Annotated in this window: 962 protein-coding genes, 2 tRNA genes, 2 other RNA genes, 9 pseudogenes, 6 riboswitches and 8 other annotated features (1 of these 989 running past the window's edge); of the genes and pseudogenes, 800 read left to right on the top strand and 175 right to left on the bottom strand. The window is 40.6% G+C overall.

Annotated elements, in window-relative coordinates; translation table 11 throughout:
- Positions 1-67: 67 nt before the first annotated feature.
- Entirely contained in the window at positions 68-373 is a 306-nt protein-coding gene (locus AAEM60_RS17490) for a YtpI family protein (protein WP_341356772.1), read from the bottom strand.
- 93 nt (positions 374-466) lie between these two features.
- Here AAEM60_RS17490 and AAEM60_RS17485 point away from each other — a divergent pair, with 93 nt between their 5' ends.
- The 10 genes from AAEM60_RS17485 to AAEM60_RS17440 all read left to right on the top strand — a co-directional run bounded on the left by AAEM60_RS17485 (position 467) and on the right by AAEM60_RS17440 (position 11,303).
- The gene (locus tag AAEM60_RS17485) at positions 467-1,408 is read left to right on the top strand and encodes a bifunctional oligoribonuclease/PAP phosphatase NrnA (RefSeq protein WP_341356771.1); all 942 of its coding nucleotides are present in this window, start codon (positions 467-469) and stop codon (positions 1,406-1,408) included.
- 328 nt (positions 1,409-1,736) lie between these two features.
- Positions 1,737-2,006 carry a heterocycloanthracin/sonorensin family bacteriocin gene (locus AAEM60_RS17480; RefSeq protein ID WP_148970939.1) on the top strand — a complete coding sequence of 90 codons (270 nt, stop codon included), beginning with the start codon at positions 1,737-1,739 and terminating at the stop codon, positions 2,004-2,006.
- 136 nt (positions 2,007-2,142) lie between these two features.
- A complete protein-coding gene (locus AAEM60_RS17475; RefSeq protein WP_341356770.1) occupies positions 2,143-4,044 on the top strand; it encodes a putative thiazole-containing bacteriocin maturation protein in 1,902 nt (633 codons plus the stop codon).
- Positions 4,044-5,990 (top strand): TOMM precursor leader peptide-binding protein, encoded by a 1,947-nt coding sequence (locus AAEM60_RS17470; RefSeq protein WP_341356769.1) that lies wholly within the window; start codon positions 4,044-4,046, stop codon positions 5,988-5,990. The genes AAEM60_RS17475 and AAEM60_RS17470 overlap by 1 nt, the downstream gene beginning before the upstream one ends.
- Positions 5,991-6,010: 20 nt before the next feature.
- Positions 6,011-7,585 (top strand): SagB family peptide dehydrogenase, encoded by a 1,575-nt coding sequence (locus AAEM60_RS17465; RefSeq protein WP_341356768.1) that lies wholly within the window; start codon positions 6,011-6,013, stop codon positions 7,583-7,585.
- Positions 7,586-8,279: 694 nt separating this feature from the next.
- Entirely contained in the window at positions 8,280-9,038 is a 759-nt protein-coding gene (locus AAEM60_RS17460) for a DUF6161 domain-containing protein (protein ID WP_324744913.1), read from the top strand.
- Complete coding sequence (locus AAEM60_RS17455) at positions 8,945-9,340, top strand: DUF6161 domain-containing protein (RefSeq protein ID WP_341356767.1); 396 nt, start codon at positions 8,945-8,947, stop codon at positions 9,338-9,340. The genes AAEM60_RS17460 and AAEM60_RS17455 overlap by 94 nt, the downstream gene beginning before the upstream one ends.
- 107 nt (positions 9,341-9,447) lie before the next feature.
- On the top strand, positions 9,448-10,206 hold the full coding sequence (locus AAEM60_RS17450) for a serine hydrolase (protein WP_341356766.1): 759 nt from the start codon (positions 9,448-9,450) through the stop codon (positions 10,204-10,206).
- Between the two features lie 138 nt (positions 10,207-10,344).
- Positions 10,345-10,851: a GrpB family protein gene (locus tag AAEM60_RS17445; protein WP_341356765.1), complete on the top strand. Its 507-nt coding sequence runs from the start codon at positions 10,345-10,347 to the stop codon at positions 10,849-10,851.
- Between the two features lie 113 nt (positions 10,852-10,964).
- The gene (locus AAEM60_RS17440) at positions 10,965-11,303 is read left to right on the top strand and encodes a hypothetical protein (protein WP_341356764.1); all 339 of its coding nucleotides are present in this window, start codon (positions 10,965-10,967) and stop codon (positions 11,301-11,303) included.
- Between the two features lie 269 nt (positions 11,304-11,572).
- Here AAEM60_RS17440 and AAEM60_RS17435 read toward each other — a convergent pair whose 3' ends face one another.
- Together AAEM60_RS17435 and AAEM60_RS17430 are read right to left on the bottom strand one after the other, a co-directional pair.
- On the bottom strand, positions 11,573-12,844 hold the full coding sequence (locus AAEM60_RS17435) for an FtsW/RodA/SpoVE family cell cycle protein (RefSeq protein WP_341356763.1): 1,272 nt from the start codon (positions 12,842-12,844) through the stop codon (positions 11,573-11,575).
- The gene (locus AAEM60_RS17430; RefSeq protein WP_125479584.1) at positions 12,835-13,179 is read right to left on the bottom strand and encodes a PadR family transcriptional regulator; all 345 of its coding nucleotides are present in this window, start codon (positions 13,177-13,179) and stop codon (positions 12,835-12,837) included. The genes AAEM60_RS17435 and AAEM60_RS17430 overlap by 10 nt, the downstream gene beginning before the upstream one ends.
- 393 nt (positions 13,180-13,572) lie before the next feature.
- Between AAEM60_RS17430 and AAEM60_RS17425 the strand changes: the two genes are divergently transcribed.
- The 8 genes from AAEM60_RS17425 to AAEM60_RS17390 all read left to right on the top strand — a co-directional run bounded on the left by AAEM60_RS17425 (position 13,573) and on the right by AAEM60_RS17390 (position 18,698).
- Positions 13,573-13,857 (top strand): hypothetical protein, encoded by a 285-nt coding sequence (locus AAEM60_RS17425; protein WP_282139144.1) that lies wholly within the window; start codon positions 13,573-13,575, stop codon positions 13,855-13,857.
- 113 nt (positions 13,858-13,970) lie between these two features.
- The gene (locus AAEM60_RS17420) at positions 13,971-14,408 is read left to right on the top strand and encodes an NUDIX domain-containing protein (protein WP_148996006.1); all 438 of its coding nucleotides are present in this window, start codon (positions 13,971-13,973) and stop codon (positions 14,406-14,408) included.
- Positions 14,409-14,601: 193 nt separating this feature from the next.
- A complete protein-coding gene (locus AAEM60_RS17415; RefSeq protein ID WP_282139143.1) occupies positions 14,602-15,294 on the top strand; it encodes an aspartate/glutamate racemase family protein in 693 nt (230 codons plus the stop codon).
- 411 nt (positions 15,295-15,705) lie between these two features.
- A complete protein-coding gene (locus AAEM60_RS17410; protein ID WP_341356762.1) occupies positions 15,706-16,113 on the top strand; it encodes a hypothetical protein in 408 nt (135 codons plus the stop codon).
- A 77-nt stretch (positions 16,114-16,190) separates the two neighbouring features.
- A complete protein-coding gene (locus AAEM60_RS17405; protein ID WP_341356761.1) occupies positions 16,191-16,502 on the top strand; it encodes a hypothetical protein in 312 nt (103 codons plus the stop codon).
- 196 nt (positions 16,503-16,698) lie between these two features.
- The gene (locus AAEM60_RS17400) at positions 16,699-17,283 is read left to right on the top strand and encodes a hypothetical protein (RefSeq protein ID WP_341356760.1); all 585 of its coding nucleotides are present in this window, start codon (positions 16,699-16,701) and stop codon (positions 17,281-17,283) included.
- Positions 17,284-17,526: 243 nt separating this feature from the next.
- Entirely contained in the window at positions 17,527-18,015 is a 489-nt protein-coding gene (locus tag AAEM60_RS17395; protein ID WP_341356759.1) for an RNA polymerase sigma factor, read from the top strand.
- On the top strand, positions 18,012-18,698 hold the full coding sequence (locus AAEM60_RS17390) for a zf-HC2 domain-containing protein (protein WP_341356758.1): 687 nt from the start codon (positions 18,012-18,014) through the stop codon (positions 18,696-18,698). The genes AAEM60_RS17395 and AAEM60_RS17390 overlap by 4 nt, the downstream gene beginning before the upstream one ends.
- A 158-nt stretch (positions 18,699-18,856) precedes the next feature.
- Here AAEM60_RS17390 and AAEM60_RS17385 read toward each other — a convergent pair whose 3' ends face one another.
- Positions 18,857-20,092 carry an IS110 family transposase gene (locus tag AAEM60_RS17385; protein ID WP_341356757.1) on the bottom strand — a complete coding sequence of 412 codons (1,236 nt, stop codon included), beginning with the start codon at positions 20,090-20,092 and terminating at the stop codon, positions 18,857-18,859.
- A gap of 821 nt (positions 20,093-20,913) precedes the next feature.
- Between AAEM60_RS17385 and AAEM60_RS17380 the strand changes: the two genes are divergently transcribed.
- The 23 genes and pseudogenes from AAEM60_RS17380 to AAEM60_RS17270 all read left to right on the top strand — a co-directional run bounded on the left by AAEM60_RS17380 (position 20,914) and on the right by AAEM60_RS17270 (position 44,327).
- A complete protein-coding gene (locus tag AAEM60_RS17380) occupies positions 20,914-21,462 on the top strand; it encodes a GNAT family N-acetyltransferase (RefSeq protein WP_341356756.1) in 549 nt (182 codons plus the stop codon).
- Positions 21,463-21,871: 409 nt separating this feature from the next.
- Positions 21,872-22,360 carry a sigma-70 family RNA polymerase sigma factor gene (locus AAEM60_RS17375; RefSeq protein ID WP_341356755.1) on the top strand — a complete coding sequence of 163 codons (489 nt, stop codon included), beginning with the start codon at positions 21,872-21,874 and terminating at the stop codon, positions 22,358-22,360.
- Entirely contained in the window at positions 22,350-23,225 is an 876-nt protein-coding gene (locus AAEM60_RS17370) for a zf-HC2 domain-containing protein (protein WP_341356754.1), read from the top strand. Before AAEM60_RS17375 ends, AAEM60_RS17370 begins: the two co-directional genes overlap by 11 nt.
- 269 nt (positions 23,226-23,494) lie before the next feature.
- Positions 23,495-24,094 (top strand): metallophosphoesterase family protein, encoded by a 600-nt coding sequence (locus AAEM60_RS17365; RefSeq protein WP_341356753.1) that lies wholly within the window; start codon positions 23,495-23,497, stop codon positions 24,092-24,094.
- A gap of 299 nt (positions 24,095-24,393) precedes the next feature.
- Entirely contained in the window at positions 24,394-30,147 is a 5,754-nt protein-coding gene (locus tag AAEM60_RS17360) for a DNRLRE domain-containing protein (RefSeq protein ID WP_341356752.1), read from the top strand.
- A gap of 27 nt (positions 30,148-30,174) precedes the next feature.
- Positions 30,175-31,020, top strand: coding sequence for a hypothetical protein (locus AAEM60_RS17355; RefSeq protein ID WP_341356751.1), 846 nt, complete (start codon positions 30,175-30,177; stop codon positions 31,018-31,020).
- Positions 31,021-31,521: 501 nt separating this feature from the next.
- Positions 31,522-31,842, top strand: coding sequence for a ribonuclease E inhibitor RraB (locus tag AAEM60_RS17350; RefSeq protein WP_341356750.1), 321 nt, complete (start codon positions 31,522-31,524; stop codon positions 31,840-31,842).
- A gap of 383 nt (positions 31,843-32,225) precedes the next feature.
- On the top strand, positions 32,226-32,378 hold the full coding sequence (locus AAEM60_RS17345; RefSeq protein ID WP_341356749.1) for a histidine phosphatase family protein: 153 nt from the start codon (positions 32,226-32,228) through the stop codon (positions 32,376-32,378).
- On the top strand, positions 32,375-32,494 hold the full coding sequence (locus tag AAEM60_RS17340; protein ID WP_341356748.1) for a hypothetical protein: 120 nt from the start codon (positions 32,375-32,377) through the stop codon (positions 32,492-32,494). Before AAEM60_RS17345 ends, AAEM60_RS17340 begins: the two co-directional genes overlap by 4 nt.
- The gene (locus AAEM60_RS17335) at positions 32,460-32,801 is read left to right on the top strand and encodes a histidine phosphatase family protein (RefSeq protein ID WP_341356747.1); all 342 of its coding nucleotides are present in this window, start codon (positions 32,460-32,462) and stop codon (positions 32,799-32,801) included. Before AAEM60_RS17340 ends, AAEM60_RS17335 begins: the two co-directional genes overlap by 35 nt.
- Before the next feature lie 310 nt (positions 32,802-33,111).
- The gene (locus tag AAEM60_RS17330; RefSeq protein WP_341356746.1) at positions 33,112-33,357 is read left to right on the top strand and encodes a hypothetical protein; all 246 of its coding nucleotides are present in this window, start codon (positions 33,112-33,114) and stop codon (positions 33,355-33,357) included.
- A gap of 225 nt (positions 33,358-33,582) precedes the next feature.
- Positions 33,583-34,521, top strand: coding sequence for a sigma-70 family RNA polymerase sigma factor (locus AAEM60_RS17325; protein ID WP_341356745.1), 939 nt, complete (start codon positions 33,583-33,585; stop codon positions 34,519-34,521).
- A 177-nt stretch (positions 34,522-34,698) separates the two neighbouring features.
- A complete protein-coding gene (locus AAEM60_RS17320; protein ID WP_341356744.1) occupies positions 34,699-35,121 on the top strand; it encodes an NUDIX domain-containing protein in 423 nt (140 codons plus the stop codon).
- 168 nt (positions 35,122-35,289) lie between these two features.
- Entirely contained in the window at positions 35,290-36,132 is an 843-nt protein-coding gene (locus AAEM60_RS17315) for a tyrosine-type recombinase/integrase (protein ID WP_341356743.1), read from the top strand.
- 139 nt (positions 36,133-36,271) lie between these two features.
- Complete coding sequence (locus AAEM60_RS17310) at positions 36,272-37,066, top strand: DUF6414 family protein (protein ID WP_341356742.1); 795 nt, start codon at positions 36,272-36,274, stop codon at positions 37,064-37,066.
- Positions 37,067-38,188 (top strand): AAA family ATPase, encoded by a 1,122-nt coding sequence (locus tag AAEM60_RS17305; protein ID WP_341356741.1) that lies wholly within the window; start codon positions 37,067-37,069, stop codon positions 38,186-38,188.
- A 160-nt stretch (positions 38,189-38,348) separates the two neighbouring features.
- Positions 38,349-38,513 (top strand): hypothetical protein, encoded by a 165-nt coding sequence (locus AAEM60_RS17300; protein ID WP_341356740.1) that lies wholly within the window; start codon positions 38,349-38,351, stop codon positions 38,511-38,513.
- 175 nt (positions 38,514-38,688) lie between these two features.
- Entirely contained in the window at positions 38,689-39,201 is a 513-nt protein-coding gene (locus AAEM60_RS17295) for a DUF4367 domain-containing protein (RefSeq protein ID WP_341356739.1), read from the top strand.
- Positions 39,202-39,670: 469 nt separating this feature from the next.
- Positions 39,671-40,233 (top strand): annotated as a pseudogene (locus AAEM60_RS17290) (GNAT family N-acetyltransferase).
- A gap of 692 nt (positions 40,234-40,925) precedes the next feature.
- A complete protein-coding gene (bioW, locus tag AAEM60_RS17285; RefSeq protein WP_299739082.1) occupies positions 40,926-41,708 on the top strand; it encodes a 6-carboxyhexanoate--CoA ligase in 783 nt (260 codons plus the stop codon).
- Positions 41,689-41,835 (top strand): hypothetical protein, encoded by a 147-nt coding sequence (locus AAEM60_RS17280; RefSeq protein ID WP_341356738.1) that lies wholly within the window; start codon positions 41,689-41,691, stop codon positions 41,833-41,835. Before bioW ends, AAEM60_RS17280 begins: the two co-directional genes overlap by 20 nt.
- The gene (gene bioF, locus AAEM60_RS17275; protein WP_341356737.1) at positions 41,825-42,994 is read left to right on the top strand and encodes an 8-amino-7-oxononanoate synthase; all 1,170 of its coding nucleotides are present in this window, start codon (positions 41,825-41,827) and stop codon (positions 42,992-42,994) included. The genes AAEM60_RS17280 and bioF overlap by 11 nt, the downstream gene beginning before the upstream one ends.
- Positions 42,995-43,121: 127 nt before the next feature.
- Positions 43,122-44,327 carry a cytochrome P450 gene (locus AAEM60_RS17270; protein WP_341356736.1) on the top strand — a complete coding sequence of 402 codons (1,206 nt, stop codon included), beginning with the start codon at positions 43,122-43,124 and terminating at the stop codon, positions 44,325-44,327.
- 526 nt (positions 44,328-44,853) lie between these two features.
- Here the strand turns inward: AAEM60_RS17270 and AAEM60_RS17265 are convergent.
- Entirely contained in the window at positions 44,854-45,216 is a 363-nt protein-coding gene (locus tag AAEM60_RS17265) for a hypothetical protein (protein WP_341356735.1), read from the bottom strand.
- A gap of 602 nt (positions 45,217-45,818) precedes the next feature.
- Between AAEM60_RS17265 and AAEM60_RS17260 the strand changes: the two genes are divergently transcribed.
- From AAEM60_RS17260 to AAEM60_RS17245, 4 genes are all read left to right on the top strand, one after another.
- Positions 45,819-46,283, top strand: coding sequence for a GNAT family N-acetyltransferase (locus AAEM60_RS17260; protein ID WP_341358013.1), 465 nt, complete (start codon positions 45,819-45,821; stop codon positions 46,281-46,283).
- Positions 46,284-46,536: 253 nt separating this feature from the next.
- On the top strand, positions 46,537-47,427 hold the full coding sequence (locus tag AAEM60_RS17255; protein ID WP_341356734.1) for a hypothetical protein: 891 nt from the start codon (positions 46,537-46,539) through the stop codon (positions 47,425-47,427).
- Between the two features lie 83 nt (positions 47,428-47,510).
- Entirely contained in the window at positions 47,511-47,882 is a 372-nt protein-coding gene (locus AAEM60_RS17250; protein WP_341356733.1) for a VOC family protein, read from the top strand.
- Positions 47,883-49,476: 1,594 nt separating this feature from the next.
- The gene (locus AAEM60_RS17245; RefSeq protein WP_341356732.1) at positions 49,477-50,202 is read left to right on the top strand and encodes a class I SAM-dependent methyltransferase; all 726 of its coding nucleotides are present in this window, start codon (positions 49,477-49,479) and stop codon (positions 50,200-50,202) included.
- Positions 50,203-50,602: 400 nt separating this feature from the next.
- Here AAEM60_RS17245 and AAEM60_RS17240 read toward each other — a convergent pair whose 3' ends face one another.
- Together AAEM60_RS17240 and AAEM60_RS17235 are read right to left on the bottom strand one after the other, a co-directional pair.
- Positions 50,603-51,859 carry an FtsW/RodA/SpoVE family cell cycle protein gene (locus AAEM60_RS17240; RefSeq protein WP_341356731.1) on the bottom strand — a complete coding sequence of 419 codons (1,257 nt, stop codon included), beginning with the start codon at positions 51,857-51,859 and terminating at the stop codon, positions 50,603-50,605.
- Positions 51,850-52,194 (bottom strand): PadR family transcriptional regulator, encoded by a 345-nt coding sequence (locus AAEM60_RS17235; protein WP_299739060.1) that lies wholly within the window; start codon positions 52,192-52,194, stop codon positions 51,850-51,852. The genes AAEM60_RS17240 and AAEM60_RS17235 overlap by 10 nt, the downstream gene beginning before the upstream one ends.
- Before the next feature lie 201 nt (positions 52,195-52,395).
- Here AAEM60_RS17235 and AAEM60_RS17230 point away from each other — a divergent pair, with 201 nt between their 5' ends.
- From AAEM60_RS17230 to AAEM60_RS17205, 6 genes are all read left to right on the top strand, one after another.
- Entirely contained in the window at positions 52,396-52,734 is a 339-nt protein-coding gene (locus AAEM60_RS17230) for a PadR family transcriptional regulator (RefSeq protein ID WP_113969650.1), read from the top strand.
- Between the two features lies 1 nt (position 52,735).
- Complete coding sequence (locus AAEM60_RS17225) at positions 52,736-53,080, top strand: DUF1048 domain-containing protein (protein WP_341356730.1); 345 nt, start codon at positions 52,736-52,738, stop codon at positions 53,078-53,080.
- Between the two features lie 161 nt (positions 53,081-53,241).
- Entirely contained in the window at positions 53,242-54,015 is a 774-nt protein-coding gene (locus AAEM60_RS17220; RefSeq protein ID WP_341356729.1) for an ATP-binding cassette domain-containing protein, read from the top strand.
- Entirely contained in the window at positions 54,005-54,754 is a 750-nt protein-coding gene (locus AAEM60_RS17215; RefSeq protein WP_341356728.1) for an ABC transporter permease, read from the top strand. The genes AAEM60_RS17220 and AAEM60_RS17215 overlap by 11 nt, the downstream gene beginning before the upstream one ends.
- A 274-nt stretch (positions 54,755-55,028) precedes the next feature.
- Positions 55,029-55,289: a Gfo/Idh/MocA family oxidoreductase gene (locus AAEM60_RS17210; RefSeq protein WP_341356727.1), complete on the top strand. Its 261-nt coding sequence runs from the start codon at positions 55,029-55,031 to the stop codon at positions 55,287-55,289.
- Between the two features lie 41 nt (positions 55,290-55,330).
- Complete coding sequence (locus tag AAEM60_RS17205; protein WP_341356726.1) at positions 55,331-56,011, top strand: Gfo/Idh/MocA family oxidoreductase; 681 nt, start codon at positions 55,331-55,333, stop codon at positions 56,009-56,011.
- Between the two features lie 472 nt (positions 56,012-56,483).
- Here the strand turns inward: AAEM60_RS17205 and AAEM60_RS17200 are convergent, their stop codons facing one another.
- Positions 56,484-57,665 carry an MFS transporter gene (locus AAEM60_RS17200; RefSeq protein WP_341356725.1) on the bottom strand — a complete coding sequence of 394 codons (1,182 nt, stop codon included), beginning with the start codon at positions 57,663-57,665 and terminating at the stop codon, positions 56,484-56,486.
- Between the two features lie 81 nt (positions 57,666-57,746).
- Here AAEM60_RS17200 and yeiL point away from each other — a divergent pair, with 81 nt between their 5' ends.
- Positions 57,747-58,418 (top strand): transcriptional regulator YeiL, encoded by a 672-nt coding sequence (yeiL, locus tag AAEM60_RS17195; protein WP_148969982.1) that lies wholly within the window; start codon positions 57,747-57,749, stop codon positions 58,416-58,418.
- A 452-nt stretch (positions 58,419-58,870) separates the two neighbouring features.
- On the opposite strand, the gene AAEM60_RS17190 is transcribed toward yeiL, so the two are convergent.
- Both AAEM60_RS17190 and AAEM60_RS17185 read right to left on the bottom strand, forming a co-directional pair.
- Entirely contained in the window at positions 58,871-59,248 is a 378-nt protein-coding gene (locus tag AAEM60_RS17190; protein ID WP_341356724.1) for a VOC family protein, read from the bottom strand.
- A 53-nt stretch (positions 59,249-59,301) separates the two neighbouring features.
- Complete coding sequence (locus AAEM60_RS17185; RefSeq protein WP_341356723.1) at positions 59,302-60,165, bottom strand: AraC family transcriptional regulator; 864 nt, start codon at positions 60,163-60,165, stop codon at positions 59,302-59,304.
- 234 nt (positions 60,166-60,399) lie between these two features.
- On the opposite strand from AAEM60_RS17185, the gene AAEM60_RS17180 reads away from it, so the two are divergent.
- Entirely contained in the window at positions 60,400-61,068 is a 669-nt protein-coding gene (locus AAEM60_RS17180) for a DNA alkylation repair protein (RefSeq protein WP_341356722.1), read from the top strand.
- A gap of 127 nt (positions 61,069-61,195) precedes the next feature.
- Here the strand turns inward: AAEM60_RS17180 and AAEM60_RS17175 are convergent.
- Positions 61,196-61,413: pseudogene (locus tag AAEM60_RS17175) on the bottom strand (IS110 family transposase); the annotation flags it as partial.
- A gap of 643 nt (positions 61,414-62,056) precedes the next feature.
- On the opposite strand from AAEM60_RS17175, the gene AAEM60_RS17170 reads away from it, so the two are divergent.
- From AAEM60_RS17170 to AAEM60_RS17100, 15 genes and pseudogenes are all read left to right on the top strand, one after another.
- Complete coding sequence (locus AAEM60_RS17170) at positions 62,057-66,136, top strand: S8 family serine peptidase (protein WP_341356721.1); 4,080 nt, start codon at positions 62,057-62,059, stop codon at positions 66,134-66,136.
- Between the two features lie 343 nt (positions 66,137-66,479).
- On the top strand, positions 66,480-67,040 hold the full coding sequence (locus tag AAEM60_RS17165; RefSeq protein ID WP_341356720.1) for a GNAT family protein: 561 nt from the start codon (positions 66,480-66,482) through the stop codon (positions 67,038-67,040).
- Positions 67,041-67,671: 631 nt separating this feature from the next.
- Positions 67,672-68,154, top strand: coding sequence for a DUF2975 domain-containing protein (locus tag AAEM60_RS17160; RefSeq protein WP_341356719.1), 483 nt, complete (start codon positions 67,672-67,674; stop codon positions 68,152-68,154).
- Between the two features lie 11 nt (positions 68,155-68,165).
- Entirely contained in the window at positions 68,166-68,381 is a 216-nt protein-coding gene (locus AAEM60_RS17155) for a helix-turn-helix transcriptional regulator (protein WP_341356718.1), read from the top strand.
- A 43-nt stretch (positions 68,382-68,424) separates the two neighbouring features.
- Complete coding sequence (locus AAEM60_RS17150) at positions 68,425-69,672, top strand: DUF4153 domain-containing protein (protein WP_341356717.1); 1,248 nt, start codon at positions 68,425-68,427, stop codon at positions 69,670-69,672.
- Positions 69,673-69,864: 192 nt separating this feature from the next.
- Positions 69,865-70,791 (top strand): GNAT family N-acetyltransferase, encoded by a 927-nt coding sequence (locus AAEM60_RS17145; RefSeq protein ID WP_341356716.1) that lies wholly within the window; start codon positions 69,865-69,867, stop codon positions 70,789-70,791.
- Positions 70,792-70,796: 5 nt separating this feature from the next.
- A complete protein-coding gene (locus tag AAEM60_RS17140) occupies positions 70,797-71,321 on the top strand; it encodes a DinB family protein (protein WP_341356715.1) in 525 nt (174 codons plus the stop codon).
- A gap of 30 nt (positions 71,322-71,351) precedes the next feature.
- A pseudogene (locus AAEM60_RS17135) lies at positions 71,352-71,582 on the top strand (prolyl oligopeptidase family serine peptidase); the annotation flags it as partial.
- 379 nt (positions 71,583-71,961) lie between these two features.
- Positions 71,962-72,804 (top strand): alpha/beta hydrolase, encoded by an 843-nt coding sequence (locus AAEM60_RS17130; protein WP_299739017.1) that lies wholly within the window; start codon positions 71,962-71,964, stop codon positions 72,802-72,804.
- Between the two features lie 716 nt (positions 72,805-73,520).
- Positions 73,521-73,868 carry a VOC family protein gene (locus AAEM60_RS17125; protein WP_341358012.1) on the top strand — a complete coding sequence of 116 codons (348 nt, stop codon included), beginning with the start codon at positions 73,521-73,523 and terminating at the stop codon, positions 73,866-73,868.
- Positions 73,869-74,002: 134 nt separating this feature from the next.
- The gene (locus AAEM60_RS17120; RefSeq protein WP_341356714.1) at positions 74,003-74,665 is read left to right on the top strand and encodes an AraC family transcriptional regulator; all 663 of its coding nucleotides are present in this window, start codon (positions 74,003-74,005) and stop codon (positions 74,663-74,665) included.
- A gap of 92 nt (positions 74,666-74,757) precedes the next feature.
- Entirely contained in the window at positions 74,758-75,639 is an 882-nt protein-coding gene (locus AAEM60_RS17115; RefSeq protein ID WP_341356713.1) for an AraC family transcriptional regulator, read from the top strand.
- A 332-nt stretch (positions 75,640-75,971) separates the two neighbouring features.
- Positions 75,972-76,394, top strand: coding sequence for an SRPBCC family protein (locus AAEM60_RS17110; protein ID WP_299739665.1), 423 nt, complete (start codon positions 75,972-75,974; stop codon positions 76,392-76,394).
- A 156-nt stretch (positions 76,395-76,550) separates the two neighbouring features.
- A complete protein-coding gene (locus tag AAEM60_RS17105) occupies positions 76,551-77,099 on the top strand; it encodes a sigma-70 family RNA polymerase sigma factor (protein WP_299739012.1) in 549 nt (182 codons plus the stop codon).
- Positions 77,086-78,096 carry a hypothetical protein gene (locus AAEM60_RS17100; protein ID WP_341356712.1) on the top strand — a complete coding sequence of 337 codons (1,011 nt, stop codon included), beginning with the start codon at positions 77,086-77,088 and terminating at the stop codon, positions 78,094-78,096. The genes AAEM60_RS17105 and AAEM60_RS17100 overlap by 14 nt, the downstream gene beginning before the upstream one ends.
- A 117-nt stretch (positions 78,097-78,213) precedes the next feature.
- Here AAEM60_RS17100 and AAEM60_RS17095 read toward each other — a convergent pair whose 3' ends face one another.
- Positions 78,214-79,461 carry a hypothetical protein gene (locus AAEM60_RS17095; protein ID WP_299739009.1) on the bottom strand — a complete coding sequence of 416 codons (1,248 nt, stop codon included), beginning with the start codon at positions 79,459-79,461 and terminating at the stop codon, positions 78,214-78,216.
- 190 nt (positions 79,462-79,651) lie between these two features.
- Here AAEM60_RS17095 and AAEM60_RS17090 point away from each other — a divergent pair, with 190 nt between their 5' ends.
- The 9 genes and pseudogenes from AAEM60_RS17090 (at position 79,652) to AAEM60_RS17050 (ending at position 89,361) form a co-directional block, all read left to right on the top strand.
- Positions 79,652-80,122, top strand: a complete 471-nt coding sequence (locus tag AAEM60_RS17090; RefSeq protein ID WP_299739008.1) for a DinB family protein — start codon at positions 79,652-79,654, stop codon at positions 80,120-80,122.
- A 67-nt stretch (positions 80,123-80,189) separates the two neighbouring features.
- Entirely contained in the window at positions 80,190-80,627 is a 438-nt protein-coding gene (locus AAEM60_RS17085; RefSeq protein ID WP_299739007.1) for a GNAT family N-acetyltransferase, read from the top strand.
- A gap of 527 nt (positions 80,628-81,154) precedes the next feature.
- Positions 81,155-81,625, top strand: coding sequence for an NUDIX hydrolase (locus AAEM60_RS17080; protein WP_299739663.1), 471 nt, complete (start codon positions 81,155-81,157; stop codon positions 81,623-81,625).
- A complete protein-coding gene (locus AAEM60_RS17075) occupies positions 81,622-82,383 on the top strand; it encodes a hypothetical protein (protein ID WP_299739006.1) in 762 nt (253 codons plus the stop codon). Before AAEM60_RS17080 ends, AAEM60_RS17075 begins: the two co-directional genes overlap by 4 nt.
- A 14-nt stretch (positions 82,384-82,397) precedes the next feature.
- Positions 82,398-82,936 (top strand): annotated as a pseudogene (locus AAEM60_RS17070) (GNAT family protein).
- A gap of 21 nt (positions 82,937-82,957) precedes the next feature.
- Positions 82,958-83,458, top strand: a complete 501-nt coding sequence (locus tag AAEM60_RS17065) for a phosphoribosylanthranilate isomerase (protein ID WP_341356711.1) — start codon at positions 82,958-82,960, stop codon at positions 83,456-83,458.
- A 26-nt stretch (positions 83,459-83,484) separates the two neighbouring features.
- Positions 83,485-84,153, top strand: a complete 669-nt coding sequence (locus AAEM60_RS17060; RefSeq protein WP_299739004.1) for an HAD family hydrolase — start codon at positions 83,485-83,487, stop codon at positions 84,151-84,153.
- Between the two features lie 262 nt (positions 84,154-84,415).
- Positions 84,416-88,513 (top strand): phosphodiester glycosidase family protein, encoded by a 4,098-nt coding sequence (locus tag AAEM60_RS17055; RefSeq protein ID WP_341356710.1) that lies wholly within the window; start codon positions 84,416-84,418, stop codon positions 88,511-88,513.
- Between the two features lie 395 nt (positions 88,514-88,908).
- On the top strand, positions 88,909-89,361 hold the full coding sequence (locus AAEM60_RS17050) for a GNAT family N-acetyltransferase (protein ID WP_299739002.1): 453 nt from the start codon (positions 88,909-88,911) through the stop codon (positions 89,359-89,361).
- Positions 89,362-89,412: 51 nt separating this feature from the next.
- On the opposite strand, the gene AAEM60_RS17045 is transcribed toward AAEM60_RS17050, so the two are convergent.
- Positions 89,413-90,378, bottom strand: coding sequence for a quinone oxidoreductase (locus tag AAEM60_RS17045; protein ID WP_341358011.1), 966 nt, complete (start codon positions 90,376-90,378; stop codon positions 89,413-89,415).
- Between the two features lie 388 nt (positions 90,379-90,766).
- Between AAEM60_RS17045 and AAEM60_RS17040 the strand changes: the two genes are divergently transcribed.
- The gene (locus tag AAEM60_RS17040) at positions 90,767-91,972 is read left to right on the top strand and encodes an MFS transporter (RefSeq protein WP_299739001.1); all 1,206 of its coding nucleotides are present in this window, start codon (positions 90,767-90,769) and stop codon (positions 91,970-91,972) included.
- 233 nt (positions 91,973-92,205) lie between these two features.
- On the opposite strand, the pseudogene AAEM60_RS17035 reads toward AAEM60_RS17040, so the two are convergent.
- Positions 92,206-92,485, bottom strand: a pseudogene (locus AAEM60_RS17035) (YciI family protein); the annotation flags it as partial.
- A gap of 229 nt (positions 92,486-92,714) precedes the next feature.
- Between AAEM60_RS17035 and AAEM60_RS17030 the strand changes: the two are divergent.
- The 3 genes from AAEM60_RS17030 (at position 92,715) to AAEM60_RS17020 (ending at position 95,572) form a co-directional block, all read left to right on the top strand.
- On the top strand, positions 92,715-93,755 hold the full coding sequence (locus tag AAEM60_RS17030) for a DUF4362 domain-containing protein (RefSeq protein WP_341356709.1): 1,041 nt from the start codon (positions 92,715-92,717) through the stop codon (positions 93,753-93,755).
- Between the two features lie 88 nt (positions 93,756-93,843).
- On the top strand, positions 93,844-94,692 hold the full coding sequence (locus tag AAEM60_RS17025) for an alpha/beta hydrolase (protein WP_341356708.1): 849 nt from the start codon (positions 93,844-93,846) through the stop codon (positions 94,690-94,692).
- Positions 94,693-94,708: 16 nt separating this feature from the next.
- Positions 94,709-95,572 (top strand): phosphotransferase, encoded by an 864-nt coding sequence (locus AAEM60_RS17020; protein WP_299738997.1) that lies wholly within the window; start codon positions 94,709-94,711, stop codon positions 95,570-95,572.
- A 120-nt stretch (positions 95,573-95,692) separates the two neighbouring features.
- On the opposite strand, the gene AAEM60_RS17015 is transcribed toward AAEM60_RS17020, so the two are convergent.
- Positions 95,693-96,709 carry a DUF4179 domain-containing protein gene (locus AAEM60_RS17015; RefSeq protein ID WP_299738996.1) on the bottom strand — a complete coding sequence of 339 codons (1,017 nt, stop codon included), beginning with the start codon at positions 96,707-96,709 and terminating at the stop codon, positions 95,693-95,695.
- Positions 96,706-97,269: a sigma-70 family RNA polymerase sigma factor gene (locus AAEM60_RS17010; protein ID WP_341356707.1), complete on the bottom strand. Its 564-nt coding sequence runs from the start codon at positions 97,267-97,269 to the stop codon at positions 96,706-96,708. Before AAEM60_RS17010 ends, AAEM60_RS17015 begins: the two co-directional genes overlap by 4 nt.
- A 302-nt stretch (positions 97,270-97,571) precedes the next feature.
- On the opposite strand from AAEM60_RS17010, the gene AAEM60_RS17005 reads away from it, so the two are divergent.
- Entirely contained in the window at positions 97,572-98,360 is a 789-nt protein-coding gene (locus AAEM60_RS17005) for a hypothetical protein (RefSeq protein ID WP_299738994.1), read from the top strand.
- A gap of 2 nt (positions 98,361-98,362) precedes the next feature.
- A complete protein-coding gene (locus tag AAEM60_RS17000; protein WP_299739660.1) occupies positions 98,363-98,824 on the top strand; it encodes a hypothetical protein in 462 nt (153 codons plus the stop codon).
- 424 nt (positions 98,825-99,248) lie between these two features.
- On the opposite strand, the gene ytrI is transcribed toward AAEM60_RS17000, so the two are convergent.
- Positions 99,249-99,752, bottom strand: a complete 504-nt coding sequence (gene ytrI / locus AAEM60_RS16995; RefSeq protein ID WP_299738993.1) for a sporulation membrane protein YtrI — start codon at positions 99,750-99,752, stop codon at positions 99,249-99,251.
- Positions 99,749-100,084, bottom strand: a complete 336-nt coding sequence (locus tag AAEM60_RS16990) for a YtrH family sporulation protein (RefSeq protein WP_044339284.1) — start codon at positions 100,082-100,084, stop codon at positions 99,749-99,751. Before AAEM60_RS16990 ends, ytrI begins: the two co-directional genes overlap by 4 nt.
- A 137-nt stretch (positions 100,085-100,221) precedes the next feature.
- Here AAEM60_RS16990 and dnaE point away from each other — a divergent pair, with 137 nt between their 5' ends.
- The 8 genes from dnaE (at position 100,222) to AAEM60_RS16950 (ending at position 111,471) form a co-directional block, all read left to right on the top strand.
- Positions 100,222-103,578, top strand: a complete 3,357-nt coding sequence (gene dnaE / locus AAEM60_RS16985; protein WP_341356706.1) for a DNA polymerase III subunit alpha — start codon at positions 100,222-100,224, stop codon at positions 103,576-103,578.
- 161 nt (positions 103,579-103,739) lie between these two features.
- A complete protein-coding gene (locus tag AAEM60_RS16980; RefSeq protein ID WP_299738991.1) occupies positions 103,740-104,978 on the top strand; it encodes a malic enzyme-like NAD(P)-binding protein in 1,239 nt (412 codons plus the stop codon).
- Positions 104,975-105,634, top strand: a complete 660-nt coding sequence (locus AAEM60_RS16975) for a GntR family transcriptional regulator (protein ID WP_299738990.1) — start codon at positions 104,975-104,977, stop codon at positions 105,632-105,634. The genes AAEM60_RS16980 and AAEM60_RS16975 overlap by 4 nt, the downstream gene beginning before the upstream one ends.
- Positions 105,635-105,799: 165 nt before the next feature.
- Positions 105,800-106,669, top strand: coding sequence for an acetyl-CoA carboxylase, carboxyltransferase subunit beta (gene accD / locus AAEM60_RS16970; RefSeq protein ID WP_113969601.1), 870 nt, complete (start codon positions 105,800-105,802; stop codon positions 106,667-106,669).
- The gene (accA, locus tag AAEM60_RS16965) at positions 106,663-107,643 is read left to right on the top strand and encodes an acetyl-CoA carboxylase carboxyl transferase subunit alpha (RefSeq protein WP_299738989.1); all 981 of its coding nucleotides are present in this window, start codon (positions 106,663-106,665) and stop codon (positions 107,641-107,643) included. Before accD ends, accA begins: the two co-directional genes overlap by 7 nt.
- Before the next feature lie 342 nt (positions 107,644-107,985).
- On the top strand, positions 107,986-108,945 hold the full coding sequence (pfkA, locus tag AAEM60_RS16960) for a 6-phosphofructokinase (RefSeq protein WP_299738988.1): 960 nt from the start codon (positions 107,986-107,988) through the stop codon (positions 108,943-108,945).
- 30 nt (positions 108,946-108,975) lie between these two features.
- Positions 108,976-110,736: a pyruvate kinase gene (gene pyk, locus AAEM60_RS16955; RefSeq protein WP_299738987.1), complete on the top strand. Its 1,761-nt coding sequence runs from the start codon at positions 108,976-108,978 to the stop codon at positions 110,734-110,736.
- A gap of 348 nt (positions 110,737-111,084) precedes the next feature.
- Entirely contained in the window at positions 111,085-111,471 is a 387-nt protein-coding gene (locus AAEM60_RS16950) for an FxsA family protein (RefSeq protein ID WP_044339278.1), read from the top strand.
- Positions 111,472-111,505: 34 nt separating this feature from the next.
- On the opposite strand, the gene ytvI is transcribed toward AAEM60_RS16950, so the two are convergent.
- Positions 111,506-112,612 (bottom strand): sporulation integral membrane protein YtvI, encoded by a 1,107-nt coding sequence (ytvI, locus tag AAEM60_RS16945; RefSeq protein ID WP_299738986.1) that lies wholly within the window; start codon positions 112,610-112,612, stop codon positions 111,506-111,508.
- Between the two features lie 157 nt (positions 112,613-112,769).
- Between ytvI and AAEM60_RS16940 the strand changes: the two genes are divergently transcribed.
- From AAEM60_RS16940 to mdh, 4 genes are all read left to right on the top strand, one after another.
- Positions 112,770-113,228, top strand: a complete 459-nt coding sequence (locus tag AAEM60_RS16940; RefSeq protein WP_299738985.1) for a DUF441 domain-containing protein — start codon at positions 112,770-112,772, stop codon at positions 113,226-113,228.
- 489 nt (positions 113,229-113,717) lie between these two features.
- Complete coding sequence (gene citZ, locus AAEM60_RS16935) at positions 113,718-114,836, top strand: citrate synthase (RefSeq protein WP_299738984.1); 1,119 nt, start codon at positions 113,718-113,720, stop codon at positions 114,834-114,836.
- Between the two features lie 123 nt (positions 114,837-114,959).
- Positions 114,960-116,231, top strand: a complete 1,272-nt coding sequence (icd, locus tag AAEM60_RS16930; RefSeq protein WP_341356705.1) for an NADP-dependent isocitrate dehydrogenase — start codon at positions 114,960-114,962, stop codon at positions 116,229-116,231.
- 80 nt (positions 116,232-116,311) lie between these two features.
- The gene (mdh, locus tag AAEM60_RS16925; RefSeq protein ID WP_044339272.1) at positions 116,312-117,250 is read left to right on the top strand and encodes a malate dehydrogenase; all 939 of its coding nucleotides are present in this window, start codon (positions 116,312-116,314) and stop codon (positions 117,248-117,250) included.
- Positions 117,251-117,806: 556 nt separating this feature from the next.
- On the opposite strand, the gene AAEM60_RS16920 is transcribed toward mdh, so the two are convergent.
- Positions 117,807-118,787 (bottom strand): SDR family oxidoreductase, encoded by a 981-nt coding sequence (locus tag AAEM60_RS16920; protein WP_299738981.1) that lies wholly within the window; start codon positions 118,785-118,787, stop codon positions 117,807-117,809.
- An 883-nt stretch (positions 118,788-119,670) separates the two neighbouring features.
- Here AAEM60_RS16920 and AAEM60_RS16915 point away from each other — a divergent pair.
- From AAEM60_RS16915 to AAEM60_RS16810, 22 genes are all read left to right on the top strand, one after another.
- On the top strand, positions 119,671-120,147 hold the full coding sequence (locus tag AAEM60_RS16915) for a MaoC/PaaZ C-terminal domain-containing protein (protein WP_299738979.1): 477 nt from the start codon (positions 119,671-119,673) through the stop codon (positions 120,145-120,147).
- 252 nt (positions 120,148-120,399) lie between these two features.
- A complete protein-coding gene (locus AAEM60_RS16910) occupies positions 120,400-121,119 on the top strand; it encodes a response regulator transcription factor (RefSeq protein WP_299738977.1) in 720 nt (239 codons plus the stop codon).
- Positions 121,116-122,915 (top strand): ATP-binding protein, encoded by a 1,800-nt coding sequence (locus AAEM60_RS16905; RefSeq protein WP_341356704.1) that lies wholly within the window; start codon positions 121,116-121,118, stop codon positions 122,913-122,915. Before AAEM60_RS16910 ends, AAEM60_RS16905 begins: the two co-directional genes overlap by 4 nt.
- Positions 122,916-123,275: 360 nt before the next feature.
- Entirely contained in the window at positions 123,276-124,238 is a 963-nt protein-coding gene (hflK, locus tag AAEM60_RS16900; protein WP_299738973.1) for an FtsH protease activity modulator HflK, read from the top strand.
- Positions 124,231-125,166, top strand: a complete 936-nt coding sequence (locus AAEM60_RS16895; protein WP_341356703.1) for a protease modulator HflC — start codon at positions 124,231-124,233, stop codon at positions 125,164-125,166. The genes hflK and AAEM60_RS16895 overlap by 8 nt, the downstream gene beginning before the upstream one ends.
- A gap of 226 nt (positions 125,167-125,392) precedes the next feature.
- On the top strand, positions 125,393-128,023 hold the full coding sequence (gene polA, locus AAEM60_RS16890; protein WP_299738969.1) for a DNA polymerase I: 2,631 nt from the start codon (positions 125,393-125,395) through the stop codon (positions 128,021-128,023).
- A gap of 22 nt (positions 128,024-128,045) precedes the next feature.
- The gene (gene mutM / locus AAEM60_RS16885) at positions 128,046-128,870 is read left to right on the top strand and encodes a DNA-formamidopyrimidine glycosylase (RefSeq protein ID WP_341356702.1); all 825 of its coding nucleotides are present in this window, start codon (positions 128,046-128,048) and stop codon (positions 128,868-128,870) included.
- A 68-nt stretch (positions 128,871-128,938) separates the two neighbouring features.
- Positions 128,939-129,571, top strand: a complete 633-nt coding sequence (ytaF, locus tag AAEM60_RS16880) for a sporulation membrane protein YtaF (RefSeq protein ID WP_299738965.1) — start codon at positions 128,939-128,941, stop codon at positions 129,569-129,571.
- Between the two features lie 26 nt (positions 129,572-129,597).
- Positions 129,598-130,203 (top strand): dephospho-CoA kinase, encoded by a 606-nt coding sequence (gene coaE, locus AAEM60_RS16875; protein ID WP_341356701.1) that lies wholly within the window; start codon positions 129,598-129,600, stop codon positions 130,201-130,203.
- 519 nt (positions 130,204-130,722) lie between these two features.
- Positions 130,723-131,751 carry a glyceraldehyde-3-phosphate dehydrogenase gene (locus AAEM60_RS16870; protein WP_341356700.1) on the top strand — a complete coding sequence of 343 codons (1,029 nt, stop codon included), beginning with the start codon at positions 130,723-130,725 and terminating at the stop codon, positions 131,749-131,751.
- Between the two features lie 631 nt (positions 131,752-132,382).
- Positions 132,383-132,763: an adenosylmethionine decarboxylase gene (speD, locus tag AAEM60_RS16865; protein ID WP_034756998.1), complete on the top strand. Its 381-nt coding sequence runs from the start codon at positions 132,383-132,385 to the stop codon at positions 132,761-132,763.
- A gap of 131 nt (positions 132,764-132,894) precedes the next feature.
- Positions 132,895-133,275, top strand: coding sequence for a cytosolic protein (locus AAEM60_RS16860; RefSeq protein ID WP_299738953.1), 381 nt, complete (start codon positions 132,895-132,897; stop codon positions 133,273-133,275).
- An 82-nt stretch (positions 133,276-133,357) separates the two neighbouring features.
- Positions 133,358-133,813, top strand: a complete 456-nt coding sequence (nrdR, locus tag AAEM60_RS16855; protein ID WP_044340490.1) for a transcriptional regulator NrdR — start codon at positions 133,358-133,360, stop codon at positions 133,811-133,813.
- Positions 133,814-133,881: 68 nt separating this feature from the next.
- On the top strand, positions 133,882-135,270 hold the full coding sequence (locus AAEM60_RS16850; RefSeq protein WP_341356699.1) for a replication initiation and membrane attachment family protein: 1,389 nt from the start codon (positions 133,882-133,884) through the stop codon (positions 135,268-135,270).
- A gap of 12 nt (positions 135,271-135,282) precedes the next feature.
- Positions 135,283-136,215: a primosomal protein DnaI gene (gene dnaI, locus AAEM60_RS16845; protein WP_299738949.1), complete on the top strand. Its 933-nt coding sequence runs from the start codon at positions 135,283-135,285 to the stop codon at positions 136,213-136,215.
- A gap of 420 nt (positions 136,216-136,635) precedes the next feature.
- Positions 136,636-137,502, top strand: a complete 867-nt coding sequence (locus AAEM60_RS16840; protein ID WP_299738945.1) for a putative sporulation protein YtxC — start codon at positions 136,636-136,638, stop codon at positions 137,500-137,502.
- Between the two features lie 365 nt (positions 137,503-137,867).
- Positions 137,868-139,799, top strand: coding sequence for a threonine--tRNA ligase (thrS, locus tag AAEM60_RS16835; RefSeq protein WP_299738943.1), 1,932 nt, complete (start codon positions 137,868-137,870; stop codon positions 139,797-139,799).
- A gap of 175 nt (positions 139,800-139,974) precedes the next feature.
- Positions 139,975-140,116, top strand: a sequence feature (ribosomal protein L20 leader region).
- A gap of 92 nt (positions 140,117-140,208) precedes the next feature.
- On the top strand, positions 140,209-140,712 hold the full coding sequence (gene infC / locus AAEM60_RS16830) for a translation initiation factor IF-3 (protein WP_044340447.1): 504 nt from the start codon (positions 140,209-140,211) through the stop codon (positions 140,710-140,712).
- A 23-nt stretch (positions 140,713-140,735) separates the two neighbouring features.
- Positions 140,736-140,936 carry a 50S ribosomal protein L35 gene (rpmI, locus tag AAEM60_RS16825; protein WP_032087387.1) on the top strand — a complete coding sequence of 67 codons (201 nt, stop codon included), beginning with the start codon at positions 140,736-140,738 and terminating at the stop codon, positions 140,934-140,936.
- Between the two features lie 27 nt (positions 140,937-140,963).
- Positions 140,964-141,323: a 50S ribosomal protein L20 gene (gene rplT, locus AAEM60_RS16820; protein WP_034757014.1), complete on the top strand. Its 360-nt coding sequence runs from the start codon at positions 140,964-140,966 to the stop codon at positions 141,321-141,323.
- Positions 141,324-141,411: 88 nt separating this feature from the next.
- The gene (locus tag AAEM60_RS16815; RefSeq protein ID WP_299738932.1) at positions 141,412-141,690 is read left to right on the top strand and encodes a DUF1294 domain-containing protein; all 279 of its coding nucleotides are present in this window, start codon (positions 141,412-141,414) and stop codon (positions 141,688-141,690) included.
- Positions 141,691-141,785: 95 nt separating this feature from the next.
- Positions 141,786-142,355 (top strand): VTT domain-containing protein, encoded by a 570-nt coding sequence (locus tag AAEM60_RS16810; protein ID WP_299738930.1) that lies wholly within the window; start codon positions 141,786-141,788, stop codon positions 142,353-142,355.
- 24 nt (positions 142,356-142,379) lie between these two features.
- Here the strand turns inward: AAEM60_RS16810 and AAEM60_RS16805 are convergent, their stop codons facing one another.
- Positions 142,380-142,766: a sigma-w pathway protein ysdB gene (locus AAEM60_RS16805; RefSeq protein WP_299738929.1), complete on the bottom strand. Its 387-nt coding sequence runs from the start codon at positions 142,764-142,766 to the stop codon at positions 142,380-142,382.
- Between the two features lie 149 nt (positions 142,767-142,915).
- Between AAEM60_RS16805 and AAEM60_RS16800 the strand changes: the two genes are divergently transcribed.
- Positions 142,916-143,404 (top strand): dUTP diphosphatase, encoded by a 489-nt coding sequence (locus AAEM60_RS16800; RefSeq protein WP_341356698.1) that lies wholly within the window; start codon positions 142,916-142,918, stop codon positions 143,402-143,404.
- A gap of 105 nt (positions 143,405-143,509) precedes the next feature.
- Positions 143,510-144,595 carry a M42 family metallopeptidase gene (locus tag AAEM60_RS16795; protein WP_299738924.1) on the top strand — a complete coding sequence of 362 codons (1,086 nt, stop codon included), beginning with the start codon at positions 143,510-143,512 and terminating at the stop codon, positions 144,593-144,595.
- Positions 144,596-144,656: 61 nt separating this feature from the next.
- Here the strand turns inward: AAEM60_RS16795 and AAEM60_RS16790 are convergent, their stop codons facing one another.
- Complete coding sequence (locus AAEM60_RS16790) at positions 144,657-145,199, bottom strand: isochorismatase family cysteine hydrolase (protein WP_299738921.1); 543 nt, start codon at positions 145,197-145,199, stop codon at positions 144,657-144,659.
- 137 nt (positions 145,200-145,336) lie between these two features.
- Positions 145,337-145,558, bottom strand: coding sequence for a small acid-soluble spore protein SspI (gene sspI / locus AAEM60_RS16785; RefSeq protein WP_113969566.1), 222 nt, complete (start codon positions 145,556-145,558; stop codon positions 145,337-145,339).
- Positions 145,559-145,681: 123 nt separating this feature from the next.
- Between sspI and AAEM60_RS16780 the strand changes: the two genes are divergently transcribed.
- From AAEM60_RS16780 to pheT, 3 genes are all read left to right on the top strand, one after another.
- Positions 145,682-146,443, top strand: coding sequence for an RNA methyltransferase (locus AAEM60_RS16780; protein ID WP_299738914.1), 762 nt, complete (start codon positions 145,682-145,684; stop codon positions 146,441-146,443).
- A 408-nt stretch (positions 146,444-146,851) separates the two neighbouring features.
- A complete protein-coding gene (gene pheS / locus AAEM60_RS16775) occupies positions 146,852-147,889 on the top strand; it encodes a phenylalanine--tRNA ligase subunit alpha (protein ID WP_113969564.1) in 1,038 nt (345 codons plus the stop codon).
- Positions 147,890-147,916: 27 nt separating this feature from the next.
- Positions 147,917-150,331, top strand: a complete 2,415-nt coding sequence (pheT, locus tag AAEM60_RS16770; protein WP_341356697.1) for a phenylalanine--tRNA ligase subunit beta — start codon at positions 147,917-147,919, stop codon at positions 150,329-150,331.
- Positions 150,332-150,668: 337 nt separating this feature from the next.
- On the opposite strand, the gene rnhC is transcribed toward pheT, so the two are convergent.
- A complete protein-coding gene (rnhC, locus tag AAEM60_RS16765) occupies positions 150,669-151,592 on the bottom strand; it encodes a ribonuclease HIII (RefSeq protein WP_299738907.1) in 924 nt (307 codons plus the stop codon).
- Positions 151,593-151,724: 132 nt separating this feature from the next.
- Here rnhC and zapA point away from each other — a divergent pair, with 132 nt between their 5' ends.
- The 21 genes from zapA to AAEM60_RS16660 all read left to right on the top strand — a co-directional run bounded on the left by zapA (position 151,725) and on the right by AAEM60_RS16660 (position 176,353).
- Positions 151,725-151,985: a cell division protein ZapA gene (zapA, locus tag AAEM60_RS16760; protein WP_299738905.1), complete on the top strand. Its 261-nt coding sequence runs from the start codon at positions 151,725-151,727 to the stop codon at positions 151,983-151,985.
- A gap of 7 nt (positions 151,986-151,992) precedes the next feature.
- On the top strand, positions 151,993-152,532 hold the full coding sequence (locus tag AAEM60_RS16755) for a CvpA family protein (protein ID WP_299738902.1): 540 nt from the start codon (positions 151,993-151,995) through the stop codon (positions 152,530-152,532).
- A gap of 194 nt (positions 152,533-152,726) precedes the next feature.
- On the top strand, positions 152,727-154,436 hold the full coding sequence (gene polX, locus AAEM60_RS16750; protein ID WP_299738900.1) for a DNA polymerase/3'-5' exonuclease PolX: 1,710 nt from the start codon (positions 152,727-152,729) through the stop codon (positions 154,434-154,436).
- A 19-nt stretch (positions 154,437-154,455) separates the two neighbouring features.
- Positions 154,456-156,813, top strand: coding sequence for an endonuclease MutS2 (locus tag AAEM60_RS16745; RefSeq protein WP_299738897.1), 2,358 nt, complete (start codon positions 154,456-154,458; stop codon positions 156,811-156,813).
- 66 nt (positions 156,814-156,879) lie between these two features.
- Positions 156,880-157,287 (top strand): DUF350 domain-containing protein, encoded by a 408-nt coding sequence (locus tag AAEM60_RS16740; protein WP_341356696.1) that lies wholly within the window; start codon positions 156,880-156,882, stop codon positions 157,285-157,287.
- Between the two features lie 366 nt (positions 157,288-157,653).
- Positions 157,654-159,354, top strand: coding sequence for a long-chain-fatty-acid--CoA ligase (locus AAEM60_RS16735; protein WP_341358010.1), 1,701 nt, complete (start codon positions 157,654-157,656; stop codon positions 159,352-159,354).
- A 135-nt stretch (positions 159,355-159,489) separates the two neighbouring features.
- A complete protein-coding gene (locus tag AAEM60_RS16730; protein WP_341356695.1) occupies positions 159,490-160,077 on the top strand; it encodes a TetR/AcrR family transcriptional regulator in 588 nt (195 codons plus the stop codon).
- 21 nt (positions 160,078-160,098) lie between these two features.
- Positions 160,099-160,869: an enoyl-CoA hydratase gene (locus AAEM60_RS16725; RefSeq protein ID WP_299738891.1), complete on the top strand. Its 771-nt coding sequence runs from the start codon at positions 160,099-160,101 to the stop codon at positions 160,867-160,869.
- Positions 160,870-161,012: 143 nt separating this feature from the next.
- Positions 161,013-161,786: an electron transfer flavoprotein subunit beta/FixA family protein gene (locus AAEM60_RS16720; protein ID WP_299738889.1), complete on the top strand. Its 774-nt coding sequence runs from the start codon at positions 161,013-161,015 to the stop codon at positions 161,784-161,786.
- Between the two features lie 42 nt (positions 161,787-161,828).
- Complete coding sequence (locus AAEM60_RS16715; RefSeq protein ID WP_341356694.1) at positions 161,829-162,809, top strand: electron transfer flavoprotein subunit alpha/FixB family protein; 981 nt, start codon at positions 161,829-161,831, stop codon at positions 162,807-162,809.
- Between the two features lie 200 nt (positions 162,810-163,009).
- Complete coding sequence (gene trxA / locus AAEM60_RS16710; protein ID WP_148969866.1) at positions 163,010-163,324, top strand: thioredoxin; 315 nt, start codon at positions 163,010-163,012, stop codon at positions 163,322-163,324.
- A gap of 475 nt (positions 163,325-163,799) precedes the next feature.
- On the top strand, positions 163,800-164,987 hold the full coding sequence (locus tag AAEM60_RS16705) for a hypothetical protein (RefSeq protein ID WP_299738881.1): 1,188 nt from the start codon (positions 163,800-163,802) through the stop codon (positions 164,985-164,987).
- Between the two features lie 117 nt (positions 164,988-165,104).
- Positions 165,105-166,058: an NAD-dependent epimerase/dehydratase family protein gene (locus AAEM60_RS16700; protein ID WP_341356693.1), complete on the top strand. Its 954-nt coding sequence runs from the start codon at positions 165,105-165,107 to the stop codon at positions 166,056-166,058.
- Positions 166,042-166,968, top strand: a complete 927-nt coding sequence (locus AAEM60_RS16695; RefSeq protein WP_341356692.1) for a lysylphosphatidylglycerol synthase transmembrane domain-containing protein — start codon at positions 166,042-166,044, stop codon at positions 166,966-166,968. Before AAEM60_RS16700 ends, AAEM60_RS16695 begins: the two co-directional genes overlap by 17 nt.
- Position 166,969: 1 nt before the next feature.
- A complete protein-coding gene (locus AAEM60_RS16690) occupies positions 166,970-168,433 on the top strand; it encodes an ectonucleotide pyrophosphatase/phosphodiesterase (RefSeq protein WP_299738875.1) in 1,464 nt (487 codons plus the stop codon).
- Entirely contained in the window at positions 168,426-169,184 is a 759-nt protein-coding gene (locus AAEM60_RS16685; RefSeq protein WP_299738873.1) for a glycosyltransferase family 2 protein, read from the top strand. The genes AAEM60_RS16690 and AAEM60_RS16685 overlap by 8 nt, the downstream gene beginning before the upstream one ends.
- Positions 169,185-169,243: 59 nt before the next feature.
- Positions 169,244-169,993 carry a hypothetical protein gene (locus tag AAEM60_RS16680; protein ID WP_299738870.1) on the top strand — a complete coding sequence of 250 codons (750 nt, stop codon included), beginning with the start codon at positions 169,244-169,246 and terminating at the stop codon, positions 169,991-169,993.
- A 27-nt stretch (positions 169,994-170,020) separates the two neighbouring features.
- Positions 170,021-171,004, top strand: coding sequence for an FTR1 family protein (locus AAEM60_RS16675; RefSeq protein WP_299738868.1), 984 nt, complete (start codon positions 170,021-170,023; stop codon positions 171,002-171,004).
- A gap of 112 nt (positions 171,005-171,116) precedes the next feature.
- On the top strand, positions 171,117-172,595 hold the full coding sequence (locus AAEM60_RS16670) for a nucleoporin-interacting protein (RefSeq protein WP_341356691.1): 1,479 nt from the start codon (positions 171,117-171,119) through the stop codon (positions 172,593-172,595).
- On the top strand, positions 172,592-174,361 hold the full coding sequence (gene uvrC / locus AAEM60_RS16665) for an excinuclease ABC subunit UvrC (protein WP_341356690.1): 1,770 nt from the start codon (positions 172,592-172,594) through the stop codon (positions 174,359-174,361). The genes AAEM60_RS16670 and uvrC overlap by 4 nt, the downstream gene beginning before the upstream one ends.
- A gap of 371 nt (positions 174,362-174,732) precedes the next feature.
- A riboswitch (Lysine riboswitch) is annotated at positions 174,733-174,911 on the top strand.
- A 203-nt stretch (positions 174,912-175,114) separates the two neighbouring features.
- Positions 175,115-176,353 (top strand): aspartate kinase, encoded by a 1,239-nt coding sequence (locus AAEM60_RS16660; protein WP_299738861.1) that lies wholly within the window; start codon positions 175,115-175,117, stop codon positions 176,351-176,353.
- Between the two features lie 94 nt (positions 176,354-176,447).
- Here the strand turns inward: AAEM60_RS16660 and AAEM60_RS16655 are convergent, their stop codons facing one another.
- On the bottom strand, positions 176,448-176,885 hold the full coding sequence (locus AAEM60_RS16655; protein ID WP_341356689.1) for a YslB family protein: 438 nt from the start codon (positions 176,883-176,885) through the stop codon (positions 176,448-176,450).
- Positions 176,886-177,238: 353 nt separating this feature from the next.
- On the opposite strand from AAEM60_RS16655, the gene AAEM60_RS16650 reads away from it, so the two are divergent.
- The 21 genes from AAEM60_RS16650 (at position 177,239) to AAEM60_RS16550 (ending at position 198,653) form a co-directional block, all read left to right on the top strand.
- On the top strand, positions 177,239-177,847 hold the full coding sequence (locus AAEM60_RS16650; RefSeq protein WP_044340478.1) for a succinate dehydrogenase cytochrome b558 subunit: 609 nt from the start codon (positions 177,239-177,241) through the stop codon (positions 177,845-177,847).
- A 71-nt stretch (positions 177,848-177,918) separates the two neighbouring features.
- The gene (sdhA, locus tag AAEM60_RS16645) at positions 177,919-179,682 is read left to right on the top strand and encodes a succinate dehydrogenase flavoprotein subunit (RefSeq protein WP_299738855.1); all 1,764 of its coding nucleotides are present in this window, start codon (positions 177,919-177,921) and stop codon (positions 179,680-179,682) included.
- On the top strand, positions 179,682-180,449 hold the full coding sequence (gene sdhB, locus AAEM60_RS16640; protein WP_299739653.1) for a succinate dehydrogenase iron-sulfur subunit: 768 nt from the start codon (positions 179,682-179,684) through the stop codon (positions 180,447-180,449). Before sdhA ends, sdhB begins: the two co-directional genes overlap by 1 nt.
- 147 nt (positions 180,450-180,596) lie before the next feature.
- A complete protein-coding gene (locus AAEM60_RS16635) occupies positions 180,597-181,079 on the top strand; it encodes a thioesterase family protein (RefSeq protein WP_299738853.1) in 483 nt (160 codons plus the stop codon).
- 133 nt (positions 181,080-181,212) lie between these two features.
- Entirely contained in the window at positions 181,213-181,437 is a 225-nt protein-coding gene (locus AAEM60_RS16630; RefSeq protein WP_032087424.1) for a response regulator transcription factor, read from the top strand.
- A gap of 282 nt (positions 181,438-181,719) precedes the next feature.
- On the top strand, positions 181,720-182,175 hold the full coding sequence (locus AAEM60_RS16625) for a MarR family transcriptional regulator (protein ID WP_299738843.1): 456 nt from the start codon (positions 181,720-181,722) through the stop codon (positions 182,173-182,175).
- A 9-nt stretch (positions 182,176-182,184) separates the two neighbouring features.
- Entirely contained in the window at positions 182,185-182,985 is an 801-nt protein-coding gene (gene racE, locus AAEM60_RS16620; RefSeq protein WP_341356688.1) for a glutamate racemase, read from the top strand.
- A 105-nt stretch (positions 182,986-183,090) separates the two neighbouring features.
- Positions 183,091-184,167, top strand: coding sequence for a GerMN domain-containing protein (locus tag AAEM60_RS16615; RefSeq protein WP_341356687.1), 1,077 nt, complete (start codon positions 183,091-183,093; stop codon positions 184,165-184,167).
- A gap of 120 nt (positions 184,168-184,287) precedes the next feature.
- On the top strand, positions 184,288-185,025 hold the full coding sequence (rph, locus tag AAEM60_RS16610) for a ribonuclease PH (protein WP_299738837.1): 738 nt from the start codon (positions 184,288-184,290) through the stop codon (positions 185,023-185,025).
- A 16-nt stretch (positions 185,026-185,041) separates the two neighbouring features.
- Positions 185,042-185,638 carry an XTP/dITP diphosphatase gene (locus AAEM60_RS16605; protein WP_299738835.1) on the top strand — a complete coding sequence of 199 codons (597 nt, stop codon included), beginning with the start codon at positions 185,042-185,044 and terminating at the stop codon, positions 185,636-185,638.
- 12 nt (positions 185,639-185,650) lie between these two features.
- Positions 185,651-186,160, top strand: a complete 510-nt coding sequence (locus AAEM60_RS16600; protein WP_299738833.1) for a metallophosphoesterase — start codon at positions 185,651-185,653, stop codon at positions 186,158-186,160.
- 154 nt (positions 186,161-186,314) lie between these two features.
- A tRNA-Arg gene (locus AAEM60_RS16595) sits at positions 186,315-186,391 on the top strand.
- A gap of 107 nt (positions 186,392-186,498) precedes the next feature.
- Positions 186,499-187,503 (top strand): tetratricopeptide repeat protein, encoded by a 1,005-nt coding sequence (locus AAEM60_RS16590; RefSeq protein ID WP_299738831.1) that lies wholly within the window; start codon positions 186,499-186,501, stop codon positions 187,501-187,503.
- Positions 187,504-187,663: 160 nt separating this feature from the next.
- Positions 187,664-188,950: a trigger factor gene (tig, locus tag AAEM60_RS16585; protein WP_299738829.1), complete on the top strand. Its 1,287-nt coding sequence runs from the start codon at positions 187,664-187,666 to the stop codon at positions 188,948-188,950.
- 650 nt (positions 188,951-189,600) lie between these two features.
- Positions 189,601-190,872 (top strand): ATP-dependent protease ATP-binding subunit ClpX, encoded by a 1,272-nt coding sequence (gene clpX, locus AAEM60_RS16580; protein ID WP_113969530.1) that lies wholly within the window; start codon positions 189,601-189,603, stop codon positions 190,870-190,872.
- A gap of 428 nt (positions 190,873-191,300) precedes the next feature.
- Positions 191,301-192,959, top strand: a complete 1,659-nt coding sequence (gene lonB / locus AAEM60_RS16575; RefSeq protein ID WP_299738825.1) for an ATP-dependent protease LonB — start codon at positions 191,301-191,303, stop codon at positions 192,957-192,959.
- 171 nt (positions 192,960-193,130) lie between these two features.
- Entirely contained in the window at positions 193,131-195,455 is a 2,325-nt protein-coding gene (lon, locus tag AAEM60_RS16570) for an endopeptidase La (protein WP_299738823.1), read from the top strand.
- Positions 195,452-196,036: a ribosome biogenesis GTP-binding protein YihA/YsxC gene (yihA, locus tag AAEM60_RS16565; protein ID WP_299738821.1), complete on the top strand. Its 585-nt coding sequence runs from the start codon at positions 195,452-195,454 to the stop codon at positions 196,034-196,036. Before lon ends, yihA begins: the two co-directional genes overlap by 4 nt.
- A 330-nt stretch (positions 196,037-196,366) precedes the next feature.
- A complete protein-coding gene (locus tag AAEM60_RS16560) occupies positions 196,367-197,149 on the top strand; it encodes a transporter substrate-binding domain-containing protein (RefSeq protein ID WP_299738819.1) in 783 nt (260 codons plus the stop codon).
- A gap of 99 nt (positions 197,150-197,248) precedes the next feature.
- Positions 197,249-197,896 (top strand): amino acid ABC transporter permease, encoded by a 648-nt coding sequence (locus tag AAEM60_RS16555; protein WP_044339486.1) that lies wholly within the window; start codon positions 197,249-197,251, stop codon positions 197,894-197,896.
- A 16-nt stretch (positions 197,897-197,912) separates the two neighbouring features.
- Entirely contained in the window at positions 197,913-198,653 is a 741-nt protein-coding gene (locus AAEM60_RS16550) for an amino acid ABC transporter ATP-binding protein (protein WP_044339672.1), read from the top strand.
- A gap of 57 nt (positions 198,654-198,710) precedes the next feature.
- On the opposite strand, the gene AAEM60_RS16545 is transcribed toward AAEM60_RS16550, so the two are convergent.
- Positions 198,711-199,202, bottom strand: coding sequence for a DUF5668 domain-containing protein (locus AAEM60_RS16545; RefSeq protein WP_299738816.1), 492 nt, complete (start codon positions 199,200-199,202; stop codon positions 198,711-198,713).
- Between the two features lie 394 nt (positions 199,203-199,596).
- On the opposite strand from AAEM60_RS16545, the gene hemA reads away from it, so the two are divergent.
- The 8 genes from hemA to ysxE all read left to right on the top strand — a co-directional run bounded on the left by hemA (position 199,597) and on the right by ysxE (position 208,408).
- On the top strand, positions 199,597-200,949 hold the full coding sequence (hemA, locus tag AAEM60_RS16540; RefSeq protein ID WP_299739650.1) for a glutamyl-tRNA reductase: 1,353 nt from the start codon (positions 199,597-199,599) through the stop codon (positions 200,947-200,949).
- 15 nt (positions 200,950-200,964) lie between these two features.
- Positions 200,965-201,798, top strand: a complete 834-nt coding sequence (locus AAEM60_RS16535) for a cytochrome c biogenesis protein (protein ID WP_341356686.1) — start codon at positions 200,965-200,967, stop codon at positions 201,796-201,798.
- A gap of 16 nt (positions 201,799-201,814) precedes the next feature.
- The gene (hemC, locus tag AAEM60_RS16530) at positions 201,815-202,747 is read left to right on the top strand and encodes a hydroxymethylbilane synthase (RefSeq protein ID WP_299738812.1); all 933 of its coding nucleotides are present in this window, start codon (positions 201,815-201,817) and stop codon (positions 202,745-202,747) included.
- Positions 202,747-203,538 carry a uroporphyrinogen-III synthase gene (locus tag AAEM60_RS16525; protein ID WP_299738809.1) on the top strand — a complete coding sequence of 264 codons (792 nt, stop codon included), beginning with the start codon at positions 202,747-202,749 and terminating at the stop codon, positions 203,536-203,538. Before hemC ends, AAEM60_RS16525 begins: the two co-directional genes overlap by 1 nt.
- Before the next feature lie 27 nt (positions 203,539-203,565).
- Positions 203,566-204,540, top strand: a complete 975-nt coding sequence (hemB, locus tag AAEM60_RS16520) for a porphobilinogen synthase (protein ID WP_341356685.1) — start codon at positions 203,566-203,568, stop codon at positions 204,538-204,540.
- Between the two features lie 55 nt (positions 204,541-204,595).
- Positions 204,596-205,888 (top strand): glutamate-1-semialdehyde 2,1-aminomutase, encoded by a 1,293-nt coding sequence (gene hemL / locus AAEM60_RS16515; protein ID WP_341356684.1) that lies wholly within the window; start codon positions 204,596-204,598, stop codon positions 205,886-205,888.
- Between the two features lie 135 nt (positions 205,889-206,023).
- Positions 206,024-207,241: a stage VI sporulation protein D gene (gene spoVID, locus AAEM60_RS16510; protein ID WP_299738800.1), complete on the top strand. Its 1,218-nt coding sequence runs from the start codon at positions 206,024-206,026 to the stop codon at positions 207,239-207,241.
- Positions 207,242-207,379: 138 nt separating this feature from the next.
- Positions 207,380-208,408 carry a spore coat protein YsxE gene (ysxE, locus tag AAEM60_RS16505; protein ID WP_299738799.1) on the top strand — a complete coding sequence of 343 codons (1,029 nt, stop codon included), beginning with the start codon at positions 207,380-207,382 and terminating at the stop codon, positions 208,406-208,408.
- Between the two features lie 36 nt (positions 208,409-208,444).
- Here ysxE and AAEM60_RS16500 read toward each other — a convergent pair whose 3' ends face one another.
- The gene (locus AAEM60_RS16500; protein WP_044339496.1) at positions 208,445-208,633 is read right to left on the bottom strand and encodes a hypothetical protein; all 189 of its coding nucleotides are present in this window, start codon (positions 208,631-208,633) and stop codon (positions 208,445-208,447) included.
- Positions 208,634-208,796: 163 nt separating this feature from the next.
- Positions 208,797-209,023 (top strand) — a binding site (T-box leader).
- A gap of 69 nt (positions 209,024-209,092) precedes the next feature.
- On the opposite strand from AAEM60_RS16500, the gene AAEM60_RS16495 reads away from it, so the two are divergent.
- The 15 genes and pseudogenes from AAEM60_RS16495 to AAEM60_RS16425 form a co-directional block, all read left to right on the top strand.
- Positions 209,093-211,744 (top strand): valine--tRNA ligase, encoded by a 2,652-nt coding sequence (locus AAEM60_RS16495; protein ID WP_341356683.1) that lies wholly within the window; start codon positions 209,093-209,095, stop codon positions 211,742-211,744.
- 134 nt (positions 211,745-211,878) lie between these two features.
- Positions 211,879-213,192: a folylpolyglutamate synthase/dihydrofolate synthase family protein gene (locus tag AAEM60_RS16490; protein WP_341356682.1), complete on the top strand. Its 1,314-nt coding sequence runs from the start codon at positions 211,879-211,881 to the stop codon at positions 213,190-213,192.
- A 108-nt stretch (positions 213,193-213,300) separates the two neighbouring features.
- A complete protein-coding gene (locus AAEM60_RS16485; RefSeq protein ID WP_299738792.1) occupies positions 213,301-215,013 on the top strand; it encodes a sensor domain-containing diguanylate cyclase in 1,713 nt (570 codons plus the stop codon).
- Positions 215,014-215,274: 261 nt separating this feature from the next.
- Positions 215,275-216,333, top strand: a complete 1,059-nt coding sequence (locus AAEM60_RS16480; RefSeq protein ID WP_341356681.1) for a hypothetical protein — start codon at positions 215,275-215,277, stop codon at positions 216,331-216,333.
- Between the two features lie 25 nt (positions 216,334-216,358).
- Positions 216,359-218,017 carry an ATPase, T2SS/T4P/T4SS family gene (locus tag AAEM60_RS16475; RefSeq protein WP_341356680.1) on the top strand — a complete coding sequence of 553 codons (1,659 nt, stop codon included), beginning with the start codon at positions 216,359-216,361 and terminating at the stop codon, positions 218,015-218,017.
- Between the two features lie 14 nt (positions 218,018-218,031).
- A complete protein-coding gene (locus tag AAEM60_RS16470) occupies positions 218,032-219,069 on the top strand; it encodes a type IV pilus twitching motility protein PilT (RefSeq protein ID WP_299738786.1) in 1,038 nt (345 codons plus the stop codon).
- 2 nt (positions 219,070-219,071) lie between these two features.
- The gene (locus AAEM60_RS16465; RefSeq protein ID WP_299738784.1) at positions 219,072-220,283 is read left to right on the top strand and encodes a type II secretion system F family protein; all 1,212 of its coding nucleotides are present in this window, start codon (positions 219,072-219,074) and stop codon (positions 220,281-220,283) included.
- Positions 220,284-220,400: 117 nt separating this feature from the next.
- Positions 220,401-220,790 carry a type II secretion system protein gene (locus AAEM60_RS16460; protein ID WP_299738781.1) on the top strand — a complete coding sequence of 130 codons (390 nt, stop codon included), beginning with the start codon at positions 220,401-220,403 and terminating at the stop codon, positions 220,788-220,790.
- A 1-nt stretch (position 220,791) separates the two neighbouring features.
- Positions 220,792-221,538: an A24 family peptidase gene (locus AAEM60_RS16455; protein ID WP_299738779.1), complete on the top strand. Its 747-nt coding sequence runs from the start codon at positions 220,792-220,794 to the stop codon at positions 221,536-221,538.
- Between the two features lie 21 nt (positions 221,539-221,559).
- Entirely contained in the window at positions 221,560-222,531 is a 972-nt protein-coding gene (gene pilM / locus AAEM60_RS16450) for a pilus assembly protein PilM (RefSeq protein WP_341356679.1), read from the top strand.
- On the top strand, positions 222,515-223,132 hold the full coding sequence (locus AAEM60_RS16445) for a hypothetical protein (protein ID WP_341356678.1): 618 nt from the start codon (positions 222,515-222,517) through the stop codon (positions 223,130-223,132). The genes pilM and AAEM60_RS16445 overlap by 17 nt, the downstream gene beginning before the upstream one ends.
- Positions 223,129-223,899, top strand: a complete 771-nt coding sequence (locus AAEM60_RS16440; protein WP_299738775.1) for a hypothetical protein — start codon at positions 223,129-223,131, stop codon at positions 223,897-223,899. The genes AAEM60_RS16445 and AAEM60_RS16440 overlap by 4 nt, the downstream gene beginning before the upstream one ends.
- Before the next feature lie 103 nt (positions 223,900-224,002).
- Positions 224,003-224,980, top strand: a complete 978-nt coding sequence (locus AAEM60_RS16435) for an SPOR domain-containing protein (RefSeq protein WP_299738773.1) — start codon at positions 224,003-224,005, stop codon at positions 224,978-224,980.
- Positions 224,981-225,169: 189 nt separating this feature from the next.
- A complete protein-coding gene (locus tag AAEM60_RS16430; RefSeq protein WP_341356677.1) occupies positions 225,170-225,742 on the top strand; it encodes a Maf family protein in 573 nt (190 codons plus the stop codon).
- Positions 225,743-225,770: 28 nt separating this feature from the next.
- Positions 225,771-226,193: pseudogene (locus tag AAEM60_RS16425) on the top strand (UPF0758 domain-containing protein); the annotation flags it as partial.
- 21 nt (positions 226,194-226,214) lie between these two features.
- Here the strand turns inward: AAEM60_RS16425 and AAEM60_RS16420 are convergent.
- Together AAEM60_RS16420 and AAEM60_RS16415 are read right to left on the bottom strand one after the other, a co-directional pair.
- Entirely contained in the window at positions 226,215-227,636 is a 1,422-nt protein-coding gene (locus AAEM60_RS16420; protein ID WP_341356676.1) for a recombinase family protein, read from the bottom strand.
- 19 nt (positions 227,637-227,655) lie between these two features.
- Positions 227,656-228,312 carry a LexA family transcriptional regulator gene (locus tag AAEM60_RS16415; RefSeq protein WP_341356675.1) on the bottom strand — a complete coding sequence of 219 codons (657 nt, stop codon included), beginning with the start codon at positions 228,310-228,312 and terminating at the stop codon, positions 227,656-227,658.
- Between the two features lie 182 nt (positions 228,313-228,494).
- On the opposite strand from AAEM60_RS16415, the gene AAEM60_RS16410 reads away from it, so the two are divergent.
- The 23 genes from AAEM60_RS16410 (at position 228,495) to AAEM60_RS16300 (ending at position 242,169) form a co-directional block, all read left to right on the top strand.
- Positions 228,495-228,722, top strand: coding sequence for a helix-turn-helix transcriptional regulator (locus AAEM60_RS16410; RefSeq protein WP_341356674.1), 228 nt, complete (start codon positions 228,495-228,497; stop codon positions 228,720-228,722).
- A gap of 13 nt (positions 228,723-228,735) precedes the next feature.
- Positions 228,736-228,864, top strand: a complete 129-nt coding sequence (locus tag AAEM60_RS16405; protein ID WP_341356673.1) for a hypothetical protein — start codon at positions 228,736-228,738, stop codon at positions 228,862-228,864.
- A 119-nt stretch (positions 228,865-228,983) separates the two neighbouring features.
- Positions 228,984-229,136 (top strand): hypothetical protein, encoded by a 153-nt coding sequence (locus AAEM60_RS16400; RefSeq protein ID WP_341356672.1) that lies wholly within the window; start codon positions 228,984-228,986, stop codon positions 229,134-229,136.
- 33 nt (positions 229,137-229,169) lie between these two features.
- Positions 229,170-229,304, top strand: coding sequence for a hypothetical protein (locus tag AAEM60_RS16395; protein ID WP_341356671.1), 135 nt, complete (start codon positions 229,170-229,172; stop codon positions 229,302-229,304).
- A gap of 100 nt (positions 229,305-229,404) precedes the next feature.
- The gene (locus tag AAEM60_RS16390) at positions 229,405-230,925 is read left to right on the top strand and encodes an AAA family ATPase (protein WP_341356670.1); all 1,521 of its coding nucleotides are present in this window, start codon (positions 229,405-229,407) and stop codon (positions 230,923-230,925) included.
- Positions 230,925-231,521, top strand: coding sequence for a hypothetical protein (locus tag AAEM60_RS16385; RefSeq protein ID WP_341356669.1), 597 nt, complete (start codon positions 230,925-230,927; stop codon positions 231,519-231,521). Before AAEM60_RS16390 ends, AAEM60_RS16385 begins: the two co-directional genes overlap by 1 nt.
- Positions 231,522-231,668: 147 nt before the next feature.
- Positions 231,669-232,574, top strand: coding sequence for a RecT family recombinase (locus AAEM60_RS16380; protein WP_341356668.1), 906 nt, complete (start codon positions 231,669-231,671; stop codon positions 232,572-232,574).
- A 211-nt stretch (positions 232,575-232,785) separates the two neighbouring features.
- Positions 232,786-233,508 (top strand): DnaD domain protein, encoded by a 723-nt coding sequence (locus tag AAEM60_RS16375; RefSeq protein WP_341356667.1) that lies wholly within the window; start codon positions 232,786-232,788, stop codon positions 233,506-233,508.
- On the top strand, positions 233,501-233,881 hold the full coding sequence (locus AAEM60_RS16370) for a hypothetical protein (RefSeq protein ID WP_341356666.1): 381 nt from the start codon (positions 233,501-233,503) through the stop codon (positions 233,879-233,881). The genes AAEM60_RS16375 and AAEM60_RS16370 overlap by 8 nt, the downstream gene beginning before the upstream one ends.
- A complete protein-coding gene (dnaB, locus tag AAEM60_RS16365; RefSeq protein ID WP_341356665.1) occupies positions 233,865-235,196 on the top strand; it encodes a replicative DNA helicase in 1,332 nt (443 codons plus the stop codon). Before AAEM60_RS16370 ends, dnaB begins: the two co-directional genes overlap by 17 nt.
- Before the next feature lie 13 nt (positions 235,197-235,209).
- A complete protein-coding gene (locus AAEM60_RS16360) occupies positions 235,210-235,395 on the top strand; it encodes a Fur-regulated basic protein FbpA (RefSeq protein ID WP_341356664.1) in 186 nt (61 codons plus the stop codon).
- The gene (locus tag AAEM60_RS16355; protein ID WP_341356663.1) at positions 235,392-235,961 is read left to right on the top strand and encodes a hypothetical protein; all 570 of its coding nucleotides are present in this window, start codon (positions 235,392-235,394) and stop codon (positions 235,959-235,961) included. Before AAEM60_RS16360 ends, AAEM60_RS16355 begins: the two co-directional genes overlap by 4 nt.
- Entirely contained in the window at positions 235,958-236,125 is a 168-nt protein-coding gene (locus AAEM60_RS16350; RefSeq protein ID WP_341356662.1) for a hypothetical protein, read from the top strand. The genes AAEM60_RS16355 and AAEM60_RS16350 overlap by 4 nt, the downstream gene beginning before the upstream one ends.
- A gap of 13 nt (positions 236,126-236,138) precedes the next feature.
- The gene (locus AAEM60_RS16345) at positions 236,139-236,612 is read left to right on the top strand and encodes a hypothetical protein (RefSeq protein ID WP_341356661.1); all 474 of its coding nucleotides are present in this window, start codon (positions 236,139-236,141) and stop codon (positions 236,610-236,612) included.
- A gap of 74 nt (positions 236,613-236,686) precedes the next feature.
- Entirely contained in the window at positions 236,687-236,893 is a 207-nt protein-coding gene (locus tag AAEM60_RS16340; RefSeq protein WP_341356660.1) for a hypothetical protein, read from the top strand.
- 65 nt (positions 236,894-236,958) lie between these two features.
- Positions 236,959-237,411: an ArpU family phage packaging/lysis transcriptional regulator gene (locus AAEM60_RS16335; RefSeq protein WP_341356659.1), complete on the top strand. Its 453-nt coding sequence runs from the start codon at positions 236,959-236,961 to the stop codon at positions 237,409-237,411.
- Between the two features lie 37 nt (positions 237,412-237,448).
- On the top strand, positions 237,449-238,129 hold the full coding sequence (locus AAEM60_RS16330) for a hypothetical protein (RefSeq protein ID WP_341356658.1): 681 nt from the start codon (positions 237,449-237,451) through the stop codon (positions 238,127-238,129).
- A gap of 187 nt (positions 238,130-238,316) precedes the next feature.
- On the top strand, positions 238,317-238,490 hold the full coding sequence (locus AAEM60_RS16325) for a hypothetical protein (RefSeq protein WP_341356657.1): 174 nt from the start codon (positions 238,317-238,319) through the stop codon (positions 238,488-238,490).
- A gap of 50 nt (positions 238,491-238,540) precedes the next feature.
- A complete protein-coding gene (locus tag AAEM60_RS16320; protein WP_341356656.1) occupies positions 238,541-239,155 on the top strand; it encodes an SLATT domain-containing protein in 615 nt (204 codons plus the stop codon).
- A gap of 65 nt (positions 239,156-239,220) precedes the next feature.
- Positions 239,221-239,526 (top strand): hypothetical protein, encoded by a 306-nt coding sequence (locus tag AAEM60_RS16315; protein ID WP_341356655.1) that lies wholly within the window; start codon positions 239,221-239,223, stop codon positions 239,524-239,526.
- Positions 239,526-239,906, top strand: coding sequence for an HNH endonuclease (locus AAEM60_RS16310; RefSeq protein ID WP_341356654.1), 381 nt, complete (start codon positions 239,526-239,528; stop codon positions 239,904-239,906). The genes AAEM60_RS16315 and AAEM60_RS16310 overlap by 1 nt, the downstream gene beginning before the upstream one ends.
- A gap of 107 nt (positions 239,907-240,013) precedes the next feature.
- Entirely contained in the window at positions 240,014-240,451 is a 438-nt protein-coding gene (locus tag AAEM60_RS16305; RefSeq protein ID WP_138777784.1) for a P27 family phage terminase small subunit, read from the top strand.
- Positions 240,448-242,169, top strand: a complete 1,722-nt coding sequence (locus tag AAEM60_RS16300) for a terminase TerL endonuclease subunit (RefSeq protein WP_341356653.1) — start codon at positions 240,448-240,450, stop codon at positions 242,167-242,169. Before AAEM60_RS16305 ends, AAEM60_RS16300 begins: the two co-directional genes overlap by 4 nt.
- A gap of 46 nt (positions 242,170-242,215) precedes the next feature.
- Here the strand turns inward: AAEM60_RS16300 and AAEM60_RS16295 are convergent, their stop codons facing one another.
- The gene (locus AAEM60_RS16295) at positions 242,216-242,596 is read right to left on the bottom strand and encodes a hypothetical protein (protein ID WP_341356652.1); all 381 of its coding nucleotides are present in this window, start codon (positions 242,594-242,596) and stop codon (positions 242,216-242,218) included.
- 95 nt (positions 242,597-242,691) lie between these two features.
- Between AAEM60_RS16295 and AAEM60_RS16290 the strand changes: the two genes are divergently transcribed.
- The 21 genes from AAEM60_RS16290 to AAEM60_RS16190 all read left to right on the top strand — a co-directional run bounded on the left by AAEM60_RS16290 (position 242,692) and on the right by AAEM60_RS16190 (position 259,062).
- Positions 242,692-243,897 (top strand): phage portal protein, encoded by a 1,206-nt coding sequence (locus AAEM60_RS16290; protein WP_341356651.1) that lies wholly within the window; start codon positions 242,692-242,694, stop codon positions 243,895-243,897.
- Positions 243,866-244,441 (top strand): HK97 family phage prohead protease, encoded by a 576-nt coding sequence (locus tag AAEM60_RS16285; RefSeq protein WP_341356650.1) that lies wholly within the window; start codon positions 243,866-243,868, stop codon positions 244,439-244,441. The genes AAEM60_RS16290 and AAEM60_RS16285 overlap by 32 nt, the downstream gene beginning before the upstream one ends.
- Positions 244,434-245,819, top strand: a complete 1,386-nt coding sequence (locus tag AAEM60_RS16280; protein WP_341356649.1) for a phage major capsid protein — start codon at positions 244,434-244,436, stop codon at positions 245,817-245,819. Before AAEM60_RS16285 ends, AAEM60_RS16280 begins: the two co-directional genes overlap by 8 nt.
- Positions 245,820-245,834: 15 nt before the next feature.
- Positions 245,835-246,104: a head-tail connector protein gene (locus AAEM60_RS16275; protein WP_341356648.1), complete on the top strand. Its 270-nt coding sequence runs from the start codon at positions 245,835-245,837 to the stop codon at positions 246,102-246,104.
- Positions 246,082-246,414, top strand: a complete 333-nt coding sequence (locus AAEM60_RS16270; RefSeq protein WP_341356647.1) for a hypothetical protein — start codon at positions 246,082-246,084, stop codon at positions 246,412-246,414. Before AAEM60_RS16275 ends, AAEM60_RS16270 begins: the two co-directional genes overlap by 23 nt.
- On the top strand, positions 246,404-246,733 hold the full coding sequence (locus AAEM60_RS16265) for a hypothetical protein (protein WP_341356646.1): 330 nt from the start codon (positions 246,404-246,406) through the stop codon (positions 246,731-246,733). Before AAEM60_RS16270 ends, AAEM60_RS16265 begins: the two co-directional genes overlap by 11 nt.
- Complete coding sequence (locus AAEM60_RS16260; RefSeq protein WP_341356645.1) at positions 246,733-247,113, top strand: HK97 gp10 family phage protein; 381 nt, start codon at positions 246,733-246,735, stop codon at positions 247,111-247,113. Before AAEM60_RS16265 ends, AAEM60_RS16260 begins: the two co-directional genes overlap by 1 nt.
- 7 nt (positions 247,114-247,120) lie before the next feature.
- Positions 247,121-247,747, top strand: coding sequence for a major tail protein (locus AAEM60_RS16255; RefSeq protein ID WP_341356644.1), 627 nt, complete (start codon positions 247,121-247,123; stop codon positions 247,745-247,747).
- Between the two features lie 21 nt (positions 247,748-247,768).
- Positions 247,769-248,158: a hypothetical protein gene (locus tag AAEM60_RS16250; protein WP_341356643.1), complete on the top strand. Its 390-nt coding sequence runs from the start codon at positions 247,769-247,771 to the stop codon at positions 248,156-248,158.
- A gap of 86 nt (positions 248,159-248,244) precedes the next feature.
- Positions 248,245-248,382 (top strand): hypothetical protein, encoded by a 138-nt coding sequence (locus AAEM60_RS16245; protein ID WP_341356642.1) that lies wholly within the window; start codon positions 248,245-248,247, stop codon positions 248,380-248,382.
- A gap of 13 nt (positions 248,383-248,395) precedes the next feature.
- Complete coding sequence (locus tag AAEM60_RS16240) at positions 248,396-250,630, top strand: hypothetical protein (protein WP_341356641.1); 2,235 nt, start codon at positions 248,396-248,398, stop codon at positions 250,628-250,630.
- A complete protein-coding gene (locus AAEM60_RS16235; protein ID WP_341356640.1) occupies positions 250,627-251,421 on the top strand; it encodes a hypothetical protein in 795 nt (264 codons plus the stop codon). The genes AAEM60_RS16240 and AAEM60_RS16235 overlap by 4 nt, the downstream gene beginning before the upstream one ends.
- A gap of 15 nt (positions 251,422-251,436) precedes the next feature.
- Complete coding sequence (locus tag AAEM60_RS16230) at positions 251,437-253,680, top strand: GDSL-type esterase/lipase family protein (RefSeq protein ID WP_341356639.1); 2,244 nt, start codon at positions 251,437-251,439, stop codon at positions 253,678-253,680.
- Positions 253,681-253,857: 177 nt separating this feature from the next.
- Positions 253,858-255,051: an O-antigen ligase family protein gene (locus AAEM60_RS16225; protein WP_341356638.1), complete on the top strand. Its 1,194-nt coding sequence runs from the start codon at positions 253,858-253,860 to the stop codon at positions 255,049-255,051.
- Positions 255,052-255,120: 69 nt separating this feature from the next.
- Entirely contained in the window at positions 255,121-257,013 is a 1,893-nt protein-coding gene (locus tag AAEM60_RS16220; protein WP_341358009.1) for a phage tail spike protein, read from the top strand.
- Entirely contained in the window at positions 257,013-257,213 is a 201-nt protein-coding gene (locus AAEM60_RS16215; protein WP_341356637.1) for a hypothetical protein, read from the top strand. Before AAEM60_RS16220 ends, AAEM60_RS16215 begins: the two co-directional genes overlap by 1 nt.
- Positions 257,182-257,361, top strand: coding sequence for a hypothetical protein (locus AAEM60_RS16210; RefSeq protein WP_341356636.1), 180 nt, complete (start codon positions 257,182-257,184; stop codon positions 257,359-257,361). The genes AAEM60_RS16215 and AAEM60_RS16210 overlap by 32 nt, the downstream gene beginning before the upstream one ends.
- A 78-nt stretch (positions 257,362-257,439) precedes the next feature.
- Positions 257,440-257,700, top strand: coding sequence for a hypothetical protein (locus AAEM60_RS16205; RefSeq protein ID WP_341356635.1), 261 nt, complete (start codon positions 257,440-257,442; stop codon positions 257,698-257,700).
- A 78-nt stretch (positions 257,701-257,778) separates the two neighbouring features.
- Positions 257,779-258,006 (top strand): hemolysin XhlA family protein, encoded by a 228-nt coding sequence (locus AAEM60_RS16200; protein WP_341356634.1) that lies wholly within the window; start codon positions 257,779-257,781, stop codon positions 258,004-258,006.
- Between the two features lies 1 nt (position 258,007).
- The gene (locus tag AAEM60_RS16195) at positions 258,008-258,259 is read left to right on the top strand and encodes a hypothetical protein (protein WP_341356633.1); all 252 of its coding nucleotides are present in this window, start codon (positions 258,008-258,010) and stop codon (positions 258,257-258,259) included.
- Positions 258,259-259,062, top strand: coding sequence for a peptidoglycan DD-metalloendopeptidase family protein (locus AAEM60_RS16190; protein WP_341356632.1), 804 nt, complete (start codon positions 258,259-258,261; stop codon positions 259,060-259,062). Before AAEM60_RS16195 ends, AAEM60_RS16190 begins: the two co-directional genes overlap by 1 nt.
- A gap of 13 nt (positions 259,063-259,075) precedes the next feature.
- Here AAEM60_RS16190 and AAEM60_RS16185 read toward each other — a convergent pair whose 3' ends face one another.
- From AAEM60_RS16185 to AAEM60_RS16175, 3 genes are read right to left on the bottom strand one after another with little or no spacing between them, the layout of a single operon-like run.
- Positions 259,076-259,219: a hypothetical protein gene (locus tag AAEM60_RS16185; protein WP_341356631.1), complete on the bottom strand. Its 144-nt coding sequence runs from the start codon at positions 259,217-259,219 to the stop codon at positions 259,076-259,078.
- Positions 259,182-259,424: a hypothetical protein gene (locus AAEM60_RS16180; protein ID WP_341356630.1), complete on the bottom strand. Its 243-nt coding sequence runs from the start codon at positions 259,422-259,424 to the stop codon at positions 259,182-259,184. The genes AAEM60_RS16185 and AAEM60_RS16180 overlap by 38 nt, the downstream gene beginning before the upstream one ends.
- The gene (locus AAEM60_RS16175) at positions 259,421-259,618 is read right to left on the bottom strand and encodes a helix-turn-helix transcriptional regulator (RefSeq protein ID WP_341356629.1); all 198 of its coding nucleotides are present in this window, start codon (positions 259,616-259,618) and stop codon (positions 259,421-259,423) included. Before AAEM60_RS16175 ends, AAEM60_RS16180 begins: the two co-directional genes overlap by 4 nt.
- A gap of 126 nt (positions 259,619-259,744) precedes the next feature.
- Here AAEM60_RS16175 and AAEM60_RS16170 point away from each other — a divergent pair, with 126 nt between their 5' ends.
- From AAEM60_RS16170 to pheA, 19 genes and pseudogenes are all read left to right on the top strand, one after another.
- Positions 259,745-259,936: a hypothetical protein gene (locus AAEM60_RS16170; protein ID WP_341356628.1), complete on the top strand. Its 192-nt coding sequence runs from the start codon at positions 259,745-259,747 to the stop codon at positions 259,934-259,936.
- Between the two features lie 229 nt (positions 259,937-260,165).
- The gene (locus AAEM60_RS16165; protein WP_341356627.1) at positions 260,166-261,326 is read left to right on the top strand and encodes an FtsK/SpoIIIE domain-containing protein; all 1,161 of its coding nucleotides are present in this window, start codon (positions 260,166-260,168) and stop codon (positions 261,324-261,326) included.
- Entirely contained in the window at positions 261,262-261,900 is a 639-nt protein-coding gene (locus tag AAEM60_RS16160) for a hypothetical protein (protein WP_341356626.1), read from the top strand. The genes AAEM60_RS16165 and AAEM60_RS16160 overlap by 65 nt, the downstream gene beginning before the upstream one ends.
- Before the next feature lie 30 nt (positions 261,901-261,930).
- Positions 261,931-262,233: pseudogene (gene radC / locus AAEM60_RS16155) on the top strand (DNA repair protein RadC); the annotation flags it as partial.
- 252 nt (positions 262,234-262,485) lie between these two features.
- Positions 262,486-263,493 carry a rod shape-determining protein gene (locus tag AAEM60_RS16150; RefSeq protein ID WP_299738767.1) on the top strand — a complete coding sequence of 336 codons (1,008 nt, stop codon included), beginning with the start codon at positions 262,486-262,488 and terminating at the stop codon, positions 263,491-263,493.
- A gap of 164 nt (positions 263,494-263,657) precedes the next feature.
- The gene (gene mreC / locus AAEM60_RS16145) at positions 263,658-264,539 is read left to right on the top strand and encodes a rod shape-determining protein MreC (RefSeq protein ID WP_299738764.1); all 882 of its coding nucleotides are present in this window, start codon (positions 263,658-263,660) and stop codon (positions 264,537-264,539) included.
- Positions 264,536-265,057 carry a rod shape-determining protein MreD gene (gene mreD / locus AAEM60_RS16140; protein ID WP_299738762.1) on the top strand — a complete coding sequence of 174 codons (522 nt, stop codon included), beginning with the start codon at positions 264,536-264,538 and terminating at the stop codon, positions 265,055-265,057. Before mreC ends, mreD begins: the two co-directional genes overlap by 4 nt.
- 85 nt (positions 265,058-265,142) lie before the next feature.
- Positions 265,143-265,823 (top strand): septum site-determining protein MinC, encoded by a 681-nt coding sequence (minC, locus tag AAEM60_RS16135; RefSeq protein WP_299738760.1) that lies wholly within the window; start codon positions 265,143-265,145, stop codon positions 265,821-265,823.
- A gap of 1 nt (position 265,824) precedes the next feature.
- Positions 265,825-266,628 (top strand): septum site-determining protein MinD, encoded by an 804-nt coding sequence (gene minD / locus AAEM60_RS16130; protein WP_299738758.1) that lies wholly within the window; start codon positions 265,825-265,827, stop codon positions 266,626-266,628.
- Positions 266,629-266,886: 258 nt separating this feature from the next.
- Positions 266,887-267,654 carry a M23 family metallopeptidase gene (locus tag AAEM60_RS16125; RefSeq protein WP_299738756.1) on the top strand — a complete coding sequence of 256 codons (768 nt, stop codon included), beginning with the start codon at positions 266,887-266,889 and terminating at the stop codon, positions 267,652-267,654.
- Positions 267,647-268,513: a M50 family metallopeptidase gene (locus tag AAEM60_RS16120; RefSeq protein WP_299738755.1), complete on the top strand. Its 867-nt coding sequence runs from the start codon at positions 267,647-267,649 to the stop codon at positions 268,511-268,513. The genes AAEM60_RS16125 and AAEM60_RS16120 overlap by 8 nt, the downstream gene beginning before the upstream one ends.
- A gap of 100 nt (positions 268,514-268,613) precedes the next feature.
- Positions 268,614-270,059: an Rne/Rng family ribonuclease gene (locus AAEM60_RS16115; protein WP_341356625.1), complete on the top strand. Its 1,446-nt coding sequence runs from the start codon at positions 268,614-268,616 to the stop codon at positions 270,057-270,059.
- Between the two features lie 67 nt (positions 270,060-270,126).
- Positions 270,127-270,205 (top strand) — a sequence feature (ribosomal protein L21 leader region).
- A gap of 12 nt (positions 270,206-270,217) precedes the next feature.
- Positions 270,218-270,526 carry a 50S ribosomal protein L21 gene (gene rplU, locus AAEM60_RS16110; RefSeq protein ID WP_034757222.1) on the top strand — a complete coding sequence of 103 codons (309 nt, stop codon included), beginning with the start codon at positions 270,218-270,220 and terminating at the stop codon, positions 270,524-270,526.
- Positions 270,527-270,537: 11 nt separating this feature from the next.
- Positions 270,538-270,873: a ribosomal-processing cysteine protease Prp gene (locus tag AAEM60_RS16105; protein ID WP_299738748.1), complete on the top strand. Its 336-nt coding sequence runs from the start codon at positions 270,538-270,540 to the stop codon at positions 270,871-270,873.
- Between the two features lie 12 nt (positions 270,874-270,885).
- Positions 270,886-271,176 (top strand): 50S ribosomal protein L27, encoded by a 291-nt coding sequence (gene rpmA / locus AAEM60_RS16100; protein WP_044339518.1) that lies wholly within the window; start codon positions 270,886-270,888, stop codon positions 271,174-271,176.
- Positions 271,177-271,892: 716 nt separating this feature from the next.
- Entirely contained in the window at positions 271,893-272,426 is a 534-nt protein-coding gene (locus AAEM60_RS16095) for a Spo0B C-terminal domain-containing protein (protein WP_299738744.1), read from the top strand.
- Positions 272,427-272,482: 56 nt separating this feature from the next.
- Complete coding sequence (obgE, locus tag AAEM60_RS16090) at positions 272,483-273,769, top strand: GTPase ObgE (RefSeq protein WP_044339520.1); 1,287 nt, start codon at positions 272,483-272,485, stop codon at positions 273,767-273,769.
- Between the two features lie 205 nt (positions 273,770-273,974).
- On the top strand, positions 273,975-274,430 hold the full coding sequence (locus tag AAEM60_RS16085; protein WP_113969485.1) for an ACT domain-containing protein: 456 nt from the start codon (positions 273,975-273,977) through the stop codon (positions 274,428-274,430).
- Between the two features lie 50 nt (positions 274,431-274,480).
- Positions 274,481-275,371: a prephenate dehydratase gene (gene pheA / locus AAEM60_RS16080; RefSeq protein ID WP_299738732.1), complete on the top strand. Its 891-nt coding sequence runs from the start codon at positions 274,481-274,483 to the stop codon at positions 275,369-275,371.
- A gap of 60 nt (positions 275,372-275,431) precedes the next feature.
- Here pheA and AAEM60_RS16075 read toward each other — a convergent pair whose 3' ends face one another.
- Both AAEM60_RS16075 and AAEM60_RS16070 read right to left on the bottom strand, forming a co-directional pair.
- Entirely contained in the window at positions 275,432-275,974 is a 543-nt protein-coding gene (locus AAEM60_RS16075; protein ID WP_299738730.1) for a transcription repressor NadR, read from the bottom strand.
- Positions 275,975-276,027: 53 nt separating this feature from the next.
- Entirely contained in the window at positions 276,028-277,173 is a 1,146-nt protein-coding gene (locus AAEM60_RS16070; RefSeq protein ID WP_341356624.1) for an IscS subfamily cysteine desulfurase, read from the bottom strand.
- Between the two features lie 120 nt (positions 277,174-277,293).
- On the opposite strand from AAEM60_RS16070, the gene nadB reads away from it, so the two are divergent.
- From nadB to yajC, 13 genes are all read left to right on the top strand, one after another.
- On the top strand, positions 277,294-278,886 hold the full coding sequence (gene nadB, locus AAEM60_RS16065; protein ID WP_299738726.1) for an L-aspartate oxidase: 1,593 nt from the start codon (positions 277,294-277,296) through the stop codon (positions 278,884-278,886).
- A complete protein-coding gene (gene nadC, locus AAEM60_RS16060; protein WP_299738724.1) occupies positions 278,855-279,700 on the top strand; it encodes a carboxylating nicotinate-nucleotide diphosphorylase in 846 nt (281 codons plus the stop codon). Before nadB ends, nadC begins: the two co-directional genes overlap by 32 nt.
- A 2-nt stretch (positions 279,701-279,702) precedes the next feature.
- Entirely contained in the window at positions 279,703-280,809 is a 1,107-nt protein-coding gene (nadA, locus tag AAEM60_RS16055) for a quinolinate synthase NadA (protein ID WP_299738722.1), read from the top strand.
- A 159-nt stretch (positions 280,810-280,968) separates the two neighbouring features.
- On the top strand, positions 280,969-282,603 hold the full coding sequence (gene safA, locus AAEM60_RS16050) for a SafA/ExsA family spore coat assembly protein (RefSeq protein WP_341356623.1): 1,635 nt from the start codon (positions 280,969-280,971) through the stop codon (positions 282,601-282,603).
- Between the two features lies 1 nt (position 282,604).
- Entirely contained in the window at positions 282,605-283,579 is a 975-nt protein-coding gene (locus AAEM60_RS16045; RefSeq protein ID WP_299738718.1) for a phosphotransferase, read from the top strand.
- Between the two features lie 102 nt (positions 283,580-283,681).
- Positions 283,682-284,419, top strand: coding sequence for a YhcN/YlaJ family sporulation lipoprotein (locus AAEM60_RS16040; protein ID WP_299738716.1), 738 nt, complete (start codon positions 283,682-283,684; stop codon positions 284,417-284,419).
- Positions 284,420-284,609: 190 nt separating this feature from the next.
- Positions 284,610-285,158, top strand: a complete 549-nt coding sequence (locus AAEM60_RS16035) for an intercompartmental signaling factor BofC (protein WP_299738713.1) — start codon at positions 284,610-284,612, stop codon at positions 285,156-285,158.
- A 195-nt stretch (positions 285,159-285,353) separates the two neighbouring features.
- Positions 285,354-285,965 (top strand): Holliday junction branch migration protein RuvA, encoded by a 612-nt coding sequence (gene ruvA / locus AAEM60_RS16030; RefSeq protein ID WP_299738710.1) that lies wholly within the window; start codon positions 285,354-285,356, stop codon positions 285,963-285,965.
- Between the two features lie 28 nt (positions 285,966-285,993).
- A complete protein-coding gene (gene ruvB / locus AAEM60_RS16025) occupies positions 285,994-286,995 on the top strand; it encodes a Holliday junction branch migration DNA helicase RuvB (protein WP_299738708.1) in 1,002 nt (333 codons plus the stop codon).
- Positions 286,992-287,198: a DUF2905 domain-containing protein gene (locus AAEM60_RS16020; RefSeq protein ID WP_299738706.1), complete on the top strand. Its 207-nt coding sequence runs from the start codon at positions 286,992-286,994 to the stop codon at positions 287,196-287,198. Before ruvB ends, AAEM60_RS16020 begins: the two co-directional genes overlap by 4 nt.
- 39 nt (positions 287,199-287,237) lie before the next feature.
- Positions 287,238-288,263, top strand: coding sequence for a tRNA preQ1(34) S-adenosylmethionine ribosyltransferase-isomerase QueA (gene queA, locus AAEM60_RS16015; protein ID WP_299738703.1), 1,026 nt, complete (start codon positions 287,238-287,240; stop codon positions 288,261-288,263).
- A 58-nt stretch (positions 288,264-288,321) separates the two neighbouring features.
- Positions 288,322-289,461 (top strand): tRNA guanosine(34) transglycosylase Tgt, encoded by a 1,140-nt coding sequence (gene tgt / locus AAEM60_RS16010; RefSeq protein ID WP_341356622.1) that lies wholly within the window; start codon positions 288,322-288,324, stop codon positions 289,459-289,461.
- A 42-nt stretch (positions 289,462-289,503) separates the two neighbouring features.
- Positions 289,504-289,776: a preprotein translocase subunit YajC gene (gene yajC, locus AAEM60_RS16005; RefSeq protein WP_149156354.1), complete on the top strand. Its 273-nt coding sequence runs from the start codon at positions 289,504-289,506 to the stop codon at positions 289,774-289,776.
- 68 nt (positions 289,777-289,844) lie between these two features.
- Here yajC and AAEM60_RS16000 read toward each other — a convergent pair whose 3' ends face one another.
- Entirely contained in the window at positions 289,845-290,216 is a 372-nt protein-coding gene (locus AAEM60_RS16000; RefSeq protein ID WP_299738695.1) for a TIGR04086 family membrane protein, read from the bottom strand.
- 162 nt (positions 290,217-290,378) lie between these two features.
- Here AAEM60_RS16000 and AAEM60_RS15995 point away from each other — a divergent pair, with 162 nt between their 5' ends.
- Together AAEM60_RS15995 and AAEM60_RS15990 are read left to right on the top strand one after the other, a co-directional pair.
- The gene (locus AAEM60_RS15995; protein WP_341356621.1) at positions 290,379-291,674 is read left to right on the top strand and encodes an ArsB/NhaD family transporter; all 1,296 of its coding nucleotides are present in this window, start codon (positions 290,379-290,381) and stop codon (positions 291,672-291,674) included.
- 70 nt (positions 291,675-291,744) lie between these two features.
- Positions 291,745-292,395, top strand: a complete 651-nt coding sequence (locus AAEM60_RS15990; protein ID WP_299738691.1) for a DUF421 domain-containing protein — start codon at positions 291,745-291,747, stop codon at positions 292,393-292,395.
- Positions 292,396-292,475: 80 nt separating this feature from the next.
- Here AAEM60_RS15990 and spoVB read toward each other — a convergent pair whose 3' ends face one another.
- Positions 292,476-294,026, bottom strand: a complete 1,551-nt coding sequence (spoVB, locus tag AAEM60_RS15985; RefSeq protein ID WP_299738688.1) for a stage V sporulation protein B — start codon at positions 294,024-294,026, stop codon at positions 292,476-292,478.
- A 124-nt stretch (positions 294,027-294,150) separates the two neighbouring features.
- On the opposite strand from spoVB, the gene AAEM60_RS15980 reads away from it, so the two are divergent.
- The 4 genes from AAEM60_RS15980 (at position 294,151) to AAEM60_RS15965 (ending at position 298,245) form a co-directional block, all read left to right on the top strand.
- Positions 294,151-294,471, top strand: a complete 321-nt coding sequence (locus AAEM60_RS15980) for a post-transcriptional regulator (RefSeq protein WP_299738686.1) — start codon at positions 294,151-294,153, stop codon at positions 294,469-294,471.
- 129 nt (positions 294,472-294,600) lie between these two features.
- Positions 294,601-296,865, top strand: a complete 2,265-nt coding sequence (gene secDF / locus AAEM60_RS15975) for a protein translocase subunit SecDF (protein ID WP_299738683.1) — start codon at positions 294,601-294,603, stop codon at positions 296,863-296,865.
- A 146-nt stretch (positions 296,866-297,011) separates the two neighbouring features.
- Positions 297,012-297,896, top strand: coding sequence for a cation diffusion facilitator family transporter (locus AAEM60_RS15970; RefSeq protein WP_299739648.1), 885 nt, complete (start codon positions 297,012-297,014; stop codon positions 297,894-297,896).
- A gap of 13 nt (positions 297,897-297,909) precedes the next feature.
- Complete coding sequence (locus tag AAEM60_RS15965) at positions 297,910-298,245, top strand: lipopolysaccharide assembly protein LapA domain-containing protein (RefSeq protein ID WP_299738681.1); 336 nt, start codon at positions 297,910-297,912, stop codon at positions 298,243-298,245.
- 103 nt (positions 298,246-298,348) lie between these two features.
- On the opposite strand, the gene AAEM60_RS15960 is transcribed toward AAEM60_RS15965, so the two are convergent.
- A complete protein-coding gene (locus tag AAEM60_RS15960) occupies positions 298,349-298,495 on the bottom strand; it encodes a hypothetical protein (protein ID WP_299738679.1) in 147 nt (48 codons plus the stop codon).
- A gap of 283 nt (positions 298,496-298,778) precedes the next feature.
- Between AAEM60_RS15960 and recJ the strand changes: the two genes are divergently transcribed.
- From recJ to dtd, 4 genes are all read left to right on the top strand, one after another.
- Positions 298,779-301,142, top strand: coding sequence for a single-stranded-DNA-specific exonuclease RecJ (gene recJ, locus AAEM60_RS15955; RefSeq protein ID WP_341356620.1), 2,364 nt, complete (start codon positions 298,779-298,781; stop codon positions 301,140-301,142).
- A complete protein-coding gene (locus tag AAEM60_RS15950; RefSeq protein ID WP_044339542.1) occupies positions 301,133-301,645 on the top strand; it encodes an adenine phosphoribosyltransferase in 513 nt (170 codons plus the stop codon). Before recJ ends, AAEM60_RS15950 begins: the two co-directional genes overlap by 10 nt.
- 288 nt (positions 301,646-301,933) lie before the next feature.
- The gene (locus AAEM60_RS15945) at positions 301,934-304,123 is read left to right on the top strand and encodes a bifunctional (p)ppGpp synthetase/guanosine-3',5'-bis(diphosphate) 3'-pyrophosphohydrolase (RefSeq protein ID WP_299738673.1); all 2,190 of its coding nucleotides are present in this window, start codon (positions 301,934-301,936) and stop codon (positions 304,121-304,123) included.
- A gap of 13 nt (positions 304,124-304,136) precedes the next feature.
- Positions 304,137-304,577, top strand: coding sequence for a D-aminoacyl-tRNA deacylase (dtd, locus tag AAEM60_RS15940; RefSeq protein ID WP_299738671.1), 441 nt, complete (start codon positions 304,137-304,139; stop codon positions 304,575-304,577).
- 73 nt (positions 304,578-304,650) lie between these two features.
- Here the strand turns inward: dtd and AAEM60_RS15935 are convergent, their stop codons facing one another.
- Positions 304,651-306,393, bottom strand: coding sequence for an SH3 domain-containing protein (locus AAEM60_RS15935; RefSeq protein ID WP_341356619.1), 1,743 nt, complete (start codon positions 306,391-306,393; stop codon positions 304,651-304,653).
- 200 nt (positions 306,394-306,593) lie between these two features.
- Here AAEM60_RS15935 and AAEM60_RS15930 point away from each other — a divergent pair, with 200 nt between their 5' ends.
- From AAEM60_RS15930 to AAEM60_RS15885, 10 genes are all read left to right on the top strand, one after another.
- Positions 306,594-306,770, top strand: coding sequence for an RNA polymerase subunit sigma-70 (locus tag AAEM60_RS15930; protein ID WP_113971304.1), 177 nt, complete (start codon positions 306,594-306,596; stop codon positions 306,768-306,770).
- A gap of 70 nt (positions 306,771-306,840) precedes the next feature.
- Positions 306,841-307,070: a binding site (T-box leader), on the top strand.
- A gap of 73 nt (positions 307,071-307,143) precedes the next feature.
- Entirely contained in the window at positions 307,144-308,418 is a 1,275-nt protein-coding gene (gene hisS / locus AAEM60_RS15925; protein ID WP_299738665.1) for a histidine--tRNA ligase, read from the top strand.
- Between the two features lie 30 nt (positions 308,419-308,448).
- Positions 308,449-310,215, top strand: a complete 1,767-nt coding sequence (aspS, locus tag AAEM60_RS15920; protein ID WP_299739646.1) for an aspartate--tRNA ligase — start codon at positions 308,449-308,451, stop codon at positions 310,213-310,215.
- Between the two features lie 70 nt (positions 310,216-310,285).
- Positions 310,286-310,475, top strand: a non-coding RNA gene (gene ssrS / locus AAEM60_RS15915) — 6S RNA.
- A gap of 202 nt (positions 310,476-310,677) precedes the next feature.
- Entirely contained in the window at positions 310,678-311,442 is a 765-nt protein-coding gene (locus tag AAEM60_RS15910) for a tRNA threonylcarbamoyladenosine dehydratase (protein ID WP_299738663.1), read from the top strand.
- Positions 311,443-311,661: 219 nt separating this feature from the next.
- Positions 311,662-312,441: a hypothetical protein gene (locus AAEM60_RS15905; RefSeq protein ID WP_299738661.1), complete on the top strand. Its 780-nt coding sequence runs from the start codon at positions 311,662-311,664 to the stop codon at positions 312,439-312,441.
- Between the two features lie 3 nt (positions 312,442-312,444).
- The gene (locus AAEM60_RS15900; RefSeq protein WP_299738659.1) at positions 312,445-312,819 is read left to right on the top strand and encodes a GntR family transcriptional regulator; all 375 of its coding nucleotides are present in this window, start codon (positions 312,445-312,447) and stop codon (positions 312,817-312,819) included.
- Positions 312,820-312,821: 2 nt separating this feature from the next.
- Positions 312,822-313,532 (top strand): ABC transporter ATP-binding protein, encoded by a 711-nt coding sequence (locus AAEM60_RS15895; protein ID WP_299738656.1) that lies wholly within the window; start codon positions 312,822-312,824, stop codon positions 313,530-313,532.
- Positions 313,532-314,458 (top strand): ABC transporter ATP-binding protein, encoded by a 927-nt coding sequence (locus AAEM60_RS15890; protein WP_299739644.1) that lies wholly within the window; start codon positions 313,532-313,534, stop codon positions 314,456-314,458. The genes AAEM60_RS15895 and AAEM60_RS15890 overlap by 1 nt, the downstream gene beginning before the upstream one ends.
- Positions 314,451-315,401, top strand: coding sequence for an ABC transporter permease (locus AAEM60_RS15885; protein WP_341356618.1), 951 nt, complete (start codon positions 314,451-314,453; stop codon positions 315,399-315,401). The genes AAEM60_RS15890 and AAEM60_RS15885 overlap by 8 nt, the downstream gene beginning before the upstream one ends.
- A 167-nt stretch (positions 315,402-315,568) precedes the next feature.
- Here the strand turns inward: AAEM60_RS15885 and AAEM60_RS15880 are convergent, their stop codons facing one another.
- Positions 315,569-316,288 carry a protein-glutamine gamma-glutamyltransferase gene (locus AAEM60_RS15880; protein ID WP_299738651.1) on the bottom strand — a complete coding sequence of 240 codons (720 nt, stop codon included), beginning with the start codon at positions 316,286-316,288 and terminating at the stop codon, positions 315,569-315,571.
- A 151-nt stretch (positions 316,289-316,439) separates the two neighbouring features.
- On the opposite strand from AAEM60_RS15880, the gene AAEM60_RS15875 reads away from it, so the two are divergent.
- Entirely contained in the window at positions 316,440-316,574 is a 135-nt protein-coding gene (locus AAEM60_RS15875) for a hypothetical protein (protein ID WP_299738648.1), read from the top strand.
- Between the two features lie 113 nt (positions 316,575-316,687).
- Here AAEM60_RS15875 and AAEM60_RS15870 read toward each other — a convergent pair whose 3' ends face one another.
- Positions 316,688-317,962 (bottom strand): replication-associated recombination protein A, encoded by a 1,275-nt coding sequence (locus AAEM60_RS15870; RefSeq protein ID WP_299738645.1) that lies wholly within the window; start codon positions 317,960-317,962, stop codon positions 316,688-316,690.
- A gap of 216 nt (positions 317,963-318,178) precedes the next feature.
- Between AAEM60_RS15870 and AAEM60_RS15865 the strand changes: the two genes are divergently transcribed.
- From AAEM60_RS15865 to AAEM60_RS15760, 22 genes are all read left to right on the top strand, one after another.
- Positions 318,179-318,598 (top strand): Rrf2 family transcriptional regulator, encoded by a 420-nt coding sequence (locus AAEM60_RS15865; RefSeq protein WP_044339554.1) that lies wholly within the window; start codon positions 318,179-318,181, stop codon positions 318,596-318,598.
- A gap of 12 nt (positions 318,599-318,610) precedes the next feature.
- Positions 318,611-319,753, top strand: coding sequence for a cysteine desulfurase family protein (locus AAEM60_RS15860; protein WP_299738641.1), 1,143 nt, complete (start codon positions 318,611-318,613; stop codon positions 319,751-319,753).
- A gap of 47 nt (positions 319,754-319,800) precedes the next feature.
- Positions 319,801-320,916 carry a tRNA 2-thiouridine(34) synthase MnmA gene (gene mnmA, locus AAEM60_RS15855; RefSeq protein ID WP_299738639.1) on the top strand — a complete coding sequence of 372 codons (1,116 nt, stop codon included), beginning with the start codon at positions 319,801-319,803 and terminating at the stop codon, positions 320,914-320,916.
- 173 nt (positions 320,917-321,089) lie between these two features.
- Positions 321,090-321,761 (top strand): tetratricopeptide repeat protein, encoded by a 672-nt coding sequence (locus tag AAEM60_RS15850; RefSeq protein ID WP_341356617.1) that lies wholly within the window; start codon positions 321,090-321,092, stop codon positions 321,759-321,761.
- 17 nt (positions 321,762-321,778) lie between these two features.
- A complete protein-coding gene (locus tag AAEM60_RS15845; RefSeq protein WP_341356616.1) occupies positions 321,779-324,169 on the top strand; it encodes an ATP-dependent RecD-like DNA helicase in 2,391 nt (796 codons plus the stop codon).
- A 174-nt stretch (positions 324,170-324,343) separates the two neighbouring features.
- On the top strand, positions 324,344-324,940 hold the full coding sequence (locus AAEM60_RS15840) for a biotin transporter BioY (protein ID WP_341356615.1): 597 nt from the start codon (positions 324,344-324,346) through the stop codon (positions 324,938-324,940).
- 17 nt (positions 324,941-324,957) lie between these two features.
- A complete protein-coding gene (gene bioB, locus AAEM60_RS15835; RefSeq protein WP_299738631.1) occupies positions 324,958-325,959 on the top strand; it encodes a biotin synthase BioB in 1,002 nt (333 codons plus the stop codon).
- 203 nt (positions 325,960-326,162) lie between these two features.
- Complete coding sequence (locus AAEM60_RS15830; RefSeq protein WP_034757353.1) at positions 326,163-326,348, top strand: hypothetical protein; 186 nt, start codon at positions 326,163-326,165, stop codon at positions 326,346-326,348.
- Positions 326,349-326,354: 6 nt separating this feature from the next.
- Positions 326,355-326,495 (top strand): YrzQ family protein, encoded by a 141-nt coding sequence (locus tag AAEM60_RS15825; protein WP_113971292.1) that lies wholly within the window; start codon positions 326,355-326,357, stop codon positions 326,493-326,495.
- A gap of 309 nt (positions 326,496-326,804) precedes the next feature.
- On the top strand, positions 326,805-327,881 hold the full coding sequence (locus tag AAEM60_RS15820) for an AI-2E family transporter (protein ID WP_341356614.1): 1,077 nt from the start codon (positions 326,805-326,807) through the stop codon (positions 327,879-327,881).
- A gap of 76 nt (positions 327,882-327,957) precedes the next feature.
- Positions 327,958-328,228, top strand: a binding site (T-box leader).
- A gap of 66 nt (positions 328,229-328,294) precedes the next feature.
- The gene (alaS, locus tag AAEM60_RS15815) at positions 328,295-330,928 is read left to right on the top strand and encodes an alanine--tRNA ligase (protein ID WP_299738620.1); all 2,634 of its coding nucleotides are present in this window, start codon (positions 328,295-328,297) and stop codon (positions 330,926-330,928) included.
- Between the two features lie 83 nt (positions 330,929-331,011).
- The gene (locus tag AAEM60_RS15810) at positions 331,012-331,278 is read left to right on the top strand and encodes an IreB family regulatory phosphoprotein (RefSeq protein ID WP_034757362.1); all 267 of its coding nucleotides are present in this window, start codon (positions 331,012-331,014) and stop codon (positions 331,276-331,278) included.
- Between the two features lie 3 nt (positions 331,279-331,281).
- The gene (gene ruvX, locus AAEM60_RS15805) at positions 331,282-331,698 is read left to right on the top strand and encodes a Holliday junction resolvase RuvX (RefSeq protein ID WP_299738615.1); all 417 of its coding nucleotides are present in this window, start codon (positions 331,282-331,284) and stop codon (positions 331,696-331,698) included.
- A 14-nt stretch (positions 331,699-331,712) separates the two neighbouring features.
- Complete coding sequence (locus AAEM60_RS15800) at positions 331,713-332,003, top strand: DUF1292 domain-containing protein (RefSeq protein ID WP_299738614.1); 291 nt, start codon at positions 331,713-331,715, stop codon at positions 332,001-332,003.
- Positions 332,004-332,162: 159 nt separating this feature from the next.
- Positions 332,163-333,302: an endolytic transglycosylase MltG gene (mltG, locus tag AAEM60_RS15795; RefSeq protein ID WP_299739642.1), complete on the top strand. Its 1,140-nt coding sequence runs from the start codon at positions 332,163-332,165 to the stop codon at positions 333,300-333,302.
- A gap of 198 nt (positions 333,303-333,500) precedes the next feature.
- Positions 333,501-334,148, top strand: coding sequence for an O-methyltransferase (locus AAEM60_RS15790; protein WP_299738612.1), 648 nt, complete (start codon positions 333,501-333,503; stop codon positions 334,146-334,148).
- On the top strand, positions 334,145-335,074 hold the full coding sequence (locus AAEM60_RS15785) for a peptidase U32 family protein (RefSeq protein WP_341356613.1): 930 nt from the start codon (positions 334,145-334,147) through the stop codon (positions 335,072-335,074). Before AAEM60_RS15790 ends, AAEM60_RS15785 begins: the two co-directional genes overlap by 4 nt.
- 37 nt (positions 335,075-335,111) lie before the next feature.
- Positions 335,112-336,389, top strand: coding sequence for a U32 family peptidase (locus tag AAEM60_RS15780; protein WP_299738606.1), 1,278 nt, complete (start codon positions 335,112-335,114; stop codon positions 336,387-336,389).
- 5 nt (positions 336,390-336,394) lie between these two features.
- Positions 336,395-337,030, top strand: a complete 636-nt coding sequence (gene udk / locus AAEM60_RS15775) for a uridine kinase (protein WP_341356612.1) — start codon at positions 336,395-336,397, stop codon at positions 337,028-337,030.
- Between the two features lie 179 nt (positions 337,031-337,209).
- On the top strand, positions 337,210-337,686 hold the full coding sequence (gene greA / locus AAEM60_RS15770) for a transcription elongation factor GreA (protein ID WP_299738603.1): 477 nt from the start codon (positions 337,210-337,212) through the stop codon (positions 337,684-337,686).
- A 99-nt stretch (positions 337,687-337,785) separates the two neighbouring features.
- Complete coding sequence (locus tag AAEM60_RS15765; RefSeq protein ID WP_341356611.1) at positions 337,786-339,543, top strand: penicillin-binding transpeptidase domain-containing protein; 1,758 nt, start codon at positions 337,786-337,788, stop codon at positions 339,541-339,543.
- Positions 339,544-339,680: 137 nt separating this feature from the next.
- Positions 339,681-340,388, top strand: a complete 708-nt coding sequence (locus AAEM60_RS15760) for a DUF1510 family protein (RefSeq protein WP_341356610.1) — start codon at positions 339,681-339,683, stop codon at positions 340,386-340,388.
- Positions 340,389-340,436: 48 nt separating this feature from the next.
- Here AAEM60_RS15760 and AAEM60_RS15755 read toward each other — a convergent pair whose 3' ends face one another.
- Complete coding sequence (locus AAEM60_RS15755) at positions 340,437-340,643, bottom strand: DUF2536 family protein (RefSeq protein WP_299738597.1); 207 nt, start codon at positions 340,641-340,643, stop codon at positions 340,437-340,439.
- Positions 340,644-340,827: 184 nt separating this feature from the next.
- On the opposite strand from AAEM60_RS15755, the gene AAEM60_RS15750 reads away from it, so the two are divergent.
- The 7 genes from AAEM60_RS15750 to AAEM60_RS15720 all read left to right on the top strand — a co-directional run bounded on the left by AAEM60_RS15750 (position 340,828) and on the right by AAEM60_RS15720 (position 345,984).
- Positions 340,828-341,466: a class I SAM-dependent methyltransferase gene (locus tag AAEM60_RS15750; RefSeq protein ID WP_341356609.1), complete on the top strand. Its 639-nt coding sequence runs from the start codon at positions 340,828-340,830 to the stop codon at positions 341,464-341,466.
- Between the two features lie 16 nt (positions 341,467-341,482).
- Positions 341,483-342,175 (top strand): 5'-methylthioadenosine/S-adenosylhomocysteine nucleosidase, encoded by a 693-nt coding sequence (gene mtnN / locus AAEM60_RS15745; RefSeq protein ID WP_341356608.1) that lies wholly within the window; start codon positions 341,483-341,485, stop codon positions 342,173-342,175.
- A 145-nt stretch (positions 342,176-342,320) separates the two neighbouring features.
- Positions 342,321-343,244, top strand: coding sequence for a cysteine synthase family protein (locus AAEM60_RS15740; protein ID WP_299738590.1), 924 nt, complete (start codon positions 342,321-342,323; stop codon positions 343,242-343,244).
- 2 nt (positions 343,245-343,246) lie between these two features.
- Positions 343,247-344,383 (top strand): bifunctional cystathionine gamma-lyase/homocysteine desulfhydrase, encoded by a 1,137-nt coding sequence (locus tag AAEM60_RS15735; RefSeq protein ID WP_299738588.1) that lies wholly within the window; start codon positions 343,247-343,249, stop codon positions 344,381-344,383.
- A 102-nt stretch (positions 344,384-344,485) separates the two neighbouring features.
- Positions 344,486-344,725, top strand: a complete 240-nt coding sequence (locus AAEM60_RS15730) for a YrhC family protein (RefSeq protein WP_187443288.1) — start codon at positions 344,486-344,488, stop codon at positions 344,723-344,725.
- 936 nt (positions 344,726-345,661) lie between these two features.
- Positions 345,662-345,802 carry a YrzI family small protein gene (locus tag AAEM60_RS15725; protein ID WP_172655777.1) on the top strand — a complete coding sequence of 47 codons (141 nt, stop codon included), beginning with the start codon at positions 345,662-345,664 and terminating at the stop codon, positions 345,800-345,802.
- A 26-nt stretch (positions 345,803-345,828) separates the two neighbouring features.
- A complete protein-coding gene (locus AAEM60_RS15720) occupies positions 345,829-345,984 on the top strand; it encodes a hypothetical protein (RefSeq protein ID WP_299738577.1) in 156 nt (51 codons plus the stop codon).
- 313 nt (positions 345,985-346,297) lie between these two features.
- Here the strand turns inward: AAEM60_RS15720 and sigK are convergent, their stop codons facing one another.
- Complete coding sequence (sigK, locus tag AAEM60_RS15715; protein ID WP_299738575.1) at positions 346,298-347,014, bottom strand: RNA polymerase sporulation sigma factor SigK; 717 nt, start codon at positions 347,012-347,014, stop codon at positions 346,298-346,300.
- Between the two features lie 198 nt (positions 347,015-347,212).
- On the opposite strand from sigK, the gene AAEM60_RS15710 reads away from it, so the two are divergent.
- On the top strand, positions 347,213-347,350 hold the full coding sequence (locus AAEM60_RS15710; RefSeq protein WP_172655779.1) for a hypothetical protein: 138 nt from the start codon (positions 347,213-347,215) through the stop codon (positions 347,348-347,350).
- A gap of 67 nt (positions 347,351-347,417) precedes the next feature.
- Here AAEM60_RS15710 and pssA read toward each other — a convergent pair whose 3' ends face one another.
- Positions 347,418-347,957: a CDP-diacylglycerol--serine O-phosphatidyltransferase gene (pssA, locus tag AAEM60_RS15705; protein WP_299738568.1), complete on the bottom strand. Its 540-nt coding sequence runs from the start codon at positions 347,955-347,957 to the stop codon at positions 347,418-347,420.
- 221 nt (positions 347,958-348,178) lie between these two features.
- Between pssA and AAEM60_RS15700 the strand changes: the two genes are divergently transcribed.
- On the top strand, positions 348,179-348,961 hold the full coding sequence (locus tag AAEM60_RS15700) for a phosphatidylserine decarboxylase (protein WP_299738566.1): 783 nt from the start codon (positions 348,179-348,181) through the stop codon (positions 348,959-348,961).
- 48 nt (positions 348,962-349,009) lie between these two features.
- On the opposite strand, the gene AAEM60_RS15695 is transcribed toward AAEM60_RS15700, so the two are convergent.
- The gene (locus AAEM60_RS15695; protein WP_044339579.1) at positions 349,010-349,150 is read right to left on the bottom strand and encodes a sporulation histidine kinase inhibitor Sda; all 141 of its coding nucleotides are present in this window, start codon (positions 349,148-349,150) and stop codon (positions 349,010-349,012) included.
- A 434-nt stretch (positions 349,151-349,584) separates the two neighbouring features.
- Between AAEM60_RS15695 and AAEM60_RS15690 the strand changes: the two genes are divergently transcribed.
- Genes AAEM60_RS15690 through AAEM60_RS15655 form a run of 8 tightly spaced genes read left to right on the top strand, consistent with a single transcriptional unit; the run spans position 349,585 to position 354,611 of the window.
- Positions 349,585-350,133 carry a YqeG family HAD IIIA-type phosphatase gene (locus AAEM60_RS15690; RefSeq protein WP_299738562.1) on the top strand — a complete coding sequence of 183 codons (549 nt, stop codon included), beginning with the start codon at positions 349,585-349,587 and terminating at the stop codon, positions 350,131-350,133.
- On the top strand, positions 350,130-351,230 hold the full coding sequence (gene yqeH, locus AAEM60_RS15685; protein ID WP_299738560.1) for a ribosome biogenesis GTPase YqeH: 1,101 nt from the start codon (positions 350,130-350,132) through the stop codon (positions 351,228-351,230). The genes AAEM60_RS15690 and yqeH overlap by 4 nt, the downstream gene beginning before the upstream one ends.
- A gap of 10 nt (positions 351,231-351,240) precedes the next feature.
- Positions 351,241-352,086, top strand: coding sequence for a shikimate dehydrogenase (gene aroE, locus AAEM60_RS15680; RefSeq protein ID WP_299738558.1), 846 nt, complete (start codon positions 351,241-351,243; stop codon positions 352,084-352,086).
- A complete protein-coding gene (gene yhbY, locus AAEM60_RS15675; RefSeq protein WP_299738556.1) occupies positions 352,073-352,363 on the top strand; it encodes a ribosome assembly RNA-binding protein YhbY in 291 nt (96 codons plus the stop codon). The genes aroE and yhbY overlap by 14 nt, the downstream gene beginning before the upstream one ends.
- A gap of 17 nt (positions 352,364-352,380) precedes the next feature.
- Positions 352,381-352,947, top strand: a complete 567-nt coding sequence (locus tag AAEM60_RS15670) for a nicotinate-nucleotide adenylyltransferase (protein ID WP_299739640.1) — start codon at positions 352,381-352,383, stop codon at positions 352,945-352,947.
- The gene (gene yqeK, locus AAEM60_RS15665; RefSeq protein WP_299738554.1) at positions 352,940-353,506 is read left to right on the top strand and encodes a bis(5'-nucleosyl)-tetraphosphatase (symmetrical) YqeK; all 567 of its coding nucleotides are present in this window, start codon (positions 352,940-352,942) and stop codon (positions 353,504-353,506) included. Before AAEM60_RS15670 ends, yqeK begins: the two co-directional genes overlap by 8 nt.
- A gap of 4 nt (positions 353,507-353,510) precedes the next feature.
- Positions 353,511-353,864: a ribosome silencing factor gene (gene rsfS / locus AAEM60_RS15660; RefSeq protein WP_299738552.1), complete on the top strand. Its 354-nt coding sequence runs from the start codon at positions 353,511-353,513 to the stop codon at positions 353,862-353,864.
- Entirely contained in the window at positions 353,865-354,611 is a 747-nt protein-coding gene (locus AAEM60_RS15655; RefSeq protein WP_299738550.1) for a class I SAM-dependent methyltransferase, read from the top strand.
- Between the two features lie 775 nt (positions 354,612-355,386).
- On the opposite strand, the gene comER is transcribed toward AAEM60_RS15655, so the two are convergent.
- Entirely contained in the window at positions 355,387-356,208 is an 822-nt protein-coding gene (gene comER / locus AAEM60_RS15650; protein ID WP_299738548.1) for a late competence protein ComER, read from the bottom strand.
- Positions 356,209-356,288: 80 nt separating this feature from the next.
- Between comER and AAEM60_RS15645 the strand changes: the two genes are divergently transcribed.
- The 3 genes from AAEM60_RS15645 (at position 356,289) to AAEM60_RS15635 (ending at position 359,809) form a co-directional block, all read left to right on the top strand.
- Positions 356,289-356,894, top strand: coding sequence for a helix-hairpin-helix domain-containing protein (locus tag AAEM60_RS15645; protein ID WP_299738546.1), 606 nt, complete (start codon positions 356,289-356,291; stop codon positions 356,892-356,894).
- Between the two features lie 79 nt (positions 356,895-356,973).
- Positions 356,974-357,537 (top strand): ComE operon protein 2, encoded by a 564-nt coding sequence (locus tag AAEM60_RS15640; protein ID WP_299738544.1) that lies wholly within the window; start codon positions 356,974-356,976, stop codon positions 357,535-357,537.
- A 46-nt stretch (positions 357,538-357,583) separates the two neighbouring features.
- On the top strand, positions 357,584-359,809 hold the full coding sequence (locus AAEM60_RS15635) for a DNA internalization-related competence protein ComEC/Rec2 (protein ID WP_299738542.1): 2,226 nt from the start codon (positions 357,584-357,586) through the stop codon (positions 359,807-359,809).
- A gap of 150 nt (positions 359,810-359,959) precedes the next feature.
- On the opposite strand, the gene AAEM60_RS15630 is transcribed toward AAEM60_RS15635, so the two are convergent.
- Positions 359,960-360,094 (bottom strand): YqzM family protein, encoded by a 135-nt coding sequence (locus tag AAEM60_RS15630; protein WP_044339687.1) that lies wholly within the window; start codon positions 360,092-360,094, stop codon positions 359,960-359,962.
- Between the two features lie 294 nt (positions 360,095-360,388).
- Between AAEM60_RS15630 and holA the strand changes: the two genes are divergently transcribed.
- Positions 360,389-361,417: a DNA polymerase III subunit delta gene (gene holA / locus AAEM60_RS15625; protein ID WP_341356607.1), complete on the top strand. Its 1,029-nt coding sequence runs from the start codon at positions 360,389-360,391 to the stop codon at positions 361,415-361,417.
- A 72-nt stretch (positions 361,418-361,489) separates the two neighbouring features.
- Here holA and rpsT read toward each other — a convergent pair whose 3' ends face one another.
- Entirely contained in the window at positions 361,490-361,741 is a 252-nt protein-coding gene (rpsT, locus tag AAEM60_RS15620) for a 30S ribosomal protein S20 (RefSeq protein WP_044339591.1), read from the bottom strand.
- Positions 361,742-361,942: 201 nt separating this feature from the next.
- On the opposite strand from rpsT, the gene gpr reads away from it, so the two are divergent.
- The 14 genes from gpr to deoC all read left to right on the top strand — a co-directional run bounded on the left by gpr (position 361,943) and on the right by deoC (position 380,153).
- Complete coding sequence (gene gpr, locus AAEM60_RS15615) at positions 361,943-363,052, top strand: GPR endopeptidase (RefSeq protein WP_299738538.1); 1,110 nt, start codon at positions 361,943-361,945, stop codon at positions 363,050-363,052.
- 468 nt (positions 363,053-363,520) lie between these two features.
- Complete coding sequence (locus AAEM60_RS15610; protein ID WP_299738536.1) at positions 363,521-364,729, top strand: stage II sporulation protein P; 1,209 nt, start codon at positions 363,521-363,523, stop codon at positions 364,727-364,729.
- Positions 364,730-364,749: 20 nt separating this feature from the next.
- Complete coding sequence (locus tag AAEM60_RS15605) at positions 364,750-365,085, top strand: DUF3679 domain-containing protein (protein WP_341356606.1); 336 nt, start codon at positions 364,750-364,752, stop codon at positions 365,083-365,085.
- Positions 365,086-365,292: 207 nt separating this feature from the next.
- Positions 365,293-367,128, top strand: a complete 1,836-nt coding sequence (gene lepA, locus AAEM60_RS15600; protein ID WP_299739635.1) for a translation elongation factor 4 — start codon at positions 365,293-365,295, stop codon at positions 367,126-367,128.
- Between the two features lie 65 nt (positions 367,129-367,193).
- Complete coding sequence (gene hemW, locus AAEM60_RS15595; protein WP_299738532.1) at positions 367,194-368,351, top strand: radical SAM family heme chaperone HemW; 1,158 nt, start codon at positions 367,194-367,196, stop codon at positions 368,349-368,351.
- A 451-nt stretch (positions 368,352-368,802) separates the two neighbouring features.
- Positions 368,803-369,837 (top strand): heat-inducible transcriptional repressor HrcA, encoded by a 1,035-nt coding sequence (gene hrcA, locus AAEM60_RS15590; RefSeq protein WP_044339688.1) that lies wholly within the window; start codon positions 368,803-368,805, stop codon positions 369,835-369,837.
- Positions 369,838-369,934: 97 nt separating this feature from the next.
- Positions 369,935-370,501, top strand: a complete 567-nt coding sequence (gene grpE / locus AAEM60_RS15585) for a nucleotide exchange factor GrpE (protein WP_341356605.1) — start codon at positions 369,935-369,937, stop codon at positions 370,499-370,501.
- A gap of 39 nt (positions 370,502-370,540) precedes the next feature.
- Positions 370,541-372,370 (top strand): molecular chaperone DnaK, encoded by a 1,830-nt coding sequence (dnaK, locus tag AAEM60_RS15580; protein ID WP_044339598.1) that lies wholly within the window; start codon positions 370,541-370,543, stop codon positions 372,368-372,370.
- 194 nt (positions 372,371-372,564) lie between these two features.
- Positions 372,565-373,692, top strand: a complete 1,128-nt coding sequence (gene dnaJ, locus AAEM60_RS15575; protein WP_299738526.1) for a molecular chaperone DnaJ — start codon at positions 372,565-372,567, stop codon at positions 373,690-373,692.
- A gap of 24 nt (positions 373,693-373,716) precedes the next feature.
- Positions 373,717-374,658 (top strand): 50S ribosomal protein L11 methyltransferase, encoded by a 942-nt coding sequence (prmA, locus tag AAEM60_RS15570; RefSeq protein ID WP_299738524.1) that lies wholly within the window; start codon positions 373,717-373,719, stop codon positions 374,656-374,658.
- A 32-nt stretch (positions 374,659-374,690) separates the two neighbouring features.
- Positions 374,691-375,437, top strand: a complete 747-nt coding sequence (locus tag AAEM60_RS15565; RefSeq protein ID WP_299738522.1) for a 16S rRNA (uracil(1498)-N(3))-methyltransferase — start codon at positions 374,691-374,693, stop codon at positions 375,435-375,437.
- A gap of 5 nt (positions 375,438-375,442) precedes the next feature.
- A complete protein-coding gene (gene mtaB / locus AAEM60_RS15560) occupies positions 375,443-376,777 on the top strand; it encodes a tRNA (N(6)-L-threonylcarbamoyladenosine(37)-C(2))-methylthiotransferase MtaB (protein WP_299738520.1) in 1,335 nt (444 codons plus the stop codon).
- Between the two features lie 236 nt (positions 376,778-377,013).
- Positions 377,014-378,678 (top strand): alpha-glucosidase, encoded by a 1,665-nt coding sequence (locus tag AAEM60_RS15555; RefSeq protein ID WP_299738518.1) that lies wholly within the window; start codon positions 377,014-377,016, stop codon positions 378,676-378,678.
- 803 nt (positions 378,679-379,481) lie between these two features.
- On the top strand, positions 379,482-380,153 hold the full coding sequence (deoC, locus tag AAEM60_RS15550; protein ID WP_044339604.1) for a deoxyribose-phosphate aldolase: 672 nt from the start codon (positions 379,482-379,484) through the stop codon (positions 380,151-380,153).
- Between the two features lie 33 nt (positions 380,154-380,186).
- On the opposite strand, the gene AAEM60_RS15545 is transcribed toward deoC, so the two are convergent.
- Complete coding sequence (locus tag AAEM60_RS15545; protein ID WP_299738516.1) at positions 380,187-381,119, bottom strand: Na/Pi symporter; 933 nt, start codon at positions 381,117-381,119, stop codon at positions 380,187-380,189.
- 337 nt (positions 381,120-381,456) lie between these two features.
- Between AAEM60_RS15545 and rpsU the strand changes: the two genes are divergently transcribed.
- The 15 genes and pseudogenes from rpsU to recO all read left to right on the top strand — a co-directional run bounded on the left by rpsU (position 381,457) and on the right by recO (position 393,613).
- On the top strand, positions 381,457-381,630 hold the full coding sequence (rpsU, locus tag AAEM60_RS15540; protein WP_032087602.1) for a 30S ribosomal protein S21: 174 nt from the start codon (positions 381,457-381,459) through the stop codon (positions 381,628-381,630).
- Positions 381,631-381,644: 14 nt separating this feature from the next.
- Entirely contained in the window at positions 381,645-382,091 is a 447-nt protein-coding gene (locus AAEM60_RS15535) for a GatB/YqeY domain-containing protein (RefSeq protein WP_299738503.1), read from the top strand.
- 385 nt (positions 382,092-382,476) lie between these two features.
- Complete coding sequence (locus AAEM60_RS15530; RefSeq protein WP_299739625.1) at positions 382,477-383,760, top strand: nodulation protein NfeD; 1,284 nt, start codon at positions 382,477-382,479, stop codon at positions 383,758-383,760.
- 27 nt (positions 383,761-383,787) lie between these two features.
- Positions 383,788-384,789 (top strand): flotillin-like protein FloA, encoded by a 1,002-nt coding sequence (gene floA / locus AAEM60_RS15525; RefSeq protein WP_299739623.1) that lies wholly within the window; start codon positions 383,788-383,790, stop codon positions 384,787-384,789.
- Between the two features lie 29 nt (positions 384,790-384,818).
- The gene (locus AAEM60_RS15520) at positions 384,819-385,283 is read left to right on the top strand and encodes a hypothetical protein (protein WP_299738501.1); all 465 of its coding nucleotides are present in this window, start codon (positions 384,819-384,821) and stop codon (positions 385,281-385,283) included.
- A 57-nt stretch (positions 385,284-385,340) separates the two neighbouring features.
- Positions 385,341-385,625, top strand: coding sequence for a sporulation protein YqfC (yqfC, locus tag AAEM60_RS15515; RefSeq protein WP_034757499.1), 285 nt, complete (start codon positions 385,341-385,343; stop codon positions 385,623-385,625).
- A gap of 11 nt (positions 385,626-385,636) precedes the next feature.
- Entirely contained in the window at positions 385,637-386,824 is a 1,188-nt protein-coding gene (gene yqfD, locus AAEM60_RS15510; protein ID WP_299738497.1) for a sporulation protein YqfD, read from the top strand.
- A gap of 3 nt (positions 386,825-386,827) precedes the next feature.
- A complete protein-coding gene (locus tag AAEM60_RS15505) occupies positions 386,828-387,787 on the top strand; it encodes a PhoH family protein (RefSeq protein ID WP_299738496.1) in 960 nt (319 codons plus the stop codon).
- Positions 387,788-387,995: 208 nt separating this feature from the next.
- Positions 387,996-390,155, top strand: a complete 2,160-nt coding sequence (locus AAEM60_RS15500; protein ID WP_299738494.1) for an HD family phosphohydrolase — start codon at positions 387,996-387,998, stop codon at positions 390,153-390,155.
- On the top strand, positions 390,152-390,625 hold the full coding sequence (gene ybeY / locus AAEM60_RS15495) for an rRNA maturation RNase YbeY (RefSeq protein ID WP_341356604.1): 474 nt from the start codon (positions 390,152-390,154) through the stop codon (positions 390,623-390,625). Before AAEM60_RS15500 ends, ybeY begins: the two co-directional genes overlap by 4 nt.
- A complete protein-coding gene (locus tag AAEM60_RS15490; protein WP_299738490.1) occupies positions 390,600-390,998 on the top strand; it encodes a diacylglycerol kinase family protein in 399 nt (132 codons plus the stop codon). Before ybeY ends, AAEM60_RS15490 begins: the two co-directional genes overlap by 26 nt.
- A 238-nt stretch (positions 390,999-391,236) precedes the next feature.
- A pseudogene (locus AAEM60_RS15485) lies at positions 391,237-391,647 on the top strand (cytidine deaminase); the annotation flags it as partial.
- Positions 391,640-392,560, top strand: a complete 921-nt coding sequence (gene era, locus AAEM60_RS15480; RefSeq protein WP_044339614.1) for a GTPase Era — start codon at positions 391,640-391,642, stop codon at positions 392,558-392,560. The pseudogene AAEM60_RS15485 and the gene era, both read left to right, overlap by 8 nt.
- A 111-nt stretch (positions 392,561-392,671) precedes the next feature.
- On the top strand, positions 392,672-392,815 hold the full coding sequence (locus AAEM60_RS15475) for a YqzL family protein (protein WP_341356603.1): 144 nt from the start codon (positions 392,672-392,674) through the stop codon (positions 392,813-392,815).
- A gap of 45 nt (positions 392,816-392,860) precedes the next feature.
- On the top strand, positions 392,861-393,613 hold the full coding sequence (gene recO / locus AAEM60_RS15470; RefSeq protein WP_299738479.1) for a DNA repair protein RecO: 753 nt from the start codon (positions 392,861-392,863) through the stop codon (positions 393,611-393,613).
- 197 nt (positions 393,614-393,810) lie between these two features.
- Here recO and AAEM60_RS15465 read toward each other — a convergent pair whose 3' ends face one another.
- On the bottom strand, positions 393,811-395,184 hold the full coding sequence (locus AAEM60_RS15465) for a glycine--tRNA ligase (protein ID WP_299738477.1): 1,374 nt from the start codon (positions 395,182-395,184) through the stop codon (positions 393,811-393,813).
- Positions 395,185-395,657: 473 nt separating this feature from the next.
- Between AAEM60_RS15465 and AAEM60_RS15460 the strand changes: the two genes are divergently transcribed.
- The 9 genes from AAEM60_RS15460 (at position 395,658) to AAEM60_RS15420 (ending at position 405,404) form a co-directional block, all read left to right on the top strand.
- The gene (locus tag AAEM60_RS15460; protein WP_044339617.1) at positions 395,658-396,284 is read left to right on the top strand and encodes a helix-turn-helix transcriptional regulator; all 627 of its coding nucleotides are present in this window, start codon (positions 395,658-395,660) and stop codon (positions 396,282-396,284) included.
- A gap of 13 nt (positions 396,285-396,297) precedes the next feature.
- Positions 396,298-397,110: a pyruvate, water dikinase regulatory protein gene (locus AAEM60_RS15455; RefSeq protein ID WP_299739618.1), complete on the top strand. Its 813-nt coding sequence runs from the start codon at positions 396,298-396,300 to the stop codon at positions 397,108-397,110.
- A 315-nt stretch (positions 397,111-397,425) separates the two neighbouring features.
- The gene (locus AAEM60_RS15450) at positions 397,426-397,890 is read left to right on the top strand and encodes a YaiI/YqxD family protein (protein WP_299738475.1); all 465 of its coding nucleotides are present in this window, start codon (positions 397,426-397,428) and stop codon (positions 397,888-397,890) included.
- A 47-nt stretch (positions 397,891-397,937) separates the two neighbouring features.
- Positions 397,938-399,749, top strand: a complete 1,812-nt coding sequence (gene dnaG, locus AAEM60_RS15445; protein WP_299738473.1) for a DNA primase — start codon at positions 397,938-397,940, stop codon at positions 399,747-399,749.
- Between the two features lie 36 nt (positions 399,750-399,785).
- Entirely contained in the window at positions 399,786-400,916 is a 1,131-nt protein-coding gene (rpoD, locus tag AAEM60_RS15440; RefSeq protein WP_044339621.1) for an RNA polymerase sigma factor RpoD, read from the top strand.
- Between the two features lie 798 nt (positions 400,917-401,714).
- Positions 401,715-402,857: an acyl-CoA dehydrogenase gene (locus AAEM60_RS15435; RefSeq protein ID WP_299738470.1), complete on the top strand. Its 1,143-nt coding sequence runs from the start codon at positions 401,715-401,717 to the stop codon at positions 402,855-402,857.
- A 230-nt stretch (positions 402,858-403,087) separates the two neighbouring features.
- Complete coding sequence (gene cccA, locus AAEM60_RS15430) at positions 403,088-403,462, top strand: cytochrome c550 (protein WP_044339623.1); 375 nt, start codon at positions 403,088-403,090, stop codon at positions 403,460-403,462.
- Positions 403,463-403,578: 116 nt separating this feature from the next.
- A complete protein-coding gene (locus AAEM60_RS15425) occupies positions 403,579-404,289 on the top strand; it encodes a tRNA (adenine(22)-N(1))-methyltransferase TrmK (protein WP_299739616.1) in 711 nt (236 codons plus the stop codon).
- The gene (locus AAEM60_RS15420; protein ID WP_341356602.1) at positions 404,286-405,404 is read left to right on the top strand and encodes a Nif3-like dinuclear metal center hexameric protein; all 1,119 of its coding nucleotides are present in this window, start codon (positions 404,286-404,288) and stop codon (positions 405,402-405,404) included. Before AAEM60_RS15425 ends, AAEM60_RS15420 begins: the two co-directional genes overlap by 4 nt.
- A gap of 40 nt (positions 405,405-405,444) precedes the next feature.
- On the opposite strand, the gene AAEM60_RS15415 is transcribed toward AAEM60_RS15420, so the two are convergent.
- Complete coding sequence (locus AAEM60_RS15415; protein WP_299738462.1) at positions 405,445-406,401, bottom strand: 4-hydroxy-3-methylbut-2-enyl diphosphate reductase; 957 nt, start codon at positions 406,399-406,401, stop codon at positions 405,445-405,447.
- A 174-nt stretch (positions 406,402-406,575) separates the two neighbouring features.
- On the bottom strand, positions 406,576-407,295 hold the full coding sequence (gene vrrA / locus AAEM60_RS15410; protein ID WP_299738460.1) for a VrrA/YqfQ family protein: 720 nt from the start codon (positions 407,293-407,295) through the stop codon (positions 406,576-406,578).
- A gap of 311 nt (positions 407,296-407,606) precedes the next feature.
- On the opposite strand from vrrA, the gene AAEM60_RS15405 reads away from it, so the two are divergent.
- Together AAEM60_RS15405 and AAEM60_RS15400 are read left to right on the top strand one after the other, a co-directional pair.
- Entirely contained in the window at positions 407,607-408,914 is a 1,308-nt protein-coding gene (locus tag AAEM60_RS15405) for a DEAD/DEAH box helicase (RefSeq protein ID WP_341356601.1), read from the top strand.
- Between the two features lie 69 nt (positions 408,915-408,983).
- Positions 408,984-409,877, top strand: coding sequence for a deoxyribonuclease IV (locus tag AAEM60_RS15400; protein WP_299738455.1), 894 nt, complete (start codon positions 408,984-408,986; stop codon positions 409,875-409,877).
- Positions 409,878-409,932: 55 nt separating this feature from the next.
- On the opposite strand, the gene AAEM60_RS15395 is transcribed toward AAEM60_RS15400, so the two are convergent.
- Complete coding sequence (locus AAEM60_RS15395; RefSeq protein ID WP_299738453.1) at positions 409,933-410,187, bottom strand: DUF2624 domain-containing protein; 255 nt, start codon at positions 410,185-410,187, stop codon at positions 409,933-409,935.
- Positions 410,188-410,284: 97 nt separating this feature from the next.
- On the opposite strand from AAEM60_RS15395, the gene AAEM60_RS15390 reads away from it, so the two are divergent.
- The 5 genes from AAEM60_RS15390 to AAEM60_RS15370 all read left to right on the top strand — a co-directional run bounded on the left by AAEM60_RS15390 (position 410,285) and on the right by AAEM60_RS15370 (position 413,857).
- A complete protein-coding gene (locus tag AAEM60_RS15390; RefSeq protein ID WP_299738452.1) occupies positions 410,285-411,166 on the top strand; it encodes a YitT family protein in 882 nt (293 codons plus the stop codon).
- Between the two features lie 151 nt (positions 411,167-411,317).
- Entirely contained in the window at positions 411,318-412,094 is a 777-nt protein-coding gene (locus AAEM60_RS15385; RefSeq protein ID WP_341356600.1) for a metal ABC transporter ATP-binding protein, read from the top strand.
- Between the two features lie 18 nt (positions 412,095-412,112).
- Positions 412,113-412,970 carry a metal ABC transporter permease gene (locus AAEM60_RS15380; protein WP_299738448.1) on the top strand — a complete coding sequence of 286 codons (858 nt, stop codon included), beginning with the start codon at positions 412,113-412,115 and terminating at the stop codon, positions 412,968-412,970.
- A gap of 3 nt (positions 412,971-412,973) precedes the next feature.
- Positions 412,974-413,390, top strand: coding sequence for a Fur family transcriptional regulator (locus AAEM60_RS15375; protein ID WP_044339634.1), 417 nt, complete (start codon positions 412,974-412,976; stop codon positions 413,388-413,390).
- A 107-nt stretch (positions 413,391-413,497) separates the two neighbouring features.
- Complete coding sequence (locus AAEM60_RS15370) at positions 413,498-413,857, top strand: DUF1499 domain-containing protein (RefSeq protein WP_299738444.1); 360 nt, start codon at positions 413,498-413,500, stop codon at positions 413,855-413,857.
- 31 nt (positions 413,858-413,888) lie between these two features.
- Here the strand turns inward: AAEM60_RS15370 and AAEM60_RS15365 are convergent, their stop codons facing one another.
- Entirely contained in the window at positions 413,889-414,458 is a 570-nt protein-coding gene (locus AAEM60_RS15365; RefSeq protein ID WP_299738443.1) for a hypothetical protein, read from the bottom strand.
- Positions 414,459-415,015: 557 nt separating this feature from the next.
- Between AAEM60_RS15365 and AAEM60_RS15360 the strand changes: the two genes are divergently transcribed.
- The gene (locus AAEM60_RS15360) at positions 415,016-415,396 is read left to right on the top strand and encodes a DUF4190 domain-containing protein (protein ID WP_299738441.1); all 381 of its coding nucleotides are present in this window, start codon (positions 415,016-415,018) and stop codon (positions 415,394-415,396) included.
- Between the two features lie 84 nt (positions 415,397-415,480).
- Here AAEM60_RS15360 and ispG read toward each other — a convergent pair whose 3' ends face one another.
- Positions 415,481-416,593, bottom strand: a complete 1,113-nt coding sequence (gene ispG / locus AAEM60_RS15355; protein ID WP_299739614.1) for a flavodoxin-dependent (E)-4-hydroxy-3-methylbut-2-enyl-diphosphate synthase — start codon at positions 416,591-416,593, stop codon at positions 415,481-415,483.
- A 123-nt stretch (positions 416,594-416,716) separates the two neighbouring features.
- Complete coding sequence (locus tag AAEM60_RS15350; RefSeq protein WP_299738439.1) at positions 416,717-417,082, bottom strand: hypothetical protein; 366 nt, start codon at positions 417,080-417,082, stop codon at positions 416,717-416,719.
- 56 nt (positions 417,083-417,138) lie between these two features.
- Here AAEM60_RS15350 and AAEM60_RS15345 point away from each other — a divergent pair, with 56 nt between their 5' ends.
- A complete protein-coding gene (locus tag AAEM60_RS15345) occupies positions 417,139-418,320 on the top strand; it encodes an MFS transporter (RefSeq protein WP_341356599.1) in 1,182 nt (393 codons plus the stop codon).
- Between the two features lie 80 nt (positions 418,321-418,400).
- The gene (locus AAEM60_RS15340) at positions 418,401-420,140 is read left to right on the top strand and encodes a methyl-accepting chemotaxis protein (RefSeq protein ID WP_299738437.1); all 1,740 of its coding nucleotides are present in this window, start codon (positions 418,401-418,403) and stop codon (positions 420,138-420,140) included.
- Between the two features lie 75 nt (positions 420,141-420,215).
- Here AAEM60_RS15340 and AAEM60_RS15335 read toward each other — a convergent pair whose 3' ends face one another.
- Entirely contained in the window at positions 420,216-420,989 is a 774-nt protein-coding gene (locus tag AAEM60_RS15335; protein ID WP_299738436.1) for a DUF1189 domain-containing protein, read from the bottom strand.
- 245 nt (positions 420,990-421,234) lie between these two features.
- Between AAEM60_RS15335 and AAEM60_RS15330 the strand changes: the two genes are divergently transcribed.
- From AAEM60_RS15330 to phoU (AAEM60_RS15285), 10 genes are all read left to right on the top strand, one after another.
- Entirely contained in the window at positions 421,235-422,863 is a 1,629-nt protein-coding gene (locus AAEM60_RS15330; RefSeq protein ID WP_299738435.1) for a Na/Pi cotransporter family protein, read from the top strand.
- Between the two features lie 72 nt (positions 422,864-422,935).
- Positions 422,936-423,415 (top strand): DUF456 family protein, encoded by a 480-nt coding sequence (locus AAEM60_RS15325; protein ID WP_299738434.1) that lies wholly within the window; start codon positions 422,936-422,938, stop codon positions 423,413-423,415.
- Positions 423,416-423,588: 173 nt separating this feature from the next.
- A complete protein-coding gene (locus tag AAEM60_RS15320) occupies positions 423,589-424,197 on the top strand; it encodes a superoxide dismutase (protein WP_044339644.1) in 609 nt (202 codons plus the stop codon).
- A gap of 105 nt (positions 424,198-424,302) precedes the next feature.
- On the top strand, positions 424,303-425,517 hold the full coding sequence (locus AAEM60_RS15315) for an MFS transporter (RefSeq protein WP_299738433.1): 1,215 nt from the start codon (positions 424,303-424,305) through the stop codon (positions 425,515-425,517).
- Between the two features lie 132 nt (positions 425,518-425,649).
- Positions 425,650-427,824: a penicillin-binding protein 2 gene (locus tag AAEM60_RS15310; protein ID WP_341356598.1), complete on the top strand. Its 2,175-nt coding sequence runs from the start codon at positions 425,650-425,652 to the stop codon at positions 427,822-427,824.
- Between the two features lie 346 nt (positions 427,825-428,170).
- Positions 428,171-429,106 carry a PstS family phosphate ABC transporter substrate-binding protein gene (locus tag AAEM60_RS15305; protein WP_299738432.1) on the top strand — a complete coding sequence of 312 codons (936 nt, stop codon included), beginning with the start codon at positions 428,171-428,173 and terminating at the stop codon, positions 429,104-429,106.
- 92 nt (positions 429,107-429,198) lie between these two features.
- Entirely contained in the window at positions 429,199-430,146 is a 948-nt protein-coding gene (gene pstC, locus AAEM60_RS15300) for a phosphate ABC transporter permease subunit PstC (RefSeq protein WP_341356597.1), read from the top strand.
- A gap of 2 nt (positions 430,147-430,148) precedes the next feature.
- Complete coding sequence (gene pstA / locus AAEM60_RS15295) at positions 430,149-431,027, top strand: phosphate ABC transporter permease PstA (RefSeq protein WP_299738430.1); 879 nt, start codon at positions 430,149-430,151, stop codon at positions 431,025-431,027.
- 46 nt (positions 431,028-431,073) lie between these two features.
- The gene (gene pstB, locus AAEM60_RS15290) at positions 431,074-431,886 is read left to right on the top strand and encodes a phosphate ABC transporter ATP-binding protein PstB (RefSeq protein ID WP_299738429.1); all 813 of its coding nucleotides are present in this window, start codon (positions 431,074-431,076) and stop codon (positions 431,884-431,886) included.
- 87 nt (positions 431,887-431,973) lie between these two features.
- The gene (gene phoU, locus AAEM60_RS15285) at positions 431,974-432,633 is read left to right on the top strand and encodes a phosphate signaling complex protein PhoU (RefSeq protein WP_299738428.1); all 660 of its coding nucleotides are present in this window, start codon (positions 431,974-431,976) and stop codon (positions 432,631-432,633) included.
- A gap of 87 nt (positions 432,634-432,720) precedes the next feature.
- Here phoU (AAEM60_RS15285) and AAEM60_RS15280 read toward each other — a convergent pair whose 3' ends face one another.
- Positions 432,721-433,068, bottom strand: a complete 348-nt coding sequence (locus AAEM60_RS15280; protein ID WP_299738427.1) for a helix-turn-helix domain-containing protein — start codon at positions 433,066-433,068, stop codon at positions 432,721-432,723.
- Between the two features lie 352 nt (positions 433,069-433,420).
- Here AAEM60_RS15280 and AAEM60_RS15275 point away from each other — a divergent pair, with 352 nt between their 5' ends.
- The 9 genes from AAEM60_RS15275 (at position 433,421) to AAEM60_RS15235 (ending at position 441,610) form a co-directional block, all read left to right on the top strand.
- Positions 433,421-434,128: a DUF4912 domain-containing protein gene (locus AAEM60_RS15275; RefSeq protein ID WP_299738426.1), complete on the top strand. Its 708-nt coding sequence runs from the start codon at positions 433,421-433,423 to the stop codon at positions 434,126-434,128.
- Positions 434,125-436,440, top strand: coding sequence for a glycosyltransferase (locus tag AAEM60_RS15270; RefSeq protein WP_299738425.1), 2,316 nt, complete (start codon positions 434,125-434,127; stop codon positions 436,438-436,440). The genes AAEM60_RS15275 and AAEM60_RS15270 overlap by 4 nt, the downstream gene beginning before the upstream one ends.
- Positions 436,437-437,444: a nucleotidyltransferase family protein gene (locus AAEM60_RS15265; protein ID WP_299738424.1), complete on the top strand. Its 1,008-nt coding sequence runs from the start codon at positions 436,437-436,439 to the stop codon at positions 437,442-437,444. Before AAEM60_RS15270 ends, AAEM60_RS15265 begins: the two co-directional genes overlap by 4 nt.
- Before the next feature lie 6 nt (positions 437,445-437,450).
- On the top strand, positions 437,451-438,032 hold the full coding sequence (locus tag AAEM60_RS15260) for a hypothetical protein (protein ID WP_341356594.1): 582 nt from the start codon (positions 437,451-437,453) through the stop codon (positions 438,030-438,032).
- Positions 438,033-438,089: 57 nt separating this feature from the next.
- Complete coding sequence (rpmG, locus tag AAEM60_RS15255; RefSeq protein WP_064091498.1) at positions 438,090-438,239, top strand: 50S ribosomal protein L33; 150 nt, start codon at positions 438,090-438,092, stop codon at positions 438,237-438,239.
- Positions 438,240-438,350: 111 nt separating this feature from the next.
- Positions 438,351-438,917: a 5-formyltetrahydrofolate cyclo-ligase gene (locus AAEM60_RS15250; RefSeq protein ID WP_341356593.1), complete on the top strand. Its 567-nt coding sequence runs from the start codon at positions 438,351-438,353 to the stop codon at positions 438,915-438,917.
- Positions 438,907-439,689 (top strand): DUF92 domain-containing protein, encoded by a 783-nt coding sequence (locus tag AAEM60_RS15245; protein WP_299738414.1) that lies wholly within the window; start codon positions 438,907-438,909, stop codon positions 439,687-439,689. Before AAEM60_RS15250 ends, AAEM60_RS15245 begins: the two co-directional genes overlap by 11 nt.
- Positions 439,690-439,776: 87 nt before the next feature.
- Positions 439,777-439,956, top strand: a complete 180-nt coding sequence (locus AAEM60_RS15240; protein ID WP_299738412.1) for a hypothetical protein — start codon at positions 439,777-439,779, stop codon at positions 439,954-439,956.
- A gap of 28 nt (positions 439,957-439,984) precedes the next feature.
- A complete protein-coding gene (locus tag AAEM60_RS15235; RefSeq protein WP_341358008.1) occupies positions 439,985-441,610 on the top strand; it encodes a rhomboid family intramembrane serine protease in 1,626 nt (541 codons plus the stop codon).
- A 106-nt stretch (positions 441,611-441,716) separates the two neighbouring features.
- Here the strand turns inward: AAEM60_RS15235 and AAEM60_RS15230 are convergent, their stop codons facing one another.
- The gene (locus AAEM60_RS15230; RefSeq protein WP_341356596.1) at positions 441,717-442,280 is read right to left on the bottom strand and encodes a hypothetical protein; all 564 of its coding nucleotides are present in this window, start codon (positions 442,278-442,280) and stop codon (positions 441,717-441,719) included.
- A 97-nt stretch (positions 442,281-442,377) separates the two neighbouring features.
- Here AAEM60_RS15230 and pstB (AAEM60_RS15225) point away from each other — a divergent pair, with 97 nt between their 5' ends.
- Both pstB (AAEM60_RS15225) and phoU (AAEM60_RS15220) read left to right on the top strand, forming a co-directional pair.
- Positions 442,378-443,178 carry a phosphate ABC transporter ATP-binding protein PstB gene (gene pstB / locus AAEM60_RS15225; protein ID WP_341356595.1) on the top strand — a complete coding sequence of 267 codons (801 nt, stop codon included), beginning with the start codon at positions 442,378-442,380 and terminating at the stop codon, positions 443,176-443,178.
- 87 nt (positions 443,179-443,265) lie between these two features.
- A complete protein-coding gene (phoU, locus tag AAEM60_RS15220) occupies positions 443,266-443,925 on the top strand; it encodes a phosphate signaling complex protein PhoU (protein WP_299738428.1) in 660 nt (219 codons plus the stop codon).
- An 87-nt stretch (positions 443,926-444,012) separates the two neighbouring features.
- Here the strand turns inward: phoU (AAEM60_RS15220) and AAEM60_RS15215 are convergent, their stop codons facing one another.
- The gene (locus AAEM60_RS15215) at positions 444,013-444,360 is read right to left on the bottom strand and encodes a helix-turn-helix domain-containing protein (protein WP_299738427.1); all 348 of its coding nucleotides are present in this window, start codon (positions 444,358-444,360) and stop codon (positions 444,013-444,015) included.
- Between the two features lie 352 nt (positions 444,361-444,712).
- Between AAEM60_RS15215 and AAEM60_RS15210 the strand changes: the two genes are divergently transcribed.
- The 9 genes from AAEM60_RS15210 to AAEM60_RS15170 all read left to right on the top strand — a co-directional run bounded on the left by AAEM60_RS15210 (position 444,713) and on the right by AAEM60_RS15170 (position 452,902).
- Positions 444,713-445,420 (top strand): DUF4912 domain-containing protein, encoded by a 708-nt coding sequence (locus AAEM60_RS15210; protein ID WP_299738426.1) that lies wholly within the window; start codon positions 444,713-444,715, stop codon positions 445,418-445,420.
- Complete coding sequence (locus AAEM60_RS15205; RefSeq protein WP_299738425.1) at positions 445,417-447,732, top strand: glycosyltransferase; 2,316 nt, start codon at positions 445,417-445,419, stop codon at positions 447,730-447,732. The genes AAEM60_RS15210 and AAEM60_RS15205 overlap by 4 nt, the downstream gene beginning before the upstream one ends.
- Positions 447,729-448,736, top strand: coding sequence for a nucleotidyltransferase family protein (locus AAEM60_RS15200; RefSeq protein ID WP_299738424.1), 1,008 nt, complete (start codon positions 447,729-447,731; stop codon positions 448,734-448,736). Before AAEM60_RS15205 ends, AAEM60_RS15200 begins: the two co-directional genes overlap by 4 nt.
- 6 nt (positions 448,737-448,742) lie before the next feature.
- Complete coding sequence (locus AAEM60_RS15195) at positions 448,743-449,324, top strand: hypothetical protein (protein ID WP_341356594.1); 582 nt, start codon at positions 448,743-448,745, stop codon at positions 449,322-449,324.
- Between the two features lie 57 nt (positions 449,325-449,381).
- Positions 449,382-449,531: a 50S ribosomal protein L33 gene (gene rpmG / locus AAEM60_RS15190; RefSeq protein WP_064091498.1), complete on the top strand. Its 150-nt coding sequence runs from the start codon at positions 449,382-449,384 to the stop codon at positions 449,529-449,531.
- A gap of 111 nt (positions 449,532-449,642) precedes the next feature.
- Positions 449,643-450,209 carry a 5-formyltetrahydrofolate cyclo-ligase gene (locus AAEM60_RS15185; RefSeq protein ID WP_341356593.1) on the top strand — a complete coding sequence of 189 codons (567 nt, stop codon included), beginning with the start codon at positions 449,643-449,645 and terminating at the stop codon, positions 450,207-450,209.
- Positions 450,199-450,981: a DUF92 domain-containing protein gene (locus AAEM60_RS15180; RefSeq protein WP_299738414.1), complete on the top strand. Its 783-nt coding sequence runs from the start codon at positions 450,199-450,201 to the stop codon at positions 450,979-450,981. Before AAEM60_RS15185 ends, AAEM60_RS15180 begins: the two co-directional genes overlap by 11 nt.
- 87 nt (positions 450,982-451,068) lie before the next feature.
- Complete coding sequence (locus tag AAEM60_RS15175; protein ID WP_299738412.1) at positions 451,069-451,248, top strand: hypothetical protein; 180 nt, start codon at positions 451,069-451,071, stop codon at positions 451,246-451,248.
- Between the two features lie 28 nt (positions 451,249-451,276).
- A complete protein-coding gene (locus AAEM60_RS15170; RefSeq protein WP_341358008.1) occupies positions 451,277-452,902 on the top strand; it encodes a rhomboid family intramembrane serine protease in 1,626 nt (541 codons plus the stop codon).
- On the opposite strand, the gene AAEM60_RS15165 is transcribed toward AAEM60_RS15170, so the two are convergent.
- Positions 452,899-453,777: a hypothetical protein gene (locus AAEM60_RS15165; RefSeq protein ID WP_341356592.1), complete on the bottom strand. Its 879-nt coding sequence runs from the start codon at positions 453,775-453,777 to the stop codon at positions 452,899-452,901. The genes AAEM60_RS15170 and AAEM60_RS15165 overlap by 4 nt on opposite strands.
- Before the next feature lie 141 nt (positions 453,778-453,918).
- Between AAEM60_RS15165 and AAEM60_RS15160 the strand changes: the two genes are divergently transcribed.
- The 7 genes from AAEM60_RS15160 (at position 453,919) to AAEM60_RS15130 (ending at position 462,780) form a co-directional block, all read left to right on the top strand.
- Positions 453,919-455,379, top strand: coding sequence for a spore germination protein (locus AAEM60_RS15160; protein WP_299738409.1), 1,461 nt, complete (start codon positions 453,919-453,921; stop codon positions 455,377-455,379).
- Positions 455,380-456,172: 793 nt separating this feature from the next.
- Complete coding sequence (locus AAEM60_RS15155) at positions 456,173-456,379, top strand: YqgQ family protein (RefSeq protein WP_299738407.1); 207 nt, start codon at positions 456,173-456,175, stop codon at positions 456,377-456,379.
- A 5-nt stretch (positions 456,380-456,384) separates the two neighbouring features.
- Entirely contained in the window at positions 456,385-457,353 is a 969-nt protein-coding gene (locus tag AAEM60_RS15150) for an ROK family glucokinase (protein ID WP_341358007.1), read from the top strand.
- A gap of 359 nt (positions 457,354-457,712) precedes the next feature.
- Positions 457,713-459,581, top strand: a complete 1,869-nt coding sequence (locus tag AAEM60_RS15145; RefSeq protein WP_299738405.1) for an LTA synthase family protein — start codon at positions 457,713-457,715, stop codon at positions 459,579-459,581.
- Between the two features lie 101 nt (positions 459,582-459,682).
- Entirely contained in the window at positions 459,683-460,876 is a 1,194-nt protein-coding gene (locus tag AAEM60_RS15140) for a M14 family metallopeptidase (protein ID WP_299738403.1), read from the top strand.
- A 477-nt stretch (positions 460,877-461,353) separates the two neighbouring features.
- A complete protein-coding gene (locus tag AAEM60_RS15135) occupies positions 461,354-462,466 on the top strand; it encodes a hypothetical protein (protein WP_341356591.1) in 1,113 nt (370 codons plus the stop codon).
- Positions 462,466-462,780, top strand: coding sequence for an MTH1187 family thiamine-binding protein (locus tag AAEM60_RS15130; RefSeq protein WP_044339666.1), 315 nt, complete (start codon positions 462,466-462,468; stop codon positions 462,778-462,780). The genes AAEM60_RS15135 and AAEM60_RS15130 overlap by 1 nt, the downstream gene beginning before the upstream one ends.
- 57 nt (positions 462,781-462,837) lie before the next feature.
- Here the strand turns inward: AAEM60_RS15130 and AAEM60_RS15125 are convergent, their stop codons facing one another.
- Entirely contained in the window at positions 462,838-463,191 is a 354-nt protein-coding gene (locus AAEM60_RS15125; RefSeq protein ID WP_044339667.1) for a helix-turn-helix domain-containing protein, read from the bottom strand.
- A gap of 208 nt (positions 463,192-463,399) precedes the next feature.
- The gene (locus AAEM60_RS15120; protein WP_148969664.1) at positions 463,400-463,573 is read right to left on the bottom strand and encodes a DUF2759 domain-containing protein; all 174 of its coding nucleotides are present in this window, start codon (positions 463,571-463,573) and stop codon (positions 463,400-463,402) included.
- A gap of 205 nt (positions 463,574-463,778) precedes the next feature.
- Between AAEM60_RS15120 and AAEM60_RS15115 the strand changes: the two genes are divergently transcribed.
- Positions 463,779-464,414, top strand: coding sequence for an MBL fold metallo-hydrolase (locus AAEM60_RS15115; protein ID WP_341356590.1), 636 nt, complete (start codon positions 463,779-463,781; stop codon positions 464,412-464,414).
- Positions 464,415-464,460: 46 nt separating this feature from the next.
- Here AAEM60_RS15115 and AAEM60_RS15110 read toward each other — a convergent pair whose 3' ends face one another.
- Positions 464,461-464,706, bottom strand: a complete 246-nt coding sequence (locus AAEM60_RS15110; protein ID WP_113970494.1) for a DUF2626 domain-containing protein — start codon at positions 464,704-464,706, stop codon at positions 464,461-464,463.
- A gap of 81 nt (positions 464,707-464,787) precedes the next feature.
- The gene (locus tag AAEM60_RS15105) at positions 464,788-465,486 is read right to left on the bottom strand and encodes a helix-turn-helix domain-containing protein (RefSeq protein ID WP_341356589.1); all 699 of its coding nucleotides are present in this window, start codon (positions 465,484-465,486) and stop codon (positions 464,788-464,790) included.
- 218 nt (positions 465,487-465,704) lie between these two features.
- Between AAEM60_RS15105 and AAEM60_RS15100 the strand changes: the two genes are divergently transcribed.
- Positions 465,705-466,085, top strand: coding sequence for a Spx/MgsR family RNA polymerase-binding regulatory protein (locus tag AAEM60_RS15100; protein WP_299738382.1), 381 nt, complete (start codon positions 465,705-465,707; stop codon positions 466,083-466,085).
- A 359-nt stretch (positions 466,086-466,444) separates the two neighbouring features.
- Here the strand turns inward: AAEM60_RS15100 and AAEM60_RS15095 are convergent.
- Both AAEM60_RS15095 and AAEM60_RS15090 read right to left on the bottom strand, forming a co-directional pair.
- A tRNA-Gln gene (locus tag AAEM60_RS15095) sits at positions 466,445-466,516 on the bottom strand.
- Between the two features lie 81 nt (positions 466,517-466,597).
- On the bottom strand, positions 466,598-467,236 hold the full coding sequence (locus AAEM60_RS15090) for a cupin domain-containing protein (protein ID WP_299738380.1): 639 nt from the start codon (positions 467,234-467,236) through the stop codon (positions 466,598-466,600).
- A gap of 217 nt (positions 467,237-467,453) precedes the next feature.
- Here AAEM60_RS15090 and AAEM60_RS15085 point away from each other — a divergent pair, with 217 nt between their 5' ends.
- The gene (locus AAEM60_RS15085) at positions 467,454-467,606 is read left to right on the top strand and encodes a hypothetical protein (protein WP_299738378.1); all 153 of its coding nucleotides are present in this window, start codon (positions 467,454-467,456) and stop codon (positions 467,604-467,606) included.
- Positions 467,588-468,184: an ATPase, T2SS/T4P/T4SS family gene (locus AAEM60_RS15080; RefSeq protein ID WP_341358006.1), complete on the top strand. Its 597-nt coding sequence runs from the start codon at positions 467,588-467,590 to the stop codon at positions 468,182-468,184. The genes AAEM60_RS15085 and AAEM60_RS15080 overlap by 19 nt, the downstream gene beginning before the upstream one ends.
- A 128-nt stretch (positions 468,185-468,312) precedes the next feature.
- On the opposite strand, the gene AAEM60_RS15075 is transcribed toward AAEM60_RS15080, so the two are convergent.
- Together AAEM60_RS15075 and AAEM60_RS15070 are read right to left on the bottom strand one after the other, a co-directional pair.
- Complete coding sequence (locus AAEM60_RS15075) at positions 468,313-468,549, bottom strand: WGxxGxxG family protein (protein ID WP_299738374.1); 237 nt, start codon at positions 468,547-468,549, stop codon at positions 468,313-468,315.
- A gap of 128 nt (positions 468,550-468,677) precedes the next feature.
- A complete protein-coding gene (locus tag AAEM60_RS15070) occupies positions 468,678-468,917 on the bottom strand; it encodes a hypothetical protein (RefSeq protein ID WP_341356588.1) in 240 nt (79 codons plus the stop codon).
- Between the two features lie 1,520 nt (positions 468,918-470,437).
- Between AAEM60_RS15070 and comGA the strand changes: the two genes are divergently transcribed.
- The 9 genes from comGA (at position 470,438) to AAEM60_RS15025 (ending at position 475,175) form a co-directional block, all read left to right on the top strand.
- On the top strand, positions 470,438-471,478 hold the full coding sequence (gene comGA / locus AAEM60_RS15065; RefSeq protein WP_299738370.1) for a competence type IV pilus ATPase ComGA: 1,041 nt from the start codon (positions 470,438-470,440) through the stop codon (positions 471,476-471,478).
- Positions 471,462-472,484 (top strand): competence type IV pilus assembly protein ComGB, encoded by a 1,023-nt coding sequence (gene comGB, locus AAEM60_RS15060; RefSeq protein WP_299738368.1) that lies wholly within the window; start codon positions 471,462-471,464, stop codon positions 472,482-472,484. The genes comGA and comGB overlap by 17 nt, the downstream gene beginning before the upstream one ends.
- 115 nt (positions 472,485-472,599) lie before the next feature.
- Positions 472,600-472,905 (top strand): competence type IV pilus major pilin ComGC, encoded by a 306-nt coding sequence (comGC, locus tag AAEM60_RS15055; protein WP_299738365.1) that lies wholly within the window; start codon positions 472,600-472,602, stop codon positions 472,903-472,905.
- A complete protein-coding gene (gene comGD, locus AAEM60_RS15050; RefSeq protein WP_299738363.1) occupies positions 472,905-473,345 on the top strand; it encodes a competence type IV pilus minor pilin ComGD in 441 nt (146 codons plus the stop codon). Before comGC ends, comGD begins: the two co-directional genes overlap by 1 nt.
- On the top strand, positions 473,329-473,655 hold the full coding sequence (locus AAEM60_RS15045) for a hypothetical protein (protein WP_341356587.1): 327 nt from the start codon (positions 473,329-473,331) through the stop codon (positions 473,653-473,655). The genes comGD and AAEM60_RS15045 overlap by 17 nt, the downstream gene beginning before the upstream one ends.
- A complete protein-coding gene (gene comGF / locus AAEM60_RS15040) occupies positions 473,582-474,085 on the top strand; it encodes a competence type IV pilus minor pilin ComGF (protein WP_341356586.1) in 504 nt (167 codons plus the stop codon). The genes AAEM60_RS15045 and comGF overlap by 74 nt, the downstream gene beginning before the upstream one ends.
- A 16-nt stretch (positions 474,086-474,101) precedes the next feature.
- Positions 474,102-474,434: a hypothetical protein gene (locus AAEM60_RS15035; protein WP_341356585.1), complete on the top strand. Its 333-nt coding sequence runs from the start codon at positions 474,102-474,104 to the stop codon at positions 474,432-474,434.
- 3 nt (positions 474,435-474,437) lie between these two features.
- The gene (locus AAEM60_RS15030; protein ID WP_299738356.1) at positions 474,438-474,947 is read left to right on the top strand and encodes a shikimate kinase; all 510 of its coding nucleotides are present in this window, start codon (positions 474,438-474,440) and stop codon (positions 474,945-474,947) included.
- Positions 474,948-474,995: 48 nt separating this feature from the next.
- Positions 474,996-475,175, top strand: a complete 180-nt coding sequence (locus AAEM60_RS15025) for a YqzE family protein (protein WP_044340022.1) — start codon at positions 474,996-474,998, stop codon at positions 475,173-475,175.
- 82 nt (positions 475,176-475,257) lie between these two features.
- Here the strand turns inward: AAEM60_RS15025 and AAEM60_RS15020 are convergent, their stop codons facing one another.
- Both AAEM60_RS15020 and AAEM60_RS15015 read right to left on the bottom strand, forming a co-directional pair.
- On the bottom strand, positions 475,258-476,049 hold the full coding sequence (locus AAEM60_RS15020; protein ID WP_299738352.1) for a YqhG family protein: 792 nt from the start codon (positions 476,047-476,049) through the stop codon (positions 475,258-475,260).
- Complete coding sequence (locus AAEM60_RS15015) at positions 476,018-477,718, bottom strand: SNF2-related protein (RefSeq protein ID WP_341356584.1); 1,701 nt, start codon at positions 477,716-477,718, stop codon at positions 476,018-476,020. Before AAEM60_RS15015 ends, AAEM60_RS15020 begins: the two co-directional genes overlap by 32 nt.
- Before the next feature lie 174 nt (positions 477,719-477,892).
- Positions 477,893-477,984: riboswitch (glycine riboswitch) on the top strand.
- Between the two features lie 179 nt (positions 477,985-478,163).
- Here AAEM60_RS15015 and gcvT point away from each other — a divergent pair.
- The 3 genes from gcvT to gcvPB are packed head-to-tail and all read left to right on the top strand — an operon-like array spanning position 478,164 to position 482,089.
- A complete protein-coding gene (gcvT, locus tag AAEM60_RS15010) occupies positions 478,164-479,270 on the top strand; it encodes a glycine cleavage system aminomethyltransferase GcvT (protein ID WP_299738348.1) in 1,107 nt (368 codons plus the stop codon).
- Between the two features lie 16 nt (positions 479,271-479,286).
- The gene (gene gcvPA / locus AAEM60_RS15005) at positions 479,287-480,633 is read left to right on the top strand and encodes an aminomethyl-transferring glycine dehydrogenase subunit GcvPA (protein WP_341356583.1); all 1,347 of its coding nucleotides are present in this window, start codon (positions 479,287-479,289) and stop codon (positions 480,631-480,633) included.
- Positions 480,626-482,089 carry an aminomethyl-transferring glycine dehydrogenase subunit GcvPB gene (gcvPB, locus tag AAEM60_RS15000; RefSeq protein WP_299738345.1) on the top strand — a complete coding sequence of 488 codons (1,464 nt, stop codon included), beginning with the start codon at positions 480,626-480,628 and terminating at the stop codon, positions 482,087-482,089. The genes gcvPA and gcvPB overlap by 8 nt, the downstream gene beginning before the upstream one ends.
- A gap of 192 nt (positions 482,090-482,281) precedes the next feature.
- Here gcvPB and AAEM60_RS14995 read toward each other — a convergent pair whose 3' ends face one another.
- Both AAEM60_RS14995 and AAEM60_RS14990 read right to left on the bottom strand, forming a co-directional pair.
- Positions 482,282-482,518, bottom strand: a complete 237-nt coding sequence (locus tag AAEM60_RS14995; RefSeq protein WP_299738344.1) for a hypothetical protein — start codon at positions 482,516-482,518, stop codon at positions 482,282-482,284.
- Between the two features lie 64 nt (positions 482,519-482,582).
- Positions 482,583-482,966 (bottom strand): rhodanese-like domain-containing protein, encoded by a 384-nt coding sequence (locus tag AAEM60_RS14990; protein ID WP_044340028.1) that lies wholly within the window; start codon positions 482,964-482,966, stop codon positions 482,583-482,585.
- Between the two features lie 212 nt (positions 482,967-483,178).
- Here AAEM60_RS14990 and AAEM60_RS14985 point away from each other — a divergent pair, with 212 nt between their 5' ends.
- The 3 genes from AAEM60_RS14985 to AAEM60_RS14975 all read left to right on the top strand — a co-directional run bounded on the left by AAEM60_RS14985 (position 483,179) and on the right by AAEM60_RS14975 (position 487,923).
- Complete coding sequence (locus tag AAEM60_RS14985) at positions 483,179-484,015, top strand: biotin/lipoate A/B protein ligase family protein (RefSeq protein WP_299738342.1); 837 nt, start codon at positions 483,179-483,181, stop codon at positions 484,013-484,015.
- Between the two features lie 349 nt (positions 484,016-484,364).
- Positions 484,365-486,935, top strand: a complete 2,571-nt coding sequence (locus tag AAEM60_RS14980; RefSeq protein WP_299738340.1) for a vitamin B12-dependent ribonucleotide reductase — start codon at positions 484,365-484,367, stop codon at positions 486,933-486,935.
- A gap of 106 nt (positions 486,936-487,041) precedes the next feature.
- Positions 487,042-487,923 (top strand): patatin-like phospholipase family protein, encoded by an 882-nt coding sequence (locus AAEM60_RS14975; RefSeq protein ID WP_299738338.1) that lies wholly within the window; start codon positions 487,042-487,044, stop codon positions 487,921-487,923.
- Positions 487,924-487,939: 16 nt separating this feature from the next.
- Here the strand turns inward: AAEM60_RS14975 and AAEM60_RS14970 are convergent, their stop codons facing one another.
- Entirely contained in the window at positions 487,940-488,305 is a 366-nt protein-coding gene (locus AAEM60_RS14970) for an SA1362 family protein (protein WP_299738335.1), read from the bottom strand.
- Between the two features lie 309 nt (positions 488,306-488,614).
- On the opposite strand from AAEM60_RS14970, the gene AAEM60_RS14965 reads away from it, so the two are divergent.
- The 29 genes from AAEM60_RS14965 to AAEM60_RS14825 all read left to right on the top strand — a co-directional run bounded on the left by AAEM60_RS14965 (position 488,615) and on the right by AAEM60_RS14825 (position 515,017).
- On the top strand, positions 488,615-489,184 hold the full coding sequence (locus tag AAEM60_RS14965) for a YqhR family membrane protein (protein ID WP_299738333.1): 570 nt from the start codon (positions 488,615-488,617) through the stop codon (positions 489,182-489,184).
- A gap of 94 nt (positions 489,185-489,278) precedes the next feature.
- Entirely contained in the window at positions 489,279-489,737 is a 459-nt protein-coding gene (aroQ, locus tag AAEM60_RS14960) for a type II 3-dehydroquinate dehydratase (RefSeq protein WP_299738331.1), read from the top strand.
- Positions 489,727-490,791 (top strand): aminopeptidase P family protein, encoded by a 1,065-nt coding sequence (locus AAEM60_RS14955; protein ID WP_299738329.1) that lies wholly within the window; start codon positions 489,727-489,729, stop codon positions 490,789-490,791. Before aroQ ends, AAEM60_RS14955 begins: the two co-directional genes overlap by 11 nt.
- 39 nt (positions 490,792-490,830) lie before the next feature.
- Positions 490,831-491,388, top strand: coding sequence for an elongation factor P (gene efp, locus AAEM60_RS14950; protein ID WP_034757996.1), 558 nt, complete (start codon positions 490,831-490,833; stop codon positions 491,386-491,388).
- A 334-nt stretch (positions 491,389-491,722) separates the two neighbouring features.
- A complete protein-coding gene (spoIIIAA, locus tag AAEM60_RS14945; protein WP_341356582.1) occupies positions 491,723-492,646 on the top strand; it encodes a stage III sporulation protein AA in 924 nt (307 codons plus the stop codon).
- Entirely contained in the window at positions 492,647-493,162 is a 516-nt protein-coding gene (spoIIIAB, locus tag AAEM60_RS14940; RefSeq protein ID WP_299738323.1) for a stage III sporulation protein SpoIIIAB, read from the top strand.
- A gap of 72 nt (positions 493,163-493,234) precedes the next feature.
- Positions 493,235-493,441 (top strand): stage III sporulation protein AC, encoded by a 207-nt coding sequence (gene spoIIIAC / locus AAEM60_RS14935; protein WP_034758004.1) that lies wholly within the window; start codon positions 493,235-493,237, stop codon positions 493,439-493,441.
- Positions 493,442-493,455: 14 nt separating this feature from the next.
- Positions 493,456-493,848 carry a stage III sporulation protein AD gene (gene spoIIIAD / locus AAEM60_RS14930; RefSeq protein ID WP_172655798.1) on the top strand — a complete coding sequence of 131 codons (393 nt, stop codon included), beginning with the start codon at positions 493,456-493,458 and terminating at the stop codon, positions 493,846-493,848.
- A gap of 25 nt (positions 493,849-493,873) precedes the next feature.
- Complete coding sequence (gene spoIIIAE / locus AAEM60_RS14925; RefSeq protein ID WP_299738312.1) at positions 493,874-495,073, top strand: stage III sporulation protein AE; 1,200 nt, start codon at positions 493,874-493,876, stop codon at positions 495,071-495,073.
- 18 nt (positions 495,074-495,091) lie between these two features.
- A complete protein-coding gene (gene spoIIIAF, locus AAEM60_RS14920; RefSeq protein WP_299738310.1) occupies positions 495,092-495,715 on the top strand; it encodes a stage III sporulation protein AF in 624 nt (207 codons plus the stop codon).
- Positions 495,705-496,358, top strand: a complete 654-nt coding sequence (gene spoIIIAG, locus AAEM60_RS14915) for a stage III sporulation protein AG (protein ID WP_299738308.1) — start codon at positions 495,705-495,707, stop codon at positions 496,356-496,358. Before spoIIIAF ends, spoIIIAG begins: the two co-directional genes overlap by 11 nt.
- Positions 496,359-496,372: 14 nt before the next feature.
- Positions 496,373-496,921 carry a SpoIIIAH-like family protein gene (locus AAEM60_RS14910; protein ID WP_299738306.1) on the top strand — a complete coding sequence of 183 codons (549 nt, stop codon included), beginning with the start codon at positions 496,373-496,375 and terminating at the stop codon, positions 496,919-496,921.
- 717 nt (positions 496,922-497,638) lie between these two features.
- Entirely contained in the window at positions 497,639-498,148 is a 510-nt protein-coding gene (accB, locus tag AAEM60_RS14905; RefSeq protein WP_341356581.1) for an acetyl-CoA carboxylase biotin carboxyl carrier protein, read from the top strand.
- A 15-nt stretch (positions 498,149-498,163) separates the two neighbouring features.
- The gene (gene accC / locus AAEM60_RS14900) at positions 498,164-499,516 is read left to right on the top strand and encodes an acetyl-CoA carboxylase biotin carboxylase subunit (protein WP_299738302.1); all 1,353 of its coding nucleotides are present in this window, start codon (positions 498,164-498,166) and stop codon (positions 499,514-499,516) included.
- Between the two features lie 23 nt (positions 499,517-499,539).
- Complete coding sequence (locus AAEM60_RS14895; RefSeq protein ID WP_034758025.1) at positions 499,540-499,950, top strand: Asp23/Gls24 family envelope stress response protein; 411 nt, start codon at positions 499,540-499,542, stop codon at positions 499,948-499,950.
- Positions 499,951-500,402: 452 nt separating this feature from the next.
- On the top strand, positions 500,403-500,789 hold the full coding sequence (nusB, locus tag AAEM60_RS14890) for a transcription antitermination factor NusB (protein ID WP_299738299.1): 387 nt from the start codon (positions 500,403-500,405) through the stop codon (positions 500,787-500,789).
- A gap of 22 nt (positions 500,790-500,811) precedes the next feature.
- Positions 500,812-501,678 (top strand): bifunctional methylenetetrahydrofolate dehydrogenase/methenyltetrahydrofolate cyclohydrolase FolD, encoded by an 867-nt coding sequence (gene folD / locus AAEM60_RS14885; protein WP_299738297.1) that lies wholly within the window; start codon positions 500,812-500,814, stop codon positions 501,676-501,678.
- Positions 501,679-501,796: 118 nt separating this feature from the next.
- Positions 501,797-503,164, top strand: a complete 1,368-nt coding sequence (gene xseA / locus AAEM60_RS14880; RefSeq protein WP_299738295.1) for an exodeoxyribonuclease VII large subunit — start codon at positions 501,797-501,799, stop codon at positions 503,162-503,164.
- Positions 503,151-503,384, top strand: a complete 234-nt coding sequence (gene xseB / locus AAEM60_RS14875) for an exodeoxyribonuclease VII small subunit (protein WP_299738293.1) — start codon at positions 503,151-503,153, stop codon at positions 503,382-503,384. Before xseA ends, xseB begins: the two co-directional genes overlap by 14 nt.
- A 21-nt stretch (positions 503,385-503,405) precedes the next feature.
- A complete protein-coding gene (locus AAEM60_RS14870; RefSeq protein WP_341358005.1) occupies positions 503,406-504,278 on the top strand; it encodes a polyprenyl synthetase family protein in 873 nt (290 codons plus the stop codon).
- A 703-nt stretch (positions 504,279-504,981) separates the two neighbouring features.
- Positions 504,982-505,605: a hypothetical protein gene (locus AAEM60_RS14865; RefSeq protein WP_299738291.1), complete on the top strand. Its 624-nt coding sequence runs from the start codon at positions 504,982-504,984 to the stop codon at positions 505,603-505,605.
- Between the two features lie 21 nt (positions 505,606-505,626).
- Positions 505,627-507,519, top strand: coding sequence for a 1-deoxy-D-xylulose-5-phosphate synthase (gene dxs, locus AAEM60_RS14860; protein WP_341356580.1), 1,893 nt, complete (start codon positions 505,627-505,629; stop codon positions 507,517-507,519).
- Positions 507,520-507,521: 2 nt separating this feature from the next.
- Complete coding sequence (locus AAEM60_RS14855; protein ID WP_341358004.1) at positions 507,522-508,355, top strand: TlyA family RNA methyltransferase; 834 nt, start codon at positions 507,522-507,524, stop codon at positions 508,353-508,355.
- Between the two features lie 534 nt (positions 508,356-508,889).
- Positions 508,890-509,339, top strand: coding sequence for a transcriptional regulator ArgR (gene argR / locus AAEM60_RS14850; RefSeq protein ID WP_044340153.1), 450 nt, complete (start codon positions 508,890-508,892; stop codon positions 509,337-509,339).
- A 124-nt stretch (positions 509,340-509,463) separates the two neighbouring features.
- The gene (recN, locus tag AAEM60_RS14845; protein ID WP_299738286.1) at positions 509,464-511,173 is read left to right on the top strand and encodes a DNA repair protein RecN; all 1,710 of its coding nucleotides are present in this window, start codon (positions 509,464-509,466) and stop codon (positions 511,171-511,173) included.
- 125 nt (positions 511,174-511,298) lie between these two features.
- Positions 511,299-512,588, top strand: coding sequence for a SpoIVB peptidase (gene spoIVB / locus AAEM60_RS14840; protein ID WP_341356579.1), 1,290 nt, complete (start codon positions 511,299-511,301; stop codon positions 512,586-512,588).
- 315 nt (positions 512,589-512,903) lie between these two features.
- Positions 512,904-513,683 carry a sporulation transcription factor Spo0A gene (gene spo0A / locus AAEM60_RS14835; RefSeq protein ID WP_299738282.1) on the top strand — a complete coding sequence of 260 codons (780 nt, stop codon included), beginning with the start codon at positions 512,904-512,906 and terminating at the stop codon, positions 513,681-513,683.
- A gap of 227 nt (positions 513,684-513,910) precedes the next feature.
- Entirely contained in the window at positions 513,911-514,096 is a 186-nt protein-coding gene (locus tag AAEM60_RS14830) for a hypothetical protein (protein WP_299738280.1), read from the top strand.
- Positions 514,097-514,282: 186 nt separating this feature from the next.
- The gene (locus tag AAEM60_RS14825) at positions 514,283-515,017 is read left to right on the top strand and encodes a glycerophosphodiester phosphodiesterase (RefSeq protein ID WP_299738278.1); all 735 of its coding nucleotides are present in this window, start codon (positions 514,283-514,285) and stop codon (positions 515,015-515,017) included.
- A 14-nt stretch (positions 515,018-515,031) separates the two neighbouring features.
- On the opposite strand, the gene AAEM60_RS14820 is transcribed toward AAEM60_RS14825, so the two are convergent.
- Positions 515,032-515,271: a DUF2627 domain-containing protein gene (locus AAEM60_RS14820; protein WP_299738277.1), complete on the bottom strand. Its 240-nt coding sequence runs from the start codon at positions 515,269-515,271 to the stop codon at positions 515,032-515,034.
- A gap of 133 nt (positions 515,272-515,404) precedes the next feature.
- Between AAEM60_RS14820 and AAEM60_RS14815 the strand changes: the two genes are divergently transcribed.
- The 18 genes from AAEM60_RS14815 (at position 515,405) to AAEM60_RS14730 (ending at position 540,961) form a co-directional block, all read left to right on the top strand.
- Entirely contained in the window at positions 515,405-517,474 is a 2,070-nt protein-coding gene (locus AAEM60_RS14815; RefSeq protein WP_299739598.1) for a sigma 54-interacting transcriptional regulator, read from the top strand.
- Between the two features lie 135 nt (positions 517,475-517,609).
- Entirely contained in the window at positions 517,610-518,518 is a 909-nt protein-coding gene (gene yqiS / locus AAEM60_RS14810; protein ID WP_299738275.1) for a phosphate butyryltransferase, read from the top strand.
- Positions 518,519-518,560: 42 nt separating this feature from the next.
- On the top strand, positions 518,561-519,658 hold the full coding sequence (bcd, locus tag AAEM60_RS14805; protein WP_341356578.1) for a branched-chain amino acid dehydrogenase: 1,098 nt from the start codon (positions 518,561-518,563) through the stop codon (positions 519,656-519,658).
- 136 nt (positions 519,659-519,794) lie between these two features.
- Positions 519,795-520,916: a butyrate kinase gene (gene buk / locus AAEM60_RS14800; RefSeq protein WP_341356577.1), complete on the top strand. Its 1,122-nt coding sequence runs from the start codon at positions 519,795-519,797 to the stop codon at positions 520,914-520,916.
- Between the two features lie 19 nt (positions 520,917-520,935).
- The gene (lpdA, locus tag AAEM60_RS14795; RefSeq protein WP_299738269.1) at positions 520,936-522,360 is read left to right on the top strand and encodes a dihydrolipoyl dehydrogenase; all 1,425 of its coding nucleotides are present in this window, start codon (positions 520,936-520,938) and stop codon (positions 522,358-522,360) included.
- Positions 522,361-522,585: 225 nt separating this feature from the next.
- Positions 522,586-523,584 (top strand): thiamine pyrophosphate-dependent dehydrogenase E1 component subunit alpha, encoded by a 999-nt coding sequence (locus AAEM60_RS14790; protein ID WP_299738267.1) that lies wholly within the window; start codon positions 522,586-522,588, stop codon positions 523,582-523,584.
- 14 nt (positions 523,585-523,598) lie between these two features.
- Complete coding sequence (locus AAEM60_RS14785; RefSeq protein ID WP_299738265.1) at positions 523,599-524,582, top strand: alpha-ketoacid dehydrogenase subunit beta; 984 nt, start codon at positions 523,599-523,601, stop codon at positions 524,580-524,582.
- A 43-nt stretch (positions 524,583-524,625) separates the two neighbouring features.
- Entirely contained in the window at positions 524,626-525,936 is a 1,311-nt protein-coding gene (locus AAEM60_RS14780; RefSeq protein ID WP_299738264.1) for a dihydrolipoamide acetyltransferase family protein, read from the top strand.
- Between the two features lie 514 nt (positions 525,937-526,450).
- On the top strand, positions 526,451-530,800 hold the full coding sequence (locus tag AAEM60_RS14775; protein WP_341356576.1) for a S8 family serine peptidase: 4,350 nt from the start codon (positions 526,451-526,453) through the stop codon (positions 530,798-530,800).
- 211 nt (positions 530,801-531,011) lie between these two features.
- Complete coding sequence (locus AAEM60_RS14770) at positions 531,012-532,808, top strand: methylmalonyl-CoA mutase family protein (protein WP_299738260.1); 1,797 nt, start codon at positions 531,012-531,014, stop codon at positions 532,806-532,808.
- Positions 532,809-532,845: 37 nt separating this feature from the next.
- A complete protein-coding gene (scpA, locus tag AAEM60_RS14765; protein WP_299739596.1) occupies positions 532,846-534,945 on the top strand; it encodes a methylmalonyl-CoA mutase in 2,100 nt (699 codons plus the stop codon).
- Positions 534,945-535,982 (top strand): methylmalonyl Co-A mutase-associated GTPase MeaB, encoded by a 1,038-nt coding sequence (gene meaB / locus AAEM60_RS14760; RefSeq protein WP_299738258.1) that lies wholly within the window; start codon positions 534,945-534,947, stop codon positions 535,980-535,982. The genes scpA and meaB overlap by 1 nt, the downstream gene beginning before the upstream one ends.
- Positions 535,983-536,099: 117 nt before the next feature.
- Entirely contained in the window at positions 536,100-536,537 is a 438-nt protein-coding gene (locus tag AAEM60_RS14755; protein WP_341356575.1) for a BrxA/BrxB family bacilliredoxin, read from the top strand.
- A gap of 585 nt (positions 536,538-537,122) precedes the next feature.
- On the top strand, positions 537,123-537,905 hold the full coding sequence (locus AAEM60_RS14750) for a transporter substrate-binding domain-containing protein (protein WP_299738253.1): 783 nt from the start codon (positions 537,123-537,125) through the stop codon (positions 537,903-537,905).
- 69 nt (positions 537,906-537,974) lie between these two features.
- Entirely contained in the window at positions 537,975-538,634 is a 660-nt protein-coding gene (locus tag AAEM60_RS14745; protein WP_341356574.1) for an amino acid ABC transporter permease, read from the top strand.
- Entirely contained in the window at positions 538,627-539,343 is a 717-nt protein-coding gene (locus AAEM60_RS14740) for an amino acid ABC transporter ATP-binding protein (RefSeq protein WP_341356573.1), read from the top strand. The genes AAEM60_RS14745 and AAEM60_RS14740 overlap by 8 nt, the downstream gene beginning before the upstream one ends.
- 107 nt (positions 539,344-539,450) lie before the next feature.
- Entirely contained in the window at positions 539,451-540,437 is a 987-nt protein-coding gene (locus tag AAEM60_RS14735; protein WP_299738247.1) for an aromatic acid exporter family protein, read from the top strand.
- A gap of 20 nt (positions 540,438-540,457) precedes the next feature.
- Positions 540,458-540,961, top strand: a complete 504-nt coding sequence (locus AAEM60_RS14730) for a L,D-transpeptidase (RefSeq protein WP_299738245.1) — start codon at positions 540,458-540,460, stop codon at positions 540,959-540,961.
- 49 nt (positions 540,962-541,010) lie between these two features.
- Here the strand turns inward: AAEM60_RS14730 and prli42 are convergent, their stop codons facing one another.
- The gene (gene prli42 / locus AAEM60_RS14725; RefSeq protein WP_148969555.1) at positions 541,011-541,106 is read right to left on the bottom strand and encodes a stressosome-associated protein Prli42; all 96 of its coding nucleotides are present in this window, start codon (positions 541,104-541,106) and stop codon (positions 541,011-541,013) included.
- Positions 541,107-541,296: 190 nt separating this feature from the next.
- Here prli42 and mce point away from each other — a divergent pair, with 190 nt between their 5' ends.
- The 9 genes from mce (at position 541,297) to AAEM60_RS14680 (ending at position 550,666) form a co-directional block, all read left to right on the top strand.
- Complete coding sequence (mce, locus tag AAEM60_RS14720) at positions 541,297-541,710, top strand: methylmalonyl-CoA epimerase (protein WP_299738240.1); 414 nt, start codon at positions 541,297-541,299, stop codon at positions 541,708-541,710.
- 4 nt (positions 541,711-541,714) lie between these two features.
- On the top strand, positions 541,715-543,262 hold the full coding sequence (locus AAEM60_RS14715) for an acyl-CoA carboxylase subunit beta (protein ID WP_299738239.1): 1,548 nt from the start codon (positions 541,715-541,717) through the stop codon (positions 543,260-543,262).
- Between the two features lie 73 nt (positions 543,263-543,335).
- Positions 543,336-544,460 (top strand): tripeptidase T, encoded by a 1,125-nt coding sequence (locus AAEM60_RS14710; RefSeq protein WP_299738237.1) that lies wholly within the window; start codon positions 543,336-543,338, stop codon positions 544,458-544,460.
- Between the two features lie 389 nt (positions 544,461-544,849).
- On the top strand, positions 544,850-545,320 hold the full coding sequence (locus AAEM60_RS14705) for a chemotaxis protein CheW (protein ID WP_341356572.1): 471 nt from the start codon (positions 544,850-544,852) through the stop codon (positions 545,318-545,320).
- A gap of 21 nt (positions 545,321-545,341) precedes the next feature.
- On the top strand, positions 545,342-546,595 hold the full coding sequence (locus tag AAEM60_RS14700) for a DNA polymerase IV (RefSeq protein ID WP_299738233.1): 1,254 nt from the start codon (positions 545,342-545,344) through the stop codon (positions 546,593-546,595).
- A gap of 199 nt (positions 546,596-546,794) precedes the next feature.
- Positions 546,795-548,201, top strand: coding sequence for an NADP-dependent phosphogluconate dehydrogenase (gene gndA / locus AAEM60_RS14695; RefSeq protein WP_341356571.1), 1,407 nt, complete (start codon positions 546,795-546,797; stop codon positions 548,199-548,201).
- Positions 548,202-548,363: 162 nt separating this feature from the next.
- Positions 548,364-548,927, top strand: a complete 564-nt coding sequence (locus tag AAEM60_RS14690) for a GNAT family N-acetyltransferase (protein WP_299738210.1) — start codon at positions 548,364-548,366, stop codon at positions 548,925-548,927.
- A 52-nt stretch (positions 548,928-548,979) separates the two neighbouring features.
- Positions 548,980-550,008, top strand: coding sequence for a serine hydrolase domain-containing protein (locus tag AAEM60_RS14685; protein WP_299739594.1), 1,029 nt, complete (start codon positions 548,980-548,982; stop codon positions 550,006-550,008).
- 97 nt (positions 550,009-550,105) lie between these two features.
- Positions 550,106-550,666: an ATP-binding protein gene (locus AAEM60_RS14680; RefSeq protein ID WP_299738208.1), complete on the top strand. Its 561-nt coding sequence runs from the start codon at positions 550,106-550,108 to the stop codon at positions 550,664-550,666.
- 124 nt (positions 550,667-550,790) lie between these two features.
- Here AAEM60_RS14680 and AAEM60_RS14675 read toward each other — a convergent pair whose 3' ends face one another.
- Both AAEM60_RS14675 and zwf read right to left on the bottom strand, forming a co-directional pair.
- Positions 550,791-551,411, bottom strand: coding sequence for a cyclase family protein (locus AAEM60_RS14675; protein ID WP_299738206.1), 621 nt, complete (start codon positions 551,409-551,411; stop codon positions 550,791-550,793).
- A 16-nt stretch (positions 551,412-551,427) separates the two neighbouring features.
- Entirely contained in the window at positions 551,428-552,936 is a 1,509-nt protein-coding gene (gene zwf / locus AAEM60_RS14670; protein ID WP_299738204.1) for a glucose-6-phosphate dehydrogenase, read from the bottom strand.
- Between the two features lie 308 nt (positions 552,937-553,244).
- On the opposite strand from zwf, the gene rnz reads away from it, so the two are divergent.
- Genes rnz through AAEM60_RS14655 form a run of 3 tightly spaced genes read left to right on the top strand, consistent with a single transcriptional unit; the run spans position 553,245 to position 555,506 of the window.
- Positions 553,245-554,171, top strand: coding sequence for a ribonuclease Z (rnz, locus tag AAEM60_RS14665; protein ID WP_341356570.1), 927 nt, complete (start codon positions 553,245-553,247; stop codon positions 554,169-554,171).
- A 13-nt stretch (positions 554,172-554,184) separates the two neighbouring features.
- On the top strand, positions 554,185-554,724 hold the full coding sequence (locus AAEM60_RS14660; protein WP_341356569.1) for a histidine phosphatase family protein: 540 nt from the start codon (positions 554,185-554,187) through the stop codon (positions 554,722-554,724).
- Between the two features lie 26 nt (positions 554,725-554,750).
- Positions 554,751-555,506 carry a GNAT family N-acetyltransferase gene (locus tag AAEM60_RS14655; protein WP_341356568.1) on the top strand — a complete coding sequence of 252 codons (756 nt, stop codon included), beginning with the start codon at positions 554,751-554,753 and terminating at the stop codon, positions 555,504-555,506.
- A gap of 60 nt (positions 555,507-555,566) precedes the next feature.
- On the opposite strand, the gene namA is transcribed toward AAEM60_RS14655, so the two are convergent.
- From namA to proC (AAEM60_RS14640), 3 genes are all read right to left on the bottom strand, one after another.
- The gene (namA, locus tag AAEM60_RS14650; protein WP_299738197.1) at positions 555,567-556,583 is read right to left on the bottom strand and encodes an NADPH dehydrogenase NamA; all 1,017 of its coding nucleotides are present in this window, start codon (positions 556,581-556,583) and stop codon (positions 555,567-555,569) included.
- Positions 556,584-556,681: 98 nt separating this feature from the next.
- Positions 556,682-557,836 (bottom strand): glycosyltransferase, encoded by a 1,155-nt coding sequence (locus AAEM60_RS14645; protein ID WP_299738195.1) that lies wholly within the window; start codon positions 557,834-557,836, stop codon positions 556,682-556,684.
- 71 nt (positions 557,837-557,907) lie between these two features.
- Positions 557,908-558,717 (bottom strand): pyrroline-5-carboxylate reductase, encoded by an 810-nt coding sequence (gene proC, locus AAEM60_RS14640; RefSeq protein ID WP_299738193.1) that lies wholly within the window; start codon positions 558,715-558,717, stop codon positions 557,908-557,910.
- Between the two features lie 533 nt (positions 558,718-559,250).
- On the opposite strand from proC (AAEM60_RS14640), the gene AAEM60_RS14635 reads away from it, so the two are divergent.
- The 5 genes from AAEM60_RS14635 to AAEM60_RS14615 all read left to right on the top strand — a co-directional run bounded on the left by AAEM60_RS14635 (position 559,251) and on the right by AAEM60_RS14615 (position 563,580).
- On the top strand, positions 559,251-560,210 hold the full coding sequence (locus AAEM60_RS14635) for an MBL fold metallo-hydrolase (RefSeq protein ID WP_299738191.1): 960 nt from the start codon (positions 559,251-559,253) through the stop codon (positions 560,208-560,210).
- Positions 560,211-560,226: 16 nt separating this feature from the next.
- Positions 560,227-561,021, top strand: a complete 795-nt coding sequence (locus AAEM60_RS14630) for an SDR family oxidoreductase (RefSeq protein WP_341356567.1) — start codon at positions 560,227-560,229, stop codon at positions 561,019-561,021.
- Between the two features lie 49 nt (positions 561,022-561,070).
- Positions 561,071-561,595, top strand: coding sequence for a DUF3221 domain-containing protein (locus AAEM60_RS14625; RefSeq protein WP_341356566.1), 525 nt, complete (start codon positions 561,071-561,073; stop codon positions 561,593-561,595).
- Positions 561,596-561,930: 335 nt separating this feature from the next.
- A complete protein-coding gene (locus tag AAEM60_RS14620) occupies positions 561,931-562,782 on the top strand; it encodes a GRP family sugar transporter (RefSeq protein WP_299739592.1) in 852 nt (283 codons plus the stop codon).
- A 12-nt stretch (positions 562,783-562,794) separates the two neighbouring features.
- A complete protein-coding gene (locus AAEM60_RS14615) occupies positions 562,795-563,580 on the top strand; it encodes a glucose-1-dehydrogenase (RefSeq protein ID WP_299738186.1) in 786 nt (261 codons plus the stop codon).
- Between the two features lie 64 nt (positions 563,581-563,644).
- On the opposite strand, the gene AAEM60_RS14610 is transcribed toward AAEM60_RS14615, so the two are convergent.
- Positions 563,645-563,947, bottom strand: coding sequence for an EthD family reductase (locus AAEM60_RS14610; RefSeq protein ID WP_341356565.1), 303 nt, complete (start codon positions 563,945-563,947; stop codon positions 563,645-563,647).
- 521 nt (positions 563,948-564,468) lie between these two features.
- Here AAEM60_RS14610 and AAEM60_RS14605 point away from each other — a divergent pair.
- Together AAEM60_RS14605 and AAEM60_RS14600 are read left to right on the top strand one after the other, a co-directional pair.
- Entirely contained in the window at positions 564,469-565,731 is a 1,263-nt protein-coding gene (locus AAEM60_RS14605) for a UV damage repair protein UvrX (RefSeq protein ID WP_299738182.1), read from the top strand.
- Between the two features lie 21 nt (positions 565,732-565,752).
- Positions 565,753-566,085 carry a YolD-like family protein gene (locus AAEM60_RS14600; RefSeq protein ID WP_299738181.1) on the top strand — a complete coding sequence of 111 codons (333 nt, stop codon included), beginning with the start codon at positions 565,753-565,755 and terminating at the stop codon, positions 566,083-566,085.
- A gap of 54 nt (positions 566,086-566,139) precedes the next feature.
- On the opposite strand, the gene AAEM60_RS14595 is transcribed toward AAEM60_RS14600, so the two are convergent.
- A complete protein-coding gene (locus AAEM60_RS14595) occupies positions 566,140-566,355 on the bottom strand; it encodes a CDGSH iron-sulfur domain-containing protein (RefSeq protein ID WP_113967576.1) in 216 nt (71 codons plus the stop codon).
- Positions 566,356-566,485: 130 nt separating this feature from the next.
- Between AAEM60_RS14595 and AAEM60_RS14590 the strand changes: the two genes are divergently transcribed.
- Entirely contained in the window at positions 566,486-566,818 is a 333-nt protein-coding gene (locus AAEM60_RS14590; RefSeq protein WP_299738174.1) for an iron-sulfur cluster biosynthesis family protein, read from the top strand.
- Positions 566,819-566,837: 19 nt separating this feature from the next.
- Here the strand turns inward: AAEM60_RS14590 and AAEM60_RS14585 are convergent, their stop codons facing one another.
- The 4 genes from AAEM60_RS14585 to AAEM60_RS14570 all read right to left on the bottom strand — a co-directional run bounded on the left by AAEM60_RS14585 (position 566,838) and on the right by AAEM60_RS14570 (position 569,905).
- Positions 566,838-567,761, bottom strand: coding sequence for an aminoglycoside phosphotransferase family protein (locus AAEM60_RS14585; protein WP_299738171.1), 924 nt, complete (start codon positions 567,759-567,761; stop codon positions 566,838-566,840).
- Positions 567,758-568,684, bottom strand: a complete 927-nt coding sequence (locus AAEM60_RS14580) for an alpha/beta fold hydrolase (RefSeq protein ID WP_299738169.1) — start codon at positions 568,682-568,684, stop codon at positions 567,758-567,760. The genes AAEM60_RS14585 and AAEM60_RS14580 overlap by 4 nt, the downstream gene beginning before the upstream one ends.
- A 128-nt stretch (positions 568,685-568,812) precedes the next feature.
- Positions 568,813-568,944 carry a hypothetical protein gene (locus AAEM60_RS14575; protein ID WP_258549516.1) on the bottom strand — a complete coding sequence of 44 codons (132 nt, stop codon included), beginning with the start codon at positions 568,942-568,944 and terminating at the stop codon, positions 568,813-568,815.
- 58 nt (positions 568,945-569,002) lie between these two features.
- Positions 569,003-569,905, bottom strand: coding sequence for a hydroxymethylglutaryl-CoA lyase (locus AAEM60_RS14570; RefSeq protein WP_299738164.1), 903 nt, complete (start codon positions 569,903-569,905; stop codon positions 569,003-569,005).
- 173 nt (positions 569,906-570,078) lie between these two features.
- On the opposite strand from AAEM60_RS14570, the gene AAEM60_RS14565 reads away from it, so the two are divergent.
- The 5 genes from AAEM60_RS14565 (at position 570,079) to AAEM60_RS14545 (ending at position 573,553) form a co-directional block, all read left to right on the top strand.
- Positions 570,079-571,266, top strand: a complete 1,188-nt coding sequence (locus tag AAEM60_RS14565; protein ID WP_299738162.1) for an acetyl-CoA C-acetyltransferase — start codon at positions 570,079-570,081, stop codon at positions 571,264-571,266.
- 38 nt (positions 571,267-571,304) lie between these two features.
- Positions 571,305-571,997 (top strand): CoA transferase subunit A, encoded by a 693-nt coding sequence (locus AAEM60_RS14560; RefSeq protein WP_299738160.1) that lies wholly within the window; start codon positions 571,305-571,307, stop codon positions 571,995-571,997.
- A gap of 18 nt (positions 571,998-572,015) precedes the next feature.
- The gene (locus AAEM60_RS14555) at positions 572,016-572,678 is read left to right on the top strand and encodes a CoA transferase subunit B (protein WP_299738158.1); all 663 of its coding nucleotides are present in this window, start codon (positions 572,016-572,018) and stop codon (positions 572,676-572,678) included.
- A 117-nt stretch (positions 572,679-572,795) separates the two neighbouring features.
- Positions 572,796-573,026, top strand: coding sequence for a YqkE family protein (locus AAEM60_RS14550; protein WP_149157685.1), 231 nt, complete (start codon positions 572,796-572,798; stop codon positions 573,024-573,026).
- Positions 573,005-573,553 (top strand): GrpB family protein, encoded by a 549-nt coding sequence (locus AAEM60_RS14545; RefSeq protein ID WP_341356564.1) that lies wholly within the window; start codon positions 573,005-573,007, stop codon positions 573,551-573,553. The genes AAEM60_RS14550 and AAEM60_RS14545 overlap by 22 nt, the downstream gene beginning before the upstream one ends.
- Positions 573,554-573,583: 30 nt before the next feature.
- On the opposite strand, the gene AAEM60_RS14540 is transcribed toward AAEM60_RS14545, so the two are convergent.
- The gene (locus AAEM60_RS14540) at positions 573,584-574,507 is read right to left on the bottom strand and encodes an aldo/keto reductase (protein ID WP_299738150.1); all 924 of its coding nucleotides are present in this window, start codon (positions 574,505-574,507) and stop codon (positions 573,584-573,586) included.
- A 79-nt stretch (positions 574,508-574,586) separates the two neighbouring features.
- Positions 574,587-574,712 (bottom strand): Z-ring formation inhibitor MciZ, encoded by a 126-nt coding sequence (gene mciZ, locus AAEM60_RS14535; RefSeq protein WP_341356563.1) that lies wholly within the window; start codon positions 574,710-574,712, stop codon positions 574,587-574,589.
- Between the two features lie 82 nt (positions 574,713-574,794).
- On the opposite strand from mciZ, the gene AAEM60_RS14530 reads away from it, so the two are divergent.
- Positions 574,795-575,340, top strand: coding sequence for an NUDIX hydrolase (locus tag AAEM60_RS14530; RefSeq protein WP_341356562.1), 546 nt, complete (start codon positions 574,795-574,797; stop codon positions 575,338-575,340).
- A 328-nt stretch (positions 575,341-575,668) separates the two neighbouring features.
- Here the strand turns inward: AAEM60_RS14530 and AAEM60_RS14525 are convergent, their stop codons facing one another.
- A complete protein-coding gene (locus AAEM60_RS14525; RefSeq protein WP_341356561.1) occupies positions 575,669-576,244 on the bottom strand; it encodes a GNAT family N-acetyltransferase in 576 nt (191 codons plus the stop codon).
- A gap of 142 nt (positions 576,245-576,386) precedes the next feature.
- Between AAEM60_RS14525 and spoIIM the strand changes: the two genes are divergently transcribed.
- The 17 genes from spoIIM (at position 576,387) to AAEM60_RS14440 (ending at position 591,471) form a co-directional block, all read left to right on the top strand.
- Positions 576,387-577,040 (top strand): stage II sporulation protein M, encoded by a 654-nt coding sequence (spoIIM, locus tag AAEM60_RS14520; protein WP_113967595.1) that lies wholly within the window; start codon positions 576,387-576,389, stop codon positions 577,038-577,040.
- 111 nt (positions 577,041-577,151) lie between these two features.
- Positions 577,152-577,610: a Fur family transcriptional regulator gene (locus AAEM60_RS14515; protein WP_044340109.1), complete on the top strand. Its 459-nt coding sequence runs from the start codon at positions 577,152-577,154 to the stop codon at positions 577,608-577,610.
- Positions 577,611-577,805: 195 nt separating this feature from the next.
- Positions 577,806-578,033: a YqzK family protein gene (locus AAEM60_RS14510; RefSeq protein WP_113967599.1), complete on the top strand. Its 228-nt coding sequence runs from the start codon at positions 577,806-577,808 to the stop codon at positions 578,031-578,033.
- Positions 578,034-578,039: 6 nt separating this feature from the next.
- On the top strand, positions 578,040-578,933 hold the full coding sequence (gene xerD, locus AAEM60_RS14505) for a site-specific tyrosine recombinase XerD (RefSeq protein ID WP_299738133.1): 894 nt from the start codon (positions 578,040-578,042) through the stop codon (positions 578,931-578,933).
- Between the two features lie 207 nt (positions 578,934-579,140).
- The gene (gene deoB / locus AAEM60_RS14500) at positions 579,141-580,325 is read left to right on the top strand and encodes a phosphopentomutase (RefSeq protein WP_341356560.1); all 1,185 of its coding nucleotides are present in this window, start codon (positions 579,141-579,143) and stop codon (positions 580,323-580,325) included.
- A 104-nt stretch (positions 580,326-580,429) separates the two neighbouring features.
- The gene (locus AAEM60_RS14495; protein WP_299738129.1) at positions 580,430-581,245 is read left to right on the top strand and encodes a purine-nucleoside phosphorylase; all 816 of its coding nucleotides are present in this window, start codon (positions 580,430-580,432) and stop codon (positions 581,243-581,245) included.
- A gap of 76 nt (positions 581,246-581,321) precedes the next feature.
- Positions 581,322-582,626, top strand: a complete 1,305-nt coding sequence (locus tag AAEM60_RS14490) for a pyrimidine-nucleoside phosphorylase (RefSeq protein WP_299738127.1) — start codon at positions 581,322-581,324, stop codon at positions 582,624-582,626.
- A 493-nt stretch (positions 582,627-583,119) separates the two neighbouring features.
- Positions 583,120-584,286, top strand: coding sequence for a D-alanyl-D-alanine carboxypeptidase family protein (locus AAEM60_RS14485; RefSeq protein WP_299738125.1), 1,167 nt, complete (start codon positions 583,120-583,122; stop codon positions 584,284-584,286).
- Positions 584,287-584,414: 128 nt separating this feature from the next.
- A complete protein-coding gene (spoIIAA, locus tag AAEM60_RS14480; protein ID WP_044340116.1) occupies positions 584,415-584,765 on the top strand; it encodes an anti-sigma F factor antagonist in 351 nt (116 codons plus the stop codon).
- A gap of 1 nt (position 584,766) precedes the next feature.
- Positions 584,767-585,210 (top strand): anti-sigma F factor, encoded by a 444-nt coding sequence (gene spoIIAB / locus AAEM60_RS14475; protein WP_044340117.1) that lies wholly within the window; start codon positions 584,767-584,769, stop codon positions 585,208-585,210.
- 12 nt (positions 585,211-585,222) lie between these two features.
- Positions 585,223-585,987 carry an RNA polymerase sporulation sigma factor SigF gene (gene sigF, locus AAEM60_RS14470; RefSeq protein ID WP_299738117.1) on the top strand — a complete coding sequence of 255 codons (765 nt, stop codon included), beginning with the start codon at positions 585,223-585,225 and terminating at the stop codon, positions 585,985-585,987.
- A gap of 275 nt (positions 585,988-586,262) precedes the next feature.
- On the top strand, positions 586,263-586,883 hold the full coding sequence (locus AAEM60_RS14465) for a stage V sporulation protein AA (RefSeq protein ID WP_299738115.1): 621 nt from the start codon (positions 586,263-586,265) through the stop codon (positions 586,881-586,883).
- On the top strand, positions 586,873-587,295 hold the full coding sequence (locus AAEM60_RS14460; protein WP_299738113.1) for a stage V sporulation protein AB: 423 nt from the start codon (positions 586,873-586,875) through the stop codon (positions 587,293-587,295). The genes AAEM60_RS14465 and AAEM60_RS14460 overlap by 11 nt, the downstream gene beginning before the upstream one ends.
- A gap of 22 nt (positions 587,296-587,317) precedes the next feature.
- Positions 587,318-587,887, top strand: coding sequence for a stage V sporulation protein AE (locus AAEM60_RS14455; RefSeq protein ID WP_299738110.1), 570 nt, complete (start codon positions 587,318-587,320; stop codon positions 587,885-587,887).
- Positions 587,880-589,358, top strand: coding sequence for a spore germination protein (locus AAEM60_RS14450; RefSeq protein ID WP_299738108.1), 1,479 nt, complete (start codon positions 587,880-587,882; stop codon positions 589,356-589,358). Before AAEM60_RS14455 ends, AAEM60_RS14450 begins: the two co-directional genes overlap by 8 nt.
- Positions 589,359-589,435: 77 nt before the next feature.
- Positions 589,436-590,737: a diaminopimelate decarboxylase gene (lysA, locus tag AAEM60_RS14445; protein ID WP_341358003.1), complete on the top strand. Its 1,302-nt coding sequence runs from the start codon at positions 589,436-589,438 to the stop codon at positions 590,735-590,737.
- Between the two features lie 362 nt (positions 590,738-591,099).
- Positions 591,100-591,471 carry a GNAT family N-acetyltransferase gene (locus AAEM60_RS14440; protein ID WP_299738105.1) on the top strand — a complete coding sequence of 124 codons (372 nt, stop codon included), beginning with the start codon at positions 591,100-591,102 and terminating at the stop codon, positions 591,469-591,471.
- A gap of 29 nt (positions 591,472-591,500) precedes the next feature.
- Here the strand turns inward: AAEM60_RS14440 and AAEM60_RS14435 are convergent, their stop codons facing one another.
- On the bottom strand, positions 591,501-592,022 hold the full coding sequence (locus tag AAEM60_RS14435; protein WP_299738102.1) for a DUF309 domain-containing protein: 522 nt from the start codon (positions 592,020-592,022) through the stop codon (positions 591,501-591,503).
- Between the two features lie 181 nt (positions 592,023-592,203).
- Between AAEM60_RS14435 and AAEM60_RS14430 the strand changes: the two genes are divergently transcribed.
- The 16 genes from AAEM60_RS14430 (at position 592,204) to AAEM60_RS14355 (ending at position 608,309) form a co-directional block, all read left to right on the top strand.
- Positions 592,204-592,962, top strand: a complete 759-nt coding sequence (locus tag AAEM60_RS14430; RefSeq protein ID WP_299738099.1) for a segregation/condensation protein A — start codon at positions 592,204-592,206, stop codon at positions 592,960-592,962.
- Positions 592,955-593,548 (top strand): SMC-Scp complex subunit ScpB, encoded by a 594-nt coding sequence (gene scpB, locus AAEM60_RS14425; RefSeq protein ID WP_299738097.1) that lies wholly within the window; start codon positions 592,955-592,957, stop codon positions 593,546-593,548. The genes AAEM60_RS14430 and scpB overlap by 8 nt, the downstream gene beginning before the upstream one ends.
- Positions 593,549-593,712: 164 nt before the next feature.
- Positions 593,713-594,204, top strand: a complete 492-nt coding sequence (locus tag AAEM60_RS14420) for a DUF3907 family protein (protein ID WP_341356559.1) — start codon at positions 593,713-593,715, stop codon at positions 594,202-594,204.
- Positions 594,205-594,359: 155 nt separating this feature from the next.
- The gene (locus AAEM60_RS14415) at positions 594,360-595,520 is read left to right on the top strand and encodes a D-alanyl-D-alanine carboxypeptidase family protein (protein WP_341356558.1); all 1,161 of its coding nucleotides are present in this window, start codon (positions 594,360-594,362) and stop codon (positions 595,518-595,520) included.
- Positions 595,513-596,106 (top strand): nucleoside recognition domain-containing protein, encoded by a 594-nt coding sequence (locus tag AAEM60_RS14410; protein ID WP_299738090.1) that lies wholly within the window; start codon positions 595,513-595,515, stop codon positions 596,104-596,106. The genes AAEM60_RS14415 and AAEM60_RS14410 overlap by 8 nt, the downstream gene beginning before the upstream one ends.
- Positions 596,107-596,634, top strand: coding sequence for a spore maturation protein (locus AAEM60_RS14405; RefSeq protein ID WP_341356557.1), 528 nt, complete (start codon positions 596,107-596,109; stop codon positions 596,632-596,634).
- Between the two features lie 147 nt (positions 596,635-596,781).
- The gene (locus tag AAEM60_RS14400) at positions 596,782-597,513 is read left to right on the top strand and encodes a pseudouridine synthase (RefSeq protein WP_299738086.1); all 732 of its coding nucleotides are present in this window, start codon (positions 596,782-596,784) and stop codon (positions 597,511-597,513) included.
- 257 nt (positions 597,514-597,770) lie between these two features.
- Positions 597,771-598,301, top strand: a complete 531-nt coding sequence (locus tag AAEM60_RS14395) for a thiol-disulfide oxidoreductase ResA (RefSeq protein ID WP_341356556.1) — start codon at positions 597,771-597,773, stop codon at positions 598,299-598,301.
- 34 nt (positions 598,302-598,335) lie between these two features.
- Positions 598,336-600,003 (top strand): cytochrome c biogenesis protein ResB, encoded by a 1,668-nt coding sequence (locus tag AAEM60_RS14390; RefSeq protein ID WP_299738082.1) that lies wholly within the window; start codon positions 598,336-598,338, stop codon positions 600,001-600,003.
- Positions 599,987-601,162 (top strand): c-type cytochrome biogenesis protein CcsB, encoded by a 1,176-nt coding sequence (ccsB, locus tag AAEM60_RS14385; protein ID WP_299739588.1) that lies wholly within the window; start codon positions 599,987-599,989, stop codon positions 601,160-601,162. Before AAEM60_RS14390 ends, ccsB begins: the two co-directional genes overlap by 17 nt.
- A gap of 117 nt (positions 601,163-601,279) precedes the next feature.
- Positions 601,280-601,996 carry a response regulator transcription factor gene (locus AAEM60_RS14380; protein ID WP_299738080.1) on the top strand — a complete coding sequence of 239 codons (717 nt, stop codon included), beginning with the start codon at positions 601,280-601,282 and terminating at the stop codon, positions 601,994-601,996.
- Positions 601,993-603,759 (top strand): ATP-binding protein, encoded by a 1,767-nt coding sequence (locus tag AAEM60_RS14375; RefSeq protein ID WP_341356555.1) that lies wholly within the window; start codon positions 601,993-601,995, stop codon positions 603,757-603,759. Before AAEM60_RS14380 ends, AAEM60_RS14375 begins: the two co-directional genes overlap by 4 nt.
- Positions 603,760-604,039: 280 nt before the next feature.
- Complete coding sequence (gene sigX, locus AAEM60_RS14370; RefSeq protein ID WP_299738076.1) at positions 604,040-604,594, top strand: RNA polymerase sigma factor SigX; 555 nt, start codon at positions 604,040-604,042, stop codon at positions 604,592-604,594.
- A complete protein-coding gene (locus AAEM60_RS14365) occupies positions 604,566-605,789 on the top strand; it encodes a hypothetical protein (protein WP_299738074.1) in 1,224 nt (407 codons plus the stop codon). The genes sigX and AAEM60_RS14365 overlap by 29 nt, the downstream gene beginning before the upstream one ends.
- Before the next feature lie 634 nt (positions 605,790-606,423).
- On the top strand, positions 606,424-607,338 hold the full coding sequence (locus tag AAEM60_RS14360) for a peptidoglycan DD-metalloendopeptidase family protein (RefSeq protein WP_299738072.1): 915 nt from the start codon (positions 606,424-606,426) through the stop codon (positions 607,336-607,338).
- Positions 607,339-607,450: 112 nt separating this feature from the next.
- Positions 607,451-607,584: riboswitch (FMN riboswitch) on the top strand.
- A gap of 155 nt (positions 607,585-607,739) precedes the next feature.
- The gene (locus tag AAEM60_RS14355; RefSeq protein WP_299738070.1) at positions 607,740-608,309 is read left to right on the top strand and encodes an ECF transporter S component; all 570 of its coding nucleotides are present in this window, start codon (positions 607,740-607,742) and stop codon (positions 608,307-608,309) included.
- A gap of 107 nt (positions 608,310-608,416) precedes the next feature.
- Here the strand turns inward: AAEM60_RS14355 and AAEM60_RS14350 are convergent, their stop codons facing one another.
- On the bottom strand, positions 608,417-608,665 hold the full coding sequence (locus AAEM60_RS14350) for a ferredoxin (protein ID WP_032087848.1): 249 nt from the start codon (positions 608,663-608,665) through the stop codon (positions 608,417-608,419).
- Between the two features lie 223 nt (positions 608,666-608,888).
- On the opposite strand from AAEM60_RS14350, the gene AAEM60_RS14345 reads away from it, so the two are divergent.
- The 7 genes from AAEM60_RS14345 (at position 608,889) to AAEM60_RS14315 (ending at position 615,165) form a co-directional block, all read left to right on the top strand.
- Positions 608,889-609,959, top strand: coding sequence for a helix-turn-helix domain-containing protein (locus tag AAEM60_RS14345; protein WP_341356554.1), 1,071 nt, complete (start codon positions 608,889-608,891; stop codon positions 609,957-609,959).
- Positions 609,937-611,403 carry an ATP-dependent DNA helicase RecQ gene (locus AAEM60_RS14340; RefSeq protein ID WP_341356553.1) on the top strand — a complete coding sequence of 489 codons (1,467 nt, stop codon included), beginning with the start codon at positions 609,937-609,939 and terminating at the stop codon, positions 611,401-611,403. Before AAEM60_RS14345 ends, AAEM60_RS14340 begins: the two co-directional genes overlap by 23 nt.
- Before the next feature lie 9 nt (positions 611,404-611,412).
- The gene (locus tag AAEM60_RS14335) at positions 611,413-612,012 is read left to right on the top strand and encodes a CPBP family intramembrane glutamic endopeptidase (protein ID WP_341356552.1); all 600 of its coding nucleotides are present in this window, start codon (positions 611,413-611,415) and stop codon (positions 612,010-612,012) included.
- Positions 612,005-612,691 carry a LysM peptidoglycan-binding domain-containing protein gene (locus tag AAEM60_RS14330; protein ID WP_341356551.1) on the top strand — a complete coding sequence of 229 codons (687 nt, stop codon included), beginning with the start codon at positions 612,005-612,007 and terminating at the stop codon, positions 612,689-612,691. The genes AAEM60_RS14335 and AAEM60_RS14330 overlap by 8 nt, the downstream gene beginning before the upstream one ends.
- Before the next feature lie 182 nt (positions 612,692-612,873).
- On the top strand, positions 612,874-613,389 hold the full coding sequence (locus AAEM60_RS14325; protein ID WP_299739586.1) for a phosphatase PAP2 family protein: 516 nt from the start codon (positions 612,874-612,876) through the stop codon (positions 613,387-613,389).
- Positions 613,390-613,441: 52 nt separating this feature from the next.
- Complete coding sequence (locus AAEM60_RS14320) at positions 613,442-614,587, top strand: glycosyltransferase family 1 protein (RefSeq protein WP_341356550.1); 1,146 nt, start codon at positions 613,442-613,444, stop codon at positions 614,585-614,587.
- 122 nt (positions 614,588-614,709) lie between these two features.
- Positions 614,710-615,165, top strand: a complete 456-nt coding sequence (locus tag AAEM60_RS14315) for a DUF2663 family protein (protein WP_299738053.1) — start codon at positions 614,710-614,712, stop codon at positions 615,163-615,165.
- Positions 615,166-615,286: 121 nt separating this feature from the next.
- Here AAEM60_RS14315 and AAEM60_RS14310 read toward each other — a convergent pair whose 3' ends face one another.
- Genes AAEM60_RS14310 through AAEM60_RS14300 form a run of 3 tightly spaced genes read right to left on the bottom strand, consistent with a single transcriptional unit; the run spans position 615,287 to position 616,367 of the window.
- On the bottom strand, positions 615,287-615,856 hold the full coding sequence (locus AAEM60_RS14310; protein ID WP_299739584.1) for a manganese catalase family protein: 570 nt from the start codon (positions 615,854-615,856) through the stop codon (positions 615,287-615,289).
- Positions 615,857-615,878: 22 nt separating this feature from the next.
- Positions 615,879-616,139 (bottom strand): spore coat protein CotJB, encoded by a 261-nt coding sequence (locus AAEM60_RS14305; RefSeq protein WP_299738050.1) that lies wholly within the window; start codon positions 616,137-616,139, stop codon positions 615,879-615,881.
- Between the two features lie 6 nt (positions 616,140-616,145).
- Positions 616,146-616,367, bottom strand: a complete 222-nt coding sequence (locus AAEM60_RS14300) for a spore coat associated protein CotJA (protein ID WP_044340146.1) — start codon at positions 616,365-616,367, stop codon at positions 616,146-616,148.
- Positions 616,368-616,518: 151 nt separating this feature from the next.
- Between AAEM60_RS14300 and AAEM60_RS14295 the strand changes: the two genes are divergently transcribed.
- The 7 genes from AAEM60_RS14295 (at position 616,519) to AAEM60_RS14265 (ending at position 624,113) form a co-directional block, all read left to right on the top strand.
- Complete coding sequence (locus tag AAEM60_RS14295; protein WP_299738045.1) at positions 616,519-617,154, top strand: CBS domain-containing protein; 636 nt, start codon at positions 616,519-616,521, stop codon at positions 617,152-617,154.
- Between the two features lie 59 nt (positions 617,155-617,213).
- The gene (locus AAEM60_RS14290) at positions 617,214-617,597 is read left to right on the top strand and encodes a hypothetical protein (RefSeq protein WP_299738042.1); all 384 of its coding nucleotides are present in this window, start codon (positions 617,214-617,216) and stop codon (positions 617,595-617,597) included.
- Positions 617,590-618,354 carry a metallophosphoesterase gene (locus AAEM60_RS14285; RefSeq protein ID WP_299738040.1) on the top strand — a complete coding sequence of 255 codons (765 nt, stop codon included), beginning with the start codon at positions 617,590-617,592 and terminating at the stop codon, positions 618,352-618,354. Before AAEM60_RS14290 ends, AAEM60_RS14285 begins: the two co-directional genes overlap by 8 nt.
- 96 nt (positions 618,355-618,450) lie before the next feature.
- Positions 618,451-619,362 (top strand): MerR family transcriptional regulator, encoded by a 912-nt coding sequence (locus AAEM60_RS14280; RefSeq protein WP_299738038.1) that lies wholly within the window; start codon positions 618,451-618,453, stop codon positions 619,360-619,362.
- Between the two features lie 71 nt (positions 619,363-619,433).
- Positions 619,434-620,018, top strand: coding sequence for an adaptor protein MecA (locus AAEM60_RS14275; protein ID WP_299738036.1), 585 nt, complete (start codon positions 619,434-619,436; stop codon positions 620,016-620,018).
- Positions 620,019-621,089: 1,071 nt separating this feature from the next.
- Positions 621,090-622,367 (top strand): Glu/Leu/Phe/Val dehydrogenase, encoded by a 1,278-nt coding sequence (locus AAEM60_RS14270; RefSeq protein WP_299738034.1) that lies wholly within the window; start codon positions 621,090-621,092, stop codon positions 622,365-622,367.
- 780 nt (positions 622,368-623,147) lie between these two features.
- Positions 623,148-624,113 (top strand): YpdA family putative bacillithiol disulfide reductase, encoded by a 966-nt coding sequence (locus AAEM60_RS14265; protein ID WP_299738031.1) that lies wholly within the window; start codon positions 623,148-623,150, stop codon positions 624,111-624,113.
- Between the two features lie 76 nt (positions 624,114-624,189).
- Here the strand turns inward: AAEM60_RS14265 and AAEM60_RS14260 are convergent, their stop codons facing one another.
- Positions 624,190-625,164: an asparaginase gene (locus AAEM60_RS14260; protein ID WP_299739582.1), complete on the bottom strand. Its 975-nt coding sequence runs from the start codon at positions 625,162-625,164 to the stop codon at positions 624,190-624,192.
- A gap of 90 nt (positions 625,165-625,254) precedes the next feature.
- Here AAEM60_RS14260 and prsW point away from each other — a divergent pair, with 90 nt between their 5' ends.
- Positions 625,255-625,941 (top strand): glutamic-type intramembrane protease PrsW, encoded by a 687-nt coding sequence (gene prsW, locus AAEM60_RS14255; RefSeq protein WP_299738028.1) that lies wholly within the window; start codon positions 625,255-625,257, stop codon positions 625,939-625,941.
- Between the two features lie 110 nt (positions 625,942-626,051).
- On the opposite strand, the gene AAEM60_RS14250 is transcribed toward prsW, so the two are convergent.
- Complete coding sequence (locus AAEM60_RS14250; RefSeq protein ID WP_148970017.1) at positions 626,052-626,396, bottom strand: hypothetical protein; 345 nt, start codon at positions 626,394-626,396, stop codon at positions 626,052-626,054.
- A gap of 274 nt (positions 626,397-626,670) precedes the next feature.
- Between AAEM60_RS14250 and sleB the strand changes: the two genes are divergently transcribed.
- From sleB to fni, 8 genes are all read left to right on the top strand, one after another.
- The gene (sleB, locus tag AAEM60_RS14245; protein WP_299739575.1) at positions 626,671-627,507 is read left to right on the top strand and encodes a spore cortex-lytic enzyme; all 837 of its coding nucleotides are present in this window, start codon (positions 626,671-626,673) and stop codon (positions 627,505-627,507) included.
- A 14-nt stretch (positions 627,508-627,521) separates the two neighbouring features.
- On the top strand, positions 627,522-628,868 hold the full coding sequence (gene ypeB / locus AAEM60_RS14240) for a germination protein YpeB (RefSeq protein ID WP_299738026.1): 1,347 nt from the start codon (positions 627,522-627,524) through the stop codon (positions 628,866-628,868).
- A gap of 139 nt (positions 628,869-629,007) precedes the next feature.
- Positions 629,008-629,655, top strand: a complete 648-nt coding sequence (locus AAEM60_RS14235; protein WP_341356549.1) for a flagellar brake domain-containing protein — start codon at positions 629,008-629,010, stop codon at positions 629,653-629,655.
- Positions 629,656-629,698: 43 nt separating this feature from the next.
- Positions 629,699-629,896, top strand: coding sequence for a YpfB family protein (locus AAEM60_RS14230; RefSeq protein ID WP_341356548.1), 198 nt, complete (start codon positions 629,699-629,701; stop codon positions 629,894-629,896).
- Positions 629,897-629,996: 100 nt separating this feature from the next.
- The gene (gene cmk, locus AAEM60_RS14225) at positions 629,997-630,665 is read left to right on the top strand and encodes a (d)CMP kinase (RefSeq protein WP_341356547.1); all 669 of its coding nucleotides are present in this window, start codon (positions 629,997-629,999) and stop codon (positions 630,663-630,665) included.
- Position 630,666: 1 nt separating this feature from the next.
- Entirely contained in the window at positions 630,667-631,248 is a 582-nt protein-coding gene (locus tag AAEM60_RS14220; protein WP_299738021.1) for a lysophospholipid acyltransferase family protein, read from the top strand.
- 119 nt (positions 631,249-631,367) lie between these two features.
- Positions 631,368-632,501 carry a 30S ribosomal protein S1 gene (gene rpsA / locus AAEM60_RS14215; RefSeq protein WP_299739571.1) on the top strand — a complete coding sequence of 378 codons (1,134 nt, stop codon included), beginning with the start codon at positions 631,368-631,370 and terminating at the stop codon, positions 632,499-632,501.
- A 12-nt stretch (positions 632,502-632,513) separates the two neighbouring features.
- The gene (fni, locus tag AAEM60_RS14210) at positions 632,514-633,572 is read left to right on the top strand and encodes a type 2 isopentenyl-diphosphate Delta-isomerase (protein WP_299738019.1); all 1,059 of its coding nucleotides are present in this window, start codon (positions 632,514-632,516) and stop codon (positions 633,570-633,572) included.
- A gap of 437 nt (positions 633,573-634,009) precedes the next feature.
- Here the strand turns inward: fni and AAEM60_RS14205 are convergent, their stop codons facing one another.
- Entirely contained in the window at positions 634,010-634,141 is a 132-nt protein-coding gene (locus AAEM60_RS14205) for a YpzI family protein (RefSeq protein ID WP_299738017.1), read from the bottom strand.
- A 100-nt stretch (positions 634,142-634,241) separates the two neighbouring features.
- On the opposite strand from AAEM60_RS14205, the gene AAEM60_RS14200 reads away from it, so the two are divergent.
- The 33 genes from AAEM60_RS14200 (at position 634,242) to AAEM60_RS14040 (ending at position 662,317) form a co-directional block, all read left to right on the top strand.
- Positions 634,242-634,859, top strand: coding sequence for a hypothetical protein (locus AAEM60_RS14200; protein WP_341356546.1), 618 nt, complete (start codon positions 634,242-634,244; stop codon positions 634,857-634,859).
- A complete protein-coding gene (locus tag AAEM60_RS14195; RefSeq protein WP_299738013.1) occupies positions 634,856-635,752 on the top strand; it encodes a YIEGIA family protein in 897 nt (298 codons plus the stop codon). The genes AAEM60_RS14200 and AAEM60_RS14195 overlap by 4 nt, the downstream gene beginning before the upstream one ends.
- Entirely contained in the window at positions 635,749-635,940 is a 192-nt protein-coding gene (locus AAEM60_RS14190) for a hypothetical protein (protein WP_299738011.1), read from the top strand. Before AAEM60_RS14195 ends, AAEM60_RS14190 begins: the two co-directional genes overlap by 4 nt.
- 172 nt (positions 635,941-636,112) lie before the next feature.
- Positions 636,113-637,423, top strand: coding sequence for a ribosome biogenesis GTPase Der (gene der / locus AAEM60_RS14185; RefSeq protein ID WP_299738008.1), 1,311 nt, complete (start codon positions 636,113-636,115; stop codon positions 637,421-637,423).
- A 16-nt stretch (positions 637,424-637,439) separates the two neighbouring features.
- Positions 637,440-638,486 carry an NAD(P)H-dependent glycerol-3-phosphate dehydrogenase gene (locus AAEM60_RS14180; RefSeq protein ID WP_299738006.1) on the top strand — a complete coding sequence of 349 codons (1,047 nt, stop codon included), beginning with the start codon at positions 637,440-637,442 and terminating at the stop codon, positions 638,484-638,486.
- Between the two features lie 404 nt (positions 638,487-638,890).
- Positions 638,891-639,079, top strand: coding sequence for a DUF2768 domain-containing protein (locus AAEM60_RS14175; protein ID WP_299739569.1), 189 nt, complete (start codon positions 638,891-638,893; stop codon positions 639,077-639,079).
- Positions 639,080-639,110: 31 nt separating this feature from the next.
- Positions 639,111-639,821, top strand: coding sequence for a hypothetical protein (locus AAEM60_RS14170; RefSeq protein WP_299738004.1), 711 nt, complete (start codon positions 639,111-639,113; stop codon positions 639,819-639,821).
- Positions 639,822-640,073: 252 nt separating this feature from the next.
- On the top strand, positions 640,074-641,552 hold the full coding sequence (spoIVA, locus tag AAEM60_RS14165; protein ID WP_299738002.1) for a stage IV sporulation protein A: 1,479 nt from the start codon (positions 640,074-640,076) through the stop codon (positions 641,550-641,552).
- Between the two features lie 73 nt (positions 641,553-641,625).
- Positions 641,626-641,760 (top strand): hypothetical protein, encoded by a 135-nt coding sequence (locus AAEM60_RS14160; RefSeq protein WP_341356545.1) that lies wholly within the window; start codon positions 641,626-641,628, stop codon positions 641,758-641,760.
- Positions 641,761-642,242: 482 nt separating this feature from the next.
- Positions 642,243-642,515 (top strand): HU family DNA-binding protein, encoded by a 273-nt coding sequence (locus AAEM60_RS14155; RefSeq protein WP_034758336.1) that lies wholly within the window; start codon positions 642,243-642,245, stop codon positions 642,513-642,515.
- Between the two features lie 228 nt (positions 642,516-642,743).
- The gene (gene folE / locus AAEM60_RS14150; protein WP_299737997.1) at positions 642,744-643,310 is read left to right on the top strand and encodes a GTP cyclohydrolase I FolE; all 567 of its coding nucleotides are present in this window, start codon (positions 642,744-642,746) and stop codon (positions 643,308-643,310) included.
- A 10-nt stretch (positions 643,311-643,320) separates the two neighbouring features.
- Positions 643,321-643,545 (top strand): trp RNA-binding attenuation protein MtrB, encoded by a 225-nt coding sequence (mtrB, locus tag AAEM60_RS14145; RefSeq protein WP_044336317.1) that lies wholly within the window; start codon positions 643,321-643,323, stop codon positions 643,543-643,545.
- Positions 643,546-643,741: 196 nt separating this feature from the next.
- Positions 643,742-644,575: a heptaprenyl diphosphate synthase component 1 gene (locus tag AAEM60_RS14140; RefSeq protein WP_299737995.1), complete on the top strand. Its 834-nt coding sequence runs from the start codon at positions 643,742-643,744 to the stop codon at positions 644,573-644,575.
- A gap of 6 nt (positions 644,576-644,581) precedes the next feature.
- A complete protein-coding gene (locus AAEM60_RS14135) occupies positions 644,582-645,283 on the top strand; it encodes a demethylmenaquinone methyltransferase (protein WP_341356544.1) in 702 nt (233 codons plus the stop codon).
- Positions 645,284-645,310: 27 nt separating this feature from the next.
- A complete protein-coding gene (gene hepT / locus AAEM60_RS14130; RefSeq protein WP_299737990.1) occupies positions 645,311-646,273 on the top strand; it encodes a heptaprenyl diphosphate synthase component II in 963 nt (320 codons plus the stop codon).
- 102 nt (positions 646,274-646,375) lie between these two features.
- Entirely contained in the window at positions 646,376-646,822 is a 447-nt protein-coding gene (gene ndk / locus AAEM60_RS14125) for a nucleoside-diphosphate kinase (RefSeq protein WP_299737988.1), read from the top strand.
- A gap of 136 nt (positions 646,823-646,958) precedes the next feature.
- A complete protein-coding gene (locus AAEM60_RS14120; protein WP_299737985.1) occupies positions 646,959-647,732 on the top strand; it encodes a protein-glutamate O-methyltransferase CheR in 774 nt (257 codons plus the stop codon).
- A 213-nt stretch (positions 647,733-647,945) separates the two neighbouring features.
- Positions 647,946-649,118, top strand: coding sequence for a chorismate synthase (aroC, locus tag AAEM60_RS14115; protein ID WP_299737983.1), 1,173 nt, complete (start codon positions 647,946-647,948; stop codon positions 649,116-649,118).
- 3 nt (positions 649,119-649,121) lie between these two features.
- Entirely contained in the window at positions 649,122-650,204 is a 1,083-nt protein-coding gene (gene aroB, locus AAEM60_RS14110; protein ID WP_341356543.1) for a 3-dehydroquinate synthase, read from the top strand.
- Positions 650,205-650,281: 77 nt separating this feature from the next.
- Positions 650,282-650,647 (top strand): chorismate mutase, encoded by a 366-nt coding sequence (gene aroH, locus AAEM60_RS14105; protein ID WP_299737978.1) that lies wholly within the window; start codon positions 650,282-650,284, stop codon positions 650,645-650,647.
- Positions 650,648-650,684: 37 nt separating this feature from the next.
- Positions 650,685-651,785 (top strand): histidinol-phosphate transaminase, encoded by a 1,101-nt coding sequence (gene hisC / locus AAEM60_RS14100; protein WP_299737976.1) that lies wholly within the window; start codon positions 650,685-650,687, stop codon positions 651,783-651,785.
- 78 nt (positions 651,786-651,863) lie between these two features.
- The gene (locus tag AAEM60_RS14095; RefSeq protein ID WP_341356542.1) at positions 651,864-652,967 is read left to right on the top strand and encodes a prephenate dehydrogenase; all 1,104 of its coding nucleotides are present in this window, start codon (positions 651,864-651,866) and stop codon (positions 652,965-652,967) included.
- Between the two features lie 12 nt (positions 652,968-652,979).
- Positions 652,980-654,272, top strand: a complete 1,293-nt coding sequence (gene aroA / locus AAEM60_RS14090) for a 3-phosphoshikimate 1-carboxyvinyltransferase (RefSeq protein ID WP_341356541.1) — start codon at positions 652,980-652,982, stop codon at positions 654,270-654,272.
- Between the two features lie 129 nt (positions 654,273-654,401).
- Entirely contained in the window at positions 654,402-655,298 is an 897-nt protein-coding gene (locus AAEM60_RS14085; RefSeq protein ID WP_299737969.1) for a hypothetical protein, read from the top strand.
- A gap of 35 nt (positions 655,299-655,333) precedes the next feature.
- A complete protein-coding gene (locus tag AAEM60_RS14080; RefSeq protein ID WP_341356540.1) occupies positions 655,334-656,593 on the top strand; it encodes a tetratricopeptide repeat protein in 1,260 nt (419 codons plus the stop codon).
- Positions 656,594-656,722: 129 nt separating this feature from the next.
- Positions 656,723-657,262: a ReoY family proteolytic degradation factor gene (locus AAEM60_RS14075; RefSeq protein WP_149156921.1), complete on the top strand. Its 540-nt coding sequence runs from the start codon at positions 656,723-656,725 to the stop codon at positions 657,260-657,262.
- Between the two features lie 174 nt (positions 657,263-657,436).
- The gene (locus AAEM60_RS14070; protein WP_299737960.1) at positions 657,437-657,901 is read left to right on the top strand and encodes a YpiF family protein; all 465 of its coding nucleotides are present in this window, start codon (positions 657,437-657,439) and stop codon (positions 657,899-657,901) included.
- 140 nt (positions 657,902-658,041) lie between these two features.
- The gene (locus AAEM60_RS14065; protein WP_044336348.1) at positions 658,042-658,551 is read left to right on the top strand and encodes a ubiquinol-cytochrome c reductase iron-sulfur subunit; all 510 of its coding nucleotides are present in this window, start codon (positions 658,042-658,044) and stop codon (positions 658,549-658,551) included.
- 13 nt (positions 658,552-658,564) lie between these two features.
- Positions 658,565-659,239 carry a cytochrome b6 gene (locus AAEM60_RS14060; protein WP_044336350.1) on the top strand — a complete coding sequence of 225 codons (675 nt, stop codon included), beginning with the start codon at positions 658,565-658,567 and terminating at the stop codon, positions 659,237-659,239.
- 48 nt (positions 659,240-659,287) lie between these two features.
- On the top strand, positions 659,288-660,058 hold the full coding sequence (locus tag AAEM60_RS14055; RefSeq protein ID WP_113970697.1) for a menaquinol-cytochrome c reductase cytochrome b/c subunit: 771 nt from the start codon (positions 659,288-659,290) through the stop codon (positions 660,056-660,058).
- 64 nt (positions 660,059-660,122) lie between these two features.
- Positions 660,123-660,719: a DUF1405 domain-containing protein gene (locus tag AAEM60_RS14050; protein WP_299737951.1), complete on the top strand. Its 597-nt coding sequence runs from the start codon at positions 660,123-660,125 to the stop codon at positions 660,717-660,719.
- 66 nt (positions 660,720-660,785) lie between these two features.
- The gene (gene ypjB, locus AAEM60_RS14045; protein WP_299737949.1) at positions 660,786-661,577 is read left to right on the top strand and encodes a sporulation protein YpjB; all 792 of its coding nucleotides are present in this window, start codon (positions 660,786-660,788) and stop codon (positions 661,575-661,577) included.
- A gap of 59 nt (positions 661,578-661,636) precedes the next feature.
- A complete protein-coding gene (locus tag AAEM60_RS14040; RefSeq protein ID WP_299737947.1) occupies positions 661,637-662,317 on the top strand; it encodes a zinc metallopeptidase in 681 nt (226 codons plus the stop codon).
- A gap of 83 nt (positions 662,318-662,400) precedes the next feature.
- On the opposite strand, the gene AAEM60_RS14035 is transcribed toward AAEM60_RS14040, so the two are convergent.
- Positions 662,401-663,270 (bottom strand): YitT family protein, encoded by an 870-nt coding sequence (locus AAEM60_RS14035; protein WP_299737945.1) that lies wholly within the window; start codon positions 663,268-663,270, stop codon positions 662,401-662,403.
- 101 nt (positions 663,271-663,371) lie between these two features.
- Between AAEM60_RS14035 and AAEM60_RS14030 the strand changes: the two genes are divergently transcribed.
- From AAEM60_RS14030 to AAEM60_RS13940, 19 genes are all read left to right on the top strand, one after another.
- Complete coding sequence (locus AAEM60_RS14030) at positions 663,372-663,785, top strand: nucleotide pyrophosphohydrolase (protein ID WP_299737943.1); 414 nt, start codon at positions 663,372-663,374, stop codon at positions 663,783-663,785.
- Positions 663,772-664,542, top strand: coding sequence for a 4-hydroxy-tetrahydrodipicolinate reductase (dapB, locus tag AAEM60_RS14025; protein WP_341356539.1), 771 nt, complete (start codon positions 663,772-663,774; stop codon positions 664,540-664,542). Before AAEM60_RS14030 ends, dapB begins: the two co-directional genes overlap by 14 nt.
- Positions 664,543-664,554: 12 nt before the next feature.
- Positions 664,555-664,962, top strand: a complete 408-nt coding sequence (mgsA, locus tag AAEM60_RS14020) for a methylglyoxal synthase (RefSeq protein ID WP_341356538.1) — start codon at positions 664,555-664,557, stop codon at positions 664,960-664,962.
- Position 664,963: 1 nt separating this feature from the next.
- Entirely contained in the window at positions 664,964-665,665 is a 702-nt protein-coding gene (gene bshB1 / locus AAEM60_RS14015) for a bacillithiol biosynthesis deacetylase BshB1 (RefSeq protein ID WP_299737937.1), read from the top strand.
- A 4-nt stretch (positions 665,666-665,669) separates the two neighbouring features.
- A complete protein-coding gene (gene bshA / locus AAEM60_RS14010; protein WP_299737935.1) occupies positions 665,670-666,791 on the top strand; it encodes an N-acetyl-alpha-D-glucosaminyl L-malate synthase BshA in 1,122 nt (373 codons plus the stop codon).
- 44 nt (positions 666,792-666,835) lie between these two features.
- Positions 666,836-668,032, top strand: coding sequence for a CCA tRNA nucleotidyltransferase (locus AAEM60_RS14005; protein WP_341356537.1), 1,197 nt, complete (start codon positions 666,836-666,838; stop codon positions 668,030-668,032).
- Positions 668,017-669,000: a biotin--[acetyl-CoA-carboxylase] ligase gene (locus AAEM60_RS14000; RefSeq protein ID WP_341356536.1), complete on the top strand. Its 984-nt coding sequence runs from the start codon at positions 668,017-668,019 to the stop codon at positions 668,998-669,000. The genes AAEM60_RS14005 and AAEM60_RS14000 overlap by 16 nt, the downstream gene beginning before the upstream one ends.
- Before the next feature lie 273 nt (positions 669,001-669,273).
- A complete protein-coding gene (gene panB / locus AAEM60_RS13995) occupies positions 669,274-670,113 on the top strand; it encodes a 3-methyl-2-oxobutanoate hydroxymethyltransferase (RefSeq protein WP_299737930.1) in 840 nt (279 codons plus the stop codon).
- Complete coding sequence (panC, locus tag AAEM60_RS13990) at positions 670,110-670,979, top strand: pantoate--beta-alanine ligase (protein WP_299737928.1); 870 nt, start codon at positions 670,110-670,112, stop codon at positions 670,977-670,979. The genes panB and panC overlap by 4 nt, the downstream gene beginning before the upstream one ends.
- Entirely contained in the window at positions 670,972-671,355 is a 384-nt protein-coding gene (gene panD / locus AAEM60_RS13985) for an aspartate 1-decarboxylase (protein WP_299737926.1), read from the top strand. Before panC ends, panD begins: the two co-directional genes overlap by 8 nt.
- A gap of 116 nt (positions 671,356-671,471) precedes the next feature.
- The gene (gene dinG, locus AAEM60_RS13980; RefSeq protein WP_341356535.1) at positions 671,472-674,273 is read left to right on the top strand and encodes an ATP-dependent DNA helicase DinG; all 2,802 of its coding nucleotides are present in this window, start codon (positions 671,472-671,474) and stop codon (positions 674,271-674,273) included.
- A 76-nt stretch (positions 674,274-674,349) separates the two neighbouring features.
- Entirely contained in the window at positions 674,350-675,195 is an 846-nt protein-coding gene (locus tag AAEM60_RS13975; RefSeq protein ID WP_299737922.1) for a hypothetical protein, read from the top strand.
- Positions 675,196-675,415: 220 nt separating this feature from the next.
- A complete protein-coding gene (locus AAEM60_RS13970) occupies positions 675,416-675,586 on the top strand; it encodes a YpmA family protein (protein ID WP_082051082.1) in 171 nt (56 codons plus the stop codon).
- Between the two features lie 12 nt (positions 675,587-675,598).
- A complete protein-coding gene (locus AAEM60_RS13965; RefSeq protein WP_341356534.1) occupies positions 675,599-676,075 on the top strand; it encodes a DUF5590 domain-containing protein in 477 nt (158 codons plus the stop codon).
- Between the two features lie 23 nt (positions 676,076-676,098).
- On the top strand, positions 676,099-677,289 hold the full coding sequence (locus AAEM60_RS13960) for a pyridoxal phosphate-dependent aminotransferase (RefSeq protein WP_341356533.1): 1,191 nt from the start codon (positions 676,099-676,101) through the stop codon (positions 677,287-677,289).
- A 146-nt stretch (positions 677,290-677,435) separates the two neighbouring features.
- Positions 677,436-678,728 carry an asparagine--tRNA ligase gene (asnS, locus tag AAEM60_RS13955; RefSeq protein ID WP_142675601.1) on the top strand — a complete coding sequence of 431 codons (1,293 nt, stop codon included), beginning with the start codon at positions 677,436-677,438 and terminating at the stop codon, positions 678,726-678,728.
- A gap of 142 nt (positions 678,729-678,870) precedes the next feature.
- Entirely contained in the window at positions 678,871-679,581 is a 711-nt protein-coding gene (locus AAEM60_RS13950; protein WP_299737915.1) for a DnaD domain-containing protein, read from the top strand.
- Positions 679,582-679,694: 113 nt separating this feature from the next.
- Positions 679,695-680,351 (top strand): endonuclease III, encoded by a 657-nt coding sequence (nth, locus tag AAEM60_RS13945; RefSeq protein WP_299737913.1) that lies wholly within the window; start codon positions 679,695-679,697, stop codon positions 680,349-680,351.
- A complete protein-coding gene (locus tag AAEM60_RS13940; protein ID WP_299737911.1) occupies positions 680,348-680,863 on the top strand; it encodes a YpoC family protein in 516 nt (171 codons plus the stop codon). Before nth ends, AAEM60_RS13940 begins: the two co-directional genes overlap by 4 nt.
- 36 nt (positions 680,864-680,899) lie before the next feature.
- Here the strand turns inward: AAEM60_RS13940 and AAEM60_RS13935 are convergent, their stop codons facing one another.
- Together AAEM60_RS13935 and recU are read right to left on the bottom strand one after the other, a co-directional pair.
- Positions 680,900-683,623, bottom strand: a complete 2,724-nt coding sequence (locus AAEM60_RS13935; RefSeq protein WP_299737910.1) for a PBP1A family penicillin-binding protein — start codon at positions 683,621-683,623, stop codon at positions 680,900-680,902.
- 103 nt (positions 683,624-683,726) lie between these two features.
- On the bottom strand, positions 683,727-684,335 hold the full coding sequence (gene recU / locus AAEM60_RS13930; protein ID WP_299737908.1) for a Holliday junction resolvase RecU: 609 nt from the start codon (positions 684,333-684,335) through the stop codon (positions 683,727-683,729).
- A gap of 115 nt (positions 684,336-684,450) precedes the next feature.
- Between recU and AAEM60_RS13925 the strand changes: the two genes are divergently transcribed.
- From AAEM60_RS13925 to AAEM60_RS13915, 3 genes are all read left to right on the top strand, one after another.
- Positions 684,451-685,488 carry a DUF2515 family protein gene (locus AAEM60_RS13925; RefSeq protein WP_341356532.1) on the top strand — a complete coding sequence of 346 codons (1,038 nt, stop codon included), beginning with the start codon at positions 684,451-684,453 and terminating at the stop codon, positions 685,486-685,488.
- A gap of 363 nt (positions 685,489-685,851) precedes the next feature.
- Positions 685,852-686,106, top strand: coding sequence for a hypothetical protein (locus AAEM60_RS13920; RefSeq protein WP_299737904.1), 255 nt, complete (start codon positions 685,852-685,854; stop codon positions 686,104-686,106).
- Between the two features lie 69 nt (positions 686,107-686,175).
- Entirely contained in the window at positions 686,176-686,532 is a 357-nt protein-coding gene (locus tag AAEM60_RS13915; RefSeq protein ID WP_341356531.1) for a YppE family protein, read from the top strand.
- Positions 686,533-686,560: 28 nt separating this feature from the next.
- On the opposite strand, the gene yppF is transcribed toward AAEM60_RS13915, so the two are convergent.
- On the bottom strand, positions 686,561-686,743 hold the full coding sequence (gene yppF / locus AAEM60_RS13910; protein ID WP_299737901.1) for a YppF family protein: 183 nt from the start codon (positions 686,741-686,743) through the stop codon (positions 686,561-686,563).
- 201 nt (positions 686,744-686,944) lie between these two features.
- Between yppF and AAEM60_RS13905 the strand changes: the two genes are divergently transcribed.
- A complete protein-coding gene (locus AAEM60_RS13905) occupies positions 686,945-687,436 on the top strand; it encodes a YppG family protein (RefSeq protein WP_299737899.1) in 492 nt (163 codons plus the stop codon).
- Between the two features lie 58 nt (positions 687,437-687,494).
- Here AAEM60_RS13905 and AAEM60_RS13900 read toward each other — a convergent pair whose 3' ends face one another.
- Positions 687,495-687,938: an Hsp20/alpha crystallin family protein gene (locus AAEM60_RS13900; protein WP_299737897.1), complete on the bottom strand. Its 444-nt coding sequence runs from the start codon at positions 687,936-687,938 to the stop codon at positions 687,495-687,497.
- A 237-nt stretch (positions 687,939-688,175) separates the two neighbouring features.
- Here AAEM60_RS13900 and AAEM60_RS13895 point away from each other — a divergent pair, with 237 nt between their 5' ends.
- From AAEM60_RS13895 to AAEM60_RS13845, 11 genes are all read left to right on the top strand, one after another.
- Positions 688,176-690,440, top strand: a complete 2,265-nt coding sequence (locus tag AAEM60_RS13895; RefSeq protein WP_341356530.1) for a DEAD/DEAH box helicase — start codon at positions 688,176-688,178, stop codon at positions 690,438-690,440.
- Positions 690,441-690,457: 17 nt separating this feature from the next.
- Complete coding sequence (locus AAEM60_RS13890) at positions 690,458-691,741, top strand: ribonuclease H-like domain-containing protein (RefSeq protein ID WP_341356529.1); 1,284 nt, start codon at positions 690,458-690,460, stop codon at positions 691,739-691,741.
- 335 nt (positions 691,742-692,076) lie between these two features.
- Complete coding sequence (locus tag AAEM60_RS13885; RefSeq protein WP_341356528.1) at positions 692,077-692,421, top strand: CotD family spore coat protein; 345 nt, start codon at positions 692,077-692,079, stop codon at positions 692,419-692,421.
- A 257-nt stretch (positions 692,422-692,678) separates the two neighbouring features.
- Positions 692,679-693,236, top strand: coding sequence for a DUF1273 domain-containing protein (locus AAEM60_RS13880; protein ID WP_299737889.1), 558 nt, complete (start codon positions 692,679-692,681; stop codon positions 693,234-693,236).
- A gap of 117 nt (positions 693,237-693,353) precedes the next feature.
- Entirely contained in the window at positions 693,354-693,662 is a 309-nt protein-coding gene (gene gpsB, locus AAEM60_RS13875; RefSeq protein WP_299737887.1) for a cell division regulator GpsB, read from the top strand.
- A gap of 60 nt (positions 693,663-693,722) precedes the next feature.
- An RNA gene (gene rnpB / locus AAEM60_RS13870) (RNase P RNA component class B) lies at positions 693,723-694,109 on the top strand.
- A gap of 150 nt (positions 694,110-694,259) precedes the next feature.
- A complete protein-coding gene (locus AAEM60_RS13865; protein ID WP_299737885.1) occupies positions 694,260-695,399 on the top strand; it encodes a class I SAM-dependent RNA methyltransferase in 1,140 nt (379 codons plus the stop codon).
- Between the two features lie 97 nt (positions 695,400-695,496).
- Positions 695,497-695,670, top strand: a complete 174-nt coding sequence (locus tag AAEM60_RS13860; RefSeq protein WP_341356527.1) for a hypothetical protein — start codon at positions 695,497-695,499, stop codon at positions 695,668-695,670.
- Between the two features lie 204 nt (positions 695,671-695,874).
- Positions 695,875-697,800, top strand: coding sequence for an ATP-dependent DNA helicase (locus tag AAEM60_RS13855; protein ID WP_341356526.1), 1,926 nt, complete (start codon positions 695,875-695,877; stop codon positions 697,798-697,800).
- An 87-nt stretch (positions 697,801-697,887) separates the two neighbouring features.
- Complete coding sequence (locus AAEM60_RS13850) at positions 697,888-699,402, top strand: carboxypeptidase M32 (protein WP_341356525.1); 1,515 nt, start codon at positions 697,888-697,890, stop codon at positions 699,400-699,402.
- A gap of 22 nt (positions 699,403-699,424) precedes the next feature.
- On the top strand, positions 699,425-699,892 hold the full coding sequence (locus AAEM60_RS13845) for a GyrI-like domain-containing protein (RefSeq protein ID WP_299737877.1): 468 nt from the start codon (positions 699,425-699,427) through the stop codon (positions 699,890-699,892).
- A gap of 339 nt (positions 699,893-700,231) precedes the next feature.
- On the opposite strand, the gene AAEM60_RS13840 is transcribed toward AAEM60_RS13845, so the two are convergent.
- Together AAEM60_RS13840 and AAEM60_RS13835 are read right to left on the bottom strand one after the other, a co-directional pair.
- Positions 700,232-701,878 (bottom strand): b(o/a)3-type cytochrome-c oxidase subunit 1, encoded by a 1,647-nt coding sequence (locus AAEM60_RS13840; RefSeq protein ID WP_341356524.1) that lies wholly within the window; start codon positions 701,876-701,878, stop codon positions 700,232-700,234.
- A 1-nt stretch (position 701,879) separates the two neighbouring features.
- Positions 701,880-702,356, bottom strand: coding sequence for a cytochrome c oxidase subunit II (locus AAEM60_RS13835; protein WP_341356523.1), 477 nt, complete (start codon positions 702,354-702,356; stop codon positions 701,880-701,882).
- A gap of 594 nt (positions 702,357-702,950) precedes the next feature.
- Between AAEM60_RS13835 and AAEM60_RS13830 the strand changes: the two genes are divergently transcribed.
- The 7 genes from AAEM60_RS13830 (at position 702,951) to AAEM60_RS13800 (ending at position 711,678) form a co-directional block, all read left to right on the top strand.
- Positions 702,951-703,721, top strand: a complete 771-nt coding sequence (locus tag AAEM60_RS13830) for a glucose 1-dehydrogenase (protein WP_341356522.1) — start codon at positions 702,951-702,953, stop codon at positions 703,719-703,721.
- A 208-nt stretch (positions 703,722-703,929) separates the two neighbouring features.
- Positions 703,930-705,000 (top strand): 3-oxoacyl-[acyl-carrier-protein] synthase III C-terminal domain-containing protein, encoded by a 1,071-nt coding sequence (locus tag AAEM60_RS13825; RefSeq protein ID WP_299737858.1) that lies wholly within the window; start codon positions 703,930-703,932, stop codon positions 704,998-705,000.
- Positions 704,997-705,566, top strand: coding sequence for an isoprenylcysteine carboxylmethyltransferase family protein (locus AAEM60_RS13820; RefSeq protein WP_299737856.1), 570 nt, complete (start codon positions 704,997-704,999; stop codon positions 705,564-705,566). The genes AAEM60_RS13825 and AAEM60_RS13820 overlap by 4 nt, the downstream gene beginning before the upstream one ends.
- A 94-nt stretch (positions 705,567-705,660) precedes the next feature.
- Complete coding sequence (locus AAEM60_RS13815) at positions 705,661-705,831, top strand: hypothetical protein (protein ID WP_299737854.1); 171 nt, start codon at positions 705,661-705,663, stop codon at positions 705,829-705,831.
- A gap of 183 nt (positions 705,832-706,014) precedes the next feature.
- Complete coding sequence (locus AAEM60_RS13810; protein WP_341356521.1) at positions 706,015-709,632, top strand: dynamin family protein; 3,618 nt, start codon at positions 706,015-706,017, stop codon at positions 709,630-709,632.
- Between the two features lie 199 nt (positions 709,633-709,831).
- Positions 709,832-710,662 (top strand): sulfurtransferase, encoded by an 831-nt coding sequence (locus tag AAEM60_RS13805; RefSeq protein WP_341356520.1) that lies wholly within the window; start codon positions 709,832-709,834, stop codon positions 710,660-710,662.
- Between the two features lie 116 nt (positions 710,663-710,778).
- Entirely contained in the window at positions 710,779-711,678 is a 900-nt protein-coding gene (locus AAEM60_RS13800; protein ID WP_341356519.1) for a 5'-3' exonuclease, read from the top strand.
- Between the two features lie 59 nt (positions 711,679-711,737).
- Here AAEM60_RS13800 and AAEM60_RS13795 read toward each other — a convergent pair whose 3' ends face one another.
- Entirely contained in the window at positions 711,738-711,875 is a 138-nt protein-coding gene (locus AAEM60_RS13795; RefSeq protein ID WP_299737844.1) for a small, acid-soluble spore protein L, read from the bottom strand.
- 107 nt (positions 711,876-711,982) lie between these two features.
- Between AAEM60_RS13795 and AAEM60_RS13790 the strand changes: the two genes are divergently transcribed.
- Both AAEM60_RS13790 and AAEM60_RS13785 read left to right on the top strand, forming a co-directional pair.
- Entirely contained in the window at positions 711,983-712,471 is a 489-nt protein-coding gene (locus tag AAEM60_RS13790; RefSeq protein ID WP_299737842.1) for a divergent PAP2 family protein, read from the top strand.
- Between the two features lie 34 nt (positions 712,472-712,505).
- Positions 712,506-712,772 (top strand): DUF6123 family protein, encoded by a 267-nt coding sequence (locus AAEM60_RS13785; protein WP_299737841.1) that lies wholly within the window; start codon positions 712,506-712,508, stop codon positions 712,770-712,772.
- 99 nt (positions 712,773-712,871) lie between these two features.
- Here AAEM60_RS13785 and AAEM60_RS13780 read toward each other — a convergent pair whose 3' ends face one another.
- From AAEM60_RS13780 to AAEM60_RS13770, 3 genes are all read right to left on the bottom strand, one after another.
- The gene (locus AAEM60_RS13780; protein WP_299737839.1) at positions 712,872-713,783 is read right to left on the bottom strand and encodes a DMT family transporter; all 912 of its coding nucleotides are present in this window, start codon (positions 713,781-713,783) and stop codon (positions 712,872-712,874) included.
- 12 nt (positions 713,784-713,795) lie between these two features.
- Positions 713,796-714,182 carry a reverse transcriptase-like protein gene (locus AAEM60_RS13775; RefSeq protein WP_299737837.1) on the bottom strand — a complete coding sequence of 129 codons (387 nt, stop codon included), beginning with the start codon at positions 714,180-714,182 and terminating at the stop codon, positions 713,796-713,798.
- 138 nt (positions 714,183-714,320) lie between these two features.
- On the bottom strand, positions 714,321-714,998 hold the full coding sequence (locus tag AAEM60_RS13770) for a queuosine precursor transporter (RefSeq protein ID WP_299737835.1): 678 nt from the start codon (positions 714,996-714,998) through the stop codon (positions 714,321-714,323).
- Between the two features lie 102 nt (positions 714,999-715,100).
- On the opposite strand from AAEM60_RS13770, the gene AAEM60_RS13765 reads away from it, so the two are divergent.
- A complete protein-coding gene (locus AAEM60_RS13765; RefSeq protein ID WP_341356518.1) occupies positions 715,101-715,757 on the top strand; it encodes a reverse transcriptase-like protein in 657 nt (218 codons plus the stop codon).
- 72 nt (positions 715,758-715,829) lie between these two features.
- The gene (locus AAEM60_RS13760) at positions 715,830-716,006 is read left to right on the top strand and encodes a zinc-finger domain-containing protein (protein ID WP_299737831.1); all 177 of its coding nucleotides are present in this window, start codon (positions 715,830-715,832) and stop codon (positions 716,004-716,006) included.
- Between the two features lie 72 nt (positions 716,007-716,078).
- Here the strand turns inward: AAEM60_RS13760 and cspD (AAEM60_RS13755) are convergent, their stop codons facing one another.
- The gene (gene cspD / locus AAEM60_RS13755; protein ID WP_034758543.1) at positions 716,079-716,279 is read right to left on the bottom strand and encodes a cold-shock protein CspD; all 201 of its coding nucleotides are present in this window, start codon (positions 716,277-716,279) and stop codon (positions 716,079-716,081) included.
- 379 nt (positions 716,280-716,658) lie between these two features.
- Here cspD (AAEM60_RS13755) and AAEM60_RS13750 point away from each other — a divergent pair, with 379 nt between their 5' ends.
- The 5 genes from AAEM60_RS13750 (at position 716,659) to mntR (ending at position 721,034) form a co-directional block, all read left to right on the top strand.
- Positions 716,659-717,594 carry a zinc ABC transporter substrate-binding protein gene (locus tag AAEM60_RS13750; protein ID WP_299737825.1) on the top strand — a complete coding sequence of 312 codons (936 nt, stop codon included), beginning with the start codon at positions 716,659-716,661 and terminating at the stop codon, positions 717,592-717,594.
- Positions 717,595-717,612: 18 nt separating this feature from the next.
- Positions 717,613-718,359 carry a metal ABC transporter ATP-binding protein gene (locus AAEM60_RS13745; protein WP_299737824.1) on the top strand — a complete coding sequence of 249 codons (747 nt, stop codon included), beginning with the start codon at positions 717,613-717,615 and terminating at the stop codon, positions 718,357-718,359.
- A 15-nt stretch (positions 718,360-718,374) separates the two neighbouring features.
- The gene (locus tag AAEM60_RS13740) at positions 718,375-719,673 is read left to right on the top strand and encodes a metal ABC transporter permease (RefSeq protein WP_341356517.1); all 1,299 of its coding nucleotides are present in this window, start codon (positions 718,375-718,377) and stop codon (positions 719,671-719,673) included.
- Entirely contained in the window at positions 719,663-720,538 is an 876-nt protein-coding gene (locus tag AAEM60_RS13735) for a metal ABC transporter permease (protein ID WP_299737820.1), read from the top strand. The genes AAEM60_RS13740 and AAEM60_RS13735 overlap by 11 nt, the downstream gene beginning before the upstream one ends.
- 79 nt (positions 720,539-720,617) lie before the next feature.
- Positions 720,618-721,034, top strand: a complete 417-nt coding sequence (gene mntR / locus AAEM60_RS13730; RefSeq protein ID WP_113970769.1) for a transcriptional regulator MntR — start codon at positions 720,618-720,620, stop codon at positions 721,032-721,034.
- Positions 721,035-721,131: 97 nt separating this feature from the next.
- On the opposite strand, the gene AAEM60_RS13725 is transcribed toward mntR, so the two are convergent.
- Positions 721,132-721,350, bottom strand: coding sequence for a DUF3892 domain-containing protein (locus AAEM60_RS13725; RefSeq protein WP_299737814.1), 219 nt, complete (start codon positions 721,348-721,350; stop codon positions 721,132-721,134).
- Positions 721,351-721,548: 198 nt separating this feature from the next.
- Here AAEM60_RS13725 and AAEM60_RS13720 point away from each other — a divergent pair, with 198 nt between their 5' ends.
- A complete protein-coding gene (locus AAEM60_RS13720; protein WP_341356516.1) occupies positions 721,549-722,223 on the top strand; it encodes a class I SAM-dependent methyltransferase in 675 nt (224 codons plus the stop codon).
- Positions 722,224-722,265: 42 nt separating this feature from the next.
- Here AAEM60_RS13720 and AAEM60_RS13715 read toward each other — a convergent pair whose 3' ends face one another.
- Both AAEM60_RS13715 and AAEM60_RS13710 read right to left on the bottom strand, forming a co-directional pair.
- Complete coding sequence (locus tag AAEM60_RS13715; RefSeq protein ID WP_299737810.1) at positions 722,266-723,246, bottom strand: metal-dependent hydrolase; 981 nt, start codon at positions 723,244-723,246, stop codon at positions 722,266-722,268.
- 1 nt (position 723,247) lies between these two features.
- Positions 723,248-724,381: a glycosyltransferase gene (locus AAEM60_RS13710; protein WP_299737808.1), complete on the bottom strand. Its 1,134-nt coding sequence runs from the start codon at positions 724,379-724,381 to the stop codon at positions 723,248-723,250.
- A gap of 179 nt (positions 724,382-724,560) precedes the next feature.
- On the opposite strand from AAEM60_RS13710, the gene AAEM60_RS13705 reads away from it, so the two are divergent.
- The 12 genes from AAEM60_RS13705 (at position 724,561) to AAEM60_RS13650 (ending at position 736,409) form a co-directional block, all read left to right on the top strand.
- Positions 724,561-726,252, top strand: a complete 1,692-nt coding sequence (locus tag AAEM60_RS13705; protein WP_341356515.1) for a formate--tetrahydrofolate ligase — start codon at positions 724,561-724,563, stop codon at positions 726,250-726,252.
- 28 nt (positions 726,253-726,280) lie between these two features.
- Complete coding sequence (locus AAEM60_RS13700; protein WP_299737805.1) at positions 726,281-726,778, top strand: hypothetical protein; 498 nt, start codon at positions 726,281-726,283, stop codon at positions 726,776-726,778.
- A gap of 45 nt (positions 726,779-726,823) precedes the next feature.
- Positions 726,824-727,687: a DegV family protein gene (locus tag AAEM60_RS13695; protein WP_299737803.1), complete on the top strand. Its 864-nt coding sequence runs from the start codon at positions 726,824-726,826 to the stop codon at positions 727,685-727,687.
- A 93-nt stretch (positions 727,688-727,780) separates the two neighbouring features.
- Positions 727,781-728,425: an HD domain-containing protein gene (locus AAEM60_RS13690; protein WP_299737801.1), complete on the top strand. Its 645-nt coding sequence runs from the start codon at positions 727,781-727,783 to the stop codon at positions 728,423-728,425.
- Positions 728,422-730,308: an ABC-F family ATP-binding cassette domain-containing protein gene (locus AAEM60_RS13685; protein ID WP_341356514.1), complete on the top strand. Its 1,887-nt coding sequence runs from the start codon at positions 728,422-728,424 to the stop codon at positions 730,306-730,308. Before AAEM60_RS13690 ends, AAEM60_RS13685 begins: the two co-directional genes overlap by 4 nt.
- A gap of 78 nt (positions 730,309-730,386) precedes the next feature.
- Positions 730,387-731,514 carry a conserved virulence factor C family protein gene (locus AAEM60_RS13680; RefSeq protein ID WP_299737797.1) on the top strand — a complete coding sequence of 376 codons (1,128 nt, stop codon included), beginning with the start codon at positions 730,387-730,389 and terminating at the stop codon, positions 731,512-731,514.
- A 23-nt stretch (positions 731,515-731,537) separates the two neighbouring features.
- Positions 731,538-731,972, top strand: coding sequence for a BrxA/BrxB family bacilliredoxin (locus tag AAEM60_RS13675; protein WP_341356513.1), 435 nt, complete (start codon positions 731,538-731,540; stop codon positions 731,970-731,972).
- A gap of 96 nt (positions 731,973-732,068) precedes the next feature.
- Positions 732,069-732,854, top strand: a complete 786-nt coding sequence (locus AAEM60_RS13670) for a class I SAM-dependent methyltransferase (RefSeq protein WP_341356512.1) — start codon at positions 732,069-732,071, stop codon at positions 732,852-732,854.
- Positions 732,855-733,610: 756 nt separating this feature from the next.
- The gene (locus AAEM60_RS13665; protein ID WP_299737791.1) at positions 733,611-734,201 is read left to right on the top strand and encodes a YpjP family protein; all 591 of its coding nucleotides are present in this window, start codon (positions 733,611-733,613) and stop codon (positions 734,199-734,201) included.
- Positions 734,202-734,420: 219 nt separating this feature from the next.
- Positions 734,421-735,110: a toxin gene (locus AAEM60_RS13660; protein ID WP_299737789.1), complete on the top strand. Its 690-nt coding sequence runs from the start codon at positions 734,421-734,423 to the stop codon at positions 735,108-735,110.
- 22 nt (positions 735,111-735,132) lie between these two features.
- Entirely contained in the window at positions 735,133-735,927 is a 795-nt protein-coding gene (locus AAEM60_RS13655) for a thymidylate synthase (protein WP_299737788.1), read from the top strand.
- Positions 735,924-736,409, top strand: coding sequence for a dihydrofolate reductase (locus AAEM60_RS13650; RefSeq protein WP_299737786.1), 486 nt, complete (start codon positions 735,924-735,926; stop codon positions 736,407-736,409). The genes AAEM60_RS13655 and AAEM60_RS13650 overlap by 4 nt, the downstream gene beginning before the upstream one ends.
- 71 nt (positions 736,410-736,480) lie before the next feature.
- Here AAEM60_RS13650 and AAEM60_RS13645 read toward each other — a convergent pair whose 3' ends face one another.
- Positions 736,481-737,119 (bottom strand): hemolysin III family protein, encoded by a 639-nt coding sequence (locus AAEM60_RS13645; RefSeq protein WP_299737784.1) that lies wholly within the window; start codon positions 737,117-737,119, stop codon positions 736,481-736,483.
- Between the two features lie 192 nt (positions 737,120-737,311).
- Between AAEM60_RS13645 and AAEM60_RS13640 the strand changes: the two genes are divergently transcribed.
- From AAEM60_RS13640 to AAEM60_RS13630, 3 genes are all read left to right on the top strand, one after another.
- Entirely contained in the window at positions 737,312-737,965 is a 654-nt protein-coding gene (locus AAEM60_RS13640; RefSeq protein WP_299737782.1) for an SOS response-associated peptidase, read from the top strand.
- Between the two features lie 85 nt (positions 737,966-738,050).
- On the top strand, positions 738,051-738,323 hold the full coding sequence (locus AAEM60_RS13635) for a DUF2535 family protein (RefSeq protein ID WP_299737780.1): 273 nt from the start codon (positions 738,051-738,053) through the stop codon (positions 738,321-738,323).
- Positions 738,324-738,494: 171 nt separating this feature from the next.
- On the top strand, positions 738,495-739,337 hold the full coding sequence (locus AAEM60_RS13630; RefSeq protein WP_299737778.1) for a DegV family protein: 843 nt from the start codon (positions 738,495-738,497) through the stop codon (positions 739,335-739,337).
- A gap of 89 nt (positions 739,338-739,426) precedes the next feature.
- Here AAEM60_RS13630 and AAEM60_RS13625 read toward each other — a convergent pair whose 3' ends face one another.
- Positions 739,427-739,912 carry a PCYCGC motif-containing (lipo)protein gene (locus tag AAEM60_RS13625; RefSeq protein WP_299737776.1) on the bottom strand — a complete coding sequence of 162 codons (486 nt, stop codon included), beginning with the start codon at positions 739,910-739,912 and terminating at the stop codon, positions 739,427-739,429.
- 225 nt (positions 739,913-740,137) lie between these two features.
- Here AAEM60_RS13625 and AAEM60_RS13620 point away from each other — a divergent pair, with 225 nt between their 5' ends.
- The 3 genes from AAEM60_RS13620 to AAEM60_RS13610 all read left to right on the top strand — a co-directional run bounded on the left by AAEM60_RS13620 (position 740,138) and on the right by AAEM60_RS13610 (position 742,650).
- Positions 740,138-741,136, top strand: a complete 999-nt coding sequence (locus tag AAEM60_RS13620; RefSeq protein WP_341356511.1) for a nucleoside hydrolase — start codon at positions 740,138-740,140, stop codon at positions 741,134-741,136.
- Between the two features lie 99 nt (positions 741,137-741,235).
- Entirely contained in the window at positions 741,236-742,066 is an 831-nt protein-coding gene (locus AAEM60_RS13615; protein ID WP_299737772.1) for an SGNH/GDSL hydrolase family protein, read from the top strand.
- Complete coding sequence (locus AAEM60_RS13610) at positions 742,063-742,650, top strand: YpmS family protein (RefSeq protein ID WP_341356510.1); 588 nt, start codon at positions 742,063-742,065, stop codon at positions 742,648-742,650. Before AAEM60_RS13615 ends, AAEM60_RS13610 begins: the two co-directional genes overlap by 4 nt.
- A gap of 76 nt (positions 742,651-742,726) precedes the next feature.
- On the opposite strand, the gene AAEM60_RS13605 is transcribed toward AAEM60_RS13610, so the two are convergent.
- Complete coding sequence (locus tag AAEM60_RS13605) at positions 742,727-743,467, bottom strand: DUF4397 domain-containing protein (protein WP_299737768.1); 741 nt, start codon at positions 743,465-743,467, stop codon at positions 742,727-742,729.
- A 333-nt stretch (positions 743,468-743,800) separates the two neighbouring features.
- Here AAEM60_RS13605 and rsgA point away from each other — a divergent pair, with 333 nt between their 5' ends.
- From rsgA to AAEM60_RS13585, 4 genes are all read left to right on the top strand, one after another.
- Entirely contained in the window at positions 743,801-744,826 is a 1,026-nt protein-coding gene (rsgA, locus tag AAEM60_RS13600; RefSeq protein WP_299737766.1) for a ribosome small subunit-dependent GTPase A, read from the top strand.
- Positions 744,827-745,089: 263 nt separating this feature from the next.
- Positions 745,090-745,635: a peptide-methionine (S)-S-oxide reductase MsrA gene (msrA, locus tag AAEM60_RS13595; RefSeq protein WP_299737764.1), complete on the top strand. Its 546-nt coding sequence runs from the start codon at positions 745,090-745,092 to the stop codon at positions 745,633-745,635.
- Positions 745,628-746,050: a peptide-methionine (R)-S-oxide reductase MsrB gene (msrB, locus tag AAEM60_RS13590; RefSeq protein ID WP_299737762.1), complete on the top strand. Its 423-nt coding sequence runs from the start codon at positions 745,628-745,630 to the stop codon at positions 746,048-746,050. Before msrA (AAEM60_RS13595) ends, msrB begins: the two co-directional genes overlap by 8 nt.
- Positions 746,051-746,158: 108 nt before the next feature.
- On the top strand, positions 746,159-746,659 hold the full coding sequence (locus tag AAEM60_RS13585; RefSeq protein ID WP_299737760.1) for a PTS glucose transporter subunit IIA: 501 nt from the start codon (positions 746,159-746,161) through the stop codon (positions 746,657-746,659).
- A 92-nt stretch (positions 746,660-746,751) separates the two neighbouring features.
- Here AAEM60_RS13585 and AAEM60_RS13580 read toward each other — a convergent pair whose 3' ends face one another.
- Entirely contained in the window at positions 746,752-747,333 is a 582-nt protein-coding gene (locus AAEM60_RS13580) for a DUF502 domain-containing protein (protein ID WP_299737759.1), read from the bottom strand.
- A 164-nt stretch (positions 747,334-747,497) separates the two neighbouring features.
- Between AAEM60_RS13580 and AAEM60_RS13575 the strand changes: the two genes are divergently transcribed.
- Positions 747,498-747,638 carry a YjcZ family sporulation protein gene (locus AAEM60_RS13575; protein ID WP_082051089.1) on the top strand — a complete coding sequence of 47 codons (141 nt, stop codon included), beginning with the start codon at positions 747,498-747,500 and terminating at the stop codon, positions 747,636-747,638.
- Positions 747,639-747,704: 66 nt separating this feature from the next.
- On the opposite strand, the gene AAEM60_RS13570 is transcribed toward AAEM60_RS13575, so the two are convergent.
- On the bottom strand, positions 747,705-749,489 hold the full coding sequence (locus AAEM60_RS13570; protein WP_299737754.1) for a methyl-accepting chemotaxis protein: 1,785 nt from the start codon (positions 749,487-749,489) through the stop codon (positions 747,705-747,707).
- Positions 749,490-749,830: 341 nt separating this feature from the next.
- On the opposite strand from AAEM60_RS13570, the gene AAEM60_RS13565 reads away from it, so the two are divergent.
- From AAEM60_RS13565 to AAEM60_RS13525, 9 genes are all read left to right on the top strand, one after another.
- Positions 749,831-751,138, top strand: a complete 1,308-nt coding sequence (locus tag AAEM60_RS13565) for an aspartate aminotransferase family protein (protein ID WP_341356509.1) — start codon at positions 749,831-749,833, stop codon at positions 751,136-751,138.
- 2 nt (positions 751,139-751,140) lie between these two features.
- Positions 751,141-751,839: a CoA transferase subunit A gene (locus AAEM60_RS13560; RefSeq protein WP_299737750.1), complete on the top strand. Its 699-nt coding sequence runs from the start codon at positions 751,141-751,143 to the stop codon at positions 751,837-751,839.
- Complete coding sequence (locus AAEM60_RS13555; RefSeq protein WP_299737747.1) at positions 751,818-752,480, top strand: 3-oxoacid CoA-transferase subunit B; 663 nt, start codon at positions 751,818-751,820, stop codon at positions 752,478-752,480. Before AAEM60_RS13560 ends, AAEM60_RS13555 begins: the two co-directional genes overlap by 22 nt.
- Before the next feature lie 14 nt (positions 752,481-752,494).
- Positions 752,495-753,760, top strand: a complete 1,266-nt coding sequence (locus tag AAEM60_RS13550) for a peptidase (RefSeq protein WP_341356508.1) — start codon at positions 752,495-752,497, stop codon at positions 753,758-753,760.
- A gap of 193 nt (positions 753,761-753,953) precedes the next feature.
- A complete protein-coding gene (gene ablB / locus AAEM60_RS13545) occupies positions 753,954-754,787 on the top strand; it encodes a putative beta-lysine N-acetyltransferase (protein ID WP_341356507.1) in 834 nt (277 codons plus the stop codon).
- Positions 754,788-754,878: 91 nt separating this feature from the next.
- Positions 754,879-756,306 carry a lysine 2,3-aminomutase gene (ablA, locus tag AAEM60_RS13540; RefSeq protein ID WP_341356506.1) on the top strand — a complete coding sequence of 476 codons (1,428 nt, stop codon included), beginning with the start codon at positions 754,879-754,881 and terminating at the stop codon, positions 756,304-756,306.
- Positions 756,299-756,589 (top strand): YokU family protein, encoded by a 291-nt coding sequence (locus tag AAEM60_RS13535; RefSeq protein WP_299737739.1) that lies wholly within the window; start codon positions 756,299-756,301, stop codon positions 756,587-756,589. Before ablA ends, AAEM60_RS13535 begins: the two co-directional genes overlap by 8 nt.
- Before the next feature lie 109 nt (positions 756,590-756,698).
- Positions 756,699-756,923 (top strand): YozE family protein, encoded by a 225-nt coding sequence (locus AAEM60_RS13530; protein ID WP_299737737.1) that lies wholly within the window; start codon positions 756,699-756,701, stop codon positions 756,921-756,923.
- Positions 756,924-757,178: 255 nt separating this feature from the next.
- Positions 757,179-757,832 (top strand): hypothetical protein, encoded by a 654-nt coding sequence (locus tag AAEM60_RS13525; RefSeq protein ID WP_299737735.1) that lies wholly within the window; start codon positions 757,179-757,181, stop codon positions 757,830-757,832.
- Here AAEM60_RS13525 and AAEM60_RS13520 read toward each other — a convergent pair.
- Complete coding sequence (locus AAEM60_RS13520) at positions 757,816-757,986, bottom strand: hypothetical protein (protein WP_299737733.1); 171 nt, start codon at positions 757,984-757,986, stop codon at positions 757,816-757,818. The genes AAEM60_RS13525 and AAEM60_RS13520 overlap by 17 nt on opposite strands.
- Positions 757,987-758,110: 124 nt before the next feature.
- On the opposite strand from AAEM60_RS13520, the gene AAEM60_RS13515 reads away from it, so the two are divergent.
- Positions 758,111-758,287, top strand: coding sequence for a YozD family protein (locus AAEM60_RS13515; protein ID WP_148969368.1), 177 nt, complete (start codon positions 758,111-758,113; stop codon positions 758,285-758,287).
- 117 nt (positions 758,288-758,404) lie between these two features.
- Here AAEM60_RS13515 and AAEM60_RS13510 read toward each other — a convergent pair whose 3' ends face one another.
- Positions 758,405-759,493, bottom strand: coding sequence for a DUF2515 family protein (locus AAEM60_RS13510; RefSeq protein WP_299737728.1), 1,089 nt, complete (start codon positions 759,491-759,493; stop codon positions 758,405-758,407).
- Positions 759,494-759,782: 289 nt separating this feature from the next.
- On the opposite strand from AAEM60_RS13510, the gene AAEM60_RS13505 reads away from it, so the two are divergent.
- From AAEM60_RS13505 to AAEM60_RS13495, 3 genes are all read left to right on the top strand, one after another.
- Positions 759,783-760,586 carry a protein kinase gene (locus AAEM60_RS13505; protein ID WP_341356505.1) on the top strand — a complete coding sequence of 268 codons (804 nt, stop codon included), beginning with the start codon at positions 759,783-759,785 and terminating at the stop codon, positions 760,584-760,586.
- Between the two features lie 17 nt (positions 760,587-760,603).
- A complete protein-coding gene (locus AAEM60_RS13500) occupies positions 760,604-761,374 on the top strand; it encodes a sporulation protein (RefSeq protein WP_299737724.1) in 771 nt (256 codons plus the stop codon).
- Positions 761,375-761,471: 97 nt separating this feature from the next.
- Positions 761,472-761,792: a YodL domain-containing protein gene (locus AAEM60_RS13495; RefSeq protein ID WP_299737722.1), complete on the top strand. Its 321-nt coding sequence runs from the start codon at positions 761,472-761,474 to the stop codon at positions 761,790-761,792.
- 75 nt (positions 761,793-761,867) lie between these two features.
- Here the strand turns inward: AAEM60_RS13495 and AAEM60_RS13490 are convergent, their stop codons facing one another.
- Together AAEM60_RS13490 and AAEM60_RS13485 are read right to left on the bottom strand one after the other, a co-directional pair.
- The gene (locus AAEM60_RS13490; protein ID WP_299737719.1) at positions 761,868-762,011 is read right to left on the bottom strand and encodes a hypothetical protein; all 144 of its coding nucleotides are present in this window, start codon (positions 762,009-762,011) and stop codon (positions 761,868-761,870) included.
- A gap of 17 nt (positions 762,012-762,028) precedes the next feature.
- Positions 762,029-762,151: a hypothetical protein gene (locus tag AAEM60_RS13485; protein WP_268876310.1), complete on the bottom strand. Its 123-nt coding sequence runs from the start codon at positions 762,149-762,151 to the stop codon at positions 762,029-762,031.
- Between the two features lie 130 nt (positions 762,152-762,281).
- Here AAEM60_RS13485 and deoD point away from each other — a divergent pair, with 130 nt between their 5' ends.
- From deoD to AAEM60_RS13460, 5 genes are all read left to right on the top strand, one after another.
- A complete protein-coding gene (gene deoD, locus AAEM60_RS13480; protein WP_299737716.1) occupies positions 762,282-762,986 on the top strand; it encodes a purine-nucleoside phosphorylase in 705 nt (234 codons plus the stop codon).
- Between the two features lie 148 nt (positions 762,987-763,134).
- Positions 763,135-763,986 (top strand): M15 family metallopeptidase, encoded by an 852-nt coding sequence (locus tag AAEM60_RS13475; protein ID WP_299737714.1) that lies wholly within the window; start codon positions 763,135-763,137, stop codon positions 763,984-763,986.
- Positions 763,987-764,164: 178 nt separating this feature from the next.
- On the top strand, positions 764,165-764,752 hold the full coding sequence (locus tag AAEM60_RS13470) for a YitT family protein (protein ID WP_299737712.1): 588 nt from the start codon (positions 764,165-764,167) through the stop codon (positions 764,750-764,752).
- A 119-nt stretch (positions 764,753-764,871) separates the two neighbouring features.
- Positions 764,872-766,332: a S41 family peptidase gene (locus tag AAEM60_RS13465; RefSeq protein ID WP_299737710.1), complete on the top strand. Its 1,461-nt coding sequence runs from the start codon at positions 764,872-764,874 to the stop codon at positions 766,330-766,332.
- A 113-nt stretch (positions 766,333-766,445) separates the two neighbouring features.
- A complete protein-coding gene (locus AAEM60_RS13460; RefSeq protein WP_299737708.1) occupies positions 766,446-767,381 on the top strand; it encodes an LCP family protein in 936 nt (311 codons plus the stop codon).
- Position 767,382: 1 nt separating this feature from the next.
- On the opposite strand, the gene AAEM60_RS13455 is transcribed toward AAEM60_RS13460, so the two are convergent.
- Positions 767,383-768,108 carry an ATP-binding protein gene (locus AAEM60_RS13455; RefSeq protein WP_299737706.1) on the bottom strand — a complete coding sequence of 242 codons (726 nt, stop codon included), beginning with the start codon at positions 768,106-768,108 and terminating at the stop codon, positions 767,383-767,385.
- Positions 768,109-768,395: 287 nt separating this feature from the next.
- Between AAEM60_RS13455 and AAEM60_RS13450 the strand changes: the two genes are divergently transcribed.
- The 5 genes from AAEM60_RS13450 to AAEM60_RS13430 all read left to right on the top strand — a co-directional run bounded on the left by AAEM60_RS13450 (position 768,396) and on the right by AAEM60_RS13430 (position 772,259).
- Positions 768,396-769,316: a GTP-binding protein gene (locus AAEM60_RS13450; protein ID WP_341356504.1), complete on the top strand. Its 921-nt coding sequence runs from the start codon at positions 768,396-768,398 to the stop codon at positions 769,314-769,316.
- A 23-nt stretch (positions 769,317-769,339) separates the two neighbouring features.
- A complete protein-coding gene (locus AAEM60_RS13445; protein WP_299737702.1) occupies positions 769,340-769,636 on the top strand; it encodes a hypothetical protein in 297 nt (98 codons plus the stop codon).
- Positions 769,637-769,648: 12 nt separating this feature from the next.
- Complete coding sequence (locus AAEM60_RS13440) at positions 769,649-770,011, top strand: DUF2085 domain-containing protein (RefSeq protein ID WP_299737700.1); 363 nt, start codon at positions 769,649-769,651, stop codon at positions 770,009-770,011.
- A 103-nt stretch (positions 770,012-770,114) separates the two neighbouring features.
- On the top strand, positions 770,115-770,525 hold the full coding sequence (locus tag AAEM60_RS13435) for a MarR family transcriptional regulator (RefSeq protein ID WP_299737698.1): 411 nt from the start codon (positions 770,115-770,117) through the stop codon (positions 770,523-770,525).
- 114 nt (positions 770,526-770,639) lie between these two features.
- The gene (locus AAEM60_RS13430; protein ID WP_341356503.1) at positions 770,640-772,259 is read left to right on the top strand and encodes an MDR family MFS transporter; all 1,620 of its coding nucleotides are present in this window, start codon (positions 770,640-770,642) and stop codon (positions 772,257-772,259) included.
- Between the two features lie 84 nt (positions 772,260-772,343).
- Here AAEM60_RS13430 and AAEM60_RS13425 read toward each other — a convergent pair whose 3' ends face one another.
- Positions 772,344-772,589, bottom strand: a complete 246-nt coding sequence (locus AAEM60_RS13425) for a DNA alkylation repair protein (RefSeq protein ID WP_044336558.1) — start codon at positions 772,587-772,589, stop codon at positions 772,344-772,346.
- 71 nt (positions 772,590-772,660) lie between these two features.
- Between AAEM60_RS13425 and AAEM60_RS13420 the strand changes: the two genes are divergently transcribed.
- From AAEM60_RS13420 to AAEM60_RS13405, 4 genes are all read left to right on the top strand, one after another.
- Positions 772,661-772,945 carry a hypothetical protein gene (locus AAEM60_RS13420; RefSeq protein WP_341356502.1) on the top strand — a complete coding sequence of 95 codons (285 nt, stop codon included), beginning with the start codon at positions 772,661-772,663 and terminating at the stop codon, positions 772,943-772,945.
- A 133-nt stretch (positions 772,946-773,078) separates the two neighbouring features.
- Positions 773,079-773,438, top strand: coding sequence for a hypothetical protein (locus tag AAEM60_RS13415; RefSeq protein WP_341356501.1), 360 nt, complete (start codon positions 773,079-773,081; stop codon positions 773,436-773,438).
- Between the two features lie 273 nt (positions 773,439-773,711).
- Positions 773,712-774,569: a CAP domain-containing protein gene (locus AAEM60_RS13410; RefSeq protein WP_299737691.1), complete on the top strand. Its 858-nt coding sequence runs from the start codon at positions 773,712-773,714 to the stop codon at positions 774,567-774,569.
- Between the two features lie 220 nt (positions 774,570-774,789).
- On the top strand, positions 774,790-775,563 hold the full coding sequence (locus AAEM60_RS13405) for an SDR family oxidoreductase (protein ID WP_299737689.1): 774 nt from the start codon (positions 774,790-774,792) through the stop codon (positions 775,561-775,563).
- 60 nt (positions 775,564-775,623) lie between these two features.
- Here AAEM60_RS13405 and AAEM60_RS13400 read toward each other — a convergent pair whose 3' ends face one another.
- Positions 775,624-776,991 carry an MATE family efflux transporter gene (locus AAEM60_RS13400; RefSeq protein ID WP_341356500.1) on the bottom strand — a complete coding sequence of 456 codons (1,368 nt, stop codon included), beginning with the start codon at positions 776,989-776,991 and terminating at the stop codon, positions 775,624-775,626.
- Positions 776,992-777,147: 156 nt separating this feature from the next.
- Between AAEM60_RS13400 and AAEM60_RS13395 the strand changes: the two genes are divergently transcribed.
- The 6 genes from AAEM60_RS13395 to AAEM60_RS13370 all read left to right on the top strand — a co-directional run bounded on the left by AAEM60_RS13395 (position 777,148) and on the right by AAEM60_RS13370 (position 782,660).
- Positions 777,148-777,915, top strand: a complete 768-nt coding sequence (locus AAEM60_RS13395) for a carotenoid biosynthesis protein (protein WP_341356499.1) — start codon at positions 777,148-777,150, stop codon at positions 777,913-777,915.
- Positions 777,912-778,628, top strand: a complete 717-nt coding sequence (locus AAEM60_RS13390) for a lysophospholipid acyltransferase family protein (RefSeq protein WP_341356498.1) — start codon at positions 777,912-777,914, stop codon at positions 778,626-778,628. The genes AAEM60_RS13395 and AAEM60_RS13390 overlap by 4 nt, the downstream gene beginning before the upstream one ends.
- Positions 778,629-778,641: 13 nt before the next feature.
- On the top strand, positions 778,642-779,736 hold the full coding sequence (locus AAEM60_RS13385; RefSeq protein WP_341356497.1) for a glycosyltransferase family 2 protein: 1,095 nt from the start codon (positions 778,642-778,644) through the stop codon (positions 779,734-779,736).
- Positions 779,733-781,208 carry a phytoene desaturase family protein gene (crtI, locus tag AAEM60_RS13380; protein ID WP_299737678.1) on the top strand — a complete coding sequence of 492 codons (1,476 nt, stop codon included), beginning with the start codon at positions 779,733-779,735 and terminating at the stop codon, positions 781,206-781,208. The genes AAEM60_RS13385 and crtI (AAEM60_RS13380) overlap by 4 nt, the downstream gene beginning before the upstream one ends.
- A gap of 171 nt (positions 781,209-781,379) precedes the next feature.
- A complete protein-coding gene (locus AAEM60_RS13375; protein ID WP_299737676.1) occupies positions 781,380-782,450 on the top strand; it encodes an undecaprenyldiphospho-muramoylpentapeptide beta-N-acetylglucosaminyltransferase in 1,071 nt (356 codons plus the stop codon).
- Positions 782,451-782,510: 60 nt separating this feature from the next.
- On the top strand, positions 782,511-782,660 hold the full coding sequence (locus AAEM60_RS13370) for a DUF2639 domain-containing protein (RefSeq protein ID WP_299737674.1): 150 nt from the start codon (positions 782,511-782,513) through the stop codon (positions 782,658-782,660).
- 83 nt (positions 782,661-782,743) lie between these two features.
- Here the strand turns inward: AAEM60_RS13370 and AAEM60_RS13365 are convergent, their stop codons facing one another.
- The 5 genes from AAEM60_RS13365 to AAEM60_RS13345 all read right to left on the bottom strand — a co-directional run bounded on the left by AAEM60_RS13365 (position 782,744) and on the right by AAEM60_RS13345 (position 786,825).
- Positions 782,744-783,259 carry a hypothetical protein gene (locus AAEM60_RS13365; protein WP_299737672.1) on the bottom strand — a complete coding sequence of 172 codons (516 nt, stop codon included), beginning with the start codon at positions 783,257-783,259 and terminating at the stop codon, positions 782,744-782,746.
- Positions 783,260-783,406: 147 nt separating this feature from the next.
- Complete coding sequence (locus AAEM60_RS13360; RefSeq protein ID WP_299737670.1) at positions 783,407-783,964, bottom strand: GNAT family N-acetyltransferase; 558 nt, start codon at positions 783,962-783,964, stop codon at positions 783,407-783,409.
- Between the two features lie 277 nt (positions 783,965-784,241).
- Positions 784,242-785,372: an amidohydrolase gene (locus AAEM60_RS13355; protein WP_341356496.1), complete on the bottom strand. Its 1,131-nt coding sequence runs from the start codon at positions 785,370-785,372 to the stop codon at positions 784,242-784,244.
- A gap of 63 nt (positions 785,373-785,435) precedes the next feature.
- Positions 785,436-786,035 carry a DedA family protein gene (locus AAEM60_RS13350; protein ID WP_299737666.1) on the bottom strand — a complete coding sequence of 200 codons (600 nt, stop codon included), beginning with the start codon at positions 786,033-786,035 and terminating at the stop codon, positions 785,436-785,438.
- A 10-nt stretch (positions 786,036-786,045) separates the two neighbouring features.
- Positions 786,046-786,825 carry an undecaprenyl-diphosphate phosphatase gene (locus AAEM60_RS13345; RefSeq protein WP_299737664.1) on the bottom strand — a complete coding sequence of 260 codons (780 nt, stop codon included), beginning with the start codon at positions 786,823-786,825 and terminating at the stop codon, positions 786,046-786,048.
- Between the two features lie 244 nt (positions 786,826-787,069).
- Here AAEM60_RS13345 and AAEM60_RS13340 point away from each other — a divergent pair, with 244 nt between their 5' ends.
- The 13 genes from AAEM60_RS13340 (at position 787,070) to ribE (AAEM60_RS13280) (ending at position 798,274) form a co-directional block, all read left to right on the top strand.
- A complete protein-coding gene (locus AAEM60_RS13340) occupies positions 787,070-787,393 on the top strand; it encodes a DUF4870 domain-containing protein (protein ID WP_148969340.1) in 324 nt (107 codons plus the stop codon).
- Between the two features lie 678 nt (positions 787,394-788,071).
- Positions 788,072-789,067, top strand: a complete 996-nt coding sequence (locus AAEM60_RS13335) for a WYL domain-containing protein (protein WP_299737653.1) — start codon at positions 788,072-788,074, stop codon at positions 789,065-789,067.
- Positions 789,068-789,203: 136 nt separating this feature from the next.
- Positions 789,204-789,419 (top strand): PLD nuclease N-terminal domain-containing protein, encoded by a 216-nt coding sequence (locus AAEM60_RS13330; RefSeq protein WP_299737651.1) that lies wholly within the window; start codon positions 789,204-789,206, stop codon positions 789,417-789,419.
- A complete protein-coding gene (locus tag AAEM60_RS13325; protein WP_299737649.1) occupies positions 789,416-790,318 on the top strand; it encodes an ABC transporter ATP-binding protein in 903 nt (300 codons plus the stop codon). The genes AAEM60_RS13330 and AAEM60_RS13325 overlap by 4 nt, the downstream gene beginning before the upstream one ends.
- The gene (locus AAEM60_RS13320) at positions 790,315-791,091 is read left to right on the top strand and encodes an ABC transporter permease subunit (RefSeq protein ID WP_341356495.1); all 777 of its coding nucleotides are present in this window, start codon (positions 790,315-790,317) and stop codon (positions 791,089-791,091) included. Before AAEM60_RS13325 ends, AAEM60_RS13320 begins: the two co-directional genes overlap by 4 nt.
- A 93-nt stretch (positions 791,092-791,184) precedes the next feature.
- Positions 791,185-792,063 carry a GNAT family N-acetyltransferase gene (locus tag AAEM60_RS13315; RefSeq protein ID WP_341356494.1) on the top strand — a complete coding sequence of 293 codons (879 nt, stop codon included), beginning with the start codon at positions 791,185-791,187 and terminating at the stop codon, positions 792,061-792,063.
- Positions 792,064-792,219: 156 nt separating this feature from the next.
- Positions 792,220-793,092, top strand: coding sequence for a patatin family protein (locus AAEM60_RS13310; protein ID WP_341358002.1), 873 nt, complete (start codon positions 792,220-792,222; stop codon positions 793,090-793,092).
- A gap of 141 nt (positions 793,093-793,233) precedes the next feature.
- Positions 793,234-793,929, top strand: a complete 696-nt coding sequence (locus AAEM60_RS13305) for a hypothetical protein (protein WP_299737643.1) — start codon at positions 793,234-793,236, stop codon at positions 793,927-793,929.
- 53 nt (positions 793,930-793,982) lie between these two features.
- Entirely contained in the window at positions 793,983-794,306 is a 324-nt protein-coding gene (locus tag AAEM60_RS13300; RefSeq protein ID WP_341356493.1) for a four-helix bundle copper-binding protein, read from the top strand.
- Positions 794,307-794,495: 189 nt separating this feature from the next.
- Positions 794,496-794,639: riboswitch (FMN riboswitch) on the top strand.
- 174 nt (positions 794,640-794,813) lie between these two features.
- On the top strand, positions 794,814-795,899 hold the full coding sequence (gene ribD, locus AAEM60_RS13295) for a bifunctional diaminohydroxyphosphoribosylaminopyrimidine deaminase/5-amino-6-(5-phosphoribosylamino)uracil reductase RibD (protein ID WP_341356492.1): 1,086 nt from the start codon (positions 794,814-794,816) through the stop codon (positions 795,897-795,899).
- A gap of 25 nt (positions 795,900-795,924) precedes the next feature.
- A complete protein-coding gene (gene ribE, locus AAEM60_RS13290) occupies positions 795,925-796,581 on the top strand; it encodes a riboflavin synthase (protein WP_341356491.1) in 657 nt (218 codons plus the stop codon).
- 16 nt (positions 796,582-796,597) lie between these two features.
- On the top strand, positions 796,598-797,791 hold the full coding sequence (locus AAEM60_RS13285; RefSeq protein WP_299737634.1) for a bifunctional 3,4-dihydroxy-2-butanone-4-phosphate synthase/GTP cyclohydrolase II: 1,194 nt from the start codon (positions 796,598-796,600) through the stop codon (positions 797,789-797,791).
- A gap of 12 nt (positions 797,792-797,803) precedes the next feature.
- Positions 797,804-798,274: a 6,7-dimethyl-8-ribityllumazine synthase gene (gene ribE, locus AAEM60_RS13280; RefSeq protein WP_044336602.1), complete on the top strand. Its 471-nt coding sequence runs from the start codon at positions 797,804-797,806 to the stop codon at positions 798,272-798,274.
- 198 nt (positions 798,275-798,472) lie between these two features.
- Here ribE (AAEM60_RS13280) and AAEM60_RS13275 read toward each other — a convergent pair whose 3' ends face one another.
- Positions 798,473-798,667, bottom strand: coding sequence for a hypothetical protein (locus AAEM60_RS13275; protein ID WP_299737630.1), 195 nt, complete (start codon positions 798,665-798,667; stop codon positions 798,473-798,475).
- A gap of 93 nt (positions 798,668-798,760) precedes the next feature.
- On the opposite strand from AAEM60_RS13275, the gene AAEM60_RS13270 reads away from it, so the two are divergent.
- Complete coding sequence (locus tag AAEM60_RS13270) at positions 798,761-800,050, top strand: NCS2 family permease (protein WP_299737628.1); 1,290 nt, start codon at positions 798,761-798,763, stop codon at positions 800,048-800,050.
- 141 nt (positions 800,051-800,191) lie between these two features.
- Here the strand turns inward: AAEM60_RS13270 and AAEM60_RS13265 are convergent, their stop codons facing one another.
- Positions 800,192-800,488 (bottom strand): hypothetical protein, encoded by a 297-nt coding sequence (locus tag AAEM60_RS13265; protein ID WP_299737626.1) that lies wholly within the window; start codon positions 800,486-800,488, stop codon positions 800,192-800,194.
- Positions 800,489-800,672: 184 nt separating this feature from the next.
- On the opposite strand from AAEM60_RS13265, the gene dapF reads away from it, so the two are divergent.
- Positions 800,673-801,668 (top strand): diaminopimelate epimerase, encoded by a 996-nt coding sequence (gene dapF, locus AAEM60_RS13260; protein ID WP_299737624.1) that lies wholly within the window; start codon positions 800,673-800,675, stop codon positions 801,666-801,668.
- A gap of 50 nt (positions 801,669-801,718) precedes the next feature.
- On the opposite strand, the gene AAEM60_RS13255 is transcribed toward dapF, so the two are convergent.
- Positions 801,719-803,581 (bottom strand): DNA ligase D, encoded by a 1,863-nt coding sequence (locus tag AAEM60_RS13255; protein WP_341356490.1) that lies wholly within the window; start codon positions 803,579-803,581, stop codon positions 801,719-801,721.
- 139 nt (positions 803,582-803,720) lie between these two features.
- On the opposite strand from AAEM60_RS13255, the gene AAEM60_RS13250 reads away from it, so the two are divergent.
- Together AAEM60_RS13250 and AAEM60_RS13245 are read left to right on the top strand one after the other, a co-directional pair.
- Positions 803,721-804,551 (top strand): Ku protein, encoded by an 831-nt coding sequence (locus tag AAEM60_RS13250; RefSeq protein ID WP_299737620.1) that lies wholly within the window; start codon positions 803,721-803,723, stop codon positions 804,549-804,551.
- A 33-nt stretch (positions 804,552-804,584) separates the two neighbouring features.
- Positions 804,585-805,253 carry a phosphatase PAP2 family protein gene (locus AAEM60_RS13245; RefSeq protein ID WP_299737618.1) on the top strand — a complete coding sequence of 223 codons (669 nt, stop codon included), beginning with the start codon at positions 804,585-804,587 and terminating at the stop codon, positions 805,251-805,253.
- Positions 805,254-805,389: 136 nt separating this feature from the next.
- Here AAEM60_RS13245 and AAEM60_RS13240 read toward each other — a convergent pair whose 3' ends face one another.
- Positions 805,390-806,940, bottom strand: coding sequence for a hypothetical protein (locus AAEM60_RS13240; RefSeq protein ID WP_341356489.1), 1,551 nt, complete (start codon positions 806,938-806,940; stop codon positions 805,390-805,392).
- Positions 806,941-807,276: 336 nt separating this feature from the next.
- Here AAEM60_RS13240 and AAEM60_RS13235 point away from each other — a divergent pair, with 336 nt between their 5' ends.
- The 14 genes from AAEM60_RS13235 (at position 807,277) to AAEM60_RS13170 (ending at position 820,402) form a co-directional block, all read left to right on the top strand.
- Complete coding sequence (locus AAEM60_RS13235) at positions 807,277-807,552, top strand: YhdT family protein (RefSeq protein WP_299737613.1); 276 nt, start codon at positions 807,277-807,279, stop codon at positions 807,550-807,552.
- Entirely contained in the window at positions 807,545-808,987 is a 1,443-nt protein-coding gene (panF, locus tag AAEM60_RS13230; RefSeq protein WP_299737610.1) for a sodium/pantothenate symporter, read from the top strand. Before AAEM60_RS13235 ends, panF begins: the two co-directional genes overlap by 8 nt.
- 72 nt (positions 808,988-809,059) lie before the next feature.
- Complete coding sequence (locus AAEM60_RS13225) at positions 809,060-810,556, top strand: FAD-dependent oxidoreductase (RefSeq protein WP_341356488.1); 1,497 nt, start codon at positions 809,060-809,062, stop codon at positions 810,554-810,556.
- A gap of 48 nt (positions 810,557-810,604) precedes the next feature.
- Positions 810,605-811,462 carry a GNAT family N-acetyltransferase gene (locus tag AAEM60_RS13220; RefSeq protein ID WP_299737606.1) on the top strand — a complete coding sequence of 286 codons (858 nt, stop codon included), beginning with the start codon at positions 810,605-810,607 and terminating at the stop codon, positions 811,460-811,462.
- A 91-nt stretch (positions 811,463-811,553) separates the two neighbouring features.
- Positions 811,554-811,799 (top strand) — a binding site (T-box leader).
- Positions 811,800-811,844: 45 nt separating this feature from the next.
- Positions 811,845-812,094: a binding site (T-box leader), on the top strand.
- A gap of 66 nt (positions 812,095-812,160) precedes the next feature.
- The gene (gene trpE, locus AAEM60_RS13215; protein ID WP_341356487.1) at positions 812,161-813,558 is read left to right on the top strand and encodes an anthranilate synthase component I; all 1,398 of its coding nucleotides are present in this window, start codon (positions 812,161-812,163) and stop codon (positions 813,556-813,558) included.
- Positions 813,555-814,166 carry an aminodeoxychorismate/anthranilate synthase component II gene (locus AAEM60_RS13210; RefSeq protein ID WP_299737602.1) on the top strand — a complete coding sequence of 204 codons (612 nt, stop codon included), beginning with the start codon at positions 813,555-813,557 and terminating at the stop codon, positions 814,164-814,166. Before trpE ends, AAEM60_RS13210 begins: the two co-directional genes overlap by 4 nt.
- Complete coding sequence (gene trpD / locus AAEM60_RS13205) at positions 814,138-815,163, top strand: anthranilate phosphoribosyltransferase (RefSeq protein WP_341356486.1); 1,026 nt, start codon at positions 814,138-814,140, stop codon at positions 815,161-815,163. The genes AAEM60_RS13210 and trpD overlap by 29 nt, the downstream gene beginning before the upstream one ends.
- Positions 815,164-815,952, top strand: coding sequence for an indole-3-glycerol phosphate synthase TrpC (gene trpC / locus AAEM60_RS13200; protein ID WP_341356485.1), 789 nt, complete (start codon positions 815,164-815,166; stop codon positions 815,950-815,952).
- The gene (locus AAEM60_RS13195) at positions 815,949-816,554 is read left to right on the top strand and encodes a phosphoribosylanthranilate isomerase (RefSeq protein WP_299737595.1); all 606 of its coding nucleotides are present in this window, start codon (positions 815,949-815,951) and stop codon (positions 816,552-816,554) included. The genes trpC and AAEM60_RS13195 overlap by 4 nt, the downstream gene beginning before the upstream one ends.
- Before the next feature lie 33 nt (positions 816,555-816,587).
- Positions 816,588-817,790 carry a tryptophan synthase subunit beta gene (gene trpB / locus AAEM60_RS13190; protein ID WP_299737593.1) on the top strand — a complete coding sequence of 401 codons (1,203 nt, stop codon included), beginning with the start codon at positions 816,588-816,590 and terminating at the stop codon, positions 817,788-817,790.
- Positions 817,783-818,574 (top strand): tryptophan synthase subunit alpha, encoded by a 792-nt coding sequence (trpA, locus tag AAEM60_RS13185; RefSeq protein WP_299737590.1) that lies wholly within the window; start codon positions 817,783-817,785, stop codon positions 818,572-818,574. The genes trpB and trpA overlap by 8 nt, the downstream gene beginning before the upstream one ends.
- A 150-nt stretch (positions 818,575-818,724) precedes the next feature.
- Positions 818,725-818,886 carry a hypothetical protein gene (locus AAEM60_RS13180; protein ID WP_299737587.1) on the top strand — a complete coding sequence of 54 codons (162 nt, stop codon included), beginning with the start codon at positions 818,725-818,727 and terminating at the stop codon, positions 818,884-818,886.
- Between the two features lie 133 nt (positions 818,887-819,019).
- Entirely contained in the window at positions 819,020-820,024 is a 1,005-nt protein-coding gene (locus AAEM60_RS13175) for a S66 peptidase family protein (RefSeq protein ID WP_341356484.1), read from the top strand.
- A 12-nt stretch (positions 820,025-820,036) separates the two neighbouring features.
- Positions 820,037-820,402, top strand: coding sequence for a VOC family protein (locus AAEM60_RS13170; protein WP_299737583.1), 366 nt, complete (start codon positions 820,037-820,039; stop codon positions 820,400-820,402).
- An 84-nt stretch (positions 820,403-820,486) separates the two neighbouring features.
- Here AAEM60_RS13170 and AAEM60_RS13165 read toward each other — a convergent pair whose 3' ends face one another.
- The gene (locus AAEM60_RS13165; protein ID WP_299737581.1) at positions 820,487-821,083 is read right to left on the bottom strand and encodes a class I SAM-dependent methyltransferase; all 597 of its coding nucleotides are present in this window, start codon (positions 821,081-821,083) and stop codon (positions 820,487-820,489) included.
- A 136-nt stretch (positions 821,084-821,219) separates the two neighbouring features.
- Positions 821,220-821,484: a binding site (T-box leader), on the top strand.
- Between the two features lie 35 nt (positions 821,485-821,519).
- Between AAEM60_RS13165 and metG the strand changes: the two genes are divergently transcribed.
- Together metG and AAEM60_RS13155 are read left to right on the top strand one after the other, a co-directional pair.
- Complete coding sequence (gene metG, locus AAEM60_RS13160) at positions 821,520-823,178, top strand: methionine--tRNA ligase (RefSeq protein ID WP_341358001.1); 1,659 nt, start codon at positions 821,520-821,522, stop codon at positions 823,176-823,178.
- Between the two features lie 18 nt (positions 823,179-823,196).
- Positions 823,197-823,685, top strand: a complete 489-nt coding sequence (locus tag AAEM60_RS13155; protein ID WP_341356483.1) for a metallophosphoesterase family protein — start codon at positions 823,197-823,199, stop codon at positions 823,683-823,685.
- A 53-nt stretch (positions 823,686-823,738) separates the two neighbouring features.
- Here AAEM60_RS13155 and AAEM60_RS13150 read toward each other — a convergent pair whose 3' ends face one another.
- On the bottom strand, positions 823,739-824,563 hold the full coding sequence (locus tag AAEM60_RS13150; RefSeq protein ID WP_341356482.1) for a GNAT family N-acetyltransferase: 825 nt from the start codon (positions 824,561-824,563) through the stop codon (positions 823,739-823,741).
- A 119-nt stretch (positions 824,564-824,682) separates the two neighbouring features.
- The gene (locus tag AAEM60_RS13145) at positions 824,683-825,744 is read right to left on the bottom strand and encodes a DUF3900 domain-containing protein (RefSeq protein ID WP_299737576.1); all 1,062 of its coding nucleotides are present in this window, start codon (positions 825,742-825,744) and stop codon (positions 824,683-824,685) included.
- A 157-nt stretch (positions 825,745-825,901) separates the two neighbouring features.
- On the opposite strand from AAEM60_RS13145, the gene AAEM60_RS13140 reads away from it, so the two are divergent.
- The 3 genes from AAEM60_RS13140 to AAEM60_RS13130 all read left to right on the top strand — a co-directional run bounded on the left by AAEM60_RS13140 (position 825,902) and on the right by AAEM60_RS13130 (position 829,146).
- Positions 825,902-826,885, top strand: a complete 984-nt coding sequence (locus AAEM60_RS13140) for a cation diffusion facilitator family transporter (protein ID WP_299737574.1) — start codon at positions 825,902-825,904, stop codon at positions 826,883-826,885.
- A gap of 225 nt (positions 826,886-827,110) precedes the next feature.
- Complete coding sequence (locus AAEM60_RS13135; protein ID WP_299737572.1) at positions 827,111-827,728, top strand: CoA pyrophosphatase; 618 nt, start codon at positions 827,111-827,113, stop codon at positions 827,726-827,728.
- 968 nt (positions 827,729-828,696) lie between these two features.
- Positions 828,697-829,146 carry a hypothetical protein gene (locus tag AAEM60_RS13130; protein ID WP_341356481.1) on the top strand — a complete coding sequence of 150 codons (450 nt, stop codon included), beginning with the start codon at positions 828,697-828,699 and terminating at the stop codon, positions 829,144-829,146.
- A 33-nt stretch (positions 829,147-829,179) separates the two neighbouring features.
- Here the strand turns inward: AAEM60_RS13130 and AAEM60_RS13125 are convergent, their stop codons facing one another.
- Entirely contained in the window at positions 829,180-829,428 is a 249-nt protein-coding gene (locus AAEM60_RS13125) for a DUF2164 domain-containing protein (protein ID WP_299737568.1), read from the bottom strand.
- A gap of 248 nt (positions 829,429-829,676) precedes the next feature.
- Here AAEM60_RS13125 and mscL point away from each other — a divergent pair, with 248 nt between their 5' ends.
- The 4 genes from mscL to AAEM60_RS13105 all read left to right on the top strand — a co-directional run bounded on the left by mscL (position 829,677) and on the right by AAEM60_RS13105 (position 831,470).
- Positions 829,677-830,060 (top strand): large conductance mechanosensitive channel protein MscL, encoded by a 384-nt coding sequence (gene mscL / locus AAEM60_RS13120; protein WP_341356480.1) that lies wholly within the window; start codon positions 829,677-829,679, stop codon positions 830,058-830,060.
- An 82-nt stretch (positions 830,061-830,142) separates the two neighbouring features.
- A complete protein-coding gene (locus tag AAEM60_RS13115) occupies positions 830,143-830,697 on the top strand; it encodes a DUF664 domain-containing protein (protein WP_341356479.1) in 555 nt (184 codons plus the stop codon).
- A gap of 186 nt (positions 830,698-830,883) precedes the next feature.
- Positions 830,884-831,081, top strand: a complete 198-nt coding sequence (cspD, locus tag AAEM60_RS13110) for a cold-shock protein CspD (protein WP_032088076.1) — start codon at positions 830,884-830,886, stop codon at positions 831,079-831,081.
- Positions 831,082-831,254: 173 nt separating this feature from the next.
- A complete protein-coding gene (locus AAEM60_RS13105; RefSeq protein WP_299737551.1) occupies positions 831,255-831,470 on the top strand; it encodes a hypothetical protein in 216 nt (71 codons plus the stop codon).
- 248 nt (positions 831,471-831,718) lie between these two features.
- Here the strand turns inward: AAEM60_RS13105 and AAEM60_RS13100 are convergent, their stop codons facing one another.
- Entirely contained in the window at positions 831,719-831,847 is a 129-nt protein-coding gene (locus AAEM60_RS13100) for a hypothetical protein (RefSeq protein ID WP_299737548.1), read from the bottom strand.
- A 256-nt stretch (positions 831,848-832,103) separates the two neighbouring features.
- Between AAEM60_RS13100 and AAEM60_RS13095 the strand changes: the two genes are divergently transcribed.
- The 3 genes from AAEM60_RS13095 to AAEM60_RS13085 all read left to right on the top strand — a co-directional run bounded on the left by AAEM60_RS13095 (position 832,104) and on the right by AAEM60_RS13085 (position 834,947).
- Positions 832,104-833,609, top strand: coding sequence for a BCCT family transporter (locus tag AAEM60_RS13095; protein ID WP_341356478.1), 1,506 nt, complete (start codon positions 832,104-832,106; stop codon positions 833,607-833,609).
- 165 nt (positions 833,610-833,774) lie between these two features.
- Positions 833,775-834,476, top strand: a complete 702-nt coding sequence (locus AAEM60_RS13090; protein WP_299737544.1) for a peptidase E — start codon at positions 833,775-833,777, stop codon at positions 834,474-834,476.
- 30 nt (positions 834,477-834,506) lie between these two features.
- Positions 834,507-834,947, top strand: coding sequence for a GNAT family N-acetyltransferase (locus AAEM60_RS13085; protein WP_299737542.1), 441 nt, complete (start codon positions 834,507-834,509; stop codon positions 834,945-834,947).
- Between the two features lie 122 nt (positions 834,948-835,069).
- Here AAEM60_RS13085 and AAEM60_RS13080 read toward each other — a convergent pair whose 3' ends face one another.
- A complete protein-coding gene (locus AAEM60_RS13080; RefSeq protein WP_299737541.1) occupies positions 835,070-836,161 on the bottom strand; it encodes an AI-2E family transporter in 1,092 nt (363 codons plus the stop codon).
- A 97-nt stretch (positions 836,162-836,258) separates the two neighbouring features.
- Here AAEM60_RS13080 and AAEM60_RS13075 point away from each other — a divergent pair, with 97 nt between their 5' ends.
- The 4 genes from AAEM60_RS13075 to AAEM60_RS13060 all read left to right on the top strand — a co-directional run bounded on the left by AAEM60_RS13075 (position 836,259) and on the right by AAEM60_RS13060 (position 840,839).
- Complete coding sequence (locus AAEM60_RS13075; protein ID WP_341356477.1) at positions 836,259-837,041, top strand: nucleotidyltransferase domain-containing protein; 783 nt, start codon at positions 836,259-836,261, stop codon at positions 837,039-837,041.
- Between the two features lie 75 nt (positions 837,042-837,116).
- Positions 837,117-838,640 (top strand): spore germination protein, encoded by a 1,524-nt coding sequence (locus AAEM60_RS13070; protein ID WP_299737536.1) that lies wholly within the window; start codon positions 837,117-837,119, stop codon positions 838,638-838,640.
- Positions 838,624-839,736, top strand: a complete 1,113-nt coding sequence (locus AAEM60_RS13065) for a GerAB/ArcD/ProY family transporter (protein ID WP_299737533.1) — start codon at positions 838,624-838,626, stop codon at positions 839,734-839,736. Before AAEM60_RS13070 ends, AAEM60_RS13065 begins: the two co-directional genes overlap by 17 nt.
- Entirely contained in the window at positions 839,733-840,839 is a 1,107-nt protein-coding gene (locus tag AAEM60_RS13060) for a Ger(x)C family spore germination protein (protein ID WP_341356476.1), read from the top strand. Before AAEM60_RS13065 ends, AAEM60_RS13060 begins: the two co-directional genes overlap by 4 nt.
- Before the next feature lie 77 nt (positions 840,840-840,916).
- On the opposite strand, the gene AAEM60_RS13055 is transcribed toward AAEM60_RS13060, so the two are convergent.
- Genes AAEM60_RS13055 through AAEM60_RS13045 form a run of 3 tightly spaced genes read right to left on the bottom strand, consistent with a single transcriptional unit; the run spans position 840,917 to position 842,176 of the window.
- Positions 840,917-841,231: a multidrug efflux SMR transporter gene (locus AAEM60_RS13055; RefSeq protein ID WP_299737529.1), complete on the bottom strand. Its 315-nt coding sequence runs from the start codon at positions 841,229-841,231 to the stop codon at positions 840,917-840,919.
- Positions 841,231-841,575 carry a multidrug efflux SMR transporter gene (locus AAEM60_RS13050; protein WP_299737528.1) on the bottom strand — a complete coding sequence of 115 codons (345 nt, stop codon included), beginning with the start codon at positions 841,573-841,575 and terminating at the stop codon, positions 841,231-841,233. Before AAEM60_RS13050 ends, AAEM60_RS13055 begins: the two co-directional genes overlap by 1 nt.
- A 4-nt stretch (positions 841,576-841,579) precedes the next feature.
- Positions 841,580-842,176, bottom strand: a complete 597-nt coding sequence (locus AAEM60_RS13045) for a TetR/AcrR family transcriptional regulator (RefSeq protein WP_341356475.1) — start codon at positions 842,174-842,176, stop codon at positions 841,580-841,582.
- Between the two features lie 174 nt (positions 842,177-842,350).
- On the opposite strand from AAEM60_RS13045, the gene AAEM60_RS13040 reads away from it, so the two are divergent.
- From AAEM60_RS13040 to AAEM60_RS13020, 5 genes are all read left to right on the top strand, one after another.
- Positions 842,351-842,680, top strand: coding sequence for a hypothetical protein (locus AAEM60_RS13040; RefSeq protein WP_341356474.1), 330 nt, complete (start codon positions 842,351-842,353; stop codon positions 842,678-842,680).
- Positions 842,681-842,753: 73 nt separating this feature from the next.
- The gene (locus AAEM60_RS13035; protein WP_341356473.1) at positions 842,754-843,119 is read left to right on the top strand and encodes an aminoacyl-tRNA hydrolase; all 366 of its coding nucleotides are present in this window, start codon (positions 842,754-842,756) and stop codon (positions 843,117-843,119) included.
- A 22-nt stretch (positions 843,120-843,141) separates the two neighbouring features.
- A complete protein-coding gene (locus AAEM60_RS13030) occupies positions 843,142-843,486 on the top strand; it encodes a VOC family protein (RefSeq protein WP_341356472.1) in 345 nt (114 codons plus the stop codon).
- Positions 843,487-843,537: 51 nt separating this feature from the next.
- Positions 843,538-844,017 (top strand): NUDIX hydrolase, encoded by a 480-nt coding sequence (locus tag AAEM60_RS13025; RefSeq protein WP_341356471.1) that lies wholly within the window; start codon positions 843,538-843,540, stop codon positions 844,015-844,017.
- A 38-nt stretch (positions 844,018-844,055) separates the two neighbouring features.
- The gene (locus AAEM60_RS13020) at positions 844,056-844,553 is read left to right on the top strand and encodes a DUF402 domain-containing protein (protein WP_299737516.1); all 498 of its coding nucleotides are present in this window, start codon (positions 844,056-844,058) and stop codon (positions 844,551-844,553) included.
- Between the two features lie 373 nt (positions 844,554-844,926).
- Here AAEM60_RS13020 and AAEM60_RS13015 read toward each other — a convergent pair whose 3' ends face one another.
- Together AAEM60_RS13015 and AAEM60_RS13010 are read right to left on the bottom strand one after the other, a co-directional pair.
- Positions 844,927-845,118, bottom strand: coding sequence for a hypothetical protein (locus tag AAEM60_RS13015; protein WP_044336725.1), 192 nt, complete (start codon positions 845,116-845,118; stop codon positions 844,927-844,929).
- A 747-nt stretch (positions 845,119-845,865) separates the two neighbouring features.
- Entirely contained in the window at positions 845,866-846,063 is a 198-nt protein-coding gene (locus AAEM60_RS13010) for a hypothetical protein (protein ID WP_299737512.1), read from the bottom strand.
- 608 nt (positions 846,064-846,671) lie between these two features.
- On the opposite strand from AAEM60_RS13010, the gene AAEM60_RS13005 reads away from it, so the two are divergent.
- Entirely contained in the window at positions 846,672-847,166 is a 495-nt protein-coding gene (locus AAEM60_RS13005) for a hypothetical protein (RefSeq protein ID WP_299737510.1), read from the top strand.
- A gap of 49 nt (positions 847,167-847,215) precedes the next feature.
- On the opposite strand, the gene AAEM60_RS13000 is transcribed toward AAEM60_RS13005, so the two are convergent.
- Complete coding sequence (locus AAEM60_RS13000) at positions 847,216-848,070, bottom strand: STAS domain-containing protein (RefSeq protein WP_299737508.1); 855 nt, start codon at positions 848,068-848,070, stop codon at positions 847,216-847,218.
- 125 nt (positions 848,071-848,195) lie between these two features.
- Between AAEM60_RS13000 and AAEM60_RS12995 the strand changes: the two genes are divergently transcribed.
- Positions 848,196-848,774, top strand: coding sequence for a histidine phosphatase family protein (locus AAEM60_RS12995; protein ID WP_299737506.1), 579 nt, complete (start codon positions 848,196-848,198; stop codon positions 848,772-848,774).
- 84 nt (positions 848,775-848,858) lie between these two features.
- Entirely contained in the window at positions 848,859-849,248 is a 390-nt protein-coding gene (locus AAEM60_RS12990) for a thiol-disulfide oxidoreductase DCC family protein (RefSeq protein ID WP_299737504.1), read from the top strand.
- Between the two features lie 126 nt (positions 849,249-849,374).
- On the opposite strand, the gene AAEM60_RS12985 is transcribed toward AAEM60_RS12990, so the two are convergent.
- The 4 genes from AAEM60_RS12985 to AAEM60_RS12970 form a co-directional block, all read right to left on the bottom strand.
- Entirely contained in the window at positions 849,375-849,782 is a 408-nt protein-coding gene (locus AAEM60_RS12985; protein WP_299737501.1) for a secondary thiamine-phosphate synthase enzyme YjbQ, read from the bottom strand.
- Between the two features lie 55 nt (positions 849,783-849,837).
- On the bottom strand, positions 849,838-850,380 hold the full coding sequence (locus AAEM60_RS12980; RefSeq protein WP_299737499.1) for a 2'-5' RNA ligase family protein: 543 nt from the start codon (positions 850,378-850,380) through the stop codon (positions 849,838-849,840).
- Positions 850,381-850,399: 19 nt separating this feature from the next.
- Positions 850,400-850,690: a hypothetical protein gene (locus tag AAEM60_RS12975; protein WP_299737497.1), complete on the bottom strand. Its 291-nt coding sequence runs from the start codon at positions 850,688-850,690 to the stop codon at positions 850,400-850,402.
- Between the two features lie 75 nt (positions 850,691-850,765).
- Positions 850,766-851,491, bottom strand: coding sequence for a 5-oxoprolinase subunit PxpA (locus AAEM60_RS12970; protein WP_299737494.1), 726 nt, complete (start codon positions 851,489-851,491; stop codon positions 850,766-850,768).
- A 399-nt stretch (positions 851,492-851,890) separates the two neighbouring features.
- On the opposite strand from AAEM60_RS12970, the gene AAEM60_RS12965 reads away from it, so the two are divergent.
- The gene (locus AAEM60_RS12965; protein WP_299737492.1) at positions 851,891-852,355 is read left to right on the top strand and encodes an NUDIX hydrolase; all 465 of its coding nucleotides are present in this window, start codon (positions 851,891-851,893) and stop codon (positions 852,353-852,355) included.
- A gap of 54 nt (positions 852,356-852,409) precedes the next feature.
- On the opposite strand, the gene AAEM60_RS12960 is transcribed toward AAEM60_RS12965, so the two are convergent.
- A complete protein-coding gene (locus tag AAEM60_RS12960) occupies positions 852,410-852,586 on the bottom strand; it encodes a hypothetical protein (protein WP_341356470.1) in 177 nt (58 codons plus the stop codon).
- Between the two features lie 189 nt (positions 852,587-852,775).
- The gene (locus AAEM60_RS12955) at positions 852,776-853,996 is read right to left on the bottom strand and encodes an MFS transporter (RefSeq protein ID WP_299737488.1); all 1,221 of its coding nucleotides are present in this window, start codon (positions 853,994-853,996) and stop codon (positions 852,776-852,778) included.
- Between the two features lie 357 nt (positions 853,997-854,353).
- Here AAEM60_RS12955 and AAEM60_RS12950 point away from each other — a divergent pair, with 357 nt between their 5' ends.
- The gene (locus AAEM60_RS12950; protein WP_299737485.1) at positions 854,354-855,034 is read left to right on the top strand and encodes a response regulator transcription factor; all 681 of its coding nucleotides are present in this window, start codon (positions 854,354-854,356) and stop codon (positions 855,032-855,034) included.
- A complete protein-coding gene (locus AAEM60_RS12945; protein ID WP_299737483.1) occupies positions 855,031-856,440 on the top strand; it encodes a HAMP domain-containing histidine kinase in 1,410 nt (469 codons plus the stop codon). The genes AAEM60_RS12950 and AAEM60_RS12945 overlap by 4 nt, the downstream gene beginning before the upstream one ends.
- A gap of 24 nt (positions 856,441-856,464) precedes the next feature.
- On the opposite strand, the gene AAEM60_RS12940 is transcribed toward AAEM60_RS12945, so the two are convergent.
- A complete protein-coding gene (locus AAEM60_RS12940) occupies positions 856,465-856,977 on the bottom strand; it encodes an Hsp20/alpha crystallin family protein (RefSeq protein ID WP_299737481.1) in 513 nt (170 codons plus the stop codon).
- Positions 856,978-857,550: 573 nt separating this feature from the next.
- On the opposite strand from AAEM60_RS12940, the gene AAEM60_RS12935 reads away from it, so the two are divergent.
- The 3 genes from AAEM60_RS12935 to AAEM60_RS12925 all read left to right on the top strand — a co-directional run bounded on the left by AAEM60_RS12935 (position 857,551) and on the right by AAEM60_RS12925 (position 861,955).
- The gene (locus AAEM60_RS12935) at positions 857,551-860,397 is read left to right on the top strand and encodes a 2-oxoglutarate dehydrogenase E1 component (RefSeq protein WP_299737479.1); all 2,847 of its coding nucleotides are present in this window, start codon (positions 857,551-857,553) and stop codon (positions 860,395-860,397) included.
- A gap of 19 nt (positions 860,398-860,416) precedes the next feature.
- Positions 860,417-861,652, top strand: a complete 1,236-nt coding sequence (gene odhB, locus AAEM60_RS12930; RefSeq protein WP_299737477.1) for a 2-oxoglutarate dehydrogenase complex dihydrolipoyllysine-residue succinyltransferase — start codon at positions 860,417-860,419, stop codon at positions 861,650-861,652.
- Positions 861,653-861,826: 174 nt separating this feature from the next.
- On the top strand, positions 861,827-861,955 hold the full coding sequence (locus AAEM60_RS12925; RefSeq protein ID WP_299737475.1) for a hypothetical protein: 129 nt from the start codon (positions 861,827-861,829) through the stop codon (positions 861,953-861,955).
- Positions 861,956-862,063: 108 nt separating this feature from the next.
- On the opposite strand, the gene sda is transcribed toward AAEM60_RS12925, so the two are convergent.
- Entirely contained in the window at positions 862,064-862,198 is a 135-nt protein-coding gene (sda, locus tag AAEM60_RS12920) for a sporulation histidine kinase inhibitor Sda (RefSeq protein ID WP_044336757.1), read from the bottom strand.
- 403 nt (positions 862,199-862,601) lie between these two features.
- On the opposite strand from sda, the gene AAEM60_RS12915 reads away from it, so the two are divergent.
- The 4 genes from AAEM60_RS12915 (at position 862,602) to AAEM60_RS12900 (ending at position 866,820) form a co-directional block, all read left to right on the top strand.
- Entirely contained in the window at positions 862,602-864,239 is a 1,638-nt protein-coding gene (locus tag AAEM60_RS12915) for an AMP-binding protein (RefSeq protein WP_299739564.1), read from the top strand.
- 187 nt (positions 864,240-864,426) lie between these two features.
- Entirely contained in the window at positions 864,427-865,305 is an 879-nt protein-coding gene (locus AAEM60_RS12910) for a gamma-glutamylcyclotransferase (protein ID WP_341356469.1), read from the top strand.
- A 30-nt stretch (positions 865,306-865,335) separates the two neighbouring features.
- Complete coding sequence (locus tag AAEM60_RS12905; protein ID WP_299737466.1) at positions 865,336-866,166, top strand: GNAT family N-acetyltransferase; 831 nt, start codon at positions 865,336-865,338, stop codon at positions 866,164-866,166.
- Between the two features lie 27 nt (positions 866,167-866,193).
- On the top strand, positions 866,194-866,820 hold the full coding sequence (locus AAEM60_RS12900) for a DedA family protein (protein WP_299737463.1): 627 nt from the start codon (positions 866,194-866,196) through the stop codon (positions 866,818-866,820).
- A 38-nt stretch (positions 866,821-866,858) separates the two neighbouring features.
- On the opposite strand, the gene AAEM60_RS12895 is transcribed toward AAEM60_RS12900, so the two are convergent.
- Positions 866,859-867,194: a hypothetical protein gene (locus tag AAEM60_RS12895; RefSeq protein ID WP_299737460.1), complete on the bottom strand. Its 336-nt coding sequence runs from the start codon at positions 867,192-867,194 to the stop codon at positions 866,859-866,861.
- A 162-nt stretch (positions 867,195-867,356) separates the two neighbouring features.
- On the opposite strand from AAEM60_RS12895, the gene AAEM60_RS12890 reads away from it, so the two are divergent.
- The 5 genes from AAEM60_RS12890 to AAEM60_RS12870 all read left to right on the top strand — a co-directional run bounded on the left by AAEM60_RS12890 (position 867,357) and on the right by AAEM60_RS12870 (position 873,611).
- Positions 867,357-867,560, top strand: a complete 204-nt coding sequence (locus AAEM60_RS12890) for a DUF6501 family protein (protein ID WP_148971115.1) — start codon at positions 867,357-867,359, stop codon at positions 867,558-867,560.
- 89 nt (positions 867,561-867,649) lie between these two features.
- Entirely contained in the window at positions 867,650-868,555 is a 906-nt protein-coding gene (locus tag AAEM60_RS12885) for a GNAT family N-acetyltransferase (protein ID WP_299737453.1), read from the top strand.
- Between the two features lie 170 nt (positions 868,556-868,725).
- Positions 868,726-869,607 carry a MoxR family ATPase gene (locus AAEM60_RS12880; protein WP_341356468.1) on the top strand — a complete coding sequence of 294 codons (882 nt, stop codon included), beginning with the start codon at positions 868,726-868,728 and terminating at the stop codon, positions 869,605-869,607.
- A 10-nt stretch (positions 869,608-869,617) separates the two neighbouring features.
- Positions 869,618-871,537 (top strand): VWA domain-containing protein, encoded by a 1,920-nt coding sequence (locus AAEM60_RS12875; RefSeq protein ID WP_341356467.1) that lies wholly within the window; start codon positions 869,618-869,620, stop codon positions 871,535-871,537.
- 499 nt (positions 871,538-872,036) lie between these two features.
- Positions 872,037-873,611, top strand: coding sequence for a cation:proton antiporter (locus AAEM60_RS12870; RefSeq protein WP_299737447.1), 1,575 nt, complete (start codon positions 872,037-872,039; stop codon positions 873,609-873,611).
- Positions 873,612-873,681: 70 nt separating this feature from the next.
- Here AAEM60_RS12870 and AAEM60_RS12865 read toward each other — a convergent pair whose 3' ends face one another.
- Positions 873,682-874,818, bottom strand: coding sequence for a toxic anion resistance protein (locus AAEM60_RS12865; protein WP_299737445.1), 1,137 nt, complete (start codon positions 874,816-874,818; stop codon positions 873,682-873,684).
- Between the two features lie 14 nt (positions 874,819-874,832).
- Positions 874,833-875,462 (bottom strand): 5-bromo-4-chloroindolyl phosphate hydrolysis family protein, encoded by a 630-nt coding sequence (locus tag AAEM60_RS12860; RefSeq protein WP_341356466.1) that lies wholly within the window; start codon positions 875,460-875,462, stop codon positions 874,833-874,835.
- A 255-nt stretch (positions 875,463-875,717) separates the two neighbouring features.
- Here AAEM60_RS12860 and AAEM60_RS12855 point away from each other — a divergent pair, with 255 nt between their 5' ends.
- Positions 875,718-876,896, top strand: a complete 1,179-nt coding sequence (locus tag AAEM60_RS12855) for a D-alanyl-D-alanine carboxypeptidase family protein (protein WP_341356465.1) — start codon at positions 875,718-875,720, stop codon at positions 876,894-876,896.
- A gap of 52 nt (positions 876,897-876,948) precedes the next feature.
- On the opposite strand, the gene yidC is transcribed toward AAEM60_RS12855, so the two are convergent.
- On the bottom strand, positions 876,949-877,689 hold the full coding sequence (gene yidC, locus AAEM60_RS12850; protein ID WP_341358000.1) for a membrane protein insertase YidC: 741 nt from the start codon (positions 877,687-877,689) through the stop codon (positions 876,949-876,951).
- A 507-nt stretch (positions 877,690-878,196) separates the two neighbouring features.
- On the opposite strand from yidC, the gene AAEM60_RS12845 reads away from it, so the two are divergent.
- Positions 878,197-878,574, top strand: a complete 378-nt coding sequence (locus tag AAEM60_RS12845) for a CrcB family protein (RefSeq protein ID WP_299737439.1) — start codon at positions 878,197-878,199, stop codon at positions 878,572-878,574.
- Entirely contained in the window at positions 878,564-878,923 is a 360-nt protein-coding gene (locus AAEM60_RS12840) for a CrcB family protein (protein ID WP_299737437.1), read from the top strand. Before AAEM60_RS12845 ends, AAEM60_RS12840 begins: the two co-directional genes overlap by 11 nt.
- Before the next feature lie 65 nt (positions 878,924-878,988).
- Here AAEM60_RS12840 and AAEM60_RS12835 read toward each other — a convergent pair whose 3' ends face one another.
- Positions 878,989-879,444 carry a cupredoxin domain-containing protein gene (locus AAEM60_RS12835; RefSeq protein WP_341356464.1) on the bottom strand — a complete coding sequence of 152 codons (456 nt, stop codon included), beginning with the start codon at positions 879,442-879,444 and terminating at the stop codon, positions 878,989-878,991.
- Between the two features lie 171 nt (positions 879,445-879,615).
- On the opposite strand from AAEM60_RS12835, the gene AAEM60_RS12830 reads away from it, so the two are divergent.
- Positions 879,616-879,966, top strand: coding sequence for a DUF1033 family protein (locus AAEM60_RS12830; RefSeq protein WP_299737433.1), 351 nt, complete (start codon positions 879,616-879,618; stop codon positions 879,964-879,966).
- A gap of 37 nt (positions 879,967-880,003) precedes the next feature.
- On the opposite strand, the gene AAEM60_RS12825 is transcribed toward AAEM60_RS12830, so the two are convergent.
- The 3 genes from AAEM60_RS12825 to AAEM60_RS12815 are packed head-to-tail and all read right to left on the bottom strand — an operon-like array spanning position 880,004 to position 883,779.
- Complete coding sequence (locus AAEM60_RS12825; protein ID WP_341356463.1) at positions 880,004-881,143, bottom strand: Ger(x)C family spore germination protein; 1,140 nt, start codon at positions 881,141-881,143, stop codon at positions 880,004-880,006.
- Positions 881,140-882,252, bottom strand: a complete 1,113-nt coding sequence (locus tag AAEM60_RS12820; RefSeq protein WP_299737429.1) for a GerAB/ArcD/ProY family transporter — start codon at positions 882,250-882,252, stop codon at positions 881,140-881,142. Before AAEM60_RS12820 ends, AAEM60_RS12825 begins: the two co-directional genes overlap by 4 nt.
- A gap of 12 nt (positions 882,253-882,264) precedes the next feature.
- Complete coding sequence (locus tag AAEM60_RS12815) at positions 882,265-883,779, bottom strand: spore germination protein (protein WP_299737427.1); 1,515 nt, start codon at positions 883,777-883,779, stop codon at positions 882,265-882,267.
- Between the two features lie 154 nt (positions 883,780-883,933).
- Between AAEM60_RS12815 and AAEM60_RS12810 the strand changes: the two genes are divergently transcribed.
- The 4 genes from AAEM60_RS12810 (at position 883,934) to recQ (ending at position 887,076) form a co-directional block, all read left to right on the top strand.
- Entirely contained in the window at positions 883,934-884,065 is a 132-nt protein-coding gene (locus tag AAEM60_RS12810; RefSeq protein ID WP_299737424.1) for a YuzL family protein, read from the top strand.
- 237 nt (positions 884,066-884,302) lie between these two features.
- Positions 884,303-884,518, top strand: coding sequence for a cold-inducible protein YdjO-related protein (locus tag AAEM60_RS12805; RefSeq protein ID WP_034758928.1), 216 nt, complete (start codon positions 884,303-884,305; stop codon positions 884,516-884,518).
- A gap of 153 nt (positions 884,519-884,671) precedes the next feature.
- Positions 884,672-884,803 carry a hypothetical protein gene (locus AAEM60_RS12800; protein WP_299737417.1) on the top strand — a complete coding sequence of 44 codons (132 nt, stop codon included), beginning with the start codon at positions 884,672-884,674 and terminating at the stop codon, positions 884,801-884,803.
- A gap of 140 nt (positions 884,804-884,943) precedes the next feature.
- A complete protein-coding gene (gene recQ, locus AAEM60_RS12795; protein ID WP_341356462.1) occupies positions 884,944-887,076 on the top strand; it encodes a DNA helicase RecQ in 2,133 nt (710 codons plus the stop codon).
- Positions 887,077-887,137: 61 nt separating this feature from the next.
- Here recQ and AAEM60_RS12790 read toward each other — a convergent pair whose 3' ends face one another.
- On the bottom strand, positions 887,138-888,739 hold the full coding sequence (locus AAEM60_RS12790; RefSeq protein WP_299737413.1) for an ATP-binding cassette domain-containing protein: 1,602 nt from the start codon (positions 888,737-888,739) through the stop codon (positions 887,138-887,140).
- Between the two features lie 374 nt (positions 888,740-889,113).
- Between AAEM60_RS12790 and AAEM60_RS12785 the strand changes: the two genes are divergently transcribed.
- The 4 genes from AAEM60_RS12785 to AAEM60_RS12770 all read left to right on the top strand — a co-directional run bounded on the left by AAEM60_RS12785 (position 889,114) and on the right by AAEM60_RS12770 (position 892,809).
- Complete coding sequence (locus tag AAEM60_RS12785; protein WP_341356461.1) at positions 889,114-889,392, top strand: DUF1232 domain-containing protein; 279 nt, start codon at positions 889,114-889,116, stop codon at positions 889,390-889,392.
- A 67-nt stretch (positions 889,393-889,459) separates the two neighbouring features.
- Positions 889,460-889,903, top strand: coding sequence for a ferritin-like domain-containing protein (locus AAEM60_RS12780; protein ID WP_341356460.1), 444 nt, complete (start codon positions 889,460-889,462; stop codon positions 889,901-889,903).
- 123 nt (positions 889,904-890,026) lie between these two features.
- Positions 890,027-890,449, top strand: a complete 423-nt coding sequence (locus AAEM60_RS12775) for a DUF4395 domain-containing protein (RefSeq protein WP_299737407.1) — start codon at positions 890,027-890,029, stop codon at positions 890,447-890,449.
- A gap of 425 nt (positions 890,450-890,874) precedes the next feature.
- The gene (locus AAEM60_RS12770) at positions 890,875-892,809 is read left to right on the top strand and encodes an endonuclease MutS2 (protein WP_341356459.1); all 1,935 of its coding nucleotides are present in this window, start codon (positions 890,875-890,877) and stop codon (positions 892,807-892,809) included.
- A 71-nt stretch (positions 892,810-892,880) separates the two neighbouring features.
- Here AAEM60_RS12770 and AAEM60_RS12765 read toward each other — a convergent pair whose 3' ends face one another.
- Entirely contained in the window at positions 892,881-893,636 is a 756-nt protein-coding gene (locus AAEM60_RS12765; RefSeq protein ID WP_299737403.1) for a ZIP family metal transporter, read from the bottom strand.
- A 108-nt stretch (positions 893,637-893,744) separates the two neighbouring features.
- Here AAEM60_RS12765 and AAEM60_RS12760 point away from each other — a divergent pair, with 108 nt between their 5' ends.
- Together AAEM60_RS12760 and AAEM60_RS12755 are read left to right on the top strand one after the other, a co-directional pair.
- The gene (locus tag AAEM60_RS12760; protein WP_299737402.1) at positions 893,745-894,278 is read left to right on the top strand and encodes a YhcN/YlaJ family sporulation lipoprotein; all 534 of its coding nucleotides are present in this window, start codon (positions 893,745-893,747) and stop codon (positions 894,276-894,278) included.
- 140 nt (positions 894,279-894,418) lie between these two features.
- Entirely contained in the window at positions 894,419-895,615 is a 1,197-nt protein-coding gene (locus AAEM60_RS12755; protein ID WP_299739560.1) for an MFS transporter, read from the top strand.
- 55 nt (positions 895,616-895,670) lie between these two features.
- Here the strand turns inward: AAEM60_RS12755 and AAEM60_RS12750 are convergent, their stop codons facing one another.
- Positions 895,671-896,963: an NCS2 family permease gene (locus tag AAEM60_RS12750; protein ID WP_299737400.1), complete on the bottom strand. Its 1,293-nt coding sequence runs from the start codon at positions 896,961-896,963 to the stop codon at positions 895,671-895,673.
- Positions 896,964-897,048: 85 nt separating this feature from the next.
- A riboswitch (purine riboswitch) is annotated at positions 897,049-897,149 on the bottom strand.
- A 214-nt stretch (positions 897,150-897,363) separates the two neighbouring features.
- On the opposite strand from AAEM60_RS12750, the gene AAEM60_RS12745 reads away from it, so the two are divergent.
- Positions 897,364-898,224, top strand: a complete 861-nt coding sequence (locus AAEM60_RS12745) for a S1-like domain-containing RNA-binding protein (RefSeq protein ID WP_299737398.1) — start codon at positions 897,364-897,366, stop codon at positions 898,222-898,224.
- A gap of 96 nt (positions 898,225-898,320) precedes the next feature.
- Here AAEM60_RS12745 and AAEM60_RS12740 read toward each other — a convergent pair whose 3' ends face one another.
- The 3 genes and pseudogenes from AAEM60_RS12740 to AAEM60_RS12730 all read right to left on the bottom strand — a co-directional run bounded on the left by AAEM60_RS12740 (position 898,321) and on the right by AAEM60_RS12730 (position 901,505).
- Positions 898,321-899,541 (bottom strand): MFS transporter, encoded by a 1,221-nt coding sequence (locus AAEM60_RS12740; RefSeq protein ID WP_299737396.1) that lies wholly within the window; start codon positions 899,539-899,541, stop codon positions 898,321-898,323.
- A 330-nt stretch (positions 899,542-899,871) separates the two neighbouring features.
- Positions 899,872-900,336, bottom strand: a pseudogene (locus AAEM60_RS12735) (hypothetical protein).
- A 53-nt stretch (positions 900,337-900,389) separates the two neighbouring features.
- Positions 900,390-901,505: a glycosyltransferase gene (locus AAEM60_RS12730; RefSeq protein ID WP_341356458.1), complete on the bottom strand. Its 1,116-nt coding sequence runs from the start codon at positions 901,503-901,505 to the stop codon at positions 900,390-900,392.
- A gap of 211 nt (positions 901,506-901,716) precedes the next feature.
- Here AAEM60_RS12730 and crtI (AAEM60_RS12725) point away from each other — a divergent pair, with 211 nt between their 5' ends.
- Complete coding sequence (crtI, locus tag AAEM60_RS12725; protein WP_299737391.1) at positions 901,717-903,222, top strand: phytoene desaturase family protein; 1,506 nt, start codon at positions 901,717-901,719, stop codon at positions 903,220-903,222.
- Positions 903,223-903,275: 53 nt separating this feature from the next.
- Here the strand turns inward: crtI (AAEM60_RS12725) and AAEM60_RS12720 are convergent, their stop codons facing one another.
- A complete protein-coding gene (locus tag AAEM60_RS12720; protein ID WP_299737389.1) occupies positions 903,276-903,428 on the bottom strand; it encodes a hypothetical protein in 153 nt (50 codons plus the stop codon).
- A gap of 80 nt (positions 903,429-903,508) precedes the next feature.
- Entirely contained in the window at positions 903,509-904,048 is a 540-nt protein-coding gene (gene msrA / locus AAEM60_RS12715; RefSeq protein WP_341356457.1) for a peptide-methionine (S)-S-oxide reductase MsrA, read from the bottom strand.
- A gap of 300 nt (positions 904,049-904,348) precedes the next feature.
- Positions 904,349-904,551, top strand: a riboswitch (cobalamin riboswitch).
- 135 nt (positions 904,552-904,686) lie between these two features.
- On the opposite strand from msrA (AAEM60_RS12715), the gene AAEM60_RS12710 reads away from it, so the two are divergent.
- The 14 genes from AAEM60_RS12710 to AAEM60_RS12645 all read left to right on the top strand — a co-directional run bounded on the left by AAEM60_RS12710 (position 904,687) and on the right by AAEM60_RS12645 (position 917,278).
- Positions 904,687-905,649, top strand: a complete 963-nt coding sequence (locus AAEM60_RS12710) for an ABC transporter substrate-binding protein (protein WP_299737385.1) — start codon at positions 904,687-904,689, stop codon at positions 905,647-905,649.
- Positions 905,612-906,670 carry an iron ABC transporter permease gene (locus AAEM60_RS12705; protein ID WP_341356456.1) on the top strand — a complete coding sequence of 353 codons (1,059 nt, stop codon included), beginning with the start codon at positions 905,612-905,614 and terminating at the stop codon, positions 906,668-906,670. Before AAEM60_RS12710 ends, AAEM60_RS12705 begins: the two co-directional genes overlap by 38 nt.
- Positions 906,667-908,124, top strand: a complete 1,458-nt coding sequence (locus AAEM60_RS12700; RefSeq protein WP_299737381.1) for an adenosylcobinamide amidohydrolase — start codon at positions 906,667-906,669, stop codon at positions 908,122-908,124. The genes AAEM60_RS12705 and AAEM60_RS12700 overlap by 4 nt, the downstream gene beginning before the upstream one ends.
- A 46-nt stretch (positions 908,125-908,170) precedes the next feature.
- Positions 908,171-908,752, top strand: coding sequence for a bifunctional adenosylcobinamide kinase/adenosylcobinamide-phosphate guanylyltransferase (locus tag AAEM60_RS12695; RefSeq protein WP_341356455.1), 582 nt, complete (start codon positions 908,171-908,173; stop codon positions 908,750-908,752).
- Positions 908,739-909,530 (top strand): adenosylcobinamide-GDP ribazoletransferase, encoded by a 792-nt coding sequence (locus AAEM60_RS12690; protein WP_299737377.1) that lies wholly within the window; start codon positions 908,739-908,741, stop codon positions 909,528-909,530. The genes AAEM60_RS12695 and AAEM60_RS12690 overlap by 14 nt, the downstream gene beginning before the upstream one ends.
- A complete protein-coding gene (locus AAEM60_RS12685) occupies positions 909,488-910,117 on the top strand; it encodes a histidine phosphatase family protein (protein ID WP_299737376.1) in 630 nt (209 codons plus the stop codon). The genes AAEM60_RS12690 and AAEM60_RS12685 overlap by 43 nt, the downstream gene beginning before the upstream one ends.
- Positions 910,069-910,506: a bifunctional adenosylcobinamide kinase/adenosylcobinamide-phosphate guanylyltransferase gene (locus tag AAEM60_RS12680; protein ID WP_341356454.1), complete on the top strand. Its 438-nt coding sequence runs from the start codon at positions 910,069-910,071 to the stop codon at positions 910,504-910,506. Before AAEM60_RS12685 ends, AAEM60_RS12680 begins: the two co-directional genes overlap by 49 nt.
- Before the next feature lie 14 nt (positions 910,507-910,520).
- Complete coding sequence (locus AAEM60_RS12675; protein WP_299737372.1) at positions 910,521-911,108, top strand: cob(I)yrinic acid a,c-diamide adenosyltransferase; 588 nt, start codon at positions 910,521-910,523, stop codon at positions 911,106-911,108.
- The gene (locus tag AAEM60_RS12670; protein WP_341356453.1) at positions 911,101-911,586 is read left to right on the top strand and encodes an ECF transporter S component; all 486 of its coding nucleotides are present in this window, start codon (positions 911,101-911,103) and stop codon (positions 911,584-911,586) included. Before AAEM60_RS12675 ends, AAEM60_RS12670 begins: the two co-directional genes overlap by 8 nt.
- Positions 911,583-912,302 carry an ATP-binding protein gene (locus tag AAEM60_RS12665; protein WP_299737368.1) on the top strand — a complete coding sequence of 240 codons (720 nt, stop codon included), beginning with the start codon at positions 911,583-911,585 and terminating at the stop codon, positions 912,300-912,302. The genes AAEM60_RS12670 and AAEM60_RS12665 overlap by 4 nt, the downstream gene beginning before the upstream one ends.
- Before the next feature lie 167 nt (positions 912,303-912,469).
- Positions 912,470-913,423: an LCP family protein gene (locus tag AAEM60_RS12660; RefSeq protein ID WP_341356452.1), complete on the top strand. Its 954-nt coding sequence runs from the start codon at positions 912,470-912,472 to the stop codon at positions 913,421-913,423.
- 438 nt (positions 913,424-913,861) lie between these two features.
- The gene (gene proC, locus AAEM60_RS12655; RefSeq protein ID WP_299737363.1) at positions 913,862-914,707 is read left to right on the top strand and encodes a pyrroline-5-carboxylate reductase; all 846 of its coding nucleotides are present in this window, start codon (positions 913,862-913,864) and stop codon (positions 914,705-914,707) included.
- A gap of 119 nt (positions 914,708-914,826) precedes the next feature.
- Complete coding sequence (proB, locus tag AAEM60_RS12650; protein WP_299737361.1) at positions 914,827-915,942, top strand: glutamate 5-kinase; 1,116 nt, start codon at positions 914,827-914,829, stop codon at positions 915,940-915,942.
- A gap of 73 nt (positions 915,943-916,015) precedes the next feature.
- Complete coding sequence (locus AAEM60_RS12645) at positions 916,016-917,278, top strand: glutamate-5-semialdehyde dehydrogenase (protein WP_299737360.1); 1,263 nt, start codon at positions 916,016-916,018, stop codon at positions 917,276-917,278.
- A 69-nt stretch (positions 917,279-917,347) separates the two neighbouring features.
- Here the strand turns inward: AAEM60_RS12645 and AAEM60_RS12640 are convergent, their stop codons facing one another.
- The 5 genes from AAEM60_RS12640 to AAEM60_RS12620 all read right to left on the bottom strand — a co-directional run.
- Positions 917,348-918,103 (bottom strand): 3'-5' exonuclease, encoded by a 756-nt coding sequence (locus AAEM60_RS12640; RefSeq protein WP_299737359.1) that lies wholly within the window; start codon positions 918,101-918,103, stop codon positions 917,348-917,350.
- Positions 918,103-920,019 (bottom strand): DUF294 nucleotidyltransferase-like domain-containing protein, encoded by a 1,917-nt coding sequence (locus AAEM60_RS12635; RefSeq protein WP_299737358.1) that lies wholly within the window; start codon positions 920,017-920,019, stop codon positions 918,103-918,105. The genes AAEM60_RS12640 and AAEM60_RS12635 overlap by 1 nt, the downstream gene beginning before the upstream one ends.
- A gap of 194 nt (positions 920,020-920,213) precedes the next feature.
- Positions 920,214-920,744, bottom strand: coding sequence for an HAD family hydrolase (locus tag AAEM60_RS12630; RefSeq protein WP_299737356.1), 531 nt, complete (start codon positions 920,742-920,744; stop codon positions 920,214-920,216).
- A 238-nt stretch (positions 920,745-920,982) separates the two neighbouring features.
- The gene (locus AAEM60_RS12625) at positions 920,983-922,176 is read right to left on the bottom strand and encodes a class I SAM-dependent rRNA methyltransferase (protein ID WP_341356451.1); all 1,194 of its coding nucleotides are present in this window, start codon (positions 922,174-922,176) and stop codon (positions 920,983-920,985) included.
- 130 nt (positions 922,177-922,306) lie between these two features.
- Positions 922,307-922,746: the 3' portion of an alpha/beta hydrolase gene (locus AAEM60_RS12620; RefSeq protein ID WP_299737353.1), read on the bottom strand. Its footprint extends 394 nt past the window's final position; 440 of the gene's 834 nt are visible here — the last part of the coding sequence; its start codon lies beyond the right edge, outside the window; its stop codon occupies positions 922,307-922,309.

Here is a 922,746-nt window from a genome sequence, read left to right as displayed (position 1 = left end):
AAAATCAATCCACCGACTAAGAAATCAGAAAAAAAAGACCGGATAAGCATCCAGTCTATTGTCATATTTATTGGTTATCCAGTTCTTTCGCTTCCCTTTGAGCATAAGGAAGCACGTGCTTGTACAGCTTATAGCCGGCCCAGCAGCTTCCAAGTCCAATAAGGATGAAAAGGCCGCCGATAAAATACGTCAGCGTCCCAGGAAATAAGAACAGCTGGTTTATACCGAATAGGGCAACAAATAGCCCGAGGGCAATGCTTGCCTTCGCCGATAACCATTTCTTTTCCATTGGTCGATTCGTTCGGACCTGTCTGATTTTATAAAAGATATAAAACGTGAATGTTACGACAATCAGTAGTGCGAGAAAATACATAGTTTTGTCCTCCATCGTTGACTTCTCTCGCTACTATTTTACAGATATCAGGACAGAATGCCAAATAAAAAATCCACTACAAAGGAGATTCCCATGAAAGAACAAATACTGGAACTCATCAAACAATATGAAACCATCATCGTACATAGACATGTTCGCCCGGATCCTGACGCATACGGCTCCCAGGGAGGACTGGTGGAAATGCTGAAAACATCATTCCCGGCTAAAAAGATATATGCCGTCGGGCAAGAAGATGAAAGTCTTCATTATTTAAAACGCCTGGATGTCATTGAAGACCATGTGTTCGAAGGAGCTTTAATCATCGTTTGCGATACGGCGAATGAAGAACGTATCTGTGACCGTCGTTATAAGTTAGGGGATAAGCTCGTGAAAATCGATCATCACCCTAATGAAGATGCATACGGAGACTATTTATGGATCGATACATCCGCAAGCTCAGTAAGTGAAATGATCTATGAATTCTACTTGTTCGGTAAAGATAAAGGACTCACCCTATCTGATGAGGGCGCAAGACTTTTATTTGCCGGGATTGTGGGGGACACGGGAAGATTCCTTTATCCGAGTACAACCCAGAATACGTTTGATATCGCAGGCGAATTGATCCGCTTTGATTTTGACCGTAATGAACTATTCAATAAAATGTACGAGATCGATGCCAATGTCATCAAGCTGCACGGATATGTCCTTCAAAACTTCGAAATGGATGGGGATGGCTGTGCAAGCATGATCATGACGAAAGAAATTTTGGAAGAGCATCAGGTCATTCCTTCAGAAGCGTCTTTACTGGTCAGTACATTGGGGAACGTAAAAGGCATCAAAGCGTGGGTCTTCTTCATTGAAGAAAGTGATCAAATCAGGGTCCGTCTGCGTTCAAAAGGACCGGTCATCAACACCATCGCCAAAAAATACAACGGCGGCGGGCATCCATTGGCTGCAGGGGCGTCGATTTATTCATGGGAAGAAAAAGAAGAAGTGATGAAGGATTTAAGAGAAGTGTGCAGGAATCATCAATAAGTCTTAAGAGGAGCTGGCAGATGCCGGCTCCTCTATTTAATGTTCTAAAAATCCCCAGCTTCAAATTTTATAGGGGTGTGAGTGGTTCGTACAGTATAAACCTGTTCAAGCTCCGGTCCATTGACTGGAGTGTTTTTTTGTTCTTCCCCTGTAAAATAGGCTTTTGTATCAGTCACAATACCCAGCAAGAAGACATAAATTGTTTGGGAGTGTTCAAATTGTTAATGAATGTACCTAAATGACAGAAATTTTTCTTAGAAAGCTCAATGGTTTTTGTTCCTTAAATGCGAGAGACATTGGGTAATTTTTTGGGGAGGTAATGAAATTGATGAATCATTTTCACAATGAACTTCAAAATCTGAATGTAGGTGATTTCCAGGCAACACAGCCTGTTTCATGGGATCAAAACATGTATGATCCGAATGACGAACGACTCTTTCTTGGATTTGGAGGCTGTTTCGGCGTTGGTTTCTCATGCTTCTTTAGCTGTTTTGGTTGTGGTGGCTGTGGTGGATGCTTCCGTTGCGGCGGGTGCGGAAGATGCGGCGGAGGTGGCCGGTGTGGCGGTTGCGGCAGATGTGGACGCTGCGGCCGTTAATCAGCTTTTAGAATTTCGTTTTCAACATGATCCCTGTACGAGTCAGTGCAGGGGTCTTTTTTTTATACATAAGGGACAAAGTGAGACTCATACGATGATAATGATAGTCACATTAGCGGGTGTAAGGAGGAGCGCTATGGAAAAATTGGACCCTTCTATGCGTTTAAAAGTAATGAGGGATACGTTTTATCTCCCCGAACCAAACAGCGGTGTTTTCTTTAGGAATAACCAATGCTCTTTCCGCATGGAGGGAAGTGGAATTGATCAATGGGTTGAGAAGTTGCTTCCGATGTTCAATGGGGAGTACTCCCTTGAGTATTTGACGAACGGACTGCCTGACCCTTATAAAAACAGGGTCATGGAAATAGCAGAGGTTTTGCATAAAAATGGATTTGTCCGGGACGTGAGCAAGGATCTGCCACACCAGCTGCCCCAGCATGCAGTGGAAAAATTCGCATCACAGATTGAATTTGTCGATAGTTTGGCAGGTTCGGGCGCATCAAGGTTTGAAACCTACCGCGGGGCCAATGTCCTGGCAGTGGGGTCTGGTCCTTTTCTGACTTCACTCGTTTCATCGCTGATTGAATCGGGATTGGCTAAGCTGCAGGTTCTCTTGACCGATGGGGTACCGACGAATAGAGGCCGGCTGCAGGAACTCGTGGAACATGCGCGTAAAACGGATCCGGAGGTAGAGCTCCAGGAAGTCGGATTCAGTGAAGACGGATGGCGGGAGACCCTGAAGCCCTTCGATTCCATTTTATATGGTAGTCAAAACGAAAACCTTGAGGAATTGGAGCTCCTCCATGCCATTTGCCGGACTGATAAGAAGTTGTTGATTCCGGCGATTTGCAACAGGCAGACAGGAATCGCAGGACCCATCATCCACCCTGATTCCGAGGCTGGTTGGAAATCTGCTTGGAGGCGCATTCACACTACAGCCTTACGAAAAGAAGATCAGGTTTCGATCGAATCGGCGATCCCTGGAGCGATGCTTGCGAACATAGTCGTCTTTGAACTATTCAAAGAGATAACGGGAGTGACAAAATCAGATCAGCGAAATCGAATCTTTCTGCTGGATACAGAAACGCTTGAAGGAAGCTGGCATTCCTTTTTACCTCATTCCTTGGAGATTGGATATTCAGGAGCTGAAGGTGTTCAGAATGTGGAAACACGGATAGAACAGGTTTCAGAAAGATCTGACCCTGAAAAAGTGTTGTATCTCTTTACTCTGCTGACGTCTAAAGAGACGGGGATTTTTCATGTGTGGGAAGAAGGAGATACGAAGCAGCTGCCATTGGCTCAATGCCGTGTCCAGCCGGTCGATGTCCTGTCCGAGGGCCCTGCCGAACTGTTGGATGAGGTGATCTGCAGTGGCTTGACCCATGAAAAAGCACGCCGGGAAGCAGGGTTAAGGGGGATAGAGAGATACGCTTCAAGATTGGCCAGTTTGATCGTTCCTCGAGAGACGGGTGAATATATGGCCACCTGCACAGGAGCGACGTTTGCAGAATGCGTCGGCCGCGGTCTTCGGGAGTGTTTGACTGATGGGTTGAGGAAAAGAGAATCGGTTCAAAGCAGCACGATTTTCCGTCTTGAATTGGATAGGGTTGAGGATGAAACATGCCGTTATTATTTACAGGCACTGACCACCATGCAAGGAAGGCCGGAAATCGGATTAGGGGAGGAATTGGCTGGATTTCCTGTCGTCTATGTTCGTGGAAGGAACGGCTGGTATGGGAATACCGATTTCACGATCACCATGGCACTGAGGCACTCTCTTAAGCATGCACTCTTTCAAGCCCAGAACGATAAGGAGGCTTTCGACGCAAAACCGGTTGTTGTTGCGTTAGCGCAAGGAAAGGCAGAGAGGATCACCATTCCAGCCAGTGAAGGCAGTACCCAGCCCCTGAAAGAAGCAATCGAAACCTTGAAAAGGAATCAGAAGCAGGTAGTGGTATATGAACTGAATATTGAGCCCGTTTTTAAACAGGAGCTCGAAGGCGTGTTTGGTGTGCTGCTGCGAGAGGAGGAAACCTGATGAATTCTTTCGTGGTGATTGTGGGGGATGGGCTGCTTGCGGACCTTGTATGTGCGCAAATATCAGCCCGGTATCCCGTTTTCCGGCAAGAAAACGTTGAAAAAAAGTTCCCTGCACAGACAGATTTGGTGCTGACACTTGATGATACATGGAATCCGGCTGTGCATCAAATGGCAGAAGAAGTGATGAGGCAGTCGTCTATCCCATGGCTGAGAGGCTTCGTTTCGTTTGGAGAGGGAATCATCGGCCCACTGGTTCATCCGAACACACCAGGATGCTCACAATGTGCCGATTTGAGACGTCTCCTTGGAGGGAAGGAACGGAATGAGATGCGGGAGGTACAGGAAAAACTCACTGAAGACGGTGGAATCACGAAAGATCCATGGGCTTCGAATACCGGGTTAGTGCATATGACTCATATCATCGCAGCAGAAGTTGGCCGGGTCCTTGAAGGTGCAAAGCCACATTCCAAAGGACAGGTATGTTTAACCGACTTGAAAACATTGAACAGCTCCTGGCATTCCTTCGTTCCCGACTCATTATGCCATAATTGCAGCCCGATACCGGACGATTCGCCGGAGTTAGCTCGTGTTTCCCTCAAGCCTAGCCAGAAAATTCGTGCAGACAGTTTCCGCTGTACCCCTCTGGATGAACTGAAAGATGTCCTGATAAAAGACTATCTGGATAATCGGACCGGACTTTTCAACAGCAAGATGTATGACCTGGTGACGCCATTTGCAGATGCGAGTGTCAATATGCCGATGTTCTCCGGAGATGAAGGGACGGCTGGGCGGACACAAGTCTACTCAGATAGTGAGCTGACAGCCATTCTTGAAGGATTGGAGCGTCACTGCGGCCTGCAGCCCCGGGGCAAACGGACAGTCGTCCATGATAGCTACCGACAGTTGGAGGAGCATGCACTGAATCCGCTGAAGGTCGGCGTCCACACCGAAGAACAGTACGCGATGCCAGGTTTTCCATTTGAAAAGTTTGACCCTGACAGGGCTATTGACTGGGTGTGGGGTTATTCACTCATCGAAGAACGTCCTATTCTCGTCCCTGAGCTCCTTGCCTATTACAGTCTGGGCTGCAGCTCATCCGGTTTTGTTTATGAAACTTCCAATGGCTGTGCACTTGGAGGAAGCAGGGAGGAAGCGATTTTTTACGGAATCATGGAGGTGGTCGAACGGGACTCGTTCCTTTTGACCTGGTATGCCGAGCTCAACCTGCCGCGTCTTGATCCTCTTACATCAAGGGACGAGGAGCTGCAGTTAATGATCGAACGGATGAGGGCGGTCGCAGGGTATGATCTCTATTTATATAACTCTACCATGGAGCACGGAATTCCAAGCGTCTTTGCGATGGCCAAGAACAGGAAGGATAAGGGGTTGAATCTGATCCTCGCGGCAGGTGCCCATCTGGACCCAGTGAGAGCGGCAAAAAGCGCGATTCAGGAGCTCGCCGGGATGATGCTGAATCTGGATGAAAAATTGGAGAAGAACAAGGCGAATTATGAAAAAATGCTCGAAGATGATTCTCTAGTAAGGCAGATGGATGATCACGGCATGCTGTATGGATTGCCCCAGTCCGAGGAACGTTTCACCTTTTTACAGGATGACAGCCGACCTTCGCGAAGTTTCCAGGAGGAATTCAACTGGAGATCTCATCACACAGATCTGACGGATGACCTGAAGGACATTCTTGAAAGATTCCGAACCCGGAACCTTGATGTCATTGTGGTTGATCAAACCGCCCCAGAACTTGAAAAGAACGGACTATACTGTGTGAAAGTGTTGATTCCCGGCATGCTTCCCATGACATTCGGGCATCATCTCACCCGTCTGACAGGATTGGAAAGAGTCCTTAACGTCCCGGCGGAACTGGGATATGCCGACCGGCCATTGATCTATGAGCAGCTTAATCAAAAACCGCATCCGTTTCCTTAAGGTACTAGGAGGTAAGGAGGATGAGTCTGGAAGAATTTTTACACAATCTGCAATGTAATATCAATCGGGCCAATCAGCCAAACTGGGAAGTGGATTGGGAGGATGCCCCTCTCCCTTACAAGCTTTACCGGAGGCTGCGGGTTGTGCCATTGTCTTTGGAAGTACCTGTGTCACTGTTCGAGAGCCAGCCGCCGTCAACACCCAATTTAGAAAGAATCGGGCATTTTCTCTGGTATGTCTATGGCATCACTGGGGTAAGCCAGTCAATGGATCCGGATGATTCTCTGGATCAGGAGTCATACCCCATCCACTCCTATCGGCGGTTTGCTCCATCAGGAGGGGCGCTGTATCCGAATGAACTATATATCTATTTAAAGTTGGATGATTTGCCCGATGGAATCTACCATTATGATGTATCCCATCATCGCCTAGTCCTGCTCCGGGAAGGGAATGTCGATTCATATCTAGAAAGGGCACTTGGCAATCGCTGCGATATCTCGACGTGTTTTGGCACAGCTTTTGTTTCCACCCGATTTTGGAAAAACTTTTTTAAATACAATAACTTTTCCTACCGGCTGCAAGGACTGGATGCCGGTGTCCTTAAGGGGCAGCTGCTGGAAACGGCCAAACGGTTTGGATTCGAGTCAGGGGTGTATGTTCAATTTCTGGACTCAGCGATCAATCATTTACTTGGACTGACCGAGGAAGAGGAAAGTGTCTATTCCGTCATCCCGCTTTCAGTTGCTGCAACGAATTGGGCTGGAAACGGGAAAGGGGTGGAACGGGCATTCACCGCTGAAGAAGTATGCAGGGAGCTACCCGCTATTTCTGTGGAACTCTACGAAAAGTCTGAAAGAATTAGAGAGTTTCCTATGTTACTGGCAGCGAATGAAGCTTCTAAAATCGATTCAACCGGCGATTTTCAGAAACTCGGAAACCAACCGGCTTTTAGAAACGGAGAAAAAGAAATTCATCTGCCGGAGATCGAACCATTCTCCAATGATTTTGTTGAGATATGCAAAAATCGTTATTCCCCCGAAATGGATTTTGTCATGGGGAAGGTCAGTCAGCAGAGGCTTTCGACTATATTGAAAAAAGCCACTCAGTCCTACTCTTTTCGAAGTGACATCGACGAAGTTCCTTACGGAGATGAATCCCGTGTTTCGATCTTTGGCTGTTTCTATAATGTGGAAGGCGTACCCAATGGCGCATACGCATATGACAGTGTCCGTCATTCATTACGGGAAATCAGCACAGGAGATTATCGTCTTCAGCTTCAATCGGGTCTGTCCCTTGATAACGTCAATTTGCTTCAGGTGCCGTTGTGCCTTCATATCATTGGAAACAAAGATTACTATCAAGCCCTGGGATACAGAGGCTACAGGATCATGCAAATGGAAGCAGGAATGCTTGTACAGCGCCTGCTTTTAGCCTCGTCTGCGGTCGGGTTAGGCGGACACCCGCTTCTTGGGTTTGATACGGCATTGACGGATAGAATGTACAAACTAGATTCAAAGGGTCAAACGACCTTGATTCAAATACCGATCGGGCCATTTCGGGAGCGGGCTTGGATGAGGGGGAGTTTGTTGAGTTGAGGAGGGGGTGGCCATGGGGACAGGTCCCTTGGCTTTTAAAAGGAGCCTCGGTTTGATTCTTACAGATAAAGAAAATTCGACATTTTGGCACGATTATCGAATTTCTCGCATGAATGCATCTGAAACTCGCACGATTATTACGGAAGCCGCATGATTTTTCCAAATCCCGCACGTTAATTGTAAATTACGCATGATTTTTCCAAATCCCGCACGTTAATTGTAAATTACGCATGATTTTTCCAAATCCCGCACGTTAATTGTAAATTACGCATGAATCTTCGCTATACCCCTTTTCAAGGGGATAAGATGGTAGGACTGAAAGGTTGGAAAAGACTATTTTGAGGAAAAACTTTCAAAAAAACGTCCCTTGGGCAGGCCATGGGGCGTTTTTTTGATGAAAATGAGGAAGGTCCCCAGGTAACCCTTGTTCAGTTAAAGGGCCATTTAGTTGAACAAGAGTATTGCTCAAAATCATAAAATTTGAAATAATTGGTATTATGAAACATTCAGCTATAAAACTTTAGAGGGTGCATTTATGGAATTTGTTATCACTAATGAACAAGTTAAACAAGAATTGGAAAAGCGTTGGTAGACCGAATTTAAGAAGAGAGAAATAGATATACCTTTTAAAAAAACTACTGTTTCTTTTTCTACCCCCCAAGAGATAATTAATTTTATTAATGAAGAGTTTCCAGTGTGGTCAAAAATACTGGAAGATCAACAACGGTCAAATTTGACAAATAAGATAAAACAATTTGTAAATCATAGTACAAACTCACACCAAGCCACAACTAACGTTAGGGAGTTATATAATCTCCTTGTTAATCTCTCTAATAACAAGGAAATTATATATTCAAAATCACCAGAAGGAAAACTAATAAACAAGCTAGATTCGATAGAAGCTAAAGGATTCCATAAATACATAGCAAATAAGCCATTTAATACGCGTAATGAGGATCTCGATAGTAGGTTAATATATGGGGCATTTTTAGCAATTCTATTCGAAAAAGGGTTTGTAAAAAAGAAAGAAATTCAAGGATTATTAGAATCACCGGAAGATATTTTCAATGATTATCAATCGGATTATGAAAATGAAATCGATTCTTTAAAATTGAAAAAGGAAGAGTTAGAGGAAAAAATTAAAAATCTTCAAAATTTTCTTAGTAACATAGAAGAAAAGACCCTCGGTGATATTAGTACATTAAATAATGAGTGGAAAAAGGAAGTTGCTGAATTAGTAAGTCAGAAGAAGACAGAAATTGAGACTTTAGAGGCGCAATATTCAGAGAAACTAAAGTTAAGTGGACCAACCCAGTATTGGACAGAACTTTCAAAGACTTATAAGACACAGGGCATTATTTGGTCTTCGATTTCTCTAATTATTGGATTAGGATTAGGGTTAATAATTTGGGATTATCATCACATCTTAACCTTTCTGACACAACAAATGTAACTAATACTTTACAAAAATATTTAATTGTGGCCGTAGCCACTTCAATTGGTTTTTACCTTTTAAGTCAAGGAGTCAAGATTACAATGAGTCGGTTTCATCTTTCTACAGATTACGAAGAAAGGGCCCAACTAACTAATGTTTATCTCGCATTAATAAATGCAGAAGAAAATTATCCTACTGAAGAAAAGCAGATTATTTTACAATCTATTTTTAGTAGATCAGAAAGTGGATTGATAAAAGGTGATTCAGGACCTGTAATGCCGAATAATTTTTTGACACAAATACTTAAAAACACAAAGTAGAGGGTTTCCAACTTTAACAGTTTCCATGCAGCCATACTTCATTTTTCCTTTATTCTTTAATGGAAGGTTTGTATCAGGGCTAGAGAAAACTAAGTAGGTGAAGAAAAGTGAGTAAAGTTATAGAAAAAATTGAAGAAATAGATGTAGGAGAAATAGGGATAGCTATATATTCTACAGTAGAAAAGAGAGAAAAATTCTCCTTGAATAGTGAGATTGAAGTCCCTCTTGCATCATCTGAAAAAGTAGCAATAGCATTTTGTGTAGCGAAATGGGTAGATGATGATTTGGTAAATTGGGATGATATTATTGAAGAAGTGTCATTTAATCCAGCTGAAGATAGCAAAGAAGTTTATCCTCATCTACAAAACAGACAAACGCTCCCTTTGAGAGAAGCGGTTGAAGTGATGATTGCTTGCCACGATAGTTATATCGCCAGATGTATTGTTGATTTTTGTGGTGGTTGGGAAAAGTTAAACAAGTTCATCAAGTCTTACTATCCTTCAATAAGTGTTACTGAAAACCCAAGGGATATTGAAAATAAGGCTCAACTAAATGAAATGCTTGATTTGATGATTCATATATATCAGGGGTACCAAACACAACCTCTCTTATGGACACCAATCGTAAATGGTTTGGTTAGACAAAAGGGAGATATTAAAAAAATACCCGCACACCATCTTAACCATATGACAGGTGGATTAGAAAATGTTGTTGTTGATATAGGTGTAATTGGTGACTTTAATCAACAGCCTTATATCTATGCACTAGGGGCGGTTAATTTAACTAATAGATTAAGCAATCAGGTTGCTGACAATAAGATTATTGAAGCTATGGAATTGCTTTATGCTGAATATTTAAAACAGTAATCAGCTTTAATCTTACATACTGGATAAGCAGCCACCCTTTGTTCAAGTAAAGGGCAGGTTAATGGAATAAGAGTGGTTATTTATGGTACGATATTCCAATGTTTAAATATCGCATCCATATTAAAAAGGGGGAATAAGATGTTAGGCTTGCCGAAAGGAGAGGTATTCCTCGTTCCTTGGACAGAGGAATGGAATAAGGAATTTTTACTTGAGAAAGAAAAAATCCAAGATAAAATTGGTGGGTATATAAAGGATATTCACCATATAGGAAGTACTTCAGTAAAACATTTAAGTGCAAAACCAATTATTGATATAGCCATAGAAATCAAAACTTTTACTGATGGGGAGAATACAGCTTCATTTTTAGAGGAGTTGGGATATTCATATAAAGGTACAAATATTTTGCCTGACAGACATTATTTTAGCAAGGGGGAGCCAAGAACTCATCAAATCCATATGTATCAATGTGGAAATGATTATTTACTTGAACAACTAAAGTTCAGAGATTATCTGAGAAATAATGATGCAGTAAGAATTAAATATGAACAGCTCAAACTTGATTTAGCAAGCTTAAATAAAAGTAACAAACATAAATATGCAGAAGAGAAAACAGCCTTTGTTAAAGCAATCTTAGAAAAAATCTAAGAGCTACTTATTCAACAAACGGGGGCGTTTGCTAAACAAGCAGCCGCCTTTTGTTCAAATATTGGGCAGATTAGCTAAAGAGGGATACATACAGAAACTGGAGGTGGATTTATTTGGATTTTACAACGCTTAAATCAGGAATAGTAAGTTTGATTGCTGCAATTTTAATATTCGTCAGTCTGTTTGTTTATGAGCCGAATTTTATAACAAGGGTTGTCGCTTTATTGGTAGCAATTGGAGACGTAATTATTAACCTATATAGAAGACGGATAACAAAAAATGCTTTTTATTGGTTTTCTGGAGTGGTTATTATAAGTATGGGCATTATCGTATTTTGGGAAGAAGGTTCTTATACTAATAGTTATGAAGTGGTTTTACCTCTGTTATTTATTTTCACCATACTCCTAGCTACATACAGAGATATTTTCAAAAAAAGAAACAATGAAGGGTAAGCAATTTATTATAAGTAACCTACTCTTCAATTAAAGGGGGCGTTAATTCAAGAAAGATAAACGCTTTTCATAATGAATTTATTAAAAGATGTAGCAGGTTCGTGGAAGAAGGTAATTAAAGACCGCAACGGAAGAACCGTTTGAGTATAAAGGATTTGGCACTTTTTTATCATTAATAAAGTAGCCCATTAAAAAATCTCAGACTGGCAAATAGTCTGAGATTTTTTAGTAATGGCTTCTTGCAGCATTGAATCCATTATGGATCGCTTCTAATTACTTTGCGGACCGTGAGTCAAGGAAACTGTCTCCTTGGTTCTTCGCCTTCTATATACACTTAGAATCAGTCCTGCGGATATCATCTCCAGCAATAAATGTGAACCTCCATAACTCATGAATGGCACGGAAACACCAGTGAGTGGAGATAAACCGAGATTCGTCAGTAGGCTTAGTATAAACTGAGCTGAAAAGACTGCTGCCAATCCTGTAATAAGCAACTTGCCATAAGGTGAATTCACACTTTTGGCGGTGATCGATATTCTATAAATAAAAAATATAACCAGGGTTACAGCCGTGATTGCGGCTAGCCACCCAAACGAATAGATGATGTAAGCCAAGATAAAATCTGTATGGACCTCAGAAATGAAACTTGGGGTCACCTGAAGGGCACTTCCTATAAAATAAGCCTCACCTATTTTAAGATCTGTATAGAAGCTTACCATGGAGTATATCTGAGAAAGAGACAGCAAATTCCAGATGGGCCATATAGAAGCAGCAAGGGTAAACGCTATAGTTTGCTTAAGGCTGGACCTTGACGTATGCATGATTGCTGCGCAGACAATGATGCTAATGATAGTAGCTGTGAAGGCTCCTGTAGTCGCCAATAAGACGATAGGTGTTGACATAAGACCTACTCCAAACCAAGACTTTCGATTATCATTCCAATCCCAGGAATGAAAGATTCCTGCAAGAGCAATGACCAGTAGGAATGGAGTGATCTCAGTGAAATTAATAGTGGCCAAACCTACATTTAAAAATGGTACATCATCGACTCTAACTCCAATGAGAACGGTCAATAAGAGTATGAGGATTGTTGCCGCATAGAAGTGCTTGGAGTATTTCATCAATCTTCTGTAATCAAGCATAAATAGGCTTAGCATGAGCACGACACCCAACACGTAGAAGCCAAGACTTTTATTGAAAACTTTCAGTTCTTGAAGCTCTGTAAAAGCCGAATGGAATTGCAAATAATACATAACCAGCAGCCCAAATAGAGAAGCTGTCAGCACTGGCAGCAAGGTTTTCACATCCAATGGGGCTTTGTGTGTTTTGTTAAGCTGCTTTCCCAAAACTCCTGAATCTCCCATACGTGCTAATGCTTGATCTATAGCCTCTTCTTCTGAAAGTCCCGTACTCATTGCCTCCTCTTTGAGCGTATGAAGGTGATCGTTAATTTCCAGTTTTATATGGGCATGTACATCCTTATTTTTAATCCGTTTACACAAATCTCTAATATACATTTCAAACTTATTATCTAATCCCATACGATTTTCTCCCCACTTAAAACTTCGTCAACAGCATTCTTGAAAACGGACCACTCTTCTTTTTTTTCTTGAATAAATTCTTTGCCCTGGTTATTAATCTTGTAATATTTCCTCTTTCTCTTTCCGGTCCCTTCGCCCCAGTAAGATACAATTAATTCTTTTTCCTCAAGGCTATGAAGGATGGGATAGATCGTGCCTTCCTTAAAACTAAAAATTCCATTAGACTTCGATTCCAGTTCTTTAATAATTTCATAGCCGTACATTGGTTTAGAATTAAGCAAACTCAAAATAAGAGTAGTGGTACTACCCTTTAGCAATTCTTTGCTTATCTTCATAAACAGTCCACCTTTCTAATGCATAGTAAACCTATGCATAGTTATTATATGTATAATTTATGATATAAATTAATTCTTGTCAATATGTCTATAAAGAAGAACGGCATGTTTTATATAACAAAGACTCATTAAGTAATCGTTAGAGCACATTCTTTTCATAAATTGCTTTTAATAGTTGAATGTGGTGTCAGTAAAAAAAAGGGATAACAGACAATAAGAATTCCTATCATTTATGATTTTTATGTTTATGAAGCAAACATTGATTATTCAACTATCGGGGGCGTTGATCTAAGAAGGATTTACGCTTTTTTTGTTGAAGTTATTGGATTAGCGGACAGGTTAATAGAATACTATGTAAATGTTGTCCTATGGGAAAAAGAGGGAGTGAGTTATATGGATAACGTGATAAAAAGGTTTTTACAATCAGAAATAATGTATCAAGATTTATATGATGAAATAATATATTTCATCTCAAACGTTCATGTAAGAAATGGTGAGTTTGAAGGTAACGAGTTTATTATAAAAAAAATGGACCAAGAGAACTTTATTATATTTCCAGAATATACATTTCATGGTGAAAGCCAAAGAGATATTCCATATAGTACATCTATTTATAGAAAAAACCTACTAAAAGAAATTAACGATTATGCACAAAAACAAGATATAAAAATGAAATAGTTTATTTCGCTAAGGGGGCGATAATCCAAGAAGGGTTATGCCTCTTTTTGTTGAATACAATAAAGGTTGGTTAGATTTTAATTGGTAGCCAATATTTTTAGGAGGGATTTTATATGTTTGTAGTAAATGTCGAAGGTGCTATTCATCGTAATGGTAAGTGGTTGCTAATCCGAAGAAGTAAAAAAGAGGACCATGCTGGTGGTATGCTTTCACTAGTTGGAGGTAAGTGTGAAGTTGAAGGATTTTCAAGTGATATCCTTGAAAGAACGTTAATTAGAGAAGTTTTTGAAGAAGTAGGCATCAAAGTTATTGATCTTAAGTATGTGAACAGTTCCTCTTTTGTAACTCAAGCAGGAATCAATGTAATTGATGTCGTGTTTCTGTGTCGACCAGAATCGGGGGAGCCATACGCTAAAAGTACAGAAGAAGTTGATGATGTTTTATGGATGGCTACTTCTGAAATCCTGAGAAACCAGGAATTGCCTGAGTATTTAAAGAAAAATTTAAAGCTTGCGGAGAATGCTTTAGAAGAAAAATTTTATGTAAAATAAGTACGGTTATTCCGTTATTGGGCGCTATTCTGTAACAAGGATAAGTGTTCATTTTCATTTTAGTACCATATTATTGAATACTACGTAGGGATTATCAATCAGTTTATTGAATTTTTTAAGAAGATGTATTTTTGTTCCATAGGAGCGTTGATTTGAATTAGAATAACAAAAAAGGCTGAGACGGGGTTTTAACATGAAGGTTATTGGTCTTATTGGTGGAATGAGTTGGGAATCCTCTGCTGAATATTATCGGATTATTAACGAAGAAGTGAAAAGAAGATTAGGGGGGTTACATTCTGCAAGATGCCTTTTATACAGCGTTGACTTTGAAGTAATTGAGCGTTATCAGTCAGAGGGTGACTGGAAAAAGGCTGGTGAAACATTGGGTGACGTTGCACACTCTCTTGAAAAAGCTGGCGCAGATTTTATCGTCATATGTACCAATACCATGCATAAGGTTATTGGTGATATACAGGAAAAAATAAATATACCTATTTTGCATATTGCAGATGCAACAGCTCATCAAATTAAAGAGCAAGGAATTAGTTCAGTAGGGTTACTCGGCACAAGGTATACGATGGAGCAAGATTTTTACAAATTACGTTTAGAGTCTAAGGGTATAAAGGTTATCATACCAAATGACAATGAAAGAGAGATTGTAAATAAGGTTATTTATGAAGAGTTATGTTTAGGTAAGGTTCAACAAACATCTAGAGATTATTATAGAAAAGTAATCCAAGGTTTAATCGAAACTGGAGCTAAAGCTATTGTATTAGGTTGTACAGAAATTGGATTATTGATAAAACAGGAGGACTCCGATGTTCCTCTGTTTGACACAACTTATATTCATGCTCTTGAAGCAGCGAATATGTCCATAAAGAAGTAGCGATTTATGCAGCTCTTTTACATTGATTGATATTACACAAACTGGGGGCGTTTGCGTTATATATGGAAATCAGCTAAATGATTTTCATTTAATCCAATATAAAAATGCCATCTAATAGAAGAGAATTATTCAATTAACGGGGCTTATCCGGGGCAGGATAAGCTTCTTTTTTGTTTAAAGTTTTTCTTGAGTAAGATGCCGTTTTTTGAAATAATTGGAATTAAGTTAAAGGGCAGGTTAATTGAAGAAGAATAATTGTAAATGATATTCCCAAAACTAAAAATTAGAGCTTATTAAAAACAAGGAGGTTACTCTTTTGGTTGTTTTGGGAACAAACAATTTTTACAATGATACGACTTGTAATGTAAGAGATGTCTTTTTAGAATTTTTAGTTGTAGGTAAATCACTATTATGAAGAAATATAATTTTGTTTTTCTATTCTTTATTGGATTTTTAATTAGCAGCCCAATGGCTGGAGCAAAGAATTATATCAATCAACGGGTTCCTTTTGGGGAACAATTAACGACGCACTCATTAAAGCATTATGAGATTCAAAACATTAAGATTGAAAATGATTCTGGGCAGCAGCGTGTATTCAGTATTAAGGATGGTTTTCAAGAACGGGTACTCAGAAAAGTGGTACACTGGCTTAATAACTCTAGCCGTGTAAATGGAACAAGCGAGGTATCCTTAGATAACCCATCCAACAAATTGACATTAAAAATGGCAAATGGTGAAGTGATTACCATTGAACCCGCTTATACGTGTGTAACTGTCAATAAACGCAAAACCTGTACGGCTAAAGATGGAAACTTATAGTTTCGCAAAATAGCCAAAAAACACGGTTAAAGTCACAATCTTTTTATGATTGGATCTTAGTAGGGTGGAGAAAAGAGTTGAACGGTCCAACTAAAGAAGAGCTGCTTGAGGAAGCATTATTTACACGTTATTTATATTATTTGGGTCCATCCTATGATGATTTTTTTATGTGTCCAAAAATCATAATTGAACCCATTGATGGGGATCCCAGAAGACATCTTATTTTTGCCAGTGCTTTAAACTATTCAGGACACCACGGTAGCGATTATGATAAACTTACTTTTTTTGTGAGGGATTCTAACCTAACAGGAATACAAGTAAAAAATGTAAAAATAAAGAAACACATTACGCAAGAAGAAAGCCAAAAACAGTGTCAAACTTTCGACTAGATATATATACAAGGGGTGTTTATTTTAGAGAGGTGAACACTTCTTTTTGGGTTCTACAGCAAATAAAAGTTATTATTAGTTTGTGAAGGATTATACTTAAGCTAACGGGGGCGATTGCTGAAAAGCAGCCGCCCTTGTTCAAGTAAAAGGTTGATGGAAGAACGCTAGTGACCTTTTGCGTTTATAGGGGGAGAAAATGAAGAAAAATTTATTTGTTATCTTTATAATTATAGGTATATTTTTAATCGGTAGTTTATCAGGACTGCACTTTAAAGAGATAAATGCTGTACCAGGAGATGTTAAACTGATTAGCTCCAGTGATATTGGCGGTTATGCAAAAGCAGTATTATTTGAAGATAAAACTTCCAATACGTTTGGAGTTGCGGAAATTGAAAAGAAGTTTGGTTTTCTGTATCGATATGATGGTGGTTCATGGGGCGATATGGTAGAGGAAGGTAAACCTTTTCAAGCCACTGGAATTGGCGACGATGATGATTTTTTAGTAGCGATTAAAACTGCAAAAAACTCTAATATTGAGTATATTGTACTAGGAAACCATATGGAAGGTGTAACACCATCGGATAAATACCAATTAACGCTTGATAATGTAAGAGAAAACATTGACGAATATTATTTGAAAGAAGTAGAAGATAACTATGTGTTATTTGTGACTGAGGAATATTCAGAGGATACATGGACTATTAGAGCTTTTGATAAAGAAGGTAACTTAATAGCTGATGAATTATTTGGAGGAGACGCAAGATACATTAATTGGGAATAGAAGCATATTAAATTAACGGGGGCAATAACTGAAGATCGGGCATCTGATCTCCAGCTTTCTTTTTGTTCAATTATAGGGCAGTAATCTAATCTTTTATTAGGAATTTTAAAATCAGAAAGTAGAAAGTTATTCTAATTTGTTATTGTAATTAAAGGCAGACCTAAAATGTGTCTGCCAATTTTTTTGTGATTTTTGTAACGAAATACCTTTAACATAGTCTTACATATGAAGGGAGGTTGAAATGTGGCAGAGTTTGAGAATATATACAATCAATATTTTCGGGATGTTTACTCGTTTTTATTATCGTTAAGCCGTAATGAAAAAGTTGCCGAAGAAATAACACAGGAAACATTCTTTAAGGCCTTAAAAAGTATCGATAAATTTAACGGCAATTGCAAAATCAACGTATGGCTTTGTCAAATAGCTAAAAATACTTACTTTACTTATCTCAGCAAACAAAAACGATACGATAATACAGAAAATGTAGGAGAAAAAATAACTAAGGATAGTATCGAAGCGATGATACTTAGTAAGGAAGAGACTTTTCGAATTCATCAGGTGTTACATTGCTTAGATGAGCCTTATAAAGAGGTGTTCACACTAAGAGTATTTGGAGAACTATCCTTTAAGCAAATAAGTCAGCTCTTTGAGAAAACGGAGAGTTGGGCAAGAGTCACATTTCACCGAGCTAAACAAAAGATACAAAATAAGTTAAAGGAGGGGGCAAAATGAAGAAAATATCATGTGAAATAGTCAAAGATATACTTCCTTTATATTATGACAATGTATGTAGTAGAGAAAGCAAGAAAATGGTTGAAGAACATCTTATCGAGTGTGATGAGTGCAAGAGTGAATTAGCTAGAATAGAAGAGGATATTAAAATTCCGAAAGGAGAAATTGAAAAAAATAATAACGATGGTAATGTTATAAAAAATATCGCTTCCTTTTGGAACCGTTCAAGAGTTAAATCCTTTATGAAAGGTATAGTTATTAGTACATTAGTATTTACTCTTATTTTCTTGGGGTATATCAGTTTGTTTCATTGGGACATCACAGATGTGCCAACTGGTGTGGTGAAGATAAAAGAGGTAAGTGAATTGTCAGATGGGAAAATTGTTTATCATATAGAACTCACTGATGGTTATCAATTAAATACAATTAAATATCACATGGATGAAGAAGGGAACTTTTACTTAACTCCTTTCCGTCCAGTAATTAAGGAACATGCGAAGGCACCATATTCAATGGTAAAAGGTTATGAGATTTTTGACATTGAAGCTCAAGAGGTAAATCGTGACTCGGAGATAAAAGCGTTGTACTATGGAACCCCACAAGATAATATATTAATTTGGAAAAAAGGAATGGATTTACCCAAAGCAAGCGAAGAAGTGGAAAATATGTTTCATTTTGAGTAAATGCAAGTATTGGTATTCAACTAAACCAGCTAATAGTTTGTCAACATTTTTCAATGAAAAGTTCAGAATAAACATGTTACACTAAATTTGGGCATACCAAATAGCCTTCCACTATGCTTGTTATGGAAGGTTTTGTATTAAGTGGACAAGTCTATCTTTTAATCTATATCTTGGAAAGCTTCTTTGCTTGTTAAAATGGCAAAGATCCATCTTAAAAGTTTGTTTACACAGGCTATCACGGCTACTTTGTAAGGTTTCCCTTCGTCTCGCTTTTTATCATAAAAGGCTCTTAATCTTTTGTTTCGAGGGATAACCTCATCGGTGATTTTCTTTTTGCGACAGTCACGAATGGCACACTTCACCGCCATAAATAACGCCTGGCGAAGACGGCTTGAACCTCTTTTGGTTATGCGATTGATCGTGGCTCTGAATTTGCCAGATTCAAAGACACTTGGATCAATTCCTGCGAAGGCTACAAGCTTTTTTGGGTGACTAAACCGTTCAATCTCCCCGATTTCAGAGATAATCGTTGCCGCGATTTTTTCTCCAATTCCAGGGATTGATTTTATAAGTTCATATTCTTCTACTTCTTTTGCGAGAGCGTCTATTTCAGCTGCCAACTTTGATAGATGCTCTTTATACTGTAGAAGCATATGAATATACATATTCATGCTCAAGATATGGCTTTGATAAAGTGTTTTTTGAATTGGATTACGCTCTGCCGCCTCTTTCAATTCAGTAGCTTTTTCTTTTGCCCATGCTCTAGATCGAGACTTACATAATTCAGCTATCTTATCAGAAAGCTCTTTCTCGTCAACCCTTAATATATCCTCAGAAGAAGGGTATTCCTTTAACGTCAGTAGTGATACCACTGAATATAAGCTGCCAAAAACCCCTTTATACTCCGGAAAAACTTGATCAAGTAGGGATTGGAATTGTAATTTAGCCTGTACATGAAGTTCGGTAATGTTCTCATGTTGCCTTGTGAGATTTCGAAGGTTCAAGAGTTGGATTCCTCTTTTTTTGTAGGGCTCTAACTCCTCCTTATAATACAGCTCACATAGGTGATAGGCATCAATCACATCGGTTTTTACCTTCCGTAAATTTGAACTTTTGGCTCTATAGGAGACAAGGGGATTAACAATAATTAATAGATAATCACGCTCCTCTAAATATTGAACGACTGGAATGTGAAAGTGACCTGTAGATTCTAATACGACCGGAGGTCTAATCCCAGTAAAACCCCTTATTTCTTCAAGATACTCTACTAGACAATCAAGACCTTCTATTGTGTGTGGGATACTGAAACTCTTTCGGTGAGGCTTTCCTTTTTCTAAGAATGCTTGAATTTGACTTTCTCCTTTAGAGACATCCAGACCAACGACTGGATTCATTCTAAAATCTCCTCCTTATGAATAAACTTGCCGGTAACCCCTAACTCCATCTTGCAGTGTCATAGCTTCGCTTGTTATACGGGATCCTAGTCCCAACCAGCCTCAATCATGTTTCTACAAGTAGGGGGCGAACAGTTTAATGGACGGGATCAAGTCCCACGGGGGCTTCCGTTCTACCCCGGCTACCGTAATCATATATCGATATAAAAAATGGTCAACCAGAAATATCTTGCTGACCTTATAATACGAACGGGGGCTTTAATGGAATAAAGCCATAAAAAAGGCCAAGAGCAATCTAAAATGCTCTTGGCCTTTTCATATACTTTTCATCAAGTCACAGGTAAGTTGTTTGAGTCACACTTAAGTTGTTTATGTCATAACCGAGTTGTTTATGTCACACTTAAGTTGTCTCTGAACAAAGGGGAGGTTACTCTATAATAATAGATATCTACCAATCTATGCGTGAAATACTAATTAACGCAACCAACTAAAAAATAAAAGAACGCCAGGGAACCTTATTATAAAAGGACTCTTGGCGTTTTTCATTATTCCATACGTTACCCAGTAAATTCCCATTAACGACAAAATAGATATCATTCTAGCTGTGGGAAAGCTTAAGAGGTCAGTTTAAGAACACTTACTTTATTCAAGTGAAAGGGCCAGATTATGGAATAAGAACCTGAAATAAAATTGAAATTTGAAATAATATTATTAGGCCAAAAGCAAGAAAGTTTAACAAGGTTTTATATAAAATAGACATATATTGAAAGGTTATTTGAGTTATTACTAATCGTCACATTAACCTGTTCAAAGGGGGAAATATGAAATTGGATCCAAACATGATTAAGTTTCGAAGGCTTATATTACAAGATTTACCACTTATGTATGACTGGATTAGAAATGACCGCTTTGTTAACCGTTTTTGGGCTTACAACAAAAAAGAACCTTATGAAAAGGTAACCAAAGAGTTTTCTGATTATATCAATAGGGTTGAGCCAACTGATCCGTATCTAATTCTTTATAATGATACTCCTATTGGTTATATACAAACATTCAATTGGAGTGATTATCCAGAATTTGAAAAGTACGTTGATCTTACTAATTCAGCCAGTTTAGACTTATTTATAGGAGAAGAGGAGTATAGAAATAAAGGACTTGGTACTAAAATTCTGTCGCGTTTTCTAAGTCAGTTTGTTTTTTCCAATGAATGTGTAGACAGATGTATTATTAATCCAGAGGTTAACAATAGTATAGCTATACGAGCCTATGAAAAAGTTGGGTTTCAGATTATTAAAATGGTCCCAGATATCCCAGAAGAACCAGGACCTGTTTTTTTTATGAGGTTAGATCGTCAAGATTTCCAAGAATAAAAAAGTTGTAATATCATTAAAAAAAGAAGTAAGCAACCAAGTGATTCTTAATTGATACTTATTGAGCTGGGTGCTTTTCTGTTTTTCTGGCACAGATATTATAGAACGATCTTCCGTTATCGGGCGCTTTTCTGTAATAAGGAAAGCGTCTTTCTTCATGAATGGGCAATTTAATCGAACAAGACTTTTAAATAATTCTGGATATTTATGTTGAAATTAGTGGAGATTGAGAAAGGATGTACTCAAACGGGAAGGATAGTTCAATGGCAGGTTATTTTAATAATTATGTTGAATTTAAATATTTCGCCGCCATTTAGTTCGTCGGTTTTCTAATGTCAATAAAAAAATAGTATATTTTTTGTAACGAAAGTGACTTGAATCGGATATATAAACGGAAGGAGGAAAAGGCTTGGGAGAACTAGATGAAATATATAGCAATTATGCTAAAGAAGTATTCAAATATCTTATGTGTCTTTGTCACAACGCAGATTTATCAGAAGAATTAACACAAGAAACCTTCTATCAAGCTGTAAAATCCATTGATAGATTTAATGGTGAATGTAAAATGTCAGTTTGGCTTTGTCAAATAGCGAAGCACTCCTATTATAAGCATCTTGAACGAAATAAGAAACAACAAAGACATATGTTTCAAGATGACACATTACATACTTCTCCTGAAGCTGAATTTATTTATTCGGAAGACAAAATTGCCCTATACCGAATTATACACTTACTTGAAGAACCATATAAAGAGGTGTTACTTTTGAGGATCTTAGGTGGTCTTAGTTTCAAAGAGATAGGAGAAATTCAATTGAAAAATGAAAACTGGGCGAGAGTTACTTTTTATAGGGCTAAAATGAAATTAAGGGAAAGGGGTAGGGATAACAATGGACAATAAATGCAATATAGTAAGAGATTTACTCCCCTCTTATATCGATCATTTGTGCAGCCAAGATAGTATTCATTTTATTGAGGAACATATGAATTCGTGTAAAAAATGTAGAGAAGTATTAGAAAGTATGAAAAATAATGTTGATTTATCTGATGAGATAGATGAAGTGTATAAAGTGGAAGTAAAGAGACCATTTCAAAAAGTATCCAGGTTCTTCAACGATCAAAAGAAACTGACGAATTATTTACTTGTAGCTACACTTTTCTCCTTGCTGTTTGGATTCATTTTTCTAATTCATTCAAATAAAAAGTTTAGTGAACATAAAGAAGAAGTAACTAATTTAGAAGTAGTTGAACAAGAAAAAGAAGCCATTATGGATGATGTATTTAATATTCTTGGAGCCTCAACAGAAGTGACTGAAAAAGAAGAAAAACAACTTCTTACCATTTTTAAAAAGTATAATGAAAAACTTAATTTGTTAGCTGTTTTTCCAGCAGCAAATATAAAAGATTGGTTACAGGAAAATACTTCTATAAAACAGAAACCTACAACGATCTATCCTATTGAATACAATAAAGCCGCGATTGTCATTGGAAAAGAGGGTATTTTGGGGAAGAATGAAACAATTATTCCTAGTGGTTATGATTTAGGAACCGTAATGATGGCGAATAAACAATGGGTGATTCAATACGAATATAAAAGTTCGTATGAAGAGACTATTGAGAGACATCACCAATTAACCTATTACGGACCAAGCACTTGGAGTATTTTTCAGGCACCTATATTAATGTTTACTATTTTTAGTGTTCTTTTTATAGTTTGGTTATTCTTAAAGAGACAAAATAAACGTCTTAAAGATGTAATGGGATAATATTTTACAGACTAGACTTTAACTAAAAGCGTTGAGGTCTTTAATCTAGAAAATGAACTTAACTATCGGGGCTTATCCAGAACAAGGTAAGCTCTTTTATTATTTATATTTTTCTTGAGTTGGTCGATCGAATTTGAAATTATCGGTATTAAGTTAAAGGAGGGTAATTTATAGGGCTGTTTTCGTAAACTTTGTTGTTTTTTCAATAGTGAAAAGAAACATGGTATTATTTATCATATGAAAATAGTCAAAAGGAGGGTCGACAGATTATGAAAATTGGAGTGATTGCTGATATTCACGGTAATGCTTCTGCTTTAAAAGCAGTTCTTAATGAGTTTGATAAAAGGCAGGACATTGAACATATCTACTGTTTAGGAGATATGATAGGGATTGGACCAGATACAAATGAAGTCTTAAAAATCTTATCTGCCAGAAGAGATGTATCTATGATTACTGGAAATCACGATGAAGCAGTTTTGGCAATTTTAAAAGGGGAAGAACATCCATTTAGCCACTCTCACGCTAAAGAGCATCATCAATGGATAGCAAATAATATGGAAAAAGGTTTCATCTCGAAATTAGAACGGTTACCTCGTACCATCGCTATAACAATTGAAGGAATGTCTATACTATTTATCCATTATCACATCGAGCAAACCAAATTAAATAAACATATAAGTAAAGACCCTTTTAGTAGAATTGTTGAGCCAAGTTTAGATAATTTACTCTCTCTATTTAAAGCAAATGAAGAAAATTTAATATGTTTCGGACATCATCATCCACTTCATTTTTTCGAGGGTAAGGATACTATCTTTTTAAATCCTGGTTCTTTAGGATGCAATTCAAAACCAACAGCCCCATATGACTAGGGTTTTTACCTTATCGTTGTATAACCGCTTTTCCTGACGATACCCCGTTAAGGGTAATCAGGCTTTCCCCTCTATAAGGTAGCTGCTCGTAAGAATTATGAAATTATAGGTACTCGGTTTATTCACGCGAAATGAGAATAGTATATAAAGTAACAATATATGATATAAAATTACAATAAACTTCAACATTTGTACTATTACTATATTCCCCTTAGTTTAACAATGTTGTAATCTATTAAAGTGAGATGGACTATAAATATACCCATTTATCTCAAAAAACATTAAAGGGGATAACATTAATGATTTGGAGCAAACGATTTTCAAAGGCGATTATTCATATGCTGGTATTCGTCCTAATTGTTTCTTCTTTTGATCTTGCTTCCTTCCGAAGTGTAAAGGCGGAAGAGAGCAAGAAAGAAGAAACGACTGATATCGCAGAAAATAAGGAAAGGGAAAATCTCATAGAAATTCCTACTCTGAGGACAGAAACGGCTAAAGTTTTTGCGCATCCTGATGGCACTATGTCATCAGAAGTGATGCTTGAGCCTATCCATTACAAAGACGGCGATGAATGGAAGGAAATAGATAATACGCTTGTTCCATCATCCAAGACGAATCAAGTTGAAAACAAAGAAAATGAATTTACGGTTCGATTTCCTGAAAAGCCAAGTGATGAGGGATATACTCAGTTATTTTCCTATCATTTAAATGGAAAAGATGTTTCGTTTGGTATCAATAATAAAAGTGATGCTAACTCGAAACAGTATTCGGATGTTCAGGAAACCACCCTGGTTTCGAACGAAAATCAGGCAACATATAAAGAGTTATTTAAAGATGTCACATTTGAATATATTGTAGATGGATCTAAAGTCAAAGAAAACATCATACTGAACTCATACCAGGGGAAAAATGCCTTTGAATTTTTTATTAAAGGTTCAGGTATGGATGCCAAAAAACGCAATGATGGTGTTATTGAATTTACTGACGCAGCAACAGGTAAATTCTTATTCATCATTCAAAAGCCATATATGTTCGATTCGAGTGGCAAAAAAGAAACAGAAAGTGATCTATCACACCGCGTTACTCAAAACATTAAAGCGGTCACAGGAGGATTTTCACTGACAGTGACGGCAGATGAAACCTTCCTGAAGGATCCGGAACGAGTATATCCAGTAACGATAGATCCTTGGATCGATGTGTTTGATGCAAAAGATACATATGTATCTGAAAAAGCACCAACATCCAATTTCAGCAATGAATCATTTTTGTATGTTGGTAATGATACTGCGAAAGGAAGAACACGTTCTCTTTTGAAGTGGGATCTGCCGACGATTCCAAATGCTGTTGTTACTGGAGGGAAAATTGGCCTTCGTCAATACAGTTCCTATTCCAATGAAACAGTAAACATCCACAAATTAACCACAGGCTATACACCAACGACAGTTAACTGGAACAATCAACCATCATTTCAAACCACACCGGCTCAATACCGGAGCAGCTTTCACTGGACAGGATATGATTACTTCCATATCGACGACATGATCAAAGAATGGGCAGTGGACCCATCCAAAAACCATGGTGTTATGATAAAGTTTCCAAATGATAAAGAAGCAATTTCGGGACGGAAAATCTTCTATTCACAAGAAAATATTGAACATAACGGCACTGATCCTACTAAGCCCAAACTAGTCGTTTACTTCAGACCAAAAGAAATGCTCGGAATCACCGATTACTGGACATATACGCCAGATTTATTTCAAGGTGAAGGAACTGCAGTTGTTAACGTTATTAACGGAAACATGGTTTACGATATCGGTTTATTATCGCTATCGGGAAAAACAGATGCCTTCAACTTAAAATTGGTGTATAACAGTCGTTCTCTATATCAAGATGCGTATGGTTATGGCTGGACATCCAATGTAGGAAAACGATTGGTGCCTTCTCCAGACAAGAAGATTATTGAATACATCGACGAAGAGGGAACACGCCTTCACTTTGGTAAACAGCAGCATGACACTAACACATCCTATACACCTCCAGAAGGTGTGTTTTTAGAATTAAACAGTACCTCTAACGGTGGTTATACCATTAAACAAACGGACGAAACTGTATTAACGTTTGATTCGCTTGGGCGCAATACAAAAGTAGTTGATGAAAAAGGAAATACTGTTCTGTATATGTTCGATGGGACGTCAAATCGCATCACAAAAATCAGTGAACGATACGGATCAGAAACAACAGGCCGTGATTTGACTCTTAGCTACCAGCCAACAACTGGATTGCTTGAAAAAGTGACGGATTTCAGAGGAACAGAAACCCTTTTAGCCTATCAAGCTCTTAATGGAACAAACCGTCTAGCAAGTATCACGTATGCGGCCAATCGAACGGAAAAGAAAAAAATTACGTTTGGCTACAGCGGTACTCATCAGCTCGTAAGCGTACAGGATGCCAATGGGAACACTGGGAAGATTGCCTACGATGCATCGAACCGCGTTCAAAAGATTGTGGATCCACGTTCAGATTCAATGTTTGCAGAGCTTTCATATCCAAGTGGAACAGAAACGATTTTCACTGATGCCAACGGAAACAAAACACGTTATAAAAACAGTGGAATTGAAAAACCGACCGTCAATATCATTGAACAAACAGAAGATTACGGCGGAGCGAATCAAGCTACCACGTTGTATGAATGGAACAAAAACAATCTGATAAAGGAAACCGAGCCAAATCCAGCGACTGGTACTCCTGATCCAAGTGTTGTTAATACAGCTTCATACGATGCAAAGGGGAACCTGACAAGTTCACAGTCGCCAAACCAACTGACGAGTGAAAACACATTTGACAATAAATCCAACGTGACAAAAGAAGTGGAGAACGGGACATCATATGAGCATGTCTATGATGCGAAGAGTAATCTTATTTCCACGTCAGACCACTACCGAGTTGTGGACTACAATGCATATGACAAATATGGTAATGATATTATGTCCGTATCCGGTACACGAATCACACACAATCGACTTCAAAACTCTAACTTTGAGAGAGCCACATCTTCCGGTGAGGCGGAAACATGGAGCCGCCGTTCGATTGGTACGTATCAATTGGATGGTACTTCTGCGAAACACGGAAAAAAATCTGCTAAAGTAACTCTTTCTGGTACAGATGGAGCAGGTTATTACACGCAGACGGTGCCTGTTCAAAGTGACGAGCCAAGTAAATACTATACGGTGGCAGCAAATATTAAAACCTCTGGTCTAACGGGTACTGGTGCCCAAATTCGTGTTTATCCATTGAATGCATCGAAGCAGACAATGAAGGATGAGACTGGACAGACTATCATTTTCACCACTGCTGCATTAAAAGGGACGAATGATTGGACGCGCCTTTCAGATTTCTTCCAGCTGCCTAAAGATACAGCACACATTCGATTTGACCTCTTGGCAACGGGAACAGGAATAGTTCAATTTGACAGTGCTCAACTGTTATACGGTGCAACACTTGATAACTATTACAGCAACGAGTATGGCAGCATGGAGTGGGAGTATGACAAATCCACCGATTACAGCAAGCTGTTTGCTCTTGGAACAGGGGACGGGCTCACATCTGACCTCTCAAAACGTGGAGACCAAGCATTTATCCTTAACGGTGTCAGCACAGCCAATCGTCACTTTGGACAATACGTTGACGTTCAAGGAAAAGCTGGGGATCCAATCACTCTATCAGGATGGTCCTATGCTTCTGGAAACAATACAACCGGGGATTATAGACTTCGCGTATGGTTTATGTACACGGACGGAACGGAAAATGAGTTTGACCTTCCATTCGATAGGGACATCCAGGATCAATGGCAATTTGTAAAACAAACGTTCCGTGCAGAAAAAGCCTTTAACCGCCTCAAGGTATACGGCGTTTTCAGTAAACAAAACGGTGCTGCCTTCTTTGACAATATTAAAGTTGAAGAAAATGGCTCTACCACAACCGATGTTTATTCAGTGGATGGAAACTTTAAAGAGAAGAGCGTTGATGCTTTAGGGTATTCTGAAATCTCAACTTACGATAAAAATGGAAACAATACATCAACTACAGATGAAATTGGTCTGAAAACTCTATATACTTATGATTATCTCGATCGTTTAAAAGCCACTACACTTGTCAAAGGATCGGATACAGACCCTGAAAATATTATGGTTTCCTATGAACATGATGACCAAGGAAACATTAAATCAAGAACAGAACCTCGCGGTAACAAAACGACGTTTGACTATAATGCTATTAATAAAGTGACGAAAGAAACAGATCCGTTAGGGAAGTTCCTTCGTTATGACTATGATGTGACTGGTAATGTGACGGTGACTGAACGTGGATCTGGAACAACAGTCATTGCTAGAGAAGAATTCTCTTACGATAAAAAGAATCGCATGACGGAGAAACGTGTTGGCGGTAAGACGTACACGTACGAATATGATAAAGCTGATAATCAAACAGCCATAAAGGGATCTGCAGGGACGTACACCTTTAGCTATGATGACAATAAGCGATTGACCAAATCCGTTAATCCGGATAGCTATACGATTACGAATGAGTACGAGAGCAATACTAATTCACCTAACCTCGGAGAACGAAAAAATTTAACGGAAACATACAACGGACAGTCTGAAAGCACGGCATATGAATACGACATCTTAAAACGATTAACGAAGTTAACCGGGCCAAACGGACGATCGACTTCTTATTATTATGATGAAAGCAATCAACCGGTTCGGATGGTCAACGGATCTCTTTCAGTGTTTTATCATTACAATGAGGCTGGACAACTAATCCGTCAGTCGTCTCTTGGCAATAAGCCATTGGCCATTAATCATGTTTACAAACCAGATGGTGACATAAATGAAACCACGATCAATGGTCAAAAGGAGTCATACACCTATGATTTTGCCGGTCGCTTAGCATCATGGACATCAAATGCTAAAACCACTACCTACTCTTACGATAAATCGGGGAACTTGTTAAATCCAAATGGTATGAATCTTTCTTTTAATGGAGCAAATGAAATTGAAGGATTTACGTATGATGCAGCAGGCAATTTGACGAAAGACAACAAATACACCTATGAGTGGGATCAGGAAGGAAACTTGACATCTGTTAAGAACCTTACTGGTACAGTCATTTCTTCTTACACTTATCATCCTAATGGTTTAAGAAAAACTAAAACTTTCGGAAGTGAGACCTCTCACTACCATTATGATGGTACTGATCTTATAAGGGTAACAGACAGCAACAAGAAAACCCTCTGGTCATTTACCTGGGTGAATGGGAAGCCGGTTAGTCTTACAAACAAGAGTGGTTCGACTTTCTACTTTGTGACCAATTATCATGGAGATGTCCTCCAAATTGTTGATTCTAACGGAGTAGAGGCAGCCAGTTATAGATACGATCCATGGGGAAATGTTGTTTCAAACACAGAAAACAGTGAATTGAAAGACCAACCTCTAGGTTATGCTGGCTACTACATGGATAAAGAAACGAAGTTGTATTATCTTCAAGCTCGTTATTACGATTCAGAAACAGCTAGATTTATCTCTAGAGATCCTGATCCTGGTGATGAAGACGATCCAATTACACAAAATGGATATACGTATGCGGATAATAGTCCGGTGATGTTTATTGATCCAGATGGTCACTTTGCTCAATTTGTATTAGTTGGCATTTGGGCATATCGAGGTTATAAAGCTTACAAAACTTACAAAAAAATTAAAGGCCTCTCAAAACTTACTAAGAAATCAGGATCATATGTAGTTCATTATAAAAGCGGATATAAGTATATTGGAAAAGGAAATTTGAAGCGATCAAGAAAGTCAGCTAGAAAGCACGCACGAGATAATAATGACCGAGTTAGAGGTATAATGTGGAGTCCAGCTAAAAATAGTAGAAGCGCCTTTATAAAGGAATATAAATTAATGAAAAAATATAAATTCAAAAGAGGTGGAAAATTATATAATAAGCTTCAAAGTCCTGGAAGAAGATATCATAATCAAGATTACGGAAGGTATTAATTTTAGCATTAAATATTGGAGGAAGTTATGAAAACCTTTAAATTAGGAAATATTCGTATTTTGAAGGATAAAGAAGGAGATACTCTAATAATATCTCAAGAACACTTAGAAGAGTGTTTAGAGTACATTAATCAGCACAAAGTTTTTCAAGTAGAAATTAATGATGATTTTGAACATGAAGATGTGCATTTTTTACATGAGTGTCCTACAATTGAAAAATTATCTATTAGTAATCACTTTATTAAAGATATTTCTGGTATTTATAATTTAAAAAAATTAAAAACTCTTGCCATAAATGATACTAAAACAACCCTGCAACTTAAATTGAATAATTTAACAACGCTAGAAGCTTTATATGGAGAGTTACCTAAAAAAACAACGGGTTTAGAAGAACTTATTAATTTAAAAAAGCTTGAATTATGGAAATATTCACCCAAAAATAGTAATTTTGAAGAACTAAAAGGCCTATTAAAAGTAAAAGATATAAGATTAACTCAGGCAAAAATAACTTCTTTAAAAGGAATCGAAAAATTAAATCAACTAGAAAAATTTGAATTATCTTATAATAACGCTTTGACGGATATTGATGATATTTCTGATTCTATAGTTAATTTGGAAATTCATAGTTGTAAAAAAATTATAAATTTCAATCCAATAAATCGGTTGAAAAAATTAGAGAAGCTAAAATTAACAGAATGTGGAGAAGTTCCTTCTTTATCATTCATTGAGGAATTGGCTAATTTAAAAAGTTTTGTATTCAGTGGTACGACTGTATTAGATGGAAATTTAAGTGCTTGTGAAGGGATAGAATATATTTATTTTACTGAAAAAAAACATTATTCTCATCGGAATAAAGATTTTCAAGCTAATTAATACTAATGATTTATTTCAATTAGTTTTTCTTAGCAGATATTAAAACAGCGTCGCGTTATATAGCGGCACTTATTATCAGAATAGTGAATACTTGTAATAAGAATTTTTATTATTATTTAATTTATTGAGCTTATTACGTCAATTAGAACAATCCATTAAATATAACCAAAGTAATATTACAAGTAATGTTGATCTCTGTTTAACAAGTGTATTTGCTCATTTAAATAGAGCCACCTCGATCACGAAATCTTAAGCCACACAATTTCCAGTTTAAACACGTCTTGATTTGGAGTGAGAGGTATGATGGACTCTATTCATTCAAGATATCCTATATTTTCCAGAATCCAAAGGGTAAGTGGCTCACTTTTTGATGATTGGAGTGGCTCAAAATGCAGTTAGCAAAAATAACAAGTAAACAAAAACCCATTGAAGATGGTAGATCATAGGGGTTTAACTAAAAAAGATAAAAAATATGTTTATAAATGTTTAGGAGGATAAGATTTGAAATTTCCAAATGATGATGATGGACAAGTATTAGAAATGCTTTATAAAGAAGGATTAGACTTTAGTAAAAAACATAGAGTTGATTTTTTTGTATCTATTCCTGATAAAAAGAACGGAGAAGCTTTATTAAATGTTTTATCTAGTAAGGGTTTTAACTGTGAGTTAGAAAAAGATGATGATTCTAATGATTGGACTTGTTATTGTTATGTTAGTATGCTTTTAGAATATGAAGCAATAATTAACATTCAAAACCAACTTCAATCCCTAAGTTTACATTACGAAGGTTACTCAGATGGTTGGGGAGTACTAGCAGACTAAACTTAATCAAATATTTTATTATTTTAAAATATTAATATTCGTGATCGAAACTATAGATTAATTTAACAATTCACAATTTGTAATTATTTGCTAAATAAAAAAGCTCCTATGAGCTTTTTTATTTTTCCGAATTTTAGACTCAAACAGTTTATATTTGAATATAGAGTTGTTTGTTACTAAAACGAACATTATTGTTACAAGTAGGGGGCGAACTGTTTAACGGACGGGATCAAGTCCCAAGGGCTATTACGTTCTACCCCGGCTACCGTAATATATATCGATATAAAAAATGGTCAATCAGAAATATTTTCTTTTCTGATTGACCTTATAATACGAAAGGGCGGGATAGCTGAAGAACAAAATATTAAGAAAATGGTGGGAGAATGGCTACAATTGGACTAATTCTGCACGGTATAACTGAATGGAATTCATTGGGTAAAGCTCAAGGAGTAAGTGATATTCCTTTAAATGAGATTGCAGAAAACAAGCTACAAGCATTGGGGATAGACTATCTCTTGAAGAACAGTGGGATATGATTATTACGAGTGACTTATCTAGGGCAATTGAAACTACCCAAATTACTGGAAGTAAGATAGGCTTACCCATTAGTCAAGTTGATGAGAGTAAGAGAAATAAATTGCGGGGATATTGAAGGTACTACGGAAGAACAAAGAGTCAGGCAGTGGGGTAGTGAGTGGCGTAATTTAGAACTTGGAATGGAAAAATTTGAAGACGTATCTAACAGAGGATTAGAATTTTTAAAAGATATAGTTCGTACATATAAAGGTAAACGAATATTGGTGATCAGTCACGGTGTTTTAATCGGATTAACCTTACAAAAGTTGCTTCCACAGAAATTCCAGCAGGCTTATATTGATAATACCGCTATTACTATTTTGAATTTTAAAGAAGACGAATGGGATTGCCCTTTATATAATTCTACGAGACATTTAAATTGATGTTTTGAGGGGGTTACCGCTTCCTTTCCTTTTAGATCCGTCTAGCATATGATACATTGAATTTGATTAATGAAGTTTAACTGTGAATTATAACGCTTTTTAAAAAAATTTTAGGAAGTGTTCTGATAAAGAATTTATGTCTGAAACCACTTCACATTGGGGGGTGACATTTACAAGATATGAGTGGTTAATCTTCGGCTAACGGGCAGGTTAATTGAATAATTCGAAACCTAAGTGATTATGCTTCCGTCTAATTAAAAGAGGATATACAAAGTAAAGCTCAACAGAATTGTAGAGGGGGAATGAAAAGATGAACAAATACGGTTTATTATCATTATTAATGATGCTAATTAGTGTAACTGTGTTTCTGCTACTAAGAGGACCTAACGCAGATTTGTCGTTAGGGATTACCATTTTGGGGATTCTTTCGGTAATTGGAATCGTTTTTGCTGCTATGTCTAAAAAGTGGTTGTCAGGAATTCTTGGAGTTTTAACGAATGGAGCAGTTCTTATTTTTGTATTTTTCTTATTATTAGCCAAGGGAATAGGCGGTTAATCCATAGAGGAGGTTTCGGTTTAGTTCAGCTAAGTTTGTTATTAATTGAGCTTATTCAACTATAGGGGGCAATAACAGAAGATCTGCAAATTGATCTCAGGTTATTGCCTTCTTTCCACTATTCGGTAGGAAAACACAAGACCCGCTAAATTCTTTAAAATTCCCCCGTATCTTTTTCCCTCCTAACTGTGTTTATAAAGTGAATAGATAAAAGGAGGAAGTATAATGAATAAACTAGAAGATGTATCTAGTGAAATGCGAGATTTGAAAAAGAAGTTTGATAAACTTATTGAACCTCATAGGCCAGCTTTATGGCAGTATTGCAGAATGATTACCAGGTCACCTTGGGATGCTGAGGATTTAGTGCAGGATACACTTCTTAAGGCTTATAGTGCTTTACCGAGAATATTTCAGCCAGTAATTCCGAAAAGTTATCTATTTAGAATCGCTACTAATACCTGGCTTAATCTTCAAAGAAAGCAGCAGCGAATTATATTAGAAGAACAAACTGAAGAGTCATACGAAGACGTGGATCCATTTTCGATTAGGGAAGCTATCGAGAAATTGGTAATATATTTGTCACCAAAGCAACGTGCAGTGATCTTGCTTTTTGACGTTTTTCAATTTCAAGGGAGTGAAGTGGCAGAAATGATTGGTTCAACTGAAGGAAGTGTGAAGGCACTTCTCCATAGAGCTCGAAAAAAATTAAAGGAATTAGGTCAAGAAGAGTTGCCGTTGCCATCGCCATCTAGTCCTAAACAAGAAAGTGTTTCTGCTAATGGTCCAGTAATTCAAGCATATATAGATGCTTTTAATCGGAGAGATCCTGATACGATAGCTGGTTTACTTGATGAAAATGCTATCAATGATATTGTCCATACATCATTTGAGTACGGAAAGGAAACTATTAGAAACCATTCGTTAGAAGGATGGGCAAATGATCCAATGCCAATGAAAGCTGTTTACCAACAGCTGTGGGATAAACCAGCCGTTGTTGTAATGACTAAAAAAGATGGAAAAGATGCAGTTTATAGTTTAATTGAATTAGAACTCGATGCTGGTGTAATTGTTAATAAACGTACTTATTACTTCTGTCCAGACTTGCTAGAAGCAGCAGCTGAAGAATTAAAAGTACCAGTTCATAAAAACGGATATATTTACTGAGGAGAATAGTTGAACTTTAAATACAGTTTCAACAGTTAGTAATACAGTGAAATTTTTTTATAGCTGAAGGTAAGAATACCGCTCTTCAGCTTTTCTTTTGTTCCTTAAACGGTTAATGGAATAATCAATTATTTTTTATTATAGTGAAGAAGGAAATTAACATAGGAGATTGTATTTATGACACCAATAAAAAAAGCTTATGGATACGTCACAAGAGTAAGAGACGAGAAGACACAGGTATTGGTATTTCGGCACAAGAATATCCCTGAGGCAGGTATTCAAGTACCTAAAGGTACAGTTAAAGAGGATGAAGACACGTATAACGCGGTAATTAGAGAAATTAAAGAGGAAACTGGAATCCAATGTTTTGAAGTGAATAAGTTGATATCAGAAGACTATTGGGAAAATGATGATGGTGCTATACATAATAGGTATTTCTATAAGATAATTTGTAAGGAAATTGCTGATGAATGGGAACACAATCCAACAGGTGGAGGAGAAGAAAAAGGACTTACCTTTCAATTTTTTTGGATATCATCTGATGAAGAAGTTGATCTAATAAGAGGTCACGCAGACTATTTAAAGCCAATTTTCAATTAATAATAAGAAATTATGTAACTTTTATTCCATTATAGGGGGCGCTAATTGAAGATCGGTTCCCTTTGGTCGGAGAAATATATTTTAATAACCTTGTATAAATAACCTTCTAATGGGGCACACTTAAACCAAAGTTTACTTGTTTGGCAGCCTCGTAGGAGTTGATAAAATATGAGAATGTCTGAAGCATGGGAGAAATATCAGTTAGATAAGAAAATCGAAGGGTATTCCCCATTAACATTAAAAGCTTACTGTTTCCAATATAGTCTATTGTTAAGACACTTTGGCGACATCAACATAAAAGACATCACAACGGAAAATCTGAAAAGTTACCTTATTAATTCTGGAGAACACTTAAAGCCAACAAGTCTGGGACATCGGGTTAGATGCATCAGATCACTATTTAAATGGATCCATGATGAAGGCTACCTACATTACAATCCTGCTTCAAAATTAAAGGAGCCAAAGATAGGAAAAAGAATTCCTAAGTTTCTAACTGATATAGAAATTGAACACCTCAGAGAAGCTTGTCAAAGTTCATTAGAAAATGCTTTGTTTGAATTCTTCTATTCAACAGGTTGTCGAATTGGAGAAGTTGTAAAACTAAATCAAGATGATATCAATTTCTCAGCGAACTCGGTGATTGTTCATGGAAAAGGTGACAAAGAGAGGGAAGTGTATTTTAATACTCGCTGTTCTTTATGGCTGAAACGGTACCTGGATGAACGAGACGATCTGGATGGTTGTCTATTCATCACAGAAAGGAAGCCCCAAAACAGGATGAGCATTGATATGGTGAGGTACATTATAAAGCGGATATCAAAACGAGCAGGGATAAAGAAGAGCATTCACCCTCACCAACTAAGGCATAGTTATGCCACACATTTAATTAATAACGGTGCCCCACTGGAAGTAATTCAAAGTCTTTTAGGTCATGAAAAAAGTGAGACTACAAAGATTTATGCTCAACTTAGTGGAAAGCTGCGCCAGGATTTCTATTGCAAATATTTTTAATGGTAAAGAGTTTCACCCCATTTGGGTGTGAGGCTCTTTTTTTATCGGGCCATTTTATGGAATAAGGTATTGTTTAATTATGGTCGATTTGAAATAATTGGTATTAGTGAATAAAATACATAATCAATAGAGGTGTACGATGTTAAAAGTAATATATTTCGATGAATCATCTGCTTTAGATAGCTTAGATCAAGCAAATAAGGGAAGGATTCAGGAAATCACAAAGGATATGGTTGATAAAGCCAATGAATTATCAGGAGAAGCTGAGTTTGAAGCAAGAGCTAAGACTAGTCTGTTTACCTTCTTTAAATTAGGAGGCGGTATTGACACTAAAGGACAATTTTCAAGAAAAGGGACCAATATTTTGACCACTACACTAACAAACACTATTTTAACTAGCTTTATAGAGCTATTGGAAACGGATTTTGTTGATAGTGAAAGTTTTAAAACTCTTAAGGAATATAAACTAAAAATAGTACCTGACTCTTTTACCTTCTTAAAGACTATAACTCCTTTCATAAAAGTATACAGCAATCAAGCAGATGTAGTAGTAGTACAATCAGGTAATGAAAATGCAAATGACCCTCAAAACTTTGATTTTTCTTTATTTGATGATGTTTTAGAGAATGCAAAAGGATATTATGAACTGCTTGCCGTAAGAGGAGATGACCGAAAAATAGTTAGATTTAACTTAGATGGTCTTAGAAATAACTATAGATTAACTGACCTTCAAAAAATGGATTTAACAATCCATGGAATTAAGGTAGGGACATGCACAGAGAAGGAATTACATTTTATGAAGGAAATTGGTGAAAGTAATACTGAAGAAACAAGCAGTGGATTTGATGCATTTGAACAAGAAAAAAAAGATAACTTTAAGAATGGTGAAGTCGAATTAGACATTATTGATGTTATTTTAGCGGGAATTAATTAGATGAATATTGTTGAATTATATTCAGGGCCAACTAAAGAATTTGAAAAAATTATAGAACCTTGTGACCAAGTTTTATCACTCCATACTTTGATAACAACAATTGACAAAGAGAACTTTAATGACTGGATAAACGACAATTCAGGTAGAAATTATACACTCGTTTGTTATTCAGAGGATCTTTCATCAGTGAAAGAACATTTTTTGGGTATGCTTCCAAACTTAATTAGACTATTGGTGGAAAAAGAATGCATTATTGAATGTTATATTCATAATCCGCCTTTGTTATTAAAAGAGGGAATAATACGATTATTTGAGAATGATGAGTATATTTTAGTAAAGGAAAACACCTTCGAATTTAATAAAATAACAACACAAGATATTACTAATTTATATGAAGAATTAAACAAAGAAATAATAGGCCAAGAACAACCAATCTTAGAATTAGTATCAACGATTTATCCTTTAACCGCAAAGTATAGTAACCCTGTTGTCTTATTGTTTTATGGACCAGCTGGCGTAGGGAAAACTGAGACCGCTAAATTATTGAGTAAAGTTTTGTACAATGGAAAGTTATTAAGGGAACAAATTTCAATGTATCAAACTGAGGCTTTTGCATCCTATTTATTTGGAGGTAGTATTAATGAAAATTCATTTGCTAAGGGATTAATTGGGCGGGAAACCAATGTAATACTTTTAGATGAATTCGATAAATGTCCTCCGGGTTTTTTTAGTGCTTTTTATCAATTTTTTGATGAAGGGTTATTTGTGGATAGAAACTATAAGGTCAATTTAAAGAATTCTATCATTATCTGCACCACAAACTACGGTTCACTTGAAGAGATTAAAAAGCAATTAGGCAGTCCTATCTTTTCAAGGTTTGATGGATTTATTTCTTTTGGAGATTTATCTCAAGAAGATAAATTAAAGTTAATAAGAATAAAGTATGAAAAAAATCTATCGTTATGGGATGAAGAACAGCAGGCTTTAATAAAAAAGAAAAACGCAATTGATTTTCTTACAGAACATGCAAATAAATTCATTAACGCTAGAAATATTGACAATGGAATTAGATCTTACATGTCTAAATTACTCATTCAAGATGTTTTAAATAGAAACACGTGAGTAGCAAAAGCGAACAAAATTGAGAAAAACCAACAAATACATTAGCTAAGACTCTATGACAGCCATTTTTTAGAGTTAGGATCCCAGCAAAAGTGTGCATTTGCTCCTTAATTCAAGTAAAGGGCAAGATTATGGAATATAGAATTGAAGGAGTGATTATATGGAAATCATTATCGGATATTTATTAGGTGCTTTTGTCTTAGTTTTATTCTTTATTTCATTGTTTAAAATGGTATCCAATCGAATGAAAAACTCCAATAATGAAACAAATGAAAGGATAAATTACATAGAAAAAAAACGTATAGAGGATATAGAAAAAAAGTAAATTATTCTTCAGCTGAACAAGCTGGAAAAGAGATAGTGAGTAATAACTAAAAACAAAAGAAAATACTTACTGTGAAAGCGATTGCTATTATGCAATTCGCTTTTTTGAATTGAATATAGAGTATTGGGGATAATATTGGATTGGATAAACATTTAAAGAGAAACGAGGTATTTTGATGAAAATTTTTTCAAGTTTATTGATAATTTTATATCTCATTACTGTTTCTTCCTCAATAGCCTTCGCTAAAGAAACTAAGTATAACCACAACAGCATCACAATAGCTGAAGTAAAGGAAGAGGTGAATTTTAAAGTGCTCGTCCCAAAGAAAGTTCCTGAAGAGTGGACTTTGGAAATAAAAACTCGGAATAACAAGGAGGGAAATTTAAGCAGCATTAGATTAAATTATATGGATGAAAATGATAAAAGTTTAATGCTAGGAATAGAAGAAAAAAAGGTCTCAAAAAAGGCAATCAGTCAATTGGAAGAAGAGTTTTCAGAGGGAGATAAAATTAAATTAAATGATGTTCCTGCTTATTATCAAGAATGGGCTAACAGTGGAAAAACGCTAAATGGAAAGAAAATAAGCGGTGGGCTTTTAACTTGGATACAAGATGAGACATATGTTCAAATGGACAGTTCTTCTTTATCGAAAGATGGAATGGTTGAGATTGCAAGAACTATCAGGTGAACTGAACCTGCATCTTCCGCTTAAAAAGGTCTCAGAAAATAATGAGTGTTATATCTACAGACACTCCTTTTAAAAGATCTTGGTTACATACATGAAAATCAAGAAAAAGGGAAAAGTAACAAAGAAGATTTAGTATAGATATTATGAAGAAAAAATAAATATTGTCAGCTACACCCTCTCCTAAAATAAAGGGGGTGTGCGTGAAATACAAATTAACGCTTAATTAAAAACGGTTATAGAATGTCTAAACCCTTGGTATACATGGGTGTGGGCATTTTTTTAATTATACCATTATTTGCGTTAAGAAGGATTAACGCTTTTTTTGTTGAAGTTATTGGATTAACCGACAGTTTAATTTAATAGCAAATTTAGCAAATTTATGACTTTGCTCCAGAGGATTAATGTGCTTTTTTATTGAATTACATAAATAGCAATTTCGAAATATTAAGCTTTTAGAGAGGGGAAACATATGAATCCTATTTTAATAGATGTTCCGTTACAATTAGAAACAGACAGACTAATTCTTCGAGCACCACAACAAGCTGGTGACGGGGATGTAGTACATCGAGCGATTAAGGACTCAATTAATGAGCTAAAGCAATGGTTGGCTTTATTCCAGGAAATTCCTACTGTTGAAGAAACAGAAATTCTCCTGAGAAACGCCTATATAGATTTTTTGAGAAGAGAAAGCTTTCGCTATCTTATCTTTCATAAAGGTACTAATGATTTTATTGGAACTGCCAGCCTTCACAGAATTGATTGGAAGATTTCTAAAGGTGAAATTGGATACTGGATTAACTCGCAACATAGTGGCAATGGATATATAACAGAAGCAGTAAGTGGGTTAACGAACCTTGGTTTTCAGCATCTCAAATTTAGAAGGATTGAAATAAGATGTGAATCCTCAAACGATAAAAGTCGTTCAATTCCAGTAAGCTAGGTTTTGAATTAGAAGGAACCTTAAGAAATGATGATTTATCCTCAGATGGCAGCAAGCTAACTGACACTTGTATTTATTCAAAAATAAAGTAAGCTTTGTGATCAAGAAAACTCAAATTCTATAAGACACTTAAGGTAATGCCGGGGTAATAATTAAGGCAGGTAGTTCTAAATAATACTTATTCTTTTAAAGGAAAGCACTCCTGTATATGTAGAGGTTGTATAGTAGGATAGTATGTGAATTATTTCACCTAAACTAAAGGGGGCAATAACTGAAAATCACCTTAATAAACTCTGGCTATTACGTCTTCAATTATTGAGCAGATAATTTTAAGCGGAGGACTATCCTGGAATAGCAGGAATATGATTTCTTGCACTGGGCTCTTTGTTAATAAATTGTAATCGTTAACGAGCCCATAATTTCTTTGTTATTATTAGCTTTAACCAAAATCTTCTGGAAAGTCATTAATTGTTTCATGCCCTCCACTTCCCACCGCCGTTCTACTTTTTTGTTTTAGTTACTCAAAGTGGTATATATTACAGTGGTCATTAAAGCAGCATTCCCTCTCTTCCTCCTCTTTTAATACACACTTAAAGTTTATCCAACAAAAAAATATCCCTTTTAACCTTTTTGTTAACTTATCGGTAATATAAGTTAACATTTTTGGTGATTTATTGTAAACTGATATTTGTATTTGGTTTACAATTAAGGAAACCAAAGACACATTATAACAGCGATTTAAATTACTATTTTTCCAGCTAAACTAAGATTAGGAGAGAGATGTATGGTTCAGAGTAGAATATATAGTGTGAGGATGCGAGCTTCGGAAAAGGAATCACATGAAAATGGAGGGAAGCATATTTCTGGTGGTGAACTTCTCTCTTCTTATCATGATTTACAGATGTCAGTAAATACATTGCTGGAAAAGGCATTAAATCACTCAAGAGGAAAACCCGATTTTCTTCAAATTCAATGTGAAATGGTAAATCAACCTATAAAACGAGTAAATCCTTTGACAGTCCACACTAATGAAGTAACTACAGTTAAAGAAGGACAAGAGCTAGCTAGGTCTCTTCTTGAGAAAACGGGTGTCCCTAAAGACATTATTGAACAAGCTTATAAGCAAATCCCTGAATATGCGGTTAGAGGAGCAATCCTAATTGATATTCAAACGGGGGAGCGGATAGATGGGAGAATAGATAAAGGTGTTCGAGTCTCTAGAATGGATTGGCAGTGGGAGAATTTTGAGAAGTGGGCTAAATCAAAAGCCGTTCTTGCTAGCCCGAGGTTAAAGGAAGCGTTGGCACTTGCGACTAAAGTGTGTAATCACCCATTAACCATTGCAGAATTATGTTGGTCAGATGACCCAAATTACATTACAGGATATGTAGCTGGGAAAAACATAGGTTATCAACGTATAACGCAACTCAAACACTATGGTGATGAGAGAGGATGCCGTATCTTTTTTGTTGATTCGTCATCTACGATCCATACATACGTGTCTTATTTAGAAGAGCAACCAATCATCGTTCAATGGGAGGAAGATCATGATTCAAGAGTTGATTGAAATAGCAATAAATATTTATGGTATGTCCGTGGGTACAGAAATGGAATTAGATGTTGTAAGCAAAATACCAATGCGATTCGAGAAAATCTCCCACTCTCTATTAATGGTTACGTGTAATGAGCATTAATCAATGGTTAAGCCAAAGGATAGAAAAGACCAAACAGGCTGGCTTATATCGAGAATTAAGGACAATGAGTACTGCACCCCAGCCAAAAATGATAGTCAATGGTACACAACAGATTGTTTTTTCATCCAATAACTATTTAGGTATAGCAAATGATCCAATTGTAATGGAAAAGGCATTAAAAACGTTAGAGGAATTCGGAATGGGAAGCAGCGGATCTAGGTTAACCACTGGCAATACGGAATGGCATGAAATGCTGGAGAACAGGATTGCCAGTTTTAAAAGGAAGGAGGCTGCTCTTTTATTCTCAAGTGGCTATTTAGCTAACATTGGTGTTCTTTCATCCTTGCCTGAAAAAGGGGATGTGTTGTTAAGCGACCAACTGAATCATGCAAGTATCATCGATGGCTGCCGACTATCAAAAGCTGAAACGGTCATTTACAAGCATTCTGACATGAGTAATCTAGAGGAGAAATTAATAGAAACACAAACGTATACTCGTAGATTTATTGTCACAGATGGTGTTTTTAGTATGGACGGATCGATTGCTCCATTAGATGACATTATGAAACTATCTGAACGATATGATGCTTATGTCATTGTAGATGATGCGCATGCTACAGGTGTTTTGGGAGAAAGAGGAAGAGGAACAAGTGAGCTTTTTGGAGTTTCTCCGGATGTAGTCATTGGAACTTTGAGTAAAGCAGTAGGAGTTGAAGGTGGTTTTGTAACAGGTTCTAGAGTTTTGATTGATTTCTTGATCAATCATGCCAGAACGTTTATTTTTCAAACGTCTCTTCCTCCGGTAAGCTGTGGAGCTGCCTATGCCGCATTCGATATCATAGAGAAAAGACAGGAATTAAGGGAACGATTACATAGACAGATTAACGTAATAAAAGGCACATTGGAATCAATGGGATTCACAGTATACGGACAGGGTACACCTATTATTCCGGTGATTATCGGGGATACAGAAAAGTCGGTTAGGTTTTCTAAAAAGCTCGAGGAAAATGGTATCTATGCACCTGCGATTCGTCCTCCAACTGTTCCTGAAGGAGAGAGTCGTATCCGACTAACTGTGACGGCTACTCACAATGATTCACACATTGAGCACTTGCTTGCATCATTTGAAGAGATTGGAAGAGAGTTGGAGATTATCTAATCAAGGCGAATACAGCTGCATGATACTAAAAGATGCGGAAAAGCGCATCTTTTTTTTAGAGTGTTTAAGAAGGCCTTCGCCATTACGTTTTTCTAACTCAATACAAAGGAAGTTTAGGAGGTAGAACATGATGAATCAGAGTAAGCATAGATTTACATTCGAAATGACAGAAAGCCCGTATTCTTTATATAAGGAAATTCGTTCCATTCATCCGGTTTATAAAGGGAGTTTTTTGAAATATCCTGGATGGTACGTAACTGGATATCAAGAAGCGTTAACCATTCTTAAAGATAATCGTTTTCAAACTCGAATTCCTCTTCCCGAGACAACAAAAAAGTATGAAGCCCTAAAAAAAATCCAAAGCCGTATGATGCTTTTTAAAAATCCACCTGATCATGGAAGATTACGGATGCTTGTCAGCCACAAATTTACTCCTGCCAGAATTGAAAAGTGTCGGCCATATATAGAAAAAATAGCAATTGATTTATGGAATGATCTAAAGAATAAGAAGAAAATAGATGTGATTTCCGATTTCGCATATCCCTTTGCCAGTCTTGTCATTGCGCGAATAATAGGGATACCGGATGAAGATAAAGATATTTTTCGTGGATGGGCATTGAATTTGATTCAATCACTCGACTTTACACGTTCAAGACGTTCCATTGTCGACGGAAACAATACAACATTGGAGATGCTATCATTTTTTAAAGATCTGATTAATAAAAGGAGCCAATCTCCTCAGGATGATCTGATTAGCGAATTATTACATCAAGAAGATAAGAAACTAACGGAAGAAGAACTATTAGCAACTTCTGTGTTACTTGTGATTGCTGGACATGAAACGACTGTCAATTTAATAAGTAATTCACTCTATTGTTTATTAGAAAATCCAAAAGAATACCATAAATTGATTGAAAACCCTTCTCTTATTGAATCAGCAATAGAGGAATGCTTACGATATGAAAGCCCTACTCAAATGATAGCCAGGATCGCTTCAGAGGATGTAGAACTGAACAATGTTCAGATTCGAAAAGGTGATCATGTATACGTCCTCATTGGCGCAGCCAATCGAGACCCCAATCAATTTTCAAACGCGGATACCTTTGATATTACAAGAATCCCAAACCCTCATCTTGCATTTGGGTCAGGTATTCATTTCTGTTTAGGTTCTGCTTTGGCGAGGGTAGAAGCTCAAATTGCGATACAGACGCTTTTACAAAGCGAAGTAAACATCCATCTAGAAACCAAAGAGGTCGAATGGAGAAATCTGGTGGGCTTTAGAGCGATGAAAGAAATGTACGTACATTTATATGATCAATCAACAAATCATTAGGCGGGTCTGACCTTGGTGCGGTGAAGCTTTAACGTACTGGGACATAGCTAGAATTGCTATGAAGGTATTTATGCAGCTATATTACAGCCGGGTCAAGGTACCAGGAGTAATGCTGGTATCGTTGATAGGGTTTTCGATTCATTCACGACTCCTTCAGACGGTTATGAGTTAAAAATGCAAGCTGAAAAAGTTACTGGGAAAAAGCAAAATATTTGAAAATCAGTCATTAACATAGAAATCACTTTTCCGGAAACCAAGCATTCAGTGAGCCATTCTTTCCACTTAGGTAACAAGGAAATGGTTTAACGAAAATAATATAATGGATGATGTAAAGAAAGAATAAGAAGAAAAATGGAAGGAATATTGTAAGAAGCTAAGAGTGAAATGTTTAAAGTGTTAAAAAACTTACCTCATATAAAAATGGTGTCACCTTCAGTTATTTTTGAAGAAAAGTTGGCCATAGTAAAGCGGAGACAGTTTCCTCTCTATCCTAAAACTATTATGGAACTGCCCCCGGCCAGCTATTTTAGTTGAACGAATCATTCAGATAGGAAACGGCAATCTGAAATGCCTTTATCCTTCTCTCGATGTAGGTACGCTGCCCACTTCCAGGCTTCAGCTTCTCAAGAAAAGAAGGAAGCGTCAACAGCAAGCCCTCCAGAACCCCTTTTGTCTCTATCATGTCCTCTTTGCTGACATCTAAATCTTTACCTTCCCAACGTGCATGCAGCACATCTGTGCCGATCCTTGCTGCTTTCAATCGCTTCTCAAGCAACTTTGTCTGAGGAGCATCAGGTTTCATATGAGAAAGGGCATTTTCCGATTTACGAATGATGGATAGAAACGCTTCAATTGTATGCTGCTTTTCTTCCGCTGTCATATTTTCCATGAACCTATTACCTCGTTTCTCCAAGTATGGACTATATGTAGTGTAACAAAAATACAAAGCAGACACCTCGTCTTCGGTTCATCTCCGTCCTCTGTGTCAATGTAGAAATGTATGCACAGGATGATAACAAAGAAAAATTTGTTTGTACTTTGTTGCCGCCTGGGTGAAGGTGATGGATGCGGTTCGGTTTGATTTGAGGTAAATGATTATTTGTAAAAATCTTCTTGAGTAAGATGCCGGATTTTGAAATAATTGGTATTAGTGAAAAAATAGCTTGATCGATGAATAACTACTTGTAATAGCAATATACAAAGAAGGGAGTAGGATAAAAATGTTTAAGGATAGCATTAAGCTCCCCTTTATCTATTTCTTATCATCAACTGTTTATCAAATAATAGATGATCGACAAGTTCAATGGACAGATAATAGTATGATCTGTTTTTTTATGTTCTTGTTTATAATGTTATATAATTGGTCGAAAATCCCTTATAAATGGAAGAAGGATAAGGTGGAAAAGGATTAATTTAATAGTGTTTAAGTAGCGGAGTTTACATTAAAAAATGACTGTGAGTACAAACACTCAGGGGGAAAGTATATTGAATATGCACATTAGAGAAGCCACCCGGAATGATTATGATGTGGTTCATCAAATCCAAAGACAAGTGCACGAAATGCATACAAAGGAAAGACCAGACCATTATAAGATGGCTGATACTACGTTAGACAAAGAGTATTTTAACAACTTGATAGAGGGGGAAAATACAAAGGTATTCTTATTAGAAGAAGGCCCACCAATCGCTTATACAATCCTTACGATAAAACATACAGAGGAAAGGCCCATTCTCATTCCAAAGAAAGTTGTCTATATGGACGACTTTGGTGTCGATCATAAGTACAGAGGAAAAGGGTTAGGGAGAATATTCTTTGAAAAAATAGTAGAGTACGCAAAGAATATAGAAGCAGATTCATTAGAATTAGGCGTGTGGGAGTTTAACGAGAATGCTATAAAATTTTATGAATCAATGAATTTAAAGACAAAAATGAGGAGGATGGAAATAGAGTTATAAAGCTCTCCTTGTTCCATCGCGTCCACTTGGTTTATATGTAAATCAAAATCTTTAATCGACTACGGGAGTGGCACCGGTCTGATTAGTCTGGAATTAACGGATTTAGTGGAATGCATTTTGTTGGTCGATTCATCAGAACAAATGGTAGAGGTTATAGGTTATGCCAGCAAGGAACTTCTGAAACAGTCTTCTCAGATTGGAGATGGACTTGTCTTGGAATTTCGTAGAGGATAAACGACAGAGGTGAATGAAATTGAAAAGAAAGATCCAGCCAACACCAAACACTATAAAAGAATGGATACAAACGTATGTACCGCATAAAGACCTCTTTTTCCTCCCAGAGACTAAACTTGCTAGTTTTAAAGAATATGTAAATAATATCCTGGTCATCCCTCACGAAGAGTTCATGAGCCATTCATCTTACAAACAGGTACAACTTGCAAATAGTTATGAGTATTGGAATATATCAAAAGAAGTTAACTATGTTCTTGTAACACCTTCTGGCTGGATTAATCATCTTCCTGCTGAAAAGAAAATAGACCTTTATCATATTCAAAAGGAAGTGGGCAGGGGATTGATTCATCCAATCTCTGACTTCTCTGTAGACACATCATTCCTCAGTGAAGATATTATAGAAGTGAAGGGAGAGGAGTATCTAGTCCTTCATCACGCGATGTGGGCAGAACTCTCTTATCCTAGTAAGGAAGAACTCATGAAAGAAATTGCACAACAATGGGAGGAGTGGATTTGCTACGATTATCCGATCAATACACCTTCACACTTCATTCAGTTTGCAAACACCTTTCCATCCAGAGCAGGAAGTAATTGTTTATCAACCACACTGTTTGCCATCACTCAGCAAGAATGGATCATACATGAATGGGTACATCCTCAAACATTTCTTCAAAGTTTAGAACATGAACATTATCACGTCATCACATCTCAGGATATAGAAGCAGGTGATGTGGTTACTTGGGAAAATTCAGACGGGATCATTCAACACGCAACTTACTGCATAGGTGATCATTTCTTCTTTAACAAACGTGGACAAACCTTCTTTAATGCTTGGAGTATTGTGCATCTTGATGATCTAAAAGAAGATTGGGGACGCTTTCGTATGAAGGTGTTTCGGAAGGCTGTTTAGAATGATACATACGGCACTGTCTGTTCTCTAGTTTTCATTTTTCTATTAACAATCTACCAAATTAAACAAAGGGAGAGAAGGTTATGAGTAAATCATTTATTGAGCAAGTACATTATATTAGGATCCCTGTAAAAGATTTAGAACGATCTGCACAATGGTATAGAGATGTATTAGGGCTCCAGTTAGTAAACCTGACGGAGGAACTTGCGGTGATAAAAGTAAATGAAGGACCTTTCTTACTGATCCTAATCCCAACAGAAGACGAAACCTTTGCCCATTTTACAATAAACCATGAACAAGAATTCAGCATTGGCTTTACAAGTCCGGAGTTATCTAAATTCCATCAACATCTTATGGGTAACCGAGTTAAGGTTGATGATATAAAAGAAGAAAATGGTCATGCATTTTTCCACTTTTATGATCCAGATGGAAATAAATTTCAAGCACACTGGTGAACAAGCAGATGTAACCCCTCCAAAAGATCCGTTTAGCTTTTGTCGCTTTTTAAATTGTCCTTAGAGGTAAAGGGGCTTATCCGGGCAGGATGAGCCCCTTTTATTTAAAGTTCTATTTGAGTAAGCTGTTTAATTTTGTAAGAACTGGTATTAAATTAATGGGAAGTTCATTAGAAAGTCTTGAGAGTTGTAAATGTGAGATGTTTTTCATTTCTTATCGGAACAATCAATTGAATCTCACCTAATCGTTCTCAGGTTATTGTTTTTTCAATTATTTGATTACAGTCCTTAAAATGTACCACCTCAGATATCGTATTTACCACCTAATGACAAAAAGTGTACCATAGAATGACAGACTGTTTATCACTATATAGATTAACCATTGTATTACGTTGTAGACTTACATTGTGCTTTTGTGAATGAATTAACAAAGATAGACGATTAGTGCAAGAAGTACATTCTGACTTTTCATAATTTCTTTGTATAAGGTATTGGAATATGTTTTTGTCAGCAGGCAATCACATATTTTGTTCTGTGCTGGTACATCTGCTCACACAAAACTTGTCTTTTTTGCATTTCCTACTATTAGTTAGGAGAAAGGGAGGTGCAAATTATATGCCTTGTACTCTAGAAAATTTAACTCAACCAGTTTGTCTAACTCTTATCTACAATTTAAGTAGTCGCATTCTTTTAGACTCTTTCATTGATTGTGGAACATGTAGACTAGAAACTGAACTAAACCCTATTAATAGGACTTTAACTATAAGAGTCCCATTAGTTCTTGAAGGTGAAGTTACATTTACTGATAATCCATTCCAATCTGGTTGTGTTACAACAGGTGTTCGTTTAGGAAATAAATAATAGCTGTTTATTTAATAGGGAAAGTAGAGTGTTGATCCTACTTTTCCTTATTTTTAGAGGGTTATTGTAGTTAAATTAGTAGAATAGTTTTATTACGATGAATAAAAATCTACGGCTGCGAATTGCGCAACAATCAAACAAATTAACGTTTGGTATGATATAGGGAATATGATTTTCTTACGTATAGCCCTAAAGAAGAGATCGCGAATAGTGAATACCCTAAACAAGCTATTTTAACGGTAGCTGAAATGATCATGATGTTAACTGCGATTTTTACTGTGTTTCAATTTTGGATTGTGTAGTTTTTATCAACTCAAAAGTGAGCCATTTTTTACAATGAACGATATTAATTAATTGGTTTGAGGAGGAGATTTCTATCTGGTGGGATTATTATGGAGACGCAGTACTGTCGGTATCAACCTTGACTGTCATATTGATGTTGATATCCATTCATTTGTTTAAAGCGAAAAGAAAAAGAGGATTCATTATTCCTTTGTCTATATTAATTATCGGTTATATATCCTTTGTAATAGGCATTGTCTTTATCAGGGGATGGAGTGGTATGGGATTTATAGTTTATGGCGTGATCCTCATGGGAATCGGTCTTCTTTATTACCTTGGAGTCGGAGTATACAAAAAATTAAGTAAATAATGTGCCATGTAAGTAATAGCAGCCATCTTGTTAGGGTATCGAATAAATTGTCGTTCCACCAAATATGAAAGAGGGAATGAAATGAGAAATCATACTAGAGACATTTATAATAAGCTAGCCAGTACATATCTAAACGATGTTGATGAGAAGAGTCCCTATAACGCTTATTATGAACGCCCAGCCATGATGACGGCTTTGCCCTCCCAATTAGAAGGGAAAAAGGTGCTTGATGCCGGTTGTGCAGCTGGATGGTATTCTTCTCAGTTATTGTTTCAAGGTGCGGAAGTTACTGGTGTAGATATCAGTTCCGAAATGGTGAAAGCAGCGAGGCGTCGTTTAGGGGAAGAAGCGACCTTCCTTTGTCATGATCTTCAAGAAACCCTACCGTTTCAGGATGATTCCTTTGATGTGATTGTAAGCTCACTTACGCTTCATTATCTAAAGGATTGGACTCAACCATTTCAGGAGTTCAACCGCATTTTAAAAGCAGGTGGAACCTTTTTATTTTCGGTTCATCATCCATTCATGGACTATACAAGACACCAATGCGAAGATTATTTTAAGACCCAATTCTTAACAGAGACCTGGAACAAACCGAATATTACGATTGACGTAAGTTTTTACAGAAGGCCCATGCAGAGTATTATTAATGAAACCACTCACTATTTCAATCTCGATGAGCTGATCGAACCCCAACCGCAAGAAAAGATGAAAGAAGTGAAAGAAAAGTCTTATCGCTATCTCATGACCAGCCCTCACTTCCTTATAGTAAAAGCTACGTCAAAAAAGCTTTTGGAAAATGAGTGATTGGATTGAGTTTCATTTCTTCTGGAGTCAGCTAATTTGAATAATACATTGGTCGTGGGTCGTGGGAGTAAGTGAATTCAATAGATTATACCGATTGAATAGCTGGTTGCAAATGGGATCTCCATGTTCAGCGTCAACAGGATCATGTTTGCTAGAGCATCAGCCTGACTGGATGGTTTGCCGCTTTAAACGGCACGCAAACCCACGCGGGGAAATTTGATGATGATTGCCAGGTTGGATTGAGTTTATATTGAGGCAAGAGACTAAGTAGAGCAGGGACGGATACACTCTATCTAGTCTCTTAATATAAAATAGTAACATCAAGAACTTGCTGCGACAGCTAAAAGCCCCATTACACTTTATTTTCTTCATTCCCTGGAGAAGGGAATCTAGAATGGTATTAGTTGTATGCTAAAGGCTGATCAACTGTTTTTCGTCTCCTATAGATGCTTAATATCAACCCTACAGCAGTCATTTCAAGCAAAATATGTGAGCCACCAAAACTCATGAATGGCATGGCTACACCAGGCAGAACTGATAAACCCAGGTTTGTCAGGATGCTTAGTATTAACTGAGCTGTGAATGTAGCTGCCAAGCCTATAATAAGCAGTTTACCATACACATGATTCACGCTTTTAGCCGTGCTGGAGATTCTGCAAATGAAATATCCAATCAACCCGAAAGCAATGGTGGCGGCCAACCAGCCAAATGAGTAGATGGTATACGCAAAGATAAAATCTGTATGGACTTCAGAAATAAAACGTGGAGTGACATAAAGGGTTTTTCCTATAAAATCTGCATCTCCTAACTTTAGATCAGCATAAGGACTTGTCAGCGTATACGTTTGAGTTTGAACGAACAGATGCACGATTGGCCATATGGTAGCTACTGTTGAAAATGTTATAGCTAGCTTAAGATTGGCTCTCGACACATGCATGATCACTGTGCAGACAAAAATGCTAATAAAAGTAGCTGCAAAGGCTTCTGTCGTTGCCAATAAAATGATAGGGATGGAAAGGATGCCTATTCCATACCAAGACTTTTGATTCTCTTTCCAATTCCATGAATGAAAGATTCCTGCAAAGGAAATGACCAGAAGAAATGGAGTGATCTCCGTGAAGTTAATACTGGCAACTCCTACATTTAAATATGGCACGCCATCGACTCTAACGCCGATTAAAACGGTCAATAAAAGAATGAGGATCGTTCCCACATAAAAGTGAATGGAGTACTTTAGCAATCTTCTGTAATCAAAGGTAAACAGGCTTAGCATGAGAAGAAGGCCGATCAAGTAAAAAACAAGACTTTTATTAAATACATTCATTTCATGAAGCTCTGTAATAGCTGAATGGAATTGTAAATAGTACATAACCAACAACCCAAATAGGGAAGCTGCCAGCACTGGAAGAATGGTTTTAACATCCATTGGGGCTTTATGTGCCTTGTTTAACTGCTTCCCCAATACTTCTGCATCTCCCATATGGTTCAATGCTTTATCTGTAGCCTCTTCTTCAGAGAGACCTCTCTGCATGGCATCCTCTTTAAGCGCATGAAGATGATCGTTTATTTCAAGCTTTATACTGGCATGTACATCCTTATTTCTGATCCGTTTACACAATTTTTCAATATACACTTCGAACTTCTTTTCTATTCCCATATGATTTTCTCTCCATTTAGTACTTCGTCAACTGCATTTTTGAAAACGGACCATTCTTCTTTTTTTTCCTGGATAAATTCTCTTCCGGAGTCATTTAACTTGTAATATTTTCTCTTTCTCTTTCCAGTCCCTTCTCCCCAGTAAGAGACAATCAACCCTTTATCCTCGAGGGTGTGAAGGATAGGATAGATCGTTCCTTCTTTAAAGCTGAATATCCCGTCAGACTTCAACTCCAGTTCTTTAATTATTTCATACCCATACATTGGTTTAGCATGAAGCAAGCTTAAAATAAGAGTAGTGGTACTCCCTTTAAGCAACTCTTTACTTATCTTCATAGACACTCTACCTCCAAATGCATAGTAAATCTATGCATAGTAATTATATGTGTATTGTATACTGCATATTTGAACCTGTCAATGCTTGTTATGCAGTGTATATCATAAATATTTGTTGACACATCACACTACTTTGTCATACTATATACTGGTAGTGAGTATTACTAAGTACAGTGGAATAATCATACAGGGGGTGAACGTTTGGAAAACTTCACTGAAATGCTAAAAGGGGTACTTGAGGGTTGTGTGCTAGAAATCATCAGCCGCGGTGAAACGTATGGCTATGAAATCACGCAACAGCTGAGAGAACTTGGCTTCACGGATGTGGTTGAAGGCACAGTGTATACGATCACCATGCGCCTTGAGAAAAACAATCTGGTGAACATCGAAAAAAAGCGATCTACCGTGGGGCCGCCGAGAAAATTCTACACACTTAACGAAGCAGGTCATGAGAAACTCGAAATCTTTTGGGGAAAATGGGATTTCGTCTCAAGCAAAATGAACGAACTCAAAACGAAAGAAATCAAAAGGAGAGGGTAAAATGAAATTTATTGAAAAAATCACAGGGAGTTTGGCTGACAAGCGGGAATGGAGAGCAATGGAGGCTCGCGCGAAGACACTTCCAAGTGAGTACCTCCACGCTTACAAAGCGATTCAAAAATATATGTGGACCGCTGGGGGTATCACCGACTGGAAGGACACAAGCCGTATCTTTAATGGCATTCTCGACCTGTTCGAGGAAGGTGCAGCGGAAGGCAAGAAAGTCACTGACCTCACGGGTGAGGACGTAGCTGCTTTCTGTGATGAACTGGTAAAGGACTCGGAAACTTGGAATGACAAGCATCGCGCTAAGTTGAACGATACGATTAGCCGTAGAGAAAAGTAAATTCAATCAATCATACCGACTGAATAGCTGGTTAAAAATGTGGTATTTACACCTTCACTATTCGGTTATTTTTTTATCCCGGTAGTAAGTATTACAGAATATCAGTCTGACTGAGTACTGGGGAATAGGTAAACTAGCGCTTTTTATAAGGAGGAAAAAATATGAGTGAGGCAGTGATTTCTGTAAAAGGGTTGAAAAAATCCTTTAAAGACAAGGAAGTCTTAAAGGGAGTGGATTTAGAGGTGGCCCGTGGTGAAATTTTCGCACTGCTGGGCTCTAATGGAGCGGGAAAGACTACGATCGTCAATATCCTCTCGACGCTGATGAAGCCGGATAGCGGTGAAGTGAGTATTTGCAGCTTTGATGTTCAGCGTCAACCGGATCATGTTCGCCAGAGCATCAGTCTGACTGGTCAGTTTGCAGCTTTAGACGGCATGCAAACCGGGCAGGAAAATCTGATGATGATTGCCAAGTTGCGTGGGGTTTCCAATCCCTCTCAAGTCGCCGATGATCTGCTTGCAAGATTCAGTCTCACCGATGCAGCCAACCGACGTGCAGATCATTATTCAGGGGGGATGAAGCGCCGGCTTGATATTGCCATGAGCCTGATAGGGAAGCCGGCCGTGATATTTCTAGATGAACCGACCACGGGGCTTGACCCCGAAGCGCGGATTGAAGTCTGGGAGACCGTCAAGGAGCTTGCCGGCGGTGGCACGACCATATTGCTGACGACCCAGTACCTGGAGGAAGCGGAACAACTGGCGGACCGCATTGCCATCCTGCATGGCGGTAAAATCATCACGACGGGTACCCTTACGGAACTCAAGGAGATGTTTCCGCCAGCGAAAGTGGAATACATCGAGAAGCAGCCGACATTGGAAGAAATTTTCCTCGCAATCATTGGCAAAAAAGGAGGAGATGTAAATGAAAAGTAAAACAGGGGTATTACTGGGACGTTTAATGCGCAATATCTTACGCAGCCCGGATACGATTATCACGGTGGCGATCACGCCGATTATGATGATGCTGCTGTTTGTCTACGTATTTGGAGGAGCTATAGAGACTGGCACGGACAACTACGTCGATTATCTATTGCCGGGAATCCTGCTGATCACGATCGCATCCGGCGTTGCTTACACTTCTTTGCGGCTCTTTAATGATGTGAAAAGCGGGTTGATGGCGCGCTTCATTACCATGCCCATCAAGCGCTCGTCTGTATTGTGGGCCCACGTATTGACATCGCTTGTTTCCAATGCGCTTACTGTTGTGGTGGTCATCCTCGTCGCACTCTTGATGGGTTTCCGTCCCAGTGCTGATATCCTGGATTGGCTCGCGGTAGTTGGGATACTCGTGCTGTTTACGCTAGCGCTGACATGGCTGGCGGTTATACCTGGATTGACAGCACGGTCCATGGAAGGAGCCACAGCATACTCGTACCCGCTGATTTTTCTTCCGTTCATCAGTTCAGCCTTTGTCCCCACTGAAACCATGCCTAAAATAGTTCGGGCGTTCGCAGAGAACCAGCCCGTGACTTCAATCGTGAATTCCATTCGTGCCCTCTTATTTGAAGGGACTGTGGGCAACGATATCTGGATCTCGCTTGCCTGGTGCGTGGGTATTATGGTCATCGCTTATTTCATCGCTAGTAAAGTATTTAAACGTCAGTTAGGTTGAATGCAACAATATGTTGATTACCTGTGTTGTGAAGGTATTTGAAATAACTCTAGATGGATTTTAGGAAATCATCAACTATTTGTACTGGTTTTGTAAAGGAATGTAGTTAAAGTTGAGGGGCGTTGATCTAGTATGGATGAACGCTTTTTTTATTGGAGTTATTGGATTAACGGGCCAGATTGTTGAAGATGTAGTTTAGCATTGGATGTGGGGAACCGTATCATAAATAGACAAGCCAAGCAGAAAAATAAGATTCATGAGGAGGAATCCACCCATGAAATACAATAAAATCCGCTGGGGAATCATCGGCTGCGGGGAAGTGACGGAAAAGAAGAGCGGCCCTGCTTTTCATAAGATTGAAAACTCGGAACTTGTGGCGGTCATGCGGAGAACGGGTGAGCTGGTAAGGGATTATGCGGAAAGACATCAGGTCCCGAAGTGGTACGATGATGCGGATGCATTGATTGATGATCCTGAGGTGGATGCGGTTTATATTATCGCAACTCCGCCGGGCTCACATAAGAAATATAGCTGAAGGCAGCCGCTGCGGGGAAACCTGTCTATGTGGAGAAGCCGATGGCCCGTAACAAAGAGGAATGCAGCGAGATGGTGGCTGCCTGCAAAGAAGCTGGGGTTCATTTATTTGTGGCTTACTACCGCCGGGCGCAGGAGCGCTTTTTGAAAATTAAAGAATTGCTGGATCAAAAGGCAACTGGTGACGTTCGTTTGGTCTCCTCGACTCAATATCAAAAAGAGGGGGACGACGTGAAGGATTTGGACCATCTTCCATGGCGGGTTCAGCCTGAAATAGCCGGTGGCGGCTTGTTCATTGATTTGGCGAGCCATACCCTCGATATTCTCGACTTCCTGCTCGGACCGATTCAAGGAGCAAAAGGCTTTTCTTCGAATCAAGCCGGCTATTATGATGCGGAAGATATTGTGACGGGTACATATCAGTTTCAATCCAGCGTTCATGGGGTTGGAAAGTGGTGTTTCACGGCTTTTGAAGATGTGGATATGAATGAGATTGTCGGAAGTGAAGGAAAAATCAGCTTTTCTATATTTGGGGATGACCCCGTTATCTTGACGACCCGTGAAGGACAGCAGCAATGGAGCTTCGAACGGCCCGAGCATGTCCACCAGCCGCTAGTAACGACGATCGTTAAAGAGTTAACTGATGGCGGCGGGTGGTGTCCAAGTACCGGAGAATCGGGTGCGAGAACCAACCGCGTGATGGATGAGATCGTCGGGAAGTAATGAGGTGAGGTTGCTGCATCAGCGCAGCGAGCCCCTCTAGCAAATATGAAGATGGGACATAAGTAATTTAACCTAAGGAAAACCCGAATCAATTTGTTAACTATCTAGCAAATTGATTTGGGTTTTTATTGTCAGTTAGATATTAGCTCTTTCCAGCGGTTGATTGGAGTGCAAGACGAAGACTCCTGCGGGAAGAGTGGTTTATGTAAGACGTGTCTAGCTATGGGGCTTAGAGGCACATGTCATAAGTCAACTCGTCCAAGAAGGCAAAAAACGCCTTCGTGGCCGATTCGCCTTATGCCACCCGCCTCTGAGCAAAGCCCCTCCGCTTTTCATACCCGCAGGAACGAAGTGACGAGGAGCCTTACGGGCTACCCGCGGAAAGCGAATTCTTGCACGGAAATCATTAGTGGTGTTAGAAAGTGCTATTAGGAACTAGTCCCAGCATCTTTCTTTTAACATACTAAATAAATTAACGCGATTCAGCAGACACCAAAACATTCTTTTCCACTTCCAATTTCCGATACCCAAGAGCAATGAACATTGCCGGCAGGCTGCAGGCAAGCATTCCGATGAAGGCATATCTTGGCTCAATTTCATATAAGAACCCTCCGAATATCGTAAACATCGCTGTGCTCCAGCTGAGTGCAAAGGCTGAATACATGCCTTGAGCCTTTGGGATATGTGTATGCGGAATGTTTGTTGTTAAGTATTTCATAAAAGCATAGTGCCCCATCGCAAACGACAATGCATGAAGCGTCTGTGCAATGCAAAACACCACAACGTTTGGAAACGTAAACACCAATATCCACCGCAGAGAAGAGCCGGCTGCAGCCAGTGCCAATAAGGTCCCTGGTGAGAATCGATTAAAGCGCTTATCAGCCATCGAAAAAAAGATAATCTCTGCAATGACGGCAATGTTAATAATGACACCGATGAGATAGATCGGTGCATGAATCTCCTGTAAAAAAATGTATCCATAGTTGTAATAAGCAGCGTGGGCTGCTTGAAGAAGCACCACAATCATAAGGACAACCAGGAAATGTTTCGTCCGGAATAAATCAAAGATATTGACCTTTATGGATTGATTTACTTGCGGTTTCTTCGATAAAATTTCCGGGGCATTCGTTAAGCTGAGAGCGACAAAGCAGCTGATTCCCAGCAATAGTGCCCAAAAAATTACGTCATCACCAAACATTCCTGTAAAAACCGTTAACAGTATACCTACCGAGACAAATCCGATGGATCCCCACTGTCGGCTTTTCCCATAGTGCTTCAATTGCTTACTTTGTACAAGAACGCCGGCAACGCTGTCTAAAGCCGGCATTAAGGTCGGGTAAAAGATGTGCAGTATGACGGTTACGATCAGTAAGGCAGGAAACGAGTCAGCCGGGATATAGCAGAGAATTGCGACCAGTGTACCAATTCCGGCTATGTTTAAGAGTGCTTTATTACTGACCCTCTCTAATAAATAGGGAAACGCAAAAAGCGTGGAAAGTCCCCTCGCAACTAATCCAATACTCATAATGAAACTGGCTTCTGAAACCGAAATGCCTTTCGTTTGTATCATCCACCCTGACCAATAAGGCAGAAAGATTCCCCAGGTCAGAAAAAAACTAAAAAAATGTGTGCTCATCCACCGTTGTGTATTCATTTGTATCCTCCTTATCAATCGCATGATATCATGAGAATAAGGAAGATTAATATGAGATATCTCATATTTTCGAGGTGGAAGATGGAAATATATAAAGGTGAGAAAAAGCGGTTATATCTAGAAAAGCACTCAATCGCTCATCGATTTTCTTTTCAAATTGAAGAATATCTTGAAGTAAGGGAATATAAGCGGGATGAATGGATCATACAAGAAGGGAAGAGACCTGATTACTTATTTTATGTGACAGAAGGAAAGGCAAAAATATACGTCACGCATCAAAATGGAAAAGTTTCGCTGATTAACTTTATCAATGCGCATGATTATATTGGTGAGATGGAATTATTAAACGATGTGTACTATACAAAAGGAATTCAGGCATCCACAAAAACAGTTTGTTTTGCTATGCCTTTTTCCAAGAATCGAACCAAACTGCTTGAAGATACAAAATTCCTACGTGAATTAACAAAATTCTTGAGTCTGAAGGCAACGTTGATGGCAGCCAAGTATTCACAAAGCCTTGCTTTTCCGTTGGAAAACAGGCTTGCAGACTTTATTTTACAGACGTCCGATAAAGGAGTTTACCTGGAAAAGCACGTAATTGTTTGTGATTATTTAGGAGTCTCTTACCGCCACCTGCTGCATGTGCTGACACAGTTTTGTGATAAGGGCTATTTGCAAAAAGAAGGCAGGAACTATCGAATTAAAAAGCAGAATGCTCTGTATGAGCTTGCCGAAGCGATAAAGAATAAATAAATGTTGATTTCATGAGTTCATGACATCTGATATGTTTAGATGCAAAAGGTGAAGCCTCATCATATAAAAAGGGGGTTTATTAGAATTTGCCGTATAGAAATTTATTAAACCAGAAAACGTACTTAGTCGGACTGCTTCACACTAAGTACGGTGATCGTAACCAAGATGACCATCATTCCAGGAAGTTGCAGCCATTAACATGCATAGTCAGTCCTAGGGATCCATACTAGTAATAAAGGTAAACGCTATACCCTGAAAATTAGGGCTAAACGAGCTTGGAATTGAACGCAAGCTCGTTTATTTTTGGCCACTTAAATAACCACGGGGAACCGTATCACAAATAGTAGTAAAGCAGAGGGAAGAAGTAATTCTGGATAAAAGAAGTATTAAAAAGTCTAACTTATATTGAAGGAGACTGTTCGTGTAATTTAGACGATCTCCTTTTGGTTTTCTTAAACTTGTACTTCACTCATCAATGCATGAGTATTATCTTCTGTATCTTTAAAAAATACCATCCACATTTCAGTTTGTCCCATTTTCGTTACCACATGTGGTTCATCGATAAAAGTAACTTCTTTACCTACTAAGCGCTCATAAGTATCTTTAATATTATTTACTTGAAAATAAATAACCGAACTTGAATGAGCAAATTCCTCTTTTTCTGGAAGTGTCAACATGAGCCGCAGGCCATCGCATTCAAAAAATGCCATACTATCCGTGTTAAATAATAGGGAAAGTCCTAGTTTATCTTTATAAAAATCCAGTGCCCTATTTATATCTTTTACAGGTATTCCAATTTGCCCAACATTCTTTATCATTGCAGTATCCATAAAACATTTCTCCCTTCAAATTTCTTATTCCTCATAAGAATAAAGAATCTCCCTTATAATTTCTTATCCGATCTCACTTTTTTTCGATATTCTTTAGGAGATAAACCAACATGTTGCTTAAACATTTTACTAAATGATACAGGGTTTTGAAATCCAAGTTCAAAGGTTATATCGGTCATATTATGGTCTAATTCTGCTAGTAATTGTTTTGCCTTTTGTATTCTAAATACTGTAATATGCTGATGGGGCGTTCTGCCGTAAATTTGAGAGTAAGTTCTTAATAAATGGTTAGGTGATAAACAAGCAACTTTAGCAACTTCCTCTAGTTTTATCGGTTGATTAAAATAAGATCTAATATAATCGTGTGCTATACTTACCCTTCTGTATAGTTCTTCACGTGTAGAATTACGAATTGCATGTAATGATTCGATTTCTGTATATGTATTTATGTGTTCATTTATAATAGAAAACATTATCTTATGGAATTGTTCCTCATAACCAACGGAATCAATATCAAGACTGGGTAATATCTGCATGAAATATTCCAGTTGATAAGATAGATTATTATTCTTATGATAGGTTTTTTCAAAAAAACCAATTGAACTTGTATCCTTAAACGGATCGCTGAGAAGACGCTCATTTGTTTCTTTTAAGCAATGAAGGACTTCTTCCGCAAATCCATCTTTAAAGAAAAGACAAAAGGATTCTACAACTTTAGGTTCTTCAATTGAAATTGTGTATGCACCTTCATTGAGGAGTAGGTATCTACTCTCTTCAACAGCAAAGAAGCCTTTGTTAGTCTTATAATGGGCTTTACCATTAAAGAATGTTTTAATGGACAGTTGACCATTCCCTTCCCAGTAAAACTGTTTACTTTTTGCATTCAAAACGAAATTGGTAGAATCATTTTTTGGCATAATACAATCTCCAGATAACTTATTTTTCCATAGTATTATTATACAATGGAATTTTAACTGTGTTCATATATATTACCAACGCATTTAGATGAACCGTATCATATATAACGGCGAAATGAATCATTCCTTTTACATTGTTATGGTACAATTGTATGCAATAACACTTATAACGAAATTCAGTTATTGATATATTCTGCCAAGGACTAACAGTGCTTTAAGAAGGAGTTGTGGCAAATGAATATTAATAAAAGTACAGAAATAAAACGCTCATCAAAAGCAGAAAACATTCTACCTCAGATCACTAGTAAAACTAAGCTGGGCGACTTACGAAAAATCGCGAAGGACATTAAAAAAGATCACGAACTAGCTATGGAACTTTGGTCAACTGGGAAGTTTCAGCCAAGACTATTGGCAATCTTAATTATGGACAAAAAACTTCTTTCACAAGATGTACTAAATAAGCTTGATCAGGATATGCAGACTCACACATATGATGAGCGAAATAACTTAATGGATTGGTTAATGGCTAATCAGCTCACCAAAGACAAGAAGAACATTGCATTGATGGAGTCATGGGAAAATAGTCCATCTGCTCTTCAAAGGCGAGCTTTCTGGTATTTTCAAGCGAGATTGAGATGGACTGGACAAACACCGCCTGATAACACCGCAGACTTACTATCTGCAATTGAAGCGACTATTAAGCAGGAAGAACCGGAAGTTCAATGGGCTATGAATTTCACCGCAGGCTGGATAGGCGTTTATGATGAAAAGTATCGAGCACGTTGTATGAAACTTGGTGAGAAAACGGGTCTTTACAAAGATGAAATGGTATCAAAAGGATGTACTCCCAATTATTTGCCGGAGTTCATTACGATTGAAGTTAACAAACGAATGAATAAGTAGTTACCAGTGAAAATATGTGAAAATAAAGGAATTCAAAGCGTCAATATGGACAGGATCTGAAAGTAAGCTTTCAGATCCTTTTTGCTTGGAGGGAAATTCGCAAAAAATATTATGAGAATATGAAATTCGCTGCTATTTTAGTACCTATTCCTGGATTGATGTTAGAATTTCATATTCCTCAAACTCCGTCGCTTACTTATCAATCTCTTGTTCTAGTGCGCTTAGAAAGTCACGTTGTTGAAGAAGCAATTGAATATACATCTTTAATGTAATCAAGTGGCTGTCAAACAACGTTTTCTTAAATGGATTTCGTTCTGCTGCTTATTTTAACTTCAAAGCTTTTTCATAAAACCAAATTAACTAAATGAATGAAGAACGCCAAGGATCCTTGTTATGGAAGGGATTATGGCGTTTTTTGTTTTTATACGTTACCCAGAAAACCCCCATTAATGACAAAACGGATGACATTCTAGTTATCTAAAAGCTAAGAATGTCAAACACACACCTTTATTCAATTAAAGGGCCAGTTTAGAGGAAGAAGTTATACCAAATGTGTTTCAGTGTCCCCCTGCTTCCTTCGTGCTTCCCATTATTTATTTTTCATTCTTTCTTTCCCATTCCTGACCGAGTGACTAATTAAAAAATTATACAGGAGAATACGAGCAGAGTATATGGTGGGAATTTAGTGGGTTAAATATCCTGGTTTTGTTTATTGGTACGTTTGTGACAATTGAAAACATTGTCAGAATCATAACGAATTTTGATGTTGGAAAATTCGTTTGTTTCCATTTGGGAAAGTCCATTTTATAAAGGGATTTTTCCATGTTAACTGTAAATGGTAGATATGGTCATAGTTTGCTAATTACAAAGTATTTAAGATTATTTTCAAAGGTGGTGAAAATCGTTTTTCAAAAAGGGAGTTCAAAAAATCATTTAAAAGCTTAATCGCATGCTCTAATGAAATTAAATAGACTGATGGGGGAAAATAATGAAACATAGAAAGAAAATCGTAAAAGGGTCTGTATTAGCTGTAAGTGCCATGTTATTAAATCCAATTGACGGTATAGCAACATCTGAGGTACAACCCAATATAAATGGGGAACAAACTCTACAAACAGCAGAGGCAGGAAATCTTGTTCACGGAGAAACCACAGCAAAAATTGACCAGTTTTTAAAAGGATTAACGACCGAGCAAAGAAAAGCACTCCAAGATTTGAATACAACAAGCAAACCCGAAATAAATATCTCACCTGAAACGAATTTAGATAGTTCTAATAAAATATCTGTTATTGTCGAGTTTAAGCAGCATACAGCAAACACTGCAATTATGCTGGAAAAGCTTAAGGGAAGAACCTTAACAAAAGAAGGTGCGAACAAAAAGATAGAAGCATCGCATGAACAATTTAATAAGGACTTATCTCAACTAAAGGTAAAACATAAAGTAAGTGATACTTTTACGGAAGCATTCAATGGTGTTGCATTGACATTACCCGCGGATCAGGTAGAAACCTTACTTCAATCTGAAGAAGTTAAAAGCGTTTACGAAAATAAACAAGTACAGTTAATCGAACCAACTCAAGAAAATACGAATACGTCACCTTATAGTGGGAAGACCCCTCAAGAAATAATGGGTGTAGACAAACTGCATGAAGAAGGTTTAACAGGGAAAGACATAAAAGTTGGTGTAATTGATACTGGAATTGATTATAACCATCCAGATTTGAAAGATGCTTACGCAGGTGGCTATGACCTTGTAGATGATGATGATGATCCAATGGAAACGACTTATGAAGATTGGATCAAAGCCGGGAAGCCAGGGGGGAATGCTTCGGATTATATTACCTTTCATGGCACCCACGTTTCCGGTATCCTTGCAGGACAGGGGAAAGCAGAATCAGACTATGCAACTAAAGGGGTAGCGCCAGATGCGGACCTTTATGTATATAGAGTTCTTGGTCCACATGCTACTGGTTCAACGGGAGATATTTTAGCAGGTATTGAGAAATCAGTGAAAGATGAAATGGATGTTATTAACTTATCGCTTGGGGCAAACTCCAATGATCCATACTCACCTTTAGCGATTGGAATCAATAATGCAGTATTATCAGGTGTTACGTGTGTTCTGGCCGCTGGTAATGAAGGTGGAGGACAGTATACTCTTGGAACTCCCGCCGCTTCAGCACTTGGGATTACAGTTGGTTCGAGTAATCCAGAAGTTGCAGAATTCAATTATACAGGAAAATTTAAAAGCAGCAGTACGGAAGTAGATTCGGAAATACGTTATTCTACACATGGCTATGGTGAGGATCCCAGAACATTAGAAGGAAAAACATTTAATATAGTCGATGTAGGTAAAGGACTGGAGACTGATTTCAATAGTGTCGACGTGAAGGGAAAGATTGCCCTGGTTTCAACCGGGACGAATCGGACATATGAAAAAGTGAGGTTAGCCAAACAATATGGAGCGGCAGCTGTATTTATATATGGTACCTATAACGGATTCATAGGAGATAAAATTGCCGTCTCTACAGATAATACGTATGCTTATATTCTTAGTGGTGAGCAAGGAAAAGCATTTAAAGAATTGTTACAGAACGAAACGGCACAATATACTTTTAAAAACCCTGAAAAAAATATGATATATCCAGAAGATACACTCTCCTATTTCAGCTCTCGTGGACCGGCGCTATTTACGTATGATATTAAGCCAGAGGTGACAGCACCAGGACTGGATATTATGTCAACGGTTCCTCCCAATTTACGCGGTGAGAAATATGAAGGACAGTACGAATACGGATATGCCCGATTATCAGGAACCTCTATGGCGGCTCCACAAGTAGCGGGTGTGGCAGCGTTAATGCTTGAAAAAAACCCCAAAGCAAAACCATCTGATATTAAAACATCTTTGATGAATACGGCAGATGAAATGGCAGAAGAGTACAGTGTCTTTGATGTGGGAGCAGGACGTATCGATGCTTATGAAGCGATTCATTCAGATATGAACTTACAGGTGATGGATGAGACGAAAAACTTCCTATATGGTGAGGAAATTCTGATTGATGAGCTGACAGGGAGTATGAGCTTTAGTTTGCAGCATGAAGATAATTCACTTAGAGATCAACGAACGATCATAATGAATAATTCCGGTGAAGAAACGAAAACGTTTATTGGTAGTGTAAAGTTTACAAAGCATTCTCTTGACGCTTCAGAAAATGGAATACAGCTGACCTTTGATAACAATATTAAAGTAAAGGCCGGGAAGAATAAGAAAACCAATGTTTTCTTGAACGTGCCTAAGACAGCTGAAGACGGTTACTATGAAGGGTACATCCGTTATAAAAATAAGGAAGATTCGTCAGAGGAGTATCGTATACCTTTTAGTATTCGGAAGGTGAAAGATGGGGTTGAATATCTGGAAACTAGCTCCGGAATTACAACCATCAATAATGGAGATTTTAATTACAGCAGTTTAGCATCAGCTAGTCTAAAATTAAATTCTTATATGCGCTCACTTGATATTTTCTTAGTGGATACAAACTCTAAGGATATCGGGTATATTGGCTATTTCGCAGGAACTGAAATGCCTGAAGGGAAAGATATTAAACTAAACTCTTTCTTCAATGGAGATTATTATCCTCTTGGAGTCACATCCGAAGAAGTTGAAGCGATGGAACCCATCCAAGTAAAGCCGGGTACGTATAAGGTGAAGTTTGTCTTTACGAGAGAAAATGGAAAACAAATCATTATTGAAAAACCGATTTCGGTTGATAATTCAAATCCTGAATTGACTACCAATCTAGCGGGAGGAGTAATTGAAGTAAATCCAGATGATTCAAATCCGCTGATTGATATCAATGGGAATGTGATGGATCAAGCAATAAATGATTTAAAAGCTGCTGGTTCCGAAATCACTCAAGCAAATAACACGGTCTTTTATCGTTACAACACAAATTATCCATCCAGACTACCTGTTGATGAGGAAGGGAATTTTAATTTTACAAGAAGTACGTTTCCCAGCCACTTAAAAGTACTGCCTGTTGAATTTTACTCAACAGATCATGTGGGGAATAAATCCTCTTCCTTGCAGTACTATTTTGTTAAAAAAGGTTCACCATATGTGACAACTATCGCAAACCAGAAAGAAGTGACGCAAGGTGAAACGGTCACATTCGATGTAAATGCTGCGAATCAAGGAGAGTTTAAAAAAGCAGAGATGGAATTCAAATACGATCCAAAGGTTCTTTCATTTACAGAAATTGAACTAATAGATACAATGAAGGATCGCTTCAATGCAGAAGTGACGAATGAAAATGGTACGATTAAGGTGACATTACAAGCTAAGAATACAACATGGAATGCCGAAGATGTACTCTCTCTGCTTCAATTAAAAGCAGAAGTGAAAAAGGATAGCTATATTAATGACTATGCAGAAATGTCACTAACAAAAGCGGATTTCACAAACTTATCTGATGTGAAAACAACAAGTGAACGAATTAATCCGTCATTCAAAATAAATGCTGCGAATTCTCACATTGTGGGTACCATGAATGGAGAAGCAGTCTATGAATTATCAGCATCCGGCCCTGTACAGCTATTTGATTATTCCTCAATGGGTGCTACTGTTAAGGTTATGGGTGAGGATGGAAATCAATATCCGGGGAAAGTAATGGATAAGCCTACTTTTGAAGTGGATTCACTGCCGTCCACTAGAGAAACATTAACATTAATTTTTGATTTACCTGGACATTTTATAGTACAAAAGTCCTTCTATATCGGATTAGATGGTCATGTAGGTGAAAAGAAATTTATTGGTAAAAAAGCAGCCATTGCTGGAGATGTGAACAAAGACCATGTAATCGATATTCTTGATGCGATCTACCTGGAAGTACATTGGGGTACGAACGACCGAAAAGGAGATATCAACTTTGACGGTACAATTGATTTGGTCGACATGAACTACATCAAACAAAACTTCCTAAAAGAAAATTCAACAGTCCCTCATGAAAACGAACCGAAATCAACCGAGAATGGGAAAACATTAGAGAGCATCATGGATAGCCTGAATTAAGAGGGAAATTGAAAGAACTAGTTCTAAGGATACTCCTTGGGACTAGTTCTTCAGAATAAGGTTTGGCCCCATTTTTGCATGTGGAAAGTTATGTTCTAAAAAAAGAGGAGGTTTATTAGAAGTGATTCAAAGCCCTGACTCTGCGATCATTGGTAGATAACTGAAGTATGCGGACCTGATCTTCAGTTTAATTCATGTTGCATTAACGGGCATTCTAGCGGAAAAGCTACTGAATTAATATGGCGTAACCTAAAGCAGGGTTACGCCTCTTTTTGTGGAATAGATAGTTAAGTCGCATATGGGGTGCTACTGAAAATGAATAATATTTAGGGAGAGGTTTATTGTGATAGAAGTAGGTGAATTTCCTATACTTGAAACTAATAGGTTGATTTTAAGACAAGTAACACAAGATGATGCAAACAGCCTTCTAAAGTATTTGTCTGATAAAGACGTAATGAAGTATGTTGGTTTAGAACCATTTAAGTCCATTGATGACGCATTGGATGAGATTTCGTGGTATAAATCAATATTCGAAAAGAGAACCGGAATAAGATGGGGGATTACGTTGAAGGATCAAGGGGAGGTAATTGGTAGTTGTGGATTTCTTAACTTGGTTCCAAAGCATTATCGTTCTGAAATTGGTGTTGAGTTAAGTGGAGAACACTGGGGGAAAGGAATCGCAGGTGAGGCTTTTGAAGCTGTTATTAGATATGGATTTGAACAGATGAATTTACAACGGATAGAAGCGTTAATAGAACCTCCTAATAAACAGTCACAAAAATTAGCTGAAAAACAAGGGTTTATTAGAGAAGGACTTTTGAGAAATTATGAGTTTACCTGCGGAAAATTTGATGATTTATATATGTATTCATTGTTAAAGAAAGACTTCAATATAAAACAATAATTTTAACTTTTGGAGTTATTATACTTAAACTGAGAGAGCTTATCTTGAACAAGATTAGCTTCTTTTTTGTGGAATTTATCATTAAGTTACAGGTGATATTCTGAAAAAATTGGTATTAATTTAAAGGGCGGTTAATGAAATAAGCGCTTAAAGGTGTTAATGAGGTGTTAATGCTCAATAAGGGAGCTATTAATCCAATAAGTAAGAGGCTGGGACAAACTTAAAAACCACGATAAAAAGACGAACAATAGAAGTAGGTTCTTAATAACGCTAATGATTTCCGTGCAAGACTACGCTTTCCGCGGGTAGCCCGTGAGCCTCCTCGGCAAGCCTGCGGGGTCTCACATAAGTTACTTTTCCCGCAGGAGTCTTCGTCTTGCACTCCAATCAACCGCTGGAAACAGCTAAAATCAAATGATTCGAAAAATTAATAATAAACCCGAACAAATCTGCACACTACGAAGCAGATTTGTTTGGGTTTGACTTAGGCTAAAACACTTTTGTCCCAGCCTCTTTTTTATATATACAAACAACTCACAATAAAATTGTTATATTAATTAATAAAAATTTATTGTAAAACGATAAACTTTGTATTAAAATCAAAATCAACATAAATAAATGAGGTGCTTTTATGGGAAAAATTACAACGTTGTTTCTGAAAATAGCTGTTATTTTTTTAGGAGTTCCAGTTCTTGCTCTGTGCATCTTTTTGGTGCCTGAGATGGCGGACCTTTCAGCAACATTAGTTCCAGAGTTTGCAATTATAAAATATTTCGTTTTCATCGTTTTCTATGCATCAGCAATACCTTTTTACTTTGCTTTATATCAGGCTTTTAAACTCCTGCGCTACATTGACAAAAATAAAGCTTTCTCTGATCTATCTGTAAAAGCTTTAAAGAATATCAAATATTGTGCAATCACAATCAGTATTTTGCATGTACTAGTTTTGCCGCTCTTCTATATCTTTGCGGAAGTAGACGACGCCCCAGGAGTTATCTTTGTCGGATTGGTTGTTCCTTTTGCTTCGATGGTTATCGCAGTGTTTGCGGCGGTTCTCCAGAAACTTTTAAAAGAAGCAATTGATATAAAATCAGAAAATGATTTAACGGTCTGAGGTGAATAACAATGGCAATTGTAATCAATATTGATGTGATGTTAGCAAAAAGGAAAATGAGCGTAACAGAGCTTTCGGGTAGGGTTGGGATAACGATGGCTAACCTTTCTATATTGAAAAATGGAAAGGCGAAAGCGATTCGATTATCCACCTTAGAGGCAATTTGTAAGGCTTTAGAGTGTCAGCCTGGGGATATATTAGAATACAAAAGTGACGAAGATAGTTAAACATTGTGGAGAAAAAATAACAATTATTAGGGGAGGTATTACGATGGAATGTAACAATTCGATTATTGAAAACATAGCTAACCCTCATGAACTGGAGAGAATTTATAGAAAAGATCCAAAAGCTTTTAAACATTCCTTCTTACAGGCATGGGAACAAAATCCTGATTCTCAGGTCCTTGGCGTTTGGTATGAAAGATTGCATTTCAAGGAGGCAGCAAATACAGAAAAATCTTCCAAGATCCAAAAAGATTTCATATTCATGGGCATTTTAGCCATTATGGCAGGGATATTTACCAGGATCATTTTCCATTTTGTCGAACAGGAAGTGATCGCTCCAATTAACTTGGCCTTTGGTATCATTCCTTTTATTGCTACCTATTTTGTATACAAAAATACCCCGAAAAAAAGTGTTATTTTTTCCCTTGTAGGGTTGTTCCTGATTTCTGGGGTTTATCTTAATATGCTGCCTTTAAATGATAAAGACAGTATTATCCTTGCTTATTTACACATGCCCATATTCTTATGGATCGTGTCAGGGCTCGCATTTACAGGAAATGAGTATTCAAAAGGGAGTACTAGATTAGCCTATATCAAATTTAATCTGGAATATGGTATTCTCTACGCCAGCATGGCTGTTAGTGGAATGATACTGGCAGCATTAACCATGCAGTTATTCAGCTTTATCGGCTTGGATATAGAGGAATTTTATTTTAGTAATATCGTTTTATTTGGTGCTTCCTCTCTCGCTATTGTGGCTGCATACCTGGTATCAATGAACCTTAAACTTGCTAAGAATATTACACCCTATATAGCTAAAATTTTTAGCCCTCTTGTCCTGATCACATTGTTGGTCTATCTCATTGCGGTTATATGGCTCGGGAAAAATCCATTCTTGGACCGTAATTTCCTGATAGCCTTCAACGGAATACTCCTTGGTGTATTGGTCGTTACCATATTTTCCATTACCGAAAGCGACTCAGACGAGAAAAAAAACATTTCAGACTATATAAATTTTGCCCTGATTGTTCTTGCCCTTATCATTGACAGTGTGGCAGTGTCAGCCATCGTGTTCAGACTTTCTTCTTATGGGATTACGCCAAACAGACTTGCTGTTTTAGGTGTAAACATACTTATCTGGGCAAACCTAATTTGGATTATGTTCTCCTATATGCGTTTTCTACAAAACAAATCCGGACCTTCAACGATCCAAGATTCCGTTACCAAGTATTTACCGGTCTACGGACTTTGGGCAGCTTTCGTAATATTTACTTTTCCTTTACTTTTTAATTAGAAAATACGATAAGGCAGGTTAATTCAAGATAAAGAACATTGGGAGGAGCTTAAACCCCCAATGTTCTTTTTGTTATCTAGATAGGGAACTTTCATCTTTTTTCGACCATTTACTTGAGTAACTCATGTGAATTTGAAATAATTGGTATTAAGTTAAAGGTCAACGTAGAGCTGAAGAGAAAGGGCGAAATACATGAGTGAGCAAGGTCGATCTTTGAAACAACTTATTAATCTAGAAGACGGATTAAGATTAGTTTACCAAAAGCCCAAAGAATACATACGATACTATTCCATTTATCATGGACAAAAAAATGCAGATTCCTATTTTAGAAGGTCCTCTGAGACATTAATAGATATCGCATCCATTTTTGACTGCGGATATTTCATCATGGATGGAGAAACCATTATTGGCGGTGTATTTCTAAAACCTAATTTCATATCGGATATATTTGTAGTGCCACCCTATAAGGACTACGAAGGGTTGGCACATAAACTATTAAACTATGTCAAAAAGATATCGACTACTGAAAATAAAATCATTGTAAGAGAAGTGGTAGAAGAACAAGTGGCAGCGTATAAACAACTTGGATGTAAGATTCATGAAGTGAATGTATGGATGATTCGTCCGACGGAGCCAATGAAGGCCTTTCTACCTGAAGGATATAGATCAAGGGCTGTTTCACGTGGAGATGCGAATGATATCGCATGTTTACTCATGATAGCCTATAAAGCCAATCCGGCGTATAAGCAAATCGGAACGAATGCAGATTATCTTCTCCATGAAAACGAATTTATCAATCAACATAAACATAATAAAATCATGGATGAGTGTTCAAGAGTTGTGATCGATACTCACTCGAACAATATTGTGGGCGTCTGTCTGCACATGGAATTTGAAGACTATCCACTTATCATGAGTTTAGTCGTGGACCCTGATCACCAACAGAGGGGGCTTGGACGATATTTGTTAACCCATTCGATCCATTCTTCGAGTGCAGCGTACCCGGCTACCCGCTTATCTGTGATTAAGGATAATGCAGCGATTAAGCTTTATGAAGATCTTGGATTTCTTAGAAGTAAATCGATCATTGATATGCATTTAGCATGCAAAAAGGAGTAGAAGCTATGATGAGGAAACCAGAAACAAACGAATATCCCCCGTATTATAAGGAATATGTAAACAATGTACCAGATGGAGAGCTGATCCAGATTCTTGATGATCAACAAAACGAAACCAAGAAACTGTTAAAGGACTTAAGTGAGGAAACGGCAGAATATAAGTATGCTCCGGGAAAATGGACCATCAAGGAAGTCATCGGCCACATAACCGATACGGAGCGCATTATGTGCTACCGCCTTCTCAGTATCGGCAGGGGAGAACAGGAAATGCTTCCTGGATATAATGATGATGAGTATGTGAGAAGAGGAAATTTCAATCGCTTTTCATTATCGGACCTTTTACATCATCAAGCTCTTGTCCGCCAACACACCATTCTTCTTCTAAGCAGCATGGATGAAGAAGCGTTGCGCCGGCGTGGAAACGCAAACGGTTCCGAAGTGACAGCTCGTGCGATAGGGTACATCATTGCCGGGCATGAAATTCACCATCGAAGGTTGATTAAGGATCGATATCTGAGATCTGATCAATAATGGGAGTTCAATCGAGCGTCTCTATCCCCGCCCACCCTGATCCAACATGGAGAAAAGGATACAAGAGTTCCAGTTTCAAATGCTTATGAGCTCCATAAAGGACTACGGGATATGGGAGTGGATACAGAATTAGTTACATTTAAAGGAATGGGATACAGCTCTGAGAAACCTGGAGTACACCGGGCTATTGTGAAGCAGAATCTGATGTGGTTTTCACATTATATACTTGGGGAGAGTATGGATGATTTTAGGGGAATGTGATTAATAAAAGGATATACAAAAATCTTTTTTAAAAGCCTATAAATGAAGTTCCACCTATTCAATGGTGAAAATATTTAATAATAGTAAAGGGGCAATAGCTGAAGATCACCAAAATGATCTCCAGCTATTGCCCTATTTATTTTTTCATTGAAATGAAAAAATCGAAACTTTCACTCTATTGAAAACGTCTAATAGATAGTAAGTACTAGTTGGATGAGCAAGAATCATATTGAAGGAGAATTTGGTGAACGATCACATCCTATCCCCTTCTTCTCCGGGGAAAAGTCAATTTAGATCATGAACACTCAAATGAATAGCTCCTCTACGGCTTTTCTTATTTTCAGTTAACGGGCCGTGAAGAGTGAATGGGGGATAAAACATGTGGGAACAAAAGCTAATTAAAACAGATCGAGGGGATTTCGAAATATTTGAAGCCGGGAATGGTGAACCATTATGTGTGACTCATCTATATAGCGAGTTTAACGAGCGAGGCTACCATTTCGCTGACCGGTTTTTGGAAGATTTTAAAGTGTACCTGGTCAACTTGAAAGAATCGGGGAATTCCACTGAGATTCAAGATGAAGATGAGTTAAGTATGAGTGAAACCAGCAAGGATTTAGAAGCAATCCGATCTGCTTTAGGGTATGATAGCTGGAATTTTGCAGGACATTCCACAGGTGGGATGTTAGGGCTGGTTTATGCTGCTGATTATCCAGCTTCTTTAAAGCGGTTGATTGTAGGTGGTGCCTCAGCTACAAATGAATATATGGACGATCAGGAAAGCATTTATTGTGATAGGAATCCTCTTAACAACCGATTGAAAGAGGTATTTTCCATCCTGAATTCCGATGATGCAACAAGAGAAGAACGGAAGCACGCACGTAGGGAATGGACGAAAATGTCTCTGAATGACCCAAGCAGATATGATGAATACTTTTCTAAGCCAAGCAGTGGAAAAGTGGTTCAAAAACGTTTAGAGTATTATGCTTATAACGAATTGCCAACGTTTGATATCAGAGAAGACATTTCGAATATAAAAACCCCGACAATCGTTTTTTGTGGGAAACACGACTCTCAATGCCCGTTTGTGTATTCAGAGGAAATTTTCAATCTTGTTCCCAACTCAACATTTTATATCTTTGAAAATAGTAACCATTCACCCCATCTAGAAGAACAAGAAAAATTCAGCGGGATGGTGAAAGACTCTTTTCACTTGGTCTGAATTGATAGAAGTGAATAAATCAAAAGAGGCTGGGACAAAAGTGTTTTAGTCTAAGCAAGACCCGAACCAATCCGCTACTTAGAGGCAGATTGGTTCGGGTTTATTATTTAACCTTGGTCCTTTTGATTTTAGCAGTCTCCAGCGGTTGATTGGAGTGCAAGACGAAGACTCCTGCGGGAAAAGTAGCTTATGTGAGACCCGTCCAGGCTCAGGGGCTTAGAGGCACATGTCATAAGGCGAAGCGGCCAAGAAGGCAAAGAACGCCTTCGTGGCCGCTTCGCCTTATGCCACCCGCCTCTGAACAAAGCCCCTCCGCTTTTCTTCCCGCAGGCTTGCCGAGGAGGCTCACGGGCTACCCGCGGAAAGCGTAGTCTTGCACGGAAATCATTAGCGGTATTAAGAACCTACACTTCTATTAATCGTCTTCATTTCGTGATTTTTTAGTTTTGTCCCAGCCTCTTTTACCTTATGGCTTGAGAACAAACTTCCAATAAGCAAAACAGATAAACGTACAAATCCACGAAACAAACCCAAAGGCGGTGACAATGGTCGTTTCACCCCAACCATATTTTAAGCCGTTGTGATAATGAATCGGAGTCATTCTGAAGATTCGTTTCCCCTATCGGGTGGCTGAAGAAGGATATTGTTTTTATTTCTTGAAATTCTAATATAGTGGAGAAATTAATGAAATTAGAGAAGGGAGCGAGTTTATTATGTTGATAAAAGGTTTCGGGGGAATATTTTGGAGGACTAAAAACCTGGATACTATTAAAAGATGGTACAGTGAAGTGTTGAAGATTGAAATGGAAGATTTGAATGGGACTATTATTAAACCCCAATCAGGAAATGAAACCATTTTTTCTTTCTTTACTGAAGATGACCCTTACTTCCCAACAGAACAGCAAGTGATGTTGAATTTCCAAGTTTATAATATAAACGAAACGATTGAGCATCTGGAACAAGTCGGTGTACCTCTTGTAAAGGAAAAAGAGGTAAGTGAATTTGGTACGTTTATTTGGATTAAAGATCCTGAAGGTAGACTGATTGAGCTATGGGAGAAATAATGGGTTGTCATTATTCTTATTATGTTTAATAAACGGTCCATTCTTAAAAAGAGAGGAGTTTTTTGAGGATGTCTTGAAGTATACGGGATAGAGAAATGCTGCAGAATCAAGTCACCAGAGCAGGAGGTGTCAATGTGGATCCAACAGGAACCGTACATATATTAAATGGAACAGAAATGTATAAGAATTTCAAAGAGACACAGTTTCTTGAAGCCGAAAGGATGATTCCCTTTAACGAAGCAATGTGTTATGGGGACACCTGCGATGATTTATTTTCCGATCAATTTACAGAAATACGTGCGAAGGTTCATCATGTAACGCCAGTTCAATATGCTGAAATCACCCTAAAGCCATTGCAGCCTCTCTTTTGTGAGGATTATGATCATATAGCCCTATGGTTTGATGAGGATATGTTTTGTCAAATGAATCTTCTCACCATACTCGCCTGGTTAGATCAAACTGAGTATGAAGGTTCAATTGATCTCCATCTTGTCGGAGATGATTTTCAACCTATAAGGTATTACAGCCTAAAAGCAAAAGGATATGATCAACTCTACAAACAAGTATTGATTCATAAAGCTATGTCTAAGGAAGTTCATCCAATCCCTTTATACAAAGGAATTGAACTGTATTTGAATTACCTTAAGAAAGATAGTGATCTTATGCTGTATATTCAACAGCACCAAGACGTCCCGATAAAAGAACTGGTGTCTCTTCTAATCGAAAATTTCAAAGACCATGGCTTAGGAGATACACAATACTTTGAAATGATACAATCTTATCGTCAAAAGTCATGACATCCTATAGGGGCGTCGACTAAATTGTGCACAGATTGTCGGATGGATTATCGCATTCTTTACTAACATTGTTGGTGAAAGGAGGTTATTTGATGGATTCTTTAAGAAGGATGAATGAGGCATTGGCTTACATTGAAGAGCACCTGACGGAGGAAATTGATTATAGCGAAATATCAAAAATGGCTTACTGTTCAGAGTATCATTTTAAACGGATGTTTTCTTTTTTATCAGGCATATCCTTATCAGAATATATTCGGAGAAGAAGACTGACGCTTGCTGCCCTTGATTTGAAAGATAGTGACTTGAGAATAATCGATATTGCGGTCAAATACGGATATCGTTCAGCGGATTCATTCACCCGTGCTTTTCATTCGTTGCATGGCTTTCTCCCTTCTGAAGCAAGAAGAGAGCATACACCGTTAAAAGCTTATCCTAAAATGACCTTCCAACTCACAATAAGAGGAGGATGCGAAATGAATTATCGTATTGTTGAAAAAGCACCATTTAAGGTAGTGGGCTTTAAGAAAAGGGTTCCAATAATCTTTAACGGGGTTAATCCAGATGTTGCCGAAATGTATGGGCGATTAACACCTGAGGTAATTAAACAACTAAAAGCACTTTCAAACATAGAACCAACAGGTATTATTAGTGCTTCAACTAATTTTTCTGAAGGAAGAATGGAAGAAAAGGGAGAGTTAGATCATTACATCGGGGTGGCAACTTCAAGTGATGAAACAGGAGAATTTGATGCATTAAAAATAAAAGCCAGTACCTGGGCCGTATTCGAATCGATTGGACCATTTCCGGAAACACTTCAGAATGTGTGGGGCAGGATATACTCAGAGTGGTTTCCGGCTTCAGGCTATGAAGCAGTTGAAGGTCCTGAAATGGTATGGAATGAGAGTAAGGACACAGGGAATCCGAAGTATAGAAGTGAAATATGGATTCCAGTAAAGAAAAAGAACGTTGGATAAATTTGTAACTATACTTAAGGGCACTCTTTTGTGAGTGTCTTTTTGCACATCTAAATGAGCATTAAAGTATCGTTTCATATAAATGGCTAGTTGTACCAACTTTATCAACTTGTGATTATGGATCAGATTTGTCCGATGCAAAGTTAAATCAGTTAGTTTGATTCGTTCAACCCCTGAAATTATTGAAACCATTTGAGGCGTTGGTTACCGCTTTAAGGAAATAAGTTTTTGAAAACAGAATGGCCTAGTAAATGGACAATAAATGGACAATAAATAGTAGACAGTATATAAATGAAATAACCCAAAAATACATGAAAGTGAGTGGAAGATGTATGAATAATCTCTCTCAAATGAGAATTCAAAAGCAGGCACATGAAATTTTTGAGGCATTTGTTGATCCTGAAAAAATAGGTAACTTTTGGTTTTCTTCAAGTTCTGAAAGGTGGGAGGAAGGAAGGGTTGTTACTTTAAGATATGAAGAATATGACGCACAAGGGGATATAGACATAAAAGAAATTCAAGAACATAAAAAGATTGTCTTCGAGTGGGCAGGTAGCCATAAAGTAACCATAACATTTGAGCAAGAAGAAAAAGGCAGCACAATTGTCGTAGTCAAAGAAGAAGGATTTGATGAGAACCACGAAAATCTTATCAACCAATTATTAGACAATAAAGAGGGTTGGGTATACATGCTGACATGCTTGAAGGGATACATGGAGTATGGTGTCAATCTTAGAGCGGCGCTGGTTAAGTGAGACTAGAGTAAGTGAAAAATAATATCATATTTTGAAATAAGGTGCTTAAAGCTTGATCTAAGTACCTTATTTTTTCATCATATAATTTTACAAAAATATGAAACCTGTAACTAACTGATTCGTCTTAGCATTAAAGGGGAATGAGGTGATGGAAGTGTGAGAAAGGTGAAGAACGAAGACCATTCAGAAGACAGGGATTCCTGGCTGGAAGGAATCATGGATGAGTACGGAGAACGCCTTACGAAATTGGCTTACAACTATGTGAAAGATTGGAGTATGGCCGAAGACATCGTTCAGGATGTATTTGTCACATGCTTCAAGCATTATGAAAAAATAGATGAGATTAAATCTTTTAAAGCGTGGATTTATCGGCTGATTATTAATCGATCGAAAGATGTCCTGAAGAGTTCATCGTTTAAGAGAGTGGTGATGAATTCAAGCCTGTTTTCTCTTTTCACTTCCAAGGAACCGTTACCTGAAATGAGTGTCCTGAAGCGAAATGAGGAAGAGATTCTTTCAAGGTGTGTCCTTGCCCTGCCCGTAAAGTATCGGGAAGTCATTACACTGTATTATTATGAAGATTGTTCGATAGATGAAATTAAAGGGTTGTTAGGCTTGAACCGGAATACGATCAAAATAAGATTGACCAGAGGCAGGGCTAAGCTGAGAAAAATGATGGAAAGGTGGGACCATGATGGAAAATGAGCTTAATGAGTTGAAGAAAGCGATGGATTCTACGACTCATAAAGGCCGGCACTTTACGGAATGTCAAAAAAGTAAAATCCGTCATGCCGTTCATAATCAGGTGGGGACAAAGAGCCCTAAACCATTCATTATTTTTATCATGACGACTGTTACCATTTGTTTAATAGGTTTCTTCGTTTCAACAGAGTTGTTGGTTAAGCAGAATGGAGCGATGAATGGTAGTCCGAACACATGGCAAGTAAAACACGATTATACAGAAGATAATAGGCTCGTTTTCAGCATATTTCCTGATCCCGAACTGCATGAAGGTAAGCCTTATGGATATATTTTCAGTTTCAAAGAACCTTTTGACACATTCAAAGGGAAAGAACTTTCCATTTCGGCGGTTCATAAGGAAACGAGGCAACGAATCGAAGTGGTGTCTCCTCAAATAATAACGGAGCCCTCAAATGGGTACTCAAGCTTACAGCGCTTCGCGGCGAGTTTTCAGGTTCCGGACAGCGGATTATGGAGGTATGAAGTCTACCTTAACGGCAAGACTTACGGTGATGTCGTGGTGAGTGTAGGTAAAAAGGAAGAAGGAAGTCCCATCATTTTACCCGAGGGTATTCCTGACTACGTTCAAAAAAGTGATTTTGACAAAATCAATTGGGATCGGAAGGCAACCGAATTTGGGCGGAATTTGATAGGGAATGAAAACAGATCCGGCATCATTGGTGCGGACATGCCAAGCCTGACCGGACAAAAATGGATGTGGCATCTGTGGGACACGGAGGCTTCAGAACTAACAGTGGTTGGTTATCACAGGGAGTCGGGAACCGTCCAGCCTGTATTGAATAACGGTGAGACCTGGAGCATTCCCCTAGGTGGAGAGAACAACGGTGCGGATGTTCATGCTCCGTCGTCAGTTACCATTCCTGAACGTGGCGAGTGGGCGTTCGTGCTTTATGCGGGTGGGGAGTTGTTTGATGTGGTTGTGTTAGAGATTGAAAAGTGACTTGTTAGTAGTAGAGGTCATTTTTTTAGAATGACTGTTAAGCCGGGGTTATGCCCGGCTTATTGTATGATCCGTTTGTCGAAAAATCTTGGCCTTTTGACTGGAAGGCTACAAGATTTACCCCTTCATTTTATAAAAAACAATTTCCTCAATATTCCGCAACCATTGCTTAGCATCAGTACCATCCTTGTTCCCCATCCACAGATCCCTTGTCGTATCTGTTAAAGATGTCCCTCTTAACCAAACGAGTTTTGAAATGGACGCGATGAACTGAGGAGCATAGTCTCCATATCCTTTAGGAGGACTCGTAATTTTCATTTGGTGATTCGAATCGATATTCAGAGTATAAAGGGCAGGCAGCGGGTGCTTACTGAAGTCATTGGTCCACTCCTGTTCTTTGATTCTCGAAACGACCAGTGATTTGTCAGTCATCCAGTCAAAATCCAGATCAGCGAAATGGGCAGGGGTGTAAGTTCCTGAAACAGGCATTTCTTTTACCTTTAAATCTTTGTTTTTGAACCCGAAAACAATTCTTCCACCGCCAGCGATATAGGCAATCGTATCAGTGGAGGGTGACCACTTGGGCTCGCCTACTTGCAAAATCATCTCGTCTAATACTTCGAAGTTATTTCCTTCCTTATCGATGATGCAAACCATATTGCTATCCATGGACCAGGAGGCGGTTGGAGACACCACAAATGAAATCCACCTGCCGCTCGGTGAGTAGGACAGCTGCTCGGCATAGACCGCGATCAGTTTGTTTAGATCACTTGTCCCGATTTCCCTTGGGAGTGTAAAGAATGGCTCCACCCCTCCAAAAAGAACAATGTCTTCATAGTTATCGCCGACTTTTTTTATGAATAAAGAGGCGCTTGACCATCCATCCGGGCTGAGGGTTCCTGATGAAGAAAGAAGGAATCCACTACCGTCCGGAAACCACGTGAAGTCACTGACCCCGGTTGCAATGTTGTAGAAACGCTTGAGGTCTGAAATATCTAAAATTCCTCTATTATTATAAGCAACATGGTTTTTATGGGGAGCCCATTCTGGAGAATGACCGTTATAAGAAATTTTCTTCTTTTTCCCCGTTTTAAGATTGTAAGTCCACAGTTCTGACTGCATTTCCCCTTTATCGAATTCAGAAGTGGTTTCTACTTGATAGGCAAGCCAGGTTCCGTCGGTTGACCATTTGGGTTGAGAGTGGACGTTTTCGGAATTCGTTATTTGTGTTTCTTGGCTATCTATCAAGGTCCACAAATTCCCCTCCCTTATAAAAGCAGCTTTAACTTGATTCTCTAGGGATGCGGAGGGTGTTGATGGAAAAATAAGAGCAAGAATGATGGTAAAGACGATAGCTTTTTTCATTGTGAATTCTCCTTTTTGCATATGCCCTTACTATTTTCCCGGATGGCTTACATTATGTGAAAAAGAGTGTGGAAAGGAAAGATGTGGTCTGGCCAGATTCTTTGTCCCCACCCTATTAAAAGAAGGAGTTCTTCACTTTATGCTGAAGTACTATCAATATGAAACTTCAATTCCAAGGAGGAAAACACTTATGAAACGAACTGACTTGCTCTTAAGAATGCTCGATACTACATACGACCAGGAAAGTTGGTATGCCCCATTCAAACCTTCAATAGAAGGAATCACAGCAGCACAGGCGAGATGGAGACCGGATGGAGAGGCGACCAAAACCATATGGGAGAATGTAAATCATCTTACTTATTACAAAGAAAGACTAACAGCACAATTAGAAGGCCGAGAATGGAATCAAACCCTCGATGGAAATGAAACCTTCTACCTTACGGAACAACTAAATGACGACAAGGCCTGGAGAGCAGTCGTTGAACGTGCTGATGCCGCTCACCGTCTTTTAAGAGAAGCACTTGGTAGAACTACGACTGAAGAACTTGAACATAATGCTCTGGAAGAAAAGCTCTTAGACATCATGCTTCATGAGGCATACCATACGGGTCAAATTATTCAAATGAGGAAAATGCAAGGTTCCTGGCCGTCACATCGTTGATTGAAAGAACAAGATATAAAAGTAATCGCTGGACGGTTTCATCCACAATATCGAAAGGGTGGTTTATATGAATCTGGCATTAAAGGAGATCAATGCTGACAATTGGGAGGAATGTGTAACCTTATCTGTTTCGGAACATCAGAAGGAATTTGTCGCAGATAACGCTTATTCATTGCTGCAATCAACATTTATGGAAGAACAATATCCATTGGCTATTTATCATCAACATAGCATGGTAGGGTTCATCATGTATGGGATCGACCCTGACACAAACCGTATGGAGATGAGCCGGTTAATGATCGATCAGAATTATCAAGGGAGAGGCTATGGGAAAAAGGCAACGCAACTACTTTTAAAAGAACTGACACATACATATGGAAATATAGAATTATTCACAAGTGCGGAACCGGAGAATGTGAGTGCTATAAAGTTATATAAAAGTCTGGGATTTGAGAAGACGGGTGAAATGATGTGGGGGGAAGTTGTGTTGAAGACGCAACTTTAGTATACAAGTGATTTCGTACTCTATAAAAAACGATTAAAAGGGTTGATACGTCAATGAAAAAGTATAGCCTTCTTTTATTTGACTTGGATGACACGCTACTTGAAAATTCTTCCTGGTTTGACGAAGGACTGGTTCAGTCTCTTACAGAGCATTCACTGACAAATAGGCTTCTTTTTTTATAACTATATATATATCGAGTTGTTGTCAGTAAACTGGAATAATTGGAATTGTCAGTAATGAAGCTAAGTCATATAAGCATGCTCCAAATAGCCGTAACTATAAATAAAATTCGACAAGGATGTTACATTATTTTGAATCAGGATTGATTATTGGAATTTCGGATTAATTAATCTGTAATAGGATTAATAATCTCAAATCAGGATAAATAGTGTCTCCTAATGGATTAAAAAGTGTATACGGCTATGATCAACCATGTTATTTCAAGTGAAGAGTAGTCTATTCTTGTCATAGGATATGAAAAAGTGGTGGGAGCGTGTAAAACTTGAACAAATAAGGGAGGGGAAATGATGAACTATGTCCAAGATCTGCGAAAACTGGTTGGCACCAGCCCCTTAATCCTACCCGGATCTGTCGTCATTATCTTAAACGATCATCATGAACTGCTTCTGCAGCACCGGACGGACGGTGGTTGGGGACTGCCGGGAGGATTGATGGAATTGGGGGAAAGTTTAGAGGAGACAGCAAAGCGAGAAGTGATGGAAGAAACCGGTCTTGAGATAGGGGAACTGACTCTGGTAAATGTGTTCTCCGGGCCTGACTATTATTTTAAAGTATCGAATGGGGATGAATTGTATTCCGTCACAGCCGTTTATACCACAAAGGACATAAGAGGGAAATTGGAGGTCGATAAAACAGAATCTGTTGATATCAAATTTTTCAAACTCAATAATCTGCCAGATGGTTTAACGGACGAATATAAAAGCTATATCAAGCCATACATAGATCAATTAAAGAAAGAATCCGAGGTGCAAGAATGAACGCTTCAGAAAGTATTTTAAAGACGTGGGAGAAATTCAATGATTTTCCCATGGAGACATTAACAAAGGTTTGGTTTTATAACGGGGGAAGCGAGAAGAAACAGCGGGATGTTTCTCTAATGAAGGAGCATCGGGAACAATTCGGGATGTCCGGGAATTGTTTCGATCTTGCACTCTGGTTACTTGATGAATTTAAGAAGGATGGCGTCATAGCTTATCCCGTTGGTCATAACCTGAACTCGGAAGATGCTCATGCGGCTGTCATCGCACTGAATGAAAAGGGTGAACGCTTCCTTTGTGATTTAGGTGACCAATGGTTGAATCCGATATTAATAGATACGGATAGCATAGATTATACCAACGAAAAGGTAAGTGGTTTCTTCCCTGCAGCAAGGGTACAGGTTCAAGATCACCCATCAGGTACAGAAATTCTTTATCATCGACCAAATGGAAAAGTATCGAGGCAAGTTTTTCAGACAGAGCCAGTTGAGATGGATACTTTTATAATGGCTGCTGAGCATTCTCAACATATGATAAAGAACCATCCATTATTGGAATGCAGAATCCCGTACAAATCTGAAATTGCTCATTGGGAGTTTTATAACTGGGAGAGCTTTCTAAGTACGACAGAAGGGCTGATGAAGGATCCGAAGCTTGAAACGGTGGAAGAATGGGCTGAAAGAATCCATGGGAAAACGAAATACAACAAAGCGGTTCTATTTGAAGTATTAAATCATTACAAAAGCACTCAACTATGAAAAGGAAAACTACCATGAAACCGACTCAATGGCCAAACGTAACATTAAGAGAATTGACGCTGGATGATGCAGAAGACCGATACCAGTGGTGTCTGGATAGAGAAGTAACGAAGCACTTGAACATGCCGGAGAAATATCCTCCATTCAGCCGGGAAGAAACCCTTGCCTGGATTGACATGTGCATCAAGAGGACGAATGGATATGAACAGAAAGCCATCATGACGAAAGAAGGCAATCACATCGGCTGGATCGATTTAAAAAACATCGATCGATTAAACAAACATGCAGAATTAGGTGTAGCTATAGGGGATAAACGCTACTGGGGGAGAGGGTACGTTTTAAGTGCGATGCATGAAATGCTCCAATGGGGATTCGAGGAATTAGAGCTGAACAAGATTTGGTTAAGAGTAGAGATTGATAATGAAAAAGCGATCAAGTCTTATAGAAGGGATACGTGGAAGAAGGCATATTAAGGCAGGACCGGCTGAGGAACGGTGAATTTGTAGACCGGTTGAGGATGAGTATTCTGAGGGATGAGTTTTTTGAAAAGTAGGAAGTGTGGAGGAACAAACAAATGGATCATCGCAAATTTAATGAGTTTATAAGAATTGCCCAAAGCCTAAATGATCGTGGAATTATTCCATTGTTAATGGGTTCGGTTGGTTTAGAAGTGGTAACGGGAAAGAGTTGGGATGCAGAGGACCTGGATATACATGTACCTGGTGATGAAGGAGGGTGGGAAGTGCCGCCTGAAACATCTATACATAACTGGAATGAAATTGTGAAGATCATGAATTCAATGGACTATACCCTAATCGATTTGCATGAACATGAGTTCTCAAAAGACGGATTATCCGTTGAGTTTGGAATTATCGACACTTTACCGGACTTCGCAGGGGTACGATTGGAGAATCTGGAAATGCATCGAAAGGAAGAGGTGAAATATTATCTTCTGAATCCCGAGCAGTATTTACGTGTTTACGAGGCGTCATCTAAGGACAGCTATCGGGCAGATCAAAATAATCATAAAGATATTGGGAAGATAGAGTATTTGAAGAATGTAAGAAATAACTGATCCTGCTTAATAAGAAAGGAGTTTATATGAACAAATATAAAATCATTCTATTCGATTTAGATGGAACACTTTCCGACCCAAAAGAAGGAATTACTAAATCGGTTCAATATGCATTGGAGAATATGGACGTAGAGGTTCCTGATGTTCATGAGCTCGAATGTTTCATTGGGCCACCATTACAAGTGTCATTTGCTGAACATTACGATTTTAATGAGCTGAAAATACAAAGAGCAATTGATTTTTACAGAGAGCGGTTCAAGGAGAAGGGAATGTTTGAAAACAAACTCTATCCAAATATTCCATCACTATTGAAAACGTTAAAAGAAAAAGGGTTTACGTTGGTGGTTGCAACATCAAAGCCTACTGTTTTTGCTGAACAAATCCTTAAGTATTTTACTATTGACCAGTTTTTTGATCTGATTGCAGGAAGCAACCTCGATGGAACAAGAACGTCAAAAGCTGAAATCATTCAATACATTCTAGATGTTTATCATGAATATGAAGCAGGCAGCTTTATTATGATAGGAGACCGGAAGCACGATATCATTGGGGCACACTATACCGGAATTGACTCTATTGGGGTGACGTATGGATATGGTTCATTTGAAGAAATCAGTCAGTCTGACCCTACTTTTATAGTCGAAAATGTCGACGAAATAAAAGATGTCTTAGAGGGATGTCGGGTGAAGCTGTAGATCAGGTAGCTGATCTACAGCTTTTTTCTGTAATGATGCTCATTATTTTAAATTTAGGGAGTCATACAGCTATCTTTAAAAAACAATTACTGCCTTAGAATGGGAAATAGTTGAAGATAATAGGTCCTATTGCCTCTTTTTGTTTCATTCTTCTAAATTAATGAAAAATATACAATCCTTTAATATTTTTCCAGTATGATAAACATGTCATTTATCGATGGATTTTATCGAAATGTGGAATACGATTATAGGAGGCTTGAAGATGAGGAAATCCTTAAAGAGGGTATTACCTGTTGTACTGTCAATTGCAGTCGCGGGCACCATGTTTTCACCAAATTTTGCAGAAGCACTGGGTGATTTTGATTTGGATTCTCCAGTGGTACAAACACCGATTAATGAATACCGGGCGGATCTTGCCCCAGGTGTCATGGAGAAGCATTACAGCTTCGAAGGTACCGATGGAAAGAAGATTGAGAGTTTTGTAGTGGATGTGGATGTTCAGAACCCCGGCGTGTCGATTGAAGCGGGAACACCGAATGACGGGGAGGAGTTTGGACTACAACCTGTCAGGCAGCAGGCCAGTGCCGCAGATGGAGAAAATCATAAAGTGGTGGCTGCTGTGAACGCCGATTTTTATAATATGGCGACAGGAGAACCGACAGGGATTGTGTTCAAAGATGGAATCGGGATCAAAGATCAACTTCGTCAAGGGTGGGGTTTCTTTGGAATGAAAAAGTCAGGGGAAGCAGTGATCGGAAGTACTGCCGAGTATGATGGAGTCAAGGATGAATTGCAAGAAGCCCTTGGTGGAAATGCGATTCTCGTAAAAAACAGTCAAATCTATCAAACTCCTCAAACAGGAGCGGATAAAGAGCCTCGTACGGCTGTCGGAATCAAAGCGGATGGTGATGTATTCTTTGCTGTGATCGACGGCAGACAGGAGCCTTATTCCAGTGGGATCTCCATGCCTGATTTAGCACAAATGATGATCGACTTAGGGGCAGTGACGGCTCTCAACCTGGATGGTGGTGGATCCTCTACGTATACAACCCGTACACTTGGAGGGGATGATCTCGAGGTCGATAATATGCCTTCCGATCGTGGCGAGAGAAGTGTGGCCAATTCATGGCTTGTTGTGTCAAAAGAGCCTTCGGACCATGCCTTTCACTCTGCGTATGTCTACCCTTATGATCAATCCTTCACACCGGGGTCTACCATAGACTTCAGTGCAAAAGGCAGAGATAAGTCCATGGCTTCAGCACCTCTTCCAGACTCTGGACTGACATGGGAATTATCCGATTCGTCATTTGGTACCATCGATGAAAACGGAGTGTTTCGCTCTAATGGTAAGACAGGTCAATTTTATGTGCTGTTGAACCATCAAGGAGAAGAGGTTGGCAAAAGCATCATTGAGATTGCTGCACCTGACAAGATTGCCTTCTCTTCACCGGAACTGACTGTTGCCAGAAACAGTGAGATTCCATTGGGACTTATCGCAACGTTTGAAAAGCGGGTAGTCGATTGGAAGCTCGATGACGTAGAGTTTGAAATTCCTGAAGGACTGGGCACGATTGATGACGAAGGTGTCCTTCATACAAATGACCAAAGTGTCAACGGCATAATCAAGGCAAAGCTGAAAAATACGGATCTGACAGCTCAGTTGAAAATTTCTGTCGGAACGCTTCCAAAAGTGTTATTTGATTTCGAAGACGATTTAGGTACGTGGAAGACAGCTACAGCCAATCGGGGAGAAAAGGGGACTCTAAGTCTATCAAACTACCCGGATCCGGTTCGATTTGGGGATCAGTCTTTAAAGCTTGATTTTGATTTCACCAATGCACAGACTGGAACGACCCTTGGAGTATACGCCGGACCGGGAGTGAATACGGAGATTGAAGGGGATCCACAAAGCCTCGGAATGTGGGTATATGGAACACCTGAGGCACAAGGGTACTGGCTCCGGATGTTGATTGTGGATGGGAACAATAAGAATCAATCGATTAATCTAACCGGAGAGAAGCCTGGGATCGACTGGATCGGCTGGAAATACATCGAAGCCGACATTCCATCATCCTTTACTGGCCCATTTAAAGTATCCGGTACACAGGCCTTCAGAGTGATGTCGACGAAATCGGGCATCACAGGCCCTATGACAAAAGGGTCCCTCTATATTGATAATATCCGTGCGGTTTACGGCGAAAAAGTAGATGACTTATATCCGCCTGTCATTGAATCCATTAATGCAGACGAAAAAGAATATACAAACAGCGCAGTGAATTTGAAGGCAGATGTTCATGAGTATGAAGAGGATCCGTACAAAACAGGAATTGATTGGGAAAAGATTAAATTGTTTGTGGATGGTGAGGAGTATTCCAAGCGTGCGGGACATTTCTCTTATGATATGGACGGTTCTGTTTCCCTAAGCGGATTACAGTGGGCAGATGGTACACATCAATTTACCTTGATGGTGCCTGATAAATTCGGGAACCAGGCAGTGAAAACAGGCTATTTTACAGTGAACACTGGATCTGCCAAGATCGAAATCATTCAAAATCAGGAAAAGGCATATTTAGGGGATCAATTTGAACTGGCTGTTAACGCAACAAATCCAGCTGAAATCTCTGAATCTACTATGAAACTCCAAGTGGATAAAAGGTTTCCAGTTGAAGACGTTACATTTGCAGCCGGCTTTACTGGAAGTACATCAAGCTACGACATTGAAACGGGAATCCTTACTATACATCTAGTGAATAATGGTGAAAAGGGTACAACAGCAGAGGCAGCCAAAATTCAATTAAGAATTCCAGATTCCACATATGAAGGCAGCAAACTGAATGTAGAGATGATCAAGGGAGAAGTAACCTATGCTCCTCCTGCAGAAGATACATTCATCTCCACCTATTCTATGAAACCTTTAAGTGTGGAAGTAGAGGCAGCGTTAAAAATCGAAGCAGATCCCATTTTAATTGGGGAGCCTGCAGCACTTAAGGTGATGGATCAAGAGGGTCAGCCTGTCAGTGGTGCGGAGGTTTTCGCCTCCATAGATGGAAACGAGGAACCTATTACACTTGGGAAAACAGAAGGTGACGGTTCACTCGTTGTCGATTCTATTACGGATGACATTAAGAAAATTACCCTATATTCGGTAAAAGACGGGAGATATTCATTCAAGGTTGACACACAAACGTATCCAGCTTTAGTGGAAAAGGACGAAATGAAGAATGTCATTTCTCCAACCACGGATGATCCTTATAAGTCTAAAACGTTTACCTGGATGTCCAGTCCACTAGGTAAAGAAGAAACGCCTATCATTCAATATGCAAGAAAGAAGGATTATGACAAGAAAGGCGATAAGGGCCTTTTAACCGCTAAGGGGTCATGGAGCAATGAGGTTTTCACTGGAGAGTTGGATGTAACCAAGAATGGCATCGCTCGAGTCAATCAGGTTACAGTGGAGAAGCTCAAGCAGGACACGACGTATGTATACCGAGTTGGAAATGGTGAGAATTGGAGTGATATGCAGGAATTCACTACGTTAAAACGAGACAATCAATTCGAATTTGCGGTATTGGGTGACACGCAATCACCATCTGACTTGAGCCTGTTTGATCAGATCCTTTCAAATATAAATGAACAGGACCCTGCATTTATGATTCATGTCGGTGACCTTGTCGATGAATCTTCTAAATTCAAACAATGGGATGATGTTTTAGGAGTAATGAGTCAGTATGACAAGATTCGCACGACCAATCTTGTTGCGGCTCTGGGGAACCATGAATACATGGGAGACAATGACGCCGGTATAGCAAAAGCGATCCTTGGCTCACCTGAAAATGGTCCGGATGCAGACATAGGCGGCACGTATTCCGTTGATTATCACAACATGCACATTAGTGTGCTAGGCTTTACAAGTGATAGTAAGGTGCTTGATCAACAATTGGAATGGCTGAAACAAGATATGGAGAGCTCGGATAAACCTTGGAAAATTCTTGTGACTCATAAGCCTCCGTACTATACGAATCCGTTTGGCGGCAATGAAATCATGAAGGAAAAGCTGCCTCCGGTCGCAGATGAACTTGGAATCGACATCGTCTTCTCCGGACACGATCATGCCTACGGCAGAACGAAAAAACTGAAAGAAGGCAAAGAAGATGAAAATGGAACGGTTTATGTAGTCGCCGGCACCACTGGTAAAAAGCACTATGATGCAGTGGCAGATGAGAAATTCGAGTACGTCAACATGGAAAACATCGCCGTGTATATGAGTGCGAAGGTGGATAAGGATACGATCACGTTCATCACTAAGACCTCCGATGGTGATGTGATTGATGAATTTTCTGTTGTGAATGAGGAGTACTAATTGTTAGAAAGCACGAGACGAGGCGTCAAGCATCTTAAAACAGGGTGCTTGACGTCTTTGTGTTACATAATCATTTCTTGTACATGGAAGAATGGATTGCGGGTACCATTAAAGAGCATGTACATATAAAAGTCCAAAAAAATAGCTTACCAATCACACTGGTAAGCCGCTACAAATAAGGAATTTTTCGATTTACATCAGGGGTCCTGCCTTAAACCACTATCTTCAAGATGAAGAATATATACTTAGTATACAATCGAATTCAGGTGAGTAAAGAGGATATGCCCAGATGAATATTTTTTTCTCTAACTATGTAGAAACGCCATTACCTCCCCGCCAAGAATACGTTATGCTTAGGTTGGAATTGATCACGAAACATTCAGTGGAGGCAGTAAATGATTATCAGAAAACGGAAGACAAATGAAGAATTTCCAATGGAATTGCTCCTCTTGGCAGATCCTTCAGAGGAGATTGTGAAGGAATACGTTTCAAGGGGCGAATGCTTTGTAGCGGAGCTTGAACAAAAGGTTGTCGGCACATACGTATTACTTCCCACAAGACCCGAAACGATTGAACTAGTCAATGTAGCCGTTTTAGAAGACCTGCATGGAAAAGGTATCGGGAAACAGCTGGTAAGGGATGCTGTAAAGATTGCCAGGGAGAAAGGCTACAAGACCATCGAAGTTGGGACTGGGAACTCAGGCGTTGGCCAGTTGGCCCTTTATCAAAAGTGTGGATTCAGAATTGTCGGGGTGGATTTGGACTTTTTTGTCAGGCACTATCCTGAACCAATTTTTGAGAATGGGATCCAGTGCAGGGATATGGTTCGGTTGTCGCAGGATTTATAAGGTATAAGAGACCCGGTTACGTTTTAGGGACCGGGTCTCTTTAGTATTTGATTAAGGAATGAATAAGATTTTACCAGTACTTTTTCTACTCTCTAAATATTCATGAGCTTTTGCACCCTCGCTTAAAGGAAAGACCGTTGGTTCAGAAACCTTCAACTTTCCTTCCTGAATCCAACCGAATAACTCGTGTGAGCGGGTCACCCGTTCTTCGTGAGATGTCAACACATTCCACAGATCTCCGCCAGTCAGGGTTTTCGAGGTGTCCATCAGCATACGGGGATCAACGGAAACCGGATCGCCTCCCGCCATACCGAAGAATACGACCGTCCCTCCGATCTGTGTGACCTCGAAACTGTCCATCAATGTGGAACCCACTGATTCATAGACAACGTTTACGCCTTTACCATCAGTCACAGCCTTCACCAGTTGCTTCCAGTCGTCGCTATATAAAAACATGTTGTCGGCTCCAATAGACAGGGCCGCTTCTCTCTTTTCTTCTGAAGAAGTCAACCCGATGACGGTTCCGCCTAAGATCTTTACGATTTGTACAAGGAGCTGTCCGACCCCACCTGCAGCTGCATGGATCAAAACAGTATCCCCATTTTTTATCTTATAGCTGTCTTTCGTTAAATAATGAGCAGTAAGACCCTGCAACAAAAGGGATGCAGCCGTTTCATACGATATATCATTTGGCAGCGGGATGGCTTTTTCTTTTGGGACTGCCACAAGTTCAGCGTTGGCATACGGTACATCGGCAAAAGCGATTCGGTCTCCAGCTTCTATTCCCGTGACGTTGCTTCCTACTTGTTTGACGATCCCTGCTCCTTCATACCCACATATGTACGGAGGGTTTCCAGCCAAGTGATAGTTGCCTTTTCTTCTATATACATCGGCGAAATTCAGGCCGATTGCCTTCATTCCAACTAAAACGTCATCCGGTCCGATTTCGGGCGCATCGATTTCCTGGTAATGCAGGACCTCCGGTCCACCGAACTTTTCAAACACAAGTGCTTTCATCATCTACTCTCCTCTATAACATCATTCCTTTTTTAGTGTACCCACTTCCCAGCCGTTTGACTAGGAAAGAGCTTACCGTTCATAGGTACTTCCAGGTGCCTATGCCACTTCAAAGTGCGTTCTTCCCAAAAAGTTAGCTATCCCTCATAATTCAGTTTAGCTTTTCAAACAGTACCTGCCGGATTCAGCGGAAGGGGTTTGAAAGGCGTATAGGCACTTGGAAGTCCCTAGGTTACAAAAAAGTACCTACATGACTTTAAAGTGCGTACTTCCATAAGTTATTTGTACTCATTATCATAATGTGTACAGAGAAATGAAAGGCGCCTTCGTTTCCTTCGTTTCTTATTTTATTTTAAATCATACAACCAATTAAGGAGGAAGTTACGTTATGAGTTCAACTTCAGCTACTATAGATCAATCAAAAACGAAAGGCGGCACACCGGCGTTACTTGCCCTGGCCATAAGTGCCTTTGGAATTGGAACGACAGAATTTGTGCCCGTAGGATTATTATCATCGATTGCCGATGATTTATCGATATCGATTACACTCGCAGGATTGTTGATTTCAGGTTATGCCATAGGAGTGGCCATCGGAGCACCGGTGTTGACGGCATTGACCGGTAAGATGAGCAGAAAATCTCTGCTTATGTCCTTGATGCTCGTATTTATTGTAGGAAACTCGGTTGCGGCGATGTCCACAAGCTTTGGACTATTGTTAGTTGCCCGTTTTATCACAGCATTTTCACACGGAATATTCTTCTCAATCGGATCGACGATTGCGGCCGATTTAGTGCCTGCCCATAAGCGGGCAAGTGCCATTGCCTTTATGTTCACAGGTTTGACAGTTGCGACAGTTACTGGAGTACCACTTGGAACCTTCATCGGACAGGCATTCGGATGGAGAGCCACATTCTGGGGAGTTGCTCTTCTCGGTATTGTAGGAATCATTGCCAGTTCCATCCTTGTACCGAAAGATTTGAAAGAAGCACCGCCTGCTAAGTTCAGCGAACAATTAAAAATTCTTGCGAATGGCCGATTACTATTAGCCTTTGCCATCACCGCACTGGGGTATGGAGGTACGTTTGTCGCGTTCACGTATTTAACACCACTATTGCAAGACGTAACGGGGTTCAGTGCGAAGTGGGTCAGTATTATCCTGCTTGTATACGGAATTGCCGTCGCCATCGGAAATGTCGTTGGAGGGAAAGCATCCGACAAGAGTCCATTAAAAGCGTTATTCTGGATGTTTGTTCTGCAAGCCATCATTCTAGTAGCTCTTACCTTTGCAGCACCATTTAAAGTGGCAGGTCTAATTGCAATCTTCCTAATGGGATTATTCGCTTTCATGAACGTGCCAGGGCTGCAGGTCCTTGTTGTGAACCTGGCTGAAAAATATGTTCCTTCAGCGGTCAATGTGGCATCTGCACTGAATATTGCCGCATTTAACGTCGGGATTGCCATCGGTTCCTTTGTCGGAGGAATGATTGTGGATGGAATCGGTTTGATCCATACACCTTGGATCGGTGCCATCATGGTGGCAGGAGCTGTACTGTTAACAGCGTGGCTACGAGGCATCGAACGAAAGTCAGCCTAAAGGGGACGATAGAATGGTTGAAATATGGAAAGAGCATGTAGAACAAAGGAAGAAGCATTCTTCCTTGCACTGTTTGACAGTCAGCGTGCGGCTGATCTAAAGATAATAAGAGGTTACTAGCGACGAAACAAGCTCGGAGTATAAGGACCTGAGCTTGTTTTTTTATCGGTAAAATTTAAAAGATTGTTTTCCGGAATTCTTTTATGATTTTTTCTTCGTTGGATTAAACAATGTCACGAATGTTTACTAGTTTGCCCCGGCACCTCAAATACTTGACGTAATTCAATCTGACCTTCCCCATGTCCTTGTGGATCCGGCATCCGCATCGCCCACTCGATGGCTTCTTTCCTCGACTTCACATCAATTAGAAAAAAACCTGCAACTAATTCGGCCGTTTCAGGGAATGGACCTGCCGTAAGCACCGGTTTTCCCCCCTGGTTCCGGGTACGAGAGGCGAATCCCATTTGAACTTGGATGAAGTCCTTTTGCCGCTACCCGCACACCTGCCTTAACAATCATCATAAACAGCATAAAACATTCCTCCTTCTATTTAAAAACCTCATTATTAATACAACGAACAGGTATCATCAAACTCTCTCCTCTTCCTATTCTTTAAATTTAAAGGATATTCCTTCCATTACCCCGAACTATTTCATAGATATAACTTGTAATTTATACTCTATTAAATGCTATAGCATGTTGGATAAAAAATTTGATTCTTCATTGATTATAAACAGGAGGGATGATGATGGTAACTCAAAAATGGGTGTGGATACTTTCCGTTATTCTCTTTATTCTGACCGGATGCGGGGAATCAGATCAGGCTGCACAGCCTGCTGATGGAGAGGGTTCTGAACTGAATGCTGATGTGATAGATATGCACGGTGGAATCACAGGGCTGGATAACATGGAGAATTATTTTCAGCAGGTAGAAAAGGATGAAAATGGAGATTTAAGAGTCATCCACTATACGATAGAAGGGGATCCCATTATAACGGATTTATCTTACGATGGGCACTATATAGAGGTAAAAAACGACTTTACGAGAGATCAATATGGAAATGGCGGTGTGGATACCTTTCAATGCCGAAAAATGAATAAAGAAGAAAATCCAACCAACCTGACGTATTATCTGACGGGTTGTAAAGGAACCCACGGGGATATGAGTGAGGTCCTTACGGTTTCTTACAATGTAAAACGGCAGGACGTATTTGAAGCAGAATTATCCTATGGTGAAAATGGTCAAAAACAAAAAACCATACAACTAAATGAAAAGGATAAGCAAGAAGTGTACAAGCAGCTGGTGTTGGCGAATTATTTGAATTCAAAGCCCTCGAGTGATGCATGTACTAAAGAGAAACAAACGGATACCTATTCCATGTATGTGAAAATAAATGGAGCAGACCGCACGTTCAACTGGAAATCCTGTGAATCTAGTGAAAAAACGAACAAGTTTACAGATATCGCTGAGTACATCATTCATTCATTTGAAAACCCTACCCAAACCAGTGAAAATGTCATTTATGGTTACGTCATGGAAGTTGAAGAGAATCAGATATTGATTGGAGAGGATTTGACTGCCACCGACTACGAGTCGTTGAAGAATGTAAAACGGGAAGAATTAGCGAATTTTGTTATGACCTTTTTATATGTAGAGACTGAAAATGCCCAAGGTTTTTCTGAGGGAGATAAAATTGTTGTTGAAGTTGACGAAATGTTAGAAGAAGGCTCACTTGGAAGGGTGAGCGCTAGTGATATTAAAAAGATAAGTGAGTGGGAATAGTGTCATATGATTGACGGGCAGAAGATTGGTAGGGATCGTCCCGGATCAGGTGAGACCTTTTTAAAAGTATAAAAAGAGGGGTGTAGAGATGAAAAAATGGGAAAGAAAATTACTGCATACAACTCGTGGAGTATTTGAAGTTTTTATCAAAGGACAGGGAGATCCCCTATGTGTCACACACCATTATTCTGAGTTCAATCATACTGGAGACTATTTTGCAGAGGCGTTCACAGGAACCAACCAGGTCTTCTTGATCAACTTGCGGGAAGCAGGGGGCTCTGACAAAGCAACTGAATCATATCAGCTGAGTATGCTGGAAACCATATTTGATCTGGAATCGGTACGGGAAGAGTTAGGGTTTCGTCAGTGGGGATTTGCCGGTCATTCTACTGGAGGGATGTTGGGCGTCCTCTACGGAATTCACTTCTCAAAAAATCTGGATTTCACTGTGATTGTCGGGGCGGCTGCGAGAGAGTATATGACCTTTTCGGAAGACTGCATCTACAACAAAGCACACCCTGATTTTGACAGGATGCAGGAGTTGATTGAAACACTGAAGCAACCGAATTTACCACTTGAAAAAAGAAAAGAGCTTTCAGTGGAAAGGACGAAATTGTCATTATATAAACCTGAAAAATATAGTGAACTTTTTTCGCTTGATATTCATAAAGGGATGTCTGCCGCAAGAATGAACTTTTTTATTCGTGAACTACAAGTGTATGATATCACAAGAAAACTGGAGTTTATTTCAGTCCCCACGTTAGTCATGTGTGGGAGATATGATGTCCAATGTCCATTAAAGTACTCGATTGAAATGGCTGAAGGTATACCGGATTCCAGATTGATCATCTTTGAGAAGAGTAACCACTACCCGTTTCTTGAAGAGGCAGAGCGGTTTGCAGAGGAGTATGAGTTGTTTTGGAAGAATAGGAAATAGAGGAGGCAGATATATAGTGCCCATCCATGAAAAGAGAATAAGAGAAGTCTACCCTGAGTTTGAGATTACTCACAGTGAAGTGAATGAAATCGGTCAGAATAATGATGTTCTCATTGTTAACCATTCCATCGTGTTCCGATTCCCCAAGTACATGGAAGGGATCAGGAAGTTGAAGAAAGAAACGGGCGTATTGGAAAGTATAAAGGGAAACCTCTCATTGCCGGTCCCATACCCCCTTTACCAATCCATGGAGCCCGCAGAAGTGGGGAAAGTGTTTACCGGATACAGGTTGATTGAGGGTGATCCTTTATGGCCAGGGGTTTTTAAAGAGTATGAAGAACATAGTCTTAAAATCGCTTCCCAATTGGTGAAATTTTTGACTGAATTGCACTCCCGGCCTGTCGAAGATTTAGAGGTTGAAAAGAACAGCATCGATGATATTCGGAGCTCGATTGAAGATTTATACGAAAGATTCAGAGAGAAACTCTTTCCCCATATGAATGTGAAAGCTAAGCTGGAAGTCAGCCGGCACTTCGATTCGTTCTTATCCAAAAATGAACTTCTGGATTTCAAACCGGTCCTCACACATGGAGACTTTGGTGCATCGAATATTCTCTGGAATAGGGAAAGAAATGAAGTATCCGGAATCATCGATTTTGGTGAATCGGAAGTGGGCGATCCCGCTTATGACTTTGCAGGACTATTATCCAGTTACGGCGAACCTTTCGTCAGAAGGTGCCTGGAGATGTATCAGAATGGGGACCGGATTTTTGCCAGAATGAACTTTTACCGGGGTACATTTGCATTGCAGGAAGCACTCCATGGAGTTGAGAATGACGACCCGGAAGCATTTGAGAGTGGGATGAAGGGATACAGGTAACGCTTATGGATGAAATAGTATCAAGATTGATTCAATCCGATATCGGGACGCTGTAATCCTTTGAAAATAAATAGATCCCCTATTAAAGTCCTTCAACTTCGATAGGGGAAGAAGAAATTATTATTCTAAATCAATGATAATGGGTTCGAGTTCCATTTCAGTATGATCTTTCCCGGACCCCAGACTGGCAATTTCCACGGGTTTGATGATGAGTTTAGTTGCACCTTCTTGAATGGTACTGAATGTTGTTGTGCCTTCCAATGTTTTGCCATTATCCGCTGAAAAGCCTCCGCCCCCCGTTCCATCCAGGTAGACATGGCCCAGGTCGTCCGTCACTTTGAATACCGGTGAAACTTCCGGCCACTCCAGGAGAAGTGTGTCTGTGACCACCTGTTCATAGGCGATCACTGTTGAAACATCGGTAAGCTCAACTGATTTTAATGTAAAGTGAATATCGTTCGTTTTAACGGTTTCGTTTACGAGCCTGACGTCTCCTACCAGTCGTTTTAAGGAAAAGGCGAATGACCATTCTCCATGGACCTTTACATCATTCGACGTGCTGTAAAGCGTCTGTGGTTCCCATGTGATATCCACCTTTTCCGGAAAGTCCCCGCCTTTAAAGCTCGGCGTGATGGTAGACAAACCGACATAGCGATTAGGGCCGATCTTCGTGATTTCACTACTCCCGCCGCTTCCATTCGAACCTGCGATGTCGAACCAATGTGCCCCGCTGTTCATGCCTTCCCCGAAGTCTTTATCCGTTTCAATCGCATAGGAGACCGTTATATTCGTTCCGTCATACACGGCATTATCGATCATGACGGTCACCCCGTTGCTCATCTCAGCCAGACCGATATCCGTCGAGAACTCGTCGAATTCTTTGCCTGCCTCGTCATTACTGAAATACTGTATGACATCATCCATGAAGGGAACCTGCGATGCCAAGGAAGGGTAGGCATAACCCGCAGCAGTGGAGATTCCGATCAGCATAACGGATGCCACAGCGATATTCCTCCATGCGTGCTTATTTTCGAGCTTCTTCAGTACATGCTGTTTCACGCGCTTTTTTTCCAACTCTGTCACTTCTTCAAGTTCAAGTGACTCTATATCTAAATCCATCCATTCCTTCATGCTCATACCAGCCGCTCCTTTAATTTCACATTCGACGCTAACTTTTTCTTTCCGCGGTATAAACGGTTATCCACTGCCGCTTTCGAAAGGTTTAATTGATCTGCAATTTCCTTGTTCGTTAAATCTAAATAATAGTTCATCATGAAAATATCCCGGTCCAGGTCCTCAAGCTGGCTGATCGCCGCTAATAATTCATTTTTTTCTTCCCGCTGCAATACGGAGGTATCGGTTTCGAGAGAACTTCCTTTTTGAAGTAGGGATTCGTCCGTTTGTTCACGTGCGTTGCGCTTCTCTGCCTGCCGGTATCGGTCGATTGCTTTATACTTTGTGATCATCCCAATCCATTTTTTGAAGTCCTCAGGTTCTCCTTTAAACTGATGGGCATTTTGCCAGACGGTCAGGAACACATCGTTGATACATTCATCGATATCAAGTCGATTTCTGTTGTGCAAAATCTTTTTGGCAATGGTTTTCGCGAGTGGCATGTAAGCATCGATAATGTACTCCAATGCATCCTCTTTTTTCTTTTTTAACCTGATGATGAAATTGGTCGGTGAACTTTTCATTTACTTCGCTCCTTATATGGTTGAAAGGCCTTTACATGATGTACAACGAATGGATGTTGGAGTTATTCTCATGTTTTTTATTGAATGATTGGATTTTTCACTATGAGTGCAGCCCTAATAAGAATTAATTTAAATGTAAAAAGGGGATTTCACTATCATCAGTATATATGTATTTATTGCGATTGAGCTCGTCTTGAAAGGTATGTTTTTTTCGAATCCAGTATTTAAGGAAACAGTTATCATAAATATTCAAAAGTATGGAAAAATAAAGGTATTATTTAATTTTTGGGGATGGGCTCTTATTGGATAACTATACGAACGATAACACTGCAAGGAGATATACCGCTCATGTCAGTATACTTGGAACAACCCAAATCCATTTAAGGAATCCGTACATCATTGCATGGTGGTCAGTGTCTTTTCCCGGGTTTGGCCATTTATTACTTTCTAAGTATATAAGAGGATACCTTTTGTTAACTTGGGAAGTCGTGATAAACCTGAAAGCACATGTCAATCTGGCCATGATTTATTCTTTCCAGGGGAACGTACCTATGGCAAAAGAAGTATTGGATACCCGCTGGCTCTTGATTTATATTCCAGTCTACATCTTTGCGATCTGGGATAGTTACCGCACGACCGTGGATTTGAATAACGTTTATATTCTCTCTGAACGTGAGGATCACAAAATAAACACCTTTAGTATCGCGGCATTGGAAATGAATTATTTGGATAAAAGAACCCCCTTCTTAGCAGCATTATGGTCTTTATTTATGCCTGGGTTGGGGCAGCTTTACATTCATCGGATCGTGACAGCACTTGTCGTAATCGTTTGGAGTGTTGTGTTCTTTTACTACTCTCACATGTTGGAAGGAGTATCCTTGCTTTTTATTGGGGAAATCGAAAGAGCTACTGAGGTATTGAATCCTGAGTGGTTGCTGATGTTTCCCTCCCTATATGGGTTTGCTATAGTCGATGCCTATATGAACACAGTCGAAAATAATAAACTTTATCAGAAAGAACAGAGGCGTTTTTTAAAAGAACATTATCAAAAAAGAACATTTCACATTCTGAAAGGAAAAAAACGTATATGACCATGCAATTGTTTTCAACTTTCGAAAATCATATCTTTTTAGAAATTGCTATCGCAAACTTAGAGAAAATAGGGATAAAAAAGGAAGATATATATGCAGTCCCACTTGATAATCGGAAAGAAAGCAGGAAACTATTTGATACGTTGCACCGGTCCGACGGATTATCCCTTATTGATATTGCGATGCCTCTGGCCACAGCATCTGCTGTCGTTACGGCTAGCATCGGTTTTGAACTGAAGTGGGGTCCCATCTATTGGGGGTTAATAGGTGCAATTGGAGGGTTTGTGGTTGGACTGGTGATCCGGTTGTTCCTTGTCTCTTTCAAAAATCGGGGAAAGCATAGATTAAAGGGGAAGCAATCTGAAGTCATTCTCATTGTGGAGTGTGACGAAACAAAATCTCAGATTGTAGAGAAAATCCTTTGGGAGCATCTTGCTTTAGGACTAGCGAAAGTCATAAAGTAAAAGTCTATCTTTCAATTTTTTCAACTAAAGGCCAGGTGATCCCCATGAATCGAGCCTGTCTTTGTTATAGGCACCAAGCGTTTTGATCATTTTATTGGAAGATACAGAGGGGGGAGAGGAACGCGAGGTGAATTTGGCTAATCTTGGAAATTGGCGCAATTAACACTGAAAATGATGCAATCAAGCCCTCTTTTGACGCAATTCCTAAAATAACGACGCAATAAATTGAATTTTGACGCAATCACAGCCTCAAATGACGCAATCAAGTAAAAAGGGAGATAGAAAATACCACCAAATGCGTATCGAATAGGGATACCGACAAGCAAATGACCGCTCTAGATGCCGGTTTCACTATTAAAGTGCACGAATTCAACAAAAAAGAACCTGTCATCCATCCGACAGGTTCACAACAAAACTAAGCTCATCACTCCTCATACCTCAACTCCAACGTAATCTGTGTAGTCGTATAAAAGTACATCTCCCGCACTTTCAAATTAAAGGACTTGTCATTCAATTTAACGGTTTTATTTTCAATGATCTTCTTGATGAGTTCCTTATTCCCGTACACCGTTTCTAAGTCTTTGGTCAAAAGGCTCCGCAAATCCTCGCTCAACCGGTCCTCTGTTTCGTGTATACTGAGTAATTCCACTTTTGTTTTCGTATTGTTGATGATCTTTACTTTGACTTCCTGGATGGTGAGTTCGTCTTCGTTTTCGTTGTTTAATTGTTTGTATTCTTCTTGAAGGTAGGAGAGGGTGTTTTTCAGTTTGCTAATGTCATGTTTTTGTTCTTCTATCTTCTGCGCTTGCTTCTCATGCATGGTTCCGAACATGAATAAGAAGATCATCCAGCTGATGATTCCGCCTACAACCATTCCTGCAAAGAATCGCTGCCAGGAAGGAAGCCGGTAAAAGGGTGGGATTCTCATGACGGCATATGCTCCTGTGTGAGCCATGAAATGATCATGGCAGCGGTGTTAGCTCCTCCTAAAGCGGAAAGAATCAATAGGAATTGTTTGAAGAGTTCTTTCGTTTCTCCATTCAGAAAGCCTTTTTCAAAGCTGTAAACCGTATCGAAAGTGCCGCCGATCGCCGCGATGATGGCCCAGATGCGCAGGAAATCGGAAAGTCGTCTCATTTCAATGAATAAAGGCTGCCCCATGGCGAAGGAGGCCAGCCCGCCAAGAAGGGAGCCCCCCAGCAGTACCCCCATAGCAATAAAGAAGCTTTTGAATAATTCCGGAAAGAAAGCTTCTGCCATTTCATCATCTCCATCTATTACGTGTCTTTACGATAACTATATGGGATTAGGGGACAAGATATGAGGGAGAACATATTTTCTTTTTTGCGGTTTCTTACCTATAATAAAGGTATATTGAGAAAAAGGTTGTGCATAACATGTCATTTGTTCATTTACAGGTAGCGAGTGCCTATAGTCTCTTGTCTAGCACGATTTCGATAAATGGACTAGTACATAAAGCGAAGAATTCAGGGTTTAAAGCACTGGCTTTAACCGATAAAAATATGATGTATGCCGCCATCCCTTTTTATAAGGCGTGTTTAAAAGAAAATATAAAACCGATCATCGGGTTGACCGCTGATATTTTAACAGAAGACGAAGAAAGGTCCTATCCGCTTGTTCTCCTCGTGAAAAATCAGACGGGCTATCAAAATCTGTTAAAGATTTCGAGTGCGATCGGGGCCAAGTCCAAAAATGGGATTCCGTTGAAGTGGCTCGGATCCTATAGTGAGGGATTAATCGTGATCACTCCAGGAATGAAAGGGGAGATTGAAACCCTTTTGCTGGAAAATGAAACAGAACAAGCGATAAAGTGCATTCAAACGTTCCAAAGCATGTTCGGTAAACATTCATTTTATTTGAGCCTTCAAAAGCATGGCATCCCGGCTGAAGAAGAACTCATCCCCTTATTAAAGAAGGCGGCAGACGAAACGGGTGCCGGAATCGTCGCTACCAATGATGTTCAATATCTTGACCAGGAGGATCATTTTGCCCATGAGTGCATGAGTGCGATCCGGGACGGAGTGAAGCTTTCTGAAGATGACCGGGACGTGTTGGGTTCACAGGAGTATTACTTCAAGTCCAAAGAGCAGATGGTGGATTTGTTTTCTGATCATGTCACGGAACTCGAAAACACGATGAAAATTGCCGATCAGTGCCACCTGACAATCCCTTTCCATCAACAGCTCCTGCCGAAATATCCCCTGCCTGAGGGAGTGTCCGCCCTTCAGGAATTGACCCATCTTTGTGAAAAGGGGTTGAGTGAGAGGGTAGAAACGGTTTCGGATGAGTACATAGAACGATTGGATTATGAGCTTGAAGTCATCGGCAGGATGGGATTCAGCGATTACTTCCTGATTGTTTGGGATTTTATGAAGTTTGCGAAGGAAAGAAAGATCCTGACGGGACCTGGAAGGGGATCGGCAGCGGGTTCCTTGGTATCGTACGCATTGAGGATTACAGATGTGGACCCGATCGAGCATCATTTGCTGTTTGAACGATTTTTGAATCCTGATCGGGTGTCGATGCCGGATATTGATATCGATTTTCCCGATCACCGGCGGGACGAGGTGATCGAGTATGTGGAAGGGAAGTATGGGAGCCTTCATGTTGCTCAGATCATTACGTTCGGGACCTTTGCTGCAAAGGCGGCCATGCGTGATACAGGTCGTGTATTCGGCTTGAATATGAAGGAGCAGGAGCAAGTATCCAAGCTTGTTCCCAATCAGTTGGGGATCACGCTTAAGGAAGCCTATGAAAAGTCTAAGGGATTCCGGGAATTTGTGACAAGCTCTGATCATTACAAGAAGTTATTCGAGACGGCATGTAAACTCGAAGGACTTCCGAGACACACGTCCACCCATGCTGCGGGAGTCGTGATGAGTGAAGCCCCGCTAGTGCAGTGGGTACCCATTCAGGGCAGTGCATCCGGTATTCACTTGACTCAGTTTTCTATGGACATACTGGAAGAAATCGGATTGTTAAAAATGGATTTTCTGGGACTCCGTAATCTAAGTATTTTAGAGAGAATTGTGAAGAACGTCCAAATGGGAACAAATAAATCCTTCTCACTGGACTCGATTCCCATGGATGATCCAAAAACCTTTGAATTGCTGAGTAAAGGACAGACCAATGGAATTTTCCAGCTTGAATCAGAAGGAATGCGAAATGTATTAAAGAGATTGAAGCCTAATTCTTTTGAAGATATTGTGGCCGTTAACGCATTATACCGTCCAGGCCCGATGGAAAACATCCCGACGTATATCAAGCGGAAACATGGGGGCGAGAAAGTGGAATATCCTTTGCCTGACTTAAAGCCGATCCTTGAAATGACCTACGGCGTCATTGTATATCAGGAACAAATCATGCAAATTGCTTCGAAAATGGCCGGCTTCTCACTTGGAGAAGCAGATTTGCTCAGAAGAGCGGTTTCGAAGAAGAAAAAGGATGTCCTCAATCAGGAGCGGGAGCATTTTGTTTCCGGTTCGACTCGAAAAGGTTATACCGAAGAAGTGGCGCATACGATCTATGATCTTATTGTGAGATTCGCAGATTATGGATTCAACCGGTCGCATGCCGTCGCGTATAGTATGATCGCCTATCAACTGGCCTATCTAAAAGCGCATTATCCTGCTTTTTTCATCTCTTCCCTCTTAACATCTGTAGTGGGAAATGAGACGAAGGTGGCTCAATACATTAGGGAAGCAAAGCTTTATGACCTTGAGATTTTACCTCCTTCCATTAATACGAGTCAGTTTGTTTTTACTGTGGAAGGAAAGAATCGCATCCGTTATAGCCTGGGGGCAATTAAGGGAATAGGAGCGGCAGCTTTAAAGGAAATCATTCGTGCGAGAAAAGAAAAGCCATTTCAGGACCTGTTTGATTTTTGCATGAGGGTTTCTTCCAAAAGCATCAACCGTAAAATCCTCGAAAACCTGGTGTTGGCAGGGGCTTTCGATGAATTTGAAGTAGATCGGGCTATTCTCCTTGCGAGCCTGGATGTGGCGGCTCAACATGCTGAACTGGTGAACCCTGAAGATGATCCTGATTTGTTTCATGAAGAAGAGGCCTTCCTCTTGAAGCCTAAATACGTGGAAGTGGAGGCTATGACGATTGATACCATGCTTCAATTCGAGAAGCAGGTACTGGGGCTATACTTATCCAATCATCCCGTTTCTTCTCATCGTCCCCTGTTTGATCAGTGTGGACTGCAGCAGATAGCCGATCTTCAGAAAGGTTCGAAAATCACATTTGGCGGTTATATTATGGGAGTGAAATCCATCCGGACCAAAAAGGGAGAAGTGATGGCATTCCTTGAAATAGGTGATGAAAGTGGGGAAATCGAAGCAGTGGTGTTCCCAAATGTGTATCGCCATAACATGACGCTTCTGAAAGAAGGGAACATCCTCCTGTTTGGCGGTAACGTGGAAGATCGCAATGATAAGCTACAGTTCATTGTGAATCACCTCGAAACCATGCAAGAGGCAGAAAGGAAAGTGAAAGAAAGGGATCAGAAGCTATATTTGAAAATTGCCAGGGAGCAGGATGAAGAGGCGTGCATGCAGCACATCCACCAGACCATTAAACGGTTTAAAGGGAAGAACCCGGTGATCGTTTATTATGAACGTGAAAAAAAGAGCATTCAGCTTCCAGACAATTTACGCGTGATTCCGTCTGTAGAGGCAATACGTGAATTACATCAAATTCTTGGTAAAGCAAATGTGATATTGCAATAACATACTTTACTAATACCATTATTTATATTATTGTTTAATAGAAAAAGGTGGTCTGACCACCTCTGAACTTATCATTTTTATTATACATTTTACATTTAGAAGATTCGTCTAAGTACGGATCGATCCATAGCATGTAAAACAATCAGAAGGAGTGAGTCAATTTGTCATTACGTGAAGAAGCTCTGCATATGCATCGAGTGAATAAAGGGAAATTAGAATCAAAATCCAAGGTGGAAGTCCGAAATGCGGATGACCTGAGCCTGGCTTACTCCCCCGGGGTAGCCGAACCTTGTAAGGTTATTTATGACAAGCCTGAAACGGTTTACGATTATACGATGAAAGGGAATATGGTGGCCGTTGTTTCAGATGGCACAGCTGTTTTAGGGCTGGGAAATATCGGACCGGAAGCTGCCCTGCCTGTTATGGAAGGAAAAGCGGTTCTATTTAAGAGCTTTGCAGGGGTAGATGCGTTCCCAATCTGTTTGAACACAACGGATGTGGACAAGATTGTAGAAACGGTGAAACTTCTTGAGCCTACATTTGGCGGAGTGAATCTTGAAGACATTGCGGCTCCAAATTGCTTTGAAATCGAAGAACGTTTGAAAAAAGAGACGAATATTCCTGTGTTTCACGATGATCAGCATGGTACGGCAATTGTTACCGTAGCGGGCCTTGTGAACGCTCTTAAAATCGTCGGGAAGAAGATGTCTGAAATCAAAGTAGTGGCAAATGGAGCTGGAGCTGCCGGCATGGCGATCATTAAGCTTCTTTACCGCTATGGAGTGAGAGATATCATCATGTGTGATTCCAAAGGAGCGATTTACGAAGGCCGTCCTGAAGGAATGAACGCCATTAAGGACGAAGTGGCGAAGTTTACCAATAAGGATCACATCAAAGGCGGACTGACAGAAGTATTAAAAGATGCAGACGTATTTATCGGTGTATCTGTTGCAGGGGCATTAACGGAAGAAATGGTTGCTTCCATGAAGAAGGATCCAATCATCTTCGCCATGGCCAATCCTGTTCCGGAAATTATGCCGGCGCTTGCTAAAGCGGCTGGAGCTAAAGTGGTGGGAACCGGTCGATCCGATTTTCCTAACCAGGTGAATAATGTTCTGGCATTCCCGGGTATTTTCCGCGGGGCACTGGATGTCCGCGCCACTCATATCAATGAGAAAATGAAGCAGGCTGCGGTTGAGGCGATTGCGTCGTTAATCAGTGAAGATGAGTTGAATGAAGACTATGTCATTCCTGCACCGTTCGATAAGCGTGTAGCACCTGCCGTAGCGGCTGCGGTTGCAAAGACAGCCATGGAGACGGGAGTGGCCCGTCTGAAAGTGGATCCTGAAGAAATCCGTAAAAAAACGGAAGATTTAGCGGTTATCGGGAAGAGTGAATGATGACGGAAGTGAACTCTCTCCATACTCACGCTAAGGTATATATTGGAATTGTTCACCAACTACGAGAAATGATATCGAAGGATGGCCTTCAGCCAGGCGACAAAATCCCATCTGAAAGAGAACTGTCGGAACGGTTGAACGTTGGGCGTTCTTCAGTCAGGGAAGCATTACGAGCCCTGGAATTATTGGGATTGATTGAAACCAAAAGAGGCGAAGGAACCTTTTTAAGAGACTTTCGGGACCATCATCTGATCGATCTTCTGGGCATGTTCATCCTGCAGGATCATAAGGCTCAGGAAGATATACTCTACACGAAAATGATGATTGAGAAGGAAGCGCTGAAAGATCTGTTTATTGAAGAAAAGAAGATGGCAGCACTTCTGGAAACAGCTGCAAAAGCTGAAAGCCTGGATGATGTGTTCAGGGACATCGTGATGATGAGCGCCAATCATTTGGCTCAACGGATCTGGAATATCCTGAATGATTTTGAAACATTGATTTGTGGCGAAATCAAGATAACGGATCAAATGAGAGAAGAGATTACCCGAATGCTTCAAGGAATAGAAAGACAAGATAAAGAGACTGTGCAAGAGACGTATAAAAGGGTCAGGGAAATTGTCGATAAAGATGCGACAATTTCCAACATCTTTTTTTAAACCTTTCCATTAAACTGATAGTCAAGCAGTTTTATATCGTGCATTTACTACTAGAAACGAAAGCGGCAGCTGGTCCCTGGGAAATTGATTTTTTAGCATTTATTCTCTTCATTTTTTCCTTCAGAAGACGTACAAGCTACTGTAATTAGTTAAGGAGGTTTCACCTTGCTTAAGGAACTTTTTAATAAATCCAAAAAGAAAAAATATGCAACGATCCCTTCTGAAGCGGCTAAACATGACGTTCCGGAAGGCATCATGACCAAATGTCCTGATTGCAAAAAAATCATGTACACAAAAGAACTTCAAAAAAACTTAAAGGTGTGCATTCATTGCGGATACCATCATGGGATGAGCTCACCAGAGAGAGTCGATAGTTTTATAGATGAAGGTACGTTCAAAGAGCTTGACCATGACCTTACATCCGGTAATCCTTTGAACTTTCCTGATTATGAGGGGAAAGTGGAAAAGGACCGTAAAAAGACGGGTATGAATGAAGCCGTGTTAACCGGGTCCGGAAAGGTGAATGGAATCGAAGTCGTCACTGCCATCATGGATTCCCGTTTCAGAATGGGGAGTATGGGCTCTGTGGTAGGAGAGAAAATCACGAGAGCCATCGAAGAAGCCGACAAACGAAAAGTACCATTCATTATCTTCACGGCATCTGGAGGCGCGAGAATGCAGGAAGGTGTCCTTTCCTTGATGCAGATGGCCAAAACCAGTGTGGCCCTTAATCGATTGAGCGAGAATGGGGGACTCTTCATCTCCATCATGACGCACCCAACGACAGGCGGGGTATCCGCAAGTTTTGCTTCCGTTGGGGACTATAACTTTGCTGAGCCCGGAGCCCTTATCGGCTTCGCAGGCAGAAGGATCATTGAGCAAACCATCAGGGAAGACTTGCCGGAAGACTTCCAAACATCCGAATTTTTATTGAAGCATGGTCAACTTGACGGAGTCATCTCGAGACTCGAGTTAAAAGAGAAAATCGGGACAGTACTTGATATACATCAGTGGGACGGTGATCTGCCATGGTAAATGAGATGGAATTTGAAAAGCCTGTAGTTGAGCTCAAGAAAAAAATAGCCGAGCTTAAGGAATTCACTCAGAATTCGGACGTGGACTTATCGAAAGAAATCGAAAAGCTCGAGTCGCGTCTGGGAAAACTTGAAAATGACATTTATGAAAATATGAAGCCGTGGGAAAGAGTGCAAGTTGCCCGTCATCCCAATCGCCCGACAACGCTTGATTATATCGGGTATCTCTTTACTGACTTCATCGAAATGCATGGAGACCGTCTGTATGGGGATGACGAAGCCATTGTTTCAGGCGTAGGGAAATTTCATGGGGTACCGGTTACCATCATCGGGCACCAAAGAGGGAAAGATACGAAAGAAAATATTCGCCGGAACTTTGGAATGCCTCATCCGGAAGGATATCGAAAGGCCTTACGCTTGATGAAGCAAGCGGACAAGTTCAATCGTCCGATCATCTGCTTTATTGATACAAAGGGTGCGTATCCCGGTAAAGCAGCAGAGGAAAGGGGTCAAAGTGAAGCCATTGCAAGAAATCTTGTGGAAATGGCGGGATTGACCGTTCCTGTCATCTGCATGGTCATTGGTGAAGGTGGTAGTGGAGGTGCCCTGGCACTGGGAGTCGGAAACCATATTCATATGCTTGAAAACTCCACTTACTCCGTTATATCACCTGAAGGGGCAGCGGCCATTCTGTGGAAGGATTCCACTCAAGCGAAACGAGCTGCTGAATCCATGAAGATCACTGCACCGGATTTAAAGGAGCTTGGGATCATTGATGAAATCGTCACGGAAGTTAAAGGCGGTGCTCATAAAGATGTCGAAGAGCAAGCACAATATATCAATGATGTATTGATAGCCTCCCTGAAAGAATTAATTCCCATGAAGAAAGAAGAATTGATTCAGCACCGATATGAGAAATTTAAAGCGATGGGTGAATATTCTGTTTTAAATGATTTAATTGGGGTAAAATCATAAGGAACGATGGACTGACAAATAGGAATAACCTTTTGTCAGTCTTTTTTCATTAATTTTCCTTTAAATCAAGATTTGTGACGATATTTTGAAGCTTTTAACAATTAAAACGCTTCCATTTTATAGATTATTTCGTCTTTTGCATTTCGTTAGCGTAACTTGTTGAGAACCTTGAATCTTCATGTTATTTTAGAAATAATCCATAGTCTATTGGTCCATAATAATGTAATGAATGAAACAGGATAGATTGTTCCGTTTTCCTTTTCTCAGATATATGTGAAACCATTAACAAGTTTGTACCATTCATTTACATAAAAAGGCATATTTCTTAATGAGGTGATCGTAGTGAAAAAGATTGGTGTATTAACAAGTGGTGGAGATTCACCAGGTATGAATGCAGCCGTTCGTGCGGTTGTACGTAAAGCCATTTTCCTTGATATAGAAGTGTACGGTATTTATCAAGGGTATAACGGATTGATTAACGGAAACATCAAGAAGCTTGAACTTGGTTCCGTTGGTGACATTATTCATCGTGGAGGTACGATGCTGTATACAGCTCGTTGCGAAGAATTCAAAACAAAAGAAGGTCAGCAAAAAGGCATACAACAATTAGAAAAGCATGGAATTGAAGGTCTTGTTGTCATTGGTGGAGATGGATCTTACCAAGGAGCAAAAGCTTTAACGGAATGGGGATATCCATGTGTCGGTGTACCGGGAACGATCGATAATGACATACCGGGAACTGAATATACAATCGGATTCGATACAGCCCTGAACACGGTCATCGATGCGATTGATAAGATTCGCGACACGGCAACCTCACATGAAAGAACCTTCATCATCGAAGTAATGGGTCGCAATGCGGGGGATCTTGCCCTGTGGTCCGGTCTTGCAGGCGGAGCAGAAACCATCCTGATCCCTGAAGAGAAATTCGATCTTGACGATGTAGTGACTCGTCTTAAAAAAGGTCAGGAGCGTGGGAAGAAGCACAGTGTGATCATTGTGGCAGAAGGTGTCATGTCGGCAAATGAATTTGCTAATCGTTTCACTGAAGCGACTGGAATGGATACCCGGGTCTCTGTATTGGGTCATATTCAGCGTGGGGGAACACCAACTGCATCAGACCGCGTGCTAGCAAGCCGTTTAGGTGCACGTGCAGTAGAGCTTTTGATTGATGGAAAAGGCGGAAGAGCAGTAGGAATTGAGAAAAATCAACTAGTTGATTACGATATTATTGAAGCACTTGCCAAGCCACATCAAATTGACTTGGATATGTACAGACTTTCCAAAGAGCTTTCAATCTAAATTGTTGTAAGATTTCAGGAGGTAAAGAAAATGAGAAAAACGAAAATAGTATGTACCATTGGTCCTGCAAGTGAGAGTGTAGAAAAGTTATCTCAATTAATCGAAGCCGGAATGAACGTTTCCCGCTTAAACTTTTCACACGGTGACCACGAAGAGCATGGGCAGAGAATCGTCAATATCCGTGAAGCAGCAGAAAAAGCCGGGAAAACAGTCGGGATCCTTCTCGATACAAAAGGTCCTGAAATCCGTACGAATAATATGGAAGATGGTGCAATCGAATTAACTCAAGGTTCAAACGTCATCGTTTCCATGAATGAAGTACTGGGAACAACTGAGAAATTCTCCGTTACATACGAAGGATTAATCGATGATGTTCATGTTGGTTCAAAAATTCTTTTAGACGATGGTCTGATCGGATTGGAAGTAACGGAAATCGATAAAGCGAATGGCGAGATTCATACGTATGTTGCCAACAGCGGTGTTTTAAAGAATAAAAAAGGTGTAAACGTACCGGGAGTTTCCGTAAACCTTCCAGGGATTACGGATAAAGATGCAAAGGATATCGTATTCGGTATTGGGCAGGGCGTTGACTTTATTGCGGCATCATTCGTTCGCCGTGCATCTGATGTACTTGAAATTCGTCAATTATTGGAAGAACACAACGCTTCTCACATTCAAATCATCCCTAAGATCGAGAATCAAGAGGGTGTAGATAATATCAATGAAATCCTCGAAGTATCAGACGGATTGATGGTGGCTCGTGGAGATCTTGGTGTGGAAATCCCTGCTGAAGAAGTACCATTGGTTCAGAAGATGTTGATCAAGAAATGTAACTCACTAGGTAAGCCTGTCATCACGGCAACTCAAATGCTTGATTCCATGCAGCGCAACCCTAGACCGACAAGAGCGGAAGCAAGTGACGTAGCCAATGCAATCTTCGATGGTACAGATGCGATCATGCTTTCTGGAGAAACTGCTGCAGGTACGTATCCTGTAGAAGCGGTCCAAACGATGCATAACATTGCTTCAAGAGCAGAAACGGCACTGGATTTCAATGAAATCCTATCGGCACGCAGTAAAGACAGTGAGCATAATATGACAGATGCCATCGGTCAATCTGTAGCTCACACGGCCCTTAACCTTGATGTAAATGCGATTGTTGCTCCAACGGAAAGTGGACATACAGCACGCATGATTTCTAAATACCGTCCTAAAGCCCCAATCGTAGCAGTAACGGGAACAGATTCCGTATCACGCCGATTGGCACTTGTCTGGGGTGTTTACCCTACTGTCGGACGTAAAGTGACGACTACGGACGAAATGCTTGATATGGCTGTAGAAGAAAGCGTCAATTCAGGCATGACGAAGCATGGAGATCGTATTATCATCACAGCAGGTGTTCCGATTGGTGAGTCAGGAACAACAAATCTGATGAAAATCCATGTGGTAGGCGATATCGTGGCAAAAGGCCAAGGAATCGGCCGTAGATCTGCTTACGGTAAAGCGGTTGTGGCAACTACTGCAGAAGAAGCCGTTAAGAACACTCAGCCGGGAAATGTTCTTGTTACGATCGGAACAGATAAAGAAATGATGCCGGCCCTGGAAAAATGCTCGGCTCTTATCGTAGAAGAGGGCGGTTTAACAAGCCATGCAGCAGTAGTAGGGATTAATCTAGGAATCCCTGTCGTTGTTGGTGTAGACAATGCCACTTCTCTATTCTCAAATGGCCAGGAAATTACAGTAGATGCCACTCGCGGTGTCATCTATAACGGTCATGCCAGCGTACTATAAGAAATGAATGAAAGCCGGAGTCTTATGTTGACTCCGGCTTTTTTTGGCTAAATAAGTAGGCTATCCTGACTGTGTTGACAGGTGTTCACAATTTGGCACAAGTTTTGTTGAAAGTGGCACAAGTTTAGCTCAAAGTGGCACAAGTTAGATGGAAAATGCCCCAGCAACCGGCGAAAATGCCACAACAAACGCCAATAATTCCGCAACAATCCCCAAACTATAATCTTTTTCACATCCAATGGCTTAAACATGCTGTCTTTCTCTAAGACAATCCTCACATAATACCTTGAAATTCTTAATATGTTATAATAGAAAGTAATAAGGATTAAATGTATGGAGGAATCCCTCATGAGATATATCTTGTTATTGTTAATTATCGTGCCCGCATTGGAAATTGGGTTGCTGGTTCTTTCCGGACAAGCGTTTGGCTTGATCCCGACTGTTTTACTGATCATTACAACAGGAATTTTGGGAGCTTATTTAGCAAAGAAGCAAGGAATGGAAACGCTACGGAAAGCGCAGCAGGATATGCAGTACGGTCAGCTACCGGGTGACGCGATCATAGATGGGTTATGCATCCTGGTTGGAGGGGTCGTTCTATTGACGCCTGGTTTTATTACCGATGCGATCGGATTCCTGCTATTACTTCCACCAACCCGTAAAATGTTTAAACCGTTCATTTATAAGCTATTCAAACGCTGGATTAATAATGGAAATGTGATTATTTACAGATAATAAAAAAAGCACTGCTCGGTAGCAGTGCTTTTTCCTATTTTACACCCATGATAAACTTCCACGTATCTTCAAAAACCCCGGCTCTTTTTAGAGTGGATAGAATGACTAATACAACAGGCCCAACGATTAAACCTAGAAACCCGATTAGCTTAAAGCCGACAAAGAGAGCAATCAGAGTGGCGAGAGGATCGAGTCCGATGCTTGATGACAGTACTTTCGGCTCCATGATTTGACGCTGAACCACGACAACCAGATAGAGAACGGATAAACCGATGCCTAATCCGACGTTTCCTGTAATAAATTCATATATGATCCAGGGAACGAAAACCGCTCCAGTCCCTAGATAGGGTAGAATATCAACGAGACCTGTGACGAGCGCAATGGTGATCGCGTAATCTACTCTCAGAATGATCAATCCGATTAAGACGATGATCGCCGTAATCGATATGAGGGTAAACTGAGCCCTGATAAATCCGAATAGCGCCCTTTTTAGATCAATAAATACTTTTCTGCCGCTGCTCATGGCTTTACCGGGAATGACTTTCTCTGCTTTAGCAGATAATGTATACCAGTCCTTACTAATAAAGAATGTCGCTAAGGCTGCAAAAATCAGTACGGATGCCGCATTTGGGATCCAAGAAATTAACTGAGGCAATTTGGTGAAAAAGTTTTGCAGGAAATCCCCTGCTGATGTGGCGATTTTCGTTCCGGCATTCTGGACATTCTCTAATATGGTGTCCTGTTGTCCGGCATCAAGGTTCTTGAATAAACCTGCCAGCTGGTTGTATAGTGGAATGACTTGGCCTACGACGATATCCTCGGCATATTTGACTAAGGTCTGCACATGCTTAGGGAGCTCTTCAGCTAAATAATTCGCACCGGAAACAATCTCAGCAATCAGTAAGGTGATAAGCCCAACAAAGATTGCAACAATCAATATGAGAGACAAAGCAACAGCCCATATCCTCGGAAGCCATCTTTCAAGCCAATTCACCAGAGGATTGATCAGCAGTGCGATGGCAATGGCGATGATAAACGGATAAGCAAGTTTCCATATGTAATAGAATGAAATCAATGAGAGTATAACGATAGCTAAAACGATCAAGAACCGAATCGTTCGATAAACATATTCTACATTCAACGGCTTCCCTCCTACCCGATCTTCTACTTCTATTTTAAAGGAGACAGGAAATGAAAGGAAGTTTAATTTAAAGAGGCTGCTCATTTTTATAGAGAATCCTAAAAGTTGATATGGTAGGATAATGATTGGATTTATGATAGGGAGGAAGAGTATTCATATGTCACAGCCATTCATGTTTTTACTGCTCTTACTGGGAATAGGCTTTATTGCCAAAAACCAATCCATTATTATAGCCGTAGCATTTTTAATCATTCTTAAGCTGGCAGGCCTCGATGAAAAGGTGTTTGCGACCATTCAGTCCAAGGGGATTAACTGGGGGGTCACCATTATTACGATTGCTGTATTGGCACCGATCGCTACAGGTGAAATCGGATTTAAAGATCTTTATGATTCATTAAAGTCACCCTATGCGTGGATTGCTCTTGCTTCCGGAATGGCGGTGGCCTTAATTGCGAAGAGTGGATTGACACTGTTGGAAGACGATCCCCATATTACGACAGCTCTTGTACTCGGAACCGTCCTGGCGGTGGCGTTCTTTAAGGCTGTAGCCGTCGGACCGTTGATTGGAGCAGGAATTGCATACCTCGCGATGAAATTATATGAGTTCTTTTTATAAGATCATCCGTGCCGGGTGAAGCGTACACTACCCGGCCTCAATTGCAGGAAATCGGATTAACTTCTTATGAGAAATAAACACTTAACTGAATAGCTATGAATTTGATTATACATTTTCTGCATCTATCCGTCCTTTTTATGCAGGCTTATAAATATCTTGAAATGCTTGTACTCTCTCACTTTATGACCTCCCGCTTACATGGTTTATTTTTCTAGAAAAATAATTTTTATAGAAATTAGTGCGTTTTCATTCACAAAAGTCAGATAATTGTTTATAATAGGAAATGTAAGCGCATCCCAAGCTCGATCAAGTAGAACTTTCACTACGGAAGAGCCGGGAATCATTTTTTGTATAGGGATTGAGCAAACGCTCAACGTCTTATTTATGTTCTTTTTAAACAAGCCTACTGACTTATTTCATAGTCTTGTAGGGTTTTATGCTCATATGAAAATGGGTAAAGAGAAATACTTAACAAAAGGAGAGGTTATTATGACAGCAACTCGCGGATTAGAAGGAGTTGTAGCAACGACATCGTCCATCAGTTCGATCATTGACGATACACTTACATATGTGGGCTACAACATCGATGATTTAGCAAACAATGCCAGCTTTGAAGAGGTTATTTACCTGTTATGGCATCTGAAACTGCCTACATCATCAGAACTTCAGGAATTTACAGAGCTGTTAGCAGCTAACGCTGAACTGCCTAAGGAAGTTATCGAGCATTTCAAGATGTACAACATCAAGGAAGTTCATCCTATGGCCGCTTTACGTTCTGCTGTATCTTTACTTGGATTATATGATGATAAAGCAGATGTAATGGACGAAAAGGAAAACTATTTAAAAGCTGTTCGACTACAAGCGAAGATCCCTACGATCGTAACGAGCTTTTCACGGATCCGCAACGGACAAGATCCGATTGCTCCTCGCAAAGATTTAGGATTCGCTGCTAATTTCCTATATATGCTAACAGGTAAAGATCCTGAGCCGGTTGAGATCGAGGCTTTCAATAAAGCACTTGTTCTTCATGCGGATCACGAGTTAAACGCTTCCACATTCACTGCACGTGTTTGTGTCGCTACTCTTTCTGATGTGTATTCAGGCGTCACTGCTGCCATCGGTGCTTTAAAAGGACCGTTGCACGGTGGAGCAAACGAGCAGGTAATGAAGATGCTTACTGAAATCGGTTCAGTTGATAAAGCAGAATCCTACATCCTGGACAAATTAGAGAAAAAAGAAAAAATCATGGGCTTCGGTCACCGTGTTTACCGTCAAGGAGACCCACGTGCCAAGCACCTTAAAGAAATGTCCAAAAAATTAACTGAATTAACTGGACAAAGTGAATACTACGAAATGTCCGTTAAGGTAGAAGATGTATTTACATCCAATAAAGGCTTACCGCCTAATGTTGATTTCTATTCGGCATCTGTTTATCACAGCTTAGGCATCGACCACGACTTATTTACGCCGATCTTCGCTGTAAGCCGTGTGTCCGGCTGGTTAGCTCATATTCTTGAGCAGTATTCAAACAACCGCCTGATCCGCCCTCGTGCTGATTATGTAGGGCCTGGCAAGCAGGAATATGTGCCTGTAGAACAAAGAGGTTAATCATCAATATTTACAAACAGTGAAAATATTGGTGTAATATTAAATAAGGGAGGGGACTGACTCTAAATGCATAAGGCACTTATGGGTCATCCCCTTTGATAATGAATAAATGGAGGTTACATAATGACACAAGGTGAAAAAATTACAAACCAGAACGGGCAGCTTAATGTGCCAAACAATCCAATCGTACCATTCATTGAAGGAGACGGAACGGGTCCTGATATTTGGGCGGCAGCTCAACGCGTTTTAGATGCTTCTGTTGAAAAAGCATATAAAGGTGAACGCAAAATCTCATGGAAAGAAGTATATGCCGGAGAAAAAGCATTCAACAAAACGGGTGAGTGGCTTCCAAACGATACACTTGAAGCAATCCGTGAGTATTTTATCGCCATCAAAGGTCCACTTACGACTCCTGTCGGCGGCGGAATCCGTTCATTGAACGTTGCACTTCGCCAGGAATTAGACCTGTTCACATGCCTTCGTCCAGTACGCTACTTCGAAGGTGTTCCTTCACCGGTTAAGCGCCCTGAAGACACTGACATGGTCATCTTCCGTGAAAACACAGAAGATATCTATGCAGGGATCGAGTACGCTAAAGGTTCTGACGAAGTGAAAAAGTTAATCAGCTTCCTTCAAGATGAAATGGGTGTTAACAAAATCCGTTTCCCTGAAACATCTGGTATCGGTATCAAGCCTGTTTCTGAAGAAGGAACAAGCCGTCTTGTACGTGCTGCGATCAATTACGCGATCACTGAAGGCCGTAAATCAGTAACGCTTGTTCACAAAGGGAACATCATGAAGTTCACTGAAGGAGCTTTTAAAAACTGGGGTTACGAGCTTGCTGAGAAAGAATTCGGCGATAAAGTATTCACTTGGGCTCAATATGACAAGATCAAGGAAGCTGACGGATTGGAAGCGGCTAACAAAGCTCAATCTGAAGCTGAAACAGCAGGTAAGATCATCGTGAAGGATTCAATCGCTGATATCTTCCTACAACAAATCCTTACTCGTCCAGCTGAGTTTGATGTTGTAGCAACAATGAACTTAAACGGCGATTACATCTCTGATGCACTTGCAGCTCAAGTTGGCGGTATCGGAATCGCGCCTGGTGCAAACATCAACTACGAATCAGGACATGCAATCTTTGAGGCGACTCATGGAACAGCTCCTAAATATGCAGGTATGGATAAAGTAAATCCATCTTCTGTTATCCTTTCAGGTGTCCTAATGCTTGAGCACCTTGGTTGGACAGAAGCTGCTAACCTGATCACAAAATCAATGGAAAAAACAATCGCTTCTAAAGTGGTAACATATGACTTCGCCCGTCTAATGGATGGAGCAACAGAAGTGAAATGTTCTGAGTTCGGTTCTGCTTTAATCGAGAACATGGAGTAATTTTAATTTGAAATTGGGTGGGGTGCTTCGTACTGGAGCACTCCTTCCTTTACATAATGACACGAATGGGAGGAATTATGATGGCAATTAAACGTAGAAAAGTATCTGTTATCGGTGGGGGATTCACAGGGGCGACCACAGCATTGATGCTCGCTCAGAAAGAGCTTGGAGATGTTGTACTGGTTGATATTCCTCAAAATGAAGACCCAACGAAAGGGAAAGCGCTGGATATGCTGGAAGCGAGCCCTGTACAGGGATTTGATTCAAACATCATCGGTACTTCCAATTACGAGGATACAAAGGATTCGGATATCGTTGTAATCACTGCCGGGATTGCCCGTAAGCCAGGAATGAGCCGCGATGATCTGGTTCAAACCAATCAAAAGGTCATGAAATCGGTCACGCAGCAAATCGTTAAGTATTCTCCAGATTGCTACATCATCGTTCTGACAAACCCGGTGGATGCTATGACGTATACAGTATTCAAGGAGTCCGGATTCCCTAAGGAGCGCGTAATCGGGCAATCAGGCGTTCTGGATACAGCCCGTTTCCGTACGTTTGTCGCACAAGAGTTAAACCTTTCGGTAAAAGATATTACTGGCTTCGTTCTTGGCGGTCACGGGGATGACATGGTTCCTCTTATTCGTTACTCATACGCTGGAGGAATTCCTCTGGAAACATTAATCCCTAAAGACCGTTTAGACGCAATCGTCGAGCGCACACGTAAAGGTGGAGGGGAGATTGTGGGCCTTCTGGGTAACGGCAGTGCTTATTATGCCCCTGCTGCTTCACTTGTTCAAATGGTAGAGGCAATCCTTAAAGATCAACGCCGTGTGATCCCAGCCATCGCATATCTGGAAGGTGAATACGGTTTCGAAGGTATCTACCTTGGTGTTCCAACCATCCTTGGTGGAAATGGTCTGGAAAAAATCATTGAACTTGAACTAACCGAAGAAGAGAAAGCTGCACTCTCCAACTCCGCAGACGCTGTTAAAAACGTCATGTCTTCTTTGGCTTAATACACAATCAATTCAAAACTGGCTTCCATGTAGGAGGCCAGTTTTTTTGGTAAAAGAAGTGACCGTTAAAAAACCTTGTTGTATGATTCACAACAGGGTTTTTTTATTCAACAAACGGGCCATTTATTGGAACGACTCTTTACACTTGTTTTGTTATTTTCTGGTATGATTCTTTTGGGGAGATTCATTCATTGTGAGTGCTTCACTTAAGAAAGAGAAAGAGAAAGAGAAAGAGAAAGAGAAAGAGACTGGGACAAAACTAGTTTCTTATTATTTTTTAGTGGATGAATTGAAAGTTAGCATAATTGCGAACCCTAAGCGAAATGTTGAATGGATTATCAAACGGTGTATAGAAGCTTTTTGTATGTTATTACTAGATTATTGGATAATTAAGCTCGTAACTTGGGTAGCAATAGTATGGTGGTCTAAGTCCTATTTTAGACATTGGCCAGGAATCCTCCATATAGACCATCTTTACTTTTTCATTTGAATGGTTTACTAGCAATAGCTTTACTTCTGGATTAAATTCATATCTCAAAATGGTAACTCCCTTCCATTAGGAATGTGTGGATTCTCCCCCATCAACATGAAGGACTTGACCAGTAACAAAACGAGAATCATCAGAAGCAAGATAGACAAAGGTTGGTGCAAGTTCAAATGGATGGGCAACTCGTTCCATTGGATTAAACGCTCCATATACAGCTACTTGGTCTGACGAGAAACTTGCTGAAATAAGCGGGGTCCAAATTCGGCCGGGGGCGACAGCATTGACTCGAATCCCTTGCTTCACGACATTATTAGCCAATGCACGTGTCCAACCAACTATTGCGCCTTTCGTGGCTGTATAATCAATCATTTGCTGCTCACCTACATACGTTACCACTGAAGAAGTGCCAATGATTGAGCTGCCTGGTTTTAAATGAGGAAGCGCTGCTCTTGTTGTGTAAAAATGAGAGTATATATTAACTTTGAAGGTATCATCGAATTGCTCATCTGTAATGTCAAGCAGACTTAGTTGTTGGAATTGGATACCAACGTGGTTACAAAGAATATCTAGACGTCCAAACGTATTTACTGTTTGTTCTACAATGGAGATACACTGTTGTTTGTCTCGCAAGTCACCAGGCATTAGTAAACAACGTTGTCCGAGTTGTTCAATCCTCGTTTTTGTTCTATTTGCATCCTCATGTTCATCTAAGTATGAAATAGCAACATCTGCGCCTTCTTTAGCAAACGCAATTGCTACTGCTGCACCAATACCACTGTCACCCCCTGTAATAAGTGCTACTTTTCCTGTTAACTTTCCACTCCCTTTATAGTTCGGGTTTTCGATAATTGGAAGGGGGACCATTAATTTTTCCACTCCGGGGTGACGCAGCTGGCGCTGTTCAGGTAAACTTATAGGAATTTCTTCGTAACGTGTGATTTTCCCATAGTTAGGGTACATGGGATAAGGTTGAGTTTTCATGTTCGCTTTAAACATTTGTTGCATTTGCTTTATTTGGTCTAATTGACGACTTTGATCCTTTTGATCCATAGAAACCTCCCATAGAAATAATTTTCTTCTAGGGAATGTATATGTTGTTCACTACAAATAAAGTAATTAAAGTGTGAAAAAAGTTGTTTGCTTTCAACACAGAAGCGTATTCTACCTCCTTTTTTTACTGAACTGACCTTTAGGAAAAGGAGCTTACTCAACATTCTACCCCTTGATAGTGGTAAGAGCTTCGAAGAAAATTTGCTTGTTCATCCATATAAGTTCAAAGTACCTACAACTTGGAAAGATGAGTGAGGCAACCCCCCGCTCAAAAGTGATACACCACTTTGGAAGTGAAAGATAAGGATTCTAATTCGGTTTTTAAAGCAGAATCTTGGTTTTGAAAAGTGTAATTATAAACCAGATATTACTATGTTAAAAATGATGTATAAATGGACAAGAGATTTTGAGAGGGATAGGGCAAATTTTGAAGCAAGGTTAGATCAATATAGAAATAAAGTGATTATAATACCAGATACTAAAAGCATAGCTTATACTTTGCATTTGATGCATACTAATCGTACAGGCTAAATAAGAGGAGATTTTTTATAAGAAATATTCAACTAACGGGGCAATAAGCGAAGATCAGCCAACTTGTTCCCAAGCCATTGCCTCTTCAATTATTGGGCAGCATAGTTGAACAAACTTTATAGCTCTGTTCATCGACTTCTTACTATCAATCACCAAACTCATTGAACAGAGCATAACCGCAGAGTCAGTAGCAAAATAGTAAACGAAGAGAATCCTCTTAAAAATAACCACCCCATGCGTAAAAACTCTTTGTATGGAAACCCTATAAATGTTAAAATATTAATAGACAGATAATAAAAACAATTTTTATTATTTAAAATTGTAATCGTTTACATACACGGAGGTGCTTCTTATGTTATTAGGGAAAAAGAGAAAACTGGGAAGAAAAATCGAGGAAATGACGATTGGTGAAAAGCTGACCCTTACAGAAAAAATAGAAGATAACGAACTGCTTCTTTACTTAGGGCTCACAAATGATGCCAATCCATTATACATCCAGCATGATTATGCTTCTCAAACGCCATTCAAAAAGCCGATTGTTCCTTCAATCATGTTAACAGGCATCATCACGTCAGCCGTTTCTAAATATCTACCTGGTCCGGGCTCTCATATAGTAGAGCAAAATATTGAATTCCCTAAGCCGGTCTATCACTATGCCACAGTACAATTTCTATTTGAAGTGACAGAAGTGAATCCGGATAATCATTTAGTAACCATCAATGTATCGGCTACGAATGAAGAGAGTGAGACGGTTATTAACGGGACAATCAAGGTTTGTCCACCTCATCGCTTAGAAAAAATGAATAGTCATGCATTAGAAAACTTCTAAAAACAAGAGGGAGCTATGATATCCATAGCTCCTTTTATTATGCATAAAAATGATAATGAAAGCGGGAATCGTACATCCTATTAAAGAAGAGAACAACGTTTGAGTCACTTAGTAACGCACTGCAAGAAAACTAAAAAGTGTTAAATCTCTTTAAATGATGGTAAGCCCCGAGATTTATATTATAATGGAAGTACAATTACATAATTACGTTGGATGTTGGGGTTAATTTTCTTTTGTATGGAGGCACATTGAATGAGCAAAAAAATCTTGGTAGTCGATGATGAACAATCTATTGCAACACTCTTAAAGTACAATCTTGAACAATCCGGTTATTCCGTTACAACGGCACATGATGGTGAAGAAGGAAGGGATAAAGCGATTGAGCAATCCCCGGACTTAATTATTCTTGACCTCATGCTTCCTTCCATGGATGGAATTGAAGTGTGTAAAGAACTGCGACAAAGGAAGATTAATATCCCCATTCTTATGTTAACGGCTAAGGATGACGAATTTGATAAAGTTCTTGGATTGGAGCTCGGGGCGGACGACTATATGACAAAACCGTTCAGTCCACGTGAAGTGGTTGCTAGGGTCAAGGCGATCCTTAGACGCAGCCAGGCCATTCAGGAAGCGGCAGAACCAGTTGCCCAGGAACCTACGGATTACAAGGAAGTAGGGGAATTAAAGGTGTATCCTGAACAATATGAGGCGTATTTCCAAGGAGAATTACTGGAATTAACACCCAAGGAATTCGAGCTTCTATTATACTTGACGGATAATAAAGGCAGAGTGTTGACGAGAGATCAACTGCTGAGTGCGGTATGGAATTATGATTTCGCAGGAGACACCAGAATAGTCGATGTTCATATCAGTCATCTACGAGAAAAAATAGAATCCAACACGAAAAAGCCAATATATATTAAAACCATCCGTGGTCTTGGATATAAATTGGAGGAGCCTAAAAATCGATGACCAAGTTTAGAACAAAACTTCTTTTTGCTCTAATCACCCTGATCATCGCTGTATTAATAGGGCTTGGTTTGCTTTTAGGTCAAATCTTCAAGAATTTCTATCTGGATACATTTAATTCCCGTATTCAAAAAGAGGCAAGGTTACTGGCTAATTCCATTGAAGAAAACGGGACACCGAAAGAAATCAATCCGGACATGATCAAAGAATTGAGTGACATATTGGATGTCAGGATTACCATTCTAGATAAATCAGGGAGTGTAGTCCATGATACGGAAACCTCGGAATCACTGGTTGGTCCTCAGCAAAAGAGGATCATCAATGAAATCCAGGAGAACTGGGATGTAAAGCAAAAGCATAGAAAACTTGTGACTTCGGGTGTGGAGTACAGGTATTACTGGTACCCGCTTAAGGGGGAGAATGACCAATTAAATGGACTGCTTATCATGAGTACCGAAGTAGAAGCCTTCGAGAAAGGGATACAGCAAATTTGGTTTGTGCTATCCGTTTCCCTGGGTCTTGCGTTAATTCTCATTATCATTTTGGGTTCGAGAATTACGGTGAGGTATACAAAGCCCATTGAATCGGCAACGAATGTGGCAATGGAGCTCGCCAAGGGGAATTATCGGGCAAGGACATACGAAGACCGCCTGGATGAAACGACTATGTTAAGTACCTCCATTAACATTCTCGCGCGTAATCTTCAGGAAATGGTGAATTCCCAGGAAATGCAGCAGGACCGCTTAACAACGCTGATTGAAAATATGGGGAGTGCCCTTCTATTAATTGATCATCGCGGGTTTGTTGTACTGACGAACAGGACCTTCAGGGATTTCTTTAATCTGGAAGAAAGCCAGCTGAAAAAAGTAAGATACCATGAGGTCATTCACTATCAGGAAGTGAATAAGCTTGTGGAAGAAATCTTCATGACAGAGGAACGGTTAAGAAAGCAGATCCTTCTTCCTCATAAAATAGAAAGAAAGCATTATGAAGTATATGGAGCTCCGATCATCGGTCATAACGATGAGTGGAAAGGGATTGTCGTGGTATTCCATGACATCACGGAGCTCAAAAAGCTCGAGCAAATGAGAAAAGACTTTGTCGCGAATGTTTCCCATGAGTTGAAAACACCGATCACCTCCATTAAAGGTTTCTCGGAAACGTTATTGGATGGGGCGATGAATGATCCTGAAACGTTAAAATCTTTCCTGGATATCATTCTGATGGAAAGCGACCGTCTGCAATCTCTTATACAAGACTTGCTGGAATTATCCAAGATTGAAAAACAGGGGTTCGAGCTCTCCCTTCAAGAGGTTGAGGTTGCTGCTTTAATTGAAGACGTGATGCCTATTCTGAATGAAAAAGCGAAATCAAAAGACATCTCTCTTCAAACTTCCTTTGATTCAAAGGGGCTTGCAGAAGTAGACTCCTATCGATTAAAGCAAGTTTTTATTAATTTGATCAGCAACGCCATTGTTTACACTCCAAAGGGCGGAGATGTCTTGATTTCAGTGATGGAAGATAAAGAAAAGGTTCATGTGAGCATCAAGGATAATGGCATGGGAATCAGTAAAGAAGAACTTCCACGCATTTTTGAACGATTTTACCGGGTGGACAAAGCAAGAAGCCGTAATTCTGGCGGAACGGGCTTAGGTTTAGCCATTGTGAAGCATATAATCGAAGCCCATGAAGGAAATATTGAAGTGGACAGTGAAGTGAATGAAGGCACGACGTTCACAGTCTCCTTATACAAACAGTCTTCAAGCTATACGTTGGGTGAAGGGACGAGCAAATCTTAGTAAGTTTACAATTATTTTACATTGCATTTACAATAGATTTAAGTCCTGTTAATAAAAGGGTGTTACGATACTAAGTGAAACCCCTTCATCCAAGGTGTTAAGAAAAGGCGAGAACTAACCCCGTTCTCGTCTTTTCGCTTTTCATTTTGAAAGCGTTGCCTTTAAATGAATGTCGGTGTGGGTCGAAACTATACGTACCGGCTTTATCCATCCCCTTTTTCCTCAAGTTAATTTTTCATTAAAAAGTATACTGCCTCTATTTGTCATCTTCTCTTAATATTCTTGAAACCTTTTTGTAGTAAGTCCGTATATCTTAGTAAGCGCTTAATAAGATATAGAGATAGAAAAGGGAGGGTGCATATGACTTTAAAACGAATTTACATGGTAACAGGGATGGTTGTGGCAGCGGTTATTTTGATTGTTGTGCTATTGACTTCCTGGTATACCGTTGATGAATCGGAACAAGCTCTTGTGTTGACATTTGGGGAAGCCGGTGAGCCGGTTGTGGAGCCTGGCCTGCATTTCAAGATGCCATGGCCAATGCAATCCGTAGAAGTCCTATCGAAAGAAACCTTCAGTCTTCAATTCGGGTATGAAGAAAAGGATGGGAAGATAAAGGATTTCCCAAAAGAAACGAAGATGATCACAGGAGATGAATATATCGTTCTCGCCGATCTCGTGGTTCAATGGAAAATCACGGATCCTGAAAGTTACTTATTTAACTCTGACAACCCGAAGGAAATTCTTTATGATGCCACTTCATCTTCACTAAGAAGCATTATAGGAAGCTCCTTGATAGATGATGCGTTAACGTCGGGAAAAGCTGAAATCGAGGCAGACGTGAGGGATTTATTAACCACCCTTATAGATGATTATGATATTGGTATTTCCATACTCGCTGTCAAATTACAGGACGTAGAGCTACCGAATGCAGAGGTTCGATCAGCTTTTACAGCCGTAACGGATGCGAGGGAAACGATGAATACGAAAATCAACGAAGCAAAGAAATACCGGAACCAACGATCAAATGAAGCACAAGGTGAAAAAGATGCGATCATGTCCAGGGCAAAAGGGGATAAGATTGCACGTGTGGAGCAGGCACGTGGAGATGTAGCCGTTTTCGATAAGCTCTACAATGAATATAAATCGAATCCTGAGATCACAAGAAAACGTCTTGTGTTGGAAACCCTGGAAAATGTTCTGCCAAATGCGGAAATCTACATCATGAAGGATAGTGGAGAAACGTTGAAATACTTCCCTATCCGTCAACTGGAAAATCAAAACGCCCCGGTTAAACAGGAAGGAAGTGATGAGAATGAGTGATCAAAACGTCTTTGACATCAATCGCAAAAAAAGGGAACCGATTGAGTGGAAACGGTATACAAAGCTAGGGATCTTCCTTGTCATTCTCCTTGCTGTCCTCCTTCTCCTATTTACAAATCTCTTTATTGTCAAAGAAGGGGAATATAAAGTCGTCCGTCAATTTGGGGAAGTTGTAAGAATAGACAAAGAACCTGGCTTGAAATATAAGATTCCGTTCATTCAGTCTGTCACAACCCTACCTAAGCATCAAATGACGTATGATGTAACGGAAGCCGAAATCAATACGAAAGACAAAAAGCGGATGCTCATCGACAACTATGCCGTCTGGCGAATCGAAGATCCTCTTAAAATGATCAAGAATGCAAGAACGGTGATCAATGCGGAGACGAAAATGGAAGAGTTCATCTACTCTGTCGTCAGGTCAGAGCTTGGTCAGCTGGAGTATGATGAAATCATCAATGATGAAAAGTCTTCACGTGGAAGCTTAAACGATCGAGTGACTGCCAAGGTGAATGAGCTGCTTGACAGGGATGGATATGGGATTGTCGTTCAGGACGTTCGCATGAAGCGTACGGATTTACCGGAAGCAAATGAAAACTCTGTTTATACGCGCATGATTTCAGAGCGTGAATCAAAGGCTCAGGAATACCTTTCCATGGGGGATGCGGAGAAACAAAGAATCACGGCTGAAACAGATCGTGAGGTGAAGGAGCTGCTGGCAAAAGCGGGGGCGGACGCCAATGTCATCAGGGCAGAAGGAGAATCCGAAGCGGCACAAATTTACAACAAGTCGTTCTCGAAGGATCCCGACTTCTACGACCTCTATAAAACACTGGAAACATATAAGAAAACAGTGGATGATAAAACGGTCATTATTTTACCATCCGACTCCCCTTATGCAAGGCTGTTGATGGGATATACGGAATAAATGAAGAAGCTCTTGAAGATGGGTAAGTATCCAATCTTCAAGAGTTTTTTTATGTAAGCTGGCTTCTGAAAGATAGCTGATATGCTAAGCTCTGTTTTGGTGGCACGCAGTTCTGAGATGAAAGCTGCAATCTCCTTCCCTATTATAAGTGCCCCATTTTTCCTTTCATTCCCCAACATGATAGAATATACGTATAGAAACAGAAGCCTTTACAGGAGGTACTTACATGTCCAAAAAATTAGTATTGATCGATGGCAATAGCATTGCTTACCGTGCATTCTTTGCACTGCCTTTATTGAATAACGACAAGGGTGTACATACAAACGCAGTGTATGGTTTTACCACCATGCTGCAAAAAATATTGGAAGACGAAAAACCATCGCATATTTTAGTCGCGTTTGATGCAGGAAAAACGACTTTCAGACATAAGACATTCAAGGAATACAAAGGTGGCAGACAAAAAACCCCACCAGAATTGTCCGAGCAGTTCCCATATATCCGTGAACTATTGGATGCTTACGGAATTAAGCGCTATGAAAAAGAAAACTATGAAGCGGATGACATTATCGGAACACTCTCTCTACAAGCGGAATCTGACGGATTTGAGGTAAAAGTGTATTCCGGGGATAAGGACTTAACACAGTTAAGCTCGAAGACTACGACGGTTTGTATTACGAGAAAAGGCATAACGGATATCGAAGTGTATACTCCCGAGCACATTAAAGAAAAGTGGGAAATCACACCTGATCGCATCATCGATATGAAAGGCCTTATGGGGGATAGCTCAGATAATATTCCCGGTGTGCCGGGTGTAGGTGAGAAAACAGCGATCAAACTGCTAAAAGAATTTGATTCCCTTGAAAAGCTGCTTGACTCCGTTGACCAGGTGAGTGGGAAAAAATTAAAAGAAAAGCTCGAAGAAAATAAAGAACAAGCGATCATGAGTAAAGAGCTGGCGACCATCCTCAGAGAAGCTCCAATCGAGATCGGAGTAGAAGAATTGAATTATGATGGTATGGATGAAGGAAAACTAAAGGAAGTATACCGGGATCTCGGATTCAACTCATTACTTGAGAAGATGGGTGAGTCCACCCAGGAGGAGCCCCAGGAGCTGGATGATATCTCCTTTGAAATAGTTGAAACCATCACAGAAGAACATCTTTCAGACGAAAGTTCTTTATACATTGAAATGCTTGAGGAGAATTATCACCTCGGAGAAATAATCGGGATGAGTCTGCACAATGAGAAAGGCACAATTTTCTTTACGCTTGAGACCGCATTGAATTCTGAAGCCTTTAAGGATTGGGCTGAAAACGAAAGCGCAGCGAAATATGTTTACAACTCGAAGGAAACCGTCGTTGCTTTAAAAAGACAAGGAATTGACATGAAAGGGATTGAGTTCGATCTCCTGTTAGCGTCTTATATTATTAATCCTTCTGAATCGAGTGAAGACTTTGCTTCTATTTCAAAAGGACACGGTCAGCCTTCTATCGAATCGGATGAAGCGGTTTATGGAAAAGGTGCCAAGCAGAAAATTCCTTCTACTGAAATTCTATCAGAGCATCTTGCACGAAAAGCATTCATTCTTCATGAGTTAATGAACACATGCATGGAAGAGTTGAAAGAAAATGATCTCTATGAATTATTCACCGAGTTAGAATTACCCCTTGCCCTTATTTTAGCCGAAATGGAATTCACGGGTGTGAAGGTGGATCAGGAGCGTTTGCTCACCATGAAGGATGAGCTAGCTCACCGTTTGGAAGAATTAGAAAAGAATATCCATGAACAAGCTGGCGAAAGCTTTAACATAAATTCTCCCAAGCAGCTTGGGGTGATTCTTTTTGAAAAATTGGGTTTACCAGTCGTCAAGAAAACGAAAACCGGTTATTCCACTTCTGCGGATGTATTGGAAAAACTGCAGTCCAAACATGAAATCATTGATCATATCCTTCATTACCGTCAGTTAGGGAAGTTACAATCCACTTATTTAGAGGGGTTATTGAAGGTCGTCCATAAAGATTCCAGTAAGATTCATACACGGTTTAATCAGGCCCTTACACAAACTGGCCGACTAAGCTCGACAGACCCTAACCTGCAAAACATTCCGATCAGACTTGAGGAAGGAAGAAAAATTCGTCAGGCGTTCATTCCATCTGAAGAGGGCTGGGTCATGTTCGCTGCGGACTATTCTCAAATTGAACTGCGTGTACTGGCTCATATTGCCAAGGATGAAAAATTAGTGGAAGCCTTCAGGAATGATATGGACATTCATACGAAAACAGCGATGGACGTCTTTGGGGTGGCAAAGGAAGAGGTCACATCCAATATGAGAAGGCATGCGAAAGCCGTTAACTTCGGAATCGTTTACGGAATCAGTGACTACGGTCTTTCTCAAAGCCTGGATATTACACGAAAAGAAGCAGGGGAATTCATTAAGAAATATTTAGAAAGCTTCCCCGGGGTAAAAGAGTATATGGATGACATCGTTCAGGATGCAAAGCAGAAGGGGTATGTGACGACCCTGCTGAATCGACGACGCTACCTTCCTGAAATCACGAGCCGTAATTTCAACTTAAGAAGTTTCGCTGAACGTACAGCGATGAACACGCCGATTCAAGGAAGTGCAGCCGATATCATCAAGAAGGCGATGATTGATATGGCAGCGCGATTAAAAGAAGAAAATCTTCAATCGCGATTATTGTTACAGGTGCATGATGAATTGATCTTTGAAGCACCTGAAGAAGAAATCGAAGTACTGAAGAAGATTGTTCCTGAAGTGATGGAGAATGCAATGGAGCTTGAGGTTCCATTAAAGGTCGATTACTCATACGGACAGACTTGGTACGACGCGAAATAGAGTTTGAGAAGGAGGTGGCATAGTGCCGGAGCTGCCTGAAGTAGAAACGGTCAGAAAGACGTTAGAGCTTCTTGTTATCGGGAAGAGAATCAAAGACGTCTCGGTTTTTTGGCCAAAGATGATTAAAAACCCCGATGAACCCGATGAGTTTGTTCATAGCTTGAAGGGGCAGGAAATTCTTGAGATGAGAAGAAGAGGGAAATTCCTGATCTTTTACTTAAACGACGTGGCCCTTGTTTCTCACTTGAGAATGGAGGGAAAGTATAACGTATCCGATAGCCGGGACCCGATTGAAAAGCATACCCACGTGATCTTTCATTTTACGGATAACACAGAACTCAGATACCGTGATGTCCGGAAGTTCGGGACGATGCACCTTTTCAAGAAAGGGGAGGAGTTGCTTCACCTTCCCCTCCTGCAGTTGGGACCGGAGCCATTCCAATCCGAGTTTACAACAGACTACTTAACAGAGAAGCTGCGCAAGACAGATAGAATCGTGAAAGCTACATTATTAGATCAAACGGTCCTCGTGGGACTGGGGAACATCTATGTAGATGAAGCGTTATTCCGTGCGGGTATACATCCTGACAGGAAATCAAAATCCCTTTCAACGGAAGAAATTGAACGTTTGCATAAAGAAATTATTCATACGCTAACCGAAGCCGTTGAAATGGGTGGAAGTACGATTCGATCCTACGTGAATTCCCAGGGTCAAATGGGGATGTTCCAACAGAACCTCTACGTGTATAGCCGGAAAGAAGAGCCGTGCCGTCAATGTGGGACTCCCATTGAGAAGAAGGTTTCTGCAGGGAGAGGGACTCACTATTGTCCTGATTGCCAACGGTAGAAAGAACATTTAACATCTGATAAGCCCTTACCATATAGTATTGTAATGATTTTTGGGAGGGCTATTAGATGAGTGAAACAATCTCCTTATTACTGCTGGCGTTTGCTGTAAGTCTTGATAGTTTTAGCACCGGTTTAACCTACGGATTACGAAAAGTGAAAATCCCTACAAAATCAATCAGCATCATATCCATTTGTTCGGCAAGCTCTTTATTGTTAGCCATGTTGCTCGGTCAAACCATCGGATCCATCATCACACCGGTTTGGGCTGGCAGAATTGGCGGGCTGATTCTAGTTGTAATAGGAGCGGCCGTATTGTACCAGTTCTTTAGACCGGAAAAAGAAACGGTATTATCCCAGGAAAAGACGCTGATTAACTTTGAGATCAAATCCATAGGCCTGGTGGTTCAAATTTTAAGAAGGCCGTTAACGGCAGACTTTGATAGATCGGGTACGATTACGGGAATCGAGGCATTCATGCTTGGGATCGCCCTGTCACTCGATGCATTCGGTGCCGGAATCGGTGCCGCGTTATTAAATTTCTCGCCATTATTACTTACTTTGGCAATCCTGTTGATGAGCTTTACGTTCTTATTCTCAGGATTGAAGATGGGAGAGTTCTTCTCTCATTTACGGTGGATTCATCGAGTATCATTTCTTCCGGGAGTTCTCTTGATCCTTATAGGGATCCTCCGGTTTTAGTGGCTGAGCTAGAAAGGAATACGATAATGGGAACCATTATAGGATTAACAGGTGGTATTGCAAGTGGTAAAAGTACAGTTTCAACTATGTTAAATGAAAAAGGATATACGATAATAGACGCCGACCTTGCCGCCCGTATGGTGGTTGAGGTTGATCAGCCTGCTTATCTTGCGATTGTGGAAGAATTCGGTGAACACATACTGCACGATCACGATTCAACCATCAATCGGGAAAAACTCGGTCAAATCATCTTTAACTCTGAAGAAAAACGAAAAAAGCTGAATGGAATCGTTCATCCTGCCGTCAGAAGCATGATGCTCGCACATAAAGATGAAGCCATTGCAGCTGGTAAACACACGATTTTCATGGATATCCCTCTTTTATTCGAAAGTGATTTGACGTGGATGGTTGATCGCACAGTCGTGGTATACGTGGATCAAGAAACCCAACTATCCCGCCTGATGAAGCGGAACAACTTTAACCGTGAAGACGCATCATCCCGCATCGCTTCCCAATTCCCCTTAAAGGATAAAGCAAGCCTTGCCGACGCAGTCATCGACAACAACGGATCTCTACATGAGACCAAAGAACAGCTTGATGCACTCTTAGTGGAGTGGAATCTAAAACCATAGAATGGCAAATGAGCCGACAAGAAACCTCTTGTCGGCTTTTTATTATGGCTCACTATAATTAGTAGTTATGCTGATAAATATTGATTTTTGGTTTGTATTTGTAAATAGGAGAAATTCTAATCGTAACTATAGAGGCTTTAAGGTGTTTGTCTTTCAAATGTATAGGCACTAAACATATATCAGCACAGAGTGGATTGTAGCGGTAGGCACTTTACTCCTGCGGGAAATAGAGGAAAGGTCGAGACCCCGCAGGCGCAGCCAAGGAGGCTCGACTTCCTCCCCGCGGAAAGAAAGTGCCTGGAGCGGAAAGGAACGATCAATGTTAAAATCAAAATCTATTTCATTGAAAAAATGTATGAATCCAATCCATAAAAATATACATTCAATAAGCTGATTTGTCAGAATAATAAAACATTAAAAATCCGCAAAATACTTATTAACTAATTCTCTAAATATGTTATACTATTTTTAGCAAATAAACATATAAGTATAACATTAATATAGAGGGGAGCCGGATTTATGAAGGCGAAAATTGCAATCAATGGTTTTGGACGTATTGGGAGAATGGTTTTCAGAAAAGCAATATTAGAGGAAAACTTAGAGGTTGTAGCCATTAACGCAAGCTACCCAGCTGAAACGCTAGCCCATTTAATAAAGTATGACACAAATCATGGAACATTCCAGGCAGATGTAGTGACAGAAGATGATGCACTCATCATCAACGGGAAACGTGTCCTACTATTAAGCAATCGTGATCCTAAAGCATTACCTTGGAACGAATTGGATATTGATATTGTCATTGAAGCAACAGGAAAATTCAATTCAAAAGACAAAGCGAGCCTGCATTTAGAAGCGGGAGCCAAAAAAGTCATCCTGACGGCCCCAGGTAAAAATGAAGACGTTACCATTGTGATGGGTGTAAATGAAAGCGCATTAAATATTGAAGAACACAGCGTGATTTCAAATGCATCTTGTACAACGAACTGCTTAGCACCAGTTGCGAAGGTATTAGATGAGCAATTTGGTATTGAAAACGGACTTATGACGACAGTCCATGCTTACACAAATGACCAAAAAAATATTGATAATCCCCATAAAGATTTGAGAAGAGCGAGAGCGTGCGGCCAGTCGATCATCCCGACAACGACTGGTGCAGCAAAAGCATTATCATTGGTTCTGCCTCAATTAAACGGCAAGCTTCACGGAATGGCATTACGTGTCCCTACACCAAATGTTTCACTAGTGGACCTGGTTGTAGATGTGAAAAGAGACGTAACAGTAGAAGAAATCAACGAAGCATTTATTACAGCATCTCTTGGTTCTTTACATGGAGTGCTGCAATACACAACAGAACCTTTGGTTTCGATCGACTTTAATACAAATCCTCATTCAGCGATCATCGACGGATTATCCACGATGGTAATGGGAGATCGAAAAGTGAAAGTACTTGCCTGGTACGATAACGAGTGGGGCTATTCATGCCGCGTCGTCGATCTGGCTAAATTCGTAGCAACAAAAATGAACGCAAAACAAGAAGTCAACGTTTGAAAGAATCAACATAAACAATAAGCATCATCCTTAGAACGTACCTTTCCAGGTGCGTTTTTTTTCTTTTATTTCGCTTTTTAAGAATGATGGTATAGAACACTTTATTTAATGGGGATGTATTAAATATTTTAGGAACAAATTCTGCAAAGGAGCTTTTTTATGTTTATCTATCAAAAAGTATAATTAGAAAAAGTGTAGCATCCCAGAGTGGATTGTAGCGGAAGGCACTTGACTCCTGCGGGAATAGCGGGACAGGTGAGACCCCGCAGGCGAAGCCGAGGAGGCTCACCGCCCGCCCCGCGGAAAGCAAGTGCCTGGAGCGAAAAGGAACGGTCAACATTTAGAACATAATCCAAAACTCACTTTACTATTTTGGGTGATAACCCGCATAATCTCGTTGCAATCAACCGATCGTCCACCCATATAAAAAAGTTTATAAAAATTTATTGCAAAACAGTTTTAAACAAAGTATACTATTTTTCGTGAACTTCTTATTAGCAAATGAATACTGATTTAACTACTTAAAGGGTTAGGACCTCTTCGGACTAACTTTCCCCCGTGGTAGTTAAGATTTTGCCAAAGGACACGTTCATTTTGACGAAAAAAATTATGTCAAAGGGGGAAACACTCAATGGAAACAATGGGTCGTCATGTAATCTCGGAATTATGGGGTTGCGATTTTGAAAAATTAAACGATGTAGTAGGAATTGAAAAAACATTCGTCGATGCTGCACTTAAATCAGGTGCAGAGGTTCGTGAGGTAGCTTTCCATAAATTTGCTCCTCAAGGTGTGAGTGGAGTTGTGATCATTTCAGAATCACATCTGACTATTCACAGTTTTCCTGAACATGGTTATGCCAGTATAGATGTATATACTTGCGGTGATTTAGATCCTAACATCGCTGCTGAATATATTGCAGATGCTCTTGGTGCTGACACGCGTGAAACAATCGAATTGCCACGTGGTATGGGTCCGGTACAAGTGAAGAAGTCTCAGGCACAAGCCCTTTAATTGAAAATAACTCAGAAGAGATGCGTATTGGATGCATCTCTTTTTTTGTGCTTTTGTAAAGGAATTGATTTTGAATTTTCATTCGTGCGGTTTTCGTGTAAAATAAGGGTAAATAAAGGGAGGAACTTTATATGAGCGGAATACGTACCCTGTTTAAACGATTTCAATCAGAATGTGAGACATCTGATAAGCACGAAGATAAAGACCTGCAATCACGATATTATAAATCCATGCATCAAGGTGCATTTAATGCAGTACTAGAGTTATTCTCATCCTCTGAATATGAGGTGATTTCCCAGTCTAAGGACAGAGGGGAAATCACGGTTCGTAAAAATGGGACTCCCCAACTGTTCATCGTCGCAACAGTCATCACCGTAAGGCCTTTTGAAACGGCAGTCGATTTCAAGGTGAGTGCAGACAAAGGGAAGGTCTTTGGTACATATACGGTGTTAAAAGCGCAGATCAGCCATTATTATCAGAAGCTTGATAGTGAATTGACAAAAGTGAAATAACGGTAAATCCCATAGAAGCTTGTGTACAGCGCAGCTTTTTTATATGATGAAAGTAAGAGTATGTAATAACGGAGCTGATATTATGAAATGCCCGTCTTGCCAGCATAATGGTACCCGAGTGGTGGACTCCCGGCCTGCTGATGAAGGACGTTCGATCAGGAGAAGAAGAGAATGTGAAGAATGCACTTTTCGCTTCACGACCTTCGAGAAGGTAGAAGAGCTTCCTTTAATTGTGGTGAAAAAAGAAGGGGTAAGAGAAGAGTTTAGTCGAGAGAAGATTTTGAGAGGGTTGATCAAGGCTTGTGAGAAGCGCCCGGTACCTCTTGAGAGATTAGAAAAGATCTCAACGGATATTGAAAAGGAACTCCGAAATCAAGGTGCTTCTGAGGTAGAATCCGTTAAGATCGGTGAGATGGTCATGGATCAACTTGCCAAGGTAGATGAAGTTGCATACGTACGCTTTGCATCTGTTTATCGACAGTTTAAGGATATTAATGTATTTATAGACGAACTGAAAGAATTAATAAAAAAAGAGTAGAAGAATGAGCTGAAGATGTAATTCTTTAGCTCTTTTCTCTTTATTTCTTTGAAAGGTAGAATCCAACTATGATGAAGAAGCATTGGAATGAAATACAGCCAATCGATCCCTACACGGTAGGGACAAATGGGATGCTTCAGGAATATGACCGGAAAATCATTACATTTCTGTACCAGCCTTTAATTGGTTCAGTGTGCTACAGTCTTTATATGAGTTTATGGGGAGAAGTCGAAGAAAATCGGCTCTGGTCGACTGATTCCACCCATTATCACCTTATGAACATACTGTCCGTGAATCTTCAGGACGTCTACGAAGCGCGGATGAAGCTTGAGGGAATCGGCTTGTTAAAGGCATATGAAAAAAGGGACAACGGGGACCGCAGCTTTCTCTATGAACTGCAGCCTCCTCTTTCCCCTCAGGAATTCTTTCATGATGGTATGTTGAATGTGTATCTTTACCGGAAAATCGGCAGAACTCATTACTTGCGTTTGAAGAAGTTTTTCACTGACGAATCGGTTGATAAACAGCAGTACTCGAATATCACTCGATCCTTTCAGGATGTTTTTACATCGGAGCAAATTAATTTTCTTCACCATGATGCAAATGTGGATTCGGAAACCAAGTCTGGTGAACAATATATGAACTATGGAAGGAATGAAGGGATTCCATTAGACGACATCGATTTTGATTTTCAGTTATTGCTGGCGGGATTATCCGAATCCATGGTTCCGCGAAAAGCCTTTACAGCGACTGTGAAGGAAACGGTACTGAAGCTGAGCTATTTATACGGCATCGATCCTATTCAAATGAAAAATATCGTCTTAAGTTCCCTGGATGCTGATGATACCATCGATATAGAATTATTGCGTAAAACTGCACGGGATTGGTATGGGCTACAAACAGGGGATCAATTGCCCGATTTGACTACCAGAATCGAGACCAAGAAACCTGAACCAGCGTATAAACCCCTCTCCAAAGAAGAGGAGCTGATTGAATACCTTGAAAACACGTCTCCAAAAGACGTACTATCTGATATTTCGAATGGCGGTGCCCCTTCTAAGTCTGATCTGCAGGCCGTAGAAGAAGTGCTCATGTCACAGAAGCTGCCGCTTGGTGTTATGAACGTTCTTATACAATATGTCCTATTAAAAACAGATATGAAGCTGACAAAGGGATATATGGAAAAAATCGCATCTCATTGGTCGAGGAAAAAGGTTACGACTGCAAGCGAAGCAATGGATTTAGCCAAGAAGGAACACAAGCAGTATTTGGAGTGGGCTGAAGGGAAAAAGGAAAATAAAACGAATAGGCGAAGAAAGCCGATTCGGACAGAAAAACTCCCGGAATGGTTCCAAGAAGGAGAAGTGGAGAAAGAAAACGATTCCTCTCAGGAAGAATACGATTTCGAGGCAGAGAAGAAAAAACTCGAAGAAGAGCTTAAAAATTTTCGGAAGTAGGTGAACATAGCGGTGGAAAGAATAAACAACACCCTGAAAAGGTTGGCGGCTTCTGGTTCGTTTCAACAAAGATATGAGCAAATGAAAAAAGAGATTCTTGAAAACAATGATGTGAAGGATTTTATTCGCAGGAATGAAGACCGTGTTACAGGGGAAATGGTGAATGAGAGCCTTATGAAGTTATATGAATACATTTCTCAAAGTAAGGAATGCCGTTATTGCCCTTCTTTACAGGAGTGTAAGAATATGATGGAGGGGTATGATCCCCACTTAGTGATCAGGGGCAACACAATCGACATTGATTATCATCGCTGCCCTCGAAAAGTCATCCACGATGAAAGGACGAGCGCCCAGCGTCTAATCAAAAGCCTGTATGTACCGAAGGATATTTTACAAGCATCTTTCTCAACCCTTGACCTTGATTCGAAAAGCCGTCTGGAAGCAGTGCGGCTTGCAAAGAATTTCGTGGAGACCTATACAGAGGGCACGAAAATGAAAGGACTCTATTTTTACGGGAAGTTCGGGGTCGGCAAGTCCTATTTGTTAGGGGCCATGGCCAATGAACTCGCCGAGAAAAAAATCGGTTCTCTTATCGTGTATGTTCCCGAGTTCTTCAGGGAGATCAAACAATCACTCGGTGATAATACGGTGAATGAAAAGCTTGAGATGGTAAAATCAGCCCCGATACTCATGCTCGATGACATCGGCGCAGAAACGATGTCTAGCTGGGGGAGAGATGAGATCTTGGGGACGATCCTCCAGTACAGAATGCTTGAGAACCTGCCTACATTCTTCACCTCCAACTTCAACTTCAGCGAGCTGACTCATCATTTGACATACAGCCAAAGAGGAGAAGAAGAAAAGCTGAAGGCGGCAAGGATCATGGAGCGGATTAAATATCTATCCCAGCCTGTGTTGATTGATGGAAGGAATAGAAGAGAATAGATTGAAAGAGAGGAAATTACATGCGATGCGATTTCCTCTCTTTTTTATGTGTGTAAATTTAGGTGTAGACATTGGACATTTTGATGTGATTTTTTTACAATTATTGCAAAACGGCTGGATTATGGAGGTTTTCGGCTGGATTATCGAGAGAAACGGCCGGATTTCCGAAAGAAACGGCCGGATTTCCGAAAGAAACGGCTGGATTTCCGAGAGAAACGTCCGGATTTCCGAGAGAAACGTCCGGATTATTGAAAGAAACGGCCGGATTCACTCATCGTGCACGGAAGCGAACGCATGTTCATGGTGTCCATAACTACATAGTGAAGAAAAGAGTCAATTAAATTCCCTCATCAACTTCTAAATGATACAAGCCTCCCATATATATAAATCAGGGAATTGGGTTTAAGGAGGCGAGAAAGTTTGATTGAATTTATTTTTAAGCAAAAAAGTGATGCGGTAAAGCTTCAAGAATACCTCAATAAAGAGTTCATCCAATCATGGTTTCATGAAACGCTTTTTCAACATACAACTCACTATAATCTGACGATAGAGGTTTCCCCCTTCTTCAAGGAAAGAGAAAAGCTATTCAATGGGGTTTCACACTTTGTCTTAAATGATAAATGCATGGACTGGTCCGAATCAGCCCTGAAAGAAAATTATTTCTATGAAGATGTTGATGAAATCAATCAAATATTAGAAGTCGTATCAGAGATGAGGATGGGTGAACGACCTGAATTGATGGAGCTGATTGGTGAATGGGACGAGGTCAAATACGTCCATGACAGCCTGGAGCTATTGTTGGAAGGAAAGACTCCCATATCATTCGACTCTTTTAGCAAGTTCAGGCTGAAGAACCTTCAGGAGAGACTCCTCCTCATGGTGGATCTTGCTATAGATGAATATAAGATGGAGCAGGAATATCAAATGTTTGTTCATATGCTGCGGGAGTATCTAGCATCGAGGGAGCAGAAAATGCGCACGATCCATCTGTACTCGACGGGTTACGGCTATCGTTTCTTTGATGAAGACATGAAAGAGCTGACACGCCAGGAACTGACAAAGGCGATTGATAAACGATTATTGACGAATCATCCCTTATATGTTGATTCGTACACCATTGCTCCGTTATTATCCATTGCCCCGGAAAAGATACTCGTCTATGGAAATGGTGACCATCAATTGATCAGGACGCTTCAGAACATTTTCGAAGAACGGATCGATCTCCTGCCGTTGAGTTATTTTCCTGACACGCTTCTGTATCCTTCGTGGGATATCGCGAATGAATAGGCTTGCTTTTCAAAACATAACCGATTATAATACCTACATAATAAGTCAATAAATAAAGGTTATGATGAGGACAAGAATATTCCTATTCCATTCACAGAGAGGGAAGTCTCCCGGCTGCAAGCTTCCTAATTCGGTAGTGATATTTACCACCTCGGAACTTCAATTATGAACTGAATCTTGACGGATTCACAGTAATGATTGACGGCTAAATGTCGTTATTCGTTTTCAATGAAGTCATTGTCTGTATTTTGGGCACAATGAGAAGTTGGGTGGAACCACGAGTTTACTTATTAACCTCGTCCCTTCAAACGTGAAGGGGCGGGGTTTTTTATGTTTTATAGAGATTATTTAAGGAGTGAAATTACATGTCAGAAGTAGTGAAAATTCAGTTCCCTGATGGAAATGTAAAGGAGTTTCCTAAAGGGACGACAACAGAAGAGATTGCTGCGTCCATCAGTCCCGGACTGAAAAAGAAGGCGCTCGCTGGTAAAATAAATAATGTATTAATCGACTTGCGTACAGGGATCCAAGAGGATGGGGCGATAGAAATCGTTACACCTCCAGGAGAAGATGCTCTGGAAATTCTTCGTCACAGTACAGCTCATTTAATGGCTCAGGCGATTAAACGTTTATACCCTGAGACAAAGCTCGGAATCGGACCGGTCATCGAAGGCGGGTTTTATTATGATATTGATTCCGAGCACACGTTTACACCAGAGGACCTGCCATTGATCGAGAAAGAAATGAAGAAGATCACTGGTGAAAACTTAGAGGTGGTTCGTAAAGAAGTCAGTCGCGACGAAGCTCAGAAAATGTATGAAGAAATCGGTGACGAGTATAAGCTTGAATTACTTGAAGCGATTCCAGAGGGCGAGCAAGTCTCGATTTACGAGCAAGGTGAATTCTTCGATCTATGTCGTGGGATCCACATTCCGTCCACTAATAAAATTAAAGAGTTTAAGCTGTTGAGCATCGCCGGGGCATACTGGCGCGGGAACAGCGATAACAAAATGCTTCAACGAATTTACGGTACTGCCTTTTTCAAGAAAGAAGACCTGGAAGAGCATCTGCGTCTTTTAGAAGAAGCGAAAGAGCGTGATCACCGTAAAATCGGAAAAGAATTAAACCTATTCATGAACTCACAAAAAGTGGGACAAGGTCTGCCGATGTGGCTGCCTAAAGGTGCAACGATCCGTCGCATCATCGAGCGCTATATCGTGGATAAAGAAGAGCGCTTAGGCTATGATCACGTGTACACTCCTGTCATGGGAAGTGTTGAACTTTATAAAACAAGCGGTCACTGGGATCACTATCAGGAAAACATGTTCCCGGTTATGGAAATGGATAACGAAGACCTTGTTCTCCGTCCAATGAACTGCCCTCATCATATGATGATTTACAAAAACGGCATTCACAGCTATCGTGAGCTTCCGATCCGTATCGCCGAGCTTGGTCTGATGCACCGTTACGAATTATCAGGAGCACTATCAGGACTTCAACGTGTACGTGGAATGACTCTGAACGATGCTCATATCTTTGTCCGTCCCGATCAAATCAAGGAAGAATTCAAGCGTGTCGTACGCCTGGTTCAGGAAGTGTACAAAGACTTTGATCTGAAGGACTATTCCTTCCGCCTGTCTTATCGTGACCCTGAGGATACTGAGAAGTACTTCGATGATGATGAGATGTGGAACCGTGCACAAGGGATGATCAAGGAAGCCATGGATGAACTCGACGTTGAGTACTTTGAAGCTGAAGGGGAAGCGGCATTCTACGGCCCTAAACTGGACGTTCAAGTGAAAACAGCCCTTGGTAAGGAAGAAACTCTATCAACGGTTCAACTGGATTTCCTGCTTCCGGAGCGCTTTGACTTAACATATGTAGGGGAAGACGGGAAGCAGCACCGTCCGGTAGTCATTCACCGTGGTGTCGTATCCACAATGGAACGCTTCGTGGCATTCCTGATTGAAGAATACAAAGGAGCATTCCCGACATGGCTCGCTCCAACGCAGGTTCAGGTAATCCCGGTTTCTCCGGATGTTCACTTTGACTATGCGAAAGAAGTGAAAGAAAAGCTTCAAGCTGAAGGATTACGTGTCGAGATTGACGATCGTAATGAAAAGATCGGCTACAAAATCCGTGAAGCACAGATGAGTAAAGTCCCTTACATGCTTGTAGTGGGAGACAATGAAATCAAGGAAACGGCTGTCAACGTCCGTAAATACGGAGAGCAGAAATCAGAAACAATCTCCCTTGAAGAGTTTATCGGAGACATCACAAAAGAAGCAAAACGATAAAATGAGGAAGAGGGACGGACCTTGCATCAAGGTCCGTCCCTCCCATATAAAATTCAAAAAAACTGTTGCACTCTCCTTAGATGTCTGATATTATGAAATACGTTGTGATATTAAATGATTATTTGACAGCGGTTTTGTCATGTGATATAGTATCTAAGGTGAATTGAATACAGTTTGGTACAAGTAGAGGCTACCCGCTTCTCACCTGAATAACGCTTTCTAAAGTTGTTTCCAGGTATGTGATTGACTATTAAAGCCATTTATATATGCTTAATAATCAGGTGCGGGTGTTTCGACACTCGCATCTTTTTTTGTTTGCTTCAAGCATGCAGAAAAAGGTCCGAGTGCGTCGACCAAAGCCGTGTATTCTTTTAATAAACCTTGGAGGTGGCTAATTATTAGCAAAGACATGATCTTAAACGAAACGATTCGTGCCCGTGAAGTACGTCTTATCGATCAAAACGGTGAGCAACTTGGGATTAAAACCAAGAATGAAGCTCTTGAAATCGCTGAACGTGTAAATCTTGATCTTGTTCTTGTTGCTCCAAATGCAAAACCGCCCGTTGCTCGTATCATGGACTACGGTAAGTTTAAGTTTGAACAACAGAAGAAAGAAAAAGAAGCACGTAAGAATCAGAAGATCATCAATCTTAAAGAGGTTCGTTTAAGCCCGACGATTGATGAGCATGATTTCAACACTAAGCTTCGTAACGCTCGTAAGTTCCTTGAAAAAGGAGACAAAGTTAAAGCGTCAATCCGATTTAAAGGTCGTGCGATTACGCACAAAGAAATTGGTCAACGTGTTCTGGATCGCTTCAGTGATGAGTGTAAAGATGTAGCAACCGTTGAATCAAAACCGAAAATGGATGGTCGCAGTATGTTCTTGGTGCTTGCACCAGTTAACGAAAAATAAAGGACCCGAGGAGGAAAAGCATCATGCCAAAAATGAAAACTCACCGCGGCTCAGCTAAGCGTTTCAAGAAAACAGGTTCTGGTAAACTTAAACGTTCACACGCTTACACAAGCCATTTATTCGCAAACAAATCTACTAAAGCAAAGCGTAAGCTACGTAAAGCGGCTGTTGTCTCTAAAGGAGATTTCAAACGCATTCGTCATATGCTTGACAACCTAAAATAAGAGTAATAGAAACAGGAGGGAATTATTATGCCACGCGTAAAAGGCGGAACAGTAACACGCAGACGTCGTAAAAAAGTTCTTAAATTAGCCAAAGGTTATTTCGGTTCAAAACACACTTTATATAAAGTAGCAAATCAACAAGTCATGAAATCATACATGTATGCTTATCGTGACCGTCGCCAAAAGAAACGTGATTTCCGTAAACTATGGATCACACGTATCAATGCGGCTGCACGTATGAACGGTCTTTCTTACAGCCGTTTAATGCACGGATTAAAGCTTGCTGGTATCGAAGTAAACCGCAAAATGCTTGCTGAGCTTGCGATTTCTGACGAAAAAGCATTCAACCAATTAGCTGACGCTGCTAAAGCTCAACTAAACAAATAATAAACTGCTGACAAGTTAGCAGACAAAAAGGACTGGCCCCTGGCCGGTCCTTTCTTATATAAATCTCATTGGAAAGCAGGTAGAAATCATGGGTACATTAACAGGTATCTTATATCTATATGCCATTGTCATCAATATCATCGGTTTTATCATCATGGGCAGAGATAAAAGAAAAGCTCAGCGAAATGAATACCGCATAAAAGAGAATACATTGTGGCAGGTCGCGATTCTGGGAGGCAGCATCGGCGCCTATATGGGGATGAAGGTATACAGACATAAAACGAAACATAAAGTATTCGCTTTCGGGTTTCCGCTGCTCGTCATGCTTCATAGTCTGCTTTTTATCTGGCTGAATACTAAATTGTAGATAGAAAAATTTTCATTCTTTAACCCGTCTTCATTACATACTATATAGAGAGTGTCTATAACAGCTTAGAAAAGCAGAAGGAGGTCACCTTAGCCATGGACGAACGGTTAGTTGCTGCATTCGCCCTCATGGAAGCTAGTGGATATATGGCTCCTGTTCTGTTTATCTTGTTTCATATCCTGAGGCAATTTTTGTTTATCCCGGTAGCCCTTGTATGTATGGCGGGAGGAGTGCTATTCGGAAGCATATTCGGCACTCTGTATTCATTAATCGGATTGACGCTCTTATCCATTACTTTTTACTTTGTTATAAAGAGCTTTACATCTTTCTATGAAAAGCTTCTGAGACTGAAGGAAAAATGGTTTGGAAGGAATGCTACTCTCACAACCGGTCAAATTGCTATACTGCGGTTAATTCCTTTTGTCCATTATCAGTTGTTGAACCTTTGTTTACTTGAACGCAAGAAAAAGCTTAAACCTTTCATCCGGGCCTCTGTTATTTCCAATATTCCCCTGGCGTTTTTTTACACGGTTTTCGGTCAATACATCAAACAATTTTCCCCTCCTATTCTCGTTATGATTTTCCTGGCACTCATCGTCCTATTTTATCTTCTAAGAGAAAAAGTAAGAGTGATTGAATGGAGAGAGTTCTTTCCGGGTAAATAAAAAACGGCTGGCCAGCCGTTTTTTTTACTGCTTTCTTTGAAGGAATTCACGGATCGGACTTTTCCAATCCAGCTTTGCGTTAGGGTATCTTTCTTTAATTTCATTTTGAAGGTATTGAAAATCTTCTTGAGTCAATCCCTTTAAAGAAGAGATGTTTTTTGACCAAACAAAGATGGAAACCACCTCGAAGGATTTTTCTGTTGCCCCTAAATACTTTTCTCCTTCAAATAGAACTCCTTTATACGTCACGTGGAAATTCTTACGTACATTTTCCTGATCATCGAGAAAGTAAAAACGTTTCTGCTCCTGGGCAAGTTCCAGCTTTCGCTTTGGGTCCATAATGTATTTCACACTGCGGTATAATAGATAAAGAATAATGAAAAAAATCACTAACCGAATAAGCCAAAGCATTACCATTACCTCCCTAGGCATAAGTCTTCTCCTAATATTTACGATAAAAACAGAAAAAGGTTTCATTTTATTTAAAATTTATTTGAAAATTTGTCATACTAAGAGAGAACATCAGAAATATAATAGGCATCATGAGGGGAGAAAACGTCATGAATATTGAAAAGTTATTGGATATGCAGGAGAAGCTGGATCAGCATATTGAAGAAGAACACGGATTGCAAAACGCAGATTTAATTGAAAAGAAAATCCTTGCCCTGCTTGTAGAAGTTGGGGAACTGGCAAATGAAACAAGAAGCTTTAAGTTTTGGAGTAAGAAATCATCTTCATCAAAGGAAGTGATCCTTGAAGAATTTGTAGATGGAATCCATTTCATCCTATCACTGGGACTTGAAATCGGCATCCAGCAATTTGATTTAGGGGAAACCAATTACGGAAATGAAGATGTCACGAAACAATTCCTGGAAGTATTCAAAGCGGCCAATCATTTTGCTGAAGAGCGTTCCGTTGGGCATTTTCAACAATTGTTCAGGCATTATGTGTATTTGGGTGAGCTGTTAGGGTTCTCTCATGAAGAGGTATTTGATGCTTATGTAAAGAAGAATGAAGTGAATTATAATCGTCAAAAAGAAGGATATTGATCCGTGACATCTGCTGCTGGATAGTAAAGAAGATTCAGGAAATTTTGATGAATCGGACAGGTTTTAGTATAATGAGAGTGTATAAACATTTAGGGGGTCGAAACAGTGGCGAAATTAGATGAAACATTGACAATGCTCAAGGATTTAACTGATGCAAAAGGTGTGCCGGGAAATGAAAGAGAAGTACGAAACGTAATGAAGCGATACATAGAGCCATTTGCAGATGAAATGACAACAGATAACCTTGGAAGCTTGATTGCTAAAAAAGTCGGAGATGAGAACGGACCTAAAATCATGGTGGCCGGTCATCTTGATGAAGTTGGATTCATGATCACTCAAATCGACAGCAAAGGGTTCCTGCGTTTTCAAACAGTAGGCGGCTGGTGGTCACAAGTCATGCTTGCCCAGCGTGTGACGATTGTGACGGGTAAAGGAGAAGTAACGGGTATAATTGGCTCGAAACCACCACATATCCTGCCTCCGGAAGCTCGTAAAAAGCCTGTTGATATTAAAGATATGTTTATTGATATCGGTGCTTCAAGCCGTGAAGAGGTACAGGAGTGGGGAGTGAAGCCAGGGGATATGGTTGTCCCTCATTTCGAATTTACGGTGATGAACAATGAAAAAATGCTTCTTGCGAAAGCCTGGGATAACCGCATAGGATGCGCGATTGCCATTGATGTACTGAAAAACCTGAAAGGTCAAGAGCATCCAAACGTGGTATATGGTGTAGGAACAGTGCAGGAAGAAGTCGGCCTGCGTGGAGCGAGAACGTCAGCATCTAAGATCCAGCCTGACATTGCATTTGGTGTAGATGTTGGAATTGCAGGAGATACACCTGGTGTTTCTGATAAAGAAGCATCGAGTAAAATGGGTGAAGGCCCTCAAATCATCCTTTATGATGCATCCATGGTTTCACACAAAGGACTTCGTGACTTTGTAACAAATACAGCGGATGAGCATAACATTCCTTATCAATTTGATGCCATTGCTGGTGGTGGTACAGATTCAGGTGCGATTCATTTAACGGCAAACGGAGTTCCTGCTTTATCGATTACCATTGCGACCCGCTATATTCATTCCCATGCAGCAATGTTGCATCGCGATGATTATGAGAACGCGGTTAAACTGATTACAGAAGTTATCAAGAAGTTAGATAAAGATACAGTGGCGAAGATTACATTTGATTGATTGAAATGAAGAGACCCTATTCGATTAGGGTCTCTTGTTTATGAAAAAAGTAGATCTGCCATTAAAAAGTCATTTGCTCCGATAAGGTCATGTCAGCATCGATTGTCTTTTTGATAATGCGAATGGCACTCTCATTGTCCTCGTCTGTTTCTGAGGCCATGCAATCCTTCGGTATCGATATTTCATACTCCCTCATATAGGCATCATTGGCGGTATAAAGCACACAGATATCCCCTGCAATTCCTGTTAAAATCAGATGTTCTACATCCAGCTGGTGAAGCAGGATATCAAGTTGCGTCCCAAAAAAACACGAATGCTTCGGTTTGATGATAAAATAGTCATCTGTATCAGGGTGAAGTCTGTCGATAACGGTTTCTCCTTTTTTCATTTTGCAGTGCTCGATGATGTCATTCATATTGTCCTGCCATAGACCGTAGTTATCATTCACATAAATGACCGGAATGCCCGAATCCTTCGCTTTCCTCTTGAGTCCGCGGATATTATCTACAATCTCCAGAGTGTTTTCGTATAACTTCTCTCCACCATGGAAATCAAAAGTATTAATCATATCGATGATCAATAATGCGCTTTTCTTTTGGTTCATACATTCGTTTCCCCTTCCGTTTACCTTTGTATGTTTTCATTACCACTGAAAGAGTAATACTAAAACAAAACTGGAGAAAAATTTATAATGGGGAAGGAAAAAACAAGGGCAACCCCTAGAAAGGGTCGCCCTTGTTCTTACTGTGTTTGTTGCTGTTGCAATGATTCCTCTAATGTTTCGAGGACCATTTTTTGTTCCTGGGGATCTGCGTTTTGCCAGAAGACTTCAAGGAGTACACCCAGTCCAGGGAGGGTTTTTTCTTCTCCGCCTTGGATTGCATCGACGATGGTGTCTCTCAGTTCGTCCTGGTTGTTGCCAGATACGTTGTGTATGATTGCTTTTCGTAAGTTAAGATTCATCACACATTTCTCCTTTTTGATTGTTGAGGAATTCATTGTTATCTTGTCTCAAATTGAATTTATTATGTAGGAAAGTTAAGGTATAATGAGACCTTGAATAGTAACCTAAAGGAGCGGATACGATTGAAGTATATTCAATCCTCGAAAAATCCTGTTGTGAAGCAGTGGAAGAAATTATTAACCAAAAAAGAACGAGACCTTACTCGCACATACATAGTTGAAGGCTTTCACCTGGTGGAAGAAGCATTAAAGCAAGAAGATACTGTTCTTGAACTCATCCTTGTGGAAGGAATTGATCTGCCGCAGAAATGGACAGTAGACTCAGTTACCATGACGATGGTATCAGAAGAGGTCGGTAAAGCTTTGACCGATACCGAGACACCACAAGGAGTTTTCGCCGTATGTAAGCAAAAAGAAGATGAGCATGACATTGAGAAAGCACAAGCCCTCATGCTCTTAGACGGACTTCAAGATCCGGGGAATATCGGGACGATCATTCGAACAGCTGATGCAGCTGGCATTGATATGATCGTGTTGGGAAAGGGGACAGTTGATCCTTATAATCCTAAGGTATTACGCTCTGCACAAGGAAGTCACTTTCATATTCCTATCGTCAGAAAAGAACTGCCTGAAACCATTTCAGCACTGAAAGAGCGCGGCATTCCCGTTTATGGGACGGCTCTTGAAAATGGTGTGGAGTATACCAAGATAAAGCCACAATCTTCTTATGCCCTCATCGTAGGAAATGAAGGAAATGGCATGTCGAAGGAGCTCTTAAGGGAGACCGATCAAAACCTTTACATTCCTATCTACGGAAAGTGTGAATCATTAAATGTAGCGATCGCTGCGGGTGTTTTATTATACTATTTTAAAAATGGGCAGTGAATTTCTTGAAAAGGTTTGAAATTTGCCTGGAAATTCACTATAATAATGCACATATAACTTAAAAAACGTTGAAAGAGGAAAGTAGCACATGACCTTCTTCAAGGGAGAGGATGCCCTGGACTGTAAGCATTCTTAAGAAAGCATGATGTGAAGATTTCACCTCTCGAGTTGGCATCGGGACCATTCATTTGATGAATGTAAAGATGCTCCGGCAAAGCCGTTATCCGAATGAAGTGAGTATGTCTGCCTATAAGGCTTTTTGCGAAAGCAAAATAACCATGGGATATACTTATAAGGGTGGTACCGCGATATAAACCTCGTCCCTTTTTGGGATGGGGTTTTTTTATTTGTTTTTAAACCAATCCAGTAGGATCATTCGGACGATATACATTAAAGGAGGAAGTATATATGGAGGACAAATTACGATCCCTTCAACAAGAAGCAATCGAAAAAGTGAACGAAGCACAGGACTTAAAAGAACTGAACAATATCCGTGTAGCTTATCTGGGTAAAAAAGGACCCGTAACTGAAGCCTTAAAAGGAATGGGAAAACTTTCAGCGGAAGAACGTCCAAAAATGGGGGCCCTTGCGAATGAAGTTCGTGGAGCCATTACAGAAACACTTGAAGCGAAGCAGGCCATTCTTGAAAAAGAAGCGGTTGAAAAGAAGCTTCAATCTGAAACGATCGATGTTACATTACCGGGGCGCCCTGTTAAAAAGGGAAATCATCATCCGCTCACGATGATTGTGGAAGAAATTGAAGATTTATTTATCGGAATGGGCTATACCGTTGCTGAAGGACCGGAAGTGGAAAAGGATTATTATAATTTTGAAGCACTGAACCTTCCTAAGGGACACCCGGCCCGGGACATGCAGGATTCCTTCTATATTACGGAAGAAACCCTTCTGCGTACTCACACTTCTCCGGTGCAAGCAAGAACGATGGAACTGGCCAAAGGCAAAGGACCAATTAAAATTATTTGTCCAGGGAAAGTGTATCGTCGTGATACAGATGACGCAACACACTCACATCAATTCACTCAAATCGAGGGACTCGTCATCGATGAAGACATCCGCATGAGTGACTTGAAAGGAACGCTAAATGTGTTTGCGAAGAAAATGTTCGGCGAAGACCGGGAAATCCGCTTGCGCCCAAGCTTCTTCCCGTTTACAGAGCCTTCAGTCGAAATGGATATCTCATGTAAAATCTGTGGTGGAAAAGGCTGTCGTGTATGTAAAGGAACTGGATGGATCGAAATTCTTGGAGCAGGAATGGTTCACCCGAACGTACTCGAAATGGCAGGGTTTGATTCAAAGAAATATACAGGATTCGCATTCGGAATGGGACCTGAACGTATTGCCATGCTGAAATACGGAATCGATGATATCCGTCATTTCTACACAAACGACACGCGCTTTGTCACTCAGTTCGGAACAGAAGAGTAAAAGAAAATCGGTAGGAGGTACTAACACATGTTTGTTTCATATAAATGGTTAGAAAATTATGTAGACTTAACGGGTGTATCACCTGAAGAGTTAGCAGAGAAGATTACAAGAAGCGGGATTGAAGTTGAAGGTGTTGAACGGATCGGGGAAGAAATCAAAAATGTGGTCGTCGGCCATGTATTACAATGTGAGCCACATCCTGATGCGGATAAATTAAATAAATGCTTAGTGGATGTAGGGGAAGAAGAACCTGTCCAAATCATTTGCGGAGCACCGAATGTGGCGAAGGGTCAAAAAGTGGCTGTCGCAAAGGTTGGAGCGGTCCTGCCGGGTAACTTCAAGATCAAGAAAGCGAAGCTTCGAGGTGAAGTATCTCACGGGATGATTTGTTCCATGCAAGAGCTTGGCGTAGAAGGAAAGCTTGTACCGAAAGAACATGCAGAGGGAATTTATGTGTTCTCAGATGATGCTGAAGTAGGAAGAGATGCAGTTGAAATATTGAATCTTGATGATGCGATTTTGGAATTGGGCTTAACACCTAATCGTTCGGATTGCTTAAGCATGCTGGGAGTGGCGTATGAAGTAGCAGCCATTTTGGATCGTGACGTAAAGCTTCCTGAAACGGGGCTAACCGAAGGAAACGAAAAGGCATCGGATTATGTATCGGTAAAAGTAGAGGCGAAAGAAGATAACCCTCTATACGGTGCCAAAATCATCAAAGATGTGAAAATCGGTCCATCTCCATTATGGATGCAAAATGCGTTGATCTCAGCCGGGATCCGACCACATAATAACGTAGTCGATATTACGAACTATGTACTATTGGAATATGGTCAGCCTCTTCACGCATTTGATTACGACCGCCTGGGCTCGAAGGAGATCCTTGTCCGCCGTGCGACTGATGGGGAGAGATTCGTCACACTGGATGATGCAGAAAGAACCTTATCAAGCAGCCAGCTTGTCATTACGAATGGTACGGAGCCGGTCGCTCTTGCAGGAGTGATGGGTGGAGCGAATTCTGAGGTCCAAAACGATACAACGACTGTCCTTCTTGAGGCGGCTTATTTCACCGGGGCGATTGTCAGGGGAGCCTCCAAAGATCACGGACTGCGCAGTGAAGCGAGCACACGATATGAAAAGGGAGTCGATCCTGATCGTGTCCTGAAAGCAGGGGAGAGAGCTGCCCAACTGATGGTCGAATATGCACAGGGGAAAGTGCTTGAAGGAACGGTATTATTTAACGAACTTGAAGTTGAGCCTATTAAAGTAGAGATTACGTTAGAAAAAATCAATTCTTCACTGGGAACGTCCATCTCGGCTGACACAGTCGAAGATATCTTCCGTCGACTTCAATTTGATGTAGAAGTCAATGGAGAAACGTTTGTTGTAACGGCTCCTACAAGACGGGGGGATATTACCATCCCTGAAGATTTACTTGAAGAAGTGGCACGTCTTTTCGGTTATGACAACCTTCCGCTGACATTGCCTAAGGGAGAATCAACACCTGGCGGACTTTCAAATCATCAGTTGAAACGCCGTACGGTTCGCCGTTATTTAGAGGGAGCAGGCCTCCTGCAGGGGATTACGTATTCTTTAACTAATGATAAGAAAGCAACACAATATGCACTGGACGTAAGAGAGCCTGTACGCTTATTGATGCCAATGAGTGAAGAGCGGAGCAATCTACGATTAAGCATCATTCCACAGCTTCTTGAAGTGCTTTCGTACAACAAAGCACGACAAAATGACTCACTTGCCTTTTATGAAGTGGGATCCGTTTTCTTACAGGAACCAGGAGAAGAGCTTCCTAAGGAAGAAGAGCATATTGCAGGGGCTATGACAGGCCTTTGGCATTTGCATCCTTGGCAGGGAGAGAAAAAGCCTGCTGACTTCTACGTAGCGAAAGGTATCCTTGAAGGACTGTTCGAAGAAATCGGCGTTTCTGACGCAATTACTTACCGCCAGGCAGCGATAGAAGGCATGCACCCTGGAAGAACGGCTGAAATCCTATTGGACAATGAAGTCATCGGATTTGTAGGAGCGATTCATCCGGAAGCGGAAAAAGACTTGGACCTGAACGAAACCTATGTGTTCGAACTGAAGGCATCACCAATCTTCCATTACGAAAAGCCGGCATTAAGCTACACGCCAATCCCGCGTCATCCATCGATCACGAGAGACATCGCCCTTGTAGTGGATACAAATGTGAAAGCCGGGGAGCTGGAAACCATCATTAAAGACGCTGGAGGCAAGCTTCTGAAAGAAGTTTCAGTCTTCGATCTTTATGAAGGGGAGCATATGGAAGCAGGCAAGAAATCCTTAGCGTTCTCCTTGAAGTATTTCGATCCGGAGAAGACATTGACGGATGAGGAAGTAGTCAAAGTACATGATAAAGTACTGGAAACAGTGAAAGCAAAAGCAGGAGCCGAGTTGAGAGGATAATACGGCTTAAAGTGTAAGGGTGTCAGACAATGGTCTGGCACCTTTTTGCTGTTTGGAGAGGGTTTTGCCTGTTAAAAAATCAAGGAATTTTGACAGGAGAATATCCAGGGAATTTAATCAGGTGAATATTGAAGTGAATTTAACAGGCGAATATCCAGGGAATTTAAACAGGTGAATATTGAAGTGAATTTAACAGGCGAATATCCAAGAGATTTTAACAGGAGAATATTCCGGGAATTTCAACAGGTAAATATCGTTCATAATTCAACGGCTGAATCCAAGATAACACGACCATCCAAATAGAAATCCCCACCGGAATAACCGATGGGGATTTTATTTATTTCCTGGCTAACCTGATCGCCTTCTCACTATTGGCAAAATGCCATTTCGTCATAGACTTTAATTCTTCAATCCCTTTACGTTTGATGATTTTCGCAGCTGCAACGTCTACATGCTTACCGGCACCTTTAGGTATTTCGACACCGGCTTTTTCACTCAATTTGTCCATTTCCTTTAAGAAGGCATAACGGGCAATGATCGATGCTGCGGCTACAGCTAGATGGATGCTTTCACCTTTTGTACTGAAGTACACGCGATCTCTTTGGATTTTCTTTTGTGCAGAAACATGTTTGTAGTATGTATTCTTTTCAACAAACTGATCAATCAATATTCCTTCAGGTAGTTCCGGGTCCATTTTTTCTAACAGATTCAGGATCGCCTGATTGTGCAAGAGGGCCTTCATCTTCCCCTGCGTCATTCCTTTTTCTTGCATGGCATTGTATTTAGGGTTGTGCAGAATGAGCAATGAATACGGAATTGCTGAAATTAAATCCCTTGCAATTTTGATGATTTGAGGGTCGGATAAATTTTTGGAATCCTTAACTCCGAGCTCCTTCATGAGTGGAATATGGTCCCTCTTCACGTAAGCACTCACCACAGTGATCGGTCCGAAAAAGTCGCCTGTACCCACTTCGTCGGATCCGATGACAGACCATTGGGCAAAGTTTTCAGGCAGTGTCGTCGTTCCCTTGGAAGGTGACTTCACCTTTGGCGGTTCACTGCTGCCCCACTGACTTGATTCTCCTTCTCCATTAGATCCCTGAAACAACACTTTCCCCGATTTATATGCCGTGATCGTACAGCCGGAAGGCTTTGCTACAAAAACGGCACCCGGGGGCAGTTTGTCCGTTAATACGTTTCCGTAATGCTGTTTCATTTTCTCTATCATTTCTTTGTTAGCTTGAATGACGGTATTAGCCAAGTTTCTCTCTCCTTATGACAAAATTCTTGAGTATTATAAAAAATGTGAGCTTATATGACAAATTCCTTCCAAAATCAAAAGATTTCGTGGTATGATTATGTTTAGGATTCTTATGAATGGGGGGCTTTCAGGTTGTCTGATGAACAAAGAAATCGCACCACTGTAGACATATATGGTCAACAATATACGATTGTTGGGACTGAATCAACAAGTCAGATCCGTTTTGTTTGTTCGAAAGTGGATGACAAAATGAGAGAAATCAACTCCATGAATCCCTCTCTCGACACAGGCAGGCTTGCCGTTCTGACAGCGGTGAATGCCGTGAATGATTATCTCAAACTTCAAGAAAAGTTCGAGGAGCTGGAACGAGAAATTAAACGATTAAAGGATTGAAAATAAGATGCTGGACTTAGCTTTGTTAATCATCCTGGTGATAGGATTTTTAATAGGTTTGAAACGTGGATTCATTTTGCAGGTCATCCACATATTCGGATTTATTGTTGCTTTTATTGTAGCATACATATATTATGATCAGCTTGCACCAAAATTAACTTTATGGATTCCTTATCCTGTTCTGGACGAGCAATCCACGTTAAATATGATTTTTGAATCGACGAATTTAGATCAAGCATATTACCGGGTAATTGCATTCGCCATGATATTCTTTGCGGTGCGAATCATTCTGCAAATCATTGGATCGATGCTGGACTTCGTTGCCCATCTTCCTCTCCTGAAGCAGTTGAATGTTCTTGGCGGGGGAGTATTAGGCTTTATAGAAGCATACTTAATGATTTTTATTCTATTATTTATTGCCGTATTATTGCCGATCGAGTCGGTTCAAGCATTCATTAATAACTCGTTTATCGCACAAGCGATGGTGAAACATACTCCTGTTTTCTCTGATATGGTGAAATCTTGGTGGATTGAATATGTAGCCTAAAGAAGGGGCTGACTATAAGTATGGAACTCAGGTTCGTTAGGCTGACCTTAACGAAAAATGTTCATCTTATATGTCAGTCTTTTTTCTTTTTAAACCAATTTTGCTACTATATAAATGGAGTCGTTTTGCTTTTGCTGGGGACTGGGAAGCATAAAGGATCCTAATCGTTAATTCTAAGATAGAGGGTGAATCTCTTGAATAAAAAAGATATTATAAAATTATTAGAGCAAATTGCGATATATATGGAATTGAAGGGCGAAAACTCTTTTAAAATATCCGCCTATCGAAAAGCGGCGGCTGCACTTGAGAATGATGACCGGAGCTTACAGGAAATCAGTGACTTTACGAAGCTGAGCGGAATAGGCAAAGGAACGGCTGGAGTAATCGTGGAATACATAAACGAAGGCACATCTTCTGTCCTTGAAGAGTTAAAGGAAGAAGTTCCAAAGGGATTGATCCCCCTTCTTCAATTACCTGGTTTAGGTGGAAAGAAAATTGCCAAGCTTTATAGTGAACTCGGGGTAGAAAATATAGAAGATCTGGAGGAAGCTTGTAAAGCAAATAAAGTACAAGGTTTAGCAGGCTTCGGTAAGAAGACGGAAGAGAAGATCCTGGCCTCCATCGAACAGGTCGGAAAAAGACCTGATCGTCTGCCGATCGCTTTTATGAATGGGATTGCTGAGGAGATTGAAGGTTTTCTTTTCGGCATGGACAGCATCCAAACTTTTTCAAGAGCGGGAAGCTTAAGAAGAATGAGGGAAACCATCAAGGACCTTGATTTCATTTTGGCGACAGAGCACCCCAAAGAGGTAAAGGAAGGGCTGTTGAAGTTGCCCAATATCGTTGAGACCATTGCGGCAGGAGATACGAAAGTATCACTTACTCTTTCGTATAATTGGGATGTAAGCATCGATTTTCGAATCGTGAAGCCTGAAGAATTTGCTACGGCCCTTCACCATTTTACCGGATCAAAGGACCATAATGTCCGCATGCGTCAGCTGGCGAAAGAACGCGGTGAGAAAATCAGTGAATATGGCGTCGAGAATAGTGAAACCGGTGAGGTAAAGACATTTAAAAGCGAAGAAGAATTTTATCACCATTTTGATTTGCCCCTGATCCCGCCTGAGCTGAGGGAAGATGGGAAAGAAGTGGAAGAGTTCCATAAGGATTATTCCCTTATCACATTAGAAGATATAAAGGGTGATCTTCATATGCACACCACCTGGTCGGATGGGGCATTTTCGATTGAAGAAATGGTAGAGGCTTGCCGAGCCAAAGGATATCAATATATGGCCATCACAGATCACTCCCAGTACTTACGTGTGGCAAATGGGCTGACAACGGAACGATTACTCAAGCAAATAGATGAGATAAAGGAAATAAACAAAAAGTATGATGATATAGAAGTCCTTTCAGGAATCGAAATGGATATCCTTCCTGATAGTACATTGGACTATGATGATGACATCCTTGAAAAAGTAGACCTTGTGATTGCCTCGATTCACTCGAGTTTTTCACAGTCCCAAGAAAAGATCATGGAAAGGTTAACAACGGCCCTGAAGAGTGCCCATGTGGATATCATCGCTCATCCCACTGGGAGAATCATTGGACGAAGAGAAGGCTACGACGTAGATATGGATCTTCTTATCCGGCTGGCGAAAGAAACCGGTACGGCATTGGAGCTTAATGCAAACCCCAATCGTCTGGATCTGTCTGCTGAAAATATCCGAAAAGCCCAAGAACAGAATGTGAAATTGGTGATTAACACAGATGCTCATAGCACTGATCACCTCGAATTTATGAAGATAGGGATTGGAACGGCCCGCAAAGGCTGGATCAAAAAAGAATCCGTGATCAATGCGTGGGATAAAAAAGAGTTAATCGAATTTATTAAGCGAAACTGATAAAGGTGGAATACATTCCGTGAATTCTAAAGTATTAAAGACGTTAGAGTTTGATAAAATCAAAGAATTATTAAAGCAATATGCTGCATCCGCACTTGGGCATGCAAGGGTATCCGCTCTCATGCCATCCGTAGAGTATGAAGAAATTACAGCTCTTCATGAAGAGACAGATGAAGCCATGACCGTCCTCAGGTTGAAAGGTCATGCCCCATTAGGCGGGATTTTCGATATACGTCCACACGTAAAGCGTGCACAAATAGGTGGGATGCTTTCTCCTTCAGAGTTTGTTCAGGTAGCGAGTACGATTCGTGCAAGCAGGAAGCTGACGCTTTTTGTAGAGGAGTTACTGGAAGAAGAGGTGGACATTCCCCTGCTTCAAGAGAAAATGGGTACGGTCATTCCCCTTCCCTATTTAGAACAGGATATAAGGAAAGTCGTGGATGATAACGGAGGAATCCTGGATACAGCCAGTGAAGCACTCCGCACCATCCGTACTCAGCTTCGGGCCAATGAAGGACGAATCCGGGAAAAACTTGAACGGATGATCCGCTCATCCAACGCTCAAAAAATGTTATCCGATGCGATCATCACGATTCGTAATGATCGATACGTGATTCCAGTAAAACAGGAGTACAGAGGTCAATATGGTGGTATCATTCATGATCAATCATCATCGGGGCAAACCCTGTTTATTGAACCGGAAGCAATTGTTCAGCTGAATAATCAACTGCGTGAGCTTCGATTAAAAGAACAAACAGAAATCGAAAAAATTCTCCAAGAACTCTCTGAAAGCGTACAAGAATCCGGGGAAGAACTGCTCTTGATTGTCAGCGTTTTATCAGACATCGATTTTATGTTTACAAAAGCCAAGTTCGGACGATCCATCAAAGGGTCAAAACCGACGATCAATAATGAACGCCGGGTGAGGCTGAACAAAGCCCGACATCCTCTTCTGCCGATTGATGAAGCGGTGGCGAATGACATCGAGTTGGGGACTGATTTTTCTTCCATTGTCATCACCGGGCCAAATACCGGGGGGAAAACCGTTACCCTGAAAACATTGGGATTAACGAGTTTAATGGCACAGGCCGGGCTCCCGATCCCTGCCCTTGATGGATCTGAAGTGGGCGTCTTCCGTACCATTTACGCTGATATCGGGGACGAGCAATCGATTGAACAAAGTTTAAGTACCTTCTCCTCCCATATGGTCAATATCGTGGACATCCTTAAAAAGGTAGACCATGAAAGCTTAGTACTGTTTGATGAACTGGGTGCCGGTACAGATCCTCAAGAAGGTGCGGCACTGGCCATCTCCATTTTGGATGAAGTACATGGAACTGGTGCAAGAGTCGTGGCGACCACCCACTATCCTGAATTGAAAGCGTACGGGTACAATCGTGAAGGAGTCGTGAATGCAAGTGTGGAATTTAATGTAGAGACATTGAGTCCTACCTATAAGCTCTTGCTTGGAGTTCCCGGAAGAAGTAATGCATTTGAGATTTCGAAGCGTTTAGGACTTTCAGATCCGGTCATTCAGAGAGCGAAGTCCCACATCGGAACGGATAGTAAAGAAGTGGAGAATATGATTGCCTCCCTCGAAGACAGCAGACGTCAGGGTGAACGGGAGCTTGAGGAAGCACATGAACTCTTAAGACAGGCTGAAAAGATGCATAAAGATATGCAGAAGCAAATGATGGAGTATTACGAGAAAAAGGATACACTGTACGAAAAAGCTCAACAAAAAGCCACTGAAGTCGTTGAAAAGGCGAAGGCAGAAGCTGAACAAGTGATCAAGGATTTAAGAAAAATGCAGAAGGAAAAATCAGCTCAAATCAAAGAGCATGAACTGATCCAGGCGAAGAAACAATTGGAAGAAGCTGCACCTAAATTGAAAACGTCCGGTCAAAAGAAAAAAGTCAATCAAACGAAGCATGAATTAAAACCAGGGGACGAAGTCAAAGTCTTAAGCTTTGATCAAAAAGGCCACTTGGTTGAACGAGTGTCTGCGAAAGAATGGCAAGTACAGATGGGCATCATGAAAATGAAGGTGAAGGAATCAGATCTTGAATTCATTCAATCTCAACAGAAGGTTGAAACCAAGCCACTGGCCACAGTGAAAGGGAAAGACTTTCACGTCAGCCTTGAGCTTGATCTACGTGGTGAGCGTTTTGAAAATGCGTTATCGAGAGTAGAGAAGTACATCGATGATGCACTCCTCGCAGGGTATCCCCGCGTTTCCATTATCCATGGGAAAGGTACTGGAGCTTTAAGACAGGGAGTTCAAGAGTACTTGAAAAATCACCGTTCGGTTAAAAACATTCGTTTTGGAGATGCAGGCGAAGGTGGAACGGGAGTCACGGTCGTTCAATTTAAATAAGACTCTGCCCATATGTACGAATTCTAAATAGGACGGCTTAATTAAATCGGTAAAGGGAGCTTTACGATGGAGAACTTTTGGGAAAATGAATTTGTTCAAACAACTGGTAATTACAGTGTGGTCATTTTATGTTTGATTCTGTTCCTTGCCATTTTTGAATTGGTAACAAAGTATAGAAATTGGGAAGAAATAAAAAAGGGTAATATGGCCGTGGCGATGGCAACTGGTGGGAAAATATTTGGGATTGCGAATATTTTCCGCCACTCCATCAGCCACAATGATACCATCCTGACCACAATAGGATGGGGTGTGTTCGGCTTTTTTCTATTACTGATCGGCTATTTCATTTATGAATTTCTGACACCGAAATTTAAAATTGACGAAGAAATTGCAAATGATAACCGGGCGGTGGGCTTCATTTCATTAGTTATTTCAGTTGGTTTATCCTATGTAATAGGAGCCGGTATATCGTAAGGAGAGGGAATATGGAAACATTGGCAAAGGTTTTGCTCACTCTATGTGGGGGCTTTTTACTCGTTGGGATCATTTATATGCTGTTCTTTACGTAGCGTTTGAACCTATAACGAGATTCAACACGATCGATGGACTCTGTGAAGAGAGCTTGAAGATTGAAACAATGCTAAAATAATAATAATGTACGAGCAGACTGTCATATGGTTGAATAGGCAGTCTTTTTTCTTTGATAAAATCATCTGCAAGGAAGGTCAAGCCTGAGAAGTAGGAAAAAAGTATCGAGTGGATTGATTTCAAATTGTAACTGAAGTCCCCTTATATTATAATGATGAATAGAAGAAATTTTCTAAAAATTCACAAGGAGGGATAACAATGAATAAACCATGGTTTGCTGAATATCCAGCAGAGATTCCCACGGAGTTAAATTTAATCGAAAAACCACTGCAGTCCTATTTAACTGAAGCAGCTACCCTTTATAACAGTAAAGTTGCCATTCAATTTATGGGCAAGGAAATGACCTACAAAGAATTACATGAATCCGCACTCAAGTTCGCTCATTACCTTAAATCACTGGGAATCAAGAAAGACGATCGGGTTGCGATCATGCTGCCGAATACTCCTCAATCCGTAATCGCGTACTATGGCATTCTCTACGCAGGTGGAATTGTCGTACAAACCAATCCCTTATATATGGAAAGGGAAATTGAATACCAAATGAAGGATTCAGGTGCCAAGGTGATCCTGACATTGGATATTCTATATCCAAGAGTGTCAAAAGTGATGAAGAATACCGGACTTGAGCACATTATTGTAACCGCTATCAAAGACTACCTTCCATTTCCTAAGAATCTCATCTACCCATTCATCCAGAAGAAACAATACGGCATTGTTGTGAAAGTGGACCATTCAGGACAGAATCATTTATTTACTGAGATCATGAAAACGGCCAAACCGGAAATTACACAACAGGCATTTGATTTTGAAAATGATGTGGCTCTGCTTCAATACACAGGCGGGACGACAGGTTTCCCGAAAGGGGTTATGCTCACTCATAAGAACCTTGTCGCCAATGCTTCCATGTGTGATGCGTGGCTTTATAAATGTAAAAAAGGAGAAGAGCGGGTCCTTGGAATCCTTCCATTCTTTCATGTGTACGGAATGACAGCCGTTATGATATTATCCGTCATGCAGGGATATAAAATGATCTTACTGCCTAAATTTGATCCCGAAACGACCTTGAAAACCATTCAAAAGCAGAAACCGACCTTATTTCCCGGTGCACCTACCATCTATATCGGCTTGCTGAATCATCCTGAACTGAAGAATTATGACTTATCCTCCATCGATTCATGCCTTAGTGGAAGCGCGCCATTGCCTGTTGAAGTGCAGCAGCAATTCGAAGATGTCACCGGAGGGAAACTCGTTGAGGGCTATGGATTGACAGAATCTTCACCTGTCACTCATTCCAATTTCCTTTGGGATAAAGAAAGAATAAAGGGAAGCGTCGGAGTTCCTTGGCCGAGTACGGATGCAGCCATCTTCTCACTGGAAACAGGAGAACCGCTTCCACCGAACGAAATGGGTGAAATCGTCGTGAAAGGTCCTCAAGTGATGAAAGGTTACTGGAATCGTCCGGAGGAAACCGAACAAACGTTAAGGGATGGCTGGCTATTGACGGGGGATTTGGGTTATATGGATGAGAGAGGTTACTTCTATGTTGTGGATCGCAAGAAGGATATGATCATTGCCGGAGGCTTTAATATTTACCCACGTGAGATCGAAGAGGTCCTTTATGAACATCCTGCGATCCAAGAGGTTGTAGCTGCAGGCGTCCCAGATGAATACAGGGGAGAAACCGTAAAGGCGTATGTGGTCCTGAAAGAAGGAGAAGTCCTGACAGAGGAGGAACTCAACGAATTTGCCCGTAAATACCTGGCTGCCTACAAGGTGCCCCGGATTTATGAATTTAGAAAAGAGCTTCCCAAAACGGCTGTAGGAAAAATATTACGAAGAGCACTTGTAGAAGAGGAGCGCCAAAAGATAGAGGAAGAGCAGAAAACAAGTTAATTGAATACCATTGGCTTTTTCTTTTTGTTGTATAATTGGACAAGGTATCTCTTCTTGACAAGTAAAGAGAAACCTTTTATTATAAAAATATGAATGAACAGTCATTCATATTTTCTTAAGGCAGGTCAAGAACTCATGAAACGAAATAAACCTAAATACAAGCAAATTATCGATGCTGCTGTTATCGTTATAGCCGAAAATGGTTACCATCAGGCACAAGTGTCCAAGATCGCGAAGCAGGCCGGGGTCGCTGATGGAACGATTTATCTCTATTTTAAAAATAAAGAAGATATCCTGATTTCGTTGTTTAAAGAAAAAATGGTACTCTTTGTCGAAAAAATTGAGGAAGTTATAGCAGGAAAACAGACAGTTTCAGAGAAATTATTAGTGATGATTGAAAATCATTGTAAAATTCTGTCGGATGATCACCATCTAGCGATTGTAACACAACTGGAGCTCAGGCAATCCAATAAGGATATCCGTTTAAAAATCAATGATGTACTAAAAGGATATCTGCAATTAGTCGATAAAATTCTGATTAGCGGAATAGAATCGGGAGAGTTTTCAAGTGACCTGGATGTCCGGCTGGCTCGTCAAATGATTTTCGGGACTCTGGATGAAATGGTGACAACGTGGGTGATGAACGATCAGAAATATGACTTAGTAGCTCAAGTCCCTGCTATTCACAAACTATTACTTCATGGGTGTGGCGGCAGGAACTAAATTAGTTTAGGGGGATGAGAGATGGAAAGTTTATCATGGTCATTAGAGGGAAAGGTAGCAACGGTTCTAATCCAAAGACCTCCTGCTAATGCATTAGCCAGTGGACTTATTAAAGAAATCGATTCAGTTCTGGATGAGCTTGAAGAAAACGCCGATGTCAGAGTGATCTTACTGAAAGGTGAGGGACGCTTCTTCTCTGCGGGTGCTGACATTAAAGAATTCACGACGATTGAAAGTGGTGAAGAATTCTCTCAATTGGCGAAAAAAGGCCAGGACGTTTTTGAACGCATGGAGAACTTTTCAAAGCCTATCATTGCAGCGATTCATGGAGCCGCTTTAGGTGGAGGATTGGAGCTTGCAATGGGATGTCACATCCGATTGGTCAGCGAGAACGCAAAGCTTGGTTTACCAGAGCTTCAGTTAGGGCTTGTTCCTGGATTTGCCGGCTCCCAGCGCTTACCGAAATTGGTAGGAAGGGCAAAAGCGGCAGAAATGTTATTAACGAGTGAGCCAATCAGCGGAACTGAAGCTGTACAGTGGGGACTTGCCAATAAAGCATACCCTGAAGATCAGCTCTTCGATAAAGCGAAAGAAATGGCCGATAAGATTGCGAAGAAGAGCCCTGGAGCGATGAAAGCAGCCATTGAGCTGTTAAGTTATACAAAAGATGACCGTTTCTATGAAGGTGTAATGAGAGAATCGGATCTTTTCGGTGAAATATTTGTATCAGCTGATGCCAAAGAGGGTATTTCAGCGTTTGTTGAAAAGCGTGAACCGCACTTTAAAGGCTAGAATACATTCTTGTAATATAGTAAACTCTTATTGAGGGGCAGTCTTGAATGGACGTTTCTGTTCAAGCTGCCCATTCAAAGGGGTTAAATTGTCGAAATCTTTTTAAGGGAAAGAATGTTTACATTATTAGGAGGGACTTACGAATGAACATCTATGTACTTTTGAAAAGAACGTTTGATACTGAGGAGAAAATTTCGATCCAAAACGGTCAAATTGCTGAAGATGGAGCTGAATTTATCATAAATCCTTACGATGAATATGCAGTGGAAGAAGCTATTCAAGTACGCGATGCACATGGTGGAGAAGTGACGGTCGTGTCAGTTGGCGGAGAAGAAAGTGAGAAGCAACTGAGAACCGCTTTGGCGATGGGGGCAGATAAAGCAGTCCTTATCAACACAGAAGACGATCTTGATTATGGAGATCAATTCACTACAGCGAAAATTTTGGCCCACTATTTAAAAGAGCAGGAAGTAGACTTAATTCTTGCAGGTAATGTTGCCATTGATGGTGGATCTGGACAAGTTGGTCCCCGTGTAGCTGAACAACTTGATATCCCTTATGTAACAACGATCACGAAATTGGAAATTGATGGTGAAACGGTTACAGTCACTCGTGATGTAGAAGGGGATTCAGAGGTGATTGAAACATCTCTACCATTGTTAGTAACGGCACAACAAGGTTTGAATGAGCCGCGCTATCCATCACTGCCAGGAATCATGAAGGCAAAGAAAAAGCCTCTTGATGAAGTGGAACTTGATGATTTAGATTTAGATGAAGATGAAGTAGAAGCTAAAACAAAAACAATTGAAATCTACCTTCCACCGAAGAAGGAAGCAGGTAAAGTGTTAGAAGGCGAATTGGATGCTCAAGTATCAGAGCTTGTTTCACTTCTTCGTAATGAAGCGAAAGTTATATAAGGCAAGGTCACAGGAATAACTAACATTCAGGGGGTATTTAACATGGCGAGAAAAGTATTAGTACTTGGAGAAGTTCGTGACGGATCATTACGTAATGTTTCCTTTGAAGCAATTGCGGCAGGTAAAACAGTATCTGAAGGCGGAGAAGTAGTAGCCGTTTTAATTGGTAAAAGTGTAAGCGCTTTAGGAGAAGAATTGATTCAGTATGGAGCAGACAAAGTAGTGGTTGTCGAAAACGATAAGCTGGAACAATATACTTCAGACGGTTATTCACAAGCGATTCTTTCTGTGATTGAGGAAGAGAAACCAGAAGGAATTATCTTTGGACATACAGCCCTTGGGAAAGACTTATCTCCTAAAGTGGCAAGCAAATTAAGTTCAGGATTGATCTCGGATGCGACAGACCTTGAGGAAGCTGGCGGGAACCTCGTTTTCACAAGACCGATTTACTCAGGCAAAGCATTTGAAAAGAAAATCGTGACTGACGGATTGATTTTTGCGACGATTCGCCCTAATAACATCGAGCCATTAGCGAAAGATGAGTCACGTACAGGAGAAGTCACTTCCCTTTCCGTTGACATCAAGGACTTACGTACAATCATTAAAGAAGTCGTTCGTAAAGCAAGCGAAGGTGTAGACTTATCTGAAGCGAAAGTCATTATTGCCGGCGGGCGTGGAGTGAAAAGTGAAGATGGATTCAATCCCCTTAAGGAACTGGCAGATGTACTTGGTGGAGCTGTTGGGGCATCTCGTGGAGCATGTGATGCCGATTACTGTGACTATTCCCTACAGATTGGTCAAACAGGTAAAGTGGTAACGCCTGACCTCTATATTGCATGTGGTATTTCTGGAGCAATCCAGCATTTAGCAGGGATGTCGAATTCTAAAGTCATCGTTGCGATCAATAAAGATCCTGAAGCGAACATCTTTAACGTAGCGGATTATGGAATCGTGGGTGACCTGTTCGAAGTAGTACCGATGCTGACTGAAGAGTTTAAGAAGCTTAAAGTATCTTCTTCTTAATTCAATTCACGTTTCAAGTAGCGTCTAGAGGGTATGAGCATATTATGTAGTGAAAATAAGGATGCAGCCGGACGGCTGCTCCTTATTTTTCTTCCCTGTATATTCCGTTATTTGAAGGGAATATTACCTACGAGCAGATAAATAGCATCCCCAAAAAAACGGTGATATACTAACGTTACATTCAAAGGAGGCGCATATAAATGGCAATTACACATGCTACTGATCAATCATTCTCAACTGAAACAAATTCCGGACTGGTATTAGCGGATTTCTGGGCACCTTGGTGTGGACCTTGTAAAATGATCGCTCCAGTACTGGAAGAGTTAGATGGAGAAATGGGCGACAAAGTGAAAATCGTCAAAGTTGACGTTGATGAAAATCAGGAAACAGCAGGTAAATACGGGGTAATGAGTATCCCGACTTTAGTTGTCCTAAAAGACGGCGAAGTTGTAGACAAAGTAATCGGTTTCCAACCTAAGGAAGCACTTGCTGAACTATTAAACAAACACGTATAAGAAATTTCAAAACACCGGGGCTGTCATGACAGCCCCGGTGTTTTTTTGTTATGGGTGTTGTAGTTTGGTTCATACGTATAAGGGTATTGTGGTGCCTGTGTTCACAATTTGGCACAACTAATCTAGAAACTGGCACAACAAACGCCGAAACTGGCACAACAAACATCAAAAGTGGCACAACAAATGCCGAAACTTGCACAACCACAACGCTTCACACACTAACCCGATTAAAAATACCCCTAGCTAACCTCAATATCAGTCTTAAAAGCGATTCCTAATCAATAATATGCACGTCCAGAATGTACAAAATCACCAATTCATTAGATGCTTGTCGCCTCAGATCGAGCACTGTCGCTTTTGTTTGAACAAAATTTTCAAAAAACGTTGACTATGAGAATCATTCTCGATATAATTTTAAATGGAAATGAAAATCATTATCATTTATTTATTCAATTCATTCTGGGGGTACATACATATGAAAAAGAGAGACTTATCCAAAATTTTTGCAGCATTTCTTCTAACAGGTTCTGTATTAGCGGGTTGCGGTAGCGCATCTGAAGAACCGAAAGAAGCAGATCAATCGTCTGAAGAGAAGAAAGAAGAACCAAAAGAAGAAGCAAAAGACGAAATGACACTTAATGCAGAATCACAAGTTAAAGCGTATTCAGATATGAAAGCTGAATTAGAGAAGATGAAAGAAGACAAGGAAGTAAATTGGGACACTGTCAATGACATTTATACTTCTGAACTGCAAGCATCGGTAAATGAAGTGAATGGTGAATTTTCTCAAGGGATTGAAGCGGCTATTTCCGGTGGTCAATCAGGTGAGCTTGAGAAAAACGTTGCACGTCAAATCATAGATAAATTAACACAATCGTATTTCTATCAAGTTCAAAAAGGATTACAAGGTCAAGCGGGGGAAGATCTGGAGGCTGATAAAGCGGATGATGCCAAAGCAAAGTTTGCTGAGGTCAAGTACTTAGCAGAAAATGTATTCATCCCTACAGCTGAAAAGCGTGATAGCTTATATGAGTTATCAGGTGAATCCAGCATGGTAGAAACCATTAACAACGGTCTATCTCTACAGGAAGAGGCATTGGCTGATTCAAATGCGGAAGATTTCGCTGTTTATAAGCAAGTGACAGATAAATCGATCTATCAAAGCTATTACCTTGCTTCAAATTCGTATGCTGAAAAAATCAGCAAAGCGGTTGAGGAAGGAAATTCGGAAGAGTTAGCGATTATGCAAGCAGAAGGATATGGTTTCCTCCAGGCTATTAAAGGATCTTTAGCTGGTGGAGATGAGGCGGCTGCGAATGAATTGGATTCCATCTTCTCATTAGAAAATGATCCATCCACGATTGATGCTGAAAAAGTAAATTCACTTTATACTAAAGCAATCAAAGGTAAAGCAGCAGGATATCATGAAGAAGCTGCAGAAGTTGTAGAGTCTGGTGATGTTGCGACAGCAAAAGTAGAGGCAATGGAAGGCAATATGTTTGTTAAAATGCTAGAGGTGAACGTGAAGAATCAACTTGGAGAAGAGAAGTCACAAGAGCTGTTTGATCTTTCTCAAAAATGGTTTGAAGCGATTTCTTCTGAAAAAGCAGATGAAGCGAAACAGTACAGTGAAGCTATTCTTAACATCCTGAATCAATTATAATCTAGTATATAGAGGCTGGCCCGTTAAATGGGGTCAGTCTCTATTTGTAAGTAATTTTTATTCTCCAGTGGGAATTGTGCTAAACTAAACCTATTGTCTAAAAGTCAAGAGAGTGTGATGAAAGTGAAAATAGTGATTACAGGTGGTGCAGGATTTATCGGGATGCACCTTACCAAAAGACTCATGAGTAAGGATTATCAGGTTTCAATCATTGATTGTTTCCATGCTTATTATTCAACCGATCGAAAGAAACAGCATTTGAAAGAGATACAATTCCCTACAGGGGATTTATACGAGGTTGATTTAACAGATCGTGATAAGACCAAAGCAATCATCCATAAATTAAAGCCCGACGCGGTTATTCATTTAGCCGCATTGCCGGGAGTGGCCTATTCATTGGAAGAGCCACTGAAATATGTTGATTATGATATTAAAGCAACGATTAATACAATAGAGGCTTGTGGAGAAGCGGGAGTCAAGCGCTTTTTGTTCGCTTCATCCTCCTCTGTTTATGGAGATGAACCGGGAAGGGCGTTAAAGGAAGAGGATGCAGATGGGAGGACTATTTCTCCATATGCAGCTTCTAAATGGAGTGCAGAAAGCTTCTGCCATATGTATGCACATATGTACGATATGCATGTGAACATTCTTCGTTTCTTTACGGTGTATGGCCCATGGGGAAGACCGGATATGGCGATCCCTAAATTCATATCGAAACTTCTAAAGAACGAGTTCATCTCCATTTTTGGCAGTGATAGTGGACGGGACTATACGTATATCGACGATATCATCCACGGGATTGAATTAACCTTACAAAAGGGAAAAAGAGGAGAAACCTATAATCTGGGAAGTGGTCGGGTAGTGAAAATGACTAGATTGTTAGAGATTCTTCGTACCCATTTTCCTGAAATGAACGTGGACTACGACACGTACCGTATGGGGGATGTTCTTTCTACTCATTCAGATATTTCCAAGGCTCAATCGCACTTGGGATATTTTCCAACCACCACCATTGAAGACGGAATAGGGAATACCATTCTGTGGGCAAAGCAAAATGAGAAGCATTTATAAATCTTTTACGTACATAATCGGAATCGGGATCCTTTGCTACTTTATATGGTTCATTGCAACAGGTTGGGACCATCTGCAGTTTAAACGACTTTTATCTCAACTGATTCTTCATCCCGTCTTGGCGATGTCGGGGATGTTCATTTATGGTTCATCTTTTTATTTAAAAGGCATAGCCACGAAAAAACTATTAGGTGATAGCATCAAGCTTTCCAGTGCCATGTATGGGCTTTGGTACAGCTTGGCACTTAATCATCTACTGCCAGTCAAAGGCGGCGATGTGATTCGTTCGTATATTTTATATGAAAGAGAAGGATTGTCTAAATCAGCTTCGGCACAATCTGTTATTATAGTAAGGTTGATGGATATTCTCTCACTTTGTCTACTGGTGTCATTGGGGATATCGTTTGTAGCATTAGAAAATCCATTATCACCAGATGTCATTTTAGCTGTCGGAGGAATCACCCTGGCGATAGGGGTGGTCTCTTATTACAAACGTCAATTCCTCCATCATCAATGGAATGTCATGCTCTCCCTCATAAAGGGGAGGGGATTTTTCTATGCATTTTTCCTTGTTTTTATTAGTTGGATATTGGAAGCGGCCCTTCTGCTGTCTGTTTGCATCGCAACGAATACAGGAATCTCCACTTTTCAAGGGATATGGGTGAATAGTCTGACCATACTCGGGCAGGTTTTTCAAATTACTCCCGGTGGGCTTGCGAACTATGAAACGATCATGGCTTTTGGTCTCAGCCAATTCTCAATACCGATGGAAACAGGAATGGCAATCGCGGTTTTGACACATGGAATAAAATTCGCTTTCTCATATTCTGTTGGACTATATGCACTATTGAAACATCCTATTTCACCAACTCTTATAAAAAATTTAAGAAAAAGAAAAGGAGGGGCATGAAGTGAAAAGCGCCTCTAAGTTTGAAAAGGTAGCAGCACGCTGCTGGAATTTATTAAATGAAGGAAAGCCCTTCACACCCATTTTTACGGTAGGTACGATGCTTCTCTTTCATCTTGGTGATTTTGCATCGCTATCATTTTGGCTGAACTTCACGATTAGTTTAGCGATCACCCTGCCACTTTTTATATTATTTTTTGTTTATGACTTCCCCTTGTTTTTAAGAAACTATCTGTGGATACCGATTGTGGCTTATTTAATCATTGGATGGGAATGGAATCTCGCGTTATCCCTGTTAGGAATCGGTCTTTACTTTTTCTTCACGATTTTATTCTGGGGAACATTATATTACCACCTCCGCATCGGAACATCGTGGCTCAACTTCACAAGGTTCTGGAAGCTCGTATTGAAGAACAGTGACTCTACAAGTGGTAATGCTCAGGAGCAGCTTCCTAAATTTCTATTATTACTGGCTTACTGGCAGTACACGTACTCACTCCTCGATACAAGCCAGCAGCTGCCAATCGTTCAGTTCTTAAGCTTCTTTGGAGGTCTTCTGGTTTTCACATTCATTCTTCACCGTTATTTATTCGACTGGAAGCCCAAGATGTATGAAGAATATGCTAAAGATGCAGAAGATTGGAAAGAAGATCGGGCAGATCGTGTCGTGGTCATCGTAGTGGACGGAATGAGGAAGGAACGTTTTCAAGAAGCGGAAACCCCGTTTTTGGATTCCCTCAAGGCAGAAGGAACAGAATTCTCCAACATGGAGACGGTCTATCCTGCCCGCACGGTTGTCTGCTTTTCATCCATGTTCACCGGGACGTATCCATACGAACACGGGATCACCTCGAATATGGTTTGGAAGCTGGGGATTAAAGTCGAAAGCATTTTTGACTCTTTACGTAAAGTAGGGAAGAAGGGAAGGCTATTAGGGGTTGCCCATCTGGTCGATTCCATGGGGTCTGACGTTGATACGTTCACAGCCGTCATGCATAACGATAAAGCCGATCCAACAATCATGAAAAAAGCGAAACATATCATGAAAGAGCAAGATCCGGATTTATTCATCGTACAAATGATCGGGACCGATCAAACCGGTCACAGTCGCGGGGTTTTATACGACGAGTATTTACAAAAAATAAATGAAGCAGACCGATTGATTGAAGACTTTGTCCAATGGATGAAAGAGGAAGGCAAGATGGATAACACAACATTATTTATCTGTGCCGATCATGGACAGGCTGATGGAATCGGAGGACACGGACATCTTGATGAAGGAGAACGATTCGTGCCATTTATCATGCATGGACCTAATATCCATAAGGGACGCAAGGTGGAATCAAAGCATAGCCTTGTTTCCATGGCCAGCACCATCGCTCATATTCTGGGAGCACCATTCCCCAGCCATGCACGTGGACCTGTTTTAGAAGAAGCATTTAGAAGAAAGGAAGAACATCGTGAATAAACAGAAGGTTGTTGTTTTTTTGCCTGCTTATAACGAAGAAGAAACCATCGGGGATGTCATCCGTGACATTCCCAGGGAGTTTCATCCTGATGTTCAGGTGGAAGTACTTGTCGTGAATGATGGGTCGACCGATGACACCGTTAAGGTTGCAGAAGAAGCAGGAGCAGACTATATCGTACATATGGAACGTAATTCAGGCTTAGGTGCGGCAGTAAGAAGAGGGTTAAAGGAATCACTGCTAAAAGGGGCGGATATCGGTGTCATGATTGATGCGGATGGAGAATACCCTGCATCTCAAATACCTGAGCTGTTAGAGCCGATCTTTACAAATCAGTCAGATTATACAATGGGATCCCGCTTTAAGGGGACCATCGACGGGATGAGAATCCATCGACGCCTCGGCAATTATTGTTTTACCTTACTACAATGTGTGTTGCTGAGAACCTGGATCTATGATGGTCAGTCAGGGATGAGGGCGTTCTCTAAACAAGTAATGGAACATGCAGAAATCATTCATGACTATAATTATGCTCAAGTGGTGACTCTAAATATCATGCGTAAAGGTTTCAGAATGACGGAGGTGCCGATTGAATATAGAGTTAGGACGAAGGGACAGTCCTTCATCAAGTTCAAAGCCTATATGTTTAATGTGCTTCCGGCTATCGTAAAAGAAATGAAACGGCCTGTTGAAAAAGTGGATATAGATTATAATGTTCACAAAATTTCTGCAACATCCATTGAAGGCCTTTAAAATCGTATTGACAAGTATAATGATAATCATTATCATTGAAAATACAGGAGGATTTCCGTATGAAAAAAAGCCTTTTTTTTAGTCTTTCACTGATATTTATTCTCAATTACATATTTATCCCGTCGCAGGCATCTGCTTATTCTTATGGGGATCCAGGAGAAGAGAAAATCGCTGAAGCGTATAAAGAGCTGGAAAACAGCTTAGCAAATGATGACTGGGATACCGCGAAGAAAATATATGATTCGTATGAAAAGGATTTTGAGCTGTATTTTTCAAAGGTGCAGCCCGACATAAACAAAGCGTTCGAGGAAAAAGACAAGGATCTTTTATTAGAAAGTTGGAGAGCGGCATTGATGCTGAATATCGAAAGAAGACTGCATTTTGCCCAAGAGCAGTTTGATGACTATGGCCAGGCAAAGCTTCTCCTTGCAAAGGCAAGAGGTACCTTTAATGTTTTAGAACCTTTTATGGTGGAAGAAAAGGGCCAGGAAGATGCAGATAAAATCTATGCTTCATTTGATTCTGCGTTAAATTCTTTGGGCAATCCGGGATTGTTTGGAATCGGAAGCAAGGATAATGATCCCGAGGCTTTCGATAAAGAAGTGGAATCAATCATCGATAGCTTGAGACCGTTATTTCCGATTCCTTCTGAAAAAGCGGATGAAAGTCATTTAAACGAGGAGAATCTTGGGTTTTTAGATGGGATTGGTGAAGGAGGAAGTTCCAGCTTCTGGCTTTACTTCTCAATTGCTCTGATTTTGATTCTCATTGTTCTGATTACGATCAATAAGCGTAAAAATAAACAGTAGCACCGAGGTAACAAAGGGGGAAATAAATTGGATTTCCAAGCATTTTTGATCACACTGAGAGAGTCTTTAGAAGCGATTCTTATTGTAGGGCTGATTCTTTCTTATCTTACAAGATTGAAAGCAGACAAATATAAGAAATGGGTATACGTGGGAGTATTGCTTGCTCTTGTATCCAGCTTTTTAGTCGCTTTACTGTTCCAAGTCGTCTTGACAGGTTTTGCAAGCTTTGGAGCGGAAGTATATTTAAAGGTCGGAATCATGTTTGCCTCTGTACTTCTGCTGACTCATATGGTTGGCTGGATGAGGAAACAGTCTAAAGGAATTAACACGGAAATGGAGAAGAAAATCAATGCGGCCCTGACGGCAGGAAGTGTATCCGCCATGATTATTCACTCTTATCTCATTGTTCTTCGTGAAGGTGTCGAAACCGTGTTTTTCTTCGCTGCCATCAGTGGAGGAGACGTAACGAAAGTATTCACAAGTTACGGAGCGCTTAGTGGATTATTACTTGCCATGGTTCTCGGTTATGCGTTCTTCTCAGGTGCAATGAAATTCAAATTGAAAACGTTCTTTAATGTGACAGGTTTGCTGATTATGTTCATCGCAGCCGGCTTACTTGTTCAAGGAGTAGGAATTCTGCAGGATCTTGGGATAATGGGGTCAGTATATACAACAGCAGAAGGAAAACCAGCGGAAGTATATAATCTTGTGGAGATTATGCCTGAACACTTTCAAGATGAGCTTCACTATGAGAGAGACACAGGTAATGAGGTTCTGATCAGTGGTCAAGTCGGTCTGTTCATGGCGGCAATGTTCGGCTATAGCCACAACCCGACGATCGAACAGGTGCTTGCCTATTGGTTCTACTTCGGATTCGTATTCTTATGGATTTACCTGATCCGAACGGATAAACTCATTAACCCATTTAAACGGAAGTCCGTGCCTGCAGGGATCGAACAACAGAAAAAGACAATCAAAAAATCGGATAATGTGAATTCAATAAATGCTTAAATCCCCCTGAACCAACTCATGATTGGAAACCATTCTTAGAAAGCCTTACAATAGGCTAAGAAGGTTTTCAAACTGAGTTGGTTTTTATTTGGAGAGAAACAGGAGAAAATCAATGACCGATAAACATTTGAACAAATGGTTGATTAGTATACTGGTTGTTTTCAGCCTGTACTTTATATACAGACTTATATTGCTTCCGCCCTATGCTTCAAGCTGGGACGAAGTCGATTATGCTCTCGGAGTCATCGAATTTGATTTATTGAAGATGCAGCCTCATTTTCCAGGGTATCCTTTTTTTATTTTCGGGGGAATGATGGTTCACATCTTTATCGATGACCCGGTTCTATCGCTTCAGCTTTTTAATACGATATTGATGGTTAGCTCGATTTTTCCTGTTTATTGGCTATTCGGCCATTACCTTGGGAGAAAAAAGGCCATCATTGCGACGCTTTTCCTATTTTCCCTTTCATATCCGAGCACGATGACCGTTCAAGCAATGAGCGAAGGTGCCGCTATCGCAGTGTTATGGTGGTACTTATGGAGCCTGCACAGGGCTGTCATACTGAAGACGAAGGATGCGGCTGTTCTTCCCATTCTCTTATTCGCCATCTTGATGGGAATCCGGTTATCCTATATCGGTTTTGGTGTGGGGATCCTATACTATTGGTTTGTGTTTTTGAAGGAGAGCGGAAATAGTGCAGAAAAAGTGAAAGCCATCGCTTTTCATCTGATTCTCCTCCTACTCTCTCAAGGGGTATGGCTATCGGCTTTGGCAGCCAATGCAGGAAGTCTCCATACCCTGTTGCAGATTGCCTTTGGGTTTACAGACGGACACTTTACTGAATGGGGAGGAACGGTAGAGCCCGATACAGGATTTTTTGATAGATTAGGGAAATATATATTTATCAATATAGGTTGGAACGGATTATTTACTCAATCACTTTCCATCGTGGTCATCACGTTGCTCCTCTTTCTAGTTACGGGTAAAAATGGAGGAAGGTGGACGAAACCTGGTACAGGCGTTACATTACTCCTGATTGCATTCAGCTCCTATTTTTTCTGGGGCCTATTTGCTCAAAATATTGATAAGCCGAGACATATTCTACCTCTGGCCTTATTACTCGGATTTTTCTTATTAACTGGATGGATGAAAAAACTTAGTACCTTGAAGATGATCATCCTGAGCCTGTGGTTTATTTTGCATATAGGAACAAGTGTGAGTGTGTTGTCAGGCTACCACTCTTCACCACCAGCAGTATATAAAACTGCGTCATTCTTCGAGGAGAAAAATGATGAAATTCCCCTGATAGTGTACACATGGGAAGAAACAAGGGTATACTCGTATCTTGATGTACCGTACTCACATAAGCGCGTGTTAACGTATGCTCAATTTCTTCAAGACATTGAGCATACACAAAAAGAGATCTATCTGACCGATGCAGTGGTTAATGGATTTAAACAACAGGGTATTGAAAACCTTGATCGAAAAATAGAAAAAGTCCAATCATTTCATTCACAGGAGTTATTCGATCCTGTTTATTCAACCATCACAGTCTATAAATGGGTGGACAAGAAGGGAGAGAGACAATGAACCCAACCATAACCAATAAATTAGCTCTATTACCAGATCAGCCCGGATGTTATTTAATGAAGGACAGGCAAGGCACGATTATTTACGTGGGAAAAGCAAAAGTATTGAAGAATCGTGTTCGGTCCTATTTTACGGGTTCTCATGATGCAAAGACTCAACGCTTAGTAGGAGAAATAGAGGACTTTGAATACATCATGACCTCATCTGATCTGGAAGCCCTTGTACTCGAGATGAATCTAATCAAAAAATATGATCCTAAGTACAATGTCATGTTAAAGGATGATAAAAGCTATCCTTTTATTAAATTAACGAACGAAAGGCACCCAAGGCTCATCACTACCCGTAAAGTTCAAAGGGGGAAAGGGCGGTACTTTGGTCCGTATCCAAACGTAGGAGCCGCTAATGAAACGAAAAAGCTGCTGGATCGTTTGTATCCGTTACGGAAATGTTCCACCCTTCCCGATCGGGCGTGTTTGTACTATCACATGGGCCAATGTCTTGCTCCTTGTATTAAAGAAGTGAGCAAAGATACGTACCGTGAAATGACTGACGAAATATCCCGATTCTTAAATGGAGGCTACAAGGACATTAAGAATCAACTAACGGTGAAAATGAATGAAGCATCTGAAAATCTGGAATTTGAAAGAGCGAAGGAATTCCGTGATCAAATACTCCACATTGAAGCGACGATGGAAAAGCAGAAAATGACCATGACTGATTTCACCGATCGCGATGTATTTGGCTATTCGGTCGATAAAGGCTGGATGTGTGTACAAGTATTCTTCGTACGACAAGGTAAGCTTATTGAACGGGATGTGTCACTGTTCCCTCTATACAATGAACCCGAGGATGAATTTCTTACTTTCTTAGGACAGTTTTATTCAAAATCCATTCACTTTAAGCCAAAGGAAATATTTTTGCCTGAAGTGATTGATGAGGAACTGGCTGCTAAGCTGTTAGACGTGAAAATCACCCAGCCAAAGCGGGGGAAGAAGAGAGAGCTGGTGAAGCTTGCTGAGAAAAATGCGAAGCAGGCCCTTGAAGAAAAGTTCGCCCTAATCGAAAGAGATGAGGAAAGAACGATTAAGGCAATTGAACGTCTTGGTGAACATATGGGCATATATACTCCCTTCCGGATCGAAGCATTTGATAACTCGAATATTCAAGGTTCCGATCCCGTGTCTGCCATGATTGTGTTTCTTGACGGGAAACCCGCAAAGAAAGAGTATCGAAAGTACAAAATCAAAACCGTCAAGGGTCCCGATGATTATGATTCCATGCGGGAGGTTGTTCGCAGAAGGTATACGAGAGTCTTGAAGGATGGTCTCCCTTTACCGGATCTCATCATTATCGATGGCGGGAAAGGGCAGATTGAAGCGGCGAGGGATGTCATTGAGAATGAATTAGGTTTGGATATTCCTCTTGGCGGCCTTGCGAAAGACGATAAGCATCAGACGTCAGAACTGCTGTATGGGAATCCTTTGGAAATTGTTCCTCTTGAAAAGCGAAGTCAGGAATTTTATTTGCTGCAACGGATTCAGGATGAAGTTCACCGATTTGCCATCACGTTCCACCGCCAGCTCAGAGGGAAAAGCGCCTTCCAGTCCACCCTGGATGAGATTGACGGCATCGGACCGAAGCGTAAGAAGCAGCTTCTTAAACATTTTGGTTCCATGAAGAAAATGAAAGAAGCGACGGTGGAGGAGTTTATTGAGATAGGGATTCCGGAAGCTGTTGCGAAGGTTTTGAATGAGAAGTTGAAGTAAAGGATATTAGAATCTAAGTGTTGTTGATTATGGTCTTAGTTTACGTGCAATTAGTTGTCAAATTCAGTATGTCTTCCCACTTATCCCATAAAGTCTTTGTTGCATTAGAAGCACAGAGTGGATTGTAGCGGAAGGCACTTTACTCCTGCGGGAAATAGAGGAAAGGTCGAGACTCCGCAGGGCAAAGCCCGAGGAGGCTCGACTTCCTCCCCGCGGAAAGCGAGCACCTGCAGCGGAAATCAACCACCGCATGCTCATTCAATACAGCTCACGAAAGAATAATAAAATGAAATATTGTTTCAATTAGACATTGAATCAATATTTCCCCTGTGCTATAATTAACAAAAATTTATAACATTATCACTTTTTAAAGTGGTGATAGAGGTGCGAGCTTCAAGAGTACAGGCAAAGAGGAGTATGAGCTCCGTTGAGATGCCTGAAAAGGGGAGATTCGCCGAAGTGGTTTCAGTCTCATGCTGATTCCGCTGGTTCTACGTTTAAGAAATGTAGGATTGTCAAGATGATTCAATCTTGGAGAGCTATCTCACAATGCCGATGAACCTATTTTGTTTGTTCTGCTGTATGTTCATAAAGCAATGAGATATTATTCTCATTGCTTTTTTTATTATCCAGCACAGGAACTTTTCTTGGAAAAGAACCTGTTCTATGAACGTGTAGGATGATTGTGATTGTACTCTTCACCATCAAAAAATGAGTCGTGAATTTTCACTCAATGAGAAAGAGGGAGAAGCTGTGAGTATTATTGTTCAAAAATTCGGTGGGACTTCAGTAGGTTCTGTAGAAAGAATTCAAAATGTTGCGTCAAGAATTGCGGAAGAAAAAGAAAGAGGTAATGATGTAGTGGTGGTGGTATCTGCCATGGGGAAAACGACGGATACCCTCGTTGGATTGGCAAGGGAAATTACATCACAACCGAGTAAAAGAGAGATGGATATGCTGCTCTCAACCGGGGAACAGGTGACCATTTCACTCCTTACGATGGCTCTGATCCAAGCAGGACATGATGCCATCTCCTTTACAGGCTGGCAGGCCGGGATTGAAACGGAATCCGTTCATAGCAATGCGAGGATTACCAATATTCATACTGAAAAGATGATGGACCACCTCCAATCCGGGAGAGTTGTGATTGTAGCCGGATTCCAGGGCATGACAGAAACGGGTGAAATCACAACACTCGGCCGCGGTGGATCGGATACAACTGCTGTAGCAATTGCAGCTGCCCTGAAAGCAGAGCGTTGTGACATTTATACAGACGTAGACGGGGTATATACGACAGACCCGCGTTATATTAAAGGGGCAAGAAAGTTACCGTCCATTTCCTATGATGAAATGCTGGAACTGGCTAATTTAGGGGCTGGAGTCCTGCATCCACGGGCAGTGGAATTTGCCAAGAATTATCAAATTCCGTTAGAGGTCAGGTCAAGTATCGAAAAAGTTGAAGGAACGTATATTGAGGAGGAAGCAAGCATGGAACAAAACTTAATTGTGAGAGGCGTAGCCTTTGAAGCTGAAATTACACGTGTCACTGTATTTGGACTGGGTAACGCATTAACTGGACTATCTTCAGTGTTTACCACTTTAGCCAAAAATCATCTGAATGTAGACATTATCATTCAAAGCCAGACCGATCAGAATACGACCAATTTATCATTTTCGATTAAAGAACAGGATTTGGAGGAGACCCTCGCTGTTCTGGAACGAAACAAAGAGCAATTAGGCTTCACCCATGTTGAACATGAAAGTGAGCTTTCCAAAGTATCCATCGTGGGCTCCGGTATGATCTCAAATCCAGGTGTTGCAGCGGAAATGTTCGAAGTATTAGCTCAAAATGACATCGTGGTGAAAATGGTCAGCACCTCTGAAATCAAAGTATCTGCAGTGGTAGACGAGAAAAATATGCAAAAAGCGGCAGGCGTCCTACATACTGCATTTAACCTGGACGCGGTGAAGATGGAAGAAATCACGCTATAATACTAAAGCAGCATAGAACGGGACAAGTGAAAAAGGGTTGCCCCATCAAGTGGGGCAACCCTTTATTAAAGAATTAAAAGTATGTTGTTCAGGACTATTCTACTTTATCTTTTTCGTCCCATCTTACAATCACTTTAACTGAATGACTCCGTTTATGTAGTTCGTCAGCAGCTTCTGCCACACATTTTTTTTGTAACTGTATTTGTTCGGCAAGAAAGCCCGTTTCCAGTTTAAATGTGACATCCGACTTTAAGGAAAGGCGTCGTTCTATCACCGGTCCGCTTATTTCAAAGGTCATCTCATTCTTTTTTTGTTCCAGCAGTGCAAGAGTTCCCCAGCCGGCTTCATCGAAAAACGATACCAGTTCTTCTGATGACTGAAGGGGGAATTTCCGAGAGAGCTGTTTTCCACCCCAGTATAAAATATCGGGTGTATGCTTTCCTAAAATTTCTGGAATCAACATGTCACGTAAAATTTCATATCCGAAGATTGGAACGGACGGTTGATGTACTTCTTCTTTTTTCTGTTCCAAGTAAATCCCCTCTTTCTATAAAACTATTATATACATGAAAAGGGGAATTATCATCCCATACTTCGAAAAAATAACCATGGGATATTTTGGTGGTATAACTTTTATTTGATATTTATTTGAATTTTCGAACATTTAACAAGGCAATACCTCATCTTTTTTGTTATCAATATATTAAAAATATTTTTGCGATATTGTCGAATTTATGTATACGTTTTCTTGACGCTTCCACTCCTTGGGAGTAAAATGAACATGTCACATAATTGTTACAATATAAAATATGTATCGTCGTCTAGTCATTCTTAGAAAATGCATTAGAAAACGAATTCATATTTTATCATTAAGGGGGGTAAATCATGGCTGGAAATCGAGAATTTAATTATCGCAGGCTTCATTCATTGCTAGGTGTTATTCCAGTTGGATTATTTTTAACACAACATTTAGTCGTGAACCATTTTGCCACTGGTGGGGAAGAATCATTTAACCAAGCGGCACACTTTATGGAAAGTCTTCCTTTCCGTTATTTCCTTGAAATTTTTATCATCTTCCTTCCATTGTATTTCCATGCAATCTACGGAATTTACATTGCATTCACTTCTAAGAACAATGCAAGTAAGTTTGGCTATTTCCGTAACTGGATGTTTTTACTTCAACGTGTTTCCGGAGTAATCACATTTATTTTCGTTACATGGCATGTGTGGGAAACGAGAGTTGCGGCAGCATTCGGAGCTGAAGTGAACTTTCAAATGATGGAAAACATCTTATCAAATCCATTCATGCTAGGGTTTTATGTACTGGGTGTTCTTTCAACGATTTTCCACTTTGCGAATGGTCTTTGGTCATTCTGCGTAAGCTGGGGAATTACCGTTTCACCTCGTTCTCAATTAATTGCTACATATGTTACGATCGGAATTTTTGTAGCGTTATCGGTGGTCGGTATGCGCGCAATTTTCGCCTTCGTATAAGAAGAAATAGATACAAGTCTAATAGATTCAGTAAATGCTCTGAAGTATGGTAGGAAAAGGAGTGAGTCACGATGAGTAAAGGGAAAATCATCGTTGTCGGTGGTGGTTTAGCCGGCCTGATGGCCACAATTAAAGCAGCAGAAAAAGGAACGCAAGTAGATTTATTCTCACTGGTACCCGTTAAGCGTTCTCACTCTGTATGTGCACAAGGTGGTATTAACGGAGCCGTTAATACTAAGGGAGAAGGAGACTCTCCTTGGGAACATTTTGATGATACAGTGTATGGTGGGGATTTCTTAGCGAATCAACCGCCGGTTAAAGCAATGACTGAAGCGGCACCAGGAATTATTCATTTACTCGATCGTATGGGAGTAATGTTTAATCGTACACCGGAAGGGTTACTGGATTTCCGTCGTTTCGGTGGAACACAGCACCATAGAACCGCTTTCGCCGGTGCAACGACTGGTCAGCAATTATTATATGCTCTGGACGAGCAGGTTCGTCGTCATGAAGTAGCAGGACTAGTGGATAAATTCGAAGGCTGGGAATTCCTTGGCGTCGTGGTAGATGACGAAGGAGTGGCAAGGGGAATCGTTGCCCAAAACCTTCAGACAATGGAAATTAAATCGTTCGCAGCGGACGCCGTGATTATGGCAACAGGGGGACCTGGAATTATCTTCGGTAAATCTACAAACTCTGTCATCAACACCGGTTCGGCAGCATCAATCGTGTATCAACAAGGTGTTTACTATGCAAACGGTGAGTTCATTCAAATCCACCCGACGGCCATCCCTGGGGATGATAAGCTTCGCCTGATGAGTGAATCTGCCCGTGGTGAAGGTGGACGGGTTTGGACATATAAAGATGGTAAGCCATGGTACTTCCTCGAAGAGAAGTATCCTGCATATGGAAACCTTGTTCCACGTGATATCGCAACACGTGAAATCTTCGATGTGTGCGTAAATCAAAAGCTCGGTATCAACGGTGAAAACATGGTTTACCTTGATCTATCCCACAAAGATTCAAAAGAGCTTGATATTAAGCTTGGTGGAATCATCGAAATTTATGAGAAGTTCATGGGTGATGATCCGCGTAAAGTGCCAATGAAAATCTTCCCTGCGGTACACTATTCTATGGGTGGACTTTGGGTGGACTATGATCAAATGACAAATATCCCTGGATTATTCGCTGCTGGTGAGTGTGATTATTCTCAGCACGGGGGTAACCGCTTAGGAGCAAACTCATTACTATCCGCTATTTATGGTGGTATGGTTGCAGGACCTAATGCCATTAAATATATCGAAGGTTTAGAAAAAACGGCTGAGTCGGTACCTTCTTCTTTATTCGATCGTTATGTGAAACAGGAAGAAGAAAAATGGAACAACATCATGTCCATGAATGGTACTGAGAATGCTTACGTCATTCATAAAGAGCTTGGTGAGTGGATGACGGATAACGTAACCGTTGTACGTCATAACGATAAACTTAAACAAACCGATGAAAAGATCCAGGAATTGATGGAACGTTACCAAAATATCAATATCAATGATACGGCTAAATGGAGTAACCAAGGGGCAATATTCACCCGTCAATTGTGGAACATGCTTCAGCTTGCCCGTGTTATTACAATCGGTGCATTGAATCGTAACGAGAGCCGTGGGGCTCACTACAAACCTGACTTCCCTGAACGTAATGATGAAGAATTCCTGAAAACGACGATGGCAAAATACAATGCTGCGACGAATTCTCCGGAATTCCATTACGAAGAAGTAGATACTTCACTGATTGCACCACGTAAGCGTGACTATTCTAAGAAAAAAGGGGGAAATAAATGATGAGTGAAAACAAAAGAGTCCGTTTTATTATTACTCGTCAAGAAAGCCCGGAAACAGCCCCTTTCCAAGAAGAGTTCGAGCTTGATTATCGTCCGAATATGAACGTCATTTCTGCATTGATGGAAATTCGTCGTAATCCGGTCAATGCAAAAGGGGAACAAACTACTCCGATTAACTGGGATATGAACTGTCTGGAAGAAGTATGTGGAGCTTGTTCAATGGTGATCAACGGGAAACCGAGACAGTCTTGTACAGCTTTAGTTGATCAATTGGAACAACCGATCCGTCTTGAGCCTATGCGCACTTTCCCTGTCGTTCGTGACCTGCAGGTTGACCGCAGCCGCATGTTTGACAGCTTGAAGAAAGTAAAAGCATGGATCCCGATTGATGGAACATACGATCTTGGTCCCGGACCGCGTATGCCTGAGAAGAAACGTCAATGGGCGTATGAATTATCGAAATGTATGACATGTGGTGTATGCTTGGAAGCATGTCCAAACGTAAACAGTAAATCGGACTTCATCGGTCCTGCTCCATTATCACAGGTTCGCTTGTTCAATGCCCATCCAACAGGGGCTATGAACCAGGATGAGCGTCTTGAATCGATCATGGGCGATGGTGGCCTTGCAAACTGTGGGAACTCTCAAAACTGTGTTCAATCTTGTCCGAAGGGTATTCCTTTAACAACTTCGATCGCTGCACTGAACAGAGAGACGACGTTCCAAATGTTTAAAAACTTCTTCGGAAGCGACCATATGGTTGACTAATCTTAAACATCTAAAAGCACTTTCCTTCGGGAGAGTGTTTTTTTTGTCCTTTATAGGTTTCTTATTTTTCAGAAAAAGCTTATAATAAATAATGAATGGTGATTCATTTTCTTGTTCTATATTCATTTCCCAAAAGGAGGAGCCAATTTGAACCATTTTACATACATTGAAGATATAGAAACATGGCAAAAAGAGTTTTCATTTTCAATCCATATAAAGGTTCGGTTTTCCGAAACTGATATGTTTGGACATATGAACAATACGATTCCATTCACTTATTTCGAAGAAGCTAGAATCGAGTTTTTTAAACACAAAGGGTTTATGCAAAATTGGGTAAAACCTGATCATGAGACGATTCCTGTCGTCGCAGATTTACAATGTGATTTTGTTAAACAAGTATTCTTCGACGAACAGCTGAAGGTATGTGTGAAGGCAAATAGTGTGGGTAATTCCTCTGTAGATTTACACTATATGGGTCTGAATGAAAAAGAAGAGGTTTGCTTTACAGGTAGAGGAACCATGGTCCAAATATCGAAACAGACTGGAAAAGGTGTCCCCTGGACGGAAGAAATGAAGGCAAAGCTTGACTGCAAAAGGCGGTTTCTTAGCCCTTCGGAGTGTGTGAAATAATCCGTTGCCTATTTTTCATTTAACTTCCTCCTCTATGTCACTCTAAACCCTCCCTTCACATATGATATTCTGACGACCGACAATACCCATCCCCGCGGTTTAAAGCTGGCGAAGGCAAGGAGGGTTACCATAATTGAAGGACAATGATTTTACACACAAACCGTTGCTCACCAAAAGAGAAAAAGAAGTATTCGAACTGTTGGTTCAAGACAAAACAACTAAAGAAATTGCTAGTGATCTATTTATTAGCGAGAAAACAGTTCGAAATCATATTTCCAACGCCATGCAAAAGCTTGGAGTGAAGGGGCGATCTCAAGCTGTTGTAGAGCTTCTTCGCATGGGGGAACTCAAGCTTTAAATGTAAGGGACTGATTCTAATGGCAAACAATTAACGGGTCTTCCGCGGATACCTTTTAATGTTTGAATGAGAGTCAGTCTCTTTTAGTTCAGGTCCATTCGTGAACTTGTCTTGAATTTTCAGCCGAAAAAGGCGAAAATGCTAATAAGGGGAGTCTAGGCTGAATGAAAGGTCACTTAGGTCCCATAATATAATAGAAGCTAAAACAGGAAGGTCTACATGACCGATTCCCGTTTTCAATAAGGAATTATGTCCAGTTTCTGATTTAAAAGGAGAGTAATCATGACGAATTCTAAAGAAATCATTGGAGATTTACAAGTTGTTGCAGATATTGAGAAAGACCTGCGATACATATCCTCCATCATCAAGCAAAAGGGAAGAGAAATCTTAAGTCAGTACACCATCACCCCGCCGCAGTTCATAGCGCTGCAGTGGTTATTTGAATATGGAGATATGACCATTGGTGATCTTTCGAATAAAATGTATCTTGCATGCAGTACCACGACGGATCTAGTTGATAGAATGGAGAAGAATCAGTTAGTGGAACGCGTGAAGGATGAAAATGATCGTCGAGTCGTTCGGATTCATATGTTAAAAGAGGGCGAAAGAATTATTGAAGAGGTTATCAATAAAAGGCAAAATTATTTACAGAGTGTCTTAACGGATTTCTCTGAACAAGAAGTGCTATTATTAAAAGATAATTTAGCGAAACTTCATCAAGAAATGAAACAAGAATGAGGGAATAATGTGATTCAACCAATTGGCATCATTGATTCAGGGGTAGGGGGGCTAACCGTCGCTAAAGAAGTGATGCGGCAGTTACCTAAAGAAACCATCTATTATCTCGGTGACACAGCCCGTTGTCCCTACGGACCCAGAACAGCTCAAGAAGTGAAAATATTCACATGGGAAATGACCCAATATCTCATGCAATTTGATATGAAAATGTTGATTATTGCATGCAATACGGCCACTGCGGTTGTGTTGGATGAAATTCAAACCCATTTGGACATCCCGGTAATAGGCGTCATCCATCCTGGAGCGAGAGCGGCTATCAAGCACACTCATAATAAGAGAATCGGAGTATTAGGAACAGTGGGGACAATTAATAGCGGCGCTTATGTAGAAGCTCTTCACTCCCTGCACGGCAGCTTGGATGTCACGTCACTCGCCTGTCCGAAATTTGTCCCCTTAGTAGAAAGTGGGGAATACAATAGCTCCATGGCGGCAGACATAGTAGAAGAGACTCTTCACCCTATCAAAGATTCGAATATTGATACGTTGATATTAGGGTGCACCCACTATCCGCTCTTACAGCCTAAGATTAAAGCCTATATGGGTCCGGAGATCAGTGTGATAAGCTCCGGGGATGAAACGGCACGGGAAGTGAGTACGATTCTTGATTATTACAATCTCCTATACAAAGGAGTCCAGCACCCACAGCATCGCTTTTTCACTACAGGGTCATCGGCCATCTTTTCAAGCATTGCCTCCGATTGGCTGTCAGTCGGGGAAGTGAAAGCAGAAACCATTCGATTACAAGAGTAGGATCTTGTGATCGGATGGTTTTTTTATTTTCAAAAAGTTTCGGTCTATTTTATAGAACAGGCTCGTATATATGTTAGTACAAACTGTCTTTTAGGAGGTTTCCCAATGGCGAAAAAAGCGAAGGTGTCAATTGCTGTAACGGTTTTAGCTTCTTCTGTATATCTTTCAGGTTGTGGATTACTCAGTTTCGGTGATGATAAAGAAAAGATCGATCCTCCTCAAGATCTATCCTACTTAAAAGAAGGGGAGAAAGTGGATACGGCTAAAGGAGAAGACGGGGAGAAAGAAGTGAGCAAGGAAGAAGCAAAGGCTGAAACGGTCATGACAGAACTTTATTTAATCGATAAAAATGGATATGTTGTATCACAATCACTCCCACTTCCAGGTGAAGAAAGTGTAGCTAAGCAAGCTCTTGAGTATCTGGTCAAAAATGGACCGGTTGAAAATGTGCTGCCGAATGGGTTTAGAGCCGTACTTCCGGCAGATACGCAAGTGACGGTCGATATTAAAGACGGAACGGCCATTGCCGATTTCTCTCCGGAGTTCAATAACTACCAGCCTGAAGATGAGCAGAGAATTCTTCAGTCGGTCACGTGGACGCTTACTCAATTTGATTCTGTTGAAAAAGTAGAGCTTCGGGTGAACGGTTATCCACTGACTGAAATGCCTGTTAACGGAACACCGATCGATGAAAAAGGATTAACGAGAAAAGTAGGAATCAACGTGGATACTTCTGGTGTTGTGGATCCTACCAGTACAAAACCACTGACGGTTTATTATGTGTCCCAAAGTGACGATAAAACGTATTACGTACCTGTTACCAAGCGCGTGAGCTCAAATTCAGTGGATGAAGTCACGGCAGTTGTGAATGAATTAATAGACGGACCAGGATATTCATCTTCACTTGCAAGTGATTTTACAGGTGCAAAACTATTAGATGATCCGAAACTTGAAGATGGAACCGTTACATTGAATTTTAACGAAGCAGTTTATGGAAGCCTTGAAGAAAAAATGGTTTCTGAACATATGCTGAATTCTCTGGTTCTCTCTTTAACAGAGCAAAAAGGAATTAAAGGAGTCTCTGTACTAGTGAATGGGGAAGCAACGGTAGTGTCTAAAGACGGCGAAACCATCACAGAACCAGTGACAAGACCAGAAAATGTGAATGTAATTAGTTTTTAAATAACAATTTTTTGATATACTATGATAGAAGCACCCGAAAAGAGGTTGGCAGAATGCCGCCTCTTCTATTTTTGATTAGACCATTTTTACATAACGCACGAAAATACAGGAGGTAATGATATGAGAACAGATGGTAGAGAAAAGAATCAATTGCGTAATATTGAGATCGAGACGGATTATGTTAAGCATCCGGAAGGCTCAGTCTTAATAACGGTTGGAGAGACGAAGGTCATTTGTAATGCCAGTATCGAAGAACGTGTGCCTCCTTTTATGAGAAATAGTGGAAAAGGGTGGATCACGGCTGAATATTCCATGCTGCCAAGAGCAACTGAAACAAGAAACATCCGTGAATCTTCTAAAGGGAAGGTTTCAGGAAGAACAATGGAAATTCAACGTCTTATTGGAAGGGCATTAAGATCTGTAGTCGATTTGGATGCATTGGGAGAACGGACAATCTGGATTGATTGTGATGTCATTCAAGCAGACGGCGGGACAAGAACGGCTTCGATCACGGGAGCTTTCGTTGCCACGGCAATCGCAGTGGCTAAGCTTCAAGACAGTAAAAAAATCTCTTCCTTTCCGCTGAAAAGTTTCTTAGCAGCCACAAGTGTGGGGATTGTTGAAGTGCATGGAGCGGTTCTTGACTTGAATTATATTGAAGATAGCAGCGCATTAGTGGATATGAACATCATCATGACGGGTGAAGGCGAATTTGTAGAGCTGCAGGGAACAGGGGAAGAAGCAACCTTTACGATGGATCAATTGCATCAACTGTTAAAACTCGGACAAGAAGGAATCCACGAGCTATTCCAAATTCAGCAGCAATCATTAGGAGAAATAGTAAAAAGATTTCAATAAAGGGATGAGATTGTAGATGACAAAACGAGTGATCATAGCCACTAAAAACAGGGGAAAAGCAAAAGAATTTCAACATATGTTTGCTCCATACGGATATGAGGTACAAACATTACTAGACCTTCCTCATATTGAGGATGTTGAAGAAACCGGTGAAACGTTTGAGGAAAATGCCATTCTGAAAGCTGAAACGGTTGCGGAAATATTAGGTGAACTGGTGATCGCAGATGATTCCGGTTTGGCCATCGATGCCTTGGAAGGCCGTCCGGGAGTGTATTCTGCCCGCTATGCCGGTGAAGAAAAGAGTGATGAGGCGAACATGGAGAAGGTATTAAGCGAACTGGAATCTGTTGAAGAATCCGACCGTACCGCACGTTTTCACTGTGTTTTAGCGATTGCCGGACCGAATAGGGAAACCAGAACCGTTACGGGAACATGCGAAGGCACGATTTTACAAGAAAAAAGAGGAACGAATGGGTTTGGGTACGATCCGATTTTCTACGTTCCTACTCTTGGAAAATCCATGGCTGAACTAACACAAGAAGAGAAAAGTCAAATCAGCCATCGTGGAAATGCATTGAAAAAACTTAAGAACATAATCTCAGACTTTATTTAAAGGGTGAGCTGAATGAAACTATTGGTTGTAAGTGATAGCCACGGTTCAAAAGAAGAGCTATTGGAGCTATCGGAGAAATATCATTCTACCGTAGATGCCATGGTACACTGCGGAGATTCTGAATTAAGTGCAGATGACCCGGCATTATCTCCCTACCTTGTAGTGAGGGGGAACTGTGATATGGATGCCAGGCTACCCGACGACCTTATTGAAAAGGTTGAGGGCAATTCAATCATGGTGACTCACGGTCATCTGTATGGAATTAAAATGTCACTAATGAAGCTTCGTTATAAAGCAGAAGAAGCAGGCGCCCATTTTGTTTTCTTTGGACACTCCCATACGTTAGGCGCAGAATTGAATAATGGCATTTTGTTTTTAAATCCGGGCAGCATTCTTTTACCGCGGGGAAGAATGGAGCGCACCTATGCCTTGGTAGAGGCTCAGGATCAAGAGATAAAGGTAACATTCCTGACTCATGATCATGTGGCATTGGACGAATTGACTCAAACATTTCAACTGTAAAATCATCGTGAGAACCTGCTACGGCAGGTTCTTTTCATATAGATATTTCATGAAAAAATGACAGCTGAAAATAAAATAAAACTTTTTTTGAAAATCTGTTGACTTATTGATGCTATGTGAATATAATAAATATTGTCCTTGAAAAACAAATCACGTCCCAGTAGCTCAGCAGGATAGAGCAACGGCCTTCTAAGCCGTCGGTCGGGAGTTCGAATCTCTCCTGGGACGCCATAAATCCTACATATACAAAGCTTGCCTGCATTGGGTAAGCTTTTTTTGTTATCTAAAAGATATCGTGCTAAACTAATACAAACTAACAGTATAGGTAGGTACGATTTATGACTAAGGGAAACCAAGAAGGAAAAGGAAAGATTGTCCAGTTCCCGGGATTGAAGGATCGGCTGTTGGAAAAGGGCGTGCAGGCACTGGAAAAAGGAGAGGTTCATGAATCCTCCCAGTTGCTCACCCAAGCCCATGAATTAGAACCTGATAATCCCGATATTAATACGGCACTCGTGCTTTCTCTTTATGAAAGCAAGCAGTACGACAAAGCGAGATACATATGTAAAGAGATGCTTCTTGAAGGAATCGGCGACTATTTTGAAGTCGTTGATATGTATTTGATGATACTCATCCAGCTTCATCAGCACAGGGAAGTAGTGGATACGATCCACGCCCTGTTTGATGAAAAAGAAGTGCCTTTTGAAAAGGAAGAACATTTCAAAAAGCTTCTGCACTTTAGTGAGAAAGTATTGAATGGTAAAGCAGTGATTCCAGATGAAGAGACCCCTAAAGAAGATCAATCATCCATATTGAACGGGAAGAGTTTAGAGGAGCAAACCTTACTGGTAGCTCAACTGGTTCACCGTAACATAAAGCCCTTTATGGGAGAGCTGCAATCTGTCTTAAAGGATTCAGAATCCCATCCATTTCTGCAAACGATGATTTTAAATGTTTTTAGAGAGCATGGAGTGGATAAAGAAGTGGATATTACTAAGCTTGGAATGGAAGATAGGGTTTCACCAGCTGAATTGGAAGATGTGTTCGATTCTGATTTCTTCACCAAGGTCACAGATTCCCTGGATGATCTTTTGGCGCAGACGAATCCTACGCTATTTCAGCACGCGCATGAATTACTGAAACGGCATGCCTTTCTTCTCTATCCTTTTACATTTGAGGAGGAACCGAAAGAAATCGCTTCGGTGTATGCCTACTACACAGCGGGGATGTTTGCAGATGCGATCCTTGAAAAGGAGTTAAAAGACCAGGTTGAAAACACGCAATCTCAGGGGATTCTTTCAAGACTTAGGGAACTAGAGGAAATTTCCTCTCCTAATATTTAAATGCTGTCTGTTGAAAGACAGTGGCTGTATGTTATAATGTAATGGTTGTAATGTAAAAGTTTTTCATATATTTACGATGATAGTGCTAGATTCATACAGGACTATCTACTACTATGCGTAAAAAATTCAAGATCAATTATAGATTGTTGGAGGGAACAGTATGTCTGCAAAATGGGAAAAGCAAGAAGGAAACCAAGGAGTTCTTACAATTGAAGTAGAAGCTGCTAAAGTAAACGAAGGTTTAGACGCAGCGTTCAAAAAAGTTGTAAAACAGGTGAACGTACCAGGATTCCGTAAAGGGAAAATGCCTCGCGGTATGTTCGAAAAACGCTTTGGAGTAGAATCACTTTATCAAGATGCATTAGATTTCATCTTACCTGAAGCATATGCGAAAGCAATCGAAGAAACTGGAATCGATCCAATCGACCGTCCGGAAATCGATGTTGAGCAAATGGAAAAAGGCAAAGATCTAATCTTCACTGCTAAAGTACAAGTGAAACCAGAAGTGAAACTTGGCGAATACAAAGGTCTTGAAGTAGAGAAAATGGAAACAGAAGTAACAGCAGAAGATGTAGAAGCTGAACTTACTTCACTTCAAGAAAAGCAAGCTGAGCTTGCTGTTAAAGAAGAAGGAAAAGCTGAAGAAGGCGACACAGTAACAATGGATTTCGAAGGATTCGTTGACGGTGAAGCATTCGAAGGCGGTCAAGCTGAGAATTATTCACTTGAATTAGGTTCTGGTCAGTTCATCCCAGGTTTCGAAGAGCAATTAGTTGGTGTAACGGCTGGAGAAGAGAAAGAAGTAGAAGTTTCTTTCCCAGAAGAGTATCATGCAGCTGAACTTGCTGGAAAACCTGCTACATTCAAAGTGAAAGTTCACGAAATCAAAGCGAAAGAACTTCCTGCATTAGACGATGAGTTCGCTAAAGACGCAGACGAAGAAGTTGAAACACTTGCTGAACTTAAAGAAAAAATCGAAAAACGTCTTCAAGAGTCCAAAAAGAACGAAGCTGAAACAGCTGTTCGTGAAACTCTTGTAAATAAGGCTTCTGAAAATGCTGAAGTAGAAATCCCAGAAGTAATGGTTACAGCTGAAGTAGACCGCATGATGCAAGAATTCGGTCAACGTCTACAAATGCAAGGTATGAACCTTGACCTATACTTCCAATTCTCTGGTCAAACAGAAGAAGATCTTCGCGGTCAAATGAAAGAAGATGCTGGTAAACGCGTTCGCACAAACCTTACACTGGAAGCAATCGCGGCAGCTGAAAACCTTGAAGTAACTGAAGAAGAAGCAGAAGAAGAAGTAAACAAAATGGCTGAACAATACAACATGTCTGCTGACAACATCAAACAAGCTCTAGGCGGCCTTGACACACTTAAAGCTGACCTGAAAGTACGTAAAGCAGTAGAATTCCTTGTTGAAAACAGCAAAACTGTAGCATAATAAAAATAGCTAACAAGGCGCGATTTCTTCGTGCCTTGTTTTGTACAATGAAATGAAGATCCTGCTAGATTTTGACTCATTCGTGTGAAACGAATGTTTCACACGCTTTTCAGCTTTGCTGAAAAGTAGCCACCATCCTCAAAAGCGATAGAGCAAACGAGTTTGCTCTTTCGCTTTTGAGGATGGTGGCATAAATGAGCCAAAATCTCGACTACACTAAGCTTTACTTCGAACTTATGTGTATGAGCAAACGAGTTTGCTCCAGGCGTTTTTTGTTTCTGTGGCAAAATGAGCCAAAATACTATACTCTATCTAATAAGAAACTTTATCCATCAAACAAGAATAAGAACCACTATTTTTGGAAAAAGCTTATTTAACGGGGTTGCATTACTTTTCACCAGGAACATACATAATTGGATTTCTTACATTACCTGACTTCAATTGGACAAGATACTAACTAGCAATGTAAAATATTTGCTAAAATGCGTGTTACATAATAAGATGATTCTTAAGAATCGTATCAATTTCTTTACGAACATATAATATGATAAAATGCAGTACATAACTTTAGGTAATAGGGATGTAAGGAATCGTTCGTTTGATGAAACAGAGCACGATTTTATGAAGTTTTAACGAAGGGGTGAAAATCATTGTTTAAATTTAATGATGAAAAAGGACAACTAAAATGTTCTTTTTGCGGAAAAACACAAGACCAAGTTCGTAAACTAGTCGCTGGACCAGGTGTGTATATCTGCGATGAGTGTATCGAACTTTGTACTGAAATCGTAGAAGAAGAGCTAGGTACAGAAGAAGAAGTAGAATTCAAAGACGTACCTAAACCTCGTGAAATCCGGGAAATCCTGGACGAGTACGTAATTGGTCAAGATCAAGCCAAGAAATCTCTGGCTGTAGCCGTTTACAACCATTACAAGCGTATCAACTCAAGCAGCAAAGTCGATGACGTTGAACTGTCTAAGAGTAATATTGCGATGATCGGTCCGACAGGTAGCGGTAAAACCTTACTTGCACAAACACTTGCACGTATTCTGAACGTACCTTTCGCGATTGCCGATGCCACTTCTTTAACAGAAGCCGGTTACGTTGGGGAAGACGTGGAGAATATTCTATTGAAATTAATCCAGGCAGCCGATTACGATGTAGAAAAAGCTGAAAAAGGCATCATCTACATCGATGAAATCGATAAAGTAGCGCGAAAATCTGAAAATCCATCCATCACTAGAGACGTTTCAGGTGAAGGTGTTCAACAGGCACTTCTGAAAATTCTTGAAGGTACAGTAGCAAGCGTTCCGCCTCAAGGGGGGCGTAAGCATCCACATCAGGAATTCATCCAGATTGATACGTCCAATGTACTATTCATTTGTGGTGGGGCTTTTGATGGAATCGAGCAAATCATCAAACGCCGCTTAGGTCAAAAGGTGATTGGCTTCGGTTCTGATCCTAAAAACGCAGAAGTAAAAGAAGACAAATCCCTTCTTTCTAAAGTCGTACCTGAAGATCTATTGAAGTTTGGGTTAATTCCAGAATTCATCGGTCGTTTACCAGTGATTTCAAGCCTTGAGCCTCTTGATGAAGAAGCGTTGGTCGAAATCCTGACAAAACCTAAAAATGCGTTGGTAAAACAATATCAAAAAATGCTTGAATTAGATGATGTAGAGCTTGAGTTCACTGAAGATGCTCTTCTTGAAATCTCTAAAAAAGCAATCGAGCGCAAAACGGGTGCCCGTGGATTACGTTCTATCATCGAAACCATGATGTTGGATGTGATGTTCGATCTTCCTTCCCGTGATGATATTAAAAAATGTATCATTACAAAAGAAACGATCCTTGAAGATGCGGCTCCACATCTAATGCTCGAAGATGGAACCATGATCGATCCAAACGAAGAAAAAACATCAGCTTAATAGCTTAAGTAAAGCCAAGAATGATCCTTCATTCTTGGCTTTTTTAATGAAACAAAATGCGTGAGTATATATTGAACAGAAAGGAACAAAGATAGCGATTTGATGGAGTGGTGGAAAAGTATCATTAATGGAAATTACAAAAGAACTTTTTACATTAGTTTTGTTGATTGAAGCGGAAGGTGCTCGACTCCTGCGGGAAAAGTGGAACAGGTGAGACCCCGGAAGCGAAGCTGAGGAGGCTCACCGCCCGCCACGCGGAAAGCGAGCATCCTGGAGCGGAAATCAACCATTACATGCTTAGGTGCATTTAGGAATAGTCCCGAATTTCTTATTTTTACTCATTTTAGAACCAGAATTTTTTTGTTTATTCCCACATGGTCAAGGAGATACTAACCGATAACAACTTGTATCTACTTGGAGGGAGACGAATGAGCTTTACTAGCATCGCTTTGTTTATCCAGTTATTCTTCGGAATAATCATTGGATTGTATTTTTGGAACCTCTTGAAAAATCAGCGAACGCAAAAAGTTTCCATTGATCGAGAGTCAAAAAAAGAGATGGAAGAGTTACGAAAGATGAGATCCATTTCATTAACTGAACCTCTTGCAGAAAAAGTAAGGCCATCAAGCTTTGATGATATTGTTGGCCAGGAAGATGGAATTAAAGCACTGAAAGCAGCGTTATGCAGCCCTAATCCTCAGCATGTCATCATCTATGGACCTCCCGGAGTCGGGAAAACCGCAGCTGCCCGATTGGTCCTGGAAGAAGCCAAGAAGAATATGAAATCCCCTTTTAAACCTGCAGCTGTTTTTGTTGAACTGGATGCCACAACCGCACGTTTCGATGAACGGGGAATTGCCGATCCGCTGATTGGGTCTGTGCATGATCCCATCTATCAAGGAGCGGGAGCCATGGGACAAGCTGGGATTCCCCAGCCGAAGCAAGGGGCTGTAACGAATGCCCATGGCGGGGTATTGTTCATTGATGAAATAGGAGAATTGCATCCTATCCAAATGAATAAGTTATTAAAAGTATTAGAAGATCGCAGAGTGTTTCTTGAAAGTGCCTACTATAATGAAGAAAATCATCAAATTCCTACCCACATACATGATATTTTTAAAAATGGCCTTCCAGCAGATTTCCGTTTGATCGGTGCGACCACTCGTACCCCGAGTGAAATTCCACCAGCTATTCGCTCGAGATGCATGGAAGTATTCTTTAGGGAGCTTGAGCATGATGAAGTGAAAAAAGTAGCTGCCAGAGCCGTGGAGAAAGTGGAAATGACGATTAGTGACAAAGGTCTTGAAACGCTTGCCTCTTACGCCCGTAATGGCCGTGAAGCGGTCAATATGGTCCAGATTGCAGCTGGAGTAGCCATTACCGAAAATAGAAAAGAAATCTTTGATCATGAACTGGAGTGGATTATCCAATCCAGTCAGCTTTCTCCACGATATCAGAAAAAAATCAATGAAGTAGCTACTATTGGATTAGTAAATGGGTTAGCCGTAACAGGGCCCAATACTGGTTCTCTACTTGAAATTGAAGTAACCGTTATCCCGGCAACGGATAAAGGGCTGATCAATGTGACGGGAATCGTGGAAGAAGAAAGCATTGGAGATCGAAGTAAATCAATCCGAAGAAAAAGCATGGCGAAAGGCTCAATTGAAAACGTGATTACGGTGCTTCGTTCCATGGGGGTCCCTGCCGATCAATACGATATACATGTGAACTTTCCTGGTGGAGTACCCGTAGACGGACCTTCAGCAGGGATTGCCATGGCACTGGGCATCTATTCTGCCATTTACCGAATTCCAGTGAAGCATACCATTGCTGTTACCGGTGAGATCAGCATCCATGGTCTCGTGAAACCAGTCGGAGGCGTGACGGCTAAAGTGAAGGGCGCGAAATTGGCTGGTGCCACTATAGCGATCATCCCTTATGAAAATCAGCAGGCAATGTTAAGTGAAATCGAGGGTATCGAAGTGATCCCGGTGAAACAGCTAAAAGAAGTATTGGATCTGGCTCTTATGAAGGAAACACCACATCAAACTGATCTCATAACAGAACAAAATAAGAAAAGTGTATAGACTGTTGACCGATTCGGGTCTATCCGAATCGGTTTGTTTTTGAATGAAAGAGAAAATGGAATAAGCGTTAAACGGCATGAATAAAGTTGTAAATACCTATTTAATAGACACTACCTAGTAAATAAGTTAGAATTGTACAAAGACTTAGAGCAAAATTCGGAGGTGTTATATGTGGCAAATCAAAATAATTTAACGGTTCCCCTCCTTCCATTAAGAGGCTTACTTGTGTATCCAACAATGGTCTTACATTTAGATGTTGGACGTGAGCGCTCCGTACAAGCTTTAGAAAAAGCCATGATGGATGATCATTTAATTTTCTTAACCACTCAAAGAGATATGAATATAGATGAGCCAACACAAGAAGATTTTTACGAAATGGGAACTCTTACAAAGGTAAAGCAGATGCTCAAATTACCGAATGGAACGATCAGAGTTCTGGTTGAGGGTTTAAACAGGGCATCAATTGAATCATTTACAGAGCAAAAAGACTTCTACGAAGTGGAAATAAAGGAATTCAAAGATTCCGATGTGAAAGAATCAGAAACAGACGCTTTAATGAGGACGTTATTGAATTATTTCGAACAATACATAAAACTTTCAAAAAAAGTTTCAGCCGAAACGTATTCCACTGTTTCAGATATTGAAGAGCCGGGAAGACTTGCGGATATCGTTGCCTCCCATCTTCCGTTGAAAATGAAAGAAAAGCAAAATGTACTTGAGACTCTTGATATCAAGAAGCGGCTTCAAATGGTGATCGAGACCATTAACAATGAAAAAGAGGTGCTGAGTCTCGAGAAGAAAATCGGCCAGCGTGTGAAGCGTTCCATGGAAAGAACCCAAAAAGAGTACTACTTACGGGAACAAATGAAAGCCATTCAAAAAGAACTGGGAGACAAAGAAGGAAAAACGGGTGAAATTGAAGATTTGACTGCGAAGATAGAACAAGCGGATATGCCTGAGGATGTTGAAAGAACTGTATTGAAAGAGCTTGCCCGCTATGAAAAAGTTCCATCAAGTTCCGCTGAAAGCTCTGTCATACGTAATTATATCGAATGGCTTGCATCCCTGCCGTGGTCGACTGAAACAGAAGATCAATTAGATATAAAACGTTCTGAACAAATCTTAAACCGGGATCACTACGGTCTTGAAAAGGTAAAAGAGAGAGTGCTTGAATACCTGGCTGTCCAGCAGTTAACTCAATCCCTTAAAGGACCTATCCTATGCCTTGCCGGACCTCCGGGTGTCGGGAAAACGAGTTTGGCCCGTTCTGTGGCTGAATCACTAGGTCGAAATTTTGTCCGAATTTCCCTCGGAGGCGTTCGTGATGAGTCAGAGATCAGAGGTCACAGGCGTACGTATGTAGGTGCGATGCCCGGTAGAATCATCCGGGGTATGAAAAAAGCAGGCACCATCAACCCTGTTTTCCTCCTTGATGAAATCGACAAAATGTCAAGTGATTTCAGGGGAGATCCTTCTTCTGCGATGCTCGAAGTACTCGATCCTGAGCAAAATTCGAATTTCAGTGACCACTATATTGAAGAAACGTATGATTTATCCAAAGTCATGTTCATCGCAACGGCGAATGATTTATCGACCATTCCCGGCCCGCTCCGGGACAGAATGGAGATCATTACGATCGCAGGTTATACAGAGCTTGAAAAATTAAATATCGCGAAGCATCATTTATTGGAGAAGCAGATTAAAGATCATGGCTTAAACAAATCGAAGCTTCAGGTCAGGGATGAAGCGATTGTCGATATTGTTCGTTATTATACAAGGGAAGCAGGGGTGAGGAGCCTTGAACGCCACCTTGCAGCCCTTTGTAGAAAAACGGCCAAGATCATTGTCTCTGGTGACAAGAAGCGCGTCGTGATTACGTCCAGCAATATTGAAGAGTTCCTCGGGAAGAAAAAATTCCGCTATGGTCAAGCTGAAATAGAAAACCAAATCGGTGTTTCAACAGGTCTTGCTTACACTACGGTTGGCGGAGATACGCTGCAAATCGAGGTGTCCTTAGCACCGGGTAAAGGAAAGCTTGTATTGACGGGTAAATTGGGGGATGTCATGAAAGAGTCTGCTCAGACGGCATTTAGTTATGTACGTTCGAAAGCGAAGGATCTTGGGATCGACGAGTCTTTCCACGAGAAATATGATATTCACATCCACGTTCCTGAAGGGGCAGTTCCAAAAGACGGTCCTTCAGCAGGCATCACTATTACGACGGCACTTGTATCAGCGCTGACAGGTAAATACGTCAATCGTGAAGTAGGAATGACCGGTGAAATAACTCTGAGGGGAAGAGTACTTCCAATCGGGGGAGTGAAAGAAAAAACATTAAGCGCTCATCGTGCGGGAATTAAAACGATTATCCTTCCGAAAGATAATGAAAAGGATATAGATGATATTCCTGAAAGTGTGAGGGGAGAATTAACGTTCATCCTTGTATCCCATATTGATGAAGTCTTAGAGAAAGCATTAGTAGGTGAAAAGAAGTGAAAGTAAATCAAGTTGAGCTAGTCATCAGTGCAGTCAGGCCTGAACAATATCCTGGCGATTTTCTTCCTGAGTTTGCCTTAGCGGGACGCTCGAACGTGGGGAAATCCTCATTCATCAATAAAATGATCGGTCGCAAGAGCATGGCAAGGATTTCATCCAAGCCAGGTAAAACCCAGACGCTGAACTTCTATAAAATAGAAGAGACCCTCTATTACGTGGACGTACCTGGTTACGGTTTTGCCAAAGTATCAAAAACAGAACGGGAAGCATGGGGAAAGATGATTGAAACCTACATCACTTCCCGTGAGCAGTTAAGGGCGGTCATCCTGATCGTGGACCTGCGCCATGCGCCAACCAATGATGATGTCATGATGTACGATTTCCTTAAGCATCATGAGCTTCCATGCATCGTCATCGCCACCAAAGCGGATAAGATCCCGAAAGGCAAATGGCAGAAACACCTGAAAGTAACAAGGGAAACGTTGAACATGGACAAAGAAGACGACCTCATCATGTTCTCTTCCGAAACAGGCCTTGGAAAAGACAAAGCCTGGGACGCCATCAAGTCTTATTATAAATAAGCTTTAAAAAGAACCGATTTCCACATATGTGGAGACGGTTCTTTTTTATGACTAAATAATGACAGCACCCATATAGCTTAAAAGTAGTATAAAAGAGGGTCTACTGAACTCCGTATAAGGCTGATGGGCCTATATCATCAAAGCATATGAAAGGAAATAAAAGGATAGAGACGCATATGTACCTGTAACCGAGCTGAATCCGCTTCATCCAATAAAATGGATAATTATAAGCTGTAGAAGCTATATTTGAATTTTGAGAATTTTCTCTTTTGTTGATAAAATTATGAAAGATTAAAAATATTACAAGCTACATAAGGGGGACTCTAGACAGTGAAGAATTGGAAAAGCCTAGTCTTGTTAGTCATTTCTGTGCTTCTTCTATCAGCCTGTGGCGACAAAGCCACAACAGAAAATGGTGCGAAGTTAGTAGAGGAAGGCAAATTCATTTATGCAGCTTCAGGTGAATTTAAGCCATTCAGTGTAACAAATAATGATGGAACCATGTCAGGTTTCGATATTGAAGTGGCAGAAGCCGTTGCGAAAGAAATGGGTCTTGAACCTGAACAGAAGAAATTTAAGTTTGCAGGAATTGTAGAAGGAGTGAAATCGGGTCGTTTTGATGCGGCGGTTGCCAGCCATACGATCACGGATGAACGCTTGAAGGAAGTAGACTTCTCAACTCCTTATTATTATTCTGGCCCGCAGATCTTCGTTCGTCCGGACAGTTCTGTAGAAACATTGGATGATTTGGAAGGAATGGAGATTGCCGTTTCCAAAGGATCTACTTACGCAGAGACTGCCCAGGGAGTAACGGATAATATTCAACAATATGATAGTGATGTAGTCGCATTAGAAGCATTAAATAAGGGTAAACATGATGCCGTTATTACCGACTTCATTACTGGTAAAGAAGCGATCGCTGCAGGTTTGAACGTTGAAGCCCGTGAACTGATCGGGCGCAGTGAGCAAGCCATCGCCGTAAGTAAAGAAAATGAAAAGTTATTGGATGAAATCAATAAAGCTCTTGAAACTCTAAGAGAAGACGGTACGTTAAAGAAAATCAGTGAAAAATATTTCAATACAGACATCACATCAGATCCTGAAGAAGAGTAAAGGCAGCATGACACAGAGCGAATGTGCTTCTATGCGCATTCGCTTTTTGTCCGTTACCGGGAGAAGCTTACACGTATTGAATTGACTGGAGGGAAGTTCATGCACTTTTTTGAAACCTTAACAGGTACATATGATGTATTTCTTAAAGGGATGTTATTAACATTCCAATTAACCTTTGTTTCTGTACTTATTGCGATTGTGATTGGTTTGTTTTTCGCGTTTCTCAAGATTTCCGGAATCAAGCCATTGGAACTATTAGCGGATTTATATATTTTCGTTGTGCGGGGAACACCTTTAATTGTTCAAATCTTTATTTTCTACTTCGGATTAACCTCATTAAATATATCAGGCTTCTGGTCTGTTGTTATGGGTCTTGCTTTCCATAATGGTGCCTACATCGCCGAGATTTTCCGTGGAGCCATCCAATCCATTGATAAAGGGCAAATGGAAGCGGGACGGTCCCTTGGAATGTCTCTTGGATTGTCCATGAGAAGGATCATTTTGCCGCAAGCATTCAGACGAGCCCTGCCACCACTTGGTAATCAATTCATCATTGCATTAAAGGATTCATCTCTTGCATCATTCATAGGGATGTTCGAATTGTTCAGTGTGGCAACGACGCTTGGTTCCAACAACTTCGATTACATGACCTACCTGCTCGTTGTAGCGATCTATTACCTGGTTCTGGTACTGGTATTCTCAACGATTGTCAATATCATAGAAAAACGGATGTCAGTTAGTGATTAATAAAGATGCGGGAGGGATGAGTGTGAGTCAGGAAATGATTAAAGTGGAAAAATTAAATAAATCCTTTGGTGATTTACACGTACTGAAGGACATTGATATCAGTGTAAAGGAAAGTGATGTGGTTTGCCTCATTGGAGCCAGTGGATCAGGGAAGAGTACATTGCTTCGCTGCTTAAACTTCCTGGAACTGAAAGACAATGGAAAGGTTGTCATAGAAGGCGATGAAGTCAACCAGGATACACATGATTTAAATAAAATCCGTCAAAAAGTCGGAATGGTATTTCAACATTTCTACCTTTTCCCTCACAAAACGGTCCTGGAAAATGTGATGGAAGCACCGGTATACGTCAAAGGGGTTTCAAAGGCCGAAGCAAAGAAGGATGCGAAAGAGCTATTAAAGAAAGTCGGCCTGGGGGATAAGGAAAATGTCTATCCATCCAAGCTATCCGGTGGACAGAAGCAGCGTGTGGCCATTGCAAGGGCCCTGGCGATGAAGCCTGAAATCATGCTCTTTGATGAACCTACCTCAGCACTTGACCCTGAATTGGTCGGAGAGGTCTTGGCAACCATGAAGGAGCTTGCTTTAGAGGGGATGACGATGGTTGTCGTGACCCATGAAATGGGGTTTGCCCGCGAGGTAGCCGACTGGGTCGTGTATATGCACGATGGCAGGATCGTGGAAGTAGGACCTCCCCAGGAATTGTTCAACGCTCCAAAAGAGCAGCGGACAAGAGAATTTCTGGATTCAGTTTTATAATAGAATTCACAAAAAGCCCGGAGTGATTTCCGGGCTTTTATTATGGAGTACATAGAATTATTTTTTCTTTATAAACAATAAGTAGACGCCGATACCAATGATGATCATCGGCCAGAATTCCCAAGCGGTCTCCACCACATTACCTCCAATGAAGCCAAACCATCCCGCCGCTTTATCATAGAATAAGAGAATGATAGAAAGGGTTAAAAAGAGCACACCTTGAAAAAGTCCTGCTCTCGTTTTCTGGTACCTGAGCAGGAAACCCAAGGCAATGATCAGAATGAAAGTCCCCATGTGATCAGGCCAGATTTCGAGTCTATTGACAACATGAAAATGCAGACCGAATCCAACGAGAATCGTTCCCGGTAATATGGCTTCATAATCTCTCCCTCCATATCCCTGTCCGAGAAAAGCAAGTCCAACAATCATCAGTAAAGTAGGCCACGTGAAGAACTCCTGAAACAGGACTATGCTCGCCTGCTGTAAGTAAAAGTATGCCCCAAAGCCGATTAAGATCATTCCTGGGAAAATTCTTTGTTGTTGTTTCATACTCTTCCTCCCGTATCTTTTTATACTAAATGTTTTAAATACTGTTTTTTCAGGGAAAATAATACATACTACTAATAATAAGCCCGGATGTCCAGGTAAGAAACCTTTCCATTACTTGATTCTTTAGGCTTGTTTTGGTACCCTACATTAGTAGGTGATGTCGAAATATAATAGATTTTTTTAGAATTGAAAATGCTTTCATGTTCATTCTTTGTTAATCTTAAATGTATATGATGAAATAAATGTTTAGCAAGTACCGGAAGAAGCATGCCTTCTTACCTTTATAAATGTATCATACTTAGGTTTCAATTTCTGTTCACATTTACGGGTCAGGAGCTTTTTAGGACATGTTATAATGAGAGTAATGATTTTAGTTGGGGGTGTAGTGCATAGCATGTATACAATAGTCGTTGGTTTGAATTACAAAACGGCCCCTGTTGAGATTCGTGAGCGTTTATCATTCAATGAAACTGATCTTCCTTTCGCTATGAAGGCTTTAAAGGAAAAGAAGAGCATTCTGGAAAATGTGATTGTTTCTACATGTAATAGAACGGAAGTCTATGCAGTAGTGGATCAGCTTCATACAGGTCGTTATTATATTAAAGATTTCTTATCTCAATGGTTCGATATAGATAAAGAGGAGTTCACACCTTATCTGTTCATTTATGAACAAGAAGGAGCAGTCGAACACCTTTTTAAAGTTGCGTGCGGTTTGAATTCAATGGTGTTGGGGGAAACCCAGATCCTCGGGCAAATTCGTTCAAGCTTCCTGAATGCACAGGAATCAGGGGCGACTGGTACAGTATTTAATCATCTGTTCAAGCAGGCAGTGACGGTAGCCAAAAAGGGTCACTCCGAAACAGATATCGGTTCCAATGCTGTGTCTGTCAGCTATGCAGCCGTTGAATTAGCTAAAAAAGTATTCGGCAGCCTGGAGAAAAAACATGTTCTTATTCTTGGTGCCGGTAAAATGGGAGAACTAGCGATCCAAAACCTTCATGGCAGCGGAGCGACTAAAGTGACGGTCATTAATCGTACGTATGAAAAGGCACAAACCTTGGCAGAACGTTTCAGCGGGAACGCTAAAACAATGAAGGAACTTCAATGTGCCCTCGTGGAAGCGGACATTATGATCAGTTCTACGGGTGCAAAGGAATTCGTGATCACAAAAGAAATGATGTCCCATGTGGAAAGCATGAGAAAAGGTCGACCTCTTTTCATGGTGGATATTGCGGTACCCCGTGATCTGGATCCTTCCATCGGAGAATTAGAAAGTGTTTTCCTTTATGATATCGATGATCTGGAAGGCATCGTTCAGGCAAACCTGGCTGAGCGTAAGAAAGCAGCCGAGCAAATTGAAATCATGATTGAAGCCGAAATTGTGTCCTTTAAAGAGTGGTTGAATATGCTTGGGGTGGTCCCGGTTATTTCAGCTCTTCGACAAAAAGCACTCTCCATCCAAGCTGAAACGATGGAAAGCATCGAACGGAAAATGCCTGACTTAACAGATCGTGAGCGAAAAGTGTTAAATAAGCATACGAAGAGCATTATCAATCAGTTGTTAAAGGATCCAATCCTGCAAGCGAAGGAATTCGCGGGCCTTCCGGATGCTGAAGATAAACTGGATTTATTTATCAATATTTTTAACATTGAACAACAAGTGCTAGAGCAGAAACAAGTAAAAGCAGCCAATGAAAAGACTGAGAGCGATCTTAAGCTTGTACCACAACCTTCTTTTCAAGCATAAGTGAGGTTATTGACTATGTTTGAACAAACGATGACTAGGCTGCATGAACTTATGATTGTTCTGTATGCTATTAGTATTCTCTTTTACTTTATAGATTTCTTAAACAAAAACCGGAAGGCGAATCTGTTTGCCTTCTGGTTACTTGCGATTGTTTGGATACTTCAAACAATCTTTTTATTTCTTTACATGATGAACACAGGCAGGTTTCCAGTCCTCACCATTTTCGAGGGACTTTATTTTTATGCCTGGGTCCTCATTACCCTGTCACTTGTCATCAATCGATTATTAAGGGTGGACTTTACGGTGTTTTTTACGAATGTACTTGGATTCATCATTATGGCGATCCATACGTTTGCACCGGTACAGGTAGAGTCTCAGGCAATGGCAGAACAGCTCGTATCTGAATTATTGTTGATTCATATTACGATGGCCATCCTTTCATATGGAGCCTTTTCATTATCCTTTGTGGTTTCCTTGCTTTATCTCCTCCAATTTAAATTATTGAAAGAGAAAAAATGGGGACAAAGGTTATGGCGGATCAGTGATCTGTCTAAACTTGAGAAGATTTCATATATTTCCAATTCCATTGGAGTAGCGATGCTTCTGCTCAGCCTGATCCTTGGGTTGCAATGGGCATATATCAAGCTCCCGGATTTCATATGGTATGATCCGAAAATAGTAGGGTCATTTATTCTATTAATTTTATATAGTAGTTATTTATATCTGCGCATCAAAAAGAATGTATTTGGTAAATCATTAGCTTTTCTAAATGTTGCAGCCTTCTTGATCATACTAATTAACTTTTTCTTAGGAAGTCGGTTGTCTTCATTTCATTTCTGGTATTCATAAGATTCAGGAGGTCATTATGAGAAAAATCATTGTTGGATCGAGACGAAGTAAATTAGCACTGACACAAACAAATTGGGTGATCAATCAGTTGAAAGCACTGGACCCCTCTTACGAATTCGAAGTGAAGGAAATTGTCACAAAGGGGGACCAGATTCTTGATGTCACCCTGTCGAAAGTCGGTGGAAAAGGCTTGTTTGTAAAAGAAATTGAACAAGCGATGCTGGATAAAGAAATCGATATGGCCGTTCACAGTATGAAAGATATGCCTGCGGTCTTACCCGAAGGACTGACCATCGGATGTATACCGCTTCGCGAGGATCACCGTGATGCGTTCATCAGTAAAAATCATGTGGCTCTAAAAGATTTACCGGGAGGAGCAATCGTAGGAACGAGTAGTCTGCGCAGAGGGGCACAGATCTTATCCGTTCGTCCAGATCTTGAAATCAAATGGATCCGCGGGAATATCGATACGCGCTTAACGAAGCTTAAAAATGAGGACTACGACGCGATCATCCTTGCAGCAGCAGGATTATCCCGTATGGGTTGGACATCGGATGTTGTAACGGAATTCCTTGATCCCGACCTTTGCCTGCCTGCAGTTGGTCAAGGTGCGTTATCCATTGAATGCAGGGAAGATGATTCTGAGGTGCTTGAACTTCTTCAGAAGTTTGCTTGTGTTGAGACCACAAAGACTGTTACGGCTGAAAGAGCGTTCCTTCACAAAATGGAAGGGGGATGTCAGGTGCCGATTGCAGGATTTGCTGAGCTGAAAGACAATGGGGACATAGCCTTAACAGGGCTTGTAGCTTCACCTGATGGGAAAACGATTTATAAAGAATACATGGTGGGACAAGATCCTGAACAAGTAGGGGAAAAAGTGGCTGAAAGCTTAACAGACCTGGGTGCCAAAGCCCTCATCGATCAGGTGAAAGAGGAGCTTGATCAATAATGAAGGGTAAAGGGCCTTTAGAAAATATAAAGGTTTTGATTACTCGTGGCAGTGAGGGATCCAGTGAAACGGCCGCCCTCATAGAAAAAGAGGGAGGGGTCCCGGTTGTGGTACCTCTCCTTCATTTTCAACCTCATGAAGATAAGTGGGAAGTTAATCTTCACTCAACAATACATACGTATGAATGGATTATTTTCACCAGCACAAATGGAGTGAGATTCTTTCTTCAAGCATTGAATCGATTACGGCTCGATTTATCTTCATTTTCCGGAAAGTTTGCTGCAGTCGGAAGTAAGACAGAACAATATTGCAAGAAATATGGAATCCCTGTTTCCTTTGTGCCAGAACATTTTACAGGGGATGACTTTGCAGAAGAATTCATTTCGAAAGTGAAGCCGTCAGGGGACGTCCTGATTCCAAAAGGGAACTTGGCACGAAACGTCATTGCTTCAGTGTTAACCTCTGCAGGAGTATCCTGTGAGGAATGGATTGTCTATGAAACTGTCCTTCCAAAAGGGAGCATCGGGCAGTTGAAGGATATCATTAAAGAAGAGGATCCAGATATCATTACGTTTACCAGCTCATCGACGGTCCATCATTTTATGAAGGTGGTCAATCAGTACACTTTGCATGATGAGATCAGGGACATTCCCATTGCGTGCATTGGTCCCATTACAAAAAATACGGCTGAAAAGTACGGATTACATGTAAAAATCTGTCCAAGCATTTATACTGTAAATGAAATGGTAAACGAGATGAAAGAATTTATAGCAAATAGATCATCAAAATAAAGCTTTATCTACTTAGGAGGTTTACATATGAAAGATCTGCATTTTAACCGTCATCGTCGCCTGCGTCAATCAGATCATATGCGTGCGTTGGTAAGAGAAACTCATCTAAGAAAAGAAGATTTAATCAATCCATTGTTTATAGTGGAAGGGGAAAACATTAAGAATGTCGTTCCTTCCATGCCAGGAGTTTATCATATTTCCCTTGATAACTTAAAAGCAGAGATGGATGAAGTGGTTTCCCTGGGTATAAAATCCATTATTCTTTTCGGTGTGCCAGCTGAAAAAGATGAGGTAGGAACACAAGCGTATCATGACCACGGGATCGTACAACGGGCAACCCGGTTTGTGAAGGAACATTATCCTGAGCTTGTCGTCATTGCCGATACATGTTTATGTCAATATACGAGCCACGGACATTGTGGAATCGTCAAAGATGGAAAAGTACTGAACGATCCTACGCTTGATCTATTAGCAAAAACGGCTGTCAGCCAGGCTGAAGCGGGTGCTGATATCATTGCCCCTTCCAATATGATGGATGGATTCGTTGCAGCGATCCGCCACGGATTGGACGAGGCCGGCTATCATGATGTGCCGATCATGTCATATGCCGTTAAGTACTCCTCAAGCTTCTATGGTCCATTCCGTGATGCCGCACACTCAACTCCGCAATTCGGAGATCGCAGAACGTATCAGATGGATCCTGCCAATCGCCTGGAAGCGTTAAGAGAAGCACAGTCCGATATTGAAGAAGGCGCAGACTTCTTAATTGTCAAACCTGCCCTTTCCTATTTAGATATCATGCGGGAAGTGAAAGACCGTTTTAATGCGCCGGTTGTCGCTTATAATGTTAGTGGAGAGTACAGCATGGTGAAAGCGGCGGCTCAAAACGGCTGGGTAAACGAACAGGAAATCGTAATGGAAAAGCTGACTAGCATGAAACGTGCGGGTGCAGACCTCATCATTACGTATTTCGCAAAAGATGTAGCGAATTGGTTATCCTAATTGGTGGAAAGTTCCTGTAAGGATGACTGAAAGATCACTAAAGGAGGAACCGATATTGCGTTCATATGAGAAATCGAAGCAAGCGTTCAAAGAAGCAGTAAAGCTAATGCCCGGCGGAGTGAATAGTCCCGTTCGCGCATTCAAATCAGTAAAGATGGATCCCATATTCATGGAAAAAGGAAAAGGATCTAAAATTTACGATATTGATGGAAATGAATACATTGACTATGTTCTATCCTGGGGACCACTCATTCTTGGTCACAGCAATGACCGCGTGGTGGAGTCCATTAAAAAAGTAGCGGAAAACGGGACAAGTTTCGGTGCCCCGACTGAAATCGAAAACAAGCTAGCCCAGCTTGTAATTGAAAGAGTACCAAGTATCGAAGTCGTACGTATGGTGTCTTCTGGTACGGAAGCGACGATGAGTGCCCTTCGTCTGGCTCGCGGATACACAGGCCGCAATAAAATCATCAAGTTTGAAGGCTGCTACCACGGTCATGGTGACTCTTTATTAATCAAAGCAGGATCCGGTGTGGCGACTCTTGGCCTGCCTGACAGCCCTGGTGTACCTGAAGGCGTGGCAAAGAACACGATTACGGTGCCTTACAATGATTTAGAAAGCATCCGCTATGCCTTTGAACAATTTGGTGATGATATTGCCGGTGTGATCGTAGAACCTGTTGCCGGTAATATGGGTGTCGTTCCACCTCAGCCAGGCTTCCTGGAAGGCCTGCGTGAAGTCACGGAGAATCATGGTTCACTGTTAATATTTGATGAAGTCATGACCGGGTTCCGTGTCGGATACGGATGTGCCCAAGGCTACTATAACGTAACACCCGACTTAACTTGCTTAGGTAAAGTGATTGGTGGAGGTCTGCCGGTAGGTGCATATGGCGGTAAGGCTGAAATCATGGAGAGAATCGCTCCAAGCGGTCCGATTTATCAAGCTGGAACTCTATCCGGAAATCCATTGGCGATGACAGCTGGATATGAAACCCTGAGCCAGCTGACTCCTGAAACGTACACAGAGTTTGTCCGCAAAGCAGACCTGCTGGAAGAAGGCTTAAAGAAAGCGGCAGAAAAGCACAACATCCCTCACAGAATCAATCGTGCAGGCTCCATGATCGGGATCTTCTTTACGAATGAAGAAGTAACCAACTACGAAGGTGCCAAGTCGTCTGATCTTGATATGTTTGCTGATTACTACCGTGAAATGGCACACGAAGGTGTATTCTTGCCACCTTCCCAATTCGAAGGACTATTCTTATCGACAGCTCATACAGATGAAGATATTGAAAAGACCCTTGAAGCAGCGGAAAAAGCGTTTGAAAAGATTAGTAAGAAGTAGTGATGATAGCCGATCCTTTTTAGGGATCGGCTATTTATATTCGTTTTCCTATCATAATCCTCCTTTTCGTTTCATAAAGTGATAATGGCATTGTTTACTATTTCTTTGTTTGGAACCTGAAAGGAGGAATTTCTTTTGTCACAAGAACAACAATCGTGTTTGCGATTTTCCTTGGAAGAATCAATTTGGTTTAAAAAAGGACAGGAAGTTGAAGAATTGCTATCTATCTCCTTAGATCCTCATATAACGATACAAGAGCAAGAGCAGTACGTACTTATCAGGGGAAGCCTTGATCTTTCCGGTGAATATTTACCAACTTCACCTAGGGACGAAGAAGAGGATGAGTTTGAAGCAGGTGGTAAGTTTGTACAAATAGTGGAAAAGAGGGAAAAAGGTGAGTATGAATTTGTCCACCGTTTCCCTGTCGATGTGACGATTCCGAAAAATAGAATTGCCAATCTGGGCGATATCGACGTATTCGTTGAGTCATTCGATTACATGGTTCCTGAGAATGCTTGTTTAAAATTGAATGCCGATTTAACGATTACAGGGATTTATGGTGAACAGCAGACGCACACTCCCCTTGAAGCTGAATTTAGCAGAGAGGAAGAATACGAGCCGCTTTACCGTTCTAGTGCAGTTGCCGAAGTAGAAGAAGATACAGCGGAGGAAGAAGTAGAAACAGAAGAAGAGCAAGAAGAAAGAGAAGAAGTATACGAGTATGAGAACTACGACGTCGAAGAATTAACGGCGAACGTTGAAGAGCAGGAGGAAGAAGAGGATTCTGAAGACGACGAGTACCAGCCGTTTAATCTGGAAGGACGGACACCACCATCTGAAGAGGAGGATGAGATACCCGTACAGATTCAATACGGTGCTCAGCCAACTCATTCCTATGAGGAAAATTATTTCAGGAAAGAAAACGTGTTTGAGTTGCCTCAGCATGAACTAAGTGAGTCATCAGAAGAGCAGCCGTCTGAACCAAAGGCCGCCTACACGCCGCCTCCTAAATACAAGCAGCAGGAAGCCGAAGAAGAAGAATCCTCCTCATCAGCTGTAGAAGCGGAGATGGAAGAAAGCGGGGAAGAACCGGAAGAAAAGAAAAAGACAAAAGGTAAAAAGAAATATGAAAGCATTTCATTAACCGATTTCTTTGCAAGAAAAGATGAGGAAAAGGGCGCAACATTACGGGTATGCATTGTTCAAGAGGGTGAGACCCTGGACTATATTGCAGAAAAGTATGATTTGACCATTCCGCAGCTATTAAGGGTCAATCAACTTGAAGCCAATCAAGACGTCTATGTAGGGCAGGTTCTTTATATCCCGAAAAGCGAGTATGTCTTCAAAGGGTAGAGGAATATGGGTAAAGTCGTTCCCGCTTAAGACATTAGAATAGCGTAATGGACATATAGAGGAAAGAATGGGGCTGACACCAAATTCATTGGAGTTAGTCCGTTTTTTTTAGAAAAGTAATCTTAGAAGGTGAGAGGAATGGTACAAACGCTTGATGGATTAAAGCATGTCTTACAACCTTATGGCGTAGAACCCCATTTTGTTGAGAGCTACGGGAAGATTTCCAAAGTGTTTTCCAATAAAGGCACTCTGGCTGTTAAGCAGATCCCGGCCCAGACTGGAGTTGACTTTGTCCGGAATGTGCAACTATTGTTTCAAAGGGGATATAACCGCATTGTTCCGATCTACCCGACTTTGGATGGGCGTTATGCGGTGTGGAATGAAGGGGAGTTATACTATGTGATGCCCTGGCTGTTGAACCTGGAAAGGGAAGATCAATTTGAAAAGCATCAGAAAATGTTCCGGGAATTGGCAAGATTGCATACTCTTTCGTCTCAAGAAGTAAAGATTGATAAAGAAGAGAGAGAATCTCATTACGAGCAGTTGACATCCAGGTGGGATAAAGAACAACAGTTTCTCGATGAGTATGTTGAGGCATGTGAAAAAACAACGTATATGTCTCCTTTTCAATTGCATTTTTGCATGTATTACAAGGATGCCACTCAAGCGTTGAAATTTTCACGCAAGATGCTTGATGAGTGGTATGAAGAGACGAAGGAGCTGGAAAAGGTTAGGACCGTCATCACCCACGGAAAGGTTTCGACGGAGCACTTTCTATTCGATGAAAGAGGGTTGGGGTATTTCCATAACTTTGAGAACTCAAGGATGGCTTCTCCATTTCATGATCTCTTGCCGTTTTTGTCGAGAACGTTGAAAACCTATCCTAAGTATTACGAGGAATGTGTCGAGTGGCTTACCACTTATTTTCTGCATTTTACTGTACGTAATGAAGAGCGGCTCCTGTTCATGAGTTATTTAGCTTATCCAAGCTCTGTCATTGCAGTGGTGGAAAAGTATTTTCATACACCGAAGGATAAGCGGAATGAACGTAAATCCCTCAAAAAATTGCAACGACACTACTGGCTGCTGAAAAATACAGAATACGTTGTCATGCGTTTAGATGAAATGGAAAAAAAGAAACAGGAGCAGGCGGCTGAAGCAGAATAAAAAAAGGACTGGCGAAGTCCACATCTCGTCAGTCCATTAAATCCAATCGAAATAAATGGCAAGGCCTATACCGATAAACAGAGTTAAAAGAAGGACATCAAAAGTGGTTGGGAGCAAAATGGTCCGGACCCCTTGAAAGATCGTAAAGGGGATGATGAATTGCTTACATATTAACCGGGCGTTTCCCATCCATTTCTGCATGGTATATTGATTGATTTTTTTCATATTCTTCCACTCACTCTCCTGGGTATATTCACTACTTTATCTTATGAATACAGGATAGAATGGTGCCTGAGTAGGCGAAATGAATATTTTTATTAAAAATTGGCGATAATGATTGACGAAAGTTTATCTTTTCCTATACTATAATTAGTAAATAAATAATGCCTTAAAAGCAATGAACAGGAAGAGTACATTGACCCTTACTTTCAGAGAGGAAAATCGTTTGGTGAGAGATTTTCTACGTTAAGACAATGGAAGGTCGCCTGGAGAGCTGTTTCTATGAATTTCAGTAGTAGAAGCCGGTTAAAAGCCGTTATGATCGTCGAGAGTTCAGGAGGTTTATTTCTCCTGAGAAAAAAGGTGGTACCGCGAATGGAATCCTTCGTCCTTTTCATAGGACGGGGGATTTTTTTATTTTTTTAGAAAAGTGTACTTATTCGCACTAATATAGGAGGAAAACAAATGGAAACTCAAGATCAGCAATTAGCAATGCCGACGAAATATGATCCGAATGCCATTGAGCAGGGACGCTACAAATGGTGGCTCGAAGGGAAGTACTTCGAAGCGACAAACGATAAGGAGAAAGAGCCTTACACCATCGTCATCCCTCCGCCGAACGTAACGGGGAAACTTCATCTTGGTCATGCTTGGGACACAACCCTGCAAGATATCCTGACCAGAATGAAGCGAATGCAGGGTTACGATGTATTATGGCTGCCAGGTATGGACCATGCAGGAATTGCAACACAAGCGAAAGTGGATGAAAAACTTCGTAATCAGGGTATTTCACGCTATGACTTGGGCCGTGAAAAGTTCGTAGAAGAAACGTGGAAGTGGAAAGAAGAATATGCCGAGCATATCCGTCAGCAATGGTCTAAAGTTGGATTAGGCTTAGATTATAGCCGAGAACGTTTCACGTTGGATGAAGGTTTATCGGAAGCTGTACAAAAGGTATTTGTCGACCTTTATAATAAAGGCCTGATTTACCGTGGTGAATACATCATCAACTGGGACCCGGCAACGAAAACCGCCCTTTCAGACATTGAGGTTATTCATCAGGATGTACAAGGCGCATTCTATCATATGAAATATCCGTTGGCTGATGGAAGTGGTCATATTGAAATTGCCACAACCCGCCCTGAAACCATGCTTGGTGATACGGCAGTTGCAGTACACCCGGAAGATGATCGCTACAAGCATCTAATCGGTAAAACAGTTACCCTTCCAATCGTGGGACGTGAAATTCCGATTGTAGGAGATGATTACGTTGATATGGAATTTGGTTCCGGAGCAGTGAAAATTACGCCTGCACACGATCCCAATGACTTCGAAATCGGTAATCGTCACAATTTAGAACGTATTCTTGTAATGAATGAAGATGGAACCATGAATGAAAAGGCGGATAAATACCAAGGGATGGATCGATTCCAATGTCGTAAGGAAATCGTGAAAGACCTTCAAGAAGCCGGCGTTCTGTTCAAGATTGAAGAGCATATGCATTCAGTTGGCCACTCAGAAAGAAGTGGAGCAGTCGTTGAGCCATATCTTTCTACTCAATGGTTCGTTAAAATGGATCCTCTGGCAGAAGAAGCGGTAAAACTTCAGCAGGATGAAAACAAGGTCAACTTTGTACCTGATCGCTTTGAAACGTCATACCTGCGCTGGATGGAAAACACGCGTGACTGGTGTATTTCCCGTCAGCTTTGGTGGGGACACCGCATCCCTGCCTGGTATCATAAAGAAACGGGCGAAATCTATGTAAACAATGAAGCACCGGAAGATATTGAAAACTGGACACAGGAAGAGGATGTACTGGATACATGGTTCAGTTCTGCTCTATGGCCGTTTTCAACAATGGGCTGGCCAGATCTGAATGCAGAGGACTTTAAACGGTACTACCCAACCAACACACTTGTGACGGGATATGACATTATCGGATTCTGGGTATCTCGCATGATCTTCCAGGGACTGGAGTTCACGGGAGAACGTCCATTTAAAGACGTACTGATTCACGGACTGGTTCGGGATGCAGATGGGCGTAAGATGAGTAAGTCATTAGGAAACGGTGTAGATCCAATGGATGTCATCGAAAAGTATGGAGCAGATTCCCTACGCTACTTCCTATCTACAGGCAGCTCACCGGGTCAGGATTTACGCTTCTCCTTTGAGAAAGTAGAATCTGTTTGGAACTTTGCGAATAAGATCTGGAACGCATCACGCTTCGCCCTTATGAATATGGACGGTATGACCTATGACGAAATTGATTTATCAGGTAAAAAATCTGTTGCTGACAAATGGATCCTTACCCGATTAAATGAAACGATTGAAACCGTAACACGTTTAGCGGATCGTTACGAGTTTGGTGAAGTTGGTCGTGTTCTTTACAACTTTATCTGGGATGACTTCTGTGATTGGTATATTGAAATGGCTAAATTGCCTTTATATGGCGAGGACGAAGCAGCTAAGAAAACGACCCGTTCGATTCTGGCTCATGTCCTGGACAACACAATGAGACTTCTACACCCATTCATGCCGTTTATTACCGAGGAAATATGGCAGAACTTGCCGCATCAAGGCGAATCCATTACGGTGGCTGCATGGCCGACGGTTCAAGAAGAACTTACAGACCAAGCGGCAGCAGAAGAGATGAAGCTGCTCGTTGATATCATTCGTGCTGTACGTAATGTCCGTGCTGAGGTTAACACGCCGATGAGCAAGCAAATCAACTTGATGCTAAAGGCGAAAGATGCACATACGCTAACAATCATCGAGAAGAACAAAGCGTATATCGAAAAATTCTGTAACCCGGAGAAGCTTGAAATGGGTACAAATCTAGATACACCGGAAAAAGCGATGACCGCAGTCGTTACAGGTGTGGACTTATTCCTTCCATTAGAAGGGCTGATCAACATCGAAGAGGAAATTGCCCGCCTGCAAAAAGAGTTGGAGAAATGGACGAAGGAAGTTTCCCGTGTTCAAGGTAAGCTGAACAATGAGAAATTTGTAAGCAAAGCCCCTCAGAAAGTAGTAGATGAGGAAAAAGCAAAAGAAAAAGATTATTTAGAGAAACAAGCGACTGTTAAAGCAAGAATAGAAGAGCTGAAGTCAGTTTAATTTTGCCGAGTGAATAGAGGTTAAGAAGAGGGCTTTAAAATCAGGTCTGATTGTTATGGGGAGATCCTCTTCAGCAATCAGATCCGATTAGAGCCCTTTTTCTAATGAAACCTAAAAGAGGGAGTGAATAATAATTGTTAACCTATGATAAAGCCGTTGAATGGATACACTCAAGACTCAGACTTGGAATCAAACCGGGTCTGGAGAGAATGCAGTGCTTGTTAGAGAAGCTTGGAAACCCTCATGAAAAGCTCAAAACCGTTCATATCGGGGGAACAAACGGTAAGGGATCTACTGTAACCTATTTGCGAAACATATTACAGGAAGCAGGGTATTCTGTAGGCACCTTTACTTCTCCATACTTTGAACGTTTTAATGAAAGAATCAGTATCAATGGAGATCCTGTTTCAGATGAGGACTTAACTTTTCTTGTGGAGAAAATAAAGCCCATTGCCGAGAGCATGGAACAATCAGAATGGGGAAGTCCTTCTGAATTCGAGGTCATTACAGCCATGAGCTTTTATTATTTTGCCGAAATGAAACCGGTCGATCTCGTCCTTTATGAGGTTGGACTTGGTGGAAGACTCGATTCAACGAATGTCATCACCCCGATGGTTTCAGTCATAACGAGTATCGGCCTTGATCATATGCAATTTTTAGGAAGCAGATTAGAAGACATCGCCTATGAGAAAGCCGGTATCATCAAGCGTTCCGTTCCTGTCATAGCAGGGGTCCACCAAAAAGAAGCGGCGGATGTGATAAAAGGTAGAGCATTAGAAATGGATAGCGATCTATTTGAACTTGGAAAGGATTTCTCAGTGGAACGTCTTTCGATCCTTGAAAAAGGTGAAAAATTTTCCTATCATTCACCTTCTTTACATGAAACGTACGAGCTTGCGATGATAGGTACTCACCAAATGAACAATGCCGCACTTGCCATAAAGGTAATTGAGCTGCTTTCTGAAGAGCATGTCATAAATGTAGAAGGAACACACATAAATGCTGGATTGAAAAAGTCATCATGGCCGGGGAGGATGGAACTCCTTTCAGATAAACCTGAAATATACATCGATGGTGCTCATAACCCTGAAGGAATTAGCGCCTTGGTGAAAACCATACAGGATCGCTTTATGGAGAAGAGGGTGACGGTTCTATTTTCCGCATTGAATGACAAAGACTTACGGCCGATGATTTCTCATCTTGAAGAAGCAGTGGATGCGATCGGGTTCACGACCTTTGACTTTCCAAGAGTGGCATCAGCTGAAGAGCTTTACGGATTATCTTCCCATCCTGATAAGGTTAAAGTTTCTCGTTGGAAAGAGTTTCTTCAAGAGAAGATCCCGGGGCTGAAAGAAAATGAAGTACTGCTCATAACAGGTTCTTTGTATTTTCTATCTGAGGTAAAACCATATCTTCTGAATGAATTAAAAAATTACAGAAAAAAGTAAGTGACTTTATCGAACGGCTTTGATAAAATATTCATAAACTTGTGACTATTTAACTAGTATAGTATCATAGGACTATATTAAATCGAACGGAACCTTTGGAGGATAGACATGACATTATCAGTAAAAAAGAAGCTGTACATATTGCTGGCCTGGCTAGCCGTTGTACCTGCTGGATTATATTTTACTTATCGCTACTATCCTCCTGAAAATATTGCAGGAAATGAGCTGGAGCTTTTAACCTTAGTGGCTTTTGCCACCTTTATCCCACTCATGCCCATTGTGATAAATGGTGCCACCATTTTCTTCATCCAGTGGGTGACCCTCGTAGGGTTTATAAAGTATGGATTATTTATTGAGATCGTCCTCATGCAATTCTCTATTATCCCATTGCTTATCCGGCTCAGGCTGGCCAAAACCGATTGGCATAGAATTCCCTTGAATTCAGTGATGTTCTTTCTTGTTTCATTAGTGAGCGGCCTCATTTATTTTCTATTCGGTGGAGAAGTCGGATTAAAGGGTATCGGTCAATTACTATTTCCGATACTCAGTTATCAAATCGTTTCGATTATGATCAATCAAATTCTTCTTTTAATGTATCAACGCTATGTAGTGAACAATGATGTCCGTTTTTACAGCAAGGATTTCGTTTGGGACTTTACCGCAAATATGATCATGTTCCCTCTCTCATTATCTCTCTATTATTTAACGTTTGAACTGGGAGCCTTCGCTTCTCTATTGATCGGTATCCCTTTTGTGAGCTTATCGATCATTTTAAAGCTCTATAACTCTTCTGAAAAAATCAATGAATACCTTCAAAAAGCGGGTGAAATCGGTCACCAATTAACCGAAAGCCTGAAAGTAAAAGAAGTGCTTGATATATTCATCGAGAAGATCATCGAGACCCTCCCGGTTGAGTATGCATATATCCTTGATTGCCAGGAAGAGGAACTTGTCCTCTTGAGGCGTGTTGAAAATGGAGAAATGAAGTCGAATAACCTGCGTCCATTAAAGAAAAACCAGGGGATCAGCGGTGTAGTATGGGAAACCGGCAAGTCCGTGCTCTACACTTCACGATCTGAATGGACCGATATCGCTGAAGGGTATATGCCTGAGGGAGTGGAAAGTGTTTTGTGCGTACCCATTGTAAGAAGTCAAAAGGTACGAGGGATCCTTCTATTGGCCTCTTCCAAAAAGAAAGCCTATGAAAAGTATCAATTGATGATTGTCGATATTTTATGTTCCTATTTAGGCGTGGCAATCGCAAATGCAAGACACCATGAACGGACAAAGAAAAACAGTGAAAGATGTGCCCTGACAGGACTATACAATTACCGATATTTTGAAGATCTCCTGACGCTTGAATTCAATCATCTCGATGTTGGGAAAAGACAAAGTCTATCACTCATTATGCTCGACCTGGATCACTTCAAGGTGATTAACGATAACTATGGCCACCAGAGCGGGAATGAAATCCTGATTGAACTTGCCGAACGCCTTCGTACCCTTATCGATTCAAGAGGTACAGTTGCGAGATACGGAGGGGAGGAATTTGTCATCCTTCTTCCGGATGCGAAACGGGATGAAGCACTCCTGCTTGCTGAGAATGTCAGAGGTGCTATTGCCAATGAACCCTTCACTCTCCATGACAGCCTGGACGAATCCAACAAACGAATGATGGTCCGGATCACCGCAAGCATTGGAGTCTCAACCGCACCGGAAGATGCCGATGATACACTTGCTCTTATCCGCCATGCGGATCGGGCACTTTATACGGGTGCGAAGCAGGCTGGACGGAATCGGGTGGCTCAGTATGTGAAATGAATTCGGAAAACACCTTCCTACTTGTGGAGGTGTTTTTTTTGAACGAAAACTATGACTTTTATTCTATTTTTTTCTATTTGTAGCAAATAGTAGCTTTCCATTTACAACTGTATATACTAAAATAGTAGTAGTCGAATTTTGTTAATTTTCATCGAATTATACTTCTAAGTTCCTCCTTCAACAAAGTTTAAATCAGTTTACATCCTTTCTTCAAAACATCTAAAAAACCTATAAGGAAAAAGAATAAAAGGGGCATCTGTGATGAGTAAAAGAACACCTTTTACAAAGCTATCCGTATTTTTAGTGTTGTGCAGCATAGGTTTATTCAGTTTTGCTCATCTGGGTGCTTTGGCCTATGATCGCTTCCTATCACCGGCTCAACCTGTTTCCGGCAGCGAGAACAAAGATGTTGCGGGTCCTTCTGATCAAAATCCAGAACACAAAAGTAAGAGCGAAGCTACCATTGAAACCATTTCAGAGATCAAAGTCGATGGTCTACCATTGACACCAGGGCTTCAGCAGTTTATTGATACGAACCCTGAGATTGAAATAAGAGGGGCCTCACCGTTCTCCTTACTGGAGTTTATTGAGGGGGAAGGATTCACTGGAGCAACTGACCAAGATCTTAGCACTCTCGCTTCATATCTTTATGAGCTGATACTGCCGACAAACTTTGAGGTGATTGAGAGAAATCAGAGCAGGGAGCTTCCTGATGGTACTGAATTAGGGATGGAAGCTTATGTAAATGAAGAACAGGGTAAGGACTTTATTTTTTCAAATCCTAACAGTGGGTCTTATACGATCACCCTTCAGTGGCAAGGAGATCTGCTTTCCATCTCACTAAAGGGCGCAGAACTTCCGTATAGGGTGACGGTAGAGCGAAGGGACAAGCTGGTCTTTAAACCGAAAGTGATCAAGCAATACAGTCCATACTTACATACAGGTGAAGTAATGGTAACGAAAGAAGGCCGAAACGGAATGCAGGTTGAAGTATGGAGGAGCTTTCAGACAATGAAGGGTGAATTTCTCAAGGAAGAAAAGGTATCAGAAGACTTTTACCTTCCCGTTCATAAAGAAGAGTTACATAGTATGAAAGATTATGTGGCAGGGAAAGCGGTCGATGTTTCAGAGGTGGATGAAACGAGTTCTGAGGTTGAAGAGCATAAAACCCGGGACAGCTCAGTGCCTCAAGAAAGTCCATCTAATCAAGAGAAAGATGAACAGTCGGATTCACCTGACAATGCAAATTCCCCTTCAACGAAACAGAACTCCAATGCTTCTTCTTCTGAAGAGGATCTTCCTTTGCCCGATATGAAATAAGAAAATGACAGTTAGGTGGAATGGCATGGCACAAGAGCGGAAACGTTTAGGCGATTTATTAGTTGAATCAGGTTTGTTAACAGAAGAAAAGCTTCAAACGGCTCTCAAAGAAAAGGGGATCGATCAGAGGCTGGGAGATGCGATTTTACAAAAAGGATACATTACAGAACAGCAGCTGATTGAAGTGCTGGAGTTTCAATTAGGCATTCCTCATGTCAGCTTATTTCGATACCCGTTTGATCCCAAGCTGTTTCATTTGATTCCAAAAGAAGTGGCAAAACGGAATTTAATCATCCCACTTAAAAAAGAGGGAGATAAGCTGTTTGTAGCCATGGCTGATCCAATGGATTTCTACACGACCGAGGATCTGCGATTATCCACTGGCTTTTATATTGAGACGTCCATCGCAACAAAGGACGATATCCTTCGGTCAATCAGTAAGTATTACGATATGGATGAAAGCTTTGAAGAGTTAAAAGGGGTGGGGAATGAGCGTCATCCATTAGAGGATGAAGCACTGACAGATCAGGACTCTCCCATCGCCAAACTTGTCAATCAATTGTTATCCAATGCCATGACGCAAAAGGCGAGCGATATCCATATCGATCCTCAGGAAACAAAAGTACATATTCGCTATCGGGTGGACGGCATTTTGCGGACTGATCGCTCTCTCCCTAAGCATATGCAAAGCATGCTGACGGCCCGCATCAAAATCATGTCTCAATTGGATATCACGGAGCACAGGGTACCTCAGGATGGAAGGATCAAAACGAACATCGATTTTCGTCCGATTGATTTAAGGGTCTCGACCCTGCCGACGGTATATGGAGAAAAAATTGTCCTTCGTATACTGGACCTGAGTTCATCGTTAAATGACCTGGGGCAACTCGGCTTCAACAGTTTAAACCTTAAACGATTTCAAGATTTGATTGATCGCCCGACCGGGATCGTCCTTATAACGGGCCCTACTGGTTCAGGTAAATCTTCTACTTTGTATGCAGCCTTGAACAAGCTGAATAGTGAAGAGGTCAATATTATTACGGTTGAGGATCCAGTTGAATATCAATTGGAAGGGGTTAACCAAATTCAGGTGAACACCAATGTCGGCCTTACTTTTGCTACAGGTCTCAGGTCCATCCTAAGGCAGGACCCCAACATTATCATGGTAGGGGAAATCCGTGATAGAGAGACGGCTGAAGTAGCGATACGAGCTTCACTGACGGGACACTTAGTTCTCAGTACGATCCATACGAATGATTCCTTAAGCACGGTAACACGCCTTATAGATATGGGGGTCGAGCCCTTTTTGGTTGCGACTTCTGTAAGCGGCATTGTCGCTCAACGTCTTGTTCGAAAAGTGTGTCGGGATTGTGCACAAGAAGAAATCCCTACAGTGAGGGAGAAAGAAATCTTTGGTCGCAGAGGAATGACAATCGAAAAGGTCATTCGTGGCAGAGGATGTGCCTCGTGCAATATGACAGGCTATAAAGGAAGAATGGCCATTCATGAAGTACTGGTCGTAAACGATGAAATGAAGAGAATCATCATGAATAATGAATCCCTTTCCACATTAAGGGAAGTTGCCAATAATCACAAAACCATTTTTCTTTTGGATGATGGATTGTTTAAGGTGAAGCAGGGATTGACCACGACAGAGGAAATACTGCGTGTAGCAATAGAGTAAAGAAGGTGTATGACTTGAAGGAACGGATAGATCATCTATTACGGGAGGCATTTGAATCAAAGGCCTCTGATATTCATTTAACGATAGGATCAGCCCCTGTTTTCCGAATTCATGGAGACTTAAAGAGATATGGGCAGGATGTGCTGAAGCCGGAAGATACAGAGCAAATGGCAAAAACCATTGTTCCCGAGCATTTATGGACGGAATTCAAGGAACGGGGGGAAATGGACTTTTCTTATGCCCTCCCAGGTGTCTCACGGTTCCGTGTGAATGCCTATTTTCAACGTTCTTGTATTTCGATTGCATTACGTGTTGTGCCCAGAAATATTCCGACCCTGGAAGAACTAAAGCTCCCCCCTGTGATAATGAAGATAGCAGAAAAGCATCAAGGGTTGGTGTTGGTGACGGGCCCGACCGGAAGCGGAAAATCGACGACGCTTGCTTCGATGATTCATTATATGAATCAGACGATGAGAAAGCATATCATTACGCTTGAGGATCCGATAGAGTACTTACATAAGCACGGTTCTTCCATTATTGATCAACGGGAAGTCGGGTTTGACACAAAGTCCTTTGCATACGGATTGCGAAGTGCATTGAGGCAGGATCCCGATGTCATTCTGGTAGGAGAAATGCGCGATCTGGAAACCATTCAAACAGCCATTACAGCAGCTGAAACCGGTCATTTAGTCCTGGGGACGCTGCATACGTCCAGTGCCGTTTCGACAATCGAACGGATTATAGATGTATTCCCGGCTGAACAGCAATCCCAGGTCCGGGTTCAGCTTGCAACGGTTCTGCAGGGAGTGATTGCTCAGCGCCTCCTGCCTACAGTTGATAAAAAAGGCAGGATTGCTGTCTCGGAAATCCTCCTGAATAATTCAGCGGTTGCGAATCTTATCCGGTCTGAAAAGATTCATCAAATTCCCACCATCATGCAAACTTCTAAAGCGCAGGGAATGGAGCTCTTTGAATCGAATGTCAGCAGATATCTACACGCCGGTATGATTTCGAAAGAAGTGGCCTCTCCATTTCTTCAGGAGAACCGTTAAAGATGGGCAGATTTAAGTATGAAGGACGAGATAAAAAAGGGAAGAAAAAAGGCCAGGTCACGGCTGCTACCAAAAAAGAGGCAATGCTCCGGCTGAAGAATCAAGGCATCCGCATTATTTCAGTGGAGGAAATTCCAGAGACACTTTTAACGAAAGAAATTACTTTGGGAAACCCTGTCAAGCTTCAACATATGGTGATTTTTCTCAGGCAATTCTCTACTCTATTGAAAGCGGGAGTCACAGTCGTGGACGCGACCCGCATTCTAAGCAGTCAAACAGATAGTAAAGCCTTAACGAAAATACTTATAGACGTTGAAATAGAATTGAAAGAGGGACATCCCCTTTCAGATGCATTCGGCAAGCATAAGAAAGTGTTTGAGCCCCTCTTCATCAATATGCTGAAAGCGGGGGAAGCAACGGGGAGTCTGGATGAAACCCTGGAAAGACTTGGAGATCACTACGAAAAGCAGCATGGAACCCGGCAAAAAGTGATCGCGGCCCTTTCTTATCCTGCAGTTGTTGGCGTGATCGCCATTGGGGTTGTCATCTTCTTACTAGCAGCTGTCGTGCCGACTTTCGTGGATATGTTTGACGATTTCGGGGGAGAATTACCGTTAATCACGAGATTCGTCCTCGGTGCCAGTGAAACAGTGCAGCGTTTTTGGTACCTTCTTTTATTCCTTGTCATTCTCATGATCACAGGCATTGCAGTGGTAAGACAGAGAAAAGAGTCGAAATACTATTTGGATTACTTCTTACTGCGTATCCCACTATTCGGTAAACTACTCCAAAAAGCGGTTTTAGCCCGAATGACAAGGACATTGAGTTCCTTATTCTCAAGCTCGGTTCCCATCCTTCAGTCGTTGGCTATCGTCGAACGGGTAGTGGAAAATGAAGTCATTGCGGCAGTTCTCAAAGAATCGAGAGAATCACTTGAAAAAGGCGGAACGTTAACGGAACCCATGAAAAAACACTGGGCCTTTCCGCCCCTGGTCTCACAAATGATTTCCATCGGAGAAGAAACAGGATCACTTGATAGCATGCTTTCCAAGGTGGCGGATTTCTATGAGAAAGAAGTCGAAAACTCTACAGATCAACTTAAAGCATTAATAGAGCCACTCATGATCGTTCTATTGGCGGGACTGGTCGGGACGATTGTAACGGCCATCATGATCCCGATGTTTGAAATATTTAACAATGTGCAGAATTTCTAGCAATTATGATAAATATTTACATATTTAGACTTATATTTTATTTTCTGTGTTGTATAATATAGGTAGATTAAAAGAGTACTAAAGTACTACAAAAGGTTATGGGGAGGAAATGAAGAAATGTTGAAGAAAATGAGAAAAATGTTGAAGAATGAGAGAGGTTTGACACTGGTTGAGCTTCTTGCTGTCATTGTTATTCTTGGTATTATTGCGGCGATTGCTGTGCCGAGTATTGGTTCTATTATTAATAAGAGTAAGGACGATGCAGTTGTAGCTGAGGCTATTCAAATAATTAGTGCCGCTAAACTGGCACATGCTTCGGATTCTGAAGCTAAATCTTGGGACGAAGTGTCTTTAAGTAGTTATTTATCAAATGTAGACGATGCTGAATTCGATGTGGTTTATGAAAACAACGTATACAAAATTAAGGGACACCCTGCACAAAGTATAGTTACGGGGGCGGTAGCTACTGAATTAACAGAAAAAGAATTAACTGAAGCCGCTAAATAGTATGATTGCAATTATCATCACCATCTACGCACTCCTCCTAGGCTCCTTCTACAACGTAGTAGGCCTGCGGGTGCCGTTAAAGAAATCCATTGTAAAGCCAAGGTCGAGCTGTCCGTATTGCAGTCATCAACTGACTGCCCTCGAGCTGCTTCCTGTCTTTTCTTATCTCATTCAAAAGGGGAAATGCCGCCGGTGTCAAGGGCGCATTTCTCCTTTATATCCGTTTATGGAAGCATTGAATGCCAGTCTATTTGTCCTCGCGTATCTTGAGTTTGGATTCGTATGGGAGCTGCTTGTCGCATGGACGCTCATTTCATTGTTCGTCATCATTACCGTTTCTGATTTGAAATACATGGTCATTCCGGATAAAGTACTACTATTTTTTGCGGGGATTTTTTTGTTGGAACGTCTGTTTATTCCGTTGACCCCGTGGTGGGATAGTCTGGTCGGTGCCGCTGTTGGATTCGGGCTCCTTCTTCTGATCGCCATCGTCAGTAAAGGCGGCATGGGTGGAGGCGATATCAAGTTATATGGAGTCATCGGCTTCGTTGTCGGATTGAAGGTCATGATCCTGTCCTTCATGCTGGCAACCTTCTTTGGAGCGATCTTTGGCTTGGTTGCACTGGCATTCAAGGTCATTGAGAAAGGTAAACCGATTCCCTTCGGTCCGTTTATCGCTTTAGGGACCATCCTTGCTTATTTGTATTACGATGCCATCCTATCCGCATATCTATCGTTTTTCTATTAATGTAAAGAAAGGGTTCATTCCATGGGTTTATTATCGTTTCTCTCTAGCAGCAAAAAAACATCCAATATCGTGTTCACAGACAATTTCATCCGCTTTCTAGAGTTGAAGCAGACTTCGCCACTAGTTGTTCAGGCATGTGGGGAACGCTCCCTTCCGGACGGAGTCATTAAAGGTGGAAGGATCATGGATGAACAAACTCTATCATTTATATTGGAAGAATGTGTAGAGGAGTGGGGAATTAAAGGAAGATCGATGCGATTTGTCGCACCTGATCCGTTTGTCGTGTTAAGAAAAGTGAGGATTCCCCTTGATCTGAAAGAAGATGAAATAGAGGGATACTTGTTTTTAGAAATTGGTACTAGCATTCATTTGCCTTTTGAAGATCCCGTTTTTGACTATGCTTTGTTAGATGAAGTGGAAGATGGTAGAGAGGTCCTTTTAATCGCATCCCATCAGGAAGTGGTGGATAGCTACAAAGATGTGCTGGAGGATGCGAAATTAAAGCCCATTGTTGCAGACATTTCACCCCTCTCTCTTTACAGGTTATCAGTAGAGCAAAGATCCGTTTCACCACATGAGCATACAATGTTCCTGCATTTTGATGAGAGATTATTAACCATCTCCATTTTCCGAGAGCATAAACCGATCTTTACTAGACCGATTGTGTTAGAGCAGGAAAATAAGAACGTATTGATTGAAGAGCATCTCGCTTGGAGAAATGTCGAAGATGCGTTCAGTGAAATAGAGAAAGTGATGAACTTTTATCAGTATTCACTCCACAAAGGAGATTTCTCTGTTGAACGGGCTCTCATTAGTGGTGATCATCCGAATATACGTCAGATTGAAATGTATATAAAGGAAAGACTTAGTATCCCCGTCGGCTTTCAACGTCTGGAAGGGATCCACACTGTGGATGGCGGGAAGATATCCGATAAGTTTGCCATAGCTTTGGGTCTGGCGCTAAAAGAGGTGCAATATGTTGAATCTCATTGATATTAACCTATTGCCGGAAAAAGAAAAGAAGAGTGCTGTGTTTGTATCCAGTATCGCTATCATTCTTTTAGTATTTTTTGTTGTATGTCTCTTCTTCTTTTTCTCCCTTCGAAGCGTTCAATCGGAAACGGAAAGAACGATTGAAGGTATCTCACAAACGAAAAAAATCATTGAAGTACAACAAAGGAAATTGCTTGATTCAGAGTCTTCCCAAGGAGCAAGGGAGCTTAAGGAAACAATTGAATGGATGACAAACTATCCAATCGAGACAGTTCCTGTACTCAACGAGCTGATCTCGTTACTGCCTCCCCGGGGATTCATTCAGACCTTTGAATATAGTGAAAGACAATCAATTAATGCTTCCATACAATTTGATTCATCCCGGGAAGCAGCCTATTATCTGCATCATTTAAAAGGTGTAGAGTGGATTAAAGAAGCAGAAATCCTTGAGATCACGACAAACAATATGACCGGTGAAGATATGGACTGGGATGAAAGTGGAGTGGTCCCCAGGTATCTGGCTGATTTTTCAATTTCCCTTGATTCTGTAAAACTTCAACAGTCAGATGACACCTCCTTAGAAGAGGAGGTCGAGGAATGATGTCAGCAGTGAACAAAAAAGAAAGACTGCTTTTAATAGGAATTACGTTAGCGTGCCTATTTACCTTGTTTCTCTTCTATTTCTTTGTCTATTCTCCCCCAAAAGACAGGCTGAGGATCAAACATGAGGAACTGAAAACAGAACAAAAGATTTTAGCAGCAATTGAAACCAAGACATCTCAAATTGAAAACCATTCATACAGGGATACTAAAAGTCTGCAAGGGCAAATTCCAGTCGATCCGCTAACAGAACAGCTCATCCTTCAGTTTGAAAAAGTAGAGGTCCTGTCTCAAAGTACGATTCAATCTATGAGCTTCGCGAAGGAAGATTTCCTGTTTTCCAGTGAAGAAAATGAAGATCCCGCCTTGGGAAATGGAGGAGAACCTTCAGATGAGAAAGTGATGGAAAAGGACACTTCTTCTGTAAAGAGATTACAAATCACCATGACGGTTGAATCAGAAAACTATTTTGCAATGGAGAAGTTCATTGGTGAACTGGAAAATCTTGAACGAATTGTAGAAATCAATCAACTTGTGTTTGAGGGAAGGGAAGAAATGAGTCCTGTCCAGGATGGCAGGGAGCCCGAACCTCTAACCTATCAACTAGTGGTCTCTGCTTTTTATTTACCGGAGCTTACAGATTTGCAAGACAGTGTGCCGTCCATTGACAGTCCGCCCCCTTCAATGAAGAAGAATCCTTTTATTCAATATACGAATCCTGCCGAAGAAGGATCCATTACAACGAGTGACGGTGACGCTGAAAACTGAAAAATTTGACGAAAACCTATTAGGACAAGACGACAAAAGTCTTGTTCTTTTTTCTATTGTTTGTGATAGCATGGAAAAAAATAGATGAAGGAGGGTGGCGGTGATGGATAAAAGAAGAGGGAATGATAAAAAGATTTCTATTAAAATTAATGGTGAAAAAACAAATTTTGAAGAAGATCTTCTTGTTTATGATTGGAAGTTGGGGGAATCTGAAGCGGCAGCCGGGGAAGAGGCGGAAGACAATGGGTTCGACTGGATCCTTCCAGATGATGAGGAAGCCCAACCTCCTAAGGAATACAAAAAAATCAATTATGTGTCAGGGAACAAAAAGAAGCGAAAGTCTTTCAAAAATCCTTTTCAGGACTCTGTTAATCTTTTAATGTCGATAATTGGCGCGGTTGTGGTGGGAGCAGTGTTAGGGTTTGGCACGCTTAAAGTCATTACGACAACGGATGGACCTTCTGTACCGGCGGCAACGCTGCAAGACAGTACAGCAGAAGGAAATACGGAAGGAAAGCAGGCGGTATCTGCTGTTGAATTACAGGATTTCTCAACGTCGATCCTTCAAGGCGGTGTGTTTTCATCAGAGGACTCATTAAATGCCATGAAAGACAGCTTGGCAGGGAAAGGTTTTGCCAGTGCCAGCGTGGAAAAGGATGGACAATTCTTTCTCTTATTGGGTGTTTCGGGAGATCTTGAGACAGCCAAAAAACTGGGAGGAGAATTGAAAGGTCAAGGGCTGGACGTATATGCGAAAGACTTTGTCCTTGGAGCAAAGGGAATAAACGCTTCGAGTGAAGAAGAAACCTTTCTGGAAAAAGGTAATGTCCTTTACAACACTATAGCGGAGGAAAGCAGCAAGGGAATGTTCGGCGGGTCTCCTGACGAAACCGCAATTCAAACCATTCAATCCGGAGTAAAGGAATTGGAAGGGATCAAGGTAGGACAAGAGTCCGTCGCTTCCATGAAAAAATCCCTGGTCAATGCAGGGAATCTTGCAGCAGCGATGAAGTCCCCGGAGGATGCCCAAAAAGTCCAGGAAGAACTATTATCCTACCTCCAACTTTACAGCGGATTATAGTTTCGACTGAATTAGACTATTTTCTAGGAAATAATCCTTTATGCAATATAGAGCCTCTCTCTCTCATTATGTCAGATATATGCCTGCTGACATAAGAGTGCGGGCTCTATTTTTACTTGTTTAGGGAGGAGGGATTTGGTAGTATAGTCATGTATCTCCCAATTTTTACTCTGAAAGGAATGGTATGGTGTGTCCAACCTCATACTCGCTTCACAATCTCCTCGTCGAAAAGAACTTCTACAACAAATCCAACTCTCTTTTTCCGTCATAAGCTCTACTGTAGATGAAACCTTTTCATCTGATTTATTGCCTCATGAAGTCGTGATGTATCTTGCACAGAAAAAAGCAAAAGAGATAGCGAATCAGCACCCCACCCATTATGTGATCGGTTCTGACACCGTCGTAGCTAAGGATGGACAGATCCTAGGAAAACCGGAATCGAAAGAAGAAGCGAAGGAAATGCTGAAGATGCTTTCAGGTTCTACCCATGCTGTCTACACAGGCGTTGCGATCCTTAATGGTGATGTGGAGAAACTTTTTTATGAAAAAACGGATGTTACGTTTTGGGAGTTGACCTCTAAAGAGATTGACGACTATATTGCATCGGAAGAGCCTTTTGATAAAGCTGGTTCATACGGTATTCAAGGGATCGGAGCGAAATTTGTCAAAGCAATCAAAGGCGATTATTTCTCCGTCGTCGGTTTACCCATCTCACGAGTGAATCGTGTTTTACTTGAAATGGGCTATCTTCAAAGAGAATGACTCCCGAGTGTAAGAAAAGGAGGAACCAATGGTAAAAACAAAACCCCAGCACGAAGAAAACAGGCTGATGATCCGGGATTTCCCTCAAGACGAGAGACCCCGGGAAAGACTGATTCAAAGTGGTGCAGCCAGTCTATCCAACCAGGAGCTGCTGGCTATTTTACTCCGGACCGGAACAAAATCCGAGTCTGTTCTTCAACTGGCCAACCGGCTGCTCAATCATTTTGACGGATTGAATCTATTAAAGGATGCTTCCCTGGAAGAGATTACGAAAACGAAGGGGATCGGTCTTGCAAAGGCAGTTCAAATTATGGCTGCTGTTGAATTTGGTCGAAGAATCAGCAACTTAGCCTTTGATGACAGATATAGCATCCGCTCCCCGGAAGACGGAGCCAACTATGTGATGAACGATATGAGATTTTTGGCCCAGGAGCATTTTGTCTGTATGTACTTTACATAAATACAGGCAATTTTAATAATAAGAAACCCCAATTACTTCAACGTTTGTCTCATGTTTTTCAAAATGGATACTTTTAATGAAGGTGTTTAAGAATTGGTGTTTTTCACGCGGGGTAAGTTTAGACCAGTTACGGTTGAAGTTAGTTACAATTTGGTTTATATGCTCTTGATCTACTTCGATTGGTGCTGGGGCCAATTGTTCAAGTGAACTTTCTAATTCATTTAGAGATTCTTTTGTTTCCCTCATTCTTTCCTCGAATTCCTCATCGGTCATCAGGTCTTTTCCCCAGGCTTTTTGGTACTTCTCGCGCTGCTTCTTAATTATAGATATTTGTTTAAGGTACAATTCTTTCTCGTCATTGCCTTTTTCCTCAAGCTTAGGAGTAGCATCGAAGGAGATTTTCTTCATATAATCCACAAATGCCTTATCTATCTTCAACTCACTTACCCCAATAGGCTTTCTTTTGTTAAGAGCACAAGCTTGGCATCTATAATGATTATTTTCAGTAAGTCCTCCATCTTTCTTTCTCTTGTATACTGATCTTTCACTGGTTAAGTGGTTTCCGCAATTAGGGCATAATAATTTCATCTGGTAAATGAAAAATGAGTTTACCTTACGTTTCTTTTTCAGTTGACGTTCTTTCAATAAATCTTTAACTTGATTATGCTTTTTCTCTGAAATTATTGGCTCATGTGTATTTTTTATTATTTCCTCTCTCCATTTTGTTGCACCATACAAAGCCGGATTAGTCAAAATTCCCTTTACAGAAGTTATATGCCATTGATAACCTCTTACTGGTTTAGCTCCGGTATTGTCCATATATAATGCCAATTGTCTAAGAGAATATCCTTGCTCCAGTTTCTTTATCATATCGATTATTATTTCTTTTTCACTTTTGTTGATCACTAAGACATCATTCTGATCTTTATCGTATCCAAATGGAGCCTTGGCACTATACTTACCTTGTCGGGCTTTTTCTATCTGGCCCATTCGAACCCGTTCACCGAGATTTTCTCTCTCCCATTGAGCCATTGCAGCTACAAGGGTAATGAACATTCTTCCCATTGCAGTCGTTGTATCATATACCTCAGTTGCAGACTTAAATTTACAATTATTTTTTTCGAAAACGTCTAATAGCTGGTAAAGGTCAAGTACAGATCTTGTTAAGCGATCAAGTCTATAGACCAAAACAGTATTAATGTGACCCTGTTTAATGTGTTCCAGCATCAGTTGCAGTTGAGGTCTTTGAGTGTCTTTCCCCGATATACCCTCATCCACATAAAATTTATATGAATCCCAGTCATGTATATGGCAGAATGCTTTTAATTTTTCGCGCTGTGCCGAAATTGAAAATCCTTCTCTTGCCTGTTCTTCTGTTGAAACTCTTATGTAGATACCAACATGGTTAAGTATTTCTTCATTAGAACTTTTCATCTTTTTTCTCCTTTGATTATTAGAAAGTAATAACGGTGCGCTTCAATTTACCTAAGATTTTGACGTTACTATTCTTACCGACAACAATTGGAGGGTATTTTGAATTCTCACTTTGTAGAACAAGTGATCCATCAGAAATATGAACCCTTTTTAATACAGCTTCACCATCTATATAGACTGCTGCAATTTCACCATTTTCTACTTCGTTTTGGATTCTGATCAATAGAAGATCTCCATCTTGGATACGAGCATTGATCATACTATCTCCTTTTGCTTTTAAGTAAAAATATTCTCCACCATTCAACCAGGACTTAGGTGTGTCTTCGTAGCCTTCAATTTCTTCATAAGCAATTACACCATTTCCACAGCTAATAGCACCAACAATAGGAATTTGTTTAAATTGCTGGCTCTTTACTTTGTATTCCTCTGGCTCTTCATTAACCATTGAACTTCTAAAGCTAGGATCTATATCAGATTTCTGAACGTTTAAAGCATTTGATAATTTTTCAACATTTCCAGGATTAATAAGGGTGCGGCAATTTATATAATCAGATAATGTGCTTTTTGAAATGCCGGATTTTTCACTTAATCTAATTTGGGTTAACCCTTGTTCTTTCATAAATTTTTTTATATTCTCAGAAATTTTCTTTTTTAAAGGCATGTCACGATCAATCATCTTAGTTACCTCCTTAATATAGTATCCTCATTTTATCCGAAAAAACACGGAAAGTAAAGAAAATATCCGAAAAAAATCGAAATAAATAAGATAAACGTTTTTAATTTCCGGAAAAACTCGGTTGACAGTCCGAGAAAAATCGGATATTCTGTTAATACATTACATATAAGGAGGTGAATTACTTGTTAAAGATTACCTTGAAAGCAGCAAGAGTCAACTCCAATTTGAATTTAGTGGAAGCGGCAGAAAAGTTTGGGATCAACAAAGACACACTTTGGAAGTACGAAAGAGACTCCACTAACGTTCCAAGAACTTTCTTTATCCAAATTGAAGATGTTTATGGCATTCCGGTAGATAATATTTTTTTTGGCGATGTGTCCGAGTTTTTTCGGAATAAAAGTACCGCATAAAGGAGGGGCGCTAATGATGGCTCCAGAAGAACAACCAAGTGAAGAAATCAAATTAAAAATGCTTGAGTTTTTCATGAAGACCTCTGTTCCTCGTATTCTCGAAGAGGAACAGAGGGAACAGGAAGAAGCATTAAGTGCATAACCATTGAGCTAATAAGCTCACTTCTTTTTACCATAAATGCGAAATTTGGTGATTTCTATTAGGAATATAAAGTTTTATAGATTCATATGATGAAAATTTTCTCAAAGGAGATGGAAGAAATGAATTTCACATTTTCAGCAAGTCGTTTGATGAAGGCCGGTGAAGTCAGGGAGCTTTGTAAGGAGATGCGTAATAATCCGACATTGTTGTTGGCTGTTGAGGTTAAAGCAAGAAACAAAATGAATCAAATGAAATTAGTGCAGTCAGCTTAATCGTGATCTGGAATCTTGAAAGGTGGTGAGAAGATGAACGGGTACCTCGACGATCAGGGAGAGGTTATTGAAATTACATGGGAGCAATACCAGTTCTTCCTATGGAATGGTTTCCCAAAAGGGGTGGCAATTCTAAAGGCACCGGCAGCTCCTGAAAATGAAAAATGACCCGTGCTGCAACACAGGTCATTAAATCAAAGTGATTCTCCAATTTATGCACTTAAATTGTACTCGAATCACTCCATAAAATCAAATGGAGGTTTAACACATGCAAATCGCTTTTAAAACACTAGCGCTTGAAAATTTTAAAAATCATAAATCAGTCACAGTAAATTTTGGTGAAGTTACTAATATCCAAGGCCGTAATGGTGCAGGGAAGTCCTCAATCGGAGACGCAATCTCCTGGGTACTATTCGGGACGGATATTTCAGGAAGCAAGCTGGATCCCCGGCCAATTGATTCAGGGGCAGGGACCGAGGCGAAAGTAGAGTTAATTGTGTGTATCAGTGGCAAGGATGTATTGTTCGGTCGGACTCAGAAAAAAACGGCTAAGTATTTCATCAACGAGGTTCCTAAAAAAGCAACTGAGTTCAATGAGTTTTTAGAAGGTCAATTTGACAAAAACCTTTTCTTATCTCTGTTCAATCCTGGTCACTTTTTCACTCAGCATTGGCAGGATCAAAGGGGGCAATTACTGCAGTATGTGAGTGAGCCTTTGAATAAAGAAGTACTTGCTGAATTGTCGAAGGTTGACAGGGACCGACTTGAAGAACCTTTGAAGAAACATTCACTTGAAGATTTGGATAAACTTCATCGTGAAAAAGTGCGGTCCAATGATAAAGCATATGAAAGAGCAGCTGAGCGTGTTGTAACTCTTGAAGAACAAATGTCAAAGCAAAGTAATAAAGGAGACGATGTTAAACACTTCAAGAAAGAGATTGAGCTTCTACATAAGAAGCGCACTGAAATCGATGAAGAGAATGCAAAGGTCCAGAAGAGCATTATTGAGCGTAATCGCCTAGAGGGACAGATTGATAATTTGACTTCTCAGGTGGCTAATCAAAAGGCTCTAGTCCAGGGCATTAAAGATGAAACAGTCAAGGAGTTATGTTCCACTTGCGGCCAACCTTTGGACGAGTCGGCCATTCAGAAAGTAAAGGAAGACAGGGTGAAGAGATTCAACAGAGAGGTGGCAAAAGGACAAGATCTTGTTAAAAAGGTGAATGAGTTGAAAGGAAAGCTTGCTGAGCTACCGGATCCAGGTGAAATTAACCGTGCTGAGTTAAATGACATTGAAGATAAACTGATGCAGCTACAAATGGCAATCAGGGATTCAGAGCAATCAGCGAACTTGGAATCCGATCACAAGGGTTCACTGGATAAGAAGGAAGCCCTTCGGAAGGAATTGGTCACATCAAAGGCCATTGTGGACGCTATCAAAGAATTCAAGTCCAAGCGATCTGAACTAATGGTCAGCAAGGTTGATGAACTATTCACCACAATCTCGGTCAAACTCTATGAAACTCTCAAGAATGGTGAAGAGAGAGCGACATTCGAAATTGAGATGGATGGTAAGCCTTACAGCAAGCTTTCAACGGCTGAGAAGATAAGAGCCGGATTGGAACTAATTGAGGTGCTGAGCAAACAGTCTAAGGTAATTGCACCGACATTTGTGGATAACGCTGAGTCGATTTTGAACTTTACCGCGCCGGCTGGTCAGCTGATTGTGGCCAGGGTTAAGGATGAGGATCTAAATATAAAAACTGTAGAAACAGAAGGTGATAAATAATGGCGAATGTAAAAATCGAGTTGGAACTTGATTGGTTAAATGAAGATGAATCATTAGATGAGGCAATCAAAGAGCAAGTAATTGCGAATCTCCAAAACAGATTAATCAAAAATGCTGAGAATCAAATCGCTGAAAAACTAAATACTCAACTTGCTGAGATTGCTGATCGTGTTACTTCAAGTTTCATCGAAAAGACTCTTGAAACTAAAATTGAAGATCTGCAAATCCCACATAAGACTAATAGCTGGGGCTCAGAGGTTGAATATATTCCAATCAGTCAATACATCGGTAAGAAGTACGAAGCACACCTTACCAAAAAGTTGCTTGATGAACATGGACGGGAAGCTAAATACAACAGTGATGCGAGGCTATCGATTAGTGAATATTTCATAAATAACTATCTTGCTAAGGAGTTAACTGGAAAAGTAAGTGCCATGATTCAAACGGCTCGTAAGGATGCAGAAGAAACCATTGTTAAGGCTCTGGAAAATAACCTGAAAGAGCAGTTGTCGGTGGACATTATCGAAAGACTCAATATCCCCAAAATGCTTGAGAGCTTGCAAAATAAAGCTGCTGAAATTGATACCAAAGAATAAGGTGGCCAGTATGAAACAACCAATAAACATTTGCACTAATTCAAACTGTGAGCAGCCAATTTACAAAGGGAACCAGGTATGGCACCGGGGGAAAGATTTGTTCTGTAATCTCGGTTGCCTGGTCCACCAAATGAAGGAGGAGACGAAGTGAGTAAAAATCAATTATCCGCAATTAACACTCAAGAATTCGAGAATGTGTTCACCCAAAAAGAATTAGAGGTCGTTGTCAACTCGATTGCCAAGGGAGCCACTAACGAGGAGTTGGCACTGTTCATTCAAATCTGTAAGCAGAACAACCTGAATCCATTCAAAAACCATATCTACTTCATCAAGTACGGTAATCAAATGAGCATCCAGGTATCGGTAGAGGGAATTCAGTATCTTGCCCAGCAGCGTGAAGATTATAAAGGGGTAACGGTTCAACTGGTTCATGAAAACGATGACTTTGAAATCGGTGTGGATCCGGAGACACAGGAGCTAAAGATTGAAAAGCACACAATCAAAATCCCTCGGGGCAAGGTGGCCGCCTCATATGCAATCGCCAAACGTGAAGGGTACCCGGACAAGGTAGTAGTCATTGAGGCTGATGAGGTTGAGCATCTACGAACAAAGTCAGGGTCCCAGTGGAAGACTTACTACAATGACATGTTTAAAAAGCACGCTCTGAAACGTGCATTAAAGCTTCAATTCGGAATCGATGTGGATGATGCCACGGGCGCCCAGGAGGATTCCGTTGATCCTTACCAGCCTAGAGAAAGAAAAGATATCACTCCTGATTCTTTCGATGAGCCAGGACCCGGGGAAATGGTTGATGAAGAAGACCAACTGAAAGAAGCTTGGGATGGAATTAATCAAAAGGTTAAACAATCATCGCTTGATAAAAAGATTGTCACTGATCTGGTTAAAGAGAACTTCAACAAGAAGCCTGCAGATTTGACTCTAAGCCAGGTGACCGGTCTTTCCAAGCTTGTTGACCTGAGAATCAATGAAGCTAGTAAAAAAGCAGAAGCAATCGAAATGGAATTCGACTTCAAAGAAGGTCAACTGGACTGATAACCAATGAACGATCAGTACAGAGTCCTTCTCCCGAAATGGATATGGGAGAAGGCATCCAGTAAAGAATAAGCCAAACAATTCATTAAAGACTACATGAAGCACTATCCTCATTACAGAGTGGTTGCAGTTAAACATGGTTTTGCAATTTGTCAGCAAACGGAAATATAGAAAGAAGGGGTGAGGTGCTATTTCATCAGGTTGGTTAAAGGTGCATCGTAAATTACTGCAGAGTGACATATTTCAGAACGAGAAGCTTTTAAAAATTTTCATGTATTGCCTTTTGAAAGCATCTCACACCGATTATAAACAGTTAGTTGGAATGAAAGTTATTAACTTGAAGCCTGGTCAATTCGTATTTGGGAGAAGCAGAGCGGCATCTGAATTGAACATGAAGGAATCAACAGTTTGGAAGTACATGAAGCTTCTTGAAGACCTCGGTTCCATATCGATGGACAGTAACAACAAATTCACCGTCGTAACCGTTGATAAATGGGGAAATTACCAGGCTCATGATGTCGAAGAGGAACAACAGAATAACAACAAAAGAACAACAAAAGAACAACAAAATAACACAAACAAGAACTTAAAGAATTTAAAGAACTCTAGTAGTAGTGGTAGTAGTCAAAATGATGTGATTGATTTCTACCATCAAAACCTCCAAGTCGGAGTATCATCTTCCACCTATGTGTACGAATTGATTGATCACTGGATAAAGGATCTTAACTCAGATTTGGTTTTGGCAGCCATGAAACTATCAGCTAAGAAAGAGAAGAAAGGTTTTGATTACACAGAAGGCATCTTGAAGAAGTGGGTTAATGCAGGAGTACAAACAATAGAAGATGCAAGGAAGTTCGAACAATCATTTAAGAACACTGGTCGTAAAGGAACGAAAAAAAGACCAAGCAAGGAGGATTTCGATCTAAGTGAATAAGGAACAGGTTTTTGAAGTTATGACTCTTTTTGAAAACGTGTTTAATAATTTCTATTTTGACCAGGTGAAAATAAATACCTGGCACCGGCTTTTGAAAGACAAAGATCCTGAAATCATCTTGTATAACGCAGACAGACTTGCTCAGGAATCCAAATTTGTCCCAACAATATCTGAGCTCATTAATTATTCAAAAGAAGAAATTCCATCAGGTCCGGCAGTCCCATCGGTAGAAGAAACAAATGAAATGCTCAGAGACCGTGCCAGGAACCGAAGAAATGCAGCAAGTCCTGAAGTACGAGAAAAGGCCCTTGCTGAAATCAGAAAAATTCTAAATATCCCGGATGAGGTGAACAGCAATGAATCAGCTAGTTGAAGAACCTCAGATCGTAAACGTAGAGGCTGAGCAATCTGTTATCGGATCCGTTCTTCTCGAAGGTGACTTGATAAAAGATTGTGTACTGCAGTCATATCATTTCCACATCATTGAGAACAAACGAATCTTCTGGGCCATGAAGAAGCTCGATGAAAAAGGAAAGCCAATCGATATCGTGACCCTTGTTGAGCTAGTTGAAAAGAGCATGGATAAAGTCGGTGGAGTTTCATACATGATGCAGCTAGCCGAGTCAGTGCCGACTACTCGAAACTTCAAATTCTATGAATCTCTTGTCCTTGAAAATTGGAGGAAAAGAAAGTCCTTGCAACTGGCCAATGATTTTAAAAAACAACTTCTTGAAGAGGATCCGCACGAAGCTATCCAGACAGTGATCAGCGAATTGATGAAGATGGAGGAAGCAGAGGCAGCAGATGATGATGGAGGCATAAGAGAAGAACTTTATCAGCTATATGACCAGCTAAGTACTCAGACTGATGAAATGACAGGCATACAAACTGGCTTCGATGATCTGAATAAGCTAACCGGCGGACTTCAGGAAAGTGACCTTATCATCATAGGGGCACGGCCATCGATGGGGAAGACAGCCTTTGCACTCAATGTAGCTTACAATGCTGCTGAACAAGGTGACATCCCATGCATATTCTCCTTGGAGATGCCTAAGAAGCAGCTACTGAAGCGATTAATATCGATTGCTGGCAACATAGACGCTCAGAAGATGAAAAACGCAAGCGAAGATTTTACCGATCACGACTGGAATAAGTTATCACAAGCACTTGGAATCCTAAACAACCTTGATTTAAATATCTTTGATAAGCCAAGTGTCACAGTGAACTATATATGGTCAAAAGTCCGGAAGGTAAAACGTGAGAACCCAGGCAAGAAGCTCTTAGTTATGATTGACTACCTTCAGCTGATCATGGGGAACGCGAGTTACAAAGGAAACCGGCTGCAGGAGATAAGTGATATAAGCAGGACCCTTAAGGCAATGGCGAGAGAGCTTGACGTGAATGTTGTGGCTCTCTCTCAGCTTTCCAGGGGAGTAGAACAAAGACAGGATAAGCGTCCGATGATGTCCGATCTGAGGGAATCGGGACAAATTGAGCAGGATGCAGATGTCATAGGGTTCCTGTACCGAGATGAATATTATTACAAGGATTCAGAGCTCAAAGGAATAACCGAACTGATTGTCAGTAAGCACCGAAATGGGCCAACTGGAACCGTAAAGCTGGGATTCATTAAAGAATACGGAAAATTCATTAACCTGGTCAGGCAGGAAGAACTGAACTTTATGTAAAGAAGGTGTGAATATGATTTCAACTGTACCATATGGACTGCTGAGAAGAGGAATTGAAGCCAAGATGGACTTTTACAAAAGTGAGCTAATCAAATTGGATTACTTTAAAACACCATGCGGCAAACAACTATATGAATTGACTTTAAGTGAGTTGGAGCAAGTATATGAGAATGAGAAGGCGAGGAGGAGAGCGTTATGAGATTTGTCGGTATTGATCCATCCACCAAGACAGGATTTGTTGCCCTAGATGATAGTGGGTTGGTTCTCAGAGAAAAGGAATTGACCGGTGTAGGGAGTCAGGATCCTAAAAGGATGATTACACTGATCAACGAAATTGTTGTCCATGTTCAGCCAGGTGACTTGATCTGTATCGAAGGGTTCCCGTTTAGTACCCAGAAGGCTATGTTTGCAGGTGGGCTGCATCATGGGATTCGGAATGAACTATACAAAAGAAAGCTTGCCTATTATGAAGTTGCTCCAAATGCAGTGAAGAAATATGTAGGGGTGACGGGATGGACCGGAGAGAAAGGCAGCAAGAAACGATTGACCGGACCACAGAAAAAGAAAGCTGTTATGCAAGCTGTGATGAATGATTATCTATACCAGCATAAAAGTGACAACGTGGTTGATGCGTTCATCCTGGCTCAAATAGCTTTCGACTTATTCGTGGTGGAGGAAACGGGAGAGTCAAGACTTTCCGTTAATAAGGCTCAGGTTATTGAGTCAATCATACAAGGCAAAGCAGATGTGAAGAGGAAGGCATGAGTGCAAAATATAAACCATTAAAGAAAGTCGTATATGGAGTGACAGAGCATTCACTGGCCAGGGTGATTAAGAGTCACAAAGACCGAGGATGGGTGCAATCGAGTGAAATTAAAGAGCATGGATACGGCTTAGGTTGCCTAATGACTTTCACAAATAACAAATAAGGGAGACGAGATCATGAGCAGAACTCAATTAAACGTATTCTTTAAAATGCAACAGAAGGACGATAAGAAAGAGGTCCTTAAGTTCGAAATCAAAGGTCAAGAAGAAGGAGACACGGCAACCACTGAATTATATGCACTGGCAGGCAGCATCATCTTGTTTGAAATAGAAGGTTGTGCAGCTGGGGAAACATCAGCTGAGTTTATGAACATTCAACGAGATTCAAAGAAGACCTCCATGAAGTTTGCAATAAAAGGAGATTCAGAGAAGAAAGCACAGGAGCTATATAAATACGCTGGCCGTAACGTGAACTTATCTATTCAGCCGTCTCAGATGAGCATAGAGGAGTTTTATGAAGGTCCCGAAGGTATTGAGTACAAAGTGGATGGGAACGGTAATGTGGAGGTCTCTAAGGACCAGATGAGTATTGATGATGTGAATGAGGAAGAAAAGGAAGAAGATCCATTTGAGGAAAAAGAGCTTCATTAATCCATATTTACAAACAAAGCTCTTGGAACTTATCAAGGATTGCATCCTTGGGGTTCCAGGAGCCATTGAGGAGTATGAACGGAGATATGGTGAGAGATTTGATGATAAGTCTACTCAAAATATGTTTTAATTGTTCTTGGATAATTTTTAAAGGAGAGATAAAAGTGGAAGAATACAAAATTACTTTAGAATCAATCAAAGAACGTGTGAAGAACGGTCGTATCACTGTGGAAGAAATAGAATGGTTGATTGCTAAAGTTGAAGATAGCGAAAAAAAATAGACCAAGATTTCTCCCGATCCATAAAATATTTTGGCTAAGAATATTTTATCATACGGGAGGGGTTAATGTTGGGAAAACAATTGTTTATGCTTCCTGAGATCGACAGAGAGAAAACAAAGGCAGCTGTTGAATCAGCATTAGAAAAATATCGATTCTTTTTACTTACTGTTCCAGAAGACAAGCTTCCTAAGGTTACTGCAACCTATTCACTCGTTCCTCCATCATTTTCGAATGAGTTTCATTCATCGACAGAGCAGGCTGCTATAGGTCGTATAGAATTAGATATAGCTAGGGATAAACATATCGAATGGGTCCTAAGGGCAGTAAATCGACTTAGTAAAATGGAGAGAGAAATCATTTATAAGCGTTACCTGGAGGATGAAGAGATCTTCGATTATGAGTTATATAACGAAATTGGAATGAGTGAAAGAAGGTATTACCGATTAAAGGCTAGAATATTTTATAAGCTGGCTTTTATATTAAGAATAGAAGTATATAAACTAAGTAAGCATCCTTAGAGGGTGCTTGCTTTACAATTGTAAAGGAGATGGAAACGTGAATATAGATTTGCCAAGTTTAAAGAATCTAGTGTCAATAGTACAAATACTTTTTTACATTACAGGTGGGGCAGTCGCGATATTAACATTTTTGAGTGCTAAGAAAGGGTTTTTAAATACAGTTAATACCGAGTACCATAAGAGATCAATGGACCATTTAGAAAGTTTATCAAAGAGATTATATGAAGAGTTTGATAATACCTCAGATAAATATTGGTCTAATCATACTCTTAAAAGGCATACATATTTTCAAAAAATAGTTGACGGATATCAAAGTCAGGAAGAAAAGGAAGAAAATCCTTTTTTTCATCCAGGGACTCCTACAGACCCTATAATTGACAGACTAGAGCATTTGATAAAATCATGTAAGTCAGAACCGTTCCTCCCAGAAATAATTACGAGTAGGGTGTTAAGCGGATTGGAACCAAAACTGAATGATTTAGCAGCTATATTCTATGGAGGAGTCCCTAGATTTAAAAAGGATCTAGCTAAAGGTAAATACGATAAAGATTTAGCAATGGCTCCTGCTATGTTTTCGAATGAACTTAACCGTGAAATGTATGAAAAAGGATGTGGTATATCACAAATTGAGGAAGAAGTACATAACATCAGGGTATTCATTAGAAATTACCTAAGGTCTTTTGATCCAATCAAAAGAAAGTATAAGGCAGTGAAGTGACCGATATAAGGCAGAGATTTAGCAGAGCATTTCTCTTTAGAGGTGCTAATATGGTATTAACGAAATATATCAAAGAGGGCTCCTTTCAGACGAAGGGAGTCTTTTTTGATGTCTTAGGTCCATAGTGTTACCTCAGTAGATAAAAACGAAACTGGGCAAATCTGAGAAGGATTTGAGGGTGATTGAAATGAGGATAGTAGATCATCTGAGCGAAGTTCAACTTGAGAAGCTAAATTACAATAAGAAAAAAGAGCCAGAGCAAAAGAAAAAAATTCATCATGAGGATGTTGACTGGGAAGAGATCATGGGGATGAACAGGGATACTTACAAAAGAGTGGGAGGAGCTGTAAGGAGAAGATAAAGGAAAAAATCTTCTTTTGTCGAATTAAGTAGGCGAAAGGAGAGAATGAAATGAATGAAGAAGTCGAGTTAAATAAAACCGAAAAAGAATTTAAAGCTTTAAAAAGGAGAATGAAAACAACCAGACAATCGAGAATAGAAGCATCAAAAAGATTGAGGAAGAATCACAGTTACTTTGAAAAGATAATACATTTTTACTCATTAATTATATTAATTCTATCAGTATGGTTCTTAAACCAATCGGGCGAAGAAGGAGTTTTTGCAACTAAGATACTTCTTGTCCTTTCATTGTCCTTGACATACTTTACAATGTTTTTAAATTTAAGGAATTACAAAGAACGGGCAGGTGATTTTGAAACTAACTATCAACACTTAGATGTTCTTAATAATAAGTTTGATCGATTTGAGTCCAGCGATGAACAATTAGATGCAGAAAAGTTGAAAGAGTTTCAAAGAGAGTATGAAAGGCTGATTATTGGGAAAGAGAATCATTTAAACATCGATTATTATGTATCAACTGAGGATAATAGAAAAAAATTCAAAAAGGAGGTTTGGGTTTATCGAATTAAAGAAGGCTTAATAAAATCTGTTCTAGCTATTTATCCTATTGTTTTATTAATAATCATATACTTTTTCGATAAAGTAATTAGCAAAATTCATTTTTAAGTATCTCTAGGTGAGATGCTTTTTTTATTGGAGGCTATATCCATTTAATAAAGGAGCTGAAGGAAATGAATATTGAAATGAGAAAGACGGCACAGGGCACTGAGTATTGGGACACTGAGGCAAAGAAGATCCGTTTTGTACCTGCAGGCAAGAAGCCAGGCTTTGAAGTAACAAAGGAGCCTAAGAGCATGCTGTCGGAGAAGAAAGAAATGCAGGAAGATAACAAAACTGAGGTTGACTTGGACTCAATGAATGCAGATCAGCTAAAAGACTTTGCCAAGCAGAATGACATCGAGGTACCTGGCAACATGAAGAAAGAGGAAACTATTCGTGCTCACATCCTCGAAACATTAACTGCAGCTGATGAGTAATGAAGTACTGTGATTTCAATGGCTGCGGAAATAAATTAGACCGCGGTTATTACTGTGAAGACCACAAAAGGTCCAGTAAATCGGTCCTTAGGAAACGTAAGAAGAGGGACATATACCACCATGATAACAAGCAGTTCTATAATTCGAAGCCTTGGAAAAACATGAGGTCACTTGTTTATCAAAGAGAACGAGGCTGTTGTCAAAAGTGTGGACGGTTCATATTCGGCAGGCAAGCTCATGTTCATCATGAGATACCAATCAAAGACGATCCAACATTAAAGCTTGATGAAAACAATTTGAAATTATTATGTCCGAAGTGTCACACCGAAGAAGAGAACAAAGATGACAAAGGAAAAATATTTCCGAGTTATTTTGGATAATCCCCCCCTACCCAATCTGGATTTTTCTCCTTTAGGGAAGATAGGTAGCAAGGGAGTCGTTTCTATCGTTAGACAATATTTTGAAAATATAAAGGGGGGTGTAAATAATGTCTACAAGAAAACAGCGTGAAAAAATGGTTGCTGAAAAAACGGAGTCGGAGAAACAAAGGATTCTGAAAATCATGAGAGACGCTGAAATTTACACCCTTACACTCGATCCGTTGATTGAATCTTACTTGGATATCTTTGAGGTGTATATGACCATGTACATCCAGTGGAAGGAGAAGGGCTTCCCGGCCACCCAACGTCACACCAACAAAGCCGGGGCCACCAATAACTCCAAACATCCTCTTGCGCAGCAGGTCGAAACATGGGCCGACAAGAAGACGAAAGCACTGGATTTACTGGGGCTCACCAATAAGTCGAAGCCAGGTAAGATTGTAACCGGAGGATCATCAGTCAGAAAAGATGAAGAAATGAAAAAGCCGGAGCCGGTGGAGGATGAACTGTCGGCTCATAGGAAAAAGTGGCGGAATTCAAAATGATTGAACGCGGGATAAATTATGCAGAAATATTTGCAAGGAAAGTAAGGAAGAGCCCAAAGAAATATCCTGACACAATTAAGCAGATGGTGGATCGTTATTTCAGGTGGAAGAAGCGGAAAGACCTTTGGTTTGATGTGGACCGTGCCAATGAAATGATGGACTGGGTAGAAACATTCGTCCGGCACACAAAAGGTGATCTTGCCGGCCAGCCTTTTATTTTGGAAGAATGGGAGAAATTCGCTTATTCGTGGATATATGGCTGGGTTCATAAGAACGAGAAAGGAAAAGTGGTCCGGGTGACCCGGGAATGTTATATCCAGGTGCCAAAGAAAAACGGTAAAACGTTGATTGCGGTAGGTGCCCTGGGCTATTCAATGTTCGGTGAAGGAGTACTCAGTGCGGATTGCTACTGTTGTGCAAGTGATTTTAACCAGGCGCAATATGCTGCAAAGCCATTTGCTGCCACGATCATGAACCACGATGCATTGATGAACGCTTCCCACATATACAAGGGTCCAAAAGGTACCGTTTCATCCGTGACCTATGACTACATTCACGATGGTCTGGCATATTCTAACCAATTCATCGTAATGAGTAAGAATATTGACTCCATTGAAGGTTCCAATCCACATTTTGTACTCAATGACGAGTTGCACAAACAGGAGAACATGGATCAATACGACAACTTCAAGTCAGCCCAGGTTGCCCGGGACGAGCCGATCATGTTCAATATCAGTACAGCTGGTAAAGGTTCATCAAGTGTGGGTATGCGTGTCTACCGGGAGGCTAAGGAAGTCCTGAAGAATGACGATAACGATTCAAACTTCGTCATGGTTTATGAGCCTAACAAAGGATATGAGTGGACAGACAGGAAAGTATGGGCGATGGTCAACCCGAATATAAGTATCTCGGTAACAATGAGCGCACTTGAATCGGAATTCATTACGGCTAACCGGTCGGCCCACAAGAAAGCGGAATTCCTTTCTAAGCACTTGAATGTATTCGTCAACGGTGCAGACAATTTTTTTGAGCAGGACCAGGTGGAACATATCCTTGTGGATGACCTGGGGGACCTGCAGGGGGAAACGTGTTATCTCGGACTGGACTTATCCAAGACCACCGACTTAACCTGTGTGAATTTGAATTTCCCTACACACGATGAGGAAGGACGGTCCATTCTTAAGGTCAAACAAATGTACTTCATCCCTAATGCAGATATCGAATCCAGGGAGAAGGAAGACAATGTGCCATATACCGATTTGGTTGAGCGTGGATTTGTTCAATTCTGTGATGGGAAGATGATAGATCAGGACCAAGTCATGGATTATATTTCTGAATGCATGGATCTGTACGATGTGCAGCAGTTAAATTATGACCCGGCCATGTCTCAGAAGCTTATTGAGAAGTGTGAGAACTTGGGACTTGAATGTATTGTGGTCAATCAATATCCGAATGTCATGAATGCTATGATTGATGATGCAGAAAGATTGATTTATGAAAAGAGAATAATGACCGACAATCCATTGTTTATCTACTGTGCTCTTAATCTGGTAGTAGTGACAAACATAAATGGAATGAAGGGTCCCTCAAAGCGACAGTCCAAAAAGAAAATTGATGGATTTGTGGCTTTTTTAGTTGCTCACAAAGAGACGATGATGCTGATGGATGATATTGATCAGGATGGAATGGATGAATTGATTAGTGAAATTTATAGATAAAAAAACATGGAGGAAACAAAGCTAACTCCATGTTTTGATGTGTGTTTTATTCAGGGACTTCTACAGCCTTAAGTTTTAAAAGATTAGCTAAATCATTATAAGCTTCTACTAATTCACTGTAGTACCCAAACGTCCACTGCATACTGTGGTTTATTTCCCTGCTAGATACAAATTCTCTACTAAATTGTTCAAACTTTTCAATGAAGCTATCAAACTCCCAATGTGATAACTCATCGTTTTGTAAGTAGTAAGACTTCATTGTCATGAATGCAGAAAAAGCCATTGAATGATAACCATAAAGAGCGTGTTCATTTATCTGTTCTCGGTCCGATTCATCAGATAACAATCGATACATCCGTTGGCAATTAAACATGGCAATAGTAGCGAAATCTTTAATGTTTTCTTGATGTTGTTCAAATCTATCCATATTTTTACACCTCCTTCCAAATTGATTTTAACAAATCTGGAAATGAAGTGTAATAAAATTTTTTGGAAATTTAAAAAGTTGAAGGAGGTGAGACATTGGGATTAAGAGATCGATTCACAAATTATCTTTACAATCAATTAGAGAAGCGCGGCTGGTTCGAAGACATTTATTCCAATACAATCCGATATGGAGGCAGGTACGTCAATGATGACAATATCCTTGAATCCAGTGATGTGTATGAGCTCTTGCAGGATATTAGCAATCAGATGATGCTGGCTGAGATTGTAGTGGAGGATAGGGATGGGAATGAAATAAAAAACCATTCAGTCCTTAAATCCTTGAAGAATCCAAATAATTATTTAACCGGCTCAGAATTCATAAAACTGATGACTAATACTTATCTTCTTCAAGGTGAAGTCTTCCCGGTGCTTGACGGCAACCGGCTACACTTAGCATCAAATGTTTATACAGAGATCGATGAACATCTGATAGAGCATTTCAAAATTGGCGGGGAAGAGATTCCTTCCTTCATGATCCGGCATGTCAAGAACATAGGCACTAGCCATTTGCAGGGTGTGGGATTGCTCCATTTAGGCAAGAACACTTTAGAGGGTGTCATGAGTGCTGAGAAGGTCCTGACAGACAAATACTCTAAAGGTGGGCTACTGGCTTTCCTTTTGAAGTTAGATGCTCACATCAACCCACAGAATGCTGCACAATCTAAATTGATTAAAGCAATCCTCGATCAGCTGGAAGCGATAGATGAATCTCGATCAGTGAAAATGATCCCTCTTGGTAAGGGGTATTCAATTGAAAGTATGAAAAGTCCTATTGAGGATGAGAAGATTTTAGCGTACTTGAATGTATACAAGAAAGACTTGGGCAAGTTCTTAGGGATAAATGTGGACACTTACACGGCATTGACAAAATCTGATCTTGAAAAAGCAATGATGTACCTTCATAACAAAGCGGTTCGTCCAATAATGAAAAACTTCGAAGACCATTTGAGTCTTCTTTTTTTTGGTCGCGATTCAGACAACCGTATCAAGTTCAAGATTAATATCCTGGACTTTGTTCCTTACAGCACCAAAACAAATATCGGTTATAACATTGTTCGGACTGGGATCACGGCACCGGACAACGTTGCTGACATGCTTGGGTTCCCTAAGCAAAACACACCTGAGACGCAGGCTGTCTATATCTCTAACGACTTATCGAAAATCGGCGAGAAGAAAGCTACTGATGATTCACTGAAGGGAGGTGATGAAAGTGACAAAGAAGAAGGAAACGCGGATCGTTGACATCACCAACCTTCAGACCCGGGACGGCACCGGCAATGAACCTGTGGTCATAAGTGGGTATGCTGCAGTTTTTAATTCGAAGACATCGATCGGAGACTTTTTTGAAGAAGTAATTACACCTGGTGCCTTTGCCCGAACAATTTCTGAAAATGGAGACATAAGGGCCTTATTTAATCATAACTGGGATCATGTGTTGGGGCGGACTAAAAACGGGACCTTGAAGGTAGAGGAAGACACCCGTGGTCTTAAGTTTGAGGTGGAGCTGCCGAACACATCGCTTGCTCGTGACTTAGCTGAGTCTATGAAACGTGGCGATATCAATCAATGTTCATTTGGATTTTGGGCAACCGGTGAAGCATGGGATTACTCAGTAGAGCCTGCCGTCCGGACCTTGAATGAGGTTGAACTCTACGAGATATCGGTGGTGTCAATACCCGCATACGAGGACACTGAGGTGTCTTTGAGAAGTAAAGAAATAGATGAACAGGTAGAGAAAAGAATAAAAATCTTAAATCAAATAAAGGGAGTTTTGGAGAATGAATAAAAAACAATTGCTTGCTATTCAAAAAAGAAATAAGGCTCGCTTAACGGAATTTCGAGGCCGACTTGAAAAGAATGAAGTTCGTGCTGAAGATCTTGAATCTGTACAGACAGAGGTGCAGGAGCTTGCTGATGAGGCTCAAGCTATTGCAGATGCCCTAGCAAACATCGAGGGTGGAGATGGCGAAGGAGAGGACACAGGGTCTGCTGAAGGCTCTGAAGAAGGTCGTTCCGGTGATGAATCAGGTGAAGGTGAAGAAGGCGGGGAATCCAGTTCTGAAGACGATGACGAGGAGCGCGATCAAGGAACAGGCGAAGGTGAGCAACGTTCCGGCATCCCTGCTGAACAACGTGACGGTATCATGAAGAAGATCGGTGCCAGCCTTTCCACTCGCGGCCACAAGACTACAAAGACGAAAGAAAAAGAGCTACGCGCTGCGTTTGCTAACTTTGTAGTTGGAAAGATTACTGAAGCGGAAGCTCGTTCTCTTGGTGTGGAAGTGGGTAATGGATCCGTTACTATCCCTGAAGTCATTGCTTCTGAAATCATTACTTATGCTCAAGAAGAGAACTTGCTGCGTAAATATGGTTCCCGTCACAAAACTAAAGGTGATGTAAAGTACCCTGTCCTGGTTAAGAAAGCAGATGCTAATGTTAATAAGACTGAGCGTTCCACTGATATTTTAGAAACAGATATCGAATTTGATGAAATTCTTCTTGATCCAGCTGAATTCGATGCACTGGCAACTGTTACGAAAAAGTTGCTAAAAATGTCCGGTGCTCCGATCGAGCAGATTGTAATCGAAGAACTGAAGAAAGCTTATGTTCGTAAAGAAACATCATATATGTTTAAAGGTGATGATGTTGGCAACGAAAACCCAGGTGCTCTGGCTAAAAAGGCAGTTGCTTACTATGAGTCTTCTGCGGTTGATATCACTGCAGCTGGTTACTCTCAAAAGCTCTATTCTCAATTGGTCAAGCTTAAAGGTCAGCCGGTCACTGAAGTCCTTAAGAAATCCATGTGGATTGTCAACCGTTCAGCCCTGACTATCCTTGAAGATATGACAGACACTACTGGACGTCCATTACTTCATCAAGCGGCTGATGGTGTAGGTTATAAATTGCTTGGCCACAAGTTGGACTTCACGGATGCTGCAGATGGATCGGATCCAACTAAACCAGTATTCTACTTCGGTGACTTCAAAGCATTCCACATTCAAGATGTCATCGGTGCAATGGAACTTCAAAAGCTTGTTGAGAAGTTCTCTGGTACAAACAAAGTTGGATTCCAAATTTATAACATCCTTGATGGTCAACTGGTGTACTCTCCATTCGAGCCTGCCGTGTACCGATACGAAGTAGGAGCTGTAGAAACCCCTTAATAGGAGGGTTCATTTATGACTGAAGAAGAATATCTTGCAAAGTTAAAAAGTCATATTCATTGGGAAGAGGGCATGGATAATTCCATGCTCCCTTTTTATATTACTCAAGGTAAGAACTATGTTCAGAAAGCTACCGGGAAAGAAGTTGAGTATCTTGTCATCATGTGTGCAGGAATATTCTACGAGTACCGTGTGGCCGAGAAAGAACTTGGTGAAGCCCTAGATGCCCTGACACCATTCTTTGTCCAGGAGGTATATTCAGATGCCGAAACGACAAACGAATAATCTGAGGTGGAATGCAGAGTTAATGAAACTGGGTGAAACTTTGGACCCTGATACCGATCGGGTTGTCATAGGTTATTCGAAAGAGCGTGACTTGAAATATGACAACATCGGAGTAACGGCAGCGGATAAATTCACATTCAAAGATGCCCAGGAGATTATGAAGAAAATCGAAACTCGTCTTGATCGGGAAGTTGAGAATAACCAAAAGGAATACCGGGTTAAAATCAATGAACGGGTCTACGATATCGAAAGAATATATGTGCGTGAAGATGAACGAATAATGGAGTTGAGCTTGTCTTATGCAGATTAACTTTCAGCAATTGAGGACATTCATGAAAGAGTCTGGCATCCCCGTGTACCGGGACAGTGCTCCGACAACAGAAACCTATCCTTATATCGAATATGAATTTGTGAATGAGTCGCATAAACGAGCGTCTTCAAAAGTGCTCAAGTCATTACCTCTTTATCAAATAGCTGTGGTCACGAATGGAACAGAGGCAGACTATGAACCATTAAAGGATGTGTTCAATGCTCATGGTGTACCTTATAGCCAATTTGAAGGGTTTCCTTATGACGAGAACGATGCCACCATAACACAGTTCATCACAAATGTGAGGTGTATTAATTAATGAGTACTAATAACAATGGATTTGTAGATGCTCTCAGAGAAATCAATACATTGATTAAAGTGAACAAGGCTGTGGAACTAGAAGTTCTGGAAGAGGCTGCGAATTACTTTGTAAGGAAACTTAGACCGCGAATTCCTAAGTCTGATCACCGAGGGAATCATTTGAGAGATGCCCTGAAGGTGGTCGTACATGATGATTATGTCAGTGTGGAATTCGAGGATTGGGCATTCTATTGGCATCTAGTAGAACACGGCCATAAAAAAGCAAGTGGCAGAGGGAAAATCAAAGGCAGGCACTTTGTTCAAAACACATTTGATGATGATGGCTCTAAAATCGCAGACATAATGGCAGGGAAGATATTAGAAAGAATGGAAGGATGAATCATACATGGTAAAAGCAAAAGAATTGCTATATGTAGTGACAATTGAATCTTTATATTTGGCATTCATGACTGGCGGTAAGGATAGTCGAGATGCTATCCCGACATACGATTCAGAAATTTATCAGCTGGATAACATTACTGAGCTAGGAATCGCAGGGAACGCAGCCACTGTTGTTAAATGGGCATCGGGAAAACTGTTTGTGAATGCCTCTAAGAATTCCAAGTATACACTGAGTCTGACACACGTTTCTTTGCCACAGGAAGTGCAGGACAAAATTGATGGTGTAACACCTGTCAAAGGAATCTCCTTCAGTAAGGCAGACGTTAAAGAATATCCAATGTTTGCTTTAGGCTTTACGGCTAAATTAAACGATGGTTCGAGGGTTGCCCGGTGGTATCCGCGGGTGCAAAAGGTCCCTTCTGAAGAAACCTTTGGAACGGCCACAGAAGAGCAAGAAGTAAAGGACATCTCAGTAACATTCGATGCGACTCCTTTACTCTTTAACAATAATACCGAGGTGAAATTCTCTGAAACACGCGAGAGTGCCACAGGAGTTACAGCTACAGCCTTCATGGCCCAAGTAGTAGCAGACGAGTCACAAATCGAAACATTATTCCCTACCACCCCTTAATAGTTTAGGAGGAAACATTTAATGGCTAAGCTTAACGAATTAGTAAATGTGGATATAAACCGGAATATGATCCAGATACAAGGGGTTCCGATTCCGGTGATCTTTACTTTCAAGTCTTTCCCATATGTTGAAGAAGCCTTTGGCAGCTCCTATGGAACATTTGAAAAGGAAATGCACAAAATGCTGAATAAGGGCAAGTTCACACTCGGGAAAAAAGAGATCAAATTAATGAACTCTTTAATTTATGCTATGGTTCGAAGTGGAGGAACAGATTGCACACTTAGTGAAATTGAAAATGCAATTCCTCTTACTGACCTTCCTGGCATCTTCCAAGTAGCGATTGATCTATTCAATGATCAAAATTTCCAAAAAGCTGATATGGATAAGTTGAAAACCGAAAAAAAAAATTAGTCAAAGCGCAAGATGATGAGTCTCAGTCTACAGAGTTAGATTGGGACTTTTATTTTTATGTAGGGAACACTCTCCTGGGGTTAAGCATGGATGACTTTTTTAACATTACACCTAATCATCTATTAAAGCAGTTTATCATGCACTTGAAGTACCATAACCCGGACGCTCTTGTGGAAGAAAAGTCCACACAGGTATATACATTAGATCAAACTCCTTTCTTATAAGTGAGGTGAGAACATGGCAAACAAAGAAAAGAATGTGGTCCTTAACTTTAAAATGGATGGCCAGGTACAATATGCAGATACTCTGAAGGAAATCAACGCTGTTATGAACACGGCTGCCAAGGAGTATAAGAATCATATTGCGGCAATGGGGAAGGATGCCAAAGCAACAGACAAGCTTGCTGCTGAAAAGAAGAAGTTAGAGATTCAGATGCAGGCTGCTGAGAAGCGCACAGGCATGCTGAGAGCTCAATACGAAGCGATGAGTAAAGACACCAAAACCACAACCGGACAGCTCACACAAATGTACAGTAAGCTTCTTGACGCGGAACGTGCGGAGACTTCTCTTCAAAAGGCAATGGAACGTGTAAATGATGGACTATCGGATCAGGCCAAAGAGACTCGAGATGCAGAGGATGCTCTAAAGGAACTCAAGACTGAGAGTGAACGTCTGGAAGCTGAGAACAAAAAGCTGATCAGTTCCTTCAAACTTCAGGAAGCTCAACTTGGAGAGAGTGCTTCAGAAGCTGATAAAGTCGGTTTAGCACAACGGCAGCTAAAGAATCAGATGGCTTTAACTGAACGGGCAGTCCAGAACCTTGAGAAGCAGTTAGACCAAACTAAAAAGGCATACGGAGAAAACTCTACTGAAGTTTTTAAAATGGAAGCCAAACTCAATGAAGCGAGGGCTTCTATAACTAAATTCAAGAATTCAATTAACCAAATAGAGAAAAGCAGTGATAAGGCAAAAAAGTCAGTTAAAGGCCTCGGAGATGGAATGCAGGCTTTAGCAGGTGCAGCTCCTGCGGCGGCTATTGGCGGTTTAGTTCAAAGCATGCAAGAATACAACGAAGTACTGGCGAGACTTAGAACGAATGCTTCCTTGTCTGGAAGAGACCTAGGTATTGTGGAAGAATCATTTTCTAAGATTACGGCTGTTACCGGGGAAGCGGATGCAGCTGGAGAAACACTTGCGAATTTACTCGCCAGTGGATTCAGTGATAATCAGTTAGCTGAAGCCATCGAACTTGTGAATGGTGCTTATATCAAGTTCAGTGACACGCTTAAGACTGAAGGGATTGCTGACGGGATACAAGAGACATTGGCTTCTGGGGAAGCCGTTGGTCCTTTTGCAGAGTTATTAGAACGAAGTGGAGTTAACGTAGATAATTTTAATAGCACTTTAGCAACAATGATTTCAATGGGTGAAGGTTCAAATTACATTCTCAAAACGTTATCTCAAGAAGGCTTTAGCGAAGTCTATAACAAATATCAGGAGTTGAATCCTGAAGTACAGGCAAATGCGGAAGCTAATGCACAGATGGAGAAATCTTTAGCGGATTTAGCTCTTATATTAACTCCTTTAGTGACTCAGGTTGCTGATTTCACAACTAGAGTTATTGAATTGGCAAATGAAAATCCAGAGCTCACGGCAACAATAGGAGCGGGGGCAGCAGCTATAGGTGGATTGATTACAGTTCTAACCATAGCGGCGCCAATTATGACTGCAGTCACAGTGGCGGCAGGAGCCATGGGGATCAGTATAACTGCAGCCACATGGCCAATCCTTGCCATTATCTCAGCAATTGCTGCAGTTATAGCCATAGGTGTTCTTCTTTATAAAAACTGGGACACCATTCAGAAAAAAGCTGTAGAAATGGCATTAGCAGTAGTGATGAAATTTAATGAGCTGAAGAATGGGGCTATTGAAAAAATTAATAATCTTCGTGATAAAGCAAGTAGTGTCATGGAACAAACGAAAAACAAGATCATTTCTCCAATTGAGTCCGCTAAAGATAAGATTAGCAGTTATGTTCAAGAAATAATCGGCTTTTTCAAAGGTTTAGGAGACAAATTGAAGTTCAATATTCCAAAGCCGAAACTTCCACACTTCAGTATCAAAGGGAAATTTGACTTAATGCCACCAGGAATAAGTGTTCCAACTATCGGTATTGATTGGAGGGCTAAAGGAGCAATCTTCACCCAGCCGACTATCTTTGGGCAATATGGCGGCAAGCTGCAAGGTGCAGGGGACGCTGGTCCGGAAGCGGCACTTCCACTCAATGAGGAAACACTCGGGGATATTGGTAGGGGCATTGCTTCCACAATGGGAGGAGCCGGGGGACAGGTTGAAGTTCACGTTTATCTGGACACTGATGAGATCAACACGAAGCTGGCACCCGGCATTAGCAAGAAAATCAACAAGAACAACAAAATAAATGCACGCGGGCAAGGGGTGATTATGGCATGATCACAATGGATGATAAGTATCGATTTGAGGACTTTGGATTCTTTTGTGAGCCAGGCAATGAGGATCCTGCCACTCCCGATTTTGAAGAGAAAACATTATTTATTCCTGGAAAAGTTGGCGAGTGGGATTTCGGGACAGAGGTTAAAGGTCGCCAATTTTCTTTCCCTTTAAAAATAATGAATCGCTATTACACGAATATGCAGCGGCAGCTTAATGACTTCGTTGCTTTTTTATTGGACCCATATGGAAAACCACGGCTGATAAAGATTGAATCCGACTATGATCCAGGCAAGTACTGCATGGCGAAGATTAATGGTCCGGTTGTCCCTCAAAGAGTCGAAGAGGAGTGGGTCATAAACTTAAACTTCAAAGCAAATGACCCATTGAAATACTCAGATACAGAAAGCCATGAAGTGCATTGGGATAGTACCACAGTTACGTTTGATGATGTTTATTCCATCAATACTGTCTTTGTGGATGATGTACTCATAACGTCCCCTCAAACTGTGGAAACAACCATCACTGGATATGCAATGAGTCCGACTATATTGGTATCCGGATCAGGAGAAAACGTAACCTTAAGCGCAAATGGTAAGTCCTTAATACTCGGAACTTTTTCAAACTCTGTTTTTGAAATTAGAGGGAATGACTTCACTATCTTAAAAGATGGAAAAGAAGAGTTTATTGTTGGGGACTTTTTTGATTTGTTACCTGGGTTGAACCAGATAGCCATTTCCGGAAGCAATCTTAATTTCAATTTATCTATAAGAGTACGAGATCAATATATTTAAAGGATGGTGGTGAGTATGACACTACAGAAAATACCTACAGGAATAAAATTCCCCTTATATGAGGGGGTTAAATTAATCAATGAAGCCATTGAAGCAGCTGACAAAGCACAGCAAGATTCAATAAGTGCTAAGATTACATCAGAAAATGCATTATTTACCTCCCAATCAGCAGAGACAAAAGCTGATAGTGTCCAAGAACAATTTAATCAGGTTGTAATTGAGGGAGATTCTTCAGTCGAAGCAGCACAAGCAAGGGTGGATGCGGGAGGAAATTCATTCCCTACTTTGAAGGATCGATTAGATACTTCTGATGAACTCTTGGCAGAGAAACTGTCGCAAGGGAATGTCTCGGTTGCGGATATAAATAAAAATTTAGGCAAATTCGACCAAACCTACATGACAGACGAATTTCTTCAGCAGATGGCGGGAAATACCCCGATCAATTCAGTTCCAGCTAACTACTCGCTAACGTTAAAAAAGTCTACTTATAGTAAGGTCGTAAGCAAAAACCTTTTCGATAAAAGCGCAGCATTAAATGGCAGGATTGATGGAACTAACGGATCTTATGTAGCTGATTCAAATTACTATACAAGTGAGCATATTCCTGTAGATGCTGGTAATACGTTAAAATTTTCAGCAAATGTTTCAAGGTATGCTTTTTATGATGGGAATAAGAATTTCGTTAGTGGAGCGAACTTAGGGACAGCTATAAGCGAATTGGTAGTTCCTCAAGGTGCTAATTTCGTTAGAGTAACTTTCTACTTTACCAATTTAGATACATTTATAGTTTCAGTAGGAACATTACCAGCTTCATACGAGCCTTATAAAATGGCAATTGAGGGAACGTATTTGGCGGACGTTGACGGAAAATCTTTAAAAGATGAATCCATTTCGGAAGCGAAAACAACGTTCTTTGAACTAGGCAAAAACATCGCCTTAAAGAAATATGCCATAAGCGGAAAGTATGTCAGCTCTACTGATGGCACCTTAAAAACAAATGCAGATTACACCGTTTATCACATGATTCCTTTGGAAGAGCTAACTGCATACGCATACAATTATGATGGTCAAGTGGCTTTGTATGGTGCCGATCAACTATATAAAAGGGGAATATTTGGGGGTGGTGTCGCAGGAAATAAGACACTTACTACTAATGCAGGGGAAGTATACGGAAGTTTTTCCACGAAAGAAACCGATATTTTTCAAGTTGAGAAGGGTACATCAGCAACTAGCTTTGAAGAACCAGGTTATTTTGTCAAAAAAACTAGCCTTCCGCCTTCTATTCAAGGTGAAATTGAAGATGTAATAATTAACCTTCCAAGCAAGTTGTATGCAACAGTAAACGAAGAGTTTAACGTGTGCATTTCAAATATCCTTAAAGAAAAGCAAGACTCATACAATGTGAATTTTGAATGTAGCTTCGGGAAACAAACCAAAGACAGGTTTACAGGTGTTCCTACGACAACAGGAACGAAATCTTTAATCATTGAAGTGTACGAACGTTCAAAGTTAGTTTCTTCAAAGACGGTAAGTATTATTGTCAGTAATCCACGGACAACCCCTATTAAAGTCTTACTTATGGGAGATAGTACAGTCAGAAGTGATACAAATGGTGACGGTATAGGTGAAGGTTTAATCACTCAAAGATTAATCAGCAAGTTAGGTAGTAATATACAATTAATCGGCACACATGGGACTGCACCTAACCTATGGGAAGGTAGAGGTGGGTGGACTGCTGGTAAATATCGAACAGGTGACAGTTACGAGGGTGTTGTCAATCCATTTCATAATCCTTCCACAACTGATTTTGATTTCAGTTATTACATGAGTAATCAAGGTTTTTCCGGCGTAAAGGTGGTTATCATTCAATTAGGGATAAACGACACTTTCAGTCCTACCTCAGACAGTTCATTAACAACAAGAATTTCAGAAGTCAAAGGCAACTTCGATCATATAATCAATAGCATTAAAGCATATGACCCTAATATTAAGGTCGCTTTAAATATCACCATTCCTCCAAACGATAGTCAAGATATGTTCGGGAACGCGTATGGAGTAGGTCAAGCGCAATGGAGATATAAATATAATAACCATATTTGGGTGAGTGAACTGATTAAATCGTATCAGTCGAACAATGATTTAATTAATACCCATTCAAGCATTGATACAAAGGTTAATATTTCAGATGGGGTTCATCCTAATACCGCTGGATATAATCAGATGGGAGATTCCGTGTTCAGTTATTTGAACTCTATATAGATTTAATGGTGAAAATTCTCAGAGGGATAAGTAAAAAAGGAAGGATTAATATTTAATAACGTATAATACCAACCGTTAGTTAGTGTCATTGTTTAATAAAAAAGTAAATTTAAGTAAGTTCTAGAGTGTTTTTGTGGTAAGATTTATTAAGAAATAAAAAGAAAAGGTTGGATTATCTTGCATACGAAATTTAGTTTTTCACTATTCTTACTTTCTTTAGTTCCTCTGGGGTACATCATTAAAGGTGCGCTACCGATAGACTTAACCTTAATCATTTACATTCTACTTTATGCATTCGCTGTATTTAAACTGCTTGTAAAGAAGGAAAGGATATCATTTTCAAAAGTTGATTCAGTTTTTTACCTTTGGGTGTTGGTTCTGCTTATCGGTTCAATTTACAGTCCGGCGCAATTAGAAGGTCTGTTTAAAACAATGGAATTCCTGTTTCTAGGGGTTTCACTAATATTCTTTTCCAGAGTTTTTATAAAAAATAAAAATGATTTAAATAAAATCATTTTTTATATGCTTATTAATTCTACTTTAACGGGTTATTTAGTATTAATCGATTTCTACTTAAGCGGAATGGAAAGCTTTAGGTATCAAGCTTTCGGAGTTGTAGTCCCGATCCCTTTATCGATGCTTGGAGCCACAACTCTGTTAATTTCGATTTTTATGTTCTATTTTAAGAAAATATCGCTAGTAACATTTGTTTTCACTACATTGCCAAGTGTTAGTGTAATGGGGATTGCAGCTTCTAAGGGACCAGTAATAGCATTTCTAATTACTGTCACATTAATGTCTCCTCTGCTTATAAAGAAATTTAACATCAAATTAGTGTTTGTGACATCGATAGCGATATTTTTATTAACGAGAATCCAATTTGTGAAGGAATCTTTAGACGTTTTATTTAGAAGGTTTGCCAGAACGGAATACGATATGTCTACAAGCATACGAATTAATTCTTATGAAAAAGCAATTGAAGCATTTAAAAGTAGTCCTTTTTTAGGTAAAGGGACAGCAGTAAATTATCCGGACTACCCTCATAACTTCTTTTTGGAAATCTTATCCGAGAACGGGGTATTCTTATTGTTAATTATCTTTAGTTTAATAACACTTCTTGTTTTTCAATATCTACGTTTCATTGTGAAAAAGGCTAATACCTTTTCTGAGACTATCATCTTATCATTAATCATTAGTTCAGTGGTCAGCCTTATGTTTAGTTTCACTTACGTAGACCATAAGTATTTATTCCTCAGTATCGGGTTGTTGATTGTTTACAATAAAATAAATAAGTTTGAAAAAACTGAAGTGGTAACTGATAAGACCAAGAAAAAAAATTATAGATTTAAACGCTATAGAATTGTTTGGTAGTGAAGAATCAGATACAAGAGCGCAATAGAAGATCATCTCAATCGAGGTGGTCTTTTTGTTTTGAAAGAGGTGAAATTATTGCTTAAGGCATTAGATTTACAAAGGAATGTCACAGCCATTCTTGAAAATGCTAAAGGGATATCGTACACAAGAATCAATAACCAGATTTGGAAAGCTTCCTTTTCACTCCCAATCAACAATCCAAAAGTGGATAAGGTTAAGCTGCTGAAATATGTGGAGGTTTACGATGAAGAGAAATATATCGGTCTGTTCAGGATTATTCCTAAAAAGACTTCTAAGAGTACACTGACTGTTTCATTCGAGTGTGAACACGTATTGGCGACTCTCCTGGGCAGTACATTGTTCAAAGATCATCAACTGACCAACTTGCCGACAAATGAAGTACTACAGTACCTCATCGATCAGCAAAAAGAGAAGCACTGGCAGCTGGGGAACGTTGAGATAATTCGATACTTCCATTACCTATGGGAGAATGAGAATTTACTGTCTGCAATTTTCAGTGTGACCAAACCATTTGACGAGCAATACAGATGGACATGGGACACGACTTCCTATCCATGGACTCTTAATCTAGTCCGGCCGAATACGGAACCTGTGTGTAGGATTAAAGAACGTCACAACCTTATTGATTTTGAAATCGAAGAGAATCCGATGAGTGTGTTCAACCGGATCTATCCTTTGGGTTATGGTGAAGGTGTTAACCAGCTGACAATCGAGTCGATAAACAATGGGTTTCCTTACATCGAGGATGCTGCAGCGATCGCTGAAAATGGAATCATTGAAACCACCTGGGCAGATAAACGGTTTGAGGATGCAGCAACATTAAAAGCGAGTGCTGAAGCTCTGCTGAAGAAGTGGAAAGAGCCTGTTGTTTCCTGGGTAGTATCAGCTGCAGACGTTTCAACCATCACCGGTGCCAAGGTCGATGAGCTGAAAGAGGGTAATGTGGTCAGGTTAGAACTCGATGACTATCCTAATGTGGACCTATTGATCATGAAAGAGCATCGGCCAGATATTAAAGGAGATCCTGGCAATACTCAATTAGAGATTGGCAGTTTAACAGAGGATTTGAGTACCACTCAGGCTGATTTGGAGCGTAGACAGAAAATTAATGAGGTGTATGCTCAGGGAGCGACGAATCTCCTTGCCTATTCCTATAATGACAATGCAGACGGTGAGAATCCTGCCGAGATAATGATCTTTCTACCAGAAGAAATGGTCAAAATCAATAAACTGCTGCTCACGTATAAGACAGACTATTTCAGAGCATACGAGCAAGCTACTGAAGGAGGAGGAGCTACCACAGTAACCTCAAGTGCCGGGGGCGGCACAACAGTAAGTTCTAGTTCTGGTGGAGGGACTTCTTCCACATCTAGCGCAGGTGGAGGGACTTCTACCTCTACAGCAGCAGGAGGGGATCATAGTCATCGTATGTTTCTTTCCTTGGAAGGACCAATTCAAGAATTACCGAATGCATTGTTTCAGAGTAAGAATAGTGCCGGTCAAGCTGTGAATGTGGTGATGCCTGCAAATAACGTAGATTTGTATACTTATAGTTCGAGTGGATCCCATGTACACGTTTTTACACTGACTGATCACGTCCACACCTTTACAACTCAGAACCATACTCATTCTATAACGTTACAACATCATTCCCATACTACGACCTTACCTAACCATATTCATGCTATAAAGTTTGGGATTTACAAACATACTGATTTACCTACAAGGATCTCAATCAAAGTGGATGGAAACGTAGTTGATGAGGGTGCGCTTGAAATTGAAAACCTTGATTTGCTTCCGTATTTAGAAAAAGACAGTGAAGGAAAAGTGACCAGGGGCTGGCATACTGTTTCCATAACTCCTGATGATTTAGGGAGAATCAACGCAAATGTGATAACTCAGTTCTTCATGCAAAGTAGAGGAGGAGGATCTTTTTGATGCAAAAATTACGTATTTTGATAATTAAAAAGCTCATTGGTAGAATGCCTGTAATTATGAATGTGACTCTAAAATTAGATGATCATGTTTTAGGGGCTTCACCAAATGGAATTTTCGAGAAGTGTAATATCACTTACACAGATCGATTAATGAAGGGAGGTGCAGCTGGTGCCGAAGTTAAGAATCGTAACGCACAATAGCGGAGAATTTGAAACTGAAGTTGATTCATTCGATCCTGTTGAAATGAATGAGCAGCTTAATAGTATGGAAGTCAACACAGTAGTCATTGGAGATTTGATACTTTCAAAGATTGATGTGAAAGTAATCAGTCCAATTAAAGAAATTTAATTTCCGTAAATGTGAAACTTTATTTCATATCCTGCGTATATATAAGCAATAAATAATTTATTGAGCGGAGGAATGAATGTGAGAAAAGTAGTGTCCATTCTATTGGCAGGCGGATTATTTATGGGAGGTTTATTGTTGGTGTTGAATCTAAAAAGTAACGATCAAGTGACTCAAACTGAACAGCAGCAAGAAGAAGTGGTACAGGACAATTTACCGAAACTTCACTGGTACCATGAAGATAAATATCCAACTGTAGCGGATCTGATGAGATTTGATACATTTAAAGGTCAATTCCCATTAGAAAGCACTGATACACCATTACACAACTTCAATGATTAATAACATAGAGATAAGGCACCAATAGAGGTGTCTTTTTTATTGCTTGAAAAGGGAGTGATAAAATTGGAGGAAGCAGACATGAATGAACTGTGGAAGCAGGCTACTGACAGCAGGTTGCAAAAGTTGGAGCAAGAAGTCCTCTTACAAGGTAAAGATCTTGAATATGTAAAACAAGACTTAGGTGAAATTAAAGAAAATACCAAGTGGTTACGACGAGCCGTTACCAATGCATTTATAGTCGCATTGATCGGCGGATCCGTAGCCATTTTTTATGGAGCATTTCAATTATTTAAAGGGGGAATGTAAAGTGGAACAACTATTATCTTTAGATTTTGGGGCTTATGTTGCCCTGGCGTTTATCCTTTATGTGATTCGTGAATCTGGTAAAGTTCCAAACAGTTTAATCCCTGTTGTGGGGCTTTTTTTAGGTCTCGGATTCGCTTCCTTTGAGTATAAGCATTTTGACTTTGACGTGATGTTAGAAGGAATCAAGTATGCCATGTTGGGTGTCGGAACAGTAGCAGGTATTAAATATGCCCAAGAAAAGAGGGATTTGTAATGGAATTTATTTATCCAGCAAAAGGTAAGATCACTTCTCGTTTTGGTAAAGACTTTCTGAATGGTGTTGCCAGAATTCACAATGGAATAGATATTGCTCAGGGCGGCGTAAATGAGGTTGTAGCATCAGCAAGTGGCAGAGTGTCTAAATCGTACCTATCTTCCTCTTACGGCGAGTGTGTGTTTATTCTGCATGATATAAATGGACAAGAATTCGAAACGGTATACGCACACATGAGATCCGGGTCCCGGAAGGTAAAAGAAGGGGACCATGTAAGGCAGGGGCAGCCAATTGGAATCATGGGGAACACAGGGTATTCTTTTGGCCAGCATCTTCACTTTGAGATGCATAAAGGCAGATGGAACATTGGTAAGAGCAAAGCTGTGGATCCATTAGATTATCTTTTAAAGGATCTTTCTCCTTCATCATCTTCATGCGTTCATACAGTAAAGTCTGGTGATACTCTTTGGGGGATTGCTAAGGACAATCATCTTTCGGTGAATGAGTTGAAAACATTGAACGGATTAAAGTCTGATGTGATTCATCCTGGGGATAAATTAACATTAAGCGGATCATCATCCTATTTAGGTAAAAGGGCAGAGTGTAAAGTGGCCAAACTAAGATTTTACTCTAAGCCATCTTGGGATGATAAGGATGTAGTGGACTATCTTACAAAAGGTTATGGATTCCCAACGATCATAAGGAAATTGAAAGTGGACGATGCTTATCAGTTTGAAGTGAAGAACTCCAAAGGTAAGACTTTCTATGTAACAGCCAATGAAAAATATATCCGTGTAGAATAAAAATTAGCCCTTCTCAATCGAGAGGGGCTTTTTCTTTTACTTCTTCTTTAATCAATTTGGCCATGTCATCGATTGTACACACGGCATCATAGACCTTATCCGGATCTAATCCCATCTCTTTAAAACGGGAGATGACCTCTTCCCTCGTTTTCTTCATACTCCTTCACCTCATCTTTAATATCTTCATCTTCATTAACCAGGATCTTCTCAACAAGCATCTCTCGGCAACCATGTTCTCTCCATACTTGATACTTCCACTTAGAAGCCAGTTCAGGCAATTTATCTCTTCTGCAGCTGAATCGATTAAATCGGAGTATACCGGTGTCCTCAATTTTTATATGTAATTTCATATCGAAATTCACCCTTTGTCCCTCCTGTAAAGATCATCGACTTTCACACCTAATAAATCGGCCAGAATAAATGCTTTATCTAATGGAGGCAGACTCTCTCCTTTTTCATATTTTCGAAGCATTCTAACGCTCACACCTATCTTATTTGCAATAAAATCTTTTCGTAATCCACTTTCTTTTATGTAACCCTCTAACTTACATATCATACTATCACCTCACTTGTCTTATTCCACGCTGAAAAATAAATCCCCTTTAATGTAATTAAATTTCACTTGTACATACATTCATAGTTCTTTATTGCATACATTGAAATATACAAAGTCAGAAAGGAGATGATCGCAATAGAGCCTTTTACATTCGGAATAGTCGCAACTGGAATATTTGGAGGTGGTTTATTAGTCATTACAGCACTTGAAAAGAACGGGTTGTCCATTAATGAGGACTTACTCGTGATCCTGGTCGAGGTAATCAAAGCCGGTGCGTTTCTCAAGCTCATTTCACTGGTCAGTAAACTGTTCTTGTAGTGAATGAGTCAATGAAAAAGATACCTATTGATATATATATTGTCCTTCTTGTCATGGCTCGTCTATGTTCAATCAACTTGATATATTATCATATATTTTTTTCCGATGCTTCTCATCGTAAAAACAGGAGTGTGATTTTCATGATTTTAATTTTGTGGAGATACTGTAGATGGTGTGGTAGAGATAAGGATGATTTTTATGGTGATATGTGTACGGACTGCATGAGTAGATGATCGAACTTCTTGCCATTCCAGCCGTTATCGTAGGAGCTGCCCTTATCCCTCGGAAGAAAAACGATAAACGTACCATTCAACAGGTCCTAGTCAATCGTAATATATGCTTCAAAAAAGGCGATAACCTTATTTACCCTAAACTAAAATCCACTCATGACAGAGGAACACACATCACATACATTTATACGTTACCTACAGGGATGCCGAGTGATGAATTTAAAGCTATACTGCCGGCATTAAAAGAAGCTCTTAATAGGGAAGTAGAGTACGAATATGAGGGGGTGCTAAAATTGAGGGTGTTTAAAGAGAAACTTCCTACTAAATGGAATTACGATGAATCACTGATCCAACCTGGAACTTGGGAAGTCCCGATAGGTAAGAATCATCAAGGGGTACTGTACCACAACTTCGATCATTACCCTCACATGCTTGTAGGCGGGGTGACTCGATTCGGTAAAACGGTTTTTATGAAAGAGACATTCCACACGCTCATGATGAACATGGGGGAGAATGTAGAATTCTATATACTCGATTTAAAGGCCGGTTTAGAGTTCTATAAGTATAAAGCTTTCCCGCAGGTAAAAGATGTCGCCTGTGACGTATACGAAGCAGCAGAGACACTTATAAACGTGACAGATGAATTGAAGCGAAGGGAATTAATGTTCCGTGATAAAGGTTATACAAACATCCTGGATACTCCAATCAAGAAACGGACATTCATTATTGTGGATGAGGGGGCTGAATTATCACCGAACACTGTAAAGGATAAGAAAGTGAAGCAATACGCAGAGTTCTGCCAAGCTGCCCTTAGTGAAATTGCTCGTATAGGTGGGGCGGTTGGGATGAGATTGATCTATGCGACCCAGTATCCCACGAAAGAAGCGGTCCCTATGCAAGTAAAGATGAACATTGTCGCTCGTATGTCATTTATATGTGCGTCACGTATTGCAAGCCAAGTGTTATTGGATGAAGTGGGGGCTGAAGATCTACCTTCTATCCCGGGAAGGGCCATATATATGGTCGAGAAGAAACGCACAGTCCAAGTACCGTACATTGACGATAAAATGATATATAAGATGATGGAGGGAGAACATGAAACAGGAAAAACTAGAAAGTCTATTAATGACTATCGACCGATTAGGGATAGTGAAGATTAAACACCTGCAGCACACTCATAAATTAGGGAGCTACCGGAATGCCTGTAAAATTGTCAATGGATTAAATGAATACACCCATCAAAAATACTGGAACAAAGAGAAGGTGATCTACCTCAATGAAAAGGGCCGTAAGCTTATCGACTCTGAACACAGTGTAACCATGTCCCTCAATACCGAGCATTATCTATTGCGAAACGATATTTATATCCACTTCGACCAACCTCATGATTGGGATATCGAACACACCTTCGAGACAGTCTCAGAACCACTATCACGGACAGATATAATCATCCAAGGGATAAAGCCTTCAAACAAAAGAAAACTTGTTACAGACGCTTATTTCACGCGAAACGGCTACACCTATTTGATTGAGATTGATAACAAGTTGAACATGGCAGATAATCGAAAGAAGGTGAACAATTATGCAGAGATTCTTCCACTTATACGTAAAGATTTCAACGGTGCTCCCATTCTCTATTTTTTTACCCACACCCAAGACCGTAAGAAGAAGTTATCAGCGTGGTTAAAAGATCGAAGTATTAGGCATGAGGTAATCCTTTATAGTGAAATATAGCCTCAAATAAATAACTGTATTTATGTAAGGTATATATGCTTATACCTCAACACAAAGAATCAAGTTCTCCACAAACAAACCATCTTTATTGGAAGTCTGAATGCCTCCATCGTACACCCTCGGGAGGTCTTCAAAGAAGCCTTTCGGCGATCCGCCGCATCAATCATTTGTATTCATAACCATCCATCGGGAGATCCGACTCCAAGCAGGGAAGATATTGAAGTGACAAAAAGATTAGTGGAATGTGGTCGAATCATTGGTATTGATATACTCGATCATCTTATAATAGGGGAGAAGAAGTTTATCAGTTTAAAGGAAAAAGGGTATTTATGACACTATGATTTTTTTCCTGGTTACGATATAATAAAGTTTATGATTTTTACAAACAATATGGTGATTCTATATAACGCAGTCTGTGAATAAGGGAGTCATTCTACAAGGGAATGAGTCTTTTCGTTATGCATGAACGTACAATTATTGTGACGAAAATTACGAGGATAGAGAGTGATTGGACAACTCTCCTGTGAAAACACATATAAAATGTTAAAAACCAGCCAATTTGTATCAGAAAGGGAGATACCATTCATGTTTGGAACGAAAGATTTAGGGATTGATTTAGGAACAGCTAACACATTGGTGTACGTGAAAGGCAAAGGGATTGTCGTTCGCGAACCTTCTGTTGTGGCACTTCAAACAGATAATAAGCAAATTGTAGCAGTCGGAAATGATGCTAAAAACATGATCGGAAGAACACCGGGGAATGTAGTGGCGCTTCGCCCAATGAAGGATGGGGTGATCGCGGACTACGAAACAACTGCCACGATGATGAAGTACTACATAAAACAAGCGACACGTAATAAAGGCGCTTTTTCACGTAAGCCTTACGTCATGGTTTGTGTACCGTCAGGCATTACGGGCGTTGAAGAAAGAGCGGTCATTGATGCAACAAGACAGGCTGGCGCAAGGGATGCTTACACGATCGAAGAACCTTTTGCCGCTGCGATCGGCGCAAACCTGCCAGTATGGGAACCAACGGGAAGTATGGTCGTGGATATTGGTGGAGGAACGACGGAAGTAGCGATCATCTCTTTAGGAGGGATTGTGACTAGTCAGTCGATCCGTGTTGCCGGGGATGAAATGGATGATGCCATCATCAACTATATCCGCAAAACGTATAATCTGATGATCGGGGATCGTACAGCGGAAAACATCAAGATGGAAGTCGGTTCTGCCGGGGACTCTGAAGGAATCGAAGCGATGGAAATCCGTGGGCGTGACCTTCTGACAGGTTTACCGAAAACGATAGAAATAACGGCCGTTGAAATTGCATCTGCCCTTCGTGATACTGTATATACGATTGTCGATGCGGTTAAGAGTACATTAGAGAAGACACCACCAGAACTCGCGGCTGACATTATGGACAGGGGAATTGTGCTGACAGGGGGCGGAGCCCTTCTTCGTAATCTTGACAAACTGATCAGTGATGAAACGAAAATGCCGGTCCTCATTGCTGAGGAGCCTCTGGATTGTGTGGCCATTGGTACAGGGAAAGCCCTTGACCACATTCATCTCTTTAAAAATCGGGGAAAATAATAATAGATAATGTATGGGGGACGTCTCCTTAAGGTTACTGATTTAATCTTAAGGCCGGCCCCATCTTTTTTCGAAGAACCATGAATATTTTGACGAATGATATCAAAAACAAGCGATTTTTGATATAGTATTTACTAGAATGAGAAAAGGTTGAGGTGTACATCATGCCACAATTCTTCCTGAATAAACGTTTGATCATTCTGCTCGTCAGTGTCATAGTCCTTGTGGGATTAATTGGATTTTCTTTGCGGGAGCGAGATAGCATCAGCTGGCCAGAGCAGTTTGTGAAAGATATGGTAGGATTCGGACAGTCATTGGTTTCAAAACCTGTTAATTATGTAGCGGGAGTTGTTGAAAACGTTCAAGATCTTCAAAATACATACACAGAAAATGAAAAGCTGAAAACACGTTTAGATGAGTTAGTGAAGCTTGAAACAAAAGTGAAAGACCTTAAACAAGATAATACTGAATTAAGAGCGGTCCTTGAAAAGAAGGAAGACCTTCGTGCCTATAACACGATTCAAGCCACCGTCATTGCAAGAAACCCGGATCGCTGGCAAGAGCTCCTGACGATCGATAAAGGGGAAGTGAACGGAATTAAATCAGACATGGCTGTTATTTCATCGGCCGGATTGATTGGAAAGATTAAGAGCGTAAATGAATTTTCATCCACTGTTGAATTAATTTCGACAAATAATACAAAAAACCGGATTTCCACAGTGATTCAAGGGAAAGAACAAGATATTAACGGGTGGATTGAAGGATACGACAGTGATAAAAAAGAAATCCTAGTTAAGCGGATTTCAAACGATATGAAAGTGGACAAAGGCTCTAAAGTGATGACCTCCGGGTTAGGAGGAGTGTTCCCTAAGGGTCTGGTTATCGGGGAAGTAAAAGAAGTGAAACCGGATCAATACGGCCTGACTCAAACGGCATATGTAAAGCCTGCTGCTGATTTTTATCACCTGGAGCACGTCATGGTCATCGACCGAGAAATTCAAGGTGTGACAGAACAGGAAGTAGATTCTGAGGAGGAAGAGCAATGATTAGCAGGCTCCTCCTTCCTTTCATGACCCTGCTTTTCTTTTACAGTGAAAGTCTATTTGTTCATCTTTTCCCTAATGAAGAATGGTTTGATCAGAAAATCATTGTTCCACATTTTCTGATTATTGTGCTGTTCTTTATTTGTGCGTATTATCAGTATCGAACTGCGTTGCTTTATGGTTTCATCTTTGGCTTTCTATTTGATATTTATTACACTGAAATCAATGGAATTTACTTAGTGCTCTTTCCGTTTGTCATCTTTTTATCACACCAGATGATGAAGGTTTTACATAATAACCTCTTTGTACTGGGAATCATTTCTCTTGTGAACCTTTCTGTCTTAGAGTTTTTGGTGTATCAAATCAATTTAATTATCCAGCGAACCGATTTGACGTTTATGCAGTTCGTGGACTGGCGTTTGTGGCCAACATTGGTCCTTAATATATTGTTTTATATAGTTTTGGCATTTCCACTTAGGAACTATCTCCTCCGTAAACGGAAAGAGTGGTTGGAAGATTAAATTCTATTAGTAATTTTTTCATAAAAAGAGGAAATGACACAGCTTATGTCGAATTTAATAGACGACTGAGGTGAAAATTTGCGCCATGAATAAAAAGCCAAATGTGATGATAAAAGGAACAAAAGAAGGACTGACTCTTCATCTCAATGATCAATGCTCCTTTCGCGAGTTGAAGAAGGAATTGGACGATAAACTGTCTGCCCATTACCGGGAAACGGAAGGGACTCCCCTCCTCACGGTCAATATTCAAACAGGCAATCGCTACTTAACAGATGATCAAGTAGAAGAGTTGAAAGAGATTGTAAGACAAAAACGCAATTTAGTAGTGAATGAAGTATGGAGTAATGTGATTACTAAGAATGATGCAGAGAAACTCATAGATGAACGAAATATAGAAACTCTAACCGGGGTTATCCGGTCGGGACAAGTCGTGGAAGTGCCAGGAGACATCCTTATTGTCGGCGATGTCAATCCCGGGGGAAAAGTTCTGGCTGGAGGGAACATTTACATATTGGGTTCATTAAAAGGGCTTGCCCATGCCGGCCACAATGGAAACCAGGAGGCGGTCATTGTGGCATCGAAAATGGTTCCGTCCCAGCTCCGGATAGGGGATTCCTTGAACCGGGCACCTGATCGGGTGGAGGAAGACGATGACCACGAAATGGAATGTGCGTATGTCGACGATCAGGGGCAAATTGTTGTGGATCGATTACAAGTTTTAAAGCATCTTAGACCAAATATTACTAGTTTTAAAGGAGGAAGCTAATGTGGGTGAAGCCATAGTTGTTACTTCAGGTAAAGGTGGAGTGGGAAAGACGACTACTTCTGCCAATGTTGGTACAGCATTAGCTCTACAAGGCAAAAAGGTTTGCTTAATTGATACAGATATCGGCCTCAGAAACCTGGATGTGGTGATGGGACTCGAAAACAGAATCATTTATGACTTAGTAGACGTTGTAGAGGGCCGCTGTAAAGTACATCAAGCTCTAGTAAAAGACAAGCGTTTCGAAGACAAACTATTTTTACTGCCAGCTGCACAAACAAGTGATAAATCCGCTGTTAACCCTGAACAAATGAAAAAGCTAGTATTGGATTTAAAGCAAGACTATGATTATATCATCATAGATTGTCCTGCGGGAATTGAGCAGGGGTATAAGAACGCTGTAGCAGGTGCTGATCGTGCGATTGTCGTCACGACACCTGAAATTTCTGCTGTTAGGGATGCGGATCGGATTATCGGTTTACTCGAAAAAGAGAATATTGAACCGCCTAAACTCGTCATTAACCGCATTCGCAATCATATGATGAAAAATGGTGAAATGTTGGATGTGGATGAAATTACAGCCCATCTTTCCATCGACCTTCTTGGAATCGTAGCCGATGACGATAATGTGATCAAATCTTCCAATAAAGGTGAGCCGATCGCTCTTGATTCAACAAGCAAAGCCTCTATTTCCTACCGGAATATTGCCAGAAGAATTTTGGGTGAATCTGTTCCGTTACAGTCCTTGGAAGAAGAACGGGCTGGAGTCTTTTCGAGAATTAAAAAGTTGTTCGGTGTAAAAGCATAATGATCAGTCCCGGTAAAGCGCATAGTGCGTTTTGCCGGGACTTTTTTTATTCTCCCCATGAATATTCTTAAAGGACAAGTCATACATTGTAGCAAATCATGTGTAATCGAATGGACCTCTTTTTATATGGATCTAACATCCCTTGTCCATCATCATGAACACAGAACCATTAGTATAGAATCACTCCGGGATAGGGTGATGCATCAAGAAATGAACCAAACGTTAAGAAACAATACCTTATAAAAAGGAATGGTGTACATGGGGAATCGTGCGGATGAAATACGTAAGCGGATAGCGAAACGAAAGAGAACGAATTCAGGCCAGAACCCTTCATACTTCCTCCTATCGGACGAGGAGCGTTATGGAATGGAACGCCAGACAAGCTTTGAAGGCGGACCGCCACCTGAGGGAGTGCATCCTTTGTTTAAAAAGGAAACCTTTATGCTAAAAATTCTTGGAGCCGGAATCATGGTATTGGTGACGGCCATTATGTTTAAGAGTCCTTCACCTGTATTCAATGAGGCGAAATCAATTGTCACGAAAACCATGGATACAGAGTTTCAATTTGCCGCCATTTCCACGTGGTATGAGGATCAATTCGGAAAACCATTAGCCTTATTACCTGCCAGTAATACAAAGAAAGAATCCTCTTCAACGCAAAGTGCTGAATATGCCGTACCTGCGGCAGGGAAGGTCGTTGAGAATTTTAAAACAAATGGACAAGGAATCATGCTTCAAACGGGTTTAGGTGAAGATGTGGCAGCTATGAAGGGGGGCTTGATTATATTTGCAGGTAAGAAAGAGGAGCTTGGGAACACAGTCGTCATTCAACATGCAGACAAATCAGAATCCTGGTATGGCCATCTTGAGTCAATTGATGTGAAACAGTATGAATCGATTGAAAAGGGATCTCTTGTAGGCAAGGTTTCCACAAGCAGTCAGAACGATGTGACAGGAGAGTTTTATTTTGCGATAAAAATGGGTGATACATTTATCGACCCGATACAGGTGATGTCATTTGACTAATATCATTACACTTATGAAAAAATTTTATGTTCACCCTTTGCTTTGGCTTGTCATTGCCATAGCCATTATGACAGCTCACTTTTTTGAGCTGATTCTGCTTCTGATCATCATTACCATTCATGAATTGGGGCACGGATTGATGGCGCATTATTTTTCCTGGAGAGTGAAGAGAATTGCACTGTTACCATTTGGCGGCGTTGCCGAGATGGATGAACATGGAAACCGTTCACTGCGGGAAGAGTTCTGGGTGGTGGCAGCAGGTCCCCTGCAGCATATTTGGCTGATTGCCTTAGGGTGGGGGCTCTTGGGCACAGGCGTCATCAGCCAGGAAACCTTCTCACTTTTTCTTCAATTAAATATGATGGTACTATTATTTAACCTCCTTCCCATCTGGCCATTGGATGGAGGGAAGATGGTTTCTTTATTATTAGCCACGAAGTTTAATTATCTGAGAGCGTATGAGTACACGCTTCTCTTTTCATTTGGCTTATTATTAGTGTTTCATTTGATTGTTCTCATAACCGCTCCCCTTCATTTGAATCTTTGGATTGTTCTTTCGTTCCTCTATTTCTCCCTTTGGGTGGACTGGAAACAGAGACGATATGCGTTTATGAAGTTTTTGTTAGAAAGGTATTACGGCAAGAGTCATCAATTCGTAGAATTGAAGCCCCTCCCCATCGAAGGGGAGGATTCGATTCTAACGGTAGTAGAGAGATTTCAACGTGGAGTGAAGCATCCATTGGTTGTATTCGAAAAAGGAATCGAAGTGGGGAAGCTTGATGAAAACGAGATCCTCCATGCCTTTTTCGCTGAAAAGATGACCTCTGCCAAAACGAAAGATCTTCTCTACCTTTATTGACGAATGAAGAGGAACTGTATAAAGTAAGGTCATACTAATAAAAGGGTTGGGTTCAACCCTTTTTTCTTATGACTTTTTTTGTAGAAAAGGGGTTTCCGCTGTGGAAGAAATAATTGTTCATAGTAAAAGCAGGGAAAAACGGTGGGTATACCGATCGAATAATGAAATCATAGGTTTACATACATATCAGCCCGGCGAAGAAACGTTGACGGGCAATATTTATTTGGGAAGAGTCATTAAAGTTCAAAAGGGACTGGGTGCAGCATTTGTAGATTTTGGTCACGGTAAAAACGGCTATCTGCATGAAAAGGACTTTCCGCAAAACGTCGAGGCGTATCATACTGGCAGCATTCCTACACCAATCGGGAAGTGCGTTCATGAAGGTCAAAAAATCATCGTGCAGGTCATGAAGGACGAAATTGGAACGAAGGGTGCAAGGTTGACGGCCGTTATTGAGCTGAGAGGGAATCATCTTGTGTACATGCCACAAGGGTACTACGTGGCGGTGTCTAAAAAAGTGGATGAAGAGAACAGGAAGGTATTACGACGCTTAGGGAACGAGTGGAAGAAGCCTGAAGAAGGCATTGTCATGCGTACCGATGCTGCTGAAGCGGGAGAAGCAGTGTTACAGGAGGAGCTCGTGTCATTACGTTCACGATATGAAAGTCTGCATCGGGTATCTCTTAGAGCCAAATGCCCCTCACTCTTATCGCAACAGGACACTTTCCATGAAGATCTCCTTGAACAAATGAAAAAGGGGAGTGGAGGAAAAATTGTGGTCGATGACTATGATAGCCTTCTTCATTTAGAGGAAATGAGCGGACACGGGATCAAAGATAAGTGGACCTTTGAACTCTATCAGGGTCATGAAAATATCTTTCGTCATTATCACGTTGCCCCTGCTTGGGAGAACGCACTGAAAAAAGTGGTATGGCTTGATAAAGGGGCATTTCTCGTCATTGAGTCTACAGAAGCCATGACCGTCGTGGATGTGAATTCCGGTAAGTTTACGGGTAAAGACGATTTAGAGCAAACCATTTTACAAACCAATAAATCAGCAGCAAAAGAAATGGCGAAGCAGCTCGCACTCCGTAATTTGGGCGGCATGATTTTAATTGATTTTATCGATATGAAAAAGGAAAGCCACAAAAAGGAAGTGATGGATGCACTTTCTGATGCGTTGGTATCGGATAAGCAGCGCACGACGATTGTAGGCTTCACTTCCCTTGGCATTCTTGAATTGACGCGAAAAAGGACCCGTCAGCCCCTTTCTGCCTACTTGACCCGTCCTTGCTCGGTATGTCATGGTACAGGAAGGGAAATGACGCCGGAGACGCTGGCATTTCAGCTTGAACGGGAACTGTGGGAAATGCAGGGGAAGGATGGTTCCGAAATTGAAGTGGAAGCGACCCGGGAAGTCGCAGCTGTTTTTTCTGGAAAACAGAATGTCCATCTTCAAAGATTGGAAAAGGCGTTGAGTAAAAAGATCACAATAAAAGTAATCGCCCATGATCATCCTCATTACCATGTAACAAAGATTATATGAATTTCGTGATTGTTATTGACAGTACATCAAATTTTATGATAGGATTCTAATGTTATTGATTGTAGCACCCGTGCTACAACCGCTCATTACAGGTACAAAAGTGTGGAGTGATCCAACACCTGTCATTGGCGAGTCTGAGTTTATAAGGAGGTGCGATTATGTACGCAATTATCGAAACAGGTGGTAAGCAAATCCGTGTAGAAGCTGGTCAAGCAATCTACATCGAAAAGTTGAACGCAGAGCAAGGCGATACGGTAACTTTTGACAAGGTTCTATTCGTTGGTGGTGACGATGTGAAAGTAGGAAGTCCTTTAGTGGATGGAGCTACTGTAACAGCGAAAGTTGAAAAACAAGGCCGCGCGAAAAAGCTTGTAGTATTTAAATACAAAGCGAAAAAGAACTACCGTCGTAAGCAAGGTCACCGTCAACCTTACACTAAAGTTGTCATTGACGAAATCAACGCGTAAGGCGTGATGACATGATTAACGTTTACGTAGAGCGTTCATCGGGGAAAAGAATCCGTTCTTTCTCAATGGATGGACATGCTGATTTTGCCGAAAATGGGCAAGACATTGTTTGTGCAGGTGCTTCTGCTGTTTCATTCGGCAGTATTAATGCCATTATGGCGTTAACGGGTGTAGAACCGGCCATTGAGCAATCCTCTGATGGTGGATTTCTTCGCTGTGTCATCCCTGATGATCTTCCGGAAGAAACAGAGAGCAAGATTCAGCTGCTACTTAATAGCATGCTTATCAGCCTCCAAACGATTGAAAGAGACTATAGTGATTTTATTAAAATAACCTTCAAAAAGTAGGAGGTGGAACAGATGTTAAGATTAGACCTTCAGTTTTTTGCGTCTAAAAAAGGAGTAGGTTCGACTAAAAATGGTCGTGACTCTATCTCAAAGCGTCTTGGTGCTAAGCGTGCAGACGGTCAAATGGTTACTGGTGGATCAATTCTTTACCGTCAACGCGGTACGAAAATTTATCCAGGCCTAAACGTCGGCCGTGGTGGCGACGATACACTTTTCGCTAAAACCGACGGTGTTGTTCGTTTCGAACGCATGGGTCGTGACAAGAAAAAAGTGAGCGTATACCCAGTTGCGAATGAAGCTTAATCGCATATCTTTAACGAAAACTCTAACCGACTTTCGGTTAGAGTTTTATTTTTTTAGGGATATGGGTGCGGGCTCGGTTTTTGGTACTGTATAGGTTATGTAGTGCGCTTATATATGGGTAAAGAGTTGTATTTGAGAAGAAAAAATGTTGATTTTGCGTTCGTTTTGCTGAAATTGCAAGTGTATCGTTGAATTTGAGGAAGTTTGGCTCAGGTATGAACGGGTCCGGTATTCTTATGATTGACTTTGGGTGATATATTATCGAGTTTGAGACATATATTATCGACTTTGACCTGTTTATAATCGACTTTTCGAATATATTATCGAATTCGACCATTTTATTATCGACTTCCAATTTTTATCTAAACGCGAAGAATTTTTGAGTGACTGTATGAATTTATTCCAAATAAGTGAAACATTCGTTGAGAATAAGCTTTGAATCCTAGGGAAATCATGCATAAAAGAGATGGAAAAAGTGATTTATTTTCAACTTTTGCATTTTATTATCAAATTCACACCATATATTTTCAAAAATCGAATTTTATTTTCAACTTCCACCCATTTATTTTCAAAACTAAGGATATATTTTCAATCCCTTGAAATCAAGCATTCCAACCGATTTTCATTCACCCCATCAATTTTACAGAAACGATATACGCACCAGTCCCATCTTTGATATACTTACAGGTAAGCACTTAAAGTATAGGAGTTAGATTATGAGCGAAAATTGGGGTGTAGTCGAGGCGTTACGACATGCTCGTCACGACTGGATGAATGATCTGCAATTAATTAAAGGTAACCTGGATCTTGATCGTGTGGAGCGGGCGAAGCAAGTGATTGAAGAAATGGTCCTTGTTGCACAAAATGAATCAAAGCTATCGAATTTAAAACTTCCATTATTGGCAGAGTGGATATTAACATATAATTGGTCAAGACATTTGATTAAGCTGGATTTTGAAGTACTTCAATTGGAGTCCGCACACGGGCTTGAAGACCGAAGACTTTACAACTGGTGCAAGGAGTTTCTGGAATTCCTTGAATCAAATGTAATGAACAATGTAGAGAATCAATTATCCATCTTACTGAACATTACAAAAGAACATTCCCGTTTGATATTTGATTTCACAGGTATACTAAAGAGTACGAGCGTGGTAGAAGACTGGATTAAAGATCAACAATCAAACGGAGAAAATATAGAAATAGAACAGCTTCAAGAAGAGGTTCTTGTCATTCATGTAATGGCTGGATAGTCGCCTCAATACAGGCGGAAATTCAACTATTGCACGGATAAGTTAGGAGTGAAAGTATGTTTATAGATCAGGTCAAGGTTTATACAAAGGGTGGTGACGGCGGAAACGGTATGGTTGCCTTCCGTCGTGAGAAATATGTACCTAAAGGTGGTCCCGCCGGAGGAGATGGCGGTCACGGTGCAGACGTTATTTTCGAAGTGGATGAAGGTTTAAGAACCTTAATGGATTTCCGCTATCAACGTCATTTCAAGGCACCTCGTGGAGAGCACGGGATGAGTAAGAATCAGCATGGACGCAATGCGGAAGATATGGTTGTCAAAGTTCCACCTGGAACAGTCGTGAAGGATGATGACACAGGTGAAACGATTGCGGACCTGGTGCAGCATGGTCAACGTGCCGTGATTACGAAAGGTGGCCGGGGTGGAAGAGGGAATTCCCGTTTCGCTACGCCTGCCAACCCAGCTCCTGAGCTTTCTGAAAAAGGGGAGCCTGGACAAGAGCGATATATCGTAATGGAATTAAAGCTTCTGGCCGATGTTGGATTGGTAGGATTCCCGAGTGTCGGAAAATCCACTTTGCTTTCAGTCGTTTCAGCAGCTAAGCCGAAAATTGCTTCCTATCATTTCACTACCATCGTTCCGAATTTAGGGATGGTTGAAACGGGAGATGGCAGAAGTTTCGTTATGGCCGATTTGCCTGGATTGATTGAAGGAGCCCATGAAGGCGTCGGACTCGGTCACCAATTCCTGCGTCATATAGAACGTACGCGTGTCATTGTCCATGTGATCGATATGAGTGGAATGGAAGGAAGAGATCCATACGAGGATTACCTGACGATCAATGAAGAGCTTAAGCAATACAATCTTCGTTTAACGGAGCGACCTCAAATCATTGTTGCGAATAAAATGGACATGCCTGATTCAGAAGAGAATCTGAAGATCTTCAAAGAAAAACTTCAGGAAGATTACCCTGTGTTCCCGATCTCGGCTGTTACGCGTCAAGGCCTGAGTGAGCTTCTATATGCTGTAGCCGATAAAGTGGAAACGACTTCTGAATTCCCTATTCATGAAGAAGAAGAAACAGGCATCCACCGTGTTGTTTACAAGCATGAAGAAGAAGAGAAAGAATTCGAAATCACTCGTGATCCTGATGGAACATTCGTTGTCAGCGGTGCGAAAATTGAGAGATTATTCAAAATGACCGATTTCTCAAGGGAAGATTCTACGAGACGATTCGCAAGACAGCTTCGTTCGTACGGTGTGGATGAAGCCCTTCGTGAGCGTGGTGCCGAGAACGGTGACACAATCCGCCTGTTAAAATATGAATTCGAATTTGTAGATTAAGTTTCATCCTTCATCTATTTCGGACAGAAAAGCGGAGGCGCTTGACTTATGACCTCGAGAGACAGGTGCCGTAGCTGGATGACAGAAAAGCTATGGTGGTCAAGGATAAGCCGCCAATGCTCTACAATAGAAAGCGAAAGCGGTACTCAGAGAGGCTTGATCATACCCTCTGGTCTCTGTAGCTAGACAATTGGAGGAATAGTCATTGGGGAAAAAATTTCAAGAAGGCAAGTTTTATTTAGTACGGGAAGACGTGCTGCCTGAAGCGATGAAGAAAACCCTGGATGCGAAAGAATTGATTGAAAGAGGCAAGGCTGACTCAGTATGGGAAGCGGTCCATCGGGTCGATTTAAGCCGGAGTGCCTTTTATAAATATCGTGATACAGTGTTTCCTTTTCACACCGTGGTGAAGGAGAGAATCATCACGCTATTCTTTCATCTGGAAGACCGTTCAGGAACGTTGTCTCATTTACTGAGTGAAACGGCCAATCATGGTTGCAATATTTTAACGATACATCAGACGATCCCATTGCAAGGAAGAGCGAATGTCACACTTTCTTTAAATGTGACTGACCTTACGATCGGATTGGAAGACTTACTCTCAAAACTCAGACGATTAGAATTTGTAGAGAAAGTGGAAGTGTTAGGTTCCGGAGCCTAACACTTTTTTTTGCTTAAAAGCTCTTCCTCTTTGTTTGTATACGTGTTAGAATGTTCAATAAATTTGGTGAGAGTGAGAGGAAGATCAGAGTGAAAATTGCGTATTTAGGACCCCAGGCTTCCTTTACAGATTTAGCTGTTAAGAAGGCATTCCCAGAAGAAGATACCGTATCGTATGTGACGATTCCGGATTGCATTGAAGCGGTGATAGAGAATGAGGTTGATTATGCCGTTGTCCCCTTAGAAAATGCCCTGGAAGGCTCGGTACATATTACAGTCGATTATTTATTTCATGAAGCGAATTTAGCGATTGTAGCTGAATTGACGTCCGCGATTCAGCAGCACTTAATGATACATCCAGAATGGAGTGACAGTGAAGATTCTATCGAGAAAGTTCTTTCCCATTCCCACGCATTGGCACAGTGTCATAAGTTTTTACATAAGCAGTTTCGCGGGGTACCCCTGGAACAGACGACGAGTACGGCTGCCGCTGCTAAATTCGTGAGTGAGAATCCTGACTCGTTCCTTGGGGCAATTGGAAACGAACTGGCAGCAGAAAAATACGGATTGAAAATCATGCATGAAAACATTCATGATTTTGCCTATAATCATACAAGGTTTATCGTTTTACATAAGACGGCTGATCCATTGTCACTTTCTCAGGAAAAAAGTCTGGAGAAGACGACCTTGATGGTGACTCTCCCAAAAGATCGATCAGGAGCGCTCCATCAGGTATTATCAACCTTTGCCTGGAGACAATTGAATTTAAGTAAAATTGAATCAAGACCTCTGAAAACAGGGTTGGGGGATTATTTCTTCTTAATTGATGTGGCTCATGAAATGGATGATGTCCTTCTTCCGGGAGCAGTTAGTGAAATGGAAGCCCTCGGATGCAAAGTGAAAATGATTGGGACGTATTCTTCTTATTTATTGGATAATTGAGCAGCAAAAAGGCAGATTCCAACGTGGAATCTGCCTTATTTATATGCTCGTCGGGGCTGATCAATTGTAAGTTTGAATCAGGAAGCCTGCATCTTGAAGGGCTTTTTCTGCTGTCTCCAGGGCTTGTTCACTATGGGCCATTAAGGTATGTAAATGAACACCATCGGTTAATTCTGAAAGAAAGGAAGCCCCCGTTTCATCAATTTTGTTCATGAATTGTTCCACTTCCTTACGGTTGGACACCATAATCGAAGCGGTCAGGTCTCCGTATACGCCGTGTTCGATCTTTACATCCTTGACTGTGACACCGTGATCGACAAGTAAGAAGAGTTCTTCCTCCGACCGGTCAGGTGTATGCTGGCAAGCAACCGTCCGTTCAATCATTGTATCCTGATTCGAGGCAGGCATATACAAGTAGCCCTGACTCGTCGCAATGATGGGCTCACCCTTTGCTTTCAGCAGTGTGATGTCACTTACGATCACCTGTCGGCTGACACTGGTCTGCTTGGCGAGCTCTCCCCCTGTGATCGGGGCATGTTTTGTGATTAGTTTATCGAGGATCCATTGTCTTCTCTCATCTCCAAGGATCTTTTTTCCTGCCAAAGATATCTCCTCCGTCCCCAATTTATATAGAAAATCATACCACAACTTGTTCTTCAAGTTAAGGAAGATACATGAGCAGCGCGTATTTCGTATAACGCGTGTACAAGTTTCTCTACATGTTCTTCCTTTGTATCTCTCCCAAATGAAATGCGTATGAATTCTTTTCCGGCTATTTGATCAACTCCCATGCTGGACAGTGTTTTAGACATAGCCCCAGTCCCTGAACCGCAAGCACTCCCTGTGGAAATGCATATTCCCCTCCGGTTGCATTCAAGCATCAGCCATTGACCCTCAAGCCCATGAATTCCCAGGCCGATTACGTGTGGTAGCTGTGCATGTGCGGGTCCCTCATAGAGCGTGTAAGAACCCGGAAGATGTTCTTCTAATAGCGATAGAAAATGGTCTCTCAGACGAGCATAATGCGGGATTGAAAAGGAATCATGAAATAAACTTGCGGCTGTCACGAATCCTGCTATTCCGGGCAGATTCACCGTTCCTCCCCTGAACCCGTCCTCATGTGTCTGGCCCGGGATCATAGGACAAACATCGATAGAAGGATTGATATAAAGAGCGCCGACTCCTTTTGGTCCATAAATTTTATGGGAGGATAGAGTGAAGCTGTCTACGATGGAAGTGTATTCCGTGATGTCTGTTTTCCCAAAGGATTGAACCATATCACTGTGCAGCAAGATATCATTGATTCTCAGTAGATTCTTGATGTCATGGAGAGGCTGGATCGTTCCGATTTCCCCGTTACAATGTCCGATGCTCACGACGGTTGTTTCTTCTGAAATCGCTTCTTCGAGTTTTTGCAGGTGAATCAATCCTTGAGATGTGGTGGGGATTTTCGTGACGGTAAAGCCCCATTGCTCAAGAAAAGCGGCAGAGGAATGCAGGGATGAATGTTCTGCACCACCAATGATGATGTGTTTTCCCTTGTGCTTCCTGCTTAGTGCGAGCGTGACGAGGGCTAAGTGATTTCCCTCTGTTCCCCCGGAAGTAAAGTAGATCCCTTTAGGTGGCACCCCAAGGACTCCAGCCAATTTTTCTCTGCATTTTGTCAGTAAAAGCTGTGCTTTTCCGCCTGTGTCGTGAAGACTGCTCGGATTCCCCCAGAACTCCTCACTGACTGTTTGATACACTTTCAAGCTTTCAGGATCAACTGGGGTTGTAGCGGCGTAATCAAAATAGTTCATCATGTAACCTTCCTTTGTTTAAATAGTCTGAATATATGAGACTTGTAAAAAACTCTTGTCATTAGTTTAAATATGTGTAAATATATGTGTCAAGACACCTGTAAATAATCAGGAGGGTTTTTGATGAAAAAGGCCGATGTTTTGATTGTTGGAAGTGGCATTGCAGCATTGCAACTGGCACGCCAACTTCAAGATCATTTTTATGTGATGATTATCACAAAGGATAAAATCGTAAGTGGCAACTCATATCTTGCCCAAGGTGGTGTTGCAGCAGCTTTAGGACAAAAGGATTCTGTCCATGCTCATTATGAAGATACATTAGAAGCAGGACGCTATCATCAGGATGAGGATAGCGTGAATCAACTCATTGTAGATGGAAAAAGAATCGTAGAATCCCTGGTAAACGAAGGGGCCCCTTTTGACCGCAAAGAAGATGGGAGTCTTTCTCTGGGGATGGAAGGAGCTCACAGTGCAAATCGCATATTGCATAGTGGGGGAGATCAGACAGGAAAGTATTTGGTGGAGCATTTATTGAAATCCCTTTCAAGAAACAAAGTCGAATTTATTGAAGGTGAAATGGTTTACAAGCTAGTTAAAGATGACAGGGGACACTGTTGCGGTTTGAAAACGAAGGATAAGAGTGATGCTATCCGCTATTATTACGCTGCCCACGTTGTTCTTGCCACGGGAGGAATCGGGGGATTATATCCTTCTACATCCAATCATCCGGTCGTAACGGGTGATGGAATGGCCCTTGCTTTTCTTGCCGGGGCTAAGGTTGCGGATATGGAGTTCATCCAATTTCACCCGACTTTGCTTTGGCTGAACGGGAAAACATGCGGTCTTATTTCAGAGGCAGTAAGGGGGGAAGGAGCTCTCCTGCTAAATGATATGGGAGAAAGAATCATGCAGGGAGTGGATCCTCTCTTGGAGCTTGCACCACGTCATATTGTAGCTGAATGCATCTTTAAGGAGCGGCAAAAAGGAAGAGAAGTGTTTTTAGATATAAGTAGAATAGAAGACTTTCAGTTAAAGTTCCCGTCCATCTCCTCTCTTTGCTTAAAACATAATATTTCTATTGAGGAAGGGAAGATCCCTGTTTCACCTGGATGTCATTTTATGATGGGGGGAGTACTGACCGATCGAGTGGGGAGAACCAATATTCCGGGACTGTATGCGATTGGGGAGGTAGCCTGCAGCGGTATCCATGGAGCGAACCGATTGGCCAGTAATTCGTTACTGGAAGGTTTGGTATACGGAGACCGACTTGGAAAATACCTCATTCAGAATGGTGGTAATCATCATTCATCCTTTCTGCTCTCTTCGATTGCTCCCATTCAAGAAGGAAAATCGGCACATATTCCTTTTCAGTCAAGCGATGTAAAAGAGAAAATGATGGAGCATGTAGGGATTATCCGTGATGACAAAGGATTGGTCACTCATTTGAATTGGTTAAGGTCCCAACCCCTGACATTTCATGAGCATATCGATTTCAATTCACGTGAAGAGATTCATACATACTTCATGTGGATTGTAAGCTCACTTGTAACTCAGTCCGCTTTATTACGGACAGAAAGCAGGGGAGGGCATATTCGATCAGATTATCCCCTTGAAGATAATGAAACATGGTTCAAACGAAAAATGATTTTACAAAACAAAGATGGTCGATTGAGGGTGGAGTATCATGAACAAAATGAAACTAAAATCTATGCTTGAAGAGTTTTATCGTGAAGATTTGGGTGATGGAGATCACTCTTCTGAAATCCTGTTTTCTAAAGACGATGAAGGATCTTTTTCATTCCTGATGAAAGAGAACGGTATATTTTGTGGGAAAGATGTGATCGAGCTTGGGTTCGGGCTCTTCAATCCATCAATCGAAGCAAGGGTGTTCATAGAAGATGGAGAAATGGTCGAAATGGGACAATTGATTGCTGAAATCAGAGGTCCAATGAGGGATCTTCTCCAGGCGGAACGAGTTGTCCTCAATTTGATCCAGCGCATGAGCGGTATTGCAACCGAAACCCATCGGGCTGTTGAGCAGGTGAAGGGGAGTGGGGTCCGTTTATGTGACACCCGGAAAACAACGCCGGGGTTACGGATGCTTGAGAAGTATGCTGTAAGGACGGGGGGAGGATTCAACCACAGAAGTGGCCTTTATGATGCCGTCATGTTAAAAGATAATCACATTTCATTTGCCGGATCGATTACAAATGCTGTTAAGCAGGTGAAAAGTCAAATCGGACATATGGTGAAAGTGGAAGTGGAAATTGAAACGAGGGAGCAATTGGTGGAGGCGATTGAAAGCGGAGCGGATGTCATTATGTTCGATAATTGCACACCTGCCACTATAAGTGAGTGGATTCCTCTTGTTCCTCCTCATATTGTGACAGAAGCATCAGGAGGTATTACAAGGGAAAATCTTTCAGCTTATGCAGCTACAGGAGTTCACTATATCTCCCTCGGGTACTTGACACATTCAGTAAAATCACTTGATATCAGCGCACGAGCAAGAATCGCGAAAGGGGTATAAATATGGGGTTGCTTGAAGAATTAACGAAACAAACAGGAGTACTGCCTGAATCGATTACAAGTCTATCGACAGAAGAGATGGAGAACCGGGTAAGAGAAATTAAGCTTCAGCTGGGAAAGAAGCTTTTCATTCCAGGGCATCATTACCAAAAAGATGAAGTGATCCAATTCGCCGATGCCGTTGGTGATTCTCTTCAGCTTGCCCAACTATCCGCGCAAAATAAAGAAGCGGAATACATTGTGTTTTGCGGAGTTCATTTTATGGCTGAAACCGCAGATATTTTAACGGATGAAAATCAAGTTGTCATCTTACCCGATATGAGGGCGGGCTGTTCCATGGCAGATATGGCTGATATTTACCAGACGGAAAAGGCATGGATCAAACTCATGGAGCTATTTGGTGACACGATCATTCCCCTCACATATGTCAATTCCACTGCAGCCATCAAAAGCTTTGTAGGAAAGAATGGGGGAGCGACGGTTACGTCATCAAATGCACATAAAATGGTTGAATGGGCATTAGGACAGAAGGAGCGGATTCTTTTCTTGCCCGATCAACATTTAGGTCGCAACACAGCGGCTGACCTTGGCGTTTCTTTAAGTGAAATGGCCGTATGGGATCCGATTCGAAACGAACTGATCCATGAAGGAGACCTTGATGGCGTGAAAGTGATCCTGTGGAAAGGGCACTGTTCCGTCCATGAGAATTTTACAGAGAAGAATATAGAAGTAATCCGGAACAATCATCCTGACATGAAGATTATCGTGCACCCGGAATGTCGCCGTGAAGTGGTAGAGAAATCAGACTTGAATGGAAGCACGAAATTTATAATCGAAACCATCGAACAATCTCTTCCAGGCTCTTCTTGGGCGATTGGCACAGAGATGAACCTTGTGAAAAGACTGATCAATCAGCATCCGGATAAAAACATTGTTTCACTTAATCCTTATATGTGTCCTTGCTTAACGATGAATCGCATCGATTTACCACATTTAGTATGGGCATTGGAGAAAATTATTGAAGGAATACCTGAAAATATCATTAAAGTCGATGAAGGTGTTTCAAAAAATGCAATTTTCGCTTTAGAACGCATGTTAACCCGTGCTTAATGAATATAAATAATGAAATGACCAAGCCCGAAATATACCGTCCAATCGCCTGAGACGGTATATTTTTTTTTGAACACACATAAGTTTTTATGTAGATGATTAGCAATTTGCCTATCTTGTCATAGGATATATAGACTTATGCCTGAGGAGGGAAAAAGAGTGAAAATCCATATTGTTCAAAAAGGGGATACTCTCTGGAAAATCGCCAAGAAGTATGGCGTAAACTTCGAAGAGTTAAAACAAATGAATGCCCAGCTATCAAACCCTGATATGATCATGCCTGGCATGAAAATTAAAGTGCCGACTACAGGCGGATCCGTTAAGAAAGAGACACAAATCAAATACGGGTCCAAGGAAATGCCTAAGAAAGAGATGCCTAAAGCAGAGCATCCATTCAAAGAGCAGAAGCCTATGGCCATGCCAGTCGAAGAGCCAAAGAAAGAAAAGCCGAAAGAAGTACAAAAGCCGTTTGCACCAAAAATGCCTCAACCAGTAGTGCCGGAAATCGATATTAACAACTATTACATGATGAATATGGCTAATATGCAAATGCAACAGCCAATGCAAAAGCCAATGCAGCAAGCAAAACCAAAACCAAAACCAAAACCTCAAATGCCGCCTAAACCTACTAATGTACTACCAAAAGCAAAAGAACAGCCAAAGCCAAAACCGATGCAAGAAGCCGTCCAAGGTGTTCAAGAAGAAGAAAGCTTACAAATGCCATCACAACCACAAGGAGGGAACACCCAACCTATGTATAACCCAAATAATTGCGTGCCTGTATCACCGGTAATGCCAGGACCAGGTTTCTGTCCACCACATGGATGGGGAATGCAGCCAGGAGGATATGGAATGCCGATGGGCCAAGGAATGCCAATGGGGCCAGGAAGCCAGGTTCAGGGGGCATCCATGATGCCAGGAATGCAGCAGATGCCAATGATGCCACAAATGGGATATGAAGAAGAGTCTTCTTCCGTTATGCCATACATGCCGCATGGTCAAATGCCGATGCAACAACCGATGCAGATGCCGATGCACATGCAGCAGCCGATGCAAATGCCGATGCAACAGCCAATGGGTCAGCCGTCAGGAGTAATGGGTGTATCGGATGAAGATGACTATCCATCGGTTCAAATGCCGCAACAGGTATCACCGGCTATGATGTATCCTCAAAATTGCTATCCAGTCTCCCCTGTCATGCCGGGACCAGGATTCCAGGGTGGAATGCCGGGTGGAATGCATGGCGGATATCCAATGGGACCTGGAGGTCAAGTACAGGGTGCGATGTCAGAAGAGTCCCCGTCTTCGATGATGAACGGGTATCAAATGCCAATGGGGCAACCATCCGGAGTAATGGGTGCACAAATGGGCGGTCAAATGCCGATGGGGCAGCCATCCGGAGTAATGGGTGCACAAATGGGCGGTCAAATGCCGATGGGGCAGCCATCCGGAGTAATGGGTGCACAAATGGGCGGTCAAATGCCAATGGGCCAGCCATCCGGAGTAATGGGAGCAAGTGATCAGGGTGATTGCGGATGTGGCGGACCAAAAGGGTATGGACCGATGATGCATCATCCGATGATGCCACAACAAATGCCACAACAAATGCCTCAAGGAATGCAGCAACAACCATACGGCTTCGGACCAGGGATGATGGGTCAGGGAATGCCAGGCCAAGGAATGCCGATGGGACCTCAAGGTCAGGGAATGGGAATGCCAATGGGACCTCAAGGAATGTTTGGTCCAAGAGCATTTTCCATGCCGAACTACCATGACGATGACTTTGAGGGCTAACATGCATGTACGAGGGGACGATTATTCACATCGTCTCCTTTCTTTTTTACAATATAAGTTAAACGATCCCGGAGCATCCCTTAAAATGTTAAAAGAAGGGAAATGGAAGCTGAAAAGCAATGGTAGAAAGTGGTTTGTGAAACGATTTCCAAATCAACTGAAATTCTTACAGCAGGAACGGCTGATTTCAACGCTGTTAAGAGAAAAATTCTATCACGTTCTGCCATTCCATCCTATTCATGAGCGGGAGATATTATTATTTGAAGGATCTCCAATCGGTATTACAATGTGGTTGGAAACGTCTCAATCCATAAGCTATGATCGATCCAAAGATCGGGAAGATGCATTGAAGGTCCTGAAAAAATTTCATTCAGTCTCAGAAACAATCCGGGATTCATGGACAACAGAGATTCCAAGGTACAGATGGCTGAAAAAATGGAAAAAACGAATGATGCAGTTTCAATATAATCTACCCTATTTGCAAGCCTTCATTCAACCTTATTATTTGTATACGTATTTAGAATGGGGAAAGTGGGCGCTGAAAGAATTAAAATCAATCGGCATCGATGAGAATGGAAAATGCATTACTCATGGAGATGTGGCACATCATAATTTCTTAAGAGGAAAGAATGGAATCGTGTATATGATTGACTTTGATTTAATGTCCCTTTCTACAGCATTAACAGATGACCTGCAGTTTTGCAACCGGATTTTACCATATTTAAATTGGACATTAAGTGACATCAAGCGCCTGACTCCATTTCAATCATACGAGGATGAGCTTATTTTTTATCTTGGTTTAATGTATCCGTCAGATGTGTTTCGCGAGTGGAATCGATTCATCCGTGAAGATCAATACTATAAACAGCGTGTTTGGGGTTATTTAATCAATTTAACCCTTAACCAATTTCCACAGCGAATGCAATTCAATCAAGAGTTGCATGGAGAATTGAAAAGGATCAATACCCAATTGTAGGAGATGTCTCCAAACTTTGACCCGAATGAAAGGTGAGCTCCTTTCACAACCTAATGGTGAGCACAAATATGCTCGAGTATTGGGTTGAAGGAGGAATCACCATTGAATAAACGATTATTCATGGTACCATTAACAGCCGTCATGACATTGGGCCTTGCTGCATGTAATAGTGGAGAAGAAGAAGCTCAAGATCGATACACAGACTCCTATGAGCCCCTCGGCTTCTATTCAAACGAAGGCCACGGTGGAGATAAGGGAGATGAGAGGGACGGACCTCTAACGGAAATGTATGACCATTCTGTTGGAAAAGAGGGTCAGGATATCCGCCAAAAGAAACGCGAATTCCTTCAAGTAAGGGATGAGAATGGCAATCCTAAAAATCCTTCAAGACCACTTGCCAACTATGATGAGAATTTCTTAGCACAAGACGGTCGCGCGAGCCACGGTGATGCGAATTACCATGGACATCTTGATGATAATACACGAAATGCCAAGAGATCTTACTATACAGCTTATGAAGGGGACTTAGCTGAGAAAATCGGTGATGTTACTGGAAAGGTTGAAAATGTAAGCGACGTTCGTGCTGTTGCATATGGTTCAGATGTCCTCATTGCTGTAGAGCTGGATGACCACAGCAAAATCGAGGAAACGAAAGCCCGGGTCACAAAAGCCGTTCAGCCTTATCTTCATGGAAGGTCGGTTTCGGTTGTGACTGATGAAGGAACGTTCAGTCGGGTCAGAAATATTGACAATGATTTACGTGACGGCGGACCAAGAGAAGGAATTAACTTTGATATGCACGATATGTTTAAATCGGTTAAGAACCGTGTCAATGAGTAACAATGGTGAGACTACTTAAAGAGTTCAATCTCTTTGGTAGTCTTTTTTTTGTTCAGCCTGGTGCATCCTCTTTACCTTCTCTCAAGGTCCGTCCCTCCTGAAAAATTTCACTCAAGACTGGATATTCTTAACAGGGTTTGGCAAGACTAGTGGATAGAGCGTTACATAAATTAAGTTCGAGGTGATCACGATGACGATTAAGGTTCGAATCGTGTTTATGGTGATGTTGTTAATAGGTGCTTTTTACTTCACATTCTTTTATACAGAAGAGAAGCAGGCTGCTGATGGGGGCTCTCTTGAGGAGCTGAATGAAACGCCTGCAGAGGTAACTTCCGCCCACACGATCACAGTCATACTTGAAAGAGTATATCTGGATGGTGAAGTGAGTGAGGAAATCGTACAGGAAACGATTTGGAGCATGGAAGATTTCTGGGCTGCATATGAGGATTGGCAGCTGATGGATATGACGGAAGAACAGATCGTGTTTCAAAAACAGATGGATGATATTTCCCCCCTTTTAAAGACGAATGGATATTTCGGTATTTCTGACAATGGCGTCCTATCCATTTTCAATGGGAAACCGGGACAGGCAGAGATCATTCAGTCCTTCTTTCAGATTGATGTAGAGAAGCTTGAAAGTAAACGGCATGATGATTTAGTCAAGGGCATCCCTATAAAGTCGAAGCAAGAATACGAAGAGGTTCTCGAACAATTTAAACCCTACTCGGTTCCTAAATAACAGTGAAAACCAGTGCGATCGCCACTGGTTTTTTATGTTGGATTTTTTTCTGCCCAATCCAGGTTCGATCTGATAAAATTAGAACAAGTGTTTCATTTTCTGTCACTCTTTCCGACCACAGTAAATAGTGATATGATACAATAGGTTTTACATGACTTTTTTATGCAGGGTTTTTAAATAGGGAGAGAAAAAAAGATGTATGAGTATATAAAAGGGACGGTTAGCCAAGTTGGTCCTGAGTATGTAGTAGTGGAGAATAATGGGATCGGATATCAGCTGTATACGGCGAATCCGTTTGTTTATTCTAAATATCAAAATCAAGAGATTCAGATTTTTACATATCAGCATGTGCGTGAAGATCTTATTGCCCTTTATGGCTTTCTGGCAATGGAAGAAAAATTGCTATTTATGAAACTATTAAATGTTTCAGGAATTGGTCCCAAAGGAGCTTTAGCGATTTTGGCCTCGGGTGCCCCCCAGCAGGTAATTACCGCCATCGAAGAAGAGAATGAAAGTTTCCTGACGAAGTTTCCCGGTGTGGGTAAGAAGACAGCACGTCAGATGATCCTGGACTTAAAAGGGAAGCTTCAGGATGTTGTGCCTGATTATTTTCCAAGTTTATTCTCGAATCCAGAGGAGGCAGAAGTGTCCTCTGGGAAGGATGAGGCCTTTGATGAAGCGATTCTTGCTCTTAAAGCCCTTGGCTATTCTGAACGTGAAATCAAGAAAATCACTCCAAAGTTAAAAGGAGAAGGGCATACCTCGGACGAAATCATCAGGAAAGCTCTTCAGCTCCTATTGAAATAAGTGGATTCCATGAAGGGAGGAAGTCTGGATGGAAGAAAGAATCGTATCAGGCGAATCAGAGTTAAATGAAGATTCCTTTGAATATTCCCTGCGTCCGCAGACAATAAAACAATATATTGGGCAAGATAAAGTAAAGCATAATCTAGAGGTATTCATTGAAGCGGCCAAGATGCGTCAGGAAACCTTGGATCATGTTCTTCTTTACGGTCCACCAGGATTGGGCAAAACGACCCTTGCTGCTGTCATCGCAAATGAGATGGGGGTGAACCTGCGCACCACATCTGGTCCCGCTATCGAGAGACCGGGAGATTTAGCTGCGGTCCTGACGGCACTGGAGCCTGGTGATGTGCTGTTTATCGATGAAATCCACCGTTTGCCACGGGCCATTGAAGAGGTTCTCTATCCTGCGATGGAAGACTTTTGTCTGGATATTGTCATAGGGAATGGTCCGAGTGCCCGGTCTGTCCGTTTAGACCTTCCGCCTTTCACACTCGTGGGAGCGACGACCCGGGCAGGTGCATTATCAGCCCCGCTCCGTGATCGGTTTGGTGTTTTATGCCGATTGGAATATTATAATGAGGAGCAGTTGAATGAAATTGTTCAGCGGACAGCAGCGATTTTAAACACAAAAATCGAAGCGACTGCTTCCGAGGAGTTAGCCCGCAGGTCAAGAGGGACACCGCGTATTGCCAATCGATTATTACGAAGGGTAAGAGATTTTGCCCAGGTGAAGGGGAACGGGGATATTACAACCACCCTTTCGAGGGAAGCCCTCGAGCTTCTTCAAGTCGACAAACTGGGTCTTGATCATATCGATCATAAGCTCCTAAAGGGTATCATCGACCGTTTTAGAGGCGGCCCTGTGGGACTTGATACAATCGCGGCAAGTATAGGGGAAGAGTCACACACGATTGAAGATGTATACGAACCCTACCTTTTGCAAATTGGATTTATCCAACGGACGCCAAGAGGAAGGATCGTCACTCATCTTGTATATGAACATTTCCAGTTGGAGGTGCCGAACAATTGACGGGATTGCCTAAGCTACTAATGATTATAGGTGGAATCATTCTTATTATCGGATTCCTCATGCAATTTATCAAAATAGGTAAGCTTCCTGGAGACATTATCATTAAAAAAGAAAACACAACATTTTATTTTCCACTTATGACTTCTATTCTGTTAAGTGTTATACTTTCCGTTGTCTTTTATTTATTAGGGCGATTTAAATAGGATTCATGGGTGAGATTTAAGTAAGCTAGGTGACAAATTGTGAAAGTAGAAGATTTTGATTTTCATTTACCGGAAGAACTGATTGCACAGACCCCTCTGGAAAATCGTTCCGAGAGTAAACTGATGGTGTTGGATAAAAAAGATGGATCCATTGATCATCTCCATTTTAAAAATATTGTGGATTTCCTGCACGAAGGGGATTGTCTCGTTTTAAATGACACAAGAGTACTACCGGCACGCCTTTTTGGACAAAAAGAAGATACGGGTGCCAATATTGAGGTGCTTCTTCTGAAACAAGAGGATGGAGATCAGTGGGAGACGCTTGTGAAGCCTGCGAAACGAATTCGGGTAGGCACGGAGATTGTCTTTGGAGACGGAAAGTTAAAAGCAACCTGTGTTGGTTTAAAAGAGCATGGTGGAAGAATTCTTGAATTCCGTTACGAAGGGATCTTCTACGAGGTTCTTGATGAATTGGGAGAAATGCCCCTGCCTCCATATATTCGCGAGCGATTAGAAGAACAGGACCGCTACCAAACCGTATTTGCAAGGGAAAGAGGTTCAGCGGCAGCTCCGACGGCCGGTCTTCATTTTACGGAAGAACTGCTGGAAGAACTGAAAGCAAAGGGTGTACATATTGCGTTTATTACCCTCCATGTGGGATTGGGGACATTCAGACCGGTTTCCGTCGATACGATTGAGGAACATGATATGCATGCTGAGTTCTATCAGGTATCCGAAGGGACCGCCCGTCTATTGAATGAAGTAAGGGCAAATGGCGGCCGCATCATTACAGTCGGAACCACATCCACCCGGACTCTGGAAACCATTGCTTCAAAGCACGGAACCTTTGTGGAAGAGAATGGCTGGACGAATATTTTCATTTATCCTGGATATGAGTTCAGGGGGATCGATGGTCTCATCACGAATTTCCATTTACCGAAGTCGACCCTGATCATGCTGGTCAGTGCCTTTGCGGGACAGGAAAACGTCATGCATGCCTATGAAACGGCAGTTAAAGAGAAGTACCGCTTCTTCAGCTTTGGAGATGCGATGTTTATTAAGTAATACACTGATTGAACAAACTATTTACCCCTTTATGGAAAGTGGAAGGAGATTTCACACGTTGACTGCAATAAAATATGAATTGATTAAAACATGTAAACAAACCGGAGCAAGACTGGGCCGCGTCCATACGCCGCACGGTTCATTCGAAACGCCTGCCTTCATGCCTGTAGGAACCATGGCCACTGTAAAAACGATGTCACCGGAGGATTTGAAATCCATGGAATCCGGCATCATTCTTAGTAATACCTATCATCTATGGTTACGCCCCGGTCATGAAATCATCAGGGAAGCTGGCGGCCTTCATAAATTCATGAACTGGGACCGTGCCATCCTTACCGATTCAGGCGGTTTCCAAGTGTTCAGCTTGAGTAAGCTTCGCCAGATTGAAGAAGAAGGAGTCCATTTCCGTCATCATCTGAATGGGGATAAGCTCTTCCTCAGTCCGGAGAAGGCGATGGAAATTCAGAACGCATTGGGCTCGGATATCATGATGGCCTTCGATGAATGTCCACCGTATCCTGCTGAATACGATTATATGAAGAGTTCTGTAGAGCGTACGACACGTTGGGCCGAGCGCTGCCTGGAAGCTCACCAGCGACCGCATGATCAAGGGTTATTCGGAATCGTCCAAGGTGGGGAGTATGAAGAGCTTCGTAAGCAAAGTGCCCGTGACCTTGTATCCATGGATTTTCCCGGCTATGCCGTAGGTGGCCTTTCTGTCGGTGAACCGAAGGACGTCATGAACCGAGTACTTGATTTCACGACGCCACATCTTCCTTCAGATAAACCTCGTTACCTGATGGGGGTTGGATCTCCGGATTCACTGATCGATGGTTCGATGCGCGGAATTGACATGTTTGATTGTGTCCTCCCAACCCGTATCGCACGTAACGGGACCCTTATGACAAGCGAAGGCCGTCTGGTTGTGAAAAACGCTAAGTTTGCAAGGGATTTCAGGCCGATCGATGAGAATTGTGATTGCTATACATGTAAAAATTATAGCCGTGCGTACATCCGTCACTTGATCAAATGTGACGAAACGTTCGGAATTCGCCTTACGACTTATCATAATCTTCATTTTCTGTTAAAATTGATGGAGCAAGTCAGACAAGCGATTCGTGAAGATCGTCTAGGAGACTTTAGGGAAGAATTTTTCGAGCAGTACGGCTTCAACCGTCCTGATGCGAAAAACTTCTAAAAAGCATGCTATAAATGAATCTTGGAAAGGAGGGGAAAAAGAATGGGAGGAAGTTTAGGAACAATACTACCTTTGATATTAATGTTCGTTCTGTTTTACTTTTTACTGATCCGTCCTCAGCAAAAGCGTCAAAAAGCCATTTCAAAAATGCAAAATGAGCTTGCTAAGGGTGATAGAATCATCACGATTGGTGGATTGCATGGTGCGATCGATGCCATCGAAGAAGGAAAAGTAGTCATTCTATGTGGTGACGGCAGCCGTCTTACATATGATCGTAATGCGATCAGAGAAGTCGTTAGAGCAGATCAGGTATAATAAAAAGGGGTCCTCATCATTGTGCCAAGGCACTTTGGGAGGGACCCTTTTTTTATTGTTTGGATGGACTAGCTCTCCCTGGGACCGCCACTCATATTCACCCCAAGGATTCCCCCCATCATGGCTGTGAGGATGTAGCAGCCGTGATAGACGAGCTGCTCCATTGAAAACAGACTATCGTATCCGAGATATTGAAATAAGAAAATGACCAAGGTGTAAATAAGCCCGGTTGAACCTCCGAGAACCCATCCTTTTGTTTTACCTTTTCCACCAGACATAAATCCGCCAACAAATAATGACAGAAACGATATGATGGTGATAAATAATGTGATGGAGCTTTCAGTCAGTTCTGTAAACCGAAGCAGCAAAGAGAATAATAAGCTTGCGACTATCGCTATGACAAATATGGTTGTTGTCCCGTATAGAACGGCACCTCCCATTTTTTTCGCCTCGATGATGGTCCTCTCCCTTCTAACTCATTAAATTTTATTCATGTGATAGTACAAGCATATTCATCCAACATTAGAAAAAGACTAGAAATTTTTTATGGTCAAGCCTCATAGACTAGTATGAAACTTCCTGGAGAAGGAGGAGCTATGACCATGTCTCCGATAATCGTATTAATTGTGTTTGTTTCTGTATACATCCTGCTAATGACCGAGAAATGGAACCGGGTATTGGCTGCCATGGCCGGTGGTGTTGCCATGCTTTTAATTGGGGCTTTTCCAATTGAGAAAGCATTGTTTACGTATATAGATTGGAAAACCATCACTCTGCTTTTTTCCATGATGTTAATCGTGACGTTGACGAGTAAAACGGGGTTCTTTGAGTATATTGCGATCAGGTTTGCACAAGGGGTGAATGGGAATGGACTGGCTCTTCTTATCCTGTTTTCCTTATTGGCAGCGATTGGCTCTGCCTTTCTGGCTAACGTAACGATTGCCATGTTATTGGTTCCCATTCTATTTAAACTGACAAAGCTTCTTGAACTTCCTCCCATACCTTTTCTGATTATGACGATCCTTGCTTGTAATATTGGAGGGACCGCGACCTTGATTGGTGACCCGCCTAATATGATGATCGGACAGGCGGTTAAGCACTTCACGTTTAATGCATTTATTGAAAATTTATTGCCTGTCGTTTTGATGGTCTATATTGTCACTTTACTCATCATGTGTGTTCTATATAGAGAAGTCCTCTTTGTCAAGGAAGACAGGAAATTACTTCTTAAAGGAATCAATGCAGTAGAGTATTTAAAGAAAGACAGAGGGCTCCTTCAGTCCCTGTTTGTCCTTGGCCTGGTGTTGGCCGGTTTTTCTTTATATCCGATGTTTCATCTCGATGTAACGACCGTCTCCCTTGCCGGAGCTGTTCTGTTAATGCTGCTTCTCGAAAAAATTTATCCTCCGGAAACCATACTAAGAGAGGTGGAGTGGGGGACCCTGTTTTTCTTTATGGGCTTATTCCTGCTTGTGGGAGGGATTGAAGAAGCAGGCTTCATAGATGAAATAGCCCGTGAAATTTTACGGCTGACAGATGGGGACATGAAGAAGACAGCATTCGTCATTCTGTGGGGAACCGGTATATTGTCCGCCATCGTAGACAACATTCCGTTTGTTGCTGCCATGATTCCGGTCATACAGGAATTTGGTGAATTCGGAATGGTCAATATGGATCCGTTATGGTGGTCGCTTGCTCTCGGGGCTTGTTTAGGCGGGAATGGTACATTGCTTGGTTCTTCTTCTAATCTTGTGATTGCAGGACTTGCTTCCAAGGAAAATGTACATATCAAGTTTTATCAATATTTGCTTATTGGTGTACCGGTGACGCTGATTTCACTTGCAGTATCAACGGTCTATGTGTATTTCAAGTACATCCGGCCATTTTTAGGTGGATAAATATTCCTCCCATTAAATTTCCCTATCTGTCGATACTACATAGTGACATGTGTATGAAGGGGGAAAAGCAGTGGAGGAATATTTTATTATTATTATACGCACTCTTTTTCTTTATTTTTTGATCATCTTTATTTTTCGAATAATGGGGAAAAGAGAGATCGGTGAACTAAGCATACTCGATTTGGTGGTATTCATCATGATTGCGGAGATGGCTGTCATGGCCATCGAGCAACCCAAGGATCCCATTATCCATACGGTGCTTCCAATGGGGGTCATTGTCCTGATACAAATGGTATTTGCCTGGTTTTCGCTGCGGTCCAAATCATTCCGTGAGCTTTTGGATGGGAAACCGTCAGTGATCATCCATAATGGGAAAATCGATGATAAGGTGATGAAAAAGCAACGGTACAACTATGATGATTTACTCCTGCAATTAAGAGAAAAAGATATCTTCAATGTGGCAGATGTTGAATTTGCAATATTGGAACCTTCAGGGAAACTATCGGTATTGAAGAAAGATGATGAAGAGGAAGCGTCTCAGTCCTTGACTTTACCGCTGATACTAGACGGGCAGGTCCAAACCACTCATCTGGATATGATCGGGAAAACGGCTTTCTGGTTACGAAAGGAATTGAGGGAGAGAGGCTTTAAGAATATACAAGAGATTTCATTCTGCAGCTTCCAGAATGGGCAATTCTATATTGACGAAAAAAATCAATAGTCTTTAAAAACGCAGGCTCCGTTAACGTCCAAGTCAAAACTCCTCAACATCTTGTTGAGGAGTTTTGATGTGCGATGAAATTATACCGTAATAAACCGGCGGATAAATGGAATACGTGCAAGGTCGTTTTTAACGATAAGCTTAAGACTGATAGATAGGAGAAGGTAGACAAGCGTTGAAGTCGTGACTCCAAATAATAAGCGGAACACCAGGACTTCATCACTGAAAAGGTATAGATACGAATAATGACCCCAGGCTCCTGTAGCAATCAGCACGAATCCGATCTTTAAGTAATCCCGTAAGTAGATCGTCATCGGAATGTATTTAAGGATGGTCATGAAATGAAGCATGGTGACAAGCATAAATCCCGTTACAATCCCCAAAGCAGCTCCGTTTATGCCGAATGCGGGTTGTGAGGCAAGAATAAAGATGACCCCGGTCTTCACCACGGCACCTATTAGGCTGTTGATCATAGCGGCCCTTGCAAGGTTAAGTGCTTGCAGAACCGCTTGCAGGGGCCCTTGATAGTAATAGAATAAGAAGAAGGGGGCCATGATCATTAAGAAACCTGCACCACTTTCGCTTCCGTACATCACCTGCATGAGAGGCTTGGCATAGATGTAAAGGATGACGACGGAGATTCCACCCGTAATCAAGCAGAATCTCAACGCCTGCTGAAGCCTGTGCTCAATGGATGTGAAGTTCTTTTGAGAGTTTGCTTCGCTTATGGCTGGTACAAGAGATTGGGATAATGAGAGTGTAATGAATGACGGAAGGAACAAGAGAGGCAGGGCATACCCTGTAAGGGACCCATATTGTTTCGTTGCCACCCCGGCAGCCACTCCAGCGAGGGCTAAGCTATTGACAACCACAATAGGTTCAAAAAACCAGGCGATCGACCCGATCATTCTGCTCCCTGTGGTAGGCAGGGCCACACTCATCAATTCATTAAACGTCTCCCGGCCATTTCGGATCGACTTGAAGAAATTTCGTCTGATTTTGAATTTTTTCTTTAGTTTGAAGCTGGCGAACAGGTAAAGCAGGGATGCGAGTTCCCCTAATACGGATGCTACCATTGCAGCTGCGGCTGCGTATTCAATTCCATATGGAAGAAAGGTTTTGGTTAAGACGGCAATCAATGTAATCCGGACCACTTGCTCAATCACTTGGGAATAAGCAGATGGCTTCATATTCTGTCTTCCCTGGAAATAACCTCTGATGACAGAGGAAATCGCTACAATCGGAATGATCGGAGCGATGGCAACCAAAGGATAATAGATTCGATCATCAGTAAATAAAGCTTCGGTCAAGTACGGAGCAAGTAGAATGAGCGCCGGGGTAAAGATGATGGAAAGCCCAAGTGTGATCGATAAGGAAACCACCAATATTTTTTTTACTTTCCGGATATCTCCCTTTGATTCTGCTTCAGCCACGTTTTTTGAGATGGCTACAGGAAGGCCCAATTGAGTGATGGTGATGACAAGTATCAGGGTCGGGAAAGCCATCATAAAAAGACCGACGCCTTCTTCACCGATGAATCTCGCGACGACAATCCGGTTTACAAACCCTAATATTCTAGTAATAAAGGCTGCCATCATTAAGATCATAGTGCCCTTAAGAAATTTTGACATAAAATTCCCTGCCTTCTCAAAATTGGTATTATCGTATACAATAATGTATATGCACAAGGGTGGACAAAGCATGACAAGTAGTGAATAATTCCGGCTAAATTTAGCCCAGATGGGGTGAACGGGAATGAAGAATAATCAGCATCCTTATGAACGTTTTTATGAATCGTTAGAGCCAGCACTTATTAGCAAAGTAGAAGAATTCGAAATTCTTGGGTATGGAAAAGCAGACGTACACCGACTTTGGTCCTACTTAACGAAGAAGAAATGGAAGAAACCCGAAACAGATGTGAAATTCTTTCAGTTAGTGAGTGATGTGTTAACGGTTAAACCCGGGGAATATATGAGCTTTGAAACGATTGAAGCATTCAGGTCTCCCAATTGGTTTGCAGATGTGAATGAAGATGAGTTGAACGAACTTCTTCGTCCCAATATGCACGGAAAATAGTCCGAAAAGAAATTGACACCTTTTTCTTTCTCATAGATAATGAGAATATTGAAGATTTCAGGAATTATATTACTTTTTGAAGCACATAGTTCGTATGGTTTTTAAAACGGCAAGGAGGATCTATACATAATGGTAAAGCGTGGCCGAATAATTGCCTTCTTTATACTTGTGGTATTACTTGCAGGTACTATGGGAGGAACAACGAAGAGTATTGTCGATAACATCAAATTAGGATTGGACCTGCAGGGTGGGTTTGAGGTTCTTTACGAAGTTCAACCGATCAAAAAAGGTCAGGAAATTACGAAAGAAACGGTGTCCAATACAGCCGATGCATTGGACAAGCGTATTAACGTATTGGGTGTCAGTGAGCCTAATATTCAAATTGAAGATGGAAACCGGATCCGTGTTCAATTAGCGGGAGTGGAAGATCAAAACGAAGCAAGAGAAATCCTGTCCACTCAAGCAAACCTGACGTTCCGCGACGTAAATGATAAAGTCCGGTTGGATGGTTCGGATCTTGCATCCGGTTCTGCGAAGCAAACCTTTGATGACAAGAACAATCCAATCGTTTCCTTGAAATTGAAAGATCGTGAAAAGTTCTATGAATTGACGAAGGAAATATCTGCAATGGCTCCTCAAAATCAGCTGGTGATCTGGCTTGATTTCGAGGAAGGAAAAGATTCTTATCAAGCCGAAGTGGGGAAAGAAGACCCGAAATTCCTATCTGATCCTGCTGTAAGACAACCGATCAACTCCGATGAAGTCATCATCGAAGGGAATTTCACCGTTGAGCGTGCTCAAAATCTTGCTTCCCTATTAAATGCGGGAGCACTCCCGGTCAAGCTGGAAGAAAAATATTCAACTTCTGTCGGGGCAAAGTTCGGTCAACAGGCACTTGATAAAACAGTCACTGCCGGAATCATCGGGATTGCAATCATCTTCTTATTCATGATTGCGTATTACCGCTTCCCGGGGCTGATTGCAACGATTACCCTTTCCGTTTATATTTACTTAATTCTATTGATTTTCGATTTAATGAACGGGGTCCTTACACTTCCAGGAATTGCAGCACTGATCCTTGGGGTCGGTATGGCAGTCGATGCCAACATCATCACCTATGAACGGATCAAAGAAGAAATGCGCGTTGGAAAGCCGATTCGTTCAGCCTTCCAAGCGGGTAATAAATCTTCGTTCTTAACGATATTGGATGCTAACGTAACAACGATCCTTGCAGCAACGGTACTATTCTTATATGGAACAAGCTCTGTAAAAGGTTTTGCAACGATGCTGATCGTCAGTATTCTGACAAGCTTCGTCACAGCTGTATGGGGTTCACGCTTATTACTTGGGCTTTGGGTAAACAGCCGCTTCTTTAATAAAAAACCAGGCTGGTTCGGTGTGAACAAAAACGAAATCAAAGACCTGGCGGAAAATTACGATACGCTGGATCTGCCAACTCGTTTCGATCGCTTCGATTTTGCTGCACAGCGCAAAAAATTCTTCGGATTATCAGCAATCCTGATCACAGCAGGAATTATCATCCTGGCTATTTTCAGATTGAATCTGGGAATTGACTTCGTAAGTGGTTCGCGTATGGAAATCCTTGCTGACCAAAGCTTAAAGACAGAAGAGATTCAAGACGAATTGAAAGAAATGAAGCTGCCTTCTGAAGATATAGTGATTTCAGGGGACGATGAAAATATCGCCGTCGTTCGCTATACGGAAGATTTAAACAAAGATGAGATCGCCACATTAAAGGACCGCTTTAACGAACTGTACGGAGCGGAACCAAGCATCAGCACCGTTTCACCCGTGATCGGGAAAGAGCTTGCCAAAAATGCGATGATCGCTGTAGCGATTGCATCGATCGGGATTGTCATCTACGTGACGTTCCGCTTTGAATGGAGAATGGCAGCCGGTGCGATCCTTGCACTCCTGCATGATGCATTCTTTATCATAGCCTTCTTCAGTTTAACAAGACTTGAGGTCGATCTTACATTTATCGCAGCCGTCTTGACCATTGTCGGTTACTCGATCAATGATACGATCGTTACCTTTGACAGGCTACGTGAAAACCTTCATAAGAAGCGTCGTCTGAAAACGGATAAAGACATAGAAGACGTAGTGAACCAAAGTATCCGACAAACGATGGGGCGTTCGGTTAATACCGTATTAACGGTGGTGTTTACGGTTCTTGCTCTCATGATCTTTGGTAGTGAGTCCATCCGTAACTTCTCCATTGCCTTATTGGTCGGGTTGATTTCAGGGACTTATTCTTCCGTATTCATTGCCTCTCAAGTTTGGCTGGTGTTGAAGAAGAAAGAACTGAAGAAAAAAGGTACGATCAAAACCGTGAAAGAAAAGAAAACGTGGTCGGACGAACCACAAGTATAAGTGTATGAATGGGTCCGGGGAGTGCTTCTCCCCGGACCTGTCTTTTTTTTGTTTTTTTACGGCATTGGGTTACAATACTAATAGTTGAAAGGAGGCGATACCGCTTGAATCATGAAGACCGTTTTAGGAAAGCTGAAATAGCAGCAATGATTGGTGTTGTAGGGAATATTGTACTTGCGGTAATTAAGTGGGGTGCCGGTATATTGGGAAATAGTAGAGCGTTGATAGCAGATGCCGTTCACTCTGCCTCGGATGTTGCAGGTTCACTCGCCGTCTTTATCGGATTACGTGCAGCCAAGCAGCCTCCTGATCAGGATCATCCATATGGCCACGGGAAGGCAGAGTCCATAGCAGCAATCATTGTGGCCGTCTTATTGTTCTTAGTTGGGATTGAGATCGGAAAATCGTCCATAGAATCTTTCTTTCATCCCTTAACACCTCCAACAGCGATTGCCATCTATGCCGTCATCTTTTCCATTATTGTGAAAGAAGCCATGTTTCAATATAAATATCGATTGGGTAAAAGAATAAAGAGTGATGCCCTGATCGTCAATGCGTATGAGCATCGTTCAGATGTCTTTTCATCCATTGCCGCCCTTGTCGGGATTTCTGCATCCATCCTCGGAGGGAAATTCGATATTGGCTGGCTTGTATATGCCGATCCAGTAGCCGGAATATTTGTTTCGCTTCTTGTCCTCAGGATGGCCTGGCATTTAGGCGCTGAATCCATACATAATACGCTGGATCACGTCATGCATGAGGAGGATATCGTACCCTTTCGTAAAATAGTGGACTCTGTACCTGAAGTGAAGGAAATCAATGAACTTCATGCCAGGGAACATGGGCATTACGTCATCATTGATTTGAAGATAAGTGTCGATCCGCATATGACTGTCGAGGATGGTCATCGCGTCGGAAAGCAGGTTAAGAAAAAACTTCTCGAAGAATCCAATGTAAATGATGTGTTCATTCATATTAATCCGTACAATCCGGCTTCTGAAGAAAGGGATGAACAAATAGACTTAACATAAGGAGGGGAATCCGATGAAATTTCAGTGGACATTATTATTAGGTATTTTCTTTGCTTTGGTGGTTTCCATTTTCGCTGTCATCAATGTAGATCCTGTCACCGTCAATTATTTCTTTGGTGAAGCTGATTGGCCTCTTATATTAGTCATACTCGGATCTGTATTCATGGGGGGAATCATTATCGGTTCGGTTGGACTGTTTCGATTATTCGTCGTCCAAAGGAAAGTAAAGGCTTTAGAGAAAGAAAATTTACTGTTAAAAGAACAAGCCGAAGGTATGCATAAAGAAAAGGCAGAAAAAGTTCCTTTGAAAAAGAGTGCTCCCGGCACAGTAGGGGAAACGGGAGAGTAAACAGCTTGGTGGTTTTGCCACCAGGCTGTTTTTTTTGTTATAAAGAATCACTCTGATGGGACATGCATGTAGATCCGGCTTTGTTAGCTTTTGGTGAAAATTGTTAATCGGCTGGATTTTTTCGGATTTCGGCCGGATTTTCAACCGAAACGGCTGGATTATGACGAAAAACGGCTGGATTATCACCAATTTCGGCCGGATTATCACTGAAAACGGCTGGATTTTCATCACAGGTATCCAGAAAATACACTCATTGGCAGGGTTCCTCCAAGTAGTCACTTGATAATTTACGTTTTTAAGCACAAAATTGGGGTTTTGCCACAAAATCTCCCTCTTAATCACCAATAGTGATGAAACTAGATTACTATCTGATTCTGGACCAGGATCAATAGCTGAATCTGTATGAAGATTTTCAAGATCAGCCTTTTGCTGGTTGGACTTCCCAAGCAGCCTTTTCTTTGGCATCACCCTTCTATTAAGATTGAAACCGCCCCCTCCTTTTTGTATAATGAGTAAGGCTGAGGGGTGAACGTATGTTAAACTCGAAAACACGTTGGATGATGACAGAATCAGATCAACATAAAATATCAGAACTGGCAAATGAATTAAAAGTACCTTCGCTTGTGGCGAAATTATTAATCAACCGGGACTTGGACGACGTAGAAGAAGCCCGGAATTTTTTATTTGATACAGGCGATTCATTTCACGATCCATTTTTATTTGAAGATATGAAGAAAGCAACGGAAAGAATCCATAAAGCCATTGAAAATGGCGAAAGGATTCTTGTTTATGGGGACTATGACGCTGATGGTGTAAGTAGTACGTCCGTATTGATGACAGTGTTAAGGGACATCGGAGCAGATGTGGAATTCTATATCCCAAACCGGTTCAGCGAAGGATACGGTCCGAATGAAGGAGCTTTTCGCTGGGCGAAGGATGAAGAATTCACGCTCATCATAACCGTCGATACGGGAATATCTGCAGTGAACGAAGCAAAATTGGCAAAAGAACTGGAGATCGATTTGATCATTACGGATCACCATGAACCTGGACCGGAATTGCCTCCAGCCTTTGCCTTGATTCATCCAAAGGTCGAAGGGACTACCTATCCATTTGGAGAATTGGCAGGAGTGGGAGTGGCATTCAAACTGGCACATGCACTGTACGGTGAACTTCCTACCCACCTGCTTGATCTAGCTGCGATTGGAACCATTGCCGATTTAGTGCCGTTAAGAGGAGAAAATCGCCTTCTGGCCAAGCGTGGGATTTCCCAGCTACGTGTTTCAAACCGATTGGGAATCAAAGCATTATGCCGAATTGCAAATGCTCAACAACAGGAAATCACGGAAGAATCCATTGGGTTCATGATTGCTCCCCGTATCAATGCAGTCGGACGGTTAGGGGATGCAGATCCTGCCGTCGATCTTATGCTCACAGAAGATGCCGAGGAAGCGAAGGCCCTGGCTGAAGAAATTGACAGCTTGAATAAAGAAAGACAGGCGATCGTGTCTCAAATGACCGAAGAAGCGGTTGAGATGGTGGAGAATGATTTTCCCCTGAACGAAAACGCTGTACTTGTAATCGGAAAAGAAGGCTGGAACCCTGGAGTAGTCGGGATTGTAGCTTCACGCTTAGTCGACAAGTTTTACCGTCCGACCATCGTGCTTAGTTTCGATTCTGAAAAGGGAACGGCAAAGGGATCGGCAAGAAGTATCACAGGGTTCGATTTGTTCAAGAATTTATCAACCTGCCGTGATATCCTTCCCCATTTTGGGGGACATCCGATGGCTGCAGGTATGACCTTACAGTTAGACGATGTAGCTCAGTTCAGAAACCGATTAAATGAGTTGGCTTCGACTGAATTGACGGAAGATGACCTTATACCCGTCACACAGCTTGATGCTTCTGTTACAGTGGATGAAATCTCTGTAGAGTCGATTGAAAAGCTTCAGCTTCTGGCCCCTTTCGGGATGCATAATCCAAAACCGAAATGGATCATAGACAGTGTAAGCATCGAACACTATAAAAAAATCGGATCTGCACAAAATCATTTGAAACTGGTCCTAGAAGACAATGGCATTCAATTGGACGGAGTCGGTTTTGGATTGGGAGAACTGGCGGATCATATGACCCCATTTTCAAATGCCTCTGTAATAGGTGAGTTATCCATAAATGAATGGAATAACCGCAAGAAGCCTCAACTATTTTTACATGATGTGAAAATTGAGCATTGGCAATTATTTGATGTCCGGGGGATTAAACAAGTCCATAAATGGAATGGGCTCATACCTGAAGAAAATAAAAAAATCATTTGTTTTAATCCGGCTACTTTAGAAAAGCTGAGTCTGGAAAAAGATGAAGTGATCCTGCTTGAGGATGGTTCTTCACTCGAAGGACTTTCCACCGATAAGGCAAGTTTGGTGCTTCTGGATCTGCCGACTTCTAAACCAATACTTGAAGATCTCTTGAAGAAGGGGCGGCCGCACCGGATTTATGCTCATTTCTTCCAGGAAGAAGATCATTTTTTCAGTACGATGCCAACGCGTGACCATTTCAAATGGTACTATGGATTTTTAACAAAGCGCGGATCATTTGATTTAAATAAACATGGTGATGACCTGGCGAAATACAAAGGCTGGTCAAAAGAAACAATAGATTTCATGTCACAGGTGTTTTTTGATTTGAAGTTTGTTACAATAGTGAATGGATTTATTTCTCTTAATCCTGCTAAAACCAAGAAAGATCTTTCTGAATCTCTCACATATCAGAAGAAACGACAACAATACGAGCTGGAAAACGAATTGTTATATTCTTCCTATCAAGAGTTGAAGACTTGGTTTAATGAAAGGATAGAAGAGTCTGTTACAATTGAGGAGGAAGTAAAAGCATGGACTTAAAACAATATGTTACCATCGTCGAGGATTGGCCTAAAGAAGGAATTAAGTTTAAAGACATCACTACATTAATGGATAATGGTGATGCTTATAGATACGCGACAGATCAAATCGTAGAATACGCAAAAGAGAAACAAATCGACCTGGTTGTAGGACCGGAAGCACGAGGGTTCATCATTGGCTGTCCAGTGGCGTATGCATTGGGAGTGGGTTTTGCTCCTGTACGTAAACCTGGTAAGTTACCACGTGAAACCATTCAAAAAGAATATGGATTAGAGTACGGAAAAGACGCACTGACAATTCATAAAGACGCAATCAAACCTGGACAAAGAGTTCTTATCACGGACGACTTGCTTGCAACGGGCGGAACAATCGAAGCTACGATTAAGCTTGTAGAAGAATTAGGTGGAATTGTGGCGGGGACGGCATTCTTAATCGAATTAACGTACCTTGACGGTCGCGATAAGCTTGATAACTATGATATTCTTACATTAATGCAATACTAATTTTGTTTATCAACTCTCATACACGTATATACTATGTGGTATACTGTTAACTTAAGGGACTGACATCTGGTTTTGAATGTCAGCCCTTATTTTTTATTTGGAAGGGTTAATGGGAGGTTATAAATGAATGGAGTGGTTGTTTTTGTCGACAATCATCGACAAAAACAGATGAATTCTGAGAATTTTACACTTACCCCTTTACATAACCCTGTTTTTTTTTGATAATAGTAACAATCATTAAAATCGAACACTAGTGAAATATATTAAAATACAAAGGTGATTTTGATCATGGCTAAAGATCAAGTACTAACCCCTGAACAGGTTATTGATAAAACAAGAGAATACTTAAATGATGAGCATGTAGGGATGGTCCAGAAAGCCTATGAGTATGCAAGGGATGCCCATAGTGAGCAGTACCGTAAGTCTGGTGAACCCTATATCATTCATCCCATCCAGGTAGCAGGAATACTCGCGGATCTGGAAATGGATCCGGCAACCGTCGCTGCCGGTTTTCTTCATGATGTAGTGGAGGATACCGGTGTTTCTCTTGGAGAAATCGAGGAAGCATTCAATGCGGAAGTGGCCATGCTTGTAGATGGGGTCACAAAGCTTGGAAAGATTAAATATAAGTCACAGGAAGAGCAACAGGCTGAAAATCACCGGAAAATGTTTGTGGCTATGGCTCAGGATATCCGGGTCATTCTGATTAAATTGGCAGATCGCTTGCATAATATGAGAACGTTGAAACATCTGCCACAGGAGAAGCAGCGAAGAATTGCAAATGAAACCCTGGAAATCTTTGCCCCATTGGCGCATCGTTTAGGGATTTCAAAGATCAAATGGGAATTAGAGGATACCTCTTTGAGATATTTAAATCCTCAACAGTATTATCGTATTGTCAACCTGATGAAGAAAAAGCGTGCGGAGCGTGAAGAGTATTTAGAGGACGTTGTAAATGAGGTTAAGGATAAATTAGGCGACGTGAAAATCACAGCGGAAATCTCAGGCCGTCCTAAACATATATACAGCATTTATCGCAAAATGGCTCTTCAGAACAAGCAGTTCAATGAAATATATGACTTATTGGCAGTACGTGTTGTGGTAGATAGCATAAAGGACTGCTATGCCGTTTTAGGGATCGTTCATACGTGCTGGAAGCCAATGCCTGGCAGGTTCAAAGATTATATCGCCATGCCGAAACCGAATATGTATCAATCACTTCATACGACTGTCATCGGGCCTAAAGGGGATCCCCTTGAAGTACAGATCAGAACCCTTGAAATGCACCAGATTGCTGAATACGGTGTAGCGGCACACTGGGCATATAAAGAAGGAAAAGAAGCGAACGAAACGGTTTCCTTCGAGAAAAAGCTTTCCTGGTTCAGGGAGATATTGGAGTTCCAGAATGAATCTGCAAATGCTGAGGAGTTCATGGAATCTCTTAAGATTGATCTCTTTTCTGATATGGTCTTTGTGTTCACCCCTAAAGGGGATGTACTGGAACTGCCATCGGGATCTGTTCCGATTGACTTTTCATATCGCATTCATTCAGAAATCGGTAACAAAACGATCGGTGCCAAGGTAAATGGCAAGATGGTCACTCTTGACTATAAGCTGAAAACAGGGGACATCATCGAAATACTTACGTCCAAACATTCATATGGCCCTAGTCAGGATTGGCTGAAGCTTGCGCAAACATCTCAAGCAAAGAACAAGATCAAGCAATTCTTCAAAAAGCAGCGAAGAGAAGAGAATATTGAAAAAGGCCGGGATTTAGTAGAAAAAGAAATCAAGAATCAAGATTTCGATGTGAAAGAAATCCTTACTCCTGAAAATATTAAACGTGTGTCAGAGAAGTTTAATTTCTCAAATGAAGAAGATATGTATGCAGCCGTTGGGTATAACGGCATTACGGCCGCTCAAATTGCGAATCGCTTAACGGAAAGAGACCGAAAGAAACGTGAACAGGAAGATAGCCTGGAAGAAACGATGAAGGAATTAAATGCTCAACCTGTCAAGCGTAAAAAAGACGCAGGTGTTCAGGTAGAGGGGATTGACAATCTTCTTATCCGACTATCACGTTGCTGCAGTCCTGTTCCCGGGGATGAGATTGTAGGGTTTATTACAAAAGGCCGTGGGGTTTCTGTCCATCGGGCTGACTGTACAAACGTTATGGCTGATGAAGTAGAGCAGCGTCTCATACCAGTGTCATGGGAAAGTGATGGAAATGACCGCAAAGAATATAATGTGGATATTGAAATCTCCGGTTACGATCGCAGAGGTCTATTGAATGAAGTGCTTCAGGCGGTAAACGAGACGAAGACGAATATATCTGCCGTAAGTGGAAAATCCGATCGGAATAAAGTGGCAACCATCAATATGTCCATTTCGATTCACAATATCTCCCACTTACACAAAGTCGTGGAAAGAATTAAACAAATTTCAGATATTTATGCTGTAAGGAGAATCATGAATTAAAGGAGATTTCTTTATGAGGGTTGTACTGCAAAGAAGTAAAGAAGCCTCCGTCACTGTTGATGGAGAAGTAAAGGGAGCGATTCGTTCAGGTGTTGTATTGCTTGTGGGGATCACCCATGAAGATACGGAAGAAGACGCTCGTTATGTTGCAGACAAGGTAGTGAATTTGCGTATTTTTGAAGATGAAGAGGGGAAGATGAATCATTCTTTGCTGGATGTAGAAGGCGAGATTCTCTCCATCTCTCAATTCACTCTTTACGGGGACTGCCGTAAGGGAAGAAGGCCAAACTTCATGAGTGCAGCGAAGCCCGATCACGCAGAGTCTGTTTACGACTACTTTAATAAGGTATTAAAAGAAAAAAGTATTAAAGTGGAAACGGGCGTATTTGGAGCCATGATGGACGTGAGTTTAACGAATGATGGTCCTGTTACGTTAATGATAGAAAGTAAATAATAAAAAGCTGATCCTTCATTTAGCTAAAGGATCAGCTTTTTTATTCATGAAGCATACTGCATTGGGCGCAGCATCAGTTAGTAAAGTAATCTCCTAACCCATGATAGATAGCCGTTGCCGCCAGGTCTTGGAAATACTGTGTATTGACATTGGCTTCCTCTGCCGGATTACTTAAGAACCCCAGCTCCAAAAGGACAGCCGGCTGATTGTTTTCACGAACAACGTGATAATCTCCTACCCGTACACCCCGGTCTTTCGTCGGTAACCGCTCTGCAAGGCTTCCATGAATTTCATCTGCCAATTCTTCCTGGTGACCTTGATAATAGTAGGTAGTATGCCCGACGATAGAGGAATCCAGAATGCTGTCAAAATGGAGGCTGATAAAGGCATCAGCCTGATAATAATGAGATAATGATACCCTTGATGGTAATGAAAGATATTCATCGTTTTTCCTTGTTAAGACCACTTTGGCTCCAGCGCTCTTTAGCTTTTCGGCAAGGAGTTCCCCGGTTCTCATGGTAAGGAGCTTTTCCAATGTCCCACTTGCTCCGATCGTTCCGCTGTCCCTGCCTCCATGCCCCGGATCAATCACCACGACTTTATCTTGTAAGCCGCCGCTTCGCTTGCGTGGAGGAGTGGTGTTCTCCCCGGTGCTGGATCGGATGGACACCACCCAGCCGGCAACAAAACCTGCACTGCCGTCATCTAATTCAATTTCATACCAATCTCCGTTTTTGCTGATAACGGGGAAGCTGTCACCACTGGAGCCCCGTTCGATGACGCTTGCCCTGGCGTTTGCTTCACTTCTGATATTGGTACCATTGTATAGGACTGTGACGTTTTCTTTTTCTGAAGATGGTTCACTCTCATGGGCGGAGGCAGTAACGGTCTTTTGGACATACCAGCCGGCAATCCAGCCTTTTTTCCCATTTGAGAGCTTAATCTGATACCAATTGTTTTTCTCTTTTAATAAGGAATATTTCTCCCCTTTTGAGACCTTTCCAACGACGCTCCCGTTTAATGAGGTTTCATCACGGACATTTAAACTGTGAACCGTAATGATTCCTACAAGATTTGTGGACGAGGAGGCGGGCTCCTCGTCATTGGCCATCGAAGAGAATTCTACATATGCATCGTTCACCCACGCCTTGTCGCTGCCAAATTGAATCTCGTACCACCCGCTGACACTTCCTGTTACCTCTACATGATCTCCCTTGTTTAATACTCCAAGGACGGAACTTTGAAGAGAAGGGGAGGTTCGAACATTTAGGGAGTTGTCGGTGATGATTCCTTGTTTATTCTCACTCTTTTTCGATGGGGAAGGAGTTGCGTTGTTTTCCGACACATATTCCTCATGCACCCAGCCGCTGCCCTTATCCGATTCGATGAACAGCCAGTCACCCTCTTCGTCGGAAACGGATACTCTATCACCGGAGTTTAGAACCGTCACGACTCCTTCAGAGGTGCTTGGGCCTTTTCTGACGCGTAACCCATCTGTGATCACCCGTCTTTCCTGTTTGGGAGAAACGTCGGAAGCGGCAGCTTCTACTGAGACCAACCATTCGGCAACCCAGCCCTCTCCACTATCGGTCGTGACCTTATACCACTCATTTTGTGTATCTACTATACTGTACTCTTCCCCTCTATGTACCTTCGTCAGAACGGGATAACTGAGTCCAGGACCCGTCCGGACATTCAGAGTCGAAACACTGATTGTGGCCGTACCTGAATCTGCATGTGTATAATCAGCTTCAAGTGCCTGAAAAGGAATGATCATGAGCACAATCAGTATCGATGCAATAATTTTCTTAATCATCGTCACCTCCTGTTAGTAATAAACAAACACAATAGTAATATCGGATCCTTTCACTAAGATATTGATCAAAATTCCGACGGTTTATCGAAAAAACCCTTAAGGTTTTAATACGATAAAAAAAATTAAATTCCTCTAAAACGAAATAAAAATAGGTAATTGGAAATGATAGAGTTAAGGAATGTTTTGAAAGGATGATTGAATTGAGGTCAAGTGAAAAAGGGTTTATGAATGCAAATGGTGATAACCAGCTGTTCGGTGTTGATTTTCACCAGTTTCTAGAACGTGAGAAAGATGCATTGAATGTGGAACTTGCTTCCGAGTTCGGGTTATCGTTGAAAGAAGTTAAGTTACTGAAAAAGAAAATGGAAAGATCGTAACGAAATTTTTTTAAACCTCTTGACATGAACTAACGGCATCCGTATCATTATAGAAATAAAATAACATTTACAAAAACCGTTGATCGAGCATAGTAGCTGACACCCACGTGTAAAGAGAGGAAATGCCTTGGCTGAGAGCATTTCTACAATGTGACTTAGTGAATGAACACTCAGGAGGTTTCTCTCTGAAAAAGGTTCTTTAGTAGGAGATGAACGTACCAGGCGTTAACTGGCTAAGTGGAGGTCTTGATAGACTTCAATTAGGGTGGCACCACGGGAATAACAGCTCTCGTCCCTTGTATTATATACAAGGGATTGAGGGCTTTTTTTATTTTACATAAATTTAACTGTATTCGAGAAGGAGGAAATCATCTTGTCCATTCAAATTCCAAGAGGTACACAGGACATTCTACCAGGTGAAGTAGAGAAGTGGCAGTATGTAGAGGAAGTGGCAAAGAATCTTTGTCACGCCTATCAGTATAAAGAAATCCGCACCCCTATCTTCGAGGCGAGCGAACTATTTACCCGAGGTGTAGGAGATACAACGGATATCGTACAGAAAGAAATGTATATGTTTGAAGACCGTGGAGGCAGAAGCTTGGCACTGCGACCTGAAGGCACCGCTTCTGTTGTTCGATCCTTCGTAGGCAATAAGATGTTCGGTCATCCGAATCAACCAACAAAGCTCTTTTACTCCGGACCTATGTTCAGGTATGAAAGACCACAGGCCGGCCGGTACCGTCAATTTGTCCAGTTCGGGGTTGAGGCATTAGGAAGTGAAGACCCGGCGATTGATGCGGAAGTGATTTCATTAGCGATGGGGATTTACAAGAAACTGGGACTGACTCAATTAAAGTTAGTCATTAATAGTCTTGGAGATGCGGGTAGCCGAAACGCTCACAGAGAAGCGCTGATCAATCACTTTAAACCAAGAATCGATGAATTCTGTGGAGATTGTCAAAATCGTTTAGAGAAGAATCCACTACGTATCCTGGATTGTAAAAAAGACCGCGATCATGAATTAATGGCTACGGCACCATCGATTCTCGATTACTTAAATGATGAATCGAAAGCCTATTTCGAAAAGGTCCAATCCCACTTAACCGGGATGGATGTTGAATTCGTAGTCGATCCGACGCTTGTTCGCGGCCTTGATTATTATAATCACACTGCCTTTGAAATCATGAGTGACGCAGAAGGCTTTGGAGCCATCACGACCCTTTGTGGTGGAGGGCGTTACAATGGACTGGTGGAAATGATCGGTGGTCCTGAAACCCCTGGAATCGGTTTTGCCTTCAGTATCGAAAGACTTCTTTCCGCTCTGGAAGCTGAAAACGTTGAACTTCCAATCGAGCAAGGTGTGGATTGCTTTATTGTTTCACTGGGAGAAGAAGCAAAAGATTATGCTGTTAAACTCCTTCACAACTTAAGACAAGTGGGAATTTCTTCAGAGAAGGATTACCTGGATCGCAAGGTGAAAGGTCAATTTAAGGCAGCTGACCGTTATGAAGCGAAATATGTAGCCGTCATTGGCGATAACGAAATACTAGAAAATAAAATCAATCTTAAAGATATGTCTACTGGTGAGCAGGAAGAAATAAGTCTTGATCATTTCGTAGAAAATGTAAAGAACAAACTCGGTAAATAAGCACCTGGATTTGACAAGGAGGAGAATATGATGACAAAAAGAACGGCGTATTGCGGAGAGATAACGGAATCATACACAGGTGAAAAAATCACCTTAAAAGGCTGGGTTCAAAAGAGAAGGGACTTAGGTGGATTAATCTTTATCGACCTTCGTGATAGAGAGGGCATTGTTCAAGTCGTGTTTAATCCCGATTTATCAGAAGACGCTCTGGCTCTTGCGGAAAAAATTCGTAATGAGTATGTATTAAGTGTGACGGGAACTGTCGTAGCAAGAGGAGAAGGAACGGTGAACCCCAACCTGAAAACAGGAAAAGTGGAAATTCACGCAGAAGAGGTTCAAATCATAAATGAAGCCAAGACCCCTCCATTCATGATTGATGATCAAATGGAAGTGTCTGAAGATGTTCGCTTGAAATACCGTTATGTAGATCTTCGTCGTCCAGCGATGATGGAAACATTTAAGATGCGCCATAATGTTACTACTTCATTCCGTAGTTTCTTAAACGATAACGGATTTCTGGATGTGGAAACGCCGATTTTAACAAAGAGTACGCCAGAAGGTGCCCGTGACTATTTGGTACCAAGCCGTGTACATCAAGGTGAATTTTACGCGCTTCCTCAGTCACCGCAAATTTTCAAGCAATTGTTGATGGTATCCGGGTTTGACCGTTATTATCAAATTGCCCGTTGTTTCCGTGATGAGGACCTTCGTGCAGACCGTCAACCTGAATTCACTCAGATTGACATGGAAATGAGCTTTATGGATAAAGAGCAAATCATCTCCCTGGTAGAGAGTATGATGAACAAGCTGATGAACGATGTGAAAGGCTTAGACGTTCAAATTCCATTCCCTAGAATGTCGTATGATGATGCTATGAGCCGATATGGTTCAGACAAACCGGACACACGCTTTGGAATGGAACTGGTCGATGTATCAGAAATCGTGAAGGATTCAGGGTTTAAAGTATTCTCCGGTGCGGTCTCAAATGGTGGTCAAGTGAAATTAATCAATGTAAAAGGCGGAGCTTCCGGGTATTCCCGTAAAGACATTGATGCGTTGACAGAATTTGTTTCCGTTTATGGTGCAAAAGGTCTCGCCTGGTTAAAAGTAGAAGAGGAAGGCTTAAAAGGACCTATCTCCAAATTCGTGACAGAAGAAGATGCTGCACAAATTTCTGTTTCAGCCCATGCAGAAGCAGGAGACTTGTTACTGTTTGTCGCTGACAAAAAGACAGTAGTAGCGGATGCCCTGGGTGCCCTTCGTCTGAAATTAGGAAAAGAATTGGGATTGATTGATGAAACGAAATTCAATTTCCTATGGGTGACAGACTGGCCATTACTTGAGTTTGATGAAGGTGAGAACCGCTATTATGCCGCTCATCACCCGTTCACTATGCCAGTGAGAGAAGACCTGGAACTGCTTGAAACAGATCCCGGTGCTGTTCGTGCAGAAGCTTATGACCTTGTATTAAATGGATATGAGCTGGGCGGAGGTTCTCTTCGTATTTACGAGCGTGACATTCAAGAAAAAATGTTCAGCGTACTTGGATTCTCCAAGGAAGAAGCGGAAAAACAGTTTGGTTTCCTTTTGGAAGCCTTTGAATATGGAACACCTCCACATGGCGGAATCGCCCTTGGGCTTGACCGTTTAGTGATGCTACTTGCAGGTCGCACGAATCTTCGTGATACGATTGCCTTCCCGAAAACGGCAAGTGCAAGCTGTGTACTGACGGACGCTCCTGGTGGAGTAAGTGAAGCTCAATTAAAAGAGTTATCTTTGTCGCTCGATGTAGAATAATGTAATTAAATTCCGGGGGTCATTCATTGAAAACATCATGGTGATATGATATTATTTAAACAATCACAAACGAGTCCTGATGTGTGCGACGTTTTTACCTAACAGTTTTGACCGAACACTTCAAACTTTGGGAGCTTGACGTTTCTGCTAGGCGTTCATGCCCCGTGCCGGGGACTAACAAATAGTGGAATAAAGCACCCACCTGCCGAGAGCGGGTTCAAAACGAAGGAAATGATGGCGGCGGCACGATTGGGACTCATCCAAACATGATAGTTTAACGAAGATCTTATAGAATGAAAAGTCAGGCTGAATAGAGGCCTGGCTTTTTTGTTGGGACTAAATCTTCTCTTAATGGGGTAAACGAAGGGAGAGGGACAACATTTCATATTGATTTTCGGTCCTATATCCTTTATTCTAATTCAGTATAAACCTAGTTGAATACTTATAATGGAGTTGATTATTTTGCTACACCAGTTTTCACGAAATGAACTAGCGATCGGTAAAGAAGGACTTCAAACCCTTAAAAATAGTACGGTGGCAGTATTGGGAATCGGGGGAGTGGGATCCTTTGCAGCTGAGGCTTTAGCCAGATCGGGTGTAGGCCGTCTTGTGTTAGTGGATAAAGATGATGTGGATATCACCAACGTCAATCGTCAAGTCCATGCATTGCTCTCTACAGTGGGTCAGCCAAAGGTCGATCTGATGAGGGACCGCATTAAGGATATTAATCCAGACTGTGAAGTCATTGCTTTAAAGATGTTCTACACGGAGGAAACATACGAGGAATTTTTCAATCAGGGATTGGATTATGTGATCGATGCTTCTGATACGATTTCCTATAAAATTCACTTAATGAAAGAGTGCATAAAACGAGATATTCCTCTAATCGCGAGCATGGGAGCGGCGAATAAAACCGATCCCACACGCTTTAAAATTGCGGATATCAGTAAAACGCATACGGATCCAATTGCCAAGGTGATTCGTACCCGCCTGAAAAAAGAAGGAATTAAAAAAGGCGTAACCGTTGTCTTCTCTGATGAAAGTCCGATTGTCATCCGTGAAGATATTCGAAAAGAAGTAGGAAAAGATGATGCAAAGATTCGTAAAGCGCAACTTCCTCCGTCTTCCAATGCGTTTGTTCCATCGGTTGCAGGTTTGATTGCAGCCAGTCATGTGATGAACCAGCTGTTAAAGCATATTGAAATTAAAAGAGTAAAAGACAAATAATGCCCAGAAAAAGGACTGAATCTAAAATGGATTCAGTCCTTTTTCTATACTTTAAGCAGTACGGCGAATTTTCTATCCAACTTCAAGCCTCCTCTTAGCCAGCTGTACACATTCTTGAAAACTAATTCCATTAATTGGGTTAAAAAAGGATTGACTGTTTAATGTGTCATAGTGTACTATCTAACTAGAACACCATGACACGTTAAAAGGAGTGCACGTATGAACGCTTTTACAGGTCTTCTTTGGAAAGACTTTAAAACCTCTAAGGTTTGGTTTTTTGGCTGGTTAGCGATTATTTTTCTGATTTACATTATTGGATTGGTGATCGGGAATTTCGTCAAAGAGCCAACGATTGTTCAAATCTTTCTCATCATGATCGGTGTATTTCATTTTGCCTTTCTTCCGGGCATCGTATGCTCCATGCTTCGTCTGGAAGGGAAAACACAGCTCTGGCTTCACAGTCCCTATAACGGGTTTATGCTCTTGTTGCCCAAGTTGATTATTGCATTTATTTACTCCACTTTGTCACTACTGTTAGTGGATGGCCTGGGGATCATCTCCATGCTCATGTATCCGGAAGCCTCTCTTTTCTCCTATTGGCCGATTAAAGAAGGCATCTTCTTTAATTTAGGCGTAACGGTGGTGGGCCTGTATATATCCGGATGGACGATTTTCTTATGGACCTTCTACCACTCTCTTTCAAAGTATCCATCCATCAAGAGTATACGATGGATTTTTGTAGCTGGTTTTATCATTGTGTATCAAAGTATTGTCGCATTTCTTATGAGCATTAAATGGGTGGAAAGATTACTCTTCGATACTTTTACTGTTGAAGTGAGTTCGGGCGTCTTTTTCTCGGTTGGTTCCAATCAGGCGAAGGCCGGTTTTGATCCTGAAATGATCCCGCTGCCCTTGCTGCCGTTTGTATTCGAGGGAATAGTCATGATAGTCGTATTTATCATTTCATGCTGGTTATTAGATCGTAAGGTTGAGGTGTAATACATGACAGAGGAATATACAGCTTCCAAGCCGATATACCTTCAAATAGCTGATCGAATCATACGTGAGATTGTAAGAAAAGAATTAACTCCGGGTGACAAACTGCCCTCTGTCCGGGAAATGGCCGTTCAATCCGGGGTGAATCCAAATACCATTCAACGTACGTACAGCGAATTAGAAAGGATGGAAATTGTGGAGACGAGGAGAGGGCAGGGAACATTTGTAACGGAAAAGGAAGAGGTTCTTTCAGTTTTGAATGAAAAGGTCCAACAGGAAGTGATTGAATCGTTCATTAAGAATATGAAAGAACTGGGATTAACAAAAGAACAAATGATAAATGGCGTCGAGAGATACCTTGCCCAAAGAGGGGAGGAATAGAGATGGTTGTGAAATTTGAAGGTGTAACCAAAAAATATGGAAATGAAATGGCCTTAAAGAATACGTCGTTTCAATTTGAAAAGGGTAAGATTTATGGTCTTTTAGGTCCGAACGGCAGCGGAAAATCGACCACTTTGAAGATGATCGCAGGTTTAGTTCTTCCGAGTGCAGGTACTGTGACCATGAACGGCAAGCCTGTTACCCGGAAACAAGCAAGTGAAGTGGCGTATCTTACTGAATTGGATATGTTTTACGAAGCATTTACCGTTGATGGGATGATCCGGTTTTACGCCTCTCAATTCTCAGACTTTGACTTGACCCGTGCTCATGAGTTAGTGGGATTTATGGAGCTGGATAGCAAGAAGAAGATCAAGCATTTATCGAAAGGAAATCGCGGCAGACTGAAGCTTGTTCTTGCCCTGTCCCGAAATACGGAGGTCCTGCTCCTGGATGAACCATTTTCAGGTTTGGATCCCATGGTAAGGGACTCCATCGTGAAAGGTCTCTTATCCTATATCGATTTCGGGAATCAGACAGTGATCATAGCAACCCATGAAATCGATGAAATTGAAGGGATACTTGATGAAGCGTTCATTATCAATGATGGAGAAATTAAAGGGCACTGTCAGGTAGAAGAGCTTAGAGAAATAGAAGGATTGTCAGTCCTGCAGTGGTTGAAACAAACAACGAAAAAAGAAGGGAAGATGAAGTGATGAAGACGGTTGTGCAATTACAGGGTGTCTCAAAAGTCATTAAAGGCAAGACCATTATCGATAATTTATCCTTTGATGTGTATGAAGGGGAAGTATTCGGTTTTCTGGGACCTAATGGAGCAGGAAAAACGACGACGATCCGAATGATAGTAGGACTAATGAATATTTCAAAAGGAGACGTCCTGATTTCTGGGAAGAGCATCAAAAAAGATTTCGAAGGTGCCATTAAGGATGTTGGTGCCATCGTTGAAAACCCGGAGCTCTATAAGTTCATGTCGGGATATCAAAACTTAAAACATTTTGCCCGCATGCAAAATGGAATCACCGAAGAAAGAATGAAGGAAGTCATCGAACTTGTCGGTTTAACAGACCGCATCAATGATAAAGTGAAAACTTATTCACTTGGAATGAGACAGCGCTTGGGTCTGGCGCAATGCCTGCTCCATAAACCAAAGCTCCTCATACTCGATGAGCCTACAAATGGACTGGATCCTGCCGGTATCCGCGAAATTCGTGCGTATATCAGAAAGCTTGCCCAGGAAGAGGGTATGGCGGTTATCGTATCGAGTCACTTATTATCTGAAATGGAAATGATGTGTGATCGTATCGGGATCATCCAATCCGGAAAGCTTGTGGATGTGCAGCAGGTGCGTGATTTTGTAGAGGGGTCAGAGCAGGTTTATCATTTTGAGGTAAATGATGCTGAAAAAATCCAAGCTGTACTGAAATTATTTGATCCAGCAATTAAATATGAAGCCAAGGGTTCGGAAGTTCAGGTAGCTCTAACAAAAGAGCAAGTCCCGAATGTCATTCGCGCTCTAGTGGAAGCAGATGTTCAAATTTATAGCGTTATGCCAATTGCCAAAACATTAGAAGACAGATTCTTAGAAATTACGAATGATAAAGGAGAGGTCGTGCATGCTTAGTCTTATCAGAAATGAATGGACAAAAATATTCAAGCGGGTCGGAACGTATGTAATGCTCGGATTACTTATTCTTATTATTGGTGTTACGGCTGCTTTCACCAAGTATGATGACGGAAAAGCAAAGGAATCGGAAAACTGGAAGCAGGAACTGACAGGACAAGTGGAAGCAGATAAGCAAATGTTATCTGAAAATCCAAGTATGAATAAGTTTATCGTGAAAGACACCGAAAGAAGGATTGCTATTAATGAATATCGAATTGAAAACGACATTCAGCCTAAAGTGAAAGAAACCGTTTGGACGTTTGTAGAAACGAATGCATTCTCCGTTCTTGTTGTAGGTCTGTTTGCCATCATCGTGGCAGCGGGAGTTGTGGCAAGTGAGTTCAGCTGGGGCACTATCAAGCTTTTGCTCATCCGCCCTATTTCCAGGACTAAAATCCTGTTATCTAAATATTTCACCGTCATTTTATTCGGAATGAGTATGCTACTTGTATTATTCGTTGTATCATTCCTGATCGGCCTTCTATTATTTGGCGGAACAGATCAATCAACTCATTTGGCGTATGTGGATGGAAAGGTAGTCGAACAAAATATTGTCGGGTACCTGATTAAAACATATTTATTGAAAACCATCGATGTCGTGATGATGGCTACGATGGCATTCATGATTTCGACCGTATTCAGAAGCAGCTCACTGGCTATCGGGATTTCCCTGTTTCTATTATTTGTGGGAGCCAATGCAACGAGCCTGCTCGCTCTTCGATTCGACTGGGCAAAATTCAGTCTGTTCGCGAACACAGATCTGACTCAATATACAGGTTTCACACCACCGCTAGTGGACGGCATGACCATGGGCTTCTCGATCACCATGCTCATCATCTACTTCATCATCTTCCAGCTGCTGGCCTTCATCGTCTTTAATAAGAGGGATGTAGCGGCATAGAAAAGCGGAGGCGGCTTGGTCAGACCCGACAAGCATAAGGCGAACATCCCGGAAAGGCGTCCTTTGCCTTTTTGGGAAGTTTGACTTATGCCCTCGAGGGTCTAGCCGCCGTAGCTGGACAACTAAAAAGCAACAAAAAGTGACGGACTCATCACAGTTCGTCACTTTTATGCATACCGGTATAAATCTGAGAACTTCAAACGGGTGACTTGTTGAAGGAGAAAGGCTGATTCGGTTGCATCTTTTTTTCGAAGAGTATTTAAAGCTTCTATCATTTCATCATGAGTCATGATTCCCACTCCGTGACCAAAATACTGATCCTCTTCTAAAAACACAGAATTTTCCCCCATCCATATCGGATCGTCATAATCAGGGTTAGAGAAATAATAAACATCCCCTGGAATATAGTCCACGCCTTCATAGGTGACCATGCTCATATCATCGTCATAATTGTGACCCCACACTAAAAGGGGGGAGAACAGCTGATTGAAATAAGAAGTCCTGATCGTATCAAGGATTGATTTATAGTAAATGAGGACAATGCTGGTGACACATTCGAAGCTATAGGCAGAGCTATTTGTGAATATATCTTCAATGGCCTCTGATGGAAGCTTCGAGTCGCGAAGCCTATATCCATATGGAGTCTTGATCCAAAAGGCAGAGTTGAAATAGGAATGTTCAAAAGCAGCGAATTTGGCGTCACCCTCATCCATGCTCCTTGCATTGGCAATGAATCGTTCCCGCATCTTCAACTCAAATATGAGCTCGCCTAAATTACGGTAACGATACTCCGTAGGACTGCTTTCCAGCGCTTTAACGATGCTTTTTTCTACAGGTGATAGATTCTGCAACCCATTACTTGACAATCCATTTTCAATGATAATCAATCCATACACCTCCAGGCTTTTTTACTAATGTATGATGGGGTGAGGAGATATGGGTATCAACAGTAGAAATTTTTTGAAAAGGTAAACTAGGATGGCTGTTTTTTACATGATTGGATAAGTCAAAAGTCTATCTTAGGAGGTTGTTCACAATTTGGAACAACAAAACGTGAATCTGGCACAAGTTCTGGTGAAAGTGGCACAACAAACTACAAATCTGGCACAAGTTTTGGTGAAAGTGGCACAACAACCGGAATTACCCCTTAATACCACCCGTCAATCCCTATAAATGGATGGGAAAGCAGTCCAAAAAACAAAAACCTGCCAAAAAGGATCGTCCTTTCAGCAGGTTTTGATAGAGAAATGCCAGTTTTGGGCCACAACGAGCCGCCTCCGGCTTTGTTATTTCATCTGCTTATTAATCTTTTCATACACCTGGGCAATCGCCTGTTCAAATTTCCCAGTCGATTTTGGAGTATAGTAGTTAGCATTTTTTAATTTGTCAGGTAAATAGGTTTGCGGTACCCATCCTGATTCATAGCTGTGTGGATACTTGTATTCGATTCCTCTTCCAAGTTCTTTGGCGCCTTGATAGTGAGCATCTTTTAAGTGATCCGGAACCTCGCCGCTTTTTCCTTTACGGATATCACCGAGTGCCAGGTCGATGGCCGTGATCGCCGAGTTCGATTTAGGTGAGAGACAAAGTTCGATGATTGCGTTGGCTAACGGGATTCTCGCTTCTGGAAATCCGATTTTCTCAGCAGTTTCGACTGCCGCCAATGTTCTTGGTCCTGCTTGAGGATTGGCAAGGCCGATATCTTCATAGGCAATCACCAATAGTCTGCGGGCGATGCTTGGAAGATCCCCGGCTTCAACGAGTCTGCCTAAATAGTGAAGAGCGGCATTCACGTCACTTCCACGAATCGACTTCTGAAAGGCACTTACGACATCATAATGGGCATCTCCATCTTTATCGTGAGAAAAGCTTTTCTTTTGAAGGCATTCTTCCGCAATGCTTACATCGATGCGAATGACCCCGTCCTCATCCGGTGAAGTGGACAGAACCGCCAATTCCAAAGCATTCAAGGAACTTCTGACATCCCCGAAGCTGCTGCTCGCAAAATGTTCAATCGCTTCGTCGGTCACATCAAGTGAATACTCCCCTAATCCACGTTCTCTATCTTCAATGGCTCGATTCAAGGCGACTTTCATTTCATCAATGGAAAGGGGCTTTAGTTCAAAAATTTGGCATCTGCTTCGTATGGCTGGATTGATCGCATGATAGGGATTGCTTGTTGTTGCCCCAATTAGGGTGATCATCCCGTTCTCTAAATAAGGAAGGAGAAAATCCTGCTTTCCTTTATCCAAGCGATGAACCTCATCTAATAGAAGAATTACTTTTCCCGACATTTTGGCTTCTTCCGCTACGATTTGAATATCTTTTTTATTATTGGTTACGGCATTCAGGGTCTTAAACCGGTATTTCGTACTTCCGGCAATGGCGCTCGCGATGGACGTTTTTCCAATCCCGGGTGGACCATATAAGATCATGGAAGAAAGCTGTTTTGCTTTTACCATCCTGTCTATGATCTTTCCTTCTCCAACTAAATGCTGCTGTCCGATGATCTCATCAATGGTTCTGGGTCTCATCTTAAAGGCAAGTGGTTTAATCGACATGAAACATCTCTCCAAACTGACGTTCTAGTTAGATTCACTTTATCATAGGAGGTTCTCATAAGGAAATATTGTGGCTGGGAAAAAGGAGGGAAGTGAATGAAGACGCCCTTTTCACAGTGAGAGGAAGGATATGCTATAATAACAAAAGTCAATATAGAAGAAAGATACGACTCATTTATGATTGTAACGTTATTAAATATATTAGAGGTGCTGGACATGAAGATATCTACTAAAGGCCGATACGGTTTAACGATTATGATTGAATTAGCAAAACGCCATGGTGAAGGTCCGACTTCACTTAAAACGATCGCGCAGCAGCATGAGCTCTCGGAACATTATCTTGAGCAGCTGGTGGCTCCCCTGCGTAACGGAGGACTTGTAAGAAGCATCCGGGGAGCATACGGCGGGTATGTCTTAGGACATGAGCCATCTGAAATTACAGCTGGGGATATTATCCGGATCCTTGAAGGGCCTATCAGTCCCGTCGAAGGGATTGAAGATGAAGAACCGGCAAAACGTGAGCTTTGGATCCGCATTCGTGATGCCGTGAAAGAAGTGCTCGACAATACAACGATAGAAGATTTAGCCAGTCATTCTGATGATGGTGAATCAGATGCATACATGTTCTATATCTAGGAGGTTACTATAATGGAAAGAGTGTATTTGGATCATGCTGCAACGTCCCCCATGCATCCTGAAGTGATTGAAGAAATGACTTCAGTGATGAGGGAGACCTTTGGTAATCCATCGAGCATTCATTCGTTTGGCCGTGCATCACGTCATCTTGTCGATCATGCACGAACCATCATTGCTCAAAGTATCCATGCAGATTACAATGAAATCATTTTTACAAGCGGTGGAACGGAAGCGGATAATTTAGCCATTATCGGTTCAGCCGAAGCGAATAAAGGTAAAGGGAATCACATCATAACCACACAAACAGAGCATCATGCTGTTTTACATGCATGTAAATTCTTAGAGTCCAAAGGGTTTGAGGTGACGTACCTGCCAGTAGATCGTAAAGGCAGGATATCGGTGGAGGAACTGCAAAAGGAACTTCGCGACGATACGATCCTCGTTACGATCATGTTTGGGAATAATGAGGTGGGGACGATCCAGCCGATTAAAGAGATTGGAAAACTTCTGCAGGATCATCAAGCTTATTTTCATACTGATGCTGTACAAGCTTTCGGATTAACAGAAATCGATGTGAAAGAGCTCGGGGTTGATTTGCTTTCAGTTTCAGGCCATAAGATCAATGGTCCGAAAGGGATCGGATTCCTTTATTTACACAAAAACATGGATCTGCAGCCTGGATTATACGGCGGAGAGCAGGAAAGAAAACGCCGTGCCGGTACAGAAAACGTCCCAGCCATTGTTGGACTGGGAAAGGCAGTAGAAATTGCTCAAAATGCGATAGAAGAGAAAATTTCCAAGTACTCTGGTTTCAAGGTCTTACTGAAAGAAACCTTAGCCGGCGCAGACATTGCCTTTGAGGAGAACGGATCTCTTGAGTATGGATTACCCCATGTGCTAAACTTAAGCTTTCCTGGCACGGATGTTGAGTCTATGCTGGTGAATTTAGATATGTCAGGTATTGCTGTATCAAGCGGTTCTGCTTGCACAGCTGGATCTATAGAGCCTTCGCATGTACTAGTCGCGATGTTTGGAAGTCAGTCTGAGAATACAAGGAACTCCATTCGTTTCAGCTTTGGTCAGGGCAATACGAAGGAACAAATTGTCTGGACTGCCCATGAAGTCGCAAAAATTGTAAAACGTCTAACATCTTAATATGTTCGTCTCAATTGGACGAATGAAGGAATAAGGAGGTGGCGTTAGTGAAAAAAGAACCAAAGGATACGAGAGTAGTCGTTGGAATGTCTGGTGGAGTGGATTCTTCCGTAGCCGCATTATTATTAAAGCAGCAAGGCTACGAAGTCATCGGGATTTTCATGAAAAACTGGGATGATACCGATGAAAACGGAGTATGTACGGCAACTGAAGATTACAACGATGTGATTCGAGTATGTAACCAAATTGGTATTCCTTACTACGCTGTGAATTTTGAAAAACAATACTGGGATAAAGTGTTTACGTATTTCCTTGACGAATATAAAGCTGGAAGAACACCAAACCCGGATGTGATGTGTAATAAAGAAATTAAGTTCAAAGCATTCCTTGATCATGCACTGAAACTTGGTGCAGATTATCTGGCAACCGGCCACTATGCACAGGTTGAATACCGTGATGGAGAATACAAGATGCTCCGCGGTGTCGACAACAATAAGGATCAAACGTACTTCCTCAATCAGTTAGGGCAGGAGCAACTTGAAAAAGTGATGTTCCCCCTAGGCGGCATCGACAAGAAAAAGGTTAGGGAAATTGCTAAGGAAGCGGGCCTTGCGACTGCTGCCAAGAAAGACAGTACGGGGATTTGCTTCATCGGTGAACGCAACTTCAAAGATTTCTTGAGCAACTATTTACCTGCCCAACCAGGAACGATGGAAACATTAGACGGTAAAGTGATGGGAAAACACGATGGATTGATGTACTATACGATTGGCCAACGCCATGGACTGGGTATAGGTGGGGCCGGAGAGCCTTGGTTCGCCATCGGGAAGGACCTTGAAAGAAACGTGCTCTATGTAGGTCAAAGCTTTGAGCATCCCGCCCTTTATTCAGATTCCATTCTCGCAACGGATGTTCACTGGACCTCGAATGGTGAGAAACCGGCTGAATTCGCCTGCACGGCAAAATTCCGTTACCGTCAGGATGATAACAACGTAACGGTCATTCCTTTAGAAGATGGTAAGGTGAAAGTCATCTTTGACGAGCCCATCCGTGCTGTCACACCAGGACAAGCGGTTGTTTTCTACAATGGTGATGAGTGTCTGGGTGGAGGAACGATCGATACCATTTACAAAGATGAGAAAAAACTTACCTATGTAGGGTAACACTGACCAAAGGACTGAGAAGAAGAGATGTGCAAACTCTCCTCTCTCAGTCCTTTTTTCATCATTGATCGATACCGAAATTGAAAGTCCCGTATGTTATACTAGTAACGATAAGTGAGAAAATCATTACTCAGCTTGCATACATAAATAAAGAAAATATAGAGGTGTTTGAATTGGATAAGAATTTAAAAGGAATTGAGTTATTGCAAGAAGGAAAAGTAGAAGAGGCTGTCAAACTTTTTACAGAAGCCATTGAAGTAAATCCAAAGGATCCGGTAGGGTATATAAATTTTGGGAACGTACTCATGTCGGTTGGAGACAACGAAAAGGCGAAGAAATTTTTTGAACGTGCAATCTCAATCGATGAGAATGCAGGGGCAGCCTATTATTCCCTGGGGAACCTGTACTTTAACGAGAATAACTTTGATGAAGCAAAGGATCAATTTGAAAAAGCTGTTTCAAAGGGAATGGAGAATGCCGATGTCTACTTTATGCTCGGAGTCAGCCTGTTCCAATTAGAGCAGCCGAGACTGGCTCTTCCTTACTTGCAACGAAGTGTCGAACTGAATGAAGAGGATACAGAGGCGCGCTTCCAGTTAGGTCTATGCTTAGCGAAGGTTGAAGCATACGAAGAAGCGATTGCGCAATTATCTCAAGTAGTGGAAGCAGATCCAACTCACGCAGATGCTTACTACAACTTAGGGGTTGCCTTTGCAGGTCATAAGGATGATGCAAACACGGCACTGATGTATTTCAACAAAGCAATCGAAGTTCAACCAGATCATATGCTGGCGGGTTATGGCATCAAGATGATCGAAAAGCTGAAAAATGAACAAAGTGAATAGTTAGGGGGTTCACTGATTTGAGCCAGCAAGATTCTTTAAAGCTGTTTGGTGAGGAAGAAATCTATATAAAAGGAAGGCATCTTGTCACGATTTTTCATAATGAGGAAAATCTCTATACCGTCGTCCGGATCCGGGTGGACGAAACGAATGATACTTATGAAGACAAAGAAGCGGTCGTAACCGGGAATTTTCCTAAGATTCATGAAGATGAGACCTACGTGTTTTATGGGAGGTTTCAAGATCACCCAAAGTTTGGCATGCAGTTTCATGCAAAGCATTTCAAGAAAGAAATCCCACAAACCACACAAGGTGTCGTCCATTATTTATCAAGTGATTTATTTAAAGGAATCGGGAAGAAAACAGCTGAGAAGATAGTGGAGCATATCGGGGAAAACGCCATAACCAAAATACTCGAAAATCCGAGCCTGCTGGATGAAATTCCAAAGCTTCCAAAGGAAAAGGCGAAAAGTATTTATGATACGCTTTCCGAGCATCAAGGCTTGGAGCGGGTCATGATCATGCTGAATGACCTGGGATTTGGCCCCCAAATTTCCATGAAGGTCTATCAAGCCTATAAAGAGCAGGCACTTGATATCATTCAAAATAATCCTTATAAGCTTGTGGAAGATATTGAAGGAATCGGCTTTACCCGGGCCGATGAGATTGGTTCTAAGATCGGGTTGACAGGCAGTCATCCCGACCGGATCAAAGCAGGCTGTTTATACACCCTTGAGCAAACATGTGTGAAGCAGGGCCATGTGTATCTCGAAGCAGAAGAACTCATTGTTACGGTGAAGGAGCTGCTTGAGAAAAGTCAGCCCGAAAAGGTCGATTACACTGAAATATCCAGTCAACTGGTTTCCTTGGAGGAAGAGGGTAAAGTCATTGGAGAAGGCACAAAGGTATATGTTCCTTCTCTTTACTTCTCGGAAAAAGGAATCGTGACAAACATTGAAAAGATTTTGTCTCAAACCCAATATAAAGATCAATTTCCTCAATCCGAATTTCTTCTATCACTTGGAGCACTGGAGGACCGACTGGGAGTTCAATACGCACCTTCACAAAAAGAAGCCATCGAAACAGCGTTGATGTCCCCCATGCTTCTGTTAACCGGAGGACCCGGAACCGGTAAGACGACCGTCATTCAGGGGATTGTGGAGCTGTTTGCGGATCTCCATGGCTGCTCCTTGGATCCCAAGGATTACAAGGATGAACCCTTTCCTGTCTTACTGACAGCCCCGACTGGTCGAGCGGCAAAGCGCATGACAGAATCCACGGGCCTCCCTGCCATGACGATTCACCGACTTTTAGGCTGGAACGGTCAAGAAGGATTTAAGAGTGATGAAGAACGGGCGATTGAAGGAAAGTTGTTAATTGTGGATGAAGTGTCCATGGTCGACACGTGGCTTGCCCATCAATTATTGAAGGCCCTGCCTGAGGATATTCAAGTGATACTTGTCGGGGATGAGGATCAATTACCGTCTGTCGGTCCTGGCCAGGTACTAAAGGACCTATTGAAATCGGAAGTGGTGCCAACAGTCAGGTTAACGGATATTTATAGACAGGAAGAGGGCTCCTCCATTATTGAACTTGCTCATTATATGAAAAGGGGACAGGTACCTCAAGACCTGACCAAACAGCAAAAGGATCGATCCTTCTTCCCATGCAGAACCAATCAAATATCCGAAGTCGTTCAAAAAGTCGTTGAGAACGCGAAGAAAAAAGGGTACTCCCCAAAGGATATACAGGTCCTAGCTCCTATGTATCGAGGCCCTGCAGGTATCGACCGATTGAATGAGCTTCTTCAGGAAATTTTCAATAGCAATGACGGTACCCGGAAAGAGATCGCCTTTGGAGATGTGAAATATCGTATTGGGGATAAGGTTCTTCAACTTGTCAATCAACCTGAAAACAATGTTTTCAACGGGGATATCGGTGAAATCGTCTCGATCTTTTATGCGAAGGAAAACACCGAGAAGCAAGATATGATCATTGTTTCATATGAGGGAAATGAGGTCACCTATACGAGGCAAGATCTCATGCAAATTACCCATGCGTATTGCTGCTCGATCCATAAGTCACAAGGAAGTGAGTTTCCCATTGTGATCTTACCTGTCGTGAAAAGCTATTATCGGATGCTGAGAAGAAATCTTCTTTACACTGCCATTACCAGGAGCAAGCAATTCCTCATTCTTTGTGGGGAGCTTGATGCTTTTACCCTTGGAGTAGAGAGGGAAGATGATTTTCTCCGCAAAACGACCCTAAGCGAGAAACTGAACGGTTTAACCGCTGCAGAAAACACGGCAGTTTCTCCTGAAGAAGGTTTACCCATTGAAGAAATCTTGCTGAATGAGGATCCAATGATTGGAATGGAAGGCATCAGTCCCTATGATTTCATGAAAGCATAAGGTCAACGAATGAATATTTCTCCTGTAGAAATTATTCCTTCGTTGACCTTTTTCTATTGGTTATTGCCATTAATGATCATGATAATTGTTAACTTAAAACAAAATAAAGTTGACATATATTTAAAGAAAGCGATATCCTTATCTTGTAGAAAAAAGACAGATGGGGGAAGACAGATGAACAGAAAATTAAGGACAATCGATCTTACACTGGCAGGGATGTTTGTTGCACTTATGGCGATAGGTGCCAACATCACGACATTCGTACCTTTTATGGTAGTGGGCGGTGTTCCCATTACGTTACAAACGTTCTTCGCCATTTTAGCTGGAGCGATTCTTGGAAGCAGGGTCGGGGCCATTTCCATGACAGTGTACGCACTGGTGGGACTCGTGGGTGTTCCGGTATTTGCACGATTTGGAGCAGGATTATCCTCTATTGTGAGCCCGACATTCGGATTTATCGTTTCGTTTATTCTTACAGCATACATTACAGGTAAAATCGTAGAAAAACATAAAGGAATCAAGGTCTACATTTTCGCGGCTCTAGTCGGGATGACTGTCAATTATGTGGTCGGTACGAACTGGATGTATGCAGCGTACAAACTTTGGGCTGCAGCTCCTGAAGGATTTACATATAAACTTGCATGGGCCTGGATGGTGGTACCTTTACCGAAGGATATCATATTAGCCGTGTGTGCTGGAATGATGGCTCATCGCCTTGAGAAATCGGTCCTGTCAAAGAGTACATTTAAGAATATAAAAAGAGCGGCATAAAAGGGGAGGAATTTCACATGAAAACGTGGAAGGAACTGGCACTTGGAGTGATTGAGGGAGAAGAAATCACAAATGAAGAGGCTTTATCGATTTTACAAAGTCCGGATGACGAGCTTCTGGAATTATTGCATAGCGCTTACCTGATTCGAAAACATTATTATGGAAACAAAGTGAAATTAAATATGATCATCAATACGAAATCAGGTTTATGCCCTGAAAACTGCGGCTATTGTTCACAGTCCATTGTTTCAAATGCTCCGATCGAGAAATATCGTATGGTGGATAAAGAGACAATATTAAAAGGAGCCCAAAATGCTCATCAGCTAAATGTGGGAACATATTGTATTGTGGCGAGTGGAAGGGGCCCGAGCAATCGTGAAGTCGATCATGTGGTTTCGGCAGTAAAGGAAATCAAAGAGCAGTATAACTTAAAAGTATGTGCATGTTTAGGCTTATTAAAAGAAGATCAGGCGAAACGGTTAAAGGAAGCAGGGGTGGACCGTTATAACCATAACATCAATACTTCAGAGAACCATCATGAAAACATCACCACTTCCCATACCTATGAAGACAGGGTGAATACCGTTGAACAAGCGAAAGCACAAGGGATTTCTCCCTGTTCCGGAATCATAGTCGGCATGAAAGAGACATTGCAGGATGTGGTTGATATGTCCCGCAGTTTAAAGGTGCTGGATGCCGACTCCATTCCCGTGAACTTCTTGCATGCTATAGATGGTACACCTCTTGAAGGAACAAACGACCTCGATCCGAGATATTGTTTGAAGGTTCTTTGTTTAATGCGTTTCATCAACCCGACTAAAGAGATCCGTATTTCAGGGGGACGGGAAGTGAATCTGCGCAGTTTACAGCCACTTGGACTTTATCCGGCCAACTCGATTTTCGTTGGTGATTACTTAACGACAGCCGGCCAGGAAGGCACAGCAGATCACCAAATGCTTGAAGATCTGGGGTTTGAGGTTGATTATGTGAAGGAAGTAAGTGAGCAGGCAACATCTTGAAAATCGAATAAGTAAATTTAGGTGGGTGCTTTGGAAAAGGTTACTCCTTATGAAATCAAGAAAATATCCCACACTATATAAGAACGGTGATTAAACATCGTTTGGGTGGATATTCTCATTGAACAAGTATAAAACGGGCTCGGATTGGTCATGATGGTAGGGAATACACACCAGGTTTGGTGTAATAGAGGTGAACCTTACCGATGAAGTGTCCAAATTGTCAGAGCAAAGATATTGGAAAGATCGGCATCAACCAATATTATTGTTGGGGTTGCTATATAGAGCTTTCCTTGTCAAAGGGAGTCATTCATACTCATCAAGTGGAAGAGGATGGATCACTGAGCTCCTTAGACGACTTGTTTGATGAGGAAGAACGCCGACTAAGCTAGGAAGAGGTGTCTTTCTTGAACAAAACATTTGCATCCATCGTTGGTTTTGGAGCAGGAATTGCGGCTTCCATCTATTCACAAAGATCCAATATGATGAACCAAAGACAAATGAAACGAATTCGTAAACAAGTAAAGAAACTTTTTTAACAGCTAAAAAGGCTGACTTTCGGGTCAGTCTTTTTTTATTTTCCTGGTTTTTCATATGAAGGAACTTAGATACAAAGAAAAATCACTAAATCTTTATTGATATAAGCAGCTGCTATTTGGATATCAGCGGAATTTTTGTTTTATCAGCGAAATTCCCGATATATCAGCGAAAAGACTCTCGCTCCTTACATCCCCACCGATTTAGTTCCAGATATGCCCTAGTCTCCCATCATGCTTTTGTTTATGTCCAATGAATAAAATACCCTCCTACATTCCAACACTAGGGAAGAAGAGAAGGAGGTGTTAATAATGGAAAAGAGACCCTATGCCAAATGGTTGTACCGACTTTCAATAGCTCTTATTCTTGCTTTATTCCTATATATTCTCTACTTATTAAAGCCTGTATGGCATCCGGTCCTGGAAGTATTGTTCTTTTCGCTTCTACCCTTCCTGATAGGGGGATTCATTGCCTATTTGCTTCATCCAATAGTAGAAAAAATCCATGAGGCGGGCATTCATAGAGGAATAGCGATCATGCTCATCTACATCCTTTTCTTTGGAGGATTAGGGTACGCGGTCTATAAGGGGACTCCGATCATCATACATCAGCTGAAAGATTTATCAGAGAATGCGCCACTTTTTACAAAACAATACCAGAGGTGGCTGGACTATGTGCAAAGCGAGACCTCCACTTGGCCAGACGGAATACAATCTCAATTAGAGGAAAGAATTGACGGGATCGAAGCCTGGTTGACGGGGCTTGTCGCAGTCGTTCTGGCCACTGTGATGAAGTTTATGAACAGCTTTCTGCTTGTTGCAATTATTCCCTTTGTATCTTTTTATTTATTAAAGGATATTACGAAAGTGAAAAAATTCCTGTGGCAGCTTACCCCTAAAAAATGGAGGAACAGCGCGATTTCATTTTCAAGGGATGTGGATGAATCGCTGGGAGGTTATATCCGGGGACAGCTTTTAGTTTGTTTGATCATTGGGGGACTTTCAGCATTAACACTCTGGTTAATCGGTATGAAGTATCCCTTGATCCTCGGATTGATCATTGGAGTAACCAATGTAATACCCTATTTCGGACCGATTATCGGAGCGGTTCCAGCTGCCATTGTGGCAAGTACGATCTCTGTCAATATGATGATATATGTCGTCATCATGGTCGTAGTTCTCCAATTCCTGGAGGGGAATATCTTATCGCCCCTCATTGTCGGAAAAAGCCTTCATATGCATCCACTGTTTATTATGGCTGCCCTTATCATTGGTGGTGAAGTAGGGGGTGTGATCGGCATGATTGTGGCAGTGCCTTTTTTAGCTGTGGTAAAAGTAGCGATTTTACATGGACGAACCCATTTCATTCATGCAGCAGGGGGAGATTAACTGAAAAAATAAGAATCAACATTGACAAATACAGTGAATATTTCTATAATCCAACATATACAAGTATTCGTATAAAATGAAAGCAATGAAGGATCGAGTACGTTATAGTCCATCTATCAGAGAGGGATTCCCCAGGCTGCAAGGGATTCCAGATGAAGGATAACCGAATGCTAATCCTGAGTGCAGGTAAAACCTGCCGTCTATCCGCGTTAAGGTGTTTTGAGGGATGAACAATAGAGAAATGCGAATAGGCTTCCTGAGAGGCAACAAGGAACTACGAGCCTCTAAGCCTGCACTTTCTTTGTTCATAACCAGGGTGGTACCGCGAGTTAGCTCTCGTCCCTGTTTTAGGGATGAGGGCTTTTTTGTATTCATTTTTAACCATACATAATCAATGAAGGAGGAAGTTTTACATGAACAAATTAACAGGCGCAGAAATTCGTCAAAAGTTTTTAGATTTCTTTCAGGAAAAAGGACATGGTGTAGAACCGAGTGCATCATTAGTTCCGCATGAAGATCCGTCCCTTTTATGGATCAATAGTGGAGTAGCTACATTAAAGAAGTATTTTGATGGACGTGTCATTCCTCAGAATCCAAGAATCGTGAATGCTCAAAAGTCCATTCGCACAAATGACATCGAAAATGTAGGGAAAACAGCACGTCATCACACGTTTTTTGAAATGCTGGGTAACTTCTCCATTGGTGAATATTTTAAAGTTGAAGCGATTGAATGGGCATGGGAATTTTTAACCGATGAAAAATGGATCGGGTTTGATCCCGAGAAGCTTTCCGTTACCATTCACCCTGAAGATCATGAAGCATTTGATATCTGGAACAAAAAAGTAGGCGTACCTGCTGAACGAATCATTCGTATTGAAGGGAACTTCTGGGATATCGGTGAAGGTCCAAGCGGCCCGAATACAGAAATTTTCTACGATCGCGGACCGGAATATGGGGAAAGTCCTGAAGACCCTGAATTATATCCTGGTGGAGAGAATGATCGTTATCTTGAGGTATGGAATCTTGTGTTCTCACAATTCAATCATAACCCTGATGGAACGTATACTCCGCTTCCCAAGAAAAATATTGATACCGGTATGGGACTTGAACGTATGGCATGTGTCGTACAAGAAGTACCAACAAACTTTGATACAGATTTATTTATGCCGATCATTTCTGCAACCGAAGAGATTTCCGGTAAGTCATACGGGAAAAACAGCGAGATCGATGTAGCTTTCAAAGTCATTGCCGATCATATCAGAACGGTTTCCTTCGCAATCGGTGACGGAGCCCTTCCTTCCAACGAAGGCCGTGGCTATGTATTAAGAAGACTGCTTCGCCGTGCGGTTCGATTTGCGAAGCAAATTGAAATCAATCGTCCGTTCATGTATGAATTGGTTCCGGTTGTTTCTGAAATCATGGTTGATTTCTACCCGGAAGTGAAACAAAAAGCGGAATTCATTCAAAAAGTGGTGAAAAATGAAGAGGATCGCTTCCATGAAACTTTAAACGAAGGGTTGGCTATTCTTTCTTCTATTATCAAGGTACAAAAATCTGCTGGGAATAAAGTGATTCCTGGTGAAGATGTCTTCCGTCTGTATGATACGTACGGTTTCCCGGTTGAATTAACGGAAGAATATGCAGAAGAAGAAGGATTGACGGTTGATCATGACGGTTTTGAAAGAGAAATGGAAGGTCAGCGTGAAAGAGCGAGGTCGGCTCGCCAGGATGTGGGCAGCATGCAAGTGCAAGGAGGAATCCTAAGTGACATCACGGTAGAAAGTCGCTTTGTAGGATATGACACATTAGAAACGACTGCTACAATTCTTGAACTGTTGGTTGATAATGAACGTCAGCCGAAAGTCGATAAAGGACAGGAATGCCAATTTATTCTGGACCAGACACCTTTCTATGCAGAGAGCGGAGGACAAATCGGCGATAAAGGATACATTGAAGCTATGGGCGTGAAAGTATTTGTGACAAACGTGAAGAAAGCCCCTAACGGCCAAAACCTTCATTCTGCCATCGTTGAAGAGGGCACACTAGAGCAAAATGCACAGGTGCTTGCAAAAGTGTCCCGTGAATCCAGAACAAAAGTGGAGAAGAACCACACGGCGACGCATATCCTTCATCAGGCATTGAAAGATGTCCTTGGAGATCATGTCAATCAGGCAGGTTCTTTGGTGGAACCAGACCGTCTGCGATTCGACTTCTCTCATTTCGGTTCTGTTTCCCAGGAAGAGATTGAGCGAATCGAAACCATCGTCAATGAGAAGGTCTGGAAGGCTATTTCAGTTAACACAGCTCTTAAATCACTATCAGAGGCAAAAGCGATGGGAGCGATGGCTTTATTCGGAGAAAAATACGGCGAAGAGGTTCGCGTTGTATCGATTGGAGAGTATAGCTTAGAGCTTTGTGGTGGTTGCCATGTTTCGAACACGTCTGAAATCGGGTTATTTAAGATTCTTTCAGAAGGTGGGATCGGAGCAGGTACGAGAAGGATTGAAGCTGTTACAGCGGAGAATGCTTACAAAGTGTTGAATGATCAGGTTACTCAACTGAAGGAAGTAGCAGGCAAACTTAAAGCGAATCCTAAAGAAGTCGTCAACCGAGTGGACTCTTTATTAGTTGAAATGAAAGAGCTTCAGAGAGAAAATGAATCATTATCCGCAAAGTTGTCTAACATAGAAGCAGGCAGCTTAACGGATCAAGTCAAAGTCATTGACGGGGTGAATGTTCTTTCCGCGAAGGTGGCTGTGGGAGATAGCAATGGATTACGTACAATGATGGATGATCTTAAACAGAAATTGGGCTCAGGGGTTATTGTATTGGCAACAACTGGTGACGACAAAGTTACGATCATTGCAGGAGTTACGAAGGACTTAGTCGAAAAAGGATATCATGCTGGAAAACTTGTTAAAGAGGTAGCTTCACGCTGTGGTGGTGGAGGCGGTGGCCGTCCGGACATGGCTCAAGCCGGGGGTAAACACCCGGAAAAAGTGGAAGAAGCCCTGCAATTTGTAGAAGAATGGGTCAAATCCATTTAACTCCTTGTTAAAGTGGTGTACAATGTAGGTAACGATTAACAATTCGGTTGTCAAAAAGACAAGCCTGAAGAGAGGTGCTAAAAATGAGTTCTTTTGACAAAACGATGCGGTTTGATTTTTCAGAGGAGCCGTTCGAACATGACGTGAAGGAAGTACTCCTGCAGGTTCATGATGCTCTTCAAGAAAAAGGGTACAACCCGATCAATCAAATCGTAGGGTACTTATTATCTGGAGATCCTGCTTACATTCCTAGACATCAAGATGCCAGAAATATCATCCGCCGTTTAGAACGTGATGAGATCATCGAAGAATTAGTCAAATCGTATTTGAAACAGCACAAAGAGGGATAATACATGCGCGTAATGGGTTTAGACGTCGGTTCTAAAACAGTGGGAGTCGCAATTAGCGATGAGCTTGGTTGGACCGCTCAAGGGATTGAAACGATTAAGATTGACGAAGATCAAGGTGTGTTCCGGATCGACCGATTAAAGGAACTTGCCGAGGAATACCAAGTGGATACAGTTGTAGTCGGATTGCCTAAAAATATGAACAACTCAATTGGTCCCCGGGGTGAAGCGTCTAAAGCTTATGGAGAGTTAATTCATCAGGAATTATCCCTTCCCGTTAAATATTGGGATGAGCGACTAAGTACAATGGCAGCGGAACGAGTCCTTTTAGAAGCCGATGTAAGTAGGAAGAAACGTAAGAAAGTAATTGATAAAATGGCTGCGATGATGATCCTTCAAGGATATCTTGACAGCCAAAAATAATGAGGTGAATGTTCATGGAACACGGAGAAAAACAAATTACAGTAGTTGACGAACAAGGAAATGAACAATTATGCGAGGTTCTTTTCACGTTTGAATCAGATAAATTCGGAAAATCTTATGTACTATATTATCCACTGGGAGCAGATGAGAACGACGAAGAAGAAATCGAAATCCACGCGTCTGCATTCCTTCCGGGAGACGAAGGCCAAGAAGGCGAATTAAAGCCGATTGAAACAGAAGAAGAGTGGGACATGATCGAAGAAATGTTAAACACTTTCTTAGACGAAGAAGAAGAAGCTGAATAAGCGTTAATTTTTCATACGAAACAGGGACCGCAAAAAGGGACAAAAAACTTACCTTTTTGCAGGTCCCTGTTTCACTTTGTGCAAAATATTGTATAATAGTGAAGATGATGTCGAATTACGCCCAACGGATATCCCTTTTTTTGCTCGAAAGGGGGAAATATAGCTTTGGAAAAAAATAAAAACATAAAAGAAACGCTTATGAAAAAACTGCTGGAGAGACAAGAGGAGGCTAAGGTCATTAGAAAAATAGTAGGTCTTGTCATTCTTTGTCTTGTCATCGTTATTGGAGGAACGGCCATCGGTGGATACCTTTATGTGAATTCAGCATTAAAACCCGTCGATCCGGACAACACTAATCCAGTGAAAGTCGAAATACCTATAGGCTCTGGAGTTACTTCCATCGGAAACATTTTGGAGGAAAAAGGAATTGTCAAGAATTCAACGATCTTTAAATACTATGTAAAATTTAATAATGAATCCGGTTTTCAGGCAGGTTCCTATGACTTGACACCTTCCATGACGTTAAATGAAATTGTTAATAGTTTAAAAACAGGGAAGGTAATGAGAAAAGCAGAGTTTAAGATTACCATACCTGAGGGACTTCAATTAGATCAAATCGCTGAGATCATAGCTGATAAGTCCCCTTATGAGAAAGAAGAAATTGAAAAAAAATTAAATGATAAGAAATGGCTCGAGCAATTAAAACAGGAATATCCGGCACTGATAACTGATGAAATATTAAATAAAAAAATTAAACGTCCGTTAGAAGGATATCTATATCCCGCGACATACCCTTTCTATGAGAAGAAGCCTTCCTTAGAAGCAATCTTAACGAAGATGATTGCACAAACGAACGAAGTCCTCGCTCAATATGAGGGAGCGATGGCAGATAGGGAATACACGGCCCATGAGCTTCTGACGTTATCTTCCCTCATTGAAGAAGAAGCAACAGAAAAAGCGGACAGAGGAAAAATCTCAAGTGTATTCTATAATCGTATAGAAGAGGATATGCCCCTTCAAACCGATCCAACGGTGCTTTATGCATTAGGGAAGCATAAAGATAGAACCGTATACAAAGATCTTGAAGTGGATTCACCTTATAACACATATAGAGTGAAGGGGTTACCGCCCGGTCCGATCGCGAACGCCGGTGTGTCTTCGATTGAAGCGGCTTTAGAACCGGAGGATACAGAGTATTACTATTTCCTGGCTTCTTCCAATGGATCCGTTTATTATTCTGAAACATTAGAAGAGCATAATGAAAAAAAGGCGAAGTACATTACAAACAAAGAAGAATAGCGGGGTGAGAAGAGGAAAGAAAGATTCGCTTTCCTCTTCTCTATGTGATAAAATAGTACAAGTTATTTTTTATACGGGCGTTATCTTTATGAAGATGTGTGTGAAGTAGAAAGCTCATTGTAGCTTTCTTCTTTTCATGTTGTCTGAGAAAGAATCGTAACCCGGGACCATTTATGATAATGATCGTGAGGCTTATATATGAACGAACAGGTTATTCATTATATAGAATCAATCGTGAAAGAACGACCTGCATTAATTGCAGAGATGGAACAATATGCTGAAGTCCATAATGTTCCCATTATGGAGCTGGTGGGCATTGAAGCACTCCTTGGGATGTTAAGGATCCAACAGCCGAAGCGCATCTTGGAAATCGGAACGGCTATCGGATATTCCGCTCTCAGAATGGCGGAGGCTCTTCCCCACTCGACAGTTGTGACCCTTGAACGTGACGAAGGAAGATTCGACGCAGCTCAGAGCTTTCTGTCTCGCTCAGAGGACGGAAAGAGGATTGTAACTTTATTCGGTGATGCCCTGGAACTTGGGGAAGAAGTGAAGAAACACGGGCCTTTTGATGCGATATTCATCGATGCGGCCAAGGGACAATACCTTAAATTCTTTGAACTTTACTCCGGTATGCTGTCAGAAGAAGGGGTCGTTTACTCTGACAATGTCCTGTTCAAAGGACTTGTTGCTCAAGAAGAGGTAGAGCAGAAAAGAATTCGAAACATGGTCAAGAAACTACGGAATTATAATACGTGGCTCATGACCCATGAGCAATTTAATACGAGTATTTTACCCGTAGGAGACGGTATTGCCATCAGTAAAAAAAGAGGTGAGCGCTCATGAAAAAACCAGAATTACTTGTAACCCCTGTCTCTGTTGCTGATATTGAATCGTTGGCATTGGCGGGGGCAGATGCGTTTATGATTGGTGAACAAAGGTATGGCTTAAGGCTTGCGGGAGAGTTTTCAAGAGAAGATGTTCGAGAAGCCATCAAAGTTGCTCACAAACACGGTAAGAAAGTGTACGTAGCCATGAACGCTCTTTTCCATAATGATAAAATTTCTGAGCTTGACGACTATATTGCCTTTCTAAAAGGAGCCGGTGCGGATGCGATAGTGTTCGGTGATCCGGCTGTGTTAATGGCTGTACGTGAAGTGGCACCTGAGATGAAGCTGCATTGGAATACCGAAACAACTGCCACCAATTGGTACACGTGTAATTACTGGGGCAGAAAAGGGGCGAAACGCGCTGTTTTGGCCAGGGAATTAAGCATGGATACCATTGTGGAGATGAAAGAGAATGCAGAGGTTGAAATCGAGGTCCAGGTCCACGGTATGACCTGCATGTTCCAATCAAAACGCTCTTTACTTGGTAACTATTTTGAGTATAGAGGAAAGGCGATGGAGATTGAAAACCGTAAAGAACAACGAAATATGTTCCTGCACGATGAAGAACGTCATAATAAATACCCAATCTATGAAGATGAGAACGGCACTCATATTATGAGTCCGAATGATATGTGCATCGTCGATGAACTGGGTGAAATGATACAGGCCGGCATTGATTCCTTCAAAATCGATGGGGTTCTGAAATCATCAGACTATATATTGGAAGTGACGAAACTATATCGTAAAGCCATTGATCTATGTGTAGAAGACGAAGATCAATATGAAGAGAAAAAAGACGATTTTCTAGAAGGAGCGAAGAAGCTGCAACCGGAAAATCGTCCACTGGATACGGGATTCTTTTTTAAAGAAACGGTGTATTAACAATGAAATCATGTTTGATCAGAACGGAGGAGTTACGATGACCACGGTTGTGAAAAACCCTATATCCAAGATGGTAGATGGAAAGCGTGTCATTGTGAAGAAACCTGAGCTACTGGCTCCTGCTGGTAATCTGGAAAAATTGAAAATAGCTGTTCATTACGGTGCAGATGCAGTCTATATTGGCGGACAGGAATACGGCCTGCGTTCAAATGCCGGGAACTTCACCCTTGAAGAGATGAAAGAGGGCGTTGAGTTTGCAAGGGTTTATGGTGCCAAAATATATGTGACAACCAATATCTATGCCCATAATGAAAATATGGATGGCCTGGAAGAATACTTACGTGGACTTCAAGAAGCGGGAGTCGCGGGTATTATTGTAGCAGATCCCCTCATCATTGAGACATGCAGGAGAGTCGCTCCGAATGTGGAGGTACATTTAAGTACCCAGCAGTCACTTTCAAACTGGAAGGCAGTCCAGTTCTGGAAAGAAGAAGGACTTGATCGTGTTGTATTGGCCCGTGAAGCAAGCGGCGACGAAATCCGAGAGATGAAGGAAAAGGTGGATATTGAAATTGAGACCTTTATTCATGGAGCTATGTGCATTGCCTACTCCGGCCGCTGTACATTAAGTAACCATATGACTGCCCGTGATTCAAATCGTGGCGGGTGCTGTCAATCATGCCGTTGGGATTATGATTTATATGAAGTCGACGGAGAGAATGAAAATCCTCTTTACGACAACGGTGATGCTCCTTTTGCCATGAGTCCGAAAGATTTAAAGCTGGTTGAATCAATTCCGAGAATGATTGAATTAGGCATTGACAGCCTGAAAATCGAAGGACGTATGAAGTCCATTCACTATGTAGCCACTGTCGTAAGTGTATACCGTAAAGTGATTGACGAATACTGTAAAGATCCCGATAACTTTACGATTAAACAAGAGTGGCTGAAAGAACTGGATAAATGTGCGAATCGTGACACAGCTCCAGCGTTCTTTGAGGGAGTTCCTGGCTTTAAGGAGCAAATGTTTGGTGTTCATAATAAGAAAAATACAAACTATGAATTTGTCGGACTTGTGTTAGATTACGACGAAGAAACGCAAATCGTCACCCTGCAACAAAGAAACCATTTTAAAACAGGACAGGAAATAGAGTTTTTCGGACCTGAAATCTCAAATTTCACGCAAGTCGTGGAGAAAATGTGGGATGAAAAAGGAAATGAGCTTGATGTTGCACGTCACCCATTACAAATTGTGAAATTCAAAGTTCATCAGAGAGTATATCCTGATAACATGATGCGAAAGGAGAACACCTAATACTTATGAAGCATAAACCCGTTGTGATTGGTGTAGCAGGAGGATCCGGCTCAGGTAAAACAAGTGTCACCAAAGCCATTTATGAGCAATTTCAAGGTCATTCGATTTTAATGCTGCAGCAGGACTATTATTATAAAGATCAATCGAATCTTCCTTTTGAGGAACGTTTAAAAACCAATTATGATCATCCATTAGCATTTGACAATGATCTATTAATTCAACATCTGCACGTTCTTTTAGATCATCAACCCGTAAATAAGCCGGTTTATGATTATAAAATGCACACCCGTTCAGACGACACGATTCTCGTTGAACCGAAAGATGTTATTATTTTAGAAGGAATTTTAGTATTAGAAGATGAAAGATTGCGTAACTTAATGGATATTAAGCTATATGTAGATACAGATGCCGATCTTCGCATCATTAGAAGGATGCTTCGTGATATCAAGGAGCGTGGCCGTTCCATTGATTCCGTCATTGATCAATACATTACAGTTGTTCGTCCTATGCATAATCAATTTATCGAACCGACGAAGCGATATGCTGATGTGATCATTCCTGAAGGTGGTCATAATCACGTAGCCATCGATTTAATGGTAACAAAAATTCAAACAATTCTTGAACAAAAGTCATTTTTGTAATACGATAGCATAGATAAAGACATAAAGGTAGAAGTTACATTTTCCCACATTGTAAAGAAGCAGGGAATGGAGAGAGAATGAATTCTCTCTCCATTCCCTACCTTTACATAACTAGCAAATGAACATTTACATAGAGAGTATGGGGAAACTCTTAGATAGCAGAAGGAGTGAAGAGGGTCATGAGTACAGAAAAAGTATTTCCTATGACAGCAGAAGGTAAAGCTAAATTGGAAAAAGAGCTTGAGAATTTGAAAACGGTTAAACGTAAAGAAGTAGTAGAGCGTATTAAAATCGCCCGAAGCTTTGGAGATTTATCCGAGAACTCAGAATACGACGCAGCGAAAGATGAACAAGCATTTGTTGAAGGCCGTATTTCTACTTTAGAAAACATGATTCGCAATGCGAAAATCATTCAAGAAGATGATATGAATTCAGATACAGTACAATTAGGTAAAAAGGTAACGTTCGTTGAACTGCCGGACGGAGACAAAGAAACATACACAATCGTCGGTAGTGCAGAAGCAGATCCATTTGAAGGAAAGATTTCAAATGATTCACCAATCGCGAAAAGCCTTCTTGGCCATAAAGTAGGCGCGGAAGTAAGCGTTCAAACTCCAGGTGGAGAAATGAATGTGAAGATTGTGGAAGTAAGCTGATCATGTAGGAGGGGCTCATTAGCGGGCCTCTTCTTTTTTTATGCCGGGAAAAAGATTATTTCACCCGAAACTCGTCAACAATGGGGACGAGGTGACATTATGAAACGTAAACGAATCAGGCTGCTCAGTATCTTCTTATTACTCTCTCTCTTTGCCTTGTCAGGGAGACTGATGCAATTGCAATTATTTCAAACAGAATCCTATTCGAAACATAAAATCAATCTTCTTGAAGAAAGTGTATCTCAACGAACACAACAATTGGTGATCGATGAAGGGCGTGGAGAATTTCTTGATCGAAACGGTGAGCCTCTTACGTTTACGGAAAAGAATATTCTCGTTCTTTTTCCATTTCTAAAACAAATCGAATGGCCAGTAGAAAAAGTGGCGGGAATCCTTCATGTCCCTCCCAAAACCATTCAATCTAAGGTTGAAGAAGCGAAAGGACCTATCGTATTTGGCGGAAAAGAACCTTTACAGCTCACCGAAAATCAAATGAAAGAAATCAATGACCTTGAAATTCAAGGAGTGTTTGCACTCACGAAAAAGTTCAAAAGTAGTGAAGTGCCTGCTTCACAGCTGATTGGTGTGACGGGAGAAAATGCCGACGTGTTCCATAAGCGTTACCCGGATAAAGTAAAGGGGGCCAATCAGAAAATTGGCGTGTCCGGGCTTCAAGAGAGCTTTGATGAATGGCTGGTAGCAGAAGAGGAAGCGAAATTGATCTATCATGTTGATGCAATCGGTGGCCCATTATTCGGTGTGGATGTAAAATATTTGGCGCCAGCCAATCCATTCTATCCCCTTAATGTGAAAACGACGATTGATGGGAAGATGCAGCAAGCATTGGAAGAGGTTGCAGATACGTATAACATTCAAAAGGGAGGATTACTGCTCCTTGATATTGAAAAAAGCGAAATTGTCGCAAGTGTCTCAAGACCTGCGATGAGCAGCCGTGACCCGTTCAGTGGCGGGGCAACGAACTACATGCTGAAAGCGTTGATCCCCGGCTCTGTGTTTAAGACCGTTGTCGCCGCTGCAGCCATGGACGAAGGGATTGTGGATGAAAGCAGGCTATTTGCATGTGATGAAGATATTCGAGGCGGTCGTGCAGAAAAGCCACACGGAACTATCAATATAAAAACGAGTCTTGCCGTCAGCTGTAACCGGACGTTTGCGGATTTGGCCAATGAATTAACGGAGAAAGATACCCATCTTCTTGATGAATATGCTGAAAAGATCGGCTTGCTTGGTGATATTGTCTGGAAAGGGGATGTCTTTCATTACGAAAGCTTTCCTCAGCTTCAAGTAAGCGAAGGAAGGATCTTTGCGTCGGAAGAACATAGAGATGAACCCAAACTTGTTTCTCAAACTGGGATTGGACAACAAGAAGTTCGAGTCACTCCTCTGGGCATCGCCAATATGATGGCCACCATCGCAAGGGGAGGAGAGAAATATCAAGTGAGTGCCGTATCCGCCGTCGAGTACCAAAATGGAACGAAGATGTTTTCCTTCCCCAAACAAAAGCAGGAGGGTGAGACGATTACTCCATATACGGCAATGAAGCTTCAGCAGTATTTAAGAGGAGTTGTAAACTCACCTGAAGGAACTGCTCCATACCTGCAAACAGCTGCCTACACCATTGCCGGTAAAACGGGAACGGCGCAAACAGGTAATTATCGGGGTGAAGAAGCGAAAGAAAATGAATTGTATAATAAATGGTTCGCAGGATATTTTCCCTTTGAAAACCCTAAATACTCCCTGGTTGCCGTCAACATGGATGTGAAGATCGATGAGGGTGGGATCTACCCGATTTTCAAAGATAGCGTAGATGCCATATATAATCTTGAAAACGATTAAACCTATTGTACAATGGTCCTGTGACCTTTTTCCCTTTCTAATGAAAGTGGCTGAATCCCTAAGAATGGATAATGTTTCGCTTTATTCTTTTCCTCTTGTCATGTTAAAATGTTTAGGATAATAGGGAGGGAAACATAATGGCGAAATACCAATCTCGATTAGATAAACGATCCAAGAAGAATACAAATAAAATTTTGAACATAATGATTGCAGTCGTACTTTTATTGATTGTCGTTGTCGGAGCAACAATAGTGATGGGAGACGGCGATGAAAAGGCATCATCCGGTGTTGCGAATACAGAAACAAAAGAATCAAACAAGAGCAATAATAATGCTGAAAAAGACGATAAATCTGTTTCTTTAGATGAGGATAAAAAATCTGAGGAAAAAGAGAATGAAAATAAAAAAGACGAAGAAAAGAAAAGCGATGAAGAAAAACAAAAAGATGAAGCTTCTGATGAAAAGCAGGACACTGTTAAATTAGAAGGTGAAGACCAAAGTGAATTAAAAGTAGAAGATAGTGACGATCCAAATGTGAAGCAAACAATGGTGCATCCTAACTGGAAGCCAATCGGAACAGAGCAAACAGGTGAACACGTATCTTCATATGATTTAGGATCAGCCGACTGGCAGGAAAAAGTAAAAGCTACGTCGTATGCAACGGGAATTCCTGAAGATAATATGACCGTTTGGTATATTGAAGGGAACGGCGGCCCTCAGAAATCCATGGCTACCGTGACAGCTAAAGATACAAAAACGCCATACAGAGTGTACCTGCAGTGGGTGGACGGCAAAGGATGGCAGCCTACGAAAGTACAGGAATTAGTGGAAAATGATAAAGACTAATAATAGATGAAAAAGGCCCTTTCTCTTGGAAGGGCCTTTTTCAATGAATTACTTCTTTACTTTAAAATGAACCGCAGCACTATACAACCTCCTGCCATTTTCATCAATTGAAACGGCATGATCCACATGGTGTACACTAAGCATGATCGCTTTATTATGCTGAATTTGTTCATCTACCTTCTTTTCTAATGTTCTTAAATTATCTGCTTCAAAAAATTCCACTTTATCTTCTATTAAGTCAAATGAAATATTCATAAGATTCTCCTCCTCATTTGCTTGTGGCAGGTTGTCTCCCCTTATTTTAGAGTCACAAAACGGATTTTACAATTATTATTTGTTGAATTCATTAGGAGAATATGATAATTTAATAACAGTTTAAATTTTAATTCATAGTATGTTTATAGGAATTATAAACTTAATGTAGCAGAGGTGCTAAACCATGGGTAGAGAATTTTTGGATTTGTTTCAGGATTGGGCAGATTCTTATGACGATACAGTTACTGGAAAAGACGTTGAATACCAAGCGGTCTTCGAGGAGTATGAATCCATTCTTGACGAGGTTGTGTCCCGTTCTAAGGGAAGGGTCGTTGAATTTGGTCCCGGTACTGGAAACTTGACCAAGAGATTACTGGATGCAGGGCTTGAAGTGGTTCCTTTTGAACCTTCTCCTGAAATGAGAGCGATCGGAATGCAGAAGCTTGGAGAAGACGTGACGTTTAGGGATGGTGATTTCCTGGACTTTTCTTTAGAAGGAAGGGCAGATTCCATCGTCAGCTCCTATGCATTTCATCATTTAACAGATGAAGAAAAGGGAAAAGCTTTTAGCATATATGGAAAGCTCCTAGCACAAGGTGGTAAAATAGTATTTGCCGATACGATATTTGAAACGGATCAGCACTATCAAGCCGCCATATCCCTAGCAATAAAAAAAGAGTATTACAATCTGGCTGAAGATTTAAAACGGGAATATTACACAACCTTGGAGGTTCTAAGGGAGTTATTGAACCAGAATGGATTTTCAGTTCGATTTAAGCAAGTGAATACCTTTGTTTGGATTATGGAGGCGACTAAACAGTAGAAAGAGGTTTTTAGTAATGAAAATCGCCATCATTGGAGCAATGGAAGAAGAAGTAGCCTTACTTAGAGAAAATATTTCAAACCCTGTAGTGGAAACAATCGCAGGGTGTGAATATACAAGTGGAATGATGAAAGACAAAGAAGTGATCTTACTTCGCTCAGGAATCGGCAAAGTGAATGCAGCGATGTCAACAGCTGTTCTTCTACAGCATTTTAAACCGGATTGCATCATCAATACAGGGTCAGCAGGAGGGTTCGATCCTTCTCTAAATGTTGGTGATGTCGTCATCTCAACAGAAGTAAGACATCATGATGTGGATGTAACGGCTTTTGGATATGAATACGGTCAGGTACCGCAGCTTCCTGCAGCATTTACAGCAGACGAGAAATTAATGAAAACGGCTATTGCCAGCGTGAAGGAACTGGGAGATGCTCAAGTGGTGTCAGGATTAATCGCCACGGGAGATTCATTTATGAATGATCCGGTGCGAGTGGAAGCGATCCGTGACAAGTTTACTGATTTACAGGCAGTAGAAATGGAAGCGGCTGCCATTGCGCAAGTGGCTCATCAATTCCACGTACCATTTGTCATCATTCGATCTCTTTCTGATATTGCTGGCAAGGAATCAGATGTTTCCTTCGAGCAATACTTAGAAAAGGCAGCACTTCACTCTGCTAAAATGGTAATGAGTATTGTAGAGTCTGTATAATACAAGGGAAATATGGCTGACCCAGGTACCAACTTTCTCCTAAACTCATACGGAACAGATGTGTTCAGGCGAGCACTCTATTCGTGTATACGGAGAACAGGGATGGTGGATGGGTCAGCTTTTTTTATAAAGGGGGATTGAATACATGGACGTGTATAAAAGCGTACATGACCTGATTGGGAATACACCGATTGTCGAGATTACAAACTTCCCATTGAAGAAAGGCGTTCGCCTCTTTGCCAAGCTGGAGTTTTTCAATCCCGGGGGTAGTGTGAAGGATCGTTTAGGCCGGGAATTATTAGAAGATGCCATTCGCAAAGGTAAAATAAAACCGGGAGGCACCTTCATCGAACCGACTGCAGGGAACACGGGAATCGGCCTGGCTCTCGCAGCTGTGAATTCTGGATACAACGTTATGTTCTGCGTACCTGAAAAATTCAGTATGGAGAAACAGGAGCTTATGAAAGCATTAGGAGCAAAAATAGTCCATACTCCTACCGAAGAAGGAATGAAGGGTGCCATCGCAAAAGCAACTGAACTGGTGAAGGAAATCCCTAACTCTTATTCTCCTCAGCAATTTGGAAATGATGCTAACCCCAATACGTATTACAAAACATTGGGACCGGAACTCTGGAGCCAGATGAACGGCGAAATTCATACGTTTGTTGCAGGTGCGGGGACAGGTGGTACCTTTATGGGGACAGCTCAATTCCTCAAAGAAATGAATGGAAATATTAAAACAGTGATTGTCGAACCTGAAGGATCCATTTTGAATGGCGGGTCAACGGGACCTCATAAAACTGAGGGGATCGGTATGGAATTTTTACCTCACTATATGGATTCAAGCTATTTCAATAGTATCCATACCGTAACAGATGACAATGCTTTTAAAAGAGTAAAAGAGCTTGCCTTGCTGGAAGGTTTACTGGTTGGCAGTTCTTCTGGCGCTGCACTTCATGCCGCATTACAGGAGGCAGAAGAAGCTCAATCCGGAAGTCACATCGTAACGATTTTCCCGGATTCAAGTGAGCGCTATTTAAGTAAGAAAATATATGAAGGAGGAATCTAATCATGAAAAAGAAAACACAATTAATACACGGCGGTATCCCGACAGATCCTCAAACAGGTGCTGTATCCACTCCCATTTATCAGGTGAGTACGTATAAACAAGATGAAGTAGGAAAGCATAAAGGCTTTGAATATTCGCGTTCCGGAAACCCGACCCGGCACGCCCTTGAAGAGCTTATTAAAGATCTGGAAGGCGGGGAAAAAGGTTTTGCCTTCGGATCGGGAATGGCGGCTATCACAGCGGTTATGATGTTGTTCAACAGCGGAGATCATATTGTGATGACAGACGATGTTTATGGAGGAACGTACCGCGTCATGACGAAGGTGTTAAATCGCGTCGGTATCGAGTCCACCTTCGTTGATACAAGTGATACCAACAATATCGAAAGTGCCATTAAGCCGAATACAAAAGCTATATACATTGAAACACCTACAAATCCATTATTGAAAATTACCGATATCGAGGCTGCAGCTTCATTAGCTAAGAAGCACAATCTGTTGACGATTGTAGATAATACGTTCAGCACGCCATATTGGCAAAATCCAATCAGCCTGGGAGCAGACATCGTTCTTCACAGTGCAACGAAATACATCGGCGGACACAGTGACGTTGTGGCAGGACTGGTCGTTGTGAATTCCGAAGAGCTTGCTGAAGAGTTATTTTTTGTGCAGAATTCCACAGGTGGGGTTCTTGGACCACAGGATTCATGGTTACTGATTCGGGGCATTAAAACATTGGGGCTTAGAATGGAAGAACATGAAGAAAACACGAAGAAGATAGTCGAGTACCTTACATCACACCCGAAAGTATCAAAGGTTTACTATCCGGGACTCGAAACCCATCCGAACCACGACATTGCCAAGAAACAGGCATCCGGCTTCGGTGGTATGGTATCCTTTGATGTGGGCAGTGAAGAAAATGCTGATCGTCTCCTCACGAACACCAAATACTTTACATTAGCTGAAAGTCTGGGAGCTGTAGAAAGCTTGATCTCGGTTCCGGCTCGCATGACTCACGCATCCATTCCGGCAGAGCGCCGAAATGAGTTAGGGATCACAGACGGATTAGTACGTATATCTGTAGGTCTTGAAGACGTGGAAGACCTGATTGAAGATATTGAAAATGCCCTTTCAAAGTAATTCGTCAACTGGTAGAACTGGTATCAATTACATGGTAGCTGACATGCGTCAGTATGTTACCATAGAATGAGAGTTTACTAGTTCTAAAGTAGGTGAATGCACATGAAGAACGCAAAAAAAAGAACCATTCAACAAAAGATGAACGACTTCAAACGATTTGGTTTTACGTTACTTGCACTTAGTGTCTTTATGTATTTAGGGGTCATTATTCCAACAGAAACCGTCACACCTAGTAAAACGATCACCCTCATGACAGGGACCGTTGTTTTACTCGGATTGTCACTTATATTTTTTACAAAAGCGATCAAATACAAAAAAGATATGCAATCTATAGATGAATAGATCATGTAAAGCGGGTTCTCATTGAGGACTCGTTTTCTTTTTGTCGTTTTCAAAAGTGGATGGCTGTGAGCCTTCACCCGCATATGGGGTCTCATCCCATGGTTTTGTATAGATTCTAAAAAAATAAATTCATTTTTTGTATGAGTGAAGTGTGAAAACTTGGACCGTTCCTTTCCGCTCCAATCCACTCTGTGCTAATTATTTATTTACCTATGGGTTATTGATAAACAAACATAAAATAGTTCCAATTGTAGATATGTAGATAGTTTGTTTCATAAAACAAATTATCTACACAGGATCGCATAAACAAAAAATTGATAACGAATATTAGGGTAATAAGTCAATTTAGTCTTTCTTACTGCCAGATCGGATCATTGGAAATCATATCCTATACATTCTATATTTGTTATTTTGACCTTTATGCTCTGTCACGAAAATCTTCTATAGATGGTGAGGGGAACTGCGGAGACTCCTGCGGAAGAACGGGCGTGCCGAGCCTCCTCAGCTAGCGTAGCAGTTCCCCTCACCATCCAGCACATTCTCATTGACAGAGCCCGCGGAAGGTCTGATGTCTTAAAATCACAAAACTATGAAAAAGAACACTCTAGAATAATGTGGAAATTTGTAGAAAAAATAATGAGGAAAGTGGTTTACTTTCTAATGGAAATTGGATATACTAACCAATGTAAGAAAAAAATCACAAGAGGGAGGTCGAAGAACATGTTCATGCTTATTGGAAAAATAGACACAACTTCATATTGTTTTCATCATTCGACCGCTTGTGGGATGCTTCACGCTTAATTTTTAAATCCATTAAATGATAGCCACAGGGAGAATGCAGGTTCCTGTGGCTTTTTTGTGCCACAAGGATCGGACTCTTTGTGGCTTTTTAGTATGCCTTGCAGCCCTGCAGGCACTTTGAAAGGGGTGATACGTATGACACTGAATCTTTTATTTATTACGGTAACGTTCAAAAAGAAACAAGAAACATTTGAAGAAGTGACTCACAATGAAACGGTTTCAAAGTTCTATGAAGAAACGAAAACCAAGAACCAGTACATGTCCCAGTTGTTCTAAGGTAATATCAAAAAATGGAGAGGAGAATGAAATATGATTTATGTACAGGAGAAAAGGCTAAATGCGCTATGGGTAGAGAAGGATACTGCCTAACGAAACAGAAGGTGGGTGGAACGATGTTTTTAAATATTGTTTTTTGGTCGGCTCTCTTCCATAAAAAGAAGAAGCAGGATAAGAAATAGAATGAATGGGGGGATGCCTTTTTCGGAGGGTGTCCTCCTTTGTTTTAATGGGATTAAGAGGGCCGTAAGACAGACACAGTTCCGTCAATCTTTAGTAATAAGTTGTTCACGATTGAGAGGGGAATATCCGGCTTTTCGTGATACATTAATAGTAAGAGGAGTAATACTAATTACTGCTAAAGAGGGAGTGAGATTACGATGTTTTCAATGATAATGGGTCTTATCGTAACATCTGTGATTGGTCTGATTATTGCCGCTGAAGTCAGTGTTGAATAGCAAATAAAAAAAGCGATCCGAGCCTGGATCGCTTTTTTCATGATTTATTGCGTTTTTCTTTTTCTTCACGATAAAATTCATGAAACATCTTCATCAGTGCCCTTTTCTCGATTCGTGATACATAACTTCTTGAGATTCCCAGTTCCTTGGCAATTTCCCGCTGAGTCTTTTCCTCTTTTAAGTCTAATCCGAATCGCCCCACAATGACTTCTTTTTCTCTTTCGTCGAGAACACAAATATATTTTCTTACTTTCTCCAGTTCCATGCTTAGTTGAATCGTATCGATGACATCATCACTCTCAGACTTTAAGATATCAATTAAGCTGATTTCGTTTCCTTCTTTATCTTGGCCGATAGGATCATGAAGAGAGACATCTTTTTTCGTTTTCTTGAGAGCACGAAGATGCATAAGAATCTCATTCTCGATACATCGTGCCGCATAAGTTGCAAGCTTGGTGCCTTTGCCTTCTGAATAACTTTCAATTGCCTTGATCAATCCGATGGTCCCGATGGAAATTAGATCTTCTGGATCTTCGCCTGTGTTTTCGAATTTCTTGACGATGTGAGCAACCAATCGCAGATTATGTTCAATGAGCATATTACGGGCATGCTCATTTCCTTCTGCCATCAGCCTTAAATATTTCTTTTCATCTGCTGCAGATAGTGGTTGAGGGAATGCATTATTCTTAACGTAAGAAACGAGGAAAATTAACTCTTTAAAGAAATACCCCAGTGCTGTTAGAACTCCAGACATGTTTACACCTCCATAAGGACTTAAGCCTATATTCATTCATATGATAAGAAGGGAATGTCCTTGCATGTCCCTGGAAAGTAATCAAAGAAAAGGCAAACTTTCTTAGCCGGTAAATCCCATATTTAAGGTGAAAAATGCCTATACGCTCTTTCCCTATGTACATATACTAGTAGTAAAAGTAAGTGAGGAGGTATTGTAATGCCGTATGGGTACCCTTGTTATGGACCAGTCTATCCAGGTTACTATGGTGGTGGAGGATTCTACTTCGCGTTAGTTGTTGTATTACTAATCTTACTTTTCCTATTTGGTGGATGGTGGTACTACAATAACTGTTAGCCTGACAAGTACAACCTTATATCCGAGCAGAGCCCTGTTCCATGGGAACAGGGCTCTGTTATCATCCTTACATCTTCTTTAAAGTAAACGGGCTAATCATTAAAATGGACAGAATGATGGTCATACATAAAATGAGAACACCTGAAACAAATGGGATGGCGAAATAGCACAGGGTCAGTAAACATCCGGCTACGGTTATTGGCAAGCCCGTAAAGTAGCCATCGTTCTCTGAAATATTGAAGCGAGCCAATCGAAAAGCTCCGCACCCTATATAAAATATGACGAAAAACATCCCGGGAAAGTCATACTGATTCAGAACAGCTGTATACAGGAGTAATGCCGGTGCTACGCCGAATGATATAATATCACTCATGGAATCCAACTGCTTCCCTAATTCTGACTCAATGTTCAATCTCCTCGCAACCATCCCATCAAAGCGGTCTGTTAAGGCTGCGACGAAAATGAGTAACAAACATAGGTTTAATTGGTTATGAAGAATAGAAATGATAGCAAATCCACCTAAAGATAAGTTGGACAAGGTAATGAGGTTGGCCGTTTGGGCCTTAAGCTTTTTAAATGTTTGATCGACGACTTCGGAGAGAAACAATCATTACTCACTCCTTTTAAATAAGTTTGCTCACCATTGAACATAATTTCTGCCTGGGATTTTCACGTGTCACATTACTTGCAGAAACAAGGGCCCTGAGGTCACTGTTACATCCAATGGTGAAAAAAGATTCTTATAAATATAGTATATAATAATATTTTATTATATACTTATTAAACTGTTAAAGTTAATCGTTTTTTAGAAATATGTGAGGGATTATAATGAAGCAATCCATTTATCGTCTTTTTATTGAACTAACAAATAAGAAATGGTCCTCTTATATGATCAGGAAATTTGTACAGTCACCTTTGAGTCGGCCGTTTGTTTCATCATTCATTAAAACGTACAAAATAAATGTGGATGAAATAGAAGGTCGGGTAGCTGACTATAAAACATTACATGACTTCTTTATAAGAAACCTGAAGGAAGATGCGAGGGTCGTACAATATAGTGAGAAACAAGCAGTTAGTCCAGTTGATGGCTCACTTGCCAGTACCGGAGTCATTTCCGAGTCCCTTGAAATAGAGGTGAAAGGAAAGACGTACTCCATTCTTGATATGCTTGGTAGTGCAGAGAAAGCTTCTGATTATTGCGGGGGAGAATTTGCGGTGTTTTATCTGAGTCCTGCAAATTATCATCGCATACACAGCCCCGTGTCAGGCACGATTCTCGGCAGGTGGTCACTTGGACAGCATTCTTACCCTGTTAATGAGCTGGGGTTGATGTACGGCAAAGAAGCACTTTCAAAGAATTTCCGCTCCATTACGGAGCTTCAACATGTAAAGGGCAAAGTGGCTGTAGTAAAGGTAGGGGCCATGTTTGTCAACAGCGTTGATTATGTTCATGAAGGAAAAGAGTGGAAACAAGGCGAAGAAGTCGCATACTTCAGCTTCGGCTCCACCGTGATCCTTTTATTTGAAAGGGATACATTCCAATTCTCAAGGAACAAAGAAATTCCAAGGAATGTAACCGTCGGGGAAACAATAGGAGATTTCACTCAATAAAAAAGAGGACGGATTTGATATAAATCCGTCCCATTTCATGTTAGTATTCTACGAAGTAGCTTTTATTTTATTAGTAAGAGATCGACGGTGAATTTCCATTTCGATGAGGCGAATGAATTCTGTATTGAGTTTCAACTCCAACGCTTTGAAATAAGAATCAATCAACAGTTCGTCCGATAATTTCCTCATTAATGCCACCTCCATAACCATCATCTTTTTTTATTTCGAAATATTAAGTTTTGTACGTTTTTAAGTAGTAATTAAACTTTACCAAATTTATTTTTTTAGAACAAGCGTTCCGTTATCCACAGTTCACGGTGGATAAGTTGTGACTAACTTGTATATAACTGGTAAATAAGCCATATTCATGTCTTGTATAATGTGAATAAGGTTATCCACAACCATGAAGGAAACTGGAAATTTGTCGAAAAATATTTATTCTCTTTGGGAATATTTATGGAATCCCAGGAATATATGTGATTTATTTTGAATCTGCAGGGAAAATTGGTTATCATTAATCTGTTATAGGTTAAAAGATACTAATAGAAAGAATTTGGAATCCGCAGAAATCAATGGACGTGGAGCTATACAATTTAAAAAAAGTAAAATATTAAAGTGAATAAATGATAAAGAAATTTGAGGTGCTGCAAGTGATAAAGCAATTTTTACCCGATGAACAGGTTCAGGATATTTTCAGTATCCGTCCGGAGTATTTAAAAGAAAAGGGAATTAAAGCGATCATTACAGATTTAGACAATACGTTAGTGGAATGGGACCGCCCCAATGCCACCCCTAAATTAATTCAGTGGTTTAAAGAGATGCAGGAACATGGAATCCTTGTGACCATTGTGTCCAATAATAATAAAAACAGGGTGGGAGCATTTGCAGAACCTTTAGGCGTTCCGTTTATTTTTCAGGCCCGTAAGCCAATGGGACGCGCTTTTAAGAGGGCGATTCAGGAAATGGGTGTGAAGAAGGAAGAATCGGTTGTGATTGGAGACCAGCTGTTAACGGATGTTTTGGGCGGAAATCGAAACGGTTTCCATACGATACTGGTTGTTCCCGTTGCTCAATCAGATGGGTTCATCACAAAGTTCAATCGTCGAGTTGAACGCAGAATAATGAAGTTTTTCAAGCGTAAAGGCATGCTTGAGTGGGAGGATAAAAAGTGAGTCAAGTTGTATGTATAGGATGTGGCGTTGAAATCCAGACGGAGAATAAGGAAGGAATGGGGTATGCACCTCCTTCGGCTCTTCAAAAAGAAGAGATTATTTGTCAACGTTGCTTTAGATTAAAGCATTATAATGAAGTCCAGGATGTCCCCTTAACGGATGATGACTTCTTGAAAATATTAAATGAACTTGGTGATTCAGAAGGGTTGATTGTCAAGATTGTCGATATATTTGATTTCAATGGGAGCTGGCTGCCTGGATTGCATCGTTTCGTGGGGTCTAACCCGATTCTGCTAATCGGAAACAAAGTGGATCTTCTCCCCAAGTCTGTGAAACCCTCCAAGCTGATTCATTGGATGAAGCATGAAGCAAGTCAATTAGGGTTAAAGCCTATTGATGTTCAGTTAGTGAGTGCTGCAAAAGGTCAGGGGATTACCGAAGCGATCGAAGCGATTGAACATTATCGAAACGGGAAAGACGTGTATGTAGTAGGGTGTACAAACGTTGGGAAATCAACGTTTATAAACCGTATTATCAAGCATGTATCAGGTGAACAAGATGTCATTACGACGTCTCACTTCCCTGGCACCACTCTCGATATGATTCAAATTCCACTTGATGACGAAGAATCACTCATAGACACGCCGGGAATTATTAATCATCATCAGATGGCCCATTTTGTTGATAAACAGGATTTGAAAATCATTACTCCCAAGAAAGAGATCAAGCCGAGAACCTTCCAGTTGAATCCGGAACAAACCCTTTTCTTCGGTGGATTGGCACGCTTTGACTTCATGGCGGGTGAGCGTCAGGCATTTACCTGTTATTTCTCAAATGAACTATCCATTCATCGCACAAAGATTGAGAAAGCCGATGAGCTCTATATGAACCATGCAGGAGAACTGTTGCAGCCGCCAAGAAAAGATGATATGGGCACATTCCCTCCACTTGTGAGGCATGAGTTCAGAATTAAAGAAGCAAAAACAGATATCGTCTTCTCAGGTTTAGGATGGATTACAGTGAATGACAGAGGGGCGACCATTGCTGCCCATGTTCCTAAAGGCGTTAGTGTTTTCTTGAGAAAATCATTAATCTAGGAGGGATTCTGTGGCTCTATATGGTGTTATAGGAGATCCGATTGCCCATTCTATGTCTCCCGAGATGCATAATGCTGCGTTCCAAGAATGTGGAATGGATTCTGCATACGTGAAATTTCACGTGAGAAAAGAGCAGCTTTCCCAAGCCATTAATGGAATAAAGGCTTTGGGAATTCAAGGAGTGAATGTGACAGTTCCCCATAAGGAACATGTCATGCCTCTCTTAGATGGAATCGATCCATTGGCAGGGGCGATCGGGGCAGTGAATACGATTGTCAATGAAAACGGTAAGCTGATCGGTTATAATACAGACGGTCTTGGGTTTGTTGAAGGCTTGAAAAATATAGCAGATGACCAACTTGAAGATAAATCGATGCTGATTATCGGTGCCGGTGGTGCTGCGAGAGCCATTTATTATTCTCTTGCTTCTTTGGGAGTAAAGAGAATCGATGTGACCAACCGGACTGCATTGAGAGCAGAAAATATGATTAAAGCGTGCCCTTTCGATTTAAACTCGCGCTTTCTATCTCTTGAGGCTGCTGAAAACAGATTGGACCAATATGATGTAATCATCCATACAACATCTATAGGAATGTTTCCTCATATAAAAGGGAGTCCATTAACGATCAAAGAGTTAAAAGAGGGGTGCATCGTTAGTGACATTATCTATAACCCTTTAGAAACAGCATTATTAAAGCAAGCGAATCAGAAAGGTGCTCGTACTCAAAATGGTCTTGATATGTTTGTGTACCAGGGAGCCCTTTCATTTGAAAAGTGGACTGGAATCTTTCCACCGTATTCGATAATGAAAAACACCGTATTACAACAACTAGGAGGTCAACATGTTAACAGGTAAACAAAAAAGATATTTACGTTCAGAAGCACATCATTTAAATCCGGTTTTCCAAGTGGGAAAAGGCGGAGTCAATGAAAATATGATTAAAACAATCGGAGAAGCGATTGAAGTAAGAGAACTGATGAAAATCAGTGTTCTTCAAAACTGTGATATGGATAAGTCAGAGGTAGCTGACCAGCTATCAAAAGGCGTAGGAGCAGAGGTTGTCCAGGTAATTGGAAGTACCATCGTCCTTTACAAAGAATCGAAGGAAAACAAGCAATTAATCCTACCATGATAAGGATTGATAAAATGATGAAAAAGGTTGGACTCCTGGGAGGGACATTTAATCCTCCTCATATGGGCCACTTGGTTATTGCCGAGCAGGTGTTGAAGAAGGCAAATTTAGATGAAATTCGATTTCTTCCTAATCATGTCCCTCCTCATAAACAGGTGGATGATCGTGTAACGGCGAATCAGCGCCTCTTCATGCTGCAACAAGCGATTAAGGGCAACCCCCACTTTTCCATTGAGCGGATTGAATTGGAAAGGGAGGGTGCCTCTTACACCTACGACACCATCAAGCTATTAACCGAGAGGGAAGAGGAAACCGAGTTTTCTTTTATAATAGGCGGGGATATGATCGAATATCTCCCGAAGTGGTATCGAATCGGAGATCTTCAGGAAATGGTAAGGTTTATTGGTGTCAATCGTCCTTCCTATTCACATGAGACTTCGTTTGATGTTCAGTTGATTGAGGTTCCAGAAATTGATATTTCTTCTTCCTATATTCGCGACACAGTGAAAAAGGGACAATCGGTTCGCTACTTAGTTCCAGATGATGTGTGTCGATTCATAAAGGAGGAGAAGTTGTATGAATAGGGAAAAAGCCTTGGAAATCGTAAAAGACCATTTAACGGAACATCGCTATATACACACTTGTGGTGTCATGGACACAAGTATAGAGCTTGCGAAACGGTATGGAGCCGATGAGAAAAAGGCGGAAATAGCGGCGATTTTCCATGACTATGCGAAGTTCCGGGATAAGCATGAAATGCGAAGAATCATTGTAGAAGAGAAGCTGGCTCAGGATCTTTTGCTGTACAATAGTGAGCTCTGGCATGCACCTGTAGGAGCCTTACTTGTAGAGCGTGAAGTTGGTATACAGGATGAAGATATTTTAAATGCCATTCGCTACCACACTTCAGGAAAAGAAGAGATGACCACTCTGGACAAAGTGATCTATTTAGCTGATTACATCGAGCCGAATCGACAATTTCCCGGGGTGGAAGAAGTGAGGGAACTCGCCAAAGAATCATTAGATCAAGGCATTTTAAAGGCTCTTCAAAATACAATGACGTTTTTAATGAAAAAAAATCAAGCGATCTATCCGGATACATTTCGCTTTTATAACGGATTAATTTTAAACCAGAGGAGATGAAGGAATGGAACAAAATTTAGTAGAATTAGCGTTTAATGCCGCTGATGATAAACGTGCTGAAGATATTGTTGTATTAGATATGAAAGGTGTTTCTTTAATTGCGGATTATTTCCTGATTTGTCACGGGAACTCAGACAAACAGGTACAGGCAATTGCCCGTGAATTAAAGGACAAAGCAGAAGAAAATGGCTATTCAGTCAAACGGTTGGAAGGATTTGATCAAGCACGCTGGATCTTAGTCGACTTAGGTGATGTAGTCGCTCACGTGTTCCATAAAGAGGAAAGAGGTTACTATAATCTTGAGCGCTTATGGGGAGATGCATCTTTCGTCGAAGTTGGACAAGGTGAGAGTCACTAAATGAGTTATGAACGTTTTGCTTATATGTACGATTATTTAATGCAGGACGTCCCATATGATGGCTGGTTGGAGTTTGTCGATAAACAAGCCAAGGCCCATTCAATCCAAGGGAAAAGTGTTCTTGACATCGCTTGTGGCACAGGGGAATTATCGCTGCGCCTAGTCCGGGACGGTTACGATGTAACAGGTGTTGACCTCTCCCAGGATATGCTGATGGTTGCTCAGGAAAAGGCATTAGAAATGAACGTAAAGCTTAATCTGTTTCAACAGGATATGTCAAAGCTTGATTCACTTGGTGAATACGATCTTATCACGATTTTTTGTGATTCCCTGAATTACCTGGAAGACGAACTTGATGTTGAAAATACGTTTAAAAGTGTATTTGCTCATCTGAAGCAGGGTGGCTTATTCCTATTTGATGTGCATTCCATTTTTAAAATGACGCAAATATTTATTAACAAGACGTATACCCTGACGGATGATCAGGTTTCATACATTTGGGATTGCTTTCCTGGAGAAGTGCCCAATAGTGTAGAGCATGAACTGACTTTTTTCGTGAAAGATGAGGAAACGAATCAGTACGAAAGAGTAGAAGAGCTTCACAAACAGCGGACATACCCCATTCTTACCTTAAAGGAATGGTTAAAGGATGCAGGGTTCGAAGTGTTGGAGATCTCTGCAGACTTCACGGGAGAAGCTCCTACAGACCATAGTGAAAGAATTTTCTTTACCTGTAAGAAGAAATAATAAAAAGCCGGATCGTCTCTGAAAAGAGAAATGGTCCGGCTTTTTTGAATGGCCTTATCAAAAGGATTTATAAAAAAGTTCTGCAAAGTTTGTTGCTATTGTAGAGAAGAAAGTACTAGTTGATTTCCGCTCCAGGATGCTCGCTTTCCGCGGGGCTGGCGGTGAGCCTCCTCGGCTGCGCCTCCGGGGTCTCACCTGTCCAGCTACGGGGCTTAGGGGCTCGAGGTCATAAGCCAAGTCTGCCAAAAAGGCAAAGTGCGCCTTTCCGGCAGACTCGTCTTATGCTTGTCGCCCCTGAGCTAAGCCCCTCCGCTTTTCGTACTGTCCAGCTATTCCCGCAGGAGTCGAGCATCCTTCCGCTTCAATCAACATTCTGAGCATGTATCTTTAAGGAAATTAATCAGAACAAGAATTTTAGCAAACAACCTTAATTAAGGGTAGAGATTGATTTCCCTTTTATGAAAGAAGAATTATATTTTCTAGTTAAATGACTTTCTTGTACATGTTGAAGCTCTGTCACGGAAATTATGTTGAAGATGGTGAGGGGAACTGCGTAGACTCCTGCGGAAGTACGGGCGTGCCGAGACCCCGGAAGCGAAGCTAAGGAGGCTCGGCCAAACGTCCGCGGAAAGCGGAGCAGTTCCCCTCACCATCCAGCACACATTAATTGACAGAGCAATGCAGAACTTATGTTAAAAATAACAATCTTTGCGAAAAGAGCGTTAAAAAAGAAGGGAAAATTCATTTTATGTCGAAATATAAAAAAGGAGTCCTGCTAGACTCCAAATTGTGATTTCGTTCCTTCAATGTCATCCACGAACTTTTCTTGTGTAGCTTCAAATAATTTTTCGAAAACATCTCCTAATTCCCTTTCCATGACTGAAATGCCTATTCCGGTCACTCCTCCTTTTACACAAACTTTCTCTTGAAGTGTCGGTAATGTATAAATATTTTTCTTTAATAAGTCCCCAAGACCAACTAGCATTTCGGATGCCAGAACAGTAGCCGTCTCCCTGTCAATTTCCGTCACTTCCACAGCAGCGTTAATAAATCTTTGTGTGACATAACTGAAAAAAGCCGGCCCGCAGCTGACAATGTCAGAAGCCACTCGCGTCACATTTTCATCAATCACTACAGGTGTGGAAATATGCTCAGCCAGCCTCGTTAAATCTCGTCTCCATTTATCTGAACAATGACTTCCATACGTTAAAAGTGACACCCCGCTTAGTGCGCGATTTGTAATGCTTGGAATGAATCGGGCGCAGGAACTGGTCAGTAACGACTCTAGCTGATCCACGCTAACTGGACTGGTTATCGAAACAACGCATTTGTCCTTTGTAAAGCTTTTCTTATTCTCCTGAATCACATCATACACATCATGAGGTTTCACACAAAGGAAGATCAAGTCAGATGACGCAATTACGTCTTCATTTGAATACCTCACATTCACTTTGTTCCATTTCTCTTTTATATCCTCGGCCTTTTTTATTGAACGATTCGTAATATGAAGATGTGAAGGAGAAATCGCTTTTGATTCAATGAGAGCTTCAATAATGATTTTCCCCATGTTTCCCGTTCCAATGATACCTACTTTCATGTGCAGCCCTCCTTCTATCACACTCTCTCCTAAAACTTATGAATTTCTTGCAATGAATATTCCACCAGAGGTGATTTCCTGTGCAGTCCCTAATTGAAAAATACAGAACAGTCCTTGTGATTCTGATGATTTGTGCCATTGTCCTGATTGCATATATATTAAAAAATGCTTCCGCAGCTCCAGTGAAAGAGGCTACTTTTACAGCAGCCCCTGCTAAAAAAGAAAAGGAGCTTGAAGAAGTGGAATCCGTCGAAAAAGTGTATGTTGACGTAAAGGGAGAGGTTGTTCACCCTGGATTATATGAGGTGAGGCATGGCGATCGGCTGAAGTTTGTAATCGATCGAGCCGGTGGTTTCACCGCAGAAGCAGATAAGAAAGTGATCAATTTAGCTGTAAAGGTATCAGACGAAATGATGATTTATGTCCCCAAAATCGGAGAAATTGAAACAACCCGGCTGGCTCCTTCGATGCCCGGGGCCGATTCAGGAAAGGATGGAATAAACATTAATACTGCCACACAACAGGAATTCGAAACCCTGCCAGGAATTGGTCCTGCCAAAGCGTCGACTTTTATCCAATATCGTGAAGAAAATGGTCCCTTTAAGGCTATAGAAGAAATTAAAAACATCTCTGGAGTCGGTGAAAAAACCTTTGAGAAATTAAAAGAATATATTTATGTTCAATGAATTGACGAACATAGGAAGTCTTTATACACTTAAACAGACAAATAAAATGTAGCTAAAAATCAAAGAAGGAGGAATGGGGATGGAAAGAATCGCTTGGCATCAATATTTTATGGCTCAAAGTCAGCTCCTTGCCCTGCGCAGTACGTGTACAAGACTGGCAGTCGGGGCAACCATCGTTCGTGAAAAACGAATCATTGCAGGAGGTTATAATGGGTCCATTGCAGGAGGGGATCATTGTATAGATGAAGGATGTTATGTGATTGACAATCACTGCGTGAGGACGATCCATGCCGAAATGAATGCCCTGCTGCAATGTTCAAAGTTCGGCGTGGGAACGGAGAATGCGGATATTTATGTTACGCACTTCCCATGTCTTCAATGCTGTAAGGCTCTTATTCAGGCAGGAATCAAAACGGTTTATTACGCAAAAGACTATAAAAATCATCCTTACGCCATTGAACTTTTCGAAAAGGCAAACGTCCATGTTGAGAAAGTTGCTTTTGACGAAAGCAGCACCGACGTAAAACACAAAGAAAAAGCCTCCATGATGGTCCAATTAATTGAAGACTTGAGAAAACAGGGTGCTGCAGAAGAAAAGCTCAATTACTATGAACAAGAATACATAAAACTCTTTAATGAATAGAGGAATATGCCTTTACCTGGCATTTTCAGTACTTTCAGGGACGCTGATGGCACTTCAATTCCATTGGGGTGCTGTCGTTCTTGCTTTGCTCCTTCTATCCCTTTTCCTCAGGAAAATGACCTTCACCGTTCTTCTTTTCTGCTTCTTATTTCTTTTCATTTCCTTTTTCAATACCACGATTCAAGAAAAAAGGCAGAAAACCGTTCTGCCATCAGAACCTGCACCAAACGTCTTTCAAATCGTAATCAATGACATACCAACCATCGAAGGAAGTACCTTTGTTTCCTTGGCCAAAATAAAGAAGGAAAAGGTTCTCGTGCGCTTTTATTTCTCTTCAGAGGAAGAAAAACGACAATTTCAACAAGTGAAGCCCGGTTTTGTCTGCGAAGTGAAAGGAGAGTTGACAGAACCCAAACCGAATAAAAATCCAAACTTATTTCATTATAAAAATTATTTAGCTCAGCGGGGAGTTTATTGGATTCTCGACGTACAAGCTTTCGGGGGATGCGTGGATCAAGGCAAATGGAAACACGCCCTCATACATCTGAGATTCAATGGACTGAAGAAAATCGAAAGGGAATTTCCATCTTCAACAGTAGGAGTGACCCAAGCGTTGATGTTTGGGGAAACGAATATGATCTCAGAAGATACGATGCAGGCATTCAGGGAACTCGGCGTCGTTCATTTACTGGCGATTTCGGGCTTGCACGTCGGGTTGATCTTTGCCATTCTCCATTATTTCCTATTAAGAGTAGGCATTACAAAAGAAGCGGTGACATGGATAGGGATTTTTTTACTCCTATGTTACATCGTACTGACAGGAGCATCACCTTCTGTTATCAGGGCATCCTCCATGCTGATTGTGATTCTTATGAGCAGAAAAGTGGCAAAGAGCTTAAATACGATTGACAGTCTGGCGGTAGTGTTCATCATCATTGTATTATACGAACCCTTTTCTATTTTCAATGTGGGATTTCAGCTGTCATTTATAGTGAGTTTTTCTCTTGTTGTATCTTCATCAGCTATTTTAAATACCTCTTCATCCATCGTTCAATTGCTTAAAGTAACGCTTGTTGCCCAGCTATCTTCACTGCCCATCGTCATCTATCATTTCTATGAATTCTCTTTGATAGGCTTTCTCACGAATCTTCTTTATGTACCCCTTTTCTCGATCATTGTTCTTCCCCTTTGCATCATTGTCTATTTTCTGACGTCTTTTCTATCTCTCGAGTGGTTGCTGCTCATTTATAAATACCTTCTGGATTGCATACAATGGATCTCTTCGGCGATTGCATCTTTTCCATTCAGTACAATTGTGCTGGGGAAGCCTCACTTTCTTTTGCTGCTCGGTTATTTCATCGTTATTTACGTTGTGTTCGTTTGGTTTGAACAAAGGAAATATATGCTTTCCGGATTGTTCTTGATTCTTTATGGAGCCTCGCACCTGCTCATCAACACCTATAATCCCTATGGAGAGATCGTATTCATGGATGTTGGACAAGGTGATGCTACATTGATCAAGCTGCCATACAATCGAGGAACCTATCTTATCGATACAGGTGGGGAAATGCAGTTTCCGAAAGAAAAATGGGAAGAGAGAAAGAATCGTTTTTCTGTAGGGGAAGACATCGTCGTTCCTTTTTTGAAAAGTAAAGGTATCACATCCATTGACACCCTGATATTAACACACGGAGATCTCGATCATATTGGCGGAACAGAAGCGGTTCTTGAGGAAATGAAAGTGAAGGAAGTCTTGATCAGCCCTAACAGCGAGGATAAAGGTGAAATGAAAAAAATCGTGAAATTCGCCCGGCAAAAGAGGGTTCCTGTTAAGGAAGCCCGGTATCCATTCAGTTGGGATGGTGATAAGGATGGGCTGCATGTTGTTTCGCCACAGGATGAGGAATATGAAGGCAATAATGACTCCATTGTCTTATATGGAGAAATCGGATCTTTGAAATGGTTATTTACTGGGGATTTAGAAGAGCGAGGGGAGAAAGAGTTCATCCGAACCTTTGATTTGCCGATTGATGTGTTAAAAGTAGGTCATCATGGGAGTAATACGAGTACAACTGAAGAGTTCCTCGTTGAAACGAATCCGTCTGTTGCGGTGATCTCTGCGGGTGAAACCAATCGATTTGGGCACCCTCATCCTGAAGTAGTGGAACGATTGGAGAGAAGAGGAATGACTATATATAGCACCGGAGAAAATGGGGCGATAACCTATCGTTTTTGGGATAAAAAAGGAACGTTTTCAGCCCACCTGCCATAGGATGTATTACAAAACAAATTAAGCGCTAATGAAAAAGGGGCAGACCCATCACAAAGAGTCAGGCGCCTTCAAACCATCTGTATGATACACCAGTACCATATATGGCGATTGAAGAAACCGGAATCTTTAAGGTCTGCCTCCTATCTTTCATTAAGAGCCAATTAACTTAATAACAGTTGCAATAACGAACATTGTAGCAAAGAATCCAAAAGAAACAATAAAGCCAACGCCTGAATCTACTGCATCATTTCTTTTTGATTGTACATTCTTTTCAAATTGGTTCACAACTACCCCTCCTATTTCTATTCTAGTATAGAACATCGCTATTAAAAAATCTATACTTCCCTTTACTTTTTCCTTTACTGACAAGAGTTGTCACCTATAAGTTCGCCATCCTGGGTGACACTAATCATTACAAAGGAAATACCGCTTAACGGAAAAGGTTCCTAGGTCTTCTCCGTTAACGTTAATATAGATATAGGGGGTGTCCCATATGACGGATGTCCCCTTTACCCCTTGTCAAAACCAAAAAGCTTTTTTACCATAGAGTAGAGAAAAGAATTAATGGAGAGTGCTGACTTGGTTATTGATATTTGGAAGAAAATAGAGAAATCTCAATTCTCAGCTATATATTTAGTTTACGGAAATGAGTCATTTATTATTAATGAAACGAAACAAAGAATAGTCTCAAGTGCCCTTTCAGAAGAAGAAATGGATTTTAATTTTTCCAGTTATGATCTGGAAGAAACTCCGATAGAAGTAGCGATAGAAGATGCAGAAACCTTTCCGTTTATGGGAGAGAGAAGGGTTGTCATTATCCAAAACCCTGTTTTTTTGACAGCTGAAAAAACAAAAGAGAAGGTAGAGCATAACATTAAACGATTGGAACAATACATACAATCCCCTGCTCCCTATACAGTTCTGGTCTTTACGGCGAATTATGAAAAACTGGACGAGCGTAAGAAGATTACGAAGTCCTTGAAGAAACTGGCAGAAGTCGTAGAGGCAAAAAAGCTGAACGAGTATGAGTTAAAATCGTGGGTAAGAGAACGGGCGGCCTCTAATAGTGTTCAGATAGATGAAGATGCAATTGAATTACTGCTCACCCTCGCTGGAACAAACTTAATGATGCTCACCCAAGAGTTGGACAAACTTTCCTTATATGCAAGCGATACAAATAGAATCGATGTGGAAGTGGTGGAACGATTAACAGCAAGGTCCCTGGAACAAAATATTTTTACCCTAGTGGATAAGGTCGTTCAAAGAAGGATTGATGAGGCATTAAGAATTTATTACGATCTCCTCAAGCAAAATGAAGAGCCATTGAAAATTCTTTCGATCCTGGCAGGACAGTTCAGGCTCATATACGGAACGAAAGAACTATCACGAAGAGGATACGGCCAGCAAAAAATCGCGTCCTACTTGAAAGTTCATCCTTTCCGGGTCAAACTGGCAGCAGGGCAGGCGAAGCACTTCAACGATAAACAACTTGCCCATATCATCGAATTGTTATCACAAGGAGATTACGAAATCAAAACAGGAAAAATCAAAAAAGAATTGATGATTGAGATGTTTTTGTTTAAACTTCATGATCAGAGCTTTACATGAAGACTTTCGATTCGTTAATGATAGAGATCAAAAGAAAAACCACCTGCCCTTGGGGCGAGGTGGTTTTTTCAATTAGTTCGCTTTTTTCATTAGGCGAGACTTTTGACGATCCGCAGCGTTTTTGTGGATAAGACCTTTTTGAGCTGCTTTGTCTAATTGACGAACCGCTTCTGTTGCTAATTCTTTTGCGTTATCTGCGCTGTTAGCAGCTGCAGCTTCTGCTTTCTTGATAGCAGTACGCATTGTAGATTTCACAGCAGCGTTTTGAGCGTTACGCTCGTTGCTAGTTTTTACACGCTTGATAGCTGATTTAATATTTGGCATTCCTGTCACCTCCTATAAAAGGATCGAGATTCTATGTGACTCGATTTAAATTCCTAAACAATAAGAACAAATGATATTTTATCAAACGAACAGTGATATTGCAATACTATGTAGTGAAATTAAACGCGTGAATGAACCCATACGAAAAAGGTAAACATAAAAAATAGTAGATAAGATCCCAAGCTTGGAGGTAGAGTCGAAATGAAGAACGAAGAAATCGATCTAAGTAAATATTCCGTACGTACCGATCTTGCCGTTGAAGCAAGAGAAATGGTGGTCAGTGATAAAGCGGAAGATACGTCATCGATACAAGGTGTCATGATTAAAGAGAAAGAAGAAGATGGGGTGAAAGTTTCTCTTGTCACCGTTACACCTGAAGGGGAAGAGAAAATCGGTAAAAAACCTGGTAATTACTTAACCATCGAGGCTCATGGAATTCGCCAGGAAGATGCAGAACTGCAACAAAGAGTAGAAAAAGTATTTGCGAATGAATTTAATCAGTTTTTAATTAACAATAATATCAGTAAAAATGCAAGCTGCTTGATTGTTGGACTCGGAAACTGGAATGTAACCCCCGATTCATTGGGACCCCGCGTATGTGAGGATATCATCGTGACGAGACATCTTTTTGAACTGCAGCCGGAATCAGTGGAAGAGGGCTATCGACCGGTCAGTGCCCTCGTTCCTGGTGTGATGGGGCTAACGGGAATTGAAACGAGCGATATCATTTTCGGTGTTGTGGAAAAATCCAAACCCGACTTTATCATCGCCATCGATGCCCTTGCTTCCCGTTCCATTGAGCGCGTCAATTCCACCATCCAGATTTCTGATACAGGTATACATCCGGGATCTGGAGTTGGTAATAAACGAAAAGGTCTCGATCAGGAAACGTTAGGTGTTCCGGTTATTGCCATCGGTGTTCCGACCGTACTCGATGCTGTCACCATCGTAAGTGATACAGTGGACTTTCTTTTAAAACATTTTGGAAAAGAGATGAGAGAAGGGGGGCGGCCTTCGAGATCTCTCGCCCCGGCAGGATTAAGCTTCGGTGAAAGAAGAAAATTAACCGAAGAAGATCTTCCGGAAGAACAGCATCGTCAAACATTCATGGGAATTGTGGGGACCCTCGAGGATCAGGAAAAACGAAAACTGATTCATGAGGTGTTAGCTCCGATCGGTCACAACCTGATGGTCACCCCTAAAGAAGTGGACGTGTTCATGGAAGATATGGCCAACCTCATAGCAAGCGGATTGAATGCGGCACTACATGATGCCGTTGATCAGGAAAATACGGGGTATCAGACTAGATAGGTTGAAGATGAAAGTAGCGCCTTAGGGGTAGGTAGTGAACCTTGAGGCGTTTTTTTGTAGTGGATTCATTGGAGAGAAACCATTTCGCCGATATATTAGGAATTTCGCCGTTAAATTGAAAAATTCGCCGATATCCAAAAATGTAGATGGAATATATCTATAAAAAATGGGATTTATATGAAGCTGACACCGGAGATGATAGATAAAAGGAGTGATCTTTACCTGAAAGAGATTAATCCATCTTGAAAATTGCAGTTCTCCCTTCAAAAATTGAAACTTCCTACTCACCTCACTACACCTCACCCTAGCTATCGAACCCCACCCCCACCTTGCCACCCATCCTAAAAATAATAGATTCCCCCGTTTAACTTTCCACCAATAACCTCATAATGACTACTAAATATAGTTCTACTATCTCTAGTAATGACATACATTGTACTAGAGTAGAGTAAAGGAAAGGGTGGGAGAATGAGGTCGTATAAAGCGTCCAATTATGTAGTAGCGATTAATATGTCAACGATACTGAAAGGGATGTTGATCTTCGTAGTAGGATTACTCTCCGTTTTTTCGATAACGGGCATCCTCACTTCCTTAAACCCTGAGTATAGAATTACATCGCATTCATTGAATCAAGCGGCTTCCAATGTGAAGGGTGATGCATTATATAAGATCTTGGCATTAGAAAACCGGTCTTTTAATCAAATATTGACTGAAGAAGAGCAGGCTTTACCGAATTTTTCATCCCTCCTTTTTCAGGTGGCTACCAATGTGAGCTTTGAAGATCCCCGAAGCTTCCTGGGGAGAGAACTGCCGGGATTTTCGATTTTTGATGGTGACATTCTAGTGGCCGGGGAGGGGACGGATTTTACGAATATGCCGATCGAATCTGTCCCTCCTCCCGAAGCACTTGAGGCTGGGAATGAAGCACCACTCAAGAATGTAGAGAATTTTAATGAATCGGATCAAAAGAGTGGAGATGTGTCCCCGCCTTTATCAACTGGAGATAAAAAGACGGTTCATCTTTACTTCACACATACCCGTGAATCCTATCTGCCTTACTTGGAGGGAGTAACAAATCCTGATTCAGCCATGCATTCGGAAGTAAATGTCACCAAGGTGGGAGATATGGTGAAGAAGCATTTAGAGGGACTTGGGATTGGAACGACCATCGATAAAACCGATGTGATAGCGAACCTGAACAATAAAGGATTGGATTATTGGGCTGCATATCAGGAGTCCAGGCCCTTAGTCCAGGCTGCCATGACGAGTAATAAAGACTTGCTGTATCTCGTTGACATACATCGTGATTCACAAAGAAGGGCTGTTACGACGGGAACCATTAATGGCAAATCCTATGCCAAGCTCGCGTTTGTAGTCGGGGAAGAGCATCCGAATTTCGAACAGAATTTAAAGGTGGCAACAGAGCTTCATAAGTTATTGGAAGCTAACTATAAAGGTATTTCACGTGGAGTGATTGCGAAAAAGGGAAGCGGTACAAACGGTAAGTTCAATCAGGATCTTTCAAGTAACGCCATGTTACTGGAGTTTGGCGGAGTGGATAATACGTTTGAAGAATTGGAACGATCCGCGCAGGCTTTCGCCGAAGTATTCGCTGATTATTATTGGCAGGCTGAAAAGGTGAATCATATACCTGTCACTCCTGCAGTAAGTCAGTAATAAAAAGGATGAATGAAACCATGACGAAATTCTTTTTTAAATGTGCACTGCTTATATCTGCATTATTTATTGGGGTTCTGATGGGAATGCAGTATGCCAATCAGGGGATTGTGGAAATGAAGGGGCATGAACAGCAGAACTTCACTTCTCCGGTGGGAGTGAGTCAGGACGGGGAAGGGAACGTGGAGGCGTCTTTCCTCGGGAATGAAGTTGAATCCAAAACGTTAAGCGAAAAGAAAGAGAAATTAGAAGATATGAAAGCCTTTAATGCCTTTTCTTCGATCGGGAAAGCACTGGCGAATACCATTGAAAGTATTACCAGCGAAATAATGAACTTTATCGCTTCGTTAATCTAAATATAAGCGGGAAGAGAAGGCTGGAAAACAGTACTGCCTTCTCTTTTTGATGTCCAATAATAAGTGGATTTGTGCCATCGAATTAAAAGTGTCCTGCTTTAAAATGGACAATTCCTGCATAGCCCTTTAGTTTACATTGAATAATATATTGTCTACTGCTATAATTCAAAATAGTGTACATGTGTGGAAATAACAGGAGTTGAACGTATAATGAACCGTGAAGAGAAATTAGAAAGACAATCAAGAATTAGAAACTTTTCGATCATTGCTCATATAGATCATGGGAAATCTACCCTTGCCGATCGTATTTTAGAGAAAACGAAAGCACTGACGGCACGAGAAATGAAAGAGCAATTGCTAGATTCAATGGATCTGGAAAGAGAACGTGGAATCACAATCAAATTAAATTCTGTGCAATTAAAGTATCAAGCGAAAGACGGGGAAGAATACATCTTTCATCTCATTGATACACCAGGGCACGTCGACTTTACATACGAAGTATCTCGTAGTTTAGCTGCTTGTGAAGGGGCCATCCTTGTAGTGGATGCTGCTCAAGGGATTGAAGCCCAAACATTGGCGAACGTGTATCTTGCCTTAGATAATAACTTGGAAATCCTTCCAGTTATCAATAAAATCGATCTTCCGGCAGCAGATCCGGAAAGAGTGCGTCAAGAAGTGGAAGACGTGATCGGACTTGATGCATCTGAAGCGGTACTTGCCTCTGCTAAAGCAGGGATCGGGATTGAAGAAATCCTGGAGCAAGTGGTTGAGAAGGTACCTGCACCAGTTGGAGATCCCGATGCGCCATTAAAAGCGCTGATCTTCGATTCCTTATATGATGCATATAGAGGAGTCGTTGCCTACATCCGTGTGATGGAAGGCAGCGTCAAAGTAGGGGATAAGGTTCGTATGATGGCAACAGGGAAAGAGTTTGAAGTGACCGAGATCGGTGTCTTCACTCCGAAAGCGACGGGTCAGAAAGAACTGACAGTCGGGGATGTTGGTTACCTGACGGCCGCTATCAAAAACGTTGGGGACACCCGTGTAGGGGATACCATCACCCTGGCGAAAAACCCTGCACAGGAAGCATTACCTGGATACCGCCGACTGAACCCGATGGTCTATTGCGGTTTATATCCAATCGATTCAAACCGCTATAACGATCTTAGAGAAGCACTTGAAAAGCTTGAATTGAATGACTCTGCACTTCAGTACGAGCCGGAAACATCTCAAGCGTTAGGATTTGGGTTCCGTTGTGGATTCTTAGGCCTTCTTCATATGGAAATCATCCAAGAGCGTATTGAGCGTGAATTTAAGATTGACCTTATTACGACAGCGCCAAGTGTTATCTATCATGTTAAGCTGACAGATGGGGAAGAAGTGAAAGTGGATAATCCGTCCATGATGCCGGATCCTCAAAAAGTGGATCATGTTGAAGAGCCTTATGTTAAAGCTACCATCATGGTTCCAAACGATTACGTCGGTGCCGTAATGGAGCTCTGTCAAGGAAAACGAGGTAACTTCATCGACATGCAGTATATGGATGATACGCGAGTGAACATCGTATATGAAATTCCACTTGCTGAAATTGTGTATGATTTCTTCGATCAGCTAAAATCCAATACGAAAGGATATGCTTCATTTGATTATGAGCTGATTGGATACAAAGAATCCAAGCTTGTGAAAATGGATATCCTTTTAAACGCTGAAAATGTCGACGCTTTAAGCTTTATTGTTCACCGCGACTTCGCTTATGAACGCGGGAAGCTAATTGTTGAGAAGTTGAAGGAATTAATTCCAAGACAGCAATTCGAAGTTCCCGTCCAGGCAGCGATCGGTCAAAAGATCGTCGCAAGATCGACCATTAAGGCCATTCGTAAAAACGTTCTGGCAAAATGTTACGGTGGAGATATCTCACGTAAACGTAAACTTCTTGATAAACAAAAAGAAGGTAAAAAACGTATGAAGTCCGTTGGTTCTGTTGAAGTTCCACAAGAAGCCTTTATGGCCGTATTGAAAATGGACGATACAGATAAAAAATAATTGTCTTGATGATAAAGGGGGAAAGTGGCTTGTACTAAACAAGCACTGCTTACCCCCTTTTCTCTATGAATGCCCCCAAAGGAGGGATAAACTTGGTGAAATCAGCTTATATTCATATACCTTTCTGTGAACATATCTGTCACTATTGTGATTTTAATAAAGTCTTTTTAGAAGGACAGCCTGTAAACGAATACTTAACAAGCTTAGGGAATGAAATGAAGCATAGGGTCATGACCCAAGACAAACTTGATACAATTTTTGTCGGGGGCGGCACTCCTACTTCATTGAATGCAAGCCAGCTGGAAACGTTATGCGAATCCATCACTACTCATTTGCCTTTTGATCAGGGTGAATTCACTTTTGAAGCAAACCCTGGAGATTTGACCGAAGATAAACTCCGAGTCTTAAAGGACCACGGTGTGAATCGGTTGAGCTTTGGTGTCCAGTCATTCAATGATGAGCTTCTAAAAGGAATAGGACGCACGCATAAAAGCGAAGATGTGTATACATCTGTGGAAACGGCTCAAAAAGTAGGATTCTCGAATATCAGCATTGATCTGATTTATAGCCTGCCTAAGCAAACAGAGCAAGATTTCCAGGATACATTAAAGAAAGCACTTGACCTTGATCTTCCCCATTACTCGGCTTATTCGCTTATCGTAGAGCCAAAGACGGTTTTCTACAACCTGATGAGAAAAGGGAAGCTGCCACTTCCAACTCAAGATCAGGAAGCGGCCATGTACGAAATCTTGATCGAAACGATGGAGAAATATGGGATCAATCAATATGAAATCAGTAATTTTGCTAAACGGGGATTTGAAAGCCAACATAATCTCGTTTATTGGGACAATAATGAATATTATGGTTTAGGTGCCGGTGCACACGGATATATAAACGGAGTACGTTATTCCAATTACGGTCCCCTAAAAAAATATATGGACCCGATTGCAGAAGGTTTCCTGCCCACCATCCAGCAGCATGAAGTCACCAAAGCCGAAATGATGGAAGAGGAAATGTTCCTCGGCTTACGTAAGGTAGAGGGAGTGAGTAAATCTGTATTCCAGCACAAATTTGGCTGCAGTATCGAATCTGTATTCGGTTCATCCATTGAAGAAATGGAGAAACGAAAACTGCTTACTGTGAATGAAGAGCGGGTTGCGCTTACGAAACAGGGTCGCTTTTTAGGAAACGAAGTATTTCAATCTTTCCTTGGTGTAATCTAATGGATGCATCCTAAAGGTGTATGGTATTTATGTTCGTCTACAGCTAGTAACTCATGCTTAGAAAGTTGATTGGAGCGGAAGGTGCTCGACTCCTGCGGGGATAGCGGGAAAGTAGGAAAAGCGGAGGCGGCTCGACCAGCCCCGACAAGCATAAGGTGAATGGGCCGGGAAGGCGTTTCTTGCCTTCTTGGGCCATTTAGCTTATGACCTCGAGGGGCTAGCCGCCGGAGCTAGACAGTTGAGACCTCACAGCGAAGCCCGAGGAGGCTCAACTCACGCCCCGCGGAAAGCGAGCACCTGAAGCGGAAATCAACCACTACTCGCTTTTTCAAAAGCAACTGACTTTACGAAAAGAGCCAATCTAATATATTGACATCCCTTTTCTGATTTGATAATTTATTAATTAGATTTAGCACTCATCAGAAGAGAGTGCTAACAGGGGTGATGAATGTTGTTAACAGATCGACAACTTCTAATTCTTCAAGTGATCATTGATGATTTTATTCTATCAGCTCAGCCTGTCGGTTCCAGGAGCTTGTCCAAGAAGGATGAGATTTCGTTCAGTTCGGCTACGATTCGAAATGAAATGGCTGATTTGGAGGAATTGGGTTTTATTGAAAAAACACATACTTCTTCAGGACGTGTTCCATCTGAAAAGGGTTATCGTTATTACGTGGATCACTTGCTTTCTCCTCAGAAATTAAAGAAGAACGATGTTCATGCATTACGCTCTATTTTCACAGAGCGAATATATGAATTGGAGAAAGTGGTCCAGAAATCGGCAAAGATTCTATCAGAGCTGACGAATTATACGACAATCGTATTAGGACCTGATTTGAAGGAGAATAAGCTGAAGAAAATTCAACTTATCCCTCTGAACAAAGATACGGCTATTGCCATTATCGTGACGGATAACGGGCATGTTGAAAATAAACTGTTCCACATCCCGCCTACAATGGACGCAGCAGAGCTTGAGAAGCTCGTGTACATCCTGAATGACCGGCTATCGGGGGTCCCGATTAGTGAATTGAACGATAAAATCTTTAAGGAAGTCGCTCTTTTACTTAGAGAGCATATTCAGAACTATGATTTTATCCTCCACTCCATCACGGACTCTTTTAATCCATCGGTCACAGATAAGCTGTTCTTTGGAGGGAAAACCAATATACTTAATCAGCCTGAGTTTAATGATGTCCAAAAGGTTCGTATGCTCCTTGAAATGATTGAACAGGAAGAGAGTATCTACAACTTGATTCGGCCTTCCGCTACAGGATTGAATATTAAGATTGGGAAAGAAAATGATCATCTTGCTATGGAGAATTGTAGTCTCATAACCGCTACTTATTCTATTGGTAAAGAACAATTAGGTTCCATTGCGATTATCGGGCCTACTCGAATGGAGTATTCCCGTGTCGTTAGTTTACTTAATTTCTTTTCAAATGATATGTCCAAGGTTCTTACGAAACTGTATCAAAGTGAAGATTAGTGGACATATTGTATAAAGGAAAAAAGGCCCCCGGAAGCAGGTTTGATTGACTTCCGGCGCCTTGAATTGGTCGCAGATTTTTAAGGAGGTGAATGTTATGTCTGAAGAAACAAAACAAGAACAGCAAGAAGCAAAAGAGGAAAAAAGCGAAGCGGTTGAAGAAGTATTCGCTGAAGAACCTCAAGTAGAAGTAGTAACAGAAGAAGAACACGAATCAGATGAGCTTTCACAATTAGAAGAAAAGCTGAATGAGTCTGAAAATCGTTATCTTCGTTTAAGAGCTGATTTCGATAACTTCCGCCGACGCGTAAATGTTGAAAACGAAGCGAAGGAGAAATATCGTGCTCAAGGTCTGATTACTGAACTATTGCCAGCACTTGATAATTTCGAGCGTGCTTTAAATATAGAAGCTGATAATGATCAAACGAAAACACTGCTACAAGGAATGGAAATGGTTCACAGAAGCATTGTTGAAGCCCTTAAGAAAGAGGGAGTAGAGCCAATTGAAGCAGTAGGTCAACAGTTTGATCCTCATTTGCATCAAGCTGTTATGCAAACAGAAGAGGAAAACGTCGATAGCAATGTTGTTGTTGAGGAATTCCAAAAAGGATACAAACTGAAAGACAGAGTAATTCGTCCTTCCATGGTGAAGGTCAATCAATAATAAAGACATTACATATACAAATTAGGGAGGTTTCTTACTATGAGTAAAATAATCGGTATTGACTTAGGTACGACAAACTCATGTGTATCAGTACTTGAAGGCGGAGAGCCAAAGGTCATTGCAAATGCAGAAGGAAACCGCACAACTCCTTCAGTTGTTGCGTTCAAAAATGGTGAAAAGCAGGTTGGGGAAGTAGCGAAGCGTCAAGCCATCACGAATCCAAACACGATCATCTCAGTGAAACGTCACATGGGGACAGATCACAAAGTAGAAGCTGAAGGAAAAGAATATACGCCACAAGAAATTTCAGCTATGATTCTTCAACATTTAAAATCATATGCAGAAGACTATCTTGGGGAAAAAGTTGAAAAAGCGGTTATCACAGTACCTGCTTACTTCAATGATGCAGAACGTCAAGCTACAAAAGACGCCGGGAAAATCGCGGGTCTTGAAGTTGAGCGTATCATCAACGAACCAACGGCAGCTGCACTGGCATACGGCTTAGACAAGATGGACCAAGATCAAACGATCCTTGTTTATGACCTTGGTGGCGGTACATTTGACGTATCTATCCTTGAACTTGGTGACGGTGTATTCGAAGTACGTTCTACTGCCGGCGACAACCGACTAGGTGGAGACGACTTTGACCAAGTGATCATCGATTATCTTGTAGCTGAATTCAAAAAAGAGAACGGCATCGACCTTTCTAAAGATAAAATGGCTCTTCAACGTCTTAAAGACGCTGCTGAGAAAGCGAAGAAAGATCTTTCAGGAGTTACTTCAACTCAGATCTCACTTCCATTCATCACGGCTGGAGAAGCTGGTCCACTTCACCTGGAAGTGACTCTTTCAAGAGCGAAATTCGATGAAATCTCTTCAGATCTTGTAGAACGTACAATGGGTCCAACTCGTCAAGCGATGAAAGATGCTGGTCTTTCTGCAAGTGAAATCGATAAAATCATTCTTGTTGGTGGGTCAACTCGTATCCCGGCTGTACAAGAAGCGATCAGAAAAGAAACAGGTAAAGAGCCATCTAAAGGTGTTAACCCTGACGAAGTTGTAGCGATGGGGGCAGCGATTCAAGGTGGAGTTCTGACTGGAGACGTAAAAGACGTTGTCTTACTTGACGTTACACCGCTATCACTTGGTATCGAAACAATGGGTGGCGTATCAACGAAGTTGATCGAGCGTAACACTACGATCCCGACGTCTAAATCACAAACATTCTCAACTGCTGCGGATAATCAGACAGCTGTTGATATCCATGTATTACAAGGTGAGCGCCCAATGGCTGCTGATAACAAAACGCTAGGTCGTTTCCAATTAGCGGACATTCCGCCGGCACCACGGGGCGTACCTCAAATCGAAGTGAAATTCGATATTGATAAGAACGGTATCGTGAATGTAAGTGCGAAGGACCTTGGAACAGGTAAAGAGCAAAACATCACAATCAAATCTTCTACAGGTCTTTCAGATGATGAAGTAGAACGCATGGTGAAGGAAGCAGAAGAAAATGCCGAAGCGGATAAAAAACGTAAAGAGGAAGTTGAACTTCGCAACGAAGCCGACCAACTTGTATTCCAAACGGAAAAAACGTTAAAAGATCTTGAAGGCAAAGTAGAAGAAGATGAAGTGAAAAAAGCGGAAGATGCGAAAGCTGAACTGAAAGAAGCGATCGAGAAAGACGATTTAGATCTTATCCGTGAAAAGAAAGATGCATTACAGGAAATCGTTCAAAGCTTAACGATGAAGCTTTATGAGCAGGCTCAAGCGGAAGCTCAAGCAGCTCAAGGAGCAGAAGGCGAAGCTTCGAAAGACGACGATGTAGTCGACGCTGAATACGAAGAAGTAAACGACGACAAGAAATAATCCAGAATGAACGAAAAAGTCAAAGTCAGGGCGGTTCTTGGCTTTGACTTTTTCTATGATTGAAGAGAGTGGAAGATGATTCAATTCATCTAACAGACACAATCAAATATAAGGAATGTTGAGTTTTTATTGATAATAGTCGAAGCTCAATGTTAAAATAACCTTTATGCAAAGGATTCGGGAGTGGTGTTTTAATGAGTAAACGGGACTATTATGAGGTACTCGGTGTCGGAAAAGATGCCTCAAAAGACGAAATGAAGAAAGCATACCGCAAGCTCTCCAAAAAATATCATCCGGATATTAATAAAGAAGCGGATGCGGACGAGAAATTCAAAGAAATATCGGAAGCCTATGAAGTATTAAGTGATGATCAGAAACGTGCACAATATGATCGTTTTGGACATACGGACCCTAACCAAGGTTTCGGCGGTGGCGCAGACTTTGGCGGCGGCGGTTTCGGTGGTTTCGAAGACATCTTTAATACGTTCTTCGGTGGCGGCGGAGGCCGCAGAAGAGATCCGAATGCCCCTAGACAAGGTGCGGACCTTCAGTATACGATGTCTCTGACATTTGAAGAAGCGGTATTTGGAAAAGAAACAGAAATCGAGATTCCGAGAGAGGAAGAATGTGACACTTGCCATGGTTCTGGTGCGAAGCCGGGAACAAAGGTCAATACATGTTCTCACTGTAATGGATCTGGTCAATTAAACGTGGAACAAAATACACCGTTCGGCCGCATTGTGAACAGACGCGTTTGTCACTACTGTAACGGTACAGGTAAACAAATCAAGGAAAAATGTTCTACATGTGGCGGTGCTGGTAAAGTACAGAAGCGCCGTAAAATCTCTGTGAAAATTCCGGCTGGTATCGATGATGGTCAACAGCTGCGTGTTACTGGTCAAGGTGAACCAGGTATAAATGGTGGACCAGCGGGTGACTTGTACGTTGTCTTCCACGTTCGCTCACATGATTTCTTCGAACGTAACGGAGATGATATTTATTGCGAAATGCCTGTGACGTTTGCACAAGCTGCATTAGGTGATGAAATTGAGGTACCAACGCTGCACGGAAAAGTAAAGCTGAAAGTACCTGCGGGAACTCAAACAAGCACGAGATTCCGTTTAAAAGGTAAAGGAGTACCGAATGTACGTGGATACGGTACAGGTGATCAGCATGTTCAAGTGAAGGTGGTTACTCCTTCTAAATTAACGGATAAGCAAAAGCAACTATTAAGAGAGTTTGCGGATATTAGCGGACAGGTACCAGACGAACAGCATGAAAGCTTTTTTGATAAAGTAAAAAAAGCCTTTAAAGGCGAATAACTAAAGAACGGAGTTGGTAGATCAATGAAATGGTCAGAAATCAGTATTCTTACTACGAATGAAGCGATTGAACCTATTTCAAACATTCTTCATGAATCTGGAGCAAGCGGTGTGGTCATTGAAGACCCTGCCGAATTAATTAAGGAAAGAGAAGATATGTTTGGAGAGATCTACCAACTCAATCCTGATGATTATCCGAGTGAAGGTGTCTTAGTCAAAGCGTATTTACCCGTAAATAGCTTTCTTGGTGAAACCGTTGATGAGATCAAGCAGGGCATTACGAACCTGGTTACGTATGATATCGACATTGGTGAAAACAAAGTGGAGATTTCAGAAGTGAATGAGGAAGAATGGGCAACGGCGTGGAAGAAATACTACCATCCTGTGAAGATCTCCGATAAATTTACAATCGTCCCTACTTGGGAAGACTATACACCGGTTCACAGTGACGAACTCATCATTGAACTGGATCCAGGAATGGCATTCGGGACAGGAACTCATCCTACAACGGTCATGTGTATCCAGGCTCTTGAGAGAATCGTTAAAGAACATGATACGGTCATCGATGTAGGAACAGGTTCAGGTGTATTATCCATTGCTGCTGCACAGTTGGCTGCAGACAATGTAAGAGCGTATGACCTGGATGAAGTGGCTGTTCGTTCAGCAAGACTAAACGTGAAGCTGAACAAAGTCCAACAAACTGTGACGGTCGACGAGAACAATTTATTGAATGGCGTTACAGGGCAAGCCGATGTGATTGTAGCGAACATTTTGGCTGAAATCATTTTACGCTTTACAGATGATGCCTACGAACTTGTGAAACCGGGCGGATTCTTTATCACCTCTGGGATTATCCAGCCTAAGAAGCAAGAAGTACGTGACGCACTGGAGACTGCCGGATTTATAATAGAAGAAATTATGGTTATGGAAGACTGGGTCGCTATTATCGCTAAGAAGCCTATGTAAAGGCAAGTAAAAAACGGTGGAGTTGAAACTGTATGCAACGATATTTTATAGATGACATATATCGAGAAAATGATCCGATTACGATAACAGGGGATGACTATCATCATATTGTTCGTGTCATGAGAATGAAGGAAGATGATGAAGTATTTGCTGTTTTCAAGGATCAAGCATCAGCGCTTGCCCGTATTGAAACGATTTCCAGTGACGCAGTAGAACTATCAATAGTAAAATGGGAAACAACGACGAAAGAATTACCAATTAAAGTAACCATTGCGAGCGGACTGCCGAAAGGGGATAAATTGGAGTTGATTTTCCAAAAGGGAACAGAGCTTGGAGCCACTCAATTTATCCCTTTTAATGCGGATCGCTCCATTGTGAAGTGGGACGATAAGAAAGCAAGGAAAAAGGTAGAGCGATGGGAGAAAATCGTCAAGGAAGCAGCTGAACAGTCTCATAGACTCCTTGTTCCCGATGTATCTGCACCCATTTCATTGAAACAATTAATACAGGCGCAGTTTGATTTCAAACTGATCGCTTATGAAGAAGAAGCAAGAGCTGGAGAAAAAGGAAATCTTTCAAAGGTGTTATCGACGATTGAGAATGGACAAAGTGTCCTGGTCGTATTCGGTCCTGAAGGTGGATTAACGGAAAAAGAAGTAGAGATGTGTAAGAGCGCAGGATTTATTTCCTGTGGTTTAGGTCCCAGAATCTTACGGACGGAGACTGCTCCATTGTATGTCCTATCAGCCATCAGCTATCAATTAGAACTTATGAGGTGATTGTAATGCCATCAGTAGCGTTTCACACTCTAGGGTGTAAAGTGAACCACTACGAAACAGAAGCCATTTGGCAACTATTTAAAGAAGAAGGATACGAACGTGTAGAATATGATTCGATCGCAGATGTATATGTCATTAACACATGCACGGTAACGAATACAGGGGATAAGAAAAGCAGACAGGTCATTCGTCGTGCCATCCGTAAGAACCCTGACGGTGTGATTTGTGTAACAGGGTGCTACGCTCAAACATCCCCTGCCGAAATTATGGCGATTCCGGGCGTTGATGTCGTGGTTGGTACCCAAGACCGAAGAAAAATGTTAACGTACATTGAAGAATATAAACAAGAACGCCAACCAATCAATGGTGTTACAAACATTATGAAAAATCGTGTATATGAAGAGCTGGATGTTCCGGCATTCACGGATCGTACTCGTGCCTCTCTTAAAATCCAGGAAGGGTGCAATAACTTCTGTACATTCTGTATTATTCCATGGGCTCGTGGACTTATGAGATCCCGTGACCCTGAAGAAGTGATTCATCAAGCTCAACAGCTTGTGGATGCAGGGTATAAAGAGATTGTCCTGACAGGAATTCACACAGGTGGATACGGAGAGGACATGAAAGACTACAACCTTGCCATGCTTCTTAAAGACTTGGAGCAAAAAGTGAAGGGTCTGAAAAGAATTCGTATCTCTTCCATCGAAGCCAGTCAACTGACGGATGAAGTCATTGAAGTGATTGATCAATCCAATATTGTTGTCAGACACTTACACATTCCACTTCAATCAGGATCCAATACGGTCCTTAAGAGAATGCGCAGAAAGTATACGATGGAATTCTTTGCAGAGCGCTTGGAAAAGCTTAAAAAGGCTTTACCGGGTCTTGCAGTTACATCTGATGTCATTGTCGGTTTCCCTGGTGAAACGGAAGAAGAATTTATGGAAACATATAACTTCATCAATGAACATAAATTCTCAGAGCTTCATGTGTTCCCATACTCGAAGCGAACAGGTACACCTGCAGCACGTATGGACGACCAAATCGATGAAGATATCAAGAACGAACGAGTTCATCGTTTGATTGAACTTTCGAATCAATTAGCGAAAGAATACGCTTCTCAGTTTGAAAATGAAGTATTAGAGGTTATCCCTGAAGAAATTTACCAAGATGATCTCTATGTTGGATACACGGATAATTACTTGAAAGTGGTTTTCCCTGCAACGGAAGACATGGTAGGAAAGCTTGTGAAAGTGAAAATCGCGAAAGCAGGCTATCCTTTAAACGAAGGTCAATTTGTACGTGTACTTGAAGAAACAGAAGAAAAAGCCGCAATTTAACGATCAAGGCACCTGACAATGGTTGGGTGCTTTTTTGTTTTTGCACAATAATACTTTGTAACCACTTTCTTTTTTTTGCTTAGAATCAATTTATCTATTGATAAGTGAAGAAGAAGGTTGTAAACTATTAATGTCAATATATTAAATGAAATGGTTCTTTTTTTTAAACTAATAGTGCAAACGATTGCATTAAATGTAAGCGTTTGTATCTTACTATACTTTGATGAGGTGTTACGATGAAAAAGGCATGGCGTAAAGAAGCGGTAGGCTATCAAATCTATCCTAGAAGTTTTCAGGATTCAAACGGAGACGGAATTGGCGACTTACAGGGCGTGATTCAACGTTTGGATTATATTAAAGAATTAGGTATCGATGTGATCTGGATTTGTCCAATGTACAAATCACCTAATGATGATAATGGATATGATATTTCAGATTATCAGGATATCATGGAGGATTTCGGTACGATGGAAGACTTCGATCAACTCCTTAAAGAGGTCCATAAGAGAGATATGAAGCTGATCATCGATCTTGTGCTTAACCATACAAGTGACGAACATCCATGGTTTATTGAGTCTAAGAGTTCTAAAGACAATCCAAAACGTGATTGGTATATTTGGAGAGATGGGGTCAAAGGCAAGGAGCCGAATAACTGGGAGAGCATCTTTGGAGGGTCGGCATGGAAGTATGACGAAGAAACAGATCAATATTTCCTTCACGTATTCTCTACGAAGCAGCCTGATTTGAACTGGGAAAATGAAGAAGTGCGCGATGCTCTTTATGATACTGTCAACTGGTGGCTTGATAAAGGAATCGATGGCTTTAGAATCGATGCCATCAGCCATATTAAGAAACGTCCGGGTCTTCCTGATATGCCAAATCCGAAAAAGCAAAAATACGTTTCTTCTTTCGATATGCATATGAACCAAAAAGGGATTCATACGTTCCTTCAAGAATTCAAAGATCGGACGTATGGAAATTATGATGTCATGTCTGTAGGAGAAGCGAATGGCGTGAAGGCTGATGAAGCAGAACTATGGGTTGGTAAAGAAAACGGTAAAATGGATATGATCTTCCAATTCGAACATCTAGGTTTATGGGACGCTGAAACAAATCCTGACCTGGACATCGTCGAATTGAAAAAGGTGCTCTCGCGTTGGCAAAAAGGACTTGAAGGCAACGGCTGGAATGCACTATTCATTGAAAATCATGATAAACCCCGCGTTGTGTCCACTTGGGGGAACGACAAAGAATACTGGAAAGAAAGTGCCACAGCTATGGCAACCATGTATTTCTTAATGCAGGGAACACCGTTCATTTACCAGGGACAAGAAATTGGCATGACGAATGTTCAATTTCCTTCCATTGAAGATTATGATGATGTAGCAGTCAAGAATTTATATCGTCTTAAGCGTGAAGAAGGCGTATCTCATAAGGATATTATGGAAATCATCTGGGCATCATCCCGTGACAACAGCAGAACGCCAATGCAATGGTCAGACGGTGAAAACAGCGGGTTTACTAGCGGAACACCTTGGATGAAAGTGAATCCAAACTATAAAACAATCAATGTAAAAGCTCAGGAAAAGGATGAAAAATCCATCCTGAATTTCTACAAAAAGATGATCCAATTAAAGAAAAATGAAGATGTCTTCACGTACGGAATCTATGACCTGCTACTTGAAAAAGACAAGCAAATTTATGCGTATACCCGCACAGGTGAAGATCAATCCATGATCGTGATCACAAACCTTTCCACCAAGAACACCGTTTGTGACCTTAAAGACTTAGAAGTATCTTCATCGGACCTTTTACTGAATAACTATGATGTAGACAGCCATGAAAATGTAAGCAAGTTAACTCTTAAGCCATATGAGGCGAGAGTGTATCGTTTGAAATAATGAGGATTGCAACCCTGGTGATTGAATACCGGGGTTGTTTTTCATTGGCTCTATTCTTAAAAATTGTTGTTATTTAAGAGAAGGAAACAGGTAGAGTGATCAAAACTTAGACCGTTCCTTTCCGCTCCAGGCACTTGCTTTCCGCGGGGAGGAAGTCGAGCCTCCTCGACGTTCCGTCTGTGGGGTCTCGACCTTTCCTCTATATCCCGCAGGAGTCAAGTGCCTTCCGCTACAATCCACTTTGTTCTTCTACATTCTGAATGCCTAATAATATAGATAGACGGACTTGGGTTGAATTTACGGTTGCTTTGGATTAAAACCAAGAAGGACATCGAAACGCAAGAAGAAGGTCACTGATAAATCTAATCAACTTTTTCAACTTGAAGTAATTCTAATAAAATCAATATAAATTTCTTTGGAAAACAACCTCATTTAAAGAGAGTAGTGGTCGATTTCCTCTTGTGTAATTCTGTTTTCTTAAGATTGTTTTTTTGTCCCTATAAGCTCTGACACGAATATTTCTTATAGATGGTGAGGGGAACTGCGTAGACTCCTGCGGAAGAACGGCCGTACGTCCGCGGAAAGCGAAGCGGTTCCCCTCACCATCTAAGCACACACTGGTTGACGGAGCACCTTGCACCTTGGCAGACTTTATGTTAGAAAACAACAAACTTTGTTAAAAGAGAATTAAAAAATGAAAAGGTTTTCTTTTTTTGGAGATGCTATGAAGAAATGCTCGTCTTTTTCTCTTTGATTTGATATGATAGGAGAGGTACGGACAACTGTTAAAGGAGAGATAATGAATGACTACGAACATTGCAAGTATGATTGATCATACTTTACTTAAACCTGAATCAACGAAAGACCAAGTAGAAGTACTTTGCCAGGAAGCAAAAGAATTCAAGTTTGCTTCTGTGTGCGTTAACCCAACATGGGTTCAATATTCAAGCGAATTATTAAGCGGTACTGAAGTAAAAGTGTGTACAGTTATCGGTTTCCCACTGGGAGCTTCTACACCTGAAACGAAAGCATTCGAAACAAAAGATGCAATCGAAAAGGGAGCAACAGAGGTAGATATGGTCATCAATATCGGCGCATTAAAAAGTGGCGACCATGAACTGGTTAAGCGCGATATCGAAGCTGTTGTGGCAGCATCTAAAGGTAAAGCACTTTCAAAAGTAATCATCGAAACGTGCCTACTGACGGACGAAGAAAAAGTGAAGGCCTGCCAATTGGCTGTAGAAGCTGGAGCAGATTATGTGAAAACATCTACAGGTTTCTCTACTGGAGGAGCGACTGTGGAAGATATCGCTCTTATGAGAAAAACGGTTGGACCTGAAATCGGTGTGAAAGCTTCAGGTGGCGTACGCTCTGCTGAGGATGCACAAGCGATGATTGAAGCTGGAGCTACTCGTCTGGGAGCGAGCTCTGGTGTGAAAATCGTACAAGGCTTAACAAGTGACTCTGACTATTAATAAAAAAAGCTGATCGAGGTTATCATACCTCGTTCAGCTTTTTTTTGGATGGTGAATTCTTTCAATGAAACGTGCAAATTGATTAGTGAACGGCAGAACAAGGATCGAGCATAATATGTTAAATACGACACTGGCATGGGCTAATTGTAAATCGGGAGAGCCCGCTAAAGATTGAACCACGGTTCCGAGTAATGGGATTAGAGGAATAAAAAGAGCGACCCCGATAACGTTAAGCCATATGTGAGCGTAAGCCGTCAGCTTTGCTTGGATACCTCCACCAATGCTTGCGATAAAGGCGGTTATACACGTACCGACATTTGCTCCGAGCATAATGGCGATTCCTGCATGAAGATCAATGGAGCCGGCAGCCAGAAACCCCATCGTCACACCTGTCACAACGGTACTGGATTGAATGATCGCCGTTAATATACAACCAATCAAGAGTGCCAGGACAACATGCTCGTTCACTTCTGTGATATACGTGCGCAAGGATTCGTGAGAAGTTAATGGAGTAGCTAACCACTGGATCGCACGGATCGACGTAAAGATCAATCCAAACCCGATAAATATCATGCCCGTACTCCGTAAGGAAGGTGAGGGGAAGAAATACAGGATGCATCCGATGATCATGGATGGGACAATAAGATAATTCATATCCAGTGTGAACATTTCAAGGGTAAACGTTGTTCCAATATTGGATCCGAGCATAATTCCAATGGTCTGTCTGAACGGTATCAAGCCAGAGGAAGCAAGTCCCACAGTGAGTACCATAACGGCAGAACTGCTATGAATAAAGGCTGTCACAATCGTTCCTGTAAGAACACCCTTAGTGGGAGTGCTTGTTAAAAAATGAAGCCATTTCTTTATCTTCTGATTCGCAATATTAAAAAGTCCTGACCGCAGCCAAGTCATCCCAAGCAAAAAACATAAGATAAAAAAAATAAAGGCGATTCCATGTAAAATCATTTCATTCCTCCTACACACCAGCCTGCTTAATACAAATGTATGGAAGGAACGAGTGAGACATGCCTAATTATATGAGTGTTTTATGATAAATTGTTGACCTATTACATATCATATATTATAATGGCAAAGTACATGGATTTCTTTATGTAGATAAAGAATTCATCCAAGAAAGACATACACTTTCTGTCCCCTTGTGACAATGATCCAAGGGCAAAGCCATAACCTATTGGTGAAGTAAAGGACGCTGGGATTACATCTTGCGTCTGAAGAAATTGGTACAAACCATTTCTTGACTTTAACATGTAAGTGTAGTGTGTTCGGAGGGAGGGAAAGAGAGATGTCAAAAACAGTTGTTCGTAAAAACGAATCGCTTGAAGATGCTCTTCGTCGCTTCAAACGCTCAGTTTCTAAAACAGGAACTTTACAAGAGTTTAGAAAGCGCGAATTTTATGAAAAGCCAAGCGTAAAACGCAAAAAGAAATCAGAAGCTGCAAGAAAGCGTAAGTTCTAAGAGAGGGTGTAAGTATGAGTCTTCTCAATCGTTTAAATGATGATATGAAACAAGCGATGAAAAATAAAGAAAAAGAGAAGCTTTCTGTTATTCGTATGCTTAAAGCTTCACTTCAAAATGAAGCGATTAAACATGGGAATCAGGAACTCTCTGAAGACGAAGAGTTGACTGTCCTTTCTCGAGAAGTGAAGCAACGGAAAGACTCCCTCCAGGAATTTCAAAACGCTGGTCGCGAAGACCTCGTTGAAAAAATTCAAACAGAACTGACTTACGTCGAAATATATATGCCGAAGCAGCTTTCAGAAGAAGAAGTCTCTGCTATTGTTCAAGAAACAGTAGCGGAGGTAGGTGCTACTTCTAAAGCCGACATGGGCAAAGTGATGGGAGCAATCATGCCTAAATTAAAAGGGAAAGCCGATGGAGCTCTCGTCAACAAACTTGTTCTTCAACATTTATCATAAGATTAGAAAAACCGGGAAGCCTTGATGCTTTCCGGTTTTTTTATTATTGTTGAATGGATATTCATACCGGAGCGATAAGGGTTGAAAATAAGGATGCGAAAGTTGATAATAAAATGGATAAAGTCGATAATAAAAGGACCAAAGTCGATAATAAAGTGTCTAAAAACCATAATGAAAAGTCCCAAACGAGTCGTATCTAAGGTCAACCCATCAAAAACCACCCACATTTTTCAATTTTTTTACTATATTAATAATTTCCGCCCCAATAACATAATATTTTTAAAAAAGTTGAAACTATATTAATAGGTCATACGTACATAGAGTATCAAGGAATATTACCTGAAACGAGGGGGTTGCGTTGAAAAGAGGTCTACTTATATTTTTCATGATGATTCTCGGGTTTAGTTTCTTACAGCCCTTGTTAAGCTCTGCTGAGAATACAAAAAAAGTATACGTTATTCCTATTCACAAAGAAGTCGAGAAAGGCCTTCATGCATTTTTGGAGAGGGCGATAAGTGATGCAGAAGAAAACAATGCTGAACTTATTATATTTAATATTGATACGCCCGGTGGTCTGGTAACGGCAGCGGGTGATATTGGTCAGCTCCTTGATGGCGTGGAGACAAAGACGGTTTCCTTTGTGAATAATCATGCTTTATCGGCAGGTGCCTTCATATCCCTTCATGCAGATGAGATCTATATGGTTCCGAATGCTCAAATCGGTTCTGCGGCCGTGATTGATCAGGCGGGAAATGCAGCGGATAAGAAAGCTCAGAGTTACTGGCTTTCTGCCATGAAGAGTGCCGCCGAATCAAATGGGAGAGATCCTCAATATGCTTTAGCCATGGCCGATGAATCGGTAGTGATCGAAGAATTGGGGATTGAAAAAGGAGAGCTGCTGACTCTCGGTTCAAAAGAAGCCAAGCAAGTCGGCTACTCTGAAGGAACCGTTGCAAATCTGGATGAATTATATGAAACCCTTGGTGTCAATAAATCTTCGGTTGTAAATGTCGAAGAGACCTTTGCAGAGAAGTTGGCCCGATTTATTACAAATCCGGTCGTTGTACCAATCCTTCTTTCGTTGGCGAGCCTTGGGTTGATTGTTGAACTGTATTCACCAGGCTTTGGAATTGCCGGTTCAATCGGGTTGATTTCTCTTCTATTATTCTTTTATGGCCACTTAGTGGCAGGACTTGCCGGTTACGAAACCATCATCCTCTTTATCATTGGAATCGCCCTTATCGTTGCGGAATTTTTCCTCCCGGGGGGCATTGCAGGCGGACTTGGCATCGGGGCGATTCTCGCAAGTATCATGCTGGCAGGGGGCGATGTAGTGCAAATGGGAATTTCTCTTCTTATCGCTATTCTTATTGCCGTTGTGACAATGATTATATTTGTAAAGGTGTTTGGTAAAAAAATGAAATTATTTAACAAAATCATTTTAAAAGATTCAACAAGCACAGAAAGTGGATATGTATCAAACATCAATCGATTAGAGCTGATCGGTAAAGAAGGTGTAACCAAAACTCCTTTAAGACCATCTGGAACCGTGATCGTGGATGATGAAAGAATCGATGCTGTGACAGAAGGCGGCTTTATCAAAGCAGGCGAAAAGGTTAAGATAGTGAAGGTAGAAGGTTCAAGGATTGTTGTAAGAGACATTTCATAATACTTTAGGAGGTAAAAAGATATGGTAATAGGACCAAGTACGATTTTACTGCTCGTTGCGATCGTGGTGGGCATCATCGTTTTAGCTGTTTTATTTACATTTGTTCCAGTCATGCTGTGGATTTCTGCAATCGCAGCAGGAGTAAGAATCAGTATTTTCACACTAGTGGGGATGAGGTTGAGACGTGTTATCCCGAGTCGTGTGATCAATCCATTAATTAAAGCCCATAAAGCTGGAATCACGGTAACGATCAATCAGCTGGAGAGTCACTATTTAGCTGGTGGTAACGTAGACAGAGTGGTTAATGCACTGATTGCGGCTCATCGTGCGAATATTGAACTAACCTTTGAGCGTTGTGCGGCGATTGACCTTGCTGGTCGTGACGTACTTGAAGCGGTTCAAATGAGCGTTAACCCTAAAGTGATCGAAACACCGTTTATTGCCGGTGTTGCAATGGATGGAATAGAAGTGAAAGCCAAAGCGCGTATTACGGTTCGTGCAAATATTGACCGCCTTGTCGGGGGTGCCGGGGAAGAGACGATCGTTGCCCGTGTAGGGGAAGGGATTGTATCAACAATCGGTTCATCCGATAATCACAAGAAGGTGTTGGAAAATCCAGATCTGATTTCTCAAACGGTCCTTTCAAAAGGACTGGATGCAGGTACGGCATTCGAAATTCTCTCGATTGATATCGCGGACGTTGATATCGGCAAGAATATCGGAGCAGAACTGCAAACAGAGCAAGCAGAAGCTGATAAAAACATTGCACAAGCGAAAGCGGAAGAAAGAAGAGCAATGGCCGTTGCCAATGAGCAGGAAATGAAAGCAAGAGTAGAAGAAATGAGAGCGAAGGTTGTGGAAGCGGAAGCAGAAGTACCTCTTGCCATGGCTGAAGCACTAAGATCAGGCAATATCGGAGTGATGGACTATATGAACTTAAAGAACATCGACGCTGATACGGATATGAGAGACTCGATCGGGAAACTAACCGGGGATAAAAATGATCCGAAAAATTCTAAAGATAAGTAATTTCCCCTTGTGAGAAAGGAGTTTTCTCCATGGAACCTTTAATCATAGCCATACTGATCGGGCTCATCACGTCGATTTTCAATAAAGTGAAAGAGTCGCCTTCTACTAAACCAGTAAGGCAAAAACCGATTCAAACGGCGTCTCCCCCTCCTTCCGAACCTTATGAAAGAGGAAGAGAAAGGGAGAGAGAGAGACCGGCACGCAGCAGAGTGCCAAGAGAATACAAAGAACCATTGAAAGACGCAGCCTCTTCCATTCAAACCCGTTTTGAAGAAAAGAAGAAGGAAGCAGAATCAACGTATGCAGACTTGCAAAAGAAAGAAGAGCGGTATTCCCGCCGACTGGAAGCTCATCAAACAAGGGCAAAGAAAATAAGGGAGAAAAGGTCAACTCTCAACATCGATTTCAAAAATGAAGATGATATCGTAAAAGGATTTATCTTCTCAGAGGTATTTGGACCTCCGAGATCAAAAAAACGCCATCATCAAAAATAAGAGTGATGAAACCCCTTTTCATTTCATAAATATGAGATGAAAGGGGGTTCTTTTTTTATGGCGAAAAGCTTTTTACAACAAATGCGTAAGTGGATGACACAGAAGATGGATTTACCTGAAGATGTCATGATGGACCTTCCTCGCGTCACAATGATTGGACAAATTCATATCTATATAGAAAACCATCGCGGTCTGCTGACGTTCACAGATCGAGAGGTGCGGCTTCTGCTAAAACAAGGTCAACTTTTAATAAAAGGTGAGCAATTTGTCATCAAGATGATTCTTCCTGAAGAAATTCTTCTTCAGGGGAAGATCGTAGAAGTGATCTATTTAGAACAATAGGGGGGACCGATTTGAAGAACCAGTGGTTTACCTTTTTGAGAGGAAAGGTATTTGTAAAAATGGAAGGCAGATTAATTGAGAGGGTTATTAATCAATTGCTCCGGGCGGGTATCACGATTTGGAATGTGAAGAGGGCTGGAACGGAGACCATCACCTTTTACTTATCTTTAGAAGATGTACATAACTTCCGAAGAGCGGTACGGACATCCGAGTGTAAAGTGACATTTCTAAGAGGTCAGGGAGTTCCATTTCTGTTTAAGCGTTCCCTGAAGAACTCAGGGTTCATGATAGGTGGACTTGCTTTCTTCGTCATTGTGTTCCTGCTTTCCAATATGGTTTGGGACATTCAAATTAAAGGAGCATCACCCCAAACGGAGCACAGTATAAGAAAAGAGCTGGAAGAAATGGGAGTGTCGAAAGGAAAGCTGCAATTCTCCCTGCCGGATGTGGAAAATATCCAACGGGAGCTATCCTACAGGATGAACAATATTACATGGGTGGGGGTGGAATTGCAAGGGACAACCTTTCACTTCCAAGTGGTTGAGAAGAATGCCCCTGAACCATCTGAATCATCTGGTCTGCAGCATATTGTAGCCAAGAAGAAAGCAATCATCACTCAAATGTTTGTAGAAGAAGGAGACCCCCAGGTGAACGTCAATGACTATGTAAACAAAGGTCAGCTCCTCGTATCGGGTTTGATCGGGAATGAAAAAGATCCTAAAGGGGTTTCGGCCAAGGCGAAAATCCTGGGGGAAACATGGTATAAATCAAACGTGGATCTTCCATTGAAATCCCGATTTGTGGTTTTTAGCGGTAATGAAAAAAGAAAACATTATGTCGGAGTCGGTTCTTTCAATATTCCGATTTGGGGATTTGGCAAGGTTGAGTACAAAGAGTCCATCGTGGAAGAGAACAAAAAGAACCTTCGTTTTCTTAAATGGGAGCTGCCTATATATTATATTGATAAAAGCTTTAAAGAGAAAGAAGATGTAGAGAGAACGTATACAAAATCAGAAGCCATTGATGCTGCTAAGAAGCTGGCCAAAAGTAATTTGGAATCCAGCCTCCCTGAGGATGCAGAAGTCACAGGTGAAAAAATTTTGCAAGAAAAGGTTGAGAATGGTAAAGTTAGGGTAACAATTCACTTCAAAGTATTAGAAAACATTGCAGTAGGACAACCAATTATTCAAGGAGACTAACGAATGTCAGATGAAATCTTAATGAAATTACAACTTGAAAACCCCAACGAAGCCATCGCATTGTTTGGTGTTTCAGATTCTCACCTTAAATTAATAGAACAGGAATTACACGTTTCCATCGTAACAAGAGGCGAAGAATTGCTGGTTTCAGGTAAGGAAGAAGATGTAAGTCTCGCTCTTGAAGTTTCAGATCGACTCGTAGCTGTGATACGTAAAGGAATCAATATTGGCCAAAGAGATGTTCACTATGCACTGGAAATGGGCAAACAAGGCACACTTGAATACTTTACAGATTTGTACAATGAAGAAATTACGAAAAATGCAAAAGGTAAATCCATCAGGGTGAAAACTCTTGGGCAACGCCAATACATCCACGCTATCAAGAAACACGATATGGTGTTTGGGATTGGTCCTGCAGGTACGGGGAAAACCTATCTGGCTGTTGTAATGGCAGTACATGCGTTAAAAAACGGGCAGGTTAAAAAAATTATCCTTACACGCCCTGCTGTTGAAGCAGGAGAGAGCCTGGGCTTCCTTCCAGGTGACTTAAAGGAAAAGGTAGATCCTTATCTGCGTCCCCTATATGACGCCTTGCATGATGTACTGGGGGCCGAGCATACAGCTCGATTGATTGAAAGAGGAACCATTGAAATCGCTCCTCTGGCATATATGAGGGGTCGTACACTGGATGATGCGTTTGTCATATTGGATGAGGCCCAAAATACAACGAAAGCACAAATGAAAATGTTTTTAACCAGACTTGGCTTTGATTCGAAAATGATCATCACTGGAGATCGCTCTCAAGTGGATTTACCAAGAGGTAGCGAGTCAGGATTAATTTCTTCTGAAAGAATATTAAAGGATGTAAAAGGAGTATCGTTTATTTATCTTGATCAAGCGGATGTGGTTCGTCACCCATTGGTCGCTAAAATAATCGATGCGTATGAAACAATAGAAAAGTAATACGATAAAGAGATTGATCCAGTGTGTCATCCTTGAACAGAGATGACACATGCAGGATCAATCTTTTTTATAGGGTTTAACATAGATAATTAAGTAAAAAACTGTTATCATTTTACATAATTGATGGATTATTTTTTACTCGTGCTTTTTTTGTAAGCTCTTTACCTTGAACTGGTTGAAATTGTACTTACATAACAGGGGGTTCTTTATGCAAACGCACCCATTTTTACTCAAAATAAGGAGCATTCTTAGCTACCGACTCTTTACCAATCTCTTATTTGTGTTACTTGGTATTATTGTTTTTGGGGTTTTATATGGAAACGTAAAACCAAAAACCCTGGATATCAATTTGTATGAAGAAGCTCCTACAACGATAAGGGCTCCTAAGAAATTCGTTGATGATGAGGCTACTGAGAAGAAGAGGGAAGAAGCAAAGGCTGAAGTAGCGAATGTCTATACCACGAAAGAAGGAGCCGTCGACAACTCCATATCCCTTCTTCGCTCACTCATTGAAAGTGTAAAAGAAGTGAAGGCGGAAACGAAGGATGAAGAAACCGAGGATCTAAAGCCTTCTCCCGGGGCTGATATAAATGAGCAGCTAAAGCTGCTTAAAGGGAAGCTTCCAAAGGATAAAGATAATAATGTGACCAATGGTTTGAATGACTCAGTATTAAAAACCCTTTTAGAAGCACCAGAAGAAGACTTGGATCGATTGGAGACGATCGTTTCCACTCAATTGAAAGTCATTATGGAGAATGGTGTGAAAGAGGATGAGTTAAAAGAAGCGAGATTCAATTTAGAACAAAGGATCACGAGCTATAGTTTTAAAGGTGATCTGACTACAGCGGCTGTTGCGCTTGGAAATGTTGCCCTTGAGCCTACTCAGTATTACGACGCAGAAAAAACCGATGAGTTGAAGAAACTCGCTGAAGTTAATGTTCAAAAGGTTGAAATCATTGAAGGTGGAGTCATTGTACAGGATGGAGACCTGATTACACCGAAAGTATACAGTATCCTGAAATCAATGGGGATGGTAGAAAATACGTTCTCTTTCAAGCCCTATATTGGACTAGCCCTCTTTGTCCTTGTCATAATCAGTTCTCTGTATTACTTTTTCTACACCCTGGAAGTAACAGAAGAACGAAAACAGAACTATTTAATCCTTACAAGTATCGTATTTGTGATTTCACTGCTGATCATGAAGATTGTGGGATTAATAGACCAGATGGAGATCAATGATATTGCCTTTATATTACCTGCTGCATTCACGGGGATGATACTGAGGATTTTATTGAATGAGCGGATTGCCATGATGATGATATTTATACTATCAGCCTGCTCAAGTATCGTCTTTCACCATCAGTTCTCTGGTTCAATCGATATAGAGATCGCTATTTATACGTTATTCAGTGGAGTTTCAGGGATTCTTTTCCTGGTGAGCCGCAATCAGCGCTCGAATATTTTAAGAGCGGGTATTTATGTAGCTCTTGTGAATATATTGATCCTGGCGTTTTTAGTTCTGTTAAGCGGTACTTCTTATTCCAATAGCGAATATGTGTATTATCTCGTGTTTGCCCTGGTATCAGGAATCGGTTCCTCTATATTAACAATCGGTTTCCTTCCGTTTTTCGAGGCCGGGTTTGGCATACTTTCTTCCATGAGGCTGGTGGAGCTATCAAGCCCTACACAACCATTATTAAAGAAGCTGCTGACCGATGCGCCGGGTACTTATCATCACAGTGTGATGGTAGCGAATCTTGCAGAATCTGCATGTGAATCCATTGGCGCAAACGGACTATTAGCGAGGGTCGGATGCTACTATCATGATGTTGGAAAGTCAAAGAGGCCACACTTTTTTATAGAAAATCAGCTAAATATGGAAAATCCCCATGATCGGGTCTCGCCTGAGACGAGTAGGGATGTTATTATAAGTCATGCTTCAGACGGTGCCGACATGCTGCGTAAGCATAAGTTGCCAAAGGAAATTGTAGATATTGCCGAGCAGCATCATGGCACGACGTTGTTGAAATATTTTTATTATAAGGCAAAGGAACAAGGGAAAGATGTTAAGGAAGAAGATTATCGATATCCCGGTCCTAAACCACAAACAAGGGAAGCGGCCATTATTAGCATTGCAGATAGTGTAGAAGCGGCTGTCAGATCGAAGACATCTCCCACTCAGGGAGAGATTCAACAGCTTGTTCATTCCATTGTACAAGACCGCCTGCAGGACGGTCAGTTTAACGAATGTGATATTTCATTGAAGCAATTGGAAACAGTCAAGAGGTCTCTCTGTGAGACGTTGAATGGAATCTTTCATCCGAGAATAGAATATCCGGAACTTAAAGCAAAAGGAGAAGAAGCATGACATTATTGATCGACTTTATTGATGAAACTGAAAAATTATCCGAAGAGGAAACAAGTTTGGTGCAAAACATCTTAAACTTTGCAGCAAAAAAAGAAGAGGTCGAAGATGACAGCGAAGTATCGGTTACGTTTGTGACGAACGAAAGAATCCAGGAAATCAATTGTGAATACCGCCACAAGGACCAGCCCACAGATGTGATTTCCTTTGCTCTTGAAGAATTGGGAGAGGACGAAGTTGAAATTGTAGGTGGTCAAATTCCCCGTGTACTCGGTGATATTATCATTTCCATCGATCGAGCCAAAGAGCAGGCGGAAGAATATAATCATTCATTTTCCCGTGAACTGGGTTTTCTTGCTCTTCACGGTTTCCTGCATTTATTGGGCTATGATCATATGGAAGCAATGGATGAAAAGAAAATGTTTCAGAGACAAAAGGATATTTTAGATGAATATGGACTCAAAAGGGACTAAGTTTGGCCTATTCAGGTTCTTGAAGTCTTTTGAGTATGCCGTAGATGGGATTAAATCTGTATGGGCCACGGAGCAGAATTTCAGGATTCACTCATGTGTAGGGATAATTGTTTTTATCTTAGCGTATATGCTTTCTGTATCTGCCATGGAATGGATCATCCTGATCATATTGGTGTTTTCGGTGTTGGCACTTGAAACAATGAATACAGCGATTGAAAAGGCTGTGGACCTTTCAACTTCAGACTACCATCCCTTGGCGAAAGCGGCAAAGGACCTTGCATCGGCTGCCGTATTACTCTTTGCGTTCTGTACTGCGATTGTTGGTGTCATTATATTTCTTCCAAAGCTACTTGAGCTTATTTCTGCTCTTTGATGGAAGCAAAGAAGATACGAATATCTGGAAAACAAAGGCTGCAAGAGAGAAATTGAACGATTTCTCTCTTGCAGCCTTTAATTCATTTGAAAACGTTCTTATACTTGTATAGAATAAGTGGAGCAAAGGACAAAATCAATAAATAGTTTGAATTATCTAACTATTTTATTACAAAATGATAACAGCCCATTTTCTTTTATGAAAATTGTAGTAAAATGAATGTGTAAGGGTTAAAAGGAGAGTTAAACGAATGAATGCAGAACAATTGATACAAGAAGCTAAACTAGCGAGAGAAAAAGCATACGTACCCTATAGTAAATTCAAGGTGGGAGCGGCCCTTCTGTCAAAGGATGGTAAGGTCTATCACGGTTGTAATATCGAGAATGCAGCCTATAGCATGTGTAATTGTGCCGAACGAACAGCTCTATTCAAAGCTTACTCAGAAGGCGATACAGACTATTCAATGATTGCGGTTGTAGCAGACACGGCAAGACCGGTGCCACCATGTGGAGCCTGTCGTCAGGTCATTTCGGAATTATGCCCGAAAGAAATGAAAGTCGTACTGACAAATCTTAAAGGCGATGTGGAAGAACTAACCGTTGCAGAACTATTACCAGGAGCTTTTTCACCGGAGGATTTAAATGAGTAATATTGGAAGTAATACAGAATACAAATCAGGCTTCATCTCCATCATCGGACGACCGAACGTTGGGAAATCCACTTTCCTGAACCGTGTAATCGGTCAAAAGATTGCGATTATGAGTGATAAGCCTCAAACAACACGAAACAAAGTTCAGGGAGTTTACACGACAGATGATGCACAAATGATATTCATCGACACTCCAGGGATACACAAACCGAAACACAAACTGGGAGACTTCATGATGAAGATTGCTCAGAACACTTTAAAAGAAGTGGACGTCATTTTGTTCATGGTCAATGTTGAAGAAGGATTAGGAAAAGGGGATCATTTCATTATTGAGAAGTTAAAAGGGGTAAAAACACCCGTTTTCCTTATTCTGAATAAAATTGACCAAATCCATCCAGATGCGTTATTGCCAATGATTCAACAATACAATGACCTGTTTCCTTTCGCGGCGACTGTTCCGATTTCAGCACTTGAAGGAAATAACGTAGATAATCTTTTGCAACTATTAAAGGATCAATTACCAGAAGGACCTCAATTCTATCCGGCTGATCAAATTACCGACCATCCGGAACGTTTCATCGTTTCAGAACTCATTCGTGAGAAGGTCCTGCATCTGACAAGGGAAGAGATCCCTCACAGTATTGCAGTCGTAATCGATAAAATGGAGAGAAAGCAAGAGAAGGATCTTATCGATGTTATCGCCACCATTATTGTGGAGAGAGATTCACAAAAAGGAATTGTGATTGGAAAACAGGGATCCATGCTTAAAGAAGTTGGAAAGCGTTCCCGTGTAGACATTGAGAACCTATTGGGATCAAAGGTTTATCTTGAACTATGGGTGAAGGTCCAAAAGGATTGGAGGAACCGATCTTCCACCCTTCGTGACTTTGGCTTTAGCGATGACGAATATTGATGATTAAATTAACAATATTTAGGCCACATCTTTTAGAGAGAAAATGCTCATTCTAATCACAAGAAAGCTTATGAAGTCTTGCTAGTTTAAATCCAGAAAGGTGGGTTTTTTATGTTAGACTTAACATGGAAATTTTTTTCGCAGACAGGAAGTATAGACACCTATTTACTTTTTAAGGAGCTTGAAAAGGAGACGGTTGAGGATCCTTACAGCTTTGAAGAAGAAACAGCGGAAGTTGATTTTCCTTTAACGTGATAAGTTTGTCATCACCCGGGTGGATTGATATCGGGAGGTGGCTATATGCTACAGAAGTGTGAAGGAATCGTTATTCGAACGAATCATTACGGTGAGTCGAACAAAATTGTTACCATATACACACGAGAATTCGGAAAGATTGGATTGATGGCTAGAGGGGCAAAGAAACCTAATAGCCGTCTATCCGCCATTTCACAATTGTTTACATATGGTTATTTCCTTTTTATTAAAGGAAGTGGGCTGGGGACTCTCCAACAGGGAGAGATGGTTGAATCGTTAAGGCATGTAAGGGAAGATTTGTTTAAGACGGCTTATGCCACTTACATCGTCGACCTTCTCGACAAAGCGACGGAGGACCGGAAACCGAACCCATTTCTATTTGAATTGCTTTACAAGACCATTCACTATTTAAATGAAGACTATGATCCTGAGATTCTTATGCACATATTTGAAATGAAGATGCTCCCGGTATTGGGGCTGTATCCTCATTTGAATGGATGTAGTGTATGCGGGGAAGCTGATGGTGAGTTCGCCTTTTCCTTTAAAGAAAATGGATTCATCTGTCATCGCTGTCTAAGTGAAGATCCTCATCATTTTCCGATCTCACAAAGCACTGTGAAGCTTCTGAGGGTATTTTACTATTTTGATCTCAATCGATTGGGAAATATATCGGTAAAAGATGAAACAAAACTTCAATTGAAGCGGGTAATCAGGACTTATTACGATGAAAATTCAGGTTTAACATTAAAATCCAGAAGGTTCCTCGACCAAATGGATAACCTAAAGGACTTATTCTAGCTTATAAAGCTGCTTGTGATTATATAGAAATGGCCCATTCACGATATGTGAATGGGCCTGTTTTTTATGTGTCTGCAAGCTCCGGGGCTTAGAGGCTCGAGGTCATAAGTCAAACATACCAAAAAGGCAAAGAACGCCTTTCCGGTATGTTCGTCTTATGCTTGTCGCCTCTGGGCAAAGCCCCTCCGCTTTAGGTTTTAAAATTGAATTTTTCCCTGTAAAAATGCTTTAACTTCGCTGATAGGCATTCTTACCTGATCCATTGTGTCACGGTCACGCACGGTCACTTGACGATCTTCAACGGAGTCAAAGTCAAATGTGATACAGAATGGTGTACCGATTTCATCTTGACGACGGTAGCGTTTACCGATTGATGCTGTTTCGTCGAAGTCAATCATAAGATCCTGTGATAATTCTTCATACACCTTGAATGCATCATCAGACAACTTCTTCGAAAGCGGCAGTACCGCAGCCTTGAATGGAGCCAGTGCCGGATGGAAACGAAGCACTGTACGTGAATCATTTTCAAGCTCCTCTTCTTCAAAGGCATCACACAGGAACGCAAGAGTTACACGGTCTGCTCCGAGAGACGGTTCGATACAGTATGGTACATACTTTTCGTTTGTTTGAGGATCCATGTAATGGAAATCCTCATTGGAATGTTCCATATGACGCTTTAGATCAAAGTCTGTACGATCTGCTACGCCCCAAAGCTCTCCCCATCCGAATGGGAATTTGTATTCAATATCCGTAGTTGCATTGCTGTAATGGGATAATTCGTCTTTATCATGATCGCGTAAACGCATGTTATCTTCGTTCATTCCCAGGTTAAGTAACCAGTTTTTACAGAATTCACGCCAGTAAGAGAACCACTCGAGGTCTTCGCCTGGTTTACAGAAGAATTCCAGTTCCATTTGTTCAAATTCACGTGTTCTGAATGTGAAGTTACCAGGTGTAATTTCATTACGGAAGCTTTTTCCGACTTGTGCAATACCAAATGGCATTTTCTTACGCATGGAACGCTGCACATTTTTGAAGTTGACAAAGATTCCTTGAGCCGTTTCAGGGCGTAAATAGATTTCGTTTGTTGAAGATTCCGTAACGCCTTGGTGAGTTTTAAACATTAAATCGAATTGACGGATATCCGTGAAGTCCTGGCTTCCGCAATCCGGGCACGCTATGCTGTGCTCCTTGATGATTTCTTCCATTTTCTCAAACGAAAGTCCATCCACTATCATTTCAATACCTTTTTCTTCAAGGGCATTTTCAATGATTTTGTCTGCACGGTGGCGTGTTTTACACTGCTTACAGTCGATCATTGGATCGTTGAAGTTTCCAACGTGACCAGAGGCTACCCAGGTTTGTGGATTCATTAAAATACTTGCATCGAGACCCACGTTGTAAGGGGACTCCTGTACGAATTTTTTCCACCATGCTTTTTTAATATTGTTTTTTAATTCTACACCTAATGGACCGTAATCCCACGTGTTAGCAAGTCCTCCGTAAATTTCAGAACCCGGGAAAACAAATCCGCGATGCTTCGCTAAATTTACTACTTGTTCCATTGACATAAAAGTCACTCCTTTTCATCATGTATGTAAATAAAATAAAAAAGCTCGTCCCTAGGCGCATGGCCTAGGGACGAGCTTGATACTCGCGGTTCCACCCTAGTTGATATACGTGTCATACATGTATACCCACTTTTAAAGTTTAAATAGCTCGGGATTGCCGTTTCCTTGCTTTCCAGGCTTTCACCCTCCCTGGTCGCTTGAGTGCAGCAAGTACTTATCGATCCGTCATAGCATTATTGGTTGTAAGATGAAGATATTTTATCATGATGCTTGAATAAAAACAACTATTGATCTCATGAAGAGAAAAGATTTGAAGTTTGTTTTAAAAAAAGATACTCTTTGTAAAGTGAAATTTAAAATATAGTGTTGACACAATAGAATGATAATATGCTCTTTTCATTTCGATTAAATAGTATATAATATTTCATATAAAGTATAACATAAATAGTCTGTTCGTTAGGTGGTGAGTAACAATCGAACTTAATAAGCGTCAAGAACATATCTTACAAATAGTTAAAGACAACGGACCTATCACTGGTGAACAAATCGCCGATCAATTAAACTTGACCAGGGCAACTCTCAGACCTGATCTAGCCATTCTAACCATGGCGGGTTACCTTGATGCCCGTCCCAGAGTGGGATATTTCTATACAGGGAAAACAGGAACGCAGCTGTTGACAGAAAACCTTAACAAAATATATGTTAAGGATTATCAATCGATTCCTGTAGTGGTAAATGAAAATGTTTCTGTGTATGATGCCATTGTTACAATGTTCCTGGAGGACGTAGGGACATTATTTGTAGTCGATGCCAATACGTATTTAGTTGGAGTTCTATCTCGTAAGGATCTTTTAAGAGCGAGCATCGGGAAGCAGGAACTTAGTACCTTGCCGGTGAATATTATTATGACGAGAATGCCCAATATTACCGTCTGTGAAAAAGATGACCAGCTAATAGGCGTAGCCAAAGACTTGATTCATAAGCAAATTGACTCTGTTCCTGTGATTAAGAAAACAGAAAAAGGCGATTTAGAGGTAATAGGCAGAATTACGAAAACCAATATCACGAAAGCATTTGTAGCATTAGCAGATGAATATTAGAAGGTGGTGAACGATCGTGAGAGAACCGATCATCTATGTTGTTTCCGACTCGGTGGGTGAAACTGCTGAACTAGTCACAAAAGCGGCGATTAGCCAATTCAATGGTTCCAATACGGTCATTAAACGCTTTCCGTATGTAGAGGACCTGGAACATATCGACGAAGTGATTTCCTTAGCGAAATTAAACCAGGGGCTTATTGTTTACACCCTGGTAAAGCCGGATATGCGGGCGTATATTAAAAAAGAAGCTGAAAGAGAAGAGTTATACGCTTTCGATATTATCGGTCCATTAATGGATAAATATCAATCAGTTTACCAAAAGGAACCATTGTTCGAGCCAGGAACGGTAAGAAAGTTGGATGATGATTACTTTAAGAAAGTAGAAGCCATTGAGTTTGCCGTTAAGTACGACGACGGCAGAGATCCTCGCGGTATCCTTAGAGCGGATATTGTCTTAGTGGGTGTATCAAGAACATCGAAAACGCCATTATCACAATACCTTGCACTGAAGAGAATTAAAGTGGCCAATGTACCACTCGTACCGGAAGTCGATCCTCCAGAGGAACTGTTTATGGTTTCTCCGAAGAAATGTTTCGGATTAAAGATCAGCCCTGAGAAGTTAAATACAATCCGCCGTGAAAGATTAAAATCATTGGGATTGAACGATCAGGCGAGCTATGCGAATATTCAACGGATCGAAGATGAGCTGAAATATTTCGAGAAAATCACCGATCGGATCGGGTGTCATGTGATCGACGTAACGAACAAAGCGGTTGAAGAAACAGCGAATGTCATTACCAATATCTATCAGCACTCAAACGATTAACTTTTAAGTAAAAAAGAATGATTCTTTCCCTGAATAAAGTGGAAGAATCATTCTTTTTTTGGGTGAATATAAACATTAGCATAGAAAGGTTTCATTTACCTGAGTTTTTATAGTGGTCAAACCTGTCCGATTATACTATAATAAAAAATTGTGATAAAAATATTTAAAATAGGTTTAGACTAAACCCTTAAGGAATAAACTAATTATTGTGATATGTCAAGTCTCGTCTCAATTAAAATTCGACAATTTTAATCAAATCTCTAGGAAAGTTCATAAAGAGAGAAGGATAATACGGAGTGATGTAGAATAGTTAGTATGAGCGAACATAAGTCTATCGTCTATGTAGATGCAGATGCTTGCCCGGTAAAACAGGAAATCATTAAAATTACCAGAGTATATGGATTTGAAGTTGTTTTTGTTGCTTCTCATGCCCATAGAAAGAACACACCTGACCAAGGCAGGTGGGTATATGTCGATAGTTCGAAAGAAGCGGCTGACTTATACATTATGAACCATGTCAGACCCCAGGATGTACTGGTAACCCAGGATATTGGATTGGCAAGCTTGGTCTTGCCGAAAAAAGTTTATGCAATCTCTCCCAGGGGAAAAGCCTACAGGGAAGAGAGTATAGTCACCGCACTCGATTATCGATACGTCGCAGCAAAAGAACGCCGTAAAGGAAACTATGGTAAAGGTCCTAAACCTTTTACAAATGAAGACAGAGAAACATTTTGTATTTGCTTCGATAAAATCTTGTCGGAAATTGCAGGAGAATCTTAATAAATACAGAATGGATTAAGAGGGTAAATAAAAACAGGTGATAAATCGTGTCTGAAAGAATCCCTGAAGATAAGTTAAATAAAATTTTATCGTCAACTGATATCGTAGATGTCGTCAGTGATTATGTACAACTGAAAAAGCAGGGGCGCAATTATTTTGGTTTGTGTCCGTTTCATGGAGAGAATACTCCATCTTTTTCTGTTTCCCCTGACAAACAAATATTTCACTGCTTCGGATGCGGAGCCGGAGGAAATGCGTTTACGTTTTTAATGGATGTTGATGGTTTAAGCTTCCTGGAAGCAGCGCAAAAGCTTGGCTCTAAAGTAGGAGAAGAAATCTCCATTCAAACCTCTTCATCTGAAAGGGAACTTCCCCCTCAAGAAGATGAAAAGCAAATGATGGAAGCTCATGGGTTATTAAGTAAATTTTACCATCATCTCCTTCTAAATACAAAGGAAGGTCAGGAAGCCCTCGAATATTTGTTGGACCGGGGGTTTACTACTGAAAGTATTACTAAATTTCAGATTGGATGGTCACTTCCAAGCTGGGATTTCACGGTTAAGTTCCTTCAGAAACGAGGCTATTCCCTGGAGCTGATGGAAGAGGCGGGTTTACTCGTTAGAAGAGAAAGAGACAATTCCTTCTTAGATCGCTTCAGAGGAAGAATCATGTTTCCTATTGTTGATACCAAAGGGAACACGGTCGCATTTTCAGGAAGAAGCATTGATTCAAATGATGAACCGAAGTACTTAAACAGTCCGGAAACGAAAATTTTTAACAAAAGCAGCATTCTTTATAATTATCACGGCGCACGTGCAATGATTAGAAGAAAGCAACAGGCCATCCTGTTTGAAGGATTTGCCGACGTCATCTCAGCTAATGAAGCAGAAGTGGAAAATGGTGTAGCCACTATGGGTACTTCATTAACAGAGCAGCAAATAGGCTTGCTCAAGCGTCTAACGGATTCCGTTATCATTTGTTATGATGGTGATTCTGCTGGAGTGGAAGCTGCATTCCGGGCAGGAAATCTTCTTCACAATCATCAGCTGAATATTCGTGTCGCTTCAATACCGGAACAATTAGACCCTGATGACTACATTTCCAAATATGGTTCAACAAAGTTTCAACAAGATGTAATAGGGGCAAGCTTAACGTTCATGGCATTTAAGCTTCGGTACTATAAGCTGAAGAAAAACTTAAACGATGAAGGAGATCGCCTGAAGTATATAGAAGAAATACTTAAGGAAATTACTCATCTGAGTAAGGCGGTTGAAAAGGATTATTATTTAAGGTATTTGGCGGATGAGTTCGAACTATCTTTAGAGGCTCTTCAAGAGCAGTTAACTGAACTGGAAGGCCCGGACAAACGGAAGTCTAAACCACCTAAACAGATAGGTATGCAAGGTACTTTCACCAGGCAGACTCAGTCTAAATTGTTACCCGCATACCAAACTGCTGAGAGAAGATTGATTGCCTATATGCTTAAGGATCCGAATATCGCTTACAAGGTGCAAGAGTGGCTTGCAGGTACTAACCTTAATATTGATGAACATCAGGCTATTATTACTTATTTATTGGGTTATTATGAAGAAGGTCTACCTCCAAGTGCCAGTGCCTTTATTGGGTATCTTCCCGATGAGAGGTTAAGAAGGATCGTAACGGACATTGAAATGATGTCTATTAGCGAAGAAAGTACGGACCAAGAATTAGTAGATTATGTCAATCAGGTGTTAAAACATCAAAAGATGTTGAGAATAAAAGAAAAAGAAGTGGAAAGAAAAGAAGCAGAACGACTGAAGGATTACCGAAAAGAAGCACAAATAGCAATGGAAATCTTACAGCTGCGTAAGTCTCTATAATAAGGTTTTGTAAGGAAGTTGGAAGGAGGGGAACAAATGGCTGAAAAGTCAGCGCGTTCCAAACAAATAGCGTCAGAATTAACTGTTGATCAGGTGAAAGAATTTTTAGTTAACCAAGGTAAAAAAAGAGGAGTCCTCACATACGAAGATATTGCTGATAAATTATCAGGGTTCGAGTTGGATTCAGATCAAATGGATGAATTTTACGAACAATTAGGTGAACAGGGTGTAGAAATCATCAATGAAAACGACGAAGATGATGATCCGGGTGCCACGGAGTTAGAGAAGGAAGAGGAAGAAGAATTCAATCTGAATGATTTAAGTGTTCCTCCAGGGGTTAAAATAAATGATCCGGTTCGTATGTATCTGAAAGAAATCGGAAGAGTCGACCTTTTATCTGCAGAGGAAGAGATAAATCTAGCCAAGAGAATTGAAGAGGGCGATGAGGAAGCTAAACGACGTCTCGCTGAAGCGAACTTAAGACTGGTTGTCAGTATCGCTAAGCGTTACGTCGGTCGCGGTATGCTATTCCTGGACCTTATCCAGGAAGGGAATATGGGTCTGATTAAAGCGGTAGAAAAGTTTGATTACCGCAAGGGGTACAAATTCAGTACGTATGCAACTTGGTGGATTCGCCAAGCCATCACACGTGCTATCGCTGATCAGGCCAGAACGATTCGTATCCCGGTTCATATGGTGGAAACCATTAACAAACTGATTCGCGTTCAAAGACAACTATTACAAGACTTAGGGCGTGAACCGGCACCGGAAGAAATCGCAGAAGAAATGGATTTGACACCTGAAAAGGTTCGGGAAATTCTTAAAATTGCTCAAGAGCCGGTATCCCTTGAAACACCGATTGGTGAAGAAGACGATTCTCATCTTGGTGACTTCATTGAAGATGCAGAAGCTCAATCTCCTTCAGAACATGCTGCTTACGAACTTTTAAAAGAACAGCTTGAAGATGTACTGGATACTTTAACAGATCGTGAAGAAAATGTTCTTCGTTTACGCTTTGGTCTGGATGATGGCAGGACACGTACGCTTGAAGAAGTAGGAAAGGTCTTCGGTGTAACACGGGAGCGTATTCGTCAGATAGAAGCAAAAGCTCTTAGAAAACTGCGTCATCCAAGCAGAAGCAAACGATTAAAAGACTTTTTGGAATAGAACCCATTTGCTGCCTCTATTATGCGTAGAGGTGGTTTTTTTTTGCCCAAATTAAAGGGTTTTTTATCACCTTTGACGAATGTAGCTAAAGGATTCATCTGCTAAAGGTGTGGCAATTGTGAATACAGAAAGAGATTCAAGAAAAGAATTGATTGTAAATAAAATACATTTTTGGAAGCAAACCAACATGCTGCCAGAGCACTAATGTGATCATCTCCTTGCATTGTATACCGAAGGAAAAACACAATGATCAAAAGAATGCCCAAACGAGAAACTTATTTTCAACCTGTGCGATTTGATAATTTCATTATTTGTCATTTATTTTACTGAATTGTCAATCGTTTTGCAAACAACGATTTTGGCAAGTTTTGTCGGATTAATAGTAGGAATAGGAATTTATTATACTAAGAAACAATTGTCTCCTCTACTCTTGTATATGGCTACCACTTGTATACTTCTTCTCCCCTCCATAGAAATAACAGGAGAGTTATTCGCTGGGAGTTCTTTCGGAATGTACATAACCTTATTTTTGAACAGTTTCCTTTGGAAAAGTGCAGGTTGGAAATAGAGGCTGAGTTATTTTCGCTTTCAGGTTACGCAGTGGAACCCTACTAATTATTTATATATTACTATAACTTCTGAAAATTTAAAAGTTTTTTAAAGTTGAGAAAATTCACCATTCCCTTTTATAATAAGAATGAGAGCGCATTCATAGAGTGCAGTGATTATGTTTGAAAGCGCTATTATGGAAATGGAGTTAGGGCTTTCAGTCATCAAAGTTAGACAAGGGGGATAAGGATGAATTTTGACTTAACACAAGAACAAACAATGATTAAAAAGACAATCAGGGAATTTGCTGAAGAAGAAGTGGCACCTGGTGCGTTGGACCGGGACCGCACAAAGGAGTTTCCTAAAGAAATTTTCAAGAAGCTTTCTGATCTGGGTATGATGGGACTTCCGTTTCCCGAGGAATATGGGGGGGCAGGCGCCGATACGGTCAGTTTCGCAATTGTAACCGAAGAGCTAAGCCGGGCTTGTGCGTCGACAGGTATTACGTACTCTGCTCATATTTCTCTGGGGGGAGCCCCCATTAACCTATTTGGTTCTCATGAACAAAAGCAGGAATACTTAACGCCAATCTGTACAGGGGAATCATTTGGCGCTTTCGGCCTGACTGAACCTAATGCAGGTTCCGATGCAGGTGGAACCCAAACCACTGCAGAGGATAAAGGGGATAAATGGGTTATTAACGGTAATAAGTGTTATATTACCAATGCAAGCTACGCCAATCATCTCGCTTTAACAGCGATTACAGGTAGAAACAATGGAAACAAGGAAATAAGTGCGATTATCGTTCCGACTAAAGCAAAAGGATTTACGGTCATCGATAATTATGAAAAAATGGGGCTTCATTCATCAAACACGACTGAGTTGGTCCTTGAAGATGTAGAAGTCCCTAAAGAAAACCTGTTGGGGAATGAAGGAGAAGGATTCAAGCAGTTCCTTGTCACCCTGGATGGGGGCAGGATTGGAATCGGTGCTATGGCTGTCGGTGTGGCACAGGCTGCCTTTGATAAAGCCCTGCAGTACTCCAAGGAAAGAAAGCAATTTGGCAAAACCTTATCCCAATTTCAAGTCACTCAATTTAAGCTTGCTGACATGGCAATGAAGATTGAACTGGCAAGGAACATGGTTCATAAGGCAGCATGGTTGAAAGATCAGGGAAGACCATTTTCGAAAGAAGCCTCCATGTGTAAGCTGTATGCTTCAGAAATCAGTATGGAAGTAGCGGATGAAGCCATTCAGATTCATGGTGGATACGGATACATGAAAGAATATCATGTTGAAAGGTATCTACGGGATGCCAAGCTCCTTGAAATCGGGGAAGGGACCTCAGAAGTCCAGAGAATGGTCATTTCAAGGCTGATAGGATGTCAATAAGGTGAAAACACTATAACAGCAATCAGGAGCTCTATTGGTCCGCTCTGGGACAGTAGGGCTCTCCTTCTTTAAATGAAAACTTACCTTATTTAACATGAAATGTGTCTAATTTGTGAGAAAGATGGAAAAGTTAATTGATAGTACTTTTACTTTGTCGTTTTTTACAGTAAAATATAAAGTGTTGAAAAGAGCACTATTTTTGGATTTTGTACATAAAGGAGGTTAAAATCATGAATCGTAATCCAATCATTCCATTCGTACTTATCATGGCTCTTGGAATTGGTCTTGTTTTCTTCTTATCTTTAGAAGGCCTTAACAACGCTGATGAAAAAGCAAAAGAAGAAGGTCACGGGGAAATGGAAGGTAAAGAAGGGGAAGAGGCTTCCAGCGGGGAATTCGATCCTGAAGCAGCTTACAAAGATAACTGTTTATCTTGTCATGGTGGGAACTATGAAGGTGGAGCAGGTCCAGCCCTAAAGGGAACTGAACTTTCTAAAGATGAAATTAAAGAAACGATTAAAAATGGTAAAGGTATCATGCCAGCCGGTTTAATTGCTGAAGAAAATCTAGATGCGATGGCAGACTGGATCAAGTCACTTAAATAATCAATGATTGAAAAAGGTTCTTTGTCTTTTAGGCAAAGGGCTTTTTTTATAGAGAAAAGTTGGTTAAAATGATTAACGTACATGATGTATCCAATAAAAATGATAAAGGTGAACGAATGAATATTCAACAATTATCAAAACGACTAGAAACAGTTGTTTCATACATACCCAAGCAATCTAAAATCGCTGATATCGGTTCGGATCATGCATACTTACCGTGCTATGCCGTCAATAAAGGCATTGCGTCCTCTGCCATTGCAGGAGAAGTAGTGAAGGGTCCATATTTTTCTGCCAAGAAACAAGTGGAAGATGCCGAATTAACTCAAGAGGTCGAAGTAAGATTAGGGAATGGCCTGGAAGTGATTTCTCCAGGTGAAGTGGATTGTATTACGATCGCCGGAATGGGGGGCACATTGATTGCCTCTATCCTGGAGGCGGGTAAAGCAAAGCTGACCAATCAACCCAGGTTGGTCCTTCAGCCTAATGTGAGTGCAAGGTCCATCCGAACGTGGCTTATGGACAATGAATGGGACTTAATAGGGGAAGACATTCTTGTAGAAGATGATAAGGTATATGAAATTCTAGTGGCGGAGAAAGGGAATCCGAGACGCCACTACTCTGGCGAGCTTGAAAAAGAGTTGCTGCTCGGTCCATTTTTGATGAAGGAGCGTAATAATGCATTTTTGAAAAAATGGAATCAGGAACTTCATCAATGGAAGAATATATTGAATAACATGGAAAAAGCCGAAAAAACGGATGCGTTGGAAGAACGTAAACGGGAACTTATTCAAAAAATAAAAATGGTGGAGGAGGTTCTTATCCTATGAAGACCGTAAACGGCCATGAGATCATCCAGCTGTTTGAGCAATTTTCACCAAAATATTTAGCAGAAGAAGGGGATCCGATTGGTCTTCAAATTGGTAAGGTGAACGAAAAGGTTGAAAATGTGATGATCACCCTGGATGTATTGGAGAATGTGGTGGATGAAGCAATCAAAAACAACGTGAAATTAATCATTGCTCACCATCCACCGCTTTTTCGTCCACTAAAGTCCCTGCAAACGGACACGTATCAGGGACGGATGATCGAGAAGTTAATCAAGCATGATATTGCCGTGTATGCGGCTCATACGAATCTTGATGTGGCGACGGGGGGAGTGAATGACCTTCTGGCCGATATGCTGCATTTGCAGGATACGTCTGTACTCGTTCCTACTCACCATGAGGAGCTCCGTAAATTGGTCGTTTATGTGCCTAAAGAAAATGCAAAGGAACTTCGAACGGCCCTCGGTAATGCGGGAGCCGGGCACATCGGAAACTATTCACATTGCAGCTTTTCGACTGAAGGAAAGGGAAGATTCCTCCCTGAGGAAGGCACGAACCCTCATACCGGGAAGCAAGGCTCCCTTGAGGAAGTAGCTGAAGAGAAAGTGGAGACGGTTTATCCTGTTTCTTTAGAGAAAAAGGTGTTGAAAGCCATGTTTACCCACCATCCTTATGAAGAAGTTGCCTATGATATCTATTCCCTTAAAAACGGATCACCCGCTTTAGGCTTAGGTAGAATCGGACATTTACAAAATGAGATGAGTCTTAAGGAATTTGCTTTAGTTGTGAAAGAAACATTTGGTATGGACGGAATCAGAGTCATCGGTGATGGGGACGCGAAAGTGAAGAAAGTAGCGGTGCTTGGCGGAGATGGAAATAAGTTTATCGGAAAAGCGAAAAGACAGGGAGCGGATGTATTCGTTTCAGGAGATATTTATTACCATACCGCCCACGATGCCATGATGATGGGGCTGAATGTAGTTGATGCAGGTCATCACATCGAAAAGGTCATGAAGGATGGAGTGGCCAGTCATTTAGAGAAAAAATCCTCTGAAAAAGGATATATCGTCAATATATTCGCGTCAAAAGCTGAAACCAATCCATTTACGTATATGTAAAGATGAAAGGCCCCTTAGAAATCCTAAGGGGCCTTTCGCTTTATTTTGTTCCCAATTTCGCTTTTCGTACTTTAGGGAGAATTTTATTTAATGGAACATTTCGCTCTCTTGTCCAAGTGGATTCATCATTTGGATCAAATACTTCAAGGAATTTAATGACTTCTTTTACGATTGGAGTAGGAGTGGATGCCCCGGCTGTTACAGCAACGATGCCCGCATCTTTAATCCATTCAATATCCAATTCACTAATGTCGGAAATCCGATGTGCAGGAGTACCTGCGATATCTTTTGATACCTGAGCAAGGCGGTTGGAGTTATTACTCTTAGGATCTCCAACAACGATAAGGACATCTGCATCTCCAGCTTGTTCAGCGACTGCTTCTTGTCGAACCTGGGTAGCCAGGCAGATTTCTTTATGCAGTTCAACGTGAGGATACATTTCCTTCACTTTATCCATCGTATCCAATACATCCCATTGACTCATCGTCGTTTGATTGGTCACAATGATTTTTTCGTTTTCGATTGAAAGCTTCTCTACATCTTCTGCTGTTTCCACGAGATGCACGATCTCAGGTGCAACCCCGACAGCTCCTTCAGGTTCTGGATGTCCTTTTTTACCGATATAGATCACGTCGTAACCTTCGGCTTCTTTAGCGCGAATCAAATCATGTGTTTTCGTTACATCGGGACACGTTGCGTCCAGTGTGACAAGTCCTTTTTGTTTGGCTATTTCTTTCACTTCGGGAGAGACTCCATGAGCGGTGAAGATAACCGTTCCTTCATTGACTTGCTCGATGATTTCTTTTCTGTTGCTGCCATCCAGGGTAATGATCCCGTCTTCTTCGAATGCGTCAGTCACATGCTTGTTGTGAACAATCATGCCTAAAATATAAATTGGACGAGGAAGCGATTTGTCTAACGCGGCGTTTCTTGCAATGACCATTGCGTCTACTACACCGTAACAATAGCCTCTCGGAGTAATCTTAATAATTTCCATCTATGAATATCCTCCTACATGAGAAAAGGTTTTGTCTTCATTATAAAGGAGAACAGTCTTCCTGACAAAGAGAACGATAATAATGTGCACCTTTCCCTCTCAAAATGCCTTTGATTTGGCGTTAAATAGAAAAATCCCTAAACAGGTGATTCAGTACCTTTAGGGATCACGTTCTTAAATATACAATTTGGGTTTTGATCCTGATTTAAACTTTGATGGTGTCTGGTTATCTTCAAGATCTTCACTATCCTCTGAAATTTCTACGGGTTGTTTCTTCTTCTTTTTTTTCTTAACGGTGGATTCGACTTCTGGGATGTCGATATCCTCATTTTTGTCTTCATTATTTCCACCATCGGATACATCTTCTGCAGACATATCTTTGAATCCTCGATATAACTTCCATAGTGCAGGGATATTTTTCACCATAGGACCATATTGTTGGAACATCGGACCCAGCTGTTGAGCGGTCTGGAGCATTTGCTGTGTATTGGATAAAAATGAATTCACATTGCCTGGGTTTAAGAGGCTTTGTAGGATTCCGCCAGCTGCCTGTGGAGATCGGTCAAAGCCTGTTGTGTTGGCAGAAGAATCTCCTCTGGAAAATTGTTGTAATAATCCTCCGCCGGAATTCTGATGATCACCCTTTTTAAGAAGCTTAGATAATAGACCACCTTTTCCTGGCCCTCGGCTTCTTCCCCTCTGATTGAATCCCATATTGAGGCCCTGATTTTGACGTTGTCCTCCAAATTGAAACGGAGGTGGCTGCGTCTGCCCCATTCCAAAACTATTTCTTCCAGGCTGCTGCATTCCGAACCCATTGAATCCCCGCTGCTGTCTCATTCCGAAAGGATTTCGCAAATCCTGGCCCTGATTCCTCATTCTTCTAGGCGGCATAATGACAGCCTCCTTTCATTCGAATAAATTCCTCGTCAGTATAGAGTATGCAATAGGTGAAAAAAGGGTATTGATACACTATCATCTCAAATTAAAATAAGTATGAACTAGATGTTTTGCCAAAAAAATATTATAATGGTTAGATGTTCTTTAAATATGACGCTTGCTAACGTTAAGATAAAATCACTCGCGATGATAAAGTGATCCGTAAATTTTATAAATATCTATAGTGATGATGTGTTCGACTTGGCATTCATCCCGATAATAGCGTAAATAAAAGGATATTTTGAAAAAAGGAGATGTAAAGAAGAATGAAAAATAATTTATTTCTACAATTTGGATTCCAGTCCTTCATTAATGAAGCAGTAGAAGAACTGGGTTTCTACGAACCAACAGAAATTCAAAAGAAAATGATCCCCCTGATATTAAAAGGGCAAAGTGCGATTGGTCAATCTCAGACAGGAACGGGAAAAACACATTCATATCTATTGCCGATCATTGAGAAGGTGACTTCAGATTCTGAACAGGTACAAGCAGTGATCACTGCTCCAACCCGAGAACTGGCACAACAGATTTATCAAGAAGTATTGAAGATCACGAAAGATAGCAACATTGTTTCCCGTTGCTTTATTGGTGGAACGGACAAGCAGAGAACGATTGAGAAATTAAAAACCCAGCCTCATATTGTGGTTGGTACTCCGGGCCGAATCAATGATTTAGTGAAAGATCAAGCCTTATTTGTTCATACTGCCAGTATATTGGTGATTGATGAAGCGGATCTGATGCTTGATATGGGATTCATTGAAGATGTGGATCAGATTGCCGCTAAGATGCCTGAAAAATTACAAATGCTTGTATTCTCTGCGACGATTCCAGAGAAACTGAAACCATTCTTGAAAAAGTATATGGAAAATCCACAATATGCACATGTCGAGCCCGAGCAGCTATCGGCAAAGAATATCCAACATGTGATCGTCCCTCTTAAGAGTCGCGATAAAATTAACCTATTATACAATATTTTAGTGGAAATTAATCCATATTTAGGTATCGTTTTCACTAATACAAAACAAAAAGCAGATGAAGTGGCAGATGCTTTGATCGCTAAAGGATTAAAGGTTGGAAGGATTCACGGAGACCTTTCTCCACGTGAGCGTAAGAAAATGATGAAGCAAACGAGGAACCTGGATTATCAGTACATCGTAGCGACTGATTTAGCAGCAAGAGGGATCGACATTGAAGGTGTAAGTCATATCATTAACTTTGAACTGCCACAAGATCTTGATTTCTATGTTCACCGTTCCGGCCGTACAGCGCGTGCAGGTAATACAGGGATTGCCTATACCATTTATACACCTTCGGATGAAGATGCATTGAATCGTCTGGAGAAGCTCGGAATCAGCTTTGCTCATCAAGATATTAAGAAAGGGGAATGGTCTGAGCTACCACCCCTGAACAAACGTAAGAACCGTCAAAAAACGAATGTTGATGAGATTGATGAAAAAGCGAAATCAATGGTTCGAAAACCGAAAACAGTCAAGCCGGGCTATAAAAAGAAAATGAAATACAAAATGGATCAAATCAAGAAACGTGAGAGAAGAAAGAAAAACAGAAGCAAATAAGTGTTTTAACGTGATTCATTTGTACACATTCGATACAATATAGAGAGATTTTCTTAGGAGTTGAGAAGAATGGTTAAGATTGGATCCCATGTTTCAATGAGTGGTAAAAAAATGCTATTAGCCTCCAGTGAAGAAGCCGTTTCTTATGGAGCGAATACTTTTATGATTTATACAGGTGCCCCTCAAAATACGAGAAGAAAAAAAATCGAAGACTTAAATATTGAAGCGGGAATCGCTCACATGAAAGAAAATGGGATAGAGGACATCGTTGTTCATGCTCCCTATATCATCAACATAGGAAATACGACGAACCCTGCTACATTTGAATTAGGTGTCAATTTCCTCCGTTCTGAAATCGAGCGCACAGAAGCTCTGGGAGCGGGGCAGATTGTGCTTCACCCCGGTGCTCACGTAGGTGCAGGAGCAGATAAGGGAATCGATAAGATCATAGAAGGTCTGAATGAAGTGTTAACAAAAGACCATAAAGTGCAAATTGCTTTGGAAACAATGGCAGGGAAGGGTTCTGAATGTGGAAGATCGTTTGAGGAATTAGCTCAAATCATCAATGGAGTAGAACTGAATGACCGCCTTTCTGTTTGCTTCGATACTTGTCACACCCATGATGCAGGATATAATATTGTGGAAGATTTCGATGGAGTCTTGGAAGAATTCGATAAGATTGTCGGGATTGATCGCTTAAAGGTTCTGCACATTAATGATAGTAAGAATGAACGTGGAGCCAGTAAAGATCGCCATGAAAATCTAGGATTCGGACATATTGGATTTAAAGCACTGAACTATATCGTTCATCATCCACAGCTGAAAGAAATACCTAAGATTCTGGAAACACCGTATGTAGGAGAAGATAAAAAAAATAAAAAACCTCCTTACAAGTTCGAAATTGATATGCTTCGTAATCAAACATTCGAAGAAGATGTATTAACGAAGATACTGAATCAATAAAAAAGGCAATAGAGGAGGTCATCTCTCATCAATAGGGACGCCTCCTCTTCTTTTACTATCTGATGAGCTGCAAAAAGAGTTGGTTGATTTCCTTCGCCTTAGTGGGACCTATGATCCTGGCCAAGTCCTTCACCAATTTACTGCGTTTCTTGTCATCAAAAATATTGATGTTCTTTCCTTTAACACTTGCGACGATGCTTGTTGCCTCTTGGGACGTCAATGAAATGTTATATTGTTTGGCGTACTTTAATAATTCTTCATTTGTAATGTTGTTGATTTTGTGATTAATCACATTTTGTAATAGCTTCATGTTTATCACTCCTCAACAGATACATATGTAACTCCTGATCAGAAAGTGACATTTTTATAAGAAAATAAAGTGAAAGGAAAGGAATTGACGATGACCGATGACCCAAAGAGTACATAAAAAAGAAAGTCCCCTTCATTTTATTTACCGATTGATTTTTATTACGATTGGAGCAGCCTTGGCTGCTATATCCATTGAGTTATTCCTTGTTCCAAATAATATCATCGATGGTGGGATTATTGGTGTTTCGCTGATATTGGATTATTTAGTTTCAGACACCATTCCATTTGTAAACTTTGCAACCCTGCTCGTTTTCCTCAATCTCCCTTTCATGTATTACGGGTATAAACATATCGGGAAAACCTTTGTCGTTTCATCTCTGTTTGCCATTATCGCACTGGCAGGTATCGAAAGCCTTTTACACCATATTGACCCGTTTGTAACAGAGAAAGTGTTAGCCACTGTTTTCGGTGGATTGACCCTTGGAGTGGGGGTTGGCCTTGTGATACGTCATGGTGGATCTCTGGATGGAACTGAAATCCTTGGTATCCTTTTAACGAAGAAGCTTCCGTTTTCAGTGGGGGAGTTTGTTATGTTCATCAATATTTTCATTTTCGCCTGGGCAGCATTTGTCTTCGGACTAGAAGAAGCGATGTATTCCGTTATGACCTACTATATTGCCTTTAAGACGATTGATACGGTGATTCAGGGAATGGATGAAACGAAGGCCGTTATCATTGTTTCTGACCATTACCTGGATGTATCCGACGCAATATTAAAGAGACTGGGCAGGGGAACAACGATGTTAAAGGGTCGTGGAGGATACACAGATAATGATAAAGAGGTCATTTATGTCGTGGTCACCAGACTTGAAGTAACAAAGTTGAAATCCATCGTTTCCGATGTAGATCCCAATGCCTTCATAACGATTATGAGTACACAGGAAACAAAGGGTGCACGATTTAAGTCTGCCATACATTAATGCAGCATTGGAGTAAAGGACTGCTCACTCAAATTGAGCAGTCCTTTTAATTTGGTATCAAGGCATGAACATTTACAATTGTGCACCCATCATGTATACTACCCTATGTACTTTTAAATCGTAATGATTCTTATAAAGAGAGATGATAAAAATGGATACTACAAATCCTATCATTAAAATAGAAGATGTAAATTTCAGGTATGAGCGGGAAAGAGTGCTCGAAGATATTAACCTAACCATTCCCAGAGGGGCATTCCTTGGAATCGTCGGACCTAATGGTTCAGGTAAATCGACCTTACTAAAGCTTGTTCTGGGCCTGTTACGAGTGAAACAAGGGAATATTGAGTTATTTGGAGTCCCCCAGCAAAAGTTCAAACAATGGGACCGCATAGGATTTGTATCCCAGAAGGCCAATAGCTTCAATACAGGTTTTCCAGCCACGGTTTATGAGGTGGTGGCGAGCGGATTAGCGAAAAAAGCAGGTTTGTTCAAGAGGATTTCATCTAAATACAAACAAGATGTGTATGGAGCCATTGAATCGGTTGGGATGAGTCCATTCGCTAAACGTAATATTGGGGAATTATCAGGAGGACAACAGCAAAGGGTGTTCATTGCCCGGGCGCTCGTAAGCCAGCCTGATATATTGATTCTTGATGAACCGACAGTGGGAGTGGACAGTCAAAACGTCCAAAACTTCTATGATATGTTAGAAACGTTAAATAAAGATTTAGGTATTACACTCGTTCTTGTCACTCATGACATAGGATCGATTTCGAATAAAGTGACCCATGTCGCTTGTCTAAATAAACATTTACATTTCCATGGCAAAACAGAAGAGTTTGAAAAGCTAAAAGAAAATCAGCTTTCCTCTTTTTATGGTCATGATGTACATTTTTTAAATCATGAGCATGAACATCATCATTCATGATCGATTGGAGGGAAGACAATGCTTCAAGCTATTTTTCAATATGAATTTTTACAAAATGCATTTCTTACGGGGATCCTCATTGGAATCATCGCCCCCTTATTAGGAGCATTCATCGTCGTAAGGAGGCTATCTTTAATTGCGGATGCCTTGAGTCACGTCACTCTGTCAGGTATTGCAGCGAGCCTGTATTTAAGTAAAACGATACCTGCTTTTTCGGGTTTGAATCCCCTGTATTTTGGAATGGTATTCTCAGTCATGGGCTCCTTGTTTATTGAACGTTTACGTATGTTATATAAGCATTATCAGGAGCTTGCGATTCCGATCATCCTATCTGGAGGAATCGGGATAGGGGTCATTTTCATTTCACTCGCAGACGGTTTTAATACAGATTTATTTAGTTATTTGTTTGGAAGTGTCAGCGCAGTCAGCAGAGGAGACTTGTATTTGATTGGAGGGATCAGCGTTCTTGTCATTGGCGTGATCTTTCTGCTATATAAAGAATTGTTTCTTCTATCCTTTGATGAAGATCATGCAAAGGCGTCAGGAATCCCAGCTAAGGCGATCCACTTTATCTTTATGGTCATGGTGGCACTTGTGATTGCCGCTTCTATGCGCATCGTAGGGATCCTGCTGGTTTCGTCTCTTATGACATTACCGGTTGCAGCAAGTATCAGGATTGCCAATGGATTTAAGCAAACGATCGGGTTTTCACTGTTATTTGGTGAAATTTCTGTTATTGTTGGATTAATCAGTGCCTTCTATTTGAATCTTGCACCAGGTGGCACGATTGTCATGACGGCGATTTTAATCCTTCTCATTACAATTGTGATTAAGAAAATAAGAACGTCGAGTCATTCTTCTAAAGTTGAGGTGTAGAAATTGAATGTAACGGAAGCAATGGACCTGTTAAAATCAAAAGGATATAAGCATACAGGAAAACGGGAGCAATTACTTGAACTGTTTTCCAGCTCTAATAAATATTTGACGGCCAGGGATGTTTTGGAAAATATGAAAGCTGATTATCCGGGGCTCAGTTTTGATACAATCTACCGTAATTTGAGCTTGTTTGTTGAACTTGAGATCTTGGAAGAGACTGAACTCTCAGGTGAAAGACATTTTCGGTTTACATGTGAAAGCCATCACCATCACCATCATTTCATTTGTATGGATTGTGGAAAAACGAAAGAAATTCATACATGTCCCATGGAAGCATTAAAAGAAAATTTAACGGATACAGGGTATGATATATCCGGTCATAAATTCGAAATATATGGTAAATGTCCTCAATGTCAGTAGAGAGATCCTTTTAGGGTCTCTTTTTCTTTAAAATGTTCATAGTTTAAGTGAAGGTAAAAGAGGGAAAAAATGCATTTATACGGAAGAAATTGAGAGGAGATGCAGCCATGGAACCAGTGCCTTTTACTCACTGCCCAACGAATAAAAAAAACTGTGTGAGCACAATTGATCTCACATCATATCATCGAATAGCACCACTTCCCATAAATGGAAGCGTAAAGGATACGAAGGCGAAAATCCACAGCACCCTGGGGAAGTTCGATCATGTAGAGATCAAGGAAGAGAAATCACATTATGTACAAGCGGTTTTTACTTCAAAGTGGTTGAAATTCAAGGATGACCTGGAACTTTATATTGATGAAAACACGAATCTTCTACATATTAAGTCAGGTTCCCGTTTTGGCTATTATGATTTCAAAGTGAACAGAAAGCGCGTGGAACGCTTTAAATCCTTATTTAATGTGTAATAGAAAAAGCCTCTTATGTCAGAGGCTTTTTCTACGATTGATTTTGAAGCCAGCCTTGAACCCAGGTGTTTGCTTCATGCCAGTCATTTACGCGAATGACTCCATCAGGGATCGGCTTTTGATTGTAAGGTGTGTTGAATAACAGAACAGGGATTGACAATTCTTCAGAAATCGATACGGCATTATCATGTTTATCTTCAAAGAAAATATCGACTTCATGTTTTTTCGCTGTTGAAATTTTATCATGGGAGCCAATTAATTCGATGTGATGGTACATTAAATCTTGTGAACTAAACCATTCTTTCGTTAATTGAATTAGGTCTGATCTTCTTGCGCTTATAAAATAAAGTTCATGTTTTTCTTTCCATTGATCCAATATTTTTTTTGCACCGGGAGCAAGGGGAGATTCTTTGTAGATGACAGGTTCTGCTTCCTTAAACCATTTTCCAAAGGTTTGAGGAGAAATATCCAGAACTTCTGTCAATTCGTATTGGGTGATGTCTTGTAAGGTTAAATTTAATTTAAAATATTCATTTATGTGAGGCAGTAAGGATTCAGGTGATGTAACTGTCCCATCAATATCGATTCCAAAACGTTTCATTCTTCATCATGCTCCTCTTTATAAAAACTCCTTCAAGTTTATCACATTTCTGACCAGTAGATAAACGACGTTTTCAAAAGGTTCTTTTCTTAAAGTCTGTTGCTGTCTTAAAGAAGAAAGTAGTAGTTGATTTCCGCTCCAGGTGCTCGCTTTCCGCGGGGCGTGAGTTGAGCCTCCTCGGGCTTTCGCCCTGCGGGGTCTCAACATTCCCGCTATTCCCGCAGGAGTCGAGCACCTTACACTCCAATCAACTATTTGAGCATGTATCCTTGAAAAATAAATAACATCAAAAATTAGCAAATAACCTCATTTATGGTGAGTAGTGATTGAAATTATTTTTAATAGAGGAGAATTATGTTCCATACGATGATTGACAGAGCTCAGGCAGACCATATGAAGAAACAATAAAATTTATGCAGAAAGAACCCTTTCAAAAGTTATGAATGCTTACAAAAATGAAAGTAAGCTAACAAAAATGACAAACATTAGCATAGTAAAAAAAGCGGAGTGACACACAATAAGAAGGCTCCCAAACACAGAAAGTGAGGGATTGCTGTATGAGTGATGAACGACGCGAATTAAACAGCGTTGATCGAAATCTACAAGATATCGACGTGTATTACGACAATCCGGAAACAGATGTGAGTAAAGAATACCGTGAAGAGACAGCAGCAGAAATTGCTGCTCCAATGAGTGTAAGCCGCGACTTTGAAGAGGATACCGCCGAAGATACGACAACATCAGGTCGTGTATTGGGTTACTCTGCACTTGCCCTATCCATTCTTTCCTTATTCATTCTCCCTGTAATCATGGGGGCTGCTGGGATTGTACTTGGATTTGTGGCAAGAAGAAGAGGAGCAGAAATGCTCGGTGCCTGGGCCATCGGAATTGGGGCCGTATCGATAATTATCGGATTATTTGTACTGCCGTTCTTTTAAAAATAACACTTTTTCTTGAAATTGGGAGCGTTTCAAGAAATGAAAAAAGAGGACTGATCAAAGGTCAGTCCTCTTTACATGCATTTAAACTTCTTGTTCTTCTTGTTCTTTCTTTTCTGCTTCTTGCTGTGCAAAATATTCTTCTGCGATTTTGTCGATTTCCTTCTTTAATTCCTCAACCATTGTCTCTTCAGGAACTTTACGGACGGTCTTTCCTTTTCGGAATAGTAGTCCTTCCCCACGAGCCCCGGCAATACCGATATCGGCTTCTCTGGCTTCGCCCGGTCCATTTACTGCACATCCAAGGACAGCCACTTTAATCGGTGCTTTAATGGTGGAGATGTACTCCTCCACTTCATTGGCGATTGAAATTAAGTCGATTTCGATACGGCCGCATGTCGGACACGAAATTAAGGTAGCAGCATTTGATGCTAATCCAAACGACTTTAAAAGTTCTCTGGCTACTTTAACTTCTTCCACTGGGTCAGCACTTAAGGAAATACGCAGTGTATTACCAATGCCAAGGCTAAGGATCGCACCAAGACCTGCTGCACTCTTCACCGTTCCAGCAAACAATGTGCCTGATTCAGTGATTCCGAGGTGAAGTGGGTAGTCAAAAGCTTTAGCTGCTTTCGTGTAGGCTTCGATGGCTAAATTCACATCAGATGCTTTCATGGACACGATAATGTCGTGAAAATCCAGGTCTTCCAGGATCTTGATGTGATGAAGGGCACTTTCTACCATACCATCAGCCGTTGGGTATCCGTACTTTTCAAGGATTTTTCTTTCCAAGCTTCCGGCATTTACCCCGATACGAATCGGAATCCCTTTTTCTTTCGCTGCTTTGACAACTGCCTCCACTTTTTCACGGCGACCGATATTCCCTGGATTGATTCGGATTTTATCGGCTCCGCCTTCAATGGCCTTTAAGGCTAGTTTATAGTCAAAATGTATATCGACAACAAGTGGAATGTTGATTTGCTTCTTAATATCAGCTATTGCGTCTGCTGCACGTTCATCTGGACAAGCTACGCGGACAACCTGACAACCTGCTTCTTCGAGACGGTGAATCTCTTTTACCGTTGCTTCAACATCATGTGTCTTTGTAGTGGTCATACTTTGGATAACAAGTTCATTGTTACCGCCAATAGTTAAATCTCCGACTTTGACCGGACGTGTTTTTGAACGATGTATAATTTCACTCAAGTGTAATTCGCTCCTTTAGAAAGGTTCTCAAAGTTTCATTATAAGTAATACGAAGCTATTGTAACAGTGTTTTGTGTGAAATGACAAGAAATAGGTGTTTTTTGAATGCTTGGATTATTGATAATTCGGGATCTTATAGGTTTTCCCGATTTGGATCTTTGCAGGCGGCACATCATTTAATTCTTCGAAATCGGTAATCACACGTTCAATGGAAACAGGCATAGAACCATCAAGAAGGTCTTCTACTAGACTTAAGACTGTGTCACCGGGCTTGACTTCCATTTCAACATACGAAATGGAAGAGGGATCTTCTTCAGAAGGAGATTCCAGAGGAGCGGGGGAAGACGTTTGATTCACTTGTGGCTGGGCAGTTGCAACTGTGGCTTCATTATAGAGGAGCCTTAAGGTTCCCTTATTTAAATCATAATAAACGCTATAAAGAAGAATGATAATACCAAAGAATATAGCCATTCGTTTCATACATACCTTCCTCCCATATTGTTAGAGTGAATCGAATAATGAAGGGGTGACGCGTCATGACAAATAAGGTTCTCCAACTGGTAATCGGGCTACTTCCCATATTAATGGTACTTGGTAATTCCATGCTTATTCCCATTCTTCCAAGTATTGAAGCGGATTTACATTTAAACAGCAGCTGGTCTGGTTTTATCCTAAGTTCATTCACCATCCCTGCTGCACTGGTGATTCCTTTCGTTGGAATGTTGTCTGATCGTTATGGAAGAAAACGATTAATCATCGTTTCATTATGGATAATGATTCTGGGAAGTGTGCTTTGTGTTGTAAGCGGAGAAGTAAATGGAAACGTCAGGCTTTTCATGATTGGCCGAGGATTACAAGGTGTGGGGGCGGCTGGGACTACACCTCTGGCCATGGCATTGATCGGTGACATCTTCCAGGGGCAGGAACGCTCGAGGATGTTAGGCTCGTTAGAAGTGTTTAATGGGATAGGAAAGGTAGTCGCACCCATCACCGGAGCCACACTGGCTATCCTTGTCCATTGGAATCATTCATTTTGGGTATTTCCTTTATTGTGCGTAGTGATATTAATCGGACTTAGGGAAACGATTGAAACGAGGCACCATAACCCAAATAAAAAAGCCCATTACTCCATCTTTATAACAAAATGGCGCCTGTTATTCCCTCTTTATACAATGGGAGGAATAGGCTTATTTTTATTATTCGGCATTCTCTTCTTTCTTTCCTACCATATTGAAAATACTTTTCATATTGATGGTTTTTTTAAAGGGTTTACGTTCATCTTTCCTCTTGGTGCGATGACCATTAGCTCTTACTGGTGTGGGGGGAGGCTAAAGACGGATGAGGAACTGGGATGGACGTATATGAAATGTGGACTATTAATGATGTCAGTCCCATTAGGCTTTCTGATCTTTTTTTCATCATTGGGGTTTTTAATGTTCTTTATTACGGTAAGCTTTGGTGGATTAGGCTTGATGCTGCCTGTCATTAATGCCTTTATTACGGGGAGTGTATCGGAACACGAAAGGGGACTTATTGTCAGTATTTATGGAGCTGTGAGGTTCGGTGGGGTTGCACTCGGACCCATTGCTTACAGTCTTTGGAAAGACAATATGGTGGAGATGTATTCGATCACCTTCGCTTTTTCACTAATCAACTTATTGTTATTTATGTTTCTCGCCAAGCGCAGAAAAGGGGTCTATAGTCCTGAAATTCAATAAACCTTTACGACACCTTTACAGTTCCTTCATCTTTCTTTGAGAAAATGAAAGATGGAATGATTAGGGAAGGGTGTATAATTTTGTCGAAAATAATAAACTTCTTAAGGAAATGGCCACAACAGATAAAAATGGTTCCAAATGAGAAAAGGGTACTTCCGTTTTTCAAGATCTTAACCTTAAAGAAACGATTATTCATAGTCATTTTTCTGCTGGTTACCATTACTGGCTCAACAATTGGATGTATATCTTATTTAAAGTCCAAACAGGCTACCATTCATCTGATGGAACAGCGCTTGGATCGTGAAGTGACCTCGATGAGTGAAATTGCACAAAGCTTGATGCTCATTTATATCGGTGAACAGGAACAGTTTGAAAAAAAGCTGAATGATGTAATCAAAAAACAGGATACGGCATTGACCCAGGATAATATAGAAGCACAATTCTATTTTATTAAAGATTCTAAAGCTGTACCCTCTTCAGTTAGTAAAGGTTCTGAATTACAATTTGGGAAACCTCTTATAGATGAAATCGAAGAACTTGAAAAAGGGACCATCGAAACAACCATCAAAGGGGAAACCTATACGGTGGCTTTCCATTCAATTCAAGAGTTGCAAGGAGAGTATGTGATCGTTGTCCCTCAGGAAGAGTATATGCAAGACATTCGGTCAATGGCTGCCTATACACTGGGTATGATTGGGCTTAGCGCTGGGATTGCCTTTATCATTGTCTTGTTATTTGTGAACCGGTTGACTCCCCCGATCGCTCAATTGCGCGAATCGATGAAGAAAATAAGAGATGGTGATCTGGCTGCCAACATCCCAGTCGAAACGACGATGCCGGAAATCGTTTCCCTTCAGAAAAGTTTTGATTCGATGGTAGTGAAAATGAAAGACTTAATACATAATATTCATCAAACAACAGACAGTTTAGCTTCTACAGGGATGCAGCTTCAATCCTCTTCATCTGAACTATTGAAAGAAAATGAGTATATGGTAGAAACGGTACGAATGGTGAAAGCGGGAGCAGAAGAAACGGCAGGTACTTCCGAAGTAAGTGTCAACCACTTCCTAGAAATGAATGTGACTGTAAAATCCATATTTGTGAAAATGAATACCGTCTTTGAAAAAACAAAGGATATGAATGAATCTGCGGGTGAAGGGGAGTACAAAGTTGATAAAATGGTTGGGGGGTTGAACAGGGTATCCGGGGACTTCAAGCAAATGAATAAGATCATTCAAGAAGTCCATGAACAATCATCCTCCATCGTCACCGTGATTTCATTGATTCATCAAATTGCCGAACAAACGAAACTCCTTGCCCTCAATGCCACGATTGAAGCCGCAAGGGCGGGTGAATCCGGTCGTGGGTTTGCGGTGGTGGCAAATGAAGTCAAGAAGCTTGCGGAGCAATCATCAGATGCTACTAAGAATATTAGTGAAACCATTCTTACGATGGAGTCAATCACATTAAATGCTACAAGGCAATTCGATCAATTTTTCAAAGAATTTCAGTACTACGTATCAGAAGCTACTGAAACACGGGAATCGTTTGATTTGTTGAAAAATGAAATAGATGGTGTCAGCATGGATCTGCAAAATATGAAAGAAGATTTGAACTATCTAAAAATATCTCTCCCTAAGGTGGAAGCTTCGACTGAGGCGTTTTCTTCCGTTTCACAAGAAACGTTAGCAGGAACTGAGCAGATGCTTGCTGCCTTTGAAGAGCAGCACGAAAAGGTTAGAAATACCCATGAAGTAGGAGAAAAGCTATTGAGTGCATCCAACCAACTAAAGGAATTAAGCAGGCAATTCAAGTTATAAGGATGGAGCTGAATGTTTCCTATAAAAATGATATAAAAGGAAAATCCCTGTCTCCGGGTGAGACAGGGATTCTTATTATGGCCGGATTCTCTTTTGCGGAATCTCTTTCACGACTAAATACAGAATGACAGTGATCACAAACCAATCCAGAATCGGGGCGGCAGGAATAAAGGTTTGCAGCAATTCCATTAGGGTAAAAAACAATGTAGAAACCGTTGCGGAATAGGCGGTGATTCGAAAGCTTTGACGGTAGTTTACATTTCGTTTAAGAACATTTGCGAACGTAACACCGATTATTGCGAATATCGTCACCTTCAAGAACATCATTCCTGAAGTGAATAAGTAGAGAAAAAATAAGGCTACGGGAAGGAGAATCCATTTCATCCCTATTAAGGAATCTAATAAATCAATTAAGCCATCTTTAGTAAGGGCTGTACTTCCAAACAAAGAATAGGAAGAAGATTGAACGTTTCCTTGGTTAATGACAACGAAACTCTTTTCCAAAAATGCAATCGTATTTTCATTTTCATCAAGGTTTTTTTCTTGGAGGTCACCGGTACTATCAAAGATAATGGTCATACTGTCTTTATCGATTGTAATCGGCTCTGTCTCACTGGATGACAACGAACCATTCTCTATTGAAAAGGATGGAAACTCAGCTTCTACTGATTCTCTGACATTCTCGATGGCACTGGTAGCAAATGATATAAATTGAATAGCTACGGGTAATATAGAAATAAGTGCCAGCAGGAAGACATAACGGATCGTCTTGCCAATTCCCTGAAAGCGGAATGTTGCAATGTCTTTTGGGGAATAGATACTTTTATACAATTGTTGAAATACATTCATCTTTATTTTTTCTCCTTTCATGCATACCCTATCTATTTTATGCCTGTCTTTCTTCTTCAGCAAGTTTCGAACATGTGAACAATTTGTAATAATTACATTTTGTAATGTAATTGTAATAAATGACGAGTTTTATTAACCTATTGTAAATTTGCAGTAAAAAGTATTTACCTTTGCTCTATAATATATTAAAAATGATATGGGGTTTTTGTTGTTTAATGTCGAAAATTTATGTAGGGGTTGAAAAAATGGAATTAAATTGGCAAGAGATGTTGTTTCAGTTCTTTGGAGGATTAGGGATTTTCCTCTTCGGGATAAAGTATATGGGAGACGGACTTCAAAAGTCTGCCGGTGAACGCCTGAAAGAAATTCTTGATAAGTTCACGACCAACCCATTTATGGGCGTATTGGCAGGTATTTTTGTAACCGTCTTAATACAGTCCAGTAGTGGTACGACGGTTATCGTAGTCGGATTAGTAAGTGCGGGCTTCATGACACTTAGACAAGCGATCGGTGTCATCATGGGTGCTAATATCGGGACCACGGTTACAGCGTTTATCATCGGGATCGATATTGGTGAATACGCCTTACCAATTATTGCAGTAGGAACAATTATGTTATTCTTCTTTAAGAATAAAAAAGTACACAATATTGGTCAGATGATTTTTGGTTTCGGTGCATTATTCTATGGATTGGAATTAATGGGTGGAGGAATGAAGCCTCTGCGTTCACTTGAAGCCTTTCATGACCTAACTGTAAGTATGAGTACAAACCCCATTCTTGGAGTAGTGATTGGAACTCTATTTACTGTCATTGTACAAAGTTCATCTGCAACGATCGGTATCTTACAAGAGCTATACAGTTCAGATTTAGTGGATATCCAGGCAGCACTACCTATTTTATTCGGGGATAATATCGGAACGACCATTACGGCAGTTCTGGCAGCTTTGGGTGCTTCAGTCGCTGCAAGACGTGCTGCAGCAGTCCATGTACTCTTTAATCTGATTGGCTCTACAATCTTTTTGATCATTTTGCCATTTTTCACTAAGTTTGTTCTGTTTTTACAATCTTCATTCAACCTGAATGAACCGATGACTATCGCTTTTGCTCACGGCTCATTTAATATAACGAATACAATTATTCAGTTCCCGTTCATCGCCCTATTAGCGGTGATCGTTACGAAATTGATCCCAGGGCAGGATTCACTTGTTGATTATAACTCTAAACATCTAGATCCAATGTTTATAGAACAATCACCTTCTATCGCGTTAGGACAAGCGAAGGAAGAAGTACTTCGCATGGGTAAATTCGCTGTAAAGGGATTGGAAGAAACAAATGAGTTCCTGAAGTCAAAGAGCTCTAAAAATGCGGAGGCAGCTTATCAAATTGAAGGGGCCATTAACAATCTTGATAAGAAAATCACGAATTACCTGGTTGATTTATCTTCTGCTTCATTATCTGAAAATGAGTCCGAGCGCCATTCAATCTTAATGGATACCGTACGTGATATCGAACGTGTAGGTGATCATTTTGAGAATATCGTTGAACTGATTGAATATCAACAAACCAACAAGGTTAAAATTACGGATGATGCAATGAACGACCTTGAAATAATGTTTAGTCTAACAATTGAAACAGTGGAAAAAGCGTTAAAATCTTTAGACTTAAACGATACTGACATTGCAAGAGAAGTAGCTGAAAAAGAAGATCAGATCGATAAAATGGAGAGAAAGCTTCGTAAACAACATATTCTGCGTATGAACGAAGGGAAATGTTCTGGACAAGCAGGTATCGTGTTTGTCGACATCGTCAGTAACTTAGAACGTATCGGTGATCATGCAGTCAATATTGCAGAAGCAGTATTGGGTGTAGAATAATACAAATGCTGACCCATTTGATATTTGTCAAATGGGTCAGTTTTTTTTATACTTTATGGGAGGTGTTAAAAGATGGAAATGATTTATTGGAGTATTATTATCGTACTGATGATTTTATCCTTTGTCGGATTGATTTACCCGATATTGCCCAGCGTCGTCTTTCTGATAGGAAGCTTCATTTTGTACGGAGTGTTTTTCAGCTTCGAACCGTTTAGCTGGTTATTCTGGACAGTACAGGTTCTATTCGTGATCCTTCTATTCGGTGCTGATTATATGGCGAATCTTATAGGTGTCAAAAAATTTGGAGGGACGAGAGCTGGAATCTGGGGGAGTACAATTGGCTTATTGATTGGCCCTTTTGTCATCCCCGTGATCGGGATCCTTATCGGCCCGTTTCTAGGTGCAATCATAGGTGAATGGGTAGTGCACAGGTCTGATCTTAAGACTGCCGTAAAGGTAGGCGTAGGATCCGTCGTTGGATTCATCTCTAGTGTCGTGACAAAAGGAATCATCCAGATTGTCATGGCTATCTATTTCTTCGTTATCATTTGACCGGAAAGTATTTTCTTATGACTAGAGAAAAATATATAGGGGATTTTATACTTGTAAGAAAAAGTGAAGAAATGAAGGCAAAATATTTGAACAGATATAGTAGTTTTGGTAATCTTATACTGAAACGGCCTGAATTTATTGTTCAGGAAACTATACATAGGGAGGAATTTATAATGGCTTACGAATTACCGCAATTACCTTATGCATATGATGCTTTAGAGCCTCATATTGACAAGGACACAATGAACATTCACCACACGAAACACCATAACGCATATGTTACGAAAGTAAATGATGCACTTCAAGGTCACGATGATTTACTAAGCAAATCCATTGAAGATCTTGTTTCTAACTTAGACGCTGTTCCTGAAGGTGCTCGTACTGCAGTACGCAACAATGGTGGCGGCCACGCTAATCACTCTCTATTCTGGACAGTATTATCTCCGAATGGTGGAGGCGCTCCATCTGGAGAGCTGGCAGATGCCATCTCTTCCAAGTTCGGAAGCTTCGATTCATTTAAAGAAGAATTCGCTAACGCTGCTGCTACTCGCTTTGGCTCAGGTTGGGCTTGGCTAGTGGTAAACAACGGTGAATTAGAAGTAACAAGCACACCAAACCAGGATAGCCCTCTAATGGAAGGTAAAACTCCTGTTTTAGGTCTTGACGTTTGGGAACATGCTTACTACCTGAATTATCAAAACCGTCGCCCTGACTACATCGGTGCGTTCTGGAACGTTGTAAACTGGGATGAAGTAGCGAAACGTTATTCAGCTGCTAAATAATGTAATCGTACGAGGAGAGAGGTTCTTTCAAGAACCTCTCTTTTTTTTGTATAACTTCCCTCCCTTTTTCACAAGATAGGGGTACGTTAAAGGGGAGTTTTTCAAATGAGTAGCTATAAAAAGTTATTAGGCGATATTGATTTAACGAAAGATCTGACTCTGCTGTTATTGATTGGCGGATTATATTCATTGAGTATTGCGCTCTCAAACACATTTGTAAACATCTACTTGTGGAAGCAATCGGGTGAATTCATTGACTTAGGCATCTATAATTTAACCGTGGTGATCTTTCAGCCGATAACTTTTATATTAGCAGGAAGATTGGCAAAGAAGGTAGACCGGGTGATTGTGTTACGCTTCGGGGTTATTTTTTTGGCGCTATTTTACATATCTGTTCTCGCCTTCGGAGAGTCTGCCGAAAACTTTTTGGTTGTATTGGGGGCGTTGCTCGGGATCGGTTATGGCTTCTATTGGTTAGCATTTAATGTGCTTACCTTTGAAATCACCGAACCTGAAACGAGAGATTTTTTTAACGGCTTTCTTGGTACGTTAACGTCAGCTGGAGGAATGATTGGACCGATTCTCGCAGGTTTTATCATTTCCAGGTTTACGTCATTTAAAGGATATACCATTGTGTTCGGTTTATCTCTTTTGCTTTTTTCGATTGCTGTCCTTATGAGCTTCTTTCTTAAAAGGCGACCTGCCTCCGGAAGATATCTATTCCTCAGAATTCTGGAAGAAAGGAAAAACAATGATAATTGGCGGCACATTACGAACGCTCACTTTTTTCAGGGATTGAGAGAAGGGACGTTTATCTTTATTATTTCTGTATTTGTTTTCATCAGTACGGGAAGTGAGTTTGCCATAGGTACGTTTGGTCTCATCAACTCGGGAATCGCATTCGTAGGGTATTATATTGCCTCTAGAGTGATTAAGAAAAAATTTCGGAAACGAGCGATTCTGATAGGGGGTATCCTCCTCTACTTAGCCATTTTCTTAATCGTATTTGATGTATCGTACACGAAATTATTATTGTACGCAGGCGTCATTGCCATTGCTTACCCCATCCTCCTGGTTCCTTATATTTCAATGACGTATGATGTAATCGGAACGGGATGGAACGCCGCTGAAATGAGAATTGAGTATATTGTAGTAAGGGAGATTTTCTTGAATTTAGGAAGAATTGTGTCAGTCTTGGCGTTCATCATTGCTGTCACATTTTTCAATCAGGAAGAGAGCATCCCCATCCTCCTACTAATGCTTGGAGCGGGTCATACCCTCATTTATTTCTTTGTACGAAAAGTCGAACTGCCCATATAGGATATTAAAGCAAAGAGAGGGAAAGATTTCCTCTCTTTGCTTATGGCTAGATTATCCTTGTGATTTTCTATAAAATAAGATGGGATGGTAACGAAATAAAGAAATTTTTACATAGAGGAAGGGTTGGAACGATTGAAAAGAAATAAGAGAAAAAGGAAGACGCATGTTCCCGTTCGGATGAATCTGCTGTTTTTTGCCGTGTTCTTATTATTTTCTCTTCTTGTTCTTAGACTGGGACTCGTTCAAATCGTGAACGGAGAAAGCTACAAGAAAGAAGTAGAAAGAACAGAGGATGTTGTCGTCAATACAGGCGTGCCACGGGGGAAAATGTACGATCGATATGGGAATGTGATTGTCGATAATGTTCCTTTAAATGCAATCACTTATACACGGGCAAACAATACCAAGGTCGATGAAATGATGGAAGTTGCATCCAAGCTTTCTGAGTACATTGAAAAAGATACGAAAGAAGTTACAGAAAGAGACAAGAAAGATTATTGGATATTGAATAATAAAGAAAAAGCAGACGCAAAGGTTTCAGACAAAGAAATTAAGAAGCTCCAAGACAATGAAGAACTCTCTGAAGACGATGTGAATGCGAAAGTATACCAAATGAGATTAGACCGAATCACCGAAAAAGAGCTGGCGACATTGACTGAAAAAGACTTAGAGATCATTGCGATTTATCGTGAGTTTTCCAGTGGTTATGCTCTAAATCCACAAATTGTGAAGAACGAAGGGGTCACACCGGAAGAATTCGCTGTCGTCAGTGAACATCTCAGTGAACTTCCAGGCGTCAATACGACAACAGACTGGAAGCGATCTTACGTATTTGACGATACGTTAAGAACCATTCTGGGAAACGTGTCATCTTCACGGGAAGGCTTACCTGAGAATCTAGTAGATTCTTATTTGGCGAAAGACTACAACCGGAATGATCGTGTAGGAAAAAGCTATGTAGAATTAGAATATGAAGATGTCCTGCAAGGGCAAAAGGAACAAATTAAAAACGTCACTAAAGGTGGAAGTGTCTTAGAGTCCGTACTCGTTCAAGAAGGTCAACGGGGAAAAGATATTGTTCTTACCATTGATATGGAGTTACAGCGTGAAGTTGAGAAGATTATTGAAGAAGAATTACGAAAACAGATAGTGAATCGTAGTGAGTCTCCAAACCTCGATCGGGCTTACGTAGTCATGATTGATCCCAATACGGGAGAAATATTAGCAATGGCTGGTAAGCAGTATGTAAAGAATTCAGAAACTGGTAAATACGAGATGAGGGATGCTGCGTTAGGAACCTTTACGTCCTCTTATGAAGTGGGGTCTGTGGTAAAGGGTGCTACCGTATTGACTGGTTATATGACCGGGAATTTAAAACCGGGAGAAGTGTTGATAGACGAACCATTAAAAATCAAAGGGACAAAGCCGAAATCTTCATGGTTCAATAAATACCAGCGAATCCCCATGTCTGACTTATTCGCTCTGGAAAAGTCTTCTAATTCATACATGTGGAAGGTTGCCCTTAAAGTTGCAGGAGGTCAGTATGTTCCGAATGAGCCGATTGTGAATAATCCGGAAGCCTTTGACATCTTTCGGAACCACTTCGCCCAATTCGGATTGGGTGTGCCGACAGGAATCGACTTACCTGGTGAGTCTTCCGGACTTACAGGTACAGACACCACTCCTGGTTTCTTACTGGATTTAGCGATCGGGCAGTTTGATACGTATACAACGATGCAATTAGCTCAGTATATTTCAACCATTGCAAATGATGGTTATCGTGTGGAACCACACATCATGAAAGAAATAAGAGAGCCGACAAACGATCTGGATAGCCTGGGGCCAATCCTGTTTGAGAAAGAAACGAATGTGTTGAATCGAATTGATGCGACTCAAGCCCAAATCGAGCATGTTCAACAAGGTTTCTACCGGGTGTACCACTATCCTGATGGAACGGCGTATGATCAATTTAAGAATGCACCGTATAATGCTGCAGGTAAATCAGGTACCGCTGAGACGTATGTAGATGGAGAGCTGAACTACAACACGACTCTCATCGGGTACGCCCCATTTGATAACCCGGAAGTGGCTTATGCCACAATGGTTCCTGCTTCTCATATTCAAGCAAGCGGAGTAGCCGATCCTTACGTCAATAAATACATCTCTAAACGAGTGATGGATAAGTACTTTGAACTGAAGAAGAAACGTGCAGAAGAAGTGAAGGACCCGACTTCTGTTAATAAGAAAGTAGAAAATGCCGAAGAGGCGGAAGAACAAATGCAAGAGGAAAGAGAACAGAATAACTGAGCAGACTTAAGCTGATTTCCACGAAATGACTTTCTGGAAATCAGCTTTTTTTGAATTCATCTAAGAATGTTAAACATAAGAAACATGGATGCTGATCTTAGGATTAAAAGGGACTGGGGAAAAAGCAGGAACAATTATATAAAGAAATGCATAATTTATTAAAGCTTGTCTAACACTATATTCAATAAGGGTTTAGAGGGTTTTAAGCGGATGGGAAAGCTGATGAAATGAAGAAAAATGTCGAATTTACAAAACCTTTACAAACGGTTAAAACCTCATTAACACTCATCTATTAATCTATTACTCGTAGGACAAAACAACCAAGTTTCTTAGGGGGAATTTAGGAATGAAAAGCTTTAAGTATCTGGCAATGTCAGCAATGATCGGATCAGCTCTTGTATTAGGAGCATGTGGTGCTCAAGGTGGAGCAGAGAATGGTTCAGAAGAACAACTATCCGGCAGCGTAAAAATGGATGGTTCATCAACGGTAGCTCCGATCATGGAAGCTGTTAACGAAGAGTATGCAGCTACACAACCTGATGTAAAAGTATCAATCGGTGTATCCGGTTCTGGTGGTGGATTTGAAAAATTCATCGCAGGTGAAACTGATCTTTCAAACGCTTCCCGTCCAATAAAAGACGAAGAAAAGCAAAAGCTAGAAGAAGCTGGTATTGATTTCACTGAATTCGAAGTTGCTAAAGATGGTCTTACAATCGTTGTTAACAAAGAAAACGACTGGGCAGAAGATATGACAGTTGAAGATCTTCAAAAGCTTTGGCTAGAAGATGGAAAGACTAAGAAATGGTCTGACATCAATCCGGAATGGCCGGATGAAGAAGTGAAATTCTATTCTCCTGGTACTGACTCAGGCACATATGATTACTTCAATGAAGCAGTTTTAGAAGAAAAAGATATGGTTAAACAAAACATTCAGCTTTCTGAAGATGATAACGTTCTTGTACAAGGTGTAACAGGTGACAAAAACGCAATTGGATTCTTCGGATATGCTTACTACCTTGCAAATAAGGATCAACTTAAAGCAGTGAAAATTGATGGTGTCGAGCCGAATAACGAAACAATCGAGAGCGGGGAATATACTCCACTATCACGTCCATTGTTCGTATATGCTAAAAACGCTTCTGTTAAAGACAATGAAGCTGTATATGATTTCATGAAATTCACCCTTGATAACTCTGCTGAAATGGCAGAAGCGGTTGGCTATGTGAGTCTTCCGGAAGAGAAGATCAAGGAAGCTAAAGATGCCTTAGAGGGTCTTAAATAATCAAGTATCGTTGGTAAAGTCAAAAAAACAGATGAGAAGCGACTAATACTTGCTTCTCATCTTGTCATGTGGATGAAAGGGGTTTGCATTTTATGGCTTCAAATTCAAAAGAATCATCATATTCTGTTGCAGAGATGATTGCACAAAAAAGAGGAAAAGGCTTTAATCGATCATTCGAGAAGTCAATACCATGGATCTTATTTGCAATAGCAGGGGTTTCAGTATTAACCACGATCGGTATCGTATTTACGCTTATATTTGAAACATTTACGTTCTTTTCGAGAGTATCTGTATTTGATTTCATAACAGGAACGGAATGGTTTCCTTTTTCTATTCAAAATCCGAGCTATGGGATTCTTCCTTTGATCTCAGGTACACTGAAGATTACCGGGATTGCAGTAGTAGTGGCAGTGCCTATAGGACTTGCTTCAGCCATTTATTTGAGTGAGTATGCAACGGATCGTTCAAGAAGATTCATCAAACCGATATTGGAAGTGTTAGCCGGGATTCCAACGATTGTATTTGGATTCTTTGCTCTAACATTTGTTACTCCTTTATTGAAGTCATTTATACCTGCGTTAAGTATATTTAATGCATTGAGTCCTGGAATTGTAGTTGGGATCATGATTATTCCCATGATTGCTTCTCTATCTGAAGACGCGATGTCGTCTGTTCCAAATTCCATTCGTGAAGGTGCACAGGCATTAGGGGCAACTAAGTTAGAAGTTGCACTAAAGGTTGTTTTACCAGCGGCCGTATCAGGGATCGTGGCATCCATTGTTCTTGCCATTTCCCGTGCAATTGGAGAGACCATGATTGTAACGGTTGCTGCTGGCGCTTCTCCGAATCTGTCCTGGAATGTTACTGACTCCATCCAAACGATGACGGCGTATATCGTTCAAGTAAGTACAGGAGATGCAGGGTATGGAACGACGATTTATTATAGTATTTATGCAGTAGGTTTCACTTTATTCTTATTCACGCTTGGTATGAACCTGCTTGCCCAATACATCTCTAAGCGATTCAGAGAGGAGTATTAATCATGAAGTATATCAATCATGAAAATGTCTTAAAAAAGATGTCTTCAAGGCTAATGGTGAATAGTGTCTTTAAAGGGCTTTTCTTCCTGGCAACATTATTTGGCTTGGTCGTGTTAAGTGTATTATTATATCGGGTATTCACTCAAGGAATTGGTTACTTGGATCTGCAGTTTTTACAAAGTGTGGGATCAAGGTTCCCTGAAAAAGCAGGAATCTATGCTGCTTTTATAGGAACGATTTGGCTGATGTGCGTAGTTGTTGTAGTTTCGTTCATAATAGCAGTGGGAACGGCCATTTATTTAGAAGAATATGCTAAACAAAACAAAGTCAATAAGTTTATCAAAGTAAATATATCAAACCTTGCAGGGGTTCCTTCTGTTGTGTTTGGTCTCTTAGGTTTAACGATTTTTGCCCGTGCCTTTGCACTTGGTCAAAGTGTTTTGGCAGCAGGGTTGACCATGAGTTTGTTAATATTGCCAGTTATCATTGTTGCCGCACAAGAAGCGATTCGTTCAGTACCAAGAGAGTTAAGGGACGCATCTTATGGTATGGGAGCTACAAAATGGCAGACCATTACTAGAGTCGTTTTACCAGCCGCAATACCGGGAATATTGACAGGGAGCATATTAGCGTTTTCCCGTGCAATCGGAGAAACTGCCCCCCTTGTTGTTATCGGTGTACCAACGATCTTATTATTCACACCAGGTTCCGTCCTGGATACATTTACGGCACTTCCAATGCAAATCTATGATTGGACAAAACGTCCACAAGCAGATTTCCATGATGTGGCAGCTGCAGGAATTATCATCCTGTTAGGTTTACTGTTACTCATGAACTCGATCGCAGTGCTGATTCGTAATAAGTTTCAAAAGAGATATTAATTTCGCTTATTAATTTGGTTTTAATGGATGAAGGAGGCTTTCAAATATGGAAACAACAATGGTGAACAACAATAAAAGAGGTACGAGCAAAAGTTCAGTGGGAAAAGAGCCTGTATATCAAACAAAGCAGCTAAACTTATGGTACGGTACAAATCATGCGTTAAAAAATATTGATTTAGATATTATGGAAAATGAAGTGACGGCAATCATTGGTCCATCAGGCTGTGGTAAATCCACTTATATTAAAACACTGAATCGTATGATCGAGCTGATCCCAAGTGTAAAAACATCAGGTGATATCCTTTATCGTGAGCGTAATATTTTTGATCGTAATTACCGAGTTGAGGAATTAAGAACCAAGGTAGGAATGGTCTTCCAAAAACCTAATCCGTTCCCGAAGTCGATTTATGACAACATAGCATATGGTCCACGAATCCACGGAATTAAAAACAAAAAAGTTCTGGATGAAATTGTTGAAAAAAGCTTAAGGGGAGCAGCGATTTGGGATGAAGTGAAAGATCGTCTGAATCAAAATGCATATGGATTATCGGGTGGACAGCAGCAGCGTATTTGTATAGCAAGATGTCTTGCTATTGAGCCGGATGTCATTCTAATGGATGAACCTACTTCTGCTCTTGATCCGATTTCTACATTAAAGATTGAAGAACTTGTTCAAGAGTTGAAATCAGAATACAGTATTATTATTGTTACCCATAATATGCAACAGGCTGCACGTATTTCTGATCGCACAGCCTTCTTCCTGAACGGGGAAGTAGTTGAATTTGACAAAACCGATAAAATCTTCTCTACTCCATCTGATAAGCGTACAGAAGACTATATTTCTGGTCGTTTCGGATAATTCACATTCAAAGAAGGATAAATACCAATAGGTGTTTAATTCCTACTATTGAGAAGCTAAAGTGTTGAAATAGGAAGGGGCATAATCATGGCAGTAAGAGGACAATTTGATGCGAATTTAAAAGAACTTCAAACCAAACTAATGGACTTGGGGAATATTGCAAAGATTGCACTTGAAAGAAGTATTGTGGCTTTGGAAGAGAAGGATGTTGATACGGCACTTGCCATTATCGAAGGTGACCAAAAAGCCGATGATCTGGAAGAGGAAATCAATGATTTAGCCATTCTGACAATAGCTAAACAACAGCCGGTCGCAACAGATTTAAGAAGAATCATTGTAGCAATCAAAATCGCTTCAGACTTGGAAAGAATCGCAGATTTCGCTGTAAATGTAGCGAAATCAACGATTCGTATTGGGAATGAACCTCTGATCAAACCGATTCATCATATTAAGGAAATGCACGCATTAACATCTGAAATGATTCAGCTCACATTGGAGTCGTTTGTCGAGGAAGATGTGGCGAAAGCGAAGAGAATTGCTGATATGGATGATAAAGTTGATGACTTATATGGTGAAACGATTGTAGAGCTTCTGACACTCAATAAAGAAAAACCTGAATTCACGGCTCAGATTACTCAGCTCTCTTTCATTTGCAGATACCTTGAAAGAGCTGCGGATCATTCAACAAACATTGCAGAAGGTGTGTTCTATCTTGTGAAAGGTCGTCGTTACGACTTGAATGAATAGTCTTCAGATGAAAAAAGCTGCCCATAACCAGGGCAGCTTTTTTTATGATTGTTCGATTTCTTGAATGAAGTATGAATGAATCTTATATTATAGCTTCGAAATAATTTGCTGGACTTCAGATTTAGAAAGTGCAGATTGCTTTGCGATTTGTTCGACAGGTATTCCTTGTTGGTATAATGCAATGACTTGGTTTTTTACAACCTCGTGAATGGGTTTCCTGGCAGGGGTTGCCCTTTTGAAAGGGGCATCGCCATCCACCATCAGCTCTTCTTCCAGTACCCGTATTCTTTTCTTTAACTGATAATGTTCCTGAAGGAAATTAATTGATAATTCTTCCATATCTTTTTCAATATCTCGATACCTATCCCGTTGGAAAAACGAAATGACTAGTAATAGGATTGAGAAACTTACTAATCCGATGAATAGTAAATCCACTAAATCACCTCATGCAGTATTATTCTTCTTTAGTTATAGCATAGATAGTGGCTTATCTCTATAAGATGGAAGGATAAATTTGTGGATTTAACCAATATTTTGTCGAATTCCATTGGGCAATTATGAAAGAATCTTGTCGTTCTAAAAATGTAATCGCTTTATTATCATTTCAGCATAATAATTTGCAAAAAAAATGCATGATAAACCCCATTATCACCACGTTTAACAAGATACGACAAAATGCGTTTATTGTAGGTTTTTGAATAGGGTGTTACGATGAATTCATAGATAATTGTCATAATTTTTAGATTGAAATTATATAATATTTGGTTACTCTTTAGGAGGAATTGTTTTGATCACAGAAATCATTCGGTTAAAAGAACAAGGAGTATCATTCAGGAAAATTGCCAAAGAGCTGAATACCACCGTCGGGAAAGTTCAATATCAGTGGGTGAAGTATCAGAAGGCTCTTGAAAGTTCATCTGGAAGTGAGGTTGCCCAGGTAGAAGTGATGGAGCCGACAACGCCGAAAAAGCGTGTAGGGAGAGCTTCTTTTGGAAGGAAGATGCCTAAGCGCCGTGCAAAAAATCCGCGTGCCACTGAGTTATCGATGATGTTCTCAACGTCATCCCGAATCTATTGCTATTGGAACATTACTCAAGAATGGATTCGCCAAGTAAAAAGTCATTTTAAAATGAATCATGACCCTCAACCTTTTGTCCTTCGTTTGTATGATATTACATCGATTTCCTTTAACGGACATAATCACCACACATACACAGATTCATATGTTCCCCATACGGAGAGTGATTGGTTTGTAAATGGTCTAAAGGAAAACAGAAGCTACTGTATGGAAATTGGATTGCGCTTACCGTCCGGTGACTTTGTTGCATTCACTCGTTCCAATGTACTCCACACCCCAAGAACGTCCCATCATCAGGAGTATCATAGTATGAAAGAGTTATTTGAATATGAGCAAGGATTAATTAAAGAGCCGAAATGGGTGGAGCATGTGAGCACCTATTCGTATTATGTAATGAATCAGGAGGAAAAGGCATGAAAGGACCGTCGGCAGTGATTATATATCCACAATTTAACGAACTGACTTTTTCACAATGTAACGAACGGGAAGATCTTCTCACTTCTATACTTATCGAAAATAGTGCACTGTTAGATCTCCTTCAACGAAATGAAGCATCCCCAATACCTGTTGTGGTGAACCCTACCCTCTTTTCACTTTTTATGAGTGAAGAGTTTAAAGAGAAAGCCCATTCAATCATTCAAGCCAACCTTCTGCAAGCCGAGCCGCATGAAAAGAGTAAATGGCAGCTGATTTATTCTCAATGGTCAACCCATGACATGAATTTCGTACAAGCCTACAAGACTCTGGTGGTTGAAGGCAAAGCCACTGTGATCCCTACGACGGTAAGCTCATTCCCATTGACTCACTACAGGACCCCGAGAGCGATCGAATCTCAGGTTCGAATGAGTACATTGTTGTATAAGCAGTATTTTCAAATGATTCCAAAGGTTTTTTGGTTACCACAGGCAGCGTATGTACCGGGTATTGACTTATACCTTACTAAGCAAGGAATCGAATACACATTTATCTCCTCCTATTCGTATGAACATAGTGAAAAAGAACGTGACAGCGGTGTAATCAGAACACCAAGGGGCTTAAAATTAATACCGGTTTCAGAGGGCAGAATAGGAGCATTGGAAGAGAACGGTCATTCCCTCTCGATTGTTTTCATAGAGAATAGAGAAAGCTACGCTGAATTAAATACCAAAGAGTTCACACACTCATTAGAGGAGAAGATGGAATCTTCTACTGCTCTTTCCAGAGTAGGTTTTGGATATCTTGGAATGGAGAAGCAAACCCCGATTCTATCTGACACGGCCATGAAGAATATTCGAATGGTCCATCGTATGGAAGAGAAACTTGACAATCTGTATTCATCGGCAGAACCGACAGAGTGGACACATCAACTGCTGAGGGAATGGGTAGCAAGCCTCGAAGGTTTGAATATTCAAAATGGCTTGACGTCTGTTCACTTTGACAGCTTACTTGATTTGATACTGGAAGGGCAGAAGGATGAACATTTATTCCTTCATCGCAAAAGGGTCGTTCCCTTTCCGTCTGATGAAATCCTTGAAAAGCTCTTCGCAGGGAATGCAGAAGAAAAGGAGGAGAAACAGGATTCTGTTCTCCTTCTCTCATGGGAATATCCTCCGAATATTGTGGGGGGACTCTCGAGGCATGTGTATGATCTGGCTAATAATCTTGTGAAAAAAGGGAAACAGGTACACGTTCTTACGACCAAAGCAAATGATGCCCTGTCACTTGAGAAAATGGAAGGGGTTACGATTCACCGTGTACACCCATTACATCCATATGAAGAAGATTTCTTTAAGTGGGTATTTGATTTAAATCAGGCGTTCATTCATTACGCTCATGATCTGATGGAAGATGAAAGAATCACTCATATTCATGCCCATGATTGGATTGTGTCCACTTCAGCGATGAAATTGAAAGAGTATTATAGGGTTCCGCTCATCACAACCATTCATGCTACGGAACATGGACGTAATCAGGGGATTTATACCGATTTGCAACACAAGATTCACCGGGAAGAGCAGCTTCTTATTGGTGCATCGGACCATCTTATCGTGTGCAGCGAGCATATGAAAGAGGAAATCAAGAGCTTATTTACCATCGAAGCTCCAATCGCGGTGATACCAAATGGTGTGGAATTGGAGAAACTCGATCAATCTTCTCCTTATAGCTTTGAACAGCGCTCCACTCCGTATTTCTTTTCAATCGGACGGATGGTTCATGAAAAAGGATTCGACACGATTATCCGCGTAGCCTCACAGTTAAAGAGAGAAGGATTTACTATCTCATTTATCATAGCTGGGAAAGGTCCAATGCTAGAGCACTATCGTCAAGTGGTAGACCAAGAAGAATTGAGTGACTGTGTGTCTTTCATCGGATACATTTCCGATAGGGAGCGGAATGACTATTTGAAGAATTGTTTAGCCGTGATCTTTCCAAGCCTTTACGAGCCATTCGGCATTGTTGCACTGGAAGCAATGGCTTTCCGTAAAGGGGTGGTGGCATCAAATACGGGAGGACTGAAATCAATCGTGAAACATGAGCAAACCGGCTTATTATTTGAGCCCAATCATGAACAAAGTCTTTATACACAATTGGTCTCATTAATTGAAAATCCCTTAAAATCGGAACAGCTAGGAAATCTCGGTTTCAAAATGGCCCAATCCATGTTTAGCTGGGATCGAATCGCGGATCAAACCATCCACGTGTACGATGATGTACTTCTACAATCAAAAGTAGAAGGCATAAAAAGATGAAGGCCGTGATATTGGCAGGTGGAGAAGGCAAGCGATTAAGACCCTATACAATGTCGATTGCAAAGCCAATGGTTCCGATTCTGAATAAGCCAATTCTTGAATACAGCATTAACCTCCTCAGGTCCTATGGAATTAAAGATATTCTAATCACAACCTGTTATAAAAGTGAAACGATTAAAGAGTATTTTGGCGATGGAAAACGGTTCAATGTGAACATTACCTATCTGGATGAAAAAAAGCCGCTTGGAACAGCAGGAGGGATCTTTCTCGCCAGGCACAGGCTGCGTGAACCGTTTTTAGTGTTAAGTGGAGATGCATTCACTAATATTCCAATTGATAAAGTCATTGAATTCCATTATGAGAAAAGAGCGGTTATGACCGTCGTCTCAAAAGAAGTAGTGAACCCAAAAGAGTATGGGATTTGTCATACAGACGAAAATCGTAAATTGGTTGATTTTATTGAAAAGCCGGAAGAGTGGGTAGGAAATGAAGTGAACACAGGGGTATATATGTTAGATCCACGGCTGCTTGATCGTTATGCCCACTTAGGAGCGAGGGATTTCAGCCAGGATTTCATTCCTCAGCTGCTTTTAAATAATGAGGAAGTCTATGTATTTAAAACGAATGCCTATTGGAGAGATATTGGAAACCCTGAAGAATATAAAAGCGCACGTGATGATCTCATGAAGGGTCAGTACGCCCCACCCTCCATAAAAAAAGGCTTTCACCACTCCAAAGACTTTATGGAGCCGTTTATCACCAGGCTCCAAGTAGCGTGTCCAAATGGAAAGAAACCATTCGTACTGGCTAAATTACTGGAAACCGTTCCTTCTTCCTCCAGTCAGAAAGAAGTTGTTTTCGATCATAGAGATGGAGGACGAACGAAAATCATTAGTGATCCGAAAAGAGGATTCATCATTTATTCCAAGGCTGACAGACGAAATCTGGCAAGGGAGCTTGCCAGATATTATGGAATGAAAATAAAAATCTGGCAAAAGGTGTAGAGGCTAATGAAGGACAATCCGAATGAAAAGTTCCATATCCAAGGAATAGCCTGGTGCAGGAATAATGAATATGTACCCCTTTATTCAGAGAAATTAACCTCCCTTACCGGTATAAGTGTAAACATTAACGAAGGGTTGGAAGGATGGGGAGAATCCTTTGCATTCGAAATGGAAAATACCACGAAAGAAAGCAGGCACCTTAAGGTTTTCTTTTTAATTGAATGGTTGGCTTGTAAGGAAGATGGGGTTGGGGTTCTGTCACTATCGAAGGATACGTTCTGGAATTACAGTGGTAAGCTTGTTGCCATCACCAACATTGTTTCCTGCGCTGCGTCTGTTAAGAAATCCATCTATCCTCTTAATCTGAAAGGTTTGCAGCTATGGAAAAGATCCTTAAATAATGGAAGCCTTTACTACTATCCGATCACCAATGGCCTCAATATGATGGTCTATATGTTAGACTTTTCATTCAAGCCTTTTGAAGTGAAACAAGGCAAAGTATATGCCATTGAAGGGGCAATGGAAGAAGAGGTTTCAAATTTAAGCGATAGAATAAAAAACGGACTAGCATTTCCAAAAGAAAAGTGATATTATAGAAAAGTCGTATGAATAGTAGAAGATGTATATGTTTGGAGGGAAATAATAATGCGTGTAAACATTACTTTAGCTTGCACAGAAACTGGTGAGCGTAACTATATTACTACTAAGAACAAGCGTAACAACCCAGACCGTCTAGAGCTAAAAAAATATTGCCCGAAATTAAAGCGTGTGACTCTTCACCGCGAAACGAAATAAGCAGCCGGATTTTATCCGCTGCTTTTTTTTATGCTCAAAACGGTTACAACATCGCTTTTACATAGAGAATCCATTAAAATAATATCTGTATAGTAAGCATGGAGGGATATTATGTCTAAAAAAGAACTACGGAATCTTCAGCTTCAATCATTAAAATTAATCGATCATATAACGTTTCAACAAAAATGTTTTAGAATAGAACAATTACTTTTTGAATCTCCTGAGTGGAAAAAGAGCGACACCGTCGCGGTGACCATTTCAAAGCCTCCGGAAGTCAATACGTGGAATATCATCAAGCGTGGCTGGGAGGAAGGGAAAACGGTAGTTGTTCCGAAGTGTTTTCCAAAAAAACGTGAATTAGTATTCTATGAGCTTCGTGATTTCCATCAGCTCGAACAATCCTATTTTGATTTATATGAACCAGATCCCATCAAGTCAACCGCTGTAAATAATGACGTTATTGAATTGATGATTGTTCCAGGTCTTGCTTATACGGAAACTGGCTATCGTCTGGGATTCGGAGGGGGATACTATGACAGGCTACTCTCAGCCTATTCAGGTATTACGATATCACTTGCCTTTGAAGAGCAAATGGTCGGGGCATTGCCGATCGAATCATTCGACATACCCGTCGGAACGATTCTGACGGAAAAAGGACGAATCGATTGTGGCCGCTGAGTATTTCTTTGTTCTGCTTTTTATTTGCTCTATCGCCACAGCAGGATGGAAAACCAGTAATTTAAGTCCCTCAGGCGCTGTAATGGCCATAATGATAGGCATTGCAATTGGCTATTCATACGGCTTTGAGGGACTGTTTATACTAGGCGTATTCTTTCTGTCATCAAGTGTTTGGTCACGTCTTTTTAAGAAGAATAAGATAGGAATAGAAGAACGTTTAGCCAAAACGTCCATCAGGGACTGGCAGCAGGTATTGGCTAACGGAGGTCCTGCAGCCATCTTTGCCATTTTATTTAGTATTACGGGAAACGAAGTCTGGACACTAGCCTTCATTGCGTCAATCGCTGGGGCAAATGCTGATACATGGGCCTCTGAAATCGGCCCTCTTAGTCATAAAATGCCGTTTTCAGTAAGATCATTCAGGAGAGTACCTAAAGGCACGTCCGGTGCTGTTTCCATCATAGGTACAGTAGCGGCAGTCTTAGGGGCTGCCCTTATTTCACTTGCTTCACTGATTATGGTGAATGATATGGATCTATCTCTCTTTTTGCTCCTTCTCCTTTCTGGGTTTTTAGGGAACATCCTGGATACACTTCTGGGTGCGTTCATGCAACTGGAGTATAGGTGTCCGGTTTGTGGACTTCGAACAGAGTCATCGTTTCATTGTGGACATTACACAGAAAGAGTGAAAGGGATTCCTCTAGTAAATAATGAGTTTGTAAATGCTCTGTCAAGTCTTTTTGCAGGTGTACTTATGCTTATATTCATTTGACGGTATTGAAAGAAAATATCGTTTCCTTAAAATTTAGTGGGATAAGCTTCTCTATAATGATCCAAACTACTATCAGGAGGGATCATCATGAACGGATGGACAAAATGGTTAGTGCTTGGCGGTTTGGTTCTTTTTCTGATTCCAAATCGATACCGATTGTTAAATGTACTTCTCGGAAACTTTCTCATTAGAAAATTTGCTGTGAAAGCGGCGATGGGGGTACCTGGTATTCGCTCAAGATTTATTCAAGGTGCATTTAGGGGATGAGATTACTAAAGAAGACTGTAGAGTGGGTATGAAAACCTCTCTTGCAGTCTTTTTTGTTTTACACTTTAAGAAAGGGTTCGGTATAGTAGGGATAGACAAAGGATCTATTAAAAAGAAAGTAGTGGATGATGTGGATTTACGATATCATTATTTGTTTTGGAAGATAGCTCACTATTTGGTTGAATTTAAACACTATCGAATTCTTAATCTCTCTCCTAATCAGGATGAAATTTGGCTGGAAAACACCGGGGTAAAAGAAGCAAACGTCATTCGTTTGGTCCTAAAAGATTTAGATTGGGGAAACTGGGTCAAGCGGGATATGGAATTGACCTCCGTAAATGGAGAGAAAATCAGGAAGTCCCTGGGGAAAAGGCAGCTTCAAGTGAAGAATATCTATGTCTCAACTTTTCCACCGGTAGATTCAGGTCCTGAGTTGTTCCAGGAACCAATGAACAATCAAAAGACGACCGTCCGGCCTCTCCTTCTTCATGGTGATCATAGTGTTGAAACGCTTAGGCATGACCCTTTTTTCAGTGAAGGAGAATGGGACCTCCCAAAAGAAGTAATGGAAGCCAATGTAGAGTGGGTGAAAAGTATGGCCATGACTGCTTCTTCCAAACAGATACAAAAGGAAAGACAGCTGTTTGAAAAAGGAAAGCCGTTCTATACCTATTTCTTCATTGCGCTCCAATTGATCATGTTCTTTATTCTCGAACTAAATGGTGGAAGCAAGAATCCGCAAACACTGATTGAGTTCGGTGCTAAGTATAATCCTCTCATGATTGAAGGAGAGTGGTGGCGACTCGTAACCCCGATTTTTCTACATATAGGTATCCTGCATTTACTTATGAACACACTCGCCCTATTTTATCTGGGGACGGCAGTGGAGAAAATGTTCGGAAGAATCCGATTTATATTCATTTATATGATATCGGGAATCACGGGATCTCTAGCCAGCTTTCTTTTTACATCCAATCTTTCTGCAGGAGCAAGTGGAGCAATCTTCGGCTGTTTTGGTGCACTGCTGTACTTCGGTGTATTGTATCCAAAAATTTTCTTCAGAACGATGGGCACCAATATTATTGCGGTTATTCTATTGAATTTAGTCCTTGGCTTTACGATTCCGGGAATTGATAATGCAGGGCATATCGGTGGGTTAATAGGAGGTTTTCTCGCAGCAGGAATTGTCAGCTTGCCAAATGCTCTCCGTCCCCTCCGACAATTACTATTTCTGGTGGGAAGTATCGTACTTATAGGAGTGCTTGTGTCGAGGGGTACTGGTACAGATCCAACCTCTTGGGACGTTGACACGGTGAATGGTGTGGCTCAAGAAAAGATTTCAAATCAACAGTGGGAGGAAGCTGAAAAAATTCTTCTCCCTGTAGTTGAGGAAGGATCACCAAATGCTCAGACCTATTTCTACCTATCATATTCTGAAATCAAGCTGAACAAATTAGCACCTGCGAAAGATCATTTGAAAGCAGCGATTGATGAAAATGAACAATTTCATGAGGCGCACTACAATCTTGCGTTAATTCTGATTGATTCAGGGGAAAGAAAGGAAGCTCTTATTCATGCAAAAAAAGCCTATGAATTAAATAGGCAGGATAAAAAATATGAAAAACTTTATAAAGAATTACAGGAGAACACTTAAATGGAAATCTGTTGTTTAAGTAAAGAAGCTTCTCCGTTTTTATCAATCAGTAACACGAGAACTTCCTTTCGATCATTTTTCACTAATATAAGTGGGATGGCACTGTCTATTGACTCAATGACAGAGCCGTCCTCTTTTTAATTCCTAAATAATAGTTTTTATAAAGTCCTTCCCATAGGTTTCCGATAAGACGATCCCATTCTCCCTGAGTGAACCCTTCTAAAGGCTGATCTTCTAATTGGGGGAATTGGGTTAATGGAAAGGATGTATACTCTTCAACTGGGATTTGCATGGAAGTGATCGCCTTTTCCCACAGATAGTCGAGCTGCTGCGAGGTCACTTTGTCCAAAATGTTCTTCCATTCTTTTTCTGCATCCGTACCCGGCTCTCGAAAGGCATTTAGCGTGCTGAAATTTGAATCAATCACATACAAGGCATCTTCAGACATTTTCTGTGCGCTTGTAAACTCTGTTTCTGTTTCGTGAATTTCTGAATAATGGAATGAAACAGCTTGAAGGAGGCTGCTTTCTTTACCTTTAATGGTTGATTCCTCCACAATTTGATCGGTGTTTTGTTCCCACTCATTCATGAGTCCCTTCAATCTGCCGTTCATAAATAAAAAGCCGACATCCTGCCGCAAATAGGCCGGTGTATCAAGCTTTGAAGACACCTTCCAATTCACCTCATAATGATCATTCTTCTTCTCGGGTCGAAGCATCAGAATCGTAGTGGCAGATTCATAGGAAACATTTTCATTTAAAACAACAATGGTGAACAACAATAAAAGAGGTACGAGCAAAAGTTCAGTGGGAAAAGAGCCTGTATATCAAACAAAGCAGCTAAACTTATGGTACGGTACAAATCATGCGTTAAAAAATATTGATTTAGATATTATGGAAAATGAAGTGACGGCAATCATTGGTCCATCAGGCTGTGGTAAATCCACTTATATTAAAACACTGAATCGTATGATCGAGCTGATCCCAAGTGTAAAAACATCAGGTGATATCCTTTATCGTGAGCGTAATATTTTTGATCGTAATTACCGAGTTGAGGAATTAAGAACCAAGGTAGGAATGGTCTTCCAAAAACCTAATCCGTTCCCGAAGTCGATTTATGACAACATAGCATATGGTCCACGAATCCACGGAATTAAAAACAAAAAAGTTCTGGATGAAATTGTTGAAAAAAGCTTAAGGGGAGCAGCGATTTGGGATGAAGTGAAAGATCGTCTGAATCAAAATGCATATGGATTATCGGGTGGACAGCAGCAGCGTATTTGTATAGCAAGATGTCTTGCTATTGAGCCGGATGTCATTCTAATGGATGAACCTACTTCTGCTCTTGATCCGATTTCTACATTAAAGATTGAAGAACTTGTTCAAGAGTTGAAATCAGAATACAGTATTATTATTGTTACCCATAATATGCAACAGGCTGCACGTATTTCTGATCGCACAGCCTTCTTCCTGAACGGGGAAGTAGTTGAATTTGACAAAACCGATAAAATCTTCTCTACTCCATCTGATAAGCGTACAGAAGACTATATTTCTGGTCGTTTCGGATAATTCACATTCAAAGAAGGATAAATACCAATAGGTGTTTAATTCCTACTATTGAGAAGCTAAAGTGTTGAAATAGGAAGGGGCATAATCATGGCAGTAAGAGGACAATTTGATGCGAATTTAAAAGAACTTCAAACCAAACTAATGGACTTGGGGAATATTGCAAAGATTGCACTTGAAAGAAGTATTGTGGCTTTGGAAGAGAAGGATGTTGATACGGCACTTGCCATTATCGAAGGTGACCAAAAAGCCGATGATCTGGAAGAGGAAATCAATGATTTAGCCATTCTGACAATAGCTAAACAACAGCCGGTCGCAACAGATTTAAGAAGAATCATTGTAGCAATCAAAATCGCTTCAGACTTGGAAAGAATCGCAGATTTCGCTGTAAATGTAGCGAAATCAACGATTCGTATTGGGAATGAACCTCTGATCAAACCGATTCATCATATTAAGGAAATGCACGCATTAACATCTGAAATGATTCAGCTCACATTGGAGTCGTTTGTCGAGGAAGATGTGGCGAAAGCGAAGAGAATTGCTGATATGGATGATAAAGTTGATGACTTATATGGTGAAACGATTGTAGAGCTTCTGACACTCAATAAAGAAAAACCTGAATTCACGGCTCAGATTACTCAGCTCTCTTTCATTTGCAGATACCTTGAAAGAGCTGCGGATCATTCAACAAACATTGCAGAAGGTGTGTTCTATCTTGTGAAAGGTCGTCGTTACGACTTGAATGAATAGTCTTCAGATGAAAAAAGCTGCCCATAACCAGGGCAGCTTTTTTTATGATTGTTCGATTTCTTGAATGAAGTATGAATGAATCTTATATTATAGCTTCGAAATAATTTGCTGGACTTCAGATTTAGAAAGTGCAGATTGCTTTGCGATTTGTTCGACAGGTATTCCTTGTTGGTATAATGCAATGACTTGGTTTTTTACAACCTCGTGAATGGGTTTCCTGGCAGGGGTTGCCCTTTTGAAAGGGGCATCGCCATCCACCATCAGCTCTTCTTCCAGTACCCGTATTCTTTTCTTTAACTGATAATGTTCCTGAAGGAAATTAATTGATAATTCTTCCATATCTTTTTCAATATCTCGATACCTATCCCGTTGGAAAAACGAAATGACTAGTAATAGGATTGAGAAACTTACTAATCCGATGAATAGTAAATCCACTAAATCACCTCATGCAGTATTATTCTTCTTTAGTTATAGCATAGATAGTGGCTTATCTCTATAAGATGGAAGGATAAATTTGTGGATTTAACCAATATTTTGTCGAATTCCATTGGGCAATTATGAAAGAATCTTGTCGTTCTAAAAATGTAATCGCTTTATTATCATTTCAGCATAATAATTTGCAAAAAAAATGCATGATAAACCCCATTATCACCACGTTTAACAAGATACGACAAAATGCGTTTATTGTAGGTTTTTGAATAGGGTGTTACGATGAATTCATAGATAATTGTCATAATTTTTAGATTGAAATTATATAATATTTGGTTACTCTTTAGGAGGAATTGTTTTGATCACAGAAATCATTCGGTTAAAAGAACAAGGAGTATCATTCAGGAAAATTGCCAAAGAGCTGAATACCACCGTCGGGAAAGTTCAATATCAGTGGGTGAAGTATCAGAAGGCTCTTGAAAGTTCATCTGGAAGTGAGGTTGCCCAGGTAGAAGTGATGGAGCCGACAACGCCGAAAAAGCGTGTAGGGAGAGCTTCTTTTGGAAGGAAGATGCCTAAGCGCCGTGCAAAAAATCCGCGTGCCACTGAGTTATCGATGATGTTCTCAACGTCATCCCGAATCTATTGCTATTGGAACATTACTCAAGAATGGATTCGCCAAGTAAAAAGTCATTTTAAAATGAATCATGACCCTCAACCTTTTGTCCTTCGTTTGTATGATATTACATCGATTTCCTTTAACGGACATAATCACCACACATACACAGATTCATATGTTCCCCATACGGAGAGTGATTGGTTTGTAAATGGTCTAAAGGAAAACAGAAGCTACTGTATGGAAATTGGATTGCGCTTACCGTCCGGTGACTTTGTTGCATTCACTCGTTCCAATGTACTCCACACCCCAAGAACGTCCCATCATCAGGAGTATCATAGTATGAAAGAGTTATTTGAATATGAGCAAGGATTAATTAAAGAGCCGAAATGGGTGGAGCATGTGAGCACCTATTCGTATTATGTAATGAATCAGGAGGAAAAGGCATGAAAGGACCGTCGGCAGTGATTATATATCCACAATTTAACGAACTGACTTTTTCACAATGTAACGAACGGGAAGATCTTCTCACTTCTATACTTATCGAAAATAGTGCACTGTTAGATCTCCTTCAACGAAATGAAGCATCCCCAATACCTGTTGTGGTGAACCCTACCCTCTTTTCACTTTTTATGAGTGAAGAGTTTAAAGAGAAAGCCCATTCAATCATTCAAGCCAACCTTCTGCAAGCCGAGCCGCATGAAAAGAGTAAATGGCAGCTGATTTATTCTCAATGGTCAACCCATGACATGAATTTCGTACAAGCCTACAAGACTCTGGTGGTTGAAGGCAAAGCCACTGTGATCCCTACGACGGTAAGCTCATTCCCATTGACTCACTACAGGACCCCGAGAGCGATCGAATCTCAGGTTCGAATGAGTACATTGTTGTATAAGCAGTATTTTCAAATGATTCCAAAGGTTTTTTGGTTACCACAGGCAGCGTATGTACCGGGTATTGACTTATACCTTACTAAGCAAGGAATCGAATACACATTTATCTCCTCCTATTCGTATGAACATAGTGAAAAAGAACGTGACAGCGGTGTAATCAGAACACCAAGGGGCTTAAAATTAATACCGGTTTCAGAGGGCAGAATAGGAGCATTGGAAGAGAACGGTCATTCCCTCTCGATTGTTTTCATAGAGAATAGAGAAAGCTACGCTGAATTAAATACCAAAGAGTTCACACACTCATTAGAGGAGAAGATGGAATCTTCTACTGCTCTTTCCAGAGTAGGTTTTGGATATCTTGGAATGGAGAAGCAAACCCCGATTCTATCTGACACGGCCATGAAGAATATTCGAATGGTCCATCGTATGGAAGAGAAACTTGACAATCTGTATTCATCGGCAGAACCGACAGAGTGGACACATCAACTGCTGAGGGAATGGGTAGCAAGCCTCGAAGGTTTGAATATTCAAAATGGCTTGACGTCTGTTCACTTTGACAGCTTACTTGATTTGATACTGGAAGGGCAGAAGGATGAACATTTATTCCTTCATCGCAAAAGGGTCGTTCCCTTTCCGTCTGATGAAATCCTTGAAAAGCTCTTCGCAGGGAATGCAGAAGAAAAGGAGGAGAAACAGGATTCTGTTCTCCTTCTCTCATGGGAATATCCTCCGAATATTGTGGGGGGACTCTCGAGGCATGTGTATGATCTGGCTAATAATCTTGTGAAAAAAGGGAAACAGGTACACGTTCTTACGACCAAAGCAAATGATGCCCTGTCACTTGAGAAAATGGAAGGGGTTACGATTCACCGTGTACACCCATTACATCCATATGAAGAAGATTTCTTTAAGTGGGTATTTGATTTAAATCAGGCGTTCATTCATTACGCTCATGATCTGATGGAAGATGAAAGAATCACTCATATTCATGCCCATGATTGGATTGTGTCCACTTCAGCGATGAAATTGAAAGAGTATTATAGGGTTCCGCTCATCACAACCATTCATGCTACGGAACATGGACGTAATCAGGGGATTTATACCGATTTGCAACACAAGATTCACCGGGAAGAGCAGCTTCTTATTGGTGCATCGGACCATCTTATCGTGTGCAGCGAGCATATGAAAGAGGAAATCAAGAGCTTATTTACCATCGAAGCTCCAATCGCGGTGATACCAAATGGTGTGGAATTGGAGAAACTCGATCAATCTTCTCCTTATAGCTTTGAACAGCGCTCCACTCCGTATTTCTTTTCAATCGGACGGATGGTTCATGAAAAAGGATTCGACACGATTATCCGCGTAGCCTCACAGTTAAAGAGAGAAGGATTTACTATCTCATTTATCATAGCTGGGAAAGGTCCAATGCTAGAGCACTATCGTCAAGTGGTAGACCAAGAAGAATTGAGTGACTGTGTGTCTTTCATCGGATACATTTCCGATAGGGAGCGGAATGACTATTTGAAGAATTGTTTAGCCGTGATCTTTCCAAGCCTTTACGAGCCATTCGGCATTGTTGCACTGGAAGCAATGGCTTTCCGTAAAGGGGTGGTGGCATCAAATACGGGAGGACTGAAATCAATCGTGAAACATGAGCAAACCGGCTTATTATTTGAGCCCAATCATGAACAAAGTCTTTATACACAATTGGTCTCATTAATTGAAAATCCCTTAAAATCGGAACAGCTAGGAAATCTCGGTTTCAAAATGGCCCAATCCATGTTTAGCTGGGATCGAATCGCGGATCAAACCATCCACGTGTACGATGATGTACTTCTACAATCAAAAGTAGAAGGCATAAAAAGATGAAGGCCGTGATATTGGCAGGTGGAGAAGGCAAGCGATTAAGACCCTATACAATGTCGATTGCAAAGCCAATGGTTCCGATTCTGAATAAGCCAATTCTTGAATACAGCATTAACCTCCTCAGGTCCTATGGAATTAAAGATATTCTAATCACAACCTGTTATAAAAGTGAAACGATTAAAGAGTATTTTGGCGATGGAAAACGGTTCAATGTGAACATTACCTATCTGGATGAAAAAAAGCCGCTTGGAACAGCAGGAGGGATCTTTCTCGCCAGGCACAGGCTGCGTGAACCGTTTTTAGTGTTAAGTGGAGATGCATTCACTAATATTCCAATTGATAAAGTCATTGAATTCCATTATGAGAAAAGAGCGGTTATGACCGTCGTCTCAAAAGAAGTAGTGAACCCAAAAGAGTATGGGATTTGTCATACAGACGAAAATCGTAAATTGGTTGATTTTATTGAAAAGCCGGAAGAGTGGGTAGGAAATGAAGTGAACACAGGGGTATATATGTTAGATCCACGGCTGCTTGATCGTTATGCCCACTTAGGAGCGAGGGATTTCAGCCAGGATTTCATTCCTCAGCTGCTTTTAAATAATGAGGAAGTCTATGTATTTAAAACGAATGCCTATTGGAGAGATATTGGAAACCCTGAAGAATATAAAAGCGCACGTGATGATCTCATGAAGGGTCAGTACGCCCCACCCTCCATAAAAAAAGGCTTTCACCACTCCAAAGACTTTATGGAGCCGTTTATCACCAGGCTCCAAGTAGCGTGTCCAAATGGAAAGAAACCATTCGTACTGGCTAAATTACTGGAAACCGTTCCTTCTTCCTCCAGTCAGAAAGAAGTTGTTTTCGATCATAGAGATGGAGGACGAACGAAAATCATTAGTGATCCGAAAAGAGGATTCATCATTTATTCCAAGGCTGACAGACGAAATCTGGCAAGGGAGCTTGCCAGATATTATGGAATGAAAATAAAAATCTGGCAAAAGGTGTAGAGGCTAATGAAGGACAATCCGAATGAAAAGTTCCATATCCAAGGAATAGCCTGGTGCAGGAATAATGAATATGTACCCCTTTATTCAGAGAAATTAACCTCCCTTACCGGTATAAGTGTAAACATTAACGAAGGGTTGGAAGGATGGGGAGAATCCTTTGCATTCGAAATGGAAAATACCACGAAAGAAAGCAGGCACCTTAAGGTTTTCTTTTTAATTGAATGGTTGGCTTGTAAGGAAGATGGGGTTGGGGTTCTGTCACTATCGAAGGATACGTTCTGGAATTACAGTGGTAAGCTTGTTGCCATCACCAACATTGTTTCCTGCGCTGCGTCTGTTAAGAAATCCATCTATCCTCTTAATCTGAAAGGTTTGCAGCTATGGAAAAGATCCTTAAATAATGGAAGCCTTTACTACTATCCGATCACCAATGGCCTCAATATGATGGTCTATATGTTAGACTTTTCATTCAAGCCTTTTGAAGTGAAACAAGGCAAAGTATATGCCATTGAAGGGGCAATGGAAGAAGAGGTTTCAAATTTAAGCGATAGAATAAAAAACGGACTAGCATTTCCAAAAGAAAAGTGATATTATAGAAAAGTCGTATGAATAGTAGAAGATGTATATGTTTGGAGGGAAATAATAATGCGTGTAAACATTACTTTAGCTTGCACAGAAACTGGTGAGCGTAACTATATTACTACTAAGAACAAGCGTAACAACCCAGACCGTCTAGAGCTAAAAAAATATTGCCCGAAATTAAAGCGTGTGACTCTTCACCGCGAAACGAAATAAGCAGCCGGATTTTATCCGCTGCTTTTTTTTATGCTCAAAACGGTTACAACATCGCTTTTACATAGAGAATCCATTAAAATAATATCTGTATAGTAAGCATGGAGGGATATTATGTCTAAAAAAGAACTACGGAATCTTCAGCTTCAATCATTAAAATTAATCGATCATATAACGTTTCAACAAAAATGTTTTAGAATAGAACAATTACTTTTTGAATCTCCTGAGTGGAAAAAGAGCGACACCGTCGCGGTGACCATTTCAAAGCCTCCGGAAGTCAATACGTGGAATATCATCAAGCGTGGCTGGGAGGAAGGGAAAACGGTAGTTGTTCCGAAGTGTTTTCCAAAAAAACGTGAATTAGTATTCTATGAGCTTCGTGATTTCCATCAGCTCGAACAATCCTATTTTGATTTATATGAACCAGATCCCATCAAGTCAACCGCTGTAAATAATGACGTTATTGAATTGATGATTGTTCCAGGTCTTGCTTATACGGAAACTGGCTATCGTCTGGGATTCGGAGGGGGATACTATGACAGGCTACTCTCAGCCTATTCAGGTATTACGATATCACTTGCCTTTGAAGAGCAAATGGTCGGGGCATTGCCGATCGAATCATTCGACATACCCGTCGGAACGATTCTGACGGAAAAAGGACGAATCGATTGTGGCCGCTGAGTATTTCTTTGTTCTGCTTTTTATTTGCTCTATCGCCACAGCAGGATGGAAAACCAGTAATTTAAGTCCCTCAGGCGCTGTAATGGCCATAATGATAGGCATTGCAATTGGCTATTCATACGGCTTTGAGGGACTGTTTATACTAGGCGTATTCTTTCTGTCATCAAGTGTTTGGTCACGTCTTTTTAAGAAGAATAAGATAGGAATAGAAGAACGTTTAGCCAAAACGTCCATCAGGGACTGGCAGCAGGTATTGGCTAACGGAGGTCCTGCAGCCATCTTTGCCATTTTATTTAGTATTACGGGAAACGAAGTCTGGACACTAGCCTTCATTGCGTCAATCGCTGGGGCAAATGCTGATACATGGGCCTCTGAAATCGGCCCTCTTAGTCATAAAATGCCGTTTTCAGTAAGATCATTCAGGAGAGTACCTAAAGGCACGTCCGGTGCTGTTTCCATCATAGGTACAGTAGCGGCAGTCTTAGGGGCTGCCCTTATTTCACTTGCTTCACTGATTATGGTGAATGATATGGATCTATCTCTCTTTTTGCTCCTTCTCCTTTCTGGGTTTTTAGGGAACATCCTGGATACACTTCTGGGTGCGTTCATGCAACTGGAGTATAGGTGTCCGGTTTGTGGACTTCGAACAGAGTCATCGTTTCATTGTGGACATTACACAGAAAGAGTGAAAGGGATTCCTCTAGTAAATAATGAGTTTGTAAATGCTCTGTCAAGTCTTTTTGCAGGTGTACTTATGCTTATATTCATTTGACGGTATTGAAAGAAAATATCGTTTCCTTAAAATTTAGTGGGATAAGCTTCTCTATAATGATCCAAACTACTATCAGGAGGGATCATCATGAACGGATGGACAAAATGGTTAGTGCTTGGCGGTTTGGTTCTTTTTCTGATTCCAAATCGATACCGATTGTTAAATGTACTTCTCGGAAACTTTCTCATTAGAAAATTTGCTGTGAAAGCGGCGATGGGGGTACCTGGTATTCGCTCAAGATTTATTCAAGGTGCATTTAGGGGATGAGATTACTAAAGAAGACTGTAGAGTGGGTATGAAAACCTCTCTTGCAGTCTTTTTTGTTTTACACTTTAAGAAAGGGTTCGGTATAGTAGGGATAGACAAAGGATCTATTAAAAAGAAAGTAGTGGATGATGTGGATTTACGATATCATTATTTGTTTTGGAAGATAGCTCACTATTTGGTTGAATTTAAACACTATCGAATTCTTAATCTCTCTCCTAATCAGGATGAAATTTGGCTGGAAAACACCGGGGTAAAAGAAGCAAACGTCATTCGTTTGGTCCTAAAAGATTTAGATTGGGGAAACTGGGTCAAGCGGGATATGGAATTGACCTCCGTAAATGGAGAGAAAATCAGGAAGTCCCTGGGGAAAAGGCAGCTTCAAGTGAAGAATATCTATGTCTCAACTTTTCCACCGGTAGATTCAGGTCCTGAGTTGTTCCAGGAACCAATGAACAATCAAAAGACGACCGTCCGGCCTCTCCTTCTTCATGGTGATCATAGTGTTGAAACGCTTAGGCATGACCCTTTTTTCAGTGAAGGAGAATGGGACCTCCCAAAAGAAGTAATGGAAGCCAATGTAGAGTGGGTGAAAAGTATGGCCATGACTGCTTCTTCCAAACAGATACAAAAGGAAAGACAGCTGTTTGAAAAAGGAAAGCCGTTCTATACCTATTTCTTCATTGCGCTCCAATTGATCATGTTCTTTATTCTCGAACTAAATGGTGGAAGCAAGAATCCGCAAACACTGATTGAGTTCGGTGCTAAGTATAATCCTCTCATGATTGAAGGAGAGTGGTGGCGACTCGTAACCCCGATTTTTCTACATATAGGTATCCTGCATTTACTTATGAACACACTCGCCCTATTTTATCTGGGGACGGCAGTGGAGAAAATGTTCGGAAGAATCCGATTTATATTCATTTATATGATATCGGGAATCACGGGATCTCTAGCCAGCTTTCTTTTTACATCCAATCTTTCTGCAGGAGCAAGTGGAGCAATCTTCGGCTGTTTTGGTGCACTGCTGTACTTCGGTGTATTGTATCCAAAAATTTTCTTCAGAACGATGGGCACCAATATTATTGCGGTTATTCTATTGAATTTAGTCCTTGGCTTTACGATTCCGGGAATTGATAATGCAGGGCATATCGGTGGGTTAATAGGAGGTTTTCTCGCAGCAGGAATTGTCAGCTTGCCAAATGCTCTCCGTCCCCTCCGACAATTACTATTTCTGGTGGGAAGTATCGTACTTATAGGAGTGCTTGTGTCGAGGGGTACTGGTACAGATCCAACCTCTTGGGACGTTGACACGGTGAATGGTGTGGCTCAAGAAAAGATTTCAAATCAACAGTGGGAGGAAGCTGAAAAAATTCTTCTCCCTGTAGTTGAGGAAGGATCACCAAATGCTCAGACCTATTTCTACCTATCATATTCTGAAATCAAGCTGAACAAATTAGCACCTGCGAAAGATCATTTGAAAGCAGCGATTGATGAAAATGAACAATTTCATGAGGCGCACTACAATCTTGCGTTAATTCTGATTGATTCAGGGGAAAGAAAGGAAGCTCTTATTCATGCAAAAAAAGCCTATGAATTAAATAGGCAGGATAAAAAATATGAAAAACTTTATAAAGAATTACAGGAGAACACTTAAATGGAAATCTGTTGTTTAAGTAAAGAAGCTTCTCCGTTTTTATCAATCAGTAACACGAGAACTTCCTTTCGATCATTTTTCACTAATATAAGTGGGATGGCACTGTCTATTGACTCAATGACAGAGCCGTCCTCTTTTTTAATTCCTAAATAATAGTTTTTATAAAGTCCTTCCCATAGGTTTCCGATAAGACGATCCCATTCTCCCTGAGTGAACCCTTCTAAAGGCTGATCTTCTAATTGGGGGAATTGGGTTAATGGAAAGGATGTATACTCTTCAACTGGGATTTGCATGGAAGTGATCGCCTTTTCCCACAGATAGTCGAGCTGCTGCGAGGTCACTTTGTCCAAAATGTTCTTCCATTCTTTTTCTGCATCCGTACCCGGCTCTCGAAAGGCATTTAGCGTGCTGAAATTTGAATCAATCACATACAAGGCATCTTCAGACATTTTCTGTGCGCTTGTAAACTCTGTTTCTGTTTCGTGAATTTCTGAATAATGGAATGAAACAGCTTGAAGGAGGCTGCTTTCTTTACCTTTAATGGTTGATTCCTCCACAATTTGATCGGTGTTTTGTTCCCACTCATTCATGAGTCCCTTCAATCTGCCGTTCATAAATAAAAAGCCGACATCCTGCCGCAAATAGGCCGGTGTATCAAGCTTTGAAGACACCTTCCAATTCACCTCATAATGATCATTCTTCTTCTCGGGTCGAAGCATCAGAATCGTAGTGGCAGATTCATAGGAAACATTTTCATTTATCGGGAAAAAAATAATGCTCTCTTCTGTTTGAGGCTTGTAAATAAATTGTATCCCAAGAGCAACAATGCACATGATGACAAGAAAAGGCATGGCTTCTTTTAGTCTTTGTTTCATTTCGTTCACTCCAGTAGTATGTCCATTTAGTAAATAATATGAGGAGCAGGATATCAATATGATAGGATGTATGTTTTCTAGCTTCTTTGTCTAGGATGGTAAAGATGGAAATTCATGTAAAGGTATTGGGAGTGAAGGCTAATGACAAAACAAAAGAAAAAGCCTGTCTCTACTCAGATTGAAGAAAACACCAATTATCTAAGGGATACCTTAGCAGTAGACAAAAGCTTTGATGTCATTCAATTGGATCTGGAGTATGCTGAGAGAAAAATGGCGATGTTTTTAGTGGATGGCTTTGTTAAAGATGATATTATGCATTATCTTATGAAGCTCTTATCGGGACTTAGTCCTGAGCAATTAGAAGAAGATACTTTAGAAAAATTATTGAAGACGTACATTCCTTATATAGAGATCGAACAAGTGGATGATCTGAACCAAGTGATCGATTTAGTATTGGCAGGTCCTACAGCCCTTGTGGTGGATGGCATTGATAAGGTCATTATGATTGATGCAAGAACATACCCAGTCAGAGGTCCACAGGAACCGGATATTGAACGGGTTGTGAGAGGATCTAGAGATGGATATGTAGAAACGATTGTGTTTAACACCGCGTTAACTAGAAGGAGAGTTCGTGACCCTTCACTTCGAATGGAATATATGCAAATAGGAAGAAGATCAAAAACGGATATAGTCGTCAGTTATATCGAAGACATTGCCGATCCAAATTTAGTCCATAAAATCAAAGATGCACTTTCGAAGATCGACACAGATGGTCTTCCCATGGGTGAGAAGACTCTGGAGGAGTTTATTGCAGGCAGGCACTGGAATCCGTATCCTATGGTCAGGTATACGGAAAGGCCGGATACAGCCGCCGCACATTTATACGAAGGCCACGTCATCATTATGGTGGACGGTTCACCGAGTGTGTTGATTACCCCTACAACCTTTTGGCATCATCTTCAACATGCAGAAGAATATAGAAACAAGCCGTCTGTAGGAGCTTACCTTCGTTTTGTGAGGTTTATCGCTGTCTGGAGCTCGATTTTCTTATTGCCTCTTTATTATTTATTTGCGATCCAACCTGAGCTATTGCCGGAAGCAATGAGGTATGTAGGTCCCAACGATGCAGGAGAAGTTCCTTTATTTCTTCAATTTCTGATTATTGAAGTCGGGATCGATATCCTGCGGATGGCTGCCATTCATACCCCTTCTTCGTTAGCAACGGCCCTGGGTCTCGTGGCGGCGTTAATGATTGGACAAGTGGCGGTGGAAGTGGGCCTCTTAATTAATGAAGTCATTCTTTACCTCGCCATTGCAGCGATCGGTACCTTTGCAACGCCAAGCTATGAGATGAGCTTAGCAAATCGGTTAGTCAGGATTTTCTTGTTGATCTGTACTGCATTATTTGGGGTGTATGGATTTGTTGTGGGTATACTGCTATGGATTATTATGCTTTCAAGAATGAAATCCTTTGACATTCCGTATATGTGGCCATTTATTCCGTTTAATTTAAGAGCATTCAGGGATGTATTCCTGCGTTCGCCTATGCCTTTAAAAAACAGAAGACCACGATTCCTGCACCCGAAAGATCCCGATCGTTAATATAAGTTGGAGAGATTTTCTTAATGGATATTCCATTAGGGAGATCTTTTTTTGTTTTTTAGATAGGCTCTGTTCATAATTTTTTCTTGTAACAGCGATTTGCGAACAAAATGTAGACCGTTCCTTTCCGCTCCAGGCACTTGCTTTCCGCGGGGAGGAAGTCGAGCCTCCTCAGGCTTTGCCCTGCGGGGTCTCGACCTTTCCTCTATTTCCCGCAGGAGTCAAGTGCCTTCCGCTACAATCCACTCTGTGCTACTACATTCTGACTCACTATTTTTGTTATTGTCACTATTAAACTCTATAACGAAAAATCTTTTTACGATGGTGAGGGGAGTCGTCATTAACCAACTAATTAAAATAGTTCTTTCTCAATTGGGATATTTTCCTTTAACCACTTCAAGTTGTTTGCTAAAGTTCTTGTTTTTACTGGATTTTTTAAGGATACATGCTTAGAAAGTTGATTCTCGCTGCAGGATGCTCGACTCCTGCGGGAATAGCCGGCTTGCTCAGCCCCGACAAGATAAGATGAATGGGCCTAAGAAGGCGTTCTTTGCCTTCTTGGACCATTTAGCTTATGACCTCGAGGGGCCAGCCCCGCGGAAAGCGAGCATCCTGTAGCGGAAATCAACTATTACTTTCTTCTCTAAGATAGCAACAACCTTTACGTAAAGGGACTTGTAATAAAACAATCTTTGGGAAAGAACCTATAATGGATATTTGACAGCTGCATATTGAGAAGATGGGGATTTTCACTTATACTTTAATGTGAATGATGGAAAGCAGGGTGTATGATATGAAAACGATTTATGATATCCAGCAGTTATTAAAAAGTTACGGGACCATTATATATGTTGGGCATCGTCTTTCTGACCTGCAACTTATGGAAGGCGAATTAATAGAACTTTATCAATCCCAGCTGATTGACACGAGGGATTTTCAAACAGCTTTGTTGTTGTTGCGACATGAAATAGAAATTGAAAAAGAGAAACAGGACAGGTGATAATGATGACAGAAAAGTGGTTGGTTGGTGTAGATTTAGGAGGAACGACGACAAAAATCGCGTTCTTGAATAAGTACGGTGAGCTCTTACATAAATGGGAAATCCCAACTGATAAATCTGAGAATGGGAAGAATATCATTGTAGATATTGCCAAAGCGATTGATAAGAAGCTGGAACTATTAGATCAATCCAAAGAGAAACTAATCGGGATCGGAATGGGTGCACCGGGACCGGTCGATATGGCAAAAGGAATCATTTACGAAGCGGTTAATTTAGGCTGGGACAAGAACACACCATTAAAGGATTTACTTGAAATGGAAACAGGTTTATCAGCCGTTATCGATAATGATGCAAACTGCGCAGCATTAGGTGAAATGTGGAAAGGTGCAGGAGACGGCGCGAAGGATATCGTTTGTGTGACACTCGGTACAGGTGTTGGCGGTGGAGTTATAACCAATGGAGATGTCGTGCACGGTGTGAAAGGTGCAGGTGGTGAAATCGGGCATATTACGGTTGTTCCAGAAGGTGGATTCCAATGTAACTGTGGGAAGACAGGATGCTTGGAAACGGTTGCTTCTGCGACTGGAGTCGTTCGTCTCGCAAATGAAAAACTGGATGCGACAACGAAAACGTCTGTACTTCGTGAAATCAGGGAGTCCCATGGTACAGTCAGCGCAAAGGATATCTTTGATGCAGCCAGAGAGCATGATGCACTTGCTATTGAAGTCATTGATCAATTAGCCTTCTATTTAGGATTATCCCTCGCAAATTTAGGGAATGCACTGAATCCGGAAAAGATCGTCATCGGTGGAGGGGTTTCTAAAGCAGGTGATATATTATTAACCCCGGTTGTGAAATATTTCAAACAGTTCTCATTCCCAACCGTCCGTACTTCAACTAACTTGAGTATCGCTACCCTCGGAAATGATGCGGGAGTGATCGGGGCAGCCTGGTTAGTAAAGAATAAAATCTGATGGTAACAAAATAGATAGTTATTCAAGAAAAAAGAGCTTTCCTGAAAAGGAGGGTTCTTTTTTCTGTGAATCTAGCAATGAATTGGTAGTCCTTAAGACTTAGGGACATTAGAACCGTTTTGAAGAAATATAGTTATTTTGAAACTTTTAACGGTTTCAATCGTCTAATAGTATGGGTAAGAGAATAAGACTTAAATATTAATTGTACACGTACAATGTGAAATGGAGTTTGACGTATTGTAAAAAAAGTATTAAGATGTTCAAGGCTGCGTTTTGAAAATTACCTTATTTTACCAATAAAAACATTACATGAATGTGTTACATACGAACGAACCGTTTGTAGCAAGGAGGTTGACTAAATGAAATTGAAAAAGACACCAAAAGCTTCTCTTATTATCATCGCTGCATTGCTTCTTTGGATTAAAACGTATATTGTCTATAAAACTAGTTTTGATATAAAAATAGAGAGTACACTTCAAGAACTTATACTCTTTATCAACCCACTGAGTTTCTTACTATTTATCTTCGGAGTAGGGTTACTTCTTAAGAAGGATAAGTCTCGGACCCGATATATTATCGCTGCCAGCTTCGTCCTCTCGTTTGTTCTATACGGAAACGTTGTTTTCTATCGATTTTTTGATGACTTCCTGACACTCCCTGTCCTTTTTCAAACAAGCAATTTTTCTGATTTAGGCACAAGTGCCAGCGCCATTATGAGCTGGAAGGATTTATTCTATTTTACAGATGTCATTGTATTGATCCTTATTATCAAATTAAAGCCAACATGGTTTTCTTTACAAAACTACAGCCGGGCGAATCGACGTGCGTATTTCCTGGTTGCAACGGCATTGGTATTCTTTAACCTGGGCTTGGCGGAATCAGAAAGACCGCAGCTTCTAACCAGAACGTTCGATCGTGAAATGTTAGTAAAGAATATCGGAACGTATAATTATCATGTGTATGATATTTTCTTGCAATCTAAGTCTTCCGCTCAACGGGCAATGGCTGACGGCAGCGAATTAGCGGATATTGATAACTATGTCCGCGCAAGTTACATCGAGCCTGATAAAGAAATGTTCGGGGTTGCAAAGGACAAGAACTTAATCATTGTATCACTCGAGTCCCTTCAGAACTTTGTCATTAATAGTGAAATGAACGGTCAGGAAATTACACCTTTCCTTAATGAGTTTATTGGAGAAAGCTACTACTTTGATCATTTTTATCATCAAACCCAGCAAGGGAAAACGTCTGACTCCGAGTTTATACTCGATAATTCCCTTTACCCATTGAACCGGGGAGCAGTATTCTTCACTCATTCAGGAAATGAGTTTGAATCCATGACAGAAAAGCTTGGAGAAAATGGATACTTTACCACGGCCATGCACGCAAACAATAAAAGCTTCTGGAATCGTGACATAATGTATGATTCCTTAGGATACGAACGCTTCTACTCTTTACCGGATTATGAAGTAACGGAAGAGAATTCTGTTAACTGGGGTATGAAGGATATCCCATTCTTTGAACAATCTGTCGAGCATATGAAAGAGATGCCTCAACCGTTCAGTACGAAGATGATTACATTAACGAACCACTATCCATTCACATTAGATGAAGAAGATAAGCTAATTGATCCTTACACCTCCAAAGATGGTACGGTCAATCGTTATTTCCAAACGGTTCGTTACATGGATGAAGCTGTTAAGAACTTCATTACAGACTTAAAGGAATCAGGATTATATGAAAACTCCGTTATCGTGATGTACGGAGATCACTATGGTATTTCTGAAAACCATAATAAAGCGATGAGTCAATATTTAGGTAAAGAGGTAACGCCATTTGTAAGCACCCAGCTTCAACAGGTCCCAATGATTATTCACGTTCCTGGACAGGAAGGTAAGACCATTTCTAAAGTTTCCGGGCAAATTGACTTGAAACCAACCATTTTGCACCTTTTAGGTATCGACACGAAGAAGGACATCCAATTTGGTTCAGATCTCTTCTCCAGTCAGCACGAAGACCTTGCCATTCTGCGTGATGGGCGTTTCATTACTGAGGACTATGTTTTTGCTGGTGAAAAATGCTGGGATAAGGAAACAGAAGAAACAACGGATATGAAATACTGTGAGCCATATAAAGAACGTGTAAATGAGGAGTTAGGATACTCTGATAAGATCATCAATGGAGACCTCCTTCGCTTTTACGGTGAAACCGAAAGTAAAGAAGAATAAGTAAGACAGAGCTTGCGAAGAGATTCGCAAGCTTTTTTTGTCATGAATTATTGAACCATTCATACATGTAAGTAAGGACATATGAATGGGGAGGTTCCTTCATGAAAGTGAAAGTTCGCAGTGGTGATTCCTTTTGGTACTACAGTCAGCTGTTTTATATTCCAATTCAATTAATCATTGATTCGAACCCTTCTGTTGATCCAAATGGATTGAAGATAGGGACAGAGATAGAGCTCCCTGGATTTAGAAAAGAAAGCTACTCAATTAAAAGTGGAGATTCATTCTGGACCCTTTCGGAGCAGCGGAATATAGGAGTAGACGCCCTACTCCTCTTGAACGAAGGAGTCAATCCAAATAGTTTGCAAATAGGTTCAAGTATTTTTCTGCCATCGAGAGTCGTTACCCCGATAGTAAATGGGAAACAAGCCTATAGTTCAAAAGCGTTTGAGGATGACGTGAAACAACTAAAAGAGATCTATCCGTTCATCAAGTTAAACTCAGTAGGAGAAAGTGTACTGGGAAAAGATCTCATTGAAATGAGAGTGGGTACCGGAAAGAGAAAGGTTCACATAGATGCATCCTTTCATGCGAATGAATGGATTACCACCTCCATATTGATGACGTTTATTAATGACTATTTGCTATCGTTAACGAATGGGAACCTCATGAGAGGAATTCAGACCCTTCCCTTATATGGGTTGGTGACCATCTCGTTTGTACCTATGGTTAATCCGGACGGAGTGGACCTCGTTTTGAACGGACCACCTGTCGATAGAAGAAAAGAATTAATTGAAATCAATCGGGGAAGTACAGATTTTACTGGATGGAAAGCAAATATAAGAGGAGTAGACCTGAATAACCAATTTCCAGCCAAATGGGAGTTGGAGAAAGGGAGAAAGGAAGAAAAATCACCAGCTCCGAGAGATTTCCCAGGATATAAGCCTCTTTCAGAACCTGAAACAATCGCTATGGCTAAGCTGGCTCAAGAAGAAATGTTTGACCGGCTGTTAGCCCTCCACACTCAAGGGAAAGAATTCTATTGGGGCTACGAGGGCTTGGAACCTCCGGAAGCCGCCAAGTTGGCAGCGGATTTTAACAGAGTGAGCGGGTATGAATCTGTCAGATATATAGATAGCTACGCGGGCTACAAGGATTGGTTTATTAAAGAATTCAAAAAAGCGGGGTTTACCATAGAGTTAGGAAAAGGTATAAACCCCTTGCCTCTCTCTCAATTCAACGAAATCTACCAGGATATGCTCGGAATCTTCCTAGTATCGATTTATCGGTGGTACTAACAAAAGCGGAGGCGGCTCGTTCAGAGGCGACAAGCATAAGACGAACATGCCGGAAAGGCGTCCTTTGCCTTTTTGGCATGTTTGACTTATGACGTCGAGGCTCTAGCCGCAGGAGCTGGATGAAACAAAAGCGGAGGCGGCTCGTTCAGAGGCGGCAAGCATAAGACGAACATGCCGGAAAGGCGTCCTTTGCCTTAAGGCGACATGATTGCTATAAAATTCGACTTATGATAAAAAATCACTCGAAAAATCTTTTGGCATGTTCCAAAAATAACTATTGTAGAAAGTGAAAATCAGGAGTAAAATAAATCATCATCCTACTTAAAGAATAGCCGATTGTGGTGACCCGAATGATGTGCGAGTGAACATCCGGTCATCACTTTTTTGAATTTTTGTAATTTTTTTAATGAAATTGAAACATTTTCTTCTTTTAAACGTACTTATTAATATGGAATAAATTGAGGGAGGGAGAAGGGTATGATTAATAACAAAAAGGTAAGTGTTTTGATATGTTTACTGTTGAGTATTCTTTGGTTGTCAGCTTGTCAACCTGAAGAAACTCAAACTTCTCCCTCTGAGAAAGAGAAGACTGAAAAGAAAGAGATCGTTGCAGAAATTCTTACCTCTGACAGCTTTGTAGAAAACATCGGCTGGCTTTCGGATTCGGAAATTCTAACCGTGCAAAATGAGGATGGTCAAACCTCGTTCTATATTTATAATCTTTACGATGGTAGCAATATGAAAATTTACGAGATTCCATCTTCATATGTGAGCGCAAGCATTTCACCAGATAAGGAAAAAATACTCATCCATTCAGCTCCTGTATCTTATTCAGCGCAAGTGACTATTATTGACAGGGGAGGCGAAGTGTTGTTCCAAGAGGAGGATGTCCCGTCTTATGAATTAACTCACTCATGGAGCAAGTTTGATGACAATGCTTTGTTAATGACCAGCTTCAGTGAAGATTGGAGCTTTCAAGTCTTTCGTATTGATGTAGAAAAAGGGATAATGGATCCTATTGATGTTGAACAGCCATTTGTACAGTGGCATTCGGACTCTTCCGTTCTTTTTCAAGATTGGAATACGGATGAGATCAGCGTTTCAGCTCCCCTGCTATCTCAGAATGTTGTCGACGGGGGGAAAGAAATGATAGTGGATTCCAGTGTCCACTTTAATCAATTCGATGATTCTTTATTATCTATCTTTTCCCGGGAAGAAGAGGGACCGTTTACGTATCAATTCATCACTTCAAGTGGTGAGATTCAGGCAGAATTCACAGTAGATCTCTTGAGCCGTTATTCTGATTGGTTAATCCCATATTATGATATGATAGGTGGGAAGGGTCATTTGATAACATTCAAGGCAAATGAACCAGGCTCTTTTGATACGTACACTGGAACATTCTCATTGATGAAGTGGGACACGGTTTCGGGAAAAGAAGACGTTTTGTTTGATGACCTGCCTTTAGAGCCTATACAATGTTCACCAAATGGGGAATATTGTTTATATGGAAATCAACTTGAGAAAGTAATCGTTTTGACGAACTCAAACATCATTCAACTACTGAAAGAAGAAGGAGCAGATATGTAATGGCAATAGTAGATGTTACAGTTATACCAATCGGAACGGAATCTCCAAGTGTAAGTTCTTATGTAGCGGATCTACATAGAATTCTTAAGGGGTATGAAGAAGAAGGGAAAATACGTTTTCAACTTACTCCAATGAATACGATTATAGAGGGAGAACTTCCTGTTTTGTTTCAGGTCATTCAAGACATTCATGAATCACCTTTCAAACAGGGAATCAAGAGGGTAGCGACAAATATCAGAATTGATGACCGTCGAGATAAGAAAACGACAATGGAAGGAAAGTTATCTTCTGTTCAGAGTAAATTAGATCATTAAGAGCCGGAAAAGGGGTGGGTACCTTAAAGGATACTCACCCCTTTTATCTTATGAAAATCATACTTCTTCACTTTCGACTAACACTTCACTTTTGTCAGGATAGGTTTTCTCTATATGCTGTTCACCCCATGCACATAGCATATCCAGAGGTCCTTTTAAAGACCAGCCGTATTCTGTTAATTCATATTCCACTTTGGGAGGAACTTGATTATAAATAATTCTGTTGATTACTCCATCTGCTTCCAGTTCCCTTAGCTGCTGAGTCAACATCTTCTGAGTGATTCCAGGCATTAATTTTTTCAATTCACTCGTTCTTCGCTTGCTTTTAATCAAATGACAGAGAATCACGACTTTCCACTTGCCTCCAATAACTTCCAAGGAAGCTTCTACAGGTATATTGTATTTTTTCATCGATGAACCTCCTATCCCTTACATGTAAAAGATGTGATCCTTTTACAAATAGAATGGGCTACATATTCATATTTATTATAATGTACCCACTATAAAAGTCCATAGGGTACTTTTTGGTGCCTACATTACCTTAGGGTGCCCTTGATGATAGTAAAAAAGCCTTCCGTCAAGAAACGGGAGGCTTTTTTACTATCATTCATTTGTTTGATTAATGACCACCTGGGTAACCAGAGTGAAGGACAGTCATAATTGTAAACCAACCAAAAACACCCAGTGTCGCCAGTGAGAAAAGAATTCCCATAGCGTTCTTGTTTTTGAAAGTGCTTACTACTGCAAATAACGCTAATAATGTAACCAATGCTGTAATAATTACAAGACCCATTTATATGACCCCTTTCATTAAAATGCGATTTACTACTGCGCTTAATAATCATATGTACATAAATGCACTCATTAACATTTTATATTTTTTTCCTCTGTTTGTCGAGGTCGAAAATTTGAAACTTCTATGGCGGGTTTATCTGCCAAATTTTTATGATGCCATAAGTTCTGCTACAATAATAGTATCACAATTGGAGGTGGAAACGGTGCAGTGGAAACAAATTCCTTTAGGACCTTTACAAACGAACTGCTATATCCTGTGGAACACAAAAAATGAATGCTTAGTCATCGATCCAGGCGGTGAAGGGGAGAAGTTGATTCAATGGTTGGAGAGTCAATCGTTAACTCCGTTAGCCATTCTCCTTACTCACGCTCATTTTGATCATATTGGAGCGGTTGATCCAGTACGGGACAACTATGGTATTCCTGTATATGTTCACGAGAAAGAAGCTCAGTGGTTACTAGATCCTGCATTAAATGGATCTCAATTGTTCATGATGGGTGAACTGATTAGATTGAAGCCTGCTGACTACATACTAACAACTGAAAAAAAACTGTCGATAGGCGATTTTCAGCTGCAATTATTTGAAACGCCTGGTCATTCACCTGGTAGTATTTCTTATTATGTACAAGAAAGTGAAATTGTATTAGCTGGAGATACGTTATTTATGGGCAGCATCGGGCGATCCGATTTGCCTGGTGGGAATCATAAGGAGCTGCTGACAAGCATTCATGACAAATTGTTAACGTTGCCTGAGACTACGACGGTTCTACCCGGCCACGGACCGGAAACGTCGATTGAAGGTGAGATGGATTCAAATCCATTTTTGAATGGGTTTTAAATTGTACAAAAAAATTCCCTTTAGCCATAAGCTAAAGGGAATTTTTTTAGTGTCCTCCTGCACCCGGAGTCATCATAAAGGTCGTCCAATAAGTAAATCCAGCAAAGAACACTGTTAAGTAAGCACCGAAAATATAAATATACATACGTTCGGACAGTTTTAAATAGCTTAGCATAATGAAGAATCCTGTTTGGCCTAAAAAGATTAATGATGTCGTGGTCATATCACCAAGATAGAACATTACAGCAAAAATACCAGTCCAAAATCCAAGAACTCTAAACATACGATCCATATGTAACCCTCCTTTACACCCTAAGTCCATCATTCAATATTATAAATGAATACTACCATAAAAGTAAATATCCGTTTGCTTTTAGTTTGTGACGATTACGTGATATCTACACGTGGAACAGTCATTTATCATATTTTCCTCTTGTTTAAATTCTTCCACAGAGTATAGAGTTTCAAACATTCCTTTTAGTAAGGCGTTGTGTAAACCGCATATGAACATGGGTTCCAACTGGGCATTTTCATTAAAAGGGCAATGATCATAGTGGAACTTGATTTGATCTGCATCAGTCATTGACTCATCCAAAGTAAAACCGATTGATGTGCTAATCTCCGATAAAATATGTAACTTTTCAGCTTGTGATAATTCAATTAGGGATAGGTTATGACTTTGAAGGTAGGGGTTCACCAGGCTTTTACCGTACTCATAACCCGTTTCCACCAGAGCCTTAAAACCTTCTTCTCCAAGCTTAGCTAATGAAGCAATGGTGAGACTGCTAAGTAAACGGAAGTCACGAGGAGGAAACGATAATTGCACGACTTCTTCAGAAGGGATATATCGTTTGCCGGGCCTGCCGCCTTTACCTGTCTTTACATATTCTGATTGCAGCACTCGAATCTCTTCAAGCTTCGCTAGGTGTAGTCGAGCAACATTGGGGTGAATATGAAACTCTTCGGCAATGTCTTGAACCGATACCTCTTGTTTTCTCTCGCTAATGAACAAGTAAATGGAATACCTGGTAGGGTCTGAAAGTGCACTTGTAACCTTCAGTGTCATATCCATTCAAGGAACACCTCATTTTTGTTGGTTATAACTCTATTATAAGCTTCAAGAAAAAGAATGGATATGCAAGGAAAGCCTAATATAGCTTGATTGATCGAGTGTTTTAAAAAAGTTCACAAATTTCCAGGGGATATTACTGTACAAAAGTTATACAACTAATATACAATATGTTTAACAAATCATAAACAAGCAAGTTTAAATTTAAGGAGGTCATGAAAGTGAATAACCTGACATTTTTTACTTATCCAAGCTGTACCTCTTGCCGAAAAGCCAAAAAATGGTTAAATGCACATTCCGTTGATTTTGATGAAAGACATCTATTCAGAGAGACGCCTACACATAAAGAACTGATGGAGCTTCTATCCCTAACAACCGATGGACTCGATGAAATATTGGCTACAAGGAGTCAAACCTTCAAAGATTTGGGGAAAGACGTGAACGATTTACCTCTATCGGAAGTGATCAAATTAATTATTGATGAGCCAAAACTTCTCCGCAGACCCTTGTTAACAGACGGGAAAAAGCTGGTGGTCGGCTACAATCCAGATGGATTACAGAGCCTTGCGAATAAGAACAGATCGTTGAAGAAAAGTAGTTAAATGTATAATGGAAAAATGGTTGTATTGAAAAAGGCCGGCACTTTATGAAAAGTGCCAGCCTTTTTCAATGTGGTTTCGGGGCTGAGCAAGCCGCCTCCGCTTTTAAATTGTCCAGTTCCAGGGCTTAGAGGCTCGAGGTCATAAGTCAAAGCAGCCAAAAAGGCAAAAAGCCGCCTTTATGGCAGCTTCGCCTTATGCTTGTCGGGGCTGAGCAAGCCGCCTCCGCTTTTAATTTGTCCAGCTCCAGGGCTTAGAGGCTCGAGGTCATAAGCTAAGGCACCCAAAAAGGCAAAAAACGCCTTTCCGGGTGCCTCATCTTATGCTTGTCGCCTCTGAGCAAAGCCCTTCCGCTTTTCTAACTGGGCTAGCTGGATTCGAACCAACGCGTGTCGCAGTCAAAGTGCGATGCCTTACCGCTTGGCTATAGCCCATTGAGTCGTCTTTACAAAATATAGTATGGTTGTATTTTGAAATTCTATTCAATAGTTTTAAAAAAAGTTCCCTTCCGCTTTCTAAATGGTTTTCGGAATGCACTGACGGTAATAATAAGGGTTCGGCTGGTATTGATAGTGGTATGGGGAATAGGCGAAATGGGACTGTCGTTTAGGTGAATGCCTTTGAGGTTCTAAGCAACTGGGACCGATGTAGGTGGTTGGTTTCACTTTTTCTGTAGTTTTTATCCATTCAGCTTCATCCATACAATAGTTGTAAGCCATGACGCTTGATGGTGTGAATTTTAAGATATCAGAACCTAAAACTACTTCTGGGGTAGGTGCATTAAATATGGCCAAGAGGTGGGTGTGGTCCTGGGTTGCCTCCTCATAATGCCACCAGCCTTGTGGGACATTGGTCACCTGTCCTGGAGAAATACGGTAATTTAGAACCTGCTTCGTATATGGATTGAGCATGGAAACAGTAGCTCCACCAGAAATGCAATAGACCAGTTCAGCTGCGTTCTGATGATAGTGAGGTTCCACAAAATTATGTTTACTTAAATAGATATCAAGTAGTGAGCTGTTATCCAATGTATTCAATTGATTTACCCCTAAGATATTGATTAAGTTCTGATCATCTTTTTTAAATAAGGGACTTTTATTAACATCAAAAAAGAATTGTGCTTCAGGAGAAGTGTAATCCATGTATTTACTCATGGGGTATCGTCACCACTTTCAATTTTGTGTTTATATTCTTTTTATATATATGGGCGAAGAAGGAATGTGTGAATGACTAAATGGAGTCACATGATTAATAAAGAAGTTTTATCTATGAAAGAAGGATTTTGCAAATTGATGTCGTATATCTTTAGTTAGGAAAACAGAAAGGTGGTGTTAATTTATATTTCACTCAGTGGAATCCCTATCGGAAGCAATGAGTGGAGAAGCTTTCAGCAGTGAAGCAACAGATATTCATTTAATACCCAGAACCAAAGATTACTTGATTCAATTCAGGGAGCTGGGAGCATTGGTTCCATTCCAGACCATTGACTCAAACCAGGCAGAACGATTAATTACCCATTTATAGTTCATGAACGAAAACCTCAAAGTGGATCCTTCAGCCTTACCGTCCGAAACACGCCCCTATCTCTCAGAATTTCTACCTTACCAACGACTCACCTAAAAGAAAGTCTCATCATTCGAATACTCCCTCAAAAATATCAAATACCAATTGGAAAAATGTCACTATATCCTGCCTCGGCAAAAAAATTACTTGCACTTCTGATGTATTCCCATGGCCTCATTTTGTTCACAGGACCGACTGGCAGTGGGAAAACAACGACTTTGTATTCCCTTGTTCATCATTGTTCGGCAGCCTTGAACCGCAATGTGATCACACTGGAAGATCCCGTGGAGAAGATGCATGAGGATATGGTGCAGATACAAGTGAATGAAAAAGCCGGGATGACGTATTCCACCTGCTTGAAAGCGATCTTACGGCACGACCCGGATATTATCATGGTGGGGGAGATCCGGGATCGGGAAACGGAGGAGATCGCAATAAGGGCGAGCTTAACAGGTCACTCAGTCATATTAAAAGGACCATGCATAGAGTTAAATATAAGAAGAAATGGTTTTAGGGGGGAATCACTCAACTCCGGATAAACGCAATGAAAAATGAAGAAACATGTTCAAAGTAAATGGGATTTTCACATGAACATGTTTCAAGTATTACATTATTTTGAGTTGAGAAAGGAGTTTCTTAATAAGTTAAAATTTGGTCAAGAAATTGTCTATTTTTCATCACGACGTCGTCTCAAACCTAATAAACCTGCTAACCCAATTAGACCTAGCCATCCCCAATCCGTGTCATCATCATCATTTGTATTTTCAGTAGCTACATTTCTGATGCCATTATCCAGATTGTCATTATTAACTTGTTCATAACCGTTATAGGCAAATATAGAACTTGTAAACATCATTGTTAACAATAATAAAGAGCAAGTTAGCATTGTGATTTTTTTAGTCATTTAAATCCCTCCTTTCAATGTTTGGGTTTAGCTTTAGCTTTAAGTGGAGAAAATTATTCATTATCTTTTTAAAAGAGTGGCAATAAATATAAGATATATAAATGGGGCACAGATTCTAGACTCTGCGTTTAAAACTGATCACTAACTCGATCAACCACAATCTTTTTAGTGAACATTTGAAGCAACTTTTTCTTCTCTAGGGCATCAAGTTTGTACCAGTTTGATTTAATGTCTAGGAGAATTTCTGAAAGATCCTCTGTGTTCATTTTTTCTCCGGCTGGTTGAAGAGAAGAGAGCTGCTTATTTACATCCGCTTCTTTAGAATTTTCCTCTTCCATACGAACAGAAAAATCTTCATCACTAATCATTTCGTTAACCCACGCATATTGCCACTTTTTCTTCCGTTTATCAATTTCATTTATTCTTTATTTAATAAGTTCATTCTATCTTGGCTATCATCAATCTCATCTTCTTAAGTAACGTCATCAACAATGTGGGGGGGAATATTTAATGAGTTTAGATACTTAATGAACTGAGTCTCTATATAACGTTCTGCCATAGATCGTTGATTACATGCTCCAACAACTTTTCTGTTGCAGATATAGCCTTGAGAACGATATTCTTTATTTGCTCTTTTCGAATAACCGTGTTTACCTGATAGAGGAGATCCACAGCGTGCACATTTTGCTATTCCAGAAAAAATAAATTTACTTGTAGCTGACCTTGGATGTGATGTACTTCTGGGATTATTTAACTGAAGGATATGGTTTTCCGACCATCGTAAGAAAATTAAAAGTGGACGAAGCTTATCAATTTGAAGTGGAAAATTCGAAGGGGAAAACTTTCTTTGTTACAGCCAATAAAAAATCAGCCTCAACTTAGGGGCTGATTTTTCTATTAACTTAATAGGTCCTTGAAGATAATATTAAATATTTTTCCCTATATAGCAAAATAAACCATCTTATCGAAATAAAGCATAAACCCAATAATAATCATCACATATCCATCAATTTTCATGAGGATGGTGGAATACTTCAAAAACATTCTTACTTTCCCCTATAAACAATTCCATTATTATAAATGGAATACAGGAACCGAGAGAATATGCAGTAATATTTAGGAAGGTTTGTGTTGGATTTACCATATTAGCGTACATAATAGAACCAAAGATGGGGCCAACGCATGGCGTCCACCCAGCTGCGAAAAAAATACCTACTAATAAGGAATTTAAGTAATGTAGTATTTCTTTTATTATATTGAAATCTAAATTCTCTAAGCATGAACTTTGGGACAAAAAGTCCAGTTAGAAAAAGTACCATAAAGACTAAAAATACACCGCCTAGCATCCTGATTAAATCTTTATAATCTGCAAGAATAGTTCCAATCTTACTAAAGGAAAAATCTAATACATAATATATAAGGATGATATTAACAAGAAATTAGATAAAATTATTGAATTGCTTGAAAAGGAATCTAAATAAACATTAGCTATTTTGATGCTCTATATCTATGGAGCATTTTTTTTGTCACTTTTGAACGTTTTGAGTGAAAAGCGACCTATATAGAGGATATTAATCTCATGCCTTTTCGAAATAATCTCATTTTCGAATTAGAAAATCATTACCATTAAAGCGTGCCACAGTGTATTTGTAGTGTATTAATCTAATGCAGCAAATTTTAATACATGGTCCTATTATTTTCACTGGTCACTTGGTAATTTCTGCGATGCATAAAGAATTTTTACCTATGAATAAATAAGTATATGGTAAGAAAAATTTTTGAAAGAAAAAAGAAGGATTTCGTAAATTGATGTCGTATATCTTTAGTTAGGAAAACAGAAAGGTGGTGCAAATTTATTTTTCACTCAGTAGAATCCCTATCGGAAGCAATGATTGGAGAAGCTTTCAGCAGTGAAGCAACAGATATTCATTTAATACCCAGAACCAAAGATTACTTGATTCAATTCAGGAAGCTGGGAGCATTGGTTCCATTCCAGACCATTGACTCAGATCAGGCAGAACGATTAATTGCCCATTTAAAGTTCATGGCCTCCATGGACATTGGAGAAAAGCGAAAACCTCAAAGTGGATCCTTCAGCCTTACCGTCCGAAACACACCCCTATCTCTCAGAATTTCTACCTTACCAACGACTCATTTAAAAGAAAGTCTCGTCATTCGAATACTCCCTCAAAAATATCAAATACCAATTGAAAAAATGTCACTATATCCTTCCTCGGCAAAAAAATTACTTGCTCTTCTGATGTATTCCCATGGTCTCATTTTGTTCACAGGACCGACTGGCAGTGGGAAAACAACGACTTTGTATTCCCTTGTTCATCATTGTTCGGCAGCCTTGAACCGTAATGTGATCACACTGGAAGATCCCGTGGAGAAGATGCATGAGGATATGGTGCAGATACAAGTGAATGAAAAAGCCGGGATAACGTATTCCACCGGCTTGAAAGCGATTTTACGGCACGACCCGGATATTATCATGGTGGGGGAGATCCGGGATCGGGAAACGGCGGAGATTGCAATAAGGGCGAGCTTAACAGGTCACTTGGTAATTTCTACGATGCATACGAGAGATGCAAAAGGGGCGATCTATCGTTTAATGGAATTAGGAATTGAGTGGCATGACATTGAACAGACACTGCTGGCCGTTTCAGCCCAGAGATTGCTAAAGTTAGTATGTCCGCTTTGCAAAGCAGAGTGTGGTGGGAAATGCCATCGAGGAAAAAATCTGCACATGGCATCGGTATATGAAATTGTAACTGGAAGTGCTTTGAAGGAGGTGCTGAAAGAGGCGAAAGGTGAAAGAGCACAACATCAGTACCACACACTTCAGACGCTAATCAATAAGGGGGTGGCACTAGGATTTGTTTCGGAACTTGAATATAGGAAATGGGTTCATGAAGAAAAGCGATGATCAAGGTAAGTTCCTTAAAAGACTGGGAGACCTTCTTCAAAAGGGGTATAGCTTTTCGGAAGCCATCGATTTTCTCTTGCTCCCTAAAGAAAAGAATACGATCAAATTAAAAAAGAGAATGATTGGATCACTGCAAAAAGGAGAGTCCATCTCCTCAGTCATCAACAAGCAGCTTAACATCCCGGGTAACGTCAGTGCACAAATTTATTTCGCCGAGCATCATGGTGAAATGGGCCCTACTCTATCAGAAGCGGGAAACTATCTTATAAAAAGAAGGAAAAACCAGCAAAAAATACAACAGATCATTCAGTATCCTTTAATGCTTATCATCGTCGCTATTTTAATGATGGTCTTACTTCGAAAGGTGCTATTTCCAAGATTTCAATCTTTGTATACTTCTATAGGATACGAACCTTCAGCGAATCTTAAGTACCTCTTACACTTCATCGAAAGCTTCCCGGTGATTTTTAGTACATTTTTACTATCACTCTTTTTCTGCACCATATTATTCTTCCTGTTCAAACAAAGAATCTCTCCTATTAAAATCTCAGTCATCCTGTGCAAAATTCCGTATCTGTCAAATTATTTAAGGCTTGGTCACTCACACTTTTTTGCCAGGGAATTAAGCTTTCTTCTCACCAGTGGAGTATCCATCACTGAGTCACTGCTCATCATTGAAAGTCAATCCTTCCGACCAACGTTACAATACATTTCAAAAAAATTGATGAAAGGATTAAAAGAAGGGAAGCCATTTCATGAATGCTTCTCATCGCTCCCGTTTTTTCAAAAAGAGTTATCCATCGTTGTCCACCACGGGCAATCCAATGGACGGTTGTCAGAAGAACTGCGACTTTATAGCGAGATATGTTTTCAAGAATTAGAGGAGAATACCAATGCTTTGCTTAAATATATCCAGCCGATGATCTTTACTTTTGTAGGTCTATTCATCATGGCAATCTACTTCTCCATTATGATGCCGTTATTTCAGATGATGCAGGGGATTTAGAAAATATCTAGAAAGTGCCAATACCTCCGAGGCCAGCGCTCACCAGCAAATTAATGCAAATGCATTGTTCACATTCACACCAGTAACACATACCCAAAACTCAAGGAGGAATATCATGCTCAAAAATGAAAAAGGTTTCACCCTGATCGAGATGATGATTGTATTGTTAGTCATATCTGTTTTGCTTTTTATTACGATTCCCAACGTCACCAACCAAAGCAGTTCGATTAACTCCAAAGGCTGCGAGGCATTTGTTCACATGGTGGAAGGTCAGGTTGAAGCCTACAAAATGGATGGGAATTCACTACCGGTCACCATAGATATGCTTGTCACAGATGGGTATTTAAATGAAGATTATAAAGCCTGCCCCGACGGTAGTGCCATCACCATTGATGCTGAAGGGAAGGTGACCTCTAATTAATGAAGAATATTACGGGGGAAGCGGGTTATACCCTCATTGAGATGCTTGTCGTCTTATTGATTTTCACGACCCTTCTCTCATGGGTCAGCTTTTCCATCCTTCCCATGAAAGGACATAATGAAAAGGACCTCTTCCTTTCCCAGCTTCGATCAGACCTCTATCAGATCCAAAGCTACAGCATCAGTCATCAAGTTCCCATTATTTTATCCTTTTACCCCTTATCGAATAAATACGTTGCGAAAACGATCACGAGACAGACGGTTGTCTCGAGAGAACTTTCAACTTCCATTCACATATCGTCAAACAGCTTGGAAGACATCACTTTCTTTCCCAATGGGAATACGAACCGATTCGGCAAGGTGAATTTTATGATGGGGGATACAATCCTTCAACTCATGTTTCAAATTGGACAAGGGAGATTTTATGTACAAGAATTCTAAAGGCTTTTCACTTCCGGAAACCCTGGTTGCTTTCAGTTGTATACTCATGATTGCCGGTATGTTCATTCCGTTTCTCATTCACTATGCTTCTCAACTAAAGGGACTGCAATATGAAGTAGAGGCGTTGAAGTTTCTTGAAGAAGGGGTGGAGAAGGCAATCGTCAGTCACGAGTATGTGGATCATTCAAGAATATATAGAGGAGTCAGGTATGAGCTTGATTGGAAAGGGGGAGGGAATGAAGAAGCGTGTGTTCATTATCAAAAAAGAGATATCGGGCCTAATGAAGTATGTATCTCCATGGGTGGATAATAAAGGATATACATTAATCGAGTCTCTGTTAAGCTTTACAATATTTTGCATGATTTCACTATGCATTCCTCTCATCATGAATGGTTTTTCTACTATTAAGAATGATTTGGTCCCTCCACATTATTATGAATGGAATCTATTCAATGAAAGCTTGAGGTATGAATTATGGAGAGGCGAAAGTGTTGAGATCACTCCCGATAAGATCTCTTTTATGGTGAATGGTGAATCCATTTCGTATGAAAAGTATAATCAATCGCTTCGGAGGAGGGTAAATAATCGAGGGCATGAAGTCGTTCTACAGGCAGTGGATTCATTTAGCTTTGCTTCCATTATCCAGGGGGTGCATCTGGATTTGGAGTTTGTGGGTGGAGAAAGAGTGGAGGGGGAATTCTTTTATTTTTCTACCCAACAAGGGGAAGGAATGCCTTAACAATAAGGGATTTATATTGCCCTATACTTTAGTGCTTCTGATGATTGTTTTATCTATTGGGTTTGCTGCAAAGGATCTTTTTATAAGTAAGTACCTATACTTGACCAATATGAAAAACATTTATGAAAGAAACGTGAGTGTGTCCCATGCGATATTGTTGGAGATGGAAAGTGGGGTACTTACTTCCAAACAGTTGAAAGGTGAGTATGGTGAAATTCTGACCCGCAGCGAGTCGATAAACCCGGATGAAATACAATTGGAAGTGACTTTCAAACGCGATGAGAAGGTTTTTCTTCCAACGACGGTTGTGTATAATAGGGAAACAAAACATATTATAAGTTGGGAGTAGAATATGAGACCAATTTTCTTCATTGGATTTATGGGAGTGGGAAAAACAACGATCGGAAAACGTCTTGGGGAAGAACTGGATCTTCCGGTCATTGATATGGACAGTTACATTGAGAATAAAGAAAAAAAGCCTATCAAAGAGATCTTTAATCAGCATGGAGAAAAATATTTCAGGGATCTTGAAAGCGAGGTACTTCTTGAGTTAGCCAACGAACAAGCGATTATCACTACGGGTGGCGGAGTGGTTGAAAGGGAAGAGAACCGGGAGATCTTACGTAAACAGGACTTTGTGTTCCACCTGACTTGTCCTTTTGCTTCATTATGGTCCCGTTTAGAAGGGGATGAGAATCGTCCACTCGTGCAAACTAATTCCAAGGAACGTTTATCGAGTTTATTCAATCGCCGCTTACCATTATATGATAGTGGAAGTTCCATAACCATTCATACAGACAATAAAACCGTAGAAGAGGTTATTCAAGACATACTGCCCCATCTAGGGGACGAAGCTGAATAAATTACTTATTTGCAGGGCATACTGATAAAAGCGGGAGGTGGGGCTTTTATGTCAGTGAATGATTATGTTAAATTCATAACACAAACATTTGTCCAACATTATGAAAAATCACCTCATGAACGTAAAAGTATAAAGAAGCAACGGAAGAATGAGCGAGAACCATTCCTATTTCGCTGGTTCGGGATCATCCCATATGCTTTCATGATCATGTTTAAGAAAAACAAATAGTGTGGATAAGGCTACCTTATTGGTAGTCTTTTTGTATGGAGTTAAACGGAGTAAGCGTCTGAAGCACCTACTCCGTTTACCGTTAATTGTTGTTACGTAAATAAAAAATCCCGCCATTGATAATATCAATGGAAATTTTAGGTTCATACTGTTCTTTTAATGCTTGTTGTTCCAAGAAATAGGATTCGGGTTTTTCCTCTTGATCTCCATAAAAGTGATTCAATAATTGTAAATCTTCCTCCCACGTTTTTCGTGCCTGCTCAGCCCATTCAACGGGTTCTTTTTTGATTTCTTCATACAAAAACGTTTGAATTCGGTTCACCCCACTTTTCGGCTTGATGATCGGTGTTAGAGTGAAAGAGAAATCAGGAATCTTGGGAGTCAAGTTTCTGGACATCAATGACGAATGAAAGTTTTCTTGAATGACTCCATTGATCAGGTTTAATCCGATGCTTCGTATGCTGTCTTTTTTACGATTGGATTGATACGATATTTTGATGTTCAGCCCGAGCCACGGATGAAGTGGGATTTGTTGACCACTTGGTGTGTGCCGGTTTTCATATAAACGTATATATCCTGCTAGATTTCGTGTTGAATGAAAGATTTGGTGTAACCTGGGGGAACCGAAGTGAATAGGTTCTCCTTTTAATTCTTCAGGTGCTTTATCTGGATTCGTAATAAGGGATAATGTCATGGGATTTGGGACACCTCCCGTTTTCTCAAGGTAGTGCCAGTAGAATGGACGGTTCATCAGCTCCTTATCCAATTCAATCGTGAGCTGGACGGTCATATGACCATCTCCGTTCGCAACCAGGTCACAACCATTAGCCACGAAGTATCTCTCAAGAAATCGATGTATTTCGTGCTGCTGCATTTGATTTCTCCTCCTTTAATTGTTCAGCAAATTGAATCATACTCGTTAAATTCTCCATTTTAATCTTCATTTCTCCTTCTGATCGGGACGAAGAGAGAATATCGGTTACGTGTTCTTCGAAGTCGCGGAAATCCAGGCGTGTCAGGATTTCATCCAATTGCCCGATCACTCGTTCAAAGAGATTAATTTTTTCATAAAGAAGTTTTAAGATATGTTCTTCTACAGTATTTTTAGTAGCGAAATTGTAGATGTGAACATCCTCTGTTTGTCCGAGCCGGTGTACACGTCCGATTCGCTGCTCTAATCTCATAGGATTCCAAGGCAAGTCAAAGTTGATTACGTGATGACAGAATTGAAGGTTGATTCCTTCTCCGCCAGCTTCTGTGGCAATCAACACCTGGGCATGCTTCTGGAAGAGTTCACGCATCCAGTCCTTTTTCCCCCGCTTGAATCCACCCCGAAACGGTACGGAGCTTATTCCATGCTGTTTTAAGAACCATTGAAGATAGAGCTGTGTCGCCCGGTACTCTGTAAAAATAATCACTTTATCATTGATCGATTGGATGATTTCCAATGCTTTCTGAGCCTTGGAGTTCATTGTCACGTTTTCTACTTTTTTCATAAGTGTACCAATTGTATTTTCAAAAGCTGCTGTCGGGTTCTCCTTCTTTTCCAGCATGTTTTTAAGGGTATAAAATACTGCTTCACGTGAGCTGCATGCTTCTCTTTGAAGTGTCAATAGAGAGAAGGAGCTTGAATTAGCCCACTCATCATAGTCCCCCTTGAGCAAATCGATGCTGTTATATAAATCTCTTTCAGCTTCGTTAAAATCAATTAAAACTGTCTTAACGTGACGTTTCGTCCATTCTATACCCGTATCGCTCCGTCTATTACGAATCATCACTTTGTTAATGAGACTCTTTAAATGTTCATCCTCTTGAAGAGTACGGTCCCCTTTTTTATATCTGTCAGAAAACCCGGATTCATTTCCGAGATGTCCAGGCTTAAGGAGGGAAACTAGATGGAAAATCTCTTCAACACGATTTTGGATTGGTGTGGCCGTCAGCAATAAGCAGAATTTCTTTTTTAAGTTCTGGACAAATTCATAGTTTTTTGTTTTATGATTTTTTAGTTTGTGAGCTTCATCGATAATCACCAAATCATAGTCCTGTTCATACACCTTCTCTCGATGAGGGCTCCTCTTAGCCGTATCCATGGAAGAGACGACAATATCGCACTGATCCCATACGTAACTTTTTCGTTGCGGAACAGCCGGGATGAAAAACTTACTGTTCAATTCATAGGCCCATTGAGAGACCAGGGATGCAGGAACCAATATTAATACTTTCTTCACTAATCCCCTAATCATGTATTCTTTCAATATCAATCCGGCTTCGATGGTCTTGCCTAATCCGACCTCATCTGCAAGGATCGCTTTGCCGTTCATCGTTTCGACAACCTGCTTTGCTGCTTCAAGCTGATGGGGGAGTGGAGTGACATTTGCCAAATGTTTTGGAGCTTGCAGGCCTTCAAAGTTCGGAATTGCAAGATGATGTTCAAATTCGATGGCCAGCTTATAAAGCTCCCAATTTCCCCATGGGCCATCGTTATCAATTAAATTCTCGAGACCCTCGCCCCATTCTTCATCAAATAAAACCTCAACATTCATCTGAAAAACATCTCCTTAATTCTAATAAAAATGATTGCTCAATCCTCGTATTTAATGGTAGGATGAAAATAGATTTTCTAATGTTAAAAAAACTCGAAAATCCGAACATTCACATTTACAACATTTCTTCTGTATATTTCTAGTATGACCAAATGTTTCAAGGAATATTGGCGAATGATAACAAGGGGAGAGACTGTGCATACAGCGCCGAAGGAGCAAGCACTTTTAAGTGTGAATCTCTCAGGCAAAAAGACTCTTGTTGGACGCAACTCTGGAGAGTGTTTCCTTAACGGAAACCACCAAAGGGGAAAGCCGTTCTTCGGTAAACTTTCAGGTGCAAGGACAGAGAAAACTTCTTTATGAAAAGGGGTTTTTCTGTCCTTTTTTCATGGGATAAAACTTGGTTAAGGATTATGCATGTAAGGAAGATAAAGGGGGAAAAGTCATGTCAGAGTTAAAACAAACACCTTTATACGAAGTGTACAAAGAGTATGGAGGAAAGACCATCGACTTCGGTGGCTGGGCTTTACCAGTGCAATTCTCAAGTATTAAAGAAGAACATGAAGCGGTACGATCCCGGGCTGGACTATTCGACGTTTCTCATATGGGAGAAATTGAAGTGAAGGGTGAAGGGGCTCTTGACTACTTACAAAAAATGATGACAAACGATGTCTCCAAAGTAAAAGACGGAGGGGCTCAGTATACGGCTATGTGCTACGAAAACGGTGGGACGGTCGATGACTTATTAGTTTATAAAATAAAAGATAATGATTATTTGCTCGTTGTCAATGCAGCAAATATAGATAAAGATTTTCAGTGGTTGAAAGAACATGAAGTAGATGGCGTAGAAATCAATAACATCTCTGAACATATGGCGCAATTGGCACTTCAAGGTCCACTTGCCGAACAAGTTTTACAATTACTTACAAACGAACATTCACTAAGCGATATCGGATTTTTTAAATTCCAAACCGAAGTGAATATTGATGATAGACTTGCACTTGTTTCACGTACCGGTTACACAGGGGAAGACGGATTTGAGATCTATTGTGATGCTGGTGATGCGGCTGCGATCTGGAAAGCTATCCTGGAAGCAGGAAAGGACCATGGGGTGCTACCATGCGGACTAGGTGCACGTGATACATTGCGTTTTGAAGCCAATCTTGCACTTTACGGACAAGAATTATCTCAATCCATCACGCCGATCGAAGCGGGGATCGGATTCGCCGTAAAGGTGAATAAAGAGGTTCCATTTATCGGTCAGGAAGTGCTGAAACAGCAAAAGGAAGAAGGGGCTTCAAGAAAAATCGTCGGGATTGAAATGATCGATCGCGGAATTCCCCGTCATGGCTATAAAGTATATTCCGGTGAAGAAGAAATAGGGGAAGTCACAACCGGTACGCAATCACCGACATTAAAGAAAAATGTAGGATTAGCATTACTTGATAAAGAGTTTACTTCTTTAGATACAGAAGTACTGGTTGAAATCAGAGGGAAAAAGTTAAAAGCCAAAGTGGTATCGACACCATTCTATAAAAGACCAAAGAAATAGGGGAGGAATGACGGTCATGAAGCATCGTTATTTACCGATGACAGAGCAAGATCAAAGGGAAATGTTAGACAGCATAGGAGTAGACAGCGTTAACGATCTATTTGAAGATATTCCTGAGAAGGTTCGTTTCAAAGGGGATTACAAAATCAAAGAAGCGAAGTCAGAAACGGAATTGGTAAAAGAACTGACCAAATTGGCAGCGAAGAATGCTGACTTGAAAAGTCACACGTCCTTTTTAGGGGCAGGAGTATACGACCACTACATGCCGATCATCGTGGATCATGTATTATCACGTTCAGAGTTCTATACTGCCTATACTCCTTACCAGCCGGAAATCTCACAAGGGGAACTTCAAGCTATCTTTGAATTTCAAACGATGATTTGTGAGCTGACTGGCATGGATGTAGCCAATTCTTCCATGTACGATGGAGGAACGGCACTAGCAGAAGCAGCTATGCTGAGCGCAGGTCAGACCCGCCGTAAAAAGGTATTGGTTTCAAGTACCGTACATCCGGAATCACGTGATGTTTTACGATCTTATGCAAAAGGTCAATATATCGAAGTGGTGGAAATCCCGCACAATAATGGTGTAACGGACGTGGAAGAACTTAAGAAATTAATGAGCAATGAAATTGCAGCGGTAATCGTTCAATATCCTAACTTCTTCGGCCGGGTGGAAGAACTAAAAGCGATCGAAGAAGTGACTCATGCTGAAAAAGCGATGTTCGTGGTTTCCTCAAACCCACTTGCACTAGGTGCACTTACACCTCCTGGACAATTAGGTGCAGATATCGTCATTGGTGATGCACAGCCATTTGGCATTCCAAGTGCCTTTGGTGGACCTCACTGTGGATACTTTGCCGTGAACAAGAAGCTTATGCGTAAAGTACCGGGCCGTCTTGTTGGTCAAACCGTTGATGAAGATGGAATCCGAGGATTCGTTCTGACTCTTCAAGCGCGTGAGCAGCATATCCGTCGTGATAAAGCAACGTCGAATATTTGTTCAAACCAGGCATTAAATGCACTCGCAGCATCTGTGGCCATGACAGCACTTGGAAAACAGGGCGTCAAAGAGATGGCACTTCAAAATATCCAAAAAGCACATTATGCAAAAGAAGCCTTTAAAGCAAAAGGATTCTCCATTGCATTTGAAGGTCCAACATTCAATGAGTTTGTCGTTAAGGTAAATATGCCTGTCAAAGAAATCAATCAAAAGCTTCTAGGAAAAGAAATGATTGGTGGATACGATCTTGGACTAGTGGATGACAGCTTGGCACAGCACATGCTGGTGGCTGTTACTGAACTTCGCAGCAAAGAAGAAATCGACGCATTCGTAGCAGAACTGGGGGATTGTCATGAATAAGCAAGATCAACCTCTTATTTTTGAATTATCTAAAGAAGGCCGTGTCGGCTATAGCTTACCTGAATTAGATGTACCACAGGTGGAATTATCGGATCTCATTCCATCAGATTATATCCGTTCGGAAGAACCAGAGCTTCCAGAGGTATCTGAACTGGATATCATGCGTCATTATACAGCATTATCAAAACGTAATCATGGTGTGGATTCCGGTTTTTATCCTTTAGGGTCCTGTACGATGAAGTACAATCCAAAGGTGAATGAAAACGTTGCACGACTGAATGGATTTGCCCATATCAATCCGCTACAAGAAGCAGAAAGTGTTCAAGGCGCGCTTGAACTTATGTATGATCTTCAAGAGCATTTGAAAGAGATCACAGGTATGGATGAGGTGACCCTGCAGCCTGCAGCAGGAGCTCATGGAGAGTGGACCGGTCTTATGATGATCCGTGCTTACCATGAAGCAAATGGTGACACTCACCGTACGAAGGTCATCGTACCGGATTCAGCTCATGGAACGAACCCTGCCAGTGCCACTGTAGCAGGTTTCGAAACAGTAACGGTTAAATCAAACGAGAATGGATTAGTTGATTTGGAAGATCTGAAGCGTGTAGTAGGAGATGATACTGCAGCCCTGATGCTGACCAATCCGAACACTCTTGGTTTATTTGAAGAAAACATTCTGGAAATGGCTGCAATCATTCATGAAGCAGGCGGTAAGCTGTATTATGATGGTGCCAATCTAAATGCAGTATTATCAAAAGCCAGACCTGGGGACATGGGATTTGATGTCGTGCATTTAAATCTTCATAAGACGTTTACGGGCCCTCACGGAGGCGGTGGTCCTGGAAGCGGTCCTGTCGGAGTGAAGGAAGACTTGATTAAATACCTTCCAAAACCGGTCCTGGTGAAAAATGGCGAAAAGTTCGAATTCGATTACAACCGTCCTGATTCAATTGGCCGTGTAAAACCATACTATGGGAACTTTGGTATTAACGTTCGTGCCTATACTTACATCAGAACGATGGGGCCGGACGGACTGAGAGCCGTTACAGAAAACGCAGTCCTGAATGCAAATTACATGATGCGCAGACTGGCTCCTCACTTCGACCTTCCATACGATCGTCATTGTAAGCATGAATTTGTCATCAGTGGAAAACGTCAGAAGAAGCTTGGCGTCCGTACATTGGATATTGCGAAGCGACTACTCGACTTCGGATATCATCCGCCTACGATTTACTTCCCATTAAATGTGGAAGAATGCATGATGATTGAACCAACGGAAACAGAATCGAAAGAAACCCTAGATTCCTTTATAGATGCAATGATCCAAATTGCTAAAGAAGCAGAAGAAACACCGGAAATCGTCCAAGAAGCACCTCATACGACCATCGTCAAACGTATGGACGAAACACTCGCAGCAAGAAAACCAATACTGCGTTATACAAAAGAAAGCTAAAAGATGTAAAACTGGAAATCCCCGCAGCGGTTCGCTGCGGGGATTTTCTGAGGGACGGACCTTCATTGAAAGAGAAATGGGGCGGAGGTGATTGTGGTGTTATCTCCTGTAATTCAAGTGAAAAAGACGTGATTTGGCCGTTTAAAGGGACTATTAGCATAGTAAGACAAGTAATTAAGCAGATATGGTGGATCACTCAGCAAAATAGGCGCGGAATTCGGTCGTGGTGGTCGATAATCCAGCCAAAGTGAAAGGGAATCCAGCCGATTTGGTCGATAATCCGGCAGAAATGAACAGGAATCCAGCCGTTTTGGTTGATAATCCAGCCGAAATGAACAGGAATCCAGCAGTTTTCAGCAAAAATCCAGCCGAATTACAAATAATCCCATTTGTTGATGGGATTCTACATACTACCACTAGATCCATCAACGCAATCCATCCGACTACTCCCACCGATCAAAAAAAGGATTGCCTCTAAGGCAATCCTTTCACATTATTTTTTATGTTTTACTTTACCTGTCCACTTTTTAAAGCCGCCCTGCAATTGGTGAAGATCTCGGTATCCTTTGCGGTGAAGCATTTGAGCTGCTCGTCCGCTGCGGAGTCCGCTTTGGCAATAAAGGTAAACGGGTTGATCGGCACGGATTTCCTTTTGTCTCATTTTTATTTGAGATAGGGGGATATTTCGTGCGCCAAGTACGTGACCGTTTTCAAATTCATTCGCTTCACGAACATCTATCAATTGAGCTTTACGATATCCTGCTCGAAATTCTTCTTCAGTCAATGTATTCACAATTCTCTTTTGATAGAAGAACGTAAAGAGTGAATAAACAATGATTCCACCAAGTACGACTAAAAGAATATATAATCCTTCCATCATTCATGCTCCTTTCTACAAATGCGCTATCTTCTATTATATTCATGAAAGCTCCGAGAATCAAAACAAATTTATTATTTTATAGCAAACACTTTCCAATCTGTTTTTCTTTGTTTTTTCGATTGGATTTGATAGACTAGTAACGGACTTGAATGAAGTTGAATGATTACATAATAAAATATCAAAGAGAAGACGTAAATGAGGTATGATGCATGAAAAAGGAAACATGGAGATTCATTGACTCAGGGAATTGTTCCCCTTCTTATAATATGGCCCTTGATGAGGCGCTACTCGATTGGCATAGTGAAGGGAAGATTCCTCCGACGATTCGTTTTTACGGTTGGGATCCCGCGACACTATCGATTGGCTACTTCCAAAAGGTAGAAAAGGAAATCAATCTTGAAGCCGTTAAGGAGCACGGACTCGGATTCGTCAGAAGACCGACTGGAGGCAGGGGGGTTCTGCATGAACATGAATTGACGTACAGCGTCATTGTTTCAGAAGATCATCCTGAAATGCCTAAAACAGTAACGGAAGCGTATCGTGTCATCTCGGAAGGAATTCTAAAGGGATTTCAGGGCCTGGGCCTTGAAGCCTACTTTGCTGTTCCGAAAACAGCAGAAGAGAGGGAAGGATTAAAAAATCCACGTTCAGCTGTTTGTTTTGATGCACCCAGCTGGTATGAACTGGTGGTTGAAGGAAGGAAAGTGGCAGGCAGTGCCCAGACGCGTCAAAAGGGCGTCATCCTCCAGCACGGCTCTATCCTCCTGGATCTTGACGAAGATAAATTGTTTAGTCTGTTTAATTATCCATCTGACAGGGTAAAAGAGCGTATGCAGCGAGCTTTTAAAAACAAGGCCGTTGCGATGAACGAAATCAGTTCTGAAACGGTCACCATGGACATGGCCAAGGAAGCGTTCAAAAAAGGTTTTGAAGAAGGACTGAATATCCACCTGGAACCATATGAACTTTCTGAAGAGGAAACACAATATGTTGTGGACCTTGCCGAAACCCGGTACGAATCAGATGATTGGAATTTTAAACGATAAAATTTTTTGTAGAAAAAAAGCGATGCTTGTCGCTTTTTTCCTATTTTACCAACTATTACGCGACTTGGATTTATATCAAGTTCTAAATTAATAGAAATGGTCGGAGTATTATATGATTTTCTATTGTTTCCTCCTGTTTTCTATTTTTATTGGCTTATTATCCGTTTGACAAACAAATGACCTATTGACCCGAAACACAATATATGGTGTGTCGAATAATTTTTTGCACACTATATGTTGTGTTTATTTATTGCTTTTCTAATAGAGCTATGATATCGTATTATTTGATATTACACATCAAAGTAAATAACAAACAAATGAAAGATTTGAGATAGAAGGAGTTGTCTTTATGACTGTTGCGTCGAAAAACACAATGAAATTAAACATCGAAAGATTAAATCAGGATATCGGATTATTTCCTCAAGTACATCCCATTACACCGGATATGAATACTACACACAAAGGTGTATCCCGTCTTGTCATGATTGATCGTTATTCTTTCAAAGACACGGAAAAAATCACCCTTTCTGAAGGAGACTTTGTAGTCCTCACCATCAAAGAAGATCCTAAATTCCCTGCAAGAGGGTTAGGTTACATCACAAGCATCGATTGGGAAACGAAGAAAGCAGATGTTTGGATCGAAGAAGAGTACAGAAGTGCCATAGACAAACCTGAAGAAATGGAAACGGGTATCGTTTCTAGAACACTTGATGTAATTGAAAAACCTCTCGAAGTCTACTACGAACAAATTGCAAAGCGTAACGCAACAGGCTTAGCAGAAGTGGAAGAAACTCCTGAAAAGAGACAAGTTTGGTTTGAGAAGTTCTATCATGAATTGGTGAACCTGCATTTTGTTCCTGCTGGTCGAGTGCTTTATGGAGCGGGTGCCGGAACGGATGTTACGTACTTTAACTGTTACGTGATGCCTTTCGTACAGGATTCACGTGAAGGGATTTCAGAACATCGCAAGCAGGTAATGGAGATCATGAGCCGAGGCGGGGGAGTCGGAACGAATGGATCGACGCTTCGTCCGCGCAATACCCTTGCAAAAGGTGTGAACGGTAAATCCTCCGGTTCGGTTTCCTGGCTGGATGACATCGCCAAATTGACTCATTTGGTTGAGCAGGGCGGTTCAAGACGCGGGGCACAAATGATCATGTTATCAGATTGGCATCCCGATATTATCGAATTCATCATTTCTAAAATGCAAAACCCGCGTATTCTGCGTTATCTCCTTGAGAATACAGAAGATGAAACCATTAAAAAAGCGGCACAGGATAAATTGAAATTCACCCCTCTGACGGAACAAGAGGAAGCGATGTATCAAGGAATCCTGAACTATAGACAAATCCCCGGGTATGGTGGGTTTGATGCGAAGATCCTTAAGAATGCAGAAGAAAAGCTGCGTACAGGCGGAACATATAGCGTCCATAATTCAGAGTTTCTGACAGGTGCCAATATTTCTGTTTGTTTAACAAGCGACTTTATGGAAGCTGTGGAAAACGATCGTGAGTATGAACTCCGCTTCCCGGATGTTGAAAGTTACAATGAAGAGCAAATGAAATACTACAATGAAGAATGGCACAATGTCGGTGACGTCCGAGAGTGGGAAAAGCTTGGATACAAAGTCCGTACCTACCGTAAGATCAAAGCGAAAGAGCTTTGGAATCTTATCAATGTTTGTGCAACGTATTCAGCTGAGCCTGGAATCTTCTTTATTGATAACGCGAATGATATGACGAATGCGAAAGCTTATGGTCAAAAGGTAGTTGCTACCAACCCATGTGGTGAACAGCCTCTTGCTCCTTATTCAGTGTGTAATCTGGCAGCCGTGAATCTGGCTCAGTTTGCCAATAAAGAGACGAAAACCGTTGATTTCGAAAAGTTGAAGCGTACCGTTGAAGTGGGTGTTCGCATGCAGGATAATGTCATTGATGCGACTCCGTACTTCCTGGATGAAAACAAAAAGCAGGCCCTTGGTGAGCGACGTGTCGGCCTTGGGGTTATGGGGCTTGCAGACTTGTTGATCTATTGTGAAAAAGAATACGGTTCAGAAGAAGGTAACCAGCTGGTTGATGAGGTGTTCGAAGCCATCGCAACAACCGCTTATCGTGCATCCGTTGAATTATCCAAGGAAAAGGGAAGCTTCCCATTCCTTACTGGAAGTACCGACGAAGAAACGAAGGCTTTACGAAAAGCGTTTGTGGAAACAGGTTTCATGAAGAAAATGCCTGAGGATGTACGGGATGACATTCAACACTACGGGATTCGAAACTCTCATCTGTTAACCGTTGCTCCAACAGGTTCAACAGGTACGATGGTTGGTGTATCTACAGGTCTCGAGCCATACTTCTCCTTCACATATTACAGAAGCGGCCGTCTTGGTAAGTTTATTGAAGTAAAAGCGGATATTGTAGAGGATTACTTAAAGAGAAATCCGGAAGCAGATGCTGACAATCTTCCAGAATGGTTTGTATCTTCCATGAGCCTGGCGCCACAAGCACATGCTGATGTTCAATGTGTCATCCAGAATTGGATTGACAGCTCCATTTCGAAAACCGTTAATGCCCCTCGTGGTTATACGGTTGAGCAAGTAGAAAAAGTGTATGAGCGTCTTTATAAAGGTGGAGCAAAAGGCGGTACGGTGTACGTTGATGGAAGCCGTGATTCGCAAGTTCTTACCCTCAAAGCAGAAGAAAACAGCTTTGATGACGAGCATGAAGCAGAACAAAAAGAGATTCCTACAACTAAAAAGCCGATCGTGTTACTCGATACGATTCAAGACGTGCGTTCAACAGACGTTACCATTGGTTCTGAAGTTGGAAATACGTGTCCTGTCTGCCGTAAAGGAACGGTAAAAGATATGGGCGGCTGCAATACTTGTACCAACTGCGGTGCTCAACTGAAGTGCGGTTTATAATAATAAAGATAGATAGGAGGGGACTGGTTCCCCTCCTATTTTTTTAGTCTAAAATCCTTCTTTGTGAATTAAAGATGTAGTAAGAGAAAAAGAAGGAGTGGAGCCTGTGGACATCGATGGCGTTTTTTCAGGCGGAGGCATCAAGGGGCTCGCCTTGATTGGGGCATATCAAGCATTAGAGGAGAAGGGCTACAGATTTAAGAGGCTCGCAGGAACGAGTGCAGGAGCAGTGATTGCAGCATTTATTGCTGCAGGTTATTCGAGCAGGGAGCTTTTGAAAATCATGGATGATATAGATTTTAATAAATTGCTGGACTCAAACGAGATCATCTCCTTTCCTATTATAAAATGGTTTCGGGTTTACCATCGTTTAGGTTTGTATAAAGGAGTGGCGCTTGAAAACTGGGTGGAAGAAAAGCTGAAGGCTAGAGGGATCTATACGTTCGCCGATTTACCTCCCCATTCACTCCGGGTGATCGCTTCAGATCTATCGAACGGCAGATTATTAGTTCTCCCTGACGACCTTGAGAAGTATGGAATAGCTAAAGAAACCTTTCCTGTTGCAAGGGCGATACGAATGAGTGCGAGTCTTCCTTATTTTTTCGAACCTGTAAAGTTACGATCTTTAGAAGGAATAAGTTTTATGGTGGATGGTGGGGTGCTCAGTAATTTTCCAATGTGGCTGTTCGATCGGGAAAATGTGAAAAAGGTGAGGCCGGTAATAGGGGTGAAGTTAAGTCACGATCTAGTCGGAAAGCCGAAAAAACAAATCAAGAATGCGATTGATATGTATGAAGCCCTCTTTACTACGATGAAAGATGCACATGATTCCAGATACATTTCCAGAAAACATGAAAAAAACATCATCTTTATTCCTACTGAAGGAGTGCTCACAACCGAATTCGAGTTAACCCCAGAAAGGAAAACAGAGCTCATCCGGTACGGAAAATCAAAAGCTGAAGCATTTCTGCAAAAATGGACATATTAATAAAACAATCGAGCTCCTAAAACGAGGCTCGATTGTTTTTCTTATTCTTCTTTCCTTCAATTACAGTCAGATTGGCATTGGATTTCTTGCGTATCGAACGTTTCTTTTGGGCGTTTGATACTTGTTGAGGCCTACTTGAAGACTTCTTCTTATGACGCTTCTTCGATTGCTTGGCTGCTTTAACAAACGCTCTCTGTTCATTACTATTACCAGCCCGCCTCCCGCTGAACCATCTTCGGTATATAAAGTAGATAATCCCGATGACGGCTGCTGTTACCAGTAATTGTTTTGCAAGCCCTAAAGGATTTCCGAATAGGGAAGTTACGAGCCCTACTATAGCTAACAATATTAATGTGGAAACAAAGATATTACGAGCGTTCAACAAAGCCACCTCCTTACAATACAATCCATCTTTAAATAATATCTATACTATTATTCTAGACAATTTCCTTGCTCTTTAATCGTATTTATTATCGTTTTTATGTGATTCATGTTGTACTTATTTTCTGAAACTTGGAAAGATAATATCTATTTTACTAAAAAATGATTCAAAGCACTAGAGGTAGCGATTCATTATACATATTTCCTCCCTTACGCTGTTTATGAACCCATACCAACATACACACCAAAAATATGCAAAGCATGCAAATGTTTAAATCAATGGGACATACTACGAATGGAGGTGCTAAAGATGGCGGAACAAAAAGGACAACATGAAAAGATTCAGGATGGAACAGAAGAAAGCAAGGAGAATCCCCGATTAGAGCAAAATCAGGGTGAAAAACCACTTTCATTCATGGGAATGGTGGTTGTGACGGGCTTTATTGGTGGAATGTTATGGAGTGCAATTGCCTACCTTTGTTACTTTTTTTCCTTTACGAAAATTGAGCCTAATATCATTTTTGAGCCATGGGCGGTTGGGGACTGGGTGGACAAATGGATTGGAATCGTTCTTTCTATATTGGCTTACGGAGTGATTTCTATTGGAGTGGCCCTTATCTATTATGGTTTATTGAGGAAATTCAAGTCCATGTGGGTTGGAGTTGCTTATGGTGCAGCGTTATACCTGGCTTTCTTTTTACTGCTCAACCCACTCTTTCCGAGCATTCAATCCTTTACATCCATTGATTATCACACCCTGATCACAACCTTCTGCTTGTATATTTTATATGGTGTATTTATTGGCTACTCCATTTCCTATGAAGAAAACGAGTTGAGACATCAAGATCAGAAAGAAAAATCAGGTGAAGTTTCACATTAACAAATCCTTATTATCAGACAATTATGTAGGTATAGGTAAAAGGTTTATGTTAGAATGTTCATGATGAACATTCTATTTTTTTAGGAGTTTACATATGAATAAAATCTTGCTTTTAAATGGTCCTAACTTAAATAGGCTCGGGAAACGTGAACCCGATATTTATGGACATGTCACCCTGCCACAACTTGAGGAAAAGCTTTCGAAACAAGCAGAAGGTGAAGGGTTTCAACTCTTTTCAGCTCAATCGAACCATGAAGGGGAACTGATTGATTACATACACAGGGCAGAGGATGAAGGGTATGGGGGAATCATCCTGAATCCCGGTGCTTTCACGCATTACAGCTATGCGATAAGAGATGCAGTGGCTTCGGTATCAGTACCGGTAGTGGAAGTGCATATATCTAATATCCATGCCCGTGAAGCGTTCAGACATCAATCTGTCGTGGCAGCTGAAACGGTTGGCCAGATCGTCGGTTTTGGACTGTTTGGTTACGAATTGGCTTTACAAGCGATCATAAAGAACATTAAGGGAGTGGAATTGAATGAAGATTGAACGATTAAGAGAGACTTTTTCAGAAAACGAACTTGACGGGATTTTACTTACCAGTACCTACAACCGTCGGTACATGACAAACTTTACGGGTTCATCAGGTGTTGCTCTGATTTCTAAAGACAAAGCATTATTCATAACAGATTTCCGCTACATCGAGCAAGCAACCGAGCAGGCTGCCGATTTTGAAATCGTCCAGCATACTGGACCCATCCATGAGGAAGTAGCCAAACAAGTGAAAAACCTGGGGATCAAGAAACTGGGCTTCGAGAAGAACTACATGACATTCAGTGCGTATGACAGCTATCGTGAAGTGCTGGAAGCAGAACTTGTACCGGTATCAGGGCTGGTAGAAAAGTTACGCTTGATTAAGACACCTGAAGAGCTTAAGATAATTAAGGATGCGGCGGATATCGCCGATGCAGCATTTAAGCATATATTAGATTTTATCAAACCGGGTGTGACAGAGTTAGAGGTTTCCAATGAATTAGAATTCTTCATGAGAAAAGCAGGCGCAACTTCATCATCTTTTGACATCATCGTTGCTTCAGGTAATCGCTCTGCACTTCCTCATGGGGTGGCCAGTGATAAAGTCATTGAAAAAGGTGATTTTGTAACGTTGGATTATGGAGCATACTATAAAGGATATTGCTCTGATATGACACGTACCTTATCTGTAGGAGAACCAAGTGAGAAACTGAAAGAGATCTATGATGTTGTTCTTCAATCACAGCTTCTTGCCATGGAAAAAATTAAGCCTGGTATGACAGGTAAAGAAGCGGATGCGATTGCACGTGATTACATAACAGAAAAAGGGTATGGTGAGTATTTCGGACATTCACTGGGTCACGGAATCGGCCTTGAAGTTCATGAAGGACCAGGATTGTCCTCCCGTTCTGATGTGGTACTGGAGCCTGGAATGATCGTAACGGTTGAACCAGGAGTCTATGTTCCAGGTATTGGCGGTGTTCGAATTGAAGATGATACACTCATAACAGAAGATTCCAATGAAACACTGACACACTCTACAAAAGATCTAATCATTCTACCATTGTAGTCCCGACACAGGTCTACTTGACAATAGGAGGAAATAAACATGATTTCAGTAAATGATTTTCGAACAGGTTTAACAATTGAAGTCGACAACGGGATTTGGCGAGTAATTGATTTCCAACACGTTAAACCGGGTAAAGGAGCAGCATTCGTTCGCTCTAAACTTCGTAACCTGCGCACTGGTGCCATCCAGGAAAAAACATTCCGTGCTGGTGAAAAAGTAGGAAAAGCTCAAATTGATAACCGTAAAATGCAATACCTATATGCTAATGGTGACATGCATGTATTTATGGACAACGAAAGCTACGATCAAATTGAACTTCCTGCTTCTTCCATCGAATATGAATTGAAATACCTGAAAGAAAACATGGAAGTGTCCATCATGATGTACGGAGGAGAAACTCTTGGAGTTGAACTTCCTAACTCAGTTGAATTGAAAGTAACTGAAACAGAACCGGGCATCAAAGGCGACACAGCTTCCGGGGGTTCAAAACCTGCTACAGTAGAAACAGGATTGGTGGTTAACGTACCGTTCTTCGTCAACGAGGGAGACACATTGATCATTAATACAACTGACGGATCTTACGTATCACGTGGATGATTGAGTAAAAAGCCTGAGCGAGATTTTTCTCGTTTGGGCTTTTTTTATTTTTTTTTGTTAGTGGCAGGGGAGGTGTAAGCCGCCTCCGTTTTGGTTTATCTGCCAACACTTCGATATATCTGCCATTCAACAAATTTCGGCAATTTCCGAATCCTCATTCCCTTTCATCTACAACTCTCCAAACAAAAACTCCCAATCCACACCTCATATCTTCCAACTCTACTGTCATAATCTTTTTTTACTAGAATACATTGTATTATCGGGAAGCATGTACGAAGAATTCATTTATGTCGTCCTATATTCCGAAGTGGAACAAGATTAGGAGGTACTTAATATGCAAGAAGTTCTAGCCTTACTACCCAGCACTATTTCTGACAAAGTCCTGAGCCTTCCACAAGATCTTATTGACCGAATTGAAGAAATTAGAGTTCGTACCAACCGCGTGTTGGAGGTCACGGCCAGGGGGAAGCCATATTTTCTTTCTTATACCGTTACCGAGGAAGATAGCGAACAACTCATTAACAAACTATCCCGGCATTCATTTTATACATTGGAAGAGGAACTGAAGAGAGGCTATATCACGATTGAAGGCGGACATCGAGTCGGCCTTGCCGGCAAGGTTATTCTAGAAGGTGGTGTGGTGAAAGGTATTCGGAATCTTTCTTCCTTTAACATCCGGATCGCGAGGCAAAAGCTTGGCATAGCTCAATCAATTTTTCCATATGTTTATGATAATGGCTGGAAGCATACGATGATTATCGGCTCTCCTCAAACAGGGAAAACCACATTACTCAGAGACCTTGCACGTATGATATCGACGGGCGTCCCGGAAAAAAAGATCCCCCCGTTTAAAGTTGGGATTGTCGATGAACGCTCAGAAATTGCCGGCTGTGTAAATGGAATCCCTCAGCTGATGTTTGGGCCCAGGGTGGATGTGTTGGATGCATGTCCAAAAGCTGAAGGCATGATGATGCTGATCCGCTCCATGAGTCCTGATGTCCTGATTGTGGATGAGATCGGACGAATCGAAGATGGTCAAGCTATCCAGGAAGCCGTGAATGCCGGTATTACCCTTGTGATGACGACTCATGGATCAACATTTGGGGAAGTAGCGAAGAGACCCGTTATCAAGGACATTGTGAATCTTCAGACCATCGAGCGGTTTGTTGAACTAAGGAGAGGGGATGAGCCTGGTAAGGTTCATGAAGTGTGGAATGAACATGGTCAATCTCTTCTGAAAAAAGTGAGTGTGACATAAATGATTAAACTAATCGGTGCCGTATTCATCCTGCTTTCTACTTCATGGGCTGGTTTCGAAGCGTCTAAATATTTAACGGAAAGACCGAGGCAGCTTCGGTTGTTGAAGGTGGCCCTTCAGTCCTTGGAAGCAGAAATCACTTACAGCCATACCCCTTTGCATGAAGCATCGAGAAAGATCTCCAGGCAGCTGCAAAAACCTGTTTCTTGGTTCTTTGAAACGTTTTCAAAGAAATTGACGGAGCAGGAGATTTCTGTGAAGAAAGCGTGGGAAGAAAGCCTGAATGATATTTGGAAATTAACCGCATTTAAAACAGGTGAATACGAAATCCTGAAACAATTCGGAGAAAACCTGGGAAAGCACGACATGATGACCCAGCAGAAACATATACAGTTAGCGTTAAAACACCTGGAAAGAGAAGAAGCAGAGGCGATAGAAAAGCAGAGGAAATATGAAAAGATGACAAAGAGTTTAGGCTTTTTATCGGGTTTATTACTGATCATTCTATTGCTTTAACGATGCTTCATAACAATTGTAGCTACCGATCGCTTGCGAGAACAACTGATAGAAACCAGGAGGGAAACAATTATGGGAATTGATGTAGATATTATTTTCAAAATCGCAGGGGTGGGGATTGTAGTGGCCTTTTTGCATACGATTTTAGATCAGGTCGGGAAGAAGGAATATGCACAGTGGGTTACCCTCTTTGGATTCATCTATATTCTGTTTATGGTGGCCTCGATTGTCGATGACCTGTTCCAGAAGATTAAATCTGTCTTCTTATATCAAGGATAGAGGGGGCGTGCGCGATTGAAATCATTCAAATTGTTGGTATAGCACTGGTTGCGACCTTTCTGGCTTTGATCGTGAAAGAGCAGAAACCGAATTTTGCTTTTTTGCTTATTGTGTTTGTTGGATGTTCGATTTTTTTATTTCTGATCGATCAAATCTACTCCATCATTCATATGATCGAGAAGCTTGCTGCGAATGCAAATGTGAATATGGTGTATGTAGAGACCATTCTCAAAATTATCGGCATCGCCTACATAGCGGAATTTGCTTCTCACATAACAAAAGATGCCGGACAGGGGGCACTTGCGGCGAAAGTGGAGCTTGCAGGGAAAATCTTGATTTTAGCAATGGCGGTACCTATTTTAACAGTGATTATCGAAACGATTATCAACATGATCCCAACTGGATAAGCGAAATGTTAAGAGGTGGAAAAAATTGTTGCAAATATATCGAATACTCGTCATAGTACTCGTAATCTTTTTCATTGGAGCCTCTAGTGGACAAGCAGAAGAAGGGGATGAACAGAATCCTCCCGATTCGACGATTCAGCAGCAAGTGATCGATCAACAGTTAGATCAGTTGGGAATTGAAGAATTAAAAGGCTTTTGGAATAGCATCGTTGACCAATACGGTGGTTACCTTCCTGAAAGTCAAAAAGGCAGTTTGGTTGATTTTATAAAAGGAGAAAAAGAATTTTCTTTTAAAGCATGGTTCAGTGGGATATTCAAGTTTGCTTTCCAGGAGCTTGTGATGAATGGGAAGCTATTAGGAACACTGATTATGCTAACGATTTTCAGTATGTTCCTTCAATCCCTGCAGAATGCATTTGAAGGAGGGAGTGTCAGCAAGGTTGCATACAGCATTGTGTTCATGGTCCTGATCATCATCGCCCTTAATAGTTTTCACGTGGCGATTGATTACACCCGGGATGCCATCTCCACCATGATCCACTTCATCATTGCCCTCATACCCCTGATGTTAGCCCTTATTGCAGCTTCCGGGGGAGTTGTATCCGCAGCATTTTTTCATCCTGTGATTATCTTTTTAATGAACACAAGCGGTTTGTTGATCCAAAATGTCGTTCTCCCCCTGCTATTTCTGGCGGCGTTATTAAGTATCGTAAGTACACTTTCCACTCATTATAAAGTGACGCAGCTGGCCCAGTTATTGCGAACATGGAGCATCGGGTTGTTAGGAGCCTTTATGACCGTTTTCCTTGGTGTTATATCCGTACAGGGAGCCACGGCAGCGGTGACAGATGGGATTACGATTCGAACAGCGAAATTTGTTACAGGAAATTTTGTCCCTGTGATCGGAAGGATGTTCACGGATGCGACGGATACAGTGATCAGCGCTTCCGTTCTTTTAAAGAACACGGTGGGAATCGCTGGTGTGGCCATTGTTCTGATCATTGCGGCCTTTCCGGCAATCAAGATCCTCATGATTGCGTTTATTTATAAATTAGCAGCGGCTCTCCTGCAACCCCTCGGTGGCGGCCCGGTGATCGAATGTCTCGATATCATTGCCAAAAGTGTGATTTATGTCTTTGCGGCCCTTGCCATTGTGTCCTTTATGTTCTTTTTAAGTCTTACTGTCATCATTGCAGCAGGAAATATCACGATGATGATGCGATAAAGAGGAAGGAGTACCGTCATGTCATTTCTCACCGATTGGATTACAAATATTATAATCTTTGTTCTCTTAGCAACCGTCATTGACATGCTTCTTCCCAGCTCCAACATGCAAAAGTATGCAAAAATCGTGACGGGCTTATTGTTGATCACCATTATCCTGACACCATTGTTTAAATTGATGGCCACCGATTTTGATACGGTGCTCGAATCAATTGATATAAATGGAGATTCCCGGAATAATTCAGTAGAAAATTTAATAGAAATGAAGAAAAAAGAAATACAAGCCTCACAACGTGCATATATTTTAGAACAGATGGCTGTCCAAATGAAACAACAAGCTGAAAAGGAGATGATGGATGAACACGGTAAAGTCATTGAGAAAGTTGTAGTCAAAGCTGACGACTTAGAGAATATCCCAGATAGTATCACCGAAGTGACAGTGGTTGTAAAAGACAAACAAGAAAACACCACGATTGAAACCGTTCAAAACGTGGAGATCGATACGGGAGATGAAACGAGAAAGAAAACGCCTGATGAGAGTGTGTCCCAAATGGCCTCCTTACTTGCCAAGCAATGGAATCTTACACCAGACAAAATAATCATTACAGTTGAAGGGGGGACTGGGGAAGCAAATGAACTTTAATAAAGGTCCGCTTAACGCATTGAAGGAATGGCTATCAAAGGAAAATACTAATTCACCACCAAAGGAAAAAAAAGGGAATAAATTTCAATACTTTCTCATTGTGCTGTTAATAGGTATCGCCTTCATGCTGATCAGTGATCTTTGGAGCAGGGATAGTAGCTTAGAGGTCTCGAAATCAGTAGACGAAGAAGCACCGGAAGAGGTAGCGACATTCGGCTCCAACCAAAAGGAATCGGATGGCTCCATGAGGGGGTACGAAGATCAATACGAAAACCAATTAAAAGAAGCCCTGGATCAGATTGTCGGGGTGAGTGAAGTACATGTTGTTGTCAATGTAGAGGCAACAGAGTCAAAAGTATATGAAAAGAATGAATCCACACAGTCACAAACAACCTCAGAAGAAGATAAGCAAGGTGGAAAACGATCGATAGAAGATAAATCACAAGAGGAAGAAATGGTCATCATCAGGAATGGAGATAAAGAAGTTCCCATTGTGAAAGAAACTAAAAAACCTAAAGTCAGCGGTGTCCTAGTTGTAGCAAAAGGCGCCGATAATATACAAATCAAAAAATGGATCATAGAGGCTGTTACCCGTGGATTAGACGTACCAAGTCACCGGGTATCGGTCCTGCCCAAAAAATAAGGGGGAAATGATAGATGTTACTTAAAAAACAAACGGTTTGGTTATTAACGATGTTGAGTCTTGTGATCGTGCTATCAGTATACTACATTACTTCTCCAACGCAGCAAGTGACAGATATGGCTTATGAAGAAAAAGACGGAAAAGAACAAGCGAAGGAAGAGGGTAAAGAAACCATGTCTGACATGGAAGTCGTAACGGACGCTGCTGGAAATGAAATGTTCGAAGCTTTAAGAATTGAAGTATTGGACCAGCGCGAACAGCTTCGTGAAGAATTAGAAGCAAAAGTAGCCAACGCCGATGTATCAGCAGAAGAAAAGAGTGCAGCCTATGAAGAAATGGAAAACTTGAGAGAGTTAGCCATGACAGAATCCGTGTTGGAGACGATGATCAAAACAATGGGTTACGAAGATGCCTTAGTCAGAGCTAATGGGGAAAACATCCGTATTACAGTGAAGTCCGACAAAGAGCACTCAACAGCCGATGCGAATGAGATCATCCGCCTCGTGATGAGTGAAGTGGGCCAGATGAAGCCAGTAGCAGTAGAGTTCCAGCCAACAAATTAAAGTAAAATAAAGAGGCTGGGACAAAAGTGTTTTAGTCTAAGTGAAACCCGAACAAATCTACCTTCTAGGAAGCAGATTTGTTCGGGTTTATTATTTATTTCGATACATTTGATTTTAGCTGTTTCCAGCGGTTGATTGGAGTGCAAGACGAAGACTCCTGCGGGAAAAGTAGCTTATGTGAGACTTGTCCAGCTATAGGGCTTAGAGGCAAATGTCATAAGGCAGATCGTCCATGAAGGCAAAGAACGCCTTCAAGGCCGCTCCGCCTTATGCCAACCGCCTCTGAGCGAAGCCCCTCCGCTTTTCTACCCGCAGGCTTGCCGAGGAGGCTCACGGGCTACCCGCGGAAAGCGTAGTCTTGCACGGAAATCATTAGCGGTATTAAGAACCTACACTTCTATTGTTCGGCTTTACATCGTGGCATTTTAGTTTTGTCCCATGCTCATTTTTTTGAAAAAGGAAGTCCAAAAGGCTTGGAAGGTCCGCTCTATCTGCCCCCATTTGGCTTCAAACCTTATAAATATTCACTCGTTTTAACAGAGAAATAAAAAATCCTTGCTATTATTTTATTTTTTTCCCAAAAAGGTCTAGAATAGAGAGTAGAGTTGTATGCGCTTTACAGAATGGTAGGAATCACATATTGAATTTATACGAGGTATTATCGTATGATATTAGTAGCTAGTCATAATTTTTTAAACTATAAGAGGGGTGTCAACCGTGTTAAAAATTCAAGAAATTCGTGAAATAATCAAACTTGTAAGTCATTCTAGTGTTGATGAGTTTACATACGAACATGAGGGTTCGAAAATAAAACTTAAAAAGAGCAATGGTGTTACAGTAGCTGCGCAGCCGCAAGTTACTCAAGCAGTGGAAGAAGTGAAACCTGCAGCTCAAGCGGTACAACAGGCTCCTGCACCTGTACAGGAGGCAGCTCCTTCTGTAAATACAGAAGAAAAAGAAGCTCCACAAGCAAAAGAAGATTCAAACCTACATAAAATCACGTCTCCTATGGTAGGGACGTTCTATCAATCTTCCTCTCCAGAAGCAGGTCCATATGTTAAGGTGGGGGATAAAGTCGATGAAAGTTCTGTCGTATGTATCGTAGAAGCGATGAAACTATTTAATGAGATTGAAGCGGAAGTAAAAGGTGAAATTACTGAAATCTTAGTAAAAGACGGTCAATTAGTTGAATATGGACAGCCGTTATTCTTGGTCAAACCTGAATAAGGAGCGGAAATAGATATGATAAAAAAGGTATTAATCGCCAATCGAGGAGAAATTGCGGTACGTATTATTCGTGCATGCCGAGATTTAGGCATCGAAAGTGTAGCCGTTTATTCTGAAGCAGATAAAGAAGCCCTTCATGTTCAATTAGCAGATGAAGCGTATTGTATTGGGCCGACTGCATCGAAAGACAGCTACCTAAACTTTACAAACATCATTAGCGTGGCAAAACTGACAGATTGTGATGCCATTCACCCAGGTTACGGATTTTTAGCCGAGAACTCTGACTTTGCAGACCTATGCCGCGATTGCAACATCATCTTCATTGGTCCTTCACCAGAAGCGATCTCGAAGATGGGTACAAAAGACGTGGCTCGTGAAACCATGAGGGAAGCGGGTGTTCCCATTGTGCCCGGCTCAAAAGGGATCGTGAAAGATGCAGAAGATGCTGTACAGCTTGCGGAATCCATGGGATATCCCGTTATCATTAAAGCTACTGCTGGTGGCGGTGGGAAAGGGATCCGTGTTGCGAAAAGCCAGGAAGAGCTTGTTAAAGGAGTAACGATCACTCAGCAAGAAGCCATGACTGCATTCGGTAACCCTGGTGTTTACATTGAAAAATTCATTGAAGACTTCAGGCATGTGGAAATCCAGGTGCTGGCTGATAATTTCGGAAACGTGATCCATCTTGGAGAACGTGACTGTACGATTCAGCGCCGCCTTCAAAAACTGATCGAAGAAACACCGTCACCTGCTTTAACAGAAGAAATTCGTGTTAAAATGGGGGAAGCGGCAGTAAAAGCAGCCAAAGCGGTTGATTATACTGGTGCCGGCACGGTAGAATTTATCTATGATTACGTTAATCAAACATTCTACTTTATGGAAATGAATACCCGTATTCAAGTAGAGCACCCTGTAACAGAACAGGTAACAGGAGTTGATTTGATCAAAGAGCAGATTCTCGTGGCATCAGGAGAAAAGCTTTCTCTTACACAAGAAGAAGTAACGTTCACTGGTTGGGCCATTGAATGCCGTATTAATGCAGAGAATCCAGAGAAGAATTTCATGCCTTCAGCGGGCCGGATTGAAATGTATCTTCCACCAGGCGGGATTGGCGTAAGAATCGACTCAGCCGCATATCCTGGATATATGATCCCTCCATATTACGATAGTATGATTGCCAAAGTGATTACCTATGGAGCGACACGTGAAGAGGCCATTTCAAGAATGAAACGCGCTCTAAGTGAATTTGTCGTTGAAGGTATACACACAACCATTCCGTTCCATCTGAAACTATTAGAACATGAAACCTTTGTTGGTGGAGAATTTAATACGAAATTCTTAGAGAAATATGAAGTAATGAAATCCTAGTGTGAATTCAGGAGGTGCCTTAAATGGCGGAAAATCAAAACCTTTTACAAATGTCTCACGGTAAAGACGGTCTTGGGAAGATTGAAATCGCACCTGAAGTGATTGAAGTAATTGCAGGTATCGCCGCTTCAGAAGTTGAAGGCGTATCACAAATGCGTGGGAACTTTGCGACAGGTGTCGTCGAGCGTCTCGGAAAGAAAAACCACGGTAAAGGTGTAAAAGTGGAGCTGGCTGAGGAAGGAATCATCGTGGATGTCTACTGCATCATGAAATTCGGCGTAGCGATTCCGACGGTTGCCCAGAAAATTCAGGATAACATTCGTCAAGCCCTGTTGAACATGACTGCTCTTGAAGCAGACGAAGTGAATGTTCATATCGTAGGCGTTCAATTTGAAAATCAAAAGTTTGAAGCTGAAATTGAAGACGAAATGTAATGGGGGAACGGTCCTTTAGGGGGCCGTTCTTTTTTTGTGCCTGGGGTTGTGTTTAGATTGGTTTTTTTTGTAAAACGGCTGGATTATTGCGTAAATCGGCCGGATTATTACCTGGAATGGCTGGATTCCTAAAGGTTTCGGCCGGATTTTTCATCAAAACGGCTGGAATTATTGAAATTTCGTCCGGATTCTTCTGATGGGGGCCAGCAAAGCCCCTCCGCTTTTCGATTGTCCAGCTCCGGGGCTTAGAGGCTCGAGGTCATAAGCCAAACCTGCCAAAAAGGCAAAGAACGCCTTTCTGACAGGTTCGTCTTATGCTTGTCGCCTCTGGGCAAAGCCCCTCCGCTTTTCTGTCAGAATATTGATTTTTTTACATAGACGTGCGTATTGCCCTTAGTTTGTGCTATTATCAAAGGTATGAAAATTGATGGATTAAAAGGAGTAAATATAAGATGAAGAGAAGAGTTGCTCGTGAAAAAGCCTTACAAGCGTTATTTCAAATAGATATGAGTGGGATTGAGCCGGATGTTGCATTAACCAATGTGCTGGAGGAAGAGGAGAAGATGGATGCCTATCTTCAACAGATTGTTCTCGGGTTTATCGAGAATCAGGAACGTATCGATGGGCACATTCGTGAAAACCTTGAGAAATGGTCATTTGACCGATTGGCAAAAGTAGATCGTAATATTCTGCGTTTAGGAGTGTATGAACTGCTGTTTGTGGAAGATGTTCCGAATAAAGTAGTCATTAACGAAGCGGTTGAAATTGCAAAGATCTTTGGAGATGATCAATCCAGCAAGTTTATCAATGGTGTTCTTTCAAAGGTAAGTCAATCTTAACAATGTTAGGGGGGCGAGTGGAATGACAGCTTCTATAATTGATGGCAAACTCATTGCAGGTCATTATCGTGAACAATTAAAAAGTCAGATCGGGGAGCTGGAGAAAAAGGGTATCACTCCAGGCTTGGCTGTTATCCTGGTAGGGGATAACCATGCTTCTCATTCATATGTCAAAATGAAGAGAAAAGCGTGCAGTAATCTTGGCATTCATTCAGAGCTCTATCAATATGAATCCAGTTTGACTCAAGACGAACTGCTGAATAAAATAGAAGAGTTAAATGAACAGAGCCATATCCATGGAATTCTAGTTCAACTGCCTCTCCCTGAGCATATTGATCCAATAACCGTGATTGAAAAGATTTCTCCATCTAAAGATGTGGACGGATTTCATCCCGTTTCGATCGGGAAAATGGTCACAAATCAAGATACCTTCTATTCCTGTACGCCGCTTGGAATCATGAAGATGCTTGAATATGAAAACATCTCAGTAGAAGGTAAACACGTCGTGATTTTAGGAAGAAGTAACATTGTTGGAAAGCCGGCAGGCCACTTATTCTTGAATCGTAATGCGACGGTTACGTATTGTCATTCGAAGACAAAGAATATGTCATCATACACAAAGCAAGCTGATATTATCGTATCTGCAGTAGGAAAGGCGAATTTAATCGGCGCAGAAGATATTAAGTCTGGAGCCGTCGTCATTGACGTCGGAATGAACCGTGATGAAAACGGCGGACTTTGTGGAGATGTGAATTTTTCAGAAGTGAAGGAAAAGGCTGGGAAAATCACACCTGTTCCTGGTGGTGTCGGTCCTATGACCATTGCGATGTTACTGTACAATACAGTGAAATCTGCAGAATGGGCCGCTCGGAATCGCCAAAACCGCTAAAAAATAGTACACTATAGGTAACATAAAACGGAAAGGGACAGCAAATCGCTGGTCCCTTTCCGTATTCCTACATATAAAAGCCTTTACAAATTGCAAGAAACAAAGGAGTCTCTTGAGCATGGAACTTGATCAATCACGTTATTTAACGGTACAAGCTCTGACAAAATACATAAAACGCAAATTCGATAGGGATCCCCATTTATCCAATCTATTCGTACGGGGGGAAATCTCTAATTTCAAAAGACATTCAAGCGGCCATATGTACTTTACCTTAAAAGACGAAAAAGCCCGTATCTTGTCTGTCATGTTTTCAAGTAATAACCAATCCATGAAATTCAGACCTGAAAATGGGATGAATGTGTTGATTCGGGGGGATGTCTCTGTCTATGAATCGGGTGGTCAATATCAGATTTATGTAAAAGAAATGCAGCCTGACGGAATCGGTGAGCTATATCTGGCCTATGAGCAACTGAAAGAAAAGCTCGAAAAAGCAGGTTATTTTGATCAAAGCCGAAAACGGATGATTCCTAAGTTTCCAAAGCGAATCGCCGTTGTTACCTCCCCTACAGGTGCTGCGATCAGAGACATTATCACAACCATCAAAAGAAGATATCCCATTGGAGAAATCCTCGTTTTTCCTGCTTTGGTTCAAGGGGAGCAAGCGGCAGGATCAATTGCCGGAGCAATAAGAAAGGTAAACGATCAGGGAGATATAGATGTAGTGATTATCGGCCGTGGCGGTGGTTCGATTGAAGAATTATGGGCGTTTAACGAAGAGATCGTGGCCAAAGCCGTCGTTGAGTCAATCGTTCCAGTTATTTCTGCTGTCGGACATGAAACAGACTTTACGATCGCTGACTTTGTAGCCGACCTAAGAGCCCCTACACCAACAGCTGCGGGAGAATTAGCGGTCCCCCACATTGATGATTTGCTGGAAAGAATCATGAATCGGAAATTACGACTGATCAAAGCGTTCAAGACTAAGCTTCAAAGTGAGCGCAGCCGTTTAAATAGTTTAACTAAGTCCTACGCTTTAAGAAATCCGCGTAATCTGTATCAACAAAAAATTGAAACCGTCGACCGTCTGACCGACCAGCTTCAGAAAAGCATAAGCTTGCATGTGAGACAAAACCGTGACCAATTAACCCGGCTTCACTCAAGACTTCAACGTGTGCATCCTTCACAACTCATTACCATTCAACACGAGAGAGTCTTATTTATGAAGTCGAGGGTAGAAAAGCAATTTAAGCAGGTACTGAAAGAAAAGAACAATCGTTTCAGTTCTTCCCTGTCTACCTTGCATGCCCTCAGTCCTTTAAAGATCATGGACAGGGGATACAGCCTGGTTTATCAGGATGATGATACATTGATCAAATCATCCAGGCAAGTCAAAGCTGGTGACCGTCTCGAGATAAATGTCAGGGATGGAAAAATACATTGCGAAGTTGAATCCGTTGAGGAGCGTGAAAATAATGGCAAAGTCTAAAGAAGAACTATCATTTGAAACAGCTATGGAACAACTGGAAGAAATTGTTGAGAAATTAGAAGAGGGAGAAGTTCCTTTGGAGAAAGCGTTAGAGTTCTATCAAAAAGGAATGGATCTTTCGAAATACTGTCATGATACGTTGCAAAAAGCAGAAAACCAATTAACGAAAATGATGACAGATGAAGGGGAAAAAGCCTTCGATCTGGATAAGGAGGAATAAAGGGTGAATCCTCTCGTTGATCTGAAAGAATTTCAACAACAGCATGGAGAATTGATTACCAATCATATGGTCGAGACTGTAGACAGCCTTTCCATGCCCTCTAACTTGAAAAGAGCAATCATCTATTCTTTGCAAGCAGGAGGAAAGAGAATTCGTCCCATCCTCCTTTTGGCAACGATCAAAGCTTTTAACAAGGACCCATTACTCGGGTTGAACACTGCTTCTGCCCTCGAAATGATTCATACCTATTCCTTGATTCATGACGACCTTCCTTCCATGGATGATGACGATTTGAGAAGAGGGAAGCCGACCAATCATAAAATGTTTGGGGAAGCGATGGCGATTTTAGCCGGCGACGGTTTGCTAACCTACAGTTTTCAACTGGTTGCAGAGGACAAGGGCCTTACAAATGATAACAAGATCAGGCTCATCGGTCTTTTAGCAAAGTGTGCGGGACCCGAAGGCATGGTTGGGGGACAAGTAGCGGATATTGAAGGGGAAAATAAGAAGCTTACTGTTAGAGAACTCGAAAGCATTCATGAGCATAAAACAGGTAAGTTACTGATGTTTAGTGTATTAGCAGGCGGGATCATCTCTGAGGCGCCGGAAGAGCAGCTGCAATTACTTGAGCAATTTGCTTATCATATTGGCCTTGCCTTTCAAATCCAGGATGACATTCTTGATATTGAGGGCTCCGAAGAAATTATTGGAAAGCCAGTGGGGAGCGACGAATCCAAACGTAAGAGTACATATCCAAGTCTCTTAACGATAGGAGGAGCGAAGGAAAAGCTTCAATTCCACTTGAAAGAAGCGTTATCCTCACTCGATCAAATGACAATTGATTCCAGTCTCCTTTCCGAAATTGCCCAATTAATCGTTGCCCGGAATCATTAAAACCATTCTATGTTTGAGCAAATTATTTAACATATGTTATAATACGTTTATAATAAAATTTTGGGTGGTGCAGTATTCTAGTCAGTCCACCAATCCTGAAGGTGGGCCTAAAAATCCACTAAAGGGCACATCGATGAAGTTCCTGGAATTGGCTTGAGGCGCCCAGCTTTGGGTCATATCTGGGAGTAAGGCTTGAGGGCGATCCACAATGGCATGTGGGCGTTGACCCTCAAGCCGCGGAGGCTTTGTTTCTTATGCTGGCATAAGCATATGCAATAAGGACAAAGTATGAACCTGCGATGTGATGATTCACTAGCAGCGTAGCCTGCCTTGAGTGAAGAGTGAGGGGATTATGGTTACAAGGTACACATCAGTTGGCCATTGATATGTGCTTTTTCGCCCATATGAAATCCTCTTTGCAAAAGAGGCTAAGGATTGCGTTAAGGACTGTTGAGGAAAACTCCTAGACTGTTCATAATTGGACATATAAAGAGGATTATAGTGCGGACTAAGTGGTAATCCAGTCTAGCTTGTGGTGACGCGGCTAAGTCGGGTTTAAAGGGAAACCGCCGGTATGGCAACATCCGGTACCTGATTGGGAAAACCTACTGGACCTAAGCTGCAATTTTTACTCTTTATATGACCATCCAATTACATAGTATAGATGATATTTACACAATAGAAACGGTGTGTTTAAACGATAATGAATGAAACAATGAAAAACTCAATAAAGTGGAGTGTCAGCATTGCCGTTATCACATTTGTGTTAGCGGCTATTTTTTCAGTTACATCCAATATGGTTTTAAATGGAGTCGCGTGGTATACAGGACTGGTTGTTGTGTTAATCATCGTCTTTATCGGGATCTTCTTTGATATGCTGGGAATTGCTGCAACGGCTGCTGATGAAACACCCTTTCATGCCATGGCGGCTAAAAAAGTTTACGGTGCACGATACTCGATCAAAATCGTTCGGAACGCCGATCGGTTTGCAAGCTTTTGTAATGACGTAATCGGTGACATTTCAGGGATAATAAGTGGTACTGCGTCAGCGATTGTCATCATTCAACTTGCCGTCTCTTTTCAGCTTGAAGGAGGCTCTTTGAGAGAATATATTGTAAGTGTAACATTGACAAGTATCATTGCATCCCTAACCGTAGGAGGCAAAGCGCTTGGAAAAACGTTTGCTATCACCTATTCTAAGGATATAATATTTAGAGTTGGTAAAGTTCTACAATTTTTTGAAGATCGATTTCACATCACATTGATTAAAGATAAAAAAGATAAAAGCAAGAAAAAACGTTACAAGCGTGCGAAACAAAATATTTAGTGATGAAAGTGAGTGGACCCCATGGATTTATTATCAATAAAGGAGCCTTCTTTTCTTAAAAAGATGTCAAATGAACAATTAGAAGAGCTCAGTCAAGAGATTCGCCATTTCTTAATAAAGAATTTATCTAAGACTGGCGGTCATATTGGTCCAAACTTAGGGGTGGTCGAATTAACAGTTGCCCTTCATAAGCATTTCTCAAGTCCCAAAGATAAAATCATTTGGGATGTTGGTCATCAGTCGTATGTACATAAGATCTTGACTGGCCGTGCCTGTCAGTTTGATACATTGCGACAATACAAAGGGTTATGCGGTTTCCCTAAACGCAATGAAAGCGAGCATGATGTATGGGAAACGGGTCATAGCTCTACTTCACTATCCGCAGCCATGGGTATGGCAATCGCCAGGGATGTCAAAAAAGAAGATTCATTCATCATCCCTGTGATCGGGGATGGTGCCTTAACGGGCGGTATGGCACTCGAGGCACTCAACCACATTGGTCATGAAAAGAAAGATATGATCGTCGTTCTAAATGATAATGAAATGTCCATTGCCCCTAACGTAGGAGCCCTTCACAGTGTTCTTGGCCGATTGCGCACTGCCGGTAAGTACAACTGGGTGAAGGATGAAATGGAATATATCCTTAAACGAATCCCTGCTGTCGGAGGCAAACTGGCAAGTACTGCAGAGCGGGTGAAAGACAGCTTAAAGTATTTATTTGTTTCAGGTATGTTCTTTGAAGAATTAGGATTTACCTATCTTGGGCCAATCGATGGCCACGATTATAATGATCTATCTGAGAACATTCAGTATGCGAAGAAAACAAAAGGACCCGTTCTTTTACACGTTATAACGAAAAAAGGTAAAGGGTTTCATCCTGCTGAATCAGACAAGCAGGGCACATGGCATGGTACAGGTCCATACAAGATTGACACAGGAGACCTGATTAAACCTATAAATGCACCACCTTCCTGGAGTGGGCTTGTAAGTGAGACCGTCAGAAAGGTCGCTCGTGAGGACGAACGAATTGTCGCGATCACTCCAGCCATGCCGGTAGGGTCCAAACTGCTTGGATTTGCTGAAGAATTCCCCGATCGAATGTTTGATGTAGGGATTGCCGAGCAGCATGCCACTACTGTTGCAGCGGGTCTTGCTACCCAGGATATGAAGCCATTCCTGGCCATTTATTCAACATTCCTTCAAAGAGCGTACGACCAAGTGGTTCACGATATTTGCCGACAAAATTTAAATGTTTTCATCGGGATTGACCGTGCCGGCTTAGTCGGTGCCGATGGTGAAACGCATCAGGGTGTATTTGATATCGCCTTTTTAAGGCATCTACCGAATATGGTGATTATGATGCCGAAGGACGAGAACGAGGGCCAACATCTTGTCAATACGGCTCTTCAGTATAATGATGGACCAATTGCGTTACGTTATCCTCGTGGGAATGGATATGGAGTGCCGATGGATCCAGAGCTTAACACGATTCCGATAGGAACATGGGAAATCTTGAAACAAGGAACGGATGCGGCGATCTTGACCTTTGGCACCACCATCCCGATGGCAATGGAAGCGGCTGCTGACCTTGAAAAGCAGGGACTTTCCGTTCGGGTTGTAAACGCACGGTTCATCAAACCGATGGACGAGAAAATGCTCAAAAGTATCCTGGAAGAAGAAATGCCTGTGTTGACAATCGAAGAGGCTGTGCTTCAAGGCGGCTTTGGAAGTGGTGTTCTTGAGTTTGCACAGGAACAAGGCTTCCATGACGCCGTGATTGACCGCATCGGTATTCCTGATTACTTCATCGAGCATGGAAGCGTGAAGGAACTATTGAACGAAATCGGCATGACCAAAGAAAACGTAGTGGATCGCATTTTAACGATCACACCAAAAAAACAAAAAAGGGCTTAATGATGAAAGTAAAAAAACAACGTGTAGACGTACTTCTGGTAGAACGAGGATTAATTGAAACAAGAGAAAAAGCTAAACGGGCTGTCATGGCGGGGCTTGTTTATTCCAATGAAATGAGATTGGACAAGGCCGGAGAAAAAGTAAGTGAAAATATCCCCCTTACGATCAAGGGGAAAGTGATTCCCTATGTGAGCCGTGGTGGCTTAAAGCTGGAAAAAGCTTTACAAGTGTTTGATGTAGACGTAAAGGATAAAGTGATGATTGATATCGGGGCGTCTACGGGAGGATTTACCGATTGTGCTCTGCAAAACGGGGCAAAGATGTCCTATGCCCTTGATGTAGGGTACAATCAGCTTGCCTGGAAGCTTAGACAGGATGAGAGGGTCGTCGTGATGGAAAGAACCAACTTCCGCTACGTCACCCCAACCGATTTACAAGGAGAAATGCCGAGTTTCGCATCCATTGATGTGTCTTTTATTTCTCTTTCTCTTATCTTACCTGTCTTAAAAACACTGTTAGTGCCTGGTGGAGATTGTATCGCTTTAATCAAGCCGCAGTTCGAAGCAGGTAAGAACCAAGTAGGGAAAAAAGGAATAGTAAGGGACCCGGCCGTCCATAAGATGGTGATCGAGAAGATTATGACACTGGCTACCAAAGAAGGCTATCATATCGCCGGTTTGTCTTATTCTCCTATTACGGGAGGAGATGGGAATATCGAATTTCTGATTCATCTGAAATGGTCCGGGGATGCTAGTGAAGGGGAATCTTTCTTAACCACTACGCCGGATGAGGTTATTGAGGAAGCTCATCATCAGTTAAAAGCGAATACACAATAAGGAATGGGCTGCTCTTCTTGGAAGAGTGGCTTTTTTTATGTGTCTATGGCAAACGGGATGGTTTTGAAAATAAAATTCTATTTTTGAAAATAAGTGGTTTAGTTTTGAAAATAAAATGGGGAAATTGAAAATAATAAATGGTATCATTCTAAATTGATGTATGTTTAACCCCTCCTGAGCAGCAATTGATCGATTTTTTACCTCATTTTGTTGAAATTACCCCTATCTGCAACTGAAATGGGGTAAATAGCAAATAACTTCACTTGAAAAATTCCGAAATATGCTTGTCGGGCCTAACTGTGCGCCTCCGCTTTTCATTGTCTAGCTTCAGGGGCTTGGGGCTCGAGGTCATAAGTCAAGTAACCCAAAAAGGCAAAAAACGCCTTTCAGGTTTACTCGCCTTATGCTAGTCGCCCCAGAACGAGCCCCTTCCGCTTTTCTTTTTTATTGTACTTCCATACAAAATAGGCTAACATAAGCGTAGAGGTATATTTATACAGGTTTTAATCAAATGTAAGAGGTGTATGTTCTATGATGAACAAAGGGCAAAGACATATTAAAATAAGAGAAATCATTACGAATAGAGATGTGGAAACACAGGATGAGTTAGTGGAAAGCCTTAAAAATGCAGGATTTAATGTGACCCAGGCTACCGTGTCGAGGGATATTAAAGAATTGCATTTAGTTAAAGTGCCGTTGATGGATGGGAGATACAAATATAGTTTGCCTGCTGATCAGCGCTTTAATCCCCTGCAAAAACTTAAGCGTACCCTGACGGATGCGTTTGTCAAAGTGGACCAAGCCGGGCATATGCTGGTCATGAAGACTCTACCTGGTAATGCTAATGCGATCGGTGCTTTAATTGATAACTTGGACTGGGAAGAGATTTTAGGGACGATTTGTGGAGATGACACATGTTTGATCATCTGCCGCACTGAAGAAGAGACGAAGATTGTTTCAGAACGTTTTTTAGATATGCTTTAAATTGCAGAATCAAAAATAAAATTAATGGGCTGTATGTAAGGCAGCCCTTCATACAAAATCCAATAGGAAGCTTTTCTTTTAAATTGTTTGAGGGAAAAGTTCCTTTTTATTTGAGGTGAATGTTTTGCTACAAGAACTATCAATCAAAAATTTCGCCATAATCGAATCCCTCTCTCTTTCCTTTGAAGAAGGTCTGACCGTTTTATCAGGTGAGACTGGTGCAGGTAAGTCGATTATCATTGATGCCATTCATTTACTGGTTGGTGGAAGAGGATCCTCAGAATACGTGCGGCATGGGGAGAAAAAGGCTGAAATTGAAGGGTTATTTATTCTTGATAATGAAACTCATCCTTGCTTTCTTAAAGCAGCGAGCTTCGGGATAGAGATCGAAGAAGGAATGATCATTCTTCGACGGGATATCTCGAGCAGTGGAAAAAGTGTTTGCAGAATCAATGGTAAGCTCGTGACGATTGCGATTATGAGGGAAATCGGGGCTTCACTTATTGATATACATGGACAGCATGAGCATCAAGAACTGATGAATGAAAGCCTGCATCTTTCCTTACTGGATCAATTTGGAGGGAAAGAGATTGCTTCTGGTCTCTCGAGTTACGGGGAAGTATATAAAGAGTACCTTTCCATTTATAAGCAGCTTAACAGGCTCAATGAGAACGAGCAGGAGATGGCGCATCGTTTGGATCTGATTCAGTTTCAGCTGAAAGAAATTCATGATGCAAACCTGCAATTAAATGAAGATGATGAGCTGCAGGAAGAGAAAAGGAAGCTTATGAACTTTGAAAAGCTTTTTGAGGCGTTGCAGACGTCCTATGACAGCATTCAAGGTGAGAGAAAAGGGCTTGACTGGACTGGACTTGCTATGAGTCATCTCGAGACAGCTGCAGAAGTGGATTCTCAATATGAAAAGACTCTGGAATCTGTTTCGAATGCTTTTTATATGCTTGAAGACGCTGCTCACCAAGTAAGGGGAGAGTTAGATCAGCTGGAATTTGAACCAAACCGTTTGGATCTCATTGAGGCGAGACTGAATGAGATTAACGGTTTAAAGAGAAAGTATGGTTCTTCTGTAGAAGAAATTCTGGCATATAGTTCAAAGATCGAAGAAGAAATTGAAACCATCATGAACAAAGATTCACATGTGGAACATTTACAAAGCAAATTACAATCACTCGAGAAAGATTTATCATTAGAGGCGAAAAATCTGTCGCAGACAAGAAAGCAGTGGGCGAAAAAATTAACTGCAAGTATTCATGAGCAGCTAAAGCAACTTTATATGGATAAAACGAAATTTGAAGTTCGCTTTGTGAAAAGTGGAGAAAATGAATCGTTTTCCTTTCAGCATTTTAAAAAGGATGGTTGGGACACAGTGGAGTTTTACATATCCACCAATCCAGGGGAGCCTTTAAAGCCGTTATCCAAAGTTGCTTCAGGTGGGGAGCTTTCCCGCATTATGTTAGCTATGAAGACGATCTTTTCAAAGCACCAGGGAATTACCTCCATCATTTTTGATGAGGTCGATACAGGAGTAAGTGGAAGAGTCGCACAGGCGATCGCTGAAAAAATTTATCAGGTCGCCATTCATTCCCAGGTGATGTGTATATCTCACTTACCGCAAGTAGCTGCAATGGCAGATTGTCACTTGTTTATTTCGAAAAAACTTTCAGGCGGCAGAACGAGTACAATGGTTAAACGTCTTCGAGAGAAGGAAAAGATCAAAGAAATCTCCAGGATGATTTCAGGAGTGGAAATTACAGATTTAACATTGGAACACGCAAAGGAATTGTTGCAATTAGCAGGATCCATAAAAGAAACATGAAAAGCTATCCAATTGGGGTAGCTTTTTTTCATGATTACCAGTTATAAATGTGGCTTATAAAGGCAAAATTAAAACTGTAGCCAATAGTTAGTGTGTGTGGATTAGAAGCGAGGAGAGTGAATATATTGAGTTTAGATTGGTTAAGAAAATGTATAGGTGGAATTCTCCTTGTTTCGCTTTGTCTTATTGGTTTTTACAAACCGGTTCAACAATTTATCAATACACCGAACTCTGTAAGGGTAATGGAAGGGGATCAAGTTGCTCTCCCTAAGGCTACATCCGTTACAACGATGGGTTCTTCTGATAATCAACATGTTCAATTTAAAGAAGAGGAAGGTAAGCTCTCGATTCAAGGAAGTTCTGTAGGTAAGGATGAAGTTGTCTTTGAATTAGCTGGTTTACCCATAAAAAAAGTCGATGTAGAAGTGCTGAAAGATTTCAAGGTGATCCCGGGTGGTCAATCCATCGGGGTGAAATTAAATACTGTCGGGGTGTTGGTGGTAGGTCACCATTTAGTTGAAACAGAGGCTGGTAAGATGTCCCCCGGCGAAAAAGCGGGAATACAAGTGGGAGATATGATAACAGAAATAAATGGAACGAAAATTGAAGAGCTTGCGGATGTTGCTCCTTTTGTTCAGAAAGCAGGAGAAGAATCCAAATCTTTAGACGTTGTGATTAAGCGTGAACAAGAGACCGTAAAAACTCAATTGCTTCCGTTAAAAGAAAAAGGGGAAAATAACTACAAATTAGGCTTGTATATTCGTGATTCTGCAGCTGGAATCGGCACAATGACGTTCTTCGATCCGAAGTCCAAGAAATATGGGGCACTGGGACATGTCATTTCAGACATGGATACAAAAAAACCGATTGTGGTTGAAAACGGAGAAATCGTTCATTCAGAAGTAACGTCCATTCAAAAAGGAAAGGACGGAAAACCTGGTGAGAAATTAGCCCGTTTTTCTTCTGATCGAAACGTAATCGGGAACATAACCCGAAACAGTCCATTCGGGATTTTTGGAGAATTAAACCAAACCATTGATAACGACCTGATGGATAAACCGATGTCCATCGCTCTTTCCCACCAAGTAAAAGAAGGACCTGCCCAGATATTGACTGTGGTAGATGGGAAAGATGTAGAAATGTACGATATTGAAATTGTCAGTACCATTCCTCAGAAATATCCGGCAACAAAAGGGATGGTTTTAAAAGTGACAGATCCCAAGCTGTTGGAGAAAACAGGTGGAATCGTCCAAGGCATGAGTGGAAGTCCCATCATTCAAAACGGAAAAGTCATCGGGGCTGTCACACATGTATTTGTAAACGATCCGACAAGCGGGTATGGTGTACACATTGAATGGATGCTCAGTGAAGCTGGAATCGATATTTACAAGAAAAATCATGACCGAGCAAGCTAAAAGTGGAAAACCCTTACTAAAGTCCCGATCGTGGGTGCTTATAAGGGTTCTTTTTTTTCGTGTAAAATGAATGTTTTCACTCAGGACAGTTTGCCAAAACGAGGTATAACTTGTTAAAATAAAGATTATTCGACAAACCCATGAGTAAATATCGAATAGGGTCGAAATATAAAGAAATCTTTAGAAAATCAAAGAAAATATAATATTTTTCAAGTTTTTTTCAAAAATAAAAGGAATTTAGGTTGCATTGTCGAAAAAGTAATTTAGAATAAAATTACAGAGATGAATTAATTAGGATTGAGGAGGAAACCTGTAGTGAAATCGATTAAAGTATGTGTTGTGGATGATAACCGTGAACTGACGTCATTATTGGAAGACTACATTGCTTCACAAAATGATATGGAAGTAGTAGGAATTGCTCATAATGGCCAAGATTGTTTAGATTTGTTAGAAGAAGTGGATCCGGATGTCCTGGTTTTGGATATTATAATGCCTCATTTGGACGGGCTTGCTGTGTTAGAACGACTTCGTGAAAAGAAGAGCATTCCTAATGTCATTATGCTGACAGCCTTCGGTCAAGAAGATGTAACGAAGAAAGCCGTCGACCTTGGAGCTTCTTACTTTATCCTAAAGCCATTTGATATGGAAAATCTAGTGAGTCACATTAGACAAGTCAGCGGTAAATCAAACTCAATCATCAAAAAACCTTCCTCATCCAGAATGCATACCGAGCAGAAACCAAGAAATTTAGATGCAAGTATTACAAGTATCATCCACGAAATAGGCGTTCCGGCACATATTAAAGGGTACTTATATTTAAGGGAAGCGATTTCTATGGTTTATAATGATATTGAATTACTTGGTTCAATTACAAAGGTACTTTACCCTGATATTGCGAAAAAATACAACACTACAGCATCAAGAGTAGAACGGGCGATTCGTCACGCAATTGAAGTGGCTTGGAGCAGAGGGAATATCGATTCAATTTCTTCTTTATTCGGATACACAGTGAGTATGTCCAAGGCTAAGCCGACGAATTCTGAGTTTATCGCTATGGTTGCTGATAAGCTTCGTTTAGAACATATGGCTTCATGAAAGAGTAAGGACTAGTGCTTCATTTTGAAAAGCTGAATAGTAAGATTAAAACCCTATGAACCCAGCTGGTTTCGTAGGGTTTTTTGGTTTAACGATTCCTGTGTCCGGGTCCGTTTCCTCAGTAACAATCGCCTCTTTTTTTTGAATTAAGGAGTACGCCCTTACAGGTTGTCCCTCAATACATAAGATACAATGTAGTGCAAAAATATGAACGGGGAGGTGAGAAAATGGGATGCTTTCGTGATAGAGATGATGTAGCTGGTGCATTCGACAGAGATAGAGACGATTTTAGAGTTCCTGTAAGAGCCTTTATTAGAGGGGAAGATTTCTGCAGAGCTGTACGCCGTTGTGACAGAGACGATGTAAGAGGTATTGAAGACCGCCGCCGCAGAAGAAGATGCTCTTGGTTCTAATAAGATGACACCCTTGACGGGTAAATCGGAAAAATCCTGAGAAACTCAGGATTTTTTTTTGAAAAGGTTTCATCCTTTGAGGAGATTTAAAATAAGTATATAATATGAGTAGACAAACATTCATAAGGGTCGCTAAAGAATGTACATACAGGATTGGATCTTACCTAAAGAAAAGGGAGTGCGCTCATGTCACTAATCTTTGCACACCGTGGCTCAGCCGGGACTCATCCGGAAAACACAATGGAGGCGTTTTATGAAGCTGAAAGAGTGAGGGCAGACGGTATTGAATTAGATGTTCAGCTGACGAAGGACGGAGAAATCATCGTGATTCATGATGAAACGGTTGATCGCACCACGAATGGGAAAGGGTTCGTCAAAGACTATACGCTTAAGGAAATTCAAAAACTGCAAGCGAATTATAAATTTAAAAGTAAGTTGTTTAAAAAAAATCGTGTGCCTTCATTGAGAGAGGTATTTCAGTGGTTAAAGAGCAATGACTTACTTTGTAATATTGAGTTGAAAAACAGTATTATGGACTATCAGGGCTTAGAAGAAAAAGTGATCGGTTTGATTAGGGAGTTTGGATTTGAAGATCGTATCATTATCTCTTCATTTAATCATTACTCGATTGTAGCGTGCTACCGATTGGAGCCTGCAATCGAGATTGCCCCACTATACTCATCAGGGTTATTCATGCCTTGGATTTATGCCCAATCTCTAAGGGCGAAAGCGATACACCCCAACCTGAAGGCAGTCAAGGATGAAATCATAATTGAATCGATGAAAAACGGGATTTGTGTCAGGCCTTACACGGTGAATAAAGTGGAACAAATGGAGAGATTACTGAATGTAGGTTGCACTGCATTTGTAACGGACTATCCTGAAAAGGCATGGAAGCTGAGAGAAAGTAAAAAAGGCTAGCGCATACATAAGCGCTAGCCTTTTTTGTTGAATCGGGACTGTACTTTATTCCGCTTCCGATCTCGGTGTAGAACAAATCCTGCGATAAAACCGAGACCGCATATAAAGAATACTAATCCTATGACAAATTGCAACCATAAATAAGGTATGGGAGGCTGCAGAATGCCAAATAACATATCTCTCATCAATTTAATCCCTAGAGCAGCGAGTGCGCCGGGAATCAACATAATAATAAGGGCAATTAGACGGACCATGAGGTGCATAACTCCTTTTTCGTTTCCATACTAAAATTCTAACTCCAACTAGAAAATTGTCAAGTTTCGAAAAGTAGTGTAACATTATGTTTGTGAAAAAAATTGCAGGTATCGATAATCGGGGTGAAAAATGTTGCAAGAGGTTCTAATTGTCGGCGGGGGTAAGGGTGGAACAGCCATCTTGAAAATCCTCCACGAAGCTTCCGTCATGAAAGTGATCGCAGTTGTAGACCTAAATGAAAACGCTTCAGGGATGTTGTTGGCTAAAGAGCTGGGGATACCGGTTGGTACTGATTGGCGACAATTCCTGAACGATTCTGTTGATATCGTCATTGAAGTGACCGGTGAACAAAAAGTGTTTGAAAATATAAGAGATAGGCGGGGGAAGAACACCGTTATTATTCCAGGCAGTGTTGCCTTTCTTATTTCAAAGCTTCTGGAAGAGAAGGAAGATCTCATCCATCAATTAACAAGTGAATCCTTTAAAAGAGACCTCATTTTTAACTCTACTGATGATGGTATGGTCGGAATAGACGACCAGGGAAATGTGATGCTCTTCAATAAAAGTGCAGAAAGAATGATCGGTAAGGACCAGGAAGACGTAATGGGGCTGCATATTTCTGATGTGATTCCAGAGAGTAAATTAACCACCACGATTGAAACCAGACGAACTGAAATTCATCAGGAAGTTGTTTTGGACAATGGGCTGAAAATCATTTCCAATCGTATTCCAATGATTACGGACAATGATGAAATTATCGGAGCTTTTTCTGTATTTAAAGATATCACGGAAGTCGTGAATCTTGCAGAGGAAATAACGAATCTTAAAGAAATTCAAACGATGCTTGAAGCCATCATTCATTCCAGTGATGATGCAATCTCAGTAGTCGACGAAGAAGGGAAGGGGATATTAATAAACCCTGCTTATACAAGAATCACAGGACTCTCCCAACAAGAAGTAATTGGAAAACCGGCAACGGCAGACATTTCTGAAGGAGAGAGTATCCACTTGAAAGTCTTGCAAACAAGAAGAGCCATCAGGGGAACGAGGATGCGGGTAGGTCCGAAGCGAAAAGAAGTTATTGTTAATGTAGCTCCTATTATCGTGAATGGTAAACTCAAGGGGAGTGTAGGCGTCATTCATGATATGTCCGAGATTCAGTCACTTACTCAGGAGTTGGATCGGGCCAGAAGAATTATTCGCACTCTTGAAGCGAAGTATATGTTTGAAGACATCATAGGGGATTCAGAGGAAATGATGATTGCGGTAGAACAAGCTAAATTAGGGGCAAAAACGCCTGCCACAGTTCTTCTCAGGGGTGAATCCGGTACAGGGAAAGAATTATTTGCACACGCTATACATAATGCGAGTAATCGAAAGTTCAACAAATTCCTGCGGGTCAATTGTGCCGCACTATCAGAGAACTTATTGGAAAGTGAATTATTTGGTTATGAAGAAGGTGCATTTTCAGGAGCGAAGCGGGGAGGTAAGCGAGGTTTGTTTGAAGAAGCGAATAATGGAAGTATCTTTCTTGATGAAATTGGAGAATTGAGTGCCAATACTCAAGCTAAGTTACTGAGGGTCCTGCAGGAAAACGAGATCGTTCGTGTGGGGGGGACAAAATCCATCCAGATTAACGTCAGGGTCATTGCAGCGACAAATGTGAATCTGGAAAAAGGAATCGCTGACGGCTCATTCAGAGAAGATCTTTACTATAGGCTCAATCGAATGCCCATTCAGATTCCGCCACTAAGACATCGTAAATCAGATATTCCCCGCATTGCCGAAACCCTTATTACGAAGATCAATCAGGATTACGGTAGAAATGTTGAAGGGGTAACAGAGCAAGCAATGAATAACTTAATGAATTATCATTGGCCGGGTAATGTAAGAGAGCTTGAAAATGTATTGGGAAGGGCCATTATCTTTATGAATTACAACGAAGTGAAGATAGACATCAAGCATTTACCTCAACTGGAAAATACGTCTAAAACCCTTGTTAAAGAAGTTCCTTATGAGACGGAGGGCACCGTTAAGGACCTTGCAACGCAAGTGGAACAATATGAAAAAAATATAATCCAAAGGGTTTTGGAGCAGAATAATGGTAATAAAACAGCAACTGCCAAAGCATTAAATGTGTCTGTTCGAAACTTGTATTATAAAATTGAAAAATATAACATTGAAATAATTAGCATGAAATAATTTGCGTGGTATGAAAAATATTGCATGAACAACATGATCGAATAAAGCGTTTTCAGTATATTGGAAGTTGGCACGGTTCTTGCAAGAGGTTTTGTGGGAACATAATAACAGAAAAAAGGGGTTGAAACGACATACATGAATCTACAATCTTTGGTGGAAAAAGCAACCCAGATAGAAAATTCCACTGTAGCGGTTGCTGCTGCAGAAGATAAAGAAGTCCTTGGGGCTGTCGCTATGGCAGTTGAAAAAGATATGGCCAAATTTTTACTTTTTGGCGATAAAGAAGAAATCATCTCTCTTATAGAAGAGGTCGCACCGCAACTTCGATCTCACAGCAGCATTAAAATCAAGCATGCATTTTCGCCGCAGAAATCAGCCGAACTGGCTGTAAAGGCTGTGAAGGAAAATGAAGCAGGTGCCCTGATGAAAGGGAATGTCCCTACTGCTGTTATTTTAAAAGCAGTATTGAATAAAGAGTGGGGTCTCCGCACAGGCAATGTTTTATCACATGTAGCAGCTTTTGAGGTGGAAGGGTTTGATAGACTGACATTTATTACGGATGCAGCGATGAATATTGCACCTGATCTCCAGCAAAAAGCGCAAATTATTGAAAATGCCGTCGAGATTGCCCGTTCGATCGGTGTTTTCCATCCAAAAGTAGCTCCAATAGCGGCAGTTGAAGTAGTGAATCCTTCTATGCAGGCAACAGTTGATGCTGCTTCTCTTACGATGATGAATCAAAGAGGTCAGATCCGAAATTGTGCCGTGGATGGTCCATTAGCCTTGGATAATGCAGTTTCACACCACGCTGCTGAACATAAAGGGATTGAAAGTGAAGTCGCAGGACAAGCGGATATCCTTCTCGTTCCAAACATCGAAACAGGCAATGCTCTTTACAAGTCCCTGATCTATTTTGCAAAAGCGAAAGTAGGGGCTGTGATCGCTGGAGCAAAAGCACCAATCGTATTAACATCCAGAGCCGACAGTGCAGAAAGTAAATTATATTCACTGGCACTGGCTATATGCTCTGCTTCAAATAATTAGTGATACAAATCAAAACATATAAGACTTTAGGGGGAAATGAAAATGAAAATTTTTAGCTATATGGAACAATATGATTATGAGCAATTGGTATTCTGTCAAGATGAATCATCAGGTTTGAAAGCAATCATTGCGATTCATGATACTACACTTGGACCTGCACTTGGTGGGACTCGTATGTGGACATATGAATCCGAAGAAGCGGCGATTGAAGATGCGCTTCGCCTTGCACGCGGTATGACGTACAAGAATGCTGCAGCAGGTCTTAATTTAGGTGGAGGGAAAACGGTCATTATCGGTGACCCTCGCAAAGATAAGAATGAAGAAATGTTCCGTGCATTTGGTCGCTACATTCAAGGACTGAACGGTCGTTATATTACGGCTGAAGATGTGGGGACAACAGTTGCTGATATGGACTTGATCCATGAAGAAACAGATTATGTTACAGGTATTTCACCAGCGTTTGGATCTTCAGGTAACCCATCTCCAGTAACTGCGTACGGCGTATACCGAGGGATTAAAGCGGCAGCGAAAGAGGCATTCGGAACAGATTCACTTGAAGGAAAAACGATCGCCGTTCAAGGAATCGGAAATGTTGCTTACAATATGTGTCGTCACCTTCACGAAGAAGGAGCGAACCTGATCGTAACAGATATCAATAAAGAAGCGGTTCAGCGTGCAGTAGATGAATTTGGAGCAAAAGCTGTTGACATCAACGATATTTATGGAGTTGACTGTGACATCTTTGCCCCATGTGCTCTAGGAGCAATCATTAACGATGAAACCATTCCACAGCTTAAAGCAAAAGTCATTGCTGGAGCTGCGAATAACCAATTGAAAGAAACTCGTCATGGTGACGCTATCCATGAAATGGGCATCGTTTATGCACCTGACTATGTCATCAATGCGGGTGGGGTCATCAACGTAGCGGATGAATTATACGGCTACAATAGTGAAAGAGCCATGAAGAAAGTGGAGCAAGTTTATAACAACGTGGAGCGAGTAATAGAAATCGCTAAACGTGATAATGTTCCAACTTACGTAGCAGCTGATCGTATGGCCGAAGAAAGAATCGAGAAAATGCGCCGTTCAAGAAGCCAGTTCTTACAAAACGGCCAACATATTTTAAGCAGACGTGGATAATTAGAAGAAAAAACGCTTTATTTCTAACAAGAGTAGAGCGTTTCTTCCCTGTTAATACGAACATCGAACAGATTAAGGGGTTATCTATCATAGGGGAAAAATTCTACGTACAAACATAATAATAACAGCTACCCAAATGGAGGTAACAACAGTGCAAGAAAACAAACATCGAATATTAGTCATTAACCCTGGATCGACATCGACCAAAATTGGTGTTTTCGATGATGATCGATCTATCTTTGAAAAGACAATTCGTCATGATACAGACAAGATTAATGAATTTCCAACTATCATTGATCAGTATGAATTCAGAAAGGATACCATTCTTCAAACGTTAGATGAAGAAGGGATCAACATTTCAAAGCTAAGTGCTGTTTGTGGCCGTGGAGGCCTTCTTAGACCGATAGAAGGCGGCACCTACTTAGTGAATGATGACATGCTAAAGGATCTTAAGGAAGGATTTTCAGGTCAGCATGCATCAAACCTTGGTGGGATTATAGCATTTGAAATTGCTTCTGGATTAAACATTCCGTCTTATATTGTCGACCCTGTTGTAGTGGACGAGCTGCAATCCCTTGCCCGGGTTTCAGGGTTTTCACTCATTGAAAGAAAGAGTATTTTCCATGCATTAAATCAGAAAGCGGTAGCAAGAAGAGTTGCAAAGGAACTCGGAAAGAAATATGAGGACCTAAACCTGATCGTCACTCATATGGGTGGTGGAATTACCGTCGGTGCCCACCGCAATGGGAAAGTCGTAGATGTGAATAATGGTTTACATGGCGATGGCCCATTCAGTCCTGAAAGAGCAGGTACGGTTCCAGCGGGTGATTTAGTTGACCTATGCTTCTCAGGTGATTATTACCGTGATGAAATCATGAAGAAACTCGTTGGTCAAGGTGGCTTAGTCGGTTATCTTGGAACAAACGATGCAGTAAAAGTAGAGAAGATGATTGAAAATGGCGATGAAAATGCCAAAGCCGTGTACGATGCGATGGCATATCAAATTGCTAAAGAGATCGGGGCAGCAAGTGCCGTCCTTAATGGTAAAGTAGACGCCATTGTGCTAACGGGTGGACTTGCTTATGGTAAAGAGTTTGTAAAGGCGATAAGCAATCGAATCAATTGGATAGCGGATGTCGTGATTCAACCAGGAGAAAATGAACTGCAAGCTCTTGCGGAAGGGGCATTAAGGGTCTTGCGAAGTGAAGAAGACTATAAGGTGTACCCTGGAAATGTAAAAGAAGAAGCAAGAGTATAAGAGCAAGGAGGACTCAAGATTGGCAGAAGAATATGATTTAGTCATTCTAGGGGGAGGCACAGGTGGCTATGTAGCCGCCATTCGTGCTTCTCAACTTGGATTAAAAACAGCAATCGTTGAAAAAGGAAAACTGGGGGGGACATGCTTACACAAAGGATGTATACCCAGTAAAGCTCTTCTTCGCAGTGCTGAAGTATATGCTACAGCTAAACACAGTGAAGATTTCGGTGTGAAAATCAATGGGGTAGAATTAGATTTCACAAAAGTTCAATCTAGAAAAGACGGGATCGTTGAACAGCTTCACAAAGGTGTTCAACACTTGATGAAACAAGGCAAGATCGATGTATTTGAAGGACTTGGACGCATTTTAGGACCTTCGATTTTCTCTCCGATGCCTGGGACAATTTCGGTTGAAATGAACAACGGGGAAGATAATGCTATGTTGATCCCTAAGAATGTGATCGTTGCAACAGGTTCCAGACCCCGTTCATTACCGGGACTAGATATTGATGGAGAATACGTATTATCCTCAGATGAAGCGCTTTCACTTGAAGCTCTTCCTAAATCGATCATCATCGTCGGCGGAGGGGTCATCGGTATTGAGTGGGCTTCCATGCTGTCTGACTTTGATGTAGAGGTAACCGTGGTGGAATACGCTGATAAAATCGTCCCAACCGAAGACCATGAGATTTCTAAAGAAATGCAGCGCTTAATGAAGAAAAAAGGCGTCAAAATTGTGACAAGTGCAAAAGTGCTTCCTGAATCCTTAGAAAAAGGGGACGGAGAGGTGACCATTAAAGCTGAGCATAAAGGAGAAGAAAAATCCTTTACTGCAGAAAAAATCCTTGTATCAGTTGGTAGACAAGCGAATGTTGAAGGCATTGGCTTAGAGAACACAGATATTAAAGTTGAAAAAGGCTTTATTGAAGTGAATGATTTCTTCCAAACAAAAGAGTCTCATATTTACGCGATCGGAGATGTCATCGGTGGTCTTCAATTAGCTCACGTTGCTTCTCACGAAGGAATCACAGCAGTGGAACATATGGCGAATGAGAAGCCTCATCCTATTGACTATTCCCTCATTTCAAAATGCATCTATAGTAATCCCGAAATTGCAAGCGTAGGGATTACGGAGCAGGAAGCGAAAGAAAAGGGATATAACCTGAAGACTGGTAAATTCAGCTTCAGAGCAATCGGAAAAGCACTCGTATATGGAGAATCTGATGGATTTGTCAAAATTATAGCTGACAAAGACACTGATGACATTCTAGGTGTACACATGATTGGTCCGCATGTAACGGACATGATTTCAGAAGCGGGACTTGCTAAAGTATTGGACGCAACCCCTTGGGAAATCGCGCACACCATCCACCCTCATCCATCCCTTTCAGAAGCGATCGGAGAAGCCGCATTGGCTGTTGATGGAAAAGCGATTCACTCATAGAAAAGAGAAGCCGACTGTTCTGGCCCGACAAGCACAATGGGGAAATCCCAAAAGGCGTACTTTGCCTTATGGGATTTATCCATTGTGACCTCGAGGGCCAAGGAGGCGCAGCTGGACAAATAGAAAAGCGTATATGGCTTTTTTGGCCGTCTTCAACAAAAAATATTATAAGGTAGAGATCCTCTCTACCTTTCCAACCATTAGATTGTGTAGGAGGTAAACAAAATGGCAGAAAATCGTCATGAAGAGTTAGGACTTTCCAATGAGAAAGTATTAGAAATGTATGAAACCATGCTCCTTGCCAGAAAAATTGATGAGCGTATGTGGTTACTGAACCGTTCGGGTAAAATCCCATTTGTTATTTCATGTCAAGGTCAGGAAGCGGCTCAAGTTGGTGCTGCATTCGCTTTAGATCGTGAAAAGGATTATGTTCTTCCGTACTACCGTGACATGGGAGTGGTATTAACATTCGGGATGACGGCTAAAGAATTGATGTTATCAGGTTTTGCGAAAGCAGAAGATCCAAACTCGGGCGGACGTCAGATGCCTGGTCACTTTGGGCAAAAGAAAAATAATATCGTAACGGGTTCATCTCCTGTAACCACTCAAGTGCCACATGCGGTTGGTATCGCCCTTGCCGGGAAAATGGAGAAGAAAGACGTTGTAACGTTTGTGACATTCGGGGAAGGATCGTCCAACCAGGGAGATTTCCATGAAGGAGCAAACTTTGCTGGTGTACATAAACTTCCTGTTATTTTCATGTGTGAAAACAACAAATATGCGATTTCTGTTCCAATCGAAAAGCAATTAGCATGTGAGAAAGTGTCCGATCGTGCCATTGGGTACGGTATGCCGGGAATCACGGTTGATGGAAATGATCCAATCGAAGTATATAAAGCTGTCAAGGAAGCAGCAGATCGTGGTCGTCGTGGAGAAGGGCCAACTCTGGTTGAAACGGTTTCGTATCGTTTAACTCCTCACTCCTCGGATGATGATGACAGAAGCTATCGTTCTCCAGATGAAGTAGCGAAAGCGAAAACAAACGATCCAATCATCACGTTTGGTGCTTACCTGAAAGAAACAGGCGTTATGAACGATGACATTGAGAAAGAAATCAATGATCGTGTTATGAAGCTCGTGAACGAAGCAACGGATTATGCAGAAAATGCTCCATATGCTGAAGCAGAATCAGCGATGAAGTATGTTTATGCAGAAGAGAAGTAAGGGGGAATTCAATCATGCCAGTAATTTCATATATTGATGCCGTAACGATGGCAATAAGAGAAGAAATGGAACGTGATGAAAAAGTATTCGTTCTTGGAGAAGATGTCGGGAAAAAAGGTGGAGTATTCAAAGCGACTCACGGATTGTATGATCAATTTGGAGAAGAGCGTGTCATTGATACCCCGCTTGCAGAATCGGCTATCGCTGGAGTTGGAATCGGAGCTGCCATGTATGGTATGAGACCAATTGCTGAAATGCAATTTGCTGATTTCATTATGCCGGCAGTTAACCAAATCATTTCTGAAGCAGCACGTATACGTTACCGTTCGAATAATGATTGGAGTTGTCCGATGGTTATTCGTGCTCCTTACGGTGGAGGAGTTCACGGGGCTCTATATCATTCACAATCGGTAGAGGCTGTGTTCGCTAATCAACCAGGATTGAAAATTGTCATGCCATCTACTCCTTATGATGTGAAGGGCTTACTGAAAGCGGCTATTCGTGATGAAGATCCGGTATTATTCTTTGAGCATAAACGTGCTTATCGCTTGATCAAAGGTGAAGTGCCTGAGGATGACTACACTCTTCCAATCGGGAAAGCAGACGTGAAGCGTGAAGGAGAGGACATCACAGTAATCACATATGGTCTGTGTGTTCACTTTGCTCTTCAAGCAGCGGAAAAGCTTGCTCAAGACGGAATTGAAGCGCACATCCTGGATTTACGTACGATTTATCCATTAGATAAAGAAGCGATCATTGAAGCAGCTTCTAAAACAGGTAAAGTGCTCCTGGTGACAGAAGACAATAAAGAGGGAAGCATCATGGGTGAGGTTTCTGCGATTATTGCTGAAAACTGTTTATTCGAGCTTGATGCTCCTATCAAACGCCTTGCTGGTCCTGACGTTCCTGCAATGCCGTATGCTCCGACAATGGAAAAATACTTTATGATTAACCCGGACAAAGTAGAAAAAGCAATGCGTGAACTTGCAGAATTTTAAACACATTGAATATCAATTAAACGCACAGTAAGGAGGGTTCCTCATGGGTATTGAAAATATGAAAATGCCTCAGCTAGGGGAAAGTGTTACAGAAGGTACAATTAGTAAATGGTTGGTGTCACCCGGTGATACCGTCAATAAATATGATCCGATTGCAGAAGTTCAAACAGATAAAGTAAATGCAGAAGTACCGTCATCCTTCACCGGTACAATTAAAGAATTAATTGCTGAAGAAGGAGACACTCTTGAAGTCGGGGAAATCATTTGTTCGATTGAAGTTGAAGGTGGAGGTTCGGCACCTGCTGAAGAAGCTCCGAAAGAAGAGCCTAAAGAGGAAGCAAAAGGATCGGCTCCAGCTAAGCCAAAAGCTCCAAACAAAGATAGTGGAAATAAAGCCAGGTATTCTCCAGCCGTATTAAAACTATCTCAAGAGCATGATATCGATCTGAACCAGGTGGAAGGCACTGGGAACGGTGGTCGTATCACTCGTAAGGACCTAAAGAAGATCATTGAATCAGGTTCTATCCCGAAAGCGGGAGAAGCACCTGCACCTAAAGCTGAAGCACAGGCACCACAACAAGCTGTGAAAGAATCGGCACCGGAGCAACCGGCTAAACAACAAACAGCTGCAGCGAACGTTCCTGTCGTCCCTGGTGATATTGAGATCCCGGTTTCAGGGATCCGCAAAGCGATTGCATCCAACATGGTACGCAGTAAACATGAAGCTCCACATGCATGGACCATGATGGAAGTGGATGTAACCAACCTGGTAGACTACAGAAATTCACTTAAGACAGAATTCAAGCAGCGTGAAGGCTTTAATCTTACTTTCTTCGCATTTTTCGTGAAAGCTGTTGCCCAAGCCCTAAAAGAATATCCACAAATCAACTCTATGTGGGCTGGGGATAAGATTGTGCAGAAGAAAGACATCAATCTTTCCATTGCAGTAGCTACAGACGATGCATTGTATGTGCCTGTGATTAAAAATGCAGACGAAAAAACGATCAAAGGAATTGCCAGAGAAATCACTGAGCTTGCCGGAAAAGTTCGAAGCGGTAAATTGACATCCCAAGATATGCAGGGAGGCACATTTACTGTTAACAATACCGGGTCATTTGGTTCAGTACAATCGATGGGCATCATCAATTACCCACAAGCAGCAATCCTTCAAGTAGAATCGATTGTGAAACGTCCGGTTGTCATGAACAACGGAATGATCGCAGTTCGAGATATGGTGAACTTATGTATGTCACTTGATCACCGTGTTCTGGATGGTCTGGTTTGCGGAAGATTCTTACAGCGTGTTAAAGAAATCTTAGAAAACACTTCAAAAGAAAATACATCTGTATATTAATCGTTATAAGGACTGACCCTGGGTGGTTAGTCCTTATTATTATTTATTTCTAGATAGAATGGTTTATAAAAATTTAATGATAGACTGAACCATCCGGGAAATTCAGGTGGAATATTCCTGGAAGAATATTCTGAAATGATTTATTAAACCACTTATAGGACGTTTTTCAAGTGCCGATATGTAAAAGTATTCTCCTGTGTCTTCTAGCTCAATTATTTCTTGCTTAAATGAAAAAAGTAGAAATACTCCATCCTTTTACCCTATGAAAAGTTCTTTAGTACCCATAATATTCCTCTAGTTATATTCATTTTATTACTATGTACATACGCTCAAAGAGAGTACATGTGACTTTTCTATTAATTTCTGAATATTCAGATTTAATCCGACATAAACTTACAACATTTTACATCATAATTGGTTATCTTTGGTTTAACATCTACTTTTTACCAAGTGGGTGAAGCAAGGAGGTGTCGGGTTTACTGAAGGAATTCAAAAATTAGTGGGAGGGAATTAAATGACAGGTAGAAAGCGTAAGGCAAGATGGTTATCCATTGTACTCACCTTAGTAATGTTTGTCCCGTTAATGTTTCCATTCAATGCAGGGGCAGCGAATACCTCACAATCAGCACCAGCCAAAGAAAAACCATCCACTTCAGCTAACGAAACAGCAAAAATAAGTCCACAATCAAAGATCACAACGAAACTGCAGGATCAATTCAAGAAAGATAAGCACGTCACATACTTAGTGAAGTTCAAGGAGCATCTGGATACAGAGGCTGTAGCTAAGAAGGCGACTGAAAAAGCGAAAAAGCAGAAGCTGTCCGCTAACAGCAAAAAATTACTGAAACGAAATATGGTCGTTTCCGAGCTTCGTGCCACAGCCCTTGAATCTCAAGCAGAAGTGAAAGAATACTTAACGAAACAGAAGAAGTCCGGTGCAGTAAAAGAAATAAAAGACTTCTATGTTGTAAATGGAATGGCCGTTACTTCCACAAAAGAGGTAATGGATAAAATTTCAACATTTGCTGAAGTTGAGAAAATCTTACCGAATGAAACGCGTCAACTCATTCAACCGGCAAAAGCTGAAGGTTCAGCTGCAAATGTTGCAGAAAAAGAAGTTCAAAACAGCCCTGCCTCCATTGAATGGAATATCGACCGAGTGGGTGCACCGGCGGTTTGGGATATGGGAATTGATGGAGCAGGAACCGTTGTAGCATCGATTGATACAGGTGTTCAATGGAACCATCCGGCATTAATGGAAAAATACAGAGGGTATGACCCTCAAAATCCTGATACACCTGATCATGAGTTTAGCTGGTTTGATGCCACTGCCGGTCAAGGTGCACCATATGATGATCAAGGCCATGGTACCCATGTTACGGGTACAATGGTTGGGTCTGAGCCTGACGGAAGCAATCAGATTGGAGTCGCTCCAGGTGCAAAGTGGATTGCTGTCAAAGCATTCACGGCTAATGGAGGAACAGATGTTGATTTATTAGAAGCGGGAGAATGGATTCTTGCTCCTAAGGATGCTGAGGGCAACCCGCATCCGGAAATGGCTCCAGATGTTGTCAATAACTCATGGGGTGGCGGTGCCGGTCTTGACGAGTGGTACCGGGATATGGTGAATGCCTGGAGAGCGGCCGAAATATTCCCTGAGTTTTCTGCAGGTAATACAACATTATTTAATCCTGGTGGCCCGGGTTCAATCGCTAATCCTGCAAATTACCCTGAGTCATTTGCAACGGGCGCAACTGATATTAATGACAACCTTGGAAGTTTCTCACTACAAGGTCCTTCTCCTTACGAGGAAGTTAAACCTGAAATATCCGCACCGGGAGTGAATATTCGCTCTTCAGTACCAGGAAGTAACTACGAAGGCGGATGGAATGGTACATCAATGGCGGGTCCTCACGTCTCTGCAGTTGCAGCATTGTTGAGACAAGTGGATGCAAGTTTGACGGTTGACGAAATGGAAGAAATCTTAATGTCAACTGCTGTTCCATTGACTGACGGTACTTTCCCTGAAACGCCTAACAATGGATATGGTCATGGATTAGTTAACGCATTTGATGCCGTTTCATCCGTAATGAGCGGAATTGGAAAAGTTGAAGGGCAGGTTTCTAAAGAAGGGGATGACACTGAAGCTCCAGTAATCAGTCATGAAGCCCCCGAAGAAGCATTTGAAAGAATGAGTTTGCCACTACAAGCGGAAGTAAGTGATAATGTGAGCGTAACAAATGCTTCATTACATTATCAAAATCAGGATGGCGCATGGGAATCTGTTGAAGCAACAAGATCTGCAGGTGACTATAAATCAGGAACCTATGAAGCGACCATTCCCGGAGAAGCACTGACAGGAGATAGTGTTACCTACAAATGGGTCGCAATGGACTTTGGTGGAAATGAAGTAGAAACGGATGCTTATTCTGTCACTCTTCTTCCAGGAATCACAGTCGGATACGAACAGGACTTTGAGTCTTCCCCTTCTGGTTGGACCTCATATGGCCAAGAGAACAGCTGGGAGTGGGGCGCGCCTGCAAATGGACCAGGAAACGCTGCTTCAGGTGAAAAAGTATATGCAACGAGCCTGGATGGTACGTATGCCAACAGAGCCAATATGTCCTTGCAAATGCCTCCGATTGATTTACCAGAAGGCAATAGCTTCTTGCAATTCAAGCAGTGGCACGAGCTTGAAAGAAACTATGACTACGGGCATGTCTTTGTATCCACTGACGGTGAAACGTGGACACAGGCGCTTCGTGTAAATGGAAATACGGAAGGCTGGATTGACGGAGAAGTGGATCTAAGTCAATATGCCGGTCAGCGAATCTACGTCGCTTTCAATGTTACAACAGATGGAAGTGTAGTGAAACAAGGGTGGTACGTCGATGATGTGAAACTAAGTGGAGAGACGATTCTTCCAGCTAAAAAGATGAACCTTGGATTGAAATCAAAGGACGAGACATCATCGTCTGTTTCAAAGAAAGCAAGTGTGAATCCGAATAAAATCAATTTGGCTAAAAAAGTAACGAAAGAAGCACCTATAGAAGACAAAGCGGCACCGGTATTACTTCCGCTTCAAGCAGAAGTGAGTGTCCTGGAAACAGGCCGTTCTGTGTATACAAACCCTGCAAATGGATCATACGAAATGACGCATGCAGCAGGTGACTTTACACTGCAAGCTTCAACCTATGGTTTCAGATCTCAAACACAAAGTGTAACGATTGAAGCAGATCAAACGTCTACTGCCAATTTTACACTCGAAGAGATTCCTCAAGGGAATATTACTGGAACAGTCACAAATGAAATCTCTGGAGAACCGGTTGAGGGAGCTACTGTCTTCTTACTGGAAGACGCTGTAGTAGAGCCGGTAGAAACGAACGAAAATGGTGAGTATGAACTAGAGGCATATGAAGGTGAGTACACGCTCAAAGTGGTTGCCCCTTACTACTATAGTAAGGAAGTGAGTGTGACGGTTGAAGGCGGAGAAGTAACAAATGCTGACATTTCATTAGAACCATTCATCGGATATCCAGGTGAGATCGGGTACGATGATGGTACAGCCGAAAACGCCCGTGCATTCTATGATGCAGGAAACGGCTGGGCTGTAAAAATGTCCTTGGAAGATGGGAATGATACAGCTTTGGTGACAGGTGGACTATTCCGCTTCTGGGATACAGAATGGCCTGTACCAGGAGGGACGGAATTCCAGGTCGCTGTTTATGATGCATCAGGTCCTGACGGAGCGCCTGGTAAGAAAATAGCCGGTCCATTTGATGGAACTGCTTTACGTAATGGTGAATGGACACATGTAGATTTAAGCCAGCATGGCATCATGGTGGACGGCGATTTCTACATGGTTTACATTCAATCAGCTCCAAATCCGAATGCACCAGGACTTGGAACAGATGAAGATGGGGAAAATGCCGCAAGAAGCTGGCAATTTGTTGGAGGAGCATGGTCGCCATCTCCAGAAGATGAAGGGAACTACATGATTCGTGCAACGGTGAATTATGAAGTCACTGCACCAGTCATCACATCACCAAAAGGTGGATCATTCACGAATACGGAAACGGTTACGGTTGAAGGGACTTCTGCTCCAACCACAACGGTTCATCTCTTTAATGGTGACGAGGAAGTGGTAACAGCAGAAACAATGGAAGATGGCACATTCTCCGCAGATGTTTCTTTACACGATGGAGAGAATACGATAACAGCGAAAGCAGCAACCGAACAAGGTATGACAGGGCCATCTGAGCCTGTAACCATCACCCTTGATCAAGTGAAGCCTGAGCTTGCCATCACGTCTCCGAAAGAAGGAATGAAAACTAATCGTGAGGCCATCACTGTAGAAGGAACGATCGTCGATGATAACCTCGCATGGGTGAAAGTTAACGGAGAGAAAGCTTCAGTTAGCGATGGTGAGTTCACTCACAGATTGCTTCTGAATGAAGGTGAAAATATCATCCAGGTCGTAGCGAAGGATAAAGCGGGAAATAAAAAGAAACAAAGCGTGACAGTTTTCGCTAAATTTGGTGACATTTCCATTAACAATCTCCTTCCGGATGAAGATATTTATCTGAAAAGTGGTGAATCTGTGAAAATTGAATTTGACAGTGAGCCTGGATTAGAAGCAACGTTTGTTATCCAAATGCCACTGACAAATACACGAACGCAAGTAACAAACGCCAATGAGCTGCCGATGATGGAAACATCTGAAGGTCATTACGTTGGTTACTATACGGCCACTTCAAACGTAAAAGCACCTGGGGCCCTGATTGAAGTGAAAATTTCCGATGATTACGGAAATGTAACGACGAAACGTGCAGAAGGTAAATTGTATATCAATACAAAAAAATAGAGCTTAATGGGAGAAGAGTCGACCACGTCGACTTTTCTTTCTTTTTGTACACATCTTCCAGATACATTGAAGAAATACGATTTTTTTTATATACTAAAATAGTATTAGTATAAACATTTCGAATTTTCAATGCGCACTCCTACTAGTTTAGTGAAATTCTTCAAGTGAATATGTAAACGATTACAAAAATGCAGGTTGAAAGAGGGGTATTATGAAGCTTAGTGATATGAAAGAACAATCATTCAGTCGACGAACACTTACAGAATGGCAGGAAGCAGCTGAAAAAGCGTTAAAGGGGAAAGGGATTCGTTCTTTACATACAAAAACCTATGAAAATATTGAACTTAAACCGTTATATACAGCGAAAGATGTACCAGAACGGGATAGGGTGAGAGCCTATATCCCAGATGTCAAAAGAAGAATGGAGCGTACTCCGAAGTGGTTTATTGCTCAACCAATAAAAAGGGGATCATGGGAAGAACTTGCATCAGCAATGAAGGACGCATTATCCCGGGGGCAAAACTGTCTTTCATTTGCAGTTGGAGAATTAGACATAACGGATGGCTTCGATCATTTTATCAAAGAAGTAACAGAGTACCATGCTCCTATATTTGTCATTGAAAAGAATACGGCATCCTCCATTCAGCGCATGAAGGATATACCTGAACTGAAGGAAATCATCGGTGTCATAGGATTCGACCCTATTTCCGAGAGTGCATTTACAGATGGGCCTGAAATAGGGAACTGGTTAGAGGTTGTAGAAGAAGCAGACAAGCACCTTCCGGGTGTAAAGTCGATTATTATCAATTCTGCATCGTATCATAATAAAGGAGCGAGTGCCACACAGGAATTGGCTTATGCCCTTAGTGAAGGGGTCTCTTATATTGAAGTACTGCAGGAAAAAGGCTGGTCCATCGCTAGAATTGCTGAGAAAATGCATTTTCACTTTTCAGTCGGAAGCCATTTCTTTATGGAAGTAGCCAAAATCCGGGCCTTCAAGAAATTATGGCAAGAGGTATTATCTTCTTATGGGCTATCAGATGATATCATTGCACAATCCATCAGCACCAGTGCAGAAACGTCTCAATATAATAAATCCACGCTCGATTCATATGTCAATATGCTCCGCGGGGGTGGAGAAGCATTTTCTGCGATTCTAGCAGGAGTAGACTATCTTGTCGTTTCTCCCTTTAATGAAGTGAGTGGGGAAGTGAACGCATTTTCTGAAAGAATTGCCCGGAATACTCAACTGATCCTCGGTGAAGAAGCTCACTTGGATAAAGTGGTGGACCCTGGAGGCGGTTCTTATTATGTGGAATGGTTATCAGAAGAAATAGGGAAGCTATCATGGAAGGAATTTCAAGACGTTGAAGGAGACGGGGGAATTCTTGCCTGTCTGAAAAATGGTTCCATATATGAAAAAATAAATAGAGTGAGAGAGTCGCGTATTCATGATTTAGCCACAAGAAAAAACTCGATGATCGGGACGAATATCTATGCGAATCTGGATGAGACACTTCCCGCTCTTCCTTTAACCGGGCCGGACAGATTATCCCTTCCTTTTGAAAGATTAAGGGGAAGAGCCCAGAATTTGAAAACAAAACCAGTTGCAGGTCTTATTGGATTAGGCGATCTAAAAACATATAAGCCCCGTGCAGATTTTGTGAAAGGCTTTCTAGCTGCTGGGGGCATTCATGCAAGTCAGAGTAAAGAGTGCTTCTCTAAGGAAGAGGTTCTTCAATTCGTAGAGGAAACCCGCTATCCGTACTATGTGGTTTGTGGGAAGGATGAAGAGTATCAAGACAAACTCACTATGCTGATAGAATCGATTCATCATATAGATCCTGCCATTGTCATTGACATAGCTGGGCAAATTCCAGATAAGCATAAAGGTGAGTGGTTTGGTAACGGCTTAAACGGTTCCGTTTACAACAAACAAAATATACTTGAAAAAGTCGATGAGCTATTAACCATCTGGGAGGAGGGAACAGAAAATGACAAAGCCTGATTGGCAGCAAATCAACCCCTATTCGAACGAAGGTAGAATGAAAGGTATTCCTCTATCGGGCGACACATATGAAACGAATGAGAAGATTGTCATTAAGTCTCTTTATTCAGAACAGGACTCTAAGAATCATGGAGAAGACCTCCCAGGTTTGGCTCCATATACAAGGGGACCGTACCCAACCATGTATGTGAATCGTCCTTGGACGGTACGGCAGTATGCAGGATTTTCAACAGCAGAAGAAAGCAATGCGTTCTATAGAAGAAATTTAAGTATGGGGCAGAAAGGACTGTCTGTCGCTTTTGACTTAGCCACTCATCGCGGTTATGATTCCGATCATCCGCGGGTAGTGGGGGATGTAGGGAAAGCGGGAGTAGCCATTGATTCGATTCTGGATATGAAGATTTTGTTTGATGGGATTCCTCTTGATCAAATGTCTGTTTCCATGACAATGAACGGAGCGGTATTACCCATCCTTGCGTTTTATATCGTGACGGCAGAAGAACAAGGTGTTTCACAGGATAAGCTGTCCGGTACGATTCAAAATGATATTTTGAAAGAGTATATGGTTCGAAACACATATATTTATCCTCCTGAAACATCCATGAAGATCATTGCCGATATCTTTGAGTATACGTCCAAACATATGCCTAAGTTTAATAGCATCAGTATTTCCGGATATCACATGCAGGAAGCGGGAGCACCTGCCGATATTGAGTTAGCTTATACATTGGCGGATGGTCTTGAGTATGTTCGGACTGGTTTGCAGGCAGGAATCGATATCGACTCATTTGCACCGAGATTATCATTCTTCTGGGCCATCGGCATGAATTATTTCATGGAAGTAGCCAAAATGAGAGCGGCAAGAAGGATTTGGGCAAGAATGATGAAAACATTCGACCCTCAGAATCCTAAATCCATGGCGTTAAGGACTCACTCCCAAACATCCGGGTGGAGTCTAACGGAGCAGGATCCTTATAATAATGTCATTCGTACGTTACTTGAGGCGCATGCAGCAGCCATGGGCCACACACAATCCCTTCATACCAATGCACTGGACGAAGCGATTGCCCTGCCGACAGACTTTTCAGCGCGGATCGCCCGTAATACACAGCTGTATCTTCAAGAGGAAACCGGTATTACGAAGGTGATTGATCCATGGGCAGGATCCCATTATGTTGAATCCTTAACCGATCAGCTGATGGAAAAGGCATGGGAGCACATTGAAGAAATTGAAGAGCTTGGCGGCATGACGAAGGCGATTGAAACCGGATTGCCGAAAATGCGGATCGAGGAAGCGGCTGCCAGAAGGCAGGCGATGATTGATTCAGGAGACGAAGCGATTATAGGCGTAAATAAATATCGCCTCGACAAGGAAGACCCGATTGAAACATTGGATATCGATAATACGGTTGTAAGACAAAAACAAGTAGAACGAATCCGAAAGCTTAAAGAAGAAAGAAATCAAGAGAGAGTGATCGAAGCCCTTCAAGCATTAACCCATGCAGCAGAAACAGGGGAAGGGAATCTCCTTGAGAAAGCGGTTGAAGCAGCGAGGGCACGTGCCACATTAGGAGAAATATCCGATGCGATAGAAAAAGTTTCAGGACGACATAAAGCGACGATTAGAAGTATAAGCGGGGTGTACAGCTCGAATTTTTCAAATGAACAAGAAATCAATGTAGTAAAAGAGATGACAGAAGAGTTTTTGGAAAACGAAGGAAGAAGACCCCGTATCCTTATTGCGAAGATGGGACAGGACGGTCATGACAGAGGTGCTAAGGTGATTAGCACGGCGTTCGCAGACCTTGGCTTTGATGTGGATATCGGACCATTGTTCCAGACGCCGGAAGAAACGGCCCTGCAAGCAGTCGAAAATGACGTTCATGTCATCGGTGTAAGTTCATTAGCCGCAGGACATAAAACACTCCTGCCTCAATTGGTAGCGGAACTAAAGAAATTAGGCAGAGAAGACATTCTCGTTGTCATTGGTGGAGTGATTCCGGCTAAGGATTATGACTTCCTATTGAATAACGGAGCCTCTGCCGTTTTTGGACCAGGGACGATCATACCCGTTGCTGCACAAAAAGTCATCAAAGAAATTTATGAAGTGCTGGGTTATGAGGAAGTGGCTGAATAATGGCAGAGCATGATTCAGGGCGAAAGAAGCGGTTTGTGAAGAAAAAAAAGGGATCTGTATCGATTACCGAATTAAAGGACGGGGTCTTGAATGGCGACCGTAGCTCCTTGGCGAAGGCCATCACGCTGATTGAAAGCAATGCAGAGCAGCATTATGCCAAGGGACAGGAACTGTTGCAAGAGCTCCTTCCTTATACAGGAAAAAGCTTTCGGATCGGCATCACTGGTGTACCGGGTGCGGGGAAAAGTACATTTATAGAAGCTTTCGGGGAAATGTTATGCGAATCTGGACTCCGGGTTGCCGTCCTTGCGATTGATCCAAGCTCCTCCATTTCCGGGGGGAGTATTTTAGGGGATAAAACAAGGATGGAACAATTATCGAAAAATCGCCGTGCCTTTGTCAGGCCATCCCCCACTGCCGGTACACTGGGAGGGGTTCATCGAAAGACAAATGAAACCCTCCTCTTATGCGAAGCGGCTGGATATGACCTGATCATTATCGAAACCGTTGGGGTTGGCCAAAGTGAAGTAATGGTGAGACAAATGGTGGATTTCTTCCTCCTGCTTGTCATCACTGGCGCCGGGGACGAGCTACAAGGCATGAAAAAAGGAATCATGGAGCTTGCCGATGCTCTGCTTGTCAATAAGGCCGACGGAGAGAATAAGCTTCTCGCCGAGAAAACCAAAAGAGAGCTGAACCAAATCCTGCACTTTCTCACTCCAGCAACAAAAGGCTGGAGTTCAAAGGCTTATACCTGTTCAGCTTTAAAGAATGATGGATTACAAGAAATGTGGGATGTGATTCAACAGTTCCAGAAGCAAACAAAAGAACAGGGCGTCTTTGAAGAAAGACGACTTCTCCAAAAGCAGGAATGGTTTCATACGATGTTGAAAGAAAGGGTTCTCTCAGACTTCTTTTTTCACCAAAACATAAAGTCTTCCCTTCCTCATATGGAAAATCGAGTGAAAGAAGGAGATTTTACGACTTCTCAGGCAGTAGAAGAATTGCTAAAGTTGTACAAAGGAGCAATTCATTGAATGGTTTAGTTAATTTTAATTGAAAGATATGGTTTGAAATTGTTATGATAGTGGTACATCAAATTTCCTGTTTTTATGGAGAATGATTAAGTCAGCGATTAAAAGGAGAGTTCAAGTATGGATATAGATTTCAACTTATTTATGAACGACGTTGTTCGTCAGGCTCGTCAAGAAATCGAACAAGCCGGTTATACTCAATTAACTAGTGAAGAAGAAGTAGATCAAGCTTTCGCTAAAGAAGGTACTACACTTGTTATGATCAACTCTGTTTGTGGTTGTGCAGGAGGAATCGCTCGCCCAGCAGCAGCTCATTCCATTCACTACGATAAACGACCGGATCAATTAGTGACGGTTTTCGCTGGCCAGGATAAAGAAGCTACAGCGAAAGCGCGCAGCTACTTTACAGGTTACCCGCCATCCTCACCGTCATTTGCTCTATTAAAAGACGGAAAATTATTGACGATGGTAGAAAGACATGAAATTGAAGGTCACGACCCAATGTCGGTTGTGAACAAAATTCAATCGTACTTCGATCAGTATTGTGAAGAAGTGTAAGTAAGATGAAAATAGCCCGTCAGGTTTCTCACAGGTAGAGTGAGAAGCTTGACGGGTTTTTTATGTTGGTTGGAAGTGGGGAGTTGACATATTCCTTTGTTTACTAAAAAACGCAATTCCTTATTAAAATGACGCAAATAATGGAAAAACGACGCAATAAATTAAATAATGACGCAATTCCCTCCCGAAATGACGCAATAAAGGATTATGAAGGGGAATATGGCCCTTAAATTGCCAAGAACCTTTATCCATACCCAAAGTCTCCATTAAAATGATCCTTTTTTACAGGATCCATACTCAATTCCTCTCAATTATTAGTGAAACTTCCCTCAATTGTGACAGCCAGAAGTTTCGAGACGCTCAATTCCACTATCAATGCATATTATTTGAATAATATTTATCCTTCTCTATTTACTCTAACTTATAAAAATCTAATAAAAAGCACATTAATTTTCAGAAAATATAAACATTTTTCTATAATTATAAAAACTATTGCATAAAAATTTATCTCTGCTACAATACGAATATAGTAATTAATATACATTATATATTATATTTATACATTATAATCAAGGAGGAATTACATTGAAAAAGATATTATCTCTAATATTAGTATTAATCGTTTCTACTACTCTTGCAGCGTGTGGTGCAGGAGAAGAGAATGCAGGAACCGCTTCAGGAGAATCAAAAAAACTGATCATGGGTACCTCTGCGGACTATAAACCATTTGAATACGTCGATACGGCAAACAGTGATGAATTTATCGGGTACGACATTGACTTGGCTCAGATGCTGGCAGATGAACTTGGGTATGAAATCGAGATCAAAGATATGGAGTTCAGCGGTTTAATTTCAGCACTTAAAACCGGCCAGGTGGACTTTGTGCTTTCAGCTATGACCCCTACCCCAGAACGACAAAAGAATGTTGACTTCAGTGATGTTTATTACACTGCCAAGGATATGATCATCTCAACTAAAGAAAGCGGAATTGAAAGCGAAAAGGATCTTGATGGGAAAACGGTTGGCGTTCAGTTAGGTTCCATCCAACAGGAAGCTGCAGAAGAACTTTCCACATCCATCCCATTAAAAGTAGAGACCCGTGACCGTATTCCTGAGCTGATACAGGATCTGCAAAATGGACGTTTTGATGCCATTATCATCGAAAATACCGTAGCAAATGGGTATTTGGATAAAAATAAAGAACTTCAAGGAAATACAATGGACGTGAACGAAGAAGAAGCCGGTTCTGCCGTTGCACTTCCAAAGGATAGTGAGCTTACAAGCGAATTCAACGATGCATTGAAAAAGCTCGAGGAAAATGGAGAATTGGATAAACTGGCTGAAAAGTGGTTTAACGGAGAACAGTAGATTGATAGAAGGGCTAACCCATCATCGGTTAGCCCTTCCTATTTAACAGCACGATTGGAGGAGAATACAATGCCACTTGATTTTCAACAACTGATCCCTTCGATTCCTTTTATTTTGGAAGGATTGAAGGTCACTCTTAAAATTGTCGGGTTAGCAGGAATACTTGGATTCCTATTCGGTATTCTGCTTGCTCTTTGTAAAATAAGTTCCATCAAACCTTTAACATTACTTGCAGATATTTATACATCGGTTTTTCGGGGGACTCCTTTAGTTCTGCAATTGATGATCATCTTTTATGGCTCGCCTCAGCTTTTTGGAACTCAGATCGAACCGTATACAGCAGCGATCCTTTCTTTTTCCCTTAATTCAGCTGCCTATATTTCCGAGATCATCCGTGCGGGGATCAATGCAGTGGATAAAGGGCAAAAGGAAGCGGCCATGGTCCTTGGGGTTCCATATCGTTTGATGATGAAAGATGTGATCCTGCCTCAGGCCATTAAAAACATATTGCCTGCCTTAATGAACGAATTCATCACCCTTACGAAGGAATCTGCCATCGTCACTGTTATCGGGGCCGCCGATGTGATGAGACGTTCGTATATGGTAGGTAGTGATTTGTATTCCTTTTTCGAACCACTATTATTTGCCGGACTGATCTATTATGTGCTTGTCATGGTTCTAACCTTATTGGGAAAAGCGCTGGAAGGGAGACTACGTGGAAATGATTAAAGCAGAAAAGATTACAAAGTCGTTTGGTAAGCTTCAAGTATTAAAAGGGATCGATTTCTCCGTAGAAAAAGGGGAGGTTGTAGCATTGATCGGTCCTTCCGGTTCTGGGAAGTCCACTCTGCTCCGCTGCCTGAATTATTTAGAGGAACCAACTTCAGGATCGATATACTTTGAAGAAGCTGTTGTGAAAGGCAAAAATATAAGCAAAGTGAGACAAGATATAGGCATGGTATTTCAACATTTTCATCTCTTTCCTCATATGACAGCGTTGGAAAACGTGATCTACGCTCCAGTGAAAGTGAAGGGCCTAAACAAAACAGAAGCTAAAAAATTAGGGACGGACCTTCTAACAAAAGTCGGTTTGAAAGAAAAAAGTGATGAGTACCCTAACCGTTTATCAGGTGGCCAAAAGCAGCGTGTAGCCATTGCAAGGGCACTTGCCATGGAACCGAAAGTGATGTTGTTTGACGAACCGACATCTGCACTGGATCCTGAAATGGTCAAAGAGGTGCTGGAAGTCATGAAGTCACTTGCTCATTCAGGGATGACAATGATCATTGTAACCCATGAAATGGGCTTTGCCAGAGAGGTGGCAGACAGAGTCTTATTCATGGATGATGGAAAGATCGTGGAAGAAGGAGAGCCTCTTCCGTTTTTCTCGAACCCGCAAAGCGACCGGGGAAAAGAATTCTTAGAGAAAATACTGTAAACGATGGAAGGATTAGCGAACAGTTTCGTTAATCCTCCTTTTTTATGTTCAAGGGGAATTATGGTATTCTAAAGAAGCTAATAAAGAAAGAGTTAGGAGAAATATGAATGTTTCGAATCGGGTATCGAACACTTAAAACTGGGATCGGCACTGCAGTTGCAATCAGCATTGCACAGTGGTTCCAGCTGGATAACTTTGTATCTGCTGGCATTTTGACGATTCTTTGCATTCAGAACACGAAGAAGAAATCGGTGAATGCGTCATGGAGCCGTTTCCTGGCCTGTGTGATCGCCATGGTGATTTCGGCTGCGTTCTTTGAATTCATTGCCTATCACCCTGCCGTAATCGGCTTGTTATTACTTGTGTTCATTCCAATCACGGTAGCCCTGAATATCAAAGAAGGGATTGTCACCAGTTCCGTTATCATTTTACATATTTATTCAGCAGGTAAGGTGACCCCCGGGCTTTTCGAGAATGAATTAGGCATCATTGTGATCGGGATCGGGATTGCTCTTATCATGAACCTTTATATGCCGAGTGTAGATAAAAAGATGATCGAATATCAAGAAAAGATTGAAGCCAATTTCTATAAAATCTTTTGTGAAATGATCAACTACCTGCGAACAAATGACAGCCAATGGGATGGTAAAGAAATCACTGAAACAGAACAATTACTTAAAGAAGCGAAGACAATAGCATTCAAAGATGTTGAAAATCACTTTTTACGTCATGAGAACTTATATTATTTGTATTTTAAAATGAGGGAAAAACAGTTCGAAATCCTACAACGTATCTTACCGATTGCGACATCGATCTCATTAACGGTGGAGCAGGGACATCGGATTGCAGAATTCCTGGATGAGCTTAGCGATCACATACACCCGGGAAACACGGCCCTGTTTTATCTGAAAAAATTGTACGATATGAAAGTGGAGTTCGAGCAAATGGATTTACCGAAGACGAGGGAAGAGTTCGAAACCCGTGCAGCCCTTTATCAGTTCGTCCAGGAGATGGAACAGTATCTTCTACTGAAAAGCTCGTTTAAAGGAATAAAGAAGGATGAAAGTGATCAAAGAGAAGTACACTACACCTAAAACACGAAAAAGGTGATAGGATGCGTATACTTCTTGCCATTATCTTGTTCGCTTCTCCGATATGGCCACTGGGCAGGAATCCACTGCCCGGAGATCCGTTTATTATCGTGAACAAGGAAAGCAATCAATTAGCCTATATCGACGATGGAAAGATCCAGCGCACATTTCCGGTAGCAACAGGGAAAACGACGACCCTCACCCCGGAAGGACTATTTAATGTAACAGTCAAAGCCAAGAACCCTTATTACCGTAAGAAGAATATTCCTGGGGGAGATCCAAGGAATCCATTGGGATCGAGATGGATCGGCTTTGACGCCAAGGGAACAGACGGAAGGATCTATGGAATCCATGGTACGAATCAACCTTCAAGCATTGGGAAATATATATCAAATGGGTGTATTCGGATGCATAATAAACATGTTGAGTATCTGTTTGATCAGGTGCCGGTCGGAACAAAAGTGCTGGTCGTCAAAACGAACAAAAGCTTCCATCAGCTGGGAAAAGAACATGGTGCGATAAAATAAAAAGGATCTGCTAATCGACCCGGTCGATTAGCAGATCCTTTGTTTTCTATTATAATAAGAAAGTCAGTCCCGCCATGATTGTCGATGCAATCATCGCAAACAACATGACAAATACAATTATTTTTTGTAATTTTTTATTACCCATTGTATCTCTCCATTCTTCATCTTACCTTATAGAGGCGATTTTCAACTCTATTTTATCGTGAATAGGGAGAGAAAACAACCATTGGCATAAAAGAAAACGCTTTAATTATTCGCCGTATTAGGAGGGAATTCGACACCGTTTATCGAATACTATACGGGTGGAACATGTAAACAACAGGGGGATGATAGGGATGAAAAAGGTAGACCATATCGGAATAGCAGTATCATCAATAGACAGTGTTCTTCCATTTTACGAAGATACTCTTGGGCTTTCACTCGTCAAGATCGAAGAAGTGGGAAATCAAGGTGTGAAAGTAGCATTTATTGATGGTGGGAATATTAAGCTTGAGTTACTTGAACCACTACATAAGGATAGTCCGATTGCCACATTCATTGAGAAAAAGGGAGAAGGCATTCATCATATTGCCTTTGGTGTTGAAGGAATTGAAGAACGGATCAAGGAACTGCAAGCCAAAGGAGTCAGGATGATCAACGAAACACCAAAACCTGGTGCTTTAGGGGCTGCTGTTGCCTTCATGCATCCAAAGTCGGCTCACGGTGTACTATATGAACTATGTGATAAATCAAACATCAAAGGGGAGTAACATAATGGATATCTATGAAAAGATTAATGAATTGTATGATCGCAGAAGAGAAGTAGAATTAGGCGGCGGAGATAAAAAAATAGATAAGCAGCACGAAAAAGGAAAATTGACTGCCAGAGAACGAATCGATATTTTAGTGGATCCGGGCAGTTTTGTCGAGCTTAATCCATTCATTGAGCATCGCTGTTCAGACTTCGGACTGGACGGGGTTCAAGGACCAGGAGATGGAGTCGTTACAGGTTATGGGAAAGTAAACGGAAATCCCATCTACTTATTTTCTCAGGATTTCACGGTTTTTGGCGGCGCATTGGGGGAAATGCATGCGAAGAAGATTTCACATGTCATGGATCTGGCAGTCAAAAATGGTGCGCCTTTCATTGGATTAAATGATTCAGGTGGTGCAAGAATTCAAGAAGGCGTCGTTTCTTTAGATGGATACGGACATATCTTCTATAGAAACTCCATTTATTCCGGAGTGATTCCACAAATATCCGTGATTATGGGTCCTTGCGCGGGAGGAGCGGTTTATTCACCTGCCATCACGGATTTTGTATTTATGGTGGACGATACAAGCCAAATGTTCATCACGGGACCTAAAGTAATCGAAACCGTCACCGGTGAAAAAATCAGTTCTGAAGATTTAGGAGGGGCAAAGGTCCATAACTCCATTAGCGGGAATGCCCATTTCAGAGGGAAAACCGAAGAAGATGTTCTCCTGGAGGTTCGGAAATTATTAGCTTATTTACCTCAAAATAATGAAGAGAAGCCCCCTCGTTTAGACGTGAATGAGGAAGATGATTACCGTGCTAATTTAACAGATATTATTCCTTTTGATGCGATTCGTCCCTACGATGTCCGCACCGTCATTAATGAAGTTGTGGATAAAGACAGCTTTATGGAGGTTCAAAAGGAATTTGCGAAAAATATCGTCGTAGGACTGGCCCGAATCAAAGGAGAGGTCGTAGGACTTGTCTGTAATCAGCCAAAATTCATGGCAGGAGGACTGGACATTGATTCCTCTGACAAAGCTGCACGTTTTATCCGTTTCTGTGATTCCTTCAATATCCCGTTAATCACGTTTGAAGATGTAACCGGCTTCTTCCCTGGCATCAAGCAGGAGCATGGAGGGATCATTCGTCATGGTGCGAAAATCCTATATGCCTATTCAGAAGCTACGGTCCCGAAAATGACGGTGATATTAAGAAAAGCATATGGTGGGGCGTATGTTGCCCTCAACAGTAAATCCATCGGAGCTGACCTGGTGTTTGCTTGGCCGAATGCAGAGATTGCCGTCATGGGTCCACAGGGAGCTGCGAATATAATTTTTGCAAGGGAAATCGCAGCCAGTGAGAATCCTGAACAGCTTCGGGAGCAGAAAATAGAAGAATACCGTGAGAAATTCGCTAATCCATATGTAGCGGCGTCCCGTGGAATGGTCGATGACGTCATTGATCCTCGGGAAACACGTATCAAATTGATTCAAGGATTGGAAATGATGAGAAATAAACGGGAAGATCGACCAAAGAAAAAGCATGGAAATATTCCATTGTAAGAGGTACTATTTGTTGAACAAGGCTATTCACGCTATACTATAGAAGTGAATACATATTGTGGAGGTCTACTAAATGATTAATCATGAACGTTTACTAAATGAATTTATGGAATTGGTTCAAATCGATTCAGAAACGAAAGAAGAAGCTGAAATTGCAAAAGTATTAAAACAAAAATTCTCTGATCTTGGAGTAGACGTATTCGAAGATGATACGATGGGTGAAACCGGTCATGGTGCAGGTAACCTTATCTGTACTCTTAAAGGAAATAAAGAAGGCGTAGATACCATCTACTTCACTTCTCATATGGATACAGTTGTTCCTGCAAAGGGGGTTAAGCCAACTCTTAAAGAAGATGGCTATATTTACTCTGACGGCACAACCATTCTTGGAGCCGATGATAAAGCGGGACTTGCAACGATGCTTGAATCTGTTCGAGTATTAAAAGAAAACAATATATCTCACGGTGATATTCAGTTCATCATCACAGTAGGGGAAGAATCAGGATTAGTCGGAGCGAAAGCCCTGGATTCATCTCTGGTAAAAGCGAAATACGGTTTCGCTCTTGATAGCGATGGCAAAGTAGGAAATATCATTGTGGCTGCCCCTACACAAGCAAAAGTAAAAGCAACGATTTACGGAAAAACTGCACATGCCGGTGTAGCTCCTGAAAAAGGCGTTTCTGCCATCACGATTGCGGCTAAAGCGATTTCCAAAATGCCACTTGGCCGCATCGACGAAGAAACGACTGCGAACATCGGACGATTCGAAGGTGGAAAAGCAACGAATATCGTATGCGAACAAGCGGATATTCTTGCAGAAGCACGTTCACTCGTTCCTGAAAAAATGGAAGCACAAGTAGAAAAGATGAAAGCTGCATTTGAATCCGTGGCAGAAGAAATGGGCGGAAAAGCGGAAGTTGAAGTACAGGTGATGTATCCAGGCTTCAAGTTCAAAGACGGTGACGAAGTAGTAGAAGTGGCGAAACGTGCCGCAAAGAAAATCGGTCGTCCAAGCGAACTTCTGACAAGCGGAGGCGGAAGTGATGCAAACGTAATCGCAGGATTCGGAGTACCAACAGTCAACCTGGCAGTAGGCTACGAAGAAATCCACACGAAGAGTGAAAGAATGCCTGTTGAAGAACTGAACAAGCTCTCTGAAATGGTTGTAGCGATCATTCAGGAAGTAGCGGGAGAATAGAAAAGCGGAGGCGGCTTGATCAGGCCCGACAAGCATAAGATGAATCTGGCGAAAAGGCGTTCTTTGCCTTTTTGCCAGATTTAGCTTATGACCTCGAGGGCCTAGCCGCCGGAGCTGGACAAATAGAAAAACGGAGGCGGCTTGATCAGAGGCGACAAGCATAAGCCGAACCTGCCGGAAAGGCGTCCTTTGCCTTTTTGGCAGGTTTGACTTATGACCTCGAGCCTCTAGCCGCTGTAGCTGGACAGCTCGTCGATACAATCAAATGTCCGCGTTCAAAGGTTCTCCCTTTGAACGCGGACATTTTCTTCTTTCACCTAACCTTTCTAAAATATGGTACATTAGAAGCATACATAACATATCAGAATTTTAAGAGGGGACGTTATACAATGCCGAAAGTAGTTGTATTTCATGCTGGAAAAGAGGAATATGCTCTACCGATTGAGAACGTAGTATCGATTGAAAGAGTGGAAGAAGTGAGGCCCATCCCTCATCTTCCTTCATTTGTCCTGGGATTTGTAAAAGTCAGGGGTGAGCTGATCCCTGTCCTTGATTTAGCAAATATCCTTTATAACACGAGTGCAGGTGCAGAAACAGGAATGTTTCTACTCGTCGTTCACACAGAAACAATTCAGATCGGTTTGGTCGTAAAGGAAGCGAAAGAAATTCTCGAAGTACCGGATGACTCCTTTACAAACGTAGGTTTACTTGCATATTCAAAAACAAATTATTTCTCAGGAATCATCAATCTTGAAGACTCGCTCATCACCCAGATTGATCCCAATGTTTTAGTAGAGAGCTTAGAAGGTATTAGAGAGATACAGGATTACGTGAGCGAGCAAAAAACACATCAAAATTAGACAAAGAAAGCCGCGATTTAAATGATCTCACATTATCCAAAAAACGGGCGAGTGATCCTTCATGTTGATATGAATAGCTTTTATGCCTCTGTTGAAATGGCATTTGACCCAACATTGAGGGGCAAACCATTGGCTATAGCCGGGAATCCCCAAGAGAGACGAGGCATTATCGTGACATGCAGCTACGAAGCGAGAAGCTTGGGAGTGAAGACGACAATGCCTCTTTGGGAAGCCAAAAAACTGTGCCCAGAGCTCATTATCATGACGCCTAACTTTGACCGTTACCGCGCAGCCTCCAAAGGAATATTTGATATCCTCAGACAATATTCAGAATTAGTGGAGCCTGTCTCAATTGATGAGGGATATCTGGATATCACGGACTCCTTTGAAAAAGGCACCCCGTTACAAATTGCGTCAGACATTCAATCCCAAATTAAAAGTCAACTCGATCTTCCCTGCAGTATCGGGGTGGCCCCTAACAAATTCCTGGCCAAGACTGCATCCGACATGAAGAAACCTATGGGAATCACCGTATTAAGAAAGCGTGATATCCCTGAAAAGCTTTGGCCACTTCCTGTCATTGAGATGCACGGCATTGGACAGAAGACCGCAGAAAAGCTCAATTCGTTTGGTATTCATACCTGCGATGATCTCGCTCATGCCAATGATATACAGCTGAAATCACTGCTTGGAATCAATGGTCTCCGTCTCAAAGAACGTGCCAACGGGATCGATAGGCGAAGCGTGGACCCTGATTCGATCTATGATTATAAAAGCGTTGGAAACTCCACTACTTTACCAAAGGATACAACGAACCAACACGAGCTATTAATGGTTGTAGAGAAACTATGTGCAAAAGTGTCGTCACGCCTGCAGCAGAAAGACGTTCTGGGGATGACGATCCAGCTCATGATCAGGGATAAATTCAGAAAAACCATTACGAGAAGCAAGAAGCTGGAAAATCCGATATATAAAAAAGAAGATTTATTTCATTATGCTAAAGACTTATTGTTGAAGCACTGGGATGGAGATCCCGTAAGACTTTTGGGTGTCACCGCACAGGATATAGTGGAAAAGAGTGAAGCAACCGAACAATTGGACCTATTCTCTTACAAAAAGGTAGCAGAAAAGGAACCACTTTACACTGTTTTATCACAGCTTCAGGAAAAGTTCGGGAAAGATTCCATCTCCCAAGGAATAAAAGGGAAGAACAAGAAGAAAACCTTTGACTCAAAACAGGACACAAGCTTCAACAAAGATTTTCTGAGTGAATGACCCAGGAAGGAAGAGGACACCTTAAAGTAGATAGCGAACACTTGAAACGGATTATTTGCATCACCACACTATTCTTGTTAGATTGAAATAGAGTGCGAGAAATAGTTTTTGAAAAACGGATCAACTGGAGTTTCCTACATAATGTTGATAGTTTAAAAAGAAAAAACCAGTATTCTATAAATGAAAGGATGTTAATGGCATGTCTCAAGAAATTGGTGTTATCGGTTTAGCCGTAATGGGTAAAAACTTAGCTTGGAATATTGAGAGCAGAGGGTACTCTGTTTCTGTATATAATCGTTCCCGTAAAAAAACGGATGAAATGATAAGCGAATCTAAAGGAAAGAATGTCGTTCCTACATATACGATTGATGAATTCGTTAATTCTCTAGAAAAACCTAGAAAAATCCTCTTGATGGTGAAAGCAGGAAATCCAACTGATGCAACCATTGAACAATTAAAGCCGTTCCTGGAAAAAGGGGACATTCTGATTGACGGAGGAAATACGTTCTTCGAAGATACGCGCCGCCGCAATCACGAATTAAGCGAATTAGGCATTCACTTTATCGGAACGGGTGTCTCCGGTGGAGAAGAAGGTGCACTTACTGGTCCTTCTATCATGCCTGGTGGACAGAAGGAAGCGTACGAACTTGTCGCTCCCATCTTGAAAGACATTGCAGCGAAAGTCGATGGAGACCCTTGTACGACGTATATAGGTCCTGATGGCGCGGGTCACTATGTGAAAATGGTGCACAACGGCATCGAATACGGAGATATGCAGTTGATCGCTGAGTCCTACTTCCTGATGAAAAATGTCCTTGGCTTAAGTGCCGAGGAACTGCATGAAGTGTTTGCCGACTGGAATAAAGGTGAACTTGATAGTTATCTCATCGAAATCACAGCAGATATCTTCACGAAGAAAGATGAGGAAACAGGAAAGCCGATGGTCGATGTCATCCTGGACAAAGCAGGACAAAAGGGTACAGGCAAATGGACAAGCCAGAGTGCGTTAGACCTTGGTGTGTCCTTACCGATTATCACCGAGTCTGTCTTTGCCCGTTTCATTTCAGCCATTAAAGATGAACGTGTGAAAGCAAGCAAAATGCTAAAAGGACCTGACACGAAACCATTCCAAGGCGATAAAAAAGCATTGGTTGAATCCATCCGTAAAGCTCTTTACATGAGCAAAATCTGTTCCTATGCTCAAGGATTTGCGCAAATGCGCTCTGCATCTGATGAGTACAAATGGGATCTTCAATACGGGGATATCGCAATGATTTTCCGCGGAGGTTGCATCATCCGTGCTCAATTCCTGCAAAAGATCAAAGAAGCTTATGACCGTGAATCAAATCTTTCAAACCTTCTATTAGATCCTTATTTTAAAGAGATCGTAGAAAGTTACCAATATGCACTTCGCGAAGTCATCAGCGCAGCCGTCCAAAATGGTGTACCGGTACCTGGCTTCTCTGCGGCACTGTCTTACTACGATAGCTACCGTACAGAAACACTGCCTGCAAACCTGATCCAGGCTCAGCGAGATTACTTCGGTGCCCATACGTACGAGCGCGTGGACAAAGAAGGTACTTTCCATACTGAGTGGATGAAATAATCGAATAAGTATAGCCCCTTTCCTATTAGGAGAGGGGTTTTTATTTTGAAAGGATATATATTAAAACAAATAATAATCATTTATCGGAATTTCATCGTATGAGATAGATATGGTATGTTACCATAATATTACATAAGTAAAGCAGTTAAGGAGTGGTTTTCAGTGCCTACCATTGAAATAAGAAGACCAGGAATAGAAGATCAGGAAGAACTGAATCAATTTTTTTCTACAGTCATAAAGCATACCTTTTACAGTGAAGGGATATCGGAAATGGTTGATGACATTGAAAATGAAATTGCAAGCAAAAAACGTTATTTAAAGAGTGACTTGGAAAGCAATGGGAAGGATCGGTACTTTCTAATCGCTTCGGAAAAGGGTGGAACCGACATTATGGGAACCATTGAATACGGTCCTGCCAGTGAACTGATTCGCACCTGTACAGATGGAGCACTGAATGAGATATATGAAGTCGGAACGGTGTTTGTGCATCCCGATTATCAAGGACGCGGGGTAGGGACATTACTATTAAACGTCATGTTCCTTACTTTTCTAAACAGGGGAATCCAGGAATTCTGTTTGGATAGCGGATACGCCCTTGCACAGAAAATATGGAAGGGGAAATTTGGTGAACCTGACTATTGGCTGAAGGATTATTGGGGTATCGGGTCTGATCATATGATATGGAAGAAATCGATGAATGATGTTTCTATCAACTTTAAATGGTGAGCTTACTAGAGCCAGAACAGACTTTAATAGAACGATGGGGGTTACGGTTACGATGAAACCACAAATGATCAACATGCAAAAGCGTATGAAAGAGTATGGTGTAACGGGATTAAGCATGGCAGTCATTGAGGGTGGCTCCATCAGTAGCACGGAATGCTGCGGTATACTGGAAGCAGGAACGGATATACGGGTGGAAAGTGATTCCATTTTCAGTGCTTGTTCAATTAGTAAATTTCTAACCTCGATGTTGGTGATGACATTGACGGAACAAGGCATTCTGGATTTAGATGAGGATGTGAATAATGTGCTAACATCCTGGAAGGTCCCTTTACATGAATATAATGGAAACGTTACCTTAAGACATTTACTTAGTCACCAATCGGGGATAGTCGATCCTGAAGGAAGCTTCAACGAACTTAATTCGAAGTTTGGTACTCCGACGATGGTTAACCTGTTAGAAGGGAAATCCCCTTATTGTAAGGTCCCTATTGAAGTGAAATATGCCCCTGAAAGGGACTTTCACTATTCTGATGCAGGCTTCTGTATCATACAACTGTTGATAGAAGATGTCACTGGGAACCCTTTTTACGAAGTTATGAGCGAACATCTTTTTCATCCATTACATATGAAAAATAGCACATTTGATCCTTCATCTCAAAACGCCTCTTGTGGTCATATGAGTGATGGAGAAGTAGTGGAAGGCAAATATCCAATCTATCCGTATCCTGCTGCTTCCGGACTGTGGACAACCCCAACAGATCTAGCACTTGTAGTGGTAGAACTCATGCATGCGTTAAAAGGGGAAAGCAAACTCAGGCTTTCGTCAAGTAAAGCAGCTGAAATGATCCATTCACAAGGCGGTAAGGAATGGACCGGACTAGGGGTCTTCCTGGATCAAAACGACAAGGGAATCGAAATATCATCACTTGGCTGGGGCGTTGGTTTTCAATGCATGGTGGTGGCCTATCCTCAATTGGAAAGTGCTTTGGTCATCATGACCAATACAGACTTAGGTGTTCATCAATTAAAAGGGATCATTGGGGACGTGTACAAGGCTTATTATTTTTATATGAGTGACTAGAGCACAAGGATTTACAAAGGAAACATTAAGAAACTATATATCTAAGATAAAAGAGAATCTATAGATTGAGTTTAAACTATGAATTGGAGGTCCATTCATGACAAGATTAGTCATCATGACCGTCGGTAAAACCCATAGCGGAAAAACAACCTTTGCCAAGAGTCTGGAAGAACAATTGTTGAATTCCGTTGTAATCGACCAGGATAATCATGCTGAATTCATCAACACCTTTTATAGGAGCCTGCTTCCAATGGAAGGACCAAATGCGCTCAAATATGCCATCAGTCAAACGATTGTGGATTATGCCATGAATGAGACATCACACCATCTCATTCTTTGTAATTCGAATCTGAGCCGCAGTGGACGGTTGAAGCTGTTGGAGCATTTCAATCAGAAGGGATTGATTACGATCCTCGTCCATTTGGATATCGCCGAACGGGTTCTTCAAGCCAGAGTAGCAAACAGTGAGCGGAGTACAACCATCTTCAGGAACGCTACTACTTTTGAAGAAGTGCTGAACCGTCAGCAGACTGACTGTTACTTCAAGGATGTAGCGGCACCTGTTGAAGGGGAAGCCGATCATTTATTTGTCATCACACATTCGGATGAAGTCCAGAATGTCATTGGGAAGATTATTAATGTTTCTTATAGTATATGAGTTTTGAATTAACAATTTAATAAGAATGCTATGTGTAAAGTGTGATTTCGCAGAGAAAATAGGCATACTTCTTAACAAATCAAAAAAACGACTCCCTAGTATACTAGGGAGTCATTTTCGGATTTCAGCCAATCAATTCATCAAATAACAACACACGTGCAGGTGACGCATCGGTGTTTTCGATTTTAAGTGGAGCGGCAACCATGAAGTATTGGCCTGCTTCAATGTCTTTCAGTTGAAGTCCCTCCATGATGATAACGCCGCTTCCCATTAAGCTGCGGTGAGTGGGGTGGCCTTCCTGTGCTCTTTCAATACCCAGAGCGTCGATTCCAACACCTGAGATTTTCTTGTCTGCAAGGTGCGCTGCTGCATCTTCTGCCACATAAATGAATTCAAAGTTGAATTCGGTATCCCATGAATTCTTCGTTTTGAAGAGAATGAAGTCATTTTCTTCAATATCTAATTCTTCGATATCTTTAAGACTGATTTTCTCATCGACCTTTGTTAAATCAAAAACTTTTACAGGACGAACGAGCTGTTCGATATCGATGGTTTCGATTGTTTCACCGTCGTTGATCATGTGAAGTGGAGCATCAACATGTGTTCCTGTATGAACATCCATTGAGATGCGGGACTCTGTTACATGACCATTCGTATTTGTGTCGATGGTAGGTTGTTTTTCCGGTTTGTTCTTATAAACCGGCATTCCGTTAAAGATTGGAGCTGTTACATCATAAATTTTCATTGTTTCCACACCTTCCTTAGCATTGGTCTACGTCTAGATTCGCAATTGGCCACCAGTAGAAGCCATCTTTAGCCAGCAGGTTGTCGGCTGCTTTCGGACCCATTGATCCTGCTTCGTAGTTCGGGAATTCTCCATCACGCGTTTGTTCCCATACTTCAGAGATCTTATCGACGAATGCCCAGGACAGCTTTACTTCATCCCAATGAGTGAAGTTGGTTGCATCCCCGCGCAGGCAATCGAATAGAAGCTTTTCGTATGCTTCCGGCGTGTTCATCCCGTCTACACTGGTGTTGGCAAAGTTTAGTTTTACTGGAGTCGTTTCAATGTTTTGTCCGGATTTTTTCACGTTTAGGTGCAGAGTAATTCCTTCTTCAGGCTGAATGTGAATCACCAATAAATTCGGTGCCAGTGGCTTGTCCGGATTGTAATACAGGTTCATTGGAATATCTTTGAATTGAATGACGATTTTCGTTGACTTTGTTTCCATTCTCTTTCCTGTGCGGATATAGAACGGAACCCCAGCCCAACGGAAGTTATCGATCATCAGTTTTCCTGCAACATAAGTCTCGGTATTGGATTGATCATCAACGTTGTCTGCTTCGCGATAACCTGGCAGATCCTGATTACCGGTTGTTCCAGAACCATATTGACCTCGAACGAAATAATCTTTCACTTCTTCATGTTCAAACGGACGCAGGGATCGTAATACACGGACTTTCTCGCTGCGGATTTCGTCTGTCGTCAATTTGATCGGAGGCTCCATGGCAAGTAAAGCAACCATTTGAAGCAGATGGTTTTGAACCATATCGCGGAGAGCCCCACTTTTTTCGTAATAGCGTCCACGATCTTCAACACCCAGCTCTTCGGAGGAAGTGACCTGGATGTTAGAGATGTAACGATTATTCCATAGGGGTTCAAACATCGCATTGGCGAAACGGATGACTTCGATGTTCTGAACCATTTCTTTCCCAAGATAGTGGTCGATACGGTAAATTTGGTCCTCAGAGAATGATTCCCTGATTTGGCTGTTCAGTTTTTCGGCTGAAGGGAGGTCGTGACCGAATGGTTTTTCAATGACAAGTCGCTGGAAACCTTTTGTATCGGTTACACCTTGATTCTTCAGCTGTTCTGTAATCGTACCGAAGAATTCAGGAGCCATCGCTAAGTAGAAAATGCGATTCCCTTCTAGTTCATACGTTTCATCCAGCTCATCAGAAAGATTCTTCAACGCTTTGTAAGAATCGCTGTTTGAAACATCATTCGGCTGATAGTAGAAATGAGAGACGAACTCATCTATGTTTTCGTTGCTGCCTAACGCTTTATGTACCGATGTTTTTACATGTTCCTGAAACTCTTCATTCGACCATTCACGTCGAGCTACCCCTACAACGGCAAAACGCTTTGAGATTTTCCCTTTACGGAACAAGTGATAAAGAGATGGATAAAGCTTTCTTTTTGCTAAATCACCAGTCGCCCCAAAAATCGTAATGAGAGATGATGGTGTAGTTGAATTATTCAATGTCATGACCTCACTTTATCTTGTTGCTAGCATTTTTAATGTATGTCTTCTTATTTAATATCCTATACAATTACTTAATTTTAAAGACTTATGGTTCAATTAGCAAATTATATGCTGATGACTTTTCTGATGGGAGAAATGAAAGCGTTTTATGAACAAACATCTTCGTCATTATGTTGGCTTTAATTCTCATTCTTATAACCCAATTGTTTAACTGAGCATAATAATCCCCCATTCTCTTGGGAAGGAAAAGGTAAATAAGCGTAGGATGTGCTAAAATAAAGGCAGCATAGCTCATTTTAGGAGTGAATAAGTTGGAACTATTATTTTTAGGAACTGGGGCAGGAGTACCCGCTAAACTCCGAAATGTAACCAGTATTGCTTTGAAATTATTAGAAGAACGCGGTGCGGTCTGGCTTTTTGATTGTGGGGAAGCAACGCAGCATCAAATTTTACATACTAGCTTGAAACCAAGAAGAATAGAGAAGATTTTCATCACCCACTTACACGGGGATCATATTTATGGGTTGCCAGGATTATTAGGCAGCCGCTCCTTTCAAGGTGGAGAGTCCCGGCTTACGGTGTATGGACCCAAGGGAATCAAGGAGTATATCCACGTGTCTCTATCAGTCAGCCGGACGCATCTACTATATCCCCTTGAAGTGATCGAGATCGAAGAAGGGACCGTCTTTGAAGATGAAGGATTTTTCGTAGAGGCGAAGGAGCTGGATCATGCCTTGCCTACCTTCGGATACCGTGTGGTTGAAAAAGATAAACCGGGTGTTCTTCAAGTTGATCAATTAAAGGAAAGAGGTATTCAACCTGGACCCGTCTACAGGCAATTGAAATTGGGTGAATCCGTAAAGCTGGAAGACGGCACTGAACTTAATGGAGAGGACTTTCTTGGACATTCGATTCCAGGACGGGTTGTCACGATTCTTGGAGACACCAGGGTTTGTTCGAGTGCTGTCGATTTAGGAAGGTCAGCAGATGTACTCATTCATGAAGCGACCTTCAATCGTGATCAGGAGGAAATGGCCCGTGAGTATTTCCATTCGACGACAAAGCAAGCAGCAGAGACAGCTTCAGATGCAGGGGCTAAATTGCTGTTTTTAACCCATATTTCCTCTCGATATGCAAAAGAGTCATGGGAAGAGTTGGAGAGGGAAGCAAGGGACGTGTTTCCCGATACGTATATAGCCAGGGATTTTATGGAATATGTCATACCTTTAAAGAAGTAGGGGGGGGGAAGGGATGAAGACGATTTATATCGTACGTCACGCGAAAGCGGAAGGGCAGCCGTTTCATGCGCCTTTAACGGAAACAGGGGAAAATCAAGCGAACCAACTGGCTGCTTTTTTAAAAAAACGAACCATTCAAGCGATTTATTCCAGTCCTTTTGTGAGAGCCATTGAAACAATCGCTCCCTTTGCAAGTCAGTCGGGACTAACCATAAAGGAAGATGAACGTTTAGGAGAAAGAATATTAAGTGATCAGGATCTTCCTGATTGGATGGAAAAATTAAAAGACAGTTTTGAGGATTTTTCCCTTGCGTTACCAGGCGGAGAGTCGAATGATCAGGCAACGGAGAGAGCAAGGTCATTTATAGAAGACGTTTTAGAAAAAGAAGAAGATCATGTTGTTTGCGTGAGTCATGGAAACTTAACCACGCTGCTTTTGAGGTTGTTTGATGAGAAATACGGATATGATGAGCTGTTCGCCCTTTCCAATCCTGATGTGTATGTAGTAAAAGTCGAAGAAGACGGGGCAATTGTTCAACGGATCTGGGAGTAAGTTCATAGAGGAAAAGGGGAGTACGAATGAAGGAAATCACATTTGAGCATATCTATAATCCAGGACATGAAATAGGAGAGAATGATCTCTATAAACATATTCATTTTCCAGAAATGTTAACAAGGTATGATAGTAATTTTCTTGAATTCAAAAAACATCCAACGTTGGCTGAATTTAAAGAGGCTGCTCACTTTTTAAGAGAATTTCATCAATCAAAGGGGCAAAAGCATGTGAAATTTTATTTTCCCCAGGATACAAAACTAACAGAGGAATTAATGGATTATTTTACACGTGAAGGATATGAATCAGGATTTAATGAACTATACAGTATAGAAACTGGTCAATTTCCTTCTATAGACGATAATTCTGATATTGAAGTGAAAGCGGTGACCGACAGTGAATTGGATGCGTACCTGGCATTTCAATATAGTCAGGATTTAGAGTATGGTGAAGCCTTTGCAAATCAAAAGGTCGACATGCATAAGAGGAATTTCCAAAATCCCCGTTTGATGCATCTCCTCGCTTTCTATAAGGGGACCCCGGCAGGATCCGTGGATGTGATCATTGAAGATCATACAGCAGAAATCGATGGACTGATGGTTCATGAATCGTTTCAAAAAAAGGGGATAGGTGCAAGGCTTCAACAATTTGTGATGAAGCAATTCCCTGATAAGACCGTGATATTGGTAGCGGATGGGGAAGATACACCGAGATTGATGTATCAAAAACAAAACTACCGTTATTTAGGGTTCAGGTATGAGGTCCAAAAAGTGTATGAATAGAAAAGAGAGTTGCATGCCCGGCGGCATGCAACTCTCTTATTAAGTCTGACAAAACATTTCTTACCAGCCGCGATCATACTGCTTAGGCGCCTCAATCTCAACACCCAACTCTTTGGCTGCCGTTCTTGCCCAGTATGGGTCACGAAGCAATTCACGAGCAAGTAAGACGAGGTCAGCACGCTCGTTTTGCAGAATTTCTTCGGCTTGTATACCTGTTGTAATCAGTCCGACTGCACCTGTATCGATCTTCGCTTCTTTTTTTATGGTCTCGGCAAGTTTCACCTGATAGCCCGGGAACACTGGAATTCGCGCAGGTACAAGAGCACCGGAGCTTACGTCGATTAAATCGACTCCTTGTTCTTTCATCCATTGGGCGAACACAACATAGTCTTCTACGTCCAATCCTTCTTCATGATAATCTTTGGCAGAAACACGAACAAGGAGAGGTCCGTCCCACACTTGTTGAATTCCATCAATGACTTCATGAAGGAAGCGGTAGCGGTTTTCTGCTGATCCGCCGTATTCGTCGGTACGTTTATTGGATAGCGGAGACAGGAATTCGTTGATGAGGTATCCATGTGCCCCATGAATTTCAATCACATCAAATCCCGCTTTCTTCGCTCTTTCTGCACCTTTGATGAATGCCGTTATGGTCTTTTTAATATCATTCGCCGTCATTTCAACGGGCGTTTTCATCTCTTCATTAAATGGAATCGCAGATGGGGCAAGGATGTCTCCTTCAAGGACGGCTTTTCTTCCTGCGTGAGCAAGCTGGATGCCGGTCTTTGCGCCCTGTTCCTTAATCAGGCCCACTAACTCTTTTAATCCTTCGATATGTTCGTCATCCCAAATCCCTAAATCTTGGGGGGAGATTCTTCCTTGGGGCGTGACAGCTGTAGCTTCCTGAATGATGAGCCCGACGCCACCCACTGCACGGCTTGTATAGTGAGTACGATGCCAGTTTTCGACTTTTCCATCTTCGTTATGGGAAGAATACATGCACATAGGTGCCATTACAATTCGATTCTTCAGTTCTACATCTTTAAGCGAATATGGTTGAAATAGCTTTGCGTTCATTTTAATCACCTTCCATGACGTGGTATTTATTTCGGGTTGCTAAATAGTGCTACACATGAATTATAACAACACCTTTTTTGTTCGGAAAGAAATGTGCTTTACTTCCTTTTTCGCTTCAGTTCCTTAAACGAATAAACTGTTCCACGCCATTCGATTCCGCCTCGTTTATAGGTTAATAACGTAGCTCGTCCGATAGAATAGATAAATAACATGGCGGTGAAAGGTAACGCAAGAAAAAGGAGGGGAGACTCCTTCGTCATTTGCTTTATTACCTTTAAATACGTGATGCCAATGAGAAGCAGTATCAACATACTCACGATTCGAATGGCCGGCTCCATTGAAAAAATCGTGAAGAAAGGGAGCACAGTAGAGGAGAAGACCCCAAACATGGCAAACAAAACGAGAAGCATGGAATAATGCAGACCCGCAAATGTGTTTTTTTCCAATCCGTTGAAGGCTTCCTTCAAGGAACGATACCATTCCACTTCTAGAGAATTAAGGGCGATGAGGAAGAACTGCTTTTTATGGTGTTTCTTTAGCTGGACCCCTAGTTGCAGATCATCATCGGGCATATGCTTAATCTCCTCGTGAGTACCGATCTCCTCATAAGCCGATCGTGTGATGAGATTGAAGGCGCCGATGCCCATCCCTACCTTAGAAGAGGGATCATTTGCTTTCCAAGGTCTCTTATAAAAAGAAAAACCGAATAAGAAAAAAGCAACGAAGCTTTTTAACCAGAAGGATTGTGATTTAATATGTGGAGCCAGTGTCAGGTGATCCAGCTTCTGTGTTCGAAGCAGGGACACTGCTTTTGTCAGGATACTCGGATCGTTAAATATGACGTCGGCATCTGTGAAAAGGATGAGTTCTCCTTCTGATACCTGATACCCTTTATATAATGCCTGATTTTTCCCTAGCCATCCCTTTTCAAGTGAGTCGATATGAACTACGCTGATTCGCCTATCCATTTCGGCTAATTCTTCGAGTCTTTCCGTAGTCCCGTCCGTTGAACGATCATTGACGAGTATCCATTGGATCTGTTGATAATCCTGCTGCAGCTGAGATAGAATGCTGTCTGTAATCGTTTCTTCTTCATTTCTAGCTGGAACAATCACGGATAGGAGTGGTCCATTACTTGTTCTATGGGAAAGCTCATCAATGGAAGAGATGGTAGATACACCCCTCCACACAGCCATCCCGATAAAAATCCAGACAATAAGAACAGCGCATAGTAGAAGTAGTAGGAGGATCATTTGTCGACCTTCTTTTTTGCTTTGATTTTATCAATGAATAATGAAAATTGCGAATCATGGTGGGTTATAGCTTAGGACTGCTTCTTTAATTCTTTACCAAGTACCTCAGAACGGTTTTTCGCTGAAGAGACACATTGGAAAAACGCTTCTCTTACCTGATGGTCTTCCAATTTAGTGATCCCTGCCTCAGTCGTTCCACCTGGACTGGTCACGTTTTTCCTTAATTCCCGGGCTTCCAATCCGGATTCTTCCAGCATCGCACTTGCCCCTGCAATCGTTTGGTTAACGAGGCTTTTTGCGAGTTCCTCCTGCAAACCTAACTCTACTGCCGCATTCTTAAGTAATTCCGCGACATAGTAGATATAAGCAGGACCGCTGCCTGATAGGGCCGTTATAAGGTCTAATTGTTCTTCCGCTACTTCCACTGCTGTTCCGACGGATTGAAATAGTGTTGTCGTCCATTCTTTCTGGGAGTCAGAAAGGTTCCGGTTGAACGATACTGCCGTAGCTGATTTTCCCATGGCAGCACTCGTATTGGGCATGGCTCTTGCAATGGCTCCGTTAAAGGTGAGTTTGTCGCTAATATGTTCCATGGTGATCCCTGCTAAAACTGAAATGACCATCGTATTCCTTGAAAGGTGGGTCTTAATAGAATCTGCAGCCTCATGAAAGTCTTTTGGTTTCATGGCCAGAATGACGACGTCGTATGGTGAATCATGTTCTACATGACGCACACCGAATTCGTGCACGATTTCGTTTAATCGCTCTTGGTTGGCCCGATTGGTAACATGCACTTTTTCATTCTTCAGGACCCCTGATTTCAGTGCTCCACTCATTAAAGCGTAAGCCATCGATCCTGCTCCAATAAACAATGTCTTCATTCGTTCATTCCTCCTCCATTTTTGAAAAAAAAAACAGACCCTCTCATCCATAAAGGACGAAAGGGTCTGCTTCCGTGGTACCACCTTGTTTTGTTCATTCCAATGGACGAAATGAACACACTTCACTTCCATGTAACGCTGGAAAAACGTTCTGCTTTAAGACGCTCAAAAGGCAGGTTCACAAATAGAGGGGATGACGGTGCCTTTCAGCCGGTGGGCACCGATCTCTGACATCATCTATTCATTACTAGTCTTTATCATCGCTTTTTCTTTTAGTGTTATGTAAAATGATTTACCGATAGTAGACGTATATTATAGGTGATTATCATAGAAAGATAGCTTATTTGTCAAGTGTTTATTTCAGTCTATTCAATCATTTTAAAAATGACATTTGTTAGGAAAAAATGTACACTATTAAATGAAGAGTCATTCATTTTCTATTAACGTAAGAGTAATGAATTTCTAGACGGGAAGGGCACGTCGGTCCGATCTTCGCTGCCTCCCCTTTTTATTATGAAGAATGTGGTGAAAATATGACAACCTTAGTGAATAATATCGCAAAAATTACGCTGTCCACTCCTTTTGCCGTAGGGGATGTGAATGTTTATTTAGTGAAAGGGGATGCCTTGACCTTAGTGGATGCAGGGCCTCTTACAGAATCGGCCTGGGTACAGCTGACCGAGCAATTGTCCCTTTTGGGGTATACACCTCAAGATATTGATCAAATCGTTTTGACCCATCATCATCCGGATCATGCCGGCTTACTTGATCGGTTCTCTCCCTCTGTTAAAATTTTTGGGCACAAGTATAACAAGTTTTGGCTGCATCGTGATGACTATTTTCATGAAGTGTATGATCGCTTTTTCCTTCAATTGGGGATCGAATCGGGATTACCTCAAGAGTATCTCCAGTCAATTCATAAATTTAAGAGTCCTTTGAAATTTATGGGGAATCGAAAATTAGATAATGAAATAAGAGAAGGGGACGCCATTCCTGGAATGGAAGATTGGACGATCATTGAAACGTTAGGACATGCTCAGAGTCACTTATCCTTTTACCGGGAGAGGGATGGTGTTTTGATAGCCGGAGATCATATACTCGCGACTATTTCCCCTAATCCATTAATTGAACCACCGTTTGAAGGGGAAACCGAGCGTTCAAAGCCATTGCTGCAATACAATGATTCCTTGAAAAAGTTATTGGATATTCCCATTTCCCTTGCCTACACAGGTCATGGGGACAATATTAAGGATGTTCACGGGTTAATTCCGAGGCGATTAGGGAAACAGGATGAAAGAGCACGGGGTGTTCTGGAAATGATCAATGGTAACCGGCTGACCGTATTCGACATATGTAAGACATTATTCCCTTCCGTATATCGAAAAGAACTTGGTCTGACACTATCTGAAACAATCGGACAATTAGACTACCTGGAATCCCTTCACTACATAAAGAAAGAAATGGATGATGGAATCTATCATTATTTTACCTAGAAAGATGTGACGATAAATGAACAGTAGAATAAAAGGAAAAACCATTGTGATTACCGGTGCCTCTGGAGGAATCGGAGAACAAATGGCCATCAAAGTTGTAGAAAACGGCGGAAATCTTGCCTTGATTGCACGCCGTGTCCATTTGCTTGAAGCATTAAAAGAGAGGCTTATAACCGAATACAATTGTAAGGTGGAAGTGTATCCGTTAAATGTAACGGATTACGACGAAATCCCCCGTACATTCCAGGCCATCCTGAAAGACTTTGGCCCGATCCATGCATTGATCAATAACGCAGGGTATGGAATATTCCAGGAAGCACATGAAACATCATTTCAGGATGTGAAGGGAATGATGGACGTGAATGTTCTTGGACTCATGGCATGTACGGGAGAAGTCCTTCCCTATATGCGTGAACAAGGTTCTGGTCATATCATTAACATTGCCTCTCAGGCAGGTAAGTTCGCTTCACCAAAGTCGAGTGCGTACTCTGCCTCTAAGCATGCTGTGTTAGGATATACAAATAGCCTGAGATTGGAAGCCAAAAGATACGGGGTAAAGGTGACAGCGGTTAATCCTGGGCCGATTGCCACAGATTTTTTCTCCATTGCCGATGAATCCGGGACGTATGTGAAGAATGTAGAAAAGTTTATGCTTGATCCTGCATACGTCGCTCAAAAAGTCGTGGAAGCCCTTTTTACCAATAGGAGGGAAATCAATTTGCCACGATGGATGAATATGGGGAGCGTCATTTATCAACTATTCCCATCTTTTGTCGAAAAAGTAGGAAATAACCTTTTCTTCAAAAAATAGTGAAACCAAACCATACTCTCATTCGTCTAATCTAATAAGGGGGGAGTCTATGAAGAAGTGTTTGCCTGTTCTGATCATTTGTTTCTGTTTTCTATTTACCGGTTGTGGTCCTTCAACATCTGTAAGTACATCTCAAGCCAGCGCAAATTTCATAGGCTTTGTCACCCAGCTTGAAAGCGATCAAGTGCTTATTAATGATGTTTGGTTTTCTTTCAATGACCAAACCCTCATGAAGACAGACAAAGATAAAAAACTACATAAAGATGACATAGAGATAGGCAAAAAAGTGAGTGTGACGTTTGATGGTGAGCTCCAGGAGTCCTACCCCCGAAGAGCTTCTGCAGATCAATTGGTTTTTCTGACGGATCAACAAAGTAAAACCGAGGGTAGTGCGGTCAGATTAGTCATGAAAGATCCCCGGTTTTCACAGGTGGTCATCCAATCCGTTGAAAAAAATCCCACCGGCTTATATTCATTACGATTCAAAGATCTTTCCATCGACAGAGATGTCCATGTCATTGTGAATGTGGACAATAACCGGGTGATTGTGCCCATACATACATCTACAAAATGACAAAGAAGAAAGCATTGGTTTATAGACCAATGCTTTCTTCTTTGTGATCAAATGTTTTTATTTTCCCCAGCTGATCCAGGATCGCTATCGTTACGAGAGACGGATTCTCCATGTAAATGCGCTAACCTTTCGTATGTTCAAATTGTTAAAACGTCTTGTCAATCATCTTCATGATCCATTCTTCATATTTTCACCTCACCTTGAGGTTATACCGGACAAAATAAGGGTATGCATCATGGAGCGGGAAATATTTATGATTTTCTAGCCTAAACGGCTAGAATTTTTGTTTCGGAGGAAAACTATGACTATTGTTGGAAAAAGGATGTGGATGTATGATAGGGATTCTTTTGGCCCTGATCCCCGCAGTAGCATGGGGAAGTCTTGTGTTTGTAAGTGTAAAACTTGGAGGGAATGCTTATAGCCAAACGGTTGGAATTACCATTGGTTCCTTGCTGTTTGCCATAGGCATTTTCTTCATCAAATCACCGGAATTGACGTTATTTGTGTGGGGGATCGGCTTCATTTCAGGCGTCTTCTGGGCAGTCGGTCAAGTCAATCAGTTAGCGAGTGTAAAGTTCATCGGAGTTGCGAAAACCGTTCCGATTTCAACGGGAATGCAGCTGATTGGAACGACTCTTTTCGGCGTTCTAGTGTTTAAAGAATGGAAAACAACAGAGACGATCCTCCTCGGAAGCGGGGCCGTTTTAGCTCTTATTATTGGTGTTGTATTAACCTCATTCACTCAAAAATCCGAGGGTGATGATCAATCTCAGCTTAAAAAGGGTTTACTAACTTTATTGCTATCCAGCTGTGGATACATAGCCTATGTCGTCATTTTAAGATGGTTTGATATTGACGGCTGGGAAGCCATTTTACCACAGGCGATTGGAATGTTTATTGGGGCGGTTGTCATTACTTTCAGGCATAGGCCCTTTACAAAATATACTATACGCAATATTTTAACCGGTCTTATGTGGGCAACGGGGAATCTGGGATTGCTTCTGGCTCTTCCACGGATCGGAGTGGCTACAAGCTTTTCCCTATCTCAAACGGGAATCGTGATTTCTACTCTTGGAGGTTTGTTTTTCTTAGGTGAAAAGAAATCCAAAAAGCAAATCCTTCTCGTCATTGCAGGGTGTGTTCTTATCATTATCGGCGGTGTTCTATTAGGCTTTACGAAAGATTAAGGAGGAATGGATATGTATTCAGATCTGACAGGTAAGGTTGTCATTATAACCGGAGCTGCTACAGGTATAGGAAAGGCGATTGCTAAACGATTTGCCAGTGAAGGCTGCAAAGTGGTCATTAATTATTTCAAAGAAGATGAAAATCCGGAAGAACTAGTGAGGGAAATCGAAGAAGCAGGGGGAACAGCCTCCATTATTCAAGGTGATGTGTCAAAAGAAGCAGACGTTCAGGGCTTTGTCCATTTTGCGCACGACACGTATGGCCGTCTTGATATCTACGTGAATAATGCGGGAATCGAAAATGAAGTTCCGTCTGAAAACCTGCCTATTGAAGATTGGCAAAGGGTCATCAACACGAACTTAACAGGTACATTTCTCGGATGCCGTGAAGCTGCGAAATACATGCTCGATCATAACATCAAAGGATCGATCATCAATGTTTCTTCTGTTCATGAAATCATTCCGTGGCCTCACTTTGCGCACTATGCAGCCAGTAAGGGTGGAGTGAAATTATTAATGGAAAGTCTTGCGTTAGAATTCGCACCCGATGGAATCCGGGTAAACAATATTGCTCCCGGGGCCATTGACACTCCCATCAATGCCGAGAAATTTTCTGATCCTGAAAAGAAAAAAGGAGTGGAGAAACTCATTCCAATGGGCTATATCGGGGAACCCGAACAGGTGGCTTCCTGCGCAGCTTTTCTAGCCTCGGATCAGGCAAGCTACGTCACCGGAACGACACTCATCGCCGATGGGGGCATGACGAAATATCCAGGATTCCAAGCCGGGAGAGGTTGATGGGAAAATGGCCAAAATCACACGTTGATTTTGGCTTTTCTTATTTTTGGCAGAGTAAGTATTCTTAATCGACTATGGTGATAATCGGTGGTTTCTCTAAGTATTTCATGAAGTTCGGAACATCGTCTCCAACCGCTTTCCATTCTTCAGAATTAAACGCTTCTTTCATATCTGCTTTGTTTTCAAATTCGATCTCCGTTATTAAGTAGAGTGACAAATCCGTATTTTGATTGGATAACACCCGCTGTACATTCGCATTTTTTACATGAGGAACCTTTCCAGCTATCGGCATATGGGTGTTGAAGTAATATTCCTCGAACCCTTCCTGATCCTTTGGCTTTTCATACATCACAATCACTTTCGCCATGTTACTCCTCCTCGCCCTGACAATTTGTGTTCATTAGAATTTTAGCAATTATAGGAAAATGCGACTATGAATTTCATAACAAAAATATCGACAGAATTTGACTTTGGTGTGACCCTGATTGCTTGTCGCCCCAGGGCGAGCCCCTTCCGCTTTTCTTGATCCAGCTGCAGGGCTTAGAGGCTCGAGGTCATAAGTCAAACATACCAAAAAGGCAAAAAGCGCCTTTCCGGTATGTTCGCCTTATGCTTGTCGCCTCTAGGCAAAGCCCTTCCGCTTTTCTTGATCCAGCTGCAGGGCTTAGAGGCTCGAGGTCATAAGTCAAACATACCAAAAAGGCAAAGAGCGCCTTTCCGGTATGTTCGCCTTATGCTTGTCGGTCCTGCTCAAGCCGCCTCCGCTTTTCTTGTTATTCTCTCCATTTCCATTTATTTAAGTTGAAAGGGAACGTATATTCGGTTAGAATCATAGATATACTATATGAGAACGTTTGTTCTATTTTAGGTAAAATGGAGGACGAGGATATGACTGTCGATTACAGTGTGCTGCCACACCACAAGATTCTGTGCATCGATATGAAGAGCTTTTATGCTAGCTGTTCGGCTGTCATGCTGGGTCTTGATCCCCTTGAATGCCATTTGGCTGTAGTAGGGGATAGGGACCGCCAAGGAAGTATTGTGTTAGCGGCATCACCCAGGTTGAAGAAGGACTTTGGGATCAAAACGGGCTCGCGGATGTTTGAAATCCCAAAGGATCCGCGCATCCGGCTTGTAGAGCCGAAAATGGCGACGTATGTCAGGATATCGACTGAATTGACCCGGTTATTCCACCGCTACGTACCGAAAGATGCCATTCATACGTATAGCGTGGACGAAAGCTTTATCAAGATTGATGGAGCGACGAATCTCTGGGGAGATGCCACGACTGTTGCACGTAAAATCAGAGATGATATGGAAAGGGAGTTTCAGCTGCCGTGCGCCATAGGAATCGGTCCCAATATGCTGTTGTCTAAGTTGTGCCTGGATCTTGAAGCAAAAAAAGAGGGTATTGCCGAATGGACCTATGAAGACGTTCCGGAAAAGCTGTGGCCGCTATCGCCTTTACGTGAAATGTGGGGGATTGGCGGGCGCCTCGAAAAGACGCTCAATCGCATGGGGATTTTCTCTATTGGCCAATTGGCGCAGTATGACCTGGAGAAGCTGGAGGCCAAGTTCGGCGTTATGGGAAATCAACTCTATTACCACGCATGGGGAGTTGATTTATCTGAAATAGGAGCTCCGATCATGGATGGTCAAATCAGCTTTGGCAAGGGGCAGATCCTGCTTCGCGATTATAAGGAGAAAGAGGAAATCAAACGTGTCATTTTAGAAATGTGTGAAGAAGTCGCCAGACGCGCCCGCACCCATCGCAAGTCGGGGAGAACAATAAGCTTTGGCGTCGGTTACAGTCACGAAGAATTTGGTGGAGGGTTTCACCGGTCGCGGACCATCGAGGAGCCGACCAATATCACCATGGATTTATATCGTGTATGCCTGGAGTTATTCGAAGAGAATTACAACGGGAAAACTGTACGGAAAATCAACATCGCTCTTTCAAATATTGTAGATGATGGAGCCTTGCAGATTTCTTTGTTCGAGCCGAATCGATGGGAGAAGCGGGAGCTAGGGTATGTAGTGGACCGCATCCGAAATAAATATGGATCGGCAGCCCTTCTCCGGGCCGTATCCTATACAGAAGCAGGAACAGCAAGGCATCGTGCCCGCCTGGTGGGTGGACATAAATCGTAATAAATATAGGAGGTGAGAGAGTTGATCCGCGATCGAGGAAGAATCAAATGGACATCTATGATGCTGCCGGAGCATGTGAAGCTCCTAAGGGATTGGGCAAAGGAAGATACGCACGAGAAGAGGATCGAACTTGACGAGCAGGAACTGGTCAGGATGAATGAAGTCGTGTCAGAGGCGATGGAGTTTGGCAAATTGGTGTCGATTACTCACTATGTAAAGCACCGTCATCAATTATCGATTGGAACCGTTCACCACGTCGACTCACTGGAAGGGAAGCTGCACGTCGTAGACAGGTTCGAAGACGTACACTATATTCCACTTGCAAGCGTTGTGGACATTCGCTTTTTCGATTGACAGCCCCATGAAAAGAGAGACTTCACAAGGGTGAAGTCTCTCTTTTCATTCCATTTACTCTTCGTCCAATACTTTTTCTGCCCGCACACATGATTCGAATTTTCCTTTATGAGATGCGTCACAAAACGGCATGTTTGTAGATAAGCCACAACGGCAAAGGGTAAACACTTGTTTCGTTGGAAATACATTTCCGTCAGCGTCAATTAGCTCCACGTCACCGCTTACACGAAAAGAACCATTATCATTCACTTTAATTTGAGCTTTTGCCATGAAAAACCACCCTTTCTAGAAAATACAAAAGAATCCCCCTTATCGATAGTAAATTGAAAACAGGAAAAATGCAATATTCTAAAGGAAACAAATGAAATGTGATAGGATAAGGGATAGAGGAGGTCGTCGAATGAAAATCGAACTAACGAACGAAGCAACCCAAAAGATTCAAGATAGAATAGGGACCCAAAATGGTCACCTGAAATTGAAATACGATACAGAAGGCTGCGGCTGTGTTGTAAGCGGTATTCCTACCTTATGGTTTGTCCATCACCCTGTTGAAGGTGAAGATATAAAGATAGAAACGAACAGCTATCCGATCCTCGTAGAAAGATCAAAGATGGTTTTCCTCGATGAAAAACTGAAAATTGATTTTTCTTCACAAAGTAACACATTTCAATTAAAAAGCCCTGGGCAGATCATTAATGGGAGAATGAACTTTCTATTGTTTCCAGGGGAATAAATAGAAACGAAGCTGACTCTTAGGAGAATTTAAGGGTCAGCTCATTCTCCTTCATCAACTCCTCAAACATTCGGGCCAATGAAAGCCCAGTCGTCCACCCACCCATCGCATCCTCTACAGACCAGCACGCAGATAGGACCGAGTGACAAAACCCGTATTGAATCAACCGTTCATAAGAGAGGGAAAGAAGGGAAGCGATTGTCCGGGTCCTGTATTGAAGCAGTTCTAATGGCACATCCCATTTCTTCCATTCATTCAACATGAACTGAATGCAGTCATATTCTCTCTCGCCGATAAGCCCTTTAGGATCGATGGCCGTCCAGCCGGAAGATTCCGAGTAGAGAATATTTCCATGATGCAGATCACCGTGTAGAAGAAAGAGATCTGTGGAAGTACTGAGCAACTCAGGAAAGAGGTTTTCAGCTTTTAAGACGAGCTCTTCAGGTAAGGGTCCACTTCCTCCGTTGAATTTTTCACGCAGCCGCCCAATTCCATTTGACCAGGATTGAACGGTAGGGTATGCGTGAAGGATCGCGGGCTTATGCCATAAACGATGAGCAACACGGGACAATACATGCAGGACCTCTTTTTCATCCTCAACGGAGTGAAGGGAAGTGCCCGGTGTGAGGCGATCTAACAGGATCCACCCCTCTTCCTTATGAAAATCTATGACCTCCACCATGCCCTTCCCTTGGAAATCCTGAAGCGCATGAAACTCATTGGAAAAATCGTTGTTCGGATACCCGACCTTTAGAACGGCATCCCGTTCACGCCCGATCTGGACCGGCACCACAAAGTTATAGCTTAATGAAAAAGGCTCACTGAAGGTTAAATGGAACCGATTTTTTAAAGACTTCAGTAGATCTTCCACGTTCGAAATCCACACTGCACCTGAATCGCCATACATGGTTTGCATTTTTGATCTGAAATCAGTTGGAATCAAGAGACATCATCCCTTTCATTTAATACAAATTGGTGAAGAAACCGTTGAATCACTTGTTCATATTCCTCAGGGTTGTCATTATACGATTGAGCATGAGTGCCCCGAAAATCGAGAAACAGTTCTTTAGGTCCCTGTTTTTTTTCAAATAAATCCTTTGTCATTTGAGGAAGGATAAAGTCATCATTTGTGCTGTGGAGAAACAACACGGGTTTTCTGATGTTTTGAACAACCGATATCGGTGATAGATCCTTTAATGTGTAACCTTGTCGCAGCTTTAGGGTGCCGCCAACGAGGGGTAGGAGAAATTTTGCAGGCATCTTCACTTCTACGCTCATACGATAGGCAAGCTGTTCACCAAAGTCGGAAAAAGGGCAATCGGCAATATAAAAATCTGCCCGATCTTCCACACTGCCTGCATATAAAAGCAGAGTAGCTGCACCCATGGACTCCCCGTGGATTCCGAAGAAAACGTCCTCGCCTTCCCGTCGGATCAACTCATCTACAACAGCCTTTAAATCATATTTTTCAAAATATCCGTAACTTGTCGTCTTCCCGCCGGACTCCCCATGCCGGCGATGGTCATAAATCACAGCATTGAATCCTTGTTTGATGAAAAGGTTCATATACTTGATCGAATTCCACTTGTTTTCTGTAACCCCATGGGAAAAGATCATGAATTTTTTATGGGGGTGAGGCTTCACAAAAATCGCTTTAATGTCATATCCGTATTGTGAAGGGATCAGCACCTCTTCTTTAGGAAGTGAGGCATAATCCTCTTCTATCAGCCTGGTCGATCCTGTTTCACGAGACCGGATAAAGTCATCTCCCTTTTTCGGTAAGTACATAAAACGATTCGTAATGTAAATCCCAAGCAGCCCTATGGACGAAAGGGTACCGCCAAGGATGGCAAGTTTCTTTCTCATCTTCATCACCTCAAGCAAAATCATTCATACTCATATTGTAGCAAAAGGAGGAAAAAAGAGGAATTTTTGAACAGGGGAATACAAAGAAAAAGTGTCCCTTAAGAAGAGACACTTTCATGAATGGCTACTTACGATTTAGCATTTTGACCTTTAGTAGGATGAATGGCTTTTTCAAGTTCTTCCTTAGCCATCGGGTTAGAAACCGTATCTGAGTTAGGTTTGCCCTTTTGGCTGAAGCCTTTATCGCGTTTTTGACTCATGAACTCATCTCCTTCAAGTATTATCTACTTTAGAATGCTCGAAGGAGAAAGGTGGTATTCATGATTGATTCAATTCATGCAGACGGTAGTAACCGCTTTCAATGGGGCGGCTGACATGGGGCTTCACCAGCTGGATGGCAAGAGCCAGCTTCCCTAAATCAATTCCTGTGGAGATTCCCATTTCTTCTAACATATACACAACATCCTCAGTCGCTACATTCCCAGTTGCACCAGGAGCAAAAGGACAGCCCCCAAGTCCGCCGGCGGAAGTGTCAAAGCGGTCAACTCCCGCTTGTAATGCGGCAAAGATATTAGCCAGGGCCATCTTCCGTGTATCATGAAAATGTGCAGTAAGTAACGTATGAGGCAATTCCTGCTTCAGCAAAGCAAACAGTTCATGGGCTTCTAAAGGGTTAGCCCGACCAATCGTATCAGCGACGCTTAATTCGTCCACCCCTAAAGAAACAAATTTCTTACATAGAGAGAGGGTGTCCTCCGGTAAGATTTTTCCTTCATATGGACAGTAGAAAGCGGTAGAGATACAGGCTCTTACGAAGTAGCCCCGCTCTTTTAGCTCTGATATAAGAGGAGCCAGTCCTACAAGGGCTTCATTCGTTGTCTTGTTAATGTTTTTCTGATTAAAGGTGTTACTCACGCCTACGAATACTGCCACGGATCGGCAGCCTGTTTCATAGACTCGTTCAATCCCTCTTTGATTAGGAGCAAGGACAAAATCCCTGGAATCGATTGTCATGCAGGAGTCGACGATTTCACTGGCATCCTGCATTTGCGGAACCCATTTTGGAGAAACGAACGAAGTCAGCTCCATTTCCTTGATTCCTGATTGCTTCAGTCGGAAAATAAAATCCTTCTTTACATCAGTCGGAACAAAGTTCTTCTCATTTTGCAACCCATCTCTAGGGCCAACTTCAATAATCGTTGCATTTTTAGGTAAATTCATAATTTCCCTCCCTCTTTCATTTTAAGAAAATTTCGACAGATAAATCAATATAAAAATTTTTTGACGAATTTAGAGGGATTTAACCGCTTACATAGAATGAGTTAAAGTGGAACTGTTTTTAAAGGTAAGTAACATGCAGACTAATCAGTCAGAAGAGAAAGGGAGGAAGAAAGATGTCGAATGAAGTCGTCATTGTGAGTGCTGTCCGAACAGCCATCGGAAGCTTTAACGGATCTTTAAAAGGTATTTCAGCTCCGGAACTTGGAGCTATTGTGATTAAAGATGCCTTAGAGAAGGCTGGACTGAATGCAAGTGATGTAGATGAAGTGATCATGGGGAATGTATTGCAGGCAGGGTTAGGTCAAAATCCGGCTCGCCAAGCATCCATTAAAGCGGGACTGCCTGAGCAAGTACCTGCTATGACCATTAACAAAGTGTGTGGATCAGGATTAAAAACGGTTCACCTGGCAACCCAGGCAATCCTTGCAGGAGATGCGGATATTATTGTTGCAGGTGGAATGGAAAATATGAGTCAAGCTCCATATTTACTAAAAGGAGCAAGAGAAGGATACAAAATGGGAGACCAGAAAGTAGTCGACAGCATGATTTCCGACGGCTTATGGTGTGCCTTTAATGATTATCATATGGGTGTAACGGCAGAGAATCTTTGTGACCGCTACTCCCTTACACGTGAAGAACAGGACGAATTTGCGGCCTGGAGCCAGCAAAAGGCAGCTTCTGCGATTGAATCCGGCCGTTTTGAAGATGAAATCGTCCCCGTTTCTATCCCGCAGCGAAAAGGAGACCCTATTGTATTCAAACAGGATGAATTCCCCCGTAAAGGGTCGACTGCCGAGAAGTTATCCGGTCTACGGTCAGCCTTCAAAAAAGATGGCAGCGTGACAGCAGGTAATGCATCAGGTATCAATGATGGAGCCGCTGCAGTGGTCGTCATGTCGAAGAAGAAAGCCGACGAAATGGGCATTACCCCTCTAGTGACGATTAAAGGGAATGCCAATGCAGGTGTAGATCCGAGCGTCATGGGAATCGGACCTGTTGCAGCAGTGAAAAAAGTGTTGGAAAAAACAAAGCTGACAATTGAAGATATGGACTTGATTGAAGCAAATGAAGCATTTGCTGCCCAATCATTAGCAGTAGATAAAGAACTTCAATTTAAGAAGGATGCCCTGAATGTGAATGGGGGAGCCATTGCATTGGGTCACCCGATTGGAGCAAGTGGAACGCGTATCCTAGTTACACTGATTCATGAGATGAAGAAGAGAGACGTTCAGAACGGTTTGGCTACACTTTGCATCGGTGGTGGACAGGGCGTTGCGACTGTCGTTGAGCTCCACAAATAAATAAAGACCGCGAAAACTAGATTCGAGGAGGGAATACAATGAAAGAGGTATACACTTCATATGACGAAGCGGTGGCAGACATCCATGATGGAGCCACTTTAATGGTTGGAGGATTCGGTTTATGCGGAATCCCTGAAAAACTCATTCTGGCCCTTGTAGAAAAAGGTGTTAAAAATCTTACCGTCATTTCAAATAACTGCGGTGTAGATGACTGGGGTCTCGGCTTACTGCTCAAAAATAAGCAGATTGATAAAATGATTGGTTCTTATGTAGGGGAAAACAAAGAATTTGAAAGGCAGGTTCTATCTGGTGAGCTGGAGGTTGAATTGGTTCCTCAAGGTACGCTTGCTGAGAAGATCCGTGCCGGGGGAGCAGGAATTCCTGCATTCTACACGCCGGCAGGAGTCGGAACACCGGTAGCCGAAGGGAAAGAAACACGCACGTTTAATGGAAAAGAATATTTGCTGGAAGAAGCTTATACTGCAGACTTTTCCCTGGTTCGTGCGTGGAAGGCCGACAAGATGGGAAATCTGATCTACAACAAAACGGCGCAAAACTTTAACCCGATGATTGCGGCTGCTGGGAAAGTGACGATTGCTGAAGTAGAAGAGCTTGTTGAAATTGGGGAAATCAACCCGAATGAAGTGCATACACCAAGCATATACGTGCAGCGACTGATTCAAGCAGAGCAGGAAAAACGCATTGAAAGAAGAACAGTGAAACAATCATAGAAGGGAGAGTGGAACGGGATGGATCGTGCCAAAATGCGTGAAAGAATAGCAAGAAGAGCGGAAAAGGAAATTGAAGATGGTTTCTATGTCAACTTAGGAATCGGGATGCCTACACTGGTAGCCAACTACATTACAGAAAACAAACAGGTTGTTCTTCAATCTGAAAATGGATTACTTGGAATCGGACCTTATCCAGTTGAAGATGAAGTCGACGCTGACCTCATCAATGCAGGAAAAGAGACCGTTACGGCGATTCCAGGCTCCTCATATTTTGATAGTTCGGAGTCATTCGGAATGATTCGCGGAGGGCATATCAATATCGCCATCCTCGGTGGAATGGAAGTTGCCGAAAACGGGGACCTTGCCAACTGGATGATCCCAGGGAAGATGATCAAAGGAATGGGCGGAGCGATGGATCTCGTTCACGGAGCCCAGCGCATCATCGTCATCATGGAGCATGTCAATAAAGCAGGAGAGAGCAAAATCCTGAAAGAATGCACCTTGCCTCTGACAGGAAAAGGCGTCGTGCACCGCATCATCACGGATCGCGCTGTGATGGATGTCACGGATGAAGGATTACTGCTTCGTGAAGTAGCGAACGGCTTCTCCGTGGAAGATATCCAATCATCAACAGATGCGACATTGATCGTAGGGGAAGATGTGAAATTGGAAGCCTATTGAGTAGACAGAGCTGGTTAGAAGGGGCGAGTACCCCTTTTGACCGGCTTTTTTTGAGCCTGACTTTTGACTAAAATCATAAAAAGATTTATAACTATGACAGATAGGGGGAATCAGTACATGTCCAAGAAAAAGAAACAGGAAGCAGAAATGACCTTAAAGAATTCGATCAACCAGGATCTATTCGAACAATTAAAGCAGAAGAAGAAAGAGCTTGAAAAAGTAGAATCTGTGAAAAAGGAAGAAGAGCGTCTTAAAAAAATAGAAGAGAAAAAGCAGCGGGAAAAGAATAAGAGCTTTGAAGAGCTGCTGAATGAAAGCAGCATGGATTGGAAGAGTTACAAGGATTGATGAGGGATGTAAAAGTAGTACCTCATCAATCAGACTGGAAAGAAAAATTCGAAACAGAAAAGCGATCACTGGAAAAGATTCTCCCGGATTCAACCATCCATCATATCGGCTCGACGTCGGTGCCTGGCTTAGCCGCTAAACCGATTATCGATATCCTAATAGAAGTCCCTGACCTTGAGAGCATTAATGACAGGAAAGAAGAATTCAGCCAACTGGATTTTGTGGGAAAAGGGGAGAATGGTATCCCGAACCGTCGCTACTTTTATAAGGGAGAAGGGAATGAGAGAGCCGTACATCTTCATATTTTCCCTTATGGAATCGATCATGTGATCAGACACTTAGCGTTTCGTGATTATTTAAGAGAACACGAAACGGAAGCCCGACAATATGGTGAACTAAAATCAAGGCTTGCAAAAAAATTCCCACATGATATGGAAGGCTACATTCAAGGGAAAGATCAATTTGTGAAGGACTTGGAAAAAATGGCGGTAAATTGGTATAAAAAAAATAAGCGGGAAGGGAATTAAGAACCCTGACCCGCTTATTTTTTTGTTCACTCAATCCCTATGTTGCTCATACCGTGATAATTTAGTTAAGTGTTTAAGCATTTCCAGCGCCTCAGTAGATAGAGGGCTCGCATTGACAGCATCAATATTCTCCTGAAGCTGCTGAACAGAACTGGCTCCCGGAACCACGGCTGCAACCGATTGGTGGGAAAGAATATATTGGAGGGCAAGCTCATTCATTTTGCGCTGGTCTCCCATTTTGCTATGAATGGATTCGATCGTTTCTTGAAGCTCTTGATAAGAATAGTCCAGATACCCACTCTCTTTCATTTTCGAAGAAGCTTTGGAAAGCATTTTCTCAGAAAGAAGTCCTTTTGCCAAAGGCCCCCGAACCACGATATTCACCTTATTCTCATTCAATAGGTCCATCCATTCTTCCGGCCGGCGATCCAGTAAGCTGTACTGCATCATCACGCTCTCTATGGAAGAACTCTTCAGGAATCGCTTAATGACATTCGGGCGGATGGAGGAGATTCCATAATGGCGGATCAAACCATCACTCTTTAATTCTTCAAATGCTTCGATCGTTTCATCAAAATGATCTTCAATGGTCCCGCCATGAAGCTGATAAAGATCGATATAGTCCACTTTCAGGCGGGATAAGCTATCCTTGACGGCAGACTTGATATAGGATTTGGAAGGATCCCAGCGCCAGCCATCTTCCACGTCATCCCAGCGATTTCCTACCTTTGTGGCAAGAATAATGTCGTCTCGGACCCCGTGGATGGCTTTACCCACAATTTCTTCATTTTGACCAAAGTCATATAAATCAGCGGTATCAAGATAATTGATCCCATTCTCTAAAGCGTGTTGTACAATTTCCTTGGCAGCTGTCTCTTCGGTTCCAAGTGACATACAACCGAGTCCCATCTTTGATACAAATAAATCGGAGTTTCCTATTTGTCTTTTTTCCATTGTATCCGTCCTTTCGACATTAGCACTCTCTATTATATTAACGAAAGTGGGGACGAATAAACAAAAGATACGGCTGGTTTCAACGATTGGCTTCGATCCATTCCTTCACCGTGGAGTAGATTTGATTATATTGCTTCAGCTTCTCCCTGATTTCCCATGCTTTACCTACCAGGATGATCCGGTCTTTTTCAGCAATCACCTTCAAGGGGTTTCACCTCGATCCTCGAATGGGATATGGTAAAATGTATGAGGACAAGGTCAACGACAGAACAAGGAGAGTTGAGCGGATGAAAAAATTTGAAGAAAAGACGATTAAAACGGAAACCATCTATCAAGGGAAAATCATTGATCTTCAGGTGGATGAAGTAGAGCTTCCCAATGGAAAGACTTCCAAGAGAGAACTGATTAAGCATCCTGGGGCTGTTGCTGTTATTGCGTTAACACCAGAGGGGAAGCTTGTCATGGTAGAGCAATATCGCAAAGCGTTGGAGAAATCCATCATCGAAATTCCTGCAGGGAAGCTAGAGCCCGGGGAAGAGCCCGGTAAAACAGCCATTCGTGAATTGGAAGAGGAAACGGGCTACGGATGTGGGAACCTGGAGCATTTGATTTCGTTTTACACGTCTCCAGGATTTGCAGATGAGCTGGTTCACTTGTATATCGCTCACGACCTTTATCCCATTCAGGAATCGAAAGAAACGGATGAAGATGAATTTGTAGAGTTGATTGAAGTAACAGTCGAGGAAGCGGCGCAGCTTATAAAAGAACAGCGGATTTACGATGCAAAAACGGCTTATGCCGTTCAATATCTGCAACTGCAAAATAAGAGTTAAGGTGAAGGAAGCTGGACTCCTAAGGAGAAGGAGGCCAGCTTCCTTATTTTTTGATAAATTCTGGTAAAATACGCATATAATGAAAAATTGACGCAATTACGACTGATTGTGACGCAATTACCCCGGATTTCGACGCAATAAATAGCAAATTGGCGCAATCGGCCATCACTTCCAGTTTTCGAAGCGCCAATCCCCAGTTCTGAGATCATATTTCACTCTCTAAATGGACTAATAATGACTGAACTGCCATACGATTCGTTATTCAGTAGTGGAATGTTCATGAATTCATAAGCTTTGTAACCCAATCAATCTCCAAGAATATCAAATCTTAATTGAGGTCTGCTGGAATCAGAGAATAAACACATGTATCACGTGCGTCTGTCCCATTTTCATCAAGATGATCATGACGAATAATGCCTTCTAGCGTAAATCCCAGTTTTTCAGGTACTCTTTTGGAACCTGCATTTCTATCATCGCAGCGAATTTCCACCCGCTTGCAGGAGAGTTCGTTTAAGGCGAAATGTGTCAACGCGTTTACCGCTTCAACGATATACCCTTTTTTTGTGTGCTTCGTGTGAAGCCAATATCCGATCTCCACTTTTGGCACGTCCCAGTCGATGCGGTGAAACCCTGTAGACCCAATGAATCCATCAGTATCTTTGAGATAAATATGTAGTCGAATGTCGGTCTTCTTTATGAATTCTGCATAGGAATCCCGGACCCCGGCCTCCACCTCTTCAAGGGTTTGTGCTTTCCGGGCGAAGGGAAGCCACTGCTTCAATTCGTTTCTGGATTCCTGGATGGCATTAAAGACGTCAGGACCGTCCCCGGGCATGCATGGTCTAATGTAGAGGCGGGATGTTTCAATCCTATCAGGAAACTCGATTAAACTTGTTTTGTCCAAAATATGTCCCTCCACTTCCATAATAAGGTTTCTATGATTATACGTTTATCTCCATGGAAGTTCAATAGAATAGAAGAGAGGAGAATAAACGTGTCCCTCCCCACATATAGATTAGTAATCGATATCTAGGAGGAGCACTGTGATGCGCAAAAAAATATCAAATTCAAATCCACTCGTCCAACATGTACAAGCACATTCCTCAATCTATTTATTTATCATTACGTTGTTTTTAATGGGGATTATTTTTGGAGCAATCGTGGTTAATTCATTGTCTTTTGCCCAAAAGGAAGACCTCTATTTCTATTTAAGTAAGTTCTTTAGTGAAATGGAAGATGGGAGTATGACGTCAGCAGAAGAACTGTTCCGTCAGAGTTTCCTTCATAATGTAAAGTACCTTGGGTTGATGTGGTTACTGGGAATCTCTATTATTGGACTCCCCCTCATCTTCGTTCTATTATTTATGAAGGGTGTAGTGGTCGGATTTTCGGTAGGTTTTTTGGTGAATCAAATGGGGTGGAGCGGATTTTTATTATCCTTTGTAAGCGTCTTACCGCAAAATATCATCATTATTCCGGCGTTTATTTTCATCGGAGCGATCAGCGCAAGTTTCTCCCTAACGTTGATTCGAAAGATTTTCATGAGGCAGACTTCATCCATGCAGTTTCAAATGATTCCGTTTTTATCCAGATACGTGATTTTCTTAGTGGTAGCAATCGGAATTGTCACAATTGCAGCCAGTATTGAGGCTTATCTTTCCCCGAATTTAATGGAAGCGGTTATTTCGAAAATAAAATAAAACGATTCTTATATAAGAATCGTTTTATTTGTTTAATTATAATAATTTTATTTTGCTTATTCCTCCCTTTTTGATATAATAGTAAAGACATTGACGAGGGAGGAGAGGACCATGGAAAGCCGTATTGAACGAATAAAAAAACAACTTCATTCTGCCAGCTACAAGCTTACGCCACAGCGCGAAGCAACGGTACGCGTGTTATTAGAACATGAAGAAGATCACCTAAGCGCCGAAGATGTATACCTCCTCGTTAAGGAAAAATCTCCGGAAATTGGACTGGCAACCGTATATCGTACGTTGGAATTGCTATCTGAACTGAAAATTGTGGATAAAATCAATTTTGGCGATGGTGTATCCCGTTATGATCTCAGACAAGAAGGGGCAGCCCACTTTCATCATCATTTAGTATGCATTGAATGCGGAGCGGTCGATGAAATTCAAGAAGATCTCTTAGAAGACGTGGAAACGATTGTTGAACGAGATTGGAAGTTTAAAATAAAAGATCACCGCCTTACCTTTCATGGCATTTGTTCGAGATGCCAGGATAAAGAAGAGGACCCAGAAGAATAATATGATGCCTGAAAGCCTTAAAGACTCCTGTCGTTGTTTCTCTTTTGAAACATCCCATACATACTCTTTAAGGCTTTTTTACATACTCGAACAGAATTTTTTACAGTTTATAACTCCATAAGGTATAAAACAGTTTAAAAACGTCATAGCTTGTATTAATAGGAGTTAGTACCGATGTATATGGAGGACGACAGGATGATAAAAGGAATTCAAATGGTATGGCAGACCATTAAAGTGTTTATTTTGTTTACCGGATCAACGATTTTGTTTTACTATGGTATTATGTGGATCAGTGAAGAATACGAAGGCTATCACAGATATGATGAACCAGAGGGAGCAGCAGTCAAGGTGTATTCTTCTGTGACGGATGAAGAAAGCCATTGGTATGATCGGCTATTATTTTTTTATATGAACGGGGAGTAATGTAGTGTGGAAGACCATATTCAAGATTTCATGCACTTTTTAATAGTAGAAAAAGGACTGGCCAAAAATACGATAGAGTCGTACCAGCGTGACTTAAAGAATTATGCACTATACTTAGCGAAGGTGGAAGAAATATCGGAACTGAACGCCGTTTCGAGAATGAACATAGTCCAATTTCTAGGCCACTTAAAGAGTCAGGGGAAATCTTCAAAGACAGTTGCACGTCATGTTGCATCAATCCGATCCTTCCATCAATTTTTGTTAAGAGAGAAAGCGACGGAACAAGATCCGACTGTGCATATCGAGACACCGAAAACAGAGCGGACGCTTCCAAAGATATTAAGCATCGTCGAAGTGGAAGCTTTACTCGAAGCCCCTGAGGAATCTACACCACTTGGGATGAGAGATAAAGCAATGCTTGAAATCCTTTATGCGACTGGTATCAGGGTAAGTGAACTCATTCAACTAAAATTGGATGACGTCCATTTGACCATGGGATTTGTACGATGTATCGGGAAAGGGAACAAAGAGCGGATTATCCCCATCGGACAGACGGCAATGAATGTTCTTGAGAAGTACCTGGAAGATGCCCGGTTGAAATTAAGAAGCAAGAAGCACCGCGATGATCACCTGTTTTTGAATCATCATGGTAAAGGCCTGACAAGACAAGGTTTCTGGAAGAACTTAAAAGCTCTTGCGAAAAAAGCCAATATTGAAAAGGATCTGACTCCTCATACACTCAGGCACTCATTCGCGACCCATTTATTGGAGAATGGGGCAGACCTAAGGGCAGTTCAAGAAATGCTCGGTCATGCAGACATTTCCACCACACAAATCTATACACATGTAACGAAAACACGCTTAAAGGATGTATACTCACAATTCCATCCTCGAGCTTAAATGATGAAGAGAGAGATCTTAAAGAAAATAGAATTCTTTAAGGGATCTCTCTTGTTTTTTTGGAAAGGGAAAAGTAGAATATAGATGTCAGACTTCTGACGTTAAATCCTGTCGATTGCTATAATGCAGATAAGGGTAAGATACGATTATAGATCAAAAATGTAACCGCTTTTTTAAATAAGGAACACATATAGGAGGTTTACTTGAATGAGTAACTATACATACAAAAGAGTTCATTTAATCGTCATGGATTCAGTAGGAATTGGTGAAGCGCCTGATGCTGAATTATTCAATGATAAAGGAACGGATACGATTGGACATATTGCTGAACATATGAATGGACTGAACATGCCCAATATGGGAAAACTAGGGCTTTCCAATATAAAAGAAGTGAAGGGAATTGAAAAAGCTGACAAGCCGTTAGCATACTTCACGAAAATGCAGGAAGCTTCTGTCGGAAAAGACACGATGACTGGGCACTGGGAGATAATGGGTCTAAATATTGATAAACCGTTCAAAACGTATCCAGATGGGTTCCCGGAAAAATTGATTCAAAAGCTTGAAGCAGAGACAGGCAGAACGATCATTGGAAATAAGCCTGCAAGTGGAACTGAGATTATTGAAGAATTAGGAAAAGAGCACATGGAAACTGGAGCTCTTATTGTCTACACTTCCGCTGACCCTGTCCTTCAAATTGCAGCTCATGAAGAGATCATTCCGATTGAAGAGCAGTATAAAATTTGCGAAATCGCCCGTGAAATCACGAAAGAAGAGGAATACCTTGTAGGTCGTGTAATCGCTCGTCCATTCGTAGGTGAACCAGGCGAGTTCAAACGTACATCCAATCGTCACGACTACGCATTGAAACCTTTTAACCGTACCGTAATGAATGAACTGAAGGATTCCGGGTTTGACGTGGTCGCCATTGGGAAAATATCAGATATTTTCAATGGCGAAGGAGTGACCGAATCTATTCGTACGAAGCATAATATGCACGGAATGGACGGACTCATTAAATCTTTCGACCAAGACTTCACAGGCTTAAGCTTCCTGAATCTTGTCGATTTCGATGCTTTATACGGACATCGTCGTGATCCAGTAGGATATGGAAAAGCGTTAGAGGAATTTGATGCCCGCCTGCCTGAAGTATTCGAGAAAATGACAGAAGACGATCTTCTTATCATTACAGCCGATCACGGGAACGATCCAACGGCTCCAGGAACAGACCACACGAGAGAATACGTTCCACTTCTCGTTTATTCAAAACGCTTTGACGGAGGGAAAGAGCTACCTATCTCTGAAACATTCGCAGACATTGGCGCTACCGTGGCAGACAACTTTAATGTGACCATGCCTAAGTTTGGTCGAAGCTTCTTATCACAATTGAAATAAATATTCCGAGTGAAAAAATAGTGAAAGGGAGAGGGATGGAGGTGCAGGAACATCAGCCCAATTCCTCCTCTTTACTTTGAATGATAATAAAAGGAGTAATGAACATGAATTACGAAAACATCCAAAATGCAGCAAATCACTTAAAAAATCAATACACTGGGCAACCGAAAATTGGACTCATCCTGGGATCGGGATTAGGCGTCTTAGCCGATGAAATCCAAAACTCAGTAAAAATACCGTACAAAGAAATCCCTGACTTTCCTGTTTCTACAGTGGCAGGTCATGCCGGCCAGCTTGTTTTTGGTCAACTGGCAGGAAAAGAAGTTGTCGCCATGCAAGGGCGCTTTCATTATTATGAAGGGTATGGATTCGATAAAGTCACATTCCCCGTCCGCGTTATGAAAGAACTGGGCGTCGAAGTTTTGATCGTGACAAATGCTGCCGGCGGAGTAAATGAAAGCTTTAAGGCAGGAGATTTGATGCTGATTTCTGATCATATTAATAATATGGGTGGCAATCCACTAATTGGGGCAAACGATTCACGCTTAGGACCAAGATTCCCGGATATGTCAGAAGCCTATTGTAAAGTACTGCGTCAAAAAGCGAAAGAAATCGCGGAGAAGCTTTCTATTGAAGTTCAGGAAGGTGTCTACGTGGGGAATACAGGCCCTACATACGAAACGCCTGCTGAAGTTCGCCTTGCTCGTACGCTTGGTGGAGACGCGGTTGGAATGTCGACTGTACCTGAGGTGATTGTCGCTCGTCATGGAGGAATCAAAGTTCTCGGTATATCTTGCATTTCAAATATGGCTGCAGGTATCCTTGATCAACCTCTTTCACATGATGAGGTGATGGAGACAACTGAAATGGTACGTGCAAACTTCTTAGCATATGTGAAAGAAATTGTGACGTCTATCTAAGCGATGGAAGGTTCAAAATGATAACTAACTAAAGGGGAGGCCCCTTTGGCTAATACTATAAGAGCGGGTGAATATAATGAGAATGGTTGACTTAATAGAGAAGAAGCGTGAAGGTAAAGAACTTTCTACAGAAGAAATTAAATTTATCGTTGAAGGATATACAGATGGAAGCATCCCTGATTATCAGGTAAGTGCCCTGACAATGGCCATCTTCTTTAAAGATATGAGCGATAGAGAAAGAGCCGACCTGACAATGGCAATGGTCGAATCAGGAGATCAAATCGATCTGTCGGCGATTGAAGGAATTAAAGTAGATAAACACTCCACAGGCGGTGTGGGTGATACAACCACCCTCGTTCTCGGACCACTGGTTGCTTCCGTTGGCGTACCAGTAGCGAAGATGAGTGGAAGAGGTCTTGGACACACTGGAGGAACAATCGATAAGCTTGAATCCGTCGAAGGCTTCCATGTGGAAATTGAAAACGATGAATTTATCCGATTAGTGAACAAGAATAAGTTAGCCGTTATCGGACAAAGTGGTAATTTGACACCGGCTGATAAAAAGCTTTATTCACTACGTGATGTGACGGCAACGGTCAATAGCATTCCTCTCATCGCAAGTTCCATCATGAGTAAAAAAATAGCTGCTGGTGCGGATGCTATCGTACTTGACGTAAAAACGGGTGCCGGAGCTTTCATGAAAACACTGGACGATTCAAAAGACCTTGCCAAAGCAATGGTGAATATCGGAAACAACGTCGGCAGAAAAACAATGGCGGTCATTTCGGATATGAGTCAGCCACTGGGCTTCGCGATCGGAAACGCACTTGAAGTAAAAGAAGCGATCGATACGTTAAAAGGTGAAGGTCCAGAAGACTTAACAGAGTTATGCTTAACGCTTGGAAGTCATATGGTATACCTGGCTGAAAAAGCATCAACATTGGAAGAAGCGAGAGAGCTATTGCAGAAAGCAATTGAAAATGGATCAGCTCTTGAGAATTTCAAAGTATTCCTTGAATCACAAGGTGGAGATCCATCCGTTGTGGATGATCCTTCAAAGCTTCCACAAGCTCAGTACAAGATTGAGCTTGAAGCGAAAGAAGATGGCTATGTATCTGAAATTGTTGCAGATGCAGTAGGAACGGCTGCTATGTGGTTAGGGGCTGGCCGTGCGACGAAAGATTCTGTTATCGATTTAGCGGTTGGTCTTGAACTTCGCAAGAAAATTGGCGATTCGGTCAAAGCGGGAGATTCCCTTGTGACCATCTACAGCAATGAAGAGAACATTGAAAATGTAAAAGACAAATTATATGAAAGCATAAAAGTTACATCTGAAAATGTGAAAGCACCTACGTTGATTCATACAGAAATCACGGGTTGATTTTTAATTTTGATCGAGGCCTTTGCCAAGAGGATTATTTCTCTTTGGCAGGGGCTTTTTTTTATGAATTTGTAAGGAAATGCGAATACCGTATTATGGACAAATCAGCAATTGCAAGTGTGGAAGACGCAATTAACGTTGGAATTGACGCAATTAACGTCCAGATTGACGCAATTCCACCCCAAACAGACGCAATAAATCGAATTTTGACGCAATTATTCGTGAAAATGACGCATCGAACTTTCAATAGCACTCTCTCGAACTCAAAAGAGCTGATTTCACCAGACAAAAATGCTGCATCTCAGTGATCTTGATGTTTCATCCTTTATTTGAAGAATCCCCCTTTGAATTTAGCCATCTTTCAACCACTTACAACCTATCATCCATGAACCAACCCCACTTTTTTACCAATGTTTGTATAAAAATGATGCAGTTGGAAAAAATGGGTCTATGAGTATTGATTAAAAACGAGATTTGATTGGAGGACAGTTGGATGAAACGTTTTGCGTATATAGTAGTGACATTTGTTTTAGCAGCTTTTTTATTTCCTTCAATGGGGTTTGCCCAGGAGAAGAAATCGGAATTAGCTGAAGTAGCGAAATCAGCTATTTTGATTGAGCGGGATACTGGAACGGTGCTATATGAGAAGAATAGTCATGAAAAGCTGGCACCAGCATCCATGACCAAGATTATGACAATGATGTTGATCATGGAAGCCCTTGAAAAAGGTCAAATAAAGTGGGAAGACCAGGTTCGTGCAAGTGAATATGCCGCTTCGATGGGTGGATCACAAATCTTCCTGGAGCCCGGTGAGAGCATGTCTGTTGAAGAAATGCTTAAGGGAATTGCGATTGGATCTGCCAATGATGCATCAGTAGCCATGGCCGAGCATATTTCAGGAAGTGAAGAAGCCTTTGTCGAGAAGATGAACAAAAAGTTACAAGAGCTTGGGTTAAAAGACACTCATTTCAAAAACCCGACAGGCTTACCGTCCAAAGATCATTATAGTTCGGCACATGACATGTCCATGATGGCCAAAGAACTTCTAAAATATGAAGGAATCACCAAGTTTACAGGCAGCTATGAATCGTACTTGCGTGAAGATACGGATAAAAAATTCTGGTTGGTGAATACGAATAAATTGGTTCGTTTTTATGACGGAGTAGACGGGCTGAAAACGGGATTCACAAATGAAGCGAAATACTGTTTAACGGCAACGGCAAAGAAAGATAATATGAGAGTCATTGCTGTTGTGTTCGGAGCACCGACTCCTAAAGAGCGAAACAACGAGGTAAGTAAAATGCTGGATTATGCCTTCAATCAGTATTCAACCAAACCTCTCTTCAAAAAGGGGGACTCCCTGGCACAAGTGAAAGTATCGAAAGGGAAACAAAACAGAGTGGATGCAGTGACGGAAGAGCCGATCTCCCTGTTAACCCAAAAAGGTGAAAAACTGGATAAAGTGGAACAGAAGATAACACTTTCTAAAGACCTTAAGGCCCCTATCAAAAAAGGAGATAAAGTCGGGACCCTTGTCATCATGAACAAAGGGGAAAAAGTATTGGAAAGCACTCTCGTTGCAAAGAAAAGTGTGAAAGATGCAAGCTGGTGGGAGTTATACAAAAAATCCTTTGGACTTTTCACTAAAGTCGGAAAGTAAATCCACGACTCCTGATAAAAATAACCTCTAATTATGACGAATTCCTTCTAGTTTTGTCATGGAGAAGGAATTTATTAAAAGAATAGCGAAATGACTCACTATACGACAGAGAAGGAGGCTTTCTGATAGTGAGTCTTGCTATTAACTTAGAAGTCAAAAAAGATGTTTTGTGTGTCCGTTTAAGTGGTGAGTTGGATCATCATACTGCTGATGAGCTTAGGGAAAAAGCTTCGAATCTGATTGAAAGTGAGAATGTGAAGCATATCATTTTGAATTTAGAGGAATTAAGCTTTATGGATAGTTCAGGTTTAGGTGTGATTTTAGGCCGATACAAGCAGATCAAACAAAAGCACGGAGAGATGGTTGTGTGTGCGATTTCCCCTTCTGTAAACCGATTATTTGAAATGTCAGGGTTGTTTAAGATTATCCGTCTTGAGCCGTCTGAAGAAAACGCATTACAAAGATTGGGGGTCGCATAACATGAGAAATGAAATGAACATACAATTCAGTTCTTTAAGCCAAAATGAGTCCTTTGCCAGAGTTACCGTTGCTTCGTTTATTGCACAGTTAGATCCGACTATGGATGAATTGACTGAAATTAAGACAGTCGTATCGGAGGCCGTGACAAATGCCATCATCCACGGATATGAAAACAGACCAAATGGTACCGTTTATATTTCTGTCATTATGGAAGAGGATGGCTTCATAGATATGACCATTCGCGATGAGGGAATCGGGATTGGTGACGTAGAGGAAGCCCGTCAACCATTGTTCACGTCCAAGCCAGAGCTTGAGCGTTCTGGCATGGGCTTTACCATTATGGAGAATTTCATGGATGAAATAGAAGTGTCATCACACCCAGGTACAGGCACCACGGTAAGACTAAAGAAGCACTTGACCAATAGTAAAGCGCTATGCAATTAAGGAGTCGTGCCCATGGATGTCGAAGTTAAAAATGAAAAGGAACAGACCTTCTTGAAGGATCATGAGGTGAAAGAGCTCATAAAGCAGAGTCAGGACGGTGACCAAAGTGCCAGGGACTTAATTGTCCAAAAGAATATGCGCTTGGTTTGGTCTGTCGTCCAGCGCTTCCTCAATCGGGGATATGAACCTGATGATCTCTTTCAAATAGGCAGTATCGGGTTGCTGAAATCAGTGGATAAGTTTGATTTAAGCTACGACGTCAAGTTTTCAACTTATGCTGTACCGATGATCATCGGGGAAATCCAGCGGTTCATCCGGGATGACGGAACTGTAAAGGTAAGTCGTTCCCTGAAGGAGATGGGAAACAAGATTCGTAAAGCCAAGGATGAACTTTCCAAGAAATTTGGGAGGGTTCCGACGGTGAGTGAGCTTGCCGAACATCTGGAGTATTCGGTTGAAGAGGTGATCATGGCTCAGGAAGCAAGCAGGGCCCCTTCTTCGATTCATGAAACCGTTTATGAAAATGATGGAGATCCCATTACCCTTTTGGATCAGATTGCGGATAATAGCGATAATAAATGGTTTGACAAAATCGCCTTAAAAGAAGCCATAAGGGAACTGGATGATCGGGAACGGCTGATTGTGTATTTAAGGTATTACAAAGACCAAACCCAATCGGAAGTAGCAGATCGACTGGGTATATCCCAGGTCCAGGTATCGAGACTGGAGAAGAAGATATTACAAACAATGAAAGATCATATGCATACAGAATCTTAGGCAAAATAACCTTGTTGTTTCAAAGAATCATGTTGAAACGACAAGGTTATTTTTAATTTGTGAAGTGAATACAACATTTGAGTATATATTGACCCCACAATCTCCCTTTGAAATTGTTGCCATTTTCAAAAGCTCCGAACCTACAAAATCTATACTGTTTCTCACTTCCTCCTCCATGCATCTCAACTGGCCACTTGCAGCCATTACATAAATTATTTCCGTTAATCCATACTATTGGTACGAAGAGAAAATCATGTTTTCAGGAAGTGAACTGCATGGAAGGTATTTTGTATATACGCTTACGTCATCGAGTGCAGGTAAGGGAAGAGAGTACAGTCAAGCTTGGACAGCTTGCTCAAATCATAGCACCTGAAAATATTCTAGAAGAATTAAAGCAAATCCCGATCCATCAAGTGACGGCATCTGATAAGAATATCATTGTGGTCGATGTGATGAGGGTGATAAGAGAAATATGCAAGGACTTCTCAGATCTTGATATTCAAACGATTGGACCCACACAAAGTATTATTGAAGTGATCTATGAGAAAAAGAAAATCTCTCTTCCGCTCTTCATTGGCGTTTGGTTACTATTATTCATCGGTGCAGCCCTGGCAATTATGAATTTTCATGAAGATGTAAGTATGAGGGAGGTTCATCAGAGGCTGTATCATTTTGTAACTGGGGATGAGGATCCGCATCCATTATTATTTCAAGTTCCCTATTCATTCGGTTTAGGCCTTGGGATGATCTTATTTTTCAACCATGTGTTTCGAAAAAGACTTAATGAAGAGCCGAGTCCACTAGAAGTTGAAATGTTTAATTACCAGCAGGATTTAGATCAATATGTCATCATGCATGAAAATAAAGAAAGTCAGAAAAAATTAGATGACCATTAGCGTATTGATTACAGTATTTATTGGTTTTGCTGGTGGACTGGCAGTCGGTTCCGGGTTCGTAGCTTTTCTAACCGTATTAGGAATCATCCCAAGGTTAACTCAGTTAACAAAAACAATGAAAATGATTCACCACTATGAACTGGCCGTCATTACAGGTGCACTGGCAGGAGGATTTGTCAGCTTAAATAATTATACGCTGCACTTTTCCCCATTCGTTCTTATGCCCATCGGTTTAGCGAGCGGAGTGTTCATCGGGCTGTTGGCGGCTGCATTAACAGAGGTATTGAATGTGTTCCCGATCCTCGCAAAGCGGATTGGGATTGAAGGTCAAATCGTCATTCTCATTATGGCGATTGTATTTGGGAAAATTGTCGGCTCACTTTTTCATTGGCTCTACTTGGTTCATCAATAAACAGCAAGAGGCAGGGGTTCATATGGACGACAAAAGAAAAGTGATCCTGATTACAGATGGAGATGAATATGCCAAGCGGGCAATCGAGTGCGTGGCAAAGGAGTATGGAGGACGATGTATCTCAAGCTCTAAAGGAAATCCTTCTGTATTATCAGGACCAGAGGTTGTGAAATTAATCAGAAGTGCAAAGAATGACCCCGTCTTTGTGATGTTTGATGATAGTGGATTTATTGGAGAAGGTGCAGGCGAAAGGGCACTAAAGTATGTTGCGAACCACCCTGGCATAGACGTGCTCGGCATCATTGCGGTAGCCAGTAAAACCAGGCAGGCAGAATGGACAAGAGTGGATGTATGCATTGATAAATTTGGTGAATTGACTCCATATGGGGTAGATAAATTTGGTGTACCTGAAATGGATTTGGGAAGATTAACGGGAGATACGGTTTATTGCCTTGATGAGCTGGATGTTCCCGTTATCGTCGGGATTGGTGACATAGGCAAAATGGCCAAAAGGGATCACTACTCACAAGGTTCGCCCATTACGAAAAAGGCTGTTGAAATCATCTTGGAAAGGAGCGGATATCATGCCTGAGAAAACGAAAGAAATACCAATATCAAAAGATTTAGCTGTTATAGAAGAGTACATGAAGAATCATGTAGGATTAAACAAAAGCTTTGATTTAGGTGTCCGTAAACTCATGATTTTGAAAAAAGGAGTGCACATCTATTATATTAACGGGTTGACTGATGCTTCCTACATTATTCAAATAGTGGAGGAACTCGTTGAGATCAATGATCATGAGCGTGCAACGAGCCGATTATATGAGATTGTACATAATCGCCTTGTTCATCAATCGGTTGAGCCGGTTAAAACGATTGAAGAAGCAGTTGACGAAGTGCTATCAGGATTAATAGCAGTCTTTGTCGAAGGGTACGACGAGGCAATCATTGTTGATGTTCGTAGTTATCCCGGGCGACAGCCTTCAGAGCCTGATACTGAAAAGGTAGTACGTGGTTCCCGAGATGGTTATGTAGAGAATATTATTGTGAATACCGCTTTAACAAGACGAAGAATCCGGGATCCACGATTGAGGTTTGAAATATTTCGTATCGGGGAACGATCTAAAACTGACATTTCCATTGCTTATATAAATGATGTTGCAAATCCGAGCTTAATTGAAGTCATCAAGAAAGAATTGAAGAGTATTAAGATCGACGGATTAACGATGGCGGATAAAACGGTTGAAGAGTTCCTTGTGAAGCAAGGGTATAATCCATATCCTCTCGTTCGATACACTGAAAGAGCAGACGTCGCAGCCACTCACTTATTAGAAGGACATGTTCTTATTTTTGTTGATACTTCGCCGAGTGTCATCATTACACCAACGACATATTTCCATCACCTCCAGCATGCGGAGGAATATAGACAATCACCGGCTGTCGGGACCTTTGTCAGATGGACCAGATTCCTAGGGATATTAGCATCACTGTTTTTACTCCCGTTATGGTACCTATTTGTATTGGATCCTTCCCTCTTACCTGAAGTGATTAAATTCGTAGGGCCAAATGAGCAAACGAATATTCCTGTTATTGTACAGTTGTTCATAGCGGATTTCGGGGTTGAAATGTTCAGGGTGGCCGCCATTCATACTCCAACCCCATTATCCACTGCAATGGGTCTGATAGCGGCTGTCTTAATTGGACAAATAGCCATTGATGTAGGGTTATTTCAACCTGAAGTCATCCTGTATGTAGCCGTTGCATCCATTGGAACGTTTGCTACACCAAGTTATGAATTGAGTGCTGCGAACAAGATGGCCAGACTGTTCCTTCTAATTGCAGTTGCCTTCTTCCATATCCCTGGCTTGATGGTGGGTACAACACTTTTTATCTTATTCGTTACAAATATAAAATCTTTGAATACACCTTATCTGTGGCCGTTGATGCCATTCAGTCCTAAAGCATTCATGCAAATCCTGATTCGCCGCTCTATGCCGGGAGCAAAAATCAGACCTAGCATTGTGCAGCCGAGAAATAAGTATAAGCAACCTGCGAAATCTTAGAAATATTGCAACAACTCTCATTCTGTGGTAAATTACGTTTAATTAGAAGAGCATTAAAGAGGGGAATGAGACGTTTCATGTATCTTCATGGATCAGCAGAAATACAAAACGGTCATCTTACAATAGGTGGGGTGAGTACCACAAAGTTAGCAGAACAATATGGTACTCCCCTTTACGTTTATGACACAGCACTTATTAGAGAACGGGCAAGAGGATTTAAAGAGACGTTTGATTCCCTTGGAGTGAAGGCAGAAGTTGCCTACGCAAGTAAGGCATTTTCATGTATCGCGGTCTTTCAATTAATGAAAGAAGAGGGATTATCACTGGATGTGGTTTCAGGGGGGGAGTTATACACTGCGTTAAAGGCAGAATTTCCTCCTGAACGCATCCATTTTAATGGGAACAATAAGTCCAGGGAAGAACTGATGATGGCCATTGAAAACAAAATAGGCTGTATTGTCGTTGATAATTTTTACGAACTGGAACTTGTGAATGAAATTTCACTCTCCTCTGAACAAATGACAAAGGTTTTGTTAAGAGTGACGCCTGGGATTGAAGCCCATACTCATGATTATATACTAACCGGACAAGAGGATTCCAAATTCGGATTCGATTTGGGTAATGGCCAAGCTGAGGAAGCTATGAAAAAGGCGATGAGCCATGATGGGATTGAATTGTTGGGGTTGCATTGTCATATTGGATCCCAAATATTCGAAACAACAGGCTTCATTCTTGCTGCTAAGAAAATTATTGAGAAGGTAGCTCAATGGAAATCACAATATGATTTTGACCCTAAAGTAATCAATTTAGGCGGTGGCTTTGGTATTCGATATACGAAGGATGATGACCCGCTCCCGCCTGCTCTATATGTGAAGGAAATGATTTCTGCTGTAAAAGAGGAAGTTAAAAGATACAATCTCGAAATGCCGGAAATCTGGATTGAACCAGGTCGTTCCCTTGTGGGCGATGCAGGCACCAGCCTTTATAAATTGGGTTCAAGAAAAGAAGTACCAAACATCCGGAAGTACTTAGCGATTGATGGAGGAATGAGTGACAATATCAGACCCGCTCTCTATAAGGCGAAATATGAAGCCTTGATTGCGAATAAAGCAGACCAAACCCCGGAAGAAACTGTATCGATCGCTGGTAAATGCTGTGAATCAGGTGATATGTTGATCTGGGATTTACCCCTTCCTGATTCAGAAGCCGGTGACATTCTTGCCGTGTTCTGTACAGGTGCTTATGGATATTCCATGGCGAATAACTATAATCGTATTCCCCGTCCGGCTGTCGTGTTTGTAGAGAATGGAGAAGCCAGGTTAGCCGTTCAAAGAGAGACGTATGAGGATATGATTTCACTTGATGTAACGTTTAAATAAGCTAGAAAAGTAGTCTTTAAGTATATCGTACTTAAAGACTACTTTTTTATATACTGAATAACATACTTTAACAAATATTGATTTTACTATACAATAACAATGATATATAAAGGTGAATATAGTATAGACAAAGGAGTCATTTATGAAGATCAGCAATAAGGGGTTGTTTTTGTTTTTATTAGTAGCCGGCATAGTGTGGGGCGTCATCTACTGGATGTTCCTGGCTGGGAATTGATTGGTTAAAGTTGATTAATAAAAGTAAATTTAGTAAGATATATAAACATTCATATCAATTAAATTTCTAGTTTTTGTCTAAAATAGGAAATAAATAGATTAGGCATAAAACTTAACGAGGGGTAAATATGTTAATTCGGTATAAAAAGGCGTTTGAAAAGATCGCAATGGGATTATTATCTTTCATGCCAAATGAAAAGGATTTGAAGAAGCTTCAACAGACGATGAAGCAATACGAAACTGAAGACAATTGGCAGCTCTTTTTATGGAAAGAAGAGGACATAGTAGGCTTGATTGGAGTCTTCAAGACAGATAGTACATTAGAGATTCAGCATATATCAGTAAACCCATCCCATCGCCATGAAGGAATTGGGAAATCAATGGTGAAGCAGTTAAGAGACATGCATTCAGAGTATGAAGTGAAGCCGAATTCAGACACCGCTTCATTTTTTGAGAAGTGTGATGAGATTGAAGAAGAAGTAAAGGACGAGAAGCAATAAAGAGGACGGCCACCTTGCTTAATAGGTGGTCAGCCTCTTTTTTTTCGTTCTAATGCATTTTTACGCTCCAAAATCACTTCTGTACGGTCTCGTAAGGAATGACGATGAATGAGATCATTATTCGTTAAATCACTTGGAGAACACCATGAGTACCCATTGTCCTTACACAGTGATTGAACTTGCTTAAGGAGAGAAGTCTCCGTGAGGGGAATATTTATGCTCTTATAGGGCTGATTTGTACTTAGTTCATGGCCGGTATCAACAAGCATGTCTTGGAGTTCAGCTGCATGGATTCCTAAGTGAGAGAGTTGTTCCTGATTCACCTCAATATTTTGGATGGCTTTCTTAAATGTTCGGGCTGCTCCAGGAAGATTACCTCTTCTGTAATGGTAAAAACCTACAGCTATCTGGATTAACCCCACCCAGTGGGAAGAGCGGTTCTTAGGGTCCACTTCTTTCCAATATTCTTCTAACACTTCATGACATTCGAAGTAATCACGATTTCCGTGGAAATACATTAAGAATTCTATATAAGGTTTAGGATAAACCATGTGATACCTCCTTTCATATTTTGAGTGTCTGAGTATTTAAAGTGTAGCACATTCTACGTCTTTGCTAAAACGACAGGTACATACTATATAAACAAAAACTTTCTATTGGAGAATAGTGGTCAATCTACTATACTATTAAGTAGCTATCAGGAATGACTGTAATTAGAAATTTGGTGATAAAGTGGAATACAATGTGAAAATTGACGCTTTTGAAGGTCCACTAGACCTTCTTTTGCATCTGATTAACTCGTTGGAAATTGATATATATGATATTCCTATGGCTCAAATTACTGAGCAATATATGTTATATGTACATACGATGAAGAATTTGCAGCTTGATGTTGCCAGTGAATACTTAGTAATGGCTGCTACGTTATTAGCCATTAAAAGTAAAATGCTTCTACCGAAACATGATGAAGGACTTCTAAACGATGAGATTGAATTTGAAGAGGAAGATCCACGTGACGAATTAGTTGAACGATTGATTGAATATCGTAAATTTAAAGAAGCGGCAAATGAGCTGAAGCATCGTGAGGAAGAACGGGGACAAGTGTATACGAAGCCTCCAAGTGATCTTTCGGAATTCACTGAAGAAGTTGATTTGAAGAATAGTGAAGTTCAAGTGTCTTTATATGATATGTTAGGAGCTTTTCATAAATTATTAAGGCGTAAGAAGCTGCAAAGACCCGTTCAAACCAGAATTACCAGACAGGAAATATCCATTGAGAAAAGAATGAATGACATTCTTCATAGTTTACGGAATATCAAAGTGCGTACATCATTTACAAGTCTTTTCCCAACCGATAATAAAGAACATCTCGTAGTTACTTTCCTTGCTGTGCTGGAATTAATGAAGCGGAAGCAAATCATTGTCAATCAAGAAAAAAACTTCACAGAAATATTTGTTGAAGCAGGAGAGGAGGTAGGACTTGTTGAATAGCAGTAATTGGAAGGGGATACTGGAAAGCTTATTGTTTGCAGCCGGAGATGAAGGTCTTTCACTCAAGCAAGTCTGTTCCGTATTGGAAATCGGGGAGCAGGAAGCGATGGATGTCATTGAAGAGTTAAAGATGGATTATGAAAAGGATGTCAATCGTGGAATTTATATGATTGAGATAGCTGATACCTTTCAATTAGTTACCAAAAAAAGCAACGCCGATTATTTAAAGAAATTGGTTGAGTCACCAAATGTAAGCTTTTTATCTCAAGCAGCTCTTGAAACACTGGCGATTGTTGCTTATAAGCAGCCTATCACCAGGATGGAGATCGAACAAATCAGAGGTGTTAAAACCGAACGTCCCATTCAGACCCTGACGTCAAAAGGGCTGGTCAAGGAAGTTGGTAGGGCAGAAGGTACGGGTCGTGCCTATTTGTTTGGTACGACGAAAGAATTTCTGGACTATTTCGGACTAAAGAGAATAGATGAACTTCCACCCTTGCCTGAGAATATAGAAGACGAATTCATGCAGGATGAAGCGGATTTATTCTTTGAGAAATTTCAGGAAACGATGGATTCGAAAGATTAGGATAAAATCATATGTAGATAGTGAATAGGCAGGAACTCGGCTATATGATTGGAGGTCCTGCCTGTTTTCATGAGTCCATCGTTCTGAAAATTTTGACGAAATAGAATTTTCAGAACGATGGATTGATAAAATGGAACTAGCAGGGGAAATATGGAGGGGAATAGATGAACGATTTTATTGTGAAAACTCAGGTGCAAGACATACAACCCTTTCTTGAAAATACGATTATTAAATTTGAAGGCTATTTAAATACCGTTACCATACAAGATCTATTAGAGGGGAAACATGGAGATAAAGCTTATTACGAAGGGCTGCTTTCAAATTTAAGAAGACTTCTTGTCTATTGTGAAGAAGGACTGGATGCTTGTACAATCATTGTTCAAACTGAACCCTTCCAGAAGCTGGTTGCCGAAAGAATCCTTTATAAAATCTATCATAAATGCATAGAGGAATATTATTCCCCGCGATATAATCTATGGTTTGAAGATCGTCGTATTACCTATCCCGATCGCAGTGCAATCCGGTTTCGACAAGAACCTCCCGGCTGCTTCGCTGCCTTATTAAGAGGTGTGGAAGGAGAGTTTCATAGCATTCGGGAGGAATTAATCGAATTCGAGGTCGAGTATCGAAACCAAAAGCTGCAATCCAAAGAATAGAACATGGAAAACACAGCTGAAAGACTCAGCTGTGTTTTTGTGTGTTTCAGTTTTTTCAAGTTGTACTGTGTTGGCATTTCCAGATTTTCATTCATATTACCCCTTGTCCTGCATAAACTTGTACAAACACGTTAGAACCAAAGGAGTAGATGGGTGTGAATCTAAAGAAAGTGAAATTTTACATAAATTATTTCCTTATCTTTACTTTATTGTTTGTAGTCGTTTCCAATGAAGTTCAGGCCGCACCTTCTGTCAGTTCACAGCGGGCAATTTTAATGGATCAGGAGACGGGGAGGATTCTTTATGAAAAGGATGCTCACAGTCAAAGTCGAATTGCCAGTATTACAAAGATTATGACAGCAATTCTGGCAGTCGAATCCGGAAAGATGGGTAAGGAAGTAACGGTTTCTTCGAATGCAGCTGGTACGGAAGGGTCTTCGCTATACTTAAAAGCGGGGGAGAAGATAAAGCTGGAAGATCTGGTGTATGGGCTTATGCTAAGATCCGGGAATGATGCAGCGGTTGCCATAGCAGAATATGTGGGCGGAAGTCTGGACGGATTTGTTTATATGATGAATGAAAAGGCGAATGAAATCGGAATGGAAAATACTCATTTTTCCAATCCCCATGGTCTTGATGATCATGAGGACCACTATTCAACTGCGTATGATATGGCAGTACTAACGAGATATTCAATGGAGAACGAATTATACAAGAAGATTGCAGGAACTAAGGTTCATACTGCGCCAAATCCAGAAGAAAAATGGGATCGTAAGTGGAAGAACAAAAATAGATTATTAACAGAATTATATAAACATAGTACGGGTGGGAAAACCGGTTACACAAAACGAGCCAAAAGAACGCTTGTGTCCACAGCTTCTAAGGATGGAGAGAATCTCATTGCCGTTACACTCAATGGTCCCGATGATTGGAATGATCATATTGGAATGTTTGAATTCGGGTTTAAGCAATATGATTATAGGATCGTCCTGGAAAAAGGAACGATTGATAAAATGGATGACGAAATATACAAAGATCATGCCTATCTTAAACGTGAATCCGTCCTTACCCTTCAAGATGGTGAAGTGGATGATGTGAAGGTAGAGTATAAAATGTTAAAGCCTAAAGAGGAATGGTTAAAGAATAAAAATGTACCTGAAGTAGTAGGAAAGGCTGTCGTGTATTTAGAAGACGTAGAAGTAGACACTCTTCCCATTTTCTTTAAAACAAAGGGTAAAACAGAAGAAGAAAAAAGCTGGTGGAAGTTCTGGACATACTCCTTCGAGTCCTTTATAGGAGTCCGGGATCATGGTTAATCTCATTTGGGTCGGGATGACCATCATCGGTTTAGTATTCGCCATTATAAATGGGAAAATGGAAGAAGTAAACGAAGCCATTTTCACATCTGCCAATGAAGCCGTTACCCTCTGTATAGGATTGGTCAGCGTATTGGTGTTTTGGTTGGGAATCATGAGGATTGCTCAAGAAGCGGGTTTATTGGATAAACTGGCCAGGCTGTTCAGACCCTTTGTCACCAGGTTGTTTCCTGAAGTGCCGGATAATCATCCTGCTATGGGATATATATTATCAAATATGATGGCCAATATGTTTGGCCTTGGAAACGCAGCAACACCTCTCGGGATCAAAGCGATGGAGCAATTAAAGGACCTTAATGGAGGAAAAGACTATGCCAGCAGGTCGATGATTACATTCTTAGCGATCAATACGTCAAGCCTTACCATCATTCCCACAACGGTCATTGCGATCCGGATGAAATATGATTCAGCTTCTCCAACTGAAATTGTAGGACCAACCTTAATTGCCACAATGCTATCGACCATCGGAGCCATACTGATAGACCGTTATTTTCATTACAGACGTACTCGTCGTGAGGTGAAATAGATGCAATGGATATCCACCATTTCATTATGGTTAATCCCTATTATGATTGGCTTCATATTGATCTATGGCACCCTTAAAAAGGTACCAACGTATGAAGTGTTTGTAGATGGGGGAAAAGAAGGCATTAAAATTGCCGTATCGATCATTCCTTTCCTCATTGGAATGCTTGTGGCGATTACCATTTTTAGAGAATCAGGAGCACTTGAGTTCTTTGTGAATCTCATCCGTCCGGGATTGCTTGCACTTGGTATACCGCCTGAAATTGTGCCACTTGCCATTATCAGGCCCATTTCAGGAACAGCTGCCCTTGGTATGATGAGTGATATTGTCGCTACCCACGGGCCAGATTCCTTTATCGGAAGACTTGCATCAACCTTACAGGGAAGTACCGATACGACCCTTTACGTATTGACCGTGTACTTCGGGGCAGTAGGGATACGTAAGATGGGAGACGCGCTGAAGGTCGGATTACTAGCCGACGTCATCGGAATCGTAGCCGCCATCTTCATCGTCACGATTATGTTTTAAGGATTGGCATCTATTAATAATGGAAACAATGAGGTATAAAGAAATCGACTGAAAAGGTCGATTTTTCTTTATACCTTTCTATTTTGCCTGGATTGTGTAATAATTCATGAAGACAAATGTATTGAAAATTAAATGAGGTGAAATACCGTGGAACGATTACAAAAGGTTATTGCTCATAGTGGAGTAGCGTCTCGACGAAAAGCTGAGCAATTAATTATAGAGGGTAAAGTAAAGGTCAATGGTGTAGTAGTGAAGGAATTGGGAACAAAGGTCTCTAATTCAGATAGAGTTGAAGTGACAGGGATTCAGATTGAAAGAGAAAACAAAGTATATTATATGCTTTACAAGCCAAGAGGGGTTATTTCGGCTGTGGCTGACGACAAAGAGCGTCAAGTTGTAACGGACTTCTTCCCTGAAATCCAAGAAAGAATCTATCCTGTAGGAAGACTGGACTATGAGACGTCAGGTATTCTTCTTTTAACCAATGACGGAGACTTCGCTAACTCCCTGATGCATCCAAGTAACGAAATTGAAAAAACATACGTAGCAAGATTAAAAGGCATCCCGCCTAAATTTAAAATCAGAGAACTTGAAAAAGGGATTAAACTGGAGGACGGCATGACTGCTCCTGCAAAAGTGAAAGTGTTAAGTATTGATAAGAAACAAGGGAAATCCATCGTAGAAATCACCATTCATGAGGGCAGAAACCGTCAAGTGCGCAGGATGTTCGAAGCGATTGGGTATCCGGTACAAAAGCTGAAACGGGAAAGATATGCATTCCTGTCTCTCCATGGCTTGAACGCAGGAGAAGGAAGAGAACTTACTCCGCATGAAGTGAAACAGCTGAGAACACTGGCTGAAACAGGAAATATCCGATAAAGAATAGGTTGGAAAGTGTCACATATCCTTCATATAATTTACACTATCTCTAAAGTGATAAATGATATAATGGGAAAGGAATTTTACCCTGAAATCCAAGGGATATTTCCCTGCTTATTATGAAGGAATGGACATTACATTATGGCAGGGACTGATCTCATAAGGGTATTCTTATGACATCAGGCCCTTTGCTACTGTAAAGAGAGAAAAATCATTTCCATTCTTGAGAACGATTTCAATATGGGAGGCACACGTACATGAATAAGAAAAAACGCAGATTACTCATCCGGACAATTATTCTCATTGTGCTGACTTCTGCGGTTGCATATACTCTGTATGCAAACTTTACGAAGGATGAAAGAGGGAGGTTAAAGGTGGGAGATCAAGCGCCTGACTTTGTATTACAAGATATGGAAGGGAATAAACATCGTTTGTCCGACTATGAGGGCCAAGGGGTATTCCTGAATTTCTGGGGAACATGGTGCAAACCATGTGAAAGAGAGATGCCATATATGAATAATCAATATGAAAAATATAAAGATCAAGGTGTACACATATTGGCAGTCAATGTGGGAGAATCAGATTTCCTTATCAATCGATTCGTGTCTAAACACGGGTTGGAGTTCCCTATTTTAGTAGACCAAGAAGAGGAAGTTCAAAATGCGTACGGTATAGATCCGTTACCGACTACATTCCTCATTAACCCTCAAGGTGAAATTGAAAAAATCATTACAGGTACGATGTCAGAAAACGATATCATAGAAGATTTAGAGAGCATCAAGCCTTAGCTCAGCAGTTTAACTTGATATAAGGAGTTTTAACATGAAAGAAATCAAATGTGAATGCGGTCATGTAAATCCTAACGGTACCGTTTTATGCGAATCCTGTGGACGGGCTTTAACGGATGAAGCGAAGAATGAGAAGCTTCATGACATGCGTTATGAGGGTAGTGCAAGGCGTTCCCAAACGTATAACAGATCGATTATCGACAAGATTTGGAATTTCTTTTCATCTGTTAAGGTTGGCGTATGGTTAATTGTCATCACACTTATCGCCTCTGCAGTCGGCACGATTTTGCCCCAGGAACAATATATTCCGAATGGACAGCCAGCAAATGAGTACTATGAAGATGTATACGGCTTTTTTGGAGAGTTATATTACACGTTAGGTTTCCATGATTTATATAGTTCATGGTGGTATCTACTATTAATCGCATCGATTGGAGTTTCCCTCGTGATTTGTAGTCTTGACCGGGTAATTCCCCTCTATCGTGCCCTCAAGAATCAACGTGTTTCCAGACATGTTGGTTTCCTGAAGCGCCAACGAATCTATGGGAAAACAGAATTGGTCGACATCAATGACTCTATAAGTAAAATAAAAGAAAAATTAACACAAAAAAAATATAAGATCCGTGAAGAGGACGGCAACATCCTTGCAGAGAAAAATCGTTTTTCTAGATGGGGTCCCTATGTGAATCATATCGGTCTCATCATCTTCCTATTCGGGGGTATGTTAAGATTCGTTCCTGGAATGTATATTGATGAAACCGTGTGGATCCGTGAAGGTGAGACGAGAGCCGTTCCTGGTACGAAACAAGAATATTACTTAGAAAATAAAGGGTTTACGTTAGAGACATACGATAAAGAAAAAGACAAAGAAGTGTTTGGGGAAGCCATTGATAAGAATGGAACCATCGCCAAGAATTTCCAGTCTGACGTGGTACTGTATAAAGAATCCGGAGATAAACTTCCAGGACAAACGGCTGACCGGGAAGTGGAAAAAGAGGATTCGATCAAAGTAAATCATCCTTTGAAATTTGGAAACTTTGCCGTATACCAAACAAGCTACAAGCTGGATGAATTTAAATCAATGTCCTTTACATTTGATAATAAAGGGTCTGGGGAGAGCTTCGGCAAATTCACCGTCGATCTATTCGATCCTCAAGATACCTATGCATTTGAAGAAGGTTATAAAGTAGAATTGATGGGATATTATCCTGATTTCTCTGGATTTAATGAACAAGGGGAGCCGCAAACCAAGTCTCCTTTACCGAATAATCCTGCATTCCTTTTCAAATTGTTCTCGCCTGAGAAGCCCGATGGTGAAGTGAGCTTTGTAGGGATCCAGCAAAACCTGGAACCGCTTGGTGACAATGAATATAAATTGTCATTTGCAGGTGTGGAGACAAGAGATGTATCTGCTTTAACCGTTCATAAGGACCTCACTCTTTGGATCTTAGCCGTTGGTGGAGCCATCTTTATGATAGGTGTCGTACAAGGTGCTTATTGGCACCACCGAAGAATCTGGATCAGGCGGAGTGAAGATGGAGTCATCGTAGCCGGCCATACGAATAAAAACTGGCATGGATTAAAAAATGAAATCAACTTCGTTTTGGAAGGTACTGGAATACAGGAACCTGAAGATCAACAACAAAAGGACGAAGCAAGGAGGAATGAAGATGTCAACGCTAACAATGGCAGCGTGGAGTAGTAATTTACTCTATGTATCCTTCATGATGTATTTGATTGCTACGTTGTTTTTTGGTGGGAGCATTCGCCAAAAAAATACAACTGAAACGAATCAACAAAAGTGGGGATTAATTGGGATAGTTTTAACCCTTATTGGATTTGCCGCTCAAATAGGTTACTTCTTTTTAAGATGGGGAGCAGCAGGACACGCTCCGGTAAGTAATTTGTTTGAATTTACAACCTTTTTCGGAATGATGCTTGTCGGAGCCTTTATCATTCTTTACTTTATGTATAAGACAACGATACTTGGAGTCATTGCGTTACCATTTGCACTTTTGGTGATCGCCTATGCCAGTATGTTTCCTAAAGACATTAGCCCATTGATTCCTGCTCTTCAAAGTGATTGGTTGAAAATCCACGTCACAACTGTTTCAGCAGGGGAAGCGATTTTATCCATCAGTTTTGTGGCAGGGTTAATCTACTTATTGAAATCAGTGCAACATACAAAAGGAAGCAAGCAATCGTTTTGGCTTGAAACCGTCATGTATTCTTTAGTTGTCGTATTAGGGTTTGTAGTGGCATCAACTGCCTTTACCCTGGGGAATTACGAAGCGAACTTTCAATATGTAAATCAAGAAGGGACAGAAGCGGTTTCTGAATACACACTCCCGGCTCTTGTCGGACCGAATGAAGGCCGACTATTAACCGACAACGTAATGGAGCCGCTTGTAGAAATGCCAGCCCTTATTAACGCTAAGAAACTAAATACCGTTATTTGGTCGTTTCTGATTGGAACAGGTATTTATCTACTATTACGTTTAATCTTCAGAAAGCGTATTGCTGCAAAATTACAGCCATTGGTGAAAAATGTGAATCTGGATCTAATGGACGAAATTGGTTATCGCTCCGTTTTAATCGGTTTTCCAGTCTTTACACTTGGCGGACTCATCTTCGCCATGATTTGGGCGCAAATTGCCTGGACGCGATTCTGGGGTTGGGACCCTAAAGAAGTGTGGGCATTAATTACATTCTTATTTTATGCAGCCTTTCTGCACCTACGCCTATCTAAAGGATGGCACGGTGAGAAATCTGCGTGGTTAGCCGTGATCGGGGTTGCCATTATTCTTTTCAACCTGGTGGCCGTTAACCTTATTATCGCAGGGTTGCATTCATATGCTTAAATAATGAACGGGAGGGAGCTGACGATAGTGAGAATGATATTCTCTTTGAGTCAGCTTCTTTTTTCATATAAAATATAGGATAATATGGTTTAATTAGACAAAAGGGGGATATTACCCATGGAGGAAAACATTAGAATTTTAGTTGTTGATGATGAAGACCGGATTCGTAGACTTTTAAAAATGTATCTTGAAAGAGAAAACTATGAAATTGATGAAGCAGAGAATGGAGAAGAAGCATTAGCGCTTTCTCTCGAGAATAATTACGACTGTATCTTACTGGATATCATGATGCCGGGGATGGATGGGATCGAAGTATGTCAGCATCTTCGTGAAAAGAAAGCGACTCCCGTGATCATGCTCACTGCTAAAGGAGAAGAAGTGAACAGAGTGCAAGGGTTCGAAGTTGGAACAGACGACTACATAGTGAAACCTTTTTCTCCTCGCGAAGTGGTTTTGAGAGTGAAAGCGCTATTAAGACGTTCTTCAAAGACGAGCTTTATTCAAACAGACGCGAAGACGAAGGACCTGATCGTTTATCCTCATCTTACCATCGATAATGATGCCCACCGGGTAACTGCTGATGGAAAAGATGTGAACCTGACACCGAAGGAATACGAATTGTTATATTTCCTTGCCAAAGCTCCAGACAAAGTGTTTGACCGTGAGCACCTGCTCAAGGAAGTATGGCATTATGAATTTTTCGGAGACCTGCGCACAGTTGATACTCATGTAAAGCGATTAAGAGAAAAACTGAATAAAGTTTCTGAGATGGCTGCAAAAATGATTGTGACCGTATGGGGAGTAGGATACAAATTCGAGGTAACCAATGAATGAGGCTCTGGCGTAGTGTTGTAGGAAAGCTATGGCTAACGATCCTGCTCTTAGTTTCCTTTGTGTTATTTATCCTTACGATTCTTTTACTGGAATTCTTTCAAAACTATCACGTCGATGTGGTTGAAAAAGAATTAACCCATACGGCTGAAAAAGTGGCGAGGGTCATTCAGAATCATAAAGACTTGGAGCTCGGGATGGAACTGGGTAAAGAAATCATTGATGACCCGATAAACATCATTATCTCCTTAGATCAAAATGAGTCACTTTATTCACAGGATTCTACAGAATTTCAAAAGAATATTCACGACTATATTTCAGAAGATGAACAACTTCAATCAGTGAAAACAAAAGAAATTACCGTCAAGAAAGAGATTGAATTATCCTCGGAAATGTCATCGAACCGTTATGAAAACGTCATTATTGTCGGGACGCCCTTGCATATCAATGAAGAAGATGGAGCTGTGTATCTCTATCAGTCTCTTGGTGTTATTAAAGATACTACTCGTCAAACAACGAAACTGATTTTGCTTGCTGCCGGGATTGCCTTTATTTTAACAACCATTTTTGCTTTCTTCCTTTCTACGCGTATCACCGCACCATTAAGGAAAATGCGGGAAGCAGCCTTTGAGGTAGCAAAGGGTAAATTTGATACAAAGGTTCCGATTTTGACGAAGGATGAAATCGGTGAACTTGCAACAGGGTTTAACCAAATGGGTAGGCAGTTAAAGTTTCACATTAACGCACTGAGCCAGGAGAAAGAGCAGCTTTCCTCGATATTAAGCAGTATGGCTGATGGCGTCATCACCTTTAATCGGGACGGCACGATCTTAATTACCAATCCGCCGGCGGATAGATTCCTGCAGCATTGGTATTATGAGCAAAGCGAAAGCAGTGAGGAAGCCATCCCTACTACTGTAAAAGAATTATTACAAAGCGTGGTCGTGACAGAAATGGAACAGACCGGTGAACTGAGTCTGCAAGGACGTTCGTATGTGGTGATTATCAGTCCTCTTTACAACAACAACAACATCAGAGGAGCAGTGGCGGTCGTCCGCGATATGACAGAAGAGCGAAGATTGGATAAGCTTCGGAAAGATTTTATTGCAAATGTATCCCATGAACTCCGTACGCCAATCTCTATGCTTCAAGGATATAGCGAAGCGATCGTTGATGATATTGCTGAAACTGAAGAAGAAAAGAAAGAGATAGCCCGAATTATTTATGATGAATCATTGCGCATGGGCCGTTTGGTCAATGACCTTCTGGATTTGGCTCGTATGGAGGCGGGGCATATCACTCTTAATAAAGACGTAATAGGTATCATGCCTTTCACCGAAAGAGTGACCAATAAATTTATTGGACTGGCCAAAGAAAAAAAGGTCTCCATATTCTTTGAAAGTGATGTAGGGATCAAAAATGAAATTCATATGGACCCGGACAGAATCGAACAAGTATTAACCAATCTAATTGATAATGCTTTAAGACATACTCCTACAGGCGGGGAAGTAACGGTATCCCTGACGGAAAGCAAGGGCGGTTATTTGTTTCACGTAAAAGACACGGGTTCAGGAATTCCTGAAGAAGATCTTCCTTTTGTATTTGAGCGATTCTATAAAGCAGATAAAGCCAGGACAAGAGGGAAGTCAGGCACAGGTCTTGGCTTAGCAATCGCGAAGAACATTATTGAGTCCCATAAAGGTCATATTCAAGTGCAAAGTAAAGTCGATCAAGGGACAACCTTCACTTTCTTTCTTCCTATTTAGCCAAGAATCGATGGTATCCATAGAAACTTGACGATTTTTCTTGTTACATGGGAAACATTCTTTATTTTTTGGCTGCTCGTAGAAAACGTTGTTGAAAAAGTGATAAAAATAAATAGGAATAACTGGAGAAGTCAACAGGGGGAAAAGCACCCTGTTGGCTTTTTATTTGTAGAGAATCTTGTGAATAAAGTCTTTCCTTTTTACCGGTTAAATACTATATTGATAGTGTGTAACTTTTTCACATAAAAAACGACTAATAAATTGACGGGGAGGGGAACAAGTGGACTCCGTTTTTGAGAAATTATACTCTGATTATCATCAAGATGTATTTCAATTTCTAATATATATGGTACAGAATAAGCAGCAGGCTGAAGACCTGGTGCAGGAAGTATATATCCGGGTGCTTAAATCTCATGAGCGTTTTGAAGGCAAAAGCTCAGAAAGAACATGGCTTTTTTCGATTGCAAAAAATGTAGCCATTGATCATTTTAGAAAACAAAAGAATTGGAAGAATCGAATATTGGATAAATTCGATTGGAGCCGAAACGATGTGACAGACGACGTGGCACTCCCGGAAGAAATTGCCGTTGCGAAGGAAGAAATTAAAGTATTGTACGAGTGCTTAAAACAATGTTCGACGGATTATCGAATGGTGATTATTATGCGATATTTACAAGAACTTTCAATCGCTGAAACATCTGAAGTTTTAGGCTGGACTGAAAGTAAAGTGAAAACGACCCAGCATAGAGCCATCAAATGGTTAAGAATTGAAATGAATCAACGGCTACAAAAGGGGGAAAGAGACATTGAAGCAGTCAGAATGGAAAGATCGTGATATAGAGGACCTTGTCAAAAAGCTTCCTCGAATCAAAGATGATCGAACTCCTCAATCAATTTACGCAAGGATGGAGCGTCAGAACAAAAAGAGATTCTTTGCTTTAAACCGTTTAATTCCAACAGTCGCTGCGCTGGCAGCCATATTCATTATGGTTATGCTTGCTCCAACCGTATTAAATCAATTCAATGAAAATAGTATGGGAAAGTCTGAAATGAAATCCGAATCATCTGGCAGGGACATAACAGTGAAAAAGGCAGAAGAATCAGAGGGAAGTTCCGAAATGGTTCAAGACTCTGACAAGGAGCAAATTACGACTGAAAACGAGAATAATCAGCTAAGTATGGCTGAGTCTGAAAAAAGCCTTAAACCGCTTACAGAAGACAGATTATCTCTATATGAAGAAGACTTGGAAGGAAAGGACTACTATTCCTATGGACTTGTTTCTCCCGAAGCGGTACCTGTTCCCGTCTCGGTAGTCGACGACCCGGCAGAAGATGAAGAAAGCTGGTTGGCCCGACACGAACAACTTGCCGGTGTATTACCTGAAGGAAGCTGGGGAATGGAAGACTTTCTTCCCCTGAAAGGAAAATTCACCCTTGAAGACCGCAAAGTCATCTTCACTCTGGATGCAGATCATTCGTATAGTGGGAGTAGTTCGGTGGAATACGCTTTTTATCATTCTCTACTTTACTCATTTCAACATCAGGATTTAAACGAAGTGGTTCTTCAAGAACAAGACGGGTCAGTTCCGCAATTCAGTTCTACCGGGGAATTCTCAAAAGTCGATCTAACAGAAGAGGTTCATACGGCATATTTTCTATATTCACCAAATGGTAGAGAACGCTTCCTTGTGCCGGATAACATAAACAGAGGAAATGTCAAAGAGTCCATTCAAGCAATGAAAAGATCCGACAAAAACCTTTTCCAAAGTGTGATTCCGAAAAACATCAATATTAGTGTTTCAGATTCAGATGACTATTTAACCATTAACTTCTTAAATGAATTGGATATTGAAACCTTAGATAAGGACACAGCTCTGGAGATGATAGAAGGTTTATTGCTGACAAGCAAAAGCTCCGGTTATGAAAGGGTTTTATTTGAAAATATTAAGCAGGAAAGCTGGAATGGATTCGAGTTCAACGAACCAATTGAGACACCGATCAGCCCGAATAAGAAAAGCTTAGAAAATTAGATGTGATGGAAAGACTGGAAGCGGGGAAGTAATCCGTTTCTGGTCTTTTTTTATGTGTAACTCCGGCGACTAGAGGCTCGAGGTCATAAGTCAAACATGCCAAAAAGGCAAAGGACGCCTTTTCGGCATGTTCGACTTATGCTTGTCGCCTCTGACCAAGCCGCCTCCGCATTTGTGTCATCCAGCTCCGGCGGCCAGCCCCTCGAGGTCATATGCTAAATTGGCCAAGAAGGCAAAGGACGCCTTCCAGGCCAATTCATCTTATGCTTGTCGGGGCTGACCAAGCCGCCTCCGCTTTTGGGATGTCTAGCTGCGCCTCCTAGTCCCTCGAGGTCACTTTGGAAAAATGGCATAAGGCAAAGTACGCCTTTTGCCATTTTCCCAAAGTGCTTGTCGGGCCTGATCAGTCGGCTCCGCATTTCCGTGTATATTTATCTCAAACTTAGACAAACTACTCAAAGGAAAATTATCTCATTCTGTTATGAATATTGAAGGGGGCATGTACATATAGTGGGGAGTGCATGAAATGAAGGTGAGAAGGCAAGAATGGTTTAATGCGTGAAAAGGTAGCGGTAGTGTCGCTTCAGTCGGGAAGAAATAAAGGTATTGCGTCAAATGGGTAAGGAGGACAAGCATGGTTTTGGATTATGTTAGAAGGTTATTAATCGTATTTCTGTTAGCGTTGTGTGTGAGCTTTATGTTCTTTACTGGAAAGATAGCGAAAGCAGAGACGAATGAGATCGCGGAAGAAACGGTATCCTGGACATTTCCAGTTGAAGGGGTGATAACCGACTCGTATGGGACAAGGTCAGGTACACATAAAGGTATGGACATAGGAGGAGATATCGGTTCTCCTGTTTATTCAGTAGCTAAAGGTAAAGTCACTAAATCCTATCTTTCTGCAAGCTACGGCCATGTAGTATTTATTAGGCACGATAACGGATACGAAACCGTTTATGCTCATCTTGAAAACCGGTTTGTAGAAGAAAATCAAGAGGTGGGTCAAGGTGAACAGCTTGGAAGTTTAGGAAACACAGGCAGGTCGACAGGAGCCCACTTGCATTTTGAAGTTCATAGGGGGAAATGGACGATCGATAAGGAGAATGCAATCGATCCCTATATGGTATTTGGACAAGGTCAGGTTGGGCAGCTTGTGTTTGCTCAGGAGAAAGATCCTTTTCAGGCAGTGGATGTTTCCGGAACACCTGAAAGCACCCATGGTGTAAGCTCTGCAGAAGAAGTTCAATCTAATGAAAAACAGGTAAGTCATATCGTACATAAAGGGGAGACCCTCTGGGGGATTTCTCAGCAATACAATATATCTGTGGAGGATATTAAGAGTGCCAATGAGTTAAATGACACCAATTTGGTGGTTAACCAGTCTTTAGACATCCCTCAATCAGCAGGGAGTAGGTATGTAGTGAAACAAGGAGACACCTTATACTCCATTTCAGTCGCACAAGGAATTGATGTGAATGAATTGGTGGCTTGGAACGGATTGGATCTTAAGACGCCTATCTATCCGCAGCAAGTTTTAAAGCTGCAATAATAGATGTGTAAACTTTATAGAATCAGGTTAATCAAATTTATTTCGAATTCGAACTTTTTCCTTCACATAATCCCCATCCTTATGTATAATGAGAATGTATAAAAAAATAAAGATTCGTCTTCGGGGCAGGGTGAAATTCCCTACCGGCGGTGATGAAACATTTGTTTCTAAGCCCGCGAGCCTTTTGGGGCAGGATTTGGTGCGATTCCAAAGCCGACAGTATAGTCTGGATGGGAGAAGATGAGGGTTTATGCCAAAACGTTTAGAAAAAGGGAAGCTAGACGTTTATTCGGGTATGCCTTATCATTCTCCTAGATATACGTATCTAGGGGTTTTTTAATGCTACCTTTGGCTTGAGCTATCTTCGATATGAGATGAATCTCCTAAAGGAGAGAGGTTTTATGAGAAAAATGAATACGCGCATGTTTGTAACGGTTGGTATGTTAAGTGCCATATCCTATGTGTTGATGTTGTTTAACTTCCCGATTCCACCATTTCCAAAGTTTTTAATGGTAGATTTTAGTGACGTTCCTGCGTTAATTGCAACTGTGACATTAGGTCCTCTGGCAGGGATATTAGTTGAATTATTTAAAAATGTAATTGACTACATTATGACAGGAAGCGATACCGGCGTCCCAATTGGTCATGTAGCCAATTTTATGGCGGGAGTACTTTTAATTCTACCGACATATTATATTTATTCACGCTTTCAATCTAAAAAAGGACTGTTGATTGGTCTCATCACAGGTACTGTGGTCATGAGTATTAGCATGGGGATTCTTAATTATTTTGTGTTCCTGCCTGCTTATAAATACTTTATGAATTTTGAGCTTCCAGCTGAAATAATCATTACAGGAATTGTCCCATTCAACATTTTAAAAGGAATTTTAGTAACAACGGTCTTCATCTTACTATTTGTCCGCCTTCAAGGCTGGTTATCAAGACAGGTAGCCCTGAACAAAGCGGCATAGAGCTAATATAAATCGTAAACCCCTCAATCACAATTGAGGGGTTTTTCTAATATTTTCAATGTAAAAAGAAAAAGCTAAGGAGAATTTCTCCTTAGCTTTTGTGATTACTATTCAAACTTAAGTGCGTCTCCATCAAAAGGTTCGTCAGCTACTTTAATGGAATCAGTAGGACAACCTTCAAATGCATCAATCATATCATCTTCCAATACGTCAGGAACTTCAACCGTTCCTTGGTTATCGTCTAATGTTACAAATGCAATACCTTCATCATCATAGTCGTAAATATCTGGAGCAGCAGCCCCGCACGCTCCACATGCAATGCATGTATCCTTGTCAACGATCGTATATTTTGGCAAAGAAAAAACCTCCCGAGTAAATAATTCTATATAATTCATCATTATACACAATGTAAGTTTGTGAAAAATCACTTAATGTTTATTTTATAGAGGATTGTATAACTTTTCAATAGTTAGGTGGTTTCTTTTTATTTTTATCCTATATATGAAAAACAAAACATGGTTAAACAACAAATTCATGGTACAATATTTGACAATAACCTACATGTTAAGGAGTAGAGAATTGACCTATCTTAATTATGTGATTTTATATTGTCTCTTGCAAATAAATGGAGAGCGTTCAATTTACTCTGTTTTTCATATCTTAAAAGGAAAAAAATCCTCCCAGTCGATCCAGGATGCCCATATCTTTTATTTGCAGCCGTTTTTCCTTTCTTTACCTAAGCTTAAACGAGCGTACTTTAATCAGAAGGTAAAGGAATTAGAGAAAGTGGGGTATGTCATTGTCGACGAAAGTGGGAAAGCGACTGTGACCACTGATGGTATGATTTCTGTCAAAAATGATTTTCAAGGTGACTCATTTCCATCAAATATGAATGGACTCGTTTACGGTGATCAAACGGTTCTGTTTTGGAAAAGATTAAGCCTCCTTGTTCAAGTTCTTTCGAACGGGAAACAGCAGGAAACGCTCTATTTTCCTGTGCAACGCAACAAAAATGTTCAAGATTGGGTGAAGGGCTGCCTAAAAGCGAACCCTAATATCGATAATTTATCTTCCGCTCTATATAAGGAGCTGCACAGCCTGTTAACCAGGCTATCCCAAACCTTGGATCCCAACATCCTTGTTTTCCGCTTAACTGGATACAAGGATTATGGATGGACAGAACTGCAGGTTTCGGAGAAATTAAATATGCATCAAGAAGAATTCCGTTTTAAATTTCTTAATTTAGTACACGGTATGTTATCAGAATTAGAAAAGGAATGTTCAACTTACCCTATACTATATTCCATCGGCTTAAAAAGTGATCAACAGCAAAACCTGACAATTTCTACAAGTAAAACATATGAGTTGTATCAAAAAGGGCATACAATCGAAGAGATCTCACGTATACGTGATTTAAAAATAAACACCATTGAAGATCACGTGATCGAATTAATTTTAACACAGAAAGAATTTACCATTGAGCCGTTTATTTCTCAAGAAGAATATCAGAATGTATTGATGGTGATGAAAGACGCGAAAACCAAAAGGCTGAAACCGATTAAAGAAAAGCTTCCTCATTTATCTTATTTTCAAATTCGGGTAGCGATCGCAAAGGCAGGTGAGAACCGTGAAGTTGCAACAAGAGCTTAAAAAGAGATTTGGCTATTCTTCTTTTAGAAAAGGACAGAAGGAAATCATTCAATCCGTCCTGGATAGACGAGATACGGTGGCGATGCTCCCTACAGGAACCGGTAAGTCTCTGTGCTATCAATTGCCCGGATATCTAATGAGGGGACAAGTGTTAATCGTTTCTCCTCTTCTGTCATTAATGCAGGATCAAGTGGAACAGATGAAAATAATGGGAGAAAAAAGGGTGATCGCACTTAATTCATTTTTACCCTATATGGAGAGAAAAGCGGCTCTTGAGCAATTACATCTATACAAGTTCATCTTCATATCACCAGAAATGGTCATGAATCCCGGTATCATCTCATCCCTTCAAAGATTAGATATATCCCTGTTCGTCACGGATGAAGCTCATTGTATTTCGCAATGGGGTCCTGATTTCAGGCCGGATTACTTGAAGCTGGGAGAGCTTAAAGACAAGCTTGGGAATCCAACCACATTGGCGTTAACGGCCACTGCTACTGAAGAAGTAAGGAAGGACATTAGAGAAGTGCTTCAAATGGATGAAGCAGTAGAAAAAGTCTACTCAGTAGATCGTGAAAATATAGGTTTGTTTGTCGAGAATGTCACGAATCATAACGAAAAGCTGGATTCCCTTCTAGAATGCATTACAAAATGGGATGGACCGGGAATAATCTATTTTTCAAGTAAACGAATGGCAGAAGACGTTTCTTTTTGGCTAGGGGAGAACGGTGTAACAGGTGTCGCTCATTATCATGGTGGGATGGAGCAGGAAGATCGGATTTTAATTCAGCAGCAATTTCTATCCAACAAGCTAAGGATCATATGTGCCACTTCAGCCTTTGGAATGGGTGTAAATAAAGAAAATATCCGATTTGTCATTCATTTTCATTTCTCTTCAAGTATAGAAGCGTTTCTACAAGAAATCGGAAGAGCTGGACGGGATGGAGAAGGTAGTGTGTCTGTCGTGTTATACTCTGAACAAGACCTTTCGATCCCTTTGCAGCTTATTCAAAGTGAATTACCTGAAGACGCACAGATACAAGGATATGTAAAGGAAGGCAGACAGGGTCAGACAAAAGAGATAGTCGATCTGTTGCAACTGTCAGAGGTTCAATATCGATTTCTTACTTATTATGCAGATGAGCTGACTCAAGGACAGGCACTTAATGATGATAGATTGATAGAAAAAATGAAACAAATACGGAACAATCGTTTACAATACAAGAAGGACAAACTGATTTCAATGATCGAGTGGATACAGGTCAGCTCTTGCAGAAGAGAGAGACTCCTTCATTATTTCGACGAAGTGCTTCAAAAGGAGAATAGTTTCTGCTGCGATCAATGCGGTTATACTCTTAAGGATTTCAAGAGTCAACCTTTTACCGCTGTCGCCCCAATAGAAACATCATGGGAAAAAAGGTTGGAAAAATTATTATTAGGATAAGTGGTAACGATGCAGAAACAAGGGGAAATCATACAACAGCTTACCAAGAAGCAGTTAACATTTCATTTGTATTTTACTCAAATTTTACTATTAACGATTGCCTTGGGATTAGGTATATTTTTATTTGATACATGGTCTGAATTTTGGAAACAGTTCTATATGTCCTCATCTATTTTTACAATTGGACTAACAAGCGGCTTAATTATTGTGGCCATCGACATCATATTAATGAAGCATTTACCGAGTAGATACTACGATGATGGCGGGGTGAATGCACGAATATTTACGAATAGAAGTATTGGAGAAATTGCTTTACTGGCTTTTTTCATTAGCATAAGTGAAGAAATATTATTCAGAGGTGTACTGCAATTTCACTTTGGCTTAATTATTTCAAGCATTATATTTGCTCTCATTCATTTCAGGTATTGGGCTCACTGGTTTTTAATTGTTAATATTGTCCTGCTTAGCTTTTGGATCGGTTTCATTTATGAACAAACAGAGAATTTATTGGTAACAATCATTATGCACTTTGTTATCGATTTCTTACTAGGTTTACACATGCGTAAGAAAGGAAGACAAGGGAGTAAAGAAGGGATGTCTCATGAGTAAAGACCCATATCGAGATCAGGCAGCGAGATTAAAGCAAAAAATTGAACGAGTCCCAGCGGAAGTGCCAGACAAAAAAAGAGAGACTCTCCCAGCCAGAAGTGAGCTGCATAGAGAGAAAAAGAAGAATAAGAACAAATTGAAAATGAAGTATCCATTGATTAGTATGCTGCTCTTATTTTTTATTCTTTTGCCATTGACTGTGTTCAGCATTTATTCTTATTTCGATAATAGAAATGGTCCCCTGGTGGTCATGTCTGAAGATGTGGATGACGTGGAAGAGGTTCGCTACGATCAGGCAGATAGTGATAACGAAGAGAGTGACACAGAGTCTGATCCCAAAAAAGAAGATGAGCCTTCTACAGGTGACAATAAACAAGAACCGGCTAAAGAGGCTGCTTCTTCTAATGCAGGTAAGGAACAACAAGCCCCATCTTCTCCACCCGCTAATCAAGAAACGGTAGAGGAAAAGCCGGAAGTAGAAGTAAAAGAGGAAACAAAGGAAGAACAGCCAATGTACAAGATCGTATATCACACGGTACAACCTCAGGAAACACTCTTCCGAATTGCGATGAAATACTACAATTCACAATCAGGAGTTGACCGTATCAAAGAGTGGAATCATATTCAAGATAATGAAATTCAGACAGGACAAGTATTGGAAATTCCGTTAGACCAATAAAAAAGCACTCTCCCCACATCAGTTGGGGTGAGTGCCTTTTTTGTCTTCGATTATCATTTACAATTCCTTTGCAACAATTTTTAATAATATTTACATTGATTTATTAGAAGGGTTACAAACTGAAAATATAATAAAGTTGACAGTACTTTTAAGACAAAGAAGGGGTTGGTCTGGTGGACAGAATGATTACGCGATTTCGAAAAGTAGATGATTTGTTGTTTTACAGAATTAATGGCAGTAAACAGCTGTATCGTTCATTCTTCGGTATTGTTACTCATTTGGGAGGAGCGAGGCTTACGGTAGCCTCCATTCTGATCCTGTTTTTCTTGAGCCAGTACTATACATCTATGAAGAAAACCGTAACGGTCGCAATGATCTCATTATGTATCAGTCATATTTTTATGACCATCATTAAGAAATTGGTAAAAAGAATCCGTCCTTATCTATCATTACCAAATGCGATGGTTCACGGCTATGAATTTAAAGACCATTCATTTCCGTCTGGTCACTCAACCGCAATATTTGCCATTTCGATTCCTTTTATGATTCAGTATCCGGCAACGATTCTGATCCTATTTCCATTAAGTTGGTTGGTTGGATATTCAAGAGTAGTTCTGGGGGTCCATTATCCTTCAGATGTACTGGCAGGAGCATTCCTTGCATTTGCTACCACTTTAATGGTTCTATTGTTTATCTGATAAACCCATAGACTTTACAGATTGCACGGCAATTACAAAGGGGGAAGTGTACATGCGAGTTGCATTGTTTTCTGATACTTATCATCCTCAAGTGAACGGAGTAGCAAGAACGTTGAAAAGGTTGACGAATCATTATGAGAAAAGAGGGATTGAATACAAAGTTTTTGTTCCCGATCCTCAAGAGAAAAAGGGATCCTACCCAAATGTACACTCCTTCACAAGTTTTCCTTTTTTCTTTTACCCCGAATGCAGAACAGCTATCGCCAATCCTAAAACGATTGAAAAGCAATTGAAAGATTTTTCCCCCACCCTGATTCATGTAACCACACCTCTTACTATGGGCCTGTATGGGGTCCGTGGGGCAAAGAAAATGAATCTTCCCCTTGCAGCCTCTTATCACACCCATTTTGATCTGTATCTGAATTATTACAAAATGATGTGGGTGAACCCATTATTGTGGAAATACATGAAATGGTTTTATTCACAGGCAGATCGCATTTTTGTACCCTCTAATGAAACGAAACTTCATTTAGAAAAGCAGGGTTTTACCGACTTATCCATATGGGGCAGGGGAGTCGATTGTCAAACCTATTCCCCTGAAAGGCGCAGTTCTGAACTAAGGAAGAAATACAATGTTGACAAGAAATACATCCTCCTGTATGTTGGCAGGTTGGCGCCTGAAAAGGACTTAGATACACTTGAGAAAACCATTCAGCATCTTCCCCAAAAATTAAAAGATCAGGTTCAGTGGGTTATTGTAGGAGATGGACCCATGAAAAATGAACTTATGGAAAAAACTAAACTGGAAGATGTAGTTTTTACGGGTTATGTAACAGGAGATGAATTGGCGGAAGTGTATGCATCCTCTGACCTGTTCGTTTTCCCCTCTGCTTCAGAGACGTTTGGTAATGTGGTATTGGAAGCGCTCGCATCCGGTTTACCAGCTGTAGTGGCTGATAAAGGGGGAGTGACGAATATCGTTGATCATGATCAAACAGGAAGAATAGCTGAAGCTCATCAATATCCTTCATTTATTCACCATATCGAGGAAATATTACAAGAAGACCGCCTACCCGATATGAAACGAAAAGCTCTTCAAATAGCTGAAGAACAATCCTGGGATACCATCTTTGATCAACTCATTGTGGAATTCCGTGAAATAATCTTTTACCGCAATCAGAGACAAATGTTTGGGTGAAGATACAATTCGTCCTTTCTTATAGATGTGTAAGGGATCTGAAAAAGGTCCTTTTTTTATTCTACTATTCTATCTATATGGACAAGTTCATAAACTATAGGGAAGGGAAGGAGAGAATGGTAATGAATCATGCTGGAAACGATTTTGGCGAATGGACGGATCATGCCACCGGGCAGATGCTACATAATTTAATAGACAAAAAACAAAAGTTCGATAAAGCCAAAGTGATACACCTCTATAGCTTATGGGCAGCACTGTTTGCTTCCTTCTTTTTTCTCTATTATGTGACGAAATTTGTTCTTGGACCTTATTCTTATTCATTTGCAGAGATGTTTTCTGTATTTGTGTCCAGCTCTTTTCATTTATTTATTACCATGCTGTTGGTTGGACTCTGGGGTGCTACGAAAATCTTATATGAAAAAAAAGAGAAAAAAGAAAAAGAATATCATGCATTAAGGTGTGAAATCATTGATCGAAGTAAAGATTTATGGAAAGAAGAAGCGTGGAAAAAAAGGCATCAAGTGTATGAAAAAATGAAAAAAGAATGGGATATTAACTTATTTCATGGAAGTAAGTGAGATAAAATGCAAGCACTAAAAAACGAGTCCATGGGATACTCGTTTTTTGGTGCTTAGTTTTATAGGATTGGCCCATTCTCCCTTTGCTCGATGAAATGAGCCAACTCTACATTCCCATTCATTAAAAGAACACCTTTTTATCTCTTTCGTCCTTAAGTATTTCAACTGCTTCACGGAAGCGTTGGGAGTGTACGATTTCACGCTCCCTTAAAAACCGCAAGCCATCATTTAAATCCGGATCGTCACTCATATTAATGATCCACTGATAGGTAGCCCTTGCTTTCTCTTCAGCTGCGATATCCTCATATAAATCAGCGATCGGATCACCTTTAGCCGCTATATACGATGTAGTAAACGGCACACCCGCAGCATTGTGATAGAAGATCGCTCCATCATGATTGACATAATGAGGGTCAAGTCCAGCGTCCTTCATCTGCTGGGGAGTTGCATCTTTGATTAATTTATAAACCATTGTGGCGATCATTTCCAAGTGAGCAAATTCCTCCGTCCCAATATCCGTTAACAATCCGATGACTTTGTCCGGGATGGTATAGCGTTGATTGAGATACCTCAGGGCAGCGGCAAGTTCTCCATCTGCACCACCATATTGCTCAATCAGAAATTTAGCCAATTTAGGATTGCATGTACTCACTCTAACAGGATATTGAAGCTTTTTCTCATAAACCCACATTGTCATGCACCTCCTTATTTTTTTATACTTGCCATGGCCACGGAGCGTCCTTCCAGTCCCAAGGGTAATTGGAATAGCTATATCCATAGTTGGTCAGAGGACCAAATTCCTTTTCAAATTTCTTTTTAATTTGTTTTCGGGTTTTAATGTACATATTATATTGAGAGATTGCATCATAATCTTCTGGGTGTGTATCGAGATATAGCGTAAGATCGAGAATCACGAAATCAACCGCTTGTAACTCTTCCAGCACTTCATAATAATGGGGGGGAAGCTGTTTCATGTCAGTTTACTCTCCCTTCATCTTTTCATAGGGACTATAGTAGGGATCATAAAACACTTTCCAAAGAGTGCCTTTTTGTAGCGCTTCTTTTGGTGAATATTGCTCCAAGTTGGGAGGCTGAAAACCTAAGTAAAGGTTTGGAGGAGTTGAATAAACCTTACGGGTGATCGGCTTACATGGATCGAATGGACTTACATATGGATAATAAGCTTTATAAAATTCATGCATGATAATCCCTCCTTTAAAGTAAATCCTTCGTAACAACATATGAAATAAATAAATAGAACATGTTAAATAATTAAAATTCATAATTATGAAGGGAAATCCTTTGAAAATGTTGAATACTAAAAAGGTAGGATATTAATAATGAGGTGGTCAAATGTTTGTTAAAAGTGCCATGATACCGAAACACAAATGCTACGTGGTAGATGAAAATGATTCAATCGAAAAGACCCTAACAGTACTGGAGCATCATAAAATTGATGGAGTACCGGTCCTGGCGAATGATGAATATAAAGGGGTAGCAACTCGTTACAATATCTATCAGAGCTTCTTTCTTTCAGGAATGGATAAAGAAGCCTTTCTCAAGGAGAGAAAGGTGCGTGATATTATTGCAGATTCCGACAAATATATAACAGAAAAAGATGTATTTGAAAATGCTTTGGTCGAATTAAAGGATTCCCCGATTCTCCCTGTCGTAGGGGCAAATAAAAAATTCCTTGGCCTGATTACCCGCTTTGATGTACTCGATCAATTCAGAAGTGCATTCGGGATGGACCAGAAGGGAGTCCGCATCGCCTTTTCTTCTGTAGAAACAGAAGGAAGGATTGCCCGCCTTGGGGATATCATTCAGCAGTACTCGGAATCGGTCATATCCCTTGTAACCTTTGATGAAACCGATAAATTATTGCGACGTATCGTACTAAAGGTAGAAAAGAAGGATAATATGGATAAATTCCTTCATAAGTTAGAGAAATCAGGGTTCCGTATCCTGGATATTCAAGAAGATGAATAATTGACGGAAACCCTGTATGAAAAAAAATCCCTCTCATAAGATTTATGGGAGGGATTTTTTTGATCAATCATATTGCTAAACTGCTTATCACGTTTCTTTTAGGGTATCTATACATTAAATGGTTTCCTGCAGCAGAATTGCTTAATAGCTCAGAGTTCATTGTTGAGTTAGTCTTAAATCCTGTACCATTCTTTGCGGCAATGATGGCTTTTATGGTGGGACTGATGGTTCAAGGGAATTTACTTAAATTTGAATTGTATTCTATTCTGAGATTATTAAATGGTAAACTACATAAAGAATTACTCATCATTCCTTTTCATATAGTCATCATCTATTTATTAAGTTGTTTTGGGATGTGGCAAACAATGATTTTTTCCTTTTTATCCATTTTTTATGGTATTATTTCTATAGATTTTCGCCGCCAAGGAGGCCACAATGCTTGAATTTATTATTTTGTTATTAGCAGGGGGAGTCATGCTCCTCTTTTTTATGTCATATGAAGCACGTCGAAATGTTGTTAAAATGGAAAAGGTGAAGCTTACGGACTTTCCTGATGATACGAAGCCGATTTCCCTCTTTTTTATATCAGATATACATAAGCGGGAAGTTTCAGATGAAATTATTGAAGAAGTGAAGGGAAAAACCGATCTTGTCATTATTGGCGGGGATCTTCTAGAAAAAGGAGTCCCATTTTCAAGAGTTGAACGAAATTTAGATAAACTGCTGACTCTAGGTAGGATATATTTTGTCTGGGGCAATAATGATTATGAAGTGGATACAAATCGGCTGAAGGAAATATTCAAACAAAAGGGAATCATTGAAATCGTAAATGATTCAGTTAAAGTGCCGATCCATAACGGAATGATAAACATGATTGGAGTAGACGATGCGAGTACGCAAAGAGCTTCCTACACATCTGCTCTTAAAAGGACAAGACCAGATGAATTTAATCTTTTAGTGAGTCATGACCCGGGACTTGTGAGAGAGGTACGAAAAGAAGAAGGTATTGATTTGATGTTAAGCGGTCATACACACGGTGGACAAATTCGCTTGTTCGGCTGGGGACTGTATAAAAAAGGAAGACTTGAAAAACTCCCGCAGACCACCCTATTAGTAAGTAACGGTTATGGGACCACTGCACTTCCATTACGCTTGGGAGCTCCGGCAGAAACCCATTTGATGATAATCGAAAAAGAATGAAATGAACATTTGTTATTCATTACCTATACAAATTTTACACAAAAGGGTTTCTCGATTATAATTTCAGAGAGAAGAGAATTACTTGGGGGACTATTTATGAGCAATGATAAGAAGTTAGAAGGCAAATACAATATAAAAGCTGTGTCCACAATTTTAGGAATACAACCAGGTACATTAAGGGCATGGGAGAGAAGATATCAGATTATTGCTCCTGTACGAAATGAATCGGGTCACCGTTTATACACTGAACAGCATTTAAATATATTAAAATGGCTGGTTGAAAAGGTCAATCAGGGATTTACCATTAGTCAGGCTGTTGCACTGCTTGACAAACAAGAGCTGGAAGAAAATGAGATCACCTCATCTGAACAAAAGGATCGTACTCAAAGCATCTCAGATGATCTGTTAAAAGCACTCTTAAGCTTTGATGAAACAAAAGCACATGAGTTAATCAACCAGTCGTTTGCTGTTTACACGATCGATAAAGTAGTGATTGATATCCTGGGCAGTTTACTGGTGAGAATCGGAGACCTGTGGGAGAACGGCAAAATCACGACTGCACACGAGCATTTTGCCACATCGATACTCAGATCTCGAATCGGCATCATCATGCACTCGTTTCCACACAACGGCATCTTACCTAAAGTAGTGGCAGTTTGCGGACCTGGAGAATGGCATGAATTAGGATTATTAATCTTTACTCTCTATGTAAGAAGAAAGGGCTTTGAAGTAATCTATTTAGGTTCCAGTATAAAAGAAAATGATATAGACATTGTTCTTGACGAAGTAAATCCTAAGTTTTTATTCTTCTCCTGCACCTTACGAGAAAATGCAGACAACCTGCTGTCTCTAGTCACTACATTAAAAGATGAGCGTGAAGACCTGGAAATCGGGATTGGCGGGTTTGCTGTAGACAACCTCCCAGGAGATAAGAAAGAGCAATTCCAGGAACACATCGTCGGACAATCCAAATCCGATTGGGAACTATGGCTGAAAAGTAAATTATAAGTGGATTATGCACTGTTTTCTGCCCTTTACATAGTATGGTGATAAATCGTCACACTCTAGGGGGTACGAAGATGAAGCTCGAAAGAATTTCTGACAACAAAATAAAATTTTCCATTAGTGTGGAAGAGTTAGAGCAAAAAGGTTTATTTGAACAAGACCAATGGAAAGATTCCTATATGTGGCATGATCTTTTTGAAGATATGCTGGACGAAGTTCAAGGGAAGTTCGGCATTGAAACGCAAATGGAAATCACCGTGGAGATTGAGTCATTCGATGATCAGGAAATTTGTATGATCCTCACGTTAGAGTCAGAAGATGACTTTTCTGATTGGGAAGACGAAAATGGAATCATAAAGTCCATGAATGATCATGATGTGCTCGTCTACTTTGATGATTTCGAGGATGTACTGAACCTCCTTAAACGCATCAACGAATTGAGCAAAGTGAACAATCGTCTTATACAGTTAAGTATTTATTATTATGAAAATAAGTATTACTTACTTATAGAAAACCTACTTGAATGCGATAGCTTTATTTTGGAGGCCATTTGCGCTGAATATGGCCAGCACTCAAAGACTACGAAACATATCCTGATGGAATATGGCCGTGCTGTTTTAATAAAGGATTCCATTGAAAAAATTCTGTTTTATTTTTGATCGTGGTATGTGGTACTGAATCTTCACCCCCTTTAGATATATGGTTTACTATGATTTATAGGATAAATAGGTAAAGTTTTGCACTTTTAGGTTGATTCCTGGAAGTGTTTTTTGTTTTTGAGATGGTTGTTGTGATTTCTTCTCGGCCTGCCCAAGCCGCCTCCGCTTTTCGATGTGTCCAGCTCCGGCGGCTAGAGGCTCGAGGTCATAAGTCAAACCTACCAAAAAGGCAAAAGCGCATTTCCGGCAGGTTCGCCTTATGCTTGTCGCCCCAGGGCGAGCCCCTTCCGCTTTTCGATATTTCGATATGTCCAGCTCCAGGGGCTTGGGGCTCGAGGTCATAAGCCAAGCAACCCAAAAAGGCAAAAAGCGCCTTTCCGGGTTACTCGTCTTATGCTTGTCGCCCCAGGGCGAGCCCCTTCCGCTTTTCGATATGTCCAGCTCCAGGGGCTTGGGGCTCGAGGTCATAAGCCAAGCAACCCAAAAAGGCAAAAAGCGCCTTTCCGGGTTACTCGTCTTATGCTTGTCGCCCCAGGGCGAGCCCCTTCCGCTTTTCGATATGTCCAGCTCCAGGGGCTTGGGGCTCGAGGTCATAAGCCAAGTAACCCAAAAAGGCAAAGAGCGCCTTTCCGGGTTACTCGTCTTATGCTTGTCGCCCCAGGGCGAGCCCCTTCCGCTTTTCGATATGTCCAGCTCCAGGGGCTTGGGGCTCGAGGTCATAAGCCAAGTAACCCAAAAAGGCAAAGAGCGCCTTTCCGGGTTACTCGTCTTATGCTTGTCGCCCCAGGGCGAAACCCTTCCGCTTTTCGATATGTCCAGCTCCAGGGGCTAGCCCCTCGAGGTCATAAGGCGAGACCACCAAAAAGGCAAAGAGCGCCTTTCCGGTGGTCTCGCCTTATGCTTGTCGGGTCTGCCCAAGCCGCCTCCGCTTTTCGTTTATGATAGCGTTTTCAAAAAAATCTTCTTTTTTTTATTTTCCTTCTTTGCAAGAGGAAATCAAACGTGTATACTATGTCATGAAAGCGGACGAGGTTCCGTTAAACAGTGAAGGATACTGGGAGGTTTACATACATGGTAGCCGAAAAGGGGAAAGAAAATCACCAAGCATCTGATCAACACGATGTACTGAAATCTACACAAACGGTTATTCATCTTGCACTTGATAAATTGGGGTATTCACAAGAAGTATTTGAATTATTAAAAGAACCTGTAAGAATGTTAACAGTTAAAATACCAGTCCGGATGGATGATGGGAAAGTAAAAGTTTTCACGGGATACCGTGCTCAACATAATGATGCAGTTGGACCGACAAAGGGCGGGATCCGTTTTCACCCGAATGTTACAGAGAAAGAAGTGAAAGCACTTTCAATATGGATGAGTTTGAAGTGTGGAATTGTAGACCTTCCGTACGGTGGAGGTAAAGGGGGAATCATTTGTGATCCCCGGGATATGTCATTTAGAGAATTAGAGAGGTTGAGTCGTGGTTATGTACGCGCGATCAGCCAAATTGTAGGGCCTTCTAAAGATATTCCAGCTCCTGATGTTTTCACTAATTCTCAAATCATGGCGTGGATGATGGATGAATACAGCCGAATAGATGAGTACAATTCTCCAGGGTTCATTACAGGGAAACCATTGGTGCTTGGAGGATCTCATGGTCGCGAAACGGCAACCGCGAAGGGCGTGACCATTTGTATCCATGAAGCAGCCAAGAAAAAAGGGATAAAGCTTGAAGGGGCGAGAGTCGTCGTTCAAGGCTTCGGTAATGCTGGAAGCTTCCTTGCAAAGTTTATGCATGACGCAGGAGCAAAGGTGATAGGGATATCTGATGCCTACGGCGGTCTTCATGACGAGGATGGCTTGGATATCGATTATTTGCTGGATCGTCGAGATAGCTTTGGAACGGTTACGAAATTATTTAATAATACGATTACAAATGAAGAACTATTAGAGCTTGATTGTGACATTCTCGTGCCTGCAGCAATTGAGAATCAGATTACAGAAAAAAATGCTCACAATATTCGGGCGAGCATTGTGGTAGAAGCTGCGAACGGCCCGACGACATTAGAAGCGACAAAAATCTTAACAGAGCGAGGGATTTTGTTAGTGCCGGATGTATTAGCTTCATCGGGCGGAGTAACGGTTTCTTACTTTGAATGGGTACAAAATAATCAAGGATACTATTGGTCTGAAGAAGAAGTGGAAGAAAAGCTGGAAAAGATTCTAGTCAACTCCTTTAATAATGTATATGAAACTTCGCAGTCCAGACGAGTCGATATGAGACTTGCGGCTTATATGGTAGGCGTTAGAAAAATGGCAGAAGCATGCCGATTCAGAGGTTGGATTTAATTTCATAAGAACGGGATGAGATGGACGCTATCTCATCTTTTTTTTATTTGTCTTTTTAATAGGCTCTTTTGGCAAAGATTGTTGTTTTCTAGCATAGGACCTGCCAGGGCTCCAACCAGCTTATGCTGGATGGTGAGGGGAACTGCTCCGCTTGCAGTTAGCGTTCGGCCGAGCCTCCTCAGCTTAGCCGAACGGGGTCTCGGCACGACCAAAATCCGCCGGAGTCTACACAGTTCCCCTCACCGTGTATAAGAGTTTTTCGTGACAGAGCTTATTTATGCTAATAAACAATTGAAAGAAACAGTTTGTCCTATACGAGCTAAAATCTACTGTACAATCAGAAAATTGCTGTATTCTAAACGATTATGATATTTATATTAGTCTATAGTAAGAAACTCACACTTAGAAAGTTGATTGGAGCGGAAGGTGCTCGACTCCTGCGGGAATAGCGGGAAAGTTGAGACCCCGCAGGGCAAAGCCTAAGGAGGCTCAACTCACGCCCCGCGGAAAGCGAGCACCTGGAGCGGAAATCAACTAGCACTTTCTCCTATACAATAGCAACAAACTATACGAAAAGAACCTTTTAATAAAAGTATTGAATAGCATTAAATTCAGCTGTTATTACAGATAATATTGAAGGCAGGGATAAAAGATGTGAGTGCTTCCTTTTGACCTAAACACAATCTTATTCCATAATAATTGGGTAGAGAATATTTTAACATCTGAAGTGCACGAACGTAAATCACCATTCAGATAGAGGAATTGAAGGAGTGTCTGAATTTGAAAATGGAAGAATGCATTATTGTGGGTGGAGGACCTTGTGGGTTGTCTGCTGCTATTAGTTTAAAAGAAAAAGGAATCAACCCTTTAATCATTGAAAAAGGGAATATTGTGAATGCCATATATCACTATCCGACTCATCAAACCTTTTTTTCATCAAGTGAGAAGCTTGAAATTGGTGAGGTTCCTTTCGTGATCGAAGAACATAAACCAAGAAGAAATCAGGCGCTCGTGTATTATCGTGAAGTGGCTAAGCGGAAAGAATTAAGAATCAACCGATTCGAAACCGTTCATAAAGTCGAGAAGCAAGGCGACCGTTTTTCGGTTTCCACTTCAAAGGGAACGTATGAAAGTAAGTCGATTGTCATTGCGACTGGCTACTATGATCATCCTAATTTTTTAGAGATTCCAGGAGAGGACTTAGAGAAAGTGTTCCATTATTTTAAAGAAGCACATCCCTTTTTTGACACAGATGTGGTTGTGATCGGAGGGAAGAACTCAGCGGTCGATGCAGCTCTGGAATTGAATAAAGCGGGGGCAAGAGTAACCGTTCTATACCGTGGGAGTGAGTACTCAAAGAGCGTGAAGCCTTGGATTCTCCCTAACTTTGATGCACTTGTCAGAAATGGCGAAGTAACGATGGAATTCAACGCGTGCGTAGAGGGAATTACAGATGACTCTGTCATTTACAATGTAAATGGCGAGAAAAAAGAAATCAAGAATGACTTTGTGTTTGCGATGACAGGTTATCACCCGGATCATAGCTTTTTGACGAAAATGGGGATTGATATTGATAAGGAAACCGGAAGACCTTCCTATCATCCCGAAACGATGGAAACCAATGTAGAGGGCGTCTATATTGCAGGTGTCATAGCTGCTGGGAATAATGCGAATGAAATTTTTATTGAAAATGGCCGTTTGCATGGAGGATTAATCTCTGAATCCCTTACCCAAAAGTATAAATGATGAAAAGGAAAGAGGCTCTGATGTGAGCCTCTTTCCTTTCTGTTGGGTATCTATTTAGCCTGGCTGGAGAACAATCTTAATTTTTGAAAATCGTTTCTAATTCTTTAATGTCATTGGTTTGGGAAAGTGCAACCATTAATTTAATTCTCGCCTTTTGTCCGTTTAGACCGTTTGAAAAGATAACCCCTTTTTCTTTCAATTGTTTCCCCCCACCTGAATAGCCGTATATATCCTGAACAATTCCATTAAAGCATCTCGAAACCAAGACAACAGGAATGTTTGCAGCTAACAGCTCATTGATTCCATTGACCGTATCAGGTGGGAGATTTCCTTGTCCCAATGCTTCGATTACAACTCCATCATATTGTAAATCTTTAATGGCTATCAATAAGCCAGAGTCCATTCCAGCATATGCCTTGATCAGCGTCACTCTCTTTGAAATATCACAAACATGATAGTATTCATTTGAAGTAGGCTGGTGATGAAAGAGGACGCCTCTTTTCGTCACAATGCCGATCGGACCATACTGTGGACTTTGAAAGGTAGATACATTGCTTGTGTGAGTTTTGGTCACGTTCTTCGCAGAGTGAATTTCGTCATTCAGGACGACTAAAACCCCTTTGTTCTTGGATTTGTCATCAGCAGCTACCCGAACGGATGAAATGAGGTTATAAAGACCGTCCGCTCCAATTTCATTACTTGATCTCATTGCCCCTGTAACGACTAGGGAGACTGGAAGAGAAAGGGTTAAATCCAGGAAGTAGGCAGTTTCTTCGAGCGTATCTGTTCCGTGGGTAATGACGACACCGTCAAATGATTTTTCCCTATATTTCGTTTCAATGATCTCTTTCAATTGCTGCATGTGCTCTGTTGTAATATGGGGGGAAGGCAGATGAAATGCTTCTAAGACCGTTAAATTTGCTAAATTCGATACGATAGACGTTTGTACCGAAAGGGGATTTTCCTTCCCGGGAGTGACTGCTCCAGTCTGTTCGTCTTCCATCATAGAGATGGTACCGCCTGTATGTATGACCAAAATATCTTTCTTCATCATTCATTCCTCCAACCAAATAAATTCCTGTTTCCATTCCTACATTAACATGATACGATTAAGAAAACAGAAAGAAAAGAGGACTTTTTTATGCTGGTGATTTTATCAGCGGGTATAGCACCAGGATTAGCATTGCTAAGTTACTTTTATTTGCGGGATGAATATGAGGCAGAACCTATTACGCTAGTGTTCAAAACCTTTATGTATGGGGCCCTTATCACCTTTCCTATTATGTTCTTACAATATGTGTTAGAAGTTGAAGGAATCATTGATTCCAATTGGTCGACGGCTTTCATTTCTTCCGGGCTTTTAGAAGAATTCTTCAAATGGTTTATTTTAATGTTTGCGATTTTCCAACATGTTGATTTTAATGAACCATACGACGGCATAATTTATGGTGCAAGTGTGTCACTTGGTTTCGCTACTATTGAAAATATTTTGTATTTGGTTGCAAACGGTGTTGAACATGCATTTGGAAGAGCGATCCTTCCTGTTTCAAGTCATGCCTTGTTCGGTGTCATTATGGGATATTACTTAGGAAAAGCAAAGTTTTCCTCAAGTGAAGAGAGGCATAAGTGGCTATTTATTGCGATATCTGTGCCCATCCTGTTACATGGAACATATAATTACATCTTTTTAGCCGAGAAAAACTGGGTCTATTTTATGGTACCGTTTATGTTTTTCTTATGGTGGCTGGGTTTGAAGAAAGTGAAAAGTGCTCATCGTTTAACAGAAAAGAAATATACACGTACTGAATTCGATAAAGAAATTATCTAAAAGACGCTTTACTATTTGAAGCGTCTTTTTTTACATTGTATTTTCAGATACTCTTATGTACTCCCGGTAACAAAGAACCGCCTTTTTGCTAAGGCGGTCTCATTTAATATTCACTTGTAAGCAGCTGCCAGGTCTGTTTTGGGTGCTTCCTTTCGTTTCACTTCATCAATTTTATTCACGAACATTTGAAACACTTTTCTTTTTTCGTCCAATTCGCGTATGTATTCCTTCAGTTCATTGTACTTTTCTTCAAAAGGCTTATGATACATTTCCCTGATATTTTCGATGATTTCCTCATTCACTGTTGATTGAATGACTTGCTTTGTAATGCCGTACTTATAGGAATACACCTTCAGTTCCTTCTTTATCTCTTCGTAATCAGTATTAATCTGATCCAACACCTCTGAAATATCTTCTTTCCACTCATCTAATGACTTTGCTAAATAGTCCTCCATCATGACCTCCCTTTCAATTCCGGATTTGTTTGAAGTAATCCTCATTCCATTATAACTTCCATTGTTTACATGGCTTTTGCTGACACATTACATTGTCTTATCAAAGTGCTTGTAGCCTCTTAACGAGACGATTCCGCTTATGGGCTTGCTAATTTTTATTATTCACTTGTATAAAATGGGAGCCACTACAAAAACTAGAGTTAATGTTAATTGAAGATATGGAGGTTAAAGCATTATGAATAGTCGTTTCAAATTGATTTCTACTTCAGTCGTCATGGTGCTTATGTTTTCTCTTTTTATGATTTCATCTGAAGGAGAGAAGGCAGACGCTTTTTCTAATCAAGTAATCCAACATGGCGCAACAGGTGAGGATGTAATCGAACTGCAATCCAGACTTCAATATATCGGATACTATAACGGTGATATTGATGGAGTATTTGGGTGGGGCACATATTGGGCTCTAAGAAACTTTCAATATGAGTTCGGACTTCCTATTGATGGATTGGCAGGAGCGAAAACGAAAGAAAAACTGGTGAAAGCCTCAAAGTATAACAAGCAATTTGTAAAAAAACAAATTGAAAAAGGCAACAACTTCACTCATTATGGCGGAACAGATTTAAATAAACAAAAAGGTCCTGGAGGTGGCGGGGCTGGAGGCGGAAAATCCGGTGGAAAAGCAGCTCCTCAAAAGAAGCCTGCTCCAAAACCAACACCCACTCCTTCCAAGCCAACGGCAGTGAATACGCCTAATGGATTTTCACAAAACGACATTCAATTGATGGCAAATGCGGTATATGGAGAAGCCCGGGGTGAACCGTATGAGGGACAAGTTGCGGTAGCAGCGGTAATTCTCAATCGAATTGACAGCTCGGCATTCCCGAATACAGCGGCGGGGGTCATCTTTGAGCCTGGTGCCTTTACAGCCGTAGCAGATGGGCAAATATGGTTAACGCCAAATGAAAAAGCGAAAGAAGCGGTTTTAGATGCCATAAACGGCTGGGATCCTTCTTCAAGTGCTCTCTATTACTTTAACCCTGTGACAGCAACAAGCAAGTGGATTTGGTCACGTCCACAAATTAAGAAAATTGGAAAGCACATATTCTGTAGTTAAAGAGGTGAAGTACATTGCTACGTGTCATTTTAATAACGGTGCTCGTCCTTGGTGTTGCAGGAACCGCATTCTGGGGATACCAAGAGCATCAGGAAAAAAATGCGATATTAATCAATGCTGAAAATAACTATCAAAGAGCGTTCCATGAGTTAACTTATCAAGTGGATCTGGTTCACGATAAAATAGGTTCGACTCTTGCCATGAATTCAAGGAAATCATTGTCTCCGGCACTTGCCGATATATGGAGATTAACTTCTCAGGCGCACAGTGATGTAGGGCAGCTTCCGTTAACGCTGCTGCCGTTTAATAAAACAGAAGAGTTTTTAAGTAATATTGGAGATTTCAGCTACCGAGTAGCAGTGAGGGATTTAGATAAGAATCCTTTAACGGATAAAGAATATAAATCACTTGAAAATTTATATGCACAAAGTGCTGATATTCAGAATCAGTTAAGAAAGGTTCAACATCTGGTTATGGAGAACAACCTGAGATGGATGGATGTGGAGCTTGCTTTGGCGTCAGGGAATGAACAGGCTGATAACACCATTATCGATGGCTTTAAAACCGTTGAAAAAAATGTATCCGGATATGATGAAGCAAATTTTGGTACGACAACATTTGTGAATACTGAGAAGAAAGACCAAAATTTTCAGAAGATAAAAGGGAAAGAGATTTCAAAGGATGAGGCTGTTTCAATCTTAAGAAAATACTCCGGGATAAGTGAAAAGATTGATGCAAAAGTAACGAAGAGCGGAAAAGGCTCTGACTATAAATTTTATAGTGTTACGGTTGAAAAAGGTAAAACACATGCAAGCATGGATATTACTCAAAAAGGTGGATATCCAATCTGGTACATCAACAATCGCGAAGTCCAGGATGCTAAAATCAGCTTAAATAAAGCGGCAGAGAAAGCGACTGCGTTCCTGAAAGATAACGACTTTTCCAATTTAGAACTATTTGAAAGTGCACAGTATGATAACATTGGAATTTTCACATATGTGACAGTCCTGGATGGTGTAAGGATTTATCCGGATTCTGTTAAAATAAAGGTAGCATTGGATAATGGTCAAATCGTCGGGTTTGCTGCCGAAGAATATTTAAAGAATAACCATGACAGAGAGATTGCTGAACCGTCCATTACTCAGGAACAAGCGAAAGAAACGACCAACCCTAACCTTAAAGTAATGGAAGAGCGTCAATCTGTCATTGTGAATGATCTAAATGAAGAAGTACTATGCTACGAATTCTTAGGAATGCTAGGAAAAGATACCTTTAGAATATTCATCAATGCAAACACTGGAGAAGAAGAAAAAGTAGAGAAACTAAGAAAAGCGGAACCGATTTATGAAGAAGTCGTATGAGCAGACAGGGACGGACCTCCGAAATGGAGGTCCGTCCCTGTGTTATTAAATTCAGAACAGAGCTATAAAAAGGTATGGAAAGGGGATGAAAGTCATGCCATAATAAAGATACTTAAACTGAAAGTGGGAGTTTCGGACTATGATAAAAGCAGGTACCACATTGCAGTTGGAACCGATCCATAATGATACATTTGAACGTTATAGGTGCCGGGTCGTTGAGCTTGGCGATGAAGGCATTTATATTGATTACCCCATTCATACGAAAACTGAGAAAGCCATTTTTTTAATTGATGGTACACAGCTTAAAGCCAGTTTCATTGTTAATGAGCAAACGGTACTTATGTTTGAAACAGAAGTAATGGGACGGAAATTATCCAAAATCCCGATGATCCATCTTCACTACCCTGGTGAGGGAGGTTTAGTAAAGATACAAAGAAGGCAGTTTGTTCGTGTTGAAGCCAATACGGATATCTCTTTAAAAATAAATGATCACTATCACCCGACGTTAACAGAGGATATAAGTGCAGGTGGCTGTGCTGTAATGGTGAGACAAGGAATGAACCTTGAAAGTGGTTCTGAGATATCCACTATCATCGTCCTTCCAATGCAAACGGGTGAATGCCAGTATGTAGAGATAGAAGGCAAGGTCATACGGGTTTGGGAAAAAGATCATAAACAAATCGCCAGTATTGAATTTATACATTTATCTGAAAATCAACGACAGCTTATTCTAAGATATTGTTTTGAACGACAGCTAAATTTAAGGAAAAAAGGGTTGCTTGAATAAAAATCCATTATTTACACATACTTTTTCTATGAATAGGAAAAGGGTGAGTACAATTAAATCGGTTGAACGAATATTAATCAAATTAGTCATTATCCATTTTATTTTATTAATAGCAGTCCAATTTGTTTTTCATCAATTAAATATCTTTCCGGAGCTCCACAAGATTGTTTTTTATGAGGGAGTGGAGAAAATGGAATACAGTGAAATAGTCGAAACCTTATCGGGTAAAGCAGGTGATTGATTGCCTGCTCTTTTTTTTGAATAAAGATTCTTTCAACGTGATATGAGATTTATGTTAAAATAGGTAAGAAAATTATTAGGAATTTAAGTAGGTGGATTAGTTGAAGAAATTAAGAATTGCAATCGATGGTCCTGCAGCGGCGGGGAAAAGTACAGTAGCGAAAATTGTAGCAGGTAAATTATCTTATCTTTATATTGATACTGGGGCGATGTACCGTTCATTAACATATAAAGCTTTGAAAATGAATATAGACTTGCATGATGAAAATGAGTTGAAGAATTTATTGTCTCAAACAACAATAAAGCTTGAACCGACTGAAGATGGTCAAATTGTATATTTAGATGGAGCAAATGTGACAGATGAAATCCGTCAGGCTGCCGTTACCAATTCGGTATCTCATGTGGCCGTTCATTCTCAAGTCAGAGAAGAAATGGTGAATAGGCAGCAGCACTTAGCTGAACAAGGTGCTGTTGTAATGGACGGAAGAGATATCGGGACTCATGTGATTCCCGACGCTGAAATTAAAGTATTCTTATTAGCGAGTGTAGAAGAAAGAGCGCAAAGAAGACATGAAGAAAATGTATCGAAAGGGTTTCCTTCTGACTTGGAACAATTGAAAGAAGACATCGCTCGCCGTGACAAGATTGATTCAGAAAGAGAAGTGGCTCCTCTTAAGAAAGCGGATGACGCAATTGAAATAGACACAACTTCACTGTCCATTTCAGAAGTAGTGGATCAAATTATGTTGCTAGTAGAAAGGAAAGGTTAATGTGAACTTGTATTCCTTTGCAAAAGGACTCGTTAAATCGATTCTTTCCCCGCTGTATCGTATCGAGGTCCAGGGGTTAGAGCACTTCCCGAAAGACGGGGGAGTCCTATTGTGTGCCAATCATATTGATAACTTAGATCCGCCTGTGGTAGGGATTTCAGCTCCCAGACCTGTTTCGTTCATGGCTAAAGAAGAGCTTTTCAGTGTCCCGGTATTAGGTAAGCTATTACCTGATTTACGGGCATTCCCGGTGAAAAGGGGAATGAGTGACCGGGAAGCACTCCGGAAAGGTTTACAGGTTCTTAAACAAGGGGATGTTTTAGGACTGTTCCCGGAGGGTACTAGAAGTAAGACAGGGAAAATTGGTAAGGGATTGGCTGGAGCGGGCTTCTTTGCTCTTCGTTCCGATGCTTACGTTGTACCATGTGCGATCATTGGACCCTATAAACCCTTCAAGAAATTAAAAGTCGTATTCGGCCCCCCTATTCCTATGGAGGGCATTCGTGAAGAAAGATTAAATGCAGAGAAGACGACCGAGATTATCATGCAGCATATTGAAAAACTAATACACGAGCATCAATAATATGAGCTTTCTCGCTTGACAAAAAGTAGTATTTATTAGAAGTTAGTAGAAAGAATATTTTAAATTGTGAAGTCTCGCAATTATCAAAATCTTTGCAGTCATGGATTAAGGAGGAGTACATAATGGAAGACATGAATGGAATTGAAGTGAAGAATCTTGAAATCGGTGAAAAAGTTAAAGGAACAGTTACTAAGGTTGAAGAGAAACAAGTCTTAGTTGACGTTCAAGATAGCAAAGTGGATGGCATCATTCCAATTAGTGAACTCTCAAGCCTTCATATCGAAAAAGCTTCTGATGTAGTCAGTGAAGGGGATGTACTTGAGTTAATCGTGACGAAAGTTGAAGAAGAACTTCTGGTTCTTTCTAAACGTAAAGTAGATGCTGAAAAAGCATGGGAAGAAATGAAAGTTCGCTTTGAAAATGGCGACGTCTTTGAAGCGGAAGTGAAAGATGTTGTAAAGGGCGGACTTGTAGTTGATCTTGGGGTTAGGGGTTTTGTTCCTGCATCATTAGTGGAAGATTATTATGTTGAGGATTTCTCGGACTATAAGGATAAAACTTTAACGTTTAAGATTGTAGAATTGGATCAGGAGAAAAATCGTCTAATCCTCTCACACCGCGCTGTTGTAGAAGCAGAAAAGCAGCAGCAGAAGAAACAACTTCTTACTGATATTGAATCTGGTGCTGTTCTTGAGGGGACAGTTCAGCGAATTACAGATTTCGGAGCGTTCGTAGACATTGGTGGAGTAGATGGATTGGTTCATATCTCTCAGCTTTCTCACGAACACGTTGAGAAGCCTTCAGACGTAGTAACCGAGGGTCAGAAAGTACAGGTCAAAGTATTAAGCGTTGATCGTGACAACGAACGTATTTCTCTATCCATTAAAGAAACCCTACCTGGACCTTGGAGTAATATTTCTGAAAAAGCACCCAAAGGCAGTGTTCTGGACGGAGTGGTAAAACGCTTAGTATCGTATGGAGCATTTGTAGAAGTGTTACCTGGTGTAGAAGGACTTGTTCACATCTCTCAAATTTCACATAAGCATATCGGTACCCCTCACGAAGTCCTACAGGAAAACCAAGAAGTACAAGTGAAGGTATTGGATGTAAATGAGAATGATCAACGTTTATCTCTAAGCATCAAATCTCTTGAAGAAAAAGAGGAAGAAGTGACTGATTACGAAATGCCTGAGGAAAATACCGGATTCCAATTGGGTGAAATGATTGGTGACAAATTAAAAGATCTTAAGTAATGGTGATGAATTGTGACAAGAGCTCAAAGAAAGCAAGACCACATTAATTACGCTTTATCAACTGGCCAACAACGCAGAACAGGTTTTGATGAAGTTGCTTTTGTCCACCAAAGCTTACCGAATATAGCAGTAGATGACGTTCATCTACAGGCAAAAATTGGCGAACTTAATTGGAGTTCGCCAATTTTCATAAATGCTATGACAGGCGGCGGTGGTGAATCAACTTCTAAAATCAATGAAGAATTAACGATTCTTGCACGGGAAACCGGTCTGGCAATAGCTGTCGGTTCTCAAATGTCTGCACTTAAAGACCCTTCAGAACGTAACACATATAAAGTCGTTCGCCAACATAATCCAAACGGAATGGTTTTTGGGAATTTAGGAAGCGAAGCAACTGTTCAACAGGCAAAAGATGCCGTGGAGATGATTGAAGCCGATGCGCTGCAGATTCACTTAAATGTCATACAAGAATTAACTATGCCTGAGGGAGACAGGGATTTCAGAGGCGCTCTTGAAAGAATACAGGAGATTGCTGGGAGTATTTCAGTACCTGTCATTGTGAAAGAGACGGGTTTTGGTATCAGTAAAGAGGTTGCCGAATCCTTGTCCCACTCAAATATTTCAGCCATCGATGTAGGCGGCTTTGGCGGAACAAACTTCTCGAAAATCGAAAATCAACGAAGAAAACGAATGTTGGAATTTTTCGATGATTGGGGGATTCCTACTGCCATATCGATCGCTGAGACTCATGCAACATCCTTGAAACCAATCCTAGCTTCCGGAGGCATCCAAAATAGTTTAGACATCGTTAAGTCTCTAGGTTTAGGGGCATCTGCTGTAGGGATGGCAGGGGTCATTCTCAAACAGCTTCTGGAATCAGGTCTAAAGGATTCCATTGATGAAGTGAATCAGATTCATACGGATATTCAGTTTCTGATGTGTGCCCTGGGGTGTAGGCGTCTAGAAGATCTTCACAGCGTTCCACTCGTGTTGTCAGGGGATGTGTTTCATTGGCTGGAAGTTAGAGGGTTGAATCCTGCAAGTTATAGCAAAAGAACGTTTAATAAGTAAAAAGAACGAATTCTCTTTTGAGAATTCGTTCTTTTTTTCTTGCGTGAGTTGAGTTGTGAATTTTGGGTATTTTTGTAAAACGGCTGGATTAACCCATAAAACGGCTGGATTTTAGTTCAAATCGGCCTGATTCCTGGCCATTTCCGCTGGATTATCATTCAAAACGGCCGGATTATTTAGAACTTCGGCTGAATTATTGTTTGTCCAAATGATTTCCAGTCAAATACGCTTGTCGGGCCAACCCAGGCTACCTTTCCGTGTGACTTCGTCTTATGCTTGTCGCCTCTATCAAGCCGCCTCCGCTTTTCTTGATGTCCAGCTACAGGGGCTTGGGGCTCGAGGTCATAAGCCAAGTCACCCAAAAAGGCAAAGAACGCCTTTCTGGGTGACTCGTCTTATGCTTGTCGCCCCAGGGCGAGCCCCTTCCGCTTTTCTTGTTACCTTTGCCCCTTTTTGGCTTCTTCCGGTCCTTGCAGGCTTGTTGCTCCGTTGTAGTGCAGGCCCTGGTCTCGGTCTGATTCTACTCGTTTGCTTTGTTTTAGTTTCTTTTCTTGACGATCTTTACCCATCGTAAACACCTCCCTTTCTTATTTTTTCTTTGAAAAGTTGATTCATACATGAATGAGATACATAAAGATTTTCCATAATGTAGATAATAGGAGGGAGTGAGTGATTGTGGATGGGATCCTGTATTTATGGTTGCTTTGGGGAATTTGGATTTATACGACGTTTATGATGAATAAGGCGCACCCCTATCGTTTTCGCTATTCATTCTTGTGTTTAGTGTTATTATGCGTGTTTCCATATGGTGTAAAAGTAGGTTCTGTGGACGTCGCAGCACCGATTTTTATTATAGGCCTTATTTGTTTCCGTTACTTAAGAATTCTTAGTTTGAGAGAGAAGTTTTATATGTATGTAGCTATTCTGACGATGGGAATGCTATATGCAGGCATAGGATTAGTGGCTATTTATGATCCTGTTCTAATGTTTATCGATCGGAACCTTATCATTGCTCTATCGCTTGCTTTCCTGGGTGTTCTTTTCTATGGCTCATCTTCATACGTGCTCCGGATGATCGCTATTGCCGGCAGTAGTATAGTTGGAGAAGTCTTTCTGAGCATTCCGTTAAAGAAGGTAGGATTATTTTATCCTATCGGTGGCCCTGTTTATCTTGATGTCCTGGCTATTTCTACTGGAATCCTTTTAATCATTAAGTTGTTTGGAGAAATTAATCAGTATTTTAACGTCAAAGTACAATCAAACAAAGGGGAAATGAAAAATCTATGAATGAGTATGTGTATCCGGTCATCTTCGGAGTAGTAGTGGGGACATTAACCAGAATTTATATGCTGCGTACAGACTATCGCCAATATCCCACTTATTTGCATGGGAAGATTATACATATCGCTCTTGGATTTATTGCTGCTGGCTTAGGCACCATCGCGATTCCTGCTTTACTAGAGGAGAACTTCACGGCGATTACTTTCTTGACCGTTGCTGCGTCTCAATTTCGGGATGTGCGAAATATGGAGAGGAACACATTGACAGAGTTAGATGCATATGAACTTGTCCCTAGAGGGGCCACATACATTGAAGGGATTGCCGTAGCATTTGAAAGCCGTAATTACTTGGTTATTTTCACTTCTCTCTTAGCTACTTTAGCTTATATTGTCTTTAACTTCTATGTAGCGCTGGTGATCAGTGCGATATGTATGGTGATTGCACATAAGCTAATGGCTGGGGGCAGGTTAAAGGATATCGTAACGATTGAATATGTGAAGCCTCATTTTGATGGGGCCGGACTTTACGTTGATAATATTTACATCATGAATATTGGATTAAAGGTAAGACAAGAAGAAATTTTAAAGTATGGAATGGGGTTTGTCCTTTCTCCCAAATCATTCGATGCCAGATCAACGGTAGCGAACCTTGGTCAAAGGCAAGCGATTCTTCATGATATGTCTACTTCGTTGGGGATATTTAAAGATTCAGGCACTCCCGCATTAACGCCACTGGCCAAGAGAGATTTGGACGATGGTCGAATAGGTGTCTTCGTCCTTCCGCAGCGAAAGGATGTAGAGAAAGCCATTGCCATTCTTGGGCAGGTACCGACCTTGGAAAATGCGATAAGAATGCCATCTGAATCAAAGGCGAATCAAGAGGGGAGTAAATTAGAATGAGTACATCTATTCAGAAGTTTATTCTCGCGACGGTTACGACAACCCCTGAAAAGGTTCCAAGTGGAACGAGCGTCTTTTATTGTAAAACAGATGAAGAATTGCAGAAAATCTGTGCAAATTTAGAAGCGATACTGGATGGTATTGCTCATGAACTGGATGAAGGGCTATTTATCATTGTAAAACATTGATTGCCAGTTTATTCTTTTATTGATAAAATAGTTAAGTTAGGGGGGACTGTCCCATAAGGAAACAATACCTTAAGGGCCAGTCCTTCTTATTCATAGTTATAAAGATGATTGAAATGGCTAAAAAGAGGAAATGTAAGAATAGGACAACCTTCTTACAGAAAGGGTGAATAACGTGACAAAACCAGTAGTAGCAATCGTAGGGCGTCCAAACGTTGGGAAGTCCACGATCTTTAATAGAATAGTTGGAGAAAGAATATCCATTGTTGAAGATGTACCTGGTGTAACAAGAGACCGTATATATAGTTCTGCTGAGTGGCTGACTCATGAATTTAACATTATAGATACAGGTGGAATTGAACTGGGAAATGAACCATTCCTGGATCAAATCAGACAGCAGGCTGAAATCGCTATTGATGAGGCGGATGTGATCGTATTCTTAACGAATGGACGTGAAGGAGTAACAGCAGCGGATGAAATCGTAGCGAAAATCCTTTATCGTTCGAAGAAACCGGTCGTACTGGGGATTAATAAGATTGATAACCCTGAAATGAGAGAAATGATTTATGATTTTTACGCCTTGGGATTTGGTGAGCCGTATCCAATTTCTGGTTCACATGGACTTGGTTTAGGAGATCTTCTTGATGAGGTTGTGAAAAACTTCAAACATGAAGAAGAAGAGGATTATGCAGAAGATGTGATCAAGTTTTCATTAATTGGTCGACCAAACGTTGGGAAATCTTCCTTAGTCAATGCTTTATTAGGTGAAGAGCGTGTGATTGTGAGTAACGTTGCTGGAACTACAAGAGATGCGATTGATTCCTCCTACACTTATGATGGACAGGATTATGTCATCATTGATACTGCAGGGATGAGGAAAAAAGGTAAAGTATATGAAACCACTGAAAAATACAGTGTGTTAAGAGCACTTAGAGCAATCGAACGTTCCGATGTCGTCTTATCTGTCATTGATGGAGAAGAAGGGATTATCGAGCAGGATAAGAAAATTGCCGGGTATGCTCATGATGCAGGTCGGGCAGTCGTGATCGTCGTGAACAAATGGGATGCCGTTGAAAAAGACGAGAAAACCATGAATAAATGGGAAAAGAATATCCGCGAACATTTTCAATTCCTTGATTATGCTCCGATCGTTTTCCTGTCTGCTAAAACGAAGAGACGGATCCATACACTACTTCCGATCATTAATATGGCGAGTGAAAATCACGCTCTGCGAGTGCAATCGAGCGTGTTGAATGAAGTGGTCATGGATGCAGTAGCAATGAATCCGACTCCTACAGATAATGGTAAGAGACTCCGGATCTACTATGCGACGCAAGTAGCTGTCAAACCACCGACTTTTGTGGTATTTGTTAATGATCCTGAATTAATGCACTTCTCATACGAACGATTCTTGGAAAATAGAATCCGTGATGCATTTGGATTTGAAGGAACTCCTATTCGTATTATTGCTCGCGCAAGAAAATAATAAGGTGGGTGTAAAAATGAGAAATTCAAAGAAAGTAACTGTCGTTGGAGCAGGAAGCTGGGGTACGGCTCTTGCTATGGTCCTGGCTGATAATGGCTTGGAAGTAAGATTATGGGGACACAAAAAAGAACAGATCGATGAAATTAATACTCAGCATACCAACCAAAAGTACTTGAAAGAGATTAAACTTCCAGAATCTATCAAAGGGTATCACGATCTTAAAGAGTCTTTAGATAGCGTTGATACCATTATCCTGGCTGTTCCAACGAAGGCGATTCGCGGAGTATTAGGGCAGATTCAAGAGGTTCAAAGTGCACCATTAACCGTTGTTCATGTTAGTAAGGGAATTGAACCTGATTCCCTTCTAAGAATCTCAGAGATGATCGAAGATGAAATGGATCCTGCTAAATTACATACAGTGGTGGTACTGTCCGGGCCTAGTCACGCAGAAGAAGTGAGTCTGAGACACCCAACGACCGTGACCGTTTCCTCTAAGGATATGAAGGCAGCTGAAGAGATTCAAGACTTATTTATGAACATGAATTTTCGTGTGTATACGAATCCGGATATGCTCGGGGTTGAAATCGGTGGGGCCTTAAAGAATATCATTGCCCTTGCAGCCGGAATTACAGACGGCTTAGGATATGGAGATAATGCAAAAGCGGCTCTTATTACAAGAGGACTGGCAGAAATAGCCCGTTTAGGAACTAAGATGGGAGCTAACCCATTAACGTTTTCAGGTTTAACCGGTATCGGTGATTTGATCGTTACGTGTACAAGTGTACACTCTAGAAACTGGAGAGCGGGAAACATGCTTGGTAAGGGTCATAACCTTGATGAGGTCCTGGATAATATGGGGATGGTTGTAGAAGGTGTACGGACGACCAAAGCGGCTCACCAGCTGGCAGAAAAGTATGAAGTGAAGATGCCGATTACCAATGCTTTATATGATGTGCTCTTTAATAAGGTAGAAGCGAAAGAAGCGGTTGACCACTTAATGGGTCGTGTCAAGACAAACGAAATGGAAGACCTTGTGAATATTCTCGGTGAGCGGTTAAATTAAGCTGATTCTTTTACCATGGGATGCCTTATCATCTTTCAAGGACAATGATATATAAAGAAGTGGAAATTTCTTTCGTAAACATTGAATTAATCTTGGAATAATAGGCATTCGAGGATGCGAACCTTGATACTGTTGCATACACTGTGATGAATATATACAGCTTTGCCTATGGATGGGTAGGTCTCCCTTTGTTTAGAGCAGCTCAAGTATTTTAACATCAAACGATGATGAAATACTTGAGAGGCTCTTTTTTTTTGAAAAGTTCTGCTAAAGGATGTTATCGAGCAGGGTAAGTCTCTCTATCGGTTTGTAACAGATTGATGAACAACCATTCTTTTCTAGTCCTTTATAAAAATCTTATGATATAATACATTCGATAACAGGAGGGATGTACTTTGAGTTCGATGATGAAGATGTGGATTTCGTTTGCATCTATGGGATTCATGTTTTTTGCTATATTAACGATCTATTTTAGCCGGTATAAAATCAAACAAAAATTCTTGCGTTTTATAACAGCATTCATGGCCTACATACTGATGATTGCTGGTGGACTTATGATGATTTATATTGTATTTAGTGGACCGACCAATTAGGTTGCTGTCCGATTGAAAGGACGTTTTTAGATTGAAACGCTTAGGTTTAATTGCATTTCTTCTTATTTTTACTATGAGTATTCTTTCTGGATGTATGTACCCTGAGGAAAAGCTTAGTCAGAATCAGATCCCTTATGAAACGCAGGTGAAAGCTGTACAAGATGCGGTAGAAACCTATCAAAAGGACAATGATGGGTTACTTCCAATTAAGACCAGAGATCAGGATACTCCCATTTATCAGAAGTATCCGATTGACTTCAGAAAGCTTTCACCCCAGTACCTAGCAGAGATTCCAGGGAATGCTTTTGAAAACGGTGGGATTTTTCAATATGTGCTGATAAACGTGGAGGAAAATCCTCAAGTCAAGATTTTCGACCTTAGGCTAGCAGAACAAATAAGAGAATTGAAAATCAGAATTGAAGCTCAAGGCTATCCGCCATTTAAAGAAGAAGTAGCCAATAATGTGTATACATTAAATTATAAAGAACTGGGTTATGATGGTGAAGTGTATGTGAATAGCCCTTATTCAAACAAAAATCTTCCCCTTGTCATTAATGGGGATGGTGAAATTTTTGTAGATTACTCAATGGACTTATTTGAACAGATTGAAACCAGTGATAAAGAACTTGAACCTGGTGTGGATATCAGGAATTTACTTGTCGAGGACACCTTTTTTGTTCCGGCATATTCTTTACCCTATACGGTGGATGAAAATAACGAACCTGTCTTTATGACAAAATAGGCATAACCCTTCTCTTACAAAATATATTGTAAGAGAAGGGTTATTATTTTTATGTCATCCTTTATAGGGAAATTTCATCAAAACTAATGATCATAAATGCTCAGACATAATAAATTTTTATACTTTTAATCATAAGGGGGGAAAAATAGCATATTAATAGTCATAAGTCATTGGGACAACATCATAAATATAGAATGTGAGACAGAATACACGGATGAAACATCCCTGGAATATAAGATGGGAGGGAATCTCTTGGAAAGAGTCGATCTATTTAAGGACATTGCCGAAAGAACAGGCGGAGATATCTATTTAGGTGTGGTGGGAGCAGTCAGAACAGGTAAATCAACATTCATCAAGAAGTTCATGGAACTTGTGGTCCTTCCTAACATCGCCAGTGAATCAGAACGTGCAAGAGCGCAGGATGAATTACCTCAAAGCGCTGCAGGCAAGACCATCATGACGACTGAACCGAAGTTTGTTCCGAATCAAGCCATTTCCGTTCACGTGGATGAAGGCCTCGAAGTGAATGTGAGATTGGTAGATTGTGTGGGATATACGGTCCCGGGTGCTAAAGGGTATGAGGATGAAAATGGACCCAGAATGATCAATACACCTTGGTATGAAGAGCCTATTCCGTTCCATGAAGCGGCCGAGATCGGTACGCGTAAAGTCATCCAGGAACATTCCACGATCGGAGTTGTTGTGACAACAGATGGCTCTATCGGTGAAATTGGCAGAGGAGATTACATCCAAGCGGAAGAAAGGGTCATTGAGGAACTGAAAGAAGTGGGTAAACCATTTATCATGGTCATCAACTCGGCAAGACCTCATGCACCTGAGACAGAAGACCTAAGAGTGAAACTTCAGGATAAGTATGACATTCCAGTTTTGGCCATGAGTGTGGAGAGCATGAGGGACTCAGACGTTCTCAACGTGCTTAGAGAAGCACTATTTGAATTCCCGGTACTTGAAGTGAATGTGAACCTTCCAAGCTGGGTCATGGTTCTGAAAGAAGAGCACTGGCTACGACAGAACTATCAGGAAGCCGTGAAAGAAACCGTTAAGGATATTAAACGACTGAGGGACGTAGATCGTGTTGTTCACTACTTCAGTGAATTTGATCATATTGAACGTGCAGGACTTGCTGGAATCGATATGGGTCAAGGGATTGCGGAAATCGACCTGTACGCTCCGGATGAGCTGTACGATGAAGTCCTGAAGGAGATTGTCGGTGTGGAAATTCGCGGAAAAGATCACCTCCTTGAATTAATGCAGGATTTCGCACATGCGAAAGCGGAATACGATCAGATTTCTGACGCATTAAGGATGGTGAAACAGACGGGATATGGCATTGCAGCCCCGTCATTAAATGATATGAGCCTGGATGAGCCGGAAATCATCAGGCAGGGATCCAGGTTTGGAGTCAGCTTAAAAGCAGTAGCACCATCCATACACATGATTAAGGTGGATGTACAGTCTAAGTTTGAACCGATTATAGGTACAGAAAAACAGAGCGAAGAACTAGTGCGCTACTTAATGCAAGATTTTGAAGATGATCCACTTTCCATTTGGAATTCTGACATCTTCGGAAGAAGCTTAAGCTCCATCGTGAGGGAAGGGATTCAAGCGAAACTATCTTTAATGCCCGAAAATGCAAGGTATAAACTGAAGGATACGCTGGAAAGAATCATAAATGAAGGATCGGGTGGATTAATCGCCATAATCTTATAAATCGTGTGGCCTTCCTCGGAAGGTCTTTTTTTTGTGGAAAATTGAATGTCATAAAAGATTGGGGACAAAAAAATTGAATGAAATAGGAGAACTTGAACTTCTTGTTTCTTCTATTTCCAAACATGATATTGCTGTGTATATCTTATTTGTGAGCCTGGTTTTTGAAATGAATATTTATGAATTTCTCCTTGATATAATGGGTGTGTAATGACATGGGAATTAGCCTTTTAATACGTATAAACCCTTAATGATAAAGGGTTTGTAGTGTATTTATCCAAAGTAAAAAGTAAAAGTTAAATTGGTTTATTCAAAAATAAAAAGATCTCGTGAATGTTTAGAGGGTAATCAGGTTGGGAAGTAAGATAGAGTACCTGATGGGTGAGGGTATTAGTTGCAGTCATTGGAAAGAAGTGATAGGTTGAATAGACGGCAAGAATAAAGGGCTAGACAGGGATTCTATTACATTTGTGTTTCAAATAAGAAAAGATTCCCATTATTTCTTGATTTATTCTTGCTAAGGTTAATCTATTGTGATAATCTTTTAACAGAATTGTTGTTGAATATTGATTCAGCAACGTTTTCAAGCGTTTTTTCTACACTTTATGTATAGAATCCGCTAAACTTGTTTACTAATGATATTAAAGTAAATGAATCATGACTGAGACATTTCCTTGGGAGGAGGTGAATGGCATGAACAAGACAGAACTTATCAATGCTGTTGCAGAAGCTGCTGAGCTATCTAAGAAGGACGCTACAAAAGCGGTTGACGCTGTTTTCGATACAATTCAAAACTCACTTGCAAACGGTGATAAAGTACAATTAATCGGATTCGGTAACTTCGAAGTACGTGAGCGTGCAGCCCGTAAAGGTCGCAACCCACAAACAGGTGAAGAGATCGAAATCTCAGCAAGCAAAGTACCTGCTTTCAAACCAGGTAAAGCGCTTAAAGAAGCTGTAAAATAATTACATACTTTGAGCGTATCAGAAAGGCCGCATATTTATGCGGCCTTTTTTGCTTCTCATTTTTAGTATGGTTTCTCCTAACTGAAAATATGCACGAATCATATTCCTTTATAGACTGTTTTATAATATTATAAAACTTCTAAAGCACTAGTCTTTGATGACATTATGGGCTTGTGCTAATATTAACAATGTTACTATTTCTTTAAGTTATTTTAGGAGGACAACATAATGGCACAAGTCAATCACGGCCAAATAGAAGAAGCAGTTCGATTAATTTTAGAAGCTATTGGAGAGAATCCTAATAGAGAAGGTTTATTAGATACGCCTAAACGCGTGGCGAAGATGTATGCAGAAGTATTTTCCGGAATTGATCACGATCCGAAAGAATACTTTGAAACAATATTCAGTGAAGAGCATGAAGAGCTTGTGCTGGTGAAGGAAATTCCTTTTTACTCAATGTGCGAGCATCACTTGGTTCCTTTCTACGGTAAAGCTCATGTTGCGTATATTCCACGAGACGGTCGAGTGGCGGGCTTAAGTAAACTGGCCAGAGCAGTTGAATCTGTTGCGAAACGTCCTCAGCTTCAAGAAAGAATCACGTCCACAGTGGCGGATACCATCATGGAAACCCTGGAGCCCCATGGTGCCATGGTAGTGGTTGAAGCGGAGCATATGTGCATGACAATGAGAGGCGTGAAGAAGCCTGGATCAAGTACAGTGACAACAGCTGTAAGAGGCTCGTTTAAAGATAACTCTCAAGCACGCAGCGAAGTTCTTTCTTTTATAAAGAATTAGGAGTGGGCCAATGACGAATTCAAATGATTATATTGTGATTAAAGCGATTGAAGATGGTGTGAATGTGATCGGGCTGACGAGGGGAACGGATACCCGGTTCCATCATTCTGAAAAGCTTGATAAAGGTGAAGTCATGATTGCTCAGTTTACGGATCATACCTCTGCGATTAAAGTTAGAGGGAAAGCGACCATCGTCACAAGCTACGGTGAAGTAGAAAGTGATAACAAGAAATAATACTCTGAGAATGTTCGTTCCAGAGGAGAACCGGGTGGGACTGACTAAGAAGATGTGACCTTCGTAGTCGTCCCCTTTGTTATACACAGGATTATAAAGGGGCAAGTCGGATTCCCTATTGTTGAAGATTTTATGGTATAATATTTAATGCTGAAATTTTTAGACCGATACATAGTAGAAATGGGGATTATAGGGTATGAAATTCATTGATTGTAACCATCAAGCGAATATCATTCATCAATACATAGAAGAGCAGTTACATCACTCTTATTTAAAGGAATACATCGATCAACCATACATTGATCGGGACCGGATTTATTTCCTGCTCCTTCCTTTTGTAAGTGGGGGACGGACCTTGAATAAAGAAGTTGTACAATGGATTTCGACTGCCATGTTATTGCAGATAGCCCTTGATACCCATGAAAAGGTTACAATCTCTGAGCTTGATCCATTGAAAGAGAGGCAGCTTACGGTTCTTGCAGGAGTATACTTTAGCAGCCTTTATTACAAAATCCTTGCTGACACAGATGATGTGGACCTTATCGCGACTTTAGCGAAAGCGATTAAAGAGATTAACGAAAGCAAAATTTCCATCTACAAAGAGGAACATCAAAATCTTGATGAGCTAATGGCAAGCTTAAAGACAAGAGAATCAGCGATCGTTTCAAACTTCTTTCGTTTTTTTGAAGATGACAAATGGAGCATGATTGTTGAGCAAGCCCTTTTATACAAGAAGCTTGTCCAAGAGAGAATTTGTATTGAGCATGCACAGAATACGAGCTTCATAAAAGCGCTGTCGACTTTAACAAACGATTCATGCAGTGAAACACCGTCTTTAAAGCTAACGAAGGAAGAGTCCAGACATTTGCTTTCAAAGCTGGATAAATTAATCGCGTCAACGAAGAAAACAATTCAAACTCAGTTAGAGAACATAGAACCGGTAACACCATATTTTAAAAAGTTGATTGTAGAGCTATTGCCTTATGCTGAGCCTGAACCTATGACCAAACTATATGCGGAAGAAGGGTAAATCGAAATGCAGCAGTCCAAAGAACAAAAAGTCCACGGAGTATTTGAAAAAATATATTCCAATTATGATAAGATGAATTCGGTAATTAGTTTCCAGCAGCATAAAAAGTGGAGAAAAGACACCATGAAACATATGAATGTGGAGCCGGGCTCAAAGGCTCTGGACGTTTGCTGTGGAACCGCGGATTGGACGTTAGCTATAGGAGAAAAAGTCGGAGAAACGGGCAAGGTAGTGGGGCTGGATTTCAGTCAAAATATGCTCTCGATCGGCCGGGAGAAAGTAGAACATTCCCACCTGAACAATATCGAGCTCATTCACGGCAATGCTATGGAGCTGCCATTTGACGATAACACGTTTGATTATGTAACAATCGGGTTCGGCTTACGAAATGTACCCGACTACCTCCATGTTTTGAAAGAAATGAATCGTGTGGTAAAACCTGGTGGAATGGCTGTATGTCTTGAAACCTCTCAACCAACCATGTTCGGATTCAAGCAGATGTATTACTTGTATTTTCGCTTTGTGATGCCGGTGTTTGGAAAGATTTTTGCTAAGAGCTTTACTGAATACTCCTGGTTACAGGAATCGGCAAGAGATTTTCCGGGGATGAAAGAGCTTGCAAAGATGTTTGAAGAAGCCGGATTTAAAGATATACACGTGAAACCCTATAGTGGCGGAGTGGCTGCTATGCATTCAGGCAGAAAGTAAGAAATTCGTAAATTAGGTGGAAAAACTATGAAGCTAAACAGTATGTATTCGTTTCTAAAAACGGATATAGATGAAATTGAAAAGGAACTTGAAGTTGCGATTGAGTCAGAATCACAACTTTTACAAGAGGCGTCCCTTCACCTTCTACAAGCAGGTGGTAAAAGAATCCGACCTGTTTTCGTCTTGCTGTCTGCAAAATTCGGACAATATGATATTAACATTGTGAAAAATGTAGCAGTGGCTTTGGAGTTAATTCATATGGCATCCCTTGTTCACGATGACGTGATTGATGATGCAGAGTTAAGAAGAGGAAAGCCAACGATTAAAGCTCAATGGGACAATCGTATCGCCATGTATACCGGGGATTACATCTTTGCACGCGCTCTTGAGTATATGACGAATATTAAAGCACCTGAAGCGCATCAAATACTTTCTCACACCATTGTTGAAGTGTGTAAGGGTGAAATCGCTCAAATAAAAGATAAATATCGATTTGATCAAAACCTGAGAGATTACCTGCTCAGAATCAAACGTAAAACGGCTCTGCTTATTGCTGTAAGCTGCCAGATTGGTGCTATCTCTTCAGGGGCTCCTGCAGAAATCCATCGACGCCTATATCGCTTTGGTTATAATGTGGGGATGAGCTTTCAGATTACAGATGATATATTAGATCTTACAGCAAGTGAGGAAGAACTTGGAAAGCCTGCTGGCAGTGACCTTTGGCAAGGGAATATCACCCTGCCGATTTTATATGCAATGGAAAAACCTGAACTTAAAACAAAGATTGAAAGAGTGACTGAATATACTTCTCCAGAAGAGATGAAAGAAATCATTTCGTCCATCTTGGCGACCGATGCGATAGATCGATCCCATCAGCTTAGTAGAATGTATTTGGACAGGGCGTTGGAAGATCTGAATCATCTCCCTTACAACCGTGTGAAGAAAACATTAAAAAATATTGCAAACTTTATTGGTAAGAGAAAATATTAAGAAAATTTAAAATGGAAACGTTGCCAAAAACCCCAATCAGTGTTACTATTTTCGTGGGATGTCCTTAGGACTTCTATACATACATATTTAGGAGTGGGGAAGATGGAAAAGACATTTTTAATGGTAAAGCCGGACGGCGTACAAAGAGGGTTAATCGGTGATATCGTATCACGTTTCGAAAAAAAGGGCTTTCAATTAGTTGGAGCAAAGCTTATGAGTATTTCAAATGAGCTAGCTGAAGAGCATTACGGTGAGCACAAGGAAAGACCATTCTTTGGAGAACTTGTTGACTTCATTACTTCTGGACCTGTGTTTGCGATGGTTTGGCAAGGTGAAAACGTCATCACCACAGCTCGTGGAATGATGGGCGCTACAAATCCTAAGGATGCTGCTCTTGGTACAATCCGAGGTGACTACGGCTTAACAGTCGGAAAGAATATCATCCATGGATCTGACTCTGCTGAAAGCGCTGTTAGAGAAATCGCATTATTCTTTAAAGAAGAGGAACTAATTGAATATTCTAAGTTAATGAATGAGTGGGTTTATTAATCTTCGTACAATATTTAGAAAAGCAAGTCGTTTAAGACGACTTGCTTTTTTTTGCTTGTTGGATTAACTTTTCTCATGAATGTTCGATATAGTTAATATAGATATATACTTAAAAGGTGCAAAGAGAGTGAATCCTATGTCCAATGATTATAATGAATTTATACAGGGGATAAAACGCAAAACGGGAATTGATTTATCCCTTTACAAAGAAGCCCAAATGAAGCGGAGATTAACGGCCCTATACGAAAAGAGGGGATACGGAAGTTTTCAAGAGTTCTTCAGTAGCATGACACGGGACAGAGAGGAAATGGAAGAATTCCTGGATCGGATGACGATTAACGTTACAGAGTTCTACCGCAACTATAAGCGGTGGGAAGTACTTGAGAAGAAAATTTTACCGAGACTGTTACGTGAACAGAAAACCCTTAAAGTCTGGAGTGCAGCCTGTTCTACCGGGGAAGAGCCCTACACCCTTGCGATGATGCTGTCAAGGTACATACCCCTTTCTCAAATATGCATCAACGCTACAGACATTGATAAGAATGCGATTCAGCGAGCGAAGAACGGTATCTATCCAGAGCGATCACTAAATGAGGTCCCAAGAGAGATGATAGCCCGATTTTTCACTCAAGAACCTCCCTTTTTTAAACTGAATGAAGAAATTAAGAGAGTCGTTACATTTAAGCAACAGAACCTTTTGGTTGACCCGTTTGAGGAGAACTATGACTTGATCGTTTGCAGAAATGTGTTAATTTATTTTACAGAAGAAGCAAAAAACATCTTATATAAAAAATTCAATGCTTCACTAAAAACTGGCGGCGTACTATTTGTAGGAAGTACAGAACAAATCTTTAACCCTTCTCAATATGGCTTTGAAACAGAAGACACATTCTTCTACAAAAAAATATAAAAACGACGATGTAATCTGCATATAGTGGACGGCTGAATTGTTCCTTTCGAGTAACAATTCAGCTAATGCGTTCATATATAGTGGGTTCACATCGTTTTTTAATCTCAGGGAAAGAGATTGTTAGAAAATTTTTAAACTTAAGGACTAGGAAATGACATAAATTCTATGTTATATTGGTACATAATTCTTTAACGAGTTGAAGGGGGAAAGTAAATGAGATACTTAACATCTGGAGAATCACATGGACCACAATTAACGACCATCATTGAAGGGCTGCCTGCTGGAATGCCTTTAGTAGCAGAGGATATCAATGATAACCTGGCAAGAAGGCAAAAAGGGTATGGTCGTGGTCGAAGAATGCAAATCGAAAAAGATCAGGCCTCCATTGTAGGGGGAGTTAGACATGGATATACTCTGGGATCTCCTTTAGGACTGGTTGTGGAGAATAAAGACTGGACTCACTGGACGAAAGTAATGGGTATCGAAGCTCTCGAGCCTGGAGAAGAAGAAGAGGTAAAGAGAAAGATTTCAAGACCAAGACCGGGGCATGCAGATCTCGTTGGTGGCATGAAATATGGACATAGGGACCTGAGGAATGTATTAGAAAGGTCTTCAGCGAGAGAAACGACTGTTAGAGTGGCGGCAGGAGCCGTTGCCAAAAAATTGTTAAAGCTATTAGGTATCGAGGTTGTCGGTCATGTTCTTGAAATAGGTGGTATTAAAGCAGAGAAACTACACTATGATTCTATCAGTGAACTCAAGTATATAACCGAAGAATCTCCGGTAAGATGCCTGGATGAAGAAGCGGCACAAAAAATGATGGACTTAATAGATCAGGCGAAACAAAATGGAGATTCCATTGGTGGGGTTGTGGAAGTCATCGTAGAAGGTATGCCCTCAGGAGTTGGAAGTTACGTTCATTATGACCGCAAGCTTGATGCGAAGATTGCCATGGCAGTGATGAGTATAAACGCATTCAAAGGGGTTGAATTCGGCTTAGGATTTGAAATGGCCCGAAAACCGGGAAGTGAAGTTCACGATGAAATCGCCTGGAGTGAAGAACAAGGGTACTACCGAAAAACAAATCGTTTAGGCGGTTTTGAAGGCGGCATGACGACTGGAATGCCGATCCGTGTAAAAGGTGTCATGAAGCCCATTCCTACCCTATATAAACCATTGCAAAGCGTGGATATTGAAACGAAGGAACCATTTAAAGCAAGCATTGAGAGATCGGATAGCTGTGCGGTACCTGCTGCCAGCGTAGTGGCAGAAGCCGTAGTTGCATGGGAGCTTGCGTCTGCTATTGTAGAACAATTTCACAGTGATCAATTCGATAAGCTTTCTGAAGATATCAATAGACAACGTCAAGAATCAAGGGAGTATTAATGAATGAAACATGTAACCATTCAAACTGCTTCCAAAACGTATGAAGTGAAAATTGGAGTAGAAATGACGAATGAAATTGTTTCTTTTATTAAAAAGTCCTTTCCTGATATTTCTAAGTTATGGATCATTGCTGATAAAGAGGTCTACAAGCTTCATGGAGCAGCTTTCTCAGAGATTTTAAGTCAATCTTATGAAGTGACGACTTATGAGGCTCCTAAAGGCGAACACGCGAAAAGCTTCGCCATTTATGAAGATGCCATCACACATGGGCTGAAAAATCATGTCGATCGAAGGTCGCTGGTGATAGCATTCGGAGGCGGGGCCATCGGTGATCTTGCTGGTTTCGTCGCTTCCACCTATATGAGGGGAATCCCATTCATAGGCGTCCCTACAACGATACTGGCTCATGATAGTGCTGTCGGAGGGAAGGTTGCGATTAATCATCCCCTGGGTAAAAACATGGTAGGGCAGTTTTATCAGCCTGAAGGTGTGTTTTTTGATTTAGATTATTTTACAACTTTACCCAGAACTGAAGTGCTATCAGGATTCTCTGAAGTGATCAAGCATGCTTTTTTATCCGATCGATCCTTTTTACAAGAATTAATGAATTCGTTCCATTCTCCGGAAAAAATGGATAAGGAATTTTTAACAGATTCCCTAATGAAAGGGATTCGTGTAAAAGGGGATATTGTTTCAAAGGACGAAAGAGAGTCGAATATACGAGCTTTTTTAAATTTTGGACATACGTATGGGCACGCTGTTGAAAGTGCCAGCGGCTACGGAAATCGCACACATGGTGAATCGGTAATGATCGGGATGATCTTTGCTCTGTATCTTAGTGAACAGTACTGCGGACTTTCATTTAATCTACAAGAATTTATTAAATGGGTCACTACACTTGGCTACAATCTAAACATTCCGCCTCATATCACATTTGACACTTTATATGAGGGAATGAGACATGATAAGAAATCCCAATATGGAAAACCTGTTTTTGTGTTATTGAAGGATATTGGCGAGCCAGTAATGGTGAAGGTATCTGCCGGGGATTTAAGACGGGCAGATGAGTTTATCCGCCAGTTGTAAAGCCTACTCTGGATTTAATTAAACCAGCACTAACAAATAGAGAGTTTTTAATAAAAGGAGAAAAAGGGTGTGGAAGAATGATCAGGGGAGTTCGAGGCGCCACTACAACGGATTGTGATAATGAAAAGGAGGTTCTCCTTTCAACTGAAAGTCTCTTAAAGGAAATGATTTTACATAATAATATTATGGCAGAGGATGTTGCATCTGTATTTATTTCTGCCACGAGTGATATTACGAGCGTATTTCCGGCTAAAGCATTAAGAAGGTTCGAAGAATGGAAATATGTACCCGTTATGTGTATGCAAGAGTTGGATGTCCCGCATGGATTGTCATACTGTATTAGAGTGATGATTCACTATAATACATCAACACCTCAGAAAGACATTCAACATATTTACATGAAAAATGCAGTCAGCTTACGGCCTGACTTGAAAGATAACTAGCCTCTCTTTAATGAAAACGACTGAAAGGAAGTTAAACATGAAGTGGAAATCTCAGATTCAAAATCTTAAAGCATACCAGCCCGGGAAAACGATGGATGATGTGAAAGAACTATTCAATCTTGAGAAAGTAGTGAAGCTTGCTTCAAATGAAAATCCATTTGGATGCTCAAAGAAGGTGGAAACCTTTTTAAAAACAAACGCTTTTTCACATGCCATTTATCCCGACGGCTACGCGAAAGAATTGCGTATGAAGGTGGCTGAACAGCTATCTGTGGGCCCTGGACAATTACTGTTCGGGAATGGTTCAGATGAAGTGATTGAGATCATATCAAGAGCTTTATTAGACGGTGATAAGAGCACGGTGATGGCTACACCGACCTTCCCTCAGTATAAGCACAATGCCATTGTTGAAGGAGCGGAGATAAGGGAAGTTCCCCTTGATCCGGCTGGTAAACATCAGTTAACCAAAATGCTTGCTGAAATTGATGAAACTACCTCAGTCGTTTGGCTTTGTTCACCAAACAATCCAACAGGGGAATATATTCGCAGTGAAGAGCTAATTTCATTTCTGGATGCTGTTCCTGCACATGTATTAGTCGTATTGGATGAAGCCTATTATGAATATGTTGTGGCCGAGGATTACTATGATTCATTGGAATTATTAAAATCGTACCCTCAATTATTAATTACACGTACTTTCTCAAAGGCATACGGATTAGCAGGCTTTAGAGTAGGATTCGGAATTGCGAATGAAGATGTGATTAGGAAATTGGAGCCAATCCGTGAACCGTTTAATAATAATGCTTTAGGTCAAGGAGCCGCTGCCGCAGCCGTTGAAGACCAGGAGTTTATTAGAGAATGCAGGGATCACAATCGTAAAGGGCTGGAACAGTATTACCAGTTCTGCCGGGAACACGGTCTACATTTTATTCCATCACAAGCAAACTTTGTGTTAATCGATTTCGGTGTTAGCGGTGATGATGTGTTTCAATACTTAATGAGCAAAGGGTACATTGTGCGTTCCGGAGAGGCTCTGGGGTATCCTAACTCTGTAAGGGTAACCGTCGGCTCTCATGAACAAAACGAAGAGGTTATTGAAAAAATGAAGGAGTTTTTAGTCCTTCAAAACCGAGTGTAAGAAGGAAAATGATGGTCGGAAGGGCTTCGCTATGTGAGCCCTTTCCGACTTTTTTCAAATCATATGAGGGGGACAATTATGAAAGGGACGGTATTGGTCATTGGCATGGGTTTAATCGGAGGATCATTGGCGCTCTGTATCAAGAGCGAACACCCCGATGCTAAAATCATTGGCCATGATGTTAATCATAAAGAATTAAGGTTGGCGAGGTCACTGGGAATTATCGATGAAATGTCTCTTTCCTTACAGTCTGCTGCTGAAAAAGCGGATCTCATCATCATTTCCACTCCAGTATTTCAAACTGAAAGGATCATTGAGCAATTTCAATCATTCGCCTTGAAAGAAACGGTTTTAATCACCGACACGGGGAGCACGAAAGAACAAATTATGATGTGTTCCGAGCAGCTGACTTCAAAAGGTTTTCAATTTATTGGTGGTCATCCAATGGCGGGTTCTCATAAAAGCGGTGTTGCAGCCGCTAAAAAAATCTTATTTGAAAATGCCTTTTATATGCTGACTCCCAGTCCTGATGCTTCTGACAAAAAAGTGGAAGAGCTTCAAAAGTGGCTGAAAGGTACTAATGCCAAATTTCTGATCGTAGAACCAAAGGAACACGATGAATTAACGGGTACGATTAGTCACTTTCCACATATTGTAGCCGCTTCTCTTGTTCATCAGGCGAAAGAGTCATCTGTACAGCACCCATATTTGCGACGACTGGCTGCTGGCGGTTTCCGTGATATTACACGGATTGCCTCGTCTAACCCGACAATGTGGAAGGATATCACGCTCCAGAACAGAACGGTGTTGCTTTCTCTCCTCGAACAATGGAAATCAGAGATGGATGAGGTAATGACCATCATCGAAGAGAACGATTCACAGAAAATCTTTGATTACTTTAGTGAAGCGAAAACCTTTCGAGATGATCTCCCAATCCTTGAAAAAGGGGCAATTCCTTCGTTCTATGACCTATTTGTTGATGTACCGGATTATCCGGGGGTGATTTCTGAAGTTACAGCTTACCTCGCACATGAAAACATAAGCTTAACAAACATTAGAATCCTGGAAACGAGAGAAGATATTTACGGAGTATTAGTCATTAGCTTTCAAACACTGGAAGATAGAGAAAGAGCTTTAAACTGTTTAAAAGAAAATACGGGCTATGAATTATTCTTAGGATAAAGGGTGATAAGGATGGAAGGAAAGAAGAAATTAATAAACCCCCAAAAAGGCCTTAATGGAGAACTGCAGGTCCCTGGGGATAAATCTATTTCCCACCGGGCTGTTATGTTTGGTTCAGTCGCTGAAGGAAAAACGGTTATACATAATTTTCTTATGGGAGAGGATTGTTTAAGCACAATCGAATGCTTCCGTAAGTTAGGCGTAGACATTAAAGTGACAGAGGAAAAAGTAATTGTCACGGGCGAAGGATGGGATCATTTAACAGAACCACAGGACATCCTGGATGTAGGAAACTCGGGTACCACGACTCGTCTTATCATGGGGATTTTGGCAGGAAGACCATTTCATTCAATCCTTATTGGGGATGACTCGATTGCTAAACGCCCAATGAAAAGAGTGACGGAACCATTAAAGAAGTTTGGAACAATAATAGACGGTCGTTCGGAAGGTAACTATACTCCATTGTCGATTCGGGGGGGTAACCTTAGAGGGATTCAATATACATTGCCTGTAGCCAGTGCACAGGTGAAATCTGCCCTACTATTAGCAGGACTTCAGGCTGAAGGAACAACTGAAATTGTAGAGCCGGAAAAAACGAGAAATCATACGGAAAAAATGATCATCGAATTTGGGGGTCATATCGAGAGGCATGGAGATACAATCAAAGTAAAGGGCGGTCAGGTATTGAAAGGGACTGAAGTCTATGTCCCAGGAGATATTTCTTCAGCAGCCTTCTTTATGGTAGCCGCTGCAATCGTACCTGATAGCAGAGTGCTTCTGAAAAATGTCGGTCTTAACGAAACCCGTGTAGGGATTGTAGAAGTGATGAAGCAAATGGGGGCATCCATAGAAATAATGGAGAGTTCGAAAGATGGAGAACCGATAGGTGATATTCTGGTGGAATCTTCTGATCTTACTGGCATTGAAATTGGGGGTGACCTGATTCCTTCGTTAATTGATGAAATTCCTGTTATCGCTTTGTTAGCTTCCCAGGCAAAGGGGAAGACAACCATTAAGGATGCAGAAGAATTAAAAGTTAAGGAAACAAATCGTATCGATGCCATTGTTCAAGAGCTCGGGAAGATTGGGGCTGACATTCAAGGAACAGAGGACGGGATGATCATTGAAGGGAAAACGCCATTACATGGCGGTGAGGTCCATTCCTGGGGTGATCACAGGATTGGTATGACACTGGCTGTAGCTTCTTTAATAACGGATTCTGACGTCTATCTTGAAGGAGCGGGTGCAGTGAACATTTCGTATCCAGCATTCTTTGAGCATATAAATCATCTGATAAAGAAATAATGTACAGTAACTCTTTGAGGGAGGTGTTTGGACTGGGGTTTAGTCCTTTCACCTCTCCTTTTATATGAATGCATAGCATGATTTCATCACTTCTTTCATAGCTTGTCTATAAAGGAAGGTGATGGTGATTTGAGTACGTATATTATTGAAAATGCGAATTGGGTAAAAGATTCCAAAGTCACTCAAACTTCTTTGCTGGTTAAAGACGATAAAATATCGGCCATAAGAGACAGCTTTTCTTATTATCGCTACATGAGGATGGATGTTTCATCTTTTATGATGACTCCCGGACTTGTAATGTGTGATTTAGAGGTACCTAAAGGGACGGAATTTCTTTCAATCAAGAATTATTACGTAGATGAATTTATCAATAAAGGGTGTACCACAGTGCTAACGGCATTTGATTTAAAGTACGAATTTGAATTTCAAACTAAATTAAATGAACGCAAAACCTCCTTGTTTAACAGTCCCCTTGACTACACGATAGGGTTAAAAACATCCGCAAATCTTATTACTCCAACGATTATTCGGTCATGCAAAAGACATAAGATTCCTGTCGTCTGGATTAATATAGACGAAATTGAACCATTCAAAGAAATTCGCTGGGGATGGATCAAAGGTTTTTTATATGATTACCCTATTACTTTTGTCCCTTTTTTTACGACAAACATAGACAAAAAAACAAAAATAAAGCATCTTAAAATATGGCAAAATTCGATGAGAATCGAGAAAATCCCTCATCTTTCAAATGAAATTATCCAAAAAGAACCAATGTCATTAGATAAACTGAAGAAAATTGGAATATACCCCCTTAGAGGAAATTTTTTAGTAGGTGGAGAAATAAGTTATAACCTCTATATGAAAGTCGAAGGGGAGGGTGCTGAGCCCTTAGCATTTCAAACCGATCATCATGTGCTAAAATGTACAATGAACAAAGGAAAATATTATTACTTAAATAATAGAGGCTATTTTTATCCCGGGGCGGGTGAAGAACTAATCATTCAAACACCGGGTTACTTTATTTAAATGAATATAAGCTTTTTTATAGAAAGGGATTGACCATGTCATACGCTGAACGAATGTTATCTTCTTTAGAAGAAGGAAAATTGGAAGAAGCACAGAAAGAGTATAAGCAAGCATTGAAATTTGGAAGTCATGAAGAGAAATTCAGCCTGGCTGAAGAATTACACCATTTAGGGTTTCTTGATGAAGCAAAAGAATTGTATGAAAATCTCCTCCAGTACTATCCGGGCGAGGGAGAGCTCCTGATTGAACTTGCAGAAGTGCTGGTGGAAATGGATAACGAAGAAGAAGCAATAGACAAACTGGCAGAATTAGATGAAGAAGATCCAATCTATCCAAGAGCATTGCTTCTCTTGGCAGATTTATATCAAATCCAAGGCTTATTTGAGGTAAGTGAACAAAAGCTTTTACAAGCCAAGAAGTTATTACCCGATGAGCCCGTCATTGATTTTGGCCTGGGGGAATTATATTCTGAAACAGGCAGGTTCCTGGAAGCAATCAGGCACTATCATACTCTTATCCAGAAAGGGACCAGTGAGATTGGTGGTACAAATGTTCATCAAAGATTAGCGGAAGCTTATAGTGTAGGGGGAGCCTTTGAAGAGGCTTTAACACATTACGAAGAGGCACTTAAAGATCATCTTGAAATAAATACCCTGTTCGGATATGCCTTTACCGCATATCAGGCTGGATTCTACGAAAAAGCCATTGAAAAGTTTGTTTCCGTTAAAGAGTTAGACCCGGAATATCATTCGGTGTATTTATTATTAGCGAGGTCCTATGAACATGAAGAAATGCTGCAGGAAAGCCTTGAAACCATACAAGAAGGCGTAAAGCAGGATGAATACAACAAGGAACTGAATTTGTTTGGTGGGAAGGTTTCCTTGAAGCTTGGATTAGAAAAAGAGGCGGAAGCTTTTTTAAGAGAAGCCTTAGCATTAGATCCTGGTTATGTAGAAGCGGCTTTGGTTATTAATAAATTGTTTTTTACACAGGATCGATTCGATGATGTATTGGAAATTGCCCAGATGCTTACGGTTGAAGGGGAAGAAGAGCCTCAAATCAACTGGGACCTTGCAAAGGCCTATGAAGGGCTTGAACAATATAATCATGCATTAAAACAATACCGTATTGCATATACTTACTTTAAGAATCATCAAGAGTTTTTAATAGAGTACGGACAATTTTTAGTAGAAGAAGGACTCAGAGGTGAAGCGATAGAAGTATATAAACACCTGATTGAAATGGATCCTTCAAATGACGAGTGGCAGGAGTTAATTGAAAGATTACAAGACTAATCGACGTCGGTGGTACAAAGGGATTTGACTGGTGTGTAAGCACATGAGAACACCTTAGAGTTGCTAACGTTTTTAATTGTCAAAAGGAAAACGGACCTTATAAAAGGATTCTGCAGAGGAGGGAAAACCATGACCACCCCTGTTTCTGTCAACGAGAAGAAAGAATTTATTCGCTGGTTTTTAAACCGATATCAACTAAAAAGAAGAGAATGTGTGTGGATACTAAATTACCTGATGAGTCATGATCAATTAATGAAAAAAGTTCATTTTGTGGAAGAATCTCAGTACTGTCCCAGGGGGCTTGTGATGTCCACGCATTGTGTTGAGGATGTGCCATTCCGCTTCTATAAAGAAAATATTATGACAACAGATGCAGAAAAGTCATTTCACGACATTCGTTTAAATAAGGACGAAGATATTTACATTCAATTGAACTTCAGTAAGGCAAACTCAAGTTATCAATTTGCAGCTGTACTTGAAGAAAACCCGTTTATGCCAAAGTATTTATTGATTAATGAAAAAGACAGGATTGTCGCTGAGCAGTTCCTTAAAGACAGTTTGCAAACCTTTCAACGTGACCGTTTGCTAAAGGCCATTGATCAGGCTCTTGATACCGGAGATGAAAAATCCTTTAAGAAGTTAACTCAAGAATTGAATAGCTTAAGCTAAAAGCTCGAATGAAGAGAAAGGTACATCTCTTCATTCGAGCTTTTTTGCAGATGCAAATAAATAGGATGAAGGTTTATGGAGCATACTATTGTAAAAAGTGAAATCGCTTTTAAACGAGTGTTATAAAGTGATATGATGGGAAGTGAAAAATGAAAGACGAAACGAGGGTTTTAAATGAATTGGAACGTAAAAGATATTGAAGTCTTTGAATCTGAAAAAGAATACATAGATACTGCTGTCATTCCGATGGTTCCTGTTGATTTTGGGAAGGATATCAAAGTTTCTGCAGCACAATCTGAATTTATCACTCTACTCACCTTTCACCTTGAAAGACAATTTAAAGGTAGAATGATCATGACGCCGGCATTTACGTATGGAATGTCTGCTTCCAGGATGGACGAGGTTTTGAGATTAACCCAGTGGGCCGAGGATTTAAGTGACAGTGGAGTGAAGCATACGTTCTTTCTGACATCGGACAGCGAGTGGAAAAAGGTAGAGGATGACTTGCATGACCGCTTGATTTGGGTGCCCTCCATACCGCTTGAGCATTTAGATGAGCAGTACAAACATTCCATCATGGAAGATCAAGTGAAGCAGCTCTTAAATGTGATTGTACAAAAATGGCAAAAAAATTCATAAAAACTTCACATTGTGTCCATCATTTAGATTAGAGAGTTATTGACCTTGTATAGAGTTTAATATATCATAGTTATGTCCTAGTTTTATATTTGTGCGAAATATGTCCGATGGACTTACCTTACGATAGAGGGGGGAAAAGGATGAGCAAACATCGTGTATCTAGACGTCAATTCCTTAACTATACACTTACGGGTGTAGGCGGTTTCATGGCGGCAGGAATGTTAATGCCGATGGTTCGATTTGCTGTAGATCCAGTATTAAAAACTTCAGCTGCTGGAGAATTTAAAGCGACAAAGCAAAAAGTTTCAGAGTTAACGAATGAACCAGTACGTGTCGATTTCTCTTATGAACAAAAAGATGCGTGGTACACATCAGAAGTAACACAAACTGCATGGGTTTATAAGAACAAAGAAGGAAATGTTGTTGCTCTTTCACCAGTATGTAAGCATCTTGGATGTACTGTTAACTGGGCGGGCGACAAGAGTAACCCAAACAAGTTCTATTGCCCTTGTCATGGTGGTTTGTATGAGAAAAACGGGAAAAATGTTCCTGGTACACCACCGACAGCACCGTTGGATGTATATCCAACAAAAGAAAAAGACGGTATTTTATACCTTGGACAACCTGAACCAAATAAATATGTTAAGTAAGGGGGCGTAATCTGTGCTGAACAAAATCTATGATTGGGTTGACGAGCGTTTGGACATTACGCCTTTGTGGCGCGATATTGCGGATCACGAAGTACCTGAACATGTAAACCCTGCGCATCACTTTTCAGCGTTTGTTTACTGCTTTGGTGGATTAACATTCTTCGTTACCGTAATTCAAATTTTATCTGGGATGTTCCTGACAATGTACTATGTTCCAGATATTAAAAACGCTTGGGAATCTGTGTACTACCTGCAAAATGAAGTTGCATTTGGACAAATTGTCCGTGGAATGCATCACTGGGGAGCTAGTTTGGTTATCGTAATGATGTTCTTACATACACTACGTGTCTTCTTCCAAGGTGCATACAAAAAACCTCGTGAACTGAACTGGGTTGTTGGAGTACTTATTTTCTTCGTAATGTTAGGACTTGGTTTCACTGGTTACTTATTACCGTGGGATATGAAAGCGCTATTCGCTACGAAGGTTGGTATTGAAATCGCAGCTGCTACACCATTTATTGGTGAGCAAGTGAAGATCTTACTCGCAGGAGATTCTTCTATCATTGGTGCACAAACACTAACAAGATTCTTCGCTATTCATGTATTCTTCCTGCCTGCAGCATTGCTTGGACTTATGGGAGCTCACTTCCTGATGATTCGTAAGCAAGGTATTTCAGGACCACTATAAGATACGAACATAAATTAATAAACCTTAAATTAGAAGGAGGGGGACGCTATGCATCGAGGAAAAGGGATGAAGTTTGTAGGGGACTCACGTGTACCTGCAGACAGAAAGCCGAATATTCCTAAAGATTATTCGGAGTTCCCTGGAAAAACAGAGGCTTTCTGGCCAAACTTCTTACTAAAAGAATGGTTAGTTGGAGCTGTTTTCCTAATCGGTTATCTATGTTTAACGGTTGCTCATCCATCACCGTTAGAGCGTGTTGCCGATCCAACAGATACTGGATATATTCCATTACCTGACTGGTATTTCTTATTCTTATACCAATTACTTAAATACACATATGCATCTGGACCTTATAATGTTATTGGAGCGTTCGTTATTCCTGGAATCGCATTTGGAGCGCTTTTACTTGCTCCATTTATCGACGTAGGACCTGAACGTCGCCCAACGAAACGTCCATTCGCAGTAGGATTCATGTTATTGGCACTTGCAGCAACGTATTTCTTAACTTGGGAATCAGTTGTGACTCATGATTGGGAAGCAGCGAAGGAACAAGGTAAGATTCAGGCTGAAGTGGATATTGATAAAGAATCTGAAGGGTATAAAATCTATGCAGACCAGAAAAATGGTTGTATTAACTGTCATGGTGAAAATCTGCAAGGTGGAGCGGGACCTTCTTTAGTTGCAACTGGCCTCTCACCTGAAGAAGTAGCGGATATTGCCAAAAACGGTAAACCACCAGGCATGCCTGCAGGGTTATTTAAAGGATCAGACGAAGAGCTGGATAAACTGGCTGAATTCATCTCTGGTTTAAAAGAATAAATAGTGAAAAAGGGCCGGCTTACGTTGGCTCTTTTTTTTCTACTTGAAAGAGAGGATAAAATAAATGTTCTGGATCATGTCCATCTTGAAGAACAAAACGTTTCTATGGTTCCTTCTCATTGTGAATTTGTTTGGAACAATATACGGTTATCTATGGTATATCCCTCAACTACGAAATACTCCCTCGCAATTTTTAGTGTTTGTTCCCGACAGCCCGACAGCCAGCCTGTTTTTTTGTTTCGTTCTCGTAGCATTTTTACTGAATCGCAATTGGCCATTATTTGAAGTGTTAGCCATTATCACCCTATTTAAATATGGGATATGGGCCGTGATCATGAATCTGTTAACACTGTGGGTTTCCGGTGATTTACCTTGGGAAGGTTATATGCTCATGGCGTCACATGGTGCAATGGCGGTCCAAGGGATATTGTATTCTTCCTTTTACCGGGTCAAGATATGGCATATTGTTGCAGGTGGAATCTGGACGATCCATAATGACATAATCGATTACGTCTACATGCAGTTTCCTGTTTACTCCAGATTGTATATGTACATACAGCATATTGGATATTTCACTTTCTGGTTAAGTATTGTATCAATCGCAATCGCTTATTACTTTACCCAAAAAACGAAACGATTAAATATTCATACGATGCCATAGTCGTTTTTTGGTCTACTCTTGTCCACCCTTTCATAAACTTTACTAGTAGTTTTAGGGGGGACAAGTATGAAATTTATCCAATTCTTTATCGCGCTGTTCTTTTTTCTCATTTTAATACCTCACCCATTAAATGCAGTAGAGTCGACGTCTCCGATGAACGAGCTTGATGAAGTTGCAGACCAGGCCTTGCAAATGACAAAGGCTGGAAGATATGAAGAAGCGAAACATCTACTGGTTTATTTCTCTGATGAATTTGCGGCTTTGAGTGCCCAACGGTCTTTTTCAATGGATGAGCTTAGAATTCTCACCATCTCACATAATCTGGCAGTGGAGAGTATTAATCAAACCTCTGCTGACATGGAGCAGAAGGTGAACGCCGTTACAAAGTTCCGCCTTGTGATGGATGCTTTAAGCAGTCAATATCAGCCATTGTGGGTCGAAATGGAAGACCCGATAATGGAAGCATTTAATGGAGTGAAGTCGGCAGCGGAAAATGGAAATGTAGATGAATACCATACCACATTGAATATGTTCTTATCGAAATATAATATTATTCAACCAAGTATTAAATTAGATATTCCGATCGAACGCGCTCAAGCACTGGACGCAAGAATTTCTTACTTGGATCATTACCGGCAAGACGTGTTGGAAAGTACGGAAACAATGACCGAATTAACATCCTTGGAAACTGACCTAGAGAAACTGTTTGAGAATAAACAAGAGGATGAAGCAGATCCTTCCCTTTGGTGGGTGATCATATCAACCGGCAGTATCATTGTCTCTACATTATCTTATGTAGGTTGGAGAAAATATAAAGGACAAGGGGAAGCAAAAAAGTCAGAGCGTCAAAAAAATTGACAGCGCGCTTTTAGCACTATAAAATTTAGGTATCTAAACATCTGGAGGTTATTGCGATAATGGCAGGATTTTTAATTTACTTTTTACTCATTGCTCTTATTCCAATCGGAGCTCAAATGCGTGTAAAGAGTACGTTTAAGAAATATTCAAGAGTGGCCACCACCTCAGGTATGACCGGCAGGGAGATGGCTAGAAGGATTCTCGACGACAATGGACTATACAACGTGAAGGTCGTGGAAGGCAGAGGTTTTTTAAGTGACCACTACAATCCGATTACCAAAACGGTTGCATTGTCACCTGATAACTATCATGGACATTCTGTAGCGGGAGCGGCTGTGGCGGCCCATGAAGTCGGACATGCGATTCAAGATGCTGAAAGCTATGCATTTTTACGATTCCGCCATGCTTTGGTTCCAGTTGCTAATATTGGTTCCAATATGTCCTGGATCTTCTTACTGATCGGAATGTTCACTCAAATGACTGGAATGTTCCTACTTGGTATCATTCTGATGGCAGCGGGGGTTGTGTTCCAATTAATCACCCTTCCTGTAGAATTCAACGCTTCTTCCCGGGCGATGAATCAGATCGTTTCACTTGGTCTGATCCGGAATGAAGAAGAACGGCATGCACGTAAAGTATTGAACGCCGCGGCGATGACATATGTAGCTGCTGCTGCAGTTGCGGTTATTGAATTACTTAGACTTGTATTAATCTTTACCGGGATGAATGGTGACGATTGATTCTAAATAAAGAAGAAGCTGGACTCTAGTTTTGAGCCCAGCTTCTTTTTGTCTGAAAATGGATTTAGATGGTTGAATACTTATTAGTCATGCAAAGGATTTTTATCTGCATCTAACGTAAAGCCTTCACCGAGTACGTCGTGCACGACGGTGACGGAGACGAAGGCGTGTGGATCGACGCTCGTGATAATATTTTTGAGCCGGACGATTTCATTTTTACCAACCACGCAGTAGAGCACTTCACGCTCTTGTTTCGTAAACGAACCATGCCCTCTTAAAATGGTTACTCCCCGATCCATTTTTTCATTGATGACGCTCGCGATTTCTTCATGGCTATCGGAAATGATCATGGCTCCTCTGGCTGAGTATGCCCCTTCCTGCATGAAGTCAATGACCCTTGCCGCAACGAATACAGCTACCAGTGTATACATGGCTTCCCTGTATTCCAGGTACGTAATGAGAGATGCCCCAATGACGACGGCGTCAAACATAAACATCGTTTTCCCCATGCTCCATCCTATGTACTTATGGGCGAGTCGAGCGATGATATCAACGCCGCCTGTCGTACCGCCATATCTGAAAATGATGCCAAGACCCACCCCAATAAAGACACCTGCAAACAATGCTGCCAGAAACAGATCGCCTTCGAGGTTGATCCTCATTTGATATCTTTGGAAAATCCATAGAAATACAGAAAGACTAACGGTTCCGATTACAGTATAATAAAAAGCTTTCTTACCGAGAAGCTTCCATCCTAAGAAAAATAGGGGTATATTTAATGCTAGGTTGGAGTAAGACGGATCAATGTCAAATAAAAAATAAAGGATAAGTGTTATTCCGGTAAACCCGCCTTCAGCCAGCTTATTTTGGATATTAAAATGGACAAGACCAAATGCGAATATGGCTGACCCCAACAGGATAAATAGTATATTTTTAAAACGTAATCCCAACATCTTTGATTCCCTCCTTCTCTTCGTATTATCTCGTTGACAGAGACATTATATAAGAAGAGAAACAAACTAGCAATGAAGAGTTTATAAATCAAACGTAATATTTGTCAAACGGCAAGGATTTAGCTAACATGATAGGAGATAATGAAGGAGTGAGGCTTCCTATGGATAATAAAAAATCGATGGAGCAATTACAAAAAGAAGTAGATCAATACATAGGTCAATTTAAAGAGGGATACTTCAGTCCACTAGCAATGATTGCGAGGCTCACTGAGGAACTTGGTGAGCTGGCGAGAGAAGTGAATCATTACTATGGAGAAAAACCTAAAAAGAATTCAGAAGAAGAAAAAACGATTGAGGAAGAACTGGGGGATTTATTGTTTGTTGTCATCTGCTTGGCAAACTCCCTGGATATTAGTCTGGAAGAGGCCCACAATCGTGTAATGCATAAATTTAACACAAGAGATAAAGATCGTTGGACAAGAATCGAAGGTAGGGATGAAGATGGAACAAATTAACATAACTATTGCAGGACCAAGAGGAAGAATGGGGAAAGAAGCTGTTCAGTTAGTTAGAGATACGAAACATTTTACGCTTATTAGTGTGATTGATTATAAGCAAGAAGTAAATATAGATGTACCGGTATACACAGATATCGAAACATGCTTTCAGGCTCAAACACCACATGTGCTTATCGACCTGACAACTCCAGAGGTGGGTTATCACCATACGAAAACAGCCCTCGAATACGGTGTTAGACCAGTTGTGGGAACGACAGGTTTTTCTACAGAAGAATTAAATGAATTAAAGATCCTGGCAGAATCAAAGTCATTGGGATGTATCATTGCACCTAATTTTGCGATTGGTGCGGTGCTCATGATGAAATTTTCCCAGATGGCCGCTAAATATTTTGACGATGTGGAAATCATTGAATTACATCACGATCAAAAACTGGATGCTCCTTCAGGGACTGCCGTTAAGACAGCCGAAATGATCAGGGAAGTGAGAGAATCGAAGCAGCAGGGGCACCCTGATGAAAAAGAAACACATCCAGGTGCAAGGGGAGCAAATGTTGACGGCATGCACATCCATAGTGTTCGCCTTCCGGGATTGATTGCTCATCAACAGGTGATGTTGGGAGCAGAAGGTCAGACTTTATCGATTCGTCATGACTCTTTTAACAGGGGAAGCTTCATGTCTGGAGTGAAGGTTTCCGTTGATACGGTCATGAAGCTGGATACACTTGTGTACGGGCTGGAAAATATTTTAGATTAAAGGGTGAGTGTTATGAATATCGCATTAATAGCTCATGATAAGAAAAAAGATGATCTGATTCGTTTTGTAATAGCTTATAAGCCGATAATTGAGAAACACGCTCTTTTTGCTACAGGGACAACGGGAAAGAGAATTGGAGAAGAAACGGGATTATCTGTCCATCGTTTCCGGTCAGGTCCCCTGGGAGGAGACCAGGAAATAGGCTCGTATATTGCCAATAATAATATGGATCTTGTTCTGTTTTTTAGAGATCCTTTAACAGCTCAACCCCATGAACCAGATGTATCTGCCCTCATCAGACTGTGTGATGTATATTCAGTCCCATTAGCAACGAATATGGGAACAGCTGAAGTACTGGTGAAAGGGTTGGATAGAGGGGATATCGAGTGGCGAAGTGTGGTAAAGGATAAGGAGGAGTAACGTGGATCAACAAGTTGACATCCTTGCATTCGGAGCTCATGCCGACGATGTGGAGATCGGAATGGGCGGCACCCTTGCAAAATATGCAGCTGAAGGAAAGAAGATTGTGATTTGCGATCTGACAGAGGCAGAACTTTCTTCAAATGGGACGGTTTCTTTACGAAAAGAGGAAGCAAGATCAGCTGCACGCATATTGGGTGCCAGCAAGAGAGAAACCCTGGATATTCCTGATAGGGGAATTTACATAACAGATGAAAATATTCAGAAAGTGGTTAACGTGATCAGAATGCACAAACCGAAAGCGGTATTTGCTCCATATGATCAGGATCGTCATCCTGATCATGGAAATGCGGCACGCTTGATTAAAGAAGGTTTTTTCTCAGCTGGAATTAGGAAGTTCCATTCCGCAAGCCCGGCCCATAAAGCGGATAATCTGTATTTTTATATGATCAACGGTTTTCACAAACCTCAATTTGTAGTGGACATCGAGGCACATATGCATACGAAGATTCGTAGCTTAGAAGCATATTCGAGTCAGTTTACCCAAGGATTTGAAGGAGTGTCTACTCCTTTGACAGAAGGGTACATTGAAGCGGTTGAAGCAAGGGAGCGAATGATGGGGAAAGAAGCCGGATTACGATATGCTGAAGGATTCTTCTCCTATAATACCCTTATATTGCATCATGATTTGTTAGGAGATTAATGGTATGAAAATGAAAATAGGAATTACCTGCTATCCCACCGTTGGTGGCTCAGGCGTAGTAGCTACGGAACTGGGTAAATTATTAGCAGAGAAAGGCCATGAAATTCACTTTATTACCTCGAGCATTCCATTTCGGTTAAATAAAATGTATCACAACATATACTTTCATCAAGTGGAAGTGAGTCAGTATTCAGTTTTTCAATATCCACCTTACGATATAGCACTGGCGAATAAAATGGCAGAAATTATAGAACGTGAGAAACTGGACATTCTTCATGTGCATTATGCGATCCCACATGCAGTCTGTGCCATTTTGGGTAAGCAAATGTCTGGTAAAGATGTAAAGATTGTTACCACCCTGCACGGCACCGATATTACCGTACTTGGTTATGATCCTTCTTTAACAAAAGCGATTCGTTTCGGTATTGAAAAGTCTGATGTGGTCACTGCGGTTTCTTCCGCTTTGGTGAAACAAACCAATGATTTAATCCAACCGGATAAAGAAATTCAAACGGTCTATAATTTCATAGACGAGAGAGTGTATAAGGCGGTAGATTCTCAGCATCTTAGAAATGAATATGGAATTAAAGACTATGAAAAGGTCATTATCCATGTTTCCAACTTTCGCGGCGTGAAAAGGGTAACAGATGTTGTAGCTGCATTCAACCTTATACAAAACGAGATTCCCGCCAAACTTCTCCTTGTTGGGGACGGACCTGAAATGACGGTGATTTGCAAACAGGTGAGAGAACTCGGATTAGAGGATCGAGTCCTGTTCCTTGGAAAACAGGATAATTTAGAAGAACTTTATTCGATTAGTGATATTAAGCTGCTGCTTTCAGAAAAAGAAAGCTTTGGATTGGTAGCCCTGGAGGCAATGGCTTGCGGCGTGCCGAGCATTGGGACGAATGTAGGAGGCATTCCTGAAGTAATTGAGGACGGATACAATGGCTTTATATGTGAAATCGGGAACGTCTCTCAGGTTGCAGAAAAGTCGTTGGAATTACTGACAGATGAGAAGCTTCATAATGAACTCTCGCGGAATGCACTACAAACGGCGAGAACTAAATTTCACTCCAGCAAGATTGTCAAAGAGTATGAACAGATCTACCAAGAGCTTCTATAATAAACAGTCGGAAGGTAAAGATCTGAGTAAAGCAGGTGTAAAAAATGTTACCGTCTATATTTCAAGAAGCCGTACCAGTTTTAAAGAAAATTGAAAGAGCAGGGTTCGAAGCATATTTCGTTGGAGGCTCTGTTAGGGATTACTTGCTGAATAAGCCCATTAATGACGTAGATATCGCGACGTCTGCCTATCCTCAAGAATTAAAGGAGATCTTTCCGAAGACGATTGATTTAGGTATTGAACACGGAACCATCCTGGTCATTGATGATGGAAGGGAATATGAAATCACTACATTCAGAACAGAATCTACATATGCTGACTTTAGAAGACCAGATAAGGTGGAATTCATCCGTTCATTAGAAGGGGATCTGGAGCGCCGTGATTTTACGATGAATAGTATCGCAATGGATGGACGGGGTAGGATATTTGATCCTTTTAATGGACGGGAAGACATACATAACGGAATGATCAGAACAGTGGGATCACCGGATTTAAGGTTTACAGAAGACGCCCTTCGTATGATGAGGGGAGTCCGCTTTGTCAGTCAATTAGGCTTCAAGATCGAGTCTGGGACACTGAATGCTTTAAAGGAGCACTCCAAACTGCTAAAGCATATCGCCGTTGAAAGAAAAACGATGGAATTCGAGAAGATCGCCGGAGGTAAATGGAAACGAAAAGCGCTCACCCTCCTTGTTCGTACCAACCTATATACTGAACTCCCTCATTTCACTCAACATAAAGATGCTCTTCAACAGGTTGCGGATCTTCCACAATTAGAAGGCATAAATAAGGACCAAGTATGGTTACTTCTTTTAGCATGCATTGGAGATCCTGATCCCCAGGGATTTCTTAAAGGCTGGAGACTCCCGACGAAAACAGTAAGGGATCGTTCAAATGAGCTTGAAATTCTTCAGTTAAGAAGGAAATCCGGCTGGTCTAAGCCTTTACTTTATCGTGCAGGTTTGGAAGCAGCCATTAACGTTGAGAAAGTCTATGAATGCATAGAATCCACACCGGTTTCTTCTGTAGAAGCGGTGAAGGAAGAATATCATTCTTTAGCGATTACATCGAGACAGCAGCTGGATGTAACAGGAAATGACTTGATGACATGGGCAAACAAAAAGGGTGGTCCATGGATGAAGGAACTTTTGGCTGAAATTGAATCCGCGATTATAACTGGAACAATTAATAACGATAAAGAAGCGATTAGGAGGTGGCTACAGACATGCAATCGACTATAAAGAAGAAACTGCTTCACGCTTTGTCTGAATCGGATCAGGATTTTCTATCCGGACAAGCATTGGCTGAAATAGCAGGATGTTCAAGAACGGCCATTTGGAAGCATATTGAAGAACTTCGTAAAGAAGGTTTTGTGTTAGAAGCCGTAAGAAAAAAAGGATATCGCATTATTGAAACCCCTGATAGTGTGACAGAAAGTAAGATCCGATTGGGATTACAAACGAAAACGTTAGGCAGAGTGATCCACTATGAGGAGTCAGTTCAAAGTACACAGCGCATCGCTCATGTGCTTGCGGGCGACGGAGCGGCAGAGGGTACGTTAGTCATTTCTGACGAACAAACAGCCGGAAGAGGAAGGTTAATGAGAGAGTGGCACTCATCAAAGGGAACGGGAATTTGGATGAGTCTGATCTTAAAACCCCTTCTTCCACCCCAAAAGGCCCCGCAGTTTACGCTCATTACTGCAGTTGCCGTCGTTCAAGCGATCGAAGAAGCAACAGATCTTCATCCCCAAATCAAATGGCCGAATGATATTCTTATTGACGGAAAGAAAGTGACGGGAATATTGACGGAACTGCAAGCGGAATCTGATAAAATAAATTCCATTATCATCGGTATCGGCATGAATGTAAATCACACAAAGGAACACTTTCCTGATGAACTTCAGACGATTGCAACCTCACTGGCCATTGAACAAGGAGATACCCTTTCAAGATCAGAAATTGTTCAAAAGGTGTTAGAACGAATTGAAGCCCTTTATTCTATCTATATGAAAGAAGGTTTTACACCGATCAAGCTGTTATGGGAGAGTTATGCAATCAGTATCGGGAAGAAAATCCGTGCCCGTACCATCAATGGAACGATTGAAGGTAGAGCATTAGGAATAACGGATGAAGGAGTTCTAAAGATTGAAGACACAACAGGAACCGTTCATCAAATTTATTCAGCGGATATTGAAGTGAATATTTAAGGGGAAACGAGGTGGATGCTAAACGATTACTTCCATCTCGTTTTTTTATGGTATAATCTCATTGGGCAGTATCCTTGGAACTGCACCTCTACGCACGTTCAGCTTTTAATACAATTTCTGCCTTGATCCATTGTGGACTGGGACAGAGGGTCGAAACAATGATACTAAACACTTATGATCCTTCTGTCATTTATTCAGAAGGTTTTTTTATTTCTATAATGAAAGTGCTTTCATTTCGTTTCGTCACCTCTGACTGAAAAGAAGGAGGACATTATGAAACAAACAACAGATTTTCTTAAGATGAAGAATAAGAGAGAAAAGATTTCAATGCTTACAGCGTATGATTTTCCAAGTGCCAAGATAGCAGAAGAAGCGGGTATTGATGTCATTCTTGTAGGTGACAGCCTCGGAATGGTGGTATTGGGTTATGACTCAACGGTACCAGTTACAGTTGAAGATATGATACATCATACGAAAGCCGTAAAAAGAGGGGCAAAAAATACCTTTATCGTCACCGATATGCCGTTTATGTCGTACCACTTGTCCAGAGATGAAACTCTTAAAACTGCGGCACAGATTCTTCAACAGGGAGGATCTCACGCTGTGAAGGTTGAGGGGGGAGATCATGTGATCGATCGTATTCATTCCCTAACGAGCGCCGGCATACCCGTTATGGCTCATTTAGGTTTGACCCCTCAATCCGTCGGTGTCCTTGGAGGATATAAAGTACAAGGGAAAACAGCCGACACAGCCAAAAAGTTGATCGATGATGCCATTAAATGTGAACAGGCAGGTGCTTTTTCACTTGTATTAGAGTGTGTACCAAAGCAAATAGCCAAAGAGATTTCAGAAGCATTAACGATACCGACGATTGGTATTGGGGCAGGCAGTGAAACCGATGGGCAAGTGTTAGTGTTCCACGATCTTGTAACATACGGAGTGAATCGTGTGCCTAAGTTTGTCAAACAATACAGCAACGCGTCAGAAGTCATTCATAACAGCATAAAAACCTATATAGAAGAAGTTAAAGGGGGTAGCTTCCCGACAGAAGACCATTCCTTTACGATGCGTGATGAAGAATTGGATGCTCTCTATGGTGGAATGAAAAAATGAAAGTGATTACGAAAATACAAGATTTGCAGCGTATGATACAACAAGTAAAGAATTCAGGATCCTCTATCGGTTATGTTCCTACAATGGGATACCTTCATGAAGGGCACTTGACTCTAGCGGAGGAAGCCAGGAATAATAACGATACTGTCGTGATGAGTATCTTTGTAAACCCCCTGCAGTTCGGTCCGAATGAAGACTTCGACCGCTACCCCCGTAATGTTGAAAGAGATACAGAATTAGCAAAGAATGTTGGGGTTGATATACTCTTTATTCCTGAAGTAGATGAAATGTATAAAGGGGAGCAATCTGTTACCATGAGTGTGATAGAGCGGGTAGAAGTACTGTGCGGACGAAAACGGGAAGGGCATTTTGACGGAGTGGTAACCGTTTTGACTAAATTATTTCACCTTATTCAGCCTACCAGAGCGTATTTCGGACTGAAGGATGCCCAGCAGGTTGCAGTAGTGGAAGGGTTAGTAAGCGATTATTTCTTTCCGGTTGAAATTGTGAGGGTACCAACAGTGAGGGAAGAAGATGGGTTGGCCAAGAGCTCAAGAAATGTCTATCTCTCAAAAGAAGAAAGAAGGGAAGCTCCTTCTCTTTATCAAAGTCTGGAAGAAGCAAAAAATCGTATTGAAGATGGGGAGCGGGATCCCGATTCCATTATTTCTATGATTTCAAAGAACGTCCAAGAAAACACATCCGGGGAAATCGATTATGTGGAAGTGTATTCCTACCCTGAGCTAACGGAACTGACTAGCGTACATGGGGAAATCATTATCGCTCTGGCAGTTCAATTTCAACAGGCCAGATTAATTGATAATATAATCATCAGTGTAGAACCAGAGGAGGATTCAAATGTATAGAACGATGATGAGTGGTAAAATTCACAGAGCGACTGTAACAGAAGCGAACTTGGATTATGTAGGGAGCATTACAATCGATCAGGATATATTAGATGCAGTTGGTATGATGGCGAACGAAAAGGTCCAGATTGTAAACAACAACAATGGAGCCCGCTTGGAAACCTACATTATCCCAGGTGAAAGAGGGAGCGGAGTCATATGTTTGAACGGAGCTGCTGCAAGACTTGTGCAAAAGGGTGATATTGTCATCATCATATCATATAAGATGGTAGCAGAAGAAATGGTCCATGAACATATCCCGAAAGTAGCCATCATGGGAGAAAAGAACCGTATCATAGATATGATCGGAACAGAACCTGAAGCGACTATACTATAAAAGAAATCGGCAAGTCTTCTAATTTGTGAAAAGGAGACTTGCTTTTTTGTTTATGGTACACTTATTTAGAAATCATAAGAGAATGATGTAGGATTTATATAAAGGCAGTGAATAACATGTACCCATTTAAACTGGTTGTTATCGATCTTGAAACAACAGGAAATTCTCCTAAAAAGGGAGAAAAAATCATCCAACTATCAGCGGTTATTATAGAAGGCGGAAAAATCATTGATCAATACACATCATTTGTGTCACCTGGAAAACCGATTCCTGCTTTTATTGAGGAGTTAACGGGGATCAATGATGAAATGGTAAAGGACGCTCCAGCTTTTCATGAAATTGCACCAAAAATACTTGAGTTGCTGGATCATGGCGTTTTTGTTGCTCATAACGTTCAATTTGATCTTTCATTCCTTCAAGCAGAACTGGAAGAGGCAGGCTATAATCCATTTACGGGACCTGCCTTTGATACAGTAGAGTTAGCAAAAGTGGCTTTACCATCGGCAGATAGTTTTAAATTGACGGAACTGTCCAATTCATTGGATTTAAGCCATGTAAGGCCTCATCAGGCAGACAGTGATGCCTATGTGACAGCCGAAATTCTTCTATATTTTATTGAAGAATTGTCAAAGCTGCCATTAGTCACACTCGAGAAGCTTTACAAGCTTTCTCATCATTTGAAAAGTGATCTCTCCTTATTGTTTGACAGTATTGTGAGTGAGAAACAAAAACACGTAGAAGACCTTCCACCACAGTTAGAGGTGTATCGAGGACTGGCTCTTCTGAAGAAAGCTGCTTCAATGAAAGATGAATCACCTATTGAAGAGCTCCATTTTGATGAACCCAATATAGAAGAGCATTTAGCAAAGCATGTCCCCTTCTATGAGAAGAGAGAACAGCAAATGGTCATGATGAATGAGATTCAACATGCTTTTCATGAACGCCGCCATGTGGTCATTGAAGCAGGAACAGGGGTTGGGAAGTCACTGGGCTACTTATGGCCTGCGGTCATGTTTGCCAAGACCTCTCATGAAAGAGTGGTCATCAGTACATACACCATCCAATTGCAAGAGCAATTGCTTCATAAAGAAATTAAATTATTGGAAAAAATAAGCCCTATCCCATTCAGAACCGTCCTGCTAAAAGGGAAAAACCATTACATAAACCTGTTTAAGTTTGAACAGTCTCTCCGTGAAAAGGAGTCTCAATATGATGTAGTTCTAACAAAAATGCAGATTTTAGTATGGCTGACACGAACAGAGACCGGTGATATGGATGAACTTAACCTCACATCGGGAGGGCAATTGTTCTGGAATCGTTTAAAACATGATGGCTGGCACCTGCCTCATACAAAGGATCCTTGGATAGGGAAAGATTTCTATCTCTCCGCAAGAAGGAGTGCTCAAGAAGCAGATATCATCATTACGAATCACTCAATGCTTCTGAGTGATATGGTGAATGATAGCAGCATGCTTCCTCCTTATGATTACTTAGTAATAGATGAGGCTCATCATCTGGAGAAGTCAGCAAGACAGCATCTTGGAGTCGTTATGGATTATCTCTCGATTAAGTTTAGTACTTCCCAATTAGGGACACTGGTCCAAAAACAGTTGTTTTATCGTCTGGATCAGCTTATTTCCAGTCACTCAGTTCAAATGAATACACATTCATTTGAATTGGACTCTCGTATTGCCCAGTTTTACGATGACTTAGAAGAGGCCATTGGAGTGTTAACGAGCGTTTTCTATAAGAAAGCCAAAAAGAGAACCGGGGTACAAAAAATACAGCTGAGAATTACGGATGAAATGAAGAAGAGCAGCTACTTTCAACCTGTTCTCATGGCCATGGAACGAGTCGTATCAGGGATGAAGTTTGTAGAAAGAGAGTTCCAGCAGGTACTCGAGACAATCAAGGATAAGAAAATAAAACTCCTTGATAAAGAAAAAGCCTTAATTGAAGAATTCTACAGCTTTTTAGTGGATTTTACAGAGTTGAGAATGAATTTTCAAACGGTATTTTTAAGAGAAATGAACAACCACGTTCTGTGGCTTGATGGAGACACAAGGTCATTACCAAACAGTCTTTCTATTCAAGCTCAACCTGTTACCGTCGATCGCAAGCTTCATGCTGAGATTTTTGCCAAAAAGAAAAGTGTGGTCCTGACTTCAGCTACCCTTACCGTCAGCGGGTCTTTCAATTACTTCATAAACGAGATTGGTCTTGTCGACCAGGGGATAAAACAGGTACAGCTTACTTCTCCATTTGACTACAATGAAGTTTCAAGATTATTCGTCCCAACAGACGTCCCTGAAATACAGCAAGTTCAAAGCGAAGAATATATTGAAGCAATAAGCTCTCATTTAATAGGGGTGGCACAAGCGACGAAAGGTCGAATGCTCATTTTATTCACCTCTTACGATATGTTAAGGAAAACGTATGAGTTGATGAAAGAAAGTGGTTTATTAGAGGAATATGTATTAATGGCCCAAGGAATCACCTCAGGAAGTCGCACACGACTGACAAAGAATTTCCAGCGATTCGATAAGGCTATTTTATTTGGAACGAGTAGTTTCTGGGAAGGTGTAGACATTCCAGGAGAAGACCTTTCTTGTCTTGCCATGGTCAGACTTCCATTTTCTCCACCAGACGAGCCTGTCAATCAGGCAAAATCAGATATTTTGAAGGCTCAAGGGAAAAATCCATTTTCTTCTCACTCTTTACCTGAAGCCATTATTCGGTTCAAACAAGGGGTAGGAAGGCTGATTAGAAGAAGCAGTGATCGTGGAATCGTAATTGTGTATGACCGCAGAGTAATGACGACAAGGTACGGAAAGGCTTTCCTGCAGTCCATCCCTTCAATGGAAGTAAAAGAAGGGGATTTATTTGATTTGGTTTCATGGATTGAAGATTGGCTCTAAAACAGATTAAACTTCAGTGATAAATTTTACTCTTTAACACAACCTAAAGAGTAGATGTGAAACTGGAGGATTGAAAATGAGAGTAATCTTAACGGCAATGCTATCTTTTCTCCTTGTCATTTCAAATGCCTATGGAATGAAAGTGCCTCAGGTGGATTTACATGTATCACATGAGGAGTATGCGATTAGTTTTCTTCCTGTTATAAAAGGAGAGGTAGCTGTTCTTCATTTAGCTTCTGGGGAAAATTATTTAATCAATACTGGACCTCTTCAGGAGAGAAATCAGTTATATTATTATTTGAATCAAATTCATATTAACAACATCAAGGGAATCATCATCACGGAAAAAAGAGAAGTGCATGAGGATATGATTGCTGAGTTAGGGGAGAAGTACTCTATTGAAGAAATAATAGTGGGCAGATCTCTAGCTAAAGCTATACCGGAAAAAGGATCCTATACCATACACACCATTCAAGAAAATCAGTCTTACTCACTTTCGAAAGAGTTGGCGCTAAATGTAATGCATGAAGGCAATGAGAAACGAGAAGGATTAGACTTTTCCATTACCTTTTATCATCATCGCTTTTTGTGGCTGAGCTCACAAACATTGCATTCTGAAGAGGTTTTACTGACAAAACCCCTAAAGAATGTCAACATTGTGAAAATACCTCTTCATTCTAAATCTGAAAACATGTCCCATAGTCTTCTGAGGCATATCGATCCTCAAACGGCATTGCTTTATCGTTCTAAGGAAAGGCTTCTTAATGGTGAAATGCTCGAAGCGATCAACGAGGCGTGGATTGACCTGTATCTGACAGGCCAGCATGGATTGATTGCCATTAAATTTAATAAGAGAAACTACGAAGTGCTGACTTTTGATCAAGAAGATGGAGTGTTTAAAGAAGATGGCCATACAAACTAACCCCATTAAATAAAGAAGGGCTGACAATTCTGTCAGCCTGAGTGAGTGTCGATTAGTATATAGTTTTTGTGATAACCTCTACCATATTAGCCTTTAATGTTGTTATAATGTGTGTAGAGTTTCTTACTCATAGTGTGGCGAATCGTAATGTCACTATGAGTAGAAAAAAATGTTTTCTAATAAGGGAACACTATTGTAAGCGGGTAAAAGGAGGAACACCATGGAGAGCCGAATTGAAATTCTTTCCACTGTTCGTATCGAATATACGGATAACTTATATAAAGTAGTTGATACACTGAATAGAACCTTAAAAAAAGATGATTATATGTTTGGTTTAGCCTTAGATCCGGAAGATCAGAATCAAGCAGTATTAACAATTTATCGTACATAAAGAGTGATTGTAATGAAAAAATGGATAACGATTATCGCACTATTGTTCATTGTCCTTGGGATAACGGCTTCGGTCGTAATTTATCAAGTTTCCCGGAACCCATTGGATAATCAGGCTGAGAAGGCTCTAAGTCGAGTGAAAGCTGAAACGGCTATCGTCGATGTTGAAAGCACAAGCTTCTACAACGGCTCTAAGTCATATGTTGTGGTGACAGGTAAGGATGATCAAAACGAGAAGCTCGTCGCTTGGATACCCAATAAAAAAGGGAAAATAATTGAGAAAAAATGGGCAGATGGTATTTCAAAAGAACAGGCAATCAATAAACTAAATGATGAAAAGCAGCCGAAAGAATTGTTATCAGTCCGTTTAGGATATGAATCTGTCGGGCCTGTTTGGGAAATTACCTATTTAGATCAACAAGACAATTTAAATTATTTTTACCTGCTGTTTTCTACTGGAGAATGGTGGAGGAAAATAGAAAATTTATAATCAACTCTAGGGGGAATACGTCCATGAAATTTACGTTGGCTGACAGAGTAAGTGCATTAACACCATCAACGACTTTAGCGATTACTGCAAAAGCAAAGGAAATGAAGTCACAAGGAATTGATGTAATCGGGTTAGGTGCAGGGGAACCAGATTTTAATACACCTGAACATATCATCAAAGCTGCGCATGAATCCATGACTGAGGGCCACACCAAATATACTCCATCTGGTGGAATGGCGAAATTAAAAGAAGCCGTCATCCACAAGTTTGAGACAGACCAGAAACTCACGTATGCACCTTCTGAAATCATCGTAACAAGTGGGGCTAAACATGCCCTTTATACATTGTTTCAAGTGCTTTTAAACGAAGGTGATGAGGTCATTATTCCTACTCCTTATTGGGTTAGCTATCCTGAACAAGTGAAGCTTGCCGGAGGAACTCCTGTAATCGTTGAAGGGAAAGAAGAGAATGAGTACAAAATAACTCCACAGCAGTTAAAAGAGACGATAACTCCTAAAACGAAAGCGGTCATCCTTAACACACCTAGTAACCCTACAGGCATGCTATACTCCCCGGAAGAGTTACATGCGATTGGGGAAGTATGCTTAGAAAATGATGTTCTGATCGTTTCAGACGAAATTTATGAGAAGCTTGTGTATGACGGGAACGCACACACGTCTATTGCTGAATTGTCTCCAGAACTTAAAGAGCAAACAATCGTGATTAACGGGGTGTCAAAATCTCATTCCATGACGGGATGGAGAATTGGGTATGCCGCAGGTAACGAGGCAATCATTAAAGCAATGACCAATCTTGCCAGTCATTCTACCTCAAACCCAACGACGACTTCACAATATGGGACGGTTGCTGCCTATTTAGGAGATCAACAGCCGGTAGAGGATATGAGACAGTCGTTTGAGGAGCGCTTAAACATTGTTTTTGATAAATTAAACAATATTCCAGGGTTTAGTTGTTTAAAACCTCAAGGTGCATTCTATCTGTTCCCGAATGTGTCAGAAGCGGCTAAGAAAACAGGCTACAACAATGTCGACGAATTTACCAAAGCACTACTGGAAGAGGCGAAGGTAGCCGTTATTCCTGGTTCAGGTTTCGGATCGGACAATAATATCCGTCTTTCTTATGCCACAAGTCTTGATGCACTTGAAAAAGCAATTGAGAGAATGCATGAATTTGTTGTTAGGAAAAGTAAATAAAACAAGGGTTTGCAGACCGCGTTCGTTTCGGTCTGCTTTTTACTTAAAATGATCTCGTTTTGCTGTATCTATTGCGACGAGATAACGGTAAATGTATAATAAATAACGATACATAAGCGTCTTAGTTTTTTTGGAGGGAAAAAATCGTGAAAACTACTATATCTCAAGTAAGTAAGTTTGTTGGTGAAGAAGTAACCATTGGTGCTTGGCTTGCGAACAAACGTTCAAGTGGAAAAATTGCCTTTCTCCAGCTCCGTGATGGTACTGGGTTCATACAAGGTGTTGTTGTAAAAAGTGAAGTGGAAGAAGAAATCTTTCAAAAAGCAAAATCATTAACGCAAGAAACATCTCTATATGTTACTGGAACGGTTTCTGAAGATTCCCGTTCACCTTTTGGGTACGAATTGCAAGTGAAAAGCGTAGAAGTGATTCATGAAGCAGTTGATTATCCAATTACACCTAAGGAACACGGAACAGAATTCCTGATGGATCATCGTCACCTTTGGCTTCGTTCCCGTAAACAACATGCAGTGATGAAAGTGCGTAACGAAATCATCCGTGCAACATATGAGTTCTTTAATCAAGAAGGATTTGTAAAAGTAGATCCTCCAATTCTGACGGGAAGTGCTCCAGAAGGAACGACCGAGTTATTTGCCACTAAATATTTTGAAGAAGATGCCTACCTTTCTCAGAGTGGTCAGCTTTACATGGAAGCAGCAGCCATGGCATTAGGTAAAGTATTTTCTTTCGGGCCAACATTCAGAGCGGAGAAATCGAAAACTCGTCGTCATTTAATCGAGTTCTGGATGATCGAGCCTGAAATGGCATTCTACGACTTTAAAGATAACCTGGAAGTACAGGAGCAATATGTTTCTTATATCGTTCAATCGGTTCTGGAAAACTGCAAGCTGGAATTAGATCGATTAGGAAGAGATACTTCTAAGTTAGAGCAAATTAAAGCGCCATTCCCACGAATCACCTATGATGATGCCCTTAAACTACTGCATGAAAAAGGGTTCGATGATATCGAGTGGGGAGACGACTTTGGGGCTCCACATGAGACTGCGATAGCTGAAAGCTACGACAAGCCGGTATTTATCACGCATTACCCTACTTCTTTAAAGCCTTTCTATATGCAGCCTGATCCAGACCGCGATGATGTCGTATTGTGTGCTGACCTGATCGCTCCAGAAGGGTATGGGGAGATTATCGGTGGCTCAGAGCGTATCCATGATGCAGAGCTGATGAAGCGTCGCATTGAAGAGCATGAGCTGGCTACGGATGCATACAAGTGGTACTTGGAATTAAGAGAATATGGATCTGTTCCTCATTCAGGATTCGGTCTAGGACTTGAAAGAACAGTGGCTTGGATCAGCGGAGTAGAACACGTAAGGGAAACCATCCCATTCCCGCGTCTACTAAACCGTTTATATCCTTAATTCAAATTTCAAACAAGGAGCTGGCTGTATTGCTTTAAAAGCAATACCGGCCGGTTCTTTTCTTTTTCCATCTTTCTTCTAATTCATAACCATGTCCACATATACTGAAGCATGATATACTAGTGAGTGAGGTGTGCCGAATATGGATTATAAACGATTAATGGTGTCCTGGATCGAAGAGGGAACACTGAACATTCCGCAATTATTATTATCAAATTACAATACATTAGGTTTAAATGAGTCAGAGTTCGTTTTACTGCTGCATATTTATGGTCATTTGGAAAAGGGTAACTATTTTCCAACCCCAGAAGAGCTCTCTGAACCTATGAGCCTTTCTACTGAATACTGTTCGTCTATATTACGAAAGTTAATTCAACAACAATTTCTATCTATTGAAGAGGGATCTTCAACAGATGGAATCCTTTTTGAAAAGTATTCTCTCAATCCATTATGGGAAAAAATGGCTGAGTTCGTGATACAAGATTCTAAAATGAAACAAATGCAGAAATCAATGGAAGAAGAAGCAGACATTTATACCACATTTGAACAAGAATTTGGTCGTCCGCTATCTCCATTAGAATGCGAAACGTTAGCCATGTGGTTGGACCAGGATGATCATAATGCTATTATTATTAAAGCAGCCTTGAGAGAAGCAGTCATATCAGGCAAGCTGAATTTTAGATATATCGATCGTATTCTATTTGAATGGAAGAAAAATGGTGTGAAAACCATTGAAGATGCACGAAACCAAAGTCAACGCTTCCGTTCCCATCAAAAACCCGCAGCTTCAAGTGATTCTACGGCTTCTCCTAAACGAAAATCAGTACCATTTTATAATTGGCTTGAGCAATAAGACGATAGAATGGACTGACTCTCACTTGCTTGAGGGTTGGTCTATTTTTTTGGATAACCTTTTTTAATTGAATATTGTTGATTTAGTAGGACAAGGTGGAGGTATTAAGATACATGCTAAATAAAAAACAAATACAAATATGCTTAGATGAAATGAGGGAAATGTTTCCCGACGCTCACTGTGAGCTCCGTCATGACAATCCATTTGAGCTGGTAATCGCCGTCCTTCTATCGGCACAATGTACTGACGCCCTCGTAAATAAAGTCACAAAAGGCTTATTTGAAAAATACAAACGACCTGAAGATTATCTGGATGTCTCCTTGGAAGAACTTCAACAGGATATACGCTCCATTGGGCTGTACCGGAACAAAGCAAAAAACATTCGAAAACTATGTGAGATTATTCTGACGGAACATGGGGGGAGTGTTCCTGAAATTCATGAAGAATTAGTGAAGCTGCCGGGCGTAGGAAGGAAAACTGCAAATGTAGTAGTATCGGTGGCATTTGGAGTGCCGGCTCTGGCAGTAGATACCCATGTTGAACGTGTAAGTAAGAGACTAGGGATTTGCCGATGGAAGGATAGCGTATTAGAAGTAGAAAAAACGTTAATGAAAAAAATCCCGAAAGAAGAGTGGTCCGAAACTCACCACCGGCTGATTTTCTTTGGAAGATACCATTGTAAAGCTCAATCCCCTCAATGTGACGTTTGCCCGCTGGTCGATTTATGCAGAGAAGGTCAAAAGAGATTAAAGAAAAAGGGTAACATATGAAAGAAACAATCTTGAACATCCCGTCCCAGTTAATTGATCCTTTTTTCTTTCCTGACTCAGAAGTGAGAGTGGATGCTTCTCATATCATACCGGATGAGCCTTTCTTTGCTTATGAAATTCTCTATTTCAATGAGAAGGCTCTAAGTATACTTCCTTGGGTGGATCGTGAATTATTCATAAGTATCATATTAAAGAGTTGGGGAGAAGGGCAGAAGTGTCTTAAAACGTTATTTAAAGAACGTTCAAAGAATACATTACATCCAATGAAAAAAAGTATTTCGCAATTTTATATGCTTTTATACTGGAGTAATTCACTTCCTGTACAATTAAATTCGGACATTTCTCCCATCAATAAACTTTCCATTAAACCGGTAAACGTAGTGGAAAGAATGACGTTCATTAGAAATAATCCAAACCTATTCCATTCATTTATACAGTTATCTCAGCTATTCGAGGAACAACATAAACAATTTGCTAAATCACTGGCTTTAAAACGAGCTAGAGAGAAATAAAAAGGCAACGAGAACATACTCTCGTTGCCTTTTACCTTATTCTTGATCTCTTCTGGATTCTGATTGGGTAGCAGGTGCACCATCCGTGGAGCCAGCTCCAGTACCTGAGCCGTCGCCAGTGCCGTCACCAGTCCCGCCTCCGGTTCCAGTGCCATCACCAGTGCCGTCATCTGTACCTCCGTCACCAGTCCCATCTCCTTCAGGTGGTGGAGTAGTGCCATCCTCGTCACCTGTGTCTTCACCATCACCTGAACCTTCTTCATTCCCATTTCCTTGGCCATTTCCTTGGCCGTTTCCTTGGCCGTTTCCATTACCATTGTTATTTCCATTATTGTTATCTTGATTTTCATCGTTGTTTTCATCTTGGTTTTCTTCTTCTTCACCATCAGTAGCCTTGACCTCAACATTAACCGTTGCAGGGTTACTGCGTTGATCTCCTGATATTGCTACAACTTCAAAGGTGAAGGTTCCTTGGGATTGAATGTTTTCGACATTTAATCCTTTCTTATCAGTTGTTGTTAATACTTGTTTCGCTTCACCATTTATTGAAACTGCCACTTCGAATTGAACGTCTTTCTCTTTACCATAATCCCAGGCAAGAGTGATGGTTTGATCCTTCTTATTGAATTTACCTTTCAGATTTGATGGTGCATCAATCTTGTCGAATTCTTGTGAAACCTTAGAAGGTTCTGTTCCACGGACGAATAGTTCAGTGATTACTCGGTCATCTGGCGTGTATTTACTTGGTAGTCTTGCCGGATTGCTTCCTAGTTCAACTTTGGATTCAACTACGCTGTCTGGCTTTTTAAAGTCAGGTGTGTCGACACCCTCGTGAACATAGCTCATCAAGTCACTGACGATGTATTGTGAAACTCTTCTATCTGTAGGTGATAGTGGAATGGAGCGAGTCTTATACCCAGTCCAAACAGCCGCTGTATAGTTTGTGGTATAGCCTACAAACCACGAATCAGGTGCGTCTGTCTTAGCAATTCCGTATTTCTCACGTTCTTCTTGAGAATAGTTCGTCGTACCTGATTTCCCTGCCATCGGTAATCCTGGCACCTTGGCATAAAGCCCTGTACCTCTTGGATGATCAATAACGCTCTGCAGCATATCAGAAATCATATAGGCTGTATATTCCTTCATCGCAGGCTTTGGTTTATTATCATTTTCAATCTCTGTTTCACCATCACGTAACACTACTTTTGTAACCGTATGAGGCTTGTTGTATATTCCTTCATTACCAAATGCGGCATAAGCACCTGCCATTTGTACGGAGTTTACCCCAGGAGAAACTCCACCGATTGAAGCAGATTCATAATAATGATCGAATTTTAATCCTAGACCATTCACAAATTCTTCTGCTTTCTCTGGACCAACTTCCTGAAAAGCTTTTAAAGCAGTTATATTTCGGGAATCCCATAGACCTTCGCGTATGGTGATAGGCCCTTTAAATTGACCGTCATAGTTATTGAGTTCCGTTCCATCTGAATATTTATAAGGCTCATCTTTTAAAATATGATAGGTCGACCATTTTAAATGCTCAATGGCAGGAGCATAGTCTATTAAAGGCTTAATAGTAGATCCGGGCTGACGTTTTGTGTCGATTGCAAAGTTAAATCCACGCTGAACGTTTGGATCCTGTTCTCTGCCGCCGCCAATTGCCCTGATTTCTCCAGTTTTCGTATCCATAAGTGTTACACCCGCCTGCATAGGCTCTTCAGAATTCTCTGGATAACTGAAGCTGGTATTTTCACCTGCTAAAATTTCTTCCAAGCGTTTTTGAGCATTCGGGTCAACGGTTGTATAAACCTTTAAACCGTCTGAAAACAGGTTATAGTCACCCATTTTTTCTACTTCATCAATTACGGCATCTACAAAGGCGGGATATTTGTTTCCGTTTTTCTTTTCGACCTCTTCAGCTGAAACCAATCCTTCTGTGATAGGAAGAGCTTGAGCTTCCTTTTTTTCTTTTTCAGTGATTTTACCGTGCTGTTCCATTAAGGACAGAACGATATTACGTCGTTTTTCAGCTTTTTCAGGGTATTTAAAAGGGTTATAATTGTTTGGACTTTGAGGCAGTCCAGCAATTAAAGCCGCTTCATGAAGCTTGATGTCTTTGATGTCTTTACCGTAGTAATAGTCTGCAGCAGTAGCCATACCATTTATTCCAGCGGACATATACACTTTATTAAAATACATTTCAAAGATTTCTTCTTTTGTATATTCCTGCTCAAGCTTAAGAGCCAACCATGCTTCTTGAGCTTTCCTTTTTAATGTTTTCTCAGGGCTTAAAAAAGAACCCTTGATTACTTGCTGGGTAATCGTTGAAGCACCTTCTGAACCGAAACCGCCTGTTACATTGGCAATGACGGCGCCCCCTAAACGAATCAAGTCAATTCCGTTATGTTTATAGAAACGATTGTCTTCTGTAGCCAGTACCGCATCTTGCATCACCTGAGGGATGTCATCAAAGTTTGCATACTCCCGTTTTTCTTTTCCTACAGTTGTAATCAATTCTCCGTTCATATCATAAATTTCTGATGCAATCGGATCCTTGAGTAATTTTTCATCAAGCTTAGGTGCACTAGACGCATAATATGCAAATAATCCTGCACCAGCAAGCATCCCAATAATACCAATGATAAATAATGATATAATGACGCGTTTAACCATAGAGCCCTTCTTCTTGCTCTTTGTGGATTTCGACTTTTTTTGGGCCAGGCGTTTTTCTTCCCTTGACTTATATTGACCAGCCATATTGTTTCCTCACTTTCAATCTTCAGTGTTTTTAGTATTGTCTAAGATTTAAAATATACTACTGATATTGAGATAAATTATAGATTAACTCATTTTGCATAAACTAAAAATATAACTGATGGACTATTTTTAAATAATCGACCCTGGGATGCAGTCCTAAAGGAATGATGACTCCTTTTTCCTCTAGCTCTTCCCGTTTGATTGATTTTCTTCCTCCATTTATCATGCGGTCCCAATAGTTCCTTAGAGCTTTGTAGGGAAGTAAGAAGACTTCTTCGGAAGCAGAAAACCTTACTAGTACAAAGGTAATACCGTCTTGATTATGGACGTTTTCCATATGCTGAATTTGATGCTCGTGAAAATTTTGAAGTGGAAAGGACGTTTTATTCTTTGTTTCTTTCGCTTCAAAGTCGATATATCTTCCGTTGTACACACCATTATAATCCGTCGTGGAGGGCTGCTTAAAGTATGCTTCCTTAATGACGGCGGCACTTCTGGATGGATAATGTACATCCACTATTTGAACGGGAGTCGGTTTTTTGTGAATGACTGCTTTATGGAACGTTAAATAATATTGGTTCGTTTCATTAATGTCTTCTTCAAGGGTCATACCTCTGTTGCTATAAGATAGTTGTTTCGGTTTGGCCTTCGCTTTTTTTGAGGGTAATGGCGCTTCCACATATTTCTTACCATTAGGATAATGGAATTTCATGGTAATTCACCTCGCAGACTAATCTATATCATAACAGAAACCACTCCAATTTGTGTGAATAATTGATTACAAATCTCCTCAATCTATGGCTATAGGGGAGAGGGGGATAATAAGGATGGATGAAATGAGCAATACTTATCGCTTTTTACCCTATATACCTGAACCTAAACGTACAATCGAGTGGATTCATGAAATCAACCATCTAGTGAATCTGCATAATCAAGATAATATAACAAGAACGATGGCTTATCAAAAATTTTTCCTTCTTCATCCTGAAATAAAATGGTCTTTCCTGGCTTCGATGGTATCAAGAAATGCCGGCTGGAATATGACCGATCTTAAAGGTGATATTTTCACGCGGCTTTTACACCGGGCTACCCGTGATGATCTATTCATGACGTATGAAAGAGCGAACTGGAGCATTTTTCAGGATGCCTTCCCACAACTTCTTCTCTATCATTATTCGACGAGGTATAAGAAGAAAATGTTTCATTTGTTTAAAGAATTTCATATTTCAAGCTTCATGGAAGAAGAATGGAATCGTTACTGGGATGAGAGAAATGACCAAAGATTAGTTCATTCTCTAATTATAAATGAGCAACACCTCATTCAAGAACCAGTCATTGAACATGAGGTTTATAAAAAGAGGGTGTTTGGCTCCTTTCTATTCTTTATAGAAGATCATCTTCATTTCAGCTCCGTTCTATTTCCAACATTAGAGGGTGAGCTTTTAGGTGCGAGTGTCCATGGCTTTAGAAAAATCGAAAACAGAATACTGTTAGGAAAACAATTATTTATGATTTTATTTCATCCTGATTACCATTCATCCTTTCTGAACTTTGCTTTACAAGTAGAGCATACAGGGTCTAGAAACGACTACGAACAGTTCTGTAAAGGAGTCCTCCAAACGAGTACACCCATGCTCCATGAAGTTTATGACGATGTTCCACATCATTGGAAGTCTCATACGGACTGGTCGATTAAAGAGAAAATTAATAAGGATTGGTATAAAGAAAAGGAACTCCCTAATGGAATCGAATTAACAAAATGGTTTTTTCATAAGCAAAGGCAGCTAGAGAAGATGGCGAAAGTAAAAGAGGCGTTAAAAAAGATCTGGAAGAGGAATAGAAAGAAGAAGAGACCAACACCCTAAAATAGTGTTGGTCTCTTCTTGTCATGCATGTCGGGTCTGAACGAGCCGCCTCCGCTTTTTTATGTCGCTGGACGGTTTTCGCCTTCTAGTTTAGGGTTGCCTTTTGAGGCTTTGGTTTGGGCTGAATTTGTAGTTTGCTGTTTGTTTTGTTTGTTTTTTTGATTTTTCATTGGGTTACACCTCCACCTATATTATTTTCTAGTTAATACCTTATTTATTCAGTAAGTGTCGAAACATAATTAACCTCATGTCCATTTAACACTTTCTTTGGCGAAACGCTTCTAGTTTTGTCAAGGGGGAAGGGAACGGTTCATAAAGAGAGAATTACAGTATTAATCCAAAAAAAAGGTGGGAGGATTCACAATGCTTCCAAAACAAGATATTATGTTGAAATTAGCTGAAATTGAAGAAAGTTTGAATCAATTAGAACAAAGTCTGCATGATCGAATCTCAGTTGAAGAGCAAGAAGGAATGAATTCGTTAACGAACCAGATACAGAAAATCGACAGTAAATTGAGCTCAGTGGAGAGAAAAGCGGGATCTAAAACCGTTCTTATGAAAAATAGAGAAAAGTCCTTTGTCTTACAAAAACTTGAATTATCCTATAAGACGTCTTAAACTGAATCTATAAGAAAGTAGCGTTGTGCTACTTTTTATTTTTGTCTACATTTTTACGGAGGGCTTTTTTTGAAAGAATTGAAGCAAGTCACAGGGGAATTGATCGTCCTTGTTGAGCAGATGTTGAAAGAATATAAAGGCAGGCGTGAGTCAGGTGAAAAAGGAGACTTTTACACCGAAGTGAAACCTTTTGCCGATAAAGTAAAGGCGGAGAATGATGCGTGGAAGGAATTGTCCTTGATTTGGATCAAGGAACAAAGGCCAAAACACCTTCATTTCCCTCAAATTTTAAACACGTTCGATAATATTGAAATGCTGTCGGTTCACTGTTTCTTTCCAGAGTCCAGTTACAACCGGTTTATCAGTCATTACCAATCTGTCTCGTATGTACTGCAAACCCAGTTGGATGAATTGAATGAAAAATAAGAGGCTGCCGATGGGCAGCCTCTTTACATTATGGTGTTGGAATTGCTTTTTCTTCTATTGTATTGATCTGCTTCGACAGCTCTTTATAATGATGCAATGAAATCTCATTAGAAATATAAAGTTTTTTGGCCATTGTAAGAAGTTCTTGTTGATCCGTTGCTTGATAATGTTTACTACTTTCATATCTCTTCAGCAGTTCACTCAGGTTCATCTTGATTCCTCCCAATACTTATATTTCATTGCGTTGCATCTACATTTATCCTATCATAGAAAACCCTTTCTTTAAGTTGTAAGAATAGTGTAACTTCCGACATTCTTCTTGTATTTGTCGAAAGATCTTTATGGGTCTTTTCACCATTTATCCAGTTAAAACATAAAGTATAGTAACCAATATTAAGTAAGGGGGCTAAGTATGAATTCTTTCCTTCATTCGAGACAGATGCGTAACTATCATCCAAGTTATCATTCGCAATCAACGTATATGGGACCAGTGATGAACTTTCAAGGACAGGGTGTGCGACCTCCAGAATATGGATCTTTCCAACCTAATTATTATCCTCAACCAGAAGCCCAATACCCTGCATCGGGGTTTCATATGAACCAATATCAACAGATAAACCAGCAGCAAATGAATCCATATTTTGAAAATCCTCTACAGCAGAAAGAATACAATCCGTACCAAATGAAAGCAATGGAGCAACAGGCTTATGCTAATCCATATCCGAAAGCCTCGTTCATGGCTAAACCTCAGTCTGGAGGAGTAAGTTCGATCATGAATTCATTCAAGTCACAGGATGGATCTTTAGATTTCAATAAAATGATGAATACGACAGGACAAATGATGGGGGCAATTAATCAAGTTTCCTCTCTCGTAAAAGGCTTGGGTGGGATATTTAAACTATAGAATGACAAAAATGGGCTGCCGACTTGGCAGTCCATTTTTTCATATGGTAATAGGAAATTTATTCTATAGGTATTCGTTTACCGGATACTTTGTCAACCCTGACAGTCAGCAATCCGTCTTTATGAGAAGCTTTCACATTCTTTTCATTAACTACCCTTGGAAAGGGAATGGTCCTGCTGCTTTTTTTCATGGATTGCTTTCTTCTTACCATTTGATTTTGGTCATTTTCCTCGGAGAACTCTTCTTTATTGGTTACAGAAATCGTAATGTACTGAGGGAACACATCAAGTTGAATCTGCTCTTTCTTAATACCTGGAAGCTGTGCAGTCACGATAAAATAATTATCTGTTTCGGTTAATTCGACCGGGAAAGAACCAAATGGGTTAGATGATGATGTGAAAAATTCATCAATGCTTTGAAGCATTCCTTTCATAGGTCTTTCATGAAAAAACTCGTTCATGGAATGCATCAGGTCACCAAAACCTTTTTTCTCGTTCGACATGGGTATGCTCCTTTCACGCAAAAGTATTCATACTAGTGTATGAATACTTGCAGAATATGTGCATTTGTCCTATATCCCAATATAAGCTCCTCTATGAAAAAAGGTAAAGAAATTTACAGCTTCCTCCACCTTTCGATCCTTCACTTTCTAATGGGATAAGGATGGTAAAGTAATCCTGTTTTTTTTACTTTAGTTTCGAACATAGATTCGGTAAAATGAATAGAAGAGGTGATACCTGTGTTTAAGAAAAACAACCTTGAACAGTTGATCGAACATTTTAAAAAAGACGATGATTTTAATAAGCAGATAGTTCACTGGCATACTATAGAGGAAAAATCAGCTCAATTGGTCGATCTGCCATATGAGATAAATGAAAAAATAAAAAAAGCATTGCAAAAAAGAGGAATTGAAAATCTTTATACCCATCAACATTCCGCTTTTCAGCTGGCAATGGAAGGAAAAAGCTTTACTGCGGTGACTCCTACAGCCTCGGGGAAGACCCTTTGTTATAATCTTCCTGTATTACAATCGATTATGGACAACCCAGATGCACGAGCGTTATATATTTTTCCTACTAAAGCACTGGCACAAGATCAGAAAGCTGAGTTGAACGAAATCATTTCAGAGGCAGAAGCTTCTATAAATAGCTATACATATGACGGTGATACCTCTGCTAATATACGCCAAAAGGTTAGGAAAGCAGGGCATATTGTCATAACGAATCCCGATATGCTCCACTCAGCGATTCTTCCTCATCACACAAAGTGGGTTTCTCTTTTTGAGAATCTAAAGTACGTTATTATCGATGAACTTCATATATATAGGGGGGTTTTTGGTTCCCATGTAAGCAATGTGATCAGGAGATTAAAACGAATTTGCGAGTTTTATGGAGCTTCTCCCATATTCATCTGTACTTCGGCAACGATTGCAAATCCTAAAGAGCTGTCAGAGAACTTGACCGGTACAGAAATGAATTTGATTGATAATAACGGTGCACCCAGTGCCAGAAAGCATTTCGTTTTCTACAATCCCCCTATTGTAAATAAACCGTTGAATATACGCAGGAGTGCGACACTGGAGGTAAGGAGAATTGCTGGTGAGCTATTGAAGAATAAGGTGCAAACCATCATATTCGCCAGAAGCAGGGTGAGAGTGGAAATTATCCTTACCTACTTACAAGAATTAGTGAAGAGCCAATTAGGAGCGAAATCAATCAGAGGGTACCGGGGAGGATATCTTCCAACTCAACGCCGGGAAATTGAAAAAGGCTTACGATCTGGTGAAATCTACGGAGTTGTTAGTACGAACGCTCTTGAATTAGGGGTCGATATCGGACAATTACAAGTATGCATCATGACCGGCTATCCAGGAACGATCGCAAGTGCTTGGCAGCAAGCGGGAAGAGCAGGGAGAAGACATGGGGAATCTCTGGTGATCATGGTAGCAAGCTCAAGCCCATTAGATCAATTCATAATTGAGCATCCGGATTACTTTTTCGAGCAAACGCCTGAAACTGCGAGAATCAACCCGGATAATTTGATTATTCTCATTGATCATATTAAGTGTGCTGCCTATGAGCTTCCCTTTAAAGAAGGTGAACAATTTGGTAAGCACGACATAGAAGATATTTTAGAATTTTTAGTAGAAGAGCGGGTGGTTCATAAGAATGGTGAAAAATGGTATTGGATGAATGATGTATTTCCTGCCCATAACATCAGCCTCCGCTCAGCTTCCCAGGAAAATGTCATCATAATTGATCAAACCGACACCTCAGCCGTTAAAGTAATAGGGGAGATGGACCGTTTCTCCGCCATGACCTTATTGCACGATGAAGCGATTTATTTACATCAAGGGGTTCAATTCCAAGTAGAAGAACTTGATTGGGATGAAAAGAAAGCGTATGTAAGGGAAGTTGATGTGGATTATTTCACAGATGCCAATCTAGCTGTACAATTGAGAGTACTGGAAACAGACAAGCTTCGAACGTCAGAAATGTATGATGTAGCATATGGGGACGTAACTGTTCAAGCAATGGCAACGATTTTCAAGAAAATCAAATTTGATACGCACGAAAATATTGGATCAGGGCCTATCCATCTGCCTGAAGAGGAACTGCATACGAGTTCCAGCTGGATTTCATTAAAAGATGATGCTTCATTTAGTCAGGAGCGTCTGGAAGAAGGACTTATCGGGGCAGCTCAAAGCTTGAAATCGATTATTCCATTATTTGTTATGTGTGATCCAAGCGATATTTTCGTAGTCCCTCAAATAAAGGCTGCACATAATGAACAGCCTACGATCTTTATTTACGATCGGTACCCCGGGGGAATCGGGTTAAGTGAAAAGGTGTATGAACAGATGGAGAGAATCCTCCTTGAGACATCTAACATGATCGAGAGATGTCCGTGTCAAACTGGCTGTCCTTCGTGTATTGGAACGGATCATTCACTGGACACGGCCAAATTGGATGCATTAAAGCTTCTTCATCTTTTCCTTCAATAAGAGAAGGAGGGAACGAATTGTCTCTTAAAAATAAATTATCAAGAATGAAAAAACATATTATTAGAGAAGACGAGGCTGAAGAGAAGAAAGTTCAGCATTTGGTAATAGAGCAGGAAGCGAGAGATTTCCCATTTATTGATTTATGGAAACAAAATGGTACGGCTGCCTACTATATAGACGGTGATTTTTGTCTGGTCAGGGAGAAACGATATTCAATCGATCATCAGCATGGGGATTACACATTTAAGGATTTTATTAGAGCGGTGGATGCTTGGCAAGACTTTACCGGTGAGCATCCATTGTCTTCTAAAGGTCTTAATCATGAAGAAATGTTTTTCTTCGATACGGAAACGACCGGTTTAGGTGGAGGGGTAGGAAATACGATCTTTTTATTAGGGCATGGGAAAGTGACAGAAACAGAAGTGATCGTTACCCAGCACTTTTTGCCGCAGCCGGGAAGTGAAATACCTCTCTATCACAGTTTTTTAAGTAATGTGGATTATAACACGCTTGTGACGTATAACGGTAAAGCGTTTGATTGGCCTCAAGTAAAGACAAGGCATACCCTCATTAAAGACCATGTACCCAAATTACCTGCATTCGGACATTTTGATCTTTACCATGGATCCAGAAGACTTTTTAAGCACAAGATGGAATCCGTTAAGTTAATTAACGTTGAGCGTAAGATTCTTGGATTTAATAGAGTTGATGATGTTCCGGGTTATTTAGCACCTATGATCTATTTCGATTATATAGAGCGTAAAGATCCAGAAGGTATTTTTAAGGTTATGACCCATAATGAGCTGGATATTTTGTCGTTGATCACTCTTTATACGCATTTAACTTTTCAATTATTGAATGTCCATAAGCAATCAACTGGACATGAGCGGTTCGAAGTCGGCAGGTGGCTTGAATACACGGGAAACAGAGAGATGGCAAAAGAACGTTACCAAGAGATAATAAATGAGAATGATGGTCCGAATTATGAAGCAATGCACCATCTCGCCCTTCAATTCAAAAAAGAGAGAGAAGAGAGTAGGGCGATTGAGTTATGGGAAGAAATGTGGAAAGAAGCCCCTATTTCGATTAGAAAAGTCGTATTACTGGAACTGGCTAAAGTATATGAACACAAAACAAAGAATTTAAAGCTTGCGTTGGATAGATGTGAACAGCTTGAAACCTTGATGTATGAAACCAAAGAGTGGAACAGCGAAAAACACGAAACCTTTATAGGGAAACTTCACCATCGAATGAGCCGATTGACCAGAAAAATAAATAAGAAATCAGACCTTCCAACCTAGTAACACCAAAACTTTTAAAATATACTAAAAAAATGGTTCAATCTCCTTATTTTTATATTGAGAATTTTCAAAAGAAGTTGTAAAATAGTTAATTGTGTTGAAAATATTTAATATTTAGATGGGATGATGAAAATGAACCGGGCAATCTTAATTTTGTTCTTTGTCGTCATTGGTTTAACGGCTTTTGTTTTTACCAATTATCCGGAAACTTTATATAGCTTTATGTAAGATAACGAATTGTTTTCCTAAAAATAGGTATTTTCATTAGTACATGTACCCTCTCCCTTTCATAGGCTATTAGTGTAACGACTAAGAGATGAAAGGAGAGCGTTTCAATGTATAAAAGACCAAGACCTAATCAAGTACTTCCTGCAGTCATGCACCCGACGAAATGTTGTGTGAAGCATACATGCAATACCTATGAGGTGCCACACATTCACCCAACTCACACGACGAATGTAAATAATGTTATGTATCAACATAAACATTATTTCCCGCAAACACAATCACAAGTAGACAGTGTTTCACACCAACATTTTAATTGTGGCGGTGGACCAGGTGGACCAGGATTTGGACCAGGAGGACCAGGAGGACCAGGATTTGGACCTGTTGGCCCAGGAGGACCGGGATTCGGACCTCGTCCAAGACCACCTTTCGGACCGTATGGCATGGGACGATAATATTCAGAGTGAAGATAACAGAGGGATGCCTCTAAGAGATTAGTTTCAAATGCAGAGTGGCACGTCGTGTTACTCTGCTAAAGTGACTAAGGCTTATTAGAGTCATCTCTTCTTTATGATGGTAAATAGTATATGATATTAAGGATTGTTGACCTGGCATATCGTGAAATATGTTACAATAGAGTGTAAAGGATTGGGGTATACTAAGCTTTAAATAGACATGTTTGCCCCGAAAGTTTACTGAAGGAGTTTTGCATTTGAGTAATGTTGCATGCATAACCGGATATAAATCCTTTGAGTTAGGAATTTTCAAGCAGGATGACAAAGCGGTTTACTACATAAAGCAAGCTCTAAAGAAAGAATTAGTATCTCTATTGAATGAAGAATTAGAATGGATACTCATTAGTGGGCAGCTTGGCGTTGAACTTTGGGGGGCAGAAGTGGTGTTTGAACTTCAAGAAGATTATCCTGATCTTAAACTGGCTATACTGACTCCTTTTTTATCTCAAGAGGAAAACTGGAACGACCAGAATAAAGAATACTATGAACTCATCCTTTCTCAAGCGGATTTTGTCGAATCAATCTCGAAAGAACCCTATAAAAGTCCTCAGCAGTTTCGAAACAAAAATCAATTATTCTTGCAAAAAAGCCAAACGTTGGTGATACTGTATGATGAAGAAAAAGAAGGATCACCTAAGTACTTCTATCAAGAAGCGAAGAAAAAGAAAGAGTCCGATCCATCTTTTGAAATTAGGGCGATTACATTCCATGATCTGCAATGGGTCGTCGAAGAAGAGCAGTGGAAGAATGAGTAGAGGATGCTTTATCACTCATTAACCATTCGGAATTATATGAGCCCCGAATAACAATTACAATTGACAAAATGATGGTTATTTGAAAAAATGATAGTGATAAATATAGAGGTGAAAATAATGATCTCAGATAAAGTGAAATTAACGGCTAAGGATATCCTTGAAAAAGAATTCAAAAGTGGAATGCGGGGATACAAGCAAGAAGACGTAGATAAATTTTTAGATTTGATTATTAAAGATTATGAAACCTTTCATCAAGAAATAGAAGATCTTCAACAAGAGAATCTGCGATTGAAGAAGCAAGTAGAGGGAGCCAGTAAGCAACGGTCCGCTGCTCCAACTCAGCAGACAGGCACAACGAATTTCGATATCCTTAAGCGCTTGTCTAATTTAGAAAAACATGTATTTGGAAACAAATTATACGACTAATATTTCCAGTTGAATTATTAGAAGAACTACAGTATAATTAGATATTGCTGATCCTTAATGGTGTTTGGGTAATCGCTGCAACTTATAGTTGTAGAGGAAAGTCCATGCTCGCACGGTGCTGAGATGCACGTAGTGTTCGTGCCTAGCCAATTCATAAGCTAGGGCAGCTCAAGCTTTGAGTTGACGGCAGGGAAAACACCTAAGTCCCTTGGGATATGGTGTGACTACCTTGAAAGTGCCACAGTGACGAAGTCCTGTTAGAAATGGCAGGAGTGGAACGAGGTAAACCCCACGAGCGAGAAACCCAAAATTAGGTAGGGGAATCCTTTCGGAGGAATTGAACGAAGAGAGGGACAAAGGAGCTTCCTTTGTAGATAGATGATTACCACCCGAGTACGAGACGATAAGTCGCTTGTAGTACAACGGAACAAAACATGGCTTACAGAACACTATTACGGGATAAGAGCAATATGGATTAAATAATGCAAGTGACTGATACATGCAGGTAATACACTGCTTCTTTGTATCAGTCCTTTTTATTTTATGGGAAACAAGACAATACTATTAAATAGAGATACTTAATAACGAGGTGACAATATGAGTACATATACATTAATAGCGACTGCAGCGATGGGGCTGGAAGCGATTGTTGCGAAAGAAGTGAAGGACCTGGGCTACGAATGTCAGGTGGAGAACGGGAAAGTCATCTTCAAAGGGGACGAAACGGCTATCGCAAGAGCCAATATGTGGCTAAGAACTGCTGATAGAATTAAGATACTCGTTGGAGACTTTAAAGCGTACTCCTTTGATGAACTATTTGAGAATACTAAGAAACTGCCGTGGGAGAATTTCCTTCCTGTAGACGCAGAATTCCCTGTGCAGGGGAAATCCGTTAAATCAAAGCTATACAGTGTACCTGATTGCCAGGCCATCGTGAAAAAAGCAATCGTTGAACGATTACGTACAGCATACAAACGTACATCTTGGCTTGACGAAACTGGCCCCTTGTTTAAAATTGAGGTGGCGATCCATAAAGATGTGGCAAGCATCACCCTCGATACCAGTGGACAAGGTCTTCATAAAAGGGGATATCGAATCGGTCAAGGTGAAGCTCCTTTAAAGGAAACGCTGGCTGCAGCACTGATTCAACTAACGTCCTGGAATCCTGATCGTCCATTTGTGGATCCATTCTGCGGGTCAGGTACCATTCCGATCGAAGCGGCATTGATCGGTCAAAACATCGCACCTGGATTTAACCGAGAGTTCTTGTCAGAGCAATGGCCGATGATGCCTGATGATGTATGGGAAAAAACGCGTCTGGAAGCAGAAGATTTGGCTAACTACAACCAGCCCCTTGAAATATTGGGTACTGATATCGATCACCGAATGATAGAGGTGTCGAAAGAGAATGCCCTGGAGGCAGGTCTTGGAGATTTGGTGAAATTTAAACAAATGCAAGTAAGAGACTTCACTTCAGAATTGGAATATGGCATCATTGTCGGAAATCCTCCTTATGGTGAACGTTTAGGTGAACGTAAAGAGGTGGAGAAAATGTATCAAGAAATGGGAAAGGCCTTTGAAAAACTGGAAACCTGGTCGGTATACATGATGACGTCCCATGAAAATTTTGAGCAATGCTATGGAAAGCAAGCAACCAAAAAACGTAAATTGTTCAACGGGTTTATTCGAACGGATTATTATCAATATTGGGGACCTCGTCCTCCGAGAAAAGGGTAAACATTTCAAGTCCAAGAAAAAAAGATAAAGAAGGTCAGAATATCCCCTTCACTTCCTGCGTATAATAGTTCTATCATTTTTAGAGGAGTGAAAGAGGATGGACCATTCTTTCATCGATTACCAAAAAATCTATCAGGCATTACAAAGCTCTATTTCTTCCATTTCATGTGAAGAAGGAGCAGCCATTCAACCAGACTTACACGAAGCAGCGAAAAACCTGGATCAGGCTTTTCAATATGAATTGTTAAGAAAAAAGAGAATATACGACTGAGTGTATTCTAAAGGAGACTAGGGACATCCATTCAAGTGGTAGATCTACCCTTGATATGGAGCGTCTCTTTTCTTTTGTTAAGGGCATCGGAAAAGCTTTGAATGAAAGGCTCATCTTAAGAGCCACGAATAAATTGCGTTTTTATCTTTTCAATTCGTAAGAATTCTAGTAAATTAGAAATATTGTGTCACGTAGGAGGTCCCCATGAGAAGAAAATTACCATTTGAACTAACCAAGGAGCAATCCTTTTATGAAGCATTATCCGATTGGGTCGGTGATGTATTTTATGATCTATTACCTGAAAAGGGATTTGATTTAAGGGATGAACAGGTATTTATGGCCTTTCAACTTAATCAAGCCTATAAAAATAAGCAAGTCATGTATGCGGAAGCAGGTGTCGGTACGGGCAAAACCCTTGTATACCTCTTATATGCGTTATCCTATGCCAGGTATACAGGAAAACCTGCAATCATTGCATGTGCCGATGAAACACTCATTGAGCAGATTGTGAAAAAAGAGGGGGACATCCAAAAGCTTGAACATGCCCTGGATTTAGACATAGATGTTCGTTTGGCAAAGTCGAGGGAGCAATATCTTTGCATAAAGAAATTAGAAGAAAATGTTTCTCAAAATGAAGTTTATCAAGATATGTGGGAGGAATTGCCGGACTTCGTCCATGACAATTCTTCTATGAGAAGCTTCAGTCATTACGGGGATCGTAAAGAATATGCCGGGTTGTCAGATGAAGAATGGAATCATGTAGGCTGGGACTCCCTTCAGGACTGCATGTCCTGCGTCTATCGCCATCGTTGCGGCCTTACGCTTCACCGTGAACACTATCGGAATGCGGCTGACTTGATCATCTGTTCACATGATTTCTATATGGAGCATATCTGGACCAAGGACAGTAGAAAACGGGAAGGTCAGCTGCCACTTCTGCCGGAAGCAAGCTCAGTCGTCTTTGACGAAGGTCACCTATTGGAATTTGCTTCTCAAAAAGCGATGACTTACAGGATGAGGATGGAGACACTTGAAGGACTATTAGAGAAGCTGTCTTCATCGGATATGAGGGAGGAGACCCTTTATATCATTGAAGATATCATGCTCGACAATGAAAAGTGGTTCGAGCTACTCGAGAAGGACTCCAAAGGGGAGTCAGGCTCCGATAGACAATACATCATTCGTTCAGAAGCCATATTACAGCAGGGCAGGTCTATAACGGAGAAAATCGAAAACCTCTTGAATGAGCTCGTTTTTGAATCTGAAATGTACGTTATGGATGATTATCTTTTAAAGGTAGTGGAAGAATATCTGGAGCAGATCCAGTATTCGTTGAAACTGTTTTTAGATGATGAAAAAGGAATCTACTGGTTGGAAACATCAGAGGAAGAGCACACATTTGTGGTGATGCCGAGATTAGTCGAGGAAATTCTTAGAGAACAAGTTTTTTCTCAAAATATTCCATTTATTTTTTCTTCGGCAACCCTTTCCTATAATGGAGACTTCTCTTATGTTTCTCAATCGCTTGGGATTGAGACATATGAAAAATTTTCAGTGGAATCCCCTTATGATTACGAAGACATGATGAAAGCGTATCTTCCTTCACTGGATGCCGGAGTACATTCCAAAAATCAGTATGTATTTGACAAACTGAAGAGTAATCAAGGGAAATCGTTGGTTCTTTTCACCTCCATGGATGAAATGAATGCATTTAGGTCGTTTCAGATGCAACAGGCTGATCAGGCATGGAATGTAATCTATGAAGGGGACAGAGAGATCAGTGATACGGTAGAGCAGTTCCAGCAGGAAACGTCCACGGTCCTGTGCTCATATCACTTATGGGAAGGATTGGACGTGCCAGGGGAGTCCCTTTCACAGGTCATTATCTACTCGCTTCCATTCCCTCCAAAGGACCCTGTCTTTGATGCGAAACGAAAGCATGCCACTCATTCTATGGAAGAAGTTGATATTCCTTACATGATCCTTCGCTTGAGACAGGGAATCGGACGTCTGATTCGGACGAGTGAAGACAAGGGGAGCATCCATATTCTGATGAATGACGCGGAAACATCACATAGAGAATTGGTAGAATCAGTTTTACCCGTTGGAATTGAAGTGTTGAACGCATAGTCAATAGAAGTTAAAACCGCCTTAATGGGCGGTTTTTTTGTGATATGATAAAATAGATTGAATGTTAAAAAAAGGGGGATTTTAAAAATGAAAGAATCAGTAATAGAGACAAAAGATCAATTTCATGATTATGTTAAAAAAATGTCTGCCTACAACGAAGCACTTGGTTTGATGTTCTGGGATTTAAGGACCGGCGCTCCAAAAAATGGTGCAGAGCAGCGGTCAGAAGTCATCGGGATGCTTTCATCTGAGCTGTTTGAAATGTCCACTTCCAATGAAATGGCCGCTTACTTAGCAAAACTCTCTCCAGAAATGGATCAGTTGGATGATATGACACAAAAACTATTAGAAGAGTGTCAAAAAGAGTATGATCGCAATAAAAAAATTCCTGCATCTGAATATAGGGAATACGTCGTGTTACAGTCTAAAGCTGAAGGAATCTGGGAAGAAGCGAAAGAAAAAGCGGATTTTACCATGTTTCAGCCTTATTTAGAAAAGCTTGTATCCTTTACGAAACGCTTTATTGATTATTGGGGCTACGAAGATAACAAATATAATACGCTACTGGATATGTATGAGCCAGGTGTAACGATAGAAGTGTTAGATAAGGTATTTGGCGACCTTCGGGATCAAATTGTTCCACTTGTACATAAAATTTCTGAATCGAAAAATAAGCCACAAACCGATTTCCTTTTCAAACACTTTCCAAAGGCTAAGCAAAAGGATTTCAGCTTAAAGATCCTTGAACAAATGGGATATGATTTCAACTCTGGAAGACTGGATGAAACGGTACATCCGTTTGCGATTGGTTTAAATCCTGGTGATGTTAGGGTAACAACTAAATATGACGAGAAGGATTGGAGAACAGCCGTATTTGGAACGATTCATGAAGGTGGACATGCCCTTTATGAACAAAACATTTCAAAGGACTTGATGGGCACACCACTATGTACGGGAACGTCCATGGGAATCCATGAGTCTCAATCCCTGTTTTATGAAAATTTTGTAGGGAGAGATCATTCTTTCTGGAAGAAGAATTATTCGCTATTGAAGGATTACTCAACTGGACAGTTTGATTCTGTGGAACTGGACGATTTCTATCGGGGGATTAATGAATCCAAACCTTCGTTAATTCGAATTGAAGCAGATGAATTAACGTACGCTCTACATATCATCATCCGCTATGAAATTGAAAAAGGATTATTTAATGATGAGATTGACGTGAAGGATCTTCCTGAAATCTGGAATCAGAAATATGAAGAGTACTTAGGTATCCGTCCTTCCCATAATGGTGAAGGAGTCCTCCAGGACGTTCATTGGGCCGGTGGAAGCTTCGGTTACTTTCCGTCATACGCATTAGGATATATGTACGCGGCACAGTTTAAGCGTGCCATGTTAAACGATCTTCCTCATTATGAAGAGCTGTTGGAAGAGGGGAATCTTGCTCCCATCAGAGAATGGCTGACCAAGAACGTCCATCAGTGGGGCAAGATGAAGAAACCGCTGGAAATCATCAGGGAAGTTACCGGAGAAGGGCTTAATGCAAAGTACTTGGCCGAGTATTTAACTGAGAAGTATTCAAAGGTATATTCCTTGAATTAACGAATACAATGGAGGCAAAATCATGGAAATTAAAGTTGCATCGCTAGAGGATAAATTGCTGGTAGGAATAGGGTGGACTGGACCGTATGGAAGAGGGTCTGAGATTCCTAGACTGTTTACCAAGTTTCAACAGATGATCCCATCCATTCACCACATCAATGGAGATGAATGCATATACGCACCTTTCCATGACAGAGCGACTGATTTTACGTATTATTGTACCGTAGAGGTTGATCGTGTGGAAAAGCTTCCACCGGGGTTATTGGAACTAACTCTCCCTGCAGGCGATTATGCTCACGCTCTATATGAAGGGCTGTCAACGGAAGTCGAGCAGGCCTACTTTTCGATCTTTAACTGGATTAAGGAAAATGGGTATGAAAAAGACAACTCCAGACTGAGTGTCGAGAAATTTTTGTCTCAGGACAGGGAAATCAACGAAACGGAAGACAAAAGGAAATTAGAGTTGTTTGTTCCAATTAAAGAGAAATAGAAAAGAGGCTGCCGTTATGTGGCAGCCTCTTTTCTTTATATCATTTTGATTTTTTCGCCCCAGGGCAAGCCGCCTCCGCTTTTCTGATTGTCGAGCTCCGGCGGCTTGGGGCTCGAGGTCATAAGCCAAGTAACCCAAAAAGGCAAAGAGCGCCTTTCCGGGTTACTCGTCTTATGCTTGTCGCCCCAGGGCAAGCCGCCTCCGCTTTTCTGATTGTCGAGCTCCGGCGGCTTGGGGCTCGAGGTCATAAGCCAAGTAACCCAAAAAGGCAAAGAGCGCCTTTCCGGGTTACTCGTCTTATGCTTGTCGCCCCAGAGCAAGCCGCCTCCGCTTTTCTTTTTACCACAAATGATAGCCCTTGGATGCAGGTGGTGCATTTTGAATCATGTCGATGAATGGAACGGTGTAGGCAACAAGAATGAGAGCTGCTAAGATGGTTAACCAAATTCTCCAGTTTTCAAGGACCATTGGACTTCTCTCGGCCGCTTCCGCTTTTTCACCTACCGGGAATTCTTCTTCTCCTTTAGGTGCGAAGAATGCCAGATTGATAAAGATATATAGAACCAGGATAATCCCGATAAAAAGAATCGTTCCCCCGATCGCTTGTGCGACTTGATATGGAATCCAAGCAAGGGCTTGCGGTGCATCCCCATAAGTCGAAAAAGAAGATCGTCTTGGCGCGCCCAGTAGGCCGACAGCATGCATGGCACCTGACATAATACCCATTCCTACAGACCAAACAATGGCTTGCACGATCGCCAGTTTGTTCATTGCTTTCGTTAAGACGCGTCCCGTTAAATGAGGTACGAGCCAATAGGCAATACCGAAAAACGTTAACACAACGGAAGTTGCCAAAGTTAAGTGGAAGTGGCCCGTAACCCAAATGGTATTATGAACAACCTGGTTCATTTGGTTAGATGCATTGATTAATCCACCTGCTCCCGCAGGGATAAAGGCCACCATGCCGATAAAGGGTACGGTAAAGCGTGCATCTCCCCATGGTAACTTCTTAAACCATCCAAACAATCCGGTAGCTCCTTTGGATCTGCCGTACATTTCAAAGGTAGCGAAAAGAGAAAATGCAGTCATCAAGGAAGGTATGACAACCATAAAGGTAAGAACAACCTGTAGAAACTTCCAATATGCGTCAATTCCAGGTTCCACTAATTGGTGATGGAAACCTACCGGGATAGAGAATAGAAGGAACAAAATAAATGAAAGTCTGGCTAACGAATCTGAAAATATTTTTCCGCCAATGATTTTTGGAATAATGACATACCATGCCATATAGGCAGGCAGCAGCCAAAAATATACAAGGGGATGACCGAAATACCAGAATAATGTTCTGCTTACGAGCACATCTACTCGATCAACGAGGCCAAGAGACCAAGGAAGGAGCTGGAATAAAACCGTTCCTGCCACACCAATGGTGGCGACAATCCATAAGACGGTATTGATGATGGCCATGAATGTTAACAGAGGGCTTGGTAGTCCAGGGTTTTCTTTTCGCCAGCTTACATATTTGATGATCATGCCGGCCCCGCCTAACCAGCTTCCAACAACGACGAAAGTCAAACCTAAGTAAAATATCCAGTGTGCCTGCAGGGGAGCATAGAAAGTATAAAGTACAGTTGCTTCATTTAATAGAATCATAACAGCGGCCATGATTGTACCAAGAAGCATGACCCAGAATCCTAACCAGCCAAACAAGCGCGATTTTCCAGAATAGGTACCGGAAGTTCGGGAAATGGCAGCATGCTGGAATCCAAGGATAAAGAAAGTGGTTAATACCAATCCCAATAATACGCCGTGAACCGTTAAGACCTGGTAATAGCCAATCCCTGCAGGCAAAATGAATTTGCCTGACCTTACCAACACTTGTAATAATCCAGCCAATCCACCTAGAGCCAAGGCAATAAAGCCAACATAAATATGTGCCATCGCCAAAGTAGCATCTTTTTTCTCAATTCTCACAAATCGTTTCATTTTAGTCCACCACCTTGATCATAGATTTCATTGTGTGGTGACCTACCCCACAATATTCATTACATACAACGAGAAATTCTCCTGTTTTGTCAAGGGTTGTTGTATATTCACTAACAAATCCAGGTTCAAGCATCATATTAATGTTTGTTCCTGCCACTTCAAATCCGTGAACAACATCTTTTGTTGTGGCGATGATTTTAAGTGTAGATCCTTTAGGTATTTCAATTTCCCCGGGCGTGTAGAGAAATGCTGATGCGACAAACACTAACTCGTAATCCCAATCCTTCCCTTCTATCTTCTTTAATCCCGGCTCGTTAAAGGGCGAGGTTTTATCCACTTGCTCGGGATTGACGTATGCTTTCGCGCTTGGAGGTTGATGTCCTTGATGAAAAGCACTGATTCCTAAAATAACTAAAAATAAGATAAGAGACCCTGTTCCTAACGTTAACCACCATTTTTCATAGCGATGCATGTGCATGTTAACCACTCCTTCAGAATTAAAAACGATTTAAAAATAGTAAGAATACTCCTAGCCAAGTAAGGACTAAAAAACCACCTAGGAACAGAACCGAAGTAAAAGTTCCTTTTAATGAAGTTGACTCTTCGACCTTAACCTCGGTTTTTTGATGTAATTCCGGTTTCGCCATTTATCTCATTCCTTCCATTCATTGGATGATTGATTTTGTTATCACTATCATAAAGGTGTAAACCCTTATGAATCTGTGATAAATGTCACAGGTTACGTGAAAAATTGTGAAATAAATGTGAAGTCAGAAATAAATAGGTCTTTCAATCGGTTCATTTGTCGGAACGACATGCATAGAGTATAGGAATGAAAATAAAGAGGGAGGAGGATATTTCGTGGAAAAATTTTATTGTAAGCATTGCTGTCAGATCTTTTCCGAGAAAACGGTTTGTCCTCAGTGTCAACTTCATGTAGATTCGAAAATCCACATTCATGTCCAGAACCAGGGGGACAAGAAGAAAACTCGTTAAAGCGTAAACCTTTTAGCAGTCAACATGACTGTGTTAATATATAGAAGATTCAAATAATGGGTAGGGTGGTGTGAAGATGTATTTACCTTCATTTTCATTAAAAGATAAACTGGCTGTTGTCTCTGGTGCCGGTCGTGGAATTGGACGAGCTCTCAGTATAGGTTTAGCAGAATCAGGAGCCGATGTTGTCCTGCTATCAAGGACGAGGGGCGATCTGGAAGAAACGGCCAGTGAAATTGAAAAGCTGGGAAGAAGGGCTTATATAATCCCGACGGATGTGACATCACGGGAAGAGATTCAAAAAGCGATTGCTTACATAGAAGATCAAAAACGTTCCATTGATATTTTAATTAATAATGCAGGAATGAATATTCGTTCCAGCGCCCTTGAGGTTACGGATGAAGAATGGCAAACGATCATGGATACAAATTTGAAATCTGCTTTTATGATGAGTCAGGAAGCAGGTAAACATATGAAGGAGAAGAATCAGGGGAAAATCATTAACATAGCGTCTGTAGCTGGACAAGTTGCTTTACGTACAGGGGTTGTGTACGCTTCAACGAAAGCAGCCATGATTCAAATGACGAAGGTATTAGCCATGGAATGGGGAAAATACAATATTAATGTGAATAGTATCGGACCTTGGTATTTTAAAACGCCACTAACAAAAGAGCTATTGCAAAACGAAGAATATGTAAACGATATTTTGGCCGTAACACCCCTAAAGAGAATCGGTGAACTGGAGGAACTTGTAGGCCCTGCTGTTTTCCTTTCCTCGGATGCTTCGAATTATGTTACAGGCCAAACCCTTTTTGTGGACGGTGGAATGACGATTCAAGGTTTTTGAACTTCCGTACAACAAAGAGCTAACTTATTGCGGGTTAGCTCTTTGTATATGGTAAAGTGATTATCGAATCACAATAATCACCAATGGTATTCTTTTCGAATGAAGGCATATTCAGATGGATTTGAAGGACTATACATAATCTTGAATACATGTTTTGTGATTTTTTGGAAATGCTACCCTTACATGGAAGTGTAAGGAGTGTACGTATATGCCGAAAATTGTCTCAGTTGAAACCGAGATTCCCCCTGTGAAGATTACACAAAAAGAAGCGGCAGAATTTGCGAAACAATTGTTTTCGACAAGCTTTAAGAATATCGGACGTCTTCTCACCGTGTTTGAAAATGGTGAAATAGACAGTCGTTATTTCGTAAAAGATCTCGAATGGTTTTCTAGGGAGCATACCTTTCAAGAAAAAAATGATGAATTCATTCACCACGCAGTTGAATTAGGCAGCAAGGCTGTTAAGAAAATCCTATCCAATCATCAGATTACACTGGAGGACATTGATGCGATTTTTACGATTTCAACATCTGGCCTCGCAACACCAAGTCTAGAAGCGAGAATTATGAATCTTCTGCCATTCTCTTCTCATGTTAAACGAATTCCGATTTGGGGATTGGGATGTGCAGGGGGGGCAAGCGGGCTGTCACGGGCCTATGAGTACTGTTTAGCTTTTCCGAAAGCAAATGTTCTCGTCCTTTCCATTGAACTTTGTTCACTCACCTTTCAGCATGGGGATCGCTCAAAGAGCAATTTAATTGGAACGTCTCTTTTTGCGGATGGCGTTGCGTGTGCTGTTGTATGTGGTGATGAAAGCCCATTACTTGAAGGGATTTCCCACCCATTGCCATCCATTTTCGCCACTCAATCGACTCTCTTAGAGGATTCACTGGATGTAATGGGGTGGGAGGTAAAGAATAACGGTTTATATGTAGTGTTTTCAAAAGATATTCCCACACTGGTGAAGAATTGGCTCAGGCCGAATGTTGAGGGATTTATCAATGCAAATGATATCAGCCTTGAAGATATTAAGCATTTTGTGGCACATCCAGGAGGTAAGAAGGTCATTGAAGCCTATCAGGAAGCTTTAGGAATGGATGAAAGCATGACATCTGAATCAATGAAGGTCTTGAAAAACTATGGGAATATGTCATCTGTAACCATCTTGTATGTGCTGAAGGAATTTATGAATAAAGGCTGTGAGCGTGGAGATATAGGCTTGGGTACCGCTTTAGGGCCGGGGTTTAGTTCGGAACTGCTTTTGATGAGGTGGGAATGATGCTCTATTTCATTCTGTTTTTTTTCGTACTGATGATTCAGAGGCTTGTGGAGCTATTCATTGCCAAGTCAAATGAGAAGTGGATGAAGGAACAGGGGGCAAAAGAATATGGACAGGCTCATTATAAAATGATGGTGGCTATCCATATCGCATTCTTTGTTTCGTTGTTAATTGAAGGAGGGATCTTTCATACAGGGGTTAACCCCTATTGGCCAATCCTGTTGGCTGGCTTCATTCTCACTCAGCTCGGGAGAATTTGGGTGATTTCTTCACTGGGGAAGTATTGGAATACAAAAATCATCGTGCTTCCGAAAGCTGAAGTGGTTGCGAAAGGTCCTTATAAATATTTGAAGCATCCTAACTACCTTATTGTGACATTAGAATTCTTGATTGTTCCATTACTCTTTAATGCCTATTGGACCCTGTTTGTCTTTGCATTATTAAATCAATTCATTCTCTCTATTCGCATTCCGCTTGAGGAACATGCACTTCGAGATGAAACGAATTATGAAAGGATTCACCTTCATACAAAGGGCTGGATCCCCCTAATCAAGAAAGAAAAATAATTTTCTTATTGAAAATGATTATCGTTTTTGTTAAGATTCTAATTGAAGATGATAATTATTCTCAATTTTTCTTAACAAAAGGGTGGGGACAAATATGGTATGGTTTCTGATATTGTTTACTGTATTAGCGTATAGCTTCATGATGAAGCATGTTTTATCAAATGTAATGAAGGATTCAGCACAAGAGAAGAAAGTACCATCATACCAGACAAACTCAAAATCTTTTGTTCATTCAAACCTGATCGCAACTGACACAACACGATAAATACATAGTCCCCTTCTTCGGAAGAGGGCTTTTTATTTTGTCTTTTGCCTCTTTTGAAATCCCTGCATATACTAATACCGTTCTCAAATACCCCATGTTGATATGATTTCATAGAGAAATTGAGCTAAATACGATAAAATAAAAACGTTATCATTTTTCTGAAAACAGAAAGGAACTAGTTCAATGAGTCAGATAGAGCATAAAAGTACACAATTACATAATACATTGCAACAACTTACAGCCTACCACGATACTTTCCGTCACAACGGAGACGTAGAGCGGGCCGCAAAGGTAGAAAGATTAGCAGAGAAATTATACAACGATGAACTGATTTTAGCCTTCTGCGGCCACTTTTCGGCTGGAAAGTCTACAATGATTAATCACTTAATGGGGGAAGAAATCCTCCCGTCCAGTCCAATCCCAACCAGTGCGAATCTAGTAAAGGTTCACCATGCATCTACGGATTTTGCGAAAATTCATTATCATGATTCCCAGCCGTTATACTTCAAGGCGCCATATGAGTTCTCCACCATTAAGGACTTTTGTAAAAACGGTGAGGAAGTATACTCTGTAGAAATAGGGCGTAGCAAGAGTGAGATGCCAGAGGGTGTATCGGTTTTAGACACGCCTGGCGTAGACAGTACGGATGATGCCCACAGACTATCAACTGAATCCGCCATTCATCTCGCTGACGCCGTTTTTTACGTAATGGATTATAACCATGTTCAATCTCAGGTGAACTTTGAGTTCACAAAGGAAATGATCCGTCATGGAGTCAAGCTGTATCTCATTGTAAATCAGATTGATAAACACCAGGAAGAAGAATTAACATTCAGCGACTTTAAAGAAAGTGTTGAGAACTCGTTTGCTTCTTGGGGTGTTGTACCCAATGGAACGTTTTTTACAAGTCTAAAAGCTCCGCATCATCCTCATAATGATCTTGAAAAATTAGAGTCATTAATTGAAGAGCAGGTGAAACAGAAAAGTGAACTGATAGAGGACTCTGCAGAATCGGCTATTTCTCAATTACGATCTGAGCATGAGAAGTGGTATGAGGAAGAGCTTGAGAAAATCGAGGAAACAGGGAGAGACCTACTGACAGAGGAGGAGTGGAATAACAAAGACGCTCTTCTTCAAACTGAAAGAAGATTGATTGAAACTTTAGCAAAAAATAACGTAAAAGCGATTAAAGAACATTTTGAGGCAGAAAGAAGAGAAGTCCTTAAAAATGCGTATTTAATGCCGTTTGAAACGAGAGAATTAGCGAAAGATTTTCTGGAAAGCAGACAACCAGACTTTAAGGTAGGTTTTTTATTTTCAAAACAAAAGACAGAAGATGAAAAAGCGATCAGAATTCAGAAGTTTAAAGACGATGTAAATACCCGCATCGAATCTCAATTAGAATGGCATCTGAAGACACTGGGAAAAAACATGGTGAAAGAATACAGTCCTTCATCAGATCAACGAATGAAGTGGGATCAATTATCTCTGGAAGTGGATGAACCATTTCTTATTGATCTAATTAAATCAGGTGCGGGAATAACGAGTGATTACGTTCTACAATACTGTGATGATCTTTCTGAGGAAATAAAGGGGAAAGCCAGAAACTATACAAATGATTTGTTTGGAGACACTTTGAATGAAATTGAAAGCGCGTCTCGAGAAGAGAATTCAGTTTTAGAAGCTGAGCTTAATGAACTCCAAAAGAAAACGGGAGTCATTTATCAGTGGAACACATTATATGAAGAAAAGACCACTCAACTGCGAAAATTAATGAGTATTGAAATCGATCAAATACAGGCAGATTCTATTCTCCAACAATGGATTGTGAATTGGAAGGCAAGGTCGGAAGAGTATATTCTTGCAACTGACATGGAGTTGGATCAAAAAGAGACAATACGACGAACCAGGGAAAAGATTGTGACGGAGCCACGAAAAGAACAACAAGCTTCTATAGGAGGGGTTATCGAACGTTTAGATACGATGACCCATGTATTCAGGAAATACAATGGGTTTTCCAAGACAGCGGATCTATTAGAAGGAAAGAAAGAGCGCCTTTCCAATCAATCCTTCACGATTGCATTATTCGGTGCTTTTAGTGCGGGGAAATCATCATTTGCCAATGCACTATTAGGGAAGAAAATACTTCCTGTGAGCCCAAATCCGACAACTGCTTCGATCAATCGAATCAATCCGGTATCAGAAAGCGGTGAGCATGAGACTGCCCATGTACAAATCAAAACCTACGACCAACTATTTCAAGACATCGTTCATACTCTTTCCTTTTTCAATCGCAGTGTCTCAACCCTCGATGAAGCAATGGTGATTGTACCTGCTTTAACGAGTGAAGGCAGTGGTAAGGAGAATGTACACCTTTCATTCCTGCAGGCTTTTTATAATGGTTATCCTGCCTTTAAAGAAAGTCTTGGAAAGACAAAAAAGGCCAATCTTGAAGAGTATAGAGGATTTGTAGCGGATGAATCTCAAGCTTGTTTTGTTGAGTCAATCGATCTCTATTTCGATTGTGATATTACAAGGCAGGGAATCACACTCGTCGATACACCAGGAGCAGATTCAATAAACGCAAGACATACAGGAGTAGCATTTGAATATATCAAAAATGCCGATGCGATACTATTTGTGACCTATTACAATCATGCATTTGCCAAGGCAGACCGGGAGTTCCTTATTCAATTGGGGCGAGTGAAGGATACATTTGAATTAGATAAAATGTTCTTTGTCGTAAACGCCATCGATCTTGCAAGTGATGAAGAAGAAAAGAATGAAGTGATTGACTATGTGGAAGCGCAGCTGATTCAATATGGCATTCGTTTTCCGAGGATCTTTGGAGTGTCTTCTCTCCAAGCTCTCAAGGAATCAGGTTCCCACAAGTCAGGAATGGACCTATTTAAGAAGGAATTCCAAACATTTATACAGAATGAATTAGTGAGCATGAGTATTGAGTCCGCTCTTAGTGAGTGGGATAGGGGATTGCAACGGTTTAAACAATATATTCATACGGCGTCAAGTGATAAAGCGTATAAGCAAGTACGCAAACAGGAGCTGAACGACGCGAAGGTAAAGGTTCGCTCACTAATCGATGCTAAATCTGTCCAGCCCCTGGAAATCGAAATGCAGCAAGAATCGAAGGAGCTTGTCTATTATGTAAAACAAAGGGTGTTCTTCCGGGTATCCGACTTTTATAAAGAAGCCTTTCATTCAGGATTATTTCTGCAATACTCCAACCAGTCCCTAGCGATAAGAGAAGGGTTAAAGGAATTTCTATCGAGTATCGGATTTGATTTGGCTCAGGAAATGAGGGCCACTTCTCTTCGCATCCAGCAGTTCATTCATAAACAACTCAACGAACAATGGATCGCCCTTGAAGAATTGATTGAACAGGTGGAGAAAGAACTAGTATTATCTCCACAAGATTACAAAAACGAAAGCACCATTGAATTTGAGAACGCATTTAAACAAATAGAGCTGCGACTATTCGAAGAAGCCTTTTCTTCATTTAAAAATCCAAAGCATTTCTTTGAAAAAGGCGGGAAAAAAATTGTTCAGGAAAAATTGGAAGCACTACTACAAAAACCTGCAGATAGCTATTTAGAACATGAACAGTTACGCCTGGAATCATGGGGTGCTTCGTATTTAGAAAGAGAATTCGACATGCTGAAAAAAGAAATGTTGACCCAGGTGATGGAGCAGATCAATTCCAATTTAGACGCTTTAGAGACAGTTCAGGACCTCCACAAACTAAAACAGGATTTGGAGCGTCTCGATCACATTCAAGCTTAAAGAAGAGAAGGAGGAGAATCGTGGCGAATCCTTATCATTGCTGTGCTACATGTATTCACATTCGAGGAGTTAAAACTGATAAGAAGACCTCCTATTTTTGTTCCCGACTAGGCTATGAAACCAAAACCACTTATCAATTCTCTTGTTGGGAACCGAAAGAGGAAGTACTGACATTAATGAAGAAGAGGGGGATGATATCATGAAGGCAATCGTCGATACTGATTGGTTAAGAGAGCATATTCATGAAGAGAATCTAAGAGTCATTGATAGTCGTTTTTCTCTTGGAAACCCGTCAGAGGGGAGGGAGCGCTACAAAGAGAGTCATATTCCGGGAGCCGTATTTTTCGATTTGGAAAAGGATTTATCAGGATACGTGAAAAAGCATGGAGGGCGTCATCCTCTCCCGAATATGAAGAACTTTTTGCGCAAGGTCGAGGACTCCGGTATTGACAACGATACAACCGTTGTCATTTATGATGAAAAAGAAGGTGCCTTTTCTGGCCGATGCTGGTGGTTGTTCCAATACATCGGACACGAGAAGGTGTATATCTTAAATGGTGGATTTGCTGCTTGGAAAGAGGCTGGAGGGAAAACAGAATCAACCTCACCTGTGTATCCCCCAAAAAGTTATCGGCCAAGCTTTAATGAAGACATTGTAGCTTCTCTGGATGAGGTGAGGAGTATTGCAAGTGGGGATCAGAACATCCCTTTAATTGATTCACGGAGTAGAGAGAGATATTTGGGGCATCAAGAACCTATAGACCGCATTCCAGGTCATATTCCACGGGCCATCAACCTCCCCTGGACAGATGGTGTGAAGGGTGGTTATTTTATTCAAGGAGAAGAGCAGAATGAACGATTCTCTCACCTAAATAAAGCGGAGCAGGTAATTGTCTATTGCGGTTCCGGTGTAACGGCGACTCCGAATTTCATTGCTCTTAAAGAAGCTGGGTTTCATCATGTGAAGCTTTATGTTGGAAGCTACAGTGATTGGGTTTCCTATGTGGATCACAAGGTAGATAAGGAATAAAAGGGATAGCTAATTGGAAAAGGTTCATCACATTTCCAATTAGCTATTTATTTGTATATGTTATACTTTATAAATAAAGTGGCTAAATCGAGAATGAACGATGAGGAGTGTACGATTTGAATAATAAGAATGAGCATTTATTACTTATAGATGGAATGGCACTATTATTTCGATCTTTTTTTGCAACGGCCGTAACGGGTCAATTTATGATGAACTCAAGAGGACTTCCTACTAATGGAGTTCAGGGATTTATGAAGCACTTATTAATGGCAGCGGATCATGTGAAGCCATCACATATCATTGTCTGCTGGGATATGGGGAGCCAGACATTCCGTAATGAAGTATTCAATGATTATAAATCCAATCGAAATGCACCACCCGTTGAACTGATTCCGCAATTTGATCTTGCAAAAGAGGTGGCAGAAGGTTTTTATCTTTCAAATGTAGGCGTAGTAGGGTATGAAGCAGATGATTGCATCGGTACTCTTGCCAAAATTCATCAAACCGAGCGCAAAGTATCCGTTCTCAGTGGTGACCAGGATCTCCTGCAGCTTTTGGATGACAATATCGATATTATGCTTCTGAAAAAAGGCTTTGGTAACTATCAAACCTATACGAAAGAGATTTTTGTGGAAGAAAGAGGAATTACTCCTCAACAGTTTATTGATGTGAAAGCATTAATGGGTGATACAAGCGATGGGTATCCAGGAGTTAAAGGAATCGGCGAGAAAACAGCTTTAAAGTTGATTCAACAATATAAGGATATTGCAGGTATTCTCGACAACTTGCACGAGTTAACCCCATCTCAACGAAAGAAGATTGAAGTCGATCTGGACATGCTTCATGTTTCAAGAAAGTTAGCCGAGATTCACTGCGAGGTGCCACTATCTGTTTCGGTAGAGGAAGCTCGTTGGAATAACGTAGCTCATGAAACACTCTCCCTTGTGGATGACTTAGAGTTGAAAGTGCTTAGAAGATATCTAGTAGGCTCTAATGTGATGGTTGCCTCAAGTTAACCTTTATTAGGAGTGTCAGGGATCGTTTTTAACCCTGACACTTTTTTAATGATGAAATGCTACTTCTTATTCGCTTTTTTAGCAGCATTTTCTAACTTGCTCTTCGGCTCCATGGCAAATTCAGCATCCTGGGAAATCCCTTGTGGATTCACACTATTAGCACTTTTACCTTTGTTTTTGTTGTTTCCTTTTGTCATGTCAAAACCCCTCCTTTAATGTGGTCATTATTATTTTGGCTATGTTCATTACAAATATCCCATGTGTAGAGAATTTTAGGACAAACTAGAGACAGGGAGGTGTAAGGGTGAATAAAGGGATAGTAACAGCGCTTATTAGTATAGCCCTCGCACAGGGGCTGAAGATTCCTCTGCATTTTTTGAAGAAGAAGGAATGGAAACCTGAGCTATTTTTCCAGACAGGGGGAATGCCAAGTTCCCATAGTGCAGGGGTTTCCTCTTTAACAACATTCATTGCCTTAAAGAGGGGAGTCAGAACCATTGATTTTGCTCTTTCATTTATCTTTGGTCTCATCGTGATGTACGATGCCCAAGGAATTCGACGACAAACAGGTGAACTGACACTTAAAGTAAACAGTTTGGATGAGCTCGTTAGAAAAGCTCATGAAAAAGAAACGGTGGAATTCGAAGAGAAAAAGCCAAAAAGACTGAAAGAAATGCTGGGACATCAGCCTCAAGAAGTCGTTGGCGGTGCGTTACTCGGCTCATTTATGGGCTACATTGCCTTCCTGTTTTCGAAAAAGGATAGGCAAAAGAAAAAATTTTCTGTAAGATAAGAGATGACAAAGTGGCGATAAGGTGAGGAGAAACGTGAAAAAGACAACAGAAGAATTTCTCATAGATCTTGAAAACAAAGGCTTCAAATTTCAGGAAGACGCAATTGGCTTCATCTATTTCGGAAAAAAATATACAGATGCCCCGGATGAATTGGTCAATAGCGCCATTGAAATCACATTAAAAGCCCAAAAGCAATTCGATAGCAGTTTTTACATGTCCATATTAGAGAGACTCCATTCCCAACAAATCGCATCCCGAAAAGAAGCACTGAGGTGGATGGAGAAACAGGGCTTGGCATAGAAAAGAGACACGGGACCACCAAAAAGGATTGTTTCCTTTTTGGTGGTCTTTCCTAATACTCACCCCATAAAAAAAATAGGAGAGCCGGCAATCGGCCTCCTATTTCACTTCAACTGAATGATTTTTGTTCATTTTTTTTAACATCCATGCGAAGATTGGCAGCTCAGAAAAGAGCATCCCAATAACGATCAATCCGCTTCCTGCAATAGCCAGGGACCCCAATCGTTCTCCGATCCACAAATAGGAACAGATGGCGGCAAAAACAGGCTCCAAGGTGAATATGATCGCCACTCTTGAAGGCGTCGTATATCTTTGAGCATAGGTTTGAGTGATAAATGCCAATAAGGTAGCTAATAAAGAAGTAATCAGTAAAGCGGTGATCACTTCCTTATTGCCCAAAACGCCATTCAGCAGTAAAACCTTTGGGTCTTCAAACATAAATGCACACCCCATGGAGAGGATTCCCACCGTGCATAATTGCACCGTAGTTAAAAGCAGAAGGGAGGCTTTTTGGGTAAAAAAGTCTGTGTAAATAATATGCAGGGCAAATCCAAAAGCACAAATGAATACGTAGGCATCACCAATGTTAAATGCCTGGGAGTGACCAGCCATAAGCAGGTACAGCCCTATGGCGGCCAAGATAGATCCTGTAATAGCTCCTTTAGAAGGAGATCTTTTAAAGAAGATAAATAAAAAGAGTGGAACAATCACCACACTTAACCCTGTAACAAACCCGGCTTTAGAGGGGGTTGTGAAAACCAGGCCCATAGTTTGAAAGGCATATCCGATAAACAAAAAAGCTCCTAAAATGATACCGTACAAAATGGATCGCTTAACAAGCGGAGTTTTTTTGATAAACAGGACCATAGTCAAAGGGATAGCGGCCATTAGAAAACGAATCCCATTAAACATGAATGGGGGAAGGAATTCAATGGCCGATTGAACAACCACGAAGGTAGACCCCCATATAAAAGCAACACCGATCAAGGCGATATCAGCAATCCGAGCCAAACGAATCCTCCTCTAGTTCAGATGAATGGCTTTTCGGGCCAGCTCATCTGCAGCTTTATTTTCTTTACTGGGTATCCACTTTACGAAGAATAGCTCTATTTGCTTCGTCATGCCCAATATATCATGTAGCAACTGTTTATATTGAGTATTCCGAACAAACTCTTTCTCAATCGCATGAACGACTGCTTGAGAATCACTCTTCAGCCACACCGTATCAGCCTGTTTTTCTAAACAGATCTCTAGAGCTTTCTTGCATGCAATGAATTCTGCTTCATGATTATCCATGACTCCTAAAGGGATGGAGTGTTTTTCCACTTTCCCGTTGTTTTTAATAACTATTCCGGCTCCGCTTGGCCCAGGGTTACCAGCGCTTGCTCCATCAATATTCACTTCGATCATATGCGTTCACCTCAAAGTACATCTTTAGATTAATATTATAGTAGCATATAAAAGAGACCGTAGGGAGAACGAATTCTTAATTCATACCTCCAATAAAATAGCCGGGGGAAAACCAGTACACCCGGATTCAAATTACTATTACACATCTTTAGGAAATCGTTTTGCCAAATAACCAAATGGGGTATCAATAATGGATATGATCCATTTGAGGAGATAGGTAGTAATGAATATTTCAAACCAGACATCCACCGGATATTCTCCCAGAAAAGCGATACTTGTGAATACAAGAGTATCCAGAAGCTGACTCACCATTGTACTTCCGTTATTACGAATCCAAAACTGTGAATCTGAAGGGAACTTCCGCTTTAAATACGTAAAGATATACACGTCTGTTAATTGACTCACGAGGTAAGCGACTAAGCTTCCAAGAGCAATTCTTGGAATGATTCCAAAGATCGTAGCGAGAGATTCCTGTGCGAAATCTTCAGGATGTGGTTGAAATACTAATACGAGTTGCATAATAATAGTCATAACAATTAAAGTGAAGAACCCTAGCCACACCGCTTTCTGGGCTTCTTTTTTTCCGTATTTTTCGTTAAGGATGTCCGTTACTAAAAATGCCGTTCCGTACATGGCATTCCCTAAAGTAGCAGTCAAACCGAAAATTTCAATCGTTTTAACGACCTGTAAGTTAGCGAGTATCGTGGATATCCCTATCCATACAAACAGTCCGGTTCGTCCAAACATTCTATACATAATCAATAGTAAAGAGAATGTAATGAAAACGAAGATTAATCCAAACCATATATTAAACATATAAAGTCCTCCTAATGAACATGTGTAAATGAAACAATAGTCCTCATTATACAAATAAACGCAGAAATGAACAATCATATGAAAAAAAAGGAGCGTATGATTATGGAAATGAAACTTAAATTTAAATATGTAAGTAAAACAGCGTCAAATATATGGTTTGAATCAAACTACTTTCCAAGAAAAGAAACATTGATTCATATCGATGATTTGATGAAAACCGGTAGAGTCCATGCACTTGAAATCATAGATGAAATGGGGAATTCGTGGTCAAGAAAGGAATTTATCAAACTGAATCAGGAATTGGAAAAGGAACCAGAAAACATCGTTGTGTATTTCGACGGTGGGTTTGATAAGGAATCCCTCATTGCAGGTGCAGGGATAGTCATCTATTACGATAAAGGTGGGGAATCATTTAGAATTAGAAAAAATGAACTTCTCGAGGAAATGGAAAATAATAATGAAGCTGAATACGCAGCCTTACATATCGCCCTCGGATTACTAGATGAAATCGGCGTGAAAAGCGCACCTTGTACGATTTATGGAGATTCCCAGGTAGTTATAAAACAGTTGGAAGGGGAGTGGCCTTGTTATGAAGAGGGCTTGAGTCGGTGGCTCGATCGTATTGAAGCCCTGATCAAAAAGCTTCGATTGAAAATCACTTGGGTCGTGCTGAACAGAAAAGATAATAAAGAAGCGGATAAGTTGGCCAATCAAGCCTTACAAGGGACAAAGGTACACAGCAACAAACGAATAGAATAATATCGTTCCCTATTATATACTCTATAAATAATAATACACTGTAAGTCCTTGAACAAGCTTAGGAGTGATCACATGAATCGAAAAGAAGTGGTGGATAAAGTGGATGAGCTCATAGACACCTACTGTAGCGACTGCTTACTTAAAGCGCACTTTCGTAAAGAGTATGGTAAAACCTATGCTCATCGTTTTTGTATAGAAAAATGCACCATAGGAGAACAAATTCGAAATTACGGACAAAAATTAAATTGAAAAATAAAGGGCAGCAATTCTTAGGTTCACCTAAGAATTGCTGCCCTTTGGTATGCTATATTGTTCGAACGATTATAATTTAACTACGTTTGCTGCTTGAGGTCCACGATTTCCTTCAACAACGTCAAAAGAAACTTCTTGACCTTCTTCTAATGATTTGAATCCTTCACCTTGAATCGCTGAGAAGTGAACGAATACATCGTCTCCACCTTCAACTTCGATGAATCCAAATCCTTTTTCATTATTGAACCATTTCACTTTACCATTTTGCATTTTCGAATCCTCCTAAATCGTTCAAGCACGTGTGTGCCTCTGAAAAATATTTTTCACGAAATGATTGACTCTCATACGTTGGAAATAAGCATAAAAATCGTACACTTCAATGATGACTTTACTATACAATATGACGATTTTCGAGTCAACATTCCCTCCTATTTTTAGGGTGATTAAAGAATTTGGTTAATATGTATTGACAATTATTGAGTAAGGAAATAAAATTTGCACTAAGGAAACTTTTATTGCACTAAGGAAACTTTTGTAGTCTTATAAAAAAGAAATTACTTGTGTAAAAAAAAGTGAACATATATAAGTTTCTTGAATAAGGTAGATGTAGTAGATATCAAAAAACATATGGGTAGAGAGGAGATCAAACATGAAAATAAGATTAATGGCTCTTGTCGGGATGATCATTATTTTAGCGGCAGGACTTATCCTATCAGGCTGTGGAGCAACTACCACTGGGACTAAAAACGATAAAATAGTCGTTACGACAACAATAGGGCAAATAGGGGATGCGGTTAAAAATATTGGAGGAGAGCATGTAGAGGTTCAAAGTTTAATGGGACCTGGTGTAGATCCTCACCTTTACAAAGCTAAACAGTCGGATATTGGTAAGCTTCAGGAAGCAGATATTATTTTCTATAGCGGTCTCCATTTAGAAGGGAAAATGCTTGAGATCTTCGAAAAAATGAACAATGAAAAACCGACTTATGCAATCGCTGATAGTATACCTAAAGATAAACTGCGTAAAGATCAGGCAGATAATACGGCGACAGACCCACATGTGTGGTTCGATATTGATTTATGGAAAATTGCATTGGAGCAAGTGCGGGACGGATTGATTGAGAAAGATCCTGAAAACAAAGAAGACTACATTCGAAATACTGAAAAATACTTTGCGGAATTAGATGAACTGAAAGCATATGCTTCGGAAGAAATGTCTAAGATTCCAGAAGAACAAAGAGTCCTTGTAACAGCTCACGATGCATTTAATTACTTCGGAGCAAAATACGATCTTCAAGTTATGGGATTACAAGGTCTGAGTACAGATGCTGAATATGGTTTAGCAGACGTGCAGTCTCTTGTCAATACATTGGTAGACAGAAACATAAAAGCTGTGTTTGTAGAATCAAGTATCTCTGAAAAATCGATCAACGCTGTTATAGCAGGGGCACAAGATAAAGGCCATGAAGTCGAAAAAGGCGGGGAATTATTCTCAGATGCTATGGGGAAAGAAGGAACAGAAGAAGGAACGTACATCGGTATGTATAAGCATAACGTTGATACAATTGTAGAGGGACTAAAGTAAGTCTAAGGAGGCGATACCATGAATTCAGTTGATATTAAGGGGTTAACCGTTGCGTATCATAGAAAACCGGTTTTAATGGACGTAGAGTTTTCTGTTCCGAAGGGGAGGTTAATCGGAATAGTCGGCCCTAATGGTGCAGGAAAATCCACATTAATTAAAGCCATTCTGGGTTTGATTCCCCGCTCGTCAGGTGATATCAAAATCTTTGAAAAAGCTTATTCCCCTAAGAGCAAATTAGTTGGATATGTCCCTCAGCGTGGATCTGTCGATTGGGATTTCCCTACAAATGCTCTGGATGTCGTATTAATGGGGAGATATGGTCATTTAGGATGGTTTAAGAGACCATCAAAAAAAGATGTTCAATTTGCAATGGAGTGTCTCGATAAAGTAGGTATGACTCAATTTGCATCAAGACAAATAAGTCAGCTATCAGGGGGACAGCAGCAAAGGGTTTTTCTTGCCAGGGCATTGGCTCAGGAAGCGGAAGTCTATTTCATGGATGAACCTTTCGTTGGTGTGGACGCTGCAACGGAAAAAGCGATCATATCTTTATTGAACGAATTAAAGGAACAAGGCAAGACCGTGTTGGTTGTCCATCATGATTTACAAACTGTTACAGAGTACTTTGATTGGACGTTGTTACTGAATAGAAAAACGATCGCATACGGTCCAACGAAAGATGTATTCAGCGTAGAGAATTTACAACTAACCTATGGAGGGAAATTATCTTTCCTGGAAAAGGATCAAATGTTAATTCATCCATAGAAAGAGGTGAATAAGATGAATCATTTATGGCAATCGATTTTAACGGACGGAAATACACAATGGGTATTATTGAGTACCTTATTACTGGGAATTGCAAGCGGAGTTTTAGGCAGCTTTGCTCTACTTAGGAAACAAAGCTTAATTGGGGATGCGGTCGCACATGCAGCATTGCCGGGAATCTGTTTTGCATTTATGTTCATTGGTGAGAAAAATTTCTTTGTACTATTGATTGGTGCTGCTACAACGGGGCTCCTTGCTGCTTACACGATACAACTCATTACGAATACGACGAGAATCAAGGAAGACACGGCTATTTGCTTAGTATTGTCTGTATTCTTTGGATTAGGCATCGTCCTTTTAACAAAAGTTGCTCAAATGCCCACTGGTAACCAAAGCGGCTTGGATGATTTCATCTTTGGGCAGGCAGCCTCCCTGGTGGGGAGAGATGTTCAGCTTATGGGCTTAACGGCAGCAGCTTTAATTATTATTACGTCACTTTTATTCAAAGAATTTAAGGTGAGTACCTTTGATCCTCAATTCGCGAGGGGAATCGGGCTTCCTGTAGGATTTTTGAATTTTCTTTTTGTTTCCTTATTAGTTATTACGGTTGTCATCGGTATTCAAGCAGTAGGTGTCATCCTGATGGCTGCTATGCTGATCACTCCTGCCATATCAGCAAGATACTGGACGGATTCATTGAGGACAATGGTCTTTATTTCTGGTATTGTGGGAGGCTTATCAGGGGCAGTCGGAACGCTGATCAGTACCCTTGGTAAAGGGTTATCGACCGGCCCTTTTATTGTATTGACGGCTACAGTTATTTTTATCGTATCCATGCTGTTCTCTCCGAAGCGCGGATTAATCTCGGTTATTTTGAAAAGGTTGAAAAATGATGATCGACTGGCTATGCGATTCATACTGAAGAAGATGTATGAATCAGGTAAACAAACGAAACGTGTAAGTCAAATATTTCAACAAAGCAATATTTCTAAATTAAGATTTAACCGGGTAGTGAAGCATTTAATGAAAAAAGGTTACCTGGAACAAGAGGATGGAATAGTGACGATTACAAAATCAGGGCTAATGAAAGCGGAGCAATTCAGCTTTGTTGATGAAATCATGGAACTGAAAGAAATGTACCCCAGTGAGTTGGGTTCACTTGATATTCAGTGGATTGAAAAGGAAGAAAAAGAGACGTTATCAAAAGAGCAACTCACAAAGCTGCAAATGAAAATGTCCGATATTTATATGCAATATCCTTTCTTAAACGTAAAAATGTCAAGCAGAAGAGGGGGGCAAGGATATGAGTTATGAATTATGGATTCTTCTGACTGGTAGTTTAGTAGGTTTATCCTGTGGCATCGTCGGGTGTTTCTTAATCCTGAGAAAGATGTCGATGTTAGCAGATGCAATCAGTCATACCGTGCTCCTCGGATTGGTAATGGCATTCATTGTCAGCCAAAGTATGAATGGGTTTTATATGTTGATCGGTGCAGCAGTGGCTGGATTGTTGACTACCTTTATGGTTCAGTTATTGAATTCCAACGGGATCCAGGAAGATGCTGCAATAGGTGTAGTGTTTACTTCCTTGTTTGCTTTAGGGGTCATCCTCATTTCATTGTTTGCTAAGAATGTTCATTTGGATGTGGAGCATGCCTTAATGGGTGAAATTGCATTCGTTCCTTGGAATACCTTGTCATTGCCGATACTTGGGGACTTACCTAAATCAGTTGTGATGCTGGGATCGGTACTGCTATTGGATATCCTCATCATTTTCCTGCTGTTCAAAGAGTTTAAATTAACCTCTTTTGATCCAAGTATGGCAGCGGCAATCGGCATCCCGGTACTTGGGGTTCATTATATATTAATGGGTCTGGTATCCGTTACGACTGTTTCCGCATTTGATAGCGTAGGTGCGATTCTCGTGGTAGCAATGCTCATCGCCCCTGGTGCGACAGCATATTTACTTACTGATCGATATAAAGTTATGCTGCTATTAAGCGGGGGGATTGGAGTATTCGATAGTATCATCGGATATTACGGGGCTAAGATGTTCGATGTGTCCATTTCCGGTGCAATGGCAGTGGCCGCAGGACTTGTTTTCTTCATCGTATGGATGTTATCACCGAAATACGGGTTGGTATCCAGGATCCTGAATCAACGGTTGACAGAGGAGTAATTTAAAGTGCTTGGGTTGTATTCATTCTGTAGTTATAGTAAACTTTTAATGATATTTATGGAAATTTGGAGGGTACAGAATGCCTACACCAAGTATGGAAGATTATATAGAACAGATTTATATGTTAATTGAGAACAAAGGTTATGCAAGAGTATCAGATATAGCAGAAGCTTTATCTGTTCACCCCTCCTCAGTTACCAAAATGGTGCAGAAGTTAGATAAGGACGATTATCTCATTTACGAGAAATATCGCGGGCTTGTTCTGACTCCAAAAGGAAACAAAGTAGGAAAGCGTTTAGTATATAGGCATGAACTGTTAGAACAATTCCTTCGTGTAATTGGAGTGAAAGAAGAGCATATTTATGAAGATGTTGAAGGAATCGAACACCACCTGAGCTGGGATTCCATTGATCGCATTGGAGATCTCGTTCAATTCTTCGATGAAGAGAAGGACCGGGTAGAAGAACTTCGAACAATTCAAAATCGCTCTGAATGATAATGGGCAAAGCATGACAATTCAAGCCAAAAAGGACTTCATTGCAATAGAATGAAGTCCTTTTTGGCTTGTGGGTCTGAAAAGTTAACCCTCACTCTTAGAAAATGGAAGGATAGTCATTGAAGCTTCCGTCATCGACCGACATACTTGTTAGTTCTACTTCTCCCCATTCATTTTCATTCAGGACTACTCCTTGAAGTAATCCCTCTGAGGCTTCCAGTACAGCTTTACGATAGGAAATAATACGGCCGGAAGAAGTTTGAAAACTGATAATGTTACCATGGTAATTCCGTTGAACCTTAGAAATCTCTTCCATACAACATCACCTTTCTTGTTCAGATATAGAACTAGTATGGACAAAAAAGCCGTAAAAGATAATCCAGATCATCAAATGGTTTACATAATAATATTATGTTAATCAGTTTTTTGACAGAGAACATATATGAAAAGAAGGATTATGGTTAACTGAATGAGAATAAAAAATAATATAGAAAAAATATATTGAGGTGTACTTATGAAGAATTCAGAATGGCATACTAGTGCCAGAACGCGCTGGGAAGACAACGCAGATCATTGGCATTCCAAAAGTGTAGAGATGTGGACAACTGGAAGCAGGAAGGCCATTATTCCCTTTTTCACTAAGCATATCGAACGTGGGAGTGCTGTAGCAGACTTAGGATGCGGAGATGGATACGGTTCATTTTTGCTTTTCGACAAAGGCTATGCTGTCACGGGGATGGATTTCTCTGAAAAAATGGTCAAAATTGCAAAGAAACACGAAAGGGACTCATTATCTTTTGTTCAAGGAGACTTGCGTGCTCTCCCTTTTCAAGATGAAAAGTTTCAAGCCGTGATGGCGATTAATTCAGTTGAATGGACGGAGGACCCCCTGCATACTCTGAACGAAATTGAACGAATTGTCTTTCCTGACGGGTATATATGCATCGGTCTTTTAGGTCCGACCGCTCACCCCAGGGAAAATGCCTATCCGCGTCTACATGGAGAAGACGTCATCTGCAATACAATGATGCCTTGGGAATTGGAAAAGCTTGCTGCTGAAAAAGGCTGGAAGAAAATTGATGAGGACTGGGTCTACAAAAAAGGAGTAAAGTCTTCATTATCAGAGACGCTTTCAAGTGAATTAAAGCAAGCTTTAACGTTTATGACATTGTTTATGTTCCAAAAATAATGAACATGCTCGATTCCATTTCGGGGATCGAGCATGATTTTCTTATTTACTGACTTCATTGACAAGTTCTTTTTTGATGCGCTTATACTCAATCGGATGATGGAACCAGCCTACATAGCTTTTCTCGAGTGATTTGTGATGTGAGAAAACCCAGATCGCTTTAAACGGGAATCTCCTTCCTTTTCGAAAACGTAAATCAATCCATCTTACTTCAAGAGCTTCTTTTCTTTCAATCACTCTTGGATAGACAAAAATTGTACTGGTAATGAAGTTGGAGATATCCTTGTTTTGCTTTGAAATTTCAACCCATGGCTGAGGCGTTTCTTTCTCGAGAACAGAGTCCACCATGAGTTTCCCCCACGTATATCTTCCAAGGATATAATTCTCCTCTCCTTCTATGATCACCTGCCAGGAATAAAGGTCCATATTTGGAATGATCTTTACTCCCTTGGACTTTAGAAAGTGAGTAGTCAACTGATGATAAATATAAGAGCGGGTGGCAAACCTTAATAATATATAAATGAAGAGTAAGAGATAGATGGATAGAAATGTTTTCCCAGGATGAAAGCCTGTGAGAGAAAGAATCATACCGGATATATGTAATGAGAAAATGAAATAGTCAAATAAAGGAATACAATCAATGCTGAACCATTTTTCGGTAAAAGGACGTAATACCTGCGTGCCGTGAAAATTGAGCACATCCGTGATGACGTGTACGATGACAGCTCCCAAGTTCCAAACGAAAAGGTGCTGAAGAAATACTAAGTCCGGATAGTAAAGGGCAAATACTGTTGTGATCAGAAAAGCCCAAAGAGGCAGCATGAATAGAGAATGGGAAAAACCTCTATGAAGCTTATAATATTCACTTTTCCCCTTTAACTTAAAAGCATAATCAAAGTCAGGTGCATTTGAAGACAGTACACAAGAGACATAGACAGGCAATGAATATTCCTTTAGAGAAGGATCCAAGGAAGCTAAAGAAGCGATACCGATACCAAATAGGATGTGTGTGGATGTTTCCAAATCACAATCTCCCTTCAACAAGTGTGTTTTTCCTGTGGTCGTGTCGAAGAATATCCTCTACAATCGTGGTACAGGCATTCTTGTTAAATAATGAGGATACATTTTTCGATAATGAATCTATCGTATTTTTATCATAGAGACATCGATAAATGCTTTCCATAAAGTCTGTTTGATTCGAATAGGTGAGTGCTGCAGTCCTTTTTAATAAATAATTGGCATTCTCATTTTCCTGGCCGGGTGAGGGCTTAAAAATGATGATGGGCAATTTAAAACAAGCGGCTTCCGTCAATGATAAAGCACCGGACTTAGTGATCAGACAATCGGTAAGGGAAAAAAGGTTTTCCACTTTGGAAATATATCCGAAAATGTGGATGTTATCGTTGAATTTAAATTTTTCCAGCTGATTGTATAGCTGATCGTTCCTCCCGCACACAACGGCTACTTGAAGATTGTGATCTTTGGATAGGGACAATAAAAGCGGTTCAATATTCGGAATCAAACCTAGACCTCCCCCCATAATGGTGATGGTCTTCCGTTTTGGGGAAAGTCCAAATTCTTTATAGTTTTTTTTGAGTGTATGATGAAAGCTGGAACGGATAGGTAAACCGCTAATGAAGATTTTCTCTGTCTCTACTCCGTAAGAGATGAGCGTCCTCTTTACGTGATCTGTTGCCACATAGTATTTCTCGATCATGGGATGAATCCACAACGGATGAGCACAGTAGTCTGTAATGACGGTATATGTAGGTATGTTCAAGCTTGAGCGAAGCCTCAGGTATGGTGCAGCATGAAGTGGGAATGTCGTGATAATGCATGACGGTGAGTGGGTTTCAACCAGTTTCATTAGTCGATTTTTTCCTAAATGCTGATAAAAGTAGCTCAATCCTCTAGAGGAAAGTTTATCTGTTCCATAGTAGAATGCTTTATAGAAAGGGGTACCGAATTTGGAAAATCCTTTTTTTAATAAATTCTGGGCCAGGGAGTGCATGGCAGGGTAGGCTTCTCCATATAGATCACAGATATTCACCCGTTTATATCCCTGGCTCCTAAATGTATGAGCCAGAGTTTCAGCAGTTTGAATATGTCCTTCTCCAAAACGTGCGGTCAAGATTAGAATCGACTTTTCTTGCAGCAATCTTATTCCCCCTATAAAAGGCAATAATGGTGGAGATATAAAACATAGTGTAGAATTAAGTAACACTACAATTTAAGATTACTAATGGATTGTAAATGAAGTTTATGAGTAAATAAGATTTTTTGTAAAATTTATAACAAGGGCCAAATTCCCATCACATAATTAGAAGGTGATTTCAAGTGACAACAACCAAGAAAATAGTGAAATCAGATATTGAGATTGCTCAACAATCTACTATGAAACCGATACTAAATATTGCGAAGAAAATCGGTCTCACAGAAGATGATATTGAGCTTTATGGTAAATACAAAGGGAAAATATCCTATGAAGCGATACATAAACTCCAAGACCGTTCCAACGGGAAATTAATCCTTGTAACCTCGATTAACCCAACTCCAGCAGGCGAGGGCAAATCAACGGTTACGGTCGGCCTCGGAGATGCGTTAAATCAGTTAAATAGAAACACCATCATTGCCATGAGGGAACCATCACTAGGTCCAACGATGGGAATCAAAGGAGGAGCAACAGGAGGAGGTTATTCCCAAGTTCTTCCCATGGAGGATATTAACCTTCATTTCACAGGTGATATCCACGCTATAACGACGGCGAATAACGCTTTAGCCGCATTGGTAGATAATCATATCCATCAGGGAAATGAACTGAATATCGATCAAAGAAGGGTCGTATGGAAACGGGCTCTGGACATGAATGACCGTGCCCTTAGACAAATCATCGTTGGTTTAGGTGGACCGGTACAAGGTGTTCCCCGTGAAGACGGATTTGATATTACAGTGGCGTCTGAGATTATGGCTGTTCTCTGTTTATCTCAAAATCTTGAAGAATTAAGAAGAAGGCTTGGACAGATGGTTGTCGCATACAACTTTTCAAAACAACCGGTAACCGTCGAAGATTTAGGAGTTGAAGGTGCGCTGACATTACTGTTAAAGGATGCCCTAAAACCTAATCTCGTTCAAACGATTGAACATTCTCCTGCTCTTATTCATGGCGGACCATTCGCAAACATTGCCCATGGGTGTAATAGTGTCATGGCGACCAAAACGGCTCTTAAGCTGGCTGATTATGTTGTAACGGAATCTGGATTTGGTGCTGATTTAGGAGCCGAGAAGTTTCTGAATATCAAATCTCGAGCTGCAGACATAGCCCCTGATGCCATCGTGCTTGTTGCCACCATTCGTGCTCTGAAGATGCATGGAGGTCAAGGGAAAAGTGATCTTCAAACTGAAAACCTTCAGGCTCTGCAAAAAGGATTATCTAATCTGAAGAAGCATATGGAAACGTTAGATCATTTCAACGTACCTTATGTGATTGCGGTTAATCGATTTGTGACTGATAGTGATGACGAAATCCAGACCCTTATAGAGTGGTGCGAAAACCTGGGAGTACAAGTTTCACTAACCGATGTATGGGCAAAAGGTGGAAAGGGTGGAAGAGACTTAGCCGAAAAGGTATTGGATGAGATAGAAGGGAACACGAAGGAATTTTCTGGTCTATATGAACTTTCTGATTCACTCCAATCTAAAATTGAAACGATTGCGAAAAAGGTTTACGGAGCGAAAGAAGTAGATTACACGGTGAATGCACGAAAGCAGCTCCAGCAGTTTGAAGATCAAGGGTGGGGGGGCCTGCCGGTTTGTATGGCCAAGACCCAATATTCTTTATCAGATGATCCATCTAAACTCGGGCGTCCTGAAGATTTTACAATCACAATCCGAGAGCTTAAGCCGAAGATCGGAGCCGGATTTATAGTTGCATTAACAGGAGAAGTAATGGCTATGCCTGGCCTGCCAAAAAATCCGGCAGCATTCGGAATGAATGTGGATGATGACGGCAGGGCTGTAGGGTTATTTTAGTCATTGAGGTTTGAAGGGAGAGGAAAACATGTTTGATCCAACAGCCTTTGATAACTTAAAGGTAGTCTTTGAGGGAGCTGTCTATGATCTTGATTTGACAGGGGAAATCCAAATCCTTGACCGGAAGGATTTATTTGACTTTGCTCACTATGAACGTTGTTATCAAATTCACTATTCTTTACCTTACAAGAAATCCATTTCGATCGAATTTCATTTAAAAGCTGATATGGGTCACTTTCTGGCTGAGAGAAAGATGATGACAGAAAAGAATACAGCAGGTGCAGATATCCTCATCGTCTATAAAGGCGATGAAAAGTTGAAGGAAAGCCGTAAGTTACTTGAGGAAACATGGGGTAAGGATAAAAAGTGGGAATGGAAAGAAGTGATATCCTCTCTTAACCCTCCTGCCTACGAGGGGAATCTGACTTTTAAAAGAGTCATTACAGAAGAAATGGTTGATGATGTTCTTCAAATGATTTCATTTTCAGTAGAAACGTTACAACAACTTGATCGAATAGACTTCTAGTATGAAAGAGAGTTCATAAATATATAGAAAAAGGGGATTTTTACAATGAGAATAGCCTGGATAACAGATAGCACAGCATTTGTTCCGACTCATTCAAGCAGTAAAGAAAATCACATCTATATCGTTCCAATGAATATCCTCTTTGGGGAGAGGGAGTATCAAGACGGAGTAGACTTAACTCCTGAAGAATTGTTCTTCAAATTAAAAGAAGAAAAAGTAGAGGTGAAAACTTCACAACCTTCAATCGGAACGTTTAAAGAGTTGTTTGAAGAATTATCCAAGGACTATGATTATATCTTTTCGATCCATGTCTCTTCACATTTTAGCGGTACATATTCATCTGCCCATCAAGCTGCAGAGCTGTTAAAGGAAACACTCCCAAACATTATCTGTATAGATTCGAAGGTCATTTCCAATCCATTGACGGAATTAATCCTATACGGTCAAAGTTTACAACATGAAGGGAAAGCTCCGTTACAAATAAAACAAGCCATTGAAAAACGAATAACTTCTTGTGAAACCTATGTAATGGTAGGCAGCTTAGAGCAACTCCATAAAAGTGGACGGATGAGTGGGCTTTCTTTCTTCCTCGGAAGTGTACTTAATGTAAAGCCTATGCTTGCGATAGAGAATGGTAAACTTGAAGTAAAGGACAAGGTAAGAAGTATTAAAAAAGGATTGACCAGCATGAGCGAGCGGTTAGATCAAGCCCTATCTGCTAAGAGAATAACAAAAGTGTCTGTATTACACGGATTAAATCGGAAAGACGCAATAGAATGGATTGACCAATTGAAAAAAACGTACCCGGAGATAGAATTTGGGGCGTACCCTTTAGGGGCTGTAATTGGGGTTCATGCAGGCGCAAATACAATCGGAATAAGCTGGTTTGAAGAAAACGAAGAGAATTAGGAGAGAAAGGAGTGATGTGAAGAATCATGCATCCACTCCTTTTTATTCTGATGAGAGGGCATTATTTGGTACAATAGAAGAGAAGGTGAGTGCATGGAACGAAAAGAACTGGACAAGTGTGTGGATTTTTTAAAACATGAGTACCTGGGTGAATCTACAGGCCATGATTGGTATCATTTAGATCGTGTACGAAAATCAGCACTCATGATTGCAAGGGAAGAAAATGTATCGAATACATATATAATCGAGCTGGCCGCTTTGCTTCATGATGTGCCGGATGAGAAGTTTGTAGACAAGCAAGAGGGAAAGAAAAGGCTGGATCACATCATATCCCTTCTTGCTCTTTCTGAAAAAGAAAAGGAATTACTGAAAACGATCATCTATTCTATTTCTTATAAAGGTGGTCATGAAGCAGAGTTAACCTCGTTAGATGCAAGAATTGTGCGGGACGCAGACCGTCTGGACGCCATTGGTGCAATCGGGATTGCCAGAACGTTTGCTTATGGTGGAAAGAAGGGTCAACCAATTTACACTCCCGATTCTATTGTAAGGTCGGATATGACCCTGGAGGAGTACAGGAATGGGGATAGTTCCAGTATCCATCATTTTCATGAAAAGTTATTGAAGTTGAAAGACTTAATGTGTACGGAAACGGGAAGGAAACTGGCAGAGGAACGTCATGCTTTCATGCTGCGGTTTTTAGAGCAATTTAATAAAGAATGGACTGGTCAAGAATGAGAATGTTAACAGCTGAGAATCTTTCTAAAACGTATGGAGAGAAAACTCTATTTAAAGATATATCGTTTTCGATTACCGAGAAAGAAAGAGTCGGACTGATCGGGGTGAATGGAACGGGTAAATCAAGCCTGTTGAAACTCATTGCAGGGATGGAAGAATATGATACCGGAGAGCTTTCGAAGCCGGGCGATTATCATATTGCCTACCTTCAGCAAGAGCCTGCTTTTGATGGGGATTTAACCGTGATACAACAAGTGTTTCGTGGTGAAGCAAAAATCATTCAGGCTATGCGGAATTATGAAATGGCCCTTATGGAAATGGAGAACAACTCAGAAAATCCTCGAATACAAGAAGATTTATTTGAAGCTCAGAAGCAAATGGATATCCTTCACGCATGGGATGCAAGTGCAAATGCGAAATCCATTTTAACAAAACTGGGAATTCACGACTTTTCAAAGAAAATGAGCGAGCTGTCAGGTGGGCAAAAAAAGAGAGTGGCGCTGGCGGGCGTCCTGATCGAAACACCGGACTTATTAATCCTGGACGAACCGACCAACCATTTAGACTACCAGTCCATCAAATGGCTGGAAGATTATTTAGGAAAGTATAACGGCTCTGTGTTGCTCGTGACCCATGATCGTTATTTCCTCGATAAGGTAACGAACAGAATCTTCGAATTGGATGGAGGAAACCTTTACTCCTACAAAGGAAATTATGCTTCTTTTATTGAGGCAAAGGCTTCCAGGGAAGAGGTGGAACGCCAATTATCCGAAAAGCAGCAAAATCTTTATCGAAGAGAGCTTGCCTGGATGAGAAGGGGAGCAAAAGCCAGAACCACTAAACAAAAGGCTCGAATTCAACGATTCGAAAACTTAGAGGATACGATGTCTTCAGGTCCCTCAGGCGGCCAGGTTGACATGGCAATCGGAGGAAACCGTCTAGGTAAACAAGTGTTTGAGTTCAAGGATGCTTCAAAAATGTTTGAAGACAAGCGAATTTTAGATGAGTTTTCTTTCCTTATTAAACCTAAAGACCGAATCGGAATCGTAGGTAAAAACGGGAGCGGAAAATCAACATTTCTTAACCTTCTTGCCGGAACCGATGAGCTTACAAGTGGTGATTTACTAAAAGGCCAAACCGTAAAGGTCGCATACTATACTCAAGGTCATGAAGAACTTGATGAGAATATGCGAATGATCGAATATATAAGGGAAGCAGGAGAATATATAACGACGGATAAAGGGGAGCAAATCTCAGTTACTTCCATGTTGGAAAGATTCCTATTTCCAATGAGTACGCATGGTACATTGATCCGCAAGCTTTCCGGAGGAGAAAAACGAAGACTCTTCTTGCTTAAGCTATTAATGTCAAAACCGAATGTCCTTTTGCTTGATGAACCGACGAATGATTTAGATACAGAAACCCTCACCGTTCTGGAGGATTATATAAATGAATTTTCAGGTGTTGTCATAACCGTTTCCCATGACCGCTACTTTCTAGATAAAACAGCTGAGCAATTACTGGTCTTTAATGGAGATGGACAAATCGACTTTTACTTTGGGGAATATACTGAGTACCTGGAAAAGAGCGAAGCGAAAAGTAAGAAGCAGGATCCGGTCAAGAAGCAAGAATCTGCTCCCGTGAAGGAAGAGAAGGAAAAAGAGAAAAAGAGGCTTTCTTACATGGAGAAGAGGGAATGGGACGAAATCGAAGATAAGATGGCCGACATTGAAAAAAGGATAGAAGAAGCAGATGCTGAGCTGCAAAAGGTCGGCAGTGATTTTGAAAAAGCACAGCAGTTAATGAACGAAAGTCAAAATCTTAACGAGCAATTGGAAAAGCTCATTGAAAGATGGACATACCTTTCCGAATTTGCTGAATAAGTCTCTTCGTTTAAGGCATCATGGATACTATGTTAGAATGGATGGTATAAGAACTGTTTATAGAAAGGGGCATCAAGCTTGAGGATAGTATCGATTGAACCTACTCCAAGTCCTAATACGATGAAAGTTCTTCTTGACCAGGAAATGAAAGCCGGGAAGAGCAATAATTATAAAAAAGATGAAGCGGACGGGGCTCCTCCCGTCATTAAAGATATCCTTGCCATAGACGGTATTAAAGGGGTCTATCATGTTGCCGACTTCTTAGCCGTTGAGCGAAATGCGAAATTCGATTGGCAGGAGCTTCTGCCACAGGTTAGAAAAGCTTTCGGTGAAGATACTCTGGACCAGGAAAATGAATCTCCCATGGAAGAACATTTTGGTGAAGTGAATGTTAGCGTGCAGATGTTCAAGGGAATTCCGATGCAAGTAAAGGTGACAGACGGGGAACAAGAGAAGCGATTTTCACTTCCCGCCCCATTCCTGGAAGCAATCGGTCAGTCTCAAAAAGATGGAGATAATGTCGTCCTTCTCAGAAAGTGGAAAGATTACGGTATTCGGTACGGAGACTTAGATGAGATTGGTAACAATGTGACGGAAGAACTAGTTGCAGCCTATCCTTCTGAAAGGCTGGCAGCACTTGTAGAAGAAGCACAGGAAACAACCGATTCCAAAGGACCTCTCATTTACAAGAAGAAGCAAAAGGTAAGTGTCGCGGACTTTGAAGCGCCGGACTGGCAAACAAGGTATCAGAAGCTGGATGCGATGGAGGATCCGACTTTAGATGACCTGCCTCTGCTCGAGAAAGCCCTGGAGGACGAGAAAGTATCCATTCGCCGATTGGCTATTGTCTATTTGGGAATGATTGAAGATGAAAAAGTTCTTCCTTTGCTGTATAAAGGGTTACATGATAAATCAGTCACAGTAAGGAGAACGGCTGGAGATTGCCTTTCGGACTTAGGTTTTGCAAAAGCCACTCCGGAAATGATTCTAGCCTTAAAGGATAAGAGTAAACTTGTGAGATGGCGTGCTGCCATGTTCATTTATGAAGTAGGGGATGAATCTGCATTGCCTGGCTTACGGGAAGCGGAAAATGACCCAGAATTCGAAGTGAAGCTTCAAGTGAAAATGGCCATCGAACGAATAGAGGGCGGCGAAGAAGCAAAAGGATCTGTTTGGAAACAGATGACCGAAGCACGTCAACAATAATAGTGGGAAAGGGTTGATTATAAATGTCAATGGCTTACGAAGAATATATGAGGCAGTTAGTTAAACCGATGAGACAAGAACTTACACAAGCAGGCTTCAAAGAATTGGGTACAGAAGAAGAAGTAGAGAATTATATGGAAAATGCAGATGGAACAACCCTGGTCGTTATTAACTCTGTATGCGGGTGTGCAGCGGGACTTGCAAGACCCGCTGCAACGCAATCCGTCATGAATAATGAAAAGACACCTGATCACCTCATTACTGTCTTTGCTGGGCAAGACAAAGAGGCAACAGCCAAAATGAGAGAGTACTTCGAAGGGTACGAACCTTCCTCTCCATCAATGGCTTTACTTAAAGGAAAAAAAGTCGTTCATTTCATCCCGAGGGAAGAAATTGAAGATCATGACATTTCATCGATTATTTCCAATTTATCCACAGCTTTTAACGAAAATTGCTAAAGACCAAAAAGAAACGGGTGACTCTGTCATCCGTTTCTTTTTATGGTAGGATAAATAAACGAAAGAAAAACCGTAAAACGGTACCATTAAAGGAGAATGTATATAGTGTTTGTCACAACATGCGGGAGAGCGAACCAGGAAGTCATAGAAAAAGCACATAAAACAGCAGAGATACTCGATATTCCCTATATCCCCAGAAAGAAGAGATCGATTTTACACCATATGAATCTGCAAGAGCAAGACTGTTTAGTGATTGGAAAGGAGAGATTAGAACTTCATACAAGAGAAGAAAATAGCGAACCTTTCTTTTTCCATCCCAACTCCGCTTCCTTTAGAATCAAAAGAGTCATGCGCGGGGAGACCGATCCACTCATAGAAGCTTGTGACCTTAAAGAGGGTATGAGTCTATTGGACTGTACGCTGGGTCTTGCTTCAGATAGTATTATCGCCAGCCATATTGTAGGCGAAAAGGGAAGAGTAGTCGGAGTAGAAGCGAATAAGTATATTTCTCATGTCCTACATCACGGCCTTCAGGACTGGGTATCTCCACTCAATGAACTAAATAGTGCAATGAATCGAATCACCGTCATCAACGGACAATTTCAGGAAGTATTAAAGGGTATTCCAAATAATGCATTCGACGTCGTTTACCTTGATCCGATGTTTGAAGAAGCCTTAACAGATTCTCATGGAATTAACCCCATCCGCCAATGGGCCAGCTATACACGCTTAACAAAAGAAGGAATAGAAGAAGCAAAAAGGGTGGCCAAAAAGCGGGTAGTATTAAAAGAACACTTTCAGTCACCGTTATTCAAAGAACTGGGGTTTGACGTGATCAAAAGACCATCAGCCAAATTTCACTTTGGAATCATTCGAGTATAATCTTTTAATTTAGTCTCTCTTCGCGAAGATTGCTAGCTCTGCAGGACTCTGTCAATTGGTGTGTGCTGGATGGTTCGGGGAACTGCTCCGCTTTCCCCGAACGTTCGCCCAGCCTCCTCAGCTTAGCCTAACGGGGTCTCGGCACGCCAGCATTGCGCAGGAGTCTACGCAGTTCCCCTCACCATCGTTACAGAATTTTTGTGACAGATCTTAAAGGTGTGCAAAAAACAATGTAACTAGAAAAAATATTTTTCTTCCTTAAAAAAATCAATACCTCCTCACCTTAATGAGGATGATTGACAAATTTCTTGTTTTTTATGGATTTCTATTAAGGATACATGCTCAGAAAGTTGATTGGAGCGGAAGGAGGCTCACCGCCAGCCCCGCGGAAAGCGAGCATCCTGGAGCGGAAATCAACTATTACTTTCTCCTCTACAATAGCAACAAACTTTACGAAGAGAGCCTTGTGAAAATAACCTTTTTTAAACAATAAAATAGACAGGCATCTTAAGCCTGTCTAATCATCTAAGTATTAATCAGTAAATCCTAGTACAACGAAATAACCTAATAGAAGTAAGTATCCAATATTGATCATAAGTCCTGTATCCATCTAGTTATCCTCCTTACAAAGTATCCTCTTTAATATACTACCACATAAAGATTTTTATATCCTACAAAAAAATGAAACCTTTTTCACTTTTTATCCGTAAGAAATAGTATAATAATAGACGTAATACATAGGAAAGGACGTTATCTATGTCAATCTGGCTCAAAAAGTCGTTTTTTATACTGCTATCCATTCTAACCTTTGGACTTGTTTCTCCTTCACAAGCCTTTCTTAATGAACAAAATCATACTATGGCAAAAGGCAATGGAAAGCCTCCGTCGGTTGAATCTGTTCCAGAGGAAGTACTGGAAGAGGAGTCTTCCATTTCCCGGGAGGATTTCATAGGGATAATGATGGTACAAGCAGAGAAAAATGCTTATGAAAAGTTCGGGTCTAAGATCAGGCCAGTTATTGAAGACGAATTCAAGTCTTTAATCCTTCCTAAAATCGAAAAGGCGATAGCTGATACAGCTATTCAATTTCCAGAAGAAGACTTAACGTCACTTACTATTTCAGAAGTGCCCCAATATGCAAAAACAGAAAAGATTTTTCATATTTATGACCAACGCTCTGGTGAAGATGTCATACGGTTTCATGTAAGAAAAGACCATCCGCCTAAAGATGGCTATTACTTCAATTTTCACTATCATACAGTGCATGATCAATTTCAGGCACATCATGATTTAGGAAGTATATATTGGGATAAAAACACTCCGCCACAATGGATGAGTGTCTCCTGATTTCAACGTCCATATTAGAATAAAGGCAAGTGCGTGAATTATGCGTGCTTGCTTTTTTGTGTCAAATTGAATGGCAGGTATGCCTTATGCTTGTCGGGGCAGAACGAGCCGCCTCCGCTTTAGTTATTGGAAACAATCTCTCCTAAAAACAACTCTATCATTATGTTAAAATAGTAATAACATCATAATACTTTCCTTAGAAGAAAGGAGGGACAATAAGTGAAGCGTATATTCATCATCCTCGCTATTTCGGTTACTCTGGTCATTCTGTGGACCAACTCAAAAGCCGACTACAGTGGAACCCTCTTAAAGCATTCTCCTCTTAAAACACAATTACAACTTCAATCCAGTAAAGAGTTAGAAAATATGGTCCTGTTGCCCCAATCAACCTATGATAAAGCAACTGCAATGGAAATGATTGAGAGATTAGATCGGATTCCAACCCCACTTTTAGAGTCTACGAATTCACAGGATATTAAAATAAGGCTGTTTGTAAAAAAATTAACCGATTTTTCTACCACAAGTCACTTGAAAGGAGTTACCCCAAGAGGGTACACTAATAAAAGTATCACGTGGGATGACGTTCCTGGAATTGGTGGATCGAAGCTAGTTTTAGTCAAAATTGGTCACAGTGAGAAAGGGAAGGGGCATAATTCGTTTAATTTAGAATTGCATGAACTCGCCCACAGTATTGATCGTTATGTCTTAACGGACCTTTATTATGAGCTCGAATTCTTGCCTCTTTGGAAGAGAGAAGCTCCACGGGTATTCCCGAACGAACCCTATTTTCTTCAATACAAAGAAGAATATTTTGCAGAAACATTTGCCATGTATTATTTAAACTCAGAAACTAGAAATCTTCTAAAGAAGAAGGCACCAGCAACATATCAATTTTTTAAAGAACTATAAACTTTTAAAAGGTGTGGTCAGTGTGAAGCAATATTTAGATTTGTGCAAACATGTTCTTGAAAATGGCACGAAGAAAGAAGATCGAACAGGTACAGGCACGATGAGCACGTTCGGTTATCAAATGCGTTTTGATCTAAAGGAAGGTTTCCCTCTTCTTACGACTAAAAAACTGCATGTGAAATCCATTATCCATGAACTCCTTTGGTTTTTAAAAGGGGATACGAACGTTGAATATCTTCAAGAACACGGAGTCCGAATTTGGAATGAATGGGCCGATGAAAACGGAGAGTTAGGTCCTGTATATGGTCATCAATGGAGATCGTGGTCAGGAGCGAATGGTGAAACGATTGACCAAATTACGAATCTGATTGATACGATTAAAAACAATCCAGATTCCAGAAGAATGATCGTAAGTGCGTGGAATGTTGCGGATGTAGATCATATGGCTTTGCCTCCTTGCCACTGCTTATTCCAGTTCTATGTAGCCGATGGCAAATTATCCTGTCAGCTATACCAACGTTCCGCTGATGTTTTCCTCGGCGTTCCTTTTAATATAGCTTCATACGCTCTATTAACAATGATGGTAGCCCAGGTATGTGATCTGGAAGCTGGAGAGTTCGTTCATACTTTCGGTGATGTACATATCTATCAGAATCACCTTGATCAAGTGAACTTACAGCTTTCCAGAGAACCTAGATCATTACCATCATTATCTATTAATCCAGAAGTGAAGGATATTTTTGGATTTAAGTTTGAAGATTTCACCCTTGAAGAATATGATCCACATCCACATATTAAAGGAGCCGTGAGTGTATGATCTCTTTTATTTGGGCAATGGATCAGAATCAACTAATTGGGAAAGACAATGGATTGCCATGGAGGCTTCCTGAAGATCTGAAATACTTCAAGAAAACGACAAATGGACATGGAATCGTCATGGGAAGAAAAACGTTTGATTCCATCGGTATGCCGTTACCAAAAAGGGAGAATGTCATTCTTACAAGAAATACAAGCTTTCAACCGGAAGGCTGTCTCGTCCTGCATTCTGTAGAGGATATCCTGGAATGGGCAGAAGGAAGGGACTCTGAAACCTTTATTATGGGCGGAAGAGAAGTGTACAAGCAGTTCATCCCTCATGTAGATAAGTTGTATGTAACAGAGATTCATCATGAATTTGAAGGCGACACGACCATGCCTTCCATCCCATGGGAGAATTTCACTTGTGTCTCATCTGTTAAAGGATTGAAGGATGAGAAAAATCCTTACGACTATGAATTTAAGGTATATGTACGTAAATAGATGAGAAGATAATAAAAGGGTACTGCCGGGATATCCCGGCAGTACCCTTTTATTGAAAAACATAACCATACTTAAACGTAAAACAAGATACAGAAATACATAAAGCTGCTTCCTGCCAATACGAAAAGATGCCAGATCGCGTGATTGTAAGGCAGTTTGTTCCACACGTAGAAAATGGCTCCGATGGAATACATGATTCCGCCTGCCAGCAACAGTCCGAATCCGGCACCGGTAAGACTGGCATATAATGGTTTTATGGCAATGATGACAAGCCAGCCCATCACAAGGTAAAAGAAGGTGGAAACGACCTGGAAACGTTGAACAAAGTAGCATTTAAATACAATTCCTACAATGGCGAGTCCCCAGACAATCCCAAACAATGTCCATCCCAATGCACCTCTCACACTGATTAGCATAAATGGAGTATAGGTTCCGGCGATCAGGATATAAATAGCCGAATGATCTAAAATGGCAAATAGATTCTTTACTTTTGAAGGCTTAAAGCTGTGTAACAAGGTTGAAAATAAGTATAGAAGAATCATTGAGGAACCGAAGATAGAGAAGCTCACAATATGCCAGGCGGATCCTTCATGTACGGCGAATATGATTAACATCACTAAAGCGGGTATGCTCAAAATTAATCCGATTCCGTGGGTAATGGCGTTTGCAACTTCTTCTTTCCAATTGGAAAAATCGAAATCATATGTCAAAGAAGTCTCATCCTTTCTATAATGCCCTCATTGAACGCTCAATGAGTCAACAATGTATATATTTATGATAATCCTCTTATCGTCATTGTGCAATCATTAACATAGTAAAGGATTAAAGTGCGCCTTTTGGATTAGAAATTCTTCTCATTATGATGTATATTCCTAAGTAAAGAAACGAATGAGGTGACAGTGGTGTGCGGTAGGTTTTCCTTAACGACTCCTTTAGAAGAATTAGTAAGACAATACTTAATTGATGAATTCCTTGAAGAATGGCAGCCTCGATACAATATTGCCCCATCACAAAAAGTTCTTTCCCTTATATCACATAAGGGCAAGCGCAGAGCGGGAGAGATAACGTGGGGGCTCGTTCCTCATTGGGCAGAACGGAAGAAGTGGAAACCGTTGATCAATGCCCGCAGTGAAACCTTATTGGAGAAACCCAGCTTCAAATCCCTTGTCCATTCGAAAAGAATGGTGATATTTGCAGATGGTTTCTATGAATGGAAGAAGGAGAACACACAAAAGGTTCCTGTGAGATTTCAATTAAAAGAGGATGAGCCATTTGTATTTGCCGGGTTATGGGATCGTAATGGGGAGGGGGCAACCTCTACGATTCTTACAACAGAAGCTAACTCACTTGTAAAACCGGTTCATGAACGAATGCCTGTTATACTCACGAATCGTGAGGCCATTGAAAAATGGCTGAATACGGACGATTATTCATTTGAGGAAGCGTCCTCGGTTTTAAAACCGCTTCAGAAAGACGGAATGAAAGGGTACCAGGTATCCAATTTCGTTAATTCACCCAAACACGATTCGGTTGAATGCATACTGCCTGTTTCTTAAGAGATCTTTAGAAAAAATATTAGTATTTTTGCATGATTAGACATTTTATGCGCCGTGAAATGGGGTATAATAAGAGTATAAACGGGTGAAAAAGAGGATTGATACTTTGCTGACAAAAACCATTGAGTTCAAATCAACGGATGGACGGAAGGTCAAAATCTTGGAAGTTCCTGTCATGAAGGAAGATAGCCCACTTTATCTAAGGGTAAATCTTAGGCTGAATCAATTTATTTCAAAGATTGTCAATCAGAATCGGCATAAGACCATCTTCAGCTTTAGAGAATATTTAAAGAGAACGACGAAATGGTCAGAGTATGAAGAAATTTATCAATCAGAAGAGTTAAAGAATAATGCATAATTCTAAAAGGGGCAGGTCCTTTAGCGTGAAGGTTACGTTGGGCCTCTCCTTTTTATTTGGGAATTATAACATCTAGATAGATTGCAACGTGAAGAAATCCCTGCTATCTATTTAAATCCGTAGCATTTAACGATATAATACTATTGATATGGGAGATAGGATGTGGCAAAAATGACCAAAATAAATATTGTAACAGACTCGACGGTGGATTTATCCGATGAGGTCGTAAAAGAACTTGATATTCATGTAGTTCCTCTATCCATTTCAATCGATGGAGAAACGTACTTAGATAGAGTTGATCTTTCGCCTCTAAGCTTTCTTGAGAAAATGAAAGCTTCAAAGGAATTACCCAAAAGTTCGCAGCCACCAGCAGGAACATTCGTTGAACTTTATGATGAACTAGGAAAAGATGGTTCGAAAGTTTTGTCCATACATATGACAGGTGGAATGAGTGGAACTGTCCGCTCAGCGGAATCGGCTGCTGAAATGTCTTCATCAGATGTTACAGTTGTGGATTCACGTTTCATTTCCAAAGGACTGGCTTTCCAGGTAATTGAAGCTGCAAAGCTTGCAAAAGAAGGTAAATCCCTTGAAGAAATCCTTGGAGCCATAGAAGAAATTCGTCAAAATACAAATTTATTTGTTGTTGTTGATACACTTGAAAACCTGGCAAAAGGCGGAAGAATCGGAAAGGGACGGGCAATGATTGGTTCCTTGCTTAACATTAAACCTATCGCTTCTTTAGAAGGTGGCGAGTATACTCCCGTAGCCAAGGTCCGTAGCCATACACAAGTGGTCAAATACTTAACAACACATTTCTTGGAAGACGTTAAAGGCAAAACGATACGGGGTGTAGGACTTGTTCATGCAGATGGACTGGAGCTGGCTCAAAATCTTAAGGCTAAGATCATTGAAAAAACAGGTTACGACCAAATCGATATCGTTCCGACAACACCAATCATCAGTACGCACACTGGAATTGGTGCAATAGGATTTATGTATTACACGGATTGATTTATTACGATAAGACGAAAGGGGATTTTTCCTTTCGTCTTTTTTTATATAAAAAAAAAGACAGCAGAAGATTCTCCTGTCTGTATTCATCATGAGGGCATCGGCGTCGGAGTAGGCTTAGCGTACCCTTCTTTATATTGTTCATCAATAAAGTTCCTAATTTGTTTGATGGACTCACCATTCTTGTATTTCACAATGGACTCTGCCGCAATTTCCAAACATACCTGACATCTTGTACCGTGATCATCCCAAACCACTTTTTCACCTTTTATTTCGTAAACAAAGCAATTCAGGTTGCTCTCATGTCCAGCTGAATCACCGCAACCGCAATAACAAGGGATATATTGTAACAGCTCAGGATTTTTAGCAGCCGAAGAATAAATAAGCTTCATATTGTCATCTTTATCGTTAAGGAAAGAGGGAAGTGTATCAACAGAAGCGGTTTCTTCACGGATATCTCCATTAGCGGCTGTATGATCATGGTGAGCTTCCTCTTCCTGATTACTTGAACAACCGGTGATAATGCCTAATAAACCTATAACAAGTGTGAAATATAATAAGAGATTTTTCTTCATACGTTCACCTTTCCTATTAGTTTGTACATGTATTGTACCATTTTTAAAAAGCAGGTACGTACCATTTCTTGAAGATTTTATGTATCTTCTTGCGTCCTCATAACCAAATCAATCATATCATAGAAATATAATAGGTAAGAAAGCTCAGTCTACTCTTCAAGGTATTGGTCAAATGGCATGACGATTCTTCCTATGCAGTAAATAAATGAAAGGAAGTGTCCGAATTTGTATGATAAGAAGAAGGTATTGGTGATTTCAGACTTTGGAATCGATGATATTGTCGCTGTATTGTATGCTTACTATAGTGATACGATTGAAATAGTAGGAATTGTTTCTGACTATGGAAATGTCTCTAAAGAGAGTGCGTTGAATAACGTCAAATACCTTCAAGGCCTCACCGGGATAACCGATATCCCTGTCATCGGGGGAGCGGTCTCTGCTTTAACCGGTGCACAACCTCAATTCTATCCCGAGGTTCATGGGATATCCGGGTTAGGACCCATCATCCCTGAACAAATAGAACTTGATAGCTATGAAATCAGTGAGAATTTCTATGAAATCAATGCACTAATTGATAAGTATGCAGGAGAATTAATTATATTCTCTGCCGGACGTTTAACTTCCTTAGCAACAGCCTTTGTCCTATATCCAGAAACAATGAAAAAAGTGAAAGAATTCTATGTAATGGGAGGGGCATTTCACGTACCAGGAAATGTAACCCCGACTGCAGAAGCGAATTTTTTTGGAGATCCTTATGCAGCGAATATCCTGATTCAACTCGCACCCAAAAAAATCCACCTCATTCCTTTAGATGTAACGATGTATGCACTCATAACACCTTCCATGATTGATTCCCTTCATGAATATTATTTAAAATCAAATGACAAAGTCGGGCAGATCATTAAGCCGATGGTGGATTATTATTATGACTTCTACAAGAAGACTTACCCTGATATATCCGGGAGTCCCCTGCACGATCTATTGGTTATATGGGCTCTTGCCGATGGGGAAAAAATGATATTTGAAGAGGTACCTATCCGGGTTGCCGTCAATACGGGATGTACTTTTGGTCAGAGCATAGGAGATTTTAGACAATCAAAGGAAAAAGCACCATGGCGGGTTCATAAAATCGCGAAGCAGTTCAACTATGGACAGTTTATAACAGAAGTATTCGCTACATTCAAATCAGGTTCCAGCCGTCAGTTCATTAAAGAAGACAAATGAGTCACATGAATTTACATGTTGATAATGTTTTGTTTACAAAGGTTTCATGACTAAACAAGCGTGATATAATAATATTAAAGTGCAAGCGAGGTGACGTATATGAAAAAATTAACGATTCTCATGCTTGCTTTTGTTTTTTTCCTGTCAGGCTGTTCGTTAGAAGATGCTGCTAAGCATATTACAAGAGAAGTATCCATGTGGGATAAAGATAATCCGAACGAAACCTTCATACCGCAAAATTTAAAAGTTGTTTCCGTGGGAGATTCACTAACTCAAGGTGTAGGAGACAGTACGAAAAAAGGTGGATATGTACCTTACTTAGAGGAACATCTGGAATCATTAGATGGAGTAAAAGACGCCCAATTTCATAACTACGGGGTAAGAGGGAACCGTACCGACCAATTATTAAAAAGATTGAAAAAGGAAGATGTGAAAGAATCGATTGAACAATCCGATTTAGTCATGATCACGATTGGCGGAAACGATGTTATGAAAATTTTCCGTGAAAATTTATCACACTTGAAGTTAGATGTGTTTCAAGAAGAGAAACGACAATACCAATTGCGGTTACAAGAGATTATCGAGACGATCAGGAGCTATAACCCAAATGCAGGAATCGTTCTTACAGGGTTATATAATCCATTTAATACATGGTTTTCTGATATAGAAGAAGTCAACCAGGTGATTCATGATTGGAATGATGCCAGCCAGGAGGTTCTTTCAGATTATGATAAAACCTTATTCGTTAAGATAGAGGACTTATTTATTGATGCAGGTGATACTTTGTTATATGAAGACTACTTTCATCCAAATGATGAAGGATATAAAATGATAGCAGATCGTATGTTTATAAACCTGACAAACGGGAAAACATTAGCAACATTGACAGATAGAACAGATTCTGTAGAGGAAGAGGAGCAGCCGTCATGAAGAACAAATGGAAGGTTGGTTTTTTTGTTCTTTTAGGTGTGATATTAATAGGATTAGCCATCATTTTTTCAATGATCTTTATGCCGATAAAAGACGATACATTGCCTAAGAACAACGAAAATCCCAACCAGGAAGTAGGATTTAACGTTAATACTAATAAGAAAGATCTTAATCTCATTATTGAGCATTATATTGAAAAAGAAGGAATGAAGGGACCTGTTGATTATAATGTTCAATTAAAAGATGATGTGGAATTAAAAGGGTCTGTACCCGTTTTCACTTCAAACATTGATTTTAAATTGGATTTCGAACCAAAAGCATTAGAAAATGGAGATATTTTATTGAAACAGAAATCAATCTCTGTAGGATCACTGAATCTGCCGGTTTCCTATGTAATGAAAGTGATGAGAGATTCATATAACTTTCCAGACTGGGTGAAAATTCAACCCAATGATGAATTAATATACGTTTCATTACAGGAAATGGAACTGAAAAGTGATATAAAAGTAAGAGCAAATGAATTTAATCTGAAGGATGATACTATTTCTTTCCGATTATTAGTCCCTGTGGACCGTGCTCAATAAAGGAAGGTGGCCTCCTATTGGAAGCCACCTTTTTCTTACGAGACAATCAGTGATTGAACCCGAAAGATGGATATTATTACCCTTTTAATAGTATGGCCTCAAGCTGCGGTGTTCCGTTGGCTAATCCAACAGCTACTATAGTGTATGCTTGATTAGGGTTTAATTTTACATTTGGGATACTCAGGACGCTGTTTTTGCTTCCTGCCACCCTTGCCTCAAGATTGACCGTCATTGGAGTTAATCCAAGGTATTCAGTAGCTTGTTTGAAGGAGACATTTGGAAAAACAACATCTCCGCCTTTTACTGCAATATCAACTGCAGGTGCGTCTGGCGAAAGATGAATGAATTTGACCTTTGTTTCCCCATTTGGAACCGTTGGATCATCAATAAATGGCAACAGTTGCAGTTTATTAAGGGTACCTACAGCTGCAAGTGTATAAATCTTACCTGGATCAATTTTCACTTTTTTACTTATTACAGTCGTCACACTTGTACCGGCTGGATAAACATCAATATGATATTTACCAGCCGGTAATGTTAAATAGTCACTTACATCTTTAAAGGCCACATCTCGTAAAACGCGTTTTGCATTTACATACACATCTACATTAGGTGCATCAGGTACTGCATGTAATACGCGAACATACGAAGGCTGGGTGGATGTAGTCATATCAGCGCGCTGTGCTTGCAAAGCCAGCCTCATGTATTTTAAATGTTTTTGATAGTAATGAATATGCATGGATGGATCTGAGTATTTATAATAATCGGATAATAAGTCATACATCGCTGCTTTATTCAAATAATCGTGTTGGCTCATCCGTTATCTCTCCTTTTTCTTTATTAACACAATAGATTATGCGGAAGAGAAAAAAATGGTGAAAGAACCTATTTTTTGAATAAATCAGAAATATTTCTTGCGTTATAGAAGAAAATAATGGATAATTAAATTAATAATTGAGAAAGTGGGTGATGACATATGAACTTATTATTGATTTGTTATACAAGTAAACTAAATACGCTTCAAAATGGTTCTGCGCGTCAACTCACTTTTAACGGGATAATCTGATTTTTTTCATTCTTTCAATCTTGAAAAAATCCGTTGGCGTGCAGAACTGCGCATCGGATTTTTTTAATTTTGGGAGGAACTGAATTGAATAATAGAGAAGAAGTATTTGAAATGATGAAACACTTTGAGGAAGAAGGATATATGTTAGGAAGAGTTGTGACCGAGCAGAAGGGTGCCTTCATGGTTATGACCAAAACAGGAGATCTATTAAGTAAAATATCCGGGAAGCTCAGGTTCCAAACGGTTAAACGTGAAGATCTTCCAGCAGTAGGTGATTGGGTTCTCCTGAGCGAAGAAGGAGCAATCATTGAAAAGGTCCTGACGAGAACAAGTAAATTTTCAAGAAAAAAAGCAGGAGAAGAAGCGGAAGAGCAAATCATTGCCACGAATATAGATACCGTTTTCATTCTTTCTTCGTTAAATGATGATTTAAACAGTAAACGGGTGGAGAGATATTTACTTCTATGTTGGGAAAGCGGGGCAAATCCCGTTGTCGTTCTTACCAAATCTGATACATGTGAGGATATTGAAGAGAAAAAGAGAGAAGTTGAAAGCAAATTGCTGGGGGTTAAAGTATTAGCCATAAGTTCTGTAAATCATGAGGGAATTGAGGAACTGCAGCCCTATCTGGAAAAGGGGAAAACGGTCGCCCTTGTCGGTTCTTCAGGAGTGGGTAAGTCCACCCTAACCAACCTCTTAGTAGGAGACGACGTCCAGAAGACGAAACAAATTAGGGAATCCGATGATAAGGGGCGCCATACGACAACACATAGAGAGTTATTCTTATTGGGCAATGGTTCTTCCATCATTGATACGCCAGGCATGAGAGAAATCCAACTTTGGCAGGGGCAAGAAGGATTATCCACGCAATATAACGAGATCGAGGAGTTGGCACTGCAATGCCGATTCACCGATTGCCGTCATGTGGATGAACCTGGTTGCAAGATTAGAGAAGCGATTGCCGAGGATTCCCTTTCCGAGGAACGATTTGAACATTATCAGAAATTGCAAAGGGAAATCGCCTACATGGAGAGAAAAGGGAATAAGCGATTGGAATCTTTGGAACGTAAGAAGTGGAAGAATATCGGTAAACAAAGAAAACTTAAATAATGGATTAAGGATTGACCCCGGGGTCAATCCTTTTTTTTATTTCTAAAGTTCTTTTTAATAAAATGTTGTTTTTTAGGTAGATGTTGTGAAATCAACCACCTCCCTCCCTCCTGATTAAATTCCAACAACGTCTAAGGAAACAGCTATGTTTGTATTTCTTAAGCAATTGAACAAGCTTTAAATTTTACCTTTATAACTTAAATGCGTTAAAATCTCATACAAAGGGAATAGTGAAAGAGAATGAAGTGGAAAGGATGATGAGCATGTCAGAAGCTTCGAAATATCAGAAAGCTACATTTGCTGGTGGTTGTTTTTGGTGTATGGTAAAACCGTTCGATGAACAGCCCGGAATCGGTAGTGTCATATCAGGTTATACGGGAGGAACCGTTCCGAATCCAACCTATAAAGAAGTATGCTCTGAAACGACAGGTCACTATGAGGCCGTTCAAATTGAATACGATGCTTCCCTGTTTCCTTACGAGAAACTATTAGAAGTGTATTGGCAACAAATCGACCCAACCGATCCCGGTGGGCAATTCTTTGACCGTGGACATTCGTATAAAACGGTGATTTTCTACCATAACGAAGAGCAAAAGAGGATGGCAGAGAAATCTAAAAAGGAGCTTGCAGAATCAGGTAAGTTTCAAAAGCCGATTGCAACACAGATTTTACCTGCGGATAAATTTTATCCTGCAGAGGAGTATCATCAGGATTATTACAAAAAGAACCCTGCCCATTATAATCGATACAGCAGAGGATCTGGAAGAGTAGCGTTTATTGAAAATCATTGGGGGGAAAAGAATGAGTAAAGAAGATTTAACGAAAAAGTTAACTCCTGAACAATATGATGTCACGCAAAACAACGGGACAGAGCCACCATTTAGAAATGAGTATTGGAATACGTTCGAAGATGGAATCTATGTAGATATCGTATCAGGTAAACCGCTCTTTAGCTCTAAAGACAAGTATGATGCCGGTTGTGGCTGGCCAAGTTTCACGAAGCCAATTGATGAAGAGGAAATTTCAGAAAAAGAAGATCGAAGTCATTTTATGGTGAGAACGGAAGTGAGAAGTACGGAAGCAGACTCTCACCTGGGTCATGTATTTAATGATGGACCTGGACCAACGAAGCTCCGGTACTGCATCAATTCAGCAGCTTTACGATTCGTCCCGGTAGAAAAGCTCGAAGAAGAAGGATATGGGAAGTACAAAAAAATATTTTAAAATAATGAATTGTTGTGAAACCCTTCACATATGTGCTAAAATAGACTTCTCATGTTTACAATGAGCTACATATGTGTATATAAAATATAATTAGGAAGGTGAATGATTATGTTAAAGAAGCTTTTTGGAAAAAAAGAAGAAGCGCCTAAAACCGTTAATGCAGTTGCACCTTTAACGGGTACATTAAAATCACTTGAAGATGTTCCAGACCCGGTTTTTTCTCAGAAGATGATGGGAGATGGAATTGCAATCGACCCGACAGAAGGTAAAGTCGTTTCACCTGTAGACGGCGAAATCATGCAGCTTTTCCCAACAAAGCACGCAGTGGGTATCAAAGCGAAAAACGGTGCTGAAATTCTTATCCACATCGGTCTTGAAACAGTATCAATGAACGGTGAAGGCTTTGAAGCACATGTTTCAGAAGGGTCAAAAGTGAGTATGGGAGATCCATTAATTACGTTTGACTTAAATCTAGTGAAAGAAAAAGCAAAAAGTACCATCACGCCAATCATCTTAACAAACGGCGATGACATGGATGAGCTCGTAAAAAAAGAGTTAACTTCTGTGATAGCAGGACAAGATGAGGTATTAGAGATTTCATCTAAATAATGAAGCATGAAGAGACCGGCATGTTTGCCGGTCTCTTTTTTGAGGAATGGACATCCGGACCTGATAACGTTCTTATCTAATCAGCTTAACAGCTATTTCTCCTTCTTCGTCGTCATTCCACCCGACAAGATAAACTTCATCGCTTCTTCAGATTTAATATCAAGTATTTCAATATCAGTTTTAGGAATCAAAAAAGTGACTCCGGCTACTTGGAAGGTTTGGGGTACGTATACTGCAACGTGATCTTGCAGGTCATTATGCAGGTCTGCAAGGTTCTCTGTTGTGATAAAGCCCATGCATTTCATCGTTGTGCCAGGCATTTTGATGAGTGCCACTTTGGAAAAGGATTTCTTTTCTCCTAAGAAGGAGTGGATGGTATCCTTTATTACCGAGTAAATCGTTTTGACAAAGGGGATCTTGTGTAATAGAACGTCTACTATTCGAATGATCGTACCTGTGAAAAACTTGGTTGATAGCCAGCCAAGAACGGTCAAGAGAATGATGGTGGCGAAAAGTCCGATACCAGGAATATAATTTTCATCGAGGTATGGTTTTAATACATTGCCTAATAAACCGTCTAGAAATAGAAACATTTTATATACAACATAGGCGACCAGGCCAATTGGGACTATTGTAAGAACACCATTAATAAACGACTTTAAAAACCATTTCATGCTGTCACTTCTCCAATCTTCGGTTAAAACCTACCCCTATTATATAGAAAGGTTATAGTGCAGAAAAGGTGTGTCCCTAAATAAAATAGGCGAATACACAAACCTTTTCTAGGTAGATGACATACAGTGTATTGTAAATAAATATTTCATGAGGAGTGATAGGTATGAACTATGGTTATGGTTGTGATCCATGTTATCAAGGTGGATATGCTTATCCAGTTGCCGGTTACAATAATTTTGCGTTGATAGTTGTGTTATTCATCCTGTTAATTATTATTGGAGCCGTTTGTTTCTGCGGGAAGTGATTCATGGTTTAGAAGTGAATCACGAAAATAAAAGGGAGCTGTCACTTCGACAGCTCCCTTTTAGTCTTAAATTTTAAAACTTGAAATGAGTTCTTTTAATTTTTCCGCTTGTTGGGAAAGCTCTGAGGCGCTAGCTGTTACTTGTTCCATCGCAGCTGATCCTTCCTCAGATGCAGCAGCAGTGGTTTCTGTGTTAGAAGCAGTCGCTTCAGCAATTTCATTGACCAGGGCAAATGAAGTAGCGACTTCCTGACTGAGATTAAGGGTTTCCTGGATATGACCAACCATTTCTTCCACGACAACCGTTGTTTTAGTAGTTTGGCTTAGAATATCTTCAAGGGAGGCGTTTGTTTCATTTGTCATTTCAACCCCTGCGATTACCTCTTTCACTCCATCAGAGTTCTGTTTCATGATGACATTCACTTCTTCTTGAATACTGTGTACGATTTCGGTTACACCTTTCGCCGCTTGTCGGGATTGTTCCGCGAGTTTTCTGACTTCATCCGCCACCACGGCAAAGCCTCTTCCATGTTCCCCGGCGCGTGCTGCTTCAATAGCTGCATTCAATGCAAGTAGATTGGTTTGTTCTGCAATGTCAGTAATGGTTCCGATAATGGTCGTAATTTGTGAAGAACGCTGTCCTAACGCTTCTACGGTTTCACTTGTATTGGACATGGTTTCTTCAATACTCAGCATTTTTGATGAAGAAGCTTGAACGGTTTTTCCGCCCCTTTCAGCAACTGCTCTCATATCACGAGCGGTTTCTTTTACCATCTCTGCTTGATTGAATAAGAAACGGGCGGCTTCTTCCAAGCTATTCATTTTGTCTAATGAAGTAGACATTCGACTTGTTGTCTGATCGCTTCCAGCCGCAATTTCGGTAGATGTTTCTGCAATGGAAGTTATCGTGCGTGACGTTTCTTCGGCTGAAGCAAGAAGCTCCTGACTGCTGGCTGAGACGTTTTCCGCCATTTCAGAAACCTGTTTCACAAGGATCGCGATTCCTGCAATGAGTTGATTCGTATCAGATGCGAGGTCTGCCAGCTCATCTTTGGATTTTACATGAATTCGTTTTGTTAAATCTCCACCTGCGTTCGCAATTTCTAAAATAGAACGACTGATCTTCTTTGTGTTCATTTTAATTGTATGAGATAAGATGACTCCGAAGAAAATAGCTAATATAACCGCGAATGCTGATAAGCCAATGGTCACGATCTTGGATAGGTAAACTTGTTGATTTAGAGATTCAATACGATTGTTCAGATCTTTTTGTTGGTCGACTACGATCATATCTACATATGAACGGATTCCATCCAGGTATTTCTTACCAGTACCCGATTCAACAAGGGTAGCTGCTTCCTCGAGCCCTTTATCCTTTCTTGTCTCGATTACCCGATCAACAAATTGCATCCAAAATCCATATTGAGCTTCGATCTTATCCAATTTATCAAGCTGTTTCTGATCATCCTGTAATAGAGTAGTCAACTCTTCAAAATGACTCTCTACCTCACCTTTACCATTTTGATAGGGTGCTAGAAATCCTGTTGCCCCTGTAATGACAAAACCTTGTTCCCCAATTTCAATTTCATTTAATACCTTTGATAGATCTTTTACTTTTGTATCAACCTGCATATCGTATGTAATTAACGTGTTGATTTCTTTTTCCAGCTTCAGCATATTGAAGTAAGAGGTAGAGGCAAGGACTAAAAGGACAATTGTCAATAACCCGAATGACAGAACCACTTTTCCCCTGATTGTCCGAAAATAAGAGAAGACCCCTTTGCTTCTACTAGAACCTTCTTTCTTAATTCTCTTTCTTTTTGTATGTTTTTCTTTTGTCTTCTTCACCATTTCCCCTCCTGAAGATAAGTAAAAAGTAGCATCTAAGGATGAACTTACCATTATTTTATACATATAGACCTAATTTATCTAGTCACTCCATAAACTTTTTGTCGAATTTTTGAGAATTTTAGTATATTTCAACCAATAAAATATGGCTAAAAGAAAAAAAGCTATCACTTTTTACCAAGCCTTTGACGTTTAACAAAAATTCATCTGTATTATTCTTTTTTCTTAAAGGAAAGAAAGATTCCGCTTTTCATACATATGAATAATGGTAGGGAAATCTTTATGTGCAACCAGATGAGCGAATCGAAAGAGAGTACGAATCTGATTCTTTCAGGAGGGGGATTATGCCTCATTCGCATTTAATAAAACCACTGATTGGTGAACACTATCCGACAATTGATTATGGAAAAGGTGTCTATTTGTATGATACCGATGGACGGGAGTATATGGATGCTTGTTCTGGAGCGGTTACTGCAAATGTAGGACATGGCATGGAAGAAATTCTTCAATCTATTGTGAATCAAGGAAATAAAGTAGCATTTGTGTATCGTTCTCAATTCAGTAATCAGCCAGCTGAGGATTTAGCGACATTCCTTCATGAGAAGACAGGTTATCCATGGAGTTTCTTCGTGAATAGTGGTTCTGAGGCTGTGGAGACGGCCATCAAGATTGCTATTCAGCATTGGCAGGAACAGGGGAAACCGATGAAAAGAAAAATTTTATCCAGATGGCTGAGTTACCATGGTATCACTTTCGGTGCTTTATCTGCTTCAGGTCACCCAACCAGAAGAGAACGATTTGACTCCTACTTAGGAGACTGGCCAACAATTGAGCCTCCTTATTGTGCTCACTGTCCTTTTGGAAAAACACATCCATCATGTGATCTTGCGTGTGCTTCTCAATTAGAAACGATGATTAGCAGAATAGGAGCCGACAATATTGCTGCATTTATGGCGGAACCGATCATCGGTGCCGCAGGTGGGGCGATCACTCCCCCAAAAGGTTATTATGAACGGATCAAAGCAATCTGTGAGAGACATGATATTTTGTTTATTTCAGATGAAGTGATGACCGGATGTGGTCGGACTGGGACTTTTTTAGCTTTAGAGCAGTGGAAAGTGAAAGCCGATATTGTAGCGATAGGTAAAGGGTTAAGCGCCGGATATGCCCCTATCGCTGCGACCCTCATTTCCGACAACATAATGGAGCCGATATTGAATGGGTCGAAAGTTATTATGAGCGGTCATACATTCAGTGGGAATCCAATGTCTGCAACAGCAGCACTTGCTGTTCTGAAACTGATTGATTCAGAAAAGATGATTGAAGGTGTCGATCATAAAGGAACATACTTGAAAAATCTAATAGAAAAATTAAAAACTGAATTTTCCTTTGTGCAAGATGTGCGAGGAAAAGGACTCATGTTGGGAATAGAGCTGAGTTCCCTTGGAGCACCTTTTACTTCTTATATTGTTCAAGCGGGGGTTGAATGTGGGATTTTGTTATATCCCGCAGCGGCGGGGATAGATGGAAGGAAGGGCTCCGCCATTATGGTTGCTCCCCCATTAAACAGTTCAAAAAGGGAACTTGAGGAAATGGTTAAAAGACTCAGAAGAACCTTTCAACTAGTAGAAGAGAATTGGAAGGAGATCTAAATATGCCCGGTCTTCACAATAAAAGAAGCAGTTATGAAAATATAAAACAATTTTTTTATGATGGAATGACTTTGATGTTCGGAGGATTCGGAGGGGTGGGATCCCCTCCTACTATAAGTAAGCATTTATTGGATTGGGGAACTCAGGAAATCACGATTATAGGAAATGATACAGGTTTTCCCCATATCGGTATTGGACAATTAGTAGCCCAAAACAGAGTAAAGAAAGTGATTGCTTCCCATATCGGATCTAACCCGATTGCTGGTCGTTTAATGAGTGAAGGGAAGCTTGAGGTGGAATTCTCTCCTCAGGGAATATTGGCAGAGAGAATTCGGGCAGGGGGAGTCGGGTTGAAAGGAATCGTAACCGAAATCGGCGTGGATGATCCATATTTAAATAAAGGAAAACCCATACTGGAGATAGATGGAAACCGCTTCTTATATGAAACCGCCCTCGTTGCTGAAGTTGGGGTTGTGTATGCCAAAAAAGCCGACACATTTGGCAATCTTATTTATGATAAAAGTGCCAGAAATACGAATCCACTTGTGGCTATGGCCGCGGATATTACGATTGTGGAGGCAGAAGAAATTGTGAATGTGGGTGAATTAGATCCTGAGGAAATTGTCACGTCGGGTGTTTTTGTAGATCATATTGTTTTGTCTAAAGGAGTCGACTGGAAATGGGCATGGGAAACGAATTGAAGGATAGGTTAGCCAAACGTGCGGCTTTAGAAGTGAAAGAGCATATGATTGTTAATTTGGGAATCGGAATACCCTCCCTTGTTCCGAATCATCTTACCCCGGGGTTTCCTGTTGTATTTCAATCGGAAAACGGAATTATTGGAATGGGGCCTGCACCGGGGGAAGGGAAAGAGGATGAAAACTTGTGTAATGCAGGAGGATTCCCTGTCTCATTAATGAAGGGAGGCTGTTATACAGATAGCTCCATCGCATTTGCCATGATTCGCCGGGGCAAGATTGACCTTACGATCCTAGGCTCGCTGCAAGTCAGTGAGAAGGGAGATCTTGCAAACTGGATTATCCCCGGCAAAAAGGTACCGGGAATGGGGGGCGCAACCGAACTTGCGTCAAAAGCAAATAAAGTCATTGTACTCATGACCCATTTAGATAAAAATGGTGAGAGCAAACTCGTGCGGGAATGTACGCTCCCATTGACGGCCAGGTCTTGTGTCTCCATGATTATTACGGACCGGTCTGTCTTCACAATTGAGAATGATCAATTGATATTGTGTGAAATATTCAGTCCCTACACACTTCAAGATATTAAGGAGACAACAGATGCCCGTTTCACATTAAGCTCTTGCTTAAAATATTTACGTTAAAAGGAGGGCCCCATTTGGAAACTCATCGTCTCATCAGGGAAATAATAGAAGAAAAAAAGAAAAGGACCACCAGGCTTCTGCAAAGATTAGTCCAAGAGGATAGTGTAAGAGGAAATGAATCAAAAGCGCAGGCAATCGTAATAGAGAAGTGCCGTAAACTTGGTTTAGAGTTGGATATTTGGGAGGTGAACGAAAACGATGTAAAGGATCATCCCTTTTACCGGTGCGATCGAAAGGAATTCAAAGGAAACCCGAACGTGGTCGGGGTACTGAAAGGCCAGGGTGGTGGAAAGAGTCTTCTGCTAAATGGACACATTGATGTTGTACCAGAAGGTGACAGGAAGGATTGGACATATGATCCATATGGTGGTTTGATCAAAGACGGAAAGCTTTATGGACGCGGGGCAACGGATATGAAGGGAGGAACTGTCGCTTTACTACTCGCTATTGAGGTTGTGAAGGAGTTAAAAATTCCCCTCAAAGGTGATATTATCTTTCAGAGTGTGATTGAAGAGGAAAGTGGTGGAACTGGTACCCTCGCTGCATTGGTAAGAGGGTACAAAGCAGATGGTGCAATTATTCCCGAACCTACCAATATGAAGATTTTTCCTAAGCAGCAAGGTTCCATGTGGTTTCGTCTTAGAGTAAAAGGGAAATCTGCCCATGGAGGAACCAGATACGAAGGGGTAAGCGCCATAGATAAAGCATACACAGTGATTAACTCTCTTCAGCAACTGGAAGAATCTCGAAATCAGAAGGTGGATGATCCTTTATATAGCAATATTCCTATTCCGTTACCGATTAACATCGGTAAAATAGAAAGTGGGAAATGGCCATCTTCCGTACCTGATTTGGCTGTAATTGAAGGAAGGGTGGGGGTTGGTCCGTGGGAAACCCTGCAAGAAGTAGAAAAGGAGGTTGAAGCTGTAATCTCAAGCCTGAAAGAGGTTGATTCATGGTTTGATCATCATCCAGTGGAGATTGAATGGTTTGGTGGCAGGTGGCAGCCGGGCGATCTTTCTCGTGATCATGAAATCGTGGAGAAACTTTGTTATCATGCCAAAGAAGTATTGGGAATCACTCCAATCATTGAAGCTTCTCCTTGGGGAACGGATGGAGGAATCCTTTCTCAGGGAGGGAATATACCGGTTGTCGTATTTGGTCCTGGTACAACCGAGGTGGCTCATGACGCAGACGAATACATTGAATTGGATAGAATCTACCAAACTGCTGAAATTCTTACCTTATTTATTATAGATTGGTGCAATAAACAGTCATAATTTTCTTTTTTAAGGGGTATAGGATAACAAATAGAAACCTTTCGGGGGCCTCAATGTAATCCCTTAAACTTCATAACCTCCACAGAAGGAACAACTCACTTGATTAAAGACAGAGGTTGTTCCTTTTTTGTGTTGGTTTGTTTCATAACTTATCCTTTCATTTCATATGTTGGTTAAAAAGGGGCTTATAAGAATGCAAACATACGAATTTATAAAACAACCGAAGCTGGAAGCTGCCATTTACAAGGATGGCTACAACAGGCGACTGCGGGTGGATGAGTTTAGAGGGAATCCAGGATTGTTATGGGAGTATGTTAAGAGAGAAACTGAGTCCAACCTTTATGAAAAGGTGATTGTGAAAGCAAGATGGAATCAATCTCTCTTTTTTTTGGAAAAAGGCTTCATCTTGGAGGGGGGGGTAAACGCTTACTTCAATGGTGATAAGGCTTTATTTATGAGTAAGTTTTTAACGAATGAAAGAAGAAACAGTTCGTACTGGAGCAAAGAAGACGACATTCTCCAATCGGTTCAACAGCTTGATAGGCAAGCGCTTGTAAGTTCTGAAACGATTTCTGTCGCCACTGAGGAGAATGCAGTGCAATTAGCCGATCTGTATCAGGAAGTATTTAAGCTTTATCCTGTACCATTGCACAATCCCGACTATGTGAAAGAGTCAATGAAAAGTGGGACAATCTTTGTTTATATCGAGGAGAAAGGAAGAATCATCAGTGCTGCTTCTGCTGATGTGTCTTTATCCTGCAAGAATGCCGAATTGACGGATTGTGCTACACGCACTTCCTATCGAAAGGGAGGATATATGAAACATCTGATACGAAAGTTAGAAGGTGAATTACTGGATAGGGACATTTTCTGCGCCTATACGATTGCAAGAGCACTTTCATTTGGTATGAATGCAGTATTCCATCAGCTTGGGTATCGATATGGGGGAAGACTGGCGAATAATTGCATCATCTTCGACAAAATGGAAGATATGAACCTATGGGAAAAAGATCTAAGTGAAATGTAAATGGATAAAAACCAATTGTGGTTTTAATTCATAGGCTAATGTATAGCTCTGTTCCTGGTGGAAAGATACTTTTGGAAAGTTGGTGGAGTAGATGAAAATGAATCTCTATAAACCAAAGAGGGATTGGAAGGATATTGAGCTTTGGAAAGACGTGACAGATGAACAATGGAATAATTGGTTATGGCAGCTGACCAACACTATCAGAACCCTTGATGACTTGAAGAAAGTGGTGAACCTGACGCCTGAGGAAGAGGAAGGTGTAAAGATTTCGACTAAAACAATCCCTCTTAATATTACACCTTATTATGCATGGTTAATGAATGAAGATGACCCTCGCTGCCCTATTCGGATGCAATCCGTTCCGATTGGTCAGGAAATCCACAAAACGAAGTATGACCTGGAGGATCCTTTACATGAGGATGAAGATTCCCCTGTTCCCGGATTGACGCACAGGTACCCGGACAGGGTGTTATTTCTCGTGACTAATCAGTGCTCGATGTACTGCCGTTACTGCACGAGAAGAAGGTTTTCAGGACAAATTGGAATGGGTGTACCAAAGAAGCAGCTTGATGCAGCCATTGAATATATTCGAGAGACTCCGAGTGTAAGAGACGTACTGTTATCGGGAGGCGATGGTCTACTGATTAATGATCAGATTCTTGAATACGTCTTAAAGAATTTAAGGGAGATTCCACATGTCGAGATCATCCGGATTGGAACGAGGGCGCCCGTAGTGTTTCCACAGCGGATTACTGAAAACCTTTGTAATATCTTAAAGAAATATCATCCAGTGTGGTTAAATACCCACTTTAATACATCAATCGAAATTACGGAAGAGTCCAAGAAAGCGTGTGAGATGCTCGTAAATGCAGGGGTTCCTGTAGGGAATCAAGCGGTTATTCTCGCTGGTATAAACGACAGTGTTCCAATCATGAAGAAGCTCATGCACGATCTTGTTAAGATTCGCGTACGTCCGTACTATATTTATCAATGTGATTTATCAGAAGGAATCGGCCACTTCCGCGCACCGGTTTCCAAGGGATTGGAGATTATTGAAGGTTTACGGGGACATACTTCCGGCTATGCCGTACCGACCTTCGTGCTGGATGCTCCTGGTGGTGGAGGGAAGATTTCCCTGCAACCTAATTACCTTATTTCTCAAAGTGCTTCGAAAGTGGTTGTACGTAATTTCGAAGGAGTCATCTCCACCTATCCGGAACCGGAAGAATACGTAGCAGGCAGAGCAGATGACTACTTTAAAGAAGTGTATCACGATGAAGAGATTAAAGAACCTTCGATTGGAATTGCCGGCTTGATGAATCAAACCCATTCTTCTCTCACCCCGAGTGGGCTTAAGCGTTTGGAACGTAGAAAGGAATACCAGGAAAACCCCGATCACAATTCCCTTAAGGACTTTAGAGGAAAGAGAGACCAGCTTAAGGAAAAGAAGCACAAAGCTATGCTAACGAAAATGAATCAGGATAAAAATGATGATAAGGAAGAAACCATCAATGGATAAAAAGAATACAAAAGTATGTGAATGGTGTGAAGAGAAGACGGCTCATGAGGATCAATCCAGCGTGTATTGGGAGCTTCCAGATGGCACAAGAGCGATTCAAATCGCAAATGTTCCGAGCGTGAGCTGCAGCCATTGTGGAATGGAGTACCAGGATGAAGGGGTCATCAATGAAATAGAAGACCAGCTTATGCTGGTCGACACGAAATTAATCGATAAAGTGATCGCTTATACTGATTTAATGCAACTTCCCCGATTACTAAAGAAAAATTACTTTCGATTTTAATGGGGATAAAGCTATAGAGCCTTAATATGTCACAACAAAGCAAACACTTTACGAATCCATCTACTTCGGCTATCCTTTTAGAAAAGAAGAACAAAGGTAGGTGGAGCAGATGAGAAAATCCTTTTATCATTATTTAATGAAGTATAGGCAACCTACTGCCAAGGATGAAATAACTCAATTCGCAAATTCAGCTTATGATGATCACAGCTTTCCTAAACAATCACAACAATACCATGAAATCAGCTCCTACCTCGAAATGAATGGGCACTATCTTGAAAGTATGTCCATTTTCGATATGGCATGGGACTATTATCAGTTAGAAGAAAAAGATTAACGTGAATACCTTAAAGCTTCCGGACCGACGTTTGTTTTACACTTATGTCGGTCCTTTTTTTCCTCAAGTAGCATGGTCACTCAATCCTCTTTTTGTTGATAGCTACAAAGCCTAAATATAAATTTAATAGTTACAGTGCCTGACAAGCATAGACGATTCCTATTCCAAAGAAAAAAGAGAGTAAGGGATTTCGTGTATACCGATATGGTTGTTACTGCATATCATATAAAAAAGGCGATTAAGGGTGAGGGGAGAATGAAGAAACGAAAAGAGCCTAGATTCAGAGTTGGGGAAACAGTAGTCGTAACAATCTATGGTACAGTCGGGAAAATAACCGACATTAAAAAGCTCGATGGTGAGTTTTTATATGAGGTAAATGAAAGTGAAGGCCTATTCAAGGAGAAAGCATTAGAATTGCTTGATTCTTATGATGGATACATTTTTGAACAGGAACAGATTGATATTGAATATAAATTTCTATTTGGAGATCTTGTAATTGTCAAGGGTTATGAAGAGGATCTCTTTAAAGTGGTAGGATTTCGGACGGAAATATGGCGTTATAAGGACGATGCCTGGGAAGACGTTATTTATGAGTTAATGAGAATTACAGATGGTGAGTGGTTAGAAGCAGACGAAGATGAAATCACCCTGGTTGCAGATGAAGAGCAAGCAGAGGCATTTATAAAGAAATATGGATTCGTATTTCCACAAAAAAAAGAAGGCAAAACAAAATCGCTTCATTCACCTGCTTACCCGAAGCCAAGTTGGATTGATCAGCTCTTAGATCATTATAATGATTACAAAACCCTGTATCTTCTCTTTCAAGATACTAAATATAAGAATAAGATGGACTATGTGTTAGAACAATTAAAAACTCACACGAGCTCTATCGTTAAAGAGAAGGAATAAGCCACATGATGTAAAGAAACACTGGAACACTAACGATTAAGAATGTTAACAATACGCCTCGAAGAATCCATTGCATTCCAGAAACGATCATTCCTTCACCATTTTCTAAATCTTTTAACATCGTTTTTGTTTTTTTAGTGAATGTGCTTAACATCGAATCGCTCCTCTATCTTTGATGATAAAGTCTATGCTTGTCTTTAAATTCTTATGAAAACTTTTTTCTCCTAGCATAACTCGGAGAGTGTTGTCATAAATTGAGAATCAAAGGGGGCGATCACATGCGGGAGATAGAAGTCTTTATCGACACTGAGGAAATTGCAGAGTTCTTTATGAAAGAACTCGTTCAAAGAGGGTATGTACCATCAGAAGATGAGCTGGAAGAAATAGCGGATATCACATTCGAGTATCTGATTGCCAAATGTATCATTGATGAAGAATGGGAAGAAGATGTTTAGGATCTTTTCAACCATCGAAATGAAAATCACGTCGTAAGGAATGTCCTTTAATATATTGGGGATTAACTCTTAAGTGTCTGTCATGTTTTTCGAAACATGCAGGCACTTTATTTTGAGTTAATCCCGCTTTAGATTAACCAGGAATGAGGTCAACGTTTTCCACTTTTTTGTCATGGAAAAATGACCGGGTACCATCATCGTCAACAACGGCTCCATCACTTCAATTGACTGGTCCGTAAACCAGTCAGTCGAAGAGAGTGTCAAAGGAGGGATGTTATCCCAGGCAGAACACAGTGTTGGACTATACAGCCGAGTTTTTTTGTTTTTTTTCGAATAAACATGAGGCCAGTAATCTGCTCTTGATCCGCTATGTGAATGGTTAATCGCAAAGGAATAAGATGTAGGAAAGACAGTGTCATGAAATAATATACTGTATAATTTCTTGCCTAACACAATCCTTCGCTTTACCTGCTCAAAGTGAGATACCGAAAGCCCTGCAAGAGAGCAGGGGGAATGTTTTCCATATGGAAAGAGAATGGAGGCAAATTCTAAACGGTCCTGCAAGAGAAAAAGCCACTCTTCTACTCCAATAGGTTTTTTCATTTCTGTTAATATTCTCTTTTGAATCATATGCTGCTCATTCATGATGAGTCCAATGGTTAAAACTTGTTCATTACCGGTAGTAAGAAAGTCATTCCAGATATTCATCATGAAAATGGAAACGTTGAATTTTTTTAGGAGGTGAAAGGAAGAATGTCCCGTTCTTTTCCATTGTTCATATAGTAATAATTGAGGGTAGGCATCATGAAAGATGGCTGCATTACATAGCTCGAGAAATGAGAATAACGCTTTTTGATCATTATTGTCCAATACATATGAGAGCAGATTGTTTCGAATGTCTGTCATATGATAACCAGCATTTCTTGATACCATATGAGCAAGAAAAGACCAGTGGATTTCAGGGTGTTTCTTGAAAAAGTCAAGATAACATGCGGTTCTTGTTACGTTATTAAGGTTAGCATTCTTTACTTTGTTCACAATCAGTTCATACAGTTCTTGATCCTGAGGGAAGTAGACCAGGGGAGTAGGGCTTTCGGTTGCATTGTAGAGCTTACATATATACCCCTCGTTCAGAAGAGGTCTCGTGTGGTCATTGCTCCCGGTCTTGATCAGGTTTAAAATCTTTTGAATCGGTGAAGAGGTCAAGTGATCACGCTCCACTAATATATTTTATGGAATTGAAACTAATTTCAAAATGAAACGTATATAGTAATACAAGTGAAAATGAATCATTTTAGGGAGGTTTGTTTATGTTAAGAAAAATAATCAAAGGTTTGTTAAGTTCGAAACATCATCGATATAGCTCCAGTGATGCGTGGAGAAAGTATAAATCACCTAAACATAAACACTTTGGACATCAACATTATAAGAAGCATAAAAGTAAAAGCTTTTTTTCCAGCTTTTTTAGCAGCTGATGGAATGAGAGGAATGTGATATGATACACACTCTTTTTCGCAGACTGATCGATGGTTTTGAACAGACTTGGAAACCGGGAGAAAACATCAATGGCTTCCATATCATCCGATTAGTTGGAAAAGGAAGCTATGGTACCACTTACTTGGTTATCAACCATTCGAATGGAAAAGAAGCCATTTTAAAAAGAATACGCCCTTACAAAAAGTTATTTTCTAATCACGTCCAATATGTTCAAAATGAAATGAATGCACTACAAACTTTATCTCATCCTCAGTTTCCATCCGTATATGCAGCAGGTGAGTATGGAAAGACTCCTTATTTCATTATGGAAAAAATGAACGGTCAAACATTTGAGGAGTTAATTTTTATAGAAGGAAAAACCTACTCCGAAGAAGAATCACTAAAGTTAGGTGTACAATTAGTTACCTTGGTTCAATGGATTCATGAAAAGGGATACGTTCATAGAGATTTAAGGATCCCTAATATTCTATTGGATCATGGGACTCTTCAAATAATAGACTTTGGCCTTGCTTGTGAAATGAATACAACATCAGAGACTATTCCAGAGAAACATAAGGATTATATGAGGGATAAGTCTGTGAAGAGTGATTTCTACGCAATCGGACATTTTCTGTTGTTTTTACTGTATTCTTCTTACGAACCGACGATGAGAAAGGAAAGAAGTTGGGAAGCAGAACTGGCCATTCATCCTGATACCAGGATGTTGATTCGAAGACTTCTACAAATTGATTTAGGGTTCAGGGACGCTGCGGAGCTCATTGTGGAATTATCCAGAGTGATTCACACATTACAAGAAAGATAATAGAGGAGGAATTTAACATGTCTTTTTTTAACAAAGTATTTGCGTCAATTGGAATTGGAGCAGCGACAGTAGATACAAAATTAGAAAAATCAAGCTATCAAGCAGGGGAAACAGCAAAGGGTATAGTAGAAATAACCGGAGGGAGCGCAGATCAAAACATCGATGCTATTTATTTAACTCTCTTTACTACATATATTCGAGAATCAGACGACAAGAAGTACACTGATTATGCTCCTATTCAAAAAGTACAGATATCCGAGCCTTTTACCATTGGCGAAAATGAAAAGAAAGAGTTTCCTTTTACCTTTACCTTGCCATTTGAAACCCCAATCACATATGGGAATACAAGGGTGTGGGTAGCCACGGGTTTAGACATTAAAAATGCAGTAGATCCCAAAGACAAAGATTATATTGAAATCGTGCCGAATGAATTGACGAATGCTGTGCTTACATCTGTTCAGGAACTTGGCTTCAGAATTCGTAAGGTTGAATGTGAGCAAGCACCACGTCGCTACAGAGGTCGCTACCCATTCATACAGGAATTTGAATTCGTACCGGTAAATGGTCCGTACCAACGAAAATTAGATGAACTTGAAGTGATGTTCATGAATCAATCGGAAGAACAATTGGATCTTCTTTTAGAAGTGGATCGACGTGCAAGAGGGTTAGGCGGATTTTTAGCGGAAGCTCTTGAAATGGACGAATCCATGGTGAAAATGACGATAAGAAAGTCGGACATTCCTGTTCTTTCATCAAAACTGCGAGAAGTGATTAATAAATTCGCTTAATCCGATCGATTCGACAAAGATTCTTATGTTTCCATGAAGGATTCGACAAGGTCTATGTGTAATAGTATGAGTACAACTTAATGACGGAGGGGTGCTCATGCCTTTACTTGAAAAAATCATTCGTCCTAAGCTTTTGAGATCGACCTATGACATGACCATTTTCCAAACTCCTAAGTATGGAGAGAACAAAGGCTATGAAAAGGTATATCGAATCTCTGTTGAAGCTAATAATCATGAAGAAGCCCTGTATGAAACGTTCAGAACATTTAACGTACCAGACCTAGTTCCTAAAGATTATCAAGGCAGGTACATTGCTACACGTGATATCATTTTTATTGACGAAGGACGGAGAGGTCATTATTATTATCGCCTTCAGTCAAATGGGTGGAAAAGAGTGAACCGGATCGTGATCCATTAAATAAGCAGGCGTAACACAAAAAGGAAAGAATCATCCATGTCGGTAAGATTCTTCCCTTTATTTTATGGAGAATTTTTATATGTGATTGCCCGGGCCGTTTTTTCGATTCTGGGCTGAATTTTCTTTGCCATGTGCATTGTGTTCAGCATCTAGTGCTTCTTTGGAAATATGGTTATTTTTCTTAGGAGCATTGATTCTGTTTCGGTGTTTTTTACCCATTCAAATTTTCCTCCCCGTTATGATTTAAGTCTTTCAGTTCTTGAAGAGTTAGGTTGTGTCCCGGAACGGGTAGAAGGGTTTGTTTCATTTGCATGCTGTACTGCTTGCTTTAGTTTCTTACTCATTTTTTCTTTAGTCATGTGGATCCCTCCTTCTGACGTTAGTTTGACCCCATGCTCCGCTTTCTATCCTTCCATTTTCATTCGTTGCATAAGAAATAAAAAAGGATTACAATGGTGTTTCAACAGTCTAGTTAGGAGGAAAAGTAAATTGAGTATACATATTAATGCAAAAGAAAATGAAATAGCAGAAACGGTTTTATTACCAGGAGATCCCCTTAGAGCAAAGTACATTGCAGAAACATTTCTGGAAAATCCAACCTGCTATAACGAAGTCCGTAATATGTTTGGATACACAGGAACATATAAAGGGAAAAGGATTTCCGTTCAAGGAACAGGAATGGGTGTTCCGTCCATTTCCATTTATATTAACGAATTAATGCAAAGCTATAACGTCCAAAACCTAATCCGTGTCGGTACTTGTGGGGCTATCCAAAAGGATGTTAAAGTTCGTGATGTCATACTGGCTATGACCTCATCAACTGATTCTCAAATGAACAAATTAACATTTAACGGTATTGACTATGCACCGACAGCTAACTTCGATTTACTTAAAAGGGCATATGATGCCGGAGTGGAAAAAGGCCTTAACTTAAAGGTAGGAAATGTGTTTACTGCCGACATGTTCTACAATGACAATGCCGAGCATGAAAAATGGGCTCAATATGGAATTCTGGCAATTGAAATGGAAACATCGGCTCTATACACATTAGCAGCTAAATATGGACGTAATGCACTATCCGTTCTGACAGTTAGTGATCATATTTTAACAGGTGAAGAAACGACTGCAGAAGAGCGTCAAACAACATTTAATGAAATGATTGAAGTTGCTTTGGAAGCTGCTATTGGGGAGTAGATCCATCTATTATCAAAAGAAACTGCTTACATTCCCATCTCCGGGTTTATAAGCAGTTTTTCATTTTATGAAGTTTATCCTGCTTACAGAAAACCTGATACATGGTAAGATTAAGGATGGAACTATTATAGAGAAACTAGGTGAAAGTATGAAAAAGATCATCTTCGTAACTGCTGCTTCCTTGATTATCTTATCGGGATGTTCGCAAGTACAAGATTGGTCAGAGGATTTATTTGGCCAAAAACAGCAAGAAACGAAAAAAGAGGAACCGAAGCAACAAATTCCACAAGATCAGCCGGATGGACAAACGGAAGAAGAACAACCTGCTCCTTCAGAGGAAGAAGCAGTTCCTCCAGAACTACAATTAGAGTCCCAATACTTCAATGAAGTGAAAGTAGTGGACGGAAAACAAATAATACAAAATCCCTCCAACCTTTTAGCTCTTGTGAATAAGGAATACGCATTAAATGAATACAAACCAACTGATTTGGTCCGCCCAAATGTTCCGTTCGTATTTGGTAATCAAGAACTAGAAAAGGCATATCTTCGTAAAGAAGCGGCAGAGCAGCTGGAGAAAATGTTCGCTGAGGCTAAAGCACATGGTGTTATGCTGACAGCTATTTCAGGCTATCGTTCGTATGAATATCAAAAAATGCTGCTGGAAAGAGAAATTGCTCAGTTCGGAGAAGAAAAAGCCGTAATGGCCGTAGCACCGCCGGGACAAAGTGAGCATCAATCAGGTTTAGCAATGGATATCTCGAGTCAAAGCAATAACTTCCAGGTAAACATTGAATTTGCCGATACGAAGGAAGGCAAGTGGCTTGCTGAGAACGCCTATAAATATGGGTTCATCCTCCGTTATCCGGAAGATAAGGTTTCGATTACACAGTATCAATATGAGCCTTGGCATTTTAGATATGTAGGTAAGGATGCAGCTAAAGTCATTCATGAAAACGATTGGTCTTTAGAAGAGTATTTTAACAATGTGAAAAAGATTTAATGATTTTGAAGGGTCAGGAGCTTTGGGTTTCTGACCCTTTTGGTGTTTGTCATATGTAATATTGCCTTTAAGGAAACTCGCCGCTGCCCACCCCCTCTCCGCTTTTGTTCTGTTTTCTCACTTTCTTACATACAACAATAATAGGGGCTGTCCAATTTGAGGTGAGCGGGTGAAACGGATGTTGAGAACTTTTAGCATTATTATTATAGGAAGTGTGTTTGTAGGGATCGGAATTGATCTTTTTTTCGTGCCTCACCATTTCCTGGATGGGGGAATGATTGGGGTTGGACTAATTGCCCATTATTGGTTTGGTTTTAAGCCGGGACTTACGATCATCCTTTTGAGTGTTCCATTATATATGCTGGCTTTTTTCGTGGACAGAAAGCTTTTCTATAATAGTATCCATGGCCTCTGGTTATCCTCATTAATGATAGACTTTTTTTATCAATGGAAAAATATTTTCACTTTGCCTCCCCTTATGAGCGCCTTTTTAGGTGGGACCTTCGTTGGAATCGGAATCGGACTAATGCTAAAAGGAAACTCTGCAACAGGCGGTTCCGACTTACTAGCTCAATTGATCGGAAAAAACTTCCACTTTAATGTGGGGAAATTAATCTTTGTCTTTGATAGCATAGTGCTGGTAGTTGGCTGGCCGATCATCGGTATGGAGTCTTTCTTATATTCTTTATTTGCTGTCAGTACAGTAGGTTTTTTTACAACGATTTTGACACATCATAATCATGACAATGGATTTTCCTTTCGTTAATATTAAAAAGCTGATAGAATAAAGAAGTTATGAGCTTATGATTGCTAAAGATAGATGTTTCATGATATTGTAGACGATAAATTCACACAAGATACATAGCAACGAAAGTGGTGGAAGCTTTGGAACAAGATAAGACGGATCAGTCACAACAAGAAACCCATTCAAATTTTATAAAAATTAAGAAGTTTAAATTTGTTATGCTCCTGTTCTTCCTTGTATTTGCAACGGCAGGAATTACAACATTTGCACTGGCATTCGGAGATGAAAAAGCGGTCAATGTAGGGGTTACAGAACGTTCAGAATTTCAAAAACTTTATGAAGCCTATGATAAGTTAAATGAGAATTATTATAAAGATCTTGATCAGGACACTTTAGTAAATGGTGCTATTAATGGAATGCTTGATAGCGTCGGTGATCCTTATTCTGATTATATGAATGTCGAAGAAGCAGAAAAGTTCCAGGAAAGCATCTCCTCTTCATTTGAGGGGATTGGTGCAGAAATACAGGAGAAAGAAGGATATATATCCATCGTTTCTCCAATAAAAGGTTCACCGGCAGAGAAAGCTGGTTTGCAACCGAATGATACAATCACTAAAGTGGATGACAAAAGTATTCAAGGAATGTCTGTAACCGATGCGGTTCTCCTCATTCGTGGAGAAAAAGGGACAAAGGTTACACTTACCATTCAGCGACCAGGGCAGGATAAGCCAATGCAAGTTACCATCACCAGAGATGAGATTCCAATTGAAACCGTTTATGCAGAAATGAAAGAAAATGGTGTAGCTGAAATCCAAATTACGAGCTTTTCAGAGAATACGTATAAAGAATTAACTGAAGCATTAAATGAGATGAACGATAAAGGCATGAAAAAACTTGTTCTTGATTTAAGACAGAATCCAGGTGGATTACTGGATCAAGCTGTGAAAATCTCTAACTTGTTTGTACCGGAAGGCGAAGTTCTATTCCAAGTAGAAGACAGCAACGGGAAAGTGGAAAAGTATGTTTCCGAATCCGGGCAGAAAATAGGCGTGCCAACAGCCGTTCTCGTTGATGGAGGAAGCGCAAGTGCTGCAGAAATCTTAGCAGCCGCTGTAAGTGAGTCAAACGATATTCCTCTTGTTGGAACAAAAACCTTTGGTAAGGGAACGGTTCAAACAGCCGAAACCTTTAAAGATGGTTCTAACATGAAATTCACAACGGCTAAGTGGTTAACACCTGATGGCAATTGGATACATGAAAAAGGAATCACACCTGATATTGAAGCGAAAATGCCAGATTATGCACAGCTTCCATATATCAATCCGGATAAAGAACTTAAAGAATCAGACTTATCGGATCAGGTAAAAACAGCAGAGCAAATGCTCAATGCTCTCGACCTGAATCCAGGAAACGTTGATGGATATTACGATGAGGACACAACAAAAGCGGTTAAGCAGTTCCAGGAAAAGAATGAACTAGAGGTAACTGGAACGTTAAATGCTGAGACGACGGTTAAGCTTATGTCCAATCTCCGAGATAAACTAAAAGAAAACGATCCGCAAGTGAAAAGAGCGATTGAAGAATTAAACAAAAATAATTAAGTAGAAGATCTCAGGTGAAAGCACCTGAGATCTTTTTTTGGCTATTGGTTTCTTCTTACTCGTATAGAATATATGAGATGTACCAACAATGAGAGTATATATGAGGTGATCTTATGAAAAAAACAGCATTACTATTGGCTCTATTATTTTCTGTATTCATTGTTGTAAGTTGTTCGCCTTTCTGGGGTGGGAGCGAACAACCGGTACCAAAAGAAGAAGTTCAATCGCAAAAGCGTTTCTTAGATGAAAATAATGAATCGATTTTTCCTTTAGTCCTTCAGGAAAAAAAATCTCCTGTTAATGTCCTTCTAATCGGTTCAGATCAACGAAAAAACGAACCTGCCCGTGCAGATGTTTTAATGGTTGCTCAATATACGCCACAATCGACATCCATTAAGATTGTTTCCATCATGAGGGATACATTCGTAAACATCCCTGGATTTGAAAAGAGCAAAATTAATCATGCGTATACGTGGGGGGGAGAAGAGCTCCTGGCCGAAACGATAAAAAATAATTTCAACATAGATATTCACCATTCCGTGAAAGTGAATTTTAATGATTTCATAAACATGATGGATCTCGTTTTTCCAGAAGGGGTCGGGGTTACAGTGTCAGAACCGATGATCAAGTATTGGAAATGGGCGAAGGATCCCGGGAAGCAAGTATTAAAAGGAGAAGAAATCTTACAATATGTGAGGTTTAGGGGAGACATAAAAAGCGATTTTGGACGAGTGGAGCGGCAGCAGGAAATCATGGCTTTGGCAGAAAAAAGTCTTATGGAGCAAATGCAGTCCGGAGAAGGAATTACAACCGTTGTTTCCCTAATGAGAGAAGGTTTAAAAAACGTAGAAACCTCTACGCCTATTAGTGAAGTGATAAAGTATGGTATGTCATTAATGCTGAAACCCGTGAATCGTGTGGACACACTTCGTGTACCGGTAGAAGGAAGTTTTACTGACCTTTCGACTGTAAATGCAGGACTGGTTTTAGATATGGACGAACAAAAGAATCAAGAAGCTATCAGGGATTTTCTAAATACAGTTGAGTGATTTACCAAGAATGAAACTCAGAAGAATCCAGGTCAAGAAAGGTTTCTATCTTTTTCATTTTTCTTACAATTAAATCGTGTAGATATTTTTTGAACTTCAAATCCTCAGTTTGATTATGTTCCAGATGCAGGATTTTAAGATGTTCCAGATGCTCTTTTAATGTACGCTCATCACTATCAGATCCACCGGACTGGACTTTGCGAAGAATCACGTCCACCAACTTTTCGTGTGTAGCTTCAATTGTCTTCGTCCCTTGTCTCGCATATATGGCCCCATACCTTAATTCACCTCTGGTCACAATAGAAGTATAGGGAACATAACGCGGATCATAATCAATGATAAGAACCTGAAATCGTTTTAAGTCCAACAATGGATGGATACCTTTAGAGAAAATGAAATCCTCCGTCCTGTATCGTAAATATTTAGGAAGCAGATGCTGCAGTTTATTATCAACATCTGCTTTATCTAAAAATTCCTCATCCGTCAATCCCTTTAATTCTAACGATCCATCATCATATTGCATCACTCCTACAATTATGCATCCGCCTCCCGTATTGGAGATAGCGAGGATATGCTTCGCCATTTTTGTGAATTCAATCCAATCTGATTTGAAATCAACGTAATCTGTTTCGCCCGTATTATGAAGTAACAGATCCTTCAACGTTTCATGAGAAGGATTCTTCAAAAAGTCCCTAAGTTTAAGCGGAACAATCTTCTCGTAGTACAATGACAACCCCACCTTTAAAGTTTTAACTGTTTATAATTTCGGCTGCAATGAAGCAGCTATTATTGAAAGCTACAAGATACAAGGGACATCCAGAGATAATCCTTTAGTGTCGCGGTTCCTGTCTATTCATTCTATGCGTGTAAAAATAAGAAATCGCTTTTTTACTAAAGAATCTTCATCCTCTATTCTCCCTTTTACATAAATAGTTGGTGTGGATGCTTTGGTTCGTTGTGTTCATAAGCACTTTCTAATAGAATATGTATAGGATCTATAGAGAGGAAGATTAAATGAAGAAAGATGTTTATATACTATCCGGATTTCTTGGAAGTGGAAAAACGACGTTACTAAAAGGATTGCTGGAGTCCTTAAAGGATCAAAATAAAAAACCGGCTGTCTTAATGAATGAACTGGGAAGTGTCTCCATTGATAGTGATGAAGTTGAAAAAGATACGGCTTTAAGAGAGTTGCTTGATGGATGTATTTGCTGCACCATTTCAGAAAAGCTGGAGTCTCAGCTTCAGGAATTGTTAATGAACGAGGATTTCGATGTATTAGTGATAGAAACGACAGGAGCAGCACATCCTGTTGAGGTGGTCGATTCCATCCTTTCTCCTCTGTTTGCCGATCAATTCGAATTTAGAGGGATTGTTACTGTGGTGGATGGTTTACAGTGGAGAAACAGGGATGAATTTAGTCCAGCTGTTTTACATCTGATGAGAGAACAGATTCGTCATGCTCAATATATTGTCGCGAATAAAACGGATTTGCTTTCAGAAATGGAGCAAGGGACATTCTCATATGACCTTCAGCAAATTAACCCCAATGCTAAGGTATATTTAACGAACTATTCAAAGGTGTCGATGAAAGATTTATTCACTTTGAAAGCTGATCACAGGAGCGGTTCCTATGAGAAAGCATCCATCGGTGAACATTTATCCTTACAAGCGATCGTATATTCCTTTGATGGAACAGTGAGAGGAGAAGCATTTGAGGAATGGGTGAAAAACCAACCTGATGGCATTTACAGAATGAAGGGTTATGTTCCATTACAGGGACGCAAAAATCCAACCTTGTTTCAATATTCATATGGCATGCCGCTGTTCATGCCTGGAGATATGAAGTACCCAACCAATTTTGTCATAATTGGAGAAAACTTACATAAATCAGAAATAATACGTTCTTTGCAGGAGATAGACATAACGGAATAACCTAAGGTGAGGAGAAACGTTATATGGTGTTTCTATTGTTTAGTATAGAACTAATCTTATTTATCAGTGGAATGTATGGTTTAAGCATGTATGAAACGAAACTGCAATTCGTTATCTTTATTGGATTAATTGGGTTCAGTGTGATTATGTTTATAACAACGATCGTGTACTATCAGCGGAAAAAACATAAAAGGGATAGAGCTTATGACTGTTGGGACTGTGCAATTTATTCCCCTGACTGCATTCCTTCTCCACGCTTAGGAAAGAAATTTGATTGTGATTCACCGGACTGTGATTGCACACCGGACTGCAGTCCATAGGAGGGGAAGGAAGTGAAAGCCATCCTTACATTATCCTTTATGCCCTGTCACAGAATACGAGAACGCTCACTCGTCGTCAGGGGGAAGCAATTTCCCTTATGCTTTCGCTGTATGGGAATTCTCTTGGGAATCCTAATCGGGATCCCGTTCGTTTGGTTGTATTTCCCTTTGGTAACATTCGTTCATTTGCTTTATGTGGGGATGCTCATCTTCCCCCTACTGGCAGATGGATACACCCAGAAGTGGAACTGGAGAACCAGTACGAATCCGTTACGGTTGCTGACCGGTCTCCTATGTGGGATCGGACTATCGATCAGTATCATTTTATTCTCCAAGATGGGAGTCAGAACCGTCATGATCTTGACTGGTTCATAACCATTGACAGATTAGAAGAAAATGTTTAAACTATAATAGTTAACTTAGTGAACTATTTATTTAGTGCAAGAAGTGAGAAAGGTCGATTTTAGTGGGAAAAGAAATGTACGAGTTAGAGGGATTATTCCGATCCGTTTTTAGAATGATGAAATCAGATATTCGAACCATCTTTGGTGAGTTCATTTCCAATGGAGAATTTCGGGTACTTCAGCTCATTAGCGAGAATGGGGCATTGAAATCCTCGGAAATATCCAAACGTATGGAAGTATCGGCAAGTCACATCACTTCCATTACGGATACATTAGTAGAAAAAGGCTATATCACAAGAATGCGGTCTAACGAAGATCGTAGAGTAGTAGAGTTAGCTCTGACACCTCAGGGCGTTGATATGCTGGCTAAATGTGAAGAAAAAAAGACTCAATACTTTCAGGAACTATTTGTGAAATTTGATAAAGAAGAGATTAACCACCTGATTGAACTGTTTGAAAAGCTATTAGCATCGAATCGCAAGTAATAAGTGTAAGCATGAGGGAGCAAGGGTTGACCGGAATGGGTCATCCCTTCTATTATGCTTAATTACTTAAGTAAGTGAATTATTCTTATCATAAATATTAAGGGAGACTTAAAAATGGAGCACTTAGAACATCGAAAAAAAGTAATGATCATGATAGCCATCATGTCAGCCATGTTATTTGCGGCATTGAATCAAACGATAGTGGGGACCGCATTACCAAGAATCATTTCTGAGATTGGTGGGCTTGACTACTATAGCTGGGTTTTTACAATCTTTATGTTAACCAGTTCGGTAACGGCCATCTTAGTAGGAAAATTATCTGATATGTATGGAAGAAAGCCATTCATCCTACTAGGTATTGGTGTGTTTATGATTGGTTCATTCTTGAATGGACTTTCATCATCAATCCTTCAATTAATCATTTTCAGAGGAATTCAAGGTTTTGGAGCGGGTATGATCATGTCTACTGCGTTTACGGCCGTCGGGGACTTATTCTCTCCAAGGGAACGAGGGAAATGGCAGGGATTAATGAGCAGTGTATTTGGTCTGGCAAGTGTGTTCGGTCCTACATTAGGTGGCTGGATTGTTGATAATGCAGACTGGCACTGGGTATTCTGGGTGTTCCTTCCTGTTGGTTTCATTGCCTTTGGAATGATTTATAAAATGTTCCCTTCACAGAAACCAAATAGAGGATTGAAAGTGGACTACTTAGGTTCCATTATGCTTACTCTGACGATTATTCCATTATTATTGGCCTTTACGTGGGGTGGAAATGATTATGAGTGGGTTTCCCTTCCGATTATAGGTTTACTGTCAGCAACGGTGGTATCTTTTGTCTTATTTATCATTACGGAAAAGAGAGCAAGCAATCCTGTACTTCCACTTCAATTGTTCAAAAATAAAATTTTCACATTATCAAATATCATTGGATTTATCCTGGGAGCAGGAATGTTTGGAGCCATCATGTATATGCCGTTCTTTATTCAAGGGGTCATGGGGACATCTGCCACTAAGTCGGGCTTGGTGATGATGCCGATGACATTAAGTATGGTGATCGCGAGTACAGTTGGTGGACAGATCATCACGAAGACAGGCAGATATAAATTTCTAGCCCTAATCGGTTTGTTCGTAATGAGTGCAGGAATGATACTTTTATCCTTTATGGATACGAACACAACCAATACAACGGCTCTAATCAATATTATTATAGTAGGAACAGGTCTTGGGCTGAGCTTCCCGGTTTTCACTTTAACCGTTCAAAACGCTGTTCAGCATAAGTTCCTTGGTGTGGCTACCGCTGCCACTCAATTATTCAGACAAATCGGAGGTACGATTGGTGTAGCCATCATGGGTACCGTGATGAATACTTCCATGTCTTCAAAAATGAATGAGAAAATGTCAGATGTGAAAGACTCACCTCTACTTACGAATCCTGAAACATCAGGAGTACTGAAGCAGCTTCAGGATCCTCAAAACATTATGAATGGTGAGAAATTAAAAGAATTACAATCAACATTACCGAAAGAATTCCAAGGGATATACGCAACCATTCTCGAAGGTGTGAGAGAGGCGTTAAGTTTCGCTTTAACGAATGTCTTCTTTATCGGTGCTATCATTCTTCTCTTTGGTTTTGTATTAACGTTCTTTATGGAAGAAATCCCTTTACGTATGTCGAATAAAGATGTAACAGAAGAAGAAAAAGAAACTAAGCTTAAAGAAGCATCCAATCATTAATTGGCATGAGCACTAAATACAAAAAGGGTGACCGGATAGATCTGTCGGAGAGACAGAGTCATCCAGTTACCCTTTTTGTATGCCTTACATTGTACTTTCTCCAAACTTCTTAAACGTCATTTCATCCTCTACTAAACCGCAAGCGGCACATTGAACTTTTAAATCAGGTCCATTGTATGCAAGATGAAAGGGCTCGAGCTGCCCTTCTTCATAACTCTGAACAACTTCTCCAGAGGCAGGATCAAGTTTCACACTCTGAGATACTTGTTGTATAATATTAAATCGAGTGCGATTTGTTTTACAGCTGGGACAGCGATAGGGTGTAGTCATGTACATCACCTTTCTTCGTTTTTTTCTAGTATGCTTTATGATTTAACTTTTTATGTAAAGGTTGTTTGGATATGACATTAGAATCTTTCGATGTATTATTAGAAGCCTACAGGCAGATCTGGAAAAACCGATTGTTAATAAGTGAAGGTGCTTCTTCAGAAAATATCCTGAAGGAAGCGATTAAACGTGAACTATTGGACGGCAATAGTCATCCAAGAGTGCGTAAATCAAAAGAAGAAAAATACCTCTCAGCTACGAAGAGAATTATTGAATCGGACCTGACGAGTGAAGAGAAAGTTGCTTTAATAAAGCTACATCTTGAAATGGTCTTACGATTGATTGAAGATACATATTAACATTTAGGTGCTGTGTTATAGCAAATTAGGACAAGTGATAGACATTAGTCATCCCATTCTGAGCATTTTTCTTCATTATATACCTGTGTAGGTATATAATGATGATTAGATTATTAAAAAGGATGATGCCAGTATGCTAGTAATAAGCTTAATTCTCTTTAGTGTACTTTCTTATATGATGTATTATCGATATTTCCCTGTGAGAACAAAACAATGGTCTTCTCTTGAGGTAACTTCCCGACATGTAGTCGTTGATGTCCGGGATTATCAGGATTCCTCTAAAGAAGATTACGATAACATTATAGCGATCCCGTGTGGATATATAGGAAGGCACTCACACGATATCCCTAATGGTCCTATCGTGGTAATGGGGAGTAATCTTATAGAATGCAATGTGGGCGTTAGACAACTAAAACGTCTTGGGTTTCAGGTCAAAGGATATATTATTGTTGAATCTGACAAAAAATGCAAAGAATACCTATCTTTAGGGTGAAATCGCGCTTTCTGTGAAATGTAACTGTAACATCCGTTACAAAATTGGGTCTGCTCAAAAGCTGTCAATACTGATATACAGGTAATAATTAGTTTCCTGAGCTAAATAATACAACCATTGGAAATGTAAGTAAATCATTTCAAATATACTTTCTCCCTACTAGAATCAATGATTACTATAGTACTATAGGAAAATTGTCTTTCATAATAGAACAATTGATATCTAGTTACCAAGATCTCCCGTAAATGTAACAAAAACGGGGTGGTATGATGAATGTGCAGCAAGAAAAACACATTCACTAAGGAGGAATTCATTTTTATGAACAAGAAAATGATGGTTTCAACAGCAACAGCATTTACACTATTAGCAGCACCATTCGCAGCAGGAAAAGCTGGGGCTGAAGCACCATGTCCAACTCCAGATAAGGTTTCACAACAGGTGAACACTTTTAAATATAATGGTAATCAAGAAGATTTAAATAAATTTGTACAAGATACTCTATCAAAATTTCAAATTGATGGTAAGAATATTAATGTACAAGAGCTATTAAAAGGACAAGCTCCTCAAGCCCAGGCTGCACCAGCGCCAGCTAAGGAAGCACCGAAAGCTGAAGCACCAAAAGCAGAGGCACCAGCACCAGCACCAGCTCCTGAAAAACAAGAAGCACCAAAAGCAGAAGCTCCTGCTCCTGCACCTGCAGCAAACGAACAGAAACAACAACCAGAACAAAAGGTAAGTGAAGAAACAGGTCAATTAAGTCAATACGAGCAGAAAGTAGTGGAGTTAACGAACCAAGAGCGTGCAAAGCAAGGTCTTCCAGCGCTTAAAGTAGATACTGAGTTAAGCAAAGTTGCACGTGAAAAGTCTCGTGATATGCAAGCGAATAACTACTTCTCTCATGATAGCCCGACTTATGGTTCACCATTCGACATGATGAAGCAGTTCGGCATTCAATACAGCTCTGCCGGTGAAAACATCGCTATGGGTCAACCTACTCCAGAAGAAGTAGTACAAGCATGGATGGACAGTGATGGTCACCGTAAAAATATCTTAAGCTCTAACTACACTCACATCGGTGTAGGACATGTAGAAAACGGTAACTACTGGACTCAACAGTTCATTGGTAAATAATATAACACAATCATGAAAGCAGCCTCTCTTATGGAGAGGTTGTTTTTTTTGTGTACGAAAAAGGATGAAGCCCGTTTAGGTTATTTTAATCTAATCAAAATAAAATATACAAAAAATGGGGCTATTGTCGAATATGAATGCATTATTAAAGAGCTTACATTTGCAATTCAACATAATCATTCTTACTATTGAAGTATAACGAGTACGTGGAGTGAACTTGATGAAAGAAAAAGTTGTGTTTATAACGGGAGGATCGAAGGGGATCGGTCGGCGAACGGTAGAGGAATTCTCGAAACAAGGATATACCGTTATCATTAACTACAGACAAAATGATCAAATTGTTGAGAATCTGGTTTCCCATTTGATGGGGAAATATAACAATAAATTAATAGCCATCAAGGGTGATATTTCTGTACCTGAAGAATGTGAGCGAATGGTAACAGAAATTCTGAATGAAGTGGAAAGTGTCGATATCTTAATTCATAATGCAGGTCCCTACGTGAAAGAGCGGAAGTCATTTACTGACTATTCCCCAGAAGAATGGAACTACATAGTAAACGGAAATTTAAATAGTGTTTTCTACTTATCAAGGTTGATTATTCCTAAAATGAGGGAAAAGAAATGGGGAAGAATTATCACGTTTGGATATGATCGAGTTGAAACATCACCAGGCTGGATCTATCGTTCCGCGTTTGCGGCATCAAAAGCAGGACTTGCTTCCTTTACGAAAACCATATCTATCGAAGAAGCGCGTAATGGAATAACGGCGAACATGGTCTGCCCCGGGGACATCGTTGGGGAATGGAAAGAAGAAGAGATTCATAAAGCGAAAGAACATCATGATTCTAACACACCGGTGGGGCGTCCTGGAACGGGTGAAGACCTTTCGAGAATCATTTCTTTTCTATGTCAGGAAGAATCCGATTTTATTACCGGTTCCATTATTCCTGTTACAGGGGGCAAGGATGTGCTTGGAAAGGTATTTCGTCAGTGAAGGAGTAAATAGACACAGCAGAAAAAAATCTGCCATGTCTATTGGATTTAAATGATGTGTTTATTGTTTTATAAGACTATATTGCTTTCTATACTTATTCTGAATGAATAGGAGCCTGGCTGATAACGTGATGGCTCCTGCAGTTAAGCCGGATGTCAGGCCGAGCCAATACCCGTACGGACCAAAGGCAGTGTAGTTGGCTAGAACATAACCAAGCGGTAATCCAATCACCCAGTAGGATATGAGTGCCATCATAAAGGTGATATTGACATCCTTGTATCCTCTGAGCGCCCCTTGTACTGGAGCCTGAATGGCATCTGATAGCTGGAAGAACACAGCATACAATAAAAAATGAGCCGTTAATTCCAATACATATGCATCATCTGAATAGAGGTACGAGATTTCTGATCGGAACACGAGCAAAATCACACCATATATGACTGCCAATAGTAATGCAAAGCTTACCCCCATCCAGCTATAAATCTTTGCATCCCGCAGCCTTTTCGCTCCCACCTCAAACCCTACAACGATGGTTAATGCCATGGAAATACTGAGCGGGATCATATAGAGAAAGGATGCAAAATTGATCGCTGCTTGATGAGCTGCTATCACGACTGTATCATAATTGCTCATCAATAAAGTAACAGCAGAAAAGATGCTTACTTCAAAGAAAATAGATAGACCGATCGGCACCCCAATTTGAAAGAGCTCTTTCCATTTAGAGAGGTCAGGTTTATGGATGGTTTTGAAGATAAAGTATTGATTAAATGGTCTTTTTGTATGCACAACCCAAAAAGCAATGAGTGTAATGACCCAATAGGTGATAGCTGAAGCATAACCAGCGCCGACTCCTCCTAATGCAGGGAAACCGAGTTTTCCAAATATCAATAAATAATTAAATACGACATTTATCGGAAGGGAAAGCAATGTAATAAACATGGTGACCCTTGTCATTCCCAGGGCATCAATAAATGATCTCAGTACATTGTAGATGAATAATGGAATCATCCCGAATGAAAGGGCAATGAGATAATCTTTAGCAACAGTACGGACCTGTGTTTCAATATTCATTCCATTCAGAATTGGATTAAGAACGAATGCACCGATAATCATCACGAAAAGTGATAGAGCAATGGCTGCATATACACCTTGAAGCACAGTGTGGGGAACATCTTTCTTATTTCCTCCTCCTATTAATTGAGCGACGATTGGGGTAACCGCTAGAAGGATGCCGCTTAACCCTGTAAATACCGGTACCCAAAGGGAGGAACCTATGGCAACACCGGCCAGGTCTATCGGAGAATACTTTCCTGACATGATGGTGTCGAAAAAATTCATTGCAAACATTCCCAACTGGGTGACCAGAATGGGAATGAGTATAATGGATAATTGTTTGATTTTATCCTTGACTGAATGGGTTTCTCTCATAAAATGAACTCCTTTGAATAACTCCCTTGAGCTTTTGATAAATTCACTATCATACTGTATCACATTTTAGAGAGACAGAGAGTTAAATATGCATTTAAACATTGCACTCTTATATAATTGATGTTGAAAAGAAAGAGCATGTGGGAGAGGAAGATAATGACTAAAGAATGGCAGGACTGGATTTGGATCGTATTTCTTATATGGTACGGAGTGGGGATTATCCTTGTTTCTCTTGATTGGCTTCCTCCATCCCTTCAATGGGCGAATGCCGTTTTCTTATATTTGGCCGGTTTTTTGGCTATTCTTTATGCAATGAAGAAATTGGGAGGACAAATCGGGGCCATCATCGCGTTGTGTATTATGCTGCTTACGATTTTTGCAGAGTCATTAGGCGTTCATTATGGTCTGATATTTGGCTCTTATCATTATGAAAAAGACTTTGGTTTTCAGCTGGTTGGCGTACCCATCACCATAGGCTTTGCCTGGGTCATGGTGATCTTCACGAGTATGGCACACTATGAATTCCTGCTATCCCGAAGAAAGACTGTAATGGCAGCGTTTATCTATAGCACAGTTACGTCCATTTTAGCGGTGACGATGGACCTGATTATTGATCCGGTGGCTTTTAAAGGCCGGGAATACTGGATATGGGATGAGGAAGGGATGTATTATGATATTCCAACTCAAAATTTCTTAGGCTGGTTTTTTGTTTCGTTCTTCATTCAATTTTTCCTGTACTATTTGATAAAACACGAGGGTGTTTCTTCACATTGGAGCTCGCGGATGAGACGGTTGTATTACCTCGTGATCTTTATGTTTATCGTGACGGCAATCGTGGAAGGGCTTTGGCTGGCTGTTTGGGTTACGCTTGCATTTTACGGTGTGTCTCTCTTACTTAGAAAACGATTGGAGAAGGTAGTATGATCGAACCGAAAAAAAGCAGGAGATTTCAACGCCTCTTGGCCCACTACCTTACCTATCAGCTGAAGAAACATTTTTATCGTGTTTGGATCGATGATCACAGGGAGTCTGGAAAATCTCCTTCCGGTCACTTGATACTCGCAAACCATTCAAGCTGGTGGGACGGATTGATGGTCTTTTACTTGAATCATTATGTTGTAAAAGAAGACAGCTACGCCATGATGAGTCAGAAAGGGATGGAAGATTTCTCTTTTTTCCGTAAAATCGGGGCATTCTCAGTAAACCCCGACTCACCCAAAGATTTGGTCTCTTCCTTAAAGTTTGCTGAGAAGTGCCTGCAAGAGAAGAAAACTGTCTGGATCTTTCCGCAGGGCAAGGAAGAGCATCTTGAGAAGAGGCCTATTTCATTTATGAGTGGTCCAAGCTTCTTAAGTGAACGTAATCCCGAAATAAAGGTATCGTTGGTCACGTTCTACTACACATTTCGTCATGATCAAAGGCCTGAATTATTTATCAGAATCTGTGATGAGGGAGTAGATCACAATAAGCATTATTCAAGAAAAGAGCTTACAGACTGTCTAAGGACTGTTATGGAAAAAAGGATCGAGTCCCTAAAGTCCGATATCATAAATGAAGATATTTCAAGCTTTGAATTATTACTAAAAGGTTTTCCTACGAATAGTGAATGGTTGAGCTTTTGGAAAAGAAGGAAGTAGAGGTGTAAAGACATTGAATTATTTTATCTTCATCACGTTCATGTTTGTTCTGGTCACGTTCATCAATCTACTCTTTTTACCGAAGCTTTCTCGTAAATTGTCTTCGAATGAACTTGTTTCTGTACTTGTTCCTATGAGGAATGAAGAAAGAAATGTGGAAGGTTTAATTGAAAGTATTAAGAAGATTGCCCATTCACCTGTTGAATTTATCATATTAGATGATGGCTCAACGGATCGTACCCCTGAACTCCTATTCCAATTAACCAAAGGGGATTCCCGCTTTAAAATCATCAACGGAAAGCCACTCCCAAAAGGATGGGTGGGGAAGGTCCATGCATGCAAGGAGCTGGGTCAGCATGCCCGAGGAACATATTATTTATTCCTTGATGCAGATGTCAGGGTGTCCCCGTCCATCATTGAGAAAGTATTGTTCCAGATGAACCAATACAATGCAGGGCTTGTAACGGGATTTCCGCAATTTCCCATACCTACTTTACTCAGTAAGATGCTGGTTCCCTTTCAACACTTCCTGGTATACTTTCATTTACCCATTGCAGTTGCCAATCATACGACGAATAAAGCATTTACCGCTGCTCACGGGGCCTTTATGTTTTTTAAGAAGGAAGCGTATGAAGAGTGCGGTGGTCATGAAGCAGTGAAATCGTCTTTATTAGAAGATGTGCATATTGCGAGGAAAGTGAAAGAAAAGGGTTGGAAGGTAACAATCGTCAACAATACATATGACGTGACATGCCATATGTATGATACCAATAAGGAAGTATGGGAGGGTTTCTTAAAAAATATTTATATAGGATTAGGGAGAACTCCAATTTCCGTTTTTCTGCTTTCCCTTTTTTACTTCGTATTTTACATATTGCCCCTTCCCCTGTTCCTATATGGATTAATGGCAGGGGAATGGAGCTATTGTGTTCCGCTGGTTGCGATATGGGTACAAACCCTCATGATTGATATTGCATCCAATCAATCCAGGTGGCATTTTCTTATCATGCCGATTGCTTCTATAAGCTTTATCATCATTATGTGGGCTTCGATGCTGCGAGGAATGAAGAAACAGGGATACGCTTGGAAGGGGAGGACCTATTCATGAAGGATATCGTCATTATTGGAGGTGGATTAGGGGGATTGTCCGCAGGTATTTCTCTCCAAAGTAAAGGCTATAATGTAACGATCATAGAAGAGAACCTTCATCCTGGAGGGAAAATGATGCCTGTTGAAATCGAGGAGTATACCTTTGATTTTGGACCTAATACCATTACCATGCCTGAAGTATTTCAATCGGTGATCAATGATGCAGGAGGAGACTCTTCTCATTATTTTCAGTTTGAAAGGCTTGTAAAACATACAAAAAATGTCTTTCACAATGGGAGAATTCTATATCAATCAGCGGACCCGGAGGAAATGATTACGGAACTTGAAAAACTCGATCCGTACGGGGCATCTCATTACAAAGAGTATTTAAGGGAAGTGGAAAAGCTATACACATTAGCCGAGCGGGGATTTTTCTATCGGGTTTTTGGTTCATGGCGGGATTACCTCGCACCGCAGCTATCCTACAGCTTTATGAAGGTCCGTCCCTTTGAAAAGATGGATCATTTTCACCGAAGGTTCTTTCAGGATGAAGATGTGTTGAAAGTGTTTAATCGTTATGCGACATATATTGGATCTTCACCATATGAGTGCCCGGCGACCTTCTCGTTGATCGGCCATCTCGAGATGAAAGAAGGGGTGTATTATACGATAGGTGGAAACCCAGAGATTGCAAAAGGCTTCTACCGATTCTTTGAAGAACTGGGAGGCAAGGTTCATCTGGGCATAAGAATAAAAGAGATTATAGTGGAGGAAAAAAGAGCAGTGGGGGTTGTAACAGAAAATGGTGAAACGGTACCTGCCCATGATGTGATTGTGAATGGGGATTTTATCACGGCTACGAAGAATCTTATTGAAGAGAAAGAGCGACCAAGCCATCCTGATAGGAAGCTGGACTCCTATGAACCTTCCATTTCCGCTTTTGTCATTTTGGCAGGGTTACGAGCCTATCAGGATTCCGTTCATCATCACCAAGTGTATTTCACAGAAGATTATCAAAAGGAGTTCTCGCAAATTTTCATGAAGAAAGAGCTGCCCAGTGACCCGACCATCTATATTAGCCATTCAGCTGCCACAGATCCTAACATCACCAAGGGAAGTAATTTATTTATTCTTGTGAATGCTCCAGCCGTCGAGGTGACTGATGAACAAGCCGAGGCGTATAAAGAGAAGATTTATCAGAAATTAGAAGAAAAGGGGCTGCCAATTCGGAACTCATTAGAAGTAGAGAGGGTATTCACGCCGAATACGATCAAACACAAATTCTCTGCCTATAAAGGCTCCCTTTATGGCCTGGCTTCCCACCGGATGACAGAAGCGTTTCTTCGCCCTTCCAACGTTAGCAAGGACATTGAACACCTCTTCTATGTTGGAGGAACGACTCATCCGGGTGGAGGATCTCCAATGGTTACAATCAGCGGAAGAAATGTAGCCAATTATATATTGAAAAGAGATAAGGTCTTATCTAATTAAATTAAATCATTACAACGTTCAACACGTTTGTTGCAGAGATTGAAAGGGTTCCGGTTGACGGAGCCTATTCTTTTGTCAAATTTTCGTAGTTCTATCCTCCAGACATTTTTGGTAAAGTGTATAATGATGAAAGATAAGGTTAGTAGAAAATCAAGTTAGGAGTTTATACATATGAGTAAACGCATTTTATTTACAGGCGGCGGATCAGCAGGCCACGTTACGGTTAATACAGCATTGATTCCACACTTTGAAAAAGAAGGATGGAAGATAACGTATATAGGATCAGAAGACGGAATCGAAAAGGAAATCATAACAGAACAATTTCCCCATATTCCTTATGAAAGCATCTCAAGCGGAAAGCTCCGAAGGTATTTTTCATGGAAAAACTTTTCAGATCCATTTCGAGTGATGAAAGGTGTGTTTGATGCTTTAAACGTCATTCGTAAGACGAAACCAGACATCATCTTTTCAAAAGGGGGATTTGTTTCCGTTCCCGTCGTCATGGCTGCTAAGATTGCAAAGGTTCCTGTAGCGATTCATGAATCGGATGTAACACCGGGACTTGCGAACAAATTAGCGGTTCCTTTTGCCACCAAAATCTTCACCACTTTTCCTGAAACGGTTCAATCACTTCCAAGTGATAAATCATTATGTGCAGGAGCGATCATTCGTGAAGAGCTGTTTACAGGAGATGCAAGTGAAGGAAAACGTTTAACCGGGTATTATGAAGACAAGCCTGTATTGATGATTATGGGTGGAAGTCTTGGTGCAAGAAAAATTAACGAAGCGGTAAGAGGGAACCTGAATGAACTCCTTTCCCATTTCCAAATCATCCACATTTGTGGGAAGGGGAATATCGAAGAAACCTATACCCAAAAAGGGTACCGGCAATATGAATTCATAAAAGGTGATCTTCCTCACTATTTAGCGATGACGGATTATGTGATCTCACGTGCAGGATCTAATTCGATCTTTGAATTTCTTGCGTTGAAAAAACCAATGTTACTGATCCCCCTATCAAGAGAAGCGAGCCGTGGAGATCAAATCCTAAACGCTAACAGCTTCGTAAAGCATGGTTATGCATTAAAACTTGAAGAAGAAGAGCTAACCGAAGAGAGCTTCCTCAAGAAAGTTAATGAGTTAAAGGAAAACAGAGATACCTATATCCACAACATGGAAAAAAGTCAAAAAGCCTATACCATACAAGACATGTATGAGGAACTTTCATCAATGTCCCGATAATAAGTCATGGTACCCTCCTTTAAGCATATAGTATATAAATGGTTGAAGGGGAGAAGGACAATGGCTTATCAATTTTCAAAAGGGTGGTACCTTCAGGAGCTTAAAAAGATGGGAATCAGTCATCATCCGTTAGAAAAAAGAAAATTGGAAAACTATAAAACCTATGTTGTAAGGAATCTGTATTTCGAGAAAGTAGCGAAAAAGAAATAAAAAATGGGAGCTGCCTGTTAGTGTGTGCTTATCTTTTGGAATGAAGATAAGCTGTCAACTATCAGCAGCTCCTTTTTTGTGAGCTATAATAATTTTTCTGCGATGATATCGTTCGTTTTCTCGCTGAATCTCTGAGAGGATAAGTCTTCATTCTTGTTCATGAATTTATTTTCGATAAGGGATTGATACCAATAAATAATGATAGAATAGCTGATCGTAAGCATGTACATATAATGGTTCTTCATCCGTTTTAATTTATATATGCCTTTATTCTCGAAAAATGAGGTAAGGGGATAGGCAAATATATAATTAATGGAGAGGTTTAAGAGCATATAGAGTGGAAAGGATCTATAGGTTAATCTGAAAACCCAAAGTGTAGCAGAAAGGAACGGACCCAGAATAAACGATAAATCACCAAGCAATTTTTCTTGTTTGCTTCCTCGAATCTCCCAAAACTTTAGAACCGAGTTACATAATGTGATGGTTGTTAGAATGAAGCTCACTAAAATCGCAGAGGGAGAAAAGCGTATGATGGTTTCCTTCTTGAGAAACAGCAGGCTTCCCCAAGATAGTACGACTAAAATAATTCGAATAGGCATTGTGAAAGCCCTCCTATAAACCTTTTTCTTCACTATATCTTTCCCGGATGTAACTTGAATTTATGTATGAAGAAAGAGAGGGGGAACTTATATGGATTGTTTTTAAAACAAAAAACCGATTTCCTCATAGGGAAATCGGTTTTTATCCTAAGCTTCCAAAGCTTGATCTTCTTCTTGGGAAGGTTGAAGCTGATATAAATAAAGTGTGTATAAGTCTTTGGGGATTTCATATAAATCATATACCTCTTCTTGAGCATTTAATTGTTCGTAAAGAGATTTTCTTGTTTCGTTCGCTTTTAGTACATATGGAAGTTTTTCTGCTGCTTTTTGGGAGCGGGTATTCACTTTGCGGATTCTCATGAATATGGTTTCCATTCCTAATTCGAAGAAAAGTTCAGCGAAGAATGCATCTTTGGCTGGTTGATTGTATCCTTTTCCATGATAGGGTTTGCCAATCCAGGTTCCCAGGAACCCAGCATTTTCTTGAATATCAAATAAGTTTATCGTTCCGATCGGGTTGCCCCATTCGTCCAAAATCGTACGGGAAATGAGTTCTCCACGCTCCTCAGCTTCAATCGTTTGTTTCGTTAAGAAGAGAAGCTCCTCATAGGAATGAGCTTTTTGACGCACGAAAGGGAAGACATCCGGGTGCACCATCAGGTCATAGAGCTCATGACACTCATGTAATTCACGTTTCTTGATCATAGTAGACCCTCCTTGAGGGCAGTCTACTTGCGTACGATCCCACCCTCGAAATTTTTAAATGGTAACTAAAAAATTTCGGGGTGGGAATCGAACCCACTAAGACCAGTCAAGAAACTGGTGGCGCACCTTTTGCCTTCCCTTCATTACAGTCGCTCAATATAAGAATTGATCGCGTCTTTGTAACCGGAAATATATTATCCATTTGTATCATATACGAAATATCTCAAAAAGGAAATAGGTAAAATGCTAAATTTTGATGAAAATTTTTAACAAATTTCTACACACTTTGATAAGCGACTTCTCCATTCACCAAGGTTACAATCGGCTTGGCCATAAAATGAAATGGATGGTGGCTCCATAGTACTAAATCGGCATCCTTGTTTACCTCTATACTACCGATGCGGTCAGATACACCAAGGTTTCTGGCAGGGAGGATGGTGATTCCCTCAAGGGCTTTATGTTCGTCCAGCCCTTCCCGAACAGCGATAGCCGCGCACATATTTAAGTACTGAATCGGAGTGTACGGGTGGTCGGTCGTAATGGACACTTCGACACCAGCTTCCGTCAATTTTTGATACGTGATCCAGCTTTTGTTTTTTAGCTCTACTTTGGATCTTCTTGTAAAGGTTGGCCCTACTGAAACCTTTAAATTTTTACCATAAAATTCTTCAGAAATGAGATGACCTTCTGTACAATGCTCGATGCGTAAATCCAAATTGAACTCGTCGGCAAACCGGACCGCAGACAGGATATCATCTGCACGGTGAGCGTGTATCCGAACAGGGATTTCACGTTTTAATGCAGATACTAAAGGTGCAACTCTGAGATCTTCGGGTTGATCACAATATTTGGCTGAGAAAAATGCTTCTCTAAGCATTCCCATAATGCCCATTCTCGTAATGGAATCGTTGTTTCCATTACTATGAATCCGTTTCGGGTTCTCCCCAAGGGCGATTTTCAATCCGGACGTTTCCTTAATCAGCATCGATCGAATCGTTGATCCATAGGTTTTGATCACAGAAGTCGTTCCACCGATTACATTTGCGCTCCCAGGCATGACATTAACTGTTGTGACACCGTACTTCAGAGCATCTTTAAAACCGGGATCTAATGGATATACGCCGTCAAAAGCCCTGATATGAGGCGTCATTGGCTCAATGGTTTCATTGGCATCATTTCCTGCCCAACCGGTGCCTTCGTCATACAACCCTAAGTGGGTATGGGAGTCGATGAAGCCCGGGAAGAGAAATTTCCCCTGGCAATCATACACTGAAGCATCGGTGAAGGACTCTATGCTTTGTGAGTGAATCTGTTTGATTTTTCCGTCTTCTATGAGTACAGAACCTTTTTGAATGGGCTTGGATGTGATGGGGTATATGGTTGCGTTCTTTAATAGTATCGAATTCATAGGTAATCCTTTCGTGGGTCTTTATTCCTTCTTATTTTAAACAATTTCATGGAAAAAAAGAAGTTAATCCTTCCTTTTGTTTCTCCAATAGGAAAAAAATAGATAGAGAACTGTTCCAACTACTGCAATGAAACTCAAAGGCTTAATATAGCGTACTCCGATTACTTCAATGTGCTCCCAGTGAGTACCCAGCTCCATCCCGATGACCATAAACAATAATGTCCAGGGAAGCATGGCTGCAAAGGTATAAAGACTAAATGTAGAAAGAGGCATTCGGGTGATGCCAGCCGGAATACTAATGGCGTGACGGACAATCGGAATAAATCGAGCGGTGAAAATGACGATGGTACCATGCTTATCAAACCACGTTTCAGCAGCCGTCAAATGCTTTTGCTGAATAAGTAGATACCTTCCATATTTTTCAAAGAAGGGGCGGCCACCATAGTAGCCAAGCCAATAGAGAAATAGTTGTGCAAGTGTGCCCCCGATGACCCCGCTAAGGAACGCTCCAATGAAGGAGAGTTTACCGGCATTCACCATAAAGCCTGCATAGCTTAATACAAGCTCGCTTGGAATCACTTCTATCATGAGTGCAAGTGCGATTCCCGCGTAACCCAAATCAGTTAATTGTGTCAAGATTTGTACGATCGATTCATGGTTCATCGTGTTCCTCCTACATAATCCCAGAGTATTGAAGAAAGAGAATCAAGAGCCCCAGAGCCCACACATAGTAGGAGAAAATTTTAAGGGAGTGCTTTTTCAAAAAATTAACCATCGTAAGGATAGCAAAGTATCCGAATACTGCGGCACTTACTGTTCCGATGGCTAAACTTGAAAAAGAGATCGCTTCAACAGTTCCTCCCATCATTTCTTTCCCTTGTAGCACGATTCCACCAAGTATGGCTGGGGTAGATAGAAGGAAGGAAAAATAAGCCGCCGTTTCCCTGTCAAGCTTCCTGAATAAGCCTGCCGCAATGGTTAATCCTGACCTTGATAACGCCGGGAAGATGGCTGCTGCTTGAAAGCTCCCGATCACCACTGCATCTGTGTAAGAAAGGTCATCGAGTTTTTTATAGCCATTTCTCACTCCATCTGCAAAATACATAATACATCCCGTTGCAAGAAACTCCCATCCGATCGTGGAACCCGTCTTTGAGATTGAGTCAAAGAAATCTTCGAACAAAAAGCCCACGATCACAGCCGGGATGGTCCCAATGATGAGTATCCATGATAATTTACTAAAGGGGTGCCTCAACATGTAGAGAAGTTCCTTTTGATACACAACAAGAACTGCGATCAACGTTCCGATATGAAGCATCGTATCCAAGAAAAGTCCAGCTTCCTGGAGTCCAAAGGTAAGCCTTCCGAGATAAAGGTGACCTGTGCTTGAGATTGGAAGGAACTCTGTTAAACCTTGTATGATTCCCAGAATAAAGGCTTCAAATTTATTCAAATCCATCACTACCTTTCTGCAAGTCCACTAAGGACAAACTCCTCTACTTAACGTATATTCCATCCTTTCACGTTTCATGAGGACTGTCCGGAAGTTTGCAGAATTTCTCTTTAAGGGTTCTCAAAAAAAAATACATGATTAGATGAAACTTTCTGACAGAGTGCACGTAAGTATAGAGGAGGATAGAATCTAACAGTCTGTTTACTCTTGTTTAGGGTGAGCGGTGAAAAGGAGGAATTTCAATATGCCGACGAAAGATGAAAGAATGATGGCAGCTCTTATTTATATATTAAGCTTCTTCACAGCATTCATTGGTCCATTGATCATCTGGCTTATTAAAAAGGATGAATCAGAGTTTGTGGACTTTCATGGAAAGGAATACTTCAACTTTCTTATTTCATATGCCGTTTATGGTTTGGTAAGCACCATTTTGATGGTGGTGCTGATTGGATTTGTTCTGGCTCCTGTCGTGGGTGTCCTGGCCTTGATCTTTACGATATTGGGAGCGATCAGAGCCTATGAGGGAGAGCATTATAGAATTCCGACGGTCTTTCGATTACTTAAATAAGCAGCTGGGAACTCATGAGCATTCATGGGTTCTTTTTTCTGTTCCATTAAGGCTCTTCTCATAAACATTGTTGCTCTTAAAAAAGCGAGTAGTGGTTGATTTCCGCTCCAGGTGCTCGCTTTCCGCGGGGCGTGAGTTGAGACTCCTCGGGCATTGCCCTGCGGGGTCTCAACTTTCCCGCAATTCCCGCAGGAGTCGAGCACCTTCCGCTCCAATCAACTTTCTCAGTATGTTTTTTTAATAAAATCTAATTTAAATCAACAAACTTTTAGCAAGTTACCTCTTTAATGGTCGCGTACTAGAAATTCTGTTTTCTATTAGTTTGTTTTTGTCACCTTTTAGCTCTGTCATGAAATCCTCTTATAGATGGGGAGGGGAACTGCGTAGACTCCTGCGGAAGAACGAGCGTGCCGAGACCCCGTTCGGCTAAGCTGAGGAGGCTCGGCCGAACGTCCGCGGAAAGCGAAGCGGTTCCCCTCACCTTCCAGCACACACTAATGGACAGAGCCTAAGCATACCCTCTGATAATAAATAACAGTATTTGCGAAAAGAAATGAGCCTTCATTAAAGTGAATTTTAGAAATAAAGTGTTGACAAAAATATCGGAATATTGATAGTTTTATAAAAATGTCTTTCCGTTTAGAAGGATAGGTTTGTCCCCGAAAGGAGCGTATCAAAATGACGAGGGTGGATAATAAAGAGAGAGTGCTTAGGCTGATGGGTATATTGAGTGAAGAAACCGATGAGGATCATGAGTTGAGTTTGGATGATATCATTAACCGTTTTAAGCAGATGTTTGGCCCTGAGGTGAAATTGAACAAAAATTCATTAAAAGATGATCTTGAGCATCTTATCAGAAATAATTTCGATGTCACCATAAACCAGGAAAAAGAAGGGCTGCCTAAATATTATAGTCATCAGTATCGCCTGTTCGAGCTATATGAACTTCGCATGCTCATCGATGCAGTCGTTTCCGCCAAATTTATATCAAAGAAGGAAACGAGACAGCTGACTGGAAAAATAAAGAGGCTCACAAGTCTTCATCAAGGGAAAAAGCTGCATAATGAAATTCAAATCGATTCCTCCATTAAAAGTGAAAGTCCCTATATTCGTCTCGCTATCCATGATATTCATGAAGCAATAGCAGAACGTAGAATGATTACGTTCCAATATGGTCGATACGATGTGAAGAAACAGTTTAATTTGAGTCATGAAGGAAAGCTTTATAAGGTGAAGCCCTATGCCCTTGCATGGGCAAATGATTTCTACTATCTGATTGCCTATTATTTTGAAGCAGACGAAATCCGCCACTACCGTGTGGATCGATTAAGGAATGTAGAACCCCTTTCTGAAACCTTTCCATATCAACCCTTTGATGTATCTAAGTATGTACAATCCACCTTTCATATGTTTGCAGGTGATGAAGAATGGATTAAAGTTTCATTTCAAAACCACCTCATCAATGTGATCATCGATAAGTTCGGAAAGGATGTAGATATTCAAAGAGATGGTGAAGACCATTTTATTCTAACTACAAAAGCCCGTGTCAGTAGTGGACTAGTGAACTGGATCTTAAATTTTGGCAGTCAGGCGAGAGTCATATCTCCGCCTTCACTAGTCGAAACCGTCAAAACGGAAGTTTCTAAGCTGCATTCTTTATATCATTCGGGATAAAGGAGCACTGATTCTCTTTGCTTTTAGAGGGTCAGTGCTTTTTGCGGTTTTTAGCCTCTAAAATTTCTTGAAAAAATATTAAACGAATTTCTTCTTTCTCCGTCTTATCATTGAAAAACAAAAGGAGGAATTGAAGATGAACGAATTACAAGAAGTATTTCAGTCAATAAATTGGGGACTTATTGCTCCTGTCATCCTTATTCAACTCATACTCATGGTGGTTGCGGTGATTGATGTGATCCGGATTCAAGCAACGAATGGTCCTAAATGGCTATGGGTTCTCATTATCCTGTTTATCAACATTATCGGGCCGGTCGTATATTTCATTTTTGGAAGGAGGCATGATGGATGAATGTAATAGAAGTATGTTCTTTAGAAAAGAAGTATAGGGAAAAGCTGGCCGTAAAGAACCTTACCTTTCAATTAAAACAAGGTCGTTGTACAGCTCTTCTTGGTCCCAATGGAGCAGGGAAAACCACTACAATAAATATGCTAGCAGGGCTAATTACACCTACTGATGGATCAATTTCAACAAGCGTAACCTCTAAAGATATACGGCAAATGATCGGCTACCTGCCCCAATATCCTTCCTTTTTTGAATGGATGACAGGAAAAGAATTTCTCACCTTTTCCGGTGAAATAGCCGGTTTAACGAGGGAAACATCTCAAAATCGAGGTGAAGAACTTTTAGAGCTAGTCGGTTTGCTGGAAGGAAAGAATCGAAGAATTGGCCAGTATTCAGGTGGGATGAAGCAGCGATTGGGGATAGCTCAAGCCCTTATTCATCAGCCAAAGCTCCTAATCCTTGATGAACCGGTATCTGCCTTAGATCCTTTCGGGAGAAGAGAAGTGCTGGAGCTGTTGAAAATGTTAAAAAAGGAAACGACGATCCTTTTTTCTACACATATTTTAAATGATGCAGAACAAGTATGCGAGGATGTGTTGTTTTTGCACGAGGGAGTCCTGATCGAACAAGGACCCCTGGAAGAGATAAAGGCAAGGCATCAAACAACAAGACTAAATCTGTATTTTAAAGAAGGAAGCGAAAAATATAAACCGTATCTGCTGCAAAAAGATTGGGTTCATCATCTTATCTCAGATGGAGATCGACTATCCTTTGAAGTAAGTGAACTGGAAAGGGATAGAGCGAGAATCTTTTCTATGATCTCAGAACACCAATGGGGGGTAACTAAATTTGAAACAAGTGAACAGAGCCTGGAGGAATTGTTCATGGAGGTGATCAAAAAATGAAAATATTCTGGGTTTTATTAAGAAAAGAAATGCGGGAACTAACACGGAATTATAAAATGATCTGGATGCCAATCGTATTCATTTTATTTGGGTTAACAGAGCCTTTAACGGCATTTTATTTACCAGACATTATTAATTCAGTAGGAGATCTGCCGGAAGGAACGGTCATCAGTATTCCAACGCCATCATCTGGAGAAGTGTTATTATCGACTATCAGCAAGTTTAGTACCTTTGGCGTCCTCATCATCGTATTAGGATTTATGGGAATGATCGCAGGAGAGAGAAAGAGCGGAAATGCTATTATGGTATTGGTGAAGCCCGTCTCCTACACAGCTTATATTTATTCCAAATGGTTGGCTGCATTTGTTCTGGTGTGGGTCTCTTATGGTCTTGGGATGATATCCAGCTGGTATTATATTCAGGTATTATTTAACGGGATTGGTTTTACAGCATTCGTACATGGCTTCCTCGTCTACGGCTTGTGGCTTACCTTTATCTTAACACTGGTCGTCTTCTTTAGTAGTTTAGTAAAAATGCCTGGCCTGGCAGGATTCTTTACGATCGGGATCGCCATATTCTTAACCTTTGTGTCAGGGTACATGACAAGAACCTTAAAGTGGTCCCCAGGTCAGCTACCCAGCTATGTAAATGAAATCATCCTTCATAGCACGTGGCCGGATCACCTGACAGGGACCATTATCCTCACTACAATCTTTTGCCTGGCCATCCTGCTCATATCACCACCTATCTATAAGAAAAAAGATTTGATCTGACCAAACAGAGCTCCATTTTTAGAGGGACGGACCTCAAGTAAAAGGATTACCTTATTTTATGTCGAATGATGGTGATAGAAGGGAGTGGGCTGCATGATAGAACTTCAATACACCCATAAAGTTAACAAATTGATTCAAAACGCTCATATGATTGCCGAAAGGAATCATCATACAAGCATTCAAAGCATGGATTTCTTTTTAGGAGCGGCTCACGTAAAAGAAGGTACTCTCAGGGAGATGTATCACCTTATGGAACCCTTTATGGAACAGATAGAAAACATATCTACTATCATTCCTTCAGAGCCACCTGATACAGAGCGAATTGATTGCTTTTCCATTCCTTTATCAACACACGCAAGAAAGGTATGGAACACATCGATTGGAGTCATGAAACGATACAATCAAACGTTTTTAAATGAAGGTCATATTATTAAAGCGTTTTACGCCCATCTTCCAGAACACCCTCAATTGCAAAAAGAACTCAATGCAATCCCTCATGAAAGGATTATCCGATCTGTTACTACAGCCCGGGATTTGACGGTTTATTTATTGAACAAAGATTGGAAATATGAAGTAAACCCTGCTGTCCAAGTTAGCCCTGTACAGGGTGAAGATGAAAAAGAGTTATTGGTATGGGTAGAGGAGCATTTCGGAGGATCGTGGTCAAAAACGTTGTTAAAAGCCTTTCAATCATCAGGGGAATGCATCCCGATTATCAAAGCGGAAGAAGAAGGTGAATTAATTGGATTCGCAGCCTTTGATGCCTATAAAAATAAAAAAGGAATTTACGGACCGATGGGGGTTCTCCCACACACCCGTCATAAAGGAGTGGGAAAAGCACTCCTTTATAATGCATTACAGTGCATGCAAGAGAAAGGGTATATGTATGCCGTTTTAAAAGAAGCTGGACCCATTGAATTTTATGAAAAAATGTGTAACGCTAAACTTATTCCTGTGGAGAATGATGAATGAGAGACCGAGTCGGAATCATCAAGAATGAAATCATTAAGTGGCTTAATCAGTGAGCAAGTTAGTACACATTCTTACTAATTTGTGGGAAAATATAGTCATTTATTCGATACCGGTGACGAAAACTCTTGCATCTTTAGGGAGGTAGACAAGAAGATGATGATTGAAAACACAGGCCTCGTTCTCGAAGGTGGAGGAATGAGAGGGATATACACGGCAGGAGCACTGGAATACTTCCTGGAAAAAGGCATTGAATTTCCTTATGTAATCGGAGTATCTGCGGGTGCATGTAATGCAGCATCCTATTTATCTAAGCAAAATGGACGCAATAAAAAGGTGAATGTAGACTTTATACGTGACCCGAAATATTTATCTTGGCGAAACTATTGGAAAACAGGAGAGTTATTTGGAATGGATTATGTGTTTGATGAAATTCCGAATAAGCTGGTCCCTTTCGATTATGAAGCTTTTCACTCTAATTCAACGGAATTTATTGTCGGTACCACAGATTGTCATACCGGAAAACCGGCGTATTTCTCAAGAAGAGACTATGGGGAGGAGCTTCTTACGATTATCCGTGCGTCAAGTTCCCTGCCATTCGTCGCTCCGATCGTGGAGTTTGAATCCCGTCATCTTCTCGATGGAGGAATAAGTGACCCAGTTCCCATCGAAAAAGCTGAGCAGGACGGATTTAAGAAAAATATAGTCATTCTAACTAGAAACAGTGGCTATTATAAAAAGCCTTCACGCTTTTCTTTTCTTGTGAAAAGAAAGTATCCTCAATACCCTGAATTACATAAAACGATGATGAACCGTTACTTGCTTTACAATCACACAATCAAAGAACTAGAAAGGAGAGAAAAGAATGGGGATGTGCTGATTATCCAACCCCAACATCCATTAAAAGTAAGCCGTATTGAAAAAAATCCACAAAAGCTGGACGAATTGTACTGGCAAGGCTATCACGATGCAGAGTCAAAAGATAAAAAAATAATGGAATGGAATCGCTCAGCCACTCCAGTGCACTCATAACATATAAGCCAACGAAAGACAGAAAGTCTTCTCATCTCTTATTTGAAGGTTCTGCAAGCGTTGGCTTTTTCTATTTGAATGGTCTATTTAAGGTATTTTCACATACATATGATAGAGATTCCTTGAAAGGACGAGCATTTCATGAACCTCTATCAAATCTACAAAAATGAACAATATACGTTGCTTTATCGCAGTATCATGTATTTTCTTATAGGTGTAGGAATGCTGATGGTGACTCAACAATTATATTATTTCCCCCTGTTAATCTTTATACCTGCGTTTTCAAATCTATATCTCAGCTTTAGTATGAAGAAGGAACTAAAGAAAGCGAACCGACTATTTTATGAGAAAATCCCTGTTTCCCAGCATGCATTAATCGGGGTTCAAACGAAAGAGGGTTCATATTACTTAAAAACGAATGGATGGTCAGAATACTTTATTCAAAGAATGTCCTTGATCAACAATCCAAAACATTACATGTTTCACCGGCAAAATAAACACCCGATGGCAATTTTTCAATGGAGCAGAACCTTGAAAATTGATCAGCGAGGAGCCCGAAAGATTTTTCACTTGAAATATCAGAGCTCTACTGCTATCGAATGGCGAAGTGACGAGGGTGACACAATTATCATTTATAAAGGAAACAAACGATGGATATTGAATTATAATAAAAAAAATTATTTGTCCTTACAAAAAGGATATCTTCCTCAAAGTGTCCAACAGCTATTCGACTATCACCATAGCTATGTTTCATTTTATGAAGCATATAGCGAAGAACTTGATTGGCTTCTTATTTTCCTATGGTATGTAGACAGCGATTATTTTCTTACCACATAGTAATCCTTTTTCCCCAGATGGGAATGCTAAATAGGAATGTTCGTGGAGGTGAGATGATGAATGCCGATTACAAACCATGTTTAACGGCTTTGCAACGATGTCTGGAAGCATGTAATGTATGCTATCATGCATCCCTTAAGGAAGAAAAAGCGATGATGATGTGCATAGAGCTGGACCGGGAATGCGCAGATATATGTTCGTATACTATAAATACCATGCAGCGAAGCAGTAAGTTTGTTCAACAAATTCTGGTCGTCTGTGCAGAAATCTGTGATGCGTGCGGAACAGAATGCAATTCTTATGATCAGCAACATTGTAAGGACTGCGCTAAAGCCTGTTTTGAATGTGCGGAAGAATGCAGGAAGCTATTAGCATAATAAATGTAGAGATGCTTCTATTTAATAGAGGCATTCTTTTTTATTTTTGTAGCATTTTCTTAGTGCTCGCAGGCAGAAATAGAGAGATGTTTCTAATATATATTCAAAAAATTAATACAAAAATAAGTTTTTAGAGCTCCTTACATGATTTCATTTAGGAAACTATGATAGAATAATGATAATCGAATAGGTTTCCTTCGGGGCAGGGTGAAATTCCCTACCGGCGGTGATGAGCGCATGCTCTTAGTCCGTGACCCGGCTAATGAAAATTAGACGGTGGATTTGGTGAAATTCCAAAGCCGACAGTGATAGTCTGGATGGGAGAAGGACCGGCAGTATTTACTTGATGCAGGCGCGAGAAGTCTACCTTTTTTATGGGGATTATGTTTCCGAAAAAAAGAAATCATGTGAATACTTTATTCAGTCATGCCAACTTCCCCCAAGTAAAAAATTACTTGGGGTTTATTTATTTTTGAATAATATTAAACGAGAAGGGAGGTAAAACGTTTGAACGACTCAAAATATATGAAGCTTGCCCTCTCTATGGCAAAGACCACACAAGGTCAAACATCACCAAATCCTGCCGTTGGAGCGGTTGTGGTGAAAAATGGAGAAGTCGTTGGGATGGGTGCGCACCTAAAAGCAGGAGAAGGTCACGCAGAGGTTCATGCCATAAAGATGGCAGGAGAAAAGGCGAAGGGAAGTGACGTATATGTTACGCTGGAACCATGTTCTTATTACGGGAAAACACCTCCCTGTTCAGAGCTTCTGATTTCAAGCGGAGTGAGGCGGGTCCATATTGCAAGTACAGATCCAAATCCCCTTGTCGCGGGAAGGGGAATTCAACAATTGAGAGATGAAGGCATAGAAGTACTGGTTGGAGAGCTTGAAGAAGAAGCCATCGAACTAAATAAGCACTTCTTCCATTTCATTCAATACGGCACGCCTTATATAACCCTTAAGACAGCTGTTACATTAGACGGGAAAACAGCTTCAGCTTCAGGAGATAGCAAATGGATTACCTCAGAAGCTTCACGCACAGATGTCCACTATGATCGTCACCGGCATGACGCGATATTAGTAGGAGTCAATACCGTTATTCAGGACAACCCACACCTTACCACCCGTTTGCCCCAAGGTGGAAAAAACCCCATTCGAATAATATTAGATACCTTTTTACGAACACCTCTCCACTCCCATGTAGTGGAAGACTCAGAAAGCAGGACGCTCATCTTCACGGGCAGTACTGTCAACGAAGAACAGAAGAAGCCCTATATGGAATCAGGCTGTGAAATCATCACCCTTTCAGAGGAAAGGATAGACATTCACACAGTGTTAAAAGAACTGGGTGCCCGGAATATCGGATCCCTCTATGTAGAAGGTGGATCTACTATTCACTCCTCCTTTTTAAAGGAAAAAGTCTTTCAGGAATTGGTTATGTATATGTCTCCCAAGCTTGTAGGCGGAAGCTCTGCCTTCACCAGTTTTGGAGGGGAAGGTTTCCCGACCATTGCAGAAGGTCTTGAAATGGAGATTAAGAGTCTTGAACGAGTAGGAAAGGACATTAAAATTGTTGCTATGCCTAAGATTTAACCTTTATTGAAAGGAGGAGAAAGGGATGTTTACTGGAATCATTGAAGAAATCGGGTCAATTGAACGCATGAAAAAATCCTCCTCATCCATGGAACTCACGATAACAGCGGGCCGCGTGCTAGAAGACGTTCATATTGGAGATAGCATCAGTGTGAATGGTGTCTGTTTAACCGTTACTTCATTCACCTCCAGGCAATTTCAAGTGGATGTGATGCCTGAAACCTTTGAAGGTACAACGCTGCGAAATCTGTCCCATGGTTCTAAAGTCAACCTGGAGAGGGCGATGGCTGCAAACGGTCGTTTCGGAGGGCATTTCGTTAATGGGCATGTCGATGGAGTAGGGACGATTGTTAGAGTAGAGAAGGTTGAAAATGCCTGGTATATGGACATTACTATTCCGGAAAATCAGAGTCATTTATTTATCATGAAGGGCTCTGTCGCAATAGACGGCACTTCCCTTACTGTGTTTGATGTGAAAAATAATACCATTACGATTTCGTTGATCCCACAAACCAGAGGTGACACGGTTCTTGGTGAAAAGAAAGTAGGGGACCGTGTCAACATTGAATGTGACGTAATGGCGAAATATTTTCATCGTTTCTATGAAGCAAAGGAACAATCTAAGAGTACTTCAAGTGGCATCAGCTATGATTTTTTAACTCAAAATGGTTTCGCTGACTAATAGGAGGGGTTGCCCCATGTTTAATAAGATTGAAGAAGCTCTGGAAGATTTACAAGCAGGTAAAGTCGTCATCGTTGTTGATGACGAAAACCGTGAGAATGAGGGAGACTTTATTGCCCTGGCGGATAAAGCCACTCCTGAAGTCATTAATTTTATGGCTAAAGAAGGAAGAGGCTTAATTTGTGCCCCTATAACAGAGGAGATTGCACAAAAACTAAAGCTTGCACCGATGACGATGTCAAATACAGATCCTCATGGAACGGCCTTTACCATTTCAGTCGATCATAAATCAGCTACTACTGGAATTAGTGCATTTGAGAGATCGACCACCATACAGGAATTATTGAACCCGGTCTCAATGCCAGAGGACTTTAAAAGACCCGGTCACGTATTTCCCCTTGTCGCCAAAAAAGGCGGAGTACTAAAACGGGCAGGACACACAGAAGCCGCCATCGATTTGGCTGTTCTGTCAGGTGCACAACCATCAGGCGTCATTTGTGAAATCATGAATGAAGACGGCACGATGGCAAGAGTACCTGAATTAATGAAACTGGCTGATAGATGGGATCTTAAAATCATCTCTATTGAAGATCTTATCAGGTACAGACGTAAAAAAGAAAAGCTTGTGACGAGAGAAGTGGAAATTGAACTTCCAACCGAATTCGGAAACTTCAAGGCAGTTGCTTACACAGAAAACCTTACAGGAAAAGAACATATCGCACTTGTGAAAGGAGAGTTGACCGAGGGTGAAGATGTACTCGTTCGCGTTCACTCAGAATGCCTGACAGGTGATGTATTCGGTTCCAATCGCTGTGATTGTGGACCGCAGCTTGCCACAGCACTTACCCAGATTGAAGAGCATGGAAAAGGTGTACTGCTTTATATGAGACAAGAAGGCCGTGGGATTGGTTTAATCAACAAATTGAAGGCCTATAAGCTACAGGAAGAAGGCTATGACACCGTTGAAGCTAATCAAAAACTGGGCTTTGGTGATGACTTGAGGGAATATGGAATCGGAGCACAGATACTGAGAGATTTAGGCATAACAAAGATGCGTCTACTGACCAATAATCCTAGAAAAATTGCCGGAATCAACGGGTACGGATTAGAAATCACAGATCGAGTGCCGATTCAAATGCCGGCGAAATTCGAAAATGAAAAGTATTTAAAAACAAAGCATGCTAAGCTGGGACATTTACTTAAATTTTAGGAGGAATATACAATGAAAACAATTTATGAAGGTAATTTAGTCGGATCAGGGTTAAGGGTTGCCATTGTCGTTTCACGTTTCAATGAGTTCATCACATCAAAGCTTCTGGGTGGGGCGGAAGATGCATTAAAGCGCCACGGAGTTGAAGAAGGAAATGTTTCTGTCACTTGGGTTCCAGGTGCATTTGAAATTCCTATGATAGCCAAAAAACTTGCTCGTTCAGGGAAATATGATGCCGTTGTTACACTTGGAACGGTCATCCGCGGAGCAACCGCTCATTTTGAATACGTAAGCGGAGAAGTTGCAAAAGGAGTGGCCAATCTAAGCCTGCAGGAGGATGTACCTGTCATCTTCGGAGTCTTAACAACTGACACAATCGAGCAGGCCATCGAAAGAGCCGGCACAAAAGCAGGAAACAAGGGATGGGAAGCAGCGGTATCAGCCATTGAAATGGCCAATTTGATTCGTGAGATAGATAAGTAAAAATTTTCAACCAGGCCAAGCCTCCATTTTGGGGGGCTTGGCTTTCTACGAGGGCCGGACCTGAGGAATATGTGGATAAATTTGTGAAACGGCTGGATTAATCTCCAAAACGGCCGGATTTTTCACAAAAGCCGCCGGATTATTCACAAAAGCGGCTGGATTCTGTTCCAATTCGGCCGGATTCCAGAAACTACGGAGTCAGTTATGCGGACTGGCCGAATTGGATGAACTTGTAAAACGGCTGAATTCCTGGTGACTTTGGCTGGATAAGTCACGATAACGGCCGGATTTTTCACAAAAGCCGCCGGATTCCTTCACATTTCGGCCGAATCCCTGATCGTGATACCAACCAAAAACCCCGCCGTCTGTATCCATCAAAATACATATTGGCAAACGTCAGACCTTTTGCTAGAATAGTATTTTGTGGCTCCCCTTATTATGGGAGGAGCGGGTAGGGAGAGGGCAGTTTTATAGGAAGATTATAATATGAAAGCACGTGGAGGTATTTTTCAATTAAAGAATCACGGTACCACGATGAAGCAGGAGATGATGGCTGGAGCAATCGGTTATTTCACGATTGTGTACATCATCGCTGTGAATGCTTTAATTCTTTCTGAAGCTGGAATTCCATTTGAAGGAGCGGTCATGGCAACCATTCTTGCCTCCTTCGTTGGGTGTTTGGTGATGGCCTTTTGGGCGAATGCACCGATCCTTCTGGTTCCAGGCATGGGAATTAATGCGATGTTTACGTTTACACTCGTAAAATCATCCGGCTTAACGTGGCAGGAAGCTCTTGCTGTAGTAGTGATTTCAGGAATACTCTTTATGATCATTGCATTTACAAAGCTTTCAAAAGTATTATCAGAAGCCATACCCAAAACATTAAAGGAAGCAATCACAGTAGGATTAGGAATGTTTCTAATGTTTATCGGTCTTGAAAAAGGCGGTCTTATCCAAAGAGGAGACAGTGCCATTATCATGATTGGTGATTTTGGGGAACTAAAAGTGCTGGCGACGGTGCTGACTTTCCTGGTGACAATATTTTTGTTTGTTCGAAATGTGAAAGGTCAATTTTTATGGAGTATTGCCTTCGGGACAATGCTGGGATTCATCTTTGGAATCGAGCCATCCATTCAATCAAGCTCTTTCCAATTGAGTGAATACAGTCAGGTTTTCGGTCAAATTTCCTTTAGTGCCATTATGGAAATACCGTTTTGGATTGCGGTTTTTTCCGTTACAATGGTGCTGGTATTTGAGAACATCGGTCTTGTTCATGGACATACGGATATGATCGATCAACCTCATAAATACTCTAAGGCGTTTCAAGCGAATGCTTTTTCTGCCTTTACATCAGGGTTCTTCGGAACGAGTCCTACAGTTTCGACGGTGGAAAGTGCTGCCGCCATGACAGCGGGTGGCCGAACAGGATTAACATCTTTGACTACTGGAGTATTATTTTTAGGATCCGTATTATTTATTCCGTATTTGAAGTGGATTCCAGACCATGCCATCGCTCCAATTCTGATCATCATTGGCGGTTTAATGATTCAAAATATACGACATATGGATCTTCGTGATTTAACAGAGGCATTTCCTGCAATCTTCATTATTGCAATGATTCCGTTTACGTACAGTATTGCTGACGGAATTGCCATCGGTTTTATTCTTTATCCCATTTTGAAGTTGGCTACGGGTAAAGCGAGAGAAGTATCCATTCCTCTATATATTATTGCTGCATTGTTCCTTATGAACTTTTTTGTTCATTCGATTCATTAAAGCGGTAAAGAACTCAAGTAGAATTGCACATCATAGCGATTTTAATCACATGTGATGGTCAGTCTGCTTGAGTTTTTTTATTGGAAAATTGTAAGATGCCACCACAAAGCCTTAAATCATGAAGTAGCAGGAATAAGCTAATTACCATACAGGTTTATATTCCCCTGGGGACAGGTATCTTCTTTGAGGCTTAATATACCTCTTCAATTCAACAATGATTAAACGCTGGATATGCTTAGAAGTTATCTGTCTAGCTACATCTGCAGGAAATGGATAGATTCCGATCTGATTGAAACGCACACGAAAGAGACCTTCATGTACAAGGTCTTTTTTGTCATTCAGAATGTGGGCCAATACCGTCACAACCCGTGATTGGTATTCGTCACACACCTCTTCAACCTTTTGAACTTGAAACCGAAAAGTATACTCATCCTTCATGAACATCACCCATCTCATTGTCTCTAAATGGACGAAACAATTCAACTTTTAAGTTGTCTAAACGTCACATAATGGGTAGTACTTTCAATAAAATAGGGTGAGATGATTGCTAAAAGAGCTTGTTTGTGGCAAGCTAAGACTATTAAGAATAGTTTACTAGTAAATTACCGTGGAGGGATTCACGATGAACTTGAATCTAATTAAATGTCATGGCTCAGGAAATGATTTTTTATTGATTGATGAAATGACGAATGGATACGAATTTACAGAAGAAGCGAGACAAAATCTTGCCCTTTCGCTATGTGATCGAAAGTCGGGTCTTGGAGCAGATGGGATCCTTTTCGTGCTTTCGAGTGAACATTGCGATGCGCAAATGAGGGTATTCAATGCAGATGGTTCTGAAGCATCCATGTGCGGGAATGGCCTTAGGTGTGTGGGACGATATGTATGTGAGCTTCTCGACAAAACAACGATTGTGATTCAAACGATGAAAGCGGATCTTCGTGTTTCAGCTCAAGAGGCTATTTATGAAAATATCCCAACATATAATGTTGAAATCTCGCCTGTATTATTTGAATTGGATAAATTACCGATGAATATGGATCGTGAGACATTAGTGGATGAGAGTATTCCTGAAATTTCAGATCGATTAACGTTTACTGCCTTAGCGGTGCCCAATCCTCATTTGATCAGTGTGGTTAACACAGAACATATACTTTCAAATGAGCAGAAGACGATTGCTGAAACGGTGAATGGCCCTAATAATTTCTTTCCTGATGGTGTGAACGTGAGCTTTGTTCATCCATTAGAGGAAGGTGCCATCTATGTTAGAACCTTCGAAAGAGGAGTGGGCTTTACAAATGCATGTGGAACGGCTATGTCTGCTTCCAGTCTTGTAACGTGCTTACTCAACCAGAATGAGTTTGGTAAGGAAATTGATGTTTATAACAATGGTGGAAAAGTACGTGTGGTGGTGAACCGATTAAGTGAAGGGCAATACAATATGGAGTTGATCGGAAATGCAACGTATCTGTATCAATCTCAAATTGAATTGTCTATCTCACATCCGGAAAGCTTCCGTGAATTATCCAGACAGGATTTTACTGAAGAAGGAACATATGAACTTCTCCAAAATCATGCGAAAACAATTGTTGATAGTAAAGTGTTTATGAGTGCCTAAATGAACAAAAGTCTGAGCTTGTATGAGCGCAGGAGGGGGTGATCCAAAAGCTAAGCTTTTGGGTCACCTTTTTCTTTGTCGTTGGATTGCTGTCTCAAAAAATGAATCACGTTATCAAAGGGCTGGAGGTCTTTTACCCATTCGAATTTAGCAAAGGGACAACCCATCTGCATGAATCTCCGCAAAACAACATCTATTGTAAAGTGTTCTGGATGAAGGTCCTCATTTACTTCATGCCACCAAAGGGGAGTCGCGACTAAAGCATCTTCATTCCCCCTTAAGGAATATGGCGCAATGATGGTTTTACCTTCTCCGTGCTGAATGTAGTCCACGTATAATCTGCCTTTTCGATTCTTTTTTAAACGCTCTATCGTAAAATCATCTGGATAATTGGTAACAAGGTAGTGAGCGATGAATTCTGTAAACAAACCGGTGTCTTTCCAGGTGTATCCAGGCGGTAGGGGAATATACACTTGCAGTCCCTTATTTCCTGACGTTTTCACAAAACTATAAAGGTTGAGGCGGTCGAATATTTCTTTCATTATGGTAGCCGCTTTAACCGCCATGGAGAATTGATCCCTGCTTGGAGGATCTAAGTCAAAGACCACTTCATTGACAGATGTATCCTTTGTTCTTTGGAAAGGAATGTGAAATTCTAATGCAAGCTGATTTCCAAGCCAGATCAATGTTTCCAGGTTATTGCATACCGTATAGTCGATGTTGTCCTCCTTGTAAGTTTCAATAAATGAAGGGGCATAATCAGGCGTGTTCTTTTGATAAAATGATTCACCAAAGATCCCGTGTGGAAAACGAATACATGTCAATGGCCTATCTTTCAAGAAAGGCAAAATAGCGACGGACATTTTCCGAAGGTACCGAACGTAATCAAGCTTAGTCATTGAGACTTTCTGAAACAATTCTTTATCTGGATGAGTGATTTCAACCCGACGCGGAAGGGATGCTTCGTCCAGCTTGAATTGCTCCATTGTGCAGGATTCAGGGGCAATGGAGAATAGAAATTTATGAAAATGTGGTTCTCTCAGTTGCCCCTCATACCAATTTAAATATGAAATTTCCACAGTTATAGCCGGGTCTATGTAATGAAGGGAATGCTTTTTCTTCGTACTATTCTTTTTAATCATTGCTTTTAGTGTTTTTTTCTCCTCTTGAGAGAGACCAAAATGAAATAAGCCAACAGGCATTATCTGTTCGTTATCGAATACCCCAATGTGAAAATAATCGTTCGTTTCATCCATCGCAGTGATGAAACACTGACAGTTCTTCCAATTCTTGATTTTTATCCAGCTAGTACTTCGTTTTCCCGCTTCCCATTTACTATGTTTCCTCTTGGCGATGACCCCCTCAGCTTCCTCCTTCTCTACTAGTTCCCATATTTCTCGCCGATCCTTAAAATAGGGGACCATTTGAAGGGTAGATGGGTGAGAAGGAGTAGGTTCTAACGGTAATTGAAAAAGAGTAAATGCTTCTTTCAATTTTTCTTTCCTTGAAAGGTAAGGTTGTTGGGCAAATGATTTTTTCTCATATTGAAGTAAGTCAAATGCCACAAATTTAACAGGCCTCTGTGTCGCCGCAAGTTGGATCTTTTGCTTGTTTCGCATTCTGCCTCTTACTTGCAGCTCAAAGAATTCACTGCTGCAGGAGGAGCGTAATAGCACAACCTCCCCATCCAATATGAGAGGGGTGGGAAAGTTATTTTCATTGAGTAATGCGTTAATCTGTTCTTCAATTTCCGGGAAGTGTGGAAGCAATTCTTTCCCGTTTCGACTTAGTAAGCTTATCTTATTCTGAGAATGGATGGAGAGAATGGCGCGAAATCCATCATATTTCACTTCATAAACCCAATCCCCCTCTCTAGGGAGCTCATCATATAAGGTAGGAAGCATCGGTTTCATATCTATTCCCCTAAGATTTTTAGTATTAGTGTGACCAATGGATGCTGTTTTATTTCCAAATGTTTAAAGGAATGAAGAACGTATGACAACTAAATGATAAAGATAAGGGATTAGTTTAAGTAAAGGAGGGTATTGATATATGCATACGATTTGGAAAGGCTCTATCAGTTTTGGACTTGTGAACATCCCCATTAAACTTCATTCTGCTACAGAAGATCGAGATATAAAGCTGCGATCCCTTCATAAAGAGTGTCACACACCAATTAAATATGAAAAGGTATGTCCAGCTTGTGAAAAAGAAATCGACCATGATGACATTGTAAAAGGGTATGAAGTGACGAAGGGGAAATTTGTCGTTCTTGAAGAAGAGGAATTGAAGGAATTGAAGGAAGCGAACGGGGATAAAGCTGTGGAAATAGTAGATTTTATCAAAATGGAGGAAATCGACCCGATATTCTTTGATCGAAGTTATTTCGTTTCACCTAATGATGGAGGGAAAAAAGCTTATTCATTATTACGAAAAGCCCTTCAGGAATCAGGGAAAGTAGGTATCGCCAAAATCACGATGAGATCGAAAGAACAACTCTCGATTGTTCGGGTGTATGAAAATACTCTCGTAATGGAAACCATTCATTATCCGGATGAAGTAAGAGGCACCGGTGATGTACCGAATGTTCCGGAAGAAGATGAAATAACGAGCAAAGAATTAGAAACAGCGACGATGCTGATTGATCAATTAACCACTGAATTTCAACCGGAGAACTATAAAGATCAATACCGTGAACGCTTAAGTCAATTGATTGAATCGAAGCAAACCGGAGAAAAGGTCGTAACAGCGAAAGAAAAAGAGCCTAGGGAAAATGTGACAGATTTAATGGCCGCACTTCAGGCCTCTATTGATTCATCCAAGCCGAAAAAGGCGAAGAAGCAAACTAAAAAGAAAGCGACGTCCAAGAAAAAAGCTCAATAGAACATAAGTCGTTAGTAAAGAGAGGGACAAGTTTTGGAGGAGAAACATATAAAACAAGGAGTATTCATTGCGATATCACTCATTTGTTTGATTGCATTTACATGGGGATTCGTCACCATAGTCGAGGAATGGAAAGAAAATGAAATCGCACAATTTGACAATGGTGTTTTTGAAATTGTAAGAGGGTTCATCTCCCCGAAGTTAACAACCTTTATGACGTCGATTACCTTTTTGGGCGGGGTGAAAGGAATCACGATTTTTGCAATCAGTGTGGTGGTCATACTTTTGTATCTCAAGAAGTATCCACTCGCTCTGTTTGTAGCGACAACCATCACTACAGGGGCAGGATTTAATTGGCTGCTAAAATGGATTTTCAAACGTGAACGACCTGATATTGAAGCACTGATCGAGCAAGGCGGTTATAGCTTTCCAAGTGGTCATTCCATGAGTTCCTTTATTTTCTACGGGACCCTTGCATTCATATTGTTTCGGGCATTAGATTATAAACGGTATAAGTGGGCAAGTGTCATTGCTGTCAGCTTCCTTGTACTACTGATTGGGCTTAGCCGAGTATATTTAGGAGTCCATTATCCAAGTGACATCCTTGGAGGGTTCACTGCTGGAGGTGCATGGTTGACTCTATGTATCGTCATTTATGCTTATTTCTATAATCGAAAACATTGGAAAGAACGTGAGAATTAAAGTGGAATCCTGCTCGGTTGAGGGGGTTTTTGCTTTTTTTAGGGGTTGGTATTGTAGTCTGACGAATATCAAACAAAGCGCTCAGAAATTCTTCTGAGCCCTTGTTTCCTATGATATTATTCAAATTCCCGACAAATCAAAACAAATTAAAAATATATGGTCCAATAGAAGTGGCATATAAAAGAATGTAAATACCCATGAAATAGAATACTCCACCAAAAGTACCCCAGTCAGGGTCTCTCCCAAATTTCCATAGGAGTGCAGTAATGGAGCTGATTACGAGTAATAGTACATACTGACTTCCTGAAAACATCAGGTATTCGGGTGCAGCAAAGTAGAAGTAATCGCCCATCGCTTTAGTGATGAAGGTTAGCGGCATTACTAAAAATATAATGATGGAGGCATATTCAACCCAGTTGATCTCTTCCTTCTCAAATATATTCGGTTTAAAAATATAAAGCAGAATTAAAAGAAATAAGGAAGGTAGTACCCAATAGAATGAAACCATGATCGTGATTAAACTGCTGAATATCATAAGTACGGAATTGTTAACGGCTTCTTTGACACTTCGTTTCGACCATTCAGTGCTTTTGGAGATAACCTGTGCATCCTGCGAAGCACCAAATAACTCATACGTATCCCCATCATAATCCAACCAGACAATGCTATACTTCGTAAGTTGATGTGGAGAATACGTAAAATGTTTTGTTGTACTGACTGGAGCCGCTATTAATTGATTAGAGTCACTGAAAGGTGCTACATATAGACTAATCGCATTATTATCCCCAACCCGATGACCTTCAGATGTGAAGAGAATGGATTTTTCCCCATTAATGGAAAGAAGTTGTGCGGTTCTTGGACTTTGAAGTTTGGCCCCTGATATTTCGTTCGTAAAATCAATTTTTGTGGGCTTCAAAATAGAAGATCCTATTTCATCTATCGGTGTTTGCAGCTTGAAAATCTTATATGACAATGTTCCCTGGGCTCGCATCTCTTCATTATAAAGAAGAGTTAATTGATTGCTTTCGGTGGTAAAGGTTAATCCATTAATATGATGATTCGTTGCTGTGTTAACAATTGCAAATGGATCCTTCACTACTTGTAACGTATCATCCATATAGTACAGGTGAGAGTGACCGTCATCTTGTCTAACCTGTACTACGGCACTGCCATTATTTCCAATATAGACGTCCAGTATTTCATTAGAAAAGCTGAAAACTTCTGTCACTAATGAATCAGCGGGGTTAAGAGAAAAAAGGTTCTCTTTATTCCAGAAGTACACAGATTTCAATGCAGTGCTGATACCTGTTGCTTCTTCAGCAATCGTCGTTACTTCATTACGCTCTGTAGAGATTAACTTATCATCCTTGATCTGAATGACTTTTGTTCCGTCTGTCCAAAAAGGATGGCCCCGTGTAACGCTGGTGTTTAGCGTTGTTTCTTTGGTAGAATCCAATGATCCTTCGAAAGTTAGCCCTGTAATTTTTCCTTTGCTGGCCAAGAAGAGTCCTTCACTTCCATTAAAGATGACAGGGCGTTCTTCAGAATTGTAGTTTAATGGAATGGATCTGCTCCAGTCAGGCTGTGGTTGTTGTTTTACTTGTAAAAGCTGGTGGAGAAATAATGCTCCTATAAACATAACGATTAAAACTAAAGGTATTCCAAATGATTTGAATTTTTCTTTCAAACGTATCCCCCTCGATTCTCTATCACTATCACATGAGCTCAATTTAGAATTTTACCACAATTCACATTTTGAGGCACCAAATATTTCCTTCATTAAATAAAAGTTTTATGTTGACAATTATTATTAGAGGGATTACAATGATATTGAAAATCATTCTCATTTGAACAAAAGAGTTTCCCCCTCTTTCTATAGAGAATGGTTCATGAAAAACCCCCTTTATTAGATATAAAAAGACAGACCCGAAGCAGATGCTTCGGGTCTGTCTTTTCTATTGCATTTCATTTCTTCCTGTCGTAAATTGTTTAAGATGTGTATTTTAAGGAGGGATAAAAGTAAGTGGATCATAAAGAGGATAAACGGTTCAGGGTTGCTGGTCACGAGGCACTGATAGGAATAGCACTTGTTCTTATAAATTTCTTATGGTGGTATGGTTTTGCATTCGGGTTAGGTGGTCAACCGGTTTCAGATTACGATTGGATCCTCGGGATGCCTGAGTGGTTTTTTTACAGCTGCATCGTTGGCTTCTTTCTTATGGTATTGTTAGTGATTATCGTCGTAAAATACATGCTTACTGACATTCCGTTTGACGATGAGGAGGATAAGCATGAATAGTATGGCATTGATTCCCTTATTTGCTTTTTTAATCTTGATTTTTGTTGTGGGAATTTATTCTGCCAGAAAAGTGAGTAGAGCAGATTCCTTCGTCCAGGAATACTTCTTGGGAAGCCGTCAGCTTGGCGGATTTATTTTGGCAATGACCATGATCGCTACTTATGGAAGTGCCAGTAGTTTCATCGGAGGACCAGGCGCAGCTTATACATATGGTTTATCGTGGGTTCTTTTAGCCATGTCACAGGTTGTAACAGGATACTTTGTTCTCCTTATACTTGGGAAAAAGTTCGCGATTATGGCAAGGAAATACAAGGCCGTTACATTGATCGATTATCTACAAGGCAGATATGGCAGTAATAAGATTACCATTCTATCGGCCATTAGTATCATCCTCTTTTTATTCTCAGCGATGATTGCTCAATGGGTAGGGGGGGCACGTCTCATTGAATCATTAACCGGTTTATCCTACGAGAGTGCTCTTTTCCTGTTTGCGGTATCGGTTCTGGTTTATGTTATTATCGGTGGCTTTCGTGCGGTTGCCATCACGGATGCGATTCAGGGGGTGGTCATGCTTGGTGGGACGATTATTCTATTGATTGCCACTATCATCGCGGGAGGTGGCATGGAGAACATCATGATGGGATTGAAAGCGGAAAATCCTAATCTATTAAGTCCTCATGGCCATGATGGAGAACTAAGTGCCCGCTATATTTCTTCTTTCTGGATTTTAGTGGGTGTGGGTGTTGTCGGATTGCCTCAGGTGGCAGTCAGAGCCATGAGCTATAAGAATTCCAGGTCCTTGCACAGAGCACTTATCATCGGAACCATTGTGGTCGGTTCCATTATGCTTGGTATGCACTTAATTGGTGTGCTTGCAAGGGTCGTGGTCCCGGGAATAGAAATAGCTGATAAAGTCATGCCCCTTCTCGCTTTAGAAGTTCTTCCACCATGGCTTGCCGGAATTGTCCTGGCGGCTCCGATGGCGGCGATCATGTCGACAGTGGATTCGTTATTATTGATTGTATCCTCGGCTATTGTGAAAGATGTGTACATGAATTTCATCAATAAAGATGCAAAGGAAAAACAAGTCAAAAGGATTAGCTTTTGGGTGACGAGTATAACGGGTATTCTTGTTTTTCTTATGGCGCTCAGTCCTCCTGAATTAATTATCTGGCTTAATTTATTTTCATTTGGAGGCCTTGAAGCTGTTTTTATTTGGCCGATTGTTTTAGGTTTATATTGGAAAAAGGGAAATGCACAAGGTGCCGTTGCTTCAATGCTATCAGGACTGGTAGCGTACATCTTATTTCACAGTTTCGCACCTAATTATCTGGATATGCACACGGTGATTTTCCCAATTATCATTTCATTTTTCATGTATGTGCTCGTTTCCCTGTTTACTCAAGCACATTATCGTCAGGATGGATGGGTTTAACCCATCCATTTTTGTATTTATCGAGGGAAAAGAGTACGTTATAGAAAGAATCAATGAATTGGGTGAAGAATCTTGAAAAATTCTGTTGTCATAATAGGCGGAGGAATCGGTGGTCTGACCGCAGCTTCACTCCTTGGAAGTGCTGATTACAATGTACAGATTCTTGAGGCTTCCAGGGAATGGGGAGGATGCGCCGGTAAATTCCAGAGAGGAAAAGCCTTATTTCCTGTAGGGGCAACTCTTGGAATGGGGTTTGAAAAAGGAGGTATCCATCAGCGTATTTTTCACTATTTAGGGATAGAACCCCCTGTGTCTCTAATGCTTGATCAGGTTATGAATATTCATCTTCCAGACAAAACCCTTATATTCTACCGAGATAGGGAAACACATGTGAATGAGTTGAAGAAAGCGTATCCAGAAATATCAGAGGAGCTGAGCTCTTTTTATGAAGAAGTGTACAGGATTGCTACAGAAATACGAAAACTGATGGTCGCGTTGCCGATACTTCCACCTAAAACGATGAAGGACTGGATGGAGCTTACGTTTAGTTTGAAACCCGGATCTCTGATGCTACTTCCTGCCTTTCAAAAAACAATGATCGACTTATTAGAAAAACACGGAATCCACGAACACTCTTCATTTAAGCATTTTATCGATGGACAACTGATAGATAGCATGCAGGTGACCAGCGATCAGTGTACTTTATTGCTGGGGTGCTTGGCTATGGATATGTACCACGAAGGAGCATTCTATCTGGAAGGTGGATTATTCCAAATAGCCCATTGCCTTGTCCGGTTTTCAGAATCTGTAGGAGTTAAAACGACTTTAGGGAGAAAGGTGGTTAGCATCGATCGTGATCATCACGAAAAAGAATGGATAATCCTTGATCATAGGGGTAATGAATATCGTGCAAACCATATTGTATGCAACGTCCCGGTGCAATCTTTAAAAAATCTATTTGCCCCACAATATACACCAAAACTTGAAAACTATTTAAAAGGAAAAGAGAATGAAGATATTTGGGGCACCATGTCCCTTTACATGTTACTGAAAGAAGAATTACTCCCAGAGTCCTATCCTTTGTTTTCTCAAATTTGTGCAAGCCCAAATGGGAATATGTCAGAAGGGGATCATCTCTTCTTATCGCTATCCCATCCAAATGATCGTCAGCGTGCCCCGGAAGGATTCCGTACCTTAACGGTATCAACCCATACTAAATTAGAAAAATGGGAAACCAAAGAAAAATACGATTCTTACAAGGAGAATCTTAAAGAGAAAATGATCAATTCCATTGAGTTAGTCATTCCTACTATAAGAGATAGTCTTGTAAATCTTTACCCTGGGGCACCTAAAGCCTGGGAACGATTTACTGGACGGCCTGGGGGCATTGTCGGTGGATTTCCTCAATCTAATGGTCATGCTCTCTTCAATAGTCTTTCCCACAGGGCTCCCTTGAAAAATGTATGGGTATGCGGTGACTCAGTCTTTCCAGGTGCAGGGACCATCGGTGTATCTGTAAGTGCTTACCATGTATATCACTCCATTACAGGCAGAAAACTTCAGAAGTAAGGAGGAACCTCGACTACTTATGTCGAATTCTGGGAATGGGGTGATAATATGTATAAGGTGATCCAGTATAAAGACCCGAAAGTTTTCCAAGATAAGGTCTATTCCCTTTTAATGGAAGATGAAGCAGCGAATAACCTGCCTTTGGGTTTGTTGAACACGATGAAAACGAGTGACAAATATAAAGATCCGCTTCTTCTTTTAGTGGAAAGTGAGGTCGGGGCGGTGGTTGGATCCTTCATCATGACCCCTCCTCATTACCTTGTCAGTACACTTAAGGTGGAGAAAGTAGGAATTCAGGGAATAGCCGAACAGCTCATAGCGTTCTGCGAGAATACCAATATCACCATTCCCGGTTTTGTTGCTGAGAAAGAAACCGCACTTCAATTGACTCATGCATGGTGTCACGTTATGGGAGAGAGTTTCAATGTCCGTATGAGGCAACGTGTTTACCAATTGAATAAGGTGAATGATATTCCTTTAAGTGATGGGAAAATGGTTCCCGTACGGAAGGGCCAGGAGGAACTTTTAGCCCGATGGCTCCTTGGATTTATCGAGGATACAGAAGTGCTACCCATGTCGGGTGAAGAGGCTCTTGAAAGGGCGAAAGATATGATTGAAAATGAACCATATGTGTACTTTTGGGAAGTGGACGGAAGGCCTGTTTCCATGGCACGGGGGGCAAGGAGAACGGAAAACGGCATTACCGTTAATTTTGTATACACCCCTTCAGAATACAGGAAAAAAGGATACGCGTCTTCTGTTGTAGCAGAACTGAGCCGTCTATTGTTGAAGGACCACTCCTTTTGTTCGCTCTATACGGACCTGGATAATCCCACCTCCAACAAGATTTATATGGAAATCGGCTATAAGCCCGTGTGCGATTCGATGATGATTTCCGTTGTGTGAACCTTTTGATGCATATCGGAATATTATTTCATATAAATAGTTGACATTGTGAAGGAATGCTATTAGTATAATAAACAATTAATTAAATGAGCGAATGGCTTTGACGAAGAGGAGTACCTCTGATCGACACTTAAGAGAGCTGGTGGTTGGTGAGAACCAGTGTGAACGATCTTTGGGAATGGACTTCTGAGCCTCCAAACCGAAACTTCAGGGAGTAGGCTTTGGCGAATGTCTTATCGTTATAAAAGACGCGTATTAAAGCAAACCGCTTCGATACGATAAAGTGGACTGTTCAGGCAGTCAACAAAGGTGGCACCACGGGTATCTCGTCCTTTACATGATGTAAATGGATCGAGATGCCCTTTTTTTATAACTGAATAATGATAAATCGTTGAGTAAGAGGAGTACATTCAAGTGATGCATGACAGAGAGCTGAGGATGGTGAGACCTTGGCATGATAGCTTGTCTGGAATGGACTTATGAGTGATGATCTGAATGGAAGTAGGATCGTACGGAATTCCACCGTTAAATGGATAGAGTATCGGGTTATTCATTCCCTGTACTTGAAGCAAGAGGGGATACATCAAAGTATCCCAACTAGAGGTGGCACCGCGGTCAGCATCGTCCTCTATGAACAGATCTTTCTGTTCATAGGGGACTTTTTTATTTTAAGCGGAACATTGAATTGGAGGCATGAAATGATGAAACAGCAAGCATTGGATTATGTGGTGAAAGAATTAAACGGAGACATCTTTACACCCATCTCACTTTTTCAATCGTTAAAAGGTAAGAAGAAATTTTTATTGGAGAGCTCATTGAAGCATGAACAATCCGGTCGGTATTCATTTGTTGGGAGTGATCCATTTCTAGAGTGTAAAGCATACGGAAATACCGTACAGTTAAAAAAATCATCTACAATTGAAGTTGATGAAAGAGTGGGGGATCCCATTCAAATCATACAAAACCTTATTCCTTCCCACAAACTAAAAAGTGCGCCTTTTCCTTTTACAGGTGGGGGGATTGGATATCTGGGATATGACGTTATTCGACTCTACGAAGACATCGGTGTAACTCCTCAAGATGAATTGGAAATGCCGGATATACATCTCATGTTTTATGAAAAAGTCATTGTGTTTGATCATCTGGAACACAAAGTATTTATTGTCGTCATGAATGAGTGGACAGAGGATCAGACAGGAGATCTGGATAAAAAGGTGAAGGAAGTCGAGGCTGAGCTGAGCAATGTGTATTTGAAAACTCATAAAAAGAATCTGGATCGCCTTTCTTTCCATGCCCAAACCTCAAAAGATGAATTCATGGTAAAAGTGGAGGAGGCAAAGCAATCCATAGGAGAAGGTGAGATATTTCAAGTCGTCCTCTCTCAAAGACTTAAGGCGTCCTTTTCTGGTGATCCATTTTCATTCTATAGAAGCTTGAGGAAATCTAACCCGTCCCCTTACATGTTCTTCATTGATTTCGAGGATTATGTCGTAATGGGTGCATCACCAGAAAGCTTGCTGAAAGTTCAAGGGAGGGAAATCACCACGAATCCAATTGCAGGAACGCGAAGAAGGGGAGAAACACTTGACCTGGACAGGGAGCTCGAGAAGGAATTACTTACAGATGAAAAAGAAATCGCTGAACATCGAATGCTGGTTGACTTAGGAAGAAATGATTTAGGGAGAGTTTGTGAGATCGGCTCGATTTACCTTTCAAAGTATTTAACGATTGAGAGATATAAATATGTCATGCACATCGTTTCGGAAGTAAAGGGTGAATTAAAAGAAGAAGTGAAACCACTGGAAGCATTAACAAATTGCTTGCCGGCAGGTACCGTCAGCGGAGCGCCGAAAATCAGGGCGATGCAAATCATCAATGAACTTGAAACCACAAAGCGCGGCGTGTACTCAGGTGCCGTCGGGTATATCGGGGTGAACGGGAATTTGGATTTTGCCCTCGCCATCCGGACGATGGTTCTTAAGGATAAAACGGCATACGTTCAAGCCGGTGCCGGGATTGTTTATGATTCAGACCCAGCCAGTGAATATGAAGAAACCATGAATAAAGCAAAATCATTATTGGAGGTGACAGGATGATCCTTCTTATTGATAACTATGATTCCTTTACGTATAACCTGTATCAATATATAGAAGAGCTCGGTGAAGAAGTAATCGTGAAACGGAATGATGCTATTTCATTAGAAGAAATCAAGGAATTGAATCCTGCGGGAATCATTCTATCACCAGGTCCAGGGAAACCAGAAAATGCAGGCATTTGCATCTCGATTATACAGAATCTTCACGCTAGTGTGCCGATTTTCGGGGTTTGTTTAGGGCATCAGGCTATCGGGGCCGCATTCGGGGCAACCATCGAAGTCGCTGAGAAAGTCATGCACGGAAAAACATCCCTTATTAAACACGACGGCAGCGGAGTATTCGAGTATCTGCCGCAACCATTAGAAGTGATGAGATATCATTCCCTGGTGATTAAGAATGGGACCCTGCCGACACAATTAGAGGCTGTCGCATTGTCCATGGATGATAGAGAAATCATGGCGATAAAGCATATGAAGTATCCAATGTACGGGGTTCAATTTCATCCGGAATCCATTGGTACGAAAACAGGAAAGAAAATCATTCAAAACTTTTTAGTTCATATGAGAAAGGAGAATAACCGTGAAACCTTATCTACAGAAGCTATCTAGCGGTCATTCATTAGAGAAAGAAGATATGAGAAGAGCAGTAGAAGAATTGTTCATTGAAGAAACAACGGATAGTCAAATCGCCTGTTTCCTGACCTTATTAAAAACGAAGGGGGAAACAGTAGATGAAATTACCGCTCTTGTTGAAGTTTTAAGGGAGAAAGCGATGCCGATTAAAAGCACATTAACTGGAATATTAGATAACTGCGGAACAGGTGGAGACGGATCACAGAGCTTTAATATCAGTACAACGAGTGCATTTGTTCTTGCCGGTGCCGGGGTGAAGGTTGCGAAACATGGTAACAGAAGTATTTCCAGTAAAACCGGTAGTGCAGATGTGTTAGAACATTTAGGAGTAGCACTCGATTTTCAACCACATGAGGTTGAAAGTTTACTGAATGAAACCAATATTGCTTTTCTATTTGCACCCCATATTCACTCAGGTTTAAAAAAGGTAATGAAGGTACGGAAAGAATTAAAGATTCCTACCATCTTTAATCTCATTGGACCGTTAACCAATCCGGTTCATCTGGAAACACAGCTCCTAGGGGTATATAGAAGAGATAAATTAGAAACAATGGCGCATGTTTTACATGAATTAGGCAGAAAACGGGCGATTGTCCTTAATGGGGCTGATTACATGGATGAAGCCTCATTAGCAGGAGAAAATCATCTCGTACTGCTGGATCAAGGGGAAATTACTCCACTTACATTAACAGGAGAAGATGTCGGCCTTCCTTGTTATTCCCTGGAAGAGATACGTGGAGGGGACGCTGGAGACAATGCCATTATTTTAGAAGATGTGTTAAATGGGAAGAAAGGGGCTTACACTGATACGGTCTTATTCAATACAGGAATCGGCCTGTTCGCTCATGGCAAAGCGGCAACATTTGCAGAAGGTGTAAAGCTTGCCAGAGAAAGTATAGAAAGCGGTCGTGCAAAAGAAAAGCTCCACTCATTGGTTCGTTATAGTCAACAACGTCGAAAGCAGGTGATTTAATTGTCTACCATTCTACAAACCATTCTTGAAAAAAAGAAAGAGGAAGTTAAAGAGTTAAAGAATGCAGGTTATGAACCCTATTATTATAAGGGTGCTCCCGATCATTCCTTATATGAAGCATTAAAAACAGCATCCAGATTACAAGTGATTGCTGAAATTAAGCGGGCATCTCCATCAAAAGGAGATATCCGAACAGAAGTGAATCCTGTGATTCAAGCAAAGAAGTATGAAGAAGCGGGAGCATGTGCCATATCGGTATTAACCGATGCTCCTTTCTTTAAAGGAAGTATGGAGGATCTCGCGAATGTTCGTAAAGCAGTCTCCCTCCCCATTCTTTGTAAAGACTTTATTATCGATGAAATACAGATAGATCGTGCAAAAGACGCCGGGGCAAATGTCATTCTTCTAATAGTGGCTGCCCTGGATAATAATAGATTACAGGAATTATATTCTTATGCAACGAAGCTTGAACTGGAAGTTCTGGTGGAAGTTCATAATGAAGAAGAAATGAATGTTGCAATCGAATTAGGGGCAACCATAATTGGTGTGAATAATCGCAACCTGAAAACCTTTGAAGTAAATCTGCTTATCACAGAAACTCTCGGCTCCATGGTAAATGGAACAGATATCGTGTTCATAAGTGAAAGTGGAATAAGAAATGAAGCAGACTGTCATCAAGTCGTAATCGCAGGTGCGGATGGAGTCCTCGTCGGAGAGTCGTTAATGAGAAGTGATGACCCTGCAACTAAGCTTGCCTCCTTACAAGTAAGAAAAGGTGTGGTGAAATGACCAAAGTAAAGGTGTGTGGAATTAGAAGACAAGAAGAGGCTCTGTGGGCACTTGAAGCTGGAGCTGATGCGATAGGATTCGTGTTCGCAGATAGTAAAAGAAAAATTGACGCGGAATCAGCAGCACTAATAAGTGCTTCACTGCCTTCGAATGTATTAAAAATTGGCGTGTTTGTAAATGAGGCTAAAGAGAAGATGGAGGAAATATCCAGAACAGTAAATCTAGATTACGTACAGCTTCATGGAGATGAATCAGTCCAGTTTTGTAATAGTCTCAATATTCCTTTTATCAAGGCGATTTCGATAAAGGAAAAAGAAGACTTAGATGGGATCGAATTCTTTGGCGGAGAGATGATTTTGGTGGATAGCGGAAAGGGGCCTCATCGTGGAGGGAATGGGACGACGTTTAATTGGGATTATGTCCATGAACTAAACATCCCTCAACACTTGCTCCTTGCCGGTGGATTGAATCTGGATAATGTTCGGGAGGCGATCACAAAGGTCCGTCCCTATATGGTGGATGTTTCAAGTGGTGTGGAGACGGATGGGAAGAAGGATAGAAGAAAGATAGAATCATTTATTCAAGAGGCGAAGTCGGTATAACGATTGATTAAATCAATGAATGGAGGAATTGAGATGATATACGCACAACCAGATCAAAAAGGGTTATTCGGGCAATTCGGGGGAAGGTTCGTTCCGGAATCATTGATGAAGGCTGTTCAAGAATTGGAAGAGGCTTATGATGAAGCCTCTAAGGATGAAGAATTCCAAGTGAAACTTCAAAACTACTTAAAGGATTATGTAGGAAGAGAAAACCCACTCTACTTTGCTGAAAATCTAAGCAAACAGGTAGGGGGAGCGAAAATCTATTTAAAACGTGAGGATCTCAATCATACGGGTGCTCACAAAATCAATAATACAATCGGTCAGGCCCTGCTTGCAGAACGGATGGGCAAAAGAAAAATCGTGGCGGAAACAGGGGCAGGGCAGCACGGTGTGGCGACGGCAACCGTATGCGCTCTATTAAACCTGGATTGCGTCATTTTTATGGGGGAGCAAGACATTCGCAGACAGAAGCTCAACGTATTCAGAATGGAGTTAATGGGAGCGAAAGTGGTGAGTGTCACCCAGGGAAGTGCCACATTAAAAGATGCAGTCAATGAAGCTCTGCGCTACTGGGTAGCGAATGTAGAGGACACACACTACATTATTGGCTCCGTTTTGGGACCACACCCATTTCCTAAAATGGTACGGGATTTTCAAAGTGTGATCGGGAAAGAAACAAAGCGACAATTCTTCGAAAAAGAAAAATGCCTGCCAAAGGCCATCGTCGCTTGTGTTGGAGGCGGCAGCAATGCCATCGGAATGTTTCACCCGTTCATTGATGATAGAGAAGTTGACTTATACGGTGTGGAAGCGGCTGGAAGCGGGATTGAAACCGACAAACATGCAGCCACATTAACAAAGGGGTCCGTCGGGATTCTTCATGGCAGTATGATGTATCTGCTGCAAAATGATGAAGGGCAGATTCAAGAAGCCCACTCGGTTTCAGCAGGCCTTGATTACCCTGGTGTCGGTCCGGAACATAGCTACTTGAAAGATATTGATAGAGTGGAATATTCGTCGATCTCAGACGTGGAAGCATTAGCGGCATTTAAGCAATTATCCCAGACAGAGGGGATTATACCAGCACTGGAAAGCTCACATGCAGTCGCCTATGCGGTGAAGTTAGCTGAAAATATGTCAACAGAAGAATCGGTTGTCATCTGTTTGTCAGGTAGAGGAGATAAAGATGTGGAACAAGTGAAAGAGTTGCTGGGAGGTAGTCAACATGGGTAAAACATTTCTTGAAAACACGTTTAAAGCTGAACTGGATAAAGGAAATAAACTGTTCATTCCTTACGTGATGGCAGGGGATGGGGGGATAGAGTCCTTGATATCGACTTTGAAAATGCTCGAAGAAAGAGGAGCGACGGCCATTGAAGTCGGGATCCCGTTCTCGGATCCCGTTGCCGACGGACCGACCATCCAAGAGGCGGGGAAGCGGGCCCTGGAAAATGGGACGACACTACAAAAGGTTTTTGAAGTGTTAAAGGAAAGCAGAAAGGAAATTGGCATTCCGTTAGTCTTTATGACATATATTAACCCCATCTACAAATATGGAGTGGAGCGTTTCTTTCGGGATTGTAAGGATGCAGGGGTGGACGGTGTGATCATTCCTGATCTGCCACTTGAACATCATGAATTGGTTAGGGGACCATCTCAAGAAAATGGTATCGCCCTTATTCAATTAGCAACGCTTACGAGTCCGTTAGAGAGAATTCAGAAATTAGCTTCCGTTACTGAAGGTTTCCTTTATGCTGTTACGATTAATGGTATTACAGGAACGAGAGAAGGGTTTGGCAACGATATTTCAGATCACCTAAATAAATTGAAAGAAAACAGTCCGGTCCCAGTACTTGCGGGGTTTGGAATATCCACTCCTGAACATGTGCGTACCATGAGTAAGTACTGTGATGGAGTAGTCGTTGGAAGCAAAATAATCGATTTGATCCAGCATGAATCGTTTGAGGAAATAAAAGAATTAATCAGTGCTTCAAAGGCTAAAGCATTACATTTGTAAAGATTACTGAATTATTCGTAAATAAATGAACGCCTAGATTAACAGATTCTAAATGTGTGTTAAATAAAGGTAAATAGCCTTCTTTTTCCTCGTGAAATCAGTATGATAGAGATGTAGTTGAACAAAGCATCATAACAGGAGGCTATTAAAATGAAAAGTATGAAAAAGTGGTTATTAATGTTAATGACAGCTCTATCAGTAGTAACATTTGCAGCCGGATGCAGCAGTGACACAGAGGAAGACACAGGAACTGAAACGGAAGAAAACATGGAAGAAGAAAGCAACACTGAAGAAAGCAACACGGAAGAGTAAAATGGGTACAGTCAGTCCTAAGTGGGCTGGCTGTTTTATTTTCAGATCAGAAATACGAAGATTAAGGTTGTATTGTACTACTATTTCAATTAATCTGACAATATAAGACATAATTGATAGAGAGGTCAGACGGATGACGATTCCAAATCGATTAAAAATAGGAGATACGATTGGGATTTGTTCCCCATCTTCTCCAGTCGCTGCTCATTGCCCTAAAAGATTGAAAAGGGGGATTGAAGAGCTTAAGAGGTTGGGCTTTAACGTGAAAGTAGCGCCAAACACGTTGAAAATACAAGAGTATATGGCTGGTACCGTTGAGGAAAGAGTGGAGGACCTGCATAATCTCTTCGGGGATAAGAATGTAAAAGCCATCATCACCACAATAGGAGGAACCTGTTCTCATCAACTTCTGGATCATCTTGATTTCTCATTAATCCAAAATAATCCAAAAGTTTTTCTCGGCTTCAGTGACATAACCGCTCTCCACATGGCAATTTATCAAATTACCGGCCTCACAACATATCTTGGACCTGCCGTTCTGCCTCAGTTTGGGGAATATGGAGGAGTACTAACATACACAAAGGAACACTTTTTCCAATCACTCGTTCAAGGAGAAAGAGTAGATTACTCTGCCTCTCCATCCTATGTAATGGAACATTTATGGTGGGACGAAGAAGACAATCGTTTAAGAGAACAAGTTGAAAATAAGGGACCTCGTGTAGTCAAAGAAGGAAGAGCAGAAGGGAAAATCATTGCAGCCAATATGGGAACCATGCTCCTTCTCGCAGGAACAGAATACTTTCCGGATCTCGATGGTGCCATCTTATGTATTGAAGATGATCCAGAGGAAACCCCGTCGTCAATTGATCGATATTTAACTCAACTCAGACACATGGGGGTATATTCTAAAATTAAAGGTCTTGTCATTGGACGCTTTCATGATCACGTTAGCTTCAAAGAAAATCAACTGGCCGGCATTTTATCCCGTGTAACAGAGGGGTATGAAATCCCAGTCGTTACGGACCTGGATTTCGGTCATACTGATCCTATGTTTATCCTTCCAAACGGAATCCGAGCCCGGCTTGAAGTTCACGGAAATCAAATTGACTTTGACCTGGTGGAAAAGCCGGCTACATAAGGAGGAGTTCATATGATTCAAAGAAAGCTGAATACAGTGTTTATTCCCGTGTTTAATCTAAAGGAGTCTGTGGATTGGTACGGAAAAGTGCTAGGTTTTGAAATCGATCCCGTGCAGTATAAGGAGATTGGGGAGCTTCCCGTATATACTTTTCAGATGGGGGAAACATCCCTAACTTTAGAAGAGGAAAAAGGATTCACTCCACCTGTTTCTAATGTTCCCATCTGCAATTTCCATACGACTCAAATTGAAAAAGTAAGAGAAGACTTTCACGAAAAGAAAGTCACATTTGAATCAGGGATCATCACGTTTCCAGACTTTTCATATTTTAACTTTAGGGATATCAACGGGAATTTATTAATGATTTGCACGGGTTAAAGAGGATTGAATATATGTAAACGGTATAGGAAAAAACCTCCTATAGGAATTGATTTTCTTCAGGAGGTTCTTGTTTATGCAAATCTACTTCACACCCTTCACACATACCGTTAAAGCGGGTTTAACATTTTTATAAGAAAGAGTGATATCTTTAAAGCCAGCTTCATGCAAAGCTTCAGAAATACTTTCACCATAGTGTTTCGCCCGGCTATCCCTTTCTTCATCCCCGCGTGGTTGAACGGTGATGAGAAGGGTGCCGCCCTTTTTAAGCATATTATATAAATGTGAAAGGGATTTTTCCTGGTCCTTCCATAGTGGATAGTTATTGACGGAAAAAATCCGATCGTACTCAACATTGTTCAATTCAAATTGACTGATATCATGAAGAAATAACCGAACTCTTCCATTCTCAATGGCTTTTTCATTCTTATTCTGTGCAGCATTCTTCATTGTGTCAGAAATATCAACCCCATCCACAAGCGATTTAGGGAAATGACTTGAAATGCGATGAATACAATATCCGGGCCCATAGCCTACTTCCAAAATATGATCGCCATCTTTAATCGACAATTGCTTAATGGACCAATTATTTATTTTTCTATTATCGAATTCCATTACTTTTCCGGCAAACCAGCCGAGTAATCCATTAGGACGCTTGAATTGCTTTTGTAATGAAAACAACAGGGCATCACCTCTTTTGATGAAATCTGGCCTAATAAAATAGTATCGTCTATTCACCTTTCCACTAATACACACAAATAAAACCTTTAAAGAAATGTTGCAATTTTTTAAAAAAGTGGCATAATATAAACAAATCTAACTTGCGTTGATGAGAAGAGTCCATAGATGAGTCCTTTATCAGAGAGCTTCGGTAGCTGAAAAGAAGCAGGGTAACTCGTTATGGAAAATGGTCTCGGAGCATTCTACTCGAACCGTTTTGGTGTAGGGTAGGACGGGAGTGGGCATCCGTTATCCATGTCACGGTATAAGAGCTTTTTTATGCTCCGTACTTGCTGAGATAGACTTGTGTGAGCAAGCTATAAACTAAGGTGGTACCACGAGTTCAGCCCCTCGTCCTTAGATGTCGATCGATATCTAAGGACGAGGGGTTTTTTATATTGTTCAGGAGGAGGAAAAGGTCATGACTATATTTATTGGTGGCGCTTGGCCATACGCGAATGGGTCGTTACATTTAGGTCACATCGCAGCCCTATTGCCAGGGGACATAATTGCACGGTATTACCGACTAAAAGGAGAGGATGTTCTCTACGTGTCAGGAAGTGACTGTAATGGGACCCCCATTGGTATTAGGGCCAGACAGGAAGGAACAAGTATTGAAGAGGTCGCGAATCGATATCACAACGAATTCCTGGAGTGTTTCCACGCCTTAGGTTTTAGCTATGATGAGTATACAAGAACTGATCACTCACATCATCATGAAGAAGTTCGAAGCATCTTTACCACCCTTTATCAACGGGGCTGGCTTTATGAAAAAGAAGTGGAGCAAACGTATTGTGAGCATGATCATCAATTTCTGCCTGATCGGTTTGTGGAAGGAGTCTGTCCCGTTTGTGGTTCGAGGGCAAGAGGTGATCAGTGTGATCAATGCTCGACGGTTTTAGACCCTACTGATTTAATGGATAAAACCTGCAAGCTCTGTGGTCATGAACCGGTGCTGAAAACGACAAAGCATTTATATTTCTCCCTTTCTAAATTGCAGGAGCCTCTTCAACAATTACTGATGGATAACGGCACAGGGTGGAGAGATAATGCCCTTCAGCTCACAGAACGCTATTTAAAGGAAGGCTTGCATGACCGGCCGGTGACAAGGGATTTAGAGAATGGTGTGCAAGTCCCGATTCAAGGTTTTCAAGATAAGAAAATATATGTTTGGATAGAAGCAGTGAGTGGCTACTTGAGTGCTTCAAAAAAGTGGGCGAGGGAGCATCAGCGTGAGTGGAGGGACTTTTGGCAGGAGGAAACCACGTCCTATTATGTTCATGGAAAAGATAATATCCCTTTTCATAGTATTATCTGGCCGGCCATTCTTATAGGAATTGGCGAAAGGAATCTACCTGACTATATTGTTTCAAATGAATACTTGACGCTTGAGAAAAAGAAAATTTCAACGAGTGGGAATTGGGCTGTTTGGGTGAAGGATCTCCTAAACGAGTATCATCCAGATTCCATTCGGTATTTTCTCACCATTAATGCACCGGAAAAGAGAGATGCAGATTTCTCCTGGAGAGAATTCATTTATAGTCATAACAGTGAACTGCTGGGAGCTCTGGGGAATCTGGTTCAACGCACGTTAAAATTTTATGGGAAAGAATTTGGTCATAACGTTTCGCTTTCTAGTGTACCTAATGTTGTTAAGGATAAAATAGAAGAAACATTTTATTCTGTTGGCCAATCGATTGAGGACGGTAACACTCGACAGGGAATTGAAATAGCATTCGAATTCATTCGATGGTCGAATAAGCGTTTTGATGAATTGAAACCGTGGAATGTATTAAAAGAGGATAGGGAAAAAGGAAGAAAGATATTAGAGGAATTCCTGTACCTATTATGTAATTTAAGGAATCTCATTCAACCGTTCCTCCCCTTCACTTCTTCAAAATTAACTGGTCAACTGGGGTTGAGCGGGCAATCCGTATGGGCGCCGGTAGGTTTGCCGATAGAAATCGCCATTGAAGCGACAACACCATTGTTTAACCGAATTGACCTTGATCAAATTGAGATAGAACGGAAACAATTGAAAGAAAAAGCACAGTGAAGCCAAAAGGAGTATGAGATGAAGATTATAGTTGTGTCCGATACCCACATGCCTAAAAAAAGGAGAGGGCTTCCGGAAATTCTGAAGGAAGATCTCAGGAAAAATGATTTAATCATCCATGCCGGAGACTTTCAAACATTCGATGTTTATAAAGAGTTTATGGAGTACGGAGAACTGATTGCCGTTGTCGGAAATGTCGACAATGCAGATCTTCAGGCTCTTCTTCCCCAAAAAAGAATCATCCAGAAACAAGGACTGAAAATCGGCGTGGTGCACGGAGACGGGAAGGGGAAAACTACGGAGAAAAGAGCTCTTGAAGCGTTCGAATCTGATGAGGTAGACTTGATCGTCTTTGGTCATTCACATATCCCATACTCCCGCTATATGAAAGGGAGACTGTTGTTTAATCCTGGTTCTCCCACGGATAAACGAAAACTTCCTTACTTCTCCCATGGTGTTTTGACCATTGAAGATACGTGGAAAATAGAACATAAATTTTACCGCTAAAAAAGCACAGGGGTCTGAACCTCTGTGCTTTACTCGTTAATATGGCTTATATCTTATAAAGAAAACTGGTAGTAATCCTGATTATAGAAGGTTTGAAAACCACTTGATTCATAAAGCTTAAGTGCATTCCTGTTTGTAGCAGCTACATCCAGGTAAATATCGCTGGTCCACTGGGATTCCTGCATCACGACTTGAGACAGGGCATTTCTACCGATGCCTTTTCCCTGATGGGAGGGATGGATAGCAAATCCATAAATAAAGCTTCGATTGTCCACTCGTTGGATTCTAATCTTCCCTACGGTTGCTCCATTATAGACAATCATTAAATTGCCTTCCCCTGATTCTTCAAGCAATCTCTTGGTATAGGATTCAGCATCAGACCTTACAACATGAAAGCATTTTTCATCAAGGTCAATGATTGTTTCTAAATCCTTTTCAGAAGCATTCCGTAATTGAAGATCAGTGTTGTTTAAGGACAAGGTTTTATTATTCCACTTCATTTCATATTCTGTAAAATCATAAGAGGCTTTTATTTTTTCAATAAATTCCTTCCCAGATGCCGAAGAACCGGGAGAATTCAGTAAGAGTTTTTGAACAGACCGTGACCTTAGTGATTGGATGGCTTCCTGGAATAGTTCTCTAAATAGTTGTTGTTTACGGTAATCCGGGTGAATCATCCCACATAATTCATATGTTTCTCCAAAGCCGTACAACCCTAAAAACCCAATCAGTTGCTCCTCTTTGTAAAGAAGAAAATCATCCAGGCTGTTTGTTCGGTTTTTAAGCATATCCCAGTTCAGTTTTAATTTTATCTCTTCGTGCTTTTCGCAGACGATCTGCAGGCTTTTAATGTCTTGAAGCTGTTTTGAAGTAAGCATGTTTCATCCCCAATTATTCATAATGTAAAGAATTCACTTACTAAATTTTATGAAAATTCCTTCATTTAGACAAGAGGGTTTTTAAAAAAGAGCCATGTATTTTAAAATATGGCCCCTTCTTATTCTTTTTCTTGTATTCGCTGAATCACTTCATGCAACTCATCCGGCTTTAAAAATTCAAGAGGTGAGAAGCCTTTTTCAAACATGACGGACTCGCTTTCGATCATCAGTACATATCGACCGTTCACTTTCGCCAGATGAATGCTATCACCAAAGTCGGAAAGAAGAGCTTTAACAGAGACATGATCAAGTTTCACCTTCAGTTCGACTTCTGGTGACTGCTCGACGATTTGGGAGGTGGCTTCTACCACTTGTTCAGTTGTGAACCTTTCCTGAAGCTCACGCTTTGGACTGATTGCCCATTCTTCCACCGCTTCTTCAAATTCAACCCGTTCGTCGCTTTCTTCAGCATACGTTTCGGAAATATGTTCCTTCACCATCCCGTACACTTGGGATTTCACGATTTCCGGCATTGACTTTTCATATTCCACCCATTTTAAGAAATCTTCAAAGTATCTGGCGTGTGATGCTTGATGGATTTTGATTTCGGCAGAGTCCATCATGCCTTCCTCAGGCATATAGGGGTATTGGATGGATTTCATGTTTTTCGTCGTAATCGCCATTTCGACATTGTGAATCAGAGTCGCTTCATCGGTTATGGTGGCAACCTTTGGTTCAAAATCACATTTCATGATGAACACAAAAGGATCGTCGAAGAATTTCGTCAGCTTGGCTGTGGCAACGAGGAAAGCACCACCGCGGATAGCACTTGCTTCTATGTACATTTGAACGATTTGATCACAGGCTTCTCGAAAGTCCTCTTTGTTTTCTGCAAACCGGGTGCGGTGAAATAAATTATAATTTGGATTGGAAGTCAGTTCATGACCCGGTTCCACTACAAAGCGTCCAATTTTGGTTGGAGCAGATTCAGACTTTGAATGTCGATCTACCTTCCGTTTTACAATCTTGGTTAGTTCCCCATCTAAAAAATTTTTTAACGGGCTCTCCTCATATTCGGCTCCGGTTAATGTTTGAAAATGCTTATGTCGTTTATCGGCTTCTTCCCCTTTGCCCTCTACCTGTATTAAGTAAAAGGAAAGGTTTTGAATAGTAAAATCCATGTTTTGTTCTCCTGACCTAAATAGATTCGTTTTACATGTAATCATCTATACATTCATTGTTACAGTATAGAAAAGCTGAAAAGGTTCGTCAATTGGCTTATGAAAGTTCTTTCTAGTGAGATACTACTTGTTAAGTATTAAGTATAGGTGGTGTGAAATGTTGGGGGATCAATCATTTTTTTCATTAGTGAAGAAAGGAAACAAGTCATCGTTTTTCGCTATGGTGGGGAACGGAATTCTGGCGATTGCAAAGGGGATAGCCTACTTCATCAGTGGAAGTGGAGCAATGTTTGCCTCGGCGATGCATTCCTTAGCTGATGCAGTGAACCAAGGCTTTGTATTTATAGGAAGTGTTCTTTCAGAAAAACAACCAACGGAGAAATTCCCGACAGGATTTGGAAGAGTCATCAATCTTTTCTGCATGGTTGCGGTTATCGTTGTTTCCATCATGGCCTATGAAACCATAAGAGAAGGGATTCATTTACTAAAACATCCCGCTCTGGTAAAGGGCATTTGGCTGAATGTGTCGGTATTACTATTGAATATCCTTATCGATGGTGCCATTCTCTATAAAGTAATGAGGGAAATCGGACAGGAAGCAAGAGCTGAAAGCACGGGGTTGGGAATTTTCTCAGGAGCGTTTAAAAACGTAAAGCGTGCTTCACCACCGACAAGGCTCGTTTTTTATGAGGATTTGGTCGCTGTTTCAGGGGCTATCTTAGCTCTGATTGCCGTATTGGTGTCCTATTTCTCTGCCTATCAGCTACTGGATGGGATCGTCACCATTGTGATTGGTTTCCTCATGGTTGGAGTCGCCTTCAGAGTCGGTTATGACAACATGGTCGGTCTGATAGGAGTGGCTGCTCCAAAGGAAGTCGAGGACCGAATCGCAAGTGCGATCTTTGAGCACGAAGCAGTAATCGATATCTACAAACTAAGGATCACTCAGGAAGGTCGATACTATCATGTTGAATCGTATCTTGAACTGAAAAGAGGATTACCCCTTTCGGAAGCAGATGATATTAAATTCTCTGTTCAAGAAAAATTGATGAGTGATCCGGATATTGCGGACGTAACGTTGGGGATCATCGAAGACGATGGAATTCAGGGATGGAAAGGAAATAATTCGGAGAAACAATAAGAAACAAAGCATCCTGCCGATAAGTTCAGCAGGATGTTTATTTTTTTGGATTTGAGGCAATGAATTAAGATCGGGACAGATGATCTCCAATTGGAAAAACAGCTTCTAAGAGTTAGTGTTATGGATAGATAGCCAAGTGGGGAAACGTATAGTTTGGTCTTGCTACTTGTTCATACTATAATAAAGAAAATCATAGAATAGATTATCTAAACAAGGGGGGATAGTATGGATGTGAATGAGATACTGCAGCTATTCAAAGAAAGAACACCGAAAGTACTTGGAAGTGAAACATTTTCTGAATATGCTATTCTACTTCCTTTGATTGAGGTTAACGGCCAAACGCATGTTTTATTTGAAGTTCGTTCCTTAAATATGAGAAGACAACCAGGGGAAATTTGTTTTCCCGGGGGGCGGATCGATCGAAGTGATTCAGATGAGAAATCGGCAGCTATTCGTGAGACATCAGAAGAACTGGGGATTCATACGGATACCATTACGGATGTGTATCCACTCGATTATATCGTGTCTCCTTTTGGGACGATCATTTATCCATTTGTAGGTAAGATAAATGTATCCTTGAAAGAATTAAAACCGAATCAAGCTGAGGTGGAAGAAATCTTTACTACACCATTAACCTATCTTCAGGAAAAGGAACCGGACTTGTATAATATCAAGTTCAAGATGGAGCCGGAAGAGAGCTTTCCTTTCAAACGAATCCCGGGTGGAGAAAATTACAACTGGCAAGCAAGAAATATGAAAGAACATTTTTACTACTATGAAGACAAGGTCATATGGGGGCTGACAGCCAGAGTTCTTCATCATTTTGTGAAACTTCTTTCGTGAATAGTCTGATCAATAAGCTGTAATCTAAAACTATCTAAAAGTAGAAGTAGAAAAAAAATCAACCACTACTCGCTTTTTCAAAAGCAACAAAGTTTACGAGAACAGCATTTTTCTAAAAAGAAATTCTACAATTACCCATACGGATTGACATTCGTTTTCAATTAATACTTTTTTCGATAGGGCAACATGTCGGAGAAAGTATTTTTTTTTGTTTATATGTAGCAAATTGAAGTGTTTGTAATGGTTTAAATGGAGGTAAAGACAAGTAAGCAAAAGATGATGAAAAGAAGGAGAGGGGAAATAACTATGATTATTCGTGCTAAGTGCTGGAGAATGTTAAGTGTACAGGAAAAATTGTTTATCCTTAAAGCTGTCTGTAATAAGCATCTCAAAAAGTAATGAATAGGAATTCTTTTTATGCTATTTATTGAAAATTCAAATTCCCTTATGCTCGTGAAGTCATCAAGCCGATATATATAACTGAATTCTATCCCGTTCATCTAAGATTCCTTTGCTCCTCTATTAGTAATGATTGATCTATCAATATCTTAACAATTGTCCGGTTGTATTATTGGATGTATTCGATTGGTGGTAAGATCAAACAGAAATAATGAAGATACAACAAAGCTATATGAATAATCAGTACACTCTGTGTAGTATAAATAAGAGTGGACTTGGCGACTTTGATCCAGCCACCAAGTGATTTTTCGTTTTATTATTAAAAAATGGATAGCTATGTCCTTTCACTACCGGCCTTCAAGTTTCTTGGAGAATATATATCTAACCTCAATACGTCCCCTGAGACTTCTATTTCAATTATACATTTTACATAAAGTCCCCTATTATTATATTCCATTTCTCTTTCCTGAAAAATTAGGACGAAAAGTGCCGGAAACAATTGTTTCTGGCACTTTTCATTTAACATTTGGTAAAATAATTGTGTACATACATATAAGGAGGACACTTTAGTGAAAGGATCAAAAGTAGTAATCATAGCCGGAATGCTTATGGCCGTTCTATTGAGTGCATGTAACCGGAATGCTGCTGAAATGGTCGTGAATGGTGGAGTGACAATAGATGAAAAGGCCAATACGATTACATTAACAGGAGTACTAACAGACAAAGCACTTGAACCGAATACTCCATTTCAAACCCGTTTCTTCCTACAGGGAACCACGATAAAAAACGCCCTGGGAACCGATCTGATTTATACAGATGAGGAGTTAAAGAGCCGTAAACAGGGAGAATCATCAAAAGAGTTTGAGGTTAAGAAAACAGTAGACATAAAAAAACCGGAAGAGATCGATAAGCTGATAAGTGAAATAAAGGATAAAGACAGAGAAGCCGTAACGATTGAGGTAGTTAATGATAACGGTCGAATTGATGAACGCGTTCTTCATAAGGTAAAAAAGGAGTAGGATTGTAATGTCCTGCTCCTTTTTATATATTGATTATCTAGTATTGATCGGTCTTTTTAAAGCATACAAATCATCTTCGAAAAGAAGCATCTTATCCATCAATACATCTTTAGAATCCATTACTCCTTGATTATAGAGGTAGGGTCCAATCTCTTTCATAAAGAAATCAAACCAATTTTCAGCACCTAAATCCCCGATTTCATCCCCGGTCTGCTCATAATAAAACGTCTGAATCCGTTCAATCATTGCGTCTTTCTGTTCTTTTGGTATCTTCGTAAACATGATAAGTTTTCCTCCTATTGTTTCTTTCCATCGTAACATAAGCGGAAAGATGACAGGTATGAATCCCAGCCTGCTTTTACGCGCGACATCGTGGGATCTCTTCATTACATGGTAGGAGGGCCAATAGTGAAAGACTAGTTTAGCAGAAAGAAATCTATTACATCATATAAATTTGTATAATTGTGGCAAACTAACTCCTGACAGGAAAAGTTCCTGTACATTTATATATAAACAAAAGGAGAATGCGAATGTGGCAGGAGTTTCAAAAGTTTGCCGTAAAAGGAAATGTTATAGATCTTGCAGTGGCGGTCATTATAGGTGCTGCTTTTGGTAAAATAGTCAAATCCCTGGTGGATGACATCATCATGCCCCTTCTTGGTATATTACTTGGCGGCATCAGCTTTACGAACTTAAAAGTTACAGTAGGAGATGCAGTCATTACATATGGCGTGTTCCTGCAAAACGTAGTGGATTTCTTCCTCATAGCCCTCGTCATATTCTTTATTATACGGCTATATAAGAAAATGGAACGCAAAGAAGAGGTCAAAGCGGAAGTGAAGGTCGATCAGAAGGAAGAGCTGCTTAAAGAGATACGTGATTTATTGAAGGATCCCCAGCGCAGTCCTAAATAAATGAATAATCGACAAAATAAACAAGGAGATTCCCATTATTTATCCAATATATAGTAATAGAAGAATAAGAGGGGGAGAAACAATGGAAATCAACTCAATGTATTTAATTAAAGAAAAAAATGGAATGAAGAAAGACTTTTCTTTACTCCTTTCAATGATGGATTATGCACGTTTCACTTCTATAAGAGAAGTGGAGGACTTACCGGTGGAAATGCTTGACTACCGATGTCACGATGAAGCAAATTCAATCGGGATGCTTCTTGCCCATTTTGATGCAGTTGAAAAAATATATCAGGTGCTTACTTTCGAAAATTTAAGTGATGATGAAATCGAGGAATACGCAATGACATTGGAACCTGCCTTAAGCTTAGGCAGTAATGCAGCCGAATTGATTAATGGAAATAGAGTCGACTTTTACCTTGAGAACTTGCAGATGACCAGGAACAAAACGGTGGATCAGTTCAAACAACTGGATGAGGATTGGCTATATGAAGAAACGGACTGGTGGTATGGTGAAAAAGGAAATAACTTCTTTAAATGGTTTCATGTATTTGAAGATGAAATCAATCATAGGGGACAAATACGTATGATCAAAAAACTCTATGCAAAAGAACACAATATTTCAAAGGTGGACTAAATCCTTGTTCGCATTTTACAAAAAGACCCATTCAAATTCTTGAGTTTTGCATGAGATTCTGTTATAGTAAAGATAGTTATTTTTGTTCGGTTAATATGCATGATTGAAGAACATTCGTCTTGAATCTTAATCAGAGCAGGAATATAAATATTTTTATGTGCAACTGCACTAGGAGGTACTTGTTTTATGTTACAAGGTAAAGTTAAATGGTTTAACGCTGAAAAAGGTTTCGGTTTCATCGAAGTTGAAGGTCAAGACGATGTTTTCGTTCACTTCTCTGCTATCCAAGGTGAAGGATACAAATCATTAGAAGAAGGTCAAGACGTTACATTTGAAATCGTTGAAGGTGCTCGTGGACCACAAGCAGCTAACGTTCAAAAGTAATTCAATTGAAAAAACTCCAAACAGAGTACGTCAGCTGACGTACTCTGTTTTTTTGCGCCTGCATACATTCAGTGGATACTCGACTCTTATCAGTAGTCCCCTATGCTGGTCTTTCCCAAATAACTCTGGTAATGTACAGTTAAACGATATTTAATATACTGGAGTGCTGAATTGTGTGGAAAAACGCTAAGAAATTTTTTGTTTTTATTGGAGTTTTTATAGGAAGTAACATCATTTTAAGTCTTCTTGCTGGTCTGATACTAACAAATTTGTATCATGGCAATGGATATATTGGGTCTCCCGTTATTGGAACCTTACTAAATGTTGCAGCCGCAATACTTGCGGTTTTTGTTGCGTACAAACCGTTTAAAAAGAAAAATCAGGCTTAACCTGGCAGAAGGCATCCTGTCAATCCCTCCCTTCATATAACGAATATTTTACACCTTACTTCTGTATATGTGCACACTTAATGCCAGCAAGAATAAGCTAATCACACTAACCTTTCCGGAACAATCCGGGGAGGTTTTTCTATGCTCAAGATGAAGTGATTCATAGAATTAAGGCGCGGACCTAATAGAAAGAGACTAGTCAGTCTTGACTAGTCTCTTGGTAAGTATTTAATTGTGTCACTATGATATTATTTATTTTGTTGGTTTTGGTTTTGTTGTTTAGCAGCTTTTCTAGCTCTTTCAGCAGCGTTTTGCTCTTGAGCAAATTCTGCTTCATTTTTTTGTTGTTGTGGTTTTTTATTGTTGTTGTTAGTCATGTTTATCACCTCCGTCTACTATAATGTGCCCCGAAATGAAATAAAGATACATGAAAAATCAATATAAAAGTGGGAATTTTACATATGCAGATTTAGAGTGAGGGACGGACCTTGAAAAGGTCCGTCCCTCACTTTCCAGTTACTTACTAGTTTAGCTCTTGGAAATGGGGGGTAATAATAAGTTTGTGCATTTATTTTCTTTACATACCTATTTCTACATGCTAGAGCTACATCTACGAATTAAGGGGGAAGTCATTTGAAAAATTTCACACCAATGTTTTGGATTGCGATTACAATCGGCATCATTTTTGTGGCTTGGGGGGTTATTTTTCCTCAGGCATTGATTGATATCATGACCAATACTCAAGGAGTTCTTCTAGACAAATTTGGCTGGTTTTATCAATTTTCAGCTTCATTCTTTTTCCTCATCGCGATCTTCTTTGCATTTAGTAAATATGGAAAGATTCGATTAGGGAGGGACACTGACAGGCCAGAATATTCCACATTGACATGGTTTGCTATGCTCTTTAGTGCAGGAATGGGAATCGGATTGCTTTTTTATGGGGTCTCGGAACCAGTTTCTCATTATTCCACGCCACCATATGGGGAAGGTGGGACCATTGAATCCGCTAAAATCGGATTACGCTATACATATCTTCATTGGGGATTCCATGCCTGGGCCATTTATGCGGTCGTAGCATTGGCCCTTGCCTATTATAAATTCAGGAAGGACATGCCAGGACTTATGAGTGCCACGTTATATCCTGTCATTGGAGATAGAGTGAAAGGTCCCATAGGGTATTTTGTTGATATTGTCGCTGTGTTTGCCACGATTTTCGGTGTGGCGATTTCACTTGGGATTGGTGCACAACAAATTAACAGTGGACTCAATTACCTAATGGGAACCCCGATTGACTTTAAAGTCCAGTTGATCATCATGGGAGTAGCAACGGTGCTATTTATTACTTCTGCTGCTTCTGGTTTATCAAAAGGAATTAAATATTTGAGCAATGCCAATATGGTATTGGCGGTCTTGTTATTCATTGTCTTTCTCATCGCAGGTCCTACGCAATTTGTCCTGGAATTGTTTTTGACCACTTTTGGGAGCTACGTTCAAAATCTGCCTAGTATGGGGTTACGCTTTTCACCCTTTAATGTGGAGAATAATCAATGGGTGAAGGATTGGACGATTTTTTATTGGGCATGGTGGATCTCATGGACACCGTTCGTGGGAACTTTCATTGCGAGGGTGTCAAAAGGAAGGACTGTGCGGGAGTTCATAATCGCCGTCATCATTGTGCCTACAATCGTATGTTCTCTATGGTTTGGTGTATTCGGTGGAACAGGTTTATATTACGACTTTGTTCAAGGTGTAGATGTAGCGGGTCAAAGTTTGGAGACGGCACTATTCTATGTGTATGATCAAATGCCTCTAAGTGGTGTGCTATCGATTATTTCCCTAATCTTGATCATTACTTTCTTTGTGACGTCCGCCGACTCCGCAACATTTGTACTGGGGATGCAAACGTCTAATGGAAGTTTGAACCCTCCATTTTTTGTGAAGTTCAGCTGGGGGATCGTACTAGCTGCCATTGCGGCAATCTTGATGGGGACTGGCGGCATCAGCGGATTGCAAGCCGCCACCATCATCACAGCCTTACCATTAGGCATTATCTTATTTGTCATGACATATGGATTAATTCTTTCATTCCAAAAAGAAATGAAAATGAAAAAGAAAAAAACGTCAGGTGCTGGTAAGTGATTTTATTAACAGGATAAGAAGTAAGCGAAGACCCTCTATTTCGTATAGAGGGTCTTTCTATAGGATTTTTTTCTTGATTTAAAAAAATGTACGCTAAGTTCAATGATTTTGATAGGATTAAGTTACTTATCGAAAAATTTTGAATAGAGGGAGAGTGTGAATTCAATGAAACAGATTATCGCAATGGGTGGAGGAGGATTTTCGATGGAGCCTGAGAACCTGCTTTTAGATCAATATATTTTAAATCAGGCTGGGGAATCAAATCCAAAGGTTTGTTTTTTGCCTACGGCCAGTGGAGATGCTGAAGGGTATATAGAGCGATTTTACAATGCTTTTCACTCGCTTCCGTGTGAGCCTTCCCATTTATCACTATTCAAATTGCCAACCAAAGATTTAGAGAGATTCTTTCTTGATAAGGACATTATCTATGTGGGTGGAGGCAATACAAAGAGTATGCTTGCTCTATGGAGAGAGTGGAAGATTGATTCGATCCTCAAGAAAGCTTGGGAATCAGGGACGGTTCTTGCAGGTTTGAGCGCAGGCTCGATTTGTTGGTTTGAAGAAGGAATTACTGATTCCTATGGAGAAGACTTAGAAACGATTAAAGGATTGGGTTTCGTAAAGGGAAGTCATTCCCCGCATTATGATGGTGAAGAAAAACGGCGTCCCCTTTATCATTCGTTTATTGATAAGGGGAAACTACAAGCCGGCTATGGAGTGGATGATGGTGCCGCTTTGCATTTTAAGGATGAAAGTCTTTACAAAGTAGTGAGTTCAAGAGTCCAAGCTTCCGCCTATTGGGTTGAAAAGAGAGAGGGTGATATGTATGAAACGGTTTTATCGACAGAATATCTGAAAAGATTATAAAAAAAACCGGGTTTAAAATGGAGGGGAAAAATGATGATTCACATTCGTTTTATTTCAGCTACTGATACATATAGGATCAGACAACAGATCTTAAGGCCAACTCAATCGATAGAGGAGTGTCAGTATGAAGGGGATTTAGCCCAAAGTTCCTTTCACATAGGTGCTTTCGATGAAGACGTACTGATCAGTATTGCTTCCTATTATCAGGAAGCACTAAAGGATTTGAACGGAAATCTGCCTTACCGTTTAAGAGGAATGGCCACCCTTCCAGATTATAGAGGGAAAGGCGTTGGAAAGGAGCTCATTGCATACAGTGAAGATGTTCTAAAAGGAAAAGGGTGTGAAATGTGGTGGTGCAATGCCAGAATTTCAGCTGGTCCATATTATGAGAAATTGGGCTTAACTCAATTGGGGGAAGTATTTGAAATAGAACCAATCGGGCCTCATGTGATTATGTATAAACAGATGTGATCGTTGGAGTAGGGAAACATGGAAAATGACATAACTGCACTTTCAGATTCTTCCGATTCAACAACCACGTTTAAATCACTTCAAAAATAAACAACCGGGCAAGCCCGGTTGTCTCTTTATTTTCATTCTTGAATCGCAGATCTTCTCAGTTTAATGAACTTCACTAAATTTAATACTATGGTTTTTGTTACAGCGTAAAAAGGAACGGCTAAGATCATTCCAAGAATACCCGCTAAGTTTCCTGCCACCAGCAATAGAATGATAATCGTCGCTGGATGAGTATCCAGACGCTTTCCTAAAATAAGGGGTGAAAGGAGGTTCCCTTCTATTTGCTGAGCGATTGTTACAACCACCACGACCAATATGGCCTTAGTCGGGGAATCGAACAAGGCTACTATAATAGCCGGCGCAGCACCGATAAACGGTCCGATAAAAGGAATGATATTGGTGACTGCACCTATTAATGCCATAACCAAAGCATATGGCAGACCAATGATCAAATACCCGATAAAAGTAAGGGTCCCTACAAATGAAGCAACCGTTAATTGTCCTTGTATGTAGGCAGCAAGTGTATCACTCGTATCCTTTAACGTGTTGATTCCTTCTTCCCGGTAGGCAGGAGGAAGGAATTTTGATATGGCCTTAGGAAATTTATGGCCGTCTTTAAACATAAAGAATAGTAGAAAAGGTACGGTTACAATCAGTATCGTAATACTGGTCAGAACACTTACTAATCCTTTAAGTGCAGTGGTGATATTATCCGGTAATGTATTGGCGAAATCCACTAACTGATTTTCCACATCTTTAAGTGATACGTAATCTTGACTCATCATCCATTTGAATTGTTGAGTTTCAGATAAGTATTCGATAAAATTCCTCGTTTGTCTTGCATACTCAGGAAGTTCATTGAACAGCCCTGTTATTTGCTTTGAGAGAATAGGAGCGATATTTCCTATAATTAACACCATCACACCAACGATAGCAGCGTAAAGCACGATAATGGCGATGGTTCTCGGCAGTCTTGCTTTCTCCAGGAGATTGACTAATGGATTTAATAAAAAATACAGAAATCCTGAAATGATAATGGGGAAAAATAATGTTGAAGCAAATACGACAATCGGTTCAAATAAAAATGAAATCTTAGTTGAAACATAAATAATGGTAAGAATAATAAGAATTTGTAAGCTCCACGAATACATCTTTTTCTTGGTCAAGCTATTCACCTCTACCTATCGACTTGTTTGTGTGAATAAGTATATCAAAAACAGAAAGGAAAACCCTACTAATATATAAAGGGAAGGAGAATTATTTTTGAGAAGGATCATATTAGACGATCTTAGGTGTATAGAAAGAGAAGAGGAGATTAAGATATTGTATGCTGTCGAAGCTGGAAGTCGAGCATGGGGGTATCATATAGATGACAGCGATTATGATGTCCGGTTTATATATATACGAGAGACAACCGCGTATCTAAATCTTCAACAGACAAAGGACGTAATTGTAAAATCTACACACCATGCCATTGAATTCGGGGGATGGGACCTGAGTAAAGCTCTCAAACTTCTTCGTAAATCAAACCCATCTCTATTGGAGTGGTTAACAGATGAAAATGTGTATATTGAGCACCCGACCATAGAAAAAATCAGGAAGCTGCGAGATCAGACTTTTTCTCCAGACCGCTGTTTAATTCATTACTATCACATGACAAAACGCAATATGGAGAAATGTTTGAAGGATGATCCAAACGGTACGAAGAAATGGATGACCATCATCAGGCCGTGGCTTGCTTGTAAGTGGATTATGAAGTATCAAACGTTTCCACCAAATGGGATCAACCAAATGATTGACCACCTTAATATGTATGAAGATATAAAGAATACGATTATTTCCATGGTGACCTCAAGAGTTAAAGGGAAAGAGGCCCATCACCTAAAGCATATGGAAGAGTATCTAAAAGAAGATTTACTAAAAATGGACCGAGCTCTGGAGAATTTACATAGCGATCACTCCTATCAATGGGGAGGTATAAATGAAACATTCATATCCATATTAGAAGAGGTATGGGGTATGCAATTAGACGGGAAGAAACGTTAATACGAGCCATGGGCATGCATAATGGCACCTTCTTTGGGAAGCATAGAAAAAAAGATTCTTACTGAAGGTGCTAATATGAGTTCGTTTAATAAAAGGAAAAGAAGAATACCAAAACAGCTGCTTTCAGAAAAAGAAGAAGTAGTGCCTGAATTTCTCACTTTAGAAGAGAAAATCACTTATTTTCGAAACGGTCTATTTAATACAGATGATCTGAAAATAAGAGAATTAACCTTCAATAGTAAAATATTGACCATTATGTTTATTGATTCTGTCATTGATAATAGGAGCTTACAGACGTATATTATCAAGCCTATATTAGAAAAAGGTTCCGGCGATATATGTGATGTCGTAAGTACTAATAGTATTAAAGAAACATTGTATTTAGATGAGGCACTCAGTGCAATGGTGGATGGACACTGTCTTTTACTTGCGGAAGACAGTGAAATCCTGACCTTTATCAGTATGCCTAAGATTCTTAATAATCGATATGAACCAGTAAATGAAAAGGTGATTAGGGGATCACATCAAGGATTCAGTGAAAATATCACAGAAAATGTGCATCTCATAAGAGAGAGAGTTTCAAATCCGAAATTGACTGTGAAATACTCAAGCATAGGAAAAACAACGAGAACAAAGTACGCTTTAGTTTTTTTATCTCATTTAACAAATCCTGAATTGTTGAAAACGATTGAGAACCGGATCAATTTTGTTCAAACAGATTCGATTCAGTCCCCCGGATACTTTGAGGAATTTTTAGAAGATCATTCTTATTCTCCATTTCCTCAGTTTTTAAATACGGAAAGACCGGATCGTGTAGTCGGAAATCTAATGGAAGGCAGAATTGCACTGGTAATGGAAGGAAGCCCTACCGTTTTACTCTTGCCTGTGAATTTTTTTTCCTTCTTTCAAACATCGGAGGACTATAATAATCGGGCATTTATCGGTTCATTTATACGATTCATTCGATTAATCAGTTTTATTGCAACCCTTTGTTTACCCGCATTTTATATTGCCGTCATTTCGTATAATTATGAAATCATTCCAGTCGAAATTATTTTTTCGATTAAAAGCTCCCTTGAATATGTTCCATTTCCTCCATTGATTGAAGCAGCCATTATGCAATTGACCTTGGAATTACTTCGTGAAGCTGCGATACGATTACCGAATCCCATCGCTCAAACCATTGGGGTAGTAGGGGGACTTGTAATTGGGACGGCAGTTGTTGAAGCAAATTTGGTTTCAAATACGATGGTTATCGTAGTTGCGATTACAGCTATATCTTCCTTTGTTATTCCATCTAATGAAATGAGTACTTCCGTTAGAATATTAGGATTTCCGCTAATGATTTTTGCTGCATTATTCGGAGTTCTCGGAATCGTAATCGGGTTGATGTTGCTGTTAATACATATGTCGACGCTCAAATCATTAGGTCAATATTATTTATATCCTGTTGCACCTTTGGATTTCAAGTCACTTAAAGACACCTTTATCCGTGTACCCATTTGGCTGATGAAAGAAAGACCAAAGGATTTGAAGCCGCAGTATAAGTGGAAGACGACGGATCCCCGAGGATGGGAAAAAAATGAAGAATCAGACTAATCTCTCGTCCATACAATTGATGTTATTCATTATTCAAACTCAAATTGGTGTAGGGGTTCTTGGCCTTCCATTCAGCGTATTCTCCATTTCTAAAGGTGATGCTTGGATTTCAGTATTACTGGCCGGTATTGTTGTTCAATTGCTAATAACGACTTTGTGGGTCTTGGGCAGAAGATTCCCCGCTAAGTCACTTTTCCAATACTCAATACAGCTGGTAGGAAAAGCAGGAGGGACATTCATTAATGTTTCCTATGTGTTTTATGGATTGCTTGTAACCAGCCTTATTTTAATGTATTCAACTGCCATCATTAAAACGTGGGTACTTACCCTGACACCCAAATGGATTATAATGTTTCTATTAATGGGAACAGCCATCTATTTAGGGAAGGAATTACTACCTGACATTTGCAATGTGTATGTTGTTGTTTCAGTGCTGATTTTCTTTCTGATCTTGATATCCATCGTTGTATTGATCATTTACCCTGTTGATTGGAGGTATTTGCTTCCAATCGGACAATCAGGTAGGATCAATATTCTCAAAGGGATAAAAGAAGCCTATTTTTCAATGCTTGGTTTTGAATTGCTTTTGTTTCTTTTTCCTTATTTTCAGCATAATGGGGAACGGTCCGTCTTATTCTCAGCATCAATGGCCAATCTCTCTGTGACATTGATCTATACCTTTCTTACCATTGTCAGCCTAATAACGTTCAGTCCAGAGGAATTAGTCATTGTTCCTCAGCCGGTTCTATACTATGTGAAATCCCTGTATTTGCAAGTTGTCGAAAGAATTGATTTGGTGTTTGTTTCACTTTGGGTAGTAAGTGTTATTACTTCTTTAACCAGTTATCTTTTCTTATCGACGGAGGGAATAACCCATTCTTTCATGCGAATCAAGCGCATCAAACGTTCTGTCATAACCATTTTCTTTGGCAGTTTATCTTTTATCATTGCCTTAATTCCCAATAAAGAAGCAGAAATGGAGTTGTACAACAAATGGGTGATTAATACCTCCTATCTCTTCATACTTGTCATTCCATTTCTTTTATTAGGAATTTCTTTTGTTTTCAAGAAAAAGGAAAGAGGAGAGAACGCATGAGGAAAAAGGGCATTTTAGTATCCGTCCTACTTATCATTAACCTTTGTTTGACAGGGTGTTGGGATCAAAGATTACTGAAAAACGGAAGGCTCGTTTTCTCCTCTTCTTTTGATATGGTTGATGAGGATACCATAAGAGCGACTGCCATCATTCGTGACTTTAAGGATCGAACCCCTACTAATGTGGTGGTACAAGGTGAGGGGAAAACGATTCGTGAAACAAGAATGAGTATGGATAGGAAAATTTCCGGAGTGTTTGAACCTTCAAAAAACCGGGTGTTTTTATTGGGGGAAGAATTAGCTAAAAAAGATATCTATAAATTTTTAGATATATTCTATCGTGATCCCAATAGCTCCATTTCTGCTAAATTGGCCGTGGTGGAAGGAAATGGGGGAGAGATCCTCACTAAGTTGAGTGAGAAAAATGTGTTGATATCTGAATTTATTATTGAATTACTAACAAGCGCAGAAGTCACTACAGGAGTTCCTAAACAGAATTTACAAACCGTCTGTACCATTATGTTTGATGAAGGAAAAGATTTCGCACTTCCTCTCATTAAAATGAAAAATGGAGAAGTTGTTTTAGATGGAATAGGTATTTTTCATAAGAATTCACTTACGGGTACTCTATCATTTAAAGAATCATCTCTATATCTGCTTATGAATAATCAAAAAGCAAAATCAACTCGGTTTGTTTCAAAAATAGATAATGATAAAAAAATGAGCATTGACAATTATATTACGTACAATGTTTCTAAATCTAAATCAAAGCTTAAAATTGTATCTGACACACCTGAAAATATTCAGGTGGAAATCGACATGAAAATGGATATTTCAATCGCAGAGTACCCTCAGGACAAATTAACTAATAAGAGTGAACTCAAAAGACTGAATAAAGAAATATCAAAGCATTTAACAAAAGATGCTCAAAAAATGATTGAAAAAATTCAAATTGCCAACTCAGATTTATTTGGAATCGGAAGAGAGTTGATTGCTTTTCATCCAAAGACATGGGAAAAAATTAATTGGGAAGAAACATACCCCTCCATTACCATTGTCCCGACTATAAAAGTGGATATTGTAGGACACGGGATTATTAATTAACCAGTACCTTTCATTAATTAAAAAGTGTCCAGCCTTTGAGAGCTCTTTTCCTCAAAGGCTGGACACTTTTAGTTCGGTCATGAAACAATCTTTAATCCAATAATACTTCCAATAATGCATGTTATAAAAAACAACCTCTTCAAATCCTTTGTTTCCTTGAAAAAGATCATCCCGATGATAACCGCTCCTGCAGAACCAATCCCGGTCCAAATTCCATATCCCGTACTCACAGGAATGTCAAGTAGAGAAAGAGACAATAAATAAAAGCTCAGAGCTCCTGCAGCAAAACTTATGATGGAAGGGGCCAGTTTCTTGTAACCTTCAGAGAGCTTCATAAACGTTACCATGACAACCTCCGAAAATCCTGCAAATATGAGAAATATCCATGCCATCAGTATGACCTCCCTGTATGTTGCTCCTCTTTATCACTCATTTTTAGACCGATCACTCCGAAAATGAGTAGTGTGATAAAAGCAACTTTCATGATGCTAATCCCATCATTTAGAAACACCATTCCAACTACAGCAGTACCTGCTGCCCCAATACCGGTGAAGACCGCATATGCAGTTCCAATCGGCAATAATTTCATGGAATTAGAGAAAAAATAAAAACTGATTAAAATTAGAACAGCAGTGACAATACTTGGGACAGGTTTTGTAAATCCCTCTGAAAGGGATAACCCAGTAGCCCAGCCAATCTCCAGTATTCCACCAATAATAACGTATATCCAACCCATGATGCTACACTCCTTTACGACTTGAAATACCTAATTCATAAACCTTCCAAGCCGATTCAATTCGTTGTCTGAAAATTTCTTCAGTATAATAATGATGCTCTAAAAAAACACCATCTACTAAACATAAAAAGGAGGCAATGAATTCATCTTCCTTGATTTCACTGAACAGTTTTTGTTTTTGGCCTTCCTGGTAAATTGATACCAAAATTGCTGTTGTCACCTGTTCAAAATAAATGAATTGTTTTTGAATAAGATCTTTAAAAACTTCTGGGGGAAAGAATGTGACTCTTTTCCATAATAGTGCTTCTTTAGTTGTCACTAATCGTTGACAAAATAAGTCAAAGAGTGTTCTTATATTCGTTAGCGGTTCTTGAGGATCCATTTTTTCTTCTGCGCTCTTATAGGCCGTTACTTCCGACACACTTAAATCCTCAATTACTTCCATAAATAAATCCTCTTTGCTTCGGAAATGGTTGTAGATAGATGGTTTTTTAATGCCCACCGCAGTTGCAATTTCCGTTAACGAGGTATCCTCATACCCTTTTTGACCAAATAAATCCAATGCCACATCTTTGATGAGTTGTTTATTGTCATTCTTCAAATTCATTCACCTTCTTTTTTAACTAACTAACGGTCGTTAGTTTTATTCTATAACCATTTTTAAATAAATGCAAGAAGGGAAAAATAATCCACTTTTCTTCAAAACGATCGAATGTATGTCAGATTCCTTACATATAATCATCTGTTGATTTTATATGGAAGGAAAGGGATACTCATGATGGGCTTAAGGGCTAAATTTGTAATACTCATTATGTTACTTGTTCTTCTGTTGGGGCTCTTTACTCTGAAGCTGGTGGTTATCAGTCTCGAAGATTGGGTAATGATTGAGGAAAAGTATTTTCCGGTGAATAATAGAAAAGGAGCGGAAGGAATTAAATCAGGTGAGGTTATAGATGTAAACAGCAGCGATCCGTCATGCTCGATGAAATTTGATAACGGGCACACCTATAAGCTGGATTGTGATCAATATTTAGATTTTAAAATAGGAGAGAAGGTTAAAATAGTTTCTGTTGAAAATGATTATGTGAAACTAAGAAGGAAGTAAATATTACTGAGGTACTTTCCTTCGCATGGTAAAATAACAGGTAATTAAATGATAAAAAGGGATGATTAGACAAATGAATAAGCGTGATCTCGTTCAATATTTCATTGTTAATAAGGAACTGAATATGTCTAAAGGAAAAACGGCAGCGCAAGTGGCCCATGCTGCTACTCTTAGTACACTGACGATGATGTCATCTGATTCACCTTTTCAAAATCGACAAGCAGACTTTGTAGAATGGGTGCAAACAGGTATGAAAAAAATTGTTCTAAAGGGAAAAGCCGGAGAGCTGGAGAAATTAGAGGCTGATGGATATTTCAGTATTCACGATAGCGGGTTAACTGAAATTAAAGAGGGATCTTTAACAGTAGTGGCACTCCCGCCAATGGAAAAGTTTGAAGCAAAAGAGATTGTCGGGCACTTAACACTATTAAAAAACTAGAGTTGAAGAAGGAGGTATTTCATTGTTTTCTAAAGTGGATACAGTCCATATATGTATAAAAGATTTAAAAAAGTCTACCCAATGGTATGTAGAGGTGTTGGGGTTTGAGCAAGTTTTTGATTCGGGAAAGTATGTTGTGTTCCAAATAGGTCAAGGAGGCTCTACTCTAACGGTTCAAGAGGGAGAGGTACGTCCCTCATCCGTCAAGCCGATTCTCTTTTCTGATGCGTTGGAAGAGACTAGGTTAAAGCTTGTGGAAAGGGACGTCAAGGTTGGAGAGATAAAAGAAGCTGGAGAGGTTACGTTTTTTGAGTTCTGGGATTTAGATGGAAATGGTTTTGAGGCTTGTCAGTATATAACGGACTAATTCGGTCTGTGTTTCACGTTAGCAGATTCATTTCAGTGAGGAGATTGATCAATGGGTTACATAGAAGAATTAAGAGCAATGGTTGGTACGCGCCCTCTTATTTTAGTCGGATCGGTGGTCATTATTTTGAATGACAGAAAGGAAGTGCTTCTGCAGCAAAGGAGATTTCCGAATGGCTCATGGGGACTGCCTGGTGGATTGATGGAATTGGCAGAATCAACGGAAGAGACGGCGAGAAGAGAAGTGAAGGAAGAGACGAATCTGACATTAGGTAAGTTGAATTTGTTAAACGTATATTCAGGTGCGGATCAATACATTAAAGCTGAAAATGGAGATGAGTTTTATGTAGTCACCACAGCCTACTTTTCAAATGATTACGATGGAGAAATGAAAACAGAACACTCTGAATCCATTCAACTAAAGTTTTATAATCTAGAAGAATTACCTTCAACGATGGTGAGAAGTCATCTGCGTATGCTTAATGACTTCCAACAACATGAATGCATAGCCAAGGGTGAGAAGTGTTGTTAAAAAGGAAATATGGCACACGAGAGGGATGGTCTCGTATAGTGGAAAGAGAGGTTTCTGTTAAGTACACATCTACTGGTGAACTGGAAGGATATCTCTCCCTTATAAAATTCGACAGGGTAGCTCACCCTCTATATGTACAATATGAGGGTGACTCCATATGTATTGTAGATGATGGCTATTCATGGCTTCAATTCTTTCCTGATCACCGGCATTTTTCTATTACTACTATGTTAAAAGAAGATCAATCAGTTATTCAGTGGTATATCGATATAACGAAAGAAAATGGATATGATTCAACTAGGGGACCCTGGATGGATGATTTGTTTTTGGATCTTATTATTCTTCCAGGAGGGAAACTGATAGAAAAAGATCAACAAGAATTAGAAGAGGCGTATCTTAATAAAATAATCTGTGAAAAGGATTATAGGTTGGCAAAGTCTGAGTTTCATCAATTGATCCATCGAATTAAAAACAATGAATTAAACATAGAGAAATTGACCGAAGAACATTTAACATGTTTCAATAAAATTAAATAAAGGTGTAGGGTGTTTTCTGATGGATTATTATTTTAGGACAATTATAATTTCAGCTCTGATAACTCCTCTTCATAATGATTGGAAGGGGATTTGCAAGACTCCTGCGGAAAAACGGGTGAGAAAATAGCCCGCAGAGAAGCGAGGAGGCTTGGTCGTTCATCCGCGGAAAGGGAGCGGATTCCCTTCCAATCAAGCAGTATTCTAATTGAACAGTGGGACAGCACTCGCTTTAAATCAATAGTAACAATGACTTAGATAACAGTTAATTTAAAAAAGGCTTGGTGGATATTAGAACATTTCAAGATGGAAAAAAAGCTGGTCAGACACTATCTGATCAGCTTTTTTAAATGATTTATTCTATAGAGATAAGCGTTTATTTTAAAGTATCTAGATACGCATAGTATGCGGCTAGTTTTTCATTGTTGTTGGCAGCTTTACCGTTACCCTTTAAAGATTTACCTATTGCGAAAAATTCTTTATGAACAGGTAGAACGTGAACGGTAACAGCTGGACGCCCTCTATGCCTGAAATCCTTAGGTACGTGAAGCATAGAAAATCGTTTCATTGGAATGCCTCCTTTAAGGAGAAAGCTATTCTACCTATCTATTATTATTTAAGTAGAATCAATAGTTTTTTAACCATAACATAGTGCATCATTTTATTCAACTTTCTGATTATTATATACAATTTAATAAAGTTTATGTTGATATAAAAATATTTAAGAGAACCCCCAAAAATTAAATCATTCATTCGTATTCTATGGTAAGAATGGTAATGAGAATTATTGACATTCTGATCTAAAACACAACTTGGGGGGTATTTAAAAGTATGAATATTGATGATGTACTAGAAGATACCGTAGAACTTGGACAAGAGGATATAAATCGCCCAATCTATCGCGTTGACATTGATAAAATTCTAGATTTGACGAGTGATATGTAAGAAACACTTTACTATAAAATGAAAAGGCAAGCCCTTGGGCTTGCCTTTTCATTATGCTCGCATTAATAATAGAATGCTTATGCTTGTCGCCTCTGGTCAAGCCGCCTCCGCTTTTGGTTTCATCCAGCTCCGGCGGCTAGAGGCTCGAGGTCATAAGCCAGGACTACCAAAAAGGCAAAGAACGCCTTTCCGGTAGTCCCGTCTTATGCTTGTCGCCTCTGGTCAAGCCGCCTCCGCTTTTGGTTTCATCCAGCTCCGGCGGCTAGAGGCTCGAGGTCATAAGCCAGGACTACCAAAAAGGCAAAGAACGCCTTTCCGGTAGTCCCGTCTTATGCTTGTCGCCTCTGGTCAAGCCGCCTCCGCTTTTGGTTTAGTCATGTCTCTTGTGTTTGTTTAGTAATTCTTTTAGCAGATTAATGATGGTAGCACGTTCGCTTTTGTTAAATGTTTGAGTCCAACCTGAAATTAGCATATCTTCTTCAGGCGATAAGTCTCGCTGTAAACCGTCAACAAATACTTCTTTTATTTCGTCTTGACCATATTGTGGATTGATAGGTTCATGTCTCATCGAAATACCTCCTTCATACTTCTTTTACATTTTCCCCGTGCAAATTAATCCAAACATCTAAACTCTCTGATCGGGAAAAAATGGTTATGTAATGACGCGGTTAAGGAAAGGATATAGAGAAAAGATAAAGGAGAAATCAATGTCGCTTCCTCTCTTTATTTCCATATTAATCATCCTGATTTATATTGTGATCTTCATGCAAAAAAAGCTTTCATTCACCGCAAATTCCATACAGTTCATGTTGTTATCGATTGTTTCAACGAATTATATTACGATTATGACTAACAAGCTGGAATGGATTAGGGCTTCAGAGGATGTCACTCAATTCATTAGCTTACTGATAAACCGAGAATGTATTTTCCCATTGATTGGAATTATCATGATAAATGGCTACTTGAATTACAGATCAAGAACTCATAAAATCATATTCTTCTTAAGCCTTTTATTTTTTATCACTATTTTGGATGTCCTTCATATTCACTTTAAAACGCTTGATTATCCTCAATGGAGCCTATTAAATACAACCATCATTAACATAATATATTTATTCATTTGTATTGGGATAGGAAAGGGGCTTTATCATATGCAGAAGAAGGAGGGGAAAAATAGTGGACAGAATATATGAAAGATCATTTGATTTAAACGAGTGGTTTATCATCATTAGTCTACTTGCTCTCCTTATAGTAATATGGATTACTCCAAAAATATTCCCATTCCTGGAAGGGCTAAGTTACTTTATTTATGGCATAGCAATAGGGATGTTTTATGACCATACGATCAGTATTCCACCTTGGGATTTTTACGATGTGAATGATAGTTCAGCTTACCAGGCGATCGATTTTATTAGTTATATCATGTATGGTCCTTACAGTTATTTTTTTATATACATCTATAAGAAATTAAAGATAAGAGGGGTCATGAATCTTGCTTATTTATTGGTTTGGACATCTTTTTCTCTTTTGATGGAATGGTTCACGTTAAAGATTGGCTTTTTTCATTTCGATAAAGGATATGAAATGTATTGGTCCATTCCAATATACATGGCGGTTCAAAGTATTCAACTATTATTTCACCATAGAATAAAGAGGGTAACGAATGGATAGAAGTAACAAAAAACCAGAAACCATGCTGCAAATGGCTTCTGGTCTTATATTAAAGAGGAAGAACCACTTCATATTGAGTGAATCCGATGTCTTCAAGGGCTTGTTTTAAGCTTGAGCTTGTTTTTAAGTCGTCGAAGGTAATGCCGAGGTTCCCTAAAGTATGGGCAAATTCAGGTCGGATACCTGTCAATACCGATTGTACTCCCATCATCTTTAAAGCGTTGATGATTTGGTAAATATTATGAGAAACCATGGTGTCCATGATTGCCACACCGGATATGTCAATAAATAAATAGTCCAATTCTAGTTCAGAGCTTTTCTTTAGAGCCGTTTCCATAATAGACGTGGCTCTATGAGTGTCAATTTCCCCAATGAGAGGAAGAATCGCAATTTTATCTGCAATCGGCACAATCGGTGCCGAAAGTTCATCCATAGCAGTATGAATAAGAGCTAGCTGATCTTTTTGCTGCTTTACAAATAACTCATTTAAAAGATAAGCAATTTCATCCAGTAATGGGTTAATCTTTTTGTTTACTTGCAGCATAAGAGAGGCTGTTATTTGATTATCGCTGATCTGTTTAGTGAAAATATCCCAAATAGTAGTCCGGAATGCTGATAGTGTTTTTAGCGATTCATTTAGTGGAATGCCTTTTTCAAGTGCTATTTTTCCTACCTTCTGTGTCCACTCGCTTATCTTAATGAGAGAATCTTTTTGCTCTTCTTGTAAAGATTCTCCCAGCATTTGAATTAATTCAATTCTCCATTCCGTGACTTGCTCCATTTTCACTCCAGAAAACTTAAGTTGTTCAGAATACCGTTTTTCCTGATATTCAATTACGCCCTGAGCAATATCGGATTTATGTGAAACAATTTCTTGTCCTAGATACACTAATTCATCTCTCATTCTCCTCAGCCAACTCCTTATACTGCTTATTTATTTAAAACTTTCGAAATAGTCTCTATTAATGGTAATATAGTATATCATAAATTCTATTAGAATTATAGCTTTCAATAGAAGGAGTAAATGAAATGACTCATATATGTTTAGTACGCCATGGTCAAACTGATTGGAATCTTAATGGGAAATTACAAGGTCAGACGGATATTCCATTAAATGAAACAGGAAAGCTTCAAGCAGAAGAATGCAGAGAATTTCTAGAGAAATCACATTGGGATGTTCTGATTACTACTTCTTTGGTGAGAGCCAGGAAAACGGCAGACATTATTAATGAAGCCTTGGAATTGCCGATTGTTGAGATGGACCATTTCAAAGAACGTTATTTTGGAGATGGGGAGGGGATGTCCCGTGAAGAAAGAGAAAAGCAATATCCTGATTTTATCTTTCCGAATATGGAATCGTACGAAGTGTTGATCGATAGGATCCAGGAGGGACTGAGAGAGATTCATGATCAGTTTCCTGACCAGAATGTATTGCTGGTTGCTCACGGTGCGGTCATCAGTGCAATATTGCGAGAGTTTCATAAAGAGGAGGTAGGTGTGAACCACGTGAAACTATTTAACGGCTGCCTGACCAATCTCCATTTCACAAATAAACGATGGAATGTCCATTCTTATAATGAAGTAGGTCATTTATCGGAGCATGAATAAAGATGTGAGTGAGAACGGGAGCGTTTACCTCCTCAGAGTGATGTAAAGAATTCTACTATAATTAGATGTGAATGGTGTGATCTAATGGCGATTATTTTGTTTGATGGTATATGTAATTTCTGTAATAGTAGCGTACAGTTTATTATAAATCGTGATCCAAAGGGACTCTTTCAATTTGCTTCCTTACAAAGTGAAATTGGTCAAGAATTATTAAAGAAGCATAAGATTCCTCAAACGACAGATAGCTTCGTTTTAATCGACGATCATAAATCGTATGTTGAATCAACTGCCGCTTTAAAGGTGTGCTCTCATTTAACATGGCCATGGAAGCTTTTCGGCGTGTTTAAGATCATTCCCAAGCCCCTAAGGGACAGGGTATACAGGTGGATTGCCGCAAATAGATACAAATGGTTCGGAAAACAAGAATCCTGTATGCTGCCTTCGCAAAACATGAAAGACCGTTTTATAGAATAGAAAGACTCGAGGAAACGTCCTCGAGTCTTTTCGTTCTATAGGATTTATCATTAATGTCGTCATCATGCTTGGAGGTTAGAGCCCTATGCTTATCGCTATTTTTCAAGCCGATTCGCTTTAGTATGATTATTGACTTTGAATCGTTTTAACCGAAACTTTTCTTCTTGAACGCGGTCCATCAAATTCACAAAGGTAAATACCTTGCCAGGTTCCCAGAAGAAGTTCACCATTAGTGACGATGATTGTTTGAGAGTGGCCGACCGTACTCGTCTTTAAATGGGCGGCTGTGTTTCCTTCTCCATGAAGATCCAGAGTATGTTCCCATGGATATACCTCATCTAATCGACGTAGAAAATCTGTTTTTACATCAGGATCGGCATTTTCATTCACCGTGATTCCGGCTGTTGTGTGCAAGGATTGAACCACCACAAGACCTTCCTTCATTTCTGCGTTGGTGATGATGTCTTGGACATATGTGGTAATATCAATCATTTCATCGCGCTTTTTTGTATCGATTGTAAGAGTTTTTATCATAACAATGACCCTTTCTATGTAAGTCTTATTCTCTACATTCCACCAAATGGCTTGTTCAAAACCAGCCGTTCTCTTTATCAATATGGTGCTGGCTATAAAGTGGTATTACACTGATTACATTGGAAACATCCTGTTCATTTATTTCCTCGATAACGATTTCTTTTACTTCTGTATGGAAACTTTCACTCCAATTTCTATATTCTTTTAAGGCGCGATGGAATTCTTCTTTTAAATCAATCCTCCCCAATGTGATATGAGGAATGTACGTAAAAGAGGGGTTACGAAAAGGTGTTAGTACTCCTTTATACAGTTCATCATGTGAATGAATGATGGAATCATTCCCTCTTTTTACATTAAGACATAAATATTCACCAGAGGACCCTGTTATTTCTTTTAATAGCAGGCTGAATGGTTGCAATCGATTAGCAATGCTTTGTACATGTGATATGATTTCACTGTTAGATAAATTTGAAGTGAAAGGGAAAACGAGTGTAATGTGGGGAGGGATTTTATCCCATAATGGGTCGTGTGTTGTTCTGATCCTTTGGATTTCTTCTACTGATTCAAGTTGTGGGAAAATATGAATGGCTCGTTTCATCACATAATCCTCCATTTTGTTAACAGGATTCTTCTTGATCTCTTATGAATATGTGCTTTTTACGCTCGAAAGAAGCTCTGTAGCACTTTCCGTCTTTTGTCTTGTATAGAGCTTTATACACTTTTTCTTTATTATCTGTTGTATGAGTTTGAATGATGCCAATGATGGTAGAATCGGGAGCTACAGTTTGTAGAGATGTTTCAATGCTTGAATGCAAAAGGAACCGCTGATAGCCATATAGAATAATAACGCAAGCAACAAGTAAGATGAACATCCAGCGGAATCCTTCCAGTAGTAACGTCTTATTCATCAGAAAATACTCCTATCTTCTAAAGCATATATTCGACTTAAGGAATGAAAAAGGGCAGTACAGCCCTTTTAGAATTCAACTTAACTTTTTATATAACCTTTTAGCAAGGTTTAACGCAGCTGTGTTGTCACCATGAAGACAAATGGTATCTGCTTTAATTGACAATACCTCACCATCTGTGGAAACTACCTCTTGTTTCTCCACCATTCGTAATACTTGCTTCTCCACTTCGTTTTCATCATGCAGTACGGCATTGGGAAGTGATCGTGGAGTAAGTGAACCGTCAGATTGATAGGTTCGATCGGCAAATACTTCATGAGCGACACGCAACCCTATTTCTTCTCCTGCTTTTGTCAGCTCACTTTGGGAAAGGCCGAATAAAGTTAATCCGGGGTCAAGGTCGTATACGGCTTTAGCAATCGAGGTTGCCAGATCGGAATCCTTCGCTGCCATATTATAAAGTGCACCATGAGGCTTTACGTGAGATAACATGCCTCCCTGTGCCTTGACGAAAGCGAGGAGGGCGCCAATCTGATATTGTACAAGGGCATATGCTTCTTCAGGGGTTACATGCATCATTCTTCTTCCAAACCCTTGAAGGTCAGGTAATCCAGGGTGAGCACCAATCTTTAGGTTGTGATTTAATGCATTTGTAACGGTTTGTTTCATTACGAGGGGATCCCCTGCATGGAATCCGCATGCGACATTGACGGAGGAAACGAATTTCATCATTTCTTCATCTTGTCCTATTGTATATGTACCAAAACTTTCTCCTAAATCACAGTTTAAATCGATTTTCATTTTTCCATCCTTTCATCCTTTAGAATGAATTGTAACATTCTGAATTCTTATCTATCATACCATAAATTTAATCTGGATGCTTTTCTGATAGAGTAGAGGAGGATTAAGGGAGAAAATGATTTTCTCATCAAATTTTAATCTTGTTCTAATAGATTTCACTTTTTCACCCGATACAATGAATCTTGCTTATGAATAAGGATTTATCACTCCCTAAACAAAAAGAAAGTGGGGTAGCTTTCTTTTTGTTTAAATCTTTATTATGTAAGACCCATTCTAATTTCTTTCCTTTGGAGACAAAAGTTTTGCTGAAGCTTTTGTCTTCTTTTTGTGTATTTTTAGACAATGGTTATAATGAAGGGGAATAGACAATGGTTATAATGAAGGGGAAGGAGGGGTCAAATGGATCTTGTATTTAAACAAAACCAAAACGTTTTTAATTACAGGGTAGTGGCCATCTGGGTAGAACAGGACCATATTTTATTACATAAGCAAGTGGAAGACAATTACTGGTCGTTGCCCGGTGGAAGAGTCGTCATGGGAGAAGCATCACAGGAAAGTTTAAAGAGGGAAATGCAAGAGGAACTAGGAGTTGAAATTATTATAGAACAATTGATCATGGTGAACGAAAATTTCTTTCCATATAAAGAATGGGATTTCCATGAAATTGGATTTTACTATAAAGTGAAAGCTAAAGACAGGGCAATTTTTCAAAAGGATCCCTTTCATGGGCTGGAAGGGGAGCGTTTATTATACAAGTGGATTCCAATTGAAGAACTTTCTGAAGTACAATTATATCCTCAAGAGGTTAAAGATATGTTATTACATCAACCAAATGAAACAATCCATATTGTGTCAAAGAAGTGAATTAAGTGGAAGGCAGAGAAGAACTTCTCCACCCTTTAGACTATGTAGTACTACTTACTGTGAATGAGTCAGTTTTAACTTTACTTTATGAAACAACGATTTCATCTTTCCTTCGCTTTTTTTCGCATTGGGGTGATGATCAATTACTTTTGTACGTAGAAAATAATTAATGCCTTCTTCAGCCAGAATGAGAAGTACAAAAAGAGAAACAATCACGATTATCCAAGTCATATATATTCCTCCCTTACTATCCCTTTCATGTTTATGGATATATCTACCACATTATGAATCGTAATAAACATGTTGGGTCGTAAAGAACGAGCTTTCTTTATTCTACTCAGCAGATGTAGGAATGCAATTGAAAAAAACGGAGCCTGCATTCAGCTCCGTTTTTTCTTTCATCCATCAAGGAATGAACCCTTAAGCCTTTTTAGTTGAGACAGCTTGCGGGGGAGTTTCCGGAACCTTAATGAAAAGCATTCCAACCAGGCTGGAAAATAGACTTAGAACTATGAAAATGATAAAGGTACTCAAAGGTTCAATCAATGCTACTATAGGAGGCCCTAAAGCGACACCTGTAAACCTCATTGAACTGTAAATAGAGGTGATGGTTCCACGATGCTCTTTTTCAATTCCTTCTGTAATAAGTGCATCCAAACAAGGAAGGGCTGCGCCCATTCCAATTCCCGCAATCGAAAAAATACTCAATATAACCCATTTTCCTTCAGTGAAGATTAATGGAAGGAATGCAACCGAAGTCATAAGGGAACCAAAGACGATGACCCACTTCATCTTCTCTTTACTCTTACCAATCACTTTCCCAGTTATGTAGGAGGTAAGACATAAGAAAAGGAGTGGAACCGCTAAATATAGTCCCTTCATCACTCCGTTTATTCCATAAGCTTGCTCTAATCTGGTTGATAAATAATATAAAAAGCCAAATAAGGTAAACATGGAAATGATTCCAATGATGAAGATGCCGAAAATCCATTTCTTTTCCTTCCCAAGGACGATTACCACCGCATGAACAAATTCCTTAATCGATTGTTCCGCTTCTTCTCCTTTTTTTGGTGGAACTTTCACAAATACGACAATCAGAAGAATCGAAAGAATTGAAAATACAGGTATGGAAAAGAATGGGATAAACCAGATCCATGCAGCAAATAACGCTCCGAGTATCGGGCTTAGCACCTTGCCGAAAGTATTGGATGTTTCGATTAAACCCAATCCCTTGGTGATTTGATCATCATCCTCATACAGGTCTCCTACTGTAGGAATGACGACTGGGAAGGCTCCGGCTGCTCCAATTCCTTGAACAATCCTTCCTACAATAACAAAAATATAGGCGTTCGAACCGTAAATTGAAGCAAATCCACAAATGAGGCCACCGATTCCTGCAATGATCAAGCTGGGTATCAGAATATTTTTCCTTCCGAAACGATCGGATAAGTAACCGGCAATTGGAATACAAAGAATGGCTATAATAGAGTAAACGGTAATGATTAAGCTTGATTGAAACCCCGTAATGTTTAGCTCCTTTTCTAATTGAGGAAGGACAGGGATCAACATGGAATTCCCGAGTGTCATAACTAAAGGAATAGAGGATAACGCCAGTAGATCTAATTTTTTCTTGCTTTCCATTTCGTGCACCTCATTCTTATTTATACACGTTTATTTTCTTCAACAAGAGCATTTTCATACTACCTATTTATTTCATTATAATAATATTATGTAAACTGATTGCGTCTTTTTTTCTCTAACTAAAAACTTACCTTTTTCTCACTCAATTTTAATGAAAGAGGAGGAAAATGGCAGTATTGATAAAAGGGAGGTAAGAACCATGTGGATTCGAATAATTCCTATTTTATTTTTCAGTTTTACTGCCATTACTTTAATGACGTATCAAGGTATTGAAATCTTTCAAGCGCTTAATGATTATATTTTTAGCAAAAGTAAAATAAAATAAGTGATATTAAGCATTTAGAGCAGGTGATTTATGTGAAAAGAATTTTAGTCATAGAAGATGAAAAAAATCTCTCTCGGTTCATTGAACTGGAACTTAAATATGAAGGATATGAAGTGGGGCTTGCCTATGATGGAAGAGGGGGGTTAGAGAAAGGTATAAACGAGGATTGGGACATCATTTTATTAGATCTAATGCTGCCGAATTTAAACGGACTTGAGGTTTGCAGAAGAATACGGCAAGTGAAAGCTATTCCGATCCTCATGATCACGGCAAGGGATAGTGTAATGGATCGTGTATCAGGATTGGACAGTGGTGCCGATGATTATATCGTAAAGCCTTTTGCTATTGAAGAACTGTTAGCGAGATTGAGGGCCGTATTTAGACGAGCAGGAAATGAAGAAGCAGCTTCAGCTCAAACAACGTATCATTACCGTGATATCACCGTTCAAAAGGAGTCACGGCAAGTATTTAAGCTTGAACATGAAATCGAGGTTACGAAAAGGGAGTATGACCTTTTACTCGCCTTTTTGGAAAATAAAAATATTGTTTTGACCCGTGAAGTCCTTCTCAATAAAGTGTGGGGGTATGATACCGAGGTTGAAACGAACGTAGTGGATGTTTATGTAAGATACCTACGAAATAAAATTGATTCGCCTGACGAAGATAGCTATATCCAAACTGTACGTGGTACCGGGTATGTGATGAGGACATGAATACATTCATGAATCGATTTAAGCCCTCTTCTCTTAAAGTGAAGTGGGCATTAGCCGCTGGTTCAGCCATATTCCTTGCCTTTTTCTTATTTAGTTTTTTTCAATATCATGCAATCAATAAATGGATGGTGGATGAAGAAGAAAATAACTTTAGTCGTGTGCTGGATGAAATTACGGTGTTTTTTAAACAAAAAGGGCCAAATATACAGCTGCAGGACATTTATGATAGCAGGGATTTGATGAAGCAAATAGCTGAAAAAGACCAGACTATTCGTATTTTAGATCGTCAGGGGAATCAAGTATCGGAAATTCAAGGTGAAAATGAATGGGCTTTTTACGTTCCTTTTCAACCCGTCAGAGAGAAGACAGTTACACTTATTGAATCTGAGGGAAAACAAATGCTTATTGGGAGATCTCCGATAAGATCTAGTCAATTCAACGGATATATTGAAATCATCCAGCCTTTAAACCGGTATGAAAAGATCATGAAGAACCTGTTCTGGATGATGACCATCACCGGGGTATTAGCGCTCTTGATCAGTGCAATTATCGGCTATTTCATGGCTAGAAGCTTTGTACGTCCACTAAATAAGCTTTCTGAAACAATGAGATCGATTGAAAGGAAAGGATTTCATGAAAGAGTGGAGATTGTAAAGGCCCATGATGAAATCAGTGACCTATCGCAAATTTTCAATAAGATGATGAGCCAAATTGAGAAATCGTTTCAGCAGCAACAGCAATTTGTTGAAGATGCATCGCATGAATTAAGAACGCCCATTCAGGTATTAGAAGGACACCTGGCTCTTTTGAACAGGTGGGGAAAAAAAGATCCAACGATACTGGAAGAATCTTTACAGGTGTCATTGGAAGAACTTGAAAGAGTGAAAAGGCTTATAGGTGAACTATTAGAACTTTCCAGGGCGGATCGGGAGAAATTCGATCTGCAAAACGCTCGGGCCAATGCACAAAAAGTAGTTGAAAAGACAATTAGAGATTTTAAATTTTTACATCAAGAACACACTTTTTCCTGCTTGTATGAGTTGGATAACGACGCTGCGGTATCTATTATGCCAAGGCATCTTGAACAAATCATGATCATCCTGTTAGATAATGCCGTGAAATACTCTGAGATGGATTCAAACATTGAGATAAAATTAATGGATCGTGAAGAAGAAGTGATGATCGAGGTGAAAGACGAAGGGATCGGTATTCCAGAAGAAGATCTTCCAAAAATCTTTGACCGGTTCTACCGTGTGGATAAGGCTAGAAGTCGTGAAAAAGGCGGGTATGGCTTGGGGTTAGCGATTGCATCAAAGCTTATTCAAAATTACGACGGTGAAATTAAAGCCTTAAGGAACGAACCTGCAGGTACCATTGTGCGACTGTCTCTTAAGTACGCTAATTAAATGTATTCTACATGTCAAGACGTCTCAATATTTATCTGAGACGTCTATTTCTGTATATTGCATGTCGATGCTTTTAGGTATTTTCAGTTCTAATATGCCGTCCTTGAATTGAGCCACTGCGCCTTTTTTCTTCACTAGACAAGGGAGTGTGATGACCTGTCTTTCCCCATTCTCCGGGATGTTCTCGATAATGGCCTGATTCGACGTATGGTATATTTTCAATTGCTTCATCCACTCTTCATTTGGAACGTGAAAGCGGATGTAAATATCCTCAAAGGATTCAAAAACATTTGCAGGTATTGAAGTAGAAGAAGGAGAAGCCTGCCCCCCCTGAGATTTCTGCCCTTGATTACCAATCGGATTCATAAAGGATTGCGCCCCGTTCATCAAATCATTCGGATTCATCATACTCTCCCATCCGCCCGGGAACATCTTTTTCATCATACCTTGTATATAGGAATCCATTTCTTTCGGATTCATCTGGTTCATTTGATCTTTCATTTCTTTATTGAAAGGGAATAAACTCCACGGGAACATGTGAACCACCTCGCTTTAATCTATATAGGCCAACCGCCATGATTGTTATATTCTATGCAATGCATAGGCGAAAAGTTCCTCTGCTTGAAGGAGAAGAATGGAAAAAGTAATAAAGCCCTGGGATGAATTTTCAACTCATAAGATCTATCTATCATTCTGAAAAACTTATAATATATAAAAATTAATGAAAAATAACAAAAAATATTTGGTTTTTTTTAGTAACAGTAGTAAGATGGTTTATGAAAAAAGTACCCTCATAACAGGGATACAAGAAGGTGAAAGAGAAAGCGCTTAATAAAATATTATTTCAGAATAGTCGATTATCAAAAAGGTTTTCGTGCAATTTATTATGGGAATATAAGTAATAACCTTAAAAATGAAGGGGAAAACAAAATTTTGAGAAATTTGTCATTAAGACTTTATCTTACTACTGCACAGTGATAAAATGTCCTTGTAAGCGTTTTAATGTGTTAAAAATTACTATTCTTGCATAATGAAACACAGCTTAAAAATTGTAAGAATACATGATACCCAAATTATACTAACTGGCAAAATAGTTGGAGGTTTTTCACAATGAAAAAACAATCGGCAAAAGGGGAACCGTGGCAATCGTTTTACGGACCGAACCTGGGCTATGTAATGGAGGTTTATGAACAATTCTTGGAGGATCCATCTGACGTGGATCCTGAATTGAAAGAATTATTCGAACAATGGGGCCCTCCTACAGCTGAAGACGTACAAGTAATCGCAAGCGCTCAGCATGGGGATACATCATTCACTTTACCAGCACAACCTACTGCGTTAAGCAAAATGGTAGCTGCAGTTAAATTGGCAGATAATATTCGTACATATGGTCATTTAGCTGCGGATATTAATCCCCTTAATGACCGAAACAAAGACACAAGAAGAATTGAACTGGCTGAATTTAATTTATCTGAAGAGGATTTAAAGCAGATACCTGTTGATTTCTTATGCCCGAATGCACCTTCTCACATAAAGGATGGTTTGCAGGCAATCAATCACTTAAGACAGGTCTATACTAAAAAATTGGCATTTGAATATGCTCATGTTCATGAGCTTGAAGAAAAGAATTGGTTAAGAGAAAAGATTGAATCAGAATCCTATTTCACTCCACTTTCAAAGGATAAGAAACTTGCGTTATTAAAACGACTTGCCGAAGTGGATGGATTTGAAAAATATGTTCACCGTACGTTTGTTGGTCAGAAGCGTTTCTCCATTGAAGGACTGGATTCTATGGTACCTTTACTGGATGAAATGGTTCGTTATTCAGTTGAATCAGGTGCTAAAACAGTCAATATCGGTATGGCACACCGAGGTCGCTTAAACGTGCTGGCCCATGTCATCGGTAAACCGTATGAAATGATTTTTGCGGAATTCCAACATGCTCCAAGTAAGGATCTGATTCCTTCAGAAGGCTCGATTGGAATTACATTCGGATGGACAGGTGATGTTAAGTATCATTTAGGTGCTGATCGTGAAATCTCACCTCTACAGTCGTCAACAGCGAGAGCACGTGTCACTCTGGCGAATAACCCAAGTCACTTAGAGGTTGTGAGCCCCATTGTTGCTGGTTACACACGTGCTGCACAAGAAGTTCGTGAAGATAGAGGTTATCCAGAACAATCACCGGAATCTTCCTATGCTATCATGATTCACGGAGATGCTGCCTTCCCTGGACAAGGTGTTGTAGCTGAAACATTAAATATGAGCCAATTACGAGGATATAATACGGGTGGATCCATTCACCTCATTGCGAACAATATGATCGGTTTCACGACTGAAAGCCGTGATTCACGTTCTACTAAATATGCATCTGATACTGCCAAAGGCTTTGAAGTGCCGATTGTCCATGTCAATGCAGATGATCCTGAAGCTTGTCTTGCGGCAGCGGTGCTCGCCTATGAATATCGTAAAACCTTTGGAAAAGACTTTGTCATTGATTTGATCGGCTACCGTCGTTTTGGTCATAACGAAATGGATGAACCGATGGTGACGAATCCATTAATGTACTCTGTCATTCAAAACCATCCTAACGTCAAGAAGCTTTATGCTGAAAAATTAATCTCAGAAGGAATCCTTACAGAAGCAGATGTAGAGAAAATGGATAACGACATCGAAGAAGCATTAAAAGCGGCTTACGATAAAGTGCCGGCTAAAGACGATGATCCTGATACCGTCCTTGCCCCACCTGAATATGTAGCAAATGGCTTACCGGATATTAATACGAGTGTCGATTTTAATAAGCTTGAAGGTTTAAACAGTGAACTGCTTCAATGGCCAGAAGGATTTAATGTGTTCAAGAAATTAGAGCGCATCCTAAAGAGACGAAGTCAGGTGTTTGAAGGGAAAGGGAAAATTGACTGGGCCCATGCTGAGACGTTGGCGTTTGCCTCTATCTTGAAGGATGGTACGCCGATTCGATTAACGGGACAGGATTCAGAGCGTGGTACATTTGCTCAACGCCACCTTGTTCTTCATGATGAAAAATCCGGTGAAGAATACATTCCTTTACACAATCTGAATGACAGTCATGCTTCGTTTGTTGTTCTTAATAGTCCTCTTACTGAAACGGCTGTTGTTGGATATGAGTATGGGTACAATGTGTTTGCACCTGAGACGTTGGTTCTTTGGGAGGCACAATTTGGAGACTTCTCCAATATGGCACAGGTGATGTTCGATCAATTCATTTCAGCCGGTCGTGCAAAATGGGGTCAAAAAACCGGCCTGGTCATGCTCCTGCCTCATGGATATGAAGGTCAAGGTCCAGAACACTCAAGTGCTCGCCTAGAACGATTCCTGCAACTGGGTGGAGAATATAACTGGACGGTTGCCAACTGTTCTACAGCTGGTCAATACTTCCATATTCTTAGACGTCAGGCTGCCATTTTACAAAAAGACGAAGTAAGGCCACTAGTAATCATGACGCCGAAAAGTTTGCTCCGAAATCAATTCGCAGCTGTCACAGCCGAGGAATTAGCCCATGGAGAATTCCATTCAGTCCTGGAACAAAAGGGTCTTGGAGAGAACCAGGATACTGTTGAACGGGTTGTACTGTGCAGCGGGAAAATTGCGATTGATTTAGAAGAGAAGCTTCAAGATATCGATGATAAAGATTGGTTACACATTCTTAGAGTAGAAGAAATTTATCCTTTCCCTAAAGGTGATATATCAGCCATTCTGGAAAGATATTCAAACCTTAAAGAAATTGTATGGATTCAAGAAGAACCTAAGAATATGGGAGCATGGACATTTGCAGAATCACGGCTCCGTGACATTGCACCTGAGGGTGTTGAGGTGCATTATGTCGGCCGTCGCAGACGTTCAAGTCCATCAGAAGGTGAACCAACAGTACACAAAAAAGAGCAATCACGAATTATAAATGAAGCGTTAACTCGATAAGAAAGAGGAGGACATCACAGTGGCAGAAATTAAAGTTCCAGAATTAGCAGAATCAATTACAGAAGGTACAATTGCTCAATGGTTGAAACAACCAGGGGATTATGTGGAAAAGGGTGAGTACATCGTTGAGCTGGAAACAGATAAAGTAAATGTTGAAGTCATTTCAGAAGAAGCAGGTACGATACAAGAACTGAAAGCTGATGAAGGCGATACGGTTGAAGTCGGTCAAGTTATTGCCATTGTTGGTGCAGGAGGGGAAGCTCCAGCAACTCCTGAAACTCAGGAAAATGCATCTGCTCCTAAGCAAGAAGAGAAAGAAGAGAAGAAAACTGAAGTTGCGCCAGCCAAAGAGGACAAGAAGAATCGTCCAATCGCTTCTCCTGCGGCTCGCAAATTGGCACGTGAAAAAGGCATCGACCTTTCCGATGTGCCAACAGATCCATTAGGACGTGTTCGTAAGCAGGACATTGAAGCCTATAGCAACAAACCTGCTGCTGCTCCTTCTAAACCTGCTGCGGAAGAGAAGAAGGCACCTTCTAAGAAAGATGATGGAAAGCCAGTGGTTCGTGAGAAGATGTCCCGCCGTCGTCAAACAATTGCGAAACGCTTGGTAGAGGTTCAGCAAACAGCTGCAATGCTTACAACGTTTAATGAAATTGATATGAGTAAAGTAATGGAATTACGTAAACGTAAAAAGGATAAATTCTTTGATGACCATGATGTAAGGCTCGGTTTCATGAGTTTCTTTACAAAAGCAGTCGTAGCAGCCCTTAAGAAATTCCCATACGTGAACGCTGAAATTGATGGGGATGAAATCGTTCTTAAGAAATTCTATGATGTCGGCGTAGCCGTGTCTACGGATGATGGATTGGTTGTCCCGGTCGTACGCGATTGTGAGCGAAAGAACTTTGCAGAAATCGAAGGGGAAATTATGGAACTGGCTACTAAGGCCAGAAACAACAAATTATCTCTTGGGGATCTGCAAGGTGGTTCATTCACGATTACAAATGGTGGGGTATTCGGTTCATTACTATCTACTCCAATTTTAAATGGACCGCAAGTTGGTATTTTAGGGATGCATAAGATTCAACTTCGCCCAGTGGCCATTGATAAAGATACAATGGAAAATCGTCCGATGATGTACATTGCTTTATCATATGATCATAGAATCATTGATGGAAAAGAAGCGGTTGGATTCCTTGCAATGGTGAAAGATTTACTTGAGAATCCAGAAGACTTACTGCTTGAAGGTTAAGTAGTCCTGATTGAATAAGAATAGATGAATGTTTTGCTGATTCATATATCCATTAATGGGTTGTGGATCAGCTTTTTTTTCACCTTTTTTTACTAAGAGAATAAAATATGGATAACTAAAATAAAGTTTCCTAAAGGAAACTCTGGGACATGAATAAGGAGGGAAGGTGTAACGATGAAGAACTTCAATTCAAAAAAAGTGATTCAGTATTCGTATCTTTTTCATAAATTGGGATTGTTGGATAATGAACAATTCAAACAAATTGAGGAATACCATGGATCCAAGTATAAGAAGCACAGTTAATGTCTGTTTCAAAAATGAAAAAAGACAGACTCAAGTGAAGATGAGTCTGTCGTAATAATCGCATCTCAGGGGGTGAGATAAGCTAGTATTCTTTTTTTATTCTCATTGTCAAGATTTCCTAAAAGGTTTCAATCCTCGGTTACGAATTTCTTTCTTAAGAAGTAAAATCCAGTCTTGATCATTCCCTTGCTTCTCAGCATCACGATAAGCTGCAACCAACTGTTCATTACTTAAGATTTTCATGACCAACCTCCCAGGAATGTGTAAAATATAGAATTTTCTATATTTTCTATTTATTCTACATAGAAAATACTCATTTGAAAAGGGTTTTTTCATAATTTACGTCTAAAGTAGTATTTTTAGTTATTATGTAGAAAAAGGTTTAGAGAAGATGTTTTTTGTCTATATAAAGTGGTTGGACATTTCAGTTCTTGTTGAAACTTGTCATCTAACTATCTCCATTGGCTATTTACCTTTAAGTATTAAAAGTCAGAAGAAAATCACGATTAATTAGTTTGAAAATTTTAATTTTTGTGATAATATTACACGCATAAGGAACTGAAATTTTAACCTCTTTGACTACATATACTGAAATGTTCCAGGCTTAACATGAATACAGATAAAGGGGGATATTCATTTGTCGGAGATTTTACATGCAACTGTAGGTGAATTACTCGAAGAAAAAGCTCGTTTACAGCCTGAGGTTGAAGCGGTTGTCTACGCAGACAGAGGATTAAGATGGTCCTATCATGAATTTAACCAACAGTGCAGGCAAGCTGCAAAAGGGTTTATGAATCTTGGTATCAATAAAGGAGATCATATCGCGATATGGGCTTCTAACACTCCTGAGTGGTTAGTAAGTCAGTTTTCGACGGGGAAAATGGGAGCTGTACTAGTAACCGTAAATACTAATTATCGTACTGCTGAATTAGAATATTTATTAAAGCAATCTGACAGTAAAACGATTATTTTGATGGAAGAGTTCAGAGGTGCTTCCTATATAGATATGTTGTATGAGATTTGTCCTGAGTTGAAAACGTCTAAGCCCGGAGAATTAGAGAGCTCAAAACTTCCTTATTTGAAAAATGTTATTGTCTTAGGGGAGAATGCATATCCAGGTACATATAGCTGGCAGGATATTATGGATAGAGGGAATGATGTTGAGGAAGGTGAGTTGGATGAAAGACTTTCAAGCCTTTCCCCCGATGATGCCATCAATATGCAATACACGTCAGGAACGACAGGATTTCCTAAAGGAGTCATGCTTACCCATTCTAATATCGTAAACAATGGTTATAATATTGCCGGGTGCATGAGATTGACGAACAAAGACCGTTTATGTATTCCTGTTCCATTTTTCCATTGCTTCGGATGTGTATTGGGTACACTTGCATGTGTATCTGTTGGGGCTACTATGGTTCCACTTCAGGAATTCGATCCGAAGCAGGTTCTCCAAACGGTGCAGGATGAAAAATGTACAGGCCTTCATGGGGTGCCAACCATGTTTATTTCCGAGTTAAACCTCCCAGACTTTGGTCAATACGATCTTTCCCATTTGCGTACTGGAATTATGGCCGGTAGTAACTGTCCGATTGAAGTAATGAAGGGCGTCATGGACAAAATGGGGGCAGATGAGATAACCATCGCCTATGGTCAGACCGAATCTTCCCCTGTCATTACGCAGACGCGCACCCATGACCCGATTGAATTAAAGGTGGAAACGGTTGGAAAAGCCTTGCCAAATGTAGAGGTGAAGATTGTTGAGCCTGGATCGAGCCGGGAAGTTCCCCATGGTGTTCAGGGGGAGTTATGTACGCGTGGGTATCATGTCATGAAAGGGTACTATAAGAATGAAGAGGCTACAAGGCTTGCAATAGATCATGAAGGTTGGCTGCATACTGGTGACTTAGCGGTCATGGATGAACACGGCTATTGTAGGATTACAGGAAGATTAAAAGACATGATCATTCGAGGCGGTGAGAATATTTATCCGAGAGAAATTGAAGAATTTCTTTATTCCCATCCAAAGGTATTGGATGTTCAAGTCATTGGAATTCCTGATGAAGTCTATGGTGAAGAAGTTATGGCCTGGATTATTTTGAAGGAAGGACAAACCGCAACACCAGAAGAGATCAGAGAATATTGTAGAGGGAAGATATCCCGTCATAAAATTCCAAGGTACATCGAGTTCACTGATTCCTACCCAATGACAGCTTCAGGGAAAATTCAAAAGTTTCGCTTAAGAGAGCAGGCGAAAGAAGCAGCCCTGCCTAAAAGTAATTAACAAATTGAAAACGCTTCCTCGAAAAGGACATTCCCAATTCTTCGGGAATGTCCTTTTCATGCGGAAATAAAAAGTATAATAGAGTATCAGATAACTGAAATTTCAGAGACTCTTTGCTAAAATAAAAGAAGAGACTCATAAATATATTAACAATAATATGATTATGTAAACAATTGGAGGGTCATCTGTGTACGTTTTTGTTTATGGGACGTTAAGAAAACACGAAATCAATCATTTTCTATTAAAGGAAGCCATATTGATTAGGGAACAAGCTTGGGTGGAAGGTGTTCTTTACGATACTAAAAGAGGATATCCCGCACTGAAAGAAGGCAACGGGAACACTTATGGCGAATTATATAAAATCGACTCCAGTATATTATCACCGTTGGATGAATTGGAGGATTTCATCGAAGAACGAGAAGACAACCTTTATATACGTAAGCTTAAACTTGTACAATCGGATAATGGACCGCAGGAAGCTTTTGTTTATTATTCTGAAAATGAAGAATTGTTCCAAGAAGAAATTCCTTCAGGAGATTGGAAAGTACATCAGTTTCTAAATGAAAAGCCTGATAGGATCCTTTATTTTGCCTATGGTTCGTGCATGGATGATGAGCGGTTTAAATTAGCGCAGGTAGATCACCATTTTAAAGACTGTCTGGGTGCAGGGGTTCTAGAAGGATATTCTATGAAGTATCTCTTTAGAGTACATGATGGTGGCCGGGGAGACATCATTGAGGATGGAGGGACGATGGAAGGGGTAGTATATGAGCTCCCTCAACAAGCAGTGGAATACTTGTTCACTAGAGAAGGGGTAGCACCTGGATGGTATAGAGCAGCTTTCATCGACATACAAATTGGTGGGAGGCTTTACAAGGATGTATTAACCTTTATTGTCAAAGATAAGTGTCAGGAAGCCTGTCCCCCAGATCATTATGCAAAAGAGATTCTACGTGGCAGCAGGCCACATGTAAGCAAGTCTTATCATGAAAAGTTACAGCAGCAATTAGTTGGAATAGGGATGACAGAAGAGCAGGTGCAGAATCTTCTTAACGAAGAAGAATAGATGCACGAAAGAGTTTCGGGAGGTGAAGTCATGAAGATAAGTGATGATCTATTATTTACAGCAATAGAATCCCATCACTGGGACTATCCAGATCGATTGATACCGAGTGAAGTGGATAGTTTACACAGTGATGGAATCGTTGCAATTAAAAATAAACAGTTGAAAAATGTATTTGCTAATAAGGTACCTAAATTCATTGTGAATAATATGAATGAACTTCAGGTGAAATGGAAGGTGATTGAAGAGTTTTATGGTAAGGAATCCTTTAGTATGTGGATCAGGGAACCACTTATCGATCAGGAAGAGGAATTCCTCCTATCACACGATGGTCTTCTGGAAGAGCGTTATGAGGGGTTGATATTTAATCTAAAACAGGGTCATTTCATCCCTTCACCTGCTCATAAAGTCATTACTGTTGAAAGTGACCTTCACATTCATGATCTTGTCGAAATCAGTTCCTCCATATGGGGTTATCGGGAAGAAGACAAGCCGGTCATCTTTAAACAAAGAAAAGAGTTTATGAGCAAATGGGGACCGGATGGTGGGTTCACATTAGCTTACAATAAGAAGGGGCATCCTGTTGGATACGGAAATTATCGGTTCAGCCGTGATCATGAAGTCCTTTACCTCAATGGAGGAGGGGTGCTCCAAGAAGCAAGGCATGGAGGCGTTTATTCTTCATTAGTCGCCCATCGATTGGAAATGGCAAAACGAGCGCAATGTCGGTTTGTAACCTGTCAGGCGAGAGTCGGTCACTCTGCCCCCATTCTCAAGAGGTTGGGCTTTCAAGCGTTTTCAACCTATCAATATTGGGTAGTGAATAGAAAAGCGCAGGCAGATTTGATAAGTGAGAAAAAATAATCGCTTTGTGTGAAATGGGGTGGTACGATGGATGTTTTACTTCAATTGGTCGATCAATTTGGATATATCGCCATGTTTCTTTTTAGCTGGATTGTTTTTTTAGGATTACCGGTACCCAACGAACTCGCTGCTGCACTATCGGGATATTTATCTGAATGGAGAAATTTCAACCCTTATACCTCCTTTTTCTTTATGTATAGTGGATTGATCTCTTATGGAATCTTCGCCTTTTTAAACGGCCGATATTTCGGAACAAAATTAATTTCTCGATTTATGAAGGGAGATAAATCAAGGAAACTCATTGACAATGGTGAAAAATGGATAAATAAGTATGGTCCCTTTGCCATTTCGTTTAGCTATTTCATACCAGGCATCCGATTATTCATGCCTTATATTGCCGGAACGTCCAAAGGGATTTCTTTCATGAAGTTTCTCTTATATGCTCTTCCGTCTGCATTCGTTTGGGGATTTGTGTATTTTCAGATTGGGAGGTATTTTCCAAAAAGTTTTCAGGGATTACTGGAAGAAGTGAGCGTGAAGGCAGGAATCGTTTTTTCCATGTTATTCATCGGGGTGATCGTGTACAGTATTGTCTTTACCTTGAAAAAAACCCCTGATACCTCGAAATGGAAAAAGGTACGTTATCGAAAATAAGAAAAGACTGATCAAAGATGACATCTCCTTTAATCAGTCTATTTATCTTGTTCATCCTTAATAATAGTAAAATACTTCCCAAATACACCCAATGCCTTAATTGTGGTTCTTGAGCCATTTTCATCCTCGTATATTTTCCCGATTGTGTTAAATAGCAAGTAACCGTTTTTAATATTTGAGCCTGTTTCTATCAAAGTTGAATAAGTATTCCCCTCAAGTTTCTTTGTACAAGTTATAGATTCATGACATTCAATATTGTATTCATCTAGAAGCCATAAATAAAATTGTTCTTCATTAGGCCGGTTGGTGCTCATGTAAAAAACCATCAAAACAAAAGCAAAAATACCCATTCTTTTTAATCCGCTTTTCACCATCTTAATCGAACCTCTCCTGCAAATTCCTCCTATAATATACCATATTTTCTTGTTGAAAGTAATAGTCTCACATAAAAACTGATAAATGAGATAGTAGTTGAACTTATAGCTCTGTAAGAATATACTATTAGCATAGTACATTTCAAAAAGGAGGTTATTGTATTGATTCACAAAACCTGGACGGAAAATAATACCGGAAAAAAGGTAAAATGTGTACATACGGATGCGAAGAAATATACAGTTGAAAATGTTTTAACCATTGGTAAAGAATACGATGTGAAAAACGAATCTGAAGAGTATTATTTCGTCATCGATGAAAGTGGGAAAATGGGAGGCTTCTACAAAGAGTACTTTGAAGAGGTGTAAGCCACTTCTTTCTGGCTGGTTTCTTTTTAATGTGGAGAAACCGGCTTTTTTGATGGCTATTAAAATATGGTGCAAATGGGGATAAGAGAATGAAACACTCATTTAGTAAGCGAATCATTTCTATGGAGGACCAACCATCTCTCATTAACCTATTCAAGAGTTATGAAAGGGAAGTATATGGAGAGGTTCAAACGAGTGAAGCTGATATTCAAGAAATGATAGAATCCATTCCTGAAGCTGACCGAAGAGGGCTTTGGGATGGAGGAGATTTAGTAGCTATCTCTATTCTTACTGAAAAAGATCACCGTTTACCTTCGTTAATCCTTGCCCTTCCTAACGATCATATGGAGCTTTATATAGGTGAGTTGGCAGAAGAGCTTTTTACATCAGCCAGGAGAAAGAAAGAAACGAATTCAGACTCAAAAACCATTATCCTATCTGCGAATCTTGAGAAAGAGAAAAAGGCCTTTGAGAAATCTGGCTTTACACCAACTCGTTACTGGTTTCAGATGAAAAAAGACCTTGAAGATCTATCTGCTGCAACAGTTTCTCCACCTTATTGTATTTCTGGTTTCAATCCCGATACCGAAGCTGAGAGTCTTTATAAAATGTTTGAAGAGGTCTTCTCAGACCATTTTGATTATCACCCCTCCAGCCTGGATGAATTTAAGAAGCGTTTTCTTCGTCCTTCATTTGATCCCACTCTCTGGTTTGTACTAAGAGAAGAAAACAACCTTGTAGGTTTTGCCTTTTGCACGGTTAACGCTGAAACAAAATTAGGTGAAATCACCCATTTAGGGATTCGCAAAAAGTGGCGTCGCAAAGGGCTCGCCCACTATTTGCTCTATTATGTTTTTTCAAAATTGAAAGAGAAGGGAATGACAACTGTAGCTCTTTCAGTCGACAGTGATAGCTATACAGATGCAACCATCGTTTATCAAAAAGCTGGAATGTACGTATATCGGGGGTTTACTCGATATGATCTAGAAGTTTAGAAGCTGAAAAACACCCGGTTAAGGGTGTTTTTTTTATTTTGGAATATTAATTGGTTACTTAACCAGAACTAAGATAAAAGCTTTGAAAACAAAATTAGGCAGAGCCTTTGCAGTGTAAGCGTTATTACATGTAGAATGTCTAGTATGTGAAATGGAAAGGAAGTCATAAAATGAATGTTGAACGTTTATTACCAGAATCGGTTACACATATAATAAATGAGAGGAAACAATTATTCTCTTCTACTGAGCATTCTCCTTTGATCGGAGAAGGTGGATATACAGCTAGTGAAGACTATATTATTGAAGATAGTATCATCTCTCTGTCATTAGGGAAAAATCTTCTCCTTAAGGGACCCACTGGTTCAGGGAAAACGAAGCTATCTGATACCTTGTCTTCCATCTTCTCTCAACCGATGCACAGTATAAACTGCTCGGTTGATTTAGATGCAGAAGCGTTATTAGGTTATAAAACAATCAGCGAACAAGATGGGAGAAGCGCCATTGAATTCATCGAGGGACCTGTTATTCAAGCGATGAAAAATGGTCATCTCCTCTATATTGATGAAATTAATATGGCCAAGCCTGAAACGCTGCCGATCTTAAATGGTGTGTTGGATTACCGCAGAAGTATAACAAATCCATTTACAGGAGAGGTCGTTAAAGCCGCCCCTTCATTCGGTGTAATAGCAGCCATTAATGAAGGATATGTAGGTACAGTCCCGTTGAATGAAGCGTTAAAAAATCGCTTTGTCGTAGTCGATGTGCCATATATAGAAGGGGAAACATTAAAGACTGTGATTGAAAGTCAAAGCAAGCTGTCCGATTCTAAGCTTATTACTCAATTTGTAGACTTGTCTTCGGATTTATTGGTTCAAGTGAAAAACGGCCAAATTTCAGAGGAAGCGGCTTCCATACGTGCCCTATTGGATGCCTGTGATTTAGCCGTGTACTTGCCTGCAAAAAGGGCTATACAACGCGGAATCGTTGATAAACTGGAAGATGAACGAGAAAAAGCGGCTATTCAAAATATAGCTGAAACCTTATTTGAATGAGGGACTTGTAATGCATCGATTTATTCAATTTAATGATGAAACCATAGACTCTTTTTTAGTAATGGAAATGGCTGATTTGACGAAAACACTTTCCAAAAATGCCGATATGAACTTGAAATACGGACCGTTTTCTTATCTGGATTATAAAGAAGGAACGGTTTATGTCAGTCATTTTTGGGATCACCGAAAAAAAGAAGAAGAAGTACATGGATTGAAAAGTGATATTTATTTAAGGACAATCGGTAATCTTCATGAAACCACAAACGATGATGTTATCGATTATATTGAGAAGGTGAAAGCAACTTCTGTTCCCCGGTTTGCCAAGCAGTTATTTGTCATTGGTGAAGAAGCACGCTTAGAGGAAATCTGTAAATCAAAGCGTCCAGGAACTAAGAAGTCTTTTGAGACGAGAAGAAAATTATATCGCCAGCACTTCGAAGCACAGCTTAAAGTAAACATTACGAAAAGTGTTTTTACAGATGCATTATTTAATTCAATATTCCTTCTTCTCCATGCACAATCTCCATTAGAGGCACCTGTTAGGATAAATGAGGATATTGATTTAGCAATGCCCTTTTTGCACCGGCAAATCACCCGCTTCTTTGAAACCCGTAACACCAAAGATGTGGTAAGAATTTGCTTGGAAATGGTAGAAGTAATAGATGAGATTGTTAAAAAAGATATGTTAAATGAATACTTCCATTTGCCTGAAGATGTGTATAACTCGGAGGAATTGATTACTGAAACATTTGACGATTTAAAAAGAAAAGATCCCCTTGCTAATCAGGATGTGTTGGAAGAAGAGAGCACAGGGGAGGAAGAAGTGATAGATGAAGAATTCCGAACTTGGCACCGGGAAACGAGTGACAAAGGGGAGTCATTCCTTCAGTTTGACTTAGATCAAGGGTCTCAATCCGATCTTATGGGCGAAGGTGTCCGTGAAGGAGATGATGGAGACCAGGCAATGGCTATGGTACAGGGCTCAGCTAAAGAAACGGAGCAGGAGCAGTACCAAAATGTGAAAGCGCAGGAGCAAGAAAGAGATGAACTTGGAGGTGGAAAAGCTGAGTATGGAAAGGACAATCGCTTTGCTGTACCTCACTTTATTTCACCAACCATTCCTACTCCTGAAGACAAGCACTTGTATAACCTTAACAAAGGGATAATTGCTCCTTATCAAAAGAAGCTTCAGAAAATGATCGAGAAAACATTGGAGCATAAGCGGATCCAGCCTAGAAGTGATTTGCACTTCGGCAGGCTGAACAAAAAGTTATTGCGCTTTATCACAGACGATAACCCAAGACTTTTCTATAAAAAGCAAAACCCTTCATCTGAAATAGATGCTGTTTTCTCATTATTGGTAGATTGTTCAGGTTCGATGTATGACAAAATGGATCAAACGAAGCAGGGGATTACGTTATTTCATGAATCATTAAAATCGGTTCGTGTACCACATGAGGTAGTCGGCTTCTGGGAAGATACGAACAGGGCGACAAAGACCAGTCAACCAAATTATATGAATCCTGTACTGGATTTCTATTCATCCTTAAAACCTAACAGTGGTTCAGAGATCATGCAGCTACAGCCTGAAGAAGATAATAGGGATGGCTTTGCCATCCGTTTAATGACAGAACGGATTCTGAAACGGAACGAAAAACAGAAATTCCTTCTTGTCTTTTCAGATGGTGAGCCGGCAGCGATGGATTATGAGCAGAACGGGATCGTTGATACTCATGAAGCTGTTTTAGATGCAAGAAAGCAAGGGATTGAAGTCATCAACGTCTTTTTAGCGAACGGTGAGATAGATGAGGGGCAAAGAAAAACCATTCAGAACATATATGGGAATTACAGCATTCTTGTTTCAGATGTAGAAGAACTCCCTGAAGTGTTATTTCCTTTATTGCGAAAGCTTCTGTACAAAAGTATTTAGATGAAAAGAAGACGATTGTATGGTAAAACATGTAGTCGTCTTTTTTTGGTGCGGAGGAATTCAAATCAGTCCTGAGGCTGAAACAAAATCAATCATCCATCTCATTCGAATTCCCTTTACCTGCAATATACTGAAAGTAATAAAATTAAAGGGGTGGATAAGATGAACAATATTTCTGATATGAATGCCGCGATCCATGATTACCACAGGATAAATCACATTTTGAATCTAAAAGGATGGAAGCAAGGAAAAAACACCACGAAACAATATACCCCTCCATGGTTTAGAAAGAATCTGTAAATGAAAAAATGCGTTAATTTCAAAAAAAAGAGGAAAAAAATGTATAATAGAAGAATGACCATGCTTACTTTAGCGTAGATGGTCATTCTTTTTTATTGGGTAAAAAAGCATACAATTGTGAGTCATATTCATGCCGAAGGGAAGATTACAAATAAAGAGATGAGGAAAAAATGATAAAGAAAGGGAGGTCACGGTGATTATGCATGAGTTAGATATGCACCATATTTTTGAACTGGGACTTATTTTAGTGATGATCGCAGCAGGCATCACGGCGATTGCCAAGAAATTCAAACAGCCATATCCAATTGCCCTTGTCATTGTAGGTGCCCTTATCGGGTTATTCAATATACCGGTACTGGAGCCCCTCAAGGATTTTATCACTGAAGGAGAAGTATTTAATTTTGTCATTATCACATTATTTCTACCAGCGCTCTTGGGTGAAGCAGCTTTGAAGCTGCCTTTCACCCATCTGCGTGCGAACAAGGAGCCGATTATTGCCTTGGCTTTTGGAGGAACATTCATTTCGTTCTTAATTATCGGCTTTTCAGCGTATTACTTCTTTGACTTTCCCATTCCGGCAGCATTTGTTTTTGGGGCATTGATGAGTGCGACAGACCCTGTCAGTGTACTATCCATATTCAAGAGTGTAGGAGTTAAGAAGAGGTTGGCGGTTGTCATTGAAGGCGAAAGTTTATTTAATGACGGTTTAGCCGTTGTATTGTTCAATATATCGGCTTATTATTTACTATCCTATATTGATGCTGGCTGGGCCGGACTTGGGAGTGGTGTCTGGGAGTTCATCCGGGTAGTATCCCTGGGTGTCATTATTGGAAGTTCCCTCGGTTATGCATTTTCCGTTTTAACGAAGTACTTCGATGACTATCCGTTGGAAATTATATTTAGTGTGATTTTGTTTTATGGTTCATTTCTCCTTGCAGAGAGCGTCCATGCTTCAGGTGTTATCGCTGTCGTAATTGCAGCTCTTATTTTCGGTAATTATGGCGGGAAAATCGGTATGAGCCCTACAACCAAATTGAACATTAATAGTTTTTGGGATGTAGCCGCGTTATTGGCCAATTCCCTCGTGTTCTTAATGGTCGGCCTTGAAATAACAAGGATTGACCTAGTTGAGAAATGGCCGTATATTTTTGCAGCCATTGTATTAGTACTCGTGGCACGAAGTATTGCAGTCTATACAAGTTTATCTCTCATCGGGAACTTCCCTCACAAATGGAAGCATATTTTGAATTGGGGTGGCTTGAAAGGATCGTTATCAATCGCCTTGGTCCTCAGCCTTCCGAGAGATTTTCCAGGAAGAGAAGACGTCTTAATTCTTGGATTTAGTGTGGTATTATTCAGCCTTGTCATCCAAGGATTAACAATCAAACCATTGATCAATGTATTAGGGATTAAACCGAAAGAAGAGGGACATGTGGAATTTGAAAAATTGCTCAGCCAGCTCCACAGATATGAAACAGCCATTGGAGAAATCCATCGCGTTAAACAAAAGCTTTATATTACAGACCCTGTATCAAATGAGCTTATCGATATGTATACCAAAAGAATTGACATGTTAAAAGCTCAATTGGATGATTTATTCAAAAGAAATCCAGTAATAAAAGCAGATCAGCTAACGACACTGAGAAAACACGCGCTATACGCCGAATATGAGGCGGTTGCGAAACTGGAAAAAGAAGAAATCATCACAAGCTCCATCGCGGAAAAGGAGTATGATGCAATAACGGATAGCATTGTTCACAATGAGGAGAAATAGCAGAAGGTGTTGGTTTGGGCTCATAATATATAAATAAAAAAGTAAAAGAGGGGCCAAATCGGCTCCTCTTTCACTTTCTGATTTCAATAAGTTTTTGTTTTAAGTCGTGTTCCATCGAGACCATTTCCTGCTCTGCCTGCTGACGTTTCTGGCGTCCTTCTGCTTGTATGGCCAAGGTTTCTTCAATGGTGGAAATAAGGTTTTCTTGTGTTTTCTTTAACGTTTCAATATCAATGATTCCTCGTTCATTTTCTTTTGCTGTTTCAATGCTATTCGTTTTAAGCATCTCTGAGTTTTTTAGAAGAAGTTCATTGGTCGTACGTGAAACCTGTTTCTGAGCGGCTACAGCCTTTTGCTGATTCAAAAGAGTCAGGGCTATGGCAATTTGATTCTTCCAAAGAGGAATGGCTGTGAGTACTGATGCCTGTATTTTTTCTGCCAGTGCCTGGTTCGTATTTTGAATTAAGCGTATTTGAGGGGCAGACTGAATGGTCATTTGTCTACTCAGCTTTAAATCATGAATACGCTTATCCAATCGATCTAGAAACTGCATCGTATCATTGACTTCCTGATAAATCAACTCGTCATCCGTTTCTTCCGCTTTCTTGCGTAATGAAGGAAGCAGTGTATGTTGAATCTCTTCACGTTTAATTTCAGCTGCTGCAATGTACATATTCAGTGCTTGGAAATAGTCTTTATTTTTTTCATACAAAGTTTCCAACAACCGGTTATCATCGAGTAAGGTTTTTTTGGAGTGCTCAAGTCTGACTGAAATCCGATCAATTTGGGATCCAATCTTTTGATACTTAGAAAGAACCTCCTGCAGAGAAGAAGAAACCTTTCGAAATAGTTTCTTAAACACACCTTTTTGTTTAGTATTCAGCTCATCAGGATTCATTTGCTCGAGCTTCTTCATTAAATCACTTAAGACATCCCCGATCGGCCCAATATCCCGTTTCTGGACATGATCAAGCATTGAGTGAGAAAAATTCGATAATTGTGATTGAGCGGCTGTTCCGTATTTTAGAATGGCTTCATAGTCTTTATAGTCGATCTGAGCGGCCAGTTGCTTTGCTTTTTCCTGTTGTTCTTTAGGTAATCGGTCAAGTAGCAAAGGAGATTGCTCTTTGACGGCCTGAACTTCCTCCCCAAACGGGTTGGAAAGCAGCAAATCCAGTTCAGATTGTTCATTTCGATGCTCCATCATAAAACCTCCGAAATTTATTTTAATTCTTTTTTATTAGATAGATGTTGATTGGCAAAGTTTAGTTCAAACTTTAATGTATCCATATCATTAGCCAATACATTTTGCAGGTCTTTTTCCAATGACCCTGTCAAATCATCCAGAGTCGTACGTGTTTGTTGTAGTGATAAGAATGTTTCTTTGTTTTTGCCGGGTTGAGCAGCAAGAAACGTATATTTTTCGGTGATTTCAACAACGGAATCCAGGTGATAGAAGAAAAATGATTCAGCTGAAAAGAATCTTTTTGGCTCTTTCTTTACGAGTTGATAAATTCTTCTGCTCAATCGGTTCAGTTCCAGAATTTGTTTGAAGGCTCCCAGAGATCTGACCTTCAATTGTTGTTTTTGAAGGCGGTTAACTTTTTCTTTCGCCTCTTTTAAATTCTTGTTAATATATCGAAATTCCTGTGAGGAAAGGCCATTTTTATTTAGCCACCATCTCTTTTGCAGCCCCTTTACAACAAAGAAAAAGAGAATCCCTGTACCGAGGCTTGATAAGAATGTTAGAGGGAATCCTAAGTCAAATAGGAGTAAGTAGGCGATAAAACTACTGGTCCCTATACTGAATGAGATGACGGTTCGTACTAAAAATTGAAGAAATGTATTCATTTCATCTACCCCTTAATAAAGATGCTTAGTTTAAATACGATTAAATGTGCAAAAAGGTTTCATATCATACTCTTATTTTATTGTAATTGAAGGTGAAATGGAAATTTTGTCCCCTTTTTATCTATACAGGCCGAAATGGATGACAGGAATTTACATCATTCTTTCAATTTCTTAACATTTCTCACATTCATGATTAAAAGAAATATATTTTTGGTAGAATGGGTTAGTACATTGACAAGACAGGTGTGTGGATATATGAAAAAATGGTTCATTGTGCTGATCTTCTTCTGCTTTTCTACATCTATCGTATCAGCTCAAGAAAATAATGTAAAAAAACCTAAAGATTTATTTAGCGATTCGGCTATTATTATAGATTCTAAAACAAAGAGTGTTTTGTATTCTGAAAACTCCAATAAACGAATGAATCCTGCAAGTATCACCAAAATAGCAACAGCTATTTATGCCATTGAGCATGCGAATCTCAATGATCAAGTCGAAATCAGTGAGAAGGCAAGTAATACGGAAGGATCCACAGTGTATTTGGAAGCCGGAGAGAAAGTGTCCTTGAAGCAGCTGCTTCAAGGACTGATGGTTAACTCCGGAAATGATGCAGCGGTGGCCATCGCTGAGCATACGGAAGGGTCCGTACAGCAGTTTGCGAATAAATTAAACGTCTATTTAAAGGAGGAGGCAGGTGTAGAGAATACACACTTTGAGAATCCTCATGGACTGTACGGGGAGAATCACTATACCACGGCATATGACATGGCCTTGATTACAAGCTACGCCTTAAAGAACAAACAATTTCAAGAGTTATTTAGTTTAAAGTCCATCGATTGGTCGACTGAGGGGTGGAATACAACTCTTTATAATCATCACAAAATGGTGAAAGGAGAGCTTCTCTATCCTGAAGTGACCGGAGGGAAGAACGGGTTTATCAATGAATCCCAGCATACCCTTGTTACTTCAGCTGAAAATGAAGACCTTTCTATAGTAGTTGTTACGATGAAGGCTCAGTCAAAAAGAGCCATTTATTCAGATACCACAAAGCTACTTGATTATGGACTAAGTAACTTCATTCGAAGCTATATTCCAAAGGAAACAGCCTTTCAATATGAGGATACATCCTTTCTGCTTAAAGAGAATTTCCAATATACTCAGCCTGCGAATGGAAAATTTACTGAGGCCCTGGATCGTAATGGCGTTTTAACCCTTTATAACGAAGATAAAGAAAAAATAGTTTCAACCAAGCTGAATCCTGTGATGAACTCTTCTGTAAAACACAAAAACGCAGTTGCTTCAACAGAAAGTACAGGAGTGTTTTACGGAGATGAATTACGTCAACAAACTCTGTTTTATCCGTTATTTATTTACATGATCCTGCTGTTCATTGTGGGAATATCCATTTTCAGAAAAGGATCTGTCAAAAAATAATCCTATCCATCATTTATAATTGTAAAAAAGGGAGCTTGAGGGCTCCCTTTTTTCATTGACTTTCTTGTTTTTCTAAAGATGGTTGATGATGATAAAGAGTCTTACCAATCAGCGTTTGTAATATGAGGAATGCCCCTCCTATAGTCCAATACAGTGGTAAGGCAGCCGGCGCATTAACTGAAAAAATAAAGATCATAATGGGTGAAAGGTAACTCATTATTTTCATTTGGGCAAGCTGTTCTGCAGGAACATTCATCAAGGATACCCGAGCTTGGGCTAAATACACAACACCAGCGATGATGGCCATTATATAGTCCGGCTGTCCCAAATTAAACCATAGAAAGGAGTGGCTTGCAATTTCAGATGATGACCGAATCGCATAGTATAACCCAATCAATATGGGGGTTTGAATGAATAAGGGTAAACATCCCATATTAAGAGGATTCACTCCATGTTTTTGGTAAAGCAACATCATTTCTTGCTGAAGCTTCTTCTGTTCATCTTTATTTTTCGCTTCTTTTATGTTCTTTTGGATTTGCGTCATCTCCGGTTTGATTAATGCCATTTTTCCTTTCATATCCTGTTGATTCTTATACGTTTTAAGCATAAAAGGAAGAAGAACGAGACGAATAAGAAGGGTAATGACAATGATCGCAAGACCAAAGTTTCCACCCAGGAAGGTACCTATTTCATGGATGAGAAACGAAAATGGGTTAACAAGATAGTCGTGAAAGAACGCTCCTTCAGTTGTTGCACTTTGACACCCTGTTAGAGTGAATAGTGACAAGAGCATGATGAATGAAATTTTTCTCAATGATAATTCCTCCTCTGTATAAATGCTTGCTGGTTATAAGCAAACAGAAGAGGATTCTTCGTCATTATCGGTATGGTAGAATTGAAATTTCATGCATGTAATGAACCGGATCCCGATAGGAATAATTTCATTAGCTGCAACGCACTTTGCGATAAAATTTTGTCCTTCAACTTTCTTATCATAGGGTCGTACGTAAAGATGAAATGTGCCAGGTAAGTGCTCCCAAATCAAAGCGAAGATAAATAGTAATACTATACTAAAATGTAATGGACTTAAGTAAAAATCTAATAAGTCTTGTATAATGATAAATGTCAATGGAGAAGACTCCTTTAATTTACTGATCAATATAATTGTTAAAGCATTAACTCTGTTCCAGTTAAAGTATACTCCCAAATGGAAAAAGAAACTATGGTAATTGTATATACGAAATTGTGAACAATAGGTTTCACCAAAAAATAATCATAAAAAATAGGGATGTTATACAGAATGAAATATTTACTAGTGGGGATCGGTGGAGCGTTGGGAAGTTTTTGCAGGTGGGGAATCAGTTATCTTTGGACCATTCAAAATGGGCTGCCGTTCGCGACACTAACGGCGAATCTCCTGGGAAGCTTTCTATTAGCCTTTTTCTATTGTCGATGGTCTTCTAAATATGAAAAATCGTATTTACTTATTGCAACAGGGTTCCTGGGCTCTTTTACAACTTTTTCGACACTTAGTATCGAGTTGGTCACCTTTTTCTTGCAAGAGCAATGGGGCATGATTTTCTTATATATGACCATTACTTCTTTTGGAGGGATGCTTTTTGCATGTTTGGGCTTTGTCTCTGGAAGGAAAGGGAGGGTGATCGGTCATGGGAGTTAGCATTTTGTTGATCGCATTAGGGGGGAGTGTTGGGGCAATCGGACGGTTTATAGTTGCGAACGTCGTTAAGCGATGCAGTAGTTCGCGATTTCCGAAAGCGACTCTGTTGGTTAATGGAGTTGGCTCTTTACTTTTGGGACTTCTGGTTGGAAGAGGTGCTGAAGAGAATGTTATGTTTTTTTTCGGGATCGGAGTGTGTGGAGCATTTACTACCTTTTCAACCTTAAACTGGGAGATATTGAGACTTCTCCAGGAAAATACAAAAATGGGTCTGTTTTATTTTTTCGCAAGTTATCTCATTGGGGTCGTATTGGGAGCGGCAGGGTATGCAATGGGCATGGCATTGTAATAGGATGCCATGCCCAAGATCCCCAAGTGGCTAACTTCCATGTTAGAGTACCCACAATTCATACATTAATCAACTACTATATACGCGATCATTGGACCGTTAAGATCAATGGTATCATGTGTTTCACAAATCAGTCTATACGTCCCCTCTTTTGAAAACGACACATTTACAACGGTTTCTTCCCCTTTTTTCACTGTACCTTTAATATCGGTTCCCTCGATATAGAACGGGTGTTCCATACCGTTAACACCATAAATGCGCAATTCCACAGGATGATCTTTTTCAACTACAATCGTACCCGGATCCCATCGATAAGCTTCTATTTCTTTTCCCCCAGGTGTTTCTGATTTGAATTCCCCTGTGACAAGCTGAATGACTTGTTTCTCACCCGTATTATCTGATAATGAAACGGTAGGATAGGAGTTTTTAGAGGATAATGTCCATATCGTTCCGACTGTAATGATCATAATTGTAACCAACACGGCGATGATGGAGCCTTTCTTCAAAACAATAAAATTCAAATGTTTTTCCTCCCTTTTATAACTTGCTTTGATCAACATAGGTCTTTTCTAATAATCGTATGCTTGTACATGGGGGGACTTGTCAATAATTTAGAGTAGCATGATTTAAATATTTTTCTTTCGTTCATATTTTATGTACAATTTGGTCATGGAAAAAAGGAGGGTGAAGCATTGAATAATATATGGAGAGTCATGACAACAAAAAGTGATGCAGAGCCTTGGTGGTTTTTTGAAGGCTGGGAAAAAGATATTGTTCAAGAGTGGACGTTTAATAACAGGGATGAAGCAATCGAAAGGTTTCTTGAGGAAATGAGAAGCCTTAGTAAAAGCCATCGTAAGTCAAAAAGTAAGAGGATGCACTCAATTGCGTTTTGGGACCCAGGTGAAATGTTTTTTTGTGAAGCGTGTGACGATGATCTGCAGGTCTATTACGGATTGATTATTTTCGAGAATGGCCAACCGATGGAAATCAAGAGTGAGTCCGTCATCAACGAAATTACAGATCGAGTTACAGAGGAATAAAATAATAGGTCCATCTTTATTGGATGGACCCTAAGGTTTAATCAATCACTCCTGTTCGTATGATTTTATTTTCTACTTTCACATGAAAAGAAGCATCCTTGTACAGCTTATCCCACTTTTCCCTCGATAAATCTTCGTTCCCCCTTATACTTTTATACTCCATACCAAATCCAATCGGATCAGTGCCTTCCTCTTGAAGCATCAAGATAATTTCTTTAATGTTCTTTTCGATATAATCCCCAATCTCATCTTCAAGTAAGCTTAACGCTTTTGGGTCTGACAACTTCATTTCTTCAGACATTTCAAGTAAACGTGATTCGATATTCAATTTCACTTCAAAGGTTGGTGTTGCTTTTTTCTTTGTTTTTATCTTATGGGATGATTCGATACTATCAATCATAATATAAACCTTATCTTTTTCTTGTCCAAGATGAGGACTTGTCAAGTAAGGTTTGAACTTTTCTAATGGCAGATCCACTTCGACGCTACCGGCATCGTAATCTTCCATAAGAGATCGAATAAAAAAAATCTTGTCTTTTTTTATCTCTTTAATGAATTTATCCCGTGTAAATAATGCGAAGCCATCTATTCCAACCTTCCCGTCTGATGCCTTTAGCAATGGCAGCATGGGGTCTTTGCCAACACTGCCGTAATCAGTGACGAATTCTTGAAGTGTCGGTGAAACAAGTGTCTCCGATTCAACATTTTGCCTGACCAAGTTATATAAGTACGTCCCCATATTCGAAGGTCTTTCCGTCATTTGATAATTCAGGATTTGTTCGGCAGTCGTATCAGCAATTGTTAAGTACACCATATTCCCAATGGAAGAATCCCTTTCCAACGTATCAACTAAGTGGGAAATCCCTTTTTCCGCAAGCTCCCTTCCGTAAACAGTAATCCTTAACTGACCGGAAACAAGCTTATGATCGGTTTCTAAATTCTGCGACAGACGGATTCCTTTACTGGTCTTAGATTTACTAATCAGTACCTTTTCAACGTCCTGCATTGCCGGGTTAAACTGATACAGGACCATTGTGCCGGTTATTTTCTCGTCTTCAGCCTGATCATATCCAACGGCTGTAATCAATCCCAGCTTTTCTAAATATTTTGACTCCACACAGCTGCTTAAGAAACAAGTACAAAGACAAAGCAGAAGAAGCATGATGGTTTTAATCATACATCTACACCCTTTTCTTTCTTACTAATGTATTTCAATTTAACCAGTATGAATAAGAGGCAGGGATAGACAAGGGAAAGAATAAAACTGGAGGTCCCAACTTTGTCTGTAATGACATTCATCGTGAGACGATCCTGCACGCATAGGGATAATAGCCATAGCAGGATGGCGAAAAGGTAAATGGATTTTTTTTGAGAAACATTAAATACTCTTTTCATTCCTCTTGAAGCTGTCCAAAAATAGAGACAAATGTTTGGAAGGATGACCAGCATCCAGAAAGAGACGGCAATGAATTCAAATCGCTCCAAGTTTGGGATCCTCAATATCTTGAACATGGACAGGACTGGCCAGATGGTCTTTAAAAGGGCATCTTCTGAGAAAAACCCGATACTGACAACGGTCACAATCGTAAAGAGAAAAGTGGAATATCCTGCACCAATCAGGCCATATTTTAGTACTTTTTTCTTTTCCTTGATGTAAGGGTACACAAATAACACCAATTCAAAGCCAATAAGGGTAAAGCTTGATTTATATATACCCATCATTATTTCTTTGGGGGAAGATGTTAAAACAGGTAGAAGATGATTGAAGTCCAGATATTTAATAGGGGTGTAGATCATAAAGATTAACCAGAAGGCAAAGATGAGCCCTAAAAAGGCAATACCGACCACAACCCGGATCCCCCCCAACACACTATAAACCATTAAAAAAATCAATAACCCCATCAAGAGCCATGTAGGCATTTTAGGGAATATCCATGCCTGGACCATCTCGATATAGTTCATTAAAATCACGTATGTGACACTGAGATAATATCCAATATAAAGAACGTTAATTCCTTTGCTGATCCATTTACCATAAATATCCATATGGATACCGTACAAATCGGTACTGTCGTATGTTTCAAGCGTTTTTACCATGAGAAATAGAACGAACGAAACGAGAATTCCAGCTAATAGAACAGAAATCCATGCGTCCCTGTTTGCCTCCATGTAAATGACCCTGGGTAGTCCTGCAATTCCGACTCCGGTTTGGGCTGTGTGTACGATAAACATTATCAAGAAGGCATTAAACATTAACCGTTCCTTTGGATTCACATTAATATTCATACATTTCATCCTTTACTCATCAACGTCTTTCTTCTCTTTTGCTTTCTTCTCAGGGATTCTTCCCTGATCTATGGGGTGGTTGGAAATCGGACGTTGGACTAAATACTGATAAGGTAAGCGGAATAGACTGTATTTGAAGTCTGCAAACCTAAATGGGTAAATGGGTGATAGATAAGGTCTGCCCAATGTTGTCACTTTCAATAAGTGAATGAGAATAAAACAGAAGCAAAACATGATTCCCACACCCCCGTATAACCCCGCCATGATGATGATCGGGAAACGGATGATTCTCACGGCTGTACCGATTGCATAACTCGGAGCAGTGAACGAACCCAAAGCGGATATCGCGATGATAATAATCAAAATGTTACTCGTGAATCCTGCTTGCACTGACGCTTGACCGATGACGATACCACCTACGATCCCCATGGTTTGCCCGACCTTTGTTGGTAATCTAGCTCCCGCCTCTCTCAGGAGCTCAATGATGAATTCCAATAAAATTGCCTCGAACACGGGAGGAAATGGAACGTTAGATCTTGACTGTCCCAGAGAAACAAGGAGAGCAGAGGGAATGACCTCGTAATGAAACGTCAAGACCGCCACATATGCCGGTGTTAAAAGAATCGAGAAAAAAATGGCGACAAAGCGAATCAATCTTAAAAACGTACCCATATTCCATCTCATATAAATGTCTTCCGTGGATTCAAAGAAATTCATAAACGTGGATGGTCCGATGATCGCTGTAGGACTGCGATCGACAAGTAAACAGATCTTTCCATGAAGAAGTGAGATGCTACAGCGGTCCGGCAGCTCAGTCGTTATAAATTGCGGGAAGAATGTAAATGAATTATCTTCTATCATTTGAGCGAGCACTGTGGAATCCACTATACTATCGACTTCAATTTCCGTAATACGCTGTCTAAACGTATTTACGTTCTCTTCTTCCGCAATGTCCTTTATGTATACCATTTGAACTTTTTTCTTCGCTCTTGATCCAATCATGAAGGTTTCCACGCATAGTTTAGGATCGTTAATATTAGAACGAATTAAATTCAAATTCTTCGTAATGGATTCTGTAAAAGAAATTTTAGGACCAAACACAAGGGATTCTGTTTCAGCTTTTTCCAAGGCCCTTGTTCCTTTATCAGCTACATCCGCTAAAATTCCGTGAGTATCGCCTTGTTTAAAAATATAGGCCGTTCCATTTACTAAGTTGTCTATAACGTCGTTAATTTGATTCGTCTGTGTAAGTTTCGCAATATTAATCGTATCTTGGATGACATGATAATTAAGCTCTCCAGAAGTTTCCTCAAGTGGTCTGATAATACTATCCTGCATCGATGTTGTATTGATCAGGTCATCAAAGTAAACCACGGCGAGTTTCTGTTCGCCGATCGTAATGATTCTAAAAACTAAATCCTCACTATTGCTAACCAAGGTGAGTACTTCTTTGTGAAACGTTTCTATATCAAAGCTATGGGGGGACCCGTTATCAATATCCTTTTTTACTTCTCTCCGTCTAAACACAGAATTCAACACCCTAAACCTTAATTTATTGATTAGACTTCCCATGAATCCTTTTCTTAATCACATGATGGCGTAAAATCCATGTAATGAAATGAGGAAAATCCATACATAAATCGTGAATGATTTGGGCAAGGTAGGAGTGGAGGTGAAGCAGATGAGCAACAAGAAAAAAGATCCATCAAAAGCTGTCCTGGGTTCTTCTCAAGTGGAGGGACAAGGTACGACCAACCAGGAATTACCGGGTGGAGTAAAGGCTCCTTCTTCTAGAAGCAGAAAGAAAAAATGACGAAGGATCTTTATCCTTCCTTCATTACATATGAGGCGATTGTTCCGTTTACTAAGGAGTTCATATATTAAATTGGAGTCAAGTATGGTATAATGGAAACAATCGTAGAAATTGTTCCGATTAAACTGGCTACACCTAACTGACCACATACTATCTGCAGCATAAATTACCACAATCATTATTTTCCTGTTAGAAGCATAGCAAGGAAATCCTACTTACCTTAAAGGAGGACGTTCAATGGCTTTTGGTCGTAGAAATCAAGTTGAAGAAGAAATTAAAACAGAGGAAACAAAGATTTGGGCTTGTTCCGCTGAAGATTGTAAAGGCTGGATGAGAGATAACTTCAAAAGTGAAGATACACCTAAGTGTCCGCTTTGTAAAGAAGATATGGTGACATCTACCAAGGTATTACAAGTTGTAGACAATCCACATCCTACAATGAAATCATCCTAATGGATCGTAAGGAACCAATCATTTGATTGGTTCTTTTTTCTTGACCGGGCTTTACTGACCTCATCCCATGAAGTGTTTTTAAAAAAATTATTAAACTCTTTTTTTACATTTGAATAGTATGTAATGTATTTATGTATTAAAGGAGGGAGCACCATGTCTAACAAGAAAGAGAAGGAAGTCAAGAGTACTTCTACTGAGAGTAAAGAAAATGTATGGGAAAGCTTTTGGAAGCTGTCAAAGCCTGTTGAAGTAAATAAAGAAGAAAAAACAGTTAAGTGGTTTTAAGTTAATGGCAAGGTTGTGCATTACGTGTATGTATACGAATGTACAGCCTTTTGTTTGAAAAATCGGAGCTTTCTATTGGCACGTTCCTCGTTCTGGAATACAATAAAGGAATACGAATAATTTTCTTGGAGGGGAAAAATGTGATCGTAGAAGCACAACAAGTATTAAAACAATACTTTGGTTATGATGAATTTAGAGATGGACAAGCAAGTATTATCGAATACATACTTGATGGAAAAAACACTGTAGGAATTATGCCAACAGGAGGGGGGAAATCGCTCTGTTACCAAATTCCCGCTTTAATGCTTGATGGAGTAACATTGGTTATCTCTCCACTCATATCTTTAATGAAAGACCAGGTGGATTCGTTAATTCATCAGGGGATTCCAGCAACCTATATTAATAGTACATTATCGAATAATGAAGTAGAGACAAGAATGGAAGAGATTTCTTTAGGTGAATACAAGCTCGTTTATATTGCTCCTGAAAGATTAGAATCATTTGGGTTTATCCGTTTCCTCAATTCATTACCCATACCCCTTGTAGCTGTTGACGAGGCGCATTGTTTATCCCAATGGGGTCATGATTTCAGACCAAGCTATTTAGGGATTTATAACGCTGTTAATCAACTACAATCAAATCCCACCATTCTTGCATTGACCGCTACTGCAACTCCACAAGTACAAGCTGATATCCTTCATCATTTACACATTCCGGATCAATATAAAGTATTAACTGGTTTTCAACGGACGAATTTGTTCTTCCAAGTTGTAAAAGGTGAAGATCGAAAGCGTTGGGTAGAAAGGTATGTACAAAAGAATCATCAGCATTCCGGCATCATTTATTGCGCCACCCGGAAGGAAGTTGAAAACCTTTATATGTATCTTGAGAAAAAGGGATTTTCCGTCGGGAAATATCATGGCGGATTGTCTGATACAGTTAGGCAGGAACAGCAGGAAGCCTTTCTGAATGATTCCATTACCATCATGATTGCAACCAATGCATTTGGTATGGGGATCAATAAATCAAATGTACGCTTTGTGATTCATTATCAAATTCCCAAGAATATGGAGGGATATTATCAAGAGGCTGGCAGGGCAGGCCGTGATGGAGTGGACAGCGAATGTGTCTTATTATTTTCACCTCAGGATATCCAGACTCAGCGGTATATCATTGACCAGAATATCGTAAATGAGGAATTACATGATAATGAGATGCAGAAATTACGTGAAATGGTTGACTTTGTCCATACAGAAGCATGCCTGCAGAACTACATTTTAGCGTATTTTGGTGAACATGTAGTGGAAGCATGCGGTCATTGCAGCAATTGCTTGGATGATAGGGAGTCTGAGGATGTAACGAGAGAGGCACAAATGGTATTATCCTGTATGATACGAATGAATGAACGATTTGGAACCTCACTCATCAGCGGTGTACTAACGGGGTCAAAGAACAAAAAGATCCTGGAATGGGGATTCGACCGGCTTTCCACATATGGATTAATGAAGGAGCAATCTCAGAAGGATGTCGGTCTGTTCATCGATTATTTGATTTCAGAGGGCGTCATACAAGTCGAGGGTGGAAGCTTTCCTATCCTGAAAGTTTCATCTAAAGGCAAAGAGGTGTTAATGGGGGAAAGATGCGTAACTAGAAAGGTACAGCCTACTGTTTCGGCCATCAACCTTAAAGAAGATGGATTGTTCCAGACCTTGCGAACACTCCGGAAATCGATTGCGGATTCAGAAGGAGTACCACCTTTCGTTATTTTCTCCGATAAGTCGCTTCAAGACATGTGTGTGAAGATGCCGAAAACATCAGAAGAATTTCTGCAGGTTAGCGGAGTAGGTGAAAACAAGCTGAATCGGTATGGAGAAATTTTCATAAACGAAATTTCCGTTTTTTTACGTGAGAATCCCGAACATCAAGTTGAGGTCGTCAAGCCTTCGCGATCACGGAAGACAAGTCAGTCTGACAAAGCGTCCCATTTAATCAGTTATGAATTGTTCAAAGATAACATGGATATAAAGAAAATTGCGAAAGAGCGGGGAATGAGTACGGCAACGATCGAAAATCATATCATCCGTTCCTATCAGGAAGGCATCACGCAAGACTGGTCTATCCTTTTTACAGAAGAAGAAGAAGAACTTATTGAGGATGCAGTCTCGAAAGTAGGGGCAGGCCTCTTAAAGCCCATTAAAGAAGAATTACCGAAAAAAATAAGCTATTTTCAGATTAAAGGATACTTGGTAAAACATGGACAATATCAGTTATGAGAATAAGGACTAAATAGAAAAAGCAGGTGCCATCCGGCTACCTGCTTTTTTCTGGTATACATTAAGCTTTCATAGAAGCTTTCATTTCAAGAAATTCATCGTACGTAGTTTCTTTATCAATTACACCATCTTCGGTGATCTCGATAATACGATTAGCGATGGTCTGGATGAACTGGTGGTCATGAGATGCAAAAATCATGGCGCCCTTGAAGTTAATCAATCCATTATTTAATGCCGTGATGGATTCTAGATCCAAGTGGTTTGTTGGTTCATCCAATAGAAGAACATTAGATCCACTCAGCATCATTTTTGATAACATACAGCGAACTTTTTCTCCTCCGGAAAGGACACTTGGCTTCTTCAATACTTCTTCACCTGAGAACAGCATACGACCCAAGAAACCGCGGAGGAATGTTTCGCTCTCATCTTCCGGTGAGTATTGACGTAACCAATCCACAAGGGAAGGTTCATTTCCTTCAAAGTACTTGGAGTTTTCATTCGGGAAGTAAGCTTGAGATGTCGTCACTCCCCACTTGAATGTGCCGCTATCCGGCTCCATTTCACCTGCTAGTATTTTGAAAAGAGTCGTTTTGGCAATTTCGTTTGCTCCGACAAGTGCGATTTTGTCTTCTTTATTCAAGATAAAGGAAACATTGTTTAAGACCTTTACTCCGTCAACCGTTTTTGTAAGACCTTCAACACGTAGAACATCGTTCCCGATTTCACGCTCTGGCTTGAATTGTACATATGGATAACGACGTGAGCTTGGCTTGATGTCATCCAATGAAATTTTCTCTAACGATTTTTTCCGGGAAGTGGCTTGTTTTGATTTAGATGCGTTCGCACTGAATCTGGCAACGAAAGCCTGAAGCTCTTTGATTTTTTCTTCCTTCTTCTTATTCTGATCCTGAGCCATTTTAAGTGCTAATTGACTGGACTCATACCAGAAATCATAGTTCCCGACATAAACTTGGATCTTTCCAAAGTCAAGGTCAGCAATATGTGTACATACTTTGTTTAGGAAGTGACGGTCATGCGATACAACGATGACTGTGTTCTCAAAGTTAATTAAAAAGTCTTCTAACCACTGAATCGCTTGAATGTCCAAGTGGTTGGTAGGCTCATCCAGTAAAAGAACATCCGGCTTGCCGAATAGTGCTTGTGCTAATAATACTTTTACTTTTTCCCCACCTGTTAGTTCGGACATTTGTTTCGTGTGGAGATCTTCGTTGATTCCTAAGCCTTTTAGTAGGATAGCAGCTTCTGATTCAGCTTCCCAACCGTTAAGCTCAGCAAATTCACCTTCTAATTCTGCAGCTCTCATACCGTCTTCATCAGAGAAATCTTCTTTCATGTAGATGGCATCTTTTTCCTGCATCACTTCATATAAACGGGAATGCCCCATAATGACAACTTTTAGCACTTCATATTCTTCATATTCGAAGTGATCCTGCTTTAATACAGCAAGTCGCTCGCCTGAACCCATCGACACGTGGCCGGTCTGCGCTTCGATTTCTCCTGAAAGAATCTTTAAAAATGTTGATTTACCAGCACCGTTTGCTCCGATAAGTCCGTAGCAATTCCCTGGATTAAACTTTATATTCACGTCTTCGAATAGCTTTCTATCACCAAAACGTAAGCTTACATCTGATACTTGAATCATGTGTGATATACCTCCTAATACTCAATCTAAAAGATTATAACACGCTAGTATGCTAAAAAGATAGAGTATTGGGCTGAACAGTTATAAATTAACCTGCTTTTTACATAAGCGGATGAAGGATTTGGAATGGAGGGAAGGAAGCTGAGTTTGGGGTGGGTGGTAGCACTATTTATTGGGAGAAGCAGTTGGTTATTCTGTTTGAGATGATTTTTGGCTCATTCGAGGGAAACGTATGTTTCCCTCGCCTTTCAGCAAAGCTGAAATGAGCCAAAAATCAATGCTATATATTAGCAGATGCTCTTGAAATGCTCAATCCCTTCCATTGTTTGTTGTGCTATGATAACAAAATAATAAAAGATAGGTGATGAGAGCGAATGATGAAATTTGTGAAGCGGGTGAGGTTTCTTTTTAATGTTCGCAGGTCGGTGCCGTTTTTGGTTGATTTTTTTCGGTCTAAAGAGGTTTCGTTATTTAAGAAGGTATTCTCGATTGGGCTGGTGGCGGGATATTTCTGGGTTCCGTTTGATTTGATTCCCGATGTTTTTATTTTGTTTGGTATTGTTGATGATTTGGCAGTGTTTGCGTTTGTTCTTCAGCTTATCGTGAAGATGGCTCCTGAAGAGTTACAGCATCGATACGAGTTAAAGAAATGACGCAGAGCATCACTATGGATGGGCTTCTATCATAGTCTGTAAAAGGCAATGCTTTAGGAGGAGATGTATGATGTACAATCAATATCCATATTACTTTGAAAATCATGACGACCGTCAAATCGATCGACAGTTGAGAAGGGATATACAAAAAGCCATTAATGATGAGTTCAAAGCTATTTCTTACTATACACAGCTGGCTGAACTTGCCCCGAATGATACAGCCAAACAAGCGATCCTGGGAATAAGACAAGATGAGATCCGTCATTTTAATGGATTTACACAATCGTATTTACAACTGACCGGTCGCTACCCTTCCATTAATTTAGTCAATCCAAGAGACCTTCCTTCGAATTACCGGCAAGGAATAAGAGAAAGCATTAAAGATGAAAGTGAAACGGTATCCTTTTATTTATCCATTTCAAACCGGCTTACCGAGCCAAGAGCCAAACGTAGATTCATGAGGGCTGCATATGATGAACAGCGTCATGCAGAAATACTAAGGAACCTATAAATGATAAGAACCGAAAGTAGCCAAAAAATGGGCAGCTGCTTTCGGTTTTTTCTTTTGATTTTTACTGCTGTATCCATTACACTATAATTACAATAATTCCAATAAGGAAGGTATGGATTAAAAGTGGATACATTCAATTCAATACCAAAACCGCTCGTTCAATTAAATCAATGGTTTATCGTTACATCTGTTGCCTTTTCATGGGTATTTCAAATAGATTTCTTCTTAGTACTTCCATTCCTGGTGGGATTGACGTCTGTACTATTCAAGTTCAATCCTGTCATAAAAACAGGGAGGCATTTCTTAAAGAAAGAATTGTCATCCTACCCAGCTGAAGACGCTGATCAACAGCAATTTAATAATATCATTGCCGTGAGCTGCCTGGGAGCAGCTATCATTAGTACTCTAGCTGGATGGAGTACAGGCTTTTATATTTTCTCAGGAATGGTATTCTTGGCAGCATCAATTGCTCTTGCAGGATTCTGTATCGGTTGCTTTATTCGTTTTCAATGGAAAAGGTTCCAATATAAACGGTCTATGCAATAGCCTATTGACAATAGATCCCATACATCGTAAACTAATCATGAATTTAATTACTGTATATTAAGGGAGTATGTTATATGTTAGGTGTCGTTCTTAACTAACCGTGAAATGAATACGGACATTTTGTAGGCAGTGGCCTTAAAATTAGGCTATTGATTAATGCTTATTTAGTTATGCCTTCAAAGTGTAGTTAAGAACAATGGTCATAGCATACTCAAACCTTTATTAGGAGAGCTGTGTCTTTGTGCACAGCTCTTTTTGTGCACAATGCGGGAAATCAATGTAGTCGTTTCTAACTTCGAGTTTTGAACGATACACGTTTTGCCTAAGCACAAGCTGCTATTACGGGGTAATTAGTATACGAGTGAAGGAAGACCACAATGGACATTGTTCGTTGTGGTCTATTTTTGTATATGGAGGAGAAAACATTGAACGAAAAAACGTTTCAAACATTAGAATTTAACTCAGTGAAAGAGGAGCTAACCCGATTTGCTCTGACAGAAGAAGGAAAAACAGTACTGATCAATATGATTCCCACAACAAACATCCGCCAGATTGATATGCGTTTAGATGAAGTAACAGAAGCCGTTAGAATCCTGGAGAAGAGTGCCAGTATCCCGATTCATGCACTGGACGGAGTAGAAAACATTATAGCTAATCTAAATAAAGGAGTACCTTTAAGGCCGGATCAGCTTACAAACCTGTATTATTTTCTGGATGCATGTAAAAAGCTGAAAAAATATATGCAGGATAAACAGTGGGTGGCACCGAGGGTATCTTCTTATGTCTATTCCATTGAAGATATCCCTGAAATTGGGGAAGAAATCAATCGATGCATCCGAAATGGTAGAGTAGATGATTACGCAAGTAAAGAGTTACTGCGGATTAGAAAGCAAGTTGGGATTCAAGAGGACCGCTTAAAGGATAAAATCCAATCGATTGTAAAGTCGGCCAAGTATAAATCGTTCCTTCAAGAATCGATTGTGAGCCAGAGGAACGGCAGATACGTCCTCCCGATCAAGAAAGAATACAGGGGGAAAATGAAAGGTGCGGTACTCGATACTTCTGCTTCCGGGTCAACCTTATACATTGAACCAGAGGAATTATGCAATCAGCAGGACCAACTATTGTTTTATAAACTGGAGGAAGACCGTGAAGTCGAGAATATCCTTTGGACATTAACAGGATTGGTTCAATTATATGAACCACAATTAAAACTGGCGATTGAAACAATGGTACATTATGATGTATTATTCGCAAAAGCGAAATATAGCCGTTCCATTGATGGTGTGAGCCCCATGGTAAATGAAGATCATCAAATACATTTGATAAATGCAGTTCATCCCCTGCTTGGAAAACAGGCAGTACCATTATCCATTCAGATGGGTGAGGGCTTTCATGCATTAGTCATAACCGGTCCCAATACTGGAGGTAAGACGGTCGCCATCAAAACGGTGGGCCTTCTTACACTCATGACCCAATGCGGCCTTCATATTCCGGCAGAAAAGGGCAGTGCAATCAGTATTTATCAAGATATTCTTTTAGATATAGGGGATGGTCAAAGCCTTCAGCAAAATTTAAGTACATTCAGCTCCCATATTAAAAATATTATCGATATTTTAAAGGGTACAAATGATCGAACTCTGGTTCTGTTAGATGAGCTCGGTTCAGGTACTGATCCCTTGGAAGGAATGGGTCTGGCCACAGCCATCCTGAAACAATTATATGAGAAGGGCGCAACGATCCTCGCCACTACTCATTATAGTGAAATAAAACATTTTGCAGAAGAACACGAGGGATTTATGAATGGAAGTATGGAATTTAATATCGACACATTGCAACCAACGTATCGATTGATTGTAGGGGAAGGAGGCGAAAGTCAAGCATTTTCCATTGCGTTGAAACTGGGAATGCACCCTGAGATCATTGAAAAAGCACATGAAATTACGTATAGAGAAAAGAAAAGCTATAGCCTTGGAGAAATTGATTATCATGCGAAGAAGGAAATGGAGAAGCAGGTTATTGTAAACAAATACAAAAAAAGGCTTCATAGAAAACCCAATTCATTAAAGAGAAACAGTTCAGTTCGATTATTTCACAAAGGAGATAATGTGAAAATTTCGCCGATTGGAGAATTCGGGATAGTGTATGAAGGACCTGATGAAATGGGGGATTACATGGTTCAAATAAAAGGAGAAAAAAGAAGTTTTAATCATAAACGATTGGAGTTATATGTGTCAGCCCAGGAATTATATCCCGATGACTATGACTTTGATATTATTTTTAACAGCAAAGAAAATCGTAAGAAAGATAAACAGATGAGTAAAGGCTTTGTTGAAGGATTAACCATAGATCATGAATGATCATAAAGACGTACTGAAGCACTGGCTCCAGTACGTCTTTTCAGTTTGGCTTAAAAGGCTGGCCAAAGTATCTACGATATATGGGTTAATATATAGGAAAGGATTATACCAAATGAAGATAGGAATCCGACAATAGGTCCTCCTTCTTCAAACGCCTCAGGCAGCATCGTAGAAGAAACCATGGCCAATAATCCGCCTGCACCAAAAGCGCCTATTATGTAAGAGATGCTTTCTGAGGCATCTTGTAAAAATACATACCCGAGCAAGGAGCTAAGGGAGGAGAGAACGACTACACTCCCCCAGAGGGTGAGAATTTTACGAGTACTATAATGATCAAGCCTGAACCCGATGCTGCTTGATAGTGATTCAGGAAAATTACTGATGAAAATGGCGATGATAAATACCCATTGTATTGATTGGTCTCCTATAAAGCTGACTCCAATAATGATGGATTCGGGTATTGCATCCATGATGGTTCCCACATAAATGGCTAATCCAGAATGACCATGGGGATTCTTCTTTGACCTCTTCCTTTCACTTCCACCTTTTTTGGAAATAAAGATTTCGAAAAGAGTGAATATGAGTGCCCCCAGCAAGAACATGGATGTGAGATGGTAAAGGTTCGCTTTGCCTTCTGCCTCACTTAGTAGATCAAAGGTGGCAGAACCTATGATCAACCCCGTTCCTAATGCCATAATATAGGCGACGATTCGTTTTGATATGTGCAAATAAATCCCCATAATAGCCCCGATTAGTAGGGATAAACTTGCAATCCCTCCCCATAAAGCAGCCTGGAACATTTCTCCACCTCCATAAACCTTCTTCATATCAAGTTTTCCCTTATTGTGTGATGAATTAAACACTGGATCATCACTGAATAGTTTTAATGAGCTGTGGGGATAGTAAGGTTGAATAATATTTAGGAGGTAGTCAAAATGAAAAAATATCTATTGATTTCCCTTTTGGGAATAATGTTCATTGGTACCGCAGCTGGTTGTGGTATGGGGGATAACATGAACGAAGAAGGCCAAGAAATGAATAATCGGAATTTGGAAAAAGTGAACTACAAAAATGATCAGGCAAATCGTGATTATGTAAATAATCGTGAGTATGTAAATGACGGAACAATGAGAGAGAATTATTCAATGGCCGATAAAGAGGCGAATAAGGTGGCTAGTCTTAATGAGGTCAAAAGCGCTTATGTTATGACAACCGATCAAAACGCGTATGTAGCAGTGGCACTTGAAGATAATATGAATGGAAAAGTTTCAAAGGACTTGGAGAAAAAGATCTCAGATCAAGTGAAAAGTCAAAACGGAAATATAAATAATGTTTACATTTCAACAAATCCTGATTTCACTGATCGTATGCGAGATTATGCAAACAAAGCAGAGAATGGGAAACCCATTGAGGGACTAGGTGAAGAGATTGCAGAAATGCTGAGACGAGTATTTCCGAACAGAGGCTAATCCTAATGGTTAAAAGTCGAACATTGCTTCGGCTTTTTTTATTTGCCTGTAGGAAATGGAAAAGGAATTCAGTATAATATTTAGAGTAACGAAATAATAAGAAGGAGTGACAATATTTGACTCAACCTGCTGTAAAGCCCATGCAGAATCCTACCATTTACGGTATTCTATTAGCCATCAGTTCCGGTCATTTTATCAATGATACGTTACAGGCAGTTGTTCCAGCCATGTTTCCGATCATTGAGAAATCCTTACAGCTGAGTTATACCCAAATTGGCTGGATCGCATTTTCACTCAATATGACTTCTTCATTGTTGCAGCCGGTATTCGGTTATTATGCGGATATGCGTTCAAAACCTTATTTACTTCCATTAGGAATGCTGTCAAGCTTAATAGGTTTAGTGGGCTTTGCATTATCCGGTCATTTTATCTGGATTATTCTATCTGTGTTATTTATCGGGTTCGGCTCGGCCATCTTTCATCCTGAAGGTTCCAGGGTAGCGTATATGGCAGCCGGAAATCGCAGGGGCCTGGCTCAATCGATTTATCAAGTTGGTGGGAATACAGGGCAGTCACTTGCTCCATTGATTACGGCATTTATATTTGTTCCATTTGGCCAAAAAGGGGCCCTGTGGTTTTCCGTTGTAGCAATCTTAGGGGTCATCGTTTTATTTCATGTATCCAATTGGTACTCTGAACAATTACGTTCTAATGAAAAGATGAAACGTCATAACAAGAAAAGCGCGAAGAAGATCCCGATTCATCCTAGAATTAAATGGGCAATGGTATTAGTTGTGTTTTTAGTGTTTGCCCGTTCGTGGTATGGAGCTGGATTATCAAATTACTACCAGTTTTATTTAATTGAAGATTACGGTCTTTCAATTAAAGAAGCTCAAGCATACATTTTTGTATTTATGTTTGCTGGAGTACTGGGAACCTTTTTGGGAGGGCCGCTTGCAGACCGTTTTGGAAAAAGGAATATCATTTTCTTTTCAATGTTAGGTGCTGCGCCGTTAACCCTTGCATTACCTTACTTATCTTTAAGTATTGTCTATCCATTTATCTTTTGCATCGGATTTATCTTGTCTTCAAGCTTTAGTGTAATCGTTGTCTATGCACAAGAACTTTTGCCACAAAAGATTGGAATGGTGTCAGGACTAACCGTTGGACTTGCCTTTGGAATGGGAGCTGTAGGTGCAGTCATTTTCGGGGGATTGGCAGATCTATACACCATTCGTTTCGTCATGATACTTTGCAGCTTTCTCCCACTACTGGGGATGATGACGTTCCTGCTTCCTTCCGACGAAACGGTACGGAGTTTTCATAAATATCTATAGAAAGAAAATAGAGAGTGATTGCAAAGTTGATAGTCCAGCAATCACTCTCTTAATTTTAAGAAAAAGCAAAGTAAACAATGAATAATGCACAAAGTATGTACATGATCGGATGAACGTCTTTCCATTTTTTTAACGAGATCATCGCTAGTGGATAAAGGACAAATCCTAAGGCAATCCCGGTTGCAACACTGAAGGTTAAGGGCATCATAATGATTGTTACAAATGTAGGAATAACGATTTCCAATCGGCTCCAGTTAATATGCCTTACCTCGGTAGCCATTAAAGCACCGACAATAATCAATGCTGGAGCTGTCACCTCAGGAGTAATAACAGATAATATAGGAGAAAAGAAGAGAGCAATAGAGAAACAGAATGCAATCACTATAGAAGTGAATCCCGTTCTGCCTCCAACGGCTACTCCTGCAGAGGATTCTACAAAGGAGGCTGTCGTTGAAGTCCCAAAGATCGCTCCCGCCACTCCTGAAGTGGAATCAGCTAAAAGAGCTCTACCTGCATTCGGAATCTTATTATCTTTCATTATACCTGCTTGGCTGGCAACAGCAATCAATGCCCCTGCAGTGTCAAAAAATGCTACAAATAGGAATGTGAAGATCACCGCCATGATTTCAAGGGTGAAAATGTCACCTAAATGAGTAAAAACAACTCCAAATGTAGGCTCTAAGCTAGGAACCTTCCCAATAATGGAGTGAGGCACCTCAATCTTCCCAGTAATCATACCCAGGACGGTGGTTGCCACCATTCCGTAAAATATTCCTCCTCGAATGCCTCTGACTAACATCATCAATGTAATAACGAATCCAAAGACTGCAAGAAGTGTAGTAGGAGAAGAAAGGTTTCCGATAGAGACAAAGGTTTCTGGGTTGGCAACCACAAGTCCGGCATTTTTAAATCCTATAAACGCTACGAAGAAACCAATTCCACCTGCAATCGCATATTTTAAATCCTGTGGAATGACATTGATGATTTTCTCGCGTATTTTCATGACACTTAGGATCATAAATATGATGCCTGCAACAAATACTCCTGTCAGTGCAATTTCCCATGGAACACCCATTCCTATGCATACTGAAAAGGTGAAGAAAGAGTTAAGTCCCATGCTGGGGGCAATACCTATCGGGAAGTTTGCAAGTAATCCAATTAGAAGGGACCCTACAATCGCCGACAGGGCAGTAGCCGTAAATAAAGCGCCTTTATCCATTCCCGCCTGGCTAAGAATGATTGGATTGACGACAAGAATATAGGCCATTGAAAGGAAGGTCGTTACCCCTGCTAATGTTTCTTTTCTATAAGTTGTTTCTCTTTCAGCAAATTGAAAGAATGTTTTCATGTATTATAACCCTCCAAGAAGATAAAATAAAAAAACTCTGGTTCAAAATCAACCAGAGTTATATCCACAGGATAAAATAATTGTTAAAGAATTACTTTATTCTTGTAGACAAGCCATTTAAGGTAGCTGGTAGAAACGTTCAAGCCGTATTCTTGAACTTATACAAGGTGTATGAGATTTTGTTATAATTGAATTAGAAGCATCATATCAAGTCACTTTCATCAGGTCAATGGAAGTAAAAAATGTTCGTGAATTCATTATTTTCTAAATTGATGGTTTATTATAAAGATCGCCGCATGTACTATACATAATCATCTAAAAAAGCTATATTTAGTGAATACAAACGTTGAATAGAGAGAACTTAAGTAAATACTTAATTGAAATAGGAGGAAATAGAATAATGTCTTCTTTAAAACCAGGTACGGTAGTGGATTTATTCGTTGATCATGAAGTACCGTATGGTTTCTTTCTAACGAATGAAATAGATCGTGTGTTACTGCACCATTCTGAAATTACAGAAGAAATTCAAGAAGGAGATACTGTGAAGGTATTTCTTTATCATGATAAGGATGTTCGTCTGACAGCGACAATGCGTATCCCTAAAGTACAAGTAGGTGCTTACGGATGGGCTGAGGTAGTGGATAAACGGGAGGATTTAGGCGTTTTCGTTAACATTGGCTTGCCTAAAGATATTTTAGTGTCAGCAGATGATCTTCCTAAATTCCTTGAACTTTGGCCAAACCCGGGCGATCAGTTGTTTTTAACATTGAATCGTGATAAGCAGGATCGTTTATACGGACGATTAGCCACTGAAAATATCATTGAACAGGTATCTAGAAGAGCATCTGCAGAAATGATGAACGCAAAAGTGCAAGGAAGAGTATATCGACTGCTGAGAGTCGGAACGTTCTTTTTATCCGAACAAGGATATCGATGCTTCGTTCACGAGAATGAACGCAAAGCGGAGCCAAGACTGGGAGAGCTGGTTGAAGGAAGAGTCATCGACGTTAAGGATGACGGGAACTTAAATGTATCGTTCTTACCGTTAAAGCAGGACAAGATGTTGGATGATGCAGAAGTCATTCTTGAGTATCTGGAAGAAAGAAATGGAGCCATTCCTTTTTGGGATAAGAGCCAGCCGGATGACATCAAAGACCGCTTTAATATGAGCAAAGCTTCTTTCAAACGAGCCCTTGGGAAACTCATGAAGGAAGGCCGGGTTTATCAAGAAGAAGGCTGGACGTACTTGAAAAAGCAATAAAAATAGCGAGGAGGCTCCGGCTGAGAGTGTGGCCCCTCTTTGATTTCCTTAAACATACAAAAGAGTGCTGACAATAACTGTCAGCACTCTTTTGTATTATGATTCTATTTGATTCACATTTTGCTGGCCTTTCTGTACACTTACGGATTTAATAGGCAGGAGCGTACCGATTAATGCGATAAAGGCACATCCAATCAATACAGAGGAATATCCTGTCACTGCAATTGTGGATAACACTCCAAACACTGCAAGGTCCAAGCCGGAATCTACAATGGATAGCAATGAGATCGTTGTCGCCCTGATCCCGGATGGAATCAAATCATTGCTTAATTGAGAGTATATCGGATAACGGATGGCTCGAACGAGTCTTAATACGAAAAAAGATCCAAGAACAATCCATAAAGAAGAACCGAATATGGCGGATAATAGTAACCCAACTACCGCTAACAAACCAGATACACTCATAAGCTTCACCCTCGAAACTTTTGCAGTCATCCATCCAATGGAATTAGAAGCAAGAAAACCCATGACTGCCGAAATGGCATAAAAAACTCCAATTAGATAAACAGGCAACCCTGCCTCCTTCATCAAGGGCTGATCAAAGTATTGATATACAGCACCTGCAGGAATGAAGACCAATGTTACGTTTAGAAACATCAGCAAAAGCTCCGGTGCTTGACGAATCACGAGCAGACCGCTTTTAATTTGAGAAAAAGGATTCTCTTTTTTGAAGGAGTCCATAGTGGGCTGCTTAATTCTGAAGACGAAGAAAACCTCTATTAAATGGAACGCCAAGCCTAAGGTAATGAGTAGATTAAATTGGCTGTCAGCTAAATCTTTAGCTAAATAAGAGCCGAACATAACCGCAATCAACATACTGATAAATGTGGCAGATTGAATTTTGCCCATTGCATGATCCATGCGATTTTCTTCATTGGATTCTTTGAGTGAGTCATAGATAAGTGCCTCATCAGCCCCGGAAAAAAAGGTCACGCTAAACCCATTTATAAAGCTGTACAGGAAAAACACCCATGGCTCATAGGCGAATAAAAGCAGCGCAATACTAAGGATTTTAAGAATAGATCCAAATAAAAAGGAATACTTTGCCCCAAACCGATCAGCAAACATTCCAGTTGGCACTTCTCCAATTAATACAGCTCCACTCCAAAACATGAGTAAAATCAAAATTTGGGAAGAAGATAATCCTCTTTCAAAATAGAATAAAGTTAAGACTGGTTGAAGAAAACTGATCGTACCAAAAAAAGAAATCCAAAATAGCATCCGGATATTATGGGATGCAATCGTTTGTTTGTTCATTCATGTCTCCTACTTCCTTTTGTTGTACTATATGTCCCGGAAGAAGGAGCGTCGTTTCATGTATAAGGATCCTAAACGTTCACTCCTTCTTGAAATGAAAGTGTTTTGAACGTTTTTTGCATGTTATTTCCCCCTCGTCATTGATGCAATTAGTTTAGCATAATGATGAGAAAAAGAAGAGACTATTTGTTCGACAAATTTCTGCATAATGGTTTTATTGAAGAAGGAGGGAATTAGAGAAGGGAACCGAGCAAATCGGGCGATTTATGGCTTATTGTAGTGGAGGACTTCCTCGGTTCTTATTCTTAAAATGTACAAATTTTTATAAATTTATGCACTATTTGAAAAATGGTTAAAAGTCGGGGTATTAGTCTCCCCTGGTGGCCCCGATTCCTCAGGTGGAGCATATTGGACCATTATCTGGACAATTCTCATTCGATTGTAGCGCTGCACCAAGATAAGTGGGAGATTAAATAGAATTCCATATAAAAACATCACCCAGGACACAACGCCATTATTTAGAATATAAAAAAATGGTGCCGGTATCATTTGCAGCCAGTGAGATCATTCGGCACGTTTCAATTCGTTAAGGAAGGCCACTCTACCCTGATGAGAAGATAGCCCGATTTCATTCTTATTCACTCCTCCCCGAAACCATCCTCCTGCATCGGGTATATGCTTCTTCCATTTTTTGATCCTTATAAACCTATACATTCCGCCACCCGCTTCCATTTCCAATGGTTGGAAGAGGGTGGACAATTTCTGGAGTTGGTGTGGGGTCAATCTGGAAGCCATATAGGAAACAAAGAAATGAATACTTACCCATGCGACAACATTCAGAAGGATGATCATTTCATTTTTTCATCCTTCCCTTTTTCTATATAAACATATCGATCCTTCCACTTCGTGTTTTTCGTGAAAAATGTAGTCAAAACGGAGTGGGAAAAAGTCACAATAAAAAATAGAATATGGATTGGAAATAAGAGCGTATCAAAAACGGTGAAATTCCCTATCCTACTAATTATGAAATACAAGTAAACACTTAAAAAAATGTACTGAATCATATAAATATATGGGTTTGTCCATACCATTACCGGCGAATGAATGATTAAAGAAGTGAAAGCGGCAATCCACAAAGAAGAAAGTCCCAATAATATGATATTTGTCGATTTTGCCCCGGAAGCGAAACTCTTCGACCATCCTTGCATTAACTCACGTAAACCGTTCCCATACATTCTCATGGAAATCGCATTACTTCCGCTGACTGCTTCTACTGATTCTCCACATTTTTTAGCGTGTCGACTTAAGGCAAAATGCTCCACCATTTCTCCTTTGATTGCTTCGTGGCCACCGATTCGACGATATACATCTCTTGAACACAGGAAGCACTGACCAAAGCCACCGGAAGGGGTGAACAACCCGGAAAGGAGATGGGTGACACCGGTTGAGGCGAAAACCATTAAATGAAAAATCATGGATAATGCCTCATATCCACTATTCATCCGATGATAAGGGTGAATGCTCAGAACTCCCTGACATTGCTGTTGTTGATAAGTCTCGCATATTCTAAGCAGTCCTGCTTGCTCAAACCATGTGTCAGAATCAACAAACAATAAGAATTCACCCTTTGATGCTTTCATCCCATTCCAACAAGCCCAGGATTTCCCGTTCCATCCACTTGGCAGAGGGAGTGGATCGATGACTGTTGCTCCGTATCCTTCAGCTATTTCCTTCGTTCGATCCTTTGATCCATCATTCACAACGATCACTTCTACGGGCTGAATAAATTGCTTCTGAATACTGGATAATAGATTTCCAATCGTCTGCTCTTCATTTCTTGCAGGAATGATGATGGAGCATTTTTTCACGAGAAAACTATTCCTTACATGAATGGACTTTTTGACGGTAGGAATTCTAGTGAAAAGGAAAACGGTAAGAATAACAGTCCCTAACCAAATATACATTTTTTCACCCTCTAATCTATTGATTTGTATCGACATTTTAACCATTTTCGTTAAAGGTGATACGTTTATTCATCAGGATTGGATGTTTTGTGCTGAATTCTCTTGCATGAATTCATGTTAAAGTTGGTTTGAAATCCTACAAAATGGGCACAATGGAAAGCTGAATAGACGATTCAGTCGAAAACGATCTTTCTCGTTAGGAGGAAATGAAATGAAGAAGAAAGTAATAGTAGTAGGAGGCGGCTTGGGAGGTATGTCAACAGCCATCCGTCTTGCCTCAGAAGGATATGACGTTACGATTGTTGAAAAAGGGGAAAGACTTGGCGGAAAATTAAATAAAAGAAAAGGAAAAGGCTTTTCTTTCGATACAGGACCTTCCATCCTTACGATGCCATGGGTACTGGAGAAAGTATTTGCTCATGCGGACCGTGATCTTAATGATTATGTAGATATCATCAGAGTGGATCCGGGCTGGAGGACATTTTTTGAAGATGGAAGGGTCCTTGATGTTTCTTCGGATCTCCCGACCATGTTAGAAGAAATGAAGAAGACATCCACAGAGGATGCGAATAACTTCTTTAACTATTTAAGCTACTGTGGAAAAATGTATGAACTTACAATGAAAAGTTTCTATAAAAAGAGCATCAATGGCTTGCAAGACTTGCGCACGATGCATCCGGTCAAAGAATTACTGCAAATGGATCCAATGAAATCCATGGATGCTGCAAATCGTAAATTCATTAAAGACAAGCATCTACAGCAGCTATTTAACTTCCTTATCATGTACGTAGGGTCTTCGCCTTACCATGCACCAGCCATCATGTCACAGCTTACCCATGTTCAGTTAGGTCTTGGAGTCCATTACGTAAAAGGCGGAATGTACAAAATTGCTGAGGCAATGGCCAAGGTGTTGGAGGAACTCAATGTAGAGGTCCGCTTAAATTGTGAAGTTGAAGATATACTTACATCAGGCAGCCGTGCTGAAGGAGTCCGAACAAAAATTGGAGAAGAGCTGATGGCGGACATCGTTGTATCCAACTTAGAGGCCATTCCTTGCTACAAATCCCTCTTAGCTGATTATCATGAATCTTCTAAGGAAGTCGATGAATTAAGCAAATTTGCTCCAACGGTTTCAGGACTGGTGCTGCTACTCGGGGTAGATCGTAAATATGATCACCTCGCTCACCATAATTTCTTTTTCAGTAAGGATCCAAAAAAAGAATTCAGACAGATCTTCGATGAGCAAAAGCTTTCTGACGATCCGACGATTTACATCGGCATCTCGTCGAAATCGGATTCCACACAGGCTCCTGAAGGGAAAGAAAACATGTTTGTGTTAACACATGTGCCTCCATTAAAAGAGGGGGAAGATTGGGCACAATACAAAGAATCTTATCGCCTCAAAGTTCTGGATAAGCTTGAGAAAATGGGCGTAACCAATTTAAGGGATCATATAGAATACGAATATACCTTCACTCCAAACGACATTCAAACCCTTTATGGGGCGAATGGTGGATCGATCTATGGTACTGTCACAGACCGGAAGCTTAACGGCGGTTTCAAGATTCCGAACAAGAGCAGAGTGCTCTCTAATATGTATTTTGTTGGAGGTTCAACCCATCCGGGTGGAGGTGTGCCAATGGTCACGCTTTCTGGACAACTTACGGCGGAATTGATCTTAGATGAACAAGTGAAGGTAAACCGTTTTATAGGATAAAAAAAATATAAGGTGATGGTTTGCATGATTACCATCACCTTATATTTTCATTTTCATTCAGAACTATGATTATCCACCGTATCAGAATTATTCACTTTCGCCTCGTCTTCAGCTGGATAGGGATCAAAGAAGTTCACCAGTTTCCCTGGCCCTTCATATCCAACGACTTGCTCTTTATCTTCTTTAACGTGATCATTTTTCTTCATATAAAAACTCCTTTCTGCCAATTAGTTTGGCGAAAGGAGTTTTTTTCATTCTCGGGGAATGATACATTTTTTTAAAGCCCTTAAGCTTTTGGGTTATCCCAATGACTCTCAATAAATTCGTCACGACCGGATTTCGCCCGGTCTTGTTTATATTCATCGGGATTCTTTTTGTAGAACTTTTGATGATATTCTTCTGCCTGGTAGAAGGTTGAGGCAGGTAGGATCTTTGTGACGATTGGATTTTTGAATCGTCCACTTTCTTCTATTTCTTTCTTCGAGTTTTCTGCTAATTGTTTTTGATGATCATTGTGATAGAAAATAGCTGTGCGATACTGGTCACCGCGATCATGGAATTGTCCTCCGTCATCAGTCGGATCAATTTGCGGCCAGTATAGTTTTAATAATCTTTCATAGGGAAAGAGAGCAGGGTCGAAGGTAATTTGAACAGCTTCATAATGTCCGCTGTTACCGGCTTTGATATCCTGATAGGTAGGGTTTTCAAGATGGCCCCCTGAATAACCTGATACGACGTCAATAATACCCGGTAGTTCATCAAATGGTTTTACCATACACCAAAAACAACCCCCGGCAAAAGTAGCGAACTCTTTCTTTTCATTCATTGCGAAAACCTCCTATACATATGCCACTCTAAAGTAGTAAAGCAATAGCTTGAAAAAGATTCTATCATGAAAGGGAGGAAGCGACAATCAATTAGCATCAAAGCTTCTTTGCCTATATGGTTTACTATAAGTGGGCAATTGATAAATCACATAAGCCAAAGCTCTTTTCCTATTCTATAGCCCAGGCATCAACATGCATTATAGAGGTAGATTCAATCATTCTGCAAATTTCCACAAATTCATAAAAATCAATTCACTAACGATGATAACTTGTGTATAATTCATGTGAACGGAACAATTACATATGATACGAGATTAGGTGAAGCGGAAGTTTCGGTAGCAAACTTTTAGCTTCATAATAGGGAAGTTGGTGTAATTCCAACGCGGTCCCGCCACTGTAAATGGAAGTGCGCTGTATGAATGCCACTGTACTAATAGGTATGGGAAGGTGCAGCAAACATTGACCATGAGCCAGGAGACCTGCCTAATGTCTTTCGCACCAAATCTACGCGGATAGAAAGGTGTAATGTGCATGTTTGACGGTATGGAAGCCATTTTTGCATCTTACACAACATCTCTAGTCCCACTAGAGGTGTTTTTTTGTCTGACAATAAGTTCAATTCACAGGGGGAAAAAACATGAAACACTTCAAAATCATTTTCGCACTATTATTATCTTTAGGGATCCTCTCAGCATGCGGTGCTGATGGTGAAAATGTAGAAAAGGGAAAAGGAAATGGAGAAGTCACTAAGGGACAATCTGATTTCCCTTTGTCGGTAAGCGACGCTCTTAGTAATAAAGTTACGCTGGAAGAGCAACCTAAGCATATTGTTTCATTGATTCCAAGCAACACAGAAATCTTATTCGAGTTAGGGTTGAATAAGGAAATTGTGGGGGTTTCAGATTTTGATAATTATCCAAAAGAAGCGGCGGAGAAAGAAAAAATAGGTGGAATGGAATTTAACGTTGAGAAGATTATCAGTCTGAATCCGGATTTGGTTCTCGCTCATGAGTCCACTGCTGTTTCGGCAGAAGAGGGGTTAGAACAGCTTCGAGGTGCAGGGGTAAAGGTATATATCGTACGTGATGCCAATAACTTTGAGGAAGTATACACCACGATGGAAAACATCGGCACATTGGTTGGCAAGAAAGATGAAGCTGAATCCATCATTTCGGAGATGAAAGCTGATCTAGAATCCATTAAGGAAAAAGTCAGTGGTGTCTCCGAAAAGAAAAAAGTGTATATAGAGGTGTCACCTTCGCCTGACATATATTCTACAGGTAAAAATACATTCATCGATCAAATGCTATCACTTGTAAATGCCGAAAATGTGATGAGTGATCAAGAGGGATGGATCCAAGTAAACCAGGAAGCAGTCATCGCATCAAATCCAGACATCATCATTACAACATATGGTTACTACAGCGAAAATCCTAAAGAACAAGTGATGGGCCGGGAAGGATGGAAAGACGTGAGTGCTGTGAAAAATGAGGAAGTTCATGACGTACATTCTGACCTGGTCACACGTACTGGCCCAAGACTGGTTGAAGGAGTAGAGGAAATTGCAAAGTCGATCTATCCGGAGTTATTTACAGAATAAAATATGGATAACATACGGATTGGCAGTATCGTTTTTACTATTCGCTCTTCTTGCCGGTATATCGATTGGAACCATTCCGGTGCCGCCGAAGGACATTTTGTACATCGTCGGAGCTAAATGGTTAGGATACCATTTACCAGAAGAGATTGATCCGATGTTTACAAACATTGTCTTTTCAATTAGATTACCCAGAGTATTATTGGCACTTTTGGTTGGAAGCTCCTTAGCAATCGCAGGAGCTTCTTTTCAAGGACTTTTGCGCAACCCGCTGGCAGATCCGTATACATTGGGTGTGTCTTCAGGAGCATCAGTCGGAGCTGTTATTACATTGTTTTTTAATTGGAGCATTCCGTTCATTGGTAAGTTTACGCTTCCTTTTCTCAGTATTCTTTGTTCGATTATTACCGTGTTCCTCGTATTATGGTTTGCGCAAAAAGTTGAAAGAACAATGAAGGTAGAAACAATCATATTAACAGGAATTATTTTCAGCTCTTTTTTAGGGTCCTTTATTTCCTTAATGATCGCCCTAACTGGAGAAGAATTAAGGCAAATCATTGGTTGGCTTCTTGGAAGTGTATCCATGAGAGGGTGGGATTACATTGCGATTATATTCCCGTTTTTCCTTATTGGAGTGATTTTGTTGTTTTTTAATAGCAAGGAACTGAATGGCATGAGTTTTGGTGAAGAACAAGCCCATCATATCGGGATATCCGTACAAAAGAGAAAACTTCTCATCTTAATTGCAGGAAGTATCCTGACAGGAGCGGCTGTCGCCGTTTCAGGTACGATCGGATTTGTTGGTCTTGTGGTCCCTCATTTTCTACGGAGGATGGTAGGGCATGATCATAAGCATTTACTTCCTTTGTCTATCATAGTAGGCGGAGGCTTTCTCGTTCTGGCGGATCTTATCTCGAGAACCATCATTGCACCCACAGAACTTCCAATCGGAGTGATAACATCCCTAATCGGTGCCCCCATGTTTGCTTATATTCTCCTAAAGAAAAGAGGTCTTTCATCATGATTGATATAAACGGGGTGACTGTTGGATACAACGATAAAAAAATCGTGGAAGACATGAATTTTCATATAGATAAAGGAGAATTCTTTGGGATTCTTGGACCTAACGGCAGTGGAAAGACGACGCTGTTAAAAGCCATGACGGGTCTGCTTCCATTAATGGATGGAACCATCACGTTAAAAGGAAAAAAACTGCATCATTTTTCTTCAAGGGATTTAGCAACACAGTTAGCGGTACTTCCTCAGATATCGACAGAATCCTTCTCCTATGAAGTGAGGGAAACGGTTATGCTTGGGAGATATGCTCACCAGAAAGGTTTTTTTAAAGGAACGACTGAACGTGATGTTGAAATCGTAGAGAGGGTAATGAACCAAACGGGCATTACGTCCTTTCAGCACCGCTACCTTCATGAATTGTCAGGGGGAGAACGGCAGCGGGTGTTCCTAGCACAGGCTCTGGCTCAGGAACCACAGGTCCTGTTGCTTGATGAACCTACTAATCATCTTGATCTATCGTATCAGAAATCACTATTGGATTTAATCAAGAATCAAACGGTACACGAAAAATTAACGGTAATCGCGATCTTTCATGATTTAAATTTAGCAAGTTTATACTGTGATCGCTTACTTCTCTTAGACAAAGGAAGAACCAAACTTCTCCACCACCCGGAAGAGGTTCTGAAAGAGAAACATATAGAAGAGGTGTATCATACAAAGGTTCAAAAACAGGCTCATCCTTTAGTGGCAAAACCTCAAATGGTAATCGTTCCTGAGGAGAGTGCGACAGAGAACTTTGTGTTAGATGAAAGTTACCTAAACGTGAAGGGAGAATACATACATTTCTCTGCCCCTTATCCATTAAAATGCATGTCCTCAGGGATTATTGGTGCAGGAATAGGCTGGTACAAGCACTTTATCAATCGTAAAGTCCCTGCAGATTATGACTGCCCGGATTATCAAGAGGATATGAAAGAATTTCTTGTTCAAAGGAACCTGGATCCCTCATTGTCTGTAGGCATGATGACGGCTCTTCCTTTAAATAATATGGTATGTGATCATTTCGAAGTTCAGGGGCATTCCATATTCGTTGTGGTGACAGCAGGTATCGGGAATGCGATTGATATCTCTACAAGTTATCAATTTGATATAGATACAAGGCCAGGCACGATTAATATGTGGGTGTTCCTAAATGGGAATCTATCAGATGAAGCATATATTGAAGCCCTTGTAACTTCAACAGAAGCGAAAGTGAGAGCCCTTCACGACATGAATGTGAGGGACAGACGAACAGGTCAGCTTGCAACCGGGACACCGACCGACAGTATTTTGATTGCCTCCAGTCAAAAAGGTGAGCTGGAACCCTTTGCCGGGCCGATTACGCCGATAGGGAAGTTGATTGGGCGCGGTGTGTATGAGGTAACGAAAAAAGCCATTCAACGCTATTTGGATCAAACATAGTAGAATTATTTCAACGACAGAGTGATTGTGGAGAGGGGGAGTCGACTTGGGAACCCTATATTTTATTACCGGAGGGGTTAGAAGTGGCAAAAGCTCTTTTGCTGAAAAATGGGCAATAGAGATGAAAAAGTCAAACGTTCCATTGGTCTATCTTGCTTGTGGTGTGAACACTGACAGGGAGATGGAGCAAAGAATCTTGAAACACCAGCAGGACCGGCAAGCGTCTGCTGGTGAATGGAGGACGATTGAATGTCCCGATTCGATTGAATGGATAGTCAACCACATACCTCAACACTCCGTTGTTCTGTTAGACTGCCTCACGACTCTTTTAACAAATGAGATGTATGGTAATGGAGATGGGAAAGGTCAGAATATAGAAGAGAAAATCTATCAGTCTATCATACAGTTACTAAATAGAGTAAATGTACTGATCCTGGTTAGTAATGAATTGGTTTCTGACCTTCCAATTGATTCAAACGATCTTCTTACTTTCCAGAAACGACTTGGTGCATTACATATAAGAATGGTGAAGAAAGCATGTGTGGCGATTGAAATGACGGCGGGAATCCCTATTGTGAAAAAGAGGGGTCACAATGAGGAAGGACGGTTGCCTCATGATCCTATTTAAAAGCTTTCTCCTGAACCTGCAGTTTTTTACAATTCTGCCGATTCGAAAAGAATTCTCAATAGGGAATAGGGAAATGAAATGGATGGTCCGTACATTTCCACTGCTGGGTTTATTTGTAGGTGCGATTCTTCTAGGAGGATATGTTTTTTTGAATGCTTTTACCCACATAAGCTCTTTAGGAATATCATTCTATATTTGGGTAATGCCAATCGTATTAACGGGTGGTATCCATTTAGATGGTTATATGGATGCAAGTGATGCCTTTTTTTCCTATAGAGATAGGGAGAAGCGATTAGACATCATGAAAGACCCGAGGGTAGGTGCCTTTGGCGTTTTGTCACTGGCGGTATTGCTTTCATCACGGTTTTTATTTATTTATGAAACCATCCTTCAAACCCATTCCACTATTTTGATTGGTATGGTCCTTGTGTCGATTCCCTTTTTAAGTCGAATGATGATGGGGGCGGGTCTAATTCTTATCCCTCCAGCCCAGGCGTCAGGAATGGGATACGGTTTCAGTAAGAATGTGACGGGTTATGATCTTATTTGGATTGTTTCTGGTTTATTACTGGGTGGAGTCGGCAGCTACTTTTTAAATTGCTTTTATTTTTATGCTTTATTTACCCTGGTGACGTTTGCTTTATTCTGCTTTGTTTATTCTAGATCCATCAAATGGTTTGGCGGTATGACCGGCGATACAATCGGGGGCAGTGTAGAGGGGGTGGAGTTGTTTTTATGGATGACTATATGGTTATTGCATGTATTCGCCATGGTTTAACAGAGGAAAATGAGAAAGGGAAATACCTCGGCTGGACCAATTCCAGTTTATCTCGAAAAGGAATCGAATTACTTAAAAGTCGAAATACTTTTTTTCAAGAGTATGAACGATGCTTTTCGAGTGATCTAAACCGCTGTTTAGAAACCGCTCATTTTCTGTTTCCTCATGCTCCATTGATCTCTTCATCCCTTTTAAGAGAGATACACTTTGGAGGCTGGGAAGGTTTAACCTATGAGAGCTTAAAGGATGACGATGTTTATCAAGAATGGTTAATGGACCCATCCATTTCTCCACCAAATGGAGAAGGGATAGAACAATTTGGAAAACGAGTCGATTTAGCCTGGGCACAGATCGTAGCTCAGATAGAAGAGCACAATGGAAAGAGGTACGCCGTTATTACTCATGGCGGAGTCATTCGACACCTATTAACTTCTTTATCTCCCAGACATGTTCACAGAACGTTTTGGGAGTGGAAGGTCAACCACGGAGAAGGGTATGAAATGGTATGGAAGACAGAAAGTGATTGGAGGAATCAAACATGTACTTCGTTACGGGAGGTTCCTTTAATGGGAAAAGCATATGGGTGAAAAACCATTTTAATCTTAAAGAAACTGATACAACCTGGATTCCATTATTTAGTGGAGAAAGGTTTCATTTGGATGATATCAACTTTTCAAACTCTGTCATCGTAATAGAGGGACTTGAGTATGGGATTCGATCAACTATTTTAAATAATGAGCCTGAAGTCAGAAAGTCTTATGCAATTCTGATGCAAACCTTACAACAGTGGGAAGAAGAAGACCCTGATCGCAGAGTGATCTGGATAGGTTCAGAGGTCGGGAAAGGAATTGTCCCGATGGAAAAGCTGTCCAGGGAATGGCGGGATATGACAGGATGGGTTTATCAAGATCTGGCGAAAATTTCTCAAGAAGTATGGCTGGTTTGGTACGGGCTTGCTACATCATTAAAAGGATAAAGGAGAGGGTAGGTATGCAGCTTTACACAAGAACTGGTGATAAAGGTCAGACGAGTTTAATCGGTGGAAGAGTAGATAAAGATGATATTCGTGTCGAAGCATATGGTACATTAGATGAAGTCAATTCATTCGTTGGACAAGCCATTTCTGAACTTCATGATGAGCGTTTTACAGATTTGTTAGAGGATCTTGAGACGATTCAGCATGAGCTCTTTGATTGCGGAGGTGATCTATCCAACGTTTCTAAAAATAAAACGATCAAGCTTCAGTCCCAATCCGTCCAGGCGTTGGAAGAGAAGATTGATCGCTTCACTAAGGAAGCGCCCCCTCTGGAAAAATTCATTTTACCAGGTGGTGTGAAAGCCTCTTCAAGTATTCATATTGCGAGAACGGTTACAAGAAGAGCAGAGAGAATCATGGTTTCGCTTTCAAAAACGGACGAGGACTTTCCCATTGTGACATTGCAGTATATCAATCGATTATCCGACTACTTTTTTGCCTTAGCACGTGTGATCAATTTTCGTTGTAATGTAAAAGATGTTGAATATATTCGCAGCGCAAACGTATTTTCAACAGGTAAAGTTCAGAAAAAAAATGAATAGTAATCTAAGGACTCTTTTAATACTTTCCTTGTTTATGGCTTTTTCTGCGATCGGTGGAATGGTAAAGATACCTGCTGTAATTGGGACCATTGCTTTAGATAGTATGCCTGCACTATTAATTGCATCCCTTTACAATCGGAGATGGGGTGCAATCGTTGCAGGGGGAGGACACTTGCTATCAAGCTTATACGTTGGATTCCCGCTGGGACCGCTTCATGTTCTCATTGCTATTGAAATGGCCTTCTTCGTATGGATATTTGGATATGTGTTTTCGAAGGGTAAACGTGTACTTGCAGCCATCCTGTTTCTTATAGGAAACGGGGTACTGGCAGGGATTCCATTTATATTTATCCTGAGTCCTTCTTTTTATTACACCATTGTTCCATCCTTATTATTGGCCAGTTTCATTAATTTGACGATTGCCCACTTCCTGTACCCTCCTCTTGTTTCAAGAATTAGAAGGGGAGAAATCGCATGATTCAACATCGGGATGTTATATCCATATCGATCTCAGATGAAGAAGAGCTGATCCTGGCATCAGATTGCAGCGGAGGGATTGGAAGCAAAAAAGGGGATGCGGTCATTGCTGAACCGGAGACTGTGGGGTATTACTGCTTTCGTGTAGCAGCGATGGAATGCTTATCCGTGGGAGCAACCCTAAAAGCTGTTCAAGTATTGAACTTTACGAGTAATTCTGCATGGGAGAGTTATTATAGTGGTGTCAAGAAAGGTTTGAGTGAATTAAACATAGAGGATATTCCCATAACGGGAAGCTCTGAATCGAATATCGTTCTACATCAATCTGCTCTTGGAGTTACTTGTATTGGGATGAGAAAAAAAGAGAGACCTTTTACCTCTTGTCATAACCTTGCTCATGCCCTTATCGGAACGCCATTAGTAGGAAATGAAGTAATCACAAATGTTGCGTCTGTTGCCCCTCTATCCCTGTTCATGGACTGTATACACCACCCTTCCATCATAGATATTCTGCCAGTGGGCTCCAAAGGCGTTTTTCATGAACTTTCTCTCTTATTGGGGAAGCCTTTAAAAAGAGAGGGTGTTACCTCTATTCAAGACTTGTATAAATCTAGCGGACCTTCTACTTCATTTATCATTTCTTACAAGAAAGAGGATGAACATGATGTACGAGAACTTACCGGGAGGCATTTTCATTCACTACATTTATCATGCTAGGAACAAATAAATACTTTTTAGGATATTTATGATAAAATATACTTTCAAATGGTATGGAGAAATATGTTAGTTTATCCAGCATTCTGCGATTGTCAATTGTATTTGGATAGAGTACTATTTCATACTATCATCAGTAATTCATGAATGTCATAAAAGTAGGTGAAGAAATGGATTCACGATTAGATCGCAAGAGTAGAAAGAAAAAACGAGGAAGAAAAGTGATATTGGTATTATTATTACTTATCTTTAGCTTGCTCGGTTATGCTGCTTATCAATTTTATAGTGGATATAAAATGGCTGGAAACGACCAGCTTCAAGGAGATTATAAATTTAACGGAGTCAAAGATGAAAACGGTAAGGTTAATGTTTTGTTATTAGGAGTCGATAGCAGGGGCGAGGAAAAATCAAGAACCGACACGATGATGCTCGCACAGATTGATCCAAAAACAAATGAAACCAAACTTGTTTCCTTTATGAGAGATATCTATGTTGAAATACCCGGATATAAAAACTACAAGCTGAATACAGCTTTTTATTTAGGTGGACCCGAATTACTCAGGAAAACCATCAAACACAATTTTGACATTGATATACAATATTTTATGGTGGTCGACTTTAAGGGGTTTGAACAATCCGTTGATATACTTGCTCCTGAAGGTATTGAAATGGATGTTGAAAAGGCGATGTCAGAAAACATCGGTGTTTCCCTCCAGCCGGGTGTCCAAAATTTAAATGGGAAAGAATTATTAGGATATGCCAGGTTCCGTGCTGATGCAGAGGGGGACTTTGGAAGGGTTGAAAGACAGCAAAAAGTCATTAACGCTCTTAAAGATGAGGTACTCTCAATAGGCGGCGTCACAAAACTTCCGAAAATGGCAGGATCCATTCAACCCTATATTAAGACGAATATGAGTAAGCTAGATCAGATTTCCATCGCAAAGGATATCTTGTTGAGTAACACGAGTGATATGGATAAGCTCACCATTCCAGTTGAAGGTAGTTATGGTTTTGGAAGCTATAGCGGTGTAGGATCAGTACTTGAAATCGATTTTGAAGAAAACACCAAAGCACTAAAAGACTTCCTAAATGGAAAAAGCTCGGATGAAGCTGCAACTGAATGAATTCGTAAAGCCCGTTAAGCTGGTAAATGGCTTAACGGGTTTTTTTGTACAAATGGAAGAAAGAATACGTTCCTAACAGTCTTCATCATAAAAAATATTGATGCCAATTCAAGTGGAGGCAGAATTTGAAATTCTGATTATACGCTCTCTGAGCCAATATATGGCCTTTAGAAGGAATCTGACTAACATAAATGGTGATGATAACGCTTCCACTAGCTATTTCGGCCAATTCCTTACTACTTCCTATATTGCCCTTGATATCATTTACCAGCATGTTACGATAATAAACGTTGTGAACAAAACACACGCCAACAAAGGTTTTTAGAGACATGAACCAGGAAATTTAACAACAAACAATCCTTTATATTAATACTAAATTTAAAAATGAATGCACGATTAAAAACCAAACAGAAAATATACGAACAGGAGTGGATATGATTGTTAAAACATAAAACGATTGCTTTTTTAGGTGCAGGAAATATGGCTGAAGCTATGATTTCAGGAACTGTACAAAGTGGAAAAATCCCATCCGGACAAATTATTGTTTCAAATCGAAGCAATCAAGGAAGACTTCAGGAAATGAAAGCCAAATACGATATAACAGCTTTAACAAAAGATGATCTACCCTTTAATGAAATAGATATTCTTATTCTGGCGATGAAACCGAAGGATATTGATAAAGCATTAGATTCCATTAATCACTTAGTAAGGAACGATACGGTGATTATGTCAGTGCTTGCAGGAATCACCACTTCTCATATGGAAGAGCAACTACCAGCAGGGCAGCCTGTTATCCGGGTCATGCCAAATACGTCAAGTATGTTGAAAGAATCTGCTACAGCCATAAGTGCAGGGCGTTTTACTTCTAGAGAAGACATGGAGAATGCAGAAGAATTATTATCAAGCATCGGAGAAGTTTTCGTTATCGAAGAAAGCCAAATGGACATTTTCACTGGAATTGCCGGTAGTGGTCCAGCATACTTCTATTATTTAATGGAACACATTGAAAAGACGGGTGCTGAAGCAGGATTAGACCCTAAATTAGCTCGTAAAATCGGAGCTCAAACCATTTTCGGCGCAGCTAAAATGATGCTTGAGCGAGAAGAATCACCAACTCAACTTAGAGAAAATGTAACATCCCCAAATGGTACTACAGCTGCAGGACTTGATGCATTAGCAGAGTTCGGCGGAGGTAAGGCTATCTCAGAAGCTGTCAAGGGAGCAGAAAAACGTTCGAAAGAAATCAGCTCATCCTTACAGTCCAAACAATTAGTAACTAGCTAAAACAAACATCGACTATTAAACACCCCATATAAACATTACCAACCAAACAAGAAATACAAGTCCGTCCCTACACACATAAAGAGGGGCGAGGGACGGACCTTTTTACTAGGAGTGATTGAATGTCCCAAAATAATCAGAAGAAACGTATCGTAATTAAGATTGGAAGTAGTTCATTAACAAGCTTGCATGGAGAAATGAGTCGCAGGAAGCTGGAGCGACTTGTTGATGAAGTTGTTCGATTAAAGGATGACGGTCATGAAGTATTGCTTGTTTCATCAGGAGCCGTCGCTGCGGGCTATCGTAAATTAGGATGCTTAACACGCCCAAGCTCTCTTCCCGAGAAGCAGGCAGCAGCAGCTATTGGCCAAGGACTATTGATTGAAGCGTATTCTGATCTGTTAATCTCCAACGGATACGTGGCTTCTCAAATTCTGATCACTCGTAGTGATTTTTCTGATGAAGACCGATACAACAATGCAAGAAACACAATCAATGTTCTTCTTGAACGAGGGATTATTCCGATTGTAAATGAAAATGATACCGTAACGATCGACCGATTGAAATTTGGAGATAATGATACACTATCTGCTAAAGTTGCGGCATTAGTGGATGCTGATCAACTCATCATTCTATCTGACATTGATGGATTATATGATTCTGATCCACGCAAAAATCCAGATGCTGAACTGTTAGAAAGCGTAACGGAAATTACTGAAGATATCGAAGACATGGCAGGAGAGCCTGGAAGTTCTGTAGGAACAGGTGGAATGAGATCCAAAATCGATGCATTTAAGATCACAATGGCTTCTGGAATTCCTGCGTTTCTAGGTAAATCAGGCAACTCAAATGTTATTTACGATGCTGTCCAACATACTGCTAAAGGAACGTACTTTGAATCTGCAGAAGATTCCGTAAACCTTGATTCCAAAAAGCAGTGGATTGCGTTCAACTCAGGTCCCGAAGGTGAAATCACCATCGACTCAGATGCGAAAGAACGTATTCTGGAACAAAAAGAAAGTTTAACAATTGATGATATTTATACTGTAAAAGGCCGATTTAATAAAGGTGCAGTCGTGCGAATCCTTGATAATCGAAATGAAGAAATTGGTTTGGGAATGGTAAATTTCCGTTCAGGACAACTGAAAAATCCTACAGACATCAAAGCGGATCAAATCGCAGTCGAAATTGACCAACTAGTATGTCATGTCGATTTACCCATTCCAGTAGGAGTATAAAAGAAGGAGTTTGTCTCCTTCTTCCCCTGCACAATCCGGTCGAATTCTTTTTCAAAAAAACAGGAGGTATTTGATGACTTTAACTATAGAAAAAACGGATGTAAAAAAACAAGCGATACTAGCAAAGAAAGCTTCTAAAACATTAAGTATGCTGACTACCGACCAAAAAAATAAAGCCCTTCATATCCTTGCCGATCATTTAGAGGAGAATTACGAATCTATACTAAAACAAAATGAAAAAGACCTTGAAAGAGGGAAAGAAAAGGGCTTCGAAGCTGCATTTATGGATCGTTTATCACTTTCTAAAGAACGTGTTGAAGATTTCGCAAGTGGTCTCCGTCAAGTAGCTGACTTGGAAGATCCCACTGGAAAAGTGGTATCCGATTGGACTCTTGAAAATCAACTGCAAGTTCAAAAAGTAACGGTTCCACTTGGTGTCATTGGAATGATTTATGAAGCACGTCCTAATGTAACGGTTGATGCAACCGGATTAGCACTAAAATCCGGCAATGCCATTGTCCTGAAAGGTGGGTCAAATGCCATTACCTCGAACAAAGCAATTGTGGACGTCATGCATGAAGCACTTGAGAAAACGGATATTCCTAAAGATGCAGTACAATTCATTAATACAACCGATCGAGATGCAACAAGTGAGTTATTCACGATGAAAGAGCATATTGATGTGCTGATTCCCCGCGGTGGAGGTGCATTAATCAATGCTGTCGTTAATAATGCAACTGTACCTGTCCTTGAGACTGGCGTAGGAAACTGTCATATCTATATTGACAAAGAAGCTCAAGTGGATAAAGCATTAAACATCATCATCAATGCAAAAACAGACCGTCCAGCGGTATGTAATGCAGCTGAAACCGTCATCCTGCATGAAGACTGGTTTAAAGAAAATAAGGGTGCATTTGTAGAAAAGCTTAAAGAACACAATGTATCTATTCACGGAGATGAAAAAGTAGTCGAAGCGATTGAAGATGCGAAGCTTGCTGGAGAAGAAGATTGGGCAAATGAATATCTAAGTCTGGATATTGCCGTGAAGATTGTACCTTCTTTGGATGAAGCAGTCGATCACATCGAACAATATGGTACAAAGCATTCAGAAGCCATTGTCACGGAAAACACAGAAACAGCGAAGAAATTCATGATGCTCGTGGATGCAGCCGCTCTCTATCATAATGCTTCCACTCGTTTCACTGATGGAGGAGCGTTAGGATTTGGTGCTGAAATTGGAATCTCTACACAGAAACTTCATGCTAGAGGACCAATGGGGCTACCAGCTTTAACAACCGTTAAGTATATGATGCATGGAACCGGACAAATTCGATAATAAACATGCAAAACGCTTGAGGAAATGTTCTCAAGCGTTTTTTCTCTTTTATCAGGGGAAGAAATCTTATCAGAACCCGGAGCTTGTCTCCTCCAATATAAACTCATTCAATCCCCGTATCGTGTGGACTTCTTGCTGATAACAGATTTTTAATAGTTCTTCGAAGATTTCGGCGGTCATGATCGCATCATTTAGAGCATGATGACGGGTCCGTGAGTCGATGTCAAATTTCTTTACAAGGGCGTCCAGGTAACAATCGTCCCGTTCCAGTAATCCATTTGCAAGTGAAAAGGAGTCAACATATTCCGGATTAAATGATGGTAGCTGCCACTTGTAAATGCGTTTCTGAAGAAAATTTATGTCAAAACTAGCAGGATGGGCAACAAGGATGGTACCTTTGCTGAACTCTAAAAATCGCTGCAACCCAATCGGCAGTGTAACTCCGTTTAAAAAATCTTTTCTTCTTAGACCAGTAAATCGTTTCGTATCCCTTGACACCGTTTGAAGGGGATTTATGACCTGATAGAACGTGTCATTTCGCTGGACTTTACCTTCCTTGACCTTTACGGCTCCGATTGAGATGATTTCATCTCCCACCTCCGGAAAAAAGCCCGTTGTCTCAAGGTCGAAAATGGTAAAGTCACAATCGAATAAATGCTTTTGTTGAAGCGTGGGTTTTTCCTCTTCAAACTCTTTTAGGGCACGAGATAATTTATGGTAGGAAAGCTTTTCTTTTTCCCGTTTCACTTGAAAGCGAAAGAAAAATTGCTGCCATAAATAATATTTCAGAATGCGGTAACCCACATTAATTCCAATATCATTCATTAAACCACCCGGTTCCTATTAAAACTAATTTCCATCACTTGTTGAAGTCGATTAGCAATTTGGATGGATTCTTTTAATTTCTGACGATCATCTTTTGAAAGAGTACGTACATCAATATCGTTACTTAATGTCTTTCCTTCTTTAAGTTCAAGAAGGTTTTGCTTAGTACGCAGAGTGAGAAGGATATGCATAGCTGTTTTAACATTTTCTGCATCCCTGGGATGAAACGCCTGCATATTTTTCAATGCGTGAACACGTTTAATTGTATTGACTTCCTTGATTCCGTACTTTACAGAATGTATACGTATCATATTGACGATCTGCAAAAGACCTGACTTCTTAATATTAAATAAATGATTTCTGGGTTTCAGGTTCACGCGTCCCAAAGGACCGACAGGAAGCTTGAAGCGAAGGGCATCTTTTCTTAATAGTTGCTGCATATTAAGAGATCGTTTCGATTTTTCCGCTAAATAATTTCGGATTTCTTCAGCGATGGAGTAATCACCGTAAATCGGACGAAAATCATAAAACATTGTAATGTTTTGGACTTCCTGTGCATCTATTTCGTAAAGCCATTCATCAATCGCTTTTTTCCAATCGGTATAGGAACGTTTCCATTTTTGTTCCTTCGCCATGATCCCGCCAGTACATTCAGGAAAACCGCATGCTGCCAGCTTTAAATTGAGTTTTTCAGTAAATGCCTGGAAATACAAATCAACCTTCTTGAGATCGGATAAGTGATTATAATCATCGAGTATGATTCCATTATCCTGATCCGTATGAAAGCCTTGCTCACTCCTGCCTTGACTGCCCATGACGATAAAACAATAATTGATAGGCGCAGATCCGAATCCTTCCTTACGCATTTCTTTTTCAGTTAATTGAATGATTTTTCGGTGCAGGCGATCATTATAGTTTGAGATCACTTCGCAAATATCGTAGCCAAAACTATCCTGAAGGAGTAGATCTTGAATGAACTGTTGAAAAGTCTTACTTTTCACAGTTGCCAGTTCTACCAGTTCGTCGTTCGTAATGGCTTTTTGGATTTTATACGAAAGATCCAAATAATTTGAATCCTGAATATTGAGAAATGAAGTACTGGTCAGAACTCCCACAACTTCATCGTTGCGGATAATTGGGACAAAGTCGACTTCTTCATGCTTGAAATAAGAAAGGGCTTCATAGGCAAAGGATTCATCACGAATCCAAAACGGTTTTTTCTTCATCCAATCTTTTACTGATTCACTGATACTTGGGTTTGTAATATAAGACAGGATTTCTCGTTGGGTGAGAATGCCTTGCATTTTCTTCTCTTGGTCTACTACCACTAAACCATATGTATCTTCTTCTTTCATCTTTCTTGCTGCGTCCAAAACAGTGGCATTGCCGTCAATGAAAGTGGGGCGATCCATTAGCGTATGGACTTTGGTACGAAACAGGCTGATATTTTCGTCGTCGGTATCAGTGGCAGACTTCGCTTTTATTTCATCGTACAAAGTTTTCATGCGATTTCCGATACTTTCAAAGATGATTTTTGAAAAGTCATTGTTCTTGGTCATAACCTCCAAGAGCCGGGCCTTCTGAATACGGAAGACGGTGCAATTCTCTATTGCCTGTACGGAAAAGGTCATTTCACCGCTCGTGAGCATAATCATGATCCCGATCAAGTCCCCAGGATAATAGAATCGGAGGGAATACTGCTTGCCACTTGATCGATGCAGAACGTTTTTCGCAAGTCCCGAGACAAGGAAATATATATCCAGTTCTTCTACTGTTTCATCTTCATGAAAAAGGAATTCACCTTTTTTGAAGGTAGTGTATTTAGAACCGGAAATAATGTAATCTAACTGTTCTGTGGTTAGAACATCAAAGGGATAGTGATCTCGTATAATGTGTAATAGTTCCTGCTGGTTCATCGAATACCTCCCATTCTCATTAGTTCCATAGTACTTTACCATAGAATTCCCTATTTTGAAAACGATAAAACAGGCTCGATACTTACATAAAACACCCAGATGCTATAGCTTTATATGTTTATAGTTCTTGGTTATTCTTGCTGAACGAATGGGAAAAGAAAATGGTGTCCCGTCCTTACAGGAACAAAGGGGACTTACTTATTAGTGACAATTAATTCAGCAGCTTCCATTAAGTTAGTAAACATGTAATCGGCGTTATATAGAGGGGAGGGCCCGTCTGCAAGTAAGATAGTAGTGCATCCCGCTTTGCGGCCAGCTTCAATATCTACATCGCGATCACCTACCATATATGATCGGGCAGTATCTAAATCGTACTTTTTGGCTAAGTCCAAAATCATCCCAGCTTCAGGCTTTCTGCATTCACAACCCTCGTGTGGCTTGTGAGTACAACAAGAAACTTCTTGAATGAATCCACCAGCCTTTTCAATTTCCTTCACCATATAATCGTGTATGGAATCAAGTTGTTCATGAGAGAGATATCCTAACCCAACTCCACCCTGGTTGGTGACGACGAAAATCAGAAAGTTGGAGTCAGTCAATAATTTAATCGCTTCAAGAACTCCCTGCAGGAAATAAAATTGATCTGATGTATTAACAAATGTCACTCTCTCGGTTTTTACCTCATTGATTACTCCATCACGATCGAGAAAAACAGCTTTTTTCATCAGCAAACCTCCTCATTCGATCTTTTTCTCTAAAATATCCTTATTGTGTGTCGCTTTTTGCGGTTTCCGAGGAAATAATGACAGAGTATTCTGTCATTTATGGAAAGCAATGAACGTATACTTATCAATGAAATCTTACCACAGATTCTTTACAAAAATAAATAAGGGGAGTAGGACTTATCCTACAGATAAACAAACAGGAATAGGGACGGACCTTTGAAAGGTCCGTCCCTATCTATTATAGTTTTTGAATAAAAGCGACTTTAAGGTAATCACTCTGTTTGTATTGACTGAGGGTTTTAAAGTCTTCTGGCAGAGTGTACTCTTCAAGTATTTTGTATTTACCATTGGTTTCTTTAAAGGCTGCTTCAATAAAGCTTTTGAATTTTTTCATATTAAATGTACTGCAATTAGTGGATGCCACAATGGTACCGTTTTTTTCAGTAATGGCAATCGCTTCCTTTAACAAATCTTTATAATCCTTTGCAGCACTGAATGTATGTTTCTTTGAGCGGGCAAAGCTTGGTGGATCAAGAATCACAAGATCAAAGGAGAGTTCTTTTTTTACGGCATATTTAAAGTACTTAAAGACATCTTCCACAATGATGTTTTGTGCTTCATAATCAATCCCGTTTATACTGAATTGTTCAATCGTTTTGCTTAGACTGCGATTAGCAAGGTCTACACTGGTGGTCAGAGATGCACCACCGAGTGCAGCGAAAACAGAAAATGCTCCTGTGTAAGAGAACGTATTTAATACCCGTTTTCCTTCAGAATAAGAGTCGCGAATTCGTTTGCGCACTTCACGTTGATCAAGGAAAACCCCTACCATGGCCCCGTCATTTAAATAGATGGCAAATTGAACGCCATTTTCTTTGACGAGAAGGGGGAATGAAGGACGGTTTCCTTCAACGAAATCATCTTCATCCACATATTTCCCTTCCTGTGCAAACCGCTTTTTTTGATAAATCCCTTTGAAATCCGTTAATTCTCTTAACGATTGCATAACCTCTTCGTGGAATGAATAGGCTCCTTTTGAATACCATTGAACGAGATAGTATCCATCAAAGTAGTCAATGGTGATGCCCCCGAAACCATCTCCTTCACCATTAAATACCCGAAATGCTGTAGTATCTTCACTATAGAAGAAGTGAAGTCGTTGATTGATTGCAGCTTGAAGTTTTTTAAAGATAAAGTCTTTATCAATTTCTTCTTTTTCTTTCCAGCTCAGAAGCCAGCCGATCCCTTTGTTCTGAATTCCGAAGTAGCCTTTTGCAATAAAGGTATTCTTATTGTCAACAAGCTTAAAAATTTCTCCGTCTTCTACATGCTCAATTGATGATGTCACATTTTCTTTATTTATGAGGGGAAAACCTTTCTGGAATTGTTGTATGTATTTAGGGTTTGCTTTAATGATTCTTTCTTTTGTCATTCTACTCATCCTAACCTTGAGGTTTAGTCTTGTGTAGTATAGAACGTAAAGGAATTTTACGCAACTGCACAGAAAAAAACTTCCGTATCAGAATAGAAACTCTATTTGAGTACGGAAGTGAAAATTTCCCTTATTTACTCCATAGGTAATCTCCAACAAGACGGTCTACTTTAATCGTTTCATGTAAGCCGCTATGAGAAATAGATGGATCATAAACGATCTTGGATTGAAAATGACTTTCTTCAAATAGTGATTGACTGCCCATAGCACTTTGAACATTTACCACATCATCACCTGATCCTGCGATGGATAATACATGTATATATGAAGGGATTAAATGGCGATTCATAAATAAATCTTTCAATGCCCGTGATTCTGGTTTTAAGTCAATAACAGCTGCGCCTGTATTAATCTGGTCATAAGATTCCTTGGTAACGCCAAGGAAAGGTGTAGCAATCGTAATAAATTTATGGGTCTTCGGAACAAATGAGTTATCCCTTGTATTTAGAATATATTTAGTTGAAGCAAGCCCACCCATGGAGTGTCCTACGATATTTACGTTTGAAACGT

The organism is Rossellomorea sp. y25 (assembly GCF_038049935.1).
In the GTDB taxonomy this organism is placed as follows: domain Bacteria; phylum Bacillota; class Bacilli; order Bacillales; family Bacillaceae_B; genus Rossellomorea.
Note: the sequence above shows the minus strand (reverse complement) of the source record. Positions and strands in the feature narration are given on the sequence as shown.

Excerpts from the sequence above, each read along its gene's own strand:
- AAEM60_RS13330 (WP_299737651.1), top strand. The coding sequence starts at position 789,204 with ATGAACGAATTACAAGAAGTATTTCAGTCAATAAATTGGGGACTTATT.
- AAEM60_RS17425 (WP_282139144.1), top strand. The coding sequence starts at position 13,573 with ATGGATAACGTGATAAAAAGGTTTTTACAATCAGAAATAATGTATCAA.
- AAEM60_RS13100 (WP_299737548.1), bottom strand. The coding sequence starts at position 831,847 with ATGACTAACAACAACAATAAAAAACCACAACAACAAAAAAATGAAGCA.
- spoIIIAG (WP_299738308.1), top strand. The coding sequence starts at position 495,705 with ATGAACTTTAATAAAGGTCCGCTTAACGCATTGAAGGAATGGCTATCA.
- yajC (WP_149156354.1), top strand. The coding sequence starts at position 289,504 with ATGGGAGGAAGTTTAGGAACAATACTACCTTTGATATTAATGTTCGTT.
- AAEM60_RS14745 (WP_341356574.1), top strand. The coding sequence starts at position 537,975 with ATGCCACTTGATTTTCAACAACTGATCCCTTCGATTCCTTTTATTTTG.
- AAEM60_RS17160 (WP_341356719.1), top strand. The coding sequence starts at position 67,672 with ATGGGAAAAATTACAACGTTGTTTCTGAAAATAGCTGTTATTTTTTTA.
- AAEM60_RS13365 (WP_299737672.1), bottom strand. The coding sequence starts at position 783,259 with ATGCCTATTCGAATTATTTTAGTCGTACTATCTTGGGGAAGCCTGCTG.
- nadC (WP_299738724.1), top strand. The coding sequence starts at position 278,855 with ATGAACAAAATGAAACTAAAATCTATGCTTGAAGAGTTTTATCGTGAA.
- pstA (WP_299738430.1), top strand. The coding sequence starts at position 430,149 with ATGAAGTATATCAATCATGAAAATGTCTTAAAAAAGATGTCTTCAAGG.
- AAEM60_RS17365 (WP_341356753.1), top strand. The coding sequence starts at position 23,495 with ATGAAAATTGGAGTGATTGCTGATATTCACGGTAATGCTTCTGCTTTA.
- AAEM60_RS16705 (WP_299738881.1), top strand. The coding sequence starts at position 163,800 with ATGAAAAAGAGAGACTTATCCAAAATTTTTGCAGCATTTCTTCTAACA.
- AAEM60_RS13450 (WP_341356504.1), top strand. The coding sequence starts at position 768,396 with ATGAAGAAAGATGTTTATATACTATCCGGATTTCTTGGAAGTGGAAAA.
- AAEM60_RS14180 (WP_299738006.1), top strand. The coding sequence starts at position 637,440 with ATGAGAAATTCAAAGAAAGTAACTGTCGTTGGAGCAGGAAGCTGGGGT.
- AAEM60_RS17240 (WP_341356731.1), bottom strand. The coding sequence starts at position 51,859 with ATGGGAATAGAAAAGAAGTTCGAAGTGTATATTGAAAAATTGTGTAAA.
- AAEM60_RS14645 (WP_299738195.1), bottom strand. The coding sequence starts at position 557,836 with ATGATCCTCCTACTACTTCTACTATGCGCTGTTCTTATTGTCTGGATT.
- dxs (WP_341356580.1), top strand. The coding sequence starts at position 505,627 with ATGGATTTATTATCAATAAAGGAGCCTTCTTTTCTTAAAAAGATGTCA.
- AAEM60_RS15400 (WP_299738455.1), top strand. The coding sequence starts at position 408,984 with ATGGTTAAGATTGGATCCCATGTTTCAATGAGTGGTAAAAAAATGCTA.
- AAEM60_RS14855 (WP_341358004.1), top strand. The coding sequence starts at position 507,522 with ATGAAAGTAAAAAAACAACGTGTAGACGTACTTCTGGTAGAACGAGGA.
- AAEM60_RS14910 (WP_299738306.1), top strand. The coding sequence starts at position 496,373 with ATGTTACTTAAAAAACAAACGGTTTGGTTATTAACGATGTTGAGTCTT.
- AAEM60_RS17080 (WP_299739663.1), top strand. The coding sequence starts at position 81,155 with ATGAACTATGTCCAAGATCTGCGAAAACTGGTTGGCACCAGCCCCTTA.
- ribE (WP_044336602.1), top strand. The coding sequence starts at position 797,804 with ATGAAAACAATTTATGAAGGTAATTTAGTCGGATCAGGGTTAAGGGTT.
- AAEM60_RS13820 (WP_299737856.1), top strand. The coding sequence starts at position 704,997 with ATGATGCTCTATTTCATTCTGTTTTTTTTCGTACTGATGATTCAGAGG.
- rpsT (WP_044339591.1), bottom strand. The coding sequence starts at position 361,741 with ATGCCAAATATTAAATCAGCTATCAAGCGTGTAAAAACTAGCAACGAG.
- AAEM60_RS14710 (WP_299738237.1), top strand. The coding sequence starts at position 543,336 with ATGATTAATCATGAACGTTTACTAAATGAATTTATGGAATTGGTTCAA.
- AAEM60_RS17360 (WP_341356752.1), top strand. The coding sequence starts at position 24,394 with ATGATTTGGAGCAAACGATTTTCAAAGGCGATTATTCATATGCTGGTA.
- nusB (WP_299738299.1), top strand. The coding sequence starts at position 500,403 with ATGAAGAGAAGAGTTGCTCGTGAAAAAGCCTTACAAGCGTTATTTCAA.
- AAEM60_RS14300 (WP_044340146.1), bottom strand. The coding sequence starts at position 616,367 with ATGCATGAATTTTATAAAGCTTATTATCCATATGTAAGTCCATTCGAT.
- AAEM60_RS15700 (WP_299738566.1), top strand. The coding sequence starts at position 348,179 with ATGAAGCAATCCATTTATCGTCTTTTTATTGAACTAACAAATAAGAAA.
- AAEM60_RS15030 (WP_299738356.1), top strand. The coding sequence starts at position 474,438 with ATGAGACCAATTTTCTTCATTGGATTTATGGGAGTGGGAAAAACAACG.
- mtrB (WP_044336317.1), top strand. The coding sequence starts at position 643,321 with ATGACGAATTCAAATGATTATATTGTGATTAAAGCGATTGAAGATGGT.
- AAEM60_RS12790 (WP_299737413.1), bottom strand. The coding sequence starts at position 888,739 with ATGATTCAAGTATCAGATGTAAGCTTACGTTTTGGTGATAGAAAGCTA.
- AAEM60_RS15655 (WP_299738550.1), top strand. The coding sequence starts at position 353,865 with ATGAGTTATGAACGTTTTGCTTATATGTACGATTATTTAATGCAGGAC.
- AAEM60_RS14635 (WP_299738191.1), top strand. The coding sequence starts at position 559,251 with ATGACAACCTTAGTGAATAATATCGCAAAAATTACGCTGTCCACTCCT.
- AAEM60_RS13155 (WP_341356483.1), top strand. The coding sequence starts at position 823,197 with ATGAAGATTATAGTTGTGTCCGATACCCACATGCCTAAAAAAAGGAGA.
- AAEM60_RS16990 (WP_044339284.1), bottom strand. The coding sequence starts at position 100,084 with ATGGCAGAAGCTTTCTTTCCGGAATTATTCAAAAGCTTCTTTATTGCT.
- AAEM60_RS14190 (WP_299738011.1), top strand. The coding sequence starts at position 635,749 with ATGAGTACATCTATTCAGAAGTTTATTCTCGCGACGGTTACGACAACC.
- AAEM60_RS15610 (WP_299738536.1), top strand. The coding sequence starts at position 363,521 with ATGAGGTCGTATAAAGCGTCCAATTATGTAGTAGCGATTAATATGTCA.
- AAEM60_RS14780 (WP_299738264.1), top strand. The coding sequence starts at position 524,626 with ATGGGTATTGAAAATATGAAAATGCCTCAGCTAGGGGAAAGTGTTACA.
- AAEM60_RS13720 (WP_341356516.1), top strand. The coding sequence starts at position 721,549 with ATGAAGAATTCAGAATGGCATACTAGTGCCAGAACGCGCTGGGAAGAC.
- AAEM60_RS17200 (WP_341356725.1), bottom strand. The coding sequence starts at position 57,665 with ATGAATACACAACGGTGGATGAGCACACATTTTTTTAGTTTTTTTCTG.
- spoIIIAB (WP_299738323.1), top strand. The coding sequence starts at position 492,647 with ATGATTAAACTAATCGGTGCCGTATTCATCCTGCTTTCTACTTCATGG.
- AAEM60_RS13570 (WP_299737754.1), bottom strand. The coding sequence starts at position 749,489 with ATGGTGAAGAAGACAAAAGAAAAACATACAAAAAGAAAGAGAATTAAG.
- accA (WP_299738989.1), top strand. The coding sequence starts at position 106,663 with ATGGTAAATGAGATGGAATTTGAAAAGCCTGTAGTTGAGCTCAAGAAA.
- rplU (WP_034757222.1), top strand. The coding sequence starts at position 270,218 with ATGTACGCAATTATCGAAACAGGTGGTAAGCAAATCCGTGTAGAAGCT.
- AAEM60_RS17430 (WP_125479584.1), bottom strand. The coding sequence starts at position 13,179 with ATGAAGATAAGCAAAGAATTGCTAAAGGGTAGTACCACTACTCTTATT.
- AAEM60_RS17060 (WP_299739004.1), top strand. The coding sequence starts at position 83,485 with ATGAACAAATATAAAATCATTCTATTCGATTTAGATGGAACACTTTCC.
- AAEM60_RS15260 (WP_341356594.1), top strand. The coding sequence starts at position 437,451 with ATGAAGGACAATCCGAATGAAAAGTTCCATATCCAAGGAATAGCCTGG.
- AAEM60_RS16615 (WP_341356687.1), top strand. The coding sequence starts at position 183,091 with ATGGCGAAAAAAGCGAAGGTGTCAATTGCTGTAACGGTTTTAGCTTCT.
- ruvX (WP_299738615.1), top strand. The coding sequence starts at position 331,282 with ATGCGCGTAATGGGTTTAGACGTCGGTTCTAAAACAGTGGGAGTCGCA.
- AAEM60_RS16270 (WP_341356647.1), top strand. The coding sequence starts at position 246,082 with ATGCCGAAACGACAAACGAATAATCTGAGGTGGAATGCAGAGTTAATG.
- AAEM60_RS13740 (WP_341356517.1), top strand. The coding sequence starts at position 718,375 with ATGAATCATTTATGGCAATCGATTTTAACGGACGGAAATACACAATGG.
- secDF (WP_299738683.1), top strand. The coding sequence starts at position 294,601 with ATGGTAAAGCGTGGCCGAATAATTGCCTTCTTTATACTTGTGGTATTA.
- AAEM60_RS13560 (WP_299737750.1), top strand. The coding sequence starts at position 751,141 with ATGCCCGGTCTTCACAATAAAAGAAGCAGTTATGAAAATATAAAACAA.
- AAEM60_RS14550 (WP_149157685.1), top strand. The coding sequence starts at position 572,796 with ATGTCCAAGAAAAAGAAACAGGAAGCAGAAATGACCTTAAAGAATTCG.
- AAEM60_RS17260 (WP_341358013.1), top strand. The coding sequence starts at position 45,819 with ATGCACATTAGAGAAGCCACCCGGAATGATTATGATGTGGTTCATCAA.
- AAEM60_RS16525 (WP_299738809.1), top strand. The coding sequence starts at position 202,747 with ATGAAGGGTAAAGGGCCTTTAGAAAATATAAAGGTTTTGATTACTCGT.
- AAEM60_RS13495 (WP_299737722.1), top strand. The coding sequence starts at position 761,472 with ATGCCTTTACTTGAAAAAATCATTCGTCCTAAGCTTTTGAGATCGACC.
- AAEM60_RS17410 (WP_341356762.1), top strand. The coding sequence starts at position 15,706 with ATGAAGAAATATAATTTTGTTTTTCTATTCTTTATTGGATTTTTAATT.
- pheA (WP_299738732.1), top strand. The coding sequence starts at position 274,481 with ATGTTCAATAAATTTGGTGAGAGTGAGAGGAAGATCAGAGTGAAAATT.
- yidC (WP_341358000.1), bottom strand. The coding sequence starts at position 877,689 with ATGCTCTTGTCACTATTCACTCTAACAGGGTGTCAAAGTGCAACAACT.
- AAEM60_RS13135 (WP_299737572.1), top strand. The coding sequence starts at position 827,111 with ATGGATGTGAATGAGATACTGCAGCTATTCAAAGAAAGAACACCGAAA.
- AAEM60_RS16395 (WP_341356671.1), top strand. The coding sequence starts at position 229,170 with ATGAACGGGTACCTCGACGATCAGGGAGAGGTTATTGAAATTACATGG.
- AAEM60_RS15145 (WP_299738405.1), top strand. The coding sequence starts at position 457,713 with ATGAAATTGAAAAAGACACCAAAAGCTTCTCTTATTATCATCGCTGCA.
- AAEM60_RS15520 (WP_299738501.1), top strand. The coding sequence starts at position 384,819 with ATGGAACCTTTAATCATAGCCATACTGATCGGGCTCATCACGTCGATT.
- AAEM60_RS13725 (WP_299737814.1), bottom strand. The coding sequence starts at position 721,350 with ATGGAAGAGATTTCTAAGGTTCAACGGAATTACCATGGTAACATTATC.
- AAEM60_RS14680 (WP_299738208.1), top strand. The coding sequence starts at position 550,106 with ATGACAAGATTAGTCATCATGACCGTCGGTAAAACCCATAGCGGAAAA.
- AAEM60_RS17000 (WP_299739660.1), top strand. The coding sequence starts at position 98,363 with ATGCAATTGTTTTCAACTTTCGAAAATCATATCTTTTTAGAAATTGCT.
- AAEM60_RS14575 (WP_258549516.1), bottom strand. The coding sequence starts at position 568,944 with ATGAGTCAAAAACGCGATAAAGGCTTCAGCCAAAAGGGCAAACCTAAC.
- AAEM60_RS17190 (WP_341356724.1), bottom strand. The coding sequence starts at position 59,248 with ATGGATACTGCAATGATAAAGAATGTTGGGCAAATTGGAATACCTGTA.
- AAEM60_RS13815 (WP_299737854.1), top strand. The coding sequence starts at position 705,661 with ATGGTATGGTTTCTGATATTGTTTACTGTATTAGCGTATAGCTTCATG.
- AAEM60_RS16095 (WP_299738744.1), top strand. The coding sequence starts at position 271,893 with ATGAGCGAAAATTGGGGTGTAGTCGAGGCGTTACGACATGCTCGTCAC.
- AAEM60_RS14660 (WP_341356569.1), top strand. The coding sequence starts at position 554,185 with ATGAAGACGATTTATATCGTACGTCACGCGAAAGCGGAAGGGCAGCCG.
- AAEM60_RS12985 (WP_299737501.1), bottom strand. The coding sequence starts at position 849,782 with ATGATAAAAACTCTTACAATCGATACAAAAAAGCGCGATGAAATGATT.
- AAEM60_RS13665 (WP_299737791.1), top strand. The coding sequence starts at position 733,611 with ATGTCAATCTGGCTCAAAAAGTCGTTTTTTATACTGCTATCCATTCTA.
- AAEM60_RS14825 (WP_299738278.1), top strand. The coding sequence starts at position 514,283 with ATGTCACTAATCTTTGCACACCGTGGCTCAGCCGGGACTCATCCGGAA.
- AAEM60_RS16000 (WP_299738695.1), bottom strand. The coding sequence starts at position 290,216 with ATGGGAGGTGCCGTTCTATACGGGACAACAACCATATTTGTCATAGCG.
- AAEM60_RS15155 (WP_299738407.1), top strand. The coding sequence starts at position 456,173 with ATGAAAACGATTTATGATATCCAGCAGTTATTAAAAAGTTACGGGACC.
- sda (WP_044336757.1), bottom strand. The coding sequence starts at position 862,198 with ATGAAAATCTTAAGTAATGAACAGTTGGTTGCAGCTTATCGTGATGCT.
- gpsB (WP_299737887.1), top strand. The coding sequence starts at position 693,354 with ATGATCTCAGATAAAGTGAAATTAACGGCTAAGGATATCCTTGAAAAA.
- AAEM60_RS14330 (WP_341356551.1), top strand. The coding sequence starts at position 612,005 with ATGAGTAAAGACCCATATCGAGATCAGGCAGCGAGATTAAAGCAAAAA.
- AAEM60_RS15315 (WP_299738433.1), top strand. The coding sequence starts at position 424,303 with ATGAGTAGCTATAAAAAGTTATTAGGCGATATTGATTTAACGAAAGAT.
- AAEM60_RS13195 (WP_299737595.1), top strand. The coding sequence starts at position 815,949 with ATGACCAAAGTAAAGGTGTGTGGAATTAGAAGACAAGAAGAGGCTCTG.
- AAEM60_RS13775 (WP_299737837.1), bottom strand. The coding sequence starts at position 714,182 with ATGATCGAAGTGAATATTGATGGAGCAAGCGCTGGTAACCCTGGGCCA.
- AAEM60_RS13580 (WP_299737759.1), bottom strand. The coding sequence starts at position 747,333 with ATGAAATGGTTTTTAAAGTCGTTTATTAATGGTGTTCTTACAATAGTC.
- AAEM60_RS15900 (WP_299738659.1), top strand. The coding sequence starts at position 312,445 with ATGACAGAGGAATATACAGCTTCCAAGCCGATATACCTTCAAATAGCT.
- AAEM60_RS12785 (WP_341356461.1), top strand. The coding sequence starts at position 889,114 with ATGATGAAATTTGTGAAGCGGGTGAGGTTTCTTTTTAATGTTCGCAGG.
- AAEM60_RS15350 (WP_299738439.1), bottom strand. The coding sequence starts at position 417,082 with ATGAAACGAATGGCTATATTCTTTGGTATTATCATTCTTCTTTATAGC.
- AAEM60_RS14675 (WP_299738206.1), bottom strand. The coding sequence starts at position 551,411 with ATGAAAATTTATGATGTAACAGCTCCAATCTTTAACGGAATGCCGGTT.
- pstB (WP_299738429.1), top strand. The coding sequence starts at position 431,074 with ATGGAAACAACAATGGTGAACAACAATAAAAGAGGTACGAGCAAAAGT.
- AAEM60_RS13940 (WP_299737911.1), top strand. The coding sequence starts at position 680,348 with ATGAAAGAAACAATCTTGAACATCCCGTCCCAGTTAATTGATCCTTTT.
- sspI (WP_113969566.1), bottom strand. The coding sequence starts at position 145,558 with ATGAATCTTAACTTACGAAAAGCAATCATACACAACGTATCTGGCAAC.
- AAEM60_RS15980 (WP_299738686.1), top strand. The coding sequence starts at position 294,151 with ATGAAGAATAATCAGCATCCTTATGAACGTTTTTATGAATCGTTAGAG.
- AAEM60_RS14790 (WP_299738267.1), top strand. The coding sequence starts at position 522,586 with ATGGCAGAAAATCGTCATGAAGAGTTAGGACTTTCCAATGAGAAAGTA.
- rpsU (WP_032087602.1), top strand. The coding sequence starts at position 381,457 with ATGTCAAAAACAGTTGTTCGTAAAAACGAATCGCTTGAAGATGCTCTT.
- AAEM60_RS15185 (WP_341356593.1), top strand. The coding sequence starts at position 449,643 with ATGTCTAAAAAAGAACTACGGAATCTTCAGCTTCAATCATTAAAATTA.
- AAEM60_RS14235 (WP_341356549.1), top strand. The coding sequence starts at position 629,008 with ATGATAAAAGCAGGTACCACATTGCAGTTGGAACCGATCCATAATGAT.
- AAEM60_RS17485 (WP_341356771.1), top strand. The coding sequence starts at position 467 with ATGAAAGAACAAATACTGGAACTCATCAAACAATATGAAACCATCATC.
- yqiS (WP_299738275.1), top strand. The coding sequence starts at position 517,610 with ATGAATCTACAATCTTTGGTGGAAAAAGCAACCCAGATAGAAAATTCC.
- AAEM60_RS15015 (WP_341356584.1), bottom strand. The coding sequence starts at position 477,718 with ATGAATGTTGAGGTTTTATTTGATGAAGAATGGGGCGAGGGTCTCGAG.
- AAEM60_RS13500 (WP_299737724.1), top strand. The coding sequence starts at position 760,604 with ATGTCTTTTTTTAACAAAGTATTTGCGTCAATTGGAATTGGAGCAGCG.
- AAEM60_RS16815 (WP_299738932.1), top strand. The coding sequence starts at position 141,412 with ATGGGTACATTAACAGGTATCTTATATCTATATGCCATTGTCATCAAT.
- AAEM60_RS14490 (WP_299738127.1), top strand. The coding sequence starts at position 581,322 with ATGAGAATGGTTGACTTAATAGAGAAGAAGCGTGAAGGTAAAGAACTT.
- AAEM60_RS12810 (WP_299737424.1), top strand. The coding sequence starts at position 883,934 with ATGAGCAACAAGAAAAAAGATCCATCAAAAGCTGTCCTGGGTTCTTCT.
- AAEM60_RS13055 (WP_299737529.1), bottom strand. The coding sequence starts at position 841,231 with ATGGCATGGATATTTCTCATATTTGCAGGATTTTCGGAGGTTGTCATG.
- AAEM60_RS12675 (WP_299737372.1), top strand. The coding sequence starts at position 910,521 with ATGCAGCTTTACACAAGAACTGGTGATAAAGGTCAGACGAGTTTAATC.
- AAEM60_RS16310 (WP_341356654.1), top strand. The coding sequence starts at position 239,526 with ATGAAGTACTGTGATTTCAATGGCTGCGGAAATAAATTAGACCGCGGT.
- mntR (WP_113970769.1), top strand. The coding sequence starts at position 720,618 with ATGCCTACACCAAGTATGGAAGATTATATAGAACAGATTTATATGTTA.
- AAEM60_RS15345 (WP_341356599.1), top strand. The coding sequence starts at position 417,139 with ATGACAAATAAGGTTCTCCAACTGGTAATCGGGCTACTTCCCATATTA.
- AAEM60_RS15500 (WP_299738494.1), top strand. The coding sequence starts at position 387,996 with ATGCAAACGCACCCATTTTTACTCAAAATAAGGAGCATTCTTAGCTAC.
- AAEM60_RS16940 (WP_299738985.1), top strand. The coding sequence starts at position 112,770 with ATGTCACAGCCATTCATGTTTTTACTGCTCTTACTGGGAATAGGCTTT.
- AAEM60_RS17170 (WP_341356721.1), top strand. The coding sequence starts at position 62,057 with ATGAAACATAGAAAGAAAATCGTAAAAGGGTCTGTATTAGCTGTAAGT.
- AAEM60_RS17305 (WP_341356741.1), top strand. The coding sequence starts at position 37,067 with ATGAATATTGTTGAATTATATTCAGGGCCAACTAAAGAATTTGAAAAA.
- AAEM60_RS13340 (WP_148969340.1), top strand. The coding sequence starts at position 787,070 with ATGCCGACGAAAGATGAAAGAATGATGGCAGCTCTTATTTATATATTA.
- cspD (WP_032088076.1), top strand. The coding sequence starts at position 830,884 with ATGTTACAAGGTAAAGTTAAATGGTTTAACGCTGAAAAAGGTTTCGGT.
- AAEM60_RS16975 (WP_299738990.1), top strand. The coding sequence starts at position 104,975 with ATGATGACGGAAGTGAACTCTCTCCATACTCACGCTAAGGTATATATT.
- AAEM60_RS17055 (WP_341356710.1), top strand. The coding sequence starts at position 84,416 with ATGAGGAAATCCTTAAAGAGGGTATTACCTGTTGTACTGTCAATTGCA.
- AAEM60_RS16200 (WP_341356634.1), top strand. The coding sequence starts at position 257,779 with ATGAATGAACTGTGGAAGCAGGCTACTGACAGCAGGTTGCAAAAGTTG.
- AAEM60_RS16240 (WP_341356641.1), top strand. The coding sequence starts at position 248,396 with ATGGCAAACAAAGAAAAGAATGTGGTCCTTAACTTTAAAATGGATGGC.
- AAEM60_RS16275 (WP_341356648.1), top strand. The coding sequence starts at position 245,835 with ATGACTGAAGAAGAATATCTTGCAAAGTTAAAAAGTCATATTCATTGG.
- AAEM60_RS14495 (WP_299738129.1), top strand. The coding sequence starts at position 580,430 with ATGAATTACGAAAACATCCAAAATGCAGCAAATCACTTAAAAAATCAA.
- AAEM60_RS16420 (WP_341356676.1), bottom strand. The coding sequence starts at position 227,636 with ATGAAAAGTTCTAATGAAGAAATACTTAACCATGTTGGTATCTACATA.
- AAEM60_RS16600 (WP_299738833.1), top strand. The coding sequence starts at position 185,651 with ATGAAACTATTGGTTGTAAGTGATAGCCACGGTTCAAAAGAAGAGCTA.
- AAEM60_RS13555 (WP_299737747.1), top strand. The coding sequence starts at position 751,818 with ATGGGCATGGGAAACGAATTGAAGGATAGGTTAGCCAAACGTGCGGCT.
- AAEM60_RS16870 (WP_341356700.1), top strand. The coding sequence starts at position 130,723 with ATGAAGGCGAAAATTGCAATCAATGGTTTTGGACGTATTGGGAGAATG.
- AAEM60_RS13300 (WP_341356493.1), top strand. The coding sequence starts at position 793,983 with ATGATGAATGCCGATTACAAACCATGTTTAACGGCTTTGCAACGATGT.
- AAEM60_RS13750 (WP_299737825.1), top strand. The coding sequence starts at position 716,659 with ATGAAAATAAGATTAATGGCTCTTGTCGGGATGATCATTATTTTAGCG.
- AAEM60_RS12750 (WP_299737400.1), bottom strand. The coding sequence starts at position 896,963 with ATGAAAACATTCTTTCAATTTGCTGAAAGAGAAACAACTTATAGAAAA.
- obgE (WP_044339520.1), top strand. The coding sequence starts at position 272,483 with ATGTTTATAGATCAGGTCAAGGTTTATACAAAGGGTGGTGACGGCGGA.
- AAEM60_RS13320 (WP_341356495.1), top strand. The coding sequence starts at position 790,315 with ATGAAAATATTCTGGGTTTTATTAAGAAAAGAAATGCGGGAACTAACA.
- AAEM60_RS14540 (WP_299738150.1), bottom strand. The coding sequence starts at position 574,507 with ATGGAAAAAAGACAAATAGGAAACTCCGATTTATTTGTATCAAAGATG.
- AAEM60_RS13140 (WP_299737574.1), top strand. The coding sequence starts at position 825,902 with ATGTTGGGGGATCAATCATTTTTTTCATTAGTGAAGAAAGGAAACAAG.
- AAEM60_RS16485 (WP_299738792.1), top strand. The coding sequence starts at position 213,301 with ATGACATTATCAGTAAAAAAGAAGCTGTACATATTGCTGGCCTGGCTA.
- AAEM60_RS17235 (WP_299739060.1), bottom strand. The coding sequence starts at position 52,194 with ATGAAGATAAGTAAAGAGTTGCTTAAAGGGAGTACCACTACTCTTATT.
- panC (WP_299737928.1), top strand. The coding sequence starts at position 670,110 with ATGAAAGTGATTACGAAAATACAAGATTTGCAGCGTATGATACAACAA.
- AAEM60_RS14655 (WP_341356568.1), top strand. The coding sequence starts at position 554,751 with ATGAAGGAAATCACATTTGAGCATATCTATAATCCAGGACATGAAATA.
- AAEM60_RS16160 (WP_341356626.1), top strand. The coding sequence starts at position 261,262 with ATGAAACAGGAAAAACTAGAAAGTCTATTAATGACTATCGACCGATTA.
- AAEM60_RS14820 (WP_299738277.1), bottom strand. The coding sequence starts at position 515,271 with ATGGTCCGTCTAATTGCCCTTATTATTATGTTGATTCCCGGCGCACTC.
- AAEM60_RS15690 (WP_299738562.1), top strand. The coding sequence starts at position 349,585 with ATGATAAAGAAATTTGAGGTGCTGCAAGTGATAAAGCAATTTTTACCC.
- AAEM60_RS14715 (WP_299738239.1), top strand. The coding sequence starts at position 541,715 with ATGGATATCTATGAAAAGATTAATGAATTGTATGATCGCAGAAGAGAA.
- AAEM60_RS16720 (WP_299738889.1), top strand. The coding sequence starts at position 161,013 with ATGAACATCTATGTACTTTTGAAAAGAACGTTTGATACTGAGGAGAAA.
- AAEM60_RS12945 (WP_299737483.1), top strand. The coding sequence starts at position 855,031 with ATGAATACATTCATGAATCGATTTAAGCCCTCTTCTCTTAAAGTGAAG.
- meaB (WP_299738258.1), top strand. The coding sequence starts at position 534,945 with ATGGCAGAGCATGATTCAGGGCGAAAGAAGCGGTTTGTGAAGAAAAAA.
- aroB (WP_341356543.1), top strand. The coding sequence starts at position 649,122 with ATGAAACATGTAACCATTCAAACTGCTTCCAAAACGTATGAAGTGAAA.
- bioW (WP_299739082.1), top strand. The coding sequence starts at position 40,926 with ATGGTTCAGAGTAGAATATATAGTGTGAGGATGCGAGCTTCGGAAAAG.
- folE (WP_299737997.1), top strand. The coding sequence starts at position 642,744 with ATGGCACAAGTCAATCACGGCCAAATAGAAGAAGCAGTTCGATTAATT.
- AAEM60_RS14565 (WP_299738162.1), top strand. The coding sequence starts at position 570,079 with ATGTCGAATGAAGTCGTCATTGTGAGTGCTGTCCGAACAGCCATCGGA.
- hemA (WP_299739650.1), top strand. The coding sequence starts at position 199,597 with ATGTATACAATAGTCGTTGGTTTGAATTACAAAACGGCCCCTGTTGAG.
- AAEM60_RS16125 (WP_299738756.1), top strand. The coding sequence starts at position 266,887 with ATGGGGAATCGTGCGGATGAAATACGTAAGCGGATAGCGAAACGAAAG.
- lonB (WP_299738825.1), top strand. The coding sequence starts at position 191,301 with ATGAGCTTTACTAGCATCGCTTTGTTTATCCAGTTATTCTTCGGAATA.
- AAEM60_RS15670 (WP_299739640.1), top strand. The coding sequence starts at position 352,381 with ATGAAAAAGGTTGGACTCCTGGGAGGGACATTTAATCCTCCTCATATG.
- alaS (WP_299738620.1), top strand. The coding sequence starts at position 328,295 with ATGAACAAATTAACAGGCGCAGAAATTCGTCAAAAGTTTTTAGATTTC.
- AAEM60_RS16360 (WP_341356664.1), top strand. The coding sequence starts at position 235,210 with ATGATTTCAACTGTACCATATGGACTGCTGAGAAGAGGAATTGAAGCC.
- AAEM60_RS17480 (WP_148970939.1), top strand. The coding sequence starts at position 1,737 with ATGAATCATTTTCACAATGAACTTCAAAATCTGAATGTAGGTGATTTC.
- AAEM60_RS16350 (WP_341356662.1), top strand. The coding sequence starts at position 235,958 with ATGAGTGCAAAATATAAACCATTAAAGAAAGTCGTATATGGAGTGACA.
- AAEM60_RS12995 (WP_299737506.1), top strand. The coding sequence starts at position 848,196 with ATGACTCATATATGTTTAGTACGCCATGGTCAAACTGATTGGAATCTT.
- AAEM60_RS13050 (WP_299737528.1), bottom strand. The coding sequence starts at position 841,575 with ATGGGTTGGATATACGTTATTATTGGTGGAATACTGGAGATTGGCTGG.
- greA (WP_299738603.1), top strand. The coding sequence starts at position 337,210 with ATGAGTACAGAAAAAGTATTTCCTATGACAGCAGAAGGTAAAGCTAAA.
- AAEM60_RS13065 (WP_299737533.1), top strand. The coding sequence starts at position 838,624 with ATGAAGAATCAGACTAATCTCTCGTCCATACAATTGATGTTATTCATT.
- AAEM60_RS12680 (WP_341356454.1), top strand. The coding sequence starts at position 910,069 with ATGTACTTCGTTACGGGAGGTTCCTTTAATGGGAAAAGCATATGGGTG.
- AAEM60_RS15120 (WP_148969664.1), bottom strand. The coding sequence starts at position 463,573 with ATGGGTCTTGTAATTATTACAGCATTGGTTACATTATTAGCGTTATTT.
- AAEM60_RS14325 (WP_299739586.1), top strand. The coding sequence starts at position 612,874 with ATGATTACGCGATTTCGAAAAGTAGATGATTTGTTGTTTTACAGAATT.
- AAEM60_RS17400 (WP_341356760.1), top strand. The coding sequence starts at position 16,699 with ATGAAGAAAAATTTATTTGTTATCTTTATAATTATAGGTATATTTTTA.
- AAEM60_RS13855 (WP_341356526.1), top strand. The coding sequence starts at position 695,875 with ATGAGAAGAAAATTACCATTTGAACTAACCAAGGAGCAATCCTTTTAT.
- AAEM60_RS15840 (WP_341356615.1), top strand. The coding sequence starts at position 324,344 with ATGAACAGAAAATTAAGGACAATCGATCTTACACTGGCAGGGATGTTT.
- AAEM60_RS15640 (WP_299738544.1), top strand. The coding sequence starts at position 356,974 with ATGGAAAGAATCGCTTGGCATCAATATTTTATGGCTCAAAGTCAGCTC.
- aroQ (WP_299738331.1), top strand. The coding sequence starts at position 489,279 with ATGAATAAAATCTTGCTTTTAAATGGTCCTAACTTAAATAGGCTCGGG.
- AAEM60_RS15780 (WP_299738606.1), top strand. The coding sequence starts at position 335,112 with ATGACCACGGTTGTGAAAAACCCTATATCCAAGATGGTAGATGGAAAG.
- hemB (WP_341356685.1), top strand. The coding sequence starts at position 203,566 with ATGAAAGATCTGCATTTTAACCGTCATCGTCGCCTGCGTCAATCAGAT.
- trpB (WP_299737593.1), top strand. The coding sequence starts at position 816,588 with ATGATATACGCACAACCAGATCAAAAAGGGTTATTCGGGCAATTCGGG.
- AAEM60_RS12960 (WP_341356470.1), bottom strand. The coding sequence starts at position 852,586 with ATGACTTGGATAATCGTGATTGTTTCTCTTTTTGTACTTCTCATTCTG.
- yqfC (WP_034757499.1), top strand. The coding sequence starts at position 385,341 with ATGGCGAAAAGCTTTTTACAACAAATGCGTAAGTGGATGACACAGAAG.
- comGD (WP_299738363.1), top strand. The coding sequence starts at position 472,905 with ATGAAGAATATTACGGGGGAAGCGGGTTATACCCTCATTGAGATGCTT.
- AAEM60_RS17075 (WP_299739006.1), top strand. The coding sequence starts at position 81,622 with ATGAACGCTTCAGAAAGTATTTTAAAGACGTGGGAGAAATTCAATGAT.
- AAEM60_RS15740 (WP_299738590.1), top strand. The coding sequence starts at position 342,321 with ATGGACGTGTATAAAAGCGTACATGACCTGATTGGGAATACACCGATT.
- AAEM60_RS14050 (WP_299737951.1), top strand. The coding sequence starts at position 660,123 with ATGTTCTGGATCATGTCCATCTTGAAGAACAAAACGTTTCTATGGTTC.
- AAEM60_RS13685 (WP_341356514.1), top strand. The coding sequence starts at position 728,422 with ATGAGAATGTTAACAGCTGAGAATCTTTCTAAAACGTATGGAGAGAAA.
- AAEM60_RS14980 (WP_299738340.1), top strand. The coding sequence starts at position 484,365 with ATGACTGTTGCGTCGAAAAACACAATGAAATTAAACATCGAAAGATTA.
- AAEM60_RS14135 (WP_341356544.1), top strand. The coding sequence starts at position 644,582 with ATGCAGCAGTCCAAAGAACAAAAAGTCCACGGAGTATTTGAAAAAATA.
- rpmA (WP_044339518.1), top strand. The coding sequence starts at position 270,886 with ATGTTAAGATTAGACCTTCAGTTTTTTGCGTCTAAAAAAGGAGTAGGT.
- AAEM60_RS15695 (WP_044339579.1), bottom strand. The coding sequence starts at position 349,150 with ATGAGGAAATTATCGGACGAACTGTTGATTGATTCTTATTTCAAAGCG.
- AAEM60_RS17470 (WP_341356769.1), top strand. The coding sequence starts at position 4,044 with ATGAATTCTTTCGTGGTGATTGTGGGGGATGGGCTGCTTGCGGACCTT.
- cccA (WP_044339623.1), top strand. The coding sequence starts at position 403,088 with ATGAATCGTAATCCAATCATTCCATTCGTACTTATCATGGCTCTTGGA.
- AAEM60_RS12905 (WP_299737466.1), top strand. The coding sequence starts at position 865,336 with ATGAAGATAAGTGATGATCTATTATTTACAGCAATAGAATCCCATCAC.
- AAEM60_RS12880 (WP_341356468.1), top strand. The coding sequence starts at position 868,726 with ATGAATGTTGAACGTTTATTACCAGAATCGGTTACACATATAATAAAT.
- AAEM60_RS12925 (WP_299737475.1), top strand. The coding sequence starts at position 861,827 with ATGAAGAACTTCAATTCAAAAAAAGTGATTCAGTATTCGTATCTTTTT.
- AAEM60_RS13035 (WP_341356473.1), top strand. The coding sequence starts at position 842,754 with ATGAATAAGCGTGATCTCGTTCAATATTTCATTGTTAATAAGGAACTG.
- AAEM60_RS13965 (WP_341356534.1), top strand. The coding sequence starts at position 675,599 with ATGAAAAAATGGATAACGATTATCGCACTATTGTTCATTGTCCTTGGG.
- AAEM60_RS12760 (WP_299737402.1), top strand. The coding sequence starts at position 893,745 with ATGAAAAAATATCTATTGATTTCCCTTTTGGGAATAATGTTCATTGGT.
- mtnN (WP_341356608.1), top strand. The coding sequence starts at position 341,483 with ATGAAAATCGCCATCATTGGAGCAATGGAAGAAGAAGTAGCCTTACTT.
- dinG (WP_341356535.1), top strand. The coding sequence starts at position 671,472 with ATGTACCCATTTAAACTGGTTGTTATCGATCTTGAAACAACAGGAAAT.
- AAEM60_RS13355 (WP_341356496.1), bottom strand. The coding sequence starts at position 785,372 with ATGAATTCGATACTATTAAAGAACGCAACCATATACCCCATCACATCC.
- AAEM60_RS15075 (WP_299738374.1), bottom strand. The coding sequence starts at position 468,549 with ATGACTAAAAAAATCACAATGCTAACTTGCTCTTTATTATTGTTAACA.
- AAEM60_RS14375 (WP_341356555.1), top strand. The coding sequence starts at position 601,993 with ATGAGGCTCTGGCGTAGTGTTGTAGGAAAGCTATGGCTAACGATCCTG.
- AAEM60_RS14440 (WP_299738105.1), top strand. The coding sequence starts at position 591,100 with ATGTTAATTCGGTATAAAAAGGCGTTTGAAAAGATCGCAATGGGATTA.
- AAEM60_RS16915 (WP_299738979.1), top strand. The coding sequence starts at position 119,671 with ATGTTATTAGGGAAAAAGAGAAAACTGGGAAGAAAAATCGAGGAAATG.
- AAEM60_RS16340 (WP_341356660.1), top strand. The coding sequence starts at position 236,687 with ATGAACGGAGATATGGTGAGAGATTTGATGATAAGTCTACTCAAAATA.
- AAEM60_RS16320 (WP_341356656.1), top strand. The coding sequence starts at position 238,541 with ATGAATGAAGAAGTCGAGTTAAATAAAACCGAAAAAGAATTTAAAGCT.
- msrA (WP_299737764.1), top strand. The coding sequence starts at position 745,090 with ATGTCAGAAGCTTCGAAATATCAGAAAGCTACATTTGCTGGTGGTTGT.
- AAEM60_RS13390 (WP_341356498.1), top strand. The coding sequence starts at position 777,912 with ATGATCGAACCGAAAAAAAGCAGGAGATTTCAACGCCTCTTGGCCCAC.
- AAEM60_RS14155 (WP_034758336.1), top strand. The coding sequence starts at position 642,243 with ATGAACAAGACAGAACTTATCAATGCTGTTGCAGAAGCTGCTGAGCTA.
- AAEM60_RS12875 (WP_341356467.1), top strand. The coding sequence starts at position 869,618 with ATGCATCGATTTATTCAATTTAATGATGAAACCATAGACTCTTTTTTA.
- AAEM60_RS12940 (WP_299737481.1), bottom strand. The coding sequence starts at position 856,977 with ATGTTCCCGTGGAGTTTATTCCCTTTCAATAAAGAAATGAAAGATCAA.
- AAEM60_RS14295 (WP_299738045.1), top strand. The coding sequence starts at position 616,519 with ATGTTTGTTAAAAGTGCCATGATACCGAAACACAAATGCTACGTGGTA.
- AAEM60_RS13515 (WP_148969368.1), top strand. The coding sequence starts at position 758,111 with ATGCGGGAGATAGAAGTCTTTATCGACACTGAGGAAATTGCAGAGTTC.
- AAEM60_RS15045 (WP_341356587.1), top strand. The coding sequence starts at position 473,329 with ATGTACAAGAATTCTAAAGGCTTTTCACTTCCGGAAACCCTGGTTGCT.
- AAEM60_RS15750 (WP_341356609.1), top strand. The coding sequence starts at position 340,828 with ATGGGTAGAGAATTTTTGGATTTGTTTCAGGATTGGGCAGATTCTTAT.
- citZ (WP_299738984.1), top strand. The coding sequence starts at position 113,718 with ATGACAGCAACTCGCGGATTAGAAGGAGTTGTAGCAACGACATCGTCC.
- AAEM60_RS16315 (WP_341356655.1), top strand. The coding sequence starts at position 239,221 with ATGAATATTGAAATGAGAAAGACGGCACAGGGCACTGAGTATTGGGAC.
- argR (WP_044340153.1), top strand. The coding sequence starts at position 508,890 with ATGAACAAAGGGCAAAGACATATTAAAATAAGAGAAATCATTACGAAT.
- AAEM60_RS14075 (WP_149156921.1), top strand. The coding sequence starts at position 656,723 with ATGACCACCCCTGTTTCTGTCAACGAGAAGAAAGAATTTATTCGCTGG.
- AAEM60_RS14990 (WP_044340028.1), bottom strand. The coding sequence starts at position 482,966 with ATGGAAGGATTATATATTCTTTTAGTCGTACTTGGTGGAATCATTGTT.
- AAEM60_RS14985 (WP_299738342.1), top strand. The coding sequence starts at position 483,179 with ATGAAAAAGGAAACATGGAGATTCATTGACTCAGGGAATTGTTCCCCT.
- rpmG (WP_064091498.1), top strand. The coding sequence starts at position 438,090 with ATGCGTGTAAACATTACTTTAGCTTGCACAGAAACTGGTGAGCGTAAC.
- AAEM60_RS14270 (WP_299738034.1), top strand. The coding sequence starts at position 621,090 with ATGGTAGCCGAAAAGGGGAAAGAAAATCACCAAGCATCTGATCAACAC.
- dapF (WP_299737624.1), top strand. The coding sequence starts at position 800,673 with ATGAACTTGAATCTAATTAAATGTCATGGCTCAGGAAATGATTTTTTA.
- AAEM60_RS17030 (WP_341356709.1), top strand. The coding sequence starts at position 92,715 with ATGATGATGGTAACTCAAAAATGGGTGTGGATACTTTCCGTTATTCTC.
- AAEM60_RS15810 (WP_034757362.1), top strand. The coding sequence starts at position 331,012 with ATGAGTTCTTTTGACAAAACGATGCGGTTTGATTTTTCAGAGGAGCCG.
- AAEM60_RS15755 (WP_299738597.1), bottom strand. The coding sequence starts at position 340,643 with ATGAATATTTCATTTGACTTAATAGAAGATAAAGTGGAATTTTTTGAA.
- hemW (WP_299738532.1), top strand. The coding sequence starts at position 367,194 with ATGAATGCCCCCAAAGGAGGGATAAACTTGGTGAAATCAGCTTATATT.
- AAEM60_RS13735 (WP_299737820.1), top strand. The coding sequence starts at position 719,663 with ATGAGTTATGAATTATGGATTCTTCTGACTGGTAGTTTAGTAGGTTTA.
- AAEM60_RS14510 (WP_113967599.1), top strand. The coding sequence starts at position 577,806 with ATGATAAAAGGAATTCAAATGGTATGGCAGACCATTAAAGTGTTTATT.
- AAEM60_RS13850 (WP_341356525.1), top strand. The coding sequence starts at position 697,888 with ATGAAAGAATCAGTAATAGAGACAAAAGATCAATTTCATGATTATGTT.
- AAEM60_RS14755 (WP_341356575.1), top strand. The coding sequence starts at position 536,100 with ATGGATATAGATTTCAACTTATTTATGAACGACGTTGTTCGTCAGGCT.
- AAEM60_RS13700 (WP_299737805.1), top strand. The coding sequence starts at position 726,281 with ATGTTTGATCCAACAGCCTTTGATAACTTAAAGGTAGTCTTTGAGGGA.
- panD (WP_299737926.1), top strand. The coding sequence starts at position 670,972 with ATGTATAGAACGATGATGAGTGGTAAAATTCACAGAGCGACTGTAACA.
- AAEM60_RS16295 (WP_341356652.1), bottom strand. The coding sequence starts at position 242,596 with ATGGATAGATTTGAACAACATCAAGAAAACATTAAAGATTTCGCTACT.
- AAEM60_RS17215 (WP_341356728.1), top strand. The coding sequence starts at position 54,005 with ATGAAAAGTAAAACAGGGGTATTACTGGGACGTTTAATGCGCAATATC.
- AAEM60_RS14955 (WP_299738329.1), top strand. The coding sequence starts at position 489,727 with ATGAAGATTGAACGATTAAGAGAGACTTTTTCAGAAAACGAACTTGAC.
- polA (WP_299738969.1), top strand. The coding sequence starts at position 125,393 with ATGTCCAAAAAATTAGTATTGATCGATGGCAATAGCATTGCTTACCGT.
- AAEM60_RS13475 (WP_299737714.1), top strand. The coding sequence starts at position 763,135 with ATGAAAAAGATCATCTTCGTAACTGCTGCTTCCTTGATTATCTTATCG.
- AAEM60_RS13525 (WP_299737735.1), top strand. The coding sequence starts at position 757,179 with ATGAAGAAACGAAAAGAGCCTAGATTCAGAGTTGGGGAAACAGTAGTC.
- nrdR (WP_044340490.1), top strand. The coding sequence starts at position 133,358 with ATGAAATGCCCGTCTTGCCAGCATAATGGTACCCGAGTGGTGGACTCC.
- AAEM60_RS16400 (WP_341356672.1), top strand. The coding sequence starts at position 228,984 with ATGAATTTCACATTTTCAGCAAGTCGTTTGATGAAGGCCGGTGAAGTC.
- AAEM60_RS13115 (WP_341356479.1), top strand. The coding sequence starts at position 830,143 with ATGGAAATCAACTCAATGTATTTAATTAAAGAAAAAAATGGAATGAAG.
- AAEM60_RS16165 (WP_341356627.1), top strand. The coding sequence starts at position 260,166 with ATGATCGAACTTCTTGCCATTCCAGCCGTTATCGTAGGAGCTGCCCTT.
- xseB (WP_299738293.1), top strand. The coding sequence starts at position 503,151 with ATGGCAAAGTCTAAAGAAGAACTATCATTTGAAACAGCTATGGAACAA.
- AAEM60_RS16385 (WP_341356669.1), top strand. The coding sequence starts at position 230,925 with ATGGCGAATGTAAAAATCGAGTTGGAACTTGATTGGTTAAATGAAGAT.
- AAEM60_RS16390 (WP_341356670.1), top strand. The coding sequence starts at position 229,405 with ATGCAAATCGCTTTTAAAACACTAGCGCTTGAAAATTTTAAAAATCAT.
- mreD (WP_299738762.1), top strand. The coding sequence starts at position 264,536 with ATGATTAGCAGGCTCCTCCTTCCTTTCATGACCCTGCTTTTCTTTTAC.
- AAEM60_RS13845 (WP_299737877.1), top strand. The coding sequence starts at position 699,425 with ATGGAAATTAAAGTTGCATCGCTAGAGGATAAATTGCTGGTAGGAATA.
- ribE (WP_341356491.1), top strand. The coding sequence starts at position 795,925 with ATGTTTACTGGAATCATTGAAGAAATCGGGTCAATTGAACGCATGAAA.
- AAEM60_RS13315 (WP_341356494.1), top strand. The coding sequence starts at position 791,185 with ATGATAGAACTTCAATACACCCATAAAGTTAACAAATTGATTCAAAAC.
- trpA (WP_299737590.1), top strand. The coding sequence starts at position 817,783 with ATGGGTAAAACATTTCTTGAAAACACGTTTAAAGCTGAACTGGATAAA.
- AAEM60_RS17270 (WP_341356736.1), top strand. The coding sequence starts at position 43,122 with ATGATGAATCAGAGTAAGCATAGATTTACATTCGAAATGACAGAAAGC.
- nadB (WP_299738726.1), top strand. The coding sequence starts at position 277,294 with ATGAAAAAGGCCGATGTTTTGATTGTTGGAAGTGGCATTGCAGCATTG.
- AAEM60_RS16810 (WP_299738930.1), top strand. The coding sequence starts at position 141,786 with ATGGACGAACGGTTAGTTGCTGCATTCGCCCTCATGGAAGCTAGTGGA.
- AAEM60_RS12865 (WP_299737445.1), bottom strand. The coding sequence starts at position 874,818 with ATGATGGAGCATCGAAATGAACAATCTGAACTGGATTTGCTGCTTTCC.
- AAEM60_RS13530 (WP_299737737.1), top strand. The coding sequence starts at position 756,699 with ATGAGAAAATCCTTTTATCATTATTTAATGAAGTATAGGCAACCTACT.
- thrS (WP_299738943.1), top strand. The coding sequence starts at position 137,868 with ATGTCAGAAGTAGTGAAAATTCAGTTCCCTGATGGAAATGTAAAGGAG.
- AAEM60_RS15405 (WP_341356601.1), top strand. The coding sequence starts at position 407,607 with ATGAAAAATAATTTATTTCTACAATTTGGATTCCAGTCCTTCATTAAT.
- AAEM60_RS15240 (WP_299738412.1), top strand. The coding sequence starts at position 439,777 with ATGAACGGATGGACAAAATGGTTAGTGCTTGGCGGTTTGGTTCTTTTT.
- AAEM60_RS16730 (WP_341356695.1), top strand. The coding sequence starts at position 159,490 with ATGAAACGAAATAAACCTAAATACAAGCAAATTATCGATGCTGCTGTT.
- AAEM60_RS17370 (WP_341356754.1), top strand. The coding sequence starts at position 22,350 with ATGGACAATAAATGCAATATAGTAAGAGATTTACTCCCCTCTTATATC.
- AAEM60_RS16245 (WP_341356642.1), top strand. The coding sequence starts at position 248,245 with ATGGATGACTTTTTTAACATTACACCTAATCATCTATTAAAGCAGTTT.
- yppF (WP_299737901.1), bottom strand. The coding sequence starts at position 686,743 with ATGAACCTGAGTGAACTGCTGAAGAGATATGAAAGTAGTAAACATTAT.
- AAEM60_RS14000 (WP_341356536.1), top strand. The coding sequence starts at position 668,017 with ATGCAATCGACTATAAAGAAGAAACTGCTTCACGCTTTGTCTGAATCG.
- AAEM60_RS13975 (WP_299737922.1), top strand. The coding sequence starts at position 674,350 with ATGAGAGTAATCTTAACGGCAATGCTATCTTTTCTCCTTGTCATTTCA.
- AAEM60_RS17140 (WP_341356715.1), top strand. The coding sequence starts at position 70,797 with ATGATGAGGAAACCAGAAACAAACGAATATCCCCCGTATTATAAGGAA.
- gcvPA (WP_341356583.1), top strand. The coding sequence starts at position 479,287 with ATGAAGCATCGTTATTTACCGATGACAGAGCAAGATCAAAGGGAAATG.
- AAEM60_RS15945 (WP_299738673.1), top strand. The coding sequence starts at position 301,934 with ATGGCTAAAGATCAAGTACTAACCCCTGAACAGGTTATTGATAAAACA.
- AAEM60_RS15895 (WP_299738656.1), top strand. The coding sequence starts at position 312,822 with ATGGTTGTGAAATTTGAAGGTGTAACCAAAAAATATGGAAATGAAATG.
- grpE (WP_341356605.1), top strand. The coding sequence starts at position 369,935 with ATGTCTGAAGAAACAAAACAAGAACAGCAAGAAGCAAAAGAGGAAAAA.
- AAEM60_RS13425 (WP_044336558.1), bottom strand. The coding sequence starts at position 772,589 with ATGACTACACCCTATCGCTGTCCCAGCTGTAAAACAAATCGCACTCGA.
- ypjB (WP_299737949.1), top strand. The coding sequence starts at position 660,786 with ATGAAATTTATCCAATTCTTTATCGCGCTGTTCTTTTTTCTCATTTTA.
- AAEM60_RS13335 (WP_299737653.1), top strand. The coding sequence starts at position 788,072 with ATGACGAGGGTGGATAATAAAGAGAGAGTGCTTAGGCTGATGGGTATA.
- hisC (WP_299737976.1), top strand. The coding sequence starts at position 650,685 with ATGAAGTGGAAATCTCAGATTCAAAATCTTAAAGCATACCAGCCCGGG.
- AAEM60_RS15860 (WP_299738641.1), top strand. The coding sequence starts at position 318,611 with ATGGAAAGAGTGTATTTGGATCATGCTGCAACGTCCCCCATGCATCCT.
- deoC (WP_044339604.1), top strand. The coding sequence starts at position 379,482 with ATGACTACGAACATTGCAAGTATGATTGATCATACTTTACTTAAACCT.
- AAEM60_RS17355 (WP_341356751.1), top strand. The coding sequence starts at position 30,175 with ATGAAAACCTTTAAATTAGGAAATATTCGTATTTTGAAGGATAAAGAA.
- AAEM60_RS14560 (WP_299738160.1), top strand. The coding sequence starts at position 571,305 with ATGAAAGAGGTATACACTTCATATGACGAAGCGGTGGCAGACATCCAT.
- AAEM60_RS14260 (WP_299739582.1), bottom strand. The coding sequence starts at position 625,164 with ATGAAGAAAGATATTTTGGTCATACATACAGGCGGTACCATCTCTATG.
- AAEM60_RS15395 (WP_299738453.1), bottom strand. The coding sequence starts at position 410,187 with ATGAAGCTATTACAAAATGTGATTAATCACAAAATCAACAACATTACA.
- AAEM60_RS12965 (WP_299737492.1), top strand. The coding sequence starts at position 851,891 with ATGGATCTTGTATTTAAACAAAACCAAAACGTTTTTAATTACAGGGTA.
- AAEM60_RS16605 (WP_299738835.1), top strand. The coding sequence starts at position 185,042 with ATGACAAAACGAGTGATCATAGCCACTAAAAACAGGGGAAAAGCAAAA.
- AAEM60_RS16755 (WP_299738902.1), top strand. The coding sequence starts at position 151,993 with ATGCTGGACTTAGCTTTGTTAATCATCCTGGTGATAGGATTTTTAATA.
- ndk (WP_299737988.1), top strand. The coding sequence starts at position 646,376 with ATGGAAAAGACATTTTTAATGGTAAAGCCGGACGGCGTACAAAGAGGG.
- AAEM60_RS12660 (WP_341356452.1), top strand. The coding sequence starts at position 912,470 with ATGGATTCACGATTAGATCGCAAGAGTAGAAAGAAAAAACGAGGAAGA.
- AAEM60_RS15865 (WP_044339554.1), top strand. The coding sequence starts at position 318,179 with ATGAAGATATCTACTAAAGGCCGATACGGTTTAACGATTATGATTGAA.
- AAEM60_RS17245 (WP_341356732.1), top strand. The coding sequence starts at position 49,477 with ATGAGAAATCATACTAGAGACATTTATAATAAGCTAGCCAGTACATAT.
- AAEM60_RS13885 (WP_341356528.1), top strand. The coding sequence starts at position 692,077 with ATGTATAAAAGACCAAGACCTAATCAAGTACTTCCTGCAGTCATGCAC.
- AAEM60_RS13025 (WP_341356471.1), top strand. The coding sequence starts at position 843,538 with ATGGGTTACATAGAAGAATTAAGAGCAATGGTTGGTACGCGCCCTCTT.
- AAEM60_RS15720 (WP_299738577.1), top strand. The coding sequence starts at position 345,829 with ATGAAATATGATTTATGTACAGGAGAAAAGGCTAAATGCGCTATGGGT.
- AAEM60_RS16895 (WP_341356703.1), top strand. The coding sequence starts at position 124,231 with ATGAGTGATCAAAACGTCTTTGACATCAATCGCAAAAAAAGGGAACCG.
- AAEM60_RS13795 (WP_299737844.1), bottom strand. The coding sequence starts at position 711,875 with ATGACAAAAGGAAACAACAAAAACAAAGGTAAAAGTGCTAATAGTGTG.
- AAEM60_RS15830 (WP_034757353.1), top strand. The coding sequence starts at position 326,163 with ATGAAGTGTCCAAATTGTCAGAGCAAAGATATTGGAAAGATCGGCATC.
- AAEM60_RS13470 (WP_299737712.1), top strand. The coding sequence starts at position 764,165 with ATGTTGAGAACTTTTAGCATTATTATTATAGGAAGTGTGTTTGTAGGG.
- ablA (WP_341356506.1), top strand. The coding sequence starts at position 754,879 with ATGAAAATGAATCTCTATAAACCAAAGAGGGATTGGAAGGATATTGAG.
- crtI (WP_299737391.1), top strand. The coding sequence starts at position 901,717 with ATGAAGAAGAAAGTAATAGTAGTAGGAGGCGGCTTGGGAGGTATGTCA.
- AAEM60_RS16545 (WP_299738816.1), bottom strand. The coding sequence starts at position 199,202 with ATGAAACAACAACAAAGAATTTTCCCAGGAATGATCTTAATCGGCTTT.
- AAEM60_RS13395 (WP_341356499.1), top strand. The coding sequence starts at position 777,148 with ATGACTAAAGAATGGCAGGACTGGATTTGGATCGTATTTCTTATATGG.
- speD (WP_034756998.1), top strand. The coding sequence starts at position 132,383 with ATGGAAACAATGGGTCGTCATGTAATCTCGGAATTATGGGGTTGCGAT.
- AAEM60_RS15890 (WP_299739644.1), top strand. The coding sequence starts at position 313,532 with ATGAAGACGGTTGTGCAATTACAGGGTGTCTCAAAAGTCATTAAAGGC.
- AAEM60_RS12700 (WP_299737381.1), top strand. The coding sequence starts at position 906,667 with ATGATTGATATAAACGGGGTGACTGTTGGATACAACGATAAAAAAATC.
- AAEM60_RS15435 (WP_299738470.1), top strand. The coding sequence starts at position 401,715 with ATGAATTTTGACTTAACACAAGAACAAACAATGATTAAAAAGACAATC.
- AAEM60_RS15415 (WP_299738462.1), bottom strand. The coding sequence starts at position 406,401 with ATGGAAATTATTAAGATTACTCCGAGAGGCTATTGTTACGGTGTAGTA.
- AAEM60_RS17040 (WP_299739001.1), top strand. The coding sequence starts at position 90,767 with ATGAGTTCAACTTCAGCTACTATAGATCAATCAAAAACGAAAGGCGGC.
- AAEM60_RS15090 (WP_299738380.1), bottom strand. The coding sequence starts at position 467,236 with ATGAGTAAATACATGGATTACACTTCTCCTGAAGCACAATTCTTTTTT.
- AAEM60_RS15790 (WP_299738612.1), top strand. The coding sequence starts at position 333,501 with ATGAACGAACAGGTTATTCATTATATAGAATCAATCGTGAAAGAACGA.
- spoVB (WP_299738688.1), bottom strand. The coding sequence starts at position 294,026 with ATGTCAAAATTTCTTAAGGGCACTATGATCTTAATGATGGCAGCCTTT.
- proB (WP_299737361.1), top strand. The coding sequence starts at position 914,827 with ATGTCCCAAAATAATCAGAAGAAACGTATCGTAATTAAGATTGGAAGT.
- AAEM60_RS13760 (WP_299737831.1), top strand. The coding sequence starts at position 715,830 with ATGAATCGAAAAGAAGTGGTGGATAAAGTGGATGAGCTCATAGACACC.
- comGF (WP_341356586.1), top strand. The coding sequence starts at position 473,582 with ATGAAGAAGCGTGTGTTCATTATCAAAAAAGAGATATCGGGCCTAATG.
- AAEM60_RS15320 (WP_044339644.1), top strand. The coding sequence starts at position 423,589 with ATGGCTTACGAATTACCGCAATTACCTTATGCATATGATGCTTTAGAG.
- cspD (WP_034758543.1), bottom strand. The coding sequence starts at position 716,279 with ATGCAAAATGGTAAAGTGAAATGGTTCAATAATGAAAAAGGATTTGGA.
- proC (WP_299738193.1), bottom strand. The coding sequence starts at position 558,717 with ATGAAGACATTGTTTATTGGAGCAGGATCGATGGCTTACGCTTTAATG.
- AAEM60_RS14305 (WP_299738050.1), bottom strand. The coding sequence starts at position 616,139 with ATGAAACAGCTTCCCCCCCATTATTATGAAGTGCTGGAAGAGTTACAA.
- folD (WP_299738297.1), top strand. The coding sequence starts at position 500,812 with ATGACAGCTTCTATAATTGATGGCAAACTCATTGCAGGTCATTATCGT.
- AAEM60_RS12860 (WP_341356466.1), bottom strand. The coding sequence starts at position 875,462 with ATGAATACATTTCTTCAATTTTTAGTACGAACCGTCATCTCATTCAGT.
- AAEM60_RS15735 (WP_299738588.1), top strand. The coding sequence starts at position 343,247 with ATGAAAAAGAAAACACAATTAATACACGGCGGTATCCCGACAGATCCT.
- AAEM60_RS12670 (WP_341356453.1), top strand. The coding sequence starts at position 911,101 with ATGAATAGTAATCTAAGGACTCTTTTAATACTTTCCTTGTTTATGGCT.
- AAEM60_RS17490 (WP_341356772.1), bottom strand. The coding sequence starts at position 373 with ATGTATTTTCTCGCACTACTGATTGTCGTAACATTCACGTTTTATATC.
- AAEM60_RS16280 (WP_341356649.1), top strand. The coding sequence starts at position 244,434 with ATGAATAAAAAACAATTGCTTGCTATTCAAAAAAGAAATAAGGCTCGC.
- AAEM60_RS14555 (WP_299738158.1), top strand. The coding sequence starts at position 572,016 with ATGGATCGTGCCAAAATGCGTGAAAGAATAGCAAGAAGAGCGGAAAAG.
- AAEM60_RS14530 (WP_341356562.1), top strand. The coding sequence starts at position 574,795 with ATGAAAAAATTTGAAGAAAAGACGATTAAAACGGAAACCATCTATCAA.
- AAEM60_RS15425 (WP_299739616.1), top strand. The coding sequence starts at position 403,579 with ATGAATATTCAACAATTATCAAAACGACTAGAAACAGTTGTTTCATAC.
- spoIIIAC (WP_034758004.1), top strand. The coding sequence starts at position 493,235 with ATGGGAATTGATGTAGATATTATTTTCAAAATCGCAGGGGTGGGGATT.
- AAEM60_RS17065 (WP_341356711.1), top strand. The coding sequence starts at position 82,958 with ATGGATCATCGCAAATTTAATGAGTTTATAAGAATTGCCCAAAGCCTA.
- AAEM60_RS16905 (WP_341356704.1), top strand. The coding sequence starts at position 121,116 with ATGACCAAGTTTAGAACAAAACTTCTTTTTGCTCTAATCACCCTGATC.
- AAEM60_RS15165 (WP_341356592.1), bottom strand. The coding sequence starts at position 453,777 with ATGAAACAAAGACTAAAAGAAGCCATGCCTTTTCTTGTCATCATGTGC.
- AAEM60_RS15820 (WP_341356614.1), top strand. The coding sequence starts at position 326,805 with ATGGAAAAGAGACCCTATGCCAAATGGTTGTACCGACTTTCAATAGCT.
- AAEM60_RS15765 (WP_341356611.1), top strand. The coding sequence starts at position 337,786 with ATGAAACGTAAACGAATCAGGCTGCTCAGTATCTTCTTATTACTCTCT.
- AAEM60_RS12780 (WP_341356460.1), top strand. The coding sequence starts at position 889,460 with ATGATGTACAATCAATATCCATATTACTTTGAAAATCATGACGACCGT.
- AAEM60_RS13150 (WP_341356482.1), bottom strand. The coding sequence starts at position 824,563 with ATGCTTACTTCAAAACAGCTTCAAGACATTAAAAGCCTGCAGATCGTC.
- AAEM60_RS14735 (WP_299738247.1), top strand. The coding sequence starts at position 539,451 with ATGTTTCGAATCGGGTATCGAACACTTAAAACTGGGATCGGCACTGCA.
- AAEM60_RS16355 (WP_341356663.1), top strand. The coding sequence starts at position 235,392 with ATGAGATTTGTCGGTATTGATCCATCCACCAAGACAGGATTTGTTGCC.
- AAEM60_RS14405 (WP_341356557.1), top strand. The coding sequence starts at position 596,107 with ATGCAATGGATATCCACCATTTCATTATGGTTAATCCCTATTATGATT.
- AAEM60_RS14595 (WP_113967576.1), bottom strand. The coding sequence starts at position 566,355 with ATGGCAAAAGCTCAAATTAAAGTGAATGATAATGGTTCTTTTCGTGTA.
- aroA (WP_341356541.1), top strand. The coding sequence starts at position 652,980 with ATGGAAGGAAAGAAGAAATTAATAAACCCCCAAAAAGGCCTTAATGGA.
- AAEM60_RS13070 (WP_299737536.1), top strand. The coding sequence starts at position 837,117 with ATGAGTTCGTTTAATAAAAGGAAAAGAAGAATACCAAAACAGCTGCTT.
- AAEM60_RS16345 (WP_341356661.1), top strand. The coding sequence starts at position 236,139 with ATGAGCAGAACTCAATTAAACGTATTCTTTAAAATGCAACAGAAGGAC.
- bioB (WP_299738631.1), top strand. The coding sequence starts at position 324,958 with ATGAAAACGTGGAAGGAACTGGCACTTGGAGTGATTGAGGGAGAAGAA.
- spoIIIAA (WP_341356582.1), top strand. The coding sequence starts at position 491,723 with ATGCAAGAAGTTCTAGCCTTACTACCCAGCACTATTTCTGACAAAGTC.
- AAEM60_RS14175 (WP_299739569.1), top strand. The coding sequence starts at position 638,891 with ATGATGAAGATGTGGATTTCGTTTGCATCTATGGGATTCATGTTTTTT.
- AAEM60_RS16305 (WP_138777784.1), top strand. The coding sequence starts at position 240,014 with ATGTCTACAAGAAAACAGCGTGAAAAAATGGTTGCTGAAAAAACGGAG.
- ruvA (WP_299738710.1), top strand. The coding sequence starts at position 285,354 with ATGTATGAGTATATAAAAGGGACGGTTAGCCAAGTTGGTCCTGAGTAT.
- AAEM60_RS16335 (WP_341356659.1), top strand. The coding sequence starts at position 236,959 with ATGTTGGGAAAACAATTGTTTATGCTTCCTGAGATCGACAGAGAGAAA.
- AAEM60_RS13370 (WP_299737674.1), top strand. The coding sequence starts at position 782,511 with ATGGCTTATCAATTTTCAAAAGGGTGGTACCTTCAGGAGCTTAAAAAG.
- AAEM60_RS14740 (WP_341356573.1), top strand. The coding sequence starts at position 538,627 with ATGATTAAAGCAGAAAAGATTACAAAGTCGTTTGGTAAGCTTCAAGTA.
- AAEM60_RS16725 (WP_299738891.1), top strand. The coding sequence starts at position 160,099 with ATGGAAAGTTTATCATGGTCATTAGAGGGAAAGGTAGCAACGGTTCTA.
- AAEM60_RS14630 (WP_341356567.1), top strand. The coding sequence starts at position 560,227 with ATGAACAGTAGAATAAAAGGAAAAACCATTGTGATTACCGGTGCCTCT.
- AAEM60_RS15380 (WP_299738448.1), top strand. The coding sequence starts at position 412,113 with ATGCTTCAAGCTATTTTTCAATATGAATTTTTACAAAATGCATTTCTT.
- rplT (WP_034757014.1), top strand. The coding sequence starts at position 140,964 with ATGCCACGCGTAAAAGGCGGAACAGTAACACGCAGACGTCGTAAAAAA.
- AAEM60_RS15505 (WP_299738496.1), top strand. The coding sequence starts at position 386,828 with ATGTCAGATGAAATCTTAATGAAATTACAACTTGAAAACCCCAACGAA.
- AAEM60_RS17090 (WP_299739008.1), top strand. The coding sequence starts at position 79,652 with ATGAAACGAACTGACTTGCTCTTAAGAATGCTCGATACTACATACGAC.
- AAEM60_RS13960 (WP_341356533.1), top strand. The coding sequence starts at position 676,099 with ATGAAATTTACGTTGGCTGACAGAGTAAGTGCATTAACACCATCAACG.
- AAEM60_RS13410 (WP_299737691.1), top strand. The coding sequence starts at position 773,712 with ATGTGCAGCAAGAAAAACACATTCACTAAGGAGGAATTCATTTTTATG.
- AAEM60_RS14395 (WP_341356556.1), top strand. The coding sequence starts at position 597,771 with ATGAATAAGAAAAAACGCAGATTACTCATCCGGACAATTATTCTCATT.
- AAEM60_RS16910 (WP_299738977.1), top strand. The coding sequence starts at position 120,400 with ATGAGCAAAAAAATCTTGGTAGTCGATGATGAACAATCTATTGCAACA.
- accC (WP_299738302.1), top strand. The coding sequence starts at position 498,164 with ATGATAAAAAAGGTATTAATCGCCAATCGAGGAGAAATTGCGGTACGT.
- AAEM60_RS16460 (WP_299738781.1), top strand. The coding sequence starts at position 220,401 with ATGTTGAAGAAAATGAGAAAAATGTTGAAGAATGAGAGAGGTTTGACA.
- AAEM60_RS12640 (WP_299737359.1), bottom strand. The coding sequence starts at position 918,103 with ATGAATGATATTGGAATTAATGTGGGTTACCGCATTCTGAAATATTAT.
- AAEM60_RS16260 (WP_341356645.1), top strand. The coding sequence starts at position 246,733 with ATGAGTACTAATAACAATGGATTTGTAGATGCTCTCAGAGAAATCAAT.
- AAEM60_RS13180 (WP_299737587.1), top strand. The coding sequence starts at position 818,725 with ATGAAAAGTATGAAAAAGTGGTTATTAATGTTAATGACAGCTCTATCA.
- AAEM60_RS13285 (WP_299737634.1), top strand. The coding sequence starts at position 796,598 with ATGTTTAATAAGATTGAAGAAGCTCTGGAAGATTTACAAGCAGGTAAA.
- sigK (WP_299738575.1), bottom strand. The coding sequence starts at position 347,014 with ATGTCTGGAGTTCTAACAGCACTGGGGTATTTCTTTAAAGAGTTAATT.
- AAEM60_RS17330 (WP_341356746.1), top strand. The coding sequence starts at position 33,112 with ATGAACAAATACGGTTTATTATCATTATTAATGATGCTAATTAGTGTA.
- AAEM60_RS17250 (WP_341356733.1), top strand. The coding sequence starts at position 47,511 with ATGAGTAAATCATTTATTGAGCAAGTACATTATATTAGGATCCCTGTA.
- AAEM60_RS14120 (WP_299737985.1), top strand. The coding sequence starts at position 646,959 with ATGTCCAATGATTATAATGAATTTATACAGGGGATAAAACGCAAAACG.
- AAEM60_RS16495 (WP_341356683.1), top strand. The coding sequence starts at position 209,093 with ATGGAAACTCAAGATCAGCAATTAGCAATGCCGACGAAATATGATCCG.
- AAEM60_RS15235 (WP_341358008.1), top strand. The coding sequence starts at position 439,985 with ATGAAAACCTCTCTTGCAGTCTTTTTTGTTTTACACTTTAAGAAAGGG.
- mdh (WP_044339272.1), top strand. The coding sequence starts at position 116,312 with ATGGCAATTAAACGTAGAAAAGTATCTGTTATCGGTGGGGGATTCACA.
- AAEM60_RS15730 (WP_187443288.1), top strand. The coding sequence starts at position 344,486 with ATGAAGAACGCAAAAAAAAGAACCATTCAACAAAAGATGAACGACTTC.
- AAEM60_RS17335 (WP_341356747.1), top strand. The coding sequence starts at position 32,460 with ATGAGAGTAAGAGAAATAAATTGCGGGGATATTGAAGGTACTACGGAA.
- nth (WP_299737913.1), top strand. The coding sequence starts at position 679,695 with ATGCTAAATAAAAAACAAATACAAATATGCTTAGATGAAATGAGGGAA.
- AAEM60_RS13675 (WP_341356513.1), top strand. The coding sequence starts at position 731,538 with ATGTCAATGGCTTACGAAGAATATATGAGGCAGTTAGTTAAACCGATG.
- AAEM60_RS14355 (WP_299738070.1), top strand. The coding sequence starts at position 607,740 with ATGAGAAAAATGAATACGCGCATGTTTGTAACGGTTGGTATGTTAAGT.
- AAEM60_RS14685 (WP_299739594.1), top strand. The coding sequence starts at position 548,980 with ATGAAACCACAAATGATCAACATGCAAAAGCGTATGAAAGAGTATGGT.
- AAEM60_RS13435 (WP_299737698.1), top strand. The coding sequence starts at position 770,115 with ATGTACGAGTTAGAGGGATTATTCCGATCCGTTTTTAGAATGATGAAA.
- AAEM60_RS13950 (WP_299737915.1), top strand. The coding sequence starts at position 678,871 with ATGGATTATAAACGATTAATGGTGTCCTGGATCGAAGAGGGAACACTG.
- AAEM60_RS16740 (WP_341356696.1), top strand. The coding sequence starts at position 156,880 with ATGGAGAACTTTTGGGAAAATGAATTTGTTCAAACAACTGGTAATTAC.
- AAEM60_RS14485 (WP_299738125.1), top strand. The coding sequence starts at position 583,120 with ATGAAACGTTTTGCGTATATAGTAGTGACATTTGTTTTAGCAGCTTTT.
- phoU (WP_299738428.1), top strand. The coding sequence starts at position 431,974 with ATGGCAGTAAGAGGACAATTTGATGCGAATTTAAAAGAACTTCAAACC.
- gcvPB (WP_299738345.1), top strand. The coding sequence starts at position 480,626 with ATGAATAAGCAAGATCAACCTCTTATTTTTGAATTATCTAAAGAAGGC.
- AAEM60_RS17180 (WP_341356722.1), top strand. The coding sequence starts at position 60,400 with ATGAATATTAATAAAAGTACAGAAATAAAACGCTCATCAAAAGCAGAA.
- AAEM60_RS17325 (WP_341356745.1), top strand. The coding sequence starts at position 33,583 with ATGAATAAACTAGAAGATGTATCTAGTGAAATGCGAGATTTGAAAAAG.
- AAEM60_RS15385 (WP_341356600.1), top strand. The coding sequence starts at position 411,318 with ATGGATACTACAAATCCTATCATTAAAATAGAAGATGTAAATTTCAGG.
- AAEM60_RS17115 (WP_341356713.1), top strand. The coding sequence starts at position 74,758 with ATGGATTCTTTAAGAAGGATGAATGAGGCATTGGCTTACATTGAAGAG.
- AAEM60_RS13000 (WP_299737508.1), bottom strand. The coding sequence starts at position 848,070 with ATGAGAGATGAATTAGTGTATCTAGGACAAGAAATTGTTTCACATAAA.
- AAEM60_RS15205 (WP_299738425.1), top strand. The coding sequence starts at position 445,417 with ATGAAAGGACCGTCGGCAGTGATTATATATCCACAATTTAACGAACTG.
- mce (WP_299738240.1), top strand. The coding sequence starts at position 541,297 with ATGAAAAAGGTAGACCATATCGGAATAGCAGTATCATCAATAGACAGT.
- spoIIM (WP_113967595.1), top strand. The coding sequence starts at position 576,387 with ATGCGCAAAAAAATATCAAATTCAAATCCACTCGTCCAACATGTACAA.
- gcvT (WP_299738348.1), top strand. The coding sequence starts at position 478,164 with ATGTCAGAGTTAAAACAAACACCTTTATACGAAGTGTACAAAGAGTAT.
- AAEM60_RS16440 (WP_299738775.1), top strand. The coding sequence starts at position 223,129 with ATGATGTCAGCAGTGAACAAAAAAGAAAGACTGCTTTTAATAGGAATT.
- bioF (WP_341356737.1), top strand. The coding sequence starts at position 41,825 with ATGAGCATTAATCAATGGTTAAGCCAAAGGATAGAAAAGACCAAACAG.
- AAEM60_RS13690 (WP_299737801.1), top strand. The coding sequence starts at position 727,781 with ATGGAACGAAAAGAACTGGACAAGTGTGTGGATTTTTTAAAACATGAG.
- AAEM60_RS12745 (WP_299737398.1), top strand. The coding sequence starts at position 897,364 with ATGTCTTCTTTAAAACCAGGTACGGTAGTGGATTTATTCGTTGATCAT.
- AAEM60_RS14965 (WP_299738333.1), top strand. The coding sequence starts at position 488,615 with ATGGCGGAACAAAAAGGACAACATGAAAAGATTCAGGATGGAACAGAA.
- bcd (WP_341356578.1), top strand. The coding sequence starts at position 518,561 with ATGAAAATTTTTAGCTATATGGAACAATATGATTATGAGCAATTGGTA.
- AAEM60_RS16265 (WP_341356646.1), top strand. The coding sequence starts at position 246,404 with ATGCAGATTAACTTTCAGCAATTGAGGACATTCATGAAAGAGTCTGGC.
- AAEM60_RS12730 (WP_341356458.1), bottom strand. The coding sequence starts at position 901,505 with ATGTATATTTGGTTAGGGACTGTTATTCTTACCGTTTTCCTTTTCACT.
- AAEM60_RS13175 (WP_341356484.1), top strand. The coding sequence starts at position 819,020 with ATGACGATTCCAAATCGATTAAAAATAGGAGATACGATTGGGATTTGT.
- AAEM60_RS13810 (WP_341356521.1), top strand. The coding sequence starts at position 706,015 with ATGAGTCAGATAGAGCATAAAAGTACACAATTACATAATACATTGCAA.
- AAEM60_RS15905 (WP_299738661.1), top strand. The coding sequence starts at position 311,662 with ATGAACGCTTTTACAGGTCTTCTTTGGAAAGACTTTAAAACCTCTAAG.
- xseA (WP_299738295.1), top strand. The coding sequence starts at position 501,797 with ATGGAACTTGATCAATCACGTTATTTAACGGTACAAGCTCTGACAAAA.
- nadA (WP_299738722.1), top strand. The coding sequence starts at position 279,703 with ATGGGGTTGCTTGAAGAATTAACGAAACAAACAGGAGTACTGCCTGAA.
- hflK (WP_299738973.1), top strand. The coding sequence starts at position 123,276 with ATGACTTTAAAACGAATTTACATGGTAACAGGGATGGTTGTGGCAGCG.
- AAEM60_RS17220 (WP_341356729.1), top strand. The coding sequence starts at position 53,242 with ATGAGTGAGGCAGTGATTTCTGTAAAAGGGTTGAAAAAATCCTTTAAA.
- AAEM60_RS13840 (WP_341356524.1), bottom strand. The coding sequence starts at position 701,878 with ATGAAACGATTTGTGAGAATTGAGAAAAAAGATGCTACTTTGGCGATG.
- AAEM60_RS16325 (WP_341356657.1), top strand. The coding sequence starts at position 238,317 with ATGAGGATAGTAGATCATCTGAGCGAAGTTCAACTTGAGAAGCTAAAT.
- AAEM60_RS13325 (WP_299737649.1), top strand. The coding sequence starts at position 789,416 with ATGAATGTAATAGAAGTATGTTCTTTAGAAAAGAAGTATAGGGAAAAG.
- AAEM60_RS13605 (WP_299737768.1), bottom strand. The coding sequence starts at position 743,467 with ATGAGCCAACACGATTATTTGAATAAAGCAGCGATGTATGACTTATTA.
- AAEM60_RS16800 (WP_341356698.1), top strand. The coding sequence starts at position 142,916 with ATGAATATTGAAAAGTTATTGGATATGCAGGAGAAGCTGGATCAGCAT.
- AAEM60_RS14590 (WP_299738174.1), top strand. The coding sequence starts at position 566,486 with ATGAAAATCGAACTAACGAACGAAGCAACCCAAAAGATTCAAGATAGA.
- AAEM60_RS15370 (WP_299738444.1), top strand. The coding sequence starts at position 413,498 with ATGGAACCAGTGCCTTTTACTCACTGCCCAACGAATAAAAAAAACTGT.
- AAEM60_RS17435 (WP_341356763.1), bottom strand. The coding sequence starts at position 12,844 with ATGGGATTAGATAATAAGTTTGAAATGTATATTAGAGATTTGTGTAAA.
- AAEM60_RS14055 (WP_113970697.1), top strand. The coding sequence starts at position 659,288 with ATGCATCGAGGAAAAGGGATGAAGTTTGTAGGGGACTCACGTGTACCT.
- AAEM60_RS15605 (WP_341356606.1), top strand. The coding sequence starts at position 364,750 with ATGACGAAATTCTTTTTTAAATGTGCACTGCTTATATCTGCATTATTT.
- bshA (WP_299737935.1), top strand. The coding sequence starts at position 665,670 with ATGAAAATGAAAATAGGAATTACCTGCTATCCCACCGTTGGTGGCTCA.
- AAEM60_RS16035 (WP_299738713.1), top strand. The coding sequence starts at position 284,610 with ATGACGATTAAGGTTCGAATCGTGTTTATGGTGATGTTGTTAATAGGT.
- AAEM60_RS17050 (WP_299739002.1), top strand. The coding sequence starts at position 88,909 with ATGATTATCAGAAAACGGAAGACAAATGAAGAATTTCCAATGGAATTG.
- AAEM60_RS12840 (WP_299737437.1), top strand. The coding sequence starts at position 878,564 with ATGGGAGTTAGCATTTTGTTGATCGCATTAGGGGGGAGTGTTGGGGCA.
- panF (WP_299737610.1), top strand. The coding sequence starts at position 807,545 with ATGAATAGTATGGCATTGATTCCCTTATTTGCTTTTTTAATCTTGATT.
- AAEM60_RS16190 (WP_341356632.1), top strand. The coding sequence starts at position 258,259 with ATGGAATTTATTTATCCAGCAAAAGGTAAGATCACTTCTCGTTTTGGT.
- AAEM60_RS15465 (WP_299738477.1), bottom strand. The coding sequence starts at position 395,184 with ATGTCAATGGAACAAGTAGTAAATTTAGCGAAGCATCGCGGATTTGTT.
- AAEM60_RS16700 (WP_341356693.1), top strand. The coding sequence starts at position 165,105 with ATGAAAGTGAAAATAGTGATTACAGGTGGTGCAGGATTTATCGGGATG.
- AAEM60_RS16250 (WP_341356643.1), top strand. The coding sequence starts at position 247,769 with ATGGCTAAGCTTAACGAATTAGTAAATGTGGATATAAACCGGAATATG.
- AAEM60_RS16435 (WP_299738773.1), top strand. The coding sequence starts at position 224,003 with ATGGATAAAAGAAGAGGGAATGATAAAAAGATTTCTATTAAAATTAAT.
- udk (WP_341356612.1), top strand. The coding sequence starts at position 336,395 with ATGAAGCATAAACCCGTTGTGATTGGTGTAGCAGGAGGATCCGGCTCA.
- AAEM60_RS15365 (WP_299738443.1), bottom strand. The coding sequence starts at position 414,458 with ATGAAACGTTTTGGAATCGATATTGATGGGACAGTTACATCACCTGAA.
- AAEM60_RS17205 (WP_341356726.1), top strand. The coding sequence starts at position 55,331 with ATGGCCCGTAACAAAGAGGAATGCAGCGAGATGGTGGCTGCCTGCAAA.
- AAEM60_RS13520 (WP_299737733.1), bottom strand. The coding sequence starts at position 757,986 with ATGTTAAGCACATTCACTAAAAAAACAAAAACGATGTTAAAAGATTTA.
- AAEM60_RS14570 (WP_299738164.1), bottom strand. The coding sequence starts at position 569,905 with ATGAATTTACCTAAAAATGCAACGATTATTGAAGTTGGCCCTAGAGAT.
- ytrI (WP_299738993.1), bottom strand. The coding sequence starts at position 99,752 with ATGAGAATCCCACCCTTTTACCGGCTTCCTTCCTGGCAGCGATTCTTT.
- AAEM60_RS15150 (WP_341358007.1), top strand. The coding sequence starts at position 456,385 with ATGACAGAAAAGTGGTTGGTTGGTGTAGATTTAGGAGGAACGACGACA.
- AAEM60_RS14455 (WP_299738110.1), top strand. The coding sequence starts at position 587,318 with ATGGACGACAAAAGAAAAGTGATCCTGATTACAGATGGAGATGAATAT.
- AAEM60_RS12895 (WP_299737460.1), bottom strand. The coding sequence starts at position 867,194 with ATGGTGAAAAGCGGATTAAAAAGAATGGGTATTTTTGCTTTTGTTTTG.
- AAEM60_RS14410 (WP_299738090.1), top strand. The coding sequence starts at position 595,513 with ATGGTTAATCTCATTTGGGTCGGGATGACCATCATCGGTTTAGTATTC.
- AAEM60_RS16185 (WP_341356631.1), bottom strand. The coding sequence starts at position 259,219 with ATGAAGAAAACGAGGGAAGAGGTCATCTCCCGTTTTAAAGAGATGGGA.
- AAEM60_RS14775 (WP_341356576.1), top strand. The coding sequence starts at position 526,451 with ATGACAGGTAGAAAGCGTAAGGCAAGATGGTTATCCATTGTACTCACC.
- AAEM60_RS12885 (WP_299737453.1), top strand. The coding sequence starts at position 867,650 with ATGAAACACTCATTTAGTAAGCGAATCATTTCTATGGAGGACCAACCA.
- AAEM60_RS13900 (WP_299737897.1), bottom strand. The coding sequence starts at position 687,938 with ATGTCGAACGAGAAAAAAGGTTTTGGTGACCTGATGCATTCCATGAAC.
- AAEM60_RS17225 (WP_341356730.1), top strand. The coding sequence starts at position 52,736 with ATGAAATTTATTGAAAAAATCACAGGGAGTTTGGCTGACAAGCGGGAA.
- AAEM60_RS15070 (WP_341356588.1), bottom strand. The coding sequence starts at position 468,917 with ATGATTAGTGATGAAGATTTTTCTGTTCGTATGGAAGAGGAAAATTCT.
- AAEM60_RS15475 (WP_341356603.1), top strand. The coding sequence starts at position 392,672 with ATGTTAGACTTAACATGGAAATTTTTTTCGCAGACAGGAAGTATAGAC.
- AAEM60_RS17110 (WP_299739665.1), top strand. The coding sequence starts at position 75,972 with ATGAATAATCTCTCTCAAATGAGAATTCAAAAGCAGGCACATGAAATT.
- AAEM60_RS13765 (WP_341356518.1), top strand. The coding sequence starts at position 715,101 with ATGGAAATGAAACTTAAATTTAAATATGTAAGTAAAACAGCGTCAAAT.
- AAEM60_RS14250 (WP_148970017.1), bottom strand. The coding sequence starts at position 626,396 with ATGGAGGACTATTTAGCAAAGTCATTAGATGAGTGGAAAGAAGATATT.
- AAEM60_RS16670 (WP_341356691.1), top strand. The coding sequence starts at position 171,117 with ATGACCGATAAACATTTGAACAAATGGTTGATTAGTATACTGGTTGTT.
- AAEM60_RS17475 (WP_341356770.1), top strand. The coding sequence starts at position 2,143 with ATGGAAAAATTGGACCCTTCTATGCGTTTAAAAGTAATGAGGGATACG.
- AAEM60_RS16235 (WP_341356640.1), top strand. The coding sequence starts at position 250,627 with ATGATCACAATGGATGATAAGTATCGATTTGAGGACTTTGGATTCTTT.
- aroH (WP_299737978.1), top strand. The coding sequence starts at position 650,282 with ATGATCAGGGGAGTTCGAGGCGCCACTACAACGGATTGTGATAATGAA.
- ybeY (WP_341356604.1), top strand. The coding sequence starts at position 390,152 with ATGACATTATTGATCGACTTTATTGATGAAACTGAAAAATTATCCGAA.
- minC (WP_299738760.1), top strand. The coding sequence starts at position 265,143 with ATGAATAAAAAGCCAAATGTGATGATAAAAGGAACAAAAGAAGGACTG.
- AAEM60_RS14205 (WP_299738017.1), bottom strand. The coding sequence starts at position 634,141 with ATGGGTAAAGATCGTCAAGAAAAGAAACTAAAACAAAGCAAACGAGTA.
- AAEM60_RS13920 (WP_299737904.1), top strand. The coding sequence starts at position 685,852 with ATGCTTCCAAAACAAGATATTATGTTGAAATTAGCTGAAATTGAAGAA.
- AAEM60_RS16625 (WP_299738843.1), top strand. The coding sequence starts at position 181,720 with ATGACGAATTCTAAAGAAATCATTGGAGATTTACAAGTTGTTGCAGAT.
- AAEM60_RS12900 (WP_299737463.1), top strand. The coding sequence starts at position 866,194 with ATGGATGTTTTACTTCAATTGGTCGATCAATTTGGATATATCGCCATG.
- AAEM60_RS13630 (WP_299737778.1), top strand. The coding sequence starts at position 738,495 with ATGACCAAAATAAATATTGTAACAGACTCGACGGTGGATTTATCCGAT.
- AAEM60_RS15710 (WP_172655779.1), top strand. The coding sequence starts at position 347,213 with ATGCCGTATGGGTACCCTTGTTATGGACCAGTCTATCCAGGTTACTAT.
- AAEM60_RS17150 (WP_341356717.1), top strand. The coding sequence starts at position 68,425 with ATGGAATGTAACAATTCGATTATTGAAAACATAGCTAACCCTCATGAA.
- dnaJ (WP_299738526.1), top strand. The coding sequence starts at position 372,565 with ATGAGTAAACGGGACTATTATGAGGTACTCGGTGTCGGAAAAGATGCC.
- aspS (WP_299739646.1), top strand. The coding sequence starts at position 308,449 with ATGACAAAAAGAACGGCGTATTGCGGAGAGATAACGGAATCATACACA.
- AAEM60_RS15725 (WP_172655777.1), top strand. The coding sequence starts at position 345,662 with ATGACACTGAATCTTTTATTTATTACGGTAACGTTCAAAAAGAAACAA.
- AAEM60_RS14465 (WP_299738115.1), top strand. The coding sequence starts at position 586,263 with ATGGAAGGTATTTTGTATATACGCTTACGTCATCGAGTGCAGGTAAGG.
- AAEM60_RS17415 (WP_282139143.1), top strand. The coding sequence starts at position 14,602 with ATGAAGGTTATTGGTCTTATTGGTGGAATGAGTTGGGAATCCTCTGCT.
- dnaK (WP_044339598.1), top strand. The coding sequence starts at position 370,541 with ATGAGTAAAATAATCGGTATTGACTTAGGTACGACAAACTCATGTGTA.
- AAEM60_RS13170 (WP_299737583.1), top strand. The coding sequence starts at position 820,037 with ATGATTCAAAGAAAGCTGAATACAGTGTTTATTCCCGTGTTTAATCTA.
- yeiL (WP_148969982.1), top strand. The coding sequence starts at position 57,747 with ATGGAAATATATAAAGGTGAGAAAAAGCGGTTATATCTAGAAAAGCAC.
- AAEM60_RS13650 (WP_299737786.1), top strand. The coding sequence starts at position 735,924 with ATGATCTCTTTTATTTGGGCAATGGATCAGAATCAACTAATTGGGAAA.
- AAEM60_RS15360 (WP_299738441.1), top strand. The coding sequence starts at position 415,016 with ATGAGTGATGAACGACGCGAATTAAACAGCGTTGATCGAAATCTACAA.
- AAEM60_RS17340 (WP_341356748.1), top strand. The coding sequence starts at position 32,375 with ATGATTATTACGAGTGACTTATCTAGGGCAATTGAAACTACCCAAATT.
- AAEM60_RS13405 (WP_299737689.1), top strand. The coding sequence starts at position 774,790 with ATGAAAGAAAAAGTTGTGTTTATAACGGGAGGATCGAAGGGGATCGGT.
- AAEM60_RS12975 (WP_299737497.1), bottom strand. The coding sequence starts at position 850,690 with ATGAATAAGACGTTACTACTGGAAGGATTCCGCTGGATGTTCATCTTA.
- AAEM60_RS13350 (WP_299737666.1), bottom strand. The coding sequence starts at position 786,035 with ATGAACCATGAATCGATCGTACAAATCTTGACACAATTAACTGATTTG.
- deoB (WP_341356560.1), top strand. The coding sequence starts at position 579,141 with ATGAGTAACTATACATACAAAAGAGTTCATTTAATCGTCATGGATTCA.
- AAEM60_RS13835 (WP_341356523.1), bottom strand. The coding sequence starts at position 702,356 with ATGCACATGCATCGCTATGAAAAATGGTGGTTAACGTTAGGAACAGGG.
- AAEM60_RS15195 (WP_341356594.1), top strand. The coding sequence starts at position 448,743 with ATGAAGGACAATCCGAATGAAAAGTTCCATATCCAAGGAATAGCCTGG.
- AAEM60_RS13770 (WP_299737835.1), bottom strand. The coding sequence starts at position 714,998 with ATGTTTAATATATGGTTTGGATTAATCTTCGTTTTCATTACATTCTCT.
- AAEM60_RS14140 (WP_299737995.1), top strand. The coding sequence starts at position 643,742 with ATGAAATTCATTGATTGTAACCATCAAGCGAATATCATTCATCAATAC.
- AAEM60_RS16715 (WP_341356694.1), top strand. The coding sequence starts at position 161,829 with ATGGCGAGAAAAGTATTAGTACTTGGAGAAGTTCGTGACGGATCATTA.
- AAEM60_RS13250 (WP_299737620.1), top strand. The coding sequence starts at position 803,721 with ATGCATACGATTTGGAAAGGCTCTATCAGTTTTGGACTTGTGAACATC.
- AAEM60_RS16175 (WP_341356629.1), bottom strand. The coding sequence starts at position 259,618 with ATGATATGTAAGTTAGAGGGTTACATAAAAGAAAGTGGATTACGAAAA.
- AAEM60_RS13085 (WP_299737542.1), top strand. The coding sequence starts at position 834,507 with ATGATGATTCACATTCGTTTTATTTCAGCTACTGATACATATAGGATC.
- AAEM60_RS15175 (WP_299738412.1), top strand. The coding sequence starts at position 451,069 with ATGAACGGATGGACAAAATGGTTAGTGCTTGGCGGTTTGGTTCTTTTT.
- AAEM60_RS15635 (WP_299738542.1), top strand. The coding sequence starts at position 357,584 with ATGGCACTTCAATTCCATTGGGGTGCTGTCGTTCTTGCTTTGCTCCTT.
- AAEM60_RS17185 (WP_341356723.1), bottom strand. The coding sequence starts at position 60,165 with ATGCCAAAAAATGATTCTACCAATTTCGTTTTGAATGCAAAAAGTAAA.
- scpA (WP_299739596.1), top strand. The coding sequence starts at position 532,846 with ATGAAAGGTATTCCTCTATCGGGCGACACATATGAAACGAATGAGAAG.
- AAEM60_RS13255 (WP_341356490.1), bottom strand. The coding sequence starts at position 803,581 with ATGAAACCGATGCTTCCTACCTTATATGATGAGCTCCCTAGAGAGGGG.
- AAEM60_RS13400 (WP_341356500.1), bottom strand. The coding sequence starts at position 776,991 with ATGAGAGAAACCCATTCAGTCAAGGATAAAATCAAACAATTATCCATT.
- AAEM60_RS12990 (WP_299737504.1), top strand. The coding sequence starts at position 848,859 with ATGGCGATTATTTTGTTTGATGGTATATGTAATTTCTGTAATAGTAGC.
- AAEM60_RS14280 (WP_299738038.1), top strand. The coding sequence starts at position 618,451 with ATGAGCAATGATAAGAAGTTAGAAGGCAAATACAATATAAAAGCTGTG.
- AAEM60_RS16415 (WP_341356675.1), bottom strand. The coding sequence starts at position 228,312 with ATGATTGATCGTGACATGCCTTTAAAAAAGAAAATTTCTGAGAATATA.
- AAEM60_RS17145 (WP_341356716.1), top strand. The coding sequence starts at position 69,865 with ATGAGTGAGCAAGGTCGATCTTTGAAACAACTTATTAATCTAGAAGAC.
- AAEM60_RS13090 (WP_299737544.1), top strand. The coding sequence starts at position 833,775 with ATGAAACAGATTATCGCAATGGGTGGAGGAGGATTTTCGATGGAGCCT.
- AAEM60_RS15935 (WP_341356619.1), bottom strand. The coding sequence starts at position 306,393 with ATGATTAAGAAAATTATTGCATCGATACTGATTGTGCTCATGATCATT.
- AAEM60_RS15885 (WP_341356618.1), top strand. The coding sequence starts at position 314,451 with ATGCTTAGTCTTATCAGAAATGAATGGACAAAAATATTCAAGCGGGTC.
- AAEM60_RS16215 (WP_341356637.1), top strand. The coding sequence starts at position 257,013 with ATGCAAAAATTACGTATTTTGATAATTAAAAAGCTCATTGGTAGAATG.
- pyk (WP_299738987.1), top strand. The coding sequence starts at position 108,976 with ATGAGAAAAACGAAAATAGTATGTACCATTGGTCCTGCAAGTGAGAGT.
- AAEM60_RS14315 (WP_299738053.1), top strand. The coding sequence starts at position 614,710 with ATGAATCATGCTGGAAACGATTTTGGCGAATGGACGGATCATGCCACC.
- rpmI (WP_032087387.1), top strand. The coding sequence starts at position 140,736 with ATGCCAAAAATGAAAACTCACCGCGGCTCAGCTAAGCGTTTCAAGAAA.
- msrA (WP_341356457.1), bottom strand. The coding sequence starts at position 904,048 with ATGAATGAAAAGAAAGAGTTCGCTACTTTTGCCGGGGGTTGTTTTTGG.
- trpE (WP_341356487.1), top strand. The coding sequence starts at position 812,161 with ATGATGAAACAGCAAGCATTGGATTATGTGGTGAAAGAATTAAACGGA.
- AAEM60_RS15335 (WP_299738436.1), bottom strand. The coding sequence starts at position 420,989 with ATGAATGTATTTCAACAATTGTATAAAAGTATCTATTCCCCAAAAGAC.
- mtaB (WP_299738520.1), top strand. The coding sequence starts at position 375,443 with ATGCCATCAGTAGCGTTTCACACTCTAGGGTGTAAAGTGAACCACTAC.
- AAEM60_RS16070 (WP_341356624.1), bottom strand. The coding sequence starts at position 277,173 with ATGATGAACTATTTTGATTACGCCGCTACAACCCCAGTTGATCCTGAA.
- AAEM60_RS12980 (WP_299737499.1), bottom strand. The coding sequence starts at position 850,380 with ATGAAACGAGCCATTCATATTTTCCCACAACTTGAATCAGTAGAAGAA.
- AAEM60_RS15545 (WP_299738516.1), bottom strand. The coding sequence starts at position 381,119 with ATGATTTTACATGGAATCGCCTTTATTTTTTTTATCTTATGTTTTTTG.
- AAEM60_RS15200 (WP_299738424.1), top strand. The coding sequence starts at position 447,729 with ATGAAGGCCGTGATATTGGCAGGTGGAGAAGGCAAGCGATTAAGACCC.
- AAEM60_RS14515 (WP_044340109.1), top strand. The coding sequence starts at position 577,152 with ATGGAAAGCCGTATTGAACGAATAAAAAAACAACTTCATTCTGCCAGC.
- AAEM60_RS16850 (WP_341356699.1), top strand. The coding sequence starts at position 133,882 with ATGATGAAGAAGCATTGGAATGAAATACAGCCAATCGATCCCTACACG.
- buk (WP_341356577.1), top strand. The coding sequence starts at position 519,795 with ATGGAGGTAACAACAGTGCAAGAAAACAAACATCGAATATTAGTCATT.
- AAEM60_RS16950 (WP_044339278.1), top strand. The coding sequence starts at position 111,085 with ATGAGATATATCTTGTTATTGTTAATTATCGTGCCCGCATTGGAAATT.
- AAEM60_RS14005 (WP_341356537.1), top strand. The coding sequence starts at position 666,836 with ATGTTACCGTCTATATTTCAAGAAGCCGTACCAGTTTTAAAGAAAATT.
- AAEM60_RS15995 (WP_341356621.1), top strand. The coding sequence starts at position 290,379 with ATGTCTCCGATAATCGTATTAATTGTGTTTGTTTCTGTATACATCCTG.
- prmA (WP_299738524.1), top strand. The coding sequence starts at position 373,717 with ATGAAATGGTCAGAAATCAGTATTCTTACTACGAATGAAGCGATTGAA.
- dnaE (WP_341356706.1), top strand. The coding sequence starts at position 100,222 with ATGTCATTTGTTCATTTACAGGTAGCGAGTGCCTATAGTCTCTTGTCT.
- AAEM60_RS16590 (WP_299738831.1), top strand. The coding sequence starts at position 186,499 with ATGACTAAGGGAAACCAAGAAGGAAAAGGAAAGATTGTCCAGTTCCCG.
- pstC (WP_341356597.1), top strand. The coding sequence starts at position 429,199 with ATGGCTTCAAATTCAAAAGAATCATCATATTCTGTTGCAGAGATGATT.
- AAEM60_RS17420 (WP_148996006.1), top strand. The coding sequence starts at position 13,971 with ATGTTTGTAGTAAATGTCGAAGGTGCTATTCATCGTAATGGTAAGTGG.
- AAEM60_RS14380 (WP_299738080.1), top strand. The coding sequence starts at position 601,280 with ATGGAGGAAAACATTAGAATTTTAGTTGTTGATGATGAAGACCGGATT.
- hepT (WP_299737990.1), top strand. The coding sequence starts at position 645,311 with ATGAAGCTAAACAGTATGTATTCGTTTCTAAAAACGGATATAGATGAA.
- phoU (WP_299738428.1), top strand. The coding sequence starts at position 443,266 with ATGGCAGTAAGAGGACAATTTGATGCGAATTTAAAAGAACTTCAAACC.
- AAEM60_RS14580 (WP_299738169.1), bottom strand. The coding sequence starts at position 568,684 with ATGAGAAAGAAACTTGCCATCCTTGGCGGTACCCTTTCGTCCATAGGG.
- AAEM60_RS13610 (WP_341356510.1), top strand. The coding sequence starts at position 742,063 with ATGAAGAACAAATGGAAGGTTGGTTTTTTTGTTCTTTTAGGTGTGATA.
- AAEM60_RS14770 (WP_299738260.1), top strand. The coding sequence starts at position 531,012 with ATGAAGCTTAGTGATATGAAAGAACAATCATTCAGTCGACGAACACTT.
- AAEM60_RS14785 (WP_299738265.1), top strand. The coding sequence starts at position 523,599 with ATGCCAGTAATTTCATATATTGATGCCGTAACGATGGCAATAAGAGAA.
- AAEM60_RS17465 (WP_341356768.1), top strand. The coding sequence starts at position 6,011 with ATGAGTCTGGAAGAATTTTTACACAATCTGCAATGTAATATCAATCGG.
- AAEM60_RS15390 (WP_299738452.1), top strand. The coding sequence starts at position 410,285 with ATGACCCAAAGAGTACATAAAAAAGAAAGTCCCCTTCATTTTATTTAC.
- AAEM60_RS17210 (WP_341356727.1), top strand. The coding sequence starts at position 55,029 with ATGAAATACAATAAAATCCGCTGGGGAATCATCGGCTGCGGGGAAGTG.
- AAEM60_RS15555 (WP_299738518.1), top strand. The coding sequence starts at position 377,014 with ATGAAAAAGGCATGGCGTAAAGAAGCGGTAGGCTATCAAATCTATCCT.
- crtI (WP_299737678.1), top strand. The coding sequence starts at position 779,733 with ATGAAGGATATCGTCATTATTGGAGGTGGATTAGGGGGATTGTCCGCA.
- comGA (WP_299738370.1), top strand. The coding sequence starts at position 470,438 with ATGATTGGAGAAGCTTTCAGCAGTGAAGCAACAGATATTCATTTAATA.
- AAEM60_RS15785 (WP_341356613.1), top strand. The coding sequence starts at position 334,145 with ATGAAAAAACCAGAATTACTTGTAACCCCTGTCTCTGTTGCTGATATT.
- AAEM60_RS12800 (WP_299737417.1), top strand. The coding sequence starts at position 884,672 with ATGTCTAACAAGAAAGAGAAGGAAGTCAAGAGTACTTCTACTGAGAGT.
- AAEM60_RS13445 (WP_299737702.1), top strand. The coding sequence starts at position 769,340 with ATGGTGTTTCTATTGTTTAGTATAGAACTAATCTTATTTATCAGTGGA.
- AAEM60_RS13905 (WP_299737899.1), top strand. The coding sequence starts at position 686,945 with ATGAATTCTTTCCTTCATTCGAGACAGATGCGTAACTATCATCCAAGT.
- coaE (WP_341356701.1), top strand. The coding sequence starts at position 129,598 with ATGGGAACCATTATAGGATTAACAGGTGGTATTGCAAGTGGTAAAAGT.
- AAEM60_RS13125 (WP_299737568.1), bottom strand. The coding sequence starts at position 829,428 with ATGTTTACGAAGATACCAAAAGAACAGAAAGACGCAATGATTGAACGG.
- AAEM60_RS12645 (WP_299737360.1), top strand. The coding sequence starts at position 916,016 with ATGACTTTAACTATAGAAAAAACGGATGTAAAAAAACAAGCGATACTA.
- AAEM60_RS15130 (WP_044339666.1), top strand. The coding sequence starts at position 462,466 with ATGGCAATAGTAGATGTTACAGTTATACCAATCGGAACGGAATCTCCA.
- AAEM60_RS17265 (WP_341356735.1), bottom strand. The coding sequence starts at position 45,216 with ATGGAAAATATGACAGCGGAAGAAAAGCAGCATACAATTGAAGCGTTT.
- dtd (WP_299738671.1), top strand. The coding sequence starts at position 304,137 with ATGAGGGTTGTACTGCAAAGAAGTAAAGAAGCCTCCGTCACTGTTGAT.
- AAEM60_RS15085 (WP_299738378.1), top strand. The coding sequence starts at position 467,454 with ATGAGTGGAGAAGCTTTCAGCAGTGAAGCAACAGATATTCATTTAATA.
- comGC (WP_299738365.1), top strand. The coding sequence starts at position 472,600 with ATGCTCAAAAATGAAAAAGGTTTCACCCTGATCGAGATGATGATTGTA.
- yqeK (WP_299738554.1), top strand. The coding sequence starts at position 352,940 with ATGAATAGGGAAAAAGCCTTGGAAATCGTAAAAGACCATTTAACGGAA.
- AAEM60_RS16045 (WP_299738718.1), top strand. The coding sequence starts at position 282,605 with ATGCATGTACGAGGGGACGATTATTCACATCGTCTCCTTTCTTTTTTA.
- AAEM60_RS13565 (WP_341356509.1), top strand. The coding sequence starts at position 749,831 with ATGCCTCATTCGCATTTAATAAAACCACTGATTGGTGAACACTATCCG.
- AAEM60_RS13060 (WP_341356476.1), top strand. The coding sequence starts at position 839,733 with ATGAGGAAAAAGGGCATTTTAGTATCCGTCCTACTTATCATTAACCTT.
- AAEM60_RS15305 (WP_299738432.1), top strand. The coding sequence starts at position 428,171 with ATGAAAAGCTTTAAGTATCTGGCAATGTCAGCAATGATCGGATCAGCT.
- pheS (WP_113969564.1), top strand. The coding sequence starts at position 146,852 with ATGGAGGACAAATTACGATCCCTTCAACAAGAAGCAATCGAAAAAGTG.
- hemC (WP_299738812.1), top strand. The coding sequence starts at position 201,815 with ATGAGAAAAATCATTGTTGGATCGAGACGAAGTAAATTAGCACTGACA.
- AAEM60_RS15170 (WP_341358008.1), top strand. The coding sequence starts at position 451,277 with ATGAAAACCTCTCTTGCAGTCTTTTTTGTTTTACACTTTAAGAAAGGG.
- mreC (WP_299738764.1), top strand. The coding sequence starts at position 263,658 with ATGCCACAATTCTTCCTGAATAAACGTTTGATCATTCTGCTCGTCAGT.
- rpmG (WP_064091498.1), top strand. The coding sequence starts at position 449,382 with ATGCGTGTAAACATTACTTTAGCTTGCACAGAAACTGGTGAGCGTAAC.
- AAEM60_RS14335 (WP_341356552.1), top strand. The coding sequence starts at position 611,413 with ATGCAGAAACAAGGGGAAATCATACAACAGCTTACCAAGAAGCAGTTA.
- AAEM60_RS12755 (WP_299739560.1), top strand. The coding sequence starts at position 894,419 with ATGCAGAATCCTACCATTTACGGTATTCTATTAGCCATCAGTTCCGGT.
- AAEM60_RS17380 (WP_341356756.1), top strand. The coding sequence starts at position 20,914 with ATGAAATTGGATCCAAACATGATTAAGTTTCGAAGGCTTATATTACAA.
- ccsB (WP_299739588.1), top strand. The coding sequence starts at position 599,987 with ATGGCAGCGTGGAGTAGTAATTTACTCTATGTATCCTTCATGATGTAT.
- icd (WP_341356705.1), top strand. The coding sequence starts at position 114,960 with ATGACACAAGGTGAAAAAATTACAAACCAGAACGGGCAGCTTAATGTG.
- AAEM60_RS13615 (WP_299737772.1), top strand. The coding sequence starts at position 741,236 with ATGAAAAAATTAACGATTCTCATGCTTGCTTTTGTTTTTTTCCTGTCA.
- recU (WP_299737908.1), bottom strand. The coding sequence starts at position 684,335 with ATGAAATTCCATTATCCTAATGGTAAGAAATATGTGGAAGCGCCATTA.
- AAEM60_RS17100 (WP_341356712.1), top strand. The coding sequence starts at position 77,086 with ATGATGGAAAATGAGCTTAATGAGTTGAAGAAAGCGATGGATTCTACG.
- AAEM60_RS15330 (WP_299738435.1), top strand. The coding sequence starts at position 421,235 with ATGGAATTAAATTGGCAAGAGATGTTGTTTCAGTTCTTTGGAGGATTA.
- sdhB (WP_299739653.1), top strand. The coding sequence starts at position 179,682 with ATGAGTGAAAACAAAAGAGTCCGTTTTATTATTACTCGTCAAGAAAGC.
- msrB (WP_299737762.1), top strand. The coding sequence starts at position 745,628 with ATGAGTAAAGAAGATTTAACGAAAAAGTTAACTCCTGAACAATATGAT.
- AAEM60_RS12855 (WP_341356465.1), top strand. The coding sequence starts at position 875,718 with ATGAAAAAATGGTTCATTGTGCTGATCTTCTTCTGCTTTTCTACATCT.
- AAEM60_RS14310 (WP_299739584.1), bottom strand. The coding sequence starts at position 615,856 with ATGTGGGTTTATGAGAAAAAGCTTCAATATCCTGTTAGAGTGAGTACA.
- gpr (WP_299738538.1), top strand. The coding sequence starts at position 361,943 with ATGAAGAACGAAGAAATCGATCTAAGTAAATATTCCGTACGTACCGAT.
- AAEM60_RS15250 (WP_341356593.1), top strand. The coding sequence starts at position 438,351 with ATGTCTAAAAAAGAACTACGGAATCTTCAGCTTCAATCATTAAAATTA.
- AAEM60_RS12970 (WP_299737494.1), bottom strand. The coding sequence starts at position 851,491 with ATGAAAATCGATTTAAACTGTGATTTAGGAGAAAGTTTTGGTACATAT.
- AAEM60_RS12740 (WP_299737396.1), bottom strand. The coding sequence starts at position 899,541 with ATGAACAAACAAACGATTGCATCCCATAATATCCGGATGCTATTTTGG.
- recJ (WP_341356620.1), top strand. The coding sequence starts at position 298,779 with ATGTTAAACTCGAAAACACGTTGGATGATGACAGAATCAGATCAACAT.
- AAEM60_RS15110 (WP_113970494.1), bottom strand. The coding sequence starts at position 464,706 with ATGGATCGTATGTTTAGAGTTCTTGGATTTTGGACTGGTATTTTTGCT.
- AAEM60_RS17045 (WP_341358011.1), bottom strand. The coding sequence starts at position 90,378 with ATGAAAGCACTTGTGTTTGAAAAGTTCGGTGGACCGGAGGTCCTGCAT.
- AAEM60_RS15760 (WP_341356610.1), top strand. The coding sequence starts at position 339,681 with ATGGCGAAATACCAATCTCGATTAGATAAACGATCCAAGAAGAATACA.
- AAEM60_RS12825 (WP_341356463.1), bottom strand. The coding sequence starts at position 881,143 with ATGATTAAAACCATCATGCTTCTTCTGCTTTGTCTTTGTACTTGTTTC.
- sigF (WP_299738117.1), top strand. The coding sequence starts at position 585,223 with ATGGATGTCGAAGTTAAAAATGAAAAGGAACAGACCTTCTTGAAGGAT.
- era (WP_044339614.1), top strand. The coding sequence starts at position 391,640 with ATGAGTAATATTGGAAGTAATACAGAATACAAATCAGGCTTCATCTCC.
- AAEM60_RS12805 (WP_034758928.1), top strand. The coding sequence starts at position 884,303 with ATGGCTTTTGGTCGTAGAAATCAAGTTGAAGAAGAAATTAAAACAGAG.
- AAEM60_RS14070 (WP_299737960.1), top strand. The coding sequence starts at position 657,437 with ATGAATTGGAACGTAAAAGATATTGAAGTCTTTGAATCTGAAAAAGAA.
- AAEM60_RS12955 (WP_299737488.1), bottom strand. The coding sequence starts at position 853,996 with ATGGAAAGCAAGAAAAAATTAGATCTACTGGCGTTATCCTCTATTCCT.
- AAEM60_RS16475 (WP_341356680.1), top strand. The coding sequence starts at position 216,359 with ATGGCACAAGAGCGGAAACGTTTAGGCGATTTATTAGTTGAATCAGGT.
- zwf (WP_299738204.1), bottom strand. The coding sequence starts at position 552,936 with ATGACATTGAATAATTCAACTACACCATCATCTCTCATTACGATTTTT.
- AAEM60_RS13865 (WP_299737885.1), top strand. The coding sequence starts at position 694,260 with ATGAGTACATATACATTAATAGCGACTGCAGCGATGGGGCTGGAAGCG.
- AAEM60_RS16535 (WP_341356686.1), top strand. The coding sequence starts at position 200,965 with ATGTTTGAACAAACGATGACTAGGCTGCATGAACTTATGATTGTTCTG.
- AAEM60_RS16860 (WP_299738953.1), top strand. The coding sequence starts at position 132,895 with ATGAGCGGAATACGTACCCTGTTTAAACGATTTCAATCAGAATGTGAG.
- AAEM60_RS16105 (WP_299738748.1), top strand. The coding sequence starts at position 270,538 with ATGATTAACGTTTACGTAGAGCGTTCATCGGGGAAAAGAATCCGTTCT.
- vrrA (WP_299738460.1), bottom strand. The coding sequence starts at position 407,295 with ATGCCGCCTAGAAGAATGAGGAATCAGGGCCAGGATTTGCGAAATCCT.
- recO (WP_299738479.1), top strand. The coding sequence starts at position 392,861 with ATGCTACAGAAGTGTGAAGGAATCGTTATTCGAACGAATCATTACGGT.
- AAEM60_RS14080 (WP_341356540.1), top strand. The coding sequence starts at position 655,334 with ATGTCATACGCTGAACGAATGTTATCTTCTTTAGAAGAAGGAAAATTG.
- AAEM60_RS13830 (WP_341356522.1), top strand. The coding sequence starts at position 702,951 with ATGTATTTACCTTCATTTTCATTAAAAGATAAACTGGCTGTTGTCTCT.
- AAEM60_RS13265 (WP_299737626.1), bottom strand. The coding sequence starts at position 800,488 with ATGAAGGATGAGTATACTTTTCGGTTTCAAGTTCAAAAGGTTGAAGAG.
- ysxE (WP_299738799.1), top strand. The coding sequence starts at position 207,380 with ATGGTACAAACGCTTGATGGATTAAAGCATGTCTTACAACCTTATGGC.
- AAEM60_RS16680 (WP_299738870.1), top strand. The coding sequence starts at position 169,244 with ATGAAAAAAAGCCTTTTTTTTAGTCTTTCACTGATATTTATTCTCAAT.
- AAEM60_RS17445 (WP_341356765.1), top strand. The coding sequence starts at position 10,345 with ATGTTAGGCTTGCCGAAAGGAGAGGTATTCCTCGTTCCTTGGACAGAG.
- AAEM60_RS14285 (WP_299738040.1), top strand. The coding sequence starts at position 617,590 with ATGCTTGAATTTATTATTTTGTTATTAGCAGGGGGAGTCATGCTCCTC.
- AAEM60_RS13485 (WP_268876310.1), bottom strand. The coding sequence starts at position 762,151 with ATGACTAAAGAAAAAATGAGTAAGAAACTAAAGCAAGCAGTACAGCAT.
- AAEM60_RS13585 (WP_299737760.1), top strand. The coding sequence starts at position 746,159 with ATGTTAAAGAAGCTTTTTGGAAAAAAAGAAGAAGCGCCTAAAACCGTT.
- AAEM60_RS14320 (WP_341356550.1), top strand. The coding sequence starts at position 613,442 with ATGCGAGTTGCATTGTTTTCTGATACTTATCATCCTCAAGTGAACGGA.
- AAEM60_RS15450 (WP_299738475.1), top strand. The coding sequence starts at position 397,426 with ATGAGCGAACATAAGTCTATCGTCTATGTAGATGCAGATGCTTGCCCG.
- AAEM60_RS13420 (WP_341356502.1), top strand. The coding sequence starts at position 772,661 with ATGACATTAGAATCTTTCGATGTATTATTAGAAGCCTACAGGCAGATC.
- AAEM60_RS15160 (WP_299738409.1), top strand. The coding sequence starts at position 453,919 with ATGACAAAACAAAAGAAAAAGCCTGTCTCTACTCAGATTGAAGAAAAC.
- panB (WP_299737930.1), top strand. The coding sequence starts at position 669,274 with ATGAAACAAACAACAGATTTTCTTAAGATGAAGAATAAGAGAGAAAAG.
- AAEM60_RS14360 (WP_299738072.1), top strand. The coding sequence starts at position 606,424 with ATGGTTTTGGATTATGTTAGAAGGTTATTAATCGTATTTCTGTTAGCG.
- AAEM60_RS17295 (WP_341356739.1), top strand. The coding sequence starts at position 38,689 with ATGAAAATTTTTTCAAGTTTATTGATAATTTTATATCTCATTACTGTT.
- AAEM60_RS15325 (WP_299738434.1), top strand. The coding sequence starts at position 422,936 with ATGGAAATGATTTATTGGAGTATTATTATCGTACTGATGATTTTATCC.
- AAEM60_RS14420 (WP_341356559.1), top strand. The coding sequence starts at position 593,713 with ATGAACGATTTTATTGTGAAAACTCAGGTGCAAGACATACAACCCTTT.
- AAEM60_RS13040 (WP_341356474.1), top strand. The coding sequence starts at position 842,351 with ATGATGGGCTTAAGGGCTAAATTTGTAATACTCATTATGTTACTTGTT.
- AAEM60_RS16465 (WP_299738784.1), top strand. The coding sequence starts at position 219,072 with ATGGGCAGATTTAAGTATGAAGGACGAGATAAAAAAGGGAAGAAAAAA.
- AAEM60_RS12845 (WP_299737439.1), top strand. The coding sequence starts at position 878,197 with ATGAAATATTTACTAGTGGGGATCGGTGGAGCGTTGGGAAGTTTTTGC.
- AAEM60_RS14035 (WP_299737945.1), bottom strand. The coding sequence starts at position 663,270 with ATGTTGGGATTACGTTTTAAAAATATACTATTTATCCTGTTGGGGTCA.
- AAEM60_RS16170 (WP_341356628.1), top strand. The coding sequence starts at position 259,745 with ATGATCGCAATAGAGCCTTTTACATTCGGAATAGTCGCAACTGGAATA.
- dapB (WP_341356539.1), top strand. The coding sequence starts at position 663,772 with ATGGAACAAATTAACATAACTATTGCAGGACCAAGAGGAAGAATGGGG.
- AAEM60_RS12635 (WP_299737358.1), bottom strand. The coding sequence starts at position 920,019 with ATGAACCAGCAGGAACTATTACACATTATACGAGATCACTATCCCTTT.
- AAEM60_RS14615 (WP_299738186.1), top strand. The coding sequence starts at position 562,795 with ATGTATTCAGATCTGACAGGTAAGGTTGTCATTATAACCGGAGCTGCT.
- pheT (WP_341356697.1), top strand. The coding sequence starts at position 147,917 with ATGTTTGTTTCATATAAATGGTTAGAAAATTATGTAGACTTAACGGGT.
- AAEM60_RS14830 (WP_299738280.1), top strand. The coding sequence starts at position 513,911 with ATGGGATGCTTTCGTGATAGAGATGATGTAGCTGGTGCATTCGACAGA.
- AAEM60_RS15535 (WP_299738503.1), top strand. The coding sequence starts at position 381,645 with ATGAGTCTTCTCAATCGTTTAAATGATGATATGAAACAAGCGATGAAA.
- AAEM60_RS16805 (WP_299738929.1), bottom strand. The coding sequence starts at position 142,766 with ATGCTTTGGCTTATTCGGTTAGTGATTTTTTTCATTATTCTTTATCTA.
- AAEM60_RS13360 (WP_299737670.1), bottom strand. The coding sequence starts at position 783,964 with ATGATCAAGAAACGTGAATTACATGAGTGTCATGAGCTCTATGACCTG.
- AAEM60_RS13015 (WP_044336725.1), bottom strand. The coding sequence starts at position 845,118 with ATGAAACGATTTTCTATGCTTCACGTACCTAAGGATTTCAGGCATAGA.
- AAEM60_RS17130 (WP_299739017.1), top strand. The coding sequence starts at position 71,962 with ATGTGGGAACAAAAGCTAATTAAAACAGATCGAGGGGATTTCGAAATA.
- spoIIIAF (WP_299738310.1), top strand. The coding sequence starts at position 495,092 with ATGTCATTTCTCACCGATTGGATTACAAATATTATAATCTTTGTTCTC.
- AAEM60_RS17155 (WP_341356718.1), top strand. The coding sequence starts at position 68,166 with ATGGCAATTGTAATCAATATTGATGTGATGTTAGCAAAAAGGAAAATG.
- trxA (WP_148969866.1), top strand. The coding sequence starts at position 163,010 with ATGGCAATTACACATGCTACTGATCAATCATTCTCAACTGAAACAAAT.
- AAEM60_RS14195 (WP_299738013.1), top strand. The coding sequence starts at position 634,856 with ATGAATGAGTATGTGTATCCGGTCATCTTCGGAGTAGTAGTGGGGACA.
- AAEM60_RS13490 (WP_299737719.1), bottom strand. The coding sequence starts at position 762,011 with ATGGGTAAAAAACACCGAAACAGAATCAATGCTCCTAAGAAAAATAAC.
- gndA (WP_341356571.1), top strand. The coding sequence starts at position 546,795 with ATGTCTCAAGAAATTGGTGTTATCGGTTTAGCCGTAATGGGTAAAAAC.
- AAEM60_RS13670 (WP_341356512.1), top strand. The coding sequence starts at position 732,069 with ATGTATATAGTGTTTGTCACAACATGCGGGAGAGCGAACCAGGAAGTC.
- AAEM60_RS14605 (WP_299738182.1), top strand. The coding sequence starts at position 564,469 with ATGACTGTCGATTACAGTGTGCTGCCACACCACAAGATTCTGTGCATC.
- rpoD (WP_044339621.1), top strand. The coding sequence starts at position 399,786 with ATGGCTGAAAAGTCAGCGCGTTCCAAACAAATAGCGTCAGAATTAACT.
- AAEM60_RS16790 (WP_299738921.1), bottom strand. The coding sequence starts at position 145,199 with ATGAACCAAAAGAAAAGCGCATTATTGATCATCGATATGATTAATACT.
- AAEM60_RS14450 (WP_299738108.1), top strand. The coding sequence starts at position 587,880 with ATGCCTGAGAAAACGAAAGAAATACCAATATCAAAAGATTTAGCTGTT.
- AAEM60_RS16230 (WP_341356639.1), top strand. The coding sequence starts at position 251,437 with ATGACACTACAGAAAATACCTACAGGAATAAAATTCCCCTTATATGAG.
- AAEM60_RS15270 (WP_299738425.1), top strand. The coding sequence starts at position 434,125 with ATGAAAGGACCGTCGGCAGTGATTATATATCCACAATTTAACGAACTG.
- AAEM60_RS17320 (WP_341356744.1), top strand. The coding sequence starts at position 34,699 with ATGACACCAATAAAAAAAGCTTATGGATACGTCACAAGAGTAAGAGAC.
- AAEM60_RS13460 (WP_299737708.1), top strand. The coding sequence starts at position 766,446 with ATGAAAAAAACAGCATTACTATTGGCTCTATTATTTTCTGTATTCATT.
- AAEM60_RS13935 (WP_299737910.1), bottom strand. The coding sequence starts at position 683,623 with ATGGCTGGTCAATATAAGTCAAGGGAAGAAAAACGCCTGGCCCAAAAA.
- AAEM60_RS17025 (WP_341356708.1), top strand. The coding sequence starts at position 93,844 with ATGAAAAAATGGGAAAGAAAATTACTGCATACAACTCGTGGAGTATTT.
- AAEM60_RS12630 (WP_299737356.1), bottom strand. The coding sequence starts at position 920,744 with ATGAAAAAAGCTGTTTTTCTCGATCGTGATGGAGTAATCAATGAGGTA.
- AAEM60_RS13695 (WP_299737803.1), top strand. The coding sequence starts at position 726,824 with ATGAGAATAGCCTGGATAACAGATAGCACAGCATTTGTTCCGACTCAT.
- AAEM60_RS12665 (WP_299737368.1), top strand. The coding sequence starts at position 911,583 with ATGATTCAACATCGGGATGTTATATCCATATCGATCTCAGATGAAGAA.
- pstB (WP_341356595.1), top strand. The coding sequence starts at position 442,378 with ATGGTGAACAACAATAAAAGAGGTACGAGCAAAAGTTCAGTGGGAAAA.
- AAEM60_RS14865 (WP_299738291.1), top strand. The coding sequence starts at position 504,982 with ATGAATGAAACAATGAAAAACTCAATAAAGTGGAGTGTCAGCATTGCC.
- AAEM60_RS14435 (WP_299738102.1), bottom strand. The coding sequence starts at position 592,022 with ATGGTTTATCCTAAACCTTATATAGAATTCTTAATGTATTTCCACGGA.
- AAEM60_RS15565 (WP_299738522.1), top strand. The coding sequence starts at position 374,691 with ATGCAACGATATTTTATAGATGACATATATCGAGAAAATGATCCGATT.
- AAEM60_RS13430 (WP_341356503.1), top strand. The coding sequence starts at position 770,640 with ATGGAGCACTTAGAACATCGAAAAAAAGTAATGATCATGATAGCCATC.
- AAEM60_RS13970 (WP_082051082.1), top strand. The coding sequence starts at position 675,416 with ATGGAGAGCCGAATTGAAATTCTTTCCACTGTTCGTATCGAATATACG.
- AAEM60_RS13825 (WP_299737858.1), top strand. The coding sequence starts at position 703,930 with ATGCCGAAAATTGTCTCAGTTGAAACCGAGATTCCCCCTGTGAAGATT.
- AAEM60_RS13505 (WP_341356505.1), top strand. The coding sequence starts at position 759,783 with ATGATACACACTCTTTTTCGCAGACTGATCGATGGTTTTGAACAGACT.
- rsfS (WP_299738552.1), top strand. The coding sequence starts at position 353,511 with ATGGAACAAAATTTAGTAGAATTAGCGTTTAATGCCGCTGATGATAAA.
- AAEM60_RS13860 (WP_341356527.1), top strand. The coding sequence starts at position 695,497 with ATGGACCATTCTTTCATCGATTACCAAAAAATCTATCAGGCATTACAA.
- sleB (WP_299739575.1), top strand. The coding sequence starts at position 626,671 with ATGGTGCTTATGTTTTCTCTTTTTATGATTTCATCTGAAGGAGAGAAG.
- AAEM60_RS16695 (WP_341356692.1), top strand. The coding sequence starts at position 166,042 with ATGAGAAGCATTTATAAATCTTTTACGTACATAATCGGAATCGGGATC.
- AAEM60_RS13805 (WP_341356520.1), top strand. The coding sequence starts at position 709,832 with ATGAAGGCAATCGTCGATACTGATTGGTTAAGAGAGCATATTCATGAA.
- rph (WP_299738837.1), top strand. The coding sequence starts at position 184,288 with ATGAGAACAGATGGTAGAGAAAAGAATCAATTGCGTAATATTGAGATC.
- AAEM60_RS12765 (WP_299737403.1), bottom strand. The coding sequence starts at position 893,636 with ATGAAGAAGGTTTATGGAGGTGGAGAAATGTTCCAGGCTGCTTTATGG.
- AAEM60_RS15490 (WP_299738490.1), top strand. The coding sequence starts at position 390,600 with ATGAATATGGACTCAAAAGGGACTAAGTTTGGCCTATTCAGGTTCTTG.
- yhbY (WP_299738556.1), top strand. The coding sequence starts at position 352,073 with ATGTTAACAGGTAAACAAAAAAGATATTTACGTTCAGAAGCACATCAT.
- AAEM60_RS17015 (WP_299738996.1), bottom strand. The coding sequence starts at position 96,709 with ATGAGCATGAAGGAATGGATGGATTTAGATATAGAGTCACTTGAACTT.
- AAEM60_RS16405 (WP_341356673.1), top strand. The coding sequence starts at position 228,736 with ATGATGGCTCCAGAAGAACAACCAAGTGAAGAAATCAAATTAAAAATG.
- AAEM60_RS13305 (WP_299737643.1), top strand. The coding sequence starts at position 793,234 with ATGAACCTCTATCAAATCTACAAAAATGAACAATATACGTTGCTTTAT.
- ablB (WP_341356507.1), top strand. The coding sequence starts at position 753,954 with ATGCAAACATACGAATTTATAAAACAACCGAAGCTGGAAGCTGCCATT.
- AAEM60_RS17300 (WP_341356740.1), top strand. The coding sequence starts at position 38,349 with ATGGAAATCATTATCGGATATTTATTAGGTGCTTTTGTCTTAGTTTTA.
- AAEM60_RS16455 (WP_299738779.1), top strand. The coding sequence starts at position 220,792 with ATGATTGCAATTATCATCACCATCTACGCACTCCTCCTAGGCTCCTTC.
- ruvB (WP_299738708.1), top strand. The coding sequence starts at position 285,994 with ATGGAAGAAAGAATCGTATCAGGCGAATCAGAGTTAAATGAAGATTCC.
- AAEM60_RS13625 (WP_299737776.1), bottom strand. The coding sequence starts at position 739,912 with ATGAAGAAAAATCTCTTATTATATTTCACACTTGTTATAGGTTTATTA.
- AAEM60_RS15125 (WP_044339667.1), bottom strand. The coding sequence starts at position 463,191 with ATGAAAAAATACAATATACCTGTAGAAGCTTCCTTGGAAGTTATTGGA.
- AAEM60_RS17280 (WP_341356738.1), top strand. The coding sequence starts at position 41,689 with ATGATTCAAGAGTTGATTGAAATAGCAATAAATATTTATGGTATGTCC.
- AAEM60_RS14730 (WP_299738245.1), top strand. The coding sequence starts at position 540,458 with ATGCGTATACTTCTTGCCATTATCTTGTTCGCTTCTCCGATATGGCCA.
- aroC (WP_299737983.1), top strand. The coding sequence starts at position 647,946 with ATGAGATACTTAACATCTGGAGAATCACATGGACCACAATTAACGACC.
- AAEM60_RS14040 (WP_299737947.1), top strand. The coding sequence starts at position 661,637 with ATGGCAGGATTTTTAATTTACTTTTTACTCATTGCTCTTATTCCAATC.
- AAEM60_RS12625 (WP_341356451.1), bottom strand. The coding sequence starts at position 922,176 with ATGACAAAAGAAAGAATCATTAAAGCAAACCCTAAATACATACAACAA.
- AAEM60_RS16650 (WP_044340478.1), top strand. The coding sequence starts at position 177,239 with ATGGCTGGAAATCGAGAATTTAATTATCGCAGGCTTCATTCATTGCTA.
- AAEM60_RS14625 (WP_341356566.1), top strand. The coding sequence starts at position 561,071 with ATGAAGAAGTGTTTGCCTGTTCTGATCATTTGTTTCTGTTTTCTATTT.
- AAEM60_RS16920 (WP_299738981.1), bottom strand. The coding sequence starts at position 118,787 with ATGGATCAAAAGGATCAAAGTCGTCAATTAGACCAAATAAAGCAAATG.
- AAEM60_RS17315 (WP_341356743.1), top strand. The coding sequence starts at position 35,290 with ATGAGAATGTCTGAAGCATGGGAGAAATATCAGTTAGATAAGAAAATC.
- dnaB (WP_341356665.1), top strand. The coding sequence starts at position 233,865 with ATGAATCAGCTAGTTGAAGAACCTCAGATCGTAAACGTAGAGGCTGAG.
- tig (WP_299738829.1), top strand. The coding sequence starts at position 187,664 with ATGTCTGCAAAATGGGAAAAGCAAGAAGGAAACCAAGGAGTTCTTACA.
- mgsA (WP_341356538.1), top strand. The coding sequence starts at position 664,555 with ATGAATATCGCATTAATAGCTCATGATAAGAAAAAAGATGATCTGATT.
- AAEM60_RS13270 (WP_299737628.1), top strand. The coding sequence starts at position 798,761 with ATGAAAGCACGTGGAGGTATTTTTCAATTAAAGAATCACGGTACCACG.
- efp (WP_034757996.1), top strand. The coding sequence starts at position 490,831 with ATGATTTCAGTAAATGATTTTCGAACAGGTTTAACAATTGAAGTCGAC.
- AAEM60_RS15020 (WP_299738352.1), bottom strand. The coding sequence starts at position 476,049 with ATGCAGCAGCACGAAATACATCGATTTCTTGAGAGATACTTCGTGGCT.
- AAEM60_RS16150 (WP_299738767.1), top strand. The coding sequence starts at position 262,486 with ATGTTTGGAACGAAAGATTTAGGGATTGATTTAGGAACAGCTAACACA.
- AAEM60_RS12710 (WP_299737385.1), top strand. The coding sequence starts at position 904,687 with ATGAAACACTTCAAAATCATTTTCGCACTATTATTATCTTTAGGGATC.
- AAEM60_RS15140 (WP_299738403.1), top strand. The coding sequence starts at position 459,683 with ATGAAAGTGAAAGTTCGCAGTGGTGATTCCTTTTGGTACTACAGTCAG.
- prsW (WP_299738028.1), top strand. The coding sequence starts at position 625,255 with ATGCTGGTGATTTTATCAGCGGGTATAGCACCAGGATTAGCATTGCTA.
- AAEM60_RS13745 (WP_299737824.1), top strand. The coding sequence starts at position 717,613 with ATGAATTCAGTTGATATTAAGGGGTTAACCGTTGCGTATCATAGAAAA.
- AAEM60_RS13925 (WP_341356532.1), top strand. The coding sequence starts at position 684,451 with ATGGATGAAATGAGCAATACTTATCGCTTTTTACCCTATATACCTGAA.
- AAEM60_RS13535 (WP_299737739.1), top strand. The coding sequence starts at position 756,299 with ATGGATAAAAAGAATACAAAAGTATGTGAATGGTGTGAAGAGAAGACG.
- AAEM60_RS14065 (WP_044336348.1), top strand. The coding sequence starts at position 658,042 with ATGAGCAAACATCGTGTATCTAGACGTCAATTCCTTAACTATACACTT.
- namA (WP_299738197.1), bottom strand. The coding sequence starts at position 556,583 with ATGAACGCAAAGCTATTTCAACCATATTCGCTTAAAGATGTAGAACTG.
- AAEM60_RS17310 (WP_341356742.1), top strand. The coding sequence starts at position 36,272 with ATGTTAAAAGTAATATATTTCGATGAATCATCTGCTTTAGATAGCTTA.
- uvrC (WP_341356690.1), top strand. The coding sequence starts at position 172,592 with ATGAACCCAACCATAACCAATAAATTAGCTCTATTACCAGATCAGCCC.
- AAEM60_RS15420 (WP_341356602.1), top strand. The coding sequence starts at position 404,286 with ATGAAGACCGTAAACGGCCATGAGATCATCCAGCTGTTTGAGCAATTT.
- AAEM60_RS13145 (WP_299737576.1), bottom strand. The coding sequence starts at position 825,744 with ATGGATTTTACTATTCAAAACCTTTCCTTTTACTTAATACAGGTAGAG.
- AAEM60_RS14460 (WP_299738113.1), top strand. The coding sequence starts at position 586,873 with ATGACCATTAGCGTATTGATTACAGTATTTATTGGTTTTGCTGGTGGA.
- AAEM60_RS16555 (WP_044339486.1), top strand. The coding sequence starts at position 197,249 with ATGCACTTTTTTGAAACCTTAACAGGTACATATGATGTATTTCTTAAA.
- AAEM60_RS14275 (WP_299738036.1), top strand. The coding sequence starts at position 619,434 with ATGAAGCTCGAAAGAATTTCTGACAACAAAATAAAATTTTCCATTAGT.
- AAEM60_RS14895 (WP_034758025.1), top strand. The coding sequence starts at position 499,540 with ATGGCGGAAAATCAAAACCTTTTACAAATGTCTCACGGTAAAGACGGT.
- AAEM60_RS15025 (WP_044340022.1), top strand. The coding sequence starts at position 474,996 with ATGTCAGTGAATGATTATGTTAAATTCATAACACAAACATTTGTCCAA.
- comGB (WP_299738368.1), top strand. The coding sequence starts at position 471,462 with ATGAAGAAAAGCGATGATCAAGGTAAGTTCCTTAAAAGACTGGGAGAC.
- AAEM60_RS16480 (WP_341356681.1), top strand. The coding sequence starts at position 215,275 with ATGAGTAAAAGAACACCTTTTACAAAGCTATCCGTATTTTTAGTGTTG.
- AAEM60_RS15950 (WP_044339542.1), top strand. The coding sequence starts at position 301,133 with ATGGACTTAAAACAATATGTTACCATCGTCGAGGATTGGCCTAAAGAA.
- AAEM60_RS16500 (WP_044339496.1), bottom strand. The coding sequence starts at position 208,633 with ATGAAAAAAATCAATCAATATACCATGCAGAAATGGATGGGAAACGCC.
- AAEM60_RS14700 (WP_299738233.1), top strand. The coding sequence starts at position 545,342 with ATGATCTCACATTATCCAAAAAACGGGCGAGTGATCCTTCATGTTGAT.
- AAEM60_RS17390 (WP_341356758.1), top strand. The coding sequence starts at position 18,012 with ATGAAGAAAATATCATGTGAAATAGTCAAAGATATACTTCCTTTATAT.
- AAEM60_RS15530 (WP_299739625.1), top strand. The coding sequence starts at position 382,477 with ATGATGATTCTCGGGTTTAGTTTCTTACAGCCCTTGTTAAGCTCTGCT.
- AAEM60_RS15970 (WP_299739648.1), top strand. The coding sequence starts at position 297,012 with ATGATTGGTGTTGTAGGGAATATTGTACTTGCGGTAATTAAGTGGGGT.
- AAEM60_RS12690 (WP_299737377.1), top strand. The coding sequence starts at position 908,739 with ATGATCCTATTTAAAAGCTTTCTCCTGAACCTGCAGTTTTTTACAATT.
- infC (WP_044340447.1), top strand. The coding sequence starts at position 140,209 with ATGATCTTAAACGAAACGATTCGTGCCCGTGAAGTACGTCTTATCGAT.
- AAEM60_RS16445 (WP_341356678.1), top strand. The coding sequence starts at position 222,515 with ATGTTGAATCTCATTGATATTAACCTATTGCCGGAAAAAGAAAAGAAG.
- AAEM60_RS12820 (WP_299737429.1), bottom strand. The coding sequence starts at position 882,252 with ATGAATATTAATGTGAATCCAAAGGAACGGTTAATGTTTAATGCCTTC.
- AAEM60_RS13010 (WP_299737512.1), bottom strand. The coding sequence starts at position 846,063 with ATGAGACATGAACCTATCAATCCACAATATGGTCAAGACGAAATAAAA.
- AAEM60_RS13375 (WP_299737676.1), top strand. The coding sequence starts at position 781,380 with ATGAGTAAACGCATTTTATTTACAGGCGGCGGATCAGCAGGCCACGTT.
- AAEM60_RS17385 (WP_341356757.1), bottom strand. The coding sequence starts at position 20,092 with ATGAATCCAGTCGTTGGTCTGGATGTCTCTAAAGGAGAAAGTCAAATT.
- AAEM60_RS13575 (WP_082051089.1), top strand. The coding sequence starts at position 747,498 with ATGAACTATGGTTATGGTTGTGATCCATGTTATCAAGGTGGATATGCT.
- AAEM60_RS13310 (WP_341358002.1), top strand. The coding sequence starts at position 792,220 with ATGATTGAAAACACAGGCCTCGTTCTCGAAGGTGGAGGAATGAGAGGG.
- sdhA (WP_299738855.1), top strand. The coding sequence starts at position 177,919 with ATGAGTAAAGGGAAAATCATCGTTGTCGGTGGTGGTTTAGCCGGCCTG.
- AAEM60_RS13210 (WP_299737602.1), top strand. The coding sequence starts at position 813,555 with ATGATCCTTCTTATTGATAACTATGATTCCTTTACGTATAACCTGTAT.
- AAEM60_RS14610 (WP_341356565.1), bottom strand. The coding sequence starts at position 563,947 with ATGGCGAAAGTGATTGTGATGTATGAAAAGCCAAAGGATCAGGAAGGG.
- comER (WP_299738548.1), bottom strand. The coding sequence starts at position 356,208 with ATGAAAGTAGGTATCATTGGAACGGGAAACATGGGGAAAATCATTATT.
- AAEM60_RS15800 (WP_299738614.1), top strand. The coding sequence starts at position 331,713 with ATGGAACACGGAGAAAAACAAATTACAGTAGTTGACGAACAAGGAAAT.
- prli42 (WP_148969555.1), bottom strand. The coding sequence starts at position 541,106 with ATGGGTAATAAAAAATTACAAAAAATAATTGTATTTGTCATGTTGTTT.
- ytaF (WP_299738965.1), top strand. The coding sequence starts at position 128,939 with ATGAGTGAAACAATCTCCTTATTACTGCTGGCGTTTGCTGTAAGTCTT.
- AAEM60_RS14390 (WP_299738082.1), top strand. The coding sequence starts at position 598,336 with ATGAAAGAAATCAAATGTGAATGCGGTCATGTAAATCCTAACGGTACC.
- AAEM60_RS16550 (WP_044339672.1), top strand. The coding sequence starts at position 197,913 with ATGAGTGTGAGTCAGGAAATGATTAAAGTGGAAAAATTAAATAAATCC.
- AAEM60_RS12720 (WP_299737389.1), bottom strand. The coding sequence starts at position 903,428 with ATGAAGAAAAATGATCACGTTAAAGAAGATAAAGAGCAAGTCGTTGGA.
- AAEM60_RS13220 (WP_299737606.1), top strand. The coding sequence starts at position 810,605 with ATGTATAAGGTGATCCAGTATAAAGACCCGAAAGTTTTCCAAGATAAG.
- AAEM60_RS12935 (WP_299737479.1), top strand. The coding sequence starts at position 857,551 with ATGAAAAAACAATCGGCAAAAGGGGAACCGTGGCAATCGTTTTACGGA.
- AAEM60_RS15135 (WP_341356591.1), top strand. The coding sequence starts at position 461,354 with ATGATTAATAACAAAAAGGTAAGTGTTTTGATATGTTTACTGTTGAGT.
- AAEM60_RS17095 (WP_299739009.1), bottom strand. The coding sequence starts at position 79,461 with ATGAAAAAAGCTATCGTCTTTACCATCATTCTTGCTCTTATTTTTCCA.
- AAEM60_RS13415 (WP_341356501.1), top strand. The coding sequence starts at position 773,079 with ATGCTAGTAATAAGCTTAATTCTCTTTAGTGTACTTTCTTATATGATG.
- AAEM60_RS15265 (WP_299738424.1), top strand. The coding sequence starts at position 436,437 with ATGAAGGCCGTGATATTGGCAGGTGGAGAAGGCAAGCGATTAAGACCC.
- pilM (WP_341356679.1), top strand. The coding sequence starts at position 221,560 with ATGGGTTTATTATCGTTTCTCTCTAGCAGCAAAAAAACATCCAATATC.
- AAEM60_RS15965 (WP_299738681.1), top strand. The coding sequence starts at position 297,910 with ATGAAATTTCAGTGGACATTATTATTAGGTATTTTCTTTGCTTTGGTG.
- AAEM60_RS14705 (WP_341356572.1), top strand. The coding sequence starts at position 544,850 with ATGCCGAAAGTAGTTGTATTTCATGCTGGAAAAGAGGAATATGCTCTA.
- AAEM60_RS12685 (WP_299737376.1), top strand. The coding sequence starts at position 909,488 with ATGGATGACTATATGGTTATTGCATGTATTCGCCATGGTTTAACAGAG.
- AAEM60_RS15105 (WP_341356589.1), bottom strand. The coding sequence starts at position 465,486 with ATGGATATGACACTGAAGGTTACAAGTGCACTTTCAGACCCTACCAGG.
- AAEM60_RS17085 (WP_299739007.1), top strand. The coding sequence starts at position 80,190 with ATGAATCTGGCATTAAAGGAGATCAATGCTGACAATTGGGAGGAATGT.
- lysA (WP_341358003.1), top strand. The coding sequence starts at position 589,436 with ATGTATCTTCATGGATCAGCAGAAATACAAAACGGTCATCTTACAATA.
- AAEM60_RS15870 (WP_299738645.1), bottom strand. The coding sequence starts at position 317,962 with ATGTCGATTAAACCACTTGCCTTTAAGATGAGACCCAGAACCATTGAT.
- AAEM60_RS17010 (WP_341356707.1), bottom strand. The coding sequence starts at position 97,269 with ATGAAAAGTTCACCGACCAATTTCATCATCAGGTTAAAAAAGAAAAAA.
- AAEM60_RS16300 (WP_341356653.1), top strand. The coding sequence starts at position 240,448 with ATGATTGAACGCGGGATAAATTATGCAGAAATATTTGCAAGGAAAGTA.
- mscL (WP_341356480.1), top strand. The coding sequence starts at position 829,677 with ATGTGGCAGGAGTTTCAAAAGTTTGCCGTAAAAGGAAATGTTATAGAT.
- spoIIAB (WP_044340117.1), top strand. The coding sequence starts at position 584,767 with ATGAGAAATGAAATGAACATACAATTCAGTTCTTTAAGCCAAAATGAG.
- AAEM60_RS12870 (WP_299737447.1), top strand. The coding sequence starts at position 872,037 with ATGCATGAGTTAGATATGCACCATATTTTTGAACTGGGACTTATTTTA.
- AAEM60_RS14095 (WP_341356542.1), top strand. The coding sequence starts at position 651,864 with ATGAAAGGGACGGTATTGGTCATTGGCATGGGTTTAATCGGAGGATCA.
- AAEM60_RS16255 (WP_341356644.1), top strand. The coding sequence starts at position 247,121 with ATGGTAAAAGCAAAAGAATTGCTATATGTAGTGACAATTGAATCTTTA.
- AAEM60_RS17345 (WP_341356749.1), top strand. The coding sequence starts at position 32,226 with ATGGCTACAATTGGACTAATTCTGCACGGTATAACTGAATGGAATTCA.